The organism is Actinotalea fermentans, assembly GCF_007991475.1.
Taxonomy (GTDB): Bacteria; Actinomycetota; Actinomycetes; order Actinomycetales; family Cellulomonadaceae; genus Actinotalea; species Actinotalea fermentans.
This window is the reverse complement of the sequence record NZ_BJYK01000001.1, coordinates 114,588-1,027,593: the sequence shown is the minus strand read 5'-3', so window position 1 is coordinate 1,027,593 and position 913,006 is coordinate 114,588. Positions and strand designations below refer to the sequence as shown.

Below are 913,006 nucleotides of genomic sequence, written 5' to 3'. Positions count from 1 at the left end.
TCGCGGTCGCAGCGCCCGACGGGCGGACCGCCCTCCCGGTCTTCACGTCGGTGGCGGCGCTGGCGGCGTGGCACCCGACGGCGCGGCCGATGCCCGCCGAAGGCCCCCGGGCGGCCGCCGCCGCCCTCGGCGAGGGGTGGGACCTGATGGTCGTGGACCCCGGGGGTGGCGCGCCCGCAGTGATCCCACGGCCGGCGGTGCACGCGCTCGCCGGGGGCACGCCCTGGCAGCCGGCGGTCCGCGCCGGCGCCGTCGTCCCGACGGTGCGCGAGGCCGTCCGGCGCGCAGCGGAGGGCCCGGGCGTCCTGGCCGTCGACGTCGTGCCGGGGCGGCGCGCCGAGGTCGGTGTCGTGCTGACGCTCGCCCCCGGGCTGTCCCGGTCCGGGCTGGCGCGCACCCTGGACGAGGTGGGCGCCCGGCTCGCCGGCGACGGCGAGGTCACCGCCGCCGTCGACTCCCTCGAGCTGCGCCCGGTCGCCGCGACGGACGACGCCGACGCCGACGCCGACGCGCCCGCGGCGAGCGGTGTCAGCGATGCCGTCGCCGCAGCGCCCGCGCCAACGCGAGGACGGCGATGGCGCCGAGCACCTGGCCGCCGATGACGGCTCGGTTGAGGTCGAAGGCCGGCTCCCAGTGCACGTCGCCGCCCTTGACGACGTAGACGCCCACCGGCGTCACCCCGACGCCCAGCCCGCCGCCGCCACCTGAGCCGGAGCGCGCCGCCGCGTCGCCCTCGTCGACGGTGCCGTCGCCGCCGCCGAAACCCGTGCCGCCGCAGACCCGGGCGACCGGGATCAGGGTCACGCCGTCCCGCTCGATCGGATCGCCGAAGGCGCGCCTGACGTGGATGAGGCGGCGGGCAGCCTGGAGGGGACGCGTCATGTAGGCGCCGAAGGGTGCCGTGCCGGAGGTGGTGCCGGACGTGGTGCCGGACGTGGTGCCGGAGGGTGTCGCCTCGGGCGACCGGGGGGCGGAGTCCATGCCCTCATCCTGCTCCTGCGGCGCCGTGACGGGCGCCCCCGATGACGATCGACTCGCGAGCGGTCAGGGCTGCTGGCAGGGCGCAGTCGGCGTGAACGCCGTCGTGTCCGCGAGGACCGCCGTCAGCGTGCTCACCGGCACGATGTACGACTGGCCGGAGGCACTCTTGGCGTAGACCACGCCGACGACGCGCCCCTGGGCGTCGAGCACGGCGGAGCCCGAGCTTCCCGGCTCCACGGGGGCGTCGGTGACCAGCACCTCGCCGAGGTTCGCGTTGATCGGGTCCGTCGTGACGCCGATGACCTGCCCCTGCGTCACCGTGAGGGACCCGCCCTGCGGGTACCCGACGACGGTCACGACGTCGCCGCGCACCGGGTCCGACTCGGCCAGCTCGGGGTAGGACGGCAGGTCGGCCGCGGTGCGCACGAGCGCAAGGTCCGCGATGGTCGCCGTGCTCGCCGCCGTGACGTCGATGTCGCGCCCGTCGTACGTCGACACCTGGAGCTCCGCAGAGTCGGCCACTACGTGCTTGTTGGTGATGAGCGTGGTGGCGTCGATCGCGAAGCCGGAGCCCGTCGAGAGCGAGCCGCAGCCCACGTTGCGGATCCGGACGGCCATCCGCTGCACCGCGTCGAAGCCGTCGGGGGTGAGGCCGGTCGGCCGCTCGACGGGCGGCTCCGCCGGGACGAAGGTGGTCTGCGGCGCGGGTGGCCGGGAGGGGAAGTCCGAGCAGCCCGCCAGAGGTGCGACGAGGACGACGACGAGTGTCGCGACCAGCGCTCGCCCCCGGCCCGGGCGCGCGGGGACCACCGCCGGTGCCCGTCGCGTCATTGCGCGAGGGCGAGCTGGAGCCCGATGTTGGCCTCGCTCGCCTCCTGGCAGAGGGCCTCGACCTGGGTCTCGAAGGCGGCCAGCTGCGCGGGGTCGTAGGGCGGTGTGCTCGGGCCCGGCTGAGCCTGCTGCTCGAGGTAGCCGATGAGCTCCTGCTGGCCCTGGACGCACTGGTCGAGGGCGAGGGCGACGTTCCCTGCCGCCTCGCTGATGCGTTGCTGGTAGTCCACGAGCTGCTGGGTCAGCTCCCAGTCGTCGAGCGCCTGGTTCTTCTCGTCGGCGAGCTCCACGATCCGGGCGTGCGCGGTGGACAGCTGTGCCCGGACCGCCTCGAGCTCGGCCTGGGACCCGGCCAGCTGGTTGCGGGTGGTGGCGAGGTCGTCGCCGAGGTCGCCCGCGGTGCGCTGGTAGCTGCCGGCCCGGTCGCGCCACTCGGTCGCGCTGATCCACAGGTAGCCCGACAACCCGGCCAGGGCGGCGACGAGCGCGACCGCCGTGACCGCCCCGACCTTCCGTGCCGTCGGCACGCGGTCGACGGTGCTGGGCTCTGCCGCGACGCGCCCGTCGTCGTCGGCGGGGTCGTCGCCGGGGGAGGAGGCGGACGACGACGCCGCGGCGCGCTCGTCGGCGTCCGTCGCCACGCCGGTGCCCGCGCCTGCCGACGACGGCCGTCCGCTCCCGGGACCGCCGCGCGCCACCGCGCTGCGGCGCTGCACCGTCGTCGTTCGCGGCGCATCGCTCACCGAGGGCTCCGGCGGGGAGTCCTCCACCAGGTGCGGTGCGGAGAGCGTGACGTTGTAGATGATCGCCGTCTCGGTCGCCGCGTCCGGTGGGAGCGGCTCCTCGAGCAGGTGGGCGTGCGCCGAGGCGTCCAGGCGGTCGGGGGCGACGTCGTCGGCCCGGTCCGGGTGGGGGGTGACGACGGCCGCCCGGTCGGTGCCCTCGTCCGTGTCGGAGTCGGGCGCCGCAGGCACGGGCGTAGCCAGGCTCTTGGGCGCGTCGCCGGTCACGGCCCCCCGCGGCTCGTTCACGTCGTCAGGATAGGCGCGTCGCCCAGCGGCGCGCCCGGCGCGCGACGGCCGAGGCCGGACGTGCGGGTCAGCTCACCGGGCCGGTGAGCGCCTCGCCCGGGCCCTCACCCGGCGCGTCGGGGTAGGGCGACGCCTCCCGGAAGGCCAGCTGGAGCGACCGCAGGCCGTCGCGCAGGGCACGCGCGTGCTGGTTGCCGATCTCGGGCGCCGCGGCGACCACCAGGCCGGCGAGGGCGGTGATGAGCCGACGCGCCTCGTCGAGGTCCGTCAGGTCGGCGCCCTTGGCCTCCGCGGTGTCCGGGGCCAGCCCGCACTTGACCGCCGCGGCGCTCATGAGGTGGACGGCGGCGGTGGTGATCACCTCGACGGCGGGAACCTCGGCGATGTCGCGCGCGGCGACGGCGGCGTCGGCGCCCTCGTCGGTGGGCAGGGTGGCGTCGGTCATGGGCCGATCCTGCCAGGCCCGGCGTCGGGCGGGCCTGGTGCTATCCTGGTGCGCGACCGACCGGTGGGTCCGCCCACCGGTGCACAAGCGGAGTCCATCCCACCCACGCCGACTGTCCCGTTCGTCGGGGCGACAGGTCCCGGGTCCGGTCCGAACGGCCGACGGTACGCGATGCGCACCGGGAGGCCGGTACCTGCACGTGCAGGTGCGTTCGGAGGCCTTCGCTGTGAACGACAGCGAGGGCCTTTCTCGTTGTCGGCGGCCCGAGACGCGACGACGAGGAGTCCCACATCAGCGAGCCACGCATCAACGAGCGGATCCGCGTGCCCGAGGTCCGCCTGGTCGGCCCCAACGGCGAGCAGGTCGGCATCGTTCGCGTCGAGGACGCCCTGCGCCTGGCGCAGGAGGCGGACCTGGACCTGGTCGAGGTGGCGCCCGACGCCCGCCCGCCGGTCTGCAAGCTCATGGACTACGGCAAGTTCAAGTACGAGGCCGACATGAAGGCCCGTGAGGCCCGGCGAAACCAGGCCAACACGGTCCTCAAGGAGATCCGGTTCCGGCTGAAGATCGACCCGCACGACTACGGCACCAAGAAGGGCCACGTCGAGCGGTTCCTCAAGGCCGGCGACAAGGTCAAGGTCATGATCATGTTCCGCGGTCGCGAGCAGTCGCGCCCGGAGATGGGTCTGCGCCTCCTGCAGCGCCTCGCCGACGACGTCGCCGAGCTCGGCTTCGTCGAGAGCGCGCCGCGTCAGGACGGCCGCAACATGATCATGGTGCTCGGTCCGACGATGAAGAAGAAGTCGGAGGCGCGCCAGCAGGCGAAGAAGCAGCGCGACGCGCAGGACGAGCGGCCCGTGGACGAGGCCTCCGCCCCGGCTCCGGCCGACGACGAGACCGCACCCGCGGTTCCCGTCGAGGCGCCCGCGGCCGCGCCGGTGGCCGACGCGCCCGTCGAGGCTCCCGCGGCGGAGGCACCGGTGCAGGCGACCGCTCCGGCGGCACCGCGCCGTCCCGCCGCCACGCCCGACCCGGCGGTCGCCCCGGAGCCCGCTGCGGCAGCACCTGAGCGGGCACCCGCGCCGAAGCCCGAAGCCGCGCCGAAGCCGGCGGCTGCGGCCAAGCCGGCAGCCGCGCCCAAGCCGGCTGCGGAGGCGAAGCCCGCAGCTGCGCCCAAGCCGGCGGCCACGCCGAAGCCCATGCCGCCCAAGCCCAGTGCGCCGAAGCCCGCTGCCCCGGCCGCCAAGCCGCGGGCCACGAAGCCGAAGCCGCCAGCCGAGTCCTGACGATCGGCCCCCGACCCCATCCGCCGCCCCGTCGCCCCACCCGGGCGACCGACGAGAAGAGAGCACACAGTGCCGAAGAACAAGACGCACAGCGGTGCGAAGAAGCGGTTCCGGATCACCGGGACCGGCAAGGTCATGCGCGAGCAGGCGAACGCCCGCCACCTGTTCGAGCACAAGTCGAGCCGGCGTACCCGCCGTCTGGCGACCGACCAGGTCCTGTCCAAGCCGGACACCCGCACCGTCAAGAAGCTGCTCGGCAAGTGACGTCTCGGCGCGCCCAGCGCGCCGGTCGCACGAGCCCCGAAACCCCAAGGAGCATCACGTGGCACGCGTGAAGCGGGCGGTCAACGCCCAGAAGAAGCGCCGGACGACCCTCGAGCGGGCCGCCGGCTACCGTGGCCAGCGGTCGCGGCTGTACCGCAAGGCCAAGGAGCAGGTCACCCACTCGCTCGTCTACGCCTACCGCGACCGCAAGGCGCGCAAGGGCGACTTCCGCAAGCTGTGGATCCAGCGGATCAACGCGGCGGCCCGTGAGAACGGCATGACCTACAACCGCTTCATCCAGGGCCTGAAGATCGCGGGCATCGGCGTCGACCGCCGTGTGCTCGCCGACCTCGCGGTCAACGACCCGGGTGCCTTCGCCAAGCTCGTCGAGCTGGCCCGCGAGGCGCTGCCCGAGGACGTCAACGCTGCCGGTACCCCCGCGGCCTGACGCGCCCTGGTCGTGACGCACGACGTGGACGCCCGGACGACGCCCGAGCTGACCAACCCCCGCGCTGAGCGGGTGCGGTCGGTCCGGGCGCTGTCCGGGCGTCCTGTGCGTTCCCGCCAGGGCCGGTTCCTCGTCGAGGGGCCCCAGGCCGTCCGTGAGCTCGTCCGCTTCGAGGCGGGCCGCGTGCGCGAGCTGTACCTGTCGCCGGAGACCGCCGTCCGCCATCCCGAGCTGGCGGACGAGGCGGCCGCGGCCGGGCTCCGCGTGCGCTACGGCACCGTCGAGGTGCTCGAGGCGATGAGCCCGGACGGGCAGGGTGTCGTCGCGGTCGCCGACCGGCTGGGCGGTGCGCCGGCGGACGTCGCGGTCGCCGGTCCCCGGCTCGTGGCTGTGCTCTCCCACGTGCGGGACCCGGGGAACGCCGGGACCGTGATCCGCTCGGCCGACGCCGCAGGCGCGGACGCCGTCGTGCTGACGGAGGCGAGCGTCGACCTGCACAACCCGAAGACCGTGCGCGCGAGCGCCGGGTCGTTGTTCCACCTGCCGGTGGTCCGCGGCGGGGACCTGGCGGACGTCCTCGCGCCGCTGCGGGAGGCCGGCCTGACGGTCCTGGCGGCCGACGGCGCGGGCGAGTGGGACCTGGACGACCTGCTCGACGCCGCCGGACCGGGCGGTGGCCGCCACTCCGGGATGCCCGACCTGGGGCGGCCGACGGCCTGGCTCTTCGGCAACGAGGCCTGGGGCCTGCCACCGCAGGACCGTGAGCTGGCGGACGCCGTGGTCCGGGTGCCGATCCATGGCCACGCGGAGTCGCTCAACCTGGCGACCGCGGCGGCCGTCTGCCTGTACGCGAGCGCCCGGGCTCAGCGCAGGGGTGGGAGCTGAGCCCGGGCGCGGCCGGCCCGCTGCCGGCGTCGACCGTCGTGCGCCTCAGGCGGCCGACGGGCTGGGCGGGTCCGGCGGCTGCGGGGCGTTCGCGGCGGGGGCCTGGTACCCCGGTGCCGGCATGAACGCGGTCTGGCCCGGGTAGCCGTACGGGTACGGCGGCCTCGTCTCCGAGGGCATGAGGATCCACAGGATCGGGTAGATGAGCAGCTGGCTGCCCGGCAGGACCATCAGCACCAGCACGAACAGCAGCCGCGCCGGCCACGGGTCGATGCCGAAGCGGCGGCCGAGGCCGGCGCAGACGCCGCCCAGCAGCCTCCCGTCCAGGGGACGCACCAGACCGTCGCGGGTCATGCTCTCGTGGAGCGTGGACATCGAAGCTCTCTCCTTCGTCGGTGTGTGCCTCCAGCCTGGTCCCGAGCCGCGTCGAGCGGTATCGGTGAGTCGCCGGATCCAGCCCCGAACGGACCCGGAGGCGACCCGGAGCGCGCGTGGCTCTCGCCCTGAGGACGCGGCGCCCCAGAGCACCCGGAGGGGCCCTGGGGTCCGCCGCGGCGTGGCTGCGGCATCCTGGACGGCATGCGCCTGTTCGCTGCGGTCCGCCCGCCGGACGCCGCCCTGGAGCACCTCGAGGGCGCGCTGAGCTCCGTCCGCGGAGGATCCGCCGCCCGGGCCCGGGCCGGTCAGGGTGGTCTGCGCTGGACCGCGCCGGCCGACCGGCACGTCACGCTGGCCTTCTACGGCGAGGTGCCGGAGGGCTACCTGGAGGACCTGGCGGCCGGTCTGGACGCCGTCGCGGGCGAGGCCGAGCCCTTCGAGGCGTCGCTCGCCGGCGCGGGCGTGTTCGACCGGCGGACGCTCTGGGTCGGGTGCACCGGCTCGGGGTGGCCGGGGCTCATGGCGGCGGCCGGAGCCGTCGGCGCCGAGGTCGCCGGCCGCCCGGCGGACGGGCGCAACCGGCCACACCTGACCGTGGCGCGGGCCCGCGCGGCCTCCGGTCGGCGGGACGGGCGTCGGGCCGGTGCGCCGGACCGGCGCCGCGCGCTCGGAGCGGGCCGGGTCCCGGCTCCTGGGGCGAGGCAGGCCGACGGGGCCGTCGACCCGGCCGAGCTCGCGCACGCCCTCGCCCTCTACCGCGGACCGGTGTGGACGGTGCGCGAGGTGGTGCTCGTGGCGTCCCGGCTCGGCGCCGGCCCCGGCGGCGGTCCCGCGCACGACGTCGTGCACCGGTCGACGATCGGCACTGTGGCAGGATGAGACGCGTGCGCAGGACTGATCGCCGATTTAGCGGGCCCGCAGGCGGGCCGCGCGGCTGACCGCGCACGGGTGCCGGGAACGGCGATCCGAGGGCCCACTGCGGGCAGCGACCTCAGCTCCTCACTGCAGCCCCTCGCACGCCCCTGAGCGCGCGCCGACCGCGCGCCCGTCCGAAGAAGGCACCTCATGTCCGACACCTTGTCCCCGCTCGACGCCGCGGGCGTCCGGGCGGCCGTCGACGACGCGCTCGCGGCGGCCGCCGCAGCGAGCGACCTCGACTCCCTGAAGGCGGTCCGCCTGGCGTACGCCGGCGACCGCAGCCCGCTGGCCCTGGCCAACCGCGCCATCGGGAGCCTCGCCCCGTCCGACAAGGGCGCCGCGGGGCGGCTCGTCGGCCCGGCGCGTGCCGAGGTGAACGCCGCCCTGGCCGCCCGGCAGGCCGAGCTCGAGGCGGAGCGCGACGCGCGGGTCCTCGTGGACGAGGCCGTCGACGTCACGCTCCCGGTCGAGCGCGCGCTCCCCGGCGCCCGGCACCCGCTGGAGACCCTCGCCGAGAAGATGTGCGACGTCTTCGTGGCGATGGGCTGGGAGGTCGCCGAGGGCCCCGAGGTCGAGACCGAGTGGCACAACTTCGACGCGCTGAACTTCGACCCGGACCACCCGGCACGGCAGATGCAGGACACGTTCTTCGTGGCCCCCGCCGACTCCGCGCTGGTCCTGCGCACGCACACGTCGCCCGTGCAGGCCCGCGCGATGCTCGAGCGGTCGGCGGCCCTGCTGACCGAGGGACGCGGGATCTACGTCGTGTGCCCGGGCAAGACGTTCCGCACGGACGAGCTCGACGCGACGCACACCCCGGTGTTCCACCAGATCGAGGGCCTGGCGATCGACAAGGGCCTCACGATGGCGAACCTCAAGGGGACGCTCGACCACTTCGCGCGGGCGATGTTCGGGCCCGACGCCGTCACGCGCCTGCGGCCCTCGTACTTCCCGTTCACGGAGCCGAGCGCCGAGATGGACCTGCGCTGCTTCGTGTGCGGCGGGGCCGACACGGCGTGCCGCACGTGCTCGGGCACGGGGTGGATCGAGTGGGGCGGTTGCGGCATGACGCATCCGAACGTCATCCGTGCGGCGGGCATCGACCCCGACGTCTACACGGGGTTCGCGTTCGGCATGGGCGTCGAGCGCACGCTGATGTTCCGTCACGCGGTCAAGGACATGCGGGACATGGTCGAGGGTGACGTGCGGTTCAGCCGCCAGTTCGGGATGGAGCTCTAGATGGTCCGGGTACCGCTCACGTGGCTCGCGGAGTCGGTGGACCTCGTCCCCGGCTCGTCCGCGGAGGACGTCGCCGCCGCGCTCGTGCGCGTCGGTCTCGAGGAGGAGGGGATCCACGGCTCGCAGATCACCGGGCCCCTCGTCGTCGGGCGCGTGCTCACCCTGGCCAAGGAGGAGCACAAGAACGGCAAGACCATCAGCTGGTGCCGTGTCGACGTCGGGCCGGAGCACAACGAGCCCGCCGACGGCGACGTGCCCGCGGGGCGGGGGATCGTCTGCGGCGCGCACAACTTCGAGGCGGGCGACTGGGTGGTCGTCGCGCTGCCGGGCGCCGTCCTGCCCGGGCCGTTCCCCATCACGGCGCGCAAGACGTACGGGCACGTCTCCGACGGCATGATCTGCTCGGCCCGCGAGCTCGACCTCGGCGACGACCACTCCGGGATCATCGTGCTCACGCGCTACGAGCTGACCGCGGACGAGCTCACCCCCGGCCAGGACGCCATCGAGCTCCTGGGCCTCGGCGAGCGGACGCTCGAGGTGAACGTCACGCCCGACCGCGGCTACTGCTTCTCGGTGCGCGGCGTCGCGCGCGAGTACGCGCACGCGACCGGGCAGCCGTTCCGCGACCCTGCCCTGGCGGTCTCGCCGCCCGCGGCGACCGACGGCGGGTTCGCCGTGGAGGTGGCCGACGACGCCCCCATCCGGGGTGCGGTGGGCTGCGACCGGTTCGTGGCCCGCATCGTGCGCGGGGTGGACGCCACCGCCGAGAGCCCGGCGTGGCTGAAGCGCCGGCTGACCCAGGCCGGCATGCGGCCGATCTCCCTCGCGGTCGACGTGACCAACTACGTGATGCTCGAGCTCGGCCAGCCGCTGCACGCGTACGACCTGGCGACCCTCGCCGGGCCGATCGTCGTGCGGCGCGCCCGGCCGGGGGAGCGCCTGGTCACGCTCGACGACGCCGACCGCGCGCTCGACCCCGAGGACCTGCTCATCACCGACTCGCCGGACGGCGTGCGCGGCGGGCGGGTCATCGGCCTCGCGGGCGTCATGGGTGGGGCGAGCACCGAGGTGTCGGCGACGACCGTCGACGTGCTGCTCGAGGGCGCGCACTTCGACCCGATCTCGATCGCGCGCACCGCGCGGCGTCACAAGCTCGGCTCGGAGGCGTCGCGCCGGTTCGAGCGCGGTGTGGACCCGCAGCTGCCGCCCCGCGCGGTGCAGCGGGCGATCGACCTGCTCGTCCAGCTCGGCGGAGGCACCGTCGACCGCGAGGCGACCGACGTCGTCGCGCTGCCGGTGGTCGAGCCGATCCGGATGGCGGCGTCCTTCCCGGCCCGGATCGTGGGGATGGCCTTCGGCGCCGCGGAGGTGCGGGGCGCGCTGACGACCATCGGCTGCGCGGTGGCGGGAGACGACGACGAGCTCGTCGTGACCCCCCCGACGTGGCGCCCGGACCTGCGCTCGCCCATCGACCTGGTGGAGGAGGTCGCGCGCCTGCACGGGTACGCCCAGATGCCGTCGGTGCTGCCCACGGCGGGTTCCGGGCGCGGGCTCACGCACGCGCAGCGGACGCGCCGGTCGGTCGCGCGGGCGCTGGCCGAGCGCGGCTTCACCGAGGTCCTCACCTACCCGTTCGTCGCCCCCGAGCGCTTGGGCACCCTGGGCGCGGCCGACGACGAGCCGCTCGGCGCCGGGAACGCGGTCCGCCTGGCCAACCCGCTGAGCGACGCGCACCCGCTGCTGCGCACGTCCGTCCTGGCGAGCCTCGTCGACGCCGCCCGGACGAACCTCGGCCGTGGCCTGGCGGACCTGGCGATCTTCGAGGTGGGCCGCGCGTACCGCGCCGACGGCAGTGGCGCCGCGCCGCGGCCCGGCGTCACGGCGCGGCCGTCGGACGTCGAGCTGAAGGAGCTCGACGCGGCGCTGCCCAGCCAGCCCCGGCACGTGGCCGGTCTGTGCGCCGGCGCGCGCGTCCCCGCGAGCTGGCAGGGGCCGGCGCAGCCGTTCACGTGGTCCGACGCCGTGGCGGCGGCGCTGCTGGTGGCGCGGACCGCCGGCGCCGACGTCCAGGTGCGGGCCGCGGACGCCGCGCCCTGGCACCCGGGCCGGTGCGCGGCGCTCGTCCTGCCCGACGGCGTCGTCGTCGGGCACGCGGGCGAGCTGCACCCGCGTGTGCTCGGTGCGCTCGAGCTGCCCGCGCGGACGTGCGCGTTCGAGGTGGACCTCGACGCGCTCGTCGCCGCGGGGGAGGGGCGGCTGGTCGAGGCCGCGCCGGTCTCGGGTCAGCCGCTGGCCAAGGAGGACCTGGCGTTCGTCGTCGCGGAGGACGTCGCCGCGGGCGCGATCGTCGCGACGGCACGGAGCGCGGCCGGCGAGCTGCTCGAGGACGTGCACGTCTTCGACGTGTACCGGGGCGAGCAGGTCGGGCAGGGCCGCAAGTCGGTCGCCATCACCGTGCGTCTGCGGGCGACCGACCGGACGCTCACCGCCGAGGACATCGCGGGGGTCCGGGCGGCGGTCGTGGCCGCCGTCGGCGCCGAGCACGGCGGGACCCTGCGCGCGTAGTCGTGCGACGCGACACGGCCCGGGCGCGTGCAGCGCCCGGGCCGTCGTGGTGCCGTCGTCGTGCCGGCGCCCGGCCGGGGTCGGCCGGCTAGGCCTGGCCGTCCGGGACGATGAGCACCTTCCCCGTCGTGGCGCGGCCCTCGAGCGCCCGGTGGGCGTCGGCGGCCCCGCCCAGCGGGAAGCGCGCGCCGACGCGGACGTCGAGGGTGCCGGCCAGCACGGCGTCGAAGAGCTCGCTCGCCCGCCACTGCAGCTCGTCGCGCGTGGCGGTGTAGTGGCGGATGGTGGGCCGCGACAGGAACAGCGACCCGTGGCTCTCCAGCCGCATCGGGTCGAACGGGGGAACTGCTCCGGAGGATCCCCCGAACAGGGCCAGGGCCCCGCGTGGCCGCAGCGAGGCCAGGGAGGCGTCGAAGGTCGAGGCGCCGACGCCGTCGTACACCGTGTGCACGCCGTGCCCGCCGGTGAGCTCGCGGACCGCGGCCGGGAGCTCGGACGTCAGGTCGCGCATCCGGTCGTAGCGGATCACCTCGGCGGCGCCGGCCGCACGCGACAGGGCCTCCTTCTCTTCGGTCGACACCGTGGTGATGACCCGGGCACCCGCTGTCACGGCGAGCTGGGTCAGCAGCAGCCCGACGCCGCCGGCGCCGGCGTGCACCAGCACGTCCTGGCCGGGCTGCACCGGGAACGTGGACCGGACCAGGTAGTGCGCGGTGATGCCCTGGAGCAGCAGCGCGGCCGCGGTGTCCGGGGCGACGCCGTCGGGCACCGGCACGACCTGCTCGGCAAGGACCCGGGCGCGCTCCGCGTACGAGCCCTCCGAGCCCGCCACCCACGCGACCGCGTCGCCGACCGCGACCGAGGACACGTCGGACCCCACGGCCACCACGGTCCCGGCCCCCTCCGACCCGACGACGTGCGGGAACGGCACGGGGTACCGACCCGACCGTCGGTAGGTGTCGATGAAGTTCACGCCCGCGGCGGCGACCTCGACGATCACCTGCTCGGGTTCGGGGGAGGGGTCGGGGAGGTCGACGACGGCGAGCACCTCGGGCCCGCCCGGACGGGTTGCCTGGACGACGCGCATGCCCCGATCCTGCACCCGCGGGCCGCAGGTGTGCCTCCGCCGGCGCCGAGACCGGGCGGGGCGAGAGGTGTGGTCCGGCTCACGTCGCGCCGGACGGCACCACATCGCTACAGTTAGGTAATGCTTACCTCACTTGGAGACGGGCCGGCGATCCGCGACGTGGTCCGCACGGACCGCGCCGCCTACCGGCCGTTCCGGGTGACCGTCACCCGGACGCAGCGGGTGTGCCCGTCGTTCCTGCGGGTCACGCTGGCCGGCCCCGACCTCGACCTCTTCGGGCGGGACGGCCTCGACCAGCGCGTGAAGATCGTGTTCCCGCTGCCGGACGGCAGCCTGTGCGACCTCGACGCCCCCGAGGTGGTCGAGGACGGCACCTGGTACGAGCGCTGGCGCGCGCTCCCGGAGGCCCGCCGCAACCCGTTCCGCACCTACACGGTGCGTCGCGTCCGCCACGCGGCGCGTGAGCTCGACATCGATCTGGTCGTGCACGGTGGCACGGGCCCGGCGGCCCGGTGGCTCGAGGCGGTCCGCCCGGGGGACGAGGTCGTCGTCATCGGGCCCGACGCGCGGAGCATCCACAGCCACATCGGCATCGACTTCCGGCCCGGTCCGGCCCGCCGCCTGCTGCTGGCCGGCGACGAGACCGCCGCGCCGGCCATCTGCGCCATCCTCGAGGCCCTGCCCGAGGATCGCGCGGCCCAGGCGTTCATCGAGGTCCCCGATCCCGACGACCGGTTCGCCCTCGACCTGCCGCCCACGGCGCGGGTCGACTGGCTCCCACGCTCCGGTGCGCCCGTCGGCGCGCGCCTGGTTCCGGCCGTGACCGCCTGGGCACAGGACGCGGGCGACCTCCTGCAGGCCGCCGCCGCCCCCGCGCCCCAGCCGTTCGCCGACGTCGACGTCGACCGCGAGCTGCTCTGGGAGTCGCCCGCGGCGCCGCCGGACGAGGCCTTCTACGCCTGGCTCGCGGGGGAGGCCGGCGTCATCAAGGACCTGCGCCGTCTGCTGGTCCGCGGGCACGGCGTGGACCGCTCGCGCGTCGCGTTCATGGGGTACTGGCGCCTCGGGCGCGCCGAGCTCTCGTAGCCGTGGTCGCGTTCGATGATCCGCGTTCGATGACCGCCGTCCGATGACCGGCGTCGCCGACCCGGCGGTCGACCGCGACCCGCCCGGGGGCGGGGCGGCGCCGTCGTCCGCGCCGTCCGCTGCCGCCAGCCGCACCCGCGCCCGACGTCGTCGCGCGGCCTGGCTGGTCGTCGCGCTCGCCCTGCTGGCGGTCGCGGTGCTCGCGAGCCTCGCGCTCGGCGCGCGCTCCATCGATCCGGCCCAGGTGCTTGCCGCGCTCCTCGACCCGGACCCGGCGCTCGCCGACCACACGGTGGTGCGCTCGCTGCGCGTCCCGCGGACGCTGATCGGGCTCCTCGCGGGCGCGGCGTTCGCCGTCGCCGGGGCGCTCATGCAGAGCCTCACACGCAACCCGCTCGCCGACCCGGGCCTGCTGGGCGTCAACGCGGGGGCCTCGCTGGCGGTCGTCCTCGCGGTCACCCTCGTCGGCGTGGCGACGCCGGCCGGCTACGTCTGGTTCGCGCTCGGCGGGGCAGCGCTCGCCGCCGCGCTGGTGCACGTGATCGGCTCCGCCGGGCGACAGGGCGCCGCGCCGACGGCCCTCGCGCTCGCGGGTGCCGCGATGACCGCCGGCCTGACCTCCGTGATCACGGTCGTGGTCGTGCGGGACCAGGAGGCGTTCGCGGCGTACCGGTTCTGGGTCGTGGGCTCGCTCGCCGCGCGGGGTGCCGACGCACTCGTGACGCTCGCCCCGTTCCTCGCCGTCGGCGCGGTCGCGGCCGTCACCTCGACGCGGGCGCTCGACCTGCTCGCCCTCGGCGACGACGTCGCCCGCGGCCTGGGGCAGCGGGTGCGGCTCGGGCGGACCCTGGTCCTCTCGGCCGTCGTGCTGCTCGCCGGCTCCGCGACGGCGCTCGCCGGCCCGATCGTCTTCGTCGGGCTCGTCGTGCCGCACCTGGTGCGCCGCGTGGCCGGCGGGAGCCACGCCTGGCTCATCGGGCTCGCCGCGCCGGTCGGTGCCGTCCTGCTGCTCGCGGCCGACGTCGTCGGGCGACTGGTCGCGCGGCCCGGCGAGCTCGAGGCCGGGCTGGTCGTGGCGTTCCTCGGCGCCCCGGCGATGATCGCCCTCGTCCAGCGCGCCCGGGTGGTCCGGCTGTGACCGCCGTGGCGACCGCCGGCGCACCGGCCACGGCGCCGCACCCGCGCCCCCACGACGAGGGCGCGACGCTCGTCCGCGCGGGACGTCGCCGCCGCGCGCGCCGGGCTCGGGTGGTCACGCTGGTGGCACTCGCGGCAGTGGTAGCCCTGGTGCTGGTGAGCCTGGCGCTCGGCACCTACGCCGTGTCCCCGGCCGAGGCGTGGGCCGTCGTCACGGGCCAGGGCGCGCCGCTGGACCGGACCATCCTGCTCGAGCTGCGCCTGCCCCGGGCGCTGCTGGCCGTCGTCGTCGGGGTCGCGTTCGCGCTCGCCGGCGGCATCTTCCAGACCGTGTTCGCGAACCCGCTCGCGAGCCCCGACCTGCTGGGCGTCACCGGGGGCGCGACGGTGGCGGCCGTCTGGGTCCTGCTCGTCCTCGGGGTGACCGGTCCGCTCGTCGGCGCCGCGGCCTTCGCGGGTGCGGCGGTCGTGGCCGGCGGCCTGCTCGTCCTGACGCGCGGGCGCGACCTGACCGGGCACCGGTTCGTGCTGACCGGCGTCGGGGTCGCGTTCATGGCCTCGGGTGCGGTCGGGTACCTGCTGAGCCGGGCGCAGGTCCAGGCGGCGCAGTCGGCGCTCGTGTGGACGGCCGGCAGCCTGGGCGCCGCCCGTTGGGACGAGGTCGCGCTCGTCGCGGGTTCGCTCGCTCTCGCGGTCCCGGCGCTGGTCGCGGCGTCGCGCCCGCTGCGCGCGATCCAGCTCGGCCCGCTCGCCGCGACCGGGCTGGGGGTCCGGGTGGAGCGCACCCGGGCCGGCCTGCTCGCGGTCGCCGTCGTCCTCGTGGCGGGCGCGACGGCCGTCGTCGGCCCACTGGGCTTCGTCGCGCTCTGCGCCCCGCCGCTCGCCCGGCGGCTGGTGCGCACGGGCGCGCCCGCGCTGCCGGCCGTGGGCGCGGTCGGCGCCGTGCTCGTGCTCGCGGCCGACCTGATCGCCCAGCACGCCATCCCCGGCGTCACCCTGCCGACGGGCGTCGTCACCGGCGCCGTCGGGGCCCCCTACCTGCTCTGGCTGCTCGCTCGAGGAGTGCGCTCATGACCAGCGGACCGACCCATCGCGCCCCGTCCCTGCAGGCGCGCGACCTGCGCGCCGGCTACGCGGGCCGCGTCGTCGTCGACGGGCTGGACCTGGCCGTCCCGCGGCGCGCCGTCACGGTGGTGGTGGGTGCGAACGCGTGCGGCAAGTCCACGCTGCTCAAGACCCTGGCCCGGGCGCTGCGCCCGCTCGGCGGGACGGTGCTGCTCGACGGGTCGGACGTCGCAGGCGTGCCGTCACGCGCGTTCGCCAGGTCCGTCGGCATGCTGCCGCAGGACCCCGTGGCGCCGGACGGCCTGAGCGTCGCCGACCTCGTCGGCCGCGGCCGGCACCCGCACCACGGCTGGCTCGACCGCTGGACCGCCCACGACGACGAGGTGGTCGCCCAGGCGCTGGCCGCCACCGGGACCACGGAGCTCGCCGACCGGCACGTCGACGAGCTGTCCGGCGGCCAGCGGCAGCGGGTGTGGATCGCGATGGCCCTCGCGCAGGACCCCGACGTGCTCCTCCTGGACGAGCCGACGACGTTCCTCGACCTCACCCACCAGCTCGAGGTGCTCGACCTGCTCCGGGACCTCAACCGGGAGCGGGGGACCACGATCGTGATGGTGCTGCACGACCTGAACCTCGCGGCGCGTTATGCGGACCACCTCGTCGTCATGGCCGACGGCGCAGTGCTGGCCGAGGGTGCGCCGTCGCAGGTCATCACGGCGCAGGTGCTGCGCGACGCGTTCCGGCTCGAGGCGGTCGTCGTCCCGGACCCGGTGACGGGCGGACCGATGATCGTGCCGGGCCGACCTTCCGCTAAGGTAAGCCTTACCTAAGTAAGCCGCCGGGCGACCGGCCTCCGAAGGGTTCCCATGCGCTACCACCGCGCGGCCGCTGTCGCCGCCTCCCTGTCAGTCCTCGCCCTCGCGGGTTGCTCGGCCGCCGCCTCGGACGCCCCGTCCGAGGCGCCCGCCGGCACGGCCGCCGACGGCGGCGCGGGCCATGACGCGTTCCCCGTCACCATCGAGCACGCGTTCGGCGAGACCACCATCACCTCCGAGCCGCAGCGCGTCGTCACGTGGGGCTGGGCGAGCGCGGACGCGGCCCTCGCCCTGGGTGTCGTCCCTGTGGCGATCCCGTTCCAGGGCTACGGCGGCGACGAGGACGGTGTCCTGCCCTGGATCGCCGAGGAGCTCGAGGCGCTGGGGGCCGACACGCCGACGGTGCTGCCCGACTCCGCGGAGGCCCCGATCGACGCGATCGCCGCCGCGGAGCCCGACCTCATCCTGGCGCAGTACTCCGGCCTGACGGCCGACGAGTACGAGCTCCTGAGCGCCATCGCGCCCGTCGTCGCCTACCCGGACCAGCCGTGGGCGACGCCGTGGCGGGACGTCGTGACGATCACCGGCGAGGCGCTCGGCCGCGCGGACCGGGCGGCCGAGGTGCTCGACGAGATCGACGCCGCGGTCGCGGAGGCAGCCGCCGCGCACCCCGAGCTCGAGGGCGTCTCCGTCGCGCAGGTGTGGGACACCGGTGACACGTTCTACGTCTATACGCCGGCGGACCCGCGCGTGGAGTTCACGCAGGACCTCGGCCTGGTGACGGCGCCGAGCGTCACGGACCTCGACACGGGGGAGTCGACGTTCTACTACACGCTCAGCCACGAGCGTCTCGACGAGCTCACCAGTGACGTCCTCGTGGCGTACGCGGACACCGAGGCAGGGCTGGACGCCTTCCTCGCCTCGCCGGCCGCGAGCACGATGCCCCAGGTCCAGCGTGGAGCGGTCGCCGGCGTCGTCGGGCAGGCCTTCATCGCCTCGGTCTCGCCGCCGACGGCGCTGTCGCTGACCTGGGGCCTGGAGGACTACGTCCAGCTGCTCGCGGAGACCGTCGCCGGGCTCTGAGCCCGGAAATCCCCCGACATCTATGCACTCTGCTGTATAGTCATGCACGTGACGATACGGGTGGCGGTAGCGGGGGCCAGCGGCTACGCGGGTGGCGAGGTGCTCCGCCTCCTCGCCGGTCACCCCGACGTCGAGATCGGCGCGCTGACGGCGCACAGCAACGCCGGCGACCTGCTGGGCCGGCACCAGCCGCACCTGCGCTCGCTGGCCGACCGCGGCCTCGTCGAGACCTCGCCGGCCGCACTGGCAGGGCACGACGTCGTCGTGCTCGCCCTCCCGCACGGCGCCTCGGGCGCCATCGCGGCCGAGCTCGGCGGCGACACGCTCGTGCTGGACTGCGGTGCCGACCACCGCTTGGCCGACGCCGGCGACTGGGAGGCCTTCTACGGCTCCGCGCACGCCGGGACCTGGCCCTACGGCATGCCTGAGCTCATCGTGGGGGAGGGCCGCCAGCGCGACGCCCTGCGTGGCGCTCGGCGGGTCGCGGTTCCCGGCTGCAACGTCACCGCCGTCACGCTCGGGATCCAGCCCGGCGTGGCCGCGGGCGTCGTGGACGCCGCCGACGTCGTCGCGGTGCTCGCCGTCGGGTACTCCGGCGCGGGCAAGGCCCTCAAGCCGCACCTGCTGGCGAGCGAGGCCCTCGGCTCGGCCGCTCCGTACGCCGTCGGGGGCACGCACCGGCACATCCCGGAGATCGAGCAGAACCTCCGCGCCGCGGGCGCCCCGTCCGTCCGGGTCTCCTTCACGCCGGTCCTCGTCCCGATGTCGCGGGGCATCCTCGCGACGACGACGGCGCCGCTCGCCCCGGGCGCGGACGCGTCGGCCGTGCGTGCCGCCTGGGAGCAGGCGTACGCGGACGAGCCGTTCGTCGAGCTGCTGCCCGAGGGCCAGTGGCCGACGACCGCCGCGACCGTGGGCGCGAACACGGCGCTCGTGCAGGTCGCCGTGGACGCCCGTGCGGGCCGCGTCGTGACGGTCTGCGCGCTCGACAACCTCGTCAAGGGAACAGCGGGAGCCGCCGTGCAGTCGATGAACCTTGCCCTCGGCCTGCCGGAGACGGCCGGCCTGACGACCTCGGCGGTAGCGCCGTGAGCGTCACCGCGCCCGCGGGCTTCCGGGCCGCCGGCGTCGTCGCCGGTCTGAAGCCCTCCGGCAGCCCGGACGTGGCGCTCGTCGTCAACGACGGGCCGCAGTGGGTCGGTGCCGCGGTCTTCACGACGAACCGGGTCGTGGGCTGGCCGGTGGTCTGGTCCCGGCTGGTCGTCAAGGACAACGTCGTGCACGCCGTCGTGCTCAACAGCGGGTCGGCGAACGTGTGCACCGGTCCCGGCGGCTACGAGGACGTGCACCGCACGGCCGACCACGTCGCGGGCTTCCTCGACGTGTCGCCCGGCGACGTCGTCGTGTGCTCCACCGGCATCATCGGTGACCGGGCGCCGCGCGAGCGGCTCATCCCCGGCGTCACGGCCGCGGCGGCCGCCCTGTCGCCGGACGGCGGCGACGACGCCGCGCGCGCGATCATGACGACCGACACGGTCCCGAAGACCGTGCACGTCGTGCGCGACGGCTGGTCGGTGGGCGGCATGGCCAAGGGGGCGGGCATGCTCGCGCCGGCCCTGGCCACGATGCTGTGCGTGCTGACCACCGACGCCGTCGTCGACCCGGCTGACGTGGACGTCGCGCTCCGCGCCGCGACGCGCGCCACGTTCGACCGCATCGACTCCGACGGCTGCATGTCGACGTCCGACACGGTGACGCTGCTCGCCTCGGGTGCCTCCGGCGTCGCCGTCGACCGCGCCACGCTCACCGAGGCGCTGACGCAGGCGTGCGCGGCGCTGGCCCGCGGCCTGATCGCGGACGCCGAGGGCGCCACGCACGACATCGCGGTGACCGTGGTCAACGCGGACAGCGAGGACGCCGCCGTCGCGGTCGCCCGGGCCGTGACGCGGTCCAACCTGGTCAAGGCGGCGGTGTTCGGGAACGACCCCAACTGGGGCCGGGTGCTCGCGCAGGTCGGCACGGTGCCCGAGGAGGTCGCCGCGTTCGACCCGGAGCTCATCGACGTCGCGATCAACGGCGTTCAGGTCTGCCGCGCCGGCGGCGCGCACGAGCCGCGGGAGCGGGTCGACATGGCCGCCCAGCGCGAGGTGCACATCGAGATCGACCTGCACGCCGGGGACGCCACGGCCACGGTGTGGACCAACGACCTCACCCACGGCTACGTCCACGAGAACAGCGCGTACACGACATGACCGAGCCCACCGCGCCCACCCAGCCCACGTCGGCGATGCCGCCCGTGGCGCCGGCCTTCGCCGAGGCGGTCGCCGGCGCCGTCGCCGACGCGCTCGCGGACGTCGACCCGGCCGACCTCCTGCCCGAGCAGAAGGCCCGCGTCCTCATCGAGGCGCTGCCCTGGCTCGAGCAGTTCCGGGGCGCGCTCTTCGTCGTCAAGTACGGCGGCAACGCCATGGTCGACGACGAGCTCAAGCGCGCGTTCGCCGAGGACATGGTGTTCCTCCGGCTCGTCGGCCTGCACCCCGTGGTGGTGCACGGGGGCGGCCCGCAGATCTCCACGATGCTCGGGCGGCTCGGCATCGAGAGCGAGTTCCGCGGCGGGCTGCGCGTCACGACGCCCGAGAGCATGGACGTGGTGCGCATGGTCCTGGTGGGGCAGGTCTCCCGCGAGCTCGTCGGGCTCATCAACGCGCACGGCCCGTTCGCCGTCGGCATGTCCGGTGAGGACGGCGGTCTGCTGCGTGCGCGGCGCCGCACGGCGACGGTCGACGGCCGGCAGGTCGACGTCGGGCACGTGGGCGACGTCGTCGAGGTCGACCCCCGCGCGGTGAAGGACCTGCTGGACGCGGGCCGGATCCCGGTGGTCTCCACGGTGGCCCCCGACATCGACGACGCCACGCAGGTGCTCAACGTCAACGCCGACACGGCGGCGGCGGCGCTCGCGGTCGCGCTCGGCGCCCGCAAGCTGATCATCCTCACCGACGTCGAGGGCCTCTACACCCGCTGGCCGGACCGCTCGTCGCTCGCGCGGCGGATCCGCGTCTCCGCCCTCGCGGAGCTGCTCCCCACGCTGGAGAGCGGCATGGTCCCCAAGATGGAGGCCTGCCTGCGCGCCGTCCGCGGTGGCGTGCCGCAGGCGCACGTCGTCGACGGGCGCCAGGCGCACTCGGTGCTCACGGAGGTCTTCACGTCCAAGGGTGTCGGGACGATGGTGCTCCCGGACGACCTGCGCACGGGTGCGGTGCCGGTGGTGCGGCCCGCCGTCGACGGGGGTGCCCGATGACGACGGTGCAGCCCTTCGCCGCCGGTGAGCTCGCCGGCACGAGCGCCGAGTGGACGGCGCGCTACCAGCACGCGGTGATGAACACCTTCGGCACGCCGAAGGCGGTCCTCGTCCGCGGCGAGGGTCCCTACGTCTGGGACGCGGACGGCACGCGGTACCTCGACCTGCTCGGGGGCATCGCCGTCAACGTCCTCGGGCACGCCCACCCGACCCTCACGGCGGCCATCAGCGCGCAGCTCGGCACGCTCGGTCAGGTGTCGAACTTCTTCGCCTCGCCGCCGCAGGTCGCGCTGGCGGAGCGGCTCATCGCCCTCGCGGGCGGTGGCCCGGCGTCGCGCGTGTTCTTCGCGAACTCCGGCACCGAGGCCAACGAGGCCGCCTTCAAGATGGCGCGGCGCACCGGGCGGACCAGGATGCTCGCCCTCGAGGGCGCGTTCCACGGTCGCACGATGGGCGCCCTGGCTCTCACCGCCAAGGCCGCGTACCGCGAGCCGTTCGAGCCGCTCCCCGGCGACGTGCAGTTCCTCCCGTTCGGGGACACCGCGGCGCTCGAGGCTGCCCTCACCGACGACGTCGCCGCGCTCGTCGTCGAGGTGGTCCAGGGCGAGGCGGGCGTCCGCCCGCTGCCCCCCGGCTACCTCGCGCACGCCCGTCGGCTCGCCGACGAGGTCGGCGCCCTGCTGGTGGTCGACGAGGTGCAGACGGGCATCGGACGCACGGGTCGCTGGTTCGCGTTCCACGACCCGGAGCTGGGGGGAGGGGTGCTGCCCGACGTCGTGACCCTCGCGAAGGGCCTCGGCGGCGGCATCCCCGTGGGCGCCGTGCTGGCCCTGACCGAACGCGCCGCCGGCCTCCTCGGCCCGGGCCAGCACGGCACGACGTTCGGCGGGAACCCGGTCGCCACGGCGGCCGCGCTCGCGACGCTCGGTGTGATCGAGCGGGACGGGTTGCTGGCGAACGTGCGCCAGGTGAGCGGCCGTCTGGTCGAGGCGCTCGTCGCCGTGCCGCTCGTCCGCGAGGTGCGTGCCGCAGGACTCCTCGTCGCCATCGAGCTGGGCGGGCCGGTGGCGGCGGAGGTCGCCGAGCGCGCGCTGGCGGCGGGTTTCATCGTCAACCCCGTGACCCCGACGGCGCTGCGGCTCGCCCCGCCGCTCGTCGTGACCTGGGAGCAGGTCGCGACGTTCGTCGACTTCCTCGCCGGCCTGCCCGCCGACGTCGCTTCCCCCACCCCGAGCCGAGAGGCCCGCTGATGCGCCACTTCCTTCGTGACGACGACCTCACGCCCGACGAGCAGCGGGAGGTGCTCGAGCTCGCCCTGCGGCTCAAGGCGGACCGGTTCGCCGCGCGCCCGCTCGAGGGGCCGCGTGCCGTCGCCGTGCTGCTCGACAAGCCGACGCTGCGCACCCAGCTGTCGTTCGCCGTCGGGATCGCCGAGCTGGGCGGCTACCCGATGCTGGTGGACGGCAAGCTCGCGCAGATCGGCGTGCGCGAGTCGATCTCGGACACCGCCAAGGTGATCGGCCGCCAGGTGGCCGCCGTCGTGTGGCGCACCTACGACCAGTCGCGGATCGACGAGATGGCCGCCCACGCGGGTGTGCCCGTCGTCAACGCGCTGACCGACCAGTTCCACCCCTGCCAGGTGCTGGCCGACCTGCTCACGATCGCCGAGCACGTGGGCGGCGCGGACGGCGTGGGCGGACTACCGGGCCGCACGCTCGCCTACCTGGGCGACGGATCGAACAACATGGCGCACTCCTACCTGCTCGGTGGCGCCACCGCCGGCCTGCACGTCCGGATCGCCACACCGGCGCAGCGGATGCCGTTGCCGCACGTCGTGGCGCGGGCCGAGGAGATCGCGGCCGTGACCGGCGGCTCGGTGCTCGTCACGGAGTCGGTCAACGAAGCGGTCGCGGGCGCGGACGCCGTCGCGACCGATACCTGGGTCTCGATGGGCGACGAGACGTCGACCGACAAGGCCGAGGCGCTGTTCTCGGCCTTCCGGCTCGACGCCGCGGTGCTCGCGCAGGCCGCGCCCGACGCCGTCGTCCTGCACTGCCTGCCGGCCTACCGTGGCATGGAGGTCACGGCCGACGTCCTGGACGGCCCGCAGTCGGTGGTCTTCGACGAGGCCGAGAACCGGTTGCACGCCCAGAAGGCGCTGCTGACCTGGCTCCTGGAGCGCTCGTGACGACTGCCGACGGCGTCACACCCCCAGGGGCGGTCCCTCCGACGAAGGCCGCGCGGCACGCCGCCATCACGCGGGCCCTCGTCCGTGAGCCGATCCGCTCCCAGGGCGAGCTGGCCGCTGCGCTCGCCGAGGAGGGCCTCCACGTGACCCAGGCCACGCTCTCGCGCGACCTGGTGGAGCTGCGCGCGGTGCGGATCCGCCTGCCCGACCGGACGCTGGCCTACGCCGTGCCGGGGGAGGGCGGCAACCGGACGCCGCAGATCGAGGACGCCGAGCAGCTGGCGGCGCGTCTGGCGCGCCTGTGCGCGGAGCTCCTCGTCACGGCGGAGGCCTCCGGGAACCTCGTCGTGCTGCGCACGCCGCCGGGTGCGGCGCAGTTCCTCGCCTCGGCCATCGACCACTCGGTCATGCCGGGCGTCCTCGGCACCATCGCCGGTGACGACACCGTCCTGGTGATCAGCAGTGAGACCGACGGCGGACAGGCCGTGGCCCAGCGGTTCCTCGATCTCGCGGGTGGCCGCGAGTACGCACGAGACACGAAGGATGAGACGTGAGCAAGGTTCTGACTGAGCTGCCGGTCGGCGAGCGCGTGGGGATCGCCTTCTCGGGCGGGCTGGACACCTCCGTGGCGGTCGCCTGGATGCGCCACCGCGGCGCGATCCCCTGCACCTACACCGCCGACCTCGGCCAGTACGACGAGCCGGAGATCGACCAGGTGCCCGGCCGTGCCCTGCTCTACGGCGCCGAGCTCTCGCGCGCGGTGGACTGCAAGTCCGCCCTCGTCGAGGAGGGCCTCGCGGCCATCGCGTGCGGCGCGTTCCACATCCGCAGCGCCGGCCGCTCGTACTTCAACACCACGCCGCTCGGCCGCGCGGTCACCGGCACCCTGCTCGTGCGCGCGATGCAGGCCGACGACGTGGAGATCTGGGGCGACGGCTCGACCTTCAAGGGCAACGACATCGAGCGGTTCTACCGCTACGGCCTGCTGGCCAACCCGTCCCTGCGCATCTACAAGCCGTGGCTGGACAAGGACTTCGTCGCCGAGCTCGGCGGCCGTGCCGAGATGAGCCAGTTCCTCACCGAGCACGACCTGCCCTACCGCGACAGCGCGGAGAAGGCGTACTCGACCGACGCGAACATCTGGGGTGCGACCCACGAGGCCAAGACCCTCGAGCACCTCGACGTCTCGCTCGAGACGGTCGAGCCGATCATGGGCGTGCGGTTCTGGGACCCGGCCGTGGCCATCGAGACCGAGGACGTGACGATCGCCTTCGAGCGCGGCCGGCCGGTGGCGATCAACGGGGTCCGCTACGCCGACCCGGTCGCGCTCGTGCACGAGGCCAACGCCATCGGCGGCCGGCACGGGCTGGGCATGTCCGACCAGATCGAGAACCGCATCATCGAGGCCAAGTCGCGCGGCATCTACGAGGCGCCGGGCATGGCCCTGCTCTTCATCGCCTACGAACGGCTCGTCAACGCGATCCACAACGAGGACACCGTCGCGAACTACCACAACGAGGGCCGCCGCCTCGGCCGGCTGCTCTACGAGGGCCGGTGGCTCGACCCGCAGTCGCTCATGGTGCGCGAGTCGATCCAGCGCTGGATCGCCTCGGTCGTGACGGGCGAGGTGACGCTGCGCCTGCGCCGCGGCGAGGACTACACGATCCTGCGCACGGACGGGCCGGGGTTCTCCTACCACCCCGACAAGCTCTCGATGGAGCGCACGGAGTCCGCGGCGTTCGGCCCCACGGACCGGATCGGCCAGCTCACGATGCGCAACCTGGACATCGCCGACTCGCGGGCCAAGCTCGAGCTCTACGCGCAGCAGCCCGTCGACCAGGGCCAGGTGCTCGTTGAGCACGGCACCCTCTTCGGCGCGCTGCCCGCGGGTGGTGCGGAGGTCATCTCCGAGAACCCGCAGGTCGCGGGGGACGAGGAGATCGCGCTCGAGAGCGCCGCGATGGAAGTCGGGACGGACTGAGATGGGGGACACCGCCGCCACACCGTCCGGGGCCCTCTGGGGTGGGAGGTTCGCTGCCGGGCCCGCAGAGGCCCTGGTCGCCCTGTCGCGCAGCACGCACTTCGACTGGCGGCTGGCGGACGTCGACCTGCGCGGGTCCATGGCGCACGCGCGTGTGCTGCATCGGGCCGGCCTGCTCGACGACGAGACCCTCGCCGCCATGCTCGCCGCACTCGAGCAGCTGCGGACCGACGTCGCCTCCGGGGCGTTCGGACCCACGCCCGACGACGAGGACGTGCACACCGCGCTCGAGCGCGGCCTGATCGAGCGCGCGGGGGCCGACGTGGGCGGCCGACTCCGCGCGGGCCGCTCGCGCAACGACCAGATCGCCACGCTCGTGCGGATGTACCTGCGCGAGCAGGCGCGAGCGCTCGCAGGGGGAGTGCTCGACGTCGTCGACGCGCTGGTGGCGCAGGCATCGGCGCACCCCGGTGCGCCGATGCCGGGCCGCACCCACATGCAGCACGCGCAGCCGGTCCTGCTGGCCCACCACCTGCTCGCTCACGCGTGGCCGCTGCTGCGCGACGTCGAGCGGTGGGCGGACTGGGACCGCCGGGCCGCCTCGTCACCGTACGGCTCGGGTGCGCTCGCCGGCTCGTCGCTCGGGCTGGACCCTGCCGCGGTGGCGGCCGACCTCGGCTTCGACGGCCCGGTGGAGAACTCGATCGACGGCACGTCGGCGCGCGACGTCGTCGCGGAGTTCGCGTTCGTCTCCGCGATGGTCGGGGTGGACCTGTCCCGCATCGCCGAGGACGTCATCGTCTGGGCGACCAAGGAGTTCGGGTTCGTCCGGCTCGACGACGCCTTCTCGACCGGGTCGAGCATCATGCCGCAGAAGAAGAACCCCGACGTCGCCGAGCTGGCCCGCGGCAAGGCGGGGCGCATGATCGGCGACCTCGCCGGTCTGCTCACCACGCTCAAGGGACTCCCGCTCGCGTACGCGCGCGATCTCCAGGAGGACAAGGAGCCGGTGTTCGACCAGGTCGACACCCTGGAGGTCCTCCTGCCGGCGATGGCGGGGATGGTGGCGACGCTCACGTTCGACACCGCGAGGATGGCTGAGCTCGCGCCGCAGGGGTTCTCGCTCGCGACCGACGTCGCGGAGTGGCTCGTGCGTGCGGGCGTGCCGTTCCGCACGGCCCACGAGGTCGCCGGCGCGTGCGTGCGGGTGTGCGAGGAGCGCGGCATCGAGCTGTGGGACCTCTCCGACGCCGACCTGGCGGCGATCTCGCCGCACCTGACGGCCGACGTGCGCTCCGTGCTCACCGTCGAGGGCTCGCTCGCCTCGCGCGACGCCGTCGGGGGCACGGCTCCCGTGCGGGTCGCCGAGCAGCTCGAGGCATGCCGCGCACGCGCGGCTCAGCTCCGGGAGTGGGCCGCCGCGCACTGACGTGCAACCGTCCGGCCACCTCGCGCGTCGTGGTGGTCGTGAGGCGAGTGCGAGCCCGGACGGGCGCAGTGCGGACGGCCGTCGTCGCGATCCTGGTCGGGGCGACGGCGGCGTGTGGCGCGGGGGGCGACGGCGACCCGTCGCCCGAGCCGACGGGCGCTCTCGACGCCTACCTCGACGAGATCTTCGCGAGCACGGACGCGGAGACCTGGGTGGCGCAGCACGACGCGGTCGAGGAGTACCTGGCGGCGTGCATGGCCGAAGAGGGCTTCGAGTACCGCCCGACCGAGGCGCCCCCGATGTACACGCGGCCCGACCCACTGACACCGGAGTACGCCGCGGAGTTCGGGTACGGCGACAGCACCGAGGCATACGGCCCCGACGTGCCGCCCATGCGCTTCTCGACGGACCTCGGGGATCCGGCCGCGGAGTTCAACCAGTCATACGCGTACGGGCTCGCGCCGGAGGGGTTCGAGCAGTACATGACGGCCATGCACGGTCGGGAGCCGCTGCCCGGGGAGGACTTCCGGGACATCCCACCGGAGGAGGCGGGCTGCCGGTCCCGGGCCTACGAGGAGGTCTCGCCGGAGTCCCGGCTGCCCGCGCAGTTCCGGCCCCTGGAGGACGCGATCCGCGAGGAGATCTGGTGGGTCGACGAGGACCCGCGAGTGGTCGCGACCCACCCGGCGTGGGCCGACTGCATGGCGGATGCCGGCTACCCGGGGCTGGTCGACGTCATGGATGCGGCGGCGCTCGCCAACGACCGCGCCAACGCCTCCTCCTTGACGCTCGCCGTCCCGTACGCAGAGCTGAAGTCGATGTTCCCGGAGGAGCTCGCCGAGGTGCAGGCGTACGAGGTCGCCGTGGCGACCGCGGACGCCGCCTGCCGCGAGGAGGCGGGGTGGTACGACGTCCGGGCCGACGTCCTCCTCGAGGCCCAGGCATCGATCCTCGAGCGCTACCGCCCGGAGCTCGACGCCTGGCTCGAGTGGGTGCGCGAGCAGCGCCGCCCCGTCGGCTGACCGGACGCCTCGCGCGTCTTGCGGGGCGGACGGGCACACTGGCGCCATGCACCCCGCCCAGCCCGCCGACGTCGGCGCGCTGGCAGCCCGTGCGCGAGAGGCGGTTCCTCGGCTCGGTCCGGTCCGGCTGGTGTGCGTCGACGGCGCCGCCGGCTCGGGGAAGTCGACGCTCGCGGCCGCGCTCGCCGCGTGCCTCGGCCACGGGTGCGCCGTCGCGCACCTCGACGACCTGTACGAGGGCTGGTCCGGGCTGGCCGGGGTGTGGGATCGCGTCGAGGCGCAGCTGCTCGCCCCCCTCGCGCAGGGTGCCCCGGCGCGCTACCAACGCTACGACTGGCTCGCTGGTGCCTTCGCCGAGTGGGTGGACGTGCCGGTCCCGGGCGTGCTCGTGCTCGAGGGCTGCGGGAGCGCGCCCCGGGCCGTCGACGACCGGGCGGTGCTCCGGATCTTCGTGGAGGCGCCCGACGACGTCCGCCTCGCCCGCGGGCTCGCCCGGGACGGTGAGTCCCAGCGTGGGCACTGGCTGGCCTGGATGCGCGAGGAGGCGGCGGAGTTCGCGCGGGAGGGCACCCGCGCCCGGGCGGACGTCGTCGTCGACGGCACGGCGCCGTTCGGCTGAGGCTCCGGCCCTCCGCCTTCTGCTGCGTGGACCGACGCCGTCGTGCGAGGGTGTCGGCGTGGGTGCGCGGGCGAGCAGCGATCGTGGGTGGCTGGCGGCGCCGGTGCTCGACGTCGCTCCCCGTCTGCTCGGGGCGCTCGTCACGACGTCGCTGCCCGACGGCGTGGTCACGGTGCGCCTTACCGAGGTCGAGGCCTACGACGGCGAGGCCGATCCCGGCTCGCACGCCTACCGGGGCCGGTCCGCGCGCAACGCTGTGATGTTCGGGCCGGCCGGCCACCTGTACGTGTACCGGCACCTCGGACTGCACGTGTGCGCGAACGTCGTCACGGGCGTCGAGGGGCGCGCCTCGGCCGTGCTGCTGCGCGCCGGCGAGGTCGTGGAGGGTGCTGGGCTGGCGCGCGAGCGGAGGCTGCGGCGAGGGGTGGTGCGGGCCGACGTCGACCTCGCCCGCGGGCCCGCCCGCCTCGCCGACGCGCTCGGCATCACGCTCGAGCTCTACGGGACGGACGTCGTCGGCGGCAACGGACCCGTGCGTCTGGCACCGCCGCTGCGGCCGGCCTCGGGTTGGGCGACGGGGCCGCGCGTCGGCGTCTCGGGCGTCGGGGGCGACGGCGCCCGCCACCCGTGGCGCTTCTGGCTGGCGGACGAGCCCACCGTCTCGGCGTACCGGGCGGCTGCCCCGCGCCGTCGCCGTCCGCCGGGCGAATGACCTGCGCCTCGCCCGCGGCGACGGGGCAGACTGTGCCCTGCGCCGTCGGGAGCCGCTCGACGGGCGGGAGAGAACGGGAGACGTCGGGTGACCCACATCCTGGACGAGCTGGCGTGGCGCGGGCTGCTGGCCCAGACCACCGACGAGCAGGCCCTGCGCGAGGCCCTGTCCGCCGGGCCCGTCACCGTCTATTGCGGGTTCGACCCGACCGCGCCGAGCCTGCACCACGGACACCTGGTTCAGCTGGTGCTGCTGCGGCACCTGCAGCGCGCCGGCCACCGGGTCATCGCGCTCGTCGGCGGGGCCACGGGCCTCATCGGTGATCCCCGCATGTCGGGGGAGCGGGTGCTCAACAGTCGCGAGACGGTCGTCGAGTGGACAGAGCGGCTGCGGGCGCAGATCTCACGCTTCCTCGACTTCGACGGCGGCAACCCCGCGGTCATGGTCAACAACCTGGACTGGACAGCCGAGCTGTCGGCGATCGACTTCCTGCGCGACGTCGGCAAGCACTACCGGCTGGGCACGATGCTGGCCAAGGACACCGTCGCCCGGCGACTGGCGTCCGAGGAGGGCATCAGCTTCACCGAGTTCAGCTACCAGATCCTCCAGGGTCTGGACTTCCTCGAGCTGTTCCGCCGGCACGGCTGCACGCTGCAGACGGGCGGCAACGACCAGTGGGGCAACCTGCTCTCGGGGGTCGAGCTCATCCGCAAGGCCGAGCACGGGACGGCGCACGCGCTCACGACACCGCTCATCACCAAGGCGGACGGCACCAAGTTCGGCAAGACGGAGGGTGGCGCGGTCTGGCTCGCGCCGGACCTCATGACGCCCTACGCCTTCTACCAGTTCTGGGTGAACACCGACGACGCGGACGTCATGGGGTACCTGCGCACCTTCACCTTCCGCACGGGCGAGGAGCTGGCCGAGCTGGAGACCGCGGTGCAGGAGCGTCCGGCTGCCCGGGAGGCTCAGCGGGCACTGGCTGCAGACGTCACCACGTTGGTGCACGGCGCCGACGCGACGGCGAAGGTCATCGCGGCGAGCCAGGCGTTGTTCGGCCGGGGTGACCTCGCGGAGCTCGACGAGGCGACGTTGGGCGCCGCCGTGGACGAGCTCCCGCGCGCTGAGGTGACGGACGTGACGGGGGAGGGACCGCTCATCGTCGACCTGCTGACGGAGGCCGGCCTCGTGGCCGGGCGCGGGGCGGGGCGCCGCGCGATCGCCGAGGGCGGCGTGTCGGTGAACAACGAACGCGTGTCCGACGCCGAGGCGGTGCTGACCGCGGACCAGCTCCTGCACGGTCGGTGGGCCGTGCTCCGCAGGGGGAAGCGCACGCTGGCCGTCGCCGAGCGGCGGCTGTGACCCGCCCGCGCTGAGCTGAAGCCCCAGACGAACGCCCGATGCCGAACGGCACCGGGCGTTCGTCGCGTTCTGAGCTGAGGCCACGTGAGGCGGCGAGAGCGCCCCGCAGGACGGCTCGCGCCACTAGCACATCGCGCCGCCGACGGGCGCCGCCGACCGCGCCCCGAAGGCGCCCGACAGGGCGCTGACCTGCAGAAACAACCGTCCGGGGGGCATACGTGACGGTCGTCACCCCCCGCTGGTTTGACCTCTGCCGTCAGCCTGGTAATGTTCTGCATCGCCCGCCAGGGAGGAACGGACCAAGAGCGCAAGACGCTCCAGGGCCGGTCCCACGGGCCACACCCCCCGGATCACATCCACGACGCATCTGCGTCTGACGGTGCGCGCCGGTACGGGCCAGAGGACAACAACAAAGGCAGACAAGCCGGACGCTCATGCCGAGCGGACAGCGAAGAAGCCGAAGTTGACAACGATGGTCCGGACAGATAAAGTAGAACGGTTGCCTCCTGGAGGTTCGAAAGAACCGCAAAGGATGCGCGTCCGCTCCTTGAGAACTCAACAGCGTGCCAAAAGTCGATGCCAATCGTCATCGCCGAATGTTAGGTAAACCCAATCGGGTGAGCCTAGCCCCCGCGGCGATGACTTGGTCAGACAAAAATGCACATCAGCATTTTGTCGAAGCCAGATTAACTGGTCCTTCGGGACCGCTTCGTATGTCGGTCAACCGCACCTCGGTGCGGATTGCCAGAAGACATTCACGGAGAGTTTGATCCTGGCTCAGGACGAACGCTGGCGGCGTGCTTAACACATGCAAGTCGAACGGTGATGGAGGAGCTTGCTCCTCCTGATCAGTGGCGAACGGGTGAGTAACACGTGAGCAACCTGCCCCTGACTCTGGGATAACCCCGAGAAATCGGAGCTAATACCGGATATGAGACGCACGGGCATCTGTAGCGTCTGGAAAGATTTATCGGTCAGGGATGGGCTCGCGGCCTATCAGCTAGTTGGTGAGGTAACGGCTCACCAAGGCGACGACGGGTAGCCGGCCTGAGAGGGCGACCGGCCACACTGGGACTGAGACACGGCCCAGACTCCTACGGGAGGCAGCAGTGGGGAATATTGCACAATGGGCGCAAGCCTGATGCAGCGACGCCGCGTGGGGGATGAAGGCCTTCGGGTTGTAAACCCCTTTCAGCAGGGAAGAAGCGAAAGTGACGGTACCTGCAGAAGAAGCGCCGGCTAACTACGTGCCAGCAGCCGCGGTAATACGTAGGGCGCAAGCGTTGTCCGGAATTATTGGGCGTAAAGAGCTCGTAGGCGGTTTGTCGCGTCTGCTGTGAAAACCCGAGGCTCAACCTCGGGCTTGCAGTGGGTACGGGCAGACTAGAGTGCGGTAGGGGAGACTGGAATTCCTGGTGTAGCGGTGGAATGCGCAGATATCAGGAGGAACACCGATGGCGAAGGCAGGTCTCTGGGCCGCAACTGACGCTGAGGAGCGAAAGCATGGGGAGCGAACAGGATTAGATACCCTGGTAGTCCATGCCGTAAACGTTGGGCACTAGGTGTGGGGCTCATTCCACGAGTTCCGTGCCGCAGCTAACGCATTAAGTGCCCCGCCTGGGGAGTACGGCCGCAAGGCTAAAACTCAAAGGAATTGACGGGGGCCCGCACAAGCGGCGGAGCATGCGGATTAATTCGATGCAACGCGAAGAACCTTACCAAGGCTTGACATATACCGAAAACTCGTGGAGACACGGGGTCCGCAAGGGCGGTATACAGGTGGTGCATGGTTGTCGTCAGCTCGTGTCGTGAGATGTTGGGTTAAGTCCCGCAACGAGCGCAACCCTCGTCCTATGTTGCCAGCGGGTAATGCCGGGGACTCATAGGAGACTGCCGGGGTCAACTCGGAGGAAGGTGGGGATGAGGTCAAATCATCATGCCCCTTATGTCTTGGGCTTCACGCATGCTACAATGGCCGGTACAAAGGGCTGCGATACCGTAAGGTGGAGCGAATCTCAAAAAGCCGGTCTCAGTTCGGATTGGGGTCTGCAACTCGACCCCATGAAGTCGGAGTCGCTAGTAATCGCAGATCAGCAACGCTGCGGTGAATACGTTCCCGGGCCTTGTACACACCGCCCGTCAAGTCACGAAAGTCGGTAACACCCGAAGCCGGTGGCCCAACCCTTGTGGAGGGAGCCGTCGAAGGTGGGACTGGCGATTGGGACTAAGTCGTAACAAGGTAGCCGTACCGGAAGGTGCGGCTGGATCACCTCCTTTCTAAGGAGCATCTTGGCGCCGTTCGCGGCGTCCAGGGCCCACTACCCGGGCGAACGATCCGGGGTGGGAGCTCAAGGGTGGAACATCGACCAGTGGCGCGTCGCTCAGATGTCTCAGTACCTCCTCCGGGAGCGGAACCTGACGATCTGGACGGCGCGCCGGCACGCTGTTGGGTCCTGAGGGAACGGGCGCATGCCCTACCTCGGGCCGACCCCGCCGATTCGCTCGGCGAACGTCGGACGACGGACCATCTCCTCCGGTTGAACCACTCCGCACTCGCGGGGAAGGCGCCGGCCTGGTGATGGGCCCGCCCGTAGCTTGAGAACTGTACAGTGGACGCGAGCATCTTTAGCAATAGTCTTTGTGGCAAGTTAACAAGGGCATACGGTGGATGCCTTGGCACTAGGAGCCGAAGAAGGACGTAGTAGCCTGCGATAAGCCTCGGGGAGTTGGCAAACGAACCGTGATCCGAGGATTTCCGAATGGGGAAACCCGGCTGGAGTCATGTCCAGTCACCCGCGCCTGAATATATAGGGCGTGTGGAGGGAACGTGGGGAAGTGAAACATCTCAGTACCCACAGGAAGAGATATTCCGTGAGTAGTGGCGAGCGAAAGCGGAAAAGGCCAAACCGATGACGTGTGATAGCCGGCAGGCGTTGCGTTATCGGGGTTGAGGGACCGTTCAGGGAGTTCTGCCGAGCTCCCAGGGAGTCAGAAAGTCGCGTCATAGTCGAAGGGCATTGAAAGGCCCGGCACAGAGGGTGCTACCCCCGTAGACGAAATGGCGCGGCCTCCCGAGCGGGATCCCAAGTAGCACGGGGCCCGAGAAATCCCGTGTGAATCTGGAGAGACCACTCTCTAAGCCTAAATACTACCTAGTGACCGATAGCGGACAAGTACCGTGAGGGAAAGGTGAAAAGTACCCCGGGAGGGGAGTGAAATAGTACCTGAAACCGTGTGCCTACAATCCGTCGGAGCCTCCCTAGCAGGGGTGACGGCGTGCCTTTTGAAGAATGAGCCTGCGAGTTAGCGGTACGTGGCGAGGTTAACCCGAGTGGGGTAGCCGTAGCGAAAGCGAGTCCGAATAGGGCGACTGAGTCGCGTGCTCTAGACCCGAAGCGAAGTGATCTAGCCATGGGCAGGCTGAAGCGCGGGTAAGACCGCGTGGAGGGCCGAACCCACCTGGGTTGAAAACCGGGGGGATGACCTGTGGTTAGGGGTGAAAGGCCAATCAAACTTCGTGATAGCTGGTTCTCCCCGAAATGCATTTAGGTGCAGCGTCACGTGTTTCTTGCCGGAGGTAGAGCTACTGGATGGCCGATGGGCCCTACAAGGTTACTGACGTCAGCCAAACTCCGAATGCCGGTAAGTGAGAGCGTGGCAGTGAGACTGCGGGGGATAAGCTTCGTAGTCGAAAGGGAAACAGCCCAGACCACCAGCTAAGGCCCCTAAGCGTGTGCTAAGTGGGAAAGGATGTGGAGTTGCACAGACAACCAGGAGGTTGGCTTAGAAGCAGCCACCCTTGAAAGAGTGCGTAATAGCTCACTGGTCAAGTGATTCCGCGCCGACAATGTAACGGGGCTCAAGCACACCGCCGAAGCTGTGGCATTCACACAACAGCCAGGTCTTCGTGATCCAAGCGTGTGGATGGGTAGGGGAGCGTCGTGTGGCGAGTGAAGTCGCGGGGTGACCCAGCGGTGGACGCCACACGAGTGAGAATGCAGGCATGAGTAGCGAAAGACGGGTGAGAAACCCGTCCGCCGAATGACCAAGGGTTCCAGGGCCAGGCTAATCCGCCCTGGGTAAGTCGGGACCTAAGGCGAGGCCGACAGGCGTAGTCGATGGACAACGGGTTGATATTCCCGTACCGGCGAAGAACCGCCCATACCGACCCCGGTGATGCTCAGTGCCCAAAGCTTCGTCGTCTCCTTCGGGAGTCTTCGGAGTGGAGCGCACGAACCAAGCCGGCATTAGGTAAGCGCATTAACAGGGGTGACGCAGGAAGGTAGCCCAGCGTGGCGATGGTTGACCACGTGCAAGGCCGTAGGGCGAGGTGTAGGCAAATCCGCACCTCACATAGCCTGAGAGCCGACGACGTACCGCACAAGCGGGAGTGGGTGATCCTATGCTGCCTAGAAAAGCCTCGGCGCGAGGTTCTAGCCGCCCGTACCCCAAACCGACTCAGGTGGTCAGGTAGAGAATACCAAGGCGATCGAGAGAATCGTGGTTAAGGAACTCGGCAAAATGCCCCCGTAACTTCGGGAGAAGGGGGGCCTGAGGCGTGTACCCACTTGCTGGGGAAGCGCTTGAAGGCCGCAGAGACCAGGGAGAAGCGACTGTTTACTAAAAACACAGGTCCGTGCGAAGTCGCAAGACGATGTATACGGACTGACGCCTGCCCGGTGCTGGAAGGTTAAGAGGACGGGTCAGCTCTTCAGAGCGAAGCTCAGAATTTAAGCCCCAGTAAACGGCGGTGGTAACTATAACCATCCTAAGGTAGCGAAATTCCTTGTCGGGTAAGTTCCGACCTGCACGAATGGCGTAACGACTTCTCCGCTGTCTCAACCGCGAACTCGGCGAAATTGCACTACGAGTAAAGATGCTCGTTACGCGCAGCAGGACGGAAAGACCCCGGGACCTTTACTATAGCTTGGTATTGGTGTTCGGGACGGCTTGTGTAGGATAGGTGGGAGACTGTGAAGCCGGCACGCCAGTGTCGGTGGAGTCAACGTTGAAATACCACTCTGGTCGTTCTGGACATCTAACTTCGGTCCGTAATCCGGATCAGGGACAGTGCCTGGTGGGTAGTTTAACTGGGGCGGTTGCCTCCTAAAATGTAACGGAGGCGCTCAAAGGTTCCCTCAGCCTGGTTGGCAATCAGGTGGCGAGTGCAAGTGCACAAGGGAGCTTGACTGTGAGACTGACAGGTCGAGCAGGGACGAAAGTCGGAACTAGTGATCCGGCGGTGGCTTGTGGAAGCGCCGTCGCTCAACGGATAAAAGGTACCCCGGGGATAACAGGCTGATCTTGCCCAAGAGTCCATATCGACGGCATGGTTTGGCACCTCGATGTCGGCTCGTCGCATCCTGGGGCTGGAGTAGGTCCCAAGGGTTGGGCTGTTCGCCCATTAAAGCGGTACGCGAGCTGGGTTTAGAACGTCGTGAGACAGTTCGGTCCCTATCCGCTGCGCGCGCAGGAAACTTGAGAAGGGCTGTCCCTAGTACGAGAGGACCGGGACGGACGAACCTCTGGTGTGCCAGTTGTTCCGCCAGGAGCACGGCTGGTTGGCTACGTTCGGAAGGGATAACCGCTGAAAGCATCTAAGCGGGAAGCCTGCTTCAAGATGAGGTTTCCATGGGGTTTACCCCGAGAGGCCCCCAGCTAGAACACTGGGTTGATAGGCCGGACGTGGAAGTGTGGACTAAAGACACATGAAGCTGACCGGTACTAATAGGCCGATGACTTGACACATCATCAACTTTTGCTGTGCTTGCGTCCACTGTGCGGTTCCCGAGATGCGGTCGGGAACTGATTGACATCTCCATAGAGTTACGGCGGTCATAGCGAAGGGGAAACGCCCGGCTCCATTCCGAACCCGGAAGCTAAGCCCTTCAGCGCCGATGGTACTGCACTGGTGACGGTGTGGGAGAGTAGGTCGCCGCCGAACATTCTTTCAGAAAAGGGTCGCCCTCCGGGCGGCCCTTTTCTGCTTTCTGACGTGTGCGACGATTGTCCTGGGAGGTCCAGATGAGCGAGGGACGGAGCGGCCGACCGCCTGCGGGTGGGTCGCGGGGCGACGCGCGCGGTAGTGGTCATCAGCGTCGGGAGACCGGGGGCGGCCCACGCCGTGCCGGCGGTAGCGGCCGCGGTGACAAGGATCAGGACCGCGAGCGTCGCGGATCGCCGGAGCCCCCGGCTGGTCGCGTCGGCTCCACTTCTGGACGCAGCGGTTCGTCTTCTGGTCGCGCTGGTTCGTCCTCTGGTCGCACGGGGTCGTCTGCTGGCGGCACTGGCTCGCCGGCCGGGCGCTCGGGTACGGCTCGCGCATGGTCTGGTGCTGGGGCTTCTGGCTCGTCGGCGGGCCGGTCCGGGTCTGGGCGATCGGGTGCTGCTGGTGGGCGGGCTGGTTCGTCCAGGGGCAGGCCCGCTGAGTCTTCGGCCACTGGTGGCGGCTGGTCGTCGTCGCGTGCGCGCGCGGGGGGCGGGAGCGCGCAGGGTCGGGCGGGCTCGGCGCGTGGCGCCGGCTTCTCGGGTGAGCAGGGTTCGGGCAGACCGGGCCCGCGCAGCGGTGAGAGCGGTCGATCGGGCGCCCCGGCGTCGCGTCGCTTCGACGGCCAGGCGTCGGGCAAGCCCGCTGGGGCCGCACGGGGTGCGGACCGGCGGACCGCGGGCGAGGGTGGGGACCGGACGAGCCGTCGGCCGTGGGCCGACCAGTCTGGTGCCGGCGCTCCGGCCAGTCGGGGCGGGGACCGTCGCGGGCGGTCGGCCGCTGAGCGTCCGGAGCGCTCGGCAGCGTCTGGAGCCGGCCGTGGAGGCTCCCGGTCGGCTCCCGCCAGTGGAGGCGCCGGTTGGGAGAGGGGCTCGTCACGTGGGCCGGCAGCAGCACCCGGGAGGACCGGGGCGGGCCGGACGGTACGAGGCCGGCGTCCGGCATCGGGGGGTTCGGCCCCTCAGCGCGGCGGTGAGCGTGGGTCGTGGCGCGGGTCAGGTCGTGGGCAGGGCGACGAGCGCGCGGAGGTGGGTGCGCGCATCGAGCGTGCCGGCCGGCACGACGCTCCGCTGCTCCCGGACGATGTCGTGCCGGCGGACCTCGACAGGGGCGCACGGGCGCGGCTACGGACCCTGTCGAAGGAGAATGCGGACGCCGTTGCACGCCACCTGGTGATGGCCGGCCGGCTCGTGGACACGGACCCCGAGGCGGCCTATGCGCACGCGGCGGAGGCCGCGCGTCGGGCCGGGCGGGTGGACGTCGTGCGTGAGGCGGCGGGAATCACGGCCTACCGCACAGGACGGTACGCGGAGGCCCTCCGCGAGCTGCGCACCGCGCGCCGCCTCGGCGGTGGGGACGAGCACGTCCCGCTCATGGCCGACTGCGAGCGTGGGCTCGGCAGGCCCGAGCGCGCGCTCGCACTCGCTGCGGAGCACGCGCACAGCCTGCCGGCCGAGGTCGCCGTCGAGCTGGCGATCGTCGTCAGCGGCGCACGTCTGGACCTCGGTGAGCCCGAGGCGGCGCTGGCGGCGCTGAGCACGACGGCGGTCGGTGGGGTGCAGGGCGAGCTGGCAGATCGTGTCTCCGAGGCGCGCGTGGCTGCCCTCGTCGCGTGCGGTCGGGACGAGGAAGCAGCGGGCGTCCTGGCCTCGTTGCCGGTCGACGAGGAAGTCGTCGTCTTCGACCTCGCCGACGACGAGGACGACGAGTCGGCGGACGGTGAGCAGGACGGCGACGAGGCGACCCCGACGGCCGACACGGAGGACCAGGAGTGACACTCGAGGCCAGTGCGGCCCCGCTCGCTGACGTCTACGACGTCGCGCTCGTCGACCTGGACGGCGTCGCCTACCGCGGGCCCGTGGCGATCCCGCACGCCCCGGAGAGCCTCACGGCGGCCCGCGCCGCAGGGATGGGCGTGGTGTTCATCACGAACAACGCGTCGCGCGAGCCCGGGACCGTCGCAGAGCACCTCGTGTCCCTGGGCATCGAGGCGAGTCCGGACGAGGTGCTGACCTCCGCTCAGGCCGCTGCGGCACTGCTCGCGACCGAGGTGGACCGGGACGCTCCTGTGCTGGTCGTGGGAGGGCCGGGCCTGGTCACCGCGGTGCGAGAGGCCGGCTTCCGCCGCGTCAGCTCCGCTGACGAGCACCCCGTGGCCGTCGTGCAGGGCTTCGCGCCGGAGGTGAGCTGGCGGGATCTCGCGGAGGCGGCCTATGCGATCCAGCGCGGTGCTCGGCACGTCGTCAGCAACCTGGACCTGACCCTGCCCAACGAACGCGGCCTGGCCCCCGGCAACGGCTCGCTCGTGGGCGCGGTGGTGAACGCCACGGGCGTGACCCCGCTCAGCGCCGGCAAACCGGAGCCCGCCATGTACCAGCTGGCCGTGCTGCGTCGGGGCGCAGTGCGTCCGCTCGTCGTCGGCGACCGGCTCGACACGGACCTGGGCGGTGCCCGCGCGGCCGGCTATCCCGGCCTGCACGTGCTCACGGGCGTGTCCGATGCGCGGGACGCGGTGCTCGCAGCACCGCGCGAGCGGCCCACGTTCATCGCCGCGGACCTGCGTGGGCTTCTCGAGGCGCACCCGGCCCCGGCACCGGACGCCGACGGGTGGTGGCGATGTGGTGCGCGCGCGGCGCGGGTCCAGGGCGGTGAGCTCCGGCTCGACGGGCAGGGGCACGTGGACATCGACCTCGTCCGCGCCGCCTGCGGTGCGGCCTGGGCGGCGGCCGACGGAGGGCACGCGCTGTCGCCGGACGCCGTGCCGGAGCTGACGCCCGAGGCTGCCCCTGTGCACGGTCGCTGATCGGTGACGCCGGCGGACGGTACCGTAGCGACGTGCAGGACGAGGTCATGGAGGCAGGTCGGGCGGCCCGTGGCGCGCCGGAAACCGGCGACGCGGTAGTGGACGCGGCGCTGAGCGAGCTCGCGCGCCTGGACGGCCTCGAGCTCGCGCGTCACCCGGCGCTCGTGGACGCCGTCCAGACCGCTCTCGCCGAGCGCCTGGCGGAGACCGACTGATGCCTGCTGCCGTCCGGCTCGACGCCGAGCTGGTCCGCCGCGGCCTCGCGCGGTCCCGTCAGCGTGCCGCCGACCTCATCGCCGCGGGACGGGTGGACGTCGCGGGCGCCGTCGCGACCAAGGCCTCGCAGCCGGTGCCGCCCGACGCGACGGTCGAGGTGCGTGGGGACGACCGAACCGAGTACGTCTCGCGAGCCGCCCACAAGCTGGTCGGCGCGCTCGACGGGGTTCAGACGCTGGCGCCGGGGGCGATCACCGTCACGGGCCGGCGGTGCCTGGACGCGGGAGCCTCGACCGGCGGGTTCACCCAGGTGCTGCTCGAGCGAGGAGCGGGCGCGGTGGTGGCCGTCGACGTCGGGCACGGCCAGATCGCGCAGGTCGTGGCGTCGGACGCCCGCGTGACCTCGCTCGAGGGCGTCAACGTCCGGGCGCTGACGACTGCTGAGACCGACGGTCCCGTCGACCTCGTGGTCGCCGATCTCTCCTTCATCTCGCTCACGGTGGCGCTGCCCGCCCTGCTCGGTGTCGCCGCGCCGGACGCCGACCTGCTCCTCATGGTGAAGCCTCAGTTCGAGGTGGGACGCGAGCGTCTGGGCAGCTCGGGCGTCGTCACCTCCGCGGAGCTGCGCGAGGACGCCGTCGCGCAGGTGGCGCGGGCTGCGGTGCGGCTCGGCGCTGTCGTGCGGGCCGTGCTGCCGAGCCCGCTGCCCGGGCCCTCCGGGAACCACGAGTACTTCCTCTGGCTGCGCCCCGGTGCTGACGGGGCGGGCAGCGGCGAGGAGGCCGCCGAACCGGCGCTGCTCGACGCCCTGCGCGCCGCCGTCCGGGTGGCCGTGCGTGAGGGCCGCGCCGTGGTGGTGGGGGAGGAGCGATCGTGAACCGGTCAGTCCTCGTGATCGCGCACAACGGCCGGCCCGACGCGCAGCACGCGGCGGAGCAGGTCGCCGTCGCGCTGCGCAGCGTGGACCTCGTGCCGGTCACCGAGGAGGAGCTGCCTGACGTCGACGACCTGGGCATGGTGCTCGTGCTCGGGGGCGACGGCACGATCCTGCGCGCCGCCGAGCTGACGCGCGGGATGGGCGTGCCCCTCCTCGGCTTCAACCTCGGTCACGTCGGGTTCCTCGCGGAGGCCGAACGGGAGGACATCGACGAGGTGGTCCGCCGCATCGCCGAAGGCCGGTACGAGGTCGAGGAACGCGGCACGATCGAGGTCCGTGTCCAGCGCCCCGGCGCGGAGCTGGCCCGCGACTGGGCGCTCAACGACGCGACGATCGAGAAGGGCGACCCGGCCCGGATGATCGAGGTCGTCGTCGAGGTCGACGGCCGGCCGCTGTCCTCCTTCGGGTGCGATGGCGTGGTGATGGCGACGTCGACGGGCTCGACGGCGCACGCGTTCTCCGCCGGCGGCCCCGTGGTGTGGCCCGACGTCGAGGGGATGCTCCTGGTTCCCGTGTCCGCGCACGCGCTGTTCGCCCGTCCGCTGGTGGTCGGCCCCTCGTCGGTGCTCGCGGTCGAGGTGATGGCGCGCTCCGTCAGCTCGGGCGTGCTCTCGTGCGACGGCCGTCGGACCATGCCGCTGCCCGTGGGGACGCGCGTCGAGGTCCGGCACAGCGATGTCCCGGTCCGCCTGGCCCGGCTCGCCCGTGCGCCGTTCACCGATCGACTGGTCTCCCGGTTCGACCTGCCGGTGAGCGGCTGGCGCGGGCGCGCTCCGAACGGCCACGCGCGGCACGACGCATGATCGAGGAGATCCGGATCGAGAACCTGGGTGTCATCGCCGGCGCCCGGGTGGAGCTCGGTGCAGGCCTCACGGCGATCACGGGCGAGACGGGCGCCGGCAAGACCATGCTGCTGACCGGCCTCGGCCTGCTGCTGGGCGGACGGGCGGATGCCGCGGTCGTCAGGGCCGGGGCGACGAGCGCATCGGCCGAGGGCGTGTTCCTCGTCGAGCCGGGCTCGCCGGCCGCCGAGCGCGCCCTCGAGGCAGGTGCGGAGCTCGACGACGGTGCGCTGACGGCGCTCCGCACGGTCGCCGCAGCAGGGCGCTCGCGCGCCTTCCTCGGTGGTCGCACGGTGCCGCAGAGCGTGCTCGCCGAGCTCGCCGAGCACCTCGTGACCGTGCACGGCCAGGCGGACCAGGTCCGGCTGAGGTCGGCCGCCAGGCAGCGTTCCGCCCTGGACGCGTTCGCCGGCCCGACGCACGGGCGGCTGCTCGAGGACTACCGGGCGGCCTGGACGGAACGCCAGCGGCTCACGGTGGAGCTGGCCGAGCTCGTCGACAGCGCGCAGGAGCGCGTCCGCGAGGCCGAGCTGCTGCGCCTGGGCCTGGTGGAGGTCGAGCGCGTGGACCCCCAGCCGGGCGAGGACCTCGAGCTGGCGCAGGAGGCGGAGCGCCTCGGCCACGCCGAGGACCTGCGGCAGGCCGCTCAGGTGGCCCATGACGCGCTGATGGGCACCGACGACGCCCAGGCACCACCGGGCGCGGCGGCGCTGACCGACCTCGCACGGCGGACGCTCGAGGTCGTGGCACGCCACGACGAAGCCCTCGGTGCGCTGGCCGGCCGGCTCGCCGACGTCGGCTACGTGCTCGACGACCTCGCTGCCGACCTGGCCCGCTACGCCGACGAGGTGCAGGCGGACCCCGGACGTCTCGCCGCGGTCCAGGACCGGCGGGCCGCCCTCGGCACGCTCACCCGCGCCCACGGCGGCACGGTCGACGACGTGCTGGCGTGGGCCTCCACCGCGGGCCTGCGCCTCGTGGAGCTCGAGCAGGGCGACGACCGGACCGCCGAGCTGCGGGCCAGGCTGGAGGACCTGACCGGCGACCTCCAGGCACTCGCCGACCAGATCAGCTCGGGCCGCGCGGAGGCGGCCGAGCGGCTGGGCGCCGCCGTCACCCAGGAGCTGGCCGGCCTGGCGATGGCCAGTGCGACGTTCTCCGTCCGGCTCACGCCGACGCCCGAGCTCGGCCCGTGGGGGGCGGAGGACGTCGAGATGCTGCTCGCCGCGCACGCGGGCGCACCCGTCCTGCCACTCGGGCAGGGCGCCTCGGGCGGCGAGCTCTCGCGCGTCATGCTCGCGATCGAGGTGGCGCTCGCGACGGCGCCGTCGTCGGCGCGACCGCCGACCTTCGTCTTCGACGAGGTCGACGCGGGAGTCGGGGGCCGCGCCGCCGTCGAGGTCGGACGCCGGTTGGCCGAGCTCGCTCGTGGGGGAGCCCAGGTGCTCGTCGTCACGCACCTGGCCCAGGTGGCGGCGTTCGCCGACCGCCACGTCGTCGTCGCCAAGACCGAGGGTGACGTGGTCACCACGACCGACGTGCGCGTCGTCGCGGGACCGGAACGGGTGGCGGAGCTCGCCCGCATGCTGTCGGGCCAGGAGGACTCGGCGACCGCTCTCCAGCATGCCGCTGAGCTCCTCGAGCGGTCCGCCGTGGGACGATAGGGGCGATGAGACTCTCGCTGCGCCACAGGACCGCGCCCGCGGGGCCAGGGATCACCGGCACGGCTCGGGTCGACACCCGGACGAAGAGCCTGACGAAGCGCCTGCGGCCCGGCGACGTGGCGGTCATCGACCACCTGGACATCGACCGCGTCTCGGCCGAGGCCCTCGTCGCGTGCCGACCCGCCGCGGTGCTCAACGCTGCCCGCTCGACCTCGGGTCGCTATCCCAACCTCGGCCCGGACATCCTCGTCGAAGCCGGGATCCCGCTCATCGACGATCTCGGTCCGGACGTGCTCACTCTGGCCGAGGGCCAGCAGGTCCGCGTCCTCGACAACCAGGTGCTCGACGGCGAACGCCTGGTCGCCGAGGGCACGCGGCAGGACGCGACCTCGGTGGCGGCAGCGATGGCGGAGGCCCGGACGGGCCTGGCCGTCCAGCTCGAGGCCTTCGCGGCCAACACGATGGACTACCTGCGACGCGAGCGGGACCTGCTCCTCGACGGGGTCGGGGTCCCGGACATCCGCACGCAGATCGACGGACGCCACGTGCTCATCGTCGTGCGCGGCTACCACTACAAGGAGGACCTGGTCATCCTCCGCTCCTACATCAAGGAGTACCGGCCCGTGCTCGTGGGCGTCGACGGCGGCGCCGACGCCATCATCGAGGCCGGCTGGAAGCCCGACCTCATCGTCGGCGACATGGACTCGGTCTCGGACCGTGCGCTGCAGAGCGGCGCGGAGATCGTGGTGCACGCCTACCGTGACGGCCGTGCCCCGGGCGTCGAGCGCATGGAGCAGCTGGGCGTCGAGCACGTGGTCTTCCCCGCGACCGGGACCAGCGAGGACGTCGCGATGCTCCTCGCGGACGACAAGGGCGCCGAGCTGATCGTCGCCGTCGGCACCCACGCGACACTGGTGGAGTTCCTCGACAAGGGACGCGCAGGCATGGCGAGCACGTTCCTGACCCGCCTTCGCGTCGGAGGCAAGCTCGTCGACGCGAAGGGCGTGTCCCGCCTGTACCGGCAGCGGATCTCGAGCTGGCAGCTCGTGTGGCTGGCCTTCGCGGGCGTCGCCGCCCTGGTGGCGGCCCTGGCCTCGACGGTGGCCGGCCAGGCGACCCTGGGCCTGGTCGCCGCGTGGTGGGACTCCGTGTGGGCGCAGATCCTGGGCTTGTTCGGGGGGCCCGCATGACACGGCTCGGGAGGGCCTCGTGATCGACTTCCGCTATCACCTCGTCTCGCTGATCTCGGTGTTCCTGGCGCTCGCCGTCGGCATCGTGCTCGGGGCCGGGCCGCTCAAGGAGTCCATCGGCGACACGCTCACGGGCGAGGTCGACGCGCTGCGCCAGCGCGCCGCCGACCTGCGCACCGAGCTCGACGCCGCGGGCGCGGAGCTCGCCGACAGCCAAGCCGCGTTCGAGTCGGCCGCGGACGACCTGCTGGCCGGCGTCCTCGAGGAGCGACGGGTCGCCGTCGTCGCCTTCGGTGACCGCGACGGGGGCGCGACGGACGACGTCGCCGCTCGGCTCGAGGAGGCAGGCGCCGTCGTCTCGGCGCGCGTCCGCCTCACCGACGACTGGACGGACCCGACGCGCGCGACGTTCCGGCAGACCCTCGCCGGCACGCTCGTGGAGTACCTCGACCCCGCCCCGGACGCGGACGCCGGGCCCGGCACGGAGCTCGCCGAGGCGCTCGTGCAGGCGGTGAGCAACGCCGTCCCGGAGGACCCCGACCGGCGCAGCGAGAACGCGGCCGTGGTGCTGCAGCTGCTCACGGAGAGCGGGCTCGTCGAGGTCGACGGCGAGGTGACGCTCCCCGCGGACGCCGTCGTCGTCGTGGCGGGCGGCTTCGACGCCGAGCTCGCCGACACGGGGGACGAGACCGCTGCGCCCGAGGACACGGAGGCGCTGCAGGAGACCGTGGACCGGTGGGTCGCCGTCACGCGGGAGATCGCGTTCGCGTCGCTGCTGCGCACGGACGGTGTCGTCGTCGCGGGCCACGAGCCGGTCGAGGGCGGGCTCCTCGCCCAGATCCGCGACGGGCAGGCGACGGCCACCCGAGCCAGCACGGTCGCGGACGTGCAGGGGCTCGTGGGCCAGGTGAGCGTGCCGCTCGCGCTCGCCGAGCGGATCGGCGGGGCCGTCGGTCACTACGGCTCCGGTCCCGGCACGACCGCTCCGGTACCGCCGCGCGTCGAGCTCCTTCCCATCCAGCGCATCCCGCAGCTGCCGACGTCCGACGGTGGAGGTGACGGCACCACTGACGGCGCCACCGGCGGCGGCACCGACGGAGCGCCCGACGCGGGTGAGGCGACGCAGGAACCGACAGGATGAGCGGCCGCGTCGTTGCCGGCCTCACGGGCGGCGTGGTCGGCGCGCTCGCCCGCCGAGGGCTGGACGCCGCCGTACCTCCTGGTGACGCGCGGTGGACCCGCACGAACCACCGGGGCGAGCCGATCAGCCTGCTGGAGGGGCCGGCGGTCGCTGCGGGCCTCGCGGCCGCTGCCGTCGCCTGCGGCGGTCGCGTGGGCGCAGCCGGGGCGGTCGCGGTGGCCGGTGGGGCCGCCTTCGGCCTCGTCGACGACCTCTCCGAGGACGCCAGCCGGGCCCGCAAGGGCCTGCGCGGTCATCTCGGCGCCCTCGCCCGGGGCGAGCTGACGACGGGCGGGCTGAAGGTGCTGGGCATCGGCGCGACGTCGCTCGTGGCGGCGGCCGTCGCGCTCGACGCGACCCCCCAGGGCACCAGCACCGGTGGCCGACGTGGCGCGGCGATGCTCGGGCACCTGGCGGACGTCGCCGTCGCCGGCGCGCTCATCGCCGGCACCGCGAACCTGGTCAACCTCCTGGACCTGCGTCCCGGGCGAGCGGTGAAGGCGGCCGTGATCGCGGCGGTGCCTCTGGTCGTCCATCCCACGGCAGGTCCGCTCGCCGCCGGCGCGATGGCCGCAGGGGCGTCGGCGCTGCCGCGGGACCTCGGCGAGCAGGACATGCTCGGCGACTCGGGCGCGAACGCGCTCGGGGCCCTCGTGGGCACGGCCGCGGTCGTCGCGGCGCCGCGACCGCTCCGGGCAGCCCTGCTCGCCGGCGTCGTCGCGCTCACGGTGGCGAGCGAGCGGGTGAGCTTCACGGAGGTCATCGCCCGCACCCCGGCGCTGCGCGCGGTGGACGAGTGGGGACGGCGGCGCCGGCCGCCGGACCAGGGCCGGTGAACCTGCGCCGCACCGTCGGCGGCCTGGCCGGCGCCGCCGCGATGATCGCCCTGGTCAACGTGGCGAGCCGGGTCGTCGGCTTCGCGCGCTGGCTCGCGCAGGCGTCGGAGGTGGGGCCGACGAGCCTCGGCGACGCCTACAACTCCGCCAACGCTCTGCCGAACGTCCTCTTCGAGGTGATCGCGGGAGGGGCGCTCGCCAGCGTCGTCGTGCCGTTGCTCGCGGTCCCGTTGGCCCGCTCCCTGCGCCGCGACGTCGACACCGTCGCCTCGGCGCTCCTCGGCTGGGCGCTCGCCGCCCTGGTCCCGCTCGGCGGCCTCGTGGCCCTGACGGCGCGACCGCTCGTCTGGGCGTTCATGCGCGGTGCCAGCGAGGCCGAGGTGGCCGTCGCCGCGCAGCTCCTGCAGATGTTCGCCCTGCAGATCCCGCTGTACGGGGTCGGCCTCGTGCTCACGGGCGTGCTCCAGGCGCACCGCCGGTTCTTCTGGCCGGCCCTGGCGCCCCTGCTCAACAGCCTCGTCGTGATCGGGGCGCTGCTGGTCTTCGGCTCGCGCGTCACCGACCCGGCCGTCGAGCCCACGCAGGTCGCTGGGGACGCGCTCGCCGTCCTCGGCTGGGGGACGACCGCGGGCGTGGCCGTCATGAGCCTGCCGCTCCTCGTGCCCGTGCACCGCCTGGGGGTGCGGTTGCGGCCGACCTTGCGCTTCCCTGCCGGCGTCGCGTCCCGTGCCCGCAGCCTCGCGCTCGCGGGGATCGGGGCGCTGGTCGCCCAGCAGCTCAGCGTCGTGGTCACGTTGGCCCTGGCGAACCGCTACGGGACCGACGGCACGTGGCCGGTCGTCCTGTACACGCAGGCCGTGTACGTGCTCCCGTACGCCGTTCTGGCCTTCCCCCTGGCGACGGCGGCGCTACCGCGGCTGGCCGAGCACGCCGCCAACGGCGACGCCCCCGCCTTCGCGGGCCTGAGCGCGCGGACGACGCGCGCCGTCCTGGCCGCCTCCGTCCTGGGCGCGGCCGTGCTCGCCGCCGTCGCGCCCGCGGTCGAGGCCGTGTTCGACGCCGTCGTGCCCGGCGGCGCAGACGTGAGCGGCATGGCGGCCGGTCTCACCTGGATGGCGCCGGGCCTGCTCGGGTTCGGGCTCATCCTGCACGTGTCCCGGGCGTTGTACGTCCTGCACCGCGGGCGGGCCGCCGTCACCGCGACGGCGCTCGGCTGGGTCGTCGTGGCGGGCGTCGCGGTGCTGGCGGTGGCGGCGCTCACGGGGGGTGACCGCGACCGGATCGGCACGCTGGCAGGCCTCGGCGTCGCGACGACCGTCGGCATGACCGTGGCCGGCGTGGGCCTTCTCGTCGGCCTCGTGCGCGCCGCCGGGGTTGCCGCGGTGGCCGGCGTCGCACGGACGGGCGCCGTCGCCGTGTCCGGCGGTCTCGTCGGCGCCGTCGTCGGTCGCTGGGTCGTGGAGGCGCTGACGGGCGACCGGTGGACGACGGCCGTCGGTGCGGCCCTCGTCGGGGCGCTGGTGGTCGCGGCGAGCATGGCGGCCGGCAGCGCGGTGGGAGACCGCGGTCTGTGGGCGGCGCTCCGCGGCGGGTCGGACACGGGCCCGGAGCCCGAGCCGCAGACGGGGCCAGGTGGAGGTTCCGACGCGGAGTCCGACACCCGCCCCGAGAGTCGGCCCGGGGACGTCCGGCCCGTCGGGTAGAGTGGAAGCCCGTGGCAGATCGCGCGAATCGACTCTCCGGGCGGTCGGACTCTCCGACCCGGCACATCTTCGTCACGGGGGGCGTCGCCTCCTCACTCGGCAAGGGCCTGACAGCCTCGAGCCTCGGGCGGCTTCTCCGCTCCCGCGGGCTCCGGGTCACGATGCAGAAGCTCGACCCGTACATCAACGTCGACCCAGGGACGATGAACCCGTTCCAGCACGGCGAGGTGTTCGTCACCGACGACGGCGCCGAGACAGACCTCGACATCGGCCACTACGAGCGGTTCCTCGACGTGCCGCTGTCGGCCCAGGCGAACGTGACGACCGGGCAGATCTACTCCACGGTGATCGCCAAGGAGCGGCGCGGGGAGTTCCTCGGCGACACGGTGCAGGTCATCCCGCACATCACCGACGAGATCAAGTCGCGGATGCGCGCCCAGGCGGGCCCCGACGTCGACGTCATCATCACCGAGATCGGTGGCACGGTCGGCGACATCGAGTCGCTGCCGTTCATCGAGGCGGCGCGTCAGGTGCGCCAGGACGTCGGTCGCGACTACGTGTTCTTCCTGCACGTGTCCCTCGTCCCGTACCTCGCCCCGAGCGGCGAGCTGAAGACCAAGCCGACGCAGCACTCCGTCGCCGCCCTGCGCTCGATCGGTATCCAGCCCGACGCGCTCGTGCTGCGCGCGGACCGCGAGCTGCCGGAGTCGACCAAGCGCAAGATCGCCCTGTTCTGCGACGTCGACGTCGAGGCCGTCGTCACGGCCGCGGACGCGCCGAGCATCTACGACATCCCGCGCGTCCTGCACCGCGAGGGCCTGGACGCGTACGTCGTGCAGCGCCTGCGCCTGCCGTTCCGCGACGTGGACTGGAGCTCCTGGAACCGCGTCACGCACCTGGTCCACAACGCGCCGCACACCGTCGAGGTCGCACTCGTCGGCAAGTACGTGGACCTGCCCGACGCGTACCTCTCGGTGAGCGAGGCGCTGCGGGCCGGCGGCTTCGCGAACGACGCGCGGGTCCGCATCCGGTGGGTCGCGTCCGACGAGTGCGCGACGCCCGAGGGCGCGGAGCGCTCGCTCGCCGGCGTCGACGCGATCCTCGTGCCGGGCGGCTTCGGCGTGCGCGGCATCGAGGGCAAGGTCGGCGCCCTGACGTGGGCGCGCACGCGGGGCGTGCCGACCCTCGGCATCTGCCTCGGCCTGCAGGTCATGGTCATGGAGTACGCGCGGTCGATGCTCGGGCTCGCCGGCGCGTCCTCGTCGGAGTTCGACCCCGGCACCGAGCACCCGGTCGTCGCGACGATGGCGGAGCAGCTGACGATCGTCGAGGGCGACGGGGACATGGGTGGCACCATGCGGCTCGGTTCCTACGACGCCGTTCTCTCGCCCGGCACGGTCACCGCCCGGGCCTACGGCACCGAGCGCGTGCGCGAGCGTCACCGCCACCGCTACGAGGTGAACAACGCCTACCGCGCGCAGCTCGAGGGGGCCGGGCTCGTCATCTCCGGCACCTCGCCCGACGGCTCGCTCGTGGAGTTCGTCGAGCTGCCCGCCGACGTGCACCCGTACTACGTCGGCACGCAGGCGCACCCGGAGTTCCAGTCGCGCCCGACCCGGCCGCACCCGCTGTTCGCCGGGCTGATCCGCGCCGCGCTGGCTCGCCGCGCCGAGGCGGCCCGCGTGGTCGACGCCGAGCAGGACGCGGCGACGAACCACGTCGGGGACGCACCTGAGGCGGCTGCCGAGGCCGTGTCGACGGCGGGGGACCAGGCCTGATGTCCGACGCCGTCGCGCCGGCGGACGTCCCCGGCGAGCGGCCCGTCCTCACGTCCGACGTCGTGCACCGCGGTCTGGTGTGGGACGTGGTCCGCGAGACGGTCGAGCTCGGGCCCTACCGCACCGTGGTGCGCGAGTACGTCCGGCACCCCGGCGCGGTGGCCGTCATCGCGCTCGACGACGACGACCGCGTGCTCCTGCTGCGCCAGTACCGGCACCCCGCGGGCGCCGAGCTGTGGGAGCCGCCGGCGGGCCTGCTCGACGTGCCCGGCGAGGACCCGGTCGCGGCGGCGCGCCGTGAGCTGGCCGAGGAGGCAGACCTGACCGCGAGCCAGTGGTGGCTCCTCGCGGAGTACCTGACGTCCCCGGGCGGCAGCGACGAGTCGCTGCGGGTGTACCTGGCCCGCGGCCTCGCGGAGGTGCCCGCCGCCGAGCGGCACCACCGCGAGGACGAGGAGGCGGACATGGAGCCCGTCTGGGTGCCGCTCGACGACGCCGTGACTGCCGTCCTCGCCGGACGCCTGCGGAACCCGTCGACGGCCGTCGGCGTCCTGGCGGCGGCGTCGTGCCGGGCCCGCGGTTGGACCGACCTGCGGCCGGTCGACCGGAGCTGATCGCCGTGGTGGGGTGGCGCCGGCGTCGGGGGACGGCGTCCTCGGGGGACGGTCTGCCCGATCCGCACCTCACACCGCTCACCGTGGGGCAGGCGGCGCGCCTGCGCGCGCTCGCCCGCTCCGCGTTCGCCGAGCTGGGACTGGAGACGGTGCCCGAGAACGCGGCCCTCCGGCTCGCCGACGGCCGGACGCTCGGTCTGACGAACCTGGCCCGCACCGTCGCCGGTGAGCCGGCGGCCCGCTGGGCGGAGCTCGTCTCACGCCACGCCCGCATCATGCTCGCGTCGTTCGACGTGCCGCCGCCCCAGACGCTCGACGCCGTGCGCGACACGCTCTTCCTGCGGGTGCTCCCCGCCGCGGACCTGCCGTCGACGGGCGGCGTCCGCCCGCTCGGCGGGGACCTCGTCCAGGCGGCGGCCGTGGACCATCCCGAGCACGTCGCGACCTTCGTGCGGTCCGAGGAGATCGACCAGCTCGGGGGCTGGGACGCCGTCGCGGCGGTCGGCCGGGCGAACCTGGCTGCCCTGCGGGCGGAGCAGACCCGTCGCTGGGTGGACAAGGCGACCGGTGCCGAGGTGCTCGTGAGCATGGGTGGTTTCTTCCATGCGAGCAGGCTCCTGGTGCTCGGGGTGGCGCTGGCCCAGGACTTCGGCATCGAGCAGCCGGCGCACGGCGTGCTCGTCGCCGTCCCGAACCGTCACCTGCTCGCGGCGCACGTGCTCGTGGGCGTCGACGAGGCGATCGTGGCCGTGCGGCACCTGGCGGCGCTGGCGGAGGGTGAGCAGCCGGCGGCTCCGGGACCCCTGAGTCCGAACGTCTACTTCTGGCGCGACGGTCTGCTCTCGCAGGTCACCACGCGGGGTGGCGAAGGGCAGCTCTCGGTGGACGCGACGGGGCCCTTCGGGACGGCGATGAGGGAGATCGGGCTGCCGGGCTAGTGGCCGTCGTCAGCGGGGCAGCCGGCAGTACGCCCAGGTGAGCGCCGAGGTGAGCAGACCCGTTCCGAGCAGGTGGACGCCGACGAGCACCTCGGGCAGGCCGGTGAAGTACTGCACGTACCCGACGAGGCCCTGCGCGAGCGTGGCGGCGAGGAGCACCCACCAGGCGCGCAGGGTGCGGGCCGGCACCGACGCGCGGCGGAGCAGCCAGAGGCAGACGAGGACGAGCGCGACGAACGCCCACACGGCGGCGGCGTGCACCTTCGCGGCGAGCACCGGGTCGACCGCGTAGCGGTAGGCGACCTCGTCGTCGCCGCCGTGCGGGCCGGCCCCCGTCGTGACCGTGCCGAGCACCATGAGCACGCCACCCACCGCGAGCAGCGCACGCGCCGCGAGCAGCGTGGGGCGCGCGACCAGCGGCCGCCCCAGGGGCTCGCCGTCGAGGGCGAGCAGGGCTGCGGAGGCGGCGACCAGGACCAGCGAGACCACCATGTGCAGCCCCACCACCGCCGGGTGCAGGTCTGCGAGGACGGTGATGCCGCCGATGACCGCCTGAGCCGCGACCCCGCCGAGCGGCACCAGCGCGAGCCGGCGGAACCACAGGGGGCGGGTGGTATCGCGCCACACCGCCACCGCGAGGGCGAGCGCGATGATCCCGAGCACCCCGGTGAGCGTCCGGTTGCCGAACTCGATCATCGTGTGCGACGAGGTCTCCTCGTGCAGCACCGGCGTGAACTGCCCTGGCTCGCACTGCGGCCACGTGGAGCAGCCGAGGCCGGAGCCGGTCAGCCGGACGGCCCCGCCGGTGACGATGATGCCGATCTGCGCGGCGAGGTTGGCCCAGGCCAGGCGCCGGACCCACGAGGGGGCGGCGGGCGCGGGCTCCGTCGGCGGCGCGGCGGGGGCGGCGGGCGTCGTCGTGCTCACGCGACAACCGTAGCCGTCGCGGGACGCGGCGCCGACGGCGTCACTCGCTCCACCGGAAGAGGCGCGCGGCGAGCGCGGACCCGGCGACCGCCCAGGCGAGCAGGGCGAGGGCCGGCCCGACGGCGAGCCCCCCACCGGCGAGGGCGGTACGCAGGCCCTCGCCGAGGGCACCCGAGGGCAGCCACGCGACGACGGCGGCCACGCCGTCGGGCAGGGTGTGCAGGGGGAGCAGCAGGCCACCGCCGGCCGCGAGCAGCACCCAGACGAGGTTGGCGACGGCGAGCACCGCCTCCGTGCGCAGGGTCCCCGCCACGACGAGCGCCAGCGCCACGAAGGCGGCCGTGCCGAGCACCAGCACGAGCGCGGCGGCGGCGAACCCCGTCGGACGCCAGCCGAGCACGGCCGCGACGCCGCCGAGGAGCACGAGCTGCAGCGACTGGACGACCAGGACGGCGAGGACCTTGCCGGCGAGGAGCCCGTCCGGGCCCAGGGGGGTGGTCCCCAGCAGCCGCAGCACACCCCATCGGCGGTCGAAGGCGGTCGCGATGGCCTGCGACGTGAAGGCGGTGGACAGCACCGCGAGGCCGAGCGCGCCGGGTGCGGCGACGCCGATGCGGTCGTCGGTCCCGACGTCGACCAGGTCGGTGCGTGCGACGCCGATGAGGAGGAGCACAGGGAGCACGACGGTGAGCAGCAGCTGCTCGCCGTTGCGCAGGACCGCCCGGACCTCGAAGCCGGCGTGCGCGAGGACGCGCCGGGGCCACGGCGCGGCGCCGGCGACGGCGAGGACGCCGACGCCGTCGTCAGCGCCCGCCGCGGCGTGCTGAGCGCTCACCGCAGGCTCCGTCCGGTCAGGTCGAGGAACGCGTCCTCGAGCGTGCGCCGCGCGGGCGCGACCGAGACGAGGTGCCCGGCCGACGCCGCCCAGCCCGTGACGGCGTGCAGCACGGCGGCGTCCGGTTCGGCGGCGACCTCGAGGACACCGTCGGCACGGGGGGACACGCGGGGGCCCGCGAGCGCGGCAGCCAGGTCGGCGGCGAGGGCGTCGAGCGAGCCGGGGGCGGCGTCGGCCACAGTGACCTGCACCGACCGCGCCGGGCCGACCAGGTCGGTGACCGTGCCCGACGCCACGACGCGACCCGCGTCGACGACGACCACCTCGTCGGCCAGCGCCTCGGCATCGGCCATCTGGTGGGTCGTCAGCACGACGGCGGCGCCTGCGTCGCGCAGCTCCCGGACCAGGTCCCACACGGCGAGGCGCGCCTGCGGGTCCAGCCCGGCGCTGGGCTCGTCGAGGAACGCGAGCTCGGGTCGCCCCACCACCGCGACGGCGAGGGCCAGGCGCTGGCGCTGCCCCCCGGAGAGCCGGCGCACGGGTGTGCGGGCGAAGGAGGCGAGCCCGAGCGCGGCGTCGAGGTCAGTGAGCGGCACGGGGTGCGCGTACATCGCCGCGACGTGGGCGAGGACGCGTCCCGCGGGGACCGCCGCGGGAAGACCTCCGTCCTGCAGCATCACGCCGACGCGCGGGGCCAGGGCGCGGCGGTCGCGTCGCGGGTCGAGCCCGAGCACGCGCACGCGGCCCGCGTCGGGCGTGCGCAGGCCGGTGCAGCACTCGACGGTCGTCGTCTTCCCGGCGCCGTTGGGCCCGAGCAGGGCGGTGACGGCGCCGGAGCGGGCGACGAGGTCGACGCCGTCGACGGCGGTACGACGGTCGTAGCGCTTGACCAGGCCTTGGACCTCGACGGCGGGAGTGGGCATCGCTCGCAGTCTAGGGACCGTGGGGACGTGACGCGGACGTGAGGCGGAAGTGAGGATGGCCTTCGTTGCGGGGAACGAATTCAGCAACGACAATGTTGCCAAATAAAGACGGGGTCGGCGCTCGCGTGCGTCCACCCGCACCCGGGTGCCCGTCGACGACCGTCAGCCGCCGACACCGAAGGAGGAGCCGTGACCCAACCCGTCGCCACCTCCGACGTGACCTCGGAGGAGGACTGCTCCACGCGGCAGCGCATCCTGCGGCTGATCGTCGAGGAGGGTCCCGTCTCGGCGGTGCAGCTGGCGACCGACCTGGAGCTCACGCCGGCCGGCGTGCGCCGTCACGTCGGGGTCATGCTGGCGGCGGGGGAGATCGCCGAGCACCACTCGCCCGTCCCGGGACGCGCCCAGCGGGGCCGCCCCGCGCGGCGGTACGTGGCCACGGCCCGCGGCCAGGCCTCGCTCACCAGCGCCTACTCCGACCTCGCGGCGGAGGCGCTCGCGTTCGTCGGACGGCTGGGCGGCGAGGAGGCCGTGCGCGAGTTCGCCCGGCAGCGCGTCCTCGAGATGCACAGCCACCACGGCGACGCCATCGCCCGCGCGTCGGACGTGTCCGAGCGCCTGGGCGTCCTCGCGGAGCGCCTGTCGGACGACGGGTTCGCCGCGTCCGTCCGCCCGCTGCCGGGCGGCCGCGCCGTCCAGCTCTGCCAGGGCCACTGCCCGGTCCAGGCCGTCGCCGCCCGGTTCCCGCAGCTGTGCGAGGCCGAGGCACAGCTCTTCTCCGACCTGCTGGGCGTGCACGTCCAGCGACTGTCCACCCTGGCCTCCGGGGGGCACGTGTGCACGACGCACGTCCCGCTGGCGACCGTCCCCGTACCGACCGAACCTGCCGCCACCACGGAGGGAACCCGATGACCGCACCCACCGAGACCAACGACGCCGTCGGCGCCGCCGCCCCGAGCAGCGACGCCGAGATCATCGCGTCGATCGGCACGTACGGCTACGGCTGGCACGACTCCGACGCCGCCGGCATGTCCGCCCAGCGCGGTCTGTCGGAGGAGGTCGTCCGCAACATCTCCGCGCTCAAGAACGAGCCGGAGTGGATGCTCAAGCTGCGCCTGAAGTCCCTGCGCTTCTTCGAGAAGAAGCCGATGCCGGACTGGGGTGCGGACCTGTCGGGCATCGACTTCGACAACATCAAGTACTTCGTGCGCTCGACGGAGAAGCAGGCCAGCCGCTGGGAGGACCTGCCCGAGGACATCCGCCGCACGTACGACCGCCTGGGCATCCCCGAGGCCGAGAAGCAGCGGCTCGTCGCCGGCGTCGCCGCGCAGTACGAGTCCGAGGTCGTCTACCACCAGATCCGCGAGGACCTGGAGGAGCAGGGCGTCATCTTCGTCGACACCGACACGGGCCTGCGCGAGCACCCGGAGATCTTCGAGCAGTACTTCGGCTCGGTGATCCCCCCGGGCGACAACAAGTTCGCCGCGCTCAACACCGCCGTGTGGTCCGGTGGCTCGTTCGTCTACGTGCCGCCGGGCGTGCACGTCGAGATCCCGCTGCAGGCCTACTTCCGGATCAACACCGAGAACATGGGCCAGTTCGAGCGGACGCTGATCATCGCCGACGAGGGCTCGTACGTGCACTACGTCGAGGGCTGCACCGCGCCGATCTACTCCTCCGACTCGCTGCACTCCGCGGTGGTCGAGATCATCGTCAAGAAGAACGCCCGCGTGCGGTACACGACGATCCAGAACTGGTCGAACAACGTGTACAACCTCGTCACCAAGCGGGCGACGGCGGCCGAGGGCGCGACCATGGAGTGGGTCGACGGCAACATCGGCTCCAAGGTGACCATGAAGTACCCGGCCATCTACCTCATGGGTGAGCACGCGACGGGCGAGACGCTCTCGATCGCGTTCGCGGGCGAGGGGCAGCACCAGGACGCCGGCGCCAAGATGGTGCACGCCGCGCCGCACACGTCCAGCTCGATCATCTCCAAGTCGGTCGCGCGCGGCGGTGGCCGCACCTCGTACCGGGGCCTCGTGCAGGTCCTCGAGGGCGCCGAGTACTCCGCGTCGAACGTGCTGTGCGACGCGCTGCTCGTTGACCAGATCTCGCGCTCGGACACCTACCCGTACGTCGACGTCCGCGAGGACGAGGTCTCGATGGGCCACGAGGCGACGGTCTCCCGCGTGAGCGAGGACCAGCTCTTCTACCTCATGTCGCGCGGCATGCCCGAGACCGAGGCGATGGCGATGATCGTGCGCGGCTTCGTCGAGCCGATCGCGCGCGAGCTGCCGATGGAGTACGCGCTCGAGCTCAACCGCCTCATCGAGCTCCAGATGGAGGGGTCGGTCGGCTGATGACGACCGGTGCGCCCACGACCGACACCCTGAAGACCCCCGAACCGGAGACCGGAATGACGACAGACCTGTCCACCGACCACTCGCGCGCGCAGGCCGACGCGGCGCACACCCACGGCCGCGGCGGCGTGCCCGAGGCGTCGCGCGCCGCGCGGCTCGCGTCGTTCGACGTCGCGGACTTCCCCGTGCCCACGGGGCGCGAGGAGGAGTGGCGGTTCGCGCCGGTCGACCGGATGGCGCCCCTGCTCGACGCCGCCGGTGCGGGGCTGGCCGGGTCCGGCGCCCTCGTCACGGTCGTCAACCCGCCGGAGGTCTCCGTGGAGATCGTCGGCCGGGACGACGCTCGCCTCGGCACCGCCGGCCGGCCCGGTGACCGCGCGGCGGCCGTCGCCTGGGCGTCCTTCCGCGAGTCGACGGTCGTCACCGTCGGCCGGGAGGCCGTCGCGTCGGAGCCGGTGAGCATCCGCGTCGAGGGCGTGCCCGGCAACGAGGACGCCTCCGCCGTGCACCTGCTGGTGCACGCCCGAGAGCTGTCCGAGGCGGTCGTCGTCATCGACCACGTCGGCCCGGCGGCACTGGGCGAGACCGTCGAGGTGGTCGCCGAGGACGGCGCGCACCTGACCCTGGTGTCCATCCAGGACTGGGACGCGGGCGCGCTGCACGCGTCCTCGCACCGGGTGCGCCTGGGCCGCGACGCGCACGTCCGGCACATCGTCGTGACGCTCGGCGGGGACGTCGTCCGCATCACGCCCGACGTCGAGTTCACGGGCGAGGGTGCGGAGTTCGAGGGCGTCGGCCTGTACTTCGCCGACGCGGGTCAGCACCTCGAGCACCGGCTCTTCGTGGACCACGCCGTGCCGTCGTGCCGCTCGCGCGTCGCCTACAAGGGCGCGCTCCAGGGCGCCGGGGCGCACGCCGTCTGGGTCGGCGACGTCCTCATCCGGGCGATCGCCGAAGGCACCGACACGTACGAGCTCAACCGCAACCTCGTGCTCACGGACGGTGCCCGCGCGGACTCCGTGCCGAACCTCGAGATCGAGACGGGCGTCATCGAGGGCGCGGGTCACGCGTCGGCGACGGGCCGGTTCGACGACGAGCAGCTCTTCTACCTGCGTGCGCGGGGCATCCCCGAGGAGGACGCGCGCCGCCTGGTGGTTCGCGGCTTCTTCGCCGAGCTCATCCAGCAGATCGGCGTCCCCGCCGTCGAGGAGCGCCTCATCGCGGCCATCGAGGCCGAGCTCGAGCGCACGATGAGCGCGCTCGCGACCGCCGCCCCCGTGGCGGACGCGGAGGTCCTGCCGTGACCGCGCAGCTCGCCTGCATGACCGCGGACGTGCCGGTCGGCACGGCGATGCGGGTCGAGCTCGACGGCGCCGACGGCGCCCCCGTCGAGGTCGCGGTCGTCCGCGACGCCGACGGCGACTTCCACGCCATCTCCGACATCTGCAGCCACGGCCAGGTGTCGCTCTCGGACGGCGAGGTCGACGGCTGCACGATCGAGTGCTGGCTGCACGGCTCGACGTTCGACCTGCGCACCGGCAAGCCGCTCGCGCTGCCGGCCACCAAGCCCGTTCCCGTGTACCCCGTGACCCTTGACGGCGACCGCGTGCTGGTCGACGTCGACGTGACCATCGCCTGAGGAGAGACATGTCCACGCTCGAGATCCGCGACCTGCACGTCAGCGTCGAGACCAAGGAGGGCGCCAAGTCGATCCTCCGTGGCGTCGACCTCACGGTGTCGTCCGGCCAGACCCACGCGATCATGGGCCCGAACGGGTCGGGCAAGTCGACCCTCGCGTACTCGCTCGCCGGCCACCCGAAGTACACGATCACCAGCGGTTCGGTGACGCTCGACGGCGCCGACGTCCTGGCGATGTCCGTCGACGAGCGGGCGCGCGCCGGCATGTTCCTGGCGATGCAGTACCCGGTCGAGGTGCCCGGCGTCTCCGTCTCGAACTTCCTGCGGACCGCCAAGACCGCCATCGACGGCCAGGCGCCCGCCCTGCGGCACTGGGTGAAGGACGTGCGCACCGCCATGGAGCAGCTGCGCATGGACCCGGCGTTCGCCGACCGCAACGTCAACGAGGGCTTCTCGGGCGGCGAGAAGAAGCGCCACGAGATCCTCCAGATGGAGCTCCTCAAGCCGCGCATCGCGATCCTCGACGAGACCGACTCCGGCCTGGACGTCGACGCGCTGCGCATCGTGTCCGAGGGCGTCAACCGCGTGAAGGCGGGCGGCGACGTCGGTGTGCTCCTCATCACCCACTACACGCGGATCCTGCGCTACATCGAGCCGGACTTCGTGCACGTGTTCGTCGACGGCCGGATCGCCGAGGAGGGCGGGCCCGAGCTCGCCGAGCGCCTCGAAGCCGAGGGCTACGACCGGTTCCTCGCGACCAGCGCCTGAGCCACCGGCGCCGTCCGCCCGCACCCACCACCCACCAGCGACGGAGGTCACCATGACCACCACCCTCGACCCGAGGGCCGGCACGCACCTGTCCGCGGGCGAGCTCGCCGCGGTGCGCGCCGACTTCCCGCTGCTGCGGCGGACGGTGCGCGGCGGCCGCCCGCTCGTCTACCTGGACTCGGCGGCGACCTCGCAGAAGCCCGACGTCGTGATCGACGCCGAGCTGGACTTCTACTCCGAGCGGAACGCCGCCGTGCACCGGGGCGCGCACCAGCTCGCCGAGGAGGCGACGGACGCCTACGAGTCCGCTCGTGCCGAGGTCGCCGCGTTGGTGGGCGCACGACCGGACGAGATCGTGTGGACCTCGAACGCGACGGCGGCGATCAACGTCGTCGCCTACGCGATCTCGAACGCGACGGCCGGCCGCGGCGGGGCCGCCGCCCGCCGGTTCGCGCTCGCCCCGGGCGACGAGATCGTCGTCACCGAGGCCGAGCACCACGCGAACCTTGTGCCGTGGCAGGAGGTCGCGGCCCGGACGGGCGCGACGCTGCGCTGGATCGGCGTCGGCGACGACGGTCGCCTGCGCACCGACGAGCTCGCCACCGTCGTGACCGAGCGCACCAAGGTCCTGGCGTTCGCGCACGTCTCGAACGTGACGGGCGCCGTGGCCGACGTCGCGGCGTTCGTGGCACGGGCGCGGGAGGTGGGTGCGCTCACCGTCCTCGACGCGTGCCAGAGCGTGCCGCACCTGCCGGTCGACCTGGGTGCGCTCGGCGTGGACTTCGCCGCGTTCTCGGGCCACAAGATGTACGGCCCGACCGGCGTCGGCGTCCTGTACGGCCGCCGCGAGCTGCTCGACGCGATGCCGCCGGTCCTCACCGGCGGGTCGATGGTCGAGGTCGTGACCATGGAGTCCACGACGTTCGCGCCCCCGCCGCAGCGCTTCGAGGCCGGGTCGATGATGGTCGCGCAGGCGGTCGGCATGGGCGCGGCCGCGCGGTACCTGCGCGAGCTGGGCATGGCGGCCGTGGCCGCGCACGAGGCGGAGATGACGCGGCTCCTGCTGGACGCCGTCGCCGCGGTGCCGGGCGTGCGGCTGGTCGGTCCGGCAGACCAGCGCGACCGCGTCGCCGTGGTCTCGTTCGTGGTCGACGGTGTGCACGCGCACGACGTCGGGCAGGTCCTCGACGACGCCGGGATCGCAGTCCGCGTCGGCCACCACTGCGCCCAGCCGCTGCACCGCCGCTTCGGCGTGGCGGCGACCAGCCGCGCGTCGGCGGGCGTCTACACCACCGCGGACGAGGTCGCGGCGTTCGGCGCCGCCCTGGCCACCGTCCGGCCGTTCTTCGGACTGGGAGGCGCGGCATGAGCGGCGCGATGGAGCAGCTCTACCAGCAACTGATCATCGAGCACGCGAAGGACCCGCACGGGAAGGGCCTCGCCGAGCCGTACGCGGCGGAGTCGTTCCAGGTGAACCCGACCTGCGGGGACGAGGTGCGCCTGCGGGTCCACCTGGCCCCGGACGGCGCGCTCGAGCGGGTCAGCTGGCAGGGGCAGGGCTGCTCGATCTCGCAGGCGTCCATCTCGGTGATGTCCGAGCTCGTCGAGGGCCTTCCCGTCGCCGAGGTCGAGGCGCTGGGGGAGGACTTCCGCGCCCTGCTGCACACGCGCGGCGAGGGCCTGCAGGACGAGGCCGCCGAGGACCGGCTGGGGGATGCCACGGCCTTCACGGGTGTCGGCAAGTACTCCGCACGGGTCAAGTGCGCCCTCCTGGGATGGATGGCGCTGCGCGACGCGTTGCTCCAGGCAGGAACCAGCACGACGAGCACCACGAGCACCACGAGCACGGAGGAGGCGTGATGAGCGCACAGGCCACCAGCATCCCGAACGCGGCGGACGTCGAGGAGGCGCTGCGCGACGTCATCGACCCCGAGCTCGGGATCAATGTCGTCGACCTCGGTCTGGTCTACGGGGTGGCGATCGACCCGAACAACCACGTGGTCATCGACATGACCCTGACGTCCGCGGCGTGCCCGCTCACCGACGTCATCGAGGACCAGGCGGGGCAGGCCCTGGACGGCCTGGTCGCCGGCTTCCGCATCAACTGGGTCTGGATGCCGCCGTGGGGCCCCGAGCGCATCACCGAGGACGGCCGCGCGCAGCTGCGCGCCCTGGGCTTCAACGTCTGAGGCCTGGGCTTCGTCCTCGGACCGGGCCCGCAGGTCCTCGGACCGGGCCTACAGCTCCTCGGCGGAGAAGGTGTCGCACGCCGCGAGCGTGCCCTGCTCGTAGCCGACGGTGAACCAGCGCTGGCGCTGCTCGCTCGAGCCGTGGGTCCACAGGTCGGGGTTGACACCCCCGCCGGCCTGCTCCTGGATGTGGTCGTCGCCGATCGCCTCCGCGGCGGACAGCGCCTGGGCGAGCTCGGCCTGCGTCGGCGGCTCGAGGAAGGTCACCCCGGGGCGGTCCGGGTCCTGCGTCGTCGCCGCGGCTCCGACCCACATGCCGGCGTAGCAGTCGGCCTGGAGCTCGAGTCGGACGCCGTCGGAGGTGGGGCCGGTGTCCCTCCGGTCGAGCCCGTCCATCGTGCCCAGCAGGTTCTGCACGTGGTGCCCGTACTCGTGCGCCGTGACGTACATCTCCGCGAGCGGGCCACCCGAGGTGCCGAACTCGCTGATGAGCAGGTCGAAGAAGGTCAGGTCCAGGTAGATGGACTGGTCGGCCGGGCAGTAGAAGGGCCCCGTCCGGGAGGTCGCGTCGCCGCAGCCCGTGGAGGTCGCGGCGTCGAACGCCCAGACGTCGGGAACCGTGAGCCTGGCACCCTCGGTCGGGAGCGTCTGGTCCCAGTACTCGTCCAGCGCCTGCACGGTGGCCGACAGGCGGCAGTCGCGCTGCTCGTTCGCCTGGGCGACGGAGCACTCGCCGATGGTCCCGATCTCCTCCTGGCCGCCGGGCGCCTGGACGCCGCCCTGCAGGCTCGCGAGCTCGCCGCTCACGTCGACGCCCGTGAACTGGTAGATGAGGAACGCGACGATCGCCAGGCCGATGCCGCCGCCGCCGAGCGCTGCACCGCGCCCGCCGCCCCGGCGGGTGCCGACCCGGCCGCCCTCGAAGCTGCCACCCTCGCTGAACGTCATGTGATCACGGTAGGGCCGGGCGCGTGCGCGCGCCTGCGAGACGCCGTGTGGCTCAGTCGCCGAGCCCGCGCGCCGCCAGCGCCTCGCCAGTGGCTCGTGCGCGCCCGACCGTGCGGACGGCGAACGGCACGAGCACCGCTCGGGGGGCCCTCTCGAGGCCGCGGGCCCGGGCGGCGTCCCGGACCTCGACGAAGAGACGACCGAGCGCGGGGATCGCACGGAGCATGAGCGCCACCGTCAGCGCGACGGCATCCGGATCGAGCCCGACGCGCCGGAGCGGCCGGAGTGCACGGACGAGGAGGTCGAGCAGGACGTCCACCGGGGTCGTGGCGGTGACCACCGTGGCGGCGGCGACGACCGAGAGCAGGTCTGCGGCGACCTCGACGCCGAGGGCCGGGCCGCGCTGCCATGCCTGGTACCCGCCGAGGAGGAGGGAGGTGAGCGTCACGGGTGCGAGGCCGGCCGCCGTGGCGCGCCACGGCAGCCGGGCGACGACGGCCGCCCCGCCCCCCAGTCCCAAGGCGGCAAGGGCGGGCCACGGCCCGCGCACGACGACGACGGCGACGCCCAGCGCGGCGAGGACAGCGAGCTTGAGGCCCGCCGGTGCGGCGTGCAGCGCCGTGTCCCCGGGCCGATAGAGGCCGACGGGGTCCGTCCACGCGCGGGGCGGTCGGCTCACCTGACCGCCATCAGGTCCCGGTAGGCGGCAACGGCCTCGGCCGCGCGGCCGTCGGCGACGACCCGGCCCTGGTCGACGACGAGGACCCGGTCTGCGCGCTCGACGGCCTGGAGGTCGTGCGTCACGTGGAGCACCTGTGCAGGGACCTCGTCCAGGACGTCCTCCACGACCCTTCGCCACCGCAGGTCGAGGAGCGTCGTCGGCTCGTCGGCGACGAGGACCTGTGGCTCCGTCGCGAGGACCCCGGCGAGGGCGAGGAGCTGCTTCTGCCCACCGGAGAGGGCGTGCACCGGGGTGTGGGCCCGTTCCCCGAGCCCGAACCGCTCGAGCACCTCCCGGGCCCGGGCTTCCCGCTGACGCCGGTCGGGAACCGCCCGGCGCAGGGACAGGGCGACGTCCTCGAGCGCGGTCGGCATGACGAGCTGGGCGTCCGGGTCGGTGAAGACGAAGCCGACGAGCGAGCGCACGCGCGCGCCGTGGGTCGCCACGTCGAGCCCGCAGGTGGTGACCCGGCCCGTGGTGGCGGGGCGCAGGCCGTTCACCAGGCGGGCGAGCGTGGACTTGCCCGACCCGTTCGCACCGATGACCGCGATGCGCCGCTCGGTGAGCGTGCAGGTGAGGGGCTCGAGCACGACCCGCCGTTCGAGGGTCCCGGCCGGGCCGGGTACCTCGACGGTGACGCCCGCCTCGTGGAGCTCGATCACGGCGCCGGCGCGGTCAGCGGCGGGGGAGAAGGTCCGGGAACGCGCGGTGGACGCTCGTGGCGACGAGCACGGCCAGCCCGAGCTTCACGGCGTCGAACGGAACGAAGAGGTTGTTGAAGGTGACGGCCTCGCCGAGGCTCATGGCCGTGCGGGCGGCCATGACCGGCACCCCGACGGCATACACGACGAGCGAGGCGACGACCCCGCCGACGACGAGCGATCCGGTGCGCACGCCCCAGCCACGGCGCGCCGACCGTTCCGCCACGGCGCCGATCAGCCACGCGGCGGCGGGGAAGGCGAGCAGGTAGCCGGCGCTCGCCCGCCCGATGACGGCCGGTCCTCCGAACCCCTGCGCGAAGATCGGCAGGCCCGCCAGACCCACGGCCAGGTAGAGCAGCACCGCCAGGCTCCCGCGCCGGGCACCCAGGACGGCGCCGGCGAGCAGGACGGCGAAGGTCTGCAGCGTCACCGGTACCGGCACCCCTGACACCGGGACGGCGACGAGCGAGCCGACGGCGATCACCGCGGCGAACGTGGCGATGAGCGAGAGGTCGGTCGTGCTCCACGCCCTGGTGTGCGGCAGGGCACCGGGCGCGGCGGCCGCGCCGTCGGGGGCGGGCAGCGACTGCTCGCGGTCGGCGTTCATCGGGGCTCCCGGGGCGTCGGGTCCTGGCCGCCGGGCAGCCGGGCCGGGGAAAATGGATCGGGCGTCACGCTAGCGGGTCGTACCATGGTCGGCGTTTGTGTCCGCCCACAGGGCCCGGTCATCGGTGTGAGAGGAAACGGCAGTGATCACCGCGCAGGACGTCGAGCTGCGCGTCGGAGTCCGTCAGCTGCTCGTCCCCACGTCGTTCCGGATCGCGCCGGGCGACCGGGTGGGCCTGGTCGGGCGCAACGGCGCGGGCAAGACCACGCTCACGCGCGTCCTGGCGGGTGAGGGCATGCCGACGGCCGGCAAGGTCGTGCGCAGCGGCGACGTCGGCTACCTGCCCCAGGACCCGCGCACGGGCGACCTCGACATGCTCGCCATGGACCGGATCCTCTCGGTGCGCGAGCTCGACCACATCATCCGCTCGATGCGCGCCGCCGAGGCGGCGATGGCGAGCGCCGACGACGCGAAGCGCGACGCCGCCATGGAGCGCTACTCCCGGCTCGACGCGCGGTTCACCGCCGCGGGCGGGTACGCGGCGGAGAGCGAGGCCTCCCGCATCGCGGCGAACCTGGGCCTCGACGACCGCGTGCTGCACCAGCCGGTCGGCACCTTGTCCGGTGGCCAGCGCCGGCGGGTGGAGCTCGCGCGCATCCTGTTCTCCGGCGCGGACACGCTGCTGCTCGACGAGCCGACCAACCACCTCGACGCCGACTCGGTGCTGTGGCTGCGCGACTTCCTCGCCGCGTACCCGGGTGGCTTCCTCGTCATCAGCCACGACGTCGGCCTCGTGCGGACCACCGTGAACAAGGTGTTCCACCTGGACGCGAACCGCGCGGAGCTGGACCAGTACAACCTCGGCTGGGACGCCTACCTGCTGCAGCGGGAGACCGACGAGCGGCGTCGCAAGCGCGAGCGGGCCAACGCGGAGAAGAAGGCCGCCGCCCTGATGGCGCAGGCCGACAAGATGCGGGCCAAGGCGACCAAGGCCGTGGCGGCGCAGAACATGGCCCGACGGGCGGAGCGCCTGCTCACCGGGCTGGAGGCCGAGCGCGCCGGCGACAAGGTGGCCAAGCTCCGGTTCCCGACGCCCGCTCCCTGCGGGCGCACCCCGCTGACGGCGACCGGCCTGAGCAAGTCCTACGGGTCGCTGGAGGTCTTCACGGACGTGGACCTGGCGATCGACCGGGGGAGCCGCGTCGTGGTGCTCGGCCTCAACGGTGCCGGCAAGACGACGCTGCTGCGCCTGCTCGCGGGCGTGGAGGGCCCCGACACGGGTGAGGTCGTCCCAGGTCACGGGCTCAAGCTCGGGTACTACGCGCAGGAGCACGAGACGCTCGACGCCGGCGCGACGGTGGTGGAGAACCTGCGGCACGCGGCCCCCGACCTCACGGACACCCAGGTGCGCTCGGTGCTCGGGTCGTTCCTGTTCTCGGGCGACGACGCGGACAAGCCGGTGGCGGTTCTGTCGGGTGGCGAGAAAACCCGGCTCGCGCTCGCGACGCTGGTCGTCTCGGCCGCTAACGTGCTGTTGCTCGACGAGCCGACCAACAACCTCGACCCGGCGAGTCGCGAGGAGATCTTGTCGGCCCTGCGCCGATACGAGGGGGCAGTTGTTCTGGTCACTCACGATGAAGGGGCCGTGGAAAGTCTGGCGCCGGATCGAGTGGTGCTCCTGCCCGACGGGGACGAAGATCTGTGGAACGAGAGTTACGCGGACCTCGTCTCGCTCGCGTGACACCGCTCGCACGACACAGGAGGCACCACATGAGCGACAGGTTGCCCAAGGGCTCCCGGATCACTGGTGAGGGGCGCAAGAGCCTCGCGCAGACCCTCGTCGAGCGCTACCAGCGCGGCGAGAGCATCCGGTCGATGGCCGAGGACATCGGTCGTTCCTACGGCTTCGTGCACGGTGTGCTCGCCGAGTCCGGCGTGCAGATGCGCAGCCGCGGGGGCGCGACCCGGGGGGCGGCGGCGGAGGCCCGCCGCGCCGCCATCAAGAACGGGGGCTGAGAGGGCCGGACCGGCCCTCGGCGGCGTCGAGGATCGCGTCCTCCTCCTCCTCGGCCGTCGGCCGACGACGGTGGGGTCGACGCGTCGCCGCCGCGGGTGGCTGCTGCCGCGCCGCGCGCGTCGCGCCCTCCGATGGAGGAGGCGTCGCGCGCACGGTCGTGCCCACCCGCGCGCCCGCTTCGGCGGTGCCACCCTCGTCCGCGGTCGCGACCTGCGATGCCGCCCCTTCCGCCTCCTCCCGGCGGAGGAGCACGACGCCGCCCACCAGGGCCCCGGTGGCGAACACCCACCACTGGAACGCGTACGACAGGTGCGGCCCGAGGTCGGCGTCGGGCCGTGGCACCGGGGTGACGTCGTCCGGGACCCGGCCGTCCTCGGTCGCGACGACGCCGTACGCATCGGGCACGACGTCGGCGCCCTGCAGCCCCGCAGCCTCCAGGACCTGGTCGACGGCGATGGCCTGGACCTGACCTGCCGGGGCGTCGCGCTCCGCGCGCGGCTCCGCCGACCGCAGGCGCACCACGACGTCCAGCGTGCCCTGGGGGACCGGCCGGCCCGCTGACGCCTCCGCCGCCGGGAACCAGCCCCGGTCGACGACGAGCAGCCGGCCCCGCCACGGCCCGTCGGCGACCTCGAGCACCCCCAGGGCGTGGGCGGCGGGCGTGCCCGACACCGGCCGGTTGCGGAGCACGGCGGCGCCCACGTAGTCGCCTCGGACGGTCACCGGCCGCCAGACCTCGCCCGGCTGCAGGCCGTCCCCGACGACGTCGGCGAGCGCCGCCGGGGCGGCGTCGTAGTTGGCCGAGACGAGCGCGACGGCGGCGCTGCGGTCCTCGTGGCGGGTCCACTGCCAGATGCCGGCGAGCACGCACCCGGCGGCGACGAGCAGCGCGACGGCCATCACGGACGCCGCGCGGCGGAGACTCACGGCTCGTCGGCCGCGCCGTGCGGTCCCTCGAGGGCCTCGGCGAGACCGGCCACCGGCACGGTGTCCCGCAGGAAGCTCCGGTTGCCGAGGAACCGCTCGAGGCGCTCACGGTGGTCGTCGCAGGCCAGCCAGACCTTGCGCCGCTCCGGCGTGTGGATGCGGGGGTTGTTCCACAGCAGACCCCACTGCGCCGGCGCACGGCAGCCGCGCGAGCTGCACTCCAGGTCGCTCACGTCGCTCGCCGCCGCGTCGTTGACCTGCTCGTCGTCCACGTGCTCGTCGTCCACCCGCTCGTCGTCCACGTGCTCAGTCTGCCGCGCCGGAGCGGCCGGCCGGGCCGGGGCCGGGTGGCAGCACCGGGGGCGTGGGCGCGTCCAGGTAGGTCCCGGGGTCGCTGCGGCGCTCGCGGCCCGCGTTGGCCAGCACGACGGCGACGTAGGGCAGGACGACGGCGCCCGCCAGCAGGACCCAGCGCGTCCAGTGGTCCACGACGACGGCGCCGAGGAAGCACACGACGCGGATCGTCATCTGGATCAGGTAGCGCCGCGCGCGGGCCGAGACGTCGTCGGACAGCGGGGCCGGCACCGCGGTGATGCGGACGGGCGTGCCGGGAGCGGACGCGGCAGGGCGCTGGTCTGCGCTGCCGTCAGGTCGCTGCGGCTTCACCTCCTGAGTCTAGGCGCGGCAGTCGGGGCCCCACAGCGTCGGCCCCCCGGCCTTGTGCGAGGCGTCATCTCGGCGCGGCAGCGCCGTGGGCTACGGTCGGTCGGGGCCGCGCCTGCGGGACCCGATCCAGCGAGCACAGGAGGTCCCCGCGTGTCGGACACCACCCCCCGAAGCGTCCTCGTCACCGGTGCCAGCCGGGGGATCGGCCAGGCGATCGCCGAGCGGTTCCTCGCGTCCGGGGACAAGGTCGCCTCGTTCGACAGGGGCGGTGAGCCGCCGGCCGGCGTGCTGGGTGTCACGGGGGACGTGACGGACTCCGCCGCGGTCGACGCCGCCTTCGCGGAGGTCGAGGCCGCGCACGGGCCGATCGAGGTCCTCGTCGCCAACGCGGGCATCACCCGCGACCAGCTGCTCATGCGGATGACCGACGACGACTTCGACCAGGTGCTCGACGTGAACCTCGCGGGCGCGTTCCGCTGCGTGCGGCGCGCGGCGACCGGGATGATCCGGCAGCGGCGCGGGCGCATCATCCTCGTCTCCTCCGTGATCGCCCTGTACGGCGGACAGGGGCAGGTCAACTACGCGGCGTCGAAGGCGGGCCTGATCGGCATGGCGCGCTCGATCACGCGGGAGCTGGGCGGTCGGGGCATCACGGCGAACGTCGTCGCGCCGGGCTTCATCGACACGGCGATGACCGCGGCCCTGCCGACCGAGCGCCAGGACGCGTACAAGGCCGCGATCCCGGCCGGGCGCTTCGCGCAGCCGACGGAGGTGGCCGGCGTCGTGCACTTCCTCGCCTCGCCGGACGCCGCGTACATCAGCGGCGCCGTCATCCCCGTGGACGGCGGCCTGGGCATGGGCCACTGATCGCGCTTGGATAGACCGATCACGGCGCGCCCGTGCGCGCCGTGCCACCACCGACGACAAGGAGAGCGCCGATGGGGCTGCTCGAGGGCAAGAAGCTGCTGGTGACCGGGGTCCTCGTGGACACCTCGATCGCGTTCCACGTGGCGCGCCTGGCGCAGCAGGAGGGCGCCGAGGTGGTCCTGACCGCACCGGGTCGCCAGACGCGACTGACCTCGGTCGTCGCCCGCCGCCTGCCCACCCCGGCGCCGGTGGTGGAGCTGGACGTGACCTCGGCGGACGACCTGACCGCGCTCGCCGAGCGCGTCGGTGAGCACGTCGACCACCTCGACGGCGTCGTGCACTCGATCGGGTTCGCGCCGCAGTCCGTCATGGGCGGCAACTTCCTGAGCGGGCAGTGGGAGGACGTCGCGACGGCGGTCCACATCTCCGCCTACTCGCTCAAGGCCCTCGCCGTGGCGGCCCAGCCGCTGCTGGCCCCCGGGTCGTCGGTGGTCGGCCTGACCTTCGACGCCCGCTACGCGTGGCCCGTGTACGACTGGATGGGCGTGGCCAAGGCGGCGTTCGAGTCCACGGCGCGGTACCTGGCGCGCGACCTCGGTCCGCAGGGCGTGCGCGTCAACCTCGTGGCGGCCGGGCCCGTCCGGACGACGGCCGCGACCCACATCCCGGGCTTCGAGCAGATGGAGGGCGGCTGGTCCGAGCGTGCGCCGCTCGGCTGGGACAGCGCGGACCCGGAGCCGACGGCGCGCGCGGTCTGCGCCCTGCTCTCGGACTGGTTCCCCGCCACGACGGCCGAGGTCGTCCACGTCGACGGTGGCGTGCACGCGATGGGCCAGTGACGTGCCCGGCACCGTGCGCAGGCTGGTCCTGCTCCGGCACGCCAAGGCCGAGCACGCGGGTGGCGCCGACGAGCTGCGCCGCCTGACGAGCCTCGGCGTCCGGCAGGCGGGCGGGGTGGGTGCCGCGCTCCGCGCGACGGGCCTGATCCCCGAGCGCGTGCTCGTCTCGTCGGCGCTGCGCACCCAGGAGACCTGGACGCACGTCGCGGCGGCGCTCGCGGACGTGCCCGAGCCGGAGGTCGTGCTGTCGGACGCGCTGTACGGCGCGCACCCGGGCGAGGTCGTCGACCACGTGACGGCGACGGACGCGCGCGTGCGGACGCTGCTCGTGGTCGGGCACGAGCCGGCGATGTCCGGTGCCGCGGCGCACCTGGCCGGCAGCGCCTCCGCCGCCCACCTGGCCCAGGTCCGCGCGGGCCTGCCCACCGGGTCGTACGCCGTGCTCGAGGTCGTGGGGCCCTGGGCGGAGCTCGAACCGATGGGTGCACGGCTGGTCGACGTCGTCCGGCCCGCCTGGCGCGACTGAGCCCGCCGGCCTCCCGGGGCGTCCGGTCCGTGGCGCGCGGAGCCGCGGCCGGGGCGCGTTCTGGGACAGTGGGCCCGTGGCCACGATCCGCTCCTTCCGCGCCCTCCGTCCGCCCCGCGACCGCGTCGCCGCCGTCGCCGCGCCGCCGTACGACGTCGTCGACACGGCCGAGGCGCGGGCGCTCGCCGCTGGCAGCACGGACAGCTTCCTGCACGTGTCGCGGCCCGAGATCGACCTGGCCGACGACGTCGACCCGCACACCGAGGGCGTCTACGCCGCCGGACGCGCGGCGCTGGAGGACTTCCTGGCCCGCGGTGTGCTCGTCGCCGACGACGCGCCCGGCCTGCTCGTCTACCGGCAGCGGATGGGGGAGCGGGTGCAGACGGGCGTCGTCGGCTGCGCGAGCGTCGCGGACTACGCGAGCGGCGTGATCGCCACGCACGAGCACACGCGGCACGACAAGGAGACCGACCGGACGCGCCACATCGCGGTGCTGCGGGCCCACGACGAGCCGGTGTTCCTCATGTACCGCCCGGCGGCCGACGGGGCGTCGACCGTCGCCGAGGTCCTCGCGGCCGTGACCGCCGGCGAGCCCGAGTACGACCTGGTGACCGACGACGGCGTCGGGCACACGCTGTGGACGGTGCCGCAGGAGCAGGCGGGGGTCCTGGAGGCCGCGTTCGCCCGCGTGCCGACGCTGTACGTCTCCGACGGCCACCACCGCAGCGCCGCCGCCGCGCGCGTCGCCGCCGAGCTCGCCGGGCCCGGCGCGGACGAGTTCCCCGTCGTGGTCTTCCCCGCGGACGAGCTGACGATCCTCGCCTACAACCGCGTGGTGCGGGACCTCGCGGGCCGGGACGCGGACGCGTTCCTGGCGGCGCTCGCGGCCGACTTCGACGTGCTGCTGGTGGAGGGTGCTCCCGAGCCGGGACGCCACCAGTTCGGCCTGTACCTGGCGGGCCGCTGGTACCTGCTGACGGCGCACGAGGACGTCGCCGACGAGAGCGACCCGATCGCGCGCCTGGACGTGTCGGTGCTCCAGGACCGCGTGCTCGGCCCGCTCGTCGGCATCGCCGACCCGCGCACCGACGAGCGGATCGCGTTCGTGGGCGGCATCCGCGGCACCGCCGAGCTCGAGCGGCTCGTGGACTCAGGGGCCTTCGCGGCGGCGTTCGCGCTGCACCCGACGTCGACCGAGGAGGTCATGGACGTGGCCGACGAGGGCCTCGTGATGCCGCCGAAGTCGACGTGGTTCGAGCCGAAGCTGCGGTCGGGGTTCTTCGTCCACCCGATCGGCTGACCGCCGCTCAGGCCGTGACGACGGTGCCCTTCGGCACGACCGTCACGCCGCCCTCGCTCACCGTGAAGCCCCGGGCGCGGTCGTGCTCGGGGTCGATGCCCACGCGCGCCCGCTCCTGCACGACGACGTTCTTGTCCAGGATCGCGCGGTGCACCTGCGCGTGCCGCCCGACGACGGCGTTGTCGAGCACCACGGAGTCGCTGACCGACGCCCACGAGTGCAGGTAGACGCCGGGGGAGAGCACGGACCCGGAGACCGTGGCACCCGAGACGATCACGCCGGGGGACACGAGCGAGTCCGCCGCGTGGCCGAGACGACCCGGACCTGCGTGCACGAACTTCGCCGGCGGGAGGCCGGAGTTGCCCGTGAACAGCGGCCACTTCGTGTTGTAGAGGTTGAACACCGGGCTCACGGAGATGAGGTCCAGGTGGGCGTCGTAGTAGGCGTCGATGGTTCCGACGTCGCGCCAGTAGTCGCGGTCGCGGTCCGTGGACCCGGCGACGTCGTTGCGGATGAAGTCGTAGACGCCCGCGGTGTTGCGGGCCACGAACCAGGGCACGATGTCGCCGCCCATGTCGTGCTTCGACGTCGGGTTCTGCGCGTCCTGCGTGACGGCCTCGACGAGGGCGTCGGCGTTCGCGACGTAGTTGCCCATCGAGGCGAGGACCTCCCCGGGGGAGTCGGCCAGGCCGACCGGGTCCTTCGGCTTCTCGCGGAAGGCGGCGATGCGCGTGGGGTCGTCCGCCTGGGTCTCGATGACGCCGAACTCGCCGGCGAGCCCGATCGGCTGCCGGATGGCCGACACCGTGAACTCCGCGCCGGAGGCCATGTGCGCGTCGACCATCTGCGAGAAGTCCATGCGGTAGACGTGGTCCGCGCCGACGGTGACGACGATGTCCGGACGCTCGTCCTCGATGATGTTCAGGCACTGGTAGATGGCGTCCGCGCTGCCGAGGTACCAGTGCTTGCCGACCCGCTGCTGCGCCGGCACCGGGGCCACGTAGTTGCCCAGCAGCGACGACATCCGCCAGGTCCGCGCGACGTGACGGTCGAGGCTGTGCGACTTGTACTGGGTGAGGACGACGATCTGCAGGTAGCCGCTGTTGACGAGGTTCGACAGCGCGAAGTCGACGAGCCGGTACAGACCGCCGAAGGGCACGGCCGGCTTGGCACGCTCCTCGGTCAGCGGCATGAGCCGCTTCCCCTCCCCGCCTGCCAGGACGATCGCGAGTACGCGCGGCGTTGCCATGCATCCGACCCTAGGCCCCGGTGTGGTCGTGGGCCAGACGATCCGGCTGATCATCGCTAGCGTGTCGTCATGCGCGTCGACCTGCTCACCCGCGAGTACCCCCCACACGTCTACGGCGGCGCCGGTGTGCACGTCACCGAGCTCGCCGCAGTGCTGCGCCAGCACCTCGAGGTGCAGGTCAGGTGCTTCGACGGGCCCCGCGATGCGCCGGGGGTGTCGGGGTACGACGTCCCCGCCGGCCTCGCCGAGCACAACGCGGCCCTGCGGACCTTCGGGGTCGACCTGCTCATGGCGGCCGACGTGGCGGGCGCCGACGTCGTGCACTCCCACACCTGGTACGCGAACCTCGGCGGGCACGTCGCCGCGCTGCTGCACGGCGTGCCGCACATCGTCACCGCGCACAGCCTCGAGCCGCTGCGTCCGTGGAAGGCGGAGCAGCTCGGCGGCGGGTACGCCCTCTCGGGCTGGGCGGAGCGGACGGCCTACGAGCACGCGGACGCCGTGATCGCCGTCAGCGGCGGCATGCGCGACGACATCCTGCGGGTCTACCCGCACGTGCACCCGGACCGCGTGCACGTCGTGCACAACGGCATCGACCTGGCGGGCTGGCGGCGGCCGGAGGGCGAGGACGCGGAGCGCGCGGACGCGACCGTCCGGGCGCTCGGCATCGACCCGACCCGTCCCGCCGTCGTCTTCGTCGGGCGGATCACGCGGCAGAAGGGCCTGCCGTACCTCCTGCGCGCGGCCGAGCACCTCCCGGCCGACGTCCAGCTGGTCCTGTGCGCGGGCGCTCCGGACACGCCCGAGATCGCGCGCGAGGTCGCCGGCCTGGTCGAGGACCTCCGTGAGCGTCGCCAGGGCGTCGTGTGGATCGAGCAGATGCTGCCTCGTGCCGAGCTCATCGCCGTGCTCTCGGCCGGCACCGTCTTCGTCTGCCCCTCGGTCTACGAGCCGTTGGGCATCGTCAACCTGGAGGCCATGGCGTGCGGGCTGCCCGTCGTGGGCACCAGGACCGGCGGCATCCCCGAGGTGGTGGACGACGGTGTCACGGGCTGGCTGGTGCCGATCGAGCAGGTGAGCGACGGCACGGGCACGCCGGTGCACCCGGCGCAGTTCGTGGCCGACCTCGGAGAGGCGCTCCGGCAGGCCGTCTCCGACACCGGCCGGGCGGCTCGGATGGGTCTCGCGGCGCGCGAGCGCGTCGAGGAGCACTTCGCCTGGCAGGCGATCGCCGAGCAGACCGTGCGGGTCTACCGGTCCGTCCTGGAGGGCTGAGGGCCCGGGCCGTCAGCCCGGCACCACCAGGGTGGCCGCGCACATCGCCCGACGCGCGGCGTGGTCCACGTGCCGCAGCGCCGCGCTGCGCTGGTCCGCCTGCCAGAGGTTGACGGCGCCGCCGTCGTCATCGCTGGCCAGCTCCACGATCACCCGCAGGCGCGCCGCGAGGGCGAGGACGCGGGCGCGCCGGGGCTCCAGCCCGGGCGGCAGGGCGCGCACGTCGGGCTCGGCGCGCAGCGACGCGAGCGCGGCGACGGCGTCCTCCCGCCACCGCGCGACGTCCAGCCGGTCGAGCGCCTCCGTGGCCGTGCGCAGCGCCTCGCGCAGCTCGCGCTCGGCGTCGGCCAGCGAACCGATGGCGGCCATCACCCCGAGCGTCCACGCCGGCACCGGCAGCACCCGCCACGTGACGAGGTGGCCGGGCTCCGCGGGGCTGCCGAACGACCGGACGTCCGGCACCGCCGCGAACGCGCCCGTGGGCGTCTCGACCAGGACGCACTCGCCCGCCTCCACGGCGGCGGCGCTGACCTGCGCGGGCACCCCGACGACGTCGCCGGGCACGGGCAGGACGGCCGCGACGGCGACGCCGGGCATGCCCCAGGCGAGGAGCAGGTCGGTGAGCGTGCTGCCGGGCGTCCACCCGCCGTCGTGCGCGACCACGGCGTGCGGCTCGTCGTCGTCGGTCACGCCGGCGACCGCCCGCTCGGCCAGCGCGGTCCCGCCGCGCACGTGCGGCAGCCACGCGGCCAGTGTCACCGACCGCGGCAGGTCCAGGACCGACGCACCCACCGGGCCAACCTAGCCGCTCCGGCGAGCGGTGCCGCGCGCACGTTAGGGTCGGGGCCATGGTGCTCGACCTGCAGGACGTGACGCTGCGGCGCGGCACGACGACGATCCTCGACGCCCTCTCCTGGCACGTCGCCGAGGGGGAGCGCTGGGTGGTGCTCGGGCCGAACGGCGCCGGCAAGACGACCCTGCTGCAGATCGCCTCGGCGCGCATGCACCCCACCAGCGGGACCGCTGCGGTCCTCGGCTCCCGCCTCGGGACCGTCGACCTCTTCGAGCTGCGGCCGCGCATCGGCGTGGCGTCGGCGGCCCTGGCGGACAGGATCCTGCCGTCGGAGCGCGTGCTCGACGTCGTGCTCACGGCCGCGTACGGGATGACCGGGCGGTGGCGGGAGCGCTACGAGGCCCTCGACCACGAGCGCGCGCGGGTCCTGCTGGACGTGTTCGGCGTCGGCGGACTGGCCGAGCGCACGTTCGGCACGCTCAGCGAGGGCGAACGCAAGCGCGCCCAGATCGCGCGGGCGCTCATGACGGACCCGGAGCTGCTCCTGCTCGACGAGCCGGCCGCGGGCCTCGACCTCGGCGGGCGTGAGGAGCTGCTCGGTGCGCTCACCGAGCTCGCCCGCGACCCGCGCTCCCCGGTGATGGTCCTGGTCACGCACCACGTCGAGGAGATCCCGGCCGGCTTCACGCACGCCCTGCTGCTGCGCGGCGGTCGCGTGGCGGCGGCCGGCCCGCTGGCGGAGGTGCTCACCGCGGAGCAGCTGTCGGCGACCTTCGGGCTGGACCTTGAGGTGGTCCGGCACGGCGAGCGGTGGAGCGCTCGCGCCCGCAGCTGAGGGACCTGGTGAGCACGCCCACGGCCGAGGTCGCCCGGGTCAGCGCGCGTCGCGCAGCCGCGCGGCGAGCTCGGCCGCCTCGCGCGTGAAGGTGCGCCAGGCCTCCGGCGTGGCCGCCACCCGCGTGGCCGCCCGGACCTCGTCGGCGGCCTCCTGGTGCCAGCGGTCGAGCCGCCCGTCGCGGACCTCGAACGAGACCAGCACGCCGCCGGCGTAGCCGTGCAGGTGCACGACGCGCGGGCCCGTGGCGAGCGGACCGGGCGCGGGACCCGTGCGGCTCAGGGTGCGCGGCGCGGTCGTCGTGCCGGGAGCGTGCGGCGCCGTCACGCGCTGTTCCGCCGTGACCCACGCGACGGCCTCCAGCTCCGCCTGGATCCTCGCCGCGACCTCGAACGCGCAGGCCCCGGCGGCCTCCTGGCGCCGGCGGGTCAACGCGTCGAGCGCCGCGGCGACGGCGGCGGGCTCGCGGGACAGCACGGCGCCCGCGCGCTCGACGCGTGCGGGCAGGTCGCCGTCGGCGACGCCGCGCAGGCGCGCCATGTCCTGGTCGAAGCCGCCGCGCCGCGCCCCTGCGTAGGACAGGGCGAGCACGCGGTCGAGGCCGGCCACCGCGAGTCGGCTCTGACCACCGCCCAGGTAGGGGCCGAACACGGCGGCCCCGGGCGCGTCGTCGGGGGAGTGCAGCACCCGGAGCTCCGCCGTCCCGGCGCCCTCCACGAGCGCGATCCACGTCGGCACCTCCAGGCCGCCCCGGACGCGGTTCCACCGGGGCTTGCTGCGCTCGAGGAGGTTCCGCTCGAGCCAGGTGGCCTCGTGGACGGAGGCGCAGGTGAGGGCCTCGACGTCGACGACCTGCGGGACCATCCGGCGCAGGTGCGGCCGGTCGCGCAGGTCGCCCCAGTAGGAGCCGACCCGGCTGCGCAGGTCGGTGGCGCGGCCCAGGTAGACCACCCGCCCCGCCGCGTCCCGGAAGCGGTAGACGCCCGGGGCCGCGGGGAGCGCGGCGACGGCGGCGGGGCGGTCGGGCACGTCGCCGAGTATGCCGCGGCGCCCTGTCGCGAGTGCGGCACGGCAGCCGCGCGAGCCTCGGCAACACGAATGAGTGAGTGCTCACTCACTTGTGCTAGCGTTGCGCCCCGTGACTCCGAGACCCCCCGTGGAACCCGCTGCCCCGGGCGACCGTGGCCGGCGCGCCGCTCCGATGTCACCGGAGGACCGGCGCGACGCCATCGTCGGTGCGGCCATCCCGCTCCTGCGGTCGCGCGGCGCCGCCGTGACCACCCGCGAGCTCGCCGACGCCGCGTGCGTCGCCGAGGGCACGCTCTTCCGCGTGTTCCCGGACAAGGCGGCGCTGGTGCGGGCCGCCATCGAGCGCGCCTTGGACCCGACCCCCGCGCTGGAGCAGCTGGCCGGGGTCGAGCGTGAGCTGCCGGTGCGGATCGCGATCGCGAAGACGGTGGCGATCCTGCAGGAGCACGCCGTGGGGGTCGCCTCGCTCGTCGCGGTCAGCCACGAGATGTTCGCCTCGCTGGGTCAGCCGACGGCCACGCCCCACGGGCACGGCCACCCTGGGCACGCGCACAAGCCGGGCTGGGCCGACCACCCGGTCGAAATCGTGGTGCGCGCAGTGGCGAACGTGCTGGATCCTCATGCGGCGGAGCTGCGCCTCGAGCCTGCGCTCTGCGCGCGGATGCTCGTCGGCTTCGTGCTCACCATCAACCGACCACTCGGCCCCGGGCCCCGGCCCGTCCTCGGCCCCCACGACCTCGCGACGCTGTTCTGCGACGGCGCCGTCCGCCATCCGATCTCGGAGGACCACACATGTTGATCCGGCTGCTCTCCCGCCGGCTTCGCGCATACGGCGGCCTGGTGAGCGTGGTGGTCGTCCTGCAGCTGGCGCAGGCGGTCGCCAACCTCTACCTGCCCAGCCTGAACGCCGACATCATCGACGACGGCGTCGCGCAGGGCGACACGGGCCTGATCATGCGGCTCGGCGGCCTGATGCTCGCCATCACCGTGGTGCAGATCGGGGCCTCCATCGGCGCCGTGTACGCCGGGGCGAGGGTCGCGATGTCCATCGGCCGCGACCTGCGTGCGGGCGTCTTCGACCACGTCCAGACGTTCTCGGCCCGCGAGCTCGGCCGCTTCGGCGCACCGTCGCTCATCACGCGGACCACGAACGACGTCATGCAGGTCCAGACGGTCGTGTACATGACCCTGACCATCATGATCGCCGCCCCGGTGATGCTCGTCGGCGGCGTGATCATGGCGCTCCGCGAGAGCGTCGAGCTGTCGTGGCTGCTGGTGGTCATCGTGCCGATGCTCGGCGCGCTGCTCGGGTTCGCCGTCGTGCGGCTGCGGCCGCTCTTCCAGTCGATGCAGAAGCGGATCGACGCGATCAACCGCGTGCTGCGCGAGCAGATCGGCGGCGTCCGGGTAATCCGCGCGTTCGTCCGCGACGACCACGAGAAGGTGCGGTTCGCGGGTGCGAACGCGGACCTCATGGACGTGGGCCTGCGCGTCGGCCGGTTCATGTCGTTCATGTTCCCGACCGTGTTCCTGATCATGAACCTGTCGAGCGCCGCGGTCCTCTGGTTCGGCGCCTACGAGATCCAGGACGGCCTCGGCGTCGGGTCGCTGACGGCCTTCCTGAGCTACCTCATGCAGATCCTCATCTCGGTGATGATGGCCGTGATGATGTTCATGCTGGTCCCGCGCGCGGAGGTCTCCGCGGGCCGGATCAGCGAGGTGCTCGACGCGCGGACCAGCGTCGTCCCCCCGCAGGTGCCCGTCACCGAGCTTGCGCGCCGAGGACACCTCGAGCTGCGCGGGGTCGGGTTCGCCTACCCCGGCGCCACCGACCCCGTCCTCCGCGACGTCTCGTTCGTCGCCGCCCCGGGCGAGACGACGGCGATCATCGGCTCGACCGGCTCGGGCAAGACGACGCTGCTCGGCACGGTCCCACGGCTCTACGACGCCACCGAGGGCGCGGTGCTGGTCGACGGCGTCGACGTGCGCGACCTGGCCCTGGACACGCTGTGGGGCACGATCGGGCTCGTCCCGCAGAAGCCGTACCTGTTCAGCGGGACCGTCGCCAGCAACGTGCGGTACGGCAAGGAGGACGCCACCGACGAGGAGGTCTGGCACGCGCTCGAGGTGGCGCAGGCCGCGGACTTCGTCCGGGAGATGGGCGGGCTCGACGCCGAGATCACGCAGGGCGGCACGAATGTCTCCGGCGGGCAGCGCCAGCGCCTGGCCATCGCCCGGGCGCTCGTGCGCCGGCCGGAGATCTACCTGTTCGACGACTCGTTCTCGGCGCTGGACTTCGCGACCGACGCCGCGCTGCGCGCCGCGCTCGCGCCCGAGACGAAGGACGCGACGGTGGTCGTCGTCGCGCAGCGTGTGAGCACCATCCGGCACGCCGACCGGATCGTCGTCCTGGACGACGGCGCGGTGGTGGGCATCGGGACGCACGACGAGCTCATGTCCGACAACGAGACGTACCGGGAGATCGTGCTCTCCCAGGTCACCGAGGAGGAGGCGGCATGAGCGCGCGCACCGGTAGCACCGAGCACGCCCCGGCGACCGCGGCCGAGGGCGCGGCGGCTGCGGAGGCCCCCGCGGCCGGTACCGGACGGGCGGGGCGCCAGCACGCGCCCGCGCGTCGCCCGGGTGGTGGCCCCATGGGGCACATGGGCATGGGCATGCCCACGGCCAAGCCGCTCGACTTCAAGGGCTCGCTCAGGCGGCTCCTGGGCGAGCTGCGCCCCGAGCGGGGCCGGCTCACCCTCGTGGTGCTGCTGACGCTGGGCAGCGTCGCCGGCACGGTCTTCGGCCCGAAGGTGCTCGGCTGGGCGACGGACGTCGTCTTCCGCGGGTTCCTCGGCATCCAGCTCGGCCGGCAGGCTCCCGCGGGCGCGACGACGGACCAGATCGTCGAGGGGCTGCGGGCTCAGGGTCAGACGGAGCTGGCCGACGTCATCAGCGCGACGGACGGCGTCGTGCCGGGCGTCGGCATCGACTTCGACGACCTGCGCCGGGTGCTGATGATCGCGCTCGCGCTCTACCTCGGCGCCTGGCTGCTGGGCTACCTCCAGGGCCTGGTGACGACCGGCATCGTGCAGCGGACCGTGTTCCGCCTGCGCGAGCGGGTGCAGGCCAAGCTCGGGCGGGTCCCGCTGTCCTACATCGACTCCCACCCGCGCGGCGAGCTGCTCTCGCGCGTGACGAACGACATCGACAACATCGCCCAGACGATGCAGCAGACGCTGAGCCAGCTCATCAGCTCGGTGCTGACCATCCTCGGCGTGCTGGCCATGATGTTCTGGATCTCGCCGCTGCTCGCGGTGATCTCGCTCGTCGTCATCCCGGTCTCGGGCGTGGTCACGGCCATGATCGCCAAGCGCTCGCAGCCGCAGTTCACGGCCCAGTGGCAGCGCACCGGCACGCTCAACGCGCACGTGGAGGAGATGTACACCGGGCACGCGCTGGTGAAGGTCTTCGGCAGGCAGAAGGCGGCGTCCGACACGTTCCACACCGAGAACGAGGCCCTCTACGAGGCGACGTTCAAGGCGCACTTCATCTCGGGCCTCATCCACCCGGCGATGATGTTCATCGGCATCCTCAACTACGTGGTCATCGCGGTGGTGGGTGCGCTGCGGGTGGCGTCGGGGTCGATGACCATCGGCGACGTCCAGGCGTTCATCCAGTACTCGCGCCAGTTCACGCAGCCGATCATGCAGGTCGCGTCGATGATGAACCTGCTCCAGTCGGGCCTCGCGTCGGCCGAGCGGGTCTTCGAGCTGCTCGACGCGGAGGAGCAGTCGCCGGAGCCGGCCGCCGGGCCGCGCCCGGACGTCGTGCGCGGGCGCGTGGCCTTCGAGAACGTCGCGTTCAGCTACTCGCCGGACGCGCCGCTCATCGAGGACCTGTCGCTCGTGGCGGAGCCCGGCCAGACGGTCGCCATCGTCGGCCCGACCGGTGCCGGCAAGACGACGCTGGTCAACCTGCTCATGCGGTTCTACGAGCTGAACGGCGGCCGGATCACGCTCGACGGCGTGGACGTGGCGCAGATGGACCGCGAGGAGCTGCGGCAGAACATCGGCATGGTGCTGCAGGACACGTGGCTGTTCGGCGGCACCATCCGCGACAACGTCGCCTACGGGAAGCTCGGGGCGACGGAGGACGAGGTCGTCGAGGCGGCGCGCATCACGCACGTCGACAGGTTCGTCCGCACCCTGCCGGACGGGTACGACACGGTCATCGACGAGGAGGCGAGCAACGTCAGCGCCGGCGAGAAGCAGCTGCTGACCATCGCCCGCGCGTTCCTCGCCGACCCGCCGATCCTCGTCCTCGACGAGGCGACCAGCTCGGTCGACACCCGCACCGAGGTGCTCGTCCAGCACGCCATGGCGGCGCTGCGGCAGGGCCGGACCTCGTTCGTCATCGCGCACCGGCTGTCCACGATCCGCGACGCGGACGTCATCCTGGTGATGGAGAACGGCGCGATCGTCGAGCAGGGCTCGCACGCCGAGCTCATCGAGGCGGGCGGAGCCTACGCGCGCCTGTACGCGAGCCAGTTCGCGGCCGCCGCAGCCGAGGTCGACTGAGCGCTCGGACGCATCAGCGCCGTCCCCCGCGGGCCCCACCGGTGATCCGGTCGGGGCCCGCGGGCGTGTGGGCCGGGCGCCGGAGGACGGTCCGCCACAGGTGGCGCAGCATCGCGACGAGCAGGGCCGACCACAGGGCGAACGCCACCCAGAGCCAGGCGGCACCGACGGTGCCGACGATGGGCAGGCCGTCCGCGCGGCCCAGGTAGATGCCCGCGACGGCGTACATGCCGAACGGGAACGCGATGCTCCACAACGACGACTCGTACCGCAGGGGCACGCGGTGCGTGACGTGGCGCCACCAGCCTGCCGCGACCAGAGCGGGGATCAGCCAGGTCGCGAACGCCCAGAAGCCGACGGACAGGCCGGCCACGAGCCCGCGCGTGACGTCGACCATGGGTGCGTCGGCCATCTCGACGATGCGTGCGCCCGCGAGCACGGTGATCGCCAGCGCCCCCATGGTGACCCAGTAGGGCGGCGTCAGGTCCTCGGGCAGCAGCGGGTAGAGCATCAGGCGCAGCGCGACGATGACGCCCGCGGCCGCGTAGAGGAACGCGCCGACGGACCACGACACGACGGCGAGCACCGCGAGCTCGCGCCGGCCCGTGGTGACGACGGGCTCCAGCGAGGCGGCGGCGACGGCGACCGACTGGCTCGCGACGACCCAGATGAACCATGTGCCGTTGGCGGTCGCGACGACCGGCCGCTCGCTGCGCCCGAGGACCGCGGTCCACGGCACCACGTACCCCAGGACGAGCCAGCCGACACCGGCGACGGCGAGGAGTGCGGCCGTGGCCGTGTGCGCACCCTCCATGCCGAGCCGCACGCCGAGCACGTTCGTCCCGGCCACGAACGTGAAGAAGCCGAACCCGCGGCGGGGGTCGCGAAACTCGTCGGCCACGAGCTCCCGGAATCGGGCGATCCGGAGCGCGGTCAGGGTGCCGAGCGTGGCGTACGCGAGCGCGCACACGACCAGGAGGGCCCACGAGAGGGTGTGGTGGCCGCGAAGCTCCATGCCGACGGACAGGATGCCGCTGGCCATGACGAGGGCGAAGTAGCCGGGGGCGAGCGTCGAGACGCTGCTGGCGACGCGCGCGCCGAGACCGCCCATGGAGGGAGCGTAGGTGCGGCGACCGCCCGCTGACCCCGTCCGGGCCGGGAGAATTCGTGGGTACGTCGCGCAGGCGCGACGCGCGGCAGAATCCTCGCGTGCCGATCATCCGTCTGACCGACCTCGACGACGAGCGCCTCGCCGACTACACGCGGCTGACGGACGTCGCGCTGCGCCGCCGGCTCGAGCCGGAGCGCGGGCTGTACATGGCGGAGTCGACGAAGGTCATCCTCCGGGCCCTCGAGGCCGGGCACCGGCCGCGGTCGTTCCTCATGACCGAGCGCTGGCTGCCCGAGCTCGCGGACCTGCTCGCCGACGTCGAGGCCCGGTTCGGCGACGTGCCGGTGTACGTGGGCCCGGCCGAGATCGTGGAGACCCTCACGGGCTTCCACCTGCACCGCGGTGCGCTGGCGGCGATGCAGCGCCCGGAGCTGCCCGCCGTGGCGGACCTGCTGTCCGCGGCCCGTGGGGGAGCGGGCGCACGTCGGGTGGCGGTGCTCGAGGGCATCGTCGACCACACGAACGTCGGCACCGGCTTCGGGTTTGCTGCGCCACCTCGACGCATCGCGATCTTCGAAGATGTTGTCGATCACTCGAATCTTGGAGCGGGATTCAGGAGTGCAGCAGCGCTCGGCGTCGATGCAGTGCTCGTCACACCGCGATGCGCCGACCCGCTGTACCGGCGGAGCATCCGCGTCTCGATGGGCACTGTGTTCCAGGTGCCGTGGACGCGAATCGACCCCTGGCCTGACGGCTTGGAGGAGCTACGTCTGCATGGGTTCACAGTGGCGGCGCTCGCGCTTAGCGACAGTGCCGTGCCGCTCGACGACTTCAGCGCGGCGCTTCCGGACCGTCTGGCGCTCGTCCTCGGTACCGAGGGTGACGGCCTCTCACGTCACGCCATTGACGCAGCCGATGTCGTCGTTCGTATACCCATGGCCGCCAGTGTTGACTCTCTCAATGTTGCTGCTGCGGCGGCGGTAGCGTTCTGGGAGACGCGACCGAAGTAGGCCCAGGCCCGTGGCGCGCCGGACTATAGTCCGCCTCATGTCGAGCGACGACGCCAGCGAAGCTCCAACTGAGAACGGCGAGAACGGCGACGGTGCCGTTGAGAAGAAGGCCAGGAGACGGCGAGAGCGCTCGTTTCCCGGGACATCCTTCGCGGAGGCTCTCTTCATCGCCGACGCGATCCAGAAGCACGGCGCGGGCCAACAGATCCGCAGGCTCACCCTCCTGGAGGCCGTCGAGCGGTCACCGGACAGCAGCCTCACGCGGAAACTCATCACGGCGAGCGCGCAGTATGGGATCACCACGGGAAGCTACAAGGCCGAGTTCCTGGACCTGACCGACAAGGGTCGCCTCGCCACTGACGCGCTTGTCCCGGCAGCCTCCCGACTCAAGGCGCGCATCCAGCTCGCAATCATGGAGGTCCCTCCATTCAAGGCGGTGTTCGAGAAGTACAAGAGCAGTCGCTTGCCCAGCGTGCAAGTCCTAAGGGACGCAATGGCGGATGCAGGCGTCGACGAGGCAGAAGTTGCCGAGGCGGTGGAGACGTTCCTTGCGAACGCCCGGGATCTGGGTCTGATCCGAACCATTGGGGGGTCGGAGCACCTCGTCTCGGCAGAAGATGTCTTGGACCGCCTGCCTGACGCGAGCGAGGAAGACGCCATCGTGACTGGTCGCGCGAGCGGCGGTGACACAACGCCTGAGCGTGCGGCGGCGGTCACTGCCTCACCCGAGCCTCAGCCAGCGGTGACTGCTAGGACTGACCTTCAAGGCACCTGCTTCGTTGTGTCTCCGATCGGGGCCGAGGACTCTGAGCAACGGTTGCATGCCGACCTGGTCCTCTCGTCGCTCATCGAACCGGCGCTGCGCGAGTTGGGTCTTGAGCCTGTGCGGGCCGACCAGATCAGCAAGCCTGGCATGATTACCGGCCAAGTAATCGATCACCTTGCGCGCGCAAAGATGGTAATCGCCGACCTGAGCTTCGGTAATCCCAACGTCTACTACGAGCTTGCCCTCAGGCACGCAACTCGGAAGCCGGTCGTCCAGATCATCCGGTCAGCGGATACCCTTCCCTTCGACGTTGGGCAGTTCAGAACCGTCGTCATTGACATGTCGAGCATCTATACGCTCGTCCCGAAACTAGACCTTCATCGCCAGGAGATCGCCCGCCAGTGCCGAGCGGCGATGGAGGACGGTGAAGCGGCCGAGAGTCCTCTCTCTCGCTTCTACCCGAGTTTCTGGGAGTATGTCCCTAGCTCGAAGAGGAGCGGCGCGAAGTAGGTCGCGCACCAAAGTCGAACAACGTCGGCGCCGTCTTCCGGTCGGCGGCGGCGCTCGGCGTCGACGCGGTCCTCGTCTCGCCGGACTGCGCGGACCCGCTCTACCGCCGCAGCGTCCGGGTGTCGATGGGCACCGTCTTCCAGGTGCCGTGGACGCGACTGGAGCCGTGGCCGGACGGGCTGGGTGACCTGCGCGCGGCGGGCTTCACGGTCGCGGCGCTCGCGCTCGCGGACGACGCCGTCACGCTCGACGAGCTGGTCGCCTCGCCACCCGAGCGGCTGGCTCTGCTGCTGGGCACGGAGGGCGACGGCCTGAGCCGGCGCGCGGTGGCGGCGTCCGACGTCGTCGTGCGGATCCCGATGGCCGGCGGAGTGGACTCGCTCAACGTCGCGGCGGCATCCGCCGTGGCGTTCTGGGCGACGCGCGCCTGACCCGTCCAGGGCGGTCGTCGATCTCCCGGCGATAACCCCTGGACTTCGAGCGCGCTCGAATTCCTACGGTCGTGATCATGACGCACATGACCGACCCGACCGGGCCCGTCGTTGGCCGCTCAGCGGTCGGCGACGCGGCTCGCCCGGCGCTTCTCTGTGAGCCGCCGGGCCTTGGCGGTGTTCCCGCAGTCGGCCATGCTGCACCAGCGTCGGCTGTTGTTCTTCGACGTGTCGACGAAGAGGTAGTTGCAGCCGTCCTCGGAGGCGCACACCTTCACGCGGCCCAGCGGCCCGCCCGTGACCAGCTCGATCGCGGAGCGGGCCACGAGCCAGCGGGGCAGGCGCAGATCGGGCTCCCACGTCCAGTCGAAGCCGCGCTCGGAGTGCTGGAGCCGCCCGTGCGCGAGGGCCTCGGCGTGCACCGCCTGGATCGCCGCCAGCGGCGCGTCGTCGGTGCGTCCGGCGGTCGCGAGCCCGTGGAACACGGTGAACTCGGCGCGCAGCAGTTCGACCATGCGGCGCACCTCGTCGGCGGCGTCCTCGGGGGCGCCGGCGGCCGCCGACGCGAGCTCCGCGGCGACGGCGGGGGAGAGCCCGCCCGCGTCGCGGACCCAGTCGAGCACCTGCGCGTACGTGTACGCGGCCTCCTCGCGCGTGTCCACGAGGTTGACCACGTCGAGGCAGAACCACTCGCGGCCCTCGCCGGTCGTGGCGCGGGCGGGTGCGGCCGTGCTCTCCAACGGTCCTCCCGGGGCTCGTGATGGCGCGTGACGCAGAACTGCTACCAATAAAACGTAGATCGCTGGTAGCACAACCGCTACGATTCCAGCATAGCGGTGATGAGTGGTAGCAGGAGGATGAGATGAACGAAGGACTGGCCCTCGTGGCCGTCGAGGCTTCATGGGCCCTGTCGCACTCGGCCCTGCCGGGAGCCCCCGTGGTCCCGGACGAGCGGCGTGGGCGGCGCCGCAGCATCGCCGCCCGGGCGCGTCTCGCCCGGGTGCTGTACCGGGCGGCCGAGGCGCTCGAGCGACCGTCCCTGCAGGCGTCGACGTGCTAGTGCTCCAGACGGGCGCAGGCCCCGCGCGTCGGGCGTGACGTGCGGGGCCTGCGTCCCTCCGGGGGATGCCGCTTCGGCAGGTGGCGGCGTCAGGCCTGCGGGATCGGACGGTTGGAGCGGACGACGCCGTCGGGGTCGACGGCGGCCTTGACCGCCCGCAGCCGGGCCAGGAGCGGCCCGTCGTAGCAGCGGGCCATCGACTCCCCGCGGTCCAGGAACGTCAGGACCGAGCGGCCCGTGGACCACGGGCCGAGCGCCGCGACGACGGCGTCGAGCTGGGCGTCCACGACGCCGGCGAGCTCGGGTACCGGGACGATGCCCATCGCCGCGAACGAGTACGGCTCGGCGATCGGCCCGGCGACGGCGCTCGACCGGCGCTCGGCGAGCGCGCCGCCCAGGTGCCGGATGCTGCCGCCCGCGAGGACGGTGCCGGTACCGACGCCGATCTGCGCCAGCAGGGCGTCGACGGCGGCGTCGTCGAGGGTGTGCAGCAAGGTCCCGGCCATGACGGCGGGCGTGGGGTCGACGGGCTCCTCGGCGATCATGCCGAGCTGGCCGGGGGTGATCGCGCGGACCTCGTCGCGCAGCACGGGGCCCGCCTCGCGCAGGGGCGCGACGAGCGCGTCGAGCGCGTCGGCGTCGCCCAGGAAGCAGGCGGTGACCATCGCGAACGACTGCCCGCGCATCGGCTCGGGGACGAACGGGGCGTCCGGCAGGTGCATGAGGTTCGCCCACAGGGTGAGCTCGCGGGGCGCCGTGCGGGTCACGGCGGCGAACGCGCGGAGCACCGACGCCGCGGCGTCGCCGGGGAACGCGAGGGTCGCGGCCGCGAGCTCCGGGACGGGGAAGAGGTCCAGCTCCACGGCCGTGACGACGGCGAGGTCGCCGCCCCCACCGCGCAGAGCCCACATCAGGTCGGGGTCGCTGGCGTCGGTGACCCAGCGGTGCTGGCCCTCGGCGTCGACGACCTCGAACGAGCGGACGGCGTCCGACCCGCGACCGAACGCGCGGCCGAGCCAGCCGATGCCGCCGCCCAGGCAGAGCCCGACGACCGTCACGTCCGGGTTCGAGCCGACGAGGCCGCTGAGGCCCGTGCCGTCCAGGGCGGCCTGGAGGGCGCCCCACTTCACGCCCGCGCCCACGCGGGCGACCCGCGCGTCGGCGTCGATCCAGATGTCGTCCAGGGCGCCCGTGCGCAGGAGGATCGTGCCGTCGGACGCGCGCGACGCGCCGTGCCCGCCGGGCTGCGCGGCCACGGCGAGGCCGTGCGCGGCGGCATACCGGACGGTCGTGACGACGTCGTCGGCGCCGGCGGCCACGACGATGGCGGCCGGCTGCTGGTCCACGACGACGTTCCAGGGCATGCGGTGCGCGTCCCAGTCGGCGTCGGCCGACGTGACGAGACGGCCGGTCAGCCCTCCCGCGAGGTCGGTGAGGTCCCCTGGTGCGGGGTCGGCCGCGTGGCGGCCCTGGGAGCCGGTGGGCTCGGAGATGAGAGTCATGGTCGCCGATCCTGCGTCGCCGCCGTCGCGCGCGACCATCCCATCGCCGTGGGGAGCGTGCCCCCCAGGAACCTGGGGGGACAGGCGACTCATGATCGGCGGGGATTGGTTTTAACCGGGCACAAGCGCACAATTGCCGACGTGGTGACCTTGCGGACTGAGCCGGTCCGCCGTGGGCTCGAGGCGCTCGCCCGCTCCGGACTGGAGTGGACGGCGTTCTCCCGTGGCGCCCTCGAGCTGCTCGCCGCGGCGGTCCCGTTCGAGGCCGGCTGCATGGGACCGGCCGACCCGGCGACCGGCCTGCTCACGGGGTCGGCGAAGGTGCACCTGCCCGACACCCGGGACCTCGAGTTCTTCCAGCACGAGTACCTGCTCGACGAGGTCAACCTCTTCACCGACCTCGCGCGCCGCCCCTCGCACGTCGGCGTGCTCGCGGACGACGCCGGCGGGGACCCCGCGCGCAGCTCGCGCCACCGCGACTACTTCGTCCCGTACTACGGGCTGCGCCACGAGATGCGGGCCGCCGCGGTCGCCGACGGCCGGATGTGGGGCCACCTGGCCCTCTACCGCACCGACCGGCCGAGCGGGTTCAGCCCCGCGGAGGCCGACTTCCTCGCCCGGGTGGTTCCGTCGCTCGCGCACGGCCTGCGTGCCGGGCTCGTGGCGGACGTGGCGAGGGCGGCCGGCACCCCCGCCGGTGCGGTGGCGGACGGTCCCGCCGTGCTCGTGGTCGACCCGTCGGACGGGGTCGCGCAGGTCACGGCGTCGGCGGAGGCGCGGATCGAGGAGCTGGGCGGGTCGGCGTGGGGCGTGCTGCCGACGCCGGTGGGGGCGATCGTCGCCGCCGCGCGTCGGGCCGGGCGGGACGACGGCGGCGGGCTGCCCCGCCTGCGCGTGCGGGCGCCGTCGGGCAGGTGGTTGGTGGTGCACGCCTCGCCGCTCGCCGCACGTGACGGGGTGGGCCGCCAGGTGGTGGTGACGATCGAGGACGCGCGGCCGGCCGAGGTGGTGCCTCTGGTGCTCGCGGCGCTCGGTCTGACCGCACGCGAGCGGTCGGTGGTCGCGGCGGTGCTCGCCGGGGCCGGGACGCGCGAGATCGCGGCGCGGCTGCACCTGTCGCCGTGGACGGTGCAGGACCACCTGAAGTCGGTGTTCGAGAAGGCGGGCGTCGGCAGTCGGCGCGAGCTCGTCGCGCGCGTGTTCTTCGACCGGCACGCCGCGCCTCCGGCCGCGGACGCGGAGTCCGCCGTGGACGCACACTCGGCGGCGTGGCCCGCCTGAGCCTGCGCGACGAGGGCGGCGGCGGGACCTACGACCGTCGAGACCGTGGAAATCCGGGCGGACGATCGGTGGATGGCCGACCTCCTGCCCAGGCCGGCCCGCCGGGGGAGCGCCCAGGCGGGCCGCCGACCCCTCGACGCGCGGGCGGCGCCCACCTCCGTGGCGCCCTTGCGCGTGCGCGTGCTGGTCGCTCGCCCGCGGGACCACGTGGTCGACGTGTTCGCCCGTCGGCTCGGCACGTGGTGGCCCGTCGAGGGTCAGTGCGCGGCCCCCGAGCGGGTGGTCGACGTCCGCCTGGACCCCTGGGCCGGTGGACAGGTCGCCGAGGTCTGGGACGACGGCACGGAGCACCCGTTCGCGACGGTGCTGCGCTGGCGGCCGCCGTGCGAGATCGGCCTCGCCTGGCGCGTGCGGCCCGGTGCCGAGCTCACCGACGTCCGCGTGGGCTTCGCGGAGGCGAGCTGGGTCACGACGTGGGTCACCGTCGAGCAGACCGGCTGGGCAGGGCTCGGTGCCGACGGTCCCGGGCTGCGCGCCGAGTACCGCGAGCGGTGGGCGGACGTCCTCGGTGCGCTGCTCTGGGTGGTCTGATCCCGGACGAGCGGCTCAGTGCTGGAAGAGCGGCGTCAGGGTCGCGCGCGCCAGCGTGTGGAACACCGTCTGGAAGGCGACGCCCGTCGGGGTCGCGTCCGCGTCGACGTCCAGGCGCTCGGCGTCCAACGCGTGCACGACGAAGTAGTAGCGGTGCGCGCGGTCGCCCCGGGGTGGCGCAGCGCCGACGTAGCCGGGGAACCCGGCGTCGTTGCGGGTCTGGACCGCGCCCGCAGGCAGGTGCGAGCCGTCGCCCGCGCCGCGGGGCAGCGACGTGACGCTCGCCGGGAGGTTCGCCAGGGTCCAGTGCCAGAAGCCGGCGGGGGTGGGCGCGTCCGGGTCGTAGCAGGTGACGACGAAGCCCAGCGTGCCCTCGGGGAAACCGGACCATGCGAGCTGCGGGGAGGTGTTGCCGCCCGCAGCGGTGAACGGGGCGGGCATCATCTCGCCGTCGGTGACGTCGTCGCTGGTCAGGACGAACGACGGGACGGGGGGGAGCATCGTGTAGGGGTCCGGGGGGACCGGTCGCTCGAGGTTCATCCGTGCTCCTTCGGACGGTCGTCGTGGCGGCTCGACCCCGGCTCGACTCCGGGCTCGTCGCCCTGCCGAGGTTACCTCGCGACGCGCGTCGGGGCCCGGGATGGACGGGGTGCCGACCGGTCGGATGAGGCCGGATTGACACTCGCCGCGTGTCGGCGTTCACTGAGATACTCGAACAGGTGTTCGAGACGATCTCGGAGGGGCGATGAGTGCGATGACCGTCGGGTCGGCCGACGCGCGCACCTCGGCCACCACCTCGGAGCAGCGTGCCGCGCTCGCCCGGGCCGTGCTCGCCCGTGCCGAGCAACGGACGGGGACGGCCACGTGGGTGCGCCGACCGCCCGCCGGCGCCCGTGACGGTCTCGCTGACCGCAGCGAGGTCCTCGAGCCCACGTCCGCCGCCGACGCGCGGAGCGCGCCCCTCGAGGTCTCGGCGGCGCGGCTGCTGCCGGTGCACGCCACGCTGACCGGGCTGCTGCCCGCCGCGGGGCTCGAACGGGGCGGCACCCTGGTGGTCGGCGGCTCCACCTCGCTCGTCCTCGCGCTGCTGGCCGAGGCGTCGCGGGCCGGGAGCTGGGCGGCGTTCGTCGGGCTGCCGCGCGTCGGGGTGCTGGCCGCGCACGAGCTCGGCCTCGACCTCGCGCGCCTGGTCCTCGTCCCCGCTCCGGGGCCGGACGGTCCGACGGTCGTCGCGGCGCTGCTGGACGGCGTGGACGTGGTGGTGGTCGGCGACGTCGCGCTCACGGACGCCGACCGGCGGCGGCTGTCGGCACGGGCCCGCGAGCGGGACGCGGTGCTCGTCTCGACGACGCCGTGGCCGGGTGCCCACGTGACGCTGACCTCGCAGGTCGCGCGGTGGGAGGGTCTCGGCCGCGGTGAGGGCAGGCTGCGGGCCAGGCGGCTCACGGTGCGTGGCGGTGGGCGCGGCGCGGCGGCGCGCGGGTGGACCGCCGAGGTGGTCGTGCCGCCGCCTGCCGGTGCGACGGCCGGGACGCCCGCACGGCCGGAGCTCGGCGACGTCGTGCCCGGACCCTGGGCGGGCAGGCGGGCGGGATGACCCTCGTCGACGACGCGACGGCGGCGGTTCGCGCGGGCGGGCCCCGCGGCGGGCGAGCGGACGGGGCGCCACCCCGGACGGCCGCGCTCTGGGTGCCCGACTGGCCGGTGCTCGCCGCCATGACGGCTGCCGAGGTCCCCGCGCACGTGCCGGCCGCCGTGCACGACGGTCGTCGCGTGGTCGCGGTGTCCGCGCTGGCCCGGGCGGCCGGGGTGCGCCGGGGCATGCGCCGTCGGCACGCGCAGGAGGCCTTCCCCGGGCTCGTCCTGCTCGACGCCGACCCGGGGCGTGACGTCAGCGCGTTCGAGCCGGTGGCGGTCGCCGCGGAGACGGTGGTCTCGGGGATCGAGGTGGTCCGCCCGGGCCTCGTGCTGCTGCCGGCGCGGGGCGCGGGCCGCTACCACGGCTCGGAGGAGACGCTCGCGGGGGAGCTCGTCGACGCCGTCGCGCGACTGGCGGGCTACGAGGCGCGGGTGGGCATGGCGGACGGCGTGGGTGCCGCCGTCCTGGCCGCGCGTGCCGACCTGATCGTCCCTCCGGGCGGGACGGCGGCGTTCCTGGCCCCGCTCGGCATCGGTGAGCTGGTGCACGTCGCCGCCGGCGAACCGGGCGCCGTCGCCGAGCTCGTGGACCTGCTGGGCCGGCTCGGGCTGCGCACGCTCGGCGACCTGGCCCGGCTGCCGCGCGCCGACGTCGAGACCCGGTTCGGGGTCCTCGGTCGCTGGGCGCACCGCGTGGCCGCCGGCGACGACGACCGTCCGGCGGCGCTGCGCCGGCTCGAGCCCGACGTGGCCGTCGAGCGCGACCTGGACCCGCCGGTGGACCGGATCGAGGCCACCGCGTTCGCCGCGCGGCTGCTCGCCGAGGCGCTCCACTCCCGGATGGTCGAGCGTGGGGTCTCGTGCGGCCGGCTGCGGATCACCGCCCGGACGGAGGACGGCCAGGAGCTGATCCGGGCCTGGCGGACCGACGCGGCGCTGGGCGGCCTCGGTGTCGGGCGGATGACCGACCGGGTGCGCTGGCAGCTCGAGGGCTGGCTGACCGGCCACGCGCTCGCGCGCCCGGGTGCGGGCGGCGACCCGGCCCCGGCGCCGATCGTCAGGCTCGCGCTGTGTGCCGAGGAGGTGGCACCCGCGGGCGCCGAGCAGGGCCGGCTGTGGGGCGAGGCCAGCGGCGGTGACCTGCGTGCGCACCGGGCCGTGCACCGGATCCAGGGCCTGCTGGGGACCGACGCGGTGCTCGGCGCGGCGGTCCAGGGTGGGCGCGAGATCCGGGACCGCGTCCGCCTGACTCCGTGGGGCGAGGACCCGCCGGCCGCGCGCCCGACAGCGGCGCCCTGGCCCGGGCACCTGCCGCCTCCCGCGCCCGCGACCATCCTGGCGACGCCGCAGCTCGTCCAGGTCTGCGACGCCGACGGCCGCCGGGTCGAGGTCGACGCGCGTGGTGAGGTGAGCGGCGAGCCGGCCGTCGTGTGGTGGCCGCCCGCCGACGGCGTCGAACGCGAGGCGGCGGTGACCGGCTGGGCGGGGCCGTGGCCGATCGTGCAGCGGTGGTGGACGCCCGAGGGCAACCGCCGGGCGTACGTGCAGGCGACCCTCGACGACGGGCAGGCGGTGCTGCTCGCGCTGCGCGACGGCGTCTGGACCATCGAGGCGCTCTATGACTGAGCGCCACCCGACCGCGTACGCCGAGCTGCACGCGCACTCGGCCTTCAGCTTCCTCGACGGGGCGAGCCAGCCCGAGGACCTCGCCTACGAGGCGGCCCGGCTCGGGCTGACCGCGCTCGCGCTGACCGACCACGACGGCCTGTACGGCGTCGTGCGCTTCGCGTCGGCGGCGCGCGAGGTCGGGCTGCCGACGATCTTCGGCGCGGAGCTGCACCTGCCGGACCCCGACGGGGTGCTCGACCCGCCGACGGGCACACCCGACCCGCGGGCGACGCACCTGCTCGTGCTCGCGCGCGGGCCGGACGGGTACCGCGCGCTGTCGACGGCGATCGCGGACGCGCACCTGGCGACGGGGACCAAGGGGGCGGCGCGGTACCGCATCGAGGAGCTCGCCGCCGCGGCGGACGGCCAGTGGCTCGTGCTCACCGGATGTCGCAAGGGCGCGGTGCGGCAGGCGCTGGAGCGCGGGGTGCGACGCGACCCGCACGCGCTCGGCCGGTCCCTGGACCTGCCCGCCGCGCGTCGGGAGCTGGACCGGCTGGTCGCGCTCTTCGGCACCGGCAACGTCGCGGTCGAGGTCACCGACAGCGGCGACCCGTGGGACGGGGACCGCAACGACGCCCTGGCCACCCTCGCCGCCGACGCGCGGCTGCCGCTCGTCGCGACCGGCAACGTGCACTACGCCACCCCGCGCGATGCCGACCTCGCCGCGGCCCTCGCGGCAGTCAGGGCGCGCTCGAGCCTGGACGACGTCGACGGGTGGCTGCCCGGGGGGCCGGGGAACCACCTGCGGTCCGCGCGCGAGATGCTCGCGCGGCACCGGCGGCGGCCGCAGGCGGTGCAGGCGGCGGCCGCGCTCGCCGCCGAGTGCGCGTTCGACCTCGCGCTCGTCGCGCCGAACCTGCCGCCCTACCCGGTGCCGCCGGGGCACGACGAGGCGTCGTGGCTGCGCGAGCTCGTCCGGCGCGGCGCGCACGAGCGCTACGGCCCGCCCGGGGCCGAGCGGGTGCCGGGCGCGTACGCCCAGCTCGAGCACGAGCTGGGCATCATCGAGACGCTCGGCTTCCCGGGCTACTTCCTCGTGGTGCACGACCTCGTCTCGTTCTGCCGCGACAACGGCATCCTGTGCCAGGGCCGCGGCTCGGCCGCGAACTCGGCCGTCTGCTACGCGCTCGGGGTGACCGCCGTCGACGCCGTCCGGCATGGGCTGCTCTTCGAGCGGTTCCTCGCGCCTGAGCGCGACGGCCCGCCGGACATCGACGTGGACATCGAGGCCGGGCGCCGCGAGGAGGTCATCCAGCACGTCTACGAACGGTTCGGGCGGCGGCACGCGGCGCAGGTCGCCAACGTCATCTCCTACCGGCCGAAGTCCGCGGTGCGTGACGCCGCGCGGGCGCTCGGGTACGACGTCGGGCAGCAGGACGCCTGGAGCAAGAGCATCGAGCGATGGGGCTCGCTCAAGGGACCCGAGCCCGCGAGCGAGTGGTGGACGGTGCACCGGTCGGCACCGGTCGGCCCGACGGCGGTCGCGGAGCTGCCGAGCTGGTACGGACCGCACGGGGTGTTCGGCAAGCCCGTGGCGCCGCCGCGGGTCGTCGACCCGGTGGCTGCCGAACCGCCCGAGCGGCCGCACGGCGGGCGCCGACCTCGACCGCACGTCGACCACCCGGTCGGCGCTCCGGTCGGGCGATCGGAGGCGACGTGGACGCCGTCGCTCGCCGCGCCGGGCCGCGCGCGGGGGGAGAAGGCCCTGGTGCTCAGCGAGGACGGGCGCGACGTCGTCCCCGAGCACCGGCCGCCCGCGGCGAGCGACCTGGGGGAGATCCCCGAGGCGGTGATCGACCTGGCGGACCGGTTCCTACGACTGCCGCGGCACCTGGGCATCCACTCGGGGGGCATGGTCATGTGCGACCGGCCGGTGATCGAGGTGTGCCCGGTGGAGTGGGCGCGGATGCCGGGCCGCACGGTGCTCCAGTGGGACAAGGACGACTGCGCGGACGCCGGCCTGGTGAAGTTCGACCTGCTGGGGCTGGGCATGCTCACGGCGCTGCAGGTGGCGTTCCGGCTGGTGGAGCAGGTCGAGGGGACCCGCCTGGAGATGCACTCGCTGCCGCAGGAGGACCCGGCGGTCTACGACCTCCTGTGCGCGGCGGACACCGTGGGCGTGTTCCAGGTCGAGTCGCGCGCGCAGATGGCGACCCTGCCGCGGCTGCAGCCGCGGTGCTTCTACGACATCGTCATCGAGGTCGCGCTGATCCGGCCGGGCCCGATCCAGGGCGGGTCGGTGCACCCGTACATCAACCGGGTGCGCGGCCGGGAGCCCGTGACCTACCTGCACCCGCTGCTGGAGAAGTCGCTCGCCAAGACCAAGGGCGTGCCGCTGTTCCAGGAGCAGCTCATGCAGATGGCGATCGACGTCGCCGGGTTCAGCGGCGCGGAGGCCGACCAGCTCCGGCGCGCGATGGGCTCCAAGCGCTCGATCGAGAAGATGGAGCGGCTGCGGGCGCGGCTGATGGCGGGGATGGCTGCCAACGGCGTCACGCCCGACGTGTCCGAGCAGATCTACGACAAGCTCAAGGCGTTCGCGGACTTCGGGTTCCCCGAGTCGCACGCGTACTCGTTCGCCTACCTCGTCTACGCCAGCGCCTGGCTCAAGGTGCACCACCCGGCCGCCTTCTACGCGGGTCTGCTGGCGGCGCAGCCGATGGGCTTCTACTCCCCGCAGTCGCTCGCGGCCGACGCGCGGCGGCACGGGGTGGCGGTGCTGCGCCCAGACGTGCAGCTCTCGGGGGCGAAGGCCGTCGTCGAGCGGACCGGTGACGACGGCACGGGCAGCGCGCCCGAGCGGCCGGGCGACACCGTCCCGCACCTGGCGGCGCTCGTGCGCGCAGACCCGGCGCTGGCGGTGCGGATGGGGCTGGACTCGGTGCGGGGGATCGGGGCGGACGTGGCGGCGGCCATGGTGGCCGAGCGGGACTCGGGCGGCCCGTTCGCGGACCTGCGCGACCTCGTCCGACGGGTGCGGCTCACGACGCGGCAGATCGAGGCCCTGGCGACGGCGGGTGCGCTCGGCTGCTTCGGCATCGAGCGCCGCGCGGGCCTGTGGGCGGCCGGCGCGCTCGCGCAGGAGGGCCCCGACACGCTGCCGGGGGTCGCCGTCGGCGTGGACGCGCCGACGCTGCCGGGGATGAGCGAGGTGGAGGCGGCCATGGCGGACGTCTGGGCGACGGGCGTCTCGCCCGACTCCTACCCCACCCAGTACGTGCGCGACGGGCTGGTGCGCGGCGGCGTCATCACGGTGGAGGAGGCGATGGTCGGCCGCGAGGGATCCCGGGTGGCGGTGGCCGGCGTCGTCACGCACCGGCAGCGTCCGGGGACCGCCCAGGGCGTGACCTTCCTGTCGCTGGAGGACGAGACGGGCCTGCTCAACGTCATCTGCTCGGCGGGCCTCTGGAAGCGGTTCCGGACGGTCGCGCGCACGGCGGCGGCGATGGTGGTGCGCGGCCGCCTGGAGCGGGCCGACGGCGCCACGAACCTCATGGCCGAGCACCTGGCGCCGCTGTCGCTGCAGATCCCGACGGCGTCGCGCGACTACCGCTGAGTGCCGTCCGCGATCTCCTCGACGGCTTCCTCGACACCGTCCTTGTCGAGCTCGGAGAAGTCCGTCGGCGGGTCGACGGTGCGCAGGAGCGAGAACACCGACCACGCCACCGCCACGAGCGGCACCGCGATGACCGCGCCGAGGATGCCGGCGATGAGGGTGCCGGCGGTCACCACGAGCGCCACGACCACCGGGTGCAGGGAGACCTGCTTGCCCATCACGAGCGGCTCGAGCACGTGGCCCTCGAACTGGCCGATGAGCGCGATCGCGATGCCCACGAACACCGCGTTCCAGATGCCGTTCGCGGCCAGCGCCACGACCATCGCGATGACCATCGCCAGCGGCGCGCCGATGAGCGGGATGAACGCGCCGATGAACACGAGCACGGCGAGCGGCGCGGCCAGGGGCACCCCGAGGACGAGCAGGATGATCACGGCGAGGACGCCGTCGGCGCCGGCCACCAGGAACGTGCCGCGGGTGTAGCCGGAGAACGTGTACCAGGCGGCCCCGCCGCCCAGGTACCAGGACTCGCGGTGCCGCGCGGGGATCTGGTTCAGGAACCACTCCCACATCTCCTTGCCTCGCAGCAGGAAGAAGACCGTGAGGAAGGTGGCCAGCGCGAGGACGGCGAAGACCTGGCCGACCGACCCGACGCTCGCCCACGCCTGCGAGGCGATGGTGCCGCTGTTCTCGGAGACCCACTTCTGGCCGTTGGCGATCCAGTCCTGCACGTCCTCGTTCGTGACGGTGATGTGCAGGGGCGACTGCTCGAGGGTGTTGAGGATCTCGCCGATGCCGTCGTTGAACTGGTTGCCCAGGTCCTCCCACTGGCCGGCCACGGAGAACCCGACGTAGGTGAGCAGGCCCGCGAACACGGCGACGGCGAAGATCATCGAGAACGGTGTGGCGACGCCGCGAGGCACCCACCGTGACAGGAGGTTCACCAGCGGTCGCAGGACGGCCGTGAAGACGAGCGCCAGGAACACGGAGATGAAGACGATGAGCACGCGGTTCGTCGCGAAGGCCACCATGCCGACGGCGATGACGACGACGATGAGCCGCCACGACCAGCCGGCGGCCGTGCGCAGCCAGTGCGGCGTGTCCTCGTCGTAGCCGACGACGCTCGGGTTCCGCCGGGCGCCCGCGACCTTCTTGGCCGCGGGGGTCGCCCCGACGAGGTGCCGGGTCGATGCGCGGGGGCGCTCCGGCTCGAGCGGACTGGCGTCGTCACGGTCGGCCATGCGCACCTCCTGTGGGGTTCGACACACCGGAGGGCCGGATGCGTGGTCCGGGCCCTCGAGCGCCAGTCTGCCCCACGGGCCGTGGTCCATGAGGGCCGCCGCACCGTGCTATGTTGTCTGCCGCGCTGAGAGCCCCGACGGGGGTTCGAAGCGACCACCTGTCCGGGTGGCGGAATGGTAGACGCGCTAGCTTGAGGTGCTAGTGCCCTTATGGGCGTGGGGGTTCAAGTCCCCCTCCGGACACTCGTTGAGACAGCGACCTGAAGGCCCCTGACCTGCGGAGACGCGGGGCAGGGGTCTTCGTGGTTCTGGGCCGCCGCGGCCTACGCGTCGGTGCGCGAGAGGTCGAGGACCGCGTGGTTGGCCTCGATGTTGTTGCCGTCCGGGTCGCGCACGAACGCGGCGTAGTACGAGACGACCGGCCCGCCCACGTACTCTGGCCAGTCCCGCGCGTCGTGCAGCACCTCGGCGCCCACATCGCGTGCGGCGGCCAGGAACGCGTCCACCGCCGCGCGCGACGGGGCGGCGAAAGCCACGTGCGACTCGCGGAAGCCCTCGCCGAACCGGTGGGTGCCGATCCAGAACTCCGGACCGTGGTCGCCCCAGCCGATGGCGTGGGGGGACTTGTCCTCCTGGCGGACGGCGCCCAGGGCGCCGAGCACCGCGTCGTAGAAGCGGGCGGAGGCCTCGAAGTCGGAGACCTGGATCTCCACGTGGTCGATCACGGGGTGATCTTGGCCCGCGCCACCGTCGGCGACAAGCAAGGCCCGGGCCACGGGCTACAGATACCGACCCACCACGGGTAGCCGGGTGAGCAGCCCGCCGATGGCGAACGAGCCCGCCACCCCGGCGACGCTCACCAGCGCCCACTCGACCTCGGGCGGCCAGACGACCTCGTGGCTCGCGAGCACGAGGCCGACGAGCACGAGCTGGTGCACGACGAACGCGGCGAAGGCCGCCCGGCTCGCCCGGCGCGCCACCGTGCCCTGGTGGTCGAACCGGCGCCGGAAGAGATCGACCAGCCACAGCGGCATCGAGACCACCAGGGCGCCCTCGATCGCGGCGAGCGCGAGCGACTGCCACGTGCCGAAGCCCGCGAACGCGTCCAGGTCCGCCCCGGCAGCCGCCGCGGCCCCGATCAGCACGGCCGTCGCGACGAGGGCGCCGATCCCGACGCGCCGGGCCCATGCGGCGACGGCCGGGGGCACCGGGTCCAGCCACCCGCGCTCCGCGCCCACGACGCCCATCGCGAACCCTGCCACCCACGTGGGCGCCTGCCCGACCGCGAGTCGGGCCACCTCGTCACCCACGGGGACCTCGATGCGCACCAGCCAGCTGACGGCGGCGATCGCGCACGCCACCGTGACGAGGTGGCGCCGTCGCAGCGGGCGCGGGCCGCGGGCCGGAACGATCGCCCGCACCACCGCGTAGACCAGGGAGAAGAGCAGCAGCACGGCGAGGAACCACGTCGGTCCCCACGAGGGCGGCGTCGGCCAGGACCACCAGACCACCTCGAGCGTGTAGGCCACGAAGCCGCGCTCCCAGCCGGCCCGGTCCGGGTCCACCCACTCCACGACCGGCGCGACCAGCAGCACGAAGCCCAGCAGGGGCAGTCCGAGCCGCGCCAGGCGGTCCACCGCGAAGCGCCGCGTGCCCTTCCGGGCGAGCGAGCCGGGCGTGTACATCCCGGCGAGCAGGAAGAACACCGCGAGCCCGAACAGCGCCCCGCTCGAGGCCAGCACCAGCACGCTGAACAGCGGCTCGCGCACCGGGTCCTCCGTGAACACCCAGCTGCCGACGCCGGTCCAGGCGATCGTCACGTGCGCGACGATCACGCCGACGACGAGGACCACCTTCAGGTTGTCCGCCCAGGCGTCGCGCGACTGCCCGGCCCGGGGCACCGGGTCCGCCTGGAGGGCCGGGTCGACGGGAGCCACGGCGGCCACCTCCACGCCCAGTGTGACGCGTCCGCACCGCCGGGGGCAGCGGTCAGGTCAGGCCGACGGCGCTGTCGTCTGCGCCCACAGCCGCTCGGCCTCCGCGGCCATGCCGCGCTGCATCCCGCCGAACACCACGCCGTGGAACGGCGCCACCGACCACCAGTACAGCTGCCCGGCCAGGCCGTGCGGGTGGAAGGTCGCCACCTGGCGCAGCGTCGAGCCGCCGCCGGGCTCGGGGCGCACGGCGAGCTCGAGCCAGGCCAGGCCCGGCAGGCGCATCTCGGCGCGCAGGCGCAGCATCCGCCCGGGCACCACCTCTTCGACGCGCCAGAAGTCGACGACGTCGTCCACGGACAGCTGCACCGGGTCGCGGCGCCCGCGGCGCAGGCCGGGGCCGCCGGAGAGCCGGTCGAGCAGCCCCCGCACGCGCCACGCGAGCGGCCAGGAGTACCAGCCGCGCTCGCCGCCGACGGACTGCAGCACCCGCCAGACGGCGTCGGCCGGCGCGGCGACCCGGGTGCGGCGCTCGTCGCGGTACAGCGAGCCGCCCGCCCAGTCCGGGTCGCTCGGCAGGGGGTCGCTCGGGGCGCCTGGTACCGAGGCGTTCGACCAGCGCGTCGCGACGTCGGCCTCCTGAATCCGGGCCAGGGCGAGCCGGACGGCGTCGTCGAACCCCAGGAGGCCGGTCGGCGGGTCCGGCGCGTAGGCGGCGATGTCGTGCTCCTTGCAGACCACCTCATGCACGAGCGACTCGACGAGCGGCCGCGCGAGCGGGCCGGGCACGGGCGTCACCAGCGAGACCCACAGGCTCGACAGGCGCGGGGTCAGGACGCCGACGCGCACGATGACGCGGCGGCGCAGCCCGGCGACCGCGGCGTAGCGGTGCATCATCTGCCGGTAGGTCAGCACCTCAGGTCCGCCGATGTCGAAGGCGCGGTTGACCTCGGGCGGCATGTCCGCGCTGGCCACGAGGTAGCGCAGCACGTCGCGGATCGCGATCGGCTGGATCCGGTTGTCGACCCAGCGCGGGGTCGTCATCGCCGGCAGGCGCTCGGTGAGGTAGCGCATCATCTCGAACGACGCCGAGCCCGAGCCGAGGATGACGGCGGCGCGCAGCACCGTCGTCGGGACGCCCGAGGCGAGGAGGATCTCGCCGACCTCCTTGCGTGACTCGAGGTGCGGCGACAGGTCGGGCACGTCCGGGTGGAGGCCGCCGAGGTAGACGATGCGACCGACGCCCGCCTCCCGGGCGGCACGCGCGAACGTCAGCGCGGTGCGACGGTCGCGCGACTCGAAGCGCCGTCCGGAGCCCAGGGAGTGGATGAGGTAGTAGGCCACGTCGACCCCGGTCAGCGCGGTGCGCGCCTGCTCCAGGTCGGCGGCGTCCGCGGTGACGAGCTCGACGCGGCCGGCCCAGTCGCGGCCGGCCAGCCGCCCGGGGTTGCGTGCGACGGCCCGCACGCGATGCCCCGCGGCGAGCAGCTCCGGCACCAGCCGCCCGCCGACGTATCCCGTCACCCCGGTCACGGCCACGACTGCCATGCCTCAGCGTAGGAGCGTCATCTCGCGAAGGCGACGGCGGTCTCCTCGCCCGGGACGAGCACGCGCAGGCGGTGCGACAGGCCGGCCGCCGCGAACGCGCCCACGACGGCGTCCACCGGCTCCGTGAAGTGCGCCCACCCGTCCGCGTGCACGGGGATCACCACGGCCCGCGGCCACAGGCCCGCGACGGCGACGGCCCGCTCGGCGTCGAGCGTCAGCGGTTCGGGGAAGCGCCCCGTGTTCGCCGCGCCCGCGTGCAGGACCGCCACGTCCACGTCGGGGACCTCGCGCGCGATGCCGGCCGCGACGTCGACCGACGCGTTGTCCCCGGAGACGTACACGGTGGGCGCGCCGGGTGCGCGCAGCAGGAACCCGACCACTGGGCCGGTCAGCGCCTCGGCCCCGGGCGGCCCGTGCAGGGCGGGCACGGCCGTGACGGTCGCGCCGTCGTCGCCGAGGGGGAGTGCCTGCCAGGGCTCGAGCCCGACGACGCCCGGCAGGCGGGCCGCGGCCGTGGTGGTGGAGACGACAGTGGGCACCGAGCCGAGGAGCGCCCGGCCCGCGACGTCGAGGTTGTCGGCGTGCTGGTCGTGCGAGACGAGCGCGAGGTCGAGCGGGCCGAGGTCCGCGGGGGAGACGGCCGGGCCGGTGAGCTTGCGCAGCGTGACACCGCCCGGGTACTCACCGGGCTCGTCGAAGGTCGGGTCGCAGATCACGGCGCGGCCGGCCCAACGCAGGAACAGGGTCGGTCCGCCGACGTGGAGCGCGGTGAGGGTGGTCATGGCTCGAGCCTGGTCGCCTCGCACCGAGCGCGCGAGTGGCCCGCGAGACGCGGACCGCTAGATTCAGGCCATGGTCGTCAACGCCCAGCGGGAGCACCGGGTCGCCGTCCTCGCCTTCCCCGGCATCAGCCCGTTCCACCTGGCCGCGCCGTACGCGGTGCTGCAGGGGACCGCCCGACGGCCGCTGCCGCTGCCCTACCGCCTCGTGACCTGCGCGGAGGATCCCGGTCCCGTACCCACCAGCGCCGGCTGGCCCGTGCTGGTCGAGCACGGGCTGGAGGCGCTCGCCGGCGCGGACACCGTCGTCCTGCCGAGCTGGGACACGACGGCGGACCCGAGCCCGGCCCTCCTGGCCGCCGTCGTGGCCGCCCACCGTCGCGGCGCGCGCGTCGTCGGGCTCTGCCTGGGCGCGTTCGTCGTGGCACGGGCGGGGATCGCCGACGGTCGCGAGGTCGCGACCCACTGGGCCGCCGCGGCCGAGCTCGCCGCGGCCGCCCCTCGCGTGCGCGTGCGTGCCGACGTCCTGTGGCGCGACGAAGGCGACGTCGTGACGTCCGCGGGTGTGGCCGCCGGGCTGGACTGCCTGATCCACCTCGTGCGCGAGGACCTCGGCGCGGCGGCCGCCTCGGCTGTCGCTCGCTCCCTCGTGCTCGCACCGCACCGCGACGGCAGCCAGGCCCAGTTCATCCCGGCGCCCCTGCGCCCGGCGCCCGGCAGCGACCTGTTCGACGACGCCCTGACCTGGGCGCTCGAGCACCTGGCCGACCGCGTCGGACTGGACGCATGGGCCTCGCGCGCCGCCATGTCGCGCCGCACCTTCACGCGGCGCTTCCGCGAACGCACCGGCGCGAGCCCCGGCGCCTGGCTGCTCGACCAGCGGCTCCTGCGCGCCCGCGAGCTCCTCGAGACCACCGACCGCCCCGTGGACGCGATCGCGGCGGACGTCGGCTTCGCCACGGGTGCCTCGCTGCGCGCGCACTTCGGCGAGCGGTTCGGCACGACGCCCGGGCGGCACCGCCGCGCGTTCGCCGCCTGACGGTCGAGTGTCCCGCCCCCGCGTCACTCCATCTCGACGCGCGCGTTCTCCCCGCCCTCGTACCGCTGGCCCGTCACCCGGGCCTTCGCATAGGACACCAGCGTGGCGAGCCGCCCGGGGGTGTCCCAGTACTCGGCGGAGTCGGCGACGACCTTGATCAGCACGAGCCCGTCGTCGTCAGGCCCGTCCGGGTACCAGGCCTTCACGGCCTCGTTCCACAGCTCGCGCTTGCGCTCCGGGTTGTCCACGACGACGGCCGTCCCGGTCAGCGAGACCCACGTCGTGGCCGAGCCCACCGTGACGTTGACCTGCGCGTTCGCGGCGACGTTCGCGACCTTGCGGGAGCTGCGCTCGGCGAAGAACCACAGGTCCCCGTCGAACTCGATCTCCTGTAGCGCCATCGGCCGCGACACGAGCGTGCCGTCCGCCGCGATGCTCGTGAGCATCGCGATGCGGTGGCCCTTGACGAGGTCGGCGACCTTCCGGGTGCCCTCGTCGGCGGACAGGTGGTCAGGGGTGGCGGACACGGTGACTCCGTTCGTCGGGTCCGGCCATCCTGCGTCCGCCGCACCCACCGCGCGACCGGTCAGGCGCCGAACCACTGCCCGCGGGCGGCCAGGACGTCACGCAGGACGTCGGCCCGGTCGCTGACGATCCCGTCCACGCCGAGGTCGAGCAGGCGCACCATGTCGGCGGCCTCGTTCACCGTCCACACGTGCACGAACCGGCCCGCCGCGTGCGCGGCGGCCACCGTCGCCGCCGTGACCACGGGGACGCGCTGGTGCCGTTCGGGCACCTGCAGCCCGTCGACGGCGCCGAGCGCCCGCGCGACCGCGCGACCCCGGCCCGTCGCGACCGCCACGCGGAACCGCGCCGCGGTCCCCGTGCCGGCCGACGTCGTCACCGGTCGGGAGAGAGCCCGCTCGACGGCCCGGCGTCGTGCGTCGGAGAACGAGGCCACGCACACCCGGTCGTGCGCGCGGGTGCGCTCGATCGCCTCGACGAGCGGCCCGATGGCGTGCGCGGACTTCACGTCGATGTTCACCCGCAACTGCGGCCAGGTGCCGAGGAGGTCGTCCAGGCGGGGGACCGGCTCGGTCCCGGCGATCCTCGCCCGCGCGACCGTCGACCACGGCAGGTCGGCGATCCGTCCGGTGCCGTCGCTGACCCGGTCGAGCGTGTCGTCGTGGAAGGCGACAGCGACGCCGTCGCGCGTCGCGTGCACGTCGGTCTCCACGTACCGGAAGCCGAGCGCGACGGCGGCCGCGAACGCCGCCATCGAGTTCTCCGGCTCGGCCGCCGAGAAGCCGCGGTGCGCCAGCGGCAGCGGACCCGGGTGGTCGAGGTAGGCCGTGCGCACGCACCGACGCTACGACACCACCCGTCCGGCACACGAAGCCTCCGGGGCGTGACAGGCTGGGTGGATGCCCGCCGATCCTGCCCGCGTCAAGGTCGTCGCCCACCGCGGTGCCAGCGCGCAGTGGCCGGAGCACACGCGCGCCGCGATGCTGCAGGCCATCGCCGACGGCGCGGACGGGATCGAGTGCGACGTGCGCCTGACCGCCGACGACCGCCTCGTCTGCTGGCACGACCCGACGGTGGACCGCACGTCGGACGGCCGCGGCTCGGTCCGGGCCCGGACCCTCGCGCAGCTGCGCGAGCTCGACGTCGTCTCCTGGCACGGTGGGCCCGTCGTTCCGGCGGCCCTGGGCGGCCCGCGGGACCAGGTCCTCACGCTCGAGGACCTGCTCGACATCGTGGCGGCGGCCGGCCGGCCCATCGACCTGGCGATCGAGCTCAAGCACCCGGCGGCCTACCGGTTCGCTGCGGAGGACGCGGTGCTCGAGGTGCTCGCCGGCCGCGGCTGGGACCCGGCGACGGGGGAGCTGGGCGGCGGTGGCCGCGTCTCGCTCATGAGCTTCCACCCGGGTGCCGTCCGCCACCTGCGCCGCACGGTCGGTGCCCCGGTGGCGATGTGCCTCCTGGACACGCCCGCCGCGGCCGTGGCCTACGACGGCGGCGCCCCGGCCACCCGGGCCGTCAAGGCGGCGTACGTGCGCAGGGTCACGAAGCAGTCGGCCGACCTCGTCACGAGCGGCGAGGTGGGCGGCGCGGGCCCCGGCGTGGACTACGTCGTGGCGTTCCCGGACCGGGTGCGCGGCTGGGTCGAGGCCGGGCGGCTGGTGCGGGTGTGGACGGTCGACACCGCCGAGGACCTGGCGGCCGTGCTCGCCGTCCGGGCGCACGAGGTCACGACGAACGTCCCCGCGAAGGTCGTCGCGATGCTGGCGGGCGCGACGCCGTCGGACGAGTCACCGGCGAGCTGAGGCGCGTGCGTCGAGCCAGTCGAGCACCGCGCTGAGGTACCGGTCGCGCGGCCCGTCGGCCGAGAGGCTGAGGTCGTGCACGCCGTCCTCGATGCGCACGACGGTGACGTCGGTGCCCAGGCGCGGCGCGAGCCGCCACGTGTGCGCCGGGTCGAGCACGGTGTCCTGCCGCCCGAGGTCGGGGTTGTCGTCACGGTTCGGGCCGCCCGACGCCGACGTGCACACGAGCACGGGGACCTCGAGCCGCAGCCCCCGCGCGACCGTCCGCTGACCGGCGACGACGGCGCGGAGCCACCCTGCGCGCACCGGGAACCCGCCCGGTGGCTTCAGTCCCAGGTCGTAGGTCCACCGCCCGCCGTTCGCCACGTGCAGCTGCCGCTGGTAGGCGGACCCGCCGCCGCGCTCCACGACGCGCAGCGGTGCGAGCCGGCCGACCACCCCCACGACGGCGGCCTGCCACGCACGCCGCGCGCGCCCGCCGTTCAGGCGCAGCCACGGGCTGTTCAGCACGAGCGCGTCCGGACCCCCGGCGTCCCGCCGCGCGGCCGCCCACAGGGCGCCGGTCAGCCCACCCGTCGAGTGGCCCGCGACGGCCACCCACGGGTGGCCCGCACCGCGCACGACGTCGAGCGCTGCGTCGAGGTCCGCCCGGTACTCGGCCAGGTCCGTGGTGAAGTGGGGGACCTGACCGGGGCGCGTCGAGCGCCCGCACCGGCGCAGGTCCACGCCGTAGCAGGCGTAGCCGCGGGCTCCCAGCGCGTCGGCGACGTGCGCCTGGAAGACGTAGTCGTTGTACCCGTGCAGCAGCAGCACGGCCGGTCTGGCGTCGGTCCCGGAGGTCCCCGCCACGGCTGCCGGTGCGGCCCGGACGACGGTGACCACGTCGTCGCCCGCTCCCACGGGCACGGTCAGCCGCTCCCAGCCCGGGACGTCGTCGGGTGACCAGCCCACGGCGGGCTCAAGGCGCCGGGACGACGGGCGTGGGGGCCTCCCCGGCCTCCGTCGCCTCGGCGAGCGGCGCGCGCACCTGCGCGACGCGCAGCGGCAGGAGCAGCGCGAGCCCGACCGCGAGCACCAGCACGATGCCGACGACGCCCCAGTGCTGGCTGCCGCTCACCGTGATGAACGTGGAGAAGGCCAGCGGGGCGAGGAAGCTGGCCGCGCGACCGGTCGTCGCGTAGAGGCCGAACACCTCGCTCTCGCGGCCCGGCGGGATCACGCGGGCCAGCAGCGAGCGGCTCGCCGACTGCGCCGGACCGACGAACACGCACAGGAGCAGCCCGAAGACCCAGAACGCGGTGGCCCCCGCGTCGTGCAGGACGAACACCGCCGAGCCCGAGATCACCAGCCCGACGAGCGAGGTGGTGATCACCGCCTTCGGCCCGACCCGGTCGTCCGCCCAGCCGCCCAGCAGCGTCGCCACGCCGGCCACCAGGTTCGCCGCGATCGCGAACACGACCACCTCGCTGGCGGAGAAGCCGAAGGTGCCCGAGGCGATCACCGCCCCGAACGTGAAGACGCCCGCGAGCCCGTCGCGGTAGACCGCGCTCGCCAGGAGGAAGTACAGCGTGTGCCGCGCGTTGCGCCACAGCGCGGCGATGTCGCGCCCGAGCTGCCGGTAGGAGGCGAGGACGCTCGGGGCCTGCCGCCGCGTGTCCTGCGGCACCTCCGGGACGGCGACGAGTACTGGGATGGCGAACACCGCGAACCACACCGCCGACACCAGGACCGACACCCGGATGTCCATGCCGTCGCCGTCGGTGATGCCGAACCAGCCGACCTCGGGGTTGATGAACCCGACGAACAGCAGCAGGAGCAGCACGATGCCGCCGATGTAACCGGCCCCCCAGCCGATGCCGCTGACCTTGCCGAGGGCGCCCGGGGCGGCGATCTGCGCCAGCATCGCATTGTAGTTGACCGACGCGAGCTCGAAGGCGATGTTGCCGAGCGCGAGCAGGGTGATGCCGAGCACGACGTTGTAGCTCAGCGCGTCCGGGTCGGGCCGCACGAGCACCATGGCGGCGCTGAGCAGCACCGTCACGGCCGTCTGGATGCCCAGCCACCACGTGCGGCGTCCGGCGCTGTCCGCGCGGGCACCGAGCACGGGAGCCGCCAGCGCGATGCATGCGCCGGCCGCCGTCAGACCCCAGCCGAGCCAGGCCGAGTGCTGGGCGAGGATCGCGTCGAGCGCGTCGGTGGCCGGTCCGCCGGCCGCCCCCTCGGCCTCGGCGGCCGCGACGGCGGCGGGATCGGCGAACGCGTCGCTCGTGATCCACCTGGTGAAGACGAACGTCGTGATGACGGCGTTGAACGCCGCCGACCCCCAGTCCCACAGCGCCCACGCGGCGACCCGGCCGCGGTGCGTCGTGACGGTCGGGCGGGTCACGGGCACGGCGGTCACCGTCGGGGCGTCATCGCTCACGGGTGCATGGTAGGAGGCGTCAGGGACCGACGACAGGCGCCCACTCGCGGACGGACACGACCCGCACGCCGTGTGTGGAGCGGTAGTAGGGATCGCCGGCGAGCACCTCCTCGGCCGTCGCCAGGTCGCCGTCGACGAGCACGAGGGCGCCGGAGTCGTCCGCGAACGGACCGGCGGCGTGCACCACGCCGCGCGCGTGCAGCTCGGCGACGATCGCGCGGTGGGCGGGCCGGGCGGCCAGGCGCTCGGGCGTCGGGGACAGGGCGAGCTCGATGGCGATCACGCGGCCGACCGTACGGCAGCCGCAGATCACCCGCGATCCGCTGTCCGCCGGGCGGGCACGGGGAGCAGGCTGGAGTCATGACCGGCAGCCACGGCCCGGCATCGGGCGACCCCGTCTCCCTCGGTTTCCTCGGCGGCGCGGCGAGCGTCACCGGGTCCCGGTTCCTCCTCACGCACGCCGGTCGGCGGCTGCTCGTCGACTGCGGGCTCTACCAGGGCGAGCGTGAGCTCCGACGGCGCAACTGGGAGCCCTTCCCTGTCCCGCCGGCGGCGATCGACGACGTCGTGCTCACCCACTGCCACCTCGACCACTGCGGCTACCTGCCGGCCCTCGTGCGGGACGGCTTCACCGGCCCGGTGTGGGCGACCGAGGGCACGGCGGCGCTGGCCGAGATCGTGCTCAAGGACTCCGGCTACCTGAACGAGCGCGACGCCGAGCAGGCGCGGGAGGGCGGCTGGTCCCGCCACGAGGTGCCGCTGCCCCTCTACACGGCCGACGACGCCGTCCGCGCCGCCCGCGCGTTCCGTGCCGTCGCGTTCGACCACCCCGTCGACCTGGGCGGCGGGACGCGAGTGACGGCCTCGCGCGCCGGGCACGTGCTGGGCTCGGCGAGCGTGCTCGTGGAGATCGGCGGCACGAGCGTGCTGTTCTCGGGCGACCTCGGCCGCACCGCGCACCCGGTGCTGCGGCCGCGGGCCGACCCGCCGGCGGCCAGGACCGTGGTGGTCGAGTCCACGTACGGGGACCGGGAGCACCCGGAGCCGATCGGGCTGCCGCACGAGGTCTTCGCGGCCGCCATCCGCCGGACCGTCAAGCGCGGCGGCTCGGTGCTCGTCCCGGCCTTCGCCGTGGACCGGACGGAGCTGGTGCTGCAGGCCCTGTCGGAGATGGTCGCGGCCGGGCGCATCCCGCACGTGCCCGTGTACGTGGACAGCCCGATGGCGCTGGCGGCCCTCGAGATCTACCGGCGCGAGTCGCAGCGCGACGAGCTGCGCACCGACATCGACCCGCAGCTGGCCCGCCTGCCGCTGCTGCGAGCGGCGCGGACCCCCGACGAGTCCAAGGCGCTGAACAACCCGGCGATGCCGTGCATCATCATCTCCGCGTCGGGGATGGGCACGGGCGGGCGGGTCGTGCACCACCTGCGGCACATGCTGCCGGACCCGCGCAACACCGTCGTGCTCACCGGCTACCAGGCGGTCGGCACCCGCGGCCGGGCGCTCGCCGACGGCGCAGCGGAGGTGAAGATCCACGGCCGCTACGTGCCCGTCGAGGCCGAGATCGTGCGCGACGAGGAGTTCTCCGTGCACGCCGACGCGAGCGAGATCCTGGACTGGCTCCGGGCCCTGCCCGAGCGACCCGAGGTGGTCTATGTGGTGCACGGCGAGGAGGCGGCCTCGCGGGCGCTCGCGGCCCGCATCCGCGCCGAGCTCGGCTACACGGCGGTGGTGCCCACGCTGGACGAGCGCGTGCGGCTGGGCTGACCGACGCCGCCGACCCCAGCGGGCCCGGCCGGCCGCAGCGCCGGCCGGGCCCGCGTGTGATAGACCCTGGCCATGACGACGGAGCACCCGGCCAGCGACCCCACGACCCGCGCGGCCGGTGCCGACGACGTCCCGACCGGTCCGGGCGCGTTCGAGGCTGCGGTGGCCCGCGTCCGCGCGGGCGCCGACCCGTTCGAGCAGGCCAGAGCCCTGTACGGGGCGCTCGACGACGCCGAGCGGCTCGGTCTGCTCGACGGCGACATCCCGTTCTGGCCCGGCATGCGGGACCTGCTCGCCGAGGGGTACAACGTCCGCCCGTACCCGATGGGCGCGGCCCCGCGCCTGGGCGTGCCGGGCCTGCAGTTCGTGGACGGCCCGCGCGGGTGCGTGGCCGGCCAGGGCACGGCGTTCCCGGTCTCGATGGCCCGTGGCGCGACCTGGGACGTCGCGCTCGAGGAGCGCGTGGGCGCCGCCATCGGGACCGAGGTGCGCGCCCAGGGCGGCACGTTCTTCGGGGGCGTGTGCCTCAACCTCCCGCGCCACCCCGCCTGGGGGCGCGCGCAGGAGACCTACGGCGAGGAGCCGGCGCTGCTGGGGGAGTTCGGGGCCGCCCTCGTGCGCGGCGTCGCCCCGCACGCGATCGCCTGCGTGAAGCACTACGCGCTCAACTCGATGGAGAACGCGCGGTTCAGCGTGGACGTGCGCATCGACGACGCGACGCTGCACGAGCTCTTCCTCCCGCACTTCCGGCGCGCGATCGACGCCGGTGCCCTGGCCGTGATGAGCTCCTACAACTCCGTGAACGGCCAGTGGGCCGGCCAGAACCCCGAGCTGCTCACGCGCGTCCTCCGCGAGGACTGGGGCTTCACGGGCACCGTGATCACGGACTTCATCTGGGGCATGCGCGACGGCACCGCGGCCTTGCGGGCGGGTCTCGACGTCGAGGCACCGTTCGCGCAGCAGCGGGTCGCGCACCTCGCCGCCGACCTGGCGGCCGGGCGCGCCGACTGGGCCGACGTCGAGCGGGCGGCGGTGCGCACCCTGGCCACCCAGCTGCGCCTGCACGCCGGCCGCACGGGCGCCGAGCCCGGGCCGGAGGTGATGGCGTGCGCGGCGCACCGGGCCCTGGCCCGGGAGGTCGCCGGACGCGCCATGGTGCTGCTGCGCAACGAGCCGGTCGACGGCGCCCCGCTGCTGCCGCTCGACGCCGCGCGGCTGCGGCGCGTCGCCGTCCTCGGCCGGCTCGCCGACCTGCCCAACACCGGCGACCACGGGTCGTCGGACGTGCGGGCCCCCGAGGTCGTGACCGCGCTCGCCGGCCTGCGCGCCGCGCTGCCGGCCGCCGACGTCGTGCACCTCACCGATGCCGACCCGCTGGCCGCGGCCGCGCGCGCGGCGGATGCCGACGTCGCCGTCGTCGTCGTGGGGTACACCGCGCAGGACGAGGGCGAGTTCGTCGACGGCGGCGTCTTCACGCGGCCCGAGCTCGCGGCGCTGTACCCGGAGCCCGCGGACGACGAGGAGCGCCGGGTCCGCGACGCGCTGTTCGGGGCGACGGCGACCGGCACCTCGCTCGCGGGGGGCGACACCGCCGGCGGCGATCGCGCCGACCTGCACCTGTCGGCCGACGACGTCGCCCTCGTGCGCGCGGTCGCCGCAGTGAACCCGCGCACCGTGGTGGCGGTCGTCGCGGCCGGGACGGTGCTCATGGAGGAGTGGCGGCACGACGTCCCCGCGCTGGTCATGATGTGGTACGCGGGCATGGAGGGCGGGCACGCCCTCGCGGACGTGCTGCTGGGGCGCGTCGACGCGAGCGGACGCCTGCCCTTCGTCGTCCCGACGGCCGCGGAGCACCTGCCCGAGTTCGACCGCGAGGCGACCGAGGTCGTCTACGACAGGTGGTTCGGCCAGCGCAGGCTCGACCACCTCGGGGTGCGCCCGGCGTACCCGCTCGGGTTCGGGCTCTCCTACACGACGGTCGGCATGGCGCTCGTCGACGCGCGACGGGAGGCGGACGAGGCCGTCGTCGTGGCTCGCCTGACCAACACGGGGGAGCGCGACGGGCGCCACGTCGCGCAGGTCTACGGCGTGACGGACGCCGGCGAGCGGCACCTGCTCGGGTTCGCCGCCGCAGGCGTCGCGGCCGGGGCCAGCATGGACGTCGTCGTGCGTGCGGACCTGCAGCTGCTCGGTGCGTGGGACCCCGCGACGAGGCGCGTGGTCGCCCCGGCCGGCCCGGTCCGGCTCGAGCTCGCCGCGCACGCGGGGGACCCCGCGGCGGCCTCCGTGGTGCTCGGGGGCTGAGAACGGGGGTCGGCAAGGCCGGGTCGGTCCCCGCGCCGAAGGCCGACCGGAGGGGCCGACGGCACATTCGAGACGACACGCCACAGTGTGAGACATCTCTCGCACCGAAGTCCCTGTGCGGCGGTCCCATGCTCTGAGAACCTTGTCTTTCACTACGAGACGGTAACGATCGGGCGAACGGCACATCCGCGTAACACGGGAGTGCTACTCATACGCCACTGACCGTGCGGGACGACGGGTGACCGCGTCCCACGAGGAAGAGGTGAATCGGATGGCAGCGGTGTTCTCCAACCGCCGGCGTGCGCTCGCCATGACCGCCGGCACCGCCGCGGTCGTGGTCGCACTCGCCGGCTGCGGTGGCGCGGACGACGGCGGCTCGGGTGACGGCGGTGGCGCCGGCGGCGAGCTCGTTATCGGCACGACCGACAAGATCACGACGATCGACCCCGCGGGCTCCTACGACAACGGGTCGTTCGCCGTCATGAACCAGGTGTTCCCGTTCCTGCTCAACACCCCGCTCGGCAGCCCCGACGTCGAGCCCGACATCGCGGAGTCCGCGGAGTTCACCTCGCCCACCGAGTACACGGTGGTGCTCAAGGAGGGCCTGACGTTCGCGAACGGGAACGAGCTCACGTCCTCCGACGTGAAGTTCACGTTCGACCGGATGCAGGCCATCTTCGAGTCGGGTGCGGACGGCGGCAACGGCCCCGGCTCGCTCCTGTACAACCTCGAGAGCACGGAGGCGACCGACGAGCTCACGGTCGTCTTCCACCTGAAGTCCGAGAACGACCAGGTGTTCCCGCAGATCCTGTCGAGCCCTGCGGGCCCGATCGTGGACGAGGACGTCTTCGCCGCCGACGCACTGACCCCCGACGCCGACATCGTCGCGGGCAACGCCTTCGCGGGTCCGTACGTCATCACGAGCTACGACCTGAACAACCTCATCTCCTACGAGGCGAACCCCGACTACCAGGGCCTGCTCGGCGCGCCGCGCAACTCCGCGGTCAACGTCAAGTACTACGCCGAGGCGTCGAACCTCAAGCTCGACGTCCAGGAGGGCAACGTCGACGTCGCGTACCGGAGCCTGTCGGCCACGGACATCGAGGACCTGCGCGGCGACGAGAACGTCGAGGTCGTCGACGGTCCCGGCGGCGAGATCCGCTACATCGTCTTCAACTTCGACACCCAGCCGTACGGCGCCACGACGGCCGAGGCCGACGAGGCCAAGGCGCTCGCCGTCCGCCAGGCGGTGGCGCACCTCATCGACCGTGCCGAGCTCGCGGAGCAGGTCTACAAGGGCACGTACACGCCCCTGTACTCGTTCGTCCCGGACGGCCTGACCGGCGCCACCGAGGCCCTCAAGGACCTCTACGGCGACGGCGACGGGGGGCCCGACGCCGACGCGGCCGCGGCCGTGCTCGAGGAGGCCGGCGTCACGACGCCGGTGCAGCTGTCGCTGCAGTACTCCAACGACCACTACGGTCCGTCGTCCGGCGACGAGTACGCGCTGATCAAGGACCAGCTCGAGTCGAGCGGCCTGTTCACCGTCGACCTGCAGACCACCGAGTGGGTGCAGTACGCGCAGGACCGCACGTCGGACGTCTACCCGGCCTACCAGCTCGGTTGGTTCCCGGACTACTCCGACGCTGACAACTACCTGACGCCGTTCTTCCTGGTGGAGAACTTCCTGGGCAACCACTACGTGAACCAGGAGGTCAACGACATGATCCTCGAGCAGGCGGTGACCACCGACGCCGATGCGCGGACGGCGCTCATCGAGGACATCCAGGCCGCCGTGGCCCAGGACCTGTCGACCGTGCCGTACCTGCAGGGTGCGCAGGTCGCCGTGGTCCGGACGGGCGTGACCGGCGCGGGCGACACGCTCGACGCGTCGTTCAAGTTCCGGTACGGGGCCCTGGCCAAGGACTGACGGCACGCCGGGGGCCCGCCGGCGACGTGCCGGCGGGCCTCCGGCCCGCACGTGCCCGGGCGACCGGGCCGAGGACGAGGTTGACGATGACCACGACGACGCAGCTCCCGGCGGCGGCACCGGACGAGGAGACGGCCCCACCCGCGGGCCGTGCCAAGGGCGGTGGTGGGACGTTCGGGCGCTACCTGCTCGTGCGCTTCGCGCTGATCTTCCCGACGATCTTCATCCTCGTCACCGCGGTGTTCTTCATCATGCGGGCGACCGGCGACCCGATCACCGCCGCCCAGGGCGGTCGCCTGCCCGCGGACCAGCTCGCGGAGCGGATCCACCAGGCCGGGTACGACCGCCCGCTGCTGACGCAGTACTGGGAGTACCTCGGCGGGATCCTCCGTGGCGACTTCGGCACCACCCTGAGCGACAACCGGCCCGTGACCGAGGTGATCACGACCTTCGGGTCGGCGACGCTCGAGCTGGCGTTCTACGCGCTGATCATCGCGTTCCTCGTGGGCGTGCCCCTGGGCAGGCTGGCCGCCTACCACCGCGACAAGACGCCCGACGCCGTCCTGCGGGTCTTCGGCATCCTCGCCTACGCGACGCCCGTCTTCTTCGCGGGCCTCCTGCTCAAGCTCGTGTTCTCGCGGTGGCTCGGCTGGCTGCCCGTCGCCGGGCGTGCCTCCACGGGGACCGAGATCGACCTGGCCGGTCTGGACGGCGCGACGGGGATCTACCTCATCGATGTCATCCGGCTCGGCGACGGTGCCGCGATCGCGGACGTGCTCGAGCACGCCGTCCTGCCCGCCGTCGCTCTGGGCCTGCTCACCGCCGGCGTGTTCCTCCGGCTGGTCCGGACGAACGTGATCGGCACCTTCGGGGCGGGCTACATCGAGGCCGCGCGATCCCGCGGCGTCCCCGAGCGGCGCCTCCTGCGCACGCACGCCTACCGACCGGCGCTCATCCCCATCATCACCGTCATGGGCATGCAGATCGCGCTGCTGCTCGGCGGCGCCGTCCTCACCGAGACCACCTTCGAGTGGAAGGGCCTGGGCTTCCAGCTGGCCGAATACCTCCAGGCTCGCGACTTCGTCGCGGTCCAGGGGATCGTCGCCGTGCTGGCCGTCATCGTGGCCGTCTCGAACTTCGTCGTCGACGTCCTCGCGGCGCTCATCGACCCGAGGGTGAGGTACTGACATGGCCGAGATCCCCACTCCCACGACGCCCGGCCCGGACGCGCCGGCGCGGCGACCGTCCCGGTGGCGGCGCCTGCCGGTGGTCCGCCAGCTCCAGCAGAGCGTCGGCCTCCAGCGCGGCATGCTCGTGGCCGGCCTGGTGATCAGCGCCGTCTTCCTGCTCGCCGCGCTCCTGGCCCCGCTCCTCGCGCCCTACGGCTTCAGCCAGCTCCGCAGCGGCGACCGACCGTTCGGGGCGCAACAGCCGCCGTCGGCGGAGCACCTGCTCGGCACGACCGTCGGCGGTTACGACGTCCTGTCTCGGGTGGTCTGGGGATCGCGGACGGCGCTGCTCGTCATCATCGTGGCCGTCGCCGCGTCGATCGTCCTCGGCGTGGTGATCGGTCTGCTCTCCGGGTACTTCGGCGGATGGCTGGACCGTGTGCTCGTCGTCGTCGCGGACGCCGTCTACGCGTTCCCGTCGCTGCTCCTCGCCATCGTGATGGCCATCGTCATCAGCGGCGGTCAGTCGGACATGTGGGGCGGCATCCTGGCCGCTGCCCTGTCGATCACGGTGATCTTCATCCCGCAGTACTTCCGGGTGGTCCGCGCCGAGACCCTACGCATCAAGGCGGAGCCGTTCGTGGAGTCCGCGCGCGTGATCGGCGCGAGCCACCGCCGGATCATGGGTCGGCACGTGCTGCGCAACGCGACCCGGTCGCTCCCGCTCATCGTGACGCTCAACGCCTCGGAGGCGATCCTGACGCTGGCGGGCCTGGGCTTCCTGGGCTTCGGCATCGAACCGACGGAGGCCGCCGAGTGGGGGTACGACCTCAACAAGGCCCTCTCCGACGTGACGAGCGGGATCTGGTGGACCTCGGTCTTCCCGGGCGTCGCCATCGTGCTCGTCGTCCTCGGCCTGACCCTCGTCGGCGAGAGCCTGAACGACCTGGCCGACCCGCGGCTGCGCACCCGGCGTGCGGCGGCCGGGATGCCGGAGCCGATGGCCGGCGCACCCGTCGTCCCCGGTGGGGCGCTCGACGCCGGACCGGCCGGCCTGTCCGGTCTCGAGCCCACGGAAGGGGACCCGCGATGAGCACGACCGTCAGCGGGACGGCGCCAGCCGCCCGGCCCGTCGTCCAGTGCGAGGACCTCGCGGTCACCTTCGCCACCGACGCCGGACCCGTCACCGCCGTGCACGGCGTCAGCCTGCAGGTCGCGCCGGGGGAGGTCCTCGCCGTCGTCGGCGAGAGCGGCTCCGGCAAGACCGTCACGGCCAAGTCGATCCTGCGCCTGCTGCCGGAGACGGCGACCGCCCGCGGCACGATCCTGGTCTCCGGCAAGGACGGCACGCCCGGCGAGAACGTCACGACGCTGTCGGCCGCGGCCGTCCGGCAGCTGCGCGGCCGCGACGCCGCGATGGTGTTCCAGGAGCCGTCGACCGCGCTGAACCCGGTCTTCCCGGTGGGCTGGCAGATCGCCGAGGGCCTCCTGGCGCACGGCATGACCTCGCGCCGCGAGGCGCGTGCCAAGGCGATCGAGATCATGCGCGAGGTCGGCATCCCGGAGCCCGAGGTGCGCGTGGACCACTACCCGCACCAGTTCTCGGGCGGGCAGAAGCAGCGCATCGTCATCGCCCAGGCCCTCGTGCTCGACCCTGGCGTGATCATCGCCGACGAGCCGACGACGGCGCTCGACGTGACCGTGCAGGCCGAGATCCTGGACCTCCTGCGGCGCTGCCGGGACGAGTTCGGCACCGCGATCATCCTCATCACCCACAACATGGGCGTGGTCGCGGACCTCGCGGACCGGGTGGCCGTGATGTACGAGGGTCGCATCGTGGAGCAGGCGGACGCCCGGACGCTCTTCGCGAGCCCCACGCAGGCATACACCCGTCAGCTGCTCGACTCGGTGCCGCGCCTCGGCGAGGGCCTGGCCCGGGCGCAGGAGCGCGCCGCACGGCGGCCCGAGGGCTGGGCCGAGCAGGAGCCCGTCGTCGAGGCACGTGACCTCTCGGTCGTCTACCCCGGGCGGTTCCGCGAGCCGGACTTCGTCGCCGTCGACGGCGTGAGCTTCGCCATCCGGCCGGGCGAGGTGCTCGGGCTCGTGGGGGAGAGCGGCAGCGGCAAGACGACCATCGGCCGCGCCATCGCCGGGCTCACCCGGGTGGGCGGGGGCTCGCTGCGGGTGCTGGGCGTCGAGCTCAACGGGGTGCGCGAGCGGCAGTTCCGTCCGGTGCGCTCGCGCATCGGGTTCGTCTTCCAGGACCCCGCGACGAGCTTCAACCCGCTGCTCACGATCGCCGAGTGCGTCGCCGAGCCGCTCGTCGTGCACGGCCGGGCGCGCGACGCGCACGAGGCGCGGCAACGGGTGGACGAGCTCCTCGAGGCCGTGCAGCTGCCGCGGACGTACGGCGACCGGTACCCGCACGAGCTGTCGGGCGGCCAGCGCCAGCGGGCGAGCCTGGCCCGCGCCCTCGCGCTCGAGCCGGAGCTGCTCATCGCCGACGAGCCGACGTCGGCCCTGGACGTGTCGGTCCAGGCGCGCGTGCTCGACCTCTTCGACGAGCTGCAGCGCGAGCTCGGATTCGCGGCGCTCTTCATCAGCCACGACCTCGCGGTGGTCGACATGCTGGCCGACCGGATCGGGGTCCTGTACCAGGGGCGTCTGGTCGAGGAGGGCACCGGGGCCGAGGTGCTCGGCGCACCGAAGGACCCGTATACGCAGCGCCTCCTGGCGTCGCTGCCGGTGCCGGACCCGGTCGAGCAGGCCGCGCGCCGGGCCGAGTGGGAGCGGGTGCGCGCGGCGGGGGCGTAGCCGTCGTCCCACCCGGATGGGTGTGACGCTCCTCACGGCAGGGGCGCTTGTCCCTGCGTCGCGCACGCGGTCGCCGGGGAAAAAGCGAGGCAGCGCGTCGTCGCGGGGTCGTACGGTGTCGGGGTCACGACGTCGGGCACCGCGGCCTCGGCGTACCCCGGGGCAGGACCGGCGTCCCCAGGTCGGTGGGTCACCCCATCCACCGGCACGACTCACGGAGGACTGACCCTGATGAGGCTTTCCGCTCGCACCGGCGCCGCCGCCGCTGCCGCCGCCCTTGCCGCGACGCTCCTGGTGGCAGGGTGCTCGGCCGACGCCGACAGCGACGACGCCGCGCCCGAGGCGACCCCCACGGCCGAGGAGACGGCCGACCCCGAGGAGACCGAGGAGGCGGGCCCCGTCGACGTCCCCGACGTCACGAACCTCATCCTCGAGACGGCGCAGGGCAACCTCCTGCGCGCCGGCCTCGAGGCCGAGGTCGTCGACGAGTCGGGCGCGCCCGTCACGGTCGACGACGCGACCACGTTCACCGTCACCGCCCAGGACCCGTCGGAGGGCACCCTGGAGCCGGGCGAGACCATCACCCTCACGGTCGCCCCGCGCGGCTGACCGTCCGGGGCGCCGGGCAGCACGCCCGGCGCCCCCGCCCAGCCCCGATGCGCGGGGCGTCAGACCCCGAGTCGCGCGAGCAGCCGTTCGAGGTCGCGGCCGTAGCCGCCGCCGAAGAGGACGGCGTGCATCCCCAGCGGGTAGAGCTGATGCAGGGCGACGAGCTCGTCGTAGGCGGCGGGCAACGGGTGCACCTCGCCGTAGCCGGCGCGGATGGTCCCCAGGAACGGTGCCCCGAACAGCTCGAGCATCGCCAGGTCCGTCATCCGGTGGCCGCCGTGCGCAGCCGGGTCGATGAGCACCGCGCCGTCGCGGCTCCACAGGACGTTCCCGGACCACAGGTCGCCGTGCAGGCGCGCGGGGGCCTCGTCGTCGTCCCAGCGGCCCGCCCGGAGCGCGGCCGTCACGGCGTCCAGGCCGGCCGCCGCCGTCGGCGTGAGCCGGCCCCTGCCTGCGAGGTCCGCGCGCAGCGGCTCCAGCCGTGCATCGGCGTAGAAGCGGCCCCACCTGTCGTCGTGCGCGGCCCGCAGGGGGAGCGGCTGGTCCAGGGGACCGAAGAAGCCGTCACCCGCCCAGCCGTCGGGCGGTGCCCCGAACGCGTCCGCGCCCGCGTCGTGCAGGCGGGCCAGCGCCCGGCCGAAGGCCCGCGCGGCGTCCGGCGTGGGCCGGACCTCCTCGAGCCGCTCGAGGTCCAGGTGGTCCTCACCGACGCCCACCACGCGCACGACGCGCGGGCCGCCGGGCACGGTCAGCCACGCCAGACCCGCCGCCTCGCAGGCGAAGAAGCCGCGTGGTGCTCCCGCGCGCCGCTTGCGGTGCACGCCGGTCGGGGGTCCGGACGAGGTCATGCCCGAAGTTCAGCACGTGCGATGCCCGCCGTCGTGCGATTCTGCCCCTGGGCGACGCGGCCCGACCGGCGGAGCGCGCCCACCGGCGAGCGCGGCCGACAGGCCGCCGGGAGGAGGGCGCGGTGCGGATCGGCATCCCGACGGAGGTCAAGGAGTACGAGTACCGGGTGGCGCTGACGCCCGCCGGCGCGCACGCGCTGGTCGAGGCGGGGCACACGGTGCTGGTCCAGTCGGGCGCCGGGCTGGGCGCGGGATGGCCCGACGCCGACTACGTCGCCTCAGGCGCACGGATCGTGCCCGACGCGGAGGGCGCCTGGGCGGCGGACCTCGTCTGCAAGATCAAGGAGCCGCTCCCGCAGGAGTACCCCTACCTGCGCCGTGACCTCGTCCTGTTCACGTACCTGCACCTGGCCGCGAGCCGGTCCTGCACCGACGCCCTCCTGGCGGCCGGGACGACCGCGATCGCCTACGAGACGGTGGAGCACGCCGACGGCGCGCTGCCGCTCCTCGCGCCGATGAGCGAGGTCGCGGGCCGCCTGGCCACCCAGGAGGGTGCGCACCACCTGCTCAAGCCGCACGGCGGGCGCGGCGTCCTGCTCGGTGGCGTCCCCGGTGCGCCACCCGGCAAGGTCGTGGTCATCGGCGCCGGGACCGCCGGCCGGCACGCCGTCGACATCGCCGTCGGGCTGCGGGCCGACGTGACGGTGCTCGACCTCAGCGTCCCGCGCCTGCGCGAGCTCGACGCGCGGTACGGCGGACGGGTGCACACGGTCGCCTCGACGCCGGTGGCGGTGCAGGACGCCGTCCTGCGGGCCGACCTGGTCATCGGGGCGGTGCTCGTGCCGGGGGCCCGCGCACCGCGCCTCGTCGACGACGCGACGGTGGCCCGCATGCGGCCGGGCGCCGTCCTCGTGGACATCGCGATCGACCAGGGCGGCTGCTTCGAGGGCTCGCGCCCGACGACGTATCGGGACCCCACGTTCCGGGTGCACGACGCGCTCTTCTTCTGCGTCGCGAACATGCCCGGTGCCGTGCCCGTGACCTCGACGCTCGCGCTGACCGCGGCGACGTTCCCCTACCTCGGCGTGCTCGCGAGCCGCGGCTGGGCGGCCGCGTGCCGGGCGGACCGCGCACTCGCGCGTGGCCTCAACACCCACGACGGCGCCGTCGTGCACGCCGGCGTCGGTGCCGCGCACGGCGTGCCCGTCACGGCGCTGGACGACGTGCTGCGCTGAGCGAGTCACCGCCGGGGCTCGCGGCGCGCGACACGGTCAGGGCCGCAGTCGCGCCGCCAGGGCGGCCGCCCGGTCGGGGTCGGCGCGCGTCAGGCGGGCCTTGCCGAGGTTCTGCCGCACCACCCATCGGACGTCGTCGTCGTGGGCGGCCGCGACGAGCGCTTCGAACGCGGGGAAGCCCGCAGCCGGGTCGGCGGCCACGGCAACCGACCAGCAGTACCCGAGGGCCTGGCGCAGCGTGCGCACGTCCGCGTCCCGGCGGCGTGCCGGAGGAAGGGCTGCCAGTCCGTGCGTGATCCGCTCGAGCATGGCGACCGCGGCTGCCGCGTCGGGCGCGCTGCGCAGCAGCCGCGGCTCGCAGACGCCAGCGGCGGCGGCCCGCTGCTCGAGCGCGGACCCGGTCGCCCACGCGTCGGCGACGGCCCACAGGCGGGCCCGCTCCGCGTCGCCGACGCGTTGCAGCGCCATCGCGACGGCCTCACGGACCCGCCACCGCGCGTCGTTCGCGCGCTCGCGCAGCTCGTCGAGCGCGGCCGCGTCCCCTTCGGCGACGAGACGTCCCAGGCCGGCCGTCCCGACGGCGGCGCGGTACTCGTCGTCGTCGGCAGCCCAGGCGCGCAGCAGTCCGGCGGGAGCGAGGTCGCCCGCGGCGGCGAGCAGCTCGAGGTTCCCACGCGGACCGGGCAGGCCGCTGTGCGCGTCGAGGTAGGAGCCCCACGCCTCGTGGGGGAGCGCTGCCAAGGCCGCGCGGTGCGCGTCGGCGACGGTGGGGGCCACGGACTCGATCATGCCGCGCCGCGGGCGCTCCGGGTGCCGCGGCGCCGCCCCGGTCCGGATAGTGCAGCGACAGCCGTCGGTGGCGTCACTAGGGTGAGCCGGTGCCCCATCCCGTGCTGACGGACGGCGTCGTGCTCCTGGAGCCCCCGACGGAGTCCGACGTCGATGCGATCACGCGCGCCTGCCAGGACCCCGAGATCGCCCGGTGGGTCCCCGTCCCGCAGCCGTACGCCGAGGAGCACGCCCGCGGTTTCCTCGTCAACGTCGTGCGACCCGGCTGGGAGTCGGGCGGCGAGCTGACCTGGGGCGTGCGCGAGCCCGACGGGACGCTGCTGGGCATGATCGGCCTGCACCGGATCGAGCACCGCACGGCGGAGATCGGCTTCTGGCTCGCGCCCTGGGCGCGGCACCGCGGCGTGATGTCCCGCGCCGTGGCGCTGGTGCTCGGCGAAGCGCTCGACGAGGGCGGCCTGGACCTGGCCCGCGTGACGTGGCGGGCCGTCGTCGGCAACTGGCCGTCGAGGCGCGTGGCCTGGCGCGCGGGCTTCCGCGTCGAGGGAACGCTGCGCGCCGAGCTCGTGCTCCGCGACGGCGTCCGGCGCGACGCCTGGGTGGGCACCCTCCTGCGGGGCGACCCGCGGAGCCCGAACGAGCCCTGGCCGCACGAGGCGCCGGGCTCCTGACCAGCCCTTCCCGACCATCCCGAACCCCTGCGCCCGACCACCGCCGAGCCCGTGACCCGGGCCGACCGCAACCGAGAGGACACCCGCGTGAGCGACCGACCGGACCTGACCGCGCACCTGGACGAGGCCACCCCCTTCGCGGCGGCGTCGACCCTGCCCTACGCCCTGCCGGACTTCGCCGCCGTGCGGCCCGAGCACTACCTGCCCGCGTTTGAGGCGGGGATGGCCGAGCACCGCGCGCAGGTCGCGGCGATCACCGCCGACCCGGAGCCGGCGACCGAGGAGAACACGCTGGTGGCGCTCGAGCGCGCGGGGCGGCTCCTCACCCGCGTCGCCCTGGAGTTCTTCAACCGCACGAGCGCGCACACCAGCCCCGAGCTGGACGCCGTCGAGGCGGAGGTGGCGCCGAGGCTCGCCGCCCACCGCGACGCGATCTACCTCGACCCGGCGCTCGCGGCGCGGCTCGACGCGCTCGACGCGCGGGTCAGCGCGGGCGAGGTGGTCCTCGGGCCCGACGCGGCGTGGCTCCTGCACACGCTGCGCAAGGACGTGCGGCGCGCCGGCGTCGCGCTCCCCGAGGAGGCCAAGGCGGAGCTGCGCGAGCTGAACGGGCGCATCACGACCCTCGAGACCAGCTTCGGGCAGGCCCTGCTCGCCGAGACGAACGACGCCGCCCTGCTCGTCACCGACGAGGCCGAGCTCGAGGGCCTGGCGCCCGAGTCGGTCGCGGCGGCCCGCGCGGCGGCGGCAGGCCGCGGGCACGAGACCGGGTGGCTGCTCGAGCTCCAGCTCTACAGCCAGCAGCCGGCCCTGGCCGCGCTGCGCCGCCGGGACGTGCGCGAGCGGCTGCACCTCGCGTCGGTCACCCGCGGCCTGCGCGGCGGCGAGCACGACACGCGCGCGCTCCTCCTCGAGCTGGCCCGCCTGCGGGCCCGCCGGGCACGGCTGCTCGGCTACGCGCACCACGCCGCCTACGTCGCCGTGGACGGCACGGCGCGCACCACCGAGGCCGTGAACGCCATGCTGGGCCGGCTGGCCCCCGCTGCGGTCGCGAACGCGCGCAAGGAGGCCGCAGCGCTCGAGCAGGCGCTGCGGGCCGAGGAGCCGGGCGCCACGCTCGAGGCCTGGGACTGGTCGCTGTACGCCGAGCGCGTGCGACAGGAGCGCTTCGCGCTCGACGACGCGCTGCTCCGCCCGTACCTCGAGCTCGAGCGCGTGCTGCGCGACGGCGTCTTCTTCGCCGCCGAGCGGCTCTACGGGCTGACGTTCGCGCGCCGCGAGGACCTGCACGGGTACCACCCGGACGTGCGGGTCTACGAGGTGTTCGACGCGGACAGCAGCGGGCTGGGGCTCTTCCTCGTCGACTTCTACCAGCGCGAGTCCAAGCACCGCGGCGCCTGGATGAACGAGATCGTGGCGCAGAACAGGCTGCTCGGCGAGCGCCCGGTGATCATGAACAACCACAACATCCCCAAGCCGCCGGCCGGCGAGCCGACGCTGCTGACGTGGGACGAGGTCGAGACCCTCTTCCACGAGTTCGGGCACGCGCTGCACGGCCTGCTGTCGGACGTGCGCTTCCCCTCGCAGTCGGGCACCGAGGTCCCGCGCGACTTCGTCGAGTTCCCGTCCCAGGTCAACGAGATCTGGGCGCTCGACCCGGAGGTGCTCGGCCGGTACGCCGTGCACCACGAGACGGGCGAGCCGATGCCGGCGGAGTGGGTCGAGAAGCTCGTCGTGTCGCAGCTGTGGGGCGAGGGCTTCAAGACGACCGAGTACCTCGCCGCAGCGATCCTCGACCAGGCGTGGCACCAGCGCACGGAGGACGAGCTTCCGAGGGACGTGGCCGAGGTCGAGGCGTTCGAGCAGCGGGCGCTGGAGGAGGCCGGGATCGCGTTCGCACCCGTGCCGCCCCGGTACCGCAGCACGTACTTCCAGCACATCTTCGCCGGCGGCTACTCGGCCGGGTACTACGGCTACATCTGGTCGGAGGTGCTCGACGCCGACACGGTCGAGTGGTTCCGGGAGAACGGTGGCCTGCGGCGTGAGAACGGCGACGCCTTCCGCCGGCTGCTCCTGTCGCGGGGCGGCTCGATGGACGTGATGGACGCGTTCCGCGAGCTCCGGGGCCGCGACCCGGAGATCGGGCCGCTGCTGACCCGGCGTGGCCTGGACGCCCCCGCGGACTGAGGCGTACCGGCCGGTACGGTGGCGGTCATGACCGCAGCCGCCAGCCCGCACGTCACCGCCGAGGACGAGGTCGTCCGCATCTGCACGGATCTGCTGCGGATCGACAGCTCGAACTACGGGGACGGCTCGGGCCCGGGGGAGCGGGAGACGGCGGAGTACGTGGCTGCCTCCCTCGCCGAGGTGGGCCTGGCGCCCGAGGTGTTCGAGTCGGCGCCCAGGCGCACCAACGTCGTCGTCCGGCTGCCCGGGGCCGACCCGTCGCTGCCCGCGCTCGTCGTGCACGGGCACACGGACGTCGTCCCCGCGGAGGCGAGCGACTGGGCGGTGCACCCGTTCTCGGGCGAGGAGCGCGACGGCGTCCTGTGGGGCCGTGGCGCCGTCGACATGAAGGACATGGACGCGATGATCCTGTCCGTCGTCCGGCAGCTCGTCCGCGAGGGGCGCCAGCCGCAGCGGGACCTGGTCGTCGCCTTCTTCGCCGACGAGGAGGCCGGTGGCGTGTACGGCGCCCGCTACGCCGTCGACACGCGGCCGGAGCTGTTCGAGGGAGCCACCGAGGCGATCAGCGAGGTCGGGGGCTACTCGGTCGAGGTCGGCGGACGCCGCGCCTACCTCCTCCAGACGGCGGAGAAGGGCATCGGCTGGCTCCGGCTCGTGGCCGAGGGGCGCGCGGGCCACGGCTCGGCGGTGAACACCGAGAACGCCGTCACCGAGCTCGCCGCCGCGGTGGCGCGGATCGGCGCCCACCCGTGGCCCATGCACCTCACGCCGACCGTGCAGCAGCTGCTCCGGGGCGTCGCCGACCTCACCGGGCTCCCGTACGAGCCGGAGGACGAGGACGCCGTGCAGCGGCTCGTCGAGGCCCTCGGCACGGCGCAGCGGTTCGTCGCAGCGACCCTGCGCAACACGGTCAACCCGAGCCGCCTGGACGCCGGGTACAAGACCAACGTGGTCCCCGGCCGCGCCACGGCGGAGCTCGACACGCGCTTCCTGCCGGGGCAGGAGGCCGAGGTCCGCGACACCATCGCGCGGCTCGCCGGACCGCGCGTCCGCGTCGAGACGATCCACGCCGACGTCGCCCTCGAGGTGCCGTTCGAGGGTGCCCTCGTCGACGCCATGGCGGGCGCCCTGGTCGCCGAGGACCCCGGCGCGGTCGTCCTGCCCTACGCCCTCTCCGCGGGGACGGACAACAAGTCGCTCTCGCGGCTGGGCATCACGGGGTACGGCTTCGCACCGGTGCGTCTGCCGGCCGATCTGGACTTCCCGGCCCTGTTCCACGGGGTCGACGAGCGGGTCCCCGTCGACGCGCTCCGGTTCGGTGCGCGCGTGCTCGGGCGGCTGCTCACGACCTACTGACTGCTGCCCGGCCTCGCGTTCGCCGGCGGGAGGCGAGGCGGTCCGTCGCCTACAGCGTGCTCGTGACGCGGATGATCTTGCGTCGCAGCCACACCTTGCGTCGGCCTCCGGGGTACAGCAGGGCGCGGGCGAGCTCCCAGCGCCCGTACTCCGCCTCGTCCGTGAGCAACCGGCGGGCGTCGCCGCGCCCGATCGGCGGCTCGAGGGTGATCACGCGGTACTCGTAGTGCCCGCCCTGTGCTGCCCAACCATCACGCATCGGACGGTTCACCGCGTTCTGCACCAAGCCCTGCCTCCCCGGGAGCCCTTGCCGGACGGTCGACTGCCATTGTGCACGTCGCGGCGCTACCTTCGACCCATGACCGTGGATCCGCGCGCCGCCCTCGACCGCCTCGTCGCCGCCCTGGAGGCGCACTTCCACGCGGTGAGCACGCGGCGCACGGACGACGACCCCGCGGTCGACGACGCCTACGACGTCCTGGCCGACGCCTTCGAGGTGTACGAGGACGCGCTCGCGCACGTGCACTCCGAGACCATGCCGTTCGGGCTCCTCGACGACGACGACGAGGACGACGAGGACGACGACGAGGACGACATCGACGTCGACGTCGACGATGACGATGACGATGACGACGAGCACGAGGACGACGACGAGGACGACGACGAGGACGACGACGACGAGGACGACGACGACGACGACGTCGACGAGGACGACCTCGACGACATCGACGAGGACGAGGACGTCGTCGACGACCCCGACGAGGTCTGACCGGAGGCGTCCTGACCGCCGTCAGCGGCGCTCGGGGTAGCCGATCTCGGGAGCGCTGACCTCGTCGAGCGCGGCGACGATGGCGTCCGGCAGGTCGAGCGCAGCGGTCAGGGCTGTCGCGAGCTGCGCCGGGGTGCGCGGACCGACCACGGCCCCCGAGACCTGGGGCCGGCTGAGCACCCAGGCCAGGGCCACCTCGAGCGGGGAACGCTCGAGCCCGTCCGCCGCGGTGACGAGGGCCTCGACGACGGCGGCGGCGTCCGCGCCGAGGTAGGGCGCGACGAAGCCTGCGAGGTGTGCCGACGCCGCCCGCGAGTCGGCGGGGACGGTGCGGCGGTACTTCGCGGTCAGGACCCCCCGCCCGAGCGGCGACCAGGCGAGCAGCCCGACGCCGAGCGCCGCCGCCGCGGGCACGACCTCGCGCTCGACACCCCGCTCGAGCAGCGAGTACTCCACCTCCACGGCCGCCAGCGCGTGCTCCGGCTCCAGCAGCGTCGCCGCGCGCGCAGTCTGCCAGCCGGCGTGGTTGGACAGCCCGACGTAGCGGGCTCGCCCGGACTCGACCGCGAAACGCAACGCGCCGACGGTCTCCTCCAGCGGCGTCTGCGGGTCGGGTGACTGGACGAGCCAGAGGTCCACGTGGTCGGTCCCGAGCCGGCGCAGGGACTGGTCCAGGCCGGTCAGGAGCGCCCGGCGGGACGCGTCGACCACCCCGCCGTCCGCGGTCCGCCGGATGCCGGCCTTCGTGCAGAGCACGATGTCGTCGCGGTCGACGACCGGGCCGATGAGCTCGCCGAGCAGCTCCTCGGCGGCGCCCTGGCCGTAGGACGCGGCCGTGTCGACGAGCGTGCCCCCGGCGTCGACGAAGTCGCGCAGGAGCGTGGCGGCGTCGTCGCCGTCGGTGTCCCGCCCCCAGGTCAGCGTGCCGAGCCCGAGCGTGGAGACGCGCAGGCCTGTCGTTCCGAGGGGGCGCTCGAGCATGTCGGCAGGCTACCGGGCCGGGCCCTCGCGCCCGCCGCTGTCGGCGCCGGTTCCGGTCCGGACCGTGCGGACGACGCCCGCTCGCGGTCGTGGCCTCGGGAGCGGACCTGCGGACGGATCTGTAGGGTGTCGGATCGTGACGTGGTGGGAAGCAGTGGTCCTCGGTCTGGTCCAGGGGCTGACGGAGTTCCTGCCCATCTCCTCCAGCGCGCACCTGCGCGTCGTCGGCGAGCTCCTGCCGTACGGGCGGGACGCGGGTGCCGCGTTCACCGCCATCAGCCAGATCGGCACCGAGAGCGCGGTCGTGCTCTACTTCCGGCGCGACATCGCGCGGATCGTCGCCGGCTGGTGGCGCGCCCTGACCGGCGCGAACGGGACGACGTGGCGGGCGCGTCTCGGGGAGGGCGACCCCGATGCGCGGATGGCGTGGTGGATCGCGCTCGGCACCGTCCCGATCGTCGTGCTCGGTGTCACCTTCGAGGACGCGATCAAGGGCCCGTTCCGCGACCTGCGCCTCGTCGCGCTCTCGCTCGTGGTCTTCGCGATCGTGCTCGGCGTGGCGGACCGGATCGGCGCCAAGCGGCGCACCCTCGACGAGCTCACCGCCGGCCACGCCGTCGCGTTCGGCTTCGCCCAGGCGATGGCGCTGGTCCCGGGGGTCTCCCGGTCGGGCGGCACCATCAGCATGGGCCTGCTCCTGGGCTACACCCGCGAGGCGGCCGCCCGCTACTCGTTCCTCCTGGCGATGCCGGCCGTGTTCGGTTCCGGCTTCCAGCAGCTCTTCACCAGCCTCGACGACTTCGGCGACCCGGGCACGCCCTCGCTCGGCGTGACGATCCTGGCGACCGCTGTGGCGTTCGTCGTCGGGTACGTCGTCATCATCGGCTTCCTCCGGCTGGTGTCGACGCGCACCTTCCTGCCGTTCGTCGTCTACCGGATCGTGTTCGCCGCGTTCATCGTGCTGCTCGTCGCGCTCGGCACGTTGCAGGCGGTCGGCGCCGGCGCCTGACGTCGGCACGACGCGGCGGGCGGCTCAGAGCCAGCCGGACCGCCGGAACAGCAGGTTGACCGTCGTCCCGACGGCGGCCATGAAGCCGAGGGCCAGCGGGTACCCCACGCTCCAGTGCAGCTCCGGCATGTGCACGAAGTTCATGCCGTAGATCGTGCCGACGAGCGTCGGCACGGCCAGGGTCGCCGCCCACGCGGAGATGGTCCGCATCTGCTCGTTCTGGGCGACCGAGACGAGCGCGAGGTGCGCCGAGAGCATGTCGGCGAGCAGCTCGTCGTGGTCCTCCAGGCGACGGTCGAGCCGGTCGACGGCCGCGATCACGCGGCGCACCCACGCGTCCGCCGGGGCCGCGCCGGAGGGGTCGACGAGCAGGTCCGGCAGCTCGGCTCCGAGCGGCTCCAGCGCGCGCCGCGCCTCGGCGATCTCGCGCTTGACCTCGTACAGGCGCTCGACGGGGGCGTCCTCGCGCGGGGAGAAGACGACGTCCTCGAGCGAGACGACGGCGTCCGCGATCATGTCCTCGACGTCGGAGGCGCTCTGGACCAGGGCGAGCAGCAGGGCCGAGAGGAGCCCACCCGTGAGCCGGTCCGGGGACGACTGCGGCTGGGCGAGGCGCTCCTGCACCCGGTCCAGGACGCCCGCCTGGCCGGTCTCGGCGGTGAGCACCACGTCGCCGACCACCAGGCACGAGATCTCACCGGTCACGACGTCCGTCGGGTCGTTGAAGCTGAGGGTGGGCGCGACCAGGTGGATCCCGCCGCCGTCGAGCAGCTCGACGTGGGGCTTGGTCCGGGCGGGCCGCGCGCTCCGCGGCGCCACGTGGGCGAGGAGCTGCTCGGGCAGCCCGTGCTCCTTGCCGACCTCCGCGAAGTCGGCGGGGCTGTCCACCCGCACCCACGTCACGTCGGCGGCGGACGCGAGGCCGTCCGGGTGCCAGTGGGGGCCGGTGCGCGTCCAGACGAGAGCGATCGCCACGCGACCAGTGTGGCCCCCATGGGCGGCGTCGGGTGGGACCCCGGTCCACGACTAGGCTTCCGCCGTGCGTACCTGGCCTGCTCCCCACGTCCCTCGCGTGCCCGGGCGGGGAGGGGAGGTCCGCCTCACCGACAGCGCGTCCGGGCGCCTCGTGCCCTCGGCTCCGGGGTCGCGCGCCACGATGTACGTGTGCGGGATCACCCCGTACGACGCCACGCACCTGGGCCACGCGGCCACCTACATCGCGTTCGACCTGCTCCACCGTGCGTGGCTCGACGCCGGCCACGAGGTCCACTACGCCTCGAACGTCACGGACGTCGACGACCCGCTGCTCGAGCGCGCCGCGGCGACGGGCGTGGACTGGGAGCAGCTCGCGGCCGACCAGACGGCGCTGTTCGCGGAGGACATGACGGCGTTGGCTGTCCTCCCGCCGCACACGTACCTGGGGGCGGTCGAGACGATCCCGATGACCGCGGAGGCGGTCGCCCGGCTGCTCGACCTCGGCCTCGCCTACCGCGTCCCCCTCGAGGACGGTGCCGGCGGGGACCGCCCGGACCTGGGTGACGTGTACGCGGACATCTCGGCGGACCCGCACTTCGGCGCGGTCGCCGGCCTGACGCACGACGAGACGGTGGCGTTGTTCGCCGAGCGCGGTGGCGACCCGGAGCGGCCCGGCAAGCGGGACCGCCTCGACCCCGCGCTGTGGCGCCGGGAGCGGCCCGGGGAGCCCGCGTGGGACGCCGGGATCCTCGGCCGCGGCCGGCCCGGCTGGCACATCGAGTGCACCGTCATCGCGGGCCACGCCCTCGGTGCGGCGTTCGACGTGCAGGGCGGCGGCCGGGATCTCTGCTTCCCGCACCACGAGATGTCCACGGCCCACGCCCGCGCCCTCGGCGGCGCGGGCGGCAGGCTCCAGGTGCACACCGGGATGGTGGCGTTCCAGGGCGAGAAGATGAGCAAGTCCCTGGGCAACCTGGTGCTCGTCTCGGCCCTGCGCGCGCGCGGCGTCGACCCGATGGCCGTCCGCCTGGCCGTCCTCGCGCACCACTACCGGGCGGACTGGGAGTGGACGGACGCCGCCCTCGCGGACGCCCAGGCCCGGCTCGCCCGGTGGCGCGCCGCGCTGTCCGGCGTCGGCGGCCCCGACGCCGAGAGCACGGTGTCCGCCGTCCGCGCGGCGATCGCCGACGACCTGGACGCGCCGCGCGCGCTGGCCGTCGTCGACGCCTGGGCCGATGCGGCCCTGACGCTCGGCGGGGACGTCGAGGGGGCGCCCGGGCTCGTGGCACGCGCGATCGACGCCATCCTGGGCGTGCGGGTCTAGGTGTACTCGGCCGAGACGTTGGTGACGTCGTGGGTCGTTGACGAGAAGAGAACCTCCGGTTGGGCTGTGGCTTGTCGAAGGCCCACACCCACCCGGAGGTTCTCGTGCCTCACGCTAACGCCCGCCTCAACTCCTATGGCCGCCGGCTGCTGATCGACCGCGTCGTGCACCAGGGCCGACCGGTCGCCCATGTCGCCCATGAGCTGGGGATCTCCCGCCAGACCGGCTACCGGTGGGTGCGCCGCTGGCGCGCCGAAGGCCCCGCTAGTCTGCGCGATCGCTCGTCGCGGCCACTGTCGAGCCCGACCCGGGTCCCGGCGGCGGTCGAGGACGCGATCTGCGCGGCGCGCGCCCGTGACCGGTCTGGCCCGGACGTGCTCGCAGCCGAGCTCGGCGTCCCTGCCCGAACAGTGACTCGAGTGCTGCGCCGGCGCGGCATGCCGCTGCTACGCGACCTGGACCCGCTGACCGGGCAAGTCATCCGGGCCTCGAAAGCCACCACGGTCCGCTACGAACGCGACCGGCCCGGCGAACTGGTCCACATGGACGTCAAGAAGCTCGGACGCATCCCCGACGGCGGCGGATGGCGCGCATCTGGAGGGACGCTGGCCAGCCACCAGTCGCGGGTCGACAAGACCCCGATCGGGTTCGACTACGTGCACTCCATGGTCGACGACTACTCCCGGCTGGCCTACTCCGAGATCCTGCCCGACGAGAAGGGCCCCACCTGCGCGGGGTTCCTGGTCCGCGCCGCGGCCTACTTCGCCGCACACGGCATCACCCGGATCGAACGGATCATGACCGACAACGCCTTCGCCTACCGCTACTCCCTGCGCGCGGTCGCCGCGGACCTGGGCGCCAAGCAGGTGTTCATCAAGCCGCACTGCCCCTGGCAGAACGGGAAGGTCGAGCGTCTGAACCGCACGCTGCAGACCGAGTGGGCCTACCGGCAGGTCTTCATCACCAACGCCGAACGAGCAGACGCCCTTGCCCCCTGGCTCGAGCACTACAACACTCGCAGACGCCACAGCGCCCTCGGAGGACTCCCGCCGATCAGCCGCCTGTCAGCAACGTGATGGCCGAGTACACCTAGTCGGGGTCCAGGCCGGGGACTGCTCGGGCGGTTAGGTGGTCCCGCCCGTTCCGCCCGTGCCGGGGTCGCGGCGGCGCAGGTAGCGCTCGAACTCCCGGGCGATCGCCTCGCCGGTGGCCTCGGGCAGCTCGGCCGTGTCCTTGGCCTCCTCGAGCTGCGCCACGTACTCGGCGATCTCCGAGTCCTCCGCGGCGAGCTCGTCGACGCCGCGCTGCCACGCCTCGGCGTCCTCGGGCAGGTCGCCCAGGGCGATCGACACGCCGAGGAGCTCTTCGATGCGCAGCAGGAGCGCCACGGTGGCCTTGGGCGAGGGCGGGTGCGCGACGTAGTGCGGGACGGCTGCCCAGATCGACATGCCGTGCAGGCCGCGCCGGGTCGCCTCCGCCTGGAGCACGCCGGTGATCCCGGTCGGCCCCTCGTAGGTGCTGGCGTCGAGGCTCAGCGAGCGCTGAAGGGCGGGGTCGTCGGAGGTCGCGGTCACCGGGATGGGTCGGCTGTGCGGGACGTCGGCGAGCAGCGCGCCGAGGGTCACGACGGTGGTCACCCCGAGGCGCTCCGCGATGTCGAGGAGCTCGGCGCAGTACTGGCGCCAGCGCATGGACGGCTCGATGCCGTGCACCAGCGCGACGAGCTGACCCGTCCCCGGCCGCTCCGTCGCGACGACCGAGGTGGTCGGCCAGGAGATGACCCGGTTCCCGTCCTCGTCGAAGCCGACCGTCGGGCGGTTCACCTGGAAGTCGTGGTAGTCCTCCGGGTCGAGCTCGTCGACGAGCTCCCCGCCCCACACCTCCTGCAGGTGCACGAGGGCCTGGGTCGCCGCGCTGCCGGCGTCGTTCCACCCCTCGAAGGCGGCGAGCATGACCGGCCCGCGTACGGAGCCGAGGGAAGCATCGGTCATGACGCCAGCCTAGGCGTTGCCCCTCGCCCGGGTTCGATCAGCACCTCCGGCCGCACCGTAGGCTCTTCCGGTGCCCCCGAACCCTCTGCGTCGTTCCACCCTGCCCGCCGCCGTCCTGTGGGACATGGACGGCACTCTCGTCGACACCGAACCGGCCTGGATGCAGGCTGAGGCGGACCTCGTCGCCGAGCACGGGCTGACCTGGACGGCGCAGGACGCCGCCCAGATGATCGGCCTGCCGCTCCTTGCAGCGGCGGACGTGCTCATCGCGCACGGCGTCGACCTGCCCGCCGAGCAGATCGTCGACCGGTTGCTGGGCCAGGTGGTCGCGCACGTGCGCGACGACGTCCCGTGGCAGCCCGGTGCCCTGGAGCTGCTGTCGGCGCTGCGGGCCGAGGGCGTCCCGTGCGCCCTCGTCACGATGTCCTACCGCGCGCTGACCGACGCCGTGCTCGCCGGCGCGCCCGACGGCTCGTTCGCCGTCGTCGTGCCCGGCGACGAGGTGACCCACGGCAAGCCGCACCCCGAGCCCTTCCTCACGGCCGCAGACCGGCTCGGTGTGGACGTCCGGCAGTGCGTGGCGCTGGAGGACTCCCCGCCCGGCATCGGGTCGGCGCTCGCCTCGGGGGCGAGGACGATCGGCGTCCGCCACATCGTCGACGTGCCGCCGCGACCCGGCCTGAGCCGGGTGGACTCCCTCGAGCAGGTCGACCTGGGCGTCCTCGCCCGGGTGCTCGGTGGCGAGACCGTCGACCTGCTGGCCGCGCCCGTCCGCTGAGCCGGGGGTCAGGCGAGCGCGGGCGCCGGGCGCACGCCCACGGCGTGCTCGACCGCGTCCGCGGACGGCTCCGGCGGGGTACCGCCGAACAGCGGGCAGAGGGCCTGGTGGGCGCAGTACCCGCACAGGGCGCTCGCGCGCGGCTCCCAGCGACCGGTCTCGGCGGCCGTCCGGATGCCCGACCACACCGCCCGGATGCGCTGCTCGACCGCGGTGAGCTCGCCCTCGGTCGGCTGATGGCGCAGCACGGTGCCGTCGCCCAGGTAGACGAGCTGGAGCATCGCGGGCATGCGCCCGCGCAGGCGCGCCAGGACGAGCGCGTAGAAGCGCATCTGGAACAGCGCGGAGCTCTCGAAGCCGGGGGCGGGGGAGCGCCCGGTCTTGTAGTCGACGACCCGCATGGCGCCGTCGGGCGCGACGTCGAGCCGATCGACGACGCCGCGGAGCTCGAGCCCGTCGTCGAGCTCGGTGCGCACGACGAGCTCGCGCTCGGCGGGCTGGAGCCGGTTGGGGTCCTCCAGCGTGAAGTAGCGCGCGAGGAGGGACTCCGCGTCGGCGAACCACTGGTCGTCGCCGCTCTCGGCGACGAGCCCGGCGCAGTCGGGACGCTCCGCCAGGATCGCCTCCCAGGCGTCCGGCAGGAGCGCGCGCGCCGCCTCGAGCGTCCGGGCGCCGGCCGGGGCGTCGAACAGCCGCTCGAGCACCGCGTGCACGAGCGTGCCGCGCACCGCCGCCGCGCTCGGCGGCTCGGGCAGCTTGTCGACGACGCGGAAGCGGAAGAGCAGCGGGCACTGCATGAAGTCGTTCGCCCGCGACGGTGACAGGCCCGGCCGGCGGGGCGGGTCGTCCTGCGTCGCCGTCGCCTCCACCGCGGCCGTCTCGGCCGTCAGCTCGGCCAGCTCGCTCGTCCCGGTGCCCGTCTCGCTCACGCCTGCAGGGTACGTGCCGGGACCGACAGGCCACCGGCGGCGCGACCGTAGGCTGTGGACGTGCCCTCCCGCCGCGCAGCACCGCGCGCGTCCCGCCCCGCGCGGACGCGCGGGTGGGTGATCGGGCGGGCCGCCGGTGTCCCGATCGTCCTCGGGCCGGGATGGCTGTTCGCGTCCCTGCTCCTCGTCGCGGTGTTCGGGCCGACGGCCTCGGCCGCGATCCCCGGGATCGGGCGCCTGGCCGGGTTCCTCGTGGCGGCGGGCTGGGCCGTGCTGCTGTACGGCTCGATCCTCTTGCACGAGCTCGCGCACGCCTACGCGGGCCGCGCACGCGGCGTGCCGGTGCGCCAGGTGACCCTCACGCTCATCGGCGGGCACACCGAGATGGACGACGCCGGCTCGCCCGGCACCAGTGCGTTCGTGGCGGCCGCCGGACCGCTGACCAACCTCGTCGTCGCGGGCGTCGCCGGGGCGGCCGCCGCCGTCGTCCCACCGTGGGGCGCGGCCGCGTGGCTGCTGGTCTCGCTCGCGGGCGCGAACGTGGTCGTGACGGTCTTCAACCTCCTTCCGGGCCTGCCGATGGACGGCGGCTGGATCCTCGAGGCGCTCGTGTGGCGGCTCACCGGGCGGCGCGCCTCGGGCACGGTCGCGGCGGCGTGGATCGGCCGCGTGGTCGGGGTCGGCCTCGTCGCGGCGACGCTCGTCGTGCCCGTCCTGCGCGGCGAGGCCCCCGCGGTCCTGCAGGTGGCGTGGGCCGCGTTCGTCGGCGCGATGCTGTGGACGAGCGCCGGGGCGTTCCTGCGTCGTGCCGCCGGCCTGCGTGCGCTCGGGGGGCTCGACGTCGCACGGCTGGCGCGGCCCGCCGCGGTGGTGCCCACCCGCGGGACGCTCGCGGACGCCCTGGCCGCGCGCGCCCTCGTGGACGGCGCGGACGACGTCATCGCCGTCGGACCGGACGGGCGCCCGCTGGGCTACGCCGACCTGGACGCCGTGGCGACGGTGCCGGTCGCGCTGCACGCGTCGACCCCGTTGCCGGCGGTCCTGGTCCCGATGCACCCGGACGCCGTCGTCGACGCGGGCCCGGTGGGCGAGGCGGCCGCGGGGGCCATCGCGCGCGCCTCACGGCTGTCCCCGGTGATGGCGGTCCGCGGGACCGACGGGAGCCTGTGCGGCCTGCTGCGGCACGCGGACGTCGTCACGGCGCTGCGGGCACGTAACTAGCCGCGCCGCGGCGCTCCCGCTCCCGGGCACGCGCGATCCCCGCGCACTCCTAGACTCGGGCACCGTGACGACGCCCGAGGTTCCCGAGCACGGCCCCACCGGAGCGAGCCAGCGGCGTGGGCCGTTCCGGGTCGGTGACCGCGTCCAGCTCACCGACCCCCGGGGCCGCCTGCACACGATCACGCTGAGCCCCGGTGCGACCTTCCACACGCACCGCGGGTACTTCCGCCACGACGACCTCATCGGGGCGCCGGAGGGCTCGGTCGTCGTGAGCACCGGCGACGTCGCCTACCTCGCCCTGCGGCCGCTGCTGGCGGACTACGTGCTCTCGATGCCGCGCGGCGCCGCCGTCGTGTACCCGAAGGACGCAGGTCAGATCGTCGCGATGGCCGACATCTACCCGGGCGCCCGGGTCGTCGAGGCGGGCGTGGGTTCCGGCGCGCTGACGATGTCCCTGCTGCGCGCCGTCGGGGACGGCGGCTCCCTGCTGTCGATCGAGCGTCGCGAGGACTTCGCCGACATCGCCCAGGGCAACGTCGAGGGGTTCTTCGGCGGCCCGCACCCGGCCTGGGAGCTGCGCATCGGCGACCTCGCCGACGTCCTGCCGACGGCGGCCCCGCGCGGCAGCGTCGACCGCGTCGTGCTCGACATGCTCGCGCCGTGGGAGAACCTCGACGTCGTGGCCGACGCCCTGGCCCCGGGGGGCGTCCTCATCGCGTACGTCGCCACGGCGACGCAGCTCTCGCGGCTGGCCGAGGACGTGCGCGACGACGGCCGGTTCACCGAGCCGTCCGCCTGGGAGTCCATGGTGCGCGGGTGGCACCTCGAGGGGCTGGCGGTCCGCCCCGAGCACCGCATGATCGGCCACACCGGCTTCCTCCTGACGACCCGGCGGATGGCTGACGGCGTCCCGGTTCCGTTGCGCCGTCGTCGGCCCGCCAAGGGGGCGTACGGCGAGGACTGGACGGAGGAGGACCTGGGGGAGCGGACCGTCTCCGACAAGAAGCTGCGGCGGGTGCGGCGCGAGCTCGGCCGGGCGCGTCCCGCCGGGGCGGCCGCCGGCCGGCCCGAGGCGGACGCGGACGACGAGGTGCCGTCGGCGGAGGCCGAGGACTGAGACGTCGGCCGTCGGGAACAGCGCGGCGGCCTTTTCGGCTTGACGCTTCTGCATAGGGTCGTGGTCAGTCCTGGTCCCACGAGAGCGGAGGCGGTCATGAGCCAGCACCCCGAGACGGACCCGGCACGCGGGGTCGAGGCGCGCACGGACGCGGCCCGGCAGGCGGCCGTGCTCGCGGCGAAGAACGAGCGCCTCGCCGACGCCCTGCGCCAGGCGCGGGACCAGATCGTCGAGCTCCAGCGCAGGCTCGAGGACCTGGGGCGACCGCCCGCGACGTTCGCGACGTTCCTGGCCGCGCGCGCCGACGGCAGCGCGGAGATCATCTCCCAAGGGCGCAAGATGCACGTCCAGGTCGCGCCCACCGTCGAGCTCGAGGCCCTGCGACCGGGCCAGGAGGTCAAGCTCAACGAGGCGCTGGCGCTCGTCGAGGCGGGCAGGTACGAGTCCGTCGGGGAGATCGTCACCGTCAAGGAGCTCATCGGGGACGACCGCGCCCTCGTCATCGGCCGCGCCGACGAGGAGCGTGTCGTGCGGCTCGCCGGACCGCTGCGGGAGGAGCCGCTCCGCGTCGGGGACGCCCTCACGGTCGAGACGCGCAGCGGGTTCGTCTTCGAACGCGTGCCGCGCTCGGAGGTCGAGGAGCTCATCCTCGAGGAGGTGCCCGACATCGGGTACTCCGACATCGGCGGGCTGGGGCCGCAGATCGAGCAGATCCGCGACGCGGTCGAGCTGCCGTTCGCGCACCCGGAGCTGTTCCGCGAGCACGGGCTGCGCCCGCCCAAGGGCGTCCTGCTGTACGGGCCGCCGGGCTGCGGCAAGACCCTCATCGCCAAGGCCGTCGCGAACTCGCTCGCGGAGATGCGCGGGACCGGGACCGACGGGCGGCCGGCCAAGAGCTTCTTCCTCAACGTGAAGGGTCCGGAGCTCCTCAACAAGTACGTCGGCGAGACCGAGCGGCACATCCGGCTGATCTTCGCCCGTGCGCGCGAGAAGGCGGCCGCCGGCCACCCGGTCGTCGTGTTCTTCGACGAGATGGAGTCCCTGTTCCGCACGCGCGGCACGGGCATCTCGAGCGACGTCGAGACGACGATCGTGCCGCAGCTGCTCAGCGAGATCGACGGCGTCGAGCGCCTGGACAACGTCATCGTCATCGGCGCCTCGAACCGCGAGGACATGATCGACCCGGCGATCCTGCGGCCCGGCCGGCTCGACGTGAAGATCAAGATCGAGCGGCCCGACGCCGAGGCGGCGCGGGAGATCTTCGCCAAGTACCTGACGCCCGACCTGCCGCTGCACGGCGACGACCTCGACGAGCACGGGGGCGACGCCGTCGCGACGGTCGAGGCGATGATCGCGCGTGCCGTCGAGCGAATGTACGCCGAGACCGACGAGAACGAGTTCCTCGAGGTCACCTACGCCTCGGGCGACAAGGAGGTCCTGTACTTCAAGGACTTCTCGTCCGGCGCGATGATCCAGAACGTCGTCGACCGCGCGAAGAAGACCGCCATCAAGGAGCTGCTGGCGACCGGCCACAAGGGGATCCGGGTCGACCACCTCCTCGCCGCCTGCGTGGACGAGTTCAAGGAGAACGAGGACCTGCCCAACACCACCAACCCCGACGACTGGGCCCGCATCTCCGGCAAGAAGGGCGAGCGCATCGTCTTCATCCGGACGATCGTCCAGGGCAAGGGCGGCAAGGAGAGCGGGCGGACGATCGAGACGGTGACGCCGACCGGCCAGTACCTGTGACGTCGCCCCACCCGGGTGGGACCACGCACCAGACCAGCCCGGAAGGGAGCGCTCGTCGAGCGGGACGTCCCGCTCACGTGCGCTGGTTAGGCTGACCGGCGTGACCGTGCGCCGCGTGATGGGGATCGAGACCGAGTACGGCGTCCTCGCCGCCGGCCGCGCGGGCGGCAACCCGATGCTGCTGTCGAGCCACGTCGTGGCCGCGTACACCGCGCTGACGTCGGCGGCCGCCGGCCACGCGCGGTGGGACTACGCGGACGAGGACCCGCTCGCCGACGCGCGGGGCTTCCGCCTCGACCGCGGCGCGGCCCACCCGTCGCTGCTCACGGACGACCCCGCGCACGCCGCGCCACCGGGCCCGGACGAGGGCGTGACGCCGGCCGACGGCCGGTCCTGGGGGACCGCTTCGCTGGACCGGCCGGACGTCGAGGAGTACGAGGACCCGGGGGCGGCGACGACGGTGCTCACGAACGGCGCGCGGCTCTACGTGGACCACGCGCACCCGGAGTACTCCTCGCCGGAGGTGACCAACCCCCGCGACGCCGTGCTGTGGGACAAGGCGGGGGAGCGGGTGATGCTCGCGTCGGTGCGCACGCTCGCGGCCAACCCGGCCATGCCCGACGTCGTGCTCTACAAGAACAACGTGGACGGCAAGGGCGCGTCCTACGGGACGCACGAGAACTACCTCGTCGAGCGCTCCGTCCCCTTCGAGGACCTCGTCGACGCCCTGACGCCGTTCCTCGTCACCCGCCAGGTGTTCGCGGGTGCCGGGCGCGTCGGCATCGGGCCCACGGGCGAGGTGCCCGGCTTCCAGCTCTCCCAGCGCGCGGACTACATCGAGGCCGAGGTCGGCCTGGAGACGACGCTGCGCCGCCCCATCGTCAACACCCGCGACGAGCCGCACGCCGACCGCAAGCGCTGGCGCCGCCTGCACCTCATCCTGGGGGACGCGACGCTCCTCGAGGTCGCCACGTACCTGCGGCTGGGCACGACGTCGCTCGTGCTGTGGCTCGTCGAGCAGGCCCAGGAGCGTCCCGCGCTGCTGGACTTCGTCCCGGGGGTGCGGCTCGCCGACCCCGTCGACGCGGTGCGACGGGTGAGCCGCGACCTGACCCTGAGCGAGCCGCTGGAGCTCGCGAGCGGGCGCACGGCGACCGCGCTCGACATCCAGCGGACGTACCTGACCGCGGTGCGGACCGCGGTGGGGCGCGCCGACGCCGACACGGCCGAGGTGCTCGCCCGGTGGGACTCGGTGCTCGAGCGCCTGGCGGACGACCCGACGTCGTGCGCCAGGGAGGTCGAGTGGGTGGCGAAGCTGCGCCTCCTCGAGGCGATGCGCAGCCGGGACCACATCGGCTGGGACAACCCGCGGCTGGCGGCGATGGACATCCAGTGGTCCGACGTGCGACCCGAGCGGGGCCTGTACCACCGGCTCCTCGCCGCAGGCGCGGTCGAGCGGCTCGTCGACGACGAGCAGGCCGCGCGCGCGGTGCACGAGCCCCCGGACGACACCCGGGCCTACTTCCGCGGCACGGTCGTGCGTCGCTTCCCCGGCCAGGTCCGCGCGGCGAGCTGGGACTCGGTGGTGCTCGACGTGCCGAGCCACGCCTCCCTGCGCCGCGTGCCGCTGCGCGACCCGTGGCGCGGGACGCGCGCCCACGTGGGCGCGCTGCTCGAGGCCTGCCCGGACGCCGACACGCTCGTCCAGCGGCTCGCCGGCGGGTGACCCCGAGCGCGGTCGCCGGAACCCCCGCGCGGGTCGTCGGCACCGCCGCCTAGGATCGACGTGTCATCACCCGCCGCACGGGCGGCGCCGGAGGACAGGGGAACGATCATGGCCGGTCAGGAACACCGCGAGCACCACCGTGACGCCGAGGAGCCCGAGGGCGCGCCGGAGCCCGTCCCCGCCGCCGCGCCGCAGGCGCGCGACACCGAGGTCGACAAGCTCCTGGAGGAGATCGACGACGTCCTGGAGTCGAACGCCGAGTCGTTCGTGCGCGGGTTCGTGCAGAAGGGCGGCGAGTGAGGCGCGATGACGCCTGACACCCACGGCCGTCTGCCGGCCTCGTTCACGGTGCCCGGGACGTCCTCGTTCTGGGAGTTCCTCGCTGCGCACGACCCGTCCCTGCTGCCGGGGCGCACGCTGCCGCCCGGCGAGGTGACCGGCGCGCTGCACGGCACCACCATCGTCGCGCTCGCCTTCGACGGCGGGATCGTCATGGCGGGCGACCGGCGGGCGACCGCGGGCCCGACCATCGCCTCGCACCACATCGAGAAGGTGTTCCCGGCCGACGAGTACTCGGCCGTCGGCATCGCCGGGACCGCCGGGCTCGCCATCGAGCTCGTGCGGCTCTTCCAGCTCGAGCTGGAGCACTACGAGAAGATCGAGGGCACGCTGCTGTCCCTCGACGGCAAGGCGAACCGCCTCGCGACGATGATCCGCGGGAGTCTCGGGCTCGCGATGCAGGGCCTGGCCGTCGTACCGGTGTTCGGCGGCTACGACCTGGACCGCAAGGCCGGCCGGATCTTCAGCTACGACGTGACCGGCGGCCGCTACGAGGAGACGGACTTCCACGCCGTCGGATCGGGCTCGGCCTTCGCGCGCGGCTCGCTGAAGAAGCTCTGGTGGCCCGGCATGTCGGCCGAGGACGCCGTGAAGGCCGCGGTGCACGCGCTCGTCGACGCGGCCGACGACGACTCCGCCACCGGCGGCCCCGACACGACGCGGCGGATCTGGCCCGTCGTGGCCACCGTCACCGGCGCGGGCTACCTGCGGGTGCCCGATGCGCGACTGGCCGGCACCGTCGCCGAGATCGAGGCGATGCGGCGCGTCACCGAGCCCGGTGGAGGTGACCCGCGATGACGATGCCGTTCTACGTCTCGCCCGAGCAGCTGATGAAGGACCGGGCGGACTACGCGCGCAAGGGCATCGCCCGCGGCCGCTCCGTCGTCGTGCTCGCCTACGACGACGGGATCGCGTTCGCCACGGAGAACCCGTCGCGGGCGCTGCACAAGATCTCCGAGATCTACGACCGGATCGCGTTCGCCGCCGTCGGCAAGTACAACGAGTTCGAGAACCTGCGCGTCGCCGGCGTACGCTACGCCGACCTGCGCGGGTACTCCTACGACCGGACCGACGTGTCGGCCCGGGCCCTGGCGAACGCGTACGCCCAGACGCTCGGCACGGTGTTCACCACCGAGTCCAAGCCGCTCGAGGTCGAGCTCGTCGTCGCCGAGGTCGGGCGCACCGCCGACGAGGACCAGATCTACCGGCTGTCCTACGACGGCTCCGTCGCGGACGAGCGGGGGACCGTCGTCATGGGCGGTCAGGCGGAGGCGCTCTCGGAGCGGGTGGCCGCCGACTGGCGGCCGGGCATGCCGCTGGCCGAGGCCGTGCAGCTGGCCGTGCGGGTGCTCGGGACCCAGCCGGGTGGCGAGGACCGCGTCCTCGAGCCTGCTCAGCTCGAGGTGGCCGTGCTCGACCGCACGCGGCCGCGTCGTGCGTTCCGGCGCCTCGCGGCGCCGCAGCTCGTCGACCTGCTCGGCGTGGCGACCGAGCAGCCGGCCGACCCGCCGTCGGCGAGCTGAGCGGGGCGAGCGGGTGGATCGACGGATCTTCGGGCTGGAGACGGAGTACGGCGTCACGTGCGCCGTGACGACGGGGCGCGGCCTCTCGGCGGACGAGGTGGCGCGCTACCTGTTCCGCAAGGTGGTGGCCTGGGGACGGTCGTCGAACGTGTTCCTGCGCAACGGTTCGCGCCTGTACCTCGACGTCGGGTCGCACCCCGAGTACGCGACGGCCGAGTGCGACGACGTCCCGCAGCTCGTCGCGCACGACCGCGGCGGCGAACGGATCCTCGAGGGCCTCGTCGTGGACGCCCAGCAGCGGCTGGAGCACGAGGGGGTCCCCGGCACCATCCACCTGTTCAAGAACAACACCGACTCGGCGGGCAACTCCTACGGCTGCCACGAGAACTACCTCGTCCGTCGCCAGGGCGACTTCGGCCGGCTCGCCGACGTGCTCGTGCCGTTCCTCATCACTCGCCAGGTGCTCACGGGCGCAGGCAAGGTGCTGCCCACGCCGAAGGGCGCCGTGTACTGCCTCTCGCAGCGGGCGGACCACATCTGGGAGTCGGTCTCCAGCGCGACCACCCGCTCCCGGCCGATCATCAACACGCGGGACGAGCCGCACGCCGACGCGGAGCGGTACCGGCGGCTGCACGTCATCGTGGGGGACTCCTCGATGGCGGAGCCCACGACGCTGCTCAAGGTCGGCGCGACGGACCTCGTCCTGCGCCTGATCGAGGCCGGGATCCCGTTGCGGGACCTGACGCTCGAGAACCCGATGCGAGCGATCCGGGAGATCAGTCACGACCTCACGGGCACGGCGCCCGTCGCCCTCGCGAACGGTCGGACGGTCTCGGCGCTGGACATCCAGGAGGAGTACCTCGGCTGGGTGCAGGCCCACGTCGTCGACGCTGTCGAGCTCACCCCCGTCGTGAAGCAGGTGCTCGACCTGTGGGAGCGCGGGCTGCGGGCCGTGCGCACGGGACGGCTGGACCTCGTCGACCGCGAGCTGGACTGGGTGATCAAGCTGCGGCTCATCGAGCGGTACCGCGCCAAGCACGGTCTCTCGCTGGACGACGCCCGGGTCGCCCGCCTCGACCTCGCCTACCACGACATCTCCCGGACCGAGGGGCTGTACAACCTGCTGGCGGCACGCGGGCTGGTCGAGCGCGTCGTCAGCGAGCTCGAGGTGTTCGAGGCGACCGCCACGCCGCCCCAGACCACGCGCGCCAAGCTGCGTGGCGACTTCGTCCGGCGGGCCCAGGAGGCCCGGCGCGACTACACGGTCGACTGGGTGCACCTCAAGCTCAACGACCAGGCGCAGCGCACCGTGCTGTGCAAGGACCCGTTCCGCGCCACCGACGAGCGTGTGGACCGACTGATGGAGTCGATGTGAGGTTGCGCTCGCGCCGTCCGCTCGCGGCGGTCGTCGCCGTCGTGCTGCTCGCCGTCCTGGCGGGCTGCTCCGAGGAGCCCGAGGTCGTGCCGGGGGAGGTGACCGTCGCGGGCGAGTTCGGCGTCGCCCCGGAGGTGACGTTCGAGCAGCCCCTGGTGGTGACCGAGCCGTCGGTGCAGGTGATCCGCGAGGGCACCGGGCCCAAGGTGGAGGAGGGCCAGCCGATCCTGCTCGACTTCTACGCCGTGTCGGGTGCGGACGGCTCCGTGATCAACGAGACGTACTCGGGCGAGCCGCGCCCCTACCTCCTGAGCGCCGAGGCGCTCGGCGTCGACATCTACCAGGCGCTGGACGGGCAGCGCGTCGGGTCGCGCATCCTGCACCTGGTGCCGCCCGACGGCAGCTCGGGTGCGCCGACGGTCGCCGTGTTCGACATCCTGCCAACCCGCGCCTCGGGCGAGGAGCAGCCGCCTCGCGACGGGCTGCCCGTGGTCGACCTCGACGAGCGCGGGAAGCCGAGCGTCACGATGCCGGAGGGCGCCGCACCGCCCACCGACCTCGTCGTGCAGCCGCTGATCCGTGGCACGGGCCCCCAGGTCGCCGCGGGCCAGGTGATCACGGTCCAGTACGTCGGCGTCAAGTGGACGGACGGCGCCGTGTTCGACTCCACCTGGGAGGAGGGCAAGCTGCCGGCCTCCTTCCCGATCGGCGTCGGATCGGTCATGCAGGGCTGGGACGCCGGGCTCGTCGAGCAGACGATCGGCTCGCAGGTGCTCCTGGTGGTGCCACCCGACCTGGCGTGGCGCGGGACGGACAACGAGCTCGCGGAGGAGACACTCGTGTTCGTGGTCGACATCCTCGCCGCCTCCGGCGACCCCGCCTCGGTGAGTGACGGCGCATGACCGCGATCCGCGTGATCCCCTGCCTGGACGTCGACGCCGGTCGCGTCGTCAAGGGCGTCCACTTCCGCGGTCTGCGCGACGCCGGTGACCCGGTCGAGCTCGCCCGCCGGTACGACGCCGAGGGTGCCGACGAGATCACGTTCCTCGACGTGACCGCCTCGTCCGGGGACCGGGCCACGATGCTCGGTGTCGTCGAGCGCACGGCCTCGGAGGTCTTCGTCCCGCTCACGGTGGGCGGTGGCGTGCGCGCGGTCGAGGACGTCGACCGGCTGCTGCGCGCCGGTGCCGACAAGGTCGGGGTCAACACCGCCGCGATCGCGCGACCGGAGCTGGTCTCCGAGATCGCCGAGCGCTTCGGGAGCCAGGTGCTGGTGCTGTCCGTGGACGCCCGGCGAGTGACCGACGGCCCGCCGACCGCCTCGGGGTACGAGGTCACGACGCACGGGGGACGGCGCGGGACCGGCCTGGACGCCGTGGAGTGGGCGCGGCGCGCCGTCGAGCTCGGTGCGGGCGAGATCCTTCTGAACTCGATGGACGCGGACGGGACGACGGCGGGCTTCGACCTCGAGATGATCGCCGACGTGCGACGTGAGGTGGCGGTCCCGCTCGTGGCCAGCGGGGGAGCGGGCAGGCCCGACCACTTCCTCGAGGCCGTGCGGGCGGGCGCCGACGCCGTGCTGGCCGCCAGCGTGTTCCACTTCGGCGCGCTCACCGTGGGGCAGGTGAAGGCGCACCTGCGGGCCGCCGGCGTCGAGGTGCGCTGAGCCTTCGGCCGTCGGCAGAATCGGTTCGAGCGGCCCGCTGGGCCCGTGAGATGCTGGATCACTCCCCGACGGCCTGACGGAAGGACTGCTGTGCGCGTGCGCCCGGGCGCCGGACCAGTCGGCGCTGAGGCGGTCCGCCCCGCTGTCCTGACCGGCGGTGTCGTCCGCCGTTCGTGGCTCGTCATCTGGCGGGGGATGCGGGCGCACCCGGGCACCTACGTGCTCGCCGTCGGTCTGTCGGGCGTGTTCGGTGCGGCGACCGTCGCCGTCAGCCGCGTCCTCGGCGAGGTCACGGACCGGGTCGTCGTCCCGGCGCTGGCGGGCGACGCCGACGCGCGCGGCAACCTCGGTCTGGCGGGCCTCGTGCTGGTCGCGGTGGCGGTCACGCTCGCCGTCGGGGTCGCCGGGCGACGGATCTTCGCCGGGATCGGCTACTCGGACATCGGTGCGGACCACCGGCGTGCGGTGACCCGGCAGTACCTGCGACTGCCGATGTCGTGGCACCGGCGGCACCCCACGGGTCAGCTCCTCGCCAACGCGAGCTCGGACGTCGAGGCGGCGACCGGCGTCTTCAACCCGCTGCCGTTCGCGCTGGGCGTGGTCGTGATGATCGTGGTGGCAGCCGTGGCCCTGGTCGCCGTCGACGTCTGGATCGCCGTCACGGCGCTGGCCGTCCTCCCGATCGCCGTGCTGGCCAATGTGGTCTTCCAGCGCTACATGACCCCGGCGGCGACCCGCGCGCAGCAGCTGCGCGCCGCCGTCTCCGACGTCGCCCACGAGAGCTTCGAGGCGGCGCTGCTGGTGAAGTCCCTCGGGACCGCCGACCGCGAGGAGGCCCGGTTCGCCGCCAAGGCGGACGAGCTCCGCGCGGCGAACGTGCGGGTCGGCCAGGTTCGCGCGCTGTTTGACCCGGTGATCGAGCTGCTGCCGAGCCTGGGGACGCTCGCCGTCCTGCTCGTCGGCGCCCACCGCGCGGCCGCGGGCGCCGTCGGTGCGGGCGACATCGTCTCGGCGGGCTACCTGCTCACGCTCATGGCCGTCCCCGTCCGGGCCTTCGGCTGGGTGCTGGGTGAGCTCCCGCGGGCCCTCGTGGGCTACGACCGCATCGCCCGGGTCCTCGACGCGCGTAACGACATGCCGACCGGCACCCACGAGCTGGGCGCGGCCGGCGGGGGTCTGCGGGTGACGGTCCGTGACGTGACGCTCACCGTCCCGGGCGCAGACGGGTCCGTCGACCTGCTGTCGCGCGTGGACCTCGAGCTGGCACCCGGACGCACCGTCGCCCTCGTGGGCCCGACCGGGGCGGGCAAGAGCACCCTGGCGGGGTTGCTGGCCCGGCTGCGGGACCCCAGCGCCGGGCAGGTCCTCCTCGACGGCGTCGACCTGCGCGACCTCGCCGACGTCGCCGGGCACGTCGCCCTGGTCGCCCAGCAGACCTTCGTGTTCGAGGACACCGTGCGCGCGAACGTCACGCTCGCCGACGGCGACGACCCTGCCGCGCCGAGCGACGACGAGGTGTGGGCGGCCCTGGCGACCGCGCGGATCGACCACGTGGTCCGGGGCCTGCCGGGTGGGCTCGACGCGGCGCTGGGCGAGCGCGGGGCGAACCTCTCCGGCGGTCAACGCCAGCGGCTCGCGATCGCGCGGGCTCTCGTGCGCCGCCCGCGCCTGCTGGTGCTCGACGACGCCACGTCGGCGGTCGACCCGCGCGTCGAGCAGCAGATCCTGCGCGGTCTGGGGTCGGCCTGGGGCCCCGGCGGCGGCCCGACCGTGCTGCTCGTGGCGTACCGGATGTCGTCGGTGCTGCTCGCGGACGAGGTCGTGCACCTGGCCGCCGGGCGCGTGGTGGACCACGGCACGCACGACGAGCTGCTCGCGCGCGACCCGGGCTACGCCGAGCTCGCGACGGCGTACCTGCGCGACTCGGAGCGGCGCGCCCAGGACGCGGGCGACGAGGAGGTGAGCGCATGAGCGGGGACGCGCGCGGTGTCCGGCTCGAGACCACGAGCACGCTCGGCTCGCTCGCCACCCTGCGGCGGGGCCTGGAGGTGTCGCCGCAGATCGCCCAGGGCTTCGGGGTGACCCTCCTGCTCGCCGCTCTCGCCGCGGGCGGGCGGGTCGTCGTCCCCATCGCGGTCCAGCAGACGATCGACACCGGCGTCCTCGCCGACGGCGGCCCGCAGGTCTCCCGGGTCACGCTCCTCGTCTCGCTCGCGGCGGTCGCGCTCGTGGTCGCGGGCGTGTGCTCCGCCGCCGTGAACGTGCGGCTGTTCCGGCGCAGCGAGGCAGGCCTGGCCGGCCTGCGCGTCGCGGCGTTCCGGCGGGTGCACGACCTCTCGGTGCTCACCCAAGGCACCGAGCGCCGGGGGAGCCTCGTCTCCCGGGTCACCGGTGACGTCGACACGATCTCGCTGTTCGTGCAGTGGGGCGGCATCATGCTGCTCGTCTCGGTGCTGCAGATCATCGTGGCGACCGCGCTCATGCTCGTGTACTCGTGGCCGCTCGCGATCGTCGTCTGGCTGGCGTTCCTGCCGCTCGTCCTGGTCCTGCGGCCGGCGCAGAAGCGCGTGAGCGCTGCCTACGCCACGGTGCGGGTGCGCACCGGCGCGATGCTCGGGGCGATCTCCGAGGCGGTCGTCGGGGCGGAGACGATCCGCGCGTACGGCGTCGGCGCCCGCACCGAGCGCCGCATCGACAGGGCCGTGCGCGCGACGCGTGACGCGCAGGTGGGCGCGCAGACCCGCGTCTCGTTGGTCTTCTCGTCCGGGGTCCTCGTCGCGAACCTGGTGCTCGCCGCCGTCGTCGTCGTCGGGACGCTGCTCGGGGTCGACGGGCAGATCACGGCAGGCCGTCTCCTCGCGTTCCTCTTCCTCGTGCAGCTCTTCACGGGACCCGTGCAGATGGCGACGGAGATCCTCAACGAGCTCCAGAACGCGCTCGCGGGTTGGCGGCGGGTGCTCGGCGTCATCGACACGGAGGCGGAGATCGCCGACCCACCTGGCGGGGGCCGCGCCACGCCGCGAGGCGCCGGGCGCGTGGAGCTGCGCGGTGTCGGGTTCGCCTACCCGGACGGCCCGCCGGTGCTGCGGGACGTCGACCTCGTGGTGCCCGCGCACGTGCGGGCCGCCGTCGTGGGAGCGACCGGCTCCGGCAAGACGACGCTCGCCCGCCTCGTCACCCGGCTGGTCGACCCGTCACAGGGGCAGGTGCTCCTCGACGGGACGGACCTGCGCGAGCTGGCGCTGGCGGACCTGCGCGCGCGGGTCGTGGTCGTCCCGCAGGAGGGCTTCCTCTTCGACGGGACCATCGCCGAGAACGTCGCGTACGGCCTGCGGGGACCGGCCGCCGGAGCCGGTCCGACGACCGAGGACGCCGTCGCGGTCGCGCAGCGCGCCTTCGCGGAGCTGGACCTGGCCGACTGGCTCGCGGACCTGCCCGACGGGGTGCTCACCGACGTCGGGCAGCGCGGGGAGCGCCTGTCAGCCGGAGAGCGCCAGCTCGTCGCGCTCGCGCGGGCCCACGTGGCAGCGGCCGACGTCCTCGTGCTCGACGAGGCGACCAGCGCGGTCGACCCGGCCACGGAGGTGCGCATCGCGCGCGCCCAGGACCAGCTCAGCCACGGCCGGACGACGATCACGATCGCGCACCGGTTGTCGACGGCGGAGGCCGCCGACCTCGTCGTCGTGGTCGAGGAGGGGCGGGTCGTGCAGGTCGGCCCCCACGCGGTGCTCGTCGCGCAGGAGGGCCCGTACGCCGCGATGTTCGCGGCCTGGCTCGCTCAGACCCGCTGATCCGCCGTCCCGTGCGGCGCGTGGGACGCGGAGCTGGTCCGGGACGCTGACGCACGGCGCAGCACGACCCACGCGAGCGCCGCGCCCACGAGGGCGCCGAGGGTGTTCGAGAGCCAGTCGTTCGTGTCGCACGATCGGCCGATGGCCGGCGCGAGCGCCTGGACCGCCTCGAGCAGGACCGAGGCGCCCGAGCCGGCCAGCAGCGCCAGGCCAGGGCGGCGCGTCGCGACGCCCACGAGCAGCGCGGGTGCCACGAACAGCACCACGTTCGCCATGAGCTCGACGCGGCCGGGGGTGGGCAGGGCCCACTGCACCGTGCAGGTCGCGAAGAGCTCTCGGTCGACCGGCACGAGCGTGAGGGCGAGGACGGGGAGCAGGGAGGCCCCCACGAGCACCCACGTCAGGCGACGTCGCGGGACGAGCAGGTGGCCGGCGAGCAGCGCAGCGGCGACGAGGCCGGCCAGGGCTGCCGGGGTGAGCCACGGGTGCTCGACGAGGACGGTGCTGATCATGCGGCGACGAGGCATCGGGCGTGCGGCATCGGGCCAGCGTAGAGGCGGAATCGAGCGGCGCCCTCGCGCGCGGGCGTGGCAGGATCGCCGGGTGACACCCTCCCTTGACCCCGCCATCGCCGCGCGTCTGAAGCGCGACGCCACCGGACTGGTCTGCGCCGTCGTGCAGGACCACACGTCGCGCGAGGTGCTCATGGTCGGCTGGATGGACGACGAGGCCCTCCGCCGGACCCTGACCACCGGCCGCGTGACGTTCTGGAGCCGTTCCCGGTCCGAGTACTGGCGCAAGGGCGACACGTCGGGCCACGTCCAGTGGGTCAAGGCCGTGCACCTGGACTGCGACGGTGACGCGCTCCTCGTCGAGGTCGAGCAGGTGGGCGCCGCCTGCCACACGGGGACCCGCACGTGCTTCGAGGCGGGTGGCGCGCTTCCGGCCGTCGTCGGGGTGCCGGCATGACCGTCTCCCCGCCCGCCGTCGGCAACGACCGCCCTGCCGACCCGCCGGCTCCCGTGCCCGCCGACCTGCCGACGGACCTGGCCTGGGGCGCGACGTGGCCGTCGCTGGCGACGTTCCGCACCCTGGCGCTCGACCGGCGGGTCATCCCCGTGGTGCGGCGGCTGCTCGCCGACGACGTCACGCCCGTGGGCCTGTACCGCACCCTCGCGGGCGGTCGGCCCGGAACGTTCGTCCTGGAGTCGGCCGAGGTCGACGGGACGTGGTCCCGCTACTCGTTCGTCGGCGTGAACTCGCGGGCGACCCTGACGGTGCAGGACGGTCGCGCCGTCTGGCTCGGCGACGTGCCGGTCGGGGTGCCGACCGGGGGCGACGTGCTGGACGTCCTCGGCGCCACCCTCGAGGCGTTGCGCACGCCCGCCGTGGCCGGCCTGCCGCCGCTGACGGGTGGCCTCGTCGGCGCGCTCGGCTGGGACGTGGTCCGGCACTGGGAGCCGACCCTGCCGGCCAAGGCCCCGGAGGAGCTGGGCGTCCCGGAGGTGACCCTGAGCCTGGCGACGGACCTGGCGGTCGTCGACCACGTCGACGGCACGGTCTGGCTCGTGGCGAACGCGATCAACTTCGACGCGACCGACGAGCGCGTGGACGAGGCGCACGCCGACGCCGTGGCACGGCTGGACGCGATGCAGCGCGCGCTGGCGAGCCCCGTGGCGACGCCGCCGGCCGTCCTCGCGGACGGGCCCGAGCCCGAGCTGGAGTTCCGCACCGCGCGGGACGACTTCGAGCAGGCGGTGCGCGCCGGCAAGGAGGCGATCCGCGACGGCGAGGTCTTCCAGGTCGTCATCAGCCAGCGGCTGGACCTCGACTGCCCGGCGGACCCCCTGGACGTCTACCGGGTGCTGCGGACGATCAACCCGAGCCCGTACATGTACTACATGTGCCTCCAGGACGCCGACGGCGCCCCGTTCTCGGTGGTCGGGTCGAGCCCTGAGACCCTGGTCAAGGTCACCGACGGCCACGTCACGACGTTCCCCATCGCCGGCTCGCGACCACGCGGCGCCACCCCGGAGGCGGACGCGGCGCTCGTCACGGAGCTGCTCGCCGACCCGAAGGAGCGCGCCGAGCACGTGATGCTGGTGGACCTCTCGCGCAACGACCTCGTCAAGGTCTGCGTCCCGACGAGCGTCGAGGTCGTCGACTTCATGGCGGTGCGGCGGTTCAGCCACATCATGCACATCTGCTCGACGGTCGTCGGCACGCTGCGAGCGGGCGCCACGGCGCTCGAGACCCTCAAGGCGACGTTCCCCGCCGGAACGCTGTCCGGCGCCCCGAAGCCTCGCGCGATCGCCCTGATCGACGAGCTCGAGCCGGCCCGGCGGGGGATCTACGGCGGGACCGTGGGGTACTTCGACTTCGCGGGGAACATGGACATGGCGATCGCCATCCGCACCGCGCTCATCCGTGACGGACGGGCGAGCGTGCAGGCGGGCGGGGGCATCGTGGCCGACTCCGTCGAGTCGCTCGAGTACGAGGAGTCGCGCAACAAGGCGGCCGCGGCGGTGCGCGCCGTGCAGGTGGCCGCCCGGCTACGGCCGGGTCCGGCGTGACGCGTCGGACGGCCGTGCTGGCCACCATGGTCGCGGGTGCGGCCATGGGCGCCGCGGCGGCGGGCACGTGGGTGACCGGGCGCGCCTGGACGCCGCTGGCCGAGCAGGCCATCGAGGTCCGGGGCCTGGACGCCGCACCGGTGCTCGGGGCCACCGCGCTCCTCCTGCTCGCCGCCGGCCTCGCGCTGGGCCTGGCCGGCCGACGCGCGGGCCGGATCACGGGCGTGGCCGTGGCAGCCGCGGGCGCTCTCGCCGCCGTGTCGACGCTGACCGTGCTGCGCGACCCCGCCGGTCCCGCACGCGCGGCAGCCCAGGAGACGCTCGGCGTCGCCCAGGTGGAGGACGCCGCTGTCGCGGCCCTGCCGTGGGCGGGGCTCGCGGTCGCGATCGCGGTGGTGCTCCTCGGCGGCTGGGTGACCGTGGCCGCCGGGAGGTGGGGCGCGACGGCGTCGCGCGGCGGCTCGCGCTACCGACGTGCCACGCAGGCGGCTGATCCGGCGTCCGGGGGGCAGTCGTCACCTGCGGCTGGCCCCGACGACGTCACGGCGTGGGACGCCCTGACGCGCGGGGAGGACCCGACCTGACCTGCGCCTGTGGAGGGCGCCGGTTCGCTAGTGTTCCGCCTACCCGACGAAAGGCATCCGCATGGCTGAGACGTCGCCCCTCGGCGCCGCACCCGAGGGACGGGAGAAGGCGTACCTGCCTCCCGTCGCCCCGCCCCGCAACCACGGTCACACCGTCGCGGCCTGGGTCGCGATGGCGTCCGTGATGGTCGGTGCGACCGTCGCGGCCGTCGGCTTCCTGGTGCCCGCTGCCTGGCTCGTCTGGACCGGCGCCGGCATCGCCGTCGGTGGACTGCTCGTCGGCGGTGTCCTCCGCAAGGCCGGCCTCGGCCAGCCGGAGCCCGCCTCGGCGCCTCGCAACGGTGCGGTGGCGTCTGACAACGATCGCTCGAAGGAGTAGGCATGACCACCCCCACCGGCCCCCAGGACCCCTTCGGGTCGAGCGACAACCCGTACGGCCAGCAGCCGCCCGCGCCCGGCCAGCAGCCGCCGTCGCCCGGCCAGCAGCCGCCCGCCTACGGCCAGCAGCCGCCGGCCTACGGGCAGCAGCCCCCCGCCTACGGCCAGGGCGGCTACCCGAGCTACCCGCAGCCCGGGGGCTACGGCGGCGGGTACGGCGCCGGCGGCTACGGTGGCGGCGGCTACAACGCGGCCCCGCCTCCGCAGAACTACCTGGTCTGGGCGATCCTCAGCACCGTGCTGTGCTGCCTCCCGCTCGGCATCGTCTCGATCGTGTTCGCCACCCAGGTGAACTCCAAGTGGGCGGCCGGCGACGTGGCCGGCGCGCAGGAGTCGGCCCGCAAGGCCAAGAACTTCGCCATCTGGGGTGCCGTCGTCGGTCTCGTGGTGTCGATCGTCTACCTGGTGGGCGTCTTCGCGCTGGGCTGGACCACCACCACGACGTCGTTCAGCACGTCGTACTGAGCGCGGTGACGCCGTCCCGTCCCGAGGCGTCGACCGTCCCCGTCCTGCGCGCGATCGCCGCTCCGGCCGCCACGGCGGTCGGAGCGGCGGCCGTGCTCACGGTGCTGCACCTCGTCTCGCCGTACGAGGGTGGCACCTACCCCACGTGCCCGAGCCTGGTGCTCACCGGCTACTACTGCCCGGGCTGCGGCTCGTTGCGGGCGCTGCACTCGCTGACGTCGCTGGACGTCGCCGGGGCCTGGGACATGAACCCGTTGGCCGTGGTGATGATCCCGGTGCTCGTCGGCTACTGGTTCGGCTGGGCGCGGCGTGCCGTGACCGGGCGGCCCCGGACCTGGCTCGCGCCGCCCTGGGTGATCTGGGGGCTGCTCGTCCTGATCCTCGCCTACTGGGTGGCGCGCAACGTGCCGGCACTCGCGCCCTGGCTCGCGCCCTGACACGTGCGCGGTGCGGCCGAGCAGGCAGCTGGGCGGGCACGTGCGCGGGTCCCGGACCCGTCTGCGGCGGATGGGCCGGTCCCACGAAGTGGGCACGGCGGGGCGCACCGCACGGGCCCCCTATCCTGGGTTCGGCTCCGCTGGGGCGGCGGGGCGGACAGGGAGGAGACGCCTGATGACGGTCCTCGAGGACATCGTGGCCGGGGTGCGCGAGGACCTGGCCGAGCGTGAGGCGGCCGTCCCGCTCGCTGCGCTCAAGGAGCGCGCGGCACGGATGCCGGGCGCGCGCGAGTGCCTTCTGCACAACGACGAGGCGGTCGGGGTCATCGCCGAGGTGAAGCGCTCGAGCCCGAGCAAGGGCTCGCTCGCGCCGATCGAGGACCCCGCGGGCCTCGCGGGGGAGTACGAGGCCGGCGGTGCGTGCGCGATCTCGGTGCTCACCGAGCGGCGGCGCTTCAACGGCAGCCTGGCCGACCTCGATGCGGTGCGGTCGACGGTCGACCTGCCCGTGCTGCGCAAGGACTTCGTGGTCACGCCGTACCAGGTGTGGGAGGCCCGCGCGCACGGCGCCGACCTGGTGCTGCTCATCGTGGCTGCACTGGAGCAGACGGTCCTGACCTCGCTCGTGGAACGGGTGCACTCGCTCGGCATGACGGCGCTCGTCGAGACGCACGACGCCGACGAGGTGGCCCGGGCGCTCGACGCGGGTGCCCGGTGCATCGGGATCAACAACCGGAACCTCAAGACCCTCGAGGTCGACCGCACCACGTTCGCCAGGCTCGCGCCGCTCATCCCGAACGGCATCTCGCGGGTCGCCGAGTCGGGCGTCCGCGGGCCGCACGACGTCATGGACTTCGCGCGTTCAGGTGCGGACGCGGTGCTCGTCGGGGAGAGCCTCGTCACGGGCGGCAACCCGCGCTCCGCCGTGGCCGACCTCGTGGCGGCGGGGGCCCACCCGTCGCTGCGCGCGGTGCGTCAGTGACGGCGCCCGGGCCTGGCGGCTTCGAGACGGCGGCGGGCAGCGGTCCGTACTTCGGCGAGTTCGGCGGCCGGTTCGTCCCCGAGGCGCTCATCGCCGCGCTCGACGAGCTCGAGACGGCCTACGAGAAGGCACGCAGCGACCCTGAGTTCACCGGCGAGCTCGCGCGGCTGCACCGCACCTACACGGGTCGGCCGAGCATCATCACCGAGGTCCCGCGCTTCGCACGGCACTGCGGGGACGCACGGGTGATCCTCAAGCGCGAGGACCTGAACCACACGGGCTCGCACAAGATCAACAACGTTCTCGGTCAGGCCCTGCTGACCAAGCGCATCGGCAAGACGCGCGTCATCGCGGAGACCGGGGCCGGCCAGCACGGCGTGGCGACGGCGACCGCGGCCGCGCTGTTCGACCTCGAGTGCGTCATCTACATGGGCGAGGAGGACACCCGTCGGCAGGCGCTCAACGTCGCCCGGATGCGCCTGCTCGGTGCCGAGGTGGTGCCCGTCCGCACGGGTTCGCACACGCTCAAGGACGCGATCAACGAGGCCTTGCGCGACTGGGTCACCAACGTCGAGACGACCAACTACGTCTTCGGGACCGTCGGCGGGCCGCACCCGTTCCCCGCCATGGTCCGCGACTTCCAGCGGATCATCGGCGAGGAGGCGCGGGCCCAGGTGCTCGAGCTGACCGGGGCGCTGCCCGACGTCGTGGCCGCCTGCGTGGGCGGCGGCTCGAACGCCATCGGGATCTTCCACGCCTTCCTCGACGACCCGGTGCGGCTCGTGGGGTTCGAGGCCGGGGGCGAGGGCGTCGAGACCGGTCGCCACGCGGCGACGATCACGGGAGGCGCCCCCGGGGTGCTGCACGGGGCGCGCTCGTTCCTGCTGCAGGACGAGGACGGGCAGACGATCGAGAGCCACTCGATCTCCGCGGGACTGGACTACCCGGGCGTCGGACCCGAGCACGCATGGCTGTCGTCGGTGGGGCGCGCCGAGTACCGGCCGATCACCGACGCCGCGGCGATGGAGGCGTTCCTGCTGCTCAGCCGGACCGAGGGCATCATCCCCGCGATCGAGTCGGCCCACGCGCTGGCCGGTGCGATCCAGCTCGGGCGTGAGGCGGCCGAGGCGGGGCGCCGGGACACGATCCTGGTGAACCTGTCCGGGCGCGGGGACAAGGACGTCGAGACCGCAGGCCGCTGGTTCGGTCTCCTCGACGAGCAGGCCCTGCGGGAGGAACGAGCGTGATGTCGACCAGCACCAGCCTCACCGCCGCGCGGCTCGACGCCGTCCGGGCCGAGGGGCGTGCCGCCCTCGTGGGCTACCTCCCGGTCGGGTTTCCCGACCCGGCGTCCTGCGTGACAGCGGTGCGGACCATGATCGACGCCGGCGTGGACGTGGTCGAGCTCGGCGTGCCGTACTCGGACCCGGTCATGGACGGTGTGGTGATCCAGGCCGCCGTCGAGCGCGCGCTGGCCGGCGGCGTCCGCGTGGCCGACACCTTGCGCACGGTCGAGGCGGTGGCGGGCACGGGAGTGCCCATCCTCGTGATGACGTACTGGAACCCGGTGGTCCGCTACGGCGTCGACGCGTTCGCGCGCGACCTCGCCGCGGCCGGGGGAGCGGGCCTCATCACGCCGGACCTCATCCCCGACGAGGCGGACGACTGGCTGACGGCGTCGGACGCCCACGGCCTGGATCGCGTCTTCCTGGTCGCCCCCAGCTCCACCACGGAGCGGCTCGCCCTCACGGCCCGCGCCAGCCGAGGCTTCGTCTACGCGGCCTCGACGATGGGCGTCACGGGCACCCGGGCGAGCGTCGGCACGCAGGCGCGCCGGCTCGTCGAGGACACCCGCCGTGCGGGGGCCGAGCGCGTGTGCGTCGGGCTCGGCGTGAGCACGCCGGCGCAGGCGGCCGAGGTCGCCGAGTACGCGGACGGGGTCATCGTCGGGAGCGCGTTCGTCCGGCCGCTGCTCGATGCCGCGTCGGTGCGCGACGGCGTCGCCGAGCTCGGCCGCGTGGTCGCGGGCCTGGCCGACGGCGTCCGCGGCGGCGGCCGGTGACCGCCGGCCTCGCGGCCGTGTGGCCGACCGTCGCCGTCTCCATCCCGAGCCCGCCGGAGAGCGTCTGGAACCTCGGTCCGCTGCCGCTGCGGGCGTACGCGCTGGCGATCATGGCCGGCATCGTCGTCGCGGTCTGGATGACCACACGGCGGTGGGTCGAGCGCGGCGGCGACGCCGACACGGTGCTCGACATCTCGTTCTGGGCCGTGCCGTTCGGGATCGCCGGCGGGCGGATCTACCACGTCATCAGCAGCCCTGACCAGTACTGGGGCCCCGGGGGCGACCCCGTGAGCGCGCTGTACGTCTGGGAGGGCGGGCTCGGCATCTGGGGTGCCATCGCCCTCGGCGCGGTCGGCGCGTGGATCGGCGCCCGCCGGGCCGGCGTCCGGCTCACCGTCTTCGCCGACGCCGCGGCCCCTGGCATCCTCGTGGCGCAGGCGATCGGTCGCCTCGGCAACTGGTTCAACCAGGAGCTCTACGGCGGCCCGACGACGCTGCCCTGGGGCCTGGAGATCGCACCGCAGTACCAGCCGATCGGTGACGCGGTCGGCACGCTGTACCACCCGACGTTCCTCTACGAGCTCCTGTGGAACCTCGCCGGGGCCGCCGCCATCATCTGGCTCGACCGCCGGTACCGCCTCGGGCACGGGCGCGTGTTCTGGCTGTACGTCGCCATCTACACCGCCGGCCGCCTGTGGATCGAGCTCCTCCGGATCGACCCGGCGGAGACGGTCCTCGGGCTGCGGCTCAACGTCTGGACGTCCCTCCTGGTGGGTCTGGGCGCGCTGGTAGCATTCGTGCTGGTAGGACGACGACACCCCGGCCGAGAACCCGGCCCTCAGCTCCACGGAACCGACGACCAGCCGGCCCATGACCAGGGCTCGGAGGACGCGGCCGACACTCCGGCGTGACTCACCAGCGCCGAGGGTGGGAGGGGGGCCTCACGGCCCTGTATCGTCGCCCCGCACGGGCCGATGGCGTCCCCACAATCCCCACCTTGAGCCCACCCGGGTCTGCCGACCCGGGGCAGTGAGGACGGTGTCCATGACCTCGCCGCAGCATCCCCCCGTCACGGGTCTCTACGACCCCACGGCGGAGCATGACGCCTGCGGCGTGGCCTTCGTCGCCACCTTGCGCGGCACCCCCGGCCGGGACGTCGTCGACGCCGCCCTGACGGCGCTGGCGAACCTCGACCACCGCGGCGCCGTCGGCGCGGAGGCGGACACCGGTGACGGCGCCGGCATCCTCACCCAGATCCCGGACGCGTTCCTGCGCGACGTCGTGGACGCCGACCTGCCCGCGCCCGGCCGCTACGCGGTCGGCCTGGTGTTCCTGCCGACCGAGCCGGACGCCCTGCACGACGCCGTCGTGGGCGTGGAGAAGATCGTGCGGGACGAGGGCCTCGACGTCCTCGCCTGGCGGGACGTGCCCGTGGCGGCGGACATCGTCGGCCGCACGGCCCGCTCGACCATGCCGGTCTTCCGTCAGCTCGTCGTGGCGGACCCGTCGCACACGCTGTCCGGCATCGACCTCGACCGCCGGACGTTCCGCGTCCGCAAGCGGATCGAGCACGAGGTGGGCGTCTACCTGGCCTCGCTGTCGGCGCGGACCCTGACCTACAAGGGCATGCTGACGACGTCGCAGCTCGAGCCGTTCTTCCCGGACCTGTCCGACGCGCGGTACGCGACCGAGCTGGCCCTGGTCCACTCCCGCTTCTCCACGAACACGTTCCCGTCGTGGCCGCTCGCACAGCCCTTCCGGCTGGTCGCCCACAACGGCGAGATCAACACGGTGCGGGGCAACCGCAACTGGATGGCGGCGCGCCAGAGCACGCTCTCCAGCGAGCTCCTCGGCGAGCTCTCGCCGCTCATGCCCGTGTGCACCCCGGCCGTGAGCGACTCCGGCAGCTTCGACGAGGTGCTGGAGCTGCTGCACCTGGCCGGCCGGAGCCTGCCGCACGCCGTCCTGATGATGATCCCGGAGGCGTGGGAGAACAACGCGTCCCTGGACCCGGACGTCCGGGCCTTCTACCAGTACCACTCGACGCTCATCGAGCCGTGGGACGGCCCGGCGGCGCTCGCCTTCACCGACGGCACCGTCATCGGCGCGGTGCTCGACCGCAACGGCCTGCGCCCGGGCCGCTACTGGGTCACGGACGACGGGCTCGTCGTGCTCGCGAGCGAGACGGGCGTGCTGCCGATCGCACCGGACCGCGTGGTGCGCAAGGGCCGGCTCGAGCCGGGCCGGATGTTCCTCGTCGACACCGGGAGCGGCCGGATCATCGAGGACCACGAGATCAAGGCGCAGCTCGCGGCGCAGCGGCCCTACGCCCAGTGGGTGGCCGAGCACACCATCTCGCTCGACCAGCTGCCCGAGCGCGAGCACGTCCAGCACACGCCCGCCTCGGTGCGGCGTCGGCAGCGTGCCTTCGGGTACACGGAGGAGGAGCTCACCATGCTCCTCACCCCGATGGCGAAGACGGGTGCGGAGCCCCTCGGCGCCATGGGCACCGACACCCCGGTGGCGGTGCTCTCAGCCCGCCCGAGGCTGCTCTTCGACTACTTCACGCAGATGTTCGCGCAGGTCACCAACCCGCCGCTGGACGCGATCCGTGAGGAGCTCGTCACGTCGATCGGGGGCGCCATCGGCCCCGAGCCGAACCTGCTCGCCGACGACCCGACGCACGCCCGCAAGCTCGTGGTGCCCTTCCCGGTGCTGGACAACGACCAGCTCGCGAAGATCATGCGCATCCACCGCGACCCGGACCTGGCGGGCGTGTTCCGGTGCGAGACGGTCCGCGGCCTGTACCGCGTGGACGGCGGCGAGGAGGCCCTCGCCCGGCGGATGAAGGAGATCTTCGTCCACGTCGACCGGCTCATCGACGCCGGCGTCAACTTCATCGTGCTCTCGGACCGCGACTCCGACGGCGACCTCGCGCCGATCCCGTCGCTCCTGCTGCTGTCCGGCGTGCACCAGCACCTCGTGCGGCGCAACACCCGGACGCGCGTCAGCCTCCTGGTGGAGGCCGGCGACGTGCGCGAGGTTCACCACGTCGCGCTGCTGATCGGCTACGGCGCCGCGGCCGTGAACCCGTACCTCGCGATGGAGACCGTCGAGGGCCTCGCGCGCGACGGGTCGCTCGGCGACGTCTCGCCGGAGAAGGCCGTCGCGAACCTCATCAAGGCCCTCGGCAAGGGCGTGCTGAAGGTCATGAGCAAGATGGGCATCTCGACCGTGGCGTCGTACCGCGGGGCCCAGACCTTCGAGGCGGTCGGGCTCGCGCAGGGCGTCGTCGACGAGTACTTCACCGGCACCACCAGCCGGCTCGGCGGTATCGGGCTGGACGTCATCGCCGCCGAGTCGGCGGCGCGGCACGCCGACGCGTACCCCGCGAGCGGCAACCCGCAGGCCCACCGCCGGCTCAACGTCGGCGGCGAGTACAAGTGGCGGCGCGACGGCGAGGAGCACCTCTTCGACCCGGAGACGGTCTTCCGCCTGCAGCACTCCACCCGCACCCGCCAGTTCGACGTCTTCCGGCAGTACACGCGCCGCATCGACGACCAGGCCTCGCGCCTGATGACGCTGCGCGGTCTGCTCACGTTCGCCGAGGGCGTCCGGCCGCCGGTGCCGCTCGACGAGGTCGAGCCCGTCTCGGAGATCGTCAAGCGGTTCAGCACGGGCGCGATGTCGTACGGCTCCATCTCCATGGAGGCGCACGAGACCCTCGCGATCGCGATGAACCGGCTCGGCGCCCGGTCGAACACCGGCGAGGGCGGCGAGGACCCGGAGCGCCTGCGCGACCCGGAGCGGCGCAGCGCGATCAAGCAGGTGGCCTCGGGTCGCTTCGGCGTGACGAGCGAGTACCTCGTGAACGCGACGGACCTGCAGATCAAGATGGCGCAGGGCGCCAAGCCCGGCGAGGGCGGCCAGCTCCCGGGCACCAAGGTCTACCCGTGGATCGCCCGGACACGGCACTCGACGCCCGGCGTCGGTCTCATCTCGCCGCCGCCGCACCACGACATCTACTCGATCGAGGACATCGCCCAGCTCATCCACGACCTGAAGAACGCGAACCCGGTCGCCCGGGTGCACGTGAAGCTGGTCAGCGAGTTCGGGGTCGGCACGGTGGCGACGGGCGTGGCCAAGGCGCACGCCGACGTCGTGCTCGTCTCCGGTCACGACGGCGGCACGGGCGCGAGCCCGCTGACCTCGCTCAAGCACGCGGGCACGCCGTGGGAGATCGGGCTCGCCGAGACGCAGCAGACGCTCGTCCTGAACAACCTGCGCGACCGCATCGTGGTGCAGGTCGACGGCCAGCTGAAGACGGGCCGCGACGTCGTGGTGGCGGCGCTGCTGGGTGCGGAGGAGTTCGGCTTCGCGACGGCGCCCCTGGTCGTCAGCGGCTGCGTGATGATGCGTGCCTGCCACCTGGACACGTGCCCGGTCGGCGTGGCCACGCAGAACCCCGAGCTGCGGGCGCGGTTCTCCGGCAAGCCCGAGTTCGTCATGACGTTCTTCGAGTACCTCGCCACCGAGGTGCGCGAGTACCTGGCGGCGCTCGGCTACCGGTCGATCGCCGAGGCGGTCGGGCACGTGGAGTCGCTCGACACCCGCGCGGTCATCGACCACTGGAAGGCCGCGGGCCTGGACCTCTCGCCCGTCCTCGCGCGGCCCGAGCCGGAGCCCGGGGCCGCGCTGCGCCAGACGCGCACGCAGGACCACGGCCTGGACAAGGCGCTGGACAACCAGCTCATCACCCTGGCCCGGGAGGCGCTCGAGTCGCGTGAGCCGGTCCGGATCGCCGTGCCAGTGCGCAACGTGAACCGCACGGTCGGGACGATGCTCGGCTACGAGGTCACGAGCCGGTTCGGTGCCGACGGCCTGCCGGACGACACGATCGACATCAGCCTGACGGGGTCCGCGGGCCAGTCGCTCGGCGCGTTCCTGCCGCGCGGCATCACGCTCCGGCTCTACGGCGACGCCAACGACTACGTCGGCAAGGGCCTGTCGGGCGGCCGGATCGTCGTCCGGCCGGACCGCACCGCGCTGCTCTCGGGCGCCCGGGACGTCATCGCGGGGAACGTCGTCGGCTACGGCGCGACGTCCGGCGAGGTCTTCCTCCGCGGCGTCGTCGGCGAACGCTTCGGCGTGCGCAACTCCGGTGCGACGCTCGTGGTCGAGGGCGTGGGCGACCACGCCTGCGAGTACATGACGGGTGGCACGGTGCTCATCCTCGGTGGCACGGGCCGGAACGTGGCGGCCGGCATGTCGGGTGGGCACGCGTACGTCCTGGACCTGCGCCCGGAGCGGGTGAACCAGGCAGCCCTCGGCAGCGGTGAGCTCCAGCTCCGGACGCTCGACGAGGCCGGCGCGGCCGAGGTGGAGCGTCTCCTGCGGCTGCACCACGACGAGACGGGCTCACCGCGGGCCGGCGAGCTCCTGGCCGACCTGCCGGCCGCGCTCGCCCGGTTCACCGCGGTGGTGCCCACGGAGTACGACCGGATGGTCGCGGCCCTGGCGTCCGCGGCGGAGGCCGGGCTCGACCCCACGACGCCCGGCGCGTGGGACGCGATCCTTGCGGAGGTGAACCGTGGCTGATCCCCGAGGCTTCCTCAAGGTCCGCCAGCGTGAGGTCGTGCCGAGCCGGCCCGTGCCGGTGCGGCTCATGGACTGGAAGGAGGTGCACGAGCACCTCGAGCAGGACGACTCCGCGGCGCTCCTGCACCGCCAGGCCGGGCGCTGCATGGACTGCGGCGTCCCGTTCTGCCACTCCGGCTGCCCGCTCGGCAACCTGATCCCCGAGTGGAACGACCTGGTCTGGAAGGGGCAGTGGGCCGAGGCGTCGGACCGGCTCCATGCCACCAACAACTTCCCCGAGGTCACCGGGCGGATCTGCCCGGCGCCCTGCGAGTCGTCCTGCGTGCTCGGCATCAACCAGCCGCCGGTGACGATCAAGCAGGTCGAGCACGCGATCGCGGACGAGTCCTTCGCCCGTGACCTGGTCACGCCGCAGCTGCCGTACTTCCTCACCGGCTACACGGTCGCCGTCGTCGGCTCCGGTCCTGCCGGTCTCGCGGCGGCGCAGCAGCTCACGCGGGCCGGGCACACGGTCGCCGTCTTCGAGCGGGACGACCGCATCGGCGGCCTGCTGCGGTACGGCGTGCCCGACTTCAAGCTCGAGAAGCACCTCCTCGACCGCCGCATCGCGCAGATGGAGGCCGAGGGCACGCGCTTCCGTCCAGGCGTCGAGATCGGCAAGGACATCACCTACCGCGAGCTCACGGCGCGCTACGACGCCGTCGTGCTGGCGACCGGCTCGCGCATCCCGCGTGGCCTGGACATCCCGGGCAGCGACCTGTCGGGGATCCACTTCGCCATGCCGTACCTGACACAGGCCAACCGCGTGGTGGCCGGCGACGAGGTGCCCGACCAGATCCTCGCGACCGGCAAGCACGTCGTCGTCATCGGTGGCGGCGACACGGGGTCGGACTGCGTGGGTACCGCACTGCGCCAGGGCGCCGCGTCCGTGACGAGCCTCGACATCGGGGCGCAGCCGCCGACCGAGCGACCGCTCAACGAGCCGTGGCCCGTGGACGCGCGCCTCTTCAAGATCTCCTCCTCGCACGAGGAGGGTGGCAGCCGGACGTACCTCGCCACGACGCAGGAGTTCCTCGGCGCCGACGGGCGCGTGACCGGGCTGCGCGTCGCGACGACCGAGTACACGAGCGACGGCGCGCGGGTGCCGGGGGAGACCATCCAGGACATCCCGGCCGACCTCGTGATCCTGGCGATGGGCTTCACCGGACCGGAGACCGACGTGCTGGCCGAGCAGACCGGTGCGGACGTCACCGGCCGGGGTCTGGTCGCCCGCGGCGACGACTACTCGACGTCGGTGCCCGGGGTGTTCGTGGCCGGCGACGCGGGCCGCGGCCAGTCCCTCGTCGTCTGGGCGATCTCGGAGGGCCGGGCCGTGGCTGCGGCCGTGGACGCCTACCTCCGGTCCAGCGGTGACCCGACGATGGCCCAGGCCGGCGTCGCGCCGCGCCGGGGCTCGGAGCTCCCCGCGCCGGTCACGCCGACGACACGGCCGATGCGGCCCTAGCAGATGTGGCGCGCCGCGGATCCCGGTGGCGGCGGCGCGCCTGAACGTGTCCCACCGGGAACGTGAAGATATGCCCGGCGATCGGCTGGTCGCGGGGTCGAGCAATAGGCTGGAGTCATGCGCAAAGCGAAGATCGTCTGCACCACGGGTCCCGCGACGGACACCCCGGAGCAGATCCAGGCACTCGTCGACGCCGGTATGGACGTCGCCCGGATCAACCGGAGCCACGGAGCCCCAGAGGAGCACGAGGCGATCATCGGGCACGTCCGTGCCGCCGCCAAGGCCTCCGGCCGCGCGGTGGCCGTGCTCGTCGACCTCCAGGGTCCGAAGATCCGGCTCGGCCGGTTCAAGGACAACGCGAAGGTGGAGCTCGCCGAGGGCGACGTCTTCACCATCACCACCGACGACGTCGTCGGCACCAAGGAGCTCGCCTCCACCACCTACAAGGGCCTGCCGGGCGACGCCCGCGTCGGCGACCGCATCCTCATCGACGACGGTCGCGTCGCCGTGCGGATCACCGCGGTCGAGGGCAACAACGTCGTCACCCGCGTCGAGGTGGGCGGCCCGGTCTCGAACAACAAGGGCCTGAACCTGCCTGGCGTCGCGGTGAGCGTCCCCGCCATGTCCGAGAAGGACGAGGAGGACCTGCGCTGGGCGCTGCGTCTGAACGCGGACTTCATCGCCCTGTCGTTCGTGCGGAACGCCTCCGACTACGAGGACGTCGCGCAGATCATGGCGGAGGAGGGCAAGAAGGTCCCCGTCATCGCGAAGATCGAGAAGCCGCAGGCCGTCGACAACCTCGCTGAGATCATCGAGGCGTTCGACGGCATCATGGTCGCCCGCGGCGACCTGGGCGTGGAGCTCCCGCTCGAGATGGTCCCGATCGTCCAGAAGCGGGCCATCGAGCTGGCGCGGCGCTCGGCGAAGCCGGTCATCGTCGCCACGCAGGTGCTCGAGTCGATGATCTCGGCCCCGCGTCCGACGCGCGCCGAGGCGTCCGACTGCGCCAACGCCGTCCTGGACGGCGCGGACGCGGTCATGCTCTCGGGCGAGACGAGCGTCGGCGAGTACCCGATCGAGGCCGTCCGGACGATGGCTCGGATCATCGAGAACACCGAGCAGCACGGCCGCGACCGGATCGCGCCGCTCGGCTGGAGCCCGCAGACGCGCGGTGGCGCCGTCACGCACGCGGCCTCCGAGGTCGGCGAGACGCTCGGTGCGAAGTACCTCGTGACCTTCACCCAGAGCGGCGACTCCGCCCGTCGGATGTCGCGGCTGCGCTCGCCCATCCCGCTGCTCGCCTTCACGCCGGTGCCCGAGGTGCGCAACCACCTCGCGCTCAGCTGGGGCGTGCAGACCTACCAGGTGCCGCACGTCGCGCACACCGACGCGATGGTGCTCCAGGTCGACCAGACGCTCCTGGTGAACGGCCTGGCCGAGGACGGCGACCTCGTCGTCATCGTGTTCGGTGCGCCCGTCGGCGTGCCGGGCACGACGAACTCGCTCGTCGTGCACCGCATCGGCGGCGACGCCCCGCGTCGCTGACACGCTGCTGAGGTGCGGCCCTGAGCCGCCCTCGCGCGAAGGCCCCGGTGGTCCGCCACCGGGGCCTTCGCGCGTCGGGGGTGGTCAGCGCTCGGTGTCGCCGAGAAGCCCCAGCGGCACCAGGAAGGCGAGCCCGCTGAGCAGGAGGCCGGCAGCGAAGACGACGCCGTTGCCGAGCGCGAACGAGGCGCCCATGAGGGCGAAGCCGCCGAGCAGCGCCGCCATGAGGACGAGCCACAGGACGACCGCGCCGGGCTGCTTGCCGGCGGTGTTCTGGGTGCGGTGCCAGTCGTCGACGGAGCGGTCGGCCTCGTCGGTGCCGGGTCGGGCGTGGGGTACGTCCATGGGGGCTCCTCTGCTCGCGATCGGGCGCCTGGTCGTGGTCGGGCGCCGCGCGCCGGCCCGCCGCTCGGTGTCCTGGTCCGATGCTCGCCCCACGGGGCGTCGCCCGCCAGCGCAGGGACGGTCAGGCGGCCGGCGCGGGCAGGACCTCGATCGTTCCGCTGTACATGCCCATCGCGCACGTGTAGGAGATCGTGCCGACCTCGGTGGGCGTGAAGGTGAAGACGTTCTCCCCGAGGTCGAGCAGCTGGGAGATCCCGAGCGCCGGCGCGCTGATCGAGGTGGCACAGCTCAGCGCCTGGGAGTCGATGACCCAGCGCACCTCGCGGTCGACGTAGACGGCCGCCGAGGCGGGCTCGTAACCGGTCGCGACCTGGGTGGTGCGTAGCACCTGGACGTCGCCGTCGAGCGTGACGTTGGCCGACAGCGTCGTCGGCGTCGCCGAGCCCCACGTGCCGATGCCAGGCGCCAGCACCGTGAGCGCCCCGTGCACGTTCACGGCCGCGAAGGCCAGGACGACCACGCCGGCCACGCGCAGGAAGCGCTCCGCCGCCGCGCCGCGCACGACGGCCGTCACCCCGCCCAGTCCGAGGAGCCCGGGGGTCGTCCCGAGCGCGAAGAGCGCCATCACGAGGCCCGCCCGTCCCGGGGAGCCCGTGGAGAGCGCGTAGACCTGGACGGCCTGGGTGAAGCCGCACGGCAGGAAGAAGGACCCGGCTCCCAGGAGCACGGCCGTCCGGTCGCGGTAGGTGTCGCCCGGCCGGTCGAGCCGGAGCGCGCGAGCGATGCCGGCGGGCAGTGCGAGACCACCGGTGGACAGCCGGGGGGAGACCGCTGTCAGGCGCAGGCCGAGCGCGCCCATGACGACGGACACCACGACCATGAGGACCGCGACGGCCCGGGGGTCGAGCGTGAGCGTCCCGCCCAGCAGCCCGGTGACGGCTCCCAGGACGGCGAAGCCGCCGACGCGCCCGGCGTTGAAGGCGAGGTGGGGGCGCAGGCGGCGACGCGCGTCGAGGTCGGGGTGCTGCTCGGCGAACCGGGCCGAGACGGCCAGGACGAGCCCACCCACGAGCGCCATGCACGTGGAGAAGCCCGCGGCGAGCCCGAGCACCACGACGACGGCGAGGCCGCCGGACTGCACGAGGCCACCGGCGCCGGCGGCGGCGTCGATCAGGCCGCCCGCGGAGGCGAGGAGCGCGAGGACGGTGACCACGGCGGTCGCGAGCGCGACGTCGCGCCAGACGCGGCGGTCGCGCGTCAGCCAGGCGCGTTCGGCGGCGCCGAGCTCGTAGCCCGCGGAACGGACGGCCCGCGCGAGCCGGGCGCGGTCGACCGGGCCGGACGTCTGGAGCACGGCGTGTCCCCGCCGGGCCGAGACGCGCGCGCCGACGACGCCCGGTACGCCGCCGAGCGCCTTCCCGACCCGCACCTCGCACGCGCGGCAGGTCATGCCCGCGATCTCGAGCTCGATGGTGGGCACGCGTCCTCGGCTTTCTGACGGGCAGAAGTTCTGCCAGGCGCAGGCCGTGGAAAATCGGCCCTTCGCACGGTAGCCGGGGGAGCGGCGGAACGGGAGGGGCCGTTGGTCCCGGCGAGCGCCGTCGAACGGCCGCGGCACCCACCGAACGGGCTCTGGACAGCGGTCGGCGCCCGGGCGCATCGTTCCGTCATGGGAGACGTGATCGCACTGCCGCTTCCGGGCGCGCTGTCGCTCCCGGACGTCCGCGGGGAGCACCGGGCCCTGCAGGTCACCTGGCACGAGCGGACGGGGGTGTTCGTCGTCAGCGTCTGGCGTGGGGGTGCCTGCGTCGCGAGCGCGCACCTGGCACCCGCAGCGGCAGCCGAGCTCATCGGCAGCCTCGCCGACGGCCTCGCCCAGCGGGCCGCCCGGGCCTGAGCAGTCCGCGCGGGTCACTAGGCTGCCCGCGGAGGTGGCGATGGCCCGCGCACGTGTGATCTGCGACAACGACTACGCCGGCGACCCCGACGGGCTGATCCAGCTCGCGCACCACCTGCTCTCGCCGTCCGTCGAGGTGCGGGCTGTCATCGCCTCGCACCTGGCGCCCGGCGACGTCTTCGACCCCTCCGGTCGCAGCGCGGAGCACGGCGCCGCCGCCGCCCGGACCGTGGCGGAGCTGGCGGGTCGCGACGTGCCGGTCGTGGCCGGGTCCGAGGTCGGCATCGACGGCACGCGCGAACGCACGGGGGACGTCTCGCCGGCGGCCCGGGCCATCGTCGAGGAGGCCCTGCGCGACGACCCGCGGCCCCTGTACCTGGCGTGCGGCGGCGGTCTCACCGAGGTGGCGGCCGCCTGGCTCGCCGAGCCGGCCATCGCGGGCAGGATCGCGGCCGTGATCTGGATCGGCGGCGCCGAGCACGACCTCGCGGCGGTCGGTGGGCGCAGCGTGCCCGCCCCGCCGGGCTGGGACGGGCTCGAGTACAACACCGCGATCGACCTCCGGGCGGCCCAGGTCGTCTTCGCCTCCGACCTGCCCCTGTGGCAGGTCCCGCGGGACGCGTACCGGCAGCTCCTCGCGTCGTCGGCGGAGCTGGACGCGCGGCTGCGGTCCGCCGGCGCGCTCGGCGCGCACCTCGCGTCGGCGCTCGACGACGCGAGGACCCTGATGGCGGCCCTCGGCCAGGACCTCGGTGAGACGTACGACCTCGGCGACACGCCGTTGGTGCTGCTCACGGCGCTGCAGTCGGCCTTCCAGCCCGACGCCAGCTCGAGCCGGTACGTCACCGTGCCCGCGCCGGCCGTGGCCGACGACGGCGGCTACCTCCCGCGGCCGGGCGGTCGTCCGATGCGGGTCTACACGACGCTGGACACCCGCCTGGCCCTGGCGGACCTCTTCGCCAAGCTCGAGGCGGCCGGCCGCCGGGGGAGCGAGCGGGCCTGAGCCCTCCGCGTGCGGGGCTCTCCGCTTGCGGGGTTCCGCCCGGTGATTACCTTCGGGTGATGGTCACGGTCACGCGTCGCATGCAGTGCTCGGTCGACGCCGTCCTGGACGTGGTCGCCGACGGCTGGTCCTATGCGACCTGGGTGGTCGGCACCTCGCGCATCCGCGGCGTGGACGCCGCCTGGCCGAGCCCCGGGTCCCGGATCGCGCACTCGGCCGGCATCTGGCCGGCCGTGGTCGACGACGTCACCGTCGCCCTGGCGTGGGACCGTCCGCGCGGTCGCCTCGAGCTGCAGGCGCGCGGCTGGCCCGTCGGGGAGGCGCGCGTGCTGCTCAGGGTCCGGCCGGACGGGGACGGGTGCCTGGTCCGGCTGGACGAGGACGCGGTGCGCGGGCCAGGGCTGCTCGCCCCGCGGCCGCTGCGGGCTGCGGTCCTGCTGCCGCGCAACCGCGAGACGCTGCACCGGCTCGCGATGCTCGCCGAACGTCGCGTCGCATCGTCGACGACCGCGATCTGACGTGGCGACGACGCCGCGCGCCGGCGCGGTGCTCGGCGGGCCGCCCCGGCCGCGTCAGGTCAGGCGCGCCCACGCGGTGCGGGCGAGCCGCCGGCGGACGGCGCCCGTGGGCCCGTCGTCGGCGAGGGCGGCGCGCGCGGCGTTCCACCCGCACGCGCCGTGGACACCCCCGCCGGGGTGCGCCGACGCGCTGGCCAGGTAGAGCCCGGCGACCGGCGTCTCCGGTCGGCCCAGTCCGGGCGTCGGACGGAAGACGAGCTGCTGGTGCAGAGCGGCGGTGCCGCCGTTGACAGCGCCGCCGACGAGGTTCGCGTCCGCGGCCTCGAGGTCCGCCGGGGTCTGCACGTGGCGGGCGATCACGCGCGCCGCGAAGCCGGGGGCCGCGCGCTCGAGCGCCTCCTCGACGCGTCCGACGTGCTCGCGGAGCTCCGCCGCCGCGAGCCGGCGGTGCGGCAGGTGCGTGTAGGCCCATGCCGACTGGGTGCCGTGCGGGGAGCGCGCCGGGTCCGCCGTCGTCATCTGGCCGAACAGGAGGAACGGCTGCCGCGGGAGGGTGCCGACGGCGAGGTCGGCGGCGACGCGCACGAACCCGTCCAGGTCGACGCCCAGGTGCACCGTGCCGGCGCGACCCGCTCCGGGGGCCCTCCACGGCACCGGGCCGTCGAGCGCCCAGTTCACCTTGAGCGTGGGGTGGTCCCAGGCGAAGGCCTCCAGGTCCGCCAGGACGCGGGCCGGGACGTGTCGCGGCCCGAGCAGCTCCCGGTAGAGGGTCGGTGCCACGACGTCGGCGAGCACCGCGCGCCGGGCGCGCACGCGGGTGCCGTCGGCGGTGACGACACCCACCGCACGGTTCCCCGCGACGGCGACGGCGGTGACACGGGTGCGCAGGGCGATCTCGCCGCCCGCGGCGGTGAAGCGGTCCGCGAGTGCCCGCGCGAGCATCCCGGCGCCGCCGCGCGGCACCGGGAACCCGATGTCCTGGCCGAGCATGGCCAGGAGCCATCCGAACAGCCCGCTGCCGGCGGCGTCCGGCGGCAGGTCGGCGTGGAGGGCGTTGCCGGTGAGCAGCAGCGGGCCGCCGGACCCCCGGAACCGCTCCGCGCCGAGCCGACGCACGGGGAGCACCGCGAGCCGCGCGAGGTCGAGCGCGCCCCGGGTTCCCGCGTGGCGCAGGAGCCGCACCAGCGCCCCGGTGGGTGGGAACGGCGTGAAGAGGGCGTCGAGCACGTCGTCGCGCACCTGCTGCCAGCCGGCCACCAGGTCCAGCCACGCCCCGCCGTCGCCGGGCGCGCGCGCGTCGAGCCCGGCGGCGGTGGCCTGCGCGTCGGACTCGAGCACGACGCCGGTCCCGTCGTCCTGCACGTGCGCCAGGACCGCGGGTGCACGCGACCAGGCGAGCCCGTGGCGGTGCAGGTCCAGCCCGGCGATGACCGGCGACGCCGCCGCGAGGGGGTAGAACGCGCTGAACAGGTCGGTCTGGAACCCGGGGGCGGTCACCTCGGCCGACCGGACGGCGCCGCCCACCTCGTCGGCCGCCTCGACGAGCAGCACGTCCCAGCCCGCGTCGGCGAGTGCGTTCGCCGCGACGAGCCCGTTCGGTCCCGCGCCGATGACGACGGCGTCGGCGGTGCGTGTGATCACTCGTGCCCCGGGCGTGCGCCGGGCCTCCGCCGTTCACGCTGGCACCCGTCCGGAAGGAGGGCAACCTCAGGTGGGCGCGAGGTGCGCCGTCGGGCGCCATCGCCCCCGCGATGGTGCAGTGAGCGACGGCACGAGCGGTGCCCCGAGGGGGATTCGAACCCCCACTGGATCGGGTTTGAGCCGAACGCCTCTGCCAGTTGGGCTATCGGGGCGCCGGACGCCGGTGCGACGCCGCAGGTGGACGCCGGTACCGGCCGATCCGGAGCGCCCACTAGGCTAGCGCGCGTGACCGAGAAGGAGCCCGTGCCGCCCATGAGCATCGCCGACGCCGTCAAGGACGTGGGCGCGGCCGAGGAGACCGCGCCCGCCGTGGACCCCGGCGCGCCGACACCCCGTCGCGCCGTCGTGGCCGAGGACGAGGCCCTCATCCGGATGGACGTGGTCGAGACCCTGCGCGAGGCCGGGTTCGACGTCGTCGGCGAGGCGGGCGACGGCGAGACCGCGGTCCGCCTGGCGACCGAGCTGCGGCCGGACGTCGTCGTGATGGACGTGAAGATGCCCGTCATGGACGGCATCTCCGCGGCGGAGCGGATCGGCAAGGAGCACGCGGCCCCCGTCGTGCTGCTGACCGCCTTCTCGCAGACCGAGCTGGTCGAGCGGGCGCGCGACGCCGGCGCGATGGCCTACGTCGTCAAGCCGTTCACCCCGGCGGACCTGCTTCCGGCCATCGAGATCGCCATCTCGCGCTACAGCCAGATCACGGCTCTCGAGGCCGAGGTCGCAGACATGGCCGAGCGCTTCGAGACCCGCAAGCGCGTGGACCGCGCCAAGGGCCTGCTCATGACGAAGATGGGTCTGTCCGAGCCGGACGCCTTCCGCTGGATCCAGAAGACGTCGATGGACCGTCGCCTGACGATGCGCGAGGTCGCCGACGCCGTCATCGAGCAGGTCGGCGGCGCTTCCTGAGGTTGCGGCCCCGCCGCTGAGGCGCCCGGCCTGCGTCGCGCGTCAGCCCCGTTCACGGGCTGCGGCGGGTACCGCGGGCCGCCGAAGGCGGTTATGGTTCAGACACACCGGCCGCCCCCTCTGGCACCCCCACGCCCGGCCGGTTCCCGTGGGAGGAGGTCCGCCGGCGTGCGTGCGGCGATCGAGGTCAGTGCTGTCCGACCGGACGACCGGGACGGCGTCGTCGACCTGTGCCTGCGTGCGCGGGGCGAGACCTGGACGGCCTCGCAGGTCTGCAGCGGGGACGGTCCCACCGTGGCGCGGCACCTCGGCGCGCTCCTGTCCACCCCGGGCGCCGTGGTCCTCGTGGCGCGGGGCGAGGACGGTCTCGTGGGGCTCCTGCTGGGGCGTCTGCTCGGGCCGAACGTCTTCACCGACGAGGTGAACCTCTCGGTCGAGGTCGTGTACGTCGACGCCGCGCACCGGCGGCGGGGCGTCGGGCACGCGCTCATGCTCGCGGCCGTCGAGTTCGCCCTGTCGCACGGGGCGGAGAACGTCTACGCCGCGCCGATCCCCGGGGCCCGCGGAGTGCAGCGGTTCTTCGTGCGGCTGGGTTTCACGCCCGCGGCCTCGCACCGGGTGAGCCCGGTGGCCGCGCTGCACCGGCGGCTGACGAGCGACGTCGCGCGGCGTGCCGGGTCGCGGCGACGCGACGACGTCATCGCACGTCGGCGTCAGTCCCGCGGGTCGGCCACGGACGCGGGCTCGGTGGCGAGCAGGTCCGACGTGTCGGTGCTCTGGGACTCGCCCCGCGCGGCGATCAGCAGGCAGGTCAGTCTCGCGGTGCAGACGCGCCGTGCGGTCTCGTCCTCGACGACGATCTCGTAGCTCGCCGTCGTCCGCCCGAGGTGCAGCGCCGTCGCGCGCCCGGTCACGACGCCGTCGCGGACGCCCCGGTGGTGCGTGGCGCTGACCTCGAGACCCACCGCCTGGCGCCCCGGACCGGCGTGCAGCGCCGCCGCGTAGGAGCCGAGGGTCTCCGCGAGAGCGACCGACGCCCCGCCGTGCAGCAGACCGTACGGCTGCGTGTTCCCGGCCACCGGCATCGTGCCGACGACGCGGTCGGCACGTGCCTCCAGGAGCTGGATGCCCAGGCGCTCGGCGAGGGTGCCCCGCGTGACCCGCTGCAGCTCGGCGAGCACGGCGCCCGTGGCGGGCGACGCCCCGTCCGCAGGCGTGGCGGTCCTGGCAGTGGCGGCGGGCCGGGACGGTGCCGCGTCGTCGGCGTCGGTCGCGGCGCGATCGGTGTCACTCATGGCGGCTAGGTTGGCACCCGTGACCGACGCGGCGCGAACCCGACCCCTGCTCCTGCTCGTGGACGGCCACTCGATGGCCTACCGGGCGTTCTTCGCGCTGCCCGTGGAGAACTTCTCGACCACGACCGGAACTCCGACGAACGCCGTGTACGGCTTCACGTCGATGCTCGCGAACCTGCTGCGCGACGAGCGCCCGACCCACGTCGGTGTCGCGTTCGACGTCGGCCGGACCACCTTCCGCACGCAGGCCTACCCGGCGTACAAGGCGACGCGCGAGACGACGCCGACCGAGTTCGTCGGCCAGGTGCCCTTGATCAAGGAGATCCTCGGCACGCTGCGCATCCCCACGGTCGAGAAGCCCGACTACGAGGCGGACGACGTCATCGCGACCCTGGCTCGCCGCGCCGTCGCGAGCGGGATGGACGTGCTCGTCTGCACGGGCGACAGGGACGCGTTCCAGCTCGTGAGCGACGCCGTGACCGTGCTGTACCCCCGCAAGGGCGTGTCCGACCTCGTGCGCTTCACGCCCGAGGCGGTGACGGAGAAGTACGGCGTGACGCCCGAGTGCTACCCCGACCTGGCGGCCCTCGTGGGCGAGACCAGCGACAACCTGCCCGGCGTGCCTGGCGTGGGCCCGAAGACGGCCGCGAAGTGGATCACCGCGTACGGCGGGCTCGAGGGCGTGCTCGCCGCGGCGTCGACCGTGCCCGGCAAGGCGGGCGAGAACCTCCGGGCGCACCTGGACCAGGTCCGGATGAACCGAGGCCTCAACCGCGCCGTGGACGACCTCGAGCTCCCGGTGACGGTCGACGAGCTCGCGGCCCAGCCGTGGGACCGGGAAGCGATGCACCGGGTCTTCGACGCGCTCGAGTTCCGGGTCCTGCGGGAGCGGCTGCTCGCCATGGTCCCGGAGGAGGCCGGCGAGGCCGACGGGTTCGACCTCGACGTCTCGACGCCCGCCTCCGGCACTCTCGGCGCGTGGCTCGACGCGCGGCGAGGCCGGGTGCTCGCCCTGGAGGTCACCGGCCGGTCGACCCCCGCGCGCGGGGACGCGTGGGGCCTCGCCATCGCCGACGGGCCGGGCGAGGCGATCAGCCTGGACCTGACCGACCTGTCACCGGCGGACGAGGGCGCGTTGGCGGCCTGGCTCGCGGACCCGGCCGTGCCGAAGGCCGTGCACGGAGCCAAGGACGCCTGGCACGCCCTGCGCGGCCGGGGCCTCACCCTCGCCGGCATCGAGTTCGACACCCTCCTGGCGGCCTACCTGTGCCACCCGGACCAGCGCAGCTTCGACCTCGCGGACCTGGCGGTGCGCCACCTGCGCCGTGAGCTGCGCACCCAGGCCTCCGACGACGGCGACCAGGGCGCCTTCGAGCTGGACCTGGGCGGCAGCTCGGGCGCCGGCCACCAGGCCGCCGTGCGCGCGGCCGCCGTCGGCGAGCTGACCCAGGTGCTCGAGGACGAGCTCGCCGACCGGGGCGCCGACCAGCTCATGCGTGACCTCGAGCTGCCCCTGGTCGGTGTGCTGGCCGACATGGAGACGCTGGGCATCGCCGTGGACGTCGAGCACCTGACCTCGCTGGAGCGTGGCTTCGCTGCGGCGGTCGCGGACGCGGCGGCCGAGGCGTTCGCGGTCATCGGCCGCGAGGTGAACCTCGGTTCGCCGAAGCAGCTGCAGGAGGTGCTGTTCGACGACCTCCAGATGCCGAAGACCAAGCGCATCAAGACGGGCTACACGACGGACGCGGCCGCGCTGCAGGACCTGTACGAGCGCACCCAGCACCCGTTCCTGGCGCACCTGCTGGCGCACCGCGACGCCTCCCGGCTGCGCCAGACCGTCGAGGGCCTGCTCCGCTCGGTGGCGGACGACGGCAGGATCCACACGACCTACCTGCAGACGATCGCGGCGACGGGGCGGATCTCGTCCACGGACCCGAACCTGCAGAACATCCCCATCCGCACCGAGGAGGGGCGCCGCATCCGGCGCGCGTTCGTCGTGGGCGCGGGCTACGAGTCGCTGCTCACGGCCGACTACAGCCAGATCGAGATGCGGATCATGGCCCATCTCTCGGGGGACGAGGGCCTCATCGAGGCGTTCCGCTCGGGGGAGGACCTGCACCGGTACGTGGGTTCCCGGGTGTTCGGTGTGCCGACCGACGAGGTCACCTCCGCGATGCGCTCGAAGATCAAGGCGATGTCCTACGGGCTCGCCTACGGGCTGTCGTCGTTCGGCCTGTCGAAGCAGCTGACCATCTCGGTCGGCGAGGCGAGCGCGCTCATGGACGACTACTTCGCGCGCTTCGGCGGGGTCCGCGACTACCTGGCCGGCGTGGTGGACGAGGCCCGACGGACCGGGTACACCGCGACCATCCTGGGCCGGCGCCGGTACCTGCCGGACCTGACGAGCGACAACCGGCAGCGCCGCGAGATGGCGGAGCGGATGGCGCTCAACGCCCCGATCCAGGGCAGCGCGGCGGACCTCATCAAGGTCGCGATGCTCGGCGTTCACCGTGGCCTGCGCGAGGAGGGCCTGGCGTCGCGGCTGCTGCTCCAGGTGCACGACGAGCTCGTGCTCGAGGTGGCCCCGGGGGAGCGGGAGGTGGTCGAGGCGCTGGTCCGCCGCGAGATGGCGGGTGCGGGGGACCTCGCGGTCCCGCTCGACGTGTCGGTGGGCACCGGCAGCAGCTGGCACGACGCCGGGCACTGACGGACGGCAGCCAGCGGTGGGCACTCGGGACAGAACCGGCGAGCCTCGGTAAAAGTCGCGGGAGTGCGTGATCTCGGTCACACTGCCTCGTCCGGTGGCGACGAGGCCACCACCGACGATGCTGGGGGCAGCATGTCCGAAGCACTGCACACGGCGGAGACCGAGACCGACTACCAGCGTGTCCAACGCTCGCAGGAGTTCCAGGAGCTGCGGTCGAGGTTCCGTCGGTTCGTCTTCCCGATGACGGCGTTCTTCCTGACCTGGTACTTCCTGTACGCACTGCTGGCCGCCTACGCCCACGACTTCATGAGCATCCGGGTGACGGGCACCATCACCGTCGGCCTGCTCTTCGGGCTCGGCCAGTTCGTCACGACCTTCGCCATCACGATGATCTACGCCCGGTGGGCGAACCGGCGGCAGGACGCCGTGGCGGAGCGCCTGCGCGAGCACATCGAGAAGGGCGAGGTCCGATGACGGCGGCCGCTGTCGCAGCGGGTCTGCCGCTGGCGACTGCCGCGACGAGCGAGCAGGTCGGCAGCCCGGCCGTGAACATCGGCATCTTCGTGGCCTTCGTGCTGGTCACCCTGGTGATCGTGTTCCGGGCGTCGAGGAACAACAAGACGGCGGCCGACTACTACGCCGCCGGCCGCTCCTTCACCGGGCCGCAGAACGGGACCGCCATCGCAGGCGACTACCTCTCCGCGGCGAGCTTCCTCGGCATCGCCGGGGCGATCGCCCTGAACGGGTACGACGGCTTCCTGTACTCGATCGGCTTCCTCGTCGCGTGGCTCGTCGCACTCCTCCTGGTCGCCGAGCTCCTGCGCAACACCGGCCGGTTCACGATGGCGGACGTGCTCTCGTTCCGGCTGCGTCAGCGGCCGGTGCGCATGGCTGCGGCGATCTCGACGCTCGCCGTCGTGTTCTTCTACCTGCTCGCGCAGATGGCCGGGGCGGGCGGGCTCGTGGCCCTGCTCCTCGGCGTGACGAGCACGGCTGGACAGGGACTCGTGATCGCCGTGGTCGGCGCCCTGATGATCCTGTACGTGCTCGTCGGGGGCATGAAGGGCACCACGTGGGTGCAGATCATCAAGGCGATCCTGCTCATCGCAGGGTCCGCCGTGATGGCGCTGTGGGTCCTGGCCCAGTTCGGGTTCAACCTCTCGGACCTGCTCGCGGGCGCGGTCGCGGCGGGCGGCGAGGGCGGCGAGGCGCTCATCGAGCCCGGCAAGCAGTACGGGGTGTCGGCGCTCACGCAGCTCGACTTCATCTCGCTCGCGCTGGCGCTGGTGCTCGGGACGGCGGGCCTGCCGCACGTGCTGATGCGCTTCTACACGGTGCCCACGGGCCAGGAGGCGCGTCGGTCCGTCGTCTGGGCGATCTGGCTGATCGGCATCTTCTACCTGATCACGCTGGTGCTCGGATACGGCGCAGGTGCCCTGGTGGGGCCGGAGACGATCCGCTCGGCGCCGGGCGGCGCGAACAGCGCCGCGCCGCTCCTCGCGTACGAGCTGGGCGGGGTCGTGCTCCTCGGGTTCATCTCGGCGGTCGCGTTCGCGACGATCCTCGCGGTGGTCGCCGGCCTGACGATCACCGCCGCGGCGTCGTTCGCGCACGACATCTACGCCAACGTCATCAAGCACGGCCACGTGAACCCCGACGGCGAGGTGCGCGTCGCGCGCATCACGGTGGTCGGCATCGGCCTACTCGCCATCGCGGGCGGCATCTTCGCGAACGGCCAGAACATCGCGTTCCTGGTGGCGTTGGCGTTCGCCGTCGCTGCCAGCGCGAACCTGCCGACGATCATCTACTCGCTCTTCTGGCGCCGCTTCAACACCTCGGGCGCGCTGTGGAGCATGTACGGCGGTCTGGTCTCCGCGATCGTGCTGATCGTCTTCTCGCCCGTGGTGTCGGGTAAGGTCGACCCGGTGACGGGGGACAGCCTGTCCATGATCCGCGACACCGCCGTCGACTTCGCCGTCTTCCCGTTGTCGAACCCGGGCATCGTGTCCATCCCGCTGGGCTTCCTGCTCGGCGCTCTCGGCACGGTCCTCAGCCGGGAGACGCCCGACCTCGAGCGGTTCGCCCAGATGGAGGTCCGCTCGCTCACGGGGGCAGGCTCCGAGAAGGCCACGGTCCACTGACGGACCCACCGGCGGTGCGACGGGCGGTCGTGTCCCGCTCGTCGCGCCGCCGGGGTCAGAGGGTGCAGACGAAGATCGCCGTACCGGGCAGGACGGCGCCCCGCACCGGACCCCAGCCGCCCCAGACGCGGTCGTGCCCGGGCGGCCACGTGGGTTCGAGGAGCCGTTCGAGGCGGAACCCGGCCGCGACGAGCTCACCGACGTGGTCACCGAGCGTGCGGTGGTGCTCGGCGTAGGTGACGATGCCGGCGTCGTCGGTCTCGACGTACGGGCGCCTGTCGAAGTACGGCCTGATCGCGGTCAGCCCGCGCGTCGTCGGGTCGTCGGGGAACGCCCAGCGCACCGGGTGCGTCACGGAGAAGACCCAGCGCCCGCCCGGGCGCAGCACCCGGGCCGCCTCGCGGTGCACCTGGTCGGCGTCGGCGACGAACGGGATCGCGCCGAACGCCGTGAAGGCGACGTCGAAGCTGTCGTCCGCGAACGGCAGTGCCCGCGCATCGGCCTGCACGACGGGCGTCGTCGTGCCGAGGTGAGCGTCGAGGACGAGGCTCTGCGCGAGCATCCCGCCGGACACGTCCGTCGCCACGGAGCGGGCGCCCTGCGCGACGAGCCAGCGCGAGCACTGGGCGGCGCCGGCGCCGATCTCCAGGACGCGGCGCCCGGCGACGTCGCCCAGCAGGCGAGCCTCGGACTCGCGGAGGCCTTCCGGGCACCAGCAGAAGTCGTCGGCCCCGAGGAACGAGCCGTGCTCCGCGACGTAGTCCGCGGCGTTCTGGTCCCACCAGAGGCGGCCCGCGCGTCGGGTGTCGACCCCCTCCTCGGCGAAGCCCGCGAAGGCGGCCGACGGCGTCGGGGCGGGCGTCTGGTCCGGCCCGGGCCCGCCCGGGGATCGTTGCGTCATGGTCCCTCCCTCGGTGGTCATCCTGGCAGGACGCAGGGCCGGGAGCGTGCGCGCCGGCGCTGGCTAGGGTGGGGCGCTGGACGGCGACCGGGCACGGCCCGACGCGCGGAGGACCACGAGGAGGCGCACGTGCGGATCGGACTGCTCACGGGTGGCGGGGACGTCCCGGGGCTCAACGCGGTGATCCGCGCGGTCGTCAAGCACGCCATGGGCACCTACGGGCACACGATCGTGGGGTTCCGAGGCGGGTGGCGGGGCGTGGTCGACGGCAACGTGGTCCAGCTCGGTCGACAGGACATCCGCAACGTCCTGCCCGTGGGCGGGACCCTGCTCGGCACCGACCGCTACCATCCGCACCGCAACGAGGGCGGCCTCGAGGCGGTCGTCGCGACGCTCGAGGCCGAGCGCATCGACGCCGTCATCTGCGTGGGCGGCGACGGCACCCTGCACGCGGCGAGCAAGGTGGCCGAGACAGGCGTGAAGGTCGTCGGCATCCCCAAGACGATCGACAACGACGTCGAGGGCACCGACCTGTCCGTGGGCTTCCACACGGCCGTGAACGTCGCGACCGAGGCGATCGACCGTCTGCACACCACGGCTGAGAGCCACAACCGGGTGATGGTCGTCGAGGTGATGGGTCGCCACGCGGGCTGGATCGCGGTGAACGCCGGGATCGCGGGCGGCGCGGAGATCGTCCTGGCCCCGGAGGAGCCGTTCGACATCGAGCAGGTGGTCAAGACGATCGCGCACCGGCACCGTGCGCACGCGTCGTTCTCGATCGTCGTGGTCGCGGAGGGCGCCGTGGGGCGCGAGGGGACCGCGCTGGGCGCGGCCGCAGAGCTCGGGCCGCAGGGGCAGATCGTCGCGGGCTCCGCGAGCGAACGGGTGGCTGCTGAGATCGCGTCCCGGACCGGGTTCGACACCCGCGTGACGATCCTGGGGCACGTGCAGCGCGGCGGGTCGCCCACGCCGACCGACCGCATCCTCGGGAGCCGCTTCGGTGTGGCGGCCGTGGACGCCCTGCAGGAGGGCCGCACGGACGTGATGACCGCGCTGCACGGCGAGCGGGTGGTCCTGGTGCCGCTCGAGGAGATCGCGGGCAAGGTGAAGACGGTCCCGGCGGACCTGCTGCGCGCGGCGAAGGTGCTGGCCTGACGAGGTCTTGCTGGTGCGGGCGCTTTGACCCGCCCTTGCGCAGGCACCTAGGATTGTCCGCGGTGTCGCACGTCCTGATTCGGGCCACCCCGTTCTCGGGGCGCGTGCCGGTCGGGTCCGTCCTGGGTCCATGCCTCACGACGCTGCACCAAGCCGCACGACAACCCTGTCCGCACTACTTCCTGTCCGCATCGGAGCCCAAGACTCAATGACCATCTCCACCACCCGGCCGGCCCCGCCGCAGGTCGCGATCAACGACATCGGCACGAGCGAGGACCTCCTCGCCGCCATCGACGCGACCATCAAGTACTTCAACGACGGCGACATCGTCGAGGGCACCGTCGTCAAGGTCGACCGCGACGAGGTCCTGCTCGACATCGGCTACAAGACCGAGGGCGTCATCCCCTCGCGCGAGCTCTCGATCAAGCACGACATCGACCCCGACGACGTCGTCAAGGTCGGTGACGCGGTCGAGGCTCTGGTCCTCCAGAAGGAGGACAAGGAGGGCCGGCTGATCCTGTCCAAGAAGCGCGCCCAGTACGAGCGCGCCTGGGGCACGATCGAGCGGATCAAGGAGGAGGACGGCGTCGTCACCGGCACCGTCATCGAGGTCGTCAAGGGTGGCCTCATCCTGGACATCGGTCTGCGCGGCTTCCTGCCCGCGTCCCTCGTCGAGATGCGTCGCGTCCGCGACCTCCAGCCGTACGTCGGCAAGGAGATCGAGGCGAAGATCATCGAGCTCGACAAGAACCGCAACAACGTCGTGCTGTCGCGCCGCGCCTGGCTCGAGCAGACGCAGTCCGAGGTGCGCTCGACCTTCCTGCAGACGCTGCAGAAGGGCCAGGTCCGCCCGGGTGTCGTCTCCTCGATCGTCAACTTCGGTGCGTTCGTGGACCTCGGCGGCGTCGACGGTCTCGTGCACGTCTCCGAGCTGTCCTGGAAGCACATCGACCACCCGTCCGAGGTCGTCGAGGTGGGCCAGGAGGTCACCGTCGAGGTGCTCGACGTCGACTTCGACCGCGAGCGGGTCTCGCTGTCGCTGAAGGCGACGCAGGAGGACCCGTGGCAGGCGTTCGCCCGGACGCACGCCATCGGCCAGGTCGTGCCCGGCAAGGTCACCAAGCTCGTCCCGTTCGGCGCGTTCGTGCGCGTCGAGGACGGCATCGAGGGCCTCGTGCACATCTCCGAGCTGGCCCAGCGTCACGTCGAGCTGCCCGAGCAGGTCGTCAACGTCGGCGACGAGACCTTCGTCAAGGTCATCGACATCGACCTCGAGCGTCGTCGCATCTCGCTGTCGCTGAAGCAGGCGAACGAGGGCGTGGACCCGGGCAGCGAGGACTTCGACCCGGCTCTCTACGGCATGGCCGCCGAGTACGACGAGAAGGGCAACTACAAGTACCCCGAGGGCTTCGACCCGGAGACGAACGAGTGGCTGCCCGGCTACGAGGCCCAGCGCGAGGCGTGGGAGGCCCAGTACGCGGCCGCCCACGAGCGCTGGGAGGCCCACAAGAAGCAGGTCGCCGAGGCGCAGCGCGCCGACGCGGAGGCCGTCTCGGGTGCTGCTGACGACGCCGCTCCGGCGAGCTACTCCTCCTCGGGCGAGACCGAGGCCACGGGGACGCTCGCGTCGGACGAGGCGCTCGCCGCGCTCCGCGAGAAGCTCACCGGCAACTGACGCGAGCGGCGCACCGCGCCGAGGCGTCGAGAGCCAACAGGAAGGGCCGGTCCCGTCGGGACCGGCCCTTCCTGCATGCGCGGCCGCCGCCTCCCGTGCCCTCCCGGTGGGGGAGCGGCGGGGATACGCTCGTGACGTGCCAGTGCACGAGGACGGCCCGACGCTCGGGCCTGGAGTGCTCCGGATCGGCCTGACCGGCGGGATCGCCGCCGGCAAGTCGGTCGTGGCACGGCGCCTCGGCCAGCTGGGCGCGGCCGTCGTCGACCACGACGTGCTCGCGAGGTCGGTGGTCGACGTCGGGACGCCGGGCCTGGCCGCTGTGGTCGAGGCCTTCGGGGACGTCCTGACACCCCTCGGTCAGCTCGACCGGCAGGCCCTGGGGGCGCGGGTGTTCGGCGACGCGGCCGCCCTGGCGCAGCTCAACGGCATCGTCCACCCGCTGGTCCGGGCGGCTGCGCGCGAGGCCGAGGCCGCGGCCGTCGCCTCGGGGCACCGCGTCGTCGTGCACGACATCCCGCTCCTGGTGGAGACCGGTCAGGCCGGCCACTTCGACGTCCTGGTCGTGGTGGACGCACCGGCCGAGCTCCGGGTGCAGCGGCTCGTCGCGGGACGCGGGCTGACGCCGTCGGACGCCTGGTCCCGCCTTGCCGCACAGGCCGACGACGAGGCGCGCCTCGAGGCGGCCGACGTGGTTCTCGACGGCTCGGGCGCGGTCGCCGAGCTGGAGGTCCAGGTGGACGCGATGTGGGAGCGGTGGACTCGTGCCGGGGCTCCGGCCCCCGCCCCGGGCCCGGCCACGTGAGCCTCCTCGTCACGGGCTTCGAGCCGTTCGACGGCCAGCCGGTGAACGCGTCCTGGCTCGCGGTGCAGGCGCTGGCGCGGGACTGGCGCGGTGGCGGTCTCGAGACGCTCTGCCTGCCGGTCTCCTACGCCCGGGCTCCGGTGACGCTGCTGGCCGCCGTCGAGCGCCTACGTCCCGAGGTCGTGCTGTGCACGGGGGAGGCCGGCGGGCGCGCTGCCCTGAGTGTCGAGCGCGTGGCGCTCAACGTCGCCGACGCACGGATCCCGGACAACGACGGGGCGCAACCCGTCGACGAGACCCTCGTCCCGGGCGAATCGCTCGCGCTGCCCACCGGCCTCCCGCTGAGGGCCTGCGTCGACGCCGTCGCGCGTGCCGGGGTCGACGTCGAGGTGTCGAGCTCGGCCGGCACGTTCGTGTGCAACGCCGTCTTCTACGCCCTGGCGCGCGCACTGGTCGGCACGGGTCTGCCGCACGGGTTCGTGCACGTGCCACGCACGCCGGCACAGGTGCCGGCTCCCGGTGGTGGCATGCCCGCGGACGTCGCCGCCACCGGGCTCGCCGCGATCCTGAGCACGTGCGCGGCAACGTGAGCACGCACCGGGTTCGCGCCCTCGACGTCACTCGTCCGTGGGTGACGTGGTCGCAGGCACCGTCTCGTCACCGGGTGCCGCCTCGGGATGCTCGCGACGCGAGCGGAGCTCGCGCGCGACGCTGCGGCCCTCGGTGACGATCACGACGCACCCGATCGCAGCCACGCCGAGGAAGAGCCAGCGCCGCGTGTCGGGCGAGGCGAGCAGGGCGCCGATCCTCGGCACGTGGGCGACGTAGCGGGCGCGCACGAGGTCGGCGCCGACGCTCCACGGGTCCTCGTTCGCGTTCCCGTCGCCCTTCGTCCGGAAGGAGAGATCCGGCCCGGAGCCACGCACGGCGACGACGCGGTGCGTGATCAGCATGGCCTCGGTCGCCTCGAAGACGCCGTCCGCGCCGGCGGACACCGTGGCGCCGGACGGCGAGCGGAAGACGATGACGTCGCCGACCTCGATGTCCCCGGGATCCACGGGGCGGGAGACGATCACGCTCCCGGTGGGGACGGTCGGCTCCATCGAGCCGGTGGCGACCGTCTGGACGAGCCACCCGTCGTGCCGCACCAGCCAGAAGAGGCATGCGAGGCCGGCGAGCGCGGTCACCAGCAGGACCGTGACGACGGTCGCGCCGGCCCGGCGGACGAAGCGCACCATGCACCTGCTCCTCACGGGATGGCGGGTCGCCCGGATGCCGGAGCACCCGGGCGACCCGGTCGTGCGATCGAACGTCCCACTGAGACGTACGGCGTCAGATCACGCGGCGTCCGCCACGAGGGCGAACTTGAGGTTGATCGTCGCGCCGTCGCCCTGTGCCTTGTTCTGCGGGTCGATGGTGTAGACGTCGTCGCCGACCAGCGGCGTGTTCTCGAAGGTCACGCGGACGGTGTAGTGCTGGATGGCGTGCGCGGCCATCGGGGCCACGAGGAAGTCATCCGGACCGGCGTTCGCGAGGTCGATCGGGTCGCCGCCAGGGACGAGCAGCTCGATCGTCAGGTACTCCATCAGGTCACCGGGGCTCCAGAGGTTGTCGCAGTCGTCGCCCGTGGCTCGCTCGACGCGGGCCGGGTCGAAGATCTGGAAGCCGTCCAGGTCACGCACGTCGCAGCCGTCCTCGGTCCCGACGAGCGAGTCGACCTTGCCGTACAGGTGGCCGGGGAGCGTGCCCTCGTTCTCGAGCACGACCGGGATGTCGACGACGTCGCCCGGGGCCATGTTGGACACGGTGACGGGGAACGGCATCTGGGTGCCCCACTGGTCGAGCTCGATGGTGCCCGCGGCCACCCTCGGTCCGGCAACATCCTCGTAGTCGTTGAACGCCGCGAAGGTCATGCTGCCGACCAGGGCGGCCGCGCCGGCGACGGAGACCGCCGACAGGAGAAGCGTCTTCTTCACAGTGATTCCCCCTTGTGGGAAGGTGGAACCCTCACCCGTCCGAGGTGGGGTCCGGGCTGGCGGACGTGGCACCGTCATTGGTGCCCGCCCCTTCCGTGCCCGTGGCGGAGGGTGCTTCCTCCGCTGGGCTGGCGGTGGTGTCCGAGCTGGGCACCGCCGCCGGCTCGGAGCCCGGGCTCGCCGTTTCCTGGTCCGTCGCCGGATCAGGAGGCGTGCTCTGCCCCGAGCCGTCCTGCTGGCCGTCCGGCACCGCATCCGGTGCCGATCCGGGATCGGCCCCTTCGTCCGTCGGAGGACCGGCAGCGGCCGGTGGCTCCAGCGGCGAGAAGGGGTCCTGTGCGGGCTCCGCCGTCTGCGGCCCCGTGGTGGTGTCGGCAGGGGCGGGTCGCCACGCGACCACACCGATCTGGAACGTCTCGACGTCGTTCAGCGCCCCGAGCGTGGGCTCCGGCGTGACCGTGGCGACTGTGGCCGCGACCGTCGCCAGTGCCCCGATCGCAAGGGCGTCGCGCGTCTTCATGTGCACCCCCCCTGGTTGCACAGACCAGGCTGGCCCGGCACCTGCGCGGGGGCATCGTCAGAATTGACGATCTGGTCAGTGCCCGGCGGCGCTCCGGCCACGCCCTGCCCTCGTGGTCGGGCGAGGGCTCTGCGGGTACTGGTCGCCTGCCTGCCGCCGCAGGTCGTGCGCGCGAGCCACGGCCTGCAGCTGGCTACGTACGCCGAGCTTGACGAGCACGGACCGGATCTGCGCCCGCACCGTCGTCAGCGACACCCCGGCGTCCTGGGCGATCTCCTGGGCACTCAGGCCCTGGCAGAGGTGGTCGAGGACGTCCTGCTCGCGGCTCGAGAGCCTGCCGAGCAGCGCGGTCGCCGAGGCCTGCTCGGCCCTGCGTCGGGCGGCTGCGGCCAGGATCGCCGCGCGTCGCTCGTCCTGCACGGGCCCCTCGCCGGACCGGATCGTGACGATGGCGCTGACCAGGTCGGTGAACGGCTGGTGCTTGTCGACGATCGCCAGCGCACCTGACTCGAGGGCATGGGCGAGAGGGACGGGGTCGGTGGTCCCGGTCACGACCACGACCCGTGCGCCGCGCTGCGTGAGCGGAGCGACGGCGCGCGTCCCGTCCCGTCCGTGACCGAGCCGGAGGTCCAGGAGCACCAGCGTGCCTCGTTCGACGGTCGGGATGACCTCGTCGAGCTCAGCCGGGTCGACCAGCCGGGGCTGGAGACCCTCGTCGACGAGTGCGGCCGCGACGGCTTGGGCGAGGAGCTGGTGGTCCTCGACGATCAGGACGCTGTCGCCGACCACAGCTCACCACGCCCATCGGTCAGCCGCGTGGCCCGCGGCAGGTCGATCATGATGGCGGCGCCCGCTGAGCCCTGGGGCCGCAGGATCGTGAGGTCCCCGCCGTCGGCGCGGATCAGGCGGGCCGCGACGGGGAGACCGAGGCCGCGGAGCGGTCTGGCGCCGTCGCTCGTGTGGGGCGGATCCGTGAGGATCGCTGGGTCGAGCCCCGGGCCGTCGTCGGTCACGATCACCCGAACCGTCGCGTCGACATGGGCCCCGATGGTCACGCGCGAACCGGGCGCGTGGTCGGCTGCGTTCGTCAGGAGGTTGCCGACCGCCTCGGCGAGGGCTTGTGGCCGTCCAGCCGCCTGGACGTCGGCGGAGACGTCGAGGTCGATCAACTGCCCGCACGCGCGGTGGGCGAGCACGACGGGAAGCAACGCGGCTCGGACGCCGAAACCCTGGTGGGTCGCCAGCGGCAGCTGTGCGACGAGGGAACGCAGTCGGGCGAGCTCGGAGCCGAGCGCGGCTGCCAGGGCGGCGTCGTCGGGCTCTCCACGGTGCGCGACGTGGCGCCGCAGGACCTCGCTCGCGCCCTCGAGGGCGAGCAGCGCCGACCTCAGCTCGTGGCTCCGTTCGGCCTGTTCCCGCGTGAGGCCGTCGAGCGACTCGACGGCGTCGCGCCAGCGCTCCCGGAGGGACGAGTTGGCGCGGCCGACGGCGCGGAGGGCCAGGCGCGAGTCGGCGATCGTGACGGGGAGGATCAGCGCGAGTGCCCCGGCCTGGACGGCCGCCGTGAGGAGGTGGGCGGCCGGTGGCGTGGGGCCTGTGGAGGCGACGGCCGGTGCGACGACGAGGAACGTGAGGGCGGACGCGGTGCAGGTCAGGCTCCGGCGCTTGAGGCGCAGGCCCGACGCGGCTGCCACGCCGGCTCCGACGACGACGGTGAGCGCTCCCGCGACCTCGAGCCATGACTGACCGGCGACCGTCCACACGGTCAGGGCCGACGCGACCCCGGGATGGGCTCCGACGAGGACCGCCGCCGCTGCCGCGCAGACCCCGACGGCGGCCGCCGGGACCCCCAGGCGGGACCGGCTGACGACGTCGGGACAGCGCAGGATGCTGACGAGGGCGGCGGTCGCGCCGATCGTGCCGATGAGCTGACCGAGCGCCCCGCCTACTCCGTCGACAGGGGTGGCGGCGAGCGGGACGACGACCGTCCCGTACACCGTGAAGGCCACGCACAGCCGCGCCGCAACGGCGTCCCCGACGAGGCGCCACCGGACGAACGACTGCTCGGCGATCACCGCGCACGAGGCGATGGCCAGGCTGGCGAGCAGGAGGGTGAGGGCGCCCGTCGCGGCTGGCACGGTCGCATGCAGCGCGATCGCGACAGCGCACGCGGACCCGGTCACAGCCGTCATGGCGGCCGCGTCGCGGAAGGCATCCGTCGCGCTGGCGGGCGTTGACCTGCACGGCGTGGCGCGTCTGTCGCGCCCGCGGTAGGGGGGGTCGGCCGAGCGGCCGGCGGACGACCTGGCCACAGCCGCACGATACGCCCGAGGCCCGCGCAGGATGGGTCAAACGGGACGCCGACGTAGGCTGACGATCCTCAGGGGCGGCGGTCAGCCTGCGTAGGTTGGCACCGCCATGAACGCCCTGGCCGGCAGCGCCTTCGGCGGCCGGGGGAGTGACGTGGGTGCGGCAGGGTCGCCGGGATCACCGGGGTCACCGGGGTCACCAGGGTCGCCGGGGTCACCAGGATCACCGGGGTCACCAGGACCGCGTGGGTCGAGCGGGTCACCCGGCTCCAGGGGATCGCAGGGCTCCAGCTCGACGAACCGGTAGACGCCCATCGAGAACCGGGAGTCGTCCTGGGGGCTCCGCAGGACGCCCGTCGCGACGAGTGCATGGACGCGGTCACGCATCTCCTGCGTCCCGTACTTGTACAGGTCCACCTGGACGGCGCCGTCACCGCACGGGGGTACGCCGTCGGGCAGGTATGTCTGCGGGAAGGTGGCCCACCCCTGGAACGTCCCGGGCATGAGCCAGGCGACCTCGATCGTCTGGGACATCTCGGCCGCGTCGTCCTCCGGGGCGGCGAGGGCCGTGGGAGCACTCGCCAGGACGACCGCCGCGGCAAGCCCTGCCGACGTGGCAAATGTCCGTCTCATGAGGGATTCACCTTTCGCCCGAAGTGAGACGTAGTTAAACATTCTGAAACGTTGGTCACCATCAACACGGGGCGGACCGGACAGAACTTCACCCGCTCGGAGCATCAAGCCCGGCGGGTGGCGTGCCGGACGGCGGCGCGAGTGCTCGAGTGCCGGCCATGTCGGAGGGGCGGCGTACCGTGAACGAGTGCGTCCCGTGACCGATCTGCAGCGCCGGATGACCCCGTTGGAGGTCGTCTCCGACTACCGCCCGTCGGGCGACCAGCCCCAGGCGATCGACGAGCTGGCTCGCCGGATCCAGGCGGGGGAGAAGGACGTCGTCCTGCTGGGTGCGACGGGCACCGGGAAGTCCGCGACCACGGCATGGCTCATCGAGCGGCTGCAGCGGCCGACGCTGGTCATGGCGCCGAACAAGACCCTTGCCGCGCAGCTCGCCACCGAGTTCCGCGAGCTGCTGCCGAACAACGCCGTCGAGTACTTCGTCTCGTACTACGACTACTACCAGCCCGAGGCGTACATCGCGCAGACGGACACCTACATCGAGAAGGACTCCTCGATCAACGAGGAGGTGGAGCGCCTGCGGCACTCGGCGACGAACTCGCTGCTGACCAGGCGCGACGTCGTGGTGGTCGCCTCGGTGTCGTGCATCTACGGTCTTGGCACGCCGCAGGAGTACGTCGACCGCATGGTCCCGATCGCGGTCGGTGACCAGATCGAGCGCGACCAGCTGCTCCGTCGGTTCGTCGCGATGCAGTACTCGCGCAACGACATGGCGTTCACGCGCGGCACGTTCCGGGTGCGGGGTGACACCGTCGAGATCATTCCCGTGTACGAGGAGCTGGCCGTCCGCATCGAGTTCTTCGGGGACGAGGTCGAGGCGATCCAGACCCTCCACCCCGTCACGGGCGACGTCCTGCGTTCGGAGCAGCAGACGTTCCTCTTCCCGGCCTCGCACTACGTCGCGGGACCCGAGCGGATGGAGCGGGCAGTGGCGGGGATCGAGGCCGAGCTGGAGGAGCGGCTCGCGGAGCTCGAGGCCCAGAACAAGCTGCTCGAGGCGCAGCGCCTGCGGATGCGCACGACCTACGACCTGGAGATGATGCGCCAGGTCGGCTCCTGCTCCGGGATCGAGAACTACTCGCGCCACATCGACGGGCGCGCGGCGGGCACGCCGCCGAACACGCTGCTCGACTACTTCCCCGAGGACTTCCTGCTCGTCATCGACGAGTCGCACGTGACCGTGCCGCAGATCGGCGCGATGTACGAGGGGGACATGTCCCGCAAGCGGTCTCTCGTCGAGCACGGCTTCCGGCTGCCGTCGGCCATGGACAACCGCCCGCTGCGCTGGGAGGAGTTCGTCGAGCGGATCGGCCAGACGGTCTACCTCTCTGCGACGCCGGGCGCCTACGAGCTCGCCCAGTCCGACGGGGTCGTGGAGCAGATCATCCGGCCGACCGGCCTCGTGGACCCCGAGGTCGTGGTGAAGCCGACGCGCGGCCAGATCGACGACCTCCTCGACGAGATCCGGACGCGGACCGAGAAGAGCGAGCGCGTCCTGGTGACGACCTTGACCAAGAAGATGGCCGAGGACCTGACGGACTACCTGCTCGAGAAGGGCGTGAAGGTCCAGTACCTGCACTCCGAGGTCGACACGCTCCGCCGCGTCGAGCTCCTCCGGGAGCTGCGGCTCGGCACGGTCGACGTCCTGGTCGGCATCAACCTGCTGCGCGAGGGTCTCGACCTCCCGGAGGTCTCGCTGGTCAGCATCCTCGACGCCGACAAGGAGGGCTTCCTGCGCTCCGACACGTCGCTGATCCAGACCATCGGCCGCGCGGCACGCAACGTGTCGGGTCAGGTCCACATGTACGCCGACGTGATCACGCCCTCGATGGCGCGGGCGATCGACGAGACGAACCGACGGCGCGAGAAGCAGCTCGACTACAACCGGCGCAACGGCATCGACCCCACGCCGCTGCGCAAGCGCATCGCAGACGTGACGGACATGCTGGCGCGCGAGGACCTCGACACGGCCGAGCTCCTCAAGGGTGGCTACCGGCAGCCGGGGCGCGGCGCCCGCGGTGCGCAGGCACCCGTGCCGGCCGGCGGTGGCGCGGCCCGGCGGGCGGACGTCCCGGCGGGCGACCTCGCCGAGCTCGTCCACGAGCTGACCGAGCAGATGCATGCGGCCGCCGCAGAGCTCCAGTTCGAGCTCGCCGCAAGGCTGCGGGACGAGATCGCGGACCTCAAGCGAGAGCTGCGGAAGGTGCGCGCAGCCACGGCCTGAGAGGCGTGGCGCAGGGTGTCCGCCTCTGACGGAGGAAAGGCCGGTGCGCACCCTGCGGCGGCCCATCGGTGGAGCGCTCGGGCGAACGTCGTCGCAGGTAGGCGAATTCTCGATCTTGATCGCGCAAGAATCCACAGCGACACGCCCGATCGGGTGAGGGTCTGGCGAAAACGGGACGAAATCGGGCATAGTTCACCTCGGGACGAACTCGTCCATATCCCCCAGCCCGAGGACTCTCGAACATGCGTACCGCGCGCCGTCGCTCGACCCTTGTGGCCCTCTCTGCGGGCCTGATCATCGCTCTCCTCCCAGCTGCCGCCGACGCGTGCGACAGGCCGCCCCGCCCGGGGCACGGCGACCGCGACCGCGCCACCGAGCTCACGCTGGTCTACGTGTACAAGAAGGTCGACGCGAACGCGCCCGCCTCGTGGAACAACTCGGGTGAGCAGAGGCTGATCCAGGTGCGCGACGGCCTGTCCTTCGCGACGTCGATCGACGCGTCGCTCCTGCCCGCCGACGTGTGCGGTCCTGGCTGGGCCGTTCAGGAGGACAAGACGCGCGGCCTGGAGCGCAACGCGGTGCCGACCGTCGTCGACCGCCGCACCAACACCGGCGTCCTCAAGTGGCCCCCGATCGTCGAGGCGCGTCACCGCGAGCTGTCGCAGTACGTCGCCGTCCCTGAGTGCGCGCCGGTCGTGCCCGTCACGCCGCCGCCCACGACCCCGCCGCCGACCATCCCGCCGGTGGTGACGCCGCCGCCCACGACCCCGCCGGTCGTCACGCCGCCGCCCACGACCCCGCCGGTCGTGACCCCGCCCCCGACGACGCCGCCGACCACCCAGCCGGTGACGCCGCCGACGACGGCTCCGGTCGTCGTCGCTCCGGCCGCCTCCGCAGCCGTTCCCGTCGTGGCCGCACCGGCGTTCGCGGGCTGAGTCCGAGACTCGTCCCCGACGGCCCCCGGGGCCGTGAGGGGCCTGGCGCCGACACGCGTGCGCGTGCCGGCGCCGGGTGCTGTCCCGGCCTGGTCGGGGGTGCGTGGGCGCGGTCGGTCGAGCCGAGGCCGTACCCTTACCTCGGAGGGGAGTACTCCCGACGCAGGTGCGCCGTCATCACGATCGCCGTCGAGGGCGGTCCGGTGCCCTGGCCCGGAACCCGGGTGGAGGAGACCTCCGGTGCACCCACCGACGTACCGGAGGTTGTCGCGTGTCCGTTCCTGTCTGGGTCTGGGGCCTCACGGTCCTCGGCGTCCTGGGCCTCATGGTCTTCGACTTCTACGCACACGTGCGGACGCCTCACGAGCCGACCTTCCGAGAGTCGGCGTTCTGGTCGGTGTTCTACATCGCGCTGGCGCTGGTGTTCGGCGTCGGGCTGCTGCTCGTCTGGGGGCCGTCGCACGGCGGTGAGTACTTCGCCGGGTACGTGACGGAGAAGAGCCTGTCGGTCGACAACCTCTTCGTCTTCCTCATCATCATGACGAGGTTCGCCGTCCCGCGGATCTACCAGCAGAAGGTGCTGCTGGTGGGCGTCGCGATCGCGCTGTTCCTCCGCGGGCTGTTCATCTGGGCGGGCGCCGCGGCGATCGAGCAGTTCTCGTGGGTCTTCTACCTCTTCGGCGCATTCCTCATCTACACGGCGGTGAAGCTCGCGCGCGAGGACCACGACAGCGAGGCCCCCTCCGAGTACCACGAGAACCGGCTGCTCCGGCTCGTGCGCCGCGTCCTGCCGTCGAGCCCGGAGTACCACGGGGACAGGCTGACGGTCGTCGAGGGGGGCAAGCGGCTCGTGACGCCCATGCTCATCGTGATGGTCGCGATCGGGTCGACGGACGTCCTGTTCGCGCTCGACTCGATCCCCGCGATCTACGGCCTGACGAAGGAGCCGTACATCGTGTTCACGACGAACGCGTTCGCCCTGCTGGGCCTGCGCCAGCTGTACTTTCTCCTCGGCGGGCTCCTGCAGCGTCTCGTCTACCTGTCCGAGGGTCTCTCCTTCATCCTCGCGTTCATCGGCGTCAAGCTCGTGCTCGAGGCGCTGCACACCAACGAGCTGCCGTTCGTCAACGGCGGGGAGCCGGTCGGCTGGGCGCCGGAGATCCCGATCTGGCTCTCGCTGACGGTGATCCTCGGCACGCTGACGATCGCCACGGTGGCGAGCCTGGTCTCGACCCGCAGGGCCGAGCGCGCGTCCGACGCGGCCGCCTCCGCGCCCGTCGCCACCGGGGACGAGACGGGCGACTGATCCCGACGTGCGGGTCGCGTCCCCGCGACCTACCGTCGACAGGTCCGCCGTCGTCGCTCGAGGAGGCCCTGTGTCCGCGTCCGCGGTCGTCCCGGGGGTCCTTCTCGACTCCCGGTACCGGCTCGGCGAGGTGATCGGTGCCGGCGGGATGGCGACCGTGCACCGTGCTCGGGACGAGGTCCTGGCCCGGGACGTCGCCGTCAAGCTGTTCCCTGCGACGGGCGCACCGGAGGACCTCGAGCGGCAGCAGGCCGAGATCGCCGTGCTGGCGCGTCTGAACCACCCCGGGCTGGTCCGGCTGCTCGACGCGGGTGTGGCGGGGGATCGGGGCGCCGGGCGCCTGGCGCACCTCGAGCGCTCGTTCCTCGTGATGGAGCTCGTGCCCGGACCGACCCTCGCCGAGGTCCTGGACGGCGGGCCGCTGCCCCCGGCCACCGTCGCCGCCGTCGGGGCACAGCTCGCCGGCGCCCTCGCCGCGGTCCACGAGGCGGGAATCGTCCACCGGGACGTGAAACCGGCGAACATCCTGCTCGCCGAGGCCGGGTGGGGCCACGGGGCGGCCACGGTGCCGACGGTCAAGGTGGCGGACTTCGGCATCGCGCGCCTGGTCGACGCGGCGCGGCTGACGGTCACGGGCATGACCCTGGGCACCGCGAGCTACCTGAGCCCGGAGCAGGCGGTGGGCGGCGCCGTCGGCCCGGCGACCGACGTGTACGCCCTGGGCCTGGTGCTGCTCGAGTGCCTGACAGGACGCAAGGCGTTCGCCGGGACCGTGGCGGAGGTGGCCGCCGCCCGGGTGACGACGGACCCCGTCGTCCCGGCGGAGCTCGGGTCGACGTGGGTCGCCCTGCTGACCGAGATGACGCGGCGGGACGACGACGCCCGGCCGACGATGGCGGCGGCCGCCGGTCGCCTCGCGGAGCTGGTGGCGCGCGAGGAACCCACGATGGAGCTGACGGCCCGCCTCCCGGCGATCCCGGTCGCGGAGGCTGAGGCCCCCGCCCTGCGGCCGCGTCGCGCGGCCGGCCGTGGACCGCTCGGGCTCGACCGGCGCGGGACGCGGGTGCTGGCGGCCGGCCTCGTCCTGGCGGCCGGCGCGGTGGGTGGTGTCGCCCTCTGGCCGTCGCCCCCGACGCCGACGGCGGACGGCGGGGACGTCCGGGTGGCCCGCCGTTCCGACCGGGCAGCTCCTGCCAGCGCTCCGGCGGTCGCGCCGGAACCGGCCGCAGGTGAGCGGCAGGGGGGTGACGAGCCGCGTGGGCGCGCGGGTGGCCCGGGCGGCGGGAAGCCCGACACCGGCCCGGGGCGCGACGGACCCGGCGGCGGCCCTCGCGGTGACGACGGCCCTCGCGAGCGTCCGGGCAACGGGCGCGGCCGGGGGGCAGAGGGCTGACGGGTGGGTCGCCGTGCTTCGAACGTCTGTATGATGTCGGTGTGCATGCCTACCATGGCGCCGTGAACGACCGTCTGCGCATCCAGGGAGCGCGTGAGCACAACCTGCGGAACGTGGACCTCGATCTTCCGCGCGACAGCCTCATCGTCTTCACCGGCCTGTCGGGCTCGGGCAAGTCGTCACTGGCGTTCGACACCATCTTCGCCGAGGGCCAGCGACGCTACGTCGAGAGCCTGTCGTCGTACGCGCGGCAGTTCCTGGGCCAGATGGACAAGCCCGACGTCGACTTCATCGAGGGCCTGTCGCCTGCCGTGTCCATCGACCAGAAGTCGACGAACCGGAACCCGCGGTCGACGGTGGGGACCATCACGGAGGTCTACGACTACCTCCGGTTGCTCTACGCGCGCGCAGGGACGCAGTTCTGCCCGGTGTGCGGCGAGCAGGTCAGCCGTCAGACGCCGCAGCAGATCGTCGACCGGCTGCTCGAGCTGCCCGACGGGACGCGCTTCCAGGTGCTGGCGCCGGTGGTCCGCGGACGCAAGGGCGAGTACTCGGACCTGTTCCGGGAGCTGCAGGGGAAGGGCTTCGCCCGCGCGCGGGTCGACGGCGAGGTGGTCGCGCTCACCGAGGCACCGACGCTGGAGAAGAAGCTCAAGCACTCCATCGAGGTGGTCGTCGACCGACTCGTGGCGCGCGACGGCGTCCAGCGGCGTCTGACCGACTCCGTGGAGACTGCCCTGCAGCTCGCGGGGGGTCGCGTCGTGGTGGAGCTCGTCGACGCCGATGCCGACGACCCCGGCCGCGAGCGGCGGTTCTCGGAGTTCCGGGCGTGCCCGAACGACCATGAGCTCGCGCTCGACGAGATCGAGCCGCGCACCTTCTCGTTCAACGCCCCGTACGGTGCCTGCCCGGAGTGCACCGGGATCGGGAGCCGTCTCGAGGTGGACCCGGAGCTCGTCATCCCCGACGAGGACGCGACGCTCGCCGACGGCGCCGTCGCACCGTGGGCGGGGACGTCGTCGGAGTACTTCGTGCGCGTGCTGTCGGCGCTGGCCGAGGAGCTCAGCTTCTCGATGGACGTGCCCTGGCGTGCGCTGCCGGAACGCGCTCGGCAGGCCGTCCTGTACGGCCAGAACCACAAGGTGCACGTCAAGTACCGGAACCGGTGGGGCCGCGAGCGGCAGTACTCCACGGGGTTCGAGGGCGTGATCTCGTTCATCGAGCGGCGCCACGCAGAGACCGAGTCGGACTGGTCGAAGGACCGGTACGAGGCGTACATGCGTGAGGTGCCCTGCCCGTTGTGCGACGGGCAGCGACTCAAGCCCGAGGTGCTGGCTGTGCGGGTCGGCGGCCTGTCGATCGCCGAGCTCTGCCGCCTGCCGCTGCGCGAGGCGCGCGACTTCCTCGACCGCCTCGAGCTCGGCGAGCGCGAGCGCGTGATCGCCGTCCAGGTGCTCAAGGAGATCCAGGCGAGGCTCGGGTTCCTCCTCGACGTCGGGCTCGACTACCTCTCGCTCGAACGCGCGGCGGGGACGCTGTCCGGCGGTGAGGCGCAGCGCATCCGGCTGGCCACGCAGATCGGTTCCGGTCTCGTGGGCGTGCTGTACGTGCTCGACGAGCCGAGCATCGGGCTGCACCAGCGGGACAACCGGCGCCTGATCGACACGCTGACGCGGCTCCGGGACCTGGGGAACACGCTGATCGTCGTCGAGCACGACGAGGACACCATCCGGACCGCTGACTGGATCGTCGACATCGGTCCGGGTGCGGGGGAGCACGGCGGGCGGGTGGTGCACTCCGGTGACCTCGAGGGCCTGCTGCGCTCGCCCGAGTCCGTCACGGGTGCCTATCTGTCGGGTCGCCGCGAGATCCCGACGCCGGCCGTGCGTCGGCCGCTGGACCCCTCGCGTGTGCTGACGGTCGTCGGTGCGCGCGAGCACAACCTGCGCGGGATCGATGTGGAGTTCCCCGTCGGGAACCTCGTGGCGGTCACGGGTGTCTCCGGCTCCGGCAAGTCCTCGCTCGTCAACGGGATCCTGTACCCCGTCCTGGCGAACGAGCTCAACCGCGCCCGCCAGGTGCCCGGTCACCACACCCGCGTCACAGGTCTCGAGCACCTGGACAAGGTCGTGCACGTCGACCAGGGGCCGATCGGCCGCACCCCGCGGTCGAACCCGGCGACCTACACCGGCGTCTGGGACCACGTCCGCAAGCTCTTCGCGCAGACGACGGAGGCGAAGGTGCGGGGCTACACCCCGGGCCGGTTCTCGTTCAACGTCAAGGGCGGTCGCTGCGAGGCGTGCTCCGGTGACGGGACCATCAAGATCGAGATGAACTTCCTCCCCGACGTCTACGTGCCGTGCGAGGTGTGCCACGGCGCGCGGTACAACCGCGAGACGCTCGAGGTGCACTTCAAGGGCCGTACGGTGGCCGAGGTCCTCGACATGCCGATCGAGGAGGCGGCCGAGTTCTTCAGCGCCGTCCCGGCCATTGCGCGGCACCTGAAGACGCTGGTCGACGTCGGCCTCGGCTACGTGCGGCTGGGGCAGCCGGCGCCGACCCTGTCCGGCGGCGAGGCACAGCGCGTGAAGCTCGCCAGCGAGCTGCAGAAGCGCTCGACGGGCCGCACTGCCTACGTCCTGGACGAGCCCACGACGGGCCTGCACTTCGAGGACATCCGCCGGCTGCTCGGCGTCCTGCAGTCGCTCGTCGACAAGGGCAACACGGTCATCGTGATCGAGCACAACCTCGACGTCATCAAGAACGCCGACTGGATCATCGACCTGGGACCCGAGGGCGGCACGGGCGGCGGGACCGTCGTCGCGGAGGGCACGCCCGAGGAGGTGGCCCAGGTGGAGGCCAGCCACACCGGGCGCTTCCTGCGGGAGGTCCTCGACCTCGAGGAGCAGCCCCGGAGAGTCAGCGCCTGAGGCCCGTCAGCGGTCGAGGCCGTTCAGACGGTCCAGGCAGGTCAGGCGGTCGACGGCCGCTTCACTCGTCGGCAGCCGCCCCGAGGACGCGCAGCGGTGCCGGATCGTGGCGCACGGGGAAGTTGACGGACCGAGCGATGAAGCAGTGCTCGCGGGCGGCCGCGTGCAGCGCGGCCAGGTCCTGGTCGGTGACGGCGCTCCCGTCTGCGCGCTCGGCAGCGGCCAGGGTCACCGACGGTCGGAGCACCACGTCGATGAACTGGCCATGGCCGGCCGCCTCGACCCGCATCCGGCCCTGCGCGGAGTCCGTGTACCCGACCACGACCACGCCGGCGGTCGAGGCGAGGTGCAGGAACCAGAGCATGTGGCACTGGGCGAGGGCGGCGACGAGGAGCTCCTCGGGCGTGTAGCGCGACGGGTCGCCGCGGAACGCGGGGTCCGCGGATCCGGCCAGCGGGGGCTTGCCGTCGAAGGTGACCTCGTGGTCGCGGCTGTACGCCGCGTAGCCCGTCGTCCCGGTGCCCTGTGCGCCGGTCCACCTCAGTGCCGCCTCGTACGTGTGCAGGATGCCCATGCCTCACGGTAGCCGGGCCACCCGGGACGGTCGTGGCGGGACGCGGCCGCGCCGCAGGGCGACCGCCAGGCGGCCTCGGCCGGTGGTCGGTGGCGTCATCTAGCCTGGTCCGGTGGCGGATCCAGCGACCTATCGGCCGGCGCCGGGGCAGATCCCGGACACCCCCGGCGTGTACCGCTTCCGCGACGAGCACGGGCGGGTCATCTACGTGGGCAAGGCGAAGAGCCTGCGCTCGCGGCTGAGCTCGTACTTCCAGGACGTCGCTGCGCTGCACCCGCGCACCCAGATGATGGTGACGACCGCGGCGTCGGTCGAGTGGACGGTGGTGGGCACGGAGGTCGAGGCGTTGGCCCTCGAGTACTCCTGGATCAAGGAGTTCGACCCCCGCTTCAACGTGAAGTACCGCGACGACAAGTCGTACCCGTACCTCGCCGTCACCATGGGTGACGAGGTGCCCCGGGTCCAGGTGATGCGCGGCGCGAAGCGCCCCGGCACCCGCTACTTCGGTCCGTACGGCCACGCCTGGGCGATCCGGGAGACCGTCGACCTGCTCCTGCGCGTCTTCCCGGTGCGGACGTGCTCGTCGGGGGTCTTCAAGCGGGCGGCGCAGACGGGGCGGCCCTGCCTGCTGGGCTACATCGACAAGTGCTCGGCACCGTGCGTCGGGCGGGTGTCGGTCGAGGAGCACCGGGCGCTCGCCGAGGACTTCTGCGACTTCATGGCGGGGGAGACCGGCCGGTACGTGCGGCGCCTCGAGGCGTCGATGCGTGAGGCGGCGGCGAACCTGGAGTACGAGCGCGCGGCGAAGCTCCGCGACGACATCGGGGCGCTGCAGCGGGCGACGGAGAAGAACGCGGTCGTGCTGGCGGACGGCACGGACGCGGACGTGTTCGCGCTGGCGGGTGACGACCTCGAGGCCGCCGTCCAGGTCTTCCACGTCCGCGGTGGCCGGATCCGTGGCCAGCGCGGCTGGGTGGTGGAGAAGGTCGAGGACCTCACCGACGCCGAGCTCGTGGAGCAGCTCCTGCTGCAGGTCTACGGCGAGGGCGCCGGCGCGCTGCCCACGCCGCAGGACCGCGCGTCGGGCGGCGCGCGCCGCCCCGAGCGGGCGGCCGAACGTCATCGGGCGGTGCCACGGGAGGTCCTCGTCCCGGTCCTGCCGGCCGACCTCGCCCAGGTCGAGGACTGGCTGAGCGAGCTGCGCGGGGCGCGGGTGCACGTTCGGGTTCCCCAACGGGGCGACAAGAAGGCGCTCGCGGACACGCTGCGCACGAACGCGGTGCAGGCGCTGGCGCTGCACCGCACGCGCCGGGCCGGTGACCTCACCACGCGGAGCCAGGCGTTGCGCGAGCTGCAGGAGGCGCTCGGGCTGGCCGAGGCGCCACTGCGGATCGAGTGCTACGACATCTCGACGACCCAGGGCACGCACCAGGTGGGCTCGATGGTCGTGTTCGAGGACGGCCTGCCCCGGACGTCGGAGTACCGGACCTTCGGGGTCCGCGGCGCCGACGGGAGCGGGGCCCGGGACGACACCGAGGCGATCCACGAGGTGCTGACGCGCCGGTTCCGGCGCTACCAGGCGGACCTGGAGGCGAACGCTGCGCAGGCCTCCGGCGAGATCGCGGCGGCCGCGGCGGACCCGGCGGACGAGGGTCCGGCGGAGTCCGAGTCCCGGCGGCGGTTCGCCTACCCGCCCAACCTCGTCGTCGTCGACGGCGGGCCGCCGCAGGTCGCGGCCGCGGCCCGGGCGCTGGCGGAGCTCGGCGTCGTCGACGTGGCCCTCTGCGGGCTGGCCAAGCGCCTCGAGGAGGTCTGGCTCCCGGGGGAGGAGTACCCGCTCATCCTGCCGCGCGGTTCCGAGGGCCTGTACCTCATGCAGCGCGTGCGCGACGAGGCGCACCGCTTCGCCATCAAGCACCACCGTGCCCGCCGGAGCAAGGGCATGACGGTGTCGGTCCTCGACGACGTCCCGGGCCTCGGTCCGGCCCGACGCGCGGCGCTGCTGGCGCACTTCGGCACGGTGGGGCGGCTCCGGGCCGCCTCCGTGGAGGAGATCGCGGCGGTCCGGGGGATGGGTCAGCGCACGGCCCAGGCGGTGCACGACGCGCTGATCGGGGCCGGTCCTGCCGTGACCGGCTGAGACGTTTGGCATGCTGGAGCCATGACGGGCCAGCACGGGAACGAACCGCCGGCCACGACTGTGCCGACAGGCATCTCGTCGCTCGAGGTCTCCGGCCGGGTCCGGCGGCGCGAGCAGCCCGAGCTCCTCGTGATCACCGGCATGTCCGGGGCCGGACGCACCAAGGCCGCCGCCGTGCTCGAAGACCTCGACTGGTACGTCGTCGACAACCTGCCCGCCCAGCTCCTCACCCAGCTCGCCGGCATGCTCTCGACCGGCCCGGGCGGTGTCCACCGGCTGGCCGCCGTGGTGGACGTCCGTGGCCGGGAGTTCTTCGCCGACCTGGTCAACGTCATCGACTCCCTCCAGGAGGCGGGCATCGCGCACCGCATCCTGTTCCTCGAGGCGAGCGACGCCGTCCTGGTCCAGCGCTTCGAGGCCGTGCGGCGCCCGCACCCGCTCCAGGGCGACGGGCGCATCCTCGACGGCATCGCCGAGGAGCGCGCCCTCCTCGCGGAGGTCAAGTCGCGCGCCGACGTCGTCCTCGACACCTCTGACCTGACGGTGCACGACCTCGCGCGCGAGGTGCGCGCCGCCGTGAGCGGCGACGAGGACGGCCTGCGCGTGCACGTCGTGTCGTTCGGGTTCAAGTACGGGCTGCCGCTCGACGCCGACCACGTGGTCGACGTCCGCTTCCTCGCGAACCCGTACTGGATCAGCGAGCTGCGCCACCTGACCGGGCGTGACGAGCCGGTCCGCGACTACGTGCTGGGGCTGCCGCGGGCCACCGAGTTCGTGGCGCGCTACGCCGACGCGCTGGACCCGGTGCTCGACGGCTACCTGCAGGAGGACAAGCGCTACGTGACCATCGCCATCGGCTGCACCGGCGGGAAGCACCGCTCCGTGGCGCTGGCGGAGGCGCTGGCCGGCGAGCTGCGCGGGCGCGGGCATCGGGTCGCCGTCACGCACCGCGACCTCGGTCGGGAGTGAGGGATGGAACGTTCGAGCGGTAGCGGTCCTGCGGTCGTCGCCTTCGGGGGCGGGCACGGCCTGTCGGCCAGCCTGTCCGCGCTGCGCCTGATGTCGGACCGGCTCACCGCCGTCGTCACGGTGGCGGACGACGGCGGATCCTCCGGGCGGCTGCGCGAGGAGATGGACGTCCTGCCGCCGGGGGACCTGCGGATGGCGCTGTCGGCCCTGTGCGACGACTCGGAGTGGGGTCGTCTGTGGCGGGACGTGATGCAGCACCGGTTCCACTCCGAGGGCTCCATGAACCAGCACGCGGTGGGGAACCTCCTCATCGTCGCGCTGTGGGAGCTCCTCGGGGACCCGGTGTCCGGGCTGGACTGGATCGGACGGCTCCTCGGCGCACGCGGCCGGGTCCTCCCGATGGCGTCGGTCCCGGTCGCGATCGAGGCGGACATCCGTAGTCCCGGGGACGACGCCGTGCACGTCGTCCGGGGCCAGAGCGCGGTCGCGGCGGCGCCCGGCGAGGTGTGCCACGTGCGCCTGACGCCCGCGGACCCGCCCGTGCCGGCCGACGTGCTCGCCGCTCTCGATGCCGCCGACTGGGTGGTTCTGGGGCCGGGTTCCTGGTTCACCTCGGTGCTGCCGCACCTGCTCGTGCCCTCGATCGTCGACGCGCTCCGGCGCTCGTCGGCGCGCCGCTGCCTCACGCTCAACCTGTTCCCGGACAGCGGCCCTGGCGCCGGGATGACGTGCCACCAGCATCTCGACGCCCTCGCCGAGCACGCCCCTGACCTGCGGTTCGACGTCGTCGTCGCCGATCCGTCGGCGGTGGAGGACCTGGACCGGATGCACGCGCAGGTGGAGGCGCTCGGGGGGCAGCTGCTGCTTCGCCAGGTGCGGGTGGGGGACGGCACCGCGCGGCACGACGCGCTCCGTCTCGCGGCCGCCTTCCGGGACGCCTTCGAGGGAACGCTGGGAGATGTCGGTCCGCGGTGATGGCAGGATGAGCGCCATGGCGCTGACGGCACAGGTGAAGGACGAGCTCGCCGCCCTCCCCGTGGAACGGACGTCGTGGCGCAAGGCAGAGGTGGCAGCGATGCTGCGCTTCGCCGGCGGGCTGCACATCATCTCGGGCCGGATCGTGATCGAGGCCGAGCTCGACACGGGGGCCGCCGCGCGCCGCCTGCGCCAGTTCATCTCGCAGGTCTACGGGCACACGAGCGACGTCGTCGTGGTGAGCGGTGGCGGCATCCGCCGCGGCACGCGGTACGTCGTGCGCGTCGTCAAGGACGGCGAGTCGCTCGCCCGTCAGACGGGGCTGCTCGACGGGCGCGGGCGTCCGGTGCGCGGCCTGCCCTCGCAGGTGGTCTCCGGCGGGGTCGGGGAGGCCGAGGCGGCCTGGCGCGGGGCCTTCCTGGCCCACGGCTCGCTGACGGAGCCCGGGCGTTCGGCGGCCCTGGAGGTCACGTGCCCCGGACCGGAGGCGGCCCTCGCACTGGTCGGCGCCGCCCGCCGCCTCGGGATCCCGGCGAAGGCACGCGAGGTCCGCGGGGTGGACCGGGTCGTCATCCGCGACGGCGACGGCATCGGTGCGATGCTCACGCGGCTCGGTGCGCACGACGCGGTGCTGGTCTGGGAGGAGCGGCGCATGCGCCGCGAGGTCCGTGGCACGGCCAACCGCCTGGCGAACTTCGACGACGCGAACCTGCGCCGGTCGGCACGCGCCGCGGTCGCGGCCGGAGCGCGCGTCGAGCGGGCCTTCGAGATCCTCGGCGAGGACGTCCCCGAGCACCTGCGCGAGGCGGGCCGGCTGCGTCTGGAGCACAAGCAGGCCTCGCTCGAGGAGCTCGGGCAGCTGGCCGACCCGCCCCTGACGAAGGACGCCGTCGCCGGCCGTATCCGGCGGCTCCTGGCCACCGCGGACAAGCGTGCCGAGGAGCTCGGCATCGCGGACACCGAGGCGAGCCTGACGCCGGACATGCTCGACGTCTGACCGCTCCCCGCGGCAGGATCGAGGCGTGCACGACGGCGCGCGGGCGGCTTTGTACCAGTCACTGAAACGGCTCTGTGCTGGCCAAACGTCCTGCAGAACCGGCAGCTGGCCTTGTGTAGCCTGGGGGCATCTGGGGACCGAGAATCGCGGTCCTGCCAGGCGCGCGTACAGCGGTGTACGCATCCGTTAGTGATCACATCACGCGTGCCGGCGACACCGGCGCGCCCGAGGAGGGCATTGTGACCATCCGCGTCGGAATCAACGGCTTCGGCCGCATCGGACGTTCCTTCTACCGCGCCGCCCTCGAGCAGGGCGCGGACTTCGAGGTCGTCGCGGTCAACGACCTGACCGACAACAAGACGCTGGCCCACCTGCTCAAGTACGACTCCGTCTTCGGCCGGATCGCGGGCGAGGTCTCCTACGACGAGGAGTCGATCACCGTCGGCGGCAAGCGCATGCGTGCCCTCGCCGAGACCGACCCGACCAAGCTCCCCTGGGGCGAGCTCGGCGTCGACATCGTCATCGAGTCCACGGGCCGGTTCACGGACGCCACCAAGGCCGCCGCGCACATCCAGGCCGGTGCCAAGAAGGTCATCATCTCCGCCCCGGCGAAGAACGAGGACGCGACCTTCGTCGTCGGCGTGAACCACACCGACTACGACCCGGCCACGCACAACATCATCTCGAACGCCTCGTGCACCACGAACTGCCTCGCCCCGATGGCGAAGGTGCTCGACGAGTCGTTCGGCATCGTCCGCGGCCTCATGACCACCATCCACGCGTACACGCAGGACCAGAACCTGCAGGACGGCCCCCACAAGGACCTCCGCCGTGCGCGCGCCGCCGCCCTCAACATGGTCCCGACCTCGACCGGTGCGGCCAAGGCCGTCTCGCTCGTCCTGCCGGGCCTCAAGGGCAAGCTCGACGGCTACGCCATGCGCGTGCCGACGCCCACCGGCTCCGCGACCGACCTCACCTTCACCGCTGCCCGCGAGGTCACGGTCGAGGAGGTCAACGCCGCGATCAAGGCTGCGGCCGAGGGCCCGCTCAAGGGCGTCCTGAAGTACGTGGACGAGCCGATCGTCTCGACCGACATCGTCGGCGACCCGGCCGCGAGCATCTTCGACGCCGGCCTCACCAAGGTCATCGGCGACCAGGTCAAGGTCGTCTCGTGGTACGACAACGAGTACGGCTACTCCTGCGCGCTCGTGAAGCTCACCTCGTACGTGGCCGAGCGGCTCTGACCGTCAGCTAGCTGACCGACATGCGTCCGCGTGCGCGCCCCGCGAGGGACGGGCACGCGGACGCAGTCGTGTCGGGCGCCTGGTGCGCCCGGTGCGCCCCCACGCGCACCCCACCGACCCGCAGCACCCCCCCGACCTCCATGGAGGAAGCATGAAGACGATCGCCGACCTCGGCGACCTGCGCGGCAAGCACGTGCTCGTCCGCTCCGACTTCAACGTGCCGCTCGACGGCACGACGATCACGGACGACGGCCGCATCCGCGCCGCCCTGCCGACGCTCAAGGCCCTGCTCGACGGCGGTGCCCGCGTCATCGTGACCGCGCACCTCGGCCGCCCGAAGGGCGAGCCGGACGCGAAGTACTCGCTCGCGCCGGTCGCGGCCCGCCTCGGCGAGCTCCTCGGCCAGCCCGTCGCCCTCGCCGAGGACGTCGTCGGCGACTCGGCCAAGGCCACCGTCGCCGCGCTCGAGGACGGCCAGATCGCGCTGCTCGAGAACATCCGCTTCGACGCTCGCGAGACCTCGAAGGACGACGCGGTGCGTGGCGAGCTCGCCGACGAGCTCGTGGCGTTCGCCGACGCCTTCGTCTCGGACGGCTTCGGCGTGGTCCACCGCAAGCAGGCGTCCGTGTACGACGTCGCGCTGAAGCTGCCGCACGCGGCCGGCTACCTGGTCCAGCTCGAGGTCGAGTCGCTGCGCAAGGCGACCGAGAACCCCGAGCGTCCCTACGTCGTCGTGCTCGGCGGCTCCAAGGTCTCCGACAAGCTCGGCGTGATCGCGAACCTCATCGAGAAGGCCGACAAGCTGCTCATCGGCGGCGGCATGGTCTTCACGTTCCTTGCCGCCAAGGGCTACGAGGTCGGCACCTCGCTGCTCGAGGCCGACCAGGTCGACACGGTGAAGGGCTACCTCGAGACCGCTGCGGCCAAGGGCGTGGAGATCCTCCTGCCGGTCGACATCGTCGCCGCCGACGCGTTCGCCGCCGACGCCGCCCACGAGGTCGTCGCCGCCGACGCGATCCCCGCCGACAAGATGGGCCTCGACATCGGCCCGAAGTCGGGCGAGCTCTTCCGCGAGGCGATCCTGTCCGCGAAGACGATCGCCTGGAACGGCCCGATGGGCGTCTTCGAGTTCCCGGCCTTCGCCGAGGGCACCCGCGCCGTGGCGCAGGCCCTGGTGGACTCCGAGGGCTTCTCGATCGTGGGCGGTGGCGACTCCGCCGCGGCCGTGCGCAAGCTCGGCTTCGACGAGGCGGGCTTCGGCCACATCTCGACCGGTGGCGGGGCGAGCCTCGAGCTCCTCGAGGGCAAGACCCTCCCCGGCATCGCGGTTCTGGAGGACTGACCCCGTGGCAGCTGCACGCACGCCCCTGATGGCGGGCAACTGGAAGATGAACCTGGACCACCACCAGGCCACCCATCTCGTCCAGAAGCTCGCCTGGACCCTCAAGGACGCCAAGCACGACTACGCGGCCGTCGAGGTCGCCGTGATGGTGCCCTTCACGGACCTGCGCTCGGTGCAGACGCTCGTCGACGCCGACAAGCTCGAGCTCGGCTACGGCGCGCAGGACGTCTCGGCGCACACCGACGGCGCGTACACCGGTGAGATCTCGCCGGTGATGCTCGCCAAGCTCGGCTGCCGCTACGTCGTCGTCGGCCACTCCGAGCGGCGTCAGTACCACGGCGAGGACGACGCGCTCGTCGCCGCCAAGGCGCGGTCCGCGTTCGGTCAGGGCATCGTCCCGATCGTGTGCGTCGGCGAGGGCCTGGACATCCGCAAGGAGGGCCGTCAGGTCGAGTACACGCTCGCCCAGGTCGAGGGCTCGCTCGCCGGCCTGACCGCCGAGCAGGCGGCCCAGGTCGTCGTCGCCTACGAGCCGGTGTGGGCCATCGGCACGGGTGAGGTCGCCACGCCGGAGGACGCGCAGGAGGTCTGCGAGGCCATCCGGGGCAAGCTCCGCGAGATGTTCACCCCGGAGATCGCCGACGCCGTCCGCGTGCTCTATGGCGGCTCGGTGAAGTCCGGCAACATCGCGGCGATCATGGCGAAGCCTGACGTCGACGGCGCGCTCGTCGGCGGGGCCAGCCTCGACGCCGAGGAGTTCGCGAAGATCGTGCGGTACCAGTCGCACAACGTCGGCTGACGTCCTCGCCCGACGTCGCACGTCGAGCCGAAGTCCCCACGCCCGGTCATCCGTTCGGCCGGCCGGGCGTGGGACTTCGGGATCGGCGTCGCGTCGCCTATCCTTGACCAGCCGCCACACCGGCGCCCTCGGCGCCCTCACCCACTGACGAAGGAACTCTTCGTGGACGCACTGCGCATTGTCCTGCAAGTCCTGCTGGTGATCACCAGCGTCCTCGTGGTGCTGCTCGTGCTGCTCCACAAGGGGCGCGGCGGCGGCCTCTCGGACATGTTCGGCGGCGGCATCTCGAGCACGGCAGGCAGCTCCGGCGTCGCCGAGCGCAACCTGAACCGGCTCACCGTGGGCCTGGCCCTCGTGTGGACCCTGATGATCATCCTGCTGGGCCTGCTCCAGCGGGTCAGCTGAGGACGGCGCAGCATGGCGAGTGGTAGTGCGATCCGGGGCTCGCGCGTCGGCGCGGGCCCGATGGGCGAGGCCGAGCGGGGTGACTCGGCGCCGCGGTTCTGGGTGTCCTACTGGTGCGCCAACGGGCACGAGACGCGCCCGAGCTTCTCGGAGGAGGCCGGCGTCGAGGTGCCCGAGAACTGGGACTGCCCGCGATGCGGCTTCCCGGCCGGGCGCGACAAGGACGCGCCGCCGGAGCCCGTGCGCAACGAGCCCTACAAGACGCACCTCGCGTACGTGAAGGAGCGCCGCAGCGACGAGGACGGCGCGGCCATCCTCGACGAGGCGCTCGCCGCCTTGCGCGCGCGGCGCGGCGGCTGACCCGGCGCGGCAGCTGAGACGACCCTGAAGGGCCGGCACCGACGAGGTGCCGGCCCTTCGGCGTCCGGCGCCGCGCGCACCACGGTGCGCCGCGGTGACGCCGAGGCGTCAGACGTCCAGGCGGGCGACAAGCATTCCGTCGTAGCCCTTGGAGCCGACCGTCTGCACGACGGTCGCGGTGAGCCGGTCGTGCGCGGCGACCGCCTCGATGACCGCGCGGGAGCCGCGAGCGGCGGCGTCGGCACCCGGGTCGAGGACGGTGCCCCCGCGCACCACGTTGTCCACGACGACCAGGCCGCCGGGCCGCAGGAGCGCCAGCGCGGCGTGCAGGTAGGCGGTGTTGCCGGGCTTGTCCGCGTCGATGAAGGCGAGGTCGTACGGCTCGGGCCGCTCGGCGGCCAGGCGCGCCAGTCCCTCGAGAGCGGGCCCGACGCGCACCTCCACCACGTCCGTCAGGCCCGCGGCGGCGAGGTTCTCACGCGCGACGGCCGCGTGGTGCTCTGAGAGCTCGAACGTGGTCAGCACGGGGTCGGGACCGCGCAGGGCGCGGGCCAGCCACACCGCGCTCACACCGGCCAGCGTGCCGACCTCCAGAGCCCGTCGGGCACCGATGCTGGCGGCGAGGAGCGCGAGGAGCCTGCCCTGCTGCGTCGAGACGGCGATCGGAGGCAGCCCGGCGCCGTCGGCCGTGCGCTGGGCTGCGACGACGGCGTCGGGGGCGGGCAGCACGCCATCGAGCCACCGGTCGACGAGCACCCAGGGAGGCGGGTCGGTGACGCCGTCCGACGTCACGACGCGGCCGCGACGTCGAGAAGCCAGAGGGTCCTGGTACGGCCGCGCACCGCGGCAGCGGGGATCTCGGCTGGGTCGGCGCCGGCGAGCGCCCGTCGCACCGCCTCGGCCTTGTCCGCGCCGGCGACCACCAGCCACACCTCCTGGGCGGCCTCGATGGCCGGCAGCGTGAGGCTCACGCGTTCCGGCGGCGGCTTGGGGGAGTCGGTGACGCCAACCGTGGTGCGGTCGACGACGCCGAGCGTGGCCTGTCCGGGGAACAGCGAGGCCACGTGCCCGTCGGGGCCGACGCCGAGCAGCAGCACGTCGAAGACGGGCACCGGCGGTCCGGCGTCGTCGCCGTCCGCGGCGTAGCGCGCGAGCTCGGCGGCGTAGGCGACGGCGGCGTCGTGCGGTGAGGTGAGGTGAGGGCCGAGCGGGGGCGCGGCGTGCACGTTCTCCGGCGGCAACGCCAGCCCGTCCAGCAGGGCCGCGCGGGCCTGCGTCTCGTTGCGCTCCGGGTCTCCGGCGGGCAGGAACCGCTCGTCCCCCCACCACACGTGCACCCCGGTCCAGTCGACGGCGTCGCGCAGCGGCGAGGCCGCGACCGCGGCGAGCACGCGGGCGCCCATGCCGCCGCCCGTGAGGCCGACATGGACGGGCCGGTGCAGGGACTGGGCGTCCATCAGGCGCAGGAGCAGGCGGGCGGCGGTGCCGACGGCGAGCGTCTCGGCGTCCGGGTGGACGACCACCAGGGGCGCCGTCACGGGAGCACCCGGGCCAGGCCGGAGCCCAGGACCTCGCCGTAGACCTCGTCGGCGTCCATGCGGCGCAGGTCCTCCGAGAGGCACTCGCGCAGCTCCCGCAGCGGCATGGCCAGGTGCCGCTCCGGTTGTCCGGGGTGCACGAGCGTGGCGCGCCGGCCGTCTGGACGGTCGATCCGGACCGGGCCCGACGCCCGCTCGAGCACCACGTGGGTGATGCCGGCGGCGCCCTCCACGGCCACCACCTCGACGGGGCAGTCCAGCGCCTCGGCCAGCCAGGCACCGAGGAGCCACATCGACGGGTGCCGCTCGTCGCCCGCGACGACCGCGGAGGTGACCGGCTCGTCGGGTGGCAGGTCGAGGGCCGCGGCGAGGAGCCCGCGCCAGACCGTCAGGCGGGTCCACGCGAGGTCGGTGTCGCCCGCGGTGTAGCCGTTGCGCAGGCGCCGCAGCGTGCCGATCGGGTCGGCGCAGGCGACCGAGTCGGTGATCCGGCGCTGGGCCATCTGACCGATGGGGTGCATGGCAGGACGCTCGGGGATCTCCCGGGGCCACCACGCGACGATCGGCGCGTCGGGCAGCAGAAGCGGCATGACGAGCGTGTCGCTGTGCTCGAGCATCTCCCCGGACGCGGTGAGCAGCACGACCTCGCTCGCCCCCGCGTCGCCGCCGACGCGAATCTGGGCGTCGAGCCGCGCGGCGGCGGCGCCGCTGTGCCGCGCCAGCACGATGACCCGCATCGGGTGCTCGCGGCTGACGTCGTTGGTGACGGCGACGGCGTCCTCGACGTCCGTGGCGTGGGCGTCGATGACGAGCGTCAGGACCCGTCCCAGCGCGACGGCGCCGCCCTCCTCGCGCAGGTGGACGAGTCGGCGCGCGACCTCGGCGGTCGTGGTGTCGGGCAGGTCGACGATCATCGGGCACCTCCGAGGGTCCGGGTGCGGGTGCTCACGGCCGCCGCCACGCGCGACCGTCGCGGGCCAGCATGAGGTCGGCGGAGGCGGGTCCCCAGGTGCCCGACCGGTAGGACTCCGGCTGGCCCTGGGTCGCCCAGAACTCCGTGATGGGGTCGAGGATCATCCAGGACAGCTCGACCTCCCGGTGGCGGGGGAAGAGCGGCGGGTCGCCGAGCAGCACGTCGAGGATGAGCCGCTCGTACGCCTCCGGGGAGGACTCGGTGAAGGCGTGGCCGTAGCCGAAGTCCATGGTGACGTCGCGGACCTCCATCGAGGTCCCCGGCACCTTCTCCCCGAACCGGATGGTCACGCCCTCGTCCGGCTGCACCCGGATCACCAGGGCGTTGTTGCCGAGCTCGGTGGTCGCGGTGGACTCGAACGGCAGGTGCGGGGCCTTCTTGAAGACCACGGCGACCTCGGTGACCCGACGCCCCAGCCGCTTGCCGGTCCGCAGGTAGAACGGCACGCCGGCCCACCGGCGGGTGTCGATGTCGAGCCGGATGGCGGCGTAGGTCTCCGTGATCGAGTCCGGGGCGATGCCCTGCTCCTCGAGGTACCCGACCACCTCCTCGCCGCCCTGCCAGCCGGCCGCGTACTGACCACGGGCGGTGTGCGCCGCGAGGTCCTTGGGCAGCCGGACGGCCGAGAGCACCTTCTCCTTCTCGGCCCGGAGGTCGTCCGCACCGAACGAGACCGGCTCCTCCATGGCGGTGATCGCCAGCAGCTGCAGGAGGTGGTTCTGGATGACGTCGCGCGCGGCCCCGATGCCGTCGTAGTAGCCCGCGCGCCCGCCGATGCCGATGTCCTCGGCCATCGTGATCTGCACGTGGTCGACGTAGTTGGCGTTCCAGATCGGCTCGAACAGCTGGTTGGCGAACCGCAGCGCCAGCATGTTCTGCACCGTCTCCTTCCCCAGGTAGTGGTCGATGCGGAACACCGACTCCGGGGTGAAGACCGTGGACACGACGTCGTTCAGCTCCCGCGCGCTGGCCAGGTCGTGGCCGAACGGCTTCTCGACGACGACGCGGCGCCACGCGCCGTCGGGCTGCTCGGAGAGCCCGGACCGGGCGAGCTGGCGGCAGACCAGCGGGAAGGCACGGGGCGGGACCGAGAGGTAGAACGCGTGGTTGCCGCCCGTCCCGCGCTCGGCGTCGAGGTCAGCCACGGTCCTGCTCAGGCGGTCGAACGCCTCGTCGTCGTCGAACTCGCCCTGGACGAACCGGATGCCCTCGGCGAGCTGCTGCCAGACCGCCTCCCGGAACGGCGTCCGGGCGTTCTCCTTGACGGCGTCGTGCACGACCTGGGCGAAGTCCTGGTCCTCCCAGTCCCGTCGGGCGAAGCCGGTGAGGGCGAAGCCCGGCGGGAGCAGACCGCGGTTCGCGAGGTCGTAGACGGCCGGCATGAGCTTGCGGCGCGCCAGGTCGCCCGTGACGCCGAAGATGACCAGACCGCACGGGCCGGCGATGCGCGGCAGGCGCCGGTCCCGGGCGTCGCGCAGCGGGTTGGGGCGGCCGCCGCTGCTGGGGGTCACGCCGTCGCCCCGCGCAGGCCGTCGCGGACCGAGCCGATGAGCTCGGACCAGCTCGCCTCGAACTTCTCGACGCCCTGCTGTTCGAGCTCGTCCGTGACCTCGTCGAGGTCCACGCCGAGGGCGGCGAGGCGCGCGAGGGCCTCCCGCGCGTCGTCGTAGGCGGCCGTCACGGTGTCCCCCGTGACGTGACCGTGGTCGGCGACCGCCTCGAGCGTGCTCCCGGGCATCGTGTTCACGACACCCGGCGCGACGAGCTCGTCCACGTACCGCGTGTCCGCGTACGCCTTGTCCTTGACGCCGGTGGAGGCCCACAAAGGTCGTTGGACGCGGGCTCCGGCGGCGGCCAGTGCCTGCCAGCGCTCGCCCGCCGTGTACTCCTCGAAGAGTGCGTAGGCGAGGCGCGCGTTGGCGATGGCGGCGCGTCCCCGCAGGTCCGCGGCCTCGGGCGAGCCGATCGCGTCGAGCCGCGCGTCGACCGCGGTGTCCACCCGCGACACGAAGAACGACGCGACCGAGTCGATCGTCGTCAGGTCGCGGCCGGCGGCCAGCGCGCGCTCGAGGCCGTCGGTGTAGGCGTCGAGCACACCCCGGTACCGGGCGAGCGAGAAGATCAGCGTCACGTTGACGTTGATGCCCTGGGCCGTCGCCTCCGCGATGGCCGGCAGCCCCTCGACGGTGGCCGGGATCTTGATGTACAGGTTGGGGCGGTCGACGGTCGTCCAGAGCTGCCGCGCCATCGCCACGGTGCCCGCCGTGTCGCGCGCGAGGTCCGGCGCCACCTCGAGCGAGACGCGGCCGTCGAGCCGGTCGCTCGCGCGGTGCAGCCCGGCGAACAGGTCACAGGCCTCGCGGACGTCGTCGGTCATGAGCCTGAGTGCGGCGTCGTCGACCCCGGCCCCCGCAGCCGCCAGCTCGGCGAGCTGGGACCGGTAGGCGTCGCCCTTGGCGAGGGCCGAGGCGAAGATCGTCGGGTTGCTGGTCACCCCGACGACGCCGCGCTCGGTCGCCAGCCGGGCGAGCCCGCCGGAGCGGAGCAGCTCGCGGGACAGGTCGTCGAGCCAGATGGCGACGCCGGCCTCGCGGAGCGCACGCAGCGGCGCGGGGAGCGCACCGCCCTCTGACTCGGGGGCGGTGCGGTCGTCGAACTCGGTCATGCGCGTCCTCCTCGCTGTCGGGGCCCGGCCGCCGTCGGGTGACGGCCGGGCGTCGTCAGTGGGGGTGTCACATGTCGCCGGTGCCACCCTCGGTGCTGCGGGCCGGACCGCCGGGGGTGACGGTGCCGGCGGCGATGTCGGCCAGCGACGCCTGAGCAGCGGCCACGACCGCCTCCGACGTGATGCCGAACTCGGTGTAGAGCCGCTCGTAGTCGGCCGACGCGCCGAAGTGCTCGAGCGAGATGCAGCGGCCGGCGTCGCCGACCAGGTCCCGCCAGCCCTGTGCCACGGCAGCCTCGACGGAGACGCGCGCGCGGACGGAGGACGGGAGCACCGACTCACGGTAAGCCGCGTCCTGCTCGTCGAACCACTCGCGGCACGGGACCGAGACCACGCGGGCGCCCACACCGGCCGCCGCGAGCTGCTCGCGCGCCGCGAGGGCGATCTGCACCTCGGAGCCGGTCGCCAGCAGGATCACGTCGGGGGAGCCGGAGGCGGCCTCGGCCAGGACGTAGGCGCCGCGCGCGACGCCGTCCGCGGCGGCGAGCGTGTCGCCCGTCGCGGGGCCGTCGCCGCGCTCGACCGTCGGCACGTTCTGGCGGGTGAGGATGAGGCCGGCCGGGTGGTCGGTGCGCTCGAGGATCGTGCGCCACGCCCAGGCGGTCTCGTTCGCGTCGGCCGGGCGGACGACGTCGAGGCCCGGGATGGCGCGCAGGGCCGCCAGGTGCTCGATCGGCTGGTGCGTCGGGCCGTCCTCCCCGAGGCCGATCGAGTCGTGCGTCCAGACGAAGGTCACCGGCAGCTGCATCAGCGCCGCGAGCCGCACGGCCGGGCGCATGTAGTCGCTGAAGACCAGGAACGTGCCGCCGTAGGGCCGGGTGCCGCCGTGCAGCGCGATGCCGTTGAGGATCGAGCCCATCGCGTGCTCACGGATGCCGAAGTGCAGCGTCCGTCCGTACGGCGTGCCCTGGAACGACCGCGTGCTGCGGTGGGCGGGGAGGAACGAGGGCTCGCCGTCCATCGTCGTGTTGTTGGAGCCGGCGAGGTCCGCGGAGCCGCCCCACAGCTCGGGCAGCACGGGCGCGAGCGCGGAGAGCACCTTGCCCGACGCGGAGCGCGTCGCCACGCCCTTGCCGGCCGGGAACACGGGCAGCGCCTGCGTCCAGCCGTTCGGCAGCCGACGCGCCGCCAGCCGGTCGAAGAGCTCGGCGCGCTCCGGCTGCGCGGTGCGCCACTGCGCGAACGCGTGGTCCCACTCGGCGTGCGCCTCGGTGCCGCGCGCCGACACGCGCCGCGCGTGCGCGAGGACCTCGTCGTCGACGTGGAACGTCTCGTCGGGGTCGAAGCCCACGGTCTCCTTGAGCGCCCGCACCTCGGCGTCGCCGAGCGCGGAGCCGTGGATGCCGCCGGTGCCCTGCTTGGTCGGCGACGGCCAGCCGATGATGGTGCGCAGGGAGATGATCGACGGGCGACCGGTCTCCGCGCGGGCGGCCTCGAGCGCCGCGCCGAGCGCGTGCACGTCCTCGGTGTAGCCGGTGCCGCCGTTGGTCCAGTCGACGCGCTGGGTGTGCCAGCCGTACGCGGCGTAGCGGGCGAGCACGTCCTCGCTGAACGCGACGTCGGTGTCGTCCTCGATCGAGATGTGGTTGTCGTCGTAGATCACGACGAGGTTGCCGAGCTCCTGGTGACCGGCGATCGACGAGGCCTCGGAGGTCACGCCCTCCTGGAGGTCGCCGTCACCGGCGATCACCCAGATGGTGTGGTCGAACGGGCTGGTGCCCGGCGCGGCGTCGGGGTCGAAGAGACCCCGCTCGCGACGCGCGGCCATCGCCATGCCGACGGCGGAGGCCAGGCCCTGGCCCAGCGGCCCGGTGGTGATCTCGACGCCCTCGGTGTGCTTGTACTCCGGGTGACCCGGCGTCTTCGACCCCCACGTGCGCAGCGCCTTGAGGTCGTCGAGCGACAGCGGGTAGCCGGACGCGAACAGCTGCAGGTACAGGGTGAGCGACGAGTGCCCGGCGGAGAGCACGAACCGGTCCCGACCCGCCCAGTTCGGGTCCGTGGGGTCGTGGCGCAGGTAGCGCTGGAAGAGCAGGTACGCCGCGGGGGCGAGGCTCATCGCGGTGCCGGGGTGGCCGTTGCCGACCTTCTGCACGGCGTCGGCCGCGAGCACGCGCAGGGTGTCGACCGCGCGGCGGTCGAGGTCGGTCCAGTCGAGGCCGGTCGTGGGCGTCGAGTTCACAGCTCCTCATTCCTGCCCGGACGCTGGTCCGGGTCGTGGGGTGGGGCGCGGCACGTCGGTCCCGTGGACCCGTGCCGATGCCGTCGGGCCGGCCGGCGGTCTGGGCGCTCGAACCGGACCGTCGGCCTGCTGCAGCGAGCCTAGCGGCGTAGCCCTGGGACCGGCGCGCGCGCCGCGTGGTGGACGGGTGCGTCGCGCCGCCGGGCCGGTGGGCATAGGACGTAGGGCCTGGGGCCTTACCATGGTCGAGGAACCCAGCAGAACGGAGCCCGCCGTCGTGCGCACTGCCAGCCCGGCGCAGGCCGACGTGAGCGCGCCCGCAGGCCGCGGCCACGCGTCGGCCGGTACCTCGGCGACGGTGCGTCGGCTCGCGGCGTACGTCGCGCTCACGAAGCCGCGGATCATCGAGCTGCTCCTCGTGACGACGCTGCCCACCATGCTCCTCGCGCAGCAGCGCGTGGGCGGCGGCTTCCCGTCGCTGTGGCTGATCCTCGGCACGCTGCTCGGCGGCACCGTCGCGGCCGGCTCGGCGAACACGCTGAACATGTACCTCGACCGCGACATCGACGCGGTCATGAACCGGACGCGGCGGCGCCCGCTGGTCACGGGCGAGGTGACGCCGCGCGCGGCGCTCGTGTTCGGCATCGTGCTCGGCGTCGTCTCCGTCGCGTACTTCTGGGTGTTCGTCAACGTGGCGTCGGCGCTGCTCACGGCCGCGGCGATCCTGCTGTACGTCGTCGGCTACACGATGCTGCTCAAGCGGCGGACCCCGCAGAACATCGTGTGGGGCGGGATCGCCGGCTGCATGCCCGTCTTCATCGGCTGGGCGGCGGTCACGGGCACGCTCGACTGGGCACCGGTGGCGCTCTTCCTCGTCATCTTCTTCTGGACGCCCCCGCACTACTGGCCGCTGTCCATGAAGTTCCGGCGCGACTACGCCGCGGCGGGCGTCCCGATGCTGCCGGTCGTGGCCAGCGACCTGCGCGTCTCGGTCGAGATGGTCGCCTACTCCGTGGCGATGGTCGCGGCCTCGCTCGCTCTGGTGCCGCTGGCCCCGATGTCGTGGGTCTACACCGTCGTGGCCGGGGCCGCCGGTGCGTGGTTCTGCTGGTCGGTCGTCGCGCTGCTGCGGCGGGCGCGGCGCCCGGTCGCGGGCCGCAAGCTCGGCGAGATGGGCGTGTTCCACGGGTCGATCACGTACCTGACGGTCGTGTTCGCCGCTGTCGCGGTGGACCCCTTCCTGCCGCTCTGATGCCACCCGGCAGCGGCCCGACGCGCGACGGCGCGGCCACGGCCGCGACCGGTGACGCCGGGTCGGTGTCGCCCGCCCTGGCGCTGGCCGTGCAGCGCTACCTGGACCACCTCGCCGTGGAGCGGGGTCTGGCGCGCAACACGCTGGCCGCCTACCGCCGGGACCTGGACCGGTACGCCGCGTTCCTGACCGCCCGCGGCCACGAGAGCGCGTCGAGCGTGGGGGAGGGCGACGTGCGGGCGTTCGTGACGGCGCTGCGCAGTGGCTCGGACGGGCGGCCCCTCGCGGCGTCGTCGACCGCCCGCGTCGTGGCTGCCGTGCACGGCTGGCACCGGTTCGTCGCGGTCGAGGGGCTGGCCGCCGACGACCCGTCCGCGGGCGTGAAGCCGCCCACGCAGCCCCGGCGGCTGCCGAGGGCGATGAGCGTCGAGGACGTCGCCGCCCTGCTCGAGGCCGCCGGCCAGGGGGAGGGGCCCGTGCCGCTGCGCGACCGCGCCCTCCTGGAGCTCTGCTACTCGACCGGGGCCCGGATCAGCGAGGTCGTCGGGCTCGACGTGGACGACCTGGACCTGGACCCGGACCGCGCGTCGGCCCGACTGCTCGGCAAGGGGAGCAAGGAGCGGGTCGTCCCCGTGGGTTCGTTCGCGTGCGCCGCCGTCGACGCCTACCTGGTCCGCGCCCGGCCCGTGCTCGCAGCCGCCGGCCGGGGCAACCCGGCCGTCTTCCTCAACACCCGCGGGGCTCGGCTGAGCCGGCAGAGCGCGTGGGCGGTCCTGCGGCAGGCGGCGCGCCGCTCGGGCATCGCGGGCGCCGACGAGGTGTCGCCCCACACCCTGCGGCACTCGTTCGCCACGCACCTGCTCCAGGGCGGCGCCGACGTCCGCGTGGTCCAGGAACTGCTCGGCCACGCCTCCGTGACGACGACGCAGATCTACACCCACGTGACGCCGGACTCCCTCCGCGAGGTCTACGCGCTGGCGCACCCGCGCGCGCTCGGCTGAGCCCCTCGGGGAGGCGGTGTTGCGCCCGGAGCGGCGGGGGCGCCTGCGGTAACCTCTCGGGCGTGAGCAGCCCGGACGACGTCGCGACGACCATCGATCCCGTCGGGCGCCCGCTCCCGGTCTTCCCGGACCCGGAGCCCCTGGCGAGCCACGGTCCGGCCCGGATCATCGCGCTGTGCAACCAGAAGGGCGGCGTCGGCAAGACGACGACCACCATCAACCTCGGCGCGGCCCTGGCGGAGTACGGCCGGCGCGTGCTCATCGTGGACTTCGACCCGCAGGGGGCGGCGTCCGTGGGACTCGGCGTGAACCCGCACGAGCTCGACAAGACGGTCTACACGCTCCTGATGGAGCGCGGTGCCCAGGTGGCCGACGTCGTCCGCCCGAGCTCCGTGCCGGGGCTCGACGTGATCCCCGCCAACATCGACCTGTCGGCAGCCGAGGTGCAGCTCGTCGGGGAGGTGGCGCGCGAGTCAGTGCTGGCGCGCGCGCTCCGTGCGGCCGAGGCGGAGTACGACGTCATCCTCATCGACTGCCAGCCGTCGCTGGGCCTGCTGACCGTGAACGCGCTGACGGCGGCGCACGGCGTCCTCATCCCGCTCGAGTGCGAGTTCTTCGCGCTGCGGGGCGTCGCGCTGCTCATCGAGACGGTGGAGAAGGTGCGCGACCGGCTCAACCCCCGGCTGCGCATCGACGGGATCGTCGGCACGATGCACGACCCGCGGACGCTGCACTCCAAGGAGGTGCTCGCGCGGGTCCTCGAGGCGTTCGGGGACCAGCTGCTGCACACGGTGATCGGCCGGACGGTGAAGTTCCCCGACTCGTCGGTCGCCGCCGAGCCGATCACCTCCTACGCCCCCACCCACGCCGGCGCCTCCGCCTACCGGCAGCTGGCCCGTGAGCTGGTGGCCCGCGGCGATGCAGCCTGAGGCTGACCCGGTCGACCCCGCCTTGGTGCCCGCGGCCGATGCGCGGCGGTCGCGCGCGTTCGAGGTGCACCTGGAGAACTTCTCCGGCCCGTTCGACCTCCTGCTCTCGCTCATCTCGCGGCACCGCCTCGACATCACCGAGGTCGCGCTCGCCCAGGTGACCGACGAGTTCATCGCAGCGGTGCGCGACGCCGAGGCCCGGTCGGAGCCGTGGGAGCTCGGGCGGCTGTCGGAGTTCCTGGTCGTCGCGGCCACCCTGCTGGACCTGAAGGCCGCCCGGCTGCTGCCGTCCACGGAGGACGACGCGGAGGACCTCGAGCTGCTCGAGGCGCGTGACCTGCTGTTCGCGCGGCTGCTGCAGTACCGGGCGTTCAAGGAGGCGGCCGGGGCGATCGGAACCCGCCTGGCCGAGCAGGGGCGGCGGACCCCGCGGTCCGTGCCGCTCGAGCCGCAGCTCGCGACGCTCCTGCCGGAGCTGGTCCTGGAGATCGGCCCGTCGGAGCTCGCGATCTTCGCCGCCCACGCGCTGCGGCCGAAGCCCGCGCCCGAGGTGGACACGAGCCACCTGTACGCGCCGACGGTCAGCGTGCGGGAGCAGGCGACGGTCGTGGCCGACAAGCTGCGGCGCATCGGTTCCGGCACGTTCCGCGCACTGGTCCAGGACGCCGAGTCCTCGACGGTGCTGGTGGCGCGGTTCCTCGCGCTCCTGGAGCTGTACCGCGAGGGGGTCGTCGCCTTCGACCAGGTGACCCCGCTCGGAGAGCTGACGATCCGCTGGACGGGCGGCGACGCCGAGGTCACCGTGGTTGACGACTACGACGACGCGCCCGGGGACCAGGCAGCACCGGCCGCACCGGCCGTTCCGGACGACGAGGGAGAGCGCGATGACAGCGCCTGACGAGAGCACGGACGCGACGGCACGCACGGCGGACGCCGCGACGGCCGACGGGGACGCCGCTGCCGAGCGGGACGCCGCGTCCGAACCGGTGGCGCTCGGCGGCCTGCCGACCGTCGACGAGCTGGCCTTCGACGTCGCCGACCTCCCCGGGGGCGCGCACGCGGCGGTGGAGGCGGTGCTCATGGTCGCCGACGAGCCGGTGTCGGCCGTGCAGCTGGCAACCGTGCTCGGCCTGCCGACGCGCGAGGTCGAGGAGGTCCTCGCGGAGCTCGCCGCGGAGTACCGCGGCGAGCTGGGCGGTCGGCCCCGCGGCTTCGAGCTGCGTGAGGCAGGCGGCGGCTGGCGGGTCTACTCGGCGGCGGCCCACGCCGACGTCGTCGGGCGGTTCGTCGTGGACGGGCAGTCCGCACGCCTGACCCAGGCTGCGCTGGAGACGCTCGCGGTGATCGCCTACCGGCAGCCCGTGACGCGCGGCCAGGTGTCCGCGGTGCGCGGCGTGAACGTCGAGTCCGTCGTGCGCACCCTGGTGAGCCGGGGCCTGGCCGCGGAGGTCGGCACGGAGCCCTCGGGTGCCGTGCTCTACGGCACGACGTCGTACTTCCTGGAGCGGATGGGGATGAGCAGCCTGGACGAGCTGCCGCCGCTCGCGCCGTACCTGCCCGACCTCGAGTCGCTGGGCGGGGTGGACGAGGTCGAGGGTGGGACGCGATGAGCGGGCAGGAACGGGACGTGCACACGCCGGAGGGCGTGCGCCTGCAGAAGGTGCTGGCCGGCGCGGGGCTCGGCTCCCGGCGGGCCTGTGAGGAGCTGATCACGGCCGGCCGGGTGAGCGTGGACGGCGTCGTGGTGCGCGAGCTGGGGGTGCGCGTGGACCCGCGCACCGCCGTCCTGCACGTGGACGGGCGGCGCATCCAGCTCGACGCCTCGATGGTGACGCTGGTCCTGAACAAGCCGGCCGGCGTCGTCTCCACGATGAGCGACGAGCGAGGGCGCCCGTCGCTGGCGCAGTTCGTCGCCGACCGGCCCGAGCGGCTGTTCCACGTGGGTCGCCTCGACGCCGAGACCGAGGGTCTGCTGCTGCTGACCAACGACGGCGAGCTCGCCAACCGACTGGCGCACCCGTCGCACGGGGTCCCGAAGACCTATCTGGCGACCGTGGCTGGGCGGGTGCGGCCCGCCGTCGGGGTCCAGCTGCGGGCGGGGATCGAGCTCGAGGACGGTCCCGTCGTGGTGGACAGCTTCCGCGTCGTCGACCACACGGCGTCGCGGACCCTCGTCGAGGTCGTGCTGCACGAGGGCCGCAACCGCATCGTGCGGCGGCTCATGGAAGCCGTGGGGCACCCGGTCGAGCGCCTGGTCAGGACCCAGATCGGGCCGGTGCGGCTCGGCAACCTGAAGCCCGGACGCGTGCGCGAGCTGACGGCCAAGGAGCTCGGCGAGCTGATGAGCGAGGTCGGGCTGTGACCGTCCGCGGCGCCATGACCGGTAACCTTCCGCGCGGACGCGTGACGGTCGTCGGCCGGGCACCGGGGCGCGCGACCTGGGAGGAACGGCGATGACGGTGCGGGCCATCCGCGGAGCGACCCAGCTCGACCGCGACGAGCGCGAGCACCTGTTCGAGCGCACGGCCGAGCTCGTGCAGGCGGTGCTCGACGCCAACGGGATCGACTCGGACGCGCTGATCTCCGTGATCTTCACGTGCACGCCGGACCTCACCAGCGACTTCCCGGCCACCGCGGCCCGAGAGATGGGCATGGGGGACGTCCCGCTGATGTGCGCGGTGGAGATCGACGTCCCGCACGCCCTCCCGCGCGTCGTGCGCCTGATGGCCCACGCGGAGCTGGAGGTGCCGCGCGCGCAGGTGCAGCACGTGTACCTGCACGGCGCCACCGTGCTCCGCCGGGACCTGGCGCAGTGACCGCGCCGTCGGGTCCGGAGGCGGGCCGGGCGCACGGACCGTCCGGCCTGCAGACCCCCGCCGGCACGGTGGGCCCCGTCCGCGTCGTGGGAACCGGCCTGCTCGGTGCCAGCGTGGGGCTCGCGCTGCGCGCCCTGGGCGTCGACGTCGTCCTGCACGACCCTTCCCGCGTCACGGTGCTGCTGGCCCGCGACCTCGGCGCCGGGCGGCTGCCGGAACCGTCGGACCCGCCGCCCGCGCTCGTCGTGGTGGCCGCCCCGCCGGACGTCACCGGGGACGTCGTCGCGGCCGAGCTCGCGGCGTACCCGGACGCGGTCGTCACCGACGTCGCCAGCGTCAAGGGCGCGGTCCTCGCCGCGCTGACGGCGGCCGGGGCGGACCTCACGCGGTACGTGGGCTCGCACCCGATGGCCGGCTCGGAACGCTCGGGCCCGACGGCGGCGCGCCCGGACCTCTTCGTCGGCCGACCGTGGGTGGTGGTGGGGACCGAGGCGTCCTCGCCGGAGGCGGTGCTCGCGGTGCGCACCCTGGTCACGGACCTGGGCGCGACCCCGGTGATGCTGGACGCGCGGGTGCACGACGAGGCGGTCGCCGTCGTCTCCCACCTGCCGCAGGTCGCGTCGTCGCTCGTGGCTGCCCGGCTGCGCGACGCCGACCCGGCGGCCCTCGACCTCGCGGGGCAGGGCCTGCGCGACGTGACCCGGATCGCCGCGGGGGACCCCGCGCTCTGGACGTCGATCCTCGCGGCCAACGCCCGCGCCGTGCTGCCCGCGCTGCGGGCGACGCGCGACGACCTGGACGGCCTGGTCCAGGCGCTCGAGCAGGTCGTCGAGGCGACGGGTCCGCACGCGGTGCCCGGCGGTGCGCTCGGCACCCTCGCCGCTGCCGTCGCGGCCGGCAACGCGGGCGTGGCCCGCATCCCGGGCAAGCACGGTGGCGCGCGACGTGCCTACGACGTCGTCACCGTGCTCGTCCCGGACCAGCCGGGCGAGCTGGCCCGGCTGCTCGGTGACGTCGGCGCGGCGGGGATCAACCTGGAGGAGCTGTCGCTGGAGCACGCCCCACGGCAGCCGGTCGGCCTCGCGTCGATCGCGGTGCTGCCGGGACTCGGCACGACGCTCGAGGCAGAGCTGACGGGACGCGGCTGGACGGTGGCGGGATGAGTGCGCTCGGGACGAGTGTGCGCGGCGTGGTCGTGGCCGTGGACGGGCCCTCGGGCTCGGGGAAGTCGAGCGTGTGCCGGCAGGTCGCCGCACGGCTCGGGCTCGCCTACCTCGACACCGGTGCGATGTACCGCGCCGCGACCTGGTGGTGCCTGGACCAAGGGTTGGACCTCGGGGACCAGCTCGCGGTGACCGCCGCGGTCCGCGCGATGGACCTCCGCATGGGCATGGACCCCGCGGCCCCGCACGTGCGCGTGGGGGAGACGGACGTGTCGGCTGCGATCCGTGAGCCGGCGATCTCGGGCGCCGTCAGCCTGCTGTCGACGAACCTCGACGTCCGCGCCGAGCTCAACGCGCGCCAGCGCGCGCTGATCGACGCCGAGCGCACGGACGGGAGCTCGGGCGGGACCGGCGTCGTCGCGGAGGGCCGCGACATCACGACGGTCGTCGCCCCGGATGCGGACGTGCGCGTGCTGCTCACGGCGAGCGAGGAGGCGCGGCTGGCGCGCCGCGCCCTCGAGGTGCACGGCACCGCCGACGCGGCGGCTGTGGCGGCGACTCGCGCGCACGTCGTCGGCCGGGACGCCAAGGACTCGACGGTCGTGGAGTTCCAGACGGCCGCGGACGGCGTCCTGCTCCTGGACTCGAGCGCGCTCTCGTTCGAGGAGACGGTGTCGGCGCTGCTCGCCCTCGTCCTCGACGTCGCACCCGGACTGGCGACGCGATGAGCCGCGAGAAGGCGTCGCGGACGCCGAAGGTGCCGCGCGCCATCGGCCCGGGCTGGGGCCGGTGGCTGGGGCGGTTCTTCGCGCGGGTGATCTGGAACACGCGGATCGTCGGCAAGGAGCGCGTGCCGCGCGCCGGTGCGGTGATCGTCGCGGCGAACCACTCCGGGTGGGCCGACGGCCCGCTCATGATCGGGTGCACGCCCCGCGGGACGCACATCCTCATCAAGATCGAGATGTTCCGCTCGGCGATCGGCTGGATCTTCCGGCTGTCCGGGCAGATCCCCGTGGACCGGGGCAACGGCCGCCCGGCGCTGGCCACGGCTCTGAAGGTGCTCGAGGACGGGCGCGTCGTGGGGATCTTCCCGGAGGGCTCCCGCGGGCGCGGGGACGGCTCGAACGCACGCGCCGGAGTCGCGTGGCTCGCCGTGCACTCGGGCGCGCCGGTGGTGCCGGTGGCGATGCTCGGCACGCGGCGCACGGGCGAGAGCACCGGGAAGATCCCGGGGCTGCGGCGGCGCCTGCACGTCGAGTTCGGTGCGCCGGTGGTGGTGACCGGGATCGAGGGCATGCCCAAGCGCGAGGCCGTGGCGGCCGCTCAGGCCCAGCTGCAGCGGGCCCTGGCGGACCACGTGCACGCGGTCGAGGAGCGCACCGGTCTGTGGCTGCCGACGGACCACCCGGCGGAGCGCGGGACGCCGTCGGCGGCCGGTGCCGCGGACGCGCAGGACTGAGTCCGTCACCGGCACTTCCCGGGCGGAGTTCGTCGCAGGGGGCCAGGCACGGGAGGATAGGGGCATGACCTTCGACCCCGCCTCCGACGCGGACGCCCCGATCGACGACGCCTCCCACCCCACGGCGCACGCCGACCTCGACGACGACGCGCTCGAGGAGGGGGCCGAGGGGGCCGTCGACGACGAGTTCGACGACGAGTACGACGACGACGAGGACATCGTGGTCCCCGGGCTCGGCGAGCCCGAGACCGAGGAGGAGCGCGCGCGCGAGCACGCGTTGCGCGAGGGCCTGGCGGACTACGACCTCGAGGACGAGGACCTGGCGCTCCTCGACGGGGGCCTTGGCGCGGGCGGGGAGGCGGGCCCGGCGGGACCGGTGCCGGTCGTCGCGGTCGTCGGCCGACCGAACGTCGGCAAGTCGACCCTCGTGAACCGGGTCCTCGGCCGCCGTGAGGCAGTCGTGCTCGACACCCCCGGCGTCACCCGCGACCGCGTGACCTACCCGGCGGAGTGGGCGGGACGCTCGTTCACGCTCGTCGACACGGGCGGCTGGGAGGTGGACGTCGCGGGCCTCGACGCGCGTGTCGCCGAGCAGGCCGAGGTCGCGATCGACCTCGCCGACGTCGTCGTGTTCGTCGTGGACGCGACCGTCGGGGCCACGGCCACCGACGAGCGCGTCGTGCGGCTGCTGCGCCGCTCGGGCAAGCCGGTCGTGCTGGCCGCCAACAAGGTGGACGGGCCGCAGCTCGAGGCGGACGCCGCCGCGCTGTGGAACCTGGGGCTGGGGGAGCCGCACCCGATCTCCGCGCTGCACGGGCGGGGCACCGGTGACCTGCTGGACGCGGTCCTCGAGGTGATGCCCGAGGTCTCGGCCTACGGCCGGGCCGGGACGGGCGAGGGCGGCCCGCGGCGCGTGGCGCTCGTCGGACGGCCCAACGTCGGCAAGTCGAGCCTGCTCAACGCGCTCGTCGGGAGCCAGCGCGTCGTGGTCGACCCGGTCGCCGGTACCACGCGTGACCCGGTCGACGAGCTGGTCGCGATCGGCGACCGCGAGTGGTGGTTCGTCGACACCGCGGGAATCAGGCGCCGCGTGCACCAGACGTCCGGCGCGGACTTCTACGCCTCCCTGCGCACCCAGGCGGCCATCGAGAAGGCCGAGGTCGCCGTCGTCCTCATCGACTCCAGCGACGTGCTGACCGAGCAGGACACGCGCGTGGTGACGCAGGTCGTGGACTCCGGCCGAGCCCTGGTCATCGCCTACAACAAGTGGGACCTCATGGACGAGGACCGGCGCCGCTACCTCGAGCGGGAGATCGAGCGCGACCTGGTCCAGGTGCAGTGGGCCCCGCGCATCAACATCGCCGCGAAGACCGGCTGGCACACGAACCGCCTGGTGGGCGCCCTGGAGACGGCGCTCGAGTCGTGGGACACCCGCGTGCCGACAGGCCGGCTGAACGCGTTCCTGGGTGAGCTCGTCGCCGCCCACCCGCACCCGCTGCGCGGCGGCAAGCAGCCGCGCATCCTGTTCGCCACGCAGGCGGACACCCGGCCGCCGCGCTTCGTGATCTTCGCGACGGGCTTCCTCGAGGCGGGCTACCGGCGGTTCATCGAGCGGCGCCTGCGCGAGACCTTCGGGTTCGAGGGCTCGCCCATCCACATCTCGGTGCGCGTGCGGGAGAAGCGCAAGCGGTGAACCGGCTGCTGCGGCTCGGCCTGCCGCGGGACCCGTCGGCGACGACGCACCTGGCGGGCTTCGTCGTGTCCGCCGTGGTGACGGTGCTGCTGACGCGCGCCTTCCTCGCGGCCGCCGGGTACCCGACCGTCGGATCCGGTGGTCTGCACGTGGCGCACGTCCTGTGGGGCGGGCTGCTGATGGCCGCGGCCTTCGTCGTGCTGCTCTCGTTCGCGGGGCCGGTGGCACGGCCGGTCGGCGCCCTGCTGGGCGGGGTCGGCTTCGGGCTCTTCGTCGACGAGATCGGCAAGTTCGTCACCGCGGACAACGACTACTTCTACGGCCCGACGGCGTCGCTCATCTACGCGGTCGTCGTCCTGCTGGTGGTGGTCTCCGAGGCACTCCACGGACGCCTGCCGCACGACTCACGGGAGTACCTCGCGGGCGCGGTGGACCAGGCGGTCGCGGGGGTGGCGGGCGGGTTCACGCCGCGGGCGCGGGCGGATGCGCGCGGGCTCGTGGCCCGCGCGGGCGACGTGCCCGGGGCCCGCGAGGCCCGGGCGCTCCTGGACGCCATCGACGACGACCCGCACGAGCTGCCCAACCCGATCAACGCCGTCGGCGCCGCCGTCGTCCGCGTCACGCACCGGCTCGTCGCTGCGCGGTGGGTCCCGTGGATCACGGTCGCCGTGCTCGTGGCCAGCCTGGTCGGCAGCGTCGCCATGGGCCTCGCGGCCTGGTGGGGTGGTGCCGACCAGCCGGGGTGGGTCGTCGTCGGGCTGCTGGTCAGCGCCGCCGGCGCGACCGCGCTGGCCGGGTGGGGGCTGCTCGTCGTCCGGCAGGACCGCCGCGAGGGCTACCTGCGCTTCCGCTGGGCGGTGCTCGTCAGCCTGCTGGTGGTGCAGGTGTTCGTGTTCCGTCTTCGAGAGTGGTCGGCGGTCGCTGGTCTGGTCGTCGAGCTCGCGGTGGCCGGGCTCGTCGCGGCCGAGCTGCAGCAGGTCGAGCAGGAGGACCGACGGCGTCGTCGCGCGCCGGCGCCCGGGCCAGAAGGGCGGCGGGGCAGAAGCGGGTGAACATCCGCTAGACTCATCGACGGCTCGCAGAGCCGACCGGGATGTGGCGCAGCTTGGTAGCGCACTTGACTGGGGGTCAAGGGGTCGTGGGTTCGAATCCCGCCATCCCGACGGTGTTTTAGCAGGTCAGAGGCCCGCCCCGCTTCGGCGGGGCGGGCCTCTTGGCGTCCGGTCGGCCTATCGGTAGGCCTAAGTACGCCCTGGACGAACATGGACGGCCTTGGCTGAGGCCGAACGTCGCGCGCGGAGAGGCGGTGCCCAGGCGACCCTGCGTGTCGGAGCGGCCTGGCAGCATGATCGCGTGGTTGAGGACGACAGCAACGTCGCTAGGAAGTTCGAGGCGGCCTGGAGTGTGTTCGCGCAGACCTGTGGGCAGTACCTAGCTCCCGAGGCCACGTACCAGGCGTGGTTCGCCCACTACCTGATCTCCCAGTTCGGGATCGATCGCGTTGCGCGGGAGCCGATCATCAAGAAGGAGCACTTCGCCGAGTCCCCGTGGAAGGCTCGCGTGCTCGGCAATCACGTGCGGCTGGATGCTGTCGTGACGCGTCAGCCCGGTGTGATGCTTCCGCACTACGCCAACCGGCTCGTCCGCGCGGAGGATGGGAGCGGCTTGCAGATCCTGAGGGACCTTGTGGTGATCAGTGAGCTGAAGGTGGCCGCTACGCAGGGCGGTGGCATGGACCACACCGAGGTCGCGCGGGATGTCTACAAGCTGTCCATGCTCTTGGCCGAGTTCGAGGCAGCGCACCCGGGGTCGCCGTTGCCACTGGCGTACGTCTGCGTCCTCGACAATCATCCGCGGCGCGCATACGACTGGGCCCACCTTCGGCGGCGGCTCGAGGACGTTCCGGCAGACCCCCGGGTCCGCATCCTCGGGGAGCAGTTCGCCGGCGTAACCCTGCGCCCTGCGCTTCCCAGTCGCACCTAGCTCATCTGCGCGCGCGAAGGAGGAACAACCATGCCGAACACGCTGGTACCGGGACAGGTCAGGGTGGGACACCTGTTCCTCGAGGGCCGACACGTTGAGGGTCCGGTGTGTGCAGCAGCCCTCACCTTCGATGACCACCGCGGGGCACAGCTGCTCGTCCCGTACCTGAGGACCGCTGACCGGCACGCGCAGCCCCAGGCGTGGTTCGAGCAGTCGACGCCGCCCGAGGCCCTCGCGTTTGCCGACAACGAGGGGTGGGTGATCCTCCTCGGGGTTCGATGGGGCGGACAATCAGGAAGCGGCTTCGTTACCGGGCGTCTGACCGCCCAGACAGCCATCTTCGGCGAGCCTCGGACGCTCCGCTCGACCTACCGGGTCCGGACGATGCGATCGAGCATTGATGGGCTCGACGGGTTCACGCACTTTCGTCCGGTGAAGTACGCCTTCCCTGCGCGCGGTGAGCCCGCCGTCATCACCCTCGATGACAGTGAGTCGGTCTCCTGGCGCTCACAGGGCTACACCTATGAGTTCAGGGCTGGTGCGGTCTGGTCGGGAGCGGAGGGGCGCCGCTTCGAAGCAGAGAGCCTGCCCTTCCTGGCGACGACGTGCCACAAAGGCAGGACTCCTCAGGAGCATCTGCGTGCGCAGTGGGCAGTCCGGGACCTCCTCCTCCTGGCACACGGAGAGAAGTTGGCGTGGCGCACGCACCACGTCGCCGACGAGGAGTTCCCCCTGTGGACGATGGACGGCAAGGCTCACGGTCCTGAACCCGCGGAAACGCACTTCGCAGGCACGGTGCGCGAGCACGCCCAGGCGCAGCCGTCGTCGATCGACCTGGCCTTCCCGGCACTCAACCTTCGGGCCCTCGGTAGCCGTGGCCTCAAGCGGTGGACGGACATGTATGCCGACGACATGTTCCGACGCGCGGTTCAGCCGGTCGCAGAGGTGATCAACGGCGCAGCCCGCTTCCTCGAGCCGCAGCTCATGATGCTCGCCAGCGCCCTCGACTACTTCGGCTACTACCGCTTCGGCGACTCCTGTCGACGCGAGCTGCAGGAGAGCATCCGGAGATGCCTGGACGGCGCTGACCTCGACTTCCCGCAGATCGGTTCGCGCGAGGGGATCGCGCGAGCGATCGGACGACTGAACAACGACCTGAAGCACCCCGACCGTGAGCGCCGACCGGAAGGTGACGAGCTGGCCTGCATCGTAAACTTGGCGAAGATCATCGCCCGCGCCCAACCCTTCGATCTCGTGGGTGCCGCGCCCAGTGCGAAGAAGGCGTTTCTCGAGTCCCGCGACGTTCGCTGGGCAACCGAGTTGTTCGAGCGGTGCGGGCTGCGCGTCGCCGACGACGGGTCAATCACCCGGCGAGCCGAGACGGACGCCGACGAGTCCGCTTCCATGCGCGAGTAGCGTGACTCCACCGCGTGCCTGCCAAGGCCGCCGCGCGGGTCCCGCCGCAGCGCCTTCGGTCCCGACTTCCGCCTTCCCCGCTGGAGCCCGCCATCGACAACGACCTCCAGCTGATCGCCGACGGCGACGGCGTCGCGATTCTGGGCTCCTCGTCGGCTGTCGAGCGGTTCCTCTCCTCCGGAGGGGGTGCTGCAGTCACGGCGTCGCGTTGCCAGTGACTCGGTCTGCCCTCGGTTCGGCTTCCGGGGCCCAGCTCGGGTCCGAAGTCGCCGCGAACTTCCCGCCGACGCCGGCGAGCAAGGCGGGTTCTTCAGAGCCTGGACAGAGGCGGGGACGTGAAGGCCAAGGTGTTCGAGACAGGTGAGGGCGGCGTCGACGCCGCGCGAAGGTTGGGCAATGAAGCGTTCGTTCAGGCAACGGCGATGTCGGACCAAGTCGCCAAGGAGGTCTGCAGCGCGCCCGGCGGCAACGCGGTGATCGAGAATCGCCCGAGAACTAGACCACCGATATCGACTCGACCGACGTCCTGACGACCGGATGGCTGGCGGCCTGCGGCGTCGGGCTGCTGATCGGGTGCGCCGCGACATGGGTGTACATCGCGGCTACCACCCGCAACGCCTCGGCGGGCGCCGGCACCGTCCGGCCGTTGAGCCGAGCCGCCGCGACGTCGGGGTAGTCGGTGACGACGTCGCGGGGAAGTGCGCGCGCGGGGATGTGGAGCAGGCCCGCACGTGAGAGCCGGTCGAACGCGGCGCCCTCGTGGACGGCAATGTCGGCCATGACCTGGACGGCGCCGTTGAGCACCGCACCGACGTGGCGATCCGCGGCCGCGACGGGGACATGACCCCGCGGGGCGTCGAGTGGCGCGAGCTCGCTGAGCAGCCGAGCGGCCGCGACGGCGTCGTCACGGATGGACGTGCTGGGAGGCGCCAGGACCGCGAACCGTGAGAGTGCCTGATGCAGGCGCTGCCATGCGCGCCCATGCGCGACCAGGGCGCCAGGCCCGGTCGTTCCGCCTGGGTCTGGTGCGGTGAGGTCGGCGCCATGGAACACGGCGGCGTGTGCGTGGACGGCAACGCCGAGGCCGGCAGTGAGCCGCAGGGACGGCAGCACGTCGGAGCGGTCGGCGATGAGTGTCCAGACGGCCTGGCGGAGCCGCACCATGCGATCGCTCAGCTCCGTCGCCGGGTCGTCGGTGCGGACGCGGATCCGTGTCTGCCCGAGATCGTCGAGGAGCAAGTGGGGGCGGCCAGGGCCCTTGGCGGCGAGCTCGCGTGCGGCGTGGGCGAGGGTTTCGAGCCCTGGGAGCTGCCTGGCGACGGTGCTGCGGGGCACGCCTGCCTGGATGGCCCTGAGGGCGAGGGGATCCTCGTGTGCGAGGGCGGCCACCGCGACATGGCCGAGGTCGACGAGGCCGGCGTCGAACGTCGCGGTCGTGACCTCAGCTGCGTCCGGGCTTCGGGGTCGTCCGTCGGTCGAGAAGTGCGTTCCGACGAGGTCGGCGGCAGCGCGCAGGGCGAGAGCCGATCGGGCCCACGGTGTCGTCCCACGGGACAGTTGCGACGGGTGGGGCCGGGCTTCCCCTGTCACGGCCTCGAGCCGCGTGATGAGGTCGATCGACACCCGCTCTACTGGCGGGAGGCCGTCACGGTGTCGGGTCAGGCCGAGCCGGCCGAGTTGGGCAGGCCGCAGGAGGCGGCGCCCGTGGGAGGCGATGGCGTCGAGGAGCCCGTGGAAGTCCCCGATGGCGTCGAGCGCCTCGTCCGGCGTCCAGAACCGGTCTCCTCGGAGGGCGGTAGAGCCCTCGCGCAGGTGGGCGGTCGCCTGCGCGAGGAGCTCGGCGTAGGTGGTCATGCCCACCGCCCGCTGACCTTCGCGCGACCAGTGATGAGTCGGGCCATCACGCGGGACAGGGCGGCCTGGGCGCCCAGGTCCGTCTCGACCTCCGCGAGGCCTGCCGCACGGTTCAGGGCGGACGCGGCGAGCCGGTCGAGGACCTCACGCGCCTCCGGCACGTCGTCGGGCCCGAGCGCTCCGAACGGCACCGACGCGCCTGCGCCCCGGATGTCCGGCCTCGCCCACTCGAGCTCGTCCTGAGCCTCGCGGAAGTCCATCGCGGCGTAGGAGATCGACACGCCCACGCCCAGGGGCACCGTCATCGCCATGTTGAGGGCGCCCATCGCCGCGGCGTGGGTGAGCGCCCAGATGCCGGACCAGCTCTGGTCCGCCTCGCTCAGCAGCGTCTCCGCGGAGCGGGTCCACGTCGCCGTCATCGCTTCCTCCTCAGTGGCCCAGCGACGTCGCCGTCGCTCCTGCCAAGAGGTGTGCCCGCGAAGGTGCCAACCTCGGGTCGGAGGTCACACAGAGCGCGAGCCGAAGCGCGGGCAGTGGACGTCTGTCGTAGCCGTAACCGCTCGCCTACTCTGTGCTGCCATGGGCGACGTCGTGCACCTAGGCCGCAATCAGCGGCCGCCCGTCACGACGATCGGAGAACCCATGCTCACCGAGCACAACGCTCGCCTCGAGTTCGACCGCACGGACATCGAGGACTTCGGTGATGAGCTCATCGAGGCGCTGCAGGCGTACCACCCGGCGGTGTCGCTGTCGCCGCTCGGGCGCGCGCAGGCCGACGTGACCTTCCTCGCCCACGACATCCCGCACGCCGCGGATATGGCAGTCGCCATCGCGTCCGAGGTCGCCGGCGCATCCTTGGTCGCGCTGGAAGTCATGAGCACCGAGGACTTCGACCGGCTCTGACTGCGCGGCCGACGTCGGTACCACGCCCGGCCCCACCGGCGGTGATCGACGAGCGGTAGGGCCCATGACTCGTCTGGCACTTTGGGTGGCGCCGGTCCTCAGGTTGGTATCCCTGCGGGCACACATCTTGGCGTGGAGACGACGCGACAGTGGGTCCGTGCGGGCCCGCCTTCTCGGACGCCGGGAGCAGCCGTGGTTGGCGGTGCATCGCCGTGGTGATGACGATGCACCGCCTGACCGCGGGCAGCGGCTACCAGTACCTGATGCGCAGCACCGCGTCGGGCGACTGCGACCGTCCCGCGGCGTCGGACCTGACGACGTACTACACAGCGTCTGGCAACCCACCTGGCCGCTGGTACGGACGTGGGCTCCCAGGGCTCGCCGACGGCGGCCCGGGCGAGGGCGCCCACGTCACCGAGGAGCAGATGGCGAACCTGTACGGCGAGGGCAAGGACCCGCAGACCGGCGCCTCGCTGGGCCGCCCCTACCCAAGGCACACCCCCGCGGCGGAGCGGATCGCCAAGCAGGTCGCCGCCCTTCCGGCCGACCTCACCGGGGAAGCCCGCGACGCCGCGGTAGCGACCATCACCCGCGTCGAGCTCGCAAAGCGCACGGCCACTGCGGTCGCGGGTTTCGACCTGACCTTCACCGCGACGAAGTCCGTCTCCACCCTCTGGGCGGTGGCCGACGACGGGACGCGTGCTGCGCTCCTCGCGGCGCACCGGGCCGCGGTCGGCCAGGCGCTCGCCTTCCTGGAGGACACGGCCGCGTTCACGCGCACGGGCACCGCCGGTTGCCGCCAGCACCAGGTGTCCGGGCTCATCGCAGCGGGCTTCGACCATTGGGACTCCCGCGCGGGGGACCCGAACCTGCACACCCACCTCGTCGTCGCGAACAAGGTCCAGGGCCCCGGCGGTGCCTGGTTGTCGGTGGACTCCCGGGCACTGCATCACGCCGTCGTGATGGTCTCCGAGCTGTATGACGACCTGCTGGCCGACGAGGTCGCCCGTCGCCTGCCGGTCCGGTTCGGATGGCGTCATCGCGGCCCGCGCCGGTCGCCGGCGTTCGAGCTCGACGGCGTCGATGACGCGCTGATGACGGAGTTCTCCAGTCGTGCAACGCAGATAGACGAGGCGATGACGGGCGTGCTCGCCGAGTTCTACGCCACGCACGGGCGCGGCCCGAACCGCATCGAGATCGTCCGGCTGCGCCAGCAGGTGACCCGCTCGGTCCGGCCGAAGAAGCACGTCACGCCCCTCGCTGACCTGATGACGCTGTGGCGCGCCCGGGCCGCGGAACGCTCCGGCAAGACGCCCGCCGAGCTCACCGCCGCGGTGCTCCGGGCGTCCCAGGCCGCGCCGCTCGGGTCTGATCGCGTCCCAGAGCCCGTCATCGACCGGCTTGCCGAGCACACGCTCGAGCAGGTGATGACGCGGCGCTCGACGTGGACCCGGTGGAACGTCATGGCCGAGGCGGCCCGCGCAACCCGGGCGATCCGCATGATGGGCCCCACGGACCGCGTCACGCTGCTCGAACGCGTCACCGACGCGGCACTCCGCTCGTGCACGAGCCTTCAGGCGCCCGACCCGCTCGTCGTGCCCGCCCGCTACACCCGGCCCGACGGCACTTCGCAGTTCACCAGGGTCGACGAAGGGCGCTACACCCACCACCGGGTGCTCGACGCCGAAGGCCGTCTCGTCCACGCCGCCACAGTCGACGCCGACGCGCCCACCACGGCCGCCTGGCTGGCCAAGGCTGTCACCTCCCGGCCGATCCACCGCACCGACGGTCGCGCCGTCACCCTCGCACCGGACCAGGCGACCGCCGTCGAGCACATCGTTAGCTCGACCCGACTCCTCAACGTCCTCGTCGGCCCCGCCGGCGCCGGCAAGACCACAACCCTCGCGGCCCTCAAGGCCGCGTGGGAGCAGGGCCACGGACGCGGCAGCGTCGTCGGACTCGCCCCATCGGCAACCGCCGCCGCCGAGCTCGGCCACGCCCTTGGGATCGCGTGCGAGAACACGGCCAAGTGGCTCTACGAGTCCACAGGCCCGGGCGCGGAGCGCCGCACCGAACTCCTCGCCCGCCTCCACACCGAACGCGCCGGCGCCACGGGCTTGGACAAGCGGTCACGGCTACGGACCATCGACGCCGCGATCACCACCCTGACCGCTCAGGGTGACCGGTTCCGGCTCCTCACGGGCCAGCTCCTGATCGTCGACGAGGCATCCCTCGCCGGCACCTTCGCGCTCGACGCCCTCACCGCACAGGCCGGCGAAGTCGGCGCGAAGGTGCTCCTCGTCGGAGACCACAAGCAGCTCTCAGCCGTCGACGCCGGCGGCGCCTTCCACCTCCTCTCCGAGCGCGGGCGACCGGCCACGCTGACCTCGCTGTGGCGCTTCAGCCACCCGTGGGAGGCCGCAGCGACGCTGCGCCTGCGCACCGGCGACGCCCGCGTCGTCGACGACTACGCCGACCACGACCGCATCAGCGCTGGCCCGGCCGAGGCCATGTGTGAGGACGCCTACACCGCCTGGCAGACCGACACCGAACGCGGGGCCAGCGCCATCCTCATCGCCTCCGACTCCCGGACCGTCGACGTCCTCAACACCCGGGCTCACAACGACCGGGTCACCGACGGCCTCGTTACGGCCACCGGCGTCACCACCAGCGCCGGCGCGGAGATCGGCGTCGGGGACCACGTCATCACGCGGGCGAACGACCGGCGCCTGCACGCACCCAACGGGCACGTCCGCAACGGCGACCTGTGGCGGGTCACGGCTGTCGCACGCGATGGCGCCCTGACGGTCGTGCCGCTCTCCCGCCGGGACCGCGCAGCGAGCGCGCGGGCGGACGAGGTCGTCCTTCCTGCTGCCTACGCCTCCCAGCACGTCGAGCTCGGCTACGCGACCACGACCCACCGCGCGCAAGGGGTCACGGTGGACCGTGCCCACGTGCTCGCTGGCCCCGGCATGGTCCGCGAGAACCTCTACGTCGCCATGACCCGCGGCCGCCACGACAACCACGTCTACCTCGCCCTGGACACCATCGACGCCGCCTGCGACGACCCGCCCGAGCACCAGATCTCCCAAGGCGGCCGCGACGCGCTCGAAGCCATCCTCACGACGCCGGGCGCTGAGCTCTCCGCGACCGAGACGATCGCAGCCTCGCAGGACGAAGTGGCCTCAACCAAGCGCCTGCTGCCCATCCGGCACACGCTCCTAGCCGACGCCGCAGCCGAGCGGTGGGGCGCTGTGTTCCGGACCGTCGGGCTGACCGCGGAGCAGTGCGACCAGATCGCGACGTCGCCCGCCCGCGGTCCATTCCTCACCGCGCTCGAGCGGGGGCGCGCGCTCGGCCACCCGATGCACGAGGTCCTTGCGGGTCTCATCGCCGCCCGGCCCCTCGACGGACCACACCCGGCGGCCGAAACCGCAGCGGTGCTCCACCACCGCGTGCACGAGTGGCTACGGGCGCACACGGAGGACCCGGCCGCGGTGCCCGTCGCCGCCGACGCCGATGGCATCCCAACGGACATCGGCGCACTGGTCGACCAGGTGGACGAGCTCCTTGCCGAGCGTGTCGAGGCTCTTGGTTCGGTGTCTCTCGGCAGCCGCGCCGACGTCGACCCGGCGCGGGAGGGCTACGTCCCTGCCTACCGGCCGACGACGGCTGATGCGGCGCATGGAGCGCGAAGCGAGAGGAGCGTGACCTTGTGACCAGCACGAGCGGTGGAACCGACCGAGGCGTCCTTCCCAAGGTGGTGAACAGTCAGCCGATCGGTCCGCCCCAACCGATCATGTGGTCCGCGTACACCTGCGAAGAGCAACGCCACCTCCTGGAGAGCCTCGACGCATGGGTCAGGTGGCTCGTCGACCACTACCGCCTCGACCGCCGCTACGTCCCCGAGTGCTGGACTAAGCACTGGGAGCTCATCGAGGAGCTCTCGGCCCTTCAGCTCGCATGGGAGGCTGCCTATGCAACGACCTCCCACGGCGACGCACCTCTGGCCTGGCACGAGCGCTTCGCACTCGCGCGGACGAGACTCGCCGAGTGGGTGGCCCGCACAGGCTGTCGCGCTGGGGAGCATCGTCGCGCTGGGAGCGGCTGAGGCGTACCGCGGGCCTGCGCTACGGGTGGCCCAACTGTGTGGGCACTCGCTCAGTAGCCGCCTAGTTCTGCATTCGTGGTGTCACGCCGGGGCGCAATACTGCGGTCCGATTGGGAGGTGTCTGCATGACGCCCCGTCGTGGAGGCTGTTCCCGGAGCAAGCTACTCGCTCTCCGTCGCTGCTGATGACGCGCTCCCGGAATCGTGCTTCAAGTGAATCTTCCGGCTCAGTTTGAGCACCGGAACGAATCCGACCTCCTCGCACTGGCGCGCCCATGCCTCGACTTTCTGTTTCAGAATGATGGAACCGGACTCGGCAAGGCTCGCCGGTCGCTTCTTCGCGCGGTATCCAAACCAAAGGCAATAGCGGCGAAAAGGCGGAAGCGCGTGGGTCTGAGCGCCGTTGTGGATTAGTTCCACAACGCTGCTTGCCTGGTCCACCACGTAGTTGAGCTTCTGTGGCGTGCCGAACTTCACGGCGTATACCGTGTCGCCCTTCTGAAGGTCCCAAGCCTCCGACGGTGCGCGTCCCGCTGTCTTGAGGATGTCAAAGTCCTTGTCCGCCACCACGTAGCCGTAGTCCTTGAGACTCTTGTTGAACTCGCCCTCGGGCAGCGCGGTTTCGATCAAGCCCTCCTCGGTCTCCTCGACTGCAATCCGACGGATCGCGTCGTCGAGCGCCTCAAGGTAGTCTTCGTTGAACTTGAGCCATTTGCCCCCGCGAAGGACGACGTGGTCCTCGTCGCAGATGTAGTCCACAGCTTCGCGGATTGGTTGCGTGTAGTCGGGCTCACCCTCGCGCCGATGCGTAATCTTGAGTGCCAGGACCTTGTCGCGCGGTACCTTGCGGTCCGCAAGGTACTCCTTCACTTCCTTCATGGTCAGGCGCTCGAGGTCCAGGGGTCTGTAGTGGCCGCATCGAAGCGTGAACGATCCCGAACTGCCGAACACGAAGTCGACGCCAAAGAGATCAAATGTGTCGGTTGAAATGTCGGACGTGCCCACGGGCGACAGAAGTTCATCGACCAACTTCTCGTCGTATCTGGCGACCTCTTCCTCGTCCGATAGAACTAGAGTCCGTGGTAGCTTGAAGCGCGCGGGCTTGGCCAGTTCTTCGTCGATCGCGGATAGGAGCGCCCCCACCTCGGGCGGCTCAATAGTCGGCGCGAGAAGGCATGATGTGCCAAACTTCCCGTCGGACCCGAACGTGTCGACCTTCTCCGGAATAATGCGCCCCTGAAGATAGTCGATTGAGTTCCCTGGCGGCACGCTCAGGCGCGCCTGGCCCAAAAAGCTGCGGATGTCTTTTCGCTGCTTGCCTTGAAATCGTCGAGCAGAGGTCTGATTCACGTCGTCCGCGTTGGCTACTCGCTTGGCCATCTCGATGCCAAAGTCGTAGTCGCAGTACGGTCGTACATAGAAGTGCGCTTTGCCGAAGGCGATCGCATAACAGGACGTCTCGCGTTGCAGGAGCATCACGGCGAAGTACGAACGGTTGTAGTACCCGGTCCCGCCGATGTACTCCGCGAACGTGTTCACCCACGGAATGGTTCCGGGATTCGGGTCTGTAGAGAACAGGAAGTCGCCCTTCCAGCCGTCCTGCTGGAGTGCGCGCGTTGAGGTGAGCCCTTTATCGTTGAGGTGTCGCTTCAGCGAGTTGACCTGATCGCTGGGAATCCGGAAGATGTTCAGCCTCATTGAGTGATCCCTCCGCCGCTGCCCGATGGTAGCCCGGGGGCGGGGTGCGCGTGGCCTTCTTCGGCGGCTACTCGAGTCTTCTCGTCGCTCGACTAGTCTCTGCAGGGCGGAGGCCGTGCACTTCGGTTCCGCTTCCGCGCAGCGACGGGCCCGGTGCGGCTCGGTGACCATGTGGTTCCAGGTGTCGGTGGGGTCTTCGATATGCAGCCTCTGGGTCCGCCACGCGGGTCACCACCTGCGCGAAGCGGGACCTGGGCTCGTGATCGCGTGCGCTGCTAATGGCCCGACGGTGCAGGGTGGACGGTTCCGTCGGGGAGCCGCGCGCCCTTGCACACGGGGTTGGACCAGCCGAGGTAGCCGGTACCGCTGACGTAGCCGGCGTTGAGCTGGGCGGAGGAGAGCAGGTACACCCCGCCGTGGTTGCCTGTGGCGGAGTCGAACACGCCGTTGGAGGTCACCATGACCTTCTTCGGGTCGCAGCCGGGGTCGGCTTGGACGACGACGGAGACGTGGCCGGCGGGTCTGCCGGTGCGCCAGAAGACGAAGGACCCCAACGGAGGGCAGGCGTCGCCGGGGTGGGCGTTGCCGGTGGCGACCATCTGCCGCCAGTGCTCGGCGGCGGTGGGGTAGCCGGAGCCGACGTAGCCGTAGGCGCGGCAGGCGAGGCGGTCGCAGAGCTGGTGCCAGCCGGAGGTGACGCCGACGTAGGACATGGCGGTGCGGACGGCGGTGGCGACGTCGTGCGGGGTGCCGGGCGGGACCACGACGTCGCCGGTGCCGAGGCCGGGTAGGCACCCGACGCCCGAGGTGTCCAGGGGGCCAGACGGCTCGGGCGTCGGGGCGCTCGTGGGGCCGGTCGCGGCGTCGTCGGGGAGGTCGCTGCGGATCCCGGCGTCGGTTACGGTAGTCCACTCGCTGACGCGCCGGTCGACGTTGTCGATGAACCGTGCGGTGACCGTCGGGATGTCGGGGTAGGTGCGCAGGCGGGACTCGCCGGCGTTGTGGGCGATGATCAGCGCGTCGAGCAGCGGCAGTTGCGAGGATGCCCACCCGGGGTGATCGGCACGGATCTGGCGGACGCCGGCGAGGCGGTTGCACAGGTACTGGCCGCCGTAGCGGGCGTGGGTCAGGGGGTCGGCGATGTCGCGGACGCCGTTGGCGTCCCGGTCGGCGTCGAATCCGTGGCCGTAGACGCCGGTCCAGATGGCCTCGTTGATCTGGAAGAGGCCCCAGGTGCCGCCGTTGGAGTCGTCGGCGTAGGCGTCGGGGCGGAAGCCGGACTCCTGTGCCATGACCGCCGCGATCCACGCCTCAGGCAGGTCCGGACAGGCGGCCTTGGCCTCCCTGATCCAGGCCCTCGCTTCGAGGGGCACGGGAGCCTCGGCCGCCAGCACCCCGCCGGCGGAGGTCTCGATGCAGGCGCTGGCGCCCGCGCCGATGCCGATGGCGGCGAGCACCGCGACAGCGGGTACGACGGCGCACCCCGCCCCGCCGAGCAGCAGCAGCTTTTTGATCACGGTGTTCCCCTTCCGGTCTCGTCGCGTGCGGCGGCTTCGACCGCCTTCTGGTCCGCCCGCAGGGCGGCAGCGTCACGGCGCGCCGTCCATGGGGCGAGGTCGATGACGACGGGTCGTGTGTGGCGCAGCAGGAGGACGCCGGTGCCGAAGGGCAGGGTCCGCAGCACGGACGGCGGCATGACGGGCACCATGCGTACGGAGGTCGACGTGGAGTGTTCGCCCGCGCGGCCCACGGAGCGGGTCGAGGTGAGCTCGTCGATCTCGCCGAGGAGGCGGGAGACGTCGTCGAGGTCGCGGTACTTGGCGAGACCGCCGAGGACGAGCTTGACGGTCGCGGCGTCCCAGATCGCGTCGGCCGCGTGCTCGCCCCAACGGTTCCGGGCCTGGGCCAACGACTGCAGAACGGCCAGGGTGGTGATGCCGGATCCACCGCCTTCGGCCATCAGCTGAGGCAGCGACGGCAGCGGGGTGAGGTTGGCGATCTCGTCCAGCGCCAGGAGCAGGGGCGGGTCCAGGCGCGCACCGGGGGAGCGAGCCGCGATGCTGCGCGCCGTCTCGGTGATGTCCTCGACGAACGCCGCCACCAGTGGGGCGCAGGAGCCGGAGCTGACGGCGGAGGCGAGCAGGTAGAGGGTGCCGGACTCCCGCAGGAACGTCGCGGGGTTGAACTCCTCGCCGGGTGCGGGGTCGACGGCGGCCAGGACGTCGGGATCGGCGAGCGCGGCCAGGGACTGTCGGACGCCGAGCCAGACGGAGTCGCGGGTGCGGGGGTCGGCGTGGATCGCCGCCTCCAGTGCGTCGGCCCAGCCGGACGCCGCCGACGGGTGGCGGTTCAGGGTGGTGACGGCGTCTTCGGCGAGCACCGGGTTCAGCGACCAGCGGTAGAGGTCGACCGCGCGTCGGCCGTCGAGCGCGGCGGCGTGGAGCAGGCACCGCAGCGCGGTCTCGGTCTGTCCTGCCCAGAAGTCGGAGTCGGAGACGGTGCGGCCGAAGCCGGCGCCGGCGGCGAGGCCGCGGGCACGGACCAGGGCGGTTCGCGGGGTCTCGCAGCCGCGCACCGGGGACCAACGAAGCCCGCCGGGGAGCCCGGCGAGTCGTTGCGGGTCGAAGATCGCGACAGGGCCGCGTCGGGCGCGGGCGCGCATCGTGACTGCGAGGCTGTCGGGCCTGGTGGAGGTGGCGAGGACCGGCCCGGGCGCCTCGAGCACCCACGGGATCACGACGTGTAGACCCTTGCCCATGCGGGGTGGGCCGACGAGGAGCGCCGAGTCCTCGACGGAGCACCAGAGCTCGCGGCCGCGGACGCGACCGACCCGCAGTCCGACCTGCTCGGGGCTGGGGCGCGGGCCCGTCGATGGGCGGACGACGGCGCCTTTACGCACCAGGGCGCGTCGACCCGCGGCAGCTGAGGCCTCGGCCGCTGTGGCGAGCCCGGGAAGGCTGCGCAGCGACCGCTCGCGGTCGGCTCCGGCCGAGCCGGCCACCAGCCGCCACGCCACAACGACGGCGCCGGCCACCAGCGCGACGACGACGGCTGTGATCGTCCAATAGAGCCAGGGGGCGGGGAGTGCCTCCGGCGCGGGCCAAGCACTGGCGGGCTCAGCGGGCGAGCCGAGCGCGCGCAGGGCGTCGAGCGGGCCGCCGGCGGGCGCGGGTCGACCGGTGAGGAGGCAGGCCAGCGCGGCTCCGCACCACAGAACCGCGCCGAGCCCGAGAGCAGCCGCACCGGCCCAGAGCACCCACGAGGTCACGTCCAGGCCGCCGCCCATCCGCGGATGGCGACTGATCGGGCGTCGTGCAGGCGGACGGCGCGTCATCCCGCCACCGGACCCTCGCGCTCGGCCACCGGAGTCGCGGCTGCACCGACGAGCCGCAGTGGCGACGTCCCGGGCTCGCGGTGGTCGTCGAGCATCCCTGCGCCGTCCCGGAGGGCGGTGGTGATGAGGTGGCCGGTGTCGACGAGGTCCTCGACGCGCAGGCCCGGGTTCGCCGCGCCGGACATCAGCTGCTCGGCGCCATGGTCGGCGATGCGCCGGAGCTGGTCGATCCAGACGGTCCGCTCGACCTCACGCACTGGGGCATGTCGGCCCGCCTCCACGGCTTCCCGCAGCTCCGTCAGAGTGGGTGCGGGTTGGCCGTGGTGGCACAGGCGAGCCGTCGCGGCCGCCACGGTCACGACGTCGACCGGCTGCCGGAGTTCGGCGAGTTCGAGCATCACGCCGTAGGCGGTCCGCCAGGACGGCGATGAGATCCGTTGAGGTGGCAGGTGGGCGCCGACCGCTGTGACCTCGGGCGGGTGGGTGATGAGGGCTCCGACGAGCAGCGCCTCATGCGCCTGCTCGATCGCGGTGTCTCGGTCGGGATGGTTCTGCAGGAGCTTGTCCGCGCCCAGGCGCAGGCCCGGATTCCGGAGCGCAGGTCGGAGCTGTATCGGCGTCCGATCCTGTGCGGACTCAGGGAAGCCCATGGCGGCCGCCCAACGCCAGGCCACGGAGTCGAGGGCGGCGTCGACCAGCGCGCACGTGGACGACATGGGCACGGACTCGCGGGAGAGCGCCGACTGAAGTGCACCAGCCCGTAGGAGGATGCCGACGCCGGCGACCTCCCGGCGCAGGCTGGCCTCCACGACGATGCGCCCGTAGGTACCCGCGTTCGGGGCAGCAGGCACCGCTTGCAGCAGGTCGTGGACGACGACGCCCGGTGAGGCGCTGGGAAGTCGTCCGGCGAGGTCTCCGGCGACGGCCATGGGATCGATCGGATCACCGGCCGTGTCGCATTCACGCAGCAGCGAGAAGACGGTGCCGTGGCGCGGGTCGGAGAAGTCGCCCGGGCGGAGCCAGCGGCGTACAGAGGCCAGCGACTGGGGGTCGAGTATGAGCGACCCGAGCAGCGCCTGCTCGGCGAGGCGGGTCGCTTCGTCCGGCCGGATCATGGCGTGCCCCGCATCGCTGCGTCGGTGTCGAAGAGCGCCAGCTCGGCTGCGCTCAGGTGGTGGTGCACCACGTGGGTCCGGCGAGGCATCTTCCAGAGGCCTGTCCCGCGGGGGAGTGCGGTGAGCACGTCACGCTCCGCGGTGGACAGGCCCAAGGCCGTTCTCGTGAGATCGAGCTGGTCGCTCTCCTGTCGGTAGACGATGCGTGTCGAACAGTCGGCGAGGAGTCCTTCGGCGAGCGCGCGTGCCTCGCTGCCGGCGCGCCCGACGGCGTCCAGGTCGGACAGTCGGTGGAGCACGAGGAGGTTGGCGATGCCGTAGGCGCGTGAGAGCTTCCACTGGGCCTGCATCCGCCGGACCAGGGGGACAGAGCGCATGAGTCGCCACGCCTCGTCGTAGATGACCCACCGCTTGGCGGTGCCGGTCGCGATGGCGTGCTCCAACCACGACGAGGCGCAGGCGGTCGCGACCGCCAGGGCGTCGTCGTCCGAACCGAGGCCCGAGAGGTCCAGCACGGTCATCGGCGCGGCATGGTCCAAGACCTGCGTCGAGGGGCCGTCGAACATGCCGGCGAGGTCGCCCCGGACGAGCCGACGCAGGGCGAAGTAGAGGTCTCGTCCGTCGTCGGCGGTGCCCGGCGCGAGGGCCTCGACGGCGTCGCTGAGCGTGGGATCGGGACGGATCTCCACGCTCGTGATGGCGGCCTCGAGGCCTTCGCGCTCGGCGGGTCGGAGTTCCCGTCGGAGCGTCAGCTCGGCGAGCGCTGCGAGGAGGCGGAGGCGCGGGCCGTGCGCCATGTCGCGCGCCGCGCCGTGCGCGTCGAGGGGGTTCAGCCGCGTTGGGAGGCCCGGTCCGAGGCGGACGACGACGCCGTCGACCGTCTCGGCCACGGGGCTCCACTCGCCCTTCGGATCGCCCGGGACGTAGACCCGGCGGCCGCTGGCGATGGCACGCACCGCCAGCGACTTGGCGAGGGCTGACTTCCCCTGGCCGATGACGCCGGCGAGGACGGCGTTGGGGTTGGTGAGCTCACCGGCGGCGTACAGCGCCCAGGGGTCGAAGCAGAACGGGCCACCGGTCATCGCGTCGACGCCGACGAGGGCGCCGGTCGTGCAGGGGGAGCCGGCGAGGAACGGGTAGGCGCCCGCGAGTGTGGCCGAGGACGCGCGGTGCGCCGGAATGCGCAGCGATCCGGCCGGGCGGAGTCGGCCACGCGAAGGGCTCGGTGCGGGGGCGGCAGCGCGGTTCACACCACACCTCGCGCGAGGGGCACCGTGGCCGCCAGGTGCGCCGAAGCCTGCTGGCCGACCAGCCGGCGGAGTTCGCACAGCGCCTGCGCTGCCGCCGCCTCCGTCGCGGCGCAGGCTGCGTCGAGCTCCTCGGCGGAGCGAGCCGTGACGGTGACGAGCCCGGTGAAGCGCAGGTCGCCGTGGCCCGCGACGAGCTCCTGTTCTCGGCGGAGCAGGTCGTCGAGCTCGGCGCGGATGGACTCGTCCTCGACCTGTCCGATCCGTGCGCGCTGTGCGGAGTCGGCGGCGTGCTCGGCCTTGGCCCGCCGGATCTCGCGGAGGGAGGAGGCGATGGGAAGTGGTTCGGCGATCAGGGTGACGGTGCGCACGGCGTCGGGGGTCAGTACGAGGGGCTGCAGGAAGCCGGGGTGGACGTCGGACCGGGGCCACTCGGCGATCCAGTACGTCGAGTGGACGCCACCGTCGGTGGTCACGTGCGTCCACGACTCTGCGATGCCCATGGCGGGAGGTGCCGCGGCGCTCGGGACGTGCTCGGGGGCGGGGCGTGTCGTGGGGTCGTAGGCGGTGCGCAGCACCGAGTGGACCTCGGCCGCGCTCACCCAGCCTGTGATGTCGATGTCGGCGCCCGCGAGGGCATCGGTGACGGCGCCGAGCTCTTGCTCGAGCGTGCGCACGTCGGGTTCGCTCAGCTGTCGGAGGCCGCCGCGGGGCGGGCGCAGGGCGACCGCAAGCAGCGTTTCGGCACGGCGACCGACGTAGGCGGCGTCGTCCATCAGCTCCGCCAGGACGGTTCCCGCCCACGAACCCGTGGCGATCGCGTTCTCTCGCCACCAACGGTGCGCAGCGGTGTCTCCCGCCGGAGTGGTCCGCAGGACCAGCTGGACTCGCCGGACCGTCCGGCGTCGGCCGATGGTGGCCAGCGCGCGGCCCCAGCCGTCGACCTTCCGACCCTGGGTGCCGGGGTCGTCCAGGACGAAGCCCCGGCCGGAGACGCGCGCCACCGCGGTCACGGCCCCACCTCGGCGGTCGACGAGGAGCGCCGCACCCAAGGCCGGTGTCGCGACGACCGGGATCGTGCCAACGCCCGGCAGCTCAAGGCTGCGGCGCAGCACGGGTAGCGCGACCTCGCGAGCGCCGGTGAGGCGGCGGATGCCCCAAGCGGCGGACAGGGGTACCCACTCGACGAGCGGTCGTCCGCCGACGGACCCCAGCGCCAAGACCAACAGTGGCACCCAGATCGCGGCAGAGGCGGCAAGCCCCGCCCCGCCGCCGGTGTAGACACCGGTGATCGCCACGAACGTCGCAACGCCGAGGACGACGAGCTGGGCGGCGCCGAGCCCGAGCAGGATGCCGCGACGCTCGCGTCGGCCGAATCGGACGAAGGGGCCCTCGGGAACGGTCGTCGCGGCGGTCATGCCCCGGCCGCCTTCCCGCTGGCGCCTCTCGCGGCGGGTGCCGCAGCCCTGGGAGCGGCCGCCGCCATCGGCTTGGCTGCTGCGACGGCCCGACTGCCACGCGCAGCGGTCGCGGCCGACCCGGCACCGCTGGTGAGCATCGTGAGCGCGGCGTGCTGTGCCGCCACGCGGGTCGTGCGCCCAGCCGCCTGGCCCGCACGCGAGATCGGGTTCGCTGCGACGTTCTGGTGCATGAGGCTCGCGGCCTCCATGCCTGACCAGTGCACGAACCGCCACGTCAGCCACGGCGCGAACAGAGCGATGACCATGAGGAGCAGCCCGACGAGGAGGTCCGAGAACGACCGTGCGTCGGGAGTGGCCTCGGCGGTGCCCGCGAGGTCAGGGCCGGTGCCGCTGAAGGCGGAGGCGCCGACGACGAAGACCACGACGATGACGAGCTTGGAGAACACGAGCGCGGCGACGATCTCGAGCCATCGACGCGTCCACACGCGCGTCTGGTCCCACGCCGACCCAGCGAATGCCACGGGCGCGAACACGGCGATGAGGATGAGCGCGGCCTTGCGGAACAGCAGCACCCCCCACAGAAGGAGGAAGGCGAGGCACAGCAGGAACGCGATGAGCAGCTGCAGACCGGGGGACTGGGAGGTGGCCAGCGCAGAGAAGTTGAAGAACTGCGATGCCGCCGCACCCACCGTGGTGCCCGCGGCGCCGGCGATCGCCTTGCACATCTCGTCGACGGCCGTCAGCGCGAGCTGCGTCGCGCCGAGCGCGAGAGCGCCGCCGAGCAGCGCCTTGCCGACTCCCACGACGGCGCGTGCCAGGCCGGCGCCCTCCCGGCGGAGTACGGAGCCGATTACCTGGGCGGCGAACAGTCCGACGACGAGGGGCAGCGTGACCGCGGCGACGACGCCGACGTTGGCCCGGAGCCAGTCGGCGGAGAGATCCACGGCGGTCGACGAGTTGAGGAGGCGGAGCGCCAACTCGCCGAGGTGTGCGGCCGCGTTGGTGAAGGCACTCGCGATGCCGCCGAGGACGTAGTCCGAGGCCGCGGCCTGGGCCGATCCCGCGGCGTTCGAGACCAGGTCGCAGACGAAGACGATGGGCCCGACGCACGGGTCGAGCTCGGTGGCTGCCACGTCAGACACCTGACCCGAGTCCGGCGAAGAACCCGACGATCGCGTTCGCGGCTCCGATGAGCAGAGCCCCGCCGGCCGAGACCACCACGCCCGACTTCCCACCCGACGCGTACTGGTAGTTGCCCTGCTGGTGGGCCAGCGCCCACACGATCACCGAGACCACGAGGCCGGCGACGCAAGCCACCAGGCCCCACGTCAGCAGGGCGCCGACGATCGACCGGACCACGGGCAGACCGGGCAGCCCGTCCTCGTTCGGGCTGATCCCCGGGTCGGCCGCTGCGAGCGACCATCGTGCGAGTCCGGACGCGACCATGGCTGACCTCCCGTCGTCGTGCACGCCGGATGGCGCGCTCACGTAGAGGTGTGCCGCGAGGACGACCAACCTGGGCAGTGGTCGGTGGGCAGGATGACCGCGCGCCGTGACGCCGATGTCCGACGGGAGCGCGAAAGCTAGGCCGTGCCGCCCTATGCGGTGGGCGCCGCCTCGGTGGGCCCCTCGTCGGACACGGCGGCGACCATCTCAGGCGTGAGCCCATAGGCACGGGAAATCACGGCCTGCACCTGCGCCTGAAGGGCCAGAGCCCGCGCCTTGAGTGAGGTGACGATCGCCGAGTCGGTCTCGCTGCGCAGTCGCACCGCACTCTTCTGCAGTTCGTCGACGCGCTCATCGATGTAGGCCCGGTCATCGTCGGAGAGCTCGGGCACGGGGACGCCAATGAGGAACTGCTTGCGGTGGACGGCGTAGGCGCCTCGATACTGCCGTCCGTTCACGGTGACGAACGTGTCGACGACAGGGTGCGAGAGGAGAGCCTGGATCGTCTTGATCGAGTAGGGGCAGCCGGCCCTCGGTCGTAGGAGGTAGTACGGCCCGCCGTCACCGCCCCCGGTGACGAGTAGCCCTTCGGTGTCCTCGGCGTATCGAGGGGTAAGTGACAAGACGCGCACGATGAGCTTCGGCTCATCGAGCTTCGCGAGCGACTGTGAACGGCCGTACGCCCAGAAGCTCTCGCCGGGATCGGGCGTGACGCTTCGAGCCTCGAGTTCCACTCGATGCGCCTCGAGGTACCGAAGAGCGAGCGGGTAGTCGGCTTCCATCGCTTGGCGCGACAGGATTCTGGCGCGGGTGCGCACAGCGGAGCTTTCAAGCTGTGCGACGGTGTAGGGGAAGATTGCCCAACGGTTAGCCTCGGGCTGCCCATCGAACATGGCAATACGTTGATCCAGGATCGCCGGTCTCAGGATGTCTCGTTCGATGGGCCACAGGCGACCGTGCTTGTCGATGACCTCGACAGTCTCGGCGCCCGCCGAGAACGGTCTCGCGGTGAGCAGAAAGATGTCGTCCGCAGACGTTTGTACCCCTACGAAGACCTCCACCCAGTCTTGGTCGCCAAGGTGACCGATCGCCGCGGCTTCCATTTGCTCGAAGGCGGCACGCTGTCCGGGCGTCGGGAGCGGCCATGGTGCCGACGACAGGTCGGCCCGCGACAGGTTCACCAGACGGCCAGACTGCCCACCGCGCCATGCGGGAAGGTTCGTCACCATCTCAATCGTCGCTGGCTCTGCCGTCGCGGGTCCTGCGATCACGAGCGCCGTGTAGGTCGTCCGGCCAGGGAATACCTGCTCGACTCCGAAGTGGACGAGTCGCTCGAGGCGTCGGCCGAGCTTGCGTCGCAGCCCAGTGGCCGAGAGGCGGTTTGTGAAGCGGTGCGGTGCGACATAGGCCATCCGGCCCGATGGTGCCAGGAGTTCGAGCGCCCGCTCCATGAAGACGAGGCTCAGGTCGAGGTTGTTCGACTCACCGGCCGTGTAGCGGGCTTCTGGGTGCTGGAAGTACGCGAGCTGGTCGGGCATGAACTGCGTCAGCGTCTGGATCCTTACGTAGGGCGGGTTACCGACGATGGCGTCAAAGCCGTGCCGCGGGTAGCGGATCCCGAACTGCTCTCTCAGGTCCGTGGGTGCGACGGCGGCGCGGCGCTCGACGTCTCTCGCGGCGCCAGGGAGGAGATCGTCGAAGTCGCCTCGTACGACGCTGTTGCCGACCACGATGTTGTGGCTCAGGTCAGGCAGAACTTGCCGGGTCGTCGTCGGATCCACGACTGAGTCGCCGAGCACCGCCAGAAGCAGGCTTAGCCTCGTCACCTCGACCGCCGTCGCATCGATGTCGACGCCGAACAGGTGGGCAGTTGCGAGCGCGGCACGCCCGGGCAAGTCGACGACTGCTCCGGCCTGTTCGGCGGCGGCGATGAGCTTGCGGAAGGCATCGAGCAGGAAGGGCCCTGAGCCGTGGGAGAGGTCGAGAATCGTCAGCGTCGCGGGGACGCCGCTACTCAGGAAGGGAGCGAGCGCTTCGCGGTTGAGGCGGTCGACGATGTAGTCAGGTGTAGGAACGACACCGCCCGCGTGCGTGAGCTCTGGCTTCGGTTCGAGACGCGCGGTCCGGTCGGCGTCGACTGCGACGCGCTCAGCGAGGTACTGCTCGTAGACCCCAGCGAGCACGTCGGGCCCAAGGACGCCGAATGCGAACTGCGTACGCGGCCAGTACATCTCTCCGACCACCGCCAGCAGTGCATCGTCGCCGACGGCGATGTCCTCAAGCGCCGTGAACATGCCGGCGTTGAAGACTCTGTCCGCCTGCCGGAAGGCTTCACCTATGGCCCGGGCGTTGGCTGAGCTGAGCAGGTCACGGTACTGCCCGATGTTCCGGTCTTCGCAGACGCGAAGGAAGAGGAGGGCGTTCAACACGCGTTGTGTGCGCCGGCCAACTTCGGCGGCGCCGAGCGATGGGTTCCTCGCTGCGATGTCGCTGGCGAGTACCTTGCGCCACTTGCGGAACTCATCGAGAAAGCGCCGGTCGAACGGAGACTCGCCACGAGGAGGCTCGGTGTACTCGTACACGGCGTAGAACTCGTCACTTGTGACCACTTCGTTCGACAGCCGGCGCCACAGCTCGTCGAACCGATCGACGTAGTCGTCGACGGTGAAGCGGCAGCCAGGAATTACGGCCACGTCTGCGCCGTCGCCCTCCGCAGGCGTGATCGTCGTGTCGAAGATCACCGTCTCAGCGAAGTTGGTCAACACCGCTGCTGGCCGGTTCATCGACCACCCGTAGCGACGGGCCTGAAGCGCTGGCCCGGGATCAGAGCTCAGTCTGACCGACGGCCTCTTCGCTTCGACGGGCAACCGGTCCTGTCCCGCGCTGCGGAGCCGGTAGTCGGGGCGTCCCCACGACTCGCCGTCCTCGTCGGCTCCGGTGCGCTCCATCACCACGTCGGTGAGGACCTGGGGCCTGCCGGCCTCATTGCTGACATCCCAACCCAGTGCGGCAAGCAGCTTGTCGACAAACTGGATCCGGACCTCGGTCTCGGTGTACGCCGATCCCGCGGACTCCCAGTCGACCGCTTGCGCCTTGTACTGACCAACGAGTTGGGCGACCCGGTCGCGCGCTTCGTCCTTCGACAGCGGGTGGAACGCCACGGCGCCACCGTACGGGTGCCGCCGCCGTCAGCGGGGGTGGCTCGCCGACGGCCGCGTGCGTCTCGATGTGGGTAGGGCAAGGGATGATGGCGGCATGCCCAGCTTCCCGACCAAAGCTTCGCCCAGCGTCGACAAGCTCCGAGGCGGCTACTACACCCCCGACCTCATCGCTCAGTTCGTCGCGGGGTGGGTCGGCGAGGCAGGCGCCAAGGTGCTCGAGCCCGCGTGCGGTGACGGAGCGATCCTTCGCTGGCTGGCCTCCGATGGGCGCGAGGCGCTGGGTGTCGAGCTCGTCGACGTCGAGGCTGCCAAGGCTTCGCTGATCAAGGGCGCGGAAGTCGTCCAGGGCGACTTCTTCGCGTGGTTCACCAGCACGCAGCACGGCAGGTGGGACGGGGTGGCAGGCAACCCGCCGTACATCCGCTTCGGATCCTGGGCGGAGGGCTCGCGGGAGCTCGCCTTCCGTCTCATGCGTGCTGAGGGCCTGGCGCCGAGCCGCCTGACGAACGCCTGGGTTCCGTTCGTCGTCGCTGCGGTCGTTGCCGCGAAGCAGGGTGGGCGCATCGGGCTTGTTGTGCCTGCGGAGCTCCTACAGGTCGGTTACGCGGCCCTCCTGCGCTCGTACCTCGTCGACCGCTGTTCGGAGATCACCATCGTCTCGTTCCGCGGGCTCGTGTTCCCAGGCATCCTCCAGGAGGTCGTCCTCCTGCTCGCGACGAAGGGCGACGGACCGGCCCGTGTCCGCACCGTAGAAGCAGATGACGCCGACGGTCTCGCCGCGCTCGACATGACGGGCACCGCGGCCCGTGCGCGTCTGCACGAGTCCGAGAAGTGGACCAAGTACTACCTCGGTCCAGATGCCATCGAGCTCATGCGCGAAGCGCGCGTTGGGAAGCGGCTGGCCCCACTCGGTACATACGCCGACGTGAATGTCGGGGTCGTCACGGGCCGAAACTCGTTCTTCACGCTCTCGGAGAAAGAAGCGTCGGACCGGCGCATACTTCGGTACACCGTGCCACTCCTCTCCCGAAGCGCACAGATCCGAGGGATCACATTCGGAGCGGACGACCTGGCGGCAGACGCGCAGAAGTCGCTCAGGACTCGCCTCCTCGCGGTGCCAGCAGACCTTGACCTCGCCAGGCACCCGGACCTGGCCGCCTACATCGTGCTCGGCGAGGAGCACAATGTCCCCGACGGCTACAAGTGCAGCATCCGTACGCCCTGGTGGTCGGTGCCCTCCGTGAAGGCCCCGGACGGCTTCATGCTTCGCCAGGTCTCTAGCCACGTGCAGCTGACTGCGAACGATGTGGGGGCCACAAGCACGGATACCGTGCACCGGGTATACCTGCGGGCCGGCGTCACGATGGCCAAGGTCGCGACGGCCGCGCTGAACTCGGCGACGCTCGCCCTCTCGGAAGTTCTGGGTCGGAGCTACGGCGGCGGACTGCTTGAGCTGGAGCCGTCTGAGTGCCGAGCCCTGCCTATACCAGACCCCGGGCTCGTGCCGGATGGCCTGCCCGAGAAGGTAGACGAACTTCAACGAGGCGGCAGGATGGCAGACGCCCTCGAACTGGTAGATGAGCTAGTCCTCATCGACGGTGCAGGGTTCACTGCGCAAGACGTGTCCGACCTTCGTTCCGCGTGGACGCAGATGCGAGAGCGTCGCGGGGCACGCGGGCGGGCCTCCAGGACCCCGATGGTCAACTGAGTCGCGATCGACACCGGGCCTGATCATCTGGCTGATCGCGCCGAGCGGCCCCTAGTGCTTCGAGGACCTCGGGGGGACCATCTCCGAGTCCTCGAGATACCTCCTCCGAAGGCGATCCGCGGCTGTCGCATCGTCGGCAGCGATCGCGGCTTCGAGCGCATCGTCAAGCAAGAGCTCGGACCACGCATCGACGATCAGCCCCTTCGTTGCCGCCTCAAGACCGTCCCGTGCACGGCCGGACTCGAGCAGCAGGCGGCTGAGGACGTGGGCAACGTCGGCGATTGTGCTGATCATGTGCTGAACGTCGTGCTCGGCCCACGTGTAGTCGGCGTCCCGCACTCCGAGGAGGGGTCGGTCGCGTACGAGGTTCATCGCGGACCGCAGGTCGTCGATCCCGTCGAGTCCGGCCGCGAGTCCCCGGCGAGCGTGTCTCTGGAAGTCGGACCAGTCGGTCGTGGCCGCGCCCCCGAGTCGGTAGATGCCGTCCGCGCCGACGACGGGGAGGACGTCCGCGCCGACGCGTTGCCGCGTCCGGTAGACGAGGCTGTTGCGGGTCTGGCTGTCGATGCGCTCGCCGTACCAGAGGGCCTCGTCGAGCTCGGGTCCCGTCGCTCGCCCGCGGAGGGCGAGGTACACCAGGAGCTCGGTCGATCGCCGACTCAGGTGACCGGCCTGGTGGGGGAGCCCCGTGATCAGCACCGGTCCGAGGAGTTCGACCCGGACGGTGGGCCGCGGAGCCTCGGAGGTCTCGTCCGCTTCCTCGGTCGGTGGCAGTGCCGCCGCCGCGTCGAGGATCTCCACGGTCAACGGGGTGGGGCGCTGCAGCTGGGCGTTGTCGACCGGTGGGGCGAGTGCCAATAGCTCGACCAGCCGGCGCAGCCCTTCTGCGTTCAGGCGCTGAGGGTGGACGTGGAGACCGAGCGGCTCGATGCGGGCGCCGGCCTCATCGGCCGTCACCGTCCATCCTGTCTCGGACGTGGCGTGCACTGTCACGACGACGGTGCCCATCCAGGGCCTCGGGTGCGTCTTCGGGGCGTCGGGGGAGTCGAAGACAACGGGCAGCCAGACGTCCCCTATGAGCCGGTCCGATCGGGCCTGCAGCGTGTCGTCCAGACCGGCTGCCCCCAGAGCGTTGCGCACATCGCTGAGCCGACGATCGGCGGCGCGGGCTATCGCTGCTGCCGGCGCAGTTTGTAGTCGGGCCGGGTCGCACGCTCGGGCAAGTGATTCGAAGTCCTCACCGGCCACGAGTCCGATGCGGCCGGTGAGGTCGTTGGTGACGAGCTCGGCGACGAGCGCCCGGCGGATGTCGGCTGCAACCGCCGGGTCGCCGCCGATGGTCAGCGTCCCAGCCGCCTCGAGGTTCAGGAGCACGGTCCCGTCGGCGGAGTGGCCGAGTGTCACGAGTGTCGGGAACGGCTCCGGGCGGCCCGGGTCGTCCGCACTCGGCATCGAGGTCAGTGCCCGGTGCGGCGCTGACCATGTCCTGGCGCCCGTCGCGGTGAACGGGGGGACGGGCGCGTCGTCGTCGTCGCTCAGGTGCAGCGTGACCTCCTCCGGTGTCACGACGACGGCGGCCACGCGTGGGAGGTCGCGCTCAGACTCGTAGCAGCGTGTGGCGAAGTGCGAGAACGCCAGCTTGAGTGCGCCGACCGTCAGGGGAGGTTCCGCGGTCCGCAGAGTGCGCTCGGCCCGGTGAGTAGGCGAGCCCACTTCCGGGAGTGCGATCCGCTCCCCGACCCGACGTGCCCGTTGCTGGAGGCGGCGGCGCCTCGCAAGCTCACCGATCACTCCGGCCGCAGCCAGGGACGTGAGCCCGAGGAGGAACCTCGGCGCGAGGTCGGCGTCATCGTCGTGGGCATCGACAACCTCGGTCGGGTTGTCGTCCTCGGCCGGCACCTGGTCCTCGGGGGGTTCGGCGACGTGGCGACCGCCCGTGGCGTCATCGGCTGCCCGCGTTCCGTCATCGTCGTGCTGCACTCCGTCATCGGGGTTCGCGGCGGTGTCACCGCTGGCAGCCTCCGGTGGAGCAGTCCCGAGCTCCGCGTCATTGTGGACTGGCGGCGCGTCATCCAGGCCGGCTTGCGCGTCATCGTGTGTCCCGAGCGGCAGGCCTGAACTGCTCACGAGGTCCTCCGGGAGCCGGAGCGTCCAGCCGGGGCGGATGAGGTCGGGGTCCTCCAGCGTGCCTCCGTCCGGCTGCGGTCGGCCGCGGTTGAGGTCGACGATCTCGGGGTAGCGCTGCGGATCGCCCAGCTGTTCGGCAGAGATGCCCCAGAGCGTGTCGCCAGGCACGACCGTGTAGTCGGCGGCGGCGCGCTCAGCCGCCTCGCTGGGTGCCGGAGTCAGCACCGGCTGCGCGGCGGCGTCGACTGCGTCCGCGGGAAGGAGGAGGTGCCATCCCGGGTAGATCCAGTGAGCATCGGTGAGTGCGCGACCGTCGGGCTGAGGGCGCCCGAGGTTGAGGTCCCGGATCTCGGTGTACCGGTGCCCGGAGCCGAGGTGACGCTCGGCCAGGTCCCAGAGGGTGTCGCCCCGCACAACGGTGACGGAGGGGGTTGTCGTCGCGGTCACCGAGGCTGGCCGAGCCGGGTTCGCCCCATCCGCGTCGGGCGAGGAGTTCTCCGGCGCCTGGGCGCGGTCAGGTGTCTGGACGTGCACGCGCGGCATCGCCGAGACGACCGGCGGGTCACCCGCAGCGGCGGCGGATGCCGTCGCTACGGGGGCGGTCATCAGGAGGCCCGCTGTGGCGACGAGCCCGGCCGCGAGTCGCTGCGCGGGGCCGAGCAGCGGTAGGCGCGGAGTCGGTACACCCCGGAGCGCCGCGATCAGTTCGATGACGAGGGGCACGGCGAAGGCGGCCCAGGCGAGCCATGCGATGACGGTGAGTGTGTCGATCAGCAGATTCCCGTCATCGGGCCGGCTCAGTGCGTCGATGACGCCTTCGAATGACGGGGCCGATGACGGAACGCGGATCGGGGCCACCGCGGCGAGGGCGATGGGCACGCCGATGACGAAGCCGGCGATGCCCGCGGCGGCCACGAGGCCCCGGGCGACCTCGGTGCCCTTTGGGTGTGCCGCACGGTGAACCCGGTTCTCGACCGTCTGCTTCATGTCCCACCTCCGGTGACGCCGTGCACGAGGACCGCCCGGCCGTGGCCTGTGACGCTGAACGACTCGATGCCGACGAGCCCGAGGAACACGCTCGGCGCGGTGACCACGACGTCGACCTCGATGGCGGTGCCGTCGGGCGAGAGCCCCACGGTGCCGGTGACGCCTGCCGCCGCGAGGTACCCCTGGGCGGACTCGACGGCTGCGGCGCGGTCCACCGTGACGTCGCCAGCCACCAGGGCGGCGGGGTCCACCGCCTGTCCGGCGGCGCGGGCAGCTTCGGCCGCGATGCGGTCGGCCCGTTGTGTGGCGCGCAGCTTGGCGCCGCCGTCGACCACGAGGCCGCAGAGCACCAGGAGGCCGAGCATCGTGACGGCGACGAACACGGTGACGGAGCCCACGTCCGGCTCCTCGTGGCGCATCCGGTGCCGTAGCCAGATGAGCGCGTTCATCGCGTACGGAACCTGTCGACGGCGGAGGTCGCCTCCGCGGTGATGGTGCGGCCGCCGGGGAGCCCGGGGACCGCGAGGTCCGCCATCGTGACCGTGCAGCTCGCGCGCACGGTCACGTTCGCGGACGTGCCCAGGGGCGCCGTCAGACCGGACGCGTCGACCTCGACCATCGTCGTCACGCACCGGATGTCGCGCGCAGCCGTCTCCCGGTCCACGGCTGACTCCGCAGCGATCTGCGCCGCCGCGACGCTCCGCTCCAGGGAGGCCGCGCGCGCCGCGGCGGCCGCCGCCTGCTCGACCGCAGACGCTGCCACCTCGACCCGTCCGCCGAGGACGAGCAGGCCGAGCACAAGGATCAGGACCGGGGCGAGGATCGCGAGCTCGAGCGTCACGCTGCCGCGCTCGGGGTCCTGCGTTCGCGCTCTCATGGCGCACCTGCGACGGTGAAGCGCTCGACGGGCGCCGCAGCGGACTGCGCGACCACCGGCCCGGGCATGCCCGGAACCAGGGAGACCGACCGTCCTGAGACCTCGACCACGACAGTCCCGGCGCCCTGTGCAGTCTGGGTGGCCGACGCGTCCAGCAACGTCTGGGAACCGTGGGCCGCCACGAACGCCGTGGCGCTGTCAACGCCCGCTCCCGCCGGCGCCTGGTAGGCCGCTGCTGCGACTGCGCCCTGTTGCGCCGCAGCGAGCGCGACCGACCGTGCGTGGAACCAGAGGCCGTACTGGACGAGCAGCGTGACGAGCAGCAGCAGTGCCGGGAACAGGATCGACAGCTCAACGGTGACCGACCCGTCGTCGCGCGGGCGCGTCGACGCGGCCGGCGTCGTTCGGCTGCGCGGGAGCGTGTGACGGTCGGAGCCCGACACGGTGACCTCAGGTGATCTGGTCGACGCGGCGCTGCACGGCGGCGGTGATGGCGACGACGAGCAGCGTCGCGACCGCGATGAGTCCGAGGACGATGATGACGAGCTCGAGCGTCGAGGCGCCGACGTCGTCGTCGCCGAGGCGCCGGCGGACAGCCCGTCGCGCGGACGTGATGTAGCCCTGCAGGACGGCGAGGGCGGCCAGGGTGTGCAGCATGTCGGGCTCCTTCGGGGCGGGTCGGGTCATCCGGTGAAGATGCGGGCGAAGGCCGGGAATGCGATGAGGGCCATGAACGCGACGCCCAGCAGGGCGACGGGGATGGTCATGTGTTCCGATGCGGCGTTGGCGTCGGCGGCCGCGCCGGCGAGCAGCTGGGTGCGCAGCGACGTGGCCCGGGCGCGCAAGGTGCCGTAGACGGCGGCGCCGTCGGTGCCGGAGAGCCGCACGATGTCGGCCAGGTCGGAGAGCTCGAGGACTCCGGTCTGCTCGGCGAGTCGGTACAGGCCGTCCCAGGCCGGGCGGCCCGTCACCTGCGCGGTGAGTAGGGCCTCGCGGATCCGCTGGAACTCGCGTGACCGGCCGACCGTGGCGGCGCGTTCGAGGGCCTCGGTGGCGCCGGCGTCGGCCGCCCGTTCCAGCGCGACGAGCTCGAGGTACACGCAGGCGGCCCGACGCATGGCGGCTCGCGCCTTCCCGGCCCGACGACGCATCTCGGCGTCTGGGACGAGCGAGAGGGCGCCAGCGGCCACGACGCCGATACCCAGCGGAAGGATGGGCATCGCCGTCACGCCGACGAGGGCGAGCAGCGCGGCCATCACGAGGGGGAAGGCGAGACCGAGGACGGCGTAGCCGAGCTTGCGTGCTGCCAACGACTCGACCGTCTGCTCGGTCACCGCCAGCTCCGCCGCGAAGCGTCGCAGCCCGAGAGCCTCGATGACCCTCGGCAGCGCGCGGCCGCGCATCCGTGCGATCGCACCGGCCTCTCGGCCCGCGGGTTCCTGGGCCGCCGAGCGATCGAGGCGGGCGAGGACGGCGGCAAGGTCCGGCTGGGTGGGCACCAGTCCCGCGGCAATGACGGTGACGCCGGCCCCGACGAGCGCACCCGCGAGCAGGACCTCCCAGCCGGTCATCGGGACCACCTCGCCGTGAGGGGTTCGCCCGCGGGACCGGTGAGGAACCGGGGTTCCCGCGGCGACAGCGTGAGGCGGTGGATCCACACAAGACAGGCGACGAAGCCTGCGGCGACCGCCGCGAGGACCAGCTGACCGAGGCCGCTCCGGTACGGGGCGACGTAGGTCGTGTTGAGTGCCCCCAACGCGACGACGCCGACAGTGATGAGGGTGACCGCCCTGGCGGTCGCGCGTGGCTTGGCGCGCTCCGCCTCCACCCGGCGCCGCGCGGCGACCTCGTCGGCGACGGAGTCGGCAACGGACACCAGCACCCGGGACAGGCCCGGGCCGCGGCGGCGGGTCGCCAGGACCAGGGCGCTCACGACGAGATCGGACGAGGCGTCGTCGAGGTCGTCGGCGAACCCGCGCAGCGCTTGCTCCGGCGACCAGCGCGCGGCCAGGCGCGCGCCGAGCGCCGCGACCTCCGTCCGGATCGCCTCCGGGGCCGTCGCCACCGAAGCGGCCACGGCCTGCTCGAGCCCGGCGCCTGCGACGAGGACGTCGGACAGCCGCCGGGTCCATTCCTCGATCGCCTCGAGCCGGTCGATCCGACGTTGCTCCACGGTGCCCGCACCCAGGAGGACGGGCATGCCGATGACGGTCCCTGCGGCCAGCACACCGGCGATCGGCCACGCGAACACCGCCCAGACGACCAGCCCGACGGCGAGCGCGCTCACCAGTCGGATGCGCCGCGATGCGACGTAGCCGCGCAGCGACGCGGCGCCCCTACGGGGCCTCGAGCGACGCGGCGTCACGCTCCGGCGGACACCGGCGATCGTCATGACGAATCCGGCGGGCAGCAGCACACCGGCGAGCAGGGCCAGCACCATGGACGTCATCGGGCACCGCCGTTGTCGAGCCATCCGCCGCCGTCGAGCAGGCGCGCATCGAAGCCGGCCCGGACGAGATCGGGAAGGAAGGTTGGCCGGTGGAGCGGGACCGCCCGACCGTCGAGACCCGGACCGAAGACCGCTGTGGTCGCGGGACGGGAGGACTCGCCGAGGCCCTCGATGGCGACGACGTCGCTCACGAACCTGCGCTTCGGCCCGCCGGTCGCGGACTCGTCCTCGAGCGTGAGGTGGACGACGAGGTCGACCGAGCCGGCAAGAAGGCGGTAGGCGAAGGACTCCGTCATGGAGACGCCGGCCGAGAGGCAGAGCGTCACGATCCGGTCGATGCCATGCTGTGCGGTCCTGGCGTGGAGCGTGCACATGGAACCGTCGCCGGTGGACATCGCCTCGAGCATGGGCAGCACCTCGGCGCCGCGGACCTCGCCGACGATGATGCGGCGGAGGTTCATCCGGAGCGCGTCGGTGACCAGGTCGGTGAGCGTCACCTCCCCGGCGCGCCGTCCGTGCGCGTCGCGCTCCGTCGACCCCTCACGCGCCTCCATCGCGACGACACGCGGATGCCGCTCGGGAAGGTCGTGCAGATGGAGCTCGTACTCCTTCTCGATGGTGGCGAAGCGCTCGAGGGGCGGGAACTCGTTGGCGAGAGCCCGCACCAAGGTCGTCTTGCCCGCGTTCTGCAGACCGGTCACGACCACGTTCTTCCCTGCGCGCACCGTCGCCCGAAGGAAGGCGGCGACCGTGTGGTCGAAGGTGCCGAGGCGGACGAGGTCGTCGAGGTCGACATCCTTGACCCGGTGCCGCCGGATGACGACGTGCGGCCTCGGCGTCGTCCACGCCATCGCCGCCAAGCGTGACCCGTCCTCGAGGCGCAGGTGCAGGGACGGGTGGGCGGAGGTGAACGTGCGCTCGTCGGCGCCGGTTCGGGCCGCAAGGAGCTGCAGCAGCTCGATGAGTTCGGCGTCGGACTCAGCGACAGGGTCGCCCTTCCGGTCGTGACCGTCCGCGTACGAGATCCAGACGGAGTCGCACCCGTCGACCTCGATGTTCTCGACCAGCGGGTCGTCGACGAGCGGCTGCAGCCGACCGAGCCCGAAGAGCGCCGCCATGACGGCCGAGGCGACTGCCATCTCGGTCTCGACCGGCCATGGATCGAGTCCTGACGCGACGCGCGCGCGTGCTCGCGCACTGAGCTCGGCCGCCAGCAAGGAACGGGCCAGCTCGCGACGGGCCGCCGGATCGGGAACCGCATCCGCCTGTAGGCGGGCGGCGAGCACCTCCGCGACTGCCCGCCGGACATCCCGCACCGTGCCGGGGTCGACCGGTCGCGCCGATACCCGCTCCCCGCCGAGTAGGGCGGGCAGCGCGGCGGGGGACAGGTGGCCGTTCCGCCGTGGCGTGCGCAGGTCCTCGGTCATCGCACGCCCACCTCTCCGGCCCGGGTCGTGGTGGCGGCTCCGGCCAGGCCGGCGGCGGTCTGACGAGCGGCACGGAGGAGGCCGGACCGACCCAACCGTCCGCTCGGTGGTTCGGCCAGCAGGAGGGCGTGCGCGCCGGCGGCATCATCCGGGATCTCCGGGAGCGCGTCGCCGTCCAGTGCGCGGGCGACCTCCCGCGACGAGTACGGGGCCGGTCGGCCGACGACGAGGAGCCGCACCGGCGCGCCGGCGGGGCGGCGCCTGGCGAGCTCGGCGAGGCCAGGCCGCGCGAGGGCCACCGAGGACAGGCTCGTCCGGGTCACCAGGACGGCGATGTCCGCCGCATCGATGAGCGGTTGCGGCTCCCAGCCGTGCCCGAGCCGCCCTGCGTCGACCAGGACGTCGATCCCGAGGCCGTCGAACTCGTGGGCAGCCTCGACGAGCGTCGTCCAGACGGCGCCGAGCGGACGCGCCTGCGCAGGTTCCGTGACACCCGTGAGCACGAGGCACGCGGCATCGTCATCCAGGGCCACGCTCCGACGGAGGATGTCGTCGGCAGACGATGCTCGCTCGGCCGCCACGGCCAGGACGCCACCGCCCGTGGGGATCCCGGCTCCGGCGAACGCGGGGATGAGTGCCGAGCCGACGGGGTCGGCGTCGACAAGCAGCGCGCTGCGCCCGGTGGCGAGGTGCCACACGCGGGCGAGCGCGAAGGCACTGGTCGTCACACCGGGCGCACCGGAGGCGGAGCAGAGCGTTAGGACGGCCATCACGGCTCCTCGTGCGAGAGGAGGACCAAGGCGAATCGCCCCGTCGCGGCACGCGCGGCGAGCGCCGGGCCGTCATCGGCGGCCGCGACGACGTCGATGACGCTGACACCGTTCAGGTTAGGCGCGCCCACCCGGGCTACCACGACATCGAACGTCTCGGGCCGCTCCGTGGGTGGGTCGGCCGCCTGCGTCGGGGTGTCGACGACGAGCAGGCGATCACCCGGCCGTAGCCCGGTCGCCGGTAGGCGCTCTGCGGTCGCGGGAAGGGGGACGAGCGCCTCGCCCGGGCCGGGTGGTCCAGCTGGCGCGACGTCGCTCGGGGCGAGCAGCGTGCCGGCGGCGAGATCGGCGGTGGCGACCTGGCCGACGAGGCTGGAAGCTCCCTCGGCGCCCACGGTCGCAACGGACGCGTCGACGGCGACGGCTGTCGTCGTCAGGTCGTCGGCCGTGAGGGTGGTGCCATACGCGACGTCGCGCGCGAGCATCACCACGTCGGTCCGGTCACCGGCCGACGAGACGAGCCACACGGCCACGAGAGCGCCGAGGGCGGACAGCGCGACACCGGCGGTGATGAGTCCGGGACGGCGGCGACCGCGCGGCGGGACCACCGGCGCCAGGCGCTGTGGACCCGTCGGCGCAAGGGCCGCGGCTTCGCGGCGGGTGTCTGTACTCGTGGCCATGGTCGGCTCCGATCCGCAGGTGGTTCAGCTCGTCGTGAGCACCTGCAGCTCTCCGATGCGGACGGACGCGGTGGAGGTCCGGGTGACCTGGAGGTTCCCGGAGGTGCCACCGCCGGACCACGTGACGTCCCACGTGGTCGTGCCGGTGACGATGTAGGCGTCGTCGGGACGCCCGGCGGATGAAGCGGCGTACACGTGGTCGCACGTTGGGGACTCGACCCGACCGGGGATGAAGGGCGTCCCGGGACCGTCGCATCGCATCCGCGTGCCGTCGCCGAGGTCCCAGTCGATCCACCGGGCGCGTGCGGTGGCCGTGACGGCGAGACCAGGGACCGACGCCGTTGCGGTGTTCGGCCCCCAGGTCGTGGCCGTCTGGTCGGTCCAGAGCCAGAGCGGGATGCCGACGGTGCCGAACTCGCCCTCAGCGAGTGGGGTGCGTATCGCCGGTCCTTCGAGCGCCATCTGGTCGATGGCGCGGCGGGCGAGCTGCGCAGGGTCACCGCCGTAGCCGGGCGGGGGCGAGGGCAGCCATGTCCAACCGCCGTTGGTGCCGGGCGCCCTGAGCGGCTCGGCACAGGTGACGTCGTAGATCGCGCCGTCAGGGTAGTGGCCCTCCCAGACGGCATCGGTACCCGGCGGCGGTGGCTCGGTGAGCCGGTAGTAGCAGGAGTCTGAGGCGTTGAACCAGCCCCAGAGGTCGTCCCAGCAGGGCACGACGTTCCCGCGGAACGTGACGCACTGACCCGCGCCTACGTCGACCACGGGCGGGTCGGCGGGTGGCTGGGCGGGGTTGCCGGGGTCTTCGACCTCGACCTCGCAGATGATCAGTGGCGGGGGACAGGTGACGCCGCCGGCTGCCACGGCGCGCTGGGCGGGCGCCCCGCTCGCGAGCAGCAGGGTGAGAGCGACGAGGACCGTCACGCGCCTCAGCACGGCCGGTCCCTGTGGACTTCGACCTCCCTGATGACCCAGCGGTCGTCGAAGACGGTCGCCCAGGCCTCGACCTCGACGACGGCGTTCTGCCCTTCGGAGGCAGCGGGGTCGCCGGTGTCGCGGAAGGTGGGGATCCAGTTGGTGGAGTCGACGCAGTCGATGACGTGGGCTTCGGGCTGCTCGCCCAGCGTCACGGAGTCGACCTCCGGGTCGATGACGGGCTCGCCCGTCATCACGAGACCCTGCTGGTCGAGCCGGATGACCGACTCGGCGAGCGACGCGCGGGCCTTGTCGACGATCAGGCGATCGAAGTCCGCCGGCAGGCCCGCGCTCGGATCGGCGAGCGCGGCGACCGAGACGGACCAGTAGGTGCGGTAAGCGTCGAGGATGGCCGCGGTGGCCTCCTCGACGGCTGGGTCCACCGTGGGTGTGGGGCTCGACGTCGGGCTCGGCGACGCGGACGCCGTCGTCGTGGCGGACGGCGTCGCCTCGGGATCGGTCGAGGTGCAGGAGGCGAGCAGTAGCGCCCCGCAGATCAGTAGCACGAGGCGGTGCAGAAGCGGTCGGCTCACCATCGGGCCACCACCGTCCCCCCTGAAACGGTGCCCAGAATGCCCTGACCTGCCCTGATCAGGGCGCAGGTCACCCATTGGACACCCGTTGCGGCGGGATGTGAACCCTCGCACCCGTCTTGCGGACGATCCGAATCGTGTCGCCATGCCATTACGTGTGCCCCGGCAGCGACCAACATGGCGTCCCCGGAGGCGGCGACTGTGCATTGGTGGTGGTGTCGCTCTGTTGTGGATGCCCGTCATGACGCCGCTCGCTCGGCGACCGCGTCGTCCCGGCGACCGGCCGTTGCGCGGGAGAGGGGAGGCGTCGGGCAGGGAAGGCACCGGACACGGGTGCTCCTCAGAGCAGCTTGCGTCCCGGGGGTTTCCACCGCGGACGCTCCCTCGAGAGTGATCCGCGCGAGGAGACCCGGCGACTCGGGCGACCCGCGGAGAATCCAGACCAGGCGTCGTGCCTGCCACGGGGCGACCCCGACCTTCTTCGCGAGAGTGCGCCAGCCGACGATGGTGCTCGTCGCGCGTGCGCGTGCTGGGGCTTCGAACCGCGCTACCTCTCGCGTGATCGAGACGGCGGTGTCCTCCGGCCAGCCGACGGATCGGAGTGCGCTCGCCGTAAGGGCGAGAACCCGAGTCAGTGGGCCGTCGTCGGCGCCCGCAGCAGCCTCGTCGTGTGCGGGCTGCCAGCCGCCAGCGAGGAGGGGCTCGAGGGCGATGGGCCTCCGCACGCGGCCGGCGCGCTCCGCGGCGTCCAGCTTCCATGCCCTTCTCGGGGGAGCGCCCCAGCGTTGGGCGAGGATCTCGCCGAGGACCGCGCGCCGAGCCGTCTGCCAGAGGACTCCCCACGGGGAGCGGGCGGCCCGCAGAGATGGCTCCTGCAGCTTCAGCCAGAGCACCTCCCACGCCGTGGCTTCCGCCTCGGATGCGGCTCCGCCGCGAAGCCCGACGTCGACCACAAGAGGACGGACGATGTGGCTCCGTACGAAGCGGAGCAGGTCCGTCGCCGCCGGTCCGTCCCAGCCCTCGACCGCGATGGCGTCCAGGTGGTCGAAGAGGTCGTCGCGGCGCTTGGTGATCTCGGTGATGTCGTCGTACGAGTAGCCCCGCGACGACCTGGGGTAGTCCTTGTCCATCTCGTCACCTCCGTTGCTAGGCGGTGACGACGTTGCTCAGGGGCTATGCACAGAGCGATGACGCAAGCGGCTGGCGGTGGAGCGTCATCGATGACGCGGAGGCTGTGGATCGTGCGTCATCGAGTCACCGGCTCCGAACGCCCACGTGACCAACGGAGCGGCACTAGGGAGCTGCGTCGGCGGGTGCCGCAAGGAGGCGCAGGTTCACCTGGCCTCAGTCACGTGGTCCGCCATGCATGCGGTGCCGTGGCAGTCAGAACGGCGGTTCGTCAGACCACGTCGCCGTGGCCGTTGGCGTTGCTGCATCCGGGAGCGGCACGTTGTTCACGATGTACTGGTCGAGGATGTCGTCCCGATCCATGAACAGGATCTGGCTGCGGCGGGCTGCGTCCAGCGCGTTGCCGAGCCAGTTCCGTGCCTGCTTCGTGATCACGCCACCCGCCACGATGAAGGCATGGTCCACCAGCACCCGGCGGCTGAACTCCGGGTCGAACACCTCGTGGGCGAGCATCATCAGGGCCTGGTTGTGGATCTCGGCGACGTTCGCACTCCCGCGCCCCGTCGTGCCGGACGCGTCGAGCTTGCCTCGCTTGGCTTGGATCCCGAAGTAGAGGACGTGTTGCGTCGGCAGCGTGTAGCGCATCCAGACGTCCTTGCCGTACTCGAGCGCCTTGTCGCGGTGGCCAGCAGCGGTGATGCGGTGGAACCCAAGCTGGCGGAACAGCGGGAGCAGTACCTCCTCGATGAGCTCGTCCTCGCTGCACCTGTCCAAGTACGCCGCCAGCTGCGCGCGCCGCTTCACCTCTGTCGGCGTCAATGGGCGATGTGGATTTGCAGCCAGCACGGCAATCTGCCCCGAACCAACGTGCCGTAGGTAGCAGTGCCGGTCTTCGCCGTAGAAGGCTTCGAAGCCTTCTCTGCTCAGGACGTCGTTCAGCAGTGCCAGAGCGTGCGGCCGATCGGGACCCTCGTTCGTCGCCTCCGAGCGCTCCATCAGCCGATCGATGACCCGGCAGAAGATCTCAGGAGGGCGCGTAGCGCTGTCATGCGGCTCCGCGAGCATTTGCTCCAGGACGTCAGCAACCCATCGATGCCGCGTCGAGCCATCGTGAGCCCACTCGGTATCGAGGTCCTGGAAGAACTCTGTGAGGTACGAGCTCGAGCGGTACGGGAAGTACTTGGGGTGCTCGGAACCTGGCTCGTCCGAACCGGGGTTCCCGCAGACGAGGTCACCAAGTTTCTCCAGGGTCCGCCGACGGAACCTCAACCCAGCCCCCTAGCGATTCGCGACACATCGACCGGACCTCATTCAACCGCTCGCGGTCGAGAGCACGCTGCAACACACCGACAGTCACCTCTGCGCCGAGGTGCCTGCCCCGTCCGCGTCGCTAGCAGCGACTCTCTTCGGCGGGCCCACCGCCTGAAGCCGACGTACGCCAGTGCGATGCGTCACTCTGCCTCGCCGGGCACTCCCAAGATGCAGGCCGAGATTCGGCGGTCGATCGGCTCAACGTACTCCAGTTGGCTCAGCGCGCCTTCTATCGCGGCGATCGGTAGTGATGTGGCGCGCAACGCGTCGTCGAGGTCGGACAACGTCACGTATCGCCGACGGCGGTGCTTCCGGCGGTAGTCGTCGCGGAGTGGTCGAACGAGGTGCAGCCATGCCTCGGCCACCTGGTACAGGTCGACGGCCTCGCCGCGATCTTCGTGCGGATCCACGACGGCGAGCTGGGCCAGTCTGTCCCAGCGGTCCGCCAGCTCGAACTCGCCGCGGTGCCGCGCGTCGTTCCGCCAGTGTCGGCAAGACATCGCCATCTGAGTCAGCGCACGCTGGGTGCGGCGGGGGAGCAGTGCCACTTCCGCGATGCGGGCACGTTCGAGGAAGCGGATCAGGAGGTGCTCGGACTCCTCGTCGAACTTCCGGTCAGGCGGATCCTCAGCGAGAAGCTCCCGGAGCCGTGTCGAGACGACGTCGACGCCCACGCTGGGATCAGGGCTGTCGGCTTCCAGCAGCATCCAGCGTGGAGCACCATGCTTCGTGCCCGCGACCGCGAGGAATGCCCATGCCGTCCTCGTGCGGACTGGACTGATTCGGGCAAGCACGCGATGGGTAGTCCCGCGATGTAGCTCGTACTCGGCCGGCGTGAGCAGCGCGTCAGGTCCATCGACGAGGCGGCGGACGGGTTCAAGGGCGTCGTGAATCCCGTCCCAGGTCGCGGTCCGCTCGTCTTGATCGGCCCGGATGAAGTCCTCCGCCCGAACGACCGCCTCGGTCGAGGCGACGAAGTCGGGGACCGGGAGGTTGGATCCAAGCAGGGCCGACGACTCGGCGTTGCGGGCGACAAGCAACTCATTGGCGTGTGTCGCGAACGCCGGCCCGTCGTCCGGCCACCACACCTCGATCCGGGCGTGGACGCTGTCCATCCGATCGACCCGCCCGACTCGTTGCTCGGCCACGCGCAACGTGGTCGGCATGTCGAGCTGGACCACGGCGCTGGCCCCTTGGAGGTTGATCCCTTCGTTCATCGCGTCGGAGCACAGGCCGATGCCGCCTGTAGTCGAGTCTCGAGCGAAGCGCTCCAACATCTCGCGCCGGCCCCTGGTGTCGCCACCGGTGGCGACCGTCACCGGCACCGCGGAGCCTTCTAGGTGCGACGCGATGACCGCGAGCGTGATCGGGTGGTGGTCGAAGGCGAGGACACGAGCGTGCTTGCGAGAGGTCAGCCGCCGGATCTTGTCCGCCTTCGCAAACTCGCGCAGGGTGCTCAGTGCACGCGCTGCCTCCAGGATCTCCCGGTACACGTGCTCTTCCTGGCGGCAGGCGTCGAGCCACGCCGCGTCGTCAGCGAGCCACACCGGGAGGTCGCACGACAGCCCGCTCGTGGGCTTGCCCCGCTTCAGGATCGCGGCGACGCGCGCAAGCTGGTCTCCCGACGGCTGAGGCTTGCTCAGCGCCGCCAAGCTGAGCTCGGCGATCGCCGCCTTGGTACCGATGAGGTGCTCGAGCAGTGCGGCCTTCGACGAACGCATGGAAGAGAGGACGTTGTGGGCCGCGAGGCCCCGAGCAGCACCGAGGCGAAGCTCGAGCCAGCGCTCGTCGGTGTAGTCGCGTCGTAGGGCCGGAGGTAACGCCAGGTTGTCGCCGAGCAGGGTGACCCCGCGCAGCCTCGTCACGAGCACCCGGATCTCCTCGGCGCACCTCTCATCCGAGGCTGACTCTCCCGTGGGGTACGTCTTCATGACGTGCTCTGGGTAGCGGCAGGGGCGCCCGGTCACCGGGTGCTTGTACAGGGCTGGCTCGCGGTCGACGAGCGCGTTGAGACGGGCCTTCGTGCGCCGGACGGTGAACCGCTGGATCTCCTCGCGGACCCGCGAGCGGTCGTCGTCGGAGAGCGGCGCCTCGTTGCCCCGCTTGGCCAGGCCATCGAGTATGCGCAGCGTCTCGTCGGAGAAGTTGTCGGCCCCGAGGAGGTCGACCAGGGCCAGCAAGTCCTGCGTCCCCCGATTGATCGGTGTCGCCGTGAACATCAGGACGTGATCGGCGCCCGACTCGCGGACCTTCGCGGTTCGGTTCGAGGCCGTGCTCAGGAAGTTGTGCGCCTCGTCGATAGCAAGGACTTGCGCGCGAGCGACCTGAGCGTCTTCGACACGAGCACCACTGGCTGCCGCGCGGCTCAGTAGCCCCTGTGACACGGTCAGAAGGCTGAGCCCGCAGAACGTCGCCTCGCGGGCCCACTGCGCCTCAACGGCCGGCGGGCAGACGAGGACTGTCAGGTCGCGCCGGACGCGCCCAGTGCTCCAGAGCCGGTCGCGGACGGCCCTGGTCAGGTGAGCTCCCATTCGGGTCTTGCCGGAGCCTGTGGCGTCGGCTACGAGGACGCTTCCGACGCTCTCGACGATCCACATCGCCTCGGCGATGCCGGCAACCTGTGATGGCCAAAGCTCGGTCGCCGGGCCGTCAGAGGGGAGGTACCGGGCTGCCCACTGACCCTCGAGCAGGTCCGCACACGCCCGTGCCAGCGCCTCGCGCCAAGGGACAAAGCGCAGGAGTCCATGGAGGAGCGCCCGAAACTCCTCGTCCCACGGCTCGCCGACTTCCCAGTAGTTGGTGGCTGCGCCGGCGACTTCGGCGAATCGATCCCCGTCCTCGCCGGGACGGAAGCGCACGTTCGCCTCGAGCTGGTGATGCATGCCGGTAAGGGTGAAGTTGCTGGACCCGACTGTCGCGGCGGAGTCGCCGAGGTAGATCTTGGCGTGCATCCGTGTGGCGCCAGGTACGAAGCGCACCTGCATCCGGCCCGCTTGACTGGCCTCGATGGTCTGGACGACCTTCGCCGACAGGGCGAGGGAGATCCCTTGTTCCTCGGTCCAGTAGTGCCGCACTTCGTCGGTGAATGTGGCTGTCGCGGAGCCGAATCGTGGCCGGTCTCGGACGAACGGCTCGCTCCCGAGCAGGATGCGCAGGGGCGGTCGCTCGGCCACCGAGTCCTCCCGCGCGGCCACCAGAGCGACGATGTTCTCCAGCGACGCGTAGCCGGCGACAACGAGCGGAGCCCGCGCAGTGAGCAGGTCCCGCCAGACGACGGAGTGGACGTCGGAGTTCGCGTGGTTCACCGGAAGGCGACCAGGCGAAGGCCAGTCCTGTCGGGCGAGACGGAAGCGCAGTCCGAGGTTCGAGGGTCCCCCCGTGAAGAGATCCGGTTGATCCGGGTCTGGTACCACGCGGCGCGTGCGTGCCACTCTTCCCCCGATCCCAGCTGGGCGGGCGGTGCGCCCGGACGCTGCAGCTCCTCGCTAGCTGCATCGTCCTCGATGAGATCGAAGTTGAGCTCGGCCGGCGCTACGGCGCTCGCTCGCTCATGCGCCCGGCCGAGGGGGCGTCGACGGCCGTGTCGCAAGGAACTCGTCGATCGCGTCGACGGGCACCTTGCAGAGACGTCCGATGTGGATCGTGCGGAGCTCGCCGGCGGCGATGAACTCGTACAGCTTGCTCCGGCCGATCCCAAGGACCGCCGCCGCTTCGGTGACGCTGAAGACTCGACGCTCGTCAGCCTGAAGCGTGATGTTGATCACCGGCTGCTCCACCTCGCGGACGTGGCGGCGACGCGGCTCTGTGCTTGTTGAGATCAGGCGAAGCGGACTCGTGCTGGCCAACAGGACCACCTCCTAGTCGAGGCCTCGACCCTCCTCATGAGCGATAGCCAGCACGATGACGCGACGCCCGCTGTCGGTGCGTCATCGACGGCGTCATCGCGACGACTGGCGTGGAAGGTGCCCACGCTCAGTAACGACGACAGGATCCATGTCGTCGTGCCCTCGTCGGCATCGCGAGCGTTCCGAGCAGGCGAGGACGACTCGTCGACCCGCCCGCCGCTGCCGACTAGCGCGTCCCCGCCGCCAGTCCGGCAGCCAGCGACCACCACCCGAACCCCGTCAGGGCCTCCTCCACCGGACGCCCCTGGTGCTGCCGGCGACGGGTGCGCCAGAACGCGATTCTCACCGCACGGGGGGGCCGACGAGGGCGTTGTCCAGCGGGCACCGGAAGCAATCGACGTCGAAGGATGCAGCGACATCGTGCTCGACGCACCACCTCGGTTCAGTAGCCCGAGGGTGCATCGGACGATGCCGATCGCGGTCTGGTGCCGCCTCATCTTGTGCTTTCGGGGGGTTCACGTTGCGCTCCGTTCTGTCGGTGGACTGAGTTCTCTTCCACCTTCGAGCGCGTGTTCATCGTCCAACATACGGTTGATGTCACACGATGTCGTCCGCCCGGGGCTCTCCATGCCAGTACGCCTGCTGCGAGGCCCACCGCATCGCTCCCTCCAGAGCGCGGGTCCGCATCTGATGGATCGTGCGGACCAGCCACCGAAGCTGGTCATCCGTGGCGGTCGACGTCAGCGTTTGGGCTATCGACTCCACCCGCCATACGCAGCCGGCGCGGAACGGCCCACCCGAGACGCCCTGCTGTCGCGCTAGCCGGGCGAACCGTGGCGGATCGTCAACGAGCGCCTCGAGCGCTTCCGGCAACCAGTCCGAGTGATGCCAGTGATCCACGGCTGCGTGAGCAGCTCGCCTGCGGTTCGCCGCGGCTTGAGCCTCGAGTCGCTCGCGGTCGGCCGGCGACATGAGTCCCCAAGGAACCGCAAGATCTGACGGCACCCAGGGCCAACCTGTGACCTCGGTAGAGATGAGCACGAGCTCTGCGAAGCTCGGAGCGGACTGTTTCGGGGCTGCCGTCAGCGCTACGTCGAACCGTGGGATCGGGTCTCCGTGGACGTTGTACGGCCAGAGCGATGACCGGGAGCCAGACTGGACCAGCACAACGCGACGCATGTCGAGGTCTTCCTGCTGACGGTCGGAGAGGCGCTGGCCGAACGCGAGGGGCAGAGCGATCCACTCCGAGGGGTGCTCGAGGGGCCACCCTGGACAGGCGACCTCGACCCGGTCCCAGTGCCGGTCGGCAGTCAGGACGGCCGACAACTCCTCGATTGCCAGTTTGCGCTCGGCCCTCCAGACGGCCGCTCCTCCTCGGCCCTCGTGGTCATAACGCGGGCGCGCGACGCAGTCATGCATCAATCTCGAGTCGGGCCACTCGGTTCGGGCGAGCTCGAATCGCACGGCCTCGAAGGGGTCGCCTTGCTGCTGAAGCATCCGCAGGTTCGCTGAGCGATCGGGCGATGCCAGGAGCTTCCGAGCGAGGTGTAGGGCCACTTCGAAGCGCCACGGCGAGTGCCACGAGACGTCCTCATCGTTGAGAACCGCGGCGAGTTCGGAGTCCGGGCGCGCAAGGAGGACGCGCTTCTCCGCTCGCGTGAGCGTTGCGGCGACAGTTAGGCGCCAGAGCCCGACCGCCACCGCGTGGGTGACCACGGATGGGAGTCCTTCAAGACCATCGTCGGTGTAGGGCCTAGCCAAGGCGATCGCTACGGCAAGGGCATCGGTCAGGGGCCGAGGGGAGTAGTCGCGCGGACCTCGCGCGACGGGCTGGCCGGGCAGGCGGAGGGCGAGCGTCGAGGCTCGTTCGGCAACCCCAGCGTCGAGACGCATCGCGACACGCACACGGTTGTCGCGTTCGGCTCTGGAGAGCGGCGGCGGTGGAAAGCGAAGCACAGTCGAGATGTGTGTGAGCCGCGTGTCCTCGCTCCGAGCGTCTTGGACGTCGATGTACTCGTTCAGCAGGGTGCGGACAGTCGCATCGCGGCTAAGGGAGCGGGCGGCGGACACCTGCTCTAGTGCCGTGACAGCGTTGGGCGAGAGCCGCACGCTCGTCTGGCTGCGCGGTCGGATCATCGGATACCACCCCCAGCGCTCCCGTCAGAGTAGAGCCGTCAGGAGTAGAAGTTGCGGGGTTGCGCCGGCAGTCTCCGGTCGCGTGGTGGCACTGGCGAGGTAACGGGCGCCGACAGCCGGTCGTTGGCGCGGCGTCAGCCCTCCGGCTTGGGACGGCCCCTAGGAACCAGCATGTCCATCGCTGCCATGTGGCCGGAGCGGACAGGCGCTATCGGGTGGCGATACACCTCAGCTGTGATCGCGACCGAGCGATGACCGAGCGTGTCGGAGATGTCCTCGATCGGCACGCCTGCCGCCGACAAGAGGCTGGCGGCCGCGTGCCGGAGCATGTGGGGGTGCAGGTGTTCGAGTCCGGCCGCGCTCGCGAGGCGTGCATAGGTTCGCCTGACGTTCGACGGGTCGAGCGGCGTGCCAACCTCCGTCGTGAAGACCAGGTCCAGCGAGTTCTGCCAACCCCGTGCCGCGGCGGCCCGGTCGGTCTTCTGCTGGGTGCGCTGAGACCTGAGCGCCGCGACGACAGGCGGAGGGATCTCCAACGTGCGTCGACTCGTCCGTGTCTTCGGGGGCACGAGGACGAGGGCACCCATCGGGGTGCGCCGGAGACTCGCAGCCACGGTGATCGTCGGGCGCTTGCCCTTGAGCTTGACGTGGTCCCACGTCAGGCCGGCGGCCTCCCCGGGACGAAGGCCGAGGAGCAGCGAAACTGTAACGAGGTTGCCCAGCCGGTCCTCGGCGGCGACCTTGAGGAGGCGACGGGCCTGCTTCACGGTCAATCCGTAGCGCTCCGCCGTCGGACCGGCCGGCGCTCGAACCTTCGCGGCGACGTTGCGGTCGACGACGTCGCGCCGCACCGCGTAATCCAACACCCGCTCCGTGAGATTCCGCGCGAGCCGCATATAGCGGGCCGATCGACCTAGTTCCTGGAACTCCAGGAGCATCTTCTCGACATCCGCGGCGCGCAGCTGCGTGACCGGGATCCCGCCGATGGCCCGTGAGATCCGACCGTGCAGCAAGGACGTGTAGTTGGAGAGCGACTCCTCGGAGACGTGCCCCGCGATGTCTCGGGAGAGCCAGAGGTCAGCCACGTCGTCGAAGGTCACGTGACGAGACCGGACGTCGATGCCCTTGTCCCGAGCCTCTCGGAGCTCGGCAAGCCGCGAACGCGCCTCGTCGCGCGTGCGCGCGACGACGAGCGGGCGGATCCGTGCACCGTTGGCGTCCGTGCCGGCATCCAGCTGGCCGACCCAACGGTGGCGGCTCTTCGAGTAGTAGACGGCGCCTTCGCCTCGCTCGCGTCTCTGTCGTGGCATCGCCCGTCGCCCCTCCAGCCGGCTCAGCAGTCCGCCTATCGGTAAGCCTAAGTAGGCCCAACGGGCGTGGGCAAAGATGGACGGCGCTGGACGGTTATGGACGCTGACCTGCGCGGACACTGTTCGACGCGGACCTGCCCCACGGGCTGGGAGAGCCTGGGGGTCAAGGGGTCGTGGGTTCAAATCCCGCCATCCCGACAGAGATGTCGCAGGTCAGAGGGCCGCACCGCTTCGGCGGGGCGGCCCTTCTGCGTGCGGGGTACCCAGGGTGCCGCCCCGCCCGCTTCCTCGTACGGGGTCAGCACAGCGACGGCCCCCGAGCTGAGGCCTGCGGCGAGGCAATCACGCACGCGCTGCATGTCGTCCGAGGTCGCCGCCGGCTTCAGGGCGAACGTGAGACGAGGGAAGGGGGACTCGACCAGCGAGATGGTCGGCTGGTCGACCGCACCGTCCTGGGCGCACGCCTGTCCGCCTTCTGCCGGCACCGGTAGCGCGACGTCGAACGCGTAGACCGATCCCTCGCTGTAGTAGTCCAGCCTGAGCGGCGCGGGTGACTCAGCAGCGGTTTCGAGACCCCTGGTGTCCCAGTAGTGCGTGGACACGAGGACCGTCACGACCTCGCTCGCGCCCGTCGCCTCCACGGCCGACGCGGTGATCGCATCGAGGTCGCCGTCGACCGAGACCTCAGAAGACCCGCGTGGGATGCGCGGCGCGCGCCAGGTGTCTGCCCTGAACGGCGTGGTCGACACCCGGAATTCGGCTCCGCCGACATGGCCCCCACCCCTCACGACCATGTCGCCACGCACGCTCGGATACGCCATCACGAGATCCACGGCGAGGGGGTAGGCGTACTCGATGTCCATGGCCGCGAGCTCGGCGTCGACCGCGCCGACCACCTCTTCGCGGGTGTGAGCGCTCGGGATGACGAACGCGACCATCCACCCCGTCACGCAGTAGTACCCCGTCGCCTGCGCGAAGAAGGTCCCGTCGGTGTGGGTCCCGCAGCCGTCAGCAGTGCCTTCGCCCAAGACGGTGACCTGGTCCGAGAAGTCGATCCGCCCAGCAGCGTCACTGACTGTCGCAACAGCAGCAGCCCGAGCCTCGGGGATCCCCGTCATGTACGGGCTGTACGACGGACCCGACGGGATACAACCTGACACCAGAACGCCCACGGCGACGACCGCCGTCAACACCCGAAGAGAGCCCTCACGCCAGAGGCCGACGGCCGAACCGGACCCACGCAGGTTCGCCACCTCGCGATCGTAAGCGCGTCGACGATCGAGGAGCGGCGATACGCAGCCGGCGTCTGGCGGGGCGTCGGCGCTACCCGATGATCGGCGCGCTCTCCGGGTACCGGAAGAACCGCTGTCGCTCGCGGAGAGCGAGCGCCGTGGCGAAGGTGATCGGCCCGAGCCGACCGAGGAACATCAGCACGACCAGGATCAGCTGGTGCACCGGACCCAGCTCCGCCGTGATACCCGTCGACAGCCCGACGGTCGCCGAAGCCGAGATCACCTCGAACAGCACGTCGCTGATGCCGAAGGGCGACGTCAGGGAGATGGCGACCGTCGGGACGATGACGACGGCCACGCCGACGAGAGCGACCGAGACCGCCTGCCGCTGCGCGCTCGCGGCGATCCGCCGGTCGAACATGCTGACGTCCGGGTCCCCGCGAACCTCCGACCAGATCACCACGAGCAGCACGGCGAATGTCGTGAGCTTGATGCCTCCAGCGGTCGACGCCGAGCCGCCGCCGATGAACATCAGGATGTCGGTGCCGAGGAGCGTCCCTTCGTGCAGCTGGCCGGTGTCGATCGAGTTGAACCCCGCGGTCCGCGGCATGACGGACTGCGTCCACCCGGCCAGGAGGCGACCACCGGGACTCAGGCCGGCCAGCGTGTTGCTCCACTCCGCTACCAGGAAGAAGAGCGTCCCGAGCAGCAGGAGCGCGCCGGTCGTCAGCACCGTGATCTTCGAGTGGAGGCTCCACCTGGACGGTCGGCGGTGCTGGCGCCAGATCTCCAGGATCACCGGGAAGCCGAGGCCACCGACGATGACGGCTGCCGTGAGGGGCACGCAGATCCAGGGATCCGAGGCGAACCCGATCAGGCTGTCGGAGAAGAGTGCGAATCCTGCGTTGTTGAAGGCCGAGACCGCGTGGAAGACCCCGAACCACAGGGCGCGCCCGATCGGCTCGCCGTAGCCCAGCGCCCAGCGCGCGGTGAGCACGAGCGCGGTGAGGCCCTCGACGACCAGCGTCGTGCGTGCGACGCCCAAGAGCACGCCCCTGACGTCGCCCAGGCCTACGGTTCTGGCCGACGTCGCGGCGGCGAGGCGCGTCTGCAGACCAAGACGGCGTGAGAGCAGCAGCCCGAGGAGCGAAGCCATCGTCATGATCCCGAAGCCGCCGACCTGGATGAGCAGGAGGATCACGACCTGACCGAACGGCGACCACGCCGTCGGCGTGTCGACGACGACGAGACCGGTCACGCACACGGCCGACGTCGCGGTGAACAGGGCCGTGAGCGGCGACGCGGCCGGTCCCGAGCTCGCCGCCGGGGAGAGGAGGAGCAGGGTCCCGACGCCGACCGCCAGGGCGAAGCCGGCCGCGACGAGCTGGAACGGGCGCCGACGCAGGTTCGAGATGCTGGACGTCTCGCGACCGCCGGTCGTCGGCCCGTCGAAGCTTCCCCGCATGGTCCTCCGCTGCTCGGGCGTGCGTCCGGGCCCAGGGCGGCCCCGGAAACCGTACGGGCGCAGGTGCGGGATCAGGTGGACCGGCGGCGTTAAGGAACCGTCAAGATTCCTGGGGGGCCATCACGGCTCGAAGCGGTAGCCGAGCCCTGGTTCCGTGATGAGGTGCGTGGGCCGCGCGGGGTCGAGCTCGAGCTTGCGCCGCAGCTGTGCGAGGTAGACCCGTAGGTAGTTCGACTGCGCGACGTACGCCGGCCCCCACACGTCCCGGAGGAGCTCGGCGTGCGTGACCAGCTTCCCGGGACTGCGGACGAGCACCTCGAGAAGGTGCCACTCGGTCGGGGTCAGGCGGACCGGGGCGCCGTCGCGCACGACCCGTCGCGCGGCGAGATCCACGGTGAAGGCGTCGGTCGTCACGACGGGCGCTGACGGTGTGGGCATCGCACGCCGCAGCGACGCTCGCATCCGCGCCAGCAGCTCGTCCATGCCGAACGGCTTGGTGACGTAGTCGTCGGCCCCGGCATCGAGCGCGTCGACCTTGGCCCACTGCGTGTCACGGGCCGAGAGCACGATGATCGGCACGTCGGTCCACCCACGGAGCCCGGCGACGACCTCGAGGCCGTCCAGGTCCGGCAGGCCGAGATCGAGGATGACGAGGTCCGGAGGGTGTGAGGCGGCGCGCCGCAGGGCGGTTCCGCCGTCGGAAGCCGTCTCGACCTCGAAGTGCCGCGCACGGAGGTTGACGACGAGCGCGCGGACGAGCGTCGGGTCGTCATCGACGACGAGCACCCGGGTCACGACGGGGCCAACGGAAGCTCGAGCGCCATGGTGAAGCCGCCCCCCGGTGTCTCCTCAGGGCGGACGTCGACGCCCATCGCGTCGCAGAACCCCTGGACGATCGCCAGTCCGAGACCCGAGCCGGAGCCGGGCGTGCGCTCGTCGAGGCGCTGGAACGGAGCGAACATCGCCGGCCAGAGGGACGGCGGGACGCCGGGGCCGTGGTCGACGACGCGCAGCTCCACGACGGGTACTGCTGACAGGCCCGCGGTGTGCAGGCGCGCGACGACGTCGACCGTGCGTCCGGGCGGTGTGTGCCGTGCTGCGTTGTCGACGAGGTTGGCGATGACGCGCTCCAGCAGACCGGCGTCGGCCAGCACGAGCGGAAGGTCGTCGGGGATCGCCATGGACACGGGGGAGCGGAGGCCGAGCAACGCCCGGGCGGCCACCTCGTCGACGCCCACCGGCGCGACCCGCGCCCCCACGGAACCCACCTCGATCCGGGTGAGGTCGAGGATGTTCGCGATGATCGCGGTGAGGCGGTCGGTCGACTCCTCGATGGCGGCGAGCAGCTCGTCCCGCTCATCGGCCGTCCACTCGACATCCTGCTGGCGCAGGCTGCTCACCGAGGCCTTGAGCCCGCTGAGCGGCGTCCGCAGATCGTGCCCGACGGCGGCCAGCAGAGCCGAGCGCACCCGGTCCGCCTCACGGAGCCGGTCCGCGTTCGCGGCCAGGTGCTGGCCCTCCCAGGCGCGCGCCGCGGCGGCCGCGAGCCGCTCGAGTGCAGCCCGGTCCTCGGCGAAGAGGGAGGGGCCGTGGGCCAGCAGGGCCAGCTCCGCGCTGGCCTCGACGCGGATGCTCGAGGGCTCGTCGGGGACGTCACCGACAGCGGCGACCACGGCCGAGGTGCCGTCAGGGCCTGTTCGCACGAGCGCGGCGGACGCCATGCCGAACGTCGCCCGGACCTGCTCGAGCACCTCCGCGAGGCTCAGCTGACCTGCCGGGCGGCCCGCGACGCTCGACAGGAGGCTGACCTCGGCCCGGCTCCGCTCGGCGCCGGCCCTGTCCCGCGCGGCGAGCTCGACGACCATGCTCACGATGAGCGACACCACGCCGAAGACGACCAGCTCGACGACGGCGTCGCGCCCCTCGACCACGAGCGTGCGGTAGGGCGGGGTGAAGTACCAGTTCGCCACCAGCACGCTCGCGAGCGCGGCCAGGACGCCCGGCCCGAGGCCTCCGACCGCCGCGATCACCACCACTGTGAGCAGGTAGGTCAGGAGCCGGCTGCCCAACGCGAGGTCGTCGGCCACCTGCAGGAGTGCCACCGTGAGGGCCGGCAGCGCGACGGCGGCGATGAGGAAGCCGGCCGCCCGACGGCGGGCGGACAGACCGCCCCCGAGCCGCGGCCGACGCCGGAGCGCGTGCGTCGACGTTCCCTGGTCCAGCACGCGCTCAGCGTGGCACGGGCAGTGGTGTCGCGGCGACGACGTCGCCCGTGGGCCCCGGCGAGGGCGCGGCATCGGGCGTGGTCACCGGTGGCGCGGACAGCTGGTCCCGGCCGTCGGCCCCGAGTCGCCAGGGCACGCTGGTCGCCATCACACCCGGCAGGAAGAGCAGCCGCGCCTTGAGCCGCAGCGCCGTCTGGTTGTGGAGCAGGTGCTCCCACCAGCGGTCGAGCACGAACTCGGGGACGTACACAGCCACCACGTCGCGCGGCCCCTGGCGCCGGAGGTCGGAGACGAAGTCGACCGCCGGCCGGATGACGTCGCGATAGGGGGACGCCACGACCGTGAGCGGCACCGGCACGCCTCGGCGTTCCCACTCGTCAGCGAGGCGCTCGGTGTCGTCGCGGTCGGTGCTCACCGTGAGTGCGACGAGCGTCGACGGCCGGGTGGCGCGCGCGTACGCGAGGGCCCGGAGGGTCGGCGCGTTGAGGCGGGACACCAGCACGACGGCGTGGACCCGGCTCGGCAACGTGACCCCGCCGATGCTCGGCGCCAGCGAGTCGTCCACCCGCGCGTAGTGCCGGTGGACGCCGAGCATCGCCACGAAGAGCAAGGGCATCGCGATGACGACGATCCAGGCGCCGTGCGCGAACTTCGAGACGAGGACCACGACGAGGACGACCGACGTCAGGCAGGCGCCGACGGTGTTGATGATCCGGGCCCGGTGGATGCGGTGGCGTGCCGAGGGCTCAGCCCGCCGGAGCTCTGCGGTCCAGTGCTTGACCATCCCGGCCTGGCTCAGCGTGAACGAGACGAACACACCGACGATGTACAGCTGGATCAGCCGGGTCGGGTTCGCCTGGAACGCCACCAGGAGCAGGCCTGCGGCAAGGGCGAGGACGAGGATCCCGTTGCTGAAGACGAGACGGTCCCCGCGGCGCGCGAGCTGCCGGGGAAGGAACTCGTCGTGCCCGAGGATCGAGGCGAGGATCGGGAACCCGTTGAACGCGGTGTTGGCCGCGAGCACGAGCACGGCGGTGGTGAACGTCTGGACGAGGTAGAAGCCGATGCTGCCGGCACCGAAGACCGCGCCGGCGATCTGGGCGATGACCGTCCGCTGGTGGTAGCCGTCCGGGGCACCGACCAGGTGCTCGAGGTCCCCGGCCACGTGGACGCCTGAGGCGAGCGCGAGCACCGTGAGACCGGCGAACATCGTGACGGTCAGCAGGCCCATGACGGCCAGCGTCGTCGCGGCGTTCCGGCTCTTCGGCGAGCGGAAGCTCGGGACACCGTTGCTGACTGCCTCCACCCCGGTGAGCGCCGTGCAGCCCGAGGCGAACGCTCGCAGGATCACGGCGACGAGGGCCAGTCCGCCGAGTGCCTGCCCTGCCGCCGGCTCCACCGCGAGGGCTGCGGACTCGGCCGTAGGCGTGTCACCCACGAGAACGCGCGCGAGGCCCACCGCGATCATGAGGAAGACGACGAGCACGAACCCGTACGTCGGCACGGCGAACGCCCGGCCGGACTCCCGCACGCCGCGCAGGTTCGCCAGGGTCAGGAGGGTCACCATGCCGAGCGACAGTGGCACCGCGGCAGGTGCGAGCGACGGCAGTGCCGAGACGAGGTTCGAGACGCCGGCGGCCACGGAGACCGCGACGGTGAGGACGTAGTCGACGAGCAGCGCCGATGCGGCGACGAGTGCGGCGTTCTGCCCGAGGTTCGCACGGCTCACGGCGTACGCCCCGCCGCCCCCGGGGTACGCGTGGCACGTCTGCCGGTACGAGGCCACGACGACGACCAGCAGCACGATCACCGCGCCCGCGATCCAGGGCGTGAGGTGCAGGAGCGCGAGGCCTCCGACGGACAGGACGAGAAGGATCTCCTCGGTGGCATACGCGTTCGACGAGAGAGGGTCCGAGCAGAACACGGGGAGCCCCAGGCGCTTCGGCAGCAGTGTCTCGCCCATCCGCGACGAGCTCAGCGGCCGCCCGACGAGCAGCCGCTTGGGAAGGTTCGATGTGGACACGAGACGAGCGCACACCGTGCGGATGGCTCGGGCCTCGGGTCTTGACGCGATCCTGACGCGCCGTGCCGCCCTCTTGACGCGGTTCCCCCGGCCGCGCTCGCAGGATCCTCCCGCATCGCACACACGATTCACCCACCCGTCCCGGCTGGTCGCCCGAACCGGATGTCACACTCGAAGAGTCCCCTCCGCCCAGAGTCAGGCCGCATCCGCGTGACCCTTGCCGACGTGCGGGCCTCCGCGCTCGTGCTCCCCACCGCTGCCTCCACTGCCACCGCGGCGTCGGAGGACCTCTCTGACGTCGCTCCTGGTGCGCGGTCGAGCGCCCGGGACAACCGCGTGCCGGAGTGGGTGGCGACCGGCGTCGTGATCGCCACCCTGGTGGCCGTGAACGTGGTGCAGCACCTGGTCTGGCAGGCCTGGTGGCTGGGGCCTGTGGTCGCCGGTGCCCTCCTCGCCTTCGCGCGGTGGAACGGGCTGACCTGGCACGAGCTGGGCCTGCACCGGCGTCGGCACCGGTCCGGGATGCGGTGGGGTCTCGGCGTGATCGGGGTGGTGGCGGTCGTCTACCTGATCGGCGTGCTGCTGCCGGTGAGCCGGACCGCGTTCCTCGACGCCCGCTATCACCTCGGCGTCGGGAGCGCGCTCTTCGCCGCGTTCGTGACCATCCCGGTGACGACCATCCTGGTCGAGGAGGTCGCGTTCCGCTCCGTGCTCTGGGCGGTCCTCTCCCGGCACGCCACCACGTGGCGGGTGCTCCTGGCGTCGTCCGCCCTGTTCGGGCTCTGGCACATCCTTCCGTCACGGAACATCACGACCGCCAACCACGGGATCGGCGACGTCGTGAGCGGCCTCGGCCTGGCCGGCGCAGGAGCGACCGTGCTGGTCATCGGGGCGATCGTGCTGTTCACCGCGATCGGCGGGGCGGTGGCCGGCGAGCTGCGCCGCCGCAGCGGCAGCGTCCTGGCCAGCGCCGGCATGCACTGGGCCACCAACAGCCTCGGCGTGCTGTTCGGGATCCTCGCCTGGCGGATCGTGGCCTGAGCCGCTCACTGCTGGAACCACTCACCGCACGTGGCGGGGTCTTCGGTGAGGACCATCCCGTACTCGGCCCACGGAGTCCCCGGGGCGAGCTCCGCGGCGGTCCTGTCGTACGTCGCGCCCTCGAGATTCGCCGTGGCGAGGCCGATCGTCCCGGAGAGGTTCGCTCCCTCGAAGTGTGCGCCGTGGAGGTCGGCGCCTGTGACGTCCGCGCCGCTGAGCTCAGCCTGGCGGAAGTCGGAGCCGGCGAGGTGGGCGTGACGCAGGCTCGCACCGACGAAGGTCGCTGCGCAGAAGGACGTGAAGGTGCCGGATCCGCCACGGGCGTCGGCGAAGGAGAGGTCGGAGCGGTCGAACTTGGCTGAGTCGAAGGTGCCCTGGGCGATCTCCGCGCCCCTCAGGTCGACGTCCATGAGCCGGGCGCGCTGGGTGATCCGGTACGAGGTGATCGCCGAGATCGCGCCCAGGGCGTGCTGCACGTCGGCACGGTCGTGTCGAAGCGACGGTGTGGAGGTCGAGGGCGTCCACGTCCCGTCGAGCGGCGCCTGGCTCGCGATGTGATCGGTGAGCATGACGATCGCTGCGCGGCTCGTCAGCGGGTAGTTGCTGAGGTCTTCGCCGTTCAGCTGGGCTCTCGCTCCCTGCTCTCCCATGCGCTGGACAGCGACGACGCCTGCCGAGCGTTCGTTCACCGTGGCGCCCGCCAGGAGGGTGACCGCCGTGTTGTACGCCTGTGCGTTGAGCTGCTGCCCGGCGATCCAGAGCTGCCGTTCCGTCGCGCGTTGCTGCTGCTCGGTCGCGCGTTGCTGCTGTTCGGTCGCCCTCTGCTGCTCCAGTGAGTCGGCACGGGTACCCGCGAGCTGGTTCCAGGCCAGGACTGCGGCGAGGAGCGCCGTGGCGATCGTCGTCCCACTCACCAGGCTGGTGCGGGCGTCGTTCTGGAGCTTCGCGCGCTCGAGCGCGGTCGCTCCTGCCACACGTGGCACGAGCGCCTTCGGCCACACCACGAGCGCACCCAGGACGAGCCCGATGAGCCCGAGGACCATCAGCGACCACGATGCCCACGCGGGCCACTGGAAGGCCCCGACGAGCGAGAGCACGGCGGGCACGACGAGGATCACGACAAGGACGACCAGGGCGCCGGCTACCAGCCGGGGTGGCGCGGCGGCTCTCGGCGTGGGGTGCGGGGGAGAGAGCTCAGGGAGGCCCGTCGGGCCGTGACGTGCGGCCGCTCGCGGGATGTGGACCCTCGGGTTCGACGGGCGGTCCAGGTGGTTGAGCCGGTGCGCAGTCGTGCTCATGCGGGCCCCCTAGGAGGCACTCGACCCGGCAGCTGTCGGACGCTTCGAGGCCTCTCCCACTCACCGGCCTAGTCATGTGGCCGAGCGCCCGCAAGGGACCAACGGCCCAGGACCGTGGCGCGGCCTGCCAGCCGGCGCACCGGCGCCGATATCCTCGCGGGGATGAGCAGCCGGCAGCCCGGGGTCCACCACCTCGACGGGGGAGACCTCGGGTGCGCGCGCCTGCTCGTCATGCTGCGGGACCTGGTCGCGACGCTTCCCGACGGCGACGTCGTGCACCTGTCGACGACGGACCCGGTCGCCCCGATCGACCTACCCGTGTGGTGCCGCATGACGGGCCACGCCTACCTCGGTCCGGTGCCCGGTCGTCCCGCGCCGACGTACGCCGTCCGCGTCACCTCGGCGCCCGTCCCGACGGACCCGGAGCACCCCTGGAAGGTCGCCTGACGGCGGCTACCGTTGCGATGTCCGGCCGCGCTGACGCGCCGCCTCGTACAGCCCGATGCCGGCGGCGACGGCGGCGTTGAGCGAGCTGGCGACGCCGCCGATCGGGATGCGCGCCACGACGTCGCACGCCTCGCGCCAGCCCGCGCTCATCCCTCGGGTCTCGTTCCCGATCACGAGCAGGGTCGGGCCCGTCAGGTCGACGTCGGCGAGGTCCACGTCGCCGTCCTCGTCGGTGCCGACGACCGCGACGGACGGGCCCGCCGTGCTGACGGCTCGGACCCAGGCCGTCACCTCGTGGTGTGACGGGGCCCGGACCACGGGCAGGGCGAACAGCGAGCCCGTCGACGCGCGGACCGACGCCGGGTCGTACGGGTCGGCCCCGTGCCCGGTGACGAGCAGACCCGACCCACCGAACGCGTCCAGCGACCGCATGATCGTGCCGATGTTCCCGGGCGTGGACGGCCGGTCGAAGGCGACCCCCAAGAACGACGGCGCGACGTCGACGCGGGCCAGGTCGTCGTCGGGGAGTGCCGCGACCGCGACGAGCTCGGGCGGGCCCTGCTCCTTCTCGCCCAGCGTCCGCATGAGGTCCGGTGCGACAGCCACGCGCTGGCCGCCGGCTCGCTCGAGCATGTCGGCCGCCCACCGGGAGAGCGATCGTTCGGCGTCGTAGAGAACGGCCCGGATCGGCCAGCCGACCTCCACGGCAACGGTGATCGGCCGGACGCCCTGCACCAGGAACTCACCCGTGCGCCGGCGCTTGGCCGGGTTCCGCAGCAGCGCCTCCCACTGCTGGAACTGGGCGTTGCTGCGGGAGATGCGCACGTCGCTGCTCCTGCCCGTGTCCGCCGCCTGAACCAGCAGCCCAGTGTGCGGCATCGCACAGCAGGGCGCCCGACGAACAGTGCCAGGAGACGTCGGGTGCGCGGGTGACATCGGCCCGACCAGCCGCCCGGCGTGCGTGTCGTGGCTAGCCTCGGAGGCATGGGCACCCTGCGCCGCCATCAGGACCTGCTCGTCCTCGCCCTCGCCGTCGTCCTCCTCGGCGCCGGCGGTCTCGCGTGGGCACGTGGGGCCTCGTCGGTCGCGGACGGGTCGTGGTCGGCGGGTGCCGTCCTCGGACTGGTGTTCGCGCTGGCCGCGATGGGAGCCGCACTGCGCGAGCGGAGGCCCACCGTCGACGTGATCGCGGTGCTCGCCCTCGCCGGGGCGCTGTGGGTGGGGGAGCCGCTCGCAGGCGCGATCATCACGGCGATGCTCGCCACGGGACAGGTGCTCGAGGAGCGCGCCGCGGCGCGCGCCCGGCGCGAGCTGAGCCTGCTCACCGCGCGGGCTCCGCGGCGTGCCCGCCGGATCACCGCCGACGGCGTGCTCGAGGTTCCCGTCGAGGAGATCGGCCTCAACGAGCACCTGCTCGTGGCCACCGGGGAGGTCGTCCCGGTCGACGGTCGCCTGACCGGTCCCGCGACGTTCGACGAGTCGGCGCTCACCGGCGAACCGGCCCCCGTGGAGCGGCCCGGCGGTGACGACGTGCGCTCCGGCGTCGTGAACGTCGGCCCGCCCGTGGAGCTGGTGACGACGACGACGGCCGAGACGTCGACCTACGCCGCGCTCGTCCGCCTCGTCGCAGAGGCGCAGGCGACCTCCGCGCCCTTCGTGCGGGTCGCCGACCGCTGGGCCGTGGCCTTCGTGCCGCTCACCCTCGTGCTCGCCGGTGTCGCCTGGTGGCTCGCGGGCGATCCCGTGCGTGCGGTCGCGGTCCTGGTCGTCGCGACGCCGTGCCCGCTGCTCCTGGCCGCGCCGATCGCCATCGTCTCGGGCCTCTCGCGGTCGGCGCGGCTCGGCGTCGTGGTCAAGGGTGGCGCGGCGCTCGAGCGGCTGGCCGCCGGTCAGGTCGTGGTGTTCGACAAGACCGGCACGCTCACGCGCGGCCGGCCGGCCGTGACCGACGTCCTCGGTCGGGATGGCGCGGACACCGACGAGGCGCTGCGCCTGGCCGCGAGCGTGGACCAGGTGTCCGCGCACGTCCTCGCCGGGCCCATCGTGGAGGCGGCGCTGTCGCGCGGCCTGCGCCTCGACCTGCCCTCCGACGTCGAGGAGTCACCGGGCAGGGGTGTGCGGGGGAGCGCGGGCGGCGCGACCGTGCGCGTGGGGCGGCCCGAGTGGATCACGGGGTCCCGCGCCGACCGGTGGGCGCGGCAGGTCCGGCGACGCGCGGACCTCGACGGGTCGATGAGCGTGCTGGTCGAGGTCGACGGCGTGATCGTCGCCGCGATCCTGCTCCACGACCCGATCCGTCCGGACGCTCCACGCATGGTTCGTGCGCTGCGCTCCGCGGGCATCCGGCGCGTGGTCCTGGCGACGGGCGACCGCGCGGACGTCGCCGACACGGTGGGCAGGATCGTCGGCGTCGACACCGTGCTCGCCGACTGCGACCCGTCGGACAAGCTCGCCGCCCTGGGGCGGGAGTCCCGGCACGGGCCGACGATCATGGTCGGGGACGGTATCAACGACGCGCCCGCCCTGGCGGCGGCGGACGTCGGGGTGGCGCTGGCGGCCCGCGGCGCGACGGCGTCGTCGGAGGCCGCGGACGTCGTGCTGACCGTGGACCGTGTCGACGCGCTGGCGGACGCGATCCTCGTGGCGCGCCGGTCACGGGGCATCGCGCTCCAGTCGGTGACCGTGGGCATGGGCCTGTCGATGCTGGCCATGGCGGCTGCGGCTGCGGGCTGGCTGACGCCGGCCGTGGGCGCCGCGCTCCAGGAGGTGATCGACCTGCTCGCGATCGCCATCGCGCTGCGCGCGGTGCTCCCGACGCGACTGCACACGATCGACCTGCCGGAGGAGGACCGCCGTACGCTCGCCCTGCTGCGGACCGAGCACGACGGGCTGGCCCCGCTCGTCGAGCGGGTCGCCGCCGTCGCCGACCAGCTGTCCACGCAGGACCCGAGCCTCGCCGCGGCGCGCGAGCTCCTCGACGCGCTCGAGCGTGACCTGCTTCCCCACGAGCGCGCCGACGAGGAGCTGCTCGTCCCGCTCGTCGCCCGTGCGCTCCACAGCCACGAGGCCGTCGCCGCACTGAGCCGGACGCACGCCGAGATCGAGCACCAGGTGCACCGCCTGCGGCGCCTGCTCGACTCCGTCTCGGCCGACCCTGGCGAGCCGATCACCGCCGACGACGTCGTCGACGTGCGGCGCCTGCTCTACGGCCTGTACGCGGTCCTGAAGTTCCACAACGCCCAGGAGGACGAGGGCGCGTTCAGCCTGGCGCCCGTGCACGCGGCCTGAGGCTGCCGGGACTCGTCAGGAGACCCCCGGCGGGCCCCGATACACTCACCTCGGAGCGCCGGGAAGCCTGGTCGGCATCACGTTGCCGACCCCGAAGGGTGCCCCGTGGCCGACGCCACCCAGAACCTGATTCCCCGCCGCTCCTGGGCGGAGACCCGCCGCATCTCCGAGATCCTGCGCAAGGAGACAGTCGGCGGTGCGCTTCTGCTCGTCGCCACGGTCCTGGCGCTGGCCTGGGCCAACTCGCCGTGGGCCGAGGGCTACGCCGACCTGCGCGACCTGAAGGTCGGTCCTGCATCGATCCACCTGGACCTGTCGCTCGGCACCTGGGCCGCCGACGGCCTGCTGGCGGTCTTCTTCTTCGTCGTGGGGCTGGAACTCAAGCGGGAGTTCGTGGCGGGCGACCTGCGCGACCCTCGCCGCGCCGCCTTGCCCATCCTGGCGGCGGTCGGTGGCATGGTGGTGCCCGCCCTCGTGTACCTGGTCGTGGCGTCGCGCGCCGGGTCGGACGCGCTCACCGGGTGGGCGATCCCCACCGCCACGGACATCGCCTTCGCCCTCGCCGTGCTGGCCGTGCTCGGCACCCACCTTCCCGCAGCCCTGCGGACGTTCCTGCTGACCCTCGCGGTCGTGGACGACCTGCTTGCGGTCACGGTCATCGCGCTCTTCTACACCGACGACGTCCGCGTCCTCCCGCTGGTGGGCTCGCTCGCCGTCGTCGGCCTCTTCGCCGTCGCCGTCCAGCGCCGCGTCCGTGCCTGGTGGGTGCTGCTCCCGCTCGCCGTCGTCGCCTGGGCGCTCATGCACGAGTCCGGGGTGCACGCGACGGTGGCCGGCGTTCTGCTCGGCTTCACCGTGCCGGTCCTGCGCAGCGCACGCGGGGGTGGTCCCGAGGCGGGCCCAGGGCTCGCGGAGCACTTCGAGCACCGGTTCCGTCCGCTCTCGGCCGGCGTCGCGGTCCCGGTGTTCGCGTTCTTCGCGGCAGGGGTGACGGTGGGCGGGCTCGACGGGCTGCGGTCGTCGCTGGGCGACCCTGTGGCGCTCGGGATCGTCGCCGGTCTCGTCCTCGGGAAGGTCGTCGGCATCTTCGGGACCACCTGGCTCGTCGCGCGGCTGACCCGGGCGAGGCTCGACGCCAGCCTGGCGTGGCTGGACGTCCTGGCGGTCGCCGCCCTCGGCGGGATCGGGTTCACCGTCTCGCTGCTCATCGGCGAGCTGGCCTTCGCGTCCGACGTCCGTGCCGAGCACGTGAAGGTCGGCGTGCTCACGGGCTCGCTGCTCGCAGCCACGGTCGCCGGCGCCCTGCTGAGGTCGAGGAACCGCGCCTACGTGCGGCTCGAGGTGGCGGAGTCGGTCGACTCCGACGCCGACGGCGTGCCCGACGCGTTCGAGCCGGGGCAGGCCGGGTGACCAGTCGGGCCGCGGATCGCGCACTGCCTGCCTGACCGGGCCCGAGGGCTCTGGCTGGTTGGATGGTCCCCGTGAGTCGGCCGGCGTACCTGCGCCCGGGCCTCGTCGCCCTGGTCGCCCTCGGAGGCGCCGTGGGGACGACAGCCCGGTACCTGCTCGCCTCCGCGGTGCCGGGGGCCGGGTGGCCCGTGGCGACGTTCGGCGCGAACGTCGTCGGCGCGTTCCTGCTGGGCGTGCTCCTCGAGGCGCTCGTGCGTCGCGGGCCGGAGACGCCCCGCGGACGTGCCGTGCGGCTGACGCTCGGCACGGGGCTCCTCGGCGGGTTCACGACGTTCAGCAGTCTCGCCATCGAGGTCGAGCGATTCTGGGCGCGCGGGGACGTGGGCCCCGGCGCGGCGTACGGGCTCGGGAGCGTGGCACTCGGCTTCGTGGCGGCGCTGGCGGGGGTCGTCGTGGCCGGACGACGCGCGGCGCGACGCACGGACGGTGCCTCATGAGCGGCGTGACCGTGCCGCTCGTCCTGGCCGTCGCCCTCGCCGGTGGCCTCGGCGCGGCCGCCCGCTTCGTCGTCGACGGGGCCGTGCGGGCGCGGACGGCTCAGGCGCTGCCCGTGGCGACGATGCTCGTCAACGTCACCGGCTCGCTGGTGATCGGCCTGCTCAACGGTGCCGCGCAGTGGCACGGGCTCGGTCCTACCTGGCTGGTCGTCGCGGCCACGGGCTTCTGCGGCGGGTACACGACGTTCTCCACCGCGATGATCGAGACGGTGCGGCTCGCGCAGTCCGACGAGTGGCGCTGGGCCGTCGCGAACGCCCTCGGCACGCTGGCGCTGTGCGTGGCGGCCGCCGCGGCCGGTGTCGGGATGATGTGGGCGGTGCGGTGAGGACGCCGCCGGCGGGCGCGGACTAGCCTCGAACCGGAGGTGACGCGCCGTGCCCGAACGCCGCTCGACCCACACCGTCCCCCAACCCGCCGTCGACCGGATGGTGCCGCTGGCCGGCCACCCCGTCGTCGTGGGCGTGACGCCGTCCCAGCCGGAGCTGGTGGTCCGGACGGCGGTCCTCTGGGCGACCGCCTGCGGGACCTCCGCGCTCTACTGCGCGTACGCGGACCCCTCCCGCTTCGCGCGCGAGGAGCGCCCCGACGGCACCGTGGTGCACGACGCCGTCGATCCCGACGGCGCTGACGACGCCTGGCAGGAGCGCGAGCACCTCCTGCGCGAGCACCTTGCGGCGGTGCTCGACCCGGCCGGGGTCTCGTGGCACTTCCGGTACCTGGCCGGGCGGGCCGACCGAGCGCTCACCCACCTCGCGCGCGCCGTCGACGCAGCCGGCTTCGTCGTCGGGACGCGCGTGCCGGGGACCGGGGCGAGGGTGCGCGAGGTGCTCGAGGGCTCGGTGGCGGTGCGTCTGAGCCACCACCAGCACCGTCCGGTCCTCGTGGTGCCTCTTCAGGTCGTGGACTGGAGCGCCGCGCGGCTCGACCGGGCCGGCTGAGGGCCTCCCGGCGTCCGGCGCCGGTCGGTCAGGATTCGAGAAGCCACCCGCGCGCGTCCTTTCCTAGCCTGGTGAAGCCCCGCCGCGGGGCACCGCCGACGCCGGAGGGCGTGGCGGCGACGACGGGAGGACCTGATGGCGAGGACGACGACGGACCCGGCCGCTGGGGAGCGCGGCGGCGACACGTTCACCGAGGAGGAGCGCGCCGCGATGAAGGAGCGAGCGCGTGAGCTCAAGAAGGCCCGGAGCGGCAACAAGGTGGACGCCGAGCAGGAGGTGCTCGCGAAGATCGCCGAGCTGCCGGAGGCCGATCGCGTGGTCGCCGAGCGGATCCACGCGATCATCCGCGAGGCTGCCCCCGAGCTGGAGCCGCGCACCTGGTACGGCATGCCCGCGTACGGCAAGGCGGGCAAGGCGACGGTCTTCTTCCAGCCGGCGGCCAAGTTCAAGGCGCGCTACTCGACGCTCGGCTTCAACGACGACGCACCGCTCGACGACGGTGCGATGTGGCCCACGGCCTTCGCCCTCACGACGCTCGGACCGGCCGAGGAGGCCAGGATCGTCGAGCTCGTCAGGCGCGCGGCGGGCTGAGAGCGGTGGCCCGGCGGGGCCCCTGCACCCCGCCGGACCACCGGGTCGGTGTCAGTCGAGGTCGAGGACCAGGCTCGGGACGTCGACCGGCTCCGCGATCATCTGGTTCGCGAGCATGAAGTCCTGGGTCGCCTCCATCGCCGCGAGGTCGGCGTCGGTCACCGCCCAGTCGAAGTCGTACATCGGGTACATCTCGCGGACCGCCTCGAGGGGGAGCCCGGTCTCGGCGGCGGTCATCTCGAGGACCTCGTCGGGGTTCTCGTCCATGTAGGCCAGCACGGCGCGGTGCGCCTCGACGAACGTCCGGACGACGTCCGGGTGCTCGTCGGCGAACGTCCGGCTGGTCGCGACGACGATCGTCGCGCCGACGAGCCCGGTGCCGTCGGTCACCGTGCGGTAGCCGTCCGCGAGCATGGTGGCGGCGGCCGGCCCCGCGAGGAGCGCGACGTCGACGCTGCCGCCGGCGAGCGCGGCCTGCGCGTCCGGGATCTTCATGTCGACGAGGTTCACGTCATCGGCCGTCAGCCCGCCGCTCGCGAGGTAGGCGAGCAGCAGCTCGTGCAGGATCGTGCCCTTGGGGCCGGCGATGGTGCGCCCCGCGAGCTCGGCCGGCGTCGTCGGGCCGTCGGGGCCGCTCACCAGCATGAAGGCCTCGGGAGAGCGGCTGTAGGTGTCGACGATCGCGATGTCCGCGCCGTTCGCCGCCGCCATGATCACCGAGGTCGCGCCCACGGCGAAGAGGAACTGGATGTCGCCGGAGGCCAGGGCCGCCGTCTGCTCCGGCCCGGTCGTCAGCTCGGAGTAGGTCACCTCGACACCGTCGCCGAACGCGTCGGAGAAGGCCCCGATCTGCCGCTCGACGATCGACGGGACGTTCAGCGGCGAGGTGACGTAGGTGACGGCGACCTCGTCGACGCTGGGCTCCGCCGGGGCGGCGACGGTGGTCGACGGATCGGGGGTGGCCGCCCCCTCGGCGTCGGCGGTGCAGCCGGTCAGGGCGGCGGCGGCGAGCGCGAGGACGGCGACGAGCGCCGGGGTCCTTCTGGTCATGGTTCTTCCCTCTGGGTCGTCGTGCGGATGACTCGGGCGAGCGCGTCGTCGGGCTCGCGGGTGCGCCGGCCGGACGACCGGGTCACGGTGTGGTCGGCGGCGATCCGGCCGCCGCGCAGGACGACGATGCGGTCGCCCAGGTAGAGGGCCTCGTCGAGGCTGTGCGTCACGAAGAGGACGTTCATGCCGGTGGTCCGCTGCACCTCGAGCAGGTGGTCCTGCATCCCCTCGCGGGTCTGCTCGTCGAGCGCGGCGAAGGGCTCGTCCATGAGGATCAGGGACGGTCCGTTGGCCAGCGCGCGCGCCAGCGCCACGCGGTGCTGCATCCCGCCGGAGAGCTGGTGGGGGAGGGCGTCCTCGAAGCCGGCGAGCCCGGTGAGGGCGAGCAGGGCGGTCGTGTCGCACCGACCCCGGCGCTGACCGAGGGCCACGTTCTGCGCGGCCGTGAGCCAGGGCATGAGCCGCGGCTCCTGGAAGACCATCCCGATGCGCCCGGTCCCGCGGACGCGGACGACGCCGGCATCGGCCCGCTCCATGCCCGCGACCAGGCGCAGCAGGGTCGTCTTGCCGCAGCCGCTCGGCCCGACGACGACGGTGATGCCGTCGCGCTGGACGAGGTCGAGCCCGACGAGGACGGGAACGGTCCGGTCGTTCAGCCGGTAGCTCTTGTGCAGCCCGGAGATCTCAGCGCCAGCTGTCATCGATCCCCCAGCGCAGGTACCTGCGGACGAGGCGGGCGAAGAGCCGGTCGGTGGCCAGCCCGACGGCCCCGATCGCGATGACGCCGACGATGACCTTGTCGGACCGCGCCATGTTGCCCGCGTCGACGATGAGCGCACCGAGTCCGGCCGCCGCCGCGAACATCTCGGCACCCACGAGGGCGCGCCAGGCGTAGCCGAGGCTGACGCGCATGCCCACGAGGACGTCGGGGAGCGCGTGCGGCAGTCGGATGAGCACGAACGTGCGCGCCGGCGACAGGTGCAGCGACGTGCCGACGTCGAGCAGGTCCTGGCCGCAGGACCGCAGCCCCTTCGTGATGCCCATGGACATCGGGAAGACGGCCGTCAGGACGATGACCACGAGCTTCGGGGTCTCGCCGATGCCGAACCAGAGGATCAGCAGCGGGATGAGCGCCAGGGGTGGGACGTTCTTGAGGAAGTCCAGAGCCGGACTGAGGTAGGCGTGCACGCGGGGGGCGACCACCGCGAGCACGCCCACGCCGAAGGCGAGCGCGAACGCGAGCGCGAACCCGGCGCCCACCCGGCCGAGGCTGGTCACCACGTGGCGCGCCAGCTCGCCCGACGTCGTCATGGCGACGGCGGCCTCCCAGACCCGGTCCGGCGGCGGCAGCACGTAGGCGCTCTTGAGGCGCAGCGCGCACACGAGCCACCACGCCCCGACGACGACGCCGGTCACCACCAGGCCGTGGCGGTTGCGGCGCACGACGCCCCTGACGGTCCGAGCCAGCCGCCGGCTCACCCGCAGGCCGCGGCCGGGGCGGCGCGCGGATCCCGCGACCCCCGGCGTCCCGACATCGGACGCAGGCCCGCGCGGGGCGTCCGGCGACGGGCGCGTCCCGGTGCTCGGCTGCTCGGCGACCTGGGTCATCGCGGTGCGAGCGTGATCTGGTCGAGGATCCCCGACAGGTGGGCGATGGTGATGCCGTAGTTCGAGATCGGGACGCCGTGCGCGCGGGCCTCGTCGATGCGGGAGAGCACGTGGCGGCGGTTGAACATGCAGCCGCCGCAGTGGATCACGAGGTCGTAGCTGTCCAGGTCCTCCAGGAGACCGGGGCCGCTGAGCATGTCGACCTGCAGCGTCTCGCCGAACCGCCGGCGCAGGAGGGCCGGGATCTTGACCCGGCCGATGTCCTCCTCGAGCGGCGCGTGGGTGCAGGACTCGGCGATGAGCACCCGCGACGTCGCGGTGAGCGCGTCGATGCCACGGGCCCCCGCCACGAAGGCGTCGATGTCGCCCTTGTAGCTGGCGAAGAGGACGGAGAAGGAGGTGAGCAGGCTCTCCGGGGGCTTGGCGGCGTGCACCACGGGGAACACCTGGGAGTCGGTGATGATGAGCTTCGGCGGTCGGGAGAGCGCCGCCAGGGTCTCGGCGAGCCTGTCGGTCGTGCAGCTCATCACCAGGCACTTCTTGTCGAGCAGGTCGCGCAGGGTCTGGACCTGCGGCAGGATCAGGCGGCCCTTGGGTGCCTGGATGTCCTGGGGCATGACGAGCAGCACGAGGTCACCCGGCTCCGCGAGGGCGCCGGTGATGCTGACGGGCTCGTCGTCGGGCAGCTCGGCGAGGATCGCGTCGCGGATCGCGGCGACGTTCTGCCCCGTCCGGGCGCTCACGACGACGGCGTCCAGGCGCAGGCGCGCCTTCACCGCGGCCCGGACGGCCTCGGCGTCGGCGAGCTCGTCCGCCTTGTTCACGACGGCGACGACGGGGACGCCGCGACGGCCGAGGTCGGCGACCCACTCGGCCTCGACGTCGGGCTCACCGGTGAACACGACCAGGGCGACGTCCGTCTTCTGCGCGGCCTCGCGCGTCTTGTCGACGCGCAAGCGGCCGAGGTGGCCGACGTCGTCGAGCCCGGCGGTGTCGATGAAGACGACGGGACCCACGGGGTGGAGCTCCATCGCCTTGTACACCGGGTCGGTCGTCGTGCCGGGGACGTCGGAGACGACCGCGATGGACTGGCCGGTGATGGCGTTCACCAGGGAGGACTTGCCGACGTTGCGCTTGCCGTAGACGCCGATGTGCAGGCGGTTGGCGCGCGGGGTGTCCATGAGGCTCACCGGGCCACCTCCGGGTGGTCGCCGCGGTCGACGACGATCTCGTAGCCGAGGGCGCCGAGCGACGCGCGCGCCGCCTGGGTCATCTCGGCGATGTCCCCGCTCACGGGCTTGTTGTCGTACAGCAGGTACTTCGGGCGCAGGTCGGTGGGGCTCAGGTTGAGCATGATCACGTTCGCGCCGGCCAGGATGCCCGCCTCGCGGCCCCCGCTCCGTGCGGTGCCGAGCGCCGTCGTCGAGGGCAGGAGGACCGTGGGGAGCATCAGGCGGACGAGGCTGAGCAGGAAGAGCGTCAGGTCGACGTCCCCGGCCTGCTCGTCCCGGAACGGGGTGCTGTGCTGCGGCAGGAACGGCCCCATGCCGACCATGTGTGGCCGGAGCTCGGCGAGGAACGCGAGGTCGCGGGCCAGGTCGCCGACCGTCTGGAACGGTGAGCCGACCATGAAGCCTGCCCCGGTCTGGAACCCGATGTCCTTGAGGGTGCGCAGGCACTCCATCCGCGTCGCGAGGGTCTGACCGGCGGGGTGCAGCCGCGCGTAGTGGTCCGCCGTGGCCGTCTCGTGCCGGAGCAGGAACCGGTTGGCCCCGGCGTCGAAGAAGGCCTGGTAGGCGCTGCGTCCCCGTTCGCCGACCGAGAGCGTGATCGCGCAGTCGGGGTACGTGGCGCGGATCCGACCGATGATGTCGACGAGGACCTCGGTCGTGTAGCGGGAGTCCTCGCCGCTCTGCAGGACGAACGTGCGGTACCCCAGGGCGTGCCCGGCGGCGCAGCAGGCGAGGATCTGCTCCGCGTCGAGCCGGTAGCGCTCGGTCTCGCGGTTGCTCTTGCGGATGCCGCAGTAGAAGCAGTCCTGGCGGCAGTGGTTCGAGAACTCGATGAGGCCGCGCACGAAGACCCGGTTGCCGAAGTTCTCGTGCGCGACGGCGACGGCGGCCTCGCGTGCGTACGCGCGGTCGGCGTCGGTCGCGGTCCGGATGAGCGTCTCGAGGTCGTCGACGGGCAGGCGGCCCTCGGCCGAGAGGCGATCGATCAGCGCGCGGGCCGCGCCGGTGCGGCGTCGGTCAGTCGTCAGGGGGAGTGGCAAGAGGGGCTCCTGGCGCGGTCCGGGACATGAGAGACCGCACCTGAACCCCGGGGAGCTTGCCCAGCTTGCCCGTGAGCGCGGAGACGCGCTCGACGGAGGTGTCGACGACGACGGTGATGACGTTCACACCCCGTGCGGGGTGGGGGAGTCCGAGGCGCCCGATGATCTCGTCGCCGAACTGCGTGAGCAGGTCATTGACGTCATCGACGGGGGCGACCGACCGCTCCACGATGATCGACACCACACCAAGTCTCTTCTCCACCGGACACTCCCGTGAATCAGATGTGGTCTGGATTGACGTGTCCGATGCTCCCAGCGCGATCCGGGCCGTTCCCCGGACATTTGTCCCCGGTAGCGGGGCGACTTGTGATCACGCTAGTTGCGTGTATAGCCTGCTGGTCATGCGTATAGCCGCGTCGAGCGAGCGCTCGATGGCCGACCTCACCGCCCGTGCGCGCATCCGCGACGCCGCGATCGCCTGCTTCGCCGAGGCCGGGTTCGACACGCCGTTCCGGACCATCGCGGCGCGGGCCGACGTCTCGCCGGGCCTGATCACGCATCACTTCGGCTCGAAGGCTGCGCTGCGCGCCGAGTGCGACGCCGAGGTCTTCCGGCGGTACCACGCGCTGAAGTCCGACACGCTCGACGACCCGAGCGCCAACCTGCTCGAGCGGCTCGCGCGGCCCGGTGACGCCGCCCTGGTGACCGTCTACATGCTGCGAGCCCTCCACGCCGGCGGGACCGCCGCCCGCGACTTCTTCGAGAGCCTCGTCGAGCACGTGCGCCAGGTCACGGCGGAGAGCGTCGCGGCCGGACTGGTGCGTCCCTCGCGGGACGAGGACGCGCGAGCCCGCTACCTGACGGCGCACTCCATGGGCGCGATGCTCGTGCAGTACCTGCTCGATCCAGGGCGGTCGCCGGACGACTTCGTCGCCTCGGTCCTGACGCAGGAGCGGGGACAGGCCCTGCCGATCCTCGAGCTGTACACGGAGGGCCTCTTCACCAACCGACGGATGCTCGACGAGTACCTGATGTACGTGGGGGACCCGCCGGTCGGGGCAGTGGTGCCGGCCGACGCCGGCGCCACTGCCCCGACCGCCTGAGCACCCGCTCCGCGCGGTCCGCGACCCACACCCGTGCTCGATCCCACCACCTTCAAAGGAACCGCCATGCCTGCATCCGAGATGGCCGTCGAGGTCTCCGGCCTGACCAAGAGCTTCGGCACCGTCCACGCCCTGCGGGGCCTCGACCTCACGGTCCCCACCGGCGAGGTCACGGGCTTCCTCGGCCCGAACGGCTCCGGGAAGTCCACGACCATCCGCATCCTGCTGGGACTCCTGCGTGCCGACGGCGGCCGGGCGACCGTCCTCGGCGGCGACCCGTGGGTCGACGCCGTACGCCTGCACCGGTCGATCGCGTACGTCCCCGGCGACGTGACGCTGTGGCCCAACCTCACCGGCGGCGAGGCGATCGACATCCTCGCCCGCCTGTCGGGGCCGCTGGACCCGGCCCGCAAGGCGGCGATGCTCGAACGCTTCGAGCTCGACCCGACCAAGAAGGCCCGCACCTACTCCAAGGGCAACCGGCAGAAGGTCGCGCTGGTCGCCGCCCTGGCCTCCGACGCCGAGCTGCTCCTGCTCGACGAGCCGACGTCCGGCCTGGACCCGCTCATGGAGGCCGCCTTCACCGAGTCGATCCGCGAGGTCAAGGCCGCCGGACGCTCGGTCCTGCTGTCGAGCCACATCTTCGCCGAGGTGGAGAAGCTGGCCGACCGGGTCACGATCATCCGGGAGGGGGTGACCGTCGAGTCGGGCACCATCACCGAGCTTCGGCACCTCACCCGCTCGCAGCTGACGGTCGTGCTGCCGCGGGGAGCGGACGGTCTGGCCCGCGTGCCAGGCGTCCACGACCTCCAGTCGGCCGACGGCCACGTCACCTTCGCCGTGGACGACGCCGCCCTGCCGGGCGTCCTGGCCGAGGTCGCCCGTCTCGAGCCGATCTCGATCGTGGCCAACCCGCCGTCGCTCGAGGAGCTCTTCCTGCGTCACTACGGCGACGAGCTCGCCGCCCTCACGAACGGGGGCCAGAAGTGACCGCCACCCTGACCGCACCCACGGCCGCCCCGGTGCGCGCGGGCGCACCCGCGGACGCGCTGGCCGGCATCGGGACGATGGTGCGCCTCGTGGTCCGACGCAACCGCGTCCGCCTCGGCGTGTGGGTGGTCGTCCTGGTCGGCATGCTCGCCTACGTCGCGTCCTACTACCAGGAGATCTTCCCGACCCAGGCGTCGCTGGACGACTTCGCGGCGCTCTCGGACACCCCGGGCATCCGGGCGCTGACGGGCCTGTCCCCGGCTGCCGACACGCTCGGCGGGGCGGTGTGGACGAAGTCCTGGATGACGATCGCGCTGTCCCTCGCCATCGGCGTCGCGTTCCTCGTGGTCCGCAACGGACGGGCGGACGAGGAGGCCGGTCGCACGGAGCTGCTGCGTTCCCGGATGCTCGGGGTGCACGCGTACGGCGTCGCGTCGTGGCTGGTCAACGGCGCGCTGTGCGTCGTCGTGGGGCTCGGGGTCGCCTTCGTGTCGGCGTCCGGCGGGCTCGACCCCGACGGGGCGGGCGTGGCCGGGTCGCTCGTGCTGGGCGCGTCGGTGACCGGCGTGGGGCTGGTGGGTCTCGGCATCGGCGCCGTCGCGGGGCAGGTGACGACGACCTCGCGTGGGGCGAACGCGCTGGCGTCCGGCGTCATCGTCGGCTGCTACGTGCTGCGCATGATCGGCGACCTCGGTGACGGGACGCTGACGTGGGCCTCACCCATCGGCTGGGGCCAGGAGATGCAGCCGTTCGGGGCCAACCGGGTCTGGCCGCTCGCCCTCCTCGTGCTGCTGGCCGCCGGGCTGCTGGGCGTCGCCGCGGCGCTCGAGGCGCGCCGCGACCTCGGTGCCGGACTCGTGCCCGAGCGCGCAGGCAGGCCCGGCGCGCCGGAGCGGTACACCGCACCGCTGGGCCTCGGCCTGCGGCTGCAGCGCGGTCCCGTCATCGGCTGGTCGGTGACCGTCGTCCTGTGCGGGCTGCTCTTCGGCTCGATCATCGAGGCGATGAACGAGCTCATCGCGGACGCGGAGGCCGGCCCCGCGCAGGACTTCCTGCGCGGTTCGGGCGTCGACGCCCTCCTGGCGATGCTCGCCTCGATGATCGGGCTCGTCACGGCCGTGTTCGCCACGCAGTCGGCCGTGTCGCTGCGAGCCGACGAGGCGAGCGGGATCATCGAGCCGCAGCTCGCCGGGGCGCTCTCGCGGCGGCGCTGGGCCTGGCAGCGGCTGGCGATCCCGATCGTCGGCTCGGCCGCGCTGCTCGCGCTGGGGGGCACGATCCTCGGCGCCGTGCACGGTTCGCTCACGGACGACGCGTCGGCCGTCGGCACCCTCGCCGGTGCAGCGTTGGCGTACTGGCCGGCGGTGATGGTGCTGGTCGGCGTGGCGGTGGCGCTGTTCGGTTGGCTGCCGCGCCTGGCCATCCCGCTGACCTGGGGATTCATGGCGGCGATGTGGTTCGCCACGATGCTCGGGGAGGTCTTCGGGCTGCCCCAGTGGCTGCTGGACGGCCTCCCGTTCTCCGCGGTGCCGTACGTGCCCGCCGAGCCGATGGCGTGGACGCCTCTGCTGCTGCTGACGCTCGTCGCGGCCGGTCTCGCCTGGTCGGGCGTCGAGCGGTTCGCCCGCCGGGACGTCCAGCCGGGCTGAGCGCGACGCCGGACTGAAGGCGAGGCAGCGGCCGTCGACCCGGGTCGGCGGCCGCTGCCTCGCGTGGGCCGGTCAGTCGCGGTCGCCCCGGGCCTGGCGGTGCGGATGGGCGCCGGGCTCGGCGACGTGGGCGGAGGCCTCGACGTCGCCGGCCCTCCCGCGGGTGGCGACGAGGCTCGTGGCGGTCACCACGCCGAGGATCACGACGATGACGACCAGCGACCAGAGCGTCGGCACGGTCGGGACGCCGTCCCACACGCCGTGCGCCCAGTGCAGCACGAGCTTCACGCCGATGAAGCCGAGGATCGCGGCGAGGCCGTAGCCGAGGTGCACGAGCTTGCTCAGTGCTCCCTGGAGCACGAAATACAGCGCCCGGAGCCCGAGCAGCGCGAACGCGTTGGTCGCGAAGACGAGGTACGGGTCACCGGTGATGCCGTAGACCGCCGGCACGGAGTCCACTGCGAAGACGACGTCGGTGGCGAAGACCGCCACGACGACGACGGCCAGCGGCGTGAGCATCCGCCGCCCGCCCTCGTGCACGCTGAGCCGCGGGCCGCGGTAATCCTCGGTGACGGGCATGAACCGCCGGATCAGGCGCACCGAGCGCATCTGCGACACGTCGACGTCGTGGCCGGCGTCCGACAGCTGGTCCCGCAGGATCTTGACGGCGGTCGCCAGCAGGATCGCGCCGAAGAGCAGGAACGCCCAGGAGAAGGTCGCGAGCACCGCGGCGCCGAGCGCGATGAACACCCCGCGCAGGACGAGCGCCCCGGCGATGCCGAAGAGCAGGACGCGCTGCTGGAGCGCGGCGGGCACCGCGAACGCGGACAGCAGCAGCATGAAGACGAAGAGGTTGTCCACGGACAGCGACTTCTCGACGAGGTACCCGGTGAGGTACTCGACCCCCGTCTGCGACCCCCACCTGGACCAGATCCAGGCCCCGAAGGCGAGGGGGAGCGCGATGTAGAAGGCGCTCCACCCGACGGCCTCGCGCATCGAGACCTCGTGCGGCTTGCGGGTCACGAGGAAGTCGAGCGCGAGGAGCGCGAGCACCCCGGCGATGGTGACCGCCCAGAGCGCAGGGTCGGCGATGCTCGACAGGGCGGTGTCGGACGCGACGTCGGTCGCGGTGGGCAGGGCGGCAAGGGCCACGGAGTCTCCAGTCGTCGAAGGCGGCTCCGAGGTCTCCTTCACCCGCGGACGCGTGCTGCGGGCCACCGCCCGAGGCGCGGCGCGCCGTACTGACCGGGACGATGCGGGGAAGTACTCCCCTCGTGGGCAGCAGGTTAATTCATCGCGCCCCGTGTGACGACGCGCGTCCGCCCAGGGCGAAAGGCAGGGGGCGCGAGGCAGGGGGCTCGCGGCAGGCGCAGGCGAGGGTGGAGGGTTCAGGCCGTGCGCTCGGCGAGCCAGGCCCGTACCGCGCTCACGACGCCCGGGACGTCCTTCTTCAGCCCGTGGTCGCCCGGCACGACGACGACCCGACGTCCGGGGCCCTCCGGCGGCACGCCGTAGGGGTCGGTGGCGCCCTGGACGACGAGCACCGGCACCGTGACCTGGTCGAGCTCGGGAAGCCGGCTGGGCAGGTCCGGCCGACCAGGTGGCGCGGTGGGGAACGCCAGCGCGAGCACGCCGGCCGCGCCGGTCGCCTCGGCGGTGCGGCAGGCGACCCGGGCGCCGGCCGAGCGCCCGCCCGTGACCAGCGGGACGCCGTCGGGCACGGCGCCGACGTCCCGTGCCCGCAGGGCAGCCAGGACGTCGCACCAGGCCTCGTCGAGCACGCGGGGGCGCGGCGGGACCTTCTTCCCCGCGACACGGTACGGCTGCTCGACCAGGACGACGGACCAGCCGTCGCCCCGGGCGGCGGCCGAGACGGCGAGCAGGTCCGGCGCCTGGACGCCACCGCCGGCGCCGTGGCCCAGGACCAGCACCCCCAGCGGTCGATCGGTCGCGCGCACGTAGGCCCGCGCCAGGCCGTGCCGCGTCGCGATCTCGACGGGGCGAGCGGGCTCCTCGGGGAGGGCCGGGGCGTCATCGGGCATGGTGGCCACGCTAGCGCCGTGGTGCGGGGCCCCGACCACCACCCGGCGAGCCCCCGTGCAAAACCGGCACGGCCCGTGTTAATCGGATCCCGCGCGATGACAGGAGCGACACGCCGGGATCCGCCGGGAGAACGGGCCGCGGGAGCGGGGGTGGGGGACCCGGCCGGGTCCTCGGTCCCAGATCGTCCCATGACGGCGACCTACGCTGAAACGGTCCCCAGTGGACTGTGAGGAACCGCAATGACGCAGCACCTGAACCACAGGTCAGCGGGGTGTTCCGGCGACCAGGTCGGCACCCCGGGGGCGATCCAGCCCACGTCGTCACGGGCCTCGCACACCCTGCGCTCCCTACGAAGGCACGGACGGGCATCGTGACGACACAGCAACCCCAGTACCCCGGCATCCCCGACGTCATCAACGGCAACGGGGCTGTCGCCCACGTGATGCGTCACGTCTGCGGCGGCGTGATCGGCTACCCGATCACTCCCTCGACGGAGATCGCGGAGCTCTTCGAGGCCTCGCGGGCGGAGGGTGGTGCGAACGTCTGGGGCACGCACCCCTTCTTCTTCGAGACCGAGGGTGAGCACTCGGCCCAGTCCGGCGCGCTCGGCGCCGCGCTCACCGGCGGCCAGTACGTCTCCAACGCCTCGTCCAGCCAGGGCATCCTCTACGCCCTCGAGTCCCACTACGTCACGGTGGGCAAGAAGATCGGCGGCTTCGTGCTGCAGGTCGCGGCGCGCGTGGTCTCCAAGCACTCCCTGAACGTCATGGCCGGGCACGACGACGTCTACGCCCTCCTGCCGACCGGCTACACCATCCTCTTCGGGTCCAACCCGCAGGAGGCGGCCGACCTCGCCGCGATCTCCTACCGCGCGTCGGCCCTGTCGCTCATCCCCGTCGCCAACGTGATGGACGGCTTCGCCACCAGCCACGTGATGTGCGAGGCGCAGCTGCCCGAGCCCGCCCTGCTGCGCGAGTACCTCGGCGACCCGTCCGGCCGCATCCCGTGCCCGACGGTCGCGCAGGAGATGCTCTTCGGCGCCAAGGGTCGGGTCTTCCAGCTCGGCGCCTACCTCGACCGGCACGCCGCGGACATCCAGCCCGCCGACCTCGCCGCGCTGCGCGCCCACCTCGAGGCCAACGCCGACACGATCGAGAAGGACAACGCCGGCGACCTCGTCGCCGAGACCCTGGTCTGGATCCCCGAGGACCTCGCGGCCCAGTGGCGCCGGCAGTGGATCGGCGCCTGGGAGAAGGGCACCCGCCAGCTGGTGCCCGCACTCGTCGACCCGCACAACCCCGGCGTCACCGGCCCGGTGCAGAACCAGCCCGACTTCCAGGCCGGCGCCGTCGACCACCGCACGCACTTCGTCAGCGCCGTCCCGGCCCTCGTCCAGCAGTCGATGACGGAGTACGCCGCCCTCACCGGCCGCGAGTACTCGCCGGTCATGTCCTACGACTGCGAGGACGCCGACTACATCATGGTCGGCCTCGGCTCCATCACCGACGACGTCCGCGCCGTGATCCCGTACCTGCGGGCCCAGGGCCTCAAGGTCGGCGTCGTCTCCGTCAAGCAGCTGCAGCCGTTCCCCGAGGCCGAGCTCGTCGCTGCCGTCGCAGGCGCGAAGGCCGTCGCCGTGCTCGAGCGCAGCGACGACACGGCTCTGACCCGCCTCGTCACCCAGGCGCTCTTCAAGGCGCGCGCCAACGCGGACGCCCCGCAGTTCGAGGGGATCCCGGCGCTGGCCACGCAGCCGCGCCTGAGCACGGCGATCTTCGGCCTCGGCGGCCACGACGTGCAGGCCCGGCACCTGGTGGCGGCCTTCCGCCGGCTCGCGGACGACAAGCAGGCCGGCTCGCTCTTCTACATCGGCTCGCAGTTCTTCAGCACCGACCCGACGCCGGAGATCGCCGAGCGCGAGGCCCGCCTGCGCGAGGCCTACCCGGAGACCGCGGGCATGGCGCTCGTCACCGAGCCGAACCCGAACCTGCTCCCGGCCGGTGCGATGCGGATCCGCTTCCACTCGGTCGGCGGCTACGGCACCGTCGCGACGGGCAAGCTGCTCACCGACATCCTCGCGGGCGTCCTGGGCATGCACTCCAAGTCCGCGCCCAAGTACGGCTCGGAGAAGTCCGGCGCCGCGACGAACTACTACATCACCCTCAGCCCCGAGCCGGTCCTGCAGACCAACGCCGAGCTCGAGGACGTCGAGGTCGTCGTCTCGCCCGACCACAAGGCGTTCATCCACACCAACCCGCTCAAGGGCCTGGTCACGGGCGGCACCTTCATCCTCCAGACCGACCTGTCGGCCGAGGAGGCCTGGCGCCAGCTCCCGTCCTACGCGCGCCGGACCATCCGCGACCGGAAGATCAAGTTCCTCGTCCTGGACGCGTTCGCCGTCGCCAAGAAGCACGCGCCGACGCCGCAGCTCGAGACCCGCATGATGGGCATCGCCTTCATCGGCGCGGTCGCCGGCCACGTCGACCTCGTCACGAGCGGCGCGTCGCGCGAGGCGCTGCAGGAGAAGGTCCGCGCCCAGATCAGCAAGAAGTTCGGCTCGAAGGGCGAGGCCGTCGTCGAGGCCAACATGGCCGTCATCCGCGACGGCATCGAGGCGACGCACGCGGTCGACTACGACGCGCCTGAGTTCCTCGCGATCGACGCCGAGCCGAACGGGAAGGTCGCCCGGAGCGCGGCCATCTCGGCCTCGATGTGCAACGTCGACACGACCGCCACCAGCGGGCTGTTCGACCCGGCGTACTACGAGGACCTCATCGCGCGGCCGTTCCGCGAGGGCACGATCGCCGAGTCCCCGGTCTACCCCGGCACCGGCCTGTTCATGCCGGTCGGCACGGGCGCCGCCAAGGACAAGGGCATCTTCCGTCGGCAGGTCCCGGTCTTCGACCCGACCGCCTGCACCGGCTGCCTCGAGTGCGGCATCGTCTGCCCGGACGTCGCCATCCCGAACACGGTGCACGAGATCCACGACCTGCTGCTCACCGGCATCGCGGAGATCGACGCCACCGACGCCCAGCGCGACGCACTGCGGGCCCAGGTCTACCCGTGGGCGGAGCGGATCCGCGCGATCTACCGCAACGACAAGTCCGACCGCGCGTTCGCGGACGTCGTCGCCGAGGCGGCCACGGTCCTCGACCCCGACCAGCGGACGCTGGCGCGCAACGTCGAGAAGGTCGTCACGGCGCTGGCGGCCTTCCCGGTCGCCCGCACCCGGCCGTACTTCGACGCGATGGAGAACGAGACGCCCGGCACGGGTGGCCTGTTCTCGGCGACGGTCGACCCGTGGAAGTGCACGGGCTGCCTCCAGTGCGTCGACGTCTGCGGCCCGGGCGCCCTCTCGGCTGCCGAGCAGGACGGCGATCTGCTGGCGATGCTCGAGGACCGCTTCGAGATCATGACGAAGCTCCCCAACACCCCGCGTCGCTTCGTCGAGGACGCGACCACGGGTGGCGACGTCAAGCGGCTCATGCTCGACCACGCGAACTACTACGCCACCACCGGTGGCCACGGCGCCTGCCGCGGCTGCGGTGAGGTCACCGCGATCCGCCTGGTCACCTCGACGAGCCGCGCGCTGGCCGCCGAGCGGCGCCGCGACCACATGCGCGAGCTCGACGACATGCTCGCGAAGCTCGCGGCGAAGCTCGAGACGGTCGACGACGCCGAGCGCCGGGCGCGCATCCAGTCGGCGGTCGCCGACCTGGAGCAGGCGCTCTACCTGTACGAGGGCGGCCCGACCGGCAACGGCCCCGCGCCGACGGTCATCGCGAACTCGACCGGCTGCTCGAGCGTCTACGCCTCGACGGTCCCGTTCACGCCGTACCTCGACCCGTGGGTCAACAGCCTGTTCCAGGACGCGCAGCCGCTCGCCAAGGGCCTCTTCGAGGGCATCTCGGCGAAGATCGCCCGCGAGGTCCGCGCGATGCGCACCGCCGAGCTCGAGCTCGCCGACGCGTACGACGCCGCCACGCACGACAAGGCGCTGCGGATGCTCGACTGGCGCGGGTTCTCGCAGGAGGAGCTCTCGCTCCTGCCGGCGTTCCTCACGATCGGTGGCGACGGCGCGAGCTACGACATCGGCTTCGGTGCGATGTCGCGCATCCTCGCCAGCGGCACCCCGGTGAAGATGCTCGTGCTCAACACGGGCGCCTACTCCAACACGGGTGGCCAGGCGTCGACCGCGAGCTTCGTCGGCCAGGACGCCGACCTCGCCCGCTACGGCCGTGCGCACGACGGCAAGCAGGAGGCCCGCAAGGAGCTCGGCCTGCTCGCCGCCTTCCACCCGGGCGTGTACGCGTGCGTCACGGCGACGGCGCTGCACGGGCACTTCCTCAAGAACACGGTCGAGATGCTCGGCTACACCGGCGGCGCGGCGCTCATGGACGTGTACACGCCGTGCGGCACCGAGAACGGCATCCCTGAGGACCTGTCCAACAAGCGCTCGCGCCTCGCGGTGGAGAGCCGGGTCAGCCCGCTCTTCGTGCACGACCCGCGTCAGGGCCGCACGCTCGCCGAGCGGTTCTCGCTCGACGGCAACCCCGACGTCGACAAGCCGTGGACGACGAGCACGCTGGAGTACCTGGACGAGAACGGCCAGGTGCAGCTGCTCACCACGCCGCTGACGCCGGCCGAGTTCGCGATGGGGGAGACGCGCTTCAAGAAGCAGTTCAAGAAGCTCGCCCCGGAGGCGGACGCCGTCCCGATCGCCGAGTACGTCGAGCTCGACGCCGCGGCCCGGGCGGGCAAGGTGCCGTTCGTCTACGCCACGAACGACGCCCGTCGCCTGATCAAGCTGGCGTGCTCGGCGTCGGTGGTGGCCCTGGTCGAGGAGCGTGCCGCCTACTGGCGGATGCTGCAGGCCCTCGCGGGCGTCGACCACGCGAAGCTGTCCGCGGCCCACAAGGCCGAGGTGGCTGAGCTCAAGGCGCGCTACGAGGAGGCCGCTGCGGCCAGGGAGACGTCGCTCGACGACATCGCCCGCGCCATGGCGGACCTCGCGGCCTCCAGCAAGGCCCCCGCTGCGGCGGGCGGCTTCGGCGGTCTCGGTGGGTTCGGCGGGGCGGCTCCGGCCGCCGCGGCGGCCCCGGCCCCGGCGGCGACGGCGGTCCTCGACCTGCCGATCTCGCTGGACCCGGCCGACGAGCCGCTCTGCAACGACTGCGGTACCTGCTACCAGGACCTGCCGCAGTTCTTCGAGAAGACCACGATCGTCGTCGACGGTCAGGCTCGCGTGGTGGCCCACCAGCTTCCGGGCTCCTTCGACGGCGTGGAGATCACGCCCGAGCTGGCCAAGCGCATCGAGCGGGTCAAGGCCACCTGCGACGCGGAGATCCTCAAGTGAGCACCATCACCCCGCCCCGGACCGAGGGCAGCGCCGGCAACGACGACGTACGCCGCTACGTGGACGCGCAGAGCGCCCTCGACGCGACGATGACCGAGGTTGCCGAGCTCGAGTCCTCCGAGAGCGTGGAGGCCTTCCACACGCAGCTCGACCTGCTCAAGCGGCGGCTCATCGCCGACCCCCGTGCCTTCCGCGAGGTCTTCATCGCGGACGGCATGGCGGCGGTGGCGTGGGAGTTCGCGCAGCCGGACCTGAGCAAGGAGTTCACCGAGCGGCTGTGGGAGCTCATGCTCCGCAACGACGACGTCAGCAAGGCGCTCATGCGGTTCGTCTGGAACCTGCCGCTGGGCAAGAAGCGGACGTTCATCCGCGCGATCGACAAGCACCTGTCCCACCGGTACCCGATGTTCGACGGGTACGCGACGGACTGGCCCGCGCAGAGCTCCATCCCGCCGTACATCCGCGAGCCCGAGGACCGCGCCGCGGACTTCGCGCTCGTCAACCAGGGGTACCTGGGCTACATGAACCTCGGGTTCACGGCGCGGGACATCGACATGTTCGTCTGGCTCGAGGCGCTGCGGGACAAGCAGTGCGCCGAGAAGCCCTGCGAGCTCGGTGAGTTCCTCGCCCACGCGAAGGGACCAAAGGGCGGCTGCCCGGTCAAGATCCACATCCCGCAGGTCTTCGAGCTGGTCGGCCAGGGCCGGTTCGAGGAGGCCCTGGAGCTGCTCGAGTCGTGCAACCCGCTGCCGGACGTCACCGGCCGCGTGTGCCCGCAGGAGCTGCAGTGCCAGGGCGTCTGCCTGCACAAGCACCCGATGTCGATCGGGCAGGTGGAGTGGTTCCTGCCCCAGCGCGAGATGCTCGTGCACCCGGGCAGCAACGCGACCCGCTTCGGCGGCCGCACCGACCCGTGGCAGACGGCTGCCAAGCCGCCGGTCGCCATCGTCGGTTCCGGCCCGTCGGGCCTGATCAACGCGTACCTGCTGGCGGCCGAGGGCTTCCCGGTCACGGTGTTCGAGGCGTTCCACGCCCTCGGCGGCGTGCTCCGCTACGGCATCCCGGAGTTCCGCCTGCCGAACTCGCTGATCGACGACGTCGTGGAGAAGATCGAGCTGCTCGGCGGCAAGTTCGTCCGCAACTTCGTGGTCGGCAAGACGGCGACGCTGCAGGACCTGCGGGACGCGGGCTTCTGGAAGATCTTCGTCGGCACCGGCGCGGGCCTGCCCAGGTTCATGAACGTGCCGGGCGAGCACCTGCTCAACGTCATGTCGGCGAACGAGTTCCTCACGCGCGTCAACCTCATGCAGGGTCTGAGGGAGGACTACGAGACGCCGCTGCCCGAGGTGCGCGGGAAGAACATCATCGTCATCGGCGGTGGCAACACGGCCATGGACGCCTGCCGTACGGCCAAGCGCCTCGGCGGCAACGTGACGATCGTGTACCGGCGCACCCAGAGCGAGATGCCGGCGCGCGTCGAGGAGCTCGAGCACGCGCTCGAGGAGGGCATCGCCCTGAAGGTCCTCGCGTCCCCGTCGGAGTTCCTCGGTGACGACAACGGGTTCGTCAAGGCGGCGACGCTCGACATCATGGAGCTGGGCGAGCCGGACGACTCCGGCCGTCGTCGCCCCGTGAAGACGGGCCGCACCGAGACGATCTACGCCGACCTGGTGATCATGGCGCTCGGCAACGACGCCAACCCGATCATCAAGGACTCCGAGCCCCGGCTCGAGGTCTCCAAGTGGGGCACGATCAACCTCGACCACCAGGGCTCGCAGGAGACCACGCTGCCGGGCATCTACACCGGTGGCGACGCCGCCCGCGGTGGCTCCACGGCGATCATGGCGGCCGGCGACGGCCAGTCCGCGGCGCGGGAGATCCTCGGTTCGATCGACGTGCCCGGCGACGTCATCCCGGCGATGGTGGCCAGCGCCAAGGCCTACACGGAGCTGGGCGCGGCCGAGCCGACGATCGTCGCCAAGGCCCACCTGTCGGACGGCATCGAGGAGATCACCGTCTACTCGCCGGTGATCGCCCGGTCGGCCCAGGCGGGCCAGTTCGTCCGGGTGCTGCCGAGGCCCGACGGCGAGCTCATCCCGCTCACGCTGGCCGACTGGGACGAGAAGGCGGGCACCATCACGCTCGTCATCCAGGGCGTCGGCGTGAGCAGCAACGAGATGAACGCCATGCAGGTGGGCGACGCCTTCACGGGCATCGCCGGCCCGCTCGGCCAGCCGAGCAGGCTCCACCGGTACGAGCCGGGCACCACGGTCGTCTTCACCGCGGGTGGCCTCGGTCTCCCGCCGGTGCACCCGATCATGCGCGAGCACCTGCGGCTCGGGAACCACGTCACGCTCATCTCCGGGTTCCGGAGCGCCAACCTGATGTTCTGGGACGGCGAGGACGAGCGGGTGGGCAAGCTCCAGGCCGAGTTCGGCGACCAGCTCGACGTCGTCTACGCGACCAACGACGGCTCCTTCGGCGTCAAGGGCTTCGTGACGGCGCCGCTGCAGGAGATGCTCGAGGCGAACAAGGCGGGCCAGGGCCGCACGGTGGCCGAGGTCATCGCCATCGGCCCGCCGATGATGATGCGGGCGGTCAGCGACCTGACGCAGCCGTACGGCGTACCGACGGTCGCGAGCCTGAACTCGATCATGGTGGATGCGACGGGCATGTGCGGCGCCTGCATGGTCCCGGTGACCGTGGACGGCAAGCTCGTGCGCAAGCACGCCTGCATCGACGGCCCGGAGATCGACGCCCACGCCATCGACTGGGACAAGTTCCTGCCGCGGTTCAACCTCTTCCGCAAGCAGGAGCTGGAGGCCCGGGCCAAGCACGGCATGGCCTGATCCCACCGATGTCCTGACGGACGCACGACGGCGGCCGGTGTCCCCTCGGGGGCGCCGGCCGCCGTCGCTCCCACGACGAAGGGTCGCCGATGACCGTCGCGCTGCCTGTTCCGTGTCGCGGCTGCTAGCGTGGCGGCCGACACACCGATGGGTTGAGCGCACCCGTCCTCGAGCTCGATCGTGGAGGATCCGTGCCGCTCTTCGCCCACCGGGTGCGCGCATCCGTCGTCGTCGCCTACGTGGCGTTCGTCCTCACCGGGGTGAGCGCGAGCGTCGCCGCCGTGGTCCTTCCCGCGCAGATCGTCGACTACGGCGTCGACCGCCGCACGCTCGGCATCACCTTCTTCACGTTCTCCGCGGGGTTCTTCCTGGCGGGGGCCACCACGGGCTGGCTGATGGAGCGACTCGGCACCCGCCTGGCTCTGGTGGTCGGCAGCCTCGCCTACGTGGCCGGAGCGCTGGTGATGGCGACGCGGCCGTCGTTCGTCGCGCTGGTCGTCGTGCAGCTCCTCGCCGGCTACGGGACAGGCATCGTCGAGTCGGTCCTGCAGGCCTACCTCGCGGGCCTGCCGTCGCAGACGGCGCGGCTGAACCTGCTGCACGGGTTCTTCGGCGTCGGGGCACTCATCGGCCCGCTCGCGGCGACCTGGGTGCTCGACCGCACCGAGTGGACCGTCGTGTGGCTCCTGCTCGGGCTGCTGGCGATCCCGGTCGGGGTGGCCTACGCGGCGACCTTCCCGAACCGCGCGGAGGCGCTGCGCGCGGACACCCCGCCCGACGGCGCGGGCCGGCTCGTCGACGTGCCGGAGACGCCCATGTCGGGCACCAGGCTCATCGCTGCGACGGCCCGCGAGACCGGTGTCGTCCTCGCGGCCGTCTTCCTCACCGTGTACGTGGGGATCGAGATGAGCCTCGGCAACTGGGGAGTGGACTACCTCGTCGGGCACCACGACCTGAGCACGACGCTGGCGGGTGGCTCCGTCAGCGGGTACTGGCTCGGACTCACCCTCGGGCGGTTCATCATCAGCCCGACCGCGGCCCGGCTGCGCTGGACCGTGGCGCGCATGACCGCTGTGTGCCTCCTCGGCGTCGTCGTGTGCGGCGCCCTGGTCTCGGTGACACCCGTCGGAGCCGGCGCGACCGTCGGGTTCGCCCTCCTCGGCTTCTTCCTCGGGCCGCTCTTCCCGACGGCGATCGCGGTCGTGCCGGAGCTCACCTCCCCGCGGCTCGTCCCCTCGGCGGTCGGGCTGATGAACGCCGTCTCGGTCATCGGTGGATCGGCCCTGCCGTGGCTCGCGGGCACGATCGGCGACACCGTCGGCATCTGGACCCTGCTGCCCTTCGCGACGGCCCTCGCGCTCGTCCAGCTGGTGCTGTGGCACGCCGTGGTGCGGCGCATGCGTCATCCGGAACTGCTCGCACACGTGGACTGACGCGTACGTGCCCGGCCCGCACCCTTCGGTAGCCGATCAGCCGCTCTGCCGTTCCTGACGCTCGGCGTCCGCCTCCTCGCGGTACTCGAACTCGGCCGGGTCGATGCCCTGCTCCACGAGCAGGCGGTCGATCTTGGCCTCGAGGCGCTCGTCACCTTCCTTGGACTGCGACGAGCCCCAGAAGAAGAACATCGCGAGCCCGGCGGCCTGCCACACGAGCTGGAGGAACTCCGACTGCCAGTTCTCGAAGGTCGACGAGAAGAAGGCGGGCCAGAACTGGGCGAGGTCGAACTGCTCGCCGTGGGTAGCGGCGTCGTTGCGCATCTCGATCATCTGGAAGACGAGCTGCCCGACCCAGGAGAGCAGGAAGAGCCCACCCGTGACGATGCCGAAGGAGTACGCGGTGAAGAACTTCGGACGGTGTGGTCGGTCGGCCACGGCTACCTCCTTGGTCCGGACGGTCGCGTGACGCCGTCGACGGCTCGATCCGTGGGCCCCGGCTCAGAGGCCGAGGCCCGCCCGGGCTCAGAGGCCGAGGCCCGCCCGGTCCACCTTGCGGTGGAAGCGGACCCCGACGAGCCCGCCGAGAACCGACCCGACCAGCGCGAGGGCGGCGGCGCCGAACGCCGCGACGACGCCGACGGTCGTGAGGTCGCCCTCGTCGACCGGGATCCGCGGGAAGAGGTTCACCTGTGCGAAGACGTTGTACTCGGCGCCGACCAGTGCGGTGAGGACGGCCACCACGACGGCGACGACGAGGGCCCAGAGCCACACCGCGAACCCCTGCTTGGCGCCGTCGAACCGAGCCATGCGACCCGCCACGTACCCGCCGCAGTAGTAGGCCACCAGGACGAGCAGCCCGACGACCACCGCGCCCCACAGCCCGATGGTCGCGACGTCGCCCGACTCCAGGTCGGCATCGACGTCGGTACCCACGCCGACGGCCGTGCCGGCAGCGACTGCCACGGCCGTCAGGAGCACGGCCATGCCGGCCGCGGCCAGGAACCCGAAGAACGCGGCGCCCAGTCGCATGCCGCCGAAAGCCTCGCGTTGTCGTGCGACCGACTCGCGGGCCAGCTCCACCCGTTCGGTCGCCCCGGCGGTGTCGGGCGTCTCCGCATGCCGGTGCTGCCCGCGCGTGTCGGTCGGCTGCGCAGGCTCGACGACCGTCGGCGCGGTCGCCTCGCTGCGGTGCTCGCGTGCCTCCATGGTTGCCTCCTTCGGTCTCGGCCTCACGACGCGCGCCGGGTCCGGCGCCCGTTCTCCTTCTGGATCGCGGCGACGAGCTGCTGCTTCGTCATGCGCGAGCGGCCGCTGACGTCGAGGCGCTTCGCCAGCTCGTACAGGTGCGACTTCGAGGCGTTCGCGTCGACACCGCCAGCCGTGTCGGCCGGAGTCGATCGTCTGCCTGCGGCCCTGGCGTCGGACGGCCCGGGACGCGCCTTGGGCTCCCAGTGGTCCCCGACCTTCTCGTGCGTGTGCTTGAGCGCCGCGTACGCCACCCGGTGGGCCCGCTCGCCCTCTCCGTACTCCTCGGCCGCTGCGTCGTGCGCCTTCGCGAACGTCCGTTGCGCCTTCGCGTCCGAGCGCTTCAGCGTCGCGGGGAGCTCGGACTTCTTCGCCGCGCCGGATCGCGTGGTCTTCGGCATCGCTCTCTCCTCCCAGACGTCGCTGCGGCCGTCGACCGGCCGGACCTTCATGGTCGGTCCGGTGCCGCGGCGGCGCGACCGGAGCGGCCCTCGTGCGCGAGCGAGCGGGTCGCGGCCACGGCAGGCGCCCGCGGGAAGGGATCGTCCGGCACGGGTACCGGACAGCACTGAGCGCGCCGGTGATCCGGCGCGCTCAGGTGTCAGACGGGCGCCCGTCAGCCGCTGTAGAGCACCGGATCGACCCAGCGACGCACGCGGGCGGCGCCGTAGCGGTGCTGCTCGAGGATGCGACCGTCGTGGTCGTGCACGACGTGGACCGCGTGGAGGTCGATGGCGATGGCCCTACCCGCCGAGACGGCGGACGCGCGATCTGCGAAGCCGGCGCCCTGGGCGAGGCCGTTGACCTTGTTGCGCCAGCTCTGGCCGTCGAGGACCGTGTGCACCTGGTACATGGTGAGGCCTCCTCCCCGCGGAGCGGCACTGCTCCTGGTCGCCATCGTGACCCCGGCCGGTGAGCGACGCCAGAGGACGAACGTGGACCGACCGGGCGCGCCCCGCCGTCGAATCGGTTGATCACCGAGGGCGGAGGCGCGCTCTAGGTCGAAGGTCCCGGCTCTGAGGCTCAGCTCAGAGGTCGCCGAACTCCCAGTGCCACGGCTCGAGCGGTCCTGAGCCGCCTGGACCCATCGCGGCCGGGTGGATCCAGCCGTACTGCGGTGCGTTCGCCACCATCCACAGGTAGTCGGGGTCGTCGAACTGCCCCACGGAACCGAAGTCGGAGAAGTCGACGGCCAGGCCGCGGCCATGGTTCGACGTCCCCGGCAGGGCGGCGAGGTCGCCCTTGGTGGACCGAGCCTGCTGCTGCTCGGCGAAGGTGCGGTAGCCCCCGGAGACCGCGAGGTCGCGCCCGAACGCGGCGCGATAGGCGGCGTTGAGCTGGTCCAGGGCCTGCGCCGCGTCGCAGCGCAGCAGCACGGACGTGAAGCGCGGCCGGCAGAGCAGCTCGACGGGGATCTCGCCGTTGGGCGCCGCGTCCGTCGCGGCGATCCGGGTCGACATCCGCGCGAGTGCGGCCTGCAGGGCAGCCTGCTCGGCCTGGAGGCGCTTCGCCTCCTGCTCCGCCCGGCGAGCCGCTGCCGCCTCCTCGGCGTCGGCGAGCTCCGCGGCGACGTCGTCGCTCAGGGCGGCGACCTGCGTCGAGAGGGCCGCCACGCGCTGGGCTGCCGCCAGGAGGTCGGCGCTCACGGCGAGGTCGAGGACGTCGTCGGGGACACCGACGAGCGCGAGCGCGTCAGCCTCGGCACGGGATGCTGCTGCTGCGCCGACGGTGTCGGCAGGTGGGGCCTCGAGCTCGGGCCCGGCCGGTGGGGTCGTCGACGGAGCGGCGGCAGTGGTATCCGCGTCGGTGCTGGTCGTGTCCGTGTTGGCCGCCTCGGTGCTGGCCGCCTCGGTGTCCGCGACGGCCGTCACTGACGCAGCGTCGGGCAGGGCGGGCAGCGCGTCCGGCGCGTGGATCTCGACGAGCGCGACGAGCTGCGTCACCGCGTCGTCGAGGGGGGACACGGTGGCGTCGCCGACGAGGGCCGGGGCCGCAGTCAGAACGGCCTGTGCGTCGGCGAGCGCGGCCTGCGCCGCGGCGAGCGCCTCGTCCTGGCGGGCCGTGGCGTAGCGCGCGGCGGCGGCGGTCAGGCGCACCGTGGCTGCACGGTCGCTGCGCTCCTGGCGGGCCTGGGCGAGGGCGCTGGCGGCGGCCTCCTGGCGGTCTGCGGTGTCAAGACTCACGCCTGCGACGGCACCGCCCAGGAACGCCACGGCCGTGGCGGCAGCGACGGCCTCGAACGACAGCCGCTGGGTCATGAGCCGCACCCGGGGGAGACGCGGGTCGCGGACACCGACAGCGCGTGCCGGACGACCCTTCGGAGCGTGAGCACGGTGCAGCTCCCGCCGCGTGAGCGGCTGCTCTGCCTGCACCATGTCGATGAGTTCCTCGCCGGCGGCCGGGACCAACGAGCGCCCGGTGGGACGCCCCCTTGTCCCATAGGTCTCGGCGTCCCTGGTGGCAGACCTGAGCCCGGTTGCGGGTGATCTGTGCCGCACGGCCGCGAATCGGGGCACGGGTGGCGCACATACGATCCGCCACGACCGGACGCGTGCGTCCGAGAACGCGCCGACGTCCGGTCAGTCCGGCGATGCCCGGACACGCCGCGCACGCCCGATTGCGGTGGGCCTGTCCCCAGGCTGGGCGGAGACGACGGTGGCCCGGCCCTCATGCCGAGGGCCGGGCCACCGATCAGGCCGTCGTCAGCTGCAGCCGCTGGTCGAGCCGCAGCCCTCGCAGACGTAGCAGGAGCCCGACGGCCGCATCTTGATCCCGCACGAGAGGCACAGGGGGGCGTCGGCGGTGCGACCGAGCTTCAGCTCGATCAGCTCCGCGGACGAGTGCGCGTTGCCGGTACCGCTCGTCGTCGTCGGAGCCGGGGCGGTCGTAGCGGCAGGAGCCGGCGCCGCAGCTTCCGCCACGGTCGGCACCCCGCCCTGGTCGGGCGCCGTCTCGTCGTCCACCGGGGCGTACGAGCCGGTCTTGAGCTGCCGGGCACGCTCGGCCGCCGTGAAGATCCCGAGCGCGGACCGCGTCTCGAACGGCAGGTAGTCCAGGGCCAGCCGACGGAAGATGTAGTCCATCATCGACTGCGCCATCCGGATGTCCGGGTCGTCGGTCATGCCCGCCGGCTCGAACCGCATGTTCGTGAACTTCTCCACGTACGTCTCGAGCGGCACGCCGTACTGGAGCGCCACGGAGATCGCGATCGAGAAGGCGTCCATCACGCCGGCCAGGGTCGAGCCCTGCTTGCCGAGCTTGAGGAAGACCTCGCCGAGGCCGTCGCCGGGGTAGGAACCCGCGGTGATGTAGCCGTCGGCACCGCCCACGGTGAACGACGTCGTCTTGGACTCGCGCTGCCGGGGCAGGCGCTTGCGCGTGGCCCGGACGGGCGCCGTCTCGGCGGCAGGGGCGGGCGCCGCCTCGGCCGCGGGCTTCGCCTTGGCGTCCGAGAGCGGCTGACCGACCTTGCAGTTGTCGCGGTAGATCGCCAGCGCCTTGATGCCCATCTTCCAGGCCTTGAAGTAGATCTCCTCGATCTCCTCCACGGTGGCGGACTCGGGCATGTTGACGGTCTTGGAGATCGCACCGGAGATGAACGGCTGGACGGCCGCCATCATCCGCACGTGCCCGAGCGGGGAGATCGCCCGCTCGCCGACGGCGCAGTCGAAGACCTCGTAGTGCTCCGGCCGCAGGCCGGGGGCGTCGACGACATGGCCGTGCTCGGCGATGTACTCGACGATCGCCTCGATGGTCTCCTCGGCGTAGCCCATCCGGCGCAGGGCCCGCGGGATCGTCTGGTTGACGATCTGCATCGAGCCGCCACCGACGAGCTTCTTGAACTTGACCAGCGAGAAGTCGGGCTCGATGCCCGTCGTGTCGCAGTCCATCATGAAGCCGATGGTCCCGGTCGGGGCCAGCACCGACGCCTGGGCGTTGCGCCAGCCGGACTTCTCGCCGATGCGGTTGCCGTCGGCCCACACGCGGGTCGCGGCGGCGTGCACCTCGGCGTCCATCGCACCGAGGGTGCGGATGTCGTCGTTGGCCGCCGCGTGCTTGCGCATGACCCGCTTGTGCGCCGCCGAGTTCCGCGCGTAGCCCTCGTACGTGCCGACGACGCCGGCGAGCTCGGCGGAGCGCTTGTAGGCGGTGCCGGTCATGAGGGACGTGATCGCCGCGGCCAGGGCGCGGCCGCCGTCGGAGTCGTAGCCGTGGCCGGTGGCCATCAGCAGCGCGCCGAGGTTGGCGTACCCGATGCCGAGCTGGCGGTAGGCGCGCGTCGTGACGCCGATCGCCTCGGTGGGGAAGTCGGCGAAGCAGATCGAGATGTCCATCGCCGTGATGATCAGCTCGACGGCCCGCTCGAACCGCTCGACGTCGAACGTGTCGTCGTCGCGCAGGAACTTCATGAGGTTGAGCGAGGCGAGGTTGCAGGACGAGTTGTCCAGGTGCATGTACTCGCTGCACGGATTGGACGCGGTGATCCGGCCGGCCTCGGGGCTGGTGTGCCAGTCGTTGATCGTCGAGTCGTACTGCAGGCCCGGGTCGGCGCACTCCCATGCGGCCTGCGCGATGGAACGGAACAGCTCCTGGGCGTCGACCGTGTCGATGACCTCACCGGTCGCGCGGGCGCGCAGGCCGAAGCTGCGGCCGTCCTCGACCGCCTGCATGAACTCGTCGGTGACGCGGACGGAGTTGTTCGCGTTCTGGTACTGCACCGAGACGATGTCGCGACCGCCGAGGTCCATGTCGAACCCGGCCTCGCGGAGCGCGCGGATCTTGTCCTCCTCGCGCGCCTTCGTCTCGACGAACTCGCGGATGTCGGGGTGGTCGACGTCGAGGACGACCATCTTCGCCGCGCGGCGCGTGGCACCGCCGGACTTGATGGTGCCCGCCGAGGCGTCGGCGCCACGCATGAACGAGATCGGGCCCGAGGCCGTGCCGCCGGAGGAGAGGAGCTCCTTGCTGGAGCGGATCCGGGAGAGGTTCAGGCCGGCGCCCGAGCCGCCCTTGAAGATCATCCCCTCCTCGCGGTACCAGTTCAGGATCGAGTCCATCGTGTCGTCGACGGAGAGGATGAAGCAGGCGGAGACCTGCTGCGGCGACGGGGTGCCGACGTTGAACCAGACGGGGGAGTTGAAGCTGAAGACCTGGTTGAGCAGCATCCAGGTCAGCTCGTGCTCGAAGACCGTGGCGTCGTCGTCGGTGGCGAAGTAGCCGAAGTCGCGCCCGGCCTTCACGTACGTCAGCACGACGCGGTCGATGAGCTGCTTGAGGCTCCACTCGCGGGCCGACGTGCCCACCGCGCCGCGGAAGTACTTGGTGGTGACGATCGTGGTCGCGTTCATCGACCAGGTCGACGGGAACTCGACGCCCTTCTGCTCGAAGATCGTCTCGCCCGTCTTCCAGTTCGTCTGGGCGACGTCCCGGCGTTCCCAGGTCACCTCGTCATAGGGGTGCACCCCCGCCGTCGTGAACACACGCTGGATGGTCAGGCCGGCCGCGCGGGCCTTGGACGCACCAGCGCCCCGCGCGCTCCGGCCGGTACCGGCCGAGGTCTCCGTCATCGTGATCCCTTTCCCAGGAGTTCCATGGCCGCACCGGGCCCCTCTTGTCATGCACCTGCGTCGTCTGTTCGCCCTCGTGGGTGCGCACGTCGTGTGCGTCCGCGACCCGATGCCGAGCATCGGACCGCCCCCCGACCTCGTCGGCGTGACCGACCGAGGCAACCCAACTTACAAGCGTGTGACCACTATATGTAGTGCCCCCGACATGATTCTTTGGAAGATGTGGTGGCACGAGCGCGCGATTTCACCCGTCCGCCGCGAAACCGCAGGTGAGCGGCCTGCCTGGCCGTTCGAGCCCGGGACGTGACGTGCGCGACGTCAGCCGGGGGACCGGCGTGTCGCCTCGGACAGCTCCGGCGTGTCGCCCGGCAGCGCCCCCGACGCGTCCGGTGCGACGGACCCGCGGGCGGTCCCGACGGCCGTCCCGGCGGCGCTCCGCGTCGGCGCCGGACCGGCGGACGGCGCGAACCGGGCCCGGGCCGCTGTCCGCCGCAGGGCGCGCAGGGCGGGCCCGCCGAGCAGGAGGAGCCCGATCGCCGTCGTGGCCGCGCGTCCGACGTCCCACCCGAGGGACGTGGCGAGCCAGTAGAGCCAGAAGCGGTGCAGGTTGGCCCCGACGGCGTCGCCCGCCACGAAGGAGAGTCCGGTGCCCGCGCCGAGCTGGAAGGGCCAGAAGGAGAGGTTCATGGCCACGCCGAAGGCAGCCGCGGCGCCCGCACCGTACGCCGCCACCGCGACCACCTCGGCGCGACCGCCCAGCCGGCGGGGGAGCAGGCCGGCTCCCATGCCCACCCAGGAGGCGCCGAGCATCTGGAAGGGCAGCCAGGGCCCGACCCCGCCGGTCAGGAGGGCCGAGGCCGCGAGGGTCGTCGAGCCGAGCGCGAACCCGAACGCCGGACCGAGCACGCGACCACCGAGCACGATGGTGAGGAACACCAGCTCGACGCCCGCGGTGCCCGCCGAGACGGGCCGCAGCACGCTCCCGACGGCGGCGAGGAGCCCGAGCACGGCCACCGCCTTCGCGTCCATGCGGCCGTCATCGAGCGCCACGGTGACGACACCCAGGACGACCACGAGGACGGCCGCCAGCGCCGCGGGTGCGGTGTCGGCCTGGGCGAGCGCAGCGCCGGGTGCCGCCACGAGCGGCCAGGCGAAGGCGACCAGACCGACGAGCGAGGCGAGGGTCAGCGCGACGCCCGTCCGTGCGCCCGCCCGCAGACTCGTCCGCGAGGGCGTCCCGGAGCCCGGCGCGCTCACGACGCGGCCCCGACGGCGTCCTGCAGCGCCTGCACGGTGAGGAGCGGGACCGGGTGGAGCACCCGCGCGACCTGCGGCGCGAACGTCGGCGACGCCGTGAGCACCTGCGTCGCCGACCCCTCCGCCACCGCCTCGCCCCCGGCGAGCACGAGCACGCGCGAGGCCGTCTCCGCCACGAACTCCACGTCGTGGCTCGAGAGGACGACGGCCCCGCCGTCTGCCGCGTGCCGCCTCAGGAGCGCCGTCAGCCGACGCTTGGCCGGGTAGTCCAGGCCGCGCGTCGGTTCGTCGAGGAGCAGGACGCGGGGCTGTGCGGCCAGCTGGACCGCCAGCGCGAGGGCGAGGCGACCCCCCTCGGAGAGGTCCCGGGGATGAGCCTCGGGCAGCACGCTCGGCGCGAGGGCCGCCAGCACCGCTGCGGCACTGCCCACGCCGCCCGGGGCATCGGCGTCGGCTGCGGCGAGCTCGGCCGCGACGGTGTCCCGGAAGAGCAGCGCTGACGGGTCGTGGGGGACCAGGGCGACGAGCTGGCGCGCCCGGGCGGCGGGCAGGGCCGACGGGTCCAGCGTGAGCGGCGCCTCGTCCGCGGACGCCGTCGTGACCTCGACGTCGCCCGCCGACCGCGGACCCGCGCCCGACAGCGCCCACAGGAGGGAGGACTTCCCGGCGCCGTTGCGCCCCATGACGGCGAGGACCTCGCCGGCGCGGGCGTCCAGGTCGACCCCGCGCAACGCGTGGACCTCGGTGCGCAGGCCGGCGCCCCCGCTGCGCCGCAGCCCCCGGACGACCGCGCCGCGACCGTGGTGCACGTGCAGCGCCCGCGCGCGCAGCAACGTCGGTCCTGGCTCACGTCCGTCAGGGCTCGCCGGCGGGACGACGTCGGCCAGGCTCGTGCGCAGCCCGGCGGCCCGCCGGCGGGCGTCGCGGACCGACAGGGGCAGCGGGCGCCACCCGGCCCAGCGGCCCAGCTCGACGATCGGGGGCGCGGCCGCGACGACCGCGAGCATCTCCTCGGGCGGCCCGTCCGCCACGGTCCCGTCCGCGCCGACGGCGACGACCCGATCGGCGTACTGCACGACCCGCTCCAGGCGGTGCTCGGCGACGACCACCGTGAGGCCGAGGTCGTGCACCAGCCTGGTCAGCGCTGCGAGGACCTCCTCCGCGGCGCCGGGGTCCAGGGCCGACGTCGGCTCGTCGAGCAGCAGGAGCCGTGGGCCGGGCGTGAGGACCGAGCCGATCGCCACCCGCTGCTGCTCGCCGCCGGAGAGGTCACCCAGGGCCCGCTCCCGGAGCGGGGTCAGGCCGAGCAGGTCGAGCACCTCCTCGACGCGCGTGCGCATGGTGGCCGGCGCGACGCCGAGCTGCTCCATCGCGTAGGCGAGCTCGTCCTCCACGGTGCCCGTCACGAAGCCCGCGGCCGGGTCCTGGCCGACGACGCCGACGACGTCGGCCAGGTCGCGCGGCAGGTGCTCCCGCGTGTCCCGGCCCGCCACGAGGACGCGGCCGGCCTGGGTCCCGCCCGTGAAGTGGGGGACGAGCCCGCAGGCCGCCCGCAGCAAGGTGGACTTGCCCGAACCGGTCGGTCCCACGACGAGGCACAGCTCGCCCTCCGGGACGGTCAGCGTGACGTCGCGGAGCACCGGGGTGGTCGAGCGCGGATAGGTGATGCTCACGCGGTCGAAGCTCAGGGCCGTCACCGGACGACCTCCTGAAGGACGGGCGTCACAGGGGCGTGGCTCCGACGCCCCGCGAGCACGGGGGCGACGGCGAGGAGGAAGGCGACCACGGCGACGGCGGCGGTCCCTGGTCCTGACGTGCCCGCCGCGGGCGCGAACCGCGGCGCGAGCAGCACGACGACGGCGGTGAGTGCGCCGGCGAGGGCGACGCCGGTCTCCGCCGGTCCCCACCGCTCGGGGCGGTACCGGGTGTGCTGCACCCGCCGACCGGCGACCACGACGCCGGCGAACCCGGCCGCGGCGCCGACCCCGACGAGCAGTGCACCGCGCCAGCCGGAGTCGTCCGCGAGGAGGCCGTAGCCTCCGAGGCCCAGCGCGACGAGCGCGAACGCGAGGAGTGGACCCGTCCGCCGGTCGGGGCCGTCCGGGCCGGACCGCGCGAACCCGCGGGTGTCCATCGACGCGGCGAGAGCCAGCGACCTGTCGAGCGCGTCGGTGAAGACGGGCAGGCCGGTCGCGCGAAGAGCGCGCCAGCCTCGCTCGGGGGTGCCGCGCAGGCGCTGCGCCCGGCGGACGGTCGCGGCGGCCGTGACGAGCTGCGGCGTGACGCTCACCGCGATGACGACGGCGGTGCCCATGTGGTGCATGGCACCCGGCAGCGACCGCAGGGCACGGCGCGGGTCGGCGAGGGCGGAGGCAGCACCGAAGCACACGACGAGCGTGGCGAGCTGCAGGCCGGCCGCCGCCGCGGTGGCGAGCCCTTGCGTCGTCACGGGGCCGAGGAGGTGGACGCCGACGGCCCAGTCGGGTGCCCGCACCGTCGGCAGGTCCAGGACCACCGTCCCGGGCGGCTTGATGCCGACGACCACGTGGAAGGCGATCCGGACGAGGACGATGCCCACCCCGAGCGCCAGGTAGCCGGGGAAGAGACGGGCCGTCGGTGCCTGGCCCGCTCGGACGCTCACCACGACGACGACGGCGGCGAGGACGGCGGTGACGGCCCCGACCCCGGGCGCGCGCGCAGCGGCGACGGCCAGGGCCATCGCCCACGCCCACCACGCGAGGGGGTGCAGGGCCGTCACGTCGCCTCAGTCCTTCGCGGAGCCCTGCGACTGCCGACGCAGGCGCACGATCAGGCCGACGAGGGCTCCGACGATGGCGACGCCCACGGCGACGCCGACGGCGAGCGACACCCCGTCACCGCCGTCCTGGGGCGCGACGGCCGTGACGGCGTCGTCGGCCGCCTGGTCCGCCGCGGGTGCGTCGGCGTCGGTGGTCGGCTCGGCCTCGACGGTGGCGACGCCCGGGCGCACGTCCGCGGGCGCGACCGCCGGCGGCTGCGTGCCGTCGCCGTACCGCCATCCCTCGACGCTCCCGGCGGCCGGGACGGCCGTGTCGGACCCCTCCGCGTACGCGGTCCACTCGCCGCCCGGTGCGGCCGTCCAGTAGCTCCAGTAGCTCCCGGTGAACTCCGTCGGGCAGGGGTCGGGCAGACCGCCGACGGCGCAGATGTAGCCGGAGGGGTCACGCGTCTCGGCGATCCCTGCCTGGGCGAGCGCCTCGGTCCCGGTCGCCGGGTCGGACGCGCAGCCGACCGTGACGTCGCCCTCGAGCTCGGTGGCGTCGACGACGACGGTCACGCCGGACTCGTCGGCGCAGGCGCCGCTCACGTCGACAGCGGCAGGCCAGGACGACGCGACCGCGGCCGACGCCGGGAGCGCTACGGCGCCGGCGAGCACGAGGACCGTGGCCAGCGCACGGGGCCCGCGCCGGCTGGTCACGGGCGTGGATGTGACGGGCGTGGATGTGACGAGCATGGTGCCTCTTTCTGAGGGTCCGCGACAGGACCCGGCACCGTCGCTGCCGCCCGAGGGACGGGTCCGACGACCCGGGCTCCGCCCCGCATTCCTCGACGGTAGGAGCCTCGATGCCCTCAGCAGGTGCTCCGGCTCGTCGAGGAGACCTCGACCTACGGTTGCGGGTCAGCGCCGGACTTCGACCGGCTTCCCCTGGCTGCGGGCCATGACTGCCACCCGAGGGTGGCGGCGCCCACCGTACTCCCTCTGCCCGACGCGCGGCTCCCGGGCCGGCGCGGGTTGCGACATCGCCTCCTCCTGGGTCAGGGTGCGCACGGCGGCCAGGACGGTCCGGCGTCGGCCACGCCGCCGCCGTCGCCATGGCGGCGCCCGCCCGCACGAAGAGAGGACCGGCGATGAAGGTGTACACGCGGGCCGGGGACGACGGCACCACGGGGCTGTTCCTCGGTGGCCGGGTCTCGAAGGCCGACCGGCTGATGGACGCGTGCGGCGACATGGACGAGGCCGTTGCGGCGCTCGGCGTGGCGCGCGCCGCGCTCGAGCGCGAGCCGGGAGCGCACGAGGACCTCGCGCCGGCGATCCTGCGGCGCCAGCGGGAGCTCTTCGTCGTCGCGGCGGACCTGGCGACCAACCCGGCCCACCGTGACCGCCTGGTCCCGGGCGTGTCGCTCGTGACGGAGGACATGGCGGCCGATGTGGAGCGCGAGATCGACGAGCGGGTCGCCGCGCGACCGCTGCGACCGGTGTTCGTGGTGCCGGGCACGACCCCGGCGTCGGCCGCGCTGGACCTCGCTCGCGCCGTGCTGCGTCGCGCGGAGCGCAGCGTCGTCGCGCTGGGCGATGCCGGGCACCCGGTGAGCCCCGCGGTCCGCGGCTACGTGAACCGCCTCTCGGACCTGCTCTTCGTGCTCGGCCGTGTGGCAGCGGGTGAGAACGAGCCCGCGAGCCATGACTGAGGGCACTGCCTGCCGATGGTGAGTTGTAGGGTCCTGCCGACTCGACGTGGGAGCGCGTCGGCGAGGTCGAGCCGCGGCACGCCGCGGTCGGTGACGACGGGAGTGGCGCCGTGGGGTTCGAGCTCGATCCGTGCTGGGTGCACGGTGAGGGTGGCGAGCTGATCGCGGCCGGGCACGTCCGCACGCACGAGGACGACCGCCTGGTGGTCGAGGCGCCGAAGTACTCGGGCGGGTCGCTGTGGCCGGGCGACCCCGTGGTGCTCGTCGTCGCGAGCCAGCTCCGGGGCTCCTGCACGATCGACGCCGTCGTCCAGGCGAGCGCGCGGACGCGGCTCGAGCTGGCCGACCTGCGCATCCGCGTCGTGGAGCAGAAGCGCACGGCGGTCCGCGTGCCCGTGTCGGAGCACGTCACGTTCGCGCACGTGGCGGAGGGAGACCAGCAGGTCCCGCTCGAGGAGCCCGTGGCGGCGCAGGTGCTCGACCTGTCCGCGTACGGGATGCGGTTCCGCTCCGAGACGCAGGTCCCCACGGGGACGCGACTCGTGGGCACCTACCCGACGCCGCAACGCCCGGTCCCGATCGTGGTCGAGGTGCTCCGGCACGAGGAGCTGCGCGGCGCCGTCGGGCACGGCGGACGGTTCGTCGGCATGAGCGAGCGCGACACCGAGACGCTGTTCCGCGCCGTCCTGGACCGCCAGCGGCGCCTCATCGCGGAGCGACGGGACGCCATCTGACCGTTTAGTTGACCGTTCACGTACCATGGTCAGGACCAAGGTCCTAGAACGGCCGGCTGTGACGGCCAGGGGAGGAGTCCCGATGGGCGTCTCGGCACGGCAGGAGCGGCGCGAGCAGCTGGCGGCACTGCAGGAGGCCCAGCGCAGGGCTGAGCGGCGCCGCACGCGTCTGATCGTCGCTGCGGCCGTCGGAGTCGCGATCGCCCTGGTGGTCCCGACGGCGATCGTCGTGTGGAACGCGGAGCGCGACGCGCAGGAGGCCCAGGCGGCCGCCGAGGCACCGATCGAGGGGGCCGAGGAGTTCACGGAGCTCGCCGCCACCCACACCACCGAGGACGTCGACTACGAGCAGAGCCCGCCGGTGGGTGGCGACCACCACCCGACGTGGCAGAACTGCGGCTTCTACGACGCCCCGGTGACGGAGGAGCACGCCGTGCACTCGCTGGAGCACGGCGCCGTGTGGATCACCTACGACCCCGACCTGGCCGACGCGGACGTGGCGGAGCTGCGGCGCCTGTCCGACCAGCACCCGTACCTGCTCGTCAGCCCGTTCGACGGCGTCGACGGGCTGGTGGCGTCGGCGTGGGGCGTGCAGGTCCAGCTCGACGGCGTCGACGACGACCGGCTCCAGCCCTTCCTCATCAAGTACCTGCAGGGCCCGCAGACGCCCGAGCCCGGCGCCGCCTGCTCCGGCGGCATCGGGGCGTGAGCGCCCGGCTCACGGGCCGGGCGGCCACGGTGGCCGCGGTCGTCGTGGCGACGGCGGCCGGGCTCGCCGTCGGGCTGCTCGTCGCGGGCGGCGTGCTGCGTGCCGACGTGCCCGTCGAGGGCTCGGCCGAGGTCGGATTCGCCCGGGACATGCAGGCCCACCACGCGCAGGCCGTCGAGATGGCCATGCTCGTCCGCGACCGCAGCGACGACGCCGAGCTGCGGCAGGTCGCGCTCGACATCGTGCTCACCCAGCAGCAGCAGCAGGGCCAGATGTACGGCTGGCTGTCCGTGTGGGGTCTGCCCCAGGCGACGACGGCCGCACCCATGGCCTGGGCGCAGGGCCACGGCCACGGCGGTGCGGAGGCGGGCGGTGCCGAGGCGGGCGGCACCGTCGGGATGCCCGGCATGGCGACGGCCGAGCAGCTCGCCGCACTGCGCGACGCCCGTGGCAGCGACGCCGAGCGACTGTTCCTCGAGCTGATGATCGCCCACCACGAGGGGGGCGTGGCGATGGCGCGGTCCGCCCTCGACCTCGCCGAGCACCCCGCGGTGCGGCGGCTGGCCCAGGCGGTCGTGGACTCCCAGACCGCCGAGATCGCCGTGCTCGAGGGCCTCCTGGCACGCGTCGACGACTGAGCCGGCCCCGGGCCGCGCGGGCGGGCCGGGAGGTCCGTCACCGGTGAGAAGATGCGCGGGTGACTGCGACCCAGCCCGCCACCGAGCCCACCACGTTCGCCGGCCCTCCTGCCCTCCACGACCCGACGCGGCGCGACTTCGGCTCAGACAACTACGCCGGTGCGCACCCGGAGGTGCTCGCTGCCGTGGCCGCGGCCAACGGCGGCCACCAGACGAGCTACGGCGCCGACGTGTACACGGCGCGCCTGCAGGACGTCCTCGCTGCGCACTTCGGCCGCGTCGTCGAGGCGTTCCCGGTCTTCAACGGGACCGGCGCGAACGTCGTCGCGCTGCAGGCGATGGTGCCTCGCTGGGGCGCGGCGGTGTGCACCGAGTGGGCGCACATCAACACCGACGAGAACGCCGCCCCGGAGCGGGTCGCCGGGCTCAAGCTGCTCCCGGTGCCGACCACCGACGGCAAGCTCACGCCGCAGGGGCTGGAGGCACGCGCGGGCGGTCGCGGCGACGAGCACCGGGCCCAGCCCGCCGTCGTGTCGATCACGCAGTCCACCGAGGTCGGCACGGTCTACACGCCCGACGAGATCGGTGCGCTGGCCGACACCGCGCACGCCCTGGGCCTGCGCGTCCACCTCGACGGCGCCCGGATCGCCAACGCCGCGGCCGCGCTGGGCCTGCCGCTGCGCGCGTTCACCAGTGACGTCGGGGTCGACGTCGTGAGCCTGGGTGGCACGAAGAACGGCGCCCTGGGCGCCGAGGCGATCGTCGTCCTCGAGCCCTCGGCCGTGGACGGGCTGCGCTACCTGCGAAAGATGGACATGCAGCTCGCGTCGAAGATGCGCTTCGTCTCCGCGCAGCTGCTCGCGCTGTACGACGGCGACCTGTGGCTGCGCTCGGCCGCGCACGCCAACGCCATGGCGGCCCGCCTGGCGGGTGCTCTCGCCGCCGTGCCCGGCGTCGAGATCGCGCTGCCGGTCCAGGCCAACGCCGTCTTCGCGATCCTGCCGCCAGGTGTGGCCGACCGTGTGCGGGAGCGCTACTGGTTCTACGACTGGGACGGCCGGCCCGGGATGGTCCGGCTGATGTGCTCGTTCGACACGACCCAGACGGATGTGGACGAGCTCACGGCCTCGGTCGTCGCCGCGGTGCGCGACCTGGCCTGACGACGGCACGGGGGTCGGCGCGCCGACCGGCGGTCACCCCGCGGGCAGCAGTCCGCGGTCGATGAGCGCGAGCGCGAGCGCGTTCCCGTCGCCACCCGTCACGGTCACGGTCGCGCCGACCTGCGGTGCCCCGTGGGCCGCGGCGGCGGACGGCACGGCTGCCTCCGGGGACGGCTCGCCGTCGCGGGTCGGGACGGGGGAGCCGTGCGCGAGCACCTGCTCGGCCGGCGACAGCTGGCGGATCGCGACGACACGCACGCGGCCAGGGTGCTCGGCCGCGATCTCGGCGTAGATCTGCGGGTCGTGCTGGCCGTCGTCGCCCACCAGCACCCAGGTGGTCTCCGGGAACTCGGCCAGCAGCCGCTGCAGCGACCGCAGCTTGTGCTCCCGGCCGCTGCGGAACCAGCCCGTGTTCGTCGGGCCCCAGTCGGTCAGCAGGAGCGGGCCAGCCGGGTAGCCGTGCCGCTCGAGGAACCGCCGCAGCGCGGGGGCGACGTTCCAGGCGCCCGTCGAGAGGTAGAACGTGGGTGCGCCCGGGTTCGCGGCCAGCCACCGGCGGTACAGGCCTGCCATGCCGGGCACGGGGCGCCGCGCGTGCTCGTGGAGCACGAAGCTGTTCCACGCGGCAAGGAGCGGCCGGGGAAGGGCGGTCACCATCGCGGTGTCGTCCACGTCGCTCACCAGCGCGGTGCCCGGACCTGGCGGCACCACGAGGACGGGCGCCACCGACGTCGAGCCGCCCAGGCTCAGGCGCGCCTGCCGCCAGCCCGGCTCGAGCGCCGCCCCGAGCATGGCGTCGACGTACCCTCCCCGGTCGGCGCGGACCTCGTGCACCTGGCCGCCGACCTCCACGCCGACCACGGCGTGCGGGACGGCGGCGGTCAGGAAGGATCGCCAGCCGCGGACCGCACGGCCCGCGGACCCGGCGTCCTTCTCCGCGACCTCCGCCGGGCGCGTCCCCGGCGGCGCGAGCACCGTGCGCGCCATGATCCGGGCCCACCCGTCGCCCGCGTAGCCCGTGTACGCCTCGACGCGCGGCTCCCACCCGCGCCGGGCGAGCCACCTGCCCACGACCGCGTACGCGCGGTCCTCGAGGCGAGCCGCCACGTGGGGGCGCTGGCTGCTGGTGGAGACGCTCACGCGGTGGAGTCTGTCATCGACGAGCGTGCACCGCCCATCCGTCCCCAGGCCGGCGCGACGCCGTCCCGGGAGCGCGCACGGCGTCAGAGCTTGGCCACCGTCAGCAGCACCACGCTGTCCTCGAGGGCCCGGATGGCCGACCGGTCTCGGGGCACCACCACCAGGTCGCCCGGGCTGCCCTCCCACGACGCCCGGTCGCAGACCACCTGCACCCGGCCGCTGAGGACCTGCACGGTCGCCTCGCCGGGGCTCTCCCACTGGTCGGTCGAGCGCCCCGCGCACAGCGCGATGACGGTCTGCCGCAGCACCTTCTCGTGACCCCCGTGCACCGTCTTCGCGCTGCGGCCGGCCGGCGCGCGCCGGGCCGTCTCGATCTCGTGCCGTGCCAGCGCCACCAACGACAGCTTGTCCATCCCGACCCCCTCCGTGCCGCCGGCTGCAGGGGCGACTGCGGCCAGTATCGCCAGGGCGGCGCGGTCCGTCGACGGCTCGCTCTCGACGCGCGACCTGCGCGGAGCCCAGGTAGACAGGTCCGGGTGACCATCATCGGCTTCCACGCCTCGCACGAGCAGGTGCACCCGTCAGCGCTGCTGAGCGCCGTCCAGGCGGCCGAGCAGGCGGGGTTCGACGCCGCGATGTGCTCGGACCACCTCGCGCCGTGGAGCGAACGCCAGGGCCACTCGGGGTTCGCCTGGGCGTGGCTCGGCGCCGCGCTGGCCACGACGTCGCTGCCCTTCGGCGTCGTGAACGCCCCTGGCCAGCGGTACCACCCCGCGATCGTCGCGCAGGCGGCCGCGACCCTCGCGGCGATGTTCCCGGGCCGCTTCTGGGTGGCCCTGGGCTCGGGGGAGAACGCCAACGAGCACGTGACCGGCGATCCCTGGCCCACGAAGGACGTCCGGGACGCGCGCCTGCTCGAGTCCGTCGACGTCATCCGGCGACTGCTCGCCGGGCAGGAGGTGACCCACCGCGGGCTCGTCCAGGTCGACCGGGCGCGGGTGTGGACCCTGCCCACGGAGCCACCTGCGCTCATCGGCCCGGCCGTCACGCCGGCGACGGCGGCGCGGGCGGCCACCTGGGCGGACGGCCTCATCACGATCAACCAGCCGATCGCGACGCTGCGGGAGATCGTCGCCGCGTACCGCGACCACGGTGGCCGTGGCCCCCTCGCGATCCAGGTGCACCTGGCCTGGCACGAGGACCAGGCCGAGGCCGAGCGGATCGCGTTCGACCAGTGGCGCAGCAACGTGTTCCCGCCACCGGTGTGCTGGGACCTGGCGACCCCCGAGCACTTCGACGTCGCCTCCCGGCACACCCGCCCCGAGGACGTCGCGGAGTCGGTGCTCATCTCCGCCGACACCGGCCGGCACGTCGAGTACCTCGCCGGTCTGGTCGAGCTCGGCTTCGAGCACCTCTACCTGCACCACGTCGGCCAGGAGCAGCGGCCGTTCATCGACCGCTTCGGGGCGGACGTCCTGCCGGCCCTTCGGGGTGCCGCGTGAAGGTCACCGACACGGGGGACCTGTGGTGGAAGAACGCGGTCGTCTACTGCGCCGACGTGGAGACGTTCGTCGACTCCGACGGGGACGGCGTCGGCGACCTCGCCGGCATGGCGCAGCGCGTCGACCACCTCGCCCAGCTCGGGGTGACCTGCCTGTGGCTCATGCCGTTCTACCCGACCGCGCAGCGCGACGACGGCTACGACATCACCGACCACTACGGCGTGGACCCCCGGCTCGGTTCCCACGGCGACCTCGTCGAGCTGATCCGGACGGCGCGCGACCGGGGCATCAGGGTCATCGCGGACCTCGTCGTCAATCACACCTCCGACCGTCATCCCTGGTTCCGGGCGGCGCTGCGGGACCCCACCGGGCCCTACCGCGACTTCTACGTCTGGCGGTCCGACCCGCCGCCCGACACCTCCGCGGACGTGGTGTTCCCGGGGGAGCAGGACGGCATCTGGGAGCTTGACGAGGCGAGCGGGGAGTACTACCTGCACCGCTTCTACAAGCACCAGCCCGACCTGAACGTGGCGAACCCGCGGGTGCGGGACGAGATCGCCAAGGTGATCGGGTTCTGGCTGGAGCTCGGGCTCTCCGGCTTCCGGGTCGACGCCGTGCCGTTCTTCATCGAGACCCTCGGGCTCACCGAGGAGGCCGCCGCCGGCGACCCGCACGACTACCTGCGCGCCCTGCGCAGCTTCGTCGGCCGCCGCGTGGGGGACGCCATCCTCCTGGGTGAGATCAACCTGCCCTACGCGGACCAGCGGGCCTACTTCGGGGACGGCAACGGCGACGAGGTCACCATGGTGTTCGACTTCGTCGCGATGCAGAAGACGTACCTGGCGATGGCGCGGCACGACGCCCGCCCCCTCGCGCAGGCGCTGCTCGAGCGGCCACCGATCCCGCCGGACTGCCAGTGGGCGACGTTCGTGCGCAACCACGACGAGCTCACGCTCGACAAGCTCACCGAGGACGAGCGGGCGGAGGTGTTCGCGGCGTTCGGCCCGGAGGAGGAGATGCAGCTCTACGGGCGCGGCCTGCGCCGTCGCCTGCCGCCGATGCTCGACGGCGACCCCCGCCGGGTCCGCCTGGCGTACTCCCTCCTGTTCGCGCTGCCGGGGACCCCCACGCTCTTCTACGGCGAGGAGATCGGCATGGGGGAGAACCTCGACGTCCCGGGCCGGCTCGCCGTGCGGACGCCGATGCAGTGGGAGCCGGGCCCGACGGGCGGGTTCTCCGACGCGCAGCCCCGGCGTCTGGTGCGCCGCCCGCCGTCGGGCGGGTTCGCGCCCGAGCACGTGAACGTGGCCGCCCAGCGCCGTGATCCCGACTCCCTCCTGGCGTTCGTGAGCCTGCTCGTGCAGCGCTACCGGGAGTGCCCCGAGCTCGGCTGGTCGGGCGTGCACGTGCTGGACCAGCCGCACGACGGCGTGCTCGCGCTCCTCAGCTCCGTCGACGACGCGGCGATCGTCACGCTGCACAACCTCGCACCGGAGCCGGTGCGCGTCCCGCTCCGGATACCCGTGGCGGACGCGTCGCGGCTGGTGGACGTCCTGGCCGACGGCGAGACGCCCGTCGACGACGACGGCCGCGCGCAGGTCGACCTCGACGGCTACGGGTACCGCTGGCTGCGGGTCGTGACACCCCGCACCAGGCGGCTGGTCTGACCGTAGGGTGACGCCGTGCCCACCCCCCGACGTCGCCTGCAGGCGGACGGCGCCCTGCGCCGCGCCTTCGCCGCGATCCGCGCCGAGCACGAGCTGCCCGCCGAGTTCACCGCCGCCCAGCGGTCGGCGGCCGCGGCCGCGGCGCGGGCACCTCGCGTGCGCGACCACGCCGACCTCACCGACGTGCCCTTCGTCACGGTCGACCCGCCAGGGGCGATGGACCTCGACCAGGCCATGCACCTGGCCCGTACCCCGAGCGGCTACCGCGTCCGGTACGCCATCGCCGACGTCGCGGCGTTCGTCGCGCCCGGCGGAGAGCTCGACCGCGCGGCCCACGAACGCGTCCTCACGGTGTACTGCCCCGATCTTCGGGTGCCGCTGCACCCGCCGGAGCTGAGCGAGGGCGCCGCGTCCCTCCTGCCCGGCGAGGTCCGCCCGGCGCTCGTGTGGGATCTCTTGCTCGACCACGACGGCGAGGTGACCCGGACCGACGTCGTGCGTGCCCTGGTGCGCAGCCGTGCCCGGCTCGCGTACCCGGACCTGCAGCGGGCGGTCGACGTGGGGGAGGACACCCCGCTCGCGGCTCTCCTGCCGGAGATCGGCGCGCTGCGCGCGACCCTCGAACGGGCGCGGGGCGGCGTGTCCCTGGCGCGGCCGGAGCAGGAGGTCCGGGAGGTGCCCGGCGGCGGCTTCGAGCTCGAGTTCCGCGGCGCGCTGCCGGTCGAGGACCACAACGCCCAGATCTCGCTCATGACCGGCATGGCCGCGGCCCGGCTGATGCTCGACGCCGGCGTCGGCGTCCTGCGCACGCTGCCCGTGGCGACCACCGACGACGTCACGCGGCTGCGCCGACAGGCGCTCGCGCTCGGTGTGGCCTGGCCCCGGGGGTGGTCGTACGGCCAGGTGCTGGCCGGCGTGGACGCCTCCCGGCCGGCGGACGCCGCGTTCCTGGCGGCCGCCACGTCGCTCTTCCGCGGCGCTGCGTGGGCGCCCTTCGAGGGCGCCCCGCCCCAGAACCCGGTGCACGGCGCCATCGCGGCGCCCTACGCGCACGTCACCGCACCGCTGCGACGCCTGGTCGACCGGTACGGCCTCGAGATCGCCGTGGCCGCCGCAGCGGGCCGGGAGCCGCCGGCCTGGGTGCTCGAGCGCCTCGACGGGCTCGGGGAGGTGATGGCCGCGGGTGCACGCCGGGCGAACGCGGTCGACCGGGCGTGCACGGACGCGGTCGAGGCCGCAGTCCTCGCGGGCCACGTGGGCGAGGTGTTCGCGGGAGTCGCGCTCGACGCCCGCACCGTCCAGATCACCGACCCCGCGGTCGTCGCCCGCACCGTCGACGACGACCTGCCGGCGGGGCGGGCGGTCCGGGTGCGCCTGGAGGCCGCCGACCTGGCCGCGCGGACGGTGACGCTGCGACGTGTCCGCCACGGGCGGCGGGCGCCGTCCGGCGCCGCCGACGGCGCGTCCTAGGATCGCCACCAGGAATCGGCTGGGGAGGGGACAGTGATCGAGACGGGCTCGGCGGCAGCGCGCACCCGCCCTGACTGGGCGACCGTGCCCAACCTCGTCAGCGTCCTCCGGCTGCTCCTCGTGCCCGTGTTCGCCGTGCTCGCGCTCCGGGGGCACGACGCCTGGGCCCTGCTCGTGCTCGTCGTCGCGGGCGCCAGCGACTGGGTGGACGGCCGGCTCGCGCGCGCCCTGAACCAGCAGTCCCGGCTGGGCGAGCTCCTCGACCCTTCCGCCGACCGGCTCTTCATCCTGGTCACCTTGCTGGTGCTGGCCAGCCGCGACGTCGTCCCGTGGTGGCTGGTCGTCGTCATCGTGGGCCGTGACCTCCTGCTGACGCTGGTGCTCGCTGTGCTGATGGCCCGCAGGATCGGACCGCTGCCCGTGCACTTCGTGGGCAAGGCAGGCACGTTCGCGCTGCTGTACGCCCTGCCGATGCTGCTCCTGGCGCGCTGGCCGGGCTGGCTCGGCACCACGGCGGACGTCGTCGGCTGGGCGATGGCCGTCTGGGGCATCGCGCTCTACTGGCTCGCGGGCGCGGTGTACGTCCGGCAGGCCGTGAGCGAGCTGCGCCGGGGGAGCCGCGGGCGATGACGGGCCGGCGTGTGGGGCGCCCGCTCGACGCCTCGATGGGCCTCCTGAACGACATCGCGAACCGCGCGCTCGAGCCCGACTACGCCCTCGCGGCCGCCCGGACCCGCGCGCACCCGGCGAGCACGCGCCGGCGAGCCGGTCGTACCGCGACGGCCATGCTGGTCGCCGTCCTCCTCGGGGCCACGATCATGGTCGCCGTGCTCCAGCTGCGCCAGCCCACGGGCACGGGCGAGTCGCCCCGTGAGCTGCTGGCGCGCGAGATCGCCGAGCGCACGGGGGAGGCGACCGAGCTCGCCGCCACGCGGGACCGGCTGACCGCGGAGATCAGTGCGATCCAGGAGGAGGCGCTGTCGACGGACCAGAGCTTCCTGGCGCGCCTCGCGGAGACCGAGATCTGGTCGGGCGCGAGCCCGGTCAGCGGCCCCGGGCTCGTGCTCGTGCTCGAGGACGGGCCGGATGCCGTCGAGGACGACGACCCTGAGGCGCGGGTGCAGGACGTGGACCTCCAGGTCGTCACCAACGCGCTCTGGGCGGCCGGCGCCGAGGCGATCGCCGTCAACGGCCACCGCCTCACGTCGCTCAGCGCGATCCGCAGCGCGAGCCAGGCGGTCCTGGTCGACCTGGCGCCCGTCCTGCCTCCGTACCGCGTCGAGGCCATCGGGGACGTGCGCGCGATGCAGACGTCCTTCGCGCGCTCCTCCGCGGCCAACCACCTGACGTTCCTCACGGGGACCTACGGGATCACGGTCAGCACGTCGTCGGAGACCGAGCTCCGCCTGCCCGGCGCCCCGAGCGCGGCCCTGCAGTACGCGGGACCCGTCACGGGTGTGGCATCGTCGGACGCGTCCGAGGAGAAGGGTTCGTCATGATCGCGCTGATCGGCCTCGTCGTGGGTGCCGTGATCGGCCTGTACCTCGACCCGACGGTCCCCGTCGGGTTGGCGCCCTACCTGCCGATCGCCGTCGTCGCCGCCCTCGACGCCCTCTTCGGCGGGCTGCGGGCCCTCCTCGACGGGATCTTCGACGACCGCGTGTTCGTGGTCTCGTTCCTGTCGAACGTCGTGGTCGCCGCGCTGATCGTGTTCCTGGGGGACCAGCTCGGTGTCGGGACGCAGCTCTCGACGGCCGTCGTCGTCGTCCTCGGGATCCGCATCTTCTCCAACGCCGCGGCCATCCGCCGCCACCTGTTGAAGGCCTGACCCGTGCCGCCCGACCACCGCCTGGCGAACGAGGAGCCGGCGCCGAACCCCTGGCGGGTCCTTGCGCGCGCGGCCATGCCCAGGGCGACCCGTGGGCAGCTGCTCACCGGGGTGCTCTGCGCCGTCCTCGGCTTCGCCGTCGTGGTGCAGGTGCAGGCGAACCGAGCGGATCCGCTGTCCACGCTGCGCCAGGACGAGCTCGTGCGACTCCTCGACGACGTCACGCGCAACGGCGAGCAGCTCGCCGACCAGGTCGCCGAGCTGCGCGGACAGCGCAACGACCTGGTGACCGCGTCGGACGGTGACCGGGCCGCGCGGGACGCGGCCCGGGAGCGCGCCGAGGTGCAGGGCATCCTGGCGGGCCGCCTGCCCGCGGAGGGCCCGGGGATCGAGCTGGTGATCGCTGACCCCGGCGACGAGGTGGCGGCGACGACGCTGTACACGGTCCTGGAGGAGCTGCGGAACGCGGGCGCCGAGGCGGTGCAGCTGGCGGACCTGCGGATCACCGCCTCGAGCTACATCGTCGACGCCCCGGGGGGTGTGGAGGTCGACGGCGTCCTGGTGGAGTCCCCCTACCGGTGGCTCGCGATCGGCGACCCGGACACGATGACGACGGCGCTCGGCATCCCCGGTGGGGCCCTCGCCGTCGTCCGCAACGCCGGTGGGACGACCAGCGTGACCCCGAGCGACCTGGTGCAGATCACCGCCGTGCGCGCTGTCGACGCGCCCCGCTACGCGACGCCGGTCCCCGCCGACGAGGTGGGCTGACCGCCCGCTGCCGCCCAGGGCTGCCGGGACCCCCCGCGGGCGCCTAGGCTGTGCTGCACGAACCCCGGCCGACGCCGACCTCGAGGAGGACCGATGACACAGCGCGATCCGTCCGAGGGCCGCTGGACCGCCGCCGAGACCACGATCAGCTTCGGCGAGGGGGTCGTCGGCCCGGTGGAGCACGACGCTCCCGCCGGCCTGACGCCCGAGGAGCAGGCTGCGGTCACCGCCCTGCCGCCGACGTCGGCGCTGCTCATCGTGCAGCGCGGTCCGAGCGCGGGAGCGCGCTTCCTGCTCGACGCGGACCGGACCGTCGCAGGCCGCAGCCCGGACGCGGACATCTTCCTCGACGACGTCACCGTGTCCCGCAAGCACGTGGAGTTCGTGCGCGACGGCGACGGCTTCGTCGTCCGGGACGTCGGCTCGCTCAACGGCACGTACGTCAATCGCGACCGGATCGAGCGAGCGACCCTGCGGGCCAACGACGAGGTCCAGATCGGCAAGTTCCGGATGACCTTCCACCCGAGTCCGGTGCGCGCGGGCGGCGCCGCGGACCAGGGAGCGGGCACCGCGTCGTGAGCCCCGTCGTCCGACCCGAGCCGGACGGTGCGTCGGAGCCCGCCGTCGACGTGGCTGCGCGGCCGCGGCTCGTCGAGCCCTGGCCGCCGGGCGTCTCGCGCGAGCCGACGATGCGCATCTCGGACGTCCTGGCAGACCTCGGCGGCGACTTCCCGGCCCTCACGCCGTCCAAGCTGCGCTTTCTCGAGGAGCAGGGCCTCGTGGAGCCTCGGCGGACCGCGGGGGGATACCGGCAGTACAGCCGGGCCGACCTCGAGCGGCTCCGGTTCGTGCTCACCCAGCAGCGCGACAGGTACCTTCCGCTGCGCGTGATCCGCGAGCAGCTCGACGCCCTCGACGCGGGGGAGACCGGGCAGGCTCCCGCACCCCGGCTCGCCGCGGCCGACGGTGAACGCGCGACGAGCCCGGGGCCGACGGGGGGCCGGTGGACCGTCGCGGGTCTGGCCGAGCACGTGGGGACCGGCGAAGAGGTCGTCACCGCGCTCCTCGAGGCCGGCATCCTCCGCCGGGACGCCGCCGGGCACCTGGAACCGTGGTCCCGGGAGGCGCTCGAGGTGGCGGTGGCGCTCGCCGAGCACGGTGTGGAGCCGCGCCACCTGCGCCCGCTGCGCAGTGCCGTGGACAAGCAGGTCGACATGGTCGGTCAGATCGTGGCGCCCCTGCGGGGCCAGCGCGCCGTCGCCGCGCAGGCGCACGCTGCGTCCGTGGCGGACGAGCTCGCGGAGCTCTTCAGCCGGCTGCACACCGTCCTGGTCCGTGGCGGGGTCTCGGACCTGCCGCTGTGAGCCGGGCGACGGCCGCGGACGGTCGACGCCGACACCGCCTCCCTGGACACGGCTAGGCCGGGCGGAAGGGGTGCTCTCGTCGCGCCGGAGTCGTAGCGTGAGCGGTATGCACGAGGACCTCGTCGAGCTGCAGGTGCTGGGAGTGCGGCGCCAGGTGCCGCTCGACCAGGTCGTGGTGCTGCTCCTCGACATGGCCGGCGGGCGGGTGCTCCCGATCGTCGTCGGGCTGACGGAGGGCCAGGCGATCGCGGCCGGCCAGGCGGGCGTCGTCCCGCCTCGCCCGATGACGCACGACCTGCTGGCCTCCGTCCTGCAGTCGCTCGGCGCGGTGCTGGAGCGCGTCGAGATCGTCGCCCTCATCGACGGCGTCTTCCACGCCGAGCTCGTGCTCGGCGACGGACGGCGCATCGACTCGCGGGCGTCCGACGCGATCGCCCTGGCGGTGCGCACGTCCAGTCCGGTGCTCTGCGAGCGTTCGGTGCTGGAGGACTCGGCGCTCGACGTGCAGGACGCGGCGAGCGACGAGGACGAGGAGGTGGAGGAGTTCCGCGCGTTCCTCGACACGGTGAACGCGGACGACTTCGTCGGCACGGACGAGGGCGACAAGGGCCCCAGCTCCTGACGCCGCGACCTGACGCCGAAACGGGCGAATTCGGCCCACATCGGACACAACCATCAGGTTCAACCGAAGATTGAGACTTGGACCGCGAAACACGCCGTCGCGCGCCCGCGTGGCGTCGTTGACGGCCCCAGGGGCCGGCCATAGCGTGATCGGTGAGATCATCGACCTACGGCGCTGGCCGGGGCGGACGAGGGGAGCGGCGCGTGAGCACCGGAGAGACGATGCCGGAGACTGCCGGCATCCCGCAGCGCGCCCAGGGTCTTCTCTTCGGTGACGACCTGCCGGACCTGGACACGACCACCGGCTACCGCGGGCCCACGGCCTGCCGCGCCGCGGGGATCACCTACCGCCAGCTCGACTACTGGGCCCGCACGGGCCTGGTCGAGCCGTCGATCCGGCCCGCCAGCGGGTCCGGCACGCAGCGGCTCTACTCGTTCCGCGACATCCTCGTCCTGAAGGTGGTCAAGCGCCTCCTGGACACCGGCGTCTCCCTCCAGCAGATCCGCACCGCCGTCGGGCACCTGCGCGAGCGTGGTGTGGAGGACCTGGCCCAGATCACGCTCATGAGCGACGGCGCCTCGGTGTACGAGTGCACCTCCGCCGACGAGGTCATCGACCTCGTCCAGGGCGGCCAGGGTGTCTTCGGCATCGCGGTGGGCCGGGTGTGGCGCGAGGTCGAGGGAACGCTCGCCTCGCTGCCCACGGAGCGCGCGGACGACGGCGAGGCCCTCGTGGACGGCGACGACGAGCTCTCGGTCCGCCGTCGGGCCCGGCACGCGGGCTGAGCCGGTCCCGGCAGCACGTACTCTTCTCCCATGCGCACGTCGCTTGACGTGTTCATGGCGTGCGCTTGAGGTCCGTGGGGCGGACGCTCCGTCGCGACCGCGCACGAGCAGTTAGCGTTCTGCCACCCGACCCGCCGACCACGAGGTGAGCCGCGTGTTCTCTAAGGTGCTCGTCGCCAACCGTGCCGAGATCGCGGTCCGGGGTTTCCGTGCCGCATACGAGCTCGGAGCCCGGACCGTCGCTGTCTTCCCCTACGAGGACCGCAACTCCGAGCACCGACTGAAGGCCGACGAGGCCTACTCGATCGGCGAGCCGGGCCACCCCGTCCGCGCGTACCTCGACGTCGCGGAGATCATCCGGGTCGCCCGCGAGTCGGGTGCCGATGCCGTCTACCCGGGCTACGGCTTCCTGTCGGAGAACCCGGAGCTCGCGCGGGCCTGCGCCGAGGCCGGGATCACGTTCGTCGGCCCGCCCGCCGACGTGCTCGAGCTCGCCGGCAACAAGGTCCAGGCGCTCCAGGCCGCTCGCGCTGCGGGCATCCCGGTCCTGCCCTCGTCGGCGCCCTCGTCCGACGTCGACGAGCTCGTGGCCGCAGCCGAGGAGGTCGGCTTCCCGCTGTTCGTCAAGGCGGTCGCCGGCGGCGGGGGACGGGGCATGCGCCGGGTCGACGACGCGGCACGGCTGCCCCAGGCGCTCGCCGCGGCGATGCGCGAGGCCAAGGGCGCCTTCGGTGACCCGACCGTGTTCCTCGAGCGCGCCGTCCTGCGCCCCCGGCACATCGAGGTGCAGATCCTCGCCGACGCGAGCGGGGACGTGGTGCACCTGTTCGAGCGCGACTGCTCGGTCCAGCGGCGCCACCAGAAGGTGATCGAGATCGCTCCGGCGCCCGACCTGGACCCCGCGCTGCGGGACGCCCTGTGCCGGGACGCCGTGACCTTCGCGCGCAGCATCGGCTACGTCAACGCGGGCACGGTCGAGTTCCTCGTGGACACGGTGGGCGATCGCGCCGGTCAGCACGTGTTCATCGAGATGAACCCCCGGATCCAGGTCGAGCACACGGTGACCGAGGAGGTCACCGACATCGACCTCGTCCAGTCCCAGATGCGGATCGCGTCGGGGGAGACCCTCGCGGAGATGGGCATCGCCCAGGAGAGCGTCCGTGTGAACGGCGCCGCCCTGCAGTGCCGCATCACCACGGAGGACCCGGCGAACGCCTTCCGGCCCGACACCGGGCGGATCGTCGGCTACCGCTCGCCGGGCGGCGCGGGCGTCCGGCTGGACGGCGCCACGGCCAGCGCCGGCGCCGAGGTGACCGGCCACTTCGACTCGATGCTCGTCAAGCTCACCTGCCGTGGCCGGGACTTCCCGACGGCCGTCCGGCGCGCCCGGCGCGCACTCGCGGAGTTCCGCATCCGCGGCATCCGCACGAACATCCCGTTCCTGCAGGCCGTGCTCGCCGACGACGAGTTCGTCGCCGGGCACCTGTCCACCTCGTTCATCGAGGAGCGCCCGCAGCTGCTGGCCGCCCGCGTCAGCGCTGACCGCGGGACGCGGCTGCTCACCTACCTCGGCGACGTCACGGTCAACCGGCCCTACGGGCCGCCCGCGGACCTGCCGGACGCGGTGCGCAAGCTGCCCGCCGTGGACCTGTCCGCCCCCGCACCGGCGGGCAGCCGGCAACGGCTCCTCGAGCTCGGGCCGGAGGGCTTCGCGCGTGCGCTGCGCGAGCAGACGGGCGTGGCGGTCACGGAGACCACGTTCCGCGACGCCCACCAGTCGCTCCTCGCCACGCGCGTGCGCACGCACGACCTCGTGAAGGTCGCGCCCTACGTCGCGCGGCTCACGCCCGGCCTGCTCAGCATGGAGACGTGGGGCGGCGCCACGTACGACGTCGCACTGCGGTTCCTCGGGGAGGACCCCTGGGAGCGGCTCGCCGCGGTGCGCGAGGCGCTGCCGAACGTCGCGCTGCAGATGCTGCTGCGCGGCCGCAACACCGTGGGCTACACGCCGTACCCGGAGGAGGTGACGCGGGCCTTCGTGCGCGAGGCGTCGGCGACCGGGATCGACATCTTCCGGATCTTCGACTCGCTGAACGACGTCGCCCAGATGCGTCCCGCCATCGACGCCGTGCGGGAGCAGGGCGTGTCGATCGCCGAGGTGGCGCTCTGCTACACCGGCAACCTCACCGACCCGGCCGAGGACCTGTACACGCTCGACTACTACCTGCACCTCGCCGAGCAGATCGTCGAGGCCGGCGCCCACGTGCTGGCCATCAAGGACATGGCCGGCCTGCTCCGGCCGCCCGCGGCACGCCTGCTCGTGTCGGCCCTGCGCGAGCGGTTCGACCTCCCCGTGCACCTGCACACGCACGACACGCCTGGCGGCCAGCTCGCGACGCTCGTCGCGGCCATCGACGCCGGCGTCGACGCCGTCGACGCGGCCAGCGCCGCCATGGCCGGGACGACGAGCCAGCCGGCCCTCTCCGCGCTCGTCGCCGCGGTCGAGCACACCGAACGTGACAGCGGGCTGAGCCTGCGCGCGGTGTGCGACCTGGAGCCGTACTGGGAGGCGATCCGCCGCGTCTACCGCCCGTTCGAGTCGGGCCTGCCCGGACCGACGGGCCGGGTCTACGACCACGAGATCCCGGGCGGACAGCTGTCGAACCTGCGTCAGCAGGCGATCGCGCTCGGGCTCGGGCACCGCTTCGAGGAGATCGAGGCGATGTACGCGGCCGCCGACCGGATCCTCGGCCGCCTGGTCAAGGTCACGCCGTCGAGCAAGGTCGTGGGTGACCTCGCGCTGCACCTCGTGGCGCGGGGGGCGGACCCGGCGCACTTCGCGGAGCACCCCGAGGAGTACGACGTGCCGGACTCGGTCGTCGGCTTCCTCGAGGGCGAGCTGGGGGACCCGCCCGGCGGCTGGCCGGAGCCGTTCCGCACGCGCGCTCTGCAGGGCCGTGCGCCGCGGCGGCGTCAGGTGCCGCTGAGCGACCAGGACCGCGCGGACCTGGACGGCGACTCGGCGACCCGGCGTGAGCGGCTGAACCACCTGCTCTTCCCGGGGCCCACCAAGGAGTTCCGCCAGTTCCGGGCGAGCTTCGGTGACCTCAGCGTCCTGGACACCGAGCGCTACCTGTACGGCATGACGCCCACGTCCGAGGTCGAGGTCCAGCTGGACCGCGGCGTGCACCTGCTGGTGGGCCTCGAGGCCGTCGGCGAGCCGGACGAGCGGGGCATGCGCACCGTCATGTTCACCCTGAACGGCCAGCTGCGCCCCATCCAGGTCAGGGACCGCACGGTCGAGGTCGACCAGGCGATGGCCGAGAAGGCGGACCCGGGGCACCCGGGCCAGATCGCCGCCCCCTTCGCCGGCGCGGTCACCCCGACCGTCCTCGAGGGGCAGAAGGTCCAGGCGGGTCAGACCGTGGCGACCATCGAGGCGATGAAGATGGAGGCTGCAATCACGACGCCGGTCGCGGGCACCGTCCGCCGCGTCGCGATCGCGAACGTCCAGCAGCTCGAGGGCGGCGACCTGGTGATGGTCATCGCCTAGGACGATGCGCGTCCGTCGTCGGGCTCAGTCGTCGCGGAGGGCTCAGTCGTCGCTGGTGCGGCGCGGCCTGTCGCGCCAGATCCACCTGAGGCCGGCCACGACCGCGACGGCGCCGAGGCCGACGACCGCCCACGTCGCGGCGATCGCATCGCCCTTGGCGATGACGTCCCACTGCCAGCCGATGACGACGACACCGACGAGGGTGAGCGCGCCGCCCGTCCACCACCAGCGCTCGGTCAGGGGCGTCGGGCCGACCTTCTCCTCGGGTGCGTCGTCGTCGGGGGAGCGGTCGGGGGAGCGGTCGGCCATGGGCCACAGCCTGCCATGATTCCCCCATGACAGCCGCGATGGCCGCGCACGGTCGCATCACGACGGGCTCCCGAGGCGTCGACACCGTCATCGACGGGCTGCGGCTGGGCGACAACGTCGTGTGGCAGGTCGACGCCGTCGACGACTACCGGGCCGCCGTGGACGCCTTCGTCGAGGCCACCCTGACGGGCGGGCGCCGGCTGGTCTACGTGCGGTTCGGCGACCACGAGCCGCTCGTCGACGACCCCCGGGCCGTGCGGGTCGACGTCGACGCGTCCCAGGGCTTCGAGCGCTTCGCGACGGACGTGCACGAGCTCGTCGCGGGGGAGGGGCCCGGCGTCTTCTACGTGTTCGACGCGCTGACCGACCTCCTGCGGTACTGGCACTCCGACCTCATGATCGGCAACTTCTTCAAGGTGACGTGCCCGTTCCTGTACGAGCTCGACACGATCGCCTACTTCGCGCTGCGCCGCGACGAGCACACGTTCGGCACCGTGGCGAGCATCCGGGAGACGACCCAGCTCCTGCTCGACCTCTACCGCATCGACGGCCGCACGTACGTCCACCCGCTCAAGGTCTGGCAGCGGTACTCGCCGACGATGTTCTTCCCGAACCTCATCACCGGCGACGACGCGGTCTGCATCACCGCGTCCGCCGAGGCGGCCGAGCTGTTCTCGCGGCTGCGCCGCTCCGGCGCCCGGCGCGACCCGTGGGCGATCGCGTTCGACCGCGCACGGGACGCGCTCGAGCTGCCGGAGCACGCCCAGCACGCGGCCGCGCTCTCGCTCATGCGCATGGTCATCGGTGGCTCGTCCCGGATGTCCGAGCTGGCCGGTCGCTACTTCACGCTCGAGGACCTGCTGTCGATCGCGTCCCGGGAGGTGGGCACCGGCCTGATCGGCGGCAAGAGCGTCGGCATGCTCCTGGCGCGCCGCATCCTCGAGCATGACGGCGGGTCGCGGCTCGCGCGGTACCTCGAGCCCCACGACTCGTACTACCTGGGTTCTGACGTCTTCTACACGTACATCGTGCAGAACGGCTGGTGGCCCATCCGCGCACGTCAGCGCACCCGCGAGGGCTTCCACGCGCACGCGCCCGAGCTGCGCGAGAAGCTTCTGCACGGGGTGTTCCCGACGAACATCCGCGAGCAGTTCATGGAGATGCTGGAGTACTTCGGCCAGTCGCCGATCATCGTCCGCTCCAGCTCGCTCCTCGAGGACGACTTCGGCAACGCGTTCGCGGGGAAGTACGACAGCGTGTGGTGCGTCAACCAGGGGACGCCCGAGGAACGCTACAAGGCCTTCGAGAACGCGGTCCGGCAGGTCTACGCGAGCGCGATGAGCGAGGAGGCGCTGGACTACCGCGCCGCGCGAGGCCTCGTCGACCGCGACGAGCAGATGGCCATCCTGGTCCAGCGCGTCTCGGGCGACCAGCACGGCGACGACTACTACCCGCACCTCGCGGGGGTCGGGAACTCCCAGAACCTGTACATCTGGGACCCGTCGGTCGACGCCGAGGCGGGCATGGTCCGACTCGTCCTCGGCCTGGGCACCCGGGCGGTGGACCGCACCGTCGGCGACTACGCCAAGATCGTGTGCCTGGACGACCCGCTCCGGCTGCCGCCGATGAGCTACGGCGACGAGAAGAAGTACTCCCAGCGCGGGGTCGACGTGCTCTCGCTGCGGGAGAACACCTGGCGCAGCCGCGGTCTCGAGGAGGTGCTCGCGGGGGAGCTCAAGGCCGATCCCGGGCTCTTCGCGCGCGTCGACGAGGCCGCGGCCTCCCGGGCGCGCGAGCGGGGCAGGGGGGAGAGCGCGCGGTCGCACCTGCTCGACTTCCGACGCGTGCTGGAGGAGACGGAGCTGCCGGCGGTCCTCCGGGACGTGCTCGCCATCCTGTCCGCGGCGTACGAGCACCCAGTCGACGTGGAGTTCACCGTCAACTTCCGCGCCGACGGGTCGTTCAGCGTCAACGTCCTGCAGTGCCGTCCGCTGCAGACGCGCGGGGTCGGAGCGCCGGTGGCGATGCCGGAGACCATCGACCCGGGCTCGTGCGTCTTCCTGAGCGAAGGTCGCTTCATGGGGGGCAACGTGCGCATCCCGCTGGACAAGGTGATCGCGGTGCGCCCCGCCGAGTACCTGGACCTCGACCAGCGCGACAGGTACGAGGTCGCGCGGCACATCGGGCGACTCAACTCCGCCCTGCGCGGTGAGTCCGTGATGCTGCTCGGCCCGGGCCGGTGGGGCACGACGACGCCCGCCCTGGGCGTGCCGGTCCGCTTCGCGGAGATCTCGACGATGGCCGTGCTGGCGGAGTTCTCGGCGCCGGGTGCCGGGTTCATGCCCGAGCTCTCCTACGGCAGCCACTTCTTCCAGGACCTGGTCGAGGCCGGCATCTTCTACGTCGCGCTGTTCGACGGGGAGTCCGGGGTCACGTTCCGTCCGGAGCTCCTGTGGGACCGCCCGAACGAGCTGGCGGTGATCTCGCCCGAGAGCGCCCGGCTGTCGCACGTGCTGCACGTCGTGTCGACGCCTGGCCTGCAGGTCTCCTCCGACGTCGCGACGCAGCGCGTGGTGTGCCGCTGACCGTCCCCGCGGGCCCCAGACGCCCCGGGACAAGGGGCAGCGGCGGGCGGGACCTCCCGCCGCGCGTCGGGCGCTGCGATGATGGGCCCATGCGCGTGAAGCGCCTCGGCGAGGACGACTGGCGGCAGCTGCGGGACATCCGGCTGCGGTCGCTGACGGAGGACCACCCGGTCCTGGCGTCGCTCGAGCGCGAGCAGGGCTTCAAGGAGAGCCACTGGCGGATGCGGCTGCGGGGGAGCCCCTGGTTCGTGGCGACGCACAACCGCCGCACGGTGGGCCTGATGTCCGTGATCCAGGAGCCCGGGACGCCGGCCGACGAACGACACGTCGTCGGGCTCTGGGTAGCGCCGGAGATGCGGGGGAAGGGCGTGGGGGAGTCTCTCCTGGGCGCCGCCGCCGACGAGGCGCTATCGGACGGTGCTGTCCGGTTGACGTCGTGGCTCCTCGACGGCGACCACCCCGCCCAGGACGTCCTCGAGGCCGCCGGCTTCACGCCGTCCGGCGTCCGGATGCCGGTGCCGCGCGACCGGTCGCTGACGGAGGAGCGGTGGACCCGGGAGCTGGGCGCCTGATCCGCCACGCCGGGCGAGACATTGACACTCGTCAATACTGAGCGATGCTTGTGTCATGACGACGACCACCCGTGCCGGGGGAGGCGCCCAGGCCGACGCCCAGCCCGCGCGCCCTGAGCTGCCGTTGACCGATCTCACGGTGTGCTGCGCACCCGAGTCCGGTTCGGCCCTGAGCAGCGAGGAGGCCGAGCAGCTCGCGGCCGTGCTCAAGGCAGTGGCGGAACCCACGAGGCTGCGCCTGCTGTCGATGGTCGCCGCCAGCGCGGGACAGGAGGCGTGCGTCTGCGACCTGACCGAGCCGGTCGGCCTGTCGCAGCCCACCATCTCGCACCACATGAAGGTGCTCGTCGACGCCGGCCTGCTCGAGCGCGAGAAGCGCGGCGTCTGGGCGTACTACCGGCTGGTGCCGGAGCGCCTCGGTGCCGTCGCGGCCGCCCTGTCGCCGCCAGCCTGACGGACCGGAAGCGCCTGGGCCGCCCAGGGGAGCTCAACCCGGCGGGTCCCGGCGGCGCAATGTCATAACGTACATTATCGGCTTTGGCCGAGAGGCCCTCCCGCGGGCAGCGACGGGCCGCTCGACGGCGCAGACGGGCCGTGCGGGTCAGGCGCCCACGTACTCGGCGAGATGCCGGCCCGTGAGCGTCGACCGCGCCTCGACGAGCTCGGCCGGCGTGCCCTCGAACACGACGCGCCCGCCGTCGTGCCCGGCGCCCGGCCCCAGGTCGACGATCCAGTCCGCATGGGCCATGACCGCCTGGTGGTGCTCGATGACGACGACCGTCTTGCCTGCGTCGACCAGGCGGTCCAGCAGTCCGAGCAGCTGCGCGACGTCCGCCAGGTGCAGTCCGTTCGTCGGCTCGTCCAGGACGTACACGCCGCCCTGCTCGCCCATCCGGGTGGCGAGCTTGAGGCGCTGCCGCTCGCCCCCGGACAGCGTCGTCAGGGGCTGGCCGAGCGTGACATAACTGAGGCCCACGTCCGCCAGCCGCCCCAGGACGGCGGACGCCGCCGGCAGGCGCGCCGCACCGGACTCGAAGAACGAGTGCGCCTCGCTGACCGGCATCGACATCACCTCGGAGATGTCCTTGCCGCCGAGCCGGTACTCCAGGACCGACGCGTCGAAGCCCTTGCCCTCGCAGACCTCGCACGGGCTCTCGAACGTCGCCATGAACCCCAGCTCGGTGAAGACCACCCCCGCACCGTTGCAGACCGGGCACGCGCCCTCGGAGTTCGCGCTGAACAGCGACGGCTTGACGCCGTTCGCCTTGGCGAAGGCCTTGCGGACCGGCTCGAGCAGGCCCGTGTACGTCGCGGGGTTGCTGCGCCGGGAGCCGCGGATCGCGCTCTGGTCGATCGCCACGACGCCGTCGCGTCCCGCGACCGACCCGTGCACCAGCGAGCTCTTGCCGGAGCCGGCCACGCCCGTGACCACCACGAGCACCCCGAGCGGGATGTCGACGTCGACGTCCTGGAGGTTGTGCGTGCTGGCCCCACGGATCTCGAGGCGGCCCGTCGGTGTGCGCACGGCGGGCTTGAGGGCCGCGCGGTCGTCCAGGTGGCGCCCGGTCAGCGTGCCACTCCCCCGCAGCCTCTCCACGGAGCCCTCGAAGACCACCTCGCCGCCGCCGGAGCCGGCGCCGGGCCCCAGGTCGACCACGTGGTCGGCGATGGCGATCGCCTCGGGCTTGTGCTCGACCACCAGGACCGTGTTGCCCTTGTCCCGCAGCCGCAGCAGCAGCGTGTTCATCCGCGCGATGTCGTGCGGGTGCAGGCCGATCGTCGGCTCGTCGAAGACGTACGTGACGTCCGTCAGTGACGACCCCAGGTGCCGGATCATCTTGGTGCGCTGCGCCTCGCCGCCGGACAGCGTCCCGGAGGGCCGGTCCAGCGACAGGTAGCCCAGCCCGATCTCGACGAAGGAGTCGAGCAGGTGCCCGAGGCCGCCGAGCAAGGGGGCGACGGTGGGCTCGTCGAGGCCGCGGACCCAGTCGGCGAGGTCCGTGATCTGCATCGCGCAGGCGTCGGCGATGCTGATGCCACGGATCTTGCTGGCGCGGGCAGGTGCCGCCAGCCGGGTCCCCTCGCACTCCGGGCACGGGGCGAAGGTCACCGCGCGCTCGACGAACGCACGCACGTGGGGCTGCATGGCGTCGACGTCCTTGGAGAGCATCGACCTGGTGACCTTCGGGACCAGGCCCTCGACGGTCATCGACATGTTCTCGATCTTGACCTTGCGCGGCTCCGCGTGCAGCAACGCGTGCCGTTGGTCCTCGGTGAGGTCCCGGACCGGCACGTCGAGCGGGACGACGGCGCCGTAGACCTTCACGTACCAGCCGTCCGCGGTGTACCCGGGCACGCGGATCGCCCCGTCGCGCAGGGAGAGCGACTCGTCCAGGAGCTCGGCCAGGTCGATGTCCGAGACCGTCCCCATCCCCTCGCAACGCGGGCACATTCCGCCCGTCATCGAGTAGCTGCGGGCCTCCGCCTTCGCGTCCGCGCTCCGGGCGACCGTCACCCGGCCCGTCCCGGTCACCGACGGCACGTTGAACGAGTACGCCTGCGGCGGCCCGACGTGCGGGTCGCCGAGCCGGCTGAACAGGATGCGCAGCAGCGCGTTCGCGTCCGTGGCCGTGCCGACGGTGGAGCGCACGTTCGCGCCCATCCGCTCCTGGTCGACGATGATCGCCGTCGTCAGCCCCTCGAGGACGTCCACCTCGGGCCGGGCCAACGACGGCATGAAGCCCTGGACGAACGCGCTGTAGGTCTCGTTGATGAGCCGCTGGGACTCGGCGGCGATGGTGTCGAAGACGAGCGAGCTCTTGCCCGAGCCGGAGACGCCGGTGAACACCGTCAGCCGCCGCTTCGGGATCTCGACGCTGACGTGCTTGAGGTTGTTCACCCGCGCGCCGAGCACGCGGATGAGGTCGTGCGCGTCGGCCTCGTGCGCCGCACCTGCCGCGGGCTCACCGGTCTCGGACGTCATCGGCTCCCCCTCGGGCGCAGGTTCTCAGAGCTGCTGCTGGATGCGGACCATGTTCCCGGCCGGGTCACGGAACGCGCAGTCCCGCACACCGTAGGGCTGGTCGGCGGGCTCCTGCGCCACCTCGGCGCCGGTCGCCTCGACGGCCGCGAACGCACGGTCCACGTCGTCGGCCGCCAGGACGATGCTCGCGTAGCTGCCCTTGGCCATGAGCTCGGCGATGGTGCGCCGCTCGTCGTCGGTCAGCCCCGGGTCGGCGGACGGCGGGTTCAGCACGATCGCGGTGCCCGGTTGCCCGGGCGGGCCCACGGTGAGCCATCGCATGTCGCCGTAGCCGACGTCCTGGCGGAGCTCGAAGCCGAGGGCGTCGCGGTAGAAGGCGAGCGACGCCTCCGGGTCGGTGTGCGGGAGGAAGGTGTACTGGATGCTCAGGTTCATGCCGCTCACGCTAGGTTCAGCTCCTTCGCGGGTGCTTCTCGATTCCTGACCGGTCGCACCGCCGCTCTGACCAGGCACGACGGCGGCTCGCCCGCCCCGGCGGCCGCCGCTCGCTCCGCCTCGCGGCGCCGGTACTCGCTCGGCGGGACACCCACCAGCTCGGTGAAGCGGGTGCTGAAGGTGCCCAGTGACGAGCAGCCGACGGCGAAGCAGATCTCGGTGACGCTCAGGTCGCCGCGCCGCAGGAGCGCCATCGCGCGCTCGATGCGCCGCGTCATCAGGTACGCGTAGGGCGACTCGCCGAAGGCAGCTCGGAACTGCCGGCTCAGGTGCCCGGCCGACATGTGGGCACCCCGGGCCAGCGCGTCGACGTCGAGCGGCTGAGCGAAGTCCCGGTCGATCCTGTCCCGGACGCGCCGCAGCCGGGCCAGGTCGGCCAGCCGCTGCTCCATCGTGCCCACGCCCTGGATCGTCCCACGCACCGGCCTCTTTGACACGGGTGCCAGCGGGTCTTTCGTCGACGGGCGCGCGAGACCAGGCCCGCTGAGCACGCCGGAACCCCTGGGCCTGCGTCCCCTCCCCCATCGGTCACGTCGGCCGTCCGCGCGGGCATGGATCGATTCGAACGCGCTGTCGCGTGCGGAAGGATGTGCCCGTGGCACGCCTCCTGCTCGACCTCACGCCGCTTCGGGTGAGCGTGCCGTACCGCCGGATGTGGCTGGGCACCTCGGCCGCCGGGGTGGGCGGCGCGCTCACCGCGGTGGTCGTCGGGCTCCAGGTCTACGAGCTCACGGGCTCGACCGCCAGCGTCGGGCTCGTGGGCCTGGCGGCGCTCGGGCCGCTGGTCCTCATGGGCCTGTACGGCGGCGCCCTGGTCGACGCGCACGACCGTCGGCGCGTCATCCTCCTCACGGCGCTCGGGCAGCTCGCCTGCGCCGTCGGCCTGTCCGCGCAGGCGTTCGCGCACCTCGACGACGTCCGGGTCCTGTACGCGCTGGTCGCGGTCCAGGCGGGCCTCATGGGCGTCAACTCCCCCGCGCGGATGGCGATCGTGCCGCACCTGGTCGGCACCCGGCTCCTGCCCGCGGCGAACGCCCTGTCGAGCCTCTCGATGGGCATCGCGAGCACGGCGGGACCGCTGCTCGCCGGCGTGCTCGTCGCGGGTCCCGGGTACGGCGCGACCTACGCCGTCGAGGCCGTGCTCCTCCTCGGCGCGCTGGCCGGTCTCGCGTCGCTCCCGCCGATGCCGCCCCGGGGCGAGGTGGGGCGGCCCGGCCTCGCGAGCGTCCTGGAGGGCGTGCGGTTCCTGCGCACGCGACCCAACGTGCGCGCCACGTTCGTGGTCGACCTCGCGGCCATGGTGCTCGCGATGCCCCGGGTCCTGTTCCCCGCGATCGGCGCCACGCTCATCGGCGGCGGGGCGACGACGGTGGGTGTCCTCACCGCGGGGATCGCGGCGGGCGCCATCCTCGGCGGGCTCTTCTCCGGGCCACTCGGCCGGGTGCGGCTCCAGGGGCGGGCCGTGGTCGTCGCCGTCGTCGGCTGGGGGCTGTCCGTGGCCCTCTTCGGAGCCGTGGTGCTCGCCGCCCCGGACCGTCCGCCGTCGGACGGTGCCCACTGGACGCTCTGGCTCGCGGCGGCCTGCATGGTGGTCGCGGGCTCCGCGGACACCGTCAGCGCCATCTTCCGGTCCACGATCCTGCAGGCTGCGACGCCGGACGCGCTGCGCGGGCGACTGCAGGGGATCTTCATCGTCGTCGTGGCCGGCGGGCCCAGGCTGGGCGACGTCGTCCTGGGGGGTGCGGCGGAGGGCGTGGGTGAGGCGTGGGCTGCCGTGGCCGGAGGCCTGGCGTGCGCGACCGTCGTGGCGGCGTTCGCGTTCTGGCAACCGCGCTTCCTCGCGTACGACGCGGACCATCCCCGCGCCTGAGGAGCGCCCGTTCCGGTTGCGGTCGCCCGCACACCACGGGAACGTTGTGCCGACGAGCGGCAGGATTTTTCACCCCCGATGTTCACCGGACCTTCACGCGCTCCCGGAACACCGCCCGAGGGCGGCGCGTTGTGCAGGTACGACGAGCGAGGGACAGGTGCTCGTCCTGACGAGGGGAGGACGCGATGGCGGACCGATCGCTACGCGGGACCCGCATCGGCGCGCACAGCATGGAGTCCGAGGAGGGCGTCGAGTTCGCCGAGCGGTTCGAGGCGTACTACGACTGCCCGAACGGGCACACCATCGTGCTGCCCTTCGCCGCGCAGGCCGACGTCCCCGTGGTGTGGGAGTGCCGCTGCGGCGCCGAGGCGCTGCTGCGCGACGCGAGCAAGCCCGAGCCCAAGGCCACCAAGCCGCCGCGCACCCACTGGGACATGCTGCTCGAGCGCCGCACCGTCGGCGAGCTCGAGGAGCTCCTCACCGAACGCCTCGAGCTGCTCCGCGCCGGCAAGCTGCGCCGCTCTGCCTGACGCGCGTCCCTGTCGCACGACCGCCTGAGGGCGGTGCTCAGCTCCCCTGTTGTGGCCGCCGCACGGCGGCCACAACTCTGCGCAGACCGGAACGGACCTGGGACGCACGACGCGCCACGCCCCACGCCGTGACCCGCACGAGAGCCTCCGCCACGATCCGGTTGCTCATCTTCGACCGGCCCTGCGCGCGCTCGACGAACTCGATCGGCACCTCGCGGATGACCCCACCGGCCAGGTGCACCCGCCAGGCCATGTCCACCTGGAAGCAGTACCCCTGCGACTCGACCTCGTCCAGGCGCAGCGAGGCGAGGACGGGCGCCCGATAGGCGCGGAATCCCGCCGTCGCGTCGTGGACGGGCAGCCCCATGGCGATCCGGGTGAAGGTGTTCGCCCCGCGGGACAGCACCTCCCGTTGCCACGGCCAGTTGACCACGCTGCCGCCCGGCACCCACCGCGAGCCGATCACCAGGTCTGCCCGCGGCTGCGCACCGTCGACGCCCGCCATGACGGCGAGCAGCTGCGGGAGCTCCTCGGGCTGGTGGGACCCGTCCGCGTCCATCTCCACGACGACGTCGTAGCCACGCTCGAGCGCCCAGGCGAACCCCGCGACGTACGCCTTCCCGAGGCCCTGCTTGCCCGACCGGTGCAGCACGTGCACAGCCGGGTCGACGGTGGCCGCCCGCTCGGCGAGCTCCCCCGTGCCGTCGGGGCTGCCGTCGTCGACCACGAGGACGTCGGCCTCGGGCACAGCGGCCCGCAGCCGCGCCAGGGTGCCCGGGAGCGTCTCCGCCTCGTCGTACGTGGGCACCACGACGATCACCCGCATCATGCGTCCACCAGTGCCCGGTCGCTGCGGCGCACGCGGGCCGCGCCGGCCATCCCGGCGAGGACCACGGCGACGCCGAGTCCGCGGAACGCCCAGACGACGGCGTCACCGAAGCGCGTGGCCGGCGTGAGGGAGCTGCGCAACGGCAGAGCGGCGGACATCTGCTCGGCCGACCAGTGCTCCGTGCGCTCGAGGATGACGCCCGCCGGGTCGATGAGCGCGCTCACGCCGACGGTCGAGATCTGGACCGTCGCCCGGCCGTGCTCCATCGCCCGGATGCGCGACATCGCCAGCTGCTGCACGGACAGGTCCGTGCGCCCGAACGTCGCGTTGTTCGTCGGGATCACGATCAGCTCGGCGCCGTCCTGGACGGTGTTGCGGATGATGTCGTCGTAGGCGACCTCGAAGCAGATGCCCACGCCCAGGGTCACCGTGCGGTCCAGGCGGGGCACCTCGACGTCGAGCGCGCCGACGGCGCTGCCCGGGATCATGTCCGTGCGGACCCGGTCCACGGCGTCGGACACCGCGCGCGCGATCGACCGCAGCGGGATGTACTCGGCGAACGGCGTGGGGTGGAGCTTGTCGTAGCTCACGCCGGGACCCGTCTGCGGATCCCACAGCAGCGCGCTGTTGAGGCGCCCCCCGCTCTCCGGGTAGTGGTCAGTGCCCACGAGGATCGGTGCGCCCACGGCCTGCGCGGCTCGGGTCACCAGGTCGGCCGCCTCGGCGTCGGCCCGCGGGTCGATGTCCGTGCTGTTCTCCGGCCAGAGCACGACGTCGAGAGGCCGCTCGACGCGCTGCGCCAGCTGCTCGGTGCCGGTCACGTGGTTGCGGAGCACCTCGCGGGCCTGTGAGAACGAGTCGAGCCCGCGGTCCGGCACGTTGCCCTGGACGGCGCCGACCTCGAGCCGCCCGTCGGTGGGTGCGCTGCTCAGGGGAAGGAACACACCGGAGACCACGATCAGGGCGACGCCCAGCAGCGCCCCGCTCGCCCTGCCGAGGTTCGCGCGCCGCAGCGCCACGAGCCCGAGAGCCAGGACCGCCCCCGCCGCAGCCACGAGGAACGAGACCAGGGGGACGCCGCCGGCCCAGGCCCATCGACCCAGCGGGGAGTCCGCCTGCGCGAACGCGAGACGGCCCCACGGGAAGCCACCGAACGGCCAGACGGAGCGGAGCTCCTCGACTGCCACCCACAACGCTGCGAACACGGGGATCTGCAGGCGCGCGGCGCCCCAGATCACCTCGCCGCGGCGAGCCCACGCCCACGCTGCCGCGAACAGCGCGACCAGTCCCGCCTCGGCCGTCGCCAACGCCAGCCACGGCACGAGGCCGACGGCCGCCTCCACGAAGGTGACGTGCGGGACGAACAGCGCCAGGCCGAACACCAGGCCGACGAGGGCGTTCCAGCGCGCGCTGTCCCGGGCGAGCGCCACGAAGAGCAGGGCGAGTCCGAGGACCGTCAGCGGCCACCACCCGAGGCCGGGGAAGCCCGCCTCCGTGAGCACCCCTCCCCCGACGGCGAGAAGCAAGGTCGCGCGTCGGCGCGGAGTGGGCAGGAGCACCGCACGATCGTACGGCCAGACCAGCGGGCCGAGTGCCGGCTGCCGGCTGACACCGACCGACTGGCCCGCGCGTCCTTCGGACCGGTCGGGATGATCCATCCACGACCGTTGTCTACTGAACGCACGGGCCCAGCCGGTGTCCCCCGCGGGCACATCCGGCGCACCGGTCGGGCGCAGCCTGGGCGCGGCATCCGCGGGGAGGAACGATGGGAAAACTACCCGTTCCAGCGCCAGCGTCAAGGCGACGTCGTCGCAGGTCAGAGCCATATTCGCAGGTCACGCGGCCGTTGGTCCGTTCGGGTGATGACGGCCCTGTCGGCGTGTCGACGGCGTGTCGGACGGCGTGTCGCTCACGCCGTCTCGGCGTACAGGACGACGCCGTCCCGCACCGCGTGCACGCAGCGGGGCCGCTCCGCCGGGTCCGACAGGTCCGGCAGCCAGAGGCCCTCGCCGGGATGCTCGGCGGTGGCCCCGGCGCGCCCGCCGGCCGGCACGAGCGCACCGACCCGCCAGGCGGCGAACGACGCCGGGCCGCCGACGCGGAGCGTGCCCGGGTGCGCGCTCCGCGCGGCGCGGTGGCCGGCCCGCGTGGCGGCAGCGAACGCGGCCGCCAGGGAGAGCCGCTGACTGGGCTCGTGGTGGTGGACCGCCGCGCGCACGGCACCCCACGGGTCGACGCCCGCCGCCGGGCTGCCCGACCCGAAGACCAGCGGCACGCCTGCACCGGCCAGGTCCGCGAAGGCGTGGAGGTTGGCGGCCCGCACGGGACCCAACCGCCGGGCGAAGAGGCCGTCGGGCCCGCCCCACGCCGCGTCGGCCGTCGGCTGACCGCTGACGGTCAGTCCGAGGACGAGGATGCGGGCGAGGGCCGGCGTGTCCACCATCGCGGCGTGCTCGAGCCGGTGCCCGGCCGCGCGGATGGTCTCCACTCCCTCGACGTCGGCGGCAGCCTGGAAGCCCAGGAGCACCTCAGCCATGGCCCGGTCGCCGGTGACGGCCAGGACGGCCTGCAGGCGGGCGCGCGTGGCGGCACCGACGTGGTTGGCCACCTGCTCGGCCGTGAGGAGCAGGTCGCCGTGCCCGTGGCCGTCGTCCGCGTACGGCGCGCGCAGCGCGGCCCGGCCGTCGGCGATCGTCCCGTCCACGACCGCGCCGACGCCCGCCAGCCCGGGGATCTCCTCGGCCAGCCGACGCGCCTGGTCCGCGTCCTCGCAGACCTCCGCCCGGTACCCGACGACGGCGGGCAGCCCCGACGAGCGCTCGGCCGTCAGGCCGAGGAGCTGCGCGAGCCCGCTGCGGCTGTCCAGGTCCGGCGTGCTGATCTCGTGCACCCAGACCACGCCCTGCCGTGCGAACTCCGCGAGGCCGGCGCGCAGCAGAGCCTCCCGGCGACCGGCGTCGCCCACGAGAGCCTCCCGTGCGCGGGCGAGCGCCGGGCCGTGAACGGTCCCGTCCGACCCACCGTCCTCCGCATCCCCGCTCCCGGCCGCGTCGGCGAGTGCGCCCGTCACGACCGCTCGGCGCAGGTCGGCGCCGAGGACGTACGCGGCCCCGTGCCCGACGGCGCGGGCGACCTCCTCGCCCGTCGGCGGGCGGCCCTCCGGCCAGGTCGACTCGTCCCAGCCGTGCGCCACGACCACGCCGGAGCTCGCCGCGCCGGCCAGCCGGTCGAGCGCCTCCTGGAGCGATCGGGCCTGCCCCAGGTCGACCGAGGCGGCCGCGAGGCCCGTCTCGAGCACGTGCGCGTGCGCGTCCACGAAGCCCGGGGTCACGAGTGCACCGCCCAGGTCCACCACCGCGTCCACGGCCGAGGGTGCGTCGGCGTCCGCGCCGATCCAGGCGATCTCGGCGTCCTCGACGACGAGCGCCGTCGGCGTCCCGACCCCTGCCGCGTGGACGACGCCGTTCCGGTACACGGTGCGCACGTGGCGAAACTAGCGCAGCCTGCTCGAGCCGTCGTGGTGGTCGCCGTCACGATCCGGTGTCGGCGTCGTAGCACGCGAAGCGTCGCGCCACACCGGGCGACCGGTCACACCGGGCGACGCGTCACACCGAGCTCTGGGCGACGACGCCGCGTCGCAGGCGTTCGACGGCGGTCCGGGCGGCCGATCGCGTCGCGGCGGCGGGCGCCGCCCCGGCCAGCTGGTCCAGGAGGTCGATGACCTGCTTGCACCAGCGGACGAAGTCACCGGCAGCCAGCTCGGTGCCGGCGAGCACCGCTCCCAGGTTGCGCCCGCTCGCCCAGCGGTGCACGGCCTCCACGAGGCCGGTGTCGGGGGCCCGCGTCGGCTGGATGCGACGTGCGACCTCGAGGTCCTCCAGACGTGACCAGACCCGCTGGGTCGCGTCCAGCGCGCGTCCGATGCGCCCCTCGGGCCCACCGGGGACGTGGGGCGTCACCGGCTGCTCCTCGCTCCCGCCGCGCGACTCGTAGACGACCGCCGAGACGACCGCAGCGAGAGCCGCGGCGTCCAGGCCGTCCCACGCGCCTGCCCTCAGGCACTCCGCGACCAGCAGGTCGCTCTCCGCGTACAGCCGGCGCAGGGCCTGGCCGGCGCCGGTGACCCGGAGCCGACCGTCCACCGTCTCCAGGTGCCCCGTGACGGTGAGCACGTCGCAGACCTTGTCGAAGTCGCGGGCGATGGAGCTGGTCCGCCCCTGGATGCGGCGCACCAGGGCGTCGTGCTCCTTGCGCAGGCGCTCGTGCCGCTCGGCCCAGCGCGCGTGGTCCTCGCGCTCCGAGCAGCCGTGGCACGGGTGGGCCCGGAGGCGGCGCCGCAGGTCGGTGACCGTGGCGTCGTCGGCTGCCGAGCGCGCGGGCGCGTCGGCCGGCTCCGGCGCCGGGAGCGGTCGGGCGAGCGCGCTGCGCATGGCCGAGGCGAGATCGCGCTTCGCAGCCGCGTTCCGGGCCGAGAAGGTCCGCGGCACCCGGACCGTGGTGACCGCCCGGACCTGGCGCGTGAGCTCCTGAGCGCCGACGGTGCGCACCTGGCGGTCGCCGGTCAGCACCGTGACGCGCGGCCCGTCGAGCCCGTCCTTCGCGGCCTCCAGCACGACGGCGAACCCGGCCCGGCGCCCGCTCGGCACCTCGACGACGTCCCCGACGCGCAGGCGCCGCAGGCTGTCCGCCGCCGCGGCACGCCGCACGCGCGCGGCCTCGCGGGACGCACCCTTCTCCACGTCGGTGAGCCTGCGGCGCAGCCCCCAGTACTCCTCGAAGTCCCCGAGGTGGCACTGCATCGCGGCGCGGTAGCCCTCCAGCGCCTCCGCGTGCGACTGCGCCTGCCGGGCGAGCCCGACGACCGCCCGGTCCGCCTGGAACTGCGCGAAGCTCGTCTCCAGCACCTCGCGCGCGCGGTCGCGGCCGACCTGGGCGACGAGGTTGACGGCCATGTTGTAGGTCGGCCGGAAGCTCGAGCGCAGCGGGTAGGTCCGTCTCGAGGCCAGCCCCGCCAGCGCGACGGGGTCGAGCGCACCGTGGTCCACGACGACGGCGTGCCCCTCCACGTCGATGCCCCGGCGCCCCGCCCGCCCGGTGAGCTGGGTGTACTCCCCCGGCGTGATCTCGGCGTGCGCCGAGCCATCCCACTTCGTCAGCTTGTCCAGGACGACGGACCTGGCCGGCATGTTGATGCCGAGGGCGAGCGTCTCGGTGGCGAACACCACCTTGACCAGGCCGCGCGAGAACAGGTCCTCCACCGTCTCCTTGAACAGGGGCAGGAGCCCGGCATGGTGCGCCGCGACGCCCCGCTCGAGGCCCTGGAGCCAGTCCCAGTAGCCGAGCACCGCCAGGTCCTGCGGCGGGACGGCGGCGCAGCGCTCCTCGACCGTCGCCCGGATCAGCGAGGCCTGCTCCGGCGTCGTCAGCCGGAGCCCGGCCGTCAGGCACTGCTGCACCGCGGCGTCGCAGCCGGCCCGCGAGAACACGAAGAAGATCGCTGGCAGCAGCCCGTCGCGGTCGAGCACCTCGACGACGGCGAACCGCGGCGGAGGCCGGCGTCCACCGCCCGGGCCGGGCCGGTGACCGCCCCGACCGCGGTAGCCGCGGTCGCCGGCTCGCCCGGGTCCCGCCGCCCTCTCCTGGCGGCGCAGATCCACGACGAGGTCGGGGTTGATGGGCGGGTCCGTGCCGGGTGCGGTCGGGTCGACGTGGCCCGCGTAGAGGTCGAAGATCCCGTCGCGGGTCATCACGTGCTGCCACAGCGGGACCGGGCGCCGCTCGCTGACGACGACCGCCGTGTCGCCCCGGACCATCGTCAGCCAGTCGCCGAACTCCTCAGCGTTCGACACCGTCGCCGAGAGCGAGGCGAGCTGCACGTCCGCGGGCAGGTGGATGATCACCTCTTCCCAGACCGGGCCGCGGAACCGGTCCGCGAGGTAGTGCACCTCGTCCATCACGACGAACGCGAGGCCGTCGAGCGTCGGGGATCCCGCGTACAGCATGTTGCGGAGGACCTCGGTGGTCATGACGACCACGGGCGCCTCGCCGTTGAGCGTCGTGTCGCCGGTCAGGAGCCCGACGGAGCTCGCGCCGTACCGACGCGCGAGGTCCGTGTACTTCTGGTTCGACAGCGCCTTGATCGGCGTCGTGTAGAAGGCCTTACGCCCCTGCTGGAGGGCGAGGTGGACGGCGAACTCGCCGACGACGGTCTTGCCGGCCCCCGTGGGCGCGGCGACCAGGACCCCGCGACCGCCCTCGAGCGCCATGCAGGCCTCGACCTGGAACGGGTCGAGCTCGAAGTCCAGCCCGGCGGCGAACTCGCCGAGCGACGTCTTCGCCACAGCCGCCCGCTGGCGCGCCGCTGCGTAGCGCTCGGCGGGGGTGGACATGCGTCCAGCCTAGGCGAGCAGGCGCACCGCGCCGGGCTGGACCTCGACCCGCAGGGGCAGCGGGCCGATGCGCTCCCCGTCGGCGAAGGCCGCCGGCGGCAGGGGCCCCACGGGGCTGTGCTCGATGAGCACGCTCGTGCTCCGCAGGATCGTGCAGGCCGGGTGCCGCACGTGGGTTCCCCGGTAGACCTTGGGGAAGATGCCCAGGAGCTCGTTGCGGCTCAGGGGCCCGGCGATCACGACGTCGAGCAGGCCGTCGTCCATGCGCGAGTCCGGGGCGATCCGCATCCCACCACCGAACAGGCCCCCGTTGGCCACCGCGACGAGCGTTCCCGTGGACTCCCAGGTCTCGTCGTCGAGCGTCAGGCGGAACCCGTACGGGCGGAACCTGCGCAGCTCGGTGACCAGCCCGCGCACGTACCGGCCGCCCCCGCGGGGCCACGTGAGGGCGTTCGCCCGCGCGTTCACCGCGGCGTCGACCCCGCAGGACAGCACGCCGATGAACCACTCGTGCGCGCTGTAGTCCGGCGGGCCGACGCGCACGGCGTCGACCGGCCGGCCACCCCGCTCGAGGCCGGCCTCGATGACCCGGACGGCCGCCGCGACGTCGTGCCGGGGCAGGTCCATCGCGCGCGCGATGTCGTTGCCGCTGCCGGCGGCCACGATCCCGAGCGGCAGGTCGGTGCCGGCGACGATGTTGACCCCGAGGTGCACCATGCCGTCGCCCCCGGCGACGACCAGCGCGTCGAGGCCGCGGACCACGGCCTGCCGCGCGTGCTGCTCGGCACCCAGCAGGTCGGCGGCCGAGAGGTCGTGCACGTCGTGCCCGCGGGCGCGCGCGGCCTCCAGCAGGTGCTGGCCGCGTCGCTCCCCGCGCCCGTGGCCCGCGGTGGGGTTCACCACGATGCCGATCCGCAGCCCGGTCATCGTGCCTCCCGTGCCTCGCGACGGCGGTCGGCGACGGCGCACACGCCGATCGCACCGAAGTACAGGCCGCAGATGGGCACCCCCAGGGCCAGCATCGACACCACGTCCGAGGTCGGGGTGGCCACCGCGGCGAACACGAACGCCAGGAGCACCGCCCAGCGCCAGCCCGCCAGCATTCCGCGCGCCGTCGCGATCCCGATGGCGTCCAGGCCGACCATGAGCACCGGCACGAGGAACGCGACACCGAAGGCCAGCACCATGCGCATCACGAACCCGAGGTAGGTCTGCGCGTCGATGACGTTGACCGCCTCGTCCGGGGTGAACCCGACGAGCAGGCCGACGGCCTTCGGCAGCACCCACCAGGCCAGGGCGGCACCCGCCAGGAACAGCGGCACGGACGCGCCCGCGAACGCCACGGTCGTCCGTCGCTCGCGGCGGGTGAGGCCGGGCGTCACGAAGGCCCACAGCTGGTAGATCCACCACGGGCTCGTGACGATGGTGCCGCCGAACAGGGCCAGGGTGATCTGCAGGTCGAGCGGGGTCGCCACACCTGCGAAGTTCAGGGCGATCAGCGCGTCACGCTCGTCCGCGAGGTCGACGAGCGGCTCGGCGAGCACGTCGAAGAGCCACGGGTACGCGAACCACGCGCCGACGGCACCCAGCAGGATGCCGAGGGCAGCCAGGAACAGCCGGTTCCGCAGCTCGCGGACGTGCTCGCGCAGGGGCATCCGGCCCTCGGGGCTGCGACGCCCACGGATCGGCCGGGGGCGCTCAGGCGCGCGGGCCACCGTCGTCGCCGGACGGGCGGGACGAGGTGTCGTCGTCCGGTCCGTCGCGGCCGTCCCTCACCTCGGAGCGGAAGACGCGCAGCGAACGGCCGACGCTGCGGGCGAGGTCAGGCAGGCGCCTGGCACCGAACAGCAGGAGCACGATCACCAGGATGACGAGCCACTCCCAGCCCTGCGGACCCCTCATCGCACTCCTCCCACGTCGGTGCGCACATGCTATCCGCCCCGGCGGCCGCCGCCGGTCACGCCGGCACGGGCGCCCTCAGCGGACGAACGACCACCAGCGCCGGTACGCGGCCTCGTGCCGTTCGGCCCGGCGCGTCAGCCGCGCGGCGCGGGCCGCCTGCGCCAGCGCCATCCGCGCACGGGCGGGGCCGGCGTCCTCCAGCTCGACCGGCACCGGGACGGTACCGATGGTGCCCGCCAGGGCCGTGACCTGACGGTCGAGCCGGTCGAGCACGTCCGAGAGCTCCTCGAGCGCCAGGAGGAGCGCCTTGCCCGACCGGTACACGTGCCGCAGCAGGAAGAAGCCGCCGACGCACGAGCCGACGACGAGCACGGACCAGACGACGAACCAGAGCACGGGCCCAGGGTAGGCGACCGCTCAGCCCTCGGCGGCGTCGTACGCGGCCAGTGCCGCACGGGCGGCGGCTCCCGCCTCCTGGGCGACCGCGACCGGCTCGACCGCGCGGACGTACGGTGCCACGCGCAGCAGGAGGTGACGCAGCCATGCGCTCGAGGCCACCCGCAGCGCCACGCGCATCCCGCCGTCGGGCCGGTCCGTCGTCTCGTCGACCGGCAGCTGGTCGACCACCCAGCGGGCCCGCTGGTCGAGCTCGAGCACGACGCGCTCGTGCTCGGCGGACGGGGTGAACGTCTCGCCGCGGCTGCGCCCGGGCCGGGTCGTCACCGGCTGGTCGAGCTGGGTCGCCTCGAGGATCCGGTCGAGCCGGAACAGGCGCTCACCGCGTGCGCTCCGGCACCAGGCCTGCAGGTAGGAGTGCTCGTCTCCCGTGAGGAGCTGCCACGGTTCGACGACCCGCTCGGAGACGCGGTCGGCGGCGTCGACGTAGCGCAGCGCCAGCTGCCGGCGGTTCCGCAACGCCCTGCGGGCCTCGGCGACGACCTCCGGGCGAGCCTCGACGGCGAGCTGGACGTCCATCGTGGCCGCAGCGTCGCCCGTGGCCGCCGTGAGCACCTCCAGGGTGCTCGCGATCACCTCGCGCTCGGCGGGCTCGAGGAGGTCCCCGACCGACTCGCTGAGCGCCCGCAGCGCCGCGACGAGCGCGACCGCCTCGCGCGCCCCGAGGCGCAGGGCCCGCGTCATCCCGCGGGACTGCGTGAGCCGCAGGACCCCGGAGTCGAAGGAGTCGGCGTCGAAGTCGATGAGGTCGTCCGGCCAGTAGCCCGGGGTGCCCGACACCCACAGCGTGTCGACGTCGCGCAGCACCTGCTGGGGGGTGACCTCGAAGTGGGCCGCCACCTCCTCGACGGAGACCCCGGGGTGCCGGTCGAGGTAGGCCACCAGACCCAGCAGGCGGACGAGCCGCTCCGGCGTGCGCTCAGCCATCCCGGCGCTCCCCGTCCGTCGCGCGGCCCGCCAGCCGCTCTGTCATCGCCACGGCCTCCCGCAGGCGGCGCACGACGCCGGCGCGCAGGTCCTCAGGACCGAGCACGACGACGGCGTCCGCGTAGCCGAGCAGCTCCTCGGCGAGGTCCGCCGACCGCTCGAACGGGACGACGACGAGGTCGTGCCCCGGCCTGGGCGGCGCCGGGGGGTCCTCGCCGTCGGGCTGCACCGCACGCGACCGGAGCGCGCCCGCCCGGTCGGCCGCCACCGAGAGCCAAGCGAGCCGCGTCCCACCCTGCTGGCTCGCGGCGAGCATCGCCATCGGGTCCACGTCCGCGGGCACGACGAACGCTCCCGTGGGACCGACGGGCACGACGTCGTCGACGATCCGGCTCAGCCGGAAGACGCGGGGAGCGTCGCGACCGGTGTCGAACCCCACCAGGTACCAGCCGCCCCGGCTCGCGATGATCCGCCACGGCTCGACGGTGCGGCGCAGCACCTCCCCCGTGCTGGCGGCGCGGTAGGTGAACTCCACGGCCTGGCGCGCGTGCGCGGCGTCGAGCAGGGGCGCCAGGGCCGGTCCGGCCGCGTGCAGGCGTGGCGCCAGGCCCACGACGGCGTCGGTGTCGGCGGACGTGTCGCCGACCACGCGGAGCTTCGTGAGCGCCCGGGCGGCGTCGGCGCGCAGCGACTGGTCCTGCCAGAAGTCGGCGGCCAGGCCGAGCACGCCGAGCTGCGCGGCGTCGAGCTCCATGGGCGGCAGTGCATAGGCGTCCAGGTCGACGCGGTACCCCGCGTCGTCGGCGTGCGCCGGCCCGTGCACGGTCGTCACCGGCACGCCGAGGTCGCGCAGCGTCTCCTTGTCGCGCTCGAACATCCGCTCGAACGCCTCGGTGCTGCCGTCCCTGTCGTAGCCCGCGACGGAGGCGCGGATCTGCTCCTTCGTCATCCGGCCAGGTGTGTTCACCAGGGCGATGACGAGGTTGAGCAGCCGCTCGGCGGGGGGCAGGGAGTCGGCCATGACCTCACACGGTAGCGGGCGGGTAGCGTGCTGGCGTGATCACGTGGCGCAACGGTGAGGTGGTGTCGCTCGGCACGCGCTGGGCGGGCGCCCAGGAGCTCACGGCGGAGACCGCCGACGGCACGGTGCGGGCACTCGCCTACCCGGCGATCGTCGGCGACGTGGCCGTCGGTGACCGCGTGCTGCTCAACGTCACCGCGCTCGCCCGGGGGCTGGGCACCGGCGGGTACGCCCTGGTGGTGGCCCGGCCGGACGCCCTGCCCGCCGATCCCGCGCCCGGGCCCGGACACCTGGTCAAGGGCCGCTACACGCCCCAGCAGGCCATGGTGCTCGGCGTCGACGAGCAGGAGTCCCCGCACCACGCGGCGCTGCGCGACGCCGACGACCTGGCCGGCCTCCCGGTCGTCGTGGCGGACCTGCACTCCGCCGTGCCCGCCGTGGTGGCGGGGGCCCGCTGGTCCGCCCTGCAGGGCTCCCGTCCGCTCCCCCGGATCGCCTACGTGATGACCGACGGCGGCGCCCTGCCCGCCTGGTTCAGCCGCACGGTCGCCACGCTGCGGGAGACCGGCTGGCTCGAGGCGTGCGTCACCGTGGGCCAGGCCTTCGGCGGCGACCTCGAGGCCGTCACGGTGCACACGGGCCTGCTCGCCGCGCGCCTCGTGGTCGGCGCCGATCTCGTCGTCGTCGCCCAGGGACCGGGCAACCTCGGGACGGGCACCCGCTGGGGCTTCTCGGGCGTCGCCGTCGGCGAGGCGCTCAACGCCGCGGCCGTGCTCGGTGGCCGGCCCATCGCGGCCCTGCGCGTCTCCGGCGCCGACGCGCGGGAACGCCACCGCGGCGTCTCCCACCACTCCCGCACCGCCGTCGGGCGGGTCGCGCTCGCACCGGCCGACGTCGTCGTCCCGGTCGGCGCCGCCCCCGGCGACCGCGCGGCGCTCCGCGCGCTCGTGCGGGACCAGGCCCTCGCGCTCTGCCGGCCCGCCGGGCGGCACACGCTGGTGGAGGTCCCCGTTGGTGACGAGCTCGAGGAGGCGCTCGCGGACACCCCCGTCCGGCTCTCGACGATGGGGCGCGGGCTCGACGCCGACCCCGAGGCCTTCGTCGCTGCCGCGGCCGCCGGGGTGCACGCCGAGCGCTCGCGCTGACGTCAGCCCGCGTGCCCCCACGCCTCACGTAGCCAGGCGGCGACCTCGGCGTCCACCTGCGCCGGGTCCGTCACCTCGAGGTGGTGCACCCAGTGCCGCGGGCTGGGGTGGACCACCTCCTTCCACCGCGGCGATCCGTCGCGCCGGCCGAGGACCACGGTCACCACCACCGGCGCTGCGCGCGCACCGAGGTAGCGGCGAGGCGCCCACAGGTACACGACCGCGGCCCCGCGCGGCGAGGCCCGCCGCAGCGCGACCTGGCTATGGGACACCCGCACCTGGACGGGGCCGAGCCCCGCGAGCACGTCATGGACGGCCCGCCAGGTCCCGACAGCGACCGGCTCGCCGCCGAAGTGCTCCTCGGGGGACACGTCCGTGTCCGACCTCCCTGTGCCCTCGTCCACGCCTCGTCCGATCGGTCAGTCGTCGCGCGCGGTCCCGGAGTGGCGCGCCACGAGAGTCGCGAGCCGTCTCGCCTCGCCCCGGGCTCGGTCGCCGTCGGCGTGCTGCACCGCCATCACGGCCAGCGTGTCACCGCCGGCCAGGTCCAGGGAGACCCACGGCCGGTCCGGGCCGAACCGGACCGAGACGATCTCCGCCCAGGCCAGCCGCCGCGTCCGCAGCAGGTTGCGCACGACCAGCGTCTCGCCGTCGGGGTCGGCGCGCACACCCGCCTCCCGGAGGAGGAACCACGCGATGAGGGCGCCCAGCGCGACGAAGCCGACGCGGTCCCCCCACCCGAGCCGGACGCCCGTCACGGCGGGCAGTCCGACCGCGAGGCCCACCATCAGGGCGAGCGAGACCGCGGCCAGCGGCAGGCACACGAGTCGCGCGGCACGGGGCCGGAACGACCGGTGCAGCGGATCGGCGTCGCGGGTCATGGGCGTCCCCGGGAGCACCCCGACGCGCGGACGGCCGGCGAACCGGGCGCGGCAGGGCTAGAGGCGGCAGGCGTGGATCGAGGTGACCAGGATCGCGCGCGCACCGAGGTCGTACAACGCGTCCATCACGCGGTTGGTCTCGTCGCGGCGGACCATGGCGCGCACCGCCGCCCACTCGCTGTTGTGCAGCGGCGACACCGTCGGCGACTCCAGGCCGGGCGTGATGGCGACCGCCTGTTCCACGAGCGACGTCGGGACGTCGTAGTCCATCAGAACGTACTGGCGCGCGACGAGCACGCCCTGCAGGCGCCGCGCGAGCACCTCGAGCCCCGCCGGGACGTCGGCCTGCGAGCGGGGGCGGATCAGCACGGCCTCGGAGTGCAGGATCGGCTCACCGAAGACGCTCAGGCCGGCCCCACGCAGGGTCGTCCCCGTGGAGACGACGTCCGCGACGACCTCCGCGACACCGAGCTGGACAGCGGACTCGACGGCGCCGTCGAGACGGATCACCTCCGCCTCGACGCCCCGGTCGCGCAGGTAGCCCCCCACCAGCACCGGGTACGACGTCGCGACCCGGCGGCCGGCGACGTCCGCCAGCTCCCGCACGCGGTCGGCGGGCGCGGCGAACCGGAAGGTCGAGCCGCCGAAGCCGAGCTGCATGTGCTCGACCGCGTCGGCGCCGGAGTCGAGCAGGAGGTCCCGACCGGTGATGCCGGCGTCCACGGTCCCGGAGCCGACGTAGACGGCGATGTCGCGGGGCCGCAGGAAGAAGAACTCGATGTCGTTCTCGGGGTCGACCAGCACGAGGACGCGCGGGTCGTGGCGCTGCCGGTAGCCGGCCTCGCGGAGCATGTCTACGGCAGGCTCGGACAGCGAGCCCTTGTTCGGGACGGCGATGCGGAGCATGGGTCCTCGGTTGTTCTCTCGGAGCCGTGGGAGGGCTGGACTGCGGGGCGACGCGCGGACGCCTACGACGGCCGCGCCGCGGGTCAGAGGTGGCGGTAGACGTCCTCGAGCGTGAGGCCGCGCGCCACCATGAGCACCTGGAGGTGGTAGAGCAGCTGGGAGATCTCCTCCGCGGCACGCTCGTCGCTCTCGTGCTCGGCGGCCATCCAGACCTCCGCGGCCTCCTCGACGATCTTCTTGCCGATCGCATGGACGCCGGCGTCCAGCGCGGCGACGGTGCCCGACCCGGCGGGACGCGTGCGCGCCTTCTCGGTGAGCTCGGCGAACAGGGCGTCGAAGGTCTTCACGGGCGACAAGCCTAGAGGCCGGGGCCGGTCGGCGACGTCGCCGTCCCACCCACGGGACGGGCGAGGTCCCGCAGGGTCAGCGCGGTCGCGACCGCGGCCTGGGCGGCCTCGAAGCCCTTGTCCTCCGACGAGCCGGGCAGCCCGGCGCGGTCCAGCGCCTGGGCGTCGTCGTCGCACGTCAGCACGCCGAAGCCCACCGGGACGCCGGTGCGCACGGAGACGTCGGTGAGGCCGACGGTCGCCGCCTGGCACACGTAGTCGAAGTGCGGGGTCCCCCCTCGGATGACGACGCCGAGCGCCACCACCGCGTCGACCGTCGGGGCGAGCCGGGCCGCCGCGACCGGGAGCTCGAAGGAGCCCGGCACCCGCACCCAGCGCACGTCCGTGACGCCCGCCGCCGTCAGCGCCCGCCGGGCGCCGTCGACCAGCCCGTCCATGACGACCTCGTGCCAGCTCGCGGCGACGACCGCCACGCGCAGGCCGCCGCCGTCGACCGCCAGGGTCGGTGCCCCGTGCCCGCTCATCTGATCTCCTCCAGCGTCTCGGGGCTCAGCAGGTGCCCCATCTGCTGCGCCTTGGTGCGCAGGTAGGCCAGGTTCTCCGGGGTGCGGCCGACCTCGTGCGGCACCACCTCGTCCACGGTGATGCCGTGCGCGCCGAGCCCGGTCACCTTCGCCGGGTTGTTGGTGAGCAGACGCACGCGGTCCAGGCCGAGGTCGGTCAGGATCGCCGCCGCGGCACCGTACTCGCGACGGTCGGCCGGCAGGCCGAGGTCCAGGTTCGCCTGCACGGTGTCCCGCCCCGCGTCCTGGAGCGCGTACGCCGAGATCTTCGACAGCAGCCCGATCCCGCGGCCCTCGTGACCGCGCAGGTAGACCACGGCGCCCCCCTCGACGGCGGCGCGCGCGAGCGCCGCGTCGAGCTGCGGACCGCAGTCGCAGCGCAGCGAGCCGAAGGCGTCGCCCGTGAGGCACTCCGAGTGGACCCGCACGACGGGCACGGCCGCGGGCTCGGAGGGGTCGACCGCCACGAGCGCGGCATGCCCCGAGCCGGTGCGCAGGTCGCGGTACCCGTGCACGGTGAACCGACCGTGCCGCGTCGGCAGCAGTGCGGAGCCCGTGCGCACGACCCGGCGCTCGGGCGCAGGCGCCGTCTGCGGGCCGGCGACGTCGTCGTGCTCGCGACGCCAGGCCGCGAGGTCGGCGATCGTGATCACCACCAGGCCTTCGGTGCGGGCCAGGGCCGCGGCGTCGTCCAGGCGCATCATCGACCCGTCGTCGTGCACGAGCTCGGCGATCCCGGCCACCGGCTCCAGGCCCGCCAGCCGGCACAGGTCCACCGCGGCCTCCGTGTGCCCGGCCCGGTGCAGCACGCCGCCCGGCACGGCACGCAGCGGAAGCACGTGACCCGGCCGGATGATGCTGTGCGGCCCCGCCGCCGGATCGGCCAGGACGCGCAGCGTCCGTGCCCGGTCGGCCGCAGAGATGCCGGTCGTGACGCCGTCGGCGGCGTCCACGGTGACCGTGTAGGCGGTTCGGCGGGGGTCCTGGCTCGCGGGGACCATGAGCGGCAGCTCGAGGGCGTCCGCCCGCGCGGCGGGCATCGGAGCGCACAGGTAGCCCGACGAGTGCCGGATCGTCCAGCCGACCCACTCGGTGGTCGCCGACTCCGCGGCGAGGATCACGTCCGTCTCGTTCTCGCGGTCCGGGGAGTCGGCCACGATCACGGGCCGGCCCGCGCGCAGCGCAGCCACGGCCTCCTCGACCGTGCCGAGGTGCAGCCCGCTCATGCCGTGCCCTCCGTCCGGGGGCCCCCGCTCAGCAGGCGCTCCACGTACTTCGCGATGACGTCGACCTCCAGGTTGACGTCATCGCCGACCCCCAGTCGGCCGAGCGTCGTGACCTCGAGCGTGGTGGGGATCAGCGCGATGCCGAACGACGCGTCACCGACGTGGGTGACCGTCAGGGACACGCCCGACACGGCGATGGAGCCCTTCTCCGCGACGTACCGCGCCAGCGGCCCCGGCAGCTCGACCTCGACCTCGTCCCACCGGGGCCCCGGCCGGCGCGCCGCGATCCGGCCGACGCCGTCCACGTGGCCCTGGACGATGTGCCCGTCCAGCCGTCCCCCGGCCGGGACGGCCCGCTCGAGGTTCACGGGGCTCCCGGCGACGAGGGCGCCCAGGGTGCTGCGGCGCAGGGACTCGGGCATGACGTCGACGGCGAAGGTCTGGTCGGCCACGTCGGTCACGGTGAGGCAGACCCCGTCGACGGCGATCGAGTGGCCCACCTGCGTGCCCTCGGTGACGAGCGGACCGCGCAGCCGCAGCCGCGCGTCCTCCCCCGCGCGCTCGACGGCGACGACGGTGCCGACCTCCTCGACGATCCCGGTGAACATCAGTGCTCCTCTCGCGCCGGGCCGCTGCCCGGTCCTTCGACGGTGGTGGGGCTGCCGGGCGCCGGCAGGGGCGGCTCTCCCCCGGCGGCGAGCTCGGCGACGACGACGACGTCGGGCCCGACCTGCTCGACGCTGCGCGGACGCAGCCGCAGGGCCTGGTCGACGACGGTGATGCCGAGGTCGGCGACGGCGGACGGACCCGCCCCGAGCAGCACGGGTGCGAGGTACGCGACGACTTCGTCGACGAGCCCCGCGCGCAGGAAGGCCGCGGCCAGCGTCGGGCCGCCCTCGACGAGCAGGTGGCGCACCTCGCGCTCGGCGAGCACCGCGACCACCTCGGCGGGGTCGTGGCTGCGGACGTGGACCAGCTCGCCCCCGGGTCCCTGGAGCCGTCCGGTCGCGGGCAGGTCGCGCAGGCCGACCACCACACGCACGGGCTGGTGGGCCGCCGGTCTGCCGTCGGGCGTGCGCGCCGTCAACGCGGGGTCGTCCGTGAGCGCGGTGCCGGTCCCGATGGCGATCGCGCCCACCTCGGCGCGCAGCCGGTGCGCGTGGGCGCGCGCCTGCTCCGAGGTGATCCACCGCGACGAGCCGTCGGCGGCCGCGACGCGTCCGTCGAGGCTCGTCGCGAGCTTGAGGGTGACCCAGGGACGCCCGGCGCGCACGGCGCCGGCCCACACGCGCAGCAGCTCGGCGGCGGCCTCCTGCCGCACCCCGCCGACGACGTCCACGCCGGCCTCGCGCAGGCGCGAGGCTCCGCCGGCGGCGCGGGGGTTCGGGTCCGCGAGGCCGTACACCACGCGGTCGACGCCCGCGTCGAGCAGGAGGTCGGCGCACGGAGGTGTGCGTCCCGTGTGGTTGCACGGCTCGAGGGTCACCACCGCCGTCGTGCCGTGCGTCGGCGTGCCCGACGCGCGGGCCGCCGCGACCGCGGCCGCCTCCGCGTGGAGCGTCCCGGCACCCTCGTGCCACCCCTCGGCGACCGTTCGCCCGTCGGCGTCCAGGAGGACGCACCCGACCCGCGGGTTGGGGCCGTGCGCCGGTCCGAGTCGCGCCAGCTCGAGCGCCCGGTCCATCGCGGCGAGCTCGGCGGGCACGGCGAAGCCGTGCACGGCCTGGCTGCTGGCACCCACCGGCGTCGTCCTTCCCCGAGCGAAGGCCCCGGGGCGCGGGCGCAGGAAGACGCACGGGCGCCGCCCCGTCAGGGCGCCGCCCACGTGCCTCCTCCCATCCGGGCTTTCACCGTCGGTCCTGGAGTTTCACCAGGTCAACCGGACCTGGCGTCGCCGCCAGGCTCGGGTCGCGGACTGTCACCGCCGGCTCGGACTTACACCGACCCCGGAGCACGTACGTGGTACGTCCCAGAGTCTGCCACAGCCCGCCGGACCGAAGGTGCGCCGTCGGTCACCGTCCTGGCGACGCGGCTCCCCACGCACGCCGGTGCGGCCGGTCGCTCAGTGCAGGTGGCCCTGCGCGAGCGAGCGCAGCAGCGTGACCCGCTCGGCGGCGTCCTCGGCCCCGTACACGGCGGTCCCGGCGACGAAGACGTTGGCCCCGGCGTCGGCGGCCCGCTCGATCGTGCGCTCGGACACGCCGCCGTCGACCTGGACCCAGACGTCCAGGCCGGCCGCGGACACGGCGTCGCGCACCCGGCGCACCTTGGGCAGCACGGAGTCCTGGAACGACTGGCCGCCGAAACCCGGCTCCACGGTCATCAGCAGGACCATGTCGAGGTCGCCCAGGAGCTCGAGGTACGGGTCGATGTCGGTGCCGGGCCGGACCGCGAGGCCCGCGCGCGCCCCCATGTCCCGCAGCTGCCGCGCGAGGGCGCGCGGATCGCGCGACGCCTCGGCGTGGAAGGTCACCGACGCGCAGCCCGCCTCCGCGTACCCGGGCGCCCAGCGCTCGGGGTCGTCGATCATCAGGTGCGCGTCGACGGGGATCGGCGACACCTGGACGACCTTCTCCACGACCGGGGGGCCGATCGTCAGGTTCGGCACGAAGTGGTTGTCCATCACGTCGACGTGCAGCCAGTCGGCACTCGCGACGCGGCGGATCTCGCGCTCCAGGTTCACGTAGTCGGCGGCGAGGATGCTGGGGGCGATCAGTGCGTCCACGCGGCAAGTCTCTCGCGTCGGGACGCCGCGACGACGCGACCGTCCGTACGGTGCCCGGTCATGTCCGTCGCAGCAAGGCCAGGTGCATGGCGTCCGTCCCGTGCACGTGCGGCCAGAGCTGCGCCGCCAGGCCCTCGCCGAGGTCGATGGCGTCGCCCGCCACGCTCCGGACGACCTCGCGGGCGTCGAGCTGGGTGACGTCGGTCCGGCGACGCAGGACGTCGGCGACCACGGTGCGCGTCTCGGCCACGTGCGGCGAGCACGTCACGTAGGCGACCACCCCGCCGGGTCGGACGGCGTCGAGCGCCGAGCTCAGCAGCTCCGCCTGGAGCCGCGTGAGCGTCGGCAGGTCCGCCGGCGACCGCCGCCATCGGGCCTCCGGACGACGCCGCAGCGCCCCCAGGCCCGTGCACGGCGCGTCGAGGAGGACGCGGTCGTAGGCGCCGGGCTCGGCGCGGCCGACGTCGCGGCCATCGGCGCAGCGGACCTCGACGACGCCCTCCGGCAGCGCCGCGACGGACCTCTCGACGAGCCTCGCCCGGTGCGGTTGCAGCTCCGTGGCGACCAGGTGCGCGCCCCGCTGGGCGGCGGCCGCGCCGAGCAGCGCCGCCTTGCCCCCAGGGCCCGCGGCGAGGTCGAGCCAGCGCGCGTCCGGCCCGTCCACCGGGGCCGCGAGCAGCGCGAGGGCCACGAGCTGCGAACCCTCGTCCTGCACGCCCGCGCGCGCGTCACGGACCGCGGGGAGCGCCCCGGGGTCTCCGCCCTGCACGACGACGGCGGTCGGCGTCCACCGCCCCGCCCGAGCACCGGGAGAGTCGTCCAGCAGTGCGTCCTGCGACACGAGTCCAGGCCGCGCGACGAGGGTGACCGCCGGCGCAGCGTTGTCCGCCGCGAGCAGGGCGGCGACGTCGTCCACCGGTCGCCCGTCGGCCACGAGCGCCTGCCGCAGGGCGCGCACCACCCACGCGGGGTGGCTCTCCCGCACGGCCAGCTGCTCGATCGTGTCGGCGCCCGCCGCCTCCTGGATGCGCGCCAGCCACGTGTCCAGGGGGTCGGTCGCGACCCGCCGGAGCACGGCGTTGACCATCTGGGCCGGGCCGGCGCCGACCGTCGACCGGGCCAGCGCCACGGTCTCCGACACCGCCGCGTGCGGGGGCACGCGCATGCCGAGCACCTGGTGCACGCCCAGTCGCAGCACGTCCAGGAGCGGCGCGTCGATCGACGTCACCGGGCGCTCCGTGGCCAGGGCCAGCACCGCGTCGTAGCGTCCGCGCAGACGGAGCGTGCCGTACGCCAGCTCCGTGGCGAACGCCGCGTCCCGTCCGGAGATCCCCCGACGACGCAGCAGCGGCGGCAGCACGAGGTTCGCGTACGCGTCGGAGTCCGCCACCTCGCGGAGCACCTCGTAGGCGACGGCGCGTGCGGCGTCGCCCGTCCGCCGCCGCTGCGACGGCGCCTGCGCGCTCCTCGACCGGTGCGGTCGCGGTGGCCGCCGACCGCCGGTGGCGCCGCTCACGCGACACCCAGCCGCGCACCTGCGGCCAGGCGCGCCCCGCGTGCCCAGTCCGCCGCCGGCATGGCGCGGCGCCCCGCCGGCGAGACCTCACCGAGCTCGACCGCGTGCGTCCCCGTGCCGACCAGGACCTCACGCCGGCCCACCCGGAGCTCGCCCGGCGCCAGGTCGACGACGTCCGGTCGGGGCCGGACCGGCCCGAGGCCGAGCCGGCCGCCGTCGGGCGCAGTCGTCCACGCCCCCGGGGCCGGGGTGCACGCCCGGGCCCGGCGGTCGACCGCCGGGGCCGGGTGCTCCCACCGCAGGCGGCCGTCCTCGGGGCTCAGGCGCGGCGCGTGGCTCACGTCGTCCACGGGCTGGGGGACGGCCACCAGGGCTCCGTCGGCGATCCCGTCGAGCGTCGCCAGGAGCAGTCCGGCACCCGCCCGGGCCAGACGCTCGAGGAGGTCCCCCGACGTGTCGGTGGGCCGGACCGTCTCGGTGAGCGTGCCGAAGACCGGGCCTTCGTCGAGCCCCTCGGTGATCCGGAACGTCGTCGCGCCGGTCACCTCGTCGCCGTGCAGGACGGCGTGCTGCACCGGCGCGGCGCCGCGCCACGCGGGCAGCAGCGAGAAGTGCAGGTTCACCCAGCCGTGCGGCACGAGCTCGAGCGCCGGTACCGGCAGGAGCGCGCCGTAGGCGACCACGGCCGCGACGTCGGGGCTCAGTGCCGCGATCGGCTCGAGAGCCGCCGGGTCGCGCAGGGTTCGCGGGGTGAGCACGGGCAGGCCTGCGGCCTCGGCGCGCTCCCGCACCGGGCTGGGGACCATGCGCCGCCCACGGCCGGCGGGCGCGTCCGGGCGCGTGAGGACGCCGACCACCTCGTGCCGGGGCGAGGCGAGCAGCGCCTCGAGCGAGGGCAGGGCGACCTCCGGGGTCCCGGCGAAGAGCACACGCATGGCGTCGATCCTAGGTGCGCGCGCCGCTACGCCAGGTCGCCGCCGGTGCCCACGCGCGGGATCCCGAGCGCGGTGAGCTCCTCCCCCAGCTCGGCGTGGCCACGGAACAGGTGGGTGCGGAACCCCGCCCGCCCGGCGGCCTCGACGTTGCGCGGCGTGTCGTCCGTGAAGAGGGTGCGCGCAGGGTCCAGCCGGAACCGGGCGACCGCGCGTCGGAACACCTCCGGGTCGGGCTTGGCGACCTTCTCGTGCCCGGACACGACCACGCCCTCGAGCAGGCCGACGACGGGCGCCTGCTCGGCGGCGACGTGCCAGTTCTCCGCGCCCCAGTTGGTGAGTCCGAACACGCGCACGCCGACGGCGCGCAGGTGCCGCACGGTCGCCTCGGCCCCGGGGACCTCGCCGGGGACGGACAACCGGTGGTCCGCCAGGTAGATGTCCAGCATGGGCACCAGGTCCGGGCGCTCGGCGGCGAGCTGGGCGCGCAGCACGGGCCACGGCTCCCCCGCGTCCTGGGCGTGGTTGAGCGCCATGAAGTCCGACTCGCGGAAGAACTCCTCGACGACCTGGCGCGGGACGTGGCCCTCGTACGGCAGGTACGGGTCCCACCTGACGAGCACGTTGCCGAGGTCGAACAGGACCGCATCGATCCGCCGCGCCGCCGCCGGCCGTCCTTGCGCCGCTGCCGGCACCCCGCTCACCACACCTCCGAGGGTTCCACGCGTACCCGCACGACGGGCTCCCGGCGCGCGGCCCGGGCCCCTTGTGCCCCCGCCAGCGCTCCGACGACGGCCGGGGCGTCCGACCAGGCGCTGCGCACGAGCGCCCGGACGACGCGCTCGCCGTCGGGCTCGAGGAGGGTCGCCTGGGCGTGCTCGGGCACCTCCGGCGCCTCGCGCAGCGGTGTCGGTCCCAGGACGTCGGCGCCCGCCGGCAGCTCGGTACGGGCGAGGAGCCCGCGGACCGCGTCCCGTGCCCCCTCCAGCACGACGACGTGCGCCGCCGGCGGCAGCCGCAGGGCCGCCCGCTCGGCGAGCTCGCGCGACGCGTGACCGGCCGGGTCCCACCTCACGAACGCCTGCGTCGGAGCCGGGGCGGCATCCCCGACCAGCAGGACCACGCCGCCCGACGACGCGGGCCTGACGAGCGAGGCAGCACGCAGCCACGCACGGAGCGCCTGCTCCGCCACGCCCAGCTGGACCCTGGCCGTGTGGACCGCGGCGTCCAGGAGCAGCGCCGCGGCGTAGCCGCCGGTCGCATCCGGCTCCGCTCCGGGCGTGCTGACCACGAGCGCCGGGCGGTCGGGCACCGTACCCAGCCGCGCCCCACCACCGGACACGCGGACCGGGACGCCGGGGAACGCGCGGCCGAGCTCCTCGGCGGTCCGTTCGGTGCCGACCCGAACGGCCCGCAGGGCGGTGCCGCCGCACTCCGGGCACCGCCACGAGGCGGCCGGGCGTCCGCACACCCGACAGCCCGCAGGTCCGCCCGACACGGCGACCTCCATGGGGCCGGCGCACGACGGGCAGCGCGCCAGGGTCCGGCACGTGCCGCACGCCACCGCGGGCAGGTACCCGGCACGCGGCACCTGCACCAGGACCGGTCCGCGGCCGAGCCCGTCGCGGGCCGCACGCCAGGCCGCACCCGGCAGCCGTGCCGCGGCTGCCGGCCCCTCCCGGGCCAGCTCCACGGAGGTGAGCGCCACCACACGCGGGGCACGCGCACGCACGGTTACGCGCGCGGCCGCGAGCTCACGCGCCCAGCCGCTCTCGACCCACCGCTGAGCGGCGACGGTCCGGCTCCGGCCACCGACGAGCAGCGCCGCGCCCTCGGCCTCGGAGCGCAGGGCCAGCACGTCCCGCGCGTGCGGGTACGGCGCCCGGGGCTCCTCGAGCGCGTCGTCGCCGTCGTCCCAGCACACGACCAGGCCGAGATCGGTGACGGGGGCGAACGCGGCGGCCCGGGTGCCGACCACGCAGCGCACGTGACCGCGCAGGGCGGCCAGGAACGCGCGGTACCGGTCGGCCGGGCCGTCGTCGGCGAGCAGACGCACCCGCCGACCGCCGTGGGCCGGCGTCCACGCGGCCACGCCCGCCCGGTCCAGCGCCGCCTCGAGGACGGCCACCTCGGCGGCCGACGGCGCCACGACCAGCGCTCCGCGGCCGCTGGCCAGCGCGACCGAGACCGCCTGCGCCACGGCGTCTGCCCATGCCGCGGCAGGCCCCGGCAGCGCGAGCCACACGGCCCGCGGGGCCTCCCCCGCGGCGACCCGCCGCACGAACGCCTGGCCGCCGACGTACGGGGACCAGGCCGGCGCGCCGCCATCGGGCGCGGGCGTCCCGGCCCCGTCCGGCGGGGCCGCGTCCCCCGCGGCCGGGACCTCCGCCTCCACGCGCGCGTGGCGGGGTGGGACGGCGAGCCGCAGCACGTCGGGCAGCGTGCCGACCCAGCGACGCGCGACCGCGCGGGCGAGGTCGAGGACCTGCGGGGCCAGGACGGGCTCGGCGGAGACGACGCGCCGCAGCGGCGCGAGCTCGTGCTCCGATCCGTCGACGCGGGCGACGCAGAACCCGTCGACGTCCTGGCCGCCGAAGCGCACCCGCACGCGGGCGCCGGGGACCGCCGTGTCCGCCATGGACGCGGGCACGGCGTAGTCGAACTCGCGGTCGAGGTGGGGCTGCGGTCGGTCGACGACCACGCGAGCCACCGGCAGGTGCTCGGCGATCGGCTCGGGCGTGCGCGCGCGGCGACGACGCGGGGCGAGCCCCGCGAGAGCCGGCTGGTCGAGCGTCACGCCCACATCCCATCACGCACGCACGACGCACGGACGCACGGCCACAGGGCCGCACGGCCGTGCGTCGGCACGAGCACCGGCACGCGCACGGGCTCGTGCGCCGTCAGTGGCGGACGCCGCTCCCGGCGACCGCCGTCGGGCTCAGGACAGGGCCGAGTGCAGATCCAGGACCCGGTCGGTCCGCTCCCACGTGAAGTCGGCGATCTCGCGCCCGAAGTGCCCGTACGCAGCCGTCCGGCCGTAGATGGGCCGCAGCAGGTCGAGGTCGCGCACGATCGCCGCCGGGCGCAGGTCGAAGACCTCGCGGATGGCCGCGGTGAGCCGGTCCACGGGGACCGTCTCGGTGCCGAAGGTCTCCACGTAGAGCCCGACGGGGTGCGCCGTGCCGATCGCGTAGGCCACCTGGACCTCGCACCGCTTGGCGAGACCGGCGGCGACCACGTTCTTGGCCACCCACCGCATCGCGTAGGCGGCCGAGCGGTCGACCTTCGAGGGGTCCTTGCCGGAGAAGGCGCCGCCACCGTGCCGCGCCATGCCGCCGTAGGTGTCCACGATGATCTTCCGGCCGGTCAGGCCGGCGTCGCCGCGGGGGCCGCCGATGACGAACACGCCGGTCGGGTTCACGAGGGTCCGGTACCCGGTGGTGTCGATGTCGAGGTCGGCCAGGACCGGGGCGATGACGTGCTCGGCCACCTCCGGCGCGATCCGGCCCTCGAGCGAGACGTCGGGGTCGTGCTGCGCCGAGACGACCACCGTGTCGAGCCGGACGGCCCGGTCGCCCTCGTACGCGATCGTGACCTGGGTCTTGCCGTCGGGACGCAGGTACTCGAGCGTGCCCTCCTTGCGCACGAGCGCGAGCCGCTCCGCGAGCCGGTGCGCGACCCAGATCGGCAGCGGCATGAGCGACGGGGTGTCGTCGCACGCGTAGCCGAACATCAGGCCCTGGTCACCGGCGCCCTGCAGGTCCAGCGGGTCGTCGTCCTGCGCGTCGTGCCGGCTCTCCCAGGCCTTGTCGACGCCTGCGGCGATGTCCGGCGACTGCTGGCCGATGGACACCGACACACCGCACGAGTGCGCGTCGAAGCCGATCTCGGAGGAGGTGTAGCCGATCCGGTGCAGGACCTGACGGACGACCTGCGGGATCTCGACGTAGGCCTCCGTCGTCACCTCGCCCGCGACGTGCACGAGGCCCGTCGTGACCATCGTCTCGACCGCGACCCGGGCACCCGGGTCCTGGGCCAGCATGGCGTCGAGGATGGCGTCGGAGATCTGGTCGCAGACCTTGTCCGGGTGGCCTTCGGTCACGGACTCCGAGGTGAACAGACGGGATGCGGGTGACGTCATGCGGTCAGCGTAGCGGCGGAGTCACCGGACCCGTCTCACGCGTCCGGCGTCAGTCGCGCGACGACGGCGTCCCACACCGCGTCGGCCACCTGCGCCTTGGAGCCGGCCGCCGTGCCGATCACCGTGCCCGTCCCGTCGAGGATCGTGACGTCGTTGTCCGGGGTGCCGAACCCCCGGCCGTCGCCGACCGCGTTCACGACGAGGAGGTCGGCGCCCTTGCGGATCGCCTTGGCCCGCCCGTGGTCCGCGACGTCGCCGTCGTCGTCCCCCGTCTCCGCCGCGAAACCGACGACGAGCTGCCCTGGCCGACGCTCGCTCACCAGGGCGCTGAGCACGTCGGCCGTGCGCTCGAGCAGGATCGGAGCAGGCTCGCCCGCGGTCTTCTTGATCTTGTGCTCGGCGACGACCACGGGTCGGAAGTCAGCCACGGCCGCGGCCATGACGACGACGTCGGCGTTGAGGGCCGCCGCGCGGACGGCGCTGTCGAGCTCGGCGGCGGTCTCCACCGTCCGCAGCTCGACCCCGGCCGGCGCAGGGACCGCGAGGTTCGCCCCGACCAGCACGACGTCGGCGCCCCGCCGCGCCGCGGCGGCCGCCAGGGCGACGCCCTGCCGGCCGCTCGACCGGTTGCCCAGGAACCGCACGGGGTCCACGGGCTCGCGCGTCCCGCCGGCGGACACGACGACGCGTCGGCCCGCGAGGTCCCGCGGTGCCACGAGGGCGAGCGCGGCGGCCGTGATCTCCTCGGGCTCCGGCAGACGCCCCGGTCCGGAGTCTGCTCCGGTGAGACGTCCCGTCGCCGGCTCGAGCACGTGCACGCCCCGGCCCCGCAGGGTCGCGACGTTCGCCTCGGTGGCCGGGTGCCGCCACATCTCGCTGTGCATCGCGGGGGCGAGGAGCACCGGGCACCGCGCGACCAGTAGCGACGCGGTGAGCAGGTCGTCGGCCTGGCCGGCCGCAGCGCGGGCCAGGAGGTCGGCGGTCGCGGGCGCGACGACCACGAGGTCTGCCGTCTGGCCGAGACGCACGTGCTCGACGCCCGGCACGTCCTGGAAGACGTCCGTCGTGACGCGGTGGCCCGAGAGCGCTTCCCAGGTCGCCGCACCGACGAACTCGAGGGCGGCACGGGTGGGCACGACGCGCACGTCGTGCCCGGCCTCGGTGAACAGCCGCAGGAGGGAGGCCGCCTTGTAGGCGGCGATCCCCCCGCTGACACCGAGGAGGATCCGCACGCGGATCAGTCCTCGGTCGGCCGGACCGTCAGCAGCCCTGCGTTGATCTCGCGCAGCGCGATCGAGAGCGGCTTCTCCTGGTGGCGGGCCTCGACCAGCGGGCCGACGTACTCGAGGAGCCCCTCGTTCAGCTGGCTGTAGTACGCGTTGATCTGGCGGGCGCGCTTGGCGGCGTAGATCACCAGCGCGTACTTCGACTCGGCGGCGGTCAGCAGCTCGTCGATGGGCGGGTCGGTGATGCCCTCGGGCGCGGCGACGGTTCCGGACATGTGTGCGCTGCCTTCTGATCGGGTGCGGTGGTCGTGCAGTCCGACCGCCCGGAGGCGGTCTCGACGGCTGCGGTCTCGATGGCTACGGGGCCGATCGCGCGGGTGTCGGCGACGGGCCGACCGCTCAGTCTACCGTCTCACCAGGCCCATGACCGCGATGAGCTCGTCGGTGGCGCGCTGCACGTCGTCGTTGACGATGACGTGGTCGAACTCGGGCGCGGCCGCCATCTCGACCTCGGCGGTCGCCAGGCGGCGCGCCCGCTCGTCCTCGTTCTCCGTCCCGCGCCCCACCAGACGCCGCACCAGCTCCTCCACGGACGGCGGCGCCAGGAAGACGAACCGCGCGTCGGGCATTGCCGCACGGACCTGGCGCGCCCCCGCCAGGTCGATCTCGAGCAGCGCGGGACGGCCCTCGGCCAGGCGCGCGAGCACGGGCGCCTTGGGCGTGCCGTACCGGTGTCGGCCGTGCACGACGGCCCACTCGAGGAACTCGCCGCCGGCGACCATCGCGTCGAACGTCGCGTCGTCGACGAAGTGGTAGTGCACGCCGTCGACCTCGCCGGGGCGCGCCGGTCGCGTCGTCGCCGAGACCGACAGCCAGACGAGCGGGTACCGGGCGCGGACGTCCGCGGACACGGTGCCCTTGCCCACCGCGGTCGGGCCCGCGAGGACCGTCAGCCGCGACGTATCAGGGCCCTGCTCCGCAGCCGCCCGCTCGGGAGCCTGCGTCCCGCCCTCCGTCACCACTCTCAGCCGAAGCGCTCGACGAGCGCCTGAGCCTGGTGCGGGCCGAGACCACGAAGGCGGCGGGTCTCGGAGATCCCGATCTCCGCCATGATCGCGCGCGCCTTGATCTTGCCGATGCCCGGCAGCGACTCCAGGAGCGCGGAGACCTTCAGCTTGCCCAGGACGTCGTCGGTCTTGGCCTGCTCGAGCACCTCGGCCAGCGAGCCCTGGGAGTACTTGAGGCGGTTCTTCACCTCGGCGCGGGCCTGCCGCGCAGCGGCGGCCTTCTCGAGTGCGGCAGCGCGCTGTTCCGGGGTCAGCGGTGGAAGGGCCACGCGGGTCACCTACTTCTCTGCGGGCTGGGGCGGTCGGGTCGAACCTAGCGAGACCTGAGGGGCCACGGCAACGTCGCCGCCCCGGTTCGCGCTGGTCAGGGCAGTGCGCGACGGCTCCTGGACCAGTCCAGCGACGCGCGACGGGCCCAGGCCGGGGCGCTGGACCCTCAGCGGAGCGCGCGGGAGGCCTCGTCGACCGCCCGGGCGGCGGCGTCGCGAAGCGATGCCACCGTCGGTCCGGCGTCGAGCACGGCTCGGGACGTCGACGCGAGCACCGCGCGTCGGGCACCGCCGAAGACGTCCGCCAGCTCCGCCGCACCGGCCCCCTGGGCGCCCACGCCGGGCGCCAGGAGCGGCCCCCGCACCGCGGCGAGATCGATGCCGTGCCGCCGGACGGCGTCGCCCACCGTCGCGCCGACGACGAGCCCGTAGGGGCCGAGCGCCGCCGGTGCGGCAGCCAGGGCCCGCGCGTTCAGCTCCGCGACCTGGCGTGCGACGTGCGCCGCGACCGCCTGGCCGTCCGACGCCGTCGCGTGCTGCACGAGGGCGCCCTCGGGGTTGGACGTCAGCGCGAGGACGAACAGGCCCCGACCGGTCGCCTCCGCCGCCGTGACGGCGGGCATCAGCGCGCCGACGCCGAGGTACGGGCTCACGGTGAGGGCGTCGCAGGCGAGCGGCGCGCCGGGAGCCAGGTAGGCGTCGCCGTACCCGGCCATCGTCGAGCCGATGTCGCCCCGCTTGGCGTCGAGCACCACCTGGGTGGCCTCGCCCCGCACGGCGGCCAGCACCTCCTCGAGGACGCCGATGCCCCGCGACCCGTGGCGCTCGAAGAACGCCACCTGCGGCTTCAGCGCGGCGACCTCCCCCACCAGCGCCTCGACCACCGTGAGCGCGAAGCGGCGCAGCCCCTGGACGTCGTCGGTCAGCCCCCAGGCCGCCAGCAGGCCCGGGTGCGGGTCGATGCCGACGCACAGCGGTCCGAACCGATCCATCGCGCCCGCGAGACGGGCACCGAACGGCGCGGTCATCGGGCCACCGTCCGTTCCCGCAGCTCGAACGTGTGCTCCTGCAGGCTGCGTACCCCGAACGGGCCCGCCTGGATCGTCTCGATCGCCTGGACCGCCGCGGCCAGCTGCTGGACCGTCGTGATGATCGGCTTGTCCGCGGCCACCGTCGCGGTGCGGATCTCGTACCCGTCCGCCCGCGCGCCCTGACCGGACGGGGTGTTGACCACCAGGTCGACCTCGCCTGCGCTGATGAGGTCCACGATGGTCTGCCCGCCCTGGGCCCGGCCCTCGGACGCCTTGCGCACGATCTGCGACGTGATGCCGTTGCGCCGGAGCACCGCCGCCGTGCCCTCGGTGGCCAGGAGCGTGAAGCCGAGCTCGGTGAGCCGCTTCGCCGGGAAGGTGATCGCACGCTTGTCGCGGTCGGCCACCGAGATGAACGCGGTGCCCGAGGTGGGCAGTCCGCCGAAGGCCGCTGCCTGCGACTTCGCGAACGCCGTGGGGAAGTCGACGTCGATCCCCATCACCTCGCCCGTCGACCTCATCTCCGGGCCGAGGACGGTGTCCACGACCCCGCCCGCCTCGGTGCGGAAGCGCCGGAACGGCAGCACCGCTTCCTTGACGGCGATCGGCGCGTCCAGCCCCAGCGAGCCGCCGTCGCCGTCGGCGGGCAGGACCCCGTCGCGGCGCAGCTCGGCGATCGTCGCGCCCGCCATCACGAGGGCAGCTGCCTTCGCCAGAGGGACGCCCGTCGCCTTCGACACGAACGGTGCCGTGCGGGACGCACGGGGGTTCGCCTCGAGCACGTAGAGCACGTCCGAGACCAGCGCGTACTGCACGTTCAGCAGGCCGTGCACCCCGACGCCGCGCGCGATCGCCTCGGTCGACTCCCGGATGCGCCGCAGCTCCGCCGTCGACACCGTGACCGGGGGCAGCGCGCAGGCGGAGTCGCCGGAGTGGATGCCGGCCTCCTCGATGTGCTCCATCACCCCGCCGAGGTACAGCTCGGTGCCGTCGAACAGCGCGTCGACGTCGAGCTCGATCGCGTCGTCCAGGAACCGGTCGATGAGCAGCGGCGGGATCTGGTCGCCGGTGTGCAGGGCGCGCGCGCCCTCCAGGGCCCGCGCCACGTACTGGCCGAGCTGCTCGTCGGAGTAGACGATCTCCATGCCACGGCCACCGAGGACGTACGAGGGCCGTACAAGGACGGGGTAGCCGATCCGCCGGGCCACCTCGGTCGCCTGCTCGAGCGACGTGGCCGTGCCGAACGCCGGTGCCGGCAGCCCGGCCGACACGAGGACGCGACCGAACACGCCGCGGTCCTCGGCCGCGTCGATCGCCTCCGGGGACGTGCCGAGGATCGGCACGCCGGCCGCCTCGAGCCTGCGCGCCAGGGAGAGCGGTGTCTGCCCGCCGAGCTGGACGATCATCCCGGCCACCGGACCCACGGCCGCCTCGGCCGCGTACACCTCCATGACGTCCTCGAAGGTCAGCGGCTCGAAGTACAGGCGGTCGGCCGTGTCGTAGTCCGTGGAGACCGTCTCGGGGTTGCAGTTGACCATGACCGTCTCGTACCGCTCGCGCAGCGCCAGGACGGCGTGCACGCACGAGTAGTCGAACTCGATCCCCTGCCCGATCCGGTTCGGACCCGAGCCGAGCACGATGACGGCCGGCCGCTCGCGCGGCTCGACCTCCGTCTCCTCGTCGTAGGACGAGTAGTGGTACGGCGTGCGGGCGGCGAACTCCGCCGCGCAGGTGTCGACGGTCTTGTAGACCGGGCGCAGCCCGAGCGCCTGCCGCACCTCACGCACGGTGTCCTCGGCGAGGCCGCGCAGGCGCCCGATCTGCTGGTCGGACAGGCCGTGCCGCTTGGCCCTGCGCAGCAGGTCGGGGGCGAGCTCGGACGACGCCGCGACCTCGTCGGCGATCTCGTTCACCAGCACGATCTGGTCGAGGAACCACGGGTCGATGCCGGTCGCCGCGTAGACGTCCTCCACGGTGACCCCACCGGGCCGCCCGACCGAGCGCAGCGCCTGCTGGACCTGCACCAGGCGCTCCTCCGTGGGCACCGGCACCTGCGCCATCAGCGCAGCCAGGGCGTCGCCCGACGGCGCGTCGCCGTCCCAGTGGAACACCGACCCGGCCTTGTCGATCGACCGCATCGCCTTGCCGAGCGCCTCGGTGAAGTTGCGCCCGAGCGCCATCGCCTCGCCCACCGACTTCATCGTCGTGGTCAGGCGCGGGTCGGCGGACGGGAACTTCTCGAACGCGAACCGCGGGACCTTCACCACGACGTAGTCCAGCGCGGGCTCGAACGACGCAGGCGTGGAACCCGTGATGTCGTTGGGGATCTCGTCGAGGGTGTACCCGACGGCCAGCCGCGCGGCGATCTTCGCGATCGGGAAGCCCGTCGCCTTCGACGCCAGTGCGGACGAGCGCGACACCCGCGGGTTCATCTCGATGACCACGACCCGGCCGGTCTGCGGGTGGACCGCGAACTGGATGTTGCAGCCGCCCGTGTCGACGCCGACCTCACGGATCACGGCGATGCCGATGTCGCGCAGGCGCTGGTACTCGCGGTCGGTGAGGGTCAGCGCCGGCGCGACGGTCACCGAGTCCCCGGTGTGCACGCCCACCGGGTCGACGTTCTCGATCGAGCAGACGACCACGACGTTGTCGACGCGGTCCCGCATGAGCTCGAGCTCGTACTCCTTCCACCCGAGGATCGACTCCTCGAGGAGCACCTCCGTGGTCGGCGAGTAGTGCAGGCCCGCGCCGGCGATCCGCCGCAGCTCGGCCTCGTCGTGCGCGATGCCGGAGCCCAGGCCGCCCATCGTGAACGACGGCCGGACGACGACCGGGTAGCCGAGCTCGTCGGCGGCCGCCAGCACCTCGTCCATCGAGTGCGCGATGACGCTGCGCGCGCTCTCCGCGCCGCACCGCTCGACGACGTCCTTGAACGCCTGGCGGTCCTCGGCGAGGTGGATGGAGGCGGTGTTCACGCCGATCATCTCGACCCCGTGCCGCTCGAGCACCCCGCGCTCGTCGAGCGCGATCGCGGTGTTGAGCGCCGTCTGCCCGCCCAGGGTCGGCAGGATCGCGTCGGGTCGCTCCTTGGCGATGATCGCCTCGACGACCTCGGGGGTGATCGGCTCGACGTAGGTCGCGTCGGCGAACTCCGGGTCCGTCATGATCGTCGCCGGGTTCGAGTTCACGAGGATCACGCGCAGGCCCTCGGCGCGCAGCACCCGGCACGCCTGGGTGCCGGAGTAGTCGAACTCCGCGGCCTGCCCGATGACGATCGGCCCGGAGCCGATCACGAGCACGCTGGACAGGTCAGTGCGACGCGGCATCGGACTCCTTCGAGGCGCGGGACGTCATGAGCTCGACGAACCGGTCGAACAGGTACCCGGCGTCGTGCGGGCCGGCGGCCGCCTCCGGGTGGTACTGGACGGAGAACGCGGGCAGGTCGAGGCACTCGAGGCCCTCGACGACGCCGTCGTTGAGGGCGACGTGCGAGACCACCACGCGCCCGTAGCGGCCACCGTCGTGGGGTGCCACGGCCTCGCCCTCGGTGGGCGCGTCGACGGCGAACCCGTGGTTGTGGGCGGTGATCTCCACGCGCCGGGTGCGCCGGTCCATGACCGGCTGGTTCACGCCGCGATGCCCGTAGGTGAGCTTGTAGGTGCCGAAGCCGAGCGCCCGGCCGAGCAGCTGGTTGCCGTAGCAGATCCCGAAGAAGGGGATCCGGCGGTCCAGCACCTCACGCAGCAGCTCGACCTCGTGCACGGCGGCCGACGGGTCACCCGGGCCGTTGGAGAAGAACACGCCGTCGGGCTGGAGGGCGAGCACCTCGTCGGCGGTCACCGTGGCGGGCACCACGTGCGTGCGCACGCCCCGCTCGGCCAACCGCTGCGGCGTCATCGACTTGATCCCCAGGTCCACGGCGACCACCGTCGCCACCGCGTCCGCGCCGCTCACGGGACCGCGCAGCGGCTCCACGGTGTAGCGCTCGGTGGCCGAGACCTCACGCGCGAGGTCCGCACCCGCCATCGGCGGCGCGGCGGCGACCACGTCGAGCAGGTCCTGGTCCGTCAGCCGGCGGCCCGCTTCGTCGAGCAGCCCCGGCCCGGAGAAGATGCCTGCCCGCATGACGCCCCGCTCGCGCAGGTGGCGTGTGAGGGCGCGGGTGTCGATGTCGCTGATCCCGACCACCTGCTGCGACGCGAGCTCCTCGGCGAGGCCGCGCCGGGACCGCCAGCTCGACGGCCGCGGCGCCGGGTCCCGCACGACGAACCCGGCGACCCAGATGCGGCTGGACTCCGGGTCCTCGTCGTTGACGCCCGTGTTGCCGATGTGCGGCGCCGTCATCACCACGATCTGGCGGTGGTAGGACGGGTCCGTGAGCGTCTCCTGGTAGCCGGTCATCCCGGTGTTGAAGACGATCTCCCCCACGGTGTGGCCCGTGGCGCCGAAGGCACGGCCGGCGAACACCCGGCCGTCCTCGAGGACGAGGACTGCGGTCGGCTCGCTCATGCGGGACTCCCCTCGGTCGGTGCGGATGACGGCTCCGGTGTGCCTTCCGGCGGCCCGACGAGCGCGCCGATCGCGTCCGCGAGCCGTCGTGCGTCGTCGGGATGACGCGGCAGCAGGCCGGTGTCCAGGGCGAGACCGTGCTGCCAGCGCAGCACGACCACGCGGTCGGTGCCCACCGCGGTCCCCGCCATGCCCGACGCGCGGGTCACGGCGCCGAGCGCGCGTGCCGGCACGAAGAGGTCCGCCGATCCGGCTCGGCGCACGAGAACCCCCGCACCGTGGACCTCGACCTCGGCGGCCGCCCGCACGGCGAGCCCGTGCGCCGCGAGGCGCGCCAGCCGGTCGTCCGCCCGGGCGGTCGCCAGGTACGTCACCTCCAGCGGACCGAGGATCGGCTCGCCGAGCGCCGGCACTGCCGGCAGGCCCGGCCAGGCGGCCGAGGCTCGCGCGGCGCGACGCCGCCACCCCAGGCGCATCGCGGCCAGGGCGACGAGGGCGATCCCTGCGAGGATCGCGATCTTCACCGGATCGCTCACCGGGTGGCCCCCTCGCGGGCGACCGGGCGCCCGTCGAGGACCGTGGGCCGTCCCCGCAGGAAGGTGGCGACGACGCGGCCGGACAGCTCGATCCCGCCGTACGGCGTGTTCCGGCTCAGGCTGGCCAGCCGCTCCGGCTCGACCGTCCACCGCGCGGCGGGGTCCACCAGCACCAGGTTGGCGGGCTCCCCCACCGCGAGCGGTCGGCCCTGCGCCATCGGGCCGTCGTCGATGCGGCCGATGCGCGCCGGGGCGAAGGACATGACCCGCGCGACGTCGGCCCAGGTCATCCGGCCCGTGTCGACCATCAGCGTCTGGACCACCGCCAGCGCCGTCTCGAGCCCCAGCATGCCGAAGGCTCCGGCCGCCCACTCGCAGTCCTTGTCCTCGCGCGTGTGGGGCGCGTGGTCCGTGCCGACCGTGTCGATCGTGCCGTCGGCCAGGCCCTCGCGGAGCGCCTCGGCGTCCTCCGCGGTGCGCAGCGGCGGGTTGACCTTGTACAGCGGGTCGTAGGTCCGGGCGAGCTCGTCCGTGAGCATCAGGTGGTGCGGCGTCGCCTCGGCGGTCACCGCGATCCCGCGCGACTTCGCCCAGCGGATGAGGTCCACCGAGCCGGCCGTCGAGACGTGCAGGACGTGCAGGCGCGAGCCCACGTGCTCCGCCAGCAGGACGTCCCGGGCGATGATCGCCTCCTCCGCGACGGCCGGCCAGCCCGCGAGGCCGACCTGTGCCGAGACGATGCCCTCGTGCATCTGAGCGCCGGCGGTCAGGCGCGGCTCCTGCGCGTGCTGGGCGACGACGCCGTCGAACGACTTGACGTACTCGAGCGCGCGGCGCATCAGCACCGGGTCGTGGACGCACTGGCCGTCGTCCGAGAAGACCCGGACCCGGGCCGCCGAGTGGGCCATCGCCGCGAGCTCGGCGAGCTGCGTGCCCGCCAGGCCGACGCTGACGGCACCCACCGGGTGCACGTCGCACCAGCCCGCGTCGTGGCCGAGACGCCAGACCTGCTCGACGACGCCGGCGGTGTCGGCCGTGGGCGAGGTGTTCGCCATCGCGTGCACCGCCGTGTAGCCGCCGAGCGCGGCGGCCAGCGTCCCGGTGGCGACCGTCTCGGCGTCCTCCCGGCCCGGTTCGCGCAGGTGGGTGTGCAGGTCCACCAGCCCAGGCAGCGCCACGAGCCCGTGACCGTCGACGACGGTCGCGTCACGGGTGGCCACGTCGGCGCCGAGCGCCGCGATCCGGCCGTCGGCGACCAGCACGTCCGTCGGGTCGCCGCCGAGCGGCGCGACCCCTCGCAGCACCCAGGTGTCCTCCAGCGCGCTCACAGCGCCTCCCTCTCCCCCGCCAGCAACGTGTAGAGCACCGCCATCCGGACCGCGACACCGTTCGTCACCTGCTCGACGATCACCGCGCGCGACGAGTCCGCCGCGTCGGCCGAGATCTCCAGGCCCCGGTTCATCGGGCCCGGGTGCATGACGATCGCATGGTCGGGCAGCATCGCGAGTCGACGGGCGTCCAGGCCGTACTCGCGCGTGTACTCGAGGGCGCTGGGGAAGAACCCGGTCCCGCCGCCGACCGCCCCCGTGGCCCCCGGGCCCATCCGCTCGCGCTGCACCCGGAGCATCATGATCGCGTCGGGGGCGTCCTGCGCGAGGACCTCGTCCAGGTGGTAGGACGTGGCGCAGGTCCAGGCGTCGACCCCGACCGGCAGGAGCGTGGGCGGCGCGACGAGGGTGACGCGGGCACCGAGCGTGTGCAGCAGGTCGACGTTCGACCGGGCCACGCGCGAGTGCAGGACGTCACCGACGATCGCGACGTGCAGGCCGTCGAGCCCGCGCCCGAGACCGGCGTCCCCGGCGCCCACGAGGTGCCGACGCAGCGTGAACGCGTCCAGCAGCGCCTGGGTCGGGTGCTGGTGGGTGCCGTCGCCCGCGTTGACCACGGCCGAGCCGACCCAGCCCGAGTGGGCCAGGCGGTGCGGCGCCCCGGAGGCCTGGTGCCGCACGACGACGGCGTCCGCACCCATGGCCTGCAGGGTCAGCGCGGTGTCCTTGAGCGACTCGCCCTTGGAGACGCTCGACCCCTTCGCCGAGAAGTTGATGACGTCGGCCGAGAGCCGCTTCGCCGCCGTCTCGAACGAGATCCGCGTGCGGGTGGAGTCCTCGAAGAACAGGTTGACGACCGTGCGCCCGCGCAGGGTCGGCAGCTTCTTGATCTCGCGCTCCTGCGTGGCCGCCATGCCGGCGGCGGTGTCCAGGAGCGCGACGGCGGCGGAGCGGTCGAGGTCGGCGGCGCTGAGCAGGTGCCTCACAGGTCGCCTCCCGTCGCGCGACCGCCCTCGATCCGGACGGAGTCAGCGCCGTCGATCTCGGCGAGGCGCACCCGGACGATCTCGCCGAGCGAGGTCGGCAGGTTCTTGCCCACGTAGTCCGCGCGGATCGGCAGCTCCCGGTGGCCGCGGTCGACGAGGACCGCCAGCTGCACCAGCCGTGGCCGGCCGAGGTCGGCGACGGCGTCCAGCGCCGCCCGGATGGTCCGGCCCGAGAAGAGCACGTCGTCCACGAGCACGACCACGCGGTCGTCGAGGTCCGCGAGGTCGGCCGGCAGCTGCGTGCGCCCGATCGAGCGCGTCGGGTGCCGGCGCAGGTCGTCGCGGTACATCGTGACGTCGAGCGAGCCCGCGAGGGCTGCGGCGTCGACGCCCGGTTCCACGGCCGCGATGCGAGCGGCGAGACGCTGCGCCAGCGGCAGGCCGCGCGTCGGGATGCCCAGGAGGACCAGACCGGCGGCGCCCTTGTTGCGCTCGAGGATCTCGTGGGCGATCCGGGTCAGGGCGCGGGTGATGTCGCCCGACGAGAGGACTTCCGTGCCGGCAGGGGTGCCTGCGCTCGGCTGTGCGTCACCGGTGGCATGTGCCACGGGGACCTCCTTCCCCGCCTCACAGGACGGTGTTAAAGGACGTCTGTCGGTCCGAAGACTACTGCCCGGGCGCACCGGCCCCGTCCTCCGGGTGCGTGCGCCCGTCGGGACGATCAGCATGTGGACATGACGCGACCCGTCGAGCCGGTCCCCGCAGCACACCAGCCCACCGCCGTCCGGCCGGCACACGCCGGCACGGCCCGCAGCGACAGAGCAAGCATCGACACCGCAGCGGTGGACACCGCCGTCGCCCTCGCCCGCCGGTGGGCCGACGCACGCGGGTCCGACCCCGGCAGCGCGCGCCTGGCCGCGCTCGTCGCCGACGCGGACGGCCTCGACCTGGCCGTGCGGTTCGTGGACCGGGTGATCAGGCCCGAGGACCGCGCGGTGGCCGCGCGCGAGCTCGCCGCGCTCCGCCGTCATCCCGGCACCCGCACCGCGGCCCTGGGGCCCGTCGACGGCGCTCTGCTCGCCCTGGGTGCGCTCGCCGCCCCGATCGTGCCGGACGTGGTCGTCCCCCTCGCCCGCGCACGCCTGCGCGCCCTCGTCGGGCACCTGGTCGCCGAGTCCGGACCTCGGCTCGGTGCCCACCTCGCCGCCATCCACGGTGCCGGGTTCCGGACCAACCTGAACCTGCTCGGTGAGGCCGTTCTCGGGGAGGCGGAGGCCCGGCGCCGCATGCGCCGCGTGCAGACCTTGGCCGCGCGGCCCGACGTCGACCACGTCTCGGTCAAGATCTCCTCGGTCGCCGGTCGCCTGAGCCCGTGGGCGCTGGACGCCGACGCCGAGCGGGTGCGCGTGCGGCTGCGCGTCCTGGCCGAGACCGCCACGCGCCACGGCACGGCGCTGACCGTGGACATGGAGGAGTACCAGCACCTCCACCTGACGCTGGAGGCCTTCGGCGGCCTGCTCGCGGACCCCGGGCTCCGCGACGCGCGCCTCGGCCTGGCCGTGCAGGCCTACGTCCCCGACGCCCTCGACGTCCTCGACGAGCTGACCGAACGGGCGCAGGCCCGGCTGCACGCGGGCGGCCGGCCCGTGAGCGTCCGGCTGGTCAAGGGCGCGAACCTGCCGATGGAACGCGTCGAGGCCGAGCTGCACGGCCGGCCACCCGCCCCGTTCGACACCAAGCCCGACACGGACGCCTCGTTCGTCCGGCTCCTGGACCGTGCCCTCGACCCCGCGCGCACCCCGGCAGTCCGCGTCGGTGTCGCGAGCCACAACCTCTTCCACGTCGCCCTCGCGCACGTGCTGGCCACCGACCGCGGCGTCGCCGACGCGATGCACGTCGAGATGCTCCTCGGGATGGCGCCGGCGCACGCGCGCGCGGTCCTGCGCGACGTCGGCCGGGTGCGCCTCTACACCCCCGTCGTCGCGGCCCAGGACTTCGACGTGGCGATCGCGTACCTGGTCCGGCGCCTGGAGGAGACCGCGGCCGAGCAGAACGTCGTGCGCGCCCTGCTCGGGACCGATCCCGCTGCGCTCGACGCCCACGAGGCCGCCTTCCGCGTCTCCGTGCGCGACGCGCCGACCGTGCCCCGTCGCCCGCGCCGCGCCGCGGCACCGGTGACGCGGGAGCTTCCGTCGGCGCACCCGCTCGACGGCCCCTTCCGGAACGCGCCGGACACCGACCCCGCGGACCCCGCGGCCGCGCGGTGGGCGGCCGCCGCCGTCGCCGGCCCGCCCCGCGTCGTCGCGCCGACGGCGCTGACGACGACCGCCGAGGTCGATGCCGCCGTGGCCCGCGCGGTCGCCGCCGGCCCGCAGTGGGCGGCGACCCCACCACGCGAGCGGGCCCGCGTCCTGGCGCGGGCGGCCGACCTGCTGGAGGCGGCGCGCTCCGACCTCGTCGCCGTGATGGTCCACGAGGCCGGCAAGACGGTCGCCGAGGCGGATCCCGAGGTGAGCGAGGCCGTCGACTTCGCCCGCTACTACGCACGCTCCGCCCTCGCCCTGGAGGACGGCGCGGTCGCGGGTGCACGCTTCCGGCCGGCCGGCGTGACCGTCGTCACGCCGCCGTGGAACTTCCCCGTCGCCATCCCGGTCGGCTCTGTCCTCGCCGCGCTCGCCGCCGGGTCGCCGGTGCTCGCCAAGCCCGCACCGCAGACGCCGCTGTGCGGCGCGCTCGCACTCGACGCCGTCCGCGTGGCGCTGCGGGAGGCGGGCGCGGCGGCCGGCGTCCTGCAGGTCGTGTCCGTCCCGGAGGACGAGGTGGGCCGGCGGCTCGTGGCACACCCGGACGTCGCGCGCGTCGTGCTCACCGGGTCGGTCCAGACCGCGGCCCTGTTCGCCTCCTGGCGCGAGGACCTCGACGTGCTGGCCGAGACGTCGGGGAAGAACGCCATCGTCGTCACGCCGTCCGCCGACGTCGACCTCGCGGTGGCCGACGTCGTGCGGTCCGCCTTCGGGCATGCCGGCCAGAAGTGCTCGGCCGCCTCGTTGCTCATCCTCGTCGGGGCCGCCGGGACCTCCGCACGGCTGCGTCGGCAGCTGGCGGACGCGGTCCGCAGCCTGCCGGTCGGGCCCGCGGGCGACCTCGGCACGGCCATGGGCCCCCTGGTCGAGCCCGCTGCGGGCAAGCTGCTGCGCGCACTCACGACGCTCGAGCCCGGTGAGCGGTGGCTCGTCCGGCCGCGCCGCCTCGACGCCGAGGGGCGCCTGTGGACGCCCGGCGTCAAGCACGGGGTGGCTCCGGGCTCGTTCTTCCACGTGACCGAGTGCTTCGGCCCGGTCCTCGGCGTCATGCACGCCCGGACGCTCGAGGAGGCGATCGACCTGCAGAACGCCGTCCCCTTCGGCCTCACCGGCGGCCTGCACTCGCTCGACGAGCGCGAGATCGACACGTGGCTCGACCGCGTGGAGGTCGGCAACGCGTACGTCAACCGCCACATCACCGGCGCCGTCGTGCAGCGCCAGCCGTTCGGCGGCTGGAAGGCCTCCGCCGTCGGTCCCGGTGCCAAGGCGGGCGGCCCCCACTACGTCGCCCAGCTGGGCGCCTGGTCCGACTCCCCCGACGTCCCGACCGCCGACGACGCGTGGCTCGCGTGGGCGCGCGCCGACGACGCGCGGGTCTGGGCCCGCCTGTCACGCGACGCGGACCCGGCCGGCCTGGCGTCCGAGTCGAACGTGCTCCGCCACCGACCGCTGCCGCAGCTCGTGGTGCGCGTCGGCGACGGCGCGCGGGAGCGCGACGTCGCGCGGGTCGTCTCGGCGGCCGGGCTCGTGGGGACACCGGTGACGATGTCGGCGGCGGGCGACCTCGGTCACGAGGCGTTCGCGTCGGCCGTGCGCGCCGGCCAGGTGTCGGGCCGCATCCGCGCCGTCGGGCACTGCCCGGGCCTCGCCGCAGCCGCCCGCACGCGCGTGGGCGAGGTCACGCTCATCGACGCACCGGTGCTCGCGAGCGGGACCCGGGAGCTCCTCACGGTGCTGCGGGAGCAGGCCGTCAGCCGCACGACGCACCGGTTCGGGCATCTCATCACTTCACACGATCGTGACATTCGGGCGAATCTGCTCATGTAGCGCCCCAAGAACGCCGATAGTTGGCGCGTGGGTGGAACCGTGCCGTCCTGGCTCACGGTGCTCCAGTGCCTCGTGGCCGGCGTCGTGGTCGGACTCGTCGCGATGGAGACCGGCGCCTGGCGAGGAGAGCTGCGTCGCTCCGGCGTGCGCTGGGGAAGCGCGTGGTCGCTCGCCCTCGCTGGGGTGTGCCTCCTCAACGGCCTGTACGGGGTGCTGGCCCCGGGCCCGCACGCGTCGGGGCTGCTGTTCGCCCGCTTCGTCGCCTACGCGGCGGCGATCGTCCTGGCCCTGCCCGCCGTGCGTGCGTACACCGGCGGCCCCGGCGTCCGCCGGTTCGGCACGGTGCTCCTCGCGTGGTTCGCCGCAGCCGGGGTTCTCTGGTGGACCAGCCCGCTGATCCTCGCCGGGATCGACGCCGACGGTGTGCCCAGCTACGGCCCGCTGCTTCCGCTCGCCGAGCTCGTCCCCGTCGTCGTGCTCGGCGTCTACGTCTTCCGCGCCGTCCGAGGGCTCGAGGTCACCACCGCCGGAGCCTGTGTCGCCGGTGGCGCCGTCGTCGCCGTGGTGGCCCTCGTCGGTGGCGCCGTGGCGCCCGCGTCGTGGAGCACCGAGCCCCTTCGCGGCCTGTGGGTGGTGCCGCTGGTGGCCGGCCTCGAGGTGCTCGCCGCCGCGCGCGTGCGCGCCGTGCGCCGCGCTGCGGACCGGCGCGCGCGGATGCGCGACGCCATCGCCTCCGTCTCGAACGCCGCATGGCTCGCGCACACGCCGGCCGAGCTCCTGGAGACGGCTCGCGCCCAGTGCGAGGAGCTCCTGCACGACCCGTCGATCCGCGGCACGCTGCGCCCGCTCTCCCGCGACCGGTTCGTCACCGAGTTCTACTCCGCCGAGGGCCGGGCGCTGCTGCCCGACGAGCAGTCGTTCCTGCGTGACGTCGCGCGCGTCGTCTCGAGCGCCGCCGAGCGGCACACCCTCACCAGCAAGCTGCGGGACGCGGCCTACACGGACGCCCTCACGGGCCTGCACAACCGCCCAGCGCTCGATCGCCAGCTCGCCGCCGCCCTGGGCAAGGCCGAGGTCGAGTCGACGCGCGTCGCGGTCCTCCTGTGCGACCTCGACAACTTCAAGCACGCGAACGACATGCGCGGCCGCGAGTGGGGCGACCGCCTGCTGCGCCGCGTCGCCGCGCAGCTGGTGGACGCGGCCGGGCCGGGCGCCTTCGTGGCCCGGCACGGGGGTGACGACTTCGTCGTGGTGGTCGAGCGCGCCCCCGACGACACGGAGCTGCTCGCGCTCGCCCGCCGCGTGCAGGGGCGGTTCGAGTACCTGGCGCACCGCGTGCCCGCGACGCCGATGACCGTCGGGGTCGCCGCGTGGCGCCCGGGCGAGGTGCGCGACGTCGACGCCCTCGTCCGCGGCGCGGACCTGGCGATGATCGCCGCGAAGCGAGGCAGCAAGGGCGCGGCCTTCTACGACGATCTCCTGCGCGGGGAGTTCCACGAGCGCACCACCATGCGGCGCGAGCTCGAGGAGGCGATGAGTGCCGGCGACATCGTCGTGCACTTCCAGCCGCTCACCGACACCGGGACGCTCGAGGTCGTGGGGCTCGAGGCGCTCGCACGATGGCGCCGGAACGGCGAGCTGGTCCTGCCGCAGGAGTGGCTGCCGCTCGCCGAGGAGACCGGGCTCATCGTGGAGATCGGCCGGCAGGTGTTCGCGGCGGCGCGCAACGCGTCCGAGAAGTACGACCTGCCCGTGGCGGTGAACGTGGCCGCACGGCAGCTCGACGAGGCGGACTTCGTGCGCCACGTCGAGCAGTCCTGGGGCCCGGGCGCGTGGCGCCGGCTCACGATCGAGGTGACGGAGAGCGCCCTGCTGCACGACGACGCCCACGCACGCGCCGCCCTCGCCACGCTGGCCGCCCGCGGCGCACGGATCGCGCTCGACGACTTCGGCACCGGCTACAACTCGCTCTCGCGGCTCGCGGAGCTACCGGTGCACGTGATCAAGGTCGACCGGTCCTTCGTGCACGCCTCGGGCACGCCCGAGGGCGACGCGGTGCTGCGCGCCGTCCTCGCCGTTGCGCGGGCGCACGGCCTCGACGTCGTCGCCGAGGGCGTCGAGCGTGCCGAGGAGCTGACCACGCTCGTGGGGATGGGCGTCGACACGGTCCAGGGCTTCATGCTGGGTCGCCCGGCTCCGACCCTGCCGATCCGCGGGCGGCGTCCCGGCACGGGCGAGATCGAGGCGGTCACGCCCGAGCGACTCCCCCAGCGCCTGCCGCACCAGATGTCGCCGGCCGCAGGGTCCTGACCGCGCACGGTCCTGGGCTACACGCCAGCGGCGTGGCGGCCTCAGGCCAGCAGGGTGGGCTTCAGCTCCACGAGGCGGCCCAGGAGGCCGTTGACGAACGTCGGCGAGTCGTCGGTGGACAGCGCGCGGGCCAGCTCCACCGCCTCGTCGACGGCGACGGCGTCGGGCACCTCGTCCCGGAAGAGGATCTCGTAGGTGCCGATCCTCAGGACCGCACGGTCGACCGCCGGCATGCGCTCGAGCGTCCAGCCACGCGAGTAGGTGCTGATGAGCTCGTCGATCTGCGCCTGGTGCGCCGCGACACCCTCGACCAGGTCGGCCGAGTACTGCGGCAACGCGGTCTGCGTGCCCGGCGTCGTCAGGCGCTCGGCGAGCACGTCGAGCGCGGGCCGCTCGCGCTGGTCTGCCTCGAAGAGCACGTCCAGGGCGCGCTTGCGGGCCTTGCTCCGGGCGGCCACGTCAGTCGTTCACGCGACCCAGGTACGAACCGTCACGCGTGTCGACCCGGACCTTCGTGCCGGCCTCGAGGAAGAGCGGCACCTGGATCTCCGTCCCCGTCTCGAGCGTCGCGGGCTTGGTACCGCCGGTCGACCGGTCGCCCTGCAGGCCCGGCTCGGTGTAGGTGATCTCGAGCACCACGGCGGCGGGCAGCTCGACGTACAGCGGCGCCCCCTCGTGGGTGGCGACGATGGCCGACTGGTTCTCCAGCAGGTACTTGGCGGCGTCGCCGACGACGGTCTCGCTCACGTGGAGCTGGTCGTAGGTGCTCGTGTCCATGAAGACGAAGTCGGTGCCGTCCTTGTACAGGTACTGCATCTCGCGCTTGTCGACGTTCGAGGTCTCGACCTTGACGCCCGCGTTGAACGTCTTGTCCACGACCTTGCCGGTGAGCACGTTCTTCAGCTTGGTACGGACGAACGCGCCACCCTTGCCGGGCTTGACGTGCTGGAACTCCACGACGGTCCAGAGCTGGCCGTCGATGTTGAGCACGAGGCCGTTCTTCAGGTCGTTGGTCGTCGCCACGGTGAGGTCTTCCTGGTCGTCGGGAGTCAGTCGTCGGGTGCGTGCTGCGTCAGGAGCGTTCGGCGTCGGGAGCCGGTCCCGGTGGTCGGCACGTCGGCCGTCCGCGCGCGGGGCGCAGGGAAGTCTAGCGGTCCCGTGCCGCGCCCGCGGTGCGGGCCCGCTCGTGACCGACGCCTGGGGCCGACCGCCGGCTCCGACCGCGACTCAGGCCCGGACGAGCGCGGCGCCCGCGACCCCGACGGCGCACGCCCACAGGAGCGAGGCGAGCGACCCGATGACGAACCGCTCCGAGGCGGCCGGGTTGTCGCGGAGCTCGGGATACCGCCCGAGCCCCTTCACGGCGATCACGAACGCGACGGCCGTCGGGTAGCCCAGCAGCAGGCCTCCGGTCACGGCGGCGCGCTCGAGCAGACCGATCCACGTCCCGCCGCGCAGGGCGGCGCGCGCGGTCGCCCCGGTGGGCCCGTCGCCGCCGTCGGCCACCGCCGACGCCGTCGCACCCGTCTCCGCACCGGTCACGTCCGCGGGACCAGCGTCGCGCGACCGCGCCGCGAGCCGCAGCACTCCCGCCGTCAGCGGCCACCCGCCGAACGTGCCGAGGGCCAGGGCCACCGTCCCGACGAGCGTCACGAGCCACGGGTTCATCCGTCCCCCTCCGCGAGCAACCGGGCCGCGACGGGCCGCGCAGCCACCTCCTCCGCCCACAATGCCGCACGCAGGCGTTGGCTGACGGCCTGCTGGCTGATGCCGAGACGACGCGCGGCGTCGTCCTGGGTGGCGCCGGGCGTCGTCATCGCGTCGATGACCGCCCAGCCGGCCGCCGAGCGCCGCACGACCACCGATCCCAGGAGGGTGAGCACGGCCTCGGCCCCCCGCCCCCCGTCCGGAGCTTCGGAGACCACGGCGAGCGGGACGGGTCGCGCCCTGCTCTTGGCGCGCTCGACGGCGGCGCGGGCGTGGATGAACGCCTCGCCCGAGCCCGCCCGCGCGCTCACGGGCAGCGGCTCGTCGACGGACCCGACGCCGATGCCCACGCTCCAGCCGCCGATGCGCAGCAGCGTCAGTGCGACGTCGACGGCCACGTCGGCGTCGTCGAGCACGGCCTGGACCTCGTCACCGACCGTGCGCTCGAACGGCCGGACGACGCCTCCCGCGTCCGCAGGCACGCGGGAGGTGAGGTCCTCGAGCAGCCCCGCCACCCGATCGCCATGACGCCGGCTACCGCGCTGGTCGACAGTCAGGACGTACATGCGACAAGCCTATGCCCTTGTACATCTCACTACAAGGTTTCTACCTTGTCTGACCCGCGAGGGCGAGGAGCGCCAGTCGGTAGGAGTCGAAACCGAAGCCCGCGATGGTCCCGGTGGCCACCGGCCCGACCACGCTGTGCCGGCGGAAGCTCTCGCGGGCCATCGGGTTCGACAGGTGCACCTCGATCAGGGCCAGACCCGCGGTGGTGACCTGGGCGGCCGCGTCCCGCAGCGCGTAGGAGTAGTGCGTGAAAGCCGCCGGGTTGAGCACCACCGCCGCCCTCTGGTCGACGGCCTCGTGGAGCCAGCCCACCAGCTCGGCCTCGTCGTCCGTCTGCCGCACCTCGACGTCGAGACCCGCCTCGGCGCCCCAGCGCACGGCGGACTCGCGCAGGTCGGCCAGCGTCGCCGAGCCGTAGACCTCGGGCTCCCGGACGCCGAGTCGGCCGAGGTTGGGACCGTTGAGCACCAGCACGCGCGTCATGGCGGCAAGGCTAGCGGCGCGACGGGCGCGTGCCGGGCGCCGCCGCACGCAACCCGGCTCCGGACCGGCGCCGGGCGTCGTCACCGACGCCGCCGCTGCCTACAGCAGCACGCCCGCGCCGGACGCCGGCTCCCGGCTGATCTCGGCGAACGCGGCGGCGAGCAACGTCGGGTCCGGTCCCTCGAGCCGCACCGGGCGACCGACGTCCTCCAGAACGACGAAGCGCAGGAGGTCGCCACGGGACTTCTTGTCACGCCGCATCGCAGCCAGGAGCTGCTCCCAGCGGTCCGCCCGGTAGCTCGTCGGCAGCCCCAGCGACCGCAGGATCTCCCGGTGCCGCGCGACGACGTCGTCGGGCAGGCGGCCGGCCAGGCGCGCGAGCTCCGCCGCGAACACCATCCCGACCGAGACCGCGGCCCCGTGCCGCCAGCGGTACCGCTCGACCTGCTCGATGGCGTGCCCGAGCGTGTGCCCGTAGTTGAGGATCTCCCGCCGGAACGACTCGCGCAGGTCCGCCGTGACGACCTCGGCCTTGACCCGCACGGAGCGCTCCACGAGCTCGCGGACCAGGTCGCGGTCCGTCAGCTGCGGGGCGGTGAGCGCGGACGGATCGGCCTCGATCAGCTCGAGGGTGCGCTCGTCGGCGATGAACCCGTGCTTGACCACCTCGCCCAGGCCCGCGACGCGCTCGTGCACCGGCAGGGTGTCCAGCGCGGCGAGGTCGCACAACACGCCGGCCGGGGTCCAGAAGGCACCGACGAGGTTCTTGCCCTCCTCGGTGTTGATGCCGGTCTTCCCGCCGACCGCGGCGTCGACCATCGCGACGACCGTCGTCGCGATCTGGACGACGGTGATCCCGCGCAGCCACGTCGACGCCACGAACCCGGCGAGGTCGGTCGTGGCACCGCCGCCGATGCCCACCACCGCGTCGCTGCGCGTGAAGTCGGCCTGCCCGAGCACGTGCCACAGGAAGGCGGCCACCTGGGCGGTCTTCGCGTCCTCGGCGTCCGGGACCTCGGCCAGGAAGGCCTGGTAGCCCTCCTTCTCGAGGTCGTCACGGACCGCCTCGGCGGACGCCGTCAGCGACCGTGGGTGCACCACGAGCACCTTGCGGACCTTGTCTCCCAGCAGGCCCGCCAGCTCGCCGAGCAGGTGGTAGCCCACGACGACGTCGTACGGGCGCTCTCCCCCGACCCGGATTCGTGTCGGCTCGCTCATCGCTCCCCCGTCCCGTCGGTGCGCTCGTCGTCGGTGCCCTCGGCCAGCTCCGCGGCGATGACCTCGGCGACCTGCGCGGGCGTCAGGTCGTCCGTGGCCACGCGGAGGCTCGCGACCGCCTCGTACACCGGACGACGCGTCTCCATCAGGGTCTGCCACTGCGCCCGCGGGTTGCCGAGCAGGAGGGGCCGGGACCGGTTGAAGCCCACGCGGGGCGCCGCGGCGGACAGGCTCACGTCGAGGAACACCACCGTGCCGCCCGCGGCCCGGTAGCCCGCCAGGGCAGCCTGCACCTCGCCGTCGAGGACGGCCCCACCGCCGAGCGCGAGGACGCCGGAGTGCTCGGTCAGCGCGGCCAGGACCGCGGCGCGCTCGAGGGTCCGGAACGCCGGTTCGCCGTCGTCGACGAAGATCTCGGTGATCGGCTTGCCCGCCGTCGCCTCCACGTCGGCGTCGGTGTCCCGCACGACGGCTCCGAGGCGGCCCGCCAGCTCGGCCGCGACCGTCGACTTCCCCGCCCCGGGCGGCCCGACGAGCACGACGCGCGGCCGCACGGGCGCCGTCGGGGCGCTGTTCTCCGCCGGGCCGTTCACCGCTGCAGCGGCGGGACGGCCTCGAGGTACGCCTCGAGGTTCCGCGCGACCTCGCGGACGCTGTCGCCGCCGAACTTCTCCACCACCGCGTCGGCGAGCACCAGGGCGACCATCGCCTCGGCGACGACGGCCGCGGGCGGCACGGCGCACACGTCCGAGCGCTGGTGGATCGCCTGCGCGGGCTCGCCCGTCGCGACGTCGACGGTCGCCAGCGCGCGCGGCACCGTCGAGATGGGCTTCATCGCGCCGCGCACGCGCAGCACCTCACCGTTGGTGACCCCGCCCTCGAGGCCGCCCGCACGGTTGGTCCTGCGGACGATGAGGCCGGTCTCCGGATCGCGCTCGATCTCGTCGTGCGCGGCCGAGCCGCGACGAGCAGCCGTGCGGAACCCGTCCCCGATCTCCACGCCCTTGAAGGCCTGGATGCCCATGACGGCGGCCGCCAGCCGGGCGTCGAGACGCCGATCCCAGTGCACGTAGCTGCCCAGTCCCGTCGGCAGCCCGTAGGCGAGCACCTCGACGACGCCGCCGAGCGTGTCCCCCGCCTTCTGGCACACGTCGATCTCCTCGACCATGGCGGCCGAGGTCGGCGCGTGGAAGCACCGCACCGGGTCGCCGTCCAGCGCGGCGACGTCGTCGGGCGTGGGCAGCACGGCGTCGTCGGGCACCGCGACCGGGCCGATGGCCGTCACGTGCGAGACCAGGCGCACGCCGGCGGCCTGCTCGAGGAAGGCGGCGGCGACGCGCCCGAGGGCGACCCGCGTCGCGGTCTCGCGGGCGGACGCGCGCTCGAGGACCGGCCGCGCGTCGTCGAACCCGTACTTGCGCATGCCGACGAGGTCGGCGTGGCCCGGGCGCGGGCGGGTGAGCGGCCGGTTCCGCGCGATCTCGCGCACGTCCCCGGTACCGGCGTCCACGGTGAGGCGCTCGGGCGCGACCGGGTCGGCGGACATCACGTCGACCCACTTCGGCCACTCGGCGTTGCCGATCTCGACGGCGACAGGGCCGCCCTGCGTGAGGCCGTGCCGCACGCCGCCGAGGATCCGCACCTCGTCGGTCTCGAACTTCATGCGCGCGCCTCGCCCGTAGCCGAGGCGTCGCCGGGCGAGGGCGTCGATGAGATCGTCGGTCGTCACCCGCACGCCCGCAGGCAGGCCCTCGAGCACACCGACCAGGGCGGGGCCGTGGGACTCCCCGGACGTCAGCCAGCGCAGCATGCCGTCATCCTTCCACGGGCCCGGGCGCACGCCGGCCCGCGTCCGTGCGACGGACGCGGGCCGGGTGGTCGGTGCGGACCGGGCGTTCGCCCGGCCGCCGTCAGCTCGGGGGCGCGAGGGGCAGGAACGGGTTCCGGTCGCTGTCGGGCATGGTGGGCGGGGGCGGCGTCTCGCCGTCCTCACCGGTGCCGTCCTCGCCCGTGCCATCCTCACCCGTGCCGTCCGGGAGCGGCACCGCCGACGCCGGGGGCGTCAGCACGAAGGCAAGCCCGGTCACCGTGCTCTCGACCCACCCCTCGAAGATCTCGGGGCGACCCGAGGCCTCCTCGGCGGGATCGAGCCGCACGACGTCGACCGCGCCCACGAGGAACAGCCGCTCGAGGTTCTGCGCCCGCTCGACGAACACGGCGACGTTCTCGTACGGCCCGACCACGCGGACGTTGACCTGCAGGTACACCAGGCCCTCCGGCGCCGTGGGCGTCGGGGTGGTCGGGACGGCGTTCGGGTCCGTGCCGTCCGTGACCTCGCCCTCCGGAGCGGGCGTGGCCGCGGGGTCCGTCGCCGCCGGCGTCGGTTCGGGCGTGGCTGCGGGCACCGTCTCGGCGATGGTCACCGCGGTCGGAGCCGCGGGCGTGATCTCCGTGATGAGGACCCCGGTCTCGTTCGCGATCGCCTGGAACGCGTCGACCAGCGCCGGCAGCTGGGCGTCCACGGGGATCTGCCGCTGCAGGCCGGCCAGCTCCGTCCGGTAGTCCTCGATGTGGGTGCTCTTCTCCGCCAGCGCGGCCACCTCGGTACGCAGGATGTCGTTGCGCATCTCCGTGTCGTCCACCATGGCCTGCGTCTCCGCGGCCTCGTCGAACTTCGGTGAGATGACCAGGAACCAGCCCACGGCCGACAGGGCCAGCACCAGCACGACAGCCCCGGCGATCCAGCCGGCCGATCGTCCGCGTGCCATCACTCGTCCCCCTCAACCTCGGGCTCGTACCGGAGCGCGAACGCGGCCTCGTTGATCTGCACGGTCGCGGTCACGCTGTAGTAGGCGACGTCGTTCTCGGCCGTGAGCGTGTGCTGGCTGAACCAGGCGTGCTCGAAACCAGGGATGGTCTCCAGCGCCCGCAGCCAAGCGGCCGTGTCCGGGACGGTCCGGGACTCCACCGTGAGGCTCACGGTGCCGACGCCTTCGCCACCGAGCACGTCCGGCGGGGGGACGGGAGGATCGATGACGGTGGTCCCGAAGAGCCGCACCGTCTCGATGCGCACCCCCTCCGGCGCGGTCGCCGCGAGGGCCCGCAGGTACGGGCGCCACAGGATCTCGGTCTGCATGCTCAGCTGGCGCGCCTGCGCGGCGCGGTCGAGCTCCGCCAGGACCAGCGGCACCTCGGCGTACTGCTCCTTCTGCGCGTTCAGGTCCTGCGTCGTCTGCTGCGCCGCGGCCAGGTCGTCGGCGGCCGCGTCCTTCGCGCGCACCCCGAGCAGGTACAGGCCGGCCAGACCGACGAGGGACAGGGCCACGAACAACGCCAGCCAGCGCTTCGTCCGCGCCAGGCCACGCGCCGCGGCCACCTCCGGGGGCAGCAGGTTGACCTGGGGGTACGGCGGCGCCCCAAGCGCGGGCGCCCGCCCCGACAGGCGCGCGCGTCCCTTCGAGGCCGGCGCGTCGGTCGTCGTGCTCATGCTGCCACCCCCAGGGCGAGACCGATCGGCATGGCCAGCGTCGACGATGCCGCGGCGAGCGCGTCGGACTGCAACGACTTCGCCACCCGCATCGTCGACAGCGGGTCACCGAGGGTGACCGGAAGGCGGCTGGCGCTCGAGAGGTACTGCCCGAGTCCCGGCAGGTGGCAGCCGCCCCCGGTCAGGACGACGACGTCGATGCCGTCGCCGTGGTGGTTGCCGGCGTAGTACACGAACGTGTTCCGGACCGCCTCGACGAGCGGCCGGACGGAGTTGTTGACCGCCTCCGCCGCCACCGCCAACTCCGGGGCGACGGCGTAGCCGACGCCCACCTGCCGCTTCACGTTCTCGGCCTCCGGGCCTGCGATCCCGAGCGCCGACGCGACGGCGTCGGTGACGGACTGCCCGCCGCTGGGCAGGATCCGCACGAAGCGCGGCATGCCGCGGCTCGCGATGACGAGCTGGGTGATCCGCGCGCCCACGTCGACCACGGCGACGGTGCGGTTGACCAGGTCGCCGCGCACGACCGCGCGCAGGAGGGCGAAGGGGTTCAGGTCGACGAGCTGCGGACGCAGCCCGGCGGCCTCCACCGCCATGACGTTCGCCCGCACGGTGTCGCGGGTGGCCGCCACCAGCATCCCCTGCAGCATCCGCCCGGTCTGCGCGTCCACCTCGCCCGTGGGGTAGTAGTCCATCAGCGCGTCGTCGGTCGACATCGGGAGCAGGTCCTGGACCTGGAAGGCGAGCGAGCCCCGCAGCTGTGGCAGCGGCATCCACGGCAGGTCCAGCGCGCGCACGACGACGCGCTGGTTCCCCACCCCGATGTTGACGTTCCTGGTCGGGAACTTCGCCGACGACCACAAGGACCTGATCGCCGACGCGACCGTCGTCGCGTCCTCGACCTCGCCGTCCCGCACGGCTCCCGCCGGGAGCGGCGCCTCGGCATAGCGCACGAGCGTGGGCGCGCCACCGCGTGGGCCGGGCTGCACCTCCGCGGCCCGCACATGGCTCGTCCCGATGTCGAGCCCGACCACTCCGACCTTCGCCACTGTGTCCCCTCTCCCGCGCGAGCCTGCCGACCGGACGGGCGCACGATCTCCTGCTGGGGTATCGGGCGTCAGCCGCCCGGGCTTGAGCCCCGGACCTGCCGCGAATCTCCGATCCGTCAGGTGGCTGCCAGGCCGACCAGCGAGAGGTATGACGCCCACAGTGGCTCGCCGACGGCCACGCCCAGCGCCGCGCCGAGCACCATCCACGGGCCGAAGGGGACGCGGCTCTTGCGACCCGCCCGTCCGGCCAGCAGCAGCCCGATGGCGTACACGCCCCCGAGCAGGAAGGCGGCGAACGCGCCGATGGCGAACGCCCCCCAGCCGAGCCAGGCCGTCACCGCCCCGAGGAGCCCCGCCAGCTTGACGTCGCCGTATCCCATTCCGCCCGGTTTGACGCTCATGAGGACGTAGTAGCCGATCCACAGGGCCGCGCCGCCGATGAGCGCCCGCAGAAGGGCACCCCAGTCGTCGGTGAGCCATGACGCCAGGACCAGCCCTGCCCCCACCACCACGTACGAGGGCAGCACGATGGCGTCAGGCAGGCGATGCACGTCGAGGTCGATCAGCGCCAGGGCGAAGCACACGGCGCCGAGGTAGAGGTAGACCGGCAGCGCCGGGCTCCACCCGAGGCGGAGCTGCACGAGGACGAACAGGAGCGCCGTGGCCCCCTCGACGGCCGGGTACCGCACGGGGATGCGGACGCCGCAGTCCCGGCACCGCGCGCGCAGGAGCAGCCACGACAGCACCGGGACGTTGTCCCGCGGACGGATCCGGTGGCCGCACTGCGGGCACGCGCTCGGCGGCGCGACGACCGACTCACCGCGTGGCACGCGCCAGATCACCACGTTGAGGAACGAGCCGACCAGCAGGCCGAGGACACCGACCGCGCCGGTGCCCAGGGCCGCCAGCAGTCCTGGGTCGATCAGCTCCACCCGTCAGTGCGTCTCGCGCTTGTAGACGATCTCCACGTCGTACGACTCCGCCGTCGTGGACCCGGACGAGAGGCCCCAGACCGGCAGCGGGTCGTAGATGACGTTCGCCTTGTTGTCCCAGGTGAAGCTGCCCTGCGCGTAGATCTGCCCCGCCGTGCGGCCCTGGTTCGCCTTGACGATGCTGCACGGGCTGTACAGGAGCACCCGGACCGGGCTCTCGAACGAGACCTGGTTGTTGAGGTCGATCCCCACCGTCGGGTTGCACGTGACGGCCGAGCCGGACCACGTCGCGGGCTGGATGAAGTACACGTTGCGGTCCGCGTCGGGCCCGGCGGAGACGAACTTGACGCTGTTGGACACCACGAACCCGGCTCGGCTGATCACGAGCAGGTCCCGCCCGAACGTGACGGTGTTCATGCCACCCTCGAACCGCACGGGGTTGCCCGGGCAGTCCACGACGACGATCGTGCTGGAAGCGGTGTCCGCCGCCATGTTGTCGCGGATCCAGTTCGCGGCGTAGTCGCTGCTGCTGCCGTTCGGCTTGCCGCAGGTGGAGCCGGAGAACGTGACGACCTGCGTGTAGCCGTGCGCTGTCCAGTCCGACTGAGCGTTCGGCCACTCGATCTTCGGGAACGGGTTGTCGACGGGCTTCGGGGCCTCGATCGCCTGTCCGCTCAGGCACTTGTCAGGGGAGCCGAGGCACGCCTTGCCTGCACCACCGCTCGCCACGGTCACGACGCCCCGGGCATAGGCGGTGCCGCCGAGCGTGGCCTTGTCGAGATTGATGTTGCCGGCGGACCGGATGCTCCCCTGGACGGTCGGCGAGTTGTTCAGGTTGACGGTGCCGCCGTTCCAGATGCTGCCCTTCACCGTGCAGGGGTTCGCGAGGTTCACGTTTCCCACGGCGACGATCGACCCGTCGTAGGTGCCCTGGTTGACGCAGTCGAAGTCGCCCTTGGAGTAGATGTTGGCGGCCTGTCCCGGGGTGTCGGAGCCGTTGATGACGTCGTTGTGGTTCGTGAACCGCACCGACGTGTCGGAGTGGATCGCGTTCTCGAGCATGTTGGTCACGTGCGGCTCGAGCGTGACGAGCGTCTCCATCGTGCGCCGTGCCACCTGGGCGTTCCCGATCGGCTCCGCCGCGGACGTCGCGGAGACGTGCGCGCTCGCGATGGCCGTCCCCGCGCGGACCGCCGCACAGGTGACCTCCGTGCCCGCCGCGTTGTAGTACGTGACCTCCACCGAGATGTCCACGTCGTCGGCGAGGAAGGAACGCGAGGACGGCACCGCGGGGTCGGGGCACGGGTATGACGCGACGTTCGACGTCTGGAGCGTCGCGAGGACCGCATCGATCGCGCCCTCGGCGGTGGTCACCGCCGTGGCGCGCTGCCGGTCCCGCCCCGAGGCTGTCGCCTCGTACACGGCGGTGGACACGATGGCGACCACGAGGATGCCGACCAGGACGACGACGGCCATGGCCGAGATGAGGGCGACGCCCTCGTCCCCGGGGCGCGCCGGGCGCACCCGCCGCAGACCCGTCCGCTCCCGACCGGTCCGTCGCACACGCACGTTGCGGAACACGAGCATCATCCTCCCACCGGAGCCGGCACTGGCGTGCACTGCCCTGCATCGAAGCCGTAGGTCGTGTTGCGGCCGGTCAGGGCCGAGTCGATCTTGACGTCGCGCCCCGTCCGCGCATCGCGCGCGTAGATCGCCACCCGCACCAGCCGCTCGTCGTAGGCGGTGTCGGCGCCCTCGAGCTTGAACGGCGCGCCGGTGAGCGTGAGGTCGGTCGCGACGGTCGTCCACTCCGTCGACGCGCCGCCCGGGAGCCACGAGCGGGACCGCAGGTACGACTCGCCGGGCCCGTTGTCGACCACCTGCCACTGGTAGCAGCGCGGGACGCCGTCGGCCTGGGTGTACACGCGCATGCACGTGCCCGTCCGGGTCGTGGCGTTGCCGGTGCACGTGGACGGGATCGTCTCGGCGCCGGGATTGAACAGGACGTTGCCAGAGCGGACCTGTCGGTCGATCGTCTGCAGCGCCTCGCGCACCTCCGCCACCGCGTTCGCGCTCTGGAGGACCTCGTCGCGCGACCGCATGACGAGCATGACGGCCGTCATGATCATCGTCATCGCGATGCCGAACACGATCATCGCGGTCAGCAGCTCGACGAGCGTCATGCCGGCGTCGCGCCGGTCGTCGTCACGGCGCATCGGTCACCGTCCGGTACCCGGCGCTGGCCGTCAGGCCGCCGAGGTCGACCTCCGTCGCGAAGCTGCCCACCGGCGCGCCGCCTGTGGAGATGGTGACGCGCAACGACACACGCACCGACGACGAGCCGTCGACGGTCGACGTGCACGACTCGTTCACGCACGGCGTCGTCGCCGACCGCGACGAGCGGGCGGCGGTGGGGACGCGCACCATGACCTCGCCCTCGTAGTGCACCTGGTAGGCGCCGTAAGTCAGCGTCACGGGAGCGATCGGCCAGCCTCCGGGAGCGGGCGGCGTGCCCGGGCCGTTGAGGTTCAGCGTCGTGTAGCCGGTGCCGTTCCACACGTACGCCCGACCCGTCCGCGTCCAGGTCGGCGCGGTGGCGCCGATGCCCTCCTCGGCCTTGGCCGTCTCCGTGCTGGCATCGACCTTCACGAGACCGGTGAAGGAACCTGGTACGCCCGTCGCACCGGTCGGCGACCCGACGACGACCGCGCCCGTCGCCCGCTGCGCGGCGGCGACGGCGCAGCCGACGCCCGTCGACGCGTTGGAGCAGAAGCCCGAGTTGGCGCTCGCCAGGTGCGCGCCGACGGCCCGGGACGGCGAGCTCGGCGCGCCGACCTCGACGATCGCGGCGACCCCGCCCGCGGGCGTCGTGTAGGTCAGCGCGGCGCCCGAGCCGCTGCTGATCGCTGAGGTCGAGCAGGCCCGCTCGGCGTTCGTCGGGCCCGTGATCAGCGTGGAGCCCGTGGGCGAGACGCAGTTCTTCGACATGACCGCGGAGCGGACGGTGCCGCTGTCGGACGTCGACGGGCGCACGGCCAGCGCACCGGCCGGCCCGGCGAGCGACTGCGTGGCGCTGCTGTGGCCGCTGGTGGTCAGCACGCCGGAGTCCTGGTAGGCCACCGAGGACGGGTCGGAGTCGACCGACGCCTCCGCGACGGCGCCGCCCGCCCTGGTCGGGGTCGTGGAGATGCCCGCGCTCGTGGTGGCGACGTTGGCGCCGCCGGTGACCGTCTGCTCGACGGTGACCGCCGACCGGAAGCTCGGCAGCGCGATGTCCAGGCCGCTGCCCGAGAACCCCTCGAGGGTCGCGCCGATGATGGGACCGACCGTGACGTACCCCGCGCCCGCGGAACCCGCGTTCGCCTGGAGGTACGCCTGGCAGGGCGCCGCGAACGGGTGGTTCGAGGTCGTCAGGCACCCGTTCGGCGGGGAGTACGTGGTGGTGCGCTGGGAGACGGTCTTGCCGCCCGGGAAGACGTTGCTCGTCCACTCCACGACGGCGGTCAGGTTGAACCCGGGGCCGCTCGGCGGGTGCGTCACGTAGGTGCGCACGGTGTAGCTGACGTTCCCGACGGTCCTCGGGTTGTTGTCGCTAGGGTCGCTGGGGTCGTCGTAGGGACCGGGCGACCATGCGTTGACGACCAGGGCCTCATTCGGCGCGCCGGTCTCGAGCAGCGAGGTCTGCAGGTAGCCGGCTGAGACGTACGGGTCGGCCGGCGCGCTTCCCGATCCGGTGGTGACCGTGTCGTACGGGAGGGCGCGCAGCCGCTCGAGGACCTCGGTGGCCAGTGCTGTGGCGGTCTGGCGCTCGCGCGCCTGCACGACGGTCTTCAGGGCACCGACGATGGTGCCCATGAGGGCGCCCATGACGATGAGCGTGATGACCATCGCCAGGATGACCTCGATCAGGGTGAACCCGGCGCTGTCAGCCTCAGCACGGCTCCGCTGTCCCATGGGCTCCTCCTTCCAGGCCGGCGCTCTCGCCACCAACTGCGAACGGTGGGGTGAGCGGGCGGTGCCCGCTCACCCCACCGTCAGCCACGGATCAGCTGCAGGTCGCGCTCTTGAACACGCCGTTGGGGCCAGCGCTCCAGGTGGCGGCTCCGGCCTCGGCCGGGTCGACGATCACGCAGTAGGTCGACGAGGTCGCCGGCGTCGCGAGGATGGTCGCGTTGTTGCCCGGACCGACCTTGACCGTCGTCGCCTCGCCGGCGATCGTGAGCGTCGCGTCCATCGTCGACGTGCCGTTGGTGTTGTTGCCCGCGAGCGCGATGGCCAGCGAGGCGTTGGGGGCGTCCACGAACGCCGCCGCGATCTCCTTCGAGATGTTGGTCGCGTCGCTCTTGGCCGAGGCCTCCGCCGCCTTCTTCTTCTGGTTGAGGAAGACCGGGATGGCGATCGCGGCCAGGATGCCGATGATGATCATGACGACGAGGAGCTCGATCAGGGTGAAGCCCTGGTCCTTCTCCTCCATGGACTTGCGAATACGAGCGATCATCGCTCTCCCCTTCGTATGCGGAGTCAGTGCCGGCGAGCCGGCGTTCGGGGTGGTGCTACGGGTTCTTCGTCGGGCTTCCTGCGGACGAACTTGAGCCCAAAGACGGGAAATTCACCCGCTCGGACGCACCGGGGTCCGCCGCTACTCGATCAGGTCGAAGACGCCGAAGATGGGCATGTAGAGCGCGATCACCATGAAGCCGATGATGCCGCCGAGGACGGCGATCATCAGGGGCTCGATGAGGGACGTGAGCGACTCCGTCGTCGCCTCGACCTCCTGGTCGTAGAACTCGGCGATCTTCTCGAGCATCGCGTCGAGCGCGCCGGTGTCCTCGCCCACGGCGATCATCTGCACGACCATCGGCGGGAAAACGGGGTGCTGGGCGAGCGGCCCGGAGAGCGACTGCCCGGTCCGCACCGAGTCCTGCACAGCCTTCGCCGCACGCTCGATGACGACGTTCCCGGACGTGGCGCCGACGATCTCGAGCGCCTGCAGGATCGGGACGCCCGCGCGGATCATGGTGCCGAAGTTGCGGGTGAACCGGGAGATCGCGATCTTCTGCGCGAGCGGCCCGAAGACGGGCGCCTTGAGCTTGAGCGGATCCACGCGCTCGCGCACCGCCGGGCTGTTCTTGTTCCTGCCCCACCAGACGGCGAAGGCGATCACGGCGACGATCAGCGGCACGATGCCGACCTTCAGAACGGCCGACATGGCGACGAGGACCTGCGTGAGCGGCGGCAGCTCGCCGCCGAGGCCGGCGAACATGTCGGCGAACACCGGGACGATGAACAGGAGCATGCCGATCACGGCGAGGATGGCGATGACGAAGACGACCACGGGATAGGTCATCGCCGACTTGATCTTCCCGCGCAGCCGGACCTCGGACTCGAAGTTCGCGGCGATCGACAGGAGCACCTGGTCCAGGAAGCCGCCCACCTCGCCGGCGCGGACCATGTTCACCATCAGCGGCGGGAACGTGTCCTGGTGCTTCGCCAGCGACGCCGACAGGGCCGAGCCCGTCTCGACGTCGGTGCGCACCTGCGCGAGGATCCTCGCGAGGGCCTTGTTCTCCGTCTGCTCGGCCAGGATCGACAGCGCGCGCAGCAGCGACAGGCCCGAGTTGATCATGGTGGCGAGCTGCCGGGCCATGATCGACAGGTCCCTGAGCTTGATGCGGTCGGACAACCCCGGGATCTTGATCTCCCGCTGGAGCGCACCCGTCTGCACCTCGTCGACCGAGATGGGCGCCATCCCCATGGTGCGGAGCCGGTTCGCCACCGCTGCCGCGTTGTTCGCCTCGATCCGGCCCTTGACGACCTTGCCGGACTTGTCACGGACCGCGTACTCGAACGTCTTCGTCGTCGCCATCAGCCCTGACCTCCGTAGGTCTCGGACGCGCCCGGCATCTGACCGCCCGACGAGCCCATGCTCATCGGGTCGCCGAGGCCGCCGGACATCGCGCCCAGGGACGACCCGCCGCCGCCCCCGCTCCCCGTGCGGCCGGTGAGGCGGTTGTAGTCAGCGACGTGGTGGCACTTCTCGAGGCCCTGCTCGTAGGTGATCCGCCCGGCCTTGACGAGCTCGGCCAGGTGCTGGTCCATCGTGTGCATGCCCTGCTTCGCGCCGGCCTGCATCGCCGAGTAGATCTGGTGCGTCTTGCCCTCGCGGATCAGGTTGCGGATCGCAGGCGTGGCGATCATCACCTCGGTGGCGACCGCGCGCCCGGGCCCGTCCGCCCGCTTGCACAGCGCCTGGCAGACCACGCCCTGGATCGCGCCGGCGAGCTGGGTGCGCACCTGCGCCTGCTGGTGCGAGGGGAAGACGTCGATGATGCGGTCGATCGTCTGGGCGGCGTCCTGCGTGTGCAGCGTCGCGAAGACCAGGTGGCCCGTCTCGGCAGCCGTCAGGGCTACCGAGATCGTCTCGAGGTCGCGCATCTCACCGACGAGGATGATGTCGGGGTCCTGGCGCAGCACGTGCTTGAGGGCGTTCGCGAACGACAGCGTGTCCGCGCCCACCTCGCGCTGGTTGATGAGCGACTTCTTGTGGCGGTGCAGGAACTCGATCGGGTCCTCGACCGTCATGATGTGGTCGGTCCGGGTCCGGTTCGCCAGGTCGATGATCGAGGCCAGCGTCGTGGACTTGCCCGAGCCCGTCGGCCCGGTGACGAGGACCAGCCCGCGCGGCAGGTTCGCGAAGTTGCCGACCACCGGGGGCACCCCGAGCGCCTCGAGGGGCTTGATCTCGTAGGGGATCACCCGGAACGCGGCACCCAGGGCGTCGCGCTGCTGGTAGAGGTTCACGCGGAACCGCGCGACGCCACGCACCGCGTAGGCGAAGTCCAGCTCCAGGTCGGTCTCGAACTGCTCGCGCTGCCGCTGCGTGAGGACCGAGTACAGCGTGCGCTGGATCTGGTCCGGCATCAGCGACGGATGCCCTTCGAGGGGCAGGAGACGGCCGTCGATCCGGACCGTCGGCGGAGCGCCGGAGGTGATGTGCAGGTCGGAGGCGCCCACGGCGATCATCGCGCGGAGGGTCTCGTCCAGGTTGAGGTCGTTCTCCCCCGGGCCGTCGCCCATCCCCAGCCGTCGCGTGCTGGCGGCCGCCGCGGGCTTGCGCGCGGCCTGGGGAGCCTCCGCGGCGGGCGGCGCCGCCGGGCGAGCCGGGGCGGGAGCGGCGGGCGGCTGCGGGTACGCAGGAGCGGCCGGCTGGTAGCTCGCGGGCGCGCCGGGCAGAGTCGTCGCGGCCGGTGCCGCCGGCGGGGCGACGGGCTGCTGGTAGGCCGGTGCCGCCGGCTGCCCGTACGGGGTCGCGGGCACGGGCGGCTGCCCGTACTGCGGCGCCGGCTGACCGTACTGCGCGGGTGGCGCGACCCGGGGCGCCTGCGGCGGCGTGATCGGGCGCCCCTGCGGGATCGGCGTCGGCTCGCCGGGCGAGGCGGCTGCGGCCGGCCACCCGGGGGCGGCGTGCTGCGCGGCGGACGGCGCGGGGCCGGACGGGAGCCAGCCAGCGGGCCCCCCGGCGCGCGGCTGGTCCGGGACTGCGCCCGGAACGGGCGGATAGTCGCTCACGATGGGCCCTCTCGGTCGTCACCGGGCAAAGGTGTCGGCCGGTATATCGGTCGGCCGCGAGACCGACTTGAGGGTGCCCGGCGCCGCTCAGGCCACGACGCGGAGGATCTCCTCGACCGAGGTGTCGCCGAGGATGACCTTCGTCCAGCCGTCGTCACGCAGGCTGACCATGCCCTCGTTGCGCGCGGTGCCGTTGATCTCCGCGGCCGAGGCGTGCGAGACGGCCAGGCGCTCGATGCTCTCGGTCACGCGCATCACCTCGTGCAGGGCCATGCGGCCCTTGTAGCCCGTCCGCGAGCAGGCGCTGCACCCGGCCGGGCGGTAGAGCGTCGGCATCTCCTCGCCCGGGTTCCAGGGGAAGCGCGCCGCGATCAGCTCGACCTCCGACGGCTGGTACGCCTCCTTGCACTTGTTGCAGAGGCGACGCGCCAGCCGCTGTGCGACGACGCAGTCCAGCGCGGAGCCGACGAGGAACGGCTCGATCCCCATCTCGATCAGGCGGGTCACGGCGCTGGGCGCGTCGTTGGTGTGCAGGGTCGAGAGAACGAGGTGGCCCGTGAGCGCCGCCTCGATGGCGATCTGCGCCGTCTCGTGGTCGCGGATCTCACCGATGAGGACGACGTCGGGGTCCGAACGCAGGATCGAGCGCAGCGCGCTGGCGAACGTCAGGCCGGCCTTGGGGTTCACCTGCACCTGGTTGATGCCCGGCAGGCGGTACTCGACCGGGTCCTCGACCGTGATGACGTTGATCTCCGGCCGGGACACGGCGTTGAGCGTCGCGTACAGCGTCGTCGACTTGCCGGAGCCGGTGGGCCCGGTCACCAGGATCATCCCGTAGGGCTTCGTGTACGACTCGTGGTAGATCTCGAAGTTGTCGTCCAGGAACGACAGCTCGCGCAGGTCGAGGCTGGCGGTCGAGTTGTCGAGGATGCGCATGACGACCTTCTCGCCCCACACCGTGGGCAGCGTGGCCACGCGCAGGTCGATCTTGCGGCCGTTGTGGGTCACCGACATGCGACCGTCCTGCGGCTTGCGGCGCTCGGCGATGTCGATGTCGCTCATGATCTTCAGCCGGGAGATGACGCCGCCCTGGATCTGCTTGGGCGCCCGCTGCACCTCGTGCAGCACGCCGTCGATCCGGTACCGCACGAGCATGTCGTGCTCGCCGGGCTCGACGTGGATGTCCGACGCGCGGTCCTGGATCGCCTGCGTCACCAGCAGGTTCACGAACCGCACGATCGGGGCGTCGTCCTCGACGAAGTCGCCGACCTGGGAGAGGTCCGTGTCCTGCGGCCCGGACGCCTCCTCCTCGAACGCGTTCGCGAGCTCGTCGATCTCCTCGTCGGCCCGGCAGAACCGGTCGATGGCGGCGAGCAGGTCGTCGTGCGTCGCGACGACCGGCCGCACCGGGAGCCCGCTGATCGCGCGCGCGTCGTCGACGGCGACGACGTTGCCGGGGTTGGCCATGGCCAGGAGGAGCGCACCGTCGGCGAAGCCGACCGGCAGCACGGTGTACCGGCGGCACACCGGGCCCGGGAGCGCGGCGACCGCCGTCCGGTCCACGGGGTAGTCCGTGAGCTCGACGAAGTCCATGCCGACCTGGCGCGCGAGCGCCTGGACCAGCTGTGCCTCGCTCAGCATGCCGATCTCGACCAGCACACGCCCCAGGGACTCCCCGCGGCTCACCTGCTCGTCGAGGGCAGCCATGAGCTGACCCTCGGTGACGAGGCCTTCCTCGAGGAGGATGTCTCCGAGCTGCTTCAAGGGGGATCCTTCCGGCCATGGAGCGACGCACCCTGATTATCGGCACGCACCCCGCGGCTCTGAAGATCCTGCCCGTCGGCTGATCAGTCCGACGACCGAGCGGGCTCGGTCAGTACGGCAGCCCGTTGCGCGCCTGGTTGTGCGCCCACACCAGCTTCGCCCACGTCTGCGGGCCGCAGATCCCGTCGTAGGTGAGGCCGTAGCGCGCCTGCACCCGGTACACCGCGGCCGTCGTCGCAGGTCCGTAGCTCCCGTCGAACTTCAGCGGCTCGCTGTAGAGCACGTACAGCGTCATCTGCAGCTGCGTGACGCACTGCCCGCGCGAGCCGTACCGCAGCACGGTGCGCGTGCACCCGTCGCTGATGAACGACACCTCGGCCTGGCCCGCGCGGCTGAGGGGCCGCAACGGGGTGCCGAGCGGGCCGTCCGGCGGCGGCGCCGTCGTCGGGGCCGCGACGGCGATCCCACCTCCGAGGAGCGACGCGGACGTGAGGACGAGCGCCGCGAGGGCGCGGACGACGTGTCGAGCCATGGTCTCCCCCTGCATCAGCGACGGTGCGCATGGCGTCCGGGTCGTCCGGTTCCGCACCGTTCTGCCCGGAAGGTAGCAGGGGCGCGCCGCCGCGCTCAACGGGTCGTCGCGGACCGCGCCCCGGCGTCGAGCGCACCGGTCAGCGCGCGGTCCATCGCGGCGAGCGGCGCGGGCGCGCCCGTCATCAGCCGCACCTGCTCGCCGGCCTGGTGCAGCAGCATCCGCTCCCCCGTCACCGCCCGGCCCCCGGCCGCGCGCCACGCGGCGACCAGCGCCGTCGGGCGCGGGGCGTACGCACAGTCCAGGAGGACGCCCCGGACCGGGAGCGACGCACGCACCAGCGCACCCGCGAGCTCGTCCGCGGCCCCCGGCGGCAGGGTGGAGACGACGACGGGCGCGGCCCTGATGAACTCCAGCGCACGGTCCACGGGGGCGAGCGTCCGCACGGTGGTGTCCACACCCATCCGGTGCGCGGCCCGCAGGGTGCCCCCCGCGCGCGCCACCGAGCGCGCGAGCAGGGTGGAGGCGGTCGTGCCCAGGTGGGCGAGCCCCGCTAGCGCCGATGCAGCGGTCGCGCCGGCGCCGAGCACCACGGCAGAGCCCACCTCGCCCGGTTGTCCGAGGCCGGCGAGGGCGCCGCGGTCGTCGGCCCCGACAGCCGCCCCGGCGCCCGCCTCCGCCAAGGCCGCGGCGATGCCATGCACGTCGGTGTTCGCCCCGACGAGCGTCGGGCGCGCGCCCCCGCGCTGCACGACGACGGTGTTCACCGCGCCGACGACCTCGGCCAGCGGCTCGACGTGGTCGACCAGGGGCAGCACCGCCTGCTTCAGCGGCATGGTCAGGCTGAGGCCCGCCCAGGTGGCGTCGAGACCGCGCACGAGCCCCGGCAGCTCCGCCTCGGTGACGTCGATCGCGTCGTACGTCCAGTCGAGACCGAGCTCCGCGTAGGCGGCACGGTGCAGGACCGGCGACAGCGAGTGGGCGATGGGGTGCCCCAGGACGGCGGCACGCACCACCTAGTCGTCGCCGCCGTTCGCAGCCTCCCACTCGCGCAGCAGCGCCACGTTCTGCCGGTGCTCCGGGTACGTCACCGCCATCCGGGTCTCCCCGGTCTCGTGGTTGATCGTGACCCAGAAGAGCCAGGGACCGTCGGCCGGCGCCAGGACCGCGTCGATCGACGCCGCGCTGGGCGAGGCGATCGGCGTCGGCGGCAGCCCCGCGTGCATGTAGAGGTTGTACGCGGTGTCGGTCGCCTTGACCTCGTCGGTGATCTGCGTCCCGGAGATGCCCGCGCCGTACGCCACGGCCGCGTCGATCTCCAGCCGCATGCCGTCCGCGAGCCGGTTCTCGATCGCCCGGGCGATCATCGCGCTCACCTCGCCGCCAGGCGACTCCTCCTCGACGAGCGAGGCCTTCGTGAGGACGGCCTGTCGCGCCTCGGCCGGGACACCGCGCTCGTCGAGCACGCTGATCGTCTGCGCCACCATCGCGCCGAGCATCTCGGCGGGCGTCTGCCCCGGCTCGAACGTGTACGTCGCGGGGAAGAGCCAGCCCTCGGCGTTCCCGCCGGCCTCCGGCGGGAGACCGATCGCCGCCGGGTCCGCCACGACCGCCTGCAGCTCCTCGATCGGCGTGCCCGTCACCGAGGCCAGCCGCTCGAGGATCTGCTTGACCGTGAAGCCCTCGACGATCGTCACGCGCGTGACGACGCGGTTCTCGGAGTTGATCAGCGCCGCCACCGCGTCCGCCGCACGCATCTGCAGCGACAGCCGGTAGGTGCCCGGCTGGATGCCGGGGGCGTCCGGGTTGGCCGCGAAGGCCTCCGTGAAGGCGCCGGTGCTGGCGACCACGTCGGCGTCGACGAGGATCTGGGCCATCGCCGCGCCCGTCGCACCCGCGGGGATGGAGACCTCGACCTCGCCCGTCCCGGGACCCGGGTAGTCGTCCGTGCTCGCCGCAGGCGCGCCACGGAGGTCCTCGATCAGGGGCATGCCGAGCTTCCACACGGCGAAGCCGATGCCGGCGAGGACGACGAGGACGACCACCAGGGCGGTGATGTTCTTGCGCCGCCGCTGCTTGCGCCGCCGGTCGCGCTCGGCGCGGTCCGAACGTCGGTCGGAGCGACGCGCGTGGTCGCGGGGCACATCGGGCTGGACGATCTCGTCCAGGAACAGGTCGCTCATCGCGCCGCCTCCCCGCGCCTCGTGGTGTCCATCCGGTCGGTCCCTCCATCGCCTGGCTGGCCCTGGGCCGCCGTCGGCTCCGCTTCACCTTCTCCGCCGTCGGTGCCTGGCCCGACGACCGCCTCACCTACCCGTGCCCCTGACACACGCTCCGCGTCGATGGCAGCCTGCAGGATCACCACCGCCGCGGCCTGGTCGACGACGACGCGGTGGTTGCGTCCCGGCCGGCCGGCCGCGTGGAGCGCCTGGTGGGCGCTGACCGTGCTGAGCCGCTCGTCCACGAGCCGCACCGCCACGGGAGCGACCGCCTGCGCCAGCGCACCACAATAGGTGCGAACGGCCTGGGCTGCCGACCCCTCCCGCCCGGCAAGCGTGCGGGGCAGGCCCACGTACACGACAGCGGCACCGGACTCGCACACGATCTCCACGAGGCGCGCCAGGTCCGCGGCGTCCTGCGGTCGCCGCTGCACCGTCTCGACCGGCGTGGCGATGAGCCCGTCGGGGTCGCTACGCGCCACCCCGATCCGGACCTCCCCCACGTCGACGCCCAACCGGACGCCGCGGGCCGGCCCGGAGGCAGGCCCGCGACCGCCGGGGGCGTCAGCCACGCGCCCCGCCGACGGCGCCGACGAGCGCGCCGAGCGCAGCCGGCAGCAGCGTGGGGTCCGCGCCGCCGCCCTGTGCGACGTCGTCCTTGCCGCCGCCCCCACCGCCGAGGACGCCGGCCGCGGTCCGTGCGAGCGCACCGGCCTTGAGCCCTGCCTCGCGCGCGGCCGCGTTCGTCGCGACGATGACCACCGGGCGCTCCCCCGCGACGCCACCGACGGCGACGACGGCGGCCTCCTCGCCCAGCCGACCACGCACCTCCAGCGCCAGCGTGCGCAGGTCGTCCGCCGACGCGACCGCGCCGGCGTCGTGCGCCACGACCCGAGCCGGTCCCGCCTGCGCCACGGTCGCCACGACGGCGGGGACGGAGGCGAGCAAGCGCTCCCGGCGCACACCAGCGAGCTCCTTCTCGGCCTCACGCAGCCGCGCGAGCAGGCCGGCGACACGCTCGGGCAGGTCCTCGGGCCGGGTCTTGAGCGTCTCGGTGATCGTGGCGACCAGCGCGCGCTCGCGGGCGAGGTGGTGGAACGCCTCGAGCCCGACGAGCGCCTCGACGCGCCGCGCACCCGAGCCGACCGAGGACTCACCGGTCAGGGCGATCAGCCCGATCTGGCTGGAGTGCTCGACGTGCGTACCGCCGCACAGCTCGCGCGACCACGGGCCGCCGATCTCCACGACGCGCACGTTCGTCTCGTCGTAGGTCTCGCCGAAGAGCGCGATCGCGCCCCACGACCTGGCCTCCGAGAGCGGCATGTACTGCCACTTCACACGCAGGTCCTCGCGGATGGCGCGGTTCGCGACGTCCTCGATCTCGCTGCGGGCCTGCGCGGACAGCGCCTGGTTCCAGGCGAAGTCCAGCCGCAGGTACCCGGGCTTGTTGTACGAACCGGACTGGAGCGCGGTCGGGCCGAGCACCTCGCGGAGCGCGGCGTGCACCACGTGCGTGCCGGAGTGCGCCTGGCGCGCCCCGAGCCGCCACTCCCGGTCGACCTCGGCCGACACCTCGGCGCCCGCGCGCACCTCGCCGTTGGCCACCCGGACGGTGTGCACGATCAGGCCCTTGACGGGCTTCTGGACGTCCAGGACCTCGAGGAGGCCACCGTCCGCCGTCACGATCACGCCCGCGTCGGAGTCCTGACCACCGGACTCCGCGTAGAAGGGCGTCCGCTCGAGCACGACGTCGACGACGTCCCCCTCGCTCGCCACCTCGACGAGGTCCTCCCCGCGCACGATGCCGCGCACCGTGGAGGCCGTGCCCAGCTCGTGGTAGCCCGTGAACTCGGTGGGGCCGGCGTCGGCGAGCCCCCGCAGGGCGGTCATCGCCTTGTGCGCGCCCTTCTTCGACTTCGCGTCGGCGCGCGCCCGCTCGCGCTGGGCGAGCATCAGGTCGCGGAAGCCCGCCTCGTCCACGCGCAGCCCCTGCTCGGCCGCCATCTCGAGCGTGAGGTCGATCGGGAACCCGTACGTGTCGTGCAGCTGGAACGCCCGGTCGCCCGGCAGCGTGGTGCCGCCCGCCTTCTTCACGTCGGCGACCGCGACGTCGAGGATCGTGGTGCCCGAGACGAGGGTCCGCCGGAACGCCTCCTCCTCGGCGTAGGCGATCCGCGAGACGCGGTCGAAGTCGCGGACCAGGTCGGGGTACGAGGCCCCCATGGCGTCGCGCGAGACGGGCAGCAGGTGCGGCAGGGCCGGCTCGTCGACCCCGAGCAGCCGCATCGCCCGCACGCTGCGGCGCAGCAGACGCCGCAGTACGTAGCCGCGGCCCTCGTTGGACGGGGTGATGCCGTCCCCGATGAGCATGAGGCCCGACCGCACGTGGTCGGCCACGACGCGCATCCGGACGTCGTCGGTGTGGTCGGCGCCGTACCGCTTGCCCGACAGCTCCTGGGCCGCGGCGATGACCGGGAAGACCTCGTCGATCTCGTACATGTTGTCGACGCCCTGGAGCAGGTACGCGACGCGCTCGAGACCCATGCCGGTGTCGATGTTCCGCTGCGCCAGGTCACCGACGACGGTGAAGTCGTCCTTGGCCCGGACGTCCTCGATGGCGTACTGCATGAAGACCAGGTTCCAGATCTCCAGGAACCGGTCCTCGTCCACCACCGGGCCGCCGTCGGGGCCGTACTGCTGCCCGCGGTCGATGTAGATCTCCGAGCAGGGGCCCGCCGGGCCCGGCTGACCCGTGTGCCAGAAGTTGTCCTTCTTGCCGCGGCGCTGGATGCGCTCGTCGGGCAGGCCGGCGATCTTCCGCCAGAGCGCCGCCGCCTCGTCGTCCTCGTGGTAGACGGTCACCCAGATCTTGTCCGGGTCGAAGCCGTAGCCGCCGTCGGCCTGCGAGCCCGTCACGAGCTCCCAGGCGTACTCGATCGCGCCCTGCTTGAAGTAGTCGCCGAACGAGAAGTTGCCGTTCATCTGGAAGAACGTGCCGTGCCGGGTGGTCTTGCCGACCTCCTCGATGTCCTGCGTGCGCACGCACTTCTGGACGGAGGTGGCCCGCGGCCACGGCGCCGCCTGCTGCCCGAGCATGTACGGGATGAAGGGCACCATGCCGGCGATCGTGAAGAGCGTCGACGGGTCCGGGGAGATGAGGGAGGCGGAGGGCACCACCGTGTGTCCCCGCTCGGCGAAGAAGTCCAGCCAGCGGCGGCGGATCTCTGCGGTGCGCATGATGTCCTCTCGGGTCCTGCTCGTGGTGCCTGATGTTCTCGTGCTCGCGGGGCCGGGCGCGCTAGTCCTCGTCGTCGGCGGGGCCCCAGGGGTCGTCGTCCCACACCTCGTCGCCCCGGTCGCCGCGCGACGCCGGAGGCTCGGCCCGGGCCGTCCGCGGCCGGCGCTCGGTGCCGCCCTCCGGCTCGACCAGCAGCGCGGTCACGAGCTCGGTCTCGCGTTCGGCGCGGGCGGCCCGGAACACGTCGACCGCCTCGTGCAGCGCGGACGACGCCCGCTGACCGGCCTGACCGACCTGTGCCGTCACCGCCTCGGCCACGGTGTCCGGCAGCCGCTTGACGGCGCTGCGTGCGCGCTGCACCACGACCACCGCCCCCACCGCGCCGAGGCCCATCCAGAACAGCCGGCGCATCAGGCCTGAGCCTTCCCGGAGCCCTTGCCCGTGACCTTCTGGGCGAAGCCGCCGAGCGCGGTGCGCACGCCGTACGAGAAGGCCGCGAGACGGATGAGGGGGCGGCCCACGGTCGCCGCGACGAGTGCGGTGAGCGCGGACGCGTTCTGCGTGATCTCGGCGGCCGCCGTGGTCACCGTGTCGACCTTCGCGAGCTGTGCGTTGGTGCCAGCGATCGTGGCCGCCGTCTCGTCGATGACAGGCAGGGTGTGCTCCGTGACGTCCTTGACGGACTGGGTCGCGGCGTCGAACACCTTGCCGAGCTTCACCAGCGGAAGGGCCAGGAACCCGACGAGCGCACCGAACGCGACCGCGGCGATCAGACCTGCGACGTCTCCGACCGACATCAGCGACCCTCCAGCTCGTGAACCATGCCCGTGCCCTGCTCCGCGCCCGAGACTACCGACCTCGGACGCTCGCTCCACCGACGCCGACGCCCCGCACCCGTGGGGGTGCGGGGCGTGGCGGACGCGAAGCGGTGCGCGGGTCAGCGCGAGTAGAACTCGACGACCAGCTGGACCTCGCAGGTCACGGGGACCTCGGCGCGCAGCGGGCGACGCAGCAGGACGGCCGACAGCTTCTCGAGCTGCACGTCCAGGTACCCCGGGACGGCCGGCAGGACGTCGCGGTGGGCGCCGGCGGCGGCGACCTGGAACTGGGCGCTGGTCTGGCTGCGCGGCTTGATCTGCAGCGTCTGGCCGGGCTTCACCTGGAAGGACGGGCGGTCGACGATCTTGCCGTCGACGAGCACGTGCCGGTGGACGACGACCTGGCGGGCCTGGAGCATCGTCCGGGCGAAGCCGGCGCGCAGCACGAGCGCGTCGAGACGGGTCTCGAGGATCTCGACGAGGTTCTCACCGGTCTGGCCCGGGGCCTTCTTGGCGGCCTCGAACGCACGGGCCATCTGCTTCTCGCGCAGCGCGTACTGCGCGCGCAGACGCTGCTTCTCGCGAAGGCGGACGGCGTAGTCGGACTCGGTCCGACGGCGGGCGCGGCCGTGCTCGCCCGGCGGGTAGGGCCGCTTCTCGAAGTGACGGACGGCCTTCGGGGTCAGCGCGATCCCGAGGGCGCGCGAGAGGCGCACCTGGCGGCGCGCACGAGTGACCTTGGTCATGCTCCTGCTTCCTGTTCGACATGGCACGACCCGCTGCGGGGAGCTCCCGGCGGGTGTGGGACCAACCTTCGGTGGTGCTGGCTGAGGTCCCCAGGTGGCTGCCGACGTGCGGCGGCCCGTCGTCCGCTGGCGGACAACCGGTCGATCTTACCGCACGACGCGCGGCGCTCTCACCGGCCCACGTCGTCGTGCAGGATCTGGCGGATCCGGGCGAGCCGTGCACCGACCTCCCGCTCCTGGCCACGGTCGGACGGCTGGTAGTACCGGGCGTCGACCAGCTCGTCGGGGGCGTACTGCTGGCGCGCGACCGCGTGCGGCTCGTCGTGGGCGTAGGTGTACCCCTTGCCGTGCCCCAGCCGCTCGGCCCCGGCGTAGTGGGCGTCGCGCAGGTGCGCCGGGACGGGCCCGGCGCGACCGGCCCGGACGTCGGCGATGGCCCGGTCGATCGCGACGTAGGAGGCGTTCGACTTCGGCGCAGTGGCCACGTGGACGACGGCCTCCGCCAGGATGATCCGGGCCTCCGGCATACCGATGAGCGCCACCGCCTGGGCGGCCGCGACCGCGGTCCACAGGGCGCTCGGGTCGGCCATGCCGACCTCCTCGGCCGCAGCGATGACGATGCGGCGCGCGATGAACCTCGGGTCCTCCCCCGCGACCACCATGCGGGCGAGGTAGTGCAGCGCCGCGTCGACGTCGGACCCGCGCATCGACTTGATGAACGCGCTGGTCACGTCGTAGTGCTGGTCGCCCGCGCGGTCGTAGCGGACGGCCGCGACGTCGACTGCCCGCTCCATCGTCGCCAGGTCCACCACGGGGGCGCCGCCTCCGCCCGAGCCTGCGGCCGTCGACGGCGTGCCCTCCAGCGCAGCGCCGGCAGCGGCCTCGAGCACCGTCAGCGCCCGACGGGCGTCGCCCCCGGCCAGCCGCACGAGGTGGGCCTCGGCCTCGTCGTCGAGCTCCACCGCGCCGGCGAGGCCGCGCTCGTCAGCCAGCGCACGGCGCACCAGCGCGCGGATGTCGTCGTCGGTCAGCGGCCGCAGCGTCAGCAGGAGCGAGCGCGAGAGCAGCGGCGCGTTCACCGAGAAGCTCGGGTTCTCCGTCGTCGCCGCCACCAGCGTCACCCAGCGGTTCTCCACGCTGGGCAGCAGCGCGTCCTGCTGCGTCGTGGAGAACCGGTGCACCTCGTCGATGAACAGGACCGTCTCCGCACCACCCGTGGCGAGCCGGCGCCGGGCCTCCTCGACGACCGCGCGGACGTCCTTGACCCCGGAGGCCACGCCGGACAGCTCCACGAACCGCCGCCCTGAGCTCGTCGCGATGAGGTAGGCGAGCGTGGTCTTGCCCGTGCCCGGCGGTCCCCAGAGCACCACCGACGACGGCGCCGCCCGGCGCGCCCCCTCGTCCGCGGGCTCCACGAGCCTGCGCAGGGGCGAACCGGGCTCGAGCAGGTGCTCCTGACCGGCGACCTCGTCGAGACCGCGCGGGCGCATGCGGACCGCCAGCGGAGCGGTCGCGCCGACGCCCGGCAAGCCCTCGGGGGTCGAGCTCACGGCGTCGAACAGGTCCATGGAGCGCAGCCTACGGTCGCATCCACGTGCGTCCGGGGGACGCGACCTGGGATGCTGCAGGTGTGTTCGACCTCCTCGGCCGTGCGATCGCCCGTCGTCCGTGGACCACGGTGCTGGCCTGGGTCGTCGCTGCGGGGGCGTGCTTCGCGCTCGCGTCGCTCGGTGTGGGCGGCGAGACCGTCTTCGAGCGCCTGGAGACGGGGGCACCCGGTGTCCCCGGGTCGGAGAGCGCGCGGGGCGACGCGATCATCGCCGACGCGTCCACGACGGGGCAGAGCCTGACGCTCACGGTGAGCGGGGTCGCCCCCGCCGCGCCCGGCCTCGAACGGCCGATGGAGATCCTGCACGCCCAGCTCGCCGCGGTCCCGGGCGTCGCCAGCGTCATCGACCCGTACGTCGTGCCCGAGGGGCCGACGAGCCCGGCCGCGGCTCCCCTCCTCGCAGCGGACGGCGACGGGTTCCTCGTCGTGGTCGAGCTGGAGCACGCGCTGCCCGAGGACCGCGCATCCGCTGCGCTCGACCAGGTCGAGGCGCTCCTGCGGGCCCTGCCGGCCGAGCTGTCCACGGGGCGCGACGTCACGGGACGCGTCGGCGGCACCTCGCTGATCGTCGAGGAGATCCGCACCCAGGTCGAGGACGACCTGCGCATCGGCGAGGCGGTCTCGCTCCCGGTCGCCCTCGTCGTGATGGTCCTCGTCTTCGGCGGCTTCCTGGCCGCCGCGATGCCGATGATCGGGGCGATCGCCTCGATCGCCGCCGGCCTGGGCACCGTGCACGGCCTGTCGTACCTGATGGACCTCGACTCGAGCGTCATCAACGTGGTGACGATCCTGAGCCTGGGCCTGTCCATCGACTACGGCCTGCTCATCGTGTCCCGCTTCCGCGAGGAGCTGCACCGGCTGACGGACGACGACGGCGGAGCGGCCGTGCGTCGGCGGAGGGGCGACGGCGCCGTCGAGGAGGCCCTGCGCGCCACCATGCGCAGCGCCGGACGCACCGTCGCGTTCTCCGCCCTGACCGTGGCGATCTCGGTGGCCGGGCTCGTCGTGTTCGAGCCGGAGATCCTCCGGTCGTTCGGCACCGCTGGGGCGCTGGTCGTGCTCGTCGCGCTCACCACCGCTCTCACGCTCGTGCCCGCCGTGCTCCGGCTGGCCGGCCGGCGGCTGCTGCGGCCCGGGCTGGTGGGAAGGATCCCCGGGCTGCGCACCGTCGTCGAGCGCACCGGGGACGTCACGGCCACTGAAGGGCTGTTCTCCCGGCTCGCCCGGCGCGTCCAGCGTCACCCGTGGCTCGTGCTCGCCGGGTCCCTCGGCGCCCTCGCCTTCCTCGCGACCCCGGCGGCGGACCTCTCGCTGCGGAACTCCACGATCGAGCTGCTGCCGCTCGGCTCCGACCAGCGCGCGTACGTCGAGGAGATCGCGGCGCAGTACCCGGGCTCGGCCGCGCCCGCCGTGCAGGTCATCGCCGAGGGCCCGCTGGAGCAGGTCGGCCGGTGGAGCGCGGGCCTGGCCGACCTGCCAGGGGTGGCCTCCGTGGACCCGCCCACCCCGCTCGGCGGTTACGTCTACGTCGGGGTGCGTCCGGTGTCACCCGACCCCGGCGGGCCCGAGGCGTCGGAGGTCGTCCACGAGGTTCGTGCCGCGGCCGCCCCCTTCCCCGTGGTCGTGACGGGGCAGGCGGCCAACCAGATCGACTTCGTCGACGCCCTCGTGGCACGCGCCTGGTGGGCGTTCGGGGTCGTCGCCGCCGCCACGCTCGTCCTTCTCTTCCTCATGACCGGCTCTGTCCTGATCCCGATCAAGGCGCTCCTGACGAACGTCGTGTCCCTCGCCGCCACCGTCGGCGTCCTCGTGTGGGGCTTCCAGGACGGCCACCTCGAGGGCCTCCTCGGCTTCCGGTCCACGGGCGGCATCGAGACCTACGTGCTGGCCCTGGTCCTGGCGTTCGCGTTCGGCCTGGCGATGGACTACGAGGTCTTCCTGCTCTCGCGGATCAAGGAGCAGCACGACGCGGGCATGGACAACGACACCGCGGTCAGGGTGGGGCTGCAGCGCTCCGGTCGCATCATCACCTCGGCTGCGGCGATCATCATCGTCGTCTTCGTCGGGTTCATCCTGGGCAAGCTGCTGGTGATCAAGGAGGTCGGCTTCTCCCTGGCCGTCGCCGTGCTCATCGACGCGACGCTGGTCCGCATGCTGCTCGTGCCGGCGACCATGACGCTGCTCGGCAGGGCGAACTGGTGGGCACCCGGGCCGTTGCGCCGCCTGCACGAGCGCTTCGGGCTCGTGCACTAGTGGCGCGCCAGCTCGTCCTTCTCGTCCTGGGCGCACTCCTGGCGTTCTCGGCGCTCCGGGTGGCCACGCCGCGCCGGCCGACGGAGAGCGACGCCCGCCTGCGTCGCCGTCGGGCGGAGTGGCTCTCGGTCGCGACGGCCGTCGTCGTCGGCTACCTCGGCTGGGCCGTCGTGGCCCGGCTGAACCCCGGCGGCACGCCGGACCCGCGGGGCGCGGTGGCGTTCGTCGCGCTGGTCGCCACCGTGGCCGCCGCGATCCCGCTCCTCGCACGCGTGTGGCGACGCGCGGCCGCGGCACGGGTGGCCGACGAGGCGGCGCGCGCCCAGCCCGGGGCCGGCGGTGAGCCCGAGCCGCCGGCGCGGCACAGCGGCCTCTCGGGACAGACGCCGCCCCGACGCGCTGGTGACCGGCCACCGCGACTAGGACCAAGGTCCCCCGTTCAGGCGTCGTGGACGCCGTTACACGCCGTTTACGATCTTGTGATGACACCCGAGCACTTCGCCGAGCTGTACGAGAAGGCGCGCTACGAGTCGATGCTCTCGCGGCGCTGGGAGGAGCTGCGGCCCACGGAGCGCCAGGCGCGCACGGAGCTCGCCCTGGCCGCGCTCGAGGCGTCCGGACTCGCGGAGACGCTGCGTACGGCGCTCGAGACGGCCGAACGGTCGCGGATCGTCGAGGGGCTCCTGGCCCAGCGCGATGCCGAGCTCGCCCGCCGCGGCGCGGAGCACCGGGAGCGCGAGGAAGCCCTTGTCGCCGAGCTCGCGGCCGCCCGGGCGGAGCACCACGCGGAGGTCGAGGCGGTGCGCGCGGAGCACCGCGCGGAGGTCGCCCAGCTCTCCGAGCAGCACGACACGGACCGGGCACGCCTCGAGAGCCAGCGCGACGCGGAGGTGGCCTGTCTCCTGTCGCAGCACCAGGCCGAGCTCGACTCGCTGCGCGCCGACCACCAGGCCGAGCTCGGCCGCGTCCGCGCCGACCACACGGCCGACGTCGCCCGTCTGGAGGCGGAGCACGCGGCGGAGGTGCGCTGGTTCCGTACCGCGCACGAGGCGGAGCTGGACCGGCTGCGCGGAGACCTCGCCGCGCGGGCCGACGGCGCCGAGCCGCGAGACGCGGTCGTCGAGCCCCGCGGCGGATCCGAACCGGCGGATTCGCTCCCCGTCACCTGACGCCGTCCGGCGCCCGCGCGCCTCAGTCGCGGTGCGCGGGCCGCGAGTCGAACCGGTGACCGAGCACGAAGCCGTGCCGGACGTACACCTGCCGCGCGACGTCGTTCGCCGCGTACAGGCCGAGGCCGACCATCGGTGGCCCCACCAGCGTCGGGGCCAGCAGCCCGTCGCTGACCGCGGCAGCCAGGACCGCGCCGGCGAGCCCTCGCCCGCGGTGCGCGGGGTCGACGCCCAGGGACACCAGGTGTGGCGCCAGCCCCGGCGCGAACCGGATGGCGCCCACGACGGCGACCAGCCGGCCCTCCTCCCGGACGGCCCACCAGCCCTCGAGGCGGGGGTCGCCCGGGCGCGTGCTCGCTGTCGGGTGCGCGCGGTCGAGGGCCTCGGCGATCTCCGCGTCGACGCGCTCGACGCCGGCCGGCAGGCGCTCCACGGCATGGTCGCTGATCCCGACCAGCGGGCGGTCGGTCCACATGCAGTCCCAGCTGTTGGCCGCCTCCCAGCCGGGGAACGCGGCTCGCGTGCCGTCGGCGGCCGCTTCCCAGGAGCCCCGGGGCAGCGTCGCCCACCGGGCGGGCCCGAGCGCCGTCACCGCGCCGTCGAGCAGCCGTCCGACGGCGTCCGCGTCGCCGACCCCGATCACGCCCGGATCCCGGCCGCTCCCCTCGAGGAGCACCACGAGGGCGTCGTCGTCGTGCCACGCCACCGCCACCGTCGAGCGCCCGTGGCACATGACGAGGTACGGCTCGTCGCGCCAGGGCGCCGGCAGGTCCCGGACCGAACCGGCCACGTCAGGACTGCGACGCGGGCTTCTCCGGCACCGCGTCGACGCCCGCCTCCTTGCGCTGCTGCGCCGTGATCGGCGCCGGCGCGCCGGTGAGCGGGTCGTAACCGCCGCCCGACTTCGGGAAGGCGATGACGTCGCGGATCGACTCCGATCGCGTGAGCAGCGTGAGGATGCGGTCCCAGCCGAACGCGATGCCGCCGTGCGGCGGGGCGCCGTACGCGAACGCGTCGAGGAACCAGCCGAACCGGCGCTGCACCTCATCCGGGCCGAGGCCCATCATGTCGAACACCCGCTGCTGGACGTCCTTGCGGTGGATACGGATCGACCCACCGCCGATCTCGTTGCCGTTGCAGACGATGTCGTACGCGTACGCCAGGGCGTTGCCCGGGTCCTCCTCGAACCGGTCCACCCACTCGGGCGTCGGGGACGTGAAGGCGTGGTGGACCGCGGTCCACGACCCGCCGCCGACGGCGACGTCGTCGTCCTCACCGGTCGGCTTGAACAGCGGCGCGTCGACCACCCAGACGAACGACCAGGCGTCCTCGTCGATCAGGCCACCCCGGCGGCCGATCTCCAGACGCGCGGCGCCGAGCAGCGCCCGCGCCTCGGACGCCTTGCCCGCGGCGAAGAACACGGCGTCGCCCGGCGACGCCCCGACGGCCGCGACCAGACCCGCGCGCTCGGCGTCGGACAGGTTCTTGGCGACCGGCCCGGCGAGCTCGCCGTCCTCGCCCACCGTGACGTAGGCCAGGCCGCGGGCGCCGCGCTGCTTGGCCCACTCCTGCCACGCGTCGAAGCCGCGGCGCGGCGTCGACGCACCGCCCGGCTGCACGACGGCGCCCACGTAGGGGGCCTGGAACACCCGGAACGGTGTGTCGCGGAAGTAGTCCGTCAGCTCCACGAGCTCGAGCCCGAAGCGGAGGTCGGGCTTGTCGGTGCCGTACCGCGCCATCGCGTCGAGGTAGGTCATCCGGGCGATCGGCGTCGGGATCTCGTAGTCGATGAGGTGCCAGAGGGCGACCAGGACCTCCTCGGCGACCGCGATGACGTCGTCCTGCTCGACGAAGCTCATCTCGACGTCGAGCTGGGTGAACTCCGGCTGCCGGTCGGCGCGGAAGTCCTCGTCGCGGTAGCAGCGGGCGATCTGGTAGTAGCGCTCGAGGCCGCCGACCATGAGCAGCTGCTTGAACAGCTGCGGCGACTGCGGCAGCGCGTACCAGGAGCCGGGCGCGAGCCGCGCCGGCACCACGAAGTCGCGTGCGCCCTCGGGCGTGGAGATCGTCAGCGTCGGCGTCTCGACCTCGACGAAGTCGTGGCCGTCGAGCACCGCACGCGCGGCCGCGTTGACCTTGGCGCGCAGGCGCATGGCGTGAGCCGTGCGCGGACGGCGCAGGTCCAGGTAGCGGTACTTGAGGCGCGCCTCCTCGCCCACCTGCTCGTCCAGGGCGGTCGACACCTGGAACGGCAGCGGCGCGGACTCGTTGAGCACCACGACCTCGTCCGCGGGGACCTCGATCTCGCCGGTGGCCAGGTTCGGGTTCTCGTTGCCCTCCGGCCGACGCCCGACGACGCCGGTCACCTTGAGCACGTACTCCGCGCGCAGGCCGTGCGCGACCGCCTCGTCCCGGATCACGACCTGGGCGATGCCCGTGGCGTCACGCAGGTCGATGAAGGCGACGCCGCCGTGATCGCGGCGACGGTCCACCCAGCCGGTGAGCGTCACGGTCTGGCCGATGTGCTCGGCTCGCAGGGAGCCGGCGTGGTGGGTACGCAGCACGGAGGTCCTTCCGGGGCAGGCGGTCTGCGCCGAACGGCGCGCGACGAGTCTAGTGGGCGGCGTCGAGCGGATTCGGAGGAGGGTCGAGGCGCCGGGTGAGTCCGGCGCGCAGCCCGCCGGCTATTGCGCGGGCGTGCCCGGGACGACGCGCGGGAAGCGGTCCTGCGCGGGCGGCTCCCAGGTCGCGGCGTCGGCCGGGACCTGCTCGCCGCTGCGGATGTCCTTGACCTGGTGCCCGATCGCGCCGTCGTCGCCCGCCGACGACGCCGGGAACCACACGAAGGGCACGCCGCGCCGGTCCGCGTAGCGGATCTGCTTGCCGAACTTGGCCGCGGACGGGGCGACCTCCACGGGGATGCCGCGGGCCCTCAGCGCGGCCGCCACGGCCTCGCTCTCCGCCCGGGTCTCCTCGCTCGTCACCGCGACCACGACGGCGCTCGGCACGCCACGCGTCGCCCGCACCAGGCCCGCGGACAGCAGCCGCGAGACCAGGCGCGAGACGCCGATCGACAGCCCCACGCCCGGGTAGGTCGTCGTGCCGTCGGAGGCCAGGGCGTCGTACCGGCCGCCGGAGCAGATGGAGCCGAGGTCCTCGTGGCCCACGAGCACCGACTCGTAGACCGCGCCCGTGTAGTAGTCGAGCCCGCGCGCGATCGCCAGGTCGGCCACCACCCGGCCCGGTGCCCGGCGGGCCGCCACCTCGAGCAGGGCACCCAGCTCGGCGAGCCCCTGGTCGAGCAGCTCGTTCGCCGCGCCGTGCCGCGCCGCCAGCTCGTGCACCCGGTCCACGACACCGGCGTCCTCGCCACGGAGCGCGGCGAGCTCGAGCATCGCCGCGGCCTGGGCCGGGCTCGCGCCGGCCTCGTCGGCCAGGAGGGCCGCCACGGCCTCCGGCCCGACCTTCGCGAGCTTGTCGACGCTGCGCAGCACCGCGTCGACGTCGTCGAGCCCGATGCCCCGCGCGAAGCCCTCCATGACGCGCCGGTTGTTGACGAGGATCCGCACCGGCGGCACACCGACGTCCGCGAGTGCGGCGAAGGCGTCGGCCATGACCAGCGGCAGCTCCGCCTCGTAGTGCGCGGGCAGCTCACCGGCGCCCACCACGTCGACGTCGGCCTGGACGAACTCGCGGAACCGGCCGTCCTGCGGCCGCTCCCCCCGCCACACCTTCTGGATCTGGTAGCGGCGGAACGGGAACTGCAGGTGCCCGGCGTTCTCGAGCACGAAGCGCGCGAACGGCACCGTGAGGTCGAAGTGCAGGCCCAGGCCGCGCTCGGCCTCGCGCTGCCCGCCCGCGGCAGGCTCGGCGTCCTCCTCCTGGAGCCGGCGCAGGACGTAGATCTCCTTGCTCGTCTCGCCCTTGCGCAGCAGCTGGTCCAGCGGCTCCACGGCGCGCGTCTCGATGCCCGCGAACCCGTGCAGCTCGAACGTGCGGCGCATCGTGTCGAGGACGTGCTGCTCGACCACGCGCTCCGCCGGCAGCAGCTCGGGGAACCCGGACAGCGGGGTGGGGCGGGCCATGGATGCTCCTTCGTGCGGGTGGGTGCTCAGCGCGACGCGGACAGGTACGGGTTGGTGGCGAGCTCGTCGCCGATCGTCGTCCACGGCCCGTGACCGGGCAGGACGTGGGTGGCGGCGTCGAGCCGAGCGAGTCGCCGCAGCGTCGCCGCCATCGCGTGGTCGTCGCCCCCCGGCAGGTCGCAGCGGCCGATGGTCCCCGCGAACAGCACGTCGCCCGTGAGGGCGAACGCCTCCGCGCCGGGACCGTCGACGAGGTAGACGGTGGAGCCCTCGGTGTGTCCCGGGGCGTGCAGCGCCCGGACCTGCCCGACGACGACGGAGGGCATGTCGACGTCCGCCCGGAACGTCTCCAGCCGGGTCGGCACCGGCGGGCCGGCCGGCTGGCCCGCCATGGCCGCGAGCTGCGCGCCGAGCGGCCCGAGGCTTCCGACGGGGTCCGCGAGGCGGTAGGCGTCGTCCTCGTTCACCAGGACGGGGACGGCCCACTCCTCGGACAGCTCCGCGGCGGACCACGTGTGGTCGAGGTGCCCGTGGGTGAGCAGGATCGCGTGCGGCCTGCGCCCGGCGCTCGCGACGGCGTCGCGCACCTGGTCGGCGACGCCAGCGCCCGGGTCGACCACGACGCAGCCGTCGCCGTCCGGCACGACGTGGCAGCTGGCGCCGAGCAGGGGGGCGGCAAGCGTCCTGATCAGCACCCGGCAAGCGTAGCGGCGGCCGCCGAGACCAGACCGTGACGTCCAGGAGGCCCCCAGCGTCCGTCCGGCCCGGGCGCCTTGCCTAGACTGTGCGAGGCTCGGCGGCGCGCCCCGGCGTCCTCCGGCCCGCGGGTCGTGCCCGCGATCGCCCACGACGGCAGAAACGGGAGTCCGAGGTGTCCTCGAAGCAGCAGCAGCGCGAGTACGCGCGGCGGCGGTACGAGAAGTGGTTGGCCCACCAGCAGGAGGTCCGCGCGCGCGAGCGTCGCCGCATGATCGTCATCGGCTCCGTGCTCGGTGCGATCCTGCTCGCGGCGGTCGTCTGGCTGGTCCTCGACGCGACGGGCGACGACGGGTCGTCGAGCGCGCCCACGCCGACCGCGTCGGCACCGGCGGACCCCAGCACCGAGCCCTCGGAGCCGAGCGACGAGCCGACCCCCGAGCAGTCGAACGGGCCCGAGGTCCCCGATCCCGCGATCGCCGAGGGACGCACGTGGACCGCCCGGGTGGCCACGTCGGCCGGCGACCTCGTGCTCGAGCTCGACGGCGCCGCGGCGCCCCAGGCGGTGGCCTCGTTCGTCTCGCTCAGCCGCGACGGCTTCTTCACCGGCACCAGCTGCCACCGGCTCACCACCGCGGGCATCTTCGTCCTCCAGTGCGGCGACCCCACGGGTACCGGCACGGGCGGGCCCGACTACCGGTTCGGCCCGATCGAGAACGCGCCCGCTGACGACGTCTACCCCGCAGGCACCCTCGCGATGGCGCGGGTCGGCAACGACGGGTTCAGCAACGGCAGCCAGTTCTTCCTCGTCTACGAGGACTCGACGATCCCCGCCGACGGCGCCGGCGGCTACACGGTCTTCGGCCGCGTCGTCGAGGGCATGGACGTGCTGACCGCGGTGGCCGAGGCCGGCGTGGTCGAGGGCACCGAGCAGCCCGTGACCACCGTGACGATCGAAGGGCTGGAGGTCGAGTGAGCGAGAACGCGAACCACGCGACGAGCGAGGACGAGACCTTCATCGAGCCGGGCGGCGAGGCGGCCGAGGCTGCCATGCCGACGGCGGTGGAGTCCGGCGCCGGCGACGAGCCGGTGCCCACCGACGAGCCGGCCCCCGTGGCGCCGGAGGAGGCGACGGCCGACGTGAGCGACCCGACCCCGCAGACCGAGAGCACCGACGACGTGACGCCCGAGGAGGGCATCATCGAGCAGGCGGCCGCGATCGACGCGGCATCCGAGCCGGTCACCGAGCCGGCGGACGAGGACGCGTCCGAGCCCGCCACCGCGCCGGAGGCGGTCGCCGCCGACGCCCAGACGCCCAAGCCGGCGCCGCCGTCGCCGCGCGCCGTCCCGCGCCCGCCGAAGCGTGGCCGGGTGACCCCCGCGATCACCGGCCGCATCGCGCCGGCGGTGCCGCCGCCGCCCGACCTGTCGGAGGAGGACGCGCTGCACGCGGCGACCTTCGGCCGGGTGGACGACGAGGGCCGCGTCTGGGTGCGGGAGGAGGCCGGCGAGCGGGAGGTCGGCCAGTACCCCGACACCCCTGCGGCCGAGGCGCTCGCGTTCTACGTGCGCCGTTACGCCGACCTGCACGCCAAGATCGGCCTGTTCGAGGCCCGGCTCGCGGCGACCGACCTGGGCGTGAAGGAGATCGACTCCACGCTCGAGCACCTCACGGCCGAGCTCGAGGCCCCTGCCGCGGTGGGTGACCTGGACGCCCTGCGGCGCCGGCTCGCGACGCTGCGCGAGCGGGCCGACGCCCGTCGGACGGCCGTCGAGGCCGAGCGCACCGCTGCGAAGGCGGCGGCGGCCGAGGCGCGCCAGGCGATGGTCGAGGCCGCGGAGAAGATCGCCGCCACCGACCCGGCCAAGATGCAGTGGCGTCCGGCGGGTGAGCAGCTCCGCGTGCTCCTCGACTCCTGGAAGGAGGCGCAGCGCTGCGGCCCGCGTCTCGACCGGACCACCGAGGACGCCCTCTGGAAGCGGTTCAGCCACGCGCGTTCCACGTTCGACCGTGAGCGTCGCCGCTGGTTCGCCGAGCTGGAGAAGGCGAACGCCGGCGCGCGCGAGGTCAAGGAGCGCATCGTCGCCGAGGCCGAGGCCCTCGCCACGAGCACGGACTGGGGCGGCGCCTCGGCGGCCTACCGCGACCTCATGGCGCGCTGGAAGTCGGCCGGTCGTGCCAACCGCAAGGACGACGACGCACTGTGGGCGCGGTTCCGCGCCGCCCAGGACGCGTTCTTCGCCGCGCGCGACGAGCACCACCGCACGACCGACGCCGAGTTCGGTGCGAACCTCGAGCTCAAGCTGGCGCTCCTGGAGGAGGCGGAGCGCCTGGTGCCCGTCAAGGACCTGGCGGCGGCCAAGAGCGAGCTCCGCGCGATCCAGGACCGCTGGGAGAAGATCGGCAAGGTCCCGCGTGCGGACGTCCAGCGCGTCGAGGGCCGCCTGCGCGCGGTCGAGCAGGCCGTCCGCGACGCCGAGCAGAGCCGTTGGCAACGCACCAACCCGGAGACGCGTGCGCGCGCCGAAGGTGCGGCCGCCCAGCTCGTCTCCGCCATCGCCGCGCTCGAGGCCGACCTCGACAAGGCGCGTGCCAAGGGCGACGCTCGGAAGGTCGCCGAGATCGAGGAGTCGCTGTCCGCCCGGCGGGCGTGGCTCGAGCAGGTCGAGCGCGCCGCCGCGGAGTCGCGCGGCTGAGTCGCTCCGAGAAGCGCACGAAGGAGGGGGCGGACCGAACGGTCCGCCCCCTCCTTCGTGCGCTCACGTGAGGCTCGGCATCTCCGAGGCCCGGGAACCCGTGATCCGATAGACGTCGAAGACCCCGTCCACCTTCCGCACGGCGGCGAGGACGGAGTTCAGGTGGGTCGGGTCAGCCATCTCGAAGATGAACCGCGACATCGCGACCCGGTCGCGGCTCGTCGTCACCGTCGCCGACAGGATGTTCACGTGGTGGTCGGACAGCACCCGCGTGACGTCCGACAGCAGACGCGCCCGGTCCAGCGCCTCGACCTGGATGTGCACCAGGAAGAGCGTGTTCGGGCCGACGTCCCACTCGACCTCGACGAGCCGCTCGGGCTGCGCGCGCAGACCCTCGACGTTGCCGCAGTCCGCTCGGTGCACGCTGACGCCCGACCCGCGGGTGATGAAGCCGACGATCTCGTCACCGGGGACGGGCGTGCAGCACTTGGCCAGCTTGACCCAGACATCCGTGACGCCCTTGACCACGACGCCCGCGTCTCCGGTCCGCACCCGCGGCTGCCGGCCGGGCTGCGCGGTCTCGGCGACGTCCTCCTCGGTTCCCTGCTCGCCGCCCATCGACTGCACGAGCCGGTGCACGACCGTCGCCGCGGACGCCTGACCCTCCCCGATCGCCGCGTACAGCGACGAGACGTCGGCGAAGCGCATCTCGTTGGCGAGAGTGACCATCGCCTCGTGCGTGAGGAGCCGCTGGATCGGCAGGTTCTGCTTGCGCATCGCCTTCGCGATCGCGACCTTGCCGTGCTCGATGGCCTCCTCGCGGCGCTCCTTGGAGAACCACTGCCGGATCTTGTTCCGCGCGCGCGGGCTCTTGACGAACGTCATCCAGTCCCGGCTCGGCCCGGCGGCCTCGGACTTCGACGTCAGCACCTCGACGACGTCGCCGTTCTCGAGGGGTGAGTCGAGCGGGACGAGGCGCCCGTTGACCCGGGCGCCCATGGTCCGGTGGCCGACCTCGGTGTGCACCGCGTACGCGAAGTCGACAGGGGTCGAGCCTGCGGGCAGCGCCATCACGTCGCCCTTGGGCGTGAAGACGAAGACCTCCTGCCCGCGGATCTCGAAGCGCAGGGAGTCCAGGAACTCGGTCGGGTCCGCGGTCTCCTGCTGCCAGTCGATGAGCTGGCGGAGCCAGGCCATCTCGCCGGCGCCCTCGGCGCCCGCGCCGTTCTTGGTGTTCTCCTTGTACTTCCAGTGCGCGGCGACGCCGTACTCCGCGCGTCGGTGCATGTCGTGGGTGCGGATCTGGATCTCGACGGGCTTGCCGCCCGGCCCGATCACCGTCGTGTGCAGCGACTGGTACATGTTGAACTTGGGCATCGCGATGTAGTCCTTGAACCGGCCCGGGACCGGGTTCCATCGCGCGTGCAGGGCACCGAGCGCCGCGTAGCAGTCGCGCACCGTGTCGACGAGCACACGGACGCCCACGAGGTCGTAGATGTCGGCGAAGTCGCGGCCCCGCACGATCATCTTCTGGTAGATCGAGTAGTAGTGCTTCGGCCGGCCGGTCACCGTGGCCTTGACCTTGGCGCTGCGCAGGTCGGCGACGACGCGCTCGCGGACCACCGACAGGTACTCGTCCCGGGCGGGAGCCCGCTCGGCGACGAGGTGCACGATCTCCTCGTAGACCTTGGGGTACAGCGTCGCGAACGCGAGGTCCTCGAGCTCCCACTTGATCGTGTTCATGCCCAGCCGGTGGGCGAGCGGCGCGTAGATCTCGAGGGTCTCGCGGGCCTTCCGGCGCGCGGACTCCTGCGGCACGAACCGCCAGGTGCGCGCGTTGTGCAGGCGGTCCGCCAGCTTGATGACGAGCACGCGGATGTCGCGCGACATGGCGACGACCATCTTGCGCACGGTCTCCGCCTGCGCGGCGTCGCCGTAGGAGACCCGGTCGAGCTTGGTGACGCCGTCGACCAGGCCGGCGATCTCCTCGCCGAACTCCTCGCGCAGCTTCTCCAGCGAGTAGTCCGTGTCCTCCACGGTGTCGTGCAGCAGCGCGGCGGCCAGCGTCGGGACGGTCATCCCGAGGTCGGCCAGGATCGTCGCGACGGCGACCGGGTGGGTGATGTACGGGTCTCCGCTCTTGCGGGTCTGCCCCCGGTGCGCCTCCTCGGCCGTGGCGTAGGCACGCTCGAGAAGGCTGACGTCGGCGCGCGGCTGGTTGGCGCGGACGGCGACCATGAGCGGCTCGAGCACCGGCGACGCGGCGGACGGGCGGGTGCCGAACCGGACGAGACGTGAGCGGACGCGGCTCGACGGCGTCGGCGGCGCCTCGTTCCCCGGTGCGCGGGGGGCGGGCATCGCCATGACCCGGGCGGGCTCGCCGGGCGAGCCGCCACCAGCCTCGGCCTCCGGAGCGCGCTCGGGAGGAACTGCGGACGTCGGCGAGTCCGGCGTGGTGGGCTCGGCCATGGTCCCCTCCTCCCCCGGTTCTCGGCGCCTACGAGTCTGGAGCCTCCGAGTCTACTGTCGGCACAACGACCGCCGACCGCGAGGTATGCCCGCTGGACACCCGACGACCGGGACCCCGGTTGAGCGCCCGGGCACGCGGAAGGTCGGCCCCGTTCAGTAGGACAGCAGGACGTCGAGCGGCCTGCCCGGCAGACGGTCCCGACCGCCCAGGAACGTCAGCTCCATGAGGAAGGACAGCCCCACGACGACGCCCCCTGCCTTCTCGAGCAGCGCGACGGTCGCCGCCGCCGTACCGCCGGTCGCGAGGACGTCGTCCACCACGAGGACCCGGGAGCCGTCCCGGATCGTGTCGGGGTGCACCTCGAGGACGGCGCTGCCGTACTCGAGCTCGTAGGCGCCCGCGAGCGTCTCGCGCGGGAGCTTGCCGGCCTTGCGCACGGGGATGAACCCGGCGCCGAGCGCGACGGCCACCGGCGCACCGAGGATGAACCCGCGCGCCTCCATGCCCACGACCAGGTCGATCGGCCCGGGCGCGCGCGACGCCATGTCCTCGACCACGGCCTTCAGGGCGGCGCCGTCGGCGAGCAGCGGCGTGATGTCCTTGAACACCACCCCGGGCTCGGGGAAGTCCGGGACGTCCTGGACCAGCGACGCCGCCAGGTCGGCGAGGGGGCGACGCTCGTCGCTCACGACTTCCTCCCGGCCGGCCGGCTGGAGTTCTTGCGGCGCGGCTGCGCCCGGTTGCCCTGGTGCTCCCCCGGGACCAACGCGCCGACCCGCACGCGGACCTGCTCCTCGGCGCCGTCCTCGGTCACCACGGCGGCCCGCGCCTTCGTGACGAGCGCGTTGTGCTCGCGGATGTGCGGTTCACGCTCGCGCAGCCAGACGAGGAGCGGCGTCGCGAGGAACACCGAGGAGAACGTGCCGACGAGGATGCCGACGAAGAGCGCGAGCGCGATGTCGCGCAGCGTGCCGGCCCCGAGCAGGAACGCACCGATGAAGAGGATCGACGCGACCGGGAGCACCGCGACCACCGAGGTGTTCAGGGACCGGACGAGCGTCTGGTTCACCGCGAGGTTGGCCAGCTCGCCGAAGGTGTAGCGCTTCTGGTCGAGGACCTTGGCGACGTTCTCCCGCACCTTGTCGAAGACGACCACGGTGTCGTACAGCGAGTAGCCGAGGATCGTCAGGAAGCCGATCATCGTCGCCGGCGTCACCTCCCAGCCGACCGCCGCGTACACGCCGACCGTGATCGCGACGTCGTGCAGCAGGGCGACGATGCCCGACACCGCCATCCGCCAGTCGCGGAAGTAGACGGTGAGGACAGCGGCGACCAGCACGAGGAAGATGACGAGGCCGCGCATGGCCTTGCTCGTCACGTCCTTGCCCCAGGTGGCGCCGATGAACGACGAGCCGACCTGGTCCTTGTCCACGCCGTACGCGTCCGCGAGAAGGTTCGCGAGCTCGTCGGTCTCGTCATCGGTCAGCCTGGACGTCTGCACGCGGATGCTGTCCGAGCCCACGACGGAGACGCGCGGCGGGTCGGCACCCTCGATCTGCGCGACAGCGTCGAGCGCGGGCTGCTCGGCCACGTCGGCCACGCCCGGCACGGTGAACTCCGAGCCGCCGCGGAACGCGATGCCGAGGTTCAGGCCGACGGTCGTCAGGAGGACGACGGCGGCCAGCACCACGGCGCCGCCGAGGGCGAACCACCGGTTCTTCGTCCCCACGATGTTGTAGGAACGCTTCCCCGTGTAGAGGTCGTTGCCCCACTGGGCCATCCTGCCGGGCATCAGGCGTCCTTCCCCTCGGCCTGGGCGTGCTCGCCGGCGGCCGCCCGCTGGGCGGCCTTCCGCTCGGCGATGGTCATCCAGTCCCCGACGCCTGCCGCGACGGGCTGCGGCGCTCCTGCAGCGGGCTCAGGCTCTCGGACCTTGCCACGCCCGACGTACCGCGACCGGGCACCGAGCAGGCTCGGGTCGAGACCGGAGAACCGGTGGCCCTCGGCGAAGAACCGCCGACGGGAGAGCAGCAGCATCACGGGGTGCGTGAAGAGGAACACGATGATCAGGTCGATCACCGTGGTCAGCCCCAGGGTGAACGCGAACCCGCGGACCCCGCCCACCGCGAGGAAGTACAGCACGACGGCAGCGAGGAGGCTCACGGCGTCGGAGGCCAGGATGGTCCGCTTGGCGCGGCTCCAACCGGCGTCCACCGCGGCCGCGAGCGGGCGTCCCTCGCGTAGCTCGTCCTTGATCCGTTCGAAGTAGACGATGAACGAGTCCGCTGTGATACCGATCGCGACGATCAGACCCGCGACACCGGGCAGGCTCAGCCGGTAGCCCTGGACCCACGACAGCACCGTGATCGTCAGGAACGCGAGCGCGCCCGCCACCACGAGCGAGGCGATCGTGACGAAGCCCAGGGCGCGGTACTGACCCAGCGAGTACAGGCCGACGAGGATCAGGCCGATGAGGCCGGCCAGGAGGCCGCGCTGCAGCTGCTCGTCACCGAGCGTCGCCGAGATCTGCTCCTCGCTCTGCACCTCGAAGGTGAGCGGCAGGGAGCCGAAGTTGAGCTGGCGGGCGAGCGTGTTCGCGGCCGCCGTCGTGAAGTTGCCGGAGATCTCCGCCCCGCCGTCGGGGATCACGGAGTTGACCTGCGGCGCCGAGATGACCAGGCCGTCGAGCACGATGGCGAACTGGTTGCGCGGCGCCTCCAGCGACAGCAGACGCTCGGTGGTGTCCGCGAAGATCCGCGTCCCCTCCGAGTTGAACTCGAGGTTCACGACCCGCTCGTTGGTGATCGCACCCTGGGCGGTGACGCGCAGCCCGGAGCTCGCGCTCGAGACCAGGTCGCCCGTGATCTCCACGGGGCCGAGGGCGTACTTCGCGGTCCCGTCGACCGCACAGGTCACGAAGCCGGCGTTCGGGTCGCCCACCCGGCTGGCACCGCCGACGAGGTTCGCCGGGTCCGTGCAGTCGAGCTCGTTCAGCTGCGTCGTGAGGTCGGCCGTCAGCCAGGAGAGGTCGCTCGGGTTCGCGGGCGTCGCGCTGTCGCCCGACCCGCTGTCGCCCGACCCACCGTCGCCCTCGCCGGTGGCCGCCTTCGAGACCTGGTCGGCGGTGCCGGCGCCGTCCTCGGTACCCGTGGCGCCCTCGTCCGTCGCGCCGTCGCCGACCGCGGCGTCGTCGGTGGGGACGGTCGGGTCGGCCACGGCCGTCGGGTCGTACGGCTCCGGGTTCGCGACCACCAGCACCGGCCGGAAGACCAGCTGGGCCGACTCCTTCACGAGCCGCAGGGTCTCCTCGCTCGGGGTGCCCGGCAGGCCGACGACGATGTTGCTGCCGCCCTGGCTGGTGATCTCGGCCTCGGCGACGCCGGACGCGTCGACGCGCTGCCGGATGATGTCGATGGCCTGGGCGATCGCGGCGTCCGTCACGTCCTCACCGGTCGTCGCGACCGGCCGGAGGATGACCTCCGTGCCGCCCTCGAGGTCGAGGGCGAGCTGGGGTGTCAGGCTCGCGTCCGACCATCGCTCTCCCGCGACGAGGGCGGCCACCAGGCCGATGACGAGCAGTGCCAGGGTCACCAGCGGGCGCACAGGTCGCTCGCGGCGGGTCGTCGTAGCCAACGTCAGTCTTCTCTCGTGAGCAGTGCGCGTCGCTGCGCGTCAGGCCGTGGGCTTGTCGTCGTCCGTCGAGGTCAGGCTGGAGGCGTCGTCGGGGACCTCGACATCCTCCCAGTCGCCGTCGGCGCCGTCGTTCTCGTCGCCGGACTCCTCGTCCGTCGCCTCGTCGTCGGCGTCCTCGTCCGTGTACTCCTCGTCGGTGTACTCGTCCTCGCCGTACTCGTCGTCGGCGTACTCGTCCTCGGCGTCCTCGTCGAGCTCCTCGTCGGCGCCCTCATCCACGACCGGCGTGACGACCGTCGCGATCGCGCGCTTGGCCCAGCGCATCGTGACGCCCGGTGCGGTCTCGAGGACGACGACGTCGTCCTCGATGGCGACGACCGTGCCGTACAGACCACCGTGCGTCATGACGTCGGCCCCCGGGGCGAGCGACTCCATCAGGGCGGCCTGCTCCTTGCGCATCTTCCGCTGCGGCGCGCCCATGAACCACAGGAGGCCGATGAGCAGCAGAGGAAGCAGGAAAATCTCGAGTCCACCCATGTGGGTCACGCGCCCTTCGATCGGTTTGCCGCCGGGCAGTCTAGGCGACCTGCCGACCCCCGCCCTAACCCCCGGCCGCACAGATGCGCACCGGTTCGTCCCGGGGCGTCGACGAGCCCGTCCTGGAGCCCGCCGCTGTGGGCCCTAGGGCCCGTTCCTGCGTCGATTCACCCGAAGAGGCTGGCCGGCCCGCCCGGCGCCGCCAGGTCCAGGTGCTCCCACGCCCGCGGGGTGGCGACCCTCCCGCGCGGCGTCCGCCCGATCAGGCCCTCCCGCACGAGGAACGGCTCGGCGACGGTCTCGACCGTCTCCGGCTCCTCGCCGACGGCCACCGCCAGGGTCGTCAGGCCGACGGGACCGCCGCCGAAACGCACGCAGAGCGCGCGCAGCACGGCCCGGTCGAGGCGATCGAGCCCGAGCTCGTCGACCTCGTAGACCTCGAGCGCGGCGCGCGCGGCCGCTCGGTCACACGTCCCGTCCCCGCGGACCTGGGCCCAGTCCCGCACGCGCCGCAGCAGGCGGTTCGCGATCCGGGGCGTGCCGCGCGACCGGCCGGCGATCTCGGCCGCCGCGTCGTCCGCGAGGTCCACGCCGAGCAGGCCGGCCGACCGCCGCAGCACCTGCTCGAGCTCGGCGGACGAGTAGAAGTCGAGGTGGCCGGTGAAACCGAACCTGTCGCGCAGCGGCGCGGGCAGGAGCCCGGCGCGCGTCGTCGCGCCGACCACGGTGAACGGCGGGAGCGTCAGCCCGATCGCGTTCGCCCCGGCGCCCTTCCCCACGACGACGTCGACCCGGAAGTCCTCCATCGCGACGTACAGCAGCTCCTCGGCCGGCCGGGCGAGGCGGTGGATCTCGTCGACGAAGAGCACCTCGCCCTCGTCCAGGGACGAGAGCACCGCGGCGAGGTCCCCGGCGTGCTGGATCGCGGGCCCGGACGTCACGCGCACCGACGTGCCGAGCTCCGCCGCGATGATCATGGCGAGCGTCGTCTTGCCGAGCCCGGGCGGGCCGGACAGCAGCACGTGGTCGGGCACCCCGCCGCGGGCGAGCGCGGCGTGCAGCACCAGCTCGAGCTGCTCACGGACGACGTGCTGGCCGACGAACTCCGCCAGTCGCCGCGGACGCAGCGCGGCCTCGGCGGCGCGCTCGGCCTCATCGACCTCGGGCGCGACGACGCGCTCGTCAACCACGGCCGCCCCCGAGCGTGCGCAGGGCGCTGCGGAGCACGAGCGGGACGTCGTCGGCGGACACAGGCCCGGCGTCGTCGGGGACCACCGCGCGCACGGCGTCCTCCGCCGCCCGCGTGGCCCAGCCCAGCCCCACCAGAGCCTCCACGACGGTGGCGCGCCGATCCTCGGCCGGGGCGCTCTCCCCGCCGGCCGAGGCCGGCGGGCCAAGACGGTCGCCGAGCTCCAGGACGATCCGCTGGGCGCCCTTGCGCCCGATCCCCGGGACCCGCTGCAGCGCCGCGAGGTCCTCCGTCGCGACTGCGCGGCGCAGCGCGTCCGGCGGGTGCACGGCGAGCATCGCGAGGGCCAGCCGTGGCCCGACGCCGCTGACGGTCTGGACCGCCTCGAACACGTCGCGCTCGTCGGCGTCGGCGAAGCCGTAGAGCGTCAGGGCGTCCTCGCGGACCACCAGGGAGGTCGCGAGCCGGGCCTCTGCTCCCCTGCGCAGGCCGGCGAGCGTGGCGGGCGTCGCGTGCGCGAGCAGCCCGACCCCGCCGACCTCGATGACGACGCCGTCGAGACGCACGTCCACGACGCGACCGGACAACGACGCGATCACCGACACTCCTCCGAGACGAACAGGTGTACGACCGACGGTAACAGGCCGCACGCCGACGGCGGGTCAGCGACCGCCCCGGCGCGCCGCTGCCTCGGCACGGGCCCACTCCTCCTGCGCACGGGTCCGCCCTGCGGGCCGACCCGACCCGGTCGCAACCCTGGTCCCGACCGGCGCGTCCGGGGCGGCGAGCCCGCCCGGCAGGGGCCGCCAGAGGTGGCAGACGGCGAGGGCGAGGGCGTCCGCGGCATCCGCGGGCTGCGGGGCCTCCGCGAGCCCGAGGATGCGCGCGACCATGGCCTGCACCTGGGCCTTGGACGCGCGGCCGTGCCCCGTGACGGCCGCCTTGACCTCGCTGGGCGTGTGCAGCGCCACCGGGATGCCGCGCCGGGCCGCGGCCAGCATGACGACGCCGGACACCTGCGCGGTGCCCATCACGGTGCGCAGGTTGTGCTGCGCGAAGACCTGCTCGACAGCGACGGCGTCAGGGCTGTGCCGGTCGAGCCAGGCGTCGACCTCACCGGCGATGAGCGCGAGCCGGGCCTCGGGGGGCTGACCGGGCTGCGACCGGGCGACGCCGACGTCGACGAGGACGGCCCGACGGCCCGGTGCCGCGTCCACGACGCCGAGGCCGCACCGGGTCAGGCCTGGGTCGACTCCGAGCACGCGCACGGTGCCAGTCTCACAGCCCCGCCCCGTGTGGAGCGTCTTCGACGCGACACGCGGGCGTGTCGCGTCGGACCGCTCCACCCCCGCGCGGATCGCTCCACGCGCGGGATGAACGCTCCACTCGCCAGGGGGTGGACGGCGGGATCAGTCCTCGTCCTCGAGCTCGGCCATGACCTCGTCGGAGGCGTCGAAGTTCGCGTAGACGTTCTGCACGTCGTCGCTGTCCTCGAGCGCATCGATCAGGCGCAGGATCTTCCGGGCGCCCTCGACGTCGACCTCGATCTGGGTCGCGGGCACGAACTGCGCCTCGGCCGAGTCGTAGTCGATGCCCGCCTCCTGGAGCGCGGTGCGCACCGCGACGACGTCGCTCGCCTCGCTCATCACCTCGAACGCCTCACCGAGGTCGTTGACCTCCTCGGCCCCGGCGTCGAGGACGGCGGTGAGGACGTCGTCCTCGGTGAGCCCGTCGCTCTTCGGCACGATCACGACGCCGCGACGGGAGAAGAGGTAGGAGACCGACCCGGGGTCCGCCATCTGGCCGCCGTTGCGCGTGAACGCGACGCGGACGTCGGACGCGGCCCGGTTCCGGTTGTCGGTGAGGCACTCGACGAGGACGGCGATCCCGCCGGGGCCGTAGCCCTCGTACATGATCGTCTGGTAGTCGGCGCCGCCGGCCTCCTGGCCGGAGCCCCGCTTGACCGCGCGATCGATGTTGTCGTTCGGCACCGAGGTCTTCTTCGCCTTCTGGATGGCGTCGAAGAGCGTCGGGTTGCCGGCCGGGTCACCGCCGCCCGTGCGGGCCGCGACCTCGATGTTCTTGATGAGCTTGGCGAAGAGCTTCCCCCGCCGGGCGTCCACGACCGCCTTCTTGTGCTTGGTCGTGGCCCACTTGGAGTGACCGGACATGCAGGGGCTCCTCAACGGCTCTCGACGATGCTGACGAACAGACGGTGGAGACGCTGGTCCCCCGTGAGCTCGGGGTGGAAGGACGTGGCCAGCACGTCGCGCTCCCGCACCGCGACGATCCTACCGGCGGCGGCACCGCTCTCCACGCGGGCGAGCACCTGAACCCGCGGCCCGACCTCCTCGACCCACGGCGCCCGGATGAAGACGGCGTGCACGGGGTCGTCCTGGCTGTCCGGGACGCCGTCGACGACGAGATCGGTCTCGAACGAGTCGACCTGCCGACCGAACGCGTTGCGCCGCACCGTGACGTCCAGGCCGCCCAGGGTCTGCTGGTCGGCCGTCCCACCCGTGATGCGGTCGGCCAGCAAGATCATGCCTGCGCACGACCCGAAGGCGGGCAGTCCGTCGGCGATCGCCTGCCGCAGGGGCTCGAAGAGGTCGAACGCCCGCAGCAGCTTGTCGATGGTGGTCGACTCCCCGCCGGGGATGACGATCCCGTCGAGGCCCTCGAGCTCGCGCGGGCGCCGGACGGGGACGGCGGCGGCACCGCACGCCTCGAGAATCGCGGCGTGCTCCCGCACGTCGCCCTGCAGCGCCAGCACCCCGATCCGCGTCACGGTGGGCGATCCTACGTGCTCGCCGCCACTCGTCCGCGCGCGGGGCGACGGATCAGCGACCCGCTGCGGACCCGACCGCGTCCAGGCTGCCCGACGGCGTCCCGGCCACCGCCGCGTCCGCCGACCACGCGTGCACCTGGTCGGCCAAGCGGTCGAGACCCTCCAGCACGGCGTCGCGCCCGGCGGCGAGGGACACGCGCACGAAGCCCTGCGCGGCCGCGCCGAACGTCGAGCCCGGGGCGACGGCGACGTGCCGCTCGGCCAGCAGGCGCCGCGCGAACGCGTCGCTGTCGCTGGTCGCCGCCGAGACGTCGACCATGAGGTAGAAGGCCCCTTCCGGGCGCACGCAGCCGATCCCCCGCGCCTGCAGCAGGCTGACGGCCGCGTCCCGGCGCTCGCGGTAGGAGTCCCGCGCCGCGACGACATGGTCCTGCGGCCCGCGCAGCGCCGCGAGGGCCGCGCGCTGGCCGATCGTCGACGGGCACGAGATCGTCGCCTCGGCGAGCTGGCCCATGAGGTCGTGCACCGTCGGGTCCGGCACGACGACGTACCCGATCCGCCAGCCCGTCATCGCGTGGGCCTTCGAGAAGCTGAAGAAGCTGAGCACCCGCCCGTCCGGGTCGAGGCCGGTGATCCCGACGTGCGGCGCGTCGAAGGTGAACTCCTCGTAGCACTCGTCCGACAGCACCCACAGGTCGTGCCGGCGTGCGATCTCGACGATCGCCGCCAGCACCTCGCGCGGGTAGACCGCGCCGGTCGGGTTGTTCGGCGAGCAGACGACGATGGCGCGGGTGCGCGAGCTCACCGCCCGTTCGACGTCCGCCGGGTCGGGGACGAAGCCCGCGGACGCGCGGGTCGCGTAGGTGCCCACGCCCAGCCCGGCCGACACCGCCGCCATCCGCCAGTTCGGGAACTCCGGGTCCGGGAGAAGTACCTCCTCGCCGGGGGCCAGGACGGACTGGAGAGCCATCGTGAGGCCGTGCATCGCGCCGTGGGTGACGACGATCTCGTCCGCGGTGGTCGGCCGACCCGTGGTGCGGGTGGCGCGCTCTGCCAGCGCCTCGCGGAGCTCCACCAGACCCGTGCTGGACGAGTAGCCCGTGTGCCCCGCCCGCGCGTCGGCCGCCGCGGCGGCGATGATGTGCTCGGGCGTGGTCAGGTCGGGCTCGCCGACCTCGAGGCGGATGGCCTGCGGGTCGCGGAGCGCGAGCTCCATGAGCGTGCGGATGCCGCTGCGCGGGATGGCCGCGACCGGCGACGTGGTGATCGGCATGCGAGGACGCTAGCCGCCCGCCGACCACTTGTGTACCGACCAGTACGGAATTGGCGTACCGACCAGTACGCGTCTCCCCGCCGATACGCTCGACAGGTGAGCAGCCAGCAGCAGCCCCCGTACGGCCAGCCGGCGTACGGCCAGCCGGCGTACGGCCAGCCGGCGTACGGCCAGCCGGCGTACGGCCAGAGCTACGGCGCGTCGGCGTACCCGCCGGCGCAGCCGCCACGGAAGACCTCGACCACCGGACCGAAGATCACGGTGGCGATCGGCGTCGTCGTCCTGATCGTCTCGGTCGTCCTCCTCGTCGTCGGCGGCCTCTCGATCGCCAGGACCCTGCCCACGGACGTGCTGGCGCTGGACGGGTCGCCGGGCGACGGCGTGGTCGGCGTCGTCGACCTCCCGGGCTCCGGTCAGGTCGGGCTCGCCGGCGACACCAGGTACGCCGTGTACCTCGTGCACGACGTCAGCCGCTCCGTGCGCACGGACCTGCCGTCGGTCACGTCGCCCGCCGGTCGACGCGTCGCGGTGGGCGGAGCCGCCTACAGCTCGACCACGACCATGGGTGACACGCACGCGGCGGCCATCGCATCGTTCACCACCGACGAGGCCGGCGAGTACACGGTCGCCCTCGACGTGCGCGACGCCGCGTTCGGCGCCGAGCCGGGCGAGCAGGTGCGCCTGTTCGTCGTCGAGGACATCGGGGCCGGCGGCTTCTTCGCCGGCCTGTTCGGGGGCGTCGCCGGGCTGCTCGGCGGCATCTTCCTGGGCCTGGTGGCGATCGTCCTGCTCGTCGTCGGCGGCATCATGTGGGGCGTGCGCCGCGGCAACGCGCGCCGGCTCGGCCAGGCGTAGGCGAACCGGTCGGCACCCGTCCCCGCGCTGCGTCGGCAGCGGCACCCGCGGGTCAGCCGACGAGGCCCTCGTCCGGCAGCGCTCGCACGACGCCGTCCCAGCCCGTCAGGAGCTCGCGCACCAGCGGGACGAAGTCCGCGGGGAACACCTCCTCGGCGACCGCCTCCAGGGCGTCGAGGTCCCACCATCGGACCTCGTCCATGAAGGCGCGCTCGACGTCGGTCCAGCCGTCGGTCCGGATCGGACCGGGCTCGGGCAGCCGGGCGAGGAAGAACTCCTCGTCCTGGCGGACGGTCCGGGCCGCGAAGTCGAAGACAGCACGCCGCCGCGCCACCGGCCCGACGACGTCGGCGGGGTCGACGACGAAGCCGGTCTCCTCGCGCAGCTCACGAACGGCCGCCGCCACGCCGGTCTCGCCGGGGTCGATCCCGCCGCCCACCGTGAACCACCAGCTGCGCGACGGGTTGTCGACGTCGTGCCCGCGGACCATCAGCACGCGCCCGGCGGCGTCGAGCAGGACGAGCCGGGCACCGCGCCGGAACGGAACCCCGTCCGGGCCCTCGACCCAGTCGGGACCGAGCTGCGTCACGCGGACAGCGGCTGGTCCGGGGGCCGCCTTGCGCGGTACCCGGGACGTCACCAGCCCCGCTCGGCCAGCCGGTGCGGCTCGGGGACGTCCTCGACGTTGATGCCCACCATCGCCTCGCCCAGACCGCGCGAGACCTCGGCGATCACACTGGGGTCGTCGTAGAACGTGGTGGCCTTGACGATCGCCGCGGCGCGCTTGGCGGGGTCGCCGGACTTGAAGATGCCGGAGCCGACGAACACGCCCTCGGCGCCGAGCTGCATCATCATCGCCGCGTCCGCCGGGGTCGCGATGCCGCCCGCCGTGAACAGGACGACCGGGAGCTTGCCGGTCTCGGCAACCTCCTTGACCAGGTCGTACGGCGCCTGGAGGTCCTTGGCCGCGACGTAGAGCTCGTCCTCGGGCAGCGAGGTGAGCCGGCGGATCTCGTCACGGATCTGACGCATGTGGGTCGTGGCGTTCGAGACGTCACCGGTGCCCGCCTCGCCCTTCGAGCGGATCATCGCCGCACCCTCGGTGATGCGGCGCAGGGCCTCGCCGAGGTTCGTCGCGCCGCACACGAACGGGACGGTGAACGCCCACTTGTCGATGTGGTGCGCGTAGTCCGCCGGGGTGAGGACCTCCGACTCGTCGACGTAGTCCACGCCGAGTGCCTGCAGCACCTGCGCCTCGACGAAGTGGCCGATGCGGGCCTTCGCCATGACGGGGATGGAGACGGCGTCGACGATCCCCTGGATGAGGTCCGGGTCGCTCATGCGGGCGACGCCACCCTGGGCGCGGATGTCCGCGGGCACCCGCTCGAGCGCCATCACCGCGACGGCCCCGGCGTCCTCGGCGATCTTCGCCTGGTCGGCCGTGACCACATCCATGATCACGCCGCCCTTGAGCATCTCGGCCATGCCGCGCTTGACCTTCGCGGTGCCGATCATCGTGGGGTTGTCGCTCACGTTCATCCCTCGGTCGGTGGTGGTTGCCAGCGGTGGCGGTCGCCGTCGTCGGCGGTTCGCGCCGGCCCGTTCGGCCGCGCAGCCGCGTCGCACAGGCGGAGCCGGCGGCGGTCCCTCATCCTAGTGCGGGCCGCGGCGCGCCCTCCTCCGCATTCCAGGGCGCGGCCGACGTCAGGCGGCCTGGGCCACCCGCCGCAGCGCCTCGGGCCAGTCGTCGTCGATCTCGACGGTCTGCGGAAGGGGGGCGTGGCCGGCGAGGCGCAGGGCCCGGACGACGACCTTGTGACGCACCCGCTGCGCCTGGGCGACCGCCTCGTTGTGGAACCGGCGGGCCAGCTGCACGCGGTACCAGGCCGCGGCCAGGGCCTCGACGAGCTCCGCGCCGCCCGGCTGGGCCACGAGGGCGGCCACCTCGTCGTCGTCGGCCAGCGCCTCGCGGACCGTGCGGGAGAGCTCGCTCTCCCCCAGGTCGCGCTCCACCGGGTCGTCCGCGCGGGCTCCCGGCCCGTCCGGGCCCAGCATGCGGTCCAGGTCGGGCAGCGCCGCGACGAGCTCGGCGCGCCCGTATCCGCCCGCCGACAACGCCGCCCAGGCCGCCTCCCCGACGAGCACGGAGCTCACCGGGTCCAGCAGGCCGGACGAGGCGAGCTCCGCCGCGGCGGACGCGCGCCGCACGAGCTGGTTCTCCAGCGCCGACCGGGACGTGGCCACCTTCCGGTGCAGCCGGTCCAGACGGTTCGCCGAGACCCAGACGAGCCACAGCAGGAGCAGCAGCCCCGCCGCGACCAGCAGCGTGACCTCGGACCAGCTCGTCACGACTCCTCCGTCTCCGCCGGGCGGGGACCCCGTCGCGACGACGGGTCCTCGCCCACCCGCACCCGCGGCCCGCCCGCCAGGACCATCTCGTACACGGTGAGCACCTGCTCGGTCACCACCGACCAGTCGTACCGGCGCACGACGGCGGAGGCCCGCTGGGCGGTGCGGCGCCGCTGCTCCGGGTCCCGCAGGACGGTGACGAGGGTCCGCGCCAGCGCCGCGCTGTCCCCGTTCGGGAACAGCACGCCGGCGTCCCCGTCGTCGAGCACGCGCCGGAACGCGCCGAGGTCGCTCGCGACCACCATGGCGCCCGCGCTCATCGCCTCCACGAGCACGATGCCGAAGCTCTCCCCGCCCGTGTGCGGCGCGCAGTACACGTCGACCGAGCTGAGCAGCCGGGCCTTCTCCTCGTCCGAGATGCCACCGAGGAACTCCACGGACGCGGCGAGCGGCCCGAGCGCCTCGCGGGCCTCCTCCGCGCCCGTGTCGCCGCGGCCGGCCACGAGGAACCTCGCGCCGGGGATCGCCTCGAGCACGGCCGGGATCGCGGCCGTGAGCACCGGAAGTCCCTTCCGGGGCTCGTCGAGCCGCCCGAGGAACGCGATCGTCGGCCGCTCGGGGGTGCCGGTCCACCGGGCGTCGGCCTCGGCCTGCTCGAACACGTCGGCGTACACGCCGTTCGGGATCACGACGGCGTCGCCGCCGAGGTGCTCGACCAGCGTCCGACGGGCGTCCTCCGAGACGGCGATGCGGGCGGCGATCTTCTCGAGGCTGGGCCGCACCAGCGGGTGCGCGACCTGCAGCGCGCGCGAGCGCAGGAGCGCCGTGTGGAACGTGGCCACGATCGGGCCCGAGGCGACCCAGAGCGCCAGCATGCCGAGGCTCGGCGTCACGGGCTCGTGCAGGTGCAGGATGTCGAACTCGCCCGCCGTCACCCAGCGCCGCACGCGCCGCGCGCTCATAGGCCCGAAGGTCATGCGGGCGACCGAGCCGTTGTAGCGCACGGGCACCGCCCGACCCGCCGGGGTGATGTAGTCGGGCAGGGGCGTCTCGTCGTCGGCGGGCGCCAGCACCGAGACCGAGTGACCGCGACGCTCGAGCGCCTCGGCGAGGTCGCGGACGTGGAACTGGACCCCACCGGGCACGTCGAACGAGTAGGGGCAGACGATGCCGACCCGGAGCGGCTCGAGGCTCATGCGTCCTCCTCGGGCGCGTCGGGCGCGTCGGCCGACGGCGCCGTCGAGGCCGGCGCCACGACCCGCGCCGGGTCCAGGTCGCCGACGAACACCCGCTGCAGCATGTGCCAATGGGTCGGGTGGGCCGCGATGTCCGCACCGAGGACGTCCACCCAGGCCTGCGTCAGCGCGGCCACCTGCTCGCTGCGCGGCACGTCCGGCGGCACGGCGATCGCAGGGGTGAAGGTGAGGACGATGCCCCACCGCGACCGCGCGGCCCGGCGCCGGGCGCCGTAGATCCGCTCGTGCCGGATGAGGGTCGGTACGAGGGCAGCGCCTGTCGCCACCGCCAGGGCGGCCGGACCGGCGGCGACGCGCGCCCGCTCGCCGAGCAGGTCGACCTCCACGCCCTTGGAGGTGAGGTCCCGGTCGGCGAGCAGGGGCACGAGGACGCTCCCGGTCCGCAGCGTGCGGACGAGCTCGCGGAAGACGTCACCGCCCTTGTCGAGCGGGATGATGCGCAGTCCGATGGCCTCGCGCAGGCCGACGAAGGCGTCGAACACCTCGACCGGCTCGAGGCGCTCGGCCACCGTGGTCACCGGTGCGAGGTGCACCGTCGCCCAGGCGCCCGCGAGGTCCCAGTTGCCCTGGTGCCCGAGCGCGAGCACCACCGGCCGTCCTGATCCGCAGGCCTCGAGGACGGGCGCCTCCCCGACGGCGCGGACCCGTGCGTCGACCTGCTCGGGCGTCAGCCGCGGCAGCGCGAAGGCCTCCGCGTAGTACCGCAGGTAGTTGCGCATGCCCTCGAGGCTCAGGCGACGCAGCTCGCGCTCGCTCGCCTCCGGCCGTGCACGCCGCAGGTTCGCCTCCAGGCGCCGGACCCCGGAACCGTGCAGCAGCCAGGCGACGTCGGCGGCGATGCGCATGAGGGCGCGCGACAGGCCCTCCGGCGCCGCGCCGAAGAAGCGGAAGGCGAGCAGCGTGGCCCCGCCCGACGTGCGCCGTCTCACGCCTGACCCGCCTGGACGACCTGCCTGCGCACGACGACGATCCGCTGGACGACCGTGACGAGGCTGGCCGCCGCGAGCAGGCCGAGGGCGATCGTGAGCACGGCGCCGGGGGCACCGAGGCCCACCACGCCCGCAGCGGTCAGGGCGACGACGAGCCGGTCGCCGCGCTCGGCGATGCCGACGTTCGCCGTCATGCCGATCCCCTCGGCGCGGGCTCGGACGTAGGGCACGATCGAGCCGAGGACCAGGCAGGCGAGCCCGAGCACGGCGCCGACCTCGTCCTCGCCCGGGCCCGCCAGCCAGATCACCAGGCCCACGAAGATCGCGCCGTCGGCGAACCGGTCCAGCGAGGAGTCCAGGAAGGCACCCCACGGGCCCTGGCGCCCGGACAGCCGGGCCATCAGGCCGTCCACCGCGTCGCTCATCGCGAAGAACCAGCACACCAGGGCGCCGGCGAGCAGGTGACCCGTCGGGAAGAGGACGAGCGCCGAGGCCATCACGCCGAGCGTGCCGAGGATCGTGACCGCGTCGGGTGAGAGCCCGGCCCGCAGCAGCGCCTTCGCCAGGGGGGTGAAGAGCCGCCCGAAGCCGGCCCTCAGCTTGCTGATCACGCTCGTCCTTCCGTCGGCCAGGCGTCGGCGAGGCGCTTGCGCGTGTCGGCCAGCAGCTCCGGCAGGGTCTTGGTCCGCCCGACGACGGGCAGGAAGTTCGCGTCGCCGGTCCACCTCGGCACGACGTGCTGATGCAGGTGGGCGGCGATCCCGGCCCCGGCCGCGCTCCCCTGGTTCACACCGAGGTTGAAGCCCTGGGCACGGTAGACGGCCCGCAGCGTGCGCATCGCGTCGGCCGTCATGGTGCCGAGCTCGACGCCCTCGTCGGCCGTGAGCTCGGTGTAGTCGGCGACGTGCCGGTACGGCAGCACCATGAGGTGCCCGGAGTTGTACGGGTAGAGGTTGAGCAGGGCGAACACCGCCCGCCCGCGCGCCACGACGAGCACGTCGGCGTCGTCGTCGGAGGCCGCCGCACGGCAGAACGGGCACGTGTCCGCGCCGTCGCCGGTCGGCTTGTTCTCGCCGCCTAGGTAGACGGCGCGGTGCGGCGTCCAGAGGCGCTGGAGCCCGTCCGGGTCCCCGGCGAGTGCGCCCGGCGCCTCCACCACGGCGTCGTCGCCGGTCGGCACGCTCACACCTGCGCCCGGTCCCGGACCGCCTCGACGACGCGCGCGATCGCCTCGGCGACCGGCACCCCGTTGTCCTGGCGCCCGTCGCGGTAGCGGAACGAGACCGCTCCGGCCGCCGCGTCCTCGCCACCGGCGATGAGCACGAACGGCACCTTCTGCGTGGCGGCGTTGCGGATCTTCTTGCCGAACCGGTCGTCGGACAGGTCGAGCTCGGCCCGGATGCCCTGCGCGCGCAGCTGCGCGACGACGTCGGCCAGGTAGTCGTTGAACGGCTCGGCGACCGGGACGGCCAGCACCTGGACCGGCGCGAGCCACGCGGGGAACGCGCCGGCGTAGTGCTCGACGAGGATCGCGAAGAACCGCTCGATGGACCCGAAGAGGGCGCGGTGGATCATCACCGGCCGCTGACGCGTGCCGTCGGCCGCCGTGTACTCGAGCTCGAACCGCTCGGGCAGGAAGAAGTCGAGCTGGATCGTGGACAGCTGCCACGTCCGCCCGATGGCGTCCTTCGCCTGGACCGAGATCTTGGGGCCGTAGAACGCGGCGCCGCCCGGGTCGTCCACGAGGTCCAGCCCGGACGCCGTGGCGACCTCCCGGAGCACCTCGGTGGCCTCGGCCCACGTGGCGTCGTCCCCGATGAACTTGTCGGGGTTCTTCGTGGAGAGCTCGAGGTAGAAGTCGCTCAGGCCGTAGTCGCTCAGCAGGTCGAGGACGAACTGCAGCAGCTGGGCGAGCTCGCCGCGCATCTGCTCGCGGGTGCAGTAGATGTGCGCGTCGTCCTGCGTGAAGCCCCGGGCGCGCGTCATGCCGTGCACGACGCCCGACTTCTCGTAGCGGTAGACGGTGCCGAACTCGAAGAGCCGCAGCGGCAGCTCGCGGTAGGAGCGCCCGCGCGAGGCGAAGACGAGGTTGTGCATCGGGCAGTTCATCGGCTTGAGGTAGTAGTCCTGGCCCTGCCTGCGCACGTTGCCGTCCGCGTCGCGCTCCTCGTCCAGCTGCATCGGCGGGTACATGCCGTCGGCGTACCAGTCGAGGTGACCGGAGATCTCGAAGAGCTTGGACTTGGTGATGTGCGGGCTGTTCACGAACGAGTACCCGGCCTCGACGTGCCGCTTGCGCGAGTAGCCCTCCATCTCCATCCGGACGATGCCGCCCTTGGGGTGGAAGACCGCCAGGCCCGAGCCGATCTCGTCCGGGAACGAGAACAGGTCGAGCTCGTTGCCGAGCCGGCGGTGGTCGCGACGCTCGGCCTCGGCGAGCCTGTCGAGGTACGCGGTGAGCTCGTCCTTGGTCGGCCACGCCGTGCCGTAGACGCGCTGCAGCTGCGGGTTCTTCTCCGAGCCGCGCCAGTAGGCGGCCGCCGAGCGCATCAGGCGGAAGCCGTTGCCGATGAGCCGCGTGCTCGGCAGGTGCGGGCCGCGGCACAGGTCCTGCCAGACGACCTGCTCCGACTCGCGACCGGCACCGCGCACGTTCTGGTAGATGCTCAGCCCGCCGAGGCCGACCTCGACCGAGGCGCCGTCGTCGCCGGCTCCGGGCGTGCCCTTCATGCCGATGAGCTCGAGCTTGTAGGGCTCGGCGGCCAGCGCCTCGCGGGCCTCGTCCTCGGTCACGTCCCAGCGCCGGAAGGTCTGCCCCTCCTTGACGATGCGCCCCATCACCTTCTCGAGGGCCTTGAGGTCCTCCGGCGTGAACGGGGTCTCGACGTCGAAGTCGTAGTAGAAGCCGTCGGTGATCGGCGGGCCGATGCCGAGCCGCGCGGAGGGGTTGACCTCCTGGACCGCCTGCGCGAGGACGTGGGCGGTCGAGTGGCGCAGCACCGCGAGGCCGTCCGGCGAGTCGATCGTCACGCCCTCGACGACGGCGCCGTCGGCTAGCGGTGCGGCGAGGTCGCGCAGCTCGCCGTCCACCCGCACGACGACGACGTCGCGCCGGCCCTCGTAGAGGTCAGCACCTGTGGTCCCGTCGTCCACGGTCCGCTGGTCACCGTCGACGGTCAGGCTGATCATGGGCACAGGAAAGCCTCTCGTGAGTCGCTCGTGGGTTCGGTGGTCGGCCTCCTGATGCTAGCGAGGCGGGAGCACACAGACGATGAGGACTCCGGGCGGGTGAACTTTGCGAGAGACACGCTCGCGGGCGTACCAGGGCCGAAAGTCCGCCCGTTTGGCGTACACCCTGGCGACCAGGGGTGGGCGATACTGGGTTCGAACCAGTGACCTCCTCGGTGTGAACGAGGCGCTCTACCACTGAGCCAATCGCCCGTGCGGCGAGCCAGGCTCGCCGCGACGTGGATGATGCTAGCGAATCCACAAGGGTCCAGGCGAACCTGGTGCGACTCGGGGCCGGGCTGCGAGGATTCAGCGACGAGTGGCGGAGAGGGTGAGCGATGGCGGGTCCAGTACCGGACGTGCGCGAGGTGGTCGCCATGCACCTCGTCCTCTCAGACGCCAGCGTGCTGCCCGTCAAGGCCGAGCTGTCGTTCGAGTGTGCGGACCCCTACACGGTCCGCATCGAGTTCACCGGCACCCACTCCGCGTGCACGTGGCTGGTCGGGCGCGAGCTCATCGCGCAGGGCGTTCTGGCCGACCCGAGCTCCCCCGCCGGCACCGGCGACGTCCGCATCTGGCGCGACGAGGACCCGGCCTACCTCCTGCTGGCGCTCAGCGGCGTCGAGGGTGACGCCCTCCTCGCGGGCCCGGCCGAGCCGTTCGCCCGTTTCGTCTCCGCGACCACGGCACTGGTCCCCTTCGGCTCCGAGTCGAGCCGCATGGAGGACGAGATCTCCCGCCTGATCGTCAGCCTGCTCGACGCCTGAGGCACCAGCCGACCCGTCAGGGGTCGACGTCCTGCGGCTCCCGCGCGGCGTACAGGGCCCGGAGCTCGGCGACGAGCGGCCCGGTCGTCACGGCCGCGCCGTCGAGCGCGACGACCGGCGCCACCGTCCGCACGGATCCGGTGAGCCCGAGCTGCGCGCGGCCGGCCGCGACGTCGTCGAGGACGGTGTAGGGCAGCTCCCCGGGCAGCGCCTCACGCACCGGGAGGCCCGCCTGGGCGCCCCACTCGAGCACGAGCTCGCGCGTGATGCCGCCCAGGCAACCGCTGCTGAGCGGCGGCGTGAGGACCTCGCCGTCCCGCTCGACGAACACGTTGGTCCCCGTGCCCTCGCACAGCTCGCCGACGGTGTTCGCCAGGAGCGCCTCGTCGGCGCCCTGGGACTGGGCGTGGGCCAGCGCCACGGCGTTCTCCACGTACGACGTCGTCTTCAGGCCTGCGACGGCGGAGCGCTCGTTGCGCACCCAGGGCACGCGCACCACGCGGACGACGTCGGGCGGGTTCGCGGGGCCGGCGAGGACGATCACCGTGGGCTCGCCGGGGATGCGGCCGGACCCGAGGGGCCCGAGGCCCGCGGTCACCGTGATCCGCAGGCGACCGAGGCCGGTGCCGGCGGCCAGGACCTGCGCGACGGCGTCGCGCAGCAGCGCCTCGTCCGGTGCGGGCAGCCCGATGCCCAGGGCGGAGTGCTGCAGCCGGCGCAGGTGCCGGGTCAGGGCGAACGCCCGTCCCTGGACCACTCCGCACGTCTCGAAGACGCCGTCGCCGACGGTCAGGCCGTGGTCCAGCGCGCTGAGCACCGGCTCCGCCGGGTCCCGCAGCCGCCCGTTCACCCACGCGACCGTGCCCTCGATGCCCATCAGTCCCTCCAGCCCTCCGCGTCCACGGGTCCGCCGCCAGCCTCGCACGTCTGCGCCGTGCCGCCCGCGAGCGCCACGAGGCGCGCGGCCTTGAGCTCGGTCTCGGCCCACTCGAGGTCGGGGTCGGAGTCGGCGGTGATGCCCGCGCCCGTGCCGAAGCGGAGCCGGCCACCGTCCTGGGGCACCCACCAGAACGAGCGGATGGCGACCGCGAGCTCGGCGCGGCCGGCGGCACCGTCCACCCAGCCGAAGGCTCCGCAGTACGGACCGCGCGGCACCGGCTCGAGCTCGGCGATCACGTCCAGGGCGGCGAGCTTCGGGGCCCCGGAGACCGACGCCGGCGGGTAGGCCGCGGCGAGCAGGTCCGGCCACCCGGCGTCGGGCAGCAGCGCGCCGACGACGGTGCTGACCAGGTGCACGAGACCGGGGTGGTGCTCGACGGCGAGCAGCGCCGTCACCTCGACGCTGGCGGGCGCGCAGACCCGCTGCAGGTCGTTGCGCACCATGTCGGTGATCATCACGTTCTCGGCGGCGTCCTTGGCCGTGAGCCCGGATGCGGTCGCCGCCGTGCCCTTGATCGGACCGGACGCGACACGCCCGTCCGCCACCGACAGGAAGCGCTCGGGGGACGCGCTCACCAGCCAGACCGGCGGGAGCGCGCCGCCCCGGGGCACGTGGATCCCGCCGGCGAATGGCGCCGGGTTGCCGGCCGCGAGGCAGGCACCCAGGGCCGCTGCGTCGGGTTCCCCCTCGGGCCCGCCCGCCAGGTCGGCCTCGAGGACGCGGCAGAGGTTGACCTGGTAGACGTCCCCGGCCCGGATCCGCTCGTGCACGGCGCGGACCCCAGCCCGGTAGGCCTCGCCCGACATCGACGAGCGCCACGGTCCGGCCGGGCCGCGCCAGTCGGCGGGGTCGGCGTCCACGAGCGCATCGCCGGGCGCGCGCTCGACGTCCGCGAAACGCCACGCCCGCCCGCGCCCGGCGAACTCGAGGACCACCACCCAGAAGTCGGCGGCGAGCCGATGGGCGTCGTCGGGCAGCGTGATGCACTCCAAAGGGCGCTCCGCACGCAGGCCGGCGAACCAGGCGCGCCCCTCCCCCGCGGGCGACCGACGGACGGCTGGCGTGCGCATCCGCACACGGTAGCGGCGAGCCGCGGGGCGCTCGGGAGCCGACGACGGGGGGCGATCCGAGCACGTTCCGGGCCGCCGCAGCGTTCGAGTTGGACTCTCGTCGTGAGGGTCGGTTATTGTTCGGGACGCGCACGGAACGGGCTTCGGCCCAGGAAGTGCCGCGCGGACGTAGCGCAGTTGGTAGCGCATCACCTTGCCAAGGTGAGGGTCGCGGGTTCGAGTCCCGTCGTCCGCTCGGAGGCGAGACGACCCGTAGGCTGGCGCCACGGTGGATCAGCCGAACGGTGGAGTGGCCGAGAGGCGAGGCAGCGGCCTGCAAAGCCGTACACACGGGTTCGAATCCCGTCTCCACCTCCACAACCCACGGGCGATTGGCGCAGCGGTAGCGCGCTTCCTCGACACGGAAGAGGTCACTGGTTCGATCCCAGTATCGCCCACCAGCACGACACGAAGGCCGCCCGGTCCCCGGGCGGCCTTCGTCGTTCTCGCAGGTCAGCGGTACCTAGCCCCCCGCGGTTTCCGCGCCCCCACCCCCGCGCAGGGCCGCGGCGGCCGCGTCGTACCGGTCCAGCGCGACGTCCAGGACCCGGACGTCCGGGGCGAGCGGAGCCGTCACCACATCGGCCCCGGACTCGCGCAGGCGGTCGTGGAACCAGCCTGGAGCGAGCAGGTAGGTCGCCACGACGACGCGCGGTGCACCGGCCTCCCGGAGCCGGGCGACGGCGTCGGGCACCCGGGGACGCGCCGCCGAACCGTAGGCGGCGACGACGGTCCCGCCCGGCCGGGCGCGGCGCAGGGCCGCTGCCATGACCTCGACGTCCGCGACCGCGCGCGCGTCGCTGGACCCGGCGGCCGCGAGCACGACGGCGTCGGTGGGCTCGGCCCCGGCGTCGCGCAGCCGGTCCACGAGGCACCCCACCAGGCGGACGTCCGGACCCAGCGCGCCACCGGCGACCGCAGGCCGCCCGGCGACCGCCGCCGCGATGTCGACGTGCACGTGGTACCCCGCCGACAGGAGCAGCGGCACGACGACCGCCGCCCGCCCTGCGTCCGTCACCTGCGCGACCACCTCGCCCACCGCCGGCGCCTGGACGTCGACGAAGGCCGGACGGACGTCGAGGCCCGGCCGACTGCCGCGCAGCCCGTCGACGATCCCCGCGACCACGGCCCGCCCAGCCGGGTCGTCGGTGCCGTGGGAGCACGCGACCAGGACCGGCTCAGCCACGCCCGTCCCCGGACGCCCGCAGGGCGAGGAGGTCGTCCGCGACCCCCAGCCGGTAGCCGCGCTTGACCACCGTCCGGACCAGGTCGCGGCTACCCGCGGCCTCGCGCAGCCGCGCGATCGCGACCTCCGCGGCGTGCGGGTCGGTCGACGCCCCGGGGAGCGCAGCGAGCACGGCTCGTCGCGGGACGACGGCGCCCCCCGCGGCCACGAGCAGGCGCAGCACCTCCAGGCCCGACGGCGAGAGCGGCAGGACGCGACCGTCGAGGACCGCAGCGCCGCGGCGGACCTGCAGCGAGCCGGCGAGCGTCGGGACCGGTGGCAGGCCGCCGACGTGACCGACCAGCGCGCGGACGAGCGAGCCCAGGCGGCCCCGGTCGGGCACCAACGGCTCGATCCCCCGCGCCACGAGCGGGCGCGCCGTGACCGGGCCGACCGCCGCCGCCACCGTGCCCTCGCGGAACCGGCGCACGAGGGCGCCGGACACGCCCTCGTCGTCGCCCGCGGCCAGCCACGCCGACGCACCCGGCGCCGACGTGAAGACGACGGCGTCGACGTCCCCGGCCGCGGTCGCCCGGACCGAGGCGGCCACGGCGGCCGGGTCCGGGGCGGCTCCCCAGCGGTAGACGACGAGGCCCTGCACGTGTGCACCAGCCGCGGCGAACGCCTCGTCGAGCCCGTCCGCGCCGGCACCGTGGTGCTGCACGGCGATCCGCAGCCCCGCGACGCCGTCGTCCAGCAGGGCCTGGGCGATCTCCGCCGAGCTCTCCGACTCCGCGACCCAGTCGGCCTGGAGCCCGACGGCCTGGATCGCACCGCGCGCCTTCGGGCCGCGCGCCACGAGCCGCACCCGCGCCAGGGTCGCCAGGAGCTGGTCGGCGAGGCCGGCGGCGTCGGCGGCCTCGACCCAGCCCCGGAAGCCGATGCCCGTGGTGACCACGACGACGTCCGGCGGGGTCGTCGCGATCTCTTCCGTGGCCCGCAGCAGGGCGGCGTCCTCGGCGTGCGGGACGATGCTCATCGCCGGCGCGTGCCGCACGGTCGCCCCGCGCCGCTCGAGCGCCGCACCGAGCTCCGCGGACCGCCGGTCGGCCGTGACCACGACGACGCAGCCCGCGAGGGTGGGCACGAGCGCCTCGGTCACCGCTCCCCCGCCTCGGCCGCCCCCGGCGGCGGGTCGAGGAGCCCGGGTGCGGCGACGTCGCCGAGCACCACGACCGCCGGTGCCCGGACGCCCACCGTGCTCGCAACCGCCACGATCCCGTCGAGCCGCGCACGCGTCACACGCTGCGTCGCCGTAGTGGCCCGCTCGACGATCGCCACCGGGAGGTCCGGATCGGCGCCGTCGCGCAGCGCGTGCGCCACCAGCCGGGGCAGGGACTCCACACCCATGAGGACGACGACGGTGGCCGTGCGGTCCCGCAGGGCCGTGGCAGCGGCGGCGTCCAGGCCGTCGTGGCCGTTCACCACGTGCAGCGCCGCCGTCGTGCCGCGGTGCGTCAGCGGGATCCCGGCGGCGGCCGGAGCGGCGAGGGCGCTGCTCACGCCCGGGACCACCTCGACGTCGACGCCCGCGGCGCGGCACGCGCTCACCTCCTCGCCCCCGCGGCCGTAGACGAAGGGGTCCCCGCCCTTGAGCCGGACGACGACCTGCCCGCGTGCCGCGCGCTCCACGAGGATCTGGTTGATCTCCTCCTGGGGCACGGGGTGGTGACCGGGCGCCTTCCCGACGGGCACCACCTCGACCCCGGGCGCGAGCTCGCCGAGCACGGCCGCGGGACCGAGCCGGTCGGTCACCACGACGTCGGCCTCGGCGAGCGCCCGCCTGCCCCGCAGGGTCAGCAGGTCGGGGTCGCCCGGACCGCCGCCCACGAGCACCACCCGTCCGCGCCCGGGCCGCTGCCGGCGCAGGTCGACACGCCCCTCCCGCAGGACCGCCGCCAGCGCCGTCGAGACGGCGCGCGTCCGACCGGGGTCGGGTGCACCTTCCGAGACGACGCCGAGGCGGACGTCGCCCACGACGGCGCTCGCGGGCGTCCGCGCCGTCCCGACCTCGACCGCCGAGGCGACGACGCACCACAGGTGGCGGTCCGCCGACCACCGGGCGAGCGCCGCGTCCACCGCCCGGTCGCCGGTCGCCGCGTGCACGAGCCAGACGTCGTCCAGGTCGTCCTCCCGAACCCGTCGGGCGCACCACTCGACGCCTCCGGCGGCGGCCAGCTCGGCCAGGTCCTCGCACAGCTGGGGCGCGACCACGCGCAGGTCCGCGCCGTCCCCGAGGAGGGCGGCCGCGCGTCGGGCCGCCACGGGCCCTCCGCCGGCGAGCAGCACGCGCCGTGCGCGCAGGTCCAGCCCGAGGAGCGTCGTCATGGCCGTCGCACCTCGACCACCCCGCAGGTCACCCGGACCGGCCACACGCGCAGGGCCTGCGGTTCGCGACCCATCGCCTCGAGACACTCCCCGGTACGCAGGTCGAACACCTGCTTGTGCATGGGCGAGGTGAGGGTCAGGGCGGCGCCCCGGCTCCCGACGATCCCGCGGGACATCACGTGCGCGCCGCTGAACGGGTCGCGCTGGTCGACGGCGTGCACGTCGTCGTCCACCGTCCGCACGAGCGCCACCTGCTCGCCCGCGACGAGCGCGGCCGCGCCGCGCTCCGGTGCGAGGTCCGCCAGCCGGCACACCGGGATCCAGGGCGTGTTCGGCCCGGTGCCCGCGCGGGCGGTGCTCACGTCGGTGCCGGCCCTCACGAGCGGACCTCCAGCCGGGCGCCCGCGACGAGGGCCAGCTCGGGGCGGGCACCGGCGCGCTCGTCGGGGCGGGCGGGCCGACGCTGGCCGCGCTCGAGCACGTAGGCGAGCGAGGGGTCCGGCGTCGTCGGCGCGTTGACGAACGACGCGAAGCGGCGGAGCTTGTCCGGATCCTCGAGCGTGGCGCGCCACTCGTCCCGGTAGGCGCTCACGTGCTCGGCCATGGCGGCGTCGAGCTCGGCGGCGATGCCGAGCCTGTCGTCGAGCACGACGGCGCGCACCCCGTCCAGGCCGCCGTCCACCTCGTCGATCCAGGGAGCCGTGCGCTGCAGGCGATCGGCGGTGCGCACGTAGTACATGAGGAAGCGGTCGATCGTGCGGATCAGCGTCGCGGTGTCGAGGTCCTCCGCGAGCAGCCGCGCGTGCCGTGGCGTGAAGCCGCCGTTGCCCCCGACGTAGACGTTCCACCCCTTCTCGGTGGCGATGACGCCCACGTCCTTCGCGCGGGCCTCGGCGCACTCGCGCGCGCAGCCGGAGACGCCGAGCTTGAGCTTGTGGGGCGAGCGCAGGCCGCGGTACCGCAGCTCGAGCTCGACAGCCAGCCCGACCGCGTCCTGGACGCCGAAGCGGCACCAGGTCGAGCCCACGCAGGACTTCACGGTGCGCACGGCCTTGCCGTAGGCGTGCCCGGACTCGAACCCCGCGTCGACCAGGCGGCGCCAGATGTCGGGCAGCTGCTCGAGCCGGGCGCCGAACAGATCGATCCGCTGGCCACCCGTGATCTTCGTGTAGAGCCCGAAGTCGCGCGCGACCTCGCCGACCGCGATGAGCCCCTCGGGCGTCACCTCACCGCCCGGCATGCGCGGCACCACCGAGTACGAGCCGTCCTTCTGCAGGTTCGCCATCACGTGGTCATTGGTGTCCTGCAGCGCGGCGTTCTCTCCGTCGAGAACGTGCTCGTGGTGCAGGGTGGCCAGGACCGAGGCGACGACGGGTTTGCAGATGTCGCAGCCCCGCCCGGTGCCGTGCCGGGCCACGATCTCGCTGAAGGTCCGCAGCCCGCTCACGCGGACGACGTCGAAGAGCTGGCGCCGCGACATCGCGAAGTGCTCGCACAGCGCGCTGCTGACGGCCACGCCCACCTTCGCGAGCTCGGTGCCGACCAGCTTCTTCACCAGCGGCAGGCACGAGCCGCAGGTGGTCCCGGCGCGGGTGCACGCCTTGACGGCGGCGACGTCGGTGCAGCCCTCCTGGGTGACCGCGGCGCGCACCCGGCCCGCCGTGACGTTGTTGCACGAGCAGACGGCCGCGTCGTCGGGCAGGTCGCCGCCGGGCCGCGCCCCCTCGGGCAACCCCGGCAGGACGTAGGCGGCGGGGTCGCCGGCCAGCTGCGTGCCGACGAGCGGACGCAGGGTCGCGTAGGCGGAGGCGTCGCCCACCAGGACGCCGCCGAGGAGGGTGCGGGCGTCGTCGGAGAGCACGAGCTTGGCGTAGGCGCCACGCACCGGGTCGGAGTACACGACCTCGAGGGCCCCGGGCGCGGCGGGGGCGGCATCGCCGAAGCTGGCGACGTCCACCCCGGAGAGCTTGAGCTTGGTGGCGGTGTCGGCGCCCGGGAAGACCGCCGACCCGCCGAGCAGGCGGTCCGCGACCACCTCGGCCATCGCGTAGCCGGGCGCGACCAGACCGATGCAGGCGCCGTCCAGGCACGCCACCTCCCCCACGGCCCACACGCGCGGGTCCGCGGTGCGGCACGAGGAGTCGACGACCACGCCGCCCCGCGGCCCGGTCTCGAGCCCGGCGGCCCGGGCGAGCTCGTCCCTGGGCGCGATGCCGGCGGCCACGACGACGACGTCGACGTCGAGCCGCCCCCCGTCGGCGAGGTCGAGCCTGCCCACGCGCTCGCCGCGGCCGGCCCGGCCGGGGCGCACCTGCGCGGTGACGGCGTTCACGCGCACGGCGACGCCGCGGGCCTGGATGAGGCGTCGCAGCAGCGCACCGCCCCCGAGGTCCACCTGGGCGGACATCAGGTGGGTGCCCATCTGGAGCACCGTGGTGCGCACGTCGAGTGCCTGGAGCGCCCCGGCCGCCTCGAGGCCGAGCAGCCCGCCGCCGATGACGGCACCGCGCACCTGCCGGCCCTGGTCCTTGAGCTGCTCGACCCACCCGCGCAGCGCCGCGACGTCGTCGACGGTGCGGTAGACGAAGACACCCGGCCGGTCGATCCCGTCGATCGGCGGCACGAACGGCGCGGAGCCCGTCGCGAGGACAAGCGCGTCGTACTCCCACGTCCGCCCGTCCCGGCCGGTCACGGTGCGCGCCGCGCGGTCGACGGCGACGACGGGCGCCCCGCGCACCAGCTCGACGAGCGGGTGCTCCCACAGCGCCCGGTCACCCAGGGCGAGGGACTCCGGGTCGCGCCCGGAGAAGTACGAGGTGAGCGCGACGCGGTCGTAGGGTGCGCGCGGCTCCTCGGCGAGGACCGTCACGCGCCACCGGCCGCCGGTGTCCCGGTCCCGCAGGGCCTCCACGAGCCGGTGGGCGACCATGCCGCCGCCCACGACGACGAGATGACGTGGCGTCGTGGCCGCCTGGGTGCTCGTGGTCTCGGTCACACCGCGACGCTACGAACGCCGTGTTAACCCTGGCCGTTCGGCGTGTTTCGCCGGGGGAAACCGTCGCGCACAACGCATCGCGCGACGCCGTGAGGTCACGCACGTACGGAGACGGGCCCCCGTCGCGTCGCACCCGTGCCCACCGGCGGCACGGCGTTCGGCCCGTCCTGCCCCGGCCCGACGGGCGCAGCCGGGTCCGGGTCCACCTGCGCCAGCCACTCCACGAGGCCGCAGACCGCGTCCGCGCATCCCCCGCACCCCGTCGTCGCCCGCGTCGCGCGCACGACCTCCCCCACCGAGCGGGCCCCCGAGCGCCACTGCGCGACGACGTCCCCCTTGGTCACCCCGTTGCAGCGGCACACGGTGGCGCGGTCGGGCATCAGGGTCGGCGACGCCGCGGCGGCGGGCTCCGCACCGCGCACCGGCCGCAGCAGGAGCTGGGCCGGGTCCCGCGGCACGGGCGTGCGCCGCGTGTAGGCGGCCACCAGGTCCGCCGCCACGCCCGCGTCACCGACGCACGCGGCACCGACCAGCACACCGCCCAGCACGACGACCTCCACGTGCCGGGCCGCCGAGGCGTCCGACAGCTGCACGCAGCGGGCGTCGTCCGGCCCTCGGTCGGCGCGGAGCCCCATCGCACTCACGACGAGCCCGTCGGCCTTGACCCGCACGACGTCGTGCCGCTCGACCGGCTCGTCCTCGGCGCCCGCCGGCTCCGACGCCTCGACCGCCGCCGGCCAGGGGCGCACCGGCGCCCGCCCTTCCCGCGCCAGCGCCGCGACCCGCGCGGCCAGCCGCCGCGCCTGGTCCCAGCCCTGCGCGACGAGGCCCGAGCTGCCTTCGGGCGGCTCGGCGCAGTCGCCGATCGCGCAGACGGCCGGATCCGTCGTCACGCCGTCCTGGTCCACCCGGACGCCCCGCCCGACGGCGAGGCCCGACTCGGCGGCGAGCGTCGTCTCCGGCACGGTCCCGGCCGTCACGACGAGGAGCCGGCAGGCCACGGCCTCGTCCGCCCGTGCCCCGCCCCGAGGCCCGCTCGGCGTGTCCCCGCCGGCGTCCTGCACGACGACGCGGGCCACGCCCAGGTCGTCATGGCAGACGCGGGCGGCGCGCACCTCGGTGCGTACCTGGACCCCCAGCCTGCCGAGCGTCGTGGCGAGGGCGGCCCCCGCACCGCTGCCGAGCGCCCCGTCCATGGGGTGCGGACCGGGGTGCAGGAGGGTCACCGGCAGACCGCGGCGGGCCAGGCCGCAGGCGACCTCGATCCCGAGCACCCCGCCGCCGAGCACCACCGCGTCGGGGCCGTTCGCCGCGGCCGCGACGATCTCGCGGGCGTCGTCGAGCGAGCGCAGCACGTGCACGCCGCGCGGCAGCTCGGACGACGTCGCGGGCAGCCCCGGCACGTCCGGCACCCGTGCCCGTGCGCCCGTCGCCAGGACGAGCAGGTCGTAGCCGTGCACGGAGCCGTCCTCGCAGGTCACCGCGCGGCGAGCACGCTCGATCCGGACGACCGCGGTCTCCCGGAGCAGGCGCGCCCCCGACGGGCTCGGCGTGGTCAGTGCGGCGAGCTCCGCCCGGCCGGCGACGACGTCGCTGAGCAGCACGCGGTTGTACGGCTCGTGCGGCTCGGCCCCGAGCACCGTGATGTCGACGGCGCCGCCGGCGCGGGCGTGGAGCTCGTCGGCGAACCGGGTGCCCACCATGCCGCCGCCCACGACCACCACCCGCAGGCGCGATCCCGCCACGCTCAGGGCTCCTGTCCGGTGCCGGCGGCGCGCACGTCGACCGTGGCGACCTTGAACTCCGGCATGCCCGAGACGGGGTCGGTCGCGTCGGTGGTGAGCCGGTTCGCGCTGCCCTCCCCGGGCCAGTGGAAGGGCATGAAGACGGTGTCGGGGCGCGCCATCGGCGTCACGCGGGTCACCGCGACCGCCGTGCCCCGGGCCGACGCGACCTCCGCGAGCTCACCGTCGGCGAGACCGAGGCGGTCGGCGAGCCACGGGTGCATCTCGACGTACGGCTCCGGCTGGGCGGCGGCCAGCGCCGGTACCCGCCTCGTCTGCGCCCCCGACTGGTAGTGCTCGAGCACCCGCCCCGTCACCAGGTACAGCGGACGGGTGCCGGTGAGGCGGTCCGAGGGACCCGCGTGGTCGACGGCCACCATCCGCGCGCGACCGTCGGGTGTCCCGAACCGGTCGAGGAACAGCCGGGGGGTGCCGGGGTGGTCGGGGACGTCGTCGGGCGTGGCGGGGCACGGCCAGTGCAGGGCCTCGCCTGCCTCCAGCCGTGCGTACGTGACGCCCGAGTAGTCGGCGACCCCGCCCGCCGACGCGCGGGCGAGCTCGCCGAAGACCTCGCGCGGGTCGGTCGGGAACCCCGTCGGCGTGCCGAGCCGGGCCGCGAGCGCGCCGATCACCTCCAGCTCGGTCCGCACGCCCTCGGGCGGCGGGAGCGCACGCCTGCGCCGGAGCACGCGCCCTTCGAGGGAGGTCATGGTGCCCTCCTCCTCGGCCCACTGCGTCACCGGCAGCACGACGTCCGCCATCCGCGCCGTCTCGGACGGGACGACGTCGCACACGACGAGCAGGTCGAGCGCGGCGAGCCGCTCGCGGACGCGCTGGGCGTCGGGCGCGCTCACGACGAGGTTGCAGCCGTGCACGAGGAGCACCCGCGGCCCGTCGGGGGTCCCGCAGCGGCGCAGGAGCTCGACGGCGGGGACGCCCGGCCCGGGCAGCGCGTCCGGGGCGACGCCCCAGACGCCCGCGACGTGCGCGCGGGCAGCCGGGTCGTCGATCTTGCGGTAGCCGGGCAGCTGGTCCGCCTTCTGCCCGTGCTCGCGACCGCCCTGACCGTTGCCCTGCCCCGTGATGGCTCCGTAGCCGCTCCCCCGCCGTCCCGGCAGCCCGAGGGCCAGGGCGAGGTTGATGGCTGCCGTGACGGTCGCGGTGCCTTGCGTCGACTGCTCGACGCCGCGGCCCGTCAGGACGTACGCGCCGGCCCCGCCGGCGTGCGGCGCCGCGCGGGCGAGCAGCCGGGCGGCCGCCCGGACGTCGTCGGCGGGCACCCCCGTGACGGCCTCGGTGCGCTCGGGCCACCACGCCGCCACGCTGCGCCGCACGTCGGCGGCACCGGTCGTGCGCTGAGCGAGGTACGCCTCGTCGGCCAGCCCTTCGGCCAGGACGGCGTGCAGCAGCCCGAGCAGGAGCGCCAGGTCGGTGCCCGGGACGGGCGCGAGGTGCAGCCCGGCGCCGTCCTCGGTGAGCGCGGCGGTCGCCGAGCGGCGCGGGTCGACGACCACCAGTCCACCAGCCGCACGGGCGCCGGCGAGGTGCGCCACGGCGGGCGGCATCGTCTCCGCGAGGTTCGAGCCGAGGAGGAGCACGGCGCAGGCGCCGCCGAGATCAGCGAGCGGGAACGGCAGGCCGCGGTCGACGCCGAAGGCCCGGATCGCCCCGGCCGCCGCGCTCGCCATGCAGAAGCGCCCGTTGTAGTCGACGTACGGGGTCCGCAGGACGACGCGCGCGAACTTGCCGAGCGCGTACGCCTTCTCGTTGGTGAGCCCGCCGCCACCGAACACGGCGACGGACTCTGGTCCGTACCGCTCCTGAGCGGCCCGGATCCCGGCGGCGACGCGGTCCAGGGCCTCGTCCCAGCCGGCCGCGCGCAGGTCGCCGGCGGCGTCCCGCGCGAGCGGCGCCACCAGGCGGTCCGGAGCGCGGAGCACGACCCCGCTCGTCCAGCCCTTGCGGCACAGCCCGCCACGGTTCGTCGGGAAGTCCCGCCCGGCGACCGAGACGGGCGCGCCGGAGGCCGTGGCCGCCTCGTCCGGCGCGCCGAGCGTCTGCGCGCACTGGAGCGCGCAGTACGGGCAGTGGGTCGCGACCTCGCGGACCTGCGCGGGGGCCGGCACTCAGATCCTCGCCGCGCTCAGCGCGGCAGACGGGCGCCGGTACACCGCCCAGGTCGTGGCTGCCGTCACCGCGTACATGCCGACGAAGACCCACAGCGCCGGGACGAGCGAGCCGGCGACCGTCGTCGAGACGGCGAAGCCCCGCGGGATGAGGAACCCGCCGAACGCGCCGGCGGCGCCCGCGATGCCGAGGCAGCCCGCGGCCGCCTTGCGGGCCGCGGCGGCCCGCTCCGGCGTCGTGGCGCCGACCTGGAAGACCGCCGGGATCATCCGGTACGTCGCCCCGTTGCCGGCCCCGCTGGCGACGAAGAGCACCAGGAAGGAGCCCAGGAAGAGCCCGACGTCGCGGCTGCTCAGGGCGGCGACGGCACCCGCGGCGCCGGCCGCCATGACGAGGAACGACGCGATGGTCACCGGCGCGCCGCCCCATCGGTCGGCGAGCGCCCCACCGGCCGGGCGGGCGAGCGAGCCGACGAGCGCGCCCAGGAACGCCAGGGACATGCCGACCTGCGGGAACTGCCCGGCGAGCAGCGTCGGGAACGCCCCCGCGTACCCGATGAAGGAGCCGAACGTGCCGATGTAGAGGAACGAGATCACCCACGTGTGTCGGTTGCGGGTGGCCGCGCCGAACGCCCGGTAGTCCGCGCGGGCGCCCGTCAGGTTCGACATCCGCCGGCACGCGAGGACAGCGGCCCCGAGCACGAGCGGGAGGAACATCAGCCCCGCACGCTCGAGGGCGAGCCCGCCGCCCGCGACGACCACCACCGGCACGACGAGCTGCACGAACGCGGTCCCGAGGTTCCCGCCGGCGGCGTTCAGGCCCAGCGCGCGGCCCTTCTCGCGCTCCGGGTAGAAGAACGAGATGTTCGCCATCGAGGAGGCGAAGTTCCCGCCGCCCAGCCCGGCGAGCGCCGCGACGACGAGGAGCACCGCGAACGGCGTCGCCGGTCGCGACGCGACGACCGCGAGCGCGGACGCCGGGAGCAGGAGCAGCAGCGCGGAGACCACCGTCCAGTTCCGGCCGCCGAACCTGGGGACCGCGAACGTGTACGGGATCCGCAGGGTGGCCCCGACGAGCGCCGGGACGGCCACGAGCCAGTACTGCTGGTCCACGGTCAGGTCGAACCCGGCGGCCCCGAGCTGCGGCACGACGATCGACCACGACGCCCAGACGGCGAAGCCGAGGAACTCGGCGAGGATCGACGGCACGAGGTTGCGGCGGGCGACCGTCCGGCCACCGCCCTGCCAGAACGCGTGGTCCTCCGGGTCCCAGTGCTCGATCCAGGCGGACCGCCGGGACGGCGGCGCGATGACCGTCGTCCCGCGCCGGTGGGTCGTGCTCGTGTCCGTCGTCGTCGGGCTCGTGTCCGTCGTCGTCATCCGTGCCTCCTGCTCCCACGCTCCGCGAGCGCGCCGTCGGGGCGGTGCTGCGGGCGGACGACGTCGGCCGCCTGGGCGCGACGCTAGGAGCGGGGTGTTTCGCGGACGGGCGTGGCGGCGTTACCGGCAGGACACCGTCCGCTCACGGCGCGGCCGGCCCCGCGGTGAGATCGACCGGGAGCCGCGCGTCACGTCGTCGGGCTCAGAGCGGACCGACGCGCTCGGGCGGACGCTGGACGCCCTCCCAGCCGCGCCGGGTGCCGCGCTGCCCGACGCGCGGGGTGCGCGCCCGGTAGACGACGTACGGCCGCCACAGGTACCCCAGCGGCACGGAGAAGACGTGCACGAGGCGCGTGAACGGCCACAGGGCGAACAGGAGCATCGCGGCCATGCCGTGCAGCTGGAAGCCGATCGGTGCGTCCGCCATGAGCTCGGGGTGCAGGTCGAACCGGAAGATCCCGCGGAACCACACGGAGACACCTTCCCGGTAGTCGTACTCGCCGCCGAGGTTGAGCATCGAGCCGGCGATCGTGTTCCACATGCCGAGCGCGATGACCACGGCCAGGACGAGGTACATCACCTTGTCCATGCGTGTGGTGGCCCGGAACACCGGGCCCACCGTGCGGCGCCGGTAGATGAGCAGCACGAGGCCGGTCACCGTGGAGATCCCAGCGACACCGCCGATCCCCACCGCCATGGCGTGGTACATCTGCTCGCTCATGCCGACCGCGTCGGTCCACGCCTTCGGGATCCCCAGGCCCATCACGTGCCCCAGGAAGACCGCGAGGATGCCGAAGTGGAACAACGGGCTCGCCCAGCGCAGCAGGCGCCGCTCGTACAGCTGTGACGACCGTGTGGTCCAGCCGAACTTGTCGTAGCGGTACCGCCACACGTGGCCGAGCACGAACACCGTCAGGAACAGGTATGGCAGGACCACCCAGAGCACCGTGTCCAGGGTCGTCACGTCGGCCGGGTCCGGGGTGGTCATCGTCGTGCTCCCGACGTCGAGACGGTGGTGGCGTACGGCTGGAGGGTCGGGTCGAGCCCGACGTCCTCGCCCGGCGGACCCTCGGCGGCGAGCCGCGCGACGGCCGTCCGCTCGTCGCCGTCGAGCGGCGGCAGGGTGGCGCAGACCGCCTCGACCGCGCCGGCCCACGGCGACCCGGCGTCCGCCAGCGCGAGGCGCAGCAGCTCGAGCCCGGCTCGGTGGGCGAGGAGCAGCCGCAGCCCGGCCTCGCGCGCGGCCTGATCCGGGCCGGAGGCGAACTCCAGGACCACCGCCAGGTGGTCCGGCAGCTCGTCGTCGGCCAGCTCCATCCCCGCGGCCCGGTACGCCTGCTTGAACTCCACGAGCGCGACTCCCCGGCGCCGGGTGTCCCCGTACGCGTAGTACGTCAGGTACAGGCTGCACCGGCGGCGCAGGTCGAACGTCTCGACGTACTGCGCGGCCAGCGCCGTCGGCTCCGTCCCGGCCACGTGCTCGAGCGTGCGCGCCAGCGGCCCGGCCAGCGGAGCCGCCAGCTCGTCGACCGCAGCGCGCAGGCTCGGCAGGAGGCCGCGCAGCTCCGCGGTCGGGTACTCCAGCAGGAGGGCCGCGACGCGGTGCGCGACGGCCGCTTCCCGGGTCGCCAGGCCTTGGGCCGCACGGGCCCGCGCGACCCGGTTCACGACGTCGCCCCCGGCTCGCGCGGCTGCGTCCCGGTGCCCGCCGGCCCGGGCACGCTCCCGCCAGCCGGCAGGGGCTGGACGACGGCGGGGGCCGCCGCGGCGTCGGGTTCGCGCAGACCGGGGCCCGGGGCGCCCGGGTCCTTCGGCGGGAACAGGCCCGGTGGCACGCCCTTGCCGTCCCAGTTCAGCAGGTTGACGCGCGCCTTGCGCGTCGCCGGGTCCGCCACGGTGTCGGTGGTCTGCCGCTGGCTGAGCATGTGGAAGTTCTCGACGGCGATCGGGTCGTTGCGTCCCGAGCCCTCGCCGAAGGGACCGGACCCGCCCATGCCAGGCCCGCCGTCGTAGTCGAGGGCGCACTCGGTGGCGAGCTCCTCCAGGGAGTGGGCCTGCTCGGCGTGCGCCGTCGGGATGACGTAACGCTCGTCGTACTTGGCGAGCGCGAGCAGCCGGTACATCGCCTGCATGTCCGTCGCCGACATGCCGACGGACTCCGGGATCGCCGGGTCGCCGTCGCGGCCCATGGAGATGTCCCGCATGTACGAGCGCATCGCCGCCAGGCGCCGCAGCACGGCGTCGACGGGCGCGACGTCGCCCGCCGTGAAGAGCTCGGCGAGGTACTCGATCGGGATGCGCAGGGCATCGATCGCCGCGAAGAGGTTCCCGCGGTCCTCGGCGTCCTCCCCGGTGTCCCGGACCACGTCCACGACGGGCGACAGCGGCGGGATGTACCAGACCATGGGCAGCGTCCGGTACTCCGGGTGCAGCGGCAGGGCCACCTCGTAACGGTGGATGAGCGACCAGATCGGCGAGCGGCGCGCGGCGTCCACCCAGTCCCGCGGGATGCCGGCCTCCTCCGCGGCGCGCTGCACCGCCGGGTCGTCCGGGTCGAGGAACACCGAGCGCTGCGCGGCGAGGAGCTTCGTCTCGTCGGGCTCGCTCGCGGCCTCGAGCACCCGGTCGGCGTCGTACAGGACCAGGCCGATGTACCGCAGGCGCCCGACGCACGTCTCCGAGCACACCGTGGGCAGGCCCACCTCGATGCGCGGGAAGCAGAACGTGCACTTCTCGGCCTTGCCGGTCCGGTGGTTGAAGTAGATCTTCTTGTACGGGCACCCGGTCACGCACTTGCGCCAGCCGCGGCACTTGTCCTGGTCCACGAGCACGATCCCGTCCTCGGACCGCTTGTAGATCGCGCCCGACGGGCAGGACGCCGCGCACGACGGGTTGAGGCAGTGCTCGCAGATGCGCGGCAGGTAGAACATGAACGTCTGCTCGAACTCGAGCTTGACCTTGTCGGCGACCTTGGCGAGCACCGGGTCCGCCTGCGTGAGCGCGGGCGCGCCGCCGAGGTCGTCGTCCCAGTTGGCGCTCCAGGAGACCTGCATGTCCTGGCCGGTCAGCAGGGACTTCGGGCGCGCGACGGGCGTGTGCTCCTGCAGTGGCGCGCTGGTGAGCCGCTCGTAGTCGTAGGTCCAGGGCTCGTAGTACTCGTCGATCGAGGGCTGCTTGGGGCTGGCGAAGATCGTGAACAGGTTCTTCAGCCGGCCACCGGCCTTGAGCTGCAGGCGCCCGCGCTTGTTCAGCGTCCAGCCGCCCTCCCACTTCTCCTGGTCCTCGTAGGTGCGGGGGTAGCCCTGGCCGGGCCGGGTCTCGACGTTGTTGAACCACACGTACTCGGTGCCCGTGCGGTTCGTCCACGCCTGCTTGCACGTGACCGAGCACGTGTGGCAGCCGATGCACTTGTCGAGGTTCATGACCATCGCCATCTGGGCCATCACTCTCATCGCGCTCCGCCTCCGCTCGTTCCTCGCTCCGGACGTCGCCGCTCAACCACGCGCATCAGTACGTCACCTCCTGGCTGCGGCGGCGGACCACCGTGACCTCGTCCCGCTGGTTGCCCGTGGGGCCGAGGTAGTTGAACGCGTACGAGAGCTGGGCGTAGCCGCCGATCAGGTGGCTCGGCTTGATGAGCAGGCGGGTCAGCGAGTTGTGGATGCCGCCGCGCTTGCCCGTGGTCTCCGACCGCGGGACGTCGATCAGCCGGTCCTGGGCGTGGTGCATGTAGACCGTGCCCTCGGGCATGCGGTGCGAGACGACCGCACGCGCCACCACGACGCCGTTCCGGTTCACCGCCTCGATCCAGTCGTTGTCGGCGATCCCGGCCTTGGCGGCGTCCTTGTCGCTCATCCAGATGGTCGGGCCGCCGCGGGACAGCGAGAGCATGAAGAGGTTGTCCTGGTACTCGGAGTGGATCGACCACTTGTTGTGCGGGGTCAGGTACCGCACGGTCACTCCCACAGCACCGTCGGCGCCGTCCACCTCGCCGGTGTGCCCGACGGCGTTCTCGCCGAAGAGCTCGGACATGTTCAGCGGCGGCCGGAAGACGGGCAACCCCTCGCCCAGCTCGGTCATCCAGTCGTGGTCCAGGTAGAAGTGCTGGCGGCCGGTCAGGGTGTGCCAGGGCTTGAGCCGCTCGACGTTGATCGTGAACGGGGAGTAGCGCCGCCCGCCGTGCTCCGTGCCGGACCACTCCGGGGAGGTGATCACCGTCGTCGGGGCGGCCTGGGTGTCGGCGAAGGTCACCTGCTTGCCCTCGTGCTCGGCCGCGAGGTCCGCCATCTGCGTCCCCGTGCGCTTCTCGAGGGTGTGGAAGCCCTGCACGGCCAGGCGCCCGTTGGTCGTCCCGGACAGCGCCAGGATCGCCTCGCACGCGTGCACGTCACGGGTCAGCAGCGGCCGCCCCTCGACGACGCTCCCCGTGCCCTGCGCGACGCCGTTCTTGCGCCCCAGGTACGCGACCTCCTGGCGGACGTCGAACGTCACGCCCTTGGTCGTGGCCCCGAGCGTGTCGACCAGCGGCCCGAGGGTCGCCATCTTGGCCGCGACCGCGCCGTAGTCGCGCTCCACCGTGACGATCTTCGGCATCGTGACGCCCGGGACCGGCTCGCACTCCCCCGTCTTCCAGTCGCGGACGACGCCGTGCGGCGTCGCGAGCTCGTCGGGCGTGTCGTGCGTGAGCGGGACGGCGACGACGTCGGTGCGGACCCCCAGGTGCTGCGCCGCCAGCTCGCTGAACCGGCGCGCCATGCCGTGGAAGATGTCGAAGTCCGTCCGCGTCTGCCACGGCGGTGCGATCGCCGGGCTGAACGAGTTCACGAACGGGTGCATGTCCGTGGTGTTGAGGTCGTACTTCTCGTACCAGGTCGCCGCCGGCAGCACGACGTCGGAGTAGACGGTGGTGCTCGTCATCCGGAAGTCCAGCGAGACGAGCAGGTCGAGCTTGCCCGTGGGTGCCTCGTCGTGCCAGACGACGTCGCGCGGCCGCGCGTCCGGCGGCGCCTGCGTCGCGCGCAGGTTCGAGTCGGTGCCCAGCAGGTGGTGCAGGAAGTACTCGTTGCCCTTCGCCGAGCTGCCGAGCAGGTTCGCCCGCCACACGGTCAGCACCCGCGGGAAGTTCTCGGGCGCGTCCGGGTCCTCCGCGGCGAACCGCAACCGCCCGGCCTTCAGCTCGCCGACGACGTGCTCGCCCACGCCCACCCCGGCCGCCGCGGCGTCGTCCGCCAGGTCGAGCGGGTTGCGGTCGAACGTCGGGTACGACGGCATCCAGCCGAGCCGCGCGGACTGCGCGACGACGTCGGCGGTCGCCTTGCCGGTGAGGTGGCCCCCGGACCGCCCGGGCACGTGCGCGGCCAGCGTGTCCGCACCGAACGCGTCGTAGCGGAACTGGTCGGTGTTCAGGTACCAGTACGCGGTCTGCACCATCGTGCGGGCCGGCCGCGACCAGTCGAGCGCGTTCGCGTAGAGGCTGTGCCCCGTGACCGGCCGGACCTTCTCCTGGCCGACGTAGTGCGCCCAGCCGCCGCCGTTCACGCCCTGGCAGCCCGTCAGCGTCGTCAGGGCCAGGAACGAGCGGTAGATCGTGTCGGAGTGGAACCAGTGGTTGGTCCCCGCGCCCATGAGGATCATCGACCGGCCGCGCGACTCCTCGGCGTTCGCGGCGAACTCCCGGCCGATGCGCTCCGCCTTCGCGGCGGGCACGCCGGTGAACTGCTCCTGCCAGGCGGGCGTGCAGGGCTGGCTCGCGTCGTCGTAGCCCGTCGGCCACTGCCCGGGCAGACCGTCGCGCCCGACGCCGTACTGGGCCAGCAGCAGGTCGAGCACGGTGGTGACCAGGTGCCCGGCGACCCGGCGGACCGGAACCCCGCGTCGAACCGTGGACGCCGCCCCGTCGAGCGCGTCGAACCGCGGCAGGACCACCTCGACCGCGTCGCCCGTCGGCGCGGCGCCGACGGCCGCACCACCGGCCGACAGCATCGGGTCGACGTCGCCCAGGTCGAGGTTCCAGCGGCCCGCGCCGGCCTCGCCGTAGTGGTGGCCGAGCGAGCCGCCCGGCACGACCGGCGCCTGCGTCCGCGCGTCGAGCAGCACGGTCTTGAACGCGGCGTTCTCCACCGTCGCCTCGCTCCCGCCGAGGTCCTCGGCGGTGAGGAACTTGCCGGCCACGTACGCGCCGTCGTCGGCCTCCTCCAGGCGCACGAGGAAGGGCAGGTCGGTGTACCGCTTCGCGTAGTCGGCGAAGTAGGGCACCTGGCGGTCCACGTAGAACTCGCGCAGGACGACGTGTCCCATGGCCATCGCGAGGGCGCCGTCGGTGCCGGGGGCGGCGGCGAGCCACTCGTCGGCGAACTTGACGTTGTCGGCGTAGTCGGGCGAGACCACGACGACCTTCTGACCGCGGTAGCGGGCCTCGACCATCCAGTGCGCGTCGGGCGTGCGGGTCACCGGGACGTTCGAGCCCCACATGATCAGGTAGCCGGCGTCCCACCAGTCCCCGGACTCCGGGACGTCCGTCTGGTCTCCGAAGACCTGCGGGGACGCGACGGGCAGGTCGGCGTACCAGTCGTAGAACGAGAGCATCGGCGCACCGAGCAGCGCGTGGTACCGGGCACCGGCGCCGTGCGACACCATCGACATCGCCGGGATCGGCGAGAAGCCGGCGACCCGGTCCGGCCCGTAGCGGCGGATGGTGTGCACCTGCGCCGCCGCGACGATCTCCAGGGCCTCGTCCCACGAGGCGCGGACCAGGCCGCCCTTCCCGCGGGCGGCCTTGTACCGACGGGACGCCTCGGGATCGTCGACGATGCTCGCCCAGGCCTCGACCGGGTCGCCCGTGCGGGCCCGCGCCTCGCGGTACATCTCGAGCAGGAGGCCGCGCAGGTAGGGGTAGCGGATGCGCGTCGGCGAGTACGTGTACCAGCTGAACGCCGCGCCGCGCGGACAGCCCCGCGGCTCGTACTCGGGCCGGTCGGGGCCGACGGACGGGTAGTCCGTCTGCTGCGACTCCCAGGTGATGATCCCGTCCTTGACGTAGACCTTCCAGGAGCACGACCCGGTGCAGTTCACCCCGTGCGTGGACCGCACGACCTTGTCGTGGCTCCAGCGGTCCCGGTAGAAGGTGTCCGCGTCGCGCCCCCCGATCTGGTACAGGGTGCGCAGGTCGTCGGAGACCTCGCCGCGCCGCAGGTGCCGGCCGAGCCGGAGGATCGCGTCGGACGCCGGTCCGTCGAGTCCTGCGCCCGGTCCGGTGGCGGTCTGGGTCATCGTTGGTCTCCTTCGGTCGACGACGCGGGGCGTGCGGTACCGGGGCGTCAGCTCGGGCGCGGCGCTCCCGGGCGGGCGTACTGGGTCCAGGCGAGCACCGTGCAGGCCGCGAAGTACACGACGGCGCCGAAGAAGAACGCGCGGGGCGAGACGGCGGACAGCGCCATGCCCACGAGGAAGGGCCCGAACGCCGCGATCGACGAGGTGAAGCCGATGACCCCGCCGGCCTGCCGTCGGGCGAAGATCATCGGCATCTGCTTGAACGTGCCCGCGTTGCCGATGCCGGCGAAGAAGAAGACCACGAGCATCCCGATGAGGAACGGGCCGAACTGGTCCACCGACGTCGGGCTCAGGAAGAACGCCGTGACCAGGGTGCTGACCGTCATGCCGACGCCCGCGACGAACGTCCAGACCGCGCCGCCGAACCGGTCGCACAGCGGCCCCCAGGCGGCGCGGGTCGCCGAGCCGACGAGGGGCCCCAGGAACGCGTACTTCAGCGGGTCGGGCGCGTCGGCGAAGCTGCCGTACTCGTTCTTGATGATGAGCCCGAGCTGCGCGGCGAAGCCGGAGAAGGCGCCGAACGTCATCAGGTAGATGGCCGTCATGTACCAGGTGTGGCGGTCCCGGAAGATGTCGAGCTGCTGACGGAAGTTCGCCTCCACGGGCACCCGGCGCAGGAACACCGCGGCGAGCACCATGCCGAGGATCACCCAGGGCACGAGCACGAGTCCGGCGTTGTGCAGCCACATGTGGCCGCCGTCGATCTTCTCCTGCGGCGTCAGCGCGGTGACGCCGAGGAGGCCGAAGCCGACCACCCACGGCGTGAGGAACTGGATCAGGCTCACGCCGAAGTTGCCGAGGCCCGCCTGGAGGCCGAGCGCGGTGCCCGCCATCCGCCGCGGGAAGAAGTAGCTCGTGGAGGGCATGAAGCCCGAGAACGCCCCACCGCCGACGCCGCACGCCGCGGCCAGCAGCAGCAGCACCCAGTACGGCGTGTCCACGTTCCGGACGGCGAAGGTCCAGCCGAGCATGGGCAGCAGCAGCAGCGTGGCCGAGCCGCCGACGAGCGTGCGCGTCCCCACGATGGGCGGCAGGAACATGTAGATCAGGCGCATCAGACCGCCGGAGAGCCCCGGCACCGCGACCAGCCAGTAGAGCTGGGCGTCCGTCAGGTCGTAGCCGATCGTCGTGAGGCGGGGCGCGATCGCGCTGACCAGGTACCAGACGCAGAACGCGAGCGTGAGGTTGTACGTCGTGATCCAGAGCGTGCGCCACGCGAACCGCTTGTCCCAGCGCTCGGGGTCCTCCGGGTCCCATCGCGCCAGGTCGACGCTGGGGTTCACGATCGCCATCGTTCCTCCGGGTGCCACGCGCGGCCACGGTCCCGCAGCCATCTTGACGAGTCTGGGCGGCGGGCGCGAGAGGAAGACGCCGGGAATCCCGGGAAAACTCCGGAGATGCGCGCGGCGGCCCGTCAGAAACCGTCGAGATGCAGCACGCAGTGCCGGGGGCCGACGAAGGGCTCCAGGCTCTCGGCCGTGACCGGCCCACCCTCGGCGGCGAGCACGTCACGGGCGAGATCCAGGTGGACCTCGCACAGCAGCTCGGTCCGCTCGTGGGCGAGGGTGGCGTACGGGCACCGGTGCAGGTGCACCGCGCGATCGGCCGGCGCCACCTCGGGGGCGAAGCCGAGGTCGTCCAGGTGCAGGTCCAGGGCCGCCAGCTGCCCCGCCACCTCCCCGGCGGCGCCGCCGTCGGGCGACGCCTGGTCCGGGAGGTCGAGCCCTTCGCGGGCGCTCGCCAGATACGCCTCGCGGAACCGCTCGTCGGCCGTGGCCGCGGCCCGGCGCCGGACGATCGAGTACCGCAGGCGCGGGCGCCCCTGGGTCCCGCGGCGCTCGGCCGTGCTCTCGACGAAGCGCGAGGCGACCAGCCGGTCCAGGTGCTCCCGGGCCGTGTTGGGGTGCAGGCCGGTGGCCTGCGCGACCTCGGTGACGAGGGCCGGCTCGCCGGCCTCCCGCAGGAAGCGCAGGATGGCCAGACGACGTGCGGAGGCGAGTGTGCGTCCCGTGATCCCCGCGCTCATGGGACGAGTATTCCCGGGTTCGGGCGTGCCGCACCGCATCGTCGGCTGGATAGCGTGGTCCGCGTCCGCGGGCCGGCCGCGCAGGCGAGCCCGGTCGGCGACCGGAGCACACGAACCGAGCAGGGACCGAGGGGTGGCGCCGATGACCGAGGTGAGGACCGGGAGCGACTGGGACCCGCGCGCACCCGAGGTGCTGGCCGACCAGCTCACCGCCTACGACGCGATGCGCGGCCGCTGCCCGGTCGCACACAGCGACTACCTCGGCTGGACCCTCTTCCGGCACGACGACGTCGTCGCCGCGGCCCGGGACCACGACACGTTCAGCAACGTGGTGTCCCCCCGGGTGTCCGTGCCCAACGGGATGGACCCCCCCGAGCACACCGAGCACCGGCGCATCAACGAGCGGTACTTCACGCCCGAGCGGATGTCGGCGCTCGAGCCGGCGGTCCGCGACATCGCCGCCCGCCTGGTCGCGGACCTGCCGCGCGGTGGCCCCACCGAGGTCATGGACCCGCTCGCCCGGGCCTTCGCCCTCCGGGTGCAGAGCGCGTTCATGGGGTGGCCCGCCGCGCTCGAGGGCCCCCTGCGTGACTGGACCCTGCGCAACCACCGGGCCTCGCTGAGCCGGGACCCCGAGGCGCTGGCCGCCGTGGCGCTCGAGTTCGACGGCTACATCCGCGGCGAGATCGCGGCCCGACGCCGCACCGCCGGGCTCGTCTCCGCGCCGGGTGACGTCACCGCCGAGCTGCTCACCGAACGGGTGGACGGGCGCCCGCTGACCGACGAGGAGCTCGTCAGCCTCATCCGCAACTGGACGGTCGGCGAGCTGAGCACCATCGCGGCGTGCGTCGGCATCCTCGTGCACGCCCTGGCCGAGCGGCCCGAGGTCCAGCAGCTCCTGCGCACCGACCCCGCCGCGATCCCCAGCGCCGTGGACGAGCTCCTGCGCATCCACCCGCCGCTCGTGGCGAACCGCCGCCGGGCCACGCGCGACGTCGAGGTCGCCGGTCGTCGCATCCCGGCCGGTGCCCCCGTCACTCTGCTGTGGGCGTCGGCCAACCGCGACGAGACGGTCATGGGCGACCCGGACGAGTTCCGCCTCGACCGCGACCCCGCCGACAACCTGCTGTACGGCACCGGCATCCACGCGTGCCCCGGCGCACCGCTCGCCCGCCTCGAGCTGCAGGTCATGGTGGAGGCGCTCCTCGCCGGGACCGAGCATCTCGGGCCCGTCACGGACGCCGTCCGCGCCGCGTACCCGGCCAGCGGCTACACCGCGCTCATGGTGGGCGTCCGGTGACCCCGGCGGGCGTCCGGGCGGCGGTCGTCGTCGTCTCGGACCGGTGCTCCGCCGGGCTCGCGGAGGACCGGTCCGGCCCGGCTGCGGTCGACCTCCTCGCGCAGGCGGGGTACCCGGCGGACCGCTCGGTCGTGCCCGACGGCGCCGCGAGCGTCACGGCGGCGGTCCGCGCCGCCGTCGCCGCCGGGGCGCGCGTCGTCGTCACCAGCGGGGGCACGGGCGTCGGGCCGCGCGACGAGACCCCCGAGGGGACGCGGCCGCTGCTCGCCCGCGAGCTGCCCGGGCTCGCGGAGGCCGTGCGCCGCGCGTCGGCGGACACCGTGCCCACGGCCGTCCTCTCGCGCGGTCTCGCGGGCGTGACGGGCGAGGGCGCTGTCGTCGTGAACCTGCCCGGCAGCACCGGCGGCGTGCGGGACGGCCTGCGGGTGCTGCTCCCCCTGCTCGACCACCTGCTCGACCAGCTCGCCGGGGGCGACCACTGATGGCGGTCGTCGCACTGAGCGCCGAGCCGCTCGTGCCGGCGGACCTCCTCGCGGCCGTGGACGACACCCAGGCCGGCGCCGTCGCCGTCTTCGTCGGCCGGGTCCGGGACCACGACCCCGCCGTCCAGGGCCGGGTCGTGGCCCTGGAGTACTCGGCGCACCCGGACGCCGCCGCCGTCCTGGGGCGCCTGGCGGACGAGGCGTCCGCCCACGAGGGCGTGCTCCGGCTCGCGCTCGCCCACCGCGTCGGCCGCCTCGCGGTCGGCGAGCCCGCGCTCGTCGCGGTGGTCGCGACCGCGCACCGCGCACTGGCATTCGACGTCTGCCGCGACCTCGTCGAGGCGGTGAAGGCCGAGCTGCCGGTCTGGAAGCGCGAGGTGCTCGCCGACGGCTCCCACGTGTGGGCGGGCCTGACGTGACGGCGCCGGCACCGCTCGTCGACAGGTTCGGCCGCGTCCACCGGGACCTGCGGATCTCCCTGACCGACCGCTGCTCGCTGCGGTGCACCTACTGCATGCCCGCCGAGGGCGTGCCCTGGCTGCCCGGCCCGACCATGCTCACGACGGCCGAGCTCGTGCGCATCGCGTCCGTCGGCGTGCGGCTGGGGATCAGCGAGATCCGGCTGACGGGCGGCGAGCCGTTGCTGCGCCCCGACGTCGTCGACGTCGTGCGCCGGCTCGCCGCGCTCGAGGGCGCCGCCGGCCGTCCCGAGGTCTCGCTCACCACCAACGCCCTGCGGCTGCCCGCGCTCGCGGGGCCGCTGCGCGACGCCGGCCTCGCCCGCGTGAACATCAGCCTCGACACGCTGGACCGCGACCGCTTCCGGTCGCTGACCCGACGCGACCGCCTGCCCCAGACCCTGGCCGGGATCGCCGCGGCCGAGGCCGTGGGCCTCGCGCCGATCAAGCTGAACGCCGTGGTGATGCGGGACGTCAACGAGGACGACGTGGTGCCGCTGGTCCGCTACGCCCTCGAGCACGGCTACCAGATGCGCTTCATCGAGCAGATGCCGCTGGACCCGGGGCACACGTGGGACCGACGCCGGATGGTGAGCCAGGCGGAGATCCTGGACCGGCTGACCGCCGAGTACTCGCTGACCGAGGTGCCCGGCCGCGGGTCGGCGCCGGCGGAGCTCTGGTACGTCGACGGCGGCCCGGCGACGGTCGGTGTCATCGCCTCGGTCTCGGCGCCGTTCTGCGGGGCGTGCGACCGCGTCCGGCTCACGGCCGACGGACAGCTGCGGGCCTGCCTGTTCGCGCGGTCGGAGACGGACCTGCGGAGCATCGTGCGCCAGGACGGCCACGGGGCGGGCCACGCGGCCGGCGACGAGGCGGGGCCCGAGGTGGACGCCGACGTGGACGCGCGCCTGGAGGCCGCGTTCCGAGCGTGCCTGGCGAGCAAGCGACCGGGGCACGACATCGACGACCCGGCGTTCCTCCAGCCCGACCGGCCGATGAGCGCCATCGGCGGCTGAGGCGGGTCAGCCCCCGGCGAACGGCGGCAGCACGTCGAGCGTCGCGCCGTCCGGCACGGGAGTGTCGCCGTCCACGCGGACGCCGTCGGCGAGCAGCGAGCAGCGCTCGAGCACGCGCGCGAGCGCCGGGCCGTGCGCCTCGACGAGCGCACGACGGACCGTGTCGGCGGTGCCGGTGGCGGCCTGCTCGGTGTCCACGCCGGCCGCCTCGGCCGCCCCCGCGAAGTACCGCACCGTGATCACGCCGGGCCCCCCGGCGACCACGCCCGCGCGAGCTCCGTGACCTGCGCGGCGACCTCGTCGAACGCCGCCCGCCCGCCACCGCGCGCGCCCACGGCGCAACCGACGAGGAACGACGTCAGCGGGACGGCCGGCCGCCCCACGCCCGACGCCGCCTCGCGCGCCAGGTCCAGCACGGACTGCACCTCGACGGTGTCCGGGTCGACCCCGAGCTGCTCGGTCAGGTGCGCGACCCAGCGGTGCAGGTCGTCGCCGACCGGTTCGTGCGCGCTCATGCCTGCTCCTTCGTCCCGTCCGCCGCCGCGAGCGCGGCGACGTCCTCCCAGGTGTCGGCGTCGGCCGACAGACGGTCCGGGTCCCCCACCTCGGCGAGCCTGAGCCCGCCGACGAGCGAGCGGACCGAGCGACCGTGGGTGCCGCCGTCGGCGGCGAGCGCCGCCACCGCGGCCGCGAGCGCCGCGCGGCGGTAGACGCCGACCAGCGCCTGCCGGTGCCCCTGCCCGTCGACCGCGACGGCGCCGTCCGCGGCAGGGTCGGCGGCGAGGGCCTCGGTGAGCCGAGGCAGCAGCCCCGCCGCGCGCGGCACGTCGCACGCCAAGACGGCGACCCACGGCGCGCCCGCCGGGCCGAGGTGCTCCAGGCCCGCGGCGATGCCGGCGACGGGCCCCCCGAGCGGCGGGTCCTCCAGGGTCGTCGGGACGTCCGGCCGGGCCAGCTCGGCCGGACCGACGACGACCCGCCGCCGGGCGCCCACGACGGCGTCGAGCACCCGGTCGAGGTAGGTGCGCTCCCCGAGGCGCAGCTCCGCCTTGCTGACGCCGCCGAGGCGGCGCCCCTCGCCGCCCGCGAGCACGACGGCGTCGAACGCCTCACCGGGGGCCGCGGTGCCGTCGGGCGCGGGCGTCGCCGGCACGTCGTCGCGCACCCACTCACCCGAGCGTCCGCCCGACTTCGCGAGGAGGCGCACGTCCGCGATCGACGTCGTCCGGTCCAGGCCCTTGACCATGTCGACGACGGCGAGCGCGGCGACGCTGGCAGCCGTGAGGGCCTCCATCTCGACGCCCGTCCGGTCGACCGCCCGCACCGTCGCGCGGATCGCCACGCCCTCGTCGGTCACCACGGGCACGATCTCCACCCCGTGCACCCCGATGACGTGGGCCAACGGCAGGAGGTCGGGGGTCCGCTTGGCGGCCGCGACGCCGGCGATCCGGGCGACGGCGAGCACGTCGCCCTTCGGCACGGCGTCGTCCCGCAGGGCGGTCACGACCTCGGGCGAGCAGCGCACGAGCGCGGTCGCCGTCGCCTCCCGGCGGGTCGGCTCCTTGCCGGTCACGTCGACCATCCGCGCCGCGCCGCGCTCGTCGAGATGCCCGAAGGGCTGGCTCATGGTTCGCACCTCATCACGGTGAGCAGGTCGCCCGAGCGCACCTCGGACGTGTCGAGCGGGACGACGGCGAGGCCGTCGGCGGCTGCGAGGCCGGCGGCCAGGTGCGACCCGGAGCCGCCCGGGACCGCGCGCCGCACCCGCCAGGCGCCGCCCTCGTCCCGCAGCGCCACCGGCATGTACTGCGCGCGCCCGGGCGGGGTGCGCCAGCCGTCCTCGACGGTGGCGGGCACCGTCGGCCGGTCCACCGCTGTCAGGCCGCGCATCCGCAGCAGCGCCGGCCGCACGAGCACCTCGAAGGAGACGAAGACGCTCACGGGGTTGCCCGGCAGGCAGAAGACCGGGGTGCCGCCGGGCAGCCGCCCGAGCCCTTGCGGCTTGCCCGGCTGCATCGCGACGGCGACGAACGCCACGTCGCCCCACCCGGTGAGGGCCTCCTTGACCACGTCGTACGCCCCGACGCTCACCCCGCCGGCGGTGATCACCGCGTCGACGTCCGCCTCGTGCGCGGCGAGCACCTCGCGCAGGCGCGCCGCGTCGTCGGGCACCGGCGGCAGCCGCACGGCCTCGCACCCGGCGGCGGTCACCGCGGCCGCCAGGAGGAACGAGTTGGAGTCGGGGATCTGACCCCGGGCGCGGGGCTCGCCGGGAGCCACGAGCTCCGAGCCGGTCGCGAGCACGAGGACGCGCGGGCGCCGGTGCGCCGTGACGGTGCCCGCGCCGGCTGCCGCGAGGGCACCCACGCGACGCTCGGCCAGCAGGGCCCCGGCGGCCAGCACCACGTTACCGGCGGCGGCGTCCTCCCCGACCCGGCGCACGTGCGCCCCCACCCGCGCGGGCGCGCCGATCGCGACCACGTCCGTGGCCGCGTCGGTCTGCTCGACCGGGACGACGGCGTCGGCGCCGGGGGGCATCGGGGCCCCGGTCATGATGCGGGCGGCCTCGCCCGGGCCGACGACGGGCGTCGCGGCGCTGCCCGCCGCCAGGTCCGCGATCACCCGAAGCCGCACGGGGCCGTCCGGGACCGCGGCGCTCACGTCGGCGGCCCGCACGGCGTAGCCGTCCATCGCCGAGTTGTCCCAGGGCGGCAGCGGCCCGTCGGCGCACACGTCGCGTGCGAGCACGTGGCCCGCAGCCTCGGCCAGCGGCAGCTCGATCGCCTCGAGGGGTGCGGCGAGGGCGAGCGCGGCGGCGCGGTGCTCGTTGACGGTGCGCATGGCCCTCCCCCGGTCGACCGGCCCGATCATGGCACGGCCCGGTGACCGCCTCCCGTGCGATCTCCGGGACAAACCTCCGTCGCCCGGCTAGTACCGCGGCAGGGACGGGTCCACGTCGCCGGCCCAGGCCAGGACTCCGCCGACGAGGTTCGCGACGTCGTAGCCGACGCCGGCGAGGTAACGCGCGGCGGTCGCGGAGCGCGCGCCGCTGCGGCAGTAGACGACCACCGGACGGTCGGCCGGCACCTCGCCCACGCGCGCGGGCAGCTCGCCGAGCGGGATCGGCAGGTCGTCGTCGGCGATCGTGACGATCGCGCGCTCGGCGGGCTCGCGGACGTCGAGCAGGGTGACGGCGTCAGCGGCGAGCAGGCCGACGAGCTCGCGTGGCGTCACCTCCCCGGGCTCGCGTGGGGTGGGAGCGCCGTCGGCGGGACGGACGGGGGCGGGGGGCTGGTCGCCGGACACCACCGCAGTATCACCCGACCCGGCGACCGTCCGCCCGATCGCCGCCGCGCGCAGCGGGACCTCCCGCCAGGTACCGGCCAGGGCGTCGAGCACCGCGAGCCGCCCGAGCAGGGGCCGACCGGTGCCGGTGACGAGCTTGATCGCCTCCGTCGCCATGAGCGACCCCACCTGCCCGCACAGCGCCCCGAGCACGCCCGCCGCCGCGCACGACGGCACGGCGCCCTCGGGTGGCGGCTCCGGGAACACGTCCCGCAGCTGCACCGGCGCGACCGGCCAGGCCGCGGGCGGGCGCCCCCAGAACACCGAGACCTGCGCGTCGAAGCGCAGCACGGACCCCCAGACCTCGGGCAGGCCCAGTCGCACGCACGCGTCGTTGACCAGGTAGCGGGTCGGGAAGTTGTCGGCGCCGTCGACGACGAGGTCGTAGCCGGCGAGCAGGTCCGCGTTCGCCTCCGTGAGCCGCACCCGGTGCTCGACCACCTCCACTCCCGGGTCGATGGCGCGCACGGCGTCGGCCGCGCTGTCCACCTTGGGCCGGCCGACGTCGGCGTGCCCGTGCACCACCTGGCGCTGCAGGTTGGTGACGTCCACGACGTCGTCGTCGATGATCCCCAGGCGCCCGACGCCTGCGGCCGCCAGGTACTGCAGCACCGGCGCACCGAGCCCGCCCGCACCGACGACCGCCACGCGGGCGGCCCGCAGCCTGCGCTGGCCCTCGTCCCCGATCTGGGGCAGCAGCAGGTGCCGCGAGTAGCGCGCACGCTCGGCGGCCGTCAGCGGCGGCCCCGGCGCCACCAGCGGGGGCACCGTCTTCTGCGGCGTCACCGACGCCCTCCCCTCTGTCGCCCCGCCAGCTGCCGCACTGCCAGCTGCCGCCCCGTCAGCTGCCGCACCGTCAGGTGCGCCGCGAGTCCGACGAGCATCCCGAGCGCCAGGTTCACCACGACCCCGAGCACCCCGACGACGACCACCACGGACCACGCGGCCCACCCGCGCACGTCGCGCAGCAGCCGGGCGTGCGCGACGGCCCCCACGACCAGGAGAGCCGCGAGGACCGGCACGGGGAACGCACCGAGGACGCCGGCCAGGCCCCGTCCGGCGACCAGCGCCAGCAGCACGAGCGCCCCGCCGATGAGCGCCGGTGCCCGCCACGTGCGCGCACCCGCGGCGTGGTGCGCGCTGAGCCCGCCGGCCCCGTGGCACACCGGCATGCCCCCGATGCCGCCCGCGACGAGGTTCGCGGCTCCCAGGCTGAGCGCGAGCCTGCTCGGCGTGACGCGGGCCGCGCGGTCACCGAAGTACTGGCGCGCGGCGTCCGCGGGCGCCAGGCACGAGTTCGCGAAGGTCAACGGCAGCTGGGGCAGGACGAGGAGGACGGCCGCCGAGGCGAACGCCGCCGCGTCCGGCATCGCAGGCGTCAGCGCGGAGGGACCGGGCGCGACGTCGGGCGCCGCGAGCACCACGGCCACCGCGAGACCGAGCGCGACGACGACGAGCGCGAGCACCGGCCAGCGGAGCAGGAGGACGGCGAGGGCCACCGCCAGCACCGCGGCGACGGCGACGCCGGGCTGCCGGACGAACGCCGCGGACGGGTCGACGACCAGCCCCCAGGCGATCTTCGCGAACGTGAGCGCCACCGCGAGCTGCACACCGCGGACGACGGCCTGCGGGAACGCGCGCGCCACCCGGTCGAGCCAGCCCGTCGCGCCGAGGACGACGAAGACGGCGCCCATGAGCAGCGCGCCCGCCGCGATGACGTCCGCCCCCGCGCCGACGGCGATCGCGACGGCCCCGAACGCCTTGAGCGGCTGCACGGCGACCGGCAGGCGGTACAGGGCTGCGACGGCAAGGTAGGCGAGCCCAGCCGGCAGGAGCACCGCCGTCGGCGCGAGCCCGTTCGAGACGATGAGCGCGACCGCGATCGGCACCAGCACGCCGAGGTCCGCGACCGAGCCGGAGGCCTCGCGCCACCAGGACCACGACGGCGCGTCCGTGCGGGCCGTGTGTGCGGCCGTGGCGGTCCCCGGGGCGCCGGTCACGCGCTCAGGTTAACCACGGCCGCCGCTGGGCACCGGCCGTGGGTCCGTGACAACCCGTCGCACGACGGCGCGGACCGTCAGCGCGCGTCCAGCAGGCCGTGGGCGCCACGCTCGGCGTCGACCATGACGTGCGAGACGAACGGGTACTGCCCCGGCTCGGGCAGCACGAGCTCGACGAAGCCGCCCTCCGCGGGCTGCAGCGCGAGCGCCTGGGCCCCGCCGGTCGTCGGCGCCGCGCCCGGCCCGCCGAGCAGCCACGCGCCCTCGCGGAACACCGTCTCGAACTGCCCGCCCACGACGTGGAACGAGGTCGCGCGGTTCGGTCCGGCGTCGAGCACCCAGATCCGCACGCGCTCGCCCACGCGCACCGGCAGCGGCGCGTGGTCGTACTGCGCGGCGTACCCGTTGAACGCGACCGCGTCGGGCGTCTCGTCGGCCACCGCCCGCTCGTCCGCCGTGCCGCCCTGCGGGCCGAGGTAGAGCTCAGACTGCACCAGGAGGTACTCGCGGTCCACGGGCGGCAGGTCCGGCGGGTCGATGACGACGGCGCCGAACATCCCGTTCGCGATGTGCAGCGACATCGGCATGGTCGAGCAGTGGTACATCCAGATGCCCGACCGGGTCGCCGTGAACGTGTACGTGAGCTCCTCACCGGGCTCGATCGTGCGCATCGGCCCGGCCGGTGCGAGGGCGCCGGCGTGGAAGTCGATCGAGTGGCCGATCGTGCCGTCGTTGACCAGCGTGACCTCGAACCGGTCACCTACGCGCCCGCGCAGCACCGGACCGGGGGCGGTGCCGCCGAACGTCCAGACCGTCTGCCGGACGCCGGGCGCGACCTCGCGCTCGACCTCGGTCACCTCGAGCCGCACGCGGTGCACCGCGGCGTCCGGAGCAGGCGGCAGCGCGGCGTCGTACGCCTCGAAACCCAGGCCCGGATCGGCCATGAGGTCCAGGTCCTCCGCCGCCGAGGGCGCGGCTGCCGGGTCCTGGTGGCCGCCGTCGTGCCCCGGGGCCGGGCCCGTCCCGGCGGTCTCCGCGCCCGCGACCTCGACCCGGAACGTCATGCCCATCTGCCGGTGCCCGGTCACCGAGCACCACCCGTCCAGCGCCCGCCCGACGACCTCGACCTCCAGCCGTCCGGTCCCGCCCGGCGCGACGCGGCCCGACGACGCGCCGGAGTCCAGCACCAGGTCGTGCGCCACGTCGTCGGCGTTCGCCAGCACCACGACCAGGCGATCGCCGGACTCGACCGTGACCGAGGCCGGCTCGAACCGCATGTCGCGGGCGACGACCTCCACCTCGACCACCCGCCCGGTCGCGGCGACGCCGGCGTCGGCGGCTGCACCGAGCCCTGCGGCGGCCGGGTCGGCCGCGACGGCGCCGGCGACCGCCACAGCGAGGGCCACCCCACCCGCCAGCGCCGACCGGCGGTGCCGCCGGCGCGGCGCCTCCAGGCCTCCCGGCACGGCCACGGGGAGCCCGCGGGTACCGGAGGCCTCCGCGCTGCGTCGGGCACGCCGGGCGACGACGGCGGCGCGCACCAGCAGGGCGGGCGTCGCCGCCAGTGCCACCAGGGCGAGCATCGACGCCGCGACCCGGACCAGGCTGGGCGCGGGCAGCACGAAGAGCAGCAGCCCGCCGTTGGCGAGCACCAGCCGGGCGCCCGCGCCGCGGTCGACGACGTCGCGCGCGGCCCGCACCGCACCGGGTCCCCCGCCCAGCGCCATCGGGCCGAGATGGGCGAGCGAGCCGAGCAGCACCTGGCCGGTGAACCCGACCGCGAGCGGCGCGACGAGCGCCCCGGTGCGTCCCTGGAGCGTGGCCCACGTGGGGCTGGTGGCGGCCACGGCGGCCCACACGCCGACGGCGCCGGCGAGCCACGCCAGCCCCGCCCCGACCGACCAGGGGGCGAACCCTTCGGGTGGGCGCCGCCGGACCTGCGCGACGTGCGGGCGCCAGGCGACGACGAGGCCGACGACGTAACCCGCCAGGCCCGCCACGAGCAGCCACCGCCATCCGATCCCCGTCCCTGCCACCTGGACCGCCAGCGAGCCGGCGAGCACGACCAGGCCGCGGCGCCCGGCGCGCTCGGCGGCGTCGTCGAGCTGGACCCGCAGCATGGTGGGCCAGAGGGTGACGAGCGTGCCCACCACGGCCAGGCCGACCCAGCCGAGCAGCATCGACGCCACGTGCCCGACGTACGCCCGCCCGGCGAGCTCGCCACCCGCGCTCACGAGCAGGCGCCCCAGGAAGGCGCCCACGGGCAGCGCGAGCGCGGACGCGACGAAGGCCCACGTGGTCCACGACAGGCGCCCGCCCAGGCCCCCGCGCAGCGCACCGACCAGGGCCGCCGCATGCCACAGGACGGTTCCCGCGACGATCGCGGCCCCGGCCGTCACGGCGGCGCCGACGGTCGTCACCAGGCCGGTCACGACCGCCACCGCGCCGAGGGTGTGCAGGGCCAGGCGCACGGCCTGCTGCCGCGTCCCGCCCGGCAGCGGACGCCGCCCCAGCGCCTGGGCGAAGTGGGCGGTCCAGATGAGCAGTGCGGTACTGGCCGCGCCGAGGAGCAGCAGGTGCGTCATCAGCCACGACGCTGCCGGGATCCACCGATGGCCGACGGCCACGACTACCGCGAGCCCGAGCCAGGCGACCACGAGGGCGTTGGTCCGGACGAGCCACCGGGCGCGGCCGCCCGGCGCCGACCTCACGCCCCCTGCGTCTATTTGCACACCGGCCACCGTAGAAACCCGTGCCGCAGGAGACCGGGACGAACGTCCCGACGGCCGCGCGCACCGCCGCGCGGGGCCGCTGAGCCTAGGGTGACCGCATGACCTCCCTGACGCCCGTCCCCTGGTCCACGGGCCGCTGGACCGTCCCTCCGGCCGCCTCCTCGACCTCCGGTGACGACCTGCTCCTCACGCCCGCAGCGCGCAGCGACGCCTGGCGCGAGACCTCCTACGGCTTCACCCGCGACGACGCCCCCGCCCTCGTCGCCGACCTCGCGACGCCGGGCGCCGTCGAGGTCACCTTCACCGTCGACCTCAGCGTCGAGTTCGACCAGGCCGGCCTCCTGGTCCGCGCCGACGATCGGACATGGATCAAGGCGGGCGTGGAGCTGTCCGACGGCGTCCCGCAGCTCGGCGCCGTCGTCACCCTCGGGAAGTCCGACTGGTCCGTGCGGCCGGTGCCGGAGTGGTCCGGTCGACGCGTCACGCTGCGCGCCAGCCGCGCCGGGGACGCCGTCACGATCCGCGCGCGCGTGGACGACGAACCGTTCGCACTGGTCCGCCTGGCACCGTTCCCCCCCGACGCGGCCGCCGTCGCCGGGCCGTACGCCTGCTCGCCGACGCGCGAGGAGCCGGGCCTGACCGTGCGCTTCCACGAGTGGCGCACCGGCCCGGCGGACGCGACGCTGCACTGATGGACCAGGCGGACCCGGCGGAGCGGATCGAGCCGATCGCCGACGGGCACGCGGACCCCGGTGCCGACACCGGCGCCGTCGTCGTCACGGGCGCCGGCCGCGGCATCGGGCGGGCCATCGCCGAGCGCCTGGTCGCGGACGGGGCGCACGTGGTCGTCGTGGACGTCGAGGCGCCGGCGTGGTGCACCGGCGACGCCCGGGTGACGGCGGTCGTCGGGGACGCGGCCGATGCCGGAACGGCCGAGGCCGCCGCCGCGGCGGCCCGAGCCCACGGAGGGCTGCGCGGGTGGGTCAACAACGCCGCGGTCTTCTGGGACGCCCCGCTCACCGACGCACCGCGCGTGCTCGACGCCGTCATGGCAAACCTGGCTCCCGTCGTCGTGGGGTGCGCGACGGCCGTCGCGGAGCTGCGCCGGGCCGGCAGGGGTGGCGCCATCGTCAACGTCTCCTCGCACCAGGCGCAGCGCGCCGTCCGCGGCGCGGGTGCCTACGCCACGGCCAAGGCGGCGATCGAGGGGCTGACCAGGGCCGTCGCGGTCGATCACGGCCGGGACGGGATCCGGTGCACGGCCGTCGCCCTCGGCTCGGTGACCACGCAGCGGTACGAGCGGTACCTCGACGGGCTCGCGGGACCGGAGCGCAGCCTGGTCACCGCGGAGATGGCGCGCCTGCACCCGCTCGGGCGGGTCGGCACGCCCGAGGAGGTCGCCGACGTCGTCGCCTTCCTCCTGTCGGCGCGGGCTGCCTTCGTCAGCGGAGCCGTGCTGCCCGTCGACGGCGGTCGCGCCGCCCAGGGCCTCGACCCCGAGGAACGCTGACGGGTCAGACCCGGCCGGGGTCGAAGACAGCGGCGTAGACGCGCTCCGCCTCGTCGAGGACGCCGCTCGCCAGGCGCGCCACGGCGCGGAACTCCCGCACCAGCGGCTCGCTGTCCGGCCCGCGTCCGACGACGTCGCCCGTGAGCACCCACCCGAACCGCTCGCCACCACCGAGGTGCGCGTACTGGCAGAGCTGCCGCGCCAGCCAGTGCTCGGCGGGCCGGTCCCACCAGGGCTCGGGCGTCAGCGGGTTCACGGACAGCCCCGGGAGCGTGCACCCGCTCTCCTTGTCGACGCTCGTCCCGGCCGCGTCGGCCTCGGGCCCGCCGCTGAACCGCACGTACGCCGGTGCGCCGAGCAGGCCGAGCAGCTCGGCGAGCTCGCGGAGCGAGCCGATCGCCACCATCCCGCCGTCCCGCGCCACCAGCCACCCCCTCACGGATCGCGAGCCGACAGCATCACGCGGACCCGCCCCGCCGCGAGCCGGACGCTGCGGGCCGCCCCGGTCAGGCGGTCAGCGCGCGCAGCGCGGTCACGTCGCCGACCTGCGTGGAGCGGGCGACCGCCCGGGCGAGGCCGGGGAGCGTGGTGATGAGGTGGTCGCGGCTGATGAGCACCGTCCCGCGGCGGGGGTCGCCGGGGTCGTCGGCGACCCGGTCGGGCCGCAGCTCCGCCCAGAAGCTCTCCAGCGCCGGGTCGTAGCCCCAGGTCGACGGCGACCAGCCGGGCAGCGCCAGGCTCCGCTCGAAGCGCTCGGCGCGCCGCCGGGCAGGAGCGGCGGACTTCGGGAGCGGCCGCTGCGTCATGACCCCATCGTCGCCCCGACCACCGACACGCACCGGTCAGGCGAGCCGCCCGCCGGCGGTCGCCAGGAGGCCCACGGCGACCGCGGCCACGCCCATGCTCAGCGCGAACGGCGCGCGGCTCGCCGGCCGCGTGAGGGCGACGACTCCCGCAGCCAGGGCGAGTGCGCCCGCCACCGCCGCGCACGCGAGGACCACCGCCGACCGGCCCGGCAGCCCGGCGACCACCACGCCGGCGCCCCCCGCGAGCAGGACGGGCGCCAGCACGGAGGATGCGCGGCGACCCAGCCGGTGCGGGAGCCCGCGGACGCCCGTGGCGGCGTCGTCCTCGAGGTCGGGGAGCACGTTCGCCAGGTGCGCGCCCACGCCGAGCAGAGCGCCCGTGGCGACCAGGGCCGGCGGCGGTGTGCCCCCGGCCGCCGTGACGAGGAACGCCGGCAGCAGCCCGAAAGACACCGCGTAGGGCACCCACGACGCGGCGGTGCGCTTCAGCCCGAGGTTGTACGCCCACGCCGAGCCGACCGCGAGGACGTGCAGGCTCCCGGGGAGCAGCCCGGTGGCCCACGACGCCGCGGCGCACACCACCGCCGCACCGACGGCGGCGGCCCGCACGGCGCGCACCGACACCGCGCCCGTGACCACCGGCTTGTCGCGCCGCGCGACCGCCCGGTCGCGCGCCGCGTCGAGCCAGTCGTTGGACAGCCCGACGGAGAGCTGCCCGGCGAGCACCGCAGCGCCCACGAGGACCGCCGTCCCCACGGGGGCGCCGGCACCGACCGCGAGGACCACGGCGAGGGCCGTCACCACCGCGGTGGGCGCGGGATGGCTCGCGGCGACGACCCCGACGACGAGCCGCATGCCCCTCCCTCGCCCGGTCCGGGCGGCGCCGCTCGCGCCGCGCGTGCCTCCACGCATTTTGTACGGCCGCGACCGTGCCCGATTCGTCACATCGTGTCAGACTCGGCCGATGGCACGGATCCTCGCCGTCGCACCCGTGCTCGGGCCTCACGCCTACCCGCAGGCCGAGATCACCGCCGCCATCGCCCCGCTCCTGGCCGACGACCCGACGCGACGGGCGCTCATGGAGCGCCTGCACGCCTCCGCCGGCGTCACGACACGACACCTCGCCCTGCCCCTGGACGCGTACGCGCACCTGACGTCCTTCGAGGCCGCGAACGACGTGTTCGTGCAGGTCGGCGGCGACCTCGCGGAGGCCGCGAGCCGGGCCGCCCTCGCCGCGGCGGGCCTGTCCCCCGCCGACGTCGACTACGTCTTCTTCACCTCCGTGACCGGGGTCTCGGCGCCCTCGCTCGACGCGCTGCTCGCGACGCGGCTCGGGCTGCGTCCCGACGTGCGGCGCCTGCCGTCCTTCGGCCTGGGCTGCGCAGGCGGGGCCGCGGCGCTCGGGCACGTGCGCGACCACGTGCTCGCCCACCCCACGCACGTCGCGCTCCTCGTCAGCGTGGAGCTGTGCTCGCTGACCGTCCAGCACGGCGACGACTCCACCGCCAACCTCGTCGCGAGCGGCCTCTTCGGGGACGGGGGCGCCGCCCTCGTGATGGTCGGCGCCGCCCATCCCGCCGCGGCGGGCGCCGGCCCGCAGGTCGTGGACGCCGCGACCCGGCTCTACGCCGGTACCGCGGACCAGCTCGGCTGGCGGGTCGGCGGCAGCGGCTTCCGCATCGTGCTCGCACCCGGCCTGCCCGGCGTGATCGAGCAGAACCTGGCCGACGACGTCCGCGCCCTGCTCGAGCCGCACGACCTCAAGCCGCGACGTCGGCACCTGGGTGGTGCACGCCGGCGGTCCGCGGATCGTCGACGCGGTGCGCGACGCCCTCGACCTCGACGAGGCTGCCGTCGCTCCCACGCGCGACGTGCTCGCCCGCACGGGCAACCTGTCGTCGGCCTCCGTGCTGCACGTGCTGGCGCGTGCGATGGACCGCCCGCCGGAGCCCGGCACCTGGGGCGTCGCCCTGGCCTTCGGCCCGGGCGTGGGCGCCGAGCTCGCGCTCCTGAGGTGGGACTGACGGTGCTCACGCTCTTCGTCGTCGTCCTCGCCGCCACCGCGCTCGAGCGGCTCGTCGAGCTCGTGCTGTCGGCCCGCCACGCGCGCTGGGCCTTCGACCGGGGCGGCGTCGAGCGAGGGCGCGGGCACTTCCCGGCGATGGTCGTGCTGCACACCGCACTGCTCGTCGCCCCCGTCGTCGAGGTCGTCGTGGCGGACCGGCCCTTCCTGCCGTGGCTGGGCTGGCCCGCGCTGGCCCTCGTGGTCGCCGCACAAGGACTGCGCTGGTGGTGCATCGCGACCCTGGGGCCCCAGTGGAACACCCGGGTGATCGTCGTCGCCGGCGCGCCACTGGTCGCGCGCGGTCCGTACGCCCGGCTCGCGCACCCCAACTACGTGGCCGTCGCACTGGAAGGGCTCGCCCTTCCGCTCGTGCACACCGCTTGGGTGACCGCGGTCGCGTTCACGCTGCTCAACGCCGTGCTGCTGCTGGGCTTCCGGATCCCGGCCGAGGAGCGCGCCCTGGCGGACCTCGCCCCCGCCCGATGACGCCGCCGGTGACCGACACCGACGTGCTCGTCGTGGGCGGCGGGCCGGTCGGGCTCGCCACCGCGATCGAGGCGCGACTGGCCGGACGGGAGGTCGTCGTCGTCGAACCGCGCACCGGGCCCGTGGACAAGGCCTGCGGCGAAGGGCTCATGCCCGGGACGCTGCGCGCGCTGCAGCGGCTCGGCGTCGACCCGGCCGGCTGGGACCTGCGGGGCATCAGCTACCGCACCGTGGGTGGGCGCCACGTCGACCACGCGTTCCGGACGGGCGCCGGCCGCGGTGTGCGGCGGACGTCGCTGCACGCCGCGCTCGGCGCGCGGGCGGACGCGCTCGGCGTCACGCGCGTGACCGGCCGGGTCACCACGGTCGAGCAGGACGCCGAGGCCGTCACCGCAGCCGGTGTGCGCGCCCGGTGGCTGCTCGCCGCCGACGGCCTGCACTCGACCGTGCGACGCCTGGTCGGCCTGGAGCGCCCGACGCCGACCCGCCGACGCCGTTTCGGGCTCCGCCGGCACGTCCCGCTCGCGCCGTGGACGGACCTGGTCGAGGTGCACTGGGCGCCGGGCGCCGAGGCGTACGTGACGCCGGTGGGACCCGACCTCGTCGGGGTTGCGGTGCTCGGCCCACCGCACACCGACTGGGACGCGGCCGTGGCGGCACTGCCGCGGCTGGCCGAGCGACTCGGGGGGCTCCGGCCCGTCGGGCCGACCCTGGGCGCCGGCCCGCTGCGCCAGCTCACCACGGCGCGCACGCGCGGACGCGTCGCGCTCGTCGGGGACGCGTCGGGCTACGTCGACGCGCTCACGGGCGAGGGGCTGCGCGTCGGTCTGGCCCAGGCGCGCGCCGCCGTCGCGACGCTCGGGGACGCGGGCGCCTACGAGCGCGCATGGCGAGCCGTCACGCGCGACTACCGTCTGCTCACGACGGGGCTCGTCACCTGGGCAGCATCGCCGGCCCGGGGAGCGATCGTGCCGGTCGCCCGGCGCGCCCCCTGGCTGTACGGCGCGGTGGTGGAGCGACTGGCGCACTGAGATGGCGACGGCGGCCGGCGCGCGACCGGTGCTGCAGGTCGGGCCGGCCGCGCCGCGTCAGCCCTCACGCGGGTTGAGCATGTCCGGGTCGGCGTCGGGGTCGCCGGCGTCCTCTCCGGCGTCCGGGATCGCCGCCGCGCCCGTGCGGGGCGACAGGGACTCCGGGTCGGCGTCCTGGTCGGCGGCTGGGTCGTAGCCCTCGGTCGACGGGGTGGTCTCCGGGTTCTCGGTCATCGGCTCACGCTCGCACCGCGGGCGCGGAACCGCATCCGGGGCGTCGTCACCCCACTGGCACATACCCCCCGGGGCATGTGACCTTGGTCCCTGTCGCCATACCCCCCCGGGTACCTAGCGTGAATCTCGGGACGGCACCGCCGCCCGTGCCCGGTCGCCCGGGCACACCTCCGCTTGGTGGAGCGTGAGAGATGAGACGTCTCGTCGTCATCGGCGCCGGTACCGCCGGCACCATGGTCGTCAACAAGCTGCGCCCGAAGCTGCCCGCCGACGAGTGGAGCATCACCGTCGTCGACCCGGCCGGCGTGCACTACTACCAGCCGGGGTTCCTCTTCCTGCCGTTCGGGATCTACTCCGACCGGCAGGTGAGCAAGCCGCTCGCGCCGCGCCTGCGCAAGGGGGTGGACCTCGTGCGGGCGGCCGTCGACCGCGTCGACGCGGCCACCCGCACCGTGCACCTCGAGTCGGGCGACGAGCTGGCCTACGACTACCTCGTCATCGCGTCGGGCACGACGCCGCGCCCCGCCGAGACCCCCGGCCTCGCCGAGGCGCTCGGCGGCAAGGTGCACGAGTTCTTCACGTACGCCGGCGCCGGCGCCCTGGCCGCCGAGCTCGCCGCGTTCGGCGGCGGCCGCGTCGTCGTGCACGTCGCCGAGATGCCGATCAAGTGCCCGGTCGCGCCGCTGGAGTTCGTCTTCCTCGCCGACGCGTACTTCACGAAGCGCGGCATCCGCGACAAGGTCGAGCTCACGTACGTGACGCCGCTGCCCGGCGCGTTCACCAAGCCGATCTCGGCCGCCTACCTCGGCGACATGCTCACCGAGCGCGCGATCGCCCTCGAGCCGGACTTCGTCGTCGAGAGCGTCGACGGCGACGAGCAGGTCCTCCGGTCCTTCGACGAGCGCGAGATCGGCTACGACCTGCTCGTCACCATCCCGGTGAACATGGGCGCGGACTTCGTGGGCCGCTCGGGGCTCGGCGACGAGCTCAACTACGTCCCCGTCGACAAGCACACGCTGCTGTCCAAGGCGGACGACCGGATCTTCGCGATCGGCGACGCCAGCGACGCGCCCGCGTCGAAGGCCGGCTCGGTCGCGCACTTCTCCGTGGACGCGTTCGTGCCCAACTTCCTCGCGCACGTGGCGGGCAAGGCCATGCCGGAGAAGTTCGACGGCCACGCCAACTGCTTCATCGAGAGCGGCCACGGCAAGGCGCTGCTCATCGACTTCAACTACGACACGGAGCCGCTGCCCGGCACCTACCCGCTGCCCGGCGTCGGGCCGATGCGGCTGCTGCGCGAGAGCCGCCTGAACCACTGGGGCAAGCTCGCGTTCCGCCACCTGTACTGGCACATGCTCCTGCCCGGCCGGCGCCTGCCGGTCTCCGCCCACATGTCCATGGCCGGCAAGAAGCGACCGCCGGCCCCGCCGGCCAAGCCCGCCTCCGACATCCGCATCCCCGCCGACTTCTGACTCCCCCGGCCGCCAGACGGCCCCTTCGAGAGGACCCACCATGCCTGTCACCACCATCGCCGGCCGCGACGTCCACGTCGACGACGAGGGCTTCCTCACCGACCCGAGCGAGTGGGACCGCGAGCTCGCGGCTGCCCTCGCCGAGGCCATCGGCATCGAGATGACCGCCGAGCACTGGAAGATCGTCGAGTTCCTGCGCGCCGACTTCGCCACCGAGGGCGAGACCGCGACGACCCGCCGCGTCCAGGCCGTCGGCGGCTTCCCGGTCAAGCAGCAGTTCGAGCTCTTCCCCAAGAAGCCGGCCAAGAAGATGGCCTACATCGCCGGCCTGCCCAAGCCCCGCGGCTGCGTCTGACGCCCCGGCCACCCGCCACCACCGGACGCACGGACCCGCCACCAGCAGGAAGGACCTGACATGACCCCCATCGTGCCCAGCTTCGACGACGAGGCCGGCGAAGGCCGCAAGCTCGCGATCATCTGCTCCAAGGGCAACCTCGACATGGCCTACCCGGCGCTCGTGCTCGGCAACGCGGCGCTCGGCGAGGGCATCGAGGTGCACCTGTTCTTCACCTTCTGGGGCTTCGACATGATCGCCAAGAAGCGCATGCACGACCTGAAGTTCTCCCCGGTCGGGAACACCGCCATGCACATGCCCATCGGCGACGTCCGCGTCCCGCAGGCGCTCGCGCCGGTGCCCGGCATGCAGGCCATGGCCACGTCGATGATGAAGAAGCAGATCGCGGACCTCGGCATCCCCGAGGTGCCGGAGTTCCTGGACCAGATCGTCGCCGCGGGCGGCCACCTGTGGGCCTGCCGGATGAGCGCCGACATGAACAAGTTCACCGACTCCGACTTGCGCGACGACGTCGAGGGCATCATCAGCGCCACCGACTTCATCGAGATGACCGAGGGCGCGCAGCTGCTGTTCATCTGAGCGACCCGGACGTCGCACCTCGGCCGCGCCACGGCGGCCGACCCCAGCCGGCCGGGATCTGCCGCAGCCACCACTGCGGCGGATCCCGGCCCCACCCATGTCGCAAGGCCCACCGTGATCGCCACCGCGCTGCGATCATGGTCTGGCGTTGGCGGGCCACCGTACGATGCGAGCCATATACCCCGGGGGGTATGCTTCCACCCATGAAGAAGACGACGATCGCCGGTCTCGGCCTGGCGACCCTCCTCGCGCTCGCCGCCTGCAGCAACGACACCGAGGGGACCTCCGGCGCCTCGGCTGCGACCCCCGGCACGGACCCGGTGGCCTGCGTCCAGGCCGCCGAGTGCACCACCCTCGCCCCCGCGGAGTTCGCCGACCTCGCCGCGGCCGACGGCGTCGTGCTGCTCGACGTGCGCACACCCCAGGAGTTCGCCGAGGGACACCTCGACGGCGCCGTGAACCTCGACGTCTCGGCCGCCGACTTCACCACCCGGCTCGCCGACCTCGACCCCGAGGCCACCTACGCCGTCTACTGCCGGTCCGGCAACCGGTCGCAGACCGCCCTCGGGCTCATGTCCCAGGCGGGGATCGACGGCGCGGCCGACCTCGCCGGCGGCATCGGGGCCTGGGTGGGCGCCGGACTCCCGGTGACCACGGACTGACCGGCACCCGAAGGGCTCGGACGGTCCGTCACACGGACCGCCCCCACCCGGGGCGGTTTCGTCCGCATCCTGGCAGGCTGGGGGGCATGCGGATCTGGCCAGGCCACGCCTACCCCCTCGGTGCCACCTTCGACGGCAGCGGCACCAACTTCGCGCTCTTCTCGGAGGTGGCGGACCGGGTCGAGCTGTGCCTCCTCGACGAGGACGGCACCGAGACACGCGTCGACCTCCCCGAGACCGACGGCTTCATCTGGCACGGCTACCTGCCCGACGTCCAGCCAGGTCAGCGGTACGGCTTCCGGGTGCACGGGCCGTACGACCCCGCGCACGGCCACCGGTGCAACCCGGCCAAGCTCCTGCTCGACCCGTACGCCAAGGCCATCGACGGCCAGATCGACGGCCACCGCTCGCTGTTCTCCTACGACTTCGCCGACCCGGAGAAGCTGAACACCGAGGACTCGGCCGGGCACACGATGGTGTCCGTCGTCGTGAACCCGTTCTTCGACTGGGGCCACGACCGCCCGCCGACCCGCGGCTACGCGGACTCCGTCATCTACGAGGCCCACGTGAAGGGGCTCACGCAGCGGCACCCGGGCGTCCCCGAGGACCTGCGCGGCACCTACGCCGCGCTCGGCCACCCGGCGATCGTGGACCACCTCACCGACCTCGGCGTCACGGCGATCGAGCTCATGCCCGTGCACCAGTTCGTCCACGACCCGCACCTGCAGACCAAGGGCCTGTCGAACTACTGGGGCTACAACACGATCGGCTTCTTCGCCCCCCACAACGGCTACTCCCGCGCCGCGAACCCGGGCCAGCAGGTCCAGGAGTTCAAGCAGATGGTCAAGACCCTGCACGAGGCGGACATCGAGGTCATCCTCGACGTGGTCTACAACCACACCGCCGAGGGCAACCACCTGGGCCCCACGCTCTGCTTCCGCGGCATCGACAACGCTGCCTACTACCGCCTCGTCGACGAGGACCAGGCGCACTACTTCGACACGACGGGCACCGGTAACTCCCTCCTCATGCGGCACCCCCACGTGCTCCAGCTGCTCATGGACTCGCTGCGGTACTGGGTGACGGAGATGCACGTCGACGGCTTCCGGTTCGACCTCGCCGCGACCCTCGCGCGTCAGTTCCACGAGGTCGACCGCCTGTCGGCGTTCTTCGACCTGGTGCAGCAGGACCCGGTCGTCAGCCAGGTCAAGCTCATCGCCGAGCCGTGGGACGTCGGCGAGGGCGGCTACCAGGTGGGTGGTTTCCCCCCGCAGTGGACCGAGTGGAACGGCAAGTACCGCGACACCGTGCGCGACTTCTGGCGCGGGGAGCCGGCGACGCTCGCGGAGTTCGCGAGCCGCCTGACCGGCTCGTCGGACCTGTACGAGCACACCGCGCGCAAGCCAAACGCCTCGATCAACTTCGTCACCGCGCACGACGGCTTCACCCTCGCCGACCTCGTCTCCTACAACGAGAAGCACAACGAGGCGAACGGCGAGGGCAACAACGACGGCGAGAGCCACAACCGGTCGTGGAACTGCGGCGTCGAGGGCCCCACGGACGACGAGGGCATCGCGGCCCTGCGCCGCCGGCAGCAGCGCAACTTCCTCGCGACCCTTCTCCTGTCGCAGGGCGTGCCGATGCTCGCGCACGGCGACGAGCTGGGCCGCACGCAGCAGGGCAACAACAACGGCTACTGCCAGGACAACGAGCTGACCTGGGTCGACTGGGACCTCGACGAGCACCGCGAGGCGCTGCTCGAGTTCACGCGCACGCTGGTGCACCTGCGCCGCGACCACCCCGTGCTGCGGCGCCGCCGCTTCTTCGCCGGCAGCGCCGACCACGGTGGCGAGTCCGACCTCGGCGACATCGCGTGGTTCGCCACGGACGGCGAGCACATGACGGACGCCGACTGGCGCGAGTCGTACGTGAAGGCCGTGACCGTCTTCCTCAACGGGGAGGCGATCACCGAGCCGGACCCGCGGGGCGAGACCGTCATCGACGACAGCTTCCTCGTCATGTACAACGCGGCACCGAACACCGTCATCATCACGGTGCCGCCCGCCGACTTCGGCGCGAGCTGGACGTGCGTCCTCGACACCGACCACACGCTCGAGCCGGGCACCGTCGTCAAGGCCGGCGACTCCCTGGAGATCACCGGCCGCAGCACGCTCGTGCTCAGCCGCCCGCCGACATCCGCGGCCACCGCATGACGCTCGAGGCCCGGACCAGCCCCACCCGGCGCCGACCCGGCGCCGACCGCCCGGTGCCCGTCTCGACGTACCGCCTGCAGCTCACCGAGGCCTTCACCTTCGACGACGCCGCAGCGCAGGTCCCCTACCTGGCTCGGCTCGGCGTCACGCACCTCTACCTGTCGCCGATCCTGCGGGCGGCTCCGGGCTCCACGCACGGCTACGACGTCGTCGACCACGACGAGATCTCCCCCGCCCTGGGCGGTCGCGCGGGGTTCGAGCGGCTCGCCGCCGCCGCCCGGGCCGCCGGGCTCGGCCTGGTGGTCGACGTCGTCCCGAACCACATGGCCGTGCCGACGCCGGTCTGGCACAACCGGGCGCTGTGGTCGGTGCTCGCGCACGGGCCCGACTCGCCCTACGCCTCGTGGTTCGACGTCGACTGGACGGCGGGCGAGGGCGCGCTGCTCATGCCGGTCCTCGGCAGCCGCGTGGGCACCGTGCTCGCCGCGGGCGAGCTCTCCCTCGAGACGACCGACATCCCCGGGCTGGACGGGCCGCAGACCGTGCTGCGGTACTTCGACCACGTGTTCCCCGTCCGTCCCGGGACCGAGCACCTGCCGCTCGCCGAGCTCGTCGAGCGCCAGCACTACCGCCTCGCCTACTGGCGGGTGGCCAACGAGGAGCTGAACTACCGGCGGTTCTTCGACGTGGGCACCCTCGCGGCCGTGCGGGTGGAGGACCCCGCCGTCTTCGACGCCACGCACGCGCTCCTGACGAACCTGGTCCGGTCGGGTGCGGTCGACGGCCTGCGCATCGACCACCCCGACGGCCTCGCGGACCCCCGCGGGTACCTCGACCGGCTCGCCGCCGCGACCGACGACGCGTGGGTCGTCGTGGAGAAGATCCTCGCCCCCGCGGAGGAACTCCCCGACGAGTGGGCCACGGCCGGCACCACGGGCTACGACGCGGCGTGGCGGGTGAACCAGGTGTTCGTGGACCCGGGCGGGGCCGGCGAGCTCGGCGCCGTCATGCACCGCCTGACCGGCGATGCCCCGGACGCGCTCCCCGGGCTCGTCGACGAGGCCAAGCGCGAGATCGTCACCGGCCCGCTGTACGCGGAGGTGGACCGGCTCGCGGAGCTCGCCGCCGACATCTGCCGGGACGACGTCCGGCTGCGCGACCACACACGGCGCTCGCTGCACGACTGCCTCGTCGAGCTCCTCGTCGCCGCCGACCGCTACCGGTACTACGTGGTTCCCGGGGAGCCGCCGACGCCGGACGCGGCGGTCGCGTTCGCCGAGTGCGTCGCGCGGGCACGGGGCCGGCTTGAGGGTGACCGCCTCGACACTCTCGACCTGCTCGCCGACCTGCTGATGGGCCGCGAGTCGGGGTCTGCGGGCCGCACCCGCGAGACACGCCGCGACGCGCTCATGGTCCGCTTCCAGCAGACGTGCGGGGCCGTGATGGCCAAGGGTGTCGAGGACACGGCGTTCTACCGCTGGACCCACCTGGTCGCCCTGACCGAGGTCGGCGGCGCGCCGGAGCGCTTCGCGATCAGCCCCGACGAGCTCCACGCGTGGGCGGGCCGCGCGCAGCACCGGGCACCGGTGGCGATGACCGGCCTGTCCACGCACGACACCAAGCGCTCGGAGGACGTCCGGGCGCGGCTCGGGGTCCTGTCAGAGCTCCCCACGGAGTGGACGGACCTGGTCGAGCGCGTGCGCGCGGCCACCGCAGAGCGCCGCGGCGCGCTCGTCGACGGCCGCACGGAGAACCTGCTGTGGCAGACGGTCGCCGGGACCTGGACCGCGGACGGTCCGCTCGCGCCCGACCGGCTCGGCGACTACCTCGTCAAGGCGATGCGCGAGGCCAAGCAGCACACGGGGTGGACCTCGGTGGACGAGGCCTACGAGGCCGCGGTGCTCGACCTCGCCCGCGGCGCGCTCGAGGACCCCGCGGTCGTGGACGCGTTCGAGGGCTGGGTGCGCGCGTCGGCGCCGGGCGTCCGCGCCGCCACCCTCGGCACGAAGCTCGTCCAGCTCACGCTGCCGGGCGTCGCCGACGTGTACCAGGGCACGGAGGTGCCCGCCGTGGCCCTGGTGGACCCGGACAACCGGCGCGCCGTGGACTTCGCGCGCCTCGCCCGTACGCTCGACCGGCTCGAGACGGAGAGCCCGCGCGACCTCCGCGAGGAGAAGCTGGTGGTGACGTCACGCGCGCTCCGGGTGCGGCGCGCGCACGCTGCCGCGTTCGTCGGCCCGCAGGCCGGCTACCTGCCGGTGCCGACCTCGACGTCGGCGGCGCTCGCGTTCGCCCGCACGGCGGGCGGCGACCCGGTGACCGTCACGGTCGTCACGCGGCTGGCCCTCGCGCTCGAGCGGCTCGGCGGCTGGGGCGAGCACACCGTCGTCCTGCCCGAGGGCGGATGGCACGACGCGCTCACCGGCCGCGAGGTCATGGGCGGGTCCGTCCGGCTCGCGGACCTCCTCCACGCGCTGCCCGTCGCCCTCCTCGTGCGCGACGGGGCGCCCGCGGTGGAGGCGTCATGACCCTGTGGACCTGGCGGCCCCGCGTCTGGGCACCTGCCGCGCGCGCCGTCGACCTGGTGATGCCGACCACGGACCCGAGCCGGCGCCCGACGGGCCGTCCGCGCGTCATGCCGCTCGAGCGGGCCGAGGACGGGTGGTGGGTGTCGGGACCGCTCACGCTCCCGCACGGCACGGACTACTGGTTCTCCGTCGACGGCGCCGACCCGCGCCCCGACCCGCGCAGCCCCTGGCAGCCGTCGGGCGTGCACGGCCCCAGCCGTACCTTCGACCCGGGCCGGTTCGACTGGACCGACCGCGACTGGCCCGGCCGTGACATCCGCGGCGCCGTGGTGTACGAGCTCCACGTCGGGACCTTCACGCCCGAGGGGACCCTCGACGCCGCCGTCGGGCGCCTCGGGCACCTGGTCGACCTCGGCGTTGACGTCGTCGAGCTCATGCCGGTCGCGGCCTTCCCCGGGACCCACGGGTGGGGGTACGACGGCGTCGCGCTCTACGCGGTGCACGAGGCGTACGGCGGCCCGGCGGCGTTGCAGCGGTTCGTGGACGCGGCGCACGCCCGGGGCCTGGCCGTCTGCCTCGACGTCGTCTACAACCACCTCGGCCCGTCGGGGAACTACCTCGGCCAGTTCGGGCCGTACTTCACGGACCGGCACCACACCCCGTGGGGCGCTGCGGTGAACCTGGACGGGCCGGACGCAGGCCCGGTGCGCGCCTTCCTCGTCGACAACGCCGTGCGGTGGCTGCGTGAGTTCCACGTCGACGCGCTCCGGCTGGACGCCGTGCACGCCCTCGTGGACGACTCCCCTCGCCACCTCCTCGCCGAGCTCGCCGACGCCGTCGCGAGCCTCGCCGACGAGGTCGGGCGTCCGCTCTCGCTCGTCGCGGAGTCCGACCTCAACGACCCGCGCACGGTCACCCCGACCGCCGACGGCGGCTTCGGCATGACCGCGCAGTGGGCCGACGACGTGCACCATGCGGTGCACGCGTTCCTCACCGGCGAGCGGCACGGGTACTACGTCGACTTCGGGACGCCGGAGGTGCTGGCGAAGGCCCTGACCTCGGTGTTCGTGCACGACGGCTGGTGGTCGACCTTCCGCGAGCAGCACTGGGGCGCACCGGTCCCACCCGAGGTGGACGGCCACCGGTTCGTCGTGTTCGCGTCGGACCACGACCAGGTCGGCAACCGGGCGCTCGGCGACCGCCCGTCGGTCCGGCTCGACCAGGGCGGCCTCGCGATGGCGGCGGCCCTCGTCCTCTGCTCGCCATACACGCCCATGGTCTTCATGGGCGAGGAGTGGGGCGCCCGCACGCCGTGGCAGTTCTTCACCGACCACGCCGAGCCCGACCTCGCCGACGCGATCCGCCGGGGCCGCACCGAGGAGTTCGGGGGGCACGGCTGGGCGGACCTGTACGGCGGGACCGTCGAGGTCCCCGACCCGCAGTCGCCGGCGACGGTGGCCGCGAGCCGGCTCGACTGGGACGAGCCCGGCCGGCCCGAGCACGCCCGGCTCCTCGCCTGGTACCGGGACCTCATCGCGCTGCGGCACCGGGAGCCGGACATCGCCTCGGGTGACCGGACGGCCACGGGCGTCGAGCACGGTGAGGGCTGGCTCGTCGCGCGGCGCGGTCGGATCGAGGTCGCGCTCAACCTCTCCGACGAGCCCCGGCGGGTCCGCGTCGGCGGGGATGTCGTCACCGTGCTCGCCGCCTGGGCACCCGTGACCGCCTACGGTGACGAGGTGGAGCTCCCGGCGAGGGCGGTCGCCGTCCTCCGCACGGCGTCGACGAAGGAGTGAGATGGGCCACGACGGCTGGCAGGTGCCCGCGCCACAGGCGTTGCGGGCCGGCCCGGGATTCGACCTCGCCGCGCTGGACCGCGCGTCCACCCCGGGGTGGTCGGGTGACCGCGAGGCCGGTGAGCCGCACGCCGCCGCCCGCGGCGAGCGCCTGGCCGAGCTGCAGGAGCTGCTCTTCGCGCACGGTCGGACCGGCGGGACCCGATCGGTGCTGCTGGTGCTCCAGGGCCTCGACACGGCCGGCAAGGGCGGGATCGTGCGGCACGTCATCGGTGCGGTCGACCCGCAGGGCGTGATGCTGCGGTCCTTCGGCGTGCCCACCGAGGAGGAACGGGCGCACCACTACCTGTGGCGGATCCGCCAGTCGTTGCCGCGCCCGGGCTACCTCGGCGTCTTCGACAGGTCCCACTACGAGGACGTGCTCGTCGTCCGCGTCGCCGGCCTCGTCCCCCCGGAGGTCTGGCAGGCGCGGTACGCCGAGATCAACGCGTTCGAGGAGGAGGTGACGGCGTCGGGCACCGTCGTGGTCAAGGTGGCGCTCGCCATCTCCCCCGACGAGCAGGCGGCACGTCTGCGCGAGCGCCTCGAACGGCCCGACAAGCACTGGAAGTACAACCCCGGCGACCTGGACGTGCGCGCGCAGTGGCCCGCCTACGAGGAGGCCTACCAGGCCGTGCTCGACCGGACGTCGACGGACGTCGCCCCGTGGTACGTCGTGCCGGCCGACCGCAAGTGGTACGCGCGCCTGGCCGTCACGGAGCTCCTGGTCCACGCCCTCGAGGGCCTCGAGCTGTCCTGGCCGCCCAGCGACATCGACCCGGCCGCCGAGCTCGCACGGCTGGACGCCATCCGGATCCCTCAGCCCGGCGGCGCCGCGGCCGACTGAGCCCGGCCCCGCGCGGCCAGCTCCGCCAGGCGCGAGAGCGCACGCAGGTACTTCTTGCGGTACCCGCCGCGCAGCATGGCGTCGGTGAAGAGCTCCTCGGTGCCCCGGCCACCGAGGAGCACCGGCACGTCACGGTCGTAGAGCCGGTCGACGAGGACGACGAGGCGCAGCGCGTCGGCCTGGTCCCCCACGGGCCCGACGCCGGTCAGTCCGAGCATCGCGACGTCCTCGAGAAGGGCGCCGAAGCGCACCGGGTGCACGCGGCGCAGGTGCGCGATCAGCGCACCGAGGTCGTCGCACGCGGCGCCGGGAACCGCTGCCGTGGCCGCCCGCACGTCGTCGTCGGACAGACCGGGCGCCACGCCGGGCGCGCTGCGGTGCCGGTAGTCGGGGCCGTCGATGCGCAGCACGTCGAAGCGCGCGGCCAGGGCCTGGATCTCACGCAGGAAGTCCTCGGCGGCGAACCGGCCCTCGCCGAGCGACTCCGGCAAGGTGTTCGAGGTCGCCACGATCGTCACGCCGGCGTCCGACAGCTCCCGCAGCAGCCGGGACATGAGCACCGTGTCCCCGGGGTCGTCCAGCTCGAACTCGTCGATGCAGATCACGCGTCGCTGCCCGAGCGCCCGGACCGCGGCCCCGAAGCCGAGCGCCCCCACCAGGTGCGTGTACTCCACGAAGGTCCCGTACGCGGCGACGCCCGGCCCGACCTCGCGCGCGAGCGCGGCGAGCAGGTGCGTCTTGCCCACCCCGAACCCACCGTCGAGGTAGAGGGCGGGGGGCGGGGCCGGGCGACGCAGGCGCGGCCGACGGCGCGGGGCGGCGAGGCCGGCGGCGAGCGCCGCCATCCGGTCCCGGGCCTCGGCCTGGCTCGGGTGCTCCGCGTCGGGCACGTAGCCGTCGAAGCGCGCCTCGGCGAAGTGCCGCGGCGGGACGAAGGCGGCCAGCAACCGGTCGGCCGGCACCTGCGGGAACCGGTCGGTGAGGGTGGCCGTCACGCGGGCGAGCCTAAGCCAGACGACGCTACGGTCAGGACATGGCGGACGTACCCACGCTCGAGGTCCTCCTGCCCCCGGGCGCCGAGCCCATCGGTCCCGACGACGCGGCCCGGCTCGACGAGCACTACGGCGAGCCGCGGCTGCCCTGGCTCCGCGCGAACATGATCGCCACGCTCGACGGCGCGGCCACGGGGCCGGACGGACGCTCGGGCTCGATCAACGGTGCCGCCGACCACCGCGTGTTCGAGGCGCTGCGCGCCTGGGCGGACGTCGTCCTCGTCGGCGCCGGGACCGTGCGCGCCGAGGGCTACCGCGCGCCGCGCACGCCGGAGCACCTCCGCGACGCCCGCCTGCGTCGAGGTCAGCCCGACCACCCGCCGCTCGCGGTCGTCACGGGCGGCGGCGACCTGCCCGACGCCGTGCTGCAGGACGACCCGGCGCCGTGGGTCGTGACGACGACGCACGCCCCGGGCCTGAGCCGGCTGCGCCGTCACCTGCCCCGTGGCCGGCTCCTGGTGCACGACGGCGCCGTGGACCTCGAGGCGGTCGTCGACGCGCTCGTGGACGCCGGCCTGCCGCGCATCCTCGTCGAGGGCGGCCCGACGCTCCTGGGTGCGCTGCTGCACGCCAGGCTGCTCGACGAGCTGTGCCTGACCTCGAGCCCGGTGGTCGTGGCCGGGCCCGCACCGCGGCCCGTCGTGGCGCCGGCGTGGCTGACCCCGCCCGTCGACGCCCACCTCGCCGGCCTCCTGCACTGCGACGGGGTGCTGCTCGGCCGGTGGCTGCTGCGAGCATGAGGGGCGCACCGCCGTCGGCCGATACGCTCGACCCGTGAGCGAGATCGTCGTGGTCCTGACCGAGGACGCCCTGACCGAGACCGACGCGGCCCAGATCAGCGGCCTGTACACCGGGCAGGAGCCCCCTCGGGACGTCGTGTTCCACGTGCTCGTGCCGGCGGACACGGAGCAGAACATCCTGGTCTCGCTGGTCGACCACCTGAGCCTCGGCGAGCTCCGCGAGGCGCTCGACGCGGCGCTGGGCCGGGAGCCGGAGCCCGCTGAGGCCCGCAGGGACGCCGCTGACCAGCTGGCCGCGAGCCTGGCCGCGTTCGCCGCGGCCGGGGCGACGGCGGACGGCGTCGTCGTGGCCGACGACCCGCTGCCCGCCCTGCGCGCCGTGGTCGCCGACCGTGAGGTCAGCGAGATCGTCGTGGTGACGCTGCCGCACGCCCTCGAGGACACGTTCCACCGCGACTGGGCCTCCCGGGCGCGCGAGGAGCTGCAGGTGCCGGTGCTGCACCTGTACTCCGGGACCAGCCAGCTCGGCTGAGCCACGGCCGGCCCCGCGCGGGCGGCATCGGCCGGTCAGGCCCGGACGGTCCCTCCCGCGCGCTCGATCGTGCGCCGCGCGAGGACGTCCAGGGAGTCGACGAGGCTGCGGTCCTGCGCGAGCAGGTCGAAGTCGGCGGCGACCACCGACAGCTCCGTGCAGCCCAGGACGACGGCCTCGGCGCCCTGCGCGCGCACGCGTTCGACGAGCGTGCGGAACTCCTCGAGGTCCACCGGCCGGCCGGCCTTGACCTGCTCGTAGATGATCCGCATCAGCGACGCCTGGCCCTCGTCGTCCGGCAGCACCGTCCGCGCCCCGGCGGCCTCGATCGCGCGCTGGTAGACACCCGCGCGCACGGTGCCGCTCGTGGCCAGCAGCCCGACGGCGCCGACGCCCGGGACGCGTCGGCGGACCTCGGCGACGGTCTCGTCCACGATGTTGACGAGCGGCACCGCGACCGCCGCCTCGATCTCCTGCGTGAAGTGGTGCGCGGTGTTGCAGGGCAGCACGAGGAAGTCGACGCCGAAGGCGGCCAGCCTGCGTGCGTCGTCCGCCATCACGGGTCCGGGGTCCTCGGTCGAGCGCCCGAGGATGAAGGCCGTCCGGTCCGGGATCGACGCGTGGTTGAGCACCACCATGTCGAGGTGGTCCTGGTCCCGGTCCGCCTGCGTGAGCCGGACCACCATGTCCAGGAAGTACGCGGTCGCCTGCGGACCGACGCCCCCGATCACGCCGACCGGCAGCCGCCGCGCGCTCATCGTGCCCTCGCTGCGTCGGCCCGGCGCGCGGGTGCCGGGTAGTACCGCGCGTACTTGCGGAACTGGTTCAGCTGCGCGATCACCAGGTAGGCGAGGCGTCGCGGGTCACGCTCGGCGGAGTACCAGAGCGGGTTCGTGGCCCGGCGGGTCCGGAACAGGCGCCGCGTCCTGGCCCGCAGGGCCGGCTCGGCGACGTAGCGCAGGAGCAACGGCCGTGGCAGCACCGTGTACAGGTGCTCGTCGGTGAGCTGCTCGTCGGCACCGGGCGGCAGCGGGTCCAGGCCCTGGATCCGCTCGCGCACGTAGAGCTCCGTCGTGTTCCGGCCGGCGGCAGTGATGTAGAAGTTGCTGCGCCCGAGCCGCGGGTTGAGCTCGAAGAACACCGTCCGGCCGTCGCGCGGGTCGTACTTCAGGTCGAAGTTCGCGTACCCACGCCACCCGATGTGCTCGAGCAGCCGCCGGGCCTGCTCCACGATCTCGGCGTCGCCGCGCGTGATGATGCCGGCCGGGTTGCCGAGCGCTCCGGGCGTGTGCTCCTCGAGCAGCACGTGGCCGAACGACGCGAACCGCATCCGGCCCGCCGTGTCGCAGTAGCAGGTGAGGATGCGCATCCCCGAGTCGTCGCCCGGGATGAAGTCCTGGATGACGAACGTGTCCGTGTAGCCCGCCGTCCGGAGGCGCCCCATGAGGTCGGCCAGCTCGGCGGGCGTGTCCACCGTGAAGACCTTCTTCTTCCCGGGGAACTCGACGTGGTGGTAGGCGGCGGTGTTGCCCGTCTTCGCGATCACGGGGAAGCGCAGGTGGGAGGTGTCGGGCACCCCGCCCGCGCCGACGTCGTGCACCACCGTGGTGGGGTGCCCGAGCCCCAGCTCGGCGCAGAGGCGACCGAAGTTGTCCTTGTCGGTGACCAGGTCGAGCGTGGCCTTGTCGACGTACGGGATGACGTACAGGTCCTCGAGCTCGGCCCGGTTCTCGACGATGGTGCGCACCAGCCAGTCGGCGGAGCCGAGCAGGAGCAGACGCTTGCCCGGGAACTGGCTGGCGATGGCGCGCAGGCGCGCCACGGCCGTGCGCGGGTCGTCGATCCCCGGCTCGACGACGTTGTGCAGGATCCGGGAGTGGCGCACGACGCCGGTGGCCACCGACGAGACGACCACCGCGCGGACGCCGTAGGCCTCGTGGAAGGCCCGGGCGACGCTGTAGGCGCCGATGTCCCCGCCGAGGACGACGGGCTGGAGCTCGGGAGCGGGGACCGCGGCGCGCACCGGGCTCAGGCCTCGGTCTCGGTGCGGTCGCCCGACCAGTCGGTGTGGAACGTGCCCGGTCGGTCCGTCCGCCGGTACGTGTGCGCGCCGAAGTAGTCCCGCTGCGCCTGGATCAGGTTGGCAGGCAGACCGGCGGCACGGACGCCGTCGTAGTACGCGAGCGAGGAGGCGAAGGCGGGCACGGGCACACCGTGCGTCGCGGCGGCCGCGACGACGCGACGCCAGGCCGCGACGCCCTCGCCGACGGCCGCGGCGAAGTACGGGTCCGCCAGCAGCAGCGGCAGGGCACCGTCGCGCTCGTACGCCTGCGTGATCCGGTCGAGGAAGCGCGCACGGATGATGCAGCCGCCACGCCAGATGCGCGCCATGGCGCCCCGGTCGATGTCCCAGCCGAACTCCGCGGACGCCGCGGCGATCTGCTCGAAGCCCTGCGAGTACGCCACCACCTTCGAGGCGTACAGGGCCCGGCGGACGTCCTCGACGAACGCCGCACGGTCGGCGACCGCCCACGGCGTCGTGTGCGCCGGCAGCTCCCGACCCGCGGCGCGCTGCGCCGCCGACCCGGACAAGGCGCGCGCGAACGTCGCCTCCGCGATGCCCGTGACGGGCACGCCCAGGTCGAGCGCGCTCTGCACGGTCCAGCGCCCGGTGCCCTTCTGCTCCGCCGCGTCCATGACGACGTCGACGAACGCCGACCCCGTCGCCGCGTCGGTGTGCGCGAGCACCTCGGCGGTGATCTCGATCAGGAAGGACTCGAGGTCGCCCGTGTTCCACTCCGCGAAGACCTCGGCCAGCTCCCCTGCGGACGCCCCGAGCCCCTGGCGCAGGAGGTCGTAGGCCTCGGCGATGAGCTGCATGTCGGCGTACTCGATGCCGTTGTGCACCATCTTCACGAAGTGCCCGGCCCCGCCCGGCCCGACGTGCGTGCAGCAGGGGCTGCCGTCGACCTGTGCGGCGATCCGCTCGAGGATCGGCCCCAGCGACGCGTAGGCCTCCACCGTGCCGCCCGGCATGATCGACGGACCGTTGAGCGCGCCCTCCTCGCCGCCGGAGACGCCCGTCCCGACGAAGTGCAGGCCGAGCGCCGCGAGGGCCGCCTCGCGGCGGACCGTGTCCGGGAAGTGCGCGTTGCCGGCGTCCACGACGATGTCGCCCGGCTCGAGCAGCGGCACGAGCTCGTCGATGACGGCGTCCGTCGCGGCGCCGGCCTTGACCATGATGACGACCTTGCGGGGGCGCTCCAGGGCGGCCACCAGGTCCGCCATCGTGCGCGCCGGCACGAAGCTGCCCTCGTCGCCGTGCTCGGCGACCAGCGACTCCATGCGCCCGACCGACCGGTTGTGGACGGCGACCGTGTACCCGTTCTGGGCGAAGTTCCGGGCCAGGTTGCGGCCCATGACGGCCAGGCCCGTCACACCGATCTGGGCAGTGCCGGCAGCAGTCATCCGTGAGACCTCCGTGCTCGGTTCGCGTACGCGCTCGGGTGGCGACGTCGAGACAGCCTAGTCGGGGGCGCAGTCGGGACCACGGCCAGCGTGCCGGTCCCGGACACCCGGCCCGCGCGGCCGTACGCTGCCGCTGTGATCACCCCCGACGCGGACGTGCCTGCAGCGTTCGTGCAGGCGCTCGAGTCGCTGGGCAGCCGCCGCCTGCGGGCGGAGGTTCGCCTGAGCGAGATCCCTGCACCCGCGCGCATCGCGCCGTACGCGGTCGCGCTGAGCGCCGAGGTGGTCGCGGCGGACGACGAGCTCGTCCCCGAGGTCGAGCCGGCCTCGGGCCGGTTCGTGCTGCTGCACGACCCGGCGGGCCAGGAGGCGTGGGAGGGCACCTTCCGGGTCGTCACCCTCGTCCGCGCCGCGCTCGACACGGAGCTGGGTGGCGATCCGCTGCTCTGCGAGGCCGCGTGGACGTGGGTGGAGGACGCCCTCGGGCACGCCGACGCCGGCCACCACGCCCTGGGCGGGACGGTCACCCGCGTCGTCTCGCAGTCGTTCGGCGCGCTGACCGAGCGGCCGGGCGAGGTCGAGGTCGAGATCCGCGCGTCGTGGACCCCCGAGGGAGACCTGGGCGACCACCTCGCGGCGTGGGCGACGGTGCTGTGCACGGCCGCCGGCCTGCCTCCGCTGCCCGACGGCGTCACGGCCCTGGCGCCCCGGCGCTGACCTCCGCGCAGCCCGTCCGCCGGGGACGGTGCGCACGCACCCGGTGTGTGCCATCCTGCGAGACAGTGGGCGGTATGGCCTCAAGGCGGGCCGCGCCCGTGCCGATATGGCACGAACAGCGTCCCCCGACACGGAGCGACAGGTGACAGTCGAGCAGCTCCGCACTCCCCCGGTGCCTCGGTCGCGCGCACACGCGCCCGTCCGCGCCGTGAGCCACGTGGTCACGCAGCCCACCAGCGTGACCGACGAGGGCCCGCTCTGCCTCGTGATCCCCGAGATCGCCGAGGGTGGCGCCGGCACGCTCGTCCGCTCCCTGCGACGGCGCGACTCGACGCGCGCCGTGGTGCTCACCCGCAAGGCCGGGCGGCGCGACATCGTCGTCCTGCTGGGTGGCGGCGTCCGCGGTGCGGTGACGGCCGAGCCCCCGGGCTCCCCGCGCGGCAGCGGAAACGGCCAGGCACCGGCGGGGGTGCCCGCCCTGACGGCGCGTGAGGTCGGCGTCCTCCGGCTCGTCGCGGACGGCCGGTCGAACCGTGAGATCGGTGAGGACCTGGCGCTCTCGGCCCTCACCGTCAAGAGCCACCTCGCCCGGATCTCCCGCAAGATCGGCACCGGCGACCGCGCCGAGATGGTGGCGTTCGCCATCCGCCACGAGCTGCTGCGCTGACGGGTCTCTGCTCGGCCGCGGATCGACCGTGAGCGACGGCTGATCGACTGCTGATCGGCCGCTGATCGGCCCTGTCGTCCGGGCCGCGCGCCCTGCAGGCCGTACGGTGGATTCATGGCTCACCCGGACTCGGCGGACACCCCGCCGGAGACTCCCGCGCCTCCGGTGGCCGCCCGGGAGGCCGCACAGCCGCCCGCCGAGCCCACCGTGATCCCGCTCACCGAGCCCGCGGACGGGGTCCCCGACGTCGTCGACACCCCCGAGGCCCTCGCGGCCGTCGTGGCGGCCTTCGCCGCCGGCCACGGTCCCGTGGCGGTCGACGCCGAGCGCGCCTCCGGCTACCGCTACGGCCAGCGCACCTACCTCGTCCAGCTGCGGCGCGAGGGCGCCGGGACGGCGATCATCGACCCCGTCGCCCTGCCGGACCTGTCGGCGCTGTCCGCGGCGTTGCGCGGCGTGGAGTGGGTGCTGCACGCCGCCTCGCAGGACCTGCCGGGGCTCGCCGAGCAAGGGCTCGTGGCTGACGAGGTCTTCGACACCGAGCTCGCCGCGCGCCTCCTCGGCATGGAACGCGTGGGGCTCGCGGCGGTCGTCGCGGACGTGCTCGGCCTGGGCCTGGCGAAGGAGCACTCCGCCGTCGACTGGTCCACCCGCCCGCTCCCGCGGGACTGGCTCCGGTACGCGGCCCTGGACGTCGAGCTCCTCGTGCAGGTGCGCGACGTCCTCGCCGGGCGACTGGCGGAGGCGGGGAAGGCCGAGTGGGCCCGCCAGGAGTTCGCGGCCGTCCGCGACGCGCCACCCGCGCCGCCGCGCGTCGAGCCGTGGCGCCGCACCTCCGGTCTGCACGCCGTGCGCAGCACCCGCGGCCTCGCCGTCGTCCGTGCCCTGTGGGAGGCGCGGGACGCCGACGCGCGGGCGCGGGACATCTCGCCGGGCAGGGTGCTGCCGGACGCCGCGCTGGTCGCGGCCGGCCTGGCCCTGCCCCGGTCCGTGGCGGAGCTCACCGAGCTCAAGGCCTTCTCGGGCCGGGCGACCAAGCGGCGGGCGGCCTTCTGGTTCGCGGCCGTGCAGCGCGGCCTCGAGGTCCCCGACGCAGCGCTGCCGTCGCCCCGCGGCCCGCGGACCGACGGGCCGCCGCCGCCGCGCGCGTGGGCCGACCGCGATCCCGCCGCCGCCGCCCGGCTCGCTGCCGCGCGCGAGATCCTGCACGGGCTGAGCGAGGGGCTCCGGGTCCCCGTGGAGAACCTCCTCCAGCCGGACCTGCTGCGCCGGCTGTGCTGGTCTCCCCCGGACCCGGTGACGACGGAGTCCGTCGCTGCCGCGCTGACGGCCGGCGGTGCCCGGCCGTGGCAGGTCGACCTGGCCGCCGCGCCTCTCGCGCAGGCATTTGTTACGGTGCATTAGCCGCTCCTGATCAAGGACGGCTCGGCAGCCCACGGCGCGACGAGGCGTCGACGGCACGTGGGCCGATCCCGCAAGGAGCCCCGATGCACCGTCAGGACCCCGCGTGACCGCCCCGCAGGACCCCTCGGCCGAGCAGGTGACGCACGCCGTCGTCACCGACGTCCCGTTGCCGGGCGACGTCGGGACGCTCGCGCTCGTCACGCTCACCGGCAGTCCCGGGCGTCCCACGACGCTCGGCCCCCGCGGGCTGGCGAACCTCCAGGCGGCGCTGACGGAGCTGGCCCGGCGCGCGCGCGACGGCGAGGTGGCCGCCGTCGGGATCACCGGGACCCCGCCCGTGTTCGCCGCTGGCGCGGACCTCGACGTCGTGCTCGCCCTGCGGGACCACGCGGAGTCCCGGGCCGTGGCGGAGCTCGGCCACGACACGCTGCGCCTGCTCGGCGAGATGGCGGTGCCGACGTTCGCGTTCCTGAACGGGCCGGCCCTCGGTGGCGGCCTCGAGATCGCACTCCACTGCACCTACCGCACGGCCGCCGCCGACGTGCGGGCGCTGGCCCTCCCGGAGGTCCGGCTCGGCCTCGTCCCCGGCTGGGGTGGCTGTTGGCTGCTCCCGCGGCTCGTGGGCGTCGAGGCGGCGCTGGACGTCATCGTCCGGCGCGCGCTGGCGGGCCGCATGACCAGCGCGGCCGACGCCGCGGCGCTCGGCCTCGTCGACCACCTCGTCGACCCCGGTCGCGTGGTGCCCGACTCCGTCGCCTGGGTCGCCGACGTCCTGCGCGGCCTGGACGTGCCCCGGCGCGCGCTCGACGACGCGGACACGTGGCAGCGGGCGGTCGACGCCGCTCGGGCGGACGTCGAGCGGCGCCTGCACGGCGCGGCGCCGGCCGCCGTGCACGCCGTCGAGCTCGTCGCGGCCGCCCGCACCGCCGGCCGCGACGAGGGCTTCGCGGCGGAGGACGACGTCCTCACCGAGCTCCTGGTCTCCCCCGAGGTGCGCGCCGGCATCCACGCCCAGCGCGTCACGGCCCGCGCGGCGCGCGGCCGCCGCACCGCAGGCGATCACGGCGCCCGCCGGGCGATCCGCTCGGTCGGCGTCGTCGGTGGCGGGCTCATGGCGAGCCAGCTCGCGGTGCTGCTGGCCAGCAGGCTCCAGGTGCCCGTGGCGATGCGGGAGGTGGACGACGAGCGCGCGGCGCAAGGTCGCGCGCGGGTGCGCGCCGAGGTGGCCGGCCTGGTCCGGGCCGGGCGCGTGGACGAGGCGGGGGCCGAGCGCCTGCTCGAGGCGGTCAGCATCGGGACCGACCTCGCGGTCCTGCGCAGCGCCGACCTCGTCATCGAGGCGGTCACGGAGGTGATGTCCGTCAAGCAGCAGGTGTTCGCCGAGCTCGAGCCGCTGCTCGCACCCGACGCGATCCTCGCGACCAACACCTCCGCGCTGTCCGTGACGACCATGGGCGAGCACCTGGCCCACCCCGAGCGCGTCGTCGGGCTGCACTTCTTCAACCCGGTCGCGAAGATGCCGCTGCTGGAGGTGGTGCACACGGCGCACACCGACGCGCGCACCCGCGCGACCGCGACGGACCTGGCCGGGCGCCTGGGCAAGACGGCGGTCGAGGTGGCGGACCGTCCCGGGTTCGTCGTGAACCGGCTGCTGCTGCGGCTGCTCGGCGACGTCCTGGCGTGCGTCGAGGACGGCACGCCCACCAGGGTGGCCGACGCGGCGATCCGGCCGCTCGGCCTCCCGATGGGCCCGTTCACGCTCCTGCAGCTCGTCGGGCCCGCGGTGGCCGGTCACGTCCTCGGCACCTTGCACGACGAGCTGGGCGACCGCTTCCGCCTCTCCCCCGGCCTGTCCCGCCTGGCGGCCGACGGGCGTCCCCTGGTCGCCCCGGGCCCGACCGGCGAGGACGAGCCGCAGGCCTGGGTGCAGGAGGCCTTCGGGCAGCCGGGCGGATCGGGCGCCCGGGACGCCCAGGGCGTGCTCGATCACGTGCTGGGAGGGCTGAGCGAGGAGGTCGGCGCCCTGGTGAGCGAGGGCGTGGTCACCGGGCCCGACGACGTGGACGTCTGCATGGTGCTGGGTGCGGGCTGGCCGTTCCACCTGGGCGGCATCACGCCGTACCTGGACCGGACGGGCTGGTCGACGCGCGTCCTGGGACGCACGCTCCACGACCCCGCGGCGTTCGGGCCGTCCCCCGTCTGAGCGGAACCGCCCGAGCTGAACCGCCTGAGCGGCACGGTCTGAGCGGCACCGCCCCGACGGCCTCGCGGGAGCGACGCCGTCGGGCGGGTGCCGGTCAGTAGACCTGCAGGCCCCGCTCGCGGAACTGCCCGCGCACGCGCTCGACGAGCTCGGGCGTCGGGGCGGGCGTGTCGCCGAGCTCGTACGTCATGCCCAGCGACGCCCACTTGTCGCGGCCCATCTGGTGGAACGGGAGCACCTCGACGCGCGTGACGGTGGACAGCGTGGCGACGTAGTCGGCCACCGCGGCGACGTTGGCCACCTCGTCGGTCAGGCCCGGCACAAGGACGAAGCGGATCCAGATCTCGATGCCGCGCTCGGCCAGGCGGGCACCGAAGTCGAGCGTGGGCTGCAGGTCGCGCCCGGTGACCCGGCGGTAGGTCTCCGGGAGACCCGACTTGACGTCCAGCAGGACGAGGTCGACGTCGTCGAGCATCTCGTCGCTGGCGGACGCGCCGAGGAAGCCGGACGTGTCGATCGCCGTGTGGATGCCGAGCTCCTTGGCGCCCCGCAGCAGCCGGCGCACGAAGGCCGGCTGCATGAGCGGCTCGCCGCCCGAGACCGTCAGGCCGCCGCCGGTGGCCTTGAAGATGGCGCGGTACCGGGACAGCCGGCCGAGGACCTCCTCGGCGAGGACGGGGTCGCCGCGTCGCATCTCCATCGTGTCGGGGTTGTGGCAGTACAGGCAGCGCAACGGGCAGCCCGCGAGGAAGGTGGTCAGCCGGGTGCCCGGGCCGTCGACGGCCGTCACGAGCTCCCAGGAGTGCACCGAGCCGAGGTCGCCCGCACGCACCATGGTGAACGTCTCGGACCGGTCGGCCTCGGTCAGGCTCAGGCCGGCGGTGCCGGCGTGCGTGCGGGCCGCCGCACCACCCACGAGCGGGGAGGCGAGCTCGACGATCGGTGCCCCGACCTGCGCCGGGACCGTTCGGAGGTCCGTGCTGCTCATATCCCCAGTCTCCGCCGTGTCGTCCCATGAATTCATAGGACGAATGTCCATGCCTGGTTTCGGCCGTGTATGACCTGTGTCACACCGCACCGCGCGCGCCCCTCGCACCTCCCCCAACGCCAACTGGTGCACGGTGGCGCCGGATCGCCCCACATGGAGCGTCGTGGCGCCACCGTGCACCAGTTGAGGTGTGGTGGCGGTACTGGTCAGAGACCGCCGTGGAACGTCCGCGAGAGGACGTCGAGCTGCTGCTCGCGGGTGAGCCGCACGAAGTTCACCGCGTAGCCGGAGACCCGGATGGTCAGCTGCGGGTAGTTCTCCGGGTGCTCCATCGCGTCCTCGAGGGTCTCGCGGTTGAGGACGTTGATGTTCATGTGGAACCCGGACGAGACGTTGTAGGCGTCCAGCAGGCCGGCGAGGTTCGTCACCTGCTCGTCCCGCGTCCGGCCGAGGCCGGAGGGCACCACGGTCGACGTGAGCGAGATGCCGTCCTGCGCGTCGTCGTAGGGCAGCTTGGCGACCGACAGCGCCGAGGCGAGCATGCCGTGCGCGTCGCGACCGTTCATCGGGTTCGCGCCCGGGGCGAACGGCTCGCCCTTGCGACGCCCGTCGGGCGTGTTGCCCGTGTGCTTGCCGTAGACGACGTTCGAGGTGATCGTCAGCACGGACTGCGTGTGCTTGGCGTTCCGGTACGTCGGCTGCCGGCGGATCTTCGCCATGAAGTTGTGCACCAGCTGCACCGCGATGTCGTCCACGCGGTCGTCGTCGTTGCCGTAGGTCGGGAAGTCGCCCTCGACGACGTAGTCGACGACCAGGCCGGTCTCGTCGCGCACCGGGCGGACCGTGGCGTACTTGATCGCCGACAGCGAGTCGGCCGCCACGGACAGGCCGGCGATGCCGCACGCGAGCGTGCGCAGGATGGCGCGGTCGTGCAGGGCCATCTCGATGCGCTCGTAGGCGTACTTGTCGTGCGACCAGTGGATGCAGTTCAGCGCGTCCACGTAGGTCTCGGCGAGCCAGTCGAGCAGCTGGTCGTAGGCCGCCCACACCTCGTCGAAGTCCAGGACCTCGCCGGCGATCGCGGGACGGGCCGGCGCGACCTGCTTGCCGGACATCTCGTCGCGGCCGCCGTTGATCGCGTACAGCAGAGCCTTGGCGAGGTTGACCCGCGCGCCGAAGAACTGCATCTGCTTGCCGACCGTCATCGCCGAGACGCAGCACGCGATCGCGCCGTCGTCGCCGCACTGCTCGCGGATGAGCTGGTCGGACTCGTACTGGATCGCGGACGTGTCGATCGAGACCTGCGAGCAGAACCGCTTGAAGCCCTCGGGCAGCTCGTGGCTCCACAGGACCGTCAGGTTCGGCTCCGGGGCCGGGCCCAGGTTGTACAGCGTCTGCAGGTAGCGGAACGACGTGCGCGTGACCAGCGTGCGGCCGTCGACGCCCATGCCGCCGATGGACTCGGTGACCCAGGTCGGGTCGCCGGAGAACAGCGCGTCGTACTCCGGGGTGCGCAGGAAGCGCACGATCCGCAGCTTGATGACCAGGTCGTCGACGAGCTCCTGCGCCTGCTCCTCGGTCAGGACGCCCGCCGCGATGTCGCGCTCGAGGTAGACGTCGAGGAAGGTCGAGGTGCGCCCGAGCGACATCGCCGCGCCGTTCTGCTCCTTCACGGCGGCGAGGTAGGCGAAGTAGAGCCACTGGACGGCCTCGCGGCCGGTGGTCGCCGGGCCGGAGATGTCGTAGCCGTAGGAGGCCGCCATCGCCTTGAGCTCGCCGAGCGCCCGGATCTGCTCCGAGAGCTCCTCACGGTCGCGGATGATGTCCTCGGTCGAGCGCTCGAGGTTGAGCTCGCTCTTCTCGGCCTTCTTGGCCGCGACGAGGGCGTCGACGCCGTACAGGGGCACCCGGCGGTAGTCGCCGATGATCCGGCCGCGGCCGTAGGCGTCGGGCAGGCCGGTGACGATGTGCGACGAGCGCGCGGCGCGGACGTCGGGCGGGTAGACGTCGAAGACGCCGTCGTTGTGGGTCTTGCGGTACTCGGTGAAGATCTTGCGGACGTCGGCGTCGGGCTCGTAGCCGTAGGTCGTGAGGGCGTTCTCCACCATGCGGTAGCCGCCGTTGGGCATGATCGCGCGCTTGAGCGGCGCGTCCGTCTGCAGGCCGACGATGAGCTCGCTGGCCTGGTCGATGTAGCCCGGCGCGTGCGACGTGATCGTGGACGGCGTGTGCGGGTCGACGTCGTACACGCCCTTGGCCCGCTCGGCGGGGAACATCTCGAGCAGGCGCGCCCAGATGCCGGTCGTCCGCGGCGTCGGGCCGGCGAGGAACGTCGCGTCGCCGGTGTACGGGGTGTAGTTGCGCTGGATGAAGTCGCGGACGTCGATCTGCTCGCTCCACGGCCCTGGCACGAATCCGCGCCACGCCTCAGGGGTGATGCCGGCCTGCGCCTCGGTGGTGACTGCCATCGCCTTACTCCCTGTCTACGTCGGTGATGACCACGCTAGGAACGCAAACATGGGATGACCTGGGACCTTCGGGCAAGATCATGGGATGACTTGGTGACCTGCGTCACAATCTCCGGCGCCCCGCGCACGATCCGCCGGAACAAAAGCCCGCCTGATGAACGAGCGGAACCGACGGGTCCCCCGCAGGGCCGACCGGCGGACCGGACCGACGCGCGTCAGGAGCCCGCGCGCACCCGGTGCAGGATGTCCTGCGCGACGTCCTCGGCGCGCAGGCGCAGCTCCTCCACGAGCTGGCCGCGGGTGGCGTGGACCGGGAACGTGGCCGGCACGCCCGCGAACGTGAACGACGTCGTCAGGCCCGCCTCCGCACACCGCTGCGCCACCAGCGCGCCGACGCCGCCCTCCACCGAGCCGTCCTCGAGGACCGCCACGTGGTCGTGCTCCCCCGCCAGCTTCACGAGCGCCGCGGGTAGCGGGAGCACCCAGCGCGGGTCGACGACCGTCGCGCCGACGCCCGCCGCAGCGAGGATCTCCGCTGCCTGCACCGCCGTCGCGGCCATCGGCCCGACGCCCACGAGCAGGACGCGCGGTCCTTCCCCCGCCGTGCGCGCGAGGACGTCCACGCCCTCGACCGTGTCGATCACCGGAAGGGGCTCGGGAAGCGGGCCCTTCGGGAACCGCACGACGCTCGGGGCGTCGTCGATGTCCACGGCCACGCGCAGCGCGGACCTGAGGGTCTCCTCGTCCCGGGGCGCCGCGACGTGCAGGCCAGGGACGACCCGCAGCACGGCCATGTCCCACACACCGTTGTGGCTCGGACCGTCGTCGCCGGTGATGCCCGCCCGGTCGAGCACGAACGTGACGCCTGCCTTGTGCAGCGCCACGTCCATCAGCACCTGGTCGAACGCGCGGTTGAGGAACGTCGCGTACACCGCGACCACCGGGTGCAGGCCAGCGAAGGCCATGCCCGCGGCGGACGTCACGGCGTGCTGCTCGGCGATCCCGACGTCGAACACGCGCGACGGGAACGCCTTGGCGAACGGCGCCAGCCCCACCGGCTGCAGCATCGCGGCGGTGACGGCGACCACGTCCGGACGGCGATGGCCGATGGTGACGATCTCGTCGGCGAACACCGAGGTCCACCCGAACCGCGACGGCGCCACCGGCAGCCCGGTCTCGGGGTGGATCTGGCCGACGGCGTGGAACCGGTCCGCGACGTCCTGCTCCGCGGGCACGTAGCCGCGCCCCTTCTCGGTGATGCAGTGCACGATGACGGGCCCGCCGAAGTCGCGCGCCAGGCGCAGCGCGCGCTCGACGGCGCCGACGTCGTGTCCGTCGACCGGCCCGATGTACTTCAGGCCGAGGTCCTCGAACATGCCCTGCGGCGCGACGACGTCCTTGAGGCCCTTCTTCATCCCGTGCAGCGCGCCGTAGACGAGGCGGCCGGGCGGGCCGGAGCGGCGCAGCGCGCGCTTGCCCCACGCCAGCACGTCCTCGTACGAGCGCGCGGTCCGGAGCCGGTCCAGGTGCTCGGCGAACCCGCCGATCGTCGGGTCGTAGGAGCGCCCGTTGTCGTTGACGACGATGACGAGGCGCCGGTCCTGAGCGGCGGCGATGTTGTTCAGGGCCTCCCAGGCCATGCCGCCGGTCAGCGCGCCGTCGCCGATGACCGCGACGACGTGCCGATCGATGCTGCCCTTGATGGCGTACGCCTTCGCGATCCCGTCCGCCCAGGACAGCGCCGTCGACGCGTGCGAGTTCTCCACGACGTCGTGCACCGACTCCGCGCGGTTCGGGTAGCCGGACAGCCCGCCCCGCTGGCGCAGCCCCGCGAAGTCGTCCGCGCGGCCCGTCAGGATCTTGTGCACGTAGGCCTGGTGACCGGTGTCGAAGACGATCGTGTCGCGCGGCGACTCGAAGACCCGGTGCAGCGCGATCGTCAGCTCGACGACGCCGAGGTTCGGCCCGAGGTGCCCGCCGGTCCGCGAGACGGACTGGACCAGGAAGTGCCGGATCTCGGCGGCGAGGCGGTCGAGGTCGTCCCGGCTGAGGGCACGCACGTCGGCGGGCGCGTGGATCCGGGGCAGGACGGCCATCGGGCCATCGTACGTGGTGGGCGGCCACCGGGCCGGTCGCGGCGGGCCGGTCGCGGCGGGCCCGCACGTACGCTGGCGGCATGCGGTTCCTCCCGGGTCACCACACGGCCAGCGACCTCACCTACGGTGACGTCTTCCTCGTTCCGTCCCGCTCCGACGTCGCCTCGCGCTTCGACGTCGACCTGACGCCGCCGGACGGCGCCGGCACGACGATCCCCGTCGTCGTCGCGAACATGACGGCCGTCTCCGGGCGCCGGATGGCCGAGACCGTCGCCAGGCGCGGCGCGCTCGCGATCATCCCGCAGGACATCCCCGCCGAGGTGGTGGCGGACGTCGTCGCCTCGGTCAAGCAGCGGCACCCGGTGGTCGAGAGCGCGGTGGTGGTGTCCCCGACGGACACGGTGCACACGGCCCTGACGCTCATCGGCAAGCGCTCGCACGGGGCGGCCGTCGTGGTCGCCGACGGCGCGCCCGTCGGGGTGCTCACGGAGGCCGACTGCCACGGCGTGGACCGCTTCACCCAGGTCGCCGCCGTGATGACGCCCGAACCCACGATCATCGAGGCGTCCGTGCTCGACGGCGGCGACGGCCTCGCCCAGGCCTTCGACCGGCTGCACGCCTCGCGTCGGCGGTTCACGCCCGTGGTCGACGGCGGCCGGCTGGTCGGCGTCCTGACCCGCACCGGTGCCCTCCGCTCGAGCGTCTACCGCCCGGCGCTCGACGACGACGGCCGACTGCGCGTCGGGGCGGCCGTCGGGATCAACGGTGACGTCCGCGCGAAGGCGGCTGCACTCCTCGAGGCCGGCGTGGACCTGCTCGTGGTGGACACCGCGCACGGGCACCAGGTCAAGGCCCTCGAGGCCGTCGCCGCGGTGCGCTCCCTGCACCCCCAGGTGCCGCTCGTGGCCGGGAACGTGGTCACCGCCGAGGGCACGCGCGACCTCGTCGCGGCGGGTGCGGACATCGTCAAGGTGGGCGTGGGCCCGGGTGCGATGTGCACGACCCGGATGATGACGGCCGTCGGCCGCCCGCAGCTCTCGGCCGTCCTCGCGTGCGCCGAGGCGGCCCGGGCGCTCGGCCGCCACGTGTGGGCCGACGGCGGCGTCCGGCACCCCCGCGACGTCGCCCTGGCCCTCGCGGCGGGCGCCTCCCAGGTGATGATCGGCTCCTGGTTCGCGGGCACCCACGAGAGCCCGGGCGACCTGCACGCCGACGCCGACGGCCGGCTGTACAAGGAGAGCTTCGGCATGGCGTCGGCGCGGGCCGTGGCCGCACGGACTGTCGGCGACAGCCCCTTCGAGCGCGCCCGCAAGGCGCTCTACGAGGAGGGCATCTCCTCCTCGCGGATGTACCTGGACCCGGACCGGCCCGGCGTCGAGGACCTCCTCGACCAGATCACCGCCGGCCTGCGCAGCGCGTGCACCTACGCGGGCGCCGCGACGCTCGCCGAGTTCGCCGACCGCGCCGTCCTGGGCATCCAGTCGACGGCCGGCTACGAGGAGGGCCGGCCCCTGCCGGCCGGCTGGTGACCGTGGCCGACTCCCGGCCCGGGGAGGCGACCGCCACCGAAGGCGCCCGCGCGCAGCTGGCGGCCCTGGCCGCCCGCGGGGTCGCGTGGCCGCCGCTGCCGCCCGTCTCCGGCCACCCGCGGCCTGCCGCGGTGCTCGTGCTCTTCGGGGTGCTGGACGGCCGCCCGGCCGTGCACCCGTCGGCGGCCGTCCCGGCGGACCTCGACCTGCTGCTCGTGGGCCGCGCCGCATCGCTCGCCCACCACCCGGGCCAGGTCGCGTTCCCCGGCGGCCGGCTGGAGGAGGACGACGACGGCCCCGAGGCCGCCGCCCTGCGCGAGGCGGAGGAGGAGACCGGTCTCGACCCGGCCGGCGTCGAGGTCCTCGGCACGCTCGCCCAGCTGCCCGTGCACGTGAGCAACCACGTCGTCGTGCCCGTGCTCGCCTGGTGGGCGACGCCGTCGCCCGTCGCCGTCGTGGACCACCGCGAGTCGGCCACCGTCTTCCGCGCACCCGTGGCGGACCTCGTGGACCCGGCGAACCGCCGCACCGCCGTGCTGCCCGCACGCTTCGCGGGCGGCCGCCCGCGCCCGGCCCGTCCCGACGCCGGCCCTGCCTTCCTCGTGCCGCACGCCGCGGGGACGCACCTGGTGTGGGGCTTCACGGCGCTCGTCCTCGACCGCCTCCTCACCGAACTCGGGTGGTCCGAGCCGTGGGACACCTCGCGGACGTTCCAGGTGCCGTTGTGAGGTCCGCGACGGTCCGCGGGAGGACGCTCCGCGACACGCCTACGGCCGCGCCGGGCTGCGTTTCTGCTCGTCAATGCCTACGGTGCAGCCATGGTCGATGACGCGAACGGCGTGACGCGCCGCGGCTGGGGCGTGGTCGGGGTGCCGTCGAGCGCGGCGGCCCACTGGCCCGGGATCGAGAAGGCCCCTCGCGCGCTGCGCGAGGCGGGCCTCGTCGAGGCGATGCGCTCCGCCGGCCTGAGCGTCGTGGACCACGGCGACCGGCCCGAGGCCCGGTTTCGTGCCGCCCGCTCCGCCGACGAGCCGAACGACCTCGCGCGCGTCGTCGACGTGGTGCAGGACGCGGCGACCGCGATCGGCGAGATCGTCGCGGCCCGCCGGCGCCCCCTCGTCCTCGGCGGCGAGTGCACGCTCGCCCTCTCCCTGGTCAGCGCCTACGCGCGGGCGGGCCAGGACGTCGGGATCGTCTACGTCGACGGCGGCCAGGACCTCATGCTCCCGGCCGACCGGCCCCAGGAGCCGATCCTGGACTCCATGGGCATGGCGCACATGCTCGACCTGCCCGGCGCGGCCGACGCGCTGGCCGGCATCGGGCCGCGCCGCCCGCTGCTCACGCCGGACCGCGTCTGCTTCTTCGGCTTCGACGACAGCGACGAGGACGTCCACGGCCTCGTGCCGTCGCTGCGGTTCACGGCCGCCCAGGTCACGGGTGACCCGGTCGGCACCGCCGTGCACGTGGCGGAGGCCGCGAGCAAGGCGGCCGACGGGTTCGTCATCCACCTCGACGTCGACGTGCTCGACTACCTGCTGCTGCCCGCCGCGGACGTGCCGCAGTACGGGCGCGGGCTGCGGGTCTCGACGCTCGTGCAGTCGCTCGGCATCCTCGCGGCCCGGCCGGAGTTCGCGGGCATGACGCTCGTCGAGTTCAACCCCGACCACGCGGCGGGCGACGGCTCGACCGCCCGAGAGCTGGTGCGCGCCGTCGTCTCGATCCTGGCGCACGCCCCCCGCTGAGGCGGGTCAGTCCTCGGCGTCGGAAGGGTCGGCGACGCGCCCGGCGAAGAGCACCAGTCCGGTGCCGGAGTGCACCACCTGGTACTCGAACGGCCGGTCGAACCGCACCTCGAGCGGCTGCGTCGGCGCGGCTCCCGCGTCGAGCGAGATCGCCGTCACGGCCGCGGCCACCGTGCCCTTCTCGGCCACCGTGATCGTCGCGCCCTGGGCGATCGCACTGACGAACGCGTCCGGGAACACGCCGTCCAGGTCGCCGTCCGGCTCGCGCAGGGAGCCCAGGCCGAGCTCCGCGAGGGCCTCGGTCAGGGCGAGCGTCGTGTCGGTCGTCCAGCTGGGCAGGGTGAGGAGCACCTCGGTGCCCGACGCGCGGGACAGCGCCGCATGGGCCTGCGCCCACGCGTCCGCCGCGAGCGCGCCCGCGTCAGGGAGCACGAGCCGCATCGCGAAACCCTCCGTGTACGGGAGCTCGACGGCCACCCAGCCGTCGCCCTCGGCGTACGGCACGACGGTCGTCTGGTGCATGAGCGGCACCTGGACGCTCGTACCGTCGGCACGCGTGAACGGGCCGTCGGCCGTGTTCTCGGCCGCGAACGGGCTCGCCCACGTCGCCCCGAACGTCACCGCGTCCATGAGCACCACGCGCGTCTGCGGCGTCGTCGGCGCTGGGCACTCGGTCAGGAGGCCGCCCGTCTCCTCGGCCACCCAGGCGTCCAGCGCGGGCTTCGGGTCACCCGTGCGGAAGTCGACCTCGTAGACCTCGGCGTCGTGGTACGCGGCCACCCGCTCGAGGAACGCGGGGACCACGCCGAAGTCCTGCTGCACGAACGCGCTGTCCGCGACGTGCAGCAGCGGCACCTCGGGCGGCTCGTCGGGGTCGATGCCCGCGACGTCGCCCTCGTACTGCGCGAGCAGCGCGCGCAGGTCGGCCACCGCCTGGCTCCCGGGGAGCCCGGCCGCCGCGTCGATCTCGGCGGCCGGGGTGCCCGTGGCACCCTCGCGCAGCAGCGCGAGCGCCAGCTGCAGGCTGAGCGGCGACACGACGGCGTCCTCCCCCGCCGGCGCGACGTCGAGCAGCTCGGTGGCCAGCCGCACCGACGCGTCCACCATCGGCTGCTCGGGCCGGGCGTCGTCGGCCACCCCGACGAACCGCGCGTCGGCCGCGAGCGGCGCGGGCAGGTCGCTGTCGCCGCCCGCGCACCCACCGGCGGCGAGCACCGCCGTCGTCGTCACCACGGCCAGCGCCGCCCTCGCCGTCGCCGGCCGCGCCGTCCGCCCCGCTGCCGTGTTCCTGGTCCCGTGCACCGCCGGCTCCCCTCGTGGCCCTCTACCAGGAGTGTGTCCCGAGGACCCGCGCCGTTGCGGCCGATCCGGTGCGACGTCGCGCGTCCCGGTGCCCGGGTCCCCCGTAGGCTGCCCCGGTGACCGCGCGCCCGCTCCTCGTGCTGCAGCACGCGCCCTGGGAAGGACCGGCACTGGTCGCCCGCGCCCTCGCCGCGCGTGCGCCGGGCGTCGAGCTGGTCACCCGCTCGGTCCTCGACCACGCCGCTCCTGACCTCCCGGCCCCCGCTGACCTCGCCGGCCTGGTCGTCCTCGGCGGCCCCATGGGTGCCGACGACGACGCCCGGCACCCCGGGCTGGCCGCCGAGCGCTCGCTGCTGGCCCGGGCGGTCGACGCCGACCTGCCGGTGCTCGGCGTGTGCCTGGGGATGCAGCTGCTCGCGCGCGCCCTCGGGGCGGCCGTGCACGCGGGCCACGGCACCGAGATCGGCTTCGCACCCGTCGAGGTCCTCGCGGACGACCCGGTGCTGCGACCCCTCGGTCCTGCGCCGACGGTGCTGCACTGGCACTCCGACGCCGCCGAGCTGCCCTCGGGCGCCACCCTGCTCGCCCGCAGCACGGTGACGCCCGTCCAGGCGTTCCGCGCGGGCAGCGCGCTCGGTCTGCAGTTCCACCTCGAGCTGGACGCCCCGGACCTCGAGGCGTGGCTCGCGAGCCCGGCCGCGGGCGAGCTGGCACCGGGCGGCGCGAGCGAGCTGCGAGCCGCGGCCGCGGAGGTGTTCCCCGCCGTCGTGCCGGGAGCGCTCAGCGGCCTGGCCGCGTTCGCCGACGCCGTCCGGGACCGCGCGTGACACCCGAGCGCGCGGCGGCCGTGGGCGCGCTGCTCGAGCGCGTGCCGGGATGGGCGGCGGGACGGCCGGAGGTGACCGCCGTCGGCCTGTGCGGGTCGTGGGCCGCGGCGCGGGCTCGCGACGACTCCGACGTCGACCTGGTCGTCCTCACCGCCCGACGCGCGGACCTCGCCGCGGACCTCGGCTGGCTCGCCGGCCTGTGCGGCGGTCCCGCGACGGTGGACCGCGTGCGCGACTGGGGGCCGCACCTCACGGAGGTCCGTGCCGTCCTGGTCGACGGTCTGGAGGTCGAGGTCGGGCTCGCCGACCTCGCGTGGGCCGCCACGGACCCGGTGGACCCGGGCACCGAGCGCGTCGTGACGGACGCCTGGGTGACGTTGTACGACCCGGGCGACGCGCTCGGGTCGCTCACGCACGCGGTGCACCGGCGCCCGGCGGCCGACGTCGTCGTCACGGAGGACCTCGTGCGGCGACTGCTCGCCGAGCAGCACCCCGACCTCGCCGACCACGCCCTGGTCCACGCCGACGGCGGCTGGGACAACGAGATGTACCGCCTGGGCGACGACCTGGCCGTGCGCCTGCCCCGCCGGGAGGTCGCCGCGGAGCTCGCCGCGAACGAGCACCGCTGGCTCCCCCGGCTCGCTCCGCTGCTGCGGCTGCGGCTGCCGGCGCCCGTCCGTACCGGCCGCCCGACGCGCGGCTTCCCCTACCCGTGGGGCGTCGTGCCGTGGCTGCCGGGCGCACCGGCGTGGCGTGAGCCCGTGGCCGGACGCACCGCCTGGGCGGCCGACCTCGCGGACGCCCTGGCCGACCTGCACGTGGCCGCGCCCACCGACGCTCCCGTCAACCCGTTCCGCTCCGGCCCTCTCGCCAACCGCGACGAGGCCGTGCGTCAGCGCCTGCTCGTCCCCGTCCCGGGCCTTCCCGACGCCGGACGCCTGCAGGCGGTCTGGCGGGACGCGCTGGCGGCGCCGCCGCTCCTCGGCCCGCCGACGTGGGTGCACGGCGACCCGCACCCCGCGAACCTGCTCGTCGCGAGCGGTCGCCTGGTCGCGCTGGTCGACTTCGGGGACCTCACCGCCGGCGACCCCGCCACCGACCTCGCCACGGCGTGGCTGACGTTCGACGAGGTGGGTCGCGCCGCGTTCCGCGATCGGCTCATGGCGCGCGGCGCGCTCGACGGCCCCACGTGGCGCCGGGCCCGAGGCTGGGCCTTGTCGATGGGCCTGACCATGGTGCGCCGCGCGAGCGACCCGGCCATCGGCGGCATCGGTCGGCATGCGCTCGGCCAGCTCCTCGCCGAGCCCGGCCCGCCGGCGTCCTAGAGGACCGGGACGCCCGCGCCCCGCAGCGCCTCGACGACCTTCGTCACGTTCTTGCCGTTCTTGCCGAAGTCGACGAGCTGCGTCTGCATCGAGCAGGTGCTCGTGAGCGTCACGAGCGACCCGCGCGGGCCGAAGCCCACGGTCGCCGTGACCTCCTCGCCCCAGCTGCTCCAGCCGACGGACGTCACGCCCCGCAGGAACCCGCCGCCACCGCGGACGCCCTGGACACCCGTCGCCGCGAGCGCCTGGTACACGGCTGCCTCCGCCTGCTGCGGGACGAGCGCGACCTCGACGGTCTGCGTGAAGCTGTGTGCCACGTCGGCCCTCCTCCGGTCGGGCCGCAGCCTAGGGGACGCGACCCGACCCGAGCAGGGACGCTCAGACGAGCGAGCGCAGCACGTACTGCAGGATGCCGCCGTTGCGGTAGTAGTCGGCCTCGCCGGGGGTGTCGATCCGCACCACGGCGTCGAACTCGACGCCGCCGCCGGGCTTCTCGGCGGTCACGCGCACCGTCCGCGGCGTCGTGCCCTCGTTGAGGGCGGCGACCCCGGCGATGGTGAACGTCTCGGTGCCGTCCAGGCCGAGCGAGTCGGCGGACTCCCCCGCCGGGAACTGCAGGGGCAGCACGCCCATCCCGATGAGGTTGGACCGGTGGATGCGCTCGAAGCTCTCCACGATGACCGCCCGGACGCCGAGCAGCGCCGTGCCCTTGGCCGCCCAGTCGCGCGAGGAGCCCGAGCCGTACTCCTTGCCGCCGAGGACGACGAGCGGCACGCCCGCCTCCTGGTAGGCCATCGCAGCGTCGTAGATCGACGTCTGCTCGCCGGTGAGGAGGTTGACCGTGTAGCCGCCCTCCACACCGGGGACGAGCTGGTTGCGCAGGCGGATGTTCGCGAACGTGCCGCGGATCATCACCTCGTGGTTGCCGCGGCGCGAGCCGTAGGAGTTGAAGTCGCGCCGCTCGACCCCGTGCTCGGCGAGGTAACGGCCCGCGGGGCTGTCGGCCTTGATCGAGCCCGCCGGGCTGATGTGGTCGGTCGTGACCGAGTCGCCGAGCTTGGCGAGCACGCGGGCGCCGGCGATGTCCGTGACAGGCTGCGGCTCGCGCCCCATGCCCTCGAAGTACGGGGGCTTGCGCACGTAGGTGGAGTCGGCGTCCCACACGAAGGTGTCGCCCTGCGGCGTCGGGAGCGAGCGCCACCTGTCGTCGCCGGCGAAGACGTCCGCGTAGTCCTTGGCGAACATCTCCCGGTCGATGGCCCCGTCGATGGTCGCCTGGACCTCCGCGGCCGTCGGCCAGATGTCGCGCAGGTACACCGGCGTGCCGGCCTCGTCGGTGCCGAGCGGCTCGGTCTCGAAGTCGGTGTCCATCGTGCCCGCGAGCGCGTACGCGACCACGAGCGGCGGCGAGGCAAGGTAGTTCATCTTCACGTCGGGGTTGATCCGGCCCTCGAAGTTCCGGTTGCCCGACAGGACGGAGACGACCGCGAGGTCGTGGTCGTTCACGACCGCGGAGACCTCCTCGGGCAGCGGGCCCGAGTTGCCGATGCACGTGGCGCAGCCGTAGCCGACGAGGTGGAAGCCGAGCTTCTCCAGGTACGGCCAGAGCCCGGCCTTCTCGTAGTAGTCGGTGACGACCTTGGAGCCGGGCGCCATCGACGTCTTCACCCACGGCTTGGCGACCAGCCCGCGCGCGACGGCGTTCTTGGCCAGCAGCGCCGCGGCGAGCATGACCTCGGGGTTGGAGGTGTTGGTGCACGACGTGATGGACGCGATGACCACGTGCCCGTGGTCGAGCTCGGTCGCGGTGCCGTCCGCGAGCGTGACCGGCACGCGGCGGTGCGGGCGCCGCGCGGCATCGCCGTGTCCGGCGTCGTGCGGGGCGTCCGAGGCGTCGGCGTGCTCGCCGGCGGCGATCGGGTCGGACGCCGGGAACGTCTCGGCGACGGACTCGTCGAGGCCGGACTCCGCCTCGGGCGCGCCGTCGTCCACGTAGTTCCCGATGACGGACGCGAACGCCTCCTTGGCCTGCGTGAGCGCGATGCGGTCCTGGGGCCGCTTCGGGCCGGCGATCGACGGGACGACGGTCGAGAGGTCGAGCTCGAGGTACTCGGAGTAGACCGGCTCGGCGTACTCGGGCGACGACGGGTCGTGCCAGAGGCCCTGCTCCTTGGCGTACGCCTCGACGAGCGCCACGGACGCCTCGTCCCGGCCGGTGAGCCGCAGGTAGTCCAGTGTCACGTCGTCGACCGGGAAGATCGCGCAGGTGGAGCCGAACTCCGGGCTCATGTTGCCGATCGTGGCCCGGTTGGCCAGCGGCACCTGCCCGACGCCCTCGCCGTAGAACTCGACGAACTTGCCCACCACGCCGTGCCGGCGCAGCTGCTCGGTGATGGTGAGCACGACGTCGGTCGCGGTCACCCCGGAGGGGATGGTCCCGGAGAGCTTGAAACCGACGACGCGCGGGATGAGCATCGAGACGGGCTGGCCGAGCATCGCGGCCTCGGCCTCGATGCCGCCGACGCCCCAGCCGAGCACGCCCAGGCCGTTGACCATCGTGGTGTGGGAGTCGGTGCCCACGCAGGTGTCCGGGTAGGCACGGGTCACCGTGCCGTCCGCGGTGTCCACCGTGCGGGTCATCACCCCGCGGGCGAGGTACTCCAGGTTGACCTGGTGCACGATGCCCGTGCCCGGCGGGACCACCCGGAAGTCGTCGAACGCCGTTTGGCCCCAGCGCAGGAACTGGTACCGCTCGCGGTTGCGCTCGTACTCGAGCTCGACGTTGCGCTCGAACGCGTCGCGGCGCCCGGCGACGTCGATCTGCACCGAGTGGTCGATGACCAGCTCGGCGGGCGCGAGCGGGTTGATCCGCGCGGGGTCGCCGCCGAGCTCGGCGACGGCCTCGCGCATCGTGGCGAGGTCGACGACGCACGGCACTCCGGTGAAGTCCTGCATGATCACGCGGGCTGGCGTGAACTGGATCTCGGTGCTCGGCTCGGCCGCCGGGTCCCACCGCGCGAAGGCGCGCACGTGGTCGGCGGTGACGTTCGCGCCGTCCTCCGTGCGCAGCAGGTTCTCGGCGAGCACCTTCAGGCTGTACGGGAGCCGCTCGAGACCCGCCACGGCGGAGAGCCGGAAGATCTCGTAGCTCGCGCCACCTACCTCGAGCACACCCTTGGCCCCGAACGTGTCCACCGTCGACTCCTTCTCTGCTCGGCTCCGCTGCCGCGTCCTCGCGGCGCCCGTCCGATTTATCTTGACGTCAAGATACATGGTACCCCGAAGCCCCGCTGTCGCGCGCTCGGCGGGCGCGTCACGGGCGCGCGAGCCGAGAGGCTACCCATCCGAGGACACCGGGCGCGTCCACGTCCGGCATCTGCGCCGCGGTCACCACTCGCCACAGCTCCTCGGCGGCGGCCCCGGCTGCCACGAGCGAGGCCGCGGCGAGCGGCCCCCGCCGCCCCCACGCCGTCAGGCACGCCAGCCCGACGCCCGCACCCACCCCCGCTGCCTTGTTCGACCACGTGTGCAGGAGCACCGGGCGCCCCCAGCGGACCACGCCTGTCGCGGCGGCGCAGCCACGCACGGCCGCGACCGCGACGACGGCGGGCGTCAGGGACCGTGCCCGCTCGGGCTGCGCACGCAGGCATGCGGCGACGAGACCGCCGAAGAACGCCACGTCGGCCACGGAGTCCACGACGGCGCCACGCGGGCCCGCCGTGCCCGCCCGGCGGGCGACGGGGCCGTCGAGGGCATCGGTGACGCCACCCAGTGCGGCAAGTGCGAGGAAGGCGCGGGGCCGCAGGGCCACCAGGGGAAGCACGGGCGCGGCCACGAGCCGGAGGCCGGACAGCAGGTCCGCCGTCGCCACCCGCCGCGCGGACAACGCGGCCGCCTACGCGCCCGGCGTCACGACGAAGATCGAGCCCGCGCGGGCGTACCCGAGCTTCTCGTAGTACGGGTCGACGTCGCTCATCACGTAGACGGTCTGCCCGGGGGCGTCCGCGCACACGCGCTCCATGAGCGCCCGGCCCAGGTGCCTGCCCCGGTGCGGTCCGCGTACCAGCAGGTCGTGCACGTAGACGCCGAAGCCGTCGTCGTCCCGGCACCGCGCGTAGCCGCAGAGCTCGCCGTCCACGAGCAGCAGGTAGGCGATGCTGGAGCGCATCGCCCTGGCATAGGCCGGGCGGCCCGCCGGCCCGACGTACTCCCGCCAGTCGTCGCCCTCGCCCTCGAGCATCGCGAAGAACGCCTGCTCGTCCGCCGGCCCGTACCGCCGGATCACGACGTCGACCATCACGCCTCCCGCGTGAACACCGCCACGCACTCGACGTGGTGCGTCATCGGGAAGATGTCGAAGGCGCGCAGCCCCGTCAACGCATATCCACGTCCACGCAGGTAGGCGACGTCGCGGGCGAGCGCCGCCGGGTCGCACGCGACGTAGACCACCCGATCCGCGCCGAGCGCCGCGACGCGGTCGACCACCGCGCGGCCGGCCCCCACGCGCGGCGGGTCGAGCACGACGACGTCTGCCCGGGCGACGGCCCCGTCGCGCAGGACGTCGGCCACCGGACCCAGGTGCAGGTCCACCCACGGCGCGTCGTGAGCGTTGCGACGCGCGTCCTTGACCGCCCGCACGTCGCCCTCGACGGCGACCACGCGACCCTGCTCCCCCACCAGCCCGGCCAGCGGCACGGTGAACAGGCCCGCACCCGCGTACAGGTCCACGACCGTGGCCCCCGGCACCGCACCGACCGCGTCCACCACGGCCTGGGCGAGCACGGTCGGAGCCGCCCGGTGCACCTGCCAGAAGCCGTCGGCGGCGACGCGCCAGGTGTGCGTGCTCCCGGCAACGTCGGCGACCTCGCGCACCGACGTGCGCGCGTTCGGCCGCCGGTCGGGTCCGCTGCCCGCCCACGGCACGCCGTCGACCAGCACGAGCGGCCGGTCACCGCCCACGGGCGCCACGGCCGTGAGCCGGGCACTGGCAGGCCACCGGCGGTCGAAGAGCCCCAGCTCACGCAGTGCCGGCACGGCGAGCGGCATGTCCGTCAGCGGCAGGACGTCGGCGGACCGGTACCGGTGCATCCCGGCCCGCCCCCGCGCGTCGACCGTCAGCTCGATGCGGGTCCGCCAGCCGAGACCGTCCGTCTCCCCCGGCACCGCCTCCACGACGACGTCCCGCTCGTCCCGGGCCAGGCGCCGCAGCTGCTCGGCGACCACTGCGGCCTTCCACGCGCGCTGCGCCGGCAGCGCCACGTGCCCGAGCTCTCCGCCGCCCACGCCGCCCGGGCCCGCCTCCGGCCACGGCGACGCGACACGGTCGGGGCTCGCGTCGAGCACCCGGACGGCGTCGGCGCGCCAGAACCGGGCGCTCTCGCCCCGCTCCGTGAGCCGTGCCTCGACCCGCTCGCCCGGCAGGGCGTGGCGGACGAACACGACGCGGCCCTCGTGCCGCGCGACGCAGTGCCCGCCGTGCGCGACGGCCCCGACCTCGAGGACGACGACGTCGGCGTCGCCGGCCTGGGTCACTGGGCGACCCCGTCACCAGCGGCGACCGCGGACGACTCCAGCTGCCAGGGCACGCTCGCCACCACGACACCCGGCGTGAACAGCAGGCGGCTCTTCAGGCGCAGGGCGCTCTGGTTGTGCAGGAGCTGCTCCCACCAGTGGCCGACCACGTACTCCGGCACGTACACGACCACGAGGTCGCGCGGGCTCTCGCGCCGGATGGACTTCACGTACCCCACCACGGGCCGGGTGATCTCGCGGAACGGCGAGTCGAGGACCCGCAGCGGGACGGGGATCTCGAGCGCCTCCCACTGCTCCCGCAGCGCGTCGGTCGCCTCGTCGTCGACGTTCACCGTCACGCCCTCGAGCACGCTGGGCCGGGTGGCGCGCGCGTACGCGATCGCCCGCATCGCGGGCTTGTGCAGGCGGGCGAGCAGCACGATCGCGTGCACCCGGCTCGGCAGCGCCCGGGCGGTCGACGGGTCGTCGTCGAGGGCGAGCTCGGCGGCCACGTGGTCGTAGTGGCGTCGCACCGCCCACATCGTCGCGTAGACGACGGCCATCGCCAGGAGCGCGATCCAGGCGCCGCGCGTGAACTTCGAGATCAGGACCACGATGAGCACGGTCCCGGTGAGGACGAAGCCGGTCATGTTGATCGCCCGCGACCGGAGCATCCTCCGCCGCGAGACCTCGTCCGGCACGGTGCGCAGCTCGCGGTTCCAGTGCCGGACCATGCTGAGCTGGCTCATCGTGAAGGAGACGAACACGCCGACGATGTACAGCTGGATGAGCCTGGTCACCTGGGCGTCGAAGGCCCAGATCAGGACGGCGGCCCCGACCGCCAGCGTGACGATGCCGTTGGAGAACGCCAGCCGGTCGCCGCGCGTGTGCAGCTGCTTGGGCAGGTAGCCGTCCTTGGCGAGGATCGACCCGAGGACCGGGAAGCCGTTGAACGCCGTGTTGGCCGCGAGCACGAGGATGAGGCCGGCCGCGATCGTGACCAGGTAGAAGGCCGGCGGCACACCGCGGAAGACCGCGTCGGCGAGCTGGCTGAGCACCGGGTGCTGCACGTACTCCTCGCCGACCGGGACGCCGTCGCGCACGAGCTGCTCCGCCGGGAACTCCACCAGCTTGGCGCCGGTCGCACGAGCCAGCAGCAGGATGGACATCAGGAACGTCACCGAGAGCATGCCGAGCATGAGCAGCGTCGTCGCGGCGTTCTTGCTCTTGGGCTTGCGGAAGTTCGGCACGCCGTTGCTGATGGCCTCGACGCCCGTCAGGGCGGCCGAGCCCGAGGCGAACGCGCGCAGCACGAGGAGCGCACCGCCGAGCCCGACGAGTCCCTGCTCGTAGCCGGTCTCCGCAAGGACGTCGAGGTCCGCGCTCTCGGCTGCCGGGAGGTCACCCATCAGGTAGCGGACGGCGCCCGTGACCGCCATCGCCGCGACGGCGAACATGAAGATGTAGGTCGGGATCGCGAACAGGGTCCCCGACTCCTTGATGCCCCGCAGGTTCAGCAGCATGAGGACCAGCACGAGCAGGAGCGCGAACGAGACCTCGTGGCCGCGGAGGACCGGGATGGCCGACGCCGCGTACTGAGCTCCCGAGGAGATCGACACGGCGACGGTGAGCGCGTAGTCGACGAGCAGCGCGCTGCCGACCGCGAGGCCCGGCTTGGCCCCGAGGTTGGTCGTGACCACCTCGTAGTCGCCGCCGCCGGACGGGTAGGCGTGCACGTTCTGCCGGTAGGACGCGACCACGACGATGAGCACCACGACCACGGCGAGGCCGACCCACGGCGAGAGCAGCGAGGCTCCGACGCCCGCGATCGACAAGGTCAGGATGATCTCGTCCGGCGCGTACGCGACCGAGGAGAGCGCGTCCGACGCGAAGACCGGCAGGGCGATCCGCTTCGGCAGGAGGGTGTGGCTCAGACGGTCGCTCCGGAACGGGCGACCGAGGAGCAGGCGCTTGGCGGCGCCGGCGATGTCGGACACGGGAGCCCATGCTAGGCCTGCCCGGGGCAGGCGGCGCCCGCATCGGCGCGTGCCCGTCGCGGGCCGCAGTCCCGGGGCCCGCGGTGTAGCGTCAGCGGACGTGCACTTCGTCATCATGGGCTGCGGCCGCGTGGGCGCCACGCTCGCCCAGTCACTCGAGGGCAACGGCCACTCCGTCGCCGTGATCGACATGAACCCCGAGGCCTTCCGCCGGCTCGACGCGAGCTTCAGCGGCAAGAAGGTCACCGGCCTCGGGTTCGACCGCGGGACGCTGCAGCAGGCGGGCATCGAGGACGCCTACGCGTTCGCGGCCGTCTCGGACGGCGACAACTCGAACATCATCTCCGCGCGCGTGGTCCGCGAGACCTACGGCGTCAGCAACGTCGTCGCCCGGATCTACGACCCGCACCGCGCGGAGATCTACCAGCGGCTGGGCATCCCGACAGTCGCCACGGTGCGCTGGACGGCCGACCAGGTGCTGCGCCGGATGCTGCCGATGGGCGCGACCGACGAGTACCGCGACGCCTCCGGCCGGATCGTGATGGCGCAGGTCGACGTGCACCCGGGCTGGCTCGGCCGCCCCGCCGTCGACCTCGAGGCGGCCACGGGCGCCCGCCTGGCCTTCCTCACCCGGTTCGGTGACGGGATGCTCCCACCGCCCGGTGCCGTGCTCCAGGAGCACGACCTCGTCCACATGCTCCTCCCCGCCGAGGACCTGCCCAGGGTCGAGCGCCTGCTCACCCGCCCGCCCGCCCCGGAGGTCGACTGATGCGCGTGGTGATCGCCGGAGCAGGCTCCGTCGGGCGCTCCATCGCGAACGAGCTGCTGCTGTCCGGGCACGAGGTCATGCTCGTCGACCGCTCGCCGAGCGCGATGCGCGTGGCGTCGGTCGCCGAGGCGGAGTGGCTGCTCGCGGACGCGTGCGAGCTGTCGAGCCTGGAGGAGGCGCGCGTCGACGAGTGCGACGTCGTCGTCGCGGCGACCGGTGACGACAAGGTCAACCTCGTGGTGTCGTTCCTGGCCAAGACGGAGTTCGGCGTCCCGCGCACCGTCGCCCGCGTGAACAACCCCAAGAACGAGTGGATGTTCGACGAGGCGTGGGGCGTGGACGTGGCCGTCTCGACGCCCCGCATCATGACGGCGATGGTCGAGGAGGCCGTGGCCATCGGCGACCTCGTCAAGATCTTCACGTTCCACCAGTCCGGCGCCGAGATCCTCGAGGTGACCCTGCCGTCCGACTCGCCGATGGCGGGGACCCGGGTCGGTCAGGTCGTCTGGCCGCGCGACACGGTCCTCGCCGCCATCGTGCGCGGCGCGCAGCCCATCGCCCCGTCCGTCGACGACACGCTCGAGGCGGGCGACGAGCTGCTCATCGTGGCTGGGTCGGAGGCGGATCTGGGAGGTCTGCACGAGCTGCTCGCGACCCCACGAGCAACCACGTGACCCACAGGCCGACCGCGAAGAGCGGGAGGCCCATCGCCAGCTTGGCGGTGCCCAGCGCAGCGACCGCGCTCTCCCCCGCGAGGTAGAGCGGCACCTGGACGGCCAGTCGCAGCGCGAACACGGCCGCCATCACCCACGTCGCCCACACGAAGCGACGGCGCTCGTGCGAGCGCTCCGGGTCCGTGCGCCAGGCGGAGTCCTCGCCGCGCAGCAGCGCGACCACGACGCCCACGGCCGGCCAGCGCGCGGCGATCGAGACGACCATCGCCACGAGGTAGCCGACGTTCGCGAGCAGGCCGCCGGCGAAGAAGTCCTGCGCACGACCGCTCCACCACGCCCAGGCGACGCCGACGGCGATCCCGAGCACGCCGGAGAACGCCTGCGTCACCGGCGTGCGCTGGACGAGCCGCACGACGACAGCGGCGAGGGCCACGACCACCGACGCGACGAGCGCGGGCGTCAGCTCGCGCGTCGCGACGAACACGACCACGAACAGCAGGCCGGGCAGCGTCGACTCCACGAGACCGCGCACGCCGCCGATCGCGTCGGCGAAGCTGAAGTCCTCCCCGGTCACGGCGCGCAGCCCGCGCAGGGGCTCGGCACCTGCCGCGCCGGGCCCTGCCGCGTCGGGACCTGCCGCGTCCGCGCGGGCGGCGGGCGCCGCCTCGTCCCCGCCCGCCTGGGTCACGCGTGCACCTCGTGCCGCGGCGCCAGCTCGTACCGCGGGTTGTACATCGTCAGTCGGCCGTCGCGCTGGCACACGAAGCCCGACAACCGGACCCGGCGGCCGGGCTCGACGCCGGCGATGCGTCGCTGGCCGAGCCAGACCACCTGGATGGAGCCCGTGCCGTCGTAGAGCTCGGCCTCGAGCGCAGGCACACGCTGGCGTGGCCGCATCGTGACGCTCCGCAGCACCCCGAACACCTCGGACCGGGTGCGGGAACGCAGGCGCGCCACCGACGAGCACCCCTGGAGCTCGGCGTGCGCCCGCTCCTCCGAGGCCTCGAGCTCCGCCCGGGACGCGAGCATCGCCCGCAGTCCGGTCTTCACCCGGCCGCCCGTGGTGCTGGGCCCGTGGCCCATGTCAGTGCACCTCCGTGATCTCGGGGCCCCGCTTGAGCGGGTCGAACGTGGCCGGCGCGGCGCCGGGCTGGTCGGGGCCCGCCGGGCGGACCTGCCCGGGCAGCGTCAGCGCGAGGAGGTCCCGCGGGGCGCGCGGCCGGTCGCCGCGCACGACGACGACGTCGGCGAAGACGGCCTCGAGCTCGCGGGCCTTCTCCGGGTCGACGGCCGCCCGGCCCGAGATGACGCCGCGGAGGAACCAGCGGGGCCCGTCGACGCCGATGAACCTGGCGGGCCGGTGGCCCGTCCGGCCCTCGGCGGTGCGCACCGGCAGGCGTGCGAGGAGCTCGCGACCGAACGGACCCGGCAGGTCGTCGACCGTCCCGCCCTGGCGGGTGACGGACTCGGCGATCTCGCTGCGGATCTCGTCCCAGATCCCGGCCGACCGGGGCGCGGCGAACACCTGCAGCTGGATCGTCGACCCGTGCAGGGCCATCGTGGCCGCCGTGACGACGCGGGAGGCGTTGTCGACCTCCATCCGCAGCTCCATGCCCTCGCGGCGCGGCACCCACAGGGCGCCGAGGTCGAGCCGGTCGCCCGGCTCAGGAACCTCGTCGACGTCCCACGGACCGCGCTCACGGCCGGCGACGACGCCGTCGCCCGGCCCGTCGAGCTCGTCCACCTCGGGTGCGTCCACGTCGCGCGAACGCCGACCGAACAGGCCCACTGTCTACCTCCTTCGCGGGCCTGTCCCAGGCCCGACGCATCAGCCTATGCGTCCACGGCGGGAGGAGCGGCATCCTCACCCCGCCAGCCGCCGCTGGAGCCGAACCCGCCCTCGCCCCGGTGCGAACCCGGAAGCCGCTCGGCACGGACGAACCGGGCCCGTTCCACCCGCTGGACGACGAGCTGCGCGATCCGGTCCCCGCGTCGCAGCTCGACGGGACGCTCCGCATCAGTGTTCAGGAGCGTCACCTGGATCTCGCCGCGGTACCCCGCGTCGACCGTCCCCGGCGCGTTGACGACCGTCAGGCCGTGCCGCGCGGCCAGCCCGGAGCGCGGGTGCACGAACGCCGCGTACCCGTCCGGGAGCGCGATGCGCACACCCGTCGGCACCGTGGCCCGACCCAGCGGCGGGAGGACGACGTCGACCGCCGTGACCAGGTCGGCGCCGGCGTCGCCGGGGTGCGCGTAGGTCGGCTCCGGGAGCCCGTCGTCGGTCATCACGAGCAGGACCTCGACGGCCTCCTCGTCACCGCCTGGCAGGTGGTTCGCGGGGCTCACGACGCGTACTCTAGCGGCGGGCGCGGCCCGAGCCCCGGGACGCTGCCATGCTGGGCCCATGCCCGACGCCCCCACCACGCCACCGTCCGGTTCCTCAGCCGCCGCAGCGGTGCCGGCCGCCCCCGCCGCGTCGGCCACCGGTGCCCCCGACTACGTCGAGCGGCTGTGGCCCGGGCCGCTCGGCTGGGCGCTCGTCGCCGGCAGCGCGGTGGCCGCCGGCATCATCGGGGTGCCGGTGCACCCCGTCGCGGCGCTCGTCGCCGCCGCGGTCACGCTCGCCGTCGCGGTGCTCGTCGCCGTCCGGACCGCACCCGTCGTCCGGGTGCAGGCCGGGGTGCTCCAGGCAGGCGCGGCCCGGATCCCGGTGAGCGTGCTCGGCGATCCCGTGGCGCTGGACCGCGAGGGCGTCCGCCGGGCGCTCGGCCCCGGCTCGGACGCACGGGCGTTCGTCTGTCTTCGCGCGTGGCTGCCGGGCGGCGTCACGGTGCCCGTGCAGGACCCGGCGGACCCGACGCCGTCGTGGCTCGTGTCGACCCGCCGCCCGGCAACCCTCGCGTCAGCGATCGCGGCTGCCCGTCAGGCACACTCCGAGCAGACCAGCTGACCGTCCTTCTCGTAGGCCAGCTGGCTGCGGTGGTGCACCAGGAAGCACTTGCTGCACGTGAACTCGTCGGCCTGGCGGGGCAGGACGCGAACCGAGAGCTCCTCGCCGGAGAGGTCGGCGCCGGGGAGCTCGAAGCCCTCGGCCGCCTCGATCTCGTCCTCGTCGACGACGCCCGAGTTCTTGTCCGTGCGGCGCGCCTGCAGCTCCTGGAGCGAGTCCTCGCTGAGGTCCTCGTCGGTCTTGCGCGGGGCGTCGTAGTCGGTGGCCATGGGTGGGCTTCACACTCCGTTAGTCATCGGGCCCGCGCGGGATCCACGCGGAGTCGGTACGTAGTCAATGCACGAGGCACAGTGCTTGTTCCCGCGTGGCGGGGGTGATTGTGCACCATCGGGCGGGAGGTTGCACGCCGCTCCGAAACCAAGGTCGAACACGTCTCGCGGACGGCACGTGTCACCCGATCGGGTGGTCCTCGTCCGCGCCCAGCTCCTCCAGCAGCGCCACCAGCTCGCGGACCGACGGCTCGGGCCCGGCGACGGTCATCGCCTCCGACGCCGCCCGCCCGCGCAGGCCCTGCACGCTCGCGCCGGCCTCGCGCGCCACCAGCGACGCGGCGGCGAGGTCCCACGGCTGCAGGCCGCGCTCGTAGTACAGGTCCAGGTTGCCGGCGGCGACGTGGCACAGGTCGATCGCCGCGGACCCCATCCGGCGGATGTCCCGCACCCGCGGCAGCAGGTCGGCGACCACGCGCCCCTGCGCGCGCCGACGCTCCACGAGGTACCCGAACCCGGTGCCGAGCAGGCTCGCCGACAGCGGCACGGCGTCGTTCACCTGCAGGCGCCTGCCGTCCTCGTACGCGCCGCCGCCCAGGGTGGCCGTCCAGGTCCGTCCGTCCGCGACGTGGTGCACGCACGCGGCGACGACCGTCCACGCCTCGGGCGTCGGCTCGCCGACCACGGCGGCCACGCTCACGGCGTACGCGGGCAGCCCGTACAGGTAGTTGACCGTGCCGTCGATCGGGTCGATCACCCAGGTCACGCCGCTGCTGCCGGCCAGGAGCCCCTCCTCCTCGCCGAGGATGCCGTCGTCGGGACGACGCTCGAGGATCAGCCGACGCAGGAGCGCCTCGGAGGCCAGGTCCATCGCGGTCACGACGTCGACGGCGCTCGACTTGGTCGCCGCGACCGCGACCTGCCGCGGGCGGCCGTCACGGACGAGTGCGCCCGCGGCACGCGCAGCCTCGGACGCGAGCGCACCGAGCTCGGCGAGGAGCTCGGCGTCCACGTCGACGCCCGGCCCGGCGGCTCCCCCGCGCTCGTCGTGCTCTCGCATCTGGTCCTGGCTCTGGTCCTGGCTCTGGTCCTGGGGCTGGGTCACCGGACCATCCTGCCGGACCCGGAGCGGCACACCGGCCCGCCTCCCGGCCGCACGCCCGCATCGATGGCACCCTCGTACGTGGGAGGTGCCATGAGCGAGCTCACCCTCGTGGGGCTGGACGACGACGGCGAGCACGTGGTGCTCGAGGGGCCGGACGGCCAGCGGTTCCGTGTGCGCAACGACGAGGCGCTGCGCGCTGCCGTCCGTCGCGACCGGCCGCACCTGGAGCAGGCGCGCGTGGAGGCCGCAGGTGCGCTGCCGCCGCGGGAGATCCAGGCGCGCGTGCGGGCCGGCGAGACGGCCGAGGAGATCGCCGAGGCCTCCGGCATGCCCGTCGAGCTCGTCCGTCGCTACGACGGTCCCGTCCTGGCCGAGCGCTCGTGGGTCGCGGACCAGGCCCGCGCCACGCGGATCGGCCACGAGCCGAGCGCCCCGGTCCTCGGGGACCTCGTCACCGACCGGCTCGCGACGCGCGAGGTGCGGCAGACGTCCTGGGACGCCTTCCGCGTCGGCACCGGCCCGTGGACCGTCGAGGTGCGCTTCGAGGTCGGCGGCGCCGACCGATCCGCCCGCTGGAGCTACGACGCCGCGAACCGCCGCGTCCGCGCGCTCGACGACGAGGCGCGGTGGCTCTCGGAGACCGAGCTCCCGGACGCGCCCGTGCGCCGGCACCTCGCCCCGGTGCGTGACCGCGTCTTCGACGTCGAGGTCGCCGACGCTCTCCGGCCGCTCCTGGCCTCCGTCGACCTGCCCGTGGCGGCGGAGCCCGAGCCCGACGACGAGCCGACCCACGCCCTGCTGGACGACCTGGCCGGCCGCCGCGGCGTGCGCCAGGAGCTGGCCGAGGACGACGAGGACGAGGAGGAGTTCCCGGGGTTCGGTCCGCAGCACGCCTTCGACTTCGAGAACCCGGAGCTCACCGTCCCGGCGGCGCACCCACCGGCCTCCCATCCGGAGGAGGCCACCGATGCCCGCGTGCTGCGCATGCCGTCCAAGGCCGGCTCCCCCGCGGCCGAGCGCGCCTCTCACCCGTCGAGCCCGTCGCACCCGTCGGGCGCCGACGGGACGGACCACGCTGCCGAGCCGGCGGCGCACGCCGCCCCGGACGCCGGCGGCGACGCTGCGCGGGCCGAGATCCCCCACGACGGGCCCCGGTCCCGCGGCAAGCGTGGGCGGGCGAGCGTCCCGAGCTGGGACGAGATCGTGTTCGGCGCGCGGCACGAGTAGGCCGCACCCTCTGCACGCTGCACCCCTGCACCGACGGCGCCGCTGACGGCGCCTCGGGGTCAGACGAACGGCAGCGTGTCCGGGCGCTCGGACGTCGCGCGCGCGACGTGGCGGGTCATCCGGCGCATGTGGTGCCGTCGGCACAGCACCTCGTACCCGATGACCGCGCGGTCGCCGGTGTCGCCCACGAGCACCTGCTCGCCCTCGACCACCATCTCCCCGTCGACGGTGCGTGCGTTGTGGGTGGCGCGGGCGCCGCACCAGCACAAGGTCTGGACCTGCAGCACGTCGACCCGGTCGGCCAGCTCGATGAGACGCGCGGACCCTGGGAACAACCGCGTGCGGAAGTCCGCGGTGATGCCGAAGGCGTACACGTCCACGCCCATCTCGTCGACGAGCTGAGCGAGCTGCTCGACCTGACCCGGCGTGTAGAACTGCGCCTCGTCGCAGACGAGGTAGTCGATCCGCTCGCCGCGGGTACGCCGCTGGACGACGTCGTCCCAGAAGTCCGTCGCGTCCGTCACCTCGATGGCCGGGTGGCGCAGCCCCAGTCGCGACGAGACGACGCTCTCACCGGCGCGGTCGTTGCGCGTGAAGAGCAGACCACCACGGCCGGCGACCGCATGGTTGTGGTCCATCTGGAGCGCGAGCGTGGACTTGCCGGAGTCCATCGTCCCGCTGAAGAACACGAGCTCGGCCATCGGTCCCTTCCTACGCCACCACGACCAGGGGCACCAGCATCTCGCCCGGCGTGAGCGAGCCGTGCATGCCGCGCAGGCGCAGCGAGGCCGCCGTCTGCGTCCGGGAGTCCCCGATGCCCCCCACCCCGAGCGCAGCCACCACGAGGTCGCCGAGGATCGGCTCGACGTGCGATGCGACGCCCCCGAACCAGCCCGCGGCGATCGCCTCCGCGCGCGTCGCCACCAGCGCCCGCCCGCCCAGCTCCTCCCGCCAGCGCGCGGCCGCCGCCCCGACGGCGTCGGGCGAGGGATCGCGCAGGTAGACGTGCGCGGCGCGCGGCTCGCCCGCCACGAGCTCGACGCCCTCCGCGAGCGCGGGGTGCTGCGCGACGTCCAGCACGGCCGCCGGGTCCACGTCGACCTGCCCGTGGTCGGCTGTCACGAGCAGCGTCGTCCCGGCGGGCATCCGGCGCGCCAGCGCAGCCAGTCCCCGGTCGAGCTCGCTCAGGGCGTCACCCCACTCCGGCGACCGCCACCCGGCGTGGTGCCCGACCTTGTCGACGTCACCCCAGTAGAGGTACACGAGGCCGGGGCGCCGCAGCGCCGCCAGCGCGGCGTCGACGCGATCGTCGAGTGACTCCGCCGGGACGTACGTGGCGCCCGCGAGACTGGCCACGGTGAGCCCGGAGCCGGCGAACCGGGCCGGCCCGACGGACGTCACCGACACCCCGGCCCCGGCGGCCACGGAGAAGAGGCTGGGCTCGCGCTGCCAGGCTGGCGCCCGGTCGAGCCCGTCCCAGGAGACGAGGTTCGCCAGGCCACCCGTCCGCGGGTTGCGCACCGTGTAGCCCGCCAGGCCCGTCCGCCCCGCCGCGCGCCCGGTCCCGAAGAGCCCGATCGAGGCGGCCGTCGTCGACGGGAACCCGACCGTGAGCACCCGTGCGTCACCGAGGCGGCCGCGCAGGAAGGGCGCGTGCCCGGCTCGTTCGGCCAGCAGCGCATGTCCCATCCCGTCGACGAGGACGACGCAGACCCGCTCGCCCCGCGGCACCCCGAGGAGCCAGCGTGCCTGCTCGGCGTCGCGGCCGTCGTCGGGCTCGAAGGTGACCCCGAGGGCGCCCAGGGCGGCCGGCAGGACGCCGTCGAGGCAGTCGCCGCCGTACTGGGGCGCACGCAGCCCAGCGGCGGCGAGGGCGGTGGGCGTGAAGCCGTCCGGGACCGTCACCGCGCCGTCGCCGCGGACAACGCACGGGCGAACACGACGGCTCCCCTGACCGCGTCCCGGCCCTCGGCCTGCGCGGAGACCCGCACGACGACGTCGTCCGGCGAGATGGCCCCGGTGAGGCCGTGGTCGGCGTCGCACTGCGGGTCGCCGCACGTGGCCGGCTCGAGGTCGACGCGCTGTACGCCTCCCCAGCCGACGGCCAGCGTCAGCTCGGTGGGGACGGCACCCGTGCGGTGCCGCTCCGGCGCCCCCACGACATGGGTCAGCGCGACGGTGTGCACGGCGCGCAGCGGCACGGCCTCCGTCGTCGCCGACGCGCTGGCCACCGGGTTGTCGTGGTCCGCGGGGTGGTCGTCCACGTGGGCCATGATCAGCCGCGTCGGGGTCAGCACGAGCGCCGTGACGTGCCGGCGCACCTCGGTGTCGAACGTCGTCTCCGGGTGCACCAGGTGGGCGACGACCTCCTCCCCACCGATCGCCACGTCGAGGACGTCGCTGACGAGCTCGGGGTAGTACCCCGCGTGGTCGAGGGCTTGGCGGAGGGAGATGGTGCGCGGCACGGCGACCATCCTTGCACCTGCGCCCGCCCGGCTCTCCTCGCCCACAGGCGGTGCCCACCGCGCGGGCGGGGCGTCACTCCGGGAGCGCGCGTCGCCGGCCGTCGACGCGCTCGGCCTCGCTCAGCTCCACCCGGGCGGACAGCACCGCGGCGCCCCGCTCCCCGACCACCACGGGGTGGAGCTCCAGCGCGTGCAGCTCGGGCACGTCCTCGGCCAGGCAGGCGACCCGGCCCAGCACGTCCTCCAGGGCCGCGACGTCGAGCGCGGGCAGGCCGCCGTAGCCGAACAGCCGCGGGGCGGTCCGCACACCCCGGACCATCTCGGCGACGTCGACGTCCGTGAGGGGTGCGACCCCGTGCGAGACGTCGTCCAGCAGGTCGACCGCGTCGCCCGCGAGGCCGAACGAGACCACGGGGCCGAACCGCGGGTCCTCGCTGGAGCGGACGACGCACGCGGCGCCGGGCGGGGCCATGCGCTGCACCTCGAACCGCCGCTCCGTCTCGCCGTGGGCCTCCACGACGCGCCGGACCTGCGCGAGGGCCTCCTCGAGAGCTGCCGGGCCGCTGAGGTCCAGCCGGACCGCCCCGAGGTCCATCCGGTGGCGCAGGGTGGTCGCCGCGCTCTTGAGAGCGACGGGCCAGCCCAGCCCGTCGGCGGCCGCGCGGGCCTCCTCCGGCGTCGCCACGGTCCGCACCGGCCAGACCTCGATCCCGTAGGCGCCGAGCAGCTCCGCGGTGCGCGCGTCGTCGAGGCGGACGACGCGCGACGCCCCTGCCGCCCCGGCGAGGGCCTCCTGCACGACGCGGCGCGCCGCGCCCCGGTCGACGCCCGACGGCGACAGGGGGCGGCCGTGGTCCGCCGAGCGCCAGCGCGCGTACCGGACGGCGGCGGCGAGCGCCGCGACGCCGTCCTCGGGGGCCGCGTAGGCGGGCACGGTCCGCGCACGCCCGTCGGCGTCCACGGCCGTGAGCTCCTCGGTCACGCCGGACAGCCCACGGATGCACGCCACGGTGGTCTTCCCGGACGCCGCCGCTGCCCGGGCGAGGCTGCGCGCCACCCGCGGGTGCGGCGGCCCGAGCGTCGGCACGTACGCGACGACGACGACGTCGCAGGCCGGGTCCGCGTACGCCTCGGCGAGGTCCGCGTCCAGCCGCGCGACGTCGTCGGCGGCCGGGCCGGCGAGGATCGCGCGACGGGAGGTCACGGCGAGCCCGGCCGAGGTGGCGGCCTCGGCGACCAGGGCCGCCATCGGCTCCGAGCCGGCCAGCACCGTCACCCGGCGGCCGGTCGGCAGCGGCTGGTGGACGAGCAGCTGGGCGACGTCGAGCAGGTGGTGCTGGCTCGTCGCGCGGATGACGCCGGACTGGCGCAGCAGCTCGTCGAGCACCCGGCGCGGCACCCGCGTGTCGCGCAGCACGTGGCCGGCGGGCACCACGTGCCCGCTGCTGCCCGCCGTGAGGACGACGACCGGCTTGGCGGCGGCCAGCCGGCGGGCCACCCGCGCGAACTTGCGCGGGTTGCCGATCGACTCCAGGTAGGCCGCGACGACGTCGGTGCGCGCGTCCTCCGTCCAGAACTGCATGAGGTCGTTGCCGGACACGTCCGCCCGGTGCCCCGACGACACGAACGTCGACAGCCCCAGACCCCGCCGACGCGCGGAGGTGAGCAGACCCACCGCCATGGGCGCCGACTGGCACAGGAGCCCGAGCCGGCCCGGCTCGGGCGCCCGGGCGGCGAGCGAGGCGTTGACGGGACGCTCGCCGTGCCGCACGAAACCGTAGGAGCCCGGCCCGAGGACGCGCGCACCGATGGCGTGCGCGGCCCGCACGAGGTCGCGCTGGTGGGTGACGCCGTCGGGCCCCGTCTCCGCGAAGCCCGCGGACAGGACCAGCACCGCGTGCGGACGCAGGTGCGCGCAACGCCGCACGACGTCGGCGCACCGGTCGGCCGCGACGCCGAGCACCAGCAGGTCCACGGGCGGGACCTCGGTCACCGACGGCCAGCCGCGCGCCGGCTCGGGCGCCTCCGGCCAGCCCACGACGTGCACGACCGGGACGGCACCGGCGTCGTCGCCGGCGGCGGTCTCCGGCTCCCCCGCCACCGTGCGGGCCGGCGGCGGCTCCTGGAGGAGGTGCCGCACGACGGCGCAGGCGGCCGCGTGGTCCGGTGCTGCCTCGTCCGTCACCACCAGCACCGACGCCGGCGTCAGGAGGCCGAGGACGCTGCGGGCCTCCGCGCGGTGCTCGCGGTCGGCCATGACCGCCAGCGAGCGCTCCGTCGGGTCGACGTCGAACGACACCCAGACGATCCCGTCGTCCAGGCGCTGGTGCACCTCGTAGCCCGCCTCGCGGAAGACGGCGAGCATCCGTCCGTTCTGGGGCAGGACCTCGGCCGTGAACCGGTGCACGCCGCGCTCCTGGGCCGCGGCCGCGAGGTGCTCGAGCAAGACCGAGCCGAGCCCCCGGCCGTGGTGCCGGTCCGACACGTTGAAGGCGACCTCGGCCGTCGTCGGGCCCGTCCGGTCGAAGCGCGCGACGGCGATGATCCGCTCGGTGCCGTCCTCGGCGCTCACGGCCACGAGGGCGACGCGGTCGTGGTGGTCGACGCGGGTGAACCGCTCGAGCTCGGCGTCGGGCAGCCGCTCGAGCGGCGCGAAGAAGCGGAAGTACGTCGAGCGCTGCGACTGCCCGACGTGGAACTCCTGGAGCGCGTCGGCGTCCTCCGGCCGGATGGGGCGCACGTGCGCCGTCCCGCCGTCGCGCAGGACGACGTCGGCCTCCCAGTGCAGTGGGTAGCCCGCCGCCGGAACGGACTCGGCGACCGGCAGGGTCGCGGGAGGGCCGGCCTCGTCGTCTGCCACGGGGTCAGGCTACCGACCGGCCCGCGCGTGAGGCCGGGAGCGGCCCCTGCGGTGCCGACGCCGTCGGCGACCGCGAGCACGGGCGTGCCGGTGCGTCGGCGACGGCCGTCCGCGGGGGACAATGGTTCGTCCCCCGCCACCCGGCGGCCCCCACCCGAGGAGACCCGCGCACCGATGGCCCGTCGCCCCGCCGGCCCGACCGACCCGACGCCCTTCGAGGAGACGATCGTCGAGGTCGACGTCGCGGCGGAGATGCAGGGGTCCTTCCTCGAGTACGCGTACTCCGTCATCTACGCGCGAGCGCTGCCCGACGCGCGGGACGGCCTCAAGCCGGTGCAGCGCCGGATCCTGTTCCAGATGTCCGAGATGGGCCTGCGGCCCGACCGGCCCTACGTGAAGTCGGCGCGCGTGGTCGGCGACGTCATGGGCAAGCTCCACCCGCACGGCGACACGGCGATCTACGACGCCCTGGTCCGGATGGCCCAGCCGTTCTCGCTGCGCCTTCCGCTGATCGACGGGCACGGGAACTTCGGCTCGCTCGACGACGGTCCCGCCGCGCCCCGGTACACCGAGGCCCGCCTGGCGGCGGCTGCGATGGCGATGGTCGCCGACCTCGACGAGGACGTCGTCGACCTCGTGCCGAACTACGACAACAAGCTGACCCAGCCGTCGGTCCTGCCGTCCGCCATCCCGAACCTGCTCGTCAACGGCGCGTCCGGGATCGCCGTCGGCATGGCGACGAACATGGCGCCGCACAACCTCGTCGAGGTCGTCTCGGCCGCGCGCCACCTGGTCGCGCACCCGGACGCGACGCTCGAGGACCTCATGCGGTTCGTGCCCGGGCCGGACCTGCCGGGCGGCGGCAAGATCGTGGGCCTCGAGGGCGTCCGCGAGGCGTACCGGACCGGCCGTGGCATCTTCCGCACGCGTGCCACGACGAAGATCGAGAACGTCACCCCGCGCCGCAAGGGCATCGTCGTCACGGAGCTGCCGTACGGCGTCGGGCCGGAGAAGGTCATCGAGAAGATCAAGGAGGGCGTGCAGGCCAAGAAGCTCTCCGGGATCAGCGACGTCATCGACCTGACCGACCGCGAGAAGGGCCTGCGCCTGGTCATCGAGGTCAAGTCGGGCTTCAACCCCGAGGCCGTGCTCGAGCAGCTCTACCGGCACACGCCGATGGAGGACTCGTTCGGCATCAACAACGTCGCCCTCGTCGACGGCCAGCCGCGCACGCTCGGCCTGCGCGAGCTGGTCCAGGTCTGGGTCGACCACCGGCTCACGGTCGTCCGCCGGCGCTCCGCCCACCGGCTGTCCAAGCGCCAGGAACGCCTGCACCTCGTCGAGGGCCTGCTCATCGCGATCCTGGACATCGACGAGGTGATCCAGGTCATCCGGGCCTCCGACACCGCCGAGGTCGCCCGCGACCGGCTCATGCAGGTCTTCGACCTGTCCCAGGCGCAGTCCGACTACATCCTCGAGCTGCGCCTTCGCCGCCTGACCAAGTTCTCGCGCATCGAGCTCGAGAAGGAGGCCGAGGAGCTGCGCCGCGAGATCGACGAGCTGCAGGCGATCCTGGCGTCCGACGCGCGCCTGCGCGAGGTCGTCAGCGACGAGATGGCGGACGTCGCCCGCACGCACGGCACGCCCCGGCGGACGATCCTGCTCGAGTCCGCCGGCGGCGCGGGTCCGCAGAGCGCCGGGTCGGTCGCGGCGGCGAAGGCGAGCGCCACGCCGCTCGAGATCGCGGACACGCCGTGCTGGGCCATGCTCTCCGGCACGGGCCTCCTCGCGCGCACGGCCGACGACGCGGCGCCCACGCGCGAGGGCCGGCGCGCCGCGCACGACGTCGTGATCTCGACCGTCGCGACCACGGCCCGCGGCGACGTCGGTGCGGTCACGTCACGCGGCCGCCTCGTGCGGCTGCCCGTGCTCGACCTCCCGGCGATCCCCCCGACCGACGGTGCGCCGTCGCTCTCGGGCGGCGTGCCGGTCGGCGAGGTGCTGGACCTGCAGCCGGGCGAGCGGGTCCTCGCGCTCGCGTCGCTCGCACCGGACGCCCCGACGCTGGCTCTCGGCACCGCGGGCGGCACCGTCAAGCGTGTCGTGTCCGAGGACCTGCCCCGCGGCGACACGTGGGACGTCATCGATCTCGCCGAGGGCGACGAGGTCGTCGGCGCGGCACCGGTGGCCGACGACGACACCCTCGTCTTCCTCACGGGGGACGCGCAGCTCCTGCACTTCCCCGCGTCGGGCGTGCGCCCCCAGCGACGACGCGCGGGCGGCATGGCCGGCGTCAAGCTGGCCGCCGGCGTCCAGGTGGTCTTCTTCGGCGCCGTCCGCGCGGGCGAGCGCGACGGTGCTGTCGTCGTCACCGTGGCGGGCGCGGGCGACGCGCTCCCGGGCACGCAGGCGGGCAGCGCGAAGGTCACGCCCTTCGAGGCGTACCCCGCCAAGGGCAGGGCGACCGGCGGCGTCAGGGCCCACCGGTTCCTGCGAGGCGAGGACACGCTCATCCTCGGCTGGGTCGGCCCCGGCCCGGCCCGCGCATCGGGATCGGCGGGCCAGGCCATCGACCTGCCCGAGCTGGACCCGCGCCGCGACATGTCCGGTCGCGCACTGCCCGCCCCGCTGCACACCGTCGGCTGAGGCCAGTCGGCCGGTGCCGTCAGTCGCCCGGTAGCACCGTCAGGTCGACGTGGTCGACCGCCCAGACGCCGTCGACCAGCCGCGTCCGGTAGGCCAGCGCGATCGCGTACTCGTCGTCGGTACCCACCCGGAACCGCTCGACGGTCTCGACCTCGGCCGTGTCGACGTCGACGTGGACGGTGCCGACGACCTCGACCTCCACCGGGCCCAGCGCCGCGTACCGCGCGGCCTGCGCCGCCACGTCCTCGCACGTCGGCGCCCCGAGGTAGGGGTCGTCGCGGAAGAACGGCGTGGTCGACGCCACGTAGTCGTCGCACGCACCCTGCTCCCGCGCGACGACGAGGTCCAGGACCGCGCGCTCCGGCCCGTCCTGCCCGCCCGGTACGCCCGACCCGTGCGGACCGGCCAGCGCCACGACGACGCCGAGCACGCCGAGCGCCGACGCGGCGGCGGGCGGCCACGGCACGACGCGCGCGCGAGGCATCAGATCTCGACGCTGTACAGGACCTCGCCGTGCACGGCCCGATAGCCGAGCCGCTCGTAGAGCCCGTGCGCCCCCGACGGGTTGGCGGTGTCCACGCCGAGCATCGCGTACGCCATGCCGGACGCGCGGTACGCCGCCATGGCGTCCGCCAGGAGTGCGACGGCGATGCCGCGACCGCGCCAGGCCCGCCGCACCCCGAGCAGCTCGGAGTAGCCGAACGAGTAGCCGACCACGGGGAAGTCGTCGTCGTAGCGCCCCGACAGGACGTAGCCGACGACCTCGTCCCCGGCCAGGGCCACGAAGGTCCACTCCGGCATGAAGTGCGGCCCGTGCTTCCACTCCTCGGGCGCGCGCGGCTCGGAGCCCCAGTGGTCGGCGAAGGCCTCGTTGTGCGCCAGCCGGACCGCCTCGTCGAGCTCCGGTCGCCACGGCTCGATCCGCACGCCGTCGACAGAGACGTCGGGCAGTGGGTCCGCCAGGTCGCGGCGCATCTCCGTGTACCAGCGGATCGGGCTGAAGCCGGCCGCCGCGTACAGCCGACGGTTGTCGCGGGCGTGCTCGTCCACGAACACCGCCAGCCGCGCCGGGAGCTCCTTGCCGGACTCCGCGAGCTTCTGTCGCCCCCGGCCCTCGAGCCACGCCAGGACCGCGCGACCGATGCCGCGCCCGCGCCACGCGGGGTGGACACCGCCCTGCAGGAAGGCACGGACGGTACGGACGTCGCCCGGGCGCACCGCGACGATCGCGAAGGCGCGCAGGGCTCCGCCGCCGTCGAAGCCACCCAGGCTGTCGCGCTGCATGTCCCGCCACGGTTCGGCGAAGATCTCGTCGACCATCGCCCGCGACATCCGGGCGGGTGAGCCGTCGGCCTCCGCCACGACCGTCATCAGGCCGTGGAGCTGCCCGGCGTCGCCCGCGTGCAGCGGGCGCCACGTCAGCTCCAGGTGCGCCGGCGGCAGGTCCAGGTGGACCGGCGGGTCGGCGCGCACGGCGATCGGCTCGGTGGTCACAGGGACAAACCTAGCGAGCCGTCACGCGTCGATGCGTGTGTGGTCCAGCGCCCCGGCGCCGGCGACGATGAAGTCCCGCCGCGGACCGACGTCGGATCCCATGAGCAGCTCGAAGACCTGCTCCGCCGCCGCGGCATCGCTCGCCGTCACGCGCCGCAGCGTCCGACGCCTCGGGTCCATGGTCGTCTCAGCGAGCTGGTCGGCATCCATCTCGCCGAGGCCCTTGTAGCGCTGGATGTCGTCCTTGTAGCGCCGACCCTGCTTGTTCAGGCGCGCGAGCGTCTGCTGCAGCTCGGCCTCGGAGTACGTGTAGATGTACTCGGACTTCTTGGCACCGCTGCCGGTCAGCTCGATGCGGTGCAGCGGCGGCACGGCGGCGTAGACGCGACCCGCGTCGACGAGAGGACGCATGTACCGGTAGATGAGCGTCAGCAGCAGGGTCCTGATGTGCGCCCCGTCGACGTCGGCGTCGGTCATCATGACGACCTTGCCGTAGCGCGCCGCCTCGAGGTCGAAGCTGCGGCCCGAGCCCGCCCCGATGACCTGGATGATCGCGGCGCACTCGGCGTTCTTGAGCATGTCCGCGACGGACGCCTTCTGGACGTTGAGGATCTTGCCCCGGATCGGCAGCAGCGCCTGGAAGTCGGACTGGCGGGCGAGCTTGGCGGTGCCGAGCGCGCTGTCGCCCTCGACGATGAACAGCTCGCTGCGCTCGACGTCGTCGCTGCGGCAGTCCGCGAGCTTTGTCGGCAGCGCCGAGGTCTCGAGCGCGTTCTTGCGCCGGGAGATCTCCTTCTGCTTGCGCGCCGAGAGGCGGGCGCGCATCTCGGCGACGACCTTGTCCAGGAGCAGCGCTGACTGCGTGCGCAGGTCGCGCTTGGTGGACGTGAGGCGCTCGGTCAGCTCCGCCTCGACCACCTTCGCGACGATGGCGCGCACGGGCGCCGTCCCCAGCACCTCCTTGGTCTGCCCCTCGAACTGCGGCTCCGCGAGGCGCACGGTCACCACCGCGGTGAGCCCGGCGAGGATGTCGTCCTTCTCCAGGCGCTCCCCCGCGGTCTCCTTGGCCCCGAGCTTGAGCCGGCGGGAGTTCACCTCGACCTGCTTGCGCATGGTCTTCACGAGCGCCTGCTCGAAGCCCGCCAGGTGGGTGCCGCCCTTGGGCGTCGCGATGATGTTCACGAAGGTGCGTACCTCCGTGTCGTAGCCGGTCCCCCAGCGCAGCGCGACGTCGACGTGGCACGTCCGCTCGACGGCCTGCGAGGTCAGGTGCCCGCGGTCGTCGAGCATGGGCACCGTCTCGGTGAACGTGCCTTCGCCCTGCAGACGCCAGATGTCGGTGAGGGGGGTGTCCGGGGCGAGGTGGTCGACGAAGTCGACGGTGCCGCCGTGGGCGACGAACGTCTCCTCGTAGGGCCCGTCGGCGCCGGGCGTCCCGGGCAGGCCGCGCTCGTCGCGGACGGAGATCCGCAGCCCGGGGACGAGGAACGTGGTCTGGCGCACCCGGGAGACGAGCTCGTCGTAGGAGAAGGTCGCCGTGGCGGGGAAGATCTGCCGGTCCGCCCAGTACCGGACCCGGGTGCCGGTGCGTCCCTTCGCGACCTTCCCGACGACGGCGAGCTCCGACGCGTCGACGAACGGGGTGAACGTCGCGTCCGGGCCCGGCTGGCCCCGGTCGGCGTAGGTGCCGGGCTCGCCCCGGTGGAACGTCATGCGGTAGGTCTTGGCGCCGCGGTCCACCTCGACGTCGAGCCGCGACGACAGCGCGTTCACCACGCTGGCGCCGACGCCGTGCAGGCCGCCCGATGCCGTGTAGGAGCCACCACCGAACTTGCCGCCCGCGTGGAGCTTGGTGAAGACGACCTCGACGCCGGTGAGGCCGGTCTTCGGCTCGATGTCCACCGGGATGCCGCGACCGTTGTCACGGACCTCGACAGAGCCGTCGGCGTGCAGCACGACGTCGATCTGGTCGCAGTGGCCGCCCAGGGCCTCGTCGACCGCGTTGTCGATGATCTCCCACACGCAGTGCATGAGGCCACGGCTGTCGGTGGTCCCGATGTACATGCCGGGACGCTTGCGCACCGCCTCCAGGCCCTCGAGGACCGAGAGATGGCGTGCGGTGTAGCTGGCCTCAGACAACGTGCTCGTCACCTGACGAGGGTAAGCGCTCGGGCGGCCTGGCCCTGCGAGGCGTGCCGGGCGGCTTCGCGGGTAGCGAACCTGGCCTCCTCGATGCGACCACCTCCACGGTTGGGTGGTTACATGGAGTCGTGACCACGACGACACCCACTCCGCTGACCGCAGCCGACCGCTGCGACCGCTGCGGCGCGCAGGCGTACGTCCGCGTCGTGCTGGCCAAGGGCGAGCTCCTGTTCTGCGCGCACCACGCGCGTCGGCACGCGTCCGCGTTCGCCGACGTCGCCCTGCACGTGCAGGACGAGACCGAGCGCCTCCACGAGGAGCACGGCGCGCCCGCGCGCTGAGCCCTCCCTCGCACCTCACACTGGTCCGGCCAGGCGCGTCCCGGCCGGACCAGTCATGTCCGGGGCGTCCCCGCGTCCGCTCCCACGACAAGGAGACACGATGGACCTCGTCGCCGTCGGCGTCGGGCTGGCGATCCTCGTCGGGCTCGTCGGCATCGTGCTCCCGGTGCTGCCCGGGTCCGCGATCATCGCGCTCGCGGTGCTCGTCTGGGCGATCGACACGGGCGGCTGGGCCTGGGCGGTGCTGGCCGCGGTCGTGCTCATGCTCGCGGCAGGGTGGAGCGCCAGCTACGTCATCCCCGGCCGCAGAGTGGCGGTCTCCGGTGTGCCCCGCTCCAGCTTCGTCGTCGCCGGGCTCGCCGGCGTCGTCGGCTTCTTCGTCCTGCCGGTGCTGGGGCTGCTCGTCTTCTTCCCGGCGGGGCTGTACCTCATGGAGTACCGGCGCCTGCGCGACCCGGCCGCCGCCTGGGCGTCGGCATGGCTCGCGATCCGCATGACGGCGCTGGGCATGCTCATCGAGCTCGGACTCGGGCTGCTCGCCGCGGCGACGTGGCTCGTGGCGGAGCTGACGGCGTTCTGACGGGGCGCCTCGGGGGCGAGCGGGCACCCGGACGTTCCACGTCCTGAGATCACCCGGGTGATCCGGCAACCGGTCGCAAGGCCGACCTCAACACGTGGCCCGGGCGTGTCGATGATCAGGTCAAGAGCGCGCCCAGAGGGGACCACCGCCATGCCGCCCGCACCGACGCCCGCCGTCTACAACGAGCTCGTCGCACCCTCGAACGCAGCGATCGACCGATGGAACGCGGCCGCCGACCGCGCCGACCTGGCCGCGATCCGTGCGATCTCCGCCGAGCTCGCGCTGCTTCTCACCGACTTCGCGACGGCCGTGGCTGCGCAGCCGTGGCCGGAGGCCGCGCAGGCGCACGCCGCCGACCTCGTCGCGGGCCTCGCCCTCGAGGTCGACTGGTACCGCGCCGTGGCAGCGACCGCCGACGACGAGGGCACCGTCGTCACGCTCGAGCAGCCGTGGTCGGACGACGCCGTCGAGGCGGCGGCGCTGCTGCGAGAGGCGCTCGGGGGCACCGTCCTGCCCTGAGGCGGGCCCCCGCGCTCACTGCGCTCGGCGGTCCCGCCCGACGTCGTGGCCAGGCTCGGCCCCGGCCCGCACCCAGGGCCGGCGCACGGCCTCCACGGGCACCACGGAGGGGCCGGCGTCGTCGAGCACCACCGCCACCGCCCCGCCCGGGTGCTGCGCCAGGAGACCGAGCACGGCGGCCGTGTCCCAGCCGGCTCCGTGGACCGCCTCCGGCGGCCGCACCCACACCTCCACGCGGGCACCGGCGTCGTGGACCGACCGGACGAGGGCGTCGTCGTCCGGCCCGAGCAGGAGCACGTCGCGCGGGAAGGTCGGCGCCGCCGCGGCCGGCACGCGGTCGACGGCGAGTGCCCGATCCTCGCGGTACACGACCCAGTGGGACCCGGAGACGGCCGCCGCCGTGACGAGCAGCGCCAGGGGCGTGCCGACGTCCGTCAGCGTGGCCCGGCCAAGGTCGCCGCGCAGCGCCGCCTCGATGGTGACGAAGCCGGTCACCAGCACCGCCACGACCCCGGTGAGCGCGCCGACTCCGAAGAGCAGGAAGAGGTAGAGCCGCCGCGTGACGGAGCGCACCTCCACGTCAGGCTGGGCGCGGCGCTCGCGCTGGGCCCGTCCCCAGAAGTGCCACCACACGGGCGTTCCCACGACGAGCAGCGTGGCCGCGAGGAGGAACGTGTTCGCCGGCGGGTCGGACGCGGCGCCCGCGACGGCGTCACCGACGGCGCGCAGCCCGATGACGACGCCGAGCGCGGCCGTCACCAGGGCGATACCCGCCATGAGGTGCTCGTGCGCGCGGGTGATCTCCGTCCGGCCGGGCGGCGCGGCGCGGGAGAACACCCGCCGGTGGTACCACCAGGCGCAGAGGCCGACGACGACGGCGGTGGCGGCCCCCGGGACGCCGGCGAAGTGCGCCGCAGCCGAGGTCTCGTCGGGCTCCCCGAGGAACCACACTCCGACCGCGGCCAGCGCGATGGCGGCCCCGACCAGGGCCACGACGAAGGGCCCCCCGACGCCGACGGGCAGCACGTACGCCAGCCAGAGCCGGTCGGGCTCCGCCCGCCGGTACCGACCCCACCAGTAGGCCGACCAGACGAGCCCGCCGACGACGGCGAGCGCGCCCGCGTTGGCGACGTCCTGCGCGACGACCGCGTGGCCGGTGTCGAGCGCGAGGCGCCCCGCGGTCCCGCCGAGCTGCACGAGGCCGGTCACGGTCAGGACGAGGCCGACGAGGGACCCGGCCGCCAGGTGCGGGGCCCGCGCCGACACGGTGAGCGTCCGCTCACCGAGGAGCACGTGCACGGTCCAGACCGACAGCCAGACGAGGGCCCGGACCAGCGGCGCCGCGTCCGCTCGCCCCGCGAAGGCGGCCGCAAGGCCCTGCTGCGCCTCGGCGGCGGCCACGCCCAGAGCGGTCAGCGACGCCGCCCAGAGGTAGAACGCCCAGGCGGTCGAGGCGCGCTCGCCCGGGTCACGGCGCAGGCCGCGACGGGTCCATGCGGCGACGCCGGCCGCCATCGGGACCCCGAGGACGGCGAACGCGAGGACGCGCGCGAGCTCACCCTCGTCGGCCGTGGCCGGTGCACCGCCCACGGCCCGACCGAGCAGGTCCGCGACGCCGGTGACCGCGACCACCGTCAGGACGTACAGGAGCAGGTACTGGAAGAACCGCCGGATGCTCACGCCGTCGGCCGGCCGGCCCGCTCGCCCCGATCTCGCGCGCAGGACGAGGACGACCACCAGGATCGGCAGACCGACGGTGACGAGAAGGGAGAGCAGACCGAAGACGAACATGGCGGCCTCCACCATGCCGGGAACCCACCGCTACGTCCCAGTCTCCCACCGCGGGCGGTCAAGAGCGCCGCCCCGGACGCACGGCCGCGGGGCGACGCGGCCCCGCGGGGCGACGTCAGTCGAGGTAGTCGCGCACTCTAGAGGGCTATGCGCTGTGCGGTAGCGCAGGGCGAGCGCGCAGGTCAGGAGCGCTGTGGGTGCGAATATCCCCGACTGAGGGAGCGCACCATGAGCACCACGCGGCGGCGAGTCATCGCGGTCCTCATCCTTGCAGCACTGGCGGTCGCCGCAGTGCTGTTGCTCACCCGGCCCGATCCCGGGCATGAGTTCTTCGCCGAGTACCGGGACCTGTACCCGGGAACCCCGACGTTGGCCGAAGCGGCGTTCGTTGCTAAGGCCGAGCAGATCTGCGACGCGGGGGCGCCCGCGTCGTGGTGGGACGCCTGGGACAACGGCGCCCCTGCGAGGGCCGACCTCTGGAACCTCGCCATCGCGCACGTGTGCCCCGAGTACGCCGGGCACGTCGTCTCTGTCGCACCCTGACGGAACGATCAACGAAAGCGCCCCGGCCAGCGGGAAGGCCGACCGGGGCAAGTCCAACCACCTAGTAGGAGGTAGTTCGACCATGACCAGCATGACACGCACGGCTCCCGCGCCCGCCACCCACCCCGCATGGGCCGTCGGCGTGCGCGACGTCATCATGGAGCGCGACGGCGAGAGCTCGCAGTTCATCACGGGCCCGAGCACCGCGGTCCCCGCGATCGACGGTGCGCTCACCGTTCGCGCAGAGCAGTTCACGGCCTCCGACGGCTACGCGGATGACCCGCACGTGACGGTCGACAACGGCACCATGGCAACGATGCTCACCCCGGCCCAGGCCCGTGCCGTCGCGGTGGCTCTCACGGCCGCCGCTGACCTTGTCGACGCGGGGGCCGGACGATGAGGCGCCGACCTGCCACCGCGCCTGCGTGGGCGACGGGCCACGAGACGTACGGGCCCGGTTCCGGGTGCTTCACGCGAGACGTCCCGTTCGGCCAGGTGCTGTGGGACGGCACCCGCCGGTCAGTCGAGATCCGGGAGTACTACGGCCCGAGGGTTCTCGGCCGAGGGCTTGACCCGTACAACCCGTGGCGCAACCCGCGAGCGCAAGGGTCCTTGCGCATTGGCGACGCGGCTCCCGCCGAGCTTCGGGAGGCCGCCGCGGCGCTCATCGAGGCCGCCGCGGTCATCGAGGGGAAGTCATGAACGCACTCGCCGTCTGCCGGGCCCTCGGGACCACGGTCGTCGAGGTCGACGCCGTCCTACCGCAACCCGTCCTCTACGACGCTGCGAACGACATCGCGTTCGTCAGCGCCGGCATGGACGAACACGAGCGCGAGGCAGCCGCCGACCGCCTCCTGGACCGGGTCCTCACACTCGCCACGACAGGCGCCTAAGCCCCCCGGTCGCGCAGCCGCCCCCCGGCCCACACGGGTCGGGGGGCGGTGTTGTTGTTCTACTTGGATGCGAACAAGTCAGTCGCCATCGCGGATCTGCTGGATCTTCGCCCTGACGGCGGACTGAGTCGACTGCCAGCCGAGCGCCTTCGCCTTGTCGATCAGCTCGCGGGGCGTGACACCGAGGCCCGCGGCGAGCCTCGGCACGTCGCGATCCTCGAAGGGACGATCACCCGCCAGGCGCCGGGACAGGTCCGACGGGCGGGCGCCGATCCTGGCCGCGAACTCCGCCTGAGACATGCCCTTGTCGGCCAGGAAGTGCTGCACCGCAAGGGCCAGGTAGGTCTGCGCGCTCGTCATGGTCAGAACCTTCCCACTGCCCAGGACAACTCGTCGCGGATAGCCCGGGCCGCCTCCTGGGGGTCGGCCGCGTTGACGTTCTCCATGGTGACGCTGACGGAGGGCCGCCCGGAGGCGGCCGGTTGAGATCCTGCGACATAGACGGGCATCCCTACCTGACCGCCGTACGCAAGGCCCTGGACCTGCGACGCCACCGCGGCACGGTCCATCCGGCGCACTGCGTCCATGAACCCCGTGCCCCAGTAGTCGTGCGCGGCCACCGGCTGCATGTACTCCCGCGGCGTCGCCCGGATCAGTACGTTGTCCGCAGTCGAGCCAACGAACGGGCCCGGGATCGGGCCACCGTCAGCGAGCCCCGTCACGTAGGGCGTGAGGCCGGGACCATTCGAGTAGATCCGGAGGGTGGCGGACTTCCCGTTGATCTGCCGGATGATCTCGTTCACGAGCTCCCCAGCCTTGACGACGGCCGTGGTGTCTGCGTCGAACGCGACGCTGACACTCGTCGGGATCAGGCCCAGCTCATCCGCGAGCGCCGCCGCCTCGTCCGTCGTGAGACCCATCTTCTCCGCGACCTCGACGAACCGGTCCCGGGTCGCCAGCATGGTCTGCGTGATCTCCCCCTGTGCGGCCCCGTTCTCCCGCATCGAGTCCACGAGATCCCAGCCGGCCGACGCGATCCCGAGCAGCGCGTCCTGGTTGCTACGCCCCGCCTCAGTCGACAGGTCCAGCGTCGCCCCGTGCTCCTCGATCGCGGCCGTGGCGTCGTCGTAGGCGGCCTCCGCCTGAGCCTGCGCGCTCATCACGTCCATGACGATCCCGGCTGCCCGCATCTGGGCTTCGATCATGTCCGCGAGCGCCGACGTCTGACCCTCGATCGCACCCGTGGTCGCGTCGTAGTCCGCGCCCAGGTCATCCTGTGCAACACCCGCCGCCTCGTCGGCCCGCTGCTTCTCGGCCTGCGCGCGCTCGGCATCGGTCAGTGCCGCGGCCTGCTTGTTGATCGCAATGGCAAAGTCCACGAGCTCCTGACCGTTGCCGTGCGCCTGGGAGTACGCGTACATGCCCGCGTTGACGCGCTCGATCGCTTCCGCCTCGCCAAGGATGTACCCCTGGACGTCCTCGACCGCGATGCCGAACTTCTCCGCGAGCGCGATGGCCGACGGCATGTCCCGCCGCAGCCACTCGTCAATCTGGTTGCCCGTGCCCGCAGTCAGGTTCTCGTTGATCCGCCGAATCGTCTCCGCGGTCGTGTTCCCGAACTCGTCCAGCGTCGCCTGAAACTCCTGCGTGCGCGCCCGAGCCTTCGCGGCCTCGTCCGCCCACGCGACCAGCGCGACCGTGCCGACGGCCAGGGCCGCAGCCGCGACCCCGCCAGAGACCTTCGCCGCCGTCGACAGGTTCTTGAGAGACGTGATGGTCTCCGTTACAGCGATCGTCAACTTCGCGATCCCAGCGACCCCGAGGAGCACCAGGCCGCCCCCGCCGACGATCGCCATCGTCGCGTTCTGCACCCCAGGCGGGAGCTCGCTGAACGCGTTCACGATGTCAGTCGCGGACTGCACCAGGCTCCGGAGCGGCCCGTCCGCGCCCTCCCCGGCCTTGATGAGGGCCGTCTCGAGCGCCCCTGTGAACTGCTCGACGTCGCCCTTGAGGTTGTCCATCCGGGTCGCCGCGACCTCCGCCGCGTACCCCTGGTCATTGACCGCCTCGGTCCACGACCGGATGCCCTCGGCGCCCTGGTTGTACAGCACCGACGCGGCCCGCACCGCATCCGAACCAAACATGACGGTCAGGGCAGCGTTGCGGGCCTCCGGGGTCAGGTCCCGCAGGCCGTTCTGCAAGCGCCCCGCGAACGTCTCGAGGCCCACGAACTGCCCCTGAGCGTCGTAAGCCGAGATCCCCAGCTCGTCCATCGTCTGCTGCGCCTCCGCCGACTGCGGGGTGAGCCTCTGCAACATCGTCTTGAGGGACGTGCCCGCATCCGAACCGAGCAGACCGGCCGAAGCGAACGCCGACAGGGCCGCCGTCGTCTCCTCGATCGTCAGGCCCGTCTGTGCGGCGACCTGGCCGCCCTGCGCGAGCGCCTGCCCCAGGTCGGTAACGTCCCCCATCGCCTTGCCCGCACCCGCGGCGAGCAGGTCCGCAACGTGCGTCACGTCCGAACCGCTCAGGCCGAACTGCGTCAGGGCCACAGAGGCGATCTCGGCCGCCTGCGCCACGTCGAGCCCGCCGGCAGCGGCAAGGTTGAGCGCACCGTCAAGGCCACCAGAGAGGATGTCAGCCGCCGACACACCAGCCTTGGCCAGGTTCTCGATCGCCCCAGCAGCCTCCGTGGCCGAGAACACCGTCTCTTGGCCAGCGTCGATCGCGGCGACCCGCAACGCGTCGATGCTCCCTGCCGCGTCGTCACCCGTCGCGGCCACGGCCGAGACGGCTGCGTCGAAGTCCGCGAACTTCATGATCGCTGCACCCGCGGCCGACACCATCGCCAGGCCCAGGACGCCGACCTTGTTGGCCAGGGCGTCGATGTCCGCGCGGTGCTCCGCGATGTAGTTGGTCACGTTGTCCGCGAACTGCTTCGTCGCGTTCTCCGCCTCTGCCAAGTCCCTCTTGTACTGCTGGACCTCGGCCCTGAGGATCACCCGAAGGGAACGCTCAGCCATTTCCGACCACCTTGCCCTAGATAGTTGAAACCTGAAAAAACGAGCCTCCGCCAGCACGCTGGACCGGCCCGGCTATCACCAGCGGTACGGAGCCGCCGCAGGGGAGTCCTCCCCCAGGTGGGTCACAGCCGTTCCCATTCGCTCGCGTGCTCGAGCACCTGTGCTGCGGTGAAGACGCCGGGGGTCCATTCGTCGGCGTGGGCTGTGATGACGGCCAGGTCGAGCGCGGGGGCGCCGACCGTGACGAGTGCGATGCGTGCGAGTCCTGCTCGCCGGTCGATGTCGCGCGCGGTCTCGCGGACGCGCTGAGCGTGGTTGCAGCGCCACTCGTGCACGAGGTCGGGGCGTACGAATGCGTAGTCCTCGCGTCGTCCGCCGGCCGTGTGGGCGGCCCACCCTCGGAGCGTGGCGGCGAGGTCGTGCACGAGGTTCCAGCGCTCGGTCAGGTCGGTGATGTTCGGTGCCTTGCCTCCCGCGCTCTTGAGGATGCGGGCGGCCTCGGGGGCGAGCAGGTCGGTGATGAGGGCGTCTCCGGCGTCACAGAGGGCGCGGCGGGCCGCGTTCTGGGTGTCGATGGCGGCGGCGAGGATGACGGCACGGGCGCGGTTGGCGTCCTGGGTGCGGGCGAGGGCTGCGGCTGAGGTTCCCGCGGTGGCGGTGACGACGTCGGCGACGGTGAGCGCTCCGGCGGCGTACTGACGGGCGAGGTCGTCGCGCTGGGCCGTCGTGCCGGTGGTGGTGCTGGCTTCTGCGCGCATCCGGCGGGCCTCGAGTGCGAGGCGGGTGGCGTCGGTGGGGTCGGTGAGGCCGAGGGTGGCGAGGCCGACGCGCCAGATGTTCAGGGGGTCGCCGTGGTGGTGAAGCGTGTACCGCGTGAGGGGCCGGTGTCCCTTGCGGGTGGGCTGCCGGTCGAGGTTGGTCAGGTAGACGGGTGCCCAGCGGGTGATGCCCTTGGGCAGGCGGTCGATCATCACGGCGGGGCCGGTGGTGGTGGTCATCGTTGGTCCTCTCGGGTCAATGGCTGGGGACGATGCGGGCGGCGAGCGCGCGCGGGTCGTCCGGGAGGGGTTCGCGGCGGGGGCCGTGGTCGGGGGGCAGGGTCGCGATGATGCGGGCCGCTGCGGTGTCGGCGGCGTCCTGTGCGCCCTTCTGGTCTCCGGTGGCGTGCTGTGCGCGCAGAGCGGGGATCGCGGCGAGTACGTCGGCCCGGCGTCCGGTGGGGACGTCGGCTTCGTCGAGGTCGGTTGCCTTGACGGTGTTGCCGAGGGCGGCCCAGCGGAGGAGCTGGGTGATCGGGTGCCGGTTGCTGGTGGTCATCGGGTCTTCCCTTCGGTTCGGATCCAGTAGCCGGTCAGCCGGTGCTGGGGGCTGGTGAACATGCCGCACCCGGGGGCGTGGCGCTCGGGGGTGCCGAGGTGCTCGACGCTGTGGCTGTGGGCGTTGCCGCAGTAGGGGCAGGCGACTTCGACGCGTCGGCCGTGCACGGCCAGGACGGCGGCCTCGGGGGCGTCGGCGCTCATGCGCGGAGCCACAGGACCACCCCCGTCAGGGTCGCGAAGTTGTCCGCGTCGGCCACGAAGTCCGCGGACCCGTAGCACTGGAGCTCGACGGTGAGCGTGTCGCCGGGGGTGAGGCTGGGGACGGTGATCGCGTAGGACGGGGCCCCGGTGTCGCGGCGCCCTGGCTCGGAGTACGCCGAGTCGACCGGGCCCGCGTACCCGCCGATGCTGCATCGGCCGTGGATCATGGTCCCGGTTGACGGGGTCGTGTTCCGGATGCCGTAACCGCCGTTCGCGATCACGATGGCCTTGGTCCGGTCGGCCGGCACGGTGAGGGTGACGGATGCCTCGACCTGGAACGACGACACGGCCGGGTCGAATCCGGAGGCGGTGTCGAAGAATGAGCGGGCCTCGATCGGGGACTCGAGGAAGTCGTTTCGGATCGACCCGTTGGGCACCTCGAGGTCGCCCTCGATGATGAGTTTGCCCGGCTCGACCCTGATGCCCGCGGATTGCAGGAGGTGGTTGAGCCCGTCGCGCATCTGACGGGTCAGGTCGGCGAACTTCTCTCCGATCCGCTGGGGCCCATTTCGGGGGTCGGCTGGGCCCGAATACTGCTGCGGCGTCGCCCCTTGGGGCGGGGTCCACATGTCCATCATCAGCCTGCCTTCCTGGCGCGTTTGCGCCGGTCGAATTCGGTTTCGCCGCCATAGACGCCGCATTCTTTTGGGAATGCGGTGCCGTATGCGCGGCATTGGTCGAGGGCGGGGCATCGGGCGCACAGTCGCGCCGCTACGGCCTGGTCCTCGGGTTCGTCGGACGTCCACGCGGGGTCCGGGTCCTGTCGGCAGGGGATGGGCCTGCCGGCGGTGTCGTGGGCGTCGAGCAGGTCCAGCAGCGCGCGGCGGGCCTCCGCCCGGTCGGCGCTCACCAGGACGCCTCGGCCAGGACCGCGCGGCGGTGCATCTTGACGGTGCGCCGGTCAGTCGGTGTCTGTGCGTCGAGGTCGAGGCGGACCAGCTCGTGATCCCGTGTGCATCGGCCGCCGCACCCGCTCGCGTTGACGATCTCGAGCGCGCGTGTCGCGGCGTCGGTGTCGGCGTGCAGGGTGACGGACGTGACGCCGCACCAGGCGAGGACCGCGAACGGGCCGTCTCCCGTGATCCATGCGGCGCGGGGGAACATGCACGTCGCGAGGGCCCGCCAGGTGCGGTGCTGACGGCGGCAGTAGTGGAAGCGGTACGTCTTCACGGGGTCACCTCGCCCGGTCGCTTGGAAGTAGACGTCGGTTCGGCCGGTTCCGTCGGTCCCGTCGGTTCGTCTCGGGGGGTCACGCCCATCCGGCGCCAGACGGGCGCGAGCGCCTGGTGGTAGTACCCGCGCGGGCCGTCGCCCTGGCGGGCGCTGTTCACCTTGAAGCCTTGAGCGAGCATCCGGCCGAGCCGCTGGAAGGTGAGCGCCTTGCCGTAGGAGGACTCTGCGCCCCACATGCGAGGGTTGTGGGCGATCAGGTCCGGGACGAGGCGGCTGGTCGGGACGAATCCGACGGTGGGCGGCCACACCTCGTGAAGGTCCCGGAGTAGGGCGACGGCGGGCGGGGTGATGACCATGCCGTCCTCGCGGTCCATCGCGGCTTCGTGAAGGTCGCGGACGATCAGCGCGTCCGCCGTCTCGGGCCACCGCCCTCCCGCGGCTTCCGCGACGCGGCGCAGCGGAGCCCATCGCTCCTTGGCTCGGCCGATGCACCCCTCAGGCATCGCGGGGCGAGTCGTGCGGACCATGTCGCGGACGACGTCGGCCCACTCGGCGAGCGCCGCACCGAGGTCGGTCGCGTCAACGTCGATTTCCTCCCAGTCGCTCGCCTCGACGCGCCCCTCAAGGTCCGGGAGCAGCAGCACGCGGATCGTCCGGCTGCGCGTGTCCTCGGGAAGGTTCGGGGCGTTCCCGGCCATCGCCACAGGGGCGAACGTCGGCATCTCCCGCACGTCCCACCCGTCCTTCATCGGGACGAGCACGGGGCGCGTGGCTCCGCGCTTGTAACCGGCATTGAGGACGGCGATCAGGTCCTCGACCCCCTCCCTCTTGGGGTTGAGGTTCCGGTCCACCTCGTCGATGAGGATGGTCCGGAGCTCCCGGTCGAGCAGACGGGCGAGCATCGCCGGGCTCGACAGGGATGCCGCCTGAACCGGCCGAAGGCACAGCCGTGACAGGTGCTCGAGGACGGTGGTCTTGCCGGCGCCGGGGATTGGCGAGTCCACTACCAGTCGCGGTGTCGTGTAGGTCTCGACGGCAAGGTGCGTGTGGGCGGCCCAGAGGGTGAGTACGTCGAGGTCGGCGTCGTGGACGGTGAGGATGAAGCGCCCCAGCCACCCGCGGACCCGGTCTAGGACCTCCCCTGAGGAACCGACGGAACCGACGGGAGCGACGGAACCGACGGGAGCGACGGTTGGCCAGGTGCGCGCCGGCTGGGCCGGTCCTGCGTCGGGAGGCTCCTCCAAGGTGAGGATGAGGTCTGCGTACGGGTCGACGTTCATGCGACCCCCCGATCCCGGAGAGTCCGGCGCTGCGCCTCGGCGCGGGCGTGATCGCCCCTGCGGGCGGCGAGCTCGGCGAACGGAGCACCTTGGGCGGCGGCTGATGCGATCGACCGCACCAGAGCGTCATCGCGAGCAGCCTCGGCCGCTTCGACCTCGGCGAGCGCTTCGGCCCGCCCGTCGGTGTGCCCGAGTGCGTAGCCCTCGACGTGGCCGCGCTGGTGTCCCTCGGCGTCACCCACGGCGCGGCCGGCGTCCCAGGCGTCGAGCCACATGGCCACGGCCGACGGCGGTACACTGGTCTCAGGCCCGCCAGCCTTGATCTCTGCCCCGCCCCTGAGGTGTCCACCCTCGGGGGCGGCGGCGTCTCTGGCGGCCCTCAACTAGACCGCCGCCGTCAGGGCGGCGAGCTCCGCCTCGGCCTCAGCGGCGTCGGCGCGCTCCCGCCACTCGGCGGCGCGGCGGCGGGACCGGGCCGACTTGAGGGCAAGGCGCGAGTAGTACGCGTGGCGCTTGCTCTCGGCACGCCGGGCGCGCTCGTCGGGCGGGAGGGTGCCGTCCGGGTCGACCTCGCGCTCGAACCTCGCCATGAGGGCGGCGCGCGCGGGTGCGGTGCGGGCGGTGCGGTCAGGGGTGTGGGCCCAGGACTCGTGCGCAGCGACCTGCGCTGCCAGCGTGCGCTCAGAGGGTGTGGCGGCCATTCCGTGCTCCCTAGGAAACACGAACGCCGAGCAAACGAAGCGCCGCGTCTTGCGGTGCTACGTCGCTCGGCGCGTCTCCACTACGGGAGCGTCCGCCCATCCAGTCGGGCCCGGACCCAGAACCGGCGCTCTACGCCTCCGGTTCGCGGCTCTCCGGTCCCCTGGACCAGCCAGTAAGCAACTCAGCCGTTCTTGATGATGCCAACTTACACGCTTGCAAGTAGGTTCGCAACTCGCACTCTTGACGTCGCACAGAGCACGTGCTAGAAGTCCCCCAAGTTGAGGCCGCGCGCCTCCGCAGCGGCCCTCTCGGACGCCCGGGCGCGCGTGTACCGGGCGAGCATGTCGGGGGCTGACCAGCCCGCCACGGCCATGAGCCCACCCTCGGACCCTCCTCGGGCCAGCCATCGGTGCGCGGCCGTGTGCCGCAGTAGGTGCGGGTGAAAGCCGACGATGCCGGCGCGCGCTGCGCGCTCGGCCAACGACTTGTGCAGGGCGTCGTAGGTGAACGCCTTGCCGCGGTCGCCCAGCCACAGCGCGGGCGTGCCCGCGAGCCGATGGTTCCGCCGGGCGCGGACATAGCGGTCGATCGCCTGGCCGGTCTGCGGGCCGAACGGGACCGAACGCCCCTTCCCGCCCTTACCCCGGCGGACGATCGCGACACCGACCATGAGGTCGACGTCGGCGAGCGCGAGCGCCACCGTCTCCCCCGCGCGCGCCCCCGTTTCGACCATGAACCGGATGAGGGCGGTGTCCCGGCGGTCGCGCAGGTCGTCCCCGCGGCAGGCCTTGAGCAGCGCCCGGATCTGGTCATCGGTCAGCGGCTCGATCACCTTCGCGTCGAGCTTGGGGGCCTTGATCCCGAGCAGCGGATCGGCGGGAATCTCCCCTTCGTCGGCCAGCCACGCGGCGAACCTGCGCACCCCGAGCTGGCGGGACCGCACGGTGGCGGGCTCGCGCCCGGCCTCGAGCAGCGCGGCGGTGAAGCCGTTGACGGTGGCCTTGTCGAGCACGGGTGGCGTCCCGGTCTCCTCGCACCACGCTAGGAAGCCCCGAACACCGTCGGTGTAGGACTTCACGGTGGCCGGGGACTTCCGTTCGGCGCGCAGCGACAGGGCCCACGACGGCAGCAGCGCGGCCAGGTCGACGGCGGGTGGTCGCTTCGGCATGACCCGAGTCTAGCCGATATCTGGACTAGAAGCGCTGTGCGGGTGTAATCTCGACGCGTCAGGCACCCGGAAAGGGCATCTGACCTGCACGAAGGCCCGTCGGAGCCCGGTTGCCTCAGTCGAGGTAGTCGCGCAGCACCTGGGAGCGGCTCGGGTGGCGCAGCTTCGACATCGTCTTCGACTCGATCTGCCGGATCCGCTCGCGCGTGACCCCGTAGACCTTGCCGATCTCGTCGAGCGTCTTGGGCTGGCCGTCCGTGAGGCCGAAGCGCATCGAGACGACGCCCGCCTCACGCTCGGACAGGGTGTCCAGCACCTGGTGCAGCTGCTCCTGCAGGAGCGTGAAGCTCACGGCGTCGGCGGGGACGACAGCCTCGGAGTCCTCGATGAGGTCACCGAACTCGCTGTCACCGTCCTCGCCCAGCGGGGTGTGCAGCGAGATCGGCTCGCGGCCGTACTTCTGGACCTCGACGACCTTCTCGGGGGTCATGTCGAGCTCCTTGGCCAGCTCCTCCGGCGTGGGCTCGCGGCCCAGGTCCTGGAGCATCTGGCGCTGCACGCGCGCGAGCTTGTTGATGACCTCGACCATGTGCACGGGGATGCGGATCGTGCGCGCCTGGTCGGCCATCGCCCGGGTGATCGCCTGCCGGATCCACCAGGTGGCGTACGTCGAGAACTTGTAGCCCTTGGTGTAGTCGAACTTCTCGACGGCCCGGATGAGGCCGAGGTTCCCCTCCTGGATCAGGTCGAGGAAGAGCATGCCTCGGCCGGTGTAGCGCTTGGCGAGCGAGACGACGAGGCGGAGGTTCGCCTCGAGCAGGTGGTTCTTGGCCCGACGGCCGTCGGCGGCGATCCACTCGAGCTCGCGGCGCAGCTTCGGCTCCAGGGCCGTGCTCGCGGCGAGCTTCTCCTCCGCGAACAGACCGGCCTCGATGCGCTTCGCGAGCTCGACCTCCTGCTCGGCGTTGAGGAGGGCGACCTTGCCGATCTGCTTGAGGTAGTCCTTGACCGGGTCCGCCGTGGCGCCGGCCGTCACGACCTGCTGCGCCGGGGCGTCGTCGTCGTCGGCGTCGGAGTACGTGAAGCCGGTGTCCTCGTCCTCCTCGGAGGCGGCGGCCGGAACGGCCGGGGCCGCCTCCTCGGCGTCCTCGTCGGTGGACTCGTCCTCGGCGGGGGCGGCCTCGTCCGACTCCTCGGTCTCCTCCACCTCGAGGTCCGCGGCGACGTCCTCCTCCGCGACCTCCTCGGGCTCGATCTCCTCGGGCTCGACGTCGTCCGACTCCAGCTCGTCGTCGCCGTCGGCCACCGGCGCGGCGGCACCCTTGGCGGGCTTCTTCGCCGCGGGCTTGGCCGCTGCGGCCTTGCCGGCGGCAGCCGGACGCTCGGCCGTGGCGGTCCGGCGCGCGGCGGCGGCCGCCACTGCACCGGCCTCGGCGCGCACGGTGATGCCGACGGCCGCCAGGCCGGCGAGGATCGCCGGCATCCGAGCCGGCGCGACGCCCGCCGCCTCGCACGTTGCGTGCAGCGTCACGGCGTCGACGGTCCCGGTGGCTCGTCCGTCCCGCAGGAGGTCACGCAGCGCAGCGTGCTGGAACTCGCGCGGGAGTGAGGTGCTTGGGGTGTGGAAAGACACAGAGAACCTTTCGGCAGCGCCGGGCTCGGGGAGAAGGTCCGCGGTAGGGACTTTCCATTGTAACGTCCGCGAGTTCCCGACAACCTCCGAAGAGGCCGCTCCGGTGCGTCCTCAGCCGGCGGGCTTGACGGCCAGCACGGGGCACGGCGCGTCGAGCAGGATCCGCTGGGCGTTCGAGCCGAGCAGCAGCTTGCCCACCGGGCTGCGGCGCCGCAGCCCGATGACGATGAGCTCTCCCCCACCTTCGGTCGCTGCGGCGATGATGTCGTCCGCCACGTCGCGACCGCGGCTCGTGAGCCGCACGTCGTGCGCCAGCCCGGCGTCGTCGAGCCGCTGACGCACGTCGTCGGCGTAGCCCTGGAGCTCGGCGGCCTCGGCCCCGAAGCGGTGCCCCCGTTCGCTGAGCACGACGATCACTCGCGTGCCCCGCGCCTGCGCCTCGTGCATCGCCGCATCGAGGGCCGCATCGCCCTCGGGCGTCGGCACGTACCCGACGATCACGCTCATCGTGCCTCCTGACCGTGCCGCACCGATGCTCCGCGACGTTACCGGAAACCGGGCCGAAGGGTCGGCCCGCGCGCAGGACCGCGCACGGCGGCGTCTCCGGAGCACGCGGTGCGGCCGCTCGGGCGACCGGCCGTCAGCCGGCCCGGCTCGCACGGACCCAGCCGGGAGGCATCCCGGTGCGCAGCGCCTCGTCCACGAGGACGGCGAGGCGGTACTCCGGATCCGCGTCGAGGGCGCGGTCGACCAGCACGCCCGACCGTGCCCCGTCGCCCTCCCACCACGCGAGGACCGCCAGGAGCGTGAGCGCGGGAGCGTGCCGGCCGCGCGTGGCGTGCGCGGCCACGTGCTCGAGCACCGCACGGGCGCCGGCGACGCGGCGCAGGTCCGGGTGCCTCCCGCGGACCGGGTCGGTGATCGCGGCGATGCCCTGCCCGATCGCGGGCCCGGTCTCCCCGGCCACGAGGCGGTCCGCGATCCGTTCGTTGCCCTCGACGAACGTGAGGAGGACGGCGTCGCGCACGAGCACGTCGTCCAGGGCCGCCAGCAGCCGGCCCGTGCCCGTGGGGGCAGGCACACCGGGGACCGAGCCGCCGAAGACGGCAGGCAGCCGCTGCGAACCGCCGGCCCCGCCCGACGCCTCGAGCACGTCGGCGAGCGTCGAGCGCCAGAGCGCCAGCCCGTCGCGCCGCCAGCGGTGCGCCTGGGCCCCCGGCCCCGCAGCTGCCCCGCGCGCCGCCCACCGCGCCCGCGCCCGGCGAGCGGCCTTCCGCGCTTCGGCGGACGTGTCGGGCAGCCGCACGAGGTCCTCGCGCGTGGGCGCGACGAGCTGGCCGTCCAGCACCATCTGCGCCCCGATCCGGGTGCCCTGGAGCTCGTCGAGGGGCCGGCCACCCGGCGGGCAGCACCCCGGGTCCGTGCAGCCCAGGGCGTAGTAGCCGCGCGGGCCGACGACCCACGTCTCCAGCTCGCCGAGGGAGTCCGCGGCCGCGTCAGCGAGCACGCGCGCCGCGACGCGTGCGGTCCTCTCGCGCGCCGCCTGGGGCAGGCTCCCGCCGACGGCGGACTGGAGGTCCGCCGCGGTGTAGAGCACGGCCACGGCGCGTCGCGCGCCGTCGGCGACCACGTGGCCCACGAGCGTGCGCGCCGTCCAGCCGTTGTCGGCGTCGGCGGCGATGTCCGCCAGGTCGACCCGGACGACGAGGCCCACCCGGGACCGCGCACCGCGCAGGCTGATGAGGACGGCGCTCTCGGTCGGTCGGAACCCGAGCTGGAAGGGGACGAGGGCGAGCACCTCGCGGACGTCGCTGGTACGGATGGTCGTCGGCATGGCACGCATGTCAGCGCAGACGCCGGCAACGGGCCCGTCCGGGCCGCCCGGATTGTGGAATTCACCCGGGTGCGGCGTCCTGTGGATGCCGTGACCCCGGGATACGGTTGAGCCATGGCTTCGTGGGCCGCCGGTGCCGCCCGTCGCGCCGGTCGTGGCGCGACGGTCGCCCGCGCCCGCTCCACCGTCGTGACGCTGCTCGTGCTGGCCTGCGCGGCCTGCGCCGGCGGCAACGACCCGACGGACGCCGGCGCGGACGCCGGTGCGGACGCCGCCGCGGCCGAGGACCTGACGACGCTGTCGGCGCCTGAGACGCCGGAGCCGACGGCCACCTCCCCCGAGCCCTTGGTGACCGCCGAGCCGGACGAGTACTCCGAGGTCGGTGACCTCGTCGAGGGCTTCCCGATCGAGCTCCTGCCGGTCCCCGGAGACGCCGTCATCCTCGTCACCTCGGCCGTCCCCGTGGGCAACGCGGACGTGCAGGAGGTGTCCCTCAACCTGCGTACGGCGGCGACGGCCGCCGAGCTGCTCGAGCTCTACCGCGGGGCGCTGACCGCCGCCGGCTTCTCCGAGGTGACCGGCGAGACCGCGGACAGCGACCTGGCCGCGCAGGTGACCTTCGTGCGCTCGGGCGGCGACGAGGTGGTCTCGATCGGCGTGCTCGACGTCGACGGCGCACGGACCGTCACGATCGGCGGTCGCGTGCGCACCTCGGAGTCCTGAGGACGCGCACGCGCGTCGCTCAGCCGCGCCGGGCGGGTGCCCCGGCTCACTAGGCTTGTCCCGTGACCTCCCCCGCCCTCGTCGACGTCGATGACGTGCGCGCCGGCGTCGACGCCCAGGTCGCAGCGGTGGTCGACGCGCTCGCCCACGACCTGGCCCACGTCGGGGCCGACGCGATGATCGACGAGCTCCGCGCCGCGACGACGGGCGGCAAGAGGTTCCGCGCCGCGTTCTGCTACTGGTCCTGGCGGGCGCACGCTCCCGCCGCGGGCGGCCGGTCCGACGCCGCCTCGGCGTCGCGCGCGACGCTGCTCGGCATCGGTGCGGCGCTGGAGCTGTTCCAGGCCGCGGCGCTCGTGCACGACGACGTCATGGACGACTCCGACACCCGGCGCGGCCGGCCGGCCGCACACCGGGTGTTCGCGGCGCAGCACGCCGAGCACGGCCGGACCGGGCCTGCGGCCCGCTTCGGCGAGGCCGCCGCGATCCTGCTCGGTGACCTCGCCCTCATCGCGGCGGACCGCGCGTTCGCGGCGGCCGTCGACCCGCTGCCCGCACAGGTGCGATCCGCGGCGCGGTCGGTGTACGACCTCATGCGCGCCGAGGTCATCGTCGGGCAGTACCGCGACGTCCTGGCGCAGGCGCTGCCCTGGGGCACCGATCCGCGTGCCGACGAGGACCAGGCCAGGACGGTCGTGCGGGCCAAGAGCGCCCGTTACAGCGTCGAGCACCCGATGGTCCTCGGCGCGACCGTGGCGGGAGCCGACGCCGATGCGCTCGCCCTCGTGGGGCGAGCCGGCCTCGCGATCGGCGAGGCGTTCCAGCTCCGCGACGACCTTCTCGGCGTCTTCGGCGACCCGGCGACGACCGGCAAGCCCGCCGGCGACGACCTGCGGGAGGGCAAGCGGACGGTGCTGGTCGCCCGCGCGATCCAGCGGGCCGACGACGCCGGACGGGCCGCGCTGCTGAGCGGTCTGGGGCGGCGCGACCTCTCCGCCGACGACGTCGAGGCCCTCCGCGACATCCTGCGGAGCACGGGGGCCGTCACCGACGTGGAGACGCTCATCGACGAGCTCGCCCGGCCGGCCCTCGCAGAGCTCGGCGCCGCTGAGCTGGCCGAGCCGGGGAGGACGATGCTCACGCGGCTCGGCCGCGCCGCCGTCGAGCGGCTCGCCTGACGAGCCGACGGCGACCGCCGCGCTGACGGCGACCGGCCGCGCTGACGGCGCGGCTCAGAACCCGAGCGCCTGAGCCCGTCGACGGACCTCGGTCTTCTGTCCGGCGGCGAGGAGATCGATGGGCGCCGGCACCGCGCCGTCGGGCCAGCCCACGGGCGTGAGGGTGGGGTCGGGCGAGAAGAGCCAGCGCACCGCCTCCTCGTCGGAGAAGCCGGCGTCGGCGAGCAGGACGAGCGTGCCCGGGAGCGTGGGCACGGTGCGCCAGGCGCCGTCGGCCTGCACCAGGAAGCGCTCCGGCACCCGTCGGATGCCGTCGGGGTGCCGCAGCGCGACGAGGGCCCCGTCCTGCACGAGGCGTCGCACCTGGCCCACGTCCGTGCCGAGGCGCTCGGCCACGTCGGGAAGGGTCAGCCAGCTCTCAACTCCGTCGATCACCCGGTCAGCGTACGGGTGGCGGCGTCGACCTTCCGCCCGACGGCGCGCTCGGGTAGCGTGCACTTCTGTCACTCCAGTCACATCAGTCACATGCGTCACACGCGCCGACAGCCCGAGGACATCACATGCCGAGCACCGCCTCCTCTCCCTGCCTGCGCCGCTCCGTCGGCGGTGGGGTGGGCCTCGCCCTGGCCGCCGTGACGCTGACGGCCACCGCGGTCCCCGCCGCCGCCGAGGACTACGTCGTCCAGCCGGGTGACACCGTCAGCCACATCGCGCGCCGCAGCGGCGTCACCGTCCAGGCCATCGTCGCCGCGAACGGCCTCGACTCGCGGGCGTTCATCCGCGCCGGTCAGGTGCTCAGCCTCCCCACCGCGGCGCCGGCCCCGGCACCGGTCGCGCCGGTGCCGACGGGCACGCACACGGTCGTCTCCGGCGACACCGTCTCGGCCCTTGCCACGCGCTACGGCACCACCGTCGCCGCCATCGTCAGCGCCAACGGGCTCGACTCGCACGCCTTCATCCGCGTCGGGCAGGTGCTCACCGTCCCCGGTGCCACGCCCACCACCGCGGCCCCGGCGCCGGCCGCGGCACCCGCGCCGGCCGCGGGCACGCACACGGTCGTCTCCGGCGACACCGTCTCGGCCCTCGCCACGCGCTACGGCACCACCGTCGCCGCCATCGTCAGCGCCAACGGGCTCGACTCGCGCGCCTTCATCCGCGTCGGGCAGGTCCTGAGCATCCCCGGTGCCGCGACGGGCGCCCCGGCTCCCGCCCCCGCGGGCGGCGCCGTCGGCAGCACGTTCGCCGGGCGCACCTACCCGGCCCACGTCGTCGCGGCCGCCAACGAGAACCTCGCGACCCTGCGCTCGGTCGGCGTGCCGAGCCGCGAGGAGATGAAGTCCCTCGTGGCGCAGACGGCCAGGGACATGGGCGTGGACCCCGCGCTCGCCCTCGCGGTCGCCTACCAGGAGTCCGGCTTCAACCACGCGTCGGTCTCCCCCGCCAACGCGATCGGCACGATGCAGGTCATCCCGAGCTCGGGTGACTGGGCGTCGGACCTGGTGGGCCGCGAGCTCAACCTGCTCGACCCGCGCGACAACGTCACCGCGGGCGTCGCCATCCTGCGTCAGCTCGTCAAGACCGCCCCGGACCTGCCGACGGCGATCGCCGGCTACTACCAGGGCCTGGCGGGCGTGCAGCGCAACGGGATGTACGCCGACACCCGTCGGTACGTCGCGAGCGTCCAGACGCTCATGTCGCGGTTCGCCTGACGGGTTTCGCAGGCCCGCGAACGTAGACTGCCGCACGTGGCAGCCACCCTGACGGACCCGCTCCTCGGCCACCTGGTCGACGGGCGCTACGAGGTGCTGTCGCGCATCGCGCGCGGCGGGATGGCCACGGTCTACCTCGCCGTGGACCGCAGGCTCGACCGCGAGGTCGCGCTCAAGGTCATGCACCCGCACCTGGCCGAGGGCGCGTCGGGCGCGGACTTCCAGGCGCGCTTCCGGCGCGAGGCCCGCGCGGCCGCGCGGCTGACCCACCCCGGCCTGGTCGGCGTGCTCGACCAGGGCGTGGACGGCGAGACCAGCTACCTCGCCATGGAGTACGTCGACGGTTCGAACCTGCGCCGCCGACTCACCGAGGGCGGCCCGCTCAGCCTCGACGACGCGCTGCGGACCACCGAGTCCGTGCTCGAGGCGCTCTCGGTCGCGCACCGGGCGGGCCTGGTGCACCGCGACATCAAGCCCGAGAACGTCCTGATCGCCCGCGACGGCCGCGTGAAGGTCGCCGACTTCGGGCTCGCGCGTGCGGTGACGGAGGCGACGTACACGGCGACGGGCACCGTCCTGGGCACCGTCGCCTACCTCGCCCCCGAGCTCGTCTCCCGCGGGGCCTCCGATGCGCGGACCGACGTCTACGCCGTCGGCATCCTCCTGTTCGAGATGCTCACCGGCACGCAGCCCTACACGGGCGACACACCGATCCAGGTCGCCTACCAGCACGTGCACTCCGACATCCCCGCGCCGTCGGAGCGGGTGACGTGGCTGCCCACCGAGCTGGACGAGCTCGTCGAGGGCCTCGCCGCGCGCGACCCCGACGAGCGCCCCGCCGACGGCGCTGCCGCCCTCTCGCTGGTGCGCCGCGCCCGCGCCGCCCTGGACGAGGAGCTCCTGGCCCGACGCGCGGACCCGCCGCCGGCACCTGTCGCGGACGGTACCGACCTCGGCGAGGGCGATGCGCCGCCGCCGCCTCCGCCGCACGACCCCGACGCCACCGCGCTGCTCGGCCTGTCCCGGCCGCCGGCGCCGCCGGCCGGTGACGGAGAGCTGCGCCGGACCATGGCCCTCAAGGTGGGCGCGGGCCTCGAGGACCCCGCGGTCCGGGTCGGCCCCCCGCCGCCACCCGCCGACGGCACGCCCGTGCGCCATCGGCGGCGCGCGCTCCTGGTCACCGGGGCGCTCGCCCTCCTGGCCGTCCTCGGGTTCGGTGCGTGGTGGTTCCTGCAGGGTCCCGGCGCCTTCCGCACGGTTCCCGACGGCCTCGTGAACGCCTCGCAGGCCGACGCCGAGGCGATCCTCGCCGGCGTCGGGCTCGACGCGACGGTGACGACGGCGTACGACCCGACGGTCCCCCAGGGCGCGGTCGTCGCGACCGACCCCGCGTCCGGGGAGCGCGTCCGGCGCGACGGGACCGTCGCGCTCGTCGTCTCGCTCGGGCCGGACATGCGCGAGGTTCCCGCAGACCTGCTCGGCAAGCCCTTCACCGACGTCAAGGCCGCCCTCGAGCAGGCCGGGTTCGCGGTCCCCGACCCCACCGGGACCTGGCACAACACCGTCCCGGCCGACGCGGTGATCAGCATCGCCGGACCGGACGGCGCGGCGCTCGAGGGCGGTGCGACGCTGCCGAAGGACACGCAGATCGCCGTCCTCGTCTCGAAGGGCCCCGAGCCGATCGAGGTGCCGAGCGTCCTCGGCGAGGAACGCCAGCGCGCGATCGCCATCCTCGAGACGGACTTCGACCTCGTCGTGACCGTGGTGGAGGACGTCAGCGAGGAGTACCCCGCGGGCCAGGTGGCCGCGCAGTCGCTGGAGCCCGGGAGCGCGGCCCACCGCACCGACGCCATCACGCTCACCGTCTCGACGGGGCCACCGCTCGTCGCCGTGCCGGACGTCGTGAACAAGAACGTCGACGACGCGACGGCGATCCTGACGCAGGCCGGCTTCCAGGTGAAGGTCGACCGCCAGTGGTTCTGGGACGACATGGTCGTCGAGCAGGACCCGGTCAAGGACACCCCGCTGCCCAAGGGCTCCCTCGTCACGATCTACGCCCGGTAGGCGCCGCGTCGCGGTGCTCGCGCCCGTCGTCTGCCCCGACGGAGATCATCCGGGATCGTCCCGATACGCACCGCTTGCCGTGACCGGTTCGGCCTATCGCGGTCAAGTTTGTGATCTTGGGACGCTTCCGGCATGACCATGACCGTCAGGGGCAGGACGGCCGTCGAGCCGCCACCCGCCATGGAGCCGGACGCGCAGGACCCGACCGTGCGGGGGCGGTGGTGGCTCGTGGTCGCGGTGATCGCCGCGCTCGTGCCGGCACTCGGCGGAGGCGTGTGGTGGTACCTCGCGGCCGGACCGGGCGCGTTCACGTCGGTCCCCGACGGGATCGCCGCGGCGACCCTCGCCGACGCCCGGGGCGCCCTCGACGACGCCGGCCTCGAGGTGGCCACGGTCGACGTGTTCCACCCGACGGCGCCGGCCGGTGCGGTCGTCGCGCTGGCGCCCACCGAGGGCGAGCAGATCCGCAAGGGCGGCCTGGTCACGCTCACGATCTCCCGCGGCCCCGACCTGCGCGCCGTCTTCGTCGAGGGCGTGGGCCAGGCCGTGGCGAGCACCGAGGCGGCCCTGGCCGTCGCCGGGCTCGTGCCCGAGACGCAGCTGGAGTACTCCGACACGGTCCCGGCGGGCACGGTCATCGCCATGGCCCTGGCGGACGGCACGCCGGTCGCCAAGGGCGACAAGATCCCGCGCGGCACCGAGGTCGTGCTCACCTGCTCCGACGGCCCGGCACCCGTGACGATCCCGAACATCGTGGGGCTCACGCGCGACGCCGCCCTCGCCGCGCTGGCGGCTGCGGGCCTGCAGGTCGCCGAGAGCCAGGCGTACCACCCGGACGTCCCCGCGGGGATCGTCAAGCTGCAGGATCCGGCCGCGGGCGCCGAGGGCCACCGCCTGGACACGGTCTCGATGGTCGTCTCGCTCGGACCGGAACCCCCGCCGCCGCCGCCCGCGAACGTCGTCGTCCCGTCCAGCGTGATCGGGATGACGAAGTTCCCGGCCCTCGACCTGCTGGGCCGCAAGGGCTTCGACGCGCGCTACGAGCGCGGCACCTGCACCGTCGACTGGGCGCAGTGCGTCGTCGAGAAGACGGTTCCCGCGGCCGGCACGAGCCAGCCCAAGGGCTCGAAGGTGACCATCTGGCTCACGAACCCCGCGGGCACCCCGACCGGCTCCCTGGTCGTCCCCGCCGGCCTCGTCGGGATGACGAAGTTCCCGGCCCTCGACCTGCTGTCGAGCACCGGGTTCACCCCCGCGTACGAGCGCAACACCTGCACGGTCGACTGGAGCGAGTGCGTCGTCGAGTACACGGTCCCGGCCGCCGGCACGACGGCGCCCGCAGGATCGACCGTGACGATCTGGCTGCGCAACCCCTAGTCGGTCGCGCGGCACCCGGGCCCGCCCAGCCCGGGAACGAGGGAGCCGCCCGTGGCCACGGCCACGAGCGGCTCCCTCCTGTCCCGATCCCGGCCGGCGGACCGGCCCGGTCAGATCCCCTGGATCATCTCCGCGACCTGGAAGGCCATCTCCAGCGACTGCTGGTGGTTCAGTCGCGGGTCGACGAGCGTCTCGTAGCGGCGCGACAGCGCGTCCTCGTCGATCTCCTCCGAGCCGCCCAGCACCTCGGTGACGTCGTCGCCCGTGAGCTCCACGTGCAGGCCGCCGGGAACGGAGCCGACGGCGCGGTGCACCTCGAAGAAGCCACGCACCTCGTCGAGGACGTCCGTCAGGCGACGGGTCTTGTAGCCGGACGCCGACGAGATCGTGTTCCCGTGCATCGGGTCGCAGACCCAGGTCACCGGGCGCCCCGACGCGTGCACCTTCTCCACCAGGCTCGGTAGCGCCTCGCGGATCCGGCCAGCACCCATCCGCGTGATGAACGTGAGGCGGCCCGGCTGCTCGTTCGGGTTCAGCTTGTCCATCAGGGCGAACGCGTCGTCCGCCGTGGTGGTGGGCCCGAGCTTCACGCCGATCGGGTTGCGGACCCGCGAGAGGAAGTCGACGTGCGCGCCGTCGAGCTGGCGCGTGCGCTCCCCGATCCACAGGAAGTGGGCCGAGCAGTCGTACGGCGTCCCGGTCCGTGAGTCGATCCGCGTGAGCGGCCGCTCGTAGTCGAGCAGCAGCGCCTCGTGGCTCGCGAAGAACTCGACGCTGCGCAGCGAGTCGAAGTCCGCCCCGCACGCGGCCATGAACCGCATCGCCCGGTCGATCTCACCCGCGACCTGCTCGTACGCCGAGTAGGCCGGGTTCGCGGTGAAGCCGCGGTTCCACTCGTGCACGCGGCGCAGGTCCGCGAAACCGCCCGTCGTGAACGCCCGGATGAGGTTCAGCGTCGCGGCCGACCGGTGGTACGCCTCCACGAGCCGCCGCGGGTCGGGGACCCGCGCGTCGGGCGTGAAGTCGTGGCCGTTGATCGCGTCGCCGCGGTACGCCGGGAGCGTGACGCCGTCGCGCTCCTCGAGGTCCGCGCTGCGCGGCTTGGCGTACTGGCCCGCCATCCGGCCCATCTTGACCACCGGCAGGCTGGCGCCGTAGGTGAGCACGACGGCCATCTGCAGGATGGTCTTGATCTTGTTCCGGATCGTGTCGGCGGTGGCCTCGGCGAACGTCTCGGCGCAGTCGCCCCCCTGGAGCACGAACGCCTCACCCCGCGCGGCCGCCGCGAGACGGCCCGTGAGCACGTCGGCCTCGCCCGCGAAGACGAGCGGCGGCAGGGCCGCGAGCTCGCGGCCCACCGCCGCCAGGGCGTCCTGGTCGGGCCAGGCCGGCTGCTGGCGCGCCGACAGCGAGCGCCAGGCGTCGAGCCCCTCGACGACGCCCGGCGCGGCCTCGACGCTCACGAGCCCGCCGGGACGAACGGCTGCCCGATGTCGGCGAGCAGCGCGCGGAACCACTCCTGCTGCACGTCGAACGGCTTGCCGCCGGCGATGCGCGGGAATGCGATCGCCTTGAGGCGGTCGCCGTCCTCCTCGTCGTGCCCGATGACGCCGGCCTCGCCGCGCAGGGCGCACTCGACGGCCAGGTCGGTCATCGACTTGATGAGGCGCAGGTCCTCGGCGTTCGCCGCGGCCGCCCGCGAGTAGTAGCCGGACTTCTGGACCATGACCTTCTCGGCGCCGAGCTTGGCCGCGAACTGCTTCGCGAACCACTGGCCGGGGTTGATCGTGTCCAGGGCGACGTGGCCGAACGCGTCGCGCTGCACCGTCTCCCCCGCCGCCTCGAGCTGGGCGACGATCTCGTGCATACCCGCGCCCTCGGACAGGAAGATGTTCACGTTGCCGATCTCGTCCATGACCCCGCGCAGGCGCTCCGCCTCGGCGTCGATGTCGATCGCCAGCTCGGGGACGAAGACGGCGTGCACGTCCCACCGCTCCTTGGTCAGGCCGATGCCGGGCACCCACTTCTGGGTGTCGAGCCACTCGCGGTACTTCACGGCCGTCGCGCCGGTCAGCCAGCCGCAGTGCCGGCCCATGACCTCGTGCACGATGAGCATGCGCGGGCCGGAGCGGTGCTCGCCGATGATGTTGCGGGCGAAGCCGGCGCCCTGCTCGGCGGCCGTCCAGGCGCCGAGCGACTGCTTGATCGGCACCACGTCGTTGTCGATCGTCTTCGGCAGGCCGACGACCGTCAGGTGGTAGCCGTTCTCCTCGAGGTAGGCGGCGAGGTCGGCGGCGGTGGTGTTGGTGTCGTCGCCACCGATCGTGTGCAGGACGTCGACGCCGTCGGCCTTGAGCCGCTCGGCCGCGACCTGCAGCGGGTCCTGGCCCTCGGTGACGAGGCCGCGCTTGACGCAGTCCTTGACATTCGTGAGCTTCACGCGGGAGTTGCCGATCGGGCTGCCGCCGAACCGGTGCAGCAGGCCGGCGTTCGCACGCGTCTCGGCGTCGATGACGATCTTGTCGCCGCGCAGCAGGCCGTAGTAGCCGTGCGTGTAGGCGATGATCTCGACCTCGGGCGCGATCTCGGTGTACCGCTCGATCAGGCCACCGATCGCGGACGACAGGCACGGCGCGAAACCGCCGGCGGTCAGCAGGGCGACACGGCGAACCGACATGGCACGACACCTTCCGTTGAGTTCTTGTCCGGGCCGAGCGGCCCGCCCGGCGGCGGCGACGACGGCGCTCCGGTGGCTCCGCGCACCCGGCGCGGACGCGCTCATCCTACTGAGGCGGCTCTGGGACCTCGGGTGGTACCGGAACCTGGACGTGCGGGGCTGCGCGGCCGCCGGGAGCCCCGTGGCCCTGCTCCGCCGACGCCACCTCGTCAGGCTTGTGACCTGCGGCGATGCGCGCCTTGGCGGTCGCGGCGTACATGTCGACGTACTCCTGGCCGGACAGGCTCATGAGGGCGTACATGATCTCGTCGGTCACCGAGCGCAGGATGAACCGGTCCTGCCCCATCCCCCGGTAGCGCGAGAAGTCCATCGGCTCGCCGATGACGATGCCGACCCGCACCGGCTTGGGGATGACGCGGCCGATCGGCTGGGCCTTCTCGGTGCCGATCATCGCGACCGGGACCACCGGGGCGCCCGAGTCGATCGCCAGGCGGGCGACGCCGGTCTTGCCGCGGTAGAGGCGGCCGTCGGGGCTGCGGGTGCCCTCGGGGTAGATGCCGAACACCCCGCCCTCCTCGAGCACCGACAGACCCGTCCGCAGCGCCGCCTCGGATGCCTTGCCGCCCCCACGGTCCACGGGGATGGTGCCGACGCCCCGGACGAAGGCCGCCTGCAGGCGCCCCTTGAGGCCGCGTCCGTTGAAGTACTCGGCCTTGCCGATGAAGCGGACCTTGCGCGACAGCAGGATCGGCAGGACGACCGAGTCGATCACGGCGAGGTGGTTGCTCGCGAGGATCACCGGCCCGTCGGCGGGCACGTTCTTCGCGCCCCGGATCCACGGCCGGAAGAACGCCCGCACCAACGGTGCGGCGAGCGCACGCATCACCCAGTAGAACAACCGGTCACCTCCGCCTGGTCGTACGCCGCCCTGTGCGCGCGTACGCCCCCGCCGACTCTAGAGTGCTCTGCATGCCGCCACGTCCGCACGACGCCGACGAGCCGGACGAGGCCGGTCGCGACGAGGCGGATCCGGACGACGCGGTGCACAGCGCGCCCGGTACCTCCGAGCCCGACGTCGACCCGGCTCACGTCCGTGACACCGGCGCCGTCGACGGCGACCAGGACGGCGGCGGTGACGCCCAGCGCGCCACGCTCGACGACGTCGACGTCGCCGCCCGGTGGGCGGGGATCGTGAGCGAGCTCTCGTCGACCGCCGACCCGCGCGCGTGGGCGCCCGACCCGGACGTCGAGGAGGCGGAGACGCACTTCACGCCGCCCGACCCCGGCCCCGTGCTCGGCGGCGACCCCCTGCTGACCATGGCCTGGGCGGCCGTGGTCGGGGTGCCCCTCCTGCTCATGGTCGCCGTCATCGCGTGGCGCGACGTCCCCACGATCGTGCTGCAGCTGGCCGGCGTCGCGTTCCTCGCCGGCGTCGCGCTGCTGGTCTGGCGCATGCCGCGCGACCGCGAGGACGACGCCGGGCCGGGCGCCGTCGTCTGACCGGCCGGCGGCCGGCGACCGGCGGCTGCGTCAGTGGCGGGCGAGGTCGGCGGCCCCGACGATCCCCGCCTCGTTGCCCATCGCCGCGAGCTCGATGCGCGCCTCGGGCCGAAAACCCCGCGCGGACAGGTGCGTGCCGAAGGCCTCCCGGGCCGGCAGCAGCAGGAGGTCACCGGCCGCCGCCACGCCCCCACCCACCACGACCATCTCCGGGTCGAGGAGGGCGGCGACGGTCGCCGACCCCTCGCCGACCCACCGGCCGACCTCGGCCAGCAGCTCGATCGCCAGCGGGTCCCCGGCGAGCGCGGCCTTCGTGACGTACGGGCCCTTGATGCGGTCGGCGTCGCCGTCGGCGTGCGCCAGGATCGCGGCGGCGCGGGCGGGATCGGTCGCGGCGACGGCGCGGGCCTCGCGCACGAGCGCCGAGCCCGAGGCGTACTGCTCCCAGCAGCCGTTCTGACCGCAACCGCACAGCTGGCCGTCCGGGACGACGCGCATGTGGCCGACCTCGGCCGCGACACCCCACGCGCCCAGCACGAGGCGGCCCGCCGTCACGACGGCGCCTCCGAGCCCGGTGCCCACCGTGAGCAGCAGCATGTCCTGGACGTCACGGGCGACGCCGAACCGGAACTCCGCCCAGCCGGCCGCGTTCGCGTCGTTCTCGACGACCACGGGCACGTCCATGCCGAGCCCCGCGAGGACCCGGTCACGCAGCGGGTGGTCGCGCCACGGGAGGTTCGGGGTGAACCGGACGGTCGCCTGGTCGGCCCCGATGAACCCGGGCGCGGCGAGACCGATCGCGCCGATCTCGTGCTCCGAGGCCAGCTCGCGGCAGGCGTCCACGACCGCCGCGTCCAGGTCGTCCACGCTGAGCCCGACGCTCTTGCGCTTCGTCTTGGCGACGATGCGGCCGTCGTCGTCCACCACACCGGCGGCGATCTTCGTGCCGCCGATGTCCACTCCGATTGCGTGCATGGGTTCCTCGGCCGTCGTCGGGGCAAATCTCAGGGGCGGGTGGTCCACACGGGTGATTCCCCGGACTCCCCGAGGAAGGCTACCGAGTCCCGGCGCCCCGGTGCCGGGATGATCGGGACGGCGCAGACGGTTACATTCAGGTCTTCATCCGTCTGCCAAGGGAGTCAGCATGGATCAGTTCGCCGTCCCCCCCGTGGTGCCGGCCGACCCGACGGCAAGCATCCCGGGTCTCCTCGCAGCGCGTGTCGCGACCTCGGGCGACGGGGTCTTCATCGAGCGCAAGGAGACCCCCGACGGCCCGTGGCTGCCCGTGACCGCCCGCGCGTTCGACGCGCTCGCGACCGCCGTCGCGAAGGGCCTGGTCGCCCGCGGCGTCGAGCCCGGCCAGTCGGTCGGGATCATGAGTCGCACACGGTTCGAGTGGACGGTGCTGGACTTCGCCACGTGGCTCGCCGGCGCGGTGCCCGTCCCCCTGTACGAGACGTCGTCGGCCGAGCAGGTGCACTGGATCCTGTCGGACGCCGACGTGCGGCTGCTGGTCGTCGAGACCGCACACCACGACGAGGTGGTGGGCCAGGTTCGCGACCAGCTGCCGGACCTGGGCGACGTCCTGGTCCTGGAGGACGGGGCCATCGACGCGCTCGTCGCCTCCGGGGCCGACGTGCCGGACGAGGAGATCGCCCGACGGCGGACACTCGCCCAGGCCGCGGACGCCGCCACGATCATCTACACGTCGGGGACCACCGGCCGGCCCAAGGGCGTCGTCCTCACGCACGGCAACTTCGTCGACCTCTCGCTCAACGCGGTGGCGAAGCTGGGCGCCCAGGTGTGCCCGCCCGGCTCGCGCACGCTGCTGTTCATGCCGCTGGCGCACGTGTTCGCACGCTTCATCGAGGTGCTCGTCGTCCCCGCGGGCGCGATCCTCGGTCACACGCCCGACACCAAGAACCTCGTCGCCGACCTCGGGACGTTCCGGCCGACGTTCATCTTGTCGGTCCCCCGCGTCTTCGAGAAGGTGTACAACTCCGCCGAGCAGAAGGCGGCCGCAGGCGGCAAGCGCGGCATCTTCCAGCGGGCGGCGAAGACCGCGATCGTCTACTCCCGCGCGCTCGACACGCCCCAGGGCCCGAGCCTCTGGCTGCGCCTGCAGCACAAGGTCGCGGACGTGCTGGTGCTCCACAAGCTCCGCGCGCTGCTGGGTGGTCAGGCGGCCTGGGCGATCTCCGGCGGCGCGCCGCTCGGTGAACGCCTCGGGCACTTCTACCGCGGCATGGGCCTGACCATCCTCGAGGGCTACGGGCTCACCGAGACGACCGCGCCCACGAACGTGAACGTGCCCGGCGCCGTCAAGATCGGCACCGTGGGACCGCCGCTGCCCGGCACGACCATCCGCATCGCCGAGGACGGCGAGATCCTGGTCAAGGGCGTCCAGGTGTTCCGCGCCTACCGCGGGAACGAGACGGCCACCGCCGACGCGGTGCGTGACGGCTGGTTCCACACCGGCGACCTCGGCTCGCTCGACGAGGACGGCTGCCTGCGGATCACCGGTCGCAAGAAGGAGATCATCGTCACGGCCGGTGGCAAGAACGTGGCGCCGGCGGTGCTCGAGGACCGGCTGCGCGGCCACCCGCTGGTCTCGCAGGTCGTCGTCGTCGGCGACGCCAAGCCCTTCATCGGCGCGATCGTGACGCTCGACGCCGAGGCGCTGCCGGGGTGGCTCGCCACCCACGACCTGCCGGAGATGGACGTGGCCGCCGCCGCGGAGCACCCGCGCGTGCGGGCCGCGCTCGACCGGGCGGTCGAGCGGACCAACCGCGCCGTCTCGCGGGCCGAGTCCATCCGCAAGTACACGGTGCTCACGACCGACTTCACCGTGGAGAACGACTACCTGACGCCGTCGCTCAAGGTCCGCCGCGATCGAGTGCTGAAGGACTTCGCGGCCGAGATCGAGGGGATCTACTCCGGCGTCCCGCAGGGGACCGCCGTCTAGGCACTCCACGGCCCGGCCGACGCCGGCCGGTGGGTCTGCAGGTCGCGCATCCCTGGGGTGGCGCGGTGCTCCGGCACCGCGCCACCCTGTGCGACGGGCTCAGACGACCCGGCGCAGCCGCAGCGGCGGGACGAGCCCGGCGTCCGCCAGGACGCCCATGGCGCTCTGCTCCGCGGCGTCGAGCTCCACGCGGCCGTGCGACGCCTCGTCGCGCGCGCCGGCCATCCGGGGCGCGGCAGGCTCGGCCGGCCGGACGGGGACGGTCAGGAACGTCACCACGCAGTCGGTACACGCGTCGCCGCGGACCGCGCACTCACCGCAGTCGATGATCATGCGCGAGAGGCTACGGCCGACCACCGACACCGTCCCGGGCGCCGACCTGGGCACGCGCGGTGGGCGGGTCGCCCGGCGTGGGACCCACCGGGCTGTCGGTGGCCCGCACTACCGTCGGGCCATGCTCGGCACCGGCCTGACGTCCCCGGCCGGCTCCGTGCCCGGACGGCCCACCACCACGCCACGGCCGACGCCCGGGACCGCGCTCCCCGTGCAGCCGACGTTCGACGACGTCGGCACGCCGCTGTCGGACGTCACGTTCGTCGTCGTCGACCTCGAGACCACCGGCGGTACGCCGGCCACGGCGGGCATCACGGAGATCGGCGCCGTCAAGGTCCGGGGCGGCGAGGTGCTCGGCGAGTTCCAGACGCTCGTGGACCCGGGCGGACCCGTCCCGCCGTTCATCGCGGCGCTCACCGGCATCAGCACGTCGATGGTCCGCGGCCAGCCCCGCATCGAGCAGGTGCTCCCGGCGTTCCTGGAGTTCGTCCGCGGGACCGTGCTGGTCGCCCACAACGCGCCCTTCGACATCGGCTTCCTCAAGGCGGCGGCACGCGAGCACGGCTACCCGTGGCCCGGCAACCAGGTCGTGGACACGGTCGCCCTCGCACGACGCGCGGTCTCGCGCGACGAGGTGCCCAACCACAAGCTCGCGACGCTCGCCGCGTTCTTCCGCGCCGCCGTGACGCCGGAGCACCGGGCGCTGGCCGACGCGCGGGCCACGGTGGACGTGCTGCACGGCGTGCTGGACCGGCTGGGTCCGCTCGGCATCACGCACCTGGAGGACCTGGCGACCGCGGCCGACCCGGTTCCGGTCGGACGGCGCCGCAAGCGGCACCTCGCCGACGGCCTCCCGGACGCCCCCGGCGTCTACCAGTTCCGCGGGCCGGGCGGCGAGGTCCTCTACGTCGGCACCGCGACCTCGATCCGCAACCGCGTGCGCAGCTACTTCACGGCCGCCGAGCACCGCCGCCGGATGGACGAGATGGTGGGCCTCGCCGAGCAGGTGGTGCCGATCGTGTGCGGCACGGTGCTCGAGGCGCGCGTCCGCGAGCTGCGGCTCATCGCCGAGACCTCCCCGCGCTACAACCGGCGGTCGCGGGCCCCGGAGCGTCTGCCATGGGTCCGCCTGACGGCAGAGCCGTACCCGCGCCTGTCGATCGTGCGCCAGGTGCGGCCCGACGGCGGCCCGCGGCCCGGCGAGGCGGAGGCGCACATCGGGCCGTTCTCGGGCCAGGCCGCCGCCCGCGCCGCGCTGGAGGCCCTGCAGGTGACCTTCCGGCTGCGTCAGTGCACGCGTCGGTTGCCCCGCGTGCCGGACGCCGCCGCCGGCGCGTGTGCCCTGGCGGACATGGGACGGTGCGGAGCGCCCTGCGTCGGCGGCCAGGACGAGCAGGGCTACGGGGACGTCGTCGCCCAGGTTCGCCAGGCGATGCTCGTGGACCCGCGCCCGGTCGTCGAGGTGCACGCGGCCCGGATCGCTGCGCTCACCGCGGCTGAACGGTTCGAGGAGGCGGCCGAGTGGCGGGACCAGCTCGACGCCTTCCTGCGCGGCGCGGCACGTGCCCAGCGGTCCCGACGGATCTCGCACCACGCCCAGCTCGTCGCGGCCCGCCCGCACGAGCAGGGTGGCTGGGAGATCGTCGTGGTCCGGCACGGCCGGTTGTGCGCGACCGTGACGACGCCCGCAGGGGCCGACCCGCGGCCGGCCATCGACGCGCTGCTCGCCACCGCGGAGGAGGCCACCATGCCCACGCTGCCGGCCTCGGCCGCCAGCCCGGAGGAGACCGACCTCGTCCTGCGCTGGCTGGAGCAGCCCGGTGTGCGCCTCGTCGAGGTCGGCGAGGGCTGGGCCTGCCCGGTCCGCGGCGCCGAGGCGTACCGCCACCGCGCGGGCGACGGCACCGGCCTGGCCGCGGCCCTGCGCCGGGTGGCCGCCGAGTCGGCGACCACCGCGCCCGGCGTCGACGGGGCCGGTCCGGCCCGCACCGACGCGCCCGTGCACACCGGTGCCGACTCCGCGGCATGATGGGCACCACGCCGTACGCGACCCCGGAGGGCCACCGACCATGATCACCGCGATCGTCCACATCGACACCGACCCCGGCCGCATCCCGGAGATCGCCGCCGAGGTCGCCGAGGTGGCCGGCGTCTTCGAGGTCTACTCCGTCACGGGCGAGGTCGACCTCATCGCCATGGTGCGGGTGCGCGAGCACGAGCAGCTCGCCGACGTGATCGCCGACCGCATCAGCAAGGTGCCCGGCGTGCTGCGCACGCAGACGTACATCGCGTTCCGTTCGTACTCGGCGCACGACCTCGACGCCGCGTTCGCCCTCGGCCTCGAGGACTGACCGGCCCCTGGTCGGGGCCCCGCGAGCCGCGCCCGGCGCGTCGATCGGGCCTGGTCGTCAGGCCTGATCGTCCCTCAGGCCTGATCGTCCGTCAGGCCCGGTCGTCCGTCAGGCCTGGGTCGCGGCGACCCATCGCTGCAGGACGGCGTCCGCGCGGCCGTCGTCGATCGCGGCGGTCGCGGCAGCCAGGCCGGCGCCCAGCCGGTCCACGAGCGAGGCGTCGTCCGACGCGTCGGCACTCCCCTGCACCGCGCTCGCCTGGACCGCGAGCCCGGCCGCTGCGTTGAGCAGGACGGTCTGGCGCACGGCGGCCGGCGCGCTGCCCGCGAGGACCTGACGGGCGACGTCGGCGTTGGAGCCCGCGTCGCCGCCGCGCAGGTCCGCGACGGTGACGGCGTCCAGCCCGAGGTCGCGGACCGGGTCGAGCTCGTGCTCGGTCACGCGGCCGTCCCGGACCCACCAGAGCCGGGCCGGCCCCGTCGCCGCCAGCTCGTCGAGCCCTTCGTGCCCGCGGAACACCAGGGCGTCGCGTCCTCGCGCCGCGAGGACGCCGGCGATGAGCGCAGCCAGCCGTTCGTCCGGGACGCCGATGGCGGAGGCGGCCGGCTGGGCGGGGTTGGTCAGGGGCCCGAGGACGTTGAAGGCCGTGGGCACGGCGAGGCCCTTGCGGACCGGACCGGCGTGTCGCATGGCCGGGTGGAAGACCGGGGCGGGGCAGAAGGTGATGCCCACCTCCTCGGCGATCTCCGCCACGCGCGCGGGCGGCAGGTCGACGCGCCCGCCGAGAGCCTCGAGGACGTCGACGTTGCCGCTCGCCGACGAGACGGCCCGTCCGCCGTGCTTGACCACGCGGGCGCCGGCGCCGGCGGCGACGAACGCCGCCATCGTGGAGATGTTCACGGTGCGGTGCAGGTCCCCGCCCGTGCCGACGATGTCGAGCGTCGGCCCGGGCACCGTGATCCGGTGCGCGTGGGCGAGCATCTCGTCGACGAGGCCGCCGATCTCCGGAACGGTCTCACCCTTGGCCCGCAGGGCCACGAGGAACCCCGCCAGCTGGATGGGGCTCGCCTCGCCGGCCATCACCTGGCCCATGGCCCAGCGGGTCTCGTCGGTGGTGAGGTCGCGGGCTGCGAGGAGGGTCATGAGCAGGCCCGGCCAGGTCGGTGGCGTCGGCGGCCGGTCGGCTGGAGCCGACGTCATCGCGCGCCCTCCACCGACGCCCGGAGCAGGCTGGCGACGGTCTCCTGGAGCTCCAGCGGGTCGAGCGGCCGCGCGATCATCGCGTCGGCGTCCGACCACGAGGCGAGCCACGCGTCCTCGCGCCGGCCGAGCAGCACGAGCACCGGCGGGCAGCGGAAGACCTCGTCCTTGAGCTGGCGGCACAGGCCCATGCCACCGGCCTTGCCCGCCTCGCCGTCGAGGATCAGCAGGTCGAACGTCTCCGACTCGACCTTGGCGACCACCACCGGCGCCGTGGCGACCTCGACCCACTCGATGCGGGGCAGGTCCTTCGCCGCACGGCTGCCGACACCCAGCAGGACCGCCTCGCGGGTCTGGGGGTGGTCGCTGTACAGCAGGATCCTGCAGACGGGCTCGACATCAGTGCCTTCGGCCACGTCCCACTCGTCGCGCATCTCGCCTCACTCGTCGTCGTCCGGACTCGTCGCATCTTCGCACGGACCCCGGTGACGTGGTGGCACCTGGCCGGCGGCGAGAAGACCCGGCGAGAACGTTGATCAAACTCGCCCACGCGCGGTGTAGGTCCTTAGTCCCATCGTCAGCCATAATGGCGGCGTGTCGACAACGACGGCGGTCACCGCCCGCCCCCATCTGAGCGTGAACCGCCCGAACCCTGTGTCGGTCGGCACCATCGTCTGGCTCGCCAGCGAGCTCATGTTCTTCGCCGGGCTGTTCGCGATGTACTTCACGACGCGCGCCGCCCTGCCGGAGCTGTGGGCCGAGCAGACGGCGAAGCTCAACCTCACCTTCGCCGCCATCAACACCACGGTGCTCGTCCTGAGCTCCGTGACGTGCCAGATGGGCGTCTGGGCCGCCGAGCGCTTCCAGCCCCGCCGGGCCGGTTCGCTGCTCCAGGTGAGCCGGTGGGGCATGCAGGAGTGGATGACCCTGACGTTCCTCATGGGTGCCGCGTTCATCGGCGGCCAGGTCTTCGAGTACGCCGAGCTGGTGGGTCACGGCGTCGCGCTGGACTCCGACCCGTACGGGTCGGTGTTCTACCTGGCCACGGGCTTCCACGGCCTGCACGTCGTCGGCGGTCTGATCGCGTTCCTCATGCTCCTGGGCCGGTCGTTCGCCGCCCGGCGCTTCGGCCACCACGAGGCGACGACGGCGATCGTCGTCTCGTACTACTGGCACTTCGTCGACGTCGTCTGGATCGCGCTCTTCGGTGCGATCTACCTGATCCGGTGACCGGGCCGCTCCCGAGAAAGCCGAGGACCGCTGCGTGAAGGCGATCGCTGACCGACGGCACCACCGGATGGCTCCGGTGGTGCTCCTCCTGCTGGCCCTGCTGCTGACGGGCGCGGTGTACGCCGCCCTCAGCCCGACGCCGGCCGAGGCCACCGCCGCGTCCGAGGACGACATCGCCGCGGGTGCGGCGCTCTTCCGGACCAACTGCGCCACGTGCCACGGGCCGGGCGCCGAGGGCCGCGACGGCTACCCGTCCCTCATCGGCGTGGGCGCCGCCGCCGTCGACTTCCAGGTCTCCACCGGCCGGATGCCGATGCAGGCGACCGGCCCGCAGGCGCCCGCCAAGCCGCCCGTGTTCGACGAGGAGCAGATCGCCCAGCTCGCCGCGTACGTGGCCTCGCTGGCACCGGGACCGTCGATCCCGACGGCCGACCAGGTCGACCCGGCCGGCGGCGACGCCGCCAACGGCATGGCCCTCTTCCGCACGAACTGCGCGATGTGCCACGGCTCCATCGGGCGCGGCGGTGCGCTCACCGAGGGCAAGTACGCACCCTCCCTGGGCGGCAGCACGCCGACGCAGATCTACGAGGCGATGCTGACCGGCCCGTCGTCCATGCCGGTGTTCAACGACGCGAACATCACCCCCGAGGAGAAGCAGGACATCATCGCCTTCCTCGAGGAGCAGAAGCAGGGCTCCCCCGGCGGCACGGACCTCGGCGCCGTCGGCCCCGTGTCCGAGGGGCTGTGGGTCTGGGTCGTCGGGATGGGCCTCCTGCTCGGGGCCGCCGTCTGGATCGGAGCGAAGTCGGCATGAGCACGGAGCACAGCCAGTCCACCGAGCTGACCGCGGCCGCGACGCACCGCGACGTGGCCGGGCCGCTCCCCGAGCGGTTCGAGAACCCCGGCCTCGAGCCGCACCGGCCGCGGCTGACGGACGAGGACCCGGGCGCGGCGCGTCGGGCCACCCGCCAGGTGGCCGCGCTCTTCGGCGTGTCCGTGCTCGGCACGATCGGCGTCATCGTCGCCCACGTGGCGTTCCCCCCGGGTGACAGCGTCGCGAGCATGCGGACGTCGAACCTGCTCCTGGGCGCGGCCCTCTTCCTCTCGCTCATCGGCATCGGCACCGCGGCCGTCCACTGGGCCAAGACGCTCATGTCGGACCACGAGGTCGTCGAGGCCCGGCACCCGCAGAAGAGCTCGCCCGAGGTGCGCGAAGGCGCCATCGCCGTCCTGCGTGAAGGTGCGGAGGACTCCGGCATCGCACGCCGCGGTGTCCTCAAGGGCGCGATGATCTCCGCCCTCGCCCTGTTCCCCCTGGGCCTGGCCGTCCCGCTCATCGGCGAGGTGGGCGGCGACTGGAACGTCGGCGCCTTCCGGCACACGATGTGGAAGCGCGGCACGCGCCTGACCCGCGACCCCTCCGGCACCCCGATCAAGGCCGAGGACGTGACCGTCGGCTCGGCGTTCCACGTCATCCCGGACGGGCTGCGCGAGCAGGAGCACTGGATCGAGGAGAAGGCCAAGGCCGTCGTCCTCATGGTCCGGCTCGACCCGGCAGACCTGAAGTCCGAGCAGGGCGAGGGCTGGTCGTACGACGGCATCGTCGCGTTCTCCAAGATCTGCACCCACGTCGGCTGCCCGGTGGCCCTCTACGAGCAGCAGACGCACCACCTGCTGTGCCCGTGCCACCAGTCGACCTTCGACATCGCCGACGGCGCCCGCGTCGTCTTCGGCCCGGCGTCCCGGCCGCTGCCGCAGCTGCCGATCACCGTCGACGACGAGGGCTACCTCGTGGCGCAGAGCGACTTCCACGAACCGATCGGGCCGAGCTACTGGGAGCGTCTGAAGTGAGCCAGAACACGACCCAGAGCCGGGGCGCGACGGCCGCGGCGGCGACGGCGGACTACCTCGACCAGCGCACCGGCATCGGCATTGCCGTCAAGAACTTCGCCCGCAAGGTCTTCCCCGACCACTGGTCGTTCCTGCTCGGTGAGATCGCGCTCTACTCGTTCCTCGTGCTGGTGCTCACGGGCATCTTCCTCACGTTCTTCTTCGTGCCGAGCATGGGGATGACGGTGTACGAGGGCCCGTTCGCGCCGATGGACGGCGTGGAGATGTCCGAGGCGTTCGCGTCGGTGCTGAACATCTCGTTCGAGGTGACGGGCGGCCTGCTCATCCGGCAGATCCACCACTGGGCCGCGCTGCTGTTCATCGCGGCGATCGTCACCCACATGATGCGGGTGTTCTTCACGGGCGCGTTCCGCAAGCCCCGCGAGGTCAACTGGCTGGTCGGCTTCGTGCTGATGCTGCTGGGCCTGGCCGCGGGCTTCTCCGGCTACTCGCTGCCCGACGACGTCCTGTCCGGCAACGGCCTGCGGATCGCCGACGGCGTCGCGCGGTCCATCCCGATCGTCGGCAGCTACGCGTCCTTCCTGCTCTTCGGCGGCGAGTTCCCCGGCGAGGTGATCATCCCGCGCCTGTACGCGGTGCACATCCTCCTGGTGCCGGGCCTGATCCTGGCGCTCGTCGGGCTGCACCTGCTGCTCGTGGTGCTGCACAAGCACACGCACTACGCGGGCCCGGGCCGGACCGAGCGCAACGTCGTCGGCTATCCGCTCTTCCCCGTGTACGTGGCCAAGGCCGGCGGCTTCTTCTTCATCGTCTTCGGCGTGCTCGCCCTCATGGGCGCCACGATGACGATCAACCCGGTCTGGAACTACGGGCCGTACGACCCCTCCCCCGTGTCCGCGGGCGCCCAGCCCGACTGGTACATGCTCTTCCTCGAGGGCGGCCTGCGCCTGATGCCCGGACAGGGCACCGAATGGGTCATCGCCGGGTTCACCATCCCGATGAACATCCTGGTCCCGGGCGTGATCATCCCCGGGCTGCTGTTCACGGTGCTGGGCGCGTACCCGTTCGTCGAGGCGTGGGTCACCGGGGACCGCCGCGAGCACCACATCGCCGAGCGTCCCCGCAACAACCCGGTCCGGACGGGCGTCGGCGTCGCGACGCTGACCGCGTTCTTCGTGCTCGTGGTCGCGGGCTCGAACGACATCCTCGCGACCCACTTCGGGCTGTCGATCAACGACATCACCTGGGTGCTGCGCGTCGCCCTGATCGTCGCTCCGCCGGTGGCCTTCTGGGCGACCAAGCGGATCTGCCTCGGCCTGCAGCGCAAGGACCGCGAGCTCGTGCTGCACGGGCACGAGACGGGGCGCATCGTGCGCTTCGCCTCGGGCGAGTACATCGAGGTTCACCGCCCGCTCGACGAGTACGAGCGGTGGGTCCGTGTCGCGCACGAGCCGAAGCGCCCGGTCGCGCTGCTGCCGGCGTACGACGAGCGTGGCGTGCGTCGCAAGGGCTACCGCCGCGACGCGCTCCGGGCCCGCGTGTCCCGCATCTTCTTCGAGGACCGCGTGGACCCGGTCACGCCCGCCGAGCTCGTCGCCGCTCAGGCGCACGGTGAGCACGACGCGCTGCCGAGCGCGTCGGCGGAGCCCGTCGGGGCCCTGCCGGCGGCCGAGGCCGCCGTCGACCGGGGAGCCGACGCGCACCAGGCGTGATCTTGGTCCAGAGTGGGGAATGCCTCGCCTGTCGGCGAGGTTCACGCGAAGGACGACAGTTCGCTACTGACCGGAGGATCCATGGCTGAGTACACCCTGCCCGACCTGCCCTACGACTTCGGGGCCCTCGAGCCGCACATCTCCGGCCGGATCATGGAGCTGCACCACGACAAGCACCACGCGGCCTACGTGACCGGCGCGAACCAGACGCTCGAGAAGCTGGCCGAGGCGCGCGACAAGAACGACTTCGGGTCCGTGATGGGCCTGGAGAAGACGCTCGCCTTCAACCTGGGCGGGCACGTCAACCACTCCGCCTTCTGGCAGAACCTGACCCCGGAGGGCGCCGGGCGCCCCGACGGCGAGCTCGCGGCCGCCATCGACGAGTACTTCGGCTCGTTCGAGGCCTTCGCAGCCCAGTTCGCGGCCGTGGCCACGAGCATCCAGGGCTCCGGCTGGGCGATCCTCGCGTGGGACTCGATCGGCCAGAAGCTCATCACGTTCCAGCTGTACGACCAGCAGGGCAACATCCCGCTCGGCGTCGTGCCGATCATCCTGCTCGACATGTGGGAGCACGCCTTCTACCTGGACTACGTCAACGTCAAGGCGGACTACGTCAAGGCGTGGTGGAACATCGTCAACTGGGCCGACGCCGCCGAGCGCTTCGCCCGCGCACGCACGCAGACCGCGGGGCTCATCGTCCCGGCACTCTGAGGCTGCGCCACCGCGCCGAGAGACCCTCGAGAGGCCCTGGTCCGTCGGACCGGGGCCTCTCGGCATCTCCCCCGCTCACGCCGTCAGCGGGCGCCGCGCGGCGGCACGGCGATACCGCTCGCCCAGCTGGGCCACGTGGGCGACGAGCTCAGGCGGCTCGAGCACCTCGAAGTCGACCTCCAGGAAGCCCAGGTAGGTGGCCAGAACGGGAAGGCTGTCGGCCCCCGTCCGGAACTCGCAGGTCGACTCGTCGACAGCCTCCAGCGTGCCCATCGCCGAGGTCACCCGATCCTTGAGGGTCTCGAGCGGTGCGTGCAGCAGGATCCGCGCGTGGTGCTGCCACACCGCTTCCCGGACGCTGCGCTCGACGTACCCGCCGACATCCGGCTCAGGGGGCTCACGGTGGGCGAAGCGCGGGCCGTTCGGCGTCCGCACCTCCATGCGGTCCACCCGGTACGTGCGCCAGTCGGCGCGATCGACGTCCCAGCCGAGGAGGTACCAGCGCCGGTGCACGTGCACGAGCCGGTGCGGCTCAGTGTCGCGACGGGTGACCTCACCCTGGTACGAGGTGTAGTCGAAGCGCAGCCGCTCACGGTCGTGCGTCGCGGCGGCGATCGCCGTCAGCGTCTCGACCGAGACGCTCGGACCGGGAGCGGGGACCCCGACCATCGCCGCCGCCAGGCGCCCGATCCGGTGGCGCAGGCGCGACGGCAGGACCTGGTCGAGCTTGGTCAGGGCCTGGACCGAGGCTTCCTCCAGCCCGCCGACGCCGCCCGTGACCGACGAGCGCAGCCCGACGGCGACGGCGCACGCCTCGTCGTCGTCGAGCAGCAGCGGCGGGAGGGCCGTCCCGGCGCCGAGCCGGTAGCCGCCCGCGCGGCCGGGCGCGGAGTCGATCGGGTAGCCGAGCTCGCGGAGCCTGACGACGTCGTTGCGCACGGTGCGCTCGCCCACGCCCAGGCGCGCTGCGAGGTCCTGCCCACTCCACTCGCGGCGGGCCTGGAGGAGCGTCAAGAGCTGGAGGAGACGGGCTGAGGTCGAGAGCATCCACCCAGCATTGCCCAGATATCAGGAACGCGATGTTCCGCAGAGGTTCCTAGCGTCGACGTCATGAACACATCGATCAGGCCCTTCACCCTCGACATCCCGCAGGTCGAGCTCGACGATCTGCGCCACCGGCTCGCCCGAACCCGCTGGGCGCCCGAGATCCCCGGCGTGGGCTGGGAGCGCGGCGTGCCCGTCGCGTACCTGCGCGAGCTGGCCGACTACTGGCGCGACGGCTTCGACTGGCGCGCCCAGGAGCGGCGCCTCAACGAGCTGCCGCAGTTCACGACGACGATCGACGGTCAGGAGATCCACTTCTTCCACGTGCGCTCCCCCGAGCCCGACGCCCTGCCGCTGCTCGTGAGCCACGGCTGGCCCAGCACGCCAGTGGAGTTCGCGCGCATCGTGGGACCCCTCAGCGACCCCAGGGCCTACGGGGGCGACCCCCGGGACGCGTTCCATCTCGTCGTTCCCAGCCTGCCCGGCTTCGGACTCTCGCCTGCGGTGACGAGCACCGGATGGGGCCTGCCCCGCACGGTCGACGCCTACGCGGAGCTCATGCGGCGGCTCGGCTACGACCGGTACGGCACGCAGGGCGGCGACATCGGAGCCGGCGTCGCGGGGATGCTCGCCGGCGTCGCGCCCGAGGCCGTCGTCGGCGTGCACATGAACGGGCCGACAGCCTTCGGGGCGATCCCCGCGGACCTCGAGCTCGACGAGCGCGACCGGGAGCGGGCGCGGCGCTCGGCCGAGTTCGAGGCCACCGGCTCGGGCTACCTGGCGCTCCAGGCGAACCAGCCGTCGACGATCGGCGCGGCACTGCAGGACTCCCCGGTCGCGCAGCTCGCGTGGATCGTCGAGAAGTTCCAGGCGTGGACGGACCAGCGCAAGGCGCTCCCCGAGGACGCGGTGGATCGCGACCAGCTGCTCACCTCCGTGAGCGCCACGTGGTTCAGCGGCGGCGGCGCCGGCTCCGCGCACTTCGTGTACGAGAGCATGCATGCCGACATCGCCTGGACGGCGCCGGGCGACGACGACGCCTCGTCCGGCTGGCAGGACGGTCCCGCCGTGCCCGTCGGCGTCGCGGTGTTCGCCGCGGACACCTCGATCAGGGCGCTCGTCGACACGGGCAACGTGGTGCGATGGACCGAGTACGACGCCGGCGGTCACTTCCCGGCGATGGAGGTACCCGATCTGTTGGTCGGCGACATCAGGGCGTTCTTCGCCACGCTCCGACGGCCGGACGAGGGTGCTAGTGGGCGTGCTGCCCGCGGCTGAACTCGAAGACCCAGCCGATGAGCGCCAGGGCACCCAGGACCACGCCGATGCCGACGAGCCACCACCCCACGGCCAGGCCGAGGAACACCAGCGCCGCACCGCCGGCGCACGCGACGGGCCACCAGCTGCCGGGGCTGTAGACGCCCTGCTCGCCGGCGCCCTGGGCGATCTCACCGAACGGGTCGTCCTCGGGCCGCGGGTCGATGCGGCGCGCGACGAGGGCCAGGTACATGCCGATCATGCCGACGAGGGCGCCCACGAGGGCGAGGGCCACGACGCCGACCGGCTCCCACTCGCTCCACCAGCCGTACCCGACGGTGACGACGACGAAGAAGGGGACCAGCGCGAGGAACAGCCGTGCCTCGAACTTCATCGAGCGCTCCCCTCGTCGTCGTCAGCGGGTCGCTCGGCGACGATGGTCGTTCCGGACTGCTCAGGACGGGCGTCGCCCGTGGCGAGCCGGTCCCGCGCGGCCGAGGTCTGTCCCCTGCGGTCGGCCTCCCAGTCCAGCGGGCTGCCGGCGTCGGGCTCCACGTGGTCCATCGCCGCCACCTCGGGGTGGTGCAGGTCGAACGCGGGGCGCTCGGACCGGATGCGCGGCAGGGAGGCGAAGTTGTGGCGCGGCGGCGGGCACGACGTCGCCCACTCCAGCGAGTTGCCGTAGCCCCACGGGTCGTCGACGGTGACCAGCGGGCTGCGCACGCTGCGGTACACGTTCCACAGGAACGGCAACGTCGAGGCGGCCAGCAGGAAGGAGCCGATCGTCGAGACCTGGTTCATCCACGTGAAGTCGTCCTCGACCGCGTAGTCGCCGTACCGACGGGCCATGCCCACCACGCCCAGCCAGTGCTGGATGAGGAAGGTCATGTGGAAGCCGAAGAACAGCAGCCAGAAGTGCAGCTTGCCGAGGCGCTCGTCGAGCATCCGCCCGGTGAACTTGGGCCACCAGAAGTAGAAGCCCGAGAACATCGCGAAGACGACCGTCCCGAACACGACGTAGTGGAAGTGCGCCACCACGAAGTAGGTGTCGGTCACATGGAAGTCCAGCGGCGGAGAGGCCAGGATCACGCCGGTCAGGCCGCCGAACAGGAAGGTCACCATGAAGCCGATGGCCCAGAGCATGGGCGTCTCGAAGGTGAGCTTCCCTCGCCACATCGTGCCGATCCAGTTGAAGAACTTCACTCCCGTCGGGACGGCGATGAGCATCGTCATGAGGGCGAAGAACGGCAGGAGGACCGCGCCGGTGGCGTACATGTGGTGCGCCCACACCGTGACGGAGAGCGCGGCGATCGAGATGGTCGCGTAGATGAGGCCCTTGTAGCCGAAGATCGGCTTGCGGCTGAAGACCGGGATGACCTCGGAGATGATGCCGAAGAACGGCAGGGCGATGATGTAGACCTCGGGGTGCCCGAAGAACCAGAACAGGTGCTGCCAGAGCACCGCGCCGCCGTGCTCCGGGTCGAAGACGTGCGACCCGAAGCGGCGGTCGGAGCCGAGCGCGAACAGCGCCGCGGCCAGGGGCGGGAACGCCATCAGCACGAGCAGGCTCGTCACCAGGGTGTTCCAGGTGAAGATCGGCATCCGGAACATGGTCATGCCCGGTGCGCGCATCGTGATGATGGTCGTGATGAAGTTGACGGCGCCCAGGATGGTGCCGAAGCCCGTCAGCGCCAGGCCGAAGACCCACAGGTCACCGCCGACGCCGGGCGAGTAGGTGGTGGTCGACAGCGGCGCGTAGGCGAACCAGCCGAAGGACGCGGCGCCCTGCGGGGTGAGGAAGCCACCCGCGGCGATGAGGCCGCCGAACAGGTAGAGCCAGTACGAGAAGGCGTTCAGCCGCGGGAAGGCCACGTCCGGCGCGCCGATCTGCAGCGGCATGAGCACGTTCGCGAAGCCCGCGAAGAGGGGTGTCGCGAAGAGCAGCAGCATGATCGTGCCGTGCATGGTGAAGAGCTGGTTGTACTGCTCGAGGCTCTGCACCACCTGGATGCCCGGCTCGAAGAGCTCAGCCCGGATCACGAGCGCCATGAGGCCACCGAGGCAGAACCACACGAACGACGTGACCAGGTACATGTACCCGATCGTCTTGTGGTCGGTGGTCGTCACCCAGCGGATGACGGCGCGGCCGAGGCTGCGCTGCGGCACTGCGGTCAGGGCCGGTGCTGGCTGGGCCAACGCCGTCATCAGGCCTCCCCGGTCGGGATCGTGTCGTCGTCGCCGCGGAAGGTCTCGCGGTCGAGCTCGGGCCCGAGGCGGCCGGTCTGGCCGGCCTCACGCAGCTCCGAGATGTGCGCCTGGTACTCCTCCTCGGAGACCACGGCGACGGTGAAGAGCATCCCCGAGTGGAACTCCCCGCAGAACTCGGCGCACTTGCCCTCGTAGACGCCTTCGCGGGTCGGCACGACCTGGAACGTGTTGGTCTGGCCGGGGAACATGTCGAGCTTGTACAGGAAGGCCGGCACCCAGAACGAGTGGATGACGTCGCGCGACTCGAGCCGGAACTCCACCCTCTGGTTGACGGGCAGATACAGCGTCGGCACCTCGTCCAGGCCGTCGGGCGACTCGACGCCGTCGGGGGCGCCGACGTCCGAGGCGTGCACCCCGGAGTCCCACACGTCCTCGTCGAGGTAGTTGAAGTCCCAGCTCCACTGCTTGCCGTAGACCTCGACGACCACGTCCGGCTCGGCCGAGACGTCGGTGATCGCGTCGATGTCTCGTGCCGTGTACACGAAGAACACGCCGATCATGAGGATCGGCAGGACGATGTACATGACCTCCAGCGGCACGTGGTAGCGCAGCTGGACCGGCAGGACGTCGTCGTCCTTGCGCTTGCGGTAGACCGTCACGGCCCACAGCACGAGGCCCCAGACGATCACCCCGACGACGAGAGCGGCGATCCACGAGCCCGTCCACAGGCTCGTGATCCGCTCGGTCATGTTGGTGACCTCGCCGTCCGAGTACCCGGGCAGGAACCCGCGGCTGACCTGCTCGCTCGAACAGCCGGCCAGCACGAGCGTGCTGGCGGCAGCCACCGTCGCGAGACGGACCCGCGAACGGCGTGGGCGGCTGCGGTCGCTGTCCACACTGACCTCACATTCGACGCGTCGGGGCGCGACAGGAAGCATGCGCGCGATCAGGACTTTGGTCCTGGCCGGGCCAGCGTACCGCGCGGCTGCGGGCATGTCCGCTCATGATCTTCTTTGGTCCCCAACGCGTGTCGTCCCGGTTCTATGCCAGGGCGTTAGCGTGACGGCGTGGAACGCACGTACCTGGATGCGGGCGGCCGCGCGCCCGTGCACCCCGCGGCCCGCGAGGCCTACCTTGCGGCCCTCGACGAGGGCTGGGCCGACCCGGGCCGGCTGCACGCAGAAGGGCGTCGCGCCCGGCTGCTCCTGGACGCCGCGCGGGAGTCGTTGGCCGAGGCGCTCGGCGCGCGCCCGCAGGAGGTGCACCTCACCCCGTCGCACACGGCGAGCCTGCACCTCGCCGTCACCGGCGCGGCCCGCGCCCGACGCCGGACCGGGCGGCGCGTCGTGACGTCCGCGATCGAGCGCGGCGCCCTCCTCGCGGCCGCCCGCGCGGTCGACGACGAGGCCACCACGGTGCCCGTCGACCGGAGCGGACGCGTCGACCTCGAGGCCTGGCGGGCCGCCGTGACGCCGGACGTCGCGGTCGCGGCGCTCCAGCACGCCAACGGCGAGGTCGGCACGGTGCAGCCGATCGCCGAGGCGCACGAGGCCGCCAGGCGGGCCGGCGTCCCCCTGCTCGTGGACGCCGGCGCGAGCATCGGGCACGCACCCGTCGAGCCGGCATGGGACCTCCTGGCGGCCGACCCGCCGGACTGGGGCGCGCCGGCCGGCGTCGGGGTCCTGGCGGTGCGGACCCGCGTGCGGATGTCCCACGGTGGGCCCGAGGACGAGGACCCGTGGGCACCCGGCGGCGTCAGCGTGCCCGCCGCCCTGGCCGCCGCGGCCGCCCTGCGCGCGGTCCTGGCGGACGCCCGCGAGCCGGACCCGCGGCGCGCGCTGGTCGACCAGATCCGCCAGCGGGTGCTCGACCAGGTCCCCGACGTGGATGTGGCGGGCGACCCCGCGCACCGCCTCCCCCACGTGCTGACGTTCTCGTGCCTGTACGTCGACGGCGAGGCGCTCGTCACCGAGCTCGACCGACGCGGGTTCGCCGTCGGCTCGGGCTCCGCGTGCACCTCGAGCTCGCTGCAGCCGAGCCACGTGCTGGCCGCGATGGGCCTGCTCACCCAGGGCAACGTGCGCATCGCCCTGCCCCGCGAGGTCGACGCCGGCGCCGTGGCCCGGTTCTGCGACGAGCTCCCCGCCGCCGTCGCCGGCGTCCGCGCGATGGTCGAGGCGACCGGCCGGTAGCCCGCAGACGCCGAAGGCCCGCGCCACCGAGGTCGACCTCGGTGGCGCGGGCCTTCACGGCGTGAGGCGTCGCCTCACGCGTCAGGTCTCAGGCGAACGAGCCGCCGCACGCGCAGGAGCTGCCGGCGTTCGGGTTGTCGATCGTGAAGCCCTGCCGCTCGATCGTGTCGGCGAAGTCGATCGTGGCGCCCTCGAGGTAGGGCACGCTCATCCGGTCGACGATGACCTCGACGCCGTCGAAGTCGCGCGTCGCGTCACCGTCGAGCACCCGCTCGTCGAAGTACAGCTGGTAGATGAGCCCCGAGCAGCCACCGGGCTGCACGGCGACCCGCAGGCGCAGGTCGTCGCGACCCTCCTGCTCGAGCAGGGAGCGCACCTTCTCGGCGGCGACGTCGGTGAGCTCGACGCCGTGGGTGGCGGTCTGGGTGGTCTCGGTCATGCTCTCTCCATCGTCGTGGCCGTCACTGCCCGCTGGCACTGCCGTCGTGGGCCGTCACTACAGCCAACACACGGTCCGGGCCGGTTCTTCCAGCGTACGCCGCCCGGGGCCGTGCGGCGTGGGCGTCGGGCGCGTCTGGACGTGAGGATCCCACGCGATGACGACGCCGCCCGGGGTACTCGGTCCCCCGTCTCGCTCAGGCCTGCGGCGACCAGGTGCGCGCGACGCGCTCGACACGCGCGGCGAGCGTGCCCGCCGGGTCGGCGAGCGAGGCGGGGAGCTGGTCGGGCCGCTCGACCACGGAGTACGCGCCGCTGACGCCCGCGGCGCCCCACTCGCGTCGGCCCACGAGGACCTGCCCGGCCACGACGATCGTCGGGACCCCCCGCCCGAGCGCCACCCCGGCCACGGCCGAGACGACCTTGCCGTGCAGCGACTGCCAGTCGAACGACCCTTCACCCGTCACGACGACGTCCGCCCAGGCCACCGCCTCCGCGAGCCCGACGGCGTCCGCCACGACCGCGGAGCCCGGGAGCAGCCGCGCACCGAGCACGGCGAGGCCGAAGCCGAGGCCACCCGCGGCGCCCGCGCCCGGCAGCCCCGCCCACCGCGTGCGCCCGGACGCGCCGGGCGCCGCGAGCAGCGGCCGGCCGGCGCCCGACGGGGATGCCGGCGGCACGTCGCGGTCGCCGAGGAGCGCGGCCAGCTGGCCGAGCGCCCGCTCCAGGTCCTGGGCCTGCGCCGGCGACGCGCCCTTCTGCGGCGCGAACCCGGCGCTCGCCCCGTGCAGCCCCAGCAGCGGTACGTCGACGTCGGTGGCCACCACGAGGTCCATGCCGGCGACGGCCGCGCGCGCCACCGGGAGATCGGCGACGTCGGCCGCCGTGAGCGCGCCCAGCGCTCCCCCACCCGCGCGGAGAGCCGGGGCGCCCATCCCGAGGGCCGCGAGCATCCCCGCGCCGCCGTCGTTCGTGCCGGACCCACCGAGCCCGACCACCACGCGCGCCGCGCCGAGGTCGCGCGCCGCGAGGAGCAGCTCCCCGACGCCCGCGGACGTGGTCGCCGTCGGGTCGCGGCGCTCAGGCGGGACGAGGTGCAGACCGACGGCCTGCGCGGACTCCAGGTAGACGGTGGGGCCGCCCGGCCCGTCCACCCGCAGGAGCGCCGCCGGGACCGGCTGACCGAGCGGACCCGTCACCGTGACGGGCACGAGCTGCCCACCCAGGGACGCGTTGAGGATGGCCACGAACCCCGGACCGCCGTCGGCGAGCGGGAGCGTCCGCAGCTCGTCCGAGGGCGCCGTGCGGCGCCACCCGTCAGCCATCGCCTCGGCCGCCTGGACGGCCGTGAGGGTTCCGCCGAAGGAGTCAGGGGCGAGGAGCACGCGCACGGGACCATCCTGCCGTGGCCGCGGGACGCACCCGACCGCGCACCGGTCCCGGCGCCGCCGTCGGCATCATGGGAGGATTGCTGCCATGACCGGCCAGACCACGTTCGCCGAGCCGTCACCCTCCGCGCTGCTGCTGCTCGGCCGCGGCGCGGACCTCGCCTCCGAGCGGGGCGTCGAGTGTCCCGGCGACCTGCCGGCACCCAGCGATCCCGCGCTCACCGAGCGGGCCCGGGCCGCCAAGGAGGCGCTCGGTGACCGGGTGTTCGTGCTCGGACACCACTACCAGCGCGACGAGGTCATCGCGTTCGCGGACGTGACCGGCGACTCCTTCAAGCTCGCGCGTGAGGCGGCTGCGCGCCCGGAGGCCGAGTTCATCGTCTTCTGCGGCGTGCACTTCATGGCGGAGTCGGCGGACATCCTCACCTCCGACGCCCAGCAGGTCGTGCTCCCGGACCTCGCGGCCGGGTGCTCGATGGCCGACATGGCCGCCATCGACCAGGTCGAGGAGGCCTGGGCGGTGCTGGACGACGCCGGCGTGGCCGACCGCACCGTCCCGGTGACCTACATGAACTCGTCCGCGGCGATCAAGGCCTTCACGGGCCGGCACGGCGGCACGGTGTGCACCTCGTCGAACGCCCAGGTCGCGCTGCGCTGGGCGTTCGAGCAGGCCGGCGGCGTGGACGGCGACGGCAAGGTCCTGTTCCTGCCCGACCAGCACCTGGGCCGCAACACCGCGGTGCTCCAGCTCGGCATCCCGCTCGAGCAGTGCGTCGTGTTCGACCCCCGCCGGCCCGACGGCGGTCTCACCGCCCAGCAGCTGGCCGACGCGCGGATGATCCTGTGGAAGGGCCACTGCTCGGTGCACGGCCGCTTCTCGGCGCAGAACGTGGCCGACGTCCGCGAGCGCGTGCCCGGCGTGAACGTGATCGTCCACCCGGAGTGCAAGCACGAGGTCGTCACCGCCGCGGACCACGTCGGGTCGACCGAGCACATCATCAGGGCCCTCGAGGCGGCGCCCGCCGGCTCGGCCTGGGCCATCGGCACCGAGCTCAACCTGGTCCGCCGGCTCGCCGCGCAGCACCCCGACAAGCAGGTGCACTACCTGGACTCGACGGTGTGCTTCTGCTCGACCATGAACCGGATCGACCTGCCGCACCTGGTCTGGACGCTCGAGTCGCTCGTCGAGGGCCGGGTGCCCAACCGCATCGTGGTGGACGCCGACGACGCCCACTGGGCCCGCGTGGCGCTCGACCAGATGCTCGCGCTGCCCGGCATCTAACCCCTTGGCGTCCGCGCCGAGGTGCGGCACCCTGGCGCCGTGACGACCGACCGACCACTGCGCGTGGGCATCTTCGTCTTCGACGACGCCGAGGAGCTCGACGTCGTCGGGCCGTACGAGGTGCTGGCCTCCTGGGCCCAGCACAGCCCGCTGCGTCCCGAGGTGGTGACCTTCTCCACCGACGGCGCCGGCGTCCGGCTCGCCAAGGGACTGCGCGTCGTCCCCGACCTCTCCGCGGAGGACGTCGGCCCGCTGCACGTCCTGGTCTACCCCGGTGGGCGTGGCACCCGCCGGCTCGCCACGGACTCCGAGCACCTCGCGTGGGTGCGCGCGATGCGGGCCCGCACCCCGCTCATGACGTCGGTGTGCACGGGCGCGCTCGTCTACGCGGCGGCGGGTCTCCTCGCCGGCCGCGCGGTGACCACGCACTGGAGCGCCTTCGACGAGCTGGCCGCGCTCGACGCCTCCACGCTGCCGGACCACGACGCGCGCTTCGTCGACGACGGGGACGTCGTGACGTCGGCCGGCGTGTCCGCCGGCATCGACATGGCCCTGCACCTGGTCGCACGGCTGGAGTCCGTCGAGATGGCCAGGGGCGTGCGACGCGGCATCCAGTACGACCCGGCGCCGCCCGTCTGACGCGATGGCACCGCACGCGTCCGGCCACGTCGCGAAGGCCGTCAGGTGAGCCGCCAGCTGCACCTCGCCCGGCTGACCGCCCGGCCACGGGCCGCGATCCCCGGTCAGGGCCTCTTCGACCCATCGGTGACGCACCTGCGCGTGCACCCCGGCGACCTCGACGTCTTCCGGCACGTCAACAACGGCGTCTACCTGCAGATGATGGACGTCGCCAGGACCAACCTCATCGCCGACCTGGGCGGCTCCGCGCTCCTGCGCGAGCGCGGCTGGTACCCCGTCGTCGCGTCGTCGACGGTCTCCTACAAGCGCTCGCTGCGCCTGTGGCAGAGGTTCACGATCACGTCCCGGGTGCTCGGCTGGGACCCGCGCGTCGTGTACGTGGAGCAGGAGTTCACGCGCGCCGGCCAGCACGTGGCGCGCGCCAGGGGACGCAAACGGCCCACCTGACCGGACGCGATCGGCTAGCGTCCCGCCGTGCCCGACGCGCCCGCCCCGCTCGCCCCGACCGCGACCGCAGCGCCGCCGTTGGCGACCACCGACCCGACCGACCGCGCGTCCCGCATCGCCGGCGCGGACGGCCTGCGCGCCCTCGCGGCGCTGTGGGTGGTCGGCTCGCACCTCTTCCAGCGGCTGGCGCCCCAGCCGGGCTCCTGGGTGGAGGACGTCCGCCTGGTCATGATGAAGGGGCCGTTCGGCGTCTCGATCTTCTTCGTCCTGTCGGGGATGCTGCTGAGCGCCCCGTTCTGGCGGGCCTACCTGACCGGCCGACCGTTCCCGCGCATCGGGCACTACACGCGGCGCCGCGTGGCGCGGATCCTGCCCGGCTTCTACGCGAGCCTCGCGGTGAGCTCGGTCGTCGCCCTGGCCCTGGTGCCGGACGCGCCGTACCGGCTCGTGCGGCTCCTCGCAGGAGTCACGTTCACCTCCGGATTCCACTGGGCGACGTTCTTCCCGGTCCCGCTCAACGGGCCGCTGTGGTCCATCGGCTTCGAGGTCGTCAGCTACGTCCTCATGCCGCTGGCCATGTGGGGGCTGTTCCGGCTGCACCGCCGGAGCACCCGGATCGCCGTGGCCTACTGGGTCGCCGTCATGGCGGTGGTCGTGGGCGCGAACCAGTGGATCGTCACGACGCTCGTGCCGTCCGCCGAAGGCCGGGGCTGGCAGTACGGCGACGTCGGCGGCGCCAAGGAGTGGATGCCGTCGTACAACCCGGTGGGCTTCTTCGCGCACTTCTGCCTCGGCATCGCTGCCGCCGCGGCGATCACCTGGTGGCAGCTGCGGCGCGACGGCCGTCGGCACTGGGGGTTCGACCTCCTGGCGGCGGCAGGCCTCGGCGGCGCGGCCTGGCTCGTGTGGGTCAACCGGGAGCCGGCCGAGCCGCTGTACCTGACGAACTACCAGGGGCAGCCCTACCTGTTCCCGTGGTTCGCCGGGCTGGTCGCGGTGGCGCTGGTGGGGCTCGCGCACTCCCGCGTGCTCGGGCGCCTGGCCGACAACCGCTTCGCCCGCTTCACGGCGCGGGTCAGCTTCGGCATCTACATCTGGCACTACCTGCTCATCAGCGTCGTCGAGCACTACAGCGACGGCGGGCTCGCCTACGGCGCGATCACCGATCCGGGGACGCACCTGGCCGTCTCCGCGGCGATCGTCGCCGTGACGTACGCGATCGCGACCGCGTCCTGGCGCTGGATCGAGCGCCCCGCCCTCACGTCCCGCTGGGCGCGCGGCGGGGCGGTCAGGCCAGGCTGCTGAGCAGGAGCGCCTCGGCGAGCACCGCCTTCTCGAGCTCGGCGAGGTGGACCGACTCGTTCTCGCTGTGCGCCCGCGAGTCCGGGTCCTCCACGCCCGTGACCAGCACCGTCGCGCCCGGGAAGACCTCGAGCAGGTCGGCCACGAGCGGGATCGAGCCACCCAGGCCCACGTCCACGACGTCGGCGCCCCACGCCTGGGAGTACGCCGCCCGCGCGACCTGGGCCAGAGGCGAGTCGGCCGCACCTGCCCAGGGCCGGCCGAGCTCGCCGTCGGTCACCGTGACGCGCGCGCCGAACGGCGCGTGCTGCGTCAGGTGCGCCGTCAGCGCGGCGAGCGCATCGGCGGGCTCCTGTCCCGGCGCGATCCGCAGCGAGATCTTCGCCCGCGCGCTCGGCGCGAGCGTGTTCGAGGCGTGCGCGACGCTGGTGGCGTCGATGCCGATGACCGACAGCGCAGGCTTGGTCCACAGCCGCGCGGCGATCGAGCCGGTGCCGGCGAGCGCGGTGCCCGGGAGCAGCGCAGCGTCGGCGCGGAAGTCGGCCTCGTCGTAGTCCACGACGGGGTCGGCGGCCTCGACGAGACCCGCCACGGCCACGTCACCGGCGTCGTCGTGCAGCGTCGCCAGGAGGCGTACCAGGAGCGTCGTCGCGTCCAGGATCGGCCCGCCGTACATGCCCGAGTGCAGCGCGTGCTCCAGGACGGCGACCTCGACCTCGCAGTCGACGAGGCCACGCAGGCTCGTGGTGAAGGCCGGGACCCCGACCTTCCAGTTCACCGAGTCGGCGAGGATCACCAGGTCCGCGGCCAGGAGGTCGCGGTGCTCACGCAGGAAGTCGCCGAAGGTGGGCGAGCCGACCTCCTCCTCCCCCTCGACGAAGACCGTGACGCCCACCCGCAGGTCCTCGCCCAGCGCGCGCAGGGCCGCGACGTGCGCGACGACGCCGGCCTTGTCGTCGGCCGCGCCCCGGCCGTACAGCCGGCCGTCCCGCTCGGTCGGCTCGAACGGCGAGGTCGCCCACACCGCCTCGTCCCCGGGCGGCTGGACGTCGTGGTGCGCGTAGAGGAGCACGGTCGGGGCGCCGTCGGGCGCGGGTCGCCGGGCGACGACCGCGGGCCGGCTGACGAGCCCGTCGGCGCGGGTGGCGGTGAGGATGCGCACGTCGGGCAGCACGCCGCGCAGCAGGTCGGCGACCGCCTGCGCGCTGCGGGTCATCTGGGCCGGGTCGAACGCCGGGTTCGACACCCCCGGGATCCGCACCAGGGCGGCGAGGTCCTCGCGCGCCTGGGGCCAGCCGTCCCGGACCCGCGCGCGGAGCGTGTCCACGTCGGCGCCGGTCGTGTCGGCAGGGGTGGGCTGGGTGGGGCGGGCGTCATCGGTCACGGCCCACAACCGTACCCGCGTGCTCGCGTAACCTTGGCCCGTGCCCCCCAGCAAGCGAACCCCGACGTCGCCGCCCGCCGAGCCCGAGTCGACCCACCCCGGCAAGGGGCGGCCGACGCCCACGCGCAAGGAGGCCGAGGCGGCGCGCCGCCGGCCGCTCGTGCCCGACACCCGGGGCGACGCCAAGGCGCGCAAGGCGGCCACGCGGGCGCAGCGCATGCGCGAGCAGCAGGCGATGATGGACGGCGACGAGCGCTACCTGCCCGCGCGCGACAAGGGCCCGGTCCGCCGGATGGCGCGGGACGTCGTCGACGCCCGGCGCAACTTCGGCGACTACTTCGTCTGGTACGCCATGGGCCTGCTGGCGGCGATGTTCGTCATCGCGGCGCTCGCGCAGAGCATCGGTGAGCAGACGGCGTTCTACCTGCTCCAGGGCCTGAACCTGGCGACGATCGGCGTGGCCGTGGCCGCGGCCGTCGACGGCTGGCTGCTCTCCCGCAAGCTGCGCAAGGCGCTCGACGCGCGCTTCGGCGCCGAGAAGGTCGTGCGCGGCACCGTCATGTACGGGGTGCTGCGCGCGTACCAGATGCGCCGGATGCGCATGCCGAAGCCGCAGGTGGCCCGCGGCCAGCAGCCGCGCTAGGCGTCCGTGGCGGGCGGCGACGCCACCCGGCCCTCGTCCTGCCCGCGCGTCTGCGCGCGGGCATCGGGGCGCACGTAGGCCCACACCTCGCCGCGTTCCAGCACCAGCGGGGCATCCGGAGCCGCCTGCCGCAGGAGCACCTGCGACAACCACCGGCCCGCGAGCTCGACGCCGACCTGCACCCCCGCGGCCTCGGCCAGGTCCTGCTCGACGGCGCTCGGCGCGCCGTCGTAGACGAACCTCGTCCAGACGACGGGCAGCTCCACCTGCACCGCGACCGCGCGCAGCGCCGGCGTCACCCGGTGCTCGATCGCACGCCGGACGGCCGCCAGGCCGTCCGCACCCTCCGCCTCGCGCGAGCGCCTCATCGCACCCCCTTCCGGCCGTGCTCGACAGGGCCCTTCCGCTGCATCGGCAGGTCGAATCGATTCGGCAACCTTGTAGGCTTGGTCCATGAAGCATCGGTTCCTCGGCACCAGCGGTCTCCAGATCTCCGAGATCGCCTACGGCAACTGGCTCACCCACGGCTCACAGGTGGAGAACGACGCGGCGACCGCCTGCGTCCACGCCGCCCTCGACGCCGGCATCACGACCTTCGACACGGCGGACGTCTACGCGAACACGGTCGCCGAGCAGGTCCTCGGCGACGCCCTCGTGGGCCAGCGCCGGGAGTCCCTGGAGATCCTCACGAAGGTCTACTGGACCACCGGCCCGGGCGGCCCCAACGACTCCGGCCTGTCCCGCAAGCACATGATGGAGTCGATCAACGGCTCACTGCGGCGGCTGCGCACCGACTACGTCGACGTCTACCAGGCTCACCGCTACGACCACGCGACGCCGCTGGAGGAGACGATGCAGGCGTTCGCCGACATCGTCCGCCAGGGCAAGGCGCTCTACATCGGCGTCAGCGAGTGGACCGCCGACCAGATCCGGGCCGGCCAGGCGCTCGCCCGCGACCTCGGCTTCCGGCTCGTCTCGAACCAGCCCCAGTACTCGATGCTGTGGCGCGTCATCGAGGGCGAGGTCGTGCCCGCCTCGCGCGAGGAGGGGCTCTCCCAGATCGTCTTCTCGCCCGTCGGCCAGGGCGTGCTCACCGGCAAGTACCGGCCCGGCGCCGCGCCGCCGGCCGGCTCGCGCGCCACGGACGAGAAGGGCGGCGCGAAGTTCATCCAGCGCTTCCTGCGCGACGACGTCCTGGAGCGGGTCGCCCGGCTCCAGCCGGTCGCGGACGAGCTGGGCCTGACGATGGCGCAGCTCGCCGTCGCCTGGGTGCTCCAGAACGAGAACGTCGCCGCCGCCATCATCGGCGCCTCGCGTCCGGAGCAGGTCGCCGAGAACGTCAAGGCGTCGGGCGTCGTCATCCCGGCCGAGCTGCTGGCCCGGATCGACGAGGTCCTCGGCGACGTCGTCGAGCGGGACCCGGCACGGACGGCCGAGAGCTCGCCCGCGACGCGGCCCTGGTAGGTCCCTCGCCTCAGCGACCCTCGAGTGGGAGCGGTGGCGCGGCCGGCACCCCGTGGTGCGCGAGCCGCGCCGCCGCGACCCCCTGCGTCGCGAGCTGCCGCCACGTCTCCCCCAGCCACGCCTCGGCGTCGAAGCGCGAGGTGAACGCGGGGCTGACGGGCTGGTCGAGCAGCCGGTCGTGCGCGTCGAGCAGGTCCCAGTCCCAGGCCGGCCGGGTCGTCATCGCGCCCCGCCCGCCGGGCGTGCGGCCCGGGCGAGCCCGCGGTTGACCCGCGAGCTCCAGAACGGACCCTCGTAGATGAAGCCGGTGTACCCCTGCACCAGGTCGGCGCCGGCCGCGAGGTAGGCCCGCGCGTCGTCGGCCGTGGTGATGCCGCCGCAGCCGATGACGACCGGCCCGTCACCCAGCCGGGCGCGGACGCGGCGGACGACCTCGAGGCCACGGGGCAGCAGCGGCGGCCCCGACAGGCCGCCCGGGCCCAGGTCGTGCGCGATCGTGGTGTTCACGGCGACCATCCCGGCGAGGCCGAGCTCGAGCGCGAGGTCGGCGACGGCGTCCACGTCGTCGTCGGAGAGGTCCGGGGCGATCTTGACCAGCACCGGGACCCTCCCGGGCTCGGTCGCCCCGTCGGCCGCCGCGCGGACCGCCTCGAGGATCGGCCGCAGCTGGTCGACCGCCTGCAGGTCCCGCAGCCCCGGCGTGTTCGGCGACGAGACGTTGACGACCAGGAAGTCCGCGTACGGGGCGAGCAGGCGCGCGCTCGTGGCGTAGTCCTGCGCCGCGTCCTCGACGGGGGTCGCGCGGGACTTGCCGATGTTGACACCGACGACGAAGCGCTGGCCTGACGACCGCGAGCGCAGTCGGCGCAACCGGGCGGCCACCTCCGCGGCGCCGTCGTTGTTGAAGCCCATCCGGTTGCGGATCGCGCGCTGGTCCAGCACCCGCCACAGGCGCGGACGGTCGTTGCCGGGCTGCGCGAGCGCGGTGATCGTGCCGACCTCGATCCAGCCGAAGCCCAGCATCGTCAGGCCCCGGACACCGACGCCGTTCTTGTCGAAGCCCGCGGCGAGCCCGAACGGCGCCGGGATCTGCCGGCCGAAGGCCACCGTCGGCGCGAACCCTCGGTTGAACCACCGCCGCAGCAGCCAGCCGAGGCCGGGCACGGCGGCCGCCCACCGGATGCCGACGAAGGCGATGTGGTGGGCCCGCTCGGGGTCCATGCGGCGGAAGACCTGGTTGAAGAGCAGCCGGTACACGCCCGCAACCTACCGGGCGGCGCGGTCCTCGCGTGGGCCCGTTCGTCGCAGCCACCACAGGCCGAGCACGGGCAGGACGGCGGGCACGTAGCCGTACCCCTGCCCGAACCCGGACCACACCGTCGCGTCCGGGAAGAGGTCCGTGCGCGTCACCGAGAGCACGCCGACCACGACGACACCGACGAGCTCGGTCGTGACGGCCGCCCAGGCCACGGGACGCCAGCGCCCGCCCTTGGCGAGCGCGACGGTGGCCACGACGTACACGACGGCGGCGACCGCCGAGAGGAGGTACGCGAGGGGCGCCTCCTGCAGGTCCCGCAGGATCTGCACCCCCGAGCGGAAGGTCGCCGCAGTCGCCAGGACCGCGTAGATCGCGACGACGACGCGGCCCGGCCCGCTCCCGGTGTCGTGCGGCGCGCTCATCCGACCCACACCTGGACCAGCCGCACGTGCAGGAACGCCACCGTGAGCGACGCCACGAGGAGCACGACCGAGCTCCAGCGGGTGCGCTCGGCGAACGACCAGGCCGCCGCGACCGGGAGCACGACGAGCGTCGTCAGCAGGTACCCCCAGAAGGTCCACGGATCCGCCGGGCCGTCACCCGTCGCCCCCTTGACGACGGCGACGACGACCTCCACGAGCATGAGCGCCTCGACCACGCCACCGGCAATGAGCTGGCGCAGGATGACCGGGCGGTCGACGACGGCGCGCCAGCCGGCCCACGCGCCGAGCGCGAGCGCACCGACCGCGACGGCCCAGGCGAGAGGGGTCCACACGGCCCCGAGGATACGGCTCGGTAGCATCGCGACGTGACCACCGCAGCCCTCACCGTGACGCATCCCGCCCGCCTGGCCGTCGACGCCCTCGTCGTCCCGGTCGCCACCGGACCCGACGGGCCCGTGCTGCTCGACGGCGGCGCCCTGCCCGCCGCCCTCCGTGCGTCCGCCACCGCCGCCGCGCTCGGCGTCACCGGCGAGGCGGACGTCGTGCACCGCATCCCGACCGGCGGCGCGGTCAAGGCGCCCGTGCTGGCGCTCGTCGGCGTCGGTACCGGGACGGAGCCCGACCCGGAGCGCCTGCGCCGCGCGGCCGGCGCCGCCGCACGGCAGGTCACCGGGGTCGAGTCGCTCGGCCTCGCCTTCCCCGCCGACGACGCCGCCACGCTCGGCGCCGTCGTCGAGGGCGCCCTGCTCGGGGCCTACGTCTACGACCGCTACCGCGCGGCCAAGCCCGCCCAGCGGCCCGCCGCGCGCATCGACGTCTCGACGCCGCTGGCGAAGGACAAGGAGGCGAGCCGCGCCGCGACGCGTGCCGGCGTCGTCGCACGCGCGGTGCACGCGGTGCGGGACCTGGTCAACGCGGCCCCCGCCGACCTCTACCCCGCCGCGTTCGCCGACCTCGCGAAGGCAGCCGCCAAGGGGACGAAGGTCAAGGTCAGCGTCCTGGACGAGAAGGCGCTCGCCGCCGGCGGCTACGGCGGCCTGGTCGCCGTGGGCCAGGGCTCGGCACGGCCGCCCCGGCTCGTGCGCGTCGCCTACGCGCCGTCGCGCCCCCGGCGCACCGTGGCGCTCGTCGGCAAGGGCATCACGTTCGACTCGGGCGGCCTGTCGATCAAGCCGGCCAAGTCCATGGAGACGATGAAGAGCGACATGGCGGGCGCCGCCGCCGTGCTGCACACGGTCCTGGCCGCCGCCGCGCTCGAGCTCCCGGTCGCGGTCACCGGCTGGCTCTGCCTGGCGGAGAACATGCCGTCCGGGACGGCGCAGCGCCCGTCCGACGTCATCACGCAGCGCGGCGGCACCACGGTGGAGGTGCTCAACACCGACGCCGAGGGCCGCCTCGTGCTGGCCGACGGGCTGGTCGCCGCCCGCGAGGAGAAGCCGGACGCGATCCTGGACATCGCCACGCTCACGGGTGCGCAGATCGTGGCGCTCGGCCCGCTCGTCTCGGCCGTGATGGGCACGGGCGCGATGCCCGACGCCGTCGTCGAGGCCGCGCGCGCGTCGGGCGAGCAGTTCTGGCCGATGCCGCTGCCCGCCGAGCTCCGGGCGAGCCTGAAGTCCTCCGTGGCCGACCTGGCGAACATCGGCGACCGGAGCGGCGGGATGCTCGTCGCCGGCCTGTTCCTCAAGGAGTTCGTGGCCGACGTGCCGTGGGCGCACCTGGACATCGCGGGGCCGTCGTTCAACGAGCACGAGCCGTGGGGCTACACCCCTCGGGGCGGGACCGGGGTCGGCGTCCGGACGATGCTGACCCTGCTCGAGTCGAGCGGCGACTAGCGGGCCGGGCGCCGCTGCTTGGCGTTCCACTCCCGCATGCGACGCGGGTAGCCGGTGAGCTGGACGTCGTAGACGGGGATCGCCAGGGCGCGGGCGATCTCCCGCGCGGTGCGCTCGTCGGGCACGCGGCGGCGCGTCCACTCCCCGGTCAGGGCGACGAGCACCACCGTCGTCGGCGTGGTGCGGGTGGCCGGCTCGAGGTACGCCTCGACGCCGGCCCGCTCGGCGGCGAAGCGGGCGAGGTGCTCCCGGGTGGCGCGCTCCGCGGCGGCGACCCCCTCACGCTTCGCGCGGGCGCGGCCGAAGAAGCGTCCGAACTTCGCCATGAGCGCAAGAGTACGTCCGGTCCCGGTCGGGAGAAGACGTAGGATGAATCCACCAACCCCGGCGGATCCCGGTTCAGGTTCACGCCCCTGCTCAGGGGATGACAAGATGATCGGAGCCCGCACCGCGCGCGACCGAGGAGAGTCATGGCCGACACCCCCACCGTCTACGACATCGTTGTCCTCGGCGGCGGGAGCGGCGGGTACGCGACCGCCCTGCGCGCCACCGAGCTCGGCCTGAGCGTCGCGCTCATCGAGGCGGACAAGGTCGGTGGGACCTGCCTGCACTACGGCTGCATCCCGACCAAGGCGCTGCTGCACGCCGCCGAGGTCGCCGACGCCGCGCGCGAGAGCGCCAAGTTCGGCGTCCGCGCCAGCCTCGACGGCATCGACATGCCTGCGCTGCACGAGTACAAGGACAACGTCGTCGGGCGGCTGTACAAGGGCCTGCAGGGCCTGGTCAAGGCGCACGGCATCACGTACGTGCAGGGCTGGGGCCGCCTGGTCGCCCCCGACACGGTCGAGGTGGACGGGGTCCGCTACACCGGCCGTCACGTCGTGCTGGCCACCGGCTCGTACGCCCGCACGCTGCCCGGTCTCGACATCGGCGGCCGCGTCATCACGTCCGACGGCGCCCTGAAGCTCGACCGCGTGCCCGGCTCGGTCATCGTGCTCGGCGGCGGCGTCATCGGCAGCGAGTTCGCGAGCGTCTGGCGCTCCTTCGGGGCCGAGGTCACGATCGTCGAGGCGCTCCCCCACCTCGTCCCCGCCGAGGACGAGGCGCTCTCCAAGGCGTTCGAGCGGGCGTTCCGCAAGCGCGGCATCCGGTTCTCGCTCGGCGTCCGGTTCCAGGGCGTGACGCAGGACGACCAGGGCGTGCACGTCACGCTCGAGGACGGCAAGACGTTCGACGCCGAGTACCTCCTCGTCGCCGTCGGCCGCGGCCCGCGCACCGAGGGCCTCGGGTACGAGGAGCAGGGCGTGCGGATGGACCGCGGGTTCGTGCTCACCGACGAGCGGCTGCGCACCGGCGTGCCGAACGTCTTCGCCGTCGGCGACATCGTGCCCGGCCTCCAGCTGGCCCACCGCGGGTTCGCGCAGGGCATCTTCGTGGCCGAGGAGATCGCGGGGCTGAACCCGGCGCCGCTCGTCGAGTCCGGCATCCCCCGCGTCACCTACTCCGAGCCCGAGGTCGCCTCCGTGGGGCTGACCGAGGCCAAGGCGAAGGAAACCTACGGTGCGGACGCCGTGTCGACCCTCGAGTACAACCTCGGCGGCAACGGCAAGAGCCAGATCCTCGGCACCACGGGCTTCGTCAAGCTCGTCCGCCGCAAGGACGGCCCCGTCGTCGGGGTGCACATGATCGGAGCGCGTGTCGGCGAGCTCATCGCCGAGGGGCAGCTCGTCGTCAACTGGGAGGCCTACCCGGAGGACGTCGCGGCGCTCGTGCACGCGCACCCCACCCAGAACGAGGCTCTCGGCGAGGCCTTCCTGGCCCTCGCCGGCAAGCCGTTGCACGCCCACAACTAAGGCGAGGAGACGCGTGGTCATGTCCGACACCGTGCAGATGCCGGCTCTCGGCGAGAGCGTCACCGAGGGAACTGTCACCCGGTGGCTCAAGCAGGTGGGCGATTCCGTCCAGGTCGACGAGCCGCTGCTCGAGGTGTCGACCGACAAGGTCGACACCGAGATCCCGTCGCCGTTCACCGGCACCCTCCTCGAGATCCTCGTGGGCGAGGACGAGACGGTCGAGGTCGGGGCGCCGCTCGCGCGCATCGGCGCGGCCGACGAGGCGGGGAGCGCCCCGGCAGCCCCGCAGGCCGAGGCCGCCCCCGCTCCGGCCCAGGAGCCGGCGGACACCGCCGACGCCGGTGCGTCGCAGCAGGCGGCCCAGGTCCCCGCCGAGGTCGAGGAGTCGACCCCCGCGCCGGCCGCCCCGACGCAGGCCGCGGACGCGCCGTCGGGCGACGCCCAGGACGTGACGATGCCCGCCCTGGGCGAGTCCGTGACCGAGGGCACCGTCACCCGCTGGCTGAAGCAGGTCGGCGAGTCGGTCGAGGTCGACGAGCCGCTGCTCGAGGTCTCCACCGACAAGGTCGACACCGAGATCCCCTCCCCCGTCGCCGGCACCGTCGTCGAGATCCTCGTCGGCGAGGACGAGACCGCGCAGGTGGGCGCCGTCCTCGCGCGCGTCGGTTCGGCGGGCGCTGCCCCGGCCGCGGCCGCAGCTCCTGCGGCGACCGCCGCGCCGGCCGGCCAGGCCGAGAACGCGACCGCCGGTGCCGACAGCGCCGGCCCGGCGTCGGTCGACGCGTCGGTCGAGGGCGCGCAGCAGGCCGGTGAGCCCGCTGCACAGCAGCCCGCGCCGGCGCAGCAGCCCGCACCGGCGCAGCAGCCCGCACCCGCGCAGCAGCCCGCGCCCGCGGCACAGCCGTCGGCGGTGGCGCAGCCGGCCGCGGGCGGTGGCTACCTGACGCCTCTCGTGCGCAAGCTCGCCGCCGAGAAGGGCGTCGACCTCGCCGCGGTGACCGGGACCGGCGTCGGCGGACGCATCCGCAAGGAGGACGTCCTCGAGGCCGCGGAGCGCGCCGAGCGTGAGCGCGCTGCCGCGGCGCAGGCGCCTGCCGCCGCCGAGCGCACCGAGTCCGCCGCGGAGCAGGTCACGCGTCGCCAGCGGCGCGCCGAGTCCGCCGCCCCGGAGGTCTCGCCCCTGCGGGGTACCACCGAGAAGGCCAGCCGCCTGCGGCAGATCATCGCCTCGCGCATGGTCGAGTCGATGCAGTCGATGGCGCAGCTCACCACGGTCGTGGAGGTCGACGTCACCAAGGTCGCCCGCCTGCGCGCGCGCGCCAAGGACGACTTCAAGGCCCGCGAGGGCGTCGGGCTGTCGTACCTGCCCTTCTTCGTGCTCGCGGCGACCGAGGCGCTGAAGGCCCACCCGAAGGTCAACGGCGTGCTCACCGGCGACCAGATCACCTACCACGGCCAGGAGAACGTCGGCATCGCCGTCGACACCGACCGTGGTCTGGTGGTTCCCGTGATCCGCGACGCCGGCGACCTCAACCTCGCGGGCATCGCCCGCAAGATCGCCGACCTCGCGGCACGCACCCGGGCCAACAAGGTGACGCCGGACGAGCTCAGCGGCGCGACCTTCACCGTGACGAACACCGGCTGGGCGGGCGCGCTCTTCGACACGCCCATCGTGCCGCTGGGCACCTCGGCGATCCTCGGCACGGGTGCCATCGTCAAGCGCCCGGTCGTCGCCACCGACGAGGACGGCACGGACTACGTCGCGATCCGCACCATGTGCTACCTGTCCCTGTCCTACGACCACCGCCTGGTCGACGGCGCCGACGCGTCGCGCTACCTGGCCACGGTCAAGAAGCGGCTCGAGGAGGGCGACTTCGAGTCCGAGCTCGGACTCTGAGTCGCTGACCGACGGGTCAGGACCGTGCACGTCCTGCTGGCGGGCTCCCACGGGATGCTCGGGCGCGCCCTCACGGCGCACCTGACGACGCAGGGCCACCGGGTGACGCGGCTCGTCCGCCGCCCGGTGGTCTCTCCGGCCGAGGTCTCGTGGGACCCGCAGGCAGGGCGGCTCGACCCCGCCGACCTGCGCGGCGTGGACGCCGTGGTGAACCTGGGAGGCGCCGGGATCGGTGACCGTCGGTGGACCGCTGCCTACCAGCAGCGCATCCTCACCTCGCGCACCGTCCCCACCTCTCTGCTGGCCAGCGCGCTCGCGCAGCTGGCGGCCGACGGCACCGGTCCGGGCGTGCTGCTGCAGGCCTCCGCGGTCGGCTTCTACGGCGACCGGGGCGACGAGCTGCTGACCGAGGAGTCCGGGCCCGGCACGGGCTTCCTCGTCGACGTCGTCCGCGCGTGGGAGGACGCCACCGCGGCCGCGGAGGACGCCGGCGTCCGCGTGGCCCACCTGCGGACGGGCATCGTCATGTCGCCCGACGGCGGCTCGTTCGGGCGGCTCCTGCCCTTGCTGCGCCTCGGCGTCGGCGGGCCGCTCGGTGACGGGCAGAACCACTGGGCCTGGATCACCCTCGCGGACCACGTCCGCGCGGTCGCCCACCTGCTGTCGTCGTCCGTGCGGGGGCCGGTGAACCTGACCGGGCCCGCACCCGCACGGCAGCGCGAGCTCGTGCGGGCCGTCGCGCACGAGCTGCACCGGCCGGCGGTCCTGCCGGTCCCCCGCGTCGCGCTGCGCGCCGTCGTCGGCGGGTTCGCGGACGACATCCTCTCCTCCCAGCGTGCCGTGCCCAGGGTGCTCCTCGACGACGGCTTCGTCTTCGAGCACCCGGACGTGCCGGCGGCCGCGCGCTGGCTCACACAGCAGGCGCGGGCACCACGTCGCTGACGCGCCAGCCGGCGCGACCGCCTTCGAGCACCAGGACCACGGCCGTCGATGCCGGTGCCGCTGCGTCCGGGTCGGCCGGGTCGGTCGGGGCGGGGTCGGTCGGGACGGGGTCGGTCGGGACGGGGTCGGCCGGGACACCGTCGGCCGGGACAGCGTCGGCCGGGGCAGGCTGCGCGGCGGTCGTCACCCACGCGCGCGCCCGCACCAGCACGCGGGCCTGCGCCGCGCGTCGGCCCGCGAGCGGACCCTCGAACGAGACGAGGTGCACCTCCTCGACCACCGCGCCACCGGCCTCAGGTGCCCGCCGCCACAGACCGGCCGCCAGCCGGCGGTCCGCCGCCGCGGCCCGCGACGTCGGGACCGTCACCGATGCCAGCGCCGCGGCCGCCCGGGTCCCCAGGGCCTCGGCGCGTCGGGACGTCAGTCGTACCGCCGCCCCGACGGGGCTGGCGGCCGCCGCCGGGGCGGCGGTGGGCACCGCTGCCGCCGCGACGTCCGCGACCGGCTCCGGGCCCCGGGCGGGCGCCCATCGTCCCGCGACGAGGACGGCCCCGAGCACGACCGCGACCAGCGCGACGGCGACCGGCGCCCGCTGCGGCGTCGACCGGCGGTGCCGACCACGCCGCGACACGGGGGCGAGGTCCGGCCGGACCACCGTGACGTCCTCCGGCGCCGCGAGCCGCCGCAGCGTCGTCCTCGCCAGGACCGCGGCGTCGGGCAGCCGGACGGGCTCCGGAGCGCAGGCTGCGTAGGCGGCGTCGGCGAGCGCCGCGGCGTCCGGCCGCGCCGCCGGGTCCGGGTGGGTCGCGGACGCGAGCACCGCCCGGAGCGCCACGGCCGCGCCGTCCTGGGCCGCGCCCTCCTGCGCCGCAGATCCCGGGGGGCCCGCAGGCGCGCCGGCCGGGGCGTGCTCGCCGAGGAGCGCGAGGCCGAGACGGCCGAGGGCGTGCACGTCGCCAGGGGGTTCGGCGCCCCGCGGCCGCTCGGGCGCGGCCAGGCCAGGGGTGCCGAGCTCCGCGGCCCGCGCACCGCACACGAGGTCCACCAGGACCGGCCGCCCGTCGCTCTCGAGGACGACGTTGCCCGGCGAGACGTCGCCGTGCGCCAGGCCGGCCCCGTGCAGGGCCGCCAGGGCTTGGGCGAGCGGCACGACGAGCGTCACGACCTCGCCGGGCCGCCACGGCCCACGGGCGAGCACGACGGTGGCGAGGTCCGGCCCGAGCACCTCCGCCTGCAGCGTCACGGCGCTCCCGTCCCGCAGCTCGAGGAGCGGCCCGACACGCGCGACGTGCGGGTGCCGGAGGCCGGACAGTGCCGCGACGCGCGCTCGCAGGGCGTCGCGGGCCATCTCGTGCGGCCCGACGACGGTCACCGCCCATCCGCGGCCGTCGGCGTCGCGCGCGGCGAGCCGTGGTCCGTCGGAGCCCGGTCCGAGGGGGCCCGCCGGCTCGAGACCGGCCCGGGCGAGGGCGCGCACGAGGGTCCGGGAGGTCACCGCAGAAGACAAGCACGCGGCGCCGGACGGGTGTCGTTGTCCACAGCCCCGTCCGACGCCGCGTCGGGCTCCGTGCCGGTCAGGCCCTCTCGACCGCGGGCGCCGCGCCTGCCTGACGTCCGGCGTCGCCGTCGGCCGTGTCGTCGGCGGGGACGCGGCCCTCCCACGGCCACCAGACCCTGCGCCCGACGTCGTGCACCAGGCCGGGCACCAGGAGCGTCCGGACGATGAACGTGTCGACGAGGACGCCGAGCGCGACGAGGAACGCGAGCTGGACGAGGAACAGCAGCGGCAGGACCGCCAGCGCCCCGAAGGTGGCCGCGAGGACCAGGCCGGCGCTCGTGATCACGCCACCTGTCACGGTCAGGCCGCGGCGCACGCCGAGCCTCGTCCCGTGCACCAACGACTCCTCACGGACCCGGGTCATGAGGAAGATCGAGTAGTCGATCCCGAGGGCCACGAGGAACACGAACGCGTACAGCGGCACGGAGGCGTCCGTCCCCGGGAACCCGAAGACGTGGTTGAAGGCCAGCGCACCGAGGCCGATCGTGGCGGCGAAGCTGAGCACGTTGGCCGCGACGATGAGCAGCGGCGCCACGACGGACCGCAGCAGCAGGATCAGCACGATCAGGATGACCAGCAGGATCGCCGGCACGATGACCGTCAGGTCGCGCGCGTTCGTCTCCTGCGTGTCGAGGCGCTGCGCCGCGGCACCGCCCACGAGCGCGCTGCCGTCGACCGCGTGGACGGCGTCGCGCACGTCGGCGACGACGTCGCTGGCCTCCTGCGACTCGGCCGAGGCCTGCGTGACCGCGTCGATCCGCACGAGCCCGTCGACGACGAGCGGGGGCGCCTCCGACGGCGCACCGGGCGCCCCGGGCGCGCCGGTGAACACCGTCGCCGACGTGATGCCGTCGACGCCCTCGACCGCCGCGACGACGTCGGCCGCCGCGTCCTCGGGAGCGAAGATCTGGATCGGCTCCACCTGTCCGGCGTCGAAGTGCTCGGCGAGCGCCTCACCGCCGGTGACCGACTCGACCTCGGTGAGGAAGATGTCGCTGTCGCTGGTGCCGCTCGCGTCGAGCGTCGGCACCCAGGCCGCGGCCGCGAGGAGCACGACGGCGGTGCCGGCCCAGACGAGCCGCGGACGGCGGCCGACGAGCTTGGACACGCGGCCCCACACGCCCGTGCGGTCCTCGAGGTGCGCGAGGGTCTCGTCCTGCGGCCGGCCCTGCTCGTCGACCGGGACGGGGTGCGGCATCCGCGGCCAGAAGATGAACCGCGCACGCTTGCCCGCGGCGAGGAGCAGCGCGGGCAGCAGCGTCATCGCGGCGAGCATCGCCGCGGCGATGCCGATCGCGGCGACGGGGCCGAGGCTCGAGTTCGACTTCAGGTCCGACAGCAGGAGCGTGAGCAGACCGGCGATGACGGTGCCGGCGCTGGCGGCGATGGGCTCGAACGAGGCGCGCAGCGCCCGCGACATCGCCGTGTACGGCGACTCGACCCGGCGGAGCTCCTCGCGGTAGCGCGCCACGATGAGCAGCGAGTAGTCGGTCGCGGCACCCACGACGAGGATGAACAGGATGCCCTGGCTCTGGCCGTTGAGGACGAGCACACCGGCCTTGGCGAGCTGGTAGACCACGAGCGCGGCGGCCGAGAGGCCGAAGAGGGCCGTGAAGAGCACCGTGAAGGGCAGGCTCGGCGACCGGTAGACCAGGATGAGGATGACGAAGACGACGGCGAGGGCGACGAGCAGAAGCAGGCCGTCGATCCCCCCGAACGCCTCGACGAGGTCGGCGATGGACCCGGCGGGGCCGGTCACCCACGACACCAGTCCGGCGTCCTCGAGCGGGGTGGCTGCGTCGCGGACGGCGGCGACGACGAGGTTGACCACCCGCTCCTCGCCGATCTGCTCGCTGGCGCGCACGGAGTCCAGCGACAGCGTGACGAGCACGGCCTCGCCGTCCTGGGACGGGATGGCGACCGGGTCGGCCACGAGGAGGTCGGCGATCGTCTCGCCCTCCCCCACGTCCAGCGTGGGCAGCTGAGCGGCCCAGCCCTGCACGGCGCCGATCTGCTGCTCGGTCAGCGCACCGCCGCCGTCGGCCTCGACCACGACGAGCGCGGGCAGCACCGAGTCGTCGGTGAAGCCCTGGTCGAGCTCGGCGGCCCGGGTCGACTCGGCGCTCTGCGGGAGGAACGCCGCGACGTCGTTCTCCTGCACCTCCGAGAGCTTGCCGACGGACTGGCCACCCATCCCGGCCAGCGCCAGCCACACGAGGATGAGGGCGACGAGCCCGGCTCCTCGCAGCACACCACGTCCACGTCGATTCCTCAGCATGCTGAGTATTATGAGCAGGCGGAGCCAGGTGGTGTCCAGCGGGCTGTCCCGGGCATCATCGGCTTTCACCTCAGGGCGAACGTGGGAGTCGAGATGGAGCGGTGGCCGACCGGCCGGATGCTGTCCGCCGTCGCCCGCGGCATCGAGCACGAGTGGAACGCCCACCTGGCGCGCTGGGACCTCAACCACGCCTCGATTCCCGTCCTGTACCACCTGCTCGGCGGGCCGCGATCCCAGCGCGACCTCGCCCGCGCGTCGGGCGTCACCGAGCAGACGATGAGCCGCGTCGTGGCACGGCTCGAGCGGTCGGGCTACGTCGAACGGCACCCCCACCCCGACGACGCGCGGCGCCACGAGGTGGTCATGACCGAGGCGGGTCGCAGGGTCCTCGCGGAGGCGGGCGACCCGCGCATCGCCGAGGAGATGAGCATCCGCGGCCTGAACGGCGAGCAGGTCGCCCAGCTGAGGGACCTCCTGGCCGTGATGCTGCGCGCGCACGGGGAGGCGCCGGTCGACGGGGCCCCCGTCCCCTACCCCGCCGGGCACGGCCACGGGGTGGCCCCTGGCGCCGTCGCGGCCGAGCCGGCGGAGCGGCCGGACGGAGAGCGCGCCGGTCCCAGCAGGTAACGTCCCCCCATGGAGTTCGTGCCCCTGGACCTCGGCCGACGCCACGTCCCGTACCAGGAGGCGTGGGACCTCCAGCGGACCGTGCACGCCGAGGTCGCCGCCGGCACCCGGCCCGACACCGTGCTCCTCGTCGAGCACGCGAGCGTGTACACCGCCGGCCGGCGCACGGCCGCGTGGGACCGTCCCGTCGACGGCACGCCTGTCGTGGACGTCGACCGCGGCGGCCGCATCACCTGGCACGGACCAGGTCAGCTGGTCGCCTACCCGATCGTGCGCCTCGCCGAGCCGGTCGACGTGATCGCCTACGTCCGGGCGCTCGAGCAGGCCGTCATCGACGCGGCGGCCGCCGTCGGACTCGCCACCGAGCGCGCCGAGGGGCGCTCCGGCGTCTGGCTCCCCCGCGCCGACGGCGCGCGCCCGCGCAAGCTCGCGGCGATCGGCGTGCGCGTCGCCCGGGGCGTGACGATGCACGGTCTCGCCCTGAACTGCACGTGCGACCTGCAGGAGTTCACGCGCATCGTGCCGTGCGGGCTGCCCGACGCGGACGCGACGTCGCTGACGGCGGAGCTGGGTCGGCCGGTGACCGTCGCGCAGCTGGCGCCGCTGCTGCGGGCCGCCCTGGCCGCGACGCTCCAGCCGCTGGTGGCCGACGGCGCGGCCCGGGCCCCGCGCACGGCCGCGGACCACGCAGAACACCCGGTCTCGGCCTGACATAGTCTGTCCGCGTGACGATCGCCCCCGAGGGACGCCGGATGCTGCGCGTCGAGGCGCGCAACGCGCAGAAGCCGATCGAGAAGAAGCCGGACTGGATCCGGACGCGCGCCACGATGGGCCCGCAGTACAGCGAGCTCAAGCAGCTCGTGCACGGCGGCGGGCTGCACACGGTCTGCGAAGAGGCCGGCTGCCCCAACATCTTCGAGTGCTGGGAGGACCGCGAGGCGACGTTCCTCATCGGCGGCGACCAGTGCACGCGCCGCTGCGACTTCTGCCAGATCGACACCGGCAAGCCCGCGGCGTTCGACGCGGACGAGCCTCGGCGCGTGGCGGAGTCCGTCCGGACGATGGGCCTGCGGTACTCGACGGTGACCGGCGTGGCCCGCGACGACCTGCCCGACGGCGGAGCCTGGCTCTACGCCGAGACGGTCCGGCAGATCCACGCGCTCAACCCTGGGACGGGCGTCGAGCTCCTCATCCCCGACTTCAACGCCGCTCCCGCCCTGCTGGAGGAGGTCTTCGGCTCCCGGCCCGAGGTTCTCGCCCACAACCTCGAGACGGTCCCCCGGATCTTCAAGCAGATCCGGCCGGGGTTCCGGTACGACCGCTCGCTGTCCGTCCTCACCGCGGCGCGCGACGCCGGCCTGGTCACCAAGTCCAACCTCATCCTCGGCATGGGCGAGACGTACGAGGAGACCGTGGAGGCCCTGCAGGCGCTCCGGGACGCCGGCTGCGACCTGGTGACGATCACGCAGTACCTGCGGCCGTCGGTCCGGCACCACCCCGTCGACCGGTGGGTGCGCCCCGAGGAGTTCGTCGCCCTCTCGACGGAGGCGGAGGAGATGGGCTTCCTCGGGGTGATGTCCGGCCCGCTCGTGCGGTCGTCGTACCGCGCGGGCCGCCTGTGGGCCCAGGCGATGCAGCGCCACGGTCGCGAGATCCCGGCCGCGCTCGCCCACCTCGCCACGCCGATGCCCGCGCGCCAGGAGGCGTCGAGCCTGCTCGCCCGCTGACGCCCGGCGAGCCCGGGCGAGCACAGGGGCCGGCCGGACCGGTGCGCGGTCCGGCCCACAGGGGCACCCGCCATGGCAACTAGACTCCCGGCCATGGCCCGATCGACCGATGCCTCACCGAAGGCACCCAAGGCACCCAAGGTGAAGAAGCAGCGCTGGTACGCCACGCTCTGGCAGGCGTACCGCATGACGGCCGAGGTCGACCCCTCCATCACGTGGTGGCTGGTCGGCATCTTCGTCGTCGTGATGGGTGCCGCGACCGGCGTCGGCATCGGCACCGGGCGGCTGTGGTACTTCCTCGTCATCGGGGTCCCGGTCGCGCTCATCGGGATGATGTTCCTGCTGGCCCGGCGCGCGGAGGCGGCCGGCTACAAGCGCATCGAGGGGCAGCCGGGGGCCAGCCTCTCGGCCGTGCGGACCGTGCGCGGCTGGGACTTCCCGGACGACCCGGTGGACATGAACCCGAAGACCCTGGACATCGTGTTCCGGGGCTCCGGTCGCGGCGGCGTCGTGCTCGTCTCCGAGGGGCCGTCGCACCGCGTCACCCGCATGCTCGACGACCAGCGCAAGCGCGTCACCCGGGTCCTGCCGAACGTGCCCGTCACCGTCATCCAGTGCGGCGACGAGAAGGACCAGGTGCCGCTGCGCAACCTGGCCAAGCGCATCCGCAAGATCCGGCCGACGCTCGACAAGCGGGCCACCGACGAGGTGGCGAAGCGGCTGCACGCCCTCGGCGGCGCCCGGCTGCCCGTGCCCAAGGGCGTCGACCCGTACCGTGCGCGTCCGGACCGCAAGGGGATGCGCGGGCGCTGAGCCGGTGCCTGCCCACCGAGTGCCTGCCGTCGACGCGGAGGCCGTCCGCCGGACCTTCCGCACGGCCGAGTGCTGGAACCACAACACCCACTACCACCGGTTCCTGCCCCGCTGGGCGCCGCCCCCGTGGGGGCGCGTGCTCGACGTCGGCTGCGGCGAGGGGCTGCTGACCCGGCGGGTCGCACCGTTCGCGCACGAGGTCGTGGGCGTGGACGCGGACGCGGGCGCCGTCGCGCTCGCCCGTGACCTGGCACCCGCGCTGACCTACGTCCACGGCGACGCGCTCACGGCCGACCTGGGCGGACCGTTCGACCTGGTGACGTGCTTCATGGTGCTGCACCACATGGACCTCGACGCCGGGCTACGGCGGCTCCGCGAGCTCGTCGCCCCCGGCGGCGCGCTCGTCGTCGTCGGTGGCGCCCAGCCCTCGGGCCCCCTCGACTACTGGTGGATCCTGCTCGGAACCCTCGCGAACTGGCCCGCCCGCCTCGTCCGCGGGCACTGGGAGCCCAGCGTCCCGCTCCGGGAGTCCCACGAGACCTACGGGCGCATCTGGCGGGAGTCGGCCCGGCTCCTGCCGGGCGTCCGGTTCCGCCACCACCTGTACTGGCGCTACTCGCTCGTGTGGCGGGCACCGGCCGATGGTGAGGCCGTCGCCCGCTAGCGACGGACGATCGCCGTCCCGGCCAGGACGTCGTGCAGGCCGCGGCCGTCCCGGCCCCAGACCACCGCGGGGATCACCAGCACCAGCAACGCGCTGCGCACGAGGCCGGCCACCAGCCCTGGCGCACGGCCGTCCCGCAGCCGGATCACCCGCAGCCCCGCCAGCCGGTGGCCGATGGTGTGCCCGAGCAGGCCCACGAGCACGGCGCTGGAGATGCCGAAGACCGCCAGGGTCGCCATGCGGTCACCGGCGAGGATGCCCCGTGCAGCGCCGTCCTCGGGGAAGAGCAGGCCGCTCACGGCGAGACTGAGGAACCAGTCCACCAGCAGCGCCACGAAGCGGCGCGGCAGGCGCGCGAGCGAGCCGGGCCCGTCAGCAGGCAGGCCGAGGCCCGACTCCTCCGCCGGGTCCGTCGGCGGCCCCTCGAGCCACGAGCCCAGGTCCTCACGTCTCGCCACGGCGCAAGGCTACCCGCCGCCTGCCGTGCACCCCCCGGAAGACCCGGCGCCGGCCGGGCAGGAGGTAACCCAGCGGAAACACGAGGTACATGGTCGGGAAATCGCGGTCCCCTAGCCTCGGTGCAGGCGCCGCGCCCGGGAGCACGATGGGACCCGGAGCGGTCCGACCACGATGGGCGGCCTGACGGCGACCATCGACCACGAGAGCGAGGAGAAGCCGCGGATGTTCAGTTCCGCCGATGAGGTCATCGCCTTCATCAAGAAGGAGGACGTCAAGTTCGTCGACGTCCGGTTCTGCGACCTGCCGGGTGTGATGCAGCACTTCAACGTGCCCGCTCAGACGGTCGACGCGACCTTCTTCACCGAGGGCCAGATGTTCGACGGCTCGTCGATCCGTGGCTTCCAGGCCATCCACGAGTCGGACATGAAGCTCCTGGCCGACATCGGCACGGCCTACCTCGACCCGTTCCGGACCGAGAAGACCCTCAACATCACGATGTCGATCGTCGACCCGTACACCGACGAGCCGTACACCCGCGACCCGCGGCAGATCGCCGCCAAGGCCGAGGCGTACCTGAAGTCGACGGGGATCGCGGACACCGCGTTCTTCGCCCCCGAGGCGGAGTTCTACATCTTCGACGACATCCGGTTCTTCACGAGCCAGTCCGAGAGCTACTACCACATCGACTCCATCGAGGCCGCGTGGAACACCGGCCGCAAGGAGGAGGGCGGCAACCTCGGCCACAAGACCCCGTACAAGGGCGGGTACTTCCCCGTCCCGCCGGTCGACCACTTCGCCGACCTGCGCGACGAGATCTGCCTCGAGCTCGACAAGGCCGGCCTCAAGGTCGAGCGCTCGCACCACGAGGTCGGCACCGCCGGCCAGGCGGAGATCAACTACCGCTTCGACACGCTCGCGAAGTCGGCCGACAAGGTCATGCTCTTCAAGTACATCGTGAAGAACGTCGTGCACCGCAACGGCCGGACGGTGACCTTCATGCCGAAGCCCCTGTTCGGCGACAACGGCTCGGGCATGCACTGCCACCAGTCGCTGTGGAAGAACGGCGAGCCGCTGTTCTACGACGAGAAGGGCTACGGCGGGCTGTCCGACGTCGCGCGCTGGTACATCGGCGGCCTGCTCAAGCACGCGCCCGCGCTGCTGGCGTTCACCAACCCGACCGTGAACAGCTTCCACCGCCTGGTCCCCGGGTTCGAGGCCCCGGTCAACCTGGTGTACTCGGCGCGCAACCGCTCCGCGTGCGTCCGGATCCCGGTCACGGGCTCCAACCCGAAGGCGAAGCGGATCGAGTTCCGGGTGCCGGACCCGTCGTCGAACCCGTACCTGGCGTTCGCCGCGATGCTCATGGCCGGCCTGGACGGCATCAAGAACAAGATCGAGCCGCCGGAGCCGGTCGACAAGGACCTGTACGAGCTGCCGCCCGAGGAGCACGCGGCCATCGCCCAGCTCCCTGCGTCGCTCGAGGAGGCGCTCGACGCGCTCGAGGCCGACCACGACTTCCTCACCGAGGGCGGCGTCTTCACGCCGGACCTCATCGAGACGTGGGTCGACTACAAGCGCACGCACGAGATCGACCCGATCCGTCAGCGGCCGCACCCGCACGAGTTCGAGCTGTACTACGACGTCTGACCTGCAGGTCACGTCAGGGCGGGCCCGGTCGAGCGCGGCCCGCTGACCTGCACATGACGAAGCCCCGGCTCCTCCGTGAGAGGAACCGGGGCTTCGTCGCGTGGGCCGCTCAGATGCAGGTGAAGACCGCCTGCGTGGGCTCGACGCTCTCCGGCGAGAGCCAGAAGGCGCTGTAGTCGAGACCGATGAGCAGGTGCGTCGCGACGGCACCGTCGGCGCCGTCGGGCAGGGAGACCGTCCCCACGCCCTCGGTGAGGGTGAGGACGTCCGTCGGGAGGTCGGAGATGGTGCCCGTGGTCGCCACCGGCGAGCCGCCGAGCGTCAGCACGACGTACCACTGCTCCTGGTCCTGCTCCGGCTGGTAGCCCGGGGCGTGGAACGGGTCCGTGGACGTCAGGGTGACCGCGTAGTCACCCGGGAGCAGCGACGTCGACGTGGCGGCCGACTCGACGAGCCCCGTCACGTTGAAGAACCCGAGGCGGACGTCGGGCCAGGTCACCACCACGGAGGAGCCTGCGACGCACTCGGGGTCCGGCTCCTCGCCGGGCAGGCACTCGGTGTGGCTCAGGACGAGCTTGCCCTCCGCGATCGTGTCGGAGGCTCCCAGCAGCGTGTCTCCGGACGGCGTGACGACGTCGTAGTGCCGCACGCGGTTCAGCACGCTCGAGGCGTCGACCACGACGGCGCCGGCGCCGTCGAAGGTGGCGGTGAGCGTGCCGGCGGTGGCGTTGCCCGGCGCCACCTGGTTGTGCACGAAGTGCCACAGCACCTGACCGTCGCAGTCCACGGCGGTGTTGAGGTGCGGCGTGTGGAGCGTGACCGCGGCGGCGCCCGCGGCGGTCAGCGGGACGAGCAGAAGGCTCGCCGCGAGGGCGAGCGACAGGCGTGACCTCATGGGGACTCCTCGAATGACGCGGCGCGAGGGGGAATGCCACGGGGGTGTCACGCGTCGCTCGGAGTCCCAGGCTGACATCGGACATGCCGTCCCACAAGGGTTGACACGGCAGTTACCGGACTAATTCACCCGGAGACCGCCGCGTGGCCCCCCGGAGAGCGCCGGCGCGCCGCGATCAGCGGCCCGACGGCAGCCGGGCCGGCAGGGACGCCGTCCAGCCGTCGGCCAGCAGGTGCGGGAGCACGCGCTGGACAGCCGTCACGGTCGACGACCGGTCGCCGCCCCCGTCGTGCAGCAGCACGACGCCGCCGGGCTCGAGCCCGTCTCGAATCCGCCCGACGAGCGTGTCCGCGGGAGGTGCCAGCCAGTCCTCGACCGCGAGCTGCCACCCGAGCGGAGTCATGCCGAGCTCGGTGGCCACTGCCTCGGACGCGCCCCAGCTGCCGAACGGCGCCCGGAAGTACGGCACGGGCGCACCCGTGGCGTCCTCGATGATCGCCGTCGCCTCCACGAGGTCGGCACGGACGCGGTCCGCGGGCCAGTCGCCCATGTCGTCGTGCCGCAGCGAGTGGTTGCCCAGCAGGTGACCGGCCGCCACCACGCGCGCCGCGACGTCCGGGTGGGCGCGCACCACCTCCCCCACCAGGCAGAACACGGCCGTGACGGCGTGCCCAGCGAGGACGTCGAGCAGCCGGTCCGTGTCGGGCGGGTTGGGCCCGTCGTCGAAGGTGAGGCAGAACTGACGCTCCCCCGCCACGGTGGACGCGGGTGCTGACGTGACGATCATCGGCTCTCCTCCAGCGCTGCAGCCACCGCGTCGTACGCGGGCTTGGGCACATAGTCCTCGGTCAGCACGGTCGCCGCGCCGAGACCCTCGAACCACGAGGGGACCCAGGAGTAGCGGTCGGTGAACCCCCAGAGCGTGATCGAGTCGCAGCCCGCGACGGCCAGGCAGCCCGCGACCAGGTTCGCGTAGTACTCGCCCTGCAGGGCCAGCTGCTCCGGCGTGGCCCGCCCGTCCTCGAGCACCATGCGGACGTCCGCCTCCGTCACCGCCGTGGCGAGGCCGAGGTCGGCGAAGCGCTGCAGGTTCGCCGCCAGGCCCTCGCCCGGCGGGTCGCGCTCGAGGACCAGGTGCCCCTGCACGCCGAAGCCGTGCACGGGTACGCCCTGGGCCAGGAGGTCCGTCGCGAGCGCGAGGTAGGCGTCGGACTTCGCGTTCACCACCTCGGCGTCGTAGTCGTTGAGGAACAGCAGCGCGTCCGGGTCGGCCTCGTGCGCCCATCGGAAGGCGTCCGCGATCACGCCGGGCCCCAGCTCGCGCAGCCAGATGTTCTCCTGCGTCCGCAGCCGGCCGCGCTCGTCGATGATCTCGTTCGCGACGTCCCACTGCGCGACCCGGCCCGCGTACCGGCCGACCACCGTCGTGACGTGCTCGTGCAGGATCTCCCGGAGCTCCGCCGGCGAGTAGTCGCCCTGCTCCAGCCACGCGGGGTTCTGGCTGTGCCACAGCAGCGTGTGGCCGCGCACGACCATCCCGTGCTCCTGCGCGAAGTCCACGACGTCGTCGGCCGCCTCGAACGTGTAGCCGTCCCGCTCCGGGTGCACGTACTCCCACTTCAGCTGGTTCTCCGGGGTCACGGAGCTGAACTCCGAGCCCACGAGCGCCCGGTACCGCTCGTCCACCTGGAACGGGTCGCGACCCGTGCCCAGGTGCCCGCCGCCGGCGGCCGCCGTCCCCACGACGACGCCGTCGGGCGCGACGTCCCGGAGCGCCCGGTGCGGCTCGTCCAGCGCCGGACGCGCGGAGGCCGTCGCACCACCCGTCTCGCCGCCGCCGCCGTCGTCGCCGCCGGCGTCGCTGCACGCCACGAGCGCGAGCGCCACGACCGCCACCAGGGCGCCGACCCGCCGACGCCGGCCGTCGGACCGTCGCACGCAGCCTCCTCGCCCCCGGTCGGTGTGGACGCCCCCGACGCGGGCTCGCCTCATGAGGCGATCATGCCCGAGTCGCTCAGGTCGCGGGGCGGGGTGCGCGACGCCCTCCCGTGGTGACGGACGCCGTCGCATGTGACAGTGACGTCATGGCCCAGGACCCCGGGGCGCGCGACGCCGACCCCACCTTCGCCGCCCTGATGCGCCTGACGTCGGTCGGCATCGCGCGCGGCGTCGGCCCTCGCCTGGTGGGCGGGAACGGGGAGCTCGGCCGCATCGTCGGTCGGAGCGCGGAGCAGGTCGGCGACGGCTTCCCCTGGCGCGACCTCGCCCCGCCGGAGCAGCCGGACCGGCTGGTCGCCGCGGTCCAGACCATCGTCGCGCGCGGCGCGGTGTCCGTGACCACCGACGTCGTCCGGCCGGACGGCACGCGGGTACCGGTCCTCGTCGTCGGCGTGACCCTCCCGGGCGACGGCCCACCCTGGCTCGCCCTCGTCGTCGACCTCAGCGACGAGCAGTGGCGGGGACGCCTGGCCGACCACGAGTCGGCGATCGTCTCGACGCTCCTGGACGACGCGCCCGTCGGGTTCGCGCTCATGGACCGCGCGCTCCGCTTCGTCCGGATCAACCGCGAGCTCGCCGCGATGAACGGCACCTCACCCGCCGAGCACGTGGGGCGGTACGTCTTCGACGTCGTGCCCGACGTGCGCGGGTCCGCCGAGGCCGCGCTGCGCGCCGTGCTGGAGACCGGCGAGCCGCTCCGCGACGTCGAGGTGGTCGGCAGCACCCCCGCGGACCCCGGCGTGGAGCACGTGTGGATCGAGTCCTTCTTCCCCGTCAGGTCGCACCCGTCGGCCGAGGTGCGGGGCATCGCGGCGATCGCCCGGGACGTCACGCGCGTGCGCGCGCTGCAGGCGGAGCTCGCGCGCGTCACCGAGCACCAGCGGACGGCGCTCGAGCAGCTGCAGCGCGCCCTCCTGCCCGACTCGCTCCCGGACCTTGCCGGCTGGAGCGTCGACGCGCGGTACCTGAGCGCCTCGGACCAGGTCCGCCTCGGCGGCGACTGGTACGACGTCATCGTCGCCGAGGACCGGGTGGTGCTCGTCGTCGGCGACGTCGTCGGGCACGGTCTGACCGCCGTCGGGATGATGGCCCAGGCCCGGGCGGCGACGCGCGCGTTCGTCTCCGAGGGCTACGGGCCCGGGGAGGTGCTGAGCCGGGTCGCGCGGCTGCTGCTCACGCCGGGCGTCAGCGGGATGGCGACGGCCGTCGTCGCGGCCCTGGACCCGGCGAGCGGGGACGTGGAGTACGCCAGCGCCGGCCACCCGTACGCCTTCGTCGGCGGCGCCGCCGGTGCGCGCCGCCTCGACGGGGCCCAGGGCCCGATGCTCGGCAGCTCGCCGCACCCCTACGCCACGGCGCGCACGACGGTCCCGCCCGGTGGCGCGCTCACGATGATCACGGACGGCCTCGTGGAGCGACGCGGGGAGTCGCTCGAGGTCGGGTTCGGCCGGCTGGCCGGGCTCCTGCGGACGGCCGACCTCACCGGCGGCGCACCTGCGCTCGTGGACGCCCTGATCCGTGGGTTCCCCGGCACGGGCCACCGCGACGACACATGCGTGCTCGCCGTCGTGCGCGACGCCGGACCGGCCTGAGGCCGAGCGGCTCAGTCGACCCAGACGAGCGTGCGGCCCATCCAGACGACCGGCGTGTCCCCGAGCATCTCCAGCCGCGGTGGTGACGGGATGAGCCCAACCTCACCGCCGCCCGGCACGGTCCCCGACCAGAGCAGCCCACCGTCCGCCAGCCGGTACACGAGCGAGGTCCACCGCCGAGCCCGCACCGCGGTCACCAGGACGGAGGAGCCGTCGCTGAGGCCCGTGATCTCGGGGTGCAGCCCGTCGACCGGTCGGGTCCAGACCCGGGCCCCGGAGAGCACCTCGTACGCCGTGACCGCGTCGCCGGCCGCGACGACGGCGAGGCCCTGCTCGCGCGCCACGACGTTGCCCCCGGCGATGGGGATCTGCCACAGGTCCGCGCCACGTCCCGGGGACATCGCGACCAGCGTGTCGCCGCCGTCACGCGTGACGAGCAGGACGTCCGGCACGGAGGCGTCCGTCGCCTCGGGTTCGGCGAGCTCCCCCACGAGCTGGCCGACGGCGCGGCCCGATCGGTCGAACCACGTCGCCTCGGGCAGCCGCATGCCCTCGACCGCGGACGACCACGCGGCGAAGCCCCACGGCGTCACGGCGATCTCGGCGCCGTCGAGGATCGTGCCCTCCTCCGTGAGCGAGGCAGTCCAGCTCCCGAGCACCCGCCCGTCGGCAGCGTCGACCACGGCGGTCGTCGCGCCGTGGAGGACGGCCAGGCCCTCGGTCACCTCGAGCCACATCGTGTGCCGCAGGCCGCGCGGCTCGGGGGGCAGCGAGACGGTCGTCGACCAGACGGTCCGCCACCCGGCCGGCGACACCCGCGAGAGCCGGATCTCGCCGTCGCCGCGCGCGGCGAGCAGCAGCTCGTCGCCCTCGACGGCCCAGCCGGCGGACGCCTCGGTCACCTCACGCTCGCTGATCACCTCGCCGGACCCGACGTCGATGCCGACGAGGGCCTGGGGGGTCAGGACCAGCTGGTCGGAGGCAGGGTCGGCGTTCCAGTGCTGGTCGCGCCAGCACCACGCGGTGGCGGCCGCGGTGGCGGCCGCGGTGGTGACGCCGGGGTGGCAGGTGTCGGCGATGCCGCCCGATCCGAGCGGCACGGACCAGAGCTCCTGACCGGTGGCCTCGTCGAGCCCGCGCACCCGGGGGTGCCTGGTGCCGGTCGACTGGACGACCACGACGCCGTCGTGCGCAGCGAGCACGTCGTCCGCGGCGGCGGCCCACACCTCCGCGAGCGGCTCCGCCAGGGCGGCGGGCCCCACCGTGGGTTCGGTCGTGCCACGCGTCGTCGCGACCGAGACGACGGCGATCGCCCCGAGGACCACGCCGGCGACGGCCCAGCGGACCAGTGCGCCGTGGGCCCGGCCGACGGGCAGGTCCGCACCGTCGGGATCAGCCGGTCGTTGGCGAGGCGTGCGGGTACGCGGCGACGGGCCGACCACCTCGTCGTCGTCGACCAGCTCCACCGGAACCATCCGGTCGTCGGGCCGCACGGCCATAGCACGACGGTACGCCCGCAGGCCGCCTCTCGCTGGGACGAGCGATGCATGATCAACACCGGCCGTGGTCCAAGCGGGTGAAAAGCCGGACATTGCCGTCCATCACGTGATCACATGATCAGTTCCCCGCATGCGGGGCAGTAGATTCCACCGGACAGCATTGTCCAGTCGCGTGCCTCCACGCGGCCGTCCCCCGCGAGGAGAGCCATGAAGCGCAGCAGACTCACCGCCGTACCGGTGGTCGCCGCCGTCGCCCTGACCCTCGGCACCGGCGTCGCGAACGCCGAGCCCGTCGACCTGAGGACGGACTACCTCACGGTCGAGGTCGGCGGCACGGTGTGGACGCCCTCGATCTACGGCGGCGACGCCTTCGAGATCGAAGAGGCGATCGTCTACGCGAACGGCAGCGAGGACCTGAGCGGAGGCCAGAACGGTGACGCGTTCGACGGCGTGCTCGCCCTCTACGTGGACGACGAGGCGTACGGGTCGGACTGTGCTGGCGGCGGTGACGGCGGCGACGGCGAGCCCTGCACCTACGTCGTCGACGTGACGGATGACGGCGACGACGTGGTGGTCACCGCACCGACCCAGGCGATGTCGGGCCTGGACGTGACCGTCCAGCACCGGTACTTCGCGGCCGGCGACCTGGCTCGGGTCCTCGCCGCGTTCCGGAACCCGGGCTCCGCGCCGATCACCGTCGAGGTGACGGTCGCCAACAACTACGGCTCGGACTCGGGCACCGTCGTCGAGGCGGACTCCTCCGGCGACGACGCGGTCACCGCCGCCGACCGCTGGATCGTCACGGGCGACGGCGGCTCGTACGACCCCGTCGTCACGACGCACTTCTTCGGCGCCGGCGCGGCACTGGCCCCGACGCACACCACGCTCGCCCTCGGCAACGAGAACGGAGGCGACGGCGACGCGACCTTCACCCTGACCGTCGCGCCGGGCGCGACGGCGTACCTGGCCTTCTTCGTCGGCGTGACGGGCTACGCGGGCAGCATGTACGACTACCCGGACATGGACTCGATCGCCGCGGCTCCGTTCCTGGAGACGTACGAGGCCGCCGTCGACGCAGCGGTGGCCGCAGCGACGGCCGGCCTCGGCAGCCGCCTGTACGCCGGGGTCCCGGCCGGCGCGTCCCTGCTGAACTGGGCGCCCACCGGCGCGCCGCCGGCCACCCCGGCCACCGGCACGCCTCGCTTCACCGGCTGAGCCGACCGAACCACACGAGCGACGAGGGCGACCGGGCACATCCCGGTCGCCCTCGTCGTCTGCCCGGTCAGCGCCGCGACGTCCAGGCGAGCAGCCGGCCGACCGGCCACGTCGTCACCACGCGGTCGTGGTCGACGCCGTGCGCAGCGAGCCGTTCGCAGCCGTCGGCGAGCCAGTCCAGCTCGCCCGGCGCATGAGCGTCGGTGTCCACGGAGAACAGGCAGCCCGCCTCGGCCGCCAGGGCGATGAGGTCGTCGGGCGGGTCCTGGCGCTCGGGCTGGCAGTTGACCTCCACGGCGACCTGGTGCCGCGCGCACGCGGCGAACACCTCGGCCGCGTCGAACTCGCTCTGGGGCCGCTCGCGGCCACGGACCTTGCGACCCGTGCAGTGGCCGAGCACGTCGGTCCACGGCTGCTCGACGGCCGCCACCATCCGCCGCGTCATCGCCGCGCGCTCCATGCGCAGCTTCGAGTGCACCGACGCGACGACGACGTCCAGGCGCCCCAACAGCTCCGGCTCCTGGTCGAGCGTGCCGTCGTCCAGGATGTCGACCTCGATGCCGCGCAGCAGCCGGAACGGCCCGAGCACCGTGTTCGCCGCGTCGATGAGGTCGAGCTGGCGGCGCAGGCGCTCGGGCGACAGGCCGTTCGCCACCGTCAGCCGGGGCGAGTGGTCCGTGATCGCCAGGTACTCGTGCCCGGCCTCCACGGCTGCGACCGCCATGTCCTCCAGCGAGGCGACGCCGTCGCTCGCCGCGGTGTGCGCGTGCAGGTCGCCGCGCACCGCTGCCCGGAGCGCCCGGCCGGCCTCCGTCTCGCCGCGGGCGTCGCCGTCGAGGTCTGCGAGCACCGCAGGCACCCCGCCGGCCAGGACGGTGGCGATCACCTCGGCGGTGCTGCCCCCGACGCCGGGCAGGTCCCGGAACCTGCCCTCGCGCGCCCGGGCCTCCCACTCGTGCGGCGGCAGCTCCCGGACCACGTCGCCGGCCCGCCGGTAGGCCTGCGAGCGGAACCTCGACTCGCCTCGGCGCTCGAGCCGCTGCGCGATCCGGTGCAGCGCGCGGACGACGTCGTGCTGGCTGGCCGTGGTCATGGGCTGAGCAGGTCCGTGCTCCGTCAGGACGCCCGACGGCGGGTCGTCTTCTTCGCGGGTGCCTTCTCGTCGGCGTCCTTCGCCGCCCGGGCACTGCGCGCGGGCTTCTCGTCACCGTCGGCGGCCTTGGCGCCGCGAGAGGCCTTCTTCGGGGCCGGCTCCTCGGCCTGCCCACCGGCGCCCCGCGCCTCGCGCGCCCGCTCCACGCTGCGCTGGAGCGCCGAGAGGAGGTCGACGACGTCGCCGCCCTCGGCCTTCTCCTCGCCGTCCGCGGACGGGACGCTCACGGTCCTGCCGGAGGTCACCTTGGCCTCGATGAGCGACTCGAGGGCCTCCTTGTACGCGTCGGAGAAGTCCGACGGGTCGAAGTCGGCGGCGAGCGACTCCACGAGCGACGCCGCCATCTGCGCCTCCTGCGGCCGCACGGTGACCTCGGTGTCGAGGATCGGGAAGTCGGCCTCGCGCACCTCGTCCGGCCACAGGAGCGTCTGGAGGCAGATCACCTTGCCGCGCACGCGCAGCACCGCCATCGTCTCCCGTTGGCGCAGGGCGACCTTCACGACGGCCATCCGGTCGGTCTGCTGCAGCGCCTCGCGCAGCAGGGCGTACGGCTTCGCGGCGGTCTTCTCCGGCTCGAGGTAGTACGTCTTGCCGAGCATGATGGGGTCCACCTGCTCGGCGGGCACGAACTCCTCGACGGCGATCTCGCGCTCGGTGGCCAGGGGCAGCTCGTCCAGGTCCTCGTCGGTCAGGACCACCATGCGACCGTCGTCGGTCTCGTAGCCCTTGGCGATGTCCTCGTAGGCGACCTCCTCACCGTCGATGCTGCAGACCTTGCGGTAGCGGATGCGCCCGCCGTCGGCCTTGTGCACCTGGTGGAGCGTCACCTGGTTCTCGCCGGTGGCCGCGTAGACCTTCACCGGCACGTTGACGAGGCCGAAGGCCACCGCGCCCTTCCAGATGGCTCGCATGCGTGTCCTCCCCGGTCGCAGGCGCGCTACCGCCCGCCGACGGCGCGAGTGCCGTCGGTGCCCCCACCAGGCAGGATGGACCCGTGCAGCCCATGCTGGCTACCCGTGCGGCGAATAAAGCCGCCCTGCCCCGTGGCGTCGAGTGGTGCTACGAGGTGAAGTGGGACGGCGTCCGGGCGCTCGCCGACACGACGACGGGCGCGGTGCGGCTGCACGCCCGCTCCGGCCGCGACATCACCCGCGCCTACCCCGAGCTGGGTGGTCTCGCCGCGCTGCCGCGGGCGGTGGTCGACGGCGAGATCGTCGTCCTCGCTGCGGGGGTACCGAGCTTCGAGGCGCTCGCCGAGCGCATGCACGTGCGCGACGGGGCGCGGGCCCGCCTGCTCGCCGCGCGCTCCCCCGTGACGTTCGTGGCCTTCGACCTCCTCGTGCTCGACGGCGTCGACCTGACCCGGCGTCCGCTCGACGAGCGCCGGGCCGCCCTCGAGGCGCTCGACTGGCCCGAGCGGACCCAGCTCTCGCCGACCTACCCGGACCTGGACCCGCTGTGGGACGTGACCCTGGAGCACGGGCTCGAGGGCGTGCTGGCGAAGCGCCGGACCTCGACGTACCAGCCGGGCCGCCGCTCGCCCGACTGGGTGAAGGCGGCGCACCGCGGAACCCGGGTGGCCGCCGTCGTCGGCTGGCGCCCTGAGGGCACGAACGAGGCGGGGCGCTCCGCCGTCGCCGGGGCCGGCCCCCTCGGGGCCGTGCTCCTCGCGGCACCCGACGCGACCGGCGCCTGGCGCTACCTCGGCAAGGCCGGCTCGGGGCTCGGCGGGCGGCGCGGCGCCGACCTCGAGCGGGCGCTGCGCGGACTGGTCCGCCCCGACGCCCCGCTCCTCGACCCGGTGCCCGCCGCCGACGCGCGGGGCGTCACCTGGGTCGAGCCGCGCGTCGGGGTGGACGTCGCCTACCTCCAGCGCACCCGGAGCGGGCGGCTGCGCCAGCCGACGGTGCGCGCGCTGCGCACGGAGGTGCCGATCGACCCCTGGGAGAGCCCATGAGCCCGTCCGGTGCCGCACAGTGGGTCGAGGTCGAGGGTCGCCGCGTCCGGCTGACCAACCTCGACCGGGTCCTGTACCCCGACGGCATGACGAAGGCCGAGGTCATCGCCTACTACACGGCCGTCGCGCCGGCCCTCCTGCGCCAGCTGCGGGACCGGCCCGTCACGCGCGTGCGATGGCCCGAAGGCGTCGGGGGCGAGCGATTCTTCGAGAAGAACGTCCCCGCCGGGGCACCCGACTGGCTGCGCCATCGGCCACTCCCCGCCAGCCCGGGCACCGACGACGAGGGCACCGTCGTCGACTCCCCGTTCCTGGACGACCTGGCCGCGCTCGTCTGGTCGGCCAACCAGAGCGCGCTCGAGCTGCACACGCCCCAGTGGCGCGTGCTGCCGGACGGGACGTTCACGAACCCCGACCGGCTCGTCGTCGATCTCGACCCGGGCCCGCCCGCGGGGCTCGACGAGTGCGCGGCGGTCGCCCGCCTCGTCGCGGCCCGCCTCGCCGAGGACGGCCTGACCACGACGGTCCCGGTCACGAGCGGCAGCAAGGGCATGCAGCTGTACGCGCCCCTGGACGGCAGCCTGACCGCCATGCAGGTCCGCGAGTACGCGCGCAACGTCGCCGAGGAGCTCGCCGCCCGCGAGCCGCTCGTCCTCGCGAACATGAAGCGCGCCCTGCGGCCGGGCAAGGTGCTGCTCGACTGGTCGCAGAACCACCCGGCCAAGACCACGGTGACCCCGTACTCGCTGCGCGGCCGGGAGCGACCCGCCGTCGCCGCTCCCCGCACCTGGGACGAGGTCGGCCCCGGCATGACGCAGCTCTCCCCCGACGAGGTGGTCCGCCGCCTGGAGTCCGACGGAGACCTCCTCGCCACCTGAGGATGGGTCCATGTCCCCGGGCACCGCGCGGACGGCCATGCTTCCCTGGTGCCATGACCTCGAACGACCCCGCCGTCATCGACCGGCTCCTCACGGTGCCGGGGCGTTGGGCCGTCGTCGGCCTCTCGACGAACGCCGAGCGCCCCGCCTACGGCGTCGCCGCCTACCTGCAGGCCCTCGGGCACACGATCGTGCCGGTGCACCCGCGGGCCGAGACCGTGCACGGCGAGCGCGGCTACGCCCGCCTGTCGGACGTCCCCGGGCCCGTCGACGTCGTCGACCTGTTCGTGAACTCCAGCCGGGTCGGACCGATCGTCGACGAGGCGATCGCGCTCGGCGCGCCCGCCGTCTGGCTCCAGCTCGACGTCGCGGACCCCGAGGCCGAGGACCGTGCCCGCGCGGCCGGGCTCGACGTCGTGATCGACACCTGCCCGAAGATCGAGGGCCGCCGACGCGGTCTGTGACCGCGGTGAGCCTCAGCCGTAGAAGACGCGCTCCATGACCACCCGGGCCCGGCGGCCGGTCCGCAGGTAGAGCTCCTCCAGCTCCGCACCCGACGCCGGCGGGAAGCCGAGCATCCGGGCCAGTCCGTTGAGCGCGCGCCGGTCGTGCGGCAGGACGTCCGCCATCGCGCCGCCCGCCCGCCCCGTCCAGAGCACGATGGCGTCGCGCAGGCGCGAGGACAGCAGCCAGGCCTCGCGCAGGACGTCCGCGTCGGCGTCGGCGAGGAGCTCCGCCTCGACCGCGGCCCCGAGGGCCTCGAGCGTCGACGGCGTCCGCAGCGCGGGTACCTCGTGCGCGTGCAGGAGCTGCAGCAGCTGGACCGACCACTCGACGTCGCTGAGCCCGCCCCGGCCGAGCTTGAGGTGGCGCGCCGGGTCCACGCCGCGCGGGAGCCGTTCGGCCTCCATCCGGGCCTTCAGGCGCCGCACCTCCTTGACGGACGCGGTCGCCGCGCCGCCCTCGGGGTAGCGCACCGGGGCGACGAGCTCGACGAAGCGCTCCCCCAGCCCGACGTCGCCGGCGCACGGTCGCGCACGCAGGAGGGCCTGGGCCTCCCACGGCGACGACCACCGCTGGTAGTACTCGGCAAACGAGGCGAGCGTGCGGACCAACGGGCCGTTGCGCCCCTCCGGACGCAGGTCGGGGTCCACCTCGAGGGCAGGCTCGGCGCCGGTGGCGCCCAGCATCGACCGCAAGCGCGTCGCCATCGCGCTCGCCTGCGCCTGGGCGCGGGTCTCGTCGGCCCCCGGCAGCGGCGCGTGCACGAACATGACGTCGGCGTCCGAGCCGTAGCCCATCTCGCCGCCGCCGTACCGGCCCATGCCCACGACGCACAGCCGCGTGAGGAGGCCGTCGGTCGCCTCGACCTGCCGTTCGACGACGCGCAGCACCCCCTGGATCGCGACGTCCGCGGCGGCGGTCAGCGCCGTCGACGTCTCCGGCACGGCCCGCAGCGCCAGCACCTCCGCCACGGCGGTCCGCGCGAGCTCACGACGCCGCAGCGCACGCAGCAGGGTCACGGCCTCGCCGTCGTCCGGGGTCCGGGCGAGCAGGGCGGTGGCCTCCGCGGCGAGCCGGTCGCGGTCGCGCGGCACGAGCTCGGCGTCGTCGTCCAGCCAGGCGATCGACTCCGGTGAGCGGGCCAGGGCGTCCGCCACGTACCGCGAGGAGGACAGGACGCGGGCGAGTCGCTCCGCGGCCGCGCCGGAGTCGCGCAGGAGCTTGAGGTACCAGTGCGTCGAGCCGAGCTCGTCCGACACGCGGCGGAACGAGAGCAGGCCGGCGTCCGGGTCGCTGCCCTCGGCGAACCACCCCAGCAGCACCGGCAGGAGCTGACGCTGGATCGACGCCCGGCGGCTGACACCCTCGGTCAGGGCCGTGATGTGACGCAGCGCGCCCGACGGGTCGCGGTAGCCGATCGCCGCGAGGCGGGCCCGCGCGGCCTCGGGGGCCAGGGAGACGTCCTCGGGTGACAGGCGCGCGGTGGCCGGGAGGAGGGGGCGGTAGAAGAGCTCCTCGTGCAGGCGCCGGACGTCCCGGCGCACGGTCCGCCACTGCTCGAGCACGGCGTCGCCGCTCTTGAGCCCGATCGAGCGGGCCAGGCGGCGCAGCTCGCCGTCGGCCGTCGGCATGAGGTGCGTCCGCCGGAGCCGGTGCAGCTGCAGGCGGTGCTCGAGCACCCGCAGGGTGCGGTAGCAGACGCCCAGGCGCGCGGCGTGGTCCCGGCCGACGTACCCGCCGGCGGCGAGCGCCGCGAGCGCGTCGAGCGTGGTCGGGCTGCGCAGCGCCTCGTCCGTGCGGCCGTGCACGAGCTGCAGCAGCTGCACCGTGAACTCGACGTCCCGCAGGCCGCCTGCGCCGAGCTTGATCTGCCGGTCGGCCTCGGCCGCCGGCACGTTGTCCTCGACGCGCCGACGCATCGCCTGCGCGTCCTCGACGAAGTGCTCCCGGCCGGCTGCGGCCCAGACCATCGGCGCGATCGCCGCACGGTAGGCCTCGCCGACCTCGCGGTCGCCCGCGACCGGGCGCGCCTTGAGCAGCGCCTGGAACTCCCACGTCTTGGCCCAGCGCTCGTAGTACGCGACGTGGCTCGCGACGGTCCGCACGAGCGGTCCCTGCTTGCCCTCCGGCCGCAGCGCCGCGTCGACCGGCCAGAGCGCCGGCTCGCCCGACGGCGCGGAGCAGACGCGCGCGAGCGCCGTGGCGAGCCGTGCGGCGACGGCGAGGCCGTCGGACTCCTCGACGCCGTCGGCGGGCTCGGCGACGTAGATCACGTCGACGTCGCTCACGTAGTTGAGCTCGCGCCCACCGCACTTGCCCATCCCGATGACCGCGAGCCGGGCCGCCGCGTGGTCCGGATGCTCGCCGCGGGCGACGGCGAGAGCGCCCTCGAGCGCGGCCGCGGCCAGGTCGGCGAGCGCTGCGGCGACGTCGGGCAGGACGGCGGCGCTCGGCTCCCGGGCGGCGACGTCGCCCGCCGCCACGAGCAGCAGGCGGCGCCGGTACGCGCGGCGCAGCGCGTCCGTGCCGCCCTCGCCCGTCAGGCCCGCCACGGTCACGGGCGGACCGCCCGGGACGTCGACCTCGACCGCCTCGACGGCGTCGAGCAGCTCCCGGCGGACGGCCTGCGGATCAGGCGTGAGCAGGTCCCGCTCGCCGATCGCGAGGGCGTCCTCGGGGTGGCGCGCGAGGTGGTCGCCGAGCGCGGTCGACGCCCCGATGACGCCCAGCAGGCGGTCCCGGGCGACGGAGTGGGTCCGCAGGAGCGTCCGCAGGTCGTCGGCGACGGAGGTGCCCGCGGCGGCCTCGAGCAGCCGCGCGAGCGTGAGCAGCGCCTCGTCGGGCGACGCGCACGTGCCCAGCGCACCGAGCAGGGGGGCGCCGTCGTCCAGGCCGCCCACCGCCACACGCAGCTGCGGCTCGGCGAGCAGCCGCTCGGCGCGCTCGGGGTCGGCGAACCCGAGACGCACCAGGGTGCCGCGCAGCGTGCCGGCGGGGCGACCTGCGGACGGGACGGTCACGTGAGTGGACCCGGCGCTCAGAGGAGCGGCAGGTACCGCGTGAGCTCGTAGGGGGTGACCTGCGCGCGGTACGCGTCCCACTCCTGCCGCTTGTTGCGCAGCACGAAGTTGAACACGTGCTCCCCGAGGGTCTCGGCCACGAGCTCGGAGTTCTCCATGATGGAGATCGCGTGCTCGAGAGAGGACGGCAGGGGCTCGATGCCCATCGCCCGACGCTCGGCCCCGGTGAGCTCCCACACGTCGTCCTCGGCGCCGTCGGGCAGCTCGTATCCCTCCTCGATGCCCTTGAGGCCCGCGGCGAGCAGGACGGCGAAGGCGAGGTAGGGGTTCGTCGCGGAGTCCACGCCCCGGTACTCCACACGCGTGGAGTTGCCCTTGCCGGGCTTGTACAGCGGCACCCGCACGAGGGCCGACCGGTTGTTGTGCCCCCAGCAGACGTACGACGGCGCCTCGGCCCCGCCCCACAGGCGCTTGTAGGAGTTGACCCACTGGTTCGTGATCGCGGTGATCTCCGCCGAGTGCCGCAGGAGGCCGGCGATGAAGTGCCGGGCGGTCTGCGAGAGCTCCAGCGGAGCGCTGGGCTCGTAGAACGCGTTGCGGTCGCCCTCGAACAGCGACAGGTGCGTGTGCATGCCCGAGCCCGGGTGGTCCCCCAGCGGCTTGGGCATGAAGGACGCGAAGAGGCCCTGCTCGAGCGCGACCTCCTTGACGACCGTGCGGAAGGTCATGATGTTGTCCGCGGTCGTGAGGGCGTCGGCGTAGCGGAGGTCGATCTCGTTCTGCCCCGGCCCGGCCTCGTGGTGGGAGAACTCCACCGAGATGCCCATGGACTCGAGCATCTGGATCGCGGCCCGCCGGAAGTCGTGGCCGGTGCCGCGCGGCACGTGGTCGAAGTAGCCGCCCGCGTCGACGGGGACCAGGGGCTGGGCCGGGTCGGCCGGGCCCTCGAAGAGGTAGAACTCGACCTCGGGGTGCGTGTAGAAGGTGAAGCCCTTCTCCGACGCGCGGGCGAGCGCGCGCTTGAGCACGTGCCGCGGGTCCGCCGCCGACGGCTGACCGTCGGGCGTCAGCACGTCGCAGAACATCCGCGCGGTGCCGTGCGTCTCGCCGCGCCAGGGCAGCACCTGGAACGTGGACGGGTCCGGCTTGGCCAGCATGTCGGCCTCGTACACGCGGGTGAGGCCTTCGATGGCGCTGCCGTCGAACCCGATGCCCTCGCCGAACGCCGACTCCAGCTCCGCGGGCGCGACCGCGACCGACTTCAGGACGCCCAGGACGTCGGTGAACCAGAGACGGATGAAGCGGATGTCCCGCTCCTCGACGGTGCGGAGCACGAACTCCTCTTGCCTGTCCATGGCCCACATCCTGCTACACCCGTGTTGCCGGGATGTGTCGGCGCGACGTCGGCGCACCGGGCGCGGTCGGCGCGCGCCCCTCAGCGCCCCCTTCCCGCCCGCTCGGACGGCGCCGTGGGCGGTCGTCGCTAGTGTTGCCGCATGGTCCGCATCGCCCTCGCCCAGGTGGATCCGTGCGTCGGGGACGTGACCGGCAACGCCGCGCTCGTCCTGGAGTGGGCGGCTCGTGCCGCCGAGGCCGGCGCCGGCCTGGTCGTGTTCCCCGAGATGGTGCTGACCGGCTACCCCATCGAGGACCTGGCCCTGCGCGACTCGTTCGCGCGCGCCGCCGACGCGGCCCTCGCCGAGGTCACGTCGGGGCTCGTGGCCCGCGGGCTCGGCGACCTCACGGTCGTGCTCGGCACGCTGGGCCGCAGCGCGCTGCCGGGGCGGGAGGGCCGCCCGACCAACCGGGCCGTCGTCGTGCGCGGCGGCGCCGTGGTGGCCACCTACGACAAGCACCACCTGCCCAACTACGGCGTCTTCGACGAGTACCGGATCTTCGCGCCCGGCGACGCCGGCTGCGTGGTCGAGGTGCCGCGCGCGGGCGGCGGCACCGCGCGCGCGGGCATCGTGGTCTGCGAGGACATCTGGCGCGACGGCGGCCCGCTGCCCGCGATGGGCGACGCCGACCTGCTGCTCGTGCTGAACGGCTCGCCCTACGAGGAGGGCAAGGTCGGGGTGCGGGCCGAGCTCGCCGCGCGACGCGCCGCCGAGGCGGGGGCGCCCGTGGTGTACGTGAACCTCGTCGGCGGGCAGGACGACCTGGTCTTCGACGGCGGCTCGTTCGTGGTCGGCGTCGACGGCACGGTGCTCGCGCGCGCGCCGCAGTTCGCCCCGCACCTGCTGGTCTGGGACCTGCCGGACGACGGCGCCACGCCCGGTCGCCTGGCCCCGCCGATGGACCCCGACGCCGAGGTGTACGCGGCGGTGGTCACGGGCCTGGCGGGGTACGTCCGCAAGAACGGCTTCCGCTCGGTCGTGCTCGGCCTGTCGGGCGGGATCGACTCGGCGCTCGTGGCCGCGATGGCCGCCGACGCGGTGGGCGGGGAGAACGTCGTCGGGGTGTCGATGCCGTCCCGCCACTCCTCCCAGCACTCCAAGGACGACGCCGAGGACCTGGCCCGCCGGATCGGGGCCGACTACCGCGTGCAGCCGATCGAGCCGCTGGCGGCAGCGTTCCACGGCGAGATGGACCTGCCGGGCATCGCCGGGGAGAACCTGCAGGCGCGGATCCGCGGCGTGATCCTCATGGGCCTGTCGAACGTCGAGGGGCACCTCGTGCTCGCGACGGGGAACAAGTCCGAGCTCGCGGTCGGCTACTCCACGATCTACGGCGACGCCGTCGGCGGCTTCGCGCCCCTCAAGGACGTCGACAAGTCACGGGTCTGGGCGCTGGCGCGCTGGCGGAACCAGGCGGCGCTCGACGCCGGCGAGATCCCGCCGATCCCGGAGAGCTCGATCACCAAACCGCCGTCGGCCGAGCTGGCACCCGGCCAGATGGACACCGACTCGCTGCCGCCCTACCACCTGCTCGATGAGGTGCTCGACGCTTACGTCGAGCACGCCGAGGGCCGCGACGAGCTGCTCGCGCGGGGCTTCGACGCCGCCGTCGTCGACCGGGTCCTCGCTCTCGTGGACCGCGCGGAGTGGAAGCGCCGCCAGTACCCGCCGGGGCCCAAGGTGACCGCCCTGGCGTTCGGGCGCGACCGCCGCCTACCTGTCACCAACCGCTGGCGCGAACCGAAGGGAGATCCCCGATGACGGATCAGCACGGCCCGCAGGCCACCCCCGACCAGCAGCCGGCCAAGCCGCGCCGCGTCCGCGTGCACCACCTGCGCGAGGCGAAGGAGCGCGGCGAGAAGATCACGATGCTCACGGCGTACGACGCGCCGACCGCCCGCATCTTCGACGAGGCGGGCACCGACGTGCTGCTCGTCGGCGACTCCCTGGGCGACAACTTCTACGGGTACGCGAACACGCTGCCGGTGACGGTCGACGAGATGGTGCACCACACGCGGGCCGTGACCGGGGCGGTGCAGCGCGCGCTCGTCGTCGCCGACCTGCCGTTCGGCAGCTACGAGGACTCCCCCGCGCACGCCTTCGCCTCCGCCGTCCGCCTGATGAAGGAAGCGGGCGCGCACGCCGTGAAGTTCGAGGGCGGCCGGCGGGTCGCCGACCACGTGCGGCTGCTGACGTCGTCGGGCATCCCCGTGATGGGGCACCTGGGGTTCACGCCGCAGTCGGAGAACGTCTTCGGCGGCAAGCGGGTCCAGGGCCGCGGGAACGACGCCGCCGAGCGGCTGTCCGAGGACGCGCTCGCGCTGCAGGAGGCGGGCGCGTTCGCCGTCGTGCTGGAGATGGTGCCCGCGCCGCTGGCAGCCCGGATCACCGAGATCCTGGCGATCCCGACGATCGGCATCGGTGCCGGCGCCGCGTGCGACGGTCAGGTGCTCGTCTGGGCCGACATGGCCGGCCTCTCGACGTGGACTCCGCGGTTCTCCAAGCAGTTCGGGAACGTGCGCGAGGAGATGGTCCGCGCGGTCACGGCCTACAACGCGGAGGTCCGCGGCCAGGTCTTCCCGGACGACGCCCACAGCTTCCTGGAGTAGCGGCGCCCACCGCCGGCGTCACGGCGCCGCCGGGCCTGCGTCCTTCGGCCACTCGTCGTCGTTCCAGCGGCGGTCGTCCTCGTCCCAGGCCTCGTTGCGCGCGGCCGCCGTGTCGAAGGCGCGCTGAGCGGCCTCCCGCGTCGGGTACGGGCCCATCCTCTGGGCACCGGGGCTCTGCCTGCCCTGCTCGACGGCACCCGTGGCCAGGTCCACCCAGAACTCGTGGGCCCCGGCGGGCGCACCCGTGCCCGTCCCGCCCTGTCCGGCGCCGCCATCCCGCCATCGCCCGAACCACCGTGCGATCGGTCCGCCCCGCTCCGTCATCGGTCCCCTCCGCGCTCGGCGACACCCCCCTTCCGTAGACTGCCATCCATGTCGACGACGCACGCGCCGGAGGGCACGCTCCGCCCGGGAACCGTGTCCCCCCTGCGCGCGGTGCCGTCGCGCGTACCGCTGCCCGAGTACGTGGGGCGGGACCACGAGCGGCAGGTCGGTGGCCTGGTCAGCGACGCCGAGACCATCGAGCGCATCCGGAGGGCCGGCCGCATCGCGGCCCAGGCGATCGCCGAGGTCGGCCGCCACGCGGTGCCGGGCGTGACCACCGACGAGCTCGACCGGATCGGCCACGAGTTCGTGTGCGACCACGGCGCCTACCCGTCGGCGCTGCGCTACCGGCCGCACCCGTCGTCGACCGAGTTCCCCAAGTCGATCTGCACGTCGGTCAACGAGGTCATCTGCCACGGCATCCCCGACTCCACGGTGCTGCGGGACGGCGACATCGTGAAGGTCGACATCACCGCGTACCTCGACGGGGTGCACGGCGACTCCTGCGTCACCTACCTCGTCGGCGACGTCGACGAGGAGTCCCGCCTGCTCGTCGAGCGCACCCGTGAGTCGCTCGACCGAGCGCTGAAGGTCGTCGCCCCCGGGCGCGAGCTCAACGTCATCGGGCGGGTCATCGAGCGGTACGCCGCGCGGTTCGGCTACGGCGTGGTCCGCGACTTCACCGGGCACGGCGTCGGGGAGATGTTCCACTCGGGGCTGGTGGTGCCCCACTACGACGCCGCGCCGCAGCACGCGACAGTGATGGAGCCGGGCATGGTGTTCACGATCGAGCCGATGCTCAACCTCGGCACGCACGAGTGGGAGATGTGGGACGACGGCTGGACGGTCGTCACCCGGGACAAGCGCCGCAGCGCGCAGTTCGAGCACACGCTGGTCGTCACCGAGACCGGCGCCGACGTCCTGACGCTGCCATGAGCGCCCAGCGGCTCGGCCGGCCGACGCACGCGTTCGGCATCGACATCGGCGGCAGCGGCATCAAGGGCGCGCCCGTCGACCTGGCGACCGGCGAGTTCACCGCGGACCGCCTGCGGATCCCGACGCCGCAGCCCGCCACGCCCGAGGCGGTCTCCGTCACGGTCGCCGAGCTCCTGGGCTCGTTCGACCTGCCGATGGGGACGCCGATCGGTCTGACGTTCCCGGCGGTGATCCAGCACGGCGTCGCGCGGACCGCGGCGAACGTCGACGACGCGTGGATCGGCACCGACGTCCCGGCCGCGATCCGCGAGACCACCGACCGCACCGTGGTCGCCGTCAACGACGCGGACGCCGCCGGCTACGCCGAGACCCTGTACGGCGCGGCCAAGGGCGTCGCCGGCACGGTGCTCGTCGTCACGCTCGGGACGGGTATCGGCTCGTGCCTCGTCGTGGACGGCACGCTCGTGCCCAACACGGAGCTCGGGCACCTCGAGGTCGACGGCGCGGACGCCGAGACCCGCGCGTCGGACGCGGCGCGCGAGCGCGACGGGCTGGACTACGCCGCGTGGGCGCTGCGGCTGCAGCGGTACTTCCGCGCGGTGGAGGACCTGCTCTGGCCGGACCTCATCGTGGTCGGCGGCGGCGTGAGCAAGAAGCATGAGCAGTTCCTGCCGCTGCTGGACCTGCGCACTCCCATCGTGCCGGCCGCGCTGCGCAACGCGGCCGGCATCGTCGGCGCAGCGGCGCTCGCCGCCCACGGCACGGCGCTGGACTGAGGCGGAGCCGACGATGACGCAGGCGTCCCGGGCGTCAGGCGGCGCCCCGTTCGGCGACCTCTTCGTGCTGCGCCGACCAGGCAGCCAGGAGGACGACGCGTGAGACCGCTCGTGGACGTCGCGCCGGGTGTCGCGGTCGCCACGGCGGAGATCTGGGCGACGACCAGCACGCTGGTGGTCGCGGACGACGGCACGTGCCTCGTCGTGGACCCGGGCGTCAGCGTGGCCGACCTGGCCGGCCTGGCCGACGCCGTCGCTGCACGCGGCTGGCGCGTCACGGCGGGGTTCTCCACCCACCCGCACTGGGACCACGTCCTGTGGTCGGCGCGTCTCGGCGACGCGCCCCGCTGGGCGACGCCGGACGCCTGCACCGTCGCGCGCGAGACCCGTGAGGCGCTCGTGCGCGAGACCGACGCCGACGCACCGGGCCACGACCACGTGCTCACGGGACGCCTCACGGCGCTGCCCGACGCCGCGGGGCCGGACGGAGCGATCCCCTTGCCCTGGTCCGGGCCGCGCGCGCTCGCCCTCCCGCACCGCGCCCACTGCCCGGGCAGCGCGGCCCTCCTCCTGCCGGGGCCGGGAGCGCTGTGCGCGGGCGACCTGCTGTCCGACGACGAGGTGCCGCTCCTCGATCTCGACTCGCCCGACCCGGTGGGCGACCATCTCGCGGCGATCGCCATGCTCGAGGCGACGATCGACCGGCACGGCGTCCGCGTGGTCATCCCGGGCCACGGGACGGTCACCGACGCCGCAGGAGCGCACGCACGCGCGGGGCGGGACCGCGCCTACCTACGGGGGCTGATGGCCGGCGACACGGTGACCGACGACCGGCTCGCCGACCCGTGGGTGGCGGCTCAGCACGAGCGCCAGCTGCTGTGGGCGCGCGGCGGCCGCCCGCCCGAGGCGTGAGCCTGGCGACCTATCAGTCGCCCGGGGTGCGCGGGGCCGGGACCACGACGGCGGGAACGCCGAGCACCGCGTACACGGCGCCACAGGCCGGGCACTCGACACGGAGGCTCTCGTCGCGGCCGACGGCCAGCGGCCGCAGGCTCTGCCCCGTCGTCGCCACACCCGAGCCGAGGGTCGCCGGCACGCGCAGACCTGCCGCGAGCCGCCGGGCGACATCGGGGTCGAGGCCGGCCACGCCGCTCTGCACGCAGCCAGGGCAGACCGCGGTGATGCCCGCGCCCAGGCCGATGGGTCCGTCGTCCGCGACATAGCGGTCCCGCGCGTAGGGCCAGCCGCCGGCGAGAAGCCATGCCAGCGCGCCCAGCCCAGCCAGGATGAGAAGGGTGCTCTCCCCCATCGATTGCCTCCCGCCCACAGGCAACACCGTTGTGACCCGCCGGTCTGCCGGACCGGTGGCGGCGAGTCGAGCTCGGCCGTGACTCCAGTATCGACACACTCCGACCCGAACGTGAGGTCATCGGGGAAAAAGAATCGGTCTTGGCCGGTTCAAAAGCGCGCCAAGCGCTAAATCGATGCGGCCCGCCTGTGGCCAAGCGCCGGGAAGGTCAGGGGCAAGGCGGGCCCGCCCGCGCCACGGACGCCGCGCACCCGACGCGTCCGCGCGCCGCGCGGGCCCCCGCCGAGCGGGGCGGATGAGTCGGCCGGTACGCCGGGTTCTGTCCCGGCGCCCGAAGGCGCCGGTGGCGGCCATCCATCTCGGGTGTACGTTGCCGCACACCTCCAGCGGCCTACCCGGGAGCTCGGGCGAGCAGCCCTCGAACGCTCCCTGTCTGGCCTTGCTCCGGGTGGGGTTTGCCGAGCCGCACCGGTCACCCGGTGCGCTGGTGGGCTCTTACTCCACCGTTTCACCCTTGCCGCCCGGCCTGGCCGAGGCCCTGCCGGATGGCGGTCTGTTCTCTGTGGCACTGTCCCGCGGGTCACCCCGGGTGGGCGTTACCCACCACCCTGCTCTGCGGAGCCCGGACGTTCCTCGGCGGGGTCTCCCCCGACGCGGCCGCCTGGCCGACTCATCCGCAGCCCCAGCGTAGCGGCCGATCAGGCGTCGGTCGGCATCCCGACGACGGCGACCTCGCGCGCTCCGTCGGCCCACCACCGCACGATGCTCACCGACGCGGGCGCCACCCGCACCGACCCCCACACCGCGCTCGACACGCCCAGGGTCACCCCGATCGCCGACCGGATGGCCACGGAGTGGCTCACCACGACGACGGTCCGGTCCACGCCCCCGGCCAGCAGACCCTCGAGACCCGCCCGCACGCGGTCGCCGACGTCGTCCATGGACTCCCCGCCCGGGGCGCGGTAGTCCGCCTCCCGGTGCCACCGCTGCAGCTCGCCCGGCCAGCCGGCCTCGATCTCGTCGGGAGCCTTGCCCTCCCACGCGCCGAAGTCCGCCTCCGCGAACAGCGCATCGGTCGTCACGTGCAACCCCATGCGACGCCCGACGGCGGCGGCCGTCTCCTGCGTGCGCACCATCGGTGAGGCGACGACGGCCGTCGGCCGGGGCAGGTCCGGCCAGACCTCCCGGCCGATCCGGAAGACCAGGTCGGCCGCCTGCGCAGCCTGCGTGCGGCCGTGCGGGCTGAGCGACGGCCCAGGGACCGACGAGCCGGAGTAGGCCTTGGCGGCCGTCATCGCCGTCTCGCCGTGGCGCACGAGCACCACGGTGAGCGGCTCCTCGTCGTCGAACCGGACGAGCGCGCCGCTGGGCCGCCGTTCGCGCGCCGGGCCGCGAGCGGACCCGCGGGTCATCGTGCGGCGTCCGCGCCCCGCACGAGGATGCGCCCGCACTCGTCGCAGCGCACGACCTCGTCCGCCGGCAGCGCCGTGATCCGCGCGAGCTCGCTGGCGTTCAGCTCGAGGCGACAGCCCTCGCAACGGTGGCCGCGAAGTGCCGCCACGCCGCTGCCGAGCTGGGCGCGCAGCTTGTCGTACAGGGCCACCAGCCCTGCGTCGAGCCCTTCCGCCGTGGTCGCCCGCTCGGCGACGACGGCGGCGGCCTGGGCGTCGAGGTCGGCGAGCGCGCTGTCGAGCTCGGCGGACGCAGCGGCGCGGTCGGCACGGGCCGCGTCCGCCTCCGCCTCGAGCGAGGCGAGCTCGCCCTCCAGGGCCTCGAGTCGCTCCATGACCTCGATCTCGACGTCCTCGAGGGCCGCCTTGCGGCGCGCGAGCGCCTCGAGCTCGCCGCTGAGGGCCTGGACGTCCTTGACGCTCACCTGCCCGGAGTCGACGCGCGTCTGGTCCCGCGCCGCGCGCGAGCGGACCAGCTCGACGTCCGCCTCGGCCTTGGCGAGCTCACGGCGTGCGTCGCTGACGGCCGTGCGGGCCACCACGAGCTGCTCGTCGAGCTGCGCGACCCGTGCGGAGAGCTCCTGCACGGTCGCGCGCTGGGGGTGGGAGGCCCTGGCGTGCGCGATCTGCTGAGCGCGCGTGTCGAGGGCCTGCACGTCGAGCAGGCGGAGCTGGTCGGCCACAGGGGCTGACGTCACGGCTGACCTCCGGTCGGGGACGGGACGTGCGCGGTCCAGGGATCGGTGCGGACGGCGCTCACGCGGGTCTCCACCGTAGTGCCGAGAGCCCGGACGTCGTCGGCCAGGTCCGCGGCCGCGCGCGCCAGCCAGGGCCACTCGCTGGCCGAGTGCGCGACGTCGACCAGGAACGGCCGCCCGTCCTCGGGCACCCGGCCCTCCCGTGCGGCCTCGAAGCGGGCCCGCTCGCGCAGCTCGAGGGCCGGGTGGTGACGCAGGTCGCCCGTGACGTAGACGTCCGCCCCGGAGCTCCGGACGGCGTCGAAGAAGGAGTCACCGGAGCCACCCACGACGGCCACGCGCCGCACCGGTGCCGCCAGGTCGCCGGCCACGCGCACGCCTTGCGCGGTCGGCGGCAGCACCTGCGCGACCCGCCGGGCGAAGTCACCGAGCGTCATCGGCGCCGGCAGGTCGCCGACGCGCCCACCCCCCGAACGTCCCGCGAAGGAGGCCAGCTCGAGGACGTCGAACGCAGGCTCCTCGTACGGGTGCGTGGCACGCAGGGCCGCGACGACGCCGTCGCGCAGGCGACGCGGGGCCACCATCTCCACCCGGGCCTCCTCGATCCGCGTGACGAACCCGCGTTCGCCGATCGCCGGCTCCGCCCGCTCCCCCGGGACGAAGGTGCCGATCCCCGTCGTGGTCCAGGCGCACCGGTGGTACTCACCGATCGCACCGGCGCCCGCGGCGGCGAGGGCGTCGACGAGCCGCTCCTCGTCGGCGACGGGCACCATCACGACGACCTTGTCGAGCGGTTCCGTCGGCCGCGGGACGAGCGGCGCGCGGTCCCCGACGCCGAGCGCCGCGGCGAGGGCGTCGGGCACGCCGCCGTCGGGGGCGTCGGCGTTCGTGTGGGTCACGTGCAGGGCACACCCGCCACGCACCAGCCGGTGGACCGCGGCCCCCTTGCTCGTCGTCGCGGCGACGCCGTGCACCGCGCGGAGCAGGAGCGGGTGGTGCGTCCACAGCAGGTCCGCGCCCCACTCCAGCGCCTCGTCCACGACGGCCGTCGTGGCGTCGATGGCGAGCAGCACGCGCCGGACCGGCTGGTCCGGGTCGCCGCACACCGTCCCGACGGCATCCCAGGACTCGGCGAGCCCCGGCGGGTAGCGGCGCTCGAGCAGGCGGACGACGTCGGACAGGCGCGCGGCGCCGGCGGCGGACGCCGGCTCGGGCACAGGCTCAGCGGCACGGCTCACGTGGCCACGGTACCGGGCGCCGGTCCACCGCCGACCGGTCGCCGGCGCCGACGCGACCACGGGGTTTGCCCGAGGAGACGGGTGCGTGACACCGTGCGCGCGGGGGTGAGGAGATGACCGCAGACGTGCAGCAGATCCTGGACGAGGCCGCGGAGCGCATCGGCGGCGCGACGTCCTGCAGCGTGATCCTGCGCATGGAGCTCGGGCTACGGCGGGTCGCCAGCTCGGACCCGCGGGCCGCGGCGTGCGACGACGCCGAGGTCGCCGAGCGCGGCGGTCCCTGCGTCCTCGCGATGGACCAGCTCTCGGGCGTCATCGTGCCGGACGTCTCGCTCGAGACCCGCTGGGCGGGGTGGGTCGCGGCCGCGCAGGCCGGCGGCTTCCGGTCCGGCGCCGCCCTGCCCGCGTACGTGCAGGACGGCGTCACCCTCGCACTGAACCTGTACGCCGAGACGCTGGACCCGTGGGACGCGGAGGCGCTGGTGCGGGCCGACGGGTTCGCTCAGGAGCTGGCGCGGGCGGTGCGGGAGCACGGCCTGGCGGGGCGCTGACGATCCTGGCGCGCTGACGAAGGGGTGGGCCCGGCCGGCCTCGAACCGACGACCTCCGCGGTGTAAGCGCGGCGCTCTGACCACCTGAGCTACAGGCCCGGCGGGTCAGCCTACCGGTGCCGACGCCGCTGCCCTAGGGCTGCCGGCCAGACCGCCACGCCCGGTGCTGCTACAGGCCGGCCAGCGCGGCTCGGTAGGCGCCGAGCTCCCGCGCCTCGCCCGGGCCGTTGACGATGCGCCAGCGGACGATGCCGTCGGCGTCGACCAGGAAGCTGCCGCGCAGCGCCATCCCGGCGGCGTCGTCGAAGACCCCGTACGAGCGGGCCGCGGCGCCGTGGGGCCAGAAGTCCGAGAGGAGGTCGAAGCCGAACCCCTCCTCCTCGCTCCACGCCCGCAACGCGTACCGCGGGTCGCACGAGACGCCGAGCAGACGGACGCCGACCGCCTCGAAGTCCTCGATGTTGTCGCGCAGCTCCGCCAGCTCGGACGTGCAGATGCCCGAGAACGCGAAGGGGAAGAAGACCAGGACCACCGGCGTGCCGCGCAGCCCCACCAGGGACACGGGCGTGCCGTGGGCGTCGGGCAGGACGAACTCCGGGGCGGGGTCGCCCGGGCGCGGGACCGGCGTCGGCGCGCTCACTTGCCGCGGCTGCGGGTTCCCAGCCGGGTGGCGGACCAGTCCGGCGCGATCGACAGGGTGCTGGTGGCGTGCAGACCGGCCGTCGTGGCGGCCTCCTCGATGTCCATGTGGTCGACGTGGCCGCTGCGTCCCGCCTTGCGGGTGAGCAGCCAGATCAGGCCGCGACCGTCGTCGAGGCTCGCGTGCACGTCGACGAGGGCGTCGGTGAGGTCGCCGTCGCCGTCGCGCCACCAGAGGATGACGCCGTCAGCGATGTCGTCGTAGTCCTCGTCGACCAGCTCGCCCCCGACGACGCCCTCGATCGCGTCCCGCAGGTCGCCGTCCACGTCGTCGCCGTAGCCGAACTCCTGGATCACCTGTCCTGCGGTGAAGCCCAGCCGCGCAGCGCCCGCGCTGCTACCGAGCTCCTCGGTCCCGCCCACTGTGTCTGCCCGTTCCCTTCGTCCCCGTTCGCGGGCCCTCGCCCGCGTCCCTGGCGGTAAGCCCACCGCATGGGGGCGGTCCGTGGCAAGCCGTGCCGCGCGGAGCGGCGCCGAGTTCCGGTCGGTGACGCCGCCGCAGGTGTGACCGACGTCGCGCTACGCCGGAGGCGAACCGACGGGTCGCGGTGTGACTTCGCGGGGGGAAGAGGGCGACAATGGTCCTACGACCAAGGTCCCGTACCCGGCACCCACCGGCGGGGGCCGGGTACGGGACACGCACCGCGGCGACCGGCCGGTGCGACGACAGAGGTGAGGATCTCGGTGGCAGCACGCGACACGACCGGCCCGCTCATCAACGGACTCCTGAGCCAGGTGCCGGACATCGACCCCAGCGAGACGGACGAGTGGGTCGAGTCGTTCGACGGCCTGCTCGACGAGCGCGGCGGCCCCCGGGCCCGCTACGTGCTCCTGAGCCTCCTCAAGCGGGCGCGCGAGCGGAACGTGCCCGTGCCCAGCTACCTGACGACGCCGTACGTCAACACGATCGGCGTGCACGAGGAGCCGTACTTCCCCGGCGACGAGACCCTCGAGCGCGCGTACCGCCGCCTGATCCGGTGGAACGCGGCCGTCATGGTCACCCGCGCGCAGCGACCCGAGATCAGCGTCGGCGGTCACATCTCGTCCTACGCGTCGGTCGCGACGCTCTACGAGGTCGGCTTCAACCACTTCTTCCGCGGCAAGGACCACCCGGGCGGCGGCGACCAGGTCTACTTCCAGGGTCACGCCTCCCCCGGCATCTACGCGCGGGCGTTCCTCGAGGGCCGGCTGTCCCCGGACCAGCTCGACGCGTTCCGCCAGGAGGTCTCCAAGCCGGGCGGCGGCCTGTCCTCCTACCCGCACCCGCGGCTCATGCCGGACTTCTGGGAGTTCCCGACCGTGTCGATGGGCCTCGGCCCGTCGTCGGCGATCTACCAGGCGTGGGTCAACAAGTACCTGCACAACCGCGGGATCAAGGACACCTCCGCCCAGCGCGTGTGGGCGTTCCTCGGCGACGGCGAGATGGACGAGCCGGAGAGCCGCGGCATGCTGCAGCTCGCCGCGCAGCAGCAGCTCGACAACCTGACGTTCGTCGTCAACTGCAACCTGCAGCGCCTGGACGGCCCCGTGCGCGGCAACGGCAAGATCATCCAGGAGCTCGAGGCGTTCTTCCGCGGTGCCGGCTGGAACGTCATCAAGGTGGTCTGGGGCCGCGAGTGGGACGCGCTGCTCAACGCGGACAAGGACCGCGCCCTGGTCAACCTCATGAACGTCACGCCCGACGGCGACTACCAGACCTACAAGGCCGAGAACGGCGCGTTCGTCCGTGAGCACTTCTTCGGGCGCGACCCGCGCACCAAGGCGCTCGTCGAGCGGATGACCGACGACGAGATCTGGGCCCTCAAGCGCGGCGGCCACGACTACCGCAAGGTCTACGCGGCCTACGCGGCCGCCACGCAGGCCACCGGCCAGCCGACGGTCATCCTCGCCAAGACCATCAAGGGCTACGGCCTCGGCAGCCACTTCGCGGGGCGCAACGCGACGCACCAGATGAAGAAGCTGAAGACGGACGACCTGAAGGCGCTGCGCGACTTCCTGCACATCCCGCTGGACGACGCCCAGCTCGAGGACCCGTTCAACGCGCCGTACTACCACCCCGGCGCGGACGCCCCCGAGATCCGGTACATGATCGAGCGCCGCAAGGCCCTGGGCGGGTTCCTCCCGGAGCGCCGCAGCACCTTCGCGCCGCTCGCCCTGCCCGACGAGAAGCCGTACGAGGTCATCAAGAAGGGCTCGGGCGCCCAGCAGGTCGCGACCACCATGGCCTTCGTCCGGCTCCTCAAGGAGCTCATGAAGGACAAGGAGTTCGGCCAGCGGATCGTGCCGATCATCCCCGACGAGGCCCGCACGTTCGGTCTCGACGCGGTCTTCCCGACGGCGAAGATCTTCAACACGCTCGGGCAGAACTACCTCGCCGTCGACCGCGAGCTGATGCTCTCCTACAAGGAGTCGGAGAGCGGCCAGGTGCTGCACACCGGCATCAACGAGGCGGGGTCGGCGTCGGCGTTCCAGGCCGTCGGCACGTCGTACGCCACGCACGGCCAGGCGCTGGTGCCGTTCTACATCTTCTACTCGATGTTCGGCTTCCAGCGGACCGGCGACCAGTTCTGGGCGGCCGGCGACCAGATGACGCGCGGCTTCATCATCGGTGCCACCGCAGGCCGGACCACGCTCGCCGGCGAGGGCCTGCAGCACGCGGACGGCCACTCGCCGCTGCTCGCGCAGACCAACCCTGCCGTCGTGCACTACGACCCGGCGTGGGCGTACGAGATCCGGCACATCGTCCGTGACGGCATCCAGCGGATGTACGGCACCGACGACCCCCGCGACCCGGACGTCATGTACTACCTCACGGTCTACAACGAGCCGATGCCGCAGCCGGCGGAGCCGGAGGACGTCGACGTCGAGGGCATCCTGCGCGGCATCCACCGCGTCCACCGCGCCGAGGGCGAGGGCCCGCGCGCCCAGATCCTCGCGTCCGGCGTGGGCGTGCCGTGGGCGCTCGAGGCCTCCGAGCTGCTGGCGCAGGACTGGGGCGTTCAGGCCGACGTGTGGTCGGTGACGTCGTGGAACGAGCTGCGGCGCGACGGGCTGGCGGCGGACGAGCACAACTTCCTGCACCCCGAGGCCGAGGCGCGCGTGCCGTACCTCACCGCGAAGCTGCAGGGTGCGCAGGGGCCGTTCGTGGCGACGAGCGACTACAACCACCTGCTGGCCGACCAGGTCCGGGCCTGGATCCCCGGTGAGTACGCCACGCTCGGTGCGGACGGCTTCGGCTTCTCCGACACCCGCGCGGCGGCACGGCGGCACTTCCACATCGACGGCCCGACGACGGCTGCGAAGGTGCTCCAGCTCCTCGCGCGCCGCGGCGAGGTCCCCGCGGAGGCCGTCGCCCAGGCGATCGAGCGCTACCAGCTGCACGACGCGCGGGCCGGCCGCTCCGGCACCGCCGGCGGCGATTCCTGACGCACCGCACGAGCAACGGCGGGGGCCCCGGACGCATCGTCCGGGGCCCCCGCCGTTCGTCGTCGGCGCGTCGGCCTCAGGTGCCCGCGATCCGCTGCTCGGCGTGCGCGACCATCGCCTCGAGCTCGGGGCGCAGCGCGGCGACGGCGGCGTGGTCCGGGTGCAGCTCGAGGGCGGCGAGGTGCTGCTTGGCATCCAGCGGCCGGTCCGCCTCGACCGCGGCGAGCACGAGCTGCCGGGCGATCTCGACCGGCTGCTCCTTGACGCGCCAGTGGCCCACGCCGAGGCCGAGCGCCTCCACGGGCATCCCGGCGTCACGCAGCATCTGGAGGCCCTCCACGAGCGCGTGGCCGGCGGGGTCGCGCTCGGCGGCCGTCGCCAGCCTGCGCAGCGCGCCCTCGTGGTCGTCGTGGATCGACAGCCGAGCGAGCTCGATGAGCGGGTACCAGGCGCGCGGGTGCCCGGCCAGCTCCTCGGCCAGCGACCACACGGCGAGGTCCGCCGCGCGCTGCTTCTCCATCTCGTCCTGCGGTGCGGTCAGCGGGTCCCCGTCCGTGCCGACCTCCGCGGCGCGACGGCGCACCATCTCGGCCAGTGCCCCGAACGCCTTGGCGTCGTTGGGGTCCTCGCTCAGCTTGATGCGCACGGCGTCCTCGCGGACGCTGTCCCGGCGACCGATCGAGGTCGGCCGTCGCAGACCGACCTTGTAGCCCGACGCCGGACGGCGCACGAGTCGTCGCAAGCGTGGGAGGAAGTCCATACCCCGACGATAGCCGCCCGTGACCAAACCGCACCGGCTCAGCGGGACCCCGATGCCGGCCAGGCAGGAGGCCAGACCGGAACCTTGTGGGGTCCCTACAACGGCGCGCTGTGCCCGAGGCCCCCGGTCCCCCTATCCTCGTCGACATGCCAGCGCCCACGCGTGATCAGGCCCACACCCTGCGTCGGCTGCACGACGGGAGCGGACTGCTCTCCGCGGCAGCCTCGCGCAAGCTGGACGAGGGACTGCCCTGGTACCGGGCACTGCCTGCTGAGGACCGGTCCTGGGTCGGCCTGGTCGTCCAGGCGGGCATCTCCAGCTTCATCACGTGGTTCGCGGACCCGAGCAGCCCGCCGACGGGGGCGAACGAGATCTTCGCGGCCGCCCCGCCCGAGCTCACGCGGTCGGTCTCGCTCCAGCAGACCCTGCAGCTGGTCCGGATCCTCGTCGAGGTGGTGGAGGACCACAGCGACCGGCTCGCGGCTCCGGGCAGCGAGCGCGACCTCCGGGAGGCCGTCCTGCGCTACTCCCGCGAGGTGGCCTTCTCCGCGGCCGAGGTGTACGCCCGCGCGGCCGAGGCCCGCGGCGCGTGGGACGCCCGCCTCGAGGCCCTCGTCGTGGACGCCATCGTCCGCGGCGACGCGGACGACGCCCTGCGGTCGCGCGTCGCCGCACTCGGCTGGAGCGGCCACGGTCAGTCGCTCGTCATGGTCGGCACCGTGGCCCAGCCGTTCGACGACGTCCGGGCGGCCGAGCTTCGGCGGGCGACGCGCCGCGCGGCGGACGACGCGCTCGTCGGCATCCACGGTGACCGCGTGGTGGTGGTCCTGGGGGGCGAGGGCGACCTGCGCGCGGGCGCGACGTCGCTCGTCCCGCGCTTCGGCCCGGGTCCCGTGGTCATCGGCCCCGTCGTGACCGGGCTCGAGCACGCGGGCGCCTCGGCGGCGGCGGCGCTCGCCGGGCACGCCGCCGCCCGGGCCTGGCCGACCGCGCCGCGTCCGGTGGCCGCCGACGACCTGCTTCCCGAGCGGGTGCTCGTCGGTGACGCGATCGCGCGTCGCACGCTCGTCGAGCAGGTGTACGCCCCGCTCGCCGCGGCCGGCGGCTCCTTGCTCGAGACGCTCGCGGCGCACGCCGAGCACGGCCGCTCGCTCGAGGCCGCCGCCCGCGTGCTCTACGTGCATCCGAACACCGTGCGGTACCGGCTGCGGAAGGTGGCCGAGGTCACCGGCTGGGACCCGCTCGACCCGCGCGAGGGCTACGTGCTGCAGACGGCGCTCGCGCTGGGGCGCCTCGACGGCGCCTCCTCCTGAGGGGTGCGGGCACGAGCACGAGCGTGCGTCGGCGGCCGTTGTAGGGAGCGCACAAGGACTCTCCGCGATCGTGGTGTGCGTCGGAGGCCGGTGCCGCCCACCCGGTTCGGCATGGTGGACGGGTGCTAGCGGTCGTGTGCCCGGGTCAGGGCTCCCAGTCCCCCGGGTTCCTCCGTCCATGGCTCGAGCTCCCGGGCGCGGCCGACCGGTTGTCGGCGTTCGCCGACGCCTGCGGCGTGGATCTCGTGCGGCACGGCACCGAGTCGGACGCCGACACGATCCGGGACACGGCCGTCGCCCAGCCGCTCATCGTCGCCGCGTCGCTGCTGGCGCTGCGCGCACTCCTCGACGGACGTCCGGCGAGCGAGGTGGTCGACGTCACGGCGGGGCACTCGGTCGGCGAGCTCGCCGCGGCCGCCGTGGCGGGGGTGCTCACGGACGAGGGCGCCGTCGGGCTCGTCGCCCACCGCGCCCGCAGCATGGCCGGCGCCGCCGCCGTCACGCCCACCCGCATGGCCGCCGTCGTCGGCGGGGAGCCCGAGGCCGTCCTCGCGGCGATCGAGTCCGCCGGGCTCTACCCGGCGAACGTCAACGGCGGTGGACAGGTCGTCGCCGCGGGGTCTCGGGACGCGCTCGCGGCGTTCGTCGCCGCGCCGCCCGCCCGCGCGCGGGTGATCCCACTCCAGGTCGCCGGGGCGTTCCACACGCCGTACATGCAGTCCGCGCAGGAGGAGTTCGCGCCCGTCGCGGCGTCGTGGCCCGCGCAGGACCCCGCCCTGCCCCTCCTGTCCGACGCCGACGGCCGCACCTACCCCGTGCACCACGGCTGCCCGTTCGGGCGTGGCCGCGAGGTGCTGCACCGGCTCGCCGAGCAGGTCGTCGCGCCGGTGCGCTGGGACCTGTGCCAGCAGACGATGCAGGCCATGGGGGTGACCGGGCTCGTCGAGCTGGCACCCGCGGGCGTGCTGACCGGGCTCGCCCGCCGCGGCCTGCCGGGCGTGGAGACGGTGGCCCTGTCCAGCCCCGACGACCTCGAGGCCGCGCGCGACCTCGTGCTCCGCCACACCACCCGGCGACCCGAGGAGGCCCCGCAGTGACGCGCCCGACCCTGACCCAGAGCTCCGGACCGGCGTACACGCGCATCCTCGGCATCGGGGGCGTCCGTGGGGACCGCGTCGTGACGAACGACGAGATCGCGGGCCCCATCGACTCCAGCGACGAGTGGATCCGCCAGCGGACCGGCATCGTCACGCGCACGCGCGCGGCGGCGGACGTCGACGTCGTCGACCTCGCCGAGGGCGCCGCGCGCGCCGCGATCGAGCACGCCGGCCTCCAGCCCGCCGACGTCGACGCCGTGATCGTCGCGACCACCACGTACTTCCACCAGACGCCGTCGGCGGCCGCGCTGCTCGCCGACCGCCTCGGCGCCGTGCCCGCCGCGGCCTACGACCTGTCGGCCGCGTGCGCCGGCTACGCCTACGGCATCGGGCAGGCTGACGCCCTGGTGCGGGCGGGGGCGGCGCAGCACGTGCTGGTCGTCGGCGCGGAGAAGATGAGCGACTTCGTCGACCCGACGGACCGGTCCATCTCGTTCCTCCTGGGCGACGGCGCCGGTGCCGTGGTCGTGGGCGCCTCCGACACGCCGGGCATCGGCCCGACCGTCTGGGGCTCCGCAGGCCAGGGCCACCTCATCAAGCAGACCGCCTCCTGGAAGGAGGCGTTCGAGCAGGGAGCCGAGTGGCCGACGCTCCGCCAGGAGGGCGCCAGCGTCTTCAAGTGGGCCGTGTGGCAGATGGCGCCGATCGCCGAGAAGGCCCTCGCGGCCGCCGGCGTGACGGTGGACGACCTGGACGCCTTCATCCCGCACCAGGCGAACATGCGGATCATCGACCAGATGGTCAAGCAGCTCCACCTGCCCGAGCGCGTCGTCATCGGCCGGGACATCGCCGACACCGGCAACACCTCGGCCGCCTCGATCCCGCTCGCCGCCGAGCGCCTGCTCCGCGAGGGCCAGGTCACCAGCGGCGCGCTCGCCCTGCAGATCGGCTTCGGCGCCGGGCTCGTGTACGCCGCTCAGGTGGTCGTGCTTCCCTGAGCGAACCTGATCCACCGGGCCCCGACGGGCGCCCGCAACCCCCCGGGCCGCAGGCCCACCACGATGAGGAGAGAACCGATGGCGTACAGCGAGCAGGAGATCCTGGCCGGCCTGGCGGAGATCGTCAGCGAGGAGACCGGGCTGCCGACCGACTCCGTCTCGCCGGAGAAGTCCTTCACCGACGACCTCGACATCGACTCGCTGTCGATGATGACGATCGTCACGCTGGCCGAGGAGAAGTTCTCGGTCCGCATCCCCGACGACGAGGTCAAGAACCTCGCGACCGTGGGCGACGCCGTCAGCTTCATCGCCGGCGCCCAGGCCTGATCCGTCCCGGAGCGTCCGGCGGCCGAGCCCGGCCGCCGGAGGCTTCCGGCACCCCGCAGGAGGAACCGTGACCGCACCCGAGGTCGTCATCACCGGACTCGGCGCCACGACGCCGCTCGGCGGCGACGTGCCCAGCACCTGGGCCGCCGCGCTCGCCGGCGAGTCCGGCGCGCGCACGTTCGACAACGACTGGGCCGCGACCTACGAGCTCCCCGTGACCTTCGCGGCGCAGCTCCGGGTCCCGCCGTCGGAGGTGCTGTCCCGGCCCGAGATGAAGCGCATGGACCCGTCGGCGCAGTACGCGATGGTCGCCCTGCGGGAGGCGTGGGCCCACGCCGGCGCACCCGAGGTCGAGCCGACCCGGCTCGGTGCGGTCGTGTCCTCCGGCATCGGCGGGATCTGGACCACGCTCGACGCGTGGGACACGCTGCGGGAGAAGGGCGCCCGCCGCGTCCTGCCGATGACTGTGCCGATGCTCATGCCCAACTCCCCCACCGCGTACGTCGGGCTGGAGATCGGCGCGCAGGCCGGCGCGCACGCGCTCGTCTCCGCCTGCGCGTCGGGGGCCGAGGCGATCGGCTACGCGGCGGAGATGATCCGCACCGGGCGGGCCGACGTCGTCGTCGCCGGGGGGACCGAGGCCGCCATCCACCCGATGCCGATCGCGGCCTTCGCGGCGTCCCGCACGTTGTCGACACGGAACGACGACCCGACGGCCGCCTCGCGGCCCTACGACGTCGAGCGGGACGGCTTCGTGCTCGGCGAGGGCGCAGGCATCGTCGTGCTCGAGAGCGCCGCGCACGCCGCGGCACGTGGCGCACGGGTCCACGCGCGTCTCGTCGGCATCGGCTTGTCGGCGGACGGGTACCACATGACGTCTCCCGAGCCCGAGGGCCGCGGCCAGATCGCCGCGATGCGCCGGGCCCTCGAGGACGCGGGCGTCGCGGCGGCCGACGTCGCGCACGTCAACGCGCACGCGACGTCGACGACCGTCGGCGACCTCGTCGAGGCGCGCTCCGTGCGGGCCGTCCTGGGCGGTGCCGCCGACGGCGTGGCCCTGTCGGCCACCAAGTCGATGACGGGTCACCTGCTGGGCGGCGCCGGGGCGCTCGAGACGATCTTCACCGTGCTCGCGCTGCGGGAGCGGACCGCACCGCCCACGATCAACGTGTCGCAGCCGGACCCCGAGCTCGCCCTGGACCTGGTCCGGGACACCCCGCGCGCGCTGCGCGACGGTCAGCTCGCGGCGATCAACAACTCGTTCGGCTTCGGCGGCCACAACGTGGCCCTGGTGCTCACCACCGCCTGACGTTCTCTCCGCCGCCGGGTGGAACGAGACCGGAGCACTGCGTTCCACCCGGTGGCGAGTCGCAGGGGCGACGTTCCACTCGAGGGGCGGCTCAGCCCACGCGGTGCAGCCAGCGGACCGGCGCGCCTGCGCCCGCGTAGCGGAAGGGCTCGAGCTCGTCGTCCCAGGCCTGGCCGAGCGCCAGGTCGAGCTCGCGGCGCATCCGCGCCGGGTCCTCGGCGTGCTCCATCGCGGCCCGCACCCGGTCCTCCGGCACGAGGATGTTGCCGTGCACGTCGGTCACGGCGTGGAAGATCCCGAGATCCGGCGTGTGGCTCCAGCGCCCGCCGTCGCTGCCGTGGCTCGGCTCCTCGGTCACCTCGTAGCGCAGGTGCGCCCAGCCGCGCAGGGCCGACGTCAGGCGCGCGCCGGTCCCCTGTGCGCCCTGCCAGGAGAGCTCGGCTCGGAACATGCCGGGCGCGGCGGGCTGCTCGGTCCAGTCCAGCGACGCGCGCGCGCCGAGGACGCCGCCGGCGGCCCATTCGACGTGCGGGCACAGCGCTCGGGGCGCTGAGTGCACGAAAAGGACACCGCGGGTGATGGCACCGGCCATGTCGATCCTCCGCTCGGTCGAGGTGCGTCTTCCCCAACGACCTCGTTCACGAACGAGAGGTGCGACTTCCTGGCGTTGCCTGCGGCGTGCTGGGACCAGCATGCCCGACGCGCGGGCGCTTGGCCAGCACGAACACGGGCCGTGGACGGATCAGCCGAGCTGCTCGCGGATGGCCCGCATCGCCTTCTTGCGCTCGGCGCGCTCCAGGCGGTCGAGGAACAGCATGCCGTCGAGGTGGTCGCACTCGTGCTGGAGGCAGCGCGCCATGAGCTCGGTCCCCTCGACGACGACCTCGCGCCCGTCCAGGTCCTCCCCCACCACGCGGGCGTACCAGGCGCGCTTGGTCGGGAACCACAGGCCCGGGACCGACAGGCAGCCCTCGTCGCCGTCCTGGTACTCGTCCTCGGACACCTCGACGAGGCGCGGGTTGAGGACGTAGCCGATCTCGTCGTCGATGTTCCAGGAGAAGGCGCGCAGGTTCACGCCGATCTGGTTCGCCGCGAGTCCCGCTCGCCCGTCGGCGTCGACCGTCTCGAGGAGGTCCTCTACCAGGGCGCGGACGCGCGCGTCACGCTCACGGATGGGCTCGCAGGGCGTCCGGAGGACGGGGTCACCGACGACGCGGATGTCACGCATGGCCATGGCGTCATCCTTCCATGCCCTGGTGACCGGCCGATCACGGGTCCGCGCGACCCGTCGCCATGATCGGGTCGCCGATACCGCGCGCGACCACCGGCGGCGCGACCTAGGCTCGACGACAGTCAGGGCGCGCGAGCGCCACGAGGACGGGAGGACCCCATGCGGACCAAGGCGGCATTCCTGGTGGGCGGCGCGATCGGCTACGTGCTCGGCACCCGCGCCGGTCGTGAGCAGTTCGAGAAGATCCGCGCACAGGCCCAGAAGCTCTGGGAGGACCCGCGGGTCAAGAGCACGGTGTCCGACGTCGAGCAGCGCGCGGCGACCATCGTGAAGGAGAAGGCGCCCGAGATCCGCGAGAAGGTCACCGAGGCCGTGCGCTCGGCGACCGACACGGTGCGCTCGCGCACCGGCGAGGGCGACAGCCCGTACGGCACGACGAGCGGCACCACGTCGACCCCTGGCGCCACCTCCTGACCCTGGTCGCCCCGCGGGGCGACGACGGACGACGACGGCGCCGGCCACCCTCCAGGTGACCGGCGCCGTCGTCGTCCGCGGCGAGGCGGCAGACTCTCCCCGTGGAGATCGTGACCTTGGCCCTCGGTGGGCTCTGCACCATCGGCGGCGCGGGCGCGCTGGTCGCCGCGTTCCGGCACGGCCAGGCGGGCCGGGCCGCCGACGAGCGTCGCTGGTTCCGGATGGCCGTCGTCGGGCTGGCACTCGGTTCGACCGCGTTCCTGGTCACCGCGCTGCTGGCGGGCTGACCGCCCGGCCCCGTCACGACCGATCCGGCACCGGTCCCTCCGGTCGCTGGACGAGGTGCTGGGCGTAGGCGGACAGCGTGAGGAAGCTCGGGTACTCATCGGCGAGCGCCACCTGCCGGAAGAGCGCCGCGGCGTCGTCGACCCGGTCCCCCGCGGACCTGGGCAGGCTCGCGACGACCTCCGACAGCACCTCGGCGACCCACGCGCGGCTGATCCGGCGCCCCTCGGCCGTCTCGGTCCCGTGATGGACCCACTGCCAGATCTGCGAGCGCGAGATCTCGGCCGTCGCGGCGTCCTCCATGAGGTTGTCCAGGGCAGCCGCCCCGGTACCGCGCAGCCACGAGTCGAGGTAGCGGACCGCGACGGCGACGTTCCCGCGCACACCCGCCTCGGTGACGCGGCCGTTGGCCGACCGGAAGTCGAGCAGCTGCGCGGCCGTGACGCGGACGTCGTCACGCAGCCGGTCGAGCTGGTTCGGACGGTCGCCGAGCGTGGCGTCGAAGACCTCGCGCGCGACGGGCACGAGGTCGGGGTGGGCGACCCACGTGCCGTCGAAGCCCTGCCCGGCCTCCCGCTCCTTGTCGGCCCGCACCTGGTCGAGCGCGCGCGCGGTGACCTCGGGGTCGCGGCGGTTCGGGATGAACGCCGACATCCCGCCGATGGCGTGCGCTCCCCTGCGGTGGCAGGTCGCCACGAGGAGGTCGGTGTAGGCGCGCATGAAGGGCACGTCCATCGTCACCTGCGACCGGTCGGGCAGGACGTACCGCGGCCCCCGCTCCCGGAAGGTCTTGATGATGCTGAAGATGTAGTCCCACCGCCCGGCGTTGAGGCCTGCGCAGTGGTCGCGGAGCTCGTAGAGGATCTCCTCCATCTCGAAGGCGGCCGTGATCGTCTCGATGAGCACGGTGGCGCGGATCGTCCCGTGCGGCAGCCCGAGGTAGGTCTCCGTGACGGTGAACACGTCGTCCCACAGCCGCCCCTCGAGGCGGTTCTCGATCTTCGGCAGGTAGAAGTACGGGCCGCGGCCCGCCGCCACGAGCGCCGTCGCGTTGTGGAACGCGTACAGGCCGAAGTCGACGAGGCTGGCCGACGCCGCGGCCCGCTGGCCGGCGCGGTCCACGAACCGCAGGTGCCGCTCCGCCAGGTGCCAGCCACGCGGTCGCATGACGATCGTCGGGGTCGTCGGCCCGACCCGGTACTCCTTGCCCTCGGGCGAGACGAAGTCGACCTGCCCGCGGATCGCGTCGTAGAGGCTGTGCTGCCCCCCGACGACGTTCTCCCACGTCGGGGAGGTCGCGTCCTCCTGGTCGGCGAGCCACACGCGCGCGCCGGAGTTGAGCGCGTTGACCGTCATCTTGCGGTCCGTCGGCCCGGTGATCTCGACGCGCCGGTCCACCAGGCCCGGCCCTGCCCCGGCGACCCGCCACGTCGGGTCGGCCCGGATGCCGGCCGTCTCGGGCAGGAAGTCCGGGTCCAGGCCGTTGGCGTAGCGCTCCTGCCGCCGCTGGCGCTCGAGGAGCAGGTCGTGCCGCCGACCCGCGAAGCGGACGTGCAGCTCGGTCAGGAAGGCGAGCGCCTCCGGGGTCAGGATGGTCGCCGAACCGGCGACCGGCGGCCCGACCACCTCGACGCGCGCGGTTGCGTGCGCGAACGGGGCGACGCCGTCGGGCGTGGCGGCGGGTGCGGGTGCCGGCGCCGTGGGTCGGCTGGTCGTGGTGGCCTGCGGGAGTGCGTTCATCGGTGTCCTCCGAACCGGGCGGTCTCGGTGGAGCCGGCCATCGCGGTCGTCACGCTGTCCGGGTTGAGCACTGTCGCGACGCGGTCGAAGTAGCCCGTGCCGACCTCGCGCTGGTGCCTCGTCGCGGTGTAGCCGTCTGCCTCGGCGGCGAACTCGGCCTCCTGCAGGGCGACGTAGGCGGTCATCCCGTGCTCGGCGTAGCCCCGCGCGAGCTGGAACATCGCGTGGTTGAGGGCGTGGAAGCCGGCGAGGGTGATGAACTGGAACGCGTACCCGTACGAGGCGAGCTCGCGCTGGAAGCGCGCGATCGCGGCGTCGTCGAGGTGGGCCTTCCAGTTGAACGACGGCGAGCAGTTGTAGGCGAGGAGCTTGCCGGGGAACCGCTCGTGGATCCGCTCGGCGAACTCCCGCGCCAGGGCGAGGTCGGGCTCGCCGGTCTCCACCCACAGCAGGTCCGCGTACTCCGCGTACGCCAGCGACCGCGCGACCACGGCATCCAGGCCCGGACGCACCCGGACGTAGCCCTCGACGGTCCGCTCGCCGGTGAGGAACTCGGCGTCGCGCGGGTCGACGTCGGAGGTCAGCAGGTCCGCCGCGAGCGCGTCCGTCCGCGCCACGACGAGCGTGGGCACCCCCGCGACGTCGGCCGCGAGGCGCGCCGCGCTGAGGGTGCGCACGTGCTGGGACGTCGGGACGAGGACCTTGCCGCCCAGGTGGCCGCACTTCTTCTCGGCGGCGAGCTGGTCCTCCCAGTGCACACCCGCGGCGCCCGCGGCGATCATCGCCCGCATGAGCTCGTAGGCGTTCAGCGGGCCACCGAACCCGGCCTCGGCGTCGGCCACGATCGGCGCGAGCCACTCGCCGAGGCGGCGGCCGGCGCCCGGCCCGCCCGTGAGGGCCGCCTCGACCGCGTCCACCTGGTCCGCCCGCAGGAGGGCGTTGTTGATCCGACGGACGACGGCGGGCACCGAGTTCGCCGGGTACAGGCTCTGGTCCGGGTAGGTGTGCCCCGACAGGTTCGCGTCGGCGGCGACCTGCCACCCCGACAGGTAGATCGCCTTGAGGCCGGCGCGGACCTGCTGGACCGCCTGGTTGCCGGTCAGCGCGCCGAGTGCGGGCACGAACTCCTCGGTGTGCAGCAGCTCCCAGAGGCGCTCGGCGCCGCGGCGGGCGAGCGTGTGCTCCTCGGTCACGGTGCCGCGCAGGTCGATCACGTCCTGCGCGGAGTAGTCGCGCCGGACGCCGGACCACCGCGGGTCGCTCGCCCACTCCTGCTCGAGCTCGGCGGCGGTCTGCACCTGGTCGCCCGGCCGGGGCCGGCGACGCGAGGCCTCGTCACCGGCCAGGGCGAGCCGGCGCGGCCCGTGCTGCGGGCGGCTGATGCCGACAGTGGCTGCGGTGTTCGCGTCCATGGGTGGTCTCCCTCCGTTGGGCCTGACCTGTCCACCTTGCGGCGCGCTCCCGCCACCTTGCCCGCCGGGCGACGCAGAAGAATCCCGGTTCTTCTGCGCCGGGGAAGGTGGCGCGTCCGAGGTGCGACGGGCGACCGTGGGGCATGAGCGTGACGACTGGCACCCAACGCCCGGCCGGCCCCGGCGGGCGCGCGGCTCCGAGCACCCCGACACCGTCACGGCGGGCGCCCGCCTCGGCGCCGCCCGCGGAGGGGCTGGTCGACCCGATCGTCATCGGACGCCGGGTACGGCACCTGCGCACCGCCCGCGGGATGACGCTGGAGGACCTGGGCGCCGCCGTCGGGCGCGCGCCCTCGCAGGTCTCCCTGCTGGAGAACGGCCGGCGCGAGGTCAAGGTCTCCTTCCTGCAGCGGGTGGCCGCCGCTCTCGGGGTGGGGCTGGAGGAGCTCCTGTCCCCGGAGCCGCCCACCCGGCGCGCCGCGCTCGAGGTCGCGCTCGAGCGCGCCCAGCGCGGCCCGCTGTTCGCCTCGCTCGGCATCGGGCAGGTGAAGGTGGGCCGGTCGCTGCCGACCGACGCGCTGGACGCGCTCGTGCGTCTCCAGGCCGAGGTGCGGCGCCTGCTCACCGAGCGCGCGGCCACGCCCGAGGAGGCCCGGCGCGCCAACGCCGAGCTGCGCGCGGAGATGCGCGCCCGGGACAACTACTTCCCCGAGCTGGAGGAGCACGCACGCGACCTGCTGGCCGCCATCGGGCACCCGGGCGGGCCGCTCTCCCAGCGCGCGACCGGGGAGATCGCCGCGCACCTCGGCTTCTCCCTGCACCACGCCGGCGACCTGCCGCACTCCACGCGGTCCGTCACGGACCTGCGACACCGCCGGGTGTACCTGCCGCACGGCGTCGCGTCCCAGCCGGACCCGCGCTCCGCCGTCCTGCAGGCCCTCGCGTCGCACGTGCTCGGGCACACCGAGCCGCGTGACTACGGGGACTTCCTGCGCCAGCGGGTGGAGACCAACTACCTCGCGGCGGCGCTGCTCGTGCCGGAGGACGACGCGGCAGCGATGCTGCGGCAGGCGAAGGCCGCTCGCCGCCTGTCGGTGGAGGACCTGCGCGATGCCTTCGCCGTCACGTACGAGACCGCGGCGCACCGGTTCACCAACCTCGCGACCCGTCACCTCGACGTGCCGGTGCACTTCATGAAGGTCCACGAGAGCGGTGTGCTGCACAAGGCGTACGAGAACGACGGGGTGCGCTTCCCGTCGGACCCGCTCGGCGCCATCGAAGGACAGCCGGTGTGCCGGCGCTGGACCGCCCGGACGGTCTTCGACGTGGACGACCGGTTCAGCCCGTACTACCAGTACACGGACACGCCGGCGGGCACCTTCTGGTGCACCTCACGGGTGCAGGGATCGGCCGACGGCGACTTCTCGGTCAGCGTGGGCGTCCCGTACGCGCACGTGCGCTGGTTCCAGGGCCGCGAGACGCCGCAGCGGGGCACGTCGACGTGCCCTGATCCCGCCTGCTGCCACCGGCCGCCCGCCGACCTCGCCGAGCGGTGGGCGGGGCGGGCCTGGCCCGCCGCGCGGCCGCACGCGTCGATGCTCGCCGCGCTGCCCGCCGGCGCGTTCCCCGGCGTCGACGAGACGGAGGTCTTCGCGTTCCTCGAGCGCCACGCGCCCGGCGGAGCGTGAGCTCGAGGCACCTCAGGCATGTTCCCGACAGCATGTCGGGACATACGATGGTGCACCCGAGTCCGGGCGCCCGCGTGGCCGGCACCACGGGCGAGGGGCGACGAGAGGAGGAGACGCATGCCGCGCATCGACGCGCCGACCGTCGCCGAGCACCGGGCGGCGCGCGAGCGGGCGTTGCTCGACGCCGCACGCGACCTCCTCACGGCGGACCCGGACCGCGTCCCGACGCTCGCCGAGGTCGGCGAGCGGGCTGGGCTGTCGCGATCGAGCGTCTACCAGTACTTCGCGTCGCGGGAGGACCTGCTGTCCGCCCTGGTCAGGGACTCCTTCCCGACCTGGCAGCGCCGCCTCGACACCACCATCGCCGCAGCGGACGGCCCGCACGGACGGGTGATCGCCTTCGTCCGCGCCAACCTCGAGCTCGTGGCCGACGGCGAGCACGCCCTGGCCCGCACCCTCGCGGTCGTCGCGCCGTCGGAGGACGTCGCGGAGCGTGCGCGCGACTTCCACGACCAGCTGCTCGTCCCCGTGCTGGCGGCGCTGCGCGAGCTGGGCGCGCCCGATCCCGAGCTGTCCGCGGAGCTGGTGAACGCCGTCGTGCACGCGGCCTCGCGCCTGGTCGAGCAGACGGGCGACCTGGAGCGGTCCCTGCGCGCGACCACCGCGATCCTCGACCCCTACCTGCGCGGCCTCCAGCCGGCCGCGCAGGCGTCAGGGACTCCCGCGCCCGATCAGGACTGAACGGGCGCGAGCCTGCCGTCGGTCATCTCCACGACGCGGTCGCAGTGCGTGAGCACGTCGTGGTCGTGGGTCACCATCACGGTCGCGACGCCGAACTGGTGCGTCTCGCGGGCCAGCAGCTCCACGATCTCGTGGCTGCGGCGCCGGTCGAGCGCGGCAGTCGGCTCGTCCACGAGCAGCACGGAAGGCGACGCCACCAGGGCGCGGGCGATGCCCACGCGCTGACGCTCGCCGCCGGAGAGCCGCGCAGGACGCCGGTCGGCGTGCTCGGCCATGCCCACGGCGTCGAGCAGGGCGAGCGGCGCGGTCGCCGCGCGTCGGCCGGTGATCTTCTCGACGAGCCGGAGCTGGTCGATCGCCGTGAGCGCGGGCACGAGGTTGCCCGACTGGAAGACGAAGCCGACGTTGTCGCGGCGGAACGTGGCGAGCGCACGCGACGACAGGCCCACCAGCTCAGTCCCGGCGACGCGCACCGAGCCCGACGTCGGGCGCGTGAGGCCGCCGGCCACCGCGAGCAGGCTGGACTTGCCGGCACCCGAGGGGCCGACGACGGCGACGAGCTCGCCGGGCGCGACGTCGAGGTCCACGTGGTCGAGCGCGGCGACCTGGTCGTCGCCGTCGCCGAACGTCAGGACGACGTCCCGCAGGGTCAGGCCCTGCCGCTCGGCGGCGGGGTCGACGGTCGTGGTGGCCGTGCCGGTGGCGCGGTCGGTGCGGGCGGGGGTGGTCATCGGTTCTCTCCCAGTGCGGTCACGGGGTCGACGGAGGAGATGCGGCCGGTCGCGACGGCGGCGCCGGCGAGGCCCAGGCCCACGAGCAGCAGCGCCCCGGTGAGCACCGGCTGCCCCTGGAGGACGAACGGCATCTGCGTGCCCTCGAGCATGGCGCCCAGGCCCGCACCGATGCCGGTACCGACGGCGACGGATCCCACGAGGAGGACGGCGGCCTGGAGCACGCCGTCGGTCAGCAGGAAGCGCGTCGACGCGCCGATGGCGCGCATCACGGCGAGCTCGCGCGTGCGCTGCACGGTCCAGAGCGTGAAGAACGCCCCGACGACGAGCGCGGAGATGCCGTAGAGGAAGATCTGGATCAGCTGCATGGTCATGAGCTCGGCCGTGTAGCCGGGCGAGGAGTCGAAGGCTGCCTCGATGCTGCGTGCCGAGGTGCCTGCGGCGGCGTCACCGGCGGCCAGGTCGGGTGCGCCGTCCACGCCGCGCAGGGCCACGACGCTGCCGACGTCGTAGACCTCCGGGTCGGCGGTCTCGCCCGGGGTGAGGCCCGCGTGGACCTCCTGCCAGGTACGCAGCGGCACGAAGGCGATGTCCACGTGGCCGAAGGTGCGCTGGTCCTCGGTGAACCCGACGACGGTGAGCTGGGTGCCCAGGCGGTCGAGCGTGACCACGTCACCGACCTCGACGCCTTCGTCCTTGGCCGAGACGCTCAGCAGGGCCTCTCCCTCGGCGGTCACGGCGCGCCCCTCGGCAGCGGCCGGCATCACGAACCCCTGGGGCTCGACGCCGAACAACGTCAGGTCGAGCGGGGTGCCGTCGTCGTTCTTGGCGTTGACGATGGCGGTGCCGAGCAGCTCCGCGTCGGCGACGTCGGCCTGCCCCTGCCAGGCGTCGCGCTGGACGGCGGTGACCTCCGACCGCGTGAACGCGGAGTCGGTCTTGGTGCCCTCCTCGAACGCCATCGCCTGCACGGGGCTGCGCAGCAGCCCGGAGACTCCGTCGACGACCAGGCCGGACGCCAGTCCGGACAACAGCACCGTGAGGACCGAGATGAGCGCGACCACCGCACCCATCAGGCCGAACCTGGTGCGCGCGAACGCCAGCTCACGCAGCGCGAGAAACATGTCCACCTCCAGGGAGCCGCGCCTTCCCGACACGGCGTTGACATCATATGAACGCAGTGTCGGGAACTTTGTTCCCGGAGTGGCCGATGACCTTGCGGAGAGCGAGGCCTCAGGCGTCGGAGCCGGCGAGCCGCTCGACGTCGGCCGCGGCCTCGCGACGCAGCCGCAACGCGATGCCGACGGTCGTCAGCGTCACGACCAGCGCCACGCTGTTGGGCACCACGAGCGCCAGGTCACCGCGCGAGAGGCCGTAGGCGATCCAGAGCGCGAAGCCGGGCAGCAGGATGCCGAAGTACCCGAGCGAGACGTCCTCGGCCGACCGCGTCTGCAGCATCCGCCGGATCTGGAGCACCGGGGACACGGCCATCGCCACTCCCCAGCTCGCAGCGACGACGGCGAGCACGTCCGAGACGTTCACCTGGTTCCTCCTCGGGGAGGCGCCCTGGTGCTGGTGTCGCGTCACTCACGTGGGGGCGCTCACGCGACACGAGCAGGCTACCCCGGGCGCCGGACAGGGCACGGCCGGGGCAGGCGGATGACGGGTGGGGATCCGGGTGGGCCAGGCGGGGCTCGAACCCGCGACCGACGGATTATGAGTCCGCTGCTCTGACCGGCTGAGCTACTGGCCCGGCGGGGACGGTGCCGACGGTCCGGAGCACCGACCGTGCCCCGCGCCGTCCCTGCGGGCGCCAGGCTACCGGCACTACCGTCGGGCCATGGCGCAGGTGGTGGTCGCCGGTCCGGCGTCCTGGAACACGCTCGTCGACGTGGCGGCGCTCCCCACGGGCGAGCCGGGGACCGTCTTCGCCCAGGGGCATCGCACGGGCCTGGGCGGCACGTCGGCCGGCAAGGCCCTCTCCCTCGCGCGCCTGGGCGTCGACGTCACCCTGCGCACGGCCCTCGGGGACGACGACGCCGCGGCCGCCATCGAGCACGCGCTCGCCCACCCCAGACTCACCCTCGAGGCCGCCCGCGGGCGCGGCCCGAGCGAGCAGCACCTGAACCTCATGGCCGCCGACGGCGGCCGCCTCTCGATCTACCTGCACCTCCCGCCGGAGCCCGGCCCCGTGCCCGAGCCGGTGCGCGCCGCCGTGGCGAGGGCCGACGTCGTCGTGGTCGACCTCGCCGACCACGCGCGCGAGGTGCTCCGCCTGGCCCGGGCGGCCGGGCGGGAGATCTGGTGCGACCTGCACGACTGGGACGGCGCGTCCGACTTCCACCGGGAGTTCGCGGACGCCGCGACGGTCCTCGTGATGAGCGAGGACCGGGTCCCCGACCCGCGAGCCCTCCTCGCGTCGCGCGTCGAGGCCGGCGCGCGCTGGGCGGTCTGCACGCGGGGCGCGCGCGGCGCCGTCGCCCTCGGGCGCGACGAGGGCTGGCTGGAGCTCCCCGCGAGTCCGGTGACGCGGGTCGTCGACACGAACGGCGCCGGAGACGCGTTCGTCGCAGGCATGCTCCTGGGCCACCTCGAGGGGCGACCGTTCGCCGACTGCCTCCGGCTCGGCGCGGCCGCGGGCGCGCTGGCGGTGCAGTGCCCCGACCTCGTCTCCCCCGCGCTCGACGCCACCTCGCTGCGGCACGCGGCCGGACTCGACTGAACGAGCCCGGTCCCCCACGCAGTTAGGTTGGGAGCATGTCGCTGCTCCGACGCCCCGCCCTGCCCGACGACGTCCGCGCCGCACTCGAGCTCGCCCGGGGTGAGCGCGTGCTCGCCACCGGTCGCCTGGCCGACGGGTGGGCCGTGGCGACGACGCACGGGATCGCCGTCGTTCACCCGGGCGGAGCCGACGCCGCGGAAGGCGCCGCCGGCCTGCGGCGGCCCTGGACGGACGTGAGCACGGGACGGCTCGACCCGGACACCGAGACGCTCACCGTCGAGTGGGTCGACGGCGCCACCGCGACGGTGCTGCACCTGGCCGATGCCCGGAGCCTCGCCTTCCCGGCGGCGTTCCGGCAGTGCGTCGACTCGTCGGTGGTGCACGCCGAGCAGGTGACGCTCGCGGACCGCACCGTGGTCCGCGTGGCGCTGCGGCGCGACGGCGACGGCCAGCTGTTCACCCAGGTCATGGGCCCGGGCACCGTCGACCTCACCGACCCCTCGACGGCGGCCGCCGTCGACGCGGCCGAGGCGCGGGTGCGCGAGGCGGCCGGGCTGTAGGCCGGTCGTCGCGGTCAGTCGGCCGGGCCGGGGCCGGCCGGCCCGGTGCCGGCGGCCTCCGCCCCGTCCCGCGCCGCATCCTTGAGCTCGATCAGGAGCACGTGGGTGCCGGTGTCGCCGATGTTCTCGCCGTGGTGGCGCTGCGCGTCGAGCCACAGCGCCTGTCCTGGCTCCAGCGTCACGTCGCGATGCCGCCCACCGGCGACGAGCCGTCGGCGGAAGCCGCTGAGCGTCACCATCACGCTGTCGGGGTGGTCGTGCGGCGTGGTCACCGTTCCCGGTTCGTCGCGGTACTCGAGAACGCGCACGCGCTCGTTCTCGAACACCGGGCGGTAGTGCTCGGGATTGGTGGCCACCGGGTCCAGTCGGTCCACTCGCTCGTCGTCCATGGGCCAGTGTGCGCGCAGGAGCCGCGCCCGTCATCCCCTGGTGGACGGCCTCCGGGCGTGCGCCGCCCGGAGCGTCAGTCGTCGTCGTCCGCCTGGCCCGGCTGGGTGTTCGCGATCGTGTCCTGCCAGACCGCCTGCGCGCCCGTGTGGCCGACCTCGACGACCTGGATACCGGCCCCGACGCTCGTGACGAGCGCGGCGGCGGCGACCGTCAGGGCGACCAACCGGCCACCCGGAACGCCCGCGAGGCGCGGCGCACCCGCCTCCGGACCGGCCGCCGCACGCGCCGCGCGCTCGCGCCACCACACCCAGGCGAGCACCAGCCCGACGGCGGCGAGCGCGATCGTCCAGGGCAGCAGACCCTCGCCCAGCGAGGCGTGCCGCTCGACGGCCGAGTTCTCCCCCACGCGACCCTCGAGCGCTTCCCCGGACTGGGTCGACAGCGGCGTCAGCGCGAGCGCGAGGAGACCCAGCACCGCGGGTAGCACGCCCGCCCACCGCCGGAACCGCGGCCACAGCGCCGCGAGGAGGACGACGACGGCCGTCACGGGGACGGCGACGACCGTGGCATGCACCACGATGGCGTGGAGCGGCAGATCGGCGAAGGTGTCGAACACGGGGCCCTCCAGGGTTGCTGACGCACGTGCGGTTGCTGACGCACGTGCGGTTGCTGACGCGCTGTGCAGGAACCGTCGCGAGCGTCCACGTGGAGCACCTAGGAGGTGCCTGAGCGTCGGCTGTGAGTCGGCTTGTTCGGGCCTTTGGTCCCTTCGCGGGACGCGCGGGCGCCGTCGTCATGGGCGACGTGTCGAGGATCACCCGCGACACGCCGCCGTCCCGCGTCAACTCCGGGCGCGCACGACCGATGATGCTGCTGCGTCGGCCGGACCGGGGCCGCTACCCGCATCGGCGAGTCCCGGACGGCCGTCGTGCACGTCAGCGGCGTGCACGAGGCACCCGATCCGATCGGGTAGCATTGCCGCGCACGATCCCGCGTAGCTCAATTGGCAGAGCATCCGACTGTTAATCGGACGGTTATTGGTTCGAGTCCAATCGCGGGAGCAAGCGAAGGGTCCCCGACCGGTCTTCCCGGCACGGGGACCCTTCTCGTTCTCCCCGAACGCACTCCGGAGCCCCGCGACCCGGAGCGGCGGCGTCACCAGGGCCGGGCGACCCGCTCCTCGAGCCAGTCGTCCTGCAGGTAATCGTCCTTCTGGAGTGCGAGCCGGAGAATGCCGCGCAGGCCGGTGACGGCGTCGCCGAACGTGAAGCGACTCGCCGCGGAGTCGTGGCCCTCGCGCAGTTCGACGGGGACCTCGACGACGGGCATCCCCTGCTGCTCGGCGGCCAGCACGAGTTCGGTGGTCCACATGAGGCCCGGCTCGCGCGAGAACGCCGCGAACATCCGGCACCACTCGGCGTCCACCCAGATCGTGCCCTGGCTGTCCCCGACGGACGAGTGCAGGAGGGCCTCCCTCATCGAGCGGAAGACCCTCGACTGGAGGGTGCGCCTGGTCGACCGGTGGACGTCGGACTCGACGTGCGCCTTCGAGCCGATGGCCAGGAGCGTGTCGGCGGGCAGCTCTCGGAAGCGGGAGAGGTCACCAAGACCGAAGGGCAGGTCGTCGGCGGTGAGGAGAAGGCGGTCCCCCAGCGTCGCCAGCACCCCGGTCCGGAGCGCGACGCCGAGGCCCGGCTCGCTGTGCAGGACGCGCAGCGTGCACGGGTGCGACCACCGCTCCTCGATCTCGGCGAGGACGCCGCTCGTGGTGTCGGTCGAGCCGTTCTCCACCACGACGATCTCGTCACCCGCACCGAGCTCACCGGCCAGCGTCGCAAGTGTCGCACCGACCGTGGCAGCGCCGTTCCGGGTCGGCACCACGGCCGACAGCGACGTCGGCACGGCTCTGGGCGTGAGCCGCGCGAGGTGCCGGGCGATCTTCTGCCGCTCGCTCGCCCGCACGTGCGACGGCATCGAGCTGACGACCCACGCGAACCCACCGAGGCCGACGGACAGCAGGAGGCCGAAGGCCGCAGAGAGCTCGGAGAAGTAGTAGATGAGCGGCATGACGAACACCGCCGGCGCGAAGCCCAGCACGACGGTCGGCGTCACCATCGCCAGCACCGCCCGGACGCCCCTGCGGTGCGGGCCCCGCCGGTGCAGCGCGAGCGTGATGCCGATGCCCGCCACGACCAGCATCGCCCCGTAGTGCTTGATCGTGTAGAGCGCCTTGTCCAGGTAGAGCCGTGCGGCGGCGCCAGGGCTCTCGCGGACCTCACCGAAGTAGAGGTCCTTCATAATCTCGTTGAACTCCGTGCTCGCGATGAGCACGTCCGGGTCGACCGCTCGGGCCTGCGCCCAGCCGTACTCGTCGTTCCATCGGATGTCGAATGGCGACGGCTGACCCGTGATCGGCTCGGGATAAGACAGGCCGAGGTAGAACGAGTGCCACAGCGCGTGCGCGTCCGGCAGCTCGCTCACCGCGAGTCCCGTCGCGTCGGCCCGCTCGGTGTCGATCAGCCGCATCACGCCCGCGGGCAGCATCAGGGCGATGACGACGGCGACGGCAGCCGCCACGACGGCGCGGAGCCAGCGGAGCCGTCCCCGGCTCCACATCCACCACAGCACGCCCACCCCGGCGGCAGTGCCCACGCCCGACATCGCGCGCGACAGGTTCCCGACGCCGCCGAGCGCACCTGTGAGCAGGGTGACGGCCACCAGGGCGCGCGCGCTCAGGCGCACCGTGGACAGCACGAGGAGCATCGTCAAGGAGAGAAAGACGAGCGATGCCGCGATGCCGTACTGGGCGTAGACGCGCGTAGGCGCCGCCGCGTTCGACAAGCCGTACTCGGTGCCGAGAAGCACCGTGCCGTGGTTCACCAGCCACAGGAGCGCCGGCATCGCCAAGAGCACGTACCCCGCGCGGGCGCGCCGGAACAGCCGGGCGACGCCGAGTGGCAGCACCAGGAGAGGGAGCGCCGCCAGACCCGCCATGGCTCCCTTGAGGCCGGCGTACGGCGACGGCGAGCCCGTCACGTGCGAGAGGAGGCTGGCGATGATGTACGAGCCGGGGTCGTCGTCCCAGGCGGCCGCCGTGTAGGGGCCGTCCGTGGGCGCTTGCGTGTACCAGGAGCCGGACCCGGTGGGCTTGATCAGCAGGACGCCGGTCTCACGGTAGGCCTGGTACGTTGCATTGAGCTCGAGGTCGCGCGCGCCATGCCACGGGAGGCTCGGCATGAGCAGGACCGTCACGAACGTCATGACGGCGAGCACCAACCCGGTCAGGAGCAGGAGGATCGTCGTCGACCGTGGCCACGGCGGCTGGGCCGGCATCGTGCTCGTGTCGGCTTCGTCCAGGGGATTCTGAAGCACGGTTCCTCTCGTCCTGCATCACGTCGCGACGCGGCCGCGCCCGCCTCGGGACCCGTACCGGGCGTCAGGATAGTGCTCCGTCGCCAGGAGCCACGGCACGTCGCCCTTCATCGTCGACGCAGGGACGGGTCGGGGTGGGCGTGCGGCGCAGTTCGACGACGCTGACCCAGAGGGTCAGGGCGACACTCACCGACACGCCCGAGAGCACGATCGCGGCGATCGAACCGTGCACGACCGCCACCACGCCGACAACACCGGCCGCGCCCACCCAGAGGCGCCAGTCCGCACCAGAGCCGGGGTCCGACAGCCGGAGGAACAGCAGCGCCTGCAGGGTGGCGAAGAGGCTGCCCTGCAGCGCGAACACCCAGATCAGCGGCACGATCGCCTCGTACCCGGGCCCTGCGGCGACCTGGACCACCCACGGCGCCAGGACCGCGCAGGCCGCCGTGGCACCCGCACCGACGGCCACAGTGGCCAGCACGTTCGCCGTGCGCAGCCGAGGCGTCGATGCCGCAGCCATCCGAGGGAAGAGGACATAGCTGATGAAGCCGGGCAGGAAGAACGCGACCTTCGCGACGAGCGACCCGACGGCGTAGGCCCCAGAGTCGGCCGGCTCAAGGAAGGTCCGCGCCAGGACGACGTCCATGTTCACGAGGAGGTAGAGGCCGAGCAGGGACGCACTGTTGCGCCAGAGCTCGCGGAGCACGTTCGGGCCGGGCAGGCCAAGGGGCACCCGCTCCCGTGCGACCGCGAGCGCCACGGCGCTCCCTGCCGCACTGCCCACCAGCATTCCCAGGCCGGCGGACGTCGCGGTCGGCTCGACGGCCACGGCCACCACGGTGCCGGTTGCCCGGAGGATCCCGAGAGCCGCGTAGGTCCCGCCGAAGCGAGTGTGCAGGCGGCGCCCCTGGAGGACGCCGATCGCGGTGAAGCCGAGCACGCTCACGGCCACGCTCGCGACGACCGCGAGCATCGCGGCCGACGGGACACCGAGGACCGGCGCCGCCGCCATGGATGGCGCAGCGAGGATCAGCAACGCACCCGCCGCCCAGGCTCCCGCCCGCATGACCACGTCGGTGCGCCCCAACGCGACCCCCGCGGCGACCCGACGCGCGGCGAGGGTCTGGCAGCCGATCGCGAAAGTCGACACGATGATCGACACGCCCAGCAGCGCCCCGAGCGCACCGAACTCGGCCGGCGCCAGGATACGAGCGCTCGCGATCGACAGCCCGTAGGCCGCCGCGTTCGCCAGTGTCGTCCCGCCGGCGACGACCAGCAGGTCCCGCAGGTTCGAGACCCTTCGCTCAGGCACGCGGGGACGCTACCAGTACCGCATCATGTCCGACGCGCGGGAACCGCGAGGGGCTCTGGGTGGAGTCGCCTCCGCGGCCCAGAGCCCCTCGCGCGAAACGTCGCCGCGCGTCGCTCAGGCGCCGACGGGGACCGCCTGTCGCCACCCGTCACCCGCGGGCACGGCGCCCTCGGGCAGGTCCGCCGTCGCGATGACGACGTTGGTCCCCGTGCCGGAGACCTTCTCCCATCTGCTGCCGTAACACATGTCGACGGCCAGCTCAGGAGCCTGGGGGGCCAACGTGGCCTCCTCGATCAGCTCCGTCGTGCCGCTTGCATCACCGGTGGTCCAGAAAACCGTCTGGTGAGGGTGGTAGCTGGCCCACTCCCACTTCCACTGCCGCTGGACCTGCTCCCAGTGGCAGATGGTCTCCGTCGTCTCGGACATGTACGCGCCACCTCCTTGGGGCCTGCGCGCCGTCGCGCCTGCCTTGCACCTCATCCTCACATCGACCACCCACCCGGGGGGAGGGGACCTACGGCCCTATCTGGGTGACGGGGGCGCCCGGCAACTGGGGCAGGCGCGGCCTTCTCGGGCTGGTCCGTCGCAATCCGGGCGCTGGATCAGCACACTTGCCGATCGAACACCTGTTCGACTAGCCTCGACGCATGCCCACGGGCGGCGCCACGATCCTCCACGCCGACCTCGACGCCTTCTACGCGTCGGTCGAGCAGCTGCTGAACCCGGCGCTGCGCGGGCGGCCGGTCGCCGTCGGCGGCGGACCGACCGGTGGGGTCGTCCTCGCGGCGTCATACGAGGCCAAGCGGTTCGGCGTCTCCGGCGGCATGCCCGGCTGGCGGGCGGCGCGGCTGTGCCCGGAGCTCCTGTTCGTCCGGGGCCACTTCGCGGAGTACCAGCAGCTCGGCGACGCCGTCATGGCAATCTTCGGCGACGTCACACCGCTCGTGGAGCGCATCTCCATCGACGAGGCGTTCCTCGACGTCTCGGGAGCGACCCACCTCTTCGGGCCGGCCGCGGCGATCGGTCGCGACATCAGGGCCCGCGTGCGCGCCGAGGTCGGGCTGCCGATCTCCGTGGGCGCTGCCCGGACCAAGCACCTCGCGAAGATCGCCTCCCAGGTGGCCAAGCCCGACGGCCTGGTCGTCGTGGAGCCCGGGACCGAGCGCGAGTTCCTCGACCCCCTGCCCGTGTCCCTCGTGTGGGGCGTGGGGCCCGTCACGCAGGCCCGCCTGGCGGACCTGGGCGTGCGCACCATCGGCGATCTCGCGCAGACGCCGTCACGCGCCGTCGAGCGCCTCCTGGGCCATGCCGTCGGGAGCAAGCTCTCCGCGATGGCGCGCGACGACGACGCCCGGCGCATCGTGACCGCTCGTCACGCCGGCAGCGTCGGCGCACAGTCGGCGCTGGGACGCCGGGCCCCGGATCCCGAGACGATCCGCAGCGTCCTCGCCCACCTGGCCGAGCGCGTCGCACGCCGTCTGCGCGACAAGGGCCGCGCCGGGCGCACGGTCACCGTGCGCGTCCGGTTCGCGGGCCTGCGCTCCGTGACCCGGTCCCGGACTCTGGCCCAGCCCGTGGCGACGACGCTCACGCTGACGGAGATCGCCGAGCGGTTGACGCAGGCGGCCCTCGCCGACCAACCCTCCGGGACGGAGATCACACTGCTCGCGATCTCGGTGAGCAACCTCGCCGAGCAACGGGTGCTCCAGCTCGAGCTCGACCTCGAGCCGGACGACCCGTGGCGCCCGGGCTCGCCGACGGGCGCCGCACGGCGCGCGGTGGACGGGTCGCTCGACACGATCCGACACCGGTTCGGCAACGACGCGGCCGGGTACCTCCCTGCCCTGATGGGCGACCTGCGGTCGGTGCCCGACGCGTTCCGCGAGCTCGCCGAGCACGACCTGTGAAGGGTCACCGCTGGGGTGAGCGAGGGCACCCACGCCCCCGCTCGCTCCTGAGGACTAGGACGCGCGGGCGCGTCGGAGCCGCGCGACAGACGTCGCCACCACGATGAGCACGGCGGCGATGCCCGCGGCCACCGCGGCCGGCGTGGACCGCAGGTCCCCGCCCGTCCGCGCCACGACGACCCAGGCGAGACCCCACGCCATCGCCGCACCGATGGCGAGCCGTCCGCGCGTCCAGAGCGCGTACCCCACCCCGGCGACTCCGGCCACGGAGAGCGCGAGGACGGCCCACAGGTCGGCGGCCGGGGTCCGCGCGTCGGCACCCGCCGCCACCGCGACGGAGAAGGCGTTCGCGACCGTCGCGACCGTCACGCAGCCCAGGTAGAGCCCGATCGTCCCGTCGACGACGACACCCTCCACGATCCCCGTCGGCGCCCTCTCCTGCAGCCGGCGCACGGTCAGCACCAGCACCGCGAGGATCGCCACGATCACGACGACGCTCGCCTCGATGAGGTCCGCCTGCACGACGGCGATCCACCCGGCGTTCAGCACCATCGACGCCAGCACCAGCCAGCCGGTCCGCCGCGCCCGCGCGTCCGTGCGCTGGATGGGCAACGCCTGCCACACGGCGTAGGCGACGAGTCCGAGGTAGATCACCGACCAGATGCCGAACGCCGGCTCCCCCGGCGCGACGGGCGTCGCGTCGGCCGCGAGCGCTCCGTCGCCGACCTCCTGCTGCGAGGTCCCGCCGCCAGCACCGCTCCCCCAGAACCCGGCGAGGGTGGCGAGCAGAGCTCCGACGAGCACGACGACCTGGCGAACGACGTCGGACGGGCGGGCCGCGGCGGGCGCGGGTGCGGGCGGGGCGAGTGCAGCGGCCATGCTCCATCGTCACCGCTGCCCGGCAGGCACGCGACCGCGGCGGGAGCCGGACGCGCCCACCGGCGACAGGCGTCAGTCGCGCTCGCGCATGGCGCGGCGCTGCTGCTCGAGGGCCACGAGACGCCCGAAGGCCTCCTGGTAGGCCTCGGCGTCGACGGCCGGGTCCATGCGCTGCAGGCGACCCCGCTCGTCGGCGATCTGCCGGGTCAGGAGCAGGTCCACCAGCCCGGCGACGACGCCGCGCACGTACTCCTCGATGGCGGCCGGGCGGTCCTCGGGCAGGGGCGTCACGGCGAGCTCGGTGACCACGGCAGCCACGGGCCCCGCGGCCTCCTCGCGGACGCGCTCGAGCCACGCCGCGTCCGTGATCCCCCGGACGGCCACGACCCCACCGGCTGCCCGGATCGCCTCGTGCACGGCACGCAGCGCGGGGACGGTGAAGGCGTCGTCGGGCAGCGCGTCGAAGACGGCGGCCTCGACCTTGTTCGGGTGCTGGAGCACCGCCTCGAGGACGTTGCGCTGCAACCGGGCGACCGGATCCGCCCGGTCCGGTCCGTCCGGGCGCGCCCTCGACGGACCTCTCGAGGACGAGTCCGCGCGGTCGTCCGACTTGGGCCCGGGCACCACCGGCTCCCCCGGCCGGCTCGCCCGCGCATCGTCCCGTGCAGCATTGCCCACCGCGCGCGACGCCGACTGCACGGCCGACGCCACCGCCTCGTGCTCCATGCCGAGCCAGCCCGCGAGCATCCGCGTGTACTCCGGTCGCAGCGCCGTGTCGCGGATCCGCGCGACCACCGGGGCCGAGGCACGCAGCGCGTTCACGCGACCCTCGGCGGTGTTCAGGTCGTGCTGCGCGATCGTCGACCGGATGACGAACTCGAACAGCGGCTGGCGGCCCTGGACGAGCGCCACCACCGCGTCGGGGCCCTGCGCCTGCCGCAGCTCGCACGGGTCCATGCCGGTGGGCTCCACGGCGACGAACGTCTGCGCGTAGAACCGCTGGTCCTCGCCGAACGCACGCAGCGCCGCCTTCCGGCCGGCCTCGTCGCCGTCGAAGGTGAAGATGATCTCCCCGCCCTGCGACTGCCCGCTCGCCAGCTGCACGCCGCCACCGACCGCGGTGTCGCCCAGCAGGCGCCGGACGATGCGCGCGTGGTCCGACCCGAAGGCGGTCCCGCAGGTCGCGACGGCCGTCGGCACGCCCGACAGGTGGGCCGCCATGACGTCCGTGTAGCCCTCCACGACCACGACCTGCCGCCGCTTGGCGATCTCACGCTTGGCGAGGTCGATGCCGTAGAGCACCTGTGCCTTCTTGTACAGCGGGGTCTCCGGGGAGTTCAGGTACTTGGGCCCCTGGTCGTCGTCGAACAGTCGACGCGCGCCGAACCCGACGACGTCGCCCGTCACGTCCCGGATCGGCCACACCAGCCGCCCGCGGAACCTGTCGTACAGGCCCCGGTTTCCCTGGCTCATCAGGCCCGACGCCGTGAGCTCGGGCTCCGTGAAGCCCTTGCCGCGCAGGTGGCGCAGCAGCGCGTCCCAGCCCTGCGGGGCGAAGCCGACACCGAACTGCTCGGCCGCCGTGCGGTCGAAGCCGCGCTCCGCGAGGAACTGGCGCCCGGTCGCGGCGGCGGGCGTGAGGATCTGCTCCGCGTAGAAGGCCGCAGCGTGCCGGTGGGCCTCCAGGAGGCGCTGCCGCCGCCCGGGCTCCTCGCCGGGCCGGGCCGGGCCGCCCTCCTCGTAGCGCAGCTGCACACCCACGCGCGCGGCGAGGTGCTCGACCGCCTCCGTGAACCCCAGACCGTCGATCTTCTGGATGAACGAGATGACGTCGCCGCCCTCGCCGCAGCCGAAGCAGTGCCACAGGTTCACCGGCGGCCGCACGTGGAACGAGGGCGTGCGCTCGTCATGGAACGGGCACAGGCCCTTCATCGAGCCGACGCCCGCCGGCTTGAGCGTCACATGCTCGCCGACGACGTCCTCGATCTTCGCCCGCTCACGCACCGCGGCGATGTCCTCGCTCCGGATGCGTGCCACGCGGCGAGTCTAGGCGAGCAGTCGGACGTGCCAGTCCGCGGCGCTGACGTCGGTGAGGGACGCGACCTGGTCCACCACGACGCGCAGCCGGCCGTGGTCGTCCTCGGCCTGCGCCCAGTCCGCCGCGAACGCGGGCTCGAGGTGCTCGGGGCGTTCGAACAGCTCGGCGACGAGGTCCGTGAGGAGCCGGCGCTGGCCGGCGTACAGCGGCTCGGACTCGCGCGGTGCCATCACGAACGCCACCGCGAGCCCCTTGAGGACCGCGATCTCGCCGAGCGTGGCCTCGGGCACCACGAGGGCTGCGGCGTAGCGGGTCAGGGGACCGTTGCCGTACTCGGCGCGGGTCGCTTCGATCGCCGCGCCGCAGAACCGGCCGATGAGCCCGCTCGTCATGTCCTTCAGCGCGGCGAGCGCCCGCCGGGAGCCGTCGAACCCGGCCACCCAGGCACCCGTGCGCGGGAGGCGCGCCATCGCGGCCCGCAGGGCGCCCTCCCCGACGCCGTCGCCGTACCAGGTACGCACGGTGGCGACGACGCGGTCACGCACCTCGGCGTCCCCGAGCACGCCGAGGTCGAGCCGCCCGCCGACGACGGCGTCCTCGACGTCGTGCACCGAGTACGCCACGTCGTCGGCCAGGTCCATCACCTGCGCCTCCACGCAGCGCACGCCGTCGGGGGCGCCCTCGCGCAGCCAGGCGAACGCGGCCAGGTCGTCGGCGTAGACGCCGAACTTCGCGCCCGCCGGGGCGTCCTCGCCGCCAGTGCGGGGGAGGTCTCCCGCTCCCCAGGGGTACTTCACCGACGCGTCGAGGCTCGCCCGCGTGAGGTTGAGCCCGACGCTCGCCCCGGACTGCGGGTCGAAGACCTTGGGCTCCAGTCGCGTGAGGAGGCGCAGCGTCTGGGCGTTGCCCTCGAAGCCGCCGATGTGGCTCGTCAGCTCCGCGAGCGCGCGCTCCCCGTTGTGGCCGAACGGCGGGTGGCCCAGGTCGTGCGCGAGGCAGGCCGCGTCCACGACGTCGGGGTCGCAGCCGAGGGCCTTGGCGAGCTCCCGGCCCACCTGGGCCACCTCGAGCGTGTGCGTCAGCCGGGTCCGCACGAAGTCGTCGCTGGCCGGCCCGAGCACCTGCGTCTTGGCGCCGAGGCGCCGCAGCGCGGCGGAGTGCACGATGCGCGCGCGGTCGCGCTCGAAGGCGGTGCGCGCCGGTGACTTGGGCCCCTCCGGCACGCGCCGCTCGCGGTCCGCGTCCGAGTACCCCACGCCTGCTGCCACAGTCGCCACCCTAGCCACCGCCGGGCCGTGCGGCGGCCCGTCCGCACGGGGTCCGCGGGCGACCCTCAGGCCAGGCGCCAGACACCGACGAACGGGCCGTCACCGGGGACCCGGATGCCCCGCGCATCGTGCGTCAGGTCCGGCCCGTGCAGCGTCTGGACGGCGCCGGACGGGGCCAGGTGCGCGGGGAGCACGACGCCGGACCACGGCCCCCGCGCGGCCGCGACCAGCACCCGCTCCCCCGGCACCTCCCGCAGGTAGCCGACGGCGTCGGCCGTCGCCAGGACCCAGCGCAGACCGCCGTCCCGCAGGGCTCGCGCGTCCCGGCGCAGGCCGAGCAGCGACCGGTACGCCGCGAAGGTCCGCTCGTCACGCCGGTCCGGCCGGGCCCAGGGCATGGTCGTCCGGGCGTGCTCGCCGTTGACGCCCGTGGCGCCGTACTCGTCGCCGGCGAACACCATCGGCGCCCCGGGGTAGGTCGCCAGGAGCCCGGCCGCCACCTCGACGAGCGCGGGGTCGCCCAGCCGCGTACGGATGCGCGCGGTGTCGTGCGAGCCGAGCAGGTTCCACTGCTGGGCCGTCACCGCCCAGGGCACCCGTGAGGCGAAGTCGACCATCGAACGGACCATGGCGGCGCCGCCGCGCCGCGGCATCGGCATGGGGACCTCGGGCAGAGACCAGCCCTCGGGCGCGAGCCAGCCCCACAGCGGGCGCGCGAACGCCGAGTAGTTCATGACGGCGTGCCACCCGTCGCCCGCGAGATCCGCCGACGCGTCATGGAAGTGCTCCCCCACGAGGACCGCGTCGGGTCGCACCTGCGCCAGCGTCTCCCTCATCGCGCGCGCGACGGCGTGGGCCAGGTCGACCGCGCCGTGCCGGCCCGTCATGTTCGCGACGTCGACGCGCCAACCGTCGAGCTCGAACGGCGCCCGGAGCCATCGGCCGACGACGGAGTCCGGGCCCTCGAGGAGCCGCCGTCGCAGCTCCGCCGACCGGTGGTCCAGCTTGGGCAGCGACGCGTGCCCGAGCCAGCCGACGAAGCCGTCGTCGTCGCGGTGGTAGAAGCCCGCCTCGGGCGCGGCGGGATCCGCGCCCGCCCGGACGAACCACTCGTGCGAGGCGCCCGTGTGGTTCGTCGTGAGGTCGCCGACAACGTGCATCCGCCGCCGGTGCACCGCCGCGGCGAGCGAGACCAGCGCGTCGTCGCCGCCCAGCAGCGGGTCCACGTGCTCGAAGGTGGCGGCGTCGTACCGGTGCACCGAGCGCGCGGGGAAGAAGGGCGTGAGGTAGAGGACGTCGACGCCGAGCCGTTCGAGGTGGTCGAGGTGCGCCTCGATCCCCGCCAGGTCGCCGCCGAAGAGCTGGCGACCCGTCCGTGCGCCGTGCGCGGCGGGCTCCGCGTCCCAGTCCGCGGGTTCGGCCCACGCGGGGACCGGGCGCGCGGCCGCCCCGGGTGAGCGCGCGAACCGGTCCGGGAACACCTGGTAGACCGCTCCCTGCCGCGACCATGCCGGGGCCCGGCCGTGGACCGTGAGGCGGAAGTCGCCGTCGTCGGGCACGTCACGCGCGGTGAGACCCCGCGCCGTCAGCCAGCGCGCGCCCCGCGGATCGGCGACCAGGAACCGGTAGGAGGTCACTGGGTTGTGCACCTCGACCTCGGCGACGTACCAGGCGTCGACGTCGTCGTGGCCGTCCGGGCGCGCGACGGCGTAGCGCGGCTCGCCGTCGCGCACCACGCGCACGACGACGCCGTCGTCGCCCAGGGCGCCGGCTGCCGCGGCCGGCACGCGGACGCGCACCGGCACCCGGTCGCCGAGCCCGGGGACGCCGTCGGGGACGTGCATCGGGCCGCCGTCGTGGTGCGGGCGGTCGAGCAGGTGCGGGCGGTCGTACGGGTGCCGGTCGGCCTGCGCCGGCTGCGCCGCCGTCATCCCTTGACGGCGCCCGCGGTGAGGCCGCCCACGATGTACTTCTGCAGGAACAGGAAGAGGGCCAGCACCGGGATCGCCGCGAGGACCGCACCCGCCGCGAACAGCCCCCAGTTCGCCTCGAGGAGCGCCGACACCCACCCGTAGAGCCCGACGGCGAGGGTCCAGTTCGACTCCGACTGCAGGATCACCCGGGCGATGATGAACTCGCCGAACGTGCTGATGAACGACAGCAGCCCGACGACCGCCAGGATCGGCGAGACGAGCCGCAGGATGATCGTCCAGTAGATCTGCGTGTGCGAGGCGCCGTCGATCTTCGCGGCCTCGTCGAGCTCGCGCGGCACGGTGTTGAAGAAGCCGTACATGAGGAACGTGTTCACGCCGAGCGCGCCGCCCAGGTACACGCAGATGAGGGCGATCTTCGAGTTCACCCCCAGGGACGGCACGACGTTCCCGAGGCCGAGCAGCAGCAGGAAGATCGCGACGAACGCGAGCATCTGCGGGAACATCTGGATGACCAGCAGCGACGTCAGGCCCACCCGCCGGCCGGTGAAGCGGAAGCGGGAGAAGGCGTAGGCAGCGGACGCCCCCATGAGGACGGTGCCGATCGCGGTGCTGATCGCGATGAACAGGGTGTTGCCCATCCACGTCCAGAAGACGGTGTCGCCCAGCGCGGCGTAGTTCTCCGTGCTGATCTCGCTGAAGAGCGCGTTCGAGCCGGTCAGCGTGCCGCCCTCGGACAACGAGGCGGACACCACGTACACGAGCGGGAACGCCGCGTAGACGACGGCGACCACGCCGACGACGTGCCGCCAGCCGATCTCGGTGAACCACCGGCGGGTGCTCATGCGGTGCCGCTGCGGCGGGGCCTCGCCTGCGGACGCGGCGCGCGGGACGGACGCGGCGACAGGAGCCGGAGTGGCCATCTCAGCTCATCTCCTCGAGCTTGCGGGTCTGGCGGAAGGCGAGCGCCGAGACGGTCGCGACGATGACGAAGATGACGATCGACAGGGCGCTCGCGAGGCCGTAGTTCTTGGGCGCCGACCCGTCGATGCCGGAGACGTTGTAGACCATCGAGATCAGGATGTCGGTGTGGCCCAGCGGCACTGACGCGTCGGTGAACCGCGGCCCACCGTTGGTGAGCATGTAGATCAGCGTGAAGTTGTTGAAGTTGAAGGCGAACGAGGAGATCAGCAGCGGTCCGGTCGCCACCAGCAGCAGCGGCATCACGACCGAGCGCCACGTGCGGAAGCGGCTGGCGCCGTCCACCTTGGCGGCCTCGAGCAGGTCGTGCGGGATCGCCTGCAGCGCGCCCGTCGTGATGAGGAACATGTACGGGAAGCCCAGCCACAGGTTGACGCCGAGCACCGAGAGCTTGGCGAGCCAGGGGTCCGTGAGCCAGCCGATCTCCGCGCCACCCAGCAGCACCTCGTTGATGAACCCGAACCGCCGGTTGAGCAGGCCGGACCACAGCAGGGCGGCGAGGAAGCCCGGGATCGCGTACGGCAGGATCATCAGCGTCCGGTAGATCTTGCGTCCCCGCATGCGGGGGTCGTTGAAGACCATCGCGAGGAACAGACCCAGCAGGAACGTCGTGACGACGGAGAGCAGGGCGAACGCGAAGGTCCACGCCAGGATCCGCACGAACGGCCCGGCGTAGCGGTCGTCCGCGAACGCCGTCGAGAAGTTGTCCAGGCCGACGGCGACGCGCCAACCCACGCCCAGGGTCGAGCCGTCCTCGGCCTCGAACAGCCCCTCCGCGTTGGGCCGGTAGACCGTGCCCGTCGTGAGGTCGGTCATCGTGTCGGCCGCGGCGTCGTACTCCAGCGACGGCCGGTAGGAGTACCCGGTCCGCGCGTCCTGCGTCCGCACCGAGCCCGCCTCCGGGTCGTCCGACACCGGCACCCGCAGGGTGGTGACGTCCGCCTGGCGGGCCAGGATCTCGGCGCGCGGGAGCAGCGTCCACCCCGGCACGTCGGTGATGGCGCTGCCCTCGACGACGGCGCCGTCCACGGGTTCCAGGGGCTGCTCGGCGGTGCCGGCGAGCACCTCGCCGTCACGCACGACGGCGAAGCCGAGGTTCCCGTCGCCGTCCTGGATCACGGCCAGGGGCAGACCCGCGCTCCCCTCGACGCGCCGCTCGTTCTGCGCGAGGAGCGCCGAGATGGCGTCCTCCTTGGTGGAGTTGTGCCCGTCCCCGTAGTTCGTGAACGCGACGTAGCCGGTGTAGAGCACGACGTAGATCTGGTAGACGAGCAGGAACACGAGCCCGGGCAGGATGTACTTCATCGGGAGCGAGCGCCGCGAGAAGTAGACGTAGTCGGCGACCACCACCAGGGCGACCATCGACCAGAGGATCCCGAACGAGCCCTCCGCCCAGGCGGCGAGCACGACGTAGGCGCCGAACGCGTTGACCAGCGCCATCAGTGCGATCTTGACGATCAGCCCGCGGGTGCTGCCCGCGGCGTGCGGCTCACGGAGCCGGCGGGCGCCGCGCGCCTGCCCGGGCGGCGCCCCGCCGGGCGGCGCGGAGGTCGAGACGACCGACGTGGGCTGCGACGTGCTCATGGGTGAACTCCGCACCGTTGCGTTGGTCCATCGGGGCTGGTGCCCGGCGTCGCGGGCTGAGGCGGCGGACGTCGCCGCGGGCACCCCTCGGGTGGAGCGGCGACTGGGCCGCTCCACCCGAGGGCGCTACGTGCTCAGGCCGCGTCGAGCGCGCCCTGGATGTCGGTCGCCATCTTGTCCCAGGTGGCCACCGGGTCGGCGCCGTTGAGGATGTTCGCCTCGGTGACGCCCCAGAACTCCCACACCGCGCCCATCTCGGGGATGGACGGCATCGGCACGGCCTCGGCACCGACGGCCCGGAAGCCCGCGGTGATCGGGTCGGACGACGCCGCGTCGGCGGCGGCGATGAGGGCCGGCGGACGGTCGCCCGCCTCGTACAGCGCGAGCTGGGCCTCCTCGGTCGCCATGTAGTTGACGAGGAAGTCGTTCGCGAGCAGCGCGTTCTCGCTCTGCGCGTTCACGTAGAAGCCCTGCACGCCGACGAACGGCTGCGCCGGCTGGCCACCGGCCGACGGGATCGGGTCGATCGCCAGGTCGAGGCCCTCGAAGGAGCCGAGCATCCACGGCCCGCCGATGATGAACGGCGACTGGCCGTTCTTGAACGCCTCGACCGCGATGTCGTAGGTCACGGCCGTGTCGAGGGTGCCGGCAGCGCCCTGGGCGGCCAGCCACGTGGCGAACGCCTCGCCGGGCGCGCCGCCGAGCGCGAGCTCGGCCGTGTAGGAGCCGTCGTCGTTCTGGACGAAGACGGGTGCGCCGAACGAGGTCTGCAGCGGGTAGGCGGTGTAGGGGTCACCGGTCTCGCCCACCTGGAGCAGGATCGGGAACTGCGTGCCGGCCGCCTGGCCCATCGCGACGGCCTCGTCCCACGTGGCCGGGGCCTGCGGCGCGAGCGCGGTGTTGCGGATGAGCGCGATGTTCTCGACCGCGTACGGCAGGCCGTAGATCTGGCCGTCGTAGGTGAACGCGTCGAGCGCGACCTGCTCGAACTCGCTCGCCTTGTCGCCCAGCTCGATCGGGGCGACGACGCCGTTCGCGGTGAGCTCACCCAGCCAGTCGTGGGCGCCGACGGTGATGTCGGGGCCCTCGCCGGTCGGGACCTGCGCGTTGAAGTCGGCGCGGATGTCCTCGAAGTTCTTCAGGACGATCTCGACGGTGGTGCCCGTCGCCGCCTCGTAGTCGGCGGCTGCGGCCTCGACGGCCGCCTGGCGGGTCTCGTCGACCCACACCGTGATGCTGCCGCCATCGGTGGCAGCGGTGGTCTCGGGGGCCTCGCTCTCGGCCGGCTCCTCGGTCCCGTCGCCTCCGCAGGCGGCAAGGGTGAGCGCGGCGCTGAGAGCGACCGCGGTCAGCGTGATGCTCCGTCGCATCGGGGTCTCCAAACGACTCGTGGTCACGGCCCACGGGCGCCGGGCGGCCCCCGTCGGCCCTGTTGCGGGAAACGTAACCCCGGGGTTGCCGCTTCTGCAAACCCTTGCGGTAACTTTCAGGTATCACTTGCCGACGGACGGCTGGGTGGCGTGCCAACAAGGAGGTCGAGGTGTCCTCTACGCTGCGGCACGTGCGCACCCGACTGAAGGATCTGGCTGATCAGGCCGGTGTGAGCACCGCGACGGTCTCCCGCGTCCTGAACGGCAAGCCGGGTGTCGCGGCCGAGACGCGCAAGGCCGTCCTGGCCGCTCTGGACGTCCTCGGATACGACCGCCCGGAGAAGTTGCGCAACAGACCGCAGGGCCTGGTCGGCCTCATCGTGCCCGAGCTGGACAACCCGGTGTTCCCGGCCCTGGCGCAGGCCATCGAGACGACGCTCGCCGACCGCGGCTACACGCCGCTGCTGTGCACGCAGTCCCCCGGCGGCACCACCGAGGACGAGTACGTCGAGATGCTCATCGAGCACGGCGTCGACGGCATCGTCTTCGTCTCCGGGCGGCACGCGGACACGTCGGCCTCCACCGAGCGCTACCACCGGCTGCGCGGGCGCGGGCTGCCGATCGTCTTCGTCAACGGCTACGCGGCCGGCGTGGACGCGCCGTCGGTCTCGACGGACGACGCCGTCGCGATCAGCCTCGCCGTCCGGCACCTCGTCAGCCTCGGGCACCGACGGATCGGCCTCGCCGTCGGGCCGGACCGGTACGTGCCCGCGCGGCGCAAGATCGCCACGTTCGCCACCCTGCTCGACCAGCGCGAGCCCGGCGCGGACGTGACGCCGCACGTGGTCTCCACCCTGTTCACCGTCGAGGGCGGCCAGGTCGCCGGGGGCGAGCTCATCGACTCCGGGCACACCGCCATCATCTGCGGCTCGGACCTCATGGCGCTCGGCGTCATCCGGGTCGCCCGTTCCCGAGGGCTCAGCGTCCCCGACGACCTCTCGGTCGTGGGCTTCGACGACTCGCCCCTCATAGCGTTCACCGACCCGCCACTGACGACGGTGCGCCAGCCGGTCGTGAGCATGGGCAAGGCCGCCGTGAGCGCGCTCGTCGCCGAGATCGCCGGCCAGCGCGTGTCGCGCACGGAGCTGCTCTTCCACCCCGAGCTCATCGTCCGGTCGTCGACCGCCCCCGCACCCGCAAGGACCTCTGCCCCGGCAGACTCGGCCATCGGTTCCTAGGCTGGACCCGACCGGCTGACGGCGCACACCCGCGCCGGCGGCCGCGGAGCCTGCACCCTACCCACCCGGGAGAGTCGTGACCTCGATCCTGTCCGCCCTCGCACAGCCGTCCACCACCACGACCCTCGTGCACCGGGCGCACGCCGGTTCCGCACAGTGGTGGCGCTCGGCGGTGATCTACCAGGTCTACCCGCGGTCCTTCGCCGACGGGAACGGCGACGGCATCGGCGACATCCCCGGGATCACGGCCCGCCTCAAGCACCTGGTCCGCCTGGGTGTCGACGCGATCTGGCTCTCGCCCTTCTACCGCTCCCCCCACCACGACGCCGGCTACGACGTCGCCGACTACCGCGACATCGACCCGGTCTTCGGCACGCTCGCGGACGCCGACGCGATGCTCGCCGAGGCCCACCGGCTCGGCCTGCGGGTGATCGTCGACCTGGTGCCCAACCACACCTCGTTCGAGCACCCGTGGTTCAAGGCCGCCCTCGCGGCCGGTCCCGGCAGCCCGGAGCGCGCGCGCTACATCTTCCGCGACGGCAAGGGGCCCGAAGGGGCGCAGCCGCCGAACGACTGGCGCTCGGCCTTCGGCGGCTCCGCGTGGACGCGGGTGACCGAGCCGGACGGCGCCGCGGGCCAGTGGTACCTGCACCTGTTCGACGAGTCGCAGCCCGACCTGGACTGGACCAACCCCGAGGTGCACGAGGAGTTCCGTTCCGTCCTGCGGTTCTGGCTGGACCGCGGCGTCGACGGGTTCCGGGTCGACGTCGCGCACGGCCTCGTCAAGGAGCCCGGGCTGCCCGACTTCCCCGCGCCGACCGCCGCCGTCACGCCGCCGCACGAGGGCACGCACGGCTCCGAGGACGGCGCGACGGGCGCCGGCTCGCTCGGCCCGATGTGGGACCAGGACGGCGTGCACGACATCTACCGCGAGTGGCACCAGGTGCTCGCGGAGTACGACGGCGACCGCGCGCTCGTCGCCGAGGCGTGGGTGGAACCGCTGACCAGGCTCGCCCTCTACGTGCGACCGGACGAGATGCAGCAGGCGTTCAACTTCTCGTTCCTGACCTCGTTGTGGACGGCGCCGGCCCTGCGCGGCGTCATCACCGAGTCGCTCGTGACGAACGACGGCGTCGGCGCGCCCACCACCTGGGTGCTGTCGAACCACGACGTCGTCCGGCACCCGTCGCGCCTCGGCCTGGCGGTGCCCGGCGGGAAGCCGGAGGGCATCGGCGTCGGCGACCCCCAGCCGGACGAGGAGCTCGGCCTGCACCGCGGGCGCGCGGCGAGCCTGCTCATGCTCGCGCTCCCGGGCTCGGCCTACCTGTACCAGGGCGAGGAGCTCGGCCTGCCCGAGCACACCACGCTCGACGACGACGAGCGGCAGGACCCGACGTGGTGGCGGTCCGAGCACACCAGCCGGGGCCGTGACGGCTGCCGCGTCCCGCTGCCGTGGGAGGCCGACGCCCCCGCGTTCGGGTTCTCGTCGACGGGCCGCAGCTGGCTGACACAGCCGTCGTCCTGGGCGCGGTACGCGCTCGACCGGCAGCGATGCGTCCCCGGGTCCACCTTCGAGATGTACCGCGCGGCGCTCTGCCTGCGCCGCGAGTACCACCTCGGCTCGGGCTCCCTCGGCTGGGTGGACGGACTGGCCGACGGTGCCTCGGACTCCCTCGTCGCCTTCGTCAACCGCGAGGTGCTCGTGGTGACGAACGTGGGGAGCGAGGCGGTCGTGCTCAAGGGCACGGACCTCGAGGTCCTCGTCTCCTCGGCCGACCTGCCGGAAGGCCAGGCCGGAGGCGCCGAGGTCGCGGTCCCGCCGGACGTCACCGTCTGGGTGCGTCGGCGCGAGGCCTGACGCCACGCGCGGTCACGGGGCGAGCAGGACGGTCCCGTCGCTGGAGGACACCAGCACCCCGGCGCCGCTGCCGACGAGGCCCACGCCGTCCGCGCCGACGCCGCCGAGCGGTACCTGCCACCGCACGACACCCGTGCCGAGGTCGCGGGCCACGAGCACCATCCCCGCACCTGCGCGCTCCGTCACGACGACCACGTCGCCGTCGGTGAGCGCGGTCGGGGACCAGCCGATGCCGTCGACCGCGTCCTGCCACACCACGTCCCCGCTGTGGACGTCCAGCGCGACGACCTTGCCCGCACCGGCCGTGACCAGGATCCCGTCGACCTGGACGAGCGGCTCCATGCCCGCCATCCGGCCACCGGACCAGAGGTCGGCGCCCGACGCCGGGTCGACGGCGACGACCTCGCCGCGCCCGCTCGCCGCATCGGTGCTCGAGCTCGGGCGGCGCAGCAGCAGCACCCCCGGTTCTGAGCCGTCCGTCACGGCGGGGAGCCATGGAACGCCGTCGAGCTCGACGACGCCGCCGCCGTCGGCCGGGACGACGCGCGAGACACCGGTCCCGAAGGCCCTGGCGTCGAAGTCCCACTCGACGCGGGCACCACCGGGCAGCGTCGCGGCCATGGTGTAGAGCACCCCGTCGCGAGCCGCCTCGGGCTGCGGCTCGCCCGTCGCGAGGTCCAGGGGGACGGAGCCGACGGTGCCCACGCGGAGGACGTCCGTCTCGACGTGGAACACCCAGCCGGTCCGGTCGATGCGCTCGAGCGGCTCGGGCAGACGCTGCGTCCAGACCTCGCGGGCGACCTCGTCCGGGCCCCCGGGCAGGGCCCACCGCGACACCACGACGGCGCCCTCCTGGTCGAGCGAGGCGACCACGACGTCCGGCCCCGCCAGCTCGACGCCCAGGACGTCGGCGGGCGTGGGGACCGTCGCGACCTCCGCGCCGGTCGTCGCGTCCAGCAGGGTGACGCTCGTCGGCTCGCCCACGACGACGCGGTTCCCCTCCACGGTGGCGAAGAAGCGGTAGCAGGCGACGAGCTCGACCGGGGCAGCGTCGAGCGCCGGGCGGCCCGGCGCGCTCTGGGCGCTCAGCGTCCGGCACGTCTCGTCGTCGGCGGTCGGTCGCGTCCAGAGCTGCTCGCCCGTGCGCAGGTCGACGCCCGTCAGGCGCCAGTCGCGGGGCGTGAGGAGCACGACGACCTCGCGGCCGACCGCGTCCACCTGGGCACCGTCGACGCTCCACGCCTCCTCGAGCGGCCCGTCGAGCGGCGGCAGCAGACCCTGGACACCCGCGAGGGCTTCGCGCCGGTCTCGCTCCCGGCGCTGGTCGTCCGCCGTCATGACGGCCGAGGTCACGACCACGGCGGCGACCACCGCGAGTCCCGCGGCGACGAACCAGAGCCGGCGGCGACGCGCTCGTCGGGGCTCGCCCGTGCCGCTCGCGGGCCGGTCGCCCGGGCCCTCGTCGAGCTCGACCTCCACGGCGTCGCCCGCCGCCCCGCCCCCACTCACGGGTCGACCCTAGCGAGCGGGCCCCGCCCGGGGGTCAGCGCAGCGCGACCAGCCCGGAATCGGTGAGGACGAGGACCGTCCGTCCGTCGACCTCGTCGACGGAGACGACCTCGCCGGGCAGCGCCACGTCCCACGCCTGCTCCCCCGTGGTCAACCGGCGCGCCACCAGGCTGACGCCCCCGTCGCCGTCGTCGGACGGCAGCAGGACGACGCGACCGTCCGTCACGGCGTCCCACGTCCGCGACCCGCGCGCGACCTCGTGCTGCCACAGGCGCAGACCCGTGCCGACGTCGAGCGCGACCGCCGACGACGGCGAGACGGCGATCACGACGCCGCCCGCCTGGACCGAGGCCTCGAGCCACGGCACGTTGGCCAGGTCCCAGCGCACCCGGCCCGAACCGGCGTCCACGCCGAGGAGGTGCTTGTCCGAGGTCCGCCGCACGACGACGACGTCCGACGCCGACCCGTCGCGCACGGGTGCCAGCCACGGCAGCCCCGGCACCTCGAACCGCACCCCGGCCTCGCGGTCGACGATGACGACGTCCTTCGGTCGCCCGAAGTGGTCGCGGCCCCAGCGGGCTTCCCGACCGCCGGGCAGGTCGAGGGTCTCGGGCGCGGCTCCCGCCGCGGCGGAGGCCTCCCGCTGCCCCGTGACCGCGTCGAACGTCAGCCGCCGCTCCCGGGAGCGGAAGGTCACGGTGGCGTCGCCGGTCTCGTGCGACCAGTCGGCCGCGGAGCTCAGCTCGGCCGGTCCGTCCGGGCCGGCGCTGAACGCAAAGGCGTCGAGGCCGGAGAGCGGCTCCCAGCCGCGGATCGTGACCGCCGTCCCGGCCGTCCCCGTCAGCACGACCAGGCCGTCCACGACGTCGGCCGCGGCCCAGCCGTCGCCCGTCAGCGCCCGGAGCTCCGTACCCGAGGACGCGTCGAGGACGCTCACCCCGCCCGGGTCGGACGCCGTCGCGACCCGCAGGCACACCGCGACGGCGACGACCGGCAGGTCCTCCGGTGTCGTGCTCAGCGGGTGGCACTCCTCGCCGGTGCGCTGCCACCGGACGGCGCCCGTCTCCAGGTCGACCGCGGTGAGCGATCCGGCGTCGGCGCCGCTGCCCGGCCCGCCGTCGCCGCCGGCCAGCAGGACCGTGGTGGAGGTGCGCGCCACGGGGCGTCCGGCGTCGCTGCGCCACGCGACGGCCATGGGCTGCGCGATCGGGTCGAGGTAGCCCGGCAGGCCGGCGAGCGCAGCCAGCCGGCTCTCGTCGCGCCGCTCCTCCGCCTGGTTGAGCCCCCAGCTCGCCAGCGCGACCACCGCGAGCGCGCCGACGGCGGACCAGAGCCGACCCCGGGAGGCGCGGACGACCTCGGGAGCCGCGGTGCCGCCGTCGTCGGCGGGCGGTCCGTCGGCCGAGCGGCGCGCGCGACGACCACCCGGGAGCAGTCGGCCATCGAGGTCCTCGACCAGCTCCACGTCGACGCGCTGCGGGTCCTCCGCACCGGACCGCATGAGCCAATGTAGATCGGCGACGGCGTCAGCGCGACGGTCGGTCTCAGTCCGCGGCACGCCCGCGTGACCGGCTACCGGTAGTAGACGAGCTCCGTGTCGTTCCCCACGAGCACCCCGTCACCGACCACGTTGAGCAGCTGGATGTTGGACAGGGTCGGCACGCGCCAGGTCTCGGCCCCGCTACGGATCTCCCGCGCGACCAGGCTGGTGACGGCGCCGTCCGTCGTCGGCAGGACGACGCGCGACCCGTCCGTGACCGGGGAGACGGCGCCCGACAGCGTCGCGCGGTGCTGCCAGAGCTCCTCGCCGGTCCGCAGGTCGACGCCGGCCGCGTACCCGGAGCCGGCCACCGCGACACCGTCGACCTGGACCAGCGCGGTGGACCACCGCATCGGCACGGTCCAGAGCTCGTCACCGGTCACCACGTCCAGCGCGCTGAGGCTGCCGCCCGTCCCGTTGTCCCCGGTGCTGCCGACGAGGATGCGATCGGGCAGCGAGCCGTCGGTGTACCAGGGTGACCACAACCCGCCCGGCGCCTCGAACCGCTCCGTGCCGTCGGGGCCCGTCACCGTGACCGAAGGGTCACCGACGACGTAGCTCACGCCGTCCTCCTGCAGGATGTCGCCGTAGCTCATGTCGACGCGGGTCCCGTCCGGCAGGACCTGCCATCCACCGCTGGCCGTCGGCAGCTCGACCTCGGCCGTCGTCGGCTCGCCGGTGTCCATGTCGATCGCCTCGACCAGCCCGCCACCGGGCGCCAGGAGGAGCACCGTGCCGTCGTACAGCGACGGCCACGCCCCGGCGTAGTAGCCGTCGTCGTCGACCGCCATGACCTCCGTGGTCGTCGACCAGACGGGCGGTCCTCCCGCGAGCGGTCGCCGCGTGAGCTGGATCGCGCCCTCGGGCGTGACCGTGGCCGCGACGAGATCCTCCTCGACGGGGTCGAACGTCACGAGCGCCCCGGGGAGGTCGACGCTGGCGAGCTCCGCGCCGCTGCGCACGTCGAGCACGGTGAGCGTCGACTGCTCCCCGGCGGCGGGCAGCTCCCCGCCGAACCCAGGTCCCGACGAGCAGATGAGCATGCTCGCGTCCGGAACCCCGCCGCCGGCCGCCGCGAAGGCGAAGGCGACCATGGCCTCCTCCGACGTCAGGTCCGACCACTGCGGGTTCCACTGGCTGCACCAGCCGTCGCCCGGCTCGGTGCGCTCCCACGCCACCTCGCCGGTGGCGGTGTCGACGGCACGCCACACGTTCACCCCACCGACCTGGTCCCAGGTCTGCAAGACCATGACCTCGGACGTCGTGGCCATCGGCCAGCCGCCGCCCGGCAGGCGCCAGACCTCCTCCAGCGGCGCGCTCAGGTCCACGAGCGGCATGCCTCGCTCGGCCAGGGCGTCCCAGCGGGCCTCGGCGCGCCGTTCGTCGAGCGCGGTCAGCACTCCCCCGGTGACCGCGAGCGCCAGCACCACCCCGGCGCCCACGGCGAGGAGCACCCGCCGACGACGGCGGTGCGCCCGCGCCTCGGGCGTGGGGTCGCCCCCGGAGCCGCCCGGGCTACCCGGGTCGCCCGACGGGTCGTCGCCCGGGGCGACCGCGTGGAGCGGCGGCCGGAGCGCGTCGGGGCTGTCGACCTCGACCAGGTCGACCGGGACGGTGTCGCCCTCGCCGCCGCGCACGTGGCGACACTAACCGCGATCGGCGCCTCCCGTCCGCCGTCCGGGGCGCGGAACGACGCGCGGAACGACGCGCGGACGAGGTCAGCCGCCGGAGACGCTCAGCTCGGCCTCGGCCAGGGCCGCGCGGAAGGTGTCGTCGAGCTCGCGCGAGTCGAGCCAGCCGTCGGGCACCACCGGTCGCTTCGGGGACCCCGCGCGTCCGCGCTGGCCCTCGGCGGCCTCGCCCGGGTAGGGCTGGTCGAGGTCGAGCTGCCCGAGCAACCTGTCGAGGTGCGCGAGGTCCTCCACCAGGCCGAGCTCGCGCCGCAGCTCCCCGCCCACGACGTACCCCTTGAGGTACCAGGCCATGTGCTTGCGCATCTCACGCAGGGCCTTCAGCTCGTCGTCGAACTCCTCGACCATGAGCTCGGCGTGCCGGCGGATCGCGTGGGCGACCTCGCGCAGGCCGGGCCGCACCCGCGCGTCGGACCCGTGGAACGCGGCCGCGAGGTCGGCGAACAGCCACGGCCGCCCCTGGCAGCCGCGCCCGACGACGACGCCGTCGCACCCGGTCTGGTGCACCATCGCGAGCGCGTCCTCGGCGGACCAGATGTCGCCGTTGCCGAGCACCGGGATGGACGTGACCGCCTCCTTGAGGCGGGCGATGGCCGACCAGTCCGCGGTGCCCGAGTAGTGGTCGGCCGCCGTGCGCGCGTGGAGGGCGACGGCCGCGACGCCGGCGTCCTCGGCGACCCGGCCCGCCTCGAGGTAGGTCAGGTGGTCGTCGTCGACGCCCTTGCGCATCTTGATCGTCACGGGGACCCCGTAGGGCTCCGCCGCCGCGACGGCCGCGTGCACGATGGCGGAGAACAGGTCCCGCTTCCAGGGCAGCACCGCGCCGCCGCCGCGGCGCGTCACCTTGGGCACCGGGCACCCGAAGTTGAGGTCCACGTGGTCCGCCCGGTCCTCGGCGGCCAGCATCCGCACGGCCGCGCCCACGGTCGCCGGGTCCACGCCGTAGACCTGCACCGAGCGCAGCCGCTCGTCGGGGTCGTGCCGGATGATGCGCAGCGACTCCGGCGTGCGCTCCACGAGCGCGCGCGACGTCACCATCTCGGCCACGTACAGGCCCGCGCCGTGCTCGCGGCACAGGCGCCGGAAGGCGCGGTTCGTCACGCCGGCCATCGGGGCGAGCACCACCGGCGTGTCCACGGTGAGCGGGCCGATGCGCAGCGGCGGCAGCACGGCGGGTGCGTCGGTCACCGGAGGATTCTCCCATCGTGCGCCGGGGCAGGCCGACACGGCAGGATCACCCCGTGCCGCACCTCGACCGGATGACCAGGATCATCGCCGCGATCCTCCTGCCGATCGCCCTCGCGACCGTCGTCGGGATGGTGGTGCTGTGGCCGACCGGCGAGCCGCCCAGCACCGGGATCGTCGACATGCCGGCCGAGTACCCGACCGCGCGGATCACCGGCGTCGACGCGCAGGAGTGCGGCGGGACCAACGAGGACCGGCTGCCCAGCGGGGAGATCCCGACGACCGTCCCGTGCCTGCGCCTGCACGTGGTCGTCCTGGGGGGCGACGACGACGGGCGTGAGCTCGAGATCTGGGCCCCGGCGACGGTCGGGCTGCGGGACGTCCCGGTGGGCTCGCGCATCGTCCTGGTGCACTACCTCGAGACGGAGACCGAGCCCGAGGTGTGGGCCTGGTACGACTTCGCGCGCACCGTCCCCCTGCTGCTGCTCACGGCCACGTTCGCGCTCGTGGTGATCGGGGTGGCGCGGATGCGCGGCCTGCGCGCGCTCGTCGGGCTCGCCGTGGCCTTCGTCGTCATCGGCGCGTTCATGCTGCCGGCGCTGCTGCGGGGCGCCGAGCCCCTCGCGGTCGGCCTGGTGGGCTCGGCCGCCATCATGTTCGCGGTCCTCTACCTCGCCCACGGGTTCTCCCTGCGGACCTCCGTCGCCCTGCTCGGGACGTTCGCCGGCCTGGCCGTGACGGCGCTGCTCGGCGTCATGGCGGCCGGGGCGGCACACATCACCGGGATCGAGACCGAGGACACCTACCGGCTCGCCCAGCTCACCGGGCACCTCAACAGCGACGGGCTGCGCGGCATCTTCCTGGCGGGCGTGGTGCTCGCCGGGCTCGGCGTGCTCAACGACGTCACGATCACCCAGGCGTCCGCGGTCTGGGAGCTGCGCGCGTCGGACCCGGCCGCGTCCTGGCAGACGCTCATGGCCCGCGGGATGCGCATCGGCCGCGACCACATCGCCTCGACCGTCTACACGATCGCGTTCGCCTACGCGGGGGCGGCGCTGCCCGTGCTGCTGCTGCTCGAGGTCTACCAGCTGCCCTTGTGGCAGACGATCAGCTCCGGGGAGTTCGCCGAGGAGATCACGCGCACGCTCGTCGGTTCCATCGGACTCGTGCTGGCGATCCCGCTGACCACCGCGATCGCGGCGCTCGTCGTGACGTCGGCGCCTGCGCGCGCGGTCACCGGGCACGGGCACGGCCACTCCGACGGACACTCCCACGGCCATACGCACGACGCAGGACGTGCGTCTGCGACTCAGGACCCAGGCCCGGGCGCGCAACCTACGGCAAAGTAACCTACGGAACCGTCACCTACGAGAGGCCCGTCCATGCCGACGACTCCCGCACCTGGATCCCGCTGGCCGGACCGCCCCCTTCCCCGACTGATCCAGGGCGGGATGGGCGTCGCCGTCTCCTCCTGGCGACTGGCCGGTGAGGTCGCCCGCGCCGGCCAGCTCGGCGTCGTGTCGGGCACGGCCCTCGACCTGGTCCTGGTCCGGCGGCTGCAGGACGGCGACCCGGGCCGCGCGGTCCGCCGCGCGCTCGCGGACTTCCCCTACCGGGGCGTCGCGGCCCAGATCCTTGACACGTACCTCGCGATCGACGGGCGCGCGCCCGCCGAGCCCTACGGCAAGGCGCCGAAGGCCTCGCTCCAGGCCGGCGCGGACGCCCAGCGGCTCGCGGTCGCAGCAGGGTTCGTCGAGGTCCACCTCGCCAAGGCGGGCCACGACGGCATGGTGGGCATCAACCTGCTCGAGAAGATCCAGATGTCGACGCCCGCGATCCTGTACGGCGCGATGCTCGCCGGCGTCGACGTCGTGCTCATGGGGGCGGGCATCCCACGGGAGATCCCGCACCTGCTCGACGAGCTCGCCGCCCACCACCGCGGCGAGGTGCCCGTCGACGTGCTGGGCGCCGCGGAGGGCACGCACCGCGTGGTGCTCGATGCCGCCGACCTGTTCGACGGCGCTCCGCCCGCCCTCCGCCGGCCCGCCTTCGTGGCGATCGTCTCCGCGGACATCCTGGCCACCCACCTCGCGAAGGACGACCGCACGCGACCGGACGGGTTCGTCGTCGAGGGCCCGACCGCCGGCGGGCACAACGCGCCTGCGCGCGGCCGCCCGGTGCTCGACGACCTGGGTCAGCCGGTGTTCGGGCCCCGGGACGAGGCCGACCTCGACCGCGTCGCTGCCACGGAGCTGCCCTTCTGGCTGGCCGGCGGGTACGGCACGCCCGAGGGCCTCGCGCGTGCGCTGGCGGCCGGTGCGACCGGCGTCCAGGTCGGCACCGCGTTCGCCCTCGCCGCCGAGTCCGGCTTCACGCCGGCCCTGCGCGCCCAGGCCCTCGAGCAGCTGCGCGCGGGCACTCTCGAGGTGCGCACCGACCCGCTGGTGTCCCCGACGGGCTTCCCGTTCAAGGTCGCCCAGCTGCCGGGCACGCTCGCGGACAAGGCGCTCGCGGAGGCCCGGGTCCGCCCGCCGTGCGACCTCGGCTACCTGCGCCGGCCGTACGTCCGGCCGACCGGCACCGTGGGCTACCAGTGCCCTGCCGAGCCGGTCGACGTGTACGTCCGCAAGGGCGGTACGGCCGAGGCGGCCGCCGGCCGCGGCTGCCTGTGCAACTCGCTGCTGGCGGCCGTCGGTCTGGGGCAGGTGCGCGGCGACGCCGTCGAGCTGCCGCTCGTCACGCTCGGCACGGACCTCGACGGTGCGCGTCGGCTCCTCGAGGCGCACCCGGGCGGCTGGACGGCCCACGACGTCGTCGACTGGGTCGTGGCGTCGTCGTCCGTGCAGCCCGCCTGAGCCGCACCCGAGCGAGGGTCTGGCTCAGGCGTCCTCGTCCGGCTTCGGCGCGGACGAGCGGGCCGCCGAGCGCTCGGCGCGGTCGCGGATGCCGCGCAGCATGCGCTCGGTCATGACGAAGCTCACCCACGACACCGGCTCGACCATGCGACCGGCCCAGCCGGTCCGGTAGCCGTACCGCTCACGGACCACGAGCCGCGTGCGGCCGTCGGCGGCCGGGCGCAGGACGAAGGCCCAGGTGAAGTCGAACGGGACCGGACCCTCGTCGTCCACCGGGCCCGCGCCGTGCAGCACCAGGGCCTCCAGCGGGCGCACGACGGCCACGGGCAGCGCGAACTCCGGGTGCAGGTGCACCTCGTCGCCGACCTCGACGCCCTGCCACTCCGGCACGACGGCGTCCGCGCTCGTGATGTCGCAGCCCGCGAGGTTCTCGAGCCGGTCGTAGGAGTAGAAGCCGCCGCGCCCCTGGCCCATCTGGACGAGCCAGGGCCAGACGTCGGCGGCCGACGCGCGGATGGTGATCGCGCGCGTGGCGACGAGGTCCGCGGCGGGGACCAGGTCGTCGCCCGGCAGGTCGGCGGCCTCCTCCTCCGGGGTCGCCCCGAAGGCGAGCTGCGCGCGTCGCCCCTGGCGGTAGGCGGCGACCGCACCGGCGGCCGCGACGGCGGCGAGAAGGGTCCGACGGACGACGGCGGCGCTGTTCACGCGCACCAGTGAACCGCGCGTCGGGCCGCGCTGTCAGGGCCGATCGGCCCGAGGCGGTGCGCACCCGGCGACAACCTCCGCCCCCGGTGCTGCGTTCTCTAGGGTGTGAGCACGATGGCGAGCGAGGAGCTGCGACCACCACCCGGGGCGACCGGCACGGCGGATCCCGACGTCGCCGCGGTGCATCTGGTCGGCCTGCGACGCACCGCCGACGACGACTTCACGGCGTTCGTCGCCGCCCACCAGGCCGATCTCCTGCGGACGGCCTGGCTGCTGGTCGGCGACGCGCACCGGGCGGAGGAGCTGACGCAGCAGGCGCTCGTGCGCACGTACGCCGCATGGGCGCGGGCCGGTTCGGGCGACCCGCTCGCCTACACCCGCCGCGTCCTGGTGAACCTGCGCACGGACAGCTGGCGACGCCGGCGCCGCGAGGTGCTGGTCGACCGCGTACCCGACGAGGCCGCAGGCCTGGGCACGCCGCCCGCGCGGGACGCAGCCGACGACCACGCCGACCGCGACCGCCTCGTCCGCGCCCTCGCGGCACTCACCCCCAAGCAGCGCCGCGTCGTCGTGCTCCGGCACCTCGTGGGGCTCCCGGAGGCCGAGGTCGCCGACCACCTCGGCGTGAGCGTCGGCACCGTGAAGTCCACCTCCTCACGGGCCCTCGCGCAGCTGCGCGACGCGCTCGCCGTGACCACCAGCGGGAGCGACTCATGACCCTGACCGACGACGAACTCGTCCGCTCCCTCGCCGAGCAGGTCGACCGCGCCCTGCCCACGATGTCGCTCGACCCGGCGGCGCTGGTCGCCGGGGGGCGGCGGTACCGCCGGCGCCGGACGGCCGCCCGGGCCGCGGGCGGGCTGGGTGCCACGCTCGCCCTGGTCGCCGTCGTGGTCGCCCAGGGCCTGACCGCCGACCGCGACGGACCGGCCGGTCCCGAGCAGATCGTCGTGGGTGACCTCACAGTCACAGCCGCCGTGGCGGCCGTCGCGACGGAGACCAGCGAAGGCATGATGTACGACCTCGGCCTCCCGCGGGACGCCGCACGTCCGGAGGGGAGTCGAGTCGTGCTCGACGCCGAACCCGGATGGCTGGGGCTGCGACCTTTCGACCCGTCGACCGGCTCCGTCGGGCAGGTGGGCGCGGGCATGGGGTTCAGCGAACCGCCCGTCGGCGGCACCTTCAGCAGCGGCACGAACGCCACCCTGCTGGGCGTGGTCCGGACGGGCGAGACGCCGGAACTCGTCCTGGACGGCACACCGGCCCGGAGCCTGCCGACCTTCCGTGTTCCTGGCGTGGATGGCCGGGTCCTCGTCCTGAGCATCTCCGGCCGAGCAGGGAGTTCCACGTGGCCGACGGTCGCGGTCCGCCTTGGTACGGATGCCGACAGCCGCCCGATCGAGGTCGCCCTGGAGAACACTGCGACGTCGGCGGTGTGGTCTCCCACGTCCGTCGGGGAGGTGGACACGGACCTCGGCCCGGCGATCGAGCTCGGCGGCCCCGGCATGCCCGGCGGTGAGCGCGGGGTCGTGCTGATCCCGCGCGGGACCGAGGCGTTCACCGACCCTGCCACCGCAGCGGCTGACCTGCACCCGTGGGGCGACCTGACCGGTGCACCGTTGGCGACGCTCAGGTGGCCGGCGGAGACGTCATCGACCTCTGCGCTCGACGACGTCTCCGACGGCGCGATCGTCGACGGCGTCGCCTACCTCGTCGGCGTCGTGCCGTCCGACGCGACGACAGTCGTCGCGCGGGTCGGCGACACGCGGGTCCCGCTCGGCACGTTCACCATGAGTCAGCTGCCCGGCCGTCAGGTGTACGTCGCTGCCATCGACGTCGCCGGTGCCGATCCCCTGCCCACGCTCGGTGTCGAGTACCGCGACGGGCGTGGCCTGTCCACGTCGGGCTGGGTGCTCCTCCCCTGAGGCGATCCCTGCCGCGGGGGCGCCGTCAGCAGCCGACGAGGCGCTCCGCCAGCCAGCTGCGCACCTGCGCGATCGCCACGCGCTCCTGCGCCATCGAGTCGCGCTGGCGGATCGTGACCGCCTGGTCCTCGAGGGTGTCGAAGTCCACCGTGATGCAGTACGGGGTGCCGACCTCGTCCTGACGGCGGTAGCGGCGGCCGATGGCGCCGGCGTCGTCGAAGTCCACGTTCCAGGACTTGCGCAGCTCGGCGGCGAGGTCGCGCGCGGCCGGCGAGAGGTCCTCGTGGCGCGACAGCGGGAGGACGGCGGCCTTGGTCGGGGCCAGCCGGTGGTCGAGCCGCAGCACGGTGCGGGTGTCGACGCCGCCCTTGGCGTTGGGCGCCTCGTCCTCGGCGTACGCCTCGATGAGGAACGCCATGAGCGACCGCGTCAGGCCGGCTGCGGGCTCGATGACGTACGGCACCCAGCGCTCACCCTTGGCCTGGTCGAAGTACGACAGGTCCTGGCCGGAGTGCTCGCTGTGGGTCTTGAGGTCGAAGTCGGTGCGGTTCGCGATGCCCTCGAGCTCGCCCCACTCGCTGCCGGTGAAGCCGAACCGGTACTCGATGTCGACGGTGCGCGTCGAGTAGTGGGACAGCTTCTCCTTCGGGTGCTCGTAGTGGCGCAGGTTGTCGCGCCCGATGCCGAGGTCCACGTACCAGTCGGTGCGGTAGTCGATCCAGTACTGGTGCCACTGCTCGTCGGTCCCGGGCTCGACGAAGAACTCCATCTCCATCTGCTCGAACTCGCGCGTGCGGAAGATGAAGTTGCCCGGCGTGATCTCGTTGCGGAACGACTTGCCGATCTGCCCGATGCCGAACGGCGGCTTCTTGCGGGCGCTCGCCATGACGTTGGCGAAGTTCACGAAGATGCCCTGCGCGGTCTCCGGCCGCAGGTAGTGCAGGCCGGACTCGTCCTCGACGGGGCCGAGGTAGGTCTTGAGCATCATGTTGAAGTCGCGGGGCTCGGTCCACTTGCCGCGGGTGCCGCAGTTCGGGCACGCGACCTCGGCGAGGCCGCCCTCGGGCTCGCGGCCCTTGCGCTCGGTGAACTCCTCGATCATCTGGTCCTCGCGGAACCGCTTGTGGCACGAGAGACACTCGGTCAGCGGGTCGGAGAACACGGCGAGGTGCCCGGAGGCGACCCACACCTGCTTGGGCAGGATCACGGAGGAGTCCAGGCCGACGATGTCGTCGCGGCTCGTCACCATCGCGCGCCACCACTGGCGCTTGATGTTCTCCTTCAGCTCGACGCCGAGGGGCCCGTAGTCCCACGCCGACCGCGTGCCGCCGTAGATCTCCCCCGACGGGAAGACGAAGCCGCGGCGCTTGGCCAGGCTGATGACCTTGTCGAGGCGGGACTCTGCCACGGGTGCTCCTTGCGTGCCGCACGTGGCTCGCGCGGCGGCTGGTGGGGACGGGTGCTCGGCTTCGGCGCTGCACGCCTGGGTGCCGAGCGCCAAGGCTACCGGTGTCCGCGGCCACCGGTTTGACAGGCACTCCGCCCCTTAATGAGAATGATCCTCATGTTCAGACGACGTGCTGCCCTCCCCGCCCTGCTCGCCGCCTCCGCGCTGACCCTCGCCGGGTGCGGCGCGTCGTCGGCCGGTTCCGACGACGGCATCCAGGTGCTCGCGTCGATCTACCCCCTCGCCTACGCGGCCGAGCGGGTCGGCGGCGACCTCGTCTCCGTCTCGACGGCGACGCCCGCCGGGACCGACCCCCACTCGGTCGAGCTCTCCCCGCGCCAGCTCCGCGACGTCGGCGACGCCGACCTCGTCGTGTACCTCGGCGGCTTCCAGGCGGCCGTCGACGAGGCGGTGAGCGAGCGGGCACCCGACCACGCGCTCGACGTCGCCACGGTGGCCGACCTCCAGCCACTGCCGGCGGGGGCCGCCGACGAGCACGCGGACGACGAGCACGCGGACGACGAGCACGGTGGCCTCGACCCGCACTTCTGGCTGGACACCGAGCGCCTGGCGGCCGCGGCGCGCGCGATCGCCGACGACCTCGCCCGCGTCGACCCGGACCACGCGCAGACGTACCGCGCCAACGCAGGCGTCCTCGCCGACGAGCTGGCTGCCCTCGACGACGAGTACGCGGCCGCCCTGACGACCTGCGACAGCGACGTCGTCGTCACGTCGCACGCCGCTTTCGGCTACCTCACCGAGCGCTACGGTCTGCGCCAGGTGAGCGTGTCCGGCATCGACCCCGAGGGCGAGCCCTCGCCTGCGCGCATCCGTGCCGTGCGCGAGACCATCGCCGATCTCGGCGTGACGGCCGTCTTCACCGAGCCCCTCGCCGATCCCGCCGTGGCGGCGACCCTGGCCGAGGACCTCGGCGTCGACGTGCTCCAGCTCGACCCCCTCGACAGCCACGACCCGGACGCGCCCGACTACCGTGAGGTCATGGCCACCAACCTCGACGCCCTGCGCACCGGCCTGGGCTGCGCATGAGCGAGGCCATCGACGCCCGCGGCGTCGTCGTCGAGCTCGGTGGCGCACCGATCGTGCGCAGCGTGGACCTCGCCGTCGGCGAGGGCGAGGTCGTCGCGCTGCTCGGCGCCAACGGCTCGGGCAAGTCCACCCTCGTCCGCTCCCTGGTCGGCGTCGTCCCGCTCGCGGCGGGCTCCGTCCGGCTCCTGGGCGCGACGCTCGGGAGGCAGGTCCCCTGGGGAGACGTCGGCTACGTCCCGCAGCGCGTGAGCGCGACGAGCGGCGTGCCGGCGACGGCCTGCGAGGTCGTGCTGTCCGGCACGCTGCACGGACGGCGGCTGCGCCCACCGCGCGACGGTCGCGAGCGGGCGTGCGCCGCGCTGGCCGCCGTGGGCCTGGGCGCCGAGGCCGACACCGCCGTCCGCACGCTCTCAGGAGGGCAGCAGCAACGCGTGCTCATCGCGCGCGCGCTCGTGCGCCAGCCGCGGCTCCTGCTCCTCGACGAGCCGGTGGCCGGCGTCGACGTGCCGAGCCAGCAGACCTTCGCCCGTGCCCTCGCTGAGCTGGCCGCGGCCGGGACGACGGTGCTCGTCGTCCTGCACGAGCTCGGCGCCCTCGCCCCGCTGATCCAGCGGGCCGTCGTGCTGCGGCACGGCGCGGTGGTCCACGACGGCGCCCCGCCACGCCCCGCGCCCGACCACGCCGCCGCGGGGCACGAGCACATCCACCCGCACGACGGCGACGTCGACCCGGTGCACGACGAGTCCGGCGTGACCCCGACCGTGAGGTGGCAGCCATGATCGAGATGCTCACCGATCCCCTCATGCAGCGCGCACTCCTGGTCGCTCTGCTCGTCGGGCTGGCCGCACCGGTCATCGGCACCTACCTGGTCCAGCGCAGGCTGTCGCTGCTCGGCGACGGCATCGGGCACGTCGCGCTGACGGGCGTCGCCCTCGGCTGGCTCGTCGGCAATGCGGCCGGGCTCGTCCCGCAGGACACGCTGGCGATCCCCGGCGCCGTCGTGGCGGCGATCCTCGGCGCCGTCGCCATCGAGGTGGTCCGCGCCAAGGGCCGCACCAGCGGCGACGTGGCGCTGGCCCTGCTGTTCTACGGCGGCATCGCCGGCGGCGTCCTGATCATCTCGCTCGCGGGCGGCAGCAACGCGAACCTGGTCGGCTACCTCTTCGGCTCGATCTCGACGGTGTCGACGCAGGACCTCGTGGTCACCGTGGCGCTCTCGGTGCTCGTGCTGGCCGTCGGGCTCGGGCTGCGCACCGCGCTGTTCGCCGTCTGCCACGACGAGGAGTTCGCGCGTGCGGCCGGCCTGCCCGTGGGCGCGCTGAACGTCGTCATCGCCGTCGTCGCCGCCCTCACGGTCACCGTCGCGATGCGGGTGGTCGGGGTGCTCCTGGTCAGCGCCCTCATGATCGTCCCGGTGGCGGTCGCCCAGATGGTCACCTCCTCGTTCCGGCGGACGATGGCGGTCGCCATGACCGTCGGCGTGGTCGTGTGCCTGGCGGGCCTGACCATCACCTACTTCCACGACGCCTCGCCGGGCGCCACGATCGTCGTGCTCGCCATCGGCCTGTACGCGCTCGCCGCGGCCGCGCGGCCGCTCGTCGCCAGTGCGCGGCGAGGCGGCACCCACGACCCGCACCCGGAGCTCCCGGACGACGTCGTGGTGGAGGCGCCATGATCCAGCGGATGACGCGGCAGCGCTCGGCCGTCGCCGAGCTGCTCGCCGACGTCGACGACTTCCGGAGCGCGCAGCAGCTCCACGAGCTCCTGCGCGGGCGCGGCAACGAGATCGGGCTGGCGACCGTCTACCGGACGCTCCAGACGCTCGCCGACGCGGGCGAGGTCGACGTGCTGCGCGCGGAGGACGGCGAGGCCCTCTACCGCCGGTGCTCGCGGCGCGAGCACCACCACCATCTCGTGTGCCGACGCTGCGGCACGGCCGAGGAGATCGACGGTCCGGGCGTCGAGGCCTGGGCGGAGGCCGTCGGTGCGGCCCACGGGTTCTCGGACATCGTGCACACGATGGAGCTCTCGGGGATCTGCGCCTCCTGCGCGGCGGAGGCGGGAGACGCCTGATGCCGGACTGGATGTCGGGCTGGCCGCTGCTGGCGGTCTACCTCTTCTTCCTCTTCGGGGCGGTCGCGCGGTCCCAGGCCATCTTCTGGCTCGGTCGAGGCGTCACCGCGGGCGCCGAGCACTCGCGGTGGCGTGCGCGCGCCGAGTCGCCGCGGGTGCGCCGGGCGACCCGCACGGTCGAGCGCTGGGGCATGCCGATCGTCCCGGCGGCCTTCCTGACCGTCGGGTTCCAGTCCGCCGTGTTCCTCGCCGTCGGCCTGCTGCGCGTCGGGTGGCTCCGCTTCACGCTCTGGTCGCTGCCGGGCTGCCTCGTCTGGGCCGCCCTGTGGGGCGGCGGTGGACTGGCGGCCCTGGCCGGCGCCCGCGAGCTCTCCGAACGCTCGCCCTGGCTGCTCGCGTCCGTCCTCCTCGCCGCCGGGCTCGTGGTCGCCGTGATCGCCGGCCGCATCCGGCGCCGCCGCGAGCAGGCGGACGCCGTGACCATGCTCGCGGACCAGGCGGACGGACGCCCGGAGCTGCCCCGATGACGACCGGACGCCTGATCACGCTCGCGCGCTACCCGGTGAAGTCCCTGGGGGGCGAGGAGCTCGCCGAGGCCCGTGTCGACGCGCGCGGGCTCGAGCACGACCGGGCGTGGGCTGCCTACACCGTCGACGGCTTCATCGGCTCCGGCAAGCGCACCCGCCGCTTCCGTCCCGTCGACGGACTGCTGCAGTGGACGGCGGCGATGGCCGACGACGCGCCCGTCGTGACCGGACCCGACGGCCGCTCGTGGCGCGCGGACACCCCCGAGGCCGCCGCGGCGCTCAGCGCGTCGTGCGGCGAGCCCCTGCGGCTCGCGCCCGAAGGGACGGTTCCCCACCACGACGACGCCCCGGTCCACGTGCTCACCACCGCGTCCGTACGGGCGCTCGCCGAGCGCGTCGGGGCGCCGCTCGACCCCCGCCGCTTCCGCGCCAACCTCCTGCTCGACCTCGACGAGACGCCGGGCAGCCCGACACCGTGGCCGGAGGACGACTGGCTGGGCCTGACCCTCACGGTCGGCGAGGTGGTCCTGCGCCTCACGGCACCGATGACGCGCTGCGTCATGGTCAACGCCGCGCAGCCGGGCATCGTCGACGACGCGCGGGTGCTGCGGTCGCTCGGGGATCGGGGCGCGCGGCTCGGCCTGATGGCGGACGTCGTCGTCCCGGGCGTCGTCCGGCGCGGCGACCGCGTGGCGATCCGGTAGCTCCTCACGGCGCGCGGCAGGTCACCGCCGCCTGCGGTCCCGCCCGCGGCTCAGTGGGCCTGCGAGACGCAGAACTGGTTGCCCTCCGGGTCCGACAGGACGACCCACGCGAAGCCCGACTCCTCGTGCCGCGCGACCTCGAGCGCCCCCTCGGCGAGCAGGCGCTCGACCTCGAGCTCGCGGTCGGGAGCCGTCAGGTCGAGATGGACGCGGTTCTTCCCCGGCGTCGGCTCGCCGACCCGCTGGAAGCCCAGCCGCGGCCCGTGCTCCGCCGCGACGATGAGGTACTCGTCGCCCTCGAACCCCTCCACGACGCGACCGCCCACCTGCCGCGCCCACCACTCACCGAGCGCCCGGGGGTCGCGGCAGTCGATCGTCACCATCTCGATGCGCATCATGGTCATGACGCTAGTGGGCCGGTCCGACGCCCGGTGCCTCCTGACGCTCCACGCGGGTCACGAGCCGGCGGCCTTGTCGACCGCCCCGCCGTAACGCCGGTCGCGGCGCGCGTACGTCTCGACGGCGCGCCACAGGTGCCTGCGGTCGACGTCGGGCCAGTACTCGTCCAGGAAGACCAGCTCGGCGTACGCGGCCTGCCAGATCATGAAGTTGCTCGTCCGCTGCTCGCCCGAGGTGCGCAGGAACAGGTCGACGTCGGGCAGGTCCGGCTCGTCGAGGTGCCGGGCGACCGTCCGCTCGTCGACCCGCTCGGGGTCCAGACGACCCGCGGCGACCTCGCGCGCGATCGCCCGAGCAGCGTCCGCGACCTCAGCCCGGCCGCCGTAGTTCACGCACATCGTGAGCGTGCAGACCGTGTTCTGGCGGGTGAGCTCCTCGGCCGTCTCGAGCTCGGTGATCACCGAGCGCCACAGCCGTGGGCGCCGACCGGCCCACCGCACCCGGACCCCCCAGTCGTGCATGGTGTCGCGCCGACGCCGGAGCACGTCGCGGTTGAAGCCCATGAGGAAGCGGACCTCGTCCGGCGAGCGCTTCCAGTTCTCGGTCGAGAACGCGTAGGCGGACACGTGGGTCACGCCGATCTCGATGGCGCCCGCGACGACGTCGAGCAGTGCCGCCTCGCCCGCCGCGTGCCCCGCGGTGCGCGGCAGTCCTCGCTCGTTGGCCCAGCGGCCGTTGCCGTCCATGACGATCGCCACGTGCCGGGGGACGAACTCGCGCGGGATGTCGGGCGGGCGCGCGCCCGACGGGTGCGGCGGCGGCGGGACCACGACGTGCGGGCTCGCGGTGACCGCGCGACGCCGCTCGGCCGCCATCAGGCGCGCTCCACCATCGGCAGGGAGCGCAGCCCGCGCTCGAGGTGGAACTGCAGGAAGGCCGCCACCAGCCCGCTCCCTTCCCGGCGATGCCGGTCGTTGCTGTCGTCTGCATTGGCCCAGTCGCCGGACAGGAGGGCCGCGAGCAGCGCGAACGTCTCCGGCGCCGGTGCGGCGGCGCCGGGCGGCCGGCACGCGGCGCACACCGCGCCGCCGGAGCCGACGGCGAACGCGCGGTGCGGCCCGGGCGCCCCGCACCGCGCGCAGTCGGTGAACGACGGCGCCCACCCGGCGACCGAGAGCGAGCGCAGCAGGTAGGCGTCCAGCACGAGCCCGGGGTCGTGCGCGCGCTCGGCCAGGGCGCGCACGGCGCCCACGAGGAGCAGGTACTGCTGGACCGCCGGCTCGCGCTCCGCCTCGACGAGGCGCTCCGCCGTCTCGAGCATCGCGGTGCCCGCCGTGTAGAGGGCGTAGTCGGCGCTCACCGAGCCGGCGAAGGCCCCGAGCGTCTCCACCTGCGTGACGATGTCGAGGTTGCGCCCGGTATACAGCTGGGCGTCGACGACCATGAACGGCTCCAGGCGCGAACCGAACCGCGACGAGGTCCGCCGCACCCCCTTCGCCACGGCCCGGACCTTGCCGTTGGCCCTGGTCAGGAGCGTGACGATGCGGTCGGCCTCGCCCAGCTTGTGGGTGCGCAGGACGATCGCCTCGTCGCGGTACAGGCTCACCCGGTCATTCTCCCCCACCGCCCCGACGGGCGACGGCCGCCGCGTCGGGCACCTGTGGAGCACTCATGGAGATCTCGGGAGGCCTGCGGAAAAGACCATGACCGGCGAGTGCGCGCGACCTAGCCTGATCATGCCGTCCGGCAGCCCCGGGCGGACCACGCGTGAGGAGGTGACGGCCATGGCGGTTCAGCGCTGCACCGCGCCGTCATCCACCCACGCCCTGCGCCGCTGAGGCCAGGGGTCCCGAGAGGACCACCCCGTTGCACACCCCGCTGCCGTACCCGGGACCGGACACCACCGGCCCGACCCACCCCCATCTCGACCTGCTCGGCTGGGACGCCACCTGGGCGGCCGGCCTGGACCTGGCCACCGAGCCCGGCCCGACGCTCGTCGGCCGGGTCTGCCGCGCCGACGCCGGCGCGTGCGACGTCCTCGTCCCCGGACCGTCCGCGGCGCCCGACGTCGTCGCAGCGCCCTGGGGCCCCGCCGTCCGACGCGCGCACCGCGCCGACCCGACGGCCGCTCCGGTAGCCGGCGACTGGGTCCTGCTGACCTGTGACCCCGACGCCGCCGTCGCCGTCGCCGAGGTCCTCCCCCGCCGGACCGCCGTCGTGCGGGCCCAGGTGGACGGGTCCTCGCGCGGGCAGGTGCTGGCCGCCAACGCCGACGTCGTGGCCGTCGTCGAGGGCCTGGCACCCGACCCGGACCCGGGCCGCCTCGAGCGGCTGCTCGCGCTCGCGTGGTCGTCGGGCGCCGAGCCGCTCGTCGTCCTCACCAAGGCGGACCTCGTGCCCGACGCCGCCGCCCGAGCCGCCGACGCACAGACGCTCGCCCCCGGCACCACCGTGCTCGCCGTCGCGACCCCCGACGCCGTCGGGCTGGACCCGATCCGGGCGCGGCTGGCAGCGGGGGCGACGATCGCGCTGCTCGGAGCGTCCGGCGTCGGGAAGTCGACGCTGCTGAACGCCCTGGTGGGCGGGGAGACGATGCGCACGCGCGGACTGCGCTCCGACGGCAAGGGACGGCATACCACCGTCACCCGCGAGCTGCACCTGGCCCCGGGCGGCGGCGCCATCCTGGACACCCCGGGGATGCGCACGATCGGCCTGGCCGGGGCGGACGCGCTCGACGACGTCTTCCCCGAGGTGGACGCGCTGGCAGCCGACTGCCGCTTCGCCGACTGCGCGCACGACGGCGAGCCGGGGTGCGCCGTCCTGGCGGCCGTCGCCTCGGGCGAGCTCCCCGAGCGCCGACTGGCCAGCTACCGCAAGCTCCTGCGGGAGGCCCAGCACCAGGCGGCCCGGACCGACGCGCGGCTCCGGGCGGAGATGACGGCCGTCTGGAAGCAGCGGACGCGGGACTACCGGCGGCGCCCCGACAAGAAGCGCTGAGCCCGCGGGCACGTGCGCGACCGGGACGCCGCGGTGAAGGTCAGGGCACCGCGTCCCAGTCGACGGCGACCTGGCCATGCCGGTCGGCGAGGTTGACGGCCACGGGGACGCGCAGGCCCGGCACCACGTCGGCGACCCGGGAGCGCGGCACCCGGTGGCCGACCACCGCGGGGAACGACGCCTCACCCGGGAGCTCCACGGTGAGCGTGAGCACCCAGATGGGGTCGTCACGGATGGCCGGCGGGCAGGCGGGGTCGACGTCGGCGGTCGTCTTGCCGAGCGGCATGGCCTGCACGATCTCCGCGCTCCCCCGAGCACCGGTACGCAGGAGCTCGGCCGCGCTCCCCCGCTCGGTCGGCAGCGCGCCGCTGCGCAGCGCGCCCACCAGGTCGCCGACGCCGGAGACGGAGCCGCCCTGGACGGTCACCGTGACGCCGGGGCCGCCCGGAGCGCCCGGGCCCGTCGCGACGACCGTCTGACCCGCCTCGTACCGCTGGAAGGCGACCTTGACGCGCTCCGGGTTCTTGGGGTCGATGTCCACCGGCACGTGGATCCCGGGCAGGAAGAACGGCAGCACGATGCGCGGCACGGGCTGCTTGACCTGGGTCTCGAACGGTGGGCCCGACGGCGGTGACACCAGCAGGTCGAGGCGGTACACGGGCGCCTCCGGCCCGGTGTTCGCCGAGCTGATCGTCGTCCCGGTCTCGGCGAAGCCGCGCAGCAGCGCCGTCGCGGGGATGCCGCCCTTGATCGGCGCGCCGTACTGCGAGGCGAACCGGAAGGCGAACACCGTGATCAGCGCCGAGACCACGACGACGACACCGATCATGACGGGCTCCACCGGGGCCCACCCCCTCCCGCGCGGCTACGCACGACGCTACCGCGCGGGAGGGACGAAAGGGAGATACCGCCCTAGCGGAGGGCCCGGTTGACGGCCGAGATGATCGCCTTGAACGAGGCGGTCGTGATCGACGGGTCGATGCCGACGCCCCAGAGCACGTCGTCCCCGACGAGGCACTCCACGTACGCCGCCGCGACCGCGTCCTCGCCTGTCGAGAGCGCGTGCTCGGCGTAGTCGAGCACTTCCACCCGCCCGACCCGCGTGCCGAGAGCCGCCACGAACGCCGCGATCGGGCCGTTGCCCTCGCCGGTGACGAGCACCTCGGCCCCGCCGTCGACGATGCTCGCCGAGAGCCTGGCGGGTGCGGACTCCGTGGAGACGACCTCGCTGCTGCGCAGCGAGAACCGGCCCCAGGGCTCGAGCCCGCTGTCGGGCGCGGCCGGGAGGTACTCGTCGGTGAACATGCGCCACAAGTCGTCCGAGGAGACCTCCCCGCCGCGCGCGTCGGTGTGCTCCTGGACGACGCGGGAGAACTCGATCTGCAGCCGCCGGGGCAGGTCGAGGTGGTGGTCGGCCTTCATGAGGTAGGCCATGCCGCCCTTGCCGGACTGGCTGTTGACCCGGATCACGGCCTCGTACGTCCGACCCACGTCCCGCGGGTCGATCGGCAGGTACGGGACCGCCCACGTGAGCTGGTCCACGCCGACGCCCTCGGCCGCGGCCCGGGCCGCCATGGCCTCGAACCCCTTCTTGATCGCGTCCTGGTGCGAACCCGAGAACGCCGTGAAGACGAGGTCGCCGCCGTACGGGTGGCGGTCGTGGACGGGCAGCTGCGTGCAGTACTCGACGGTCCGCCGGACGCGGTCGATGTCGGTGAAGTCGATCTCCGGGTCGATCCCCTGGCTCGCCAGGTTCATGCCCAGCGTGACGAGGCAGACGTTGCCCGTGCGCTCGCCGTTGCCGAACAGGCAGCCCTCGATGCGGTCGGCGCCGGCGAGGAAGCCCAGCTCGGCCGCCGCGACCGCCGTCCCCCGGTCGTTGTGCGGGTGCAGCGAGAGGACGACGTTCTCCCGGTAGCGCAGGTTCCGGGACACCCATTCGATGGCGTCCGCGTAGACGTTCGGCGTCGCCATCTCGACCGTCGCGGGCAGGTTGATGATCACCTTGCGCTCGGCCGTCGGCTCCCAGACGTCCAGCACCGCGTTGCAGACACGCACGGCGACCTCGAGCTCGGTCCCGGTGAACGACTCCGGGGAGTACTCGTAGTACACGTCGGTCCCCGGGACCATCTCCTCGTACTTCTTGCAGAGCTGGGCGCCCGAGGTCGCCAGGTCGAGCACGCCGTCCACGTCGGTCCGGAAGACGACCTCGCGCTGCAGCACGGAGGTGGAGTTGTACAGGTGCACGATCGCCTGCTTCGCGCCGGCGATCGCCTCGTAGGTCCGCTCGATCAGGTGCTCACGGGACTGCGTCAGCACCTGGATGACGACGTCGTCGGGGATGCGCCCCTCCTCGATGAGCATCCGGACGAAGTCGTAGTCGGTCTGCGAGGCCGACGGGAAACCGACCTCGATCTCCTTGTAGCCCATGTCGACCAGCAGCTCGAACAGCCGGAGCTTGCGCTCGGGGTTCATGGGCTCGATCAGGGCCTGGTTGCCGTCCCGCAGGTCGACGGCGCACCAGCGCGGCGCGCTGGTCATCCGCCGGCTCGGCCAGGTGCGGTCGGGCAGGTCGACGTCGAGCTGCTCGCGGAACGGGCGGTACCGGTGCACCGCCATCGGGGACGGGCGCTGCGCCGTTCGCACCTGGTACGGGGTCAGCATCCCCGCTCCGGTGGCGGTGGCTGCGCCTGAACTGTCGCCGGGCGTGCCGGCCATGCCTGTCGCGTGCTCCATGGTGGGTCCCTCTCCTCGTCGGTGTCGTCGGCCGACCGGCACAACCGACCTCCGCGGCGAGGGACCGGTCCTAGGCCTCGCCGCGGCGGAGAAGGAGGAGTCCGCGCGGGGACATGCCGCCACTGTAGCGCGTAGGACGACGAGGGCCCGGACGCGACCACGTGGTCGCGTCCGGGCCCCCGTCGATCAGGTCAGCCGTCCCGTCAGAGCCGGGACTCCGCGAAGGTCTCGTACTCGGAGTCGACGGGCGACTCGGTGTAGAGGAGGCTGCACGCCTCGGCGTCGCCGCCCTCGCAGGCGATCCACAGCGCGTCCAGGCCCGCGCTCGACCCACGGGTCATCGGGTCGCCGGGGTCGATGCCGTCGCCGAACTCGTTGATGCAGTACCCGGCGCCTTCGTTCCGGCCGCCGCAGGTGTCACCGAACGTCTCGTAGTCCGAGTCGACCGGCGAGTCGAGGTACAGGTCGTCGCACGCGGCCCAGTCCTCAGCCGCGCACGCGGCCTTGAGCGCCTCGAGGTAGATGATCTCGGCGTTCGTCAGCTCCGTCGGCACGGGCTCGTCGTCGTTCATGGCCTCGACGCAGAACGTCGTCGTACCGGCCTCCCACTGGCCGCCGCACGTGTCGGCGAACTCGAAGTACTCCGAGTCGACCGGCGCCGAGTTGTACAGGTCGTCACACGCCTGCCAGTCGCCCTCGCCGCACGCGGTGTACAGGGCGTCGAGCTCCGGGTCGTCGCCGAAGCTCATCGGGTCGTCGCCGGTCACGTCGTCGAGCCCGTCAGTGGCGTCGTCGAGGATGTCGCTGACGTCGTCGTTGACGTCGTCGACGGCGTTGCGCGCCGCGTTGATGATGAGCAGGACGGCGCCGACGCCGAGGAGCAGCACCACACCGATGATGGTGAGGACGATCCAGAGGGTCTTGTTCGACTTCTTCGGCGGCACGCCGGCGTAGCCCGGGGTCATGCCGCCGGGCGGCATGCCCTGCGGGGGCGCGCCGGCGTAGGCGGGCCCACCGGCGTAGGCGGGCCCGCCGGCGTAGGCGGGCGCCGGAGCCGCGGCGGGCGCGGGCGCGCCGGCCGGGGCGCCGCCTGCCCAGGACGGCGCCGGCGGCGCACCCTGCGGGGCCGGCTGGGCCGGCTGGGCTGGCAGCACCTGCGTCGCCTGCGCGCGGGAGGCCAGCGCGGCGTCGACCGCGGGCTCGCCGAGGCTCTTGAGCCAGTCGAGCAGCGCGGGATAGGTGCTGGGGTTCGCCGCGACGGCCGGACGCAGGTCCGGTCGCTGGGCGGCGATGTCGGCCAGGGTCTGGCCGGACGTCTGCGGGTCCGACGCCTGAGCGGCGGTGTAGTTCTCGGGCTGAGTCATGCCGTCCCTCCTGACCTCGCCGGAGGGGGCGAGGGTGTGTGCTGTAGCGCGGCCGGCCGGGCGACACGCCGGCCACTCAGCCGAACCGTATCGCCCGCGGCGAGCGCGCGGGGACGTCCCAGCCGGGTGAGAATGCACCCGTTTCGCCTAGTGGTCGCCGGCGAGCCACCATGATCGACATCTCGGTGTCCAGCGGCGCCGTCCCGCAGCGGTTGGCGCAGGACGGCCGGCCGGGCGGCAGCGACCGCGGGCCTCAAAGAAGCGCGGGGAACACCCCGAAGTACGCCAGCAGCAGCAGGATCGAGGTCGACCCCCCGAAGGCAGCGGCCAGGTACCAGGCCCCGGCGGCGTCCCGGGCCGCGGCCGGCACGCCGCGGCGACGCCCGTCGAGGATCCGGGAGACGAGCACCACGGCCGCCACCGCGGCGGCGATGGCCAGGACCCGGATCACCAGCCAGCCACCTTGCACGAACACGTCGTTGCGCTCGTAGTTCTGCGCGAGCCACGCCACCGTCAGGAGGTAGGCCGCGAGGCTGACGAACGCCAGCGAGCTGCCGGCCGCCATCACGACCAGGGGCGCGCGCACGCCGCTCGCCAAGGAGCGCTCCCGGTGCCCACGGAGCCGGCGCGCGGCCGCGATCACGGGCACGAGGAGGAGCGCCCCCCATCCGGCGACGACCGCCGCGAGCAGCATGTCCCCGTCGGCGAACCACCGCGGGCGCTCGACCGGCGCCGCCCGGAAGCGCTGGTACGGCTGCGCGCCGGCGACCGCGGGCGCCGCGTCCGCCGATGCCGGGAGCGCCTGGATCCACGCGGCGAGGTCGCGGGAGAACTCGGGCACCAGGACGTGGTCGATCTTGATCCCGTGGTCGGCGCCGGCGTAGTACCGGACCGTCACGTCGTCGTTGCCCGCGACGGCCAGGTCGGCGATGAGCTGCTCGGCGCCCTGGATCGTCGGCATCGCCGCGTCTCCCGTGCCGTAGACCACCAGGAGCGGCTGCCGCATGCGCTGCTGGAAGGGCTGGGAGTCGAAGTCGACGTACTCGAAGCCGCCGCCCGGGAACTCCATGCCGACGATCCGCGGGATGGCGGTGAGGACCTCGACGGGCACCCCGGTGTTGCGCAGGTAGGAGTCCACCGCGAAGGCCGCCTGCTGCCGAGGCGGCACCACGGGCGCGGCCACCAGCACCGTGAAGGCGACCGACGGGTTGTCCGCCGCCATCACGGGGACGATCCAGGCGCCCTCGCTCTCGCCGTACACCCCCACGCGGTCCGGGTCGACGCCGGGCAGCCGGCGGAGCAGCTCGACGCTGCGGAGGTAGTCGTTCGCCATCGTCACGTAGCTGCGCTCGCGCGTGGTGTAGGTGTCGAGCCGCTTGTTGGGCACCATCGTGACGATGCCCGCGCTCGCGAGCGCCTCCGCCTGCTCGACGAACGCGATCTCGTAGCGACCGGTCCCGGCGCCGTGCACGAACACCAGGCCAGGGCGGGGTCCCTCCGCCCCCACGGGCTCGCTGATCCGCGCCTCGATGGTGGTGCCCGCGAGCTCGACCTCCACGATCGACGTCGCCACCTCGTACGTCCCGACCGGGTCAGTCCCCGCCGACTCGCCGATCGTGGTGTCGGCGGTGGCCACCTCGATGGTCTCCGCGAAGGGCACCGGGTCCCAGTCCGGACCCGAGACGGTCCCCAGCACGCCGAGCCCCAGCACCGCCACGGCGCTGGCGACGGCGATGCGGTAGCGCACGGATCGGGAGTCTAGCCAGCACGCACGGCCCGACGCCGCCGACGTGCGGCACCGGGGTCAGAAGCCGAGCCGGTGCAGCTGCTTCGGGTCGCGCTGCCAGTCCTTGGCGACCTTGACGTGCAGGTCGAGGTAGACGCGGGCGCCCAGCAGCGGCTCGATGCCCCTGCGGGCACGGCTGCCGACGTCGCGCAGGCGCGAACCGCCCTTGCCGATGACGATCGCCTTCTGGCTGTCGCGCTCGACGAAGAGCGTCACGCGCACGTCCAGGAGCGGCCGGTCGGCGTCGCGGCCCTCGCGCGGCACGATCTCCTCGACCACGACGGCGAGCGAGTGCGGCAGCTCGTCGCGCACGCCCTCGAGCGCGGCCTCCCGCACCAGCTCGGCGACCATCACGTGCTCGGGCTCGTCGGTGAGCTCGCCGTCGGGGTACAGGGCCGGCCCGGGCGGCAGGTGGCCGACCAGCACGTCGACGAGCGTGTCGACCTGGTACCCGTCGACGGCGCTCACGGGCACGATGTCCGCCCACTCCCCCAGCTCCGACAGTGCCAGCAGGTGCTCGGCGAGCCGGGCCTTGCCGACGAGGTCCGCCTTCGTCGCCACGACCACGACGGGGGTGCGGGCAGCCACCGGACCGAGCCGCGACACCTGCTCGGCGATGAACCGGTCACCGGGGCCGACCCGCTGGTCCGCCGGGACGCAGAACACGACCACGTCGACCTCGCCGAGGGTCGCGAGGACCATCTCGTTGAGGCGCTCACCGAGCAGCGTGCGGGGGCGGTGCAGGCCCGGGGTGTCCACCAGGACGAGCTGCGCGTCGGGGCGGTGCACGACGCCGCGGATCACGTGCCGGGTCGTCTGGGGACGCCCCGAGGTGATCGCGACCTTCTGGCCCACGAGGGCGTTCGTCAGCGTGGACTTGCCTGCGTTCGGCCGGCCGACCACGCAGGCGAAGCCCGAGCGGTGGGCGCCCGGGTCCTCGCCCGTCGCCTCGAGGCTGGGGACCCGCCGGTCGTCGCTCATGCGTCGCTCTCCTCGTCCTGGGCCACGCGCTCGGCGAGCACGGTGGCGACCTGCTTGCGTCGGCCCTCGACGCGGTCGGCGGTGAGTCGCAGGCCCGCGACCTCGGCGCTCGACCCGGCGAGCGGCACCTTGCCGAGCGCCTTGGCGAGCAGCCCGCCGGCGCTGTCCACGTCGTCGTCGTCGATCTCGAGGCCGAAGAGCTCGCCGAGCTCGCCGAGCGGCATGCGCGACGGCACCCGGTACCGGCCGTCGCCGAGGTCCTCGACCTCGGGCGCCGCCTGGTCGTGCTCGTCCGTGAGCTCGCCGACGATCTCCTCGAGCGCGTCCTCGACGGTGACCAGGCCCGCGATGCCCCCGAACTCGTCCACGACCATCGCCATGTGCGACGCGCCCGCCTGCATGTCGTGCAGCAGGTCGTCGACCGGCTTGGACTCCGGTACGAACACCGGACGGCGCAGGAGCGCGTCCGCGGGCTCGTCCTGGTCACCGACCGTGTACATGCGCCGCACGACGTCCTTCAGGTAGAGCACGCCCAGCACGTCGTCCACGGACTCCCCCACGACGGGGACCCGCGAGTAGCCGGACTTCAGGAAGAGCCCCAGCGCCTTGCGCAGCGGCGTCCCGGCGGCGAGCGTGATCATCTCGGTGCGCGGGACCATGACCGCGCGGGTGATGGTGTCCCCGAGCTCGAGCACCGAGCGGAACATCTCTCCCTCGTCCGCCTCGATGGCCTCCGACCGCTCGGCCCGGTCGAGCATCTCCAGGATCTGCGAGTCGTCGATCGGCTCGGCAGCCACCGGCACGAGCCCGCGCACGGGGTGCCCGATGGCGCGCGCGACCGCGAGCAGCCCGGCCGTCGCCCCGAGGGTCGCCTCCGGGAAGCGCCGCCCGACGGTGCGCGGGACCGCGCGGACCACGACCAGGGACGACGCCGCGAGCAGGAGCAGCGCGAGCAGGAGCACCTGCCACCAGCCCAGCCCGACGGCGGCCAGCGTGACCGTGACGCAGATGGCGGCCACCGCCTCGAGGACGACCCCGAGCCCGGTGGCCGCGGCCGCCGTCCGCCCGGCGTCGGCCAGGAGGGCAGGGACGCGCGAGGAGGCGTCGCGTGCGTGCCCGGCCGCCCACGAGGAGCGTCCGGTCCGGAGCACCGCGGCCTCACCCGCGGACAGCAGTGCGGCCAGCACGGTCGCCGCAACAGCGGCGACGACGAGCCACCCGACGGGAGCGCCGGTCATCGTCCGGCGAGGAACGTCAGCAGCAGCTGACGCTGCAGGCCGAACATCTCCTTCTCCTCCTCCGGCTCCGCGTGGTCGAACCCGAGCAGGTGGAGGATGCCGTGCACCGTGAGCAGGAGCAGCTCCTCGGCGGTCGAGTGGCCCGCCTCGAGCGCCTGCCGCGCGGCCACGTCGGGGCAGAGCACCACGTCACCCAGGAGCCCGGCCGGCGTCGGGTCGCCCTCGCTGCCCGGCCGGAGCTCGTCCATCGGGAACGACAGGACGTCGGTGGGCCCGGGCTCGTCCATCCACTGCACGTGCAGCTCGCTCATCACCTCAGGCGTGACCATGAGGATCGACAGCTCACTGCCCGGGTGGACGTGCATGGCGTCCAGCACGTGCCGGGCCAGCGCCGCGAACTCCGCCTCGTCGAGCGTGTGCCCGGACTCGTTGTTGACCTCGACGCTCATCGCGCCCCGCCTCTCATCGCGCCCCGCCCCGCTCCGGACGGGCCGGGCGGACGGTCGCCGCACCGGCCTCCCCACGGCGGGTGTCCCACGCCGCGTACGCGTCGATGATGTCGCCCACCAGGCGGTGCCGGACCACGTCCTCGGACGTCAGCCGGCAGAACGCGACGTCGTCCACGCCCGTGAGGATCTCCTCGACGACCCGCAGGCCCGACGGCGTCCCGCCCGGCAGGTCGACCTGGGTCACGTCACCGGTGACGACCATGCGCGAGCCGAAGCCGAGCCGGGTCAGGAACATCTTCATCTGGTCGCTCGAGGTGTTCTGGGCCTCGTCGAGGATGATGAACGCGTCGTTGAGGGTGCGCCCGCGCATGTAGGCGAGCGGTGCGACCTCGATCGTGCCCGCCTCCATGAGCCGCGGGATCGAGTCCGGGTCCACCATGTCGTGCAGCGCGTCGTAGAGGGGCCGCAGGTACGGGTCGATCTTGTCGTTGAGCGTGCCCGGCAGGAAGCCGAGCCGCTCGCCGGCCTCGACCGCCGGGCGGGTCAGCAGGATCCGGTTCACGTTCTTCGCCTGCAGCGCCTGCACGGCCTTCGCCATCGCGAGGTACGTCTTCCCGGTGCCCGCAGGGCCGATGCCGAACGTGATCGTGTGCTGGTCGATGGCGTCGACGTACCGCTTCTGCCCCACCGTCTTCGGCCGGATGGTGCGGCCGCGGCTCGACAGGATGTTCTGGGTGAGCACCTCGGCGGGGCGCGTGGCCGTCGCCGCGGTGAGCATCCGCACGGAACGCGCGACGACGTCGGCGCTGAGCGGCGTGCCGGCGGCGACGACCTCGAGGAGCTCGTCGAGCAGACGCGTCACGAGGCCGACGTCGGCCGCCGGGCCCCGGAGGGTGATCTGGTTGCCGCGTGCGTGGATGCGCACGGCCGGGAACCCGGCCTCGACGGCCCGGAGCACCTCGTCACCCGGACCGAGGACGGCGACGGGTGGCAGGTCAGCGGGGACGATGATGCGGTTCTCGACCTCGTCTGCCCGGGACGGACCTGGGCTGCGGCGGCTGGTGGTGTCTGCCATGGGAACGGCCGGCGGCCGCGCTTCTCCTCACTGGTGCGGGTGTGCCCGACCATCGTAGACGGGCCGCCCGCGCGGGCTCACGGCAGATTCAGGCGGGCGACCACCCGAGCCGTCGGCCACCGATCACGTGGCCGTGCACGTGGAAGACGGACTGGCCGGCCTCCGCGCCCGTGTTGAAGACCAGCCGGTACGCGCCGTCCGCCTCCGTCTGCGCGACCTCGTGGGCGAGCGCGACGACGTCGGCGAGCAGGCCCGGGTCGACCGCCGCCAGCTGCGCGACGTCGGCGTGGTGGTCGCGCGGCACGACCAGCACGTGCAACGGCGCCTGCGGGTTGATGTCGCGGAAGGCGACCACGCGGTCCGTGCCGGCGACGAGGTCGGCCGGCACCTGCCCGGCGACGATGCGGCAGAACAGGCAGTCCGGGACGGCGAGGTTCTCGGCGGACGACATGCCGCCAGGGTAGTGCGGGCGCGCATCGGCCACCTGCCAGGATGTCCGCTGAGAGAAGGGGGCGCGCCATGCGGGCAGCGCACAGGGCGGTGGCGGCCGGACTGGCCGTCGTCGTCGGGACCGGGCTGCTGGCCGGGTGCCGCACCGGGGAGTCCACCGAGCCCGCCGACGAACCGACGGCCGCGCCGACCGAGGAACCGGCCGCCACCGCGGAGCCGACGGTCGAGCCGACACCGACCGACACCCCCGAGGTCGCGGCCGAGCCGGCCGTGAACGGCCCGAACTCGATCACGGCACCCACGGCGGGTGCCGAGGTGCCGGGCCCGACGGTGACGGTGACCGGCGAGGGCACCGGCTTCGAGGGCACGCTCGCGTACCGCGTGACGCGCGCAGGCGAGGTCGTCGCCGAGGGCTACACCACTGCAGGCGCGAACGGCGAGGTCGGCCCGTACAGCTTCGACGTGGCGCTCGACCCCGGCGAGTACACCCTGCAGGTGTGGGAGCCGGGCATGGGCGAGGGCGACTCCGACGGCGACGCCCGCAACCGCGTCGAGGTGAGCTTCACCGTCTCCTGATCGTCGCCGGCCCGACTGGCACCGCGGCCGACGGGCTCAGGCCCAGCGCCCGAGCCGCTGGGCGAGCATCGCGACGGCGACCGGGCCCGCGGTCGACGTACGCAGCACGGTCGGACCGAGGCGGGTCACGACGGCGCCCGCGGCGACGAGGACGGCCGTCTCCCCGTCGCTGATCCCGCCCTCCGGGCCGACGACGACGAGCACCTCGGCCGGCGTCGCGCCGGCGCCGTCCGGAAGGGCGACCGTCGCGATCGCCTCGCTCCCGGCGCCGTCGAGCACCAGGGCGGTACCGCCGGCGCCGACCACCGCGCGCACCCTGGCCGTGAGGCCCGCCGTGTCGAGGGCGTGCGCGACATGCGGGAGCCGGGCCCGGCGGGACTGCTTCGTGGCCTCGCGGACCGTGGCCAGCCAGCGGGCGCGGCTCTTGGCCGCGCGGTCGCCCCGCCACACCACGACGGACCGTTCGGCCTGCCAGGGCACCACCTCGTCGACGCCGACCTCGGTCGCCGCCTCGATGGCCAGCTCATCGCGGTCACCCTTGGCGAGTGCCTGCGCGAGCACGAGCCGCACGCCGGGGGCGGCCTCCTCATGCCGCGCGAGGACGTCGAGCTCGAGCCTCCCGGGCTCCACGGTGGCGACCACGCACTCCAGCCGCACCCCCGCGCCGTCGGCCACGTCGACCCGCTCGCCCGCGCGGCGGCGCTGGACGACGCCGGCATGACGCGCCTCCGCGCCGTCGAGGACGTAGGCCGAGCCCGGTCCGTAGCCGTCGAGCATGCCCGGCTCGGCGAGGAAGACGGGAGCGCTCACCGCCTACCGTCCGGCGAGCTTGTCGCGGAGCTTGGCGAACATGCCCGGCTGCGCTGGGGCCAGTCGCGGCTCCGGGCGCTCCTCACCCCGCAGGGCGGCGAGCTCGCGCAGCAGGCGCTCCTGCTCGGCGTCGAGGCCAGAGGGCACCTGGACGTCGACGTGCACGTGCAGGTCGCCGCGGCCGGCTCCCCGCAGGTGGCCGACGCCGAGGCCGCGGACCGTCACCACCTCGCCCGGCTGCGTCCCGGGACGGATGTCGATCTCGCGCGTGCCGTCCAGCGTCTCCAGCGAGACGACCGTGCCGAGCGCTGCCGCCGTCATCGGGACCGGCAGCGAGCAGTGCAGGTCGTCGCCCTGCCGCACGAGCGTCGCGTGCGGGCGCTCGCGGACCTCGAGGTACACGTCGCCGGGCGGGCCACCGGCCGGGCCGACCTCGCCCTGCCCGGGCAGCTTGATGCGGGTCCCGGTCTCCACGCCGGCGGGCACGTCCACGCTGAGCGTCCGGCGCGCGCGCACGCGGCCCTCACCGGAGCACTCCGGGCAGGGCTCGGGGATGACGGTGCCGAAGCCGTGGCACGTCGGGCACGGGCTGGACGTCATGACCTGGCCCAGGAACGAGCGCGCGACCCGCTGCACGGTGCCGTGGCCGCCGCAGACCTCGCAGGTGCGCGGGGAGGTCCCCGGGCGGCAGCAGCTGCCCTCGCACGTCGGGCAGGTCACGGCCGTGTCGACCTGCAGCTCACGGTGGACACCGAACGCCGCCTCGGCGAGCTCGATCTCCAGGCGCACCAGGGCGTCCTGCCCGCGGCGGGCCCGCGGGACCGGCCCTCGGCGCGCCGTCTGGCCACCGAAGAAGGTCTCGAAGATGTCCTGGAAGCCGAAGCCCTGACCGAACCCCTGGCCGCCGCCCGGCGCCGACGGGTCCACGCCGGCGTCGTACATCTGGCGCTTCTCGGGGTTGGAGAGCACCTCGTAGGCCCGCGTGACCTCCTTGAACTGCTCCTCCGCGCCGTCGCCCTCGGCGACGTCGGGGTGGTACTGCCGGGCCAGGCGCCGGTAGGCCCGCTTGATCTCCTCCGGGCTGGCGTCGCGGGAGACCCCGAGGATCTCGTAGTAGTCAGTGTTCACCAAGGCTCACCAGTGGTCGGGGGCGTGGAAGGTCAAGGTGCAGCGGACTGCGCGCCGGGCCGGGCCGGGCAGATGCACGCTCATCCCGCGAGGATCCGCGAGAGGTAGCGCGCGACCGCGCGCACGGACGAGATGGTCCCGGCGTAGTCCATCCGGGTCGGGCCGAGGGAGCCGATCCTGGCGACCGGCTGGCCACCGGAGGCGTAGCTCGCGGCGACGATCGACGTCTCCGCCAGGCCTGCGTGCTCGTTCTCGTGGCCGATGCGGACCGCCACTCCGGCGGCGTCCTCGGCCATCTCGCTGAGGAGGTTGAGCAGTACGACCTGCTCCTCGAGCGCCTCGAGGACGGGTCGGATGGTGTGCGCGAAGTCGAGGCCGCTGCGCGCCAGGTTGGCGGTGCCCGCCATGACGATCCGCTCCTCGGTGGTCTCCGCGAGCGTCTCCTCGAGCACGCGGACCACGCGGCGCACGAACTCCTGCTCCGCCACCGGGAACGCCTGGACCACCTGGTCGAGGGGCTCGGTGAGGTCGGCCAGCCGGCGCCCGGCGACGGACGCGTTGAGCCTGGCCCGCAGCTCGCCGAGGGTGTGCTCGGGCACCCCCTCGGGCACGTCGAGGGCGCGCTGCTCGACCCGGCCGGCCTCGGTGATGATGACCATGAGGAGCCGGTCGGTCGCCATCGGCACCAGCTCGAGGTGACGCAGCGCCGAGCGCCGCAGCGACGGGTACTGGACGACGGCGACCTGGTGCGTCAGCTGCGCCAGCAGCCGGACGGAGCGGTCCACCACGTCGTCGAGGTCCACCGCGTCCTCGAGGAACGCGTGGATGGCGCGCTGCTCGGCGGGCGAGAGCGGCTTCACCTGGGACAGCCGGTCGACGAAGAGGCGGTACCCCTTGTCCGTCGGCACCCGGCCGGCAGAGGTGTGCGGCTGCGCGATGAGGCCGGCATCCTCGAGCGCCGCCATGTCGTTGCGGATGGTCGCCGGCGAGACGTTCAGCCGGTGCCGCTCGACGAGCGTGCGCGACCCCACGGGCTCGCGCGTGCGCACGTAGTCGTCGACGATGGCGCGCAGCACCTCGAGCCTGCGGTCCTCGCTCATCGCGCCTCCCTCCCGCCGCGTGCACGGATGGCACTCTGACCACCCGAGTGCTAATCCTACGACGGCGGCCGGCCGGCACGTCGAGACGGGCCGGCCGGCGGCCCGGCCCGTCTAGAGTGCTCGCGTGCCATCGCCCGACGACGACCCCCGCGCCGGCTCGGCCTGGGGCGACCGGTACGGCCCCGACGTGCTGGGCGGGACGCGCGACCCGCGCGACCCACGACCGTGGTCGGCCCGCGTGCCGTCGCGCCGCCCCGCGGCCCGCCAGGTGCCGGCCGAGGACGGCCTGGTCGTGGAGGACGTCGAGACGGGCTGGGTGGGCGCCGTCGTCCGCGTCGAGAAGTCGGGCGGCATGCACGTCGTCGTGCTGGAGGACCGCCGTGGGCGCACGCGCACGTTCGGCCTGGGTCCCGGCTTCTGGGTGGACGGCGAGGCGGTGGAGCTCGTCCCCCCCGCCGGCAGGCCTGCCCCCGCCCGCCCCACGCGCACCGCGTCCGGCTCGGTCGCTGTTCCCGACGCGCGGGCCCGGGTCGCGCGCGCGAGCCGCCTCTGGGTCGAGGGCCGGCACGACGCCGAGCTCGTCGAGCGCGTGTGGGGTGACGACCTGCGCGTCGCGGGCGTCGTCGTGGAGCTGCTCGACGGCGTCGACGGGCTGGTGGAGGCGGTGCGCGAGTTCCGACCGACCGCCGACCGCCGGCTCGGCGTCCTCGTCGACCACCTCGTCGCGGGCTCGAAGGAGAGCCGGATCGCCGCGGAGGCGGGCCGTGCGGCGCCTCCCGGGAGCGTGCTGGTGGTCGGGCACCCGTACGTCGACGTCTGGCAGGCGATCCGGCCGGCCCGCCTGGGCCTGGACGCCTGGCCGCAGGTGCCGCGCCACGTCGAGTGGAAGCGCGGGGTGCTGACGGCCCTCGGCTGGCCCGCCGCCGACCAGGCCGACGTCGCCCGCGGGTGGCAGCGCATGCTCGGCACCGTGCGGGACTTCCGCGACCTGGAGGCCGCGTTCCTGGGCCGCGTCGAGGAGCTGATCGACTTCGTGACCGCCCCGCCCGAGGGGTGAGGGCGCCGGCGTCGTCGGACTCATGCGCGCGGCTCTGCCCCAAGAGCCGTCCGTTTCGCTATGTTCGGACCGCTGTGCTGTGCGTACGTGTGCCCAGCGCGGTGTGGTCCCCTCCGGCTCGTGCCAAGAGGCGCCAGCCCATCCGTCTCACTCGAATGGTGACGTGACATGACCAGCACCCCGTCCGATCCGACGCCTGAGGGCGCCGTCCCTCCGCCGCCCGCACCTGAGGGCGCTGTCCCGCCGCCGGCCGGCGCCGTGCCCCCGCCCGCGTACAACGCGCCGCCGCCCGGGTACAACGCGCCGCCGCCCGGGTACGCCGCTGCCCCGCCTGCTGGTTACGCGGGCGCCCAGCCCCCGCTGAGCGACTCCGACCAGCGGATGTGGGCGATGCTCTCCCACGTCGGTGGCATCCTGTTCAGCTTCATCGCGCCGCTCATCATCTGGCTCATGTTCAAGGAGCGCGGCCGCTTCGTGGAGGAGCAGTCGAAGGAGGCCCTGAACTTCCAGATCACGCTGATCATCGGCTACATCATCAGCGGCATCCTCATGATCATCCTCATCGGCGCCATCCTGTTCTTCGTCGTCTGGCTGGCCGCGATCATCTTCGGGATCATGGCCGCCATCGCCGCGAACAAGGGCGAGGCGTACCGGTACCCGGTCGCCATCCGGCTCATCAAGTGAGCTGACCCGATCGGTCCGGAGGGGCCGGCACCCGCACGGGTGCCGGCCCCTTCGTCGTCTCCCCGCCTCCGCCCCCTGAGGTGGTGCACGGTGGCGCCACGGTGCACCACGCGAGCCGTTCCGCCGCCCCCGTGTTCCAGTTGAGGTCAGTCGGTGAGGGCGCGGACCACCGTGTCCGCCAGGAGCCGGCCGCGGCGCGTCAGGACGGCACGGCCGCGGATCGCGGCGACGCCGTCCAGCAGGCCGTCCGCGACGAGGCCGGCGACGGCGTGGCGCGGAGCGTCGCCGAGCAGCTGCACGTCCAGGCCCTCCCGCAGCCGCACCGCGAGCAGCACCCGCTCGAGGCGCACCTCGTCACCACCGAGCACCTCGCGCGCCGCCGCAGGGCTGCGGCCCGCGGCGAGCCGGTCCGCGTAGGCGCGGGGGTGCTTCACGTTCCACCACCGCACCGCGCGGTCGCCCCCGCCGACGTGCGAGTGCGCCCCGGGCCCGACGCCCCACCAGTCGACGCCGCGCCAGTAGCCGAGGTTGTGCCGGCAGGCGTCGGCGTCGGTCCGGGCCCAGTTGCTGACCTCGTACCAGGTCAGGCCGGCCGCGCTGAGCACCTCGTCGGCGAGCTCGTACTTGGCGGCCTCGTCGTCGGGGTCCGGGGCGGGCAGCAGGCCGCGGCGCACCTGGGCACCCATGCGCGTGCCCTCCTCCACGACGAGCGCGTACGCCGAGACGTGGTCGACGGCGAGGCCTGCGACCGCGTCCAGCGAGCGCCGCCAGTCGTCGAGCGACTCCCCCGGCGTGCCGTAGATGAGGTCGAGCGACACCGCCAGGCCCGCGTCGCGCGCCCAGCCGACGACGTCGGGCACCCGGTCGGGATCGTGCGTGCGGTCGAGCGTGGCCAGCACGTGCGGCACCACGGACTGCACGCCGAAGGAGACCCGCGTGAAGCCGGCCGCTGCCAGGGCCGCGAGCGAGGCGGGCGTGACGGAGTCCGGGTTCGCCTCGGTCGTCACCTCGGCGCCCGGCGCCAGCCCCCACGCGTCCTCGACGGCCGCCAGGATCGTCGCCAGGTCGGCGGGCGGCAGCAGCGTCGGCGTGCCCCCGCCGAAGAAGACGGTCGACACAGGCTCCCCCCGCCCGACGTCGGCCAGCACGCGCCGCGCGAGCTCGATCTCGGACGCGGCGGTCTGCGCGTACGCCACCTGGCTCGCACCGCCGCCGAGCTCGGCGGACGTGTACGTGTTGAAGTCGCAGTAGCCGCAGCGGACCCGGCAGAACGGCACGTGCACGTAGACCGCAAACCCGGGCGCCACGGACGGCGCGTCGGCCACCCAGGCGGGCAGCGCACCGTCGTCGGGCACGGGCTCGCCGTCCGGCAGCGCGGAGGGCGTCACGGGGCCACGCCGACGAGCTGGGGGGACATGCTCCTAGCGTCGCACGAGACCCCTGCAGAACTGGTCAGCAGAATCGGTTGACTTCGAGTGCGCTCGAACTTCTACGGTCGTCGACATGGCGATCGTCACCGACCCGGGCCTGTCCATCGAGGAAGCCGCCGTGCGCACCGGCGTCTCGGCCCACACCCTGCGGTACTACGAGCGGATCGGCCTGCTCGCGGAGGTCCCCCGGGGCCCCGGCGGGCACCGGCGGTACACCGACGCCGAGCTCGGCGCCGTCGTGTTCCTCACGCTCCTGAGACAGACGGGCATGTCCATCCGGGACATGCAGCGGTTCGTCGACCTGACGCGTGAGGGCGACCACACGATCCCCCAGCGCGTCGAGGTGCTCTCCGAGCACCGGGAGCAGCTCGTCGCCCAGCTCGCGCTCCTGAACAAGCACCTGCGGGCGCTGGACCACAAGATCGGCATCTATCGGGGGATGCTCGGCGAGGCGGAGGCCTCCGACCCGGGCGCACCCACCAAGGAGAAGAAGGACGCATGAGAACGATCGAGCTCGGCACCACCGGCGAGCAGGTCAGCAGGATCGCCCTGGGCGCGATGCCCATGGGCACGATCGCCGACGAGCAGACCTCTGTCGCTCTGCTGGACCGCTACGTGTCGGACGGCGGTGGCTTCATCGACACCGCCGACTGCTACTCGTGGTGGTGGGCGAAGGGCACCGACGGCGGTCAGAGCGAGGAGCTGCTCGGCCGCTGGTTCGCCCGCACGGGCAACCGCGACCGGGTGTTCCTGTCCACCAAGGGCACCGCGCGCATCCGCGACGTCCACAAGGCGTGGCCCGAGGGCGCCACGGAGGCCGACTGGGGCTACGCCCGGCCGAACTACGTGGGCGCGAGCGCGGCAGTGCTGCGCGACTCCCTCGACGCGAGCCTGCGGCGTCTGCAGACCGACCACATCGACCTGTACTACGTGCACGTCGACGACCGCTCAACGCCGCTCGAGGAGACGCTGGCGACCCTCGCCTCGTTCGTCGCCGAGGGCAAGGTGCGGTACCTCGGCTGGTCCAACGTGCGCACGTGGCGGCTCGAGCGGATCCGCCAGCTCTGCGCGGCGAACGGCTGGCCGGCACCCGTGGCGCTCCAGCAGGAGCATTCCTACCTCACGCCGCGGTCGGGGCTCGACAGCGCCTCGATCGTCGACGCGGAGCAGGCGGACTACCTGCGCGAGCACCCCGACCTCGCGCTGGTCGCGTACTCCCCGGTCCTCAAGGGCATCTACGACATGTCCGACGCGGACCGCGAGGCGCACTACCTGTGGCAGGGCAACTACGCCGGCGAGCAGGCGCGCGCGCAGGTCGCGGCCGTCCGTGAGGTGGCCGCCGACCTCGGCGTCAAGCCGAGCCAGGTCGTGCTGGCCTGGCTGCTCGCCCAGGAGTCCCCGCGCGTCGTGCCGCTGCTGGGCACCGCCCGCGTGAGCCGGTACGAGGAGGCGGCGGCAGCCCTGTCGCTCGACCTCGGCCCGGACCACCTGGCGACGCTGGGGGCCGCGCGCAGCTGACACCCCCTGTCTGGAGCGTTCCCGACCGACACGCCAGCGTGTCGCGTCGGGAACGCTCCACACGCGGCGGGAAGGCTCCGCCCTACTTCTTGGACTTCTCCTTGTCCGGGGAGGCCTCGGAGGACAACGCTGCGATGAAGGCCTCCTGCGGCACCTCGACCCGACCGATCGTCTTCATCCGCTTCTTGCCCTCCTTCTGCTTCTCGAGCAGCTTGCGCTTGCGCGTGATGTCGCCGCCGTAGCACTTGGCCAGGACGTCCTTGCGCAGCGCACGGACGTTCTCGCGGGCGATCACGCGCGCGCCGACGGCGGCCTGGATGGGCACCTCGAACTGCTGGCGAGGGATGAGCTCCTTGAGCTTGCCCGCCATCGCGACGCCGTACGCGTAGGCCTTGTCCTTGTGCACGATGGCGCTGAAGGCATCGACCTGCTCGCCCTGCAGCAGGATGTCGACCTTGACGAGGTCACCCGGCTGCTCGCCCGCCGCCTCGTAGTCCAGCGACGCGTAGCCGCGCGTGCGCGACTTCAGGGCGTCGAAGAAGTCGAACACGATCTCGGCGAGCGGCAGCGTGTACCGCATCTCCACGCGCTCGGGCGACAGGTAGTCCATGCCGAGGAGCTCGCCGCGCCGGGCCTGGCAGAGCTCCATGATGGCGCCGATGAACTCGCTCGGCGCGAGGATGGTCGCCCGGACGATCGGCTCGCGCACCTGCGCGATCCGGCCACCCGGGAACTCGCTCGGGTTGGTCACCGTGAGCACCGAGCGGTCCTCCAAGGTGACCTCGTAGACGACGTTCGGCGCCGTGGAGATGAGGTCGAGGTCGAACTCGCGCTCGAGACGCTCCCGGACGATCTCCAGGTGCAGGAGGCCGAGGAACCCGACCCGGAACCCGAAGCCGAGCGCGACGGAGGTCTCCGGCTCGTAGACGAGCGCCGCGTCGTTGAGCTTGAGCTTGTCGAGGGCGTCGCGCAGCACGGGGTAGTCCGACCCGTCGATCGGGTACAGGCCCGAGTACACCATCGGCTTGGGGTCGGCGTAGCCGGACAGGGAGTGCTCGGCCGGACGGACGGCGTCGGTCACCGTGTCGCCCACCTTCGACTGGCGCACGTCCTTCACACCCGTGATGAGGTAGCCCACCTCCCCCACGCCGAGCCCCTTGGTCGGGACCGGCTCCGGGGAGATGACGCCGATCTCGAGCAGCTCGTGGGTCGCCTTCGTCGACATCATCGCGATGCGCTCACGGTGCGTGAGACGGCCGTCGACGACCCGGACGTACGTGACGACCCCGCGGTAGGTGTCGTACACGGAGTCGAAGATCATCGCGCGGGCCGCGGCGTCGGGGTCGCCCTGCGGCGCGGGGACCTCGTGCACGATCCGGTCGAGCAGTGCGGACACGCCCTCCCCGGTCTTCCCGGACACGCGCAGCACGTCGGACGGGTCGCCCCCGACCAGCCCGGCGATCTCCTCGGCGTACCGCTCCGGCTGGGCAGCAGGCAGGTCGATCTTGTTCAGGACGGGGATGATCGCGAGGTCGTTCTCCATCGCGAGGTACAGGTTGGCGAGGGTCTGCGCCTCGATGCCCTGGGCGGCGTCGACCAGCAGCACCGCACCCTCGCAGGCGGCGAGCGACCGCGAGACCTCGTACGTGAAGTCCACGTGGCCGGGGGTGTCGATCATGTTGAGCGCGTACGGCACCAGCGGACCACCGGCCTCGCCCGCGACCGCCCAGGTCATCCGGACGGCCTGCGACTTGATGGTGATGCCGCGCTCGCGCTCGATGTCCATCCGGTCGAGGTACTGCTCGCGCATCGCGCGCGCGTCGACGACACCGGTCAGCTGCAGCATGCGGTCGGCCAGCGTGGACTTGCCGTGGTCGATGTGGGCGATGATGCAGAAGTTGCGCAGCAGGTGCGGCGGCGTCGCCGCGGGCTGCACCTGTGCGCTCAGGGCGGCGTCGGGGATCGGGGTCAAGTGGTGGCTCCGTCGGGCTGGTGGGTCTGCCCCCATCGTCCCACGTCGGCGGCCCGTGTCCCGCCCGCCGACGCCGACGCTCGCGTTGCGGGCCGCTCGGCTCGGACGGAGGCTGGACGTGGGCCCGGCGCCCGCCGGACCCACGTCCTCGAGGAGGTCCCGCATGACGTCGTCCGTCGCCAAGATCACCGAGCTGAGCGTGCGTTCCGAGACGAGCTTCGAGGATGCGATCGCGACCGGCATCGCCCGCGCGTCACAGACCCTGCGCAACGTCTCCGGCGCCTGGGTCAAGGACCAGAAGGTCGAGGTCCAGGACGGGAGGATCGTCGCCTACCAGGTGATGCTCGAGATCACGTTCGTCCTCGACTGACGCTCGCGCCGAGCGTCGTCGCCGCGGGACACCGCCTCTAGTCTGGGGCGGTGTCCCGCCTGACCGATGCCGTGCGCCGCGCCACGCGCCTCGCGCGGTGGCCCGCCGACGCCGTCGGGCGCCGCCGGGAGCAGGCGTCCGGGCGCGCCGCGCGGGCGCGGAGGCAGGACGGTCCGGCCGGCTACCCGGGCGACTTCGAGGGTCCGGTGCACCCGGTGTACGCGCCCGACCTCGACGGCGAGCCCGACCCGGGCGAGGTGGTCTGGGCGTGGGTGCCCTACGAGGAGGACCACAGCCGCGGCAAGGACCGACCGGTCCTGGTCGTCGGGCACGACGGCCCGTGGCTGCTGGGGCTGATGCTCACGACGCGCGACCACGACACGCGGCCCGGCCGCCCGGGCGAGGTCTGGCTGGACCTCGGCGCCGGCGCGTGGGACGCGCAGCGCCGCCCGAGCGAGGTCCGCCTCGACCGCGTCGTGCGCCTCGCGCCCGCGACCGTCCGGCGCGAAGGGGCCGTGCTCGACCTGGAGCGCTTCGAACGCGTGGCCGGTTCGCTGCGCCGAGGGGGCGGCTGGTAACATCAGTCCCCGCGTGTCCGCCCAGGTCGGCGGCCACAGGCCCAGATTCGCTCGCGGCTGACCCCACACGGCCCGGTCCCGGATCCAGGCGACGCCCTCATCGACCTGTCAGCTCGCTTCGGCGAACACACCAGAGAGTCATCACGTGGCGAACATCAAGTCCCAGATCAAGCGGATCCGCACGAACGAGGCGGCCCGCCTGCGGAACAAGGCTGTCAAGTCCGAGCTCAAGACGCACGTGCGTCGGGTCCGCGAGGCGGTCGCGGCCGGTGACAAGGACGCGGCCACGGCCGCTCTCGTCTCCGCGACGACCAAGCTCGACAAGGCCGTGAGCAAGGGCGTCATCCACGCGAACCAGGCAGCGAACCGCAAGTCCGCGCTCGCCAAGCAGGTCGCGGCGCTCTGAGCGCGCCTTCCCCAGCACCACTCACGACGGCGTCACCCACCGGGTGACGCCGTCGTGGTCGTCCGGGGCCGGACGCGCGGAAGCGCGGCCCGGGAACCGGGGCGAGCCGGGGCTCATGGGCGCGCGCGGACGACGGGTGAGAGCCCGAAGATCGCCCCGTGCGACACGCGGGTGAGATCCGGGTGAACTCGTCGGCCGGTTTCGCGTCATCATGAGGGGTTCGCGGCCTCTCATCTGACGTGCTGAGTGCGCTCGCGGTGGACCAGGTCCACGTCGACGGCGGATTCGTGCACCCGCGCGCCCAGGCCGGCAGCCACGTCTTCGTCGGTCGCCAAGGCATCCTCGACGCCACCGGCAGCGTGCACGGCTACGAGTTCCTCTACCGCGCCGGGCGCCAGAACAGCCTGCGCGTGGACACGTGGCCCGCTCCGGCGCAGGACCGCGCGACGCTCCGCGTCCTCCAGGCCCTGTTCACGCCGACCGGCGTGCGCTCGCTCGCCGCCGACGCGCACGTGTTCGTCAACTTCACGCGCTCCTTCCTGGTCGGCGACCTCCCGGTCCCCGACGAGCCGGAGCGGCTCGTGATCGAGGTCGTCGAGTCGGTCCGCACCGACGCCGCCGTGCTGGCGGGCGTACGCCGGCTGCGCGAGCGCGGCTTCCGCATCGCCATCGACGACTTCGTCGGGCTGACCAGCCAGGTCGCCCTCCTCCCCTACGCCGACTACGTCAAGGTCGACTGCCGCGACCTCTTCGCCCGCGGGCCGGCCCTCGCCACGCTGGCCGCCAGCACCGGGGCCCGGCTCGTGGCGGAGCGGATCGAGACGGCTGCCGAGCTGGAGGCCTGCCGGGCGCTCGGGTTCCGGCTGTTCCAGGGCTTCCACCTCGACACAACCCTCGTGCTCAACCGGACGCCGGTGCCGAGCCTGCGGACGGAGCGGCCCGCGCTGCGGATCGTCGACGCGCCCCGGCAGCGCCCCGGCACGGCAGCGGACACCGTGCGCCTCGCCGCCCTCTGAGCCGTCGCGGCCTCGCCGCCCTCCGAGCGGTGGCGACCGGGCACGGCGCGCCGCGCTGCTCGGTCACGTCGCACACCACCCCTGGACGACGGAGAGGCGCCGCACGGTTCCCCGTGCGGCGCCTCATCTGCGCCCTGCTCTGAGCCGTCCGACGGCACCGGGCCCCCCTGCTACCCGGCGTCGCGGGCGCTCAGTCGAGCTGGTCCCTCGTGTCGAAGCCGAGCCCCGCGGACTCGAGCACGGACAGCGTGGCGGGCAGCGCCGTCGGGCGGATACCCGCTTCGCGGAGCGCGGCCTCGTACGCCTTCGCGGCGCCCTCGGCGTCGCCGTTGGCCATCATCCGGTCGCCGAGCGAGCGCCAGACGGTCGCCGCCTCGCGGCCGGCGGACATCATCCCGAACATGTCGGCAGCCCAGCGGTAGCACTCGGTCGCCTCACGGACCTCGCCGCGCGCGGCGTGGATGTCGCCGAGCAGCATCCGGCCGTTGCACAGGTCGAGGTTCGTGTCGCCGACCGTGAGCCGGGCGAGGCCCGCCCGCGCCATCGTCTCCGCCTCGGCGACGTCGCCCAGGAGCAGGTGGGCGCGGCCCGCCTCGAACTCGCAGCGCGCCAGGTCGATCTCCGAGCCGATCAGCTCCAGCTCCCGCGTGGCCGGCTCGAGCTGGGCCAGCGCGAGCCGTGGCTCGGCGGGCTCCGAGCGGAGCAGCAGCCACGCGTAGTGCAACCGCAGGCGCGGGACGTCCAGGCTCGCGGACCCCTCGGCGAGGTAGGCCAGAGCACGCTCCGCGAGGCGGCACGCCTCCCCCAGGTCCCCGCGGCCCTCGGCGACGAGGGAGGCGTTCCAGTAGATGCTGCCGCGGCCGCGACGCGTGCCCTTCTCCTCGGCGAGCCGGATGAGCTCCGCCGCCCGGTGGGTCGCGAAGAGGAGGTCACCACGCTCGTAGTAGGACCACAGGATCGTCGAGCCCAGCCTCAGGTGCTCGTCGGTGCCGGCGATGCCCAGCGCCTCCACCTCGGCGAGCACCTGCTCACCGAGCTCGATGCTGCGGTTGAGGTCACCGGCGTCGTGGTAGGCGACGGTGAGCTGCATCGCGAGGACAGCGGCCTCGGTCGCGCGCCCATGGGCGCGCGCCTCCGCCAGGAGCGGCTCGAGGAGCGAGACGGCCTCGTCGAGCTGGCCGAGCTGGTCGTGCGCCTGCGCGAGCACGCGCAGGACCTCGCTGTGGTAGCGCGGCGAGATCGACGACAGGTCGAGCGCCTCGAGGCGCTCCTTCGCCTGCTCCGCCTCACCGTTGGTGAGCGCGAGCCGCGCGAAGCTGATCTCCAGCCGGGCCCGCTCCTCGCTCGGCGCCGCGTCCCCGTACTTGAGGAAGTCGACGGTCGTCCCGAGCCGCTCCGCGAGGACGGCCAGCGTCCCGTCCGTCGGCATGCGGCGCCCCGACTCGATGAGCGACACGTAGTTCGGCGAGAGGTCGTCGCCGGCGAGGGCCGTCTGGGAGAGCCCGGCCCGGGCGCGCTCGGCCCGAATGCGATCAGCGAGTTCTGTCACAGTTGTCACTGTAACCCGTGACTGTGTCGACCACATCCCTCTTGCACCGCCAAGTCCCCTCGGAGCGGGTGAAAAGGACGAGGCCGCCCGCTCTCGCGGGCGGCCTCGACGGCCCTTCGAGCGCTGCGGCTGGGGTGTGCCGCGCGCCTCAGATCACTGCTTGCAGCAGCCCGAGCTTCCGACGTTCGTCGTGGCGCCGCCGCCGCCGAGGCTGCCGAGGCCGCCGAGCGGGAGGCCGACGAGCGTCAGGCCGAGGGTGACGAGTGCAGCGGTGAGAGCCTTCACGGTCCGGTTCATGGTGTCTCCTGAGTTGGGGGGTGGTACTTCGCTGTCACACCCACTATGACAGGCTGCGCCCGCCCTCACGTGCGCAGGTCGAGTGAAAAGCGGCGATCAGATCGGCCGCGATCTCACTCATACGACACAATAACGTCGGCCGGCCCGACGCGCCGATCATCGTGCGCGCCGACCCCTGTCACGTCGGATGTGACTGGACCGGGCGATCATCGGCGCGAGCCCGCCGCCTCCGCGATGGTGAGGACGGCACGCTCCACCGCGAACACCGGGTCCCGGCTGGCGCCCTTGACCTCCGCGTCGGCCTGCGCGACGGCGCGGATCGCCATGGCCAGGGCCTCCGGCGTCCACCCGGCCAGCTCCCGGCGGGCCCGATCGACCTGCCAGGATGCGAGCCCGAGGTCCTTCACCGGGTCGAGGCCCTGACCACGGGCGGCCCCGACCTTCACGAGGGTCCGAAGCTTCAGGGCGAGCGCGGCGACGAGGGGGACGGGGTCCGATCCGGTCGCGAGGGCGTGCCGCAGCAGCGCGACCGCCTCACCCGCCCGCCCGGCGACCGCCGCGTCCGCCACGCGGAAGCCCGTCGCCTCGACCCGCCCGCCGTAGTACCTGCCGACGACGTCGGCCGTGACGGTCCCGGTGGTGTCGGCGACGAGCTGCGAGCATGCCGATGCCAGCTCGCGCAGGTCGTTGCCGCACGCCTCGATCAGGGCGCGGACAGCCGCCGGGTCCGCACGCCGACCGGCGCGCCGCAGCTCGTCGGTGACGAAGGCCGTCTTGTCGGCGTCGCGCTTGATCGCCTCGGCCGCCACGACGACGGCGCCGGCGGCCCGGACGGCGTCGGCGGCCTTGCGCCCGCGCGGCGCGCCGGAGTGCCGCACGACGAGCACGACCTCCGGGGTCGGGTCGGCCAGGTACTCCGTCAGGTCCGCGAGGAGGTCGTCCGTCGCCGTCTCCAGCCCCTCCACGACGACGAGCCTCGCCTCGGCGAAGAGCGACGGGCTGGCGGCCACCCGCAGGTGTCCCGCCTGGTAGCCGGCACCCTCGAGCCGGTTCACCTCCACGTCCGGGTCCTGCTCCCGCGCGAGCTGCACGACGCGGTCGACCGCGCGCTCGGCGAGGAGCGCCTCGGCACCCGTGACCAGCACGAGCGGCGCGAGCTCCACCCGGTCCCACGGGACGGCGACGGCACTGCGGGCACGTGGGGCAGGCATGTGCCCAAGCCTGCCACGCAGCGCCGTCATGCCCGGGCGTCGCCCGTGATCAGGGCGACAGGCACGCGGCGGTCGCGGTGAGCCCGTCGCCGCCGGCGACCAGGGTGATCGGCCCGCACACGCTCGTGCACAGGACGAGCGCTCCCCGGGCCGCGTACAGACCGATCGCCGCCGCCGTCGGGTGGCCGTACCCGTTGTCCCTGCCGACGCCGACGAGCACGACCGCCGGCGACAGGAGGCCGGCGAGCCGCGCCGACTGCTCCGCGGAGCCGTGGTGAGCCATCTTCACGACAGTCGCGCCGCGTGCGGCCGGGTCGCCGCGGAGCCGCGCGGCGAGGGCGTCCTGGGCGAGCGGCCCGGCGTCGCCGAGCGCGAGCACCGAGACGTCGTCGCGTTCGAGGAGGAGCACCACGCTCGCGTCGTTCGGCTCCGTACCGGCGGTCGCCGGGCCGATGATCCGCCAGTCGACCTCCCCGGCCGTCCCGCGGGCCTGGCCGGTGCCCGCCGCGCTCACGGGCACCCCCGCGGCGGCGAGCTCGGCGCGCGCCCGCTCCGCCTCACCCGCCGGTTCGGCGAGCGGGCTCACGACGGCCGCGGCGACGCTCCGACCGTCGAGCACCCCGGCCAACCCGCCCACGTGGTCCGCGTGGAAGTGCGTCAGGACGAGCAGGTCGATCCGCTCGACACCGAGGCGCCGCAGGCACCCGTCCGCGGCGTCGCCCGGCGGGCCCACGTCCACGACGACGGCCGACCGGTCACCGGACCGCACCACGAGCGCGTCGCCCTGCCCGACGTCGCACATCACCACCGCCCAGTCCTCGGGCACCCAGCGGGGCTGCAGGGCCCACCGGACGAGCGGGACGACGAGCACCAGCGTCAACCCGGCGGCGACGACCGGTCGTCGGGAGGCGCGCCACCAGCGCGGCCGCAGCAGCACCGCCAGCGCTGCGGCCGTGAGCAGCGCGAGCGCCGCCGCGCCGAGGACCCCGCCCGGCCACGACTGCCGCGCCCCGGGAAGCGCTGCGGCCACCCGGGCGACGCCGGCGATCCACCAGCTCGCTGCCCCCGCTCCCTTGAGCAGCACTGCCGCCGCCCACGGGCACCACGGCGCCGTGACAGCACCGGCGACACCGAACACCGTGGCCGGCAGGAGCGCCGGGGCGGCGGCGAGGTTGGCCGGGACGGCGAGCAGGCTCACGGCCGGGTCGAGGAGGACGAGCACCGGGGCGCAGGCGGCCTGGGCGGCGAGCGGGACGGCCGTCGCGGTCGCGAGCCAGTGCGGCAGGACCGAGCCGAGGCGCGCGGCCACGACCGGGGCGAGCAGGGCGATGGCTGCGGTGGCGAGCACCGAGAGGACGAACCCGTAGCTGCGCGCGAGCCACGGGTCGACCAGGACGAGCACCAGGACCGCGCCCGCGAGCGCCGGGACCGTCCTGGCCGGCCGCCCGACCAGGAGCCCGGCGGCCCCGACGGCGCCCATCACCGCGGCGCGGACGACGCTCGGCTGCGGGTGCACGAGCAGCACGAACCCGGCCGTGGCCGCCAGCACCGCCGCGGCTCGGGCGCCACGCGGGAGGCGCAGGGCCGCGGCGGCCGCCAGGACCGCGACCGAGAGCACCGCGAAGTGGCTGCCGGACACGGCGGTGATGTGCGTCAGGCTCACGTCACGCATCGCGCGGTCGAGGTCGGCGGGGATCCGGGTGGTGTCGCCGATGGCTGCGCCGGGGACCAGCCCGCGCAGGTCGGGGGGCAGGTCCTCGGTCGCCTCGAGCAGCTCGCTCCTGATGCGCCCGACGACCGCGTCGACGCCGTGCGGCGGGGCGAGCACCTGCGCAGGCGCGACGAGGCGCAGGACGGCCACGACGTCGTCGCCCGGCTCGGCGGGCGACAGCGTGCCGACCACCCGCACGCGGGCGCCGTACGCCAGGTCCCCCACGTCGCCGACGGCGAGCACGCGCGCCGCGACCCCGCCGGGGACGCCGCGCCCGACCACCGTCCGCCCGGCCAGCACGACCAGCGGCCGGCAGTCGGGGCCGTCGCACGTCGGCTCGCTGCGCACGACGCCCTCCATCGTCACGGCGGCACCCTGGGCGGTCAGCGACGGAAGGGGCCCCGCCGCGCGCTCGGCGAGCTGCACGGCGCACGAGGCGCACGCGAGCGCGACCGCCGCCAGCGCGAGCCACGCCGCCGGCGGTCCCCGACGGGCCGCGACACCGACGGACGCCAGTGCGCCGACCGCCGCCGCCGTCGCGACGGCGCCGACGGGCAGGCCGACCGCAAGTGCGCACGCCAGCCAGGCGAGGAGGGCCGCGGGCACGAGCCGGAGGTCGAGGGTCATCCGACCTCGACCAGGTCCCGGACGCCGGCGAGGAGAGCCGGGCCGATGCCCGTGACCTCGGTCAGCTCCTCCACCGCGGTGAACCGGCCGTGCTCGTCACGCCAGGCGACGATGCGCTCGGCCAGCACCGGCCCGATGCCGGGCAGGGTGTCGAACGCCGCCGCGTCGGCTCGGTTGAGATCCACCCGGCCCGTTCCGCCGGCCGCGCCGGCCGACGCCGCCCCGGCGCCCGGCGCACCGGCACCGGCCTGGCCCGGCGCCGGGACGACGACCTGCTCCCCGTCGGTCAGGACGCGCGCCAGGTTGATCGCCGCGAGGTCGGCCGCACCGGTCGCCCCGCCCGCCGCCGCGACCGCGTCCGCGACCCGGGCCCCCGCCTCGAGCGTGACGACGCCGGGGCTCGCGACCTCCCCCACGACGTGCACGACGACCGCCGCCCCCGCGCCGCCACCTGTGCCGTCAGAGCCCTCAGAGCGGTCAGAGCCCTCGCTGCCCTCGCTGACACCGCTGCCGGCCGAGCCCGCGGGAGCACCGCCGTCGCCGTCGGCCGCCGGCGCGTCCAGGCCGGGCGCCGAGCCGGTTCCCACGGCGGGCACGCCGGCCGACGGCGGGCGCTGCCACGCCCGCACGGCGACCACGCCCACCACGAGGACGAGGGCGACCACGGCTGCGACGGCGACCCGCACGCCGACGGCGACGCGGACGCGGCGGGGCGCCTCGCCCTCGCCCGGAGCGAGGGGGTGGCCGTGCGCGGCGGTGTACGCGGCCATCGCCGCGGACAGGGCGACGCGCGCGGCGGTCGCGTCCTCCTCCGTCCCGACCTCGCCCCCGACGTCGCCCCCGACGTCGCGCCGCTCGTCACGCCCGCTGTCACGTCGGGCCTCCCCCGGCCGGCCGGCGGGCCGGGCGGGCACCCACCCGGGCGCGAACCGCTCGTCGTGCGTCACGGCTGCCGCCACGACGTGCGGCAGGCGCGCCACAGCCTGCTCGACGCCGTCGGGATCTGCCGCCACGCCGCGCGACGCTAGCCAGCCGCCGGCCGCTCGCCCGCCGGGGCCCGCGCCGGGTGTGACCGGCCACAGCGACCGGCCCGCTGTGGACGACTACCGGTGGGGCCTCACGCGTCGGCGACGACCACCGCGAGCAGTCCCGGCCCGGCGTGCGCCCCCACCACGGCGCTGATCTCCGCGACGTGCACGGCGGTGAGCTGGCCGGCGCACGCCGCCCGCAGCCGGTCCGCGACCACTGCGGCCGCGTCCGGCTCGCCGAGGTGGTGCACGGCCATCTCGACCCGGCCCCGACGGGCCGTGTCCACGCGGGCCAGCTCGATCACGCGCTCGCGCGCCCGAGCCGACGTGCGGACCTTCTCCACGACGTCCAGCCGGCCGTCGCGCACCGACAGCACGGGGCGCAGGCCGAGGACCGTGCCCAGGGTCGCCGCGAGCGGGCCCAGCCGTCCGCCGGCGCGCAGGTACTCGAGCGTGTCGACGGCGAAGCGGACCGTCGTTCGCGCCGCACGGTCCTGCGCGGCCCGGGCGACCGCCGCGCCGTCGAGCGAGCGCGTACCCGCCGCCCGGAGCGCGGCGAACCCGAGCGCCATCCCGACCGTCCGCGAGTCCACGACGTGCACCGGCACGGCCGCCGACTGGGCGGCGATCTCCGCGGACGTCACGGTTCCCGAGAGCTCGCCGGACAGGTGGATGGACACGATCTCCGTCGCCCCCCGTGCCGCCACCCGGGCGTACGCGCGGGCGAAGGCCTCCGGACCGGGATGCGCCGTGCGCACCACGGCACCGGACCGCAGCGCCGAGACGATCTGCGCCGTCGTGATGTCCAGCCCCTCCCGATGCGGCACGCCGTCGACCACGACGTCCAAGGGCACCACGACGATGCCCGCGGCCTCGATCAGGCCGGCGGGCAGCGACGCCGTGGAGTCGGTGACGACGGCGACGTGGCCCATGTCAGGCCGGCACCACGTTGACCAGTCGCGGCGGCCGGACGATCACCGTGCGCACCGCCCGGCCGTCCAGAGCCCGCTGGACCCGCGGCGACGCCAGCGCGAGCTCGCGCAGGGCGTCCTCCGTCGCGTCCGGCGACACCTCGAGCTTGTCGCGCACCTTGCCCTGCACCTGGACGACGCAGGTCACGGAGTCGACGACGAGGTAGGCGGGGTCGGCGACCGGGAACGGCTCGCGGATGAGGCTGGCCGGGTGCCCGAGGCGCGACCACAGCTCCTCGGCCACGTGCGGCGCGAGCGGCGCGGTCATGAGGACGAGCGCCTCGGCTGCCGCGCGCGGCACCCGGTCCAGCGACGTCAGGTGGTTGTTCAGCACGATGAGGCGGGCGATCGCGGTGTTGAACCGCATCGCCTCCATCTCCGTGGTCACCTCGTCGATGGTCCGGTGCAGCACGCGCAGCGTCTCGGTGCCGGGCGCGTCGTCGGTCACGGTGACCTCGCCGGTCTCCTCGTCGACGACGTTGCGCCACAGCCGCTGCAGGAAGCGCTGCGAGCCGACGACGGCCCGCGTCTCCCACGGGCGCGACAGGTCGAGCGGGCCCATCGACATCTCGTAGACCCGGAAGGTGTCCGCGCCGTATGCCTCGTACATCTCGTCGGGGGTCACCGCGTTCTTCAGGGACTTGCCGATCTTCCCGTACTCCTGCGTGACGGGCTGGCCCTGCCAGGTGAACCCGGTCGGCGACGCAGCGTCCTCGACGACCTCGGCCGCCTGGACGTACGCGCCGCGCGCGTCCGTGTAGGCGTGCGCCTGGATGTACCCCTGGTTGAACAGCCGCCGGAACGGCTCGACGCTCGTCACGTGGCCCAGGTCGTACAGGACCTTGTGCCAGAAGCGCGCGTAGAGCAGGTGGAGCACCGCGTGCTCCACGCCGCCCACGTACAGGTCGACGCCGCCGCTGGTCCCCGCCGCCGCGTTGTGCTCCGGGCCCAGCCAGTAGCGCTCCAGCTCGGGGTCGACGACGACGTCGCGCATGCCCGGGTCCAGGTAGTTCAGGTAGTACCAGCACGACCCCGCCCAGTTCGGCATCGTGTTGGTGTCCCGGCGGTACGTCCGCGGCCCGTCGCCCAGGTCGAGGGTGACGTTCACCCAGTCCTCGTTCCGGCCCAGCGGCGGCTCCGGCATCGAGTGGACGTCGTCGGCGTCGAAGGTGCGCGGCGAGTAGTCGGGCACGTCGGGCAGGTCGACCGGCAGCGCCTCGGCCGGCAGGGCGATCGGCAGGTCGTGCTCGTCGTAGACGATCGGGAACGGCTCGCCCCAGTACCGCTGGCGGCTGAACAGCCAGTCGCGCAGGCGGTAGGTGACGGTGCCCTTCCCGACGCCGCGGCCCTCCAGCCACGCGGTGATGGTCGCCTTCGCGGTGGCGACGTCCATCCCGTCGAGCACGATCTCCTCGTTGCGGGAGTTCACGACGACGCCGTCGCCCGTGTACGCCCCACCCGGGTGGTCCGCGGGTGGCTGAACGGTGTGGATCACGGGCAGCTCGAAGGCCTGGGCGAACTCGAAGTCCCGCTCGTCCCCGCCGGGCACCGCCATGATCGCGCCGGTGCCGTAGCCCCAGAGCACGTAGTCGGCCGTGAAGATCGGGATCATGTCCCCGTTCACCGGGTTGATCGCCACGTGGCCGGTGAAGACGCCCGTCTTCTTGCCGGCGTCGGCCTGGCGCTCGACGGCCGTCTTGGCGGCCGTCGACGCCCGGTAGGCCGCCACCGCCGCCGTCGGGGTCTTGTGCCCGCCGGTCCACACGGCGTGGGTCCCGTCGGGCCAGTGCGTCGGCACCTCGTCCAGCAGCGGGTGCTCGGGCGCGACCACCATGAACGTCGCGCCGAACAGCGTGTCCGGACGCGTGGTGAAGACCTCGACCTCCTCGCCGCCGATGACGTCGAACGTCACCATGGCGCCCTCGGACCGGCCGATCCAGTTGCGCTGCATGGTGCGCACCTTCTCGGGCCAGTCGATGACGTCCAGGTCGTCGGCCAGGCGGTCCGCGTACGCGGTGATGCGCATGTTCCACTGCCGCAGGTTGCGCTTGAACACCGGGAAGTTCCCGCGCTCGGAGCGCCCCTCGGCGGTGACCTCCTCGTTCGCCAGCACCGTGCCCAGGCCCGGGCACCAGTTCACCGGCGTCTCGGAGACGTAGGCCAGCCGCTGGCCGTCCACGACGCGGCGGCGCTCGACGGCGTCCAGCACGTCCCAGGTCTCCCCGGCCCACGCCTCGGGCAGCGCACGCGTCCCGGCCTCGTACTCGGCGACGAGCTCCGCCACGGGCCGCGCGCGGCCACGGCCGCCGTCGGGCCGCACGGCCTCGGCGTCGTACCAGGCGTCGAAGATCTGCAGGAAGATCCACTGCGTCCACCGCACGTACTCGGGGTCGGTGGTCGCGAAGGAGCGGCGCGGGTCGTGCGCGAGCCCCAGGCGGCGCAGCTGGCGCCGCATGGTCGCGATGTTCTCCTCGGTGGTCTTGCGCGGGTGCTGGCCCGTCTGCACGGCGTACTGCTCGGCGGGCAGGCCGAACGCGTCGTACCCGAGCGCGTGCAGCACGTTCTCCCCGCGCATCCGGCGGTACCGGCCGACGACGTCGGTCGCGATGTACCCGAGGGGGTGTCCCACGTGCAGGCCCGCACCCGACGGGTACGGGAACATGTCCATGACGAAGAACGACGGCGCCGAGGGGTCCGCGTGCTGACCATCACCGTCCGTGAGCGACCCGGACGGGTTGGGCGTGTGGAACGTGCCCTCCTCCTCCCACCGGTCCTGCCAGGCCTGCTCGATGCGGCCGGCGAGCGCAGCGGTGTAGCGGTGCGACGGCTCCGGGGGCGTGCCCGGGCCGCCGGAGGTCACGTCGGTGGGGACGTCGGCGACGGTGGGTTCTTCGGGGGTGTGCACCAGCCAAGGCTACCGACCTGGCGAGGGCTACCCTGCGGACCATGAGCGCAGACGACGACGTCGCACTCGCCCGGGCACGGGCGGAGGCAGCCGAGGCGAAGGCCGCGGCGGCACAGGCGGCCGCGGAGGCGGCCGAGGCGCGGGCCGCGGCCCTCGAGGCCGAGCTGGCGGGGCGCGCGGCGGGCGGCACCGCCCCCGTGGCCGCACCGACGACGGCGCCCCCGCCCCCTGCGGCACCCGCCCCTCCCCCGGCGGCGGCAGCGCCCGCCGCTCCCCCGGCGGCGGCGCCGTCGGGCGGCTCACCGTGGGCGGAACGGGTGCGCGAGGCCTACGCGGCCGACGCCGCCCTGCCCGTGGGCGTGCTCGTCGAGGACGGCACACCGACGCCGTCGGCCCGCGTGCAGCTGCCGCTGGCCACGATGAACCGGCACGGCCTGGTCGCGGGCGCGACGGGCACCGGCAAGACCCGCACGCTCCAGCTCTTCGCCGAGGGCCTGTCCGCGGCCGGCGTCCCGGTGTTCGTCGCGGACATCAAGGGCGACCTGTCCGGCATCGGCGTCCCCGGCCAGCCGGGCGACAAGCTGCTGGCGCGCACCACGAGCCTGGGCCAGGACTGGGCGCCCGCGGCGTTCCCGGTGGAGTTCTACAGCCTCGGCGGGCTCGGCACCGGCACGCCCATCCGGACCACCGTCACCGACTTCGGCCCCCTGCTCCTGGCGAAGGTGCTCGGCCTGAACGACACGCAGGAGTCCAGCCTCGGCCTGATCTTCCACTGGGCCGACACGCAGGGGCTGGCTCTCCTGGACCTGAAGGACCTGCAGGCGACCATCGCCTACCTGGTCTCCGACGAGGGCAAGGCCGAGCTCCGGGGCATCGGCGGCCTCTCGGCGGCCACGGCGGGCGTCATCCTGCGCGAGATCGTGGCGCTGCAGGCCCAGGGCGCCGACGTGTTCTTCGGCGAGCCCGCCTTCGCGACCGCCGACCTCCTGCGCACGACGCCGGACGGGCGCGGCGTCGTGTCCGCGCTCGAGCTCCCGTCCGTCCAGGACCGGCCGGCGCTGTTCTCCACGTTCCTCATGTGGCTGCTGGCGGACCTGTTCAGCGAGCTGCCCGAGGTGGGCGACGTCGACAAGCCCCGCCTGGTGTTCTTCTTCGACGAGGCACACCTGCTGTTCACGGACGCCAGCAAGGACTTCCTCACGCAGGTGGTCCAGACCGTGCGCCTCATCCGGTCCAAGGGCGTCGGGGTCTTCTTCGTCACCCAGACGCCGAAGGACGTGCCCGGCGACGTCCTGGCGCAGCTCGGCAACCGGGTGCAGCACGCGCTGCGCGCCCACACGCCCGACGACGCCGCGGCCCTGCGCGCGACCGCCCGCACGTTCCCGACGTCGGACTACGACCTCGAGGAGCTGCTCACCACGCTCGGCACCGGCGAGGCGCTCGTCACGGTGCTCTCGGAGAAGGGCGCGCCGACCCCCGTGGCCTGGACCCGGCTGTTCGCCCCGGCGGCGTCCATGTCGCCCATGGAGGCCGGGGCGATGACCGCCGCGGTCGCCGCCTCCCCCCAGGCCGCGCGCTACGCCGAGGCCGTGGACCGCGAGTCGGCGTACGAGCTGCTCACCGCGCGGGCGGAGCGGGCCGCCGCGGAGGCGGAGCGGGCCGAGGCCGAGGAGGCCCGCCTCGAGGCCGAGGCGGCCGCGGAGAAGAAGCGCCAGGCGTCGCAACGCTCGCGGGGCCGGTCACCCGCCCGGAGCGGCCTGGACTCCTTGCTCCGGTCCGCCGGCACGGTCCTCGGCCGGGAGATCACGCGGACGATCCTCGGCACGCGGCGCCGCTGACCCGGGTGCGGGCCGGCGGGAGGAGCCCGAGCGGGACGACCGTCGGCCGCGCACGCGCGCCACCACGTACGCGACGCCGAAGGCCAGGCCCTGGCAGACCACGACCAACCCGGCACTGGCCACGTCGAGGACGTAGCTCGCCCACACGCCGACGACGGCGCAGGCGGCCGCGACGGCGGGCGCCACCCAGAGCATGCGCCAGATCCGGTCGGTGAGGAGGGAGGCCGTCGCCCCGGGCGTGATGAGCATCGCCACCGCGAGCACCACGCCAACGGCCTGCAGCGCGACGACGACGCTCACGGCGAGCAGGCCGAGCAGCAGCATGCCGATCCGCCGCACTGGCAGCCCGATGACGTGGGCGTGCACCTTGTCGAACGCGTAGAGCGTGATGTCGCGGCGCCCGAGCACGAGGGCGGCGATCGCCAGGGCCCCCAGGACCACCACCTGCCAGACGTCGGCGTCGGACACCCCGAGCACGTTGCCGAACAGGATGTGCGAGAGGTCCACCTGGCTGGGCGTGACGGACACGAGCACGACGCCGAAGGCGAAGACCGTCGTGAAGACCACCCCGATGGCGGCGTCCTCCTTCACCCGGCTCGTCGCGCGGACCCAGCCGATCACGGCGACGGCGCCCGCCCCGAAGAGGAAGGCGCCCACCGCGAACGGCGCGCCCACGAGGTAGGCGAGCACGACGCCGGGCAGCACGGCGTGCGAGACGGCGTCGCCCATGAGCGACCAGCCGATGAGGACCAGCCAGCACGACAGCAGCGCGGCGACGACGCTGGCGACCACCGTCACGAGGAGGGCACGCTGCATGAAGCCGTACTGCCAGGGCTCGGTGAGCAGGTCCCAGCCCGACGCCGGCACGCGCGCCGCGACGGCGACCAGCTCGGCGGCGACGGTGGCGGTCACGACGCGCCCGCCTGGTCGAGCCCGAAGGTGCGGGCGAGGTTCTCGGGGGTGATGACCTCGGCCGTCGGGCCGTGCGCGAGGACCCGGCGGTGCAGGAGCACCGAGCGCGCGCACAGCGCCGGGAGCATCGACAGGTCGTGCGTCGACACGACCAGGCTGCAGCCGTCCGCCACGAGGTCGCGCAGGACGGCGGTCACGGCCGCCTCGGAGCCGGCGTCGACGCCCGTGAAGGGCTCGTCGAGGAGCAGCAGCCGGGCCTCCTGGGCCAGGGCGCGGGCGAGCAGGACGCGCTGGCGCTGACCACCGGAGAGCCGGCCGACCTGACGTCCGGCGAGGTCGGCGAGCCCGACGCGCGCGAGGGCCTGCGCGACGACGGCGCGGTCGCGCGCAGCGGGCCGGCGCAGCGGGCCCATGAGGTGGTATCGGCCCGTGAGCACGACGTCCTCGACGCTCACCGGGAAGTCGCGGTCGAGGTCGTCGGCCTGCGGCACGTACGCGACCAGGCCCGACTTGCGCGCGCGGTCGCCGGGCCCGCCGAGCACCTCGACGGTCCCGGCCACGGGCCGCACCAGCCCGACCGCGGCCTTGAACAGCGTCGACTTGCCCGAGCCGTTGACGCCGACCAGCCCGCACGCCTCCCCCGGCTCCACGGCGAGGTCCACGCCGTCGAGGGCCAGCACGTCGCCGTAGCGCACCGTGAGGCCGGTGATCCGCAGCGCGGCCGTCATGCGTCGCCCTCCCCCGTCAGACCGTCGGCGATGAGCGCGGCGTCGTAGCGCAGGAGGTCCAGGTACGTCGGGACCGGTCCGTCCGGCCCCGTGAGCGAGTCGACGTAGAGCTCTCCGGCGAAGCGGGCGCCGGTCTCCCGCGCGACCTGCTGCTGCGCGGTCGCCGGGACGGTCCACTCGCAGAAGACCGCCGGGACCCGGGCGTCGCGCACCGTGTCGATCACGCGCGCCGCCTGCCGGGGCGTGCCCTGGCGCTCGGCGTTGACCGGCCACAGGTAGGCCTCGCGCAGGCCGACGTCCCGCGCGAGGTAGCTGAACGCGCCCTCGCAGGTCACCAGCACGCGCCGGTCCTGCGGCAGCGCCGCCACCGTGTCCACGAGCTCCCGCTCGAGCTCGGCGAGCTCCCCGGTCAGCGCCGCCGCCCGCGCCGCGTACCCGTCCGCGTTCGCCGGGTCGACGCTCGAGAGCGCATCGGCGACGGCGCGCACGTACGCCTGCCCCGCGCGCGGCGACATCCAGGCGTGCGGGTTGTGCGCGAGGCCGCCGGTCTCGCTCGCGGAGCCGTGGATCGGCAGCGGGTCGACGGCGTCCCCCACCACGACCACGGGGACGCCCAGCGGGTCGATGAGGTCGTGCAGCCACGTCTCCAGGCCGAGGCCGTTGGCCACGACGAGGTCCGCCTCCGCGGCGCGGCGCAGGTCGTCCGGCGTCGGCTCGTAGCCGTGCACGTTCATGCCCGGCCCGGTCACCGAGCCCACGCGCACGTCGTCCCCGCCCACGACGGCGACGACGTCGGCCAGCACCGTGAAGGTGGCGACCACCTCGAGCGGCCCGGTCGTCACCACGCCGGGCACGTCGTCCGCTCGGCCGGCCGGCGCGGGCTCGCCGCGCGCGGCGCAGGCCGCGAGCGCGCCCGCCGCCAGGCCACCGACGAGCAGGGTGGCCAGGCGCGCCGTGGACCCGCTCTGGCGACGCACAGGTGCACCCTACGTGGCGCGATCACGGACCGCCCTCCGCCTGCCGCGGGCTCAGCGGGCCAGGAGCAGCTTGACCTCGACCAGACCTGTGGGCTCGACGACGACCCAGCCGAGGTCCGGGGCCTCCAGCTCGAAGTCGGTGAGCGTCACGGGAATCGTGCCGACCACCTCGACGCCGCTGACCGTCCGCTGCAGCTGGAGCTCGGCGGTCACCGGGTGGGTCACGCCGTGGATGGTCAGGTCACCGGCCGCGGTGACCGTCAGGGGCTGGTTGGCCTGCCCGATCGCCGACACGTCCACGGGCTGGGTGAGGACGAACGTCGCCTGGGGGAAGTCGGAGGTGTTCAGCGCGCGCCGGAAGAAGGCGTCGCGGGCGGCCTCGTCGGTCGAGATCGAGCCGGCGTCCACGGTGACGGTGGCCGTGGTGAGGGCGCCGCCGACGACGACCACCTCGCCCGTCACCGCGCCGGTCCGGCCGACGACGGTGACGTCCTGCCCGGAGAGCACCTCGCCGAGGCGGTATCCCGCCTCGGACTCGGGCTGCACGACCCACGTGCCCTCGATGTCGACCACGCCGGTGGGGATCTCGGGTGTCGCGGTGGCGGTCGGCGTGGTCAGGGCGAGCGGCGCGGCCGGCTCGGGCGCGAAGAACCGCGCATAGACGAAGGGCCCGCCCACGATGAGCCCGAGGGCCACGACGATCCCGACGATCGTCCGGACGAGGATCCGTCGCCGGTGCGCGGCGTGCACGCGGTCAGCCACGGCTCCCCCTCCGGCGCACCAGCACGACGACGGCCGTCGCGAGTGCGACCAGGGCCAGCGCGGCCCACGCCGCGGGCCAGACGCCCCAGCCGCTCCGGTCCGACGTCTCCTGCTCCGCCGCGAGGGTCGCCTCGGGGCTCGGCTCCGATCCGGCCTGGGTGGGCGCGGAGTCGCTGGGCGCGTCCTCGCCGCTCGTGTCGTCGGCGGCCGGGTCCTCGCCGGCCGGCGCCTCGTCCCCGGCCGCCAGGCTGAAGCCGAACGCCCCGGTCACCGGGTGCCCGTCCTGCGCGACCGAGCGCCACGCGACCGTGTAGGCGCCGTCGGGCATCCCGGACCGGAGCGCCTGGGTGACGGTCACCCCGGAGACGGTGGCCTCGCCCTCGGACCAGGAGGCGCCGTCCGGGCCGGTCACGACCACCTCGGCGCCCACGCCTGCCTGCTCCGCCGCGAACGTGAGCACCACCTGGGTGGGCGCGTCGGTCAGCGTGGCGCCGTCGGCGGGGTCGGTCGCCACCAGCACGTCGTGCGCGCTCGCCGGTGAGCCGGTCACGAGGGCCGCTCCCGCGGCGAGCAGGGCGATCGTCCACGCGACGGCGAGGCGGCCGCGAGAGACGTGGGCCGGGGGCTGCCGCACGACGCTCGATCTCCTTCCGACTGAGGTCGAGGCCCGCGGCCCCGAGGACCGGTCCACCGTAGCCGCCGCTCACCTCGACCGGGAAACCCCCGGACGGGTGGCCGCTCAGCGCAGCGGGAGGTCGGGTGTCCGCCGCGGCGGCTCGGCGGGCCACTGCAGCGCCACGGTGACCGTGGCGCTGGCGTCGGGCAGCACGCGCACGAGCCGGTAGTCGAGGACCTTGTGGGTCTCCGGGTCGAACCGCAGGACCGTGAGCTCCGCCACGCCGCTGAGCGGCCCGACCGTCGGCTGGCCGAGCCGCGCGCCCGCCGTGCTCGTGGACGTGTAGCGGGTGCCCAGGCCGAAGCGCACGGGGCCGATCCGCTGGTGGTAGTGCCCGGAGACCTGTGCGGGCGCGCAGCCGCGGCGGAGGGTCTCGTCGCCGACGACGGGGTCGTGCACCAGGAGCAGGTCGACGTCGGCGTCGGGCGCGCAGGCCACCTCCGCCATCCGTGCGCTGAGCTCGGCGACCGTCTCGTCGCCGACGAGGCTCGTGCCGGAGCCGATGCGGGTGGCGCGCGGGTCGCCGTCGCCGAGGATGCGCAGCCCGTCGAGCTCGACGACCTCCCCGTCCAGCACGTGCCACCCGGCGCTGAGCTCCTGCTCGGTCGTGTCGGGGCCGTCGTGGTTCCCGTTGCTCACCACCGTGGTGACGCCGTCGGGCACGGCGTCCGCGAACGTCTCGACGCAGTAGGACTCCACGGCGGTGCCGTTGACGGTGGTGTCGCCGGCGTTGATGAGGATCGTGGCCTCGGAGAGCTCCAGCACCGAGCTGATGACGTCGGCCATCCCGACGTTGCAGTGCAGGTCGCTCACCACGACGGCGGTGATCGGCGCCTCACCGTCCTCGTCGGCGGCGAGCCGGGTGCTCAGCAGCCGCTGGTCGGACTCCTGCCGCGCCCGCCAGGCGGACCTGACGGCGTCGTTCGCGGCCGCGTAGAAGGCCTCGTTCTCGCGCCACGCGTCCACCGCGTAGCCGCCGTAGGTGTCGACGACGCCGGCGAGGCGCCCGGTGATCCGCGCCCCCTCCAGGGGCGTGCCGTCGAAGACCGCGGACGCGGTGCGCTCGTCGTCGCCGGGCGAGCCGAGGACGTCGCTGCCGACGACGGTCGTCGCGACGAGCAGGACCACCGTCGCGCCCCCGAGCACGGCTGCGCGTCGGGGTCGCCAGGCGTCCGCGAGCTCGGCCCGCCGCTCGCGGCCGACGGCGGCGCGCACCGCCACCACCAGGAGCGTCAGGAGGGCGGCCGCGAGCGCGGTCCGCTGCAGGGCGTCGGTGACCAGCCCGCGCACCGCGAGCTCGACGGTCGCCTCCGGGCCGTTGAAGAACGCCACGTAGCCCTCGACCGCCCGGCCGAGCGACTCGAGCGACGTGGCGGCGTCGATCGCGGTGACCTCGGCCGGGATCTCCTGCACGACGACGCGGGCGCCGAGCCCGAGCGGGAGCGGGGAGTCGATGACGACGGTGCCGAGCGGCCCGAGGTCCACGGTGACGGACCCGTCGAGGGTCACGTCGTAGCGCGCGGTGTGCGGGCCGAGGCTGCCCTGGGTGGACGCGGTGGTGACGCCCCAGAGCAGGCTGGGCAGCAGGACGGCCAGCGCGACGAGGACCCAGCGCCCGAGACGGCGCGGCGGCACGCGGACCCGGCCGACGTCGCCGAGCCAGGACAGCGCGCGGGCGCCCGCGCGTCGGGCGGTCGACCAGGCTGGAGCGACCCTCGCGAACGGGCGTGCGAGAGCCCGCGGCGCGACCGGGCGCCCCGGGCCCGACGCCGGGCGGGGAGATCGGGGGCGCGCGTCGTGGTCGGTCATGACACCCCTACCCTTGCGCGCCCCGCCGCCGAAGGCCACGCGGTGCCCACGGTGTGTTCGCTGTGAGCGAACACACCGTTCGCGATCAGGCGAGACGGCCCGCGCTCAGGCGGTCCGGAGCTCGTTCTGCCGGTCGCGCCACTCGACCCACGCCGCCAGGCCCGCGAGGTCGTGCTCCGGCCCGGTCGTCTCGGCGACGAACAAGGTCGCCCCGGCCGCGAGCAGCGCCTGCGCCTCGTCGCCGGGCCCGGACGCGCGGCGCACGCTCACCGACCGCTCGATCTCGCCCGGTTCCCGGCCCACCTCGGCGCACCACCGGTCCAGCACGGCGGACTTGCGGGCGAGCTCGGCCGCGTCGGCGAAGCTGTGCCAGACCTGCGCGTGCTCCGCCACGATCCGCAGCGTCTTGCGCTCGCCACCGCCGCCGATCAGCACGGGGATGTCGCGCGTCGGCGGCGGGTTGAGCGCGGCCCACCGCGCACGGATCCTGGGCATCGCCGTGGCGAGGTCGTCCAGGCGGCGGCCGGGCGTGCCGAACTCGTAGCCGTACTCGTCGTAGTCGCGCTGGAACCAGCCGGCGCCGATGCCGAGGATCAGCCGCCCGGCGCTGATGTGGTCGACCGTCCGGGCCATGTCGGCCAGCAGGTCCGGGGCCCGGTAGCTGTTGCACGTGACGAGCGCCCCGAGCTCCACGCGCTCGGTCTGCTCCGCCCACGCCGCCAAGGTGGTCCAGCACTCGAAGTGCAGGCCGTCCGGGTCGCCCGAGAGCGGGAAGAAGTGGTCCCAGGTGAACAGCACGTCGACGCCGAGGCGCTCGGCCGCGTCGGCCGTGCGCCGGATCTGGTCGTAGGAGCCGTGCTGCGGCTGGATCTGCAGCCCGACGCGCACGGGCCGGGCAGGGCGGGTGGGCGATGTGGGCGATGTGGGCAGGGCGCTGGTCGGGTCCGGGGTCGTCATGCGCCCATCCTGCGACTTCGAGCGCGCTCGAAGTCCAGTCCGGCACCCCGGGTGCCCCTCAGGCCGCCGCCGCCCGGCGGTTGCGCCGCAGCCGCCCGACGACGAACCACGCCAGCACCGCGACCATGGCGCCGATGACGACCCAGTTGACGACGTCGGAGTACTCCCCGACGTCGGTCCACCGGTCCCCCAGCAGGTAGCCGGCCCCGACGAGCACGCTGTTGTAGACCGCGCTGCCGAGCGCCGTCAGCGCGACGAAGAGCGGGATCGACATCCGCTCGAGCCCGGCCGGCAGAGACACGAGGCTGCGCACGACCGGGATGACGCGGCCGGTCAGGACGGCCATGCCGCCGTGCCGGTCGAACCACGACTCGGCCCGCTCGAGGTCGCCGCGGTCCACCAGGGGCATCGCGTCGACCGCGCGCCGCAGCCGCGGCCGCCCGAGCTTCGCGCCGACGGCGTACAGCACGATCGCCCCGACGACCGACCCGAGGGTGGCGGCCACGATCGTCGTCGCGAGCCCCATGTGACCCTGGCCGGCGAGGAAGCCCGCGACCGGGAGCACGACCTCGCTCGGGATCGGCGGGAACACGGTCTCGAGCGCCACCAGGACCCCGACGCCCGCGGGCCCGAGTGCGTCGACGACGTCGACGACCCAGCCCGCCAGGCCGGTGAGCTGGGTCGCGTCGGAGGGGGCCGCGGCGACGAGGTCGGTGAGCAGGGTCACGAGCACACACCATCACGGCGCGCGCGGTCCGGCACGTCCACCCCGGCGCTATCCGGCGAGCGCATCCTCCAGGAAGCCGACGACGCGCGTCGCCCACTCCTGCGGGTGCTCGTCCAGGGCGCGGGTGTGCGCGACGTCGGGTACGTCCCAGACCTCGACGCGGCCGGGCGCCGCGGCCGCGTACCAGGCGGCCTGGTCCCCCTCGCCGGCGGCGGCGACGAGCAGCACCCGCTGCTCGGCGGCCAGGCCGGCCACGACCTCGCGCAGCGGGCGCGGCGGCGAGGCCGCCGTCAGGAGGTCCGTGACGGCGTAGGTGAGGCGGTTGATCGCGTCCTCGAACGGCGCGGGCGAGGGCACGTCCCCGGCAACCCGGATCCCGACGCCGTCGCCCACCACCGCGCGTACGCGCGGGTCCTCCCCCGCGAGCGTGAGCGCCTCCTCGCCGCCCATGGACAGGCCGACGGCGCCGATCCGGCCCTCCTCGACGTCCGGCCGGTCGGCGAGCCAGGTCACCGCGGCAGCGAGGTCCCGCGCGCCGTGCCAGCCGAGGTCCATGGCGGTGCCGTCGCTGGCGCCGTGGCCCCGCGCGTCGACCATGAGCACACCGAACCCGGCCGCCGCGAGGACCTCTGCGTGGTCGAGCGTGGCCGTCCGCGTGGAGCCCGAGCCGTGCAGCAGGAGCACCGCGGCGCCGTTCTCCGGCGGCACCCACCAGGCGGCGAGGTCGATGCCGTCGGACGTGGTCAGGGTGACGTCCTCGGCGGCCAGGCCGTGGTCCGCCGGGGTGGCGTCGCCGAGCGCCGCGGGCTCGCGGTTGGTGACCAGCACCGCCTGCCCGAGGGGCGCCCAGACGAGCTGCACGACGACCACTGCCACAGGCAGCGCGAGCAGCCGCCACCAGCCGTGGGCCGCGCGGAGCAGCCAGACCGTCCCCAGGACCAGCAGGACGAGCGCACCGAGGCTCGCGACGAGCGCCGCGCCGCCGCGCAGGACGGCGCCGCCGACGAGGTGCCCGCCCGCGATCACCCCTGCCGCCGGGAGGACGAGGGCACCGACGCCGACGGCGGACCAGCCGGCCGGGCGCACCGCGGCGCGGCGCAGCACTCCGGCGACGAGCGCGCCGACCGCCAGGACGAGGGCCGCGCGCACCGCTCCCCACAGCGGCGAGCCGGAGAGGCCGACCACGACCGCGCCGCCGACCGCGACGGCGACCGCGGCCACGACGGCGACCGTCCGGGCGGGCGTTCGTTGACCAGGCACGGGAGCTCCGCGGGGCACGGGGACGAAGCCGGACGACGGCAGCGTCCCGGGCGCACGCCGCTCGCTCAAGGTGCGAACGTCCCGCGCCGGGCGCGGGGGCGTGTCAGCGCGAGCGGCGCCGCGAGCCGCGCAGGGACATCTCGACGGCGGCGGAGCGGCGCTGGCCGCCCGCACCCGAGCCCGCCGCGGCGGCCGGCGCCGTGCGTGCCGCGGGAGCCGACGCGCGCGGGGCCGAGCCCGACGCGCGGGAGGGAGCCTGCGCCGTCGGGCGGGAGGTCTGACCAGGGCCGCCGGAGCGCCCACGGCCCCCGCGCCGCCGTCCGCGACCCGTGCCCGGCTCGCCGGCGGCACGCGGGGTGCCAGCGCGGTTGCCGCCCACCGGGGCGGGCGCGGCTGCCGTCGGCGCGACGCGCGGGGCGGGCTCGCCGACGAGAGCGTCGAGGACCGGCGACCCGAGACGGACCGGCTGGGGCGTCGCGGTGATCTTCGCCTGCCGGGTCAGCGTGCGGACGTCGGCCATCTGCTCGGGGAGCACGAGGGTGACGACGTCGCCGCCGGCGCCCGCACGCGCGGTGCGGCCGGAGCGGTGCAGGTACGCCTTGTGCTCGGCCGGCGGGTCGACGTGGACCACCAGGCCGACGTCGTCGACGTGGATGCCGCGCGCGGCGATGTCGGTGGCGACCAGGACGCGGACCTCACCCGAGGAGAAGGCCGCGAGGTTGCGCTCGCGCGCCGGCTGGCTGAGGTTGCCCTGCAGGTCGACCGCGGGGATGCCCGCGCTGGTCAGCTGCTTGGCGAGCTTCTTCGCCTGGTGCTTGGTGCGGGTGAAGAGCAGCCGCCGCTGGGTGCCGGAGGCCAGGTGCTCGACGACCTCGCGCTTGGTCGTGGGCCCGTCCACGGTGAACAGGTGGTGGGTCATCGCGACGACGGGCGACTCGGCCGGGTCCACCGAGTGACGCAGCGGGTCGTGCATGAAGCGCCGCACGAGCTCGTCCACCCCGTTGTCGAGGGTGGCCGAGAAGAGCAGCCGCTGGCCGCGCGCCGGGGTGGCGCCCATGAGCCGCTTCACGCCGGGCAGGAACCCGAGGTCGGCCATGTGGTCGGCCTCGTCGAGCACGGTGATCTCGATGCCGTCCAGCGTGAGCACCTTCTGCTTGAGCAGGTCCTCCAGGCGCCCGGGGCACGCGACGACGACGTCGACGCCGGCCGCGAGCGCGACCTCCTGCCGGTGCTGGGTCACGCCGCCGAAGATCGTGGTGATCCGCAGGCCCGCGGCGTCGGCCAGGGGCTGCAAGGTCGCGGCGATCTGGGTGGCGAGTTCGCGCGTCGGGGCCAGGATCAGGGCGCGCGGACGCCGGGCCACCGTCCGGCCGCCCGCGAGTCGGGCGACGACGGGCAGCGCGAAGGCGAGCGTCTTGCCGGAGCCGGTGCGGCCGCGGCCGAGGACGTCGCGGCCCTCGAGCGTGGCGGGCAGCGTGGCCCGCTGGATCGGGAAGGGCGTGGTGATGCCGGCGGCCGTCAGGACGCGGGCGAGGTTCTCGGGCACGCCGAGGGAGACGAACGAGGGTGCAGAAGGCACGGGTAGGTAGTCCTCACTGGGATCGAGGTCGGGGCTCGCGGCGGCTTGCCGGGCTACTCCCCAGGAGGGTGGCCCGCCGGTGCTCCACGACGTAGGGCGCGCGGCTCGCGCAGCCCTCGCCCACCAGTATGCCCTACCGGGTATCTCCGTGTCGCCCGGTCATCCCATGACCGGGCCTTGCCGCATGATCACCTGCGCCGGAAGACTCCTCGCGTGGCCACCCAGGTTCCCCGCTCGACCGTGTGGAAAGCCCGCGTGATCTTCTTCGGCGGGCTCTTCGTGGGCCTCGGGCTGCTCGGCTGGGCGGCGGTGTCGCCCGAGCCGCCCGTCTGGGCATGGGTGGTGGGCGGGCTGCTCACCGCGTTCTTCGGCTACAACGTGGCGTCGGCGGTCGTGTTCCGCCTGCGGTACCGGACGCCGGAGGAGCGCGACGCCGCCCGCGAGCGCCTGCTCATGGGACCCGACGGTCACGCGCGCGAGGAGGCCCGCGGCATCCTCGCCAAGCAGGCGACGACGTACACCGACGAGGTCCTGCGCATCGGCCGTACGGCGACGGGCGTCGTCGTGTTCGCCGCGGACGGGAACCACGAGCACGACACGCGCAGGCTCGCCTACCTCGAGCTCGACGTCAGCGCGTACGGCGCGAAGCCCCACCGCGTGCGCACCGGGGACTGGGTGGCCCCCGCGACGCTGAGGGCCCTAGTGCCGGGGGTGGCGCTCGAGGTGAAGGTCGACCCCGCCGATCCCGACCGGGTCGCCGTCGACTGGCCGCGCTCCCTGCCGCGCCTGCAGCAGGCGACTCCCGCGGCCGGCAGCGGGCCCATGACGATCGTCCTCTGACCGCGCGGACCTCCATCTCGCGGTCGAGGCGGCCTCCACCGCGGGTTCGGGCCGGCGCGCGGGACGGCGGCACCGTGGCCGGACGCGCCGGCCGGGCGGGCGTTCCTAGCGTCGAGCCATGGCAACCGCAACGAAGCCCGCGCCCCGACCCCCTGCCGCGCCGGCGCGCCGGCTGGGCTATCCCCTCGCCCTGGCGGCGCTCGCCGTCGTCGTGGTGCTCGCCTGGGGAGTGTTCCGCGGAGGCACGGACGAAGGGCCCGACGAGGTGCCCGACGGCGCCACCCAGAACGGCTGGGAAGGAATCACCGACAGCGACGACCCACGACTGGTGTCGTTCCCGTGGGTGACCGGGCAGGTGCTCGACGGGGACGTCGCTGTGGTGCTCGGCCACGTCGCGGAGCGGTTCAACGCCGAGGTCGAGCCGATCGACGTCGCGAGTTCCTGGGGCTGGGCCTACCGCCCGGTCCGCGGCCACGACGAGGGCCTGTCGAACCACGCGTCGGGCACCGCCGTCGACTTCAACGCCCCGCTGCACCCGCTGGGGTCGTCGGGGACCTTCACCGACGACCAGGTGGCCCGGCTGCGCGCGATCCTCGACGAGGTGGCGCCCGTGCTGGCCTGGGGCGGCGACTTCGACCGGCCGGACGAGATGCACCTCGAGATCGTCGGGACGCCGGACGAGGTGGCCGAGGTCGCCGCGCGGCTCTCCGGCGCATGAGGCACTCACACAGCGGTGAAGCCTTTGCTTCGCTCAGCGATGCGTAGGCTTCACACTCAGGTCAGGTGGCGCGTGAGGGGCTGCCGACGCCGGCCTGCACCCCGGCCCACAGCCGCACGACGAGGCAGCACAAAGGCCGCCTCCCGCGAACAGGAAACGGCCTCTGACCTGCACTTTCGGTGGAGCTGAGGGGACTCGAACCCCTGACCCCCTGAATCGGAAGACGCGAACTCCGCGTCTGTCGACGCATCGAGCCGGCACGAGCCACCTCGAACCATCTCGTTACTGACCAGGACCGACGCCGGAATCCGTCGGCGGGACACCTCGACAGTACCTGCTCGCCTCGACCTAGCTCGAGCCGTCTCGGGCCGCATTTCCGTCCATTTTGTGTCCCACGCGCGGGCTCCCCTCACCTCTTTGGTCCGAAGGCCAGGGAACCTGGCCTCCGCTGACCGTGAACGGTTCACGCCTCGCTGGCCGGCTACCGAACGCTCAGACGCCAACCAACGGCGTCGAAGGCCCGAACAATATCGTCAACCACCTCGCTCTTGGCGCGCGAGCCGGGAAGAACTTCCGGAAGACCCGCAGCGAACAGAAGAATCCATGTACCTCTGCCGGGAGCCCACTCAGCGGGAAGAGTGATCCCCCCGGCTCGATCCTTGTACTCGACCACATCCCGCCGGAGCGTGATTGTGTACCCGCGCGAAGAGATCACGCGGTCGAGGAACCAATGCTTCTTGAACCTCTCAGACGCCGTCACGGGTTGCCGTGACCAGACATCCATTGACGAACGGCGCCATCACTGAGTACTCGTTCACGGAGCCTCGCGCAGGCCGCCGCCTCTGTAGAGAAGACCTCCTCGGAGTTCCGATTGCCTCTCTCGCTGTAGTAGACGTGCCAGCCGTCGGCCTCATGCGTTAGGCAGTACGCCTCATCGCGATCGCTCCCGAGGCTGTAAGCAAACGTCGGCAAGTTCAACCGCCGCATGTCCAGTTCGAGTTCGTCTTGCGTCACGATCTACACCCTCCGGAGGTATCCGGTTGCGAGCAGGTCCTTCACACTTGCCGGCAAGCGGTACTGCACACCCATGCCTGGCTGCCCGAACCACGGTGTTGCCCGCCCCTGCTGTACGACGAGTCGGTTCGTGACCTCGAAGACACTGTAGGGCTTACTTGTTGCACCCGGCGGTAGGGAACGCTGCGCAACTGGCGTGCCGCGTGGCGCGACGAACCGCCCCTCGTCCAGCCCGAATCTGTCAATCTGCGTTCCCGGCCTGAGAACCGTCACACCGGGGTTTCCGCTCGGGCCCAGGTTGCCGTGGAAGCCATTGTTGGGTGGCCACGCTATCGGCCCCTCGGTCGGTCGTAGTGTCGTGGTCGGTGGTCGCCCGAGGTAGGGGCTGATGCGGTTGCTGATGGCCGTGGTGGCGCGGTTGGCCAGTTGCCGGACGCCGGGGATCTGGCCGATGCCTGCTGTGGCGGCACCGGTGAGTCCGCCGATGAGGGCTTCGCGGCCCATGGCGCCCCACGAGAACTCCTCGGTGTGCTGGACCTGCGCACGCCACGCGTGCGACGCCGCACCCGCCGCGGCACCACCCAGGGCGCCGCACGCGATGCTGCCCGCGCCGGCTGTCAGAAGCAGGCACCCACCGCCGACCACGGCGCCGGCGACCCCGGCGACGATGTCAGCCTGGTGCTCATCGACCCACGTGGTGGTCGCGTCCCAGGCGCTCGAGATCCCGTCACCGACGGCGCTGGCGGCGTCGTCGAGCCAGTCCGGCCACTTGCCGGTCGGGGTCGGCCCAGGTGACCGGGTTGCCGTTGGCGTAGGTGTAGGCGTTCCACTGCTGCGGATCGGTCAGATCCATCACCGGGTCGACCGTGACGAACCTGGCAATCACCGGGTCGTAGTAACGCGCCCCGACCTGCACCAACCCGGTCTCGTCCACCGGCTTGTTCAAGAACCCGTGATCACCCACCCACCCGGCAGGGGCGCTCCCCCGCGCGTTGCCGTACGGGTCGGTGCACGGCGAGCGCGTGCCTCACGGCGCGCCGCGCATCGGAGAACCAGCTGGGCGACGGCAACGATGGAACCTCGAGTGTCCTTAGGGTCAAGGGCCCCGAATCCGACCGAGGGATATCACTGGCTCGCGTACGGTGCGTATCGAGGTTCAAGGACTGACGACCGGCCCGTTCCGACAATTCTCAGCCTTAGCCAAGGATTCTGGTCGGGAATCCGAAGGATCAGTTCGACCCACCGCTTGCGATACCGACACTCCACTTCGGACTTGAGAATCCGGGTGATTTCGTTCTCCATGTCGCGCCTGCACTCCTCGCGCGCAGGAACGGCAACAACCTCAGAAAAGGGGCCGACCCATATGTCCAGCTCGAGACCGAATAGTAGGCGCAACGGGGCGACGCCGGGCCTTTCAATGACCGCGTTCGGAATAACTCCCAAGAAGGGATCGACCATGCGCACATCAGCATTCTTCCCGACTGGTGGATACCCTAGCCTGACGAGGGACGCATTGAGTGCTTCGATACCGAGGCGGGCCGCACGTTGTTGCTCTTGATCGTTCAATTCGCTCCCCTCCTCGCCTGTGTATAGCTTATCAGTTGACCCGACCTACCGTTGGGAACGTGCGTCGAGCCGAAATCGACGTGCCAGCGGGCTCGATTCAGATTGGCCGGGTCACGTCCGATTCCAAGACGGAGGTGCATCCCGCCGCCGAATTCATTCGAACCCGTCCAGCCAAACGACCACGTGGTGCCGCTGTTGATTCCGCCGGTCCACCACGCTTCGATCGGGGACGCAGTGCACGAGTACGAGTGCGTCCCGTACACCGAGAAGGTGGCTGACGTGACGTTGGACGGGTCGACGTTCCCGATGGCCTGAAGCCCGGTGAACTGCCAGGCCAGCCGCTCGGTGAACACGCTCGAGCAGTACATCGGGCTGCCGGTCGTGCCGCACCTGCCGACGCCGTCGTCGCTCGAGAAGTTGTAGTGCTTCCAGCCCGCGCTGGACACGGCCACCCACTCCGAGCGGGAGCCGGACACCGACGGGTCGACGTACACCGGCCACACGGTGCTCGGATCCGCCAGCATCTCCTCGTCGAGACCGACCTGCACGGCCTGGTCCTCCAGCGCCACGTCCATGAACGCCCACGCGTCCCCGTCGACCGGGGCCGCGAGACGGGCCGCGCCGATCCGGAGCCCCTCATCGGAGGTGAGTCGCATACCGGCGGACGGGGACATGCCGCCGATCAGGCGAGGCGTCAGGTTCGGCGCCGCGCGGTCCGCCCGCGAGTCCCACATCGCCGGCTGGGGTGACCTGAAGACACGCTCGCCCTCGGAGTCGACAGCAGCGAACCCGCCGTCGGCCTCCGTCAGCTCGAGCCCGTCCGACACCGTGATCGGAAACGCGAGGTCTGCGATGCGCGGATCGGCGGCTGCCTGCGGCGACTCGACCCGCAGGACCTCGGAGAAGCCGGTCGCGTCTGCGTTGACGCTCACCAGGAGGTCCACGCCGTCGATCACGTCCGGGTACTCCAGACCCGTGCCATACACGACCGGAGCCGGTAGGTCGAAGGGCACGTCGAAGGTCAGCTGGTGACCGTCGCGCTGCATGGAGGCCAGCGGTTGCCCCGGCGAGCCGTCCGAGAACACCATCTCGACCGCCGGCGCCGCGACCTCGATGCCTGCAGCGGACTCCACCAGCGTCGTGTCGATGTCCGCCCACTCACCCGACACCTGAGTTCGGACAGCAGCGATCGAGGTGTCCAGACGCATCTGCCCGTCCGGCAGTGCATGAAGTGTCTGGAACTCGGTGCGTTCCTCGAGAACCTCGACCTCGCGGCCACAGCTCGCGGCGAGCGCGGCCGCAGTCGCCTCGTCCGCGGCCTCCACCGGACACGCAGATCCGGTCACCGCCCGAACCGGAACGCTCCGGCCCGCGCCGGCCGCGGGCGATACGAACACCCCCCGAGAACGACCGCGGTCACGACTGCCGCGAACGCCCTTCGAACGGAGATGGACATGGCGAACGGCAACGTCGAGGCGCGCATCAGACCCCCTGAGCTCTGCGGCCACTCTCATCATCGAGACCCGCGAGAGCCCGTGGCCCCCGCCGGACGCGCGCAACGTAGCGAGCCCGCGAGGCCGCTGGGAAGGGGCGAAACGGGCGCCACGCAACAAGATCACCCGGACGGCGGAGCCCGCCTAACGAGCCCGTAACGTACGCAGGTCCCAGCTCGGCGAGGAGGCGCGATGACATGCGCTGGCATTGACAGGCTTGGCACCCGCACTCCACTTGAGTCCCATGCGCGCGAAGACGTGACTCGACCCTCATGCGCCGCTCGGCGCCAGGTGAGGAGGTCAGCCGTTCTGAGCAGGGCGGACGCAGTGCAGCCAGCCAGGTCTGCGTGTCGACTTTGTGTCCACTCAGACGAAGAGGCCGCTTCCCCCAAGCGGAGAAACGGCCTCTGACCTGCACTTTCGGTGGAGCTGAGGGGACTCGAACCCCTGACCCCCTGCATGCCATGCAGGTGCGCTACCAGCTGCGCCACAGCCCCGCGACCCCGAAGGGCCTCGTGAAGTGTACGCGACGAGGAGACCCTGGCGGAAATCCGATCGCGCCCCGCCGCTCCCCCGGTCAGCCCCGCATCGCGTCGGCGGCCGACGACGGCAGGTTCTCCGCCGGAACACCCGCGTTCCAGTCGGCGACAACCACGCTCGGCCCGACGTTGTGGGCCTCCATGCGCCACGCCGGCCAGGCGTCGCCACGGCTCGCCCTCAGCACCGACCAGTGCGCGTTGTGGAGTCCGACGAGCCCGCGCCACGCGACGGCGTCGAGCCCGAGCAGCGCCGTCAGCCCGAGGGAGACGGCCGCGCCGTGGGACACGAGGACGAGCGTCTCGTCGTGCGCCATCGGTGCGGCGAGCTCGCGCACGGCAGCGCTGAACCGCTCCGCGACGGCGGCCCGCGACTCAGCCCCCATGCGCTTGGGGTCGCCGCCGCGCTGCCAGACGGCGAACTCCTCCGGCCACTGCTCGGCGATCTCCTCCGCGGTCAGGCCCTCCCACTCACCGAAGGACCGCTCACGCAGCCGTGTGTCGACGCCGACCTGGAGCCCGACCAGGTCCGCGAGCTGCTGCGCGGTCGCCCGCGCGCGCCCGAGGTCGGACGCGACGATGCGCGTCGGAGCGTGCCGACGCCACAGGTCGAGCGCTGCCTGCTCCACCTGCCACTGCCCGATCTCGTCCAGCGGGATGTCGATCGTGCCCTGCATGCGCGTGCTGGCGTTGTACGCGGTGCGCCCGTGCCGCCAGCAGATGACCGTTCCGGCGGTCACGCGACCGTCGCCCGGCCGTCGCCGCCCTGGTCCTCCACCTGGCCGTCGCCGCCCCGCGCGTCGGCGGGCAGTTCGATCACCGGGCAGTCCGACCAGAGCCGTTCGAGGGCGTAGTAGACGCGGTCCTCGGCGTGCTGCACGTGCACCACGACCTCGACGAAGTCGAGCAGCACCCAGCGCGCCTGACGCACGCCCTCGCGGCGTACGGGCTTCGCGCCGGCCTTGAGCATGGCTTCCTCGACGGCGTCGACGATCGCCCCGACCTGCCGCTCGTTCGAGGCGGAGGCGATGATGAAGACGTCGGTGAGGACCAGGCGGTCGCTCACGTCGAGGGCGATGATCTCCTCGGCCTTGCGGTCCGACGCGGCCCGCGCGGCGACAACGGCGAGCTCGACAGCCCGATCCGACGCGGCCATCAGAGCCCCACCTCTCCCGTCGTGGCGACGTGCGACCACGTGACGCCCTCGCCCACGACGCCCGCGCCCTGCGTGCCCTCGGCACCCGAGTCGCGCAGCAGCACCACGAAGATCAGCATGCCCAGGACGAACGCCACGAGCACCAGGACGATCATGTGCAGCCACGTGTACGGGTGGCGCGGCGGCTCGGCGGCCTCGTCGTCCGGCTCGTCCTCGACGTCCTCGGGAACAGCGCGCGAGGGCGCCACGGGCGCGGACGTCGGTGTTGGCGTCCAGCCCTGGCCCGAGCCCACGCTCCCCCAGCGCGGCATCGCGGCGTCGGACGTGTCGGTCGGCTCCGTGGCCCCCGGGGCGGTGGCTGCGACGGACGGCGCGGCAGCGGCGCCGAACCTGGCGGCCGGGGCCGCCTGCATGGTCCCGAACGACTGGCCCACCACCGGGCGGATGTCCGCCGGCACGAAGGCCGCCCGCGACGCGTCCGCGACGCCGGTCCGGTCCCGCCCACCGAAGCCGACCGGCTCGAAGCCCGACGGCGCCACCGCCGAGGGCCCGGTCGTCGCGACCGCCGGCGGCACCACGGCGGGCACCGGGTACGTGCGCGCCTCGGCCGGCCAACCGGCCGCTGCAGGCTGCTCCGGCTGCCAGCCGTTGCCGGCGGCCGTCTCAGGCTGCCCGACGCGCGGTGCGTACGGACGCAGCGCGGGCGCCACCTGCTCGGGCTGGTACGGCGCGGGCCGCGCCTGCGCCGGCTGGGCGGCACCGTACGGCTGCGGCTGGGGCTGGGCCTGCGGCTGCGGCTGGTAGGGCGTCGCCTGCGCCGCGCCGAACGACCGCTCGCCCGGCGCCGCCACGGGCTGCGCGGGCGCCTGGTACACCGGCACGGCGGGGCGCGCCGGGGTGACCGGCGCGGTGTCGTAACGGCCGGCGGTCGCCTGGTAGGGCTGCTCGGCCGCGGGGGCACCCGACGGCGGCAGGACGACCCGCCGGACCGGCGACGACGACTCGGGGGCCGTCGGGCGCGGCGACTCGGGTGCTGCGGGCGTCTGCGGGCGCTGGCCCCAGCTGCTCGCCGTCTGCTCCGGCATCGCGCGCTGCGCGGCGCCGCGGGCGCTCTGCGCCCGCTCGATGCCCTGCCGGGCCGCCTCCTCGCGCTCGGCCTGCGCGCGCGCGGCCTGGGCACGGATCGCGGCGGCGCGGGCCTGCGGCGACAGCGCAGCCGACGGCGGCGCGACGGCCGGCCGCTCCGGCTCCATCTGCGGCACCACGACCGGCTCGGCGGGTCGCGGGCCGGACGCTGCCGCGGGCGCCGGGGTGGGCGACGGCGCAGGAGCGGTCCGCGGCAGCGGCGACGAGGGCACGGCGGGCGGGCTGACGGCCGCCTCGGCCTCCGGGTGCCGGACGGCCGCGACGCGCTCGCGCAGCTCGCGGCGGGACAGCGGACGGGCACCGGGCTCGGGAGCGACCGCGGGGCGCGGCGCCGGGGCGGGCGCGGGAGCGGGCGCCGGCATCGAGACGGGTGCCGCCATCGGCGTGGGGGCCGGCGTGGGGGCGGACATCGGCGCGGGCGCGGGGCGCGGCGCCGGGGCCGGCGCCGGCTCGGGCGTGGTGGTGCGGGCGAGCGACTCGGCGGCGCGCGCCGCCTCCGCGGCCGCGCGCTCGCGCAGCTCCCGACGCGAGAGGGGTGGCTCCGGCGCGGTCGCGCCGTACGGCGTCGCCGCGGGCTGCTCGCCGGTGACGTGACGTCGCTCCTCCTCGCGGCGACGGCGGCGCTCACCCCACTCCGGATGGGTCTGCTCAGACATCCTGACCTCGATACAGACGGTGCTTGGCGATGTACTGGACCACCCCGTCGGGGACGAGGTACCAGACGGGCTCACCCGCGTGGGCCCGTGCACGGCAGTCGGTCGACGAGATGGCCAGCGCGGGCACCTCGAGCACGCTGACGGCGTGCGACGGGAGCCCTTCGACGGACAAGGTGTGGCCCGGTCGGGTGACGGCGACGAAGTGCGCCATCTCCCAGAGCTCGTGGACGTCCTTCCACGTGAGGATCTGCGCGAGCGCGTCCGCCCCCGTGATGAAGAACAGGTCGGCGTCCGGGCGGGCCGCGCGCAGGTCGCGCAGCGTGTCCACGGTGTACGTGGGCCCCGGCCGGTCGATGTCCACGCGGGAGACCGTGAACCGTGGGTTCGACGCCGTGGCGATGACGGTCATGAGGTAGCGGTGCTCGGCCGGGGTCACGCCGGGGTCGAGCTTGAAGGCGGGTCGACCCGTCGGCACGAACACGACCTCGTCGAGGTCCAGGTCGGCGGCGGCCTCACTGGCGGCGACGAGGTGGCCGTGGTGGATGGGGTCGAACGTGCCGCCCATCACCCCGATCCTGGGCCTGGTCTCCGCCATCCGCTCTGCCTGCCTCCGTGTCCGGGCGCGCCACAGCGCCCATCGTCGTTCGTCTGCGCTAGTTCCGGTGCCCGCTGTTGCGGAACGCGTACGTCACCAGCAGCAGTGCGACGAGCACACCGAAGCCCAGCAGTCCGATGACGACGGGCGGGAGGCCGGTCGCCTCCGCCTCGGCGGCAGCCAGCAGGGCAGCGTGCACGTCGACCTCCACAGGGGGCTCGGTTTCGCCGAACGGCGTGCTCGACCGTTCGTCGCGCGGCGGACGACCCAGTGTCGCACGAGGGCCCTTCACCGTGGCACCACGAACCTCCGGACCCAAACGGTCGAACGGCCCGAATCGGGACGCAGCGGGCTGGGCCGGCCGGGTGAACAGCGGGCGAATCCGCGAAAACGCGCGGATCGGGCGGGACGCCGAGCGCCCCGGGGACTCAGGCCCTGACCTGGCCCTCGCCGTTCACGACCCACTTGGTGGTGGTGAGCTCGGCGAGCCCCATCGGCCCGCGCGCGTGCATCTTCTGCGTGGAGATGCCGATCTCCGCACCCAGGCCGAACTGCCCGCCGTCCGTGAACCGCGTCGAGGCGTTGACCATGATGGCGGCCGAGTCGAGCGCGGCCACGAACCGCTCGGACGCGGCCAGGTCCGCCGTGACGATCGCCTCGGTGTGCCCCGACGTCCAGGCGCGGATGTGATCGATCGCACCTTCCAGGTCGTCCACCACGCGGACAGCCAGGTCCATCGACAGATACTCGGTGGCCCAGTCCTCCTCGGTCGCGGCGACGACGGCGACGCCGTCGGGCGCCAGCTCGGCCGTGCGCGCGTCGCCGTGCAGCGTGACGCCCGCGCCGGCGAGCGCCGCCAGGACCGACGGGAGGAGCCGGGGTGCGGCGTCGGCGTGCACCAGGAGCGTCTCAGCGGCGTTGCAGACCCCGACGCGCTGCGTCTTGGAGTTCATGACGATGTCCACGGCCATCTGCTCGTCCGCGGAGGCGTCCAGGTACACGTGGCAGTTGCCCACGCCGGTCTCCACGACGGGCACCGACGACTCGCGGACGACCGTCTGGATCAGGTCCGCACCCCCGCGGGGCACCAACAGGTCGACCAGCCCGCGCGCGTGCATGAGCGCGACCGCGCCCGCGCGCCCGAACGCGTCGATCGACTGCACGGCGTCCGCGGGGAGCCCCACGGAGATCAGGGCCTCCCCCAGCACGCGCACGATGACGGTGTTCGACGACGCCGCCGCCGACCCACCGCGCAGGATCGCGGCGTTGCCGCTCTTGAGCGCGAGGCCCGCGGCGTCCACGGTGACGTTCGGCCGCGCCTCGTAGATCATCCCGACGACGCCCATCGGCACCCGAAGCTGCCGCAGGCGCAGGCCGTTGGGCAGCGTCGAGCCGCGCACCACCTCGCCGACCGGGTCGGGCAGCGCGGCGAGCTCGCGCAGCGCGGCGGCGATGCCGTCGATCCGCTCGGGCGTGAGCGTCAGCCGGTCGAGCAGGCCCGGCTTGAGGCCGGCCGCGCGCCCGTTGGCCAGGTCGACGGCGTTCGCCGCCACGATCTCGGGCGCCGCCGCGACGAGCGCGTCCGCCATCGCGTGCAGCGCGCCGTCCTTGGTCGCGCGGGTCGCCGTCGCGAGCTCGCGGGCCGCCACGCGCGCGCGGCGGGCGATCGCGAAGACGGCCTCCTGGACGTCGTCGGAGCTGGCCGGCGACGCGGCGACGGGCGTGGTGGCGGTGGTCATGCCCGCAGGATAGGCACTACGCCCGCGGCGCCACGAGCACGAGGTCGTCGCGATGGACGACCTCGCGGTCGTAGCCCGCGCCGAGCGACTCGCGCAGCTCGCGCGTCGACCGGCCGAGCAGGTCCGGCAGCTCGCCCGAGGAGAAGGCGACGAGCCCGCGGCCGATCACGACGCCGTCGGGCCCCGCGAGCTCGACCGGCTCGCCGGCGTCGAACTCGCCCTCGACCGCCGTGATGCCCGCCGGCAGCAGCGACGCGCGGCGCTCCACCACGGCGCGCACGGCGCCGGCGTCGAGCACCACCCGCCCGTGGGGCGCGGCGGCGTGCTCGAGCCAGAGGAGGCGGGGCGGGCGCCGCTTGCCGGTCGCGAAGAACCAGGTGCCCACACCCTCGCCCGCGAGCGCCGGGCGGGCCAGGTCGGCGCGTGTGATGAGCACCGGCACTCCCGAGCCCGTGGCGATCGCCACTGACTGGAGCTTGCTGATCATCCCGCCCGAGCCCACCTTCGACCCCGACTTGCCGACCTTGACGTCGGTCAGCTCCGCCGGGTCGTGCACCTCGTCGATGCGGTGGGCGTCCGGGCTGGTCGGCGGCCGGTCGTAGAGGCCGTCCACGTCGCTGAGCAGCACCAGCGCGTCGGCCCGCACCAGGTGCGACACGAGGGCGGCCAGCCGGTCGTTCTCGCCGAAGCGGATCTCCGAGGTGGCCACCGTGTCGTTCTCGTTGATGATCGGCACGACGCCGAGCGCCAGCAGCCGGTCCAGGCAGCGCAGCGCGTTGCGGTAGTGCGAGCGACGCACGGTGTCCTCGGCCGTGAGGAGCACCTGGCCGACGCGCAGCCCGTGGCCCGCGAACGCCTCTGTGTAGCGCGCGATGAGCAGGCCCTGGCCGACCGAGGCGGTCGCCTGCGCGGTCGCGAGGTCGCTCGGGCGGCCGTGCAGCCCGAGAGGCCCCAGGCCGGACGCGATCGCGCCGGAGGTGACGAGGACCACCTGGCTGCCCGCGAGACGCCGCTCCGCCAGCGCGTCGACGAGCGCGCGGAGCGCGTCGACGTCGAGCCGGCCGTGGCCGTCCGTGATCGAGGACGACCCGACCTTGACGACCACCCGACGGGCGGTCGCGAGCGAACGTCGGTCCAGCTTGCGCACGGGGCTCACGGGCAACCATTCTCCCGCGCGTCGGGCCACGGCCCGGGCACCGGCTCGCCTGGTGGTCAGAGGTGTGCGGAACCAGCGGCCCGCAGGATCACTCGTCGGACGGGTCCGTCCACTGGCCGGCCTCGCGCTCGGTCCACAGCTCGGAGCGCGCCGCGGCCTTCGCGTCCATGCGCTCCTGGTGCTCCCGACGGCGCTCCGCACGGCTGGCGCGCCCGGTGTCGGACAGGCGCGGGTCGCTCCCCCGGCTGGCGAGCAGCTCGACGCCGGCCATGAGGGTGGGCTCCCAGTCGAAGACCACCGCGTCGTTGCCGCCGCCGATGACGACCTCCGCCCCCGGCGTGGCACCCGCCGTGAACAGCGCTTCCTCGACGCCCAGGCGGGCCAGCCGGTCCGCCAGGAAGCCGACGGCCTCGTCGTTGGTGAAGTCGGTCTGGCGCACCCACCGCTCCGGCTTGGTGCCCAGCACCTGGAACCAGACGTGCTGGCCCTCCTCGCGCCGGGTCACGGTGAACGGCACCTCGTTGACGGCCCGGGGGCGCAGGACGACGCGCTCGGGCGCGGGCGCCGGGGCGGCCGCGCGCGCGGCCTCGACGAGGCGGGCGAGCGCGAACGTGAGCGGCCGCATGCCCTCGTGGCTCGCCGCGGAGACCTCGAACACCTCGAGCCCGCGCGCCTCGAGGTCGCCCCGGACGAGCTCGGCGAGCTCGCGGGCCTCCGGGACGTCGACCTTGTTGAGCACCACCATGCGCGGTCGCTCCGTGAGCGGCACCTGGCCGCCCGCGATCTCCAGGTCCCCGGCGTAGGCGGCGAGCTCGCGCTCGATGACGTCCAGGTCGCTGATCGGGTCGCGCCCCGGCTCGAGGGTGGCGCAGTCAAGGACGTGCACCAGCACGGCGCAGCGCTCGACGTGCCGGAGGAACTCGAGCCCGAGGCCCTTGCCCTCGCTCGCGCCCGGGATCAGGCCGGGCACGTCCGCGACGGTGAAGCGCGACGACCCCGCCTGCACGACACCGAGGTTCGGCACGAGGGTGGTGAACGGGTAGTCGGCGATCTTGGGCCGGGCCGCGGACATCGCCGCCACCAGGCTCGACTTGCCCGCGCTCGGGAACCCGACGAGCGCGACGTCGGCGATGGTCTTGAGCTCGAGGACGACGTCGCGCTGCTCGCCCGGCTCGCCGAGCAGGGCGAACCCGGGCGCCTTGCGCCGGGGGGACGCGAGCGCGGCGTTGCCGAGGCCGCCCTTGCCGCCGGCGGCGACCACGTAGCGGCTCCCGGCGCCCACGAGATCGGCGAGGACCTCGCCGTCGGTGCTCTTCACGACCGTGCCGTCGGGCACGCGGAGCACGATGTCGGCCGCGTTGGCGCCGTCACGGTCGTCGCCCATGCCCGCGGTTCCGGACGCAGCGCGCCGGTGCGGCCCGTGGTGGAACTCCAGCAGCGTGGTGACCTGCGGGTCGACCTCGAGGACGACGTCGCCGCCGTCACCGCCGTTGCCGCCGTCGGGCCCCGCGAGGGGCTTGAACTTCTCGCGGCGGATGGACGCGCAGCCGTGGCCGCCGTCACCCCCGGAGGCGTGGAGCACCACGCGATCGACGAACGTCGTCACCGCTCACCACCTCCGATCAGTTCGGGTCGCCCGCCACCGGGCGTTCGCCGGGGCCGCCCTGGTCCCGACAGCACGAAAGGGCGCACCGTGGCGGTGCGCCCCTTCGACGAGCTCGTGTCAGGCGTCGACGGTCTCGATGTCGATGACCTTGCGCCCACGGCGGACGCCGAACTTCACGGCGCCGGCAGCCAGGGCGAACAGCGTGTCGTCGCCGCCACGGCCGACGTTCACACCGGGGTGGAAGTGCGTGCCGCGCTGACGGACGATGATCTCGCCCGCGTTGACGAGCTGACCGCCGTAACGCTTGACGCCGAGGCGCTGCGCGTTCGAGTCGCGACCGTTCCGCGAGGAGCTGGCGCCCTTCTTGTGTGCCATGTCAGGGTCCTTCGTTCGTTGCCGTCGTTCTGCCGAAGCGAGCCGGGCGCCGGCTCAGGCGATGCTGGTGACCTTGAGCCGCGTCAGCTGCTGACGGTGGCCCTGGCGCTTGCGGTAGCCGGTCTTGTTCTTGAACTTCTGGATGACGATCTTCGGGCCCTTCTCGTCCCGCACGACCTCGGCGGTGACGGTGACCTTGGCCAGCGCCTTCGCGTCGGAGGTCACCTTGTCGCCGTCGACCAGCAGGAGGGCCGGGAGCTGAACGGACGAGCCCGCGTCGGCGGAGATCCTGTCCACGACGACGACGTCGCCGACGGACACCTTCTCCTGGCGGCCACCGGCCTTCACGATCGCGTACACCACGTTGCTGCTCATCTCTGCTCGAACTGCCGGTCACTAGGTCGGGCGCCTGCGCACACGCCGGTCGCCAGGGAGGCAAGGGGGGGCGGGCAGCGCCGAACCGGCGCGATGCGCGCCGACGTTCCAGGGTACGGAGTGCGCGCGCCTCGGTCAAACCTCGGCGCGGCCACCTACTCCTCGCCCGGGACGTCCTCGCCCTCGCCCGGGTCCTCGCCGCCCTCGCCCGCAGCAGGCGCCTCGGCGGCCTGCACGCTGGCGAGCACGTCCAGGAGGTCCGACTGCACGATGTCAACGGGTGCCCGCTCGGCGGCCGCCTCCACGACGACGCCCTCCGCGGCGCTCCCCTCGGCCGGCGCGGCCTCGCCGAGCACGGCGTCGGTGGGCACCTCCCCCGCGGGCGCGTCGTCAGCGCCCGACGGCGGCGCCGCCTGCTCGTGCGCGTGCGCGGCGGCCGCCGCGATCGTCGCGAGCGTGGCCTTGACGGCCTCCCGCGCCTCCGGCAGCACCGGGACGACCGGCACCGGCGCCGCCGGGCTCGCCGTCGCCGCCGTGGCGCGCTTGCGGCGCGACTTCTTCGGCTCGGGGGCCGCCTCGGGTGCCGACGGCGCCTCGCCACCGGTCCGCGTGACCGGCTCGTTGTGGACGAGGTACCCACGGCCACCGCAGTGCGGGCAGGGCTCGCTGAACGCCTCGAACAGGCCCTGACCCACGCGCTTGCGGGTCATCTGGACGAGCCCGAGCGACGTGACCTCCGCCACCTGGTGCTTCGTGCGGTCCCGGCCGAGGCACTCGACGAGACGGCGCAGCACCAGGTCGCGGTTCGACTCGAGCACCATGTCGATGAAGTCGATGACGATGATCCCGCCGATGTCGCGCAGCCGGAGCTGGCGCACGATCTCCTCGGCGGCCTCGAGGTTGTTGCGGGTCACCGTCTCCTCGAGCGTGCCGCCCGAGCCGGTGAACTTGCCCGTGTTCACGTCGATGACCGTCATCGCCTCGGTGCGGTCGATGACGAGCGAGCCACCCGACGGCAGCCAGACCTTGCGGTCCATGCCCTTGGCGAGCTGCTCGTCCACGCGGTGCGCCGCGAAGACGTCGCCGGGCTCCTGCCAGCGGCTCACCTTGCCCACGAGGTCGGGGGCCATGGCCTGGACGTACTCCCAGACCGTGTCCCAGGCCTCCTCGCCCTGCACGACGAGGGTGTCGAAGTCGTCGTTGAAGACGTCCCGGACCACGCGGATCGCCAGGTCGGGCTCGCCCTGCAGCAGGGCCGGCGCCGACGCGGTCTTCGACTTCTTCTCGATGGCGGCCCACTGGTCCTGCAGGCGCTGGACGTCGAGGCGCAGCTCCTCGTCGGAGGCACCCTCGGCGGCCGTCCGGACGATCACGCCCGCGTCGTCGGGCACGATCTCGCGCAGGATCTTCTTCAGGCGCGCCCGCTCGTTCTCGGGGAGCTTGCGGGAGATGCCGGTCATCCCGCCGCCGGGGACGTAGACCAGGTACCGGCCGGCGAGCGTGATCTGGGACGTCAGGCGGGCGCCCTTGTGCCCGACCGGCTCCTTGGTCACCTGCACCAGCACCGAGTCGCCGGACTTCAGCGCCTGCTCGATGCGGCGCGGCTGCCCCTCCATGCCGGCCGCGTCCCAGTTGACCTCGCCCGCGTACAGGACGGCGTTGCGCCCCTTGCCGATGTCGACGAACGCGGCCTCCATGCTCGGCAGCACGTTCTGCACCCGGCCGAGGTACACGTTGCCGGCCATCGGGCCCTGCGTGTTCTGGCTCGAGCGGGAGACGTAGTGCTCGACGAGGACGCCGTCCTCGAGGATCGCGATCTGCACGCGCCCGGCCTGCTCGCGGACCACCATGCTGCGCTCGACGGACTCCCGCCGGGCGAGGAACTCGGCCTCGGTGATGACGGCGCGGCGCCGACCGGCGTCGCGGCCCTCGCGGCGGCGCTGGCGCTTGGCCTCGAGCCGCGTGGAGCCCTTGAGCGCCGTGACCTCGTCCGTGCGAGCCCGGGCGCGGGGGCGGGCCTCCGCCTGCTCCTCGCCACCGCCCTCGCCGCGCGAGCGACGACGGCGACGACGACGACGGCTCGACGAGCTGCCCTCACCCTCGCCGGCCTCGCCGCCTTCGGCGTCCTCGTCGGCTCCGGAGTCGTCGGCGGCGGCGCGGTCCTCGTCGCCGGGCTCGGCGTCGTCGGCACCCTCGCCCGCGTCGGTCGTGCCGCGCTCGGCGGAGGAGCGCTCACCGGAGCGGCCGCGTCGACCGCGGCCGCCGCGCCGGCGGCGCCGGCGGCCGCCCTCGGCGGCCTCGGTCTCGTCGCCGGACTCCGTCTCGTCGCCGGCCTCGTCGGACTGCTCGGTCTCGGTCAGGTCGGTGTCGGCCTGCTCGGCCTCGGTCTGCTCGGCGTCGGCGAGCTGCGTCTCGTCCGCCTCGGTCAGGGCGTCCTCGAGCTCCTCGGCGTCGGGCTCCGTCGCAACGGCGTCCGGCACCTCGTCGGCGTGCCGCGGGGGCCCGGCGGGCGCCTCCGCGCGGCGCCGCCGCGGCCGCGTGGCCGTGGGCTCGGGAGCCTGGAAGAGCAGGGCGGTGGTCGCCAGCCGCTGCCGGCCGCCCACCCGCGACGACGTGCTCTCCGGCTGCTCGGCCGCGGCGACGGGCTCCGCCGGCGGGGTCGTGTCCACCGTGACCGCGGCGTCCTCGGCACCGGCGGACGCCTTGGCGCCGCCCCGGCGTCGACCGCCCGAGCGGCCGGTCCGCGCGACCGGTGCGCCGCCCGACGGGGCGTCGGTCGCGGCGGCGTCGGCGGCGGGCGCCTGCTCGGGTGCGGGCGTCTCGGACGGGGCGGACTCGGGCGCGGCGTCTGCCGGCTTCGCCTTGGCCCGGGTGCTGCGACGGCGGGCCGACGGCGCGGCCGGTGCCGCGTCGTCACCGGCAGCCGGGGCGGCCTCGGGCGCCGCGCTCTCGGGCGTGGGCTCGTCGGCGACCGGCTCGGCCGGAGCGGAGGCGGCCTTCGTGGCGCGCGTCCGACGGCGGGCGGGCGCCTTCGACGCCGTCGCGGGCTCGGCCGCCTGCTCGGCCTCGGAGGTCGGCCCCGCATCGGACGTCGGCGTGCCGGACGCGCTCGGCGCGGTCGCCTCGGCGGTGGCCCGGCGGCTGCGACGCCGTGCGGCGGGACGAGCCGCGCCCTCGGCCTCGGGGGCGGTGTGCTGAGCGGCTTCGCCGGCGGGGGTGCCGCCGGTCATGTTCTCGTCGGTCACGAGGTGCTCCAGACCCGCGGGGCCGCCACACTCCCGGCCCTGCGGGCGGTTCGTTCGTCGCGCACCGCCTGCGGCGCTGCGACGGAAGTCGTCGGTGTCGTCGGTCGGGTGGGCGCTGCCGGCGCCCGCCGGAGGGTTGTCAACGGCGGCGCCAGGCGGTCACGGACCACGGCCTGGAACGTCTGTGGTGAGGAGGACGGTGTGGCGGCCCCCTCGACCGCCGCCAGTATCGCACAGGGCGGCGTTCCCATCGATCGTCGTCCACTCGTGTCGCCCGCGGTGTCGCCCGTGGTGTCGCCCGCTGGGCGTCCGTGGTGCCGCCCCCGGGCGGCCCAGGACCCCATGATCACAACTCGGACGAACGAGATGACGCGGCGTCAGCAAACGGGACGTTGGTCCCATGCCCACCTGGGCCCTTCTACCTAGCCTGGCGCTCAGCCGATCGTGCCCCGGAGGAGACCCATGGACGCTCTCGACCTTGCCCGCTGGCAGTTCGGGATCACGACCGTTTACCACTTCATCTTCGTCCCCCTGACGATCGGGCTGTCCCCGCTCGTGGCGCTCATGCAGACCTTCTGGGTCCGCACCGGCTCCTCGACGTGGCTCCGGCTCACCAAGTTCTTCGGCAAGCTCCTCCTGATCAACTTCGCCATCGGCGTCGCGACGGGCATCGTGCAGGAGTTCCAGTTCGGCATGAACTGGAGCGAGTACTCGCGGTTCGTCGGAGACGTCTTCGGCGCGCCTCTCGCGATGGAGGCGCTCGCCGCCTTCTTCATCGAGTCGACGTTCCTCGGCCTGTGGATCTTCGGCTGGGACCGGCTGCCCAAGAAGGTCCACCTCGCCTGCATCTGGCTGGTCGCCATCGCGACGAACCTGTCCGCGTACTTCATCCTCGCGGCCAACTCCTGGATGCAGCACCCGGTCGGCACGATCTTCAACGAGGAGACCGGCCGCGCCGAGATGGTCGACATCGGCGCCGTCCTCACCAACAGCACGCTCCTGTCTGCGTTCCCGCACACCATCGCCGCCGCGTTCCTCACGGCCGGCACCTTCGTGGCGGGCATCGCCGCCTGGTGGATGGTGCGCTCGCTGCGCAAGGGTGACGAGACCAACGCCCGCGGCGTCTACCGCCCGGCCCTCGTGCTCGGCACGGTCGTCATGCTGATCTCGGGCCTCGGCGTCGCGATCAGCGGCGACTCGCAGGCGAAGCTGATGTACGACCAGCAGCCGATGAAGATGTCGTCCGCCGAGGCGCTCTGCGTCGGCGAGAACGGCGCGCAGTTCTCGGTCCTGACCATCGGCGACCTGTCGTCGAACGACTGCGGGGACACCACGGCGATCATCGCGATCCCGGGCCTGACGTCGTTCCTGGCCGACGGCAGCTTCGACTCGTACGTCCCGGGCGTCGAGGAGCTCCAGGACCGCTCGGAGCAGCTGTACGGCGAGGGCGTCGACTACCGGCCGAACCTCTTCATCACCTACTGGAGCTTCCGGCTCATGATCGGCCTCGGCCTCGGCAGCGCGGCGCTGGCCGCGGCGGTGCTGTGGTTCATGCGCAAGGGCCGCGTCATCGAGAAGGGCTGGTTCGCCCGCCTCGGCGTCCTCGCCATCCCGACGCCGTTCCTCGCCGCCTCCTTCGGCTGGATCTTCACCGAGATGGGCCGTCAGCCCTGGGTCGTCGCGCCCAACCCGAACCCGAACGGCGTCGACGGCGTGTGGATGCTCACCGCGCGCGGCGTCTCGACGTCGGTCAGCGGCGGCATGGTGTGGACCTCCCTGATCGTCTTCACGCTGCTCTACGGCGTGCTCGCGGTCGTCTGGTTCCGCCTGATGAAGCGGTACGCCGTCCAGGGCGTCGCCGAGACCGAGGTCGACCCGAGCCCCGAGGCGCGCGCCGCCGCCGGGGCCGAGGGCGACAAGCCCCTGTCGTTCGCGTACTGAGAGGGTCCGACCGTGGAGCTGTCAGACGTCTGGTTCGTCCTCATCGCCGTCCTGTGGACCGGGTACCTCGTCCTCGAGGGGTTCGACTTCGGCGTCGGGATGCTGCTGCCCATCCTCGGCAAGGGTGACAAGGACCGCCGGGTGATGATCAACACGATCGGCCCGGTCTGGGACGGCAACGAGGTGTGGCTGCTCACGGCCGGTGGCGCCACGTTCGCCGCCTTCCCGGAGTGGTACGCCTCGATGTTCTCCGGCTTCTACCTCGCCCTGCTCGCGATCCTCGTCGCCCTCATCCTGCGCGTCGTCTCGTTCGAGTGGCGCGGCAAGATCGACAGCGTCGTGTGGCGCAAGCGCATCGACCTCGCGCTCATCGTCGGCTCGTGGTTGCCCGCCGTCCTGTGGGGCGTCGCGTTCGGCAACCTCGTCCGCGGCGTCGAGCTCGACGCGAGCCACACGTTCGTCGGGGCGTTCGTCGACCTGCTCAACCCGTTCGCCCTGCTCGGTGGCGCGACGACGGCCATGATCTTCCTCACGCACGGCGCCGTGTTCATCGCCCTCAAGACCGACGGCGACATCCGGCACCGGGCCGCCGCGTTCGCCGAGCGCTCCGCGATGGTCACCGTGGTCGTCGCCGGCGCGTTCGCGGTCTGGACGCAGCTCGCCTACTCGGTCGCGTGGACGTGGGCCGCCACCCTGCTCGCTGCCGTGGCGCTCGTCGGGCTCGTCGTGGCCGCACGGCTGCGGCGCGAGGGCTGGGCCTTCGTGGCGTCCGCCGTCGCGATCGTGGCCGCGGTCGTCCTCATCTTCGGCTCGCTCTACCCGGACGTCATGCCCGCGCTCGACCCGGCGAACTCGCTGACCGTCGACAACGCGTCGTCCAGCGACTACACGCTGACGATCATGACGTGGGTCGCCGCGATCCTCACGCCCCTCGTGCTCGCCTACCAGGCGTGGACCTACTGGGTGTTCCGCAAGCGCCTCACGGCCGAGCAGATCCCCGCGCCCGCGGGCCTGACGTTCTGACAGGGTCGGAGTCCTGAAGCCCCTCGACCCCCGACTGCTGCGCCGCGCCCGCGCGGCACGGCGGTACGTCCTGCTCACCGCGGCGCTCGGGACGGCCACGGCCGCCCTGGTCGTGGCCTCGGCGCTGCTCATCGCCGCCGCGCTCGCCCCCGTCGTCGACCGGACGGCCGACTGGCCCGACGTCGCCGGGACGGTCGGCTGGCTCGCCGTCGTCATCGCGGCACGCGTCGCCGTCACCGCCGCGCAGGAGCGGTACGCGCACCGGGCGGCCACCCGCGCCGTCGCCGAGCTGCGGGGCCAGGTGCTCGAGCACGCGGCGCGCCTCGGCCCCCGGTGGCTCGCCGCCTCGGGCGGCGAGGCGGCGACGCTGCTCACGCGCGGGCTCGACGCCCTCGAGCCGTACTTCGTCAGGTACCTGCCGCAGCTGCTCCTGGCCGTGACCGTGACGCCCGGCGCGCTCGCCGTCGTCCTCGGGCTCGACTGGGTCGCGGCCGTCACGATCGCCGTGACCCTCCCCCTCGTGCCGCTGTTCATGTGGCTGATCGGACAGGTGACCGCGGGCTACGCCGACCGCCGGCTCGCGACCATGACCCGGCTCGGCCACCAGGTGCTCGACCTGCTCGCCGGCATCCCCACGCTGCAGGCGCTCGGGCGCCACCGCGGCCCCGCCACCCGGGTGCGTGAGCTCGGCGACGCGCACCGCCGCGCCACCATGGGAACGCTGCGCGTCGCGTTCCTCTCCGGCATGGTGCTCGAGCTCCTCACCACGCTCTCGGTCGCCCTCGTCGCCGTGGGCGTCGGCCTGCGGCTGGTGCACGGCGGTCTCGACCTGCAGACGGGACTGGCGGTGCTGGTCCTGGCCCCGGAGGTCTACCTGCCGCTGCGCCAGGTGGGCGCCCAGTTCCACGCGTCCGCCGACGGCGTCGCCGCCGCCGAGCGCGCGTTCGCGGTCCTCGCCGAGCCGCTCCCGTCGTCGGGGACACGGCAGGCACCCGACCTGCGCACCACCACCGTGCGCCTGTCCGGCGTCGGCGTGGCCGCCCCCGACCGCCACCGGCTGGCGCCCGCGGGCCTCGACGCCGTCGTGCGCCCAGGGCGCGTGCTCGCCCTGGCCGGCCCGAACGGCGCCGGCAAGTCCACCGCCGCGCTGACCCTGCTGGGGCTGCTGGCACCGGACCACGGGCACGTCGTCCTCGAGCCGAGCACCGGCGCCGCGCTCGACCTCGCCGACGTGGAGCTCACCGGCTGGTGGTCCCAGATCTCCTGGGTGCCGCAACGGCCGGTGCAGGAGCCGGGCACCGTGCGCGCCGCCGTCGACCCCACCGGCGAGGCGCCGCTCGAGCGGCTCGCGACGGCGGCCGCGCTGACCGGCCTCGACGCCGTCGTCGCCGGCCTGCCGGACGGCTGGGACGCGCGCATCGGCCAGGGCGGCACCGGGCTCAGCCTCGGCCAGCGGCAGCGGGTCGCGCTGACGAGGGCGCTGCTCGACCCGACCCCGCTCGTCGTGCTCGACGAGCCGACCGCGCACCTGGACGCGGCCGCGGAGGCCCAGGTCGTCGACACCGTGCGCCGCCTCCGCGCCGAGGGCCGGACGGTCCTCCTCGTCGCGCACCGGCCCGCGCTGCTCGACGTCGCGGACGACGTGGTGCACGTGACGTCGGCCCCGCTCGCGCCGCAGGACGAGGTGGTGACCCGATGAGCGACCTCTGGCGCGCCGTCCGCCTCCTCGGCGTCTCCCGGCGCCGCGTCGTGCTCGCGATCCTGACGGGCTCCGCCGGGCTGGGCAGCGCCGTCGGGCTCGCCGCGGTGTCCGCGTGGCTCATCGCGCGCGCGTCCCAGATGCCACCGGTGATGTACCTGACGGTGGCCACCGTCGCCGTCCGCGCGCTGGGCGTCTCGCGCGGCGTCCTGCGCTACCTCGAGCGCCTGGCCTCCCACGACGTCGCGCTGCGCGGCATGGCGACGCTCCGCGAGCGCCTGTACGCGAGGCTCGCCGACGCCGACCCACGGCGGCTCCTGAGCCTGCGGCGCGGCGACCTGCTCGCGCGCGTGGGCGCCGACGTCGACGCGGTGGGCGACGTCGTCGTGCGTGGGTTCCTGCCGATCGCCGTGGCGGCCGTCGTGAGCCTCGGCAGCGCCGTGCTCGTCGGCGCGTTCCTGCCCGTCGCGGGGCTCGCGCTCGCCGCCTGCCTCGTCGTCGCGGGCATCGTCGGACCGTGGTGGGCCACCCGGGCGGCGCGAACCGCGGAGGTGCGCTCCCTGCAGGCCCGCGCGGACCTGTCCGCCGGCGTCCTCACGGTGCTCGACGGCGCCGCCGAGCTCGCCGTGGCCGGCCGGCTCCCCCGCGCCCTGGGCCACGTCCGCGATGCCGACGCGCGTCTGGCCGCCGCCACCGACGCGGCCGCCCGGCCGGCGGCCCTGGCTGCCGCCGCCCAGCCGTTCGCCACCGGGCTCGCGGTGCTGGCCGCGCTCGCCCTGGGCATCCCCGCGACGACGGCCGGCGGCCTCGCACCCGTCGAGCTCGCGGTCGTCGTCCTCACCCCGCTCGCCGCGTTCGAGGCGGTCGGCATGGTGCCGATGGCGGCCGTGTCGCTGCTCCGCTCCCGCGAGGCGGCGCGCCGCGTGCTCGAGCTGCTCGACGCGCCGGCGAGCGTCACCGCCGCCGACGACAGCGTGCGCGACGACGCCCCCGACGCCGCCGGGCCGGAGAGCAGCGGGGCGGGCGAGGGTCGGCTCGTCGCGCGCGGCCTCTCGTGCGGCTGGCCCGGTCGAGCTCCGGTCGTCGCGGGTCTGGACCTCGAGGTCGGGCCCGGGCGGAGCGTCGCCGTCGTCGGCCCGAGCGGCGTCGGGAAGACCACGCTCCTCGTCACGCTCGCCGGGCTGCTGCCGCCCGTGGCGGGCACGGTGCGCGCCGACGGGCGCGACCCCGCGTCGCTCGACCGCGAGGACGCGGCGCGACGGGTCGCGTTCCTCGCCGAGGACGCGCACGTCTTCGACACCTCGGTGCTGGAGAACCTGCGCGTCGCGCGCGGCGACGTCACCCCGGAGCAGGCGGCCGACGCGCTCGCGGCGGTCGGCCTGCAGGGCTGGCTGGACGGCCTGCCGCACGGCCTGGACACGGTCCTGGGCGCGGACGCGGCACGCGTGTCGGGCGGCGAGCGGCGACGCCTGCTCCTGGCCCGCGCCCTCCTGTCCCCCACGCGGGTGCTGCTCCTCGACGAGCCGACCGAGCACGTGGACGCCGGCGCCGACGAGCTCCTGGCCGCCCTGCTCGACGGAAGCCTCGCGGGCGGGCGCGGCGTCGTCGTCGTCACGCACCGCCTCGGCGGGCTCGAAGCGGCGGACGAGGTGATCCTGCTGGACGAGGCGGGTACCGTGCGGGCACGAGGTCGGCACGAGACGCTCGCCGCGAGCGGCGCCTACCCCGCGGAGGAGTGGCGATGAGCACGCAGGCCGGACAGCGCGAGGCCAAGGGCGGCCGCGGCGACCGCCGCGAGGGCTCCTTCGCCGCCGCCGACCTCCTCCAGGCCGCCCTGGGACTCGCGTCCGACCTCGACCTGCCGACGGTGCTGCAGCGGTTCGTGGCCGCGAGCGCGAACCTCACGGGCGCGGCGTTCGCCGCCATCAACGTGCTCGACGCGCGGGGCCGGTCGACCACCTTCGTGCACTCGGGGATCGACGAGCGGCTCTCGAGCCTCATCGGCCGCTCGCCCCACGCCATCGGGGTCCTCGGCGCGATCCCGTCGCACGGCACCCTGCGACTGGACGACCTCACGCACCACCCGGCGTTCAAGGGCTTCCCGGCGAACCACCCGAAGATGGGCCCGTTCCTCGGGACCGCCGTGCGCGTGCGCGACCGCGTGTTCGGCTACCTGTACCTCTCGGACAAGCCCGGCGGCTTCACCGACGACGACGACGACATCGTCCTCACGCTGGCCGCCGCCGCGGCCGTGGCGATCCAGAACGCACAGCTCTACGCCGCCTCCGAGCGCCGCGAGCACTGGCTGCGCGCGGGCCAGCAGATCACCACGATGCTGCTCTCGGGCGCCGAGCAGGAGGAGGTGCTCGCCCAGATCGCCGCGTCGTCGCGCGAGGTGGCACGCGCCGACACCGCGGCCCTCGTGCTGCCCGGCATGGGCGACTCGCTGGTGATGGAGATCGTCGACGGCGAGGGCGCGGACGAGCTCATCGGCACGGTGATGCCGCCCGACGGCCGCGCGCAGACGGTGCTCCGCGACGGCAACGGCCTCCTCGTCGACTCCCTCCACCGCGCCCGCGCGATGCGTGTGGACGCGATGCGCCGGTTCGGGCCCGCCCTGTACGCCCCCATGCAGGCCGACGGGCGCGGTGTCGGTGTGCTCGTGCTGCTCCGCCTCGTCGGCTCCCAGCCGTTCGGGCGCTCGGATCTGGCGACGGCCGAGTCCTACGCCGCGCAGGCCGCCCTGGCGCTCGTGCTCGCCGAGGCCCGCCACGCGCAGGACGTCGCGGCGCTGCTCGACGAGCGCGAGCGCATCGCGCGCGACCTGCACGACCTGGCGATCCAGCAGCTCTTCGCGACGGGCATGCAGCTCGAGACGGTGCGCCGCCGGGCGGCGCGCGGCGTCGACCCCTCCGAGCTGACCGGCATCGTCGAGGACGCCCTGGACAACGTCGACGCGACGGTGCGGCAGATCCGGTCCATCGTGCACGCGCTGCGCGACCCCGACGCCGACGCGCCGCTCGCCGAGCGCCTGCGCCGCGAGGCGTCGCTCGCCCGGACCGGACTCGGCTTCGCGCCGTCGCTGGTCATCACGCTCGACGGGCGCGTGCTCGACTCGGCCGACTCGCTCGAGGGTGACGCGGGCCTGCTCGACGACCGCGTCGGCGAGGACATGTCCGACGACGTCGTCGCCGTCGTGCGGGAGGGCCTGGCCAACGCGGCCCGGCACGCGCAGGCGACCGGCGTGACCGTCCGCGTGGAGGTCGAGGGCGAGGACATCGCCGGCCGCGTCATCGTCGAGGTGGAGGACGACGGCGCGGGCCTGCCGCCCGAGCGGGACCGCAAGTCCGGCACCGACAACCTGGCCGCACGCGCGCGCCGCCACGGCGGCACGTTCTCGCTCGGCACGACGGACGAGGGTCGCGGCACGCTCCTGACGTGGTCCGCGCCCCTGGCCGGTGGCCGCCAGCGCGGCTGAGGCTCCGCGGACGGCGTCGGGCGCTCAGGCGGCCCAGTCGCCCAGGGCGCCCTCCAGCGCTCCGAGCGTCGCGTCCAGGAGCGACCACCGGTCGTCGTCCGGGCAGCCGCGGTCCACCCAGTGCAGGCAGGCCGCGTCGAGGAAGCCGAACCAGCCCCACAGCGCGTAGTCGTGGCGCAGCGTGCTGGACGGGGCGAGGAGCTCGCGCAGGCGGTCCACGTACGCCAGCCGCGCCCGCTGGCGGACCTGCGTGGCGACGTCGGGCTCGGCGCGGGTGCCGGCGAACGGTGACGCCCAGCCGGCCCGGTGCGCGGCGACGTGATCCAGGTGCACGAGCACCGTGGCGCGGACCCGGTCGCGCACGGGGACGCCGCCCGGGAGCTCGGCGAGGGCGGCCGCCTGGCGGGCCAGCAGGTCCGCGATCGCCCGGTCGAGCACCTGGGCGTAGAGCTCGGCCTTGCCCGCGAAGTACCGGTAGACCAGGGCCTCCGAGGCCCCTGCACGGGCGGCGACGGCGGCGATGCCCACCTCGTCGTAGGGCGCGCGTGCGAAGGCGTCGGCGGCCGCGGCGAGGATCGCCCCACGCCGCTCGTCCGGGTCGAGCCGCTGCCGGGGTGTCCTGTCGCTACGGGCCATGGTTGGCATCCTACGCGCTAGTGAACTACGCTCACTAGCGTTAGTGAACGATCCTCACTAGGAGATCCTGTGCCCCGTACGAGCGACCGCACCTGGTGGCACGTCTACCCGCTCGGCTTCACCGACGCCCCCGCGACCCGCGTCGGCGGCCCGCACGAGCCGCGCCTGCGCCGCCTCCTCCCCTGGCTCGACCACGCCCGCGACCTCGGCGCCACGGGCCTGCTGCTGGGCCCGGTGTTCGACTCCGCGACGCACGGCTACGACACCCTCGACCACCTCCGGGTCGACCCCCGCCTGGGCACCGACGCCGACCTGGACGCCCTGCTCGCCGCCGCGCACGACCGGGACCTGCAGGTCGCTCTCGACGGCGTGTTAAACCACGTCAGCGACCAGCACCCGATCGTCGTGCGGGCGCGCGAGGCCGGCTTCGCGGGGCCGGACGCCGCCTGGCTGCGGCTCGAGCACACGCCCGACGGCCCGCGCCCCCGCGTCTTCGAGGGCCACTCCTCGCTCGTCGAGCTCGACCACGCCAACCCCGAGGTCGCCGCGTACGTCGCAGGCGTCATGAACCACTGGCTCGACCGCGGCGTGGACGCCTGGCGGCTGGACGCCGCGTACGCCGTCGCGCCCGAGCTGTGGGCGCCCATCCTGGCCGACGTGCGCGCCCGCCACCCGCACGCGTGGGTGTTCGGCGAGGTCATCCACGGCGACTACGCCGACGTCGTCGACCGCTCCGGCATGGACTCGGTGACCCAGTACGAGCTGTGGAAGGCGACCTGGTCGAGCATCGCCGACCGGAACTTCTTCGAGCTCGACTGGACGCTGACGCGCCACAACGGCTTCCTGGAGACCTTCGTGCCGCAGACGTTCGTCGGCAACCACGACGTGACGCGCATCGCGACCACCCTGGGGTCCCAGGGCGCGGTCGTGGCCCTCGCGGTGCTCATGACCGTCGGTGGCGTCCCGTCGGTCTACTACGGCGATGAGATGGGCTGGACCGGCGTCAAGGAGCACCGCGCCGGCGGCGACGATGCCGTCCGCCCGCCCTACCCGGCCGCGCCGGCGGCGCTGACCGGCGACGAACGCGTGCGCCAGGCGCACCGAGACCTCCTCGCCCTGCGCCGGGCGCGCCCGTGGCTGACGACGGCGACCACGCGGACGCTCGAGCTCACCAACACCCGTTACCGCTACCGCGCTGAGGCGGCCGACGGCGGCGCGGCACTCGAGGTGGAGCTCGACGTCTCCGGCACGCCGCGCGCGACGGTCCGGGCGGACGACGGCGCCCTCCTGTGGGAGTCCGTCGCCTGAGCCGGGCTCAGTCGCCCGGCGCTGTGCCCATGGCTCGCCGGTCTTCCTGAGCCCGACGGGCTGCGCCGATCGTCGTCGGGCTCAGTCGCCCGGCACTGTGCCCATGGCTCGCCGGTCTTCCTGAGCCCGACGGGCTGCGCCGATCGTCGTCGGGCTCAGTCGCCCGGCTCGCTGCGCCAGGCGGAGTGCTTGCGGCCCGCCACCCACGCCGCGACCTGCGTGCGGCGCTGCAGGCCCATCTTGCTCAGCAGCGACGTGATGTGGTTCTTCACGGTCTTCTCCGCGACGCCGAGGCGCTCGGCGATCTCGCGGTTCGACATGCCCTCGCCGATGAGGTCGAGCACCTTGCGCTCGCTCGGCGTCAGGTCGACGGTCGGGTCGTCGTGGTCAGCCCGGCGGCGGGTCACGGTGCGCTCGTCGAGCAGCGTGCGGCCGGCGTTCACCGACTTGATGACGTCGGCGATCTCCGCGCCACGCACACTCTTGAGCAGGTACGCGGCCGCGCCCGCCTCGAGCGCCGCGGCGAGCGCGTCGTCGTCGTCGAAGGACGTGAGCACGACCGAGCGGGTCTCGGGAAGCTGCTCGCGCAGGGCGTGCATCAGGTCGATCCCCGTGCCGTCCGGCAGCTGGAGGTCCACCAGGACCACCTGCGGACGCACGAGCGTCGCGCGCCGGATGCCCTCGGCGACGGAGCCGGCCTCGGCCACGACGGACATGCCCTCGGACCGGTCGACGACCTCCGCGATGCCGCGCCGGACGACCTCATGGTCGTCCACGATCATGACGGCGATGTCCCCGGCGCGGTCAGAGTTGTTTGCCACGCTCCGCATCCTAGAGAACTCGGCCGCCAGGTGGGACCAGGCGTGCCGCCCGTGGCGCGCGTTGACACTGCGGGCACCGGTAGGAGGACCGGTTCATGAACGGCTCGCGGACGACGACGGCGCCGCACCGGCGACACGGCCGACCGGCCTGCCCGTACACCGCCAGCGCCCGGTCGAAGTAGCCGGACTGCCCGTTCACGTTCACGTACAGCGCGTCGAAGCTCGTCCCCCCGGCCGACAGGGCCTCGCGCATGACCTCCTCGGCGCTGTCCAGCACCGCGACCAGGCGCGACCGGCGCAGGGTCGCGGTCGGTGAGGCCCAGTGCACGCGCGCGCGCCACAGCGCCTCGTCGGCGTAGATGTTCCCGACGCCGGACACGAGCGTCTGGTCCAGCAGCGCGCGCTTGATGCCCGTACGGCGACGTCGCACCGCCGCCTCGAGCGCGGCGCGGTCCAGGTGCGGGTCCAGCAGGTCGCGCGCGATGTGCGCCACCGGCACGGGGACCACGGGCAGCGCGCTCCCCTGCCCGCCCGGGGCGCCGTCGGGCGTGGGCGCCACCGGGACGACGGCCAACGAGCCGAACGTGCGCTGGTCGACGAAGTCCAGCAGCACGTCGCCACCCGGCCCCGTGAGGGCCAGCCGCGCCCGCGTGTGCGGCGTCGGCGGAGGCTCGGGGGGCTGGACCAACATCTGCCCGCTCATGCCCAGGTGGGTCAGCAGCACGCCGCGGTCCGGGTCGTCGTCGAGCAGGAGCCACGTGTACTTGCCGCGCCGGACGGCGGCCGTGAGGGTGCGCCCGGTGAGCCGGGCCTCGAAGTCCGCCGGGCCGCCGTCGTGCCGCCGGACGGCCGAGTCCCGGCGCAGCTCGACGGACTCGACGGTGCGGCCGAGGACCTGCCGGGCGAGCCCCGCACGGACGGTCTCGACCTCGGGGAGCTCAGGCACCGCTCTCGTGCGCGCCCTGCGGGACCGGCGCGCCGTCGGGCACCTCCGTCAGCGCGCGGTAGGCCATGGCGGCGGCCTCCTGCTCCGCGATCTTCTTCGCGGTGCCCGTGCCCGTGCCCCACACGGTCCCGTCGAGCACGATCCGGGCGGTGAAGGTCCGCGCGTGATCAGGACCCTCGCTGTCGACCTCGTACTCCGGCGCGCCGAGGCCGCGCCGGGCAGCCGCCTCCTGGAGCGACGTCTTCCAGTCCAGGCCTGCGCCCAGGTCGGCGGCGACCGCCAGCGTCGAGTCGACGAGTCGCTCGACGAGCTCGCGGGCCGTCTCGATCCCGTGGGTGAGGTACACGGCCCCGAACAGGGCCTCGAGCGTGTCAGAGAGGATCGAGTCCTTGTCGCGGCCGCCCGTCGCGAGCTCGCCCTTGCCGAGCAGCAGGTACGCGCCGAGGTCCAGGTGCCGGGCGATCGCGGCCAGCGAGCGCTGCGACACCGTCGCCGCCCGCATCTTCGCCAGCTCGCCCTCGGACAGGTCCGGGTGGCGCCGGTACAGCGCCTCCGTGACCACCAGCCCGAGCACGGTGTCGCCGAGGAACTCCAGGCGCTCGTTCGTGGGGATGCCACCGGCCTCGTGGGCGAACGACCGGTGCGTCAGGGCAAGCACCAAGAGCTCGGGGTCCAGCTGGACCCCGAGCTCGGTGGTGAGCCGCTCGGCAGGCTGGGTCATCGACCCGAGCGCAGCGTCAGCGGACCTCGTGCTCCGTCTTGAGCGCCTCGACGTACTGGCGGCCGTTGTAGGCGCCGCAGGCGGGGCACGCAGCGTGCGGGAGGCGCGGCGCCTTGCAGCGCGGGCACGCGACGAGCTGGGCAGCCGTCGTCTTCCACTGCGAGCGGCGGGCCCGGGTGTTGGCGCGCGACATCCGGCGCTTGGGAACAGCCACGGTCAGCTCTCCTTCGTTTCGTCGAAGACCCGGCCGAGGTCAGACCACCGGGGGTCGATCGTCTCATGCTTGTGATCCGGTCCCGCCACCGCGAGCCGCTCCCCGCACTCGGGGCACAGCCCCGGGCAGTCGGGGTCGCAGACCGGGCGGAACGGCAGTGCAGGCACCACCGCGTCCCGGACTGCCGGCTCGATGTCGACGTGGTCGCCGACGAGCACCGGGGCCTGCTCCTCCTCGTCGTCGCCATCCGCGGCGGCGACCTGGGCACGCTGGGGATACACGTACAGCTCCTGGAGCTCGGCGTCGACGTCGTCGACGACCTCCTCCAGGCAGCGCACGCACTCCCCGACGGCCCGGCCCCGGACGGTGCCGGAGACGAGGATCCCCTCCATGACCGCCTCGAGCCGGAGATCCAGCTCGAGGTCGCTCCCGGCGGGGACGCCGATCACGACGGTACCGAGGTCCTCCGGCGCTGGGACGGTGCGCTGAAGTCGCCGCATGGTCCCCGGTCGGCGGTCGAGGTCGTGCACGTCCAGCACGAGCGGGGAAGAAGTCGGGCGCTCCACAGCGTCAGTCCAAGGTCGAGGGGTCTCGGTCCACGCCATGAGCGGCAGGACCAGCCGCCCATCGTACGGCACGCACGCCCCGGACTCCCAACCGGGTCGACGTGACCTCGGCGACGGTCCCGCGGGCGGTCACGCCGTCGGCGGAGAGTCTCGCTCAGTCCTCGCCCAGGCGGCCGGCGAGCTTGGCCCGGCCGGCCTGCACCTGCGCCAGCACCCGCCCCAGGTCGATCTCGAAGTCGGCCAGACGCCGGTCGCAGTAGTCGTCCGCCTCGCGCCGCAGGCGCTCGGCCGTCCGCTCGGCCTCGGCCACGAGCTCGGCGGCCTGCTCGCGGGCCGCGAGGACGACGGCGTCGGCGCTCACCAGCTCCGCCGCCCGTGCGCGCCCCTCGGCCACGATGCGCTCGGCCTCGCCGCGCGCCCGGCCTCGGATCTCCGCCGCCTCGGCGAGCACCTCGTCGGCGGCCCCGAGCTCCTCGGGCACCGCGTCGCGGGCCTGCGCCAGCAGGTGGAGCACCTCGGTCCGGTTGACGAGGACCGAGGTGGACATCGGCATCGCGCGCCCGTGCTCGATCGCCTCCGCGAGCGCGTCGAGGACGCCGGCCAACGTCTCCGCGCCGGTGGCCGGGACGTCGTCGGGCGTCATGGCCGTCGCTCCTCCCGCGCGGCGCGCAGCCGGTCGCGCACCACCTCGGCCACCCGGGCCGGGACCAGGTCGTCGATCGGGCCACCGTGCCGCGCCACGTCCTTGACCAGGGACGATGCGATGTGGGCCACCGCCGGGTCCGCCGGCAGGAAGACCGTCTCCACCCCGAGGTGCCGGTTCATCCACGCCATCGGCAGCTCCGCGTCGTAGTCGCCGCCGGACCGCAGGCCCTTGACCACCGCCGTCGCACCCACCTCGCGGCAGAACTCCACGAGGAGGCCGGGCACCTCGGCGGCGCGCACGTGCGGGAGGTCGGCGACCGCCTCGGAGACGAGGGCGACGCGCTCGGCGGCGGGGATCAACGGGCTCTTGGCGACGTTGGTCGCCACGGCGACCACCACCTCGTCGAAGAGCGCGGCGGCCCTGCGCACGACGTCCAGGTGGCCCAGGGTCACCGGGTCGAACGAGCCCGGCACGACGGCGATGCTCACCCCGCCACTGTAGGCGCAGCCGGCCCCGGGGCTCCCGTCGGGAGGGGCTCGGCGTACCAGAGCACCGTCTCGCCGTACCGCTTCTCCCCCGTCCGCCCGACGCCCGACGGCCACGTGGGCTCCGGGCTCCGGGCGGTGCGCTCGACCACCAGCAACGACCCGACGGCCAGGTGCGGCGCCACCGCGCCCAGCGCCGCGGCCAGGTCGTCCTCCCCGAGGTCGTAGGGCGGGTCGACGAGCACGACGTCGACCGGACCGGACGCCCGCTCGAGGAACGCCGCCACCCTCTGCGCCGCCACGCGCACCTGGCCCAGCCCCAGCCGCTCGGCGTTGCGCCGACACACCTGCGCGGCGCGGGCGTTCGCCTCCACGAGCACCACCGAAGCCGCGCCGCGGCTCGCGGCCTCGAGCCCGAGCGCGCCGGAGCCGGCGTACAGGTCCCAGACCGTGGCGCCGTCCAGGACGTCGGCGTGCGCGAGCCGGGAGAACAGCGCCTCGCGCACCCGGTCGCTCGTCGGGCGGGTCCCGGAGGCAGGCACGTCGAGCGTGCGTCCGCCGGCGGTCCCCGCGATGATCCGCGTCACGGGCGCCCTCCCGCCGGCGACGCCGAGGCGTCCGCCATCTTCTCCGTCCACGAGCGCGTGTCCGTGCTCCCGGCCACCGCGACGCAGATCGCGGAGACGGCGACCTGGACCGCCAGCAGCACCGGCGGCGTCGCGCCGGTGACGAGCGCGACCACCACCGGCACGTGACCGAGGAAGGCCACGTCGGGGCCGCGCGCGACGACCCCCGCCACCCCGCCGGGCAGGGCCCCCATCGGGCTGGAGACCAGCGGTCCGCCCCAGTTCGGTGCCGGCCGGAAGGCCGCACGCACCGCCGCCGCCGCCCACACCGGCGTGGCCAGCGCGCCCAGCAGCAGCCAGCGCGCCACACCACCGCCCCACCAGGACCCGACGGCCGCGTAGGCGGCCAGGGACCAGCCGAGCATCGCCACCCCGGGCACCACCATGTGCAGCCGCCGGACCGTCCGGTCGGACAGCGGCAGCAGGCGGTCCACGGCGGGCTGCATCTCCGCACGCCGGGCGGCCTCGCCGGTGGCGCTCATCGCGACGAACCCGACGACGAGGACGGTGAGCACGAACGCACCGGGCCCCGCGAGCTCGGGCGTCCGCGCGACCGCGACGGGCACGGCGGCGGCCACGAGCACCTGGACGAGGTGCCGCACGGACCGCGTCAGGACCAGCGCGTCGGCCACCAGCACGGCCGCGGCAGGGCCCCGCACCAGGCGGAACCGGCGCGAGCGCCGTCGGCGGGAGGGGCTGGTCGCGTCCGTGAGGGCGCGACCGAGCTCCCGCGAGTCGAGCGAGACGAGCGCGCCGGCCGCCTGGGCGGCGACGGAGCCGCTCTCCCGCAGCGTCCGGGCGCCCAGGGCACCCAGACGCGCGTCGAGCAGCACCGCCGAGCCGACGACGGCGGCGGCGAGCACCGCGAGCGCGAGCGCCGGCACCGCGACGACCGTCGGCAGCCGGCCGCCGGCCAGCGTCACGCCGAGCGCCACCAGCGGCACGACGCCGAGGAGGAGGTCCCCGACGAGGGCGACACGACGCCGGCTCAGCTGGGCGCTCTGCGCCACGCCCGCCAGCAGCACGACCAGGACCGCCGCGAGCGCCCCCGCGACGGCGGTGCGCAGCACGTGCCCCGCGTCGCGGTCCGCCGCGATACCGGCGTCGAGGACGCCGACCACGACCGCCGCCACCCCGCCCGCGAGGAGCGGGAACCGCCGCGCGGTGGGCCGCAGCAGGCCCCGGCGGTCCACCGGTGCCCCGAGCAGCCACGTCGCCTCGGCCCCGCCGACCCCGACGGGCCCGAGGCGACCCGCCAGTGACACCACGAGCCCCAGCCCGGCCAGCAGGAGCCACGGCACGGCGGAGGCGAGGCCCGAGCCGGGCGCGAGGCCGTCCGGCGTCGGCGGCTCCAGCACGGACCGCAGGCTCTGGGCGGAACCCAGCGCGAGGGCGACCCCGATCGCCCCCGTCACGGCCGCGTAGTACAGGTCCCCGAGCACGTCGCCGAGACCGCCCTGGCCGCCGTGCCGGTTGCCGGTGTCCACGACCCATCGGCGCAGCGCGCGACCCGACGGCGCAGGGCCCACCTCGGGGCCCGTGAGCACCGCGGTCATGCCGGGGTGCTCCGCAGCGCCGCGACCGCCTGCGTGGGCGAGAGCACCGGGCTCTCCTCCTCGCCCACGAGCACCGCCCGGTCGGCGACGGCGCTGACCAGGTCCGGGTCGTGCGTGGCCATCAGCACCGCGACCCCGGACGCCTTCTCCGCGAGGAGCCGTTCGGCAAGGGCCTCCTTCATCGAGCTGTCGAGCCGCTGCTCCGGCTCGTCGAGCACCAGCAACGCACGCGGCCGCGCGAACGCCGACGCGAGGAGCAGGCGTCGGCGCTGCCCGGAGGACAGCGCCGTCGGCAGGGACGCCGCCTCGTCCCACAGCCCGAAGTCCTCGAGCAGCTCGTCCACGACAGCGTCCGCCTCGGCGACGCCATGACCCCGCGCGACGAGGTCCAGGTGCTCGGCGACCGTCAGGGCGGGGAACCAGGCGTCGTCGTCGAGGACGCTGGCGACGGCGCGCCGGAAGGTGGCCCGCCGCTCGTCGACCGGTTCGCCCAGGACCGTCACCGTGCCCGACATCGGTGCGAGCAGGCCGAGCACCGCCCGCAGCACCGTCGACTTGCCGGAGCCGTTCGGGCCGACGAGCGCGACGGCCTTCCCCGGGCGCAGGGCGAAGCTGACGGGCGCGCACACGGGCGCTGCGCCGTACCCGACCTCGAGCGTGCGGGCGCGGACGGTGTCGGTGGGAGCCACGAGGTCAGCGTAGGCGCGTGCGGCGCCAGTGCAGGGGGCCGTCACGCCCGCTCGAGGAACTCCTCGCGCTGCGGGTCGAGCCACTGGTCGATGGCGGCCGCCAGCGCCGGGTGCGCCTCGAGCGTCGGGTCGGCGCCCACGACGGCGACCGCGTCCTCGCGGGCCTCCGCGATGACGTCGGCGTGCCGCACGACGCGCAGCAGCCGCAGCGAGCTCGACCCGCCCGACTGCGAGGCGCCGAGCACGTCGCCCTCGCGCCGCAGCTCGAGGTCCACCCCGGCGATCTCGAAACCGTCGGTGGTCCGGGCGAGCGTCTGCACGCGCGTCGCGGCGTCCGTGTCCTCCGGCGCCGTCGAGACGAGCAGGCACAGGCCCGGGTCGCTGCCGCGGCCCACCCGCCCGCGCAGCTGGTGCAGCTGGGAGAGCCCGAACCGGTCCGCGTCGAGCACGACCATGACCGTCGCCTCCGGGACGTCGACGCCCACCTCGATCACCGTGGTCGCGACGAGCACCTGCACGTCCCCGCGCGCGAACCGGGCCATCACCTCGTCCTTCTCGGGGCCCGTCATCCGCCCGTGCAGGACGGCGACGCGCACGCCCGCGAGCGCCGGCAGGGCCGACAGCTCCTCCGCCACCTCGAGCACGGCCCGCAGCGGCCGGCGGCGTTCCGCCTCGCCGAAGAGGAGGGCTTCCTCCTCGGAGACGAGGTCGACGTCGTCCGCCGGCTCCGCGTCGGCCGGGTCGTCGGGGCTGATCCGCGGGCAGACGACGTAGGCCCGGTGCCCGGCGTCGACCTCCTCACGCACGCGCCGCCACGTCCGGTCGAGCCACGCCGCGTTGTCGGCCGGCACGACGTGGGTGGTCACGCCGGCGCGGCCCCCCGGCAGGTCGAGCAGGCTCGAGACCTCCAGGTCCCCGAACACGGTCATCGCCACCGTGCGCGGGATCGGCGTGGCGGTCATCACGAGCAGGTGGGGCGTCTGCCCCGACCGTTGGCGGAGCTGGTCACGCTGCTCGACGCCGAAGCGGTGCTGCTCGTCGACGACGACGAGGCCGAGGTCGGCGAACTGGACGTGCTCGCCCAGCAGCGCGTGCGTGCCCACGACGATGCCCGCCCGCCCGGACGCCGCCTCGAGCAGGGCCTCCCGGCGTTGGGCGGCGGTCTGCGACCCGGTGAGCAGGACCACGCGCGTCGCGTCCTCCGCGCCGCCGAGCATCCCCTCCTCGGCCAGCGGGCCCAGCAGCGCGCGCAGGGTCCGCAGGTGCTGCGCGGCGAGGACCTCGGTCGGTGCCAGCAGCGCCGCCTGCCCGCCGGAGTCGACCACCTGCAGCATCGCCCGCAGCGCCACCACGGTCTTGCCGGAGCCGACCTCGCCCTGCAGCAGCCGCTGCATCGGGCGCGGGCGCGCCAGGTCGGCCGCGATCTGCTCGCCGACGGCGCGCTGCCCGGCGGTCAGCGTGAAGGGCAGCCGCGCGTCGAACGCGGCGAGCAGGCCAGGGCGCTCCACCGGCGCCCCCGGTCGCGCGACGGCGTCCGCCTGGGCGGTCTCCGCCCGGCGCCGGGCCAGGGCCGCCTGGAGGACGAACGCCTCCTCGAACACCAGGCGGGCCCGCGCCCGGCGGTGGTCGTCGTCGCTGTAGGGCGCGTGGATCCCCCGCAGGGCCGTGTGCAGGTCGACGAGTCGACGACGCTCGCGCACGTCGGCCGGGACCGGGTCCGGCAGGTCGCCCGGGCCCAGCGGGTCCAGCACGGTGCGGACGGCGGTCGCGATGCGCCAGCTGGGGATGGCCGAGCTCGCGGGGTAGATCGGGATAGGTCGGCTCGCCTCGACGAGCGCGGCCTGCTCGTCGTCCGCGTCGACGCCGACGATCGTGTAGTCCGGGTGGACCAGCTGCGCCTTGCCCTTGTAGCGGCCGACGTCGCCGGTGAAGAGGCCGACGCGGCCGGGCAGGAGGCGGCTCTCGTGCGGGCGGAGGCTGCCGGCGTGCTTGGCGAAGAACGTCAGCGCCAGCTCGCGCACCCCGTCGGTGACGACGGCCTCCATCATCACGCCGCCCCGGCTGCGCATGTGGCGGATGGTCGCCTGGCGCACCTTGGCCATGACGGTCACGTGCTCCCCGGTGCGGAGCTCGCTGAGGTCCGTCAGCCGACCGGGCTCGGTGTACCGGCGCGGGTAGTGGCGCAGCAGGTCCTCGCCCGTCCGCAGCCCCAGCTTGCCGAGCGCGGTGGCGGTCCGGGCCCCCACGAACCGGTCGAGCGGTCGCTGCAGGCCGAGATCGGTCACGACAGCTCGCCGGCGGGCTCGTTCGCCGCCTCCGCCCCGAGCAGCACCCGCCGGCCGGGCAGACCCGTCCTGAGCAGCACGAGCTCGACGTCGGCACCCACGACGTCGTGCAGGCGGTCGGCGAGGTCCGCCGGCGCGTCCTCCGGCGCGAGGACCGTCAGCAGAGCGGTCGGCTCGGCGAGGAGGGAGCGCGCAGCGGACAGCACGGGCCCAGCATCGCCGTCGGGTCCGACATCGGCGGCGGCGGTGCGCACGCCGTCGACCGCGGCGAGCACGTGCGCGGCGATCTCCTCGGCGCCGTGCCCCGGTCCGGCGAGCATCGCGAACGTGGCCGCCCCGGCCACGACCTGCGTCTCGTCCAGCCCGTCCCGCACGCGCGTGCCCTCGCGCTCCGGCGCGGAGGCGACGAACCCGTCCGCCGCCAGGACGAGGACCGACTCGGCTCCCGTGTCGTCGATCGCCCGGACCAGCTCGGCTCCCGCGGCCTGACCCGGCAGCACGAGCACGACGACGGCGCCCGCGCGCGCGAGGTCGGCGGTCAGGCCGGCGGCCCCCGTCACGGCGACGACGCCGAGCGCCGGGGTGTGCGCGCCGTGCACCCCCGCCTGGCGCGCGATGTGACGCACGCGCACCTGGGTGGCCTGGAGGCCCGCCACGGCGGCGGCGTCGACCGCGGCCAGGGGGCTGTCGGTGTGGGCGTGCGCCTGCCACAGCCCGTCCCCGCCGACCACCGCCACCGAGTCCCCGACCGCGGCCAGCGCGGTCCGCAGCCGGCCGTCGACGTCGTCGTCCCCCTCGGGCTCGCCCGGCCCGCCGACGACGAACATCACCTCGAACGCGCCCCCGCGCCCCGTGTCGCAGGAGCCGTCCTCCGCGTGCCCGTGGTCGTGGTGGGCGTCGTCGACGGCACCACCGCCTGCGTGAGCGGGCCCGGCGACGTCGCCGGGCGCCCAGGTGGGCGCGGTGCCGCCGAGCGCCTCCGCCAGCGCGCCGAGGACCAGGAGCAGGCCCCACCCGCCGGCGTCGAGCACACCGGCGGCCCGGAGCGCGGCCAGCTGTGCGGGCGTCCTGCCCAGGGCGTCGTAGCCCGCTGCCAGACCACCCTCGAGCACCTCGAGCGGCCCGCCGCCGACCGCCCGAGCACCGTCGGCGACCGCGCGCGCCACCGAGAGCACCGTCCCCTCGACCGGGCGTGCCACCGCCCGGTAGGCGGCGTCGGCGGCCAGCTGCAGGCCGGACGCGAGGGCGTCGCCCGTGACCGCCGTGGCGGGCATCGCGCGCACCAGCGCCCCGAGGTACTGGCTCACGATGACGCCCGAGTTGCCCCGCGCACCGACGAGGGCCCCCCGGGCGAACAGCCGGGCCGCGTCCGGCCCACCGGCGCCGAGGGCCAGACGGCCCTCGCGCAGGGTCAGGTAGAGGTTCGTGCCGGTGTCGGAGTCCGCGACGGGGAAGACGTTCAGCGCGTCGAGCTCGCCGCGGTGGGTGCCGAGGGCGCGAACGGCCGCGTCCGCCCAGGTGCGCAGCACCTCGGCATCGAGCACCGCCGTCACGGCCACGCGTCCTCCGTCGTCCTCCGGGCGCGCACGCCCTGCTCGCGGGATGTCCCCGGCATGCTGCCAGGATGCTCCCGGGCGGCGAGCGCCGCCCGGGACACCCGTCGTCCGCGGGCACCGCCGCCGTGTGGGGCACCGCCGTTTGGGGGCACCGCCTTCGATCGGCTACCCTATCGAGGTTGTCCGGCCCTGCTGGCGATCGGCGCTGCCCGCGCCCGGTGCCTCCCTCCGCCGGACCACCCCAGATTCCGACGCCCACCGCGGCGTGCACGCAACAAGGAGACTCACGTGGCTGCGAACTGCGACGTCTGCGGCAAGGGCCCGGGCTTCGGGCACTCCATCTCGCACTCCCACCGCCGCACCAAGCGTCGCTGGAACCCGAACATCCAGCGGGTCCGCGCCGTCGTGGCCGGTTCCCCCAAGCGGGTGTACGTGTGCACCTCCTGCCTCAAGGCCGGCAAGGTCCAGCGCATCGCCTGAGACCTCACGGCCCCCAGCTCCACCGATGCCCGCGGCACGTGCCGCGGGCATCGTCGTCCCCGGATCCTGTCCGGCGGGGTTGGCCGACCGCCGCCCCGGATGGCAGGGTGTCGGCATGGTCGAGGACGTCACCGAGGTCACCATCCGCCCCGCCACGCCCGCCGACGCCGAGCGCATCGCCGCCGTGGAGTTCGCCTCCTGGCGCGAGGCCTACCGGGGCGTCGTCCCCGAGGAGTTCCTGGCCGGGCTCGACGAGCCGTCCCGCGCCGAGCACTGGGCCTCGACGCTCGCGACGCTCGACCGCGGGCACTCCGTCTGGGTCGCCGACGACGAGGACGGGACGGTGGGCTTCGTCCACCTCGGCCCGAGCCGCGACGAGGACGCCGACCGCACGACCATGGAGATCTACTCCATCTACCTGGACCCCCACGCGTGGGGCCGCGGCGCCGCGCGCGAGCTCATGCGCACCACGCTCGGGGCGGTCCCCGACGGCGCCACGGTGACCCTGTGGGCCCTCGACACGAACGACCGTGCCCGGCACTTCTACCGCCGCAGCGGCTTCGCGCCGGACGGCGTCGAGAAGATGGAGGAGTTCGGCGGCGAGTACCTGAAGGAGATCCGCTACCGCCGCGGCTGACCGCGCCCGCGGGCTGCCCGCGACGGCGGGGCCGACCGCGACAGCAGCCCGCTCAGCCCCGGAAGTGGTCCCAGCCGACGGGCCCGCTCGGCACCCGCCCGGCGACGGTCACGGTGCCCGCGGTCCACTCCCCCGGGGCGCCGACGACGCCGATGCGGCGGAACCCCGCGGGCAGCGACGCGTCCGCGGGGAAGGTCGCGAGCAGCCCGTGGTCCTCCCCGCCGGCGAGCACCCAGGCCTCGGCGTCCGCGCCGAGCGCGCGCGCGACCGGCGCCAGGGCGGCGAGGTCCTCGCCGAACGCGTCGGCGGGCGGGTCCAGGTGCACGACGACGCCGCTCGCCCGCGCGAGCCGGCCCGCGTCGCGCAGCAGGCCGTCGGAGACGTCGAGCATCGCGGTCGCCCCGGCGTCGGCCGCGGCGGGGCCGCCGACGAGCGGGCTGACCGGCCGCCGGTAGCCCCGGACCGCGAGACGCACGGCCCGGGCCAGCGCACGGCCCTCGGCGTCCGCCCCCTCCCCGTCGGCCGTCTCTGCGTCAGGGACGGGCCGGCCGGCGGCCAGCCACGCGTAGCCGGCGGCCGAGTGGCCGCGGACGCCCGCGTGCGCGACGACGTCGCCGGGCCGGGCGCCCGAGCGTCGCACCGGCGCACGCCCCGCCAGGTCGCCGAGCGCGGTGACCGCGACGGCGACGTGCTCCCCACCCGACAGGTCCCCGCCCACGACGCCCACGCCCTCCGGGCATCCGCCCGCGAGACCTCTCCCGAGGCCCTCGACCCAGGCGACGGGCGTCGTCGCCGGCACCACCAGCGCCACGACCAGCGACGTCGGCACGGCGCCCATCGCGGCGACGTCCGCGAGGTTCTGCACCGCCGCACGCCAACCGACGTCCTCGCCGCTCGACCAGTCGAGGCGGAAGTGACGGTCCTCGACGAGCACGTCGGTCGTCACGACCACGCGGGCGTCGGGCGCCCGGACGACGGCGGCGTCGTCGCCAGGTCCGAGCAACGTCCCGGAACCGGCGGGCAAGAGCGGGAAGAGACGCGTCAGCAGCGCATCCTCGCCGAGGTCGGCGATCGTGGGGGCGGGCACGTCGGCCAGGTTACCGAGCGGGCTACGGTGGTGCCGTGGTCGCCCGAGCTCACCAGGTCGCCGGGACGCTGCTCGCGGGCACTGCCCTCGCCGGCTCCTTGCTCGCCGGCTGCTCCTCCCCGGTCGGCGTGAGCGCCGCACCGCACGCCGCCGACCCCCTGTGCGCCGAGGTCGTCCTCGCCCTGCCCCGCGAGCTGGCGGGCATGTCCCGGCTGACCACGAGCAGCCAGGCGACGGTGGCGTGGGGCGACCGGAACGCACCCGTCGTGTTGCGCTGCGGGGTCGAGCCGCCTCCCCCGACCACCGACCCGTGCGTCACCGCGGACGACGGCGTCGTCGCCGTGGACTGGCTCGCGGTCGAGGGCGAGGTCGGGCCGGACGGCAGCGGGGACTGGACGTTCACGACGTACGGGCGCGACCCCGCCGTCGAGGTGCTGGTGCCGGCTGCCGTCGCGGCGACCCGATCGACGTCGTTCCTCATCGACATCGGCCCGGCCGTGGCCCGCGTCGAACAGACCCGCTCGTGCCTGTGAGCCCTAGGATCGCCGGGAAGGGAGAGTCATGACACTGGAACGCGTGGCCGTCATCGCCGGGGGTCTGTCGAACGAGCGGGAGGTCTCCGTCCGCTCGGGTCGCCGTGCGCTCTACGCCCTGGCCGAGGCCGGCGTGGACGCCGTGCTCTACGACGCCGACGAGTCCCTGCTCGACAAGCTCCGGGGCGACAGCATCAGCGCCGCGTACGTCGCGGTGCACGGCGCGAGCGGCGAGGACGGCTCGCTGCAGACCGCGCTCCAGCTGATCGGCATCCCGTACGTCGGCCCGCGGCCGGGCGCCTGTCACCTCGCCTGGGACAAGGTGGTGGCCAAGAAGCTGGTCACGGCCGCCGGCCTGGCCACGCCCGACTGGGTGGCCATCTCCGCCCGCTCGTTCCGTGAGCTCTCGCCCACCCGGCTCGTGGGGGCCATCGGCGACCGCCTCGGCCTGCCCGTGGTCGTCAAGCCCGCCACCAGCGGGTCGACGCTCGGGATGAGCCTCGTGGAGGACGCCGCCGAGCTCCCCGCGGCCCTCGTGCGCTGCTTCACCTACGGCAGCCTCGCGCTGATCGAGAAGTACGTGCCGGGCGTGACGCTCGAGACGGTCGTCATCGAGGAGGGCGGGTCGCCCGTGGCCCTGCCGCCGGCCGCGTTCCTCAACCCGGGCACGTCACCGTTCAGCTTCGAGGCCCGCTACAGCGCCGACCTCATCACGATCGAGATCCCCGCGCCGGTACCGTTCGACGCGCTCGAGGCGACCGCGGCCGCGGCCGTCACCGCGCACCAGGCGCTCGGGCTGCGTGACATGTCCCGCACCGACGTCATCGTCGACGAGGCCGGCACCCCGTGGTTCCTCGAGGCCGCGGTCTCCCCCGGTCTCACGGAGACGTCGGTGCTGCCGCTCGCTGCCGCCGAGGCCGGGCGGACGCTCGGCACGTTGCTCGCCGACCTCCTGCGCACGGCCGCGGAGCGCGGGCCCGACGCCTGAGGTTCGGGGCCCGCCCGGCGGTCGCCCGCAAGGGCGACCGCCACGGGTGCCGTCAGGCCCGCGGGCCCTCCAGGCCCACGAGCTTGCCCGCGATGCCTCCCGCGGCCCGCAGGGCCGCCCCCGAGCCGAAGCCCGACGGCGCGGCGGGGACGCCGGCGTCGCGCGCCTCGACGAGCATCCCGCGCAGCACGTCGGCCGCGGAGACGCGTCCGGCCCACAGGTACAGGCCCATGGCGCCGGGGACCGTGTTGATCTCGTTGACGTAGACGTCGCCGTTCGACTCGTCGTACAGGAAGTCGAGACGCGGGGCGCCGGTGGTCAGCGTCACGGCGGCGACGCGCCGCGCGTACGTGCGGATCCGGTCGGCCACGTCCTCGGGGATGTCCGCGGGCAGCTCGCGCGGCGCGCTCGCCATGCCGGCGTCCTCGCCGGCGCCGCCGGCCAGGTACTTGTCGGCGTAGGAGTACACGCCGCCGTCGGCCGCGCGCAGCGGTCGCTCGATCTCCGAGAGCTCCAGCGACGGGTACGTCCGGAAGGCGATGTTCAGGTCCACGAGGTCACGCCGGTACGGCTCGACGACGGCGCCGGCCCGCAGGTGCACGCTCGCCCGCGCCACGGCGCGCGCGGCGGCCAGGTCGTCGACGATCTCGATGCCGATGCTGGAGCCACCGAAGCGCGGCTTGACGATGTACGGGCCCGGGAAGGCGGGCGTCGCGTCCGGCGAGCCCTCCGGCTCGAGGGCGACGCGCGGCAGCGCCGGGATCCCGGCCGCGGCGACGACGCCGGAGAACGCGAGCTTGTCCATGCCGAGCGCGGAGGCGTAGAGGCTGCCACCGGTGGTCGGCACACCGAGCAGGGCCATCAGGCCCGCGTAGCCGCCTCCTTCGCCCAGTCCGCCGTGCAGGCACGACAGTGCCGCGGCGACGTCCAGCCGCTCGGCCCGCAGGCGCCCCTTGACGAAGAACCCGCCGTCGGCGCCCAGACGCACGTCGACGGGCTTGGCGCCCGACGGCGCGCCCTCGAGGTAGTCCTTGGCCTCGGTGCCGGTGGGGACGAGGTGCCAGGCACCCGTCGGCCCCCAGTACAGGCTGAGCACGTCCTCGCCGGCCCGGGTCAGCACGCGCTCGGCCTGCAGTCCCGTGAGGATCGAGATCTCGTGCTCCGGCGACGGCCCGCCGAACACCACGGCCCAGGGCGACATGCTCACCTCATCTGTGTCTCGGGTCGATCGGGCAGACCCGATCCGGGGGGAACGACCGCGGGCGGCAGGCCCGATCAGGGGTAGTGGTCCGGCAGGTCGTTCTCGTAGAGTACGACGCCCTGCTCACCGGCCGCCGCCGTGGCGACGGGCACGGCCTGCTCGCGGGTCCCGACGACGTCCGGCTCGGTCCCGCCCTCACGCGCGCCGGCGACCAGGGCGGCACGGTTCGTGCGGCCGACGACGACCAGTCGCGCCCCCGCCTCCGCGGCGGCCTTCGCGAAGGCGGCGTTGCGCTCCGCCTGGACCGGCCCGAGCTCGACGATGCCGGGCGTGACCACGACGAGCGGACCGCCCCGCTCCGCGGCGAGGGCGGCCGCCTCGTCGAGCGCCGCCCGGGCGCCGACCGGGTTCGCGTTGTACGTGTCGTCGATGACGGCGAGCCCGGCGCCCGCGTGCACCTCGGCGCGGTGCGCGGCACGCGGCATCGAGCCCGTCAGCCGCGGCGCGAGGCCCGCCGGGTCGACGTCGAGCGCCAGGGCCACGCCCAGGGTGACGCCGAGGTTCACGGCGTGCGGGACGCCGTCGGGCAGGGGCAGGGTCGTCTCTCCTGCGCGGACCTGCCCGGCCGCCTCGTCGACGACGACGTCGGCCGCCGCGCCCTGCGTGGAGACCGTCACGACGCGCTTGCCGTCGGCCCGGCAGCGCTCGGCGAGCCGCGCGAGCAGCGGGTCGTCGATCGGCAGGACGACGACCTTCGCGCGCTCGGTGATCTCGCCCTTGGCGGCCGCGATCACCTCGCGCGAGCCCATCCGCTCCAGGTGCGCCTCGCCGATCGTGGTGATGACGGCGACGTCCGGCGGGAAGAGGGCGCACAGCTCGCGGATCTCGCCCGGGCCGAAGGTGCCCATCTCGGCGACGAAGACCTCGGTCCCGTCGACGAGGTGGTCGTTCACCGCCCGGGACAGGCCGAGCCGGTTGTTGAAGCTCGCGGGGGACGCGACGACCGCGCGGCTCGCCGCGAGGACGTGCGCGATGTAGCCCTTGGTCGAGGTCTTCCCGTAGGAGCCGGTGACCGCGACGACCGTCGGGCGCACGCGCGCCAGGCGCTGCTGGGCCTTGGCGACGAACGGCGCCGAGAGCCGGCGCTCGACCCGGTCCATGACGGCGAGCGCCAGGTCGGCCGTGAGCGGCACGGTCACGGCGAGGACCGCCGTCGCGCCCACCCCGAGCGCCCACCACAGGCCCGCGCCGAGGACGACCGCGGCCACGGCCCAGGCGGCGACGAGCCGCTTGAGGCGACCCGTCCACGCCAGCCGCGACGTGCGGCCGCGCACCGAGAGGCCGAGCGGCACCGCGGCGCCCAGGAGGGCTGCGGGGACGGCCAGGAGCGTGAGGGTGGTCCGCACGCCGCCCGAGGCGAGCACCGCGAGCGCGGCGCCGAACGCGAGCACCACGGACACCGCGTCGAGCGTCGCGTCCAGCCCAGACCGCGAGCGCCACAGCGCGGCGATGACCCGGACCCGCCCGGGGACGTAGTGCTCGCGCTGGGCCACGCGGAACCACGTGAGGCCCGCCACGACGAGGGCACCCGTCACGACGACCGCGACGACGAGGTCGATGATCACGCACCCTCCAGGACGGCGAGCAGGCGTCCGCGGACGGCGTCCGCGAGGTCGCCCTCGAGCAGGTGACCGGCGCCCGGGACCACCTCGACGTCGACGCCGAGGGCCTGACCGGCCATCCGGGCACCCGCCAGCGGCGCGGCGTCGTCGGCCTCGCCCCAGACGAGGTGCACCGGCAGGCGCCCGGCGATCCGGGCGAGGTCCACCGTGTAGTCCTCGCCCACGACGCGCACGAGGACACCGCGCATCACGCCCTGGGCCGCGTTGTAGTCGGCCGAGCCGCCGCTGCGCCGCAGCCGGTCGACGACGCCCGTGGGGAGCAGGTGCGCCGCGTGCAGGCGCTTGGCCAGCCGCAGCGCGAGGCGCGGCCGGGGCGCGGCGGTCGCGCGCACGAGGGGCACGCCGGTCAGCACGAGCGCGCTGACGAGCTCGGGGTGCGCGGCGGCGAGGCGCACGGCCACCCGCCCGCCGAACGAGTGCCCGACGACGACGTAGGGTCCGGTCCCCGCGAGCGCCGTGGCCAGGTGCTCGGCGTACTGGGGGCTGCCCCAGACGTCGGGCGGCGGCTCGGTGCGGCCGAAGCCGGGCAGGTGCACGGCGAGCGCGTCGGTTCCCGCGACGATCGCGGCGAAGTCGTCGCCCGTGCGGCCCCAGCCGTGCAGGGCCAGCACGCGGGCCGGCTCGGCCCCGGTGCGGTCCGCGAGAACGTCACCCGCGAGGACCGTCAGCACGCGGACGAGGTTAGCACCGGCGCCCGCGCGGCTCCCTGTCGGCGGGCACACCACCCGGCGGCGCCGGGCGCGTCCGCCGGGCGCCCGGACGCCGCCTGCCGTCCGGGCCGTCCCCCGTCGCTGACTACGCTTCCGGCATGGACACGCCCGACCTGTCGCCCGCCACGCTCGCCGTCACCGCGGGACGGCCGGACCGGGAACCGGGGGCGCCGGTCAACGCGGGCGTCGTCCTGTCGTCCACCTACGTCTCGCAGGGGCCGCCCGTCCCGGGCGAGGCGATGTACACGCGCTACGACGCGCCCACCTGGCACCCGTTCGAGGAGGCGCTCGCGGCGCTCGAGGCGAGCCCCCTGCCGGCGCTCGTCTACTCGTCGGGGATGGCGGCCGTCGCCGCCGCGTTCTCCCTGGTGCCACCCGGCGGACGCGTGGTGGTGCCGCGGCACGCCTACCAGGTGACCCTGGTGCTGGCCCACGAGCTCGCCGCGACGCGCGGCCTCGAGGTGGTGACCGCGGACCTGCACGACCTCGACGCGGTCGCGGCCGTCCTGCCCGGCACGGCGCTGGTCTGGGCGGAGTCGCCCACGAACCCCATGCTCGAGGTGGCCGACCTGCCCGCGATCGTCGCCGCCGCCCACGACGCCGGCGCCCTGGTCGCCGTCGACAACACCTTCGCCACCCCCCTCGGGCAGCGGCCGCTGACCTTCGGCGCGGACGTCGTCGTGCACTCGGTGACGAAGGCGCTCGCCGGCCACTCCGACGTCGTGCTCGGGGCCGTGGTCACGGGCGACCCGGACCTGCGGTCCCGGCTGGACGCCTACCGCCGCACGCACGGGGCGATCGCCGGGCCCTGGGAGGTGTGGCTCGCCCTGCGTGGCCTGCGCACGCTCGCGCTGCGCGTGGCGCGGGCCCAGGCGAACGCCCAGGTCCTCGCCGAGCGGCTCGCGGCGCACCCCGACGTCGTCGAGGTCCGCTACCCGGGCCTGCCGGGCGACCCCGGCCACGCGCTCGCCGCCCGCCAGCTCGACGGGTTCGGGACCATCCTCGGTGTGCGCCCGGCCGGCGGCGCGCAGGCCGCGGACGACGTCGTGGCCGCCGTGCGCCTGTGGGTGCCGGCGACCTCCCTCGGCGGGGTGGAGAGCATGCTCGAGCGGCGCCGGCGGTTCGCCACCGAGTCCCCCACGGTGCCCGAGGACCTCCTGCGGCTGTCCGTGGGCATCGAGGACGTCGAGGACCTCTGGCGCGACCTGGACCAGGCGCTGCGCGCCGCTCGCGGCGGGAGGGACTGACCGTGGCCGCCGTGCTGTACTCCGCGATCTGCTCGCTCGACGGCTACGTCGCCGACGCGAACGGGGGCTTCGCCTGGGCCGTCCCGGACGCCGAGGTGCGCGCGGCCGTGAACGACGTGCAGCGCTCCGTGGGCACCTGGCTCCTCGGCCACCGCACCTACGCGGTCCTGCAGGCGTGGGACGACGCCGGGCCGACGACGCCGGAGGAGGCGGAGCACCAGAGGCTCTGGCGGGGCTCCGACAAGGTCGTCTACGCGCGGACCCAGCAGCCGGAGGTGGGGCCCCGGGCCCGGCTCGCGCCTGTCTTCGACCCGGAGGACGTGCGCCGCGTGAAGGAGTGGGCCGAGGCCGACCTGCTCGTCGGTGGGCCGACGCTCGCCACGGCGGCCTTCGCGGGCGGGCTGGTGGACGGCCTGCACCTGTTCGTCGTCCCGGTCGCCGTGGGCGGCGGCCTCCCCGCCCTGCCTGCGGCGCAGCGCCTGGACCTCACGCTGGTGAGCGAGCGGCGCTTCGGCTGCGGCGTCGTGCACCTGGCCTACCGCGTCCGCCGCTGAGCCCCGCCGGGCAGCGGCGGCTCACGGCGGCTCACGGCGGCGCGCACCGAGCCGCCGATGCGACTCGTCAGAAGGGGCCCGTCGCCTGCACGCCCTCGGCCTTGCGGGGACGGTTGAGCAGCAGCTCGGGCAGCCGGTCGATCGGCAGCCCGTGGTGCAGCACCTGCACCACGGCCTCCGTGATCGGCATCTCGACGCCGACGCTGCGCGCGAGCTCGAGCACCGAGGCGGAGGTCTTGACGCCCTCGGCCGTGCCGCCCGTGGCGGCGATCGCCTCGTCGAGCGTCTTGCCCTGGCCCATGTGCATGCCGAGGGTGTGGTTGCGCGACAGGGGCGACACGCAGGTGGCGACGAGGTCGCCCATGCCCGCCAGCCCGGCGAACGTCTGCGCGTCGGCCCCGAGCGCGAGGCCCAGCCGGGTCATCTCCACCAGGCCACGGGTGATGACCGTCGCCGTCGTGTTCGTCCCGTAGCCGGTGCCCTGCGCGATGCCCACGGCGACGGCGATGACGTTCTTCACCGCGCCCGACAGCTCGACGCCGACGACGTCGCTGTTCGTGTACGGGCGGAAGTAGGAGTTCGCGCACGCGTGGGCGACGAGGTCGGCCGTCGCGGCGCTCCGCGAGGCGACGACCGTCGCCGTCGGCTGGTGCTCGGCGATCTCGCGTGCGAGGTTCGGGCCGGAGACGACCGCCACCCGCTCCTCGGGCAGCCGCAGCGCCTCGCCGATCACCTCGCTCATCCGCCGGTGCGACGTGAGCTCGACGCCCTTGATGAGCGAGGCCGCCACGGCGTCGGGCTCCAGGAGGTCGGCCAGGGGGGCGATCGCCGACCGCGCCACCTGCGCGGGGATCGCGATGGCGACCACCTTCGCCCCGGCGAGGGCCGCGGCCGCGTCGGTGGTGGCGCGGACGCCGTCGGGAAGCACGACGCCCGGCAGGTACGCGGTGTTGCGGTGGGCGGTGTTGATCTCCTCGCACACCTCGTCGGCGATGCCCCAGAGCGTCACTGGGCACCCGGCGTCCGCCAGCACGGCGGCGAACGTCGTGCCCCAGGCGCCGGTGCCGAGGACGGCGGCGCGCGGCCTGTCTGCGCTCAACTGCGGTCCTCTCCTCGTCGCCACACGAACCGCTCGGGGGGCGCCTGCTCCCCGCGGATCTCCTCGAGCAGGTGCGTGATCGCGTCCATGACGCGGTCGGTCGCCTCCCGCAGCGTCGCCGCGTCAAGCGGCTTGTCGTACAGGTCGGACAGGTCCACGGGCGGACCGGCCACGACGGTCACCGGCTTGCGCGGCACCGGCTTGAGCAGCTTGCCGTAGCGCGCCAGGAGCCGGTGCGTGCCCCACTGCGCGACGGGGACCACGGGTGCCCGCGTCGCGAGGGCGACGCGCGCGACGCCCGTCTTGCCGGCCATCGGCCACATGTCGGGCTCGCGCGTCAGCGTCCCCTCGGGGAAGACCACGACGCACTCCCCCGCCTCGACGGCGGCCTCGGCGCCCCGGAGCGAGTCGGCCGCGCGCGCCGTGCCCCGGTGCACGGGCACCATGCCCGACGACCGCAGGACCGCACCGAAGAGCGGGACGCGGAAGAGCGACTCCTTGGCGAGCACCCGGCCGGCGAACCCGTTGTCGTACAGGTAGTGCGCCGTGGTGACCGGGTCGACCATCGTCACGTGGTTCGCCGCGACGACGAAGCCGCGGTCGCGCGGCAGGTGCTCCACGCCGCTCCACCGCTGCTTCGTCATAGCGAAGAGCAGCGGGCGCAGGATGCGCGCCACCGCACGGTACGTACGGTTCGAACGCGGGGGCGGCGGCACGGGAGCCGATGCTACCCGCGCCCCGCGGGTCGGCGGGTCACCGGTCGGCCCACCGACCGGCGACCCGCCCCCGGGGGACGGTCAGTCGCGGTCGAAGTCCGCGCCCAGCGCGGCGAGCTTGTCCGTGAAGTTCTCGTAGCCACGGTCGATGAGCCCGATGCCGGCGACGCGCGACGTCCCCTTGGCCGCCAGCGCGGCGATGAGGTGCGAGAAGCCGCCACGCAGGTCGGGCACCTCGATGTCGGCGGCGATCAGCGGCGTCGGCCCCGAGATGACGGCCGAGTGGTAGAAGTTGCGCTGCCCGAACCGGCACGGATGCCCGCCGAGGCACTCGCGGTAGACCTGGATGGTCGCTCCCATGCCGCGCAGCGCGTCCGTGAAGCCGAAGCGGTTCTCGTACACCGTCTCGTGCACGATCGACAGGCCCGTCGCCTGCGTCAGGGCGACGACGAGCGGCTGCTGCCAGTCGGTCATGAACCCGGGGTGCACGTCCGTCTCGAGGACGATCGAGCTCAGCTCGTGGCCCGGGTGGAAGAAGCGGATGCCGTCGTCGTGCACCTCGAAGCCGCCGCCCACCTTGCGGAAGGTGTTGAGGAACGCCGTCATCTCCGGCTGGCGCGCGCCCAGCACGTCGATGTCGCCGCCGGTCGCCAGCGCCGCGGACGCCCACGAGGCCGCCTCGATCCGGTCCGGCAGCGACGTGTGGCGGTAGCCCTCGAGGCGGTCCACGCCCTCGATGCGGATCACCCGGTCGGTGTCCACGGAGATGATCGCGCCCATCTTCTGCAGGACGTTGATGAGGTCCATGATCTCGGGCTCGATGGCGGCGCCCGCGAGCTCCGTCAGCCCCTCCGCGCGCACCGCGGTGAGCAGCAGCTGCTCGGTGGCACCGACGCTCGGGTACGGCAGCGCGATCTTCGTGCCTTGCAGCCGCCGGGGGGCCGTGATGTGGATCCCGTTCTCCCGCTTGTCCACCACGGCGCCGAACTGGCGAAGGATGTCGAGGTGGAAGTTGATCGGCCGGTCGCCGATCCGGCACCCACCGAGGTCCGGGATGAACGCCTCGCCCAGGCGGTGCAGCAGCGGGCCGCAGAACAGGATCGGGATCCGGCTGGAGCCGGCGTGCGCGTCGATGTCGGCGACGTGCGCGCTCTCGACGTCCGTGGGGTCCAGGCGCAGGACGCCAGCGCGGTCGTCACGGTCCACGCGCACGCCGTGCAGCTCGAGCAGGTCGCGCACGATCTCGACGTCCCGGATGCCGGGCACGTTGCGCAGCTCGCTGGGCCCCTCCCCGAGCAGCGAGGCGACCATCGCCTTCGACACGAAGTTCTTGGCCCCTCGCACGGTGATGGCGCCCGTGAGGGGCGCGCCGCCGTGCACGTGCATGACGTCAGACATGCCCCCATCGTCGCCCACGTTCGGCCTTCGCGTCACACGGCCGCTCCGGGACGCGGTTTCCACGGCAGCGGGCGTGGACCGCGACCGTCCCCTGCGTGCGTGGATCGGCCCGTGTCGGAGGCGGCACGTACCGTCGCGCAGATGAGATTCGGGATGGTCGGCAGCTACGGGGACGTCGACGAGGTGCTCGCGATGGCGGAGGCGGCTGATGCGTCCGGCTGGGACGGGTTCTTCACCTGGGACGCGATCAGCATCGGCGACATGGTCGCCTGGGACCCGTGGATGGTCCTGGCCGCCGCGGCCGTGCGGACCGAGCGGATCCGGCTCGGCGCGCTCGTGTTCGCGCCGGCACGCCGGCGCCCCTGGAAGCTGGCGCGCGAGGCCGTGACGGTGGACCACCTGTCCGGCGGCCGCCTGGTGCTGCCCGTCGGGCTCGGCGTGGTCGACGACGGCGGGTTCTCCCGTGTGAGCGGCGAGGTGACGTCCGCGCGCGAGCGGGCGCAGCGGCTCGACGAGGCGCTCGCCATCTGCGACCTCGCGTGGCGCGGCGAGCCCTTCTCGTTCGACGGCACGCACCACCGCGTCGACGAGCTGGTGATCGCGCCCCGGCCGGTGCAGCAGCCGCGCATCCCGGTGTGGCCGGTGGGCGGCTGGCCGAGCCCCAGGTCGATGGCGCGCGCCGCCCGCTGGGACGGCGTCGTGCTGCAGCGGACGGGCTCGGAGGAGCCGCTCGCGCCGTCCGACGTCGCCGACGCCGTCGCGTGGCTGCGCGAGAGCCGTGGCGACCTGACGGGCTACGACGTCGTCGTGCAGGACGTGCTGCCCCAGGACCGCGGGGCCGCGCAGGAGATGGTCGCCGCCTACGAGCGCGCCGGCGCCACGTGGTTCGTCGACGCGCGATGGGACCCGTCGGTGACGCCCGGTGCACTCCTCGACCTGGCCCGTCAGGGCCCGCCGAGCGCCTGGTAGGGCGTCGGCGGACCGCTGGATGGCCGGCCGGTCGCGGCGTCAGTTCTGGGGCAGGGGACGGCCGATCTCGACCGGCACGCCCGCCGCACGGGCGGCCTTGACCTCGACCTTGGGCAGGTGCTTGGCGGGCAGGGTCCGCGGCCGCCACGACGCGCGGTGCTCCTCGAACTCGGCGATGTCGCCCTCGTGCTGGAGCGTGAGGCCGATGTCGTCGAGGCCCTCCATGAGCCGCCAGCGCGTGTAGTCGTCGACCTGGAGCGGCACAGTGACGTCCGCGCAGCGCACCTGCTTGTTCACCAGGTCGACCGTGACCTCGGTGCCCGGCGTGGTCTCGAGGATCTTCCAGATGAGCTCGATGTCCTCCTGCGCCAGCTGGGCCGCGAGGAGGCCCTGCTTGCCGGAGTTGCCGCGGAAGATGTCGGCGAACCGCGAGGACAGGACGGCCTTGAAGCCGTAGTCCTTGAGCGCCCAGACGGCGTGCTCGCGCGAGGAGCCGGTGCCGAAGTCCGGCCCGGCGACGAGGACCGACCCGGTCGCGTACGGCGCCTGGTTGAGCACGAACGCCGGGTCGTTGCGCCAGGCCGAGAACAGGCCGTCCTCGAAGCCCGTGCGGGTGACGCGCTTGAGGTACACCGCGGGGATGATCTGGTCGGTGTCGACGTTGCTGCGGCGCAGCGGGACGCCCACGCCGGTGTGCTGGGTGAACTTCTCCATGGCGGGACTCCTCAGGCGCTGACGGTGGTGGTCAGGGGCGAGCCGTCCGGGGCGTCCTCGATGCCGAGGTCACCCACCGACGACAGCGTGCCGCGCACGGCGGTGGCGGCGGCCACGAGCGGCGAGACGAGGTGCGTCCGCCCGCCCTTGCCCTGGCGGCCCTCGAAGTTGCGGTTCGACGTCGACGCCGCGCGCTCCCCCGGGGCCAGCTGGTCGGGGTTCATGCCGAGGCACATCGAGCAGCCCGCGTTGCGCCACTCCGCGCCGAAGTCCGTGAAGATCCGGTCCAGGCCCTCGGCCTCGGCCTGCAGCCGCACGCGGGCCGACGACGGCACCACGAGCACGCGCACCGAGTCGGCCTTGCGGCGGCCCTGGAACACCTTCGCGACCTGCCGGAGGTCCTCGATGCGGCCGTTGGTGCACGACCCGATGAAGACCGTGTCGACCGCGATGTCCCGCAGGGGCGTGCCCGGCGTGAGGCCCATGTACTCGAGCGCGCGCTCGGCGGCGACGCGCTGGTTGTCGTCGCCGATCTCCGCCGGGTTCGGCACGCGACCGGACAGCGGCAGCCCCTGGCCCGGGTTGGTGCCCCACGTGACGAACGGCTCGATGTCGGCCGCGTCGAGGACGACCTCGGCGTCGAACACCGCGTCGTCGTCCGTGCGCAGGGTCTGCCAGTACTCGACGGCGGCGTCCCAGTCGGCGCCCTCCGGCGCGTGCGGGCGGCCCTTCAGGTAGGCGAAGGTCGTCTCGTCGGGGGCGATCATGCCCGCGCGGGCGCCGGCCTCGATCGACATGTTGCAGATCGTCATCCGGGCCTCCATCGACAGGCTCCGGATCGCCTCGCCGCGGTACTCCAGGACGTAGCCCTGGCCGCCACCGGTGCCGATCTTGGCGATGATCGCCAGGATGATGTCCTTGGCGGTCGCGCCGTGCGGCAGCGTCCCGTCGACCGTGATGGCCATCGTCTTGAAGGGCTGCAGCGGCAGCGTCTGCGTCGCGAGCACGTGCTCGACCTCGCTGGTGCCGATGCCGAACGCCAGCGCGCCGAACGCGCCGTGGGTCGACGTGTGCGAGTCGCCGCAGACGACGGTCAGGCCGGGCATCGTCAGGCCCAGCTGGGGCCCGACCTGGTGCACGATGCCCTGGTCGGCGTCGCCGAGCGAGTGCAGCCGAATGCCGAACTCCTCGGCGTTGCGACGCAGCGTCTCGATCTGCGTGCGGCTCGTCGGGTCCGCGATCGGCAGGTCGATGTCGAGCGTCGGCGTGTTGTGGTCCTCGGTGGCCAGCGTCAGGTCCGGCCGGCGGACGCGACGACCTGCGAGCCGGAGGCCGTCGAAGGCCTGCGGGCTCGTCACCTCGTGCACGAGGTGCAGGTCGATGTAGAGAAGGTCGGGCACCCCGTCGGTGCCGCGGCGGACGACGTGTGCGTCCCAGACCTTCTCGGCGAGCGTTCGCGCCATGTCCGTGTCCTCCAGAAAGGCCGACTTAGGTCAGAAGTACTTGCGTCTCAGCCCGCGAGACGCCAATATCGGCACATGGACAACTCTAGCGGAGTCGGAGTGCTGGACAAGGCCGCAGCGGTCCTCAGCGCACTCGAGGCAGGCCCGGCCACTCTGGCGCAGCTCGTCGCCGCCACCCATCTTGCCCGACCGACGGCCCACCGACTGGCGGTCGCGCTCGAGCACCACCGCCTCGTGGCGCGCGACATGCAGGGCCGCTTCGTGCTCGGCCCCCGGCTCGCGGAGCTCAGCACCGCGGCCGGCGAGGACCGGCTGCTCGCGGCCGCCAACCCGGTGCTGGCGGCGCTGCGCGACCACTGCGGCGAGAGCGCCCAGCTCTACCGCCGCCAGGGCGACCAGCGCATCTGCGTCGCCGCGGCCGAGCGCCCGATGGGCCTGCGCGACTCGATCCCCGTCGGGGCGACCCTGACGATGCACGCCGGCTCGGCGGCCCAGGTGCTGCTCGCCTGGGAGGAGCCGGACCGCCTGCACCGCGGCCTCCAGGGCGCCAAGTTCACCGCCACGATCCTGTCCGGCGTCCGACGCCGCGGCTGGGCGCAGTCGGTGGCCGAGCGCGAGCCCGGCGTCGCGAGCGTGTCGGCACCTGTCCGTGGCCCGTCCGGCCGCGTCGTGGCCGCGGTGTCGATCTCCGGCCCGGTCGAGCGCCTCACCCGCCAGCCGGGACGGCTCCACGCGGGTGCCGTCGTCGCCGCCGCGAACCGCCTGACGGAGGTCCTGCGCCGCACGGCCGAGTGAGGCCCGCCGCGAGCCACGCGACCCACGTACGACGAAGGCCCCGGTCCGATCGGACCGGGGCCTTCGCGTGGTACCCCCAAGGGGATTTGAACCCCTGCTACCGCCGTGAGAGGGCGGCGTCCTGGGCCGCTAGACGATGGGGGCGGGACCAGCAGACGGAGACTCTACAACACTGTGCCGGAGCACAGAAATCGACGTTCTCCACCGCTGGGGTACCAGGACTCGAACCTAGACTAAGTGAACCAGAATCACTCGTGCTGCCAATTACACCATACCCCATGGGGTATCCGGTCCCTCGCCCGCCGCAGGCGGATCCGGACCTCGTACCGGCCGGGAACTCTACCCGAGCGGGACCGTCGGGGTCCAACCGCCCCCGGGCGACGCCGTCGGCGTAGGGTCACCCGTGCGGCACGCACGGCCGCCGCATCCCGCCGCTCGACCTGCCGCACGCCGCGTGCCACGGCGAGCACCGCCGCCCCCGCGTACCCGCGGGCGTCGTCCAGCGAACGGAGCCCTGTGACGTTCACCACGCGACCCGAGCTCCTGGGCACGCACGGGATGGTGGCCTCCACGCACTGGCTGGCGTCCCAGTCCGGCATGGCCGTCCTCGAGGCCGGCGGCAACGCGTTCGACGCCGCCGTGGCCACCGGCCTCGTGCTGCACGTCGTCGAGCCGCACCTCAACGGGCTCGGCGGGGACCTGCCGGTCATCGCGCAGCGCCCGGGCGAGGAGCCGTTCGTCGTCTGCGGGCAGGGCGTCTCCCCCGCGGCGGCGACGCCGGAGCGCTTCGCCGCCCTCGGCCTGGACCACGTCCCCGGGACGGGCCACCTGGCGGCCGTCGTGCCCGGCGCCTTCGGCGCCTGGCTGGCGATGCTCGAGGCGCACGGCACGTGGTCCTTCCCCGACGTCGCCCGGTACGCGATCGCCTACGCGCGCGACGGGTTCCCCCTCGTGCCCCGCGTCGCCGCGACCATCGCCCAGGTCGCCGACCTCTTCCGTGACCACTGGCCGTCGTCGGCGGCCACCTGGCTGCCGGGCGGGGCCGTCCCCGCCGCCTCGGCCCGCTTCCGCAACCCCGACCTGGCCCGGACCCTGCAGCGCCTGAGCGACGCCGCCGCGGCCGCGCCGTCCCGCGAGTCCGGCATCGAGGCCGCGCGCCGCGCCTTCTACGAGGGCTTCGTCGCCGACGCCATGGACGCGTTCTGCCGCACCCCGCTCATGGACTCCACGGGCACGCCCCACGCCGGGCTGCTCACCGGGTCGGACCTCGCCGCGTGGCGGGCGACGCTCGAGCCCACGGTCTCGGCCCGGTTCGCCGGTCGCACCGTGCACAAGACCGGCCCGTGGGGCCAGGGGCCCGTGCTCCTCCAGCAGCTCCTCATCCTCGACGCGCTCGGCGTCGGCGACCTCCGCCCGGGCTCGGTCGAGCTGGTGCACGCCGTGACCGAGGTGGCCAAGCTCGCCTTCGCCGACCGGGACGCCTGGTACGGGGACCCGGCGTCGGCGGACGTCCCGCTCGAGGCCCTCCTCGACCCGGCGCGCGCCGCCGATCGCGCGCGCGGCGTCGGCCACGACGCGGCCACGCAGTGGCTGCCCGGTGACGTCCCGGGGCGCACGACGCCGACGGGGCACCCCGGCCTGGCGCGCGCGGTGGCCGGCGCCTCCCGCGACGCCGGGACCGCCGTCGCGGCCGCGTGGACGGGCGAGCCCACCCTGGGCACCGCCGCGCCGCGGGACGTCCAGCGCGGGGACACCTGCCACCTCGACGTCGTCGACGCGTGGGGCAACGTCGTCTCCGCGACGCCCAGCGGCGGCTGGCTGCAGAGCTCGCCGACGGTGCCCGGGCTGGGCCTGCAGCTGCCCACCCGGGCCCAGATGTTCTGGCTCGACGACGGGCTCGCCTCGACCCTGCGGCCGCGGACCCGGCCCCGCACGACCCTGTCCCCCACGCTGGTCGTCGGCGACGACGAGGTGATCGCCTGCGGGACCCCGGGCGGGGACCAGCAGGACCAGTGGCAGACCTGCGTCCTGCTCGGCCACCTGCTCTTCGGGCTGAACCTGCAGGAGGCGATCGACGCACCGGCCTGGCACACCACGCACCTGGTCTCCTCGTTCGACCCCCGCGTGCTCGAGCCCGCGGGGCTGCACGTGGAGTCCCGGCTGGGAGCCGATGTGCTCGCCGGCCTCGCCGCCCGTGGCCACGACGTCACCGACGCCGGGCCCTGGTCCCTCGGCCGGGTCAGCGCCGTCGCCCGCCGGGGCGACGGGCTGCTGCGCGCCGCCGCGAACGCCCGCGGGATGCAGGGGTACGCGGTGGGCCGATGAGCGGCCTGGAGTACCTCGCGGTGATGCTCGCCGGGCTCGTCGCGGGGACCGTCAACACGATCGTCGGGGCGGGGACCCTCATCACGTTCCCGCTGCTCGTGGCGATCGGCGTGCCGCCGCTCACCGCGAACGTCTCGAACTCGGTCGGCCTCGTCCCCGGGGCGGTCACCGGTGCCTGGGGCTTCCGCCGCGAGCTCGCCGGCCGGTGGGCGACGGTCGCCCGCATGGGCGCCGCGTCGGCCCTCGGCGGGATCGCCGGCGGGCTCCTCCTCCTGCGCGCGCCCGGGGCGTTCGGAGTCGTCGTGCCGTGGCTGCTCGTCCTGGCCGCGGCGCTCGCGGCGGTGCAGCCGCGCGTCGCCGACGCGCTGCGACGGCGGGAGGCCCTGGCCGCGCTGGCCCGGGGCCAGACGCTCACGGAACCGCCGCCCGTCGGGCTCGCCGACGCCGTGACCCGGCCGGTCGGCCCGGTCCTCGCCCTCGGGATCCTCGCCACCGGCGTCTACGGCGGCTACTTCGGCGCGGCCCAGGGGGTCGTCCTGCTCGCGCTCCTCGGCATCGCCTGGTCCACGGACCTGCACCGTGCGAACGGCGCCAAGGTCGTGCTGGCCGGCGTCGCCAACCTCGTCTCGGCGGTCGTCTTCACGCTGTCCGGCGAGGTGGACTGGGCCATCACCGGCATCCTCGCCGTCGGCGCGGCTGCGGGCGGCGTCCTCGGCGCGCGCCTGGGCCGCCGCATCCCCGCCCCTGTGCTGCGCGTCGTCATCGTGGTCGCAGGTCTCGGCGCGGCCGTCGCGCTGTGGGTCCGGGGGGCCTAGCGGACGTCGGCGGAGATCGTCACGGTCGCCTCGGCGGCGCCGTCCATCAGCGCCCACTCCGCCCGCTCGCCGATGCGCGCAGCCCACGCGTGGCGCTCCTGCGAGGCGGGCGGCTCGAAGCACCACTCCACGTGGCTGCCCAGCGCCGCGAGCTCCGTCGTGCGGGGCAGGCGGATCTCGCAGAGCACGTGGCAGTACCCGTCGGCCTCGCGGCAGGCGAGGCGACGTACGAGGTCGACGCAGAACGCGTCGTCGCGCACCTCGAAGCCGTAGCCGAGCCCGTCGGCCTCCGCGACCCGCGGGACCCGGAAGGGCACCTGGGCCGCCGCGACCCAGCTCTCGAGGGCCTGACGCGCCGTCAGGTGCTCCGGGTCGTGCCCGAGCTCGCGCGCCGTCGCCACGAGGACGAGGACGGCGTCCTGCGGCGACCGTGCCCAGCGAACCATGACGCGAGGCTACGACCTGCCTGCGCGTCCGCGTGGCCGGACCCGCGATCGAGGCGGAACTGCTCAGAGGCCGAGCAGCGCGGGCAGCTCGCCGAGCGACGCGACGACGCGTACGCCAGCGTCCCGGGCCGCGGCGACGTCGGCGTCGGGGATCTCGGTACGACGCCCGCCGGGCCGGTCGACCCAGACGCCGAGCAACCCGACGGCGACGGCCGCACGGGCGTCGATGTCGAGCTCGTCGCCGACGTACGCGGTGCGCTCCGGCGCGGTGCCGAGCAGCCGGCACGCCTCCGTGAAGACGCGCGGATCGGGCTTGCCGACGCCGAACGTGTCCACGCCCACCAGGACCGGCACGTGCGCGAGGCCCGCCCGAGCCAGCTTGGTCGTCTGGTAGGCCACGGCGGCGTTGGTCAGCGCACCGACCGCCAGGCCGGCCGCCAGCAGGCGCTCCACCACGGGCACGGCATCCGGATGTGCGGCCCACGCGCGCGCGAAGCCCTGCTCGAACACGGCGTTCCACTCGCGGTAGCCGTCCTCGTCCAGGAGCGGCCCGCCGAACTCGCTGTGCAGGGCGTTCGCGCGGGCCATCCGCTGCTCGAGGTAGCCGACCTCGCCGCGCGTGTACGCCCGGTAGTGACCGCCGACGTCGGCGCGCCAGGTGGTGAGCACCTCGGGGTGCCGCTGCTCGTCGAGGTGCGGGAGGTAGCGGCGCGCCACGTCCGCGAGCGCGGCCGCGAAGGCCTGCTGCGTGTCGACCAGCGTGTCGTCGATGTCGAACAGGACGCCGTCGACGAGCGGACCGGTCACAGCGTGGCGCGGAGCGCGTCGATGCGGGCCAGCGTCGCGTCGCGACCCAGCAGCTCCATCGACTCGAACAGCGGCGGGGACACGCGACGCCCGGTCACGGCCACGCGCAGCGGTGTGAACGCCACGCGCGGCTTGAGCCCGAGGCCCTCGACGACGGCGCCCTGGAGCGCCGCCTGGATCGCCGAGGCCTCGAAGTCGCAGCCCTCGAGTGCGCCGCGTGCCGCGTCGAGCACGGCCGCGGCGTCGGCCCCCAGGGCGGCGCGCGCGTCGTCCTCGACGGCGACCTGCTCCGCGAAGAGGAAGCCCAGCATGCCCGGGGCCTCGCGCAGGAGGTTCATGCGTTCCTGGACGAGCGGCGCACCGGCGTCGAGCAGCGTGCGCTCGCGCTCGGTGAGCGCCGGGTACTCCGCGGCACCGACGACGCCCGCCGCGTGCAGGTAGGGCACCAGCCGCTCGCGGTAGGCCTCCGGGCTCAGCATCCGCACGTGGGCCGCGTTGATGGCCTCGGCCTTCTTCAGGTCGAAGCGGGCCGCGTTCGGGTTGACGTCCGCGACGTCGAAGGCCGCGATCATCTCGTCCACGCTGAAGATGTCGTTGTCCGGCGCGATCGACCAGCCGAGCAGCGCCAGGTAGTTGAGCAGGCCCTCCTTGACGAAGCCCCACTCGCGCAGCAGGAACAGGTTCGACTCGGGGTCGCGCTTGGACAGCTTCTTGTTGCCCTCCCCCATGACGTAGGGCAGGTGGCCGTAGACCGGCTCGTGGTCCGCGAGGCCGAGCGCCGCGAGCGCCCGCCAGAGCACCACCTGGCGCGGCGTGGAGGACAGCAGGTCCTCGCCGCGCAGGACGTGCGTGATCCGCATGAGCGCGTCGTCGACCGGGTTGGTCAGCGTGTACAGCGGCTGCCCGTTGGCGCGCACGATGACGTAGTCGGGAACCGAGCCGACCGGGAAGGTCAGCTCGCCGCGGATCAGGTCGGTGAAGGTGACGTCCTCGTCGGGCATCCGGATGCGCAGGACGGGCTCGCGCCCCTGCGCGCGGTAGGCCGCCTTCTGCTCGTCCGTGAGGTCGCGGTCGAAGCCGTCGTAGCCGAGCTTCGGGTCGCGGCCGGCGGCGCGGTGGCGCGCCTCGACCTCCTCGGGCGTGCTGAAGGACTCGTACGCGAAACCGGCCTCCAGGAGCCGCCGGGCGACGTCGGCGTAGATCTCCATGCGCTCGGACTGGCGGTACGGCCCGTACGGACCGCCCACCTCGACGCCCTCGTCCCAGTCCATGCCCAGCCAGCGCATGGCCTCGACCAGCTGCTCGTAGCTCTCCTGGCTGTCCCGCGCCGCGTCGGTGTCCTCGATGCGGAACACGAAGGTGCCGCCCACGTGCCGGGCGTAGGCCCAGTTGAACAGGCAGGTCCGGATGTTCCCGACGTGCGGGTTCCCGGTCGGCGAGGGGCAGAAGCGGACGCGGACAGCGGAGCCCTGGGCGCTGCCCGACGGGCTGGTGGCAGGTGTCGTCATGGTGCGCACAAGCCTAGTGGCCGCCCGACGCCGCCCCGTGGGCCGCGTGTCGGAGGCGCCGCCTAGCGTCGCGACATGAGGCGAACGGTGACGGTCGGCGGCGTGGACGTCGAGGTGGAGCTGCACGGCCGGGGCACGCCCCTGCTGATGCTGCACGGATGGGGCGTGGACCGGCGGCTGATGACGGGGGCCCTGGAGCCGCTCTTCGCCGACGACTCCCCCTGGCTGCGGATCTACCCGGACATGCCCGGGCGCGGCGGCACGCCTGCTCATCCGGCGATCGACAGCGCCGACGCGACGGTCCAGCTCCTGGTGGACCTCATGGACGCGCTCGTCCCCGGCGAGCGGTACGCCGTCGTGGGTGAGTCGTGGGGCGGGCACGTGGGCCGCGGCGTCCTGGCGCGCCGACCGGACCTGCTCGGGCTCGCCCTGATCTGCCCCGCCGTCCGGATGGACACCATGGACGTCGACCCGCCCCAGGCCGTCGAGCGGGACGAGACCCTGCTCGCCGAGCTCGAGCCGGCGGACCGCGCGGTGTTCGCGGAGTACCACGCACGGCTCACGCGGGACGTCTACGCGCGCAACCTGGCCGACGTCGTGCCGGGCGTCCTGGCGGCCGACCAGGACTACCTGGAGAACGTCCTCGGCCCGCGCCGGGGGCTCGTCGAGGACACCGCCACCACCGAGGCGCCCGTCCTGGTCCTGGTGGGTCGGCAGGACGCGATCGTGGGCTACCGGGAGCAGTGGCAGCTGGCGGAGCGGTTCCCGCACTCGACCTTCGCGGTCCTCGACAACGCCGGGCACAACGCCCACTTCGAGCAGCCGGAGCTGTTCGGGGCGCTCGTCCGGGCGTGGCTGGAGCGGGTCGAGGCGACCCGGTGATCAGTCGCGCCTGATCACCGGGTTGCGCAGCACGCCGATGTCCTCGACCTCGCACTCCACGACGTCGGCGTGCCGGATCTCACCGACGCCTGCCGGCGTGCCGGTGAGGATCACGTCGCCGGGCAGGAGGGTGAACACCTCGGAGATGTAGGCCACGAGGTCGGCGACGCCGTGCACGAGGTCGCTCGTCCGGCCGTCCTGGCGGGTCTCGCCGTTGACCCGCGACGTGATCGCGAGGTCGTCGACGTCGAGCCCCGGGACGATCCACGGCCCGAGCGGGCACGACCCGTCGAAGCCCTTGGCGCGGGTCCAGAGCTGCTCACCGCGCTGCACGTCCCGCGCAGTCACGTCGTTGGCGACGGTGAACCCGAAGACCCGCTCCAGCGCGCGCTCGGGCGCGACGTCCTTGGTGACCTTGCCGATGACGACGGCGAGCTCGGCCTCGAAGTGCACCTCCTCCGACCACGTCGGCAGGACGATCGGGTCGTCGGGCCCGATCACCGCGGTGTTCGGCTTGAGGAACAGCATCGGCGAGGTGGGCACGGCGTTGCCCATCTCGGCCGCGTGGTCCGCGTAGTTGCGGCCGACGCCGACGATCTTCGACCGCGGGATGACCGGCGCGAGCAGCCGCACGTCGTCGCGGTCGAGCGGGACCCGCTCGCCCGTCGGCTGGACCGGCATGTACAGGGGGTCGCCGGTGATGACCACGAGGGTCTCGTCCTCGACGACGGCGAAGCGGGGGTCGTCCCCGGTGGTGAACCTGGCGATGCGCACGAGGCCATTCTCTACGCTGCCGGGGTGAGTTCCTCGCGCATCGTCGGCGTGGACGTCGCGCGTGGCCTCGCGGTGCTCGGCATGGTCGTCGCCCACGTGGGCGAGGACGACGCCGCGCGGTTGCCCAACGGGAGCAGCTGGCTGGAGGCGTTCGACGGGCGCTCCGCGGCGGGATTCGCGCTGCTGGCAGGCGTGTCGGCCGCCTTGCTCAGCGCGGACGCGACGCGGCTGGGGTACGCACGGGTGCGCATCCTGGTCCGCGCTGCGCTGCTGCTGCCCCTGGGCCTGGTCCTCGACGCGCTCGGCACTCCCGTGGTGATCATCCTGCCCGCGTACGCCGTGATGTTCGCGATGCTGACGGCCGCCCTCGCCTGGCGCCCGCGGACCCTTCTCGTCGCCGCCGCGGTGGTCGCGCTCGCAGCCCCACCCCTCGCGGCGTGGCTCCGCGACGGCGCCGGCGCGTCGGCAGGTCCGCTCGCGATCCTGTGGCAGCGGTACTACCCGCCGATGATCTGGATCGCGTACCTGCTCGTCGGGCTCGCGGTCGGGCGTGTCCTCCGACTGCCGACGACGCCGCGGACCCTGGTCACCTGGGGCGTCGGCGCGGCGGTGCTCGGCCTGGCGACGAACGCCGTCGCGATGCGCACCATCGACGAGTCGCACACCCTGCAGCGGGCGCTCCTGACATCCGCGCCGCACACCAGCTCCCCGGTCGAGCTGCTGGCCAACACCGGCGTCGTCCTCGTGGTGCTCGGGTTGTGCCTGGTGGCCGGCGAGCGGTGGCCGCGGGCGCTCGGCCCCCTGGCGGCGACGGGGGCGCTGGCGCTGACCGCCTACACCGGTCAGGTCGTGGCGATCGCGATCCTCGGACGGGGCGTCGTGTTCGACCCGGACGTCGCGGTGGCCGCGGCGTTCGTGCTGGTCACGGTGGCGGCGTGCACGCTCTGGCGGGCCACGGTAGGCCGGGGCCCGCTCGAGCGGGCGCTGCACGCCGCCTCGACGGCGACCGCCGATGCCGTCATGCCCGCGCGATGACCTCCCCGTGCAGGACGCCGAACCAGCCGTCCGGTGCCGCACCCCACTCCAGCCAGGCGTCGTGGAGCTGCTCCAGCGTGACGTCGTCGGCCAGCCCGTACTCCTGAGCCTGCCGGGCGAAGCTCGAGTGCAGCACGCGCTCGGACCACAGGGAGGCCCACCACTCGCGGTCGGGACCCGCGAAGCACCACGCGCTCGCGCCGGGGGTGACCTCGGTGAAGCCGGCACGCTGGAACCACGACAGGAGGTGGCGGCCGGCGTTGCACTCGGCCTTGTTGGCCACCGTCACGTCGCGGTACAGGTGGAGCCAGTCCTCGATGCCCGGCGAGGCCGGGAACCAGGTGAACGCCCCGTAGTCGGCGTCCCGGACCGCGACGATCCCGCCCGGCTTGGCGACCCGCCGCATCTCGCGGAGCGCGGCGACCGGGTCGGTCAGGTGCTGGAGCACCTGGTGCGCGTGCACGACGTCGAAGGTGTCGTCGGGCACGTCCAGCCGGTACACGTCGCCCTGCACGAAGTCGACGTCGACCCCGGCGGCCGACGCGCGCTTGCGCGCGCCGTCGAGCACCTCCGCGACGGCGTCGACGCCCAGGACGCGGCCCGGGGCCACGCGGCGGGCGAGGTCCACCGTGAGCGTGCCCGGACCACAGCCGATGTCGAGGAGCGACATGCCCGGGCGCAGGTGGGGCGCCAGGTACGCCGCGGAGTTCGCGACGTCGCGTCGGGTGTGTGCGCGCAGGACCGACTCGTGGTGACCGTGGGTGTAGACGTCGGGCATGGGTTCAGTCACCCACTCCGGCGACGGCCGTATCAAGTCCCGGGACGCAGCGTCTCAGCCCCTGGGCGTCCGTGACCCCGGGAGCGGTCAGCGGGGCGGTACGCCGCGGTTCGCCAGCGCGTCGGCGCGCTCGTTGCCCGGGTCGCCGGCGTGACCCTTCACCCAGATCCAGGTCACCTCGTGCCGGGCGAGCTCGGCGTCCAGGGCCCGCCACAGGTCGGCGTTCTTCACCGGCTGCTTCGAGGCGGTGCGCCACCCGTTGCGCTGCCAACCCGCGAGCCATCGCGTGATGCCGTGCATGACGTACGTCGAGTCGACGTGCAGCCGCACCGTGCAGGGCCGGTTCAGCGCCCGCAGGCCCTCGATGACCGCGGTGAGCTCCATCCGGTTGTTCGTGGTCTCCGCCTCGCCGCCGAACAGGTCCCGCTCGTGCTCGCCGAACTTCAGGTAGGCGCCCCAGCCACCCGGGCCGGGATTGCCCTTGCAGGCCCCGTCGGTCCACATCTCCACCACGCTCACGGGAAGAGCACCCGCCGCTCCCAGCCGCCGTCGCCACGCGAGTACACGAGGCGGACGTGGGCGCGATCCGCGCGGCCCTGCCAGAACTCCACCTCGTGCGGCACCACCCGGAACACCGCCCAGGAGTCGAGCACGAGCTCCGGCTCCTCCTGGAGCCGTCGCTCGGCCGCCTCGAACGCCGCCGCGAGCTCCCCCGGCTCGACGACCTGCCCGTGCCGGGTCGCCAGGGCGGCGGCGCGGGACGCCGTCGACCGCCCACGGAAGTCGTCCGCGCTCACCTCGCTGCTCCGCCGCTCGGCGCGGCCCGTGATGCGTACCTGACGCCCGAGCGGCTGCCACCAGAACGTCAGCGCCACGGCGTCGTCGCGTGCGATGGCCTGCGCCTTGGCGCTGCGGTCGTCGGTCGCGAACTCCCACGCGCCGTCGCGGACGTCCTTGCACAGGAGCACGCGCGCCGCGGGTCCGGCGGTCGACAGGGTCATCGCGTGCGGCTCGGGAACGCCGGCCGCCACGGCGTCGGCGAACCAGCGCAGGAACTGCTCCACCGGGTCCTCGGCGGCGGCGGCCACGTCGAACGGCGGGAGCGGGCCGGCGAGGACCGGCAGGTCTCGGAGCGTCTCGCGCAGCGTCACGGCCGGAACACTACTGCGAGGATGTCAGCGATGACCCCGACGCTGCAGCCCTCGACACCCGAGCCCGACGCCCTCTACGACGCCTTCGTCACGTGGGCGGCCGGCGAGGGCTACCAGCTCTACCCCGCGCAGGACGAGGCGGTCATGGAGCTGGTCAGCGGCTCGCACGTCATCCTCTCCACCCCCACGGGGAGCGGGAAGTCGTTGGTCGCGGTCGCCGCCCACCTGGCCGGGCTCGCGCGCGGCACGCGCTCGTTCTACACCGCACCGATCAAGGCGCTGGTCAACGAGAAGTTCTTCGACCTCGCGCGGATCTTCGGCGCCGAGAACGTCGGTCTGATGACCGGGGACTCGGCGGTGAACCCGACGGCGCCGATCATCTGCTGCACCGCCGAGATCCTCGCCAACATCGCTCTGCGCACCGGGGGCCTGCCGCCCGGCCACCCCGACGACCCGGCGGTGCCCGGCGCGGACGACATCGGCGTCGTCGTGATGGACGAGTTCCACTTCTACGCCGAGCCCCAGCGCGGGTGGGCCTGGCAGGTGCCGCTGCTGGAGATGACCGGCACCCAGTTCCTGCTGATGTCCGCGACGCTCGGCGACGTCACGTTCTTCGTCGACGACCTCCGACGACGCACCGGGCGCGCGGTGGCCGCCGTCACCGGCACGCAGCGGCCCGTGCCGCTGACCTACACCTATGCCGTGGACCCCCTGCACGAGGTGGTCGAACGCCTCGTGCACGACGGCCGCGCACCGGTGTACCTGGTGCACTTCACCCAGCGCGACGCCGTCGAGCAGGCGCAGGCGCTGACGTCGACGCCCGTCGCCACGCGCGAGGCGCGCGACGCGATCGCGGCCGAGATCGGCGCCTTCCGCTTCGGCACGGGCTTCGGCAAGACGCTGCGGCGCCTGCTGTCGCACGGCGTGGGGGTCCACCACGCCGGGATGCTCCCTCGCTACCGCCGCCTCGTCGAGCGCCTCACGCAGCGCGGGCTGCTCACCGTCGTCTGCGGGACGGACACCCTCGGCGTGGGCATCAACGTGCCCATCCGCACGGTCGTCCTCACCTCGCTCGTCAAGTACGACGGCACCCGGATGCGGCACCTGACGGCACGGGAGTTCCACCAGATCGCCGGGCGCGCGGGCCGGGCCGGCTACGACACCGCCGGCGACGTCGTCGTCATGGCGCCCGAGCACGTCATCGAGAACCGGCGGGCCCTGGCCAGGGCCGGCGACGACCCGAAGAAGGTCCGCAAGATCGTCCGCAAGTCCGCGCCCGCCGGGCACGTGAACTGGACCGAGAGCACCTTCGAGCGGCTTCGCGACGCCCCGCCCGAGCCGCTGACCTCGCAGTTCGCGGTGAGCCACGCCATGGTCCTCAACGTCCTCGCGCGTCCCACGGGCGACCCCGTCGAGGCGATGACGGGACTGCTCACCGACAACCACGAGTCGCCCGCGGCCCGGGGCCGGCACGTGCGGCAGGCGGTGCGCGTGTACCGCTCGCTGCGCGAGGCGGGCGTCGTCGAGCGCGTCCGGCGGGCCGACGGCCGCTGGACCGTCCGCCTGACGATGGCGCTGCCGGAGGAGTTCGCGCTCAACCAGCCGCTGTCGCCCTTCGCGTACGCGGCGCTCGACATGCTCGACGCGGCTGACCCGGGGTACGCCCTCGACGTCGTCTCCGTGATCGAGTCCACCCTGGACGACCCGCGCGCCGTCCTCGTGGCGCAGGAGAAGCACGCCCGCGGCGAGGCCGTCGCGGCGATGAAGGCCGAGGGCTACGACTACGACGAGCGGATGGCGGCCCTGGAGGACGTCACCTACCCGAAGCCGCTGGCCGAGGCGCTCGAGGGCGCGTTCACGGTGTACCGGCGCACGAACCCCTGGGTGTCGGACCACCTGCCCTCCCCCAAGTCGGTGGTCCGCGACATGGTCGAGCGCGCGGCGACGTTCACCGAGTACGTCTCCCAGTTCGGCCTCGAGCGGGCGGAGGGCGTCCTGCTGCGCTACCTCGCGGACGCCGATCGCGCGCTGCGCCAGACCGTCCCGCCGGAGCGTCGCGACGAGGCGCTCGAGGACGTCGTCGCGTGGCTCGGCGAGGTCGTCCGCGGGGTCGACTCGAGCCTCGTCGACGAGTGGGAGCGCCTGCAGGGGGTCGCGGCGGCCGACGACGGCGCACCCCGCCCCGACGCAGCACCGCCGCGGCTGACCGGCAACGTGCGCGCGTTCCGGGTGATGGTCCGCAACGCCCTGTTCCGCCGGGTCCAGCTCGCGGCCCGCGAGGACTGGGCCGGGCTCGGCGCGCTGGGTGACACCGACCCGGACGGGCGGGCGTGGACCGCCGACCGCTGGCGCGACGCGCTCGACCCGTACTTCGACGAGCACGACGAGCTGGGCACGGGGCCCGACGCGCGGGGACCGGCCCTGCTGCTCGTCACCGAGGGGGCTCCCGGCACGCAACCCGGACCGGGCCGCTGGACGGTGCGGCAGCTGCTCGACGACCCTTCCGGCGACCACGACTGGCGCATCGACGCCGAGATCGACCTGGCGGCCAGCGACGAGGCGGGCGAGGCCGTGCTCGTCGTGACGGCGGCCGGACGCCTCTGAGGTCCGGCGCGACGGCCTCGTAGGCTCAGCGCGTGGCCAAGCACGCACCCACCGGCACCCCGGCCCTCGTCGCCCTGACCCGCGCCGGCGTCGCGCACACGGTGCACACCTACGAGCACGACCCCGCGACGCCGGCGGGCTACGGCCTCGAGGCCGCCCAGGCGCTCGGCCTGGCCCCCGAGCAGGTCTTCAAGACGCTGCTGGCCGAGGTCGACGGGACGCTGACCGTCGCGGTCGTGCCGGTCACGACGACGCTCGACCTCAAGGCGCTCGCCGCGGCGGTCGGCGGCAAGCGGGCGACGATGGCCAACCCGCGCGATGCCGAGCGGGCGACGGGCTACGTCGTCGGCGGCATCTCCCCGCTCGGCCAGAAGACCGCCCATCCGACGGTGATCGACGAGACCGCCGAGCTCTACGAGACCGTCTACGTGTCCGGCGGGCGTCGCGGGATGGACATCGGGCTCGCGCCGGCCGACCTCATCGCCCTCACGCGCGCGAGCGTGGCCGACATCGCGCGCGGCTGACTCACAGGCCGGAGACGACGACCGGCGCGCTCACGTCGGTGACGTCGAGGACGACGTCCGCACGCTCCTGGGGCCGGCAGCGGTTCAGGTAGAGCCGCTGCCCCTCGAGGTAGCGGCGGTTGGCCGGGTCCTCCGGGTCGGCCGGCGAGCCGTCCCGGACGCTCATCCGCGCGTACGTCGCCACGAAGTCCGCGCGCAGGAACACGGCCAGGTCCCAGGCGCCGTGCAGCTCGTCGCGCTGCAGGAACACCCCGTCGACCAGGACGATGGCACCCACGACGTCGACCAGCTCACCGGGTACCGGGGCGTCGCTGCGGTGGTCGAACGCCGCCGTCCGGACCTGTCCGCCCGAGCGGACCGGCTCGATCACGCAGCGCCGGAACGCGGCGAGGTCGAAGGAGTCGAAGAAGTAGCCCTCGGGCGACGTGCGACCGCGCGCGTACCTCTGCGCCCGCGGACGGTGGAAGCCGTCGATCCCCGTGCGCACGATGCGCTCGCCGCGCTGTCCGAGCACGGCGGCGAGGTCGTCGGCGAGCACGGTCTTGCCCACGCCGTCGACGCCGTCGATCGCGACGAGCGCCGGGCGCGGCAGGGCGGCGACCCGGTCGGCGAGCAGGTCCAGCGCGGCGGCCCGTTCCATGGTCGGAGCCTCGCACGGATATCGTCCATGCGTGCCCACGGTCGCCGAGATCGCCGAGCGGATCGCAGCCGTCCGCGCCCGCGTCGCCGCCGCCGCCGAGGCCGCCGGCCGGTCCCCGTCGGACGTCCGCCTGCTGCTGGCCACCAAGACCCTGCCCGACGACGTCGTCCGCGCCGCCGTGCTGGCGGGCGCCGCACTGATCGGCGAGAACCGGGTGCAGGAGCTCGTCGCGCACACCGCGGCCGTGGCGGACCTGCGCCCGGAGGTCCACCTGATCGGGCACCTTCAGTCGAACAAGGTGACAACGGTCCTCCACCCGGACCGACCCCTCGTGGCCTGCGTCGAGTCGGTCGACACGCTGCCCCTGGCCGAACGCCTGTCACGTCGCTGCGCCGACCTCGGCCGCGACCTGGAGGTGATGGTGCAGGTGAACGTCTCCGGCGAGGCCACGAAGTCGGGCATCGCGCCCGACGGCGCGGCCGAGCTCGCCGCGCGGGTGGCCGCCCTCCCCCGGCTGCGCCTGACGGGCTTCATGACGATCGGCCTCAACTCCCCCGACGCCGCTGCCGTCCGCGCCGGCTACGCGCGCCTGCGGCAGGTGCGCGACGCCGTCGTCCGGGATCTGCCGGGCGCGCGCGAGCTCTCGATGGGCATGAGCGGCGACCTCGAGCTCGCGGTCGCCGAGGGCGCGACGACCGTGCGCGTGGGCACCGCGGTGTTCGGCGCCCGGCCAGCTCCCGCCTGACGGAGTCAGCTGAGCGCGAAGCGCAGCTCGGCGGGGACGCGCTCGTCGATCGCCTGCACCACGGCCTCGGCGCCCCTGAACTCGCGGGGGTCGACCCACACGAAGCAACCCCGACGCCCGAAGAGCAGGCGCCCGTCGCGCGCGACGCCGACGCCCACGCACTCGTCGAACCGCACCTCGTGCACGTCCCCGTCCTCGTCCCGGTACTGCACGACGTCGTCGGCGAATCCGAGCTCGGCCCCGGCGGGCAGCCCAGACCGCAGCCGACGCCGTAGCCGGGGTGTGGTGAAGGCGGGCACCGCCGCGCACGTCGGCACGAGCGGAAGCCCGGCCGGCGCCGTGCAGTCACGGGGCACCAGGAGCATCGCGGTCGGCAACGACTCGCGCAGTGCGCTGGTGACCTCCTCGGCCGTCACGGCGGCGACGCGCGCCCGCGCGTCGGCCTGCTGCACGGCGGGCTGGCCCGCGAGCAACCGCTCGGCCTGCAGCTGGACGTGGCTCGCCACGGTGTCCAGGTCGTCGGCGAGGGCCGCGGACCACTCCAGGTCCTCCGCGAGCTCGTCGGCCGTCACGCCGACCTGGCCGCGGTGCTCGAGCTCCTCGATGAGCGCGGTCGCGACCTCGGCCTCTGCGCCCGGCGCGGACCGGGTGGTCAGCTGCAGCACCACCCGCCCGGTGCCGGGCAGCCGGATGAGGTCCGGCACGACGCCGTAGACGATCCCGAGCTCGTGGCGCAGCCGCCGTTCGAGCGCGCCCGCCGTCGCGCGGATCGCGAGGGAGGCCGCCGGCGCGTCGCGGCCCTCGATCGACGCGCACGGGTCGCTCACGTCCGCGCGGTCCCAGGCCGGCCCGGCGCTCCAGGAGCCGAAGCTGCGCGCCGGCGCCTGGCCGGGCGGCAGCCGGAGGTCGAGGTCCTCGGGCATCGGCCCGACGACCGTCAGGACGGCGTTCCCAGCCACGAACCACTGCGCGTGGTGGCGGGCGACGACCTCGGGCTCGAGCCCGAGAGAGCCGAGGCCGGGGAACATCCCGAGCCCGGGGCCGGCGTTGCCGAACCGCGACTTCAGGAGCACCTCGTGCGCACCGTACGTGTGGCCGTGCGTCTCGGCCTCCAGCACGTTCCGCTCGCGCGCGAGCCGGTCCAGCGGCAGGTCCCGCAGCGCCGCGGCGACCTGACCGAGGAACCGCCCGACCCGGTCGGCGGGCCCGTTCGCCCAGAACGCCGTCTGGAACGGCGTCACGCACGCGTTGCTCTCGAGGCGGCCCGGCTCGGCAGCTCCCATGACCAGGTGCTCGATCGCGTGGGTCATCCCGCGGGTGACGAAGGACTCGTCCGCCCAGCCCGCACCGATGTGCAGGGTCATGCGCGTGCAGCCGGGGGCCGGCACGTGCAGCGTCCGGATGCCGGAGACCTCGGTCTCCACGAACTCACCCGATCGGGTGTCCATCCCCCGACGCTACGGATCACGCAGCGCAACGTCCCAGGGACTTCAGTCGCGGTCTCACCGTTCGACCGGGGTAAATCCGTCCAGCGCCCGTCAGCCGCAGAGGGCCGCCTCCGGGTCCTCCGCCGTCCGCAGCACGGCCCCGCCGACGGGCGGGGCGCCACCCGTCCCGTCACCGGCCGTCCCGTCACCGGCCGTGCCGTCACCGGCCGCACCCCCGGCCGGCCCCCCGTCCGCGCCGCCGGCCGCGGGCGTGCCCACCGCCGACGGGTTGCCCCCTGGCGCCCCGCCGGCGAGGGGCATGTCGGCGAGGAGTCGCGCCCACACCTCGTCCGCGTCGCTCGTCCAGGCCACGTACCTGCCCCCGTCGGCGTACGCCCACGGCACTGTCATGAACGTGAGGTCCGTCGCGTCGAGCCCCCGGAGCGACCAGGCGAGGCCGAGCATCGTCCCCGGGTCGGCGAGCTCCTCGGAGACCATCAGCGACGACGTCGCGGCGTCCAGGAACCGCCCCATGGCCAGCGGGCTGGAGAGGACCTCGGACGAGAGCACCTTGCGCACGAGCGCCCCGAGGAACCGGTGCTGCCGCTCGATCCGTGCCGGGTCGGTCCCGTCACCGCCGTCGACGTGCCGGGCCCGGACGTACTGCAGCGCCGGGACGCCTTGGAGGTCGTGCCACCCCGCCGACAGGTCGAGCCCGGTGTACCGCGTGTCCCGCAGCGGCTCGGGGACGCACACCCGCACGCCACCGACGGCGTCGACCATCCCGACGAAGCCGACCATGTCGACGATGGCGTACCCGTGGATCGTCAGACCCGTCATCGTCTGGACCGTCGAGATGGTGCAGAGGGCGGCGAGGGCCGGGTCCCCGGTGGCCCACCCGGTCGCGAAGGCCGCGTTGAACTTCGCCGTCCGCGGCTGCGACATGGGTCCGTCGGGCTCACGGTCGAGGTGGCACGCGGGGATCTGGGCCCGCGAGTCGCGCGGGAGCGAGACGAGCTCCACCCGCGACCGGTCCGCCGAGATGTGCGCGATGAGCGCGGTGTCGCTCCCGCCACCCGGATCGGCGCCGGCGAGCGCGGCGTTCTCACCGGACCGGTCGTCGGTGGCGAGCAGGAGCAGGTTCAGCGCGCTGCCCGGCATCGGGTCGTCGGCGTCGACCGATCGTCCGACGACGGGCGGGGCCCCCGGGGGGGTGCTCGGCGGGGCCACGAGCGAGGCGACCGACGGCAGCGTCGTGACGTTGCTCCGCCAGCGGAGGACCGTGAAGCCCACGAAGCCGCCACCCAGCGCGACGACCCCCACCAGCACGAGGGCCACGGCGCGCGCCCGTCGGTACGACCGCATCGCTCGGACGTGCCGCGGCACGCCCCCCTGCTTCGTCCGCCTACCCATGCTGGGCACGCTAGAGGTGGCGACAGCGCGCTGACCTGCGCAGATGTGCACAACGCGTGGAGGTGCTGCGCAGGTCGCCGGCGCGCGGCAGCAGACGCGGCGGCGGCGCGCGCTCAGGGCACTCGGGCGGTCCACTCCTCGGTGCCGAACTTGGTCGCGACGAGCTCGGCGGCGCGCGCCCGCTCCTGCTCGGTGACGCCGCCGTCCACCGTGTCGTAGCGCGCGCGGAAGTGGTTCTTGAACGCCTCGATGACGTCGGCGCGCGGCATGCCGGTCTGCGAGCGCAGCGGGTCCACGCGCTTGTTGGCGCTCGTCGTGCCCTTGTCCGAGAGCTTCTCGCGGCCGATGCGCAGCACCTCGAGCATCTTCGTGGCGTCGATGTCGTACGCCATCGTCACGTGGTGCAGCACCGTGCCGCCGGCCAGGCGCTTCTGCGCGGCGCCGGCGATCTTGCCGGCCGGGGACGCGATGTCGTTGAGCGGCACGTACGTGGCGTCGATGCCGAGCTCGCGCAGGGCACCCAGCACCCAGTCGTCGAGGAAGCCGTACGAGCGCTCGAAGCTCAGGCCCTCGACGAGCGACGCGGGAACGGTGAGCGAGTAGGTGATCGTGTTGCCGGGCTCGATGAACATCGCGCCACCGCCGGAGATCCGCCGGACCACCGTGATGCCGTGGCGCTCCGCCCCCTCCGGGTCGACCTCGTTGCGCAGCGACTGGAACGAGCCGATGACGACGGCCGGTGCGCCCCACTCCCAGATCCGCAGGGTCGGCCGGCGTGTGCCCGCTGCGACGGCCTCGGACAACGCCTGGTCCAGCGCCATGTGCATCGCCGGGCTCTGCGGCCCCTCGTGCACGATCTCGAAGGTGTGGTCCTCCCACCGCGTCGCGTGGCCGAGGGCCCGCCGCACGGCGATCGCGATCGCCTCGGGCGTGAAGCCCACCATGGTCACGTCCTCGCCCACGGCCGCCTGCACGACGCCGGTCAGCCGGGCCACGCTCGCGCCCTCGGGCTCGCCGACGAGCGCCGCGTCGATCGCCTCGAGGGCGTCGTCCGGCTCGAGGAAGAAGTCGCCGCTCACCGCCGCCGTGGCGATGCGGCCGTCGGCCACCTCGACGTCGACCGCCACGAGCTTGCCACCGGGGACCTTGTACTCTCCGCGCACGAAATCATCCTATGTCTGCCGTCGAGGGCGGGTGCCGCTGTCAGCGGTGAGCGTAACCGCGCGCCTTTCGCCCCTGCAGCCGGGTCCTCGCCAGTGCCCGCGCCCCGCCGTCGTGCACCATGGCTGGATGAGCGACGAGCGCCCCGAGCACAGCACCGGCGGCGTGTACTCCGTGCCCGGGCAGGAGTACACGCGCGACGACAGGTACCTGGCCACCCGCATCACCGCGGACGGCCGCGACGGCTTCCCCGTGGAGCCCGGCCGGTACCGGCTGATCGCGGCGCGCGCGTGCCCGTGGGCGAGCCGGGTGATCATCGTGCGCCGGCTGCTCGGACTCGAGTCCGCGCTGTCCATGGGCCTGGCGGGTCCGACGCACGACGCGCGCTCGTGGACCTTCGACCTCGACCCCGGCGGGCGCGACCCCGTGCTCGGCATCGAGCGGCTCCAGGAGGCGTTCTTCGCCCGCGACCCGCACTACTCGCGCGGCATCACGGTGCCGGCGATCGTCGACGTGCGCTCGGGCGCCGTCGTGACCAACGACTTCGCCCAGATGACCCTCGACCTCGAGCTCGAGTGGACCGCCCACCACCGGCCGGGCGCGCCGGACCTCTACCCCGAGCGCCTGCGCGACGAGATCGACCAGGTCAACCGCCGCGTCTACGCCAAGGTCAACAACGGCGTGTACCGCTGCGGCTTCGCCGGCTCCCAGGACGCGTACGACGCCGCCTACCGCTCGCTGTTCGACGGTCTGGACTGGCTCGAGGAGCGCCTGACCGGGCAGCGCTACCTCGTCGGGGACACGATCACCGAGGCCGACGTCCGCCTGTTCACCACGCTCGTGCGGTTCGACGCCGTCTATCACGGCCACTTCAAGTGCAACCGGACCAAGCTCACCGAGATGCCCGCCCTGTGGGCCTACGCACGCGACCTGTTCCAGACCCCGGGCTTCGGCGACACCGTCGACTTCGCCCAGATCAAGGAGCACTACTACGTGGTGCACACGGACATCAACCCCACCGGGATCGTGCCCGCCGGGCCGGACCTGTCCGGGTGGCTGCACCCGCACGGCAGGGAGCAGCTCGGCGGCCGCCCGTTCGGCGACGGCACGCCCCCGGGACCGGTGCCCGACGGCGAACGGGTCGCCGCGGCGGGCACGCCGCTGGGCTGACGGGGCCCCGGGCCGGTCAGCGGAGGCGCGCCCGACGCCCGCCCCCGGCCGCGTCAGCCGTGCCCGCGGGCGATGACGCGGATCATCTTCAGGTTGATCGCGACGAATCGCACGACCTGCACGAGCACGTTGCGCCGGCGGCGCAGGGTCCGCTCGGTGGGCAGCGGCGCTGACGCGATGGCCTCGTCGGCGAACGGTCCGGCCACGGTGGTTCCTCTCGTCTGGGGCGTCTGGTCGTGGGCGTCGATCACTCGGGGATGAGGAACCAGAGCGGTCGCGCCTTGGCCTTGTAGATGAACAGGTAGTGCAGCAGCGCCTTCATCCAGTGGCCGGCCAGGCCGATCTCGCCCGATGTCCCGCGGCGGTCCCGGCCGGTGGCCGGGTACGCCTGGCGGTCGGGGACGACCGGGTACATCGTCATCGACGCGGCCGAGCCCTTGGTCAGCCCGGTCCCCGCCGACGCGATGCAGGCAGCGCCCATGCGGGCCATCGAGGCGGCGTGCGCGGGAGCGTCCGGGCCTCTCCCGATGAGGTCCCGGATCGTCAGGGCGACGGTCTTGGCCTGGATGCCCGCGGGCATCCCGGTCCGTGGCGGCGCGGGGGTGATGACCGTCCCGCTCGGGCTGGTCCGCGGAACGGAGATCGGGTGCGGCGGAGCGAACGCGATCCCGGGAGCGAAGATCGTCGGGAAGTCCGGGTTCTGGTAGGTCCGCGGCCAGTCCTCCGCGGACCACTGGTCGTACGGCTTGGGCGTGTAGTCGGCGTCCACGCGCATCATGCCGTTCGGGGCGAACAACCGCTCGGTGAGGTCCGCGCCGTCCCGCCCGACAGCACGCAGGTCGGCGCCCCGGAACGGCGGCAGGAGCATGGCGAAGTCGAACGCCAGGGTGTGCTCGGAGCCGTCGAGCTGCTCGTAGTGAAGGACACCCGGCTCGACGCGCTGCACGTGCGCCCCGAGGATCGCCCGCACCCCGCGCTCGCGGAAGAGCGACTCCGTCCACGTCTTCGACGACGTCGTGAAGCCTCGCTGGGTGAACGACATCCCGCCGACGCCGAAGTCGCCGAGCTCGTGCTCGTTCGTGAGGTAGACGATCTCCGCGTTGTCGCGCACGCCGCGAGCACGCAGCTCGTGCTCCACGTTGAACGTGTACTCGAACGCCGCACCCTCGCAGGTGCACGTGCCATGGCCGGTCCCGATGACGACCGTCTTGCGCTCCCCGCGCCGGAGGGCCGCGACGAGCTCCTCGAAGACCTCGGCGGTCTCGGCCGCGTGCGACGCGGTGCAGACCGACAGGGAGTGGCCGTCTGGCCCGAGACCCGGCGTGGCGGCGAAGTTCAGCTTCGGCCCGGTCGCGTTGATGAGGAAGTCGTAGTGCAGACGCGACGTCTCGCCCTCGGTCCCGGGCGCTGTCGATCGCACCTCGACGCACGGGCGCCGGTCCTCCGCCGTCCCCTCCGGGAAGATCGTCGTCGCCAGGGCCTGGTGGTGCTCGATCCCCTTCCGGCGGTAGATCGGTGCGAGCGGGAACACCACCTGCTCGGTGGTCATCCGGCCCACGCCCACCCAGATGTTCGACGGGATCCAGTTCCACTTCGCGTTCGGGGCGACCACGACGATGTCGTGCTCCTTGGCGAGCATCCGGCGCAGGTGCAACGCGGCGGTGTGACCCGCCACGCCGGCGCCCAGGATGACGACCCGTGCCATCGACTCCTCCTCGAGTCCACCGGCGGCCGGGTGACCGCCGCGCGACGGGAGCCTATACCCCATGGGGTATGAGATACGGCGCCGTCTCCTCACGATGATCATGCTCCGGGTGGGGTTCGAGGGCTAGGGTGCGGGCGTGCCGCACGACATCAGCTGGGACGAGTACAACGCCGCTCAGGCCGGCCGAGCGCCTCGGGCATCGCTCGGGGCCGCCCTCGAGGCCGCCGGCTCCGGCGCCGCCGACGGGCGGCCGGCCGACCGCCCGCCCGTGGCCATCGACCTGGGCTGCGGCGAGGGCGTCGAGGTGACGGCTCTCCTCGAGGAGGGCTGGATCGTGCACGCGATCGACGGGGAGCCCGCCGCGCTCGAGCGGCTCGCCGAGCGCACCCCGCCCGAGCTCCGCGGGCGACTGCACATCCACCAGACCTCGTACGGGGACATCGACGTCCTGCCCGAGGCGGACCTCGTGCACGCCTCCTACTCCCTGCCGTACTGCGAGCCCGTGCACTTCCACCGGCTGTGGGCCGCGGTCCGCGCGTCCCTGCGGCCGGGCGCCGTGCTCGCCTGCCAGCTCTTCGGCCCGCACGACGACGCGTACGGCGACCCCGAGATGACGTTCCACACGGCCGAGGAGGCGCGCGCCCTCGTCGAAGGCCTCGAGATCGTCACCTGGACCGAGGAGGACGCGGACGGCACGGCGTACACGGGCCCCAAGCACTGGCACGTGTTCCACGTCGTCGCCCGGCGGCCGGTCGCCTGACCGCCGACCCCCGCGCGCCCCGGCCGGGCTCAGGCGGGCGCCGCGCCGTCGGCGCCGCCGGACAGGGCGAGCAGACGGAGCAGGCGACGCCCGACGAGCACGGCGAACACGGACCAGGGCACGAGCGACGCCATCGCGAACGCCAGGCCGACCACGCCGACGTTGGACGGCACGGCCATGAGCACCGCGGCCGCCAGGCCCCACCACGCCGTCGCCCGGCTGAACACCCGGGACCGCATGAGCAGGACCGCGAGCACGAGCAGCGTCACGAGGTTGAAGACGTAGTACACGTCGAACGCGGTGCCCGTCCACGTGGCCAGCATCCCGTCGCCCGTGGCGACGAGCGCCACGCGCTCGGCAGCGTCGGCGCCGTCGTACGCGCGCGCCAGCGTGAGCATCTCGACCGCACGCGGGGACGCCATGTAGGCCGCCATCCCCAGCGTGCCGAACGCGAGGGCCACCACCACGCCGGACAGGCTGACCCGCCAGAGCACGACCGCGAGCGCGAGGTAGAGAAGGTAGGCCAGGAGGTTGCTGACGACGTACAGCAGGTCGAGCGTGATCAGCCCGTACGCCGGGTTCTCGACCAGGAGCTCGAAGAACCCCACCGTCGTGTCCGGGGGCGGCGCGACGAGGTAGCACCCGACCTGCAGGGCGATCATGGCGACGCTCGCCAGAGCGACCCACGCCCCGACCCGGACCAGTCCGTGGAAGCGCGCGACGTCCGGCAGGACCGTCCCGGCATCGACAGGCGTCATGCCCCTCGACGCTCGTACGCCCTGATCCGATCCGCCAGAGTCGGACGTCCCTCACCGCCGATGACGACGCCCGGGACGTCAGGCTCCGCTGCCGTCAGCGGCGGACGATCTGGTCGACGTCGCGCACCGCGCCCTTGTCCGCCGACGTCGCCATGGCCGCGTAGGCCCGCAGCGCCGGGGACACCTCGCGGTCCCGCGCGCGCGGCCGGTACCCACCGGCCGCCTCGAGCGCGGCCCGACGCGCGGCCAGCACCTCGTCGTCGACGGCGAGGGCGATCCGCCGCGCCGGGATGTCGATCTCGATCCGGTCGCCGTCCTCGACGAGCGCGATGACGCCACCCGCGGCCGCCTCGGGCGAGACGTGCCCGATGGACAGGCCGCTCGTCCCGCCGGAGAAGCGCCCGTCCGTGATCAGCGCGCAGACGGCGCCGAGGCCCTTGGCCTTGATGTAGGTGGTCGGGTAGAGCATCTCCTGCATGCCGGGGCCGCCCGAGGGCCCCTCGTAGCGCACCACGACGACGTCGCCGGCCTGCACGCGGCCCGCGAGGATCGCCTCGACGGCCTCCTCCTGGGACTCGACGACGACGGCCGGCCCGGTGAACGTGAGCGCGGACTCGGCCACGCCCGCGGTCTTCACCACGCAGCCGTCGACCGCCAGGTTGCCCGCGAGCACCGCGAGCCCGCCGTCGACGGAGTACGCGTGCGTGACGTCGCGGATGCAGCCGCTCGCGGCGTCGTCGTCCAGGGTGTGCCAGCGCTCGCTCTGGCTGAAGGCCGACGACGAGCGCACGCCGCCCGGCGCCGCGTGGAACAGCTCGACCGCCTCGGGCGACGGCGACCCCCCGCGGACGTCCCAGTCCTTGAGCCAGGCGTCGAGCGACGGCGCGTGCACGGCGTGCACGTCCTCGCGCAGGAGGCCGGCCCGGTGGAGCTCGCCGAGGATCGCGGGGATGCCGCCGGCCCGGTGCACGTCCTCCATCAGGTAGGTGCCGTTGGGGGCGATCTTCGCCAGGCACGGCACGCGCCGCGAGATGGCGTCGATGTCGGTCATCGTGAAGTCGAGGTCGGCCTCGTGCGCCGCCGCGAGGATGTGCAGCACCGTGTTGGTCGAGCCGCCCATCGCCACGTCCAGGGCCATCGCGTTCTCGAACGCCGCGCGGGTCGCGACGTTGCGCGGCAGCACGGAGGCGTCGCCGGTGCCGTACCAGCGCTCGGTCAGCTCGACGACGAGCGCGCCCGCCTGCTCGTACAGCGCCCGACGCGCGGTGTGCGTGGCCAGCACGGAGCCGTTGCCCGGAAGCGCGAGGCCGAGGGCCTCGAGCAGGCAGTTCATCGAGTTCGCGGTGAACATGCCCGAGCACGACCCGCACGTGGGGCACGCGTTGGCCTCGACGAGCGCGAGGTCGGCGTCGCTGACCGCGTCCGAGACGCCGTCGGCCATCGCGTCGATGAGGTGCATGCGCGAGCGGACCGTGCCGTCGACCAGCACCGTCCGGCCGCCCTCCATGGGCCCGCCGGAGACGAACACGGCGGGGATGTTCAGCCGCAGGGCGGCCATGAGCATGCCGGGGGTGATCTTGTCGCAGTTGGAGATGCACACGAGCGCGTCGGCCCGGTGCGCGTTGACCATGTACTCGACGGAGTCCGCGATGAGGTCGCGGCTGGGCAGCGAGTAGAGCATGCCCCCGTGGCCCATCGCGATGCCGTCGTCGACCGCGATCGTGTTGAACTCGCGCGCCACTCCCCCGGCGGCGTGCACCGCCTCGCTGACGATGCGCCCCACGGGCGCCAGGTGCGTGTGCCCGGGCACGAACTCCGTGAACGAGTTGGCCACGGCGATGATCGGCTTGCCGATGTCGGAGTCGGCGACTCCGGTCGCGCGCAGCAGGGCGCGGGCGCCGGCCATGTTGCGGCCGTGGGTGACGGTGCGGGAACGCAGCTCAGGCATGGCTTCCTCTCAGGCTCCGTGTGGAGCGATCACACCGCGAGTGGAGCGAAGACGACGCGACACGCTGGCGTGTCGGTCGGAATCGCTCCACACGCGACCGAGGCGAGGCTAGTCGCAGTCGGTGGTGACGCCGTCGGGCGTCTCGGAACGGTTGGGCACGCCGGCGCGCAGCAGGCCGTAGACGATCGAGTCGACGAGCGCCTCCCAGGAGGCCTCGATGATGTTCGGCCCCACGCCGACCGTCATCCAGGTCGCCTCCGCGCGCGTGTCCATGGTCTCGACGAGCACGCGCGTCACCGCGTCGGTGCCCTGCTCGGTGTCGAGGATGCGCACCTTGAAGTCGATGAGCTCGAACCGGTCGACCTCCGGGTAGGTCGGCGCGACGGCCTTGCGCAGTGCGGCGTCCAGCGCGTTGACGGGACCGTTGCCCTCGGCCGTCGCGAGCATCCGTGCGCCACCGACGTGCATCTTCACGGTCGCCTCGGCGTTCGCCTCCGACGGCTTCCCGGGCGTCGTCTCGACGAACACGCGCCACGACTCGGTGCAGAAGAACGTCGGCCGGACGCCGTCGAGCTCCTCGCGCAGGAGCAGCTCGAAGGAGGCGTCCGCGGCGTCGTAGGTGTAGCCCTGCGCCTCGGCGTCCTTGACGCGCGTGGTGACACGCGTGAGGAGGTCGCCCTGGCCCGCCAGGTCGAAGCCGAGCTCGCGTCCCTTGAGCTCGATGGACGCGCGCCCCGCCATGTCCGAGATCAGCATCCGCATGTCGTTGCCGACGGCGAGCGGGTCGGTGTGCTGGTACATGTCCGGGTCCACCTTGATCGCCGACGCGTGCAGGCCGGCCTTGTGCGCGAACGCGCTCGCGCCGACGTACGGCTGACGCGCGAACGGCGCGATGTTCGTGATCTCGGAGATCGCGTGGCTGATCCGCGTGAGGTCACGCAGGCCGCCGCCGGCGAGCACGTCGTGGCCGAGCTTCAGCTGCAGGTTCGCGACGACGGCGCCGAGGTCCGCGTTGCCGGTGCGCTCGCCGTAGCCGTTCACGCAGCCCTGGACGTGCGTCGCGCCCGCGGCCACGGCCGCGAGGCTGTTCGCGACGGCGCAGCCGGAGTCGTTGTGCGCGTGCATGCCGATGCGGCCGTCCGCCTCGGCCCGCACGCGCCCGACGATCTCGCCCACCCAGTCCGGGAGCATGCCGCCGTTGGTGTCGCACAGGCAGACGGTCTCCGCGCCCGCCTCGAACGCGGCGACGACGGCGCGCAGCGCGTAGTCGGCGTCGTACCGGAAGCCGTCGAAGAAGTGCTCGGCGTCGAGGATCACGCGCCGGCCCTCCCCCCGCAGGTAGGAGACGGTGTCGCGGATCATCGCGAGGTTCTCCTCGGGCGTGGTCTTCAGCGCCCGCTCGACGTGCCGGATGTCCGACTTGGCGACGAGCGTGATCACCGGCGCCTCGGAGTCGAGCAGCGCGCGGACCTGCGCGTCCTCGTGCGTCCTGGCGCCCGCCTTGCGCGTCGAGCCGAAGGCCGCGAGCTCGGCGTTGCGGAAGTCGAGCTCCTTCGCGGCGCGCTTGAAGAACTCGGTGTCCTTGGGGATCGCCCCCGGCCAGCCGCCCTCGATGTAGCCGACGCCGAGCTCGTCGAGCAGGGGGGCGATGAGGAGCTTGTCCTGGACGGACAGGTTCATGCCCTCCTGCTGCGCGCCGTCGCGCAGGGTGGTGTCGTACACGTCGAAGGTGTCCACTGGCGTGCTCTTCTCGTGGTCTCGCGGCGGCGGGGCGACCGGTGGCCGTTCCCGACGCCGGGTGCTGCGTCGATGCTCAGAGCAAGCGGGCGGGGTGTGCCCGGACCAACAAAAAGACCCCCCGGGGTGCGGAGGGTCTGCGCGCTCGGCGATGTGTGCCGGGCGCGCTAGCCGATAATCAGGGTGAACGAGGTCACGGGCGGCATCATGCCATGGCTACGCGACCGTAGGGAAGCGACGCGCGCCGCGGCCAGGCCGCCGGGTCGACGCCTCCCCCGGCCGCGCCGGCGCTCAGACCTCGATCCGGTCGGCGAACTCGTCGACCTTGGCCTCCCAGCCGTCCTCGAGCGGGCCCTTCATGCCCGTGACCAGGACCTTGCCCGCCGCGACCTCGACCATGCCCGCGCCGTGCAGCAGCTCGCTCATGATCGGGATGACCCGCTGGGTCTTGGCGAGCTCCTCCTCCGTGGGGACCCGCCCGGTCTTCTTGTCCGGCTGCGGTGCACCCTCGGTGGTGAGGATGGCGTAGCGCGCCCCGGCCGGGGCGTCCATGCCCTTGAGGAAGCGGCGCATGCTGCCGATCGGCTTGCCCATCCGGCCCGGCGCGCTGAACAGGTAGAGGTCGGCGGGCGGCAGGGCCTTGGCGCTCACGTCCTTGATGTGGTGGACGTTCACCGCGACGCCACGCGTCGCCATCCGCTCCTTGAATTCCTCGGCGACCTTGGCGCCGTTGCCGTACTTGGACGCGTGGAAGTACTCGACGTTCATTTCGTTCTCCGCGGGATGCTGCGGCCCGGTCGGTCGCGACATCGCCAGCCTGTCACTGCTCGGGCTCGGGCGTGCGCGGTTCGAGTCCGTCGGCTCGCACGAGACGCAGGAGCGGGCCGGGCCCCGCGAGGATCACGAAGCCGTCCGGCAGGACGAGACGCCACCGCTCGCGCCTCAGCTCGGTCTCGGGCGCCGGCACCACCACGAGCGTCGTCCCGCCGGCGAGCTCGACCCGCAGCGCCCGCCCGTCGACACTGAGCCCGATGCCGGTCACCCGCAACCCCCGCAGGGCGTCGGCGGCCTGCTCCAGACCACCGCGCGCGCCGTCCGAGGTCCCCAGCACGACGTCGCCGCGCCGCACCAGCCACGCGCCGCCGTCGACCGCGAGGGCGAACTCACCGGTGACCTCCCCGGTGGACGAGATGGCCCGTCCGCCGAGGTCCAGGTACAGGTCGGTGCCGTCGCCGACCCGCGCCGACCAGGACGGCACGCCGACGAGCGCCTGCAGCGCCCACGTGACGTCGTCGGCGTCCAGCAGGCGGGGACTGCGTGGCGGCTCGGCGCGGCGCAGCAGCGTGTCGAGCTGACGAGCCAGCTCGCCGACCCGCCCGCCGCCGCCCGGCGCGGCCGGGTACCGCGACAGGACGACCCGGACGGCCGGCGACGCCAGCAGCCGCGCCCGGACGACGTGCGCGTAGCCGATGCGCTCGTCGTCGCCCGCAGCCAGCTCGAACGCCCGCGCCGCGTGCGCCGCCGCCCCCACCAGGTGCCTGACCTGCGTGGACTTCGCGAGCGGGTGGAGGAACGCGGCGCCCGCGGCGGCCATCGCGGCCCGCGCGGCCTCCGCCGCCGCGAGGTCGCCGGCGTCCCGCGCGCCGTGCGCCGCCCGCTGCGCGGCCCAGGCGGCCTCCCGCAGCGCCGCGGTGCGCGCACCGCCGTCGGCGAACGCCTGCGCGAGTTCCACCGCCGCCCGAGGACGCTCGTCGTCGGGCCCGGCGACCTGCACCACCTCGAGCGCCTCGCGGGCGCAGGACGCGGCGAACCCGGCGACCGCGCGCAGGTCGGCGGTCGTGAGGTCGATCCGGGCGTCGTCGGCGGCCATCCGCCCATCCTGGCGCACGTGCTGCGACGTCGGTCGCCAGCCGCCCGAGGGGGCGTGATCGACTCGCGCCACGCCGGAGGCACGTCCGCGGTGCTGTCGGTGGCCAGGATTAGCGTCGCCGCCATGAGCACACACGTCTGCGTCTGGTTCGAGGACTCCTGGCCCGACCACGTGTGCGTCTGCGGGGCGCGCGCGGTGGTCGTCGTCGACGAGCTCGGTGACACCTTCTACGCGGTCCTCGACGACGCTCCGCAGGTGCCGCACCAGCGGCTGCCGCTCTCGGCCTGAGGCCGCCACCCGAACACCCCTCCCACCCGGGCGAACGAGGGGCCCGACGCCGCGGCGTCGGGCCCCTCGTTCGCCTCGTGGCCGGTCAGGCCAGGTGGTACATCCAGCCGTGCGGGTCGTCGGCGCGGCCGTACTGGATGTCGGTGAGCCGCGAGCGCACCGCGGCGGTGACGGGGCCGGTGGCGCCGTCGGCCACCGTGAGGTCGAACTCGGTGCCCGCGAGACGGCCGATCGGCGTGACCACCGCCGCCGTGCCGCAGGCGAACACCTCCGCGACGGACCCCGCCGACAGTCCCGCCCGCAGGTCGTCGAGCCGCACGGTGCCCTCGACGACGTCGCGGCCCTCCTCCCGCAGGAGCGTGATGATCGACGACCGCGTCACGCCCTCGAGGATCGAGCCGGTCAGCGCCGGGGTCTCGACGTGCCCGTCCGCGTGCACCACGAACACGTTCATGCCGCCCAGCTCCTCGAGCTGAGTCCCGGTCGCCGCGTCGAGGAAGCACACCTGCTCGCAGCCGCGCGCGTACGCCTCCTGCTGCGGGAGCAGCGACGCCGCGTAGTTGCCGCCGCACTTCGCCGCGCCCGTCCCGCCGGGGCCCGAGCGGTTGTAGTCCTGGGAGACCCAGATCGAGACGGGCTTGACGCCGCCTGCGAAGTACGGGCCGACGGGTGACGCGATGAGCAGGTAGTCGACGCCGCGCGCAGGGCGCACGCCGAGGAACGCCTCGGAGGCGAACATGAACGGCCGCAGGTACAGGCTCGTCTCGTCCGCGCCCGGCACCCAGTCGAGATCGACGGCGACCAGGGCCTCGATCGAGCCGAGGAAGTCCTCCGCGGGCAGCTCGGGCAGCGCGAGGCGCCGCGCGGACTGCGCGAAGCGTGCGGCGTTCGCCCAGGGGCGGAACGTCCAGACCGAACCGTCGGCGTGCTTGTACGCCTTCAGCCCCTCGAAGATCTCCTGCCCGTAGTGCAGGACAGCGGCCGCGGGGTCCAGCAGCAGGGGTCCGTACGGCTCCACCCGCCGGTCGCCCCAGCCGCCGTCGGCCGACCAGCTCACGCGGGCCATGTGGTCGGTGAAGACCGTCCCGAAGGCCGGTTGCGCGATGAGGGCGTCCCTCTCCTGCGCCGACCGCGGCGTGGTGCTCAGGCGACGCTCGAAGGCGTCGGCGGTGGTCTCGCGTGCCGTGGTGCTCATCTCGTTCCCTTCGTCGCGGACCGAAGCGCCGCGGGGCGCCATCGCCGTCGGCCTCGTGCCCGCGGAATCCGTGCCGACGTTACCCGTCCTCATGCCTGCCCCACACCAGCCACGTGCACCAGGGGGTGCATCCAGCCGCGGGTGTCCGCGGCCCGCCCGTGCTGGACGTCCGTCAGCTCCCGGCGGACCGCCGCGGTCACGGGCCCGATGCCGCCGTCTGCCACCGGCAGGTCGAAGTCCTCGCCCACCAGGCGCCCGATCGGGCTCACGACCGCCCCGGTCCCGCACGCGAAGACCTCGCGGACGGTGCCGTCGGCGAGCCCCGCGCGCACCTCGGCGAGCGGCACCGCCCGCTCGACGACGCGGTGCCCGGCGTCGCGCAGGATCGTCAGCACCGAGTCGCGCGTCACGCCCGCGAGGATCGTGCCGAGGGCCGGCGTGACGGCGGTGCCGTCCGCGAGGACCAGCACGACGTTCATCCCGCCCAGCTCCTCGAGGTTCTCGTCACCGTCGAGGAAGCACACCTGCTCGCACCCACGGGAGTAGGCCACCTGCTGGGCCGCCAGCGACGCCGCGTAGTTGCCCATGCACTTGGCGGCGCCGGTGCCTCCCGGACCGGCGCGGCGCTGGTCCCGCTCGACCCAGATCGAGACGGGCGCCAGGCCGGCCTTGAAGTACGGGCCCACGGGCGAGGCGATGACGAGGTAGTCGATGCGCCGCGCCGGGCGCACGCCGAGGAACGCCTCGGAGGCGATCATGAAGGGGCGCAGGTACAGGCTCGTCTCCGGCGCGCCGGGCACCCAGGCCTCGTCGACGGCGACGAGCGCCTCGAGCGAGCCGATGAAGTCCGCGACGGGAAGCTCGGGCAGCGCGAGGCGCCGTGCCGACCGGGCGAACCGCTCGGCGTTGGCCTGCGGCCGGAAGGTCCAGACTGACCCGTCGGGGTGCCGGTACGCCTTGAGCCCTTCGAAGATCTCCTGGCCGTAGTGCAGGACGGCGGCCGCCGGGTCCAGCTCGAGCGGCGCGTACGGCTCGACGCGGTGACCGGACCAGCCGGCGTCGGTCGACCACGTGATCCGGGCCATGTGGTCGGTGAAGACCTCGCCGAAACCTCCGGACGAGGCGAGGGCGGCGAGGACCGCGGCCCTCTCCTCGGCGGGGCGGGGCGTCGTCGCCCGCGCGACGGCGAAGGCGGGGGCCGTCGCGGGCGCGACGGGGCTTGCTGTGCTGCTGGTCATGTCGGGTCCCTGGGTCGCTGGGGGCGGTTCGGCGGGACGGCCGACACGGGTTGGGGAAGGGCCCCGGGGCGGTCAGCCCCGCAGGCGGGCGGCGATCTCCGAGCCCACGTCGGCCGTGGTCCGTACTCGGTCCCCGCGCTCCGCCAGGTCGGCGGCGACGGCGGCCTCGACCCGGGCGGCCGCGTCGGCCAGGCCCAGGTGCTCGAGCATCATGGCGACCGACAGGATCGTGGCGGTCGGGTCGGCCTTGCCCTGGCCCGCGATGTCCGGGGCCGAGCCGTGCACCGGCTCGAACATCGACGGGAACGTGCGGTCCGGGTTGATGTTCCCCGAGGCCGCGAGCCCGATGCCGCCCACGACGGCGCCGGCCAGGTCGGTGAGGATGTCGCCGAACAGGTTGTCGGTGACGATCACGTCGAACCGCGACGGCTTGGTGACCATGAAGATCGTCGCCGCGTCGACGTGCAGGTAGTCGGTGGTGACGTCGGGGAACTCGGCGTTCACGGCCTCGACCGTGCGACGCCACAGGTCGCCCGCGTGGACGAGCACGTTGTGCTTGTGCACGAGGGTGAGGTGCTTGCGCGGCCGCGCCTGGGCGCGGGCGAACGCGTCGCGCACCACGCGCTCGATGCCGAACGCGGTGTTGACGCTGACCTCGTTGGCGACCTCGTGCGGCGTGCCCTGGCGGATCGAGCCGCCGTTGCCGACGTACGGACCCTCGGTCCCCTCGCGGACGACGACGAAGTCGATGTCCCCGGGCTCGGCCAGCGGGGAGCGCACGCCCGGGTAGAGGCGGCCGGGACGCAGGTTGACGTAGTGGTCCAGCGCGAAGCGGAGCCGCAGGAGCAGACCGCGCTCGAGGACGCCCGACGGCACGCTCGGGTCGCCGATGGCGCCGAGCAGGATCGCGTCGTGGGCCTTGATCGTCTCGAGGTCCGCGTCGGTCAGGGTCTCGCCGGTGGCGTGCCAGCGGCGGGCGCCCAGGTCGAGCTCCGTGGTCGCGATCGCCACGTCCGAGCCCACGGCAGCGTCGAGGACCTTCAGGCCCTCCTCGACCACCTCGGTACCGATGCCGTCACCTCGGACGACGGCGAGCCGCACGCTGGTTCCCATGCCGTCGACCCTAGCCCTCTGTCCACGTGTCGGAACATGGCGTCTCGCATCGCGACCAGTTGGCCCGGCCTGCGACGCGTCATTGCGGCGTGAGTGCGGCCTCAGCGCCGCGGCGGCCTCGGGTAGAGCACCTCGAACGTCTCGAGCACCACCTCGAGGTCGTCGTCGACCTCGACGCCCGTGCCGGCGAGCACCCGCCGCCAGTAGCGCTCGTGCTCGCGGCGCCAGCTCACGAGCGTCCGGTCGTCCTCCCCCTCGCTCGCGGCGAACGCCTCGTCGACGTCGCCGAAACGGGCCTGGCGCACCTGCGTGGTCCGGACGAGCGCCCGGGGGTGCCCGGCGCCGTCGAGGACGATCGACAGCTCGCCGGGCTGGGGAACGGGCTCGCCGGTCGAGGTCAGCTCGACGAGCGCCGTCGACGTCCCGATCTTCTCCCCCGCGAGCACCAGCGCGAGCAGCTCGTCCGCGAGCCGAGGGTTGTCGCCGAACGCCCAGGCGGGCGGGGTCATCGCCGCCGTCACGCCGACGCCCGTGACGACCGGCAGGCGCCCGATCTTCGCGTGCGCTCGCGCGGTCTCCCAGAACTCGACGACCTCATCGGCGCGCGCGTCGTCGTCCGCCATCACTGCCGTCCTCTCCGCTTCCTCGTCGTGCTCGAACGACGGTGCGTCCGACGAACGACAGCCGTTCGCCGGACGCACCGTGGTTCGCGGTCAGCGTGCGACGTGCCCCTCGGTGTAGTCCGAGTCCGCCGGCTTGATCCAGGAGAACATCTTGCGCAGCTCGCGCCCGACGCCCTCGATCGGGTGCTGCTCGCCCTTGGCCCGCAGCGCCAGGAACTCGGGCGCGCCCGCGTCCTGGTCGGCGATGAAGCGCTCGGCGAAGGCGCCGCTGCGGATGTCCGCGAGCACGCCCTGCATGTTCTCCTTCACGTGCGGGTCGATGACGCGCGGGCCGGAGACGTAGTCGCCGTACTCGGCCGTGTCGGACACGCTCCAGCGCTGCTTGGCGATGCCGCCCTCGATCATGAGGTCGACGATGAGCTTGAGCTCGTGCAGGACCTCGAAGTAGGCGATCTCCGGCTGGTAGCCGGCCTCGGTCAGGACCTCGAAGCCGTACTGGACGAGCTGGGAGGCGCCGCCGCAGAGGACGGCCTGCTCGCCGAAGAGGTCGGTCTCGGTCTCCTCGGTGAAGGTCGTCTTGATGCCGCCCGCCCGCAGGCCACCGATGGCCTTGGCGTAGGACAGCGCGAGCTGCCACGCGTTGCCCGAGGCGTCCTTCTCCACGGCGACGAGGACGGGCACGCCGCGGCCCGCCTCGTACTCGCGACGCACGATGTGGCCGGGACCCTTGGGCGCGACCATGAAGACGTCGACGCCGTCGGGAGCGGTGATGTAGCCGAACCGGATGTTGAAGCCGTGCGCGAAGACGATCGCCTTGCCCTCGGTGAGGTTCGGGGCGATCTCGTCGCGGTACAGGTGCCGCTGCACCTGGTCGGGCGCGAGGATCATGATGACGTCGGCCTCGGCGGCCGCCTCGGTCGGCGTGACGACGCGCAGGCCCTGCTCCTCGGCCTTGGCGCGCGAGGCGGAGCCCTCGCGGAGGCCGACGCGCACGTCCACCCCGGAGTCGCGCAGGTTGAGGGCGTGCGCGTGCCCCTGGCTGCCGTAGCCGATGATCGCGACCTTGCGGCCGGCGATCACCGAGAGGTCGGCGTCGTCGTCGTAGTAGAGCTCTGCCACGGGAGATCTCCTCGGTGTTCGTGGATCGGGTGGAGCCGGAGTGCTGCGGGACAGTCTGGCCCGTCTCAGGCGGGACGGGAGACGCGTTCCAGCGCGCGGTCGGTGATGGAGCGGGACCCGCGACCGATGGCCACGGTGCCGGACTGGACGATCTCGCGGACGCCGAACGGCTCGAGGGCCGCGAGCAGGGCGTCCAGCTTGGCGCCGTTGCCCGTCGCCTCGATGGTCACCGCGTCGGTGGCGACGTCGACGACGTGCGCCCGGAAGAGGTCGACCACCTCGAGGACGTGCGAGCGGATCGACATGTCGGCCCGCACCTTCACGAGGAGCAGCTCACGCTGCACGGACGCGTCAGGCTCGAGCTCGACGATCTTGATGATGTTGATGAGCTTGTTGAGCTGCTTGGTGACCTGCTCGAGGGGCAGCTCGTCCACGTCGACCACGACCGTGATGCGCGAGATCTCGTCGTGCTCGGTGGGGCCGACCGCGAGCGAGTGGATGTTGAACGCACGGCGGGCGAAGAGGCCTGCGACGCGCGTGAGGACGCCGGGCTTGTTCTCCACGAGCACCGACAGCGTGTGCCTGCTCATGCTGCACCTTCTTCCAGGGCTGACTGGGACGAGCGATCGGACGGGTGGGACGGGCCGGACGGGCCGTCGGTCGACGGGGCCGACGGCCCCAGCGCGGCGTCGAGAAGGGCCTCGACGTGGATGGCGAGGCTGTCCAGCAGGGGCACCGGGCTGCGCTCCGGGGCGAGGATCATGCCGAGCTCGGTGCAGCCCAGGATCACCGCCTGCACCCCGCGGCCGACCAGTCGGCCCACGACGGCGTCCAGGGCGTCGCGCGAGGACTCCAGCACCTCGCCGCGCACGAGCTCGGCGTAGATGACCCGGTGCACCTCGGCGGCGTCCTCCGCCTCCGGGACGACGACGTCGATCCCCCGCCCGGCGAAGTGGGCGGGGTAGAGCTCCTGAGAGGCCATCGTGTAGCGGGTGCCGAGCAGACCCACCCGCGAGAAGCCGGCGGCCTGCGCGACGTCCGCGACGGCGTCGACGAGGTGCACGACCGGCGCCCCCGCCGCCGCGACGTCCTCGTACAGCAGGTGCATCGTGTTGGCGCAGATGCCGAGGACCTCGGCGCCGGCCTCCACCAAGGTCGCCGCCTCGCGCGCGTAGCGGCGCCCGAGCGAGGTCCAGTCGTCGACGGCCTGCAGGGACTCGATCTCCGCGAAGTCGGCCGATCGCAGCACGAGGTCCGCGGAGTGCGAACCGCCCAGGCGGTCCCGGGTCCCGGCGTTGAGCAGTCGGTAGTAGTCCACCGTCGACTCCCAGGAGGTGCCCCCGAGGAGGCCGATGCGCCGCATCACTCCTCCCGGTCCCACGCGGGGCTGATCCCCCGCGCGTACTGGATCTCGTCGTTGCTCACGCCGGCTGCGACCATCGGCCACACCATCGCGTCCCGCGAGACGGTGAAGTCCACGACGACGGGGCGGTCGTCGATCTCCATCGCCCGACGGATCGTGTCGTCGACGTCGCTCTCGCTCTCGCAGCGCAGCCCGACGCAGCCGTACGCCTCGGCGAGCGTGACGAAGTCGGGGATGCGGACCGTGCCGTGACCCGTGTGCAGATCGGTGTTCGAGTACCGCGACTCGTAGAACAGGGTCTGCCACTGGCGGACCATGCCGAGCGAGGAGTTGTTGATGACGGCGACCTTGATCGGGATCTCGTTGATCGCGCAGGTGGCCAGCTCCTGGTTCGTCATCTGGAAGCAGCCGTCGCCGTCGATGGCCCAGACGGTGCGGTCGGGGTCGCCGACCTTCGCGCCCATCGCCGCGGGGACCGCGAAGCCCATGGTGCCGAGGCCGCCGGAGTTCACCCACTGGCCCGGGCGCTGGTACCTGATGAACTGGGCCGCCCACATCTGGTGCTGGCCGACGCCCGCGACGTAGATCGCCTCGGGGCCGGCGATCTCGCCGAGCCGCGTGATGACGTGCTGCGGCGCCAGGTGACCGTCGTCGGTGGCCGTGTAGCCGAGCGGGAACGTCTCGCGCCAGTCGTCGATCTGCCGCCACCAGGCCGCCAGGTCCGGCTTGCCGTGCTGGGCGTGCTCGCGCTCGAGCTCGGGCAGCAGGTCGGAGATGACCTCGCGCAGGTCACCGACGATCGGGACGTCCGCCCGGCGGTTCTTGCCGATCTCGGCGGGGTCGATGTCCGCGTGGACGATCGTCGCGTGCGGCGCGAACGAGGAGACCTTGCCGGTCACCCGGTCGTCGAACCGCGTGCCGAGCGCGACGATCAGGTCGGCCTTCTGCAGCGCGGCGACCGCGGGGACGGTCCCGTGCATGCCCGGCATGCCCAGGTGCTGCGGGTGGTCGTCGGGCAGGACGCCCCGAGCCATGAGCGTGGTGACCACGGCGGCGCCGCTCGCGTCCACGAGGCGGCGCAGCTCGGCGGCCGCACCCGAACGGACCGCGCCGCCCCCGACGTACAGCACCGGACGACGCGCGGTCGCGAGCAGGCGCGCGGCCTCCCGGACCTGCTTGGCGTGCGGCTTCGTCACCGGGTGGTAGCCCGGGAGCTCGACCGGCTGGGGCCAGCTGAACGTCGTCATCGCCTGCTGCGCGGACTTCGCCACGTCCACGAGGACCGGGCCCGGGCGGCCCGTCCGCGCGATGTGGAACGCCTCGGCGATCGTGCGCGGGATGTCGTCCGGGTCGGTGACGAGGAAGTTGTGCTTGGTCACCGGGAGCGTGATGCCGACGATGTCCGCCTCCTGGAAGGCGTCGGTGCCGATGAGCGAGGCCCCGACCTGGCCCGTGATCGCGACGAGCGGCACCGAGTCCATGTTGGCGTCGGCGAGCGCCGTGACCAGGTTCGTCGCGCCCGGACCCGAGGTGGCCATGCACACGCCGACCTCACCGGTCGCGTAGGCGTAGCCCTCGGCGGCGTGCCCGGCGCCCTGCTCGTGGCGCACGAGGATGTGCCGCAGCTTGGTGGAGTCCATCAGCGGGTCGTAGGTCGGCAGGATCGTCCCACCGGGGATGCCGAAGACGACCTTCGCCCCGACCGCCTCGAGGGAACGCACGATCGACTGCGCGCCGGTGACGGCCTCGCCGTGCGCCACGACGGTGCGGGCGACGTCGGCGGGCGTCACGCCGGCGCGCTGCGCCGACGGGGTCGGCGGGGTCGGCGGACGGGTGGCGCCGGCCGTGGCGGTCGGCTGCTGGTCCTGGACCATCGTGAGCTCCTGTCGAGGTGGTGCGGTGCTGTGGTGCGGTGCTGTCGTGCTGGGTGCTGTGGTGCTGTGGTGCTGGGTGCTGTGGTGCTGGTCGTGCGTGCTGGCAGCTGTGGGGCATGAAAAAACCCCTCGGGCCGTGTGGCTGGAGGGGTGGGCGCAGGCCTGACCTGGCTGGGGGGTCGAGCCCGCGCCTAGCCGAGTACGAGGAGGATCGTCTGCACGAGCGGCAGCCTACGGGGTGCGGCACCCGGATGTCACGTCTTTGGTCCTGAGTCCGCATGTCGGTTCACCGTCTTGCACTACGGACACAGCGCCCGGTGCACCCGAGACGGCGGTGCACCAGAGACGGCGGTGCGCCACGGACACCGCGGCAGTCGCCCACCCGGTGCGCCGGAGCGCCGATCCCGGGCGCACCGCTCCCCGGGTCCGGCGCGTGCCCGGTCAGCCCAGGACGGCGCCGACGCTGGCCGACCGCACCAGCTTCACGTACTTGCCGAGGACGCCGCGGGTGTACCGGGGCGGGAGCGGCTCCCAGCCGACCTGGCGGCCGGCCAGCTCGGTGGCGTCGACCAGCAGGTCGAGCGTGCCGCGTGCCACGTCGAGGCGGATCCGGTCGCCGTCCCGGACGAAGGCGATCGGCCCGGCGTCCACCGCCTCCGGGGCGACGTGCCCGACGCACAGTCCGGTGGTGCCTCCCGAGAACCGGCCGTCGGTCAGCAGCAGGACGCTCTTGCCGAGCCCCGCTCCCTTGATCGCGCCGGTGATGGCGAGCATCTCGCGCATCCCGGGTCCGCCCTTCGGCCCCTCGTACCGGATGACGACGACGTCGCCCGCCTGGATGGTCCCGTCCTCGAGCGCGTCCATCGCCGCCCGCTCGCGGTCGAACACGCGCGCGGTGCCCTCGAAGACGTCGGAGTCGAAGCCGGCCGACTTCACGACCGCACCCTCCGGCGCCAACGAGCCGTGCAGGATCGTGATGCCGCCCGTGCGGTGGATCGGGTCGGCCAGCGACCGCAGGATCTTGCCGTCCGGGTCCGGCGGCGCGACGTCGGCCAGGTTCTCCGCGACGGTGCGCCCGGTGACGGTGAGGCAGTCGCCGTGCAGCAGCCCGGCGTCGAGCAGCGCCTTCATCACCACCGGGACGCCCCCGATCCGGTCGACGTCGTTCATGACGTACCGGCCGAACGGCTTGAGGTCGCCCAGGTGCGGCACCCGCGCCGCGACGCGCGCGAAGTCGTCGAGCGAGAGGTCGACCTCCGCCTCGTGCGCGATGGCGAGCAGGTGCAGGACGGCGTTCGTCGAGCCGCCGAAGGCCATCACGACGGCGATGGCGTTCTCGAACGCCTCCTTGGTCATGATCTGACGTGCGGTGATGCCCCGTCGGAGCAGCTCGACCACGGCCTCGCCGGAGCGCAGCGCGAACTGGTCGCGACGACGGTCTGCCGACGGCGGGGCCGCCGACCCGGGCAGGCTCATCCCCATCGCCTCGGCGACCGAGGCCATGGTGTTCGCGGTGTACATCCCGCCGCAGGCGCCCTCGCCCGGGCAGATGGCTCGCTCGATCCGGTCCACGTCCTCGGCGCTCATCAGCCCGCGCGCGCACGCGCCGACGGCCTCGAAGGCGTCGATGATCGTGACCTCCTTCTCCGTCCCGTCGGAGAGCTTGACCCACCCGGGCGCGATGGAGCCGGCGTAGAGGAAGACGGCCGCCAGGTCGAGGCGCGCGGCGGCCATCAGCATGCCCGGCAGGGACTTGTCGCACCCGGCCAGGAGCACGGAGCCGTCGAGCCGCTCGGCCTGCATGACCGTCTCGACGCTGTCGGCGATGATGTCCCGGCTGACGAGCGAGAAGTGCATCCCCTCGTGGCCCATGGAGATGCCGTCCGAGACCGAGATGGTCCCGAACTCGAGCGGGAACCCGCCTGCGGCGTGGACGCCGTTCTTGACCGCCTTCGCGAGCCGGTCGAGAGAGAGGTTGCACGGCGTGATCTCGTTCCACGAGCTCGCGACGCCGATCTGCGGCTTGGCGAAGTCGTCGTCGCCCATCCCGACGGCGCGGAGCATGCCGCGTGCCGCGGTCGCCTCGAGGCCGTCGGTGACCTGCCGCGAGCGCGGCTTGATGTCGGGCGTCCGTCCCGAGGGAGCGGCCGAGGTGCCGGGCGTCGTCGTCATGTCCGGAGTCTAGGCACGCCCCTGCCACGTGCAGACGCAGGCCTCGTTGCCCTCGGCGTCGGCCAGGACCCAGAACGCGGGCGCCGCGGCGTCGCTCACGAGGCGTCCGCCCGCCTCGATCGCCGCCCGGACGCGCGCCTGGGCGACGTCGTGCGGCACGGTCACGTCGAGATGGATCCGGTTGCGCTGGGGCCGCGGCGCGTCCATCTGCTGGAACCACAGGGCCGGGCCTCGGCCGGCCGGGTCGCGCAGCGCCGGCGAGGCGTCGGGGGCGGGTGGCGGCTCGTCCTCGTAGCCGAGCACGGCCCTCCAGAACGGCCGGACGGCGGCGATGTCGAGCGCGTCGACCGCCACCTCCAGCTCCTGCGGGCCGCCGGGGACCGCCGCGACGCCCAGGTCGTCGACGATCGCGCTGATCCGGGCCGCGAGCGCGACGTCCCGCTCGGTCAGCCCGTTGGCGTCGTGCGACACGAGCGCGACGTGGACGGCCGCGTACCGCAGGTCGACGTCGGGATGATGGCCCGCCTCGTCCGCGGCCGCGGCGATCCGCTCGACCAGCCCGACGCCGACGGCGAAGGTGCCGGTCGCGAAGGTCGCGTGCAGCCGACCCAGCAGCACCCGCCAGTGCCGGGCGTCCACGCGGGCGGTGACGTCGATGTCGCTCAGCACGGGTGCGGCCATGGACACGACTGTGGCACGGGCCCCCGACGCTTGCGCGTCGGGGGCCCGTGCCACATGACGATCGGGGGCCCAGGAGCGCCACTGCGCCCCCGATCCGTTCTGGGTACCGCTCGGTGTCAGCCCTTCACCGCACCCTGCAGACCGTTGACGATCTTGTTCTGCAGCGAGAGGAAGAAGATCAGGGCCGGGATCATGGCGAGCGACGTGTAGGCGAACACGCCCACCATGTCCGTGGCGTACCGCGTGGAGAAGTCCGCGACACCCAGCGGCAGCGTCTTGATGCTGTCGTTCCGCAGGAGGAGCAGCGGGAGCAGGTACGCGTTCCACGACCCGACGAAGGCGAGGACACCGACGGTGACCATGCCAGGGCCGGAGAGCGGAAGCAGGATCCGCCAGAAGAACCCGATGCGGGACGCGCCGTCGATGAGCGCGGCCTCCTCGAGCTCCTTGGGCAGCGCCTGGAGGAACGGCCTCAGGATGATGATGGTCGTCGGGAGCGCGAACGCCGCCTGCGGCAGCGCAACGCCCCACCAGGTGTCGCCCCAGCCCAGGTCGTTGGAGATCATGATGAACAGCGGGATCACCGCGACCGCGACCGGGAAGAGCAGACCCATCACGAAGACCAGGTACAGCGGCTCACGCAGCCTGAACTGGTACCGGGCCAGCGGGTAGGCAGCCATGAGGCCCGCCACGACGACGATCGCCGTCGTGATCAGCGCGATCATCGTGGAGTTGAACGCGTAGCCCCAGAAGCGGTCACCCGTGAGGATGTTCTTGTAGTTGTCGAACGTGAACACCTCGGGCCACCCGGAGGGGTTGCGCGAGAGGTCCGTGTTGGTCCGGAAGCCCGCCAGCACGCCGTACAGCACCGGGCCGAGCGTGAACGCCACCACCAGAGCGGCGATCAGGTACACGAAGATGTTGCCCCGGCCCGCACCGTCCGCCTTGCGAGGGCGGTCCGGCGTGTAGCTCTCCGGAGCGCGGGACTGCGTCATGGCGCTCATCGGGTCGCCGCCTTCCTGGCCTTGCGCGGCACGTAGTCGATGGCGTCACGACGGAGCACCAGCCGCTGGTAGGTGAGAGCGAACACCAGCGCGATGACGAACAGGATCACCGAGGCCGCCGAGGCGACACCGATGAGGTTGCGGTCGACGCCCCACGAGTACAGGAACGTGGCCATCGTGTTCGTCGACTCGGCCGGCCCACCACCGGTGAGGATCCAGACCATGTCGAACACCTGGATCGAACCGATCATCGACAGGAAGATCCAGGTCCGGACCGTCGGGCCGAGCAGCGGGATGGTGACCCGCCGCTGGATCTGCCACCAGGAGGCACCGTCGATCTGTGCGGCCTCGTTGAGCTCCTCCGGGACACCGGCGAGACCAGCGAGGAAGAGGACGATCGCCAGGCCGAGGTACTTCCACGTCAGGACGACCATCACGGCGGCGAGCGCGTAGCTCGTGTCGCCGAGGAAGCCCTGCTGCGGCGTCGGGATCCCGATGGAGCCGAGCAGCGTGTCCAGCAGACCGTAGTCAGCCTGCAGCATCTGCCGCCAGATGACACCGGTGACGACCTCCGAGAGCACCCACGGCACGAAGACGAGGGTCCGCAGGAGGTTGCGTCCACGGATCTTGCGGTTGAGCAGCAGCGCGATGCCGAGGCCCAGCGGGAGCTGGATGGCGATCGACAGCACCATGATGATCAGGTTGTGCGAGAGAGCACCCTGGAAGACGGTGTTGCCCAGCACGTACGTGAAGTTCTTCAGGCCGACGAAGTCGACCATGGGGCCGTAGCCCCGCCAGTTGTACAACGAGTACTGGATGGCCTTGACCACCGGCCATACCACGAACCCCAGGAACACCACGAGGGCCGGCGTCACGAAGAACGCGATCTCAAGTCCCTTGCGGAGGCCAGGTCTCGTCCCGCGCCGCCCAGCCCGCGCCGGGGCCGCCGGCAGCACCTGAGTGCTACCGGCGGCCTCGGTCGGGTTCGGCGTCGCAGTCGAGGCGGTTCCGCCCCTACGGGCGGTCGCTTCGTCTGCCACGTCCGTCACTCCAGTTCTGCAGCCGCCTGCGTGTCGGCAACGATGGTCGCCGGGTCTGCACCAGCGAACACGTTCACGACCGCCGCGTTCATCGCGTTACCGACGTTCGTGCCGAGCGCCGTGTCGAAGTACAGCTGGATGAACGGCGACGCGTCACGGAACTCGAGCAGCGACGCCAGGGCCGGGTCGGCGACCGAGCCGCTCGCGGCGGGGTTGGTCGGGAGACCCATGTTCAGCTCGGCGAAGCCGATCTGAACCTCGTCGGACAGCAGGTACATCATGAAGTCGACAGCCTCGTCCGGGGCGTCGGCCGAAGCGGCCCACGCGTCGCCGCCACCGATCGCAGCGGCCGGGTCACCGGCGCCACCCTCGACTGCGGGGAACGGGAACCAGTCGATGTTCTCGACCGGGGTGCCGTCGTTGAGGCCCTGCATGACACCGGGCTCCCAGTGACCCTGCATCTCAGCGGACACCTGGCCGTTGGCGAGGAGGCCGGAGGCCGAGGTCGCACCCTCCTGCGCCACGGTGGCGAGGAAGCCGTCGTTGAACGGCTGCGAGTCGACGAAGGCCTTCAGGTCGCTCGCGGCGGTGTTCCAGCACTCGTCCGAGAAGTCGAACTCGGCGAGACCGTTGACGACGGTGTCCTGAGCGCACTCGCGCAGGGCGAAGTAGTAGTAGTAGTGGGCCAGCGGCCACTGGTCAGCGGCACCCACGGACAGCGGCGCGACGCCGTTGGCCTTCAGGGTGTCGATGGCAGCGTAGAAGTCGTCCCACGTGGCCGGCGGCTCGACGCCGTTGTCAGCCCAGATCTGGGTGTTGTACCAGAAGCCGACGACGCCCATGGAGAACGGAAGACCGTAGGTCTTGCCGTCGACCTGCCAACCGGCGACGGAGCCGCCGATCGTGGAGATGGTGTCGGCCGCGAGGTCGGAGATGTCCTTGGTCAGACCGGCCTCGACGTGCTGGCGAAGCTCGCCGCCACCACGCTCCATGTAGATGTCGGGCATGTTGCCGGACTGGAAGGCGGCCTCAAGCTGGGTGACCATGTCCTCGTGCGCCATCGCCTCGATCTCGATGGTCACGTTCGGGTTCTCGGCCATGTAGTCGTCAGCGACCTGCTGGTAGTAGCCCATGCCAGGGTCGGTGTTGGAGTTGTGCCACCACGTGATGGTGACGGCCTCGTCGCCAGAGCCCGCGCTCGGCTCGTCGGTGCCCTCGGAGCCGTTGTCGCTGTCGCCGCCACACGCGGCCAGCAGCATGGCCACGCTGACGCCCAGCACGACGGCCGCACCGGCCCGCGCTCGCATTCTCGCCATGATCCGTTCCTTGTCATCGTCGACGCTCGGACGGGAGGGAGTCTGGCACGCACGATTTTCGGGTGTCAATCGATTTCGATATCGATATCGACACGGTAGAGTCACAGCCGTGGAACGCCAGGGACGGGTGACCATCAGCGACGTGGCACGCACGGCTGGCGTGTCCGTCGCCACCGTCTCCAAGGTGATCAACGGCCGGTACGGGGTGGCTGTCGCCACGTCGGCCCGGGTCCAGGAGGTCATCGACGAGCTCGGGTACGAGTCCAGCCTGGTGGCCCGGAGCCTGCGCAGCTCCCGCACGAATGTCATCGGCATCCTCGTGGCCGAGTTTGAGCCCTTCTCCACGGAGCTCCTCAAGGGGACGTCCAGCGCCATCGCCGACACGGGGTACGAGCTCCTCGCCTACTCCGGCGGCGGACGGCACGGCGGTGCCATCGGCTGGGAGCGCCGCTACCTCTCCCGGCTCTCGGGCACGCTGATCGACGGGGCGATCCTCGTGACCCCCACCGTCGTCGACGCCCACCCCGGCATCCCGGTCGTCGCGGTCGACCCGCACCGTGGCCGAACCGGCCTGACGACGGTCGACTCGGACAACATGCGGGGCGCCTACACGGCGACGCAGTACCTGCTCGGTCTCGGGCACCGGCGCATCGGCTTCCTCGGCGGACGCCCCGACCTCGAGTCGGCCCGCCTGCGCGAGGAGGGCTACCGGACGGCGCTGACCGAGGCCGGCATCCCCGTCGACCCGACGCTGATGCGCGTCGGCGGCTACCGCCCCGACACCGCCGACCTGCCCGCCCACGAGCTCCTGACCATGCCGGAGCGGCCGACGGCGATCTTCGCGGCCAACGACCTCTCCGCGCTGCGCACGATGGACGTCGCGCGCAGCCTCGGGCTCTCGATCCCCGGGGACATCTCGATCATGGGCTTCGACAACGTGCCCGAGTCCGCGATGAGCACGCCGCCCCTGACGACGATCGCCCAGCCGATCCGTCAGATGGGGTCGGAGGCGATCGCCCAGCTCATCGCGATGATGGACGGCCAGGCTGAGGGCGGCGCCCACATCACCCTGCCGACCGCGCTCATCGAGCGGTCGAGCTGCCGTCGCATCTCCTGACGACCGCTCACGGCCCGACGGCGGCCCGCACGACGTTCAGCGGTGCACGGCCCGCCACGAGCTCGACGAGCTGGCGGCGCAGGAGCTCCGCCAGCCGCGGCGTCGTCGCGTCGGTGTAGCCGCCGACGTGCGGCGTGACGATCACGCCGGGTGCGCGCCACAGCGGGTGGTCCGCCGGGAGCGGCTCCGGGTCCGTCACGTCGAGGGCGGCCCGCAGTCGCCCCGCCGACACCTCGGCGAGGAGGGCCTGCGTGTCGACGACCCGGCCGCGCCCGACGTTGACGAGCAGCGCGCCGTCGGGGAGGGCCGCGAGGAACCGGGCGTCGACCAGGTGCTCCGTCGCCTGCGTGAGCGGCAGCGTCACGATCACCACGTCCGCCGTCGGCAGCAGCTCGTGGACGTCCGCCACGGCGTGCACGGTCTCGCCGTCCTGCTCACGCGCGCTGGAGGCGACGGGGACGACGTCGGCCTCGAAGGCCCGCAGCCGTCGCCCGACCGCCGAGCCGATCGCGCCGTACCCGAGCACGAGCACCCGGCGGTCGGCGAGGGACGAGCGCAGCCGAGGCGCCCAGCGCCCGTCGGCGGCGTCGCGCACGGCGTCGTCGATGCCCCGTTGCGACGCGAGCGCCAGGGCGACGGCGAGCTCCGCGGTCCCGGCGTCGTGCACTCCGCGCCCGTTGCAGACGGTGACCTCGGGGCGGATGTGCCCGAGCGCGTGCTCGTAGCCGGCGCTGGGCAGCTGGACCATCGCCAGCCGCGGCAGCGCCTCGAGCCGCGCGAGCAGCGCGCGCGTGGCGCCGTAGTTCGGGACGACGACCACGTCGACGTCCTCGGGCCGGACGTCGCCGGCACCTGCCTCGGCGATCGGCGACGTCACGTCCCAGAGCACCACCCGCGCGCCGTCCGGCACCCCCCGGGCCACCAGTGCGTCGAGGACTTCCTGATGGGCGACCGTCATCGTCACCGGTCGGGCGACCGATGACGTCACGGCGTCGCCTCGTGGGCCGCGCGGTAGTCGTCCTCGAGGATCGCCATCACGATCGCGTCGCACCAGAACTCACCGTCGCGGTGCGCCTCGCGCAGGCGGCCCTCCTCGACGAAGCCGAGGCTCTCGTAGAGGATCCGCGCGCGGGGGTTGATGCTCAGGACGTCGAGGGCGACGCGGTGCAGGCCGAGCCCGTCGGGCGCCGGCGCGAACGCGTGCGCGAGCACGAGGGAGATCGCCTCGCTGCCGAACCCCCGGCCCCGCTGACCGGGCCGCAGGGCGAGGCGCAGGTTCGCGTTCCGCGAGTGCTCGTCGATCTCGTTGAGCACGATCTCGCCCAGGTACTCGTCCGTCTCGTGCGTGATGGCCCAGTCGCACCGGCCGTCGCGCGAGGCCACGGTGGCGCACCACTCGGCGACCTGCTCGCGGGTGAACGCCGCGGTCGTCCCCGTCAGGCGGTTGCCCTCGGTGTCGGACAGGGTGTCCCACATCGCGTCGGCGTCGCTCGCGCGGATGGGGCGCAAGGTCACGAGCTCGCCGGTCAGCGTCGGCGTCTGCATGGCAGTCCTCCCTCGGCTCGTGCCAGGGCCCGCGGGCCCCGGCAGAGCGCTCGTCAGGCCTTGATCCGCTCGAGCACCAGCTCGCGGACGCGGGCGGCGTCGGCCTGGCCGCGCGTGGCCTTCATCACGGCGCCGATGATCGCGCCCACCGGCCCGAGGTTGCCGCCCCGGATCTTCTCGGCCGCGTCGGGCTGTGCGGCGAGCGCGTCGTCGACGGCCGCGATGAGCGCGCCGTCGTCGGAGACCACCTCGAGCCCCCGCGCGGCGACGACCTGCTCGGGCGACCCCTCGCCGGCGAGCACGCCCGCGAGCACCTGCCGGGCGAGCTTGTCGTTCAGACGACCGGAGTCGACCAGGCCCTGCAGCTCGGCGATCTGGCCGGGCGTGACCGTCAGCTCCTCGAGCGCGACGCCGTCGGCGTTCGCCGTGCGGGCGAGCTCGCCCATCCACCACTTGCGCGCGGCGGCGGGCGAGGCCCCGGCCGCGACCGTCGCCTCGATGAGCTCGACGGCTCCCGCGTTGACGACGTCGCGCATCTCGGCGTCGGCGTACCCCCACTCGTCCTGCAGGCGCCGCCGACGCGCGGCCGGCATCTCCGGCAGGCGGGCGCGCAGCGCCTCCACCCAGTCGCGGCTCGGGACGAGCGGCACCAGGTCGGGCTCCGGGAAGTAGCGGTAGTCCTCGGCGTCGGACTTCACGCGCCCCGCGGTGGTGACGCCGGTGTCCTCGTGCCAGTGCCGGGTCTCCTGGACCACGGACGCCCCGGCGTCGAGCACCGCCGCCTGGCGGCTGACCTCGTACCGGACCGCACGCTCGACCGACCGGAAGGAGTTGACGTTCTTCGTCTCGGTACGGGTGCCGAGCGGAGAGTCGGGCGTCGGTCGCAGCGAGACGTTCACGTCCGCGCGCACGTTGCCGCGCTCCATGCGGGCCTCGGAGACGCCGAGGGCCCGGAACAGGTCGCGCAGCGTCTGCACGTAGGCCCGCGCCACCTCGGGGGCGCGATCGCCGACGCCGGTGATCGGCCGCGTGACGATCTCCACGAGCGGCACGCCCGCCCGGTTGTAGTCCACGAGCGAGTACTCGGCCCCGTGGATGCGCCCGGTCGCGCCGCCGACGTGGGTGTTCTTGCCCGCGTCCTCCTCCATGTGCGCGCGCTCGATCTCCACGCGCACGACCGTGCCGTCCTCGAGCTCCACGTCCAGCCAGCCGTCGTGCGCGATCGGCTCGTCGTACTGGCTGATCTGGTAGTTCTTCGGCACGTCCGGGTAGAAGTAGTTCTTCCGCGCGAACCGGCAGAGCTCGGCGATCTCGCAGTTCAGCGCCAGGCCGATGAGGATCGCGGACTCGACCGCCTTCTCGTTGACGACCGGGAGCGAGCCCGGCAGCCCGAGGGACACCGGCGTCGTCGCGCTGTTCGGCTCGCCGCCGAACTCCTGCGGGGCGCCGTCGAACATCTTGGTCGCCGTGCCCAGCTCGACGTGCACCTCGATCCCGATCACCGGGTCGTAGCGGCGGGTGGCCTCGTCGTAGTCGACGAGCAGCGTGCCGCTCGGCTCTGCACTCATCGGGTCTCCTCCAGCTCCGGGGCGGACGCCAGCAGCGGGCCGCCCCACCGGGCCTCCAGCAGCGCCTCGAGCGCGGCGCCGACGCGGTACAGGCGGTCGTCGGCCTTGGCCGGCGCGAGCACCTGGAACCCGGTGGGCAGCCCACCGTCGAGGCCGTTCGGCACCGAGATCCCCGGCACGCCGGCGAGGTTCGCGGGGATCGTCGCGACGTCGTTGAGGTACATGGCCATCGGGTCGTCGAGCTTCTCGCCCAGGCGGAAGGCCGTCGTCGGCGCGGTCGGCGAGACCAGCACGTCGGCCTGCTCGAACGCGGCCGCGAAGTCGCGCTGCACCAGCGTGCGCACCTTCTGCGCGCTGCCGTAGTACGCGTCGTAGTACCCCGCCGACAGGGCGTACGTGCCGAGGATGACGCGGCGCTTCACCTCGTCGCCGAAGCCCCGGCCGCGCGTGGCGGCCATGACGCGCTCCGCGGTGACCGGGCCGTCCGCCGGCTCGACGCGCAGGCCGAAGCGCATGCCGTCGAACTTGGCCAGGTTGCTCGAGGCCTCGCTCGGCATGATCAGGTAGTAGGCGGCGAGCGCGTACTGGAAGTTCGGGCAGCTGACCTCGACCACCTCGGCCCCCGCCGCCTGCAGCACCTCGAGGGACTCCTCGAAGCGTGCGCGCACGCCGGGCTGGTAGCCGTCGCCACCGAGCTCGCGGACGACGCCGAGGCGCACCCCGGTCAGGTCGCCCGACGCACCCAGCCGCGCGGCGCCGACGACGTCGGGCAGCGGGTCCGGCAGCGACGTCGAGTCGCGCGGGTCGTGCCCGCCGATGAGGGCGTGCAGCAGCGCCGCGTCGAGCACCGTCCGGGTCACCGGACCGGCCTGGTCGAGCGAGGACGCCATCGCGATGAGGCCGTAGCGGGAGACGCCGCCGTAGGTCGGCTTGGTGCCGACGGTGCCGGTGACGGCCGCCGGCTGGCGGATCGAGCCGCCGGTGTCGGTGCCGATGGCCAGCGGGGCCTCGTAGGCGGCGACGGCCGCGGCGCTCCCGCCGCCCGAGCCGCCAGGGATCCGGTCGAGGTCCCAGGGGTTGTGCGTGTCGCCGAAGGCGGAGTGCTCCGTGGAGGAGCCCATCGCGAACTCGTCCATGTTGGTCTTGCCCAGGATCGGCAGACCGGCCGCCTTGATCCGCTCGACGAGCGTCGCGTCGTACGGCGGCACCCAGCCCTCGAGGATACGCGAGCCGGCGGTCGTCGGCAGGCCCTTGGTGACGACGACGTCCTTGACGGCGATGGGCACGCCGGCCAGCGGGTGCAGCTGCTCCCCCGCGGCGCGGCGGGCGTCGACGTCGGCGGCCGTCGCGAGCGCGTCGTCCGCGCTCACGTGCAGGAACGCGTGCACCGCACCGTCGACGGCGGCGATCCGGTCCAGGTGCGCGCGGGTGGCCTCGACGCTCGAGGCCTCCCCCGCGCTCAGGCGGTCGGCGAGCGCGGCCGCGCTCAGCCTCGTCAGGTCGCTCACGCGTCCTCCCCCAGGATCTGCGGGACGGCGAACCGCCCGTCCTCGGCCGACGGCGCGGCCGCGAGGGCCTGGTCGGCCGCGAGGGGCTGCACCACCACGTCAGGCCGCAGGACGTTCACCAGCGGCAGCGGGTGGCTCGTCGCGGGCACGTCGTCGGTCGCGACGCGGCTCACCGTGGCGACGGCCTCGACGATGACGTCGAGCTCGGTCGCCAGGCGGGTCAGCTCGGCGTCGGTGAGGTCGATGCGGGCCAGGCCGGCCAGGCGCGCGACCTCCTCGCGGGAGATGGTGGACATGGCCGCGAGTCTAGTGGGGGCACGTGTCCGCGATGTGTCCGGCAGACCCGGCCGGAGCCGTGCCGGGTCGCGTCCGCCCGCGCCGGACCACCCGGCGATCCACCCGCGGAGCACCCACGCGGGCCGTGCGCCAGTCGCTAGCGTGGGCGCCCATGCGCGGCCTCTACGCCCTCAAGCCGTGGTACACCCGACGGCTCGGCGTGATCGTGCGGGCGGCCGTGGCGCGCGGCGTCTCCCCCGACGTCTTCACCGTCGTCGGCGTCGTCGCCGGGGCCGGGGCGGGCGCGGCCGTCGCGCTCGGGTGGTGGCCCGTCGCGCTCGTCCTCCTGGTCGCGCGCCTCGGCGGGGCCAACCTCGACGGCGCGGTGGCCCGCGCCCAGGGGACGTCTCGCCCGTGGGGCTTCGTGCTCAACGAGCTCGGGGACCGCGCGTCGGACCTGGCGATGTTCGCCGGGCTGGTCGTCCTCGCCGCCCGCACGGGCGCGCCTGCCGACGACGCGTGGTGGGCCTGGGGCGACCCCGTCGTGTGGGCGCTGGTCGCGGCCGCGGCGGCGACCCTGCCGACGTTCGCCTCCCTGGCCCTCGCGGGCGCGGGCGGCACCCGGCTCAACGGCGGTCCGTTCGGCAAGACCGAGCGGTGCGCCGTCGTCGTCGTCGCGACCGCGCTGCCCGCCGCGATCCCGGCCGCCTGCGCCCTCGTCGTCGTCGGGTCCTGCGCGACGGCCGCGGCCCGGCTGGCGCACGGGCGCCGGCAGCTGGTGGCGGCCGCATGAGGCGGGCCCTGGACGACCCCGTCGACCCGTTCGCCGGGCTGCTCGGGTTCGACCGCTCGGCGTTCGCCCTGGACGTGCACGTCGCCGGGTGGCACCTGCAGGCGCAGGGGCGCGCCGTGTACCTGCTCGTGGTCTCCGTGCTGCTGCTGGCGGTGGCCGGCGTCCTCGTCCTGGTCTCCGGCAAGCCGGAGCTCCGGCGGCGCTGGACCACCTGGCTCCTCATCCTCCCCGTCATCGGGATCCCCATCTGGCTGGGACCCGGCCCGACGGCGGCCCTCGCCGCGCTCCTCGGCCTGCAGGCGGTGCGGGAGTACGCCCGCCTGGTGCGGCTGCCCGGGCCGGAGACGCTCGTCCTCCTCGGGCTCGCCGTGGCCTACCCGCTCGCCGCCTGGCTGGAACCGAGCCTCCTGGCCCTCGCGCCGCTCCTCGCGCTGGCCTGCGCCACGCCCGCGCTCGTCGCCGGCGACGCCGAGCGCGGCCTCGAGCGCGCGGCGCTGGCCGGGTTCGGCTCGGTCTGGATCTGCTGGTCGCTGGCGATGCTCGTGGTCGTCTGGCACGACGCGTACCTCGTGTGCTTCGCCGCCGCGGCCGCCGACGTCGCGGCGTGGGCCGGCGGCAACGGGCTGCGCCGGTTCGCCTGGGCCCGCCGGCCCCTGTCGCCCCTGAGCCCGAACAAGACGGTCGGCGGCGTGGCCGGGGCGGCCGTGGGTACGCTCCTCGTCCTGCTCGTGCTCGGGTCGCTGTCCCCGGGCCTGTTCCTCGCCGTCGTCGTCGGCGGGATCGGAGGCGACTTGCTCGAGTCGATGGTCAAGCGCCGCGCCGGGGTCAAGGACGCGGGGACGTGGCTGCCGGGGTTCGGGGGCCTGCTGGACCGCGTGGACTCGCTGCTGCTGGTCCTCCCGCTGGCGGCGGTGCTCGCATGAGCGCGCGCCGACGTGTCGGCCTGCCCCGAGGGCCGAACGTCGCCGGGGCCTTGCGGCACACGATCTGGCGCAACGTCTTCCACGCCGTCGGGGGCTACCGGGTGCGGGGGCGCGCGCCCTACGAGGCGATGGTCGTCGTCGCCAACCACGCGTCGCACGCGGACACCCCGGCGCTGGTCGCCGCCTTCCCCTCCCCCTACAAGCCCGTGGTCGTCGCGGCTGACGACTACTGGTACTCCTCGCCCGTGCGGCGCCGGCTCCTCGAGCTCGCGATCGGGGCCGTCCCCGTCTCGCGCGCCGGCGGCGGCTACGAGGCTCTCGTCGAGGGCGCGCAGCGCGTCCTGGGCACGGGCTCCAGCCTGCTCGTCTTCCCCGAGGGCACCCGCAGCACCGACGGCACGCTCGGCGAGTTCCGGACCGGCGCGGCGCGGATCGCCAAGGAGTTCGACGTCCCCCTGCTGCCCGTCGCCGTCGTCGGGACGCGCGAGCTGCTGCCCAAGGGCGGGAGGCTGCGCCGAGGCCCCGTCGAGGTCCGCCTCGGCCAGGTGATCCAGCCCGAGGACCTGGACGAGGACCTCGCGGCCGCCCGCGAGCAGATCGCCGCGTTGCTCGCCGAGGGGCCGCCGGTGCCGTCCGAGTCGCGCACGTGGCGCGTGCTGCGCCACCACCTCGACGGGCCGGTGGGGCTGACCGCCGCTGCCGCCTGGGGCTTCGCCGAGGCGATCGTCTGGCCGGTGACCGCCGAGCTGTTCCTCGTGCTCTTCGCCAGCGCCAACCCGCGCCGCGCCGTCCCCGCGTCGGCCGCGCTGGCCGCGGGATCGGCCGCCGGCCTGGTCACGACCGCGGTGCTGACCCGTCGCGGCGTCGTCGTCCCGGCGCCGTGGGTCACGCCGTCGATGCGGGCGACCGCCCGCGAGCACATGGCGACGGGGGCCGGCGGCATCTGGCGCCAGGCGCTGAACGGCGTGCCGAGCAAGCTCTACGGCGCCGAGGCCGGGCGGAGCGGTGTCCCGCTCGGCCGGTTCGCGGTCGCCGCCCTCGGCGCCCGCGGTGTGCGAGCCCTCGCCGTCGGGGCCGCGGTCGCCGTCTCGGCCCGCCGCGCCGAGCCCTTCCTGAAGCGCTTCTACGGCCCGTACCTGGGCCTGACGACGCTCGGCTTCGGCGCCGGCCTGTGGCTCGTGATCCGCCGCTGGCGCACCCGCGGGTAGGGCTGGCCCTACCCTGGATCGGCCTGCCCCCCGGATCGAGCCGACAGGTCCTCGTCGCGACGATCGGTACATGACCTCGATGACCGTCACACCACCGCCCACCACGCCCGACGGCGCCGCCGCCCCCCCGCCCGGCCCGATGCTCTACGGCCGTCCGCTCGGCGACATCCTGACCCAGGTCGGACGCGACTCCGCCTATCTCTTCCTCTCGCTCCCCGTCGCGATCGCCTCGTTCGTGCTGCTGATCACCGGAATCTCGCTCGCGGCGGGACTCGTCGTCGTCTGGGTGGGCATCCCGATCGGTGCCGCCACCCTCGGACTGGCCGTCGGCTTCGAGAGGCTCGAACGCGCCCGCCTGGCCGCGCGCGGCACGGTCCTCCCGCCGATCGCGTACGCGCCGGTGCCCGGCGTCGGGCTGCGCGCCCAGCTCCAGCGGCTGGCGGACCCGAAGCGTTGGGCCGCCGTGCTGCACGGTGTGCTCGCCCTGGTCGTCTCGGTGTTCACCTGGTCGGTCCTCGTGACCTGGTGGGCCGGCATCGCCGGCGGACTCAGCTACTGGTTCTGGGAGCGCTGGCTGCCGGAGGACAACACCGGCCTGGCGGACCTGCTCTCCCTGCCCGTGGGCGATGCACAGGTGAACTTCGTCCTGGGGGCGCTCCTCGCCCTGAGCCTGCCCCCCGTCCTGCGCTGGTGCGCGGGGCTCCACGTGGCCTCAGCACGGTGGCTGCTCACCGGCTCCTCGCGGCGGGCGCTGCAGGAGCAGGTGTCGGACCTGACCGCGCGTCGGGCAGCGGCCGCCGCCGCTGAGACGGCCTCGCTGCGCCGGCTCGAGCGGGACATCCACGACGGTCCGCAGCAGCGCCTCGTCCGGCTGGGCATGGACCTGTCGGCGGCGGAGCGGCGCCTCCAGGACGACCCCGCACAGGCCCGCCAGCTCCTCGCCGAGGCCCGCGCCCAGGCTGCCGAGACGCTCGCCGAGCTGCGTGCCCTCTCGCGCGGGATCGCCCCGCCGATCCTCGCCGACCGGGGTCTGGAGGCCGCGCTCGCGGCCGTCGCCGCCCGGTCGACGGTGCCGACCAGCGTCGAGGTGGACCTGGGCGGCGACCGCCCCGCGCCCGCCGTCGAGAACGCTGCGTACTTCGTCGTCACCGAGTCGCTCGCGAACGTGGCCAAGCACGCCGAGGCAGAGGTCGCCGTCGTGCGGGCCTGGAGCGTCGGCGTCGGGCCGGAGCGCGTGCTCTCCGTCGAGGTGGTCGACGACGGCGTGGGCGGCGCCGACCCGGCGAAGGGACACGGCCTGGCCGGCCTGATCGACCGGGTCGAGGGCGTCGGCGGGCTTCTCGACGTCTCCAGCCCCGCCGGGGGCCCGACGCTCGTCCGGGCCACGCTCCCCTGGGACTGAACGCCACGACGGACGGCGCCGCGCCGCCGCGGCCGTGGCCGGGTGCCCTCGAGGGCACCCGGGCACGGCAGAGTATGCGCATGCGCATCCTGCTCGCCGAGGACTCCGTGCTGCTCCGCGAGGGGCTCGTGCGTCTGCTGGCCGAGGCCGGGCACGAGGTCGTGGCGGCGGTCGACGACGCCACGGCCATCGTGCCGGCCGCCCTCGAGCACCGGCCCGACGTCGCCGTCGTCGACGTGCGCATGCCGCCCACCTTCACCGACGACGGGCTCCGGGCCGCCGTCGCGCTGCGTGCCGCGCTGCCCGACACGGGGGTCCTCGTGCTCTCGCAGTACGTGGAGGAGTCGTACGCCCGCGACCTGCTCGCGGACGGCCGAGGCGGCGTCGGCTACCTGCTCAAGGACCGTGTCCAGGACCTCGAGGCGCTCGCCGACGCGCTCACCCGGGTGGCCTCCGGCGGCTCCGCGCTGGATCCCGACGTCGTCGCGCAGCTCGTCGTCGCGCGTCGCCGGACGGACCCGCTGGACACGCTGACGGCGCGCGAGCGCGAGGTCCTCGTGCTCATGGCGGAGGGTCGCTCCAACACCGCCATCGCCGACACGCTCGTGGTGAGCCACGGCGCCGTCGAGAAGCACGTCGGCAACGTGTTCGCGAAGCTGGGGCTGCCGCCCTCGGACTCCGACCACCGGCGCGTGCTGGCGGTCCTGACGTGGCTGCGGGCCCAGCCCGAGCACTGAGCGCTCCCGGGCCTGCCGCCCGGCGCCGGCTCAGGCGCCGACGTCCGCCGTCGCCCGCCGCACCAGGGCCAGCAGCGCGTCCGCGTACGCGTCGACGGCGGTCCCGGCGCGGTCCTCCCGCATGGCCCCGTCCGTGTCGCGCGTAGTGACCACGAAGACCGTGGCTGCACCGTCGTCCACCCTCCGCAGGCCGACGAACGTCGTCCCGAGGAGCTCACGCAGCTGGTCCTCGCGCGGCAGCCAGAGCGCCTCGTCCTTCGCCACCGAGTCCAGCGCCCACTCCGTGGTGCCGTTGAACCCCAGCACCGTGCCCGTCGGGTACTCGTGCGCCTCGATCGTCATGTCGCTGAGCGTGAAGACCTGGCCGTCGAGCTCGGGCTGCGGGATCACGAACCTGTCCCCGGCGGCCGGGGTCCAGCGCAGGCCGGCGTCGCGCAGCGCCAGGGCGAGCTCACGGGAGACGTGGGCAGAGGGTGCGGTCACGCCTCCAGTGTCCCTCAGGGTCCGGGCCCGGGCTCGGCGGTCCGCCGGCCGCTACCGCTGCCGGTAGTGGTACTGGTCGGCCACCGTGAGGCCGAGACGCTCGTAGAGCGCGCGCGCCGGCGCGTTGGAGGCCTCCACCTGCAGGAACACGCGTCGCGCGCCGCGCTGGGCCGCCTCGGCGACCGCGCGCGTGCTGAGCGTCCGCGCGAGGCCGCGCCGCCGTGCCCGCGGCGCGACCATCAGGCACGAGAGCCCCACCCAGTCGCCCGCCAGTGCGGCGCGCGCGACGCCGGTCACGCCCGCGCCGTCACGAGCCGTCAGGTAGAGCGCGGGCGAGCCCGCGACGACCGCGCGGGCCACGCCGGGGTCGGCGCCGCCCCCTGCGGCCTTGACGTCGAGCCAGCCTGCGAGCCAGTCGTCGTCGGGCGCGTCGGCGACGTCCACCCTGTCGCCCGGGTCGCCCGGGTCGCCCGGGTCGCCCGGGTCGCCCGGGTCGGCGGGCTCGGCGGTCTCCAGCGGGGCGGCGGTGTCCGGGACGGCGCCGACCATGACGAGCGTCGTCGCGACCGCCGCGTAGCCGCGCGCGGCGAGCAGGCGGTCGAGGTCGGTCGGCTGCGCGTCCGCGTCCACCCGGACGACCGCGGGGAGCCCTCGACCGGCGTAGGCGGCCTCGACGCGCTCGAGCGCCACGGCGACGTCCGCCGGGGCGCTGACCGGCAGCACCGAGTTCGCCCGGCGCGTGAAACCGCCCGCGAAGCCGAGGGTCCAGCCGTCGACCTCCACCGTCTCGAGCGGACGCCAGGTGGCCGCCTCGATCGCGGCACTGGGCGCCTCGGTGCGGTCCGTCGACGTCGGGCCGGCCACCCTGGTCCCTCCGGTCACCGCGGGTGGACCGAGCTCTGGTCCGCCACGTACGTGAGGAAGACGCGGCCGGACTCGCCGGGCCAGTCACGCTCCGGCGTGCGGCGCAGGCCCATCCGGTCGTAGACGCGCTGGGCCGACCGCATCTCCGGCATGGTCGACAGCACGACCGCGTGCGCGCCCCACCCGAGACCCCGCTCGATGGCGGCACGCATGAGCAGCTCCCCGATCCGCCGTCCACGGGCGTCCGGGTGCACGGCCAGCATGCGCAGCTCGATCTCGCCCGGTTGCGCGATCTCCGCGTACTCGGTGCCGGCCGGCGCGAGGCTGATCGTGCCGAGCACCCGGTCGTCCTCGACGGCGACGAGGACCGTCGCGCCCGCCGCGCGCCGCGCGGTGTCCCGCAGCTCGTCGACGTACTCGTGCTCCGGCTCGAGGAGCTCGTCCGCGAGGTAGGCGTGGACCGTGAGCTCACCGACCTGGGGCAGATCCGCGGGCTCGGCCACCCGCACCGTGACGCTCACGCCGTCCCCTCCTCCGTCCCCACAGCGCCGTCGGCGACGGCGCTCACGGCGGCCGGGCCGCCCTCAAGCAGCCGCACGAAGCCCTCCTCGTCGAGGACGGGGACGCCGAGCTCGGCCGCCTTGTCGGCCTTGGAGCCCGGGCTGTCACCCACGACGACGTAGTCCGTCTTCTTCGACACGCTGCCGGCGGCCTTGCCACCGCGGATGATGATGGCCTCCTTCGCGCCGTCGCGCGAGAACCCGGCCAGCGAGCCGGTCACGACGACCGTCAGGCCCTCGAGCGTGCGCGCCACGGAGGTGTCTCGCTCGTCGCGCATGACGACGCCTGCGGCGGCCCACCGGTCCAGCACGTCCTGGTGCCAGGCCTCGTCGTACCAGTCGAGCAGCGACTGCGCGATCGTCGGGCCGACGCCCTCGACCTCCGACAGCGTCGCCACCGCGATCGCCCGGTCACCGTCGAGGACGCCGCGCAGCGCCGCCATCGAGCCGAAGCGCGTCGCCAGGGCGCGGGCCGCCGTCGGGCCGACGTTGCGGATGGACAGCGCGACCAGCACGCGCCAGAACGGCTTCGTCTTGGCGGCGTCGAGCTCGTCGAGGAGCGTGAGCGCCTGGGCCGACGGCGCCCACGGGGCCAGCTCGCGGCCCTCGGCGGCGGCCGCCGCCCGCTGCGCCTTCGTGTACGTGAGCACCCGCCGGAACGGCGCCCGCCGACGGACGACGCCGTCCTCGTCCGCCCGCGGCTCCCCCGTCTCCGGGTCCCGGACGACCACCTCGACCTCGGCGAGCCGCGCGAGGCTCGCCTCACGCACCCGGGCCCGCTCGTCCTCCGGTGCGTCGGCGGGGTAGCCGACCAGGTCGAACAGGAAGGCCTCGTTGACCACCGGCGGGGTCTCCGGGACCTCCGGCTGGGTCAGCGCGGCCGCGGTCACCTCGCCGAGGGCCTCGACGTCGAGGGCGCCGCGGGACCCGATGTGCTCGATGCGCCCGCGCACCTGGGCCGGGCACGTGCGCACGTTCGGGCAGCGCAGGTCCACGTCGCCCTCACGCATCGGCCGCAGCGGCGTGCCGCACTCCGGGCACGCGGCGGGCATGACGAACGGACGCCGCGGGACGTCGTCGTCCGCCGCCCTGGGCGCCGGGCCGACGATCTCCGGGATGACGTCGCCCGCCTTGCGGAGCACGACCATGTCCCCGATCTGCACGCCCTTGACCTTGACGACGTCCTGGTTGTGCAGCGTCGCCTGGCGCACGGTGGAGCCGGCGACGCGCACGGGCTCCATGACGGCGTAGGGCGTCGCCCGGCCGGTGCGCCCGATGCCGACCTTGATGTCGACCAGGCGCGTGTTGACCTCCTCCGGCGGGTACTTGAAGGCGATCGCCCAGCGGGGCGCCCGGCTCGTCGCGCCCAGGCGGCGCTGCAACGCCACCTCGTCGACCTTGATGACGACGCCGTCGATCTCGTGCTCGACGTCGTGCCGGTGCTCGCCGTAGAAGTCGATCATCGCGCGGATGCCGTCGAGGTCGTCGACGACGCGGACCCGGTCCGAGACGGGCAGGCCCCACGAGGCGAGCAGCCGGTAGGTCTCGGACTGGCGCGCGGTCGCCGTCTCGTGCCCCGTCCACACCAGCCCGCCGATGCCGTGGCAGATCATCCGCAGGGGGCGCGACGCCGTGACGCGCGGGTCCTTCTGCCGCAGCGACCCCGCGGCGGAGTTGCGGGGGTTCGCGAACGGGGCCTCCCCCGCGGCCACCCGCGCGGCGTTGAGCGCCTCGAAGTCGGCGACCGGGAAGTAGACCTCGCCGCGCACCTCGATCCGCTCGGGGACGTCGTCGCCCACGAGCCGGTGCGGGATCCCGGCGATGGTCCGCACGTTGGGCGTGACGTCCTCGCCCGTACGGCCGTCGCCGCGCGTGGCGGCCCGGACCAGGCGCCCCTGCTCGTAGAGCAGCGCGATCGCGAGGCCGTCGATCTTCAGCTCGCACAGGAAGTGCAGCTCGGCCCCCGCGCCGTCGAGGTCGCGGCGGACGCGCTGGGACCACGCCGCGAGCTCCTCGAGCGAGAACGCGTTGTCGAGGCTCATCAGCCGCTCGACGTGCTCCACGGCGGCGAAGTCGGTCGAGGCCACCCCACCGACGACCTGCGTCGGCGAGTCCGGCGTCCGCAGCCCGTAGGACTCGTAGGCGCTCTCGAGCGCCTCCAACCGCCGCATCAGCGCGTCGTACTCCGCGTCGCTCACCGTCGGGGCGTCGCGCACGTAGTACGCGTGCTGGTGCTCGCGGATCTCCTCCGCGAGCTCCGTCCAACGGTGGCGTGCGGCCGCCTCGTCGAGGCCGCTGTCCTCGGGGCGCAGGTCTGTCGTCACCGGGTCATCATGGCGCGCGACGACGACACCGCGCCTCAGCGCACCGCGGCGGCGACCGTCGCCTGGGCGAGGACGCGCGTGCCGGCGTAGAGCACGGCTGACTGGCCGGCGGCGAGCCCGCGCAGCGCGCCCTCGACGGCCACTTCCAACCCCCTGCCACCGTCCGTCGCCCGGGCCCGGGCCGGCACCGCCGCCCCGTGGGCGCGCACCTGCACCGCGCACGCGAACCACTCCGGTGACGGGGCCACGAACCACACGGCGTCCGCGCCCGTGAGGCCGGTGACGTCGAGCTCCTCGGCCGGACCCACGACCACCGTGTTGGTCACGGGCTGCACGTCCAGCACGTAGCGCGGCCTGCCGTCGGCCGCGGGCCGCCCGAGCCGCAGGCCGCGCCGCTGGCCGACCGTGTACGCGTACGCGCCGTCGTGGTGCCCGACGACGGCCCCGGAGGTGTCACGGATCTCGCCCGGGCGGCTGCCGAGCCGCGCCCGCAGGTACCCCTGCGTGTCGCCGTCGGCCACGAAGCAGATGTCGTACGAGTCCGGCTTGCTGCTCACCCCGAGGCCACGCGCGGCCGCCTCGGCGCGCACCTCCTCCTTGGACCCCGCCGTGCCGAGCGGGAACATCGCTCGCGCGAGGCGCTCGGGCCCCATGACGGCCAGGACGTACGACTGGTCCTTGCCCAGGTCGCCGGCCCGGTGCAGGGCCCGCCCGCCGTCCGGCAGCACCTCCACCCGCGCGTAGTGCCCGGTGGCGACGGCGTCGAACCCCAACGCGACCGCCCGGTCCAGCAGCGCGGTGAACTTCACGTGCTCGTTGCACCGCACGCAGGGGTTCGGGGTGCGTCCCGCCGCGTACTCGGCGAGGAAGTCGGCGACCACCGTCTCCTCGAACCGCTCGGACAGGTCCCAGACGTAGAACGGGATGCCGAGGACGTCCGCGGCCCGGCGCGCGTCGGAGGCGTCCTCGATCGAGCAGCAGCCCCGCGACCCGGTGCGCAGCTGGTCCCGGTTGCGCGAGAGCGCCATGTGCACGCCGACGACGTCGTGCCCCGCCTCCACGGCGCGCGCGGCGGCGACGGCGGAGTCGACACCACCGGACAGGGCCGCCAGGACACGCATCCGTCCAGGGTACGTGGGCGCCTCGCCCCCCTCGCGCGGGCGAGCGGCGGGCCGGCCGGTCTCAGGCGCGCGAGGCCGTGGCGGCGGGCGGGAACTCCGGCGCGGGGCCACCGACGAAGCACCGGCACGGGCCGTCGAGGTGGCGGTACCGCGTCGACGGGCGCGCCGCGCAGGGGACGCCGGCGGCGTCGTCCGGCGCCGTCGCGTGCGCCAGGAGGGCCAGGGCCTCCCAGTCCACGTCGACCTGTGTCATGCGGTTCCCATCGGTCGCGGTGCGCACCACTGTGAGCGATCACAGGGGTGAAAGAAATCGATGTCGAAGGCCACGATCCTCATGCACGCGGGCCGACGGCTCACGGAGGCGCGCCGGGGCCCGGCGACCGGGCCCGGGCCCCCGCCCGCCGGTCTACCCCAGGTGCGCCGCGGCGCGCGCCCGGGCCACGACCTCGCCGATGACGTCGGTGACCGCCGCGACGTCGGCCGCGGTCGAGGTCCAGCCGAGCGAGAACCGCACGGCCCCGCGCGCGTCCGCCGCCGGCACGCCCATCGCGGCCAGCACGTGGGAGGCCTGCTGCACGCCCGCCTGGCACGCGGACCCGGCCGACGCCGCGACGCCCGCCTGGTCCAGCCCGAACAGCAGCACCTCGCTGTCGCACCCGGGGAACGTCAGGTGCGCGTTGCCGGGCAGCCGCGCGAGGGCACCGGCCGCCGTCCCGGGCCACGGCCCGCGCACGACGGCGTCGGGCACCTCGCGCAGGACCCCCGCCACGAGGGCGTCCCGCAGGCCGGCGACGCGCGCCGCCTCGGCCTGCCGCTCCGCCGTGGCCAGGTCCAGCGCCACCGCGAACGACCGGATGAGGGCCGCGGGCACGGTGCCCGACCGCAGGCCGCGCTCCTGCCCGCCGCCGTGGGTCAGCGGCTCCACCGGGACGCCCCGCCGCACGACGAGCGCGCCGACGCCGACGGGCCCGCCCAGCTTGTGGGCCGAGACCGTCATCGCGTCCAGGCCCGCCGCGGCGAAGTCGACGGGGAGCCGGCCCACGGCCTGGACCGCGTCCGCGTGCACGAACGCCCCACGCTCCCGGGCGACGGCGGCGAGCCCGGCCACCGGCTGGACCGTCCCGACCTCGTTGTTCGCCCACATGACGCTCACCACCGCGCCCGGTCCACGCGCTCCGTCGAGCGCCTCCTCCAGCGCGGAGAGCGGGACCGTTCCCGCGTCGTCGACGGGCAGCAGGACGAGCTCGGCGCCCTCGTGGGCGGCCAGCCACGCCGCCGGGTCGAGCACCGCGTGGTGCTCGACCGCCGAGACGACGACCCGCCGCGGCGTCACGGCGCCGTCGGCCGGTCGCCCCAGGCCCCGCACCGCCAGGTTGTCGGCCTCGGTCCCGCCGGAGGTGAACACGACCTCCGTCGGGTGCGCGCCGAGCCGGTCGGCGACCACCTCGCGCGCCTCCTCCACCACCTTCCGGGCCGCCCGCCCGGCCTGGTGCACCGAGGACGGGTTCCCCACCCGCGCGGCCTCCTCCGCGAGCGCGGCGACCGCCTCCGGCCGCATCGGCGTCGTCGCCGCGTGGTCGAGGTACGCCAGGGCGGAGGACATGTCCGCGAGTCTACGAACGCGCCGCCCTCCCCCGGCCCCTCAGGGAACGGTGACGACCACCTTGCCGGCCACGTGGCCGGTCGCGACCCGCTCGAGCGCGCGAGCGGCGTCGGCGAGCGGGTAGGTGCCCTCGACGACCACCCGGATCTCGCCGGCGTTGGCCAGGTCGGCCAGGTGCACGAGCTCGCGCGTCGCCGGCCCGGAGGTGAAGGCACGGATCGTCTGGCGGCTCACCAGCGACGCGAGCGAGCCCTGCGCCATGCGCGGCAGCGGACCCAGCACGCGACCGCCGTTGCCGGAGTTGAGCAGCAGGACGCCGCGCGGTGCCAGCACGCGCCGGACGTCCCGCAGCCGCCGGTTGAGCACGTTGTCGAGGATGACGTCGTACTCGCCGTCGGCCGTGAAGTCCTCGGCCTCGTGGTCGATGACGCGCACCGCGCCCAGCCCGCGGACCATCTCGGCGTTCCGGCCGCTGCACACGCCCGTGACCTCGGCACCGAGCCCGACGGCGAGCTGCACCGCCAGGTGCCCGACGCCGCCCGAGGCGCCGTTGACGAGGAGCCGCGTGCCCGTTCCGACGCCCGCCACGCGCAGGCCCTGCCGCGCCGCCAGGCCGGCCATCGGCAGGCCGGCGGCCTCCGCGAAGGTCAGCGCGGCGGGCTTGGGCGCGAGTCCGGACTCCGGGACGACCGCGAGCTCCGCCAGCGTGCCGGAGGCACCCTGCATGCCGCCCTGACCGAAGACCTCGTCACCGGGGCGCACCGACGTGACGGCGGAGCCGACGGCCTCGACGACACCGGCGACGTCCTGGCCCCGCCCACCACGCCTGGGACGGCGCAGGCCCGTCATGGCGCGCAGCATGGCCGGGCGGCCCGTGACGAGGAAGAGGTCGGCCGGGTTGAGGCCCACGGCGCGCACCCGGACGAGCACCTCGTCCGGCCCCGGCGTCGGGACGGCGACCTGCGCGACCCGGAGCACCTGTGCCGGCGGTCCGTAGCGGTCCTGCACGACGGCGGCCATGACCTGCGGGCGCGTCGACACCGCGGCCCGCTCCGGCGTCGGCGCGGCCATCAGTCGACGCTCCGCAGCAGCTGCTCGATCGACGCGGCGCGGGCGCGGAGCTCCGCGACGTCGGCGGCGGTGCGCTGCTGGGCGTCGAGGGTCGTCGAGGCCAGCTGCTCGTACCTGTCGACGAGGGCCCGGACGGCCTCCTCCTGGCCCGTGCTGATGCGGAGCTTGCGCTCCTCGTGCCGCATCGAGGCGACGGCGACGAAGACGCAGAACGCGATGAAGAGCAGCCCGAGGATGAGGATGACCATCGGCCATTCGATCGTGCGGCCGCCGGAGTCGGCCTCGGCGGCCGCGCGCACGACGGTGGTGGCGAGCTGGGACATCACTGCTTCTCCTCACGGTGGGGGCCGCCGGCGGTGCCGGTGGCCGGGTCGCTGCTGAGGGTCCTGGCCGCGGCGGCCAGGGTGTCGGCGGTCAGGTGGAGGTCGATCGCGGCGAGCTCGAAGAACTTCATCGCCTTGCCGTCCGCCGAGAGCTCGAGGGTTCCGACGACGAGGCCCGCCGCCTCCAGCCGCTGCAGGTGCATGTGCAGCAGCGGGCGGCTGATCCCGACGACGCGCGCGAGGCTGCTCACGTAGTCGCGGCCGTTCGCGAGCGTGCCGAGGATCCGCAGGCGGATGGGGTTGGCCAGCGCCGAGAGGACCTCGACGAGCGCGTCACCGCTCATCGGCTGCGGGTCCTGCTGAGGTGTCACGACGATCCTTCACCTGTAAGACTTCTCTGACACATGAAAGGTAGGCCAGAGTGATCGGTCCTGGCAAGGGGGGCGCGCTTTCGTTCATCGACCTGGCACAATCGGCTCCCGTGACGACGGCGCCGCTGGCCTTCAGTGGCTCCCGCCTGCACTGGGCCGACCTGCCGCGCGAGGTGCGGAGCCGCATCGCCGAGCTGGCGGGCGCCGACGTCGTCAGCGAGACGAGCGCCACGACAGGCTTCTCACCGGGCTACGCCGCGCTCCTGGGTCTGGGCAACGGCACGCAGGTGTTCGTCAAGGCCGTCTCCCCCGAGCAGAACCCGGACTCCCCGGAGCTCGCGCGGCAGGAGATCGCCGTGGCAGCGCAGCTGCCCCCGGCGGTCAACGCCCCGCACCTGTGGTGGCACGACGACGACGGGACCTGGGTGCTCCTCGGCCTGCAGCCCGTCGACGGGCGCGCGCCCGAGCAGCCCTGGCGGCCCGACGAGCTCGCCCGCGCCCTCGACGCGCTGCGCGACCTCGCGGAGGTGGGGACGCCCGCTCCGGCAGGACTCAAGCCGCTCGAGGAGGACATGGCCTACCTCGCCGCCGGGTGGGAGCGGCTGGACGCCGTCGGCAGCGACGTCGACGCGGCCCTGGCCGCCGTCGGCGAGCACGGCGACTGGCTGCGCCGCAACCTGGCCGCGCTCCTGGACGCAGCACCCCACGGGGTCCCCGCGAGCGTCGGCAGGACGCTCGTCCACGGCGACTTCCGGGCCGACAACGTCATGCTGGCCGCGCCGCCGGACACCCGGGTGTGGCTGATCGACTGGCCGCACGCGTGCCGCGACGGCGTCGTGTGGTGGGACCTCCTCGCCACCCTGCCGAGCGTGGCGATGCAGGGCGGCGGCAACCCCGAGGAGCTGTTCTGGTCGCACCCGAACGCCCGCGGCGCGGACCGCGACGCCGTCCGCGCGGTGCTCGCCGGGCTCACCGGGTACTTCGTCCACGCGGCCGTGCAGCCCCCGCCGCCGGGCATCCCGAACGTGCGGGCGTTCCAGCTGGCGCAGGGCGTCGCGGCCCTGGACTGGCTCCGCCGGCTCTGACCCGGCGCCCGGTCAGCCCTCGGCGCGCAGGCGCCGGATCTCCGCGGCCGCCTGCGGGAGCACCTCGAAGAGGTCACCGACCACGCCGAAGTCGGCGAACTCGAAGATGGGCGCATCGGGGTCGGCGTTGACGGCGACGATCGTGCCGGACGCCTGCATGCCGCCCCGGTGGTGGATCGCGCCCGACACCCCGGCGCCGACGTACAGCCGCGGCGAGATCGTCTGGCCGGTCTGACCGACCATCGCCTCGTGGGGCATCCAGCCCTCGTCGGTCGCGTCGCGCGTCGCACCGACCGCTGCGCCGAGGGCGTCCGCGAGGTCCTCGACCGGCGAGAAGTCGCCCTGGGTCCCCCGTCCGCCGACGACGACGACGGTCGCCTCGCCCACGTCCGGCCGGTCCGAGGTGGGCCGGGTCGTGCGCTCGACCACCCGGACCCGCCCGTCACCGGGGAGCAGGGCGGCCACGGTCGCGACCTCGGGGGTCACCGACGTCTCGAGCGGCACCGCCCGCACCGCGTTCGAGCGCATCGTGACGACCGCCCGGTCCGCGAGGGCCGCCGAACGCAGGGTCCAGGACGCGGCGAACGCCTGCTGGGTGGTGACGACCCGGCCGTCCGCCCCGCGCTCGACGGCGGACGCGTCGACCATGAGGGCGGCGTCGGTCGCGAGCGCGAGGCGCGCGGCGACCTCCTTGGCCCCGAAGCCGGAGGCGAGCAGGACGACGTCCGCCCCGGCGCTCGCGGCGAGCTCCGCCAGGCCGGCGGCGACGGCATCCGGCAGGGCGGCGTCGCCGCCCGGCACGACGTGCACGACGCGCGCGCCATGGGCACCCAGGACCGCCAGCGCGTCGGCGCCGGGCTCGGCCCCGAACCACACCGCCTGCGGCTCGCCGAGGGCACGCGCCGCGGTCAGCAGCGCGGTGGCCGAGGCGCGCAGGGTGCCGCCGTGCTGCTCCACGACGACGAGGACGATCGCGGAGCCGCTCATGCCAGGAGTCCGTTCTCGGCGAGGTAGCCGGCGAGCCGCACCCCGGCATCGCCCGTGTCGGTGACGAGCACGCCCTCGCGGGCGGGACGCTCGGTGGCCTCGATGACGCGGGTACGGGCACCGGCGTCGCCCAGGCGCGCAGGGTCGAGACCGAGGTCGGCGACCGTCCAGACGTCCACGGTGGCCTTGCGCGCCGCCATGATCCCCGCGAAGGCCGGGTACCGCGCCTCGTTGGCCTGGTCGGTGACGCTCACGAGCGCCGGCAGCGCCGCCTCGAGCACCTCGCTCACGTGGTCGAGGTCGCGCCGCACCCGCAGCACCGTGGCGCCGTCGCCCTCGGCCGCCTCGAGGTGGGCGGCGAGCGTGAGCTGGGGCAGGTCGAGCTCGGCCGCGAGCAGCGTGGGCACGACGGACATCAGGCCGTCGAGCGCCGCCATGCCCGTCACGACGAGGTCGACGGGCGCCTCCTCGCCGAGCCGGCGTACCGCGGCCGCGAGCGCGTGCGCGGTCCCGAACGCGTCGGAACCGGCCAGCGCGTCGTCCGTCACCCGGACCGCCCGGTGCGCACCCATCTGCAGGCCCCGGCGCACCGCGTCCTCGGCGTCGTCCGGTCCCATGGTGAGCACCGTCACGTCGCCGCCGTGCGCCTCGACCAGGCGCAACGCGGCCTCGACCGCGTTCTCGTCCAGCTCGTTCAGGGTGCCGTCGGCGCCCTCGCGGTCCACGCGGCCGGCGTCGGTGAACCGGCGCTCGCCCTGCAGGTCGGGCACGTGCTTCACGCACACGACGATCCTCATCGCACCTCAGCTCTCACGGTCCACAGGCCCCTGGAAGGCTACCCCGGGCGCCGGACGCGGTTCACCCGACGACCGCCGGGCGTGAACGGTCACATCGGTACGTCAGACTTGTGCCGTGACCCCCGGCCGCCCCGTCCCGCCGCTCGGCGTGCGCCTCGCCGGGGACGGCATCGACGTCGCGGTCCTCGCCTCGCACGCCGACGCCGTCGAGCTGTGCCTCCTCGACCCCGACGCGACGGCCGACGACGGCTGGCGTGAACGGCGGATCCCGCTCGCGGGGCCCGTGCACGGCGTCTGGCACGCGCACGTGCCCGGCGTCGTCGCGGGCCAGCACTACGGCCTGCGCGCGCACGGCCGCTGGGACCCCGACGCGGGCCTGCGGTACAACCCCGCGAAGCTGCTGCTCGACCCGTACGCCCGCGGGATCGTCGGCGAGGTGCGCCTCGGTCAGGAGGTCCACGGGCAGCGGCTCGACGAGTCCGGGCGCACGCCCGACGGCACGCCGCAGCCGGACCCGAGCGACTCCCGCGCCCACGTGCCGCACGCCGTCGTCGTCGACGAGGCGTTCGGCGGCGACCCCGTGCCGCGGCCGCACGTCCCGTGGCCGGACACGGTGATCTACGAGGCGCACGTGCGCGGGCTGACGCAGAGGCTCCCGGGCGTCCCGGAGGACCTGCGCGGGACCTACGCCGGGCTGGCGCACCCCGCGACCATCGAGCACCTGCAATCCCTCGGCGTCACCACGCTCGAGCTGCTGCCGATCCAGGCCATCGCGAGCGAGCCGCACCTCGTCGCCCGCGGGCTGACCAACTACTGGGGGTACAACACCCTCGGGTTCTTCGCGCCGCACCCCGACTACGCGACGCGGCAGGCGCGCGCGGCGGGACCGGGTGCGGTGCTCGCCGAGGTCAAGGGCATGGTGCGGCTGCTGCACGCGGCGGGCATCGAGGTCGTCCTCGACGTCGTGTACAACCACACCTGCGAGGGCGGCACCGACGGCCCCCAGCTGTCCTGGCGCGGCCTGGACCCGACGGTGTACTACCTGCACCACGGCGCCACGCCCGCCCGGTTCGCCGACCTCACCGGGTGCGGCAACACGCTGGACTTCCGCCGGCCGCGCGTCGTGCAGCTGGCGCTGGACTCGCTGCGGTACTGGGCCGGCGAGGTCGGCATCGACGGCTTCCGGTTCGACCTGGCCGTCACGCTCGGGCGCGACGGCGCCGGCTTCACCCCGCAGCACCCGTTCCTCGTGGCCCTGCAGACGGACCCCGTGCTCAGCGACCGCAAGCTCATCGCCGAGCCGTGGGACCTGGGCCCGGGCGGCTGGCGCACGGGGGCCTTCCCGGAGCCGATGGCCGAGTGGAACGACCGGTTCCGCGACGGCGTCCGGACCTTCTGGCTCTCCGACCCGGCGCACCGCTCGCACGGTCGGCCCGGGCACGGCGTGCGCGAGCTCGCCACCCGTCTGTCGGGTTCGGCGGACCTGTTCGGCCACGGTGACCCGCCGGCCTCCCGCGGGGTCGTCGCGTCGGTGAACTTCGTCACCGCGCACGACGGGTTCACGCTCGCCGACCTCGTGACGTACGACCACAAGCGCAACGAGGCGAACGGCGAGGGCAACCGGGACGGCTCGGACAACAACCTGTCCTGGAGCCACGGCATCGACGGGCCCGTCCGCGACCCCGCGATCGGCGTCGAGATCCTGCCCCTGCGCCGACGCTCGCAGCGCAACCTGATAGGCATGCTCGCCTTCTCCGCCGGGACCCCGATGATCACGGCCGGCGACGAGCTCGGGCGCACCCAGGGCGGCAACAACAACGCCTACTGCCAGGACAACACCATCTCGTGGCTCGACTGGGAGCTCGACGAGCACCGGGAAGACCTGCTGGCGACCGCGCGCCACCTCTTCCGCCTGCGGCGGGAGCTGCCGGCGCTGCGGAGCTGGGGCTTCTACACCGGCCGCCCCGTCCCGGCGCGGGTCGCGCGCGGTGACGACCGCCCGGACCTGGAGTGGCGCCGCGCCGACGGCGGCGTCTTCGACCACGGCGCGTGGCACGACCCGGGCGTCCGGTCCCTGCAGATGGTGCGGGTCGCGGCGGACGGCAGCGCGGTGCTGCTCATCGCGAACGGCTCGCTGGACCCGGTCGAGTTCACCGTGGCCGCGGGGCTGCGACCGGGCGCGGCGGCCTGGACGCTGGCCTGGGACAGCGCGGCCGAGCACCCCGGCCTGGTCGGGGCCGCAGCGGAGACCGAGCTCTCCCCCGGCACCACGCTGGTGGTCGAGCCGCTCTCGCTGCGCCTGTACACGTCCTGAGGGGCGGCCCGCGCCGCACCTGTGACCAGAGCGACGAACGGGGCTGGTGGGACGCCTCAGCATCCACACCAGCCCCACCCGTCACAACAGCGGCGCTCCGTGCGCGGGGTCAGCCCGCGTTCGTCACCAGGCCCGTGTCGGCCACGGACACCAGGTGCTCGTGCGCGGGCACCACGCGGACGGTGTACCCGAACGGGCCGGACGCCTCGAGCCGGACCTCGCCCGCGAACGCGTGCCGGCCACCCTCGTAGGTCTCCGCCCAGGCCAGGTCCGCGAGCCGGACGCCGGACAGGTCGTCGGCCTCCGAGACGCGGCCGTAGGCCACCTGCACCGCGACGTCCTTCGGCTCGAGGTCGCCGAGGGTGACGTAGGCGCGCACGTGCAGCACCTCGCCCACCTGCGCGACCTCACCGACGCCGCCGGACTCCACGTGGTCGACACGGACCGCCGGCCACGCGGCGTGCACGCGGGCCTTCCAGGCCGCGAGCTCGCGCGCGGCCGGGTAGCCCGGGCCGTCCAGGGCACGGCCCGACTGCGCGGCGGGCGCGTAGAGGCGCTGGACGTACTCGGCGACCATGCGGGTGGCCTGGACCTTCGGGCCGAGCGTGGCGAGCGTGTGCCGCACCATCTCGAGCCAGGTCACGGGGATGCCGCGCGCGTCGACGTCGTAGAAGCGCGCCGCGACCTGGTTCTCGATCAGGTCGTACAGCGCGGCGGCCTCGAGGTCGTCGCGACGGTCCGGGTCCTCGACGCCGTCGGCGGTGGGGATCGCCCAGCCGTTCTCGCCGTCGAACCACTCGTCCCACCAGCCGTCGAGGATCGAGAGGTTGAGGCCGCCGTTGAGCGCGGCCTTCATGCCCGACGTGCCGCTCGCCTCGAGCGGGCGCAGCGGGTTGTTCAGCCACACGTCGCAGCCCGGGACGAGCGTCTGCGCCATGTCGATGTCGTAGTTCGGCAGGAAGACGATCCGGTGGCGGACCTCCGGGTCGTCGGCGAACCGCACGAGCTGCTGGATGAGCCGCTTGCCCTGGTCGTCGGCCGGGTGCGACTTGCCCGCGACGACGATCTGGATCGGCCGCTCGGGGTGCAGCAGGAGGCTCTTGAGCCGCTCCGGGTCGCTCAGCATCAGGGTGAGCCGCTTGTACGTCGGGACCCGGCGCGCGAAGCCGATGGTGAGCACGTCCGGGTCGAGGATCTCCTCGACCCAGCCCAGCTCGGCACCGCTCGCGCCGCGCCGGCGCCAGGAGTCGCGCACCCGCTCGCGCGCGTCGGCGACGAGCTGCGCCCGCAGCGTCCGACGCATGCCCCACAGCGCCTGGTCGTCCACGCCGTCGGTGCGCTGCCAGCCGGAGCCGTCGGCGAGCTCGTGCTGGCCCAGCCGCGACGTCGCGAGCTCGGCGAGCTTCGGGTCGGTCCAGGTCGGGCCGTGCACGCCGTTGGTGATCGACGTGATCGGCACCTCGGCCTCGTCCAGCCCGGCCCACAGGCCGCTGAACATCCCGCGGGACACGGCGCCGTGCAGCAGCGAGACGCCGTTGGCGCGCCCGCCGAGCCGCAGGCCCATGACGGCCATGTTGAACAGCGTCGGGTCGCCGCCCTCGTAGTCCTCCGCACCGAGGGCGAGGACGTCGGCCACCGGAACGCCGGGGATCGCGTTCCCGCCGTCGAAGTACTGCGCGACGAGCGAGGCCTCGAACCGGTCGATGCCGGCCGGGACGGGCGTGTGCGTGGTGAACACGGTGGCGGCACGGACGGCCTCGAGCGCCTCAGCGAAGGTCAGGCCCTCGCCCGCGACGAGCTCGCGGATCCGCTCGATGCCGAGGAACCCGGCGTGCCCCTCGTTGGTGTGGTAGACCTCCGGGACCGGTGCCCCGGACAGCCGCGACCACACGCGCAGGGCCCGCACGCCGCCGACGCCGAGCAGCAGCTCCTGCTGCAGGCGGTGCTCACCGCCACCGCCGTAGAGGCGGTCGGTGACGCGGCGGGCGAGGTCGTCGTTCTCGGGCACGTTCGAGTCGAGCAGCAGCAGCGGCACGCGGCCGACGTCGGCCTTCCAGACCGCGGCGTGCAGCGTGCGCCCGCCGGGCAGGTCGAGGGACACCCGGGCCGGCGTGCCGTCCGCCTCGCGCAGCAGCGACAGGGGCAGGCCGTCCGGGTCCGACAGCGGGTAGGACTCGACCTGCCAGCCGTCGCGGGTCAGGCTCTGCTTGAAGTAGCCCGCGCCGTACAGCAGCCCGACGCCGACCAGCGGCACGCCCAGGTCGGACGCGCTCTTGAGGTGGTCGCCCGCCAGGATGCCCAGGCCGCCGGAGTACTGGGGCAGGACGCCGGTGATGCCGAACTCGGGCGAGAAGTAGGCGATCGCGGCCGGCAGGGCGGACGTGTCGCCACCCGCCGCAGCGACGGCCTCCGTCTGGTACCACAGGGGCGCCGCGAGGTAGGCGTGCAGGTCGTCCAAGGCGCCGCGCACACGGGCGACGAAGGCGCCATCGGCTGCCAGGGCGGCGAGGCGGTCGGGGCTGAGGGCGCCCACGAGCGCCACCGGGTCGCCGTGGACCTGCGCCCAGAGGGCGGGGTCGATGCCGGCGAAGAGGTCACGCGTGGGCGCGTGCCACGACCAGCGCAGGTTGTGCGCCAGCTCATCGAGGGGCACCAGCTCGGGGGGCAGCACGGTGCGGACGGTGAAACGTCGGATTGCTCTCACGGCGGGCACCCTACGCGGTCCCGAACGTCGGGTTCCAGCGGTTGCTGCAAGCGCTTACATCCCGCTCACGCGATGGTGCAGGTCAGCGCACCGATGCCGGCGTCTCACGTGGTGGGCGCCACAGAGGTTTCACCCGGCTGGCGCAGGGCAGGACGGCGCCACCGCGTGGTGGTGATCACCGCCGCCCTGCAAGCGCTTACACTCTCGCCGTGCGACGTCGCAGCCCCCATCCCCCGCTGCCCCGACCCGCGCGACGCCCGGCCCTGGCGCCCCGCCACGAGGACCGCCCGCGCGCAGGACGCCTCCACCCGTCCGCGACGCCGAATGTCGCGAGCTCCGAGCCCTCGGTAGGTTCAGGATCGTGACGCCGTCCACGCCACCCCGGCCCCGCAAGCAGTCGCCCACGGGCGGCCGTCGCGCGGCACGGCCCGCCGACCGCGGGACGCCCGCGGCGCCGCCGACCGCCGCGCAGCCGACCGCCGAGCCACCGACCGCCGAGCCGCCGACGCCCCGGCACGAGCCGGTCGTCGGCCGGATCCCCGTCGTCGGGGTCCAGCCGGTGATCGAGTGCGGCCGCTGGCCCGCGAAGGCGGTCGTCGGCGAGGCGGTCGAGATCACCGCCACGGTCTTCCGCGAAGGGCACGACGCCGTCGCCGCGACGGCCGTCCTCGTCGCGCCGGACGGGACGGACCACACCGCGGTCCGGATGAGCGTCGTCAACGCGGGGCTCGACGCCTACCGCGCCGACCTGCTGCCCGACGCCGAGGGCCGCTGGGCCTTCCGGGTCGAGGCCTGGTCCGACCCCTACGCCACGTGGGAGCACGACGCCACGATCAAGATCGGTGCCGGCGTCGACGTCGAGCTCATGCTCGCGGAGGGCGCCGTCCTCCTCGAACGTGCCGCCGACCGCCCCGGCCTCCCGGACGCCGTCGCGCAGGCGCTGCACGACGCCGTCACGGGTCTGCGGGACACGCGCCGACCGCCGCAGGCGCGGCTGGCCGCCGGGACGTCCGCCGACGTGCACGCCGCCCTGGCCGCCGCACCGTTCCGCGAGCACGTGAGCACGTCGCCGACCTACCCGCTCCTCGTCCAGCGCGAGCGCGCCCTGTACGGGTCCTGGTACGAGTTCTTCCCGCGCTCGGAGGGCGCCACCTGGGACGCGACGGCCAAGACCTGGCGGTCGGGCACGCTGCGCACCGCTGCCGAGCGCCTGCCCGCCATCGCGGAGATGGGCTTCGACGTCGTCTACCTCACGCCGGTCCACCCGATCGGCACGACGTACCGCAAGGGGCGCAACAACTCGCTGACGCCGGCGCCGACCGACCCCGGCTCGCCCTATGCGATCGGCTCGCCCGAGGGCGGGCACGACGCCATCCACCCCGAGCTGGGCACCTTCGACGACTTCGACGCGTTCGTCGCCCGGGCCCGGGCGCTCGGCATGGAGGTCGCCCTCGACCTTGCCCTGCAGTGCTCGCCGGACCACCCGTGGGTCACGGAGCACCCCGAGTGGTTCACGACGCGCGTCGACGGCTCGATCGCCTACGCCGAGAACCCGCCGAAGAAGTACCAGGACATCTACCCCCTGAACTTCGACAACGACCCGGAGGGCATCTACGCGGAGATCCGCCGCGTGCTGCAGGTGTGGATCGACCACGGGGTGACCGCCTTCCGCGTCGACAACCCGCACACCAAGCCCCTGGTGTTCTGGGAGCGGCTCATCGCCGAGGTGAACGCCGCCCACCCGGAGGTCCTCTTCCTCGCCGAGGCGTTCACGCGGCCGGCGATGATGCACACGCTCGCCCGCATCGGCTTCCACCAGTCGTACACGTACTTCACGTGGCGCACCACGAAGGCCGAGCTCGCGGAGTACCTCACCGAGGTCTCCGGGCCGGCGGCCGCGTACATGCGGCCCTCGTTCTGGCCGACGACGCACGACATCCTCACCCCGTACATGCAGCACGGCGGCACGGCGGCGTTCGCCGTCCGGGCCGTCCTGGCCGCGACGGGTGCGCCCACGTGGGGCATCTACTCGGGCTACGAGCTCGTCGAGAATGTGCCGAGGCCCGGCGTCGAGGAGCAGATCGACAACGAGAAGTACGAGATCAAGCCGCGCGACTGGGCCGCGGCGGACGCCATCGGGATCTCGCGCCTGCTCGCCCAGCTCAACGACGTGCGGCGCGAGCACCGGGCGCTGCAGCGCCTGCGCGGCCTGACGGTGCACCCCACGACGAACGACCAGGTGCTGTGCTTCTCGCGCCACGTGACGGCCGAGCAGTCGCCCGACGGCAAGGCGGACGCGGTGATCGTCGTCGTCAACCTCGACCCGCACCACCCACAGGAGTCGACGATCGACCTCGACCTCGCCGCGATCGGCGTCCCGGAACGGCGGTCGGGCGGCGACCCGTCGGCCCCTGCGTTCGCCGCCCACGACCTGCTCTCCGGCGCCGTCTACGCCTGGGGCGCGCACCCGTACGTGCGCCTCGACCCGCTCGAGCAGGTGGCGCACGTCGTCGGTGTGAGGACGCTGTGACGAGCACCACCGGGCACACCGACACGGGCAGCCTGCGTGCCGTCGACCCGGCACGGGCCCTGCCGCCCCGCCCGCACCCCACGCACGAGCTCCCCGACCTGGCCCGGCCGGGCCTGCGCGACGACCCGCAGTGGCACCGGACGGCCGTCTTCTACGAGGTGATGCTGCGCTCGTTCTCCGACTCCTCGGGTCAGGGCACCGGTGACCTCCGGGGGCTCATCGACCGCCTGGAGTACCTGCAGTGGCTCGGCGTGGACTGCCTCTGGCTGCCGCCGTTCTTCCCCTCCCCCCTGCGCGACGGCGGGTACGACGTCTCGGACTACACGGCCATCGCGCCGCAGTACGGCACGCTGCACGACTTCGCCGAGCTCATGGAGGAGGCGCACTCCCGCGGGATGCGCGTGGTCATCGACATGGTGATGAACCACACGAGCGACCAGCACCCGTGGTTCCAGGCCTCGCGCTCCGACCCGGACGGCCCCTACGGCGACTTCTACGTGTGGAGCGACGACCCGACGCGCTACGAGGGCGCGCGGATCATCTTCGTGGACACCGAGACGTCGAACTGGACGTTCGACCCCGTGCGCCGCCAGTACTTCTGGCACCGGTTCTTCAGCCACCAGCCGGACCTGAACTTCGAGAACCCCGCCGTGCGCGAGGCCATGAAGGACGTCGCCCGCTTCTGGCTCCGCCTCGGCGTCGACGGGTTTCGGCTCGACGCGGTGCCCTACCTCTTCGAGGAGGAGGGCACGAACTGCGAGAACCTGCCGCGCACGCACTCCTACCTGCGCGAGCTGCGCGCGATGGTGGACGAGGAGTTCCCCGGCCGCATCCTGCTCGCGGAGGCGAACCAGTGGCCGCGGGACGTGGCGCCGTACTTCGGCACCGAGGACGAGCCCGAGTGCCACATGTGCTTCCACTTCCCCGTGATGCCGCGCATCTTCTACGCGATCAAGGACCAGCGGGCCACCCAGATCGTCGACATCCTCGCCGACACCCCGCCGATCCCCCGCGGCGCGCAGTGGAGCACCTTCCTGCGCAACCACGACGAGCTCACCCTCGAGATGGTCTCCACCGAGGAGCGCGCGTCGATGTACGGCTGGTACGCACCCGACCCGCGGATGCGCGCGAACGTCGGCATCCGCCGCCGGCTCGCCCCGCTGCTGGACAACTCGCGCGCGGAGATCGAGCTCGCGCACGCCCTGCTGCTGTCGCTGCCGGGCAGCCCGTGCCTGTACTACGGCGACGAGATCGGGATGGGCGACAACATCTGGCTGCCCGACCGCGACGCCGTCCGCACCCCGATGCAGTGGACCCCGGACCGCAACGCGGGCTTCTCGACGGCGGACCCGGGCAAGCTCTACCTCCCGGTGGTCCAGTCGCTCGTGCACCACTACACGACGACGAACGTCGAGGCGCAGCTCGCCCAGCCGACGTCGTTGCTGCACTGGGTGCACGGCATGCTCTCCGTGCGCCGGCGGCACCCGGTCTTCGGCACCGGCGACTTCGTCGTGCTCCAGACCGACAGCGATGCGATCCTGGCCTACCTGCGCACGTCGCCGGAGGAGACCGTGCTGTGCGTGGCGAACTTCGCGTCGACCCCGCGCTCGGCCGTGCTGCGGCTGCCCGACCACGCCGGGCACCACGTGGCCGACGTGTTCGGCGGCGCCCGGTTCCCCGACGTCGGCCCGCGGGGTGAGGTGCTCGTCACGCTCGGCTCCCGCGACTTCTTCTGGCTGCGGGTGACCTCGCCGGAGGCCGGCTGACCGGCGGGCGCACGGACCGACGAGAGGCGGTGAGCATGGCGGAGGTCGACACGACGGCCGGGCCGGTCCTGGGTACCCGGGTGCCCGACGACGCCGAGCTCGACACCCTGCGCAGCTGGGTGCCCTCGCAGCGCTGGTTCCCGGAGAAGGGGACCGACGCGGCGCTCGACCGGGTCGCCGTCGTGGACCTGCCCGACCCGCTCGACGAGGCGGCCGTCCGCGTGCACCTCCTCGCGCTGCCGAGCGGCGCCGTGCTGCAGGTGCCCACGGTCCGGCGCGCGGCCACCGGAGAGGACGCCGGCCCGGCCGCCCGGCCGGGCGTCATCGCACCGCTCCCGGGCGGCGTCCTCGTGGACGGCCCGCACGACCCGGCGTTCGTCCGCGCCTGGCTCGCGGCGGCCCACGACGACGGCGCCGCGCCGACGCGGACCGGCGTCACCAAGGTCGTCGAGGGCGAGCAGTCGAACACCTCCGTGCTGCTGCCCGGGGCCGACCGGCCCGCGATCCTCAAGGTGTTCCGCGTCGTCACGCTCGGGCCGAACCCCGACGTCGAGGTCCCCCTCGCCCTGGCCCGCGCCGGCTGGGCCGGCGTGCCTCGCCCGCTCGCCTGGCTCCCCGGCGGCTGGGAACGCGGCGACGGAAGCGCCGCCGTCGGGCACCTGGGCGTGCTCAGCGAGCTGGTCCAGGGCGCGCGCGACGGCTTCGAGCTCGCCTGCGACCACGCGCGCGCCGGGACCTCGTTCGGCGACCTGGCGGAGGACCTCGGGCGGACGACGGCGCAGATGCACCGCGCACTGCGGACGGCGATCCCCGTGGCAGGCACCGGCCACGCCCACGCGCCCCGGAACGAGACCGAGCGGCACACCGAGGTCCGCCGCGTCGTCCGCACCCTCCGCGAGCGCGCCGAGGCGGCCGCGGCGCGCGTGCCGGAGGTCGCGGCCCGGGCCGAGGCCGTGCACGCCGCCTACGACCGGCTCGAGGCCCTCGCGTCGGTCCCCCCGCTCCAGCGCGTGCACGGCGACTACCACCTGGGTCAGGTGCTGCGCTCGACGGACGGCGACGGCGGCCGCTGGTACGTCCTCGACTTCGAGGGCGAGCCCCAGGCGTCCGCGGACGAGAAGACCCGCCCCGACCTCGCCCTGCGCGACCTCGCCGGGATGCTCCGCTCCCTGGACTACGCCGCGGCCGTCGGCGAGGCCCGCGACCCCGCCTGGCTCGGCGACGCGCGCGACCGCCTCATCGCCGGCTACGAGCACGAGACCGGCGGCGCGGCCGTCGGTCTCGAGGTGCTGCTGCCTGCGCTCGAGCTCGACAAGGCCCTCTACGAGGTCGTCTACGAGTCCGGCAACCGCCCCGACTGGCTGCCGATCCCCCTCGCCGGCGTCGACCGCCTGCTCGGGCACGCACGGTGAGCACGCGGCCGGCCGGAAGCCCACCGGTCGGGCCGTGCACGCCGTCGGGGCCCGTGGCAGGGTGACACCATGACCACTTCGCCGGAGCCGACCGCCCGTCCGACGCCCGTCGACACCGCCGAGCTCGACGCCATCGCGAAGGGCCTGCACCAGGACCCGCACCGGGTGCTCGGACCGCACCTGTCCGAGGGCACGGTCACCATCCGGCTGCTGCGCCCGCTGGCCGACGAGGTGGAGGTCGTCACCCCGACCGGCTCCGTCCCGGCCACCCACGAGCACGGCGGCGTGTGGCTCGCGACGATGCCGGGCGCGCAGGTCCCCGACTACCGCGTGCGCGTCCGGTACGGCGACCACGTCGACCTCCAGGACGACCCCTACCGGTTCCTGCCGACCCTGGGCGAGGTCGACCTGCACCTCATCAGCGAGGGCCGCCACGAGGAGCTGTGGACGGTCCTCGGCGCGAACGTCCGGACGTACCCGAGCGTGCTGGGCGAGGTGGTCGGCACGTCGTTCGCGGTGTGGGCACCGAACGCGGCGGCGGTGCGCGTCGTCGGCGACTTCAACCACTGGCAGGGTACCCCGCACACGATGCGCAACCTCGGGTCGAGCGGCGTGTGGGAGCTCTTCGTGCCGGGCGTGCGCGGTGGGCAGCGCTACAAGTTCGAGATCCTCGCGAAGGACGGGTCCTGGCGGCAGAAGGCCGACCCGCTCGCCAAGGGCACCGAGCACCCGCCGGCCACCGCGTCGGTCGTCGTGGAGTCGACCCACGACTGGGGCGACGACGCCTGGCTCGAGCGCCGCCGCTCCGGCAACCCGCACCACGGCCCCATGAGCGTGTACGAGGTGCACCTGGGCTCGTGGCGACCCGGCCTCGGCTACCGGGACCTCGCCGAGGAGCTGACCGAGTACGCCGTCTCGCTCGGCTTCACCCACGTCGAGCTCCTCCCCGTCGCCGAGCACCCCTTCGGCGGGTCGTGGGGCTACCAGGTGAGCTCGTACTACGCCCCGACGTCGCGCTTCGGGCACCCCGACGACTTCCGCCACCTCGTCGACCGCCTGCACCAGGCCGGCATCGGCGTCCTGCTCGACTGGGTGCCGGCGCACTTCCCCAAGGACGAGTGGGCGCTCGGCCGCTTCGACGGCACGCCCCTGTACGAGCACCCGGACCCGCTCCTCGGTGAGCAGCCGGACTGGGGCACCTACGTCTTCAACTTCGGCCGCAACGAGGTGCGCAACTTCCTCGTCGCGAACGCCACCTACTGGCTCGAGGAGTTCCACGTCGACGGCCTGCGGGTCGACGCCGTCGCGTCGATGCTCTACCTGGACTACTCGCGCGGCGCCGGGCAGTGGCGCCCGAACATCCACGGTGGGCGCGAGAACCTCGAGGCGATCCGGTTCATCCAGGAGGCCAACGCCACGGCGTACCGGCGCACGCCCGGCATCCTCATGATCGCCGAGGAGTCCACGGCGTGGCCCGGGGTCACCGCGCCGACGGACGCGGGCGGCCTCGGGTTCGGCCTGAAGTGGAACATGGGCTGGATGAACGACACGCTCCGGTACCTGGCGGAGGAGCCGATCAACCGGCGCTACCACCACCACGAGGCGACGTTCTCCCTGGTCTACGCGTTCTCCGAGCACTTCGTGCTGCCGCTCAGCCACGACGAGGTGGTGCACGGCAAGGGCTCGCTCGTCTACAAGATGCCCGGCGACGACTGGCAGCGCTTCGCCGGCCTCCGGGTGCTGCTCGCCTACCAGTGGTCGCACCCCGGCAAGCAGCTGCTGTTCATGGGCGGGGAGTTCGGGCAGACAGCGGAGTGGTCCGAGGGCCGCTCGCTCGACTGGCACCTGCTCGAGTACGGCCCGCACCAGGGCGTGCAGCGCCTCGTGACCGACCTCAACCGCTTCTACCGCACCGAGCCGGCGCTGTGGGACCTCGACGACGAGCCCGCGGGCTTCGAGTGGATCGACTCCCAGGACGCCGGGCACAACGTGCTGTCGTACGTCCGGCGCGACCGGAGCGGTCGGATGGTCGCCGTCGTCGTGAACTTCGCGGGGACGACCCACGAGGGCTACCTGCTCGGCCTCCCGGCCGCGGGCGGCTGGCGCGAGGCCCTCAACACCGACGCCGAGCACTACGGAGGCTCGGGCGTGGGGAACCTGGGCCGCGTCGAGGCCGAGCCCGTCCTCCAGCACGCGCAGCCCGCGTCGGTCCGCCTGCGGGTGCCGCCGCTCGCGGCGCTGTTCCTCGTGCCCGAGGGCCAGCCGGACCTCTGAGCCCGTGCTCGGAGCCGGACCCCTGGGCCGGCCCGGAGGTCAGTAGAGCGCGCTGGCGAGCGCCCGGCGCGCCGCCATCACGCGCGGGTCGGCGTCCCCGACGACGGTGAAGAGCTCCACCAGCCGCACGCGCACGGCCTCGCGCTCCGGTCCCGTGGTCCGGCGGACCGCGGCGAGCAGGACGGCGAACGCCTCCTCCACGCGGTCGGACATGAGCTCGAGGTCGGCGAGCGCGAGCTGGGCGTCGAGATCGCCCGGGGCGGCCTCGGCCGCCGCCCGCGCGGCGGCGGGGTCCACGTCCCGGGTGCGGCGCATCAGGTCGACCTGCGCGAGTCCCGCCTTGGCCATGTCGTCCCGCGGGTTCTCGGCGAGCGCCGCGGCGTAGGCAGCGGCGGCCGCCTCGAGGTCGTCGCGCTGGATCGCGTCGTAGGCCTCCTGGTGCCGCGGCGGCAGCGGGGGCTCCTCGGGCGTCTCGGCGGCCGGCGCGTCCTCGAGCGGCACCCGCCCGGTCACCCCGTTCGCGGCGGCCATCTGCAGCACCTGGTCCAGCAGCGCGCGCACCTGCTCGCGCGTCGCCTGGTCCAGCGGCGGGAGCGGCACGGCCTGGCCCCGGACGACGGCGGCCACCGTGGCGCCCGTCTGGCTCCCGACGGCCTGCGCCACCTGGGGCGCGCGCTCGACCTCGACCCGCGCAAGCAGGAACCGTCCGGCCAGCTCGGTCGCCAGGTCGGCCAGCGTCCGCACGACGGTGCTGCTCACCGGGTCGCTCGCGCTCCAGAGCGCGACCACCACCGGGACGGTCGTGGACCGCTCCACGACGCCGGCGAACGAGGCCTCCGTCACGTCGACGACGGCGCCGGACGCGGGGGCACCCTCGGCCGTGGGGCCGCCGGGCGGCGGGGTGGGCCGACGCAGCGCCGCGAGGTCGACGGCACCGTGCAACGGCAGGGCGGGGCGGGCTCCGGTGGGCTGGGACATCGTTCCTCGCTCGTGTGGTGCGGTGGCGTGGGATGACGGGACGGCGGACGCGCCGGGCTACTGGCCCGTCGCCTGGACTCGTGAGTGCTCGGCGCCCAGCACCTCGATGGGATCGCCGGAGCCGGCCGGTGGCACGCGGAACGCGACGACGCTGAGCCACTGGATCTCGAGGTTCGCCGTGATCGTGTCGCGGCCGAGCAGCGCGGCGGTCTGGTCACCGATGCGCATGGTGCTGTCCGCGAGCGTGATCGTCGTGACCGTCCGGATGGTGCCGACGACGATCGCGCCGCCGTCGGCGGTCGCGATCGCGGTCACCCCGGCCGCGTCCGGCGTGTACGTCTCGGCGAACGAGCCGTTGGCGCCGACGACGCCGACGAAGGCGTCCCGCGTCTGCACGATCGCGGAGCGCATCGGGTCGGGCGTGAAGGCCGCCGCGAACTCCGACTGGTCGCCCTTGGTCAGGAGGTCCACGTACTGCGCGACGACGTCCGTCGGCGCCACCGCGAGGTCGGCCGAGTCCGGCGCGACCGGGGCGCTGCCGATGCCGGGCTCGGTGGTCGCGGGCATCGTGATGCCCGGGAAGAGCCGCGACCACGACCACAGGCGGTACTGCGCGCGGGGGTTCTCCTGGACCAGGACGAGCAGCAGCGGCGCCTGCAGGTCGTCCGGCGACTCCGTGACCGCCATGAACGTGCGCGGCCACTCGTCCGTCGTCGGCAGCACCAGCGTCTGCGCACCCTCGGGGATCGGTGTCACGGCATCGGGGTCACCGGCCGCCGACAGCACGTACTCCACGCCGCGGATCTCACGCGCCGGGCCCGTCACCCGCGGGTCGAGCAGGGCCGCGTCCACTGCCGCGTCAGCCTCCGCGAGCGTCGCCGAGACGTCCGCCAGGACGTCGTCGGCCTGCTGCTGGAAGAGCGCCGGGGGCGTCGCCGCCGGCTCGGCGTCGGGCTGGGGAACGGGCAGCGGGGTGCTGCAGGCCGCCAGGACGCCCAGGCTGAGGACGGCCACCGCCGCGCGCAGGCGCCTCATCGGTTGTCCCTCCGTCGGCGCAGGGTCGGCTCGCCCGGTTCGTCGGGCGGCACGGGACCGTGGGAGGGGCCCTCCTGCACGGGACCCGGCTGCACGGGACCCGGCTGGCCCGCGCCCGGCTGGCCCGCTGCAGGCTGTCCGCCCTGGTCCCCCGCGGCCGGCAGCCCCCACGCGCGGCGCCAGGCGTCCGCCGAGGCCGCAGGCGTCCACTGGGTCGCCGCCGGGACCGCGGGCTCGGCGGGTGGGGGCGTCTCGACGGGCGCGGGCGCAGGCGCGGACGTGTCGGCGCCCGGCGCGGTGCGGCGACGGCCGAGCAGACCAATGCGGCGCTCGCGCGGCTCAGAGGTCGAGGCGTCGGCCGGACCGGCGGACGGCCCGCCCGCAGGGCTCGTGCCCGCAGCGGTCGGGGTCACGGCAGCGGCCGGGGTCACGGCCGCCGACTCGGCGGCGCGTCGGGCCCGCCGCGACGTGGGCTCGGTCGGCTGCGCGCCCGTCGCGGGGAACCTGAGCCGCTCGGGGAGCTCGGGCGGGCGCCGACCACGGGCGCGCTGCTCCTCGAGCTCACGCAGCTGTCGGCGGGTGAGCGGGGCCACCGGCACGGCCGCCGCGTCGTCCGCCGGAGCAGGGGTCACGGCCGTCGCCGTGGCGCCCGCGGTCGCGGGCGCAGGGCGCCGTGCGGCACGGCGCCCTGCGAGGAGCATGCGGGCCCACCAGGCCAGCCCGCCGAGGAGCAGGAGGCCGCCGACGACGACGCCCGGCCAGAGCCAGGGCGTGGTGACCACCTGCGGCCAGGCCAGCGACACGGTCGGCGCGTCGGCACCCGGGCCGACCGCGGCCACGAGCACGCTCCAGCGCCCGTCCTGCGCGGTCCACTCGAACTCGGCGTCCCGGTTGCCCGAGACCTCGGTGATCCAGAGGTCGGAGCCGGACGGGTCGGGGGCCGCGGCCTCCTCGGCCACCGTCCCCTCCGTCGCGTCCCCACCCTCCGCCGGTGCCTCGCCCTCCGCCGGTGCCTCGCCCTCCGCCGGGGCCTCGCCCTCGGCCGGGGCCTGCCCCTCCTCGGGCGCAGCCGTCGCGCCCTCCGTCGGCGTGGGCGTGGGCGTGGGCTCCGCCTCCACGTCGTCGGTCGCGAGCACGTGCCACTCCGCGAGCCCCGTGATGCGCGTGTGGGCGTCCCCGCCGACCCAGGCGTCGACGTCCTGCGCGCGGCCCAGGGCGATCACGACGTGCGAGTCCGCGGTCGCGGTGACCGTCACGTCCTCCGCGGCGAGCTCGAGCACGCCGGGGTCCGTCACGATCATCGTCGTTCCGGGCGCCGCCGTGGCGCTGGCGACGAGGACGTCGTCCGCCCGCCACGCGGTCGCCGAGGCGATGCCCAGGGCGATCGCGGCCGCGCCGACGAGGCACAGCAGCGTCGCGAGCACACGCTGGATCACGATGGTTTCCGGGTCCCTTCCGACGACGGTTGCCGGTTCACAATAGGCGTTCCGGGCACCGCCCCACGTGCCGGAGCAGCTCCGCACGCCCGTCCGACGTGCTCCCCGGGGCCCGTGAGCGACGCTCCGGACCGGCGCGAGGCCGCCGCACGGCGGTCCACGAGCCCTCGATCATGGTGCCCTGCTCGGGGTGGGGCCGCACGCCGACGACCGATAGGCTGACCGCCGGGGTTCATGTGTGCACTCGCGCCCGCGCGCCGAGAGCGCCCCCGCACGCGCCGTCGTTCCTTCGAGGAGGCAGTTGTGCCCGACGACCGTTCGACCTTCCCGGTGGTCATGCGCGGCTACGACCGTGCACTGGTCGACCAGCAGCTCGAGGGCCTCCAGCGGCAGCTCGACGACGCACGCAGGCAGGTCGAGCAGCTCGACACCAAGGCGATGCAGATCGCCGGCGAGCTGTCCGAGGCCCACCGGCAGCTGCGGGAGGCCGAGCGCCCGACGTACTCCGGCCTCGGGTCGCGGATCGAGCACCTGCTGCGCTCGGCGGAGGAGCAGTCCTCCGACGTCGTCGCGCAGGCGAACGCGCAGGCGGCCGACGCGATGGCGCGGGCGAAGCTCGCCGCGGGCCAGATGCGGGCACGCGCCGAGAACGAGGTCGCCGAGCTGCTCGCGACGGCGCGCCGCGAGGCGGACGAGGTCCGCCAGTCCGCGTCGTCGGAGGCGGAGAGCACGCTCAGCGCCGCGCAGCGCCGCGCCGAGGAGCTCGTGGGGTCGGCCGAGCGCGAGGCCGCACGCATCTCGAGCACGATCGCCACCGAGGAGAGCGAGCGGCGGACGGGCCTGGAGCGCGAGCTCGGCACCCTGCGCGCCACCGCCGAGCGCGAGACCACCGAGCTGCGCGTGGGCACCGAGCGCTACGTCGCCGAGCTGCGCAACACCGCGGAGGTCGAGACCAGCCGGCAGCGCGAGGAGGCCGAGCGGTACGCGTCGGACCTGCGGGCGACCGCCGACGCCGAGACCACCGAGCTCCGTCGGCGCACCGAGGCGGAGGCGGCCGCGCTGCGCGCCGACGCGGACGGCTACGCGGCCCAGCTCCGCACCAGCGCGGAGTCCGAGGCCGCCGAGCTGCGTCGGGCCGCCGAGGAGGCGGTGGCCGCTCTGCGCACCGAGGCCAAGGAGTACGCCGACGGCGTGCGTGCGGCCGCAGAGCGCGACGCGAAGGCCACCGCGCAGAACGCCGAGACCCAGGCCGCCGCCCTGCGGACGGAGGCCGACCAGTACGCCGCGCTGCAGCGGGCGACCGCCGACCGCGAGGCCGCCGAGCTCCGCGCCGCCGTCACCGACGAGGTGGCCGCGCTGCGCGCCCAGGCCGCGCAGGAGGTCGCCGAGCAGCGCGCCGACGCCGAGCAGTACGCGACGAGCCTGCGGGCCACGGCGGACCGCGAGACCGCCGAGCTGCGCGAGACGACCGACCGGGAGACCGCGCACCTGCGCCAGACCACCGAGCGCGAGACGACGGAGCTGCGCGAGACGACCGAGCGCGGGGCAGCCGAGCTGCGGGCGACGGCCGAGCGCGAGACCAACGAGATGCGCGACCGCACGCGACTGGACATCGAGCGCCTCATCACCGAGGCGCGTCGCCGGGCGAACGAGCTCACCACCGAGGCCAAGACCGAGGCCGACCGCCTCCTCGAGCAGGCGCGCCGGACGCTCGCCGACGCCGAGGTGGAGATCGCGCAGCGCCGCGAGGCCGCGGAGCGGGCCGACGCCGAGCGACACGAGCAGGCGCGGCAGGAGACCGAGCGCCTGGTCGCCGACGCCGAGGCGCACGCCGCCGAGGCGGAGCAGCGGGTGGCGAACGCCCTCGAGCAGGCCGACCGCGTCCGTCAGGACGCCGAGGCCCACGCGAAGGAGCTCATGTCCAACGCGCGCCGCAACGCGGACCGCGTCGTCGCGGAGGCCCGCGAGCACGCCGAGAAGACGCTGTCCGAGGCGATGACGGAGGCCGAGCGCGAGCGCACCACGGCCCAGCGTCAGGTCGAGGACCTGAACCGGCAGCGGGAGGCCATCACGGTCTACCTCGACGAGCTCCGCAGCCTGCTCACCCACGACCCGCTCCCCTCGCGGGACACCCTCCAGCGCGCGCAGGCAGCCGAGGCCCGCTTCGAGGCAGCCGCGACGGCCGCGTCGCAGCAGGCGGTGACCGACGCGCGGGCCGAGCTCGAGGCCGAGCTGGACGACGAGCCGGAGCCCGACGAGGACGAGGCCGAGTCGACGGCGGTGCTCGCCGCGGTCGCCGACGTGCAGGACGACGTCCCGTCCGACCCGGCTGACGCAGAGCCGGTCGACGCGGAGCCGGTCGATGCGGAGGCCTCCGAGGACGAGTCCCCCGACAACGAGCCCGCCGAGGCAGAGCCCGTTGAGGCAGAGCCCGTTGAGTCAGAGCCCGTTGACGACGAGCCCGCCGACGACGAGGCGAAGGCTGGCCCGCGCGGCCGTGCCTGACGACGGGACGGGCCAGTCCAACCAGGACTGGCGGGACGCACGCAAGGAGGCCGCGGCGAACCACGCCCGCGAGCTCGAGCGACGTCGTCAGGCGGAGTCGGCGCAGGCGCGCGCCATGATCGCGGAGTTCGTCGCGGAGGCGAGCCGCCGCGGCATCGCACCCGTGCCGCTGCACGCGCGGAGCTACGACGGCAGGCTGCGTTTCCGCACCCCGCTGCAGGGCTGGTACCTGCGTCGGAACGAGTCCGTCGCGGTCGGCACCGACGGGGAGTTCTACGTCCTGTCCGTCCCGCGGCGCCTCACGTCGCTGGTCACCGGCGCGCGGCCCGAGCCCGACGACCCACCGCTCATCCTGGGCAAGGGTGCCCGCGACGGGGAGTCGATCGACCTGGTCGACGCGCTGCGGATCGCGCTGGGCGACCAGCCCCGCCGCTGACGCCGGCACGGAGACGCGCGGGCGCGAGCGAGCCTCGCACCGCACCCGCGGCAGCGTCGGCCCCGCGATCTCCCGTCAGGAGCCGGCGGCCTCCGCGCGTCGGAGCAGGCGGCTGAGCCCCGAGGCGACGGGCTGCGGGCTCTCGATGCTCGTCATGTGACCCGCCCGGGGCACGATGACGAGGTCGCTGTCGGGCAGCTTGTAGGACATCCCGCGTGCGACGTCGACCGGCGCGATCTCGTCCTCCTCGCCCACGACGACGAGCGAGGGCCCGTCGTACGTGGCCAGGAGCTCCGTGCGGTCGGGGCGCGCCGCCATGGCCTCCTGCGCCCACGCGACGGCCGAGGGACCCTGGTCGCGGATCCACTCCGACATCCGCTCCACGAGGTCCGGACGCGCCACGCGGTTGGTCGGTCCGAGGACCGAGGTGCGCATGCCGTACACCGCCTCGACGCGCTTGTCCGCCAGCACCTGGCGGGCGATGGCGAGGCGACGGGCGCGCGCGTCGTCGTCGTCGGCCGTGGCCTTGGTGTCGACGAGACCCAGGCCGGCGACGAGGTCACGATGCCGCTCGACCATCGACAGGGCCACGTAGCCACCCATGGAGAGGCCCGCGACCACCGCCCGCTCGACGCCCGCCGCACGGAGGGTCGCGGCGACGCCGTCGGCCATGACGTCCACGGACGCGACCGCCGGGTCGGCGCCCACCGCCACCGCGACGTCGGGTCCCGACGGCGACGTCCCGAAGCCCGGCAGGTCGGGCGCGAGGACCGTGCGCTCGCCGGGCAGGAGGTCGGTGACGTCGAGCCACATGCGGTGGTCGACGGGGAAACCGTGCAGCACCACGAGCGGCAGGCTGCCGGGCACCCCTCGACGCAACGTGTGCAGCGCCAGCATGCCGTCCGTCGTCATGTCACCCCTCCGTCCGGGCGCCCGGCCGGGCGCCTCCCGTGTGGTCCTGCTCGTCGTCCTCGGGTACGTCGTCGAGGGCGTCGGGTGCGGCGTCGCCCGACCAGACGGTCGGCAGCCCGGGGTGCCCGGGCAGCACGTGCGCGACGATCTCGTCGAGCACGCGCCGCACCGACGCCTCCCCGACCCACAGGTGCTTGGCGCCCTCGACGCCGATGACCTCTGCCTGCCGCACGGCGGCGAACCTGCGACGCGCCTCGTCGGGGCGCAGGTAGTCGTCGAGCTCCGGCACGAGCACCACGAGCGGCCGCCCGAACGCGTCCCAGGCCGCCAGGTGCTCGTCCGTCGCCCGGTGCAGGGGCGGCGACAGCAGGATCGCGCCCTCCACGGAGGGGTCGGCGCCGTGCATGAGCGCCAGCTCCGTGCCGAACGACCACCCGACGAGCCAGCGCCGCGGCAGGTCCGCGAACTCGGCGTACTCGATGGCGGCGTGGACGTCGAAGCGCTCGGCGTCGCCGCCGTCGAAGGTGCCCTCGCTCCGCCCGCGCGGGCTCGACGTGCCGCGGGTGTTGAAGCGCAGGACGGCGAGGTCGGCGAGCGCCGGGAGGCGCCAGGCCGCCTTGCGGAGCACGTGGCTGTCCATGAACCCGCCGTGCGTGGGCAGCGGGTGCAGGGTCACCAGCGTTGCCGCGGGCGGGCGGTCGAGCGGCACGGCCAGCTCGCCGACGAGCGTCAGGCCGTCGGCGGTGTGCAGCTCGATGTCCTCCCGCCGGGCGGGCAGGACCGTGAGCGCGCGGATCTCGGTCGACTCCATCGGGGCGAGCCTACCGAGCGTCGGGCCGCTGCTCGCCCGCTGTCCGCAGAGAGGCGAGGCGCCCTCGGTTCAGGCGAGCATGGCCTCGAGGACGGCTGCGACGCCGTCGTCCTCGTTCGCCCCGCACACCTCGTCGGCCGCTGCCAGCACCGCGGGGTGCGCGTTCGCCACGGCGAAGCCGCGACCGGCCCAGGCGAGCATGGGCAGGTCGTTGGGCATGTCACCGAAGGCCCAGACCTCCCCCGCGTCGATGCCGCGCGCGGCCGCCCACCGCGCCAGTGCCGCCGCCTTCGACACGGCCGGGTGGTGGATCTCTGCGAGCCCGTCCGCGCCCGAGTGCAGGACGACGGCACGCCCCGCCAGGACGCGGTCGACGGCGCCCACCAGCTCCTCGTCCGGTGTCGCCGCGCTCCGCAGCAGCAGCTTCACCGTGGCGTCGTCCAGGCTCGACTCGATCCGGTCCGTGCGCACGACGTCGGCGGGCACCGGGTGCGGGGACCGGAAGACGTGCTCCACCGCGAAGCCGCCCGGGCGCTCGGCTGCGAACTCGGCGTCGGGGAACGCCCGGCGCAGGTCCCGGACCACGTCGCGGACGAGGTCGTCGGGCATCCCGAGGTGCTCGAGCACGGTCCGTCGCGCGACGTCGTACACGACCGCACCGTTGACGCAGATGACGACGCCGTGCGCGGGCACGCAGGTCAGATGCTCCACCCAGCGGGGCGGCCGCGCCGTCACCAGCACGAGCTGGACGCCCGCCTCGGCGAGCGCCTCGAGCACGCGCGCGGTGCGCACGGACACCGACCCGTCGTCGCGCAGCAGCGTCCCGTCGAGATCGGTGGCGACCAGCCGCGGCCGCGGGGGCGCCGTCCGGCTCGGCCCGGCCGCGGTCGGGAGGACCTGAGTCATCGGCGCCGTCCTCGCGCCTGCCAGCACGCCGTGTGCCAGTGGCGCCGCTCGCCGACGGCGGCCTCGTCGCCCAGGAGGTGGTCCGCGCGCCACGCCACCACGTGCGCGGTACCGGGTCCGATCTCCTGCCGGCACCCCGGGCACACGTACGCCTTGGTGGCCGCTGCGGCGCTCACCGAGCGCACGACCCAGTCGCCGTCCGGCCCGGACTCGGTACGGGTGCCGGCGCGCGCACGCATCTCGTCGAGCTCCGGGTGGGGGCCCGACCAGGGACGCTTGCTCGAGCGACGACCGGAGGGCATGGCGCCATTCTCCCCCGCCCGGCCGGGCGGGTCGGGGACGTCAGGCCGGGGGTGCCCAGTCGGGGCCCGGGACCGTACCGCCCGCGACGAGGTCGCGGTAGAAGTACGCGGAGTCCTTCCACGTGCGCGCGAGCGTGTCGTAGTCCACCCGGATGACGCCGAACCGCCGGCTGAACCCGTAGGCCCACTCGAAGTTGTCCAGCAGGGACCAGACGAAGTACCCGCGCACGTCGGCACCGGCGTCCATGGCCTGGCCGACGGCCTCCACGTGCCGGCGGACGTAGTCGACGCGGCGGTCGTCGTGGACGCGGCCGTCCGGGCTGACGACGTCGTCGAAGGCGGCGCCGTTCTCGGTGATCATCATCGGCAGGCCCGGGTAGCGCCGGTGGATCCCGACCAGCATCTCGGTCATCCCGCTCGGGTCGATGTTCCAGCCCATGGCGGTGTGCGGCCCGGGCTGAGGCAGGAACTCCACGGCCTCGGCGCCGACCCAGGCGCTGTGCACCGAGGCGCCGTGGCCGTCCGCGCTGGCCTTCTCGTGGTCGGCCACGTACCGGCGCACGCGCTGCGTCGAGTAGTAGTTCAGCCCGAGGACGTCGAGGCCCGTGTGCGTGATCGCCAGGTCGCCGTCGCGGACGAACGACCAGTCGGTGACGTGCGCCGTGTCGTCGATGACGTCCTGCGGATAGCGGCCGTCGAGCACCGGCTCGAGGAACACGCGGTTCGCGAGCCCGTCGATCTGCCGGACGGCGTCGACGTCCTCGGGGCTCGTCGGGTCGTCCGGCCGGACGACGTGCAGGTTCAGGGTGAGCGAGAGGGTCGCGGAGTCGCCGAGCGCCTCGCGCACCGCGCGGCCCCCGAGGCCGTGCGCGAGGTTGAGGTGGTGCACCGCGGCCAGCGCGGCCGCGGGCTCGGTGCGGCCCGGGGCGTGCACGCCCGACGCGTAGCCGAGGTAGGCCGAGCACCAGGGCTCGTTGAACGTCGTCCAGACCTTCACGCGGTCGCGGTAGGCGTCGACGACCTTCGCGGCGTAGTCGGCGAACCGCAGTGCGGTGTCCCGCTCGGGCCAGCCGCCGGCGTCCTCAAGGGCCTGCGGCAGGTCCCAGTGGTACATCGTGGCGACCGGGTCGATGCCGGCTGCCAGGAGGTCGTCGATCAGCCGGTCGTAGAAGGCGAGGCCGGCAGCGTTGAACGCACCCGAGCCCGTGGGCTGGATCCGCGGCCACGCGAGCGAGAACCGGTAGGCGTGCAGGCCGAGGTCGACCATGTGCTTCAGGTCCTCGGCGGTGCGGTGGTAGTGGTCGCAGGCCACCGCCCCGCTGTCGCCGCCGCGGACCTTGCCCGGCGTGGCGGCGTAGGTGTCCCAGATGGACGGCAGACGCCCGTCCTCGTCCGCCGCGCCCTCGATCTGGTACGACGCCGTGGCGGCGCCCCAGACGAAGTCGGCGGGAAATGCACGGGCGGCGTCGGGCGTCGTCATGGGGACCATCCTGACGGCGTCGAACCGATTCGTCCTGGGCGTCCAGCAGGCGGGAGCGCGCGTGTCAGAAGAGCCGCGTCGACGCGTCGTCCATGCCGCGCATGGCCTCGTAGTCGAGGACGAGGCACGTGATCCCCCGGTCGTGCGCGAGCACGCGGGCCTGCGGCTTGATCTCCTGGGCGGCGAACACGCCGCGCACGGGCGTCAGGTGCGGGTCACGGTTCAGGAGCTCGAGGTAGCGCGTGAGCTGCTCGACGCCGTCGATGTCACCGCGGCGCTTGATCTCGACGGCGACGGCCCCGCCCGCCGGGTCCTTCGCGAGGATGTCCACGGGTCCGATCGCCGTCGGGTACTCGCGCCGGACGAGCACGTGCCCGGCGCCCAGCAGGTGGATCTGCTCGGCGAGCAGCTTCTGCAGGTGCGCCTCCACGCCGTCCTTGACCAGGCCCGGGTCGACGCCCAGCTCGTGCGCGGAGTCGTGCAGCACCTCGTGCAGCTCGATCTCCAACCGGTCGTCGGACTTCGCGTGCTGCACGTGCCAGATCTCGACGACGCCGCGCGCAGCCGCGTCGTCGTCCGGCTCGGCGACCGCCAGAGAGCACGGCGGGCTCATCCAGTTCAGAGGCTTGTACGAGCCGCCGTCGGAGTGCAGCAGCACGCTGCCGTCGGCCTTGACCACGACGAGCCGGGTCGCGAGCGGCAGCTCCGCGGTGAGCCGCCCCGTGTACCGGGCGGCGCACCGCGCGACGACCAACCGCACTAGATCACTCCCTTGATCGGCCGGGGGCCGGACTCGAGCCACGACACCAGGCCCGCGTAGGCAGGCGCGGAGACCATGATCTGGAACGCCTCGTCACCGTGCCGGCAGTGCACGAGCAGCAGCGGCCGGCCCGCCTCGTCGACCTGTCCGACGGGCACGCGCTCGACGAGCTCCAGCTCCAGGCGCGACCACGCGCGCGCCGGCCGCGGCGCGAGCGACAACGTGCGCCACCACAGGAGCCGCTCCCGGGTGTACTGCGCGATCCCCGGCTGCCACATCCGCTTGATCTCCTCGCCCGTGTTGAGCAGGCAGGAGAACGACGCGACGCGGCGCGTGAGCGTGCGCTGGCGGGACACGTACAGGCCCACGAAGCCGCCCAGCACGAGCAGCACGGCCCCCAGGCCGAGCAGCGTCGCCAGTGCCTCCACGCGCCGTGGCCCTCAGCGGCCGCGCCCGCGACCGGCGTCGGTCTCGGTCGCGGTGTGGACGACGACGGTCACCTTGTCGCCGTCCACCGAGAGGAAGCCCTCGTCCACCCGCACCGAGCGGGTCGCGCCGTCGGTCGCCGTGATCCGCACCTCGCCCTCGCGCAGGATCGCGAGGAGCGGCGTGTGCCCGGGCAGGATGCCGACGTCGCCGTCGGCCGCCGGGGCGCTGACCGCCTGCGCGTCGCCGCGCCAGACGCGGCGGTCCGCCGCGACGACGTCAACCTCGAGGTGCGCCACGGTCAGCCCAGCTCCTTCTGGATGCGCGCGTGCGCCCGCTCCAGGTCCTCGAGGCCACCGATGTTGAAGAACGCCTGCTCCGGCACGTGGTCGAACTCGCCGTCGCAGATCTTCGAGAACGCCTCGATGGTCTCCGACAGCGGCACCGTCGAGCCCTCGACGCCGGTGAACGCCGTCGCCATGTAGGTGTTCTGGGACAGGAACTGCTGGATGCGCCGCGCGCGGTTGACGACGATCTTGTCCTCCTCGGACAGCTCGTCGACGCCCATGATCGCGATGATGTCCTGCAGCTCCTTGTTGCGCTGGAGGATCGACTTCACGCGGGTCGCGGTCTCGTAGTGGTCGCGGCCGACGTAGCGCGGGTCGAGGATCCGCGAGGTCGAGGCCAGCGGGTCCACCGCGGGGTACAGACCACGCGCGGCCAGGTCACGGGTGAGCTCGGTGGTCGCGTCGAGGTGCGCGAACGTCGTCGCCGGTGCCGGGTCGGTGTAGTCGTCGGCCGGCACGTAGATCGCCTGCAGCGACGTGATCGAGTGGCCACGCGTGGAGGTGATGCGCTCCTGCAGCTGGCCCATCTCGTCGGCGAGGTTCGGCTGGTAGCCGACGGCGGAGGGCATGCGGCCGAGCAGCGTCGAGACCTCCGAGCCCGCCTGCGTGAACCGGAAGATGTTGTCGATGAAGAGGAGCACGTCCTGCTTCTGCACGTCGCGGAAGTACTCCGCCATCGTCAGCGCGGACAGGGCGACGCGCAGACGCGTCCCCGGCGGCTCGTCCATCTGGCCGAAGACGAGCGCCGTCTGCTTGATGACGCCCGACTCCTCCATCTCCGCGATGAGGTCGTTGCCCTCACGCGTCCGCTCCCCCACGCCGGCGAACACGGAGACGCCGTTGTGGTTGGTGGCGACGCGGTAGATCATCTCCTGGATCAGGACCGTCTTGCCGACGCCGGCACCACCGAACAGACCGATCTTGCCGCCCTGCACGTACGGGGTCAGGAGGTCGATGACCTTGATGCCGGTCTCGAACATCTGCGTCTTCGACTCGAGCTGGTCGAAGGCCGGGGGCTTGCGGTGGATCGGCCAGCGTTCGGTGACCTCGAGCTTCTCATCGCCCTTGAGGTTGAGCACCTCGCCGGTGACGTTGAAGACGTGGCCCTTGGTCACGTCGCCGACGGGGACGCTGATGGCGGCCCCCGTGTCGCGCACGACGGCGCCGCGGACCAGGCCGTCCGTCGGCTTCAGCGCGATGGCGCGCACCATCGAGTCACCCAGGTGCTGGGCGACCTCGAGGGTCATCGTGAAGGTCGACTCGCCCTCGCCCTGGGCGGAGAGGTCGATGTCCACGTGGAGCGCGTTGTAGATCTCGGGCAGCGCGTCCGCGGGGAACTCGACGTCGACCACGGGGCCGATCACCCGGGCGACGCGACCGGTCGCGGGACCCGTGTGCCGGGAGGCGGTCTCGCTGGTGGTGGCAGTCATGTGTCCTCGCTCTGTTTCGGTCCGGGTCGTTCGTGAGGCCGGTGGTCAGGAGGCCAGCGCGTCGGCGCCGGAGACGATCTCGCTGATCTCCTGCGTGATCTCCGCCTGGCGGGCCTGGTTCGCCAGCCGCGTGAAGTTCCTGATGAGGTCCTCGGCGTTCTGCGTCGCCGTGTGCATGGCCTGCTGGCGGGCGGCGAGCTCGGAGGCGGCCGACTGCAGCAGGAAGGAGTGGATCCTGCTGCGAACGTACTGCGGCAGCAGTGCGTCGAGCACGACCTCGGCGGACGGCTCGAACTCGTACAGCGGCACGGGCTCGTTGTGCACGTCCTCGCCCGTGGGTGCGTCCACGACCTCGAGCGGCAGCATCCGGATCACGCGCGGGGTCTGGGTGACCATGTTGACGAAGTGCGTGTAGACCACGTGCAGCTGGCCGACGCCACCCTCCGACGGGTCGGTGAGGAACGCCTCGAGCAGCGTCGAGGCGATCTCGGCGGCGACCTCGGCGGTCGGCGCGTCGGAGAAGCCCGTCCACGAGCCGGCCAGCTCCCGCCGCCGGAACGTGTAGTACGACACCGCGCGTCGGCCCGTCACGTAGAGCTGGACCTCCTGGCCCTGCTCCGTGAGCTCCTTGATCAGCCGCTCGCCCTCACGCAGCACGGACGCCGAGTACGCACCGGCCATGCCGCGGTCGGCCGTCACGAGCAGGACGGCCGTCCGGTTCGTCTCGGGCCGCTCCCGCGTCAGCGGGTGGTCGATGTCCGCGTGCCCCGCGACGGCCGACACCGCCCGCGTGATCGCGCGCGAGTACGGCCCGGCCGCCTCGACGCTCTCCCGGGCGCGCGCGATCCGCGACGCGGCCATGAGCTCCATGGCCCGGAAGATCTTCTTCAGCGCCTGGGTCGACTTGATGCGCTGTCGGTAGTACCGCTGCTTGCCGGCCACGGGTCAGCCCCGGCTCCGCTTGACGATCTGCTCCTGCTGCTGCTCCGCAGGCGCCTCTGTGGCGTCGATCGGCTCGGGCTCGGGCGACACGTCGGTGCCCGCGAGGAACGCCGTCGTGAACTCGTCGACCGCTGCCTCGAGCGCCGCCTCCGTCTCCTCGCCGAGCTGGCCCGTCGAGGCGATCGTGGAGAGCACGTCCGTCTTGCGGCGCAGGTGCTCGAGCATCTCCTGCTCGAAGCGCCGGACGTCGCCGAGCGCGACCTTGTCGAGCTTGCCGTGCGTCCCGGCCCAGATCGACGCCACCTGGTCCTCGACCGGGTACGGCGAGTACTGCGGCTGCTTGAGCAGCTCCATGAGGCGAGCACCACGCACGAGCTGCTGCCGCGAGGCCGCGTCGAGGTCGGACGCGAACATCGCGAACGCCTCGAGGGAGCGGTACTGGGCGAGCTCGAGCTTCAGCGTGCCGGAGACCTTGCGCATCGACTTCACCTGGGCGGCGCCGCCGACGCGGGAGACCGAGATGCCGACGTCGACGGCGGGCCGCTGGTCCGCGTTGAACAGGTCGGACTGGAGGAAGATCTGGCCGTCGGTGATCGAGATGACGTTGGTCGGGATGTACGCCGACACGTCGTTCGCCTTGGTCTCGATCATCGGCAGGCCGGTCATCGAGCCGCCACCGAGGGCGTCGCTGAGCTTGGCGCAGCGCTCGAGCAGGCGGCTGTGCAGGTAGAAGACGTCGCCCGGGTAGGCCTCGCGCCCCGGCGGGCGGCGCAGGAGGAGGGAGACGGCGCGGTAGGCCTCGGCCTGCTTGGACAGGTCGTCGAAGACGATGAGGACGTGCTTGCCGTCGTACATCCAGTGCTGCCCGATGGCGGAACCGGTGTACGGGGCGAGGTACTTGTAGCCGGCCGGGTCGGACGCCGGCGAGGCCACGATCGTCGTGTACTCGAGAGCGCCGGCCTCCTCGAGCGCCGCGCGCACCGCCGCGATCGTCGAGCCCTTCTGGCCGATGGCGACGTAGATGCAGCGGACCTGCTTCTTCGGGTCGCCCGACTCCCAGTTCGCCTTCTGGTTGATGATCGTGTCGATCGCGATGGCGGTCTTGCCGGTCTGGCGGTCGCCGATGATGAGCTGCCGCTGGCCGCGCCCGATCGGGATCATCGAGTCGATCGCCTTGATGCCCGTCTGCAGCGGCTCGCCGACGCTCTGGCGGGCCATCACGCCCGGCGCCTGCAGCTCGAGCGCGCGGCGGGCCTCCGTGGCGACCTCGCCGAGGCCGTCGATCGGGTTGCCGAGTGGGTCGACCACGCGGCCCAGGTAGCCGTCACCCACGGCGACGGAGAGCACCTCGCCGGTGCGCCGGACGACCTGCCCCTCCTCGATGCCGGCGAACTCGCCGAGCACCACGACGCCGATCTCCCGCACGTCGAGGTTGAGCGCGAGGCCCAGGGTGCCGTCCTCGAACTCCAGGAGCTCGTTCGCCATGGCGCCGGGCAGGCCCTCGACCTGCGCGATGCCGTCGGCGGCGAGGGTGACCCGGCCGACCTCCTCGCGGACCGCGCCCGAGGGCGTGTACGACTCCACGAAGCTGTCCAGCGCAGCCCGGATCTCCTCGGGCTTGATCGTCAGCTCAGCCATCCTGCTCTCTCCTGTCAGAAACGGCGCCATCGGCGTCGTCACGTCCTGTGCTCCGGGGCGGGGCCGGTGCTCGCACCCCGGTTCGTCCTGGCCTCAGCCGGCCAGCCTGCGTCGTACCTCGTCCAGCCGCGACAGCACGGTCGCGTCCACGATCTCGTCTCCCACCGCCACGCGGAGCCCGCCGACGACCTCGGGGTCGACGGCCACGTTGACCTGCACGGGGCGCCCGTACGCCGCGGACAGCACCGCGCCGAGCCGCTCGAGCTGCGCCGGCGAGGGCATGACGGCGGCGGTCACCGTGGCGAGCAGCCGCTCGCGCCGGTGCGCCGCGAGCCGACCCAGCTGGGTCAGCGTCGTCATCATCGTGCGGCCGCGGGGCGTGCGCGCCGCGCGCACGAGCAGCTGCAGCGTCACCGGGTGCACCTGCGTGCCCACCAGCCGCTCGACGACCTGGGCCCGCGCGTCGGGCGTCGCCATCCGGTCGGTGAGGGCGTCGCGGACGCGGCGCTCGCGCGCCAGCACCCGGCCGAAGCGGAACAGCTCCTCCTCGACCCGCTCGAGCGCGCCCGCGGACTGGGCCGCGGACAGCACCGTCTCCGCGGCGACCCGCTCGAGCGCCTCGACGAGGTCCTCGGGGACGGACCAGCGACGCCGCGCCGCTGCCGCCACGAGCTCGACCACGCTCGGGTCCGCCTTGCCATCGAGCAGCTCCTGGACGAGGCCGGCCTTGTCGTCGCCGTCCCGCGACGGATCGCTGAGCGCGCGCCGCAGGCCGCCGGAGCGGTCGAGCGCGTCCACGACGACGAACAGCTGGTCGCCGAGCTCTGCGGCCTGCGGTCCCGCGGCCGTGAGGACGGGCTCGAAGCCCTCCTGCACCGCCTCGTACGACGCCTGGCTGACCCCACGCATCAGCGGCCCCCACCCCCTGCGGCCGGCGCCTCGCCGGCCGCGACCGAGGCCTCGATCTCGTCGAGGAAGCGGTCGATGACACGGGACTGGCGCGCCTCGTCCGCAAGAGCCTCGCCGACGATGCGCGACGCGAGCTCGGTGGCCAGCGCGCCGACCTCGGCGCGCAGTGCCGTCGCGGCCTGCGCGCGCTCCGCCTCGATCTGCCGCTGGGCGTTGCCGACCAGCCGCTCGGCGTCCGCCGTCGCCTTGGCCCGCAGCTCCGCGACGATCTGCGCCCCCTCGGCGCGCGCGTCCTCGCGGATGCGCGCCGCCTCGGCGCGCGCGCTCGCCAGCTGCTGGTGGTACTGCGCCAGCGCCTCGGCGGCCTCCTCCTGCGCGGACTCGGCCTTGGCCAGGCCTCCCTCGATGCGCGCGGTGCGCTCGTCGAGGATGCGCGTGAAGGTCGGCAGCACCTTGCGCATGAAGATCCAGGCCAGGATCCCCAGGGCGAGCGCTGAGAAGATGACCTCGGAGATCGGGGGGATGAAGAGCCCGATCCCCTCGGGGACCTCGCTCTCCTCCGCCGCCAGGACGATGGTGGACAGCATCAGAACATCAGGCCGGCAACCAGGCCGATGAGGCCGAGGGCCTCGACCAGGGCCATGCCGATGAACATGTTGATGCGGAGCGCGCCCGCGACCTCGGGCTGGCGGGCGGTGGCCTCCTGCGTCTTGCCGACGAGCATGCCGATGCCGATGCCGGGGCCGAGCGTGGCGAGGCCGTACCCGATGGTGGCGATGTTGCCGACGATGGTGTCCACGTCAGGCCTTTCCTTTCGTCGTCGTCCCGGACGGGCGTCCGGGAGCGGTGCTGTGCGGTCGTGCGACCCGAGCCCGTGGGGGCGCGGAAGACTCAGTGCGCCTCCACCGAGAGGCTGATGTAGACGGCGGTGAGCAGGGTGAAGATGTACGCCTGCAGGACCGCCACGAAGATCTCGAACACGGTGAAGGCGAAGCCGGCCGCGAACGTCAGCGTGCCGACGACCTTCAGGGCGCCGCTCGCCTCGAGGAAGAGCCAGCTGGTCATCGAGAAGAAGAGGACCAGCAGCAGGTGCCCGGCGAGCATGTTCGCCATGAGACGGATGGTCAGCGTCGCCGGCCGCAGGATGAAGGTCGAGACCAGCTCGATCGGGGCCAGGATGATGTACACCGGCCAGGGCACCCCGGCGGGGAACAGGCTCGTCTTCACGTAGCCGAAGACCCCGTGCGCGCGGATACCCGCGACGACGAACGCGATCCACGCCACGACGGCCAGGAGCAGCGGCACCGTGACGGTGCTGGTCGAGGCGATGTTGAGCAGGGGCACGATGCCCGTGATGTTCATCGCCAGGATCGCGAAGAACATCGTCGTCAGCAGCGGCACGTACGGGCGGGCCCGCCGCTCGCCGAGCACCTCCTCCGCGATGTTCACGCGGACGAAGTCGAGGGCCATCTCGGCCAGGTTCTGCCCCCGCCCGGGCACGAGCGCGGCGCGGCGCGCAGCGGCCCAGAAGACGAGCGAGATGACGACGGCGGACAGGATCCGCACGAGCGTGATGCGGTTGAACTCGAACGGCGTGCCCTCGAAGCCGATCGCCGGCGGGAAGAACTCGGCGATGGAGGGGATGTGAGGCCCGCCCTCGTCACCGGAGGCGGCGAGCAGCGCGATCGTCGCAGCGGTGGACAGGGTGCACTCCCGAGGCTCGTGGTTGGGGCGGTCGGTGCCCGGGCACGCCGCCGTACCAGTCGTTGCTGGATCGTGGGAATCCTAGCCCATCGCGGGCCTGTTCCTGTGCGGCCGCCCGCCCTGCGCCCTCATGGCCACAGGACCGTTCCAGGACCTTCGTCCTAGGCCTCGGGCGGGGTGGCCGGCGGGCGCATGCTGGGGTCCACGTGGGGTACCCGGCCGGTCAGGGCGGCCCGCATCTGGATCACCACGGCGGCCAGCAGACCCACCACCACCGTGCCGCCGAACACGGGCATGTGCACGCCTCCCGTGGCCCGCAGGCCGAGCACGGCGCCGATGAGCACGAGCGCCGCGAGGAGCCACGAACCGACCGCGCCGCCGAGGGCAGCGGTCAGCGATGCTCGCGACGTCGCGAGCATCGTCACCGGTGTGGCAGCCGCCACCAGCCCGCCGACGACGCCGCCCAGCAGGCCGCCCCAGAGGCCGGGCAGACCGGCGACGAACCAGCCGACGGCGCCACCGACGACGATCAGGACCACCGCCAGCACGACCACGCCGCGCACCGCCCGGCGGAACACGCGTCCCAGCTCGGCCTGGACCTCGGCCCCGGGCACCGGTCCCGGTGTCGTCGCGTCGCTCATCCGACCCCTACCTCCAGCCGGCCGCGCACCGGGCCGTCGTCGTCGTGTCCACCGTCGTCCCCGCCGTCGGGCCCGCCGTCGTTCCCAGGGCGGCCGCCCGCACCACCCGCGCCGCCGGGCGGCCCCTGGGCGCGGCGTCCGCGCAGCGGCCCGAGGGTGAGCCCCAGCGCGACCACCATGCCGACGCCCACCGCCCACAGCACCTGCGTCGTGGTCCAGCGCACCAGCGCGGCGCCGCCGAAGGCGAAGAGCGCCGTCCACAGGTACATGATCAGCACCGCACGCCGGTGCGAGTGCCCCAGCTGCAGCAGCCGGTGGTGCAGGTGCCGGCGGTCCGGGTGGAAGGGCGACTTGCCGGCCCCGACGCGGCGGACGACGGCCAGCCCCATGTCCACCAGCGGCAGCAGCAGGACGGCGACCGGCAGCAGCAGCGGAAGGAAGGCCGGGAACTGCTGGCGCGTGGTCACCGCGGCGGCGTCGACCTGCCCGGTCACGTGGATGCCCGCGGCCGCGATCGTCAGCCCGATGAGCATCGACCCCGAGTCGCCCATGAAGATGCGCGCGGGGTGGAAGTTGTGCGGCAGGAAGCCGATGCACGCCCCGACCAGGACCGCGACCATCATCGTGGCGAGGTTGGCGTAGCTCTCCGCGCCCGTGTCGGCGGTGAGCAGGTACGTGTAGATGAAGAACGCGGTGCCGCCGATGGCGATCAGGCCGGCGGCGAGCCCGTCGAGGCCGTCGACGAAGTTCACCGCGTTCATCGCCACGACGACGATGAGCACCGTCACGACCAGCGACATCCGCGAGGAGGGGATGGTCTGGCCCCAGATGGGCAGGGCGTACAGCTGGACCTGGCCCAGCCACACCATGACGCCGGCGGCGAGCAGCTGACCCGTGAGCTTGGTGACCCAGTCCAGCTCCCAGATGTCGTCCGCGGCACCCAGGAGGCACACCATCGCGGCGCCGGCCAGGATGGCCCACGCCGTCGACGTCCGGAACTCCCCCGCGAGGAACGGCATGCGCGAGGCGAAGGCGATCGCCAC

833 protein-coding genes, 13 tRNA genes, 3 rRNA genes, 1 other RNA gene, 5 pseudogenes and 1 riboswitch (2 of these 856 only partly in view) are annotated in these 913,006 nt (G+C 73.8%); of the genes and pseudogenes, 367 read left to right on the top strand and 488 right to left on the bottom strand.

All coding sequences use genetic code 11. The features are described from left to right. Positions 1-602, top strand: the 3' portion of a protein-coding gene (locus AFE02nite_RS04775; RefSeq protein ID WP_146819145.1) for an SseB family protein. The gene continues 295 nt to the left of window position 1, outside the view; 602 of the gene's 897 nt are visible here — the last part of the coding sequence; its start codon lies off the left edge, out of view; its stop codon occupies positions 600-602. Here the strand turns inward: AFE02nite_RS04775 and AFE02nite_RS04770 are convergent. From AFE02nite_RS04770 to AFE02nite_RS04750, 4 genes are all read right to left on the bottom strand, one after another. Beyond that, positions 529-981, bottom strand: coding sequence for a spore germination protein GerW family protein (locus AFE02nite_RS04770; protein ID WP_222594321.1), 453 nt, complete (start codon positions 979-981; stop codon positions 529-531). The genes AFE02nite_RS04775 and AFE02nite_RS04770 overlap by 74 nt on opposite strands. 63 nt (positions 982-1,044) lie before the next feature. Next, complete coding sequence (locus AFE02nite_RS04765) at positions 1,045-1,812, bottom strand: S1C family serine protease (RefSeq protein WP_052114052.1); 768 nt, start codon at positions 1,810-1,812, stop codon at positions 1,045-1,047. Next, on the bottom strand, positions 1,809-2,843 hold the full coding sequence (locus AFE02nite_RS17290; protein ID WP_052114051.1) for a hypothetical protein: 1,035 nt from the start codon (positions 2,841-2,843) through the stop codon (positions 1,809-1,811). The genes AFE02nite_RS04765 and AFE02nite_RS17290 overlap by 4 nt, the downstream gene beginning before the upstream one ends. 67 nt (positions 2,844-2,910) lie before the next feature. Then, on the bottom strand, positions 2,911-3,288 hold the full coding sequence (locus tag AFE02nite_RS04750) for a DUF1844 domain-containing protein (protein ID WP_034248967.1): 378 nt from the start codon (positions 3,286-3,288) through the stop codon (positions 2,911-2,913). Positions 3,289-3,611: 323 nt separating this feature from the next. Here AFE02nite_RS04750 and infC point away from each other — a divergent pair, with 323 nt between their 5' ends. The 4 genes from infC to AFE02nite_RS04730 all read left to right on the top strand — a co-directional run bounded on the left by infC (position 3,612) and on the right by AFE02nite_RS04730 (position 6,171). Beyond that, positions 3,612-4,574: a translation initiation factor IF-3 gene (gene infC, locus AFE02nite_RS04745; RefSeq protein WP_261765460.1), complete on the top strand. Its 963-nt coding sequence runs from the start codon at positions 3,612-3,614 to the stop codon at positions 4,572-4,574. 69 nt (positions 4,575-4,643) lie between these two features. Further along, complete coding sequence (gene rpmI, locus AFE02nite_RS04740; RefSeq protein WP_034249358.1) at positions 4,644-4,838, top strand: 50S ribosomal protein L35; 195 nt, start codon at positions 4,644-4,646, stop codon at positions 4,836-4,838. A 58-nt stretch (positions 4,839-4,896) separates the two neighbouring features. Continuing rightward, positions 4,897-5,286, top strand: coding sequence for a 50S ribosomal protein L20 (gene rplT, locus AFE02nite_RS04735; RefSeq protein ID WP_034249357.1), 390 nt, complete (start codon positions 4,897-4,899; stop codon positions 5,284-5,286). Positions 5,287-5,298: 12 nt separating this feature from the next. After that, positions 5,299-6,171 (top strand): TrmH family RNA methyltransferase, encoded by an 873-nt coding sequence (locus AFE02nite_RS04730; protein ID WP_261765458.1) that lies wholly within the window; start codon positions 5,299-5,301, stop codon positions 6,169-6,171. Positions 6,172-6,216: 45 nt separating this feature from the next. Here AFE02nite_RS04730 and AFE02nite_RS04725 read toward each other — a convergent pair whose 3' ends face one another. Next, positions 6,217-6,546, bottom strand: a complete 330-nt coding sequence (locus AFE02nite_RS04725; RefSeq protein ID WP_146819142.1) for a PspC domain-containing protein — start codon at positions 6,544-6,546, stop codon at positions 6,217-6,219. Between the two features lie 204 nt (positions 6,547-6,750). Here AFE02nite_RS04725 and thpR point away from each other — a divergent pair, with 204 nt between their 5' ends. The 3 genes from thpR to pheT all read left to right on the top strand — a co-directional run bounded on the left by thpR (position 6,751) and on the right by pheT (position 11,271). Continuing rightward, positions 6,751-7,428, top strand: a complete 678-nt coding sequence (gene thpR, locus AFE02nite_RS04720) for an RNA 2',3'-cyclic phosphodiesterase (RefSeq protein WP_146819141.1) — start codon at positions 6,751-6,753, stop codon at positions 7,426-7,428. 186 nt (positions 7,429-7,614) lie between these two features. Further along, complete coding sequence (gene pheS, locus AFE02nite_RS04715) at positions 7,615-8,706, top strand: phenylalanine--tRNA ligase subunit alpha (RefSeq protein ID WP_146819140.1); 1,092 nt, start codon at positions 7,615-7,617, stop codon at positions 8,704-8,706. After that, a complete protein-coding gene (gene pheT, locus AFE02nite_RS04710) occupies positions 8,707-11,271 on the top strand; it encodes a phenylalanine--tRNA ligase subunit beta (protein ID WP_146819139.1) in 2,565 nt (854 codons plus the stop codon). An 88-nt stretch (positions 11,272-11,359) separates the two neighbouring features. On the opposite strand, the gene AFE02nite_RS04705 is transcribed toward pheT, so the two are convergent. Next, positions 11,360-12,358 (bottom strand): quinone oxidoreductase family protein, encoded by a 999-nt coding sequence (locus AFE02nite_RS04705; RefSeq protein WP_034248998.1) that lies wholly within the window; start codon positions 12,356-12,358, stop codon positions 11,360-11,362. Between the two features lie 120 nt (positions 12,359-12,478). On the opposite strand from AFE02nite_RS04705, the gene AFE02nite_RS04700 reads away from it, so the two are divergent. The 33 genes from AFE02nite_RS04700 (at position 12,479) to AFE02nite_RS04540 (ending at position 50,842) form a co-directional block, all read left to right on the top strand. Further along, positions 12,479-13,444 (top strand): siderophore-interacting protein, encoded by a 966-nt coding sequence (locus tag AFE02nite_RS04700; protein WP_052114060.1) that lies wholly within the window; start codon positions 12,479-12,481, stop codon positions 13,442-13,444. A gap of 43 nt (positions 13,445-13,487) precedes the next feature. Continuing rightward, positions 13,488-14,582 (top strand): FecCD family ABC transporter permease, encoded by a 1,095-nt coding sequence (locus AFE02nite_RS04695; protein WP_146819138.1) that lies wholly within the window; start codon positions 13,488-13,490, stop codon positions 14,580-14,582. Beyond that, positions 14,579-15,655: a FecCD family ABC transporter permease gene (locus AFE02nite_RS04690; protein WP_222594320.1), complete on the top strand. Its 1,077-nt coding sequence runs from the start codon at positions 14,579-14,581 to the stop codon at positions 15,653-15,655. Before AFE02nite_RS04695 ends, AFE02nite_RS04690 begins: the two co-directional genes overlap by 4 nt. Then, positions 15,652-16,476 (top strand): ABC transporter ATP-binding protein, encoded by an 825-nt coding sequence (locus AFE02nite_RS04685; protein WP_034246547.1) that lies wholly within the window; start codon positions 15,652-15,654, stop codon positions 16,474-16,476. Before AFE02nite_RS04690 ends, AFE02nite_RS04685 begins: the two co-directional genes overlap by 4 nt. Positions 16,477-16,512: 36 nt before the next feature. Next, positions 16,513-17,544: an iron-siderophore ABC transporter substrate-binding protein gene (locus AFE02nite_RS04680; RefSeq protein WP_034246545.1), complete on the top strand. Its 1,032-nt coding sequence runs from the start codon at positions 16,513-16,515 to the stop codon at positions 17,542-17,544. Positions 17,545-17,586: 42 nt separating this feature from the next. Beyond that, entirely contained in the window at positions 17,587-18,636 is a 1,050-nt protein-coding gene (gene argC / locus AFE02nite_RS04675; RefSeq protein WP_034246544.1) for an N-acetyl-gamma-glutamyl-phosphate reductase, read from the top strand. Further along, positions 18,633-19,796 (top strand): bifunctional glutamate N-acetyltransferase/amino-acid acetyltransferase ArgJ, encoded by a 1,164-nt coding sequence (gene argJ / locus AFE02nite_RS04670; RefSeq protein WP_034246542.1) that lies wholly within the window; start codon positions 18,633-18,635, stop codon positions 19,794-19,796. Before argC ends, argJ begins: the two co-directional genes overlap by 4 nt. Beyond that, positions 19,793-20,842, top strand: coding sequence for an acetylglutamate kinase (gene argB, locus AFE02nite_RS04665; RefSeq protein WP_261765456.1), 1,050 nt, complete (start codon positions 19,793-19,795; stop codon positions 20,840-20,842). The genes argJ and argB overlap by 4 nt, the downstream gene beginning before the upstream one ends. Then, positions 20,839-22,092 (top strand): acetylornithine transaminase, encoded by a 1,254-nt coding sequence (locus tag AFE02nite_RS04660; RefSeq protein WP_034246539.1) that lies wholly within the window; start codon positions 20,839-20,841, stop codon positions 22,090-22,092. Before argB ends, AFE02nite_RS04660 begins: the two co-directional genes overlap by 4 nt. Next, positions 22,089-23,030, top strand: coding sequence for an ornithine carbamoyltransferase (argF, locus tag AFE02nite_RS04655; RefSeq protein WP_034246552.1), 942 nt, complete (start codon positions 22,089-22,091; stop codon positions 23,028-23,030). The genes AFE02nite_RS04660 and argF overlap by 4 nt, the downstream gene beginning before the upstream one ends. Beyond that, entirely contained in the window at positions 23,027-23,584 is a 558-nt protein-coding gene (locus AFE02nite_RS04650) for an arginine repressor (RefSeq protein ID WP_146819137.1), read from the top strand. The genes argF and AFE02nite_RS04650 overlap by 4 nt, the downstream gene beginning before the upstream one ends. Next, entirely contained in the window at positions 23,581-25,011 is a 1,431-nt protein-coding gene (gene argG, locus AFE02nite_RS04645) for an argininosuccinate synthase (RefSeq protein WP_034246527.1), read from the top strand. Before AFE02nite_RS04650 ends, argG begins: the two co-directional genes overlap by 4 nt. A gap of 1 nt (position 25,012) precedes the next feature. Then, positions 25,013-26,440, top strand: a complete 1,428-nt coding sequence (argH, locus tag AFE02nite_RS04640; RefSeq protein ID WP_034246523.1) for an argininosuccinate lyase — start codon at positions 25,013-25,015, stop codon at positions 26,438-26,440. A gap of 38 nt (positions 26,441-26,478) precedes the next feature. Continuing rightward, the gene (locus AFE02nite_RS04635) at positions 26,479-27,462 is read left to right on the top strand and encodes a hypothetical protein (RefSeq protein WP_146819136.1); all 984 of its coding nucleotides are present in this window, start codon (positions 26,479-26,481) and stop codon (positions 27,460-27,462) included. Between the two features lie 46 nt (positions 27,463-27,508). Then, entirely contained in the window at positions 27,509-28,081 is a 573-nt protein-coding gene (locus AFE02nite_RS04630; RefSeq protein ID WP_034246517.1) for a uridine kinase family protein, read from the top strand. A 58-nt stretch (positions 28,082-28,139) separates the two neighbouring features. Beyond that, positions 28,140-28,793, top strand: coding sequence for a DNA-3-methyladenine glycosylase (locus AFE02nite_RS04625; RefSeq protein WP_146819135.1), 654 nt, complete (start codon positions 28,140-28,142; stop codon positions 28,791-28,793). Positions 28,794-28,880: 87 nt separating this feature from the next. Beyond that, positions 28,881-30,155, top strand: coding sequence for a tyrosine--tRNA ligase (gene tyrS, locus AFE02nite_RS04620; RefSeq protein WP_034244632.1), 1,275 nt, complete (start codon positions 28,881-28,883; stop codon positions 30,153-30,155). 754 nt (positions 30,156-30,909) lie between these two features. Further along, positions 30,910-32,432, top strand: a 16S ribosomal RNA gene (locus tag AFE02nite_RS04615). A gap of 364 nt (positions 32,433-32,796) precedes the next feature. After that, positions 32,797-35,903 (top strand): 23S ribosomal RNA (locus AFE02nite_RS04610). Positions 35,904-35,982: 79 nt separating this feature from the next. After that, a 5S ribosomal RNA gene (gene rrf, locus AFE02nite_RS04605) occupies positions 35,983-36,099 on the top strand. Together the 16S, 23S and 5S rRNA genes form the textbook arrangement of a ribosomal RNA operon. 1,070 nt (positions 36,100-37,169) lie before the next feature. Beyond that, a complete protein-coding gene (locus tag AFE02nite_RS04600) occupies positions 37,170-37,916 on the top strand; it encodes a hypothetical protein (protein ID WP_261765455.1) in 747 nt (248 codons plus the stop codon). Next, positions 37,913-38,944: an HAD-IIA family hydrolase gene (locus AFE02nite_RS04595; protein WP_034244630.1), complete on the top strand. Its 1,032-nt coding sequence runs from the start codon at positions 37,913-37,915 to the stop codon at positions 38,942-38,944. Before AFE02nite_RS04600 ends, AFE02nite_RS04595 begins: the two co-directional genes overlap by 4 nt. A 32-nt stretch (positions 38,945-38,976) precedes the next feature. Beyond that, a complete protein-coding gene (locus tag AFE02nite_RS04590; RefSeq protein ID WP_146819134.1) occupies positions 38,977-39,159 on the top strand; it encodes a hypothetical protein in 183 nt (60 codons plus the stop codon). Continuing rightward, complete coding sequence (locus AFE02nite_RS04585) at positions 39,159-40,037, top strand: TlyA family RNA methyltransferase (RefSeq protein ID WP_034244628.1); 879 nt, start codon at positions 39,159-39,161, stop codon at positions 40,035-40,037. The genes AFE02nite_RS04590 and AFE02nite_RS04585 overlap by 1 nt, the downstream gene beginning before the upstream one ends. Beyond that, complete coding sequence (locus tag AFE02nite_RS04580) at positions 40,034-40,900, top strand: NAD kinase (RefSeq protein WP_034244626.1); 867 nt, start codon at positions 40,034-40,036, stop codon at positions 40,898-40,900. The genes AFE02nite_RS04585 and AFE02nite_RS04580 overlap by 4 nt, the downstream gene beginning before the upstream one ends. After that, positions 40,897-42,603: a DNA repair protein RecN gene (gene recN, locus AFE02nite_RS04575; protein WP_034244624.1), complete on the top strand. Its 1,707-nt coding sequence runs from the start codon at positions 40,897-40,899 to the stop codon at positions 42,601-42,603. The genes AFE02nite_RS04580 and recN overlap by 4 nt, the downstream gene beginning before the upstream one ends. A 5-nt stretch (positions 42,604-42,608) precedes the next feature. Beyond that, a complete protein-coding gene (gene steA, locus AFE02nite_RS04570) occupies positions 42,609-43,793 on the top strand; it encodes a putative cytokinetic ring protein SteA (RefSeq protein WP_034244622.1) in 1,185 nt (394 codons plus the stop codon). A gap of 19 nt (positions 43,794-43,812) precedes the next feature. Beyond that, positions 43,813-44,934: a copper transporter gene (locus AFE02nite_RS04565; protein ID WP_034244619.1), complete on the top strand. Its 1,122-nt coding sequence runs from the start codon at positions 43,813-43,815 to the stop codon at positions 44,932-44,934. Further along, positions 44,931-45,809, top strand: a complete 879-nt coding sequence (locus AFE02nite_RS04560) for a hypothetical protein (RefSeq protein WP_034244615.1) — start codon at positions 44,931-44,933, stop codon at positions 45,807-45,809. Before AFE02nite_RS04565 ends, AFE02nite_RS04560 begins: the two co-directional genes overlap by 4 nt. Then, positions 45,806-47,512, top strand: a complete 1,707-nt coding sequence (gene murJ / locus AFE02nite_RS04555; RefSeq protein ID WP_261765451.1) for a murein biosynthesis integral membrane protein MurJ — start codon at positions 45,806-45,808, stop codon at positions 47,510-47,512. Before AFE02nite_RS04560 ends, murJ begins: the two co-directional genes overlap by 4 nt. Before the next feature lie 11 nt (positions 47,513-47,523). After that, on the top strand, positions 47,524-49,290 hold the full coding sequence (locus AFE02nite_RS04550) for a CTP synthase (protein WP_146819133.1): 1,767 nt from the start codon (positions 47,524-47,526) through the stop codon (positions 49,288-49,290). Beyond that, the gene (locus AFE02nite_RS04545; RefSeq protein ID WP_034244614.1) at positions 49,290-49,904 is read left to right on the top strand and encodes an NUDIX domain-containing protein; all 615 of its coding nucleotides are present in this window, start codon (positions 49,290-49,292) and stop codon (positions 49,902-49,904) included. Before AFE02nite_RS04550 ends, AFE02nite_RS04545 begins: the two co-directional genes overlap by 1 nt. Before the next feature lie 5 nt (positions 49,905-49,909). Beyond that, positions 49,910-50,842, top strand: coding sequence for a hypothetical protein (locus AFE02nite_RS04540; protein ID WP_146819132.1), 933 nt, complete (start codon positions 49,910-49,912; stop codon positions 50,840-50,842). A gap of 9 nt (positions 50,843-50,851) precedes the next feature. Here AFE02nite_RS04540 and AFE02nite_RS04535 read toward each other — a convergent pair whose 3' ends face one another. The 3 genes from AFE02nite_RS04535 to AFE02nite_RS04525 are packed head-to-tail and all read right to left on the bottom strand — an operon-like array spanning position 50,852 to position 53,527. Next, positions 50,852-51,769, bottom strand: coding sequence for a COX15/CtaA family protein (locus AFE02nite_RS04535; protein WP_052113539.1), 918 nt, complete (start codon positions 51,767-51,769; stop codon positions 50,852-50,854). Between the two features lie 40 nt (positions 51,770-51,809). After that, the gene (locus AFE02nite_RS04530) at positions 51,810-52,604 is read right to left on the bottom strand and encodes an ABC transporter permease (protein WP_146819131.1); all 795 of its coding nucleotides are present in this window, start codon (positions 52,602-52,604) and stop codon (positions 51,810-51,812) included. Beyond that, positions 52,601-53,527 (bottom strand): ABC transporter ATP-binding protein, encoded by a 927-nt coding sequence (locus AFE02nite_RS04525; protein ID WP_034244806.1) that lies wholly within the window; start codon positions 53,525-53,527, stop codon positions 52,601-52,603. The genes AFE02nite_RS04530 and AFE02nite_RS04525 overlap by 4 nt, the downstream gene beginning before the upstream one ends. 189 nt (positions 53,528-53,716) lie before the next feature. Here AFE02nite_RS04525 and AFE02nite_RS04520 point away from each other — a divergent pair, with 189 nt between their 5' ends. Genes AFE02nite_RS04520 through AFE02nite_RS04485 form a run of 8 tightly spaced genes read left to right on the top strand, consistent with a single transcriptional unit; the run spans position 53,717 to position 60,485 of the window. Then, positions 53,717-54,439, top strand: coding sequence for a helix-turn-helix transcriptional regulator (locus AFE02nite_RS04520; RefSeq protein WP_222594319.1), 723 nt, complete (start codon positions 53,717-53,719; stop codon positions 54,437-54,439). Continuing rightward, entirely contained in the window at positions 54,436-55,890 is a 1,455-nt protein-coding gene (gene sufB, locus AFE02nite_RS04515) for a Fe-S cluster assembly protein SufB (protein ID WP_034244808.1), read from the top strand. The genes AFE02nite_RS04520 and sufB overlap by 4 nt, the downstream gene beginning before the upstream one ends. 56 nt (positions 55,891-55,946) lie before the next feature. Beyond that, the gene (gene sufD / locus AFE02nite_RS04510; protein WP_034244842.1) at positions 55,947-57,194 is read left to right on the top strand and encodes a Fe-S cluster assembly protein SufD; all 1,248 of its coding nucleotides are present in this window, start codon (positions 55,947-55,949) and stop codon (positions 57,192-57,194) included. Then, a complete protein-coding gene (locus AFE02nite_RS04505) occupies positions 57,191-57,529 on the top strand; it encodes a non-heme iron oxygenase ferredoxin subunit (RefSeq protein ID WP_034244810.1) in 339 nt (112 codons plus the stop codon). The genes sufD and AFE02nite_RS04505 overlap by 4 nt, the downstream gene beginning before the upstream one ends. Positions 57,530-57,537: 8 nt before the next feature. Next, on the top strand, positions 57,538-58,296 hold the full coding sequence (gene sufC, locus AFE02nite_RS04500) for a Fe-S cluster assembly ATPase SufC (RefSeq protein ID WP_034244811.1): 759 nt from the start codon (positions 57,538-57,540) through the stop codon (positions 58,294-58,296). Positions 58,297-58,348: 52 nt separating this feature from the next. Beyond that, a complete protein-coding gene (locus AFE02nite_RS04495) occupies positions 58,349-59,665 on the top strand; it encodes a SufS family cysteine desulfurase (protein ID WP_034244812.1) in 1,317 nt (438 codons plus the stop codon). Further along, positions 59,662-60,156, top strand: a complete 495-nt coding sequence (sufU, locus tag AFE02nite_RS04490) for a Fe-S cluster assembly sulfur transfer protein SufU (protein WP_034244813.1) — start codon at positions 59,662-59,664, stop codon at positions 60,154-60,156. The genes AFE02nite_RS04495 and sufU overlap by 4 nt, the downstream gene beginning before the upstream one ends. After that, entirely contained in the window at positions 60,156-60,485 is a 330-nt protein-coding gene (locus AFE02nite_RS04485) for a metal-sulfur cluster assembly factor (RefSeq protein ID WP_034244814.1), read from the top strand. The genes sufU and AFE02nite_RS04485 overlap by 1 nt, the downstream gene beginning before the upstream one ends. 48 nt (positions 60,486-60,533) lie before the next feature. On the opposite strand, the gene ypfJ is transcribed toward AFE02nite_RS04485, so the two are convergent. The 4 genes from ypfJ to AFE02nite_RS04465 are packed head-to-tail and all read right to left on the bottom strand — an operon-like array spanning position 60,534 to position 63,462. Continuing rightward, positions 60,534-61,433 (bottom strand): KPN_02809 family neutral zinc metallopeptidase, encoded by a 900-nt coding sequence (gene ypfJ / locus AFE02nite_RS04480; protein ID WP_034244816.1) that lies wholly within the window; start codon positions 61,431-61,433, stop codon positions 60,534-60,536. 52 nt (positions 61,434-61,485) lie between these two features. After that, positions 61,486-62,112 (bottom strand): energy-coupling factor transporter transmembrane component T, encoded by a 627-nt coding sequence (locus tag AFE02nite_RS04475; RefSeq protein WP_034244817.1) that lies wholly within the window; start codon positions 62,110-62,112, stop codon positions 61,486-61,488. Beyond that, complete coding sequence (locus AFE02nite_RS04470; RefSeq protein WP_034244819.1) at positions 62,109-62,816, bottom strand: energy-coupling factor ABC transporter ATP-binding protein; 708 nt, start codon at positions 62,814-62,816, stop codon at positions 62,109-62,111. The genes AFE02nite_RS04475 and AFE02nite_RS04470 overlap by 4 nt, the downstream gene beginning before the upstream one ends. 13 nt (positions 62,817-62,829) lie before the next feature. After that, complete coding sequence (locus AFE02nite_RS04465) at positions 62,830-63,462, bottom strand: biotin transporter BioY (protein WP_034244821.1); 633 nt, start codon at positions 63,460-63,462, stop codon at positions 62,830-62,832. Positions 63,463-63,604: 142 nt separating this feature from the next. Here AFE02nite_RS04465 and AFE02nite_RS04460 point away from each other — a divergent pair, with 142 nt between their 5' ends. Both AFE02nite_RS04460 and AFE02nite_RS04455 read left to right on the top strand, forming a co-directional pair. After that, complete coding sequence (locus AFE02nite_RS04460) at positions 63,605-65,203, top strand: ABC-F family ATP-binding cassette domain-containing protein (RefSeq protein WP_034244822.1); 1,599 nt, start codon at positions 63,605-63,607, stop codon at positions 65,201-65,203. Between the two features lie 29 nt (positions 65,204-65,232). Continuing rightward, positions 65,233-65,478, top strand: a complete 246-nt coding sequence (locus AFE02nite_RS04455) for a helix-turn-helix domain-containing protein (protein ID WP_034244824.1) — start codon at positions 65,233-65,235, stop codon at positions 65,476-65,478. Here AFE02nite_RS04455 and AFE02nite_RS04450 read toward each other — a convergent pair. From AFE02nite_RS04450 to AFE02nite_RS04440, 3 genes are read right to left on the bottom strand one after another with little or no spacing between them, the layout of a single operon-like run. Further along, a complete protein-coding gene (locus AFE02nite_RS04450; RefSeq protein ID WP_034244826.1) occupies positions 65,462-66,406 on the bottom strand; it encodes an SURF1 family protein in 945 nt (314 codons plus the stop codon). The genes AFE02nite_RS04455 and AFE02nite_RS04450 overlap by 17 nt on opposite strands. After that, positions 66,403-66,678: a PH domain-containing protein gene (locus AFE02nite_RS04445; RefSeq protein WP_052113551.1), complete on the bottom strand. Its 276-nt coding sequence runs from the start codon at positions 66,676-66,678 to the stop codon at positions 66,403-66,405. Before AFE02nite_RS04445 ends, AFE02nite_RS04450 begins: the two co-directional genes overlap by 4 nt. 34 nt (positions 66,679-66,712) lie before the next feature. Next, a complete protein-coding gene (locus AFE02nite_RS04440) occupies positions 66,713-67,072 on the bottom strand; it encodes a DUF3099 domain-containing protein (RefSeq protein WP_146819130.1) in 360 nt (119 codons plus the stop codon). Positions 67,073-67,222: 150 nt separating this feature from the next. Here AFE02nite_RS04440 and fabG point away from each other — a divergent pair, with 150 nt between their 5' ends. The 4 genes from fabG (at position 67,223) to AFE02nite_RS04420 (ending at position 70,604) form a co-directional block, all read left to right on the top strand. Next, complete coding sequence (gene fabG / locus AFE02nite_RS04435; protein WP_034244828.1) at positions 67,223-67,939, top strand: 3-oxoacyl-ACP reductase FabG; 717 nt, start codon at positions 67,223-67,225, stop codon at positions 67,937-67,939. Between the two features lie 71 nt (positions 67,940-68,010). Then, the gene (gene fabI / locus AFE02nite_RS04430) at positions 68,011-68,778 is read left to right on the top strand and encodes an enoyl-ACP reductase FabI (protein WP_034244830.1); all 768 of its coding nucleotides are present in this window, start codon (positions 68,011-68,013) and stop codon (positions 68,776-68,778) included. Between the two features lie 13 nt (positions 68,779-68,791). Then, a complete protein-coding gene (locus AFE02nite_RS04425; protein ID WP_261765450.1) occupies positions 68,792-69,304 on the top strand; it encodes a SixA phosphatase family protein in 513 nt (170 codons plus the stop codon). 76 nt (positions 69,305-69,380) lie between these two features. Next, a complete protein-coding gene (locus tag AFE02nite_RS04420; RefSeq protein WP_034244834.1) occupies positions 69,381-70,604 on the top strand; it encodes a DUF1015 domain-containing protein in 1,224 nt (407 codons plus the stop codon). Positions 70,605-70,611: 7 nt separating this feature from the next. Here AFE02nite_RS04420 and glgC read toward each other — a convergent pair whose 3' ends face one another. Then, positions 70,612-71,853: a glucose-1-phosphate adenylyltransferase gene (gene glgC, locus AFE02nite_RS04415; protein ID WP_034244836.1), complete on the bottom strand. Its 1,242-nt coding sequence runs from the start codon at positions 71,851-71,853 to the stop codon at positions 70,612-70,614. A gap of 69 nt (positions 71,854-71,922) precedes the next feature. On the opposite strand from glgC, the gene glgA reads away from it, so the two are divergent. After that, complete coding sequence (gene glgA / locus AFE02nite_RS04410) at positions 71,923-73,128, top strand: glycogen synthase (RefSeq protein WP_034244838.1); 1,206 nt, start codon at positions 71,923-71,925, stop codon at positions 73,126-73,128. 12 nt (positions 73,129-73,140) lie between these two features. On the opposite strand, the gene AFE02nite_RS04405 is transcribed toward glgA, so the two are convergent. Then, positions 73,141-73,920: an FAD-binding oxidoreductase gene (locus tag AFE02nite_RS04405; protein WP_146819128.1), complete on the bottom strand. Its 780-nt coding sequence runs from the start codon at positions 73,918-73,920 to the stop codon at positions 73,141-73,143. A 56-nt stretch (positions 73,921-73,976) separates the two neighbouring features. Here AFE02nite_RS04405 and AFE02nite_RS04400 point away from each other — a divergent pair, with 56 nt between their 5' ends. Beyond that, positions 73,977-74,756: an ABC transporter ATP-binding protein gene (locus tag AFE02nite_RS04400; protein WP_146819127.1), complete on the top strand. Its 780-nt coding sequence runs from the start codon at positions 73,977-73,979 to the stop codon at positions 74,754-74,756. Positions 74,757-74,795: 39 nt separating this feature from the next. On the opposite strand, the gene AFE02nite_RS04395 is transcribed toward AFE02nite_RS04400, so the two are convergent. Beyond that, entirely contained in the window at positions 74,796-75,785 is a 990-nt protein-coding gene (locus AFE02nite_RS04395; protein WP_146819126.1) for a hypothetical protein, read from the bottom strand. 109 nt (positions 75,786-75,894) lie between these two features. Here AFE02nite_RS04395 and AFE02nite_RS04390 point away from each other — a divergent pair, with 109 nt between their 5' ends. Genes AFE02nite_RS04390 through AFE02nite_RS04380 form a run of 3 tightly spaced genes read left to right on the top strand, consistent with a single transcriptional unit; the run spans position 75,895 to position 80,365 of the window. Beyond that, entirely contained in the window at positions 75,895-76,584 is a 690-nt protein-coding gene (locus tag AFE02nite_RS04390; RefSeq protein WP_146819125.1) for a TetR/AcrR family transcriptional regulator, read from the top strand. Continuing rightward, on the top strand, positions 76,578-78,305 hold the full coding sequence (locus AFE02nite_RS04385) for an ABC transporter ATP-binding protein (RefSeq protein WP_034246153.1): 1,728 nt from the start codon (positions 76,578-76,580) through the stop codon (positions 78,303-78,305). Before AFE02nite_RS04390 ends, AFE02nite_RS04385 begins: the two co-directional genes overlap by 7 nt. Then, the gene (locus tag AFE02nite_RS04380) at positions 78,302-80,365 is read left to right on the top strand and encodes an ABC transporter ATP-binding protein (RefSeq protein WP_052113682.1); all 2,064 of its coding nucleotides are present in this window, start codon (positions 78,302-78,304) and stop codon (positions 80,363-80,365) included. Before AFE02nite_RS04385 ends, AFE02nite_RS04380 begins: the two co-directional genes overlap by 4 nt. Positions 80,366-80,378: 13 nt before the next feature. On the opposite strand, the gene AFE02nite_RS04375 is transcribed toward AFE02nite_RS04380, so the two are convergent. Then, entirely contained in the window at positions 80,379-81,476 is a 1,098-nt protein-coding gene (locus AFE02nite_RS04375; RefSeq protein WP_052113681.1) for a tellurite resistance/C4-dicarboxylate transporter family protein, read from the bottom strand. Between the two features lie 56 nt (positions 81,477-81,532). Between AFE02nite_RS04375 and AFE02nite_RS04370 the strand changes: the two genes are divergently transcribed. The 3 genes and pseudogenes from AFE02nite_RS04370 to AFE02nite_RS04360 form a co-directional block, all read left to right on the top strand. Further along, positions 81,533-82,486 carry a TrmH family RNA methyltransferase gene (locus AFE02nite_RS04370; protein ID WP_407643066.1) on the top strand — a complete coding sequence of 318 codons (954 nt, stop codon included), beginning with the start codon at positions 81,533-81,535 and terminating at the stop codon, positions 82,484-82,486. 37 nt (positions 82,487-82,523) lie between these two features. Beyond that, positions 82,524-83,762 (top strand): hypothetical protein, encoded by a 1,239-nt coding sequence (locus AFE02nite_RS04365; protein ID WP_052113680.1) that lies wholly within the window; start codon positions 82,524-82,526, stop codon positions 83,760-83,762. A gap of 20 nt (positions 83,763-83,782) precedes the next feature. Then, a pseudogene (locus tag AFE02nite_RS04360) lies at positions 83,783-84,193 on the top strand (TrmH family RNA methyltransferase); the annotation flags it as partial. A gap of 119 nt (positions 84,194-84,312) precedes the next feature. On the opposite strand, the gene AFE02nite_RS17580 reads toward AFE02nite_RS04360, so the two are convergent. After that, a complete protein-coding gene (locus AFE02nite_RS17580) occupies positions 84,313-84,933 on the bottom strand; it encodes a CGNR zinc finger domain-containing protein (RefSeq protein ID WP_052113679.1) in 621 nt (206 codons plus the stop codon). A 122-nt stretch (positions 84,934-85,055) separates the two neighbouring features. Here AFE02nite_RS17580 and AFE02nite_RS04350 point away from each other — a divergent pair, with 122 nt between their 5' ends. Next, positions 85,056-85,253, top strand: coding sequence for a hypothetical protein (locus tag AFE02nite_RS04350; RefSeq protein WP_034246149.1), 198 nt, complete (start codon positions 85,056-85,058; stop codon positions 85,251-85,253). 89 nt (positions 85,254-85,342) lie between these two features. Here the strand turns inward: AFE02nite_RS04350 and AFE02nite_RS04345 are convergent, their stop codons facing one another. Then, positions 85,343-86,755 (bottom strand): FAD-binding oxidoreductase, encoded by a 1,413-nt coding sequence (locus tag AFE02nite_RS04345; protein ID WP_186814458.1) that lies wholly within the window; start codon positions 86,753-86,755, stop codon positions 85,343-85,345. A gap of 144 nt (positions 86,756-86,899) precedes the next feature. On the opposite strand from AFE02nite_RS04345, the gene AFE02nite_RS04340 reads away from it, so the two are divergent. Both AFE02nite_RS04340 and AFE02nite_RS04335 read left to right on the top strand, forming a co-directional pair. Next, entirely contained in the window at positions 86,900-88,036 is a 1,137-nt protein-coding gene (locus AFE02nite_RS04340) for a helix-turn-helix transcriptional regulator (protein ID WP_052113677.1), read from the top strand. Between the two features lie 72 nt (positions 88,037-88,108). Continuing rightward, positions 88,109-88,627 carry an SRPBCC family protein gene (locus AFE02nite_RS04335; protein WP_052113676.1) on the top strand — a complete coding sequence of 173 codons (519 nt, stop codon included), beginning with the start codon at positions 88,109-88,111 and terminating at the stop codon, positions 88,625-88,627. A gap of 15 nt (positions 88,628-88,642) precedes the next feature. Here the strand turns inward: AFE02nite_RS04335 and AFE02nite_RS04330 are convergent, their stop codons facing one another. Beyond that, complete coding sequence (locus AFE02nite_RS04330) at positions 88,643-89,167, bottom strand: YbhB/YbcL family Raf kinase inhibitor-like protein (protein WP_034246146.1); 525 nt, start codon at positions 89,165-89,167, stop codon at positions 88,643-88,645. A gap of 205 nt (positions 89,168-89,372) precedes the next feature. On the opposite strand from AFE02nite_RS04330, the gene AFE02nite_RS04325 reads away from it, so the two are divergent. Genes AFE02nite_RS04325 through AFE02nite_RS04315 form a run of 3 tightly spaced genes read left to right on the top strand, consistent with a single transcriptional unit; the run spans position 89,373 to position 95,492 of the window. Beyond that, positions 89,373-90,224, top strand: a complete 852-nt coding sequence (locus AFE02nite_RS04325) for a hypothetical protein (protein ID WP_146819122.1) — start codon at positions 89,373-89,375, stop codon at positions 90,222-90,224. Further along, on the top strand, positions 90,221-91,891 hold the full coding sequence (locus AFE02nite_RS04320; RefSeq protein ID WP_146819121.1) for a DNA polymerase Y family protein: 1,671 nt from the start codon (positions 90,221-90,223) through the stop codon (positions 91,889-91,891). The genes AFE02nite_RS04325 and AFE02nite_RS04320 overlap by 4 nt, the downstream gene beginning before the upstream one ends. Beyond that, positions 91,884-95,492 carry a PHP domain-containing protein gene (locus tag AFE02nite_RS04315; protein ID WP_146819120.1) on the top strand — a complete coding sequence of 1,203 codons (3,609 nt, stop codon included), beginning with the start codon at positions 91,884-91,886 and terminating at the stop codon, positions 95,490-95,492. The genes AFE02nite_RS04320 and AFE02nite_RS04315 overlap by 8 nt, the downstream gene beginning before the upstream one ends. Here AFE02nite_RS04315 and AFE02nite_RS04310 read toward each other — a convergent pair. After that, complete coding sequence (locus AFE02nite_RS04310; RefSeq protein ID WP_052113625.1) at positions 95,483-96,733, bottom strand: AI-2E family transporter; 1,251 nt, start codon at positions 96,731-96,733, stop codon at positions 95,483-95,485. The genes AFE02nite_RS04315 and AFE02nite_RS04310 overlap by 10 nt on opposite strands. Before the next feature lie 160 nt (positions 96,734-96,893). On the opposite strand from AFE02nite_RS04310, the gene AFE02nite_RS04305 reads away from it, so the two are divergent. After that, positions 96,894-96,976, top strand: a tRNA-Leu gene (locus AFE02nite_RS04305). 80 nt (positions 96,977-97,056) lie between these two features. On the opposite strand, the gene AFE02nite_RS04300 is transcribed toward AFE02nite_RS04305, so the two are convergent. The 4 genes from AFE02nite_RS04300 to AFE02nite_RS04285 are packed head-to-tail and all read right to left on the bottom strand — an operon-like array spanning position 97,057 to position 100,997. After that, positions 97,057-97,458: a VOC family protein gene (locus AFE02nite_RS04300; RefSeq protein WP_034245555.1), complete on the bottom strand. Its 402-nt coding sequence runs from the start codon at positions 97,456-97,458 to the stop codon at positions 97,057-97,059. A 54-nt stretch (positions 97,459-97,512) separates the two neighbouring features. Next, positions 97,513-98,670 carry an acyltransferase family protein gene (locus AFE02nite_RS04295; protein ID WP_186814457.1) on the bottom strand — a complete coding sequence of 386 codons (1,158 nt, stop codon included), beginning with the start codon at positions 98,668-98,670 and terminating at the stop codon, positions 97,513-97,515. Between the two features lie 57 nt (positions 98,671-98,727). Then, on the bottom strand, positions 98,728-100,215 hold the full coding sequence (locus AFE02nite_RS04290) for an SDR family oxidoreductase (protein ID WP_034245560.1): 1,488 nt from the start codon (positions 100,213-100,215) through the stop codon (positions 98,728-98,730). Positions 100,216-100,232: 17 nt separating this feature from the next. Beyond that, a complete protein-coding gene (locus tag AFE02nite_RS04285) occupies positions 100,233-100,997 on the bottom strand; it encodes an MBL fold metallo-hydrolase (protein WP_034245563.1) in 765 nt (254 codons plus the stop codon). Positions 100,998-101,067: 70 nt separating this feature from the next. Between AFE02nite_RS04285 and AFE02nite_RS04280 the strand changes: the two genes are divergently transcribed. Beyond that, complete coding sequence (locus AFE02nite_RS04280; protein ID WP_034245565.1) at positions 101,068-102,033, top strand: GlxA family transcriptional regulator; 966 nt, start codon at positions 101,068-101,070, stop codon at positions 102,031-102,033. Positions 102,034-102,056: 23 nt separating this feature from the next. Here the strand turns inward: AFE02nite_RS04280 and AFE02nite_RS04275 are convergent, their stop codons facing one another. Together AFE02nite_RS04275 and AFE02nite_RS04270 are read right to left on the bottom strand one after the other, a co-directional pair. Next, positions 102,057-102,560: a pyridoxamine 5'-phosphate oxidase family protein gene (locus tag AFE02nite_RS04275; protein ID WP_261765446.1), complete on the bottom strand. Its 504-nt coding sequence runs from the start codon at positions 102,558-102,560 to the stop codon at positions 102,057-102,059. A gap of 59 nt (positions 102,561-102,619) precedes the next feature. Continuing rightward, positions 102,620-103,393, bottom strand: coding sequence for a glycerophosphodiester phosphodiesterase family protein (locus AFE02nite_RS04270; protein WP_034245566.1), 774 nt, complete (start codon positions 103,391-103,393; stop codon positions 102,620-102,622). 64 nt (positions 103,394-103,457) lie between these two features. Here AFE02nite_RS04270 and AFE02nite_RS04265 point away from each other — a divergent pair, with 64 nt between their 5' ends. Next, positions 103,458-104,360 (top strand): glycerophosphodiester phosphodiesterase family protein, encoded by a 903-nt coding sequence (locus AFE02nite_RS04265; protein WP_034245569.1) that lies wholly within the window; start codon positions 103,458-103,460, stop codon positions 104,358-104,360. Here the strand turns inward: AFE02nite_RS04265 and AFE02nite_RS04260 are convergent. The 3 genes from AFE02nite_RS04260 to AFE02nite_RS04250 are packed head-to-tail and all read right to left on the bottom strand — an operon-like array spanning position 104,346 to position 107,065. Continuing rightward, a complete protein-coding gene (locus AFE02nite_RS04260; RefSeq protein ID WP_034245572.1) occupies positions 104,346-105,311 on the bottom strand; it encodes an alpha/beta hydrolase in 966 nt (321 codons plus the stop codon). The genes AFE02nite_RS04265 and AFE02nite_RS04260 overlap by 15 nt on opposite strands. A 7-nt stretch (positions 105,312-105,318) precedes the next feature. Continuing rightward, positions 105,319-106,782, bottom strand: a complete 1,464-nt coding sequence (locus AFE02nite_RS04255) for an MFS transporter (RefSeq protein WP_261765445.1) — start codon at positions 106,780-106,782, stop codon at positions 105,319-105,321. A 19-nt stretch (positions 106,783-106,801) separates the two neighbouring features. Beyond that, a complete protein-coding gene (locus AFE02nite_RS04250) occupies positions 106,802-107,065 on the bottom strand; it encodes a YciI family protein (protein ID WP_034245585.1) in 264 nt (87 codons plus the stop codon). A gap of 77 nt (positions 107,066-107,142) precedes the next feature. On the opposite strand from AFE02nite_RS04250, the gene AFE02nite_RS04245 reads away from it, so the two are divergent. The 7 genes from AFE02nite_RS04245 (at position 107,143) to AFE02nite_RS04215 (ending at position 117,375) form a co-directional block, all read left to right on the top strand. Further along, entirely contained in the window at positions 107,143-108,549 is a 1,407-nt protein-coding gene (locus tag AFE02nite_RS04245; RefSeq protein ID WP_034245574.1) for an MBL fold metallo-hydrolase RNA specificity domain-containing protein, read from the top strand. A 72-nt stretch (positions 108,550-108,621) separates the two neighbouring features. Beyond that, a complete protein-coding gene (locus AFE02nite_RS04240; RefSeq protein WP_146819117.1) occupies positions 108,622-110,853 on the top strand; it encodes a glycoside hydrolase family 3 protein in 2,232 nt (743 codons plus the stop codon). A 271-nt stretch (positions 110,854-111,124) separates the two neighbouring features. After that, positions 111,125-112,783 (top strand): ABC transporter substrate-binding protein, encoded by a 1,659-nt coding sequence (locus tag AFE02nite_RS04235; protein WP_034247374.1) that lies wholly within the window; start codon positions 111,125-111,127, stop codon positions 112,781-112,783. Positions 112,784-112,869: 86 nt separating this feature from the next. Continuing rightward, on the top strand, positions 112,870-113,970 hold the full coding sequence (locus AFE02nite_RS04230) for an ABC transporter permease (RefSeq protein WP_034247373.1): 1,101 nt from the start codon (positions 112,870-112,872) through the stop codon (positions 113,968-113,970). 1 nt (position 113,971) lies between these two features. Continuing rightward, on the top strand, positions 113,972-115,045 hold the full coding sequence (locus AFE02nite_RS04225) for an ABC transporter permease (RefSeq protein ID WP_146819116.1): 1,074 nt from the start codon (positions 113,972-113,974) through the stop codon (positions 115,043-115,045). Beyond that, the gene (locus tag AFE02nite_RS04220; protein WP_034247372.1) at positions 115,042-116,766 is read left to right on the top strand and encodes a dipeptide ABC transporter ATP-binding protein; all 1,725 of its coding nucleotides are present in this window, start codon (positions 115,042-115,044) and stop codon (positions 116,764-116,766) included. Before AFE02nite_RS04225 ends, AFE02nite_RS04220 begins: the two co-directional genes overlap by 4 nt. Before the next feature lie 231 nt (positions 116,767-116,997). Continuing rightward, entirely contained in the window at positions 116,998-117,375 is a 378-nt protein-coding gene (locus tag AFE02nite_RS04215; protein WP_034247369.1) for a PASTA domain-containing protein, read from the top strand. 59 nt (positions 117,376-117,434) lie between these two features. On the opposite strand, the gene AFE02nite_RS04210 is transcribed toward AFE02nite_RS04215, so the two are convergent. Next, positions 117,435-118,223, bottom strand: coding sequence for a fructosamine kinase family protein (locus AFE02nite_RS04210; RefSeq protein WP_034247367.1), 789 nt, complete (start codon positions 118,221-118,223; stop codon positions 117,435-117,437). 122 nt (positions 118,224-118,345) lie between these two features. On the opposite strand from AFE02nite_RS04210, the gene ald reads away from it, so the two are divergent. After that, on the top strand, positions 118,346-119,458 hold the full coding sequence (gene ald, locus AFE02nite_RS04205; RefSeq protein WP_034247365.1) for an alanine dehydrogenase: 1,113 nt from the start codon (positions 118,346-118,348) through the stop codon (positions 119,456-119,458). Positions 119,459-119,494: 36 nt separating this feature from the next. Here ald and AFE02nite_RS04200 read toward each other — a convergent pair whose 3' ends face one another. After that, on the bottom strand, positions 119,495-120,235 hold the full coding sequence (locus AFE02nite_RS04200) for a HEAT repeat domain-containing protein (protein ID WP_261765441.1): 741 nt from the start codon (positions 120,233-120,235) through the stop codon (positions 119,495-119,497). A 101-nt stretch (positions 120,236-120,336) separates the two neighbouring features. On the opposite strand from AFE02nite_RS04200, the gene AFE02nite_RS04195 reads away from it, so the two are divergent. From AFE02nite_RS04195 to AFE02nite_RS04185, 3 genes are all read left to right on the top strand, one after another. Then, entirely contained in the window at positions 120,337-120,918 is a 582-nt protein-coding gene (locus AFE02nite_RS04195) for a GNAT family N-acetyltransferase (RefSeq protein WP_034249786.1), read from the top strand. A gap of 87 nt (positions 120,919-121,005) precedes the next feature. Then, positions 121,006-123,105, top strand: coding sequence for a M3 family metallopeptidase (locus AFE02nite_RS04190; protein WP_261765440.1), 2,100 nt, complete (start codon positions 121,006-121,008; stop codon positions 123,103-123,105). Between the two features lie 27 nt (positions 123,106-123,132). Further along, entirely contained in the window at positions 123,133-124,461 is a 1,329-nt protein-coding gene (locus AFE02nite_RS04185) for a M20/M25/M40 family metallo-hydrolase (protein ID WP_034246728.1), read from the top strand. A 49-nt stretch (positions 124,462-124,510) separates the two neighbouring features. On the opposite strand, the gene AFE02nite_RS04180 is transcribed toward AFE02nite_RS04185, so the two are convergent. After that, positions 124,511-124,720, bottom strand: a complete 210-nt coding sequence (locus tag AFE02nite_RS04180; protein WP_034246726.1) for a DUF5703 family protein — start codon at positions 124,718-124,720, stop codon at positions 124,511-124,513. A gap of 99 nt (positions 124,721-124,819) precedes the next feature. Between AFE02nite_RS04180 and AFE02nite_RS04175 the strand changes: the two genes are divergently transcribed. After that, entirely contained in the window at positions 124,820-125,230 is a 411-nt protein-coding gene (locus tag AFE02nite_RS04175) for a hypothetical protein (protein WP_034246721.1), read from the top strand. Positions 125,231-125,251: 21 nt separating this feature from the next. On the opposite strand, the gene AFE02nite_RS04165 is transcribed toward AFE02nite_RS04175, so the two are convergent. Beyond that, on the bottom strand, positions 125,252-126,211 hold the full coding sequence (locus tag AFE02nite_RS04165; protein WP_034246720.1) for an aldo/keto reductase: 960 nt from the start codon (positions 126,209-126,211) through the stop codon (positions 125,252-125,254). Between the two features lie 136 nt (positions 126,212-126,347). Between AFE02nite_RS04165 and AFE02nite_RS04160 the strand changes: the two genes are divergently transcribed. Further along, a complete protein-coding gene (locus AFE02nite_RS04160) occupies positions 126,348-127,220 on the top strand; it encodes an undecaprenyl-diphosphate phosphatase (protein ID WP_034246719.1) in 873 nt (290 codons plus the stop codon). 24 nt (positions 127,221-127,244) lie between these two features. Here the strand turns inward: AFE02nite_RS04160 and AFE02nite_RS04155 are convergent, their stop codons facing one another. After that, a complete protein-coding gene (locus AFE02nite_RS04155) occupies positions 127,245-128,195 on the bottom strand; it encodes a CorA family divalent cation transporter (RefSeq protein WP_052113733.1) in 951 nt (316 codons plus the stop codon). A gap of 64 nt (positions 128,196-128,259) precedes the next feature. On the opposite strand from AFE02nite_RS04155, the gene mshC reads away from it, so the two are divergent. Both mshC and AFE02nite_RS04145 read left to right on the top strand, forming a co-directional pair. Next, complete coding sequence (mshC, locus tag AFE02nite_RS04150) at positions 128,260-129,519, top strand: cysteine--1-D-myo-inosityl 2-amino-2-deoxy-alpha-D-glucopyranoside ligase (RefSeq protein WP_034246718.1); 1,260 nt, start codon at positions 128,260-128,262, stop codon at positions 129,517-129,519. 104 nt (positions 129,520-129,623) lie between these two features. Further along, positions 129,624-130,595 carry an IS481 family transposase gene (locus AFE02nite_RS04145; protein ID WP_146819264.1) on the top strand — a complete coding sequence of 324 codons (972 nt, stop codon included), beginning with the start codon at positions 129,624-129,626 and terminating at the stop codon, positions 130,593-130,595. Positions 130,596-130,643: 48 nt separating this feature from the next. Here the strand turns inward: AFE02nite_RS04145 and AFE02nite_RS04140 are convergent, their stop codons facing one another. Then, a complete protein-coding gene (locus tag AFE02nite_RS04140) occupies positions 130,644-131,510 on the bottom strand; it encodes a PAC2 family protein (protein WP_034246716.1) in 867 nt (288 codons plus the stop codon). A 70-nt stretch (positions 131,511-131,580) separates the two neighbouring features. Between AFE02nite_RS04140 and AFE02nite_RS04135 the strand changes: the two genes are divergently transcribed. After that, complete coding sequence (locus AFE02nite_RS04135) at positions 131,581-132,288, top strand: HAD family hydrolase (RefSeq protein WP_034246714.1); 708 nt, start codon at positions 131,581-131,583, stop codon at positions 132,286-132,288. An 8-nt stretch (positions 132,289-132,296) separates the two neighbouring features. Here the strand turns inward: AFE02nite_RS04135 and AFE02nite_RS04130 are convergent, their stop codons facing one another. Continuing rightward, the gene (locus AFE02nite_RS04130; RefSeq protein WP_034246712.1) at positions 132,297-133,217 is read right to left on the bottom strand and encodes a RecB family exonuclease; all 921 of its coding nucleotides are present in this window, start codon (positions 133,215-133,217) and stop codon (positions 132,297-132,299) included. Between the two features lie 60 nt (positions 133,218-133,277). Between AFE02nite_RS04130 and AFE02nite_RS04125 the strand changes: the two genes are divergently transcribed. The 12 genes from AFE02nite_RS04125 to AFE02nite_RS04070 all read left to right on the top strand — a co-directional run bounded on the left by AFE02nite_RS04125 (position 133,278) and on the right by AFE02nite_RS04070 (position 147,724). Beyond that, positions 133,278-134,438 (top strand): site-2 protease family protein, encoded by a 1,161-nt coding sequence (locus AFE02nite_RS04125; RefSeq protein ID WP_146819115.1) that lies wholly within the window; start codon positions 133,278-133,280, stop codon positions 134,436-134,438. Positions 134,439-134,502: 64 nt separating this feature from the next. After that, positions 134,503-135,555, top strand: a complete 1,053-nt coding sequence (locus tag AFE02nite_RS04120) for a tRNA (adenine-N1)-methyltransferase (RefSeq protein ID WP_034245794.1) — start codon at positions 134,503-134,505, stop codon at positions 135,553-135,555. A 96-nt stretch (positions 135,556-135,651) separates the two neighbouring features. Beyond that, a complete protein-coding gene (gene arc / locus AFE02nite_RS04115) occupies positions 135,652-137,304 on the top strand; it encodes a proteasome ATPase (protein ID WP_034245792.1) in 1,653 nt (550 codons plus the stop codon). A gap of 100 nt (positions 137,305-137,404) precedes the next feature. Then, positions 137,405-139,030, top strand: coding sequence for a depupylase/deamidase Dop (dop, locus tag AFE02nite_RS04110; protein WP_034245789.1), 1,626 nt, complete (start codon positions 137,405-137,407; stop codon positions 139,028-139,030). Positions 139,031-139,138: 108 nt separating this feature from the next. Further along, positions 139,139-139,330: a ubiquitin-like protein Pup gene (locus AFE02nite_RS04105; RefSeq protein ID WP_034245786.1), complete on the top strand. Its 192-nt coding sequence runs from the start codon at positions 139,139-139,141 to the stop codon at positions 139,328-139,330. Positions 139,331-139,336: 6 nt separating this feature from the next. Next, positions 139,337-140,167 (top strand): proteasome subunit beta, encoded by an 831-nt coding sequence (prcB, locus tag AFE02nite_RS04100; RefSeq protein WP_034245783.1) that lies wholly within the window; start codon positions 139,337-139,339, stop codon positions 140,165-140,167. After that, entirely contained in the window at positions 140,164-140,892 is a 729-nt protein-coding gene (gene prcA / locus AFE02nite_RS04095) for a proteasome subunit alpha (protein WP_034245781.1), read from the top strand. Before prcB ends, prcA begins: the two co-directional genes overlap by 4 nt. A 13-nt stretch (positions 140,893-140,905) precedes the next feature. Continuing rightward, a complete protein-coding gene (pafA, locus tag AFE02nite_RS04090) occupies positions 140,906-142,267 on the top strand; it encodes a Pup--protein ligase (protein ID WP_034245778.1) in 1,362 nt (453 codons plus the stop codon). Then, positions 142,264-143,169: an FKBP-type peptidyl-prolyl cis-trans isomerase gene (locus AFE02nite_RS04085; RefSeq protein ID WP_261765437.1), complete on the top strand. Its 906-nt coding sequence runs from the start codon at positions 142,264-142,266 to the stop codon at positions 143,167-143,169. Before pafA ends, AFE02nite_RS04085 begins: the two co-directional genes overlap by 4 nt. Further along, entirely contained in the window at positions 143,166-143,933 is a 768-nt protein-coding gene (gene hisF, locus AFE02nite_RS04080) for an imidazole glycerol phosphate synthase subunit HisF (RefSeq protein WP_034245772.1), read from the top strand. The genes AFE02nite_RS04085 and hisF overlap by 4 nt, the downstream gene beginning before the upstream one ends. A gap of 195 nt (positions 143,934-144,128) precedes the next feature. Next, positions 144,129-145,904, top strand: a complete 1,776-nt coding sequence (locus AFE02nite_RS04075) for an ABC transporter ATP-binding protein (RefSeq protein ID WP_146819262.1) — start codon at positions 144,129-144,131, stop codon at positions 145,902-145,904. Beyond that, positions 145,901-147,724, top strand: coding sequence for an ABC transporter ATP-binding protein (locus AFE02nite_RS04070; RefSeq protein WP_146819114.1), 1,824 nt, complete (start codon positions 145,901-145,903; stop codon positions 147,722-147,724). Before AFE02nite_RS04075 ends, AFE02nite_RS04070 begins: the two co-directional genes overlap by 4 nt. Here AFE02nite_RS04070 and AFE02nite_RS04065 read toward each other — a convergent pair. Further along, entirely contained in the window at positions 147,712-148,236 is a 525-nt protein-coding gene (locus AFE02nite_RS04065) for a VanZ family protein (protein WP_052113640.1), read from the bottom strand. The genes AFE02nite_RS04070 and AFE02nite_RS04065 overlap by 13 nt on opposite strands. A gap of 91 nt (positions 148,237-148,327) precedes the next feature. Here AFE02nite_RS04065 and hisI point away from each other — a divergent pair, with 91 nt between their 5' ends. From hisI to pyk, 13 genes are all read left to right on the top strand, one after another. Then, positions 148,328-148,693 carry a phosphoribosyl-AMP cyclohydrolase gene (hisI, locus tag AFE02nite_RS04060; RefSeq protein ID WP_034245760.1) on the top strand — a complete coding sequence of 122 codons (366 nt, stop codon included), beginning with the start codon at positions 148,328-148,330 and terminating at the stop codon, positions 148,691-148,693. Next, complete coding sequence (locus AFE02nite_RS04055; protein ID WP_146819111.1) at positions 148,690-150,297, top strand: anthranilate synthase component I; 1,608 nt, start codon at positions 148,690-148,692, stop codon at positions 150,295-150,297. Before hisI ends, AFE02nite_RS04055 begins: the two co-directional genes overlap by 4 nt. After that, positions 150,294-150,881 (top strand): Trp biosynthesis-associated membrane protein, encoded by a 588-nt coding sequence (locus tag AFE02nite_RS04050; protein WP_146819110.1) that lies wholly within the window; start codon positions 150,294-150,296, stop codon positions 150,879-150,881. Before AFE02nite_RS04055 ends, AFE02nite_RS04050 begins: the two co-directional genes overlap by 4 nt. 61 nt (positions 150,882-150,942) lie before the next feature. Then, positions 150,943-151,260: an HGxxPAAW family protein gene (locus AFE02nite_RS04045; protein WP_052113615.1), complete on the top strand. Its 318-nt coding sequence runs from the start codon at positions 150,943-150,945 to the stop codon at positions 151,258-151,260. A gap of 2 nt (positions 151,261-151,262) precedes the next feature. Further along, complete coding sequence (locus AFE02nite_RS04040; protein ID WP_034245424.1) at positions 151,263-151,784, top strand: CD225/dispanin family protein; 522 nt, start codon at positions 151,263-151,265, stop codon at positions 151,782-151,784. A 5-nt stretch (positions 151,785-151,789) separates the two neighbouring features. Continuing rightward, positions 151,790-152,221 carry a DUF2752 domain-containing protein gene (locus AFE02nite_RS04035; RefSeq protein WP_261765435.1) on the top strand — a complete coding sequence of 144 codons (432 nt, stop codon included), beginning with the start codon at positions 151,790-151,792 and terminating at the stop codon, positions 152,219-152,221. A gap of 175 nt (positions 152,222-152,396) precedes the next feature. After that, positions 152,397-153,203 (top strand): indole-3-glycerol phosphate synthase TrpC, encoded by an 807-nt coding sequence (trpC, locus tag AFE02nite_RS04030; RefSeq protein WP_034245425.1) that lies wholly within the window; start codon positions 152,397-152,399, stop codon positions 153,201-153,203. Next, positions 153,200-154,450, top strand: coding sequence for a tryptophan synthase subunit beta (gene trpB, locus AFE02nite_RS04025; protein ID WP_034245427.1), 1,251 nt, complete (start codon positions 153,200-153,202; stop codon positions 154,448-154,450). The genes trpC and trpB overlap by 4 nt, the downstream gene beginning before the upstream one ends. Beyond that, on the top strand, positions 154,450-155,265 hold the full coding sequence (trpA, locus tag AFE02nite_RS04020) for a tryptophan synthase subunit alpha (RefSeq protein ID WP_034245430.1): 816 nt from the start codon (positions 154,450-154,452) through the stop codon (positions 155,263-155,265). The genes trpB and trpA overlap by 1 nt, the downstream gene beginning before the upstream one ends. Beyond that, positions 155,262-156,176, top strand: coding sequence for a prolipoprotein diacylglyceryl transferase (gene lgt, locus AFE02nite_RS04015; RefSeq protein ID WP_261765434.1), 915 nt, complete (start codon positions 155,262-155,264; stop codon positions 156,174-156,176). The genes trpA and lgt overlap by 4 nt, the downstream gene beginning before the upstream one ends. 133 nt (positions 156,177-156,309) lie before the next feature. Continuing rightward, on the top strand, positions 156,310-160,863 hold the full coding sequence (gltB, locus tag AFE02nite_RS04010; protein WP_034245433.1) for a glutamate synthase large subunit: 4,554 nt from the start codon (positions 156,310-156,312) through the stop codon (positions 160,861-160,863). After that, positions 160,856-162,367 (top strand): glutamate synthase subunit beta, encoded by a 1,512-nt coding sequence (locus AFE02nite_RS04005; RefSeq protein WP_034245435.1) that lies wholly within the window; start codon positions 160,856-160,858, stop codon positions 162,365-162,367. Before gltB ends, AFE02nite_RS04005 begins: the two co-directional genes overlap by 8 nt. Before the next feature lie 117 nt (positions 162,368-162,484). Then, a complete protein-coding gene (pyk, locus tag AFE02nite_RS04000) occupies positions 162,485-163,912 on the top strand; it encodes a pyruvate kinase (protein ID WP_034245438.1) in 1,428 nt (475 codons plus the stop codon). A gap of 84 nt (positions 163,913-163,996) precedes the next feature. Here pyk and AFE02nite_RS03995 read toward each other — a convergent pair whose 3' ends face one another. Together AFE02nite_RS03995 and AFE02nite_RS03990 are read right to left on the bottom strand one after the other, a co-directional pair. Continuing rightward, positions 163,997-164,257, bottom strand: coding sequence for a hypothetical protein (locus AFE02nite_RS03995; RefSeq protein WP_034245441.1), 261 nt, complete (start codon positions 164,255-164,257; stop codon positions 163,997-163,999). Positions 164,258-164,378: 121 nt separating this feature from the next. Next, positions 164,379-165,737: an urease accessory protein UreH domain-containing protein gene (locus tag AFE02nite_RS03990; protein WP_034245444.1), complete on the bottom strand. Its 1,359-nt coding sequence runs from the start codon at positions 165,735-165,737 to the stop codon at positions 164,379-164,381. A gap of 189 nt (positions 165,738-165,926) precedes the next feature. Here AFE02nite_RS03990 and AFE02nite_RS03985 point away from each other — a divergent pair, with 189 nt between their 5' ends. The 3 genes from AFE02nite_RS03985 to AFE02nite_RS03975 are packed head-to-tail and all read left to right on the top strand — an operon-like array spanning position 165,927 to position 167,675. Further along, the gene (locus tag AFE02nite_RS03985) at positions 165,927-166,154 is read left to right on the top strand and encodes a hypothetical protein (RefSeq protein ID WP_034245447.1); all 228 of its coding nucleotides are present in this window, start codon (positions 165,927-165,929) and stop codon (positions 166,152-166,154) included. A gap of 40 nt (positions 166,155-166,194) precedes the next feature. Continuing rightward, positions 166,195-167,157: a nucleoside hydrolase gene (locus AFE02nite_RS03980; protein ID WP_034245449.1), complete on the top strand. Its 963-nt coding sequence runs from the start codon at positions 166,195-166,197 to the stop codon at positions 167,155-167,157. A gap of 59 nt (positions 167,158-167,216) precedes the next feature. Next, positions 167,217-167,675, top strand: coding sequence for an SRPBCC family protein (locus tag AFE02nite_RS03975; RefSeq protein ID WP_034245452.1), 459 nt, complete (start codon positions 167,217-167,219; stop codon positions 167,673-167,675). 54 nt (positions 167,676-167,729) lie between these two features. Here the strand turns inward: AFE02nite_RS03975 and AFE02nite_RS03970 are convergent, their stop codons facing one another. Together AFE02nite_RS03970 and AFE02nite_RS03965 are read right to left on the bottom strand one after the other, a co-directional pair. Further along, positions 167,730-169,316: a phytoene desaturase family protein gene (locus AFE02nite_RS03970; RefSeq protein ID WP_146819107.1), complete on the bottom strand. Its 1,587-nt coding sequence runs from the start codon at positions 169,314-169,316 to the stop codon at positions 167,730-167,732. Between the two features lie 138 nt (positions 169,317-169,454). Next, a tRNA-Leu gene (locus AFE02nite_RS03965) sits at positions 169,455-169,528 on the bottom strand. Positions 169,529-169,601: 73 nt separating this feature from the next. Here AFE02nite_RS03965 and AFE02nite_RS03960 point away from each other — a divergent pair. Next, complete coding sequence (locus tag AFE02nite_RS03960) at positions 169,602-170,282, top strand: ANTAR domain-containing response regulator (protein WP_407643064.1); 681 nt, start codon at positions 169,602-169,604, stop codon at positions 170,280-170,282. 93 nt (positions 170,283-170,375) lie between these two features. Continuing rightward, a pseudogene (locus tag AFE02nite_RS17685) lies at positions 170,376-170,870 on the top strand (GNAT family N-acetyltransferase); the annotation flags it as partial. Positions 170,871-170,995: 125 nt separating this feature from the next. Here the strand turns inward: AFE02nite_RS17685 and AFE02nite_RS03950 are convergent. Beyond that, on the bottom strand, positions 170,996-171,577 hold the full coding sequence (locus AFE02nite_RS03950; RefSeq protein WP_146819105.1) for a hotdog fold thioesterase: 582 nt from the start codon (positions 171,575-171,577) through the stop codon (positions 170,996-170,998). Between AFE02nite_RS03950 and polA the strand changes: the two genes are divergently transcribed. The 3 genes from polA (at position 171,576) to AFE02nite_RS03935 (ending at position 176,425) form a co-directional block, all read left to right on the top strand. Then, on the top strand, positions 171,576-174,284 hold the full coding sequence (gene polA / locus AFE02nite_RS03945; RefSeq protein WP_052113530.1) for a DNA polymerase I: 2,709 nt from the start codon (positions 171,576-171,578) through the stop codon (positions 174,282-174,284). The genes AFE02nite_RS03950 and polA overlap by 2 nt on opposite strands. A 132-nt stretch (positions 174,285-174,416) precedes the next feature. After that, positions 174,417-174,758, top strand: a complete 342-nt coding sequence (locus AFE02nite_RS03940) for a DUF485 domain-containing protein (RefSeq protein WP_034244520.1) — start codon at positions 174,417-174,419, stop codon at positions 174,756-174,758. Then, positions 174,755-176,425: a solute symporter family protein gene (locus AFE02nite_RS03935; protein WP_034244523.1), complete on the top strand. Its 1,671-nt coding sequence runs from the start codon at positions 174,755-174,757 to the stop codon at positions 176,423-176,425. Before AFE02nite_RS03940 ends, AFE02nite_RS03935 begins: the two co-directional genes overlap by 4 nt. A gap of 55 nt (positions 176,426-176,480) precedes the next feature. On the opposite strand, the gene AFE02nite_RS03930 is transcribed toward AFE02nite_RS03935, so the two are convergent. Beyond that, entirely contained in the window at positions 176,481-177,326 is an 846-nt protein-coding gene (locus AFE02nite_RS03930; protein WP_034244526.1) for a class I SAM-dependent methyltransferase, read from the bottom strand. A gap of 129 nt (positions 177,327-177,455) precedes the next feature. Here AFE02nite_RS03930 and AFE02nite_RS03925 point away from each other — a divergent pair, with 129 nt between their 5' ends. From AFE02nite_RS03925 to AFE02nite_RS03910, 4 genes are all read left to right on the top strand, one after another. Next, positions 177,456-178,481: a 6-phosphofructokinase gene (locus tag AFE02nite_RS03925; RefSeq protein ID WP_034244528.1), complete on the top strand. Its 1,026-nt coding sequence runs from the start codon at positions 177,456-177,458 to the stop codon at positions 178,479-178,481. A 208-nt stretch (positions 178,482-178,689) separates the two neighbouring features. Beyond that, a complete protein-coding gene (gene rpsA, locus AFE02nite_RS03920) occupies positions 178,690-180,156 on the top strand; it encodes a 30S ribosomal protein S1 (protein WP_034244529.1) in 1,467 nt (488 codons plus the stop codon). A 175-nt stretch (positions 180,157-180,331) separates the two neighbouring features. Further along, positions 180,332-180,958 carry a dephospho-CoA kinase gene (coaE, locus tag AFE02nite_RS03915; protein ID WP_052113524.1) on the top strand — a complete coding sequence of 209 codons (627 nt, stop codon included), beginning with the start codon at positions 180,332-180,334 and terminating at the stop codon, positions 180,956-180,958. Next, entirely contained in the window at positions 180,955-181,548 is a 594-nt protein-coding gene (locus AFE02nite_RS03910) for a pyroglutamyl-peptidase I family protein (RefSeq protein WP_052113531.1), read from the top strand. The genes coaE and AFE02nite_RS03910 overlap by 4 nt, the downstream gene beginning before the upstream one ends. Before the next feature lie 27 nt (positions 181,549-181,575). On the opposite strand, the gene AFE02nite_RS03905 is transcribed toward AFE02nite_RS03910, so the two are convergent. From AFE02nite_RS03905 to AFE02nite_RS17575, 6 genes are all read right to left on the bottom strand, one after another. Further along, on the bottom strand, positions 181,576-182,196 hold the full coding sequence (locus AFE02nite_RS03905) for a signal peptidase I (protein WP_052113525.1): 621 nt from the start codon (positions 182,194-182,196) through the stop codon (positions 181,576-181,578). Between the two features lie 99 nt (positions 182,197-182,295). Then, positions 182,296-182,934 (bottom strand): TasA family protein, encoded by a 639-nt coding sequence (locus AFE02nite_RS03900; protein WP_052113526.1) that lies wholly within the window; start codon positions 182,932-182,934, stop codon positions 182,296-182,298. A gap of 31 nt (positions 182,935-182,965) precedes the next feature. Then, complete coding sequence (locus tag AFE02nite_RS17280) at positions 182,966-183,454, bottom strand: hypothetical protein (RefSeq protein WP_186814456.1); 489 nt, start codon at positions 183,452-183,454, stop codon at positions 182,966-182,968. A 75-nt stretch (positions 183,455-183,529) separates the two neighbouring features. Continuing rightward, positions 183,530-184,243, bottom strand: coding sequence for a response regulator transcription factor (locus AFE02nite_RS03895; RefSeq protein WP_034244533.1), 714 nt, complete (start codon positions 184,241-184,243; stop codon positions 183,530-183,532). After that, the gene (locus AFE02nite_RS03890; protein ID WP_146819101.1) at positions 184,222-185,592 is read right to left on the bottom strand and encodes a sensor histidine kinase; all 1,371 of its coding nucleotides are present in this window, start codon (positions 185,590-185,592) and stop codon (positions 184,222-184,224) included. Before AFE02nite_RS03890 ends, AFE02nite_RS03895 begins: the two co-directional genes overlap by 22 nt. 255 nt (positions 185,593-185,847) lie before the next feature. After that, entirely contained in the window at positions 185,848-186,396 is a 549-nt protein-coding gene (locus AFE02nite_RS17575; RefSeq protein ID WP_052113527.1) for a hypothetical protein, read from the bottom strand. 187 nt (positions 186,397-186,583) lie between these two features. Between AFE02nite_RS17575 and uvrB the strand changes: the two genes are divergently transcribed. The 5 genes from uvrB (at position 186,584) to uvrA (ending at position 195,244) form a co-directional block, all read left to right on the top strand. Next, positions 186,584-188,680 carry an excinuclease ABC subunit UvrB gene (gene uvrB, locus AFE02nite_RS03880; RefSeq protein WP_034244540.1) on the top strand — a complete coding sequence of 699 codons (2,097 nt, stop codon included), beginning with the start codon at positions 186,584-186,586 and terminating at the stop codon, positions 188,678-188,680. Between the two features lie 242 nt (positions 188,681-188,922). Further along, positions 188,923-189,615 carry a hypothetical protein gene (locus AFE02nite_RS03875; RefSeq protein WP_146819100.1) on the top strand — a complete coding sequence of 231 codons (693 nt, stop codon included), beginning with the start codon at positions 188,923-188,925 and terminating at the stop codon, positions 189,613-189,615. A gap of 271 nt (positions 189,616-189,886) precedes the next feature. Next, entirely contained in the window at positions 189,887-190,921 is a 1,035-nt protein-coding gene (locus AFE02nite_RS03870; protein WP_034244545.1) for a TerC family protein, read from the top strand. A gap of 70 nt (positions 190,922-190,991) precedes the next feature. Further along, positions 190,992-192,314: a serine/threonine-protein kinase gene (locus tag AFE02nite_RS03865; protein ID WP_146819099.1), complete on the top strand. Its 1,323-nt coding sequence runs from the start codon at positions 190,992-190,994 to the stop codon at positions 192,312-192,314. Between the two features lie 62 nt (positions 192,315-192,376). Next, a complete protein-coding gene (uvrA, locus tag AFE02nite_RS03860; RefSeq protein WP_034242969.1) occupies positions 192,377-195,244 on the top strand; it encodes an excinuclease ABC subunit UvrA in 2,868 nt (955 codons plus the stop codon). Between the two features lie 61 nt (positions 195,245-195,305). Here the strand turns inward: uvrA and AFE02nite_RS03855 are convergent, their stop codons facing one another. Further along, positions 195,306-195,818 (bottom strand): OsmC family protein, encoded by a 513-nt coding sequence (locus AFE02nite_RS03855; protein ID WP_034242972.1) that lies wholly within the window; start codon positions 195,816-195,818, stop codon positions 195,306-195,308. A 112-nt stretch (positions 195,819-195,930) separates the two neighbouring features. Between AFE02nite_RS03855 and uvrC the strand changes: the two genes are divergently transcribed. The 9 genes from uvrC (at position 195,931) to AFE02nite_RS03810 (ending at position 205,049) form a co-directional block, all read left to right on the top strand. Then, the gene (uvrC, locus tag AFE02nite_RS03850) at positions 195,931-197,958 is read left to right on the top strand and encodes an excinuclease ABC subunit UvrC (protein ID WP_034242974.1); all 2,028 of its coding nucleotides are present in this window, start codon (positions 195,931-195,933) and stop codon (positions 197,956-197,958) included. 21 nt (positions 197,959-197,979) lie between these two features. After that, positions 197,980-198,927: an RNase adapter RapZ gene (gene rapZ, locus AFE02nite_RS03845; RefSeq protein WP_034242976.1), complete on the top strand. Its 948-nt coding sequence runs from the start codon at positions 197,980-197,982 to the stop codon at positions 198,925-198,927. Between the two features lie 3 nt (positions 198,928-198,930). Next, positions 198,931-199,902: a gluconeogenesis factor YvcK family protein gene (locus AFE02nite_RS03840; RefSeq protein ID WP_034242977.1), complete on the top strand. Its 972-nt coding sequence runs from the start codon at positions 198,931-198,933 to the stop codon at positions 199,900-199,902. A 16-nt stretch (positions 199,903-199,918) separates the two neighbouring features. Next, positions 199,919-200,899: a DNA-binding protein WhiA gene (gene whiA / locus AFE02nite_RS03835; RefSeq protein ID WP_034242979.1), complete on the top strand. Its 981-nt coding sequence runs from the start codon at positions 199,919-199,921 to the stop codon at positions 200,897-200,899. Between the two features lie 239 nt (positions 200,900-201,138). After that, entirely contained in the window at positions 201,139-202,143 is a 1,005-nt protein-coding gene (gene gap, locus AFE02nite_RS03830) for a type I glyceraldehyde-3-phosphate dehydrogenase (protein ID WP_034242981.1), read from the top strand. A 151-nt stretch (positions 202,144-202,294) separates the two neighbouring features. Then, positions 202,295-203,485, top strand: coding sequence for a phosphoglycerate kinase (locus tag AFE02nite_RS03825; protein WP_034242984.1), 1,191 nt, complete (start codon positions 202,295-202,297; stop codon positions 203,483-203,485). Between the two features lie 4 nt (positions 203,486-203,489). Next, positions 203,490-204,284 carry a triose-phosphate isomerase gene (gene tpiA, locus AFE02nite_RS03820; protein ID WP_146819098.1) on the top strand — a complete coding sequence of 265 codons (795 nt, stop codon included), beginning with the start codon at positions 203,490-203,492 and terminating at the stop codon, positions 204,282-204,284. A gap of 162 nt (positions 204,285-204,446) precedes the next feature. Further along, entirely contained in the window at positions 204,447-204,689 is a 243-nt protein-coding gene (secG, locus tag AFE02nite_RS03815) for a preprotein translocase subunit SecG (RefSeq protein WP_034242987.1), read from the top strand. 12 nt (positions 204,690-204,701) lie between these two features. Then, positions 204,702-205,049 (top strand): RNA polymerase-binding protein RbpA, encoded by a 348-nt coding sequence (locus AFE02nite_RS03810; RefSeq protein ID WP_034242989.1) that lies wholly within the window; start codon positions 204,702-204,704, stop codon positions 205,047-205,049. 108 nt (positions 205,050-205,157) lie between these two features. Here AFE02nite_RS03810 and AFE02nite_RS03805 read toward each other — a convergent pair whose 3' ends face one another. From AFE02nite_RS03805 to tkt, 6 genes are all read right to left on the bottom strand, one after another. Continuing rightward, positions 205,158-205,841, bottom strand: a complete 684-nt coding sequence (locus tag AFE02nite_RS03805; RefSeq protein WP_034242991.1) for an O-methyltransferase — start codon at positions 205,839-205,841, stop codon at positions 205,158-205,160. After that, positions 205,838-206,587 (bottom strand): 6-phosphogluconolactonase, encoded by a 750-nt coding sequence (gene pgl / locus AFE02nite_RS03800; RefSeq protein WP_034242993.1) that lies wholly within the window; start codon positions 206,585-206,587, stop codon positions 205,838-205,840. The genes AFE02nite_RS03805 and pgl overlap by 4 nt, the downstream gene beginning before the upstream one ends. Further along, positions 206,584-207,501 (bottom strand): glucose-6-phosphate dehydrogenase assembly protein OpcA, encoded by a 918-nt coding sequence (locus tag AFE02nite_RS03795; protein WP_034242994.1) that lies wholly within the window; start codon positions 207,499-207,501, stop codon positions 206,584-206,586. Before AFE02nite_RS03795 ends, pgl begins: the two co-directional genes overlap by 4 nt. Positions 207,502-207,532: 31 nt before the next feature. Beyond that, positions 207,533-209,071 carry a glucose-6-phosphate dehydrogenase gene (gene zwf / locus AFE02nite_RS03790; protein ID WP_034242995.1) on the bottom strand — a complete coding sequence of 513 codons (1,539 nt, stop codon included), beginning with the start codon at positions 209,069-209,071 and terminating at the stop codon, positions 207,533-207,535. Next, positions 209,068-210,225: a transaldolase gene (gene tal, locus AFE02nite_RS03785; RefSeq protein ID WP_052113323.1), complete on the bottom strand. Its 1,158-nt coding sequence runs from the start codon at positions 210,223-210,225 to the stop codon at positions 209,068-209,070. Before tal ends, zwf begins: the two co-directional genes overlap by 4 nt. Before the next feature lie 67 nt (positions 210,226-210,292). Beyond that, positions 210,293-212,467, bottom strand: a complete 2,175-nt coding sequence (gene tkt, locus AFE02nite_RS03780; RefSeq protein ID WP_034242997.1) for a transketolase — start codon at positions 212,465-212,467, stop codon at positions 210,293-210,295. A gap of 241 nt (positions 212,468-212,708) precedes the next feature. On the opposite strand from tkt, the gene AFE02nite_RS03775 reads away from it, so the two are divergent. The 15 genes from AFE02nite_RS03775 (at position 212,709) to AFE02nite_RS03705 (ending at position 226,179) form a co-directional block, all read left to right on the top strand. Then, the gene (locus tag AFE02nite_RS03775; protein ID WP_146819097.1) at positions 212,709-213,719 is read left to right on the top strand and encodes a heme o synthase; all 1,011 of its coding nucleotides are present in this window, start codon (positions 212,709-212,711) and stop codon (positions 213,717-213,719) included. After that, on the top strand, positions 213,719-214,720 hold the full coding sequence (xerD, locus tag AFE02nite_RS03770) for a site-specific tyrosine recombinase XerD (RefSeq protein WP_146819096.1): 1,002 nt from the start codon (positions 213,719-213,721) through the stop codon (positions 214,718-214,720). The genes AFE02nite_RS03775 and xerD overlap by 1 nt, the downstream gene beginning before the upstream one ends. A 62-nt stretch (positions 214,721-214,782) precedes the next feature. After that, entirely contained in the window at positions 214,783-215,649 is an 867-nt protein-coding gene (locus tag AFE02nite_RS03765; protein WP_034242998.1) for a ParA family protein, read from the top strand. After that, positions 215,639-216,547 (top strand): segregation and condensation protein A, encoded by a 909-nt coding sequence (locus AFE02nite_RS03760; RefSeq protein WP_146819260.1) that lies wholly within the window; start codon positions 215,639-215,641, stop codon positions 216,545-216,547. Before AFE02nite_RS03765 ends, AFE02nite_RS03760 begins: the two co-directional genes overlap by 11 nt. Beyond that, positions 216,534-217,259, top strand: coding sequence for an SMC-Scp complex subunit ScpB (gene scpB / locus AFE02nite_RS03755; protein WP_034243000.1), 726 nt, complete (start codon positions 216,534-216,536; stop codon positions 217,257-217,259). The genes AFE02nite_RS03760 and scpB overlap by 14 nt, the downstream gene beginning before the upstream one ends. Further along, a complete protein-coding gene (locus AFE02nite_RS03750) occupies positions 217,256-218,011 on the top strand; it encodes a pseudouridine synthase (protein ID WP_034243003.1) in 756 nt (251 codons plus the stop codon). Before scpB ends, AFE02nite_RS03750 begins: the two co-directional genes overlap by 4 nt. Positions 218,012-218,102: 91 nt before the next feature. Next, the gene (aroH, locus tag AFE02nite_RS03745) at positions 218,103-218,465 is read left to right on the top strand and encodes a chorismate mutase (RefSeq protein WP_034243004.1); all 363 of its coding nucleotides are present in this window, start codon (positions 218,103-218,105) and stop codon (positions 218,463-218,465) included. Positions 218,466-218,512: 47 nt separating this feature from the next. Then, positions 218,513-219,628, top strand: a complete 1,116-nt coding sequence (locus tag AFE02nite_RS03740) for a prephenate dehydrogenase (protein WP_034243098.1) — start codon at positions 218,513-218,515, stop codon at positions 219,626-219,628. Next, a complete protein-coding gene (gene cmk / locus AFE02nite_RS03735; protein ID WP_034243006.1) occupies positions 219,625-220,356 on the top strand; it encodes a (d)CMP kinase in 732 nt (243 codons plus the stop codon). Before AFE02nite_RS03740 ends, cmk begins: the two co-directional genes overlap by 4 nt. Continuing rightward, entirely contained in the window at positions 220,353-221,087 is a 735-nt protein-coding gene (locus AFE02nite_RS03730) for a lysophospholipid acyltransferase family protein (RefSeq protein WP_052113324.1), read from the top strand. Before cmk ends, AFE02nite_RS03730 begins: the two co-directional genes overlap by 4 nt. A gap of 64 nt (positions 221,088-221,151) precedes the next feature. After that, the gene (gene der, locus AFE02nite_RS03725) at positions 221,152-222,780 is read left to right on the top strand and encodes a ribosome biogenesis GTPase Der (RefSeq protein ID WP_034243007.1); all 1,629 of its coding nucleotides are present in this window, start codon (positions 221,152-221,154) and stop codon (positions 222,778-222,780) included. Continuing rightward, entirely contained in the window at positions 222,777-223,832 is a 1,056-nt protein-coding gene (locus AFE02nite_RS03720) for a hypothetical protein (RefSeq protein WP_052113325.1), read from the top strand. The genes der and AFE02nite_RS03720 overlap by 4 nt, the downstream gene beginning before the upstream one ends. A 37-nt stretch (positions 223,833-223,869) precedes the next feature. Beyond that, positions 223,870-223,943, top strand: a tRNA-Pro gene (locus AFE02nite_RS03715). Between the two features lie 190 nt (positions 223,944-224,133). Beyond that, the gene (locus tag AFE02nite_RS03710) at positions 224,134-224,763 is read left to right on the top strand and encodes a hypothetical protein (protein ID WP_034243009.1); all 630 of its coding nucleotides are present in this window, start codon (positions 224,134-224,136) and stop codon (positions 224,761-224,763) included. A 30-nt stretch (positions 224,764-224,793) separates the two neighbouring features. Then, the gene (locus AFE02nite_RS03705) at positions 224,794-226,179 is read left to right on the top strand and encodes a hypothetical protein (RefSeq protein WP_034243011.1); all 1,386 of its coding nucleotides are present in this window, start codon (positions 224,794-224,796) and stop codon (positions 226,177-226,179) included. 495 nt (positions 226,180-226,674) lie between these two features. Here the strand turns inward: AFE02nite_RS03705 and AFE02nite_RS03700 are convergent, their stop codons facing one another. Beyond that, positions 226,675-227,802, bottom strand: coding sequence for a hypothetical protein (locus tag AFE02nite_RS03700; protein WP_146819095.1), 1,128 nt, complete (start codon positions 227,800-227,802; stop codon positions 226,675-226,677). Between the two features lie 227 nt (positions 227,803-228,029). After that, on the bottom strand, positions 228,030-228,452 hold the full coding sequence (locus AFE02nite_RS03695; RefSeq protein WP_034243014.1) for a hypothetical protein: 423 nt from the start codon (positions 228,450-228,452) through the stop codon (positions 228,030-228,032). 160 nt (positions 228,453-228,612) lie between these two features. On the opposite strand from AFE02nite_RS03695, the gene AFE02nite_RS03690 reads away from it, so the two are divergent. From AFE02nite_RS03690 to AFE02nite_RS03680, 3 genes are all read left to right on the top strand, one after another. After that, positions 228,613-228,936, top strand: coding sequence for a hypothetical protein (locus AFE02nite_RS03690; protein WP_146819094.1), 324 nt, complete (start codon positions 228,613-228,615; stop codon positions 228,934-228,936). Positions 228,937-229,160: 224 nt separating this feature from the next. Further along, positions 229,161-232,655, top strand: coding sequence for a MobF family relaxase (gene mobF / locus AFE02nite_RS03685; RefSeq protein ID WP_186814455.1), 3,495 nt, complete (start codon positions 229,161-229,163; stop codon positions 232,653-232,655). Further along, positions 232,652-233,047: a hypothetical protein gene (locus AFE02nite_RS03680; RefSeq protein ID WP_052113327.1), complete on the top strand. Its 396-nt coding sequence runs from the start codon at positions 232,652-232,654 to the stop codon at positions 233,045-233,047. Before mobF ends, AFE02nite_RS03680 begins: the two co-directional genes overlap by 4 nt. 161 nt (positions 233,048-233,208) lie before the next feature. Here AFE02nite_RS03680 and AFE02nite_RS03675 read toward each other — a convergent pair whose 3' ends face one another. The 9 genes from AFE02nite_RS03675 to AFE02nite_RS03635 all read right to left on the bottom strand — a co-directional run bounded on the left by AFE02nite_RS03675 (position 233,209) and on the right by AFE02nite_RS03635 (position 246,468). Next, positions 233,209-234,744, bottom strand: a complete 1,536-nt coding sequence (locus tag AFE02nite_RS03675; protein ID WP_034243017.1) for a DUF6119 family protein — start codon at positions 234,742-234,744, stop codon at positions 233,209-233,211. A gap of 275 nt (positions 234,745-235,019) precedes the next feature. Then, complete coding sequence (locus AFE02nite_RS03670) at positions 235,020-236,261, bottom strand: lytic transglycosylase domain-containing protein (RefSeq protein WP_052113328.1); 1,242 nt, start codon at positions 236,259-236,261, stop codon at positions 235,020-235,022. Beyond that, positions 236,258-238,030 carry a type IV secretory system conjugative DNA transfer family protein gene (locus tag AFE02nite_RS03665; protein WP_034243020.1) on the bottom strand — a complete coding sequence of 591 codons (1,773 nt, stop codon included), beginning with the start codon at positions 238,028-238,030 and terminating at the stop codon, positions 236,258-236,260. The genes AFE02nite_RS03670 and AFE02nite_RS03665 overlap by 4 nt, the downstream gene beginning before the upstream one ends. Before the next feature lie 44 nt (positions 238,031-238,074). Beyond that, positions 238,075-239,193 carry a DnaB-like helicase N-terminal domain-containing protein gene (locus AFE02nite_RS03660; RefSeq protein ID WP_034243022.1) on the bottom strand — a complete coding sequence of 373 codons (1,119 nt, stop codon included), beginning with the start codon at positions 239,191-239,193 and terminating at the stop codon, positions 238,075-238,077. Continuing rightward, positions 239,190-240,275 carry a TraC family protein gene (locus tag AFE02nite_RS03655; RefSeq protein WP_261765421.1) on the bottom strand — a complete coding sequence of 362 codons (1,086 nt, stop codon included), beginning with the start codon at positions 240,273-240,275 and terminating at the stop codon, positions 239,190-239,192. The genes AFE02nite_RS03660 and AFE02nite_RS03655 overlap by 4 nt, the downstream gene beginning before the upstream one ends. A 164-nt stretch (positions 240,276-240,439) precedes the next feature. After that, a complete protein-coding gene (locus AFE02nite_RS03650; RefSeq protein WP_034243025.1) occupies positions 240,440-241,858 on the bottom strand; it encodes an SCO6880 family protein in 1,419 nt (472 codons plus the stop codon). Further along, on the bottom strand, positions 241,855-242,994 hold the full coding sequence (locus tag AFE02nite_RS03645) for a type IV secretion system protein (RefSeq protein ID WP_034243027.1): 1,140 nt from the start codon (positions 242,992-242,994) through the stop codon (positions 241,855-241,857). Before AFE02nite_RS03645 ends, AFE02nite_RS03650 begins: the two co-directional genes overlap by 4 nt. A gap of 1 nt (position 242,995) precedes the next feature. Further along, positions 242,996-243,307 carry a DUF6112 family protein gene (locus tag AFE02nite_RS03640; RefSeq protein ID WP_034243029.1) on the bottom strand — a complete coding sequence of 104 codons (312 nt, stop codon included), beginning with the start codon at positions 243,305-243,307 and terminating at the stop codon, positions 242,996-242,998. A gap of 152 nt (positions 243,308-243,459) precedes the next feature. Continuing rightward, positions 243,460-246,468, bottom strand: a complete 3,009-nt coding sequence (locus AFE02nite_RS03635) for an Eco57I restriction-modification methylase domain-containing protein (RefSeq protein WP_034243031.1) — start codon at positions 246,466-246,468, stop codon at positions 243,460-243,462. Positions 246,469-246,562: 94 nt separating this feature from the next. Here AFE02nite_RS03635 and AFE02nite_RS03630 point away from each other — a divergent pair, with 94 nt between their 5' ends. Further along, positions 246,563-248,176, top strand: a complete 1,614-nt coding sequence (locus tag AFE02nite_RS03630; RefSeq protein ID WP_034243033.1) for an N-6 DNA methylase — start codon at positions 246,563-246,565, stop codon at positions 248,174-248,176. 51 nt (positions 248,177-248,227) lie between these two features. On the opposite strand, the gene AFE02nite_RS03625 is transcribed toward AFE02nite_RS03630, so the two are convergent. From AFE02nite_RS03625 to AFE02nite_RS03520, 23 genes are all read right to left on the bottom strand, one after another. Beyond that, positions 248,228-251,290: a LysM peptidoglycan-binding domain-containing protein gene (locus AFE02nite_RS03625; protein WP_034243035.1), complete on the bottom strand. Its 3,063-nt coding sequence runs from the start codon at positions 251,288-251,290 to the stop codon at positions 248,228-248,230. After that, positions 251,287-251,739 (bottom strand): pilus assembly protein TadG-related protein, encoded by a 453-nt coding sequence (locus AFE02nite_RS03620; protein ID WP_052113330.1) that lies wholly within the window; start codon positions 251,737-251,739, stop codon positions 251,287-251,289. Before AFE02nite_RS03620 ends, AFE02nite_RS03625 begins: the two co-directional genes overlap by 4 nt. Continuing rightward, on the bottom strand, positions 251,736-252,167 hold the full coding sequence (locus AFE02nite_RS03615; protein ID WP_034243037.1) for a TadE/TadG family type IV pilus assembly protein: 432 nt from the start codon (positions 252,165-252,167) through the stop codon (positions 251,736-251,738). The genes AFE02nite_RS03620 and AFE02nite_RS03615 overlap by 4 nt, the downstream gene beginning before the upstream one ends. Continuing rightward, the gene (locus tag AFE02nite_RS03610; protein ID WP_052113331.1) at positions 252,164-252,610 is read right to left on the bottom strand and encodes a TadE/TadG family type IV pilus assembly protein; all 447 of its coding nucleotides are present in this window, start codon (positions 252,608-252,610) and stop codon (positions 252,164-252,166) included. The genes AFE02nite_RS03615 and AFE02nite_RS03610 overlap by 4 nt, the downstream gene beginning before the upstream one ends. Before the next feature lie 7 nt (positions 252,611-252,617). Further along, positions 252,618-252,824 carry a hypothetical protein gene (locus AFE02nite_RS17270; protein WP_034243039.1) on the bottom strand — a complete coding sequence of 69 codons (207 nt, stop codon included), beginning with the start codon at positions 252,822-252,824 and terminating at the stop codon, positions 252,618-252,620. A 26-nt stretch (positions 252,825-252,850) separates the two neighbouring features. Further along, positions 252,851-253,738 (bottom strand): hypothetical protein, encoded by an 888-nt coding sequence (locus tag AFE02nite_RS03605; RefSeq protein WP_034243041.1) that lies wholly within the window; start codon positions 253,736-253,738, stop codon positions 252,851-252,853. After that, the gene (locus AFE02nite_RS03600) at positions 253,735-254,616 is read right to left on the bottom strand and encodes a type II secretion system F family protein (protein ID WP_034243043.1); all 882 of its coding nucleotides are present in this window, start codon (positions 254,614-254,616) and stop codon (positions 253,735-253,737) included. The genes AFE02nite_RS03605 and AFE02nite_RS03600 overlap by 4 nt, the downstream gene beginning before the upstream one ends. After that, a complete protein-coding gene (locus AFE02nite_RS03595; RefSeq protein WP_052113332.1) occupies positions 254,613-255,755 on the bottom strand; it encodes a CpaF family protein in 1,143 nt (380 codons plus the stop codon). Before AFE02nite_RS03595 ends, AFE02nite_RS03600 begins: the two co-directional genes overlap by 4 nt. Positions 255,756-256,039: 284 nt before the next feature. Next, entirely contained in the window at positions 256,040-256,813 is a 774-nt protein-coding gene (locus AFE02nite_RS03590; RefSeq protein ID WP_052113333.1) for a hypothetical protein, read from the bottom strand. Further along, positions 256,813-257,493, bottom strand: coding sequence for an SAF domain-containing protein (locus tag AFE02nite_RS03585; RefSeq protein ID WP_146819088.1), 681 nt, complete (start codon positions 257,491-257,493; stop codon positions 256,813-256,815). Before AFE02nite_RS03585 ends, AFE02nite_RS03590 begins: the two co-directional genes overlap by 1 nt. A gap of 24 nt (positions 257,494-257,517) precedes the next feature. Next, positions 257,518-258,426 (bottom strand): hypothetical protein, encoded by a 909-nt coding sequence (locus AFE02nite_RS03580; protein ID WP_034243046.1) that lies wholly within the window; start codon positions 258,424-258,426, stop codon positions 257,518-257,520. Then, positions 258,420-259,001 (bottom strand): hypothetical protein, encoded by a 582-nt coding sequence (locus tag AFE02nite_RS03575; RefSeq protein WP_034243048.1) that lies wholly within the window; start codon positions 258,999-259,001, stop codon positions 258,420-258,422. Before AFE02nite_RS03575 ends, AFE02nite_RS03580 begins: the two co-directional genes overlap by 7 nt. A gap of 236 nt (positions 259,002-259,237) precedes the next feature. Further along, positions 259,238-260,128, bottom strand: a complete 891-nt coding sequence (locus tag AFE02nite_RS03570; protein ID WP_034243049.1) for a hypothetical protein — start codon at positions 260,126-260,128, stop codon at positions 259,238-259,240. A 253-nt stretch (positions 260,129-260,381) separates the two neighbouring features. Next, entirely contained in the window at positions 260,382-261,191 is an 810-nt protein-coding gene (locus AFE02nite_RS03565) for a restriction endonuclease (RefSeq protein WP_261765419.1), read from the bottom strand. Positions 261,192-261,577: 386 nt separating this feature from the next. After that, positions 261,578-264,742: an SNF2-related protein gene (locus AFE02nite_RS03560; RefSeq protein WP_052113335.1), complete on the bottom strand. Its 3,165-nt coding sequence runs from the start codon at positions 264,740-264,742 to the stop codon at positions 261,578-261,580. A 243-nt stretch (positions 264,743-264,985) separates the two neighbouring features. Next, positions 264,986-265,201, bottom strand: coding sequence for a helix-turn-helix domain-containing protein (locus AFE02nite_RS03555; protein ID WP_146819087.1), 216 nt, complete (start codon positions 265,199-265,201; stop codon positions 264,986-264,988). Positions 265,202-265,879: 678 nt separating this feature from the next. Beyond that, complete coding sequence (locus AFE02nite_RS03550) at positions 265,880-267,418, bottom strand: hypothetical protein (protein WP_146819086.1); 1,539 nt, start codon at positions 267,416-267,418, stop codon at positions 265,880-265,882. Positions 267,419-267,552: 134 nt separating this feature from the next. Then, positions 267,553-268,728, bottom strand: a complete 1,176-nt coding sequence (locus tag AFE02nite_RS03545) for a site-specific integrase (RefSeq protein WP_034243056.1) — start codon at positions 268,726-268,728, stop codon at positions 267,553-267,555. Positions 268,729-268,907: 179 nt separating this feature from the next. After that, positions 268,908-269,981 (bottom strand): hypothetical protein, encoded by a 1,074-nt coding sequence (locus AFE02nite_RS03540; RefSeq protein ID WP_146819085.1) that lies wholly within the window; start codon positions 269,979-269,981, stop codon positions 268,908-268,910. 70 nt (positions 269,982-270,051) lie between these two features. After that, entirely contained in the window at positions 270,052-271,425 is a 1,374-nt protein-coding gene (locus AFE02nite_RS03535) for a TrkH family potassium uptake protein (RefSeq protein ID WP_146819084.1), read from the bottom strand. Between the two features lie 120 nt (positions 271,426-271,545). Then, a complete protein-coding gene (locus tag AFE02nite_RS03530) occupies positions 271,546-272,220 on the bottom strand; it encodes a response regulator (protein ID WP_034243059.1) in 675 nt (224 codons plus the stop codon). Further along, on the bottom strand, positions 272,217-273,650 hold the full coding sequence (locus AFE02nite_RS03525) for a sensor histidine kinase (RefSeq protein ID WP_052113337.1): 1,434 nt from the start codon (positions 273,648-273,650) through the stop codon (positions 272,217-272,219). The genes AFE02nite_RS03530 and AFE02nite_RS03525 overlap by 4 nt, the downstream gene beginning before the upstream one ends. Positions 273,651-273,654: 4 nt before the next feature. Next, entirely contained in the window at positions 273,655-275,673 is a 2,019-nt protein-coding gene (locus AFE02nite_RS03520; protein WP_034243061.1) for an APC family permease, read from the bottom strand. 210 nt (positions 275,674-275,883) lie between these two features. On the opposite strand from AFE02nite_RS03520, the gene AFE02nite_RS03515 reads away from it, so the two are divergent. Continuing rightward, positions 275,884-276,714, top strand: coding sequence for a CPBP family intramembrane glutamic endopeptidase (locus AFE02nite_RS03515; protein WP_261765415.1), 831 nt, complete (start codon positions 275,884-275,886; stop codon positions 276,712-276,714). 5 nt (positions 276,715-276,719) lie between these two features. On the opposite strand, the gene AFE02nite_RS03510 is transcribed toward AFE02nite_RS03515, so the two are convergent. Further along, positions 276,720-278,012 (bottom strand): pentapeptide repeat-containing protein, encoded by a 1,293-nt coding sequence (locus tag AFE02nite_RS03510; RefSeq protein ID WP_146819081.1) that lies wholly within the window; start codon positions 278,010-278,012, stop codon positions 276,720-276,722. 162 nt (positions 278,013-278,174) lie between these two features. Here AFE02nite_RS03510 and AFE02nite_RS03505 point away from each other — a divergent pair, with 162 nt between their 5' ends. Beyond that, positions 278,175-278,459, top strand: a complete 285-nt coding sequence (locus AFE02nite_RS03505; protein ID WP_034243063.1) for a sulfurtransferase TusA family protein — start codon at positions 278,175-278,177, stop codon at positions 278,457-278,459. 6 nt (positions 278,460-278,465) lie between these two features. On the opposite strand, the gene AFE02nite_RS03500 is transcribed toward AFE02nite_RS03505, so the two are convergent. Further along, complete coding sequence (locus tag AFE02nite_RS03500; RefSeq protein WP_034243065.1) at positions 278,466-279,284, bottom strand: TrmH family RNA methyltransferase; 819 nt, start codon at positions 279,282-279,284, stop codon at positions 278,466-278,468. Positions 279,285-279,443: 159 nt separating this feature from the next. On the opposite strand from AFE02nite_RS03500, the gene AFE02nite_RS03495 reads away from it, so the two are divergent. The 6 genes from AFE02nite_RS03495 to AFE02nite_RS03470 all read left to right on the top strand — a co-directional run bounded on the left by AFE02nite_RS03495 (position 279,444) and on the right by AFE02nite_RS03470 (position 285,244). Beyond that, positions 279,444-281,747 (top strand): heavy metal translocating P-type ATPase, encoded by a 2,304-nt coding sequence (locus AFE02nite_RS03495; protein WP_034243067.1) that lies wholly within the window; start codon positions 279,444-279,446, stop codon positions 281,745-281,747. Positions 281,748-281,852: 105 nt separating this feature from the next. Continuing rightward, a complete protein-coding gene (gene nhaA / locus AFE02nite_RS03490; protein WP_034243069.1) occupies positions 281,853-283,157 on the top strand; it encodes a Na+/H+ antiporter NhaA in 1,305 nt (434 codons plus the stop codon). 62 nt (positions 283,158-283,219) lie between these two features. Next, the gene (locus AFE02nite_RS03485; protein WP_034243070.1) at positions 283,220-283,654 is read left to right on the top strand and encodes a fluoride efflux transporter FluC; all 435 of its coding nucleotides are present in this window, start codon (positions 283,220-283,222) and stop codon (positions 283,652-283,654) included. Beyond that, a complete protein-coding gene (gene crcB, locus AFE02nite_RS03480) occupies positions 283,651-284,040 on the top strand; it encodes a fluoride efflux transporter CrcB (RefSeq protein ID WP_052113340.1) in 390 nt (129 codons plus the stop codon). The genes AFE02nite_RS03485 and crcB overlap by 4 nt, the downstream gene beginning before the upstream one ends. Before the next feature lie 49 nt (positions 284,041-284,089). Next, the gene (locus tag AFE02nite_RS03475) at positions 284,090-284,653 is read left to right on the top strand and encodes a universal stress protein (protein WP_034243072.1); all 564 of its coding nucleotides are present in this window, start codon (positions 284,090-284,092) and stop codon (positions 284,651-284,653) included. A gap of 135 nt (positions 284,654-284,788) precedes the next feature. Further along, positions 284,789-285,244: an iron chaperone gene (locus AFE02nite_RS03470; RefSeq protein WP_034243074.1), complete on the top strand. Its 456-nt coding sequence runs from the start codon at positions 284,789-284,791 to the stop codon at positions 285,242-285,244. 51 nt (positions 285,245-285,295) lie between these two features. Here the strand turns inward: AFE02nite_RS03470 and AFE02nite_RS03465 are convergent, their stop codons facing one another. From AFE02nite_RS03465 to AFE02nite_RS03440, 6 genes are read right to left on the bottom strand one after another with little or no spacing between them, the layout of a single operon-like run. After that, positions 285,296-286,294, bottom strand: coding sequence for an ABC transporter substrate-binding protein (locus tag AFE02nite_RS03465; RefSeq protein ID WP_034243076.1), 999 nt, complete (start codon positions 286,292-286,294; stop codon positions 285,296-285,298). Continuing rightward, on the bottom strand, positions 286,291-286,995 hold the full coding sequence (locus tag AFE02nite_RS03460) for an ABC transporter ATP-binding protein (protein WP_034243077.1): 705 nt from the start codon (positions 286,993-286,995) through the stop codon (positions 286,291-286,293). The genes AFE02nite_RS03465 and AFE02nite_RS03460 overlap by 4 nt, the downstream gene beginning before the upstream one ends. Next, positions 286,979-287,902 (bottom strand): ABC transporter permease, encoded by a 924-nt coding sequence (locus AFE02nite_RS03455; RefSeq protein WP_146819080.1) that lies wholly within the window; start codon positions 287,900-287,902, stop codon positions 286,979-286,981. Before AFE02nite_RS03455 ends, AFE02nite_RS03460 begins: the two co-directional genes overlap by 17 nt. Then, positions 287,899-289,083 carry a [FeFe] hydrogenase H-cluster maturation GTPase HydF gene (gene hydF / locus AFE02nite_RS03450; protein WP_261765501.1) on the bottom strand — a complete coding sequence of 395 codons (1,185 nt, stop codon included), beginning with the start codon at positions 289,081-289,083 and terminating at the stop codon, positions 287,899-287,901. Before hydF ends, AFE02nite_RS03455 begins: the two co-directional genes overlap by 4 nt. 5 nt (positions 289,084-289,088) lie before the next feature. After that, entirely contained in the window at positions 289,089-290,174 is a 1,086-nt protein-coding gene (gene hydE, locus AFE02nite_RS03445) for a [FeFe] hydrogenase H-cluster radical SAM maturase HydE (RefSeq protein ID WP_222594317.1), read from the bottom strand. Then, positions 290,152-290,415, bottom strand: coding sequence for a TM1266 family iron-only hydrogenase system putative regulator (locus AFE02nite_RS03440; RefSeq protein WP_222594316.1), 264 nt, complete (start codon positions 290,413-290,415; stop codon positions 290,152-290,154). The genes hydE and AFE02nite_RS03440 overlap by 23 nt, the downstream gene beginning before the upstream one ends. 160 nt (positions 290,416-290,575) lie before the next feature. Here AFE02nite_RS03440 and AFE02nite_RS03435 point away from each other — a divergent pair, with 160 nt between their 5' ends. The 3 genes from AFE02nite_RS03435 to AFE02nite_RS03425 all read left to right on the top strand — a co-directional run bounded on the left by AFE02nite_RS03435 (position 290,576) and on the right by AFE02nite_RS03425 (position 293,916). After that, positions 290,576-291,277, top strand: a complete 702-nt coding sequence (locus tag AFE02nite_RS03435) for a TetR/AcrR family transcriptional regulator (RefSeq protein WP_034243081.1) — start codon at positions 290,576-290,578, stop codon at positions 291,275-291,277. Positions 291,278-291,343: 66 nt separating this feature from the next. Further along, complete coding sequence (locus tag AFE02nite_RS03430; RefSeq protein WP_034243083.1) at positions 291,344-292,267, top strand: ABC transporter ATP-binding protein; 924 nt, start codon at positions 291,344-291,346, stop codon at positions 292,265-292,267. Continuing rightward, entirely contained in the window at positions 292,264-293,916 is a 1,653-nt protein-coding gene (locus AFE02nite_RS03425) for an ABC transporter permease (protein ID WP_034243085.1), read from the top strand. The genes AFE02nite_RS03430 and AFE02nite_RS03425 overlap by 4 nt, the downstream gene beginning before the upstream one ends. Positions 293,917-293,988: 72 nt before the next feature. Here the strand turns inward: AFE02nite_RS03425 and AFE02nite_RS03420 are convergent, their stop codons facing one another. Beyond that, the gene (locus tag AFE02nite_RS03420) at positions 293,989-295,068 is read right to left on the bottom strand and encodes a TerC/Alx family metal homeostasis membrane protein (protein ID WP_261765411.1); all 1,080 of its coding nucleotides are present in this window, start codon (positions 295,066-295,068) and stop codon (positions 293,989-293,991) included. A 236-nt stretch (positions 295,069-295,304) separates the two neighbouring features. Next, positions 295,305-295,958 (bottom strand): alpha/beta hydrolase family protein, encoded by a 654-nt coding sequence (locus AFE02nite_RS03415; RefSeq protein ID WP_052113350.1) that lies wholly within the window; start codon positions 295,956-295,958, stop codon positions 295,305-295,307. 371 nt (positions 295,959-296,329) lie between these two features. On the opposite strand from AFE02nite_RS03415, the gene AFE02nite_RS03410 reads away from it, so the two are divergent. The 3 genes from AFE02nite_RS03410 (at position 296,330) to AFE02nite_RS03400 (ending at position 305,597) form a co-directional block, all read left to right on the top strand. Next, positions 296,330-301,315: a 2-oxoacid:acceptor oxidoreductase family protein gene (locus AFE02nite_RS03410; RefSeq protein ID WP_034243086.1), complete on the top strand. Its 4,986-nt coding sequence runs from the start codon at positions 296,330-296,332 to the stop codon at positions 301,313-301,315. After that, positions 301,312-304,164 (top strand): sulfide/dihydroorotate dehydrogenase-like FAD/NAD-binding protein, encoded by a 2,853-nt coding sequence (locus AFE02nite_RS03405; RefSeq protein WP_052113341.1) that lies wholly within the window; start codon positions 301,312-301,314, stop codon positions 304,162-304,164. The genes AFE02nite_RS03410 and AFE02nite_RS03405 overlap by 4 nt, the downstream gene beginning before the upstream one ends. Before the next feature lie 191 nt (positions 304,165-304,355). Then, positions 304,356-305,597, top strand: coding sequence for an MFS transporter (locus AFE02nite_RS03400; protein ID WP_222594315.1), 1,242 nt, complete (start codon positions 304,356-304,358; stop codon positions 305,595-305,597). A 36-nt stretch (positions 305,598-305,633) separates the two neighbouring features. Here AFE02nite_RS03400 and AFE02nite_RS03395 read toward each other — a convergent pair whose 3' ends face one another. The 6 genes from AFE02nite_RS03395 to AFE02nite_RS03370 form a co-directional block, all read right to left on the bottom strand. Further along, a complete protein-coding gene (locus tag AFE02nite_RS03395; RefSeq protein WP_052113342.1) occupies positions 305,634-306,035 on the bottom strand; it encodes a DUF6766 family protein in 402 nt (133 codons plus the stop codon). A gap of 87 nt (positions 306,036-306,122) precedes the next feature. Then, positions 306,123-306,806 carry a hypothetical protein gene (locus tag AFE02nite_RS03390; RefSeq protein ID WP_222594314.1) on the bottom strand — a complete coding sequence of 228 codons (684 nt, stop codon included), beginning with the start codon at positions 306,804-306,806 and terminating at the stop codon, positions 306,123-306,125. A 23-nt stretch (positions 306,807-306,829) separates the two neighbouring features. Continuing rightward, on the bottom strand, positions 306,830-307,246 hold the full coding sequence (locus tag AFE02nite_RS03385) for a ChaB family protein (RefSeq protein WP_034243147.1): 417 nt from the start codon (positions 307,244-307,246) through the stop codon (positions 306,830-306,832). Positions 307,247-307,461: 215 nt separating this feature from the next. Continuing rightward, a complete protein-coding gene (locus tag AFE02nite_RS03380) occupies positions 307,462-307,698 on the bottom strand; it encodes a DUF2188 domain-containing protein (RefSeq protein ID WP_034243088.1) in 237 nt (78 codons plus the stop codon). Between the two features lie 175 nt (positions 307,699-307,873). Then, complete coding sequence (locus tag AFE02nite_RS03375) at positions 307,874-309,103, bottom strand: M15 family metallopeptidase (RefSeq protein WP_146819078.1); 1,230 nt, start codon at positions 309,101-309,103, stop codon at positions 307,874-307,876. 444 nt (positions 309,104-309,547) lie between these two features. After that, complete coding sequence (locus tag AFE02nite_RS03370) at positions 309,548-312,412, bottom strand: vitamin B12-dependent ribonucleotide reductase (RefSeq protein WP_034243089.1); 2,865 nt, start codon at positions 312,410-312,412, stop codon at positions 309,548-309,550. A 49-nt stretch (positions 312,413-312,461) separates the two neighbouring features. Here AFE02nite_RS03370 and AFE02nite_RS03365 point away from each other — a divergent pair, with 49 nt between their 5' ends. Then, positions 312,462-312,719, top strand: a complete 258-nt coding sequence (locus tag AFE02nite_RS03365; RefSeq protein WP_146819077.1) for a hypothetical protein — start codon at positions 312,462-312,464, stop codon at positions 312,717-312,719. Between the two features lie 11 nt (positions 312,720-312,730). On the opposite strand, the gene AFE02nite_RS03360 is transcribed toward AFE02nite_RS03365, so the two are convergent. From AFE02nite_RS03360 to AFE02nite_RS03345, 4 genes are read right to left on the bottom strand one after another with little or no spacing between them, the layout of a single operon-like run. Continuing rightward, positions 312,731-313,669, bottom strand: coding sequence for an ECF transporter S component (locus AFE02nite_RS03360; protein WP_146819076.1), 939 nt, complete (start codon positions 313,667-313,669; stop codon positions 312,731-312,733). Further along, the gene (locus tag AFE02nite_RS03355) at positions 313,666-315,366 is read right to left on the bottom strand and encodes an ABC transporter ATP-binding protein (protein WP_261765410.1); all 1,701 of its coding nucleotides are present in this window, start codon (positions 315,364-315,366) and stop codon (positions 313,666-313,668) included. The genes AFE02nite_RS03360 and AFE02nite_RS03355 overlap by 4 nt, the downstream gene beginning before the upstream one ends. Further along, entirely contained in the window at positions 315,363-316,427 is a 1,065-nt protein-coding gene (locus AFE02nite_RS03350; RefSeq protein ID WP_052113464.1) for a CbiQ family ECF transporter T component, read from the bottom strand. The genes AFE02nite_RS03355 and AFE02nite_RS03350 overlap by 4 nt, the downstream gene beginning before the upstream one ends. Positions 316,428-316,433: 6 nt before the next feature. Beyond that, the gene (locus AFE02nite_RS03345; protein ID WP_052113463.1) at positions 316,434-317,162 is read right to left on the bottom strand and encodes a hypothetical protein; all 729 of its coding nucleotides are present in this window, start codon (positions 317,160-317,162) and stop codon (positions 316,434-316,436) included. Positions 317,163-317,557: 395 nt separating this feature from the next. Between AFE02nite_RS03345 and AFE02nite_RS03340 the strand changes: the two genes are divergently transcribed. The 5 genes from AFE02nite_RS03340 to AFE02nite_RS03320 all read left to right on the top strand — a co-directional run bounded on the left by AFE02nite_RS03340 (position 317,558) and on the right by AFE02nite_RS03320 (position 321,359). After that, complete coding sequence (locus AFE02nite_RS03340; RefSeq protein ID WP_034244014.1) at positions 317,558-318,118, top strand: cob(I)yrinic acid a,c-diamide adenosyltransferase; 561 nt, start codon at positions 317,558-317,560, stop codon at positions 318,116-318,118. A gap of 110 nt (positions 318,119-318,228) precedes the next feature. Further along, positions 318,229-318,852, top strand: a complete 624-nt coding sequence (locus AFE02nite_RS03335; RefSeq protein ID WP_034244013.1) for a PilZ domain-containing protein — start codon at positions 318,229-318,231, stop codon at positions 318,850-318,852. Between the two features lie 82 nt (positions 318,853-318,934). After that, complete coding sequence (locus tag AFE02nite_RS03330) at positions 318,935-319,561, top strand: DUF3105 domain-containing protein (protein ID WP_034244011.1); 627 nt, start codon at positions 318,935-318,937, stop codon at positions 319,559-319,561. Continuing rightward, on the top strand, positions 319,558-320,199 hold the full coding sequence (locus tag AFE02nite_RS03325; RefSeq protein WP_186814454.1) for a DUF305 domain-containing protein: 642 nt from the start codon (positions 319,558-319,560) through the stop codon (positions 320,197-320,199). The genes AFE02nite_RS03330 and AFE02nite_RS03325 overlap by 4 nt, the downstream gene beginning before the upstream one ends. Before the next feature lie 59 nt (positions 320,200-320,258). Next, positions 320,259-321,359 carry a threonine aldolase family protein gene (locus tag AFE02nite_RS03320; RefSeq protein ID WP_052113462.1) on the top strand — a complete coding sequence of 367 codons (1,101 nt, stop codon included), beginning with the start codon at positions 320,259-320,261 and terminating at the stop codon, positions 321,357-321,359. 33 nt (positions 321,360-321,392) lie between these two features. Here AFE02nite_RS03320 and AFE02nite_RS03315 read toward each other — a convergent pair whose 3' ends face one another. Together AFE02nite_RS03315 and AFE02nite_RS03310 are read right to left on the bottom strand one after the other, a co-directional pair. Continuing rightward, on the bottom strand, positions 321,393-322,499 hold the full coding sequence (locus AFE02nite_RS03315) for an App1 family protein (RefSeq protein WP_052113461.1): 1,107 nt from the start codon (positions 322,497-322,499) through the stop codon (positions 321,393-321,395). An 83-nt stretch (positions 322,500-322,582) separates the two neighbouring features. Then, positions 322,583-322,912 (bottom strand): cupin domain-containing protein, encoded by a 330-nt coding sequence (locus AFE02nite_RS03310; protein ID WP_034244009.1) that lies wholly within the window; start codon positions 322,910-322,912, stop codon positions 322,583-322,585. 123 nt (positions 322,913-323,035) lie between these two features. On the opposite strand from AFE02nite_RS03310, the gene AFE02nite_RS03305 reads away from it, so the two are divergent. From AFE02nite_RS03305 to AFE02nite_RS03250, 12 genes are all read left to right on the top strand, one after another. Further along, positions 323,036-324,001, top strand: coding sequence for a TIGR03885 family FMN-dependent LLM class oxidoreductase (locus AFE02nite_RS03305; RefSeq protein WP_034244007.1), 966 nt, complete (start codon positions 323,036-323,038; stop codon positions 323,999-324,001). Next, a complete protein-coding gene (locus AFE02nite_RS03300) occupies positions 323,998-325,668 on the top strand; it encodes an alpha-amylase family protein (RefSeq protein ID WP_034244006.1) in 1,671 nt (556 codons plus the stop codon). Before AFE02nite_RS03305 ends, AFE02nite_RS03300 begins: the two co-directional genes overlap by 4 nt. A gap of 15 nt (positions 325,669-325,683) precedes the next feature. Further along, positions 325,684-327,138: an RNB domain-containing ribonuclease gene (locus tag AFE02nite_RS03295; RefSeq protein ID WP_146819075.1), complete on the top strand. Its 1,455-nt coding sequence runs from the start codon at positions 325,684-325,686 to the stop codon at positions 327,136-327,138. 33 nt (positions 327,139-327,171) lie between these two features. Continuing rightward, the gene (locus tag AFE02nite_RS03290; protein WP_261765409.1) at positions 327,172-327,768 is read left to right on the top strand and encodes a CDP-alcohol phosphatidyltransferase family protein; all 597 of its coding nucleotides are present in this window, start codon (positions 327,172-327,174) and stop codon (positions 327,766-327,768) included. Further along, complete coding sequence (locus AFE02nite_RS03285; RefSeq protein ID WP_146819074.1) at positions 327,765-328,637, top strand: DUF881 domain-containing protein; 873 nt, start codon at positions 327,765-327,767, stop codon at positions 328,635-328,637. The genes AFE02nite_RS03290 and AFE02nite_RS03285 overlap by 4 nt, the downstream gene beginning before the upstream one ends. Further along, positions 328,634-328,966, top strand: coding sequence for a small basic family protein (locus AFE02nite_RS03280; RefSeq protein WP_034244003.1), 333 nt, complete (start codon positions 328,634-328,636; stop codon positions 328,964-328,966). Before AFE02nite_RS03285 ends, AFE02nite_RS03280 begins: the two co-directional genes overlap by 4 nt. A 3-nt stretch (positions 328,967-328,969) precedes the next feature. Next, entirely contained in the window at positions 328,970-329,734 is a 765-nt protein-coding gene (locus AFE02nite_RS03275; RefSeq protein ID WP_052113459.1) for a DUF881 domain-containing protein, read from the top strand. A 93-nt stretch (positions 329,735-329,827) separates the two neighbouring features. Then, positions 329,828-330,313: an FHA domain-containing protein gene (locus AFE02nite_RS03270; RefSeq protein WP_052113458.1), complete on the top strand. Its 486-nt coding sequence runs from the start codon at positions 329,828-329,830 to the stop codon at positions 330,311-330,313. Further along, the gene (ftsR, locus tag AFE02nite_RS03265) at positions 330,310-331,098 is read left to right on the top strand and encodes a transcriptional regulator FtsR (protein WP_261765408.1); all 789 of its coding nucleotides are present in this window, start codon (positions 330,310-330,312) and stop codon (positions 331,096-331,098) included. Before AFE02nite_RS03270 ends, ftsR begins: the two co-directional genes overlap by 4 nt. 106 nt (positions 331,099-331,204) lie before the next feature. After that, positions 331,205-331,720, top strand: coding sequence for a bifunctional nuclease family protein (locus AFE02nite_RS03260; RefSeq protein ID WP_034244002.1), 516 nt, complete (start codon positions 331,205-331,207; stop codon positions 331,718-331,720). Between the two features lie 221 nt (positions 331,721-331,941). Continuing rightward, positions 331,942-332,505 (top strand): MerR family transcriptional regulator, encoded by a 564-nt coding sequence (locus AFE02nite_RS03255; RefSeq protein ID WP_034244025.1) that lies wholly within the window; start codon positions 331,942-331,944, stop codon positions 332,503-332,505. 154 nt (positions 332,506-332,659) lie between these two features. Further along, positions 332,660-336,058 (top strand): pyruvate carboxylase, encoded by a 3,399-nt coding sequence (locus tag AFE02nite_RS03250; protein WP_034244000.1) that lies wholly within the window; start codon positions 332,660-332,662, stop codon positions 336,056-336,058. Positions 336,059-336,100: 42 nt separating this feature from the next. On the opposite strand, the gene AFE02nite_RS03245 is transcribed toward AFE02nite_RS03250, so the two are convergent. Continuing rightward, complete coding sequence (locus tag AFE02nite_RS03245; RefSeq protein ID WP_034243999.1) at positions 336,101-336,367, bottom strand: hypothetical protein; 267 nt, start codon at positions 336,365-336,367, stop codon at positions 336,101-336,103. 26 nt (positions 336,368-336,393) lie between these two features. On the opposite strand from AFE02nite_RS03245, the gene AFE02nite_RS03240 reads away from it, so the two are divergent. The 3 genes from AFE02nite_RS03240 to AFE02nite_RS03230 all read left to right on the top strand — a co-directional run bounded on the left by AFE02nite_RS03240 (position 336,394) and on the right by AFE02nite_RS03230 (position 339,978). Then, positions 336,394-338,952 carry a PEP/pyruvate-binding domain-containing protein gene (locus AFE02nite_RS03240; RefSeq protein ID WP_222594313.1) on the top strand — a complete coding sequence of 853 codons (2,559 nt, stop codon included), beginning with the start codon at positions 336,394-336,396 and terminating at the stop codon, positions 338,950-338,952. Between the two features lie 89 nt (positions 338,953-339,041). Next, positions 339,042-339,524 (top strand): GNAT family N-acetyltransferase, encoded by a 483-nt coding sequence (locus AFE02nite_RS03235; protein WP_034243996.1) that lies wholly within the window; start codon positions 339,042-339,044, stop codon positions 339,522-339,524. Between the two features lie 55 nt (positions 339,525-339,579). Continuing rightward, positions 339,580-339,978: an ArsR/SmtB family transcription factor gene (locus AFE02nite_RS03230; RefSeq protein ID WP_146819073.1), complete on the top strand. Its 399-nt coding sequence runs from the start codon at positions 339,580-339,582 to the stop codon at positions 339,976-339,978. Positions 339,979-340,125: 147 nt separating this feature from the next. Here the strand turns inward: AFE02nite_RS03230 and AFE02nite_RS03225 are convergent, their stop codons facing one another. From AFE02nite_RS03225 to AFE02nite_RS03215, 3 genes are read right to left on the bottom strand one after another with little or no spacing between them, the layout of a single operon-like run. Then, complete coding sequence (locus AFE02nite_RS03225; RefSeq protein WP_052113457.1) at positions 340,126-342,507, bottom strand: ATP-binding cassette domain-containing protein; 2,382 nt, start codon at positions 342,505-342,507, stop codon at positions 340,126-340,128. Between the two features lie 24 nt (positions 342,508-342,531). Next, on the bottom strand, positions 342,532-342,942 hold the full coding sequence (locus AFE02nite_RS03220) for a VOC family protein (RefSeq protein WP_186814453.1): 411 nt from the start codon (positions 342,940-342,942) through the stop codon (positions 342,532-342,534). A 5-nt stretch (positions 342,943-342,947) separates the two neighbouring features. Continuing rightward, on the bottom strand, positions 342,948-343,394 hold the full coding sequence (locus AFE02nite_RS03215; RefSeq protein ID WP_034244019.1) for a helix-turn-helix transcriptional regulator: 447 nt from the start codon (positions 343,392-343,394) through the stop codon (positions 342,948-342,950). 203 nt (positions 343,395-343,597) lie between these two features. Between AFE02nite_RS03215 and AFE02nite_RS03210 the strand changes: the two genes are divergently transcribed. Beyond that, entirely contained in the window at positions 343,598-344,872 is a 1,275-nt protein-coding gene (locus AFE02nite_RS03210) for an MFS transporter (protein ID WP_034243992.1), read from the top strand. A 185-nt stretch (positions 344,873-345,057) separates the two neighbouring features. Then, positions 345,058-345,402 carry an RNA polymerase-binding protein RbpA gene (locus AFE02nite_RS03205; RefSeq protein ID WP_034243991.1) on the top strand — a complete coding sequence of 115 codons (345 nt, stop codon included), beginning with the start codon at positions 345,058-345,060 and terminating at the stop codon, positions 345,400-345,402. Between the two features lie 37 nt (positions 345,403-345,439). Here AFE02nite_RS03205 and AFE02nite_RS03200 read toward each other — a convergent pair whose 3' ends face one another. The 10 genes from AFE02nite_RS03200 to AFE02nite_RS03155 all read right to left on the bottom strand — a co-directional run bounded on the left by AFE02nite_RS03200 (position 345,440) and on the right by AFE02nite_RS03155 (position 356,926). After that, a complete protein-coding gene (locus tag AFE02nite_RS03200) occupies positions 345,440-346,228 on the bottom strand; it encodes a polyprenol monophosphomannose synthase (protein ID WP_034243989.1) in 789 nt (262 codons plus the stop codon). Beyond that, positions 346,228-347,790 carry an apolipoprotein N-acyltransferase gene (gene lnt, locus AFE02nite_RS03195; protein ID WP_261765407.1) on the bottom strand — a complete coding sequence of 521 codons (1,563 nt, stop codon included), beginning with the start codon at positions 347,788-347,790 and terminating at the stop codon, positions 346,228-346,230. Before lnt ends, AFE02nite_RS03200 begins: the two co-directional genes overlap by 1 nt. 350 nt (positions 347,791-348,140) lie before the next feature. Further along, the gene (locus AFE02nite_RS03190; protein WP_146819071.1) at positions 348,141-349,715 is read right to left on the bottom strand and encodes an amidohydrolase; all 1,575 of its coding nucleotides are present in this window, start codon (positions 349,713-349,715) and stop codon (positions 348,141-348,143) included. Between the two features lie 121 nt (positions 349,716-349,836). Next, a complete protein-coding gene (locus AFE02nite_RS03185) occupies positions 349,837-352,620 on the bottom strand; it encodes a DEAD/DEAH box helicase (RefSeq protein WP_034247494.1) in 2,784 nt (927 codons plus the stop codon). 9 nt (positions 352,621-352,629) lie between these two features. Further along, on the bottom strand, positions 352,630-353,547 hold the full coding sequence (locus AFE02nite_RS03180; RefSeq protein WP_034247495.1) for a diacylglycerol/lipid kinase family protein: 918 nt from the start codon (positions 353,545-353,547) through the stop codon (positions 352,630-352,632). Next, on the bottom strand, positions 353,544-354,275 hold the full coding sequence (tatC, locus tag AFE02nite_RS03175; RefSeq protein ID WP_034247497.1) for a twin-arginine translocase subunit TatC: 732 nt from the start codon (positions 354,273-354,275) through the stop codon (positions 353,544-353,546). The genes AFE02nite_RS03180 and tatC overlap by 4 nt, the downstream gene beginning before the upstream one ends. A 43-nt stretch (positions 354,276-354,318) precedes the next feature. Beyond that, the gene (tatA, locus tag AFE02nite_RS03170) at positions 354,319-354,522 is read right to left on the bottom strand and encodes a twin-arginine translocase TatA/TatE family subunit (RefSeq protein ID WP_034247499.1); all 204 of its coding nucleotides are present in this window, start codon (positions 354,520-354,522) and stop codon (positions 354,319-354,321) included. 75 nt (positions 354,523-354,597) lie between these two features. Then, on the bottom strand, positions 354,598-354,918 hold the full coding sequence (locus tag AFE02nite_RS03165; RefSeq protein WP_034247501.1) for a hypothetical protein: 321 nt from the start codon (positions 354,916-354,918) through the stop codon (positions 354,598-354,600). 21 nt (positions 354,919-354,939) lie between these two features. Then, entirely contained in the window at positions 354,940-355,905 is a 966-nt protein-coding gene (locus tag AFE02nite_RS03160) for a helix-turn-helix transcriptional regulator (RefSeq protein WP_034247503.1), read from the bottom strand. Further along, on the bottom strand, positions 355,898-356,926 hold the full coding sequence (locus AFE02nite_RS03155) for a helix-turn-helix transcriptional regulator (RefSeq protein ID WP_034247505.1): 1,029 nt from the start codon (positions 356,924-356,926) through the stop codon (positions 355,898-355,900). Before AFE02nite_RS03155 ends, AFE02nite_RS03160 begins: the two co-directional genes overlap by 8 nt. A gap of 35 nt (positions 356,927-356,961) precedes the next feature. Between AFE02nite_RS03155 and AFE02nite_RS03150 the strand changes: the two genes are divergently transcribed. Continuing rightward, positions 356,962-358,071, top strand: coding sequence for a DUF3866 family protein (locus tag AFE02nite_RS03150; protein WP_146819070.1), 1,110 nt, complete (start codon positions 356,962-356,964; stop codon positions 358,069-358,071). Between the two features lie 2 nt (positions 358,072-358,073). On the opposite strand, the gene AFE02nite_RS03145 is transcribed toward AFE02nite_RS03150, so the two are convergent. The 25 genes from AFE02nite_RS03145 to pyrR all read right to left on the bottom strand — a co-directional run bounded on the left by AFE02nite_RS03145 (position 358,074) and on the right by pyrR (position 382,871). Continuing rightward, positions 358,074-358,475, bottom strand: a complete 402-nt coding sequence (locus AFE02nite_RS03145; RefSeq protein ID WP_261765406.1) for a DUF5655 domain-containing protein — start codon at positions 358,473-358,475, stop codon at positions 358,074-358,076. Positions 358,476-358,490: 15 nt separating this feature from the next. Further along, positions 358,491-358,952, bottom strand: coding sequence for a PH domain-containing protein (locus AFE02nite_RS03140; protein ID WP_034247822.1), 462 nt, complete (start codon positions 358,950-358,952; stop codon positions 358,491-358,493). A 57-nt stretch (positions 358,953-359,009) separates the two neighbouring features. Next, complete coding sequence (gene hisG / locus AFE02nite_RS03135; RefSeq protein WP_034247823.1) at positions 359,010-359,858, bottom strand: ATP phosphoribosyltransferase; 849 nt, start codon at positions 359,856-359,858, stop codon at positions 359,010-359,012. 83 nt (positions 359,859-359,941) lie between these two features. Then, positions 359,942-360,205 (bottom strand): phosphoribosyl-ATP diphosphatase, encoded by a 264-nt coding sequence (locus AFE02nite_RS03130; protein WP_034247825.1) that lies wholly within the window; start codon positions 360,203-360,205, stop codon positions 359,942-359,944. An 11-nt stretch (positions 360,206-360,216) separates the two neighbouring features. Next, positions 360,217-360,729, bottom strand: a complete 513-nt coding sequence (gene ribH / locus AFE02nite_RS03125; RefSeq protein ID WP_052113913.1) for a 6,7-dimethyl-8-ribityllumazine synthase — start codon at positions 360,727-360,729, stop codon at positions 360,217-360,219. Further along, positions 360,726-361,994: a bifunctional 3,4-dihydroxy-2-butanone-4-phosphate synthase/GTP cyclohydrolase II gene (locus AFE02nite_RS03120; protein ID WP_034247826.1), complete on the bottom strand. Its 1,269-nt coding sequence runs from the start codon at positions 361,992-361,994 to the stop codon at positions 360,726-360,728. The genes ribH and AFE02nite_RS03120 overlap by 4 nt, the downstream gene beginning before the upstream one ends. Continuing rightward, complete coding sequence (locus AFE02nite_RS03115) at positions 361,991-362,602, bottom strand: riboflavin synthase (protein WP_034247828.1); 612 nt, start codon at positions 362,600-362,602, stop codon at positions 361,991-361,993. The genes AFE02nite_RS03120 and AFE02nite_RS03115 overlap by 4 nt, the downstream gene beginning before the upstream one ends. After that, positions 362,602-363,678, bottom strand: coding sequence for a bifunctional diaminohydroxyphosphoribosylaminopyrimidine deaminase/5-amino-6-(5-phosphoribosylamino)uracil reductase RibD (gene ribD, locus AFE02nite_RS03110; protein WP_146819251.1), 1,077 nt, complete (start codon positions 363,676-363,678; stop codon positions 362,602-362,604). Before ribD ends, AFE02nite_RS03115 begins: the two co-directional genes overlap by 1 nt. A gap of 138 nt (positions 363,679-363,816) precedes the next feature. Then, positions 363,817-363,952: riboswitch (FMN riboswitch) on the bottom strand. Positions 363,953-364,056: 104 nt separating this feature from the next. After that, on the bottom strand, positions 364,057-364,719 hold the full coding sequence (rpe, locus tag AFE02nite_RS03105) for a ribulose-phosphate 3-epimerase (RefSeq protein WP_034247829.1): 663 nt from the start codon (positions 364,717-364,719) through the stop codon (positions 364,057-364,059). 58 nt (positions 364,720-364,777) lie between these two features. Further along, positions 364,778-366,283, bottom strand: a complete 1,506-nt coding sequence (locus AFE02nite_RS03100) for an RsmB/NOP family class I SAM-dependent RNA methyltransferase (protein WP_146819069.1) — start codon at positions 366,281-366,283, stop codon at positions 364,778-364,780. Beyond that, positions 366,232-367,170, bottom strand: coding sequence for a methionyl-tRNA formyltransferase (fmt, locus tag AFE02nite_RS03095; RefSeq protein WP_146819068.1), 939 nt, complete (start codon positions 367,168-367,170; stop codon positions 366,232-366,234). The genes AFE02nite_RS03100 and fmt overlap by 52 nt, the downstream gene beginning before the upstream one ends. Positions 367,171-367,196: 26 nt before the next feature. Further along, positions 367,197-367,871 (bottom strand): HAD-IA family hydrolase, encoded by a 675-nt coding sequence (locus AFE02nite_RS03090; protein ID WP_261765404.1) that lies wholly within the window; start codon positions 367,869-367,871, stop codon positions 367,197-367,199. Beyond that, positions 367,868-369,964 carry a primosomal protein N' family DNA-binding protein gene (locus AFE02nite_RS03085; RefSeq protein WP_261765403.1) on the bottom strand — a complete coding sequence of 699 codons (2,097 nt, stop codon included), beginning with the start codon at positions 369,962-369,964 and terminating at the stop codon, positions 367,868-367,870. Before AFE02nite_RS03085 ends, AFE02nite_RS03090 begins: the two co-directional genes overlap by 4 nt. A 141-nt stretch (positions 369,965-370,105) precedes the next feature. Beyond that, positions 370,106-371,308 (bottom strand): methionine adenosyltransferase, encoded by a 1,203-nt coding sequence (gene metK / locus AFE02nite_RS03080; RefSeq protein ID WP_034248699.1) that lies wholly within the window; start codon positions 371,306-371,308, stop codon positions 370,106-370,108. Between the two features lie 35 nt (positions 371,309-371,343). Then, positions 371,344-372,540 (bottom strand): bifunctional phosphopantothenoylcysteine decarboxylase/phosphopantothenate--cysteine ligase CoaBC, encoded by a 1,197-nt coding sequence (gene coaBC / locus AFE02nite_RS03075; protein ID WP_146819066.1) that lies wholly within the window; start codon positions 372,538-372,540, stop codon positions 371,344-371,346. A 5-nt stretch (positions 372,541-372,545) separates the two neighbouring features. Then, entirely contained in the window at positions 372,546-372,809 is a 264-nt protein-coding gene (gene rpoZ / locus AFE02nite_RS03070) for a DNA-directed RNA polymerase subunit omega (protein WP_034248692.1), read from the bottom strand. Positions 372,810-372,938: 129 nt separating this feature from the next. Further along, a complete protein-coding gene (gene gmk, locus AFE02nite_RS03065) occupies positions 372,939-373,553 on the bottom strand; it encodes a guanylate kinase (RefSeq protein ID WP_146819064.1) in 615 nt (204 codons plus the stop codon). Between the two features lie 5 nt (positions 373,554-373,558). Then, the gene (gene mihF, locus AFE02nite_RS03060) at positions 373,559-373,870 is read right to left on the bottom strand and encodes an integration host factor, actinobacterial type (protein ID WP_034248690.1); all 312 of its coding nucleotides are present in this window, start codon (positions 373,868-373,870) and stop codon (positions 373,559-373,561) included. Positions 373,871-374,037: 167 nt separating this feature from the next. After that, positions 374,038-374,898, bottom strand: coding sequence for an orotidine-5'-phosphate decarboxylase (gene pyrF / locus AFE02nite_RS03055; RefSeq protein ID WP_146819063.1), 861 nt, complete (start codon positions 374,896-374,898; stop codon positions 374,038-374,040). After that, positions 374,895-378,230 (bottom strand): carbamoyl-phosphate synthase large subunit, encoded by a 3,336-nt coding sequence (gene carB / locus AFE02nite_RS03050; RefSeq protein ID WP_034247209.1) that lies wholly within the window; start codon positions 378,228-378,230, stop codon positions 374,895-374,897. Before carB ends, pyrF begins: the two co-directional genes overlap by 4 nt. Further along, positions 378,214-379,413, bottom strand: a complete 1,200-nt coding sequence (carA, locus tag AFE02nite_RS03045; RefSeq protein WP_034247207.1) for a glutamine-hydrolyzing carbamoyl-phosphate synthase small subunit — start codon at positions 379,411-379,413, stop codon at positions 378,214-378,216. The genes carB and carA overlap by 17 nt, the downstream gene beginning before the upstream one ends. After that, complete coding sequence (locus AFE02nite_RS03040; RefSeq protein ID WP_034247205.1) at positions 379,410-379,949, bottom strand: PH-like domain-containing protein; 540 nt, start codon at positions 379,947-379,949, stop codon at positions 379,410-379,412. Before AFE02nite_RS03040 ends, carA begins: the two co-directional genes overlap by 4 nt. Continuing rightward, complete coding sequence (locus AFE02nite_RS03035) at positions 379,946-381,268, bottom strand: dihydroorotase (protein WP_034247213.1); 1,323 nt, start codon at positions 381,266-381,268, stop codon at positions 379,946-379,948. The genes AFE02nite_RS03040 and AFE02nite_RS03035 overlap by 4 nt, the downstream gene beginning before the upstream one ends. 5 nt (positions 381,269-381,273) lie before the next feature. Further along, positions 381,274-382,263, bottom strand: a complete 990-nt coding sequence (locus tag AFE02nite_RS03030) for an aspartate carbamoyltransferase catalytic subunit (protein ID WP_146819061.1) — start codon at positions 382,261-382,263, stop codon at positions 381,274-381,276. Then, on the bottom strand, positions 382,260-382,871 hold the full coding sequence (gene pyrR / locus AFE02nite_RS03025) for a bifunctional pyr operon transcriptional regulator/uracil phosphoribosyltransferase PyrR (RefSeq protein ID WP_034247196.1): 612 nt from the start codon (positions 382,869-382,871) through the stop codon (positions 382,260-382,262). Before pyrR ends, AFE02nite_RS03030 begins: the two co-directional genes overlap by 4 nt. Before the next feature lie 126 nt (positions 382,872-382,997). On the opposite strand from pyrR, the gene AFE02nite_RS03020 reads away from it, so the two are divergent. Continuing rightward, on the top strand, positions 382,998-386,393 hold the full coding sequence (locus AFE02nite_RS03020; protein WP_146819057.1) for a proline dehydrogenase family protein: 3,396 nt from the start codon (positions 382,998-383,000) through the stop codon (positions 386,391-386,393). A 27-nt stretch (positions 386,394-386,420) separates the two neighbouring features. Next, positions 386,421-388,703 carry a putative bifunctional diguanylate cyclase/phosphodiesterase gene (locus AFE02nite_RS03015; protein ID WP_146819055.1) on the top strand — a complete coding sequence of 761 codons (2,283 nt, stop codon included), beginning with the start codon at positions 386,421-386,423 and terminating at the stop codon, positions 388,701-388,703. Between the two features lie 41 nt (positions 388,704-388,744). Here the strand turns inward: AFE02nite_RS03015 and nusB are convergent, their stop codons facing one another. The 28 genes from nusB to AFE02nite_RS02870 form a co-directional block, all read right to left on the bottom strand. After that, the gene (gene nusB, locus AFE02nite_RS03010; RefSeq protein ID WP_034244950.1) at positions 388,745-389,161 is read right to left on the bottom strand and encodes a transcription antitermination factor NusB; all 417 of its coding nucleotides are present in this window, start codon (positions 389,159-389,161) and stop codon (positions 388,745-388,747) included. A gap of 1 nt (position 389,162) precedes the next feature. After that, a complete protein-coding gene (efp, locus tag AFE02nite_RS03005) occupies positions 389,163-389,726 on the bottom strand; it encodes an elongation factor P (RefSeq protein ID WP_034244948.1) in 564 nt (187 codons plus the stop codon). Positions 389,727-389,930: 204 nt separating this feature from the next. Then, on the bottom strand, positions 389,931-390,371 hold the full coding sequence (locus tag AFE02nite_RS03000) for a hypothetical protein (RefSeq protein ID WP_034244946.1): 441 nt from the start codon (positions 390,369-390,371) through the stop codon (positions 389,931-389,933). Next, positions 390,368-390,976: a hypothetical protein gene (locus AFE02nite_RS02995; RefSeq protein WP_034244944.1), complete on the bottom strand. Its 609-nt coding sequence runs from the start codon at positions 390,974-390,976 to the stop codon at positions 390,368-390,370. The genes AFE02nite_RS03000 and AFE02nite_RS02995 overlap by 4 nt, the downstream gene beginning before the upstream one ends. Before the next feature lie 40 nt (positions 390,977-391,016). Then, positions 391,017-391,460 carry a type II 3-dehydroquinate dehydratase gene (gene aroQ / locus AFE02nite_RS02990; RefSeq protein ID WP_034244942.1) on the bottom strand — a complete coding sequence of 148 codons (444 nt, stop codon included), beginning with the start codon at positions 391,458-391,460 and terminating at the stop codon, positions 391,017-391,019. 99 nt (positions 391,461-391,559) lie between these two features. Beyond that, positions 391,560-392,678 (bottom strand): 3-dehydroquinate synthase, encoded by a 1,119-nt coding sequence (gene aroB, locus AFE02nite_RS02985; RefSeq protein ID WP_034244940.1) that lies wholly within the window; start codon positions 392,676-392,678, stop codon positions 391,560-391,562. Then, positions 392,675-393,271 carry a shikimate kinase gene (locus tag AFE02nite_RS02980; RefSeq protein ID WP_052113564.1) on the bottom strand — a complete coding sequence of 199 codons (597 nt, stop codon included), beginning with the start codon at positions 393,269-393,271 and terminating at the stop codon, positions 392,675-392,677. The genes aroB and AFE02nite_RS02980 overlap by 4 nt, the downstream gene beginning before the upstream one ends. Beyond that, positions 393,268-394,488: a chorismate synthase gene (aroC, locus tag AFE02nite_RS02975; protein WP_034244938.1), complete on the bottom strand. Its 1,221-nt coding sequence runs from the start codon at positions 394,486-394,488 to the stop codon at positions 393,268-393,270. The genes AFE02nite_RS02980 and aroC overlap by 4 nt, the downstream gene beginning before the upstream one ends. A gap of 100 nt (positions 394,489-394,588) precedes the next feature. Next, positions 394,589-395,446 (bottom strand): hypothetical protein, encoded by an 858-nt coding sequence (locus AFE02nite_RS02970; RefSeq protein WP_034244936.1) that lies wholly within the window; start codon positions 395,444-395,446, stop codon positions 394,589-394,591. Further along, a complete protein-coding gene (locus AFE02nite_RS02965) occupies positions 395,446-396,165 on the bottom strand; it encodes a PilN domain-containing protein (RefSeq protein WP_034244934.1) in 720 nt (239 codons plus the stop codon). The genes AFE02nite_RS02970 and AFE02nite_RS02965 overlap by 1 nt, the downstream gene beginning before the upstream one ends. Continuing rightward, a complete protein-coding gene (pilM, locus tag AFE02nite_RS02960; RefSeq protein ID WP_034244933.1) occupies positions 396,162-397,214 on the bottom strand; it encodes a type IV pilus assembly protein PilM in 1,053 nt (350 codons plus the stop codon). The genes AFE02nite_RS02965 and pilM overlap by 4 nt, the downstream gene beginning before the upstream one ends. 116 nt (positions 397,215-397,330) lie before the next feature. Further along, the gene (locus tag AFE02nite_RS02955; protein ID WP_261765398.1) at positions 397,331-398,146 is read right to left on the bottom strand and encodes a prepilin peptidase; all 816 of its coding nucleotides are present in this window, start codon (positions 398,144-398,146) and stop codon (positions 397,331-397,333) included. A 3-nt stretch (positions 398,147-398,149) separates the two neighbouring features. Continuing rightward, positions 398,150-399,736: a hypothetical protein gene (locus AFE02nite_RS02950; RefSeq protein WP_146819053.1), complete on the bottom strand. Its 1,587-nt coding sequence runs from the start codon at positions 399,734-399,736 to the stop codon at positions 398,150-398,152. Beyond that, on the bottom strand, positions 399,733-400,362 hold the full coding sequence (locus AFE02nite_RS02945; RefSeq protein ID WP_034244929.1) for a type II secretion system protein: 630 nt from the start codon (positions 400,360-400,362) through the stop codon (positions 399,733-399,735). Before AFE02nite_RS02945 ends, AFE02nite_RS02950 begins: the two co-directional genes overlap by 4 nt. Continuing rightward, positions 400,352-402,100, bottom strand: coding sequence for a prepilin-type N-terminal cleavage/methylation domain-containing protein (locus AFE02nite_RS02940; RefSeq protein WP_034244928.1), 1,749 nt, complete (start codon positions 402,098-402,100; stop codon positions 400,352-400,354). Before AFE02nite_RS02940 ends, AFE02nite_RS02945 begins: the two co-directional genes overlap by 11 nt. Positions 402,101-402,191: 91 nt before the next feature. Beyond that, positions 402,192-402,644: a prepilin-type N-terminal cleavage/methylation domain-containing protein gene (locus tag AFE02nite_RS17910; RefSeq protein ID WP_146819051.1), complete on the bottom strand. Its 453-nt coding sequence runs from the start codon at positions 402,642-402,644 to the stop codon at positions 402,192-402,194. Positions 402,645-402,785: 141 nt separating this feature from the next. After that, positions 402,786-404,012, bottom strand: coding sequence for a type II secretion system F family protein (locus AFE02nite_RS02930; protein ID WP_146819049.1), 1,227 nt, complete (start codon positions 404,010-404,012; stop codon positions 402,786-402,788). Further along, entirely contained in the window at positions 404,012-405,715 is a 1,704-nt protein-coding gene (locus AFE02nite_RS02925) for a type IV pilus twitching motility protein PilT (RefSeq protein ID WP_261765397.1), read from the bottom strand. Before AFE02nite_RS02925 ends, AFE02nite_RS02930 begins: the two co-directional genes overlap by 1 nt. Positions 405,716-405,802: 87 nt before the next feature. Next, positions 405,803-407,479: a GspE/PulE family protein gene (locus AFE02nite_RS02915; RefSeq protein ID WP_034248542.1), complete on the bottom strand. Its 1,677-nt coding sequence runs from the start codon at positions 407,477-407,479 to the stop codon at positions 405,803-405,805. Between the two features lie 109 nt (positions 407,480-407,588). After that, a complete protein-coding gene (locus AFE02nite_RS02910; RefSeq protein WP_146819046.1) occupies positions 407,589-408,011 on the bottom strand; it encodes a peptidoglycan-binding domain-containing protein in 423 nt (140 codons plus the stop codon). A gap of 95 nt (positions 408,012-408,106) precedes the next feature. Beyond that, positions 408,107-409,027, bottom strand: a complete 921-nt coding sequence (locus tag AFE02nite_RS02905) for a shikimate dehydrogenase (RefSeq protein WP_146819044.1) — start codon at positions 409,025-409,027, stop codon at positions 408,107-408,109. Beyond that, entirely contained in the window at positions 409,028-410,194 is a 1,167-nt protein-coding gene (gene mltG / locus AFE02nite_RS02900) for an endolytic transglycosylase MltG (protein ID WP_034248536.1), read from the bottom strand. Continuing rightward, entirely contained in the window at positions 410,191-410,712 is a 522-nt protein-coding gene (gene ruvX, locus AFE02nite_RS02895) for a Holliday junction resolvase RuvX (RefSeq protein ID WP_407643062.1), read from the bottom strand. The genes mltG and ruvX overlap by 4 nt, the downstream gene beginning before the upstream one ends. A gap of 82 nt (positions 410,713-410,794) precedes the next feature. Beyond that, positions 410,795-413,467 carry an alanine--tRNA ligase gene (gene alaS / locus AFE02nite_RS02890; protein WP_146819042.1) on the bottom strand — a complete coding sequence of 891 codons (2,673 nt, stop codon included), beginning with the start codon at positions 413,465-413,467 and terminating at the stop codon, positions 410,795-410,797. 61 nt (positions 413,468-413,528) lie between these two features. Beyond that, complete coding sequence (locus AFE02nite_RS02885; RefSeq protein ID WP_052113880.1) at positions 413,529-413,879, bottom strand: hypothetical protein; 351 nt, start codon at positions 413,877-413,879, stop codon at positions 413,529-413,531. Beyond that, on the bottom strand, positions 413,879-414,265 hold the full coding sequence (locus AFE02nite_RS02880; RefSeq protein WP_034247697.1) for a DUF948 domain-containing protein: 387 nt from the start codon (positions 414,263-414,265) through the stop codon (positions 413,879-413,881). Before AFE02nite_RS02880 ends, AFE02nite_RS02885 begins: the two co-directional genes overlap by 1 nt. 140 nt (positions 414,266-414,405) lie before the next feature. Further along, positions 414,406-415,032, bottom strand: coding sequence for a 30S ribosomal protein S4 (gene rpsD, locus AFE02nite_RS02875; RefSeq protein ID WP_034247698.1), 627 nt, complete (start codon positions 415,030-415,032; stop codon positions 414,406-414,408). A 170-nt stretch (positions 415,033-415,202) separates the two neighbouring features. Then, on the bottom strand, positions 415,203-416,600 hold the full coding sequence (locus tag AFE02nite_RS02870; RefSeq protein WP_034247699.1) for a replication-associated recombination protein A: 1,398 nt from the start codon (positions 416,598-416,600) through the stop codon (positions 415,203-415,205). Between the two features lie 62 nt (positions 416,601-416,662). On the opposite strand from AFE02nite_RS02870, the gene AFE02nite_RS02865 reads away from it, so the two are divergent. Together AFE02nite_RS02865 and AFE02nite_RS02860 are read left to right on the top strand one after the other, a co-directional pair. Continuing rightward, a complete protein-coding gene (locus AFE02nite_RS02865; RefSeq protein WP_034247701.1) occupies positions 416,663-418,894 on the top strand; it encodes an MMPL family transporter in 2,232 nt (743 codons plus the stop codon). Further along, the gene (locus tag AFE02nite_RS02860; protein WP_146819040.1) at positions 418,894-420,063 is read left to right on the top strand and encodes a hypothetical protein; all 1,170 of its coding nucleotides are present in this window, start codon (positions 418,894-418,896) and stop codon (positions 420,061-420,063) included. The genes AFE02nite_RS02865 and AFE02nite_RS02860 overlap by 1 nt, the downstream gene beginning before the upstream one ends. Positions 420,064-420,085: 22 nt before the next feature. Here AFE02nite_RS02860 and AFE02nite_RS02855 read toward each other — a convergent pair whose 3' ends face one another. The 4 genes from AFE02nite_RS02855 to AFE02nite_RS02840 all read right to left on the bottom strand — a co-directional run bounded on the left by AFE02nite_RS02855 (position 420,086) and on the right by AFE02nite_RS02840 (position 424,843). Next, positions 420,086-420,853: a GNAT family N-acetyltransferase gene (locus AFE02nite_RS02855; protein WP_052113937.1), complete on the bottom strand. Its 768-nt coding sequence runs from the start codon at positions 420,851-420,853 to the stop codon at positions 420,086-420,088. A gap of 1 nt (position 420,854) precedes the next feature. Further along, positions 420,855-422,627 (bottom strand): aspartate--tRNA ligase, encoded by a 1,773-nt coding sequence (gene aspS / locus AFE02nite_RS02850; protein ID WP_146819039.1) that lies wholly within the window; start codon positions 422,625-422,627, stop codon positions 420,855-420,857. Positions 422,628-422,747: 120 nt separating this feature from the next. Beyond that, the gene (gene hisS / locus AFE02nite_RS02845) at positions 422,748-424,148 is read right to left on the bottom strand and encodes a histidine--tRNA ligase (protein WP_034247914.1); all 1,401 of its coding nucleotides are present in this window, start codon (positions 424,146-424,148) and stop codon (positions 422,748-422,750) included. A 26-nt stretch (positions 424,149-424,174) separates the two neighbouring features. Beyond that, positions 424,175-424,843, bottom strand: a complete 669-nt coding sequence (locus tag AFE02nite_RS02840) for an MBL fold metallo-hydrolase (RefSeq protein WP_034247915.1) — start codon at positions 424,841-424,843, stop codon at positions 424,175-424,177. Positions 424,844-425,019: 176 nt separating this feature from the next. Between AFE02nite_RS02840 and AFE02nite_RS02835 the strand changes: the two genes are divergently transcribed. Together AFE02nite_RS02835 and AFE02nite_RS02830 are read left to right on the top strand one after the other, a co-directional pair. After that, positions 425,020-425,820: a peptidylprolyl isomerase gene (locus AFE02nite_RS02835; protein ID WP_034247917.1), complete on the top strand. Its 801-nt coding sequence runs from the start codon at positions 425,020-425,022 to the stop codon at positions 425,818-425,820. Further along, positions 425,817-427,541, top strand: a complete 1,725-nt coding sequence (locus tag AFE02nite_RS02830; protein ID WP_307726032.1) for a DUF349 domain-containing protein — start codon at positions 425,817-425,819, stop codon at positions 427,539-427,541. The genes AFE02nite_RS02835 and AFE02nite_RS02830 overlap by 4 nt, the downstream gene beginning before the upstream one ends. A 63-nt stretch (positions 427,542-427,604) precedes the next feature. Here the strand turns inward: AFE02nite_RS02830 and AFE02nite_RS02825 are convergent, their stop codons facing one another. The 11 genes from AFE02nite_RS02825 to AFE02nite_RS02775 form a co-directional block, all read right to left on the bottom strand. Beyond that, positions 427,605-429,905 carry a RelA/SpoT family protein gene (locus AFE02nite_RS02825; protein ID WP_034244394.1) on the bottom strand — a complete coding sequence of 767 codons (2,301 nt, stop codon included), beginning with the start codon at positions 429,903-429,905 and terminating at the stop codon, positions 427,605-427,607. A 258-nt stretch (positions 429,906-430,163) separates the two neighbouring features. Further along, positions 430,164-430,700: an adenine phosphoribosyltransferase gene (locus AFE02nite_RS02820; protein ID WP_034244375.1), complete on the bottom strand. Its 537-nt coding sequence runs from the start codon at positions 430,698-430,700 to the stop codon at positions 430,164-430,166. Continuing rightward, the gene (gene secF / locus AFE02nite_RS02815) at positions 430,697-431,803 is read right to left on the bottom strand and encodes a protein translocase subunit SecF (protein ID WP_034244373.1); all 1,107 of its coding nucleotides are present in this window, start codon (positions 431,801-431,803) and stop codon (positions 430,697-430,699) included. Before secF ends, AFE02nite_RS02820 begins: the two co-directional genes overlap by 4 nt. Continuing rightward, positions 431,803-433,644 (bottom strand): protein translocase subunit SecD, encoded by a 1,842-nt coding sequence (secD, locus tag AFE02nite_RS02810; protein ID WP_052113508.1) that lies wholly within the window; start codon positions 433,642-433,644, stop codon positions 431,803-431,805. Before secD ends, secF begins: the two co-directional genes overlap by 1 nt. 39 nt (positions 433,645-433,683) lie before the next feature. Continuing rightward, positions 433,684-434,181 carry a preprotein translocase subunit YajC gene (gene yajC, locus AFE02nite_RS17265; RefSeq protein WP_186814476.1) on the bottom strand — a complete coding sequence of 166 codons (498 nt, stop codon included), beginning with the start codon at positions 434,179-434,181 and terminating at the stop codon, positions 433,684-433,686. A 167-nt stretch (positions 434,182-434,348) separates the two neighbouring features. Beyond that, the gene (gene ruvB / locus AFE02nite_RS02800) at positions 434,349-435,371 is read right to left on the bottom strand and encodes a Holliday junction branch migration DNA helicase RuvB (RefSeq protein ID WP_034244370.1); all 1,023 of its coding nucleotides are present in this window, start codon (positions 435,369-435,371) and stop codon (positions 434,349-434,351) included. After that, positions 435,364-435,969, bottom strand: a complete 606-nt coding sequence (gene ruvA, locus AFE02nite_RS02795; protein ID WP_034244367.1) for a Holliday junction branch migration protein RuvA — start codon at positions 435,967-435,969, stop codon at positions 435,364-435,366. Before ruvA ends, ruvB begins: the two co-directional genes overlap by 8 nt. A gap of 63 nt (positions 435,970-436,032) precedes the next feature. Continuing rightward, positions 436,033-436,638: a crossover junction endodeoxyribonuclease RuvC gene (gene ruvC / locus AFE02nite_RS02790; RefSeq protein ID WP_034244387.1), complete on the bottom strand. Its 606-nt coding sequence runs from the start codon at positions 436,636-436,638 to the stop codon at positions 436,033-436,035. Between the two features lie 141 nt (positions 436,639-436,779). Further along, positions 436,780-437,541, bottom strand: a complete 762-nt coding sequence (locus tag AFE02nite_RS02785; protein WP_034244365.1) for a YebC/PmpR family DNA-binding transcriptional regulator — start codon at positions 437,539-437,541, stop codon at positions 436,780-436,782. Between the two features lie 11 nt (positions 437,542-437,552). Continuing rightward, positions 437,553-438,158 carry a pyridoxal 5'-phosphate synthase glutaminase subunit PdxT gene (gene pdxT / locus AFE02nite_RS02780; RefSeq protein ID WP_034244362.1) on the bottom strand — a complete coding sequence of 202 codons (606 nt, stop codon included), beginning with the start codon at positions 438,156-438,158 and terminating at the stop codon, positions 437,553-437,555. Between the two features lie 52 nt (positions 438,159-438,210). Continuing rightward, positions 438,211-439,431: a pyridoxal phosphate-dependent aminotransferase gene (locus AFE02nite_RS02775; protein ID WP_146819037.1), complete on the bottom strand. Its 1,221-nt coding sequence runs from the start codon at positions 439,429-439,431 to the stop codon at positions 438,211-438,213. 96 nt (positions 439,432-439,527) lie between these two features. Between AFE02nite_RS02775 and AFE02nite_RS17675 the strand changes: the two genes are divergently transcribed. Then, entirely contained in the window at positions 439,528-440,286 is a 759-nt protein-coding gene (locus AFE02nite_RS17675; RefSeq protein ID WP_146819036.1) for a hypothetical protein, read from the top strand. Positions 440,287-440,338: 52 nt separating this feature from the next. Here the strand turns inward: AFE02nite_RS17675 and AFE02nite_RS02765 are convergent, their stop codons facing one another. The 9 genes from AFE02nite_RS02765 to AFE02nite_RS02725 all read right to left on the bottom strand — a co-directional run bounded on the left by AFE02nite_RS02765 (position 440,339) and on the right by AFE02nite_RS02725 (position 448,261). Then, a complete protein-coding gene (locus AFE02nite_RS02765; protein WP_034244357.1) occupies positions 440,339-440,875 on the bottom strand; it encodes an NUDIX hydrolase in 537 nt (178 codons plus the stop codon). Positions 440,876-440,922: 47 nt separating this feature from the next. Then, positions 440,923-441,801, bottom strand: coding sequence for a pyridoxal 5'-phosphate synthase lyase subunit PdxS (gene pdxS, locus AFE02nite_RS02760; protein WP_222594338.1), 879 nt, complete (start codon positions 441,799-441,801; stop codon positions 440,923-440,925). Between the two features lie 189 nt (positions 441,802-441,990). After that, positions 441,991-442,635, bottom strand: coding sequence for a hypothetical protein (locus AFE02nite_RS02755; protein ID WP_034244353.1), 645 nt, complete (start codon positions 442,633-442,635; stop codon positions 441,991-441,993). Continuing rightward, positions 442,632-443,831, bottom strand: coding sequence for a glycosyltransferase family 4 protein (locus tag AFE02nite_RS02750; protein WP_034244351.1), 1,200 nt, complete (start codon positions 443,829-443,831; stop codon positions 442,632-442,634). Before AFE02nite_RS02750 ends, AFE02nite_RS02755 begins: the two co-directional genes overlap by 4 nt. Beyond that, positions 443,828-444,820: a phosphatidylinositol mannoside acyltransferase gene (locus tag AFE02nite_RS02745; protein ID WP_146819034.1), complete on the bottom strand. Its 993-nt coding sequence runs from the start codon at positions 444,818-444,820 to the stop codon at positions 443,828-443,830. Before AFE02nite_RS02745 ends, AFE02nite_RS02750 begins: the two co-directional genes overlap by 4 nt. Continuing rightward, the gene (gene pgsA, locus AFE02nite_RS02740; RefSeq protein WP_034244349.1) at positions 444,817-445,431 is read right to left on the bottom strand and encodes a phosphatidylinositol phosphate synthase; all 615 of its coding nucleotides are present in this window, start codon (positions 445,429-445,431) and stop codon (positions 444,817-444,819) included. The genes AFE02nite_RS02745 and pgsA overlap by 4 nt, the downstream gene beginning before the upstream one ends. Further along, positions 445,428-446,000 (bottom strand): HIT family protein, encoded by a 573-nt coding sequence (locus AFE02nite_RS02735; protein ID WP_146819032.1) that lies wholly within the window; start codon positions 445,998-446,000, stop codon positions 445,428-445,430. Before AFE02nite_RS02735 ends, pgsA begins: the two co-directional genes overlap by 4 nt. 2 nt (positions 446,001-446,002) lie before the next feature. After that, positions 446,003-448,009: a threonine--tRNA ligase gene (gene thrS, locus AFE02nite_RS02730; RefSeq protein WP_034244347.1), complete on the bottom strand. Its 2,007-nt coding sequence runs from the start codon at positions 448,007-448,009 to the stop codon at positions 446,003-446,005. Between the two features lie 180 nt (positions 448,010-448,189). Then, positions 448,190-448,261, bottom strand: a tRNA-Val gene (locus AFE02nite_RS02725). A 125-nt stretch (positions 448,262-448,386) separates the two neighbouring features. Here AFE02nite_RS02725 and AFE02nite_RS02720 point away from each other — a divergent pair. Next, positions 448,387-448,815, top strand: a complete 429-nt coding sequence (locus AFE02nite_RS02720; protein WP_052113507.1) for an SsgA family sporulation/cell division regulator — start codon at positions 448,387-448,389, stop codon at positions 448,813-448,815. Positions 448,816-448,831: 16 nt separating this feature from the next. On the opposite strand, the gene AFE02nite_RS02715 is transcribed toward AFE02nite_RS02720, so the two are convergent. Further along, positions 448,832-449,692 (bottom strand): aminotransferase class IV, encoded by an 861-nt coding sequence (locus AFE02nite_RS02715; RefSeq protein WP_034244346.1) that lies wholly within the window; start codon positions 449,690-449,692, stop codon positions 448,832-448,834. Further along, positions 449,692-450,825, bottom strand: coding sequence for a chorismate-binding protein (locus tag AFE02nite_RS02710; RefSeq protein ID WP_052113506.1), 1,134 nt, complete (start codon positions 450,823-450,825; stop codon positions 449,692-449,694). Before AFE02nite_RS02710 ends, AFE02nite_RS02715 begins: the two co-directional genes overlap by 1 nt. A 162-nt stretch (positions 450,826-450,987) precedes the next feature. Between AFE02nite_RS02710 and AFE02nite_RS02705 the strand changes: the two genes are divergently transcribed. From AFE02nite_RS02705 to AFE02nite_RS02695, 3 genes are all read left to right on the top strand, one after another. Continuing rightward, positions 450,988-451,060: transfer RNA gene (locus AFE02nite_RS02705), tRNA-Gly, on the top strand. A gap of 48 nt (positions 451,061-451,108) precedes the next feature. Then, positions 451,109-451,182: transfer RNA gene (locus tag AFE02nite_RS02700), tRNA-Cys, on the top strand. Positions 451,183-451,190: 8 nt separating this feature from the next. Then, positions 451,191-451,265, top strand: a tRNA-Val gene (locus AFE02nite_RS02695). A 62-nt stretch (positions 451,266-451,327) separates the two neighbouring features. Here AFE02nite_RS02695 and AFE02nite_RS02690 read toward each other — a convergent pair. From AFE02nite_RS02690 to AFE02nite_RS02625, 14 genes are all read right to left on the bottom strand, one after another. Further along, a complete protein-coding gene (locus AFE02nite_RS02690; RefSeq protein WP_146819030.1) occupies positions 451,328-452,050 on the bottom strand; it encodes a sirohydrochlorin chelatase in 723 nt (240 codons plus the stop codon). Beyond that, on the bottom strand, positions 452,043-453,191 hold the full coding sequence (locus tag AFE02nite_RS02685) for a uroporphyrinogen-III synthase (protein WP_146819028.1): 1,149 nt from the start codon (positions 453,189-453,191) through the stop codon (positions 452,043-452,045). Before AFE02nite_RS02685 ends, AFE02nite_RS02690 begins: the two co-directional genes overlap by 8 nt. Continuing rightward, positions 453,188-454,417: a uroporphyrinogen-III C-methyltransferase gene (cobA, locus tag AFE02nite_RS02680; RefSeq protein ID WP_034248416.1), complete on the bottom strand. Its 1,230-nt coding sequence runs from the start codon at positions 454,415-454,417 to the stop codon at positions 453,188-453,190. The genes AFE02nite_RS02685 and cobA overlap by 4 nt, the downstream gene beginning before the upstream one ends. After that, a complete protein-coding gene (gene nirD, locus AFE02nite_RS02675; RefSeq protein WP_261765394.1) occupies positions 454,414-454,797 on the bottom strand; it encodes a nitrite reductase small subunit NirD in 384 nt (127 codons plus the stop codon). The genes cobA and nirD overlap by 4 nt, the downstream gene beginning before the upstream one ends. Continuing rightward, positions 454,794-457,346, bottom strand: a complete 2,553-nt coding sequence (gene nirB / locus AFE02nite_RS02670) for a nitrite reductase large subunit NirB (RefSeq protein ID WP_052113987.1) — start codon at positions 457,344-457,346, stop codon at positions 454,794-454,796. The genes nirD and nirB overlap by 4 nt, the downstream gene beginning before the upstream one ends. Before the next feature lie 161 nt (positions 457,347-457,507). Continuing rightward, entirely contained in the window at positions 457,508-459,157 is a 1,650-nt protein-coding gene (locus AFE02nite_RS02665; protein ID WP_261765393.1) for an FAD-dependent oxidoreductase, read from the bottom strand. Positions 459,158-459,159: 2 nt separating this feature from the next. Then, positions 459,160-461,322: a molybdopterin oxidoreductase family protein gene (locus AFE02nite_RS02660; protein WP_146819027.1), complete on the bottom strand. Its 2,163-nt coding sequence runs from the start codon at positions 461,320-461,322 to the stop codon at positions 459,160-459,162. Further along, positions 461,323-462,702: an MFS transporter gene (locus AFE02nite_RS02655; RefSeq protein WP_034248959.1), complete on the bottom strand. Its 1,380-nt coding sequence runs from the start codon at positions 462,700-462,702 to the stop codon at positions 461,323-461,325. A gap of 202 nt (positions 462,703-462,904) precedes the next feature. After that, complete coding sequence (narI, locus tag AFE02nite_RS02650; protein WP_034248957.1) at positions 462,905-463,690, bottom strand: respiratory nitrate reductase subunit gamma; 786 nt, start codon at positions 463,688-463,690, stop codon at positions 462,905-462,907. Then, the gene (narJ, locus tag AFE02nite_RS02645) at positions 463,687-464,370 is read right to left on the bottom strand and encodes a nitrate reductase molybdenum cofactor assembly chaperone (RefSeq protein ID WP_146819026.1); all 684 of its coding nucleotides are present in this window, start codon (positions 464,368-464,370) and stop codon (positions 463,687-463,689) included. The genes narI and narJ overlap by 4 nt, the downstream gene beginning before the upstream one ends. Continuing rightward, positions 464,367-466,154 (bottom strand): nitrate reductase subunit beta, encoded by a 1,788-nt coding sequence (narH, locus tag AFE02nite_RS02640; protein ID WP_146819025.1) that lies wholly within the window; start codon positions 466,152-466,154, stop codon positions 464,367-464,369. The genes narJ and narH overlap by 4 nt, the downstream gene beginning before the upstream one ends. A 55-nt stretch (positions 466,155-466,209) precedes the next feature. Continuing rightward, positions 466,210-469,971: a nitrate reductase subunit alpha gene (locus AFE02nite_RS02635; RefSeq protein ID WP_146819024.1), complete on the bottom strand. Its 3,762-nt coding sequence runs from the start codon at positions 469,969-469,971 to the stop codon at positions 466,210-466,212. A 47-nt stretch (positions 469,972-470,018) separates the two neighbouring features. After that, on the bottom strand, positions 470,019-471,365 hold the full coding sequence (locus AFE02nite_RS02630; protein ID WP_261765391.1) for an MFS transporter: 1,347 nt from the start codon (positions 471,363-471,365) through the stop codon (positions 470,019-470,021). A gap of 80 nt (positions 471,366-471,445) precedes the next feature. Next, positions 471,446-472,057 carry a helix-turn-helix transcriptional regulator gene (locus AFE02nite_RS02625; RefSeq protein WP_034247567.1) on the bottom strand — a complete coding sequence of 204 codons (612 nt, stop codon included), beginning with the start codon at positions 472,055-472,057 and terminating at the stop codon, positions 471,446-471,448. A 142-nt stretch (positions 472,058-472,199) separates the two neighbouring features. Here AFE02nite_RS02625 and AFE02nite_RS02620 point away from each other — a divergent pair, with 142 nt between their 5' ends. From AFE02nite_RS02620 to moaA, 4 genes are read left to right on the top strand one after another with little or no spacing between them, the layout of a single operon-like run. Then, on the top strand, positions 472,200-473,357 hold the full coding sequence (locus tag AFE02nite_RS02620; protein ID WP_034247573.1) for a cytochrome P450: 1,158 nt from the start codon (positions 472,200-472,202) through the stop codon (positions 473,355-473,357). Continuing rightward, positions 473,354-473,839, top strand: a complete 486-nt coding sequence (locus tag AFE02nite_RS02615; RefSeq protein ID WP_146819021.1) for a molybdenum cofactor synthesis domain-containing protein — start codon at positions 473,354-473,356, stop codon at positions 473,837-473,839. The genes AFE02nite_RS02620 and AFE02nite_RS02615 overlap by 4 nt, the downstream gene beginning before the upstream one ends. Continuing rightward, positions 473,839-474,258: a molybdenum cofactor biosynthesis protein MoaE gene (locus AFE02nite_RS02610; protein ID WP_034249509.1), complete on the top strand. Its 420-nt coding sequence runs from the start codon at positions 473,839-473,841 to the stop codon at positions 474,256-474,258. Before AFE02nite_RS02615 ends, AFE02nite_RS02610 begins: the two co-directional genes overlap by 1 nt. Beyond that, positions 474,255-475,313: a GTP 3',8-cyclase MoaA gene (gene moaA / locus AFE02nite_RS02605; RefSeq protein WP_146819020.1), complete on the top strand. Its 1,059-nt coding sequence runs from the start codon at positions 474,255-474,257 to the stop codon at positions 475,311-475,313. Before AFE02nite_RS02610 ends, moaA begins: the two co-directional genes overlap by 4 nt. A gap of 6 nt (positions 475,314-475,319) precedes the next feature. On the opposite strand, the gene AFE02nite_RS02600 is transcribed toward moaA, so the two are convergent. From AFE02nite_RS02600 to AFE02nite_RS02570, 8 genes and pseudogenes are all read right to left on the bottom strand, one after another. Further along, a complete protein-coding gene (locus AFE02nite_RS02600; RefSeq protein WP_034249503.1) occupies positions 475,320-475,556 on the bottom strand; it encodes a MoaD/ThiS family protein in 237 nt (78 codons plus the stop codon). Further along, complete coding sequence (locus tag AFE02nite_RS02595) at positions 475,553-475,828, bottom strand: DUF6457 domain-containing protein (protein WP_052114119.1); 276 nt, start codon at positions 475,826-475,828, stop codon at positions 475,553-475,555. The genes AFE02nite_RS02600 and AFE02nite_RS02595 overlap by 4 nt, the downstream gene beginning before the upstream one ends. Then, entirely contained in the window at positions 475,825-476,406 is a 582-nt protein-coding gene (gene mobA / locus AFE02nite_RS17260) for a molybdenum cofactor guanylyltransferase (protein WP_261765500.1), read from the bottom strand. Before mobA ends, AFE02nite_RS02595 begins: the two co-directional genes overlap by 4 nt. Before the next feature lie 60 nt (positions 476,407-476,466). Then, positions 476,467-476,940 (bottom strand): annotated as a pseudogene (moaC, locus tag AFE02nite_RS17670) (cyclic pyranopterin monophosphate synthase MoaC); the annotation flags it as partial. Next, a complete protein-coding gene (locus AFE02nite_RS02585; protein ID WP_146819018.1) occupies positions 476,937-478,154 on the bottom strand; it encodes a molybdopterin molybdotransferase MoeA in 1,218 nt (405 codons plus the stop codon). The gene AFE02nite_RS02585 and the pseudogene moaC, both read right to left, overlap by 4 nt. Before the next feature lie 87 nt (positions 478,155-478,241). Then, positions 478,242-479,444 (bottom strand): ThiF family adenylyltransferase, encoded by a 1,203-nt coding sequence (locus tag AFE02nite_RS02580; protein WP_034248833.1) that lies wholly within the window; start codon positions 479,442-479,444, stop codon positions 478,242-478,244. Beyond that, positions 479,441-480,658 carry a putative sulfate/molybdate transporter gene (locus AFE02nite_RS02575; RefSeq protein ID WP_034248835.1) on the bottom strand — a complete coding sequence of 406 codons (1,218 nt, stop codon included), beginning with the start codon at positions 480,656-480,658 and terminating at the stop codon, positions 479,441-479,443. The genes AFE02nite_RS02580 and AFE02nite_RS02575 overlap by 4 nt, the downstream gene beginning before the upstream one ends. A gap of 77 nt (positions 480,659-480,735) precedes the next feature. Continuing rightward, positions 480,736-483,369, bottom strand: coding sequence for a multicopper oxidase domain-containing protein (locus tag AFE02nite_RS02570; protein ID WP_146819017.1), 2,634 nt, complete (start codon positions 483,367-483,369; stop codon positions 480,736-480,738). Positions 483,370-483,488: 119 nt separating this feature from the next. On the opposite strand from AFE02nite_RS02570, the gene AFE02nite_RS02565 reads away from it, so the two are divergent. Both AFE02nite_RS02565 and AFE02nite_RS02560 read left to right on the top strand, forming a co-directional pair. Beyond that, on the top strand, positions 483,489-484,082 hold the full coding sequence (locus tag AFE02nite_RS02565) for a DUF1349 domain-containing protein (protein WP_034249081.1): 594 nt from the start codon (positions 483,489-483,491) through the stop codon (positions 484,080-484,082). Continuing rightward, the gene (locus AFE02nite_RS02560) at positions 484,082-484,900 is read left to right on the top strand and encodes an SDR family NAD(P)-dependent oxidoreductase (RefSeq protein ID WP_146819015.1); all 819 of its coding nucleotides are present in this window, start codon (positions 484,082-484,084) and stop codon (positions 484,898-484,900) included. The genes AFE02nite_RS02565 and AFE02nite_RS02560 overlap by 1 nt, the downstream gene beginning before the upstream one ends. A gap of 4 nt (positions 484,901-484,904) precedes the next feature. On the opposite strand, the gene AFE02nite_RS02555 is transcribed toward AFE02nite_RS02560, so the two are convergent. The 3 genes from AFE02nite_RS02555 to AFE02nite_RS02545 all read right to left on the bottom strand — a co-directional run bounded on the left by AFE02nite_RS02555 (position 484,905) and on the right by AFE02nite_RS02545 (position 486,561). Beyond that, on the bottom strand, positions 484,905-485,339 hold the full coding sequence (locus AFE02nite_RS02555) for a DUF6098 family protein (RefSeq protein ID WP_261765388.1): 435 nt from the start codon (positions 485,337-485,339) through the stop codon (positions 484,905-484,907). A gap of 67 nt (positions 485,340-485,406) precedes the next feature. Beyond that, positions 485,407-485,706 carry a hypothetical protein gene (locus tag AFE02nite_RS02550; protein ID WP_034249079.1) on the bottom strand — a complete coding sequence of 100 codons (300 nt, stop codon included), beginning with the start codon at positions 485,704-485,706 and terminating at the stop codon, positions 485,407-485,409. A 36-nt stretch (positions 485,707-485,742) separates the two neighbouring features. After that, entirely contained in the window at positions 485,743-486,561 is an 819-nt protein-coding gene (locus tag AFE02nite_RS02545; RefSeq protein WP_146819014.1) for a UbiA family prenyltransferase, read from the bottom strand. Between AFE02nite_RS02545 and AFE02nite_RS17905 the strand changes: the two are divergent. From AFE02nite_RS17905 to AFE02nite_RS02530, 3 genes and pseudogenes are all read left to right on the top strand, one after another. Continuing rightward, positions 486,560-487,213, top strand: a pseudogene (locus AFE02nite_RS17905) (hypothetical protein); the annotation flags it as partial. The gene AFE02nite_RS02545 and the pseudogene AFE02nite_RS17905 overlap by 2 nt on opposite strands. 513 nt (positions 487,214-487,726) lie before the next feature. Continuing rightward, positions 487,727-488,257 (top strand): isoprenylcysteine carboxyl methyltransferase family protein, encoded by a 531-nt coding sequence (locus AFE02nite_RS02535; protein WP_407643079.1) that lies wholly within the window; start codon positions 487,727-487,729, stop codon positions 488,255-488,257. Further along, a complete protein-coding gene (locus AFE02nite_RS02530) occupies positions 488,254-489,288 on the top strand; it encodes an FAD-dependent monooxygenase (protein WP_034244704.1) in 1,035 nt (344 codons plus the stop codon). The genes AFE02nite_RS02535 and AFE02nite_RS02530 overlap by 4 nt, the downstream gene beginning before the upstream one ends. Positions 489,289-489,345: 57 nt before the next feature. Here the strand turns inward: AFE02nite_RS02530 and AFE02nite_RS17255 are convergent, their stop codons facing one another. Beyond that, positions 489,346-489,522 carry a hypothetical protein gene (locus AFE02nite_RS17255; protein ID WP_186814451.1) on the bottom strand — a complete coding sequence of 59 codons (177 nt, stop codon included), beginning with the start codon at positions 489,520-489,522 and terminating at the stop codon, positions 489,346-489,348. Between the two features lie 191 nt (positions 489,523-489,713). On the opposite strand from AFE02nite_RS17255, the gene sqr reads away from it, so the two are divergent. The 8 genes from sqr to AFE02nite_RS02490 all read left to right on the top strand — a co-directional run bounded on the left by sqr (position 489,714) and on the right by AFE02nite_RS02490 (position 500,013). After that, on the top strand, positions 489,714-490,994 hold the full coding sequence (gene sqr, locus AFE02nite_RS02525; protein ID WP_052113544.1) for a type III sulfide quinone reductase, selenoprotein subtype: 1,281 nt from the start codon (positions 489,714-489,716) through the stop codon (positions 490,992-490,994). 40 nt (positions 490,995-491,034) lie between these two features. Continuing rightward, entirely contained in the window at positions 491,035-491,349 is a 315-nt protein-coding gene (locus AFE02nite_RS02520) for a TusE/DsrC/DsvC family sulfur relay protein (RefSeq protein ID WP_034244707.1), read from the top strand. 60 nt (positions 491,350-491,409) lie between these two features. Further along, on the top strand, positions 491,410-491,928 hold the full coding sequence (locus tag AFE02nite_RS02515) for a DsrE/DsrF/DrsH-like family protein (protein ID WP_034244709.1): 519 nt from the start codon (positions 491,410-491,412) through the stop codon (positions 491,926-491,928). 203 nt (positions 491,929-492,131) lie between these two features. Then, positions 492,132-492,590: a rhodanese-like domain-containing protein gene (locus AFE02nite_RS02510; RefSeq protein ID WP_034244710.1), complete on the top strand. Its 459-nt coding sequence runs from the start codon at positions 492,132-492,134 to the stop codon at positions 492,588-492,590. Between the two features lie 86 nt (positions 492,591-492,676). Continuing rightward, a complete protein-coding gene (glgX, locus tag AFE02nite_RS02505) occupies positions 492,677-494,803 on the top strand; it encodes a glycogen debranching protein GlgX (RefSeq protein WP_034244711.1) in 2,127 nt (708 codons plus the stop codon). Then, a complete protein-coding gene (treY, locus tag AFE02nite_RS02500) occupies positions 494,800-497,331 on the top strand; it encodes a malto-oligosyltrehalose synthase (RefSeq protein WP_034244713.1) in 2,532 nt (843 codons plus the stop codon). Before glgX (AFE02nite_RS02505) ends, treY begins: the two co-directional genes overlap by 4 nt. Further along, positions 497,328-499,127 (top strand): malto-oligosyltrehalose trehalohydrolase, encoded by a 1,800-nt coding sequence (gene treZ / locus AFE02nite_RS02495; RefSeq protein WP_034244716.1) that lies wholly within the window; start codon positions 497,328-497,330, stop codon positions 499,125-499,127. The genes treY and treZ overlap by 4 nt, the downstream gene beginning before the upstream one ends. A 1-nt stretch (position 499,128) precedes the next feature. Next, complete coding sequence (locus AFE02nite_RS02490) at positions 499,129-500,013, top strand: PPK2 family polyphosphate kinase (protein ID WP_052113545.1); 885 nt, start codon at positions 499,129-499,131, stop codon at positions 500,011-500,013. Here the strand turns inward: AFE02nite_RS02490 and zapE are convergent. Further along, positions 499,986-501,008, bottom strand: a complete 1,023-nt coding sequence (zapE, locus tag AFE02nite_RS02485) for a cell division protein ZapE (RefSeq protein WP_052113546.1) — start codon at positions 501,006-501,008, stop codon at positions 499,986-499,988. The genes AFE02nite_RS02490 and zapE overlap by 28 nt on opposite strands. Positions 501,009-501,046: 38 nt before the next feature. On the opposite strand from zapE, the gene AFE02nite_RS02480 reads away from it, so the two are divergent. Then, positions 501,047-501,805, top strand: coding sequence for a dihydrofolate reductase family protein (locus AFE02nite_RS02480; protein ID WP_034244717.1), 759 nt, complete (start codon positions 501,047-501,049; stop codon positions 501,803-501,805). Between the two features lie 34 nt (positions 501,806-501,839). Beyond that, positions 501,840-502,337 (top strand): hypothetical protein, encoded by a 498-nt coding sequence (locus AFE02nite_RS02475; protein WP_034244719.1) that lies wholly within the window; start codon positions 501,840-501,842, stop codon positions 502,335-502,337. A 35-nt stretch (positions 502,338-502,372) separates the two neighbouring features. Here AFE02nite_RS02475 and cuyB read toward each other — a convergent pair whose 3' ends face one another. The 3 genes from cuyB to gndA are packed head-to-tail and all read right to left on the bottom strand — an operon-like array spanning position 502,373 to position 505,805. Continuing rightward, entirely contained in the window at positions 502,373-503,095 is a 723-nt protein-coding gene (cuyB, locus tag AFE02nite_RS02470; RefSeq protein WP_034244722.1) for a cysteate racemase, read from the bottom strand. Next, the gene (locus tag AFE02nite_RS02465; protein ID WP_034244723.1) at positions 503,092-504,360 is read right to left on the bottom strand and encodes a carboxylate--amine ligase; all 1,269 of its coding nucleotides are present in this window, start codon (positions 504,358-504,360) and stop codon (positions 503,092-503,094) included. Before AFE02nite_RS02465 ends, cuyB begins: the two co-directional genes overlap by 4 nt. Positions 504,361-504,365: 5 nt before the next feature. After that, positions 504,366-505,805, bottom strand: a complete 1,440-nt coding sequence (gene gndA, locus AFE02nite_RS02460; RefSeq protein ID WP_034244726.1) for an NADP-dependent phosphogluconate dehydrogenase — start codon at positions 505,803-505,805, stop codon at positions 504,366-504,368. A gap of 138 nt (positions 505,806-505,943) precedes the next feature. Between gndA and AFE02nite_RS02455 the strand changes: the two genes are divergently transcribed. The 4 genes from AFE02nite_RS02455 (at position 505,944) to AFE02nite_RS02440 (ending at position 510,796) form a co-directional block, all read left to right on the top strand. Continuing rightward, positions 505,944-506,522, top strand: coding sequence for a DUF3000 domain-containing protein (locus AFE02nite_RS02455; protein WP_034244738.1), 579 nt, complete (start codon positions 505,944-505,946; stop codon positions 506,520-506,522). Positions 506,523-506,730: 208 nt separating this feature from the next. Further along, positions 506,731-507,189 (top strand): helix-turn-helix transcriptional regulator, encoded by a 459-nt coding sequence (locus AFE02nite_RS17990; RefSeq protein WP_407643060.1) that lies wholly within the window; start codon positions 506,731-506,733, stop codon positions 507,187-507,189. A 114-nt stretch (positions 507,190-507,303) separates the two neighbouring features. Continuing rightward, positions 507,304-508,593 carry an HRDC domain-containing protein gene (locus AFE02nite_RS02445; protein WP_146819011.1) on the top strand — a complete coding sequence of 430 codons (1,290 nt, stop codon included), beginning with the start codon at positions 507,304-507,306 and terminating at the stop codon, positions 508,591-508,593. A 103-nt stretch (positions 508,594-508,696) separates the two neighbouring features. Then, on the top strand, positions 508,697-510,796 hold the full coding sequence (locus AFE02nite_RS02440; RefSeq protein ID WP_146819009.1) for a 3-hydroxyacyl-CoA dehydrogenase NAD-binding domain-containing protein: 2,100 nt from the start codon (positions 508,697-508,699) through the stop codon (positions 510,794-510,796). A 94-nt stretch (positions 510,797-510,890) separates the two neighbouring features. Here the strand turns inward: AFE02nite_RS02440 and pflA are convergent, their stop codons facing one another. The 3 genes from pflA to dxs all read right to left on the bottom strand — a co-directional run bounded on the left by pflA (position 510,891) and on the right by dxs (position 516,348). Next, complete coding sequence (gene pflA / locus AFE02nite_RS02435; protein WP_034247676.1) at positions 510,891-511,784, bottom strand: pyruvate formate-lyase-activating protein; 894 nt, start codon at positions 511,782-511,784, stop codon at positions 510,891-510,893. Positions 511,785-511,990: 206 nt separating this feature from the next. Continuing rightward, positions 511,991-514,252, bottom strand: a complete 2,262-nt coding sequence (gene pflB, locus AFE02nite_RS02430) for a formate C-acetyltransferase (protein ID WP_034247674.1) — start codon at positions 514,250-514,252, stop codon at positions 511,991-511,993. Positions 514,253-514,467: 215 nt separating this feature from the next. Beyond that, positions 514,468-516,348, bottom strand: a complete 1,881-nt coding sequence (gene dxs, locus AFE02nite_RS02425; RefSeq protein ID WP_034247672.1) for a 1-deoxy-D-xylulose-5-phosphate synthase — start codon at positions 516,346-516,348, stop codon at positions 514,468-514,470. Between the two features lie 80 nt (positions 516,349-516,428). Between dxs and AFE02nite_RS02420 the strand changes: the two genes are divergently transcribed. The 3 genes from AFE02nite_RS02420 to AFE02nite_RS02410 all read left to right on the top strand — a co-directional run bounded on the left by AFE02nite_RS02420 (position 516,429) and on the right by AFE02nite_RS02410 (position 519,619). Beyond that, entirely contained in the window at positions 516,429-517,877 is a 1,449-nt protein-coding gene (locus AFE02nite_RS02420) for a GuaB1 family IMP dehydrogenase-related protein (protein WP_034247670.1), read from the top strand. 2 nt (positions 517,878-517,879) lie between these two features. After that, positions 517,880-518,605 carry an NUDIX hydrolase gene (locus tag AFE02nite_RS02415; protein WP_186814450.1) on the top strand — a complete coding sequence of 242 codons (726 nt, stop codon included), beginning with the start codon at positions 517,880-517,882 and terminating at the stop codon, positions 518,603-518,605. Between the two features lie 90 nt (positions 518,606-518,695). Beyond that, positions 518,696-519,619, top strand: a complete 924-nt coding sequence (locus tag AFE02nite_RS02410; RefSeq protein WP_034249331.1) for an arginase family protein — start codon at positions 518,696-518,698, stop codon at positions 519,617-519,619. A gap of 6 nt (positions 519,620-519,625) precedes the next feature. Here the strand turns inward: AFE02nite_RS02410 and AFE02nite_RS02405 are convergent, their stop codons facing one another. After that, the gene (locus tag AFE02nite_RS02405) at positions 519,626-520,921 is read right to left on the bottom strand and encodes a serpin family protein (RefSeq protein ID WP_146819007.1); all 1,296 of its coding nucleotides are present in this window, start codon (positions 520,919-520,921) and stop codon (positions 519,626-519,628) included. A gap of 116 nt (positions 520,922-521,037) precedes the next feature. Here AFE02nite_RS02405 and AFE02nite_RS02395 point away from each other — a divergent pair, with 116 nt between their 5' ends. After that, positions 521,038-521,748: a type 1 glutamine amidotransferase gene (locus tag AFE02nite_RS02395; protein ID WP_146819006.1), complete on the top strand. Its 711-nt coding sequence runs from the start codon at positions 521,038-521,040 to the stop codon at positions 521,746-521,748. Further along, the gene (locus tag AFE02nite_RS02390; RefSeq protein WP_261765383.1) at positions 521,745-523,073 is read left to right on the top strand and encodes an aminoglycoside phosphotransferase family protein; all 1,329 of its coding nucleotides are present in this window, start codon (positions 521,745-521,747) and stop codon (positions 523,071-523,073) included. Before AFE02nite_RS02395 ends, AFE02nite_RS02390 begins: the two co-directional genes overlap by 4 nt. Here the strand turns inward: AFE02nite_RS02390 and AFE02nite_RS02385 are convergent. The 6 genes from AFE02nite_RS02385 to AFE02nite_RS02360 form a co-directional block, all read right to left on the bottom strand. Then, positions 523,070-523,390, bottom strand: a complete 321-nt coding sequence (locus AFE02nite_RS02385; protein WP_034244962.1) for a hypothetical protein — start codon at positions 523,388-523,390, stop codon at positions 523,070-523,072. The two genes, AFE02nite_RS02390 and AFE02nite_RS02385, sit on opposite strands and share 4 nt — an antisense overlap. A gap of 61 nt (positions 523,391-523,451) precedes the next feature. Beyond that, positions 523,452-526,268 (bottom strand): aconitate hydratase, encoded by a 2,817-nt coding sequence (acnA, locus tag AFE02nite_RS02380; protein WP_307726031.1) that lies wholly within the window; start codon positions 526,266-526,268, stop codon positions 523,452-523,454. A gap of 118 nt (positions 526,269-526,386) precedes the next feature. Then, positions 526,387-526,959, bottom strand: a complete 573-nt coding sequence (locus tag AFE02nite_RS02375) for a CDP-alcohol phosphatidyltransferase family protein (RefSeq protein ID WP_146819003.1) — start codon at positions 526,957-526,959, stop codon at positions 526,387-526,389. Between the two features lie 9 nt (positions 526,960-526,968). Further along, entirely contained in the window at positions 526,969-527,370 is a 402-nt protein-coding gene (locus tag AFE02nite_RS02370) for a GNAT family N-acetyltransferase (RefSeq protein WP_034244970.1), read from the bottom strand. Further along, complete coding sequence (locus tag AFE02nite_RS02365; RefSeq protein WP_034244972.1) at positions 527,370-528,605, bottom strand: class I SAM-dependent RNA methyltransferase; 1,236 nt, start codon at positions 528,603-528,605, stop codon at positions 527,370-527,372. The genes AFE02nite_RS02370 and AFE02nite_RS02365 overlap by 1 nt, the downstream gene beginning before the upstream one ends. Continuing rightward, complete coding sequence (locus AFE02nite_RS02360; protein ID WP_034244973.1) at positions 528,602-530,581, bottom strand: APC family permease; 1,980 nt, start codon at positions 530,579-530,581, stop codon at positions 528,602-528,604. Before AFE02nite_RS02360 ends, AFE02nite_RS02365 begins: the two co-directional genes overlap by 4 nt. Positions 530,582-530,696: 115 nt before the next feature. On the opposite strand from AFE02nite_RS02360, the gene AFE02nite_RS02355 reads away from it, so the two are divergent. Both AFE02nite_RS02355 and AFE02nite_RS02350 read left to right on the top strand, forming a co-directional pair. Further along, complete coding sequence (locus AFE02nite_RS02355) at positions 530,697-531,350, top strand: potassium channel family protein (protein WP_034244987.1); 654 nt, start codon at positions 530,697-530,699, stop codon at positions 531,348-531,350. Beyond that, positions 531,350-532,024, top strand: a complete 675-nt coding sequence (locus AFE02nite_RS02350; protein ID WP_034244975.1) for a potassium channel family protein — start codon at positions 531,350-531,352, stop codon at positions 532,022-532,024. The genes AFE02nite_RS02355 and AFE02nite_RS02350 overlap by 1 nt, the downstream gene beginning before the upstream one ends. Here the strand turns inward: AFE02nite_RS02350 and AFE02nite_RS02345 are convergent. Genes AFE02nite_RS02345 through dut form a run of 4 tightly spaced genes read right to left on the bottom strand, consistent with a single transcriptional unit; the run spans position 531,951 to position 534,370 of the window. Continuing rightward, positions 531,951-532,712 carry a DUF3159 domain-containing protein gene (locus tag AFE02nite_RS02345; RefSeq protein ID WP_261765382.1) on the bottom strand — a complete coding sequence of 254 codons (762 nt, stop codon included), beginning with the start codon at positions 532,710-532,712 and terminating at the stop codon, positions 531,951-531,953. The genes AFE02nite_RS02350 and AFE02nite_RS02345 overlap by 74 nt on opposite strands. Further along, entirely contained in the window at positions 532,709-533,107 is a 399-nt protein-coding gene (locus AFE02nite_RS02340; protein ID WP_052113567.1) for an OB-fold nucleic acid binding domain-containing protein, read from the bottom strand. Before AFE02nite_RS02340 ends, AFE02nite_RS02345 begins: the two co-directional genes overlap by 4 nt. Position 533,108: 1 nt before the next feature. Further along, entirely contained in the window at positions 533,109-533,813 is a 705-nt protein-coding gene (locus tag AFE02nite_RS02335) for a DUF3710 domain-containing protein (protein WP_034244976.1), read from the bottom strand. A 44-nt stretch (positions 533,814-533,857) separates the two neighbouring features. Beyond that, positions 533,858-534,370, bottom strand: coding sequence for a dUTP diphosphatase (gene dut / locus AFE02nite_RS02330; protein ID WP_261765380.1), 513 nt, complete (start codon positions 534,368-534,370; stop codon positions 533,858-533,860). A 58-nt stretch (positions 534,371-534,428) separates the two neighbouring features. Between dut and AFE02nite_RS02325 the strand changes: the two genes are divergently transcribed. Then, the gene (locus AFE02nite_RS02325; protein WP_146819000.1) at positions 534,429-534,974 is read left to right on the top strand and encodes a DUF3093 domain-containing protein; all 546 of its coding nucleotides are present in this window, start codon (positions 534,429-534,431) and stop codon (positions 534,972-534,974) included. On the opposite strand, the gene AFE02nite_RS02320 is transcribed toward AFE02nite_RS02325, so the two are convergent. Further along, the gene (locus tag AFE02nite_RS02320; RefSeq protein WP_034244978.1) at positions 534,947-535,243 is read right to left on the bottom strand and encodes a DUF4193 domain-containing protein; all 297 of its coding nucleotides are present in this window, start codon (positions 535,241-535,243) and stop codon (positions 534,947-534,949) included. The genes AFE02nite_RS02325 and AFE02nite_RS02320 overlap by 28 nt on opposite strands. 181 nt (positions 535,244-535,424) lie before the next feature. Further along, entirely contained in the window at positions 535,425-536,303 is an 879-nt protein-coding gene (locus tag AFE02nite_RS02315; protein WP_052113571.1) for an inositol monophosphatase family protein, read from the bottom strand. Positions 536,304-536,438: 135 nt separating this feature from the next. Here AFE02nite_RS02315 and sepH point away from each other — a divergent pair, with 135 nt between their 5' ends. Further along, positions 536,439-537,575, top strand: a complete 1,137-nt coding sequence (gene sepH, locus AFE02nite_RS02310; protein WP_034244979.1) for a septation protein SepH — start codon at positions 536,439-536,441, stop codon at positions 537,573-537,575. A gap of 59 nt (positions 537,576-537,634) precedes the next feature. Here sepH and AFE02nite_RS02305 read toward each other — a convergent pair whose 3' ends face one another. The 4 genes from AFE02nite_RS02305 to AFE02nite_RS02290 form a co-directional block, all read right to left on the bottom strand. Next, the gene (locus tag AFE02nite_RS02305) at positions 537,635-538,276 is read right to left on the bottom strand and encodes a thymidine kinase (protein WP_034244980.1); all 642 of its coding nucleotides are present in this window, start codon (positions 538,274-538,276) and stop codon (positions 537,635-537,637) included. 10 nt (positions 538,277-538,286) lie between these two features. After that, complete coding sequence (locus AFE02nite_RS02300) at positions 538,287-539,480, bottom strand: alkaline phosphatase family protein (protein WP_052113568.1); 1,194 nt, start codon at positions 539,478-539,480, stop codon at positions 538,287-538,289. Further along, positions 539,477-540,049 carry a DUF5998 family protein gene (locus tag AFE02nite_RS02295; protein ID WP_034244981.1) on the bottom strand — a complete coding sequence of 191 codons (573 nt, stop codon included), beginning with the start codon at positions 540,047-540,049 and terminating at the stop codon, positions 539,477-539,479. The genes AFE02nite_RS02300 and AFE02nite_RS02295 overlap by 4 nt, the downstream gene beginning before the upstream one ends. 64 nt (positions 540,050-540,113) lie before the next feature. After that, entirely contained in the window at positions 540,114-542,900 is a 2,787-nt protein-coding gene (locus tag AFE02nite_RS02290; protein ID WP_261765377.1) for a GNAT family N-acetyltransferase, read from the bottom strand. A 174-nt stretch (positions 542,901-543,074) separates the two neighbouring features. On the opposite strand from AFE02nite_RS02290, the gene AFE02nite_RS02285 reads away from it, so the two are divergent. After that, on the top strand, positions 543,075-545,546 hold the full coding sequence (locus tag AFE02nite_RS02285) for a DNA gyrase/topoisomerase IV subunit A (protein ID WP_034244645.1): 2,472 nt from the start codon (positions 543,075-543,077) through the stop codon (positions 545,544-545,546). Positions 545,547-545,565: 19 nt separating this feature from the next. Here AFE02nite_RS02285 and AFE02nite_RS02280 read toward each other — a convergent pair whose 3' ends face one another. Genes AFE02nite_RS02280 through AFE02nite_RS02270 form a run of 3 tightly spaced genes read right to left on the bottom strand, consistent with a single transcriptional unit; the run spans position 545,566 to position 549,191 of the window. Beyond that, positions 545,566-546,030, bottom strand: coding sequence for a hypothetical protein (locus AFE02nite_RS02280; protein WP_034244646.1), 465 nt, complete (start codon positions 546,028-546,030; stop codon positions 545,566-545,568). Further along, a complete protein-coding gene (locus AFE02nite_RS02275; RefSeq protein ID WP_034244647.1) occupies positions 546,030-547,040 on the bottom strand; it encodes a GNAT family N-acetyltransferase in 1,011 nt (336 codons plus the stop codon). Before AFE02nite_RS02275 ends, AFE02nite_RS02280 begins: the two co-directional genes overlap by 1 nt. A 21-nt stretch (positions 547,041-547,061) precedes the next feature. Further along, complete coding sequence (locus AFE02nite_RS02270) at positions 547,062-549,191, bottom strand: DNA gyrase/topoisomerase IV subunit B (RefSeq protein WP_034244648.1); 2,130 nt, start codon at positions 549,189-549,191, stop codon at positions 547,062-547,064. 119 nt (positions 549,192-549,310) lie between these two features. Between AFE02nite_RS02270 and AFE02nite_RS02265 the strand changes: the two genes are divergently transcribed. From AFE02nite_RS02265 to AFE02nite_RS02255, 3 genes are all read left to right on the top strand, one after another. Continuing rightward, on the top strand, positions 549,311-549,523 hold the full coding sequence (locus AFE02nite_RS02265; RefSeq protein WP_034244649.1) for a DUF7455 domain-containing protein: 213 nt from the start codon (positions 549,311-549,313) through the stop codon (positions 549,521-549,523). Between the two features lie 100 nt (positions 549,524-549,623). Further along, on the top strand, positions 549,624-550,103 hold the full coding sequence (locus tag AFE02nite_RS02260; RefSeq protein WP_034244650.1) for a DUF456 domain-containing protein: 480 nt from the start codon (positions 549,624-549,626) through the stop codon (positions 550,101-550,103). Positions 550,104-550,253: 150 nt separating this feature from the next. Next, complete coding sequence (locus AFE02nite_RS02255; protein WP_034244652.1) at positions 550,254-550,622, top strand: hypothetical protein; 369 nt, start codon at positions 550,254-550,256, stop codon at positions 550,620-550,622. A 15-nt stretch (positions 550,623-550,637) separates the two neighbouring features. Here the strand turns inward: AFE02nite_RS02255 and AFE02nite_RS02250 are convergent, their stop codons facing one another. After that, positions 550,638-552,428, bottom strand: coding sequence for a DUF5671 domain-containing protein (locus AFE02nite_RS02250; RefSeq protein ID WP_034244654.1), 1,791 nt, complete (start codon positions 552,426-552,428; stop codon positions 550,638-550,640). Between the two features lie 213 nt (positions 552,429-552,641). Between AFE02nite_RS02250 and AFE02nite_RS02245 the strand changes: the two genes are divergently transcribed. From AFE02nite_RS02245 to AFE02nite_RS02230, 4 genes are all read left to right on the top strand, one after another. Then, positions 552,642-552,956, top strand: coding sequence for a hypothetical protein (locus AFE02nite_RS02245; RefSeq protein WP_034244656.1), 315 nt, complete (start codon positions 552,642-552,644; stop codon positions 552,954-552,956). Positions 552,957-553,047: 91 nt separating this feature from the next. After that, positions 553,048-553,356: a DUF6907 domain-containing protein gene (locus AFE02nite_RS02240; protein ID WP_034244659.1), complete on the top strand. Its 309-nt coding sequence runs from the start codon at positions 553,048-553,050 to the stop codon at positions 553,354-553,356. Further along, on the top strand, positions 553,353-553,658 hold the full coding sequence (locus AFE02nite_RS02235) for a hypothetical protein (RefSeq protein ID WP_034244661.1): 306 nt from the start codon (positions 553,353-553,355) through the stop codon (positions 553,656-553,658). The genes AFE02nite_RS02240 and AFE02nite_RS02235 overlap by 4 nt, the downstream gene beginning before the upstream one ends. Next, positions 553,655-553,849, top strand: a complete 195-nt coding sequence (locus AFE02nite_RS02230) for a hypothetical protein (protein WP_034244667.1) — start codon at positions 553,655-553,657, stop codon at positions 553,847-553,849. The genes AFE02nite_RS02235 and AFE02nite_RS02230 overlap by 4 nt, the downstream gene beginning before the upstream one ends. A gap of 78 nt (positions 553,850-553,927) precedes the next feature. On the opposite strand, the gene AFE02nite_RS17250 is transcribed toward AFE02nite_RS02230, so the two are convergent. From AFE02nite_RS17250 to AFE02nite_RS02155, 15 genes are all read right to left on the bottom strand, one after another. Further along, positions 553,928-554,209 (bottom strand): helix-turn-helix domain-containing protein, encoded by a 282-nt coding sequence (locus tag AFE02nite_RS17250; protein WP_034244669.1) that lies wholly within the window; start codon positions 554,207-554,209, stop codon positions 553,928-553,930. A gap of 2 nt (positions 554,210-554,211) precedes the next feature. After that, positions 554,212-556,929, bottom strand: coding sequence for a phage tail tape measure protein (locus AFE02nite_RS17985; RefSeq protein ID WP_146818995.1), 2,718 nt, complete (start codon positions 556,927-556,929; stop codon positions 554,212-554,214). Between the two features lie 65 nt (positions 556,930-556,994). Then, positions 556,995-557,870 (bottom strand): hypothetical protein, encoded by an 876-nt coding sequence (locus tag AFE02nite_RS02215; RefSeq protein ID WP_034244671.1) that lies wholly within the window; start codon positions 557,868-557,870, stop codon positions 556,995-556,997. Positions 557,871-557,886: 16 nt separating this feature from the next. Next, on the bottom strand, positions 557,887-558,189 hold the full coding sequence (locus AFE02nite_RS02210; RefSeq protein ID WP_034244675.1) for a hypothetical protein: 303 nt from the start codon (positions 558,187-558,189) through the stop codon (positions 557,887-557,889). Beyond that, on the bottom strand, positions 558,186-558,392 hold the full coding sequence (locus AFE02nite_RS02205) for a hypothetical protein (protein ID WP_034244677.1): 207 nt from the start codon (positions 558,390-558,392) through the stop codon (positions 558,186-558,188). Before AFE02nite_RS02205 ends, AFE02nite_RS02210 begins: the two co-directional genes overlap by 4 nt. Beyond that, on the bottom strand, positions 558,389-558,913 hold the full coding sequence (locus tag AFE02nite_RS02200) for a hypothetical protein (RefSeq protein WP_034244679.1): 525 nt from the start codon (positions 558,911-558,913) through the stop codon (positions 558,389-558,391). The genes AFE02nite_RS02205 and AFE02nite_RS02200 overlap by 4 nt, the downstream gene beginning before the upstream one ends. Before the next feature lie 116 nt (positions 558,914-559,029). Then, positions 559,030-559,302, bottom strand: a complete 273-nt coding sequence (locus tag AFE02nite_RS02195; RefSeq protein WP_186814449.1) for a WhiB family transcriptional regulator — start codon at positions 559,300-559,302, stop codon at positions 559,030-559,032. Next, the gene (locus AFE02nite_RS02190) at positions 559,299-559,622 is read right to left on the bottom strand and encodes a hypothetical protein (RefSeq protein WP_034244681.1); all 324 of its coding nucleotides are present in this window, start codon (positions 559,620-559,622) and stop codon (positions 559,299-559,301) included. The genes AFE02nite_RS02195 and AFE02nite_RS02190 overlap by 4 nt, the downstream gene beginning before the upstream one ends. After that, positions 559,619-560,905: a DUF3631 domain-containing protein gene (locus tag AFE02nite_RS02185; RefSeq protein ID WP_146818992.1), complete on the bottom strand. Its 1,287-nt coding sequence runs from the start codon at positions 560,903-560,905 to the stop codon at positions 559,619-559,621. Before AFE02nite_RS02185 ends, AFE02nite_RS02190 begins: the two co-directional genes overlap by 4 nt. Further along, positions 560,902-561,186: a hypothetical protein gene (locus AFE02nite_RS02180; RefSeq protein WP_034244682.1), complete on the bottom strand. Its 285-nt coding sequence runs from the start codon at positions 561,184-561,186 to the stop codon at positions 560,902-560,904. The genes AFE02nite_RS02185 and AFE02nite_RS02180 overlap by 4 nt, the downstream gene beginning before the upstream one ends. Positions 561,187-561,288: 102 nt before the next feature. Next, positions 561,289-561,606 carry a hypothetical protein gene (locus tag AFE02nite_RS02175; protein ID WP_052113542.1) on the bottom strand — a complete coding sequence of 106 codons (318 nt, stop codon included), beginning with the start codon at positions 561,604-561,606 and terminating at the stop codon, positions 561,289-561,291. 263 nt (positions 561,607-561,869) lie between these two features. Then, positions 561,870-562,775: a tyrosine-type recombinase/integrase gene (locus tag AFE02nite_RS02170; RefSeq protein ID WP_146818991.1), complete on the bottom strand. Its 906-nt coding sequence runs from the start codon at positions 562,773-562,775 to the stop codon at positions 561,870-561,872. A 115-nt stretch (positions 562,776-562,890) separates the two neighbouring features. Continuing rightward, on the bottom strand, positions 562,891-564,408 hold the full coding sequence (locus tag AFE02nite_RS02165; RefSeq protein ID WP_146818990.1) for an RNA polymerase sigma factor: 1,518 nt from the start codon (positions 564,406-564,408) through the stop codon (positions 562,891-562,893). 111 nt (positions 564,409-564,519) lie between these two features. Further along, positions 564,520-564,915: a universal stress protein gene (locus tag AFE02nite_RS02160; RefSeq protein WP_034250061.1), complete on the bottom strand. Its 396-nt coding sequence runs from the start codon at positions 564,913-564,915 to the stop codon at positions 564,520-564,522. A gap of 133 nt (positions 564,916-565,048) precedes the next feature. Continuing rightward, positions 565,049-566,242 (bottom strand): DUF4192 domain-containing protein, encoded by a 1,194-nt coding sequence (locus tag AFE02nite_RS02155; RefSeq protein ID WP_186814448.1) that lies wholly within the window; start codon positions 566,240-566,242, stop codon positions 565,049-565,051. A gap of 114 nt (positions 566,243-566,356) precedes the next feature. Between AFE02nite_RS02155 and AFE02nite_RS02150 the strand changes: the two genes are divergently transcribed. After that, a complete protein-coding gene (locus AFE02nite_RS02150) occupies positions 566,357-566,965 on the top strand; it encodes a hypothetical protein (protein WP_052114002.1) in 609 nt (202 codons plus the stop codon). A gap of 62 nt (positions 566,966-567,027) precedes the next feature. Further along, a complete protein-coding gene (locus tag AFE02nite_RS02145; RefSeq protein ID WP_034248548.1) occupies positions 567,028-568,143 on the top strand; it encodes a polyprenyl synthetase family protein in 1,116 nt (371 codons plus the stop codon). Positions 568,144-568,197: 54 nt separating this feature from the next. Here AFE02nite_RS02145 and AFE02nite_RS02140 read toward each other — a convergent pair whose 3' ends face one another. Beyond that, a complete protein-coding gene (locus tag AFE02nite_RS02140) occupies positions 568,198-568,641 on the bottom strand; it encodes an Rv2175c family DNA-binding protein (RefSeq protein ID WP_407643059.1) in 444 nt (147 codons plus the stop codon). A 62-nt stretch (positions 568,642-568,703) separates the two neighbouring features. Here AFE02nite_RS02140 and AFE02nite_RS02135 point away from each other — a divergent pair, with 62 nt between their 5' ends. The 3 genes from AFE02nite_RS02135 (at position 568,704) to AFE02nite_RS02125 (ending at position 573,293) form a co-directional block, all read left to right on the top strand. Next, a complete protein-coding gene (locus AFE02nite_RS02135) occupies positions 568,704-569,852 on the top strand; it encodes a lytic transglycosylase domain-containing protein (protein WP_034248552.1) in 1,149 nt (382 codons plus the stop codon). A gap of 36 nt (positions 569,853-569,888) precedes the next feature. Further along, positions 569,889-571,916, top strand: a complete 2,028-nt coding sequence (gene pknB / locus AFE02nite_RS02130) for a Stk1 family PASTA domain-containing Ser/Thr kinase (protein WP_146818988.1) — start codon at positions 569,889-569,891, stop codon at positions 571,914-571,916. A 132-nt stretch (positions 571,917-572,048) separates the two neighbouring features. Then, positions 572,049-573,293, top strand: coding sequence for a PASTA domain-containing protein (locus tag AFE02nite_RS02125; RefSeq protein WP_146818987.1), 1,245 nt, complete (start codon positions 572,049-572,051; stop codon positions 573,291-573,293). A 110-nt stretch (positions 573,294-573,403) separates the two neighbouring features. On the opposite strand, the gene AFE02nite_RS02120 is transcribed toward AFE02nite_RS02125, so the two are convergent. The 3 genes from AFE02nite_RS02120 to AFE02nite_RS02110 form a co-directional block, all read right to left on the bottom strand. Then, positions 573,404-574,756, bottom strand: a complete 1,353-nt coding sequence (locus AFE02nite_RS02120; protein ID WP_034244403.1) for a class II 3-deoxy-7-phosphoheptulonate synthase — start codon at positions 574,754-574,756, stop codon at positions 573,404-573,406. Beyond that, the gene (locus tag AFE02nite_RS02115; RefSeq protein ID WP_034244406.1) at positions 574,753-575,970 is read right to left on the bottom strand and encodes a pyrophosphate--fructose-6-phosphate 1-phosphotransferase; all 1,218 of its coding nucleotides are present in this window, start codon (positions 575,968-575,970) and stop codon (positions 574,753-574,755) included. The genes AFE02nite_RS02120 and AFE02nite_RS02115 overlap by 4 nt, the downstream gene beginning before the upstream one ends. Positions 575,971-576,076: 106 nt before the next feature. Next, a complete protein-coding gene (locus AFE02nite_RS02110) occupies positions 576,077-576,868 on the bottom strand; it encodes a lysophospholipid acyltransferase family protein (protein ID WP_034244409.1) in 792 nt (263 codons plus the stop codon). A 71-nt stretch (positions 576,869-576,939) separates the two neighbouring features. Between AFE02nite_RS02110 and AFE02nite_RS02105 the strand changes: the two genes are divergently transcribed. Further along, the gene (locus tag AFE02nite_RS02105) at positions 576,940-577,470 is read left to right on the top strand and encodes a hypothetical protein (protein WP_146818986.1); all 531 of its coding nucleotides are present in this window, start codon (positions 576,940-576,942) and stop codon (positions 577,468-577,470) included. A gap of 30 nt (positions 577,471-577,500) precedes the next feature. On the opposite strand, the gene AFE02nite_RS02100 is transcribed toward AFE02nite_RS02105, so the two are convergent. Then, complete coding sequence (locus AFE02nite_RS02100; RefSeq protein ID WP_146818985.1) at positions 577,501-578,445, bottom strand: ROK family glucokinase; 945 nt, start codon at positions 578,443-578,445, stop codon at positions 577,501-577,503. A gap of 169 nt (positions 578,446-578,614) precedes the next feature. Between AFE02nite_RS02100 and AFE02nite_RS02095 the strand changes: the two genes are divergently transcribed. Continuing rightward, the gene (locus AFE02nite_RS02095; RefSeq protein WP_034244419.1) at positions 578,615-580,435 is read left to right on the top strand and encodes an AMP-dependent synthetase/ligase; all 1,821 of its coding nucleotides are present in this window, start codon (positions 578,615-578,617) and stop codon (positions 580,433-580,435) included. Between the two features lie 99 nt (positions 580,436-580,534). Here AFE02nite_RS02095 and AFE02nite_RS02090 read toward each other — a convergent pair whose 3' ends face one another. Further along, positions 580,535-580,768 carry a hypothetical protein gene (locus AFE02nite_RS02090; protein WP_034244450.1) on the bottom strand — a complete coding sequence of 78 codons (234 nt, stop codon included), beginning with the start codon at positions 580,766-580,768 and terminating at the stop codon, positions 580,535-580,537. A gap of 121 nt (positions 580,769-580,889) precedes the next feature. Here AFE02nite_RS02090 and AFE02nite_RS02085 point away from each other — a divergent pair, with 121 nt between their 5' ends. Both AFE02nite_RS02085 and AFE02nite_RS02080 read left to right on the top strand, forming a co-directional pair. Then, on the top strand, positions 580,890-582,797 hold the full coding sequence (locus AFE02nite_RS02085) for a DEDD exonuclease domain-containing protein (RefSeq protein ID WP_052113515.1): 1,908 nt from the start codon (positions 580,890-580,892) through the stop codon (positions 582,795-582,797). Between the two features lie 40 nt (positions 582,798-582,837). Then, complete coding sequence (locus AFE02nite_RS02080) at positions 582,838-583,119, top strand: Lrp/AsnC family transcriptional regulator (RefSeq protein WP_034244421.1); 282 nt, start codon at positions 582,838-582,840, stop codon at positions 583,117-583,119. A 108-nt stretch (positions 583,120-583,227) separates the two neighbouring features. On the opposite strand, the gene trpD is transcribed toward AFE02nite_RS02080, so the two are convergent. Further along, entirely contained in the window at positions 583,228-584,319 is a 1,092-nt protein-coding gene (trpD, locus tag AFE02nite_RS02075; protein ID WP_034244423.1) for an anthranilate phosphoribosyltransferase, read from the bottom strand. Beyond that, positions 584,316-584,753 (bottom strand): response regulator, encoded by a 438-nt coding sequence (locus AFE02nite_RS02070; protein WP_052113512.1) that lies wholly within the window; start codon positions 584,751-584,753, stop codon positions 584,316-584,318. Before AFE02nite_RS02070 ends, trpD begins: the two co-directional genes overlap by 4 nt. Before the next feature lie 160 nt (positions 584,754-584,913). On the opposite strand from AFE02nite_RS02070, the gene ctaE reads away from it, so the two are divergent. The 5 genes from ctaE to AFE02nite_RS02045 all read left to right on the top strand — a co-directional run bounded on the left by ctaE (position 584,914) and on the right by AFE02nite_RS02045 (position 589,823). Further along, positions 584,914-585,549, top strand: a complete 636-nt coding sequence (gene ctaE / locus AFE02nite_RS02065; protein ID WP_034244426.1) for an aa3-type cytochrome oxidase subunit III — start codon at positions 584,914-584,916, stop codon at positions 585,547-585,549. A 34-nt stretch (positions 585,550-585,583) separates the two neighbouring features. Then, positions 585,584-586,363: a cytochrome bc1 complex diheme cytochrome c subunit gene (gene qcrC / locus AFE02nite_RS02060; RefSeq protein ID WP_034244429.1), complete on the top strand. Its 780-nt coding sequence runs from the start codon at positions 585,584-585,586 to the stop codon at positions 586,361-586,363. Further along, positions 586,360-587,400, top strand: coding sequence for a cytochrome bc1 complex Rieske iron-sulfur subunit (qcrA, locus tag AFE02nite_RS02055; protein WP_034244431.1), 1,041 nt, complete (start codon positions 586,360-586,362; stop codon positions 587,398-587,400). Before qcrC ends, qcrA begins: the two co-directional genes overlap by 4 nt. Continuing rightward, positions 587,397-589,112 carry a cytochrome bc1 complex cytochrome b subunit gene (qcrB, locus tag AFE02nite_RS02050; protein ID WP_052113513.1) on the top strand — a complete coding sequence of 572 codons (1,716 nt, stop codon included), beginning with the start codon at positions 587,397-587,399 and terminating at the stop codon, positions 589,110-589,112. Before qcrA ends, qcrB begins: the two co-directional genes overlap by 4 nt. 81 nt (positions 589,113-589,193) lie before the next feature. After that, positions 589,194-589,823, top strand: a complete 630-nt coding sequence (locus AFE02nite_RS02045; protein ID WP_034244434.1) for a superoxide dismutase — start codon at positions 589,194-589,196, stop codon at positions 589,821-589,823. A 75-nt stretch (positions 589,824-589,898) separates the two neighbouring features. On the opposite strand, the gene AFE02nite_RS02040 is transcribed toward AFE02nite_RS02045, so the two are convergent. Then, on the bottom strand, positions 589,899-590,870 hold the full coding sequence (locus AFE02nite_RS02040) for a helix-turn-helix transcriptional regulator (protein ID WP_034244437.1): 972 nt from the start codon (positions 590,868-590,870) through the stop codon (positions 589,899-589,901). Positions 590,871-590,933: 63 nt separating this feature from the next. Between AFE02nite_RS02040 and AFE02nite_RS02035 the strand changes: the two genes are divergently transcribed. Further along, the gene (locus AFE02nite_RS02035) at positions 590,934-592,145 is read left to right on the top strand and encodes an epoxide hydrolase family protein (RefSeq protein ID WP_052113514.1); all 1,212 of its coding nucleotides are present in this window, start codon (positions 590,934-590,936) and stop codon (positions 592,143-592,145) included. On the opposite strand, the gene AFE02nite_RS02030 is transcribed toward AFE02nite_RS02035, so the two are convergent. From AFE02nite_RS02030 to ctaC, 3 genes are read right to left on the bottom strand one after another with little or no spacing between them, the layout of a single operon-like run. Continuing rightward, positions 592,120-592,518 (bottom strand): cytochrome c oxidase subunit 4, encoded by a 399-nt coding sequence (locus AFE02nite_RS02030; RefSeq protein WP_034244440.1) that lies wholly within the window; start codon positions 592,516-592,518, stop codon positions 592,120-592,122. The two genes, AFE02nite_RS02035 and AFE02nite_RS02030, sit on opposite strands and share 26 nt — an antisense overlap. Then, the gene (gene ctaD, locus AFE02nite_RS02025) at positions 592,515-594,329 is read right to left on the bottom strand and encodes an aa3-type cytochrome oxidase subunit I (protein WP_034244443.1); all 1,815 of its coding nucleotides are present in this window, start codon (positions 594,327-594,329) and stop codon (positions 592,515-592,517) included. The genes AFE02nite_RS02030 and ctaD overlap by 4 nt, the downstream gene beginning before the upstream one ends. Beyond that, complete coding sequence (ctaC, locus tag AFE02nite_RS02020) at positions 594,329-595,177, bottom strand: aa3-type cytochrome oxidase subunit II (protein ID WP_261765369.1); 849 nt, start codon at positions 595,175-595,177, stop codon at positions 594,329-594,331. Before ctaC ends, ctaD begins: the two co-directional genes overlap by 1 nt. Positions 595,178-595,399: 222 nt before the next feature. Between ctaC and AFE02nite_RS02015 the strand changes: the two genes are divergently transcribed. After that, positions 595,400-596,524 (top strand): cysteine desulfurase family protein, encoded by a 1,125-nt coding sequence (locus AFE02nite_RS02015; RefSeq protein ID WP_186814447.1) that lies wholly within the window; start codon positions 595,400-595,402, stop codon positions 596,522-596,524. Positions 596,525-596,612: 88 nt separating this feature from the next. On the opposite strand, the gene erpA is transcribed toward AFE02nite_RS02015, so the two are convergent. After that, positions 596,613-596,963, bottom strand: coding sequence for an iron-sulfur cluster insertion protein ErpA (gene erpA, locus AFE02nite_RS02010; protein ID WP_034250042.1), 351 nt, complete (start codon positions 596,961-596,963; stop codon positions 596,613-596,615). Positions 596,964-597,159: 196 nt separating this feature from the next. After that, the gene (locus AFE02nite_RS02005) at positions 597,160-598,353 is read right to left on the bottom strand and encodes a glycerate kinase family protein (RefSeq protein WP_146818983.1); all 1,194 of its coding nucleotides are present in this window, start codon (positions 598,351-598,353) and stop codon (positions 597,160-597,162) included. A gap of 85 nt (positions 598,354-598,438) precedes the next feature. Here AFE02nite_RS02005 and nadA point away from each other — a divergent pair, with 85 nt between their 5' ends. Genes nadA through AFE02nite_RS01985 form a run of 4 tightly spaced genes read left to right on the top strand, consistent with a single transcriptional unit; the run spans position 598,439 to position 602,023 of the window. Continuing rightward, positions 598,439-599,632, top strand: a complete 1,194-nt coding sequence (nadA, locus tag AFE02nite_RS02000; protein ID WP_034246304.1) for a quinolinate synthase NadA — start codon at positions 598,439-598,441, stop codon at positions 599,630-599,632. 39 nt (positions 599,633-599,671) lie between these two features. After that, complete coding sequence (locus tag AFE02nite_RS01995; protein WP_034246306.1) at positions 599,672-600,271, top strand: DJ-1/PfpI family protein; 600 nt, start codon at positions 599,672-599,674, stop codon at positions 600,269-600,271. A gap of 45 nt (positions 600,272-600,316) precedes the next feature. Continuing rightward, positions 600,317-600,718, top strand: a complete 402-nt coding sequence (locus AFE02nite_RS01990; RefSeq protein WP_146818982.1) for an acyl-CoA thioesterase — start codon at positions 600,317-600,319, stop codon at positions 600,716-600,718. A gap of 27 nt (positions 600,719-600,745) precedes the next feature. After that, positions 600,746-602,023, top strand: a complete 1,278-nt coding sequence (locus AFE02nite_RS01985; RefSeq protein WP_052113697.1) for an acyltransferase family protein — start codon at positions 600,746-600,748, stop codon at positions 602,021-602,023. Here the strand turns inward: AFE02nite_RS01985 and AFE02nite_RS01980 are convergent. After that, on the bottom strand, positions 602,007-603,404 hold the full coding sequence (locus AFE02nite_RS01980; protein ID WP_146818981.1) for a dipeptidase: 1,398 nt from the start codon (positions 603,402-603,404) through the stop codon (positions 602,007-602,009). The genes AFE02nite_RS01985 and AFE02nite_RS01980 overlap by 17 nt on opposite strands. A 40-nt stretch (positions 603,405-603,444) precedes the next feature. Between AFE02nite_RS01980 and AFE02nite_RS01975 the strand changes: the two genes are divergently transcribed. Beyond that, positions 603,445-604,047, top strand: a complete 603-nt coding sequence (locus AFE02nite_RS01975; RefSeq protein WP_034246307.1) for a DUF3043 domain-containing protein — start codon at positions 603,445-603,447, stop codon at positions 604,045-604,047. On the opposite strand, the gene AFE02nite_RS01970 is transcribed toward AFE02nite_RS01975, so the two are convergent. Then, positions 604,044-604,415: a hypothetical protein gene (locus AFE02nite_RS01970; protein WP_034246312.1), complete on the bottom strand. Its 372-nt coding sequence runs from the start codon at positions 604,413-604,415 to the stop codon at positions 604,044-604,046. The two genes, AFE02nite_RS01975 and AFE02nite_RS01970, sit on opposite strands and share 4 nt — an antisense overlap. Before the next feature lie 85 nt (positions 604,416-604,500). Here AFE02nite_RS01970 and AFE02nite_RS01965 point away from each other — a divergent pair, with 85 nt between their 5' ends. After that, a complete protein-coding gene (locus AFE02nite_RS01965) occupies positions 604,501-605,511 on the top strand; it encodes an aldo/keto reductase family protein (protein ID WP_034246314.1) in 1,011 nt (336 codons plus the stop codon). Positions 605,512-605,521: 10 nt separating this feature from the next. On the opposite strand, the gene AFE02nite_RS01960 is transcribed toward AFE02nite_RS01965, so the two are convergent. The 4 genes from AFE02nite_RS01960 to AFE02nite_RS01945 are packed head-to-tail and all read right to left on the bottom strand — an operon-like array spanning position 605,522 to position 607,544. Then, positions 605,522-605,734, bottom strand: coding sequence for a hypothetical protein (locus AFE02nite_RS01960; RefSeq protein WP_034246318.1), 213 nt, complete (start codon positions 605,732-605,734; stop codon positions 605,522-605,524). Then, on the bottom strand, positions 605,731-606,768 hold the full coding sequence (locus AFE02nite_RS01955) for a quinone-dependent dihydroorotate dehydrogenase (protein WP_034246321.1): 1,038 nt from the start codon (positions 606,766-606,768) through the stop codon (positions 605,731-605,733). The genes AFE02nite_RS01960 and AFE02nite_RS01955 overlap by 4 nt, the downstream gene beginning before the upstream one ends. Before the next feature lie 9 nt (positions 606,769-606,777). Further along, positions 606,778-607,191, bottom strand: coding sequence for a hypothetical protein (locus AFE02nite_RS01950; protein ID WP_034246324.1), 414 nt, complete (start codon positions 607,189-607,191; stop codon positions 606,778-606,780). Then, complete coding sequence (locus tag AFE02nite_RS01945) at positions 607,188-607,544, bottom strand: hypothetical protein (protein ID WP_034246327.1); 357 nt, start codon at positions 607,542-607,544, stop codon at positions 607,188-607,190. The genes AFE02nite_RS01950 and AFE02nite_RS01945 overlap by 4 nt, the downstream gene beginning before the upstream one ends. Before the next feature lie 33 nt (positions 607,545-607,577). On the opposite strand from AFE02nite_RS01945, the gene AFE02nite_RS01940 reads away from it, so the two are divergent. After that, positions 607,578-609,047 carry a leucyl aminopeptidase gene (locus AFE02nite_RS01940; protein ID WP_034246330.1) on the top strand — a complete coding sequence of 490 codons (1,470 nt, stop codon included), beginning with the start codon at positions 607,578-607,580 and terminating at the stop codon, positions 609,045-609,047. On the opposite strand, the gene AFE02nite_RS01935 is transcribed toward AFE02nite_RS01940, so the two are convergent. Then, on the bottom strand, positions 609,044-609,373 hold the full coding sequence (locus AFE02nite_RS01935) for a hypothetical protein (protein WP_034246333.1): 330 nt from the start codon (positions 609,371-609,373) through the stop codon (positions 609,044-609,046). The two genes, AFE02nite_RS01940 and AFE02nite_RS01935, sit on opposite strands and share 4 nt — an antisense overlap. A 144-nt stretch (positions 609,374-609,517) precedes the next feature. Between AFE02nite_RS01935 and lpdA the strand changes: the two genes are divergently transcribed. The 3 genes from lpdA to AFE02nite_RS01920 are packed head-to-tail and all read left to right on the top strand — an operon-like array spanning position 609,518 to position 613,739. Next, the gene (lpdA, locus tag AFE02nite_RS01930) at positions 609,518-610,900 is read left to right on the top strand and encodes a dihydrolipoyl dehydrogenase (protein ID WP_034246336.1); all 1,383 of its coding nucleotides are present in this window, start codon (positions 609,518-609,520) and stop codon (positions 610,898-610,900) included. 19 nt (positions 610,901-610,919) lie between these two features. Continuing rightward, the gene (gene sucB / locus AFE02nite_RS01925; protein WP_146819243.1) at positions 610,920-612,797 is read left to right on the top strand and encodes a 2-oxoglutarate dehydrogenase, E2 component, dihydrolipoamide succinyltransferase; all 1,878 of its coding nucleotides are present in this window, start codon (positions 610,920-610,922) and stop codon (positions 612,795-612,797) included. Positions 612,798-612,821: 24 nt separating this feature from the next. Further along, positions 612,822-613,739 carry a TIGR01777 family oxidoreductase gene (locus tag AFE02nite_RS01920; protein WP_034249732.1) on the top strand — a complete coding sequence of 306 codons (918 nt, stop codon included), beginning with the start codon at positions 612,822-612,824 and terminating at the stop codon, positions 613,737-613,739. Here the strand turns inward: AFE02nite_RS01920 and AFE02nite_RS01915 are convergent. Further along, positions 613,708-615,234: a hypothetical protein gene (locus AFE02nite_RS01915; RefSeq protein ID WP_146818980.1), complete on the bottom strand. Its 1,527-nt coding sequence runs from the start codon at positions 615,232-615,234 to the stop codon at positions 613,708-613,710. The genes AFE02nite_RS01920 and AFE02nite_RS01915 overlap by 32 nt on opposite strands. Before the next feature lie 79 nt (positions 615,235-615,313). Then, the gene (locus AFE02nite_RS01910) at positions 615,314-617,575 is read right to left on the bottom strand and encodes an MMPL family transporter (RefSeq protein ID WP_146818979.1); all 2,262 of its coding nucleotides are present in this window, start codon (positions 617,573-617,575) and stop codon (positions 615,314-615,316) included. A 93-nt stretch (positions 617,576-617,668) separates the two neighbouring features. Here AFE02nite_RS01910 and AFE02nite_RS01905 point away from each other — a divergent pair, with 93 nt between their 5' ends. From AFE02nite_RS01905 to AFE02nite_RS01885, 5 genes are all read left to right on the top strand, one after another. Beyond that, positions 617,669-618,202, top strand: a complete 534-nt coding sequence (locus AFE02nite_RS01905; protein WP_146818978.1) for a MarR family winged helix-turn-helix transcriptional regulator — start codon at positions 617,669-617,671, stop codon at positions 618,200-618,202. A gap of 9 nt (positions 618,203-618,211) precedes the next feature. Then, a complete protein-coding gene (gene lipB, locus AFE02nite_RS01900; RefSeq protein ID WP_052113757.1) occupies positions 618,212-618,913 on the top strand; it encodes a lipoyl(octanoyl) transferase LipB in 702 nt (233 codons plus the stop codon). A gap of 14 nt (positions 618,914-618,927) precedes the next feature. Further along, on the top strand, positions 618,928-619,929 hold the full coding sequence (gene lipA, locus AFE02nite_RS01895; RefSeq protein WP_034246925.1) for a lipoyl synthase: 1,002 nt from the start codon (positions 618,928-618,930) through the stop codon (positions 619,927-619,929). Between the two features lie 93 nt (positions 619,930-620,022). After that, positions 620,023-620,742, top strand: coding sequence for a DUF4191 domain-containing protein (locus AFE02nite_RS01890; RefSeq protein WP_034246923.1), 720 nt, complete (start codon positions 620,023-620,025; stop codon positions 620,740-620,742). Between the two features lie 4 nt (positions 620,743-620,746). Then, the gene (locus AFE02nite_RS01885; RefSeq protein ID WP_186814446.1) at positions 620,747-621,406 is read left to right on the top strand and encodes a class I SAM-dependent methyltransferase; all 660 of its coding nucleotides are present in this window, start codon (positions 620,747-620,749) and stop codon (positions 621,404-621,406) included. Here the strand turns inward: AFE02nite_RS01885 and AFE02nite_RS01880 are convergent. After that, entirely contained in the window at positions 621,403-621,864 is a 462-nt protein-coding gene (locus tag AFE02nite_RS01880; protein WP_034246919.1) for an RDD family protein, read from the bottom strand. The two genes, AFE02nite_RS01885 and AFE02nite_RS01880, sit on opposite strands and share 4 nt — an antisense overlap. 223 nt (positions 621,865-622,087) lie before the next feature. Between AFE02nite_RS01880 and glnA the strand changes: the two genes are divergently transcribed. Continuing rightward, complete coding sequence (gene glnA, locus AFE02nite_RS01875; RefSeq protein ID WP_034246929.1) at positions 622,088-623,512, top strand: type I glutamate--ammonia ligase; 1,425 nt, start codon at positions 622,088-622,090, stop codon at positions 623,510-623,512. Between the two features lie 109 nt (positions 623,513-623,621). On the opposite strand, the gene AFE02nite_RS01870 is transcribed toward glnA, so the two are convergent. From AFE02nite_RS01870 to AFE02nite_RS01860, 3 genes are all read right to left on the bottom strand, one after another. Further along, a complete protein-coding gene (locus tag AFE02nite_RS01870) occupies positions 623,622-624,407 on the bottom strand; it encodes a hypothetical protein (RefSeq protein ID WP_034246918.1) in 786 nt (261 codons plus the stop codon). A gap of 175 nt (positions 624,408-624,582) precedes the next feature. After that, positions 624,583-625,194, bottom strand: coding sequence for a polysaccharide deacetylase family protein (locus AFE02nite_RS01865; RefSeq protein WP_034246916.1), 612 nt, complete (start codon positions 625,192-625,194; stop codon positions 624,583-624,585). After that, positions 625,191-626,345 carry an endo-1,4-beta-xylanase gene (locus AFE02nite_RS01860; RefSeq protein ID WP_261765367.1) on the bottom strand — a complete coding sequence of 385 codons (1,155 nt, stop codon included), beginning with the start codon at positions 626,343-626,345 and terminating at the stop codon, positions 625,191-625,193. The genes AFE02nite_RS01865 and AFE02nite_RS01860 overlap by 4 nt, the downstream gene beginning before the upstream one ends. A gap of 146 nt (positions 626,346-626,491) precedes the next feature. Here AFE02nite_RS01860 and AFE02nite_RS01855 point away from each other — a divergent pair, with 146 nt between their 5' ends. Beyond that, positions 626,492-627,997, top strand: coding sequence for a SpoIIE family protein phosphatase (locus AFE02nite_RS01855; RefSeq protein WP_052113917.1), 1,506 nt, complete (start codon positions 626,492-626,494; stop codon positions 627,995-627,997). 11 nt (positions 627,998-628,008) lie between these two features. On the opposite strand, the gene AFE02nite_RS17245 is transcribed toward AFE02nite_RS01855, so the two are convergent. Then, positions 628,009-629,496, bottom strand: a complete 1,488-nt coding sequence (locus AFE02nite_RS17245; protein WP_034247843.1) for an outer membrane protein assembly factor BamB family protein — start codon at positions 629,494-629,496, stop codon at positions 628,009-628,011. Between the two features lie 207 nt (positions 629,497-629,703). Between AFE02nite_RS17245 and AFE02nite_RS01845 the strand changes: the two genes are divergently transcribed. Next, positions 629,704-630,711 (top strand): hypothetical protein, encoded by a 1,008-nt coding sequence (locus AFE02nite_RS01845; RefSeq protein WP_146818975.1) that lies wholly within the window; start codon positions 629,704-629,706, stop codon positions 630,709-630,711. A 67-nt stretch (positions 630,712-630,778) separates the two neighbouring features. On the opposite strand, the gene AFE02nite_RS01840 is transcribed toward AFE02nite_RS01845, so the two are convergent. Both AFE02nite_RS01840 and ku read right to left on the bottom strand, forming a co-directional pair. Continuing rightward, entirely contained in the window at positions 630,779-631,804 is a 1,026-nt protein-coding gene (locus tag AFE02nite_RS01840) for a PHP domain-containing protein (protein WP_034247841.1), read from the bottom strand. 23 nt (positions 631,805-631,827) lie between these two features. Further along, positions 631,828-632,775 carry a non-homologous end joining protein Ku gene (gene ku, locus AFE02nite_RS01835; protein ID WP_034247840.1) on the bottom strand — a complete coding sequence of 316 codons (948 nt, stop codon included), beginning with the start codon at positions 632,773-632,775 and terminating at the stop codon, positions 631,828-631,830. Between the two features lie 92 nt (positions 632,776-632,867). Here ku and AFE02nite_RS01830 point away from each other — a divergent pair, with 92 nt between their 5' ends. Genes AFE02nite_RS01830 through AFE02nite_RS01820 form a run of 3 tightly spaced genes read left to right on the top strand, consistent with a single transcriptional unit; the run spans position 632,868 to position 635,163 of the window. Further along, on the top strand, positions 632,868-633,821 hold the full coding sequence (locus tag AFE02nite_RS01830; RefSeq protein WP_146818974.1) for an ATP-dependent DNA ligase: 954 nt from the start codon (positions 632,868-632,870) through the stop codon (positions 633,819-633,821). Next, positions 633,818-634,699: a non-homologous end-joining DNA ligase gene (ligD, locus tag AFE02nite_RS01825; protein ID WP_146818973.1), complete on the top strand. Its 882-nt coding sequence runs from the start codon at positions 633,818-633,820 to the stop codon at positions 634,697-634,699. Before AFE02nite_RS01830 ends, ligD begins: the two co-directional genes overlap by 4 nt. Before the next feature lie 53 nt (positions 634,700-634,752). Next, a complete protein-coding gene (locus tag AFE02nite_RS01820) occupies positions 634,753-635,163 on the top strand; it encodes a CoA-binding protein (RefSeq protein ID WP_034248931.1) in 411 nt (136 codons plus the stop codon). Positions 635,164-635,175: 12 nt separating this feature from the next. Here the strand turns inward: AFE02nite_RS01820 and AFE02nite_RS01815 are convergent, their stop codons facing one another. Both AFE02nite_RS01815 and AFE02nite_RS01810 read right to left on the bottom strand, forming a co-directional pair. Beyond that, positions 635,176-638,223, bottom strand: a complete 3,048-nt coding sequence (locus AFE02nite_RS01815) for a bifunctional [glutamine synthetase] adenylyltransferase/[glutamine synthetase]-adenylyl-L-tyrosine phosphorylase (RefSeq protein WP_146818972.1) — start codon at positions 638,221-638,223, stop codon at positions 635,176-635,178. A 17-nt stretch (positions 638,224-638,240) separates the two neighbouring features. Further along, positions 638,241-639,578, bottom strand: a complete 1,338-nt coding sequence (locus AFE02nite_RS01810) for a glutamine synthetase family protein (RefSeq protein ID WP_034245263.1) — start codon at positions 639,576-639,578, stop codon at positions 638,241-638,243. A 141-nt stretch (positions 639,579-639,719) separates the two neighbouring features. On the opposite strand from AFE02nite_RS01810, the gene AFE02nite_RS01805 reads away from it, so the two are divergent. Together AFE02nite_RS01805 and panB are read left to right on the top strand one after the other, a co-directional pair. Further along, entirely contained in the window at positions 639,720-641,381 is a 1,662-nt protein-coding gene (locus tag AFE02nite_RS01805; RefSeq protein WP_034245260.1) for an NAD+ synthase, read from the top strand. Beyond that, the gene (panB, locus tag AFE02nite_RS01800) at positions 641,378-642,229 is read left to right on the top strand and encodes a 3-methyl-2-oxobutanoate hydroxymethyltransferase (protein ID WP_052113594.1); all 852 of its coding nucleotides are present in this window, start codon (positions 641,378-641,380) and stop codon (positions 642,227-642,229) included. The genes AFE02nite_RS01805 and panB overlap by 4 nt, the downstream gene beginning before the upstream one ends. A gap of 18 nt (positions 642,230-642,247) precedes the next feature. Here the strand turns inward: panB and AFE02nite_RS17655 are convergent, their stop codons facing one another. Continuing rightward, positions 642,248-642,553: a hypothetical protein gene (locus tag AFE02nite_RS17655; RefSeq protein ID WP_261765511.1), complete on the bottom strand. Its 306-nt coding sequence runs from the start codon at positions 642,551-642,553 to the stop codon at positions 642,248-642,250. 39 nt (positions 642,554-642,592) lie between these two features. Here AFE02nite_RS17655 and map point away from each other — a divergent pair, with 39 nt between their 5' ends. The 3 genes from map (at position 642,593) to AFE02nite_RS01780 (ending at position 645,177) form a co-directional block, all read left to right on the top strand. Next, on the top strand, positions 642,593-643,489 hold the full coding sequence (map, locus tag AFE02nite_RS01790) for a type I methionyl aminopeptidase (RefSeq protein ID WP_034245280.1): 897 nt from the start codon (positions 642,593-642,595) through the stop codon (positions 643,487-643,489). Then, positions 643,486-644,265: a polyphosphate--glucose phosphotransferase gene (gene ppgK, locus AFE02nite_RS01785; RefSeq protein WP_034245257.1), complete on the top strand. Its 780-nt coding sequence runs from the start codon at positions 643,486-643,488 to the stop codon at positions 644,263-644,265. Before map ends, ppgK begins: the two co-directional genes overlap by 4 nt. 99 nt (positions 644,266-644,364) lie before the next feature. Continuing rightward, a complete protein-coding gene (locus AFE02nite_RS01780) occupies positions 644,365-645,177 on the top strand; it encodes an MBL fold metallo-hydrolase (RefSeq protein ID WP_052113592.1) in 813 nt (270 codons plus the stop codon). 13 nt (positions 645,178-645,190) lie between these two features. On the opposite strand, the gene AFE02nite_RS01775 is transcribed toward AFE02nite_RS01780, so the two are convergent. From AFE02nite_RS01775 to AFE02nite_RS01755, 5 genes are all read right to left on the bottom strand, one after another. Beyond that, positions 645,191-645,574, bottom strand: coding sequence for a hypothetical protein (locus AFE02nite_RS01775; RefSeq protein WP_034245254.1), 384 nt, complete (start codon positions 645,572-645,574; stop codon positions 645,191-645,193). 292 nt (positions 645,575-645,866) lie between these two features. Next, positions 645,867-646,247: RNase P RNA component class A (rnpB, locus tag AFE02nite_RS01770), an RNA gene on the bottom strand. A gap of 25 nt (positions 646,248-646,272) precedes the next feature. Continuing rightward, positions 646,273-646,986 (bottom strand): histidine phosphatase family protein, encoded by a 714-nt coding sequence (locus tag AFE02nite_RS01765; RefSeq protein WP_052113591.1) that lies wholly within the window; start codon positions 646,984-646,986, stop codon positions 646,273-646,275. After that, complete coding sequence (locus AFE02nite_RS01760) at positions 646,983-647,723, bottom strand: zinc ribbon domain-containing protein (RefSeq protein ID WP_034245251.1); 741 nt, start codon at positions 647,721-647,723, stop codon at positions 646,983-646,985. The genes AFE02nite_RS01765 and AFE02nite_RS01760 overlap by 4 nt, the downstream gene beginning before the upstream one ends. Further along, entirely contained in the window at positions 647,720-648,961 is a 1,242-nt protein-coding gene (locus AFE02nite_RS01755) for a Nif3-like dinuclear metal center hexameric protein (RefSeq protein ID WP_261765366.1), read from the bottom strand. The genes AFE02nite_RS01760 and AFE02nite_RS01755 overlap by 4 nt, the downstream gene beginning before the upstream one ends. 113 nt (positions 648,962-649,074) lie before the next feature. Between AFE02nite_RS01755 and AFE02nite_RS01750 the strand changes: the two genes are divergently transcribed. Further along, complete coding sequence (locus tag AFE02nite_RS01750) at positions 649,075-649,512, top strand: GAF domain-containing protein (protein ID WP_052113590.1); 438 nt, start codon at positions 649,075-649,077, stop codon at positions 649,510-649,512. Between the two features lie 25 nt (positions 649,513-649,537). Here the strand turns inward: AFE02nite_RS01750 and AFE02nite_RS01745 are convergent. The 3 genes from AFE02nite_RS01745 to AFE02nite_RS01735 form a co-directional block, all read right to left on the bottom strand. After that, positions 649,538-649,611: transfer RNA gene (locus AFE02nite_RS01745), tRNA-Val, on the bottom strand. 70 nt (positions 649,612-649,681) lie between these two features. Beyond that, on the bottom strand, positions 649,682-650,152 hold the full coding sequence (locus AFE02nite_RS01740) for a peroxiredoxin (RefSeq protein ID WP_034245249.1): 471 nt from the start codon (positions 650,150-650,152) through the stop codon (positions 649,682-649,684). Then, the gene (locus AFE02nite_RS01735) at positions 650,149-650,574 is read right to left on the bottom strand and encodes a DUF3052 domain-containing protein (protein ID WP_034245246.1); all 426 of its coding nucleotides are present in this window, start codon (positions 650,572-650,574) and stop codon (positions 650,149-650,151) included. The genes AFE02nite_RS01740 and AFE02nite_RS01735 overlap by 4 nt, the downstream gene beginning before the upstream one ends. A 321-nt stretch (positions 650,575-650,895) precedes the next feature. Here AFE02nite_RS01735 and aceE point away from each other — a divergent pair, with 321 nt between their 5' ends. Continuing rightward, complete coding sequence (gene aceE / locus AFE02nite_RS01730; protein WP_034245243.1) at positions 650,896-653,637, top strand: pyruvate dehydrogenase (acetyl-transferring), homodimeric type; 2,742 nt, start codon at positions 650,896-650,898, stop codon at positions 653,635-653,637. Between the two features lie 76 nt (positions 653,638-653,713). Here aceE and AFE02nite_RS01725 read toward each other — a convergent pair whose 3' ends face one another. Next, on the bottom strand, positions 653,714-654,397 hold the full coding sequence (locus AFE02nite_RS01725; RefSeq protein WP_034245240.1) for a hypothetical protein: 684 nt from the start codon (positions 654,395-654,397) through the stop codon (positions 653,714-653,716). A gap of 146 nt (positions 654,398-654,543) precedes the next feature. Between AFE02nite_RS01725 and AFE02nite_RS01720 the strand changes: the two genes are divergently transcribed. The 5 genes from AFE02nite_RS01720 to AFE02nite_RS01700 all read left to right on the top strand — a co-directional run bounded on the left by AFE02nite_RS01720 (position 654,544) and on the right by AFE02nite_RS01700 (position 659,441). Then, the gene (locus AFE02nite_RS01720; RefSeq protein WP_146818971.1) at positions 654,544-655,710 is read left to right on the top strand and encodes a PucR family transcriptional regulator; all 1,167 of its coding nucleotides are present in this window, start codon (positions 654,544-654,546) and stop codon (positions 655,708-655,710) included. A 122-nt stretch (positions 655,711-655,832) separates the two neighbouring features. After that, complete coding sequence (locus AFE02nite_RS01715) at positions 655,833-656,807, top strand: ACP S-malonyltransferase (RefSeq protein ID WP_034243393.1); 975 nt, start codon at positions 655,833-655,835, stop codon at positions 656,805-656,807. Beyond that, positions 656,804-657,805: a beta-ketoacyl-ACP synthase III gene (locus AFE02nite_RS01710; protein WP_034243396.1), complete on the top strand. Its 1,002-nt coding sequence runs from the start codon at positions 656,804-656,806 to the stop codon at positions 657,803-657,805. Before AFE02nite_RS01715 ends, AFE02nite_RS01710 begins: the two co-directional genes overlap by 4 nt. A 78-nt stretch (positions 657,806-657,883) precedes the next feature. Beyond that, positions 657,884-658,132, top strand: a complete 249-nt coding sequence (locus AFE02nite_RS01705; RefSeq protein ID WP_034243399.1) for an acyl carrier protein — start codon at positions 657,884-657,886, stop codon at positions 658,130-658,132. 67 nt (positions 658,133-658,199) lie between these two features. Next, a complete protein-coding gene (locus AFE02nite_RS01700; protein ID WP_034243402.1) occupies positions 658,200-659,441 on the top strand; it encodes a beta-ketoacyl-[acyl-carrier-protein] synthase family protein in 1,242 nt (413 codons plus the stop codon). Between the two features lie 91 nt (positions 659,442-659,532). Here the strand turns inward: AFE02nite_RS01700 and AFE02nite_RS01695 are convergent, their stop codons facing one another. Both AFE02nite_RS01695 and def read right to left on the bottom strand, forming a co-directional pair. Further along, positions 659,533-660,033: a DUF3145 domain-containing protein gene (locus tag AFE02nite_RS01695; protein WP_034243404.1), complete on the bottom strand. Its 501-nt coding sequence runs from the start codon at positions 660,031-660,033 to the stop codon at positions 659,533-659,535. Positions 660,034-660,183: 150 nt separating this feature from the next. Continuing rightward, entirely contained in the window at positions 660,184-660,675 is a 492-nt protein-coding gene (gene def, locus AFE02nite_RS01690) for a peptide deformylase (RefSeq protein ID WP_034243407.1), read from the bottom strand. Positions 660,676-660,831: 156 nt separating this feature from the next. Here def and AFE02nite_RS01685 point away from each other — a divergent pair, with 156 nt between their 5' ends. Both AFE02nite_RS01685 and AFE02nite_RS01680 read left to right on the top strand, forming a co-directional pair. Then, entirely contained in the window at positions 660,832-661,146 is a 315-nt protein-coding gene (locus AFE02nite_RS01685) for a YtxH domain-containing protein (RefSeq protein ID WP_052113382.1), read from the top strand. A gap of 101 nt (positions 661,147-661,247) precedes the next feature. After that, positions 661,248-661,433, top strand: a complete 186-nt coding sequence (locus AFE02nite_RS01680) for a hypothetical protein (RefSeq protein WP_034243409.1) — start codon at positions 661,248-661,250, stop codon at positions 661,431-661,433. A 13-nt stretch (positions 661,434-661,446) separates the two neighbouring features. Here the strand turns inward: AFE02nite_RS01680 and aceB are convergent, their stop codons facing one another. Both aceB and aceA read right to left on the bottom strand, forming a co-directional pair. Beyond that, positions 661,447-663,171: a malate synthase A gene (gene aceB, locus AFE02nite_RS01675; protein ID WP_146818970.1), complete on the bottom strand. Its 1,725-nt coding sequence runs from the start codon at positions 663,169-663,171 to the stop codon at positions 661,447-661,449. Continuing rightward, positions 663,168-664,583, bottom strand: coding sequence for an isocitrate lyase (gene aceA, locus AFE02nite_RS01670; RefSeq protein WP_146818969.1), 1,416 nt, complete (start codon positions 664,581-664,583; stop codon positions 663,168-663,170). The genes aceB and aceA overlap by 4 nt, the downstream gene beginning before the upstream one ends. A gap of 143 nt (positions 664,584-664,726) precedes the next feature. On the opposite strand from aceA, the gene AFE02nite_RS01665 reads away from it, so the two are divergent. Together AFE02nite_RS01665 and AFE02nite_RS01660 are read left to right on the top strand one after the other, a co-directional pair. Further along, positions 664,727-666,271, top strand: a complete 1,545-nt coding sequence (locus AFE02nite_RS01665; protein WP_052113383.1) for a helix-turn-helix transcriptional regulator — start codon at positions 664,727-664,729, stop codon at positions 666,269-666,271. 117 nt (positions 666,272-666,388) lie between these two features. Beyond that, positions 666,389-667,012: a TetR/AcrR family transcriptional regulator gene (locus AFE02nite_RS01660; protein WP_034243412.1), complete on the top strand. Its 624-nt coding sequence runs from the start codon at positions 666,389-666,391 to the stop codon at positions 667,010-667,012. Here the strand turns inward: AFE02nite_RS01660 and AFE02nite_RS01655 are convergent. The 4 genes from AFE02nite_RS01655 to AFE02nite_RS01640 all read right to left on the bottom strand — a co-directional run bounded on the left by AFE02nite_RS01655 (position 667,003) and on the right by AFE02nite_RS01640 (position 669,496). Next, positions 667,003-667,743 (bottom strand): ABC transporter ATP-binding protein, encoded by a 741-nt coding sequence (locus AFE02nite_RS01655; protein WP_146818968.1) that lies wholly within the window; start codon positions 667,741-667,743, stop codon positions 667,003-667,005. The genes AFE02nite_RS01660 and AFE02nite_RS01655 overlap by 10 nt on opposite strands. Continuing rightward, positions 667,740-668,900 carry an ABC transporter permease gene (locus AFE02nite_RS01650; protein WP_261765364.1) on the bottom strand — a complete coding sequence of 387 codons (1,161 nt, stop codon included), beginning with the start codon at positions 668,898-668,900 and terminating at the stop codon, positions 667,740-667,742. Before AFE02nite_RS01650 ends, AFE02nite_RS01655 begins: the two co-directional genes overlap by 4 nt. A gap of 76 nt (positions 668,901-668,976) precedes the next feature. After that, the gene (locus AFE02nite_RS01645; protein WP_034243418.1) at positions 668,977-669,285 is read right to left on the bottom strand and encodes a SemiSWEET family sugar transporter; all 309 of its coding nucleotides are present in this window, start codon (positions 669,283-669,285) and stop codon (positions 668,977-668,979) included. A gap of 137 nt (positions 669,286-669,422) precedes the next feature. Further along, positions 669,423-669,496, bottom strand: a tRNA-Ile gene (locus AFE02nite_RS01640). A gap of 87 nt (positions 669,497-669,583) precedes the next feature. Between AFE02nite_RS01640 and AFE02nite_RS01635 the strand changes: the two genes are divergently transcribed. Both AFE02nite_RS01635 and AFE02nite_RS01630 read left to right on the top strand, forming a co-directional pair. Beyond that, positions 669,584-670,465, top strand: coding sequence for a carbohydrate kinase family protein (locus AFE02nite_RS01635; protein WP_034243421.1), 882 nt, complete (start codon positions 669,584-669,586; stop codon positions 670,463-670,465). Positions 670,466-670,500: 35 nt separating this feature from the next. Further along, a complete protein-coding gene (locus AFE02nite_RS01630) occupies positions 670,501-671,025 on the top strand; it encodes a hypothetical protein (RefSeq protein ID WP_034243423.1) in 525 nt (174 codons plus the stop codon). Positions 671,026-671,039: 14 nt separating this feature from the next. Here the strand turns inward: AFE02nite_RS01630 and AFE02nite_RS01625 are convergent, their stop codons facing one another. After that, positions 671,040-671,414: a cupin domain-containing protein gene (locus AFE02nite_RS01625; RefSeq protein WP_034243426.1), complete on the bottom strand. Its 375-nt coding sequence runs from the start codon at positions 671,412-671,414 to the stop codon at positions 671,040-671,042. Between the two features lie 74 nt (positions 671,415-671,488). Further along, positions 671,489-672,031: a DUF2231 domain-containing protein gene (locus AFE02nite_RS01620; protein WP_034243429.1), complete on the bottom strand. Its 543-nt coding sequence runs from the start codon at positions 672,029-672,031 to the stop codon at positions 671,489-671,491. Positions 672,032-672,403: 372 nt separating this feature from the next. On the opposite strand from AFE02nite_RS01620, the gene AFE02nite_RS01615 reads away from it, so the two are divergent. Beyond that, a tRNA-Asn gene (locus AFE02nite_RS01615) sits at positions 672,404-672,476 on the top strand. A 94-nt stretch (positions 672,477-672,570) separates the two neighbouring features. Here AFE02nite_RS01615 and AFE02nite_RS01610 read toward each other — a convergent pair. From AFE02nite_RS01610 to AFE02nite_RS01600, 3 genes are all read right to left on the bottom strand, one after another. Further along, on the bottom strand, positions 672,571-674,787 hold the full coding sequence (locus AFE02nite_RS01610; protein ID WP_146818967.1) for a glycosyltransferase: 2,217 nt from the start codon (positions 674,785-674,787) through the stop codon (positions 672,571-672,573). A 64-nt stretch (positions 674,788-674,851) separates the two neighbouring features. Continuing rightward, positions 674,852-676,099, bottom strand: coding sequence for a polysaccharide biosynthesis protein (locus AFE02nite_RS01605; RefSeq protein WP_052113385.1), 1,248 nt, complete (start codon positions 676,097-676,099; stop codon positions 674,852-674,854). A 114-nt stretch (positions 676,100-676,213) separates the two neighbouring features. After that, positions 676,214-676,525, bottom strand: a complete 312-nt coding sequence (locus AFE02nite_RS01600; protein ID WP_034243436.1) for a hypothetical protein — start codon at positions 676,523-676,525, stop codon at positions 676,214-676,216. 221 nt (positions 676,526-676,746) lie between these two features. On the opposite strand from AFE02nite_RS01600, the gene dinB reads away from it, so the two are divergent. After that, a complete protein-coding gene (gene dinB / locus AFE02nite_RS01595) occupies positions 676,747-678,006 on the top strand; it encodes a DNA polymerase IV (protein ID WP_034243439.1) in 1,260 nt (419 codons plus the stop codon). 54 nt (positions 678,007-678,060) lie between these two features. Here the strand turns inward: dinB and AFE02nite_RS01590 are convergent, their stop codons facing one another. From AFE02nite_RS01590 to AFE02nite_RS01560, 7 genes are all read right to left on the bottom strand, one after another. Continuing rightward, on the bottom strand, positions 678,061-678,885 hold the full coding sequence (locus AFE02nite_RS01590) for a tryptophan-rich sensory protein (RefSeq protein WP_034243441.1): 825 nt from the start codon (positions 678,883-678,885) through the stop codon (positions 678,061-678,063). 72 nt (positions 678,886-678,957) lie between these two features. Further along, positions 678,958-680,922: a DNA primase gene (gene dnaG / locus AFE02nite_RS01585; protein WP_034243444.1), complete on the bottom strand. Its 1,965-nt coding sequence runs from the start codon at positions 680,920-680,922 to the stop codon at positions 678,958-678,960. A 9-nt stretch (positions 680,923-680,931) separates the two neighbouring features. Continuing rightward, complete coding sequence (locus AFE02nite_RS01580) at positions 680,932-682,200, bottom strand: deoxyguanosinetriphosphate triphosphohydrolase (RefSeq protein WP_034243447.1); 1,269 nt, start codon at positions 682,198-682,200, stop codon at positions 680,932-680,934. 56 nt (positions 682,201-682,256) lie between these two features. Further along, complete coding sequence (locus AFE02nite_RS01575; RefSeq protein WP_186814443.1) at positions 682,257-684,122, bottom strand: glycoside hydrolase family 13 protein; 1,866 nt, start codon at positions 684,120-684,122, stop codon at positions 682,257-682,259. After that, entirely contained in the window at positions 684,119-684,967 is an 849-nt protein-coding gene (locus tag AFE02nite_RS01570) for a sugar ABC transporter permease (protein ID WP_261765361.1), read from the bottom strand. The genes AFE02nite_RS01575 and AFE02nite_RS01570 overlap by 4 nt, the downstream gene beginning before the upstream one ends. Before the next feature lie 79 nt (positions 684,968-685,046). Continuing rightward, positions 685,047-686,687 (bottom strand): ABC transporter permease subunit, encoded by a 1,641-nt coding sequence (locus AFE02nite_RS01565; protein ID WP_034243453.1) that lies wholly within the window; start codon positions 686,685-686,687, stop codon positions 685,047-685,049. 134 nt (positions 686,688-686,821) lie between these two features. After that, entirely contained in the window at positions 686,822-688,057 is a 1,236-nt protein-coding gene (locus AFE02nite_RS01560) for a sugar ABC transporter substrate-binding protein (protein WP_034243456.1), read from the bottom strand. A 191-nt stretch (positions 688,058-688,248) separates the two neighbouring features. Here AFE02nite_RS01560 and AFE02nite_RS01555 point away from each other — a divergent pair, with 191 nt between their 5' ends. Both AFE02nite_RS01555 and AFE02nite_RS01550 read left to right on the top strand, forming a co-directional pair. Further along, on the top strand, positions 688,249-689,295 hold the full coding sequence (locus AFE02nite_RS01555) for a LacI family DNA-binding transcriptional regulator (protein ID WP_186814442.1): 1,047 nt from the start codon (positions 688,249-688,251) through the stop codon (positions 689,293-689,295). A 76-nt stretch (positions 689,296-689,371) separates the two neighbouring features. Beyond that, positions 689,372-691,153 carry a glycoside hydrolase family 13 protein gene (locus AFE02nite_RS01550; protein WP_146818965.1) on the top strand — a complete coding sequence of 594 codons (1,782 nt, stop codon included), beginning with the start codon at positions 689,372-689,374 and terminating at the stop codon, positions 691,151-691,153. 12 nt (positions 691,154-691,165) lie between these two features. Here AFE02nite_RS01550 and AFE02nite_RS01545 read toward each other — a convergent pair whose 3' ends face one another. From AFE02nite_RS01545 to dusB, 4 genes are all read right to left on the bottom strand, one after another. Then, a complete protein-coding gene (locus AFE02nite_RS01545; RefSeq protein WP_146818964.1) occupies positions 691,166-692,662 on the bottom strand; it encodes an outer membrane protein assembly factor BamB family protein in 1,497 nt (498 codons plus the stop codon). A 34-nt stretch (positions 692,663-692,696) separates the two neighbouring features. After that, positions 692,697-694,220, bottom strand: coding sequence for an outer membrane protein assembly factor BamB family protein (locus AFE02nite_RS01540; protein WP_146818963.1), 1,524 nt, complete (start codon positions 694,218-694,220; stop codon positions 692,697-692,699). Between the two features lie 14 nt (positions 694,221-694,234). Then, a complete protein-coding gene (locus AFE02nite_RS01535; protein WP_034243468.1) occupies positions 694,235-695,839 on the bottom strand; it encodes an outer membrane protein assembly factor BamB family protein in 1,605 nt (534 codons plus the stop codon). 81 nt (positions 695,840-695,920) lie between these two features. Further along, positions 695,921-697,081, bottom strand: a complete 1,161-nt coding sequence (gene dusB, locus AFE02nite_RS01530; RefSeq protein WP_034243471.1) for a tRNA dihydrouridine synthase DusB — start codon at positions 697,079-697,081, stop codon at positions 695,921-695,923. A gap of 53 nt (positions 697,082-697,134) precedes the next feature. Between dusB and AFE02nite_RS01525 the strand changes: the two genes are divergently transcribed. Together AFE02nite_RS01525 and AFE02nite_RS01520 are read left to right on the top strand one after the other, a co-directional pair. Further along, complete coding sequence (locus AFE02nite_RS01525; protein ID WP_261765359.1) at positions 697,135-698,427, top strand: YibE/F family protein; 1,293 nt, start codon at positions 697,135-697,137, stop codon at positions 698,425-698,427. A gap of 102 nt (positions 698,428-698,529) precedes the next feature. After that, positions 698,530-699,933, top strand: a complete 1,404-nt coding sequence (locus tag AFE02nite_RS01520) for a nitronate monooxygenase (RefSeq protein ID WP_034243474.1) — start codon at positions 698,530-698,532, stop codon at positions 699,931-699,933. A gap of 24 nt (positions 699,934-699,957) precedes the next feature. On the opposite strand, the gene AFE02nite_RS01515 is transcribed toward AFE02nite_RS01520, so the two are convergent. Next, the gene (locus AFE02nite_RS01515; RefSeq protein ID WP_034243524.1) at positions 699,958-700,638 is read right to left on the bottom strand and encodes an SRPBCC family protein; all 681 of its coding nucleotides are present in this window, start codon (positions 700,636-700,638) and stop codon (positions 699,958-699,960) included. Between the two features lie 114 nt (positions 700,639-700,752). Between AFE02nite_RS01515 and AFE02nite_RS01510 the strand changes: the two genes are divergently transcribed. Together AFE02nite_RS01510 and AFE02nite_RS01505 are read left to right on the top strand one after the other, a co-directional pair. Beyond that, positions 700,753-701,355: a SigE family RNA polymerase sigma factor gene (locus tag AFE02nite_RS01510; RefSeq protein WP_146818962.1), complete on the top strand. Its 603-nt coding sequence runs from the start codon at positions 700,753-700,755 to the stop codon at positions 701,353-701,355. Further along, positions 701,352-702,563: a hypothetical protein gene (locus tag AFE02nite_RS01505; protein ID WP_034243476.1), complete on the top strand. Its 1,212-nt coding sequence runs from the start codon at positions 701,352-701,354 to the stop codon at positions 702,561-702,563. Before AFE02nite_RS01510 ends, AFE02nite_RS01505 begins: the two co-directional genes overlap by 4 nt. Before the next feature lie 25 nt (positions 702,564-702,588). On the opposite strand, the gene AFE02nite_RS01500 is transcribed toward AFE02nite_RS01505, so the two are convergent. Further along, positions 702,589-703,971, bottom strand: a complete 1,383-nt coding sequence (locus tag AFE02nite_RS01500; protein ID WP_034243479.1) for a glycine--tRNA ligase — start codon at positions 703,969-703,971, stop codon at positions 702,589-702,591. A 156-nt stretch (positions 703,972-704,127) separates the two neighbouring features. On the opposite strand from AFE02nite_RS01500, the gene AFE02nite_RS01495 reads away from it, so the two are divergent. From AFE02nite_RS01495 to AFE02nite_RS01470, 6 genes are read left to right on the top strand one after another with little or no spacing between them, the layout of a single operon-like run. Next, positions 704,128-705,057, top strand: a complete 930-nt coding sequence (locus tag AFE02nite_RS01495; protein ID WP_146818961.1) for a metal ABC transporter substrate-binding protein — start codon at positions 704,128-704,130, stop codon at positions 705,055-705,057. Next, the gene (locus AFE02nite_RS01490) at positions 705,054-705,836 is read left to right on the top strand and encodes a metal ABC transporter ATP-binding protein (protein WP_034243482.1); all 783 of its coding nucleotides are present in this window, start codon (positions 705,054-705,056) and stop codon (positions 705,834-705,836) included. The genes AFE02nite_RS01495 and AFE02nite_RS01490 overlap by 4 nt, the downstream gene beginning before the upstream one ends. Beyond that, the gene (locus AFE02nite_RS01485) at positions 705,833-706,732 is read left to right on the top strand and encodes a metal ABC transporter permease (protein WP_034243485.1); all 900 of its coding nucleotides are present in this window, start codon (positions 705,833-705,835) and stop codon (positions 706,730-706,732) included. Before AFE02nite_RS01490 ends, AFE02nite_RS01485 begins: the two co-directional genes overlap by 4 nt. After that, the gene (locus tag AFE02nite_RS01480) at positions 706,729-707,130 is read left to right on the top strand and encodes a Fur family transcriptional regulator (RefSeq protein WP_034243488.1); all 402 of its coding nucleotides are present in this window, start codon (positions 706,729-706,731) and stop codon (positions 707,128-707,130) included. The genes AFE02nite_RS01485 and AFE02nite_RS01480 overlap by 4 nt, the downstream gene beginning before the upstream one ends. Continuing rightward, positions 707,130-707,657, top strand: a complete 528-nt coding sequence (locus AFE02nite_RS01475) for a DedA family protein (protein WP_052113387.1) — start codon at positions 707,130-707,132, stop codon at positions 707,655-707,657. Before AFE02nite_RS01480 ends, AFE02nite_RS01475 begins: the two co-directional genes overlap by 1 nt. Further along, positions 707,654-708,361: an MOSC domain-containing protein gene (locus AFE02nite_RS01470; RefSeq protein WP_034243491.1), complete on the top strand. Its 708-nt coding sequence runs from the start codon at positions 707,654-707,656 to the stop codon at positions 708,359-708,361. Before AFE02nite_RS01475 ends, AFE02nite_RS01470 begins: the two co-directional genes overlap by 4 nt. Positions 708,362-708,411: 50 nt before the next feature. Here the strand turns inward: AFE02nite_RS01470 and AFE02nite_RS01465 are convergent, their stop codons facing one another. Genes AFE02nite_RS01465 through recO form a run of 3 tightly spaced genes read right to left on the bottom strand, consistent with a single transcriptional unit; the run spans position 708,412 to position 710,366 of the window. Continuing rightward, on the bottom strand, positions 708,412-708,759 hold the full coding sequence (locus AFE02nite_RS01465; RefSeq protein ID WP_261765357.1) for a VOC family protein: 348 nt from the start codon (positions 708,757-708,759) through the stop codon (positions 708,412-708,414). Between the two features lie 57 nt (positions 708,760-708,816). Beyond that, a complete protein-coding gene (locus tag AFE02nite_RS01460; protein ID WP_052113388.1) occupies positions 708,817-709,635 on the bottom strand; it encodes an isoprenyl transferase in 819 nt (272 codons plus the stop codon). Next, the gene (gene recO, locus AFE02nite_RS01455) at positions 709,635-710,366 is read right to left on the bottom strand and encodes a DNA repair protein RecO (RefSeq protein ID WP_146818960.1); all 732 of its coding nucleotides are present in this window, start codon (positions 710,364-710,366) and stop codon (positions 709,635-709,637) included. The genes AFE02nite_RS01460 and recO overlap by 1 nt, the downstream gene beginning before the upstream one ends. Before the next feature lie 260 nt (positions 710,367-710,626). Here recO and rsgA point away from each other — a divergent pair, with 260 nt between their 5' ends. Then, positions 710,627-711,757, top strand: coding sequence for a ribosome small subunit-dependent GTPase A (gene rsgA, locus AFE02nite_RS01450; RefSeq protein WP_222594310.1), 1,131 nt, complete (start codon positions 710,627-710,629; stop codon positions 711,755-711,757). A gap of 40 nt (positions 711,758-711,797) precedes the next feature. Here the strand turns inward: rsgA and AFE02nite_RS01445 are convergent, their stop codons facing one another. From AFE02nite_RS01445 to AFE02nite_RS01405, 9 genes are all read right to left on the bottom strand, one after another. Then, entirely contained in the window at positions 711,798-712,586 is a 789-nt protein-coding gene (locus AFE02nite_RS01445) for a hypothetical protein (RefSeq protein WP_034248409.1), read from the bottom strand. 83 nt (positions 712,587-712,669) lie between these two features. Continuing rightward, entirely contained in the window at positions 712,670-714,421 is a 1,752-nt protein-coding gene (gene leuA, locus AFE02nite_RS01440) for a 2-isopropylmalate synthase (protein ID WP_034248408.1), read from the bottom strand. A gap of 275 nt (positions 714,422-714,696) precedes the next feature. Next, positions 714,697-715,857: a variant leucine-rich repeat-containing protein gene (locus AFE02nite_RS01435; RefSeq protein ID WP_146818959.1), complete on the bottom strand. Its 1,161-nt coding sequence runs from the start codon at positions 715,855-715,857 to the stop codon at positions 714,697-714,699. 253 nt (positions 715,858-716,110) lie between these two features. Then, on the bottom strand, positions 716,111-717,604 hold the full coding sequence (locus tag AFE02nite_RS01430) for an alpha/beta hydrolase family protein (RefSeq protein ID WP_034244570.1): 1,494 nt from the start codon (positions 717,602-717,604) through the stop codon (positions 716,111-716,113). A gap of 57 nt (positions 717,605-717,661) precedes the next feature. Continuing rightward, positions 717,662-718,624 (bottom strand): GTPase Era, encoded by a 963-nt coding sequence (era, locus tag AFE02nite_RS01425; RefSeq protein WP_052113533.1) that lies wholly within the window; start codon positions 718,622-718,624, stop codon positions 717,662-717,664. Continuing rightward, a complete protein-coding gene (locus tag AFE02nite_RS01420) occupies positions 718,621-719,862 on the bottom strand; it encodes a hemolysin family protein (protein WP_034244571.1) in 1,242 nt (413 codons plus the stop codon). The genes era and AFE02nite_RS01420 overlap by 4 nt, the downstream gene beginning before the upstream one ends. Next, complete coding sequence (gene ybeY / locus AFE02nite_RS01415; RefSeq protein ID WP_034244572.1) at positions 719,859-720,311, bottom strand: rRNA maturation RNase YbeY; 453 nt, start codon at positions 720,309-720,311, stop codon at positions 719,859-719,861. Before ybeY ends, AFE02nite_RS01420 begins: the two co-directional genes overlap by 4 nt. Before the next feature lie 13 nt (positions 720,312-720,324). Then, positions 720,325-721,386 (bottom strand): PhoH family protein, encoded by a 1,062-nt coding sequence (locus tag AFE02nite_RS01410; protein WP_034244573.1) that lies wholly within the window; start codon positions 721,384-721,386, stop codon positions 720,325-720,327. A gap of 88 nt (positions 721,387-721,474) precedes the next feature. Further along, entirely contained in the window at positions 721,475-721,837 is a 363-nt protein-coding gene (locus tag AFE02nite_RS01405) for a histidine triad nucleotide-binding protein (RefSeq protein ID WP_034244576.1), read from the bottom strand. A 68-nt stretch (positions 721,838-721,905) separates the two neighbouring features. Between AFE02nite_RS01405 and AFE02nite_RS01400 the strand changes: the two genes are divergently transcribed. Continuing rightward, the gene (locus AFE02nite_RS01400; protein WP_034244579.1) at positions 721,906-722,412 is read left to right on the top strand and encodes a Gmad2 immunoglobulin-like domain-containing protein; all 507 of its coding nucleotides are present in this window, start codon (positions 721,906-721,908) and stop codon (positions 722,410-722,412) included. Between the two features lie 36 nt (positions 722,413-722,448). On the opposite strand, the gene AFE02nite_RS01395 is transcribed toward AFE02nite_RS01400, so the two are convergent. From AFE02nite_RS01395 to hrcA, 3 genes are all read right to left on the bottom strand, one after another. Next, positions 722,449-723,222: a 16S rRNA (uracil(1498)-N(3))-methyltransferase gene (locus AFE02nite_RS01395; protein ID WP_034244581.1), complete on the bottom strand. Its 774-nt coding sequence runs from the start codon at positions 723,220-723,222 to the stop codon at positions 722,449-722,451. Positions 723,223-723,225: 3 nt separating this feature from the next. Continuing rightward, the gene (dnaJ, locus tag AFE02nite_RS01390; protein ID WP_034244583.1) at positions 723,226-724,350 is read right to left on the bottom strand and encodes a molecular chaperone DnaJ; all 1,125 of its coding nucleotides are present in this window, start codon (positions 724,348-724,350) and stop codon (positions 723,226-723,228) included. Positions 724,351-724,430: 80 nt separating this feature from the next. Further along, positions 724,431-725,450 (bottom strand): heat-inducible transcriptional repressor HrcA, encoded by a 1,020-nt coding sequence (gene hrcA, locus AFE02nite_RS01385; RefSeq protein ID WP_034244584.1) that lies wholly within the window; start codon positions 725,448-725,450, stop codon positions 724,431-724,433. 124 nt (positions 725,451-725,574) lie between these two features. Between hrcA and AFE02nite_RS01380 the strand changes: the two genes are divergently transcribed. Next, positions 725,575-726,507, top strand: a complete 933-nt coding sequence (locus AFE02nite_RS01380) for a DUF3097 family protein (protein WP_407643055.1) — start codon at positions 725,575-725,577, stop codon at positions 726,505-726,507. A gap of 168 nt (positions 726,508-726,675) precedes the next feature. Beyond that, a complete protein-coding gene (locus tag AFE02nite_RS01375) occupies positions 726,676-727,191 on the top strand; it encodes a DUF4870 domain-containing protein (RefSeq protein ID WP_146818958.1) in 516 nt (171 codons plus the stop codon). Between the two features lie 146 nt (positions 727,192-727,337). Here the strand turns inward: AFE02nite_RS01375 and hemW are convergent, their stop codons facing one another. Continuing rightward, on the bottom strand, positions 727,338-728,579 hold the full coding sequence (hemW, locus tag AFE02nite_RS01370; RefSeq protein ID WP_034244586.1) for a radical SAM family heme chaperone HemW: 1,242 nt from the start codon (positions 728,577-728,579) through the stop codon (positions 727,338-727,340). Positions 728,580-728,694: 115 nt separating this feature from the next. Between hemW and AFE02nite_RS01365 the strand changes: the two genes are divergently transcribed. Together AFE02nite_RS01365 and AFE02nite_RS01360 are read left to right on the top strand one after the other, a co-directional pair. Then, the gene (locus AFE02nite_RS01365) at positions 728,695-729,123 is read left to right on the top strand and encodes a MerR family transcriptional regulator (RefSeq protein WP_034244588.1); all 429 of its coding nucleotides are present in this window, start codon (positions 728,695-728,697) and stop codon (positions 729,121-729,123) included. Beyond that, a complete protein-coding gene (locus tag AFE02nite_RS01360) occupies positions 729,120-730,139 on the top strand; it encodes an aldo/keto reductase (RefSeq protein ID WP_034244589.1) in 1,020 nt (339 codons plus the stop codon). The genes AFE02nite_RS01365 and AFE02nite_RS01360 overlap by 4 nt, the downstream gene beginning before the upstream one ends. Positions 730,140-730,221: 82 nt before the next feature. Here the strand turns inward: AFE02nite_RS01360 and lepA are convergent, their stop codons facing one another. Next, positions 730,222-732,111 carry a translation elongation factor 4 gene (lepA, locus tag AFE02nite_RS01355; protein WP_034244590.1) on the bottom strand — a complete coding sequence of 630 codons (1,890 nt, stop codon included), beginning with the start codon at positions 732,109-732,111 and terminating at the stop codon, positions 730,222-730,224. A 163-nt stretch (positions 732,112-732,274) separates the two neighbouring features. Here lepA and AFE02nite_RS01350 point away from each other — a divergent pair, with 163 nt between their 5' ends. From AFE02nite_RS01350 to AFE02nite_RS01335, 4 genes are all read left to right on the top strand, one after another. Next, positions 732,275-732,481, top strand: coding sequence for a dodecin family protein (locus tag AFE02nite_RS01350; protein ID WP_034244591.1), 207 nt, complete (start codon positions 732,275-732,277; stop codon positions 732,479-732,481). Positions 732,482-732,531: 50 nt separating this feature from the next. Beyond that, positions 732,532-733,059, top strand: coding sequence for a type II toxin-antitoxin system PemK/MazF family toxin (locus AFE02nite_RS01345; protein WP_146818956.1), 528 nt, complete (start codon positions 732,532-732,534; stop codon positions 733,057-733,059). Positions 733,060-733,204: 145 nt separating this feature from the next. Beyond that, complete coding sequence (rpsT, locus tag AFE02nite_RS01340) at positions 733,205-733,465, top strand: 30S ribosomal protein S20 (protein WP_034244597.1); 261 nt, start codon at positions 733,205-733,207, stop codon at positions 733,463-733,465. A 257-nt stretch (positions 733,466-733,722) separates the two neighbouring features. After that, positions 733,723-734,481, top strand: coding sequence for an EAL and HDOD domain-containing protein (locus AFE02nite_RS01335; protein WP_261765352.1), 759 nt, complete (start codon positions 733,723-733,725; stop codon positions 734,479-734,481). Positions 734,482-734,671: 190 nt separating this feature from the next. Here AFE02nite_RS01335 and AFE02nite_RS01330 read toward each other — a convergent pair whose 3' ends face one another. From AFE02nite_RS01330 to leuS, 7 genes are all read right to left on the bottom strand, one after another. Beyond that, positions 734,672-736,030: a helix-turn-helix transcriptional regulator gene (locus AFE02nite_RS01330; protein ID WP_052113536.1), complete on the bottom strand. Its 1,359-nt coding sequence runs from the start codon at positions 736,028-736,030 to the stop codon at positions 734,672-734,674. 153 nt (positions 736,031-736,183) lie between these two features. Next, complete coding sequence (locus tag AFE02nite_RS17240; RefSeq protein ID WP_186814440.1) at positions 736,184-736,327, bottom strand: hypothetical protein; 144 nt, start codon at positions 736,325-736,327, stop codon at positions 736,184-736,186. A gap of 206 nt (positions 736,328-736,533) precedes the next feature. Continuing rightward, entirely contained in the window at positions 736,534-737,538 is a 1,005-nt protein-coding gene (gene holA / locus AFE02nite_RS01325) for a DNA polymerase III subunit delta (RefSeq protein ID WP_034244599.1), read from the bottom strand. A gap of 49 nt (positions 737,539-737,587) precedes the next feature. After that, positions 737,588-739,876 carry a ComEC/Rec2 family competence protein gene (locus AFE02nite_RS01320; RefSeq protein ID WP_146818955.1) on the bottom strand — a complete coding sequence of 763 codons (2,289 nt, stop codon included), beginning with the start codon at positions 739,874-739,876 and terminating at the stop codon, positions 737,588-737,590. Continuing rightward, positions 739,873-740,889 (bottom strand): ComEA family DNA-binding protein, encoded by a 1,017-nt coding sequence (locus AFE02nite_RS01315; RefSeq protein WP_261765350.1) that lies wholly within the window; start codon positions 740,887-740,889, stop codon positions 739,873-739,875. The genes AFE02nite_RS01320 and AFE02nite_RS01315 overlap by 4 nt, the downstream gene beginning before the upstream one ends. A 104-nt stretch (positions 740,890-740,993) precedes the next feature. Beyond that, complete coding sequence (locus AFE02nite_RS01310; protein ID WP_034248915.1) at positions 740,994-741,836, bottom strand: DegV family protein; 843 nt, start codon at positions 741,834-741,836, stop codon at positions 740,994-740,996. Between the two features lies 1 nt (position 741,837). Continuing rightward, positions 741,838-744,735 carry a leucine--tRNA ligase gene (gene leuS / locus AFE02nite_RS01305; protein ID WP_034248916.1) on the bottom strand — a complete coding sequence of 966 codons (2,898 nt, stop codon included), beginning with the start codon at positions 744,733-744,735 and terminating at the stop codon, positions 741,838-741,840. An 86-nt stretch (positions 744,736-744,821) separates the two neighbouring features. Between leuS and AFE02nite_RS01300 the strand changes: the two genes are divergently transcribed. Beyond that, entirely contained in the window at positions 744,822-746,618 is a 1,797-nt protein-coding gene (locus AFE02nite_RS01300) for a helicase HerA-like domain-containing protein (RefSeq protein WP_146818954.1), read from the top strand. On the opposite strand, the gene AFE02nite_RS01295 is transcribed toward AFE02nite_RS01300, so the two are convergent. The 10 genes from AFE02nite_RS01295 to AFE02nite_RS01250 all read right to left on the bottom strand — a co-directional run bounded on the left by AFE02nite_RS01295 (position 746,520) and on the right by AFE02nite_RS01250 (position 757,005). Then, on the bottom strand, positions 746,520-747,434 hold the full coding sequence (locus tag AFE02nite_RS01295; RefSeq protein WP_146819238.1) for a metal ABC transporter permease: 915 nt from the start codon (positions 747,432-747,434) through the stop codon (positions 746,520-746,522). The two genes, AFE02nite_RS01300 and AFE02nite_RS01295, sit on opposite strands and share 99 nt — an antisense overlap. Positions 747,435-747,526: 92 nt before the next feature. After that, positions 747,527-748,258 (bottom strand): metal ABC transporter ATP-binding protein, encoded by a 732-nt coding sequence (locus AFE02nite_RS01290; RefSeq protein ID WP_034247217.1) that lies wholly within the window; start codon positions 748,256-748,258, stop codon positions 747,527-747,529. Continuing rightward, positions 748,255-749,235, bottom strand: a complete 981-nt coding sequence (locus AFE02nite_RS01285; protein WP_146818953.1) for a metal ABC transporter solute-binding protein, Zn/Mn family — start codon at positions 749,233-749,235, stop codon at positions 748,255-748,257. Before AFE02nite_RS01285 ends, AFE02nite_RS01290 begins: the two co-directional genes overlap by 4 nt. Before the next feature lie 51 nt (positions 749,236-749,286). Continuing rightward, the gene (locus tag AFE02nite_RS01280) at positions 749,287-749,997 is read right to left on the bottom strand and encodes a YceI family protein (RefSeq protein WP_052113796.1); all 711 of its coding nucleotides are present in this window, start codon (positions 749,995-749,997) and stop codon (positions 749,287-749,289) included. Next, a complete protein-coding gene (locus AFE02nite_RS01275) occupies positions 749,990-750,631 on the bottom strand; it encodes a copper resistance CopC family protein (protein WP_052113794.1) in 642 nt (213 codons plus the stop codon). The genes AFE02nite_RS01280 and AFE02nite_RS01275 overlap by 8 nt, the downstream gene beginning before the upstream one ends. Before the next feature lie 105 nt (positions 750,632-750,736). Beyond that, positions 750,737-752,482, bottom strand: coding sequence for a metallophosphoesterase family protein (locus tag AFE02nite_RS01270; protein ID WP_146818951.1), 1,746 nt, complete (start codon positions 752,480-752,482; stop codon positions 750,737-750,739). 105 nt (positions 752,483-752,587) lie between these two features. After that, positions 752,588-753,439 (bottom strand): LLM class F420-dependent oxidoreductase, encoded by an 852-nt coding sequence (locus AFE02nite_RS01265; protein WP_146818950.1) that lies wholly within the window; start codon positions 753,437-753,439, stop codon positions 752,588-752,590. A 58-nt stretch (positions 753,440-753,497) separates the two neighbouring features. Then, positions 753,498-754,166, bottom strand: a complete 669-nt coding sequence (locus AFE02nite_RS01260) for a DedA family protein (RefSeq protein WP_052113798.1) — start codon at positions 754,164-754,166, stop codon at positions 753,498-753,500. Positions 754,167-754,214: 48 nt separating this feature from the next. Next, positions 754,215-755,426, bottom strand: coding sequence for an alpha/beta hydrolase (locus tag AFE02nite_RS01255; RefSeq protein WP_186814439.1), 1,212 nt, complete (start codon positions 755,424-755,426; stop codon positions 754,215-754,217). A 103-nt stretch (positions 755,427-755,529) separates the two neighbouring features. Next, complete coding sequence (locus AFE02nite_RS01250) at positions 755,530-757,005, bottom strand: DEAD/DEAH box helicase (protein ID WP_146818948.1); 1,476 nt, start codon at positions 757,003-757,005, stop codon at positions 755,530-755,532. 213 nt (positions 757,006-757,218) lie between these two features. On the opposite strand from AFE02nite_RS01250, the gene AFE02nite_RS01245 reads away from it, so the two are divergent. Further along, positions 757,219-757,845: a hypothetical protein gene (locus tag AFE02nite_RS01245; RefSeq protein ID WP_146818947.1), complete on the top strand. Its 627-nt coding sequence runs from the start codon at positions 757,219-757,221 to the stop codon at positions 757,843-757,845. Between the two features lie 118 nt (positions 757,846-757,963). Beyond that, positions 757,964-758,563: a M15 family metallopeptidase gene (locus tag AFE02nite_RS01240; RefSeq protein WP_052114095.1), complete on the top strand. Its 600-nt coding sequence runs from the start codon at positions 757,964-757,966 to the stop codon at positions 758,561-758,563. Between the two features lie 1,017 nt (positions 758,564-759,580). Here the strand turns inward: AFE02nite_RS01240 and AFE02nite_RS01235 are convergent. From AFE02nite_RS01235 to AFE02nite_RS01165, 15 genes and pseudogenes are all read right to left on the bottom strand, one after another. Then, complete coding sequence (locus tag AFE02nite_RS01235) at positions 759,581-760,222, bottom strand: TNT domain-containing protein (RefSeq protein ID WP_146818946.1); 642 nt, start codon at positions 760,220-760,222, stop codon at positions 759,581-759,583. Between the two features lie 82 nt (positions 760,223-760,304). Further along, positions 760,305-760,571: pseudogene (locus tag AFE02nite_RS01230) on the bottom strand (RHS repeat-associated core domain-containing protein); the annotation flags it as partial. A gap of 568 nt (positions 760,572-761,139) precedes the next feature. Then, a complete protein-coding gene (locus AFE02nite_RS01220; RefSeq protein ID WP_034248827.1) occupies positions 761,140-762,468 on the bottom strand; it encodes a hypothetical protein in 1,329 nt (442 codons plus the stop codon). 592 nt (positions 762,469-763,060) lie between these two features. Further along, a tRNA-Ala gene (locus AFE02nite_RS01215) sits at positions 763,061-763,133 on the bottom strand. Between the two features lie 80 nt (positions 763,134-763,213). Further along, positions 763,214-763,912, bottom strand: a complete 699-nt coding sequence (locus tag AFE02nite_RS01210) for a histidine phosphatase family protein (RefSeq protein WP_034249848.1) — start codon at positions 763,910-763,912, stop codon at positions 763,214-763,216. Beyond that, the gene (rsfS, locus tag AFE02nite_RS01205; protein WP_034249847.1) at positions 763,909-764,328 is read right to left on the bottom strand and encodes a ribosome silencing factor; all 420 of its coding nucleotides are present in this window, start codon (positions 764,326-764,328) and stop codon (positions 763,909-763,911) included. The genes AFE02nite_RS01210 and rsfS overlap by 4 nt, the downstream gene beginning before the upstream one ends. Continuing rightward, positions 764,328-766,130 carry a hypothetical protein gene (locus tag AFE02nite_RS01200; RefSeq protein WP_146818944.1) on the bottom strand — a complete coding sequence of 601 codons (1,803 nt, stop codon included), beginning with the start codon at positions 766,128-766,130 and terminating at the stop codon, positions 764,328-764,330. Before AFE02nite_RS01200 ends, rsfS begins: the two co-directional genes overlap by 1 nt. Beyond that, the gene (gene nadD, locus AFE02nite_RS01195; protein ID WP_146818943.1) at positions 766,123-766,725 is read right to left on the bottom strand and encodes a nicotinate-nucleotide adenylyltransferase; all 603 of its coding nucleotides are present in this window, start codon (positions 766,723-766,725) and stop codon (positions 766,123-766,125) included. The genes AFE02nite_RS01200 and nadD overlap by 8 nt, the downstream gene beginning before the upstream one ends. A 58-nt stretch (positions 766,726-766,783) precedes the next feature. Further along, positions 766,784-766,924 (bottom strand): hypothetical protein, encoded by a 141-nt coding sequence (locus AFE02nite_RS17235; RefSeq protein WP_186814438.1) that lies wholly within the window; start codon positions 766,922-766,924, stop codon positions 766,784-766,786. 229 nt (positions 766,925-767,153) lie between these two features. Continuing rightward, positions 767,154-768,464, bottom strand: a complete 1,311-nt coding sequence (locus tag AFE02nite_RS01190) for a glutamate-5-semialdehyde dehydrogenase (RefSeq protein WP_034248102.1) — start codon at positions 768,462-768,464, stop codon at positions 767,154-767,156. Between the two features lie 16 nt (positions 768,465-768,480). Further along, positions 768,481-769,620 (bottom strand): glutamate 5-kinase, encoded by a 1,140-nt coding sequence (proB, locus tag AFE02nite_RS01185; RefSeq protein WP_034248103.1) that lies wholly within the window; start codon positions 769,618-769,620, stop codon positions 768,481-768,483. 88 nt (positions 769,621-769,708) lie between these two features. After that, a complete protein-coding gene (obgE, locus tag AFE02nite_RS01180) occupies positions 769,709-771,226 on the bottom strand; it encodes a GTPase ObgE (protein ID WP_034248105.1) in 1,518 nt (505 codons plus the stop codon). Between the two features lie 117 nt (positions 771,227-771,343). Continuing rightward, positions 771,344-771,601, bottom strand: coding sequence for a 50S ribosomal protein L27 (rpmA, locus tag AFE02nite_RS01175; protein WP_034248106.1), 258 nt, complete (start codon positions 771,599-771,601; stop codon positions 771,344-771,346). A gap of 54 nt (positions 771,602-771,655) precedes the next feature. Beyond that, positions 771,656-771,964: a 50S ribosomal protein L21 gene (gene rplU, locus AFE02nite_RS01170; protein ID WP_186814474.1), complete on the bottom strand. Its 309-nt coding sequence runs from the start codon at positions 771,962-771,964 to the stop codon at positions 771,656-771,658. A 167-nt stretch (positions 771,965-772,131) separates the two neighbouring features. Further along, complete coding sequence (locus AFE02nite_RS01165) at positions 772,132-775,206, bottom strand: ribonuclease E/G (RefSeq protein WP_146819237.1); 3,075 nt, start codon at positions 775,204-775,206, stop codon at positions 772,132-772,134. Between the two features lie 477 nt (positions 775,207-775,683). Here AFE02nite_RS01165 and AFE02nite_RS01160 point away from each other — a divergent pair, with 477 nt between their 5' ends. The 5 genes from AFE02nite_RS01160 to AFE02nite_RS01140 are packed head-to-tail and all read left to right on the top strand — an operon-like array spanning position 775,684 to position 783,362. Then, positions 775,684-777,162: a cytochrome ubiquinol oxidase subunit I gene (locus tag AFE02nite_RS01160; protein WP_034249131.1), complete on the top strand. Its 1,479-nt coding sequence runs from the start codon at positions 775,684-775,686 to the stop codon at positions 777,160-777,162. Positions 777,163-777,174: 12 nt separating this feature from the next. Next, on the top strand, positions 777,175-778,185 hold the full coding sequence (gene cydB / locus AFE02nite_RS01155) for a cytochrome d ubiquinol oxidase subunit II (protein ID WP_146818942.1): 1,011 nt from the start codon (positions 777,175-777,177) through the stop codon (positions 778,183-778,185). A 13-nt stretch (positions 778,186-778,198) separates the two neighbouring features. Beyond that, positions 778,199-779,884 (top strand): thiol reductant ABC exporter subunit CydD, encoded by a 1,686-nt coding sequence (gene cydD, locus AFE02nite_RS01150; RefSeq protein WP_146818941.1) that lies wholly within the window; start codon positions 778,199-778,201, stop codon positions 779,882-779,884. Then, entirely contained in the window at positions 779,881-781,629 is a 1,749-nt protein-coding gene (gene cydC, locus AFE02nite_RS01145; RefSeq protein WP_146818940.1) for a thiol reductant ABC exporter subunit CydC, read from the top strand. Before cydD ends, cydC begins: the two co-directional genes overlap by 4 nt. Beyond that, a complete protein-coding gene (locus AFE02nite_RS01140) occupies positions 781,626-783,362 on the top strand; it encodes a GAF domain-containing sensor histidine kinase (protein ID WP_052113813.1) in 1,737 nt (578 codons plus the stop codon). The genes cydC and AFE02nite_RS01140 overlap by 4 nt, the downstream gene beginning before the upstream one ends. Before the next feature lie 24 nt (positions 783,363-783,386). On the opposite strand, the gene AFE02nite_RS01135 is transcribed toward AFE02nite_RS01140, so the two are convergent. Further along, positions 783,387-783,998, bottom strand: a complete 612-nt coding sequence (locus AFE02nite_RS01135) for a TetR/AcrR family transcriptional regulator (RefSeq protein WP_052113811.1) — start codon at positions 783,996-783,998, stop codon at positions 783,387-783,389. A gap of 69 nt (positions 783,999-784,067) precedes the next feature. On the opposite strand from AFE02nite_RS01135, the gene AFE02nite_RS01130 reads away from it, so the two are divergent. Further along, on the top strand, positions 784,068-785,306 hold the full coding sequence (locus AFE02nite_RS01130; RefSeq protein ID WP_034247302.1) for an alpha-amylase family glycosyl hydrolase: 1,239 nt from the start codon (positions 784,068-784,070) through the stop codon (positions 785,304-785,306). A 155-nt stretch (positions 785,307-785,461) separates the two neighbouring features. Here the strand turns inward: AFE02nite_RS01130 and AFE02nite_RS01125 are convergent, their stop codons facing one another. The 12 genes from AFE02nite_RS01125 to AFE02nite_RS01070 all read right to left on the bottom strand — a co-directional run bounded on the left by AFE02nite_RS01125 (position 785,462) and on the right by AFE02nite_RS01070 (position 796,420). Beyond that, positions 785,462-786,088, bottom strand: a complete 627-nt coding sequence (locus tag AFE02nite_RS01125) for a response regulator (RefSeq protein ID WP_034247310.1) — start codon at positions 786,086-786,088, stop codon at positions 785,462-785,464. A gap of 49 nt (positions 786,089-786,137) precedes the next feature. Further along, a complete protein-coding gene (gene mutM / locus AFE02nite_RS01120) occupies positions 786,138-787,073 on the bottom strand; it encodes a bifunctional DNA-formamidopyrimidine glycosylase/DNA-(apurinic or apyrimidinic site) lyase (RefSeq protein ID WP_034247300.1) in 936 nt (311 codons plus the stop codon). Then, on the bottom strand, positions 787,066-787,794 hold the full coding sequence (gene rnc / locus AFE02nite_RS01115; RefSeq protein ID WP_034247298.1) for a ribonuclease III: 729 nt from the start codon (positions 787,792-787,794) through the stop codon (positions 787,066-787,068). The genes mutM and rnc overlap by 8 nt, the downstream gene beginning before the upstream one ends. Before the next feature lie 16 nt (positions 787,795-787,810). Further along, positions 787,811-788,008, bottom strand: coding sequence for a 50S ribosomal protein L32 (rpmF, locus tag AFE02nite_RS01110; RefSeq protein ID WP_034247296.1), 198 nt, complete (start codon positions 788,006-788,008; stop codon positions 787,811-787,813). A 2-nt stretch (positions 788,009-788,010) separates the two neighbouring features. Further along, positions 788,011-788,613, bottom strand: coding sequence for a YceD family protein (locus tag AFE02nite_RS01105; RefSeq protein ID WP_146819236.1), 603 nt, complete (start codon positions 788,611-788,613; stop codon positions 788,011-788,013). Between the two features lie 115 nt (positions 788,614-788,728). Continuing rightward, on the bottom strand, positions 788,729-789,217 hold the full coding sequence (locus tag AFE02nite_RS01100; RefSeq protein WP_034247294.1) for a hypothetical protein: 489 nt from the start codon (positions 789,215-789,217) through the stop codon (positions 788,729-788,731). Then, positions 789,214-789,708 carry a pantetheine-phosphate adenylyltransferase gene (coaD, locus tag AFE02nite_RS01095; RefSeq protein WP_034247292.1) on the bottom strand — a complete coding sequence of 165 codons (495 nt, stop codon included), beginning with the start codon at positions 789,706-789,708 and terminating at the stop codon, positions 789,214-789,216. The genes AFE02nite_RS01100 and coaD overlap by 4 nt, the downstream gene beginning before the upstream one ends. Then, complete coding sequence (rsmD, locus tag AFE02nite_RS01090; protein WP_034247291.1) at positions 789,705-790,292, bottom strand: 16S rRNA (guanine(966)-N(2))-methyltransferase RsmD; 588 nt, start codon at positions 790,290-790,292, stop codon at positions 789,705-789,707. The genes coaD and rsmD overlap by 4 nt, the downstream gene beginning before the upstream one ends. Further along, entirely contained in the window at positions 790,289-791,887 is a 1,599-nt protein-coding gene (locus tag AFE02nite_RS01085; protein ID WP_146818939.1) for a DUF6297 family protein, read from the bottom strand. Before AFE02nite_RS01085 ends, rsmD begins: the two co-directional genes overlap by 4 nt. Next, a complete protein-coding gene (locus tag AFE02nite_RS01080) occupies positions 791,884-792,576 on the bottom strand; it encodes an ABC transporter ATP-binding protein (RefSeq protein WP_034248208.1) in 693 nt (230 codons plus the stop codon). Before AFE02nite_RS01080 ends, AFE02nite_RS01085 begins: the two co-directional genes overlap by 4 nt. 41 nt (positions 792,577-792,617) lie before the next feature. Further along, positions 792,618-794,861, bottom strand: a complete 2,244-nt coding sequence (locus tag AFE02nite_RS01075; RefSeq protein WP_034248199.1) for an ATP-dependent DNA helicase RecG — start codon at positions 794,859-794,861, stop codon at positions 792,618-792,620. Beyond that, entirely contained in the window at positions 794,858-796,420 is a 1,563-nt protein-coding gene (locus AFE02nite_RS01070; protein WP_052113966.1) for a DAK2 domain-containing protein, read from the bottom strand. The genes AFE02nite_RS01075 and AFE02nite_RS01070 overlap by 4 nt, the downstream gene beginning before the upstream one ends. Before the next feature lie 285 nt (positions 796,421-796,705). On the opposite strand from AFE02nite_RS01070, the gene rpmB reads away from it, so the two are divergent. After that, a complete protein-coding gene (gene rpmB / locus AFE02nite_RS01065; RefSeq protein WP_146818938.1) occupies positions 796,706-796,897 on the top strand; it encodes a 50S ribosomal protein L28 in 192 nt (63 codons plus the stop codon). Between the two features lie 115 nt (positions 796,898-797,012). After that, entirely contained in the window at positions 797,013-797,534 is a 522-nt protein-coding gene (locus AFE02nite_RS01060; protein WP_034248197.1) for a GNAT family N-acetyltransferase, read from the top strand. 52 nt (positions 797,535-797,586) lie between these two features. On the opposite strand, the gene AFE02nite_RS01055 is transcribed toward AFE02nite_RS01060, so the two are convergent. Next, a complete protein-coding gene (locus tag AFE02nite_RS01055; protein WP_407643054.1) occupies positions 797,587-798,621 on the bottom strand; it encodes a thiamine-phosphate kinase in 1,035 nt (344 codons plus the stop codon). Positions 798,622-798,656: 35 nt separating this feature from the next. Here AFE02nite_RS01055 and AFE02nite_RS01050 point away from each other — a divergent pair, with 35 nt between their 5' ends. Both AFE02nite_RS01050 and AFE02nite_RS01045 read left to right on the top strand, forming a co-directional pair. Next, on the top strand, positions 798,657-799,154 hold the full coding sequence (locus AFE02nite_RS01050; protein ID WP_261765343.1) for a DUF3515 domain-containing protein: 498 nt from the start codon (positions 798,657-798,659) through the stop codon (positions 799,152-799,154). A gap of 28 nt (positions 799,155-799,182) precedes the next feature. Then, a complete protein-coding gene (locus AFE02nite_RS01045) occupies positions 799,183-800,142 on the top strand; it encodes a D-alanine--D-alanine ligase family protein (RefSeq protein WP_034249073.1) in 960 nt (319 codons plus the stop codon). Positions 800,143-800,194: 52 nt separating this feature from the next. Here the strand turns inward: AFE02nite_RS01045 and AFE02nite_RS01040 are convergent, their stop codons facing one another. The 3 genes from AFE02nite_RS01040 to AFE02nite_RS01030 all read right to left on the bottom strand — a co-directional run bounded on the left by AFE02nite_RS01040 (position 800,195) and on the right by AFE02nite_RS01030 (position 803,696). Continuing rightward, complete coding sequence (locus AFE02nite_RS01040; RefSeq protein ID WP_034249072.1) at positions 800,195-801,343, bottom strand: D-alanine--D-alanine ligase family protein; 1,149 nt, start codon at positions 801,341-801,343, stop codon at positions 800,195-800,197. A 74-nt stretch (positions 801,344-801,417) separates the two neighbouring features. Beyond that, positions 801,418-802,968 carry a Mur ligase family protein gene (locus AFE02nite_RS01035; RefSeq protein ID WP_146818937.1) on the bottom strand — a complete coding sequence of 517 codons (1,551 nt, stop codon included), beginning with the start codon at positions 802,966-802,968 and terminating at the stop codon, positions 801,418-801,420. Further along, a complete protein-coding gene (locus tag AFE02nite_RS01030) occupies positions 802,965-803,696 on the bottom strand; it encodes an alpha/beta fold hydrolase (RefSeq protein ID WP_052113727.1) in 732 nt (243 codons plus the stop codon). The genes AFE02nite_RS01035 and AFE02nite_RS01030 overlap by 4 nt, the downstream gene beginning before the upstream one ends. Before the next feature lie 137 nt (positions 803,697-803,833). Here AFE02nite_RS01030 and AFE02nite_RS01025 point away from each other — a divergent pair, with 137 nt between their 5' ends. Both AFE02nite_RS01025 and AFE02nite_RS01020 read left to right on the top strand, forming a co-directional pair. Beyond that, positions 803,834-804,982, top strand: a complete 1,149-nt coding sequence (locus AFE02nite_RS01025) for a trans-sulfuration enzyme family protein (RefSeq protein WP_034246684.1) — start codon at positions 803,834-803,836, stop codon at positions 804,980-804,982. A gap of 2 nt (positions 804,983-804,984) precedes the next feature. Next, positions 804,985-805,536: a dihydrofolate reductase family protein gene (locus tag AFE02nite_RS01020; protein WP_034246683.1), complete on the top strand. Its 552-nt coding sequence runs from the start codon at positions 804,985-804,987 to the stop codon at positions 805,534-805,536. A 67-nt stretch (positions 805,537-805,603) separates the two neighbouring features. Here AFE02nite_RS01020 and AFE02nite_RS01015 read toward each other — a convergent pair whose 3' ends face one another. The 3 genes from AFE02nite_RS01015 to murA all read right to left on the bottom strand — a co-directional run bounded on the left by AFE02nite_RS01015 (position 805,604) and on the right by murA (position 808,749). After that, entirely contained in the window at positions 805,604-806,635 is a 1,032-nt protein-coding gene (locus AFE02nite_RS01015; protein WP_034246681.1) for an NAD(P)H-dependent glycerol-3-phosphate dehydrogenase, read from the bottom strand. Then, a complete protein-coding gene (locus tag AFE02nite_RS01010) occupies positions 806,632-807,312 on the bottom strand; it encodes a lysophospholipid acyltransferase family protein (RefSeq protein ID WP_307726030.1) in 681 nt (226 codons plus the stop codon). Before AFE02nite_RS01010 ends, AFE02nite_RS01015 begins: the two co-directional genes overlap by 4 nt. A 120-nt stretch (positions 807,313-807,432) precedes the next feature. After that, entirely contained in the window at positions 807,433-808,749 is a 1,317-nt protein-coding gene (gene murA, locus AFE02nite_RS01005; RefSeq protein WP_034246678.1) for a UDP-N-acetylglucosamine 1-carboxyvinyltransferase, read from the bottom strand. Positions 808,750-808,890: 141 nt separating this feature from the next. On the opposite strand from murA, the gene AFE02nite_RS01000 reads away from it, so the two are divergent. After that, positions 808,891-809,718, top strand: a complete 828-nt coding sequence (locus AFE02nite_RS01000) for an LLM class flavin-dependent oxidoreductase (protein ID WP_034246686.1) — start codon at positions 808,891-808,893, stop codon at positions 809,716-809,718. Between the two features lie 39 nt (positions 809,719-809,757). Here the strand turns inward: AFE02nite_RS01000 and leuD are convergent, their stop codons facing one another. Next, positions 809,758-810,432 (bottom strand): 3-isopropylmalate dehydratase small subunit, encoded by a 675-nt coding sequence (gene leuD, locus AFE02nite_RS00995; protein ID WP_034246676.1) that lies wholly within the window; start codon positions 810,430-810,432, stop codon positions 809,758-809,760. Positions 810,433-810,443: 11 nt separating this feature from the next. Further along, a complete protein-coding gene (gene leuC / locus AFE02nite_RS00990; RefSeq protein WP_034246674.1) occupies positions 810,444-811,895 on the bottom strand; it encodes a 3-isopropylmalate dehydratase large subunit in 1,452 nt (483 codons plus the stop codon). A gap of 75 nt (positions 811,896-811,970) precedes the next feature. Here leuC and AFE02nite_RS00985 point away from each other — a divergent pair, with 75 nt between their 5' ends. Further along, positions 811,971-812,690 (top strand): IclR family transcriptional regulator, encoded by a 720-nt coding sequence (locus AFE02nite_RS00985; protein WP_034246672.1) that lies wholly within the window; start codon positions 811,971-811,973, stop codon positions 812,688-812,690. A gap of 68 nt (positions 812,691-812,758) precedes the next feature. On the opposite strand, the gene AFE02nite_RS00980 is transcribed toward AFE02nite_RS00985, so the two are convergent. Then, a tRNA-Glu gene (locus AFE02nite_RS00980) sits at positions 812,759-812,834 on the bottom strand. Between the two features lie 63 nt (positions 812,835-812,897). Then, positions 812,898-812,969, bottom strand: a tRNA-Gln gene (locus tag AFE02nite_RS00975). Positions 812,970-813,248: 279 nt separating this feature from the next. Here AFE02nite_RS00975 and AFE02nite_RS00970 point away from each other — a divergent pair. After that, a complete protein-coding gene (locus AFE02nite_RS00970) occupies positions 813,249-815,015 on the top strand; it encodes a gamma-glutamyltransferase family protein (RefSeq protein WP_146819234.1) in 1,767 nt (588 codons plus the stop codon). Continuing rightward, positions 815,012-815,830 carry a sulfite exporter TauE/SafE family protein gene (locus AFE02nite_RS00965; RefSeq protein ID WP_146818935.1) on the top strand — a complete coding sequence of 273 codons (819 nt, stop codon included), beginning with the start codon at positions 815,012-815,014 and terminating at the stop codon, positions 815,828-815,830. The genes AFE02nite_RS00970 and AFE02nite_RS00965 overlap by 4 nt, the downstream gene beginning before the upstream one ends. On the opposite strand, the gene AFE02nite_RS00960 is transcribed toward AFE02nite_RS00965, so the two are convergent. From AFE02nite_RS00960 to gltX, 3 genes are all read right to left on the bottom strand, one after another. Beyond that, positions 815,827-816,276 (bottom strand): hypothetical protein, encoded by a 450-nt coding sequence (locus AFE02nite_RS00960; protein ID WP_034244226.1) that lies wholly within the window; start codon positions 816,274-816,276, stop codon positions 815,827-815,829. The genes AFE02nite_RS00965 and AFE02nite_RS00960 overlap by 4 nt on opposite strands. Before the next feature lie 63 nt (positions 816,277-816,339). After that, positions 816,340-817,083, bottom strand: a complete 744-nt coding sequence (locus AFE02nite_RS00955; RefSeq protein WP_034244227.1) for an HAD family hydrolase — start codon at positions 817,081-817,083, stop codon at positions 816,340-816,342. Further along, positions 817,080-818,591, bottom strand: coding sequence for a glutamate--tRNA ligase (gltX, locus tag AFE02nite_RS00950; RefSeq protein WP_034244229.1), 1,512 nt, complete (start codon positions 818,589-818,591; stop codon positions 817,080-817,082). The genes AFE02nite_RS00955 and gltX overlap by 4 nt, the downstream gene beginning before the upstream one ends. 75 nt (positions 818,592-818,666) lie before the next feature. Between gltX and AFE02nite_RS00945 the strand changes: the two genes are divergently transcribed. Beyond that, the gene (locus AFE02nite_RS00945; protein WP_052113490.1) at positions 818,667-819,473 is read left to right on the top strand and encodes an alpha/beta fold hydrolase; all 807 of its coding nucleotides are present in this window, start codon (positions 818,667-818,669) and stop codon (positions 819,471-819,473) included. On the opposite strand, the gene AFE02nite_RS00940 is transcribed toward AFE02nite_RS00945, so the two are convergent. Further along, positions 819,474-820,247, bottom strand: a complete 774-nt coding sequence (locus AFE02nite_RS00940; RefSeq protein WP_034244231.1) for a fumarylacetoacetate hydrolase family protein — start codon at positions 820,245-820,247, stop codon at positions 819,474-819,476. It abuts the gene before it with no gap. 24 nt (positions 820,248-820,271) lie between these two features. On the opposite strand from AFE02nite_RS00940, the gene AFE02nite_RS00935 reads away from it, so the two are divergent. Beyond that, on the top strand, positions 820,272-821,282 hold the full coding sequence (locus AFE02nite_RS00935; RefSeq protein ID WP_052113491.1) for a DUF418 domain-containing protein: 1,011 nt from the start codon (positions 820,272-820,274) through the stop codon (positions 821,280-821,282). Here AFE02nite_RS00935 and AFE02nite_RS00930 read toward each other — a convergent pair. The 3 genes from AFE02nite_RS00930 to AFE02nite_RS00920 form a co-directional block, all read right to left on the bottom strand. Next, complete coding sequence (locus tag AFE02nite_RS00930) at positions 821,266-822,060, bottom strand: methyltransferase domain-containing protein (RefSeq protein ID WP_034244233.1); 795 nt, start codon at positions 822,058-822,060, stop codon at positions 821,266-821,268. The genes AFE02nite_RS00935 and AFE02nite_RS00930 overlap by 17 nt on opposite strands. 87 nt (positions 822,061-822,147) lie before the next feature. After that, positions 822,148-822,564: a ribonuclease HI gene (rnhA, locus tag AFE02nite_RS00925; protein ID WP_052113496.1), complete on the bottom strand. Its 417-nt coding sequence runs from the start codon at positions 822,562-822,564 to the stop codon at positions 822,148-822,150. Positions 822,565-822,575: 11 nt separating this feature from the next. After that, positions 822,576-823,211: a pyridoxine/pyridoxamine 5'-phosphate oxidase gene (locus AFE02nite_RS00920; RefSeq protein ID WP_034244237.1), complete on the bottom strand. Its 636-nt coding sequence runs from the start codon at positions 823,209-823,211 to the stop codon at positions 822,576-822,578. Positions 823,212-823,241: 30 nt separating this feature from the next. On the opposite strand from AFE02nite_RS00920, the gene AFE02nite_RS00915 reads away from it, so the two are divergent. Both AFE02nite_RS00915 and ybaK read left to right on the top strand, forming a co-directional pair. Next, positions 823,242-825,815 carry a DEAD/DEAH box helicase gene (locus AFE02nite_RS00915; RefSeq protein ID WP_034244238.1) on the top strand — a complete coding sequence of 858 codons (2,574 nt, stop codon included), beginning with the start codon at positions 823,242-823,244 and terminating at the stop codon, positions 825,813-825,815. Between the two features lie 32 nt (positions 825,816-825,847). Further along, complete coding sequence (gene ybaK, locus AFE02nite_RS00910; RefSeq protein WP_034244240.1) at positions 825,848-826,339, top strand: Cys-tRNA(Pro) deacylase; 492 nt, start codon at positions 825,848-825,850, stop codon at positions 826,337-826,339. Between the two features lies 1 nt (position 826,340). Here ybaK and AFE02nite_RS00905 read toward each other — a convergent pair whose 3' ends face one another. Beyond that, a complete protein-coding gene (locus AFE02nite_RS00905; RefSeq protein WP_034244242.1) occupies positions 826,341-826,979 on the bottom strand; it encodes a nucleoside/nucleotide kinase family protein in 639 nt (212 codons plus the stop codon). Here AFE02nite_RS00905 and AFE02nite_RS00900 point away from each other — a divergent pair. After that, positions 826,978-827,724, top strand: a complete 747-nt coding sequence (locus tag AFE02nite_RS00900; RefSeq protein ID WP_052113492.1) for a YggS family pyridoxal phosphate-dependent enzyme — start codon at positions 826,978-826,980, stop codon at positions 827,722-827,724. The genes AFE02nite_RS00905 and AFE02nite_RS00900 overlap by 2 nt on opposite strands. A 5-nt stretch (positions 827,725-827,729) precedes the next feature. Here AFE02nite_RS00900 and AFE02nite_RS00895 read toward each other — a convergent pair whose 3' ends face one another. The 3 genes from AFE02nite_RS00895 to AFE02nite_RS00885 form a co-directional block, all read right to left on the bottom strand. After that, positions 827,730-829,172 carry a peptidase M16 family protein gene (locus tag AFE02nite_RS00895; RefSeq protein WP_034244244.1) on the bottom strand — a complete coding sequence of 481 codons (1,443 nt, stop codon included), beginning with the start codon at positions 829,170-829,172 and terminating at the stop codon, positions 827,730-827,732. Positions 829,173-829,262: 90 nt separating this feature from the next. Next, positions 829,263-830,564 carry an LCP family protein gene (locus AFE02nite_RS00890; RefSeq protein WP_146818934.1) on the bottom strand — a complete coding sequence of 434 codons (1,302 nt, stop codon included), beginning with the start codon at positions 830,562-830,564 and terminating at the stop codon, positions 829,263-829,265. 113 nt (positions 830,565-830,677) lie between these two features. Next, positions 830,678-831,727 (bottom strand): lipoate--protein ligase family protein, encoded by a 1,050-nt coding sequence (locus AFE02nite_RS00885; RefSeq protein WP_034244245.1) that lies wholly within the window; start codon positions 831,725-831,727, stop codon positions 830,678-830,680. A 127-nt stretch (positions 831,728-831,854) separates the two neighbouring features. Between AFE02nite_RS00885 and AFE02nite_RS00880 the strand changes: the two genes are divergently transcribed. Continuing rightward, entirely contained in the window at positions 831,855-832,895 is a 1,041-nt protein-coding gene (locus tag AFE02nite_RS00880) for a glutathione S-transferase family protein (protein ID WP_034244247.1), read from the top strand. A gap of 53 nt (positions 832,896-832,948) precedes the next feature. Here the strand turns inward: AFE02nite_RS00880 and AFE02nite_RS17230 are convergent, their stop codons facing one another. Further along, on the bottom strand, positions 832,949-833,101 hold the full coding sequence (locus tag AFE02nite_RS17230; protein WP_186814436.1) for a hypothetical protein: 153 nt from the start codon (positions 833,099-833,101) through the stop codon (positions 832,949-832,951). A gap of 41 nt (positions 833,102-833,142) precedes the next feature. Then, positions 833,143-834,600 (bottom strand): NAD(P)/FAD-dependent oxidoreductase, encoded by a 1,458-nt coding sequence (locus tag AFE02nite_RS00875; RefSeq protein ID WP_034244249.1) that lies wholly within the window; start codon positions 834,598-834,600, stop codon positions 833,143-833,145. A gap of 136 nt (positions 834,601-834,736) precedes the next feature. Here AFE02nite_RS00875 and AFE02nite_RS00870 point away from each other — a divergent pair, with 136 nt between their 5' ends. Continuing rightward, on the top strand, positions 834,737-835,360 hold the full coding sequence (locus tag AFE02nite_RS00870; protein WP_052113494.1) for a class I SAM-dependent methyltransferase: 624 nt from the start codon (positions 834,737-834,739) through the stop codon (positions 835,358-835,360). Between the two features lie 29 nt (positions 835,361-835,389). Here the strand turns inward: AFE02nite_RS00870 and AFE02nite_RS00865 are convergent, their stop codons facing one another. The 5 genes from AFE02nite_RS00865 to AFE02nite_RS17565 all read right to left on the bottom strand — a co-directional run bounded on the left by AFE02nite_RS00865 (position 835,390) and on the right by AFE02nite_RS17565 (position 841,673). Continuing rightward, positions 835,390-836,118 (bottom strand): DUF4386 family protein, encoded by a 729-nt coding sequence (locus AFE02nite_RS00865; RefSeq protein ID WP_034244251.1) that lies wholly within the window; start codon positions 836,116-836,118, stop codon positions 835,390-835,392. Between the two features lie 94 nt (positions 836,119-836,212). Further along, entirely contained in the window at positions 836,213-838,066 is a 1,854-nt protein-coding gene (gene ilvD, locus AFE02nite_RS00860; RefSeq protein WP_034244252.1) for a dihydroxy-acid dehydratase, read from the bottom strand. A gap of 108 nt (positions 838,067-838,174) precedes the next feature. Beyond that, entirely contained in the window at positions 838,175-839,803 is a 1,629-nt protein-coding gene (gene cimA / locus AFE02nite_RS00855) for a citramalate synthase (RefSeq protein ID WP_052113495.1), read from the bottom strand. Positions 839,804-840,094: 291 nt separating this feature from the next. Next, positions 840,095-840,571 carry an NADPH-dependent FMN reductase family protein gene (locus AFE02nite_RS00850; protein WP_034244254.1) on the bottom strand — a complete coding sequence of 159 codons (477 nt, stop codon included), beginning with the start codon at positions 840,569-840,571 and terminating at the stop codon, positions 840,095-840,097. A gap of 52 nt (positions 840,572-840,623) precedes the next feature. Beyond that, positions 840,624-841,673 carry a putative immunity protein gene (locus AFE02nite_RS17565; RefSeq protein WP_222594308.1) on the bottom strand — a complete coding sequence of 350 codons (1,050 nt, stop codon included), beginning with the start codon at positions 841,671-841,673 and terminating at the stop codon, positions 840,624-840,626. Positions 841,674-841,796: 123 nt separating this feature from the next. Between AFE02nite_RS17565 and AFE02nite_RS17225 the strand changes: the two genes are divergently transcribed. Then, positions 841,797-841,961 carry a hypothetical protein gene (locus tag AFE02nite_RS17225; protein ID WP_186814435.1) on the top strand — a complete coding sequence of 55 codons (165 nt, stop codon included), beginning with the start codon at positions 841,797-841,799 and terminating at the stop codon, positions 841,959-841,961. 85 nt (positions 841,962-842,046) lie between these two features. Here the strand turns inward: AFE02nite_RS17225 and AFE02nite_RS00840 are convergent, their stop codons facing one another. The 13 genes from AFE02nite_RS00840 to AFE02nite_RS00780 all read right to left on the bottom strand — a co-directional run bounded on the left by AFE02nite_RS00840 (position 842,047) and on the right by AFE02nite_RS00780 (position 856,699). After that, positions 842,047-843,156 carry a branched-chain amino acid aminotransferase gene (locus AFE02nite_RS00840; RefSeq protein ID WP_034244798.1) on the bottom strand — a complete coding sequence of 370 codons (1,110 nt, stop codon included), beginning with the start codon at positions 843,154-843,156 and terminating at the stop codon, positions 842,047-842,049. 89 nt (positions 843,157-843,245) lie between these two features. Continuing rightward, entirely contained in the window at positions 843,246-844,394 is a 1,149-nt protein-coding gene (locus tag AFE02nite_RS00835) for a branched-chain amino acid aminotransferase (RefSeq protein ID WP_034244782.1), read from the bottom strand. Between the two features lie 72 nt (positions 844,395-844,466). Next, complete coding sequence (locus tag AFE02nite_RS00830; RefSeq protein WP_034244779.1) at positions 844,467-845,507, bottom strand: 3-isopropylmalate dehydrogenase; 1,041 nt, start codon at positions 845,505-845,507, stop codon at positions 844,467-844,469. Between the two features lie 101 nt (positions 845,508-845,608). Next, positions 845,609-846,130 (bottom strand): ASCH domain-containing protein, encoded by a 522-nt coding sequence (locus AFE02nite_RS00825; RefSeq protein WP_034244776.1) that lies wholly within the window; start codon positions 846,128-846,130, stop codon positions 845,609-845,611. A 90-nt stretch (positions 846,131-846,220) separates the two neighbouring features. Next, positions 846,221-847,249, bottom strand: a complete 1,029-nt coding sequence (gene ilvC / locus AFE02nite_RS00820) for a ketol-acid reductoisomerase (protein WP_034244773.1) — start codon at positions 847,247-847,249, stop codon at positions 846,221-846,223. Positions 847,250-847,314: 65 nt separating this feature from the next. After that, positions 847,315-847,839, bottom strand: a complete 525-nt coding sequence (ilvN, locus tag AFE02nite_RS00815) for an acetolactate synthase small subunit (protein WP_034244771.1) — start codon at positions 847,837-847,839, stop codon at positions 847,315-847,317. Then, positions 847,836-848,612 (bottom strand): aspartate/glutamate racemase family protein, encoded by a 777-nt coding sequence (locus tag AFE02nite_RS00810; protein WP_146818933.1) that lies wholly within the window; start codon positions 848,610-848,612, stop codon positions 847,836-847,838. The genes ilvN and AFE02nite_RS00810 overlap by 4 nt, the downstream gene beginning before the upstream one ends. After that, a complete protein-coding gene (locus AFE02nite_RS00805) occupies positions 848,612-850,486 on the bottom strand; it encodes an acetolactate synthase large subunit (RefSeq protein WP_034244769.1) in 1,875 nt (624 codons plus the stop codon). Before AFE02nite_RS00805 ends, AFE02nite_RS00810 begins: the two co-directional genes overlap by 1 nt. Before the next feature lie 441 nt (positions 850,487-850,927). Beyond that, positions 850,928-852,658: a dihydroxy-acid dehydratase gene (ilvD, locus tag AFE02nite_RS00800; RefSeq protein ID WP_034244767.1), complete on the bottom strand. Its 1,731-nt coding sequence runs from the start codon at positions 852,656-852,658 to the stop codon at positions 850,928-850,930. A gap of 9 nt (positions 852,659-852,667) precedes the next feature. After that, positions 852,668-853,339: a VOC family protein gene (locus AFE02nite_RS00795; RefSeq protein WP_052113547.1), complete on the bottom strand. Its 672-nt coding sequence runs from the start codon at positions 853,337-853,339 to the stop codon at positions 852,668-852,670. Between the two features lie 116 nt (positions 853,340-853,455). Continuing rightward, positions 853,456-854,343, bottom strand: a complete 888-nt coding sequence (locus AFE02nite_RS00790) for a carbohydrate ABC transporter permease (protein WP_034244765.1) — start codon at positions 854,341-854,343, stop codon at positions 853,456-853,458. Beyond that, positions 854,340-855,218, bottom strand: coding sequence for a carbohydrate ABC transporter permease (locus AFE02nite_RS00785; RefSeq protein ID WP_307726029.1), 879 nt, complete (start codon positions 855,216-855,218; stop codon positions 854,340-854,342). Before AFE02nite_RS00785 ends, AFE02nite_RS00790 begins: the two co-directional genes overlap by 4 nt. A 170-nt stretch (positions 855,219-855,388) precedes the next feature. Continuing rightward, complete coding sequence (locus AFE02nite_RS00780) at positions 855,389-856,699, bottom strand: ABC transporter substrate-binding protein (RefSeq protein ID WP_034244760.1); 1,311 nt, start codon at positions 856,697-856,699, stop codon at positions 855,389-855,391. 133 nt (positions 856,700-856,832) lie between these two features. Between AFE02nite_RS00780 and AFE02nite_RS00775 the strand changes: the two genes are divergently transcribed. Further along, positions 856,833-857,816: a LacI family DNA-binding transcriptional regulator gene (locus AFE02nite_RS00775; protein WP_261765494.1), complete on the top strand. Its 984-nt coding sequence runs from the start codon at positions 856,833-856,835 to the stop codon at positions 857,814-857,816. A gap of 7 nt (positions 857,817-857,823) precedes the next feature. Here the strand turns inward: AFE02nite_RS00775 and AFE02nite_RS00770 are convergent, their stop codons facing one another. From AFE02nite_RS00770 to gatC, 5 genes are read right to left on the bottom strand one after another with little or no spacing between them, the layout of a single operon-like run. Further along, complete coding sequence (locus tag AFE02nite_RS00770; protein WP_261765341.1) at positions 857,824-858,804, bottom strand: 2-hydroxyacid dehydrogenase; 981 nt, start codon at positions 858,802-858,804, stop codon at positions 857,824-857,826. Next, positions 858,801-859,361 carry a GNAT family N-acetyltransferase gene (locus AFE02nite_RS00765; RefSeq protein ID WP_034244755.1) on the bottom strand — a complete coding sequence of 187 codons (561 nt, stop codon included), beginning with the start codon at positions 859,359-859,361 and terminating at the stop codon, positions 858,801-858,803. Before AFE02nite_RS00765 ends, AFE02nite_RS00770 begins: the two co-directional genes overlap by 4 nt. Before the next feature lie 53 nt (positions 859,362-859,414). Further along, the gene (gene gatB / locus AFE02nite_RS00760; protein WP_034244753.1) at positions 859,415-860,929 is read right to left on the bottom strand and encodes an Asp-tRNA(Asn)/Glu-tRNA(Gln) amidotransferase subunit GatB; all 1,515 of its coding nucleotides are present in this window, start codon (positions 860,927-860,929) and stop codon (positions 859,415-859,417) included. Further along, positions 860,926-862,437, bottom strand: coding sequence for an Asp-tRNA(Asn)/Glu-tRNA(Gln) amidotransferase subunit GatA (gene gatA, locus AFE02nite_RS00755; protein ID WP_034244750.1), 1,512 nt, complete (start codon positions 862,435-862,437; stop codon positions 860,926-860,928). The genes gatB and gatA overlap by 4 nt, the downstream gene beginning before the upstream one ends. Then, the gene (gene gatC / locus AFE02nite_RS00750; RefSeq protein WP_034244748.1) at positions 862,434-862,733 is read right to left on the bottom strand and encodes an Asp-tRNA(Asn)/Glu-tRNA(Gln) amidotransferase subunit GatC; all 300 of its coding nucleotides are present in this window, start codon (positions 862,731-862,733) and stop codon (positions 862,434-862,436) included. The genes gatA and gatC overlap by 4 nt, the downstream gene beginning before the upstream one ends. 152 nt (positions 862,734-862,885) lie before the next feature. On the opposite strand from gatC, the gene AFE02nite_RS00745 reads away from it, so the two are divergent. The 5 genes from AFE02nite_RS00745 to AFE02nite_RS00725 all read left to right on the top strand — a co-directional run bounded on the left by AFE02nite_RS00745 (position 862,886) and on the right by AFE02nite_RS00725 (position 867,776). After that, on the top strand, positions 862,886-863,506 hold the full coding sequence (locus AFE02nite_RS00745; RefSeq protein ID WP_146818931.1) for a CDP-alcohol phosphatidyltransferase family protein: 621 nt from the start codon (positions 862,886-862,888) through the stop codon (positions 863,504-863,506). Next, positions 863,503-864,429, top strand: coding sequence for a phosphatidate cytidylyltransferase (locus AFE02nite_RS00740; RefSeq protein WP_052114131.1), 927 nt, complete (start codon positions 863,503-863,505; stop codon positions 864,427-864,429). The genes AFE02nite_RS00745 and AFE02nite_RS00740 overlap by 4 nt, the downstream gene beginning before the upstream one ends. Further along, a complete protein-coding gene (locus tag AFE02nite_RS00735; RefSeq protein WP_146818930.1) occupies positions 864,426-865,637 on the top strand; it encodes a lysophospholipid acyltransferase family protein in 1,212 nt (403 codons plus the stop codon). The genes AFE02nite_RS00740 and AFE02nite_RS00735 overlap by 4 nt, the downstream gene beginning before the upstream one ends. A 70-nt stretch (positions 865,638-865,707) precedes the next feature. Further along, a complete protein-coding gene (locus tag AFE02nite_RS00730; protein WP_052114092.1) occupies positions 865,708-867,039 on the top strand; it encodes a sensor histidine kinase in 1,332 nt (443 codons plus the stop codon). A gap of 80 nt (positions 867,040-867,119) precedes the next feature. Beyond that, positions 867,120-867,776 carry a response regulator gene (locus tag AFE02nite_RS00725; protein ID WP_034249241.1) on the top strand — a complete coding sequence of 219 codons (657 nt, stop codon included), beginning with the start codon at positions 867,120-867,122 and terminating at the stop codon, positions 867,774-867,776. 30 nt (positions 867,777-867,806) lie between these two features. Here the strand turns inward: AFE02nite_RS00725 and AFE02nite_RS00720 are convergent, their stop codons facing one another. The 10 genes from AFE02nite_RS00720 to AFE02nite_RS00675 all read right to left on the bottom strand — a co-directional run bounded on the left by AFE02nite_RS00720 (position 867,807) and on the right by AFE02nite_RS00675 (position 876,496). Further along, positions 867,807-868,259 (bottom strand): hypothetical protein, encoded by a 453-nt coding sequence (locus AFE02nite_RS00720; RefSeq protein ID WP_034249243.1) that lies wholly within the window; start codon positions 868,257-868,259, stop codon positions 867,807-867,809. A gap of 51 nt (positions 868,260-868,310) precedes the next feature. After that, a complete protein-coding gene (locus AFE02nite_RS00715; RefSeq protein ID WP_146818929.1) occupies positions 868,311-869,123 on the bottom strand; it encodes a GNAT family N-acetyltransferase in 813 nt (270 codons plus the stop codon). A gap of 14 nt (positions 869,124-869,137) precedes the next feature. Continuing rightward, a complete protein-coding gene (locus AFE02nite_RS00710; protein ID WP_034248659.1) occupies positions 869,138-869,644 on the bottom strand; it encodes a GNAT family N-acetyltransferase in 507 nt (168 codons plus the stop codon). After that, positions 869,641-872,007, bottom strand: a complete 2,367-nt coding sequence (gene ligA / locus AFE02nite_RS00705) for an NAD-dependent DNA ligase LigA (protein ID WP_052114016.1) — start codon at positions 872,005-872,007, stop codon at positions 869,641-869,643. Before ligA ends, AFE02nite_RS00710 begins: the two co-directional genes overlap by 4 nt. Before the next feature lie 35 nt (positions 872,008-872,042). Beyond that, positions 872,043-873,128 (bottom strand): tRNA 2-thiouridine(34) synthase MnmA, encoded by a 1,086-nt coding sequence (mnmA, locus tag AFE02nite_RS00700; protein WP_034248657.1) that lies wholly within the window; start codon positions 873,126-873,128, stop codon positions 872,043-872,045. A gap of 61 nt (positions 873,129-873,189) precedes the next feature. Next, a complete protein-coding gene (locus tag AFE02nite_RS00695; protein WP_146818928.1) occupies positions 873,190-873,381 on the bottom strand; it encodes a hypothetical protein in 192 nt (63 codons plus the stop codon). Between the two features lie 153 nt (positions 873,382-873,534). After that, complete coding sequence (locus AFE02nite_RS00690) at positions 873,535-874,731, bottom strand: cysteine desulfurase family protein (protein WP_146818927.1); 1,197 nt, start codon at positions 874,729-874,731, stop codon at positions 873,535-873,537. Positions 874,732-874,770: 39 nt separating this feature from the next. Continuing rightward, a complete protein-coding gene (locus AFE02nite_RS00685; protein ID WP_222594306.1) occupies positions 874,771-875,802 on the bottom strand; it encodes an NAD(P)-dependent alcohol dehydrogenase in 1,032 nt (343 codons plus the stop codon). Next, on the bottom strand, positions 875,802-876,125 hold the full coding sequence (locus AFE02nite_RS00680) for a hypothetical protein (RefSeq protein ID WP_222594305.1): 324 nt from the start codon (positions 876,123-876,125) through the stop codon (positions 875,802-875,804). Before AFE02nite_RS00680 ends, AFE02nite_RS00685 begins: the two co-directional genes overlap by 1 nt. Next, positions 876,125-876,496, bottom strand: a complete 372-nt coding sequence (locus AFE02nite_RS00675; protein WP_261765338.1) for an ArsR/SmtB family transcription factor — start codon at positions 876,494-876,496, stop codon at positions 876,125-876,127. Before AFE02nite_RS00675 ends, AFE02nite_RS00680 begins: the two co-directional genes overlap by 1 nt. Positions 876,497-876,606: 110 nt before the next feature. On the opposite strand from AFE02nite_RS00675, the gene AFE02nite_RS00670 reads away from it, so the two are divergent. Beyond that, positions 876,607-877,581, top strand: coding sequence for a phosphotransferase family protein (locus AFE02nite_RS00670; RefSeq protein ID WP_034248783.1), 975 nt, complete (start codon positions 876,607-876,609; stop codon positions 877,579-877,581). 12 nt (positions 877,582-877,593) lie between these two features. On the opposite strand, the gene AFE02nite_RS00665 is transcribed toward AFE02nite_RS00670, so the two are convergent. Together AFE02nite_RS00665 and AFE02nite_RS00660 are read right to left on the bottom strand one after the other, a co-directional pair. Beyond that, a complete protein-coding gene (locus AFE02nite_RS00665) occupies positions 877,594-878,568 on the bottom strand; it encodes an electron transfer flavoprotein subunit alpha/FixB family protein (RefSeq protein ID WP_146818926.1) in 975 nt (324 codons plus the stop codon). After that, positions 878,565-879,365: an electron transfer flavoprotein subunit beta/FixA family protein gene (locus tag AFE02nite_RS00660; RefSeq protein ID WP_034248076.1), complete on the bottom strand. Its 801-nt coding sequence runs from the start codon at positions 879,363-879,365 to the stop codon at positions 878,565-878,567. The genes AFE02nite_RS00665 and AFE02nite_RS00660 overlap by 4 nt, the downstream gene beginning before the upstream one ends. Before the next feature lie 115 nt (positions 879,366-879,480). On the opposite strand from AFE02nite_RS00660, the gene glgX (AFE02nite_RS00655) reads away from it, so the two are divergent. Further along, positions 879,481-881,679 carry a glycogen debranching protein GlgX gene (glgX, locus tag AFE02nite_RS00655; RefSeq protein WP_146818925.1) on the top strand — a complete coding sequence of 733 codons (2,199 nt, stop codon included), beginning with the start codon at positions 879,481-879,483 and terminating at the stop codon, positions 881,677-881,679. Between the two features lie 109 nt (positions 881,680-881,788). On the opposite strand, the gene glgP is transcribed toward glgX (AFE02nite_RS00655), so the two are convergent. Next, positions 881,789-884,383, bottom strand: a complete 2,595-nt coding sequence (gene glgP, locus AFE02nite_RS00650) for an alpha-glucan family phosphorylase (RefSeq protein WP_034248081.1) — start codon at positions 884,381-884,383, stop codon at positions 881,789-881,791. Between the two features lie 361 nt (positions 884,384-884,744). Between glgP and AFE02nite_RS00645 the strand changes: the two genes are divergently transcribed. The 4 genes from AFE02nite_RS00645 (at position 884,745) to glgB (ending at position 892,365) form a co-directional block, all read left to right on the top strand. Further along, on the top strand, positions 884,745-886,913 hold the full coding sequence (locus AFE02nite_RS00645) for an alpha-1,4-glucan--maltose-1-phosphate maltosyltransferase (RefSeq protein WP_146818924.1): 2,169 nt from the start codon (positions 884,745-884,747) through the stop codon (positions 886,911-886,913). Then, on the top strand, positions 886,910-888,679 hold the full coding sequence (treS, locus tag AFE02nite_RS00640; protein ID WP_146818923.1) for a maltose alpha-D-glucosyltransferase: 1,770 nt from the start codon (positions 886,910-886,912) through the stop codon (positions 888,677-888,679). The genes AFE02nite_RS00645 and treS overlap by 4 nt, the downstream gene beginning before the upstream one ends. 35 nt (positions 888,680-888,714) lie before the next feature. Beyond that, entirely contained in the window at positions 888,715-890,091 is a 1,377-nt protein-coding gene (locus AFE02nite_RS17650; protein WP_052113840.1) for a maltokinase N-terminal cap-like domain-containing protein, read from the top strand. A gap of 69 nt (positions 890,092-890,160) precedes the next feature. Further along, the gene (glgB, locus tag AFE02nite_RS17645) at positions 890,161-892,365 is read left to right on the top strand and encodes a 1,4-alpha-glucan branching protein GlgB (protein ID WP_034247439.1); all 2,205 of its coding nucleotides are present in this window, start codon (positions 890,161-890,163) and stop codon (positions 892,363-892,365) included. Between the two features lie 39 nt (positions 892,366-892,404). On the opposite strand, the gene AFE02nite_RS00625 is transcribed toward glgB, so the two are convergent. The 3 genes from AFE02nite_RS00625 to AFE02nite_RS00615 are packed head-to-tail and all read right to left on the bottom strand — an operon-like array spanning position 892,405 to position 895,814. Continuing rightward, the gene (locus AFE02nite_RS00625) at positions 892,405-893,343 is read right to left on the bottom strand and encodes a tetratricopeptide repeat protein (protein WP_034247438.1); all 939 of its coding nucleotides are present in this window, start codon (positions 893,341-893,343) and stop codon (positions 892,405-892,407) included. A 57-nt stretch (positions 893,344-893,400) separates the two neighbouring features. Then, positions 893,401-894,378 (bottom strand): hypothetical protein, encoded by a 978-nt coding sequence (locus AFE02nite_RS00620; protein ID WP_034247436.1) that lies wholly within the window; start codon positions 894,376-894,378, stop codon positions 893,401-893,403. After that, positions 894,375-895,814, bottom strand: a complete 1,440-nt coding sequence (locus tag AFE02nite_RS00615; RefSeq protein WP_146818922.1) for a hypothetical protein — start codon at positions 895,812-895,814, stop codon at positions 894,375-894,377. The genes AFE02nite_RS00620 and AFE02nite_RS00615 overlap by 4 nt, the downstream gene beginning before the upstream one ends. A 303-nt stretch (positions 895,815-896,117) precedes the next feature. On the opposite strand from AFE02nite_RS00615, the gene AFE02nite_RS00610 reads away from it, so the two are divergent. Both AFE02nite_RS00610 and AFE02nite_RS00605 read left to right on the top strand, forming a co-directional pair. Then, positions 896,118-898,319: a hypothetical protein gene (locus AFE02nite_RS00610; RefSeq protein WP_146818921.1), complete on the top strand. Its 2,202-nt coding sequence runs from the start codon at positions 896,118-896,120 to the stop codon at positions 898,317-898,319. Continuing rightward, positions 898,312-898,755 carry a hypothetical protein gene (locus AFE02nite_RS00605; protein ID WP_034245317.1) on the top strand — a complete coding sequence of 148 codons (444 nt, stop codon included), beginning with the start codon at positions 898,312-898,314 and terminating at the stop codon, positions 898,753-898,755. The genes AFE02nite_RS00610 and AFE02nite_RS00605 overlap by 8 nt, the downstream gene beginning before the upstream one ends. Before the next feature lie 75 nt (positions 898,756-898,830). On the opposite strand, the gene AFE02nite_RS00600 is transcribed toward AFE02nite_RS00605, so the two are convergent. The 17 genes from AFE02nite_RS00600 to AFE02nite_RS00520 all read right to left on the bottom strand — a co-directional run. Then, positions 898,831-899,667: an alpha/beta fold hydrolase gene (locus tag AFE02nite_RS00600; protein ID WP_034245315.1), complete on the bottom strand. Its 837-nt coding sequence runs from the start codon at positions 899,665-899,667 to the stop codon at positions 898,831-898,833. A 1-nt stretch (position 899,668) separates the two neighbouring features. After that, complete coding sequence (locus AFE02nite_RS00595; RefSeq protein ID WP_052113598.1) at positions 899,669-900,478, bottom strand: alpha/beta hydrolase; 810 nt, start codon at positions 900,476-900,478, stop codon at positions 899,669-899,671. 69 nt (positions 900,479-900,547) lie between these two features. After that, positions 900,548-901,384: an HAD family hydrolase gene (locus AFE02nite_RS00590; protein WP_052113597.1), complete on the bottom strand. Its 837-nt coding sequence runs from the start codon at positions 901,382-901,384 to the stop codon at positions 900,548-900,550. After that, complete coding sequence (locus AFE02nite_RS00585) at positions 901,381-901,686, bottom strand: hypothetical protein (protein ID WP_034245314.1); 306 nt, start codon at positions 901,684-901,686, stop codon at positions 901,381-901,383. Before AFE02nite_RS00585 ends, AFE02nite_RS00590 begins: the two co-directional genes overlap by 4 nt. Before the next feature lie 40 nt (positions 901,687-901,726). Continuing rightward, the gene (locus tag AFE02nite_RS00580; protein WP_034245312.1) at positions 901,727-903,166 is read right to left on the bottom strand and encodes a GH1 family beta-glucosidase; all 1,440 of its coding nucleotides are present in this window, start codon (positions 903,164-903,166) and stop codon (positions 901,727-901,729) included. Between the two features lie 64 nt (positions 903,167-903,230). Beyond that, positions 903,231-903,926: an endonuclease NucS gene (nucS, locus tag AFE02nite_RS00575; protein ID WP_034245311.1), complete on the bottom strand. Its 696-nt coding sequence runs from the start codon at positions 903,924-903,926 to the stop codon at positions 903,231-903,233. Next, complete coding sequence (locus tag AFE02nite_RS00570; RefSeq protein ID WP_052113596.1) at positions 903,926-904,354, bottom strand: DUF2550 domain-containing protein; 429 nt, start codon at positions 904,352-904,354, stop codon at positions 903,926-903,928. The genes nucS and AFE02nite_RS00570 overlap by 1 nt, the downstream gene beginning before the upstream one ends. Before the next feature lie 12 nt (positions 904,355-904,366). Further along, positions 904,367-904,651: a F0F1 ATP synthase subunit epsilon gene (locus AFE02nite_RS00565; protein WP_034245309.1), complete on the bottom strand. Its 285-nt coding sequence runs from the start codon at positions 904,649-904,651 to the stop codon at positions 904,367-904,369. Positions 904,652-904,653: 2 nt separating this feature from the next. Beyond that, the gene (gene atpD / locus AFE02nite_RS00560) at positions 904,654-906,129 is read right to left on the bottom strand and encodes a F0F1 ATP synthase subunit beta (RefSeq protein ID WP_034245307.1); all 1,476 of its coding nucleotides are present in this window, start codon (positions 906,127-906,129) and stop codon (positions 904,654-904,656) included. Between the two features lie 45 nt (positions 906,130-906,174). Then, entirely contained in the window at positions 906,175-907,071 is an 897-nt protein-coding gene (locus AFE02nite_RS00555; RefSeq protein WP_034245305.1) for a F0F1 ATP synthase subunit gamma, read from the bottom strand. Positions 907,072-907,074: 3 nt separating this feature from the next. Continuing rightward, positions 907,075-908,709: a F0F1 ATP synthase subunit alpha gene (atpA, locus tag AFE02nite_RS00550; protein ID WP_034245303.1), complete on the bottom strand. Its 1,635-nt coding sequence runs from the start codon at positions 908,707-908,709 to the stop codon at positions 907,075-907,077. Between the two features lie 93 nt (positions 908,710-908,802). Beyond that, a complete protein-coding gene (locus AFE02nite_RS00545; protein WP_034245301.1) occupies positions 908,803-909,618 on the bottom strand; it encodes a F0F1 ATP synthase subunit delta in 816 nt (271 codons plus the stop codon). Next, the gene (locus AFE02nite_RS00540) at positions 909,618-910,205 is read right to left on the bottom strand and encodes a F0F1 ATP synthase subunit B (RefSeq protein WP_034245299.1); all 588 of its coding nucleotides are present in this window, start codon (positions 910,203-910,205) and stop codon (positions 909,618-909,620) included. The genes AFE02nite_RS00545 and AFE02nite_RS00540 overlap by 1 nt, the downstream gene beginning before the upstream one ends. Beyond that, positions 910,205-910,417 carry an ATP synthase F0 subunit C gene (gene atpE, locus AFE02nite_RS00535; protein WP_307726028.1) on the bottom strand — a complete coding sequence of 71 codons (213 nt, stop codon included), beginning with the start codon at positions 910,415-910,417 and terminating at the stop codon, positions 910,205-910,207. Before atpE ends, AFE02nite_RS00540 begins: the two co-directional genes overlap by 1 nt. A gap of 92 nt (positions 910,418-910,509) precedes the next feature. Further along, positions 910,510-911,253, bottom strand: coding sequence for a F0F1 ATP synthase subunit A (atpB, locus tag AFE02nite_RS00530; RefSeq protein WP_307726036.1), 744 nt, complete (start codon positions 911,251-911,253; stop codon positions 910,510-910,512). A 230-nt stretch (positions 911,254-911,483) separates the two neighbouring features. After that, complete coding sequence (locus tag AFE02nite_RS00525; RefSeq protein WP_034245295.1) at positions 911,484-911,963, bottom strand: hypothetical protein; 480 nt, start codon at positions 911,961-911,963, stop codon at positions 911,484-911,486. After that, a protein-coding gene (locus tag AFE02nite_RS00520) for an MraY family glycosyltransferase (protein WP_146818919.1) crosses the window boundary here: on the bottom strand, positions 911,960-913,006 show its 3' portion. 174 nt of this gene lie beyond the right edge of the window; the window shows 1,047 of its 1,221 coding nt (coding positions 175-1,221); its start codon lies beyond the right edge, outside the window — the gene reads right to left on this strand; it ends in the stop codon at positions 911,960-911,962. The genes AFE02nite_RS00525 and AFE02nite_RS00520 overlap by 4 nt, the downstream gene beginning before the upstream one ends.

Bases quoted from the DNA above. Each gene is read 5' to 3' on its own strand.
- AFE02nite_RS04770 (WP_222594321.1), bottom strand. From the start codon at position 981: ATGGACTCCGCCCCCCGGTCGCCCGAGGCGACACCCTCCGGCACCACG.
- AFE02nite_RS04765 (WP_052114052.1), bottom strand. From the start codon at position 1,812: ATGACGCGACGGGCACCGGCGGTGGTCCCCGCGCGCCCGGGCCGGGGG.
- AFE02nite_RS04750 (WP_034248967.1), bottom strand. From the start codon at position 3,288: ATGACCGACGCCACCCTGCCCACCGACGAGGGCGCCGACGCCGCCGTC.
- AFE02nite_RS04725 (WP_146819142.1), bottom strand. From the start codon at position 6,546: ATGTCCACGCTCCACGAGAGCATGACCCGCGACGGTCTGGTGCGTCCC.
- thpR (WP_146819141.1), top strand. From the start codon at position 6,751: ATGCGCCTGTTCGCTGCGGTCCGCCCGCCGGACGCCGCCCTGGAGCAC.
- pheS (WP_146819140.1), top strand. From the start codon at position 7,615: ATGTCCGACACCTTGTCCCCGCTCGACGCCGCGGGCGTCCGGGCGGCC.
- pheT (WP_146819139.1), top strand. From the start codon at position 8,707: ATGGTCCGGGTACCGCTCACGTGGCTCGCGGAGTCGGTGGACCTCGTC.
- AFE02nite_RS04705 (WP_034248998.1), bottom strand. From the start codon at position 12,358: ATGCGCGTCGTCCAGGCAACCCGTCCGGGCGGGCCCGAGGTGCTCGCC.
- AFE02nite_RS04700 (WP_052114060.1), top strand. From the start codon at position 12,479: ATGCTTACCTCACTTGGAGACGGGCCGGCGATCCGCGACGTGGTCCGC.
- AFE02nite_RS04695 (WP_146819138.1), top strand. From the start codon at position 13,488: ATGACCGGCGTCGCCGACCCGGCGGTCGACCGCGACCCGCCCGGGGGC.
- AFE02nite_RS04685 (WP_034246547.1), top strand. From the start codon at position 15,652: ATGACCAGCGGACCGACCCATCGCGCCCCGTCCCTGCAGGCGCGCGAC.
- AFE02nite_RS04680 (WP_034246545.1), top strand. From the start codon at position 16,513: ATGCGCTACCACCGCGCGGCCGCTGTCGCCGCCTCCCTGTCAGTCCTC.
- argC (WP_034246544.1), top strand. From the start codon at position 17,587: ATGCACGTGACGATACGGGTGGCGGTAGCGGGGGCCAGCGGCTACGCG.
- argB (WP_261765456.1), top strand. From the start codon at position 19,793: ATGACCGAGCCCACCGCGCCCACCCAGCCCACGTCGGCGATGCCGCCC.
- AFE02nite_RS04660 (WP_034246539.1), top strand. From the start codon at position 20,839: ATGACGACGGTGCAGCCCTTCGCCGCCGGTGAGCTCGCCGGCACGAGC.
- argH (WP_034246523.1), top strand. From the start codon at position 25,013: ATGGGGGACACCGCCGCCACACCGTCCGGGGCCCTCTGGGGTGGGAGG.
- AFE02nite_RS04630 (WP_034246517.1), top strand. From the start codon at position 27,509: ATGCACCCCGCCCAGCCCGCCGACGTCGGCGCGCTGGCAGCCCGTGCG.
- AFE02nite_RS04585 (WP_034244628.1), top strand. From the start codon at position 39,159: ATGCCTGCTGCCGTCCGGCTCGACGCCGAGCTGGTCCGCCGCGGCCTC.
- recN (WP_034244624.1), top strand. From the start codon at position 40,897: ATGATCGAGGAGATCCGGATCGAGAACCTGGGTGTCATCGCCGGCGCC.
- steA (WP_034244622.1), top strand. From the start codon at position 42,609: ATGAGACTCTCGCTGCGCCACAGGACCGCGCCCGCGGGGCCAGGGATC.
- AFE02nite_RS04560 (WP_034244615.1), top strand. From the start codon at position 44,931: ATGAGCGGCCGCGTCGTTGCCGGCCTCACGGGCGGCGTGGTCGGCGCG.
- AFE02nite_RS04545 (WP_034244614.1), top strand. From the start codon at position 49,290: ATGTCCGACGCCGTCGCGCCGGCGGACGTCCCCGGCGAGCGGCCCGTC.
- AFE02nite_RS04525 (WP_034244806.1), bottom strand. From the start codon at position 53,527: ATGCCCACTCCCGCCGTCGAGGTCCAAGGCCTGGTCAAGCGCTACGAC.
- sufB (WP_034244808.1), top strand. From the start codon at position 54,436: ATGACCGCACCCACCGAGACCAACGACGCCGTCGGCGCCGCCGCCCCG.
- sufD (WP_034244842.1), top strand. From the start codon at position 55,947: ATGACGACAGACCTGTCCACCGACCACTCGCGCGCGCAGGCCGACGCG.
- sufC (WP_034244811.1), top strand. From the start codon at position 57,538: ATGTCCACGCTCGAGATCCGCGACCTGCACGTCAGCGTCGAGACCAAG.
- AFE02nite_RS04495 (WP_034244812.1), top strand. From the start codon at position 58,349: ATGACCACCACCCTCGACCCGAGGGCCGGCACGCACCTGTCCGCGGGC.
- sufU (WP_034244813.1), top strand. From the start codon at position 59,662: ATGAGCGGCGCGATGGAGCAGCTCTACCAGCAACTGATCATCGAGCAC.
- AFE02nite_RS04485 (WP_034244814.1), top strand. From the start codon at position 60,156: ATGAGCGCACAGGCCACCAGCATCCCGAACGCGGCGGACGTCGAGGAG.
- ypfJ (WP_034244816.1), bottom strand. From the start codon at position 61,433: ATGACGTTCAGCGAGGGTGGCAGCTTCGAGGGCGGCCGGGTCGGCACC.
- AFE02nite_RS04465 (WP_034244821.1), bottom strand. From the start codon at position 63,462: ATGAACGCCGACCGCGAGCAGTCGCTGCCCGCCCCCGACGGCGCGGCC.
- AFE02nite_RS04455 (WP_034244824.1), top strand. From the start codon at position 65,233: ATGAGCGACAGGTTGCCCAAGGGCTCCCGGATCACTGGTGAGGGGCGC.
- fabI (WP_034244830.1), top strand. From the start codon at position 68,011: ATGGGGCTGCTCGAGGGCAAGAAGCTGCTGGTGACCGGGGTCCTCGTG.
- glgC (WP_034244836.1), bottom strand. From the start codon at position 71,853: ATGGCAACGCCGCGCGTACTCGCGATCGTCCTGGCAGGCGGGGAGGGG.
- glgA (WP_034244838.1), top strand. From the start codon at position 71,923: ATGCGCGTCGACCTGCTCACCCGCGAGTACCCCCCACACGTCTACGGC.
- AFE02nite_RS04400 (WP_146819127.1), top strand. From the start codon at position 73,977: ATGGTGCTCGACCTGCAGGACGTGACGCTGCGGCGCGGCACGACGACG.
- AFE02nite_RS04385 (WP_034246153.1), top strand. From the start codon at position 76,578: ATGTTGATCCGGCTGCTCTCCCGCCGGCTTCGCGCATACGGCGGCCTG.
- AFE02nite_RS04380 (WP_052113682.1), top strand. From the start codon at position 78,302: ATGAGCGCGCGCACCGGTAGCACCGAGCACGCCCCGGCGACCGCGGCC.
- AFE02nite_RS04375 (WP_052113681.1), bottom strand. From the start codon at position 81,476: ATGGGCGGTCTCGGCGCGCGCGTCGCCAGCAGCGTCTCGACGCTCGCC.
- AFE02nite_RS04365 (WP_052113680.1), top strand. From the start codon at position 82,524: ATGTCGAGCGACGACGCCAGCGAAGCTCCAACTGAGAACGGCGAGAAC.
- AFE02nite_RS04350 (WP_034246149.1), top strand. From the start codon at position 85,056: ATGAACGAAGGACTGGCCCTCGTGGCCGTCGAGGCTTCATGGGCCCTG.
- AFE02nite_RS04345 (WP_186814458.1), bottom strand. From the start codon at position 86,755: ATGACTCTCATCTCCGAGCCCACCGGCTCCCAGGGCCGCCACGCGGCC.
- AFE02nite_RS04335 (WP_052113676.1), top strand. From the start codon at position 88,109: ATGGCCGACCTCCTGCCCAGGCCGGCCCGCCGGGGGAGCGCCCAGGCG.
- AFE02nite_RS04330 (WP_034246146.1), bottom strand. From the start codon at position 89,167: ATGAACCTCGAGCGACCGGTCCCCCCGGACCCCTACACGATGCTCCCC.
- AFE02nite_RS04325 (WP_146819122.1), top strand. From the start codon at position 89,373: ATGAGTGCGATGACCGTCGGGTCGGCCGACGCGCGCACCTCGGCCACC.
- AFE02nite_RS04320 (WP_146819121.1), top strand. From the start codon at position 90,221: ATGACCCTCGTCGACGACGCGACGGCGGCGGTTCGCGCGGGCGGGCCC.
- AFE02nite_RS04315 (WP_146819120.1), top strand. From the start codon at position 91,884: ATGACTGAGCGCCACCCGACCGCGTACGCCGAGCTGCACGCGCACTCG.
- AFE02nite_RS04310 (WP_052113625.1), bottom strand. From the start codon at position 96,733: ATGGCCGACCGTGACGACGCCAGTCCGCTCGAGCCGGAGCGCCCCCGC.
- AFE02nite_RS04290 (WP_034245560.1), bottom strand. From the start codon at position 100,215: ATGGCAGTCGTGGCCGTGACCGGGGTGACGGGATACGTCGGCGGGCGG.
- AFE02nite_RS04285 (WP_034245563.1), bottom strand. From the start codon at position 100,997: ATGACCACCCTCACCGCGCTCCACGTCGGCGGACCGACCCTGTTCCTG.
- AFE02nite_RS04280 (WP_034245565.1), top strand. From the start codon at position 101,068: ATGGTCGTCAACGCCCAGCGGGAGCACCGGGTCGCCGTCCTCGCCTTC.
- AFE02nite_RS04265 (WP_034245569.1), top strand. From the start codon at position 103,458: ATGCCCGCCGATCCTGCCCGCGTCAAGGTCGTCGCCCACCGCGGTGCC.
- AFE02nite_RS04245 (WP_034245574.1), top strand. From the start codon at position 107,143: ATGACCGGCAGCCACGGCCCGGCATCGGGCGACCCCGTCTCCCTCGGT.
- AFE02nite_RS04240 (WP_146819117.1), top strand. From the start codon at position 108,622: ATGACGACGGAGCACCCGGCCAGCGACCCCACGACCCGCGCGGCCGGT.
- AFE02nite_RS04235 (WP_034247374.1), top strand. From the start codon at position 111,125: ATGGCAGCGGTGTTCTCCAACCGCCGGCGTGCGCTCGCCATGACCGCC.
- AFE02nite_RS04230 (WP_034247373.1), top strand. From the start codon at position 112,870: ATGACCACGACGACGCAGCTCCCGGCGGCGGCACCGGACGAGGAGACG.
- AFE02nite_RS04225 (WP_146819116.1), top strand. From the start codon at position 113,972: ATGGCCGAGATCCCCACTCCCACGACGCCCGGCCCGGACGCGCCGGCG.
- AFE02nite_RS04220 (WP_034247372.1), top strand. From the start codon at position 115,042: ATGAGCACGACCGTCAGCGGGACGGCGCCAGCCGCCCGGCCCGTCGTC.
- AFE02nite_RS04215 (WP_034247369.1), top strand. From the start codon at position 116,998: ATGAGGCTTTCCGCTCGCACCGGCGCCGCCGCCGCTGCCGCCGCCCTT.
- AFE02nite_RS04210 (WP_034247367.1), bottom strand. From the start codon at position 118,223: ATGACCTCGTCCGGACCCCCGACCGGCGTGCACCGCAAGCGGCGCGCG.
- AFE02nite_RS04185 (WP_034246728.1), top strand. From the start codon at position 123,133: ATGACCGCAGCCGCCAGCCCGCACGTCACCGCCGAGGACGAGGTCGTC.
- AFE02nite_RS04180 (WP_034246726.1), bottom strand. From the start codon at position 124,720: ATGCGTGATGGTTGGGCAGCACAGGGCGGGCACTACGAGTACCGCGTG.
- AFE02nite_RS04175 (WP_034246721.1), top strand. From the start codon at position 124,820: ATGACCGTGGATCCGCGCGCCGCCCTCGACCGCCTCGTCGCCGCCCTG.
- AFE02nite_RS04165 (WP_034246720.1), bottom strand. From the start codon at position 126,211: ATGCTCGAGCGCCCCCTCGGAACGACAGGCCTGCGCGTCTCCACGCTC.
- AFE02nite_RS04140 (WP_034246716.1), bottom strand. From the start codon at position 131,510: ATGACCGATGCTTCCCTCGGCTCCGTACGCGGGCCGGTCATGCTCGCC.
- arc (WP_034245792.1), top strand. From the start codon at position 135,652: ATGAGCCAGCACCCCGAGACGGACCCGGCACGCGGGGTCGAGGCGCGC.
- AFE02nite_RS04105 (WP_034245786.1), top strand. From the start codon at position 139,139: ATGGCCGGTCAGGAACACCGCGAGCACCACCGTGACGCCGAGGAGCCC.
- prcB (WP_034245783.1), top strand. From the start codon at position 139,337: ATGACGCCTGACACCCACGGCCGTCTGCCGGCCTCGTTCACGGTGCCC.
- prcA (WP_034245781.1), top strand. From the start codon at position 140,164: ATGACGATGCCGTTCTACGTCTCGCCCGAGCAGCTGATGAAGGACCGG.
- hisF (WP_034245772.1), top strand. From the start codon at position 143,166: ATGACCGCGATCCGCGTGATCCCCTGCCTGGACGTCGACGCCGGTCGC.
- AFE02nite_RS04075 (WP_146819262.1), top strand. From the start codon at position 144,129: ATGCGGGCGCACCCGGGCACCTACGTGCTCGCCGTCGGTCTGTCGGGC.
- AFE02nite_RS04070 (WP_146819114.1), top strand. From the start codon at position 145,901: ATGAGCGGGGACGCGCGCGGTGTCCGGCTCGAGACCACGAGCACGCTC.
- AFE02nite_RS04065 (WP_052113640.1), bottom strand. From the start codon at position 148,236: ATGATCAGCACCGTCCTCGTCGAGCACCCGTGGCTCACCCCGGCAGCC.
- AFE02nite_RS04055 (WP_146819111.1), top strand. From the start codon at position 148,690: ATGACCGTCTCCCCGCCCGCCGTCGGCAACGACCGCCCTGCCGACCCG.
- AFE02nite_RS04045 (WP_052113615.1), top strand. From the start codon at position 150,943: ATGGCTGAGACGTCGCCCCTCGGCGCCGCACCCGAGGGACGGGAGAAG.
- AFE02nite_RS04040 (WP_034245424.1), top strand. From the start codon at position 151,263: ATGACCACCCCCACCGGCCCCCAGGACCCCTTCGGGTCGAGCGACAAC.
- trpC (WP_034245425.1), top strand. From the start codon at position 152,397: ATGACGGTCCTCGAGGACATCGTGGCCGGGGTGCGCGAGGACCTGGCC.
- trpA (WP_034245430.1), top strand. From the start codon at position 154,450: ATGTCGACCAGCACCAGCCTCACCGCCGCGCGGCTCGACGCCGTCCGG.
- gltB (WP_034245433.1), top strand. From the start codon at position 156,310: ATGACCTCGCCGCAGCATCCCCCCGTCACGGGTCTCTACGACCCCACG.
- pyk (WP_034245438.1), top strand. From the start codon at position 162,485: ATGCGCAAAGCGAAGATCGTCTGCACCACGGGTCCCGCGACGGACACC.
- AFE02nite_RS03995 (WP_034245441.1), bottom strand. From the start codon at position 164,257: ATGGACGTACCCCACGCCCGACCCGGCACCGACGAGGCCGACCGCTCC.
- AFE02nite_RS03985 (WP_034245447.1), top strand. From the start codon at position 165,927: ATGGGAGACGTGATCGCACTGCCGCTTCCGGGCGCGCTGTCGCTCCCG.
- AFE02nite_RS03980 (WP_034245449.1), top strand. From the start codon at position 166,195: ATGGCCCGCGCACGTGTGATCTGCGACAACGACTACGCCGGCGACCCC.
- AFE02nite_RS03975 (WP_034245452.1), top strand. From the start codon at position 167,217: ATGGTCACGGTCACGCGTCGCATGCAGTGCTCGGTCGACGCCGTCCTG.
- polA (WP_052113530.1), top strand. From the start codon at position 171,576: ATGGCGGCTAGGTTGGCACCCGTGACCGACGCGGCGCGAACCCGACCC.
- AFE02nite_RS03950 (WP_146819105.1), bottom strand. From the start codon at position 171,577: ATGAGTGACACCGATCGCGCCGCGACCGACGCCGACGACGCGGCACCG.
- AFE02nite_RS03940 (WP_034244520.1), top strand. From the start codon at position 174,417: ATGTCCGAAGCACTGCACACGGCGGAGACCGAGACCGACTACCAGCGT.
- AFE02nite_RS03935 (WP_034244523.1), top strand. From the start codon at position 174,755: ATGACGGCGGCCGCTGTCGCAGCGGGTCTGCCGCTGGCGACTGCCGCG.
- AFE02nite_RS03930 (WP_034244526.1), bottom strand. From the start codon at position 177,326: ATGACGCAACGATCCCCGGGCGGGCCCGGGCCGGACCAGACGCCCGCC.
- rpsA (WP_034244529.1), top strand. From the start codon at position 178,690: ATGACCATCTCCACCACCCGGCCGGCCCCGCCGCAGGTCGCGATCAAC.
- AFE02nite_RS03905 (WP_052113525.1), bottom strand. From the start codon at position 182,196: ATGGTGCGCTTCGTCCGCCGGGCCGGCGCGACCGTCGTCACGGTCCTG.
- AFE02nite_RS17280 (WP_186814456.1), bottom strand. From the start codon at position 183,454: ATGAAGACGCGCGACGCCCTTGCGATCGGGGCACTGGCGACGGTCGCG.
- AFE02nite_RS17575 (WP_052113527.1), bottom strand. From the start codon at position 186,396: ATGAGACGGACATTTGCCACGTCGGCAGGGCTTGCCGCGGCGGTCGTC.
- AFE02nite_RS03875 (WP_146819100.1), top strand. From the start codon at position 188,923: ATGCGTACCGCGCGCCGTCGCTCGACCCTTGTGGCCCTCTCTGCGGGC.
- AFE02nite_RS03855 (WP_034242972.1), bottom strand. From the start codon at position 195,818: ATGGGCATCCTGCACACGTACGAGGCGGCACTGAGGTGGACCGGCGCA.
- rapZ (WP_034242976.1), top strand. From the start codon at position 197,980: ATGACGGGCCAGCACGGGAACGAACCGCCGGCCACGACTGTGCCGACA.
- AFE02nite_RS03840 (WP_034242977.1), top strand. From the start codon at position 198,931: ATGGAACGTTCGAGCGGTAGCGGTCCTGCGGTCGTCGCCTTCGGGGGC.
- whiA (WP_034242979.1), top strand. From the start codon at position 199,919: ATGGCGCTGACGGCACAGGTGAAGGACGAGCTCGCCGCCCTCCCCGTG.
- AFE02nite_RS03825 (WP_034242984.1), top strand. From the start codon at position 202,295: ATGAAGACGATCGCCGACCTCGGCGACCTGCGCGGCAAGCACGTGCTC.
- AFE02nite_RS03810 (WP_034242989.1), top strand. From the start codon at position 204,702: ATGGCGAGTGGTAGTGCGATCCGGGGCTCGCGCGTCGGCGCGGGCCCG.
- AFE02nite_RS03795 (WP_034242994.1), bottom strand. From the start codon at position 207,501: ATGATCGTCGACCTGCCCGACACCACGACCGCCGAGGTCGCGCGCCGA.
- tal (WP_052113323.1), bottom strand. From the start codon at position 210,225: ATGACCGAGTTCGACGACCGCACCGCCCCCGAGTCAGAGGGCGGTGCG.
- AFE02nite_RS03775 (WP_146819097.1), top strand. From the start codon at position 212,709: ATGGTCGAGGAACCCAGCAGAACGGAGCCCGCCGTCGTGCGCACTGCC.
- xerD (WP_146819096.1), top strand. From the start codon at position 213,719: ATGCCACCCGGCAGCGGCCCGACGCGCGACGGCGCGGCCACGGCCGCG.
- AFE02nite_RS03760 (WP_146819260.1), top strand. From the start codon at position 215,639: ATGCAGCCTGAGGCTGACCCGGTCGACCCCGCCTTGGTGCCCGCGGCC.
- scpB (WP_034243000.1), top strand. From the start codon at position 216,534: ATGACAGCGCCTGACGAGAGCACGGACGCGACGGCACGCACGGCGGAC.
- AFE02nite_RS03750 (WP_034243003.1), top strand. From the start codon at position 217,256: ATGAGCGGGCAGGAACGGGACGTGCACACGCCGGAGGGCGTGCGCCTG.
- aroH (WP_034243004.1), top strand. From the start codon at position 218,103: ATGACGGTGCGGGCCATCCGCGGAGCGACCCAGCTCGACCGCGACGAG.
- cmk (WP_034243006.1), top strand. From the start codon at position 219,625: ATGAGTGCGCTCGGGACGAGTGTGCGCGGCGTGGTCGTGGCCGTGGAC.
- AFE02nite_RS03730 (WP_052113324.1), top strand. From the start codon at position 220,353: ATGAGCCGCGAGAAGGCGTCGCGGACGCCGAAGGTGCCGCGCGCCATC.
- der (WP_034243007.1), top strand. From the start codon at position 221,152: ATGACCTTCGACCCCGCCTCCGACGCGGACGCCCCGATCGACGACGCC.
- AFE02nite_RS03705 (WP_034243011.1), top strand. From the start codon at position 224,794: ATGCCGAACACGCTGGTACCGGGACAGGTCAGGGTGGGACACCTGTTC.
- AFE02nite_RS03695 (WP_034243014.1), bottom strand. From the start codon at position 228,452: ATGACGGCGACGTGGACCCGCTCCGCGGAGACGCTGCTGAGCGAGGCG.
- AFE02nite_RS03690 (WP_146819094.1), top strand. From the start codon at position 228,613: ATGGGCGACGTCGTGCACCTAGGCCGCAATCAGCGGCCGCCCGTCACG.
- mobF (WP_186814455.1), top strand. From the start codon at position 229,161: ATGCACCGCCTGACCGCGGGCAGCGGCTACCAGTACCTGATGCGCAGC.
- AFE02nite_RS03675 (WP_034243017.1), bottom strand. From the start codon at position 234,744: ATGAGGCTGAACATCTTCCGGATTCCCAGCGATCAGGTCAACTCGCTG.
- AFE02nite_RS03665 (WP_034243020.1), bottom strand. From the start codon at position 238,030: ATGGGCGGCGGCCTGGACGTGACCTCGTGGGTGCTCTGGGCCGGTGCG.
- AFE02nite_RS03660 (WP_034243022.1), bottom strand. From the start codon at position 239,193: ATGATCCGGCCGGACGAAGCGACCCGCCTCGCCGAGCAGGCGCTGCTC.
- AFE02nite_RS03655 (WP_261765421.1), bottom strand. From the start codon at position 240,275: ATGACCGGTGGCCCGTTCTGCTTCGACCCCTGGGCGCTGTACGCCGCC.
- AFE02nite_RS03650 (WP_034243025.1), bottom strand. From the start codon at position 241,858: ATGACCGCCGCGACGACCGTTCCCGAGGGCCCCTTCGTCCGATTCGGC.
- AFE02nite_RS03640 (WP_034243029.1), bottom strand. From the start codon at position 243,307: ATGGTCGCGTCCGGACTCGCACGATGGTCGCTCGCAGCGGCCGACCCG.
- AFE02nite_RS03630 (WP_034243033.1), top strand. From the start codon at position 246,563: ATGCCCAGCTTCCCGACCAAAGCTTCGCCCAGCGTCGACAAGCTCCGA.
- AFE02nite_RS03625 (WP_034243035.1), bottom strand. From the start codon at position 251,290: ATGAAGCAGACGGTCGAGAACCGGGTTCACCGTGCGGCACACCCAAAG.
- AFE02nite_RS03620 (WP_052113330.1), bottom strand. From the start codon at position 251,739: ATGAACGCGCTCATCTGGCTACGGCACCGGATGCGCCACGAGGAGCCG.
- AFE02nite_RS03615 (WP_034243037.1), bottom strand. From the start codon at position 252,167: ATGAGAGCGCGAACGCAGGACCCCGAGCGCGGCAGCGTGACGCTCGAG.
- AFE02nite_RS17270 (WP_034243039.1), bottom strand. From the start codon at position 252,824: ATGCTGCACACCCTGGCCGCCCTCGCCGTCCTGCAGGGCTACATCACG.
- AFE02nite_RS03605 (WP_034243041.1), bottom strand. From the start codon at position 253,738: ATGACCGGCTGGGAGGTCCTGCTCGCGGGTGCGCTCGTCGGGGCCGGC.
- AFE02nite_RS03600 (WP_034243043.1), bottom strand. From the start codon at position 254,616: ATGACGTCCATGGTGCTGGCCCTGCTCGCCGGTGTGCTGCTGCCCGCC.
- AFE02nite_RS03595 (WP_052113332.1), bottom strand. From the start codon at position 255,755: ATGGCAGTCGCCTCGGCCGTCATGGCGGCGCTCTTCGGGCTCGGTCGG.
- AFE02nite_RS03590 (WP_052113333.1), bottom strand. From the start codon at position 256,813: ATGGCCGTCCTAACGCTCTGCTCCGCCTCCGGTGCGCCCGGTGTGACG.
- AFE02nite_RS03585 (WP_146819088.1), bottom strand. From the start codon at position 257,493: ATGGCCACGAGTACAGACACCCGCCGCGAAGCCGCGGCCCTTGCGCCG.
- AFE02nite_RS03575 (WP_034243048.1), bottom strand. From the start codon at position 259,001: ATGGTGAGCCGACCGCTTCTGCACCGCCTCGTGCTACTGATCTGCGGG.
- AFE02nite_RS03570 (WP_034243049.1), bottom strand. From the start codon at position 260,128: ATGGACAAGGACTACCCCAGGTCGTCGCGGGGCTACTCGTACGACGAC.
- AFE02nite_RS03565 (WP_261765419.1), bottom strand. From the start codon at position 261,191: ATGCTCGCGGAGCCGCATGACAGCGCTACGCGCCCTCCTGAGATCTTC.
- AFE02nite_RS03550 (WP_146819086.1), bottom strand. From the start codon at position 267,418: ATGATCCGACCGCGCAGCCAGACGAGCGTGCGGCTCTCGCCCAACGCT.
- AFE02nite_RS03545 (WP_034243056.1), bottom strand. From the start codon at position 268,728: ATGCCACGACAGAGACGCGAGCGAGGCGAAGGCGCCGTCTACTACTCG.
- AFE02nite_RS03535 (WP_146819084.1), bottom strand. From the start codon at position 271,425: ATGCGGGGAAGCTTCGACGGGCCGACGACCGGCGGTCGCGAGACGTCC.
- AFE02nite_RS03510 (WP_146819081.1), bottom strand. From the start codon at position 278,012: ATGAGCACGACTGCGCACCGGCTCAACCACCTGGACCGCCCGTCGAAC.
- AFE02nite_RS03505 (WP_034243063.1), top strand. From the start codon at position 278,175: ATGAGCAGCCGGCAGCCCGGGGTCCACCACCTCGACGGGGGAGACCTC.
- AFE02nite_RS03495 (WP_034243067.1), top strand. From the start codon at position 279,444: ATGGGCACCCTGCGCCGCCATCAGGACCTGCTCGTCCTCGCCCTCGCC.
- AFE02nite_RS03485 (WP_034243070.1), top strand. From the start codon at position 283,220: ATGGTCCCCGTGAGTCGGCCGGCGTACCTGCGCCCGGGCCTCGTCGCC.
- crcB (WP_052113340.1), top strand. From the start codon at position 283,651: ATGAGCGGCGTGACCGTGCCGCTCGTCCTGGCCGTCGCCCTCGCCGGT.
- AFE02nite_RS03470 (WP_034243074.1), top strand. From the start codon at position 284,789: ATGGCGAGGACGACGACGGACCCGGCCGCTGGGGAGCGCGGCGGCGAC.
- AFE02nite_RS03465 (WP_034243076.1), bottom strand. From the start codon at position 286,294: ATGACCAGAAGGACCCCGGCGCTCGTCGCCGTCCTCGCGCTCGCCGCC.
- AFE02nite_RS03460 (WP_034243077.1), bottom strand. From the start codon at position 286,995: ATGACAGCTGGCGCTGAGATCTCCGGGCTGCACAAGAGCTACCGGCTG.
- AFE02nite_RS03455 (WP_146819080.1), bottom strand. From the start codon at position 287,902: ATGACCCAGGTCGCCGAGCAGCCGAGCACCGGGACGCGCCCGTCGCCG.
- hydF (WP_261765501.1), bottom strand. From the start codon at position 289,083: ATGGACACCCCGCGCGCCAACCGCCTGCACATCGGCGTCTACGGCAAG.
- AFE02nite_RS03435 (WP_034243081.1), top strand. From the start codon at position 290,576: ATGCGTATAGCCGCGTCGAGCGAGCGCTCGATGGCCGACCTCACCGCC.
- AFE02nite_RS03430 (WP_034243083.1), top strand. From the start codon at position 291,344: ATGCCTGCATCCGAGATGGCCGTCGAGGTCTCCGGCCTGACCAAGAGC.
- AFE02nite_RS03415 (WP_052113350.1), bottom strand. From the start codon at position 295,958: ATGCCCGATGACGCCCCGGCCCTCCCCGAGGAGCCCGCTCGCCCCGTC.
- AFE02nite_RS03390 (WP_222594314.1), bottom strand. From the start codon at position 306,806: ATGGAGGCACGCGAGCACCGCAGCGAGGCGACCGCGCCGACGGTCGTC.
- AFE02nite_RS03385 (WP_034243147.1), bottom strand. From the start codon at position 307,246: ATGCCGAAGACCACGCGATCCGGCGCGGCGAAGAAGTCCGAGCTCCCC.
- AFE02nite_RS03380 (WP_034243088.1), bottom strand. From the start codon at position 307,698: ATGTACCAGGTGCACACGGTCCTCGACGGCCAGAGCTGGCGCAACAAG.
- AFE02nite_RS03375 (WP_146819078.1), bottom strand. From the start codon at position 309,103: ATGACCCAGCGGCTGTCGTTCGAGGCCGTCGCTGCCGCCACGGCCGTG.
- AFE02nite_RS03370 (WP_034243089.1), bottom strand. From the start codon at position 312,412: ATGACGGAGACCTCGGCCGGTACCGGCCGGAGCGCGCGGGGCGCTGGT.
- AFE02nite_RS03365 (WP_146819077.1), top strand. From the start codon at position 312,462: ATGCACCTGCGTCGTCTGTTCGCCCTCGTGGGTGCGCACGTCGTGTGC.
- AFE02nite_RS03345 (WP_052113463.1), bottom strand. From the start codon at position 317,162: ATGCTCGTCACATCCACGCCCGTCACATCCACGCCCGTGACCAGCCGG.
- AFE02nite_RS03340 (WP_034244014.1), top strand. From the start codon at position 317,558: ATGAAGGTGTACACGCGGGCCGGGGACGACGGCACCACGGGGCTGTTC.
- AFE02nite_RS03330 (WP_034244011.1), top strand. From the start codon at position 318,935: ATGGGCGTCTCGGCACGGCAGGAGCGGCGCGAGCAGCTGGCGGCACTG.
- AFE02nite_RS03310 (WP_034244009.1), bottom strand. From the start codon at position 322,912: ATGGACAAGCTGTCGTTGGTGGCGCTGGCACGGCACGAGATCGAGACG.
- AFE02nite_RS03285 (WP_146819074.1), top strand. From the start codon at position 327,765: ATGACGGGCCGGCGTGTGGGGCGCCCGCTCGACGCCTCGATGGGCCTC.
- AFE02nite_RS03280 (WP_034244003.1), top strand. From the start codon at position 328,634: ATGATCGCGCTGATCGGCCTCGTCGTGGGTGCCGTGATCGGCCTGTAC.
- AFE02nite_RS03270 (WP_052113458.1), top strand. From the start codon at position 329,828: ATGACACAGCGCGATCCGTCCGAGGGCCGCTGGACCGCCGCCGAGACC.
- AFE02nite_RS03260 (WP_034244002.1), top strand. From the start codon at position 331,205: ATGCACGAGGACCTCGTCGAGCTGCAGGTGCTGGGAGTGCGGCGCCAG.
- AFE02nite_RS03255 (WP_034244025.1), top strand. From the start codon at position 331,942: ATGCCGGAGACTGCCGGCATCCCGCAGCGCGCCCAGGGTCTTCTCTTC.
- AFE02nite_RS03245 (WP_034243999.1), bottom strand. From the start codon at position 336,367: ATGGCCGACCGCTCCCCCGACCGCTCCCCCGACGACGACGCACCCGAG.
- AFE02nite_RS03240 (WP_222594313.1), top strand. From the start codon at position 336,394: ATGACAGCCGCGATGGCCGCGCACGGTCGCATCACGACGGGCTCCCGA.
- AFE02nite_RS03235 (WP_034243996.1), top strand. From the start codon at position 339,042: ATGCGCGTGAAGCGCCTCGGCGAGGACGACTGGCGGCAGCTGCGGGAC.
- AFE02nite_RS03230 (WP_146819073.1), top strand. From the start codon at position 339,580: ATGACGACGACCACCCGTGCCGGGGGAGGCGCCCAGGCCGACGCCCAG.
- AFE02nite_RS03225 (WP_052113457.1), bottom strand. From the start codon at position 342,507: ATGACGTCCGAGACCGGTGAGCCCGCGGCAGGTGCGGCGCACGAGGCC.
- AFE02nite_RS03220 (WP_186814453.1), bottom strand. From the start codon at position 342,942: ATGAACCTGAGCATCCAGTACACCTTCCTCCCGCACACCGACCCGGAG.
- AFE02nite_RS03215 (WP_034244019.1), bottom strand. From the start codon at position 343,394: ATGGAGCAGCGGCTGGCCGACCTGGCCCGGCTGCGGCGCGTCCGGGAC.
- AFE02nite_RS03205 (WP_034243991.1), top strand. From the start codon at position 345,058: ATGGCGGACCGATCGCTACGCGGGACCCGCATCGGCGCGCACAGCATG.
- AFE02nite_RS03200 (WP_034243989.1), bottom strand. From the start codon at position 346,228: ATGCGGGTGATCGTCGTGGTGCCCACGTACGACGAGGCGGAGACGCTC.
- AFE02nite_RS03185 (WP_034247494.1), bottom strand. From the start codon at position 352,620: ATGTCCACCCCCGCCGAGCGCTACGCAGCGGCGCGCCAGCGGGCGGCT.
- AFE02nite_RS03180 (WP_034247495.1), bottom strand. From the start codon at position 353,547: ATGACCGGGCTGCGGATCGGCATCGTGGTGAACCCCACCGCGGGCCAC.
- tatC (WP_034247497.1), bottom strand. From the start codon at position 354,275: ATGCCCCTGCGCGAGCACGTCCGCGAGCTGCGGAACCGGCTGTTCCTG.
- tatA (WP_034247499.1), bottom strand. From the start codon at position 354,522: ATGAGGGGTCCGCAGGGCTGGGAGTGGCTCGTCATCCTGGTGATCGTG.
- AFE02nite_RS03160 (WP_034247503.1), bottom strand. From the start codon at position 355,905: ATGGCTGAGCGCACGCCGGAGCGGCTCGTCCGCCTGCTGGGTCTGGTG.
- AFE02nite_RS03155 (WP_034247505.1), bottom strand. From the start codon at position 356,926: ATGGCCGACTCCCTGCCCCCCGCCGAGCGGCTGCTCAACCTCGTCATC.
- AFE02nite_RS03140 (WP_034247822.1), bottom strand. From the start codon at position 358,952: ATGACCCGCGACGCCGATCCGCTGCACCGGTCGTTCCGGCCCCGTGCC.
- hisG (WP_034247823.1), bottom strand. From the start codon at position 359,858: ATGCTCCGCATCGCCGTCCCGAACAAGGGCTCGCTGTCCGAGCCTGCC.
- ribH (WP_052113913.1), bottom strand. From the start codon at position 360,729: ATGAGCGGGCACGGGGCACCGACCCTGGCGGTCGACGGCGGCGGCCTG.
- AFE02nite_RS03120 (WP_034247826.1), bottom strand. From the start codon at position 361,994: ATGAGCGGGCTGCACCTCGGCACGGTCGAGGAGGCCGTGGCTGCGCTG.
- AFE02nite_RS03115 (WP_034247828.1), bottom strand. From the start codon at position 362,602: ATGTTCACCGGGATCGTCGAGGAGGTCGGCACCGTCGTCGCCGTCGAG.
- ribD (WP_146819251.1), bottom strand. From the start codon at position 363,678: ATGGACCGGGCGCTCGAGCTGGCGCGACTCGGACCGGCGCACGGCCCC.
- fmt (WP_146819068.1), bottom strand. From the start codon at position 367,170: ATGCGTGTGCTCTTCGCCGGGACCCCGGAGGTCGCCCTGCCCTCGCTC.
- metK (WP_034248699.1), bottom strand. From the start codon at position 371,308: ATGACGTCACCCGCATCCCGTCTGTTCACCTCGGAGTCCGTGACCGAA.
- rpoZ (WP_034248692.1), bottom strand. From the start codon at position 372,809: ATGTCCGGAACCGTCGCCGCGCCCGAGGGCATCACCGACCCGCCCATC.
- pyrF (WP_146819063.1), bottom strand. From the start codon at position 374,898: ATGACCGCGCCGTTCGGTGCCCGTCTCGCGGGCGCGATGGATCGGTTC.
- carB (WP_034247209.1), bottom strand. From the start codon at position 378,230: ATGCCGCGTCGCACTGACCTGTCCAGCGTGCTCGTGATCGGCTCCGGG.
- carA (WP_034247207.1), bottom strand. From the start codon at position 379,413: ATGAGCGAGCCGACCGCAGTCCTCGTCCTCGAGGACGGCCGGGTGTTC.
- AFE02nite_RS03020 (WP_146819057.1), top strand. From the start codon at position 382,998: ATGACGCGACCCGTCGAGCCGGTCCCCGCAGCACACCAGCCCACCGCC.
- AFE02nite_RS03000 (WP_034244946.1), bottom strand. From the start codon at position 390,371: ATGAACCCGTGGCTCGTGACGCTCGTCGGGACGGTGGCCCTGGCCCTC.
- AFE02nite_RS02995 (WP_034244944.1), bottom strand. From the start codon at position 390,976: ATGTACGTCCTGACTGTCGACCAGCGCGGTAGCCGGCGTCATGGCGAT.
- aroQ (WP_034244942.1), bottom strand. From the start codon at position 391,460: ATGACGCGCGTGCTGGTGCTCAACGGTCCCAACCTCGGCCGACTCGGC.
- aroB (WP_034244940.1), bottom strand. From the start codon at position 392,678: ATGAGCGAGCCGACACGAATCCGGGTCGGGGGAGAGCGCCCGTACGAC.
- aroC (WP_034244938.1), bottom strand. From the start codon at position 394,488: ATGCTGCGCTGGCTGACGTCCGGGGAGTCCCACGGCCCCGCCCTGGTC.
- AFE02nite_RS02970 (WP_034244936.1), bottom strand. From the start codon at position 395,446: ATGGCACGCGGACGATCGGCCGGCTGGATCGCCGGGGCTGTCGTGCTG.
- AFE02nite_RS02965 (WP_034244934.1), bottom strand. From the start codon at position 396,165: ATGAGCACGACGACCGACGCGCCGGCCTCGAAGGGACGCGCGCGCCTG.
- AFE02nite_RS02950 (WP_146819053.1), bottom strand. From the start codon at position 399,736: ATGATGCTCGTGTTCCGCAACGTGCGTGTGCGACGGACCGGTCGGGAG.
- AFE02nite_RS02945 (WP_034244929.1), bottom strand. From the start codon at position 400,362: ATGCGCCGTGACGACGACCGGCGCGACGCCGGCATGACGCTCGTCGAG.
- AFE02nite_RS02940 (WP_034244928.1), bottom strand. From the start codon at position 402,100: ATGGGACAGCGGAGCCGTGCTGAGGCTGACAGCGCCGGGTTCACCCTG.
- AFE02nite_RS17910 (WP_146819051.1), bottom strand. From the start codon at position 402,644: ATGATCGCTCGTATTCGCAAGTCCATGGAGGAGAAGGACCAGGGCTTC.
- AFE02nite_RS02930 (WP_146819049.1), bottom strand. From the start codon at position 404,012: ATGGCGACGACGAAGACGTTCGAGTACGCGGTCCGTGACAAGTCCGGC.
- AFE02nite_RS02910 (WP_146819046.1), bottom strand. From the start codon at position 408,011: ATGGCTCGACACGTCGTCCGCGCCCTCGCGGCGCTCGTCCTCACGTCC.
- mltG (WP_034248536.1), bottom strand. From the start codon at position 410,194: ATGAGCGACCTGTTCCTGGACGAGATCGTCCAGCCCGATGTGCCCCGC.
- alaS (WP_146819042.1), bottom strand. From the start codon at position 413,467: ATGCGCACCGCAGAGATCCGCCGCCGCTGGCTGGACTTCTTCGCCGAG.
- AFE02nite_RS02885 (WP_052113880.1), bottom strand. From the start codon at position 413,879: ATGCGCCGGCTGTTCTGGATGGGCCTCGGCGCGGTGGGGGCGGTGGTC.
- AFE02nite_RS02880 (WP_034247697.1), bottom strand. From the start codon at position 414,265: ATGTCGGTCGGAGACGTCGCAGGTCTGATCGCCGCGGTCGCGTTCGGT.
- rpsD (WP_034247698.1), bottom strand. From the start codon at position 415,032: ATGACCAAGGTCACTCGTGCGCGCCGCCAGGTGCGCCTCTCGCGCGCC.
- AFE02nite_RS02870 (WP_034247699.1), bottom strand. From the start codon at position 416,600: ATGGACCTGTTCGACGCCGTGAGCTCGACCCCCGAGGGCTTGCCGGGC.
- hisS (WP_034247914.1), bottom strand. From the start codon at position 424,148: ATGGCCCGCCCCACCCCGCTGTCCGGGTTCCCCGAGCTGCTGCCGGCG.
- AFE02nite_RS02825 (WP_034244394.1), bottom strand. From the start codon at position 429,905: ATGGCGATGCCCGCCCCCCGCGCACCGGGGAACGAGGCGCCGCCGACG.
- secF (WP_034244373.1), bottom strand. From the start codon at position 431,803: ATGCCCGGCAGGATGGCCCAGTGGGGCAACGACCTCTACACGGGGAAG.
- yajC (WP_186814476.1), bottom strand. From the start codon at position 434,181: ATGGGTGGACTCGAGATTTTCCTGCTTCCTCTGCTGCTCATCGGCCTC.
- AFE02nite_RS02785 (WP_034244365.1), bottom strand. From the start codon at position 437,541: ATGTCCGGTCACTCCAAGTGGGCCACGACCAAGCACAAGAAGGCGGTC.
- AFE02nite_RS02775 (WP_146819037.1), bottom strand. From the start codon at position 439,431: ATGCCGATCACCACGTCGCCGGTCGCGGCCATCCCGCGCAGCGGCATC.
- pdxS (WP_222594338.1), bottom strand. From the start codon at position 441,801: ATGATCGGCACCGCGAAGGTCAAGCGCGGCATGGCCGAGATGCTCAAG.
- AFE02nite_RS02750 (WP_034244351.1), bottom strand. From the start codon at position 443,831: ATGAGCCTCGAGCCGCTCCGGGTCGGCATCGTCTGCCCCTACTCGTTC.
- thrS (WP_034244347.1), bottom strand. From the start codon at position 448,009: ATGATCAGCCTGACCGTCGACGGTGACCAGCGGACCGTGGACGACGGG.
- AFE02nite_RS02720 (WP_052113507.1), top strand. From the start codon at position 448,387: ATGGCGGGTCCAGTACCGGACGTGCGCGAGGTGGTCGCCATGCACCTC.
- AFE02nite_RS02715 (WP_034244346.1), bottom strand. From the start codon at position 449,692: ATGGGCATCGAGGGCACGGTCGCGTGGGTGAACGGGCGGCTGCGGGAC.
- AFE02nite_RS02710 (WP_052113506.1), bottom strand. From the start codon at position 450,825: ATGCGCACGCCAGCCGTCCGTCGGTCGCCCGCGGGGGAGGGGCGCGCC.
- cobA (WP_034248416.1), bottom strand. From the start codon at position 454,417: ATGACGACGCTCCTCGGGCTGGACCTGCGCGCACGGCGCGTGCTGCTC.
- nirB (WP_052113987.1), bottom strand. From the start codon at position 457,346: ATGGTCGCCCACCGGCTCGTGGAGGCCCTGCGGGACCGGGACACCGGC.
- AFE02nite_RS02655 (WP_034248959.1), bottom strand. From the start codon at position 462,702: ATGACGACGACGGACACGAGCCCGACGACGACGGACACGAGCACGACC.
- narI (WP_034248957.1), bottom strand. From the start codon at position 463,690: ATGACCACCCCGGACCCGGCCGACGTGACGACCCTGGACACGGTGCTC.
- narH (WP_146819025.1), bottom strand. From the start codon at position 466,154: ATGAGAGTGATGGCCCAGATGGCGATGGTCATGAACCTCGACAAGTGC.
- AFE02nite_RS02635 (WP_146819024.1), bottom strand. From the start codon at position 469,971: ATGACCCAGACCGCCACCGGACCGGGCGCAGGACTCGACGGACCGGCG.
- AFE02nite_RS02630 (WP_261765391.1), bottom strand. From the start codon at position 471,365: ATGGCTGCGGGACCGTGGCCGCGCGTGGCACCCGGAGGAACGATGGCG.
- AFE02nite_RS02625 (WP_034247567.1), bottom strand. From the start codon at position 472,057: ATGAGCGCGGGGATCACGGGACGCACACTCGCCTCCGCACGTCGTCTG.
- AFE02nite_RS02620 (WP_034247573.1), top strand. From the start codon at position 472,200: ATGACCGAGGTGAGGACCGGGAGCGACTGGGACCCGCGCGCACCCGAG.
- AFE02nite_RS02610 (WP_034249509.1), top strand. From the start codon at position 473,839: ATGGCGGTCGTCGCACTGAGCGCCGAGCCGCTCGTGCCGGCGGACCTC.
- AFE02nite_RS02595 (WP_052114119.1), bottom strand. From the start codon at position 475,828: ATGAGCGCGCACGAACCGGTCGGCGACGACCTGCACCGCTGGGTCGCG.
- AFE02nite_RS02585 (WP_146819018.1), bottom strand. From the start codon at position 478,154: ATGCGCACCGTCAACGAGCACCGCGCCGCCGCGCTCGCCCTCGCCGCA.
- AFE02nite_RS02565 (WP_034249081.1), top strand. From the start codon at position 483,489: ATGACCTCCCTGACGCCCGTCCCCTGGTCCACGGGCCGCTGGACCGTC.
- AFE02nite_RS02560 (WP_146819015.1), top strand. From the start codon at position 484,082: ATGGACCAGGCGGACCCGGCGGAGCGGATCGAGCCGATCGCCGACGGG.
- AFE02nite_RS02550 (WP_034249079.1), bottom strand. From the start codon at position 485,706: ATGACGCAGCGGCCGCTCCCGAAGTCCGCCGCTCCTGCCCGGCGGCGC.
- AFE02nite_RS02545 (WP_146819014.1), bottom strand. From the start codon at position 486,561: ATGCGGCTCGTCGTCGGGGTCGTCGCCGCGAGCCATCCCGCGCCCACC.
- AFE02nite_RS02530 (WP_034244704.1), top strand. From the start codon at position 488,254: ATGACGCCGCCGGTGACCGACACCGACGTGCTCGTCGTGGGCGGCGGG.
- AFE02nite_RS17255 (WP_186814451.1), bottom strand. From the start codon at position 489,522: ATGACCGAGAACCCGGAGACCACCCCGTCGACCGAGGGCTACGACCCA.
- sqr (WP_052113544.1), top strand. From the start codon at position 489,714: ATGAGACGTCTCGTCGTCATCGGCGCCGGTACCGCCGGCACCATGGTC.
- AFE02nite_RS02520 (WP_034244707.1), top strand. From the start codon at position 491,035: ATGCCTGTCACCACCATCGCCGGCCGCGACGTCCACGTCGACGACGAG.
- AFE02nite_RS02515 (WP_034244709.1), top strand. From the start codon at position 491,410: ATGACCCCCATCGTGCCCAGCTTCGACGACGAGGCCGGCGAAGGCCGC.
- AFE02nite_RS02510 (WP_034244710.1), top strand. From the start codon at position 492,132: ATGAAGAAGACGACGATCGCCGGTCTCGGCCTGGCGACCCTCCTCGCG.
- glgX (WP_034244711.1), top strand. From the start codon at position 492,677: ATGCGGATCTGGCCAGGCCACGCCTACCCCCTCGGTGCCACCTTCGAC.
- treY (WP_034244713.1), top strand. From the start codon at position 494,800: ATGACGCTCGAGGCCCGGACCAGCCCCACCCGGCGCCGACCCGGCGCC.
- treZ (WP_034244716.1), top strand. From the start codon at position 497,328: ATGACCCTGTGGACCTGGCGGCCCCGCGTCTGGGCACCTGCCGCGCGC.
- AFE02nite_RS02490 (WP_052113545.1), top strand. From the start codon at position 499,129: ATGGGCCACGACGGCTGGCAGGTGCCCGCGCCACAGGCGTTGCGGGCC.
- AFE02nite_RS02480 (WP_034244717.1), top strand. From the start codon at position 501,047: ATGGCGGACGTACCCACGCTCGAGGTCCTCCTGCCCCCGGGCGCCGAG.
- cuyB (WP_034244722.1), bottom strand. From the start codon at position 503,095: ATGAGCGCGCGGCGGCTGCCGGTCGGCGTGATCGGGGGCGTCGGTCCG.
- gndA (WP_034244726.1), bottom strand. From the start codon at position 505,805: ATGACTGCTGCCGGCACTGCCCAGATCGGTGTGACGGGCCTGGCCGTC.
- AFE02nite_RS02445 (WP_146819011.1), top strand. From the start codon at position 507,304: ATGGCTCACCCGGACTCGGCGGACACCCCGCCGGAGACTCCCGCGCCT.
- pflA (WP_034247676.1), bottom strand. From the start codon at position 511,784: ATGAGCAGCACGGACCTCCGAACGGTCCCGGCGCAGGTCGGGGCACCG.
- pflB (WP_034247674.1), bottom strand. From the start codon at position 514,252: ATGGCAGTCACCACCGAGGCGCAGGCCGGCATCACCCCTGAGGCGTGG.
- dxs (WP_034247672.1), bottom strand. From the start codon at position 516,348: ATGGCCGTCCTGCCCCGGATCCACGCGCCCGCCGACGTGCGTGCCCTC.
- AFE02nite_RS02420 (WP_034247670.1), top strand. From the start codon at position 516,429: ATGCGGTTCCTCCCGGGTCACCACACGGCCAGCGACCTCACCTACGGT.
- AFE02nite_RS02410 (WP_034249331.1), top strand. From the start codon at position 518,696: ATGGTCGATGACGCGAACGGCGTGACGCGCCGCGGCTGGGGCGTGGTC.
- AFE02nite_RS02370 (WP_034244970.1), bottom strand. From the start codon at position 527,370: ATGGTCGACGTCGTGATCCGGCGGTACGGGCCGGCGGACGAGCAGGCG.
- AFE02nite_RS02355 (WP_034244987.1), top strand. From the start codon at position 530,697: ATGGGCTGCGGCCGCGTGGGCGCCACGCTCGCCCAGTCACTCGAGGGC.
- AFE02nite_RS02350 (WP_034244975.1), top strand. From the start codon at position 531,350: ATGCGCGTGGTGATCGCCGGAGCAGGCTCCGTCGGGCGCTCCATCGCG.
- AFE02nite_RS02340 (WP_052113567.1), bottom strand. From the start codon at position 533,107: ATGGGCCACGGGCCCAGCACCACGGGCGGCCGGGTGAAGACCGGACTG.
- AFE02nite_RS02325 (WP_146819000.1), top strand. From the start codon at position 534,429: ATGCCCGACGCCCCCACCACGCCACCGTCCGGTTCCTCAGCCGCCGCA.
- AFE02nite_RS02320 (WP_034244978.1), bottom strand. From the start codon at position 535,243: ATGGCCACCGACTACGACGCCCCGCGCAAGACCGACGAGGACCTCAGC.
- AFE02nite_RS02315 (WP_052113571.1), bottom strand. From the start codon at position 536,303: ATGCGAGAGCACGACGAGCGCGGGGGAGCCGCCGGGCCGGGCGTCGAC.
- sepH (WP_034244979.1), top strand. From the start codon at position 536,439: ATGAGCGAGCTCACCCTCGTGGGGCTGGACGACGACGGCGAGCACGTG.
- AFE02nite_RS02305 (WP_034244980.1), bottom strand. From the start codon at position 538,276: ATGGCCGAGCTCGTGTTCTTCAGCGGGACGATGGACTCCGGCAAGTCC.
- AFE02nite_RS02295 (WP_034244981.1), bottom strand. From the start codon at position 540,049: ATGGTCGCCGTGCCGCGCACCATCTCCCTCCGCCAAGCCCTCGACCAC.
- AFE02nite_RS02285 (WP_034244645.1), top strand. From the start codon at position 543,075: ATGGCCCGTCGCCCCGCCGGCCCGACCGACCCGACGCCCTTCGAGGAG.
- AFE02nite_RS02280 (WP_034244646.1), bottom strand. From the start codon at position 546,030: ATGCCTCGCGCGCGCGTCGTGCCGTGGCCGCCCGCCGCCGCGTCGGCG.
- AFE02nite_RS02260 (WP_034244650.1), top strand. From the start codon at position 549,624: ATGGACCTCGTCGCCGTCGGCGTCGGGCTGGCGATCCTCGTCGGGCTC.
- AFE02nite_RS02255 (WP_034244652.1), top strand. From the start codon at position 550,254: ATGCCGCCCGCACCGACGCCCGCCGTCTACAACGAGCTCGTCGCACCC.
- AFE02nite_RS02250 (WP_034244654.1), bottom strand. From the start codon at position 552,428: ATGGTGGAGGCCGCCATGTTCGTCTTCGGTCTGCTCTCCCTTCTCGTC.
- AFE02nite_RS02245 (WP_034244656.1), top strand. From the start codon at position 552,642: ATGAGCACCACGCGGCGGCGAGTCATCGCGGTCCTCATCCTTGCAGCA.
- AFE02nite_RS02240 (WP_034244659.1), top strand. From the start codon at position 553,048: ATGACACGCACGGCTCCCGCGCCCGCCACCCACCCCGCATGGGCCGTC.
- AFE02nite_RS02235 (WP_034244661.1), top strand. From the start codon at position 553,353: ATGAGGCGCCGACCTGCCACCGCGCCTGCGTGGGCGACGGGCCACGAG.
- AFE02nite_RS02230 (WP_034244667.1), top strand. From the start codon at position 553,655: ATGAACGCACTCGCCGTCTGCCGGGCCCTCGGGACCACGGTCGTCGAG.
- AFE02nite_RS17250 (WP_034244669.1), bottom strand. From the start codon at position 554,209: ATGACGAGCGCGCAGACCTACCTGGCCCTTGCGGTGCAGCACTTCCTG.
- AFE02nite_RS02215 (WP_034244671.1), bottom strand. From the start codon at position 557,870: ATGACCACCACCACCGGCCCCGCCGTGATGATCGACCGCCTGCCCAAG.
- AFE02nite_RS02210 (WP_034244675.1), bottom strand. From the start codon at position 558,189: ATGACCACCAGCAACCGGCACCCGATCACCCAGCTCCTCCGCTGGGCC.
- AFE02nite_RS02205 (WP_034244677.1), bottom strand. From the start codon at position 558,392: ATGAGCGCCGACGCCCCCGAGGCCGCCGTCCTGGCCGTGCACGGCCGA.
- AFE02nite_RS02200 (WP_034244679.1), bottom strand. From the start codon at position 558,913: ATGCGCGACGGGCTCAACCACCTCCTGCAATCCGCGGGCATCAGGGTC.
- AFE02nite_RS02185 (WP_146818992.1), bottom strand. From the start codon at position 560,905: ATGAACGTCGACCCGTACGCAGACCTCATCCTCACCTTGGAGGAGCCT.
- AFE02nite_RS02175 (WP_052113542.1), bottom strand. From the start codon at position 561,606: ATGGCCGCCACACCCTCTGAGCGCACGCTGGCAGCGCAGGTCGCTGCG.
- AFE02nite_RS02170 (WP_146818991.1), bottom strand. From the start codon at position 562,775: ATGCCGAAGCGACCACCCGCCGTCGACCTGGCCGCGCTGCTGCCGTCG.
- AFE02nite_RS02160 (WP_034250061.1), bottom strand. From the start codon at position 564,915: ATGAGCGTGATCGTCGGGTACGTGCCGACGCCCGAGGGCGATGCGGCC.
- AFE02nite_RS02155 (WP_186814448.1), bottom strand. From the start codon at position 566,242: ATGCCGACGACCATCCGTACCAGCGACGTCCGCGAGGTGCTCGCCCTC.
- AFE02nite_RS02150 (WP_052114002.1), top strand. From the start codon at position 566,357: ATGGCTTCGTGGGCCGCCGGTGCCGCCCGTCGCGCCGGTCGTGGCGCG.
- AFE02nite_RS02135 (WP_034248552.1), top strand. From the start codon at position 568,704: ATGCCGAGCACCGCCTCCTCTCCCTGCCTGCGCCGCTCCGTCGGCGGT.
- AFE02nite_RS02125 (WP_146818987.1), top strand. From the start codon at position 572,049: ATGACCATGACCGTCAGGGGCAGGACGGCCGTCGAGCCGCCACCCGCC.
- AFE02nite_RS02115 (WP_034244406.1), bottom strand. From the start codon at position 575,970: ATGTCGGTTCGCCGTGTCGCCCTGCTGACCGCCGGCGGTTTCGCGCCG.
- AFE02nite_RS02105 (WP_146818986.1), top strand. From the start codon at position 576,940: ATGCCGCCACGTCCGCACGACGCCGACGAGCCGGACGAGGCCGGTCGC.
- AFE02nite_RS02100 (WP_146818985.1), bottom strand. From the start codon at position 578,445: ATGCACGCAATCGGAGTGGACATCGGCGGCACGAAGATCGCCGCCGGT.
- AFE02nite_RS02095 (WP_034244419.1), top strand. From the start codon at position 578,615: ATGGATCAGTTCGCCGTCCCCCCCGTGGTGCCGGCCGACCCGACGGCA.
- AFE02nite_RS02090 (WP_034244450.1), bottom strand. From the start codon at position 580,768: ATGATCATCGACTGCGGTGAGTGCGCGGTCCGCGGCGACGCGTGTACC.
- AFE02nite_RS02085 (WP_052113515.1), top strand. From the start codon at position 580,890: ATGCTCGGCACCGGCCTGACGTCCCCGGCCGGCTCCGTGCCCGGACGG.
- AFE02nite_RS02080 (WP_034244421.1), top strand. From the start codon at position 582,838: ATGATCACCGCGATCGTCCACATCGACACCGACCCCGGCCGCATCCCG.
- trpD (WP_034244423.1), bottom strand. From the start codon at position 584,319: ATGACGTCGGCTCCAGCCGACCGGCCGCCGACGCCACCGACCTGGCCG.
- AFE02nite_RS02070 (WP_052113512.1), bottom strand. From the start codon at position 584,753: ATGCGCGACGAGTGGGACGTGGCCGAAGGCACTGATGTCGAGCCCGTC.
- qcrA (WP_034244431.1), top strand. From the start codon at position 586,360: ATGAGCACGGAGCACAGCCAGTCCACCGAGCTGACCGCGGCCGCGACG.
- AFE02nite_RS02045 (WP_034244434.1), top strand. From the start codon at position 589,194: ATGGCTGAGTACACCCTGCCCGACCTGCCCTACGACTTCGGGGCCCTC.
- AFE02nite_RS02040 (WP_034244437.1), bottom strand. From the start codon at position 590,870: ATGCTCTCGACCTCAGCCCGTCTCCTCCAGCTCTTGACGCTCCTCCAG.
- AFE02nite_RS02035 (WP_052113514.1), top strand. From the start codon at position 590,934: ATGAACACATCGATCAGGCCCTTCACCCTCGACATCCCGCAGGTCGAG.
- AFE02nite_RS02030 (WP_034244440.1), bottom strand. From the start codon at position 592,518: ATGAAGTTCGAGGCACGGCTGTTCCTCGCGCTGGTCCCCTTCTTCGTC.
- ctaD (WP_034244443.1), bottom strand. From the start codon at position 594,329: ATGACGGCGTTGGCCCAGCCAGCACCGGCCCTGACCGCAGTGCCGCAG.
- erpA (WP_034250042.1), bottom strand. From the start codon at position 596,963: ATGACCGAGACCACCCAGACCGCCACCCACGGCGTCGAGCTCACCGAC.
- nadA (WP_034246304.1), top strand. From the start codon at position 598,439: ATGACCGGCCAGACCACGTTCGCCGAGCCGTCACCCTCCGCGCTGCTG.
- AFE02nite_RS01970 (WP_034246312.1), bottom strand. From the start codon at position 604,415: ATGAGGCGCTCGCGCGAGGCGGAGGGTGCGGACGGCCTGGCGGCCGTC.
- AFE02nite_RS01965 (WP_034246314.1), top strand. From the start codon at position 604,501: ATGAAGCATCGGTTCCTCGGCACCAGCGGTCTCCAGATCTCCGAGATC.
- AFE02nite_RS01960 (WP_034246318.1), bottom strand. From the start codon at position 605,734: ATGACGACCCGGCCGGCCTGGGACTGGGACCTGCTCGACGCGCACGAC.
- AFE02nite_RS01950 (WP_034246324.1), bottom strand. From the start codon at position 607,191: ATGAGCGCGCCGCACGACACCGGGAGCGGGCCGGGCCGCGTCGTCGTC.
- AFE02nite_RS01935 (WP_034246333.1), bottom strand. From the start codon at position 609,373: ATGGCGAAGTTCGGACGCTTCTTCGGCCGCGCCCGCGCGAAGCGTGAG.
- lpdA (WP_034246336.1), top strand. From the start codon at position 609,518: ATGGCCGACACCCCCACCGTCTACGACATCGTTGTCCTCGGCGGCGGG.
- sucB (WP_146819243.1), top strand. From the start codon at position 610,920: ATGTCCGACACCGTGCAGATGCCGGCTCTCGGCGAGAGCGTCACCGAG.
- AFE02nite_RS01910 (WP_146818979.1), bottom strand. From the start codon at position 617,575: ATGCTGAGGAATCGACGTGGACGTGGTGTGCTGCGAGGAGCCGGGCTC.
- AFE02nite_RS01905 (WP_146818978.1), top strand. From the start codon at position 617,669: ATGGAGCGGTGGCCGACCGGCCGGATGCTGTCCGCCGTCGCCCGCGGC.
- lipB (WP_052113757.1), top strand. From the start codon at position 618,212: ATGGAGTTCGTGCCCCTGGACCTCGGCCGACGCCACGTCCCGTACCAG.
- AFE02nite_RS01890 (WP_034246923.1), top strand. From the start codon at position 620,023: ATGGCCCGATCGACCGATGCCTCACCGAAGGCACCCAAGGCACCCAAG.
- glnA (WP_034246929.1), top strand. From the start codon at position 622,088: ATGTTCAGTTCCGCCGATGAGGTCATCGCCTTCATCAAGAAGGAGGAC.
- AFE02nite_RS01870 (WP_034246918.1), bottom strand. From the start codon at position 624,407: ATGAGGTCACGCCTGTCGCTCGCCCTCGCGGCGAGCCTTCTGCTCGTC.
- AFE02nite_RS01865 (WP_034246916.1), bottom strand. From the start codon at position 625,194: ATGATCGTCACGTCAGCACCCGCGTCCACCGTGGCGGGGGAGCGTCAG.
- AFE02nite_RS01855 (WP_052113917.1), top strand. From the start codon at position 626,492: ATGGCCCAGGACCCCGGGGCGCGCGACGCCGACCCCACCTTCGCCGCC.
- AFE02nite_RS17245 (WP_034247843.1), bottom strand. From the start codon at position 629,496: ATGGCCGTGCGGCCCGACGACCGGATGGTTCCGGTGGAGCTGGTCGAC.
- AFE02nite_RS01845 (WP_146818975.1), top strand. From the start codon at position 629,704: ATGAAGCGCAGCAGACTCACCGCCGTACCGGTGGTCGCCGCCGTCGCC.
- AFE02nite_RS01840 (WP_034247841.1), bottom strand. From the start codon at position 631,804: ATGACCACGGCCAGCCAGCACGACGTCGTCCGCGCGCTGCACCGGATC.
- ku (WP_034247840.1), bottom strand. From the start codon at position 632,775: ATGCGAGCCATCTGGAAGGGCGCGGTGGCCTTCGGCCTCGTCAACGTG.
- AFE02nite_RS01830 (WP_146818974.1), top strand. From the start codon at position 632,868: ATGCTGGCTACCCGTGCGGCGAATAAAGCCGCCCTGCCCCGTGGCGTC.
- ligD (WP_146818973.1), top strand. From the start codon at position 633,818: ATGAGCCCGTCCGGTGCCGCACAGTGGGTCGAGGTCGAGGGTCGCCGC.
- AFE02nite_RS01820 (WP_034248931.1), top strand. From the start codon at position 634,753: ATGACCTCGAACGACCCCGCCGTCATCGACCGGCTCCTCACGGTGCCG.
- AFE02nite_RS01810 (WP_034245263.1), bottom strand. From the start codon at position 639,578: ATGGACAGGCAAGAGGAGTTCGTGCTCCGCACCGTCGAGGAGCGGGAC.
- AFE02nite_RS01805 (WP_034245260.1), top strand. From the start codon at position 639,720: ATGGTCCGCATCGCCCTCGCCCAGGTGGATCCGTGCGTCGGGGACGTG.
- panB (WP_052113594.1), top strand. From the start codon at position 641,378: ATGACGGATCAGCACGGCCCGCAGGCCACCCCCGACCAGCAGCCGGCC.
- AFE02nite_RS17655 (WP_261765511.1), bottom strand. From the start codon at position 642,553: ATGACGGAGCGGGGCGGACCGATCGCACGGTGGTTCGGGCGATGGCGG.
- ppgK (WP_034245257.1), top strand. From the start codon at position 643,486: ATGAGCGCCCAGCGGCTCGGCCGGCCGACGCACGCGTTCGGCATCGAC.
- AFE02nite_RS01775 (WP_034245254.1), bottom strand. From the start codon at position 645,574: ATGGGGGAGAGCACCCTTCTCATCCTGGCTGGGCTGGGCGCGCTGGCA.
- AFE02nite_RS01765 (WP_052113591.1), bottom strand. From the start codon at position 646,986: ATGACCCGCGGGTCCGCTCGCGGCCCGGCGCGCGAACGGCGGCCCAGC.
- AFE02nite_RS01750 (WP_052113590.1), top strand. From the start codon at position 649,075: ATGACCGCAGACGTGCAGCAGATCCTGGACGAGGCCGCGGAGCGCATC.
- AFE02nite_RS01725 (WP_034245240.1), bottom strand. From the start codon at position 654,397: ATGGACTTCCTCCCACGCTTGCGACGACTCGTGCGCCGTCCGGCGTCG.
- AFE02nite_RS01720 (WP_146818971.1), top strand. From the start codon at position 654,544: ATGCCAGCGCCCACGCGTGATCAGGCCCACACCCTGCGTCGGCTGCAC.
- AFE02nite_RS01705 (WP_034243399.1), top strand. From the start codon at position 657,884: ATGGCGTACAGCGAGCAGGAGATCCTGGCCGGCCTGGCGGAGATCGTC.
- AFE02nite_RS01695 (WP_034243404.1), bottom strand. From the start codon at position 660,033: ATGGCCGGTGCCATCACCCGCGGTGTCCTTTTCGTGCACTCAGCGCCC.
- def (WP_034243407.1), bottom strand. From the start codon at position 660,675: ATGGCCATGCGTGACATCCGCGTCGTCGGTGACCCCGTCCTCCGGACG.
- AFE02nite_RS01685 (WP_052113382.1), top strand. From the start codon at position 660,832: ATGCGGACCAAGGCGGCATTCCTGGTGGGCGGCGCGATCGGCTACGTG.
- aceB (WP_146818970.1), bottom strand. From the start codon at position 663,171: ATGAACGCACTCCCGCAGGCCACCACGACCAGCCGACCCACGGCGCCG.
- aceA (WP_146818969.1), bottom strand. From the start codon at position 664,583: ATGGACGCGAACACCGCAGCCACTGTCGGCATCAGCCGCCCGCAGCAC.
- AFE02nite_RS01665 (WP_052113383.1), top strand. From the start codon at position 664,727: ATGAGCGTGACGACTGGCACCCAACGCCCGGCCGGCCCCGGCGGGCGC.
- AFE02nite_RS01660 (WP_034243412.1), top strand. From the start codon at position 666,389: ATGCCGCGCATCGACGCGCCGACCGTCGCCGAGCACCGGGCGGCGCGC.
- AFE02nite_RS01655 (WP_146818968.1), bottom strand. From the start codon at position 667,743: ATGACCACCCCCGCCCGCACCGACCGCGCCACCGGCACGGCCACCACG.
- AFE02nite_RS01635 (WP_034243421.1), top strand. From the start codon at position 669,584: ATGGCGCAGGTGGTGGTCGCCGGTCCGGCGTCCTGGAACACGCTCGTC.
- AFE02nite_RS01630 (WP_034243423.1), top strand. From the start codon at position 670,501: ATGTCGCTGCTCCGACGCCCCGCCCTGCCCGACGACGTCCGCGCCGCA.
- AFE02nite_RS01625 (WP_034243426.1), bottom strand. From the start codon at position 671,414: ATGGACGACGAGCGAGTGGACCGACTGGACCCGGTGGCCACCAATCCC.
- AFE02nite_RS01600 (WP_034243436.1), bottom strand. From the start codon at position 676,525: ATGTCCGAGACGACGGAGACCATCTGCCACTGGGAGCAGGTCCAGCGG.
- dinB (WP_034243439.1), top strand. From the start codon at position 676,747: ATGCCCACGGGCGGCGCCACGATCCTCCACGCCGACCTCGACGCCTTC.
- AFE02nite_RS01590 (WP_034243441.1), bottom strand. From the start codon at position 678,885: ATGGCCGCTGCACTCGCCCCGCCCGCACCCGCGCCCGCCGCGGCCCGC.
- AFE02nite_RS01575 (WP_186814443.1), bottom strand. From the start codon at position 684,122: ATGACGGCGGCGCAGCCGGCGCAGGCCGACCGGCACCCGTACGACCGC.
- AFE02nite_RS01570 (WP_261765361.1), bottom strand. From the start codon at position 684,967: ATGAGCACCCGCCGGTGGTTCACCGAGATCGGCTGGCGGCACGTCGTC.
- AFE02nite_RS01565 (WP_034243453.1), bottom strand. From the start codon at position 686,687: ATGAGCACGTCGCAGCCCACGTCGGTCGTCTCGACCTCCGCGCCGCCC.
- AFE02nite_RS01560 (WP_034243456.1), bottom strand. From the start codon at position 688,057: ATGCGACGGAGCATCACGCTGACCGCGGTCGCTCTCAGCGCCGCGCTC.
- AFE02nite_RS01520 (WP_034243474.1), top strand. From the start codon at position 698,530: ATGGGCGTCGCCGTCTCCTCCTGGCGACTGGCCGGTGAGGTCGCCCGC.
- AFE02nite_RS01510 (WP_146818962.1), top strand. From the start codon at position 700,753: ATGGCGAGCGAGGAGCTGCGACCACCACCCGGGGCGACCGGCACGGCG.
- AFE02nite_RS01505 (WP_034243476.1), top strand. From the start codon at position 701,352: ATGACCCTGACCGACGACGAACTCGTCCGCTCCCTCGCCGAGCAGGTC.
- AFE02nite_RS01495 (WP_146818961.1), top strand. From the start codon at position 704,128: ATGTTCAGACGACGTGCTGCCCTCCCCGCCCTGCTCGCCGCCTCCGCG.
- AFE02nite_RS01490 (WP_034243482.1), top strand. From the start codon at position 705,054: ATGAGCGAGGCCATCGACGCCCGCGGCGTCGTCGTCGAGCTCGGTGGC.
- AFE02nite_RS01485 (WP_034243485.1), top strand. From the start codon at position 705,833: ATGATCGAGATGCTCACCGATCCCCTCATGCAGCGCGCACTCCTGGTC.
- AFE02nite_RS01480 (WP_034243488.1), top strand. From the start codon at position 706,729: ATGATCCAGCGGATGACGCGGCAGCGCTCGGCCGTCGCCGAGCTGCTC.
- AFE02nite_RS01475 (WP_052113387.1), top strand. From the start codon at position 707,130: ATGCCGGACTGGATGTCGGGCTGGCCGCTGCTGGCGGTCTACCTCTTC.
- AFE02nite_RS01470 (WP_034243491.1), top strand. From the start codon at position 707,654: ATGACGACCGGACGCCTGATCACGCTCGCGCGCTACCCGGTGAAGTCC.
- AFE02nite_RS01465 (WP_261765357.1), bottom strand. From the start codon at position 708,759: ATGATGCGCATCGAGATGGTGACGATCGACTGCCGCGACCCCCGGGCG.
- AFE02nite_RS01460 (WP_052113388.1), bottom strand. From the start codon at position 709,635: ATGGCGGCCGAGCGGCGTCGCGCGGTCACCGCGAGCCCGCACGTCGTG.
- AFE02nite_RS01445 (WP_034248409.1), bottom strand. From the start codon at position 712,586: ATGATCGGTGTCGTCGTCGTGGTCTCGGCGCTGATCACGGTGTTCGCC.
- leuA (WP_034248408.1), bottom strand. From the start codon at position 714,421: ATGCTGACCCCGTACCAGGTGCGAACGGCGCAGCGCCCGTCCCCGATG.
- AFE02nite_RS01435 (WP_146818959.1), bottom strand. From the start codon at position 715,857: ATGACTCAGCCCGAGAACTACACCGCCGCTCAGGCGTCGGACCCGCAG.
- era (WP_052113533.1), bottom strand. From the start codon at position 718,624: ATGAGCGACGACCGGCGGGTCCCCAGCCTCGAGGCGACGGGCGAGGAC.
- AFE02nite_RS01420 (WP_034244571.1), bottom strand. From the start codon at position 719,862: ATGACCGGCGCTCCCGTCGGGTGGCTCGTCGTCGCCGCTGTTGCGGCG.
- ybeY (WP_034244572.1), bottom strand. From the start codon at position 720,311: ATGAGCGTCGAGGTCAACAACGAGTCCGGGCACACGCTCGACGAGGCG.
- AFE02nite_RS01410 (WP_034244573.1), bottom strand. From the start codon at position 721,386: ATGGCAGACACCACCAGCCGCCGCAGCCCAGGTCCGTCCCGGGCAGAC.
- AFE02nite_RS01405 (WP_034244576.1), bottom strand. From the start codon at position 721,837: ATGTCGTCCGCCGAGAACCTCGCCGTCCCGGACTGCCTGTTCTGCCGC.
- AFE02nite_RS01400 (WP_034244579.1), top strand. From the start codon at position 721,906: ATGCGGGCAGCGCACAGGGCGGTGGCGGCCGGACTGGCCGTCGTCGTC.
- hrcA (WP_034244584.1), bottom strand. From the start codon at position 725,450: ATGAGCGAGGACCGCAGGCTCGAGGTGCTGCGCGCCATCGTCGACGAC.
- AFE02nite_RS01375 (WP_146818958.1), top strand. From the start codon at position 726,676: ATGACCAGCACCCCGTCCGATCCGACGCCTGAGGGCGCCGTCCCTCCG.
- AFE02nite_RS01365 (WP_034244588.1), top strand. From the start codon at position 728,695: ATGGCGATCGTCACCGACCCGGGCCTGTCCATCGAGGAAGCCGCCGTG.
- AFE02nite_RS01360 (WP_034244589.1), top strand. From the start codon at position 729,120: ATGAGAACGATCGAGCTCGGCACCACCGGCGAGCAGGTCAGCAGGATC.
- AFE02nite_RS01350 (WP_034244591.1), top strand. From the start codon at position 732,275: ATGACGTCGTCCGTCGCCAAGATCACCGAGCTGAGCGTGCGTTCCGAG.
- AFE02nite_RS17240 (WP_186814440.1), bottom strand. From the start codon at position 736,327: ATGAACCGGACCGTGAAGGCTCTCACCGCTGCACTCGTCACCCTCGGC.
- holA (WP_034244599.1), bottom strand. From the start codon at position 737,538: ATGCCTGCCCCACGTGCCCGCAGTGCCGTCGCCGTCCCGTGGGACCGG.
- AFE02nite_RS01320 (WP_146818955.1), bottom strand. From the start codon at position 739,876: ATGACCCTCGACCTCCGGCTCGTGCCCGCGGCCCTCCTCGCCTGGCTG.
- AFE02nite_RS01310 (WP_034248915.1), bottom strand. From the start codon at position 741,836: ATGGGCCACGTCGCCGTCGTCACCGACTCCACGGCGTCGCTGCCCGCC.
- AFE02nite_RS01300 (WP_146818954.1), top strand. From the start codon at position 744,822: ATGAGCGCAGACGACGACGTCGCACTCGCCCGGGCACGGGCGGAGGCA.
- AFE02nite_RS01295 (WP_146819238.1), bottom strand. From the start codon at position 747,434: ATGCAGCGTGCCCTCCTCGTGACGGTGGTCGCCAGCGTCGTCGCCGCG.
- AFE02nite_RS01290 (WP_034247217.1), bottom strand. From the start codon at position 748,258: ATGACGGCCGCGCTGCGGATCACCGGCCTCACGGTGCGCTACGGCGAC.
- AFE02nite_RS01270 (WP_146818951.1), bottom strand. From the start codon at position 752,482: ATGACCGACCACGACGCGCGCCCCCGATCTCCCCGCCCGGCGTCGGGC.
- AFE02nite_RS01265 (WP_146818950.1), bottom strand. From the start codon at position 753,439: ATGACGACCCCGGACCCGACCAGCGCCCTGCCCACATCGCCCACATCG.
- AFE02nite_RS01240 (WP_052114095.1), top strand. From the start codon at position 757,964: ATGGCAACCGCAACGAAGCCCGCGCCCCGACCCCCTGCCGCGCCGGCG.
- rsfS (WP_034249847.1), bottom strand. From the start codon at position 764,328: ATGGCCGCGTCGGATCGGGCTGTCGAGCTCGCCGTTGTCGCCGCGCGG.
- AFE02nite_RS01200 (WP_146818944.1), bottom strand. From the start codon at position 766,130: ATGTCTGAGCAGACCCATCCGGAGTGGGGTGAGCGCCGCCGTCGCCGC.
- nadD (WP_146818943.1), bottom strand. From the start codon at position 766,725: ATGGCGGAGACCAGGCCCAGGATCGGGGTGATGGGCGGCACGTTCGAC.
- AFE02nite_RS01190 (WP_034248102.1), bottom strand. From the start codon at position 768,464: ATGACCACCGCCACCACGCCCGTCGCCGCGTCGCCGGCCAGCTCCGAC.
- rpmA (WP_034248106.1), bottom strand. From the start codon at position 771,601: ATGGCACACAAGAAGGGCGCCAGCTCCTCGCGGAACGGTCGCGACTCG.
- AFE02nite_RS01165 (WP_146819237.1), bottom strand. From the start codon at position 775,206: ATGACCGGCGGCACCCCCGCCGGCGAAGCCGCTCAGCACACCGCCCCC.
- AFE02nite_RS01160 (WP_034249131.1), top strand. From the start codon at position 775,684: ATGGACGCTCTCGACCTTGCCCGCTGGCAGTTCGGGATCACGACCGTT.
- cydC (WP_146818940.1), top strand. From the start codon at position 779,881: ATGAGCGACCTCTGGCGCGCCGTCCGCCTCCTCGGCGTCTCCCGGCGC.
- AFE02nite_RS01140 (WP_052113813.1), top strand. From the start codon at position 781,626: ATGAGCACGCAGGCCGGACAGCGCGAGGCCAAGGGCGGCCGCGGCGAC.
- AFE02nite_RS01135 (WP_052113811.1), bottom strand. From the start codon at position 783,998: ATGGCCCGTAGCGACAGGACACCCCGGCAGCGGCTCGACCCGGACGAG.
- AFE02nite_RS01125 (WP_034247310.1), bottom strand. From the start codon at position 786,088: ATGATCGTGGACGACCATGAGGTCGTCCGGCGCGGCATCGCGGAGGTC.
- rnc (WP_034247298.1), bottom strand. From the start codon at position 787,794: ATGACCCAGCCTGCCGAGCGGCTCACCACCGAGCTCGGGGTCCAGCTG.
- AFE02nite_RS01105 (WP_146819236.1), bottom strand. From the start codon at position 788,613: ATGGCGTGGACCGAGACCCCTCGACCTTGGACTGACGCTGTGGAGCGC.
- AFE02nite_RS01100 (WP_034247294.1), bottom strand. From the start codon at position 789,217: ATGACGCCCGACGACGTCCCGGCCACCGGCGCGGAGACGTTGGCCGGC.
- AFE02nite_RS01085 (WP_146818939.1), bottom strand. From the start codon at position 791,887: ATGACCGCGGTGCTCACGGGCCCCGAGGTGGGCCCTGCGCCGTCGGGT.
- AFE02nite_RS01060 (WP_034248197.1), top strand. From the start codon at position 797,013: ATGGTCGAGGACGTCACCGAGGTCACCATCCGCCCCGCCACGCCCGCC.
- AFE02nite_RS01045 (WP_034249073.1), top strand. From the start codon at position 799,183: ATGACACTGGAACGCGTGGCCGTCATCGCCGGGGGTCTGTCGAACGAG.
- AFE02nite_RS01040 (WP_034249072.1), bottom strand. From the start codon at position 801,343: ATGTCGCCCTGGGCCGTGGTGTTCGGCGGGCCGTCGCCGGAGCACGAG.
- AFE02nite_RS01025 (WP_034246684.1), top strand. From the start codon at position 803,834: ATGGACACGCCCGACCTGTCGCCCGCCACGCTCGCCGTCACCGCGGGA.
- murA (WP_034246678.1), bottom strand. From the start codon at position 808,749: ATGTCTGACGTCATGCACGTGCACGGCGGCGCGCCCCTCACGGGCGCC.
- AFE02nite_RS01000 (WP_034246686.1), top strand. From the start codon at position 808,891: ATGAGATTCGGGATGGTCGGCAGCTACGGGGACGTCGACGAGGTGCTC.
- leuD (WP_034246676.1), bottom strand. From the start codon at position 810,432: ATGGAGAAGTTCACCCAGCACACCGGCGTGGGCGTCCCGCTGCGCCGC.
- leuC (WP_034246674.1), bottom strand. From the start codon at position 811,895: ATGGCGCGAACGCTCGCCGAGAAGGTCTGGGACGCACACGTCGTCCGC.
- AFE02nite_RS00985 (WP_034246672.1), top strand. From the start codon at position 811,971: ATGGACAACTCTAGCGGAGTCGGAGTGCTGGACAAGGCCGCAGCGGTC.
- AFE02nite_RS00970 (WP_146819234.1), top strand. From the start codon at position 813,249: ATGGTGGCCTCCACGCACTGGCTGGCGTCCCAGTCCGGCATGGCCGTC.
- AFE02nite_RS00965 (WP_146818935.1), top strand. From the start codon at position 815,012: ATGAGCGGCCTGGAGTACCTCGCGGTGATGCTCGCCGGGCTCGTCGCG.
- AFE02nite_RS00960 (WP_034244226.1), bottom strand. From the start codon at position 816,276: ATGGTTCGCTGGGCACGGTCGCCGCAGGACGCCGTCCTCGTCCTCGTG.
- gltX (WP_034244229.1), bottom strand. From the start codon at position 818,591: ATGACGACACCTGCCACCAGCCCGTCGGGCAGCGCCCAGGGCTCCGCT.
- AFE02nite_RS00945 (WP_052113490.1), top strand. From the start codon at position 818,667: ATGAGGCGAACGGTGACGGTCGGCGGCGTGGACGTCGAGGTGGAGCTG.
- AFE02nite_RS00930 (WP_034244233.1), bottom strand. From the start codon at position 822,060: ATGCCCGACGTCTACACCCACGGTCACCACGAGTCGGTCCTGCGCGCA.
- rnhA (WP_052113496.1), bottom strand. From the start codon at position 822,564: ATGTGGACCGACGGGGCCTGCAAGGGCAATCCCGGCCCGGGTGGCTGG.
- AFE02nite_RS00915 (WP_034244238.1), top strand. From the start codon at position 823,242: ATGACCCCGACGCTGCAGCCCTCGACACCCGAGCCCGACGCCCTCTAC.
- AFE02nite_RS00900 (WP_052113492.1), top strand. From the start codon at position 826,978: ATGGTCGGAGCCTCGCACGGATATCGTCCATGCGTGCCCACGGTCGCC.
- AFE02nite_RS00905 (WP_034244242.1), bottom strand. From the start codon at position 826,979: ATGGAACGGGCCGCCGCGCTGGACCTGCTCGCCGACCGGGTCGCCGCC.
- AFE02nite_RS00895 (WP_034244244.1), bottom strand. From the start codon at position 829,172: ATGGACACCCGATCGGGTGAGTTCGTGGAGACCGAGGTCTCCGGCATC.
- AFE02nite_RS00890 (WP_146818934.1), bottom strand. From the start codon at position 830,564: ATGGGTAGGCGGACGAAGCAGGGGGGCGTGCCGCGGCACGTCCGAGCG.
- AFE02nite_RS00880 (WP_034244247.1), top strand. From the start codon at position 831,855: ATGAGCGACGAGCGCCCCGAGCACAGCACCGGCGGCGTGTACTCCGTG.
- AFE02nite_RS00875 (WP_034244249.1), bottom strand. From the start codon at position 834,600: ATGGCACGGGTCGTCATCCTGGGCGCCGGCGTGGCGGGTCACACCGCC.
- AFE02nite_RS00865 (WP_034244251.1), bottom strand. From the start codon at position 836,118: ATGACGCCTGTCGATGCCGGGACGGTCCTGCCGGACGTCGCGCGCTTC.
- ilvD (WP_034244252.1), bottom strand. From the start codon at position 838,066: ATGCCTGAGCTGCGTTCCCGCACCGTCACCCACGGCCGCAACATGGCC.
- AFE02nite_RS00850 (WP_034244254.1), bottom strand. From the start codon at position 840,571: ATGAACGTCGAGTACTTCCACGCGTCCAAGTACGGCAACGGCGCCAAG.
- AFE02nite_RS17565 (WP_222594308.1), bottom strand. From the start codon at position 841,673: ATGGCCGCCGACGACGCCCGGATCGACCTCACGACCGCCGACCTGCGC.
- AFE02nite_RS17225 (WP_186814435.1), top strand. From the start codon at position 841,797: ATGAGCACACACGTCTGCGTCTGGTTCGAGGACTCCTGGCCCGACCAC.
- AFE02nite_RS00840 (WP_034244798.1), bottom strand. From the start codon at position 843,156: ATGAGCACCACGGCACGCGAGACCACCGCCGACGCCTTCGAGCGTCGC.
- AFE02nite_RS00835 (WP_034244782.1), bottom strand. From the start codon at position 844,394: ATGACCAGCAGCACAGCAAGCCCCGTCGCGCCCGCGACGGCCCCCGCC.
- AFE02nite_RS00830 (WP_034244779.1), bottom strand. From the start codon at position 845,507: ATGGGAACCAGCGTGCGGCTCGCCGTCGTCCGAGGTGACGGCATCGGT.
- AFE02nite_RS00825 (WP_034244776.1), bottom strand. From the start codon at position 846,130: ATGGCGGACGACGACGCGCGCGCCGATGAGGTCGTCGAGTTCTGGGAG.
- ilvN (WP_034244771.1), bottom strand. From the start codon at position 847,839: ATGAGCAGGCACACGCTGTCGGTGCTCGTGGAGAACAAGCCCGGCGTC.
- AFE02nite_RS00810 (WP_146818933.1), bottom strand. From the start codon at position 848,612: ATGCGGCGCATCGGCCTCCTCGGGGGCACCTCCTGGGAGTCGACGGTG.
- AFE02nite_RS00805 (WP_034244769.1), bottom strand. From the start codon at position 850,486: ATGGTCCAGGACCAGCAGCCGACCGCCACGGCCGGCGCCACCCGTCCG.
- ilvD (WP_034244767.1), bottom strand. From the start codon at position 852,658: ATGACGACGACGCCCGGCACCTCGGCCGCTCCCTCGGGACGGACGCCC.
- AFE02nite_RS00795 (WP_052113547.1), bottom strand. From the start codon at position 853,339: ATGGCCGCACCCGTGCTGAGCGACATCGACGTCACCGCCCGCGTGGAC.
- AFE02nite_RS00790 (WP_034244765.1), bottom strand. From the start codon at position 854,343: ATGAGCGCCATGACGCAGTCCCGCGCTCCGGAGAGCTACACGCCGGAC.
- AFE02nite_RS00780 (WP_034244760.1), bottom strand. From the start codon at position 856,699: ATGGCGAGAATGCGAGCGCGGGCCGGTGCGGCCGTCGTGCTGGGCGTC.
- AFE02nite_RS00765 (WP_034244755.1), bottom strand. From the start codon at position 859,361: ATGCAGACGCCGACGCTGACCGGCGAGCTCGTGACCTTGCGCCCCATC.
- gatB (WP_034244753.1), bottom strand. From the start codon at position 860,929: ATGAGTGCAGAGCCGAGCGGCACGCTGCTCGTCGACTACGACGAGGCC.
- gatC (WP_034244748.1), bottom strand. From the start codon at position 862,733: ATGTCCACCATCTCCCGCGAGGAGGTCGCGCGCCTGGCCGGCCTGGCC.
- AFE02nite_RS00745 (WP_146818931.1), top strand. From the start codon at position 862,886: ATGCGCGGCCTCTACGCCCTCAAGCCGTGGTACACCCGACGGCTCGGC.
- AFE02nite_RS00740 (WP_052114131.1), top strand. From the start codon at position 863,503: ATGAGGCGGGCCCTGGACGACCCCGTCGACCCGTTCGCCGGGCTGCTC.
- AFE02nite_RS00735 (WP_146818930.1), top strand. From the start codon at position 864,426: ATGAGCGCGCGCCGACGTGTCGGCCTGCCCCGAGGGCCGAACGTCGCC.
- AFE02nite_RS00730 (WP_052114092.1), top strand. From the start codon at position 865,708: ATGACCTCGATGACCGTCACACCACCGCCCACCACGCCCGACGGCGCC.
- AFE02nite_RS00725 (WP_034249241.1), top strand. From the start codon at position 867,120: ATGCGCATCCTGCTCGCCGAGGACTCCGTGCTGCTCCGCGAGGGGCTC.
- mnmA (WP_034248657.1), bottom strand. From the start codon at position 873,128: ATGCGTGTCCTGGCGGCCCTGTCCGGTGGTGTCGACTCCGCCGTCGCC.
- AFE02nite_RS00695 (WP_146818928.1), bottom strand. From the start codon at position 873,381: ATGACACAGGTCGACGTGGACTGGGAGGCCCTGGCCCTCCTGGCGCAC.
- AFE02nite_RS00690 (WP_146818927.1), bottom strand. From the start codon at position 874,731: ATGTCCTCCGCCCTGGCGTACCTCGACCACGCGGCGACGACGCCGATG.
- AFE02nite_RS00685 (WP_222594306.1), bottom strand. From the start codon at position 875,802: ATGGCCGCGCCGACGCCGGAGCGGGCCGCGGTGTCGACGCGCCCGCAG.
- AFE02nite_RS00680 (WP_222594305.1), bottom strand. From the start codon at position 876,125: ATGTCCCAGCTCGCCACCACCGTCGTGCGCGCGGCCGCCGAGGCCGAC.
- AFE02nite_RS00665 (WP_146818926.1), bottom strand. From the start codon at position 878,568: ATGAGCGGCTCCGCGATCGTCCTCGTCGTCGTGGAGCAGCACGGCGGC.
- AFE02nite_RS00660 (WP_034248076.1), bottom strand. From the start codon at position 879,365: ATGAGGATCGTCGTGTGCGTGAAGCACGTGCCCGACCTGCAGGGCGAG.
- AFE02nite_RS17650 (WP_052113840.1), top strand. From the start codon at position 888,715: ATGGCGGAGGTCGACACGACGGCCGGGCCGGTCCTGGGTACCCGGGTG.
- glgB (WP_034247439.1), top strand. From the start codon at position 890,161: ATGACCACTTCGCCGGAGCCGACCGCCCGTCCGACGCCCGTCGACACC.
- AFE02nite_RS00625 (WP_034247438.1), bottom strand. From the start codon at position 893,343: ATGTCCCAGCCCACCGGAGCCCGCCCCGCCCTGCCGTTGCACGGTGCC.
- AFE02nite_RS00620 (WP_034247436.1), bottom strand. From the start codon at position 894,378: ATGAGGCGCCTGCGCGCGGCGGTGGCCGTCCTCAGCCTGGGCGTCCTG.
- AFE02nite_RS00600 (WP_034245315.1), bottom strand. From the start codon at position 899,667: ATGACGACGGACGGCATGCTGGCGCTGCACACGTTGCGTCGAGGGGTG.
- AFE02nite_RS00595 (WP_052113598.1), bottom strand. From the start codon at position 900,478: ATGGAGTCGACCGAGATCCGCGCGCTCACGGTCCTGCCCGCCCGGCGG.
- AFE02nite_RS00590 (WP_052113597.1), bottom strand. From the start codon at position 901,384: ATGACTCAGGTCCTCCCGACCGCGGCCGGGCCGAGCCGGACGGCGCCC.
- AFE02nite_RS00585 (WP_034245314.1), bottom strand. From the start codon at position 901,686: ATGCCCTCCGGTCGTCGCTCGAGCAAGCGTCCCTGGTCGGGCCCCCAC.
- AFE02nite_RS00580 (WP_034245312.1), bottom strand. From the start codon at position 903,166: ATGACGACGCCCGACGCCGCCCGTGCATTTCCCGCCGACTTCGTCTGG.
- atpD (WP_034245307.1), bottom strand. From the start codon at position 906,129: ATGACTGCCACCACCAGCGAGACCGCCTCCCGGCACACGGGTCCCGCG.
- atpA (WP_034245303.1), bottom strand. From the start codon at position 908,709: ATGGCTGAGCTGACGATCAAGCCCGAGGAGATCCGGGCTGCGCTGGAC.
- AFE02nite_RS00545 (WP_034245301.1), bottom strand. From the start codon at position 909,618: ATGCGTGGGGTCAGCCAGGCGTCGTACGAGGCGGTGCAGGAGGGCTTC.
- AFE02nite_RS00540 (WP_034245299.1), bottom strand. From the start codon at position 910,205: ATGCTGTCCACCATCGTCCTGGCGGCGGAGGAGAGCGAGGTCCCCGAG.
- AFE02nite_RS00525 (WP_034245295.1), bottom strand. From the start codon at position 911,963: ATGAGCGACGCGACGACACCGGGACCGGTGCCCGGGGCCGAGGTCCAG.